This is a genomic window from Bradyrhizobium erythrophlei (genome assembly GCF_900142985.1).
Taxonomy (GTDB): domain Bacteria; phylum Pseudomonadota; class Alphaproteobacteria; order Rhizobiales; family Xanthobacteraceae; genus Bradyrhizobium; species Bradyrhizobium erythrophlei_B.
The window spans coordinates 114367-1037112 of record NZ_LT670849.1; the positions used below are offsets into that span (position 1 = coordinate 114367).

General features: G+C 61.2%; 849 protein-coding genes, 1 tRNA gene, 7 pseudogenes and 2 riboswitches. Of the genes and pseudogenes, 382 read left to right on the top strand and 475 right to left on the bottom strand.

Annotated features, from left to right (window positions below; all coding sequences use genetic code 11):
- Positions 1-154 precede the first annotated feature (154 nt).
- Positions 155-1054: an SMP-30/gluconolactonase/LRE family protein gene (locus BUA38_RS00515; protein ID WP_072815867.1), complete on the top strand. Its 900-nt coding sequence runs from the start codon at positions 155-157 to the stop codon at positions 1052-1054.
- A gap of 233 nt (positions 1055-1287) precedes the next feature.
- Positions 1288-1821 carry a GFA family protein gene (locus tag BUA38_RS00520; protein WP_072815869.1) on the top strand — a complete coding sequence of 178 codons (534 nt, stop codon included), beginning with the start codon at positions 1288-1290 and terminating at the stop codon, positions 1819-1821.
- Between the two features lie 10 nt (positions 1822-1831).
- Here BUA38_RS00520 and BUA38_RS00525 read toward each other — a convergent pair whose 3' ends face one another.
- Positions 1832-2092 carry a hypothetical protein gene (locus BUA38_RS00525; protein WP_072815871.1) on the bottom strand — a complete coding sequence of 87 codons (261 nt, stop codon included), beginning with the start codon at positions 2090-2092 and terminating at the stop codon, positions 1832-1834.
- A 144-nt stretch (positions 2093-2236) separates the two neighbouring features.
- Here BUA38_RS00525 and BUA38_RS00530 point away from each other — a divergent pair, with 144 nt between their 5' ends.
- Positions 2237-2608 carry a CsbD family protein gene (locus BUA38_RS00530; protein WP_072815873.1) on the top strand — a complete coding sequence of 124 codons (372 nt, stop codon included), beginning with the start codon at positions 2237-2239 and terminating at the stop codon, positions 2606-2608.
- A 28-nt stretch (positions 2609-2636) separates the two neighbouring features.
- Positions 2637-2888 carry a hypothetical protein gene (locus tag BUA38_RS00535; RefSeq protein WP_072825683.1) on the top strand — a complete coding sequence of 84 codons (252 nt, stop codon included), beginning with the start codon at positions 2637-2639 and terminating at the stop codon, positions 2886-2888.
- Between the two features lie 126 nt (positions 2889-3014).
- On the opposite strand, the gene gor is transcribed toward BUA38_RS00535, so the two are convergent.
- From gor to rpiA, 3 genes are all read right to left on the bottom strand, one after another.
- The gene (gene gor, locus BUA38_RS00540) at positions 3015-4400 is read right to left on the bottom strand and encodes a glutathione-disulfide reductase (protein WP_072815876.1); all 1386 of its coding nucleotides are present in this window, start codon (positions 4398-4400) and stop codon (positions 3015-3017) included.
- 332 nt (positions 4401-4732) lie between these two features.
- Entirely contained in the window at positions 4733-5272 is a 540-nt protein-coding gene (locus tag BUA38_RS00545; RefSeq protein ID WP_072815878.1) for a DUF2059 domain-containing protein, read from the bottom strand.
- Positions 5273-5296: 24 nt separating this feature from the next.
- Positions 5297-5995, bottom strand: coding sequence for a ribose-5-phosphate isomerase RpiA (rpiA, locus tag BUA38_RS00550; protein ID WP_072815880.1), 699 nt, complete (start codon positions 5993-5995; stop codon positions 5297-5299).
- Positions 5996-6196: 201 nt separating this feature from the next.
- Here rpiA and BUA38_RS00555 point away from each other — a divergent pair, with 201 nt between their 5' ends.
- From BUA38_RS00555 to BUA38_RS00575, 5 genes are all read left to right on the top strand, one after another.
- Positions 6197-6868 (top strand): HAD family hydrolase, encoded by a 672-nt coding sequence (locus BUA38_RS00555; protein WP_072815882.1) that lies wholly within the window; start codon positions 6197-6199, stop codon positions 6866-6868.
- 292 nt (positions 6869-7160) lie between these two features.
- Positions 7161-7628 carry a hypothetical protein gene (locus BUA38_RS00560; protein WP_072815885.1) on the top strand — a complete coding sequence of 156 codons (468 nt, stop codon included), beginning with the start codon at positions 7161-7163 and terminating at the stop codon, positions 7626-7628.
- A 311-nt stretch (positions 7629-7939) separates the two neighbouring features.
- Positions 7940-8971: a GTP 3',8-cyclase MoaA gene (gene moaA, locus BUA38_RS00565; protein ID WP_072825685.1), complete on the top strand. Its 1032-nt coding sequence runs from the start codon at positions 7940-7942 to the stop codon at positions 8969-8971.
- Positions 8972-9245: 274 nt separating this feature from the next.
- Positions 9246-9785, top strand: coding sequence for a TRAP transporter small permease subunit (locus BUA38_RS00570; RefSeq protein WP_072825687.1), 540 nt, complete (start codon positions 9246-9248; stop codon positions 9783-9785).
- Positions 9782-11383 (top strand): TRAP transporter large permease, encoded by a 1602-nt coding sequence (locus BUA38_RS00575; protein WP_072815887.1) that lies wholly within the window; start codon positions 9782-9784, stop codon positions 11381-11383. The genes BUA38_RS00570 and BUA38_RS00575 overlap by 4 nt, the downstream gene beginning before the upstream one ends.
- Positions 11384-11588: 205 nt before the next feature.
- Here BUA38_RS00575 and BUA38_RS00580 read toward each other — a convergent pair whose 3' ends face one another.
- Positions 11589-12548, bottom strand: a complete 960-nt coding sequence (locus BUA38_RS00580) for a helix-turn-helix domain-containing protein (RefSeq protein WP_083587385.1) — start codon at positions 12546-12548, stop codon at positions 11589-11591.
- Positions 12549-12966: 418 nt separating this feature from the next.
- Here BUA38_RS00580 and BUA38_RS00585 point away from each other — a divergent pair, with 418 nt between their 5' ends.
- Positions 12967-13458 carry a winged helix-turn-helix domain-containing protein gene (locus tag BUA38_RS00585; protein ID WP_172805957.1) on the top strand — a complete coding sequence of 164 codons (492 nt, stop codon included), beginning with the start codon at positions 12967-12969 and terminating at the stop codon, positions 13456-13458.
- A 207-nt stretch (positions 13459-13665) separates the two neighbouring features.
- Positions 13666-15105, top strand: coding sequence for an IS1182 family transposase (locus BUA38_RS00590; protein ID WP_072815891.1), 1440 nt, complete (start codon positions 13666-13668; stop codon positions 15103-15105).
- 111 nt (positions 15106-15216) lie between these two features.
- Here BUA38_RS00590 and BUA38_RS00595 read toward each other — a convergent pair whose 3' ends face one another.
- Positions 15217-16575: an adenylate/guanylate cyclase domain-containing protein gene (locus BUA38_RS00595; protein ID WP_072815894.1), complete on the bottom strand. Its 1359-nt coding sequence runs from the start codon at positions 16573-16575 to the stop codon at positions 15217-15219.
- 385 nt (positions 16576-16960) lie between these two features.
- Between BUA38_RS00595 and BUA38_RS00600 the strand changes: the two genes are divergently transcribed.
- Together BUA38_RS00600 and BUA38_RS00605 are read left to right on the top strand one after the other, a co-directional pair.
- A complete protein-coding gene (locus BUA38_RS00600) occupies positions 16961-18307 on the top strand; it encodes a PAS domain S-box protein (RefSeq protein ID WP_244553161.1) in 1347 nt (448 codons plus the stop codon).
- A gap of 380 nt (positions 18308-18687) precedes the next feature.
- A complete protein-coding gene (locus tag BUA38_RS00605) occupies positions 18688-19446 on the top strand; it encodes a GNAT family N-acetyltransferase (protein WP_244553162.1) in 759 nt (252 codons plus the stop codon).
- A gap of 138 nt (positions 19447-19584) precedes the next feature.
- Here BUA38_RS00605 and BUA38_RS00610 read toward each other — a convergent pair whose 3' ends face one another.
- The 4 genes from BUA38_RS00610 to BUA38_RS00625 all read right to left on the bottom strand — a co-directional run bounded on the left by BUA38_RS00610 (position 19585) and on the right by BUA38_RS00625 (position 23705).
- Positions 19585-20673, bottom strand: a complete 1089-nt coding sequence (locus BUA38_RS00610; RefSeq protein ID WP_072815898.1) for a TRAP transporter substrate-binding protein — start codon at positions 20671-20673, stop codon at positions 19585-19587.
- A 172-nt stretch (positions 20674-20845) separates the two neighbouring features.
- Positions 20846-21934 (bottom strand): TRAP transporter substrate-binding protein, encoded by a 1089-nt coding sequence (locus BUA38_RS00615; protein ID WP_072815900.1) that lies wholly within the window; start codon positions 21932-21934, stop codon positions 20846-20848.
- 146 nt (positions 21935-22080) lie between these two features.
- The gene (locus BUA38_RS00620; RefSeq protein ID WP_072815902.1) at positions 22081-23214 is read right to left on the bottom strand and encodes an Mrp/NBP35 family ATP-binding protein; all 1134 of its coding nucleotides are present in this window, start codon (positions 23212-23214) and stop codon (positions 22081-22083) included.
- A gap of 56 nt (positions 23215-23270) precedes the next feature.
- Positions 23271-23705, bottom strand: a complete 435-nt coding sequence (locus BUA38_RS00625) for a VOC family protein (RefSeq protein ID WP_072815905.1) — start codon at positions 23703-23705, stop codon at positions 23271-23273.
- A gap of 220 nt (positions 23706-23925) precedes the next feature.
- Between BUA38_RS00625 and BUA38_RS00630 the strand changes: the two genes are divergently transcribed.
- Positions 23926-24795 carry an NAD(P)-dependent oxidoreductase gene (locus tag BUA38_RS00630; protein ID WP_072815907.1) on the top strand — a complete coding sequence of 290 codons (870 nt, stop codon included), beginning with the start codon at positions 23926-23928 and terminating at the stop codon, positions 24793-24795.
- Between the two features lie 106 nt (positions 24796-24901).
- Here BUA38_RS00630 and BUA38_RS00635 read toward each other — a convergent pair whose 3' ends face one another.
- A complete protein-coding gene (locus BUA38_RS00635) occupies positions 24902-25135 on the bottom strand; it encodes a hypothetical protein (protein ID WP_072815909.1) in 234 nt (77 codons plus the stop codon).
- Positions 25136-25455: 320 nt separating this feature from the next.
- On the opposite strand from BUA38_RS00635, the gene BUA38_RS00640 reads away from it, so the two are divergent.
- Genes BUA38_RS00640 through BUA38_RS00650 form a run of 3 tightly spaced genes read left to right on the top strand, consistent with a single transcriptional unit; the run spans position 25456 to position 27852 of the window.
- Positions 25456-27063 carry a sensor histidine kinase gene (locus BUA38_RS00640; protein ID WP_072815911.1) on the top strand — a complete coding sequence of 536 codons (1608 nt, stop codon included), beginning with the start codon at positions 25456-25458 and terminating at the stop codon, positions 27061-27063.
- Between the two features lie 38 nt (positions 27064-27101).
- Positions 27102-27311 (top strand): DUF1289 domain-containing protein, encoded by a 210-nt coding sequence (locus tag BUA38_RS00645; protein ID WP_072815914.1) that lies wholly within the window; start codon positions 27102-27104, stop codon positions 27309-27311.
- A gap of 19 nt (positions 27312-27330) precedes the next feature.
- Positions 27331-27852 carry a TIGR02281 family clan AA aspartic protease gene (locus tag BUA38_RS00650; protein ID WP_072815916.1) on the top strand — a complete coding sequence of 174 codons (522 nt, stop codon included), beginning with the start codon at positions 27331-27333 and terminating at the stop codon, positions 27850-27852.
- A 244-nt stretch (positions 27853-28096) separates the two neighbouring features.
- On the opposite strand, the gene BUA38_RS00655 is transcribed toward BUA38_RS00650, so the two are convergent.
- A complete protein-coding gene (locus tag BUA38_RS00655; RefSeq protein ID WP_072815918.1) occupies positions 28097-30232 on the bottom strand; it encodes a carbohydrate porin in 2136 nt (711 codons plus the stop codon).
- A gap of 116 nt (positions 30233-30348) precedes the next feature.
- A riboswitch (guanidine-I (ykkC/yxkD leader) is annotated at positions 30349-30456 on the bottom strand.
- A gap of 305 nt (positions 30457-30761) precedes the next feature.
- Positions 30762-30865, top strand: a riboswitch (guanidine-I (ykkC/yxkD leader).
- 75 nt (positions 30866-30940) lie between these two features.
- On the opposite strand from BUA38_RS00655, the gene BUA38_RS00660 reads away from it, so the two are divergent.
- The 6 genes and pseudogenes from BUA38_RS00660 to BUA38_RS36400 all read left to right on the top strand — a co-directional run.
- Positions 30941-32011, top strand: a complete 1071-nt coding sequence (locus BUA38_RS00660) for a putative urea ABC transporter substrate-binding protein (RefSeq protein ID WP_072815920.1) — start codon at positions 30941-30943, stop codon at positions 32009-32011.
- Between the two features lie 91 nt (positions 32012-32102).
- Complete coding sequence (locus BUA38_RS00665; RefSeq protein ID WP_072825691.1) at positions 32103-32924, top strand: ABC transporter permease; 822 nt, start codon at positions 32103-32105, stop codon at positions 32922-32924.
- The gene (locus tag BUA38_RS00670; protein WP_072815923.1) at positions 32924-33697 is read left to right on the top strand and encodes an ABC transporter ATP-binding protein; all 774 of its coding nucleotides are present in this window, start codon (positions 32924-32926) and stop codon (positions 33695-33697) included. The genes BUA38_RS00665 and BUA38_RS00670 overlap by 1 nt, the downstream gene beginning before the upstream one ends.
- Before the next feature lie 23 nt (positions 33698-33720).
- Positions 33721-34929, top strand: a complete 1209-nt coding sequence (locus BUA38_RS00675; protein ID WP_072815925.1) for an agmatinase family protein — start codon at positions 33721-33723, stop codon at positions 34927-34929.
- Between the two features lie 137 nt (positions 34930-35066).
- Positions 35067-35447 (top strand): hypothetical protein, encoded by a 381-nt coding sequence (locus BUA38_RS00680; protein WP_172806151.1) that lies wholly within the window; start codon positions 35067-35069, stop codon positions 35445-35447.
- A gap of 24 nt (positions 35448-35471) precedes the next feature.
- Positions 35472-35554: pseudogene (locus BUA38_RS36400) on the top strand (TIGR02281 family clan AA aspartic protease); the annotation flags it as partial.
- Position 35555: 1 nt separating this feature from the next.
- Here BUA38_RS36400 and dusA read toward each other — a convergent pair.
- Entirely contained in the window at positions 35556-36551 is a 996-nt protein-coding gene (gene dusA, locus BUA38_RS00685; RefSeq protein WP_072815929.1) for a tRNA dihydrouridine(20/20a) synthase DusA, read from the bottom strand.
- Positions 36552-36686: 135 nt separating this feature from the next.
- Between dusA and BUA38_RS00690 the strand changes: the two genes are divergently transcribed.
- Positions 36687-37094: a hypothetical protein gene (locus tag BUA38_RS00690; protein ID WP_244553164.1), complete on the top strand. Its 408-nt coding sequence runs from the start codon at positions 36687-36689 to the stop codon at positions 37092-37094.
- Here the strand turns inward: BUA38_RS00690 and BUA38_RS00695 are convergent.
- Together BUA38_RS00695 and BUA38_RS00700 are read right to left on the bottom strand one after the other, a co-directional pair.
- Positions 37054-38694 (bottom strand): MDR family MFS transporter, encoded by a 1641-nt coding sequence (locus BUA38_RS00695; protein ID WP_072815931.1) that lies wholly within the window; start codon positions 38692-38694, stop codon positions 37054-37056. The two genes, BUA38_RS00690 and BUA38_RS00695, sit on opposite strands and share 41 nt — an antisense overlap.
- Before the next feature lie 50 nt (positions 38695-38744).
- A complete protein-coding gene (locus BUA38_RS00700) occupies positions 38745-39908 on the bottom strand; it encodes an HlyD family secretion protein (protein ID WP_072815933.1) in 1164 nt (387 codons plus the stop codon).
- 124 nt (positions 39909-40032) lie between these two features.
- Here BUA38_RS00700 and BUA38_RS00705 point away from each other — a divergent pair, with 124 nt between their 5' ends.
- On the top strand, positions 40033-40941 hold the full coding sequence (locus BUA38_RS00705; RefSeq protein ID WP_072815936.1) for a LysR family transcriptional regulator: 909 nt from the start codon (positions 40033-40035) through the stop codon (positions 40939-40941).
- Positions 40942-41188: 247 nt separating this feature from the next.
- Positions 41189-41392, top strand: coding sequence for a hypothetical protein (locus BUA38_RS36405; RefSeq protein WP_156898346.1), 204 nt, complete (start codon positions 41189-41191; stop codon positions 41390-41392).
- Between the two features lie 186 nt (positions 41393-41578).
- On the opposite strand, the gene BUA38_RS00710 is transcribed toward BUA38_RS36405, so the two are convergent.
- The gene (locus tag BUA38_RS00710; RefSeq protein WP_244553165.1) at positions 41579-42847 is read right to left on the bottom strand and encodes a serine hydrolase domain-containing protein; all 1269 of its coding nucleotides are present in this window, start codon (positions 42845-42847) and stop codon (positions 41579-41581) included.
- A 356-nt stretch (positions 42848-43203) separates the two neighbouring features.
- On the opposite strand from BUA38_RS00710, the gene BUA38_RS00715 reads away from it, so the two are divergent.
- A complete protein-coding gene (locus tag BUA38_RS00715; RefSeq protein ID WP_072815940.1) occupies positions 43204-43701 on the top strand; it encodes a lipocalin-like domain-containing protein in 498 nt (165 codons plus the stop codon).
- Positions 43702-43917: 216 nt separating this feature from the next.
- On the opposite strand, the gene BUA38_RS00720 is transcribed toward BUA38_RS00715, so the two are convergent.
- Entirely contained in the window at positions 43918-45021 is a 1104-nt protein-coding gene (locus BUA38_RS00720) for a hypothetical protein (RefSeq protein WP_244553166.1), read from the bottom strand.
- Positions 45022-45791: 770 nt separating this feature from the next.
- On the opposite strand from BUA38_RS00720, the gene BUA38_RS00725 reads away from it, so the two are divergent.
- Entirely contained in the window at positions 45792-47738 is a 1947-nt protein-coding gene (locus BUA38_RS00725) for a PQQ-binding-like beta-propeller repeat protein (RefSeq protein ID WP_072815945.1), read from the top strand.
- A 41-nt stretch (positions 47739-47779) separates the two neighbouring features.
- Here the strand turns inward: BUA38_RS00725 and BUA38_RS00730 are convergent, their stop codons facing one another.
- From BUA38_RS00730 to BUA38_RS00775, 10 genes are all read right to left on the bottom strand, one after another.
- Positions 47780-47992 carry a hypothetical protein gene (locus BUA38_RS00730; RefSeq protein ID WP_072815947.1) on the bottom strand — a complete coding sequence of 71 codons (213 nt, stop codon included), beginning with the start codon at positions 47990-47992 and terminating at the stop codon, positions 47780-47782.
- Between the two features lie 138 nt (positions 47993-48130).
- Positions 48131-48334, bottom strand: a complete 204-nt coding sequence (locus BUA38_RS00735) for a cold-shock protein (RefSeq protein ID WP_072815950.1) — start codon at positions 48332-48334, stop codon at positions 48131-48133.
- A gap of 197 nt (positions 48335-48531) precedes the next feature.
- Positions 48532-49449: a glutamate cyclase domain-containing protein gene (locus BUA38_RS00740; RefSeq protein ID WP_072815952.1), complete on the bottom strand. Its 918-nt coding sequence runs from the start codon at positions 49447-49449 to the stop codon at positions 48532-48534.
- 147 nt (positions 49450-49596) lie between these two features.
- Entirely contained in the window at positions 49597-50451 is an 855-nt protein-coding gene (locus BUA38_RS00745; protein ID WP_172805958.1) for a substrate-binding periplasmic protein, read from the bottom strand.
- Between the two features lie 55 nt (positions 50452-50506).
- Positions 50507-51184, bottom strand: coding sequence for an amino acid ABC transporter permease (locus BUA38_RS00750; protein ID WP_072815956.1), 678 nt, complete (start codon positions 51182-51184; stop codon positions 50507-50509).
- A gap of 9 nt (positions 51185-51193) precedes the next feature.
- Positions 51194-51895, bottom strand: coding sequence for an amino acid ABC transporter permease (locus BUA38_RS00755; RefSeq protein ID WP_072815959.1), 702 nt, complete (start codon positions 51893-51895; stop codon positions 51194-51196).
- A 5-nt stretch (positions 51896-51900) separates the two neighbouring features.
- A complete protein-coding gene (locus BUA38_RS00760) occupies positions 51901-52680 on the bottom strand; it encodes an amino acid ABC transporter ATP-binding protein (RefSeq protein ID WP_276328155.1) in 780 nt (259 codons plus the stop codon).
- A 186-nt stretch (positions 52681-52866) separates the two neighbouring features.
- Positions 52867-53958, bottom strand: coding sequence for an alanine racemase (locus BUA38_RS00765; RefSeq protein ID WP_197685900.1), 1092 nt, complete (start codon positions 53956-53958; stop codon positions 52867-52869).
- Positions 53959-54011: 53 nt separating this feature from the next.
- Positions 54012-55130: an amidohydrolase family protein gene (locus BUA38_RS00770; RefSeq protein WP_083587388.1), complete on the bottom strand. Its 1119-nt coding sequence runs from the start codon at positions 55128-55130 to the stop codon at positions 54012-54014.
- Between the two features lie 66 nt (positions 55131-55196).
- The gene (locus BUA38_RS00775) at positions 55197-56159 is read right to left on the bottom strand and encodes a substrate-binding periplasmic protein (protein ID WP_156898347.1); all 963 of its coding nucleotides are present in this window, start codon (positions 56157-56159) and stop codon (positions 55197-55199) included.
- A 394-nt stretch (positions 56160-56553) separates the two neighbouring features.
- Between BUA38_RS00775 and BUA38_RS00785 the strand changes: the two genes are divergently transcribed.
- Complete coding sequence (locus BUA38_RS00785; RefSeq protein ID WP_072815968.1) at positions 56554-57555, top strand: LysR family transcriptional regulator; 1002 nt, start codon at positions 56554-56556, stop codon at positions 57553-57555.
- A gap of 100 nt (positions 57556-57655) precedes the next feature.
- Here the strand turns inward: BUA38_RS00785 and BUA38_RS00790 are convergent, their stop codons facing one another.
- From BUA38_RS00790 to BUA38_RS00830, 9 genes are all read right to left on the bottom strand, one after another.
- Entirely contained in the window at positions 57656-60061 is a 2406-nt protein-coding gene (locus tag BUA38_RS00790; protein WP_172805959.1) for a glycosyltransferase, read from the bottom strand.
- A 477-nt stretch (positions 60062-60538) separates the two neighbouring features.
- A complete protein-coding gene (locus tag BUA38_RS00795) occupies positions 60539-61141 on the bottom strand; it encodes a VOC family protein (RefSeq protein ID WP_072815972.1) in 603 nt (200 codons plus the stop codon).
- Between the two features lie 43 nt (positions 61142-61184).
- Positions 61185-61904 (bottom strand): SDR family oxidoreductase, encoded by a 720-nt coding sequence (locus tag BUA38_RS00800; RefSeq protein ID WP_072815974.1) that lies wholly within the window; start codon positions 61902-61904, stop codon positions 61185-61187.
- Positions 61901-62758 carry an ATP-binding cassette domain-containing protein gene (locus tag BUA38_RS00805; protein WP_072825697.1) on the bottom strand — a complete coding sequence of 286 codons (858 nt, stop codon included), beginning with the start codon at positions 62756-62758 and terminating at the stop codon, positions 61901-61903. The genes BUA38_RS00800 and BUA38_RS00805 overlap by 4 nt, the downstream gene beginning before the upstream one ends.
- Positions 62755-63630, bottom strand: a complete 876-nt coding sequence (locus tag BUA38_RS00810) for an ABC transporter ATP-binding protein (RefSeq protein ID WP_072815976.1) — start codon at positions 63628-63630, stop codon at positions 62755-62757. The genes BUA38_RS00805 and BUA38_RS00810 overlap by 4 nt, the downstream gene beginning before the upstream one ends.
- A complete protein-coding gene (locus BUA38_RS00815; RefSeq protein WP_072815978.1) occupies positions 63627-64514 on the bottom strand; it encodes an ABC transporter permease in 888 nt (295 codons plus the stop codon). The genes BUA38_RS00810 and BUA38_RS00815 overlap by 4 nt, the downstream gene beginning before the upstream one ends.
- Positions 64507-65514: an ABC transporter permease gene (locus BUA38_RS00820; RefSeq protein ID WP_072815980.1), complete on the bottom strand. Its 1008-nt coding sequence runs from the start codon at positions 65512-65514 to the stop codon at positions 64507-64509. Before BUA38_RS00820 ends, BUA38_RS00815 begins: the two co-directional genes overlap by 8 nt.
- A gap of 15 nt (positions 65515-65529) precedes the next feature.
- On the bottom strand, positions 65530-67074 hold the full coding sequence (locus BUA38_RS00825; protein ID WP_072825699.1) for an ABC transporter substrate-binding protein: 1545 nt from the start codon (positions 67072-67074) through the stop codon (positions 65530-65532).
- Between the two features lie 76 nt (positions 67075-67150).
- Positions 67151-68383, bottom strand: a complete 1233-nt coding sequence (locus BUA38_RS00830; RefSeq protein ID WP_072815982.1) for a dienelactone hydrolase family protein — start codon at positions 68381-68383, stop codon at positions 67151-67153.
- 388 nt (positions 68384-68771) lie between these two features.
- Between BUA38_RS00830 and BUA38_RS00835 the strand changes: the two genes are divergently transcribed.
- Positions 68772-69365 carry a helix-turn-helix domain-containing protein gene (locus BUA38_RS00835; protein WP_083587389.1) on the top strand — a complete coding sequence of 198 codons (594 nt, stop codon included), beginning with the start codon at positions 68772-68774 and terminating at the stop codon, positions 69363-69365.
- A gap of 448 nt (positions 69366-69813) precedes the next feature.
- Here BUA38_RS00835 and BUA38_RS00840 read toward each other — a convergent pair whose 3' ends face one another.
- From BUA38_RS00840 to BUA38_RS00875, 8 genes are all read right to left on the bottom strand, one after another.
- On the bottom strand, positions 69814-71160 hold the full coding sequence (locus BUA38_RS00840; RefSeq protein ID WP_072815984.1) for an MFS transporter: 1347 nt from the start codon (positions 71158-71160) through the stop codon (positions 69814-69816).
- Positions 71161-71286: 126 nt separating this feature from the next.
- Positions 71287-73341, bottom strand: coding sequence for a phosphonate metabolism protein/1,5-bisphosphokinase (PRPP-forming) PhnN (gene phnN / locus BUA38_RS00845; protein WP_072815987.1), 2055 nt, complete (start codon positions 73339-73341; stop codon positions 71287-71289).
- A 16-nt stretch (positions 73342-73357) separates the two neighbouring features.
- Positions 73358-74152 carry a carboxylating nicotinate-nucleotide diphosphorylase gene (nadC, locus tag BUA38_RS00850; RefSeq protein WP_197685901.1) on the bottom strand — a complete coding sequence of 265 codons (795 nt, stop codon included), beginning with the start codon at positions 74150-74152 and terminating at the stop codon, positions 73358-73360.
- A gap of 532 nt (positions 74153-74684) precedes the next feature.
- Complete coding sequence (locus BUA38_RS00855; protein ID WP_072815992.1) at positions 74685-75716, bottom strand: leucyl aminopeptidase; 1032 nt, start codon at positions 75714-75716, stop codon at positions 74685-74687.
- A 57-nt stretch (positions 75717-75773) separates the two neighbouring features.
- Positions 75774-76409, bottom strand: coding sequence for an N-carbamoylsarcosine amidohydrolase (locus BUA38_RS00860; protein WP_072815993.1), 636 nt, complete (start codon positions 76407-76409; stop codon positions 75774-75776).
- 9 nt (positions 76410-76418) lie between these two features.
- On the bottom strand, positions 76419-77174 hold the full coding sequence (locus BUA38_RS00865; RefSeq protein WP_072815995.1) for a maleate cis-trans isomerase family protein: 756 nt from the start codon (positions 77172-77174) through the stop codon (positions 76419-76421).
- Positions 77171-77992, bottom strand: a complete 822-nt coding sequence (locus tag BUA38_RS00870) for an alpha/beta fold hydrolase (protein WP_072815998.1) — start codon at positions 77990-77992, stop codon at positions 77171-77173. Before BUA38_RS00870 ends, BUA38_RS00865 begins: the two co-directional genes overlap by 4 nt.
- On the bottom strand, positions 77989-79134 hold the full coding sequence (locus BUA38_RS00875; protein WP_072816000.1) for an FAD-dependent monooxygenase: 1146 nt from the start codon (positions 79132-79134) through the stop codon (positions 77989-77991). Before BUA38_RS00875 ends, BUA38_RS00870 begins: the two co-directional genes overlap by 4 nt.
- 411 nt (positions 79135-79545) lie before the next feature.
- On the opposite strand from BUA38_RS00875, the gene BUA38_RS00880 reads away from it, so the two are divergent.
- Positions 79546-80016 carry a MarR family winged helix-turn-helix transcriptional regulator gene (locus tag BUA38_RS00880; RefSeq protein WP_072816002.1) on the top strand — a complete coding sequence of 157 codons (471 nt, stop codon included), beginning with the start codon at positions 79546-79548 and terminating at the stop codon, positions 80014-80016.
- A gap of 46 nt (positions 80017-80062) precedes the next feature.
- On the opposite strand, the gene BUA38_RS00885 is transcribed toward BUA38_RS00880, so the two are convergent.
- From BUA38_RS00885 to BUA38_RS00930, 10 genes are all read right to left on the bottom strand, one after another.
- Positions 80063-80356 carry an antibiotic biosynthesis monooxygenase gene (locus BUA38_RS00885; RefSeq protein WP_072816004.1) on the bottom strand — a complete coding sequence of 98 codons (294 nt, stop codon included), beginning with the start codon at positions 80354-80356 and terminating at the stop codon, positions 80063-80065.
- A gap of 348 nt (positions 80357-80704) precedes the next feature.
- On the bottom strand, positions 80705-81862 hold the full coding sequence (locus tag BUA38_RS00890) for a helix-turn-helix transcriptional regulator (protein ID WP_072816006.1): 1158 nt from the start codon (positions 81860-81862) through the stop codon (positions 80705-80707).
- A gap of 793 nt (positions 81863-82655) precedes the next feature.
- A complete protein-coding gene (locus BUA38_RS00895) occupies positions 82656-83765 on the bottom strand; it encodes a helix-turn-helix transcriptional regulator (protein WP_072825702.1) in 1110 nt (369 codons plus the stop codon).
- 377 nt (positions 83766-84142) lie between these two features.
- Positions 84143-85111 (bottom strand): helix-turn-helix transcriptional regulator, encoded by a 969-nt coding sequence (locus tag BUA38_RS00900; protein WP_072816008.1) that lies wholly within the window; start codon positions 85109-85111, stop codon positions 84143-84145.
- A 587-nt stretch (positions 85112-85698) separates the two neighbouring features.
- A complete protein-coding gene (locus BUA38_RS00905) occupies positions 85699-86799 on the bottom strand; it encodes an LLM class flavin-dependent oxidoreductase (RefSeq protein WP_072816010.1) in 1101 nt (366 codons plus the stop codon).
- Positions 86800-86831: 32 nt separating this feature from the next.
- Positions 86832-88016 carry an acyl-CoA dehydrogenase family protein gene (locus BUA38_RS00910; RefSeq protein ID WP_072816013.1) on the bottom strand — a complete coding sequence of 395 codons (1185 nt, stop codon included), beginning with the start codon at positions 88014-88016 and terminating at the stop codon, positions 86832-86834.
- The gene (locus BUA38_RS00915) at positions 88010-88807 is read right to left on the bottom strand and encodes an ABC transporter ATP-binding protein (RefSeq protein WP_072816016.1); all 798 of its coding nucleotides are present in this window, start codon (positions 88805-88807) and stop codon (positions 88010-88012) included. The genes BUA38_RS00910 and BUA38_RS00915 overlap by 7 nt, the downstream gene beginning before the upstream one ends.
- A complete protein-coding gene (locus BUA38_RS00920; RefSeq protein WP_072816018.1) occupies positions 88801-89814 on the bottom strand; it encodes an ABC transporter permease in 1014 nt (337 codons plus the stop codon). Before BUA38_RS00920 ends, BUA38_RS00915 begins: the two co-directional genes overlap by 7 nt.
- Complete coding sequence (locus BUA38_RS00925) at positions 89792-90892, bottom strand: ABC transporter substrate-binding protein (protein ID WP_072816021.1); 1101 nt, start codon at positions 90890-90892, stop codon at positions 89792-89794. The genes BUA38_RS00920 and BUA38_RS00925 overlap by 23 nt, the downstream gene beginning before the upstream one ends.
- Before the next feature lie 269 nt (positions 90893-91161).
- A complete protein-coding gene (locus BUA38_RS00930) occupies positions 91162-91818 on the bottom strand; it encodes a TetR/AcrR family transcriptional regulator (protein WP_244553168.1) in 657 nt (218 codons plus the stop codon).
- A gap of 115 nt (positions 91819-91933) precedes the next feature.
- Here BUA38_RS00930 and BUA38_RS00935 point away from each other — a divergent pair, with 115 nt between their 5' ends.
- Both BUA38_RS00935 and BUA38_RS00940 read left to right on the top strand, forming a co-directional pair.
- A complete protein-coding gene (locus tag BUA38_RS00935; RefSeq protein ID WP_083587390.1) occupies positions 91934-93175 on the top strand; it encodes an efflux RND transporter periplasmic adaptor subunit in 1242 nt (413 codons plus the stop codon).
- 40 nt (positions 93176-93215) lie between these two features.
- Positions 93216-96413 carry an efflux RND transporter permease subunit gene (locus BUA38_RS00940; protein WP_072816023.1) on the top strand — a complete coding sequence of 1066 codons (3198 nt, stop codon included), beginning with the start codon at positions 93216-93218 and terminating at the stop codon, positions 96411-96413.
- Between the two features lie 19 nt (positions 96414-96432).
- Here the strand turns inward: BUA38_RS00940 and BUA38_RS00945 are convergent, their stop codons facing one another.
- The 6 genes from BUA38_RS00945 to bioB all read right to left on the bottom strand — a co-directional run bounded on the left by BUA38_RS00945 (position 96433) and on the right by bioB (position 103816).
- Positions 96433-98112, bottom strand: a complete 1680-nt coding sequence (locus BUA38_RS00945; RefSeq protein ID WP_072816025.1) for a methyl-accepting chemotaxis protein — start codon at positions 98110-98112, stop codon at positions 96433-96435.
- Between the two features lie 173 nt (positions 98113-98285).
- Positions 98286-99596: an MFS transporter gene (locus BUA38_RS00950; RefSeq protein WP_244553169.1), complete on the bottom strand. Its 1311-nt coding sequence runs from the start codon at positions 99594-99596 to the stop codon at positions 98286-98288.
- Positions 99597-99612: 16 nt separating this feature from the next.
- The gene (locus BUA38_RS00955) at positions 99613-100869 is read right to left on the bottom strand and encodes an adenosylmethionine--8-amino-7-oxononanoate transaminase (RefSeq protein WP_072816029.1); all 1257 of its coding nucleotides are present in this window, start codon (positions 100867-100869) and stop codon (positions 99613-99615) included.
- Complete coding sequence (gene bioD / locus BUA38_RS00960; RefSeq protein WP_072816031.1) at positions 100869-101501, bottom strand: dethiobiotin synthase; 633 nt, start codon at positions 101499-101501, stop codon at positions 100869-100871. The genes BUA38_RS00955 and bioD overlap by 1 nt, the downstream gene beginning before the upstream one ends.
- On the bottom strand, positions 101498-102634 hold the full coding sequence (locus BUA38_RS00965; RefSeq protein ID WP_425304938.1) for an 8-amino-7-oxononanoate synthase: 1137 nt from the start codon (positions 102632-102634) through the stop codon (positions 101498-101500). Before BUA38_RS00965 ends, bioD begins: the two co-directional genes overlap by 4 nt.
- Before the next feature lie 165 nt (positions 102635-102799).
- The gene (gene bioB / locus BUA38_RS00970; RefSeq protein ID WP_083587391.1) at positions 102800-103816 is read right to left on the bottom strand and encodes a biotin synthase BioB; all 1017 of its coding nucleotides are present in this window, start codon (positions 103814-103816) and stop codon (positions 102800-102802) included.
- Positions 103817-103929: 113 nt separating this feature from the next.
- Between bioB and BUA38_RS00975 the strand changes: the two genes are divergently transcribed.
- A complete protein-coding gene (locus BUA38_RS00975) occupies positions 103930-104568 on the top strand; it encodes a GntR family transcriptional regulator (RefSeq protein WP_072816033.1) in 639 nt (212 codons plus the stop codon).
- A 372-nt stretch (positions 104569-104940) separates the two neighbouring features.
- Here the strand turns inward: BUA38_RS00975 and BUA38_RS00980 are convergent, their stop codons facing one another.
- Positions 104941-105990, bottom strand: coding sequence for a hydroxyacid dehydrogenase (locus BUA38_RS00980; protein WP_072816035.1), 1050 nt, complete (start codon positions 105988-105990; stop codon positions 104941-104943).
- Between the two features lie 33 nt (positions 105991-106023).
- A complete protein-coding gene (locus BUA38_RS00985; protein WP_072825712.1) occupies positions 106024-106998 on the bottom strand; it encodes a tripartite tricarboxylate transporter substrate binding protein in 975 nt (324 codons plus the stop codon).
- Between the two features lie 220 nt (positions 106999-107218).
- On the opposite strand from BUA38_RS00985, the gene BUA38_RS00990 reads away from it, so the two are divergent.
- Both BUA38_RS00990 and BUA38_RS00995 read left to right on the top strand, forming a co-directional pair.
- Positions 107219-107776, top strand: a complete 558-nt coding sequence (locus tag BUA38_RS00990; protein ID WP_072816037.1) for a thiamine pyrophosphate-binding protein — start codon at positions 107219-107221, stop codon at positions 107774-107776.
- An 8-nt stretch (positions 107777-107784) separates the two neighbouring features.
- Positions 107785-108396, top strand: coding sequence for a thiamine pyrophosphate-dependent enzyme (locus BUA38_RS00995; protein WP_072816039.1), 612 nt, complete (start codon positions 107785-107787; stop codon positions 108394-108396).
- A 61-nt stretch (positions 108397-108457) separates the two neighbouring features.
- Here BUA38_RS00995 and BUA38_RS01000 read toward each other — a convergent pair whose 3' ends face one another.
- The 6 genes from BUA38_RS01000 to BUA38_RS01025 all read right to left on the bottom strand — a co-directional run bounded on the left by BUA38_RS01000 (position 108458) and on the right by BUA38_RS01025 (position 117150).
- Positions 108458-108850, bottom strand: coding sequence for a DUF1236 domain-containing protein (locus tag BUA38_RS01000; RefSeq protein ID WP_072816041.1), 393 nt, complete (start codon positions 108848-108850; stop codon positions 108458-108460).
- Between the two features lie 110 nt (positions 108851-108960).
- Positions 108961-110040 carry a rhomboid family intramembrane serine protease gene (locus BUA38_RS01005; RefSeq protein ID WP_072816043.1) on the bottom strand — a complete coding sequence of 360 codons (1080 nt, stop codon included), beginning with the start codon at positions 110038-110040 and terminating at the stop codon, positions 108961-108963.
- Between the two features lie 122 nt (positions 110041-110162).
- Positions 110163-111959 (bottom strand): glyoxylate carboligase, encoded by a 1797-nt coding sequence (gene gcl / locus BUA38_RS01010; protein WP_072816045.1) that lies wholly within the window; start codon positions 111957-111959, stop codon positions 110163-110165.
- Between the two features lie 173 nt (positions 111960-112132).
- Positions 112133-113935: an adenine deaminase gene (locus tag BUA38_RS01015; RefSeq protein WP_072816048.1), complete on the bottom strand. Its 1803-nt coding sequence runs from the start codon at positions 113933-113935 to the stop codon at positions 112133-112135.
- Positions 113936-114061: 126 nt separating this feature from the next.
- Positions 114062-114910: an IclR family transcriptional regulator gene (locus BUA38_RS01020; protein WP_072825714.1), complete on the bottom strand. Its 849-nt coding sequence runs from the start codon at positions 114908-114910 to the stop codon at positions 114062-114064.
- A gap of 110 nt (positions 114911-115020) precedes the next feature.
- A complete protein-coding gene (locus BUA38_RS01025) occupies positions 115021-117150 on the bottom strand; it encodes an acetate--CoA ligase family protein (RefSeq protein ID WP_072816051.1) in 2130 nt (709 codons plus the stop codon).
- Positions 117151-117462: 312 nt separating this feature from the next.
- Between BUA38_RS01025 and BUA38_RS01030 the strand changes: the two genes are divergently transcribed.
- From BUA38_RS01030 to frc, 3 genes are all read left to right on the top strand, one after another.
- A complete protein-coding gene (locus BUA38_RS01030) occupies positions 117463-118155 on the top strand; it encodes a GntR family transcriptional regulator (RefSeq protein ID WP_072816053.1) in 693 nt (230 codons plus the stop codon).
- Positions 118156-118226: 71 nt separating this feature from the next.
- Positions 118227-119969, top strand: coding sequence for an oxalyl-CoA decarboxylase (gene oxc, locus BUA38_RS01035; protein ID WP_072816055.1), 1743 nt, complete (start codon positions 118227-118229; stop codon positions 119967-119969).
- Positions 119970-120026: 57 nt separating this feature from the next.
- Positions 120027-121304, top strand: coding sequence for a formyl-CoA transferase (gene frc / locus BUA38_RS01040; RefSeq protein WP_072816057.1), 1278 nt, complete (start codon positions 120027-120029; stop codon positions 121302-121304).
- Between the two features lie 98 nt (positions 121305-121402).
- Here the strand turns inward: frc and BUA38_RS01045 are convergent, their stop codons facing one another.
- Positions 121403-122815 carry an IS1182 family transposase gene (locus tag BUA38_RS01045; protein ID WP_072816060.1) on the bottom strand — a complete coding sequence of 471 codons (1413 nt, stop codon included), beginning with the start codon at positions 122813-122815 and terminating at the stop codon, positions 121403-121405.
- A 243-nt stretch (positions 122816-123058) separates the two neighbouring features.
- Here BUA38_RS01045 and BUA38_RS37435 point away from each other — a divergent pair, with 243 nt between their 5' ends.
- From BUA38_RS37435 to BUA38_RS01075, 7 genes are all read left to right on the top strand, one after another.
- On the top strand, positions 123059-123196 hold the full coding sequence (locus BUA38_RS37435; protein WP_172805960.1) for a hypothetical protein: 138 nt from the start codon (positions 123059-123061) through the stop codon (positions 123194-123196).
- Between the two features lie 194 nt (positions 123197-123390).
- The gene (gene oxlT, locus BUA38_RS01050; RefSeq protein ID WP_072816062.1) at positions 123391-124701 is read left to right on the top strand and encodes an oxalate/formate MFS antiporter; all 1311 of its coding nucleotides are present in this window, start codon (positions 123391-123393) and stop codon (positions 124699-124701) included.
- A 237-nt stretch (positions 124702-124938) separates the two neighbouring features.
- Positions 124939-125370 carry a CBS domain-containing protein gene (locus BUA38_RS01055; protein ID WP_072816064.1) on the top strand — a complete coding sequence of 144 codons (432 nt, stop codon included), beginning with the start codon at positions 124939-124941 and terminating at the stop codon, positions 125368-125370.
- A gap of 101 nt (positions 125371-125471) precedes the next feature.
- The gene (locus BUA38_RS01060; protein ID WP_072816067.1) at positions 125472-126488 is read left to right on the top strand and encodes a 2-dehydropantoate 2-reductase; all 1017 of its coding nucleotides are present in this window, start codon (positions 125472-125474) and stop codon (positions 126486-126488) included.
- A 260-nt stretch (positions 126489-126748) separates the two neighbouring features.
- The gene (locus BUA38_RS01065; protein ID WP_072816069.1) at positions 126749-127717 is read left to right on the top strand and encodes a quinone oxidoreductase family protein; all 969 of its coding nucleotides are present in this window, start codon (positions 126749-126751) and stop codon (positions 127715-127717) included.
- Positions 127718-127756: 39 nt separating this feature from the next.
- Positions 127757-128200: a hypothetical protein gene (locus BUA38_RS01070; protein ID WP_072816071.1), complete on the top strand. Its 444-nt coding sequence runs from the start codon at positions 127757-127759 to the stop codon at positions 128198-128200.
- Between the two features lie 198 nt (positions 128201-128398).
- Positions 128399-129181 (top strand): transporter substrate-binding domain-containing protein, encoded by a 783-nt coding sequence (locus BUA38_RS01075; protein ID WP_072825717.1) that lies wholly within the window; start codon positions 128399-128401, stop codon positions 129179-129181.
- 84 nt (positions 129182-129265) lie between these two features.
- Here the strand turns inward: BUA38_RS01075 and BUA38_RS01080 are convergent, their stop codons facing one another.
- The 5 genes from BUA38_RS01080 to BUA38_RS01100 all read right to left on the bottom strand — a co-directional run bounded on the left by BUA38_RS01080 (position 129266) and on the right by BUA38_RS01100 (position 130662).
- Positions 129266-129493, bottom strand: a complete 228-nt coding sequence (locus BUA38_RS01080) for a hypothetical protein (protein WP_072816073.1) — start codon at positions 129491-129493, stop codon at positions 129266-129268.
- A gap of 37 nt (positions 129494-129530) precedes the next feature.
- Positions 129531-129815, bottom strand: a complete 285-nt coding sequence (locus BUA38_RS01085; RefSeq protein WP_072816075.1) for a DUF1488 family protein — start codon at positions 129813-129815, stop codon at positions 129531-129533.
- A gap of 16 nt (positions 129816-129831) precedes the next feature.
- Complete coding sequence (locus BUA38_RS38695) at positions 129832-130026, bottom strand: hypothetical protein (protein WP_072816077.1); 195 nt, start codon at positions 130024-130026, stop codon at positions 129832-129834.
- 80 nt (positions 130027-130106) lie between these two features.
- Entirely contained in the window at positions 130107-130403 is a 297-nt protein-coding gene (locus BUA38_RS01095) for a hypothetical protein (protein ID WP_072825719.1), read from the bottom strand.
- Positions 130396-130662: a hypothetical protein gene (locus tag BUA38_RS01100; protein WP_072816079.1), complete on the bottom strand. Its 267-nt coding sequence runs from the start codon at positions 130660-130662 to the stop codon at positions 130396-130398. Before BUA38_RS01100 ends, BUA38_RS01095 begins: the two co-directional genes overlap by 8 nt.
- Before the next feature lie 342 nt (positions 130663-131004).
- Between BUA38_RS01100 and BUA38_RS01105 the strand changes: the two genes are divergently transcribed.
- The 8 genes from BUA38_RS01105 to BUA38_RS01135 all read left to right on the top strand — a co-directional run bounded on the left by BUA38_RS01105 (position 131005) and on the right by BUA38_RS01135 (position 138001).
- On the top strand, positions 131005-131811 hold the full coding sequence (locus tag BUA38_RS01105; RefSeq protein ID WP_072816082.1) for a transglutaminase-like domain-containing protein: 807 nt from the start codon (positions 131005-131007) through the stop codon (positions 131809-131811).
- A 485-nt stretch (positions 131812-132296) separates the two neighbouring features.
- Positions 132297-132497 (top strand): hypothetical protein, encoded by a 201-nt coding sequence (locus BUA38_RS01110; protein ID WP_072816084.1) that lies wholly within the window; start codon positions 132297-132299, stop codon positions 132495-132497.
- Between the two features lie 56 nt (positions 132498-132553).
- Positions 132554-132688, top strand: a complete 135-nt coding sequence (locus tag BUA38_RS38420) for a hypothetical protein (RefSeq protein WP_276328156.1) — start codon at positions 132554-132556, stop codon at positions 132686-132688.
- Between the two features lie 135 nt (positions 132689-132823).
- Complete coding sequence (locus tag BUA38_RS01115) at positions 132824-133072, top strand: hypothetical protein (RefSeq protein ID WP_072816087.1); 249 nt, start codon at positions 132824-132826, stop codon at positions 133070-133072.
- Positions 133073-133409: 337 nt separating this feature from the next.
- Positions 133410-134603 (top strand): ABC transporter substrate-binding protein, encoded by a 1194-nt coding sequence (locus tag BUA38_RS01120; protein ID WP_072816089.1) that lies wholly within the window; start codon positions 133410-133412, stop codon positions 134601-134603.
- Positions 134604-134626: 23 nt separating this feature from the next.
- Complete coding sequence (locus BUA38_RS01125; protein ID WP_072816092.1) at positions 134627-135484, top strand: branched-chain amino acid ABC transporter permease; 858 nt, start codon at positions 134627-134629, stop codon at positions 135482-135484.
- The gene (locus BUA38_RS01130) at positions 135484-137283 is read left to right on the top strand and encodes an ABC transporter permease subunit (RefSeq protein WP_072816095.1); all 1800 of its coding nucleotides are present in this window, start codon (positions 135484-135486) and stop codon (positions 137281-137283) included. Before BUA38_RS01125 ends, BUA38_RS01130 begins: the two co-directional genes overlap by 1 nt.
- Positions 137264-138001 (top strand): ABC transporter ATP-binding protein, encoded by a 738-nt coding sequence (locus tag BUA38_RS01135; protein ID WP_172805961.1) that lies wholly within the window; start codon positions 137264-137266, stop codon positions 137999-138001. Before BUA38_RS01130 ends, BUA38_RS01135 begins: the two co-directional genes overlap by 20 nt.
- An 82-nt stretch (positions 138002-138083) precedes the next feature.
- Here BUA38_RS01135 and BUA38_RS01140 read toward each other — a convergent pair whose 3' ends face one another.
- The 5 genes from BUA38_RS01140 to BUA38_RS01160 all read right to left on the bottom strand — a co-directional run bounded on the left by BUA38_RS01140 (position 138084) and on the right by BUA38_RS01160 (position 141018).
- Positions 138084-138860 (bottom strand): GntR family transcriptional regulator, encoded by a 777-nt coding sequence (locus tag BUA38_RS01140; RefSeq protein WP_072816098.1) that lies wholly within the window; start codon positions 138858-138860, stop codon positions 138084-138086.
- Positions 138861-139028: 168 nt separating this feature from the next.
- Positions 139029-139400, bottom strand: coding sequence for a 2Fe-2S iron-sulfur cluster-binding protein (locus tag BUA38_RS01145; RefSeq protein WP_083587393.1), 372 nt, complete (start codon positions 139398-139400; stop codon positions 139029-139031).
- Between the two features lie 4 nt (positions 139401-139404).
- Positions 139405-139716, bottom strand: coding sequence for a ferredoxin (locus BUA38_RS01150; protein WP_072816101.1), 312 nt, complete (start codon positions 139714-139716; stop codon positions 139405-139407).
- A 34-nt stretch (positions 139717-139750) separates the two neighbouring features.
- Positions 139751-140107, bottom strand: coding sequence for a 2Fe-2S iron-sulfur cluster-binding protein (locus BUA38_RS01155; protein ID WP_072816104.1), 357 nt, complete (start codon positions 140105-140107; stop codon positions 139751-139753).
- Positions 140108-140274: 167 nt separating this feature from the next.
- Positions 140275-141018 carry a TenA family transcriptional regulator gene (locus tag BUA38_RS01160; RefSeq protein ID WP_072816106.1) on the bottom strand — a complete coding sequence of 248 codons (744 nt, stop codon included), beginning with the start codon at positions 141016-141018 and terminating at the stop codon, positions 140275-140277.
- Positions 141019-141225: 207 nt separating this feature from the next.
- Between BUA38_RS01160 and BUA38_RS01165 the strand changes: the two genes are divergently transcribed.
- The 3 genes from BUA38_RS01165 to BUA38_RS01175 are packed head-to-tail and all read left to right on the top strand — an operon-like array spanning position 141226 to position 144767.
- On the top strand, positions 141226-142782 hold the full coding sequence (locus BUA38_RS01165) for a hypothetical protein (RefSeq protein ID WP_072816108.1): 1557 nt from the start codon (positions 141226-141228) through the stop codon (positions 142780-142782).
- 4 nt (positions 142783-142786) lie between these two features.
- Positions 142787-144271: an aldehyde dehydrogenase family protein gene (locus BUA38_RS01170; protein WP_072816110.1), complete on the top strand. Its 1485-nt coding sequence runs from the start codon at positions 142787-142789 to the stop codon at positions 144269-144271.
- Between the two features lie 19 nt (positions 144272-144290).
- On the top strand, positions 144291-144767 hold the full coding sequence (locus BUA38_RS01175) for a GlcG/HbpS family heme-binding protein (protein ID WP_072816113.1): 477 nt from the start codon (positions 144291-144293) through the stop codon (positions 144765-144767).
- A 127-nt stretch (positions 144768-144894) separates the two neighbouring features.
- Here BUA38_RS01175 and BUA38_RS01180 read toward each other — a convergent pair whose 3' ends face one another.
- The 8 genes from BUA38_RS01180 to BUA38_RS01215 form a co-directional block, all read right to left on the bottom strand.
- Positions 144895-145299 (bottom strand): RidA family protein, encoded by a 405-nt coding sequence (locus BUA38_RS01180; RefSeq protein WP_072816116.1) that lies wholly within the window; start codon positions 145297-145299, stop codon positions 144895-144897.
- Between the two features lie 64 nt (positions 145300-145363).
- Positions 145364-146026: a helix-turn-helix domain-containing protein gene (locus BUA38_RS01185; protein ID WP_197685902.1), complete on the bottom strand. Its 663-nt coding sequence runs from the start codon at positions 146024-146026 to the stop codon at positions 145364-145366.
- 82 nt (positions 146027-146108) lie between these two features.
- Positions 146109-147041: a DUF1989 domain-containing protein gene (locus BUA38_RS01190; protein ID WP_072816120.1), complete on the bottom strand. Its 933-nt coding sequence runs from the start codon at positions 147039-147041 to the stop codon at positions 146109-146111.
- Positions 147038-147193, bottom strand: coding sequence for a ribbon-helix-helix protein, CopG family (locus BUA38_RS01195; RefSeq protein ID WP_172805962.1), 156 nt, complete (start codon positions 147191-147193; stop codon positions 147038-147040). The genes BUA38_RS01190 and BUA38_RS01195 overlap by 4 nt, the downstream gene beginning before the upstream one ends.
- A gap of 73 nt (positions 147194-147266) precedes the next feature.
- The gene (locus BUA38_RS01200) at positions 147267-148244 is read right to left on the bottom strand and encodes a substrate-binding domain-containing protein (protein ID WP_072816122.1); all 978 of its coding nucleotides are present in this window, start codon (positions 148242-148244) and stop codon (positions 147267-147269) included.
- 37 nt (positions 148245-148281) lie between these two features.
- Entirely contained in the window at positions 148282-149295 is a 1014-nt protein-coding gene (locus BUA38_RS01205) for an ABC transporter permease (RefSeq protein WP_072816124.1), read from the bottom strand.
- Positions 149292-150866 (bottom strand): sugar ABC transporter ATP-binding protein, encoded by a 1575-nt coding sequence (locus tag BUA38_RS01210; protein ID WP_072816126.1) that lies wholly within the window; start codon positions 150864-150866, stop codon positions 149292-149294. Before BUA38_RS01210 ends, BUA38_RS01205 begins: the two co-directional genes overlap by 4 nt.
- Positions 150867-150868: 2 nt before the next feature.
- On the bottom strand, positions 150869-151345 hold the full coding sequence (locus tag BUA38_RS01215; RefSeq protein ID WP_072816128.1) for a RidA family protein: 477 nt from the start codon (positions 151343-151345) through the stop codon (positions 150869-150871).
- Between the two features lie 820 nt (positions 151346-152165).
- On the opposite strand from BUA38_RS01215, the gene BUA38_RS01220 reads away from it, so the two are divergent.
- Positions 152166-153545 (top strand): cation-efflux pump, encoded by a 1380-nt coding sequence (locus BUA38_RS01220; protein WP_072816130.1) that lies wholly within the window; start codon positions 152166-152168, stop codon positions 153543-153545.
- 227 nt (positions 153546-153772) lie between these two features.
- Positions 153773-156100, top strand: a complete 2328-nt coding sequence (locus BUA38_RS01225) for a PAS domain-containing sensor histidine kinase (RefSeq protein WP_072816132.1) — start codon at positions 153773-153775, stop codon at positions 156098-156100.
- Between the two features lie 7 nt (positions 156101-156107).
- Here the strand turns inward: BUA38_RS01225 and BUA38_RS01230 are convergent, their stop codons facing one another.
- Entirely contained in the window at positions 156108-156998 is an 891-nt protein-coding gene (locus tag BUA38_RS01230) for a LysR family transcriptional regulator (protein WP_072816134.1), read from the bottom strand.
- Positions 156999-157270: 272 nt separating this feature from the next.
- On the opposite strand from BUA38_RS01230, the gene BUA38_RS01235 reads away from it, so the two are divergent.
- Genes BUA38_RS01235 through BUA38_RS01255 form a run of 5 tightly spaced genes read left to right on the top strand, consistent with a single transcriptional unit; the run spans position 157271 to position 163242 of the window.
- Positions 157271-157747 carry a formate dehydrogenase subunit gamma gene (locus BUA38_RS01235; protein WP_172806153.1) on the top strand — a complete coding sequence of 159 codons (477 nt, stop codon included), beginning with the start codon at positions 157271-157273 and terminating at the stop codon, positions 157745-157747.
- Entirely contained in the window at positions 157744-159300 is a 1557-nt protein-coding gene (locus BUA38_RS01240; protein WP_072816140.1) for a formate dehydrogenase beta subunit, read from the top strand. Before BUA38_RS01235 ends, BUA38_RS01240 begins: the two co-directional genes overlap by 4 nt.
- A gap of 11 nt (positions 159301-159311) precedes the next feature.
- Positions 159312-162188: a formate dehydrogenase subunit alpha gene (fdhF, locus tag BUA38_RS01245; protein ID WP_072816143.1), complete on the top strand. Its 2877-nt coding sequence runs from the start codon at positions 159312-159314 to the stop codon at positions 162186-162188.
- A gap of 3 nt (positions 162189-162191) precedes the next feature.
- Positions 162192-163022: a formate dehydrogenase accessory sulfurtransferase FdhD gene (gene fdhD / locus BUA38_RS01250; RefSeq protein WP_072816146.1), complete on the top strand. Its 831-nt coding sequence runs from the start codon at positions 162192-162194 to the stop codon at positions 163020-163022.
- On the top strand, positions 163012-163242 hold the full coding sequence (locus BUA38_RS01255) for a formate dehydrogenase subunit delta (protein ID WP_072816149.1): 231 nt from the start codon (positions 163012-163014) through the stop codon (positions 163240-163242). The genes fdhD and BUA38_RS01255 overlap by 11 nt, the downstream gene beginning before the upstream one ends.
- A gap of 28 nt (positions 163243-163270) precedes the next feature.
- On the opposite strand, the gene BUA38_RS01260 is transcribed toward BUA38_RS01255, so the two are convergent.
- The 12 genes from BUA38_RS01260 to BUA38_RS01315 form a co-directional block, all read right to left on the bottom strand.
- A complete protein-coding gene (locus tag BUA38_RS01260) occupies positions 163271-166243 on the bottom strand; it encodes a bifunctional [glutamine synthetase] adenylyltransferase/[glutamine synthetase]-adenylyl-L-tyrosine phosphorylase (protein WP_072816152.1) in 2973 nt (990 codons plus the stop codon).
- A gap of 74 nt (positions 166244-166317) precedes the next feature.
- Positions 166318-167790: an ATP-binding protein gene (locus BUA38_RS01265; protein ID WP_072816154.1), complete on the bottom strand. Its 1473-nt coding sequence runs from the start codon at positions 167788-167790 to the stop codon at positions 166318-166320.
- Positions 167774-168454: a response regulator transcription factor gene (locus BUA38_RS01270; RefSeq protein WP_072825723.1), complete on the bottom strand. Its 681-nt coding sequence runs from the start codon at positions 168452-168454 to the stop codon at positions 167774-167776. The genes BUA38_RS01265 and BUA38_RS01270 overlap by 17 nt, the downstream gene beginning before the upstream one ends.
- 274 nt (positions 168455-168728) lie before the next feature.
- Positions 168729-170324 carry a Do family serine endopeptidase gene (locus BUA38_RS01275; RefSeq protein WP_072816157.1) on the bottom strand — a complete coding sequence of 532 codons (1596 nt, stop codon included), beginning with the start codon at positions 170322-170324 and terminating at the stop codon, positions 168729-168731.
- 168 nt (positions 170325-170492) lie between these two features.
- Positions 170493-170981: a cytochrome c-type biogenesis protein gene (locus tag BUA38_RS01280; RefSeq protein WP_072816160.1), complete on the bottom strand. Its 489-nt coding sequence runs from the start codon at positions 170979-170981 to the stop codon at positions 170493-170495.
- A gap of 5 nt (positions 170982-170986) precedes the next feature.
- Positions 170987-172969 carry a heme lyase CcmF/NrfE family subunit gene (locus BUA38_RS01285; RefSeq protein ID WP_072816163.1) on the bottom strand — a complete coding sequence of 661 codons (1983 nt, stop codon included), beginning with the start codon at positions 172967-172969 and terminating at the stop codon, positions 170987-170989.
- Entirely contained in the window at positions 172966-173469 is a 504-nt protein-coding gene (gene ccmE / locus BUA38_RS01290) for a cytochrome c maturation protein CcmE (protein ID WP_072816165.1), read from the bottom strand. The genes BUA38_RS01285 and ccmE overlap by 4 nt, the downstream gene beginning before the upstream one ends.
- A 57-nt stretch (positions 173470-173526) precedes the next feature.
- The gene (gene ccmI, locus BUA38_RS01295) at positions 173527-174630 is read right to left on the bottom strand and encodes a c-type cytochrome biogenesis protein CcmI (protein WP_072816167.1); all 1104 of its coding nucleotides are present in this window, start codon (positions 174628-174630) and stop codon (positions 173527-173529) included.
- 194 nt (positions 174631-174824) lie between these two features.
- Entirely contained in the window at positions 174825-176219 is a 1395-nt protein-coding gene (locus BUA38_RS01300; protein WP_072816170.1) for a hypothetical protein, read from the bottom strand.
- Positions 176220-176361: 142 nt separating this feature from the next.
- A complete protein-coding gene (locus BUA38_RS01305; RefSeq protein ID WP_072825725.1) occupies positions 176362-177738 on the bottom strand; it encodes a sensor histidine kinase in 1377 nt (458 codons plus the stop codon).
- Positions 177739-177839: 101 nt separating this feature from the next.
- Positions 177840-178511: a response regulator transcription factor gene (locus BUA38_RS01310; protein ID WP_072816172.1), complete on the bottom strand. Its 672-nt coding sequence runs from the start codon at positions 178509-178511 to the stop codon at positions 177840-177842.
- 150 nt (positions 178512-178661) lie between these two features.
- On the bottom strand, positions 178662-179333 hold the full coding sequence (locus BUA38_RS01315) for a metallophosphoesterase (RefSeq protein WP_072825727.1): 672 nt from the start codon (positions 179331-179333) through the stop codon (positions 178662-178664).
- Positions 179334-179569: 236 nt separating this feature from the next.
- On the opposite strand from BUA38_RS01315, the gene BUA38_RS01320 reads away from it, so the two are divergent.
- Entirely contained in the window at positions 179570-179932 is a 363-nt protein-coding gene (locus BUA38_RS01320) for a hypothetical protein (protein WP_072816175.1), read from the top strand.
- A gap of 457 nt (positions 179933-180389) precedes the next feature.
- Here BUA38_RS01320 and BUA38_RS37440 read toward each other — a convergent pair whose 3' ends face one another.
- Positions 180390-180542, bottom strand: coding sequence for a hypothetical protein (locus BUA38_RS37440; RefSeq protein WP_172805963.1), 153 nt, complete (start codon positions 180540-180542; stop codon positions 180390-180392).
- 274 nt (positions 180543-180816) lie between these two features.
- On the opposite strand from BUA38_RS37440, the gene BUA38_RS01325 reads away from it, so the two are divergent.
- Positions 180817-181782 (top strand): Ku protein, encoded by a 966-nt coding sequence (locus tag BUA38_RS01325; RefSeq protein ID WP_072816178.1) that lies wholly within the window; start codon positions 180817-180819, stop codon positions 181780-181782.
- An 11-nt stretch (positions 181783-181793) separates the two neighbouring features.
- On the opposite strand, the gene BUA38_RS01330 is transcribed toward BUA38_RS01325, so the two are convergent.
- The 3 genes from BUA38_RS01330 to BUA38_RS01340 all read right to left on the bottom strand — a co-directional run bounded on the left by BUA38_RS01330 (position 181794) and on the right by BUA38_RS01340 (position 184418).
- Complete coding sequence (locus BUA38_RS01330) at positions 181794-181958, bottom strand: Flp family type IVb pilin (RefSeq protein WP_072825729.1); 165 nt, start codon at positions 181956-181958, stop codon at positions 181794-181796.
- Positions 181959-182207: 249 nt separating this feature from the next.
- On the bottom strand, positions 182208-183785 hold the full coding sequence (locus BUA38_RS01335; protein WP_072816180.1) for an MDR family MFS transporter: 1578 nt from the start codon (positions 183783-183785) through the stop codon (positions 182208-182210).
- Between the two features lie 111 nt (positions 183786-183896).
- Complete coding sequence (locus BUA38_RS01340) at positions 183897-184418, bottom strand: YcgN family cysteine cluster protein (protein WP_072816182.1); 522 nt, start codon at positions 184416-184418, stop codon at positions 183897-183899.
- Between the two features lie 343 nt (positions 184419-184761).
- Between BUA38_RS01340 and BUA38_RS01345 the strand changes: the two genes are divergently transcribed.
- The 3 genes from BUA38_RS01345 (at position 184762) to BUA38_RS01355 (ending at position 188299) form a co-directional block, all read left to right on the top strand.
- The gene (locus BUA38_RS01345; protein ID WP_425304940.1) at positions 184762-186984 is read left to right on the top strand and encodes a transglycosylase domain-containing protein; all 2223 of its coding nucleotides are present in this window, start codon (positions 184762-184764) and stop codon (positions 186982-186984) included.
- A 173-nt stretch (positions 186985-187157) separates the two neighbouring features.
- The gene (locus tag BUA38_RS01350) at positions 187158-187736 is read left to right on the top strand and encodes a DUF1214 domain-containing protein (RefSeq protein WP_072816188.1); all 579 of its coding nucleotides are present in this window, start codon (positions 187158-187160) and stop codon (positions 187734-187736) included.
- A complete protein-coding gene (locus tag BUA38_RS01355; RefSeq protein WP_072816191.1) occupies positions 187733-188299 on the top strand; it encodes a DUF1254 domain-containing protein in 567 nt (188 codons plus the stop codon). The genes BUA38_RS01350 and BUA38_RS01355 overlap by 4 nt, the downstream gene beginning before the upstream one ends.
- Before the next feature lie 197 nt (positions 188300-188496).
- Here the strand turns inward: BUA38_RS01355 and BUA38_RS01360 are convergent, their stop codons facing one another.
- Positions 188497-189273, bottom strand: a complete 777-nt coding sequence (locus BUA38_RS01360) for a hypothetical protein (protein ID WP_072816194.1) — start codon at positions 189271-189273, stop codon at positions 188497-188499.
- Position 189274: 1 nt separating this feature from the next.
- Positions 189275-189472: a hypothetical protein gene (locus tag BUA38_RS01365; RefSeq protein ID WP_072816195.1), complete on the bottom strand. Its 198-nt coding sequence runs from the start codon at positions 189470-189472 to the stop codon at positions 189275-189277.
- Positions 189473-189757: 285 nt separating this feature from the next.
- Here BUA38_RS01365 and BUA38_RS01370 point away from each other — a divergent pair, with 285 nt between their 5' ends.
- Positions 189758-190708 carry a DUF2336 domain-containing protein gene (locus tag BUA38_RS01370; protein ID WP_244553171.1) on the top strand — a complete coding sequence of 317 codons (951 nt, stop codon included), beginning with the start codon at positions 189758-189760 and terminating at the stop codon, positions 190706-190708.
- Between the two features lie 2 nt (positions 190709-190710).
- Here BUA38_RS01370 and BUA38_RS01375 read toward each other — a convergent pair whose 3' ends face one another.
- The 3 genes from BUA38_RS01375 to BUA38_RS01385 form a co-directional block, all read right to left on the bottom strand.
- Positions 190711-191055 carry a DUF1491 family protein gene (locus tag BUA38_RS01375; protein ID WP_072816199.1) on the bottom strand — a complete coding sequence of 115 codons (345 nt, stop codon included), beginning with the start codon at positions 191053-191055 and terminating at the stop codon, positions 190711-190713.
- Between the two features lie 104 nt (positions 191056-191159).
- Entirely contained in the window at positions 191160-191816 is a 657-nt protein-coding gene (locus BUA38_RS01380) for a peptidoglycan-binding domain-containing protein (RefSeq protein WP_072816202.1), read from the bottom strand.
- A complete protein-coding gene (locus BUA38_RS01385) occupies positions 191809-193626 on the bottom strand; it encodes an ATP-binding protein (protein WP_072816205.1) in 1818 nt (605 codons plus the stop codon). Before BUA38_RS01385 ends, BUA38_RS01380 begins: the two co-directional genes overlap by 8 nt.
- 402 nt (positions 193627-194028) lie before the next feature.
- On the opposite strand from BUA38_RS01385, the gene BUA38_RS01390 reads away from it, so the two are divergent.
- On the top strand, positions 194029-194466 hold the full coding sequence (locus BUA38_RS01390) for a DUF5330 domain-containing protein (protein ID WP_072816208.1): 438 nt from the start codon (positions 194029-194031) through the stop codon (positions 194464-194466).
- Positions 194467-194557: 91 nt separating this feature from the next.
- Positions 194558-194989 (top strand): SufE family protein, encoded by a 432-nt coding sequence (locus BUA38_RS01395; protein WP_072816211.1) that lies wholly within the window; start codon positions 194558-194560, stop codon positions 194987-194989.
- Between the two features lie 3 nt (positions 194990-194992).
- Here the strand turns inward: BUA38_RS01395 and BUA38_RS01400 are convergent, their stop codons facing one another.
- A complete protein-coding gene (locus tag BUA38_RS01400; protein WP_072825731.1) occupies positions 194993-195406 on the bottom strand; it encodes a MucR family transcriptional regulator in 414 nt (137 codons plus the stop codon).
- A gap of 131 nt (positions 195407-195537) precedes the next feature.
- The gene (locus BUA38_RS01405) at positions 195538-196359 is read right to left on the bottom strand and encodes a hypothetical protein (protein WP_072816213.1); all 822 of its coding nucleotides are present in this window, start codon (positions 196357-196359) and stop codon (positions 195538-195540) included.
- A 288-nt stretch (positions 196360-196647) separates the two neighbouring features.
- Between BUA38_RS01405 and BUA38_RS01410 the strand changes: the two genes are divergently transcribed.
- From BUA38_RS01410 to BUA38_RS01420, 3 genes are all read left to right on the top strand, one after another.
- Positions 196648-198300, top strand: a complete 1653-nt coding sequence (locus BUA38_RS01410) for a glycosyltransferase family 39 protein (protein WP_072816215.1) — start codon at positions 196648-196650, stop codon at positions 198298-198300.
- A gap of 114 nt (positions 198301-198414) precedes the next feature.
- Positions 198415-199194, top strand: coding sequence for a class II aldolase/adducin family protein (locus BUA38_RS01415; protein WP_072816217.1), 780 nt, complete (start codon positions 198415-198417; stop codon positions 199192-199194).
- Positions 199195-199369: 175 nt separating this feature from the next.
- On the top strand, positions 199370-199777 hold the full coding sequence (locus tag BUA38_RS01420; protein WP_072816219.1) for a hypothetical protein: 408 nt from the start codon (positions 199370-199372) through the stop codon (positions 199775-199777).
- 10 nt (positions 199778-199787) lie between these two features.
- Here BUA38_RS01420 and BUA38_RS01425 read toward each other — a convergent pair whose 3' ends face one another.
- Genes BUA38_RS01425 through BUA38_RS01435 form a run of 3 tightly spaced genes read right to left on the bottom strand, consistent with a single transcriptional unit; the run spans position 199788 to position 204113 of the window.
- Positions 199788-201188 (bottom strand): M20/M25/M40 family metallo-hydrolase, encoded by a 1401-nt coding sequence (locus tag BUA38_RS01425; RefSeq protein WP_072816221.1) that lies wholly within the window; start codon positions 201186-201188, stop codon positions 199788-199790.
- A 36-nt stretch (positions 201189-201224) separates the two neighbouring features.
- The gene (locus tag BUA38_RS01430; RefSeq protein ID WP_072816223.1) at positions 201225-202523 is read right to left on the bottom strand and encodes a glycosyltransferase family 87 protein; all 1299 of its coding nucleotides are present in this window, start codon (positions 202521-202523) and stop codon (positions 201225-201227) included.
- A gap of 36 nt (positions 202524-202559) precedes the next feature.
- On the bottom strand, positions 202560-204113 hold the full coding sequence (locus BUA38_RS01435) for a helicase HerA-like domain-containing protein (RefSeq protein ID WP_072816226.1): 1554 nt from the start codon (positions 204111-204113) through the stop codon (positions 202560-202562).
- Between the two features lie 326 nt (positions 204114-204439).
- Between BUA38_RS01435 and BUA38_RS01440 the strand changes: the two genes are divergently transcribed.
- The 8 genes from BUA38_RS01440 (at position 204440) to scpA (ending at position 211821) form a co-directional block, all read left to right on the top strand.
- Positions 204440-204805 (top strand): hypothetical protein, encoded by a 366-nt coding sequence (locus BUA38_RS01440; RefSeq protein ID WP_072816228.1) that lies wholly within the window; start codon positions 204440-204442, stop codon positions 204803-204805.
- Between the two features lie 24 nt (positions 204806-204829).
- On the top strand, positions 204830-205237 hold the full coding sequence (locus BUA38_RS01445; RefSeq protein ID WP_072816230.1) for a DUF4332 domain-containing protein: 408 nt from the start codon (positions 204830-204832) through the stop codon (positions 205235-205237).
- Positions 205238-205341: 104 nt separating this feature from the next.
- Positions 205342-206187 carry a dihydropteroate synthase gene (gene folP, locus BUA38_RS01450; RefSeq protein ID WP_072825732.1) on the top strand — a complete coding sequence of 282 codons (846 nt, stop codon included), beginning with the start codon at positions 205342-205344 and terminating at the stop codon, positions 206185-206187.
- Positions 206184-206552 carry a dihydroneopterin aldolase gene (gene folB / locus BUA38_RS01455; protein ID WP_072816233.1) on the top strand — a complete coding sequence of 123 codons (369 nt, stop codon included), beginning with the start codon at positions 206184-206186 and terminating at the stop codon, positions 206550-206552. The genes folP and folB overlap by 4 nt, the downstream gene beginning before the upstream one ends.
- Positions 206552-207043, top strand: a complete 492-nt coding sequence (gene folK, locus BUA38_RS01460) for a 2-amino-4-hydroxy-6-hydroxymethyldihydropteridine diphosphokinase (RefSeq protein WP_072816235.1) — start codon at positions 206552-206554, stop codon at positions 207041-207043. The genes folB and folK overlap by 1 nt, the downstream gene beginning before the upstream one ends.
- 58 nt (positions 207044-207101) lie before the next feature.
- Positions 207102-208970, top strand: coding sequence for a methylmalonyl-CoA mutase subunit beta (locus tag BUA38_RS01465; RefSeq protein ID WP_072825733.1), 1869 nt, complete (start codon positions 207102-207104; stop codon positions 208968-208970).
- On the top strand, positions 208967-209428 hold the full coding sequence (locus tag BUA38_RS01470; protein WP_072816238.1) for a GFA family protein: 462 nt from the start codon (positions 208967-208969) through the stop codon (positions 209426-209428). The genes BUA38_RS01465 and BUA38_RS01470 overlap by 4 nt, the downstream gene beginning before the upstream one ends.
- A gap of 236 nt (positions 209429-209664) precedes the next feature.
- The gene (gene scpA, locus BUA38_RS01480) at positions 209665-211821 is read left to right on the top strand and encodes a methylmalonyl-CoA mutase (RefSeq protein ID WP_072816243.1); all 2157 of its coding nucleotides are present in this window, start codon (positions 209665-209667) and stop codon (positions 211819-211821) included.
- A gap of 51 nt (positions 211822-211872) precedes the next feature.
- On the opposite strand, the gene BUA38_RS01485 is transcribed toward scpA, so the two are convergent.
- Together BUA38_RS01485 and BUA38_RS01490 are read right to left on the bottom strand one after the other, a co-directional pair.
- Positions 211873-212628 carry a hypothetical protein gene (locus tag BUA38_RS01485; protein ID WP_156898349.1) on the bottom strand — a complete coding sequence of 252 codons (756 nt, stop codon included), beginning with the start codon at positions 212626-212628 and terminating at the stop codon, positions 211873-211875.
- A gap of 138 nt (positions 212629-212766) precedes the next feature.
- Positions 212767-213105, bottom strand: a complete 339-nt coding sequence (locus BUA38_RS01490; RefSeq protein WP_072816248.1) for a cupin domain-containing protein — start codon at positions 213103-213105, stop codon at positions 212767-212769.
- Positions 213106-213287: 182 nt separating this feature from the next.
- On the opposite strand from BUA38_RS01490, the gene meaB reads away from it, so the two are divergent.
- The 3 genes from meaB to BUA38_RS01505 all read left to right on the top strand — a co-directional run bounded on the left by meaB (position 213288) and on the right by BUA38_RS01505 (position 216429).
- Positions 213288-214277: a methylmalonyl Co-A mutase-associated GTPase MeaB gene (gene meaB, locus BUA38_RS01495; RefSeq protein WP_072816251.1), complete on the top strand. Its 990-nt coding sequence runs from the start codon at positions 213288-213290 to the stop codon at positions 214275-214277.
- Positions 214277-214945 carry a pyroglutamyl-peptidase I gene (locus BUA38_RS01500; RefSeq protein ID WP_072816253.1) on the top strand — a complete coding sequence of 223 codons (669 nt, stop codon included), beginning with the start codon at positions 214277-214279 and terminating at the stop codon, positions 214943-214945. The genes meaB and BUA38_RS01500 overlap by 1 nt, the downstream gene beginning before the upstream one ends.
- Positions 214946-215058: 113 nt before the next feature.
- Entirely contained in the window at positions 215059-216429 is a 1371-nt protein-coding gene (locus BUA38_RS01505) for a TIGR03808 family TAT-translocated repetitive protein (protein WP_072816256.1), read from the top strand.
- Between the two features lie 19 nt (positions 216430-216448).
- Here BUA38_RS01505 and BUA38_RS01510 read toward each other — a convergent pair whose 3' ends face one another.
- From BUA38_RS01510 to BUA38_RS01525, 4 genes are all read right to left on the bottom strand, one after another.
- Positions 216449-216922: a TIGR03809 family protein gene (locus BUA38_RS01510; RefSeq protein WP_072816259.1), complete on the bottom strand. Its 474-nt coding sequence runs from the start codon at positions 216920-216922 to the stop codon at positions 216449-216451.
- Between the two features lie 712 nt (positions 216923-217634).
- Positions 217635-219209 (bottom strand): S8 family serine peptidase, encoded by a 1575-nt coding sequence (locus tag BUA38_RS01515; protein ID WP_072816261.1) that lies wholly within the window; start codon positions 219207-219209, stop codon positions 217635-217637.
- 35 nt (positions 219210-219244) lie between these two features.
- On the bottom strand, positions 219245-219943 hold the full coding sequence (locus BUA38_RS01520; RefSeq protein ID WP_072816263.1) for a hypothetical protein: 699 nt from the start codon (positions 219941-219943) through the stop codon (positions 219245-219247).
- Entirely contained in the window at positions 219940-220509 is a 570-nt protein-coding gene (locus BUA38_RS01525) for a sigma-70 family RNA polymerase sigma factor (RefSeq protein ID WP_072816265.1), read from the bottom strand. The genes BUA38_RS01520 and BUA38_RS01525 overlap by 4 nt, the downstream gene beginning before the upstream one ends.
- Before the next feature lie 379 nt (positions 220510-220888).
- On the opposite strand from BUA38_RS01525, the gene BUA38_RS01530 reads away from it, so the two are divergent.
- Complete coding sequence (locus tag BUA38_RS01530; RefSeq protein ID WP_072816267.1) at positions 220889-222037, top strand: GGDEF domain-containing protein; 1149 nt, start codon at positions 220889-220891, stop codon at positions 222035-222037.
- Between the two features lie 63 nt (positions 222038-222100).
- Positions 222101-223213, top strand: a complete 1113-nt coding sequence (locus tag BUA38_RS01535) for a DUF2336 domain-containing protein (protein WP_072816270.1) — start codon at positions 222101-222103, stop codon at positions 223211-223213.
- Between the two features lie 5 nt (positions 223214-223218).
- Here the strand turns inward: BUA38_RS01535 and BUA38_RS01540 are convergent, their stop codons facing one another.
- Both BUA38_RS01540 and BUA38_RS01545 read right to left on the bottom strand, forming a co-directional pair.
- Complete coding sequence (locus BUA38_RS01540) at positions 223219-223857, bottom strand: NrsF family protein (protein ID WP_072816272.1); 639 nt, start codon at positions 223855-223857, stop codon at positions 223219-223221.
- 2 nt (positions 223858-223859) lie between these two features.
- A complete protein-coding gene (locus tag BUA38_RS01545; protein ID WP_072825734.1) occupies positions 223860-224405 on the bottom strand; it encodes a sigma-70 family RNA polymerase sigma factor in 546 nt (181 codons plus the stop codon).
- Positions 224406-224884: 479 nt separating this feature from the next.
- On the opposite strand from BUA38_RS01545, the gene BUA38_RS01550 reads away from it, so the two are divergent.
- Both BUA38_RS01550 and BUA38_RS01555 read left to right on the top strand, forming a co-directional pair.
- On the top strand, positions 224885-225550 hold the full coding sequence (locus BUA38_RS01550; protein ID WP_072816274.1) for a hypothetical protein: 666 nt from the start codon (positions 224885-224887) through the stop codon (positions 225548-225550).
- 142 nt (positions 225551-225692) lie between these two features.
- Positions 225693-226472, top strand: coding sequence for an enoyl-CoA hydratase (locus BUA38_RS01555; protein ID WP_072816276.1), 780 nt, complete (start codon positions 225693-225695; stop codon positions 226470-226472).
- Between the two features lie 36 nt (positions 226473-226508).
- Here BUA38_RS01555 and BUA38_RS01560 read toward each other — a convergent pair whose 3' ends face one another.
- On the bottom strand, positions 226509-228362 hold the full coding sequence (locus tag BUA38_RS01560; protein ID WP_072816278.1) for an acetyl-CoA hydrolase/transferase C-terminal domain-containing protein: 1854 nt from the start codon (positions 228360-228362) through the stop codon (positions 226509-226511).
- Between the two features lie 184 nt (positions 228363-228546).
- Here BUA38_RS01560 and BUA38_RS01565 point away from each other — a divergent pair, with 184 nt between their 5' ends.
- The 4 genes from BUA38_RS01565 to BUA38_RS01580 all read left to right on the top strand — a co-directional run bounded on the left by BUA38_RS01565 (position 228547) and on the right by BUA38_RS01580 (position 233617).
- On the top strand, positions 228547-229167 hold the full coding sequence (locus BUA38_RS01565) for a glutathione S-transferase family protein (protein ID WP_072816280.1): 621 nt from the start codon (positions 228547-228549) through the stop codon (positions 229165-229167).
- 106 nt (positions 229168-229273) lie between these two features.
- Positions 229274-231220, top strand: a complete 1947-nt coding sequence (locus tag BUA38_RS01570; protein ID WP_083587395.1) for an alpha/beta hydrolase domain-containing protein — start codon at positions 229274-229276, stop codon at positions 231218-231220.
- 75 nt (positions 231221-231295) lie between these two features.
- Entirely contained in the window at positions 231296-232615 is a 1320-nt protein-coding gene (locus BUA38_RS01575) for an MFS transporter (RefSeq protein ID WP_072816282.1), read from the top strand.
- Positions 232616-232651: 36 nt separating this feature from the next.
- Positions 232652-233617 carry an amidohydrolase family protein gene (locus BUA38_RS01580; RefSeq protein ID WP_072816284.1) on the top strand — a complete coding sequence of 322 codons (966 nt, stop codon included), beginning with the start codon at positions 232652-232654 and terminating at the stop codon, positions 233615-233617.
- A gap of 22 nt (positions 233618-233639) precedes the next feature.
- Here the strand turns inward: BUA38_RS01580 and BUA38_RS01585 are convergent, their stop codons facing one another.
- The gene (locus BUA38_RS01585) at positions 233640-235034 is read right to left on the bottom strand and encodes a CoA transferase (RefSeq protein WP_072816286.1); all 1395 of its coding nucleotides are present in this window, start codon (positions 235032-235034) and stop codon (positions 233640-233642) included.
- Between the two features lie 55 nt (positions 235035-235089).
- On the opposite strand from BUA38_RS01585, the gene BUA38_RS01590 reads away from it, so the two are divergent.
- On the top strand, positions 235090-235380 hold the full coding sequence (locus tag BUA38_RS01590) for a hypothetical protein (RefSeq protein ID WP_072816289.1): 291 nt from the start codon (positions 235090-235092) through the stop codon (positions 235378-235380).
- Positions 235381-236110: 730 nt separating this feature from the next.
- On the opposite strand, the gene BUA38_RS01595 is transcribed toward BUA38_RS01590, so the two are convergent.
- Positions 236111-236839: a sulfite exporter TauE/SafE family protein gene (locus BUA38_RS01595; RefSeq protein ID WP_072816292.1), complete on the bottom strand. Its 729-nt coding sequence runs from the start codon at positions 236837-236839 to the stop codon at positions 236111-236113.
- A 47-nt stretch (positions 236840-236886) separates the two neighbouring features.
- Complete coding sequence (locus BUA38_RS01600) at positions 236887-237075, bottom strand: hypothetical protein (RefSeq protein ID WP_156898350.1); 189 nt, start codon at positions 237073-237075, stop codon at positions 236887-236889.
- A 510-nt stretch (positions 237076-237585) separates the two neighbouring features.
- Between BUA38_RS01600 and BUA38_RS01605 the strand changes: the two genes are divergently transcribed.
- Complete coding sequence (locus tag BUA38_RS01605) at positions 237586-239136, top strand: winged helix-turn-helix domain-containing tetratricopeptide repeat protein (RefSeq protein ID WP_072816297.1); 1551 nt, start codon at positions 237586-237588, stop codon at positions 239134-239136.
- Positions 239137-239420: 284 nt separating this feature from the next.
- Positions 239421-240215: an adenylate/guanylate cyclase domain-containing protein gene (locus tag BUA38_RS01610; RefSeq protein ID WP_072816299.1), complete on the top strand. Its 795-nt coding sequence runs from the start codon at positions 239421-239423 to the stop codon at positions 240213-240215.
- A 56-nt stretch (positions 240216-240271) separates the two neighbouring features.
- On the opposite strand, the gene BUA38_RS01615 is transcribed toward BUA38_RS01610, so the two are convergent.
- From BUA38_RS01615 to BUA38_RS01625, 3 genes are read right to left on the bottom strand one after another with little or no spacing between them, the layout of a single operon-like run.
- Positions 240272-243736: an error-prone DNA polymerase gene (locus BUA38_RS01615; protein WP_072816301.1), complete on the bottom strand. Its 3465-nt coding sequence runs from the start codon at positions 243734-243736 to the stop codon at positions 240272-240274.
- Positions 243736-245340 (bottom strand): Y-family DNA polymerase, encoded by a 1605-nt coding sequence (locus tag BUA38_RS01620; protein WP_425304960.1) that lies wholly within the window; start codon positions 245338-245340, stop codon positions 243736-243738. Before BUA38_RS01620 ends, BUA38_RS01615 begins: the two co-directional genes overlap by 1 nt.
- Positions 245246-246055 (bottom strand): ImuA family protein, encoded by an 810-nt coding sequence (locus BUA38_RS01625; RefSeq protein WP_072825736.1) that lies wholly within the window; start codon positions 246053-246055, stop codon positions 245246-245248. Before BUA38_RS01625 ends, BUA38_RS01620 begins: the two co-directional genes overlap by 95 nt.
- Before the next feature lie 170 nt (positions 246056-246225).
- Here BUA38_RS01625 and BUA38_RS01630 point away from each other — a divergent pair.
- Positions 246226-246891, top strand: a pseudogene (locus tag BUA38_RS01630) (TIGR03915 family putative DNA repair protein); the annotation flags it as partial.
- 268 nt (positions 246892-247159) lie between these two features.
- Positions 247160-248794, top strand: coding sequence for an inorganic phosphate transporter (locus BUA38_RS01635; protein WP_072825737.1), 1635 nt, complete (start codon positions 247160-247162; stop codon positions 248792-248794).
- 112 nt (positions 248795-248906) lie between these two features.
- Here BUA38_RS01635 and BUA38_RS01640 read toward each other — a convergent pair whose 3' ends face one another.
- Positions 248907-250079 (bottom strand): M20 aminoacylase family protein, encoded by a 1173-nt coding sequence (locus BUA38_RS01640; protein ID WP_072816306.1) that lies wholly within the window; start codon positions 250077-250079, stop codon positions 248907-248909.
- A 162-nt stretch (positions 250080-250241) separates the two neighbouring features.
- On the opposite strand from BUA38_RS01640, the gene BUA38_RS01645 reads away from it, so the two are divergent.
- Entirely contained in the window at positions 250242-251861 is a 1620-nt protein-coding gene (locus tag BUA38_RS01645; RefSeq protein ID WP_072816308.1) for a GMC family oxidoreductase, read from the top strand.
- A gap of 121 nt (positions 251862-251982) precedes the next feature.
- Here BUA38_RS01645 and hpnO read toward each other — a convergent pair whose 3' ends face one another.
- Positions 251983-253374 (bottom strand): aminobacteriohopanetriol synthase HpnO, encoded by a 1392-nt coding sequence (gene hpnO / locus BUA38_RS01650; RefSeq protein ID WP_072816311.1) that lies wholly within the window; start codon positions 253372-253374, stop codon positions 251983-251985.
- 155 nt (positions 253375-253529) lie between these two features.
- Between hpnO and BUA38_RS01655 the strand changes: the two genes are divergently transcribed.
- Positions 253530-254084, top strand: coding sequence for a DUF2147 domain-containing protein (locus BUA38_RS01655; protein WP_072825738.1), 555 nt, complete (start codon positions 253530-253532; stop codon positions 254082-254084).
- On the opposite strand, the gene BUA38_RS01660 is transcribed toward BUA38_RS01655, so the two are convergent.
- Entirely contained in the window at positions 254052-256640 is a 2589-nt protein-coding gene (locus tag BUA38_RS01660) for an MMPL family transporter (protein ID WP_072816313.1), read from the bottom strand. The genes BUA38_RS01655 and BUA38_RS01660 overlap by 33 nt on opposite strands.
- Positions 256641-257061: 421 nt before the next feature.
- Between BUA38_RS01660 and ispH the strand changes: the two genes are divergently transcribed.
- The gene (ispH, locus tag BUA38_RS01665) at positions 257062-257988 is read left to right on the top strand and encodes a 4-hydroxy-3-methylbut-2-enyl diphosphate reductase (RefSeq protein ID WP_072816315.1); all 927 of its coding nucleotides are present in this window, start codon (positions 257062-257064) and stop codon (positions 257986-257988) included.
- 31 nt (positions 257989-258019) lie between these two features.
- The gene (gene hpnH / locus BUA38_RS01670; protein ID WP_072816317.1) at positions 258020-259168 is read left to right on the top strand and encodes an adenosyl-hopene transferase HpnH; all 1149 of its coding nucleotides are present in this window, start codon (positions 258020-258022) and stop codon (positions 259166-259168) included.
- Here hpnH and BUA38_RS01675 read toward each other — a convergent pair.
- The 6 genes from BUA38_RS01675 to BUA38_RS01700 all read right to left on the bottom strand — a co-directional run bounded on the left by BUA38_RS01675 (position 259109) and on the right by BUA38_RS01700 (position 265304).
- Positions 259109-259840, bottom strand: coding sequence for a phosphorylase (locus BUA38_RS01675; RefSeq protein WP_072816318.1), 732 nt, complete (start codon positions 259838-259840; stop codon positions 259109-259111). The genes hpnH and BUA38_RS01675 overlap by 60 nt on opposite strands.
- Positions 259837-261807 carry a squalene--hopene cyclase gene (gene shc / locus BUA38_RS01680; RefSeq protein ID WP_156898905.1) on the bottom strand — a complete coding sequence of 657 codons (1971 nt, stop codon included), beginning with the start codon at positions 261805-261807 and terminating at the stop codon, positions 259837-259839. The genes BUA38_RS01675 and shc overlap by 4 nt, the downstream gene beginning before the upstream one ends.
- Positions 261808-261883: 76 nt before the next feature.
- Positions 261884-263137: a hydroxysqualene dehydroxylase HpnE gene (gene hpnE, locus BUA38_RS01685; RefSeq protein ID WP_072816320.1), complete on the bottom strand. Its 1254-nt coding sequence runs from the start codon at positions 263135-263137 to the stop codon at positions 261884-261886.
- Positions 263138-263163: 26 nt separating this feature from the next.
- Positions 263164-264003 (bottom strand): presqualene diphosphate synthase HpnD, encoded by an 840-nt coding sequence (hpnD, locus tag BUA38_RS01690; protein WP_072816322.1) that lies wholly within the window; start codon positions 264001-264003, stop codon positions 263164-263166.
- Positions 264000-264878 (bottom strand): squalene synthase HpnC, encoded by an 879-nt coding sequence (hpnC, locus tag BUA38_RS01695; RefSeq protein ID WP_072825740.1) that lies wholly within the window; start codon positions 264876-264878, stop codon positions 264000-264002. The genes hpnD and hpnC overlap by 4 nt, the downstream gene beginning before the upstream one ends.
- A gap of 186 nt (positions 264879-265064) precedes the next feature.
- A complete protein-coding gene (locus tag BUA38_RS01700; RefSeq protein WP_072816324.1) occupies positions 265065-265304 on the bottom strand; it encodes a hypothetical protein in 240 nt (79 codons plus the stop codon).
- Between the two features lie 455 nt (positions 265305-265759).
- On the opposite strand from BUA38_RS01700, the gene BUA38_RS01705 reads away from it, so the two are divergent.
- Positions 265760-266260, top strand: coding sequence for a hypothetical protein (locus BUA38_RS01705; RefSeq protein ID WP_072816326.1), 501 nt, complete (start codon positions 265760-265762; stop codon positions 266258-266260).
- A gap of 25 nt (positions 266261-266285) precedes the next feature.
- Here BUA38_RS01705 and BUA38_RS01710 read toward each other — a convergent pair whose 3' ends face one another.
- From BUA38_RS01710 to BUA38_RS01725, 4 genes are all read right to left on the bottom strand, one after another.
- On the bottom strand, positions 266286-268661 hold the full coding sequence (locus BUA38_RS01710; RefSeq protein WP_072816327.1) for an efflux RND transporter permease subunit: 2376 nt from the start codon (positions 268659-268661) through the stop codon (positions 266286-266288).
- A 217-nt stretch (positions 268662-268878) separates the two neighbouring features.
- A complete protein-coding gene (gene eutC / locus BUA38_RS01715) occupies positions 268879-269703 on the bottom strand; it encodes an ethanolamine ammonia-lyase subunit EutC (RefSeq protein ID WP_083587398.1) in 825 nt (274 codons plus the stop codon).
- Entirely contained in the window at positions 269651-271231 is a 1581-nt protein-coding gene (locus BUA38_RS01720; RefSeq protein ID WP_072816329.1) for a B12-binding domain-containing radical SAM protein, read from the bottom strand. The genes eutC and BUA38_RS01720 overlap by 53 nt, the downstream gene beginning before the upstream one ends.
- Positions 271232-271543: 312 nt before the next feature.
- Positions 271544-272926 (bottom strand): ethanolamine ammonia-lyase subunit EutB, encoded by a 1383-nt coding sequence (locus BUA38_RS01725; protein WP_072816331.1) that lies wholly within the window; start codon positions 272924-272926, stop codon positions 271544-271546.
- Positions 272927-273242: 316 nt separating this feature from the next.
- Between BUA38_RS01725 and BUA38_RS01730 the strand changes: the two genes are divergently transcribed.
- Positions 273243-274988 (top strand): methyl-accepting chemotaxis protein, encoded by a 1746-nt coding sequence (locus BUA38_RS01730; RefSeq protein ID WP_244553174.1) that lies wholly within the window; start codon positions 273243-273245, stop codon positions 274986-274988.
- 24 nt (positions 274989-275012) lie between these two features.
- Here BUA38_RS01730 and BUA38_RS36410 read toward each other — a convergent pair whose 3' ends face one another.
- From BUA38_RS36410 to BUA38_RS01745, 4 genes are all read right to left on the bottom strand, one after another.
- A complete protein-coding gene (locus tag BUA38_RS36410; RefSeq protein ID WP_156898352.1) occupies positions 275013-275162 on the bottom strand; it encodes a hypothetical protein in 150 nt (49 codons plus the stop codon).
- Positions 275163-275320: 158 nt separating this feature from the next.
- On the bottom strand, positions 275321-276199 hold the full coding sequence (locus BUA38_RS01735) for a transglutaminase family protein (protein ID WP_072816334.1): 879 nt from the start codon (positions 276197-276199) through the stop codon (positions 275321-275323).
- On the bottom strand, positions 276196-278715 hold the full coding sequence (locus BUA38_RS01740; RefSeq protein WP_072816336.1) for a circularly permuted type 2 ATP-grasp protein: 2520 nt from the start codon (positions 278713-278715) through the stop codon (positions 276196-276198). Before BUA38_RS01740 ends, BUA38_RS01735 begins: the two co-directional genes overlap by 4 nt.
- 32 nt (positions 278716-278747) lie before the next feature.
- Positions 278748-282023 (bottom strand): DUF2126 domain-containing protein, encoded by a 3276-nt coding sequence (locus BUA38_RS01745; protein WP_072816338.1) that lies wholly within the window; start codon positions 282021-282023, stop codon positions 278748-278750.
- 1009 nt (positions 282024-283032) lie between these two features.
- On the opposite strand from BUA38_RS01745, the gene BUA38_RS01750 reads away from it, so the two are divergent.
- On the top strand, positions 283033-284487 hold the full coding sequence (locus tag BUA38_RS01750; RefSeq protein WP_083587399.1) for a tetratricopeptide repeat protein: 1455 nt from the start codon (positions 283033-283035) through the stop codon (positions 284485-284487).
- Positions 284488-284597: 110 nt separating this feature from the next.
- Here the strand turns inward: BUA38_RS01750 and BUA38_RS01755 are convergent, their stop codons facing one another.
- From BUA38_RS01755 to hpaR, 11 genes are all read right to left on the bottom strand, one after another.
- A complete protein-coding gene (locus BUA38_RS01755) occupies positions 284598-284888 on the bottom strand; it encodes a DUF718 domain-containing protein (RefSeq protein ID WP_072816342.1) in 291 nt (96 codons plus the stop codon).
- Between the two features lie 120 nt (positions 284889-285008).
- Positions 285009-285200: a DUF1059 domain-containing protein gene (locus BUA38_RS01760; protein WP_072825743.1), complete on the bottom strand. Its 192-nt coding sequence runs from the start codon at positions 285198-285200 to the stop codon at positions 285009-285011.
- A 380-nt stretch (positions 285201-285580) separates the two neighbouring features.
- Entirely contained in the window at positions 285581-285985 is a 405-nt protein-coding gene (locus tag BUA38_RS01765) for a carboxymuconolactone decarboxylase family protein (RefSeq protein WP_072816345.1), read from the bottom strand.
- Positions 285986-286421: 436 nt separating this feature from the next.
- Positions 286422-287945, bottom strand: coding sequence for a UxaA family hydrolase (locus BUA38_RS01770; protein WP_072816347.1), 1524 nt, complete (start codon positions 287943-287945; stop codon positions 286422-286424).
- A gap of 162 nt (positions 287946-288107) precedes the next feature.
- Positions 288108-288884 (bottom strand): HpcH/HpaI aldolase family protein, encoded by a 777-nt coding sequence (locus tag BUA38_RS01775; protein WP_072816349.1) that lies wholly within the window; start codon positions 288882-288884, stop codon positions 288108-288110.
- A gap of 129 nt (positions 288885-289013) precedes the next feature.
- Positions 289014-290099, bottom strand: coding sequence for a malate/lactate/ureidoglycolate dehydrogenase (locus BUA38_RS01780; protein WP_072816351.1), 1086 nt, complete (start codon positions 290097-290099; stop codon positions 289014-289016).
- Between the two features lie 45 nt (positions 290100-290144).
- A complete protein-coding gene (locus tag BUA38_RS01785) occupies positions 290145-290888 on the bottom strand; it encodes an ABC transporter ATP-binding protein (protein WP_072816353.1) in 744 nt (247 codons plus the stop codon).
- Positions 290888-292669, bottom strand: coding sequence for an ABC transporter permease subunit (locus tag BUA38_RS01790; RefSeq protein WP_072816355.1), 1782 nt, complete (start codon positions 292667-292669; stop codon positions 290888-290890). The genes BUA38_RS01785 and BUA38_RS01790 overlap by 1 nt, the downstream gene beginning before the upstream one ends.
- The gene (locus BUA38_RS01795; protein WP_072816357.1) at positions 292666-293541 is read right to left on the bottom strand and encodes a branched-chain amino acid ABC transporter permease; all 876 of its coding nucleotides are present in this window, start codon (positions 293539-293541) and stop codon (positions 292666-292668) included. The genes BUA38_RS01790 and BUA38_RS01795 overlap by 4 nt, the downstream gene beginning before the upstream one ends.
- A 71-nt stretch (positions 293542-293612) precedes the next feature.
- The gene (locus BUA38_RS01800; protein ID WP_072816359.1) at positions 293613-294755 is read right to left on the bottom strand and encodes an ABC transporter substrate-binding protein; all 1143 of its coding nucleotides are present in this window, start codon (positions 294753-294755) and stop codon (positions 293613-293615) included.
- Between the two features lie 228 nt (positions 294756-294983).
- Positions 294984-295445 (bottom strand): homoprotocatechuate degradation operon regulator HpaR, encoded by a 462-nt coding sequence (gene hpaR, locus BUA38_RS01805; protein WP_083587915.1) that lies wholly within the window; start codon positions 295443-295445, stop codon positions 294984-294986.
- A 242-nt stretch (positions 295446-295687) separates the two neighbouring features.
- Between hpaR and BUA38_RS01810 the strand changes: the two genes are divergently transcribed.
- The 11 genes and pseudogenes from BUA38_RS01810 (at position 295688) to BUA38_RS01855 (ending at position 304953) form a co-directional block, all read left to right on the top strand.
- Positions 295688-296086, top strand: coding sequence for a 5-carboxymethyl-2-hydroxymuconate Delta-isomerase (locus tag BUA38_RS01810; RefSeq protein WP_072816363.1), 399 nt, complete (start codon positions 295688-295690; stop codon positions 296084-296086).
- Between the two features lie 30 nt (positions 296087-296116).
- Positions 296117-297100, top strand: a complete 984-nt coding sequence (gene hpaD / locus BUA38_RS01815) for a 3,4-dihydroxyphenylacetate 2,3-dioxygenase (protein WP_072816365.1) — start codon at positions 296117-296119, stop codon at positions 297098-297100.
- Positions 297101-297121: 21 nt separating this feature from the next.
- Positions 297122-297880 carry a molybdate ABC transporter substrate-binding protein gene (locus tag BUA38_RS01820; protein ID WP_072825744.1) on the top strand — a complete coding sequence of 253 codons (759 nt, stop codon included), beginning with the start codon at positions 297122-297124 and terminating at the stop codon, positions 297878-297880.
- A gap of 14 nt (positions 297881-297894) precedes the next feature.
- On the top strand, positions 297895-298767 hold the full coding sequence (locus tag BUA38_RS01825; protein WP_072816367.1) for a fumarylacetoacetate hydrolase family protein: 873 nt from the start codon (positions 297895-297897) through the stop codon (positions 298765-298767).
- A 22-nt stretch (positions 298768-298789) separates the two neighbouring features.
- The gene (locus tag BUA38_RS01830) at positions 298790-300415 is read left to right on the top strand and encodes a thiamine pyrophosphate-dependent enzyme (RefSeq protein WP_072816369.1); all 1626 of its coding nucleotides are present in this window, start codon (positions 298790-298792) and stop codon (positions 300413-300415) included.
- Positions 300416-300590: 175 nt separating this feature from the next.
- Complete coding sequence (phnC, locus tag BUA38_RS01835) at positions 300591-301346, top strand: phosphonate ABC transporter ATP-binding protein (protein ID WP_072816371.1); 756 nt, start codon at positions 300591-300593, stop codon at positions 301344-301346.
- A gap of 34 nt (positions 301347-301380) precedes the next feature.
- Complete coding sequence (gene phnD / locus BUA38_RS01840; protein WP_072816373.1) at positions 301381-302256, top strand: phosphate/phosphite/phosphonate ABC transporter substrate-binding protein; 876 nt, start codon at positions 301381-301383, stop codon at positions 302254-302256.
- A complete protein-coding gene (gene phnE / locus BUA38_RS01845; protein ID WP_072816375.1) occupies positions 302253-303062 on the top strand; it encodes a phosphonate ABC transporter, permease protein PhnE in 810 nt (269 codons plus the stop codon). Before phnD ends, phnE begins: the two co-directional genes overlap by 4 nt.
- Before the next feature lie 33 nt (positions 303063-303095).
- Positions 303096-304109 carry a phosphonate dehydrogenase gene (locus BUA38_RS01850; RefSeq protein ID WP_244553176.1) on the top strand — a complete coding sequence of 338 codons (1014 nt, stop codon included), beginning with the start codon at positions 303096-303098 and terminating at the stop codon, positions 304107-304109.
- Positions 304087-304212 (top strand): annotated as a pseudogene (locus tag BUA38_RS38700) (LysR family transcriptional regulator); the annotation flags it as partial. The gene BUA38_RS01850 and the pseudogene BUA38_RS38700, both read left to right, overlap by 23 nt.
- A gap of 87 nt (positions 304213-304299) precedes the next feature.
- A complete protein-coding gene (locus BUA38_RS01855) occupies positions 304300-304953 on the top strand; it encodes a LysR substrate-binding domain-containing protein (protein ID WP_244553177.1) in 654 nt (217 codons plus the stop codon).
- Between the two features lie 17 nt (positions 304954-304970).
- Here the strand turns inward: BUA38_RS01855 and alkB are convergent, their stop codons facing one another.
- From alkB to BUA38_RS01910, 11 genes are all read right to left on the bottom strand, one after another.
- Positions 304971-305624 (bottom strand): DNA oxidative demethylase AlkB, encoded by a 654-nt coding sequence (gene alkB, locus BUA38_RS01860; protein WP_072825745.1) that lies wholly within the window; start codon positions 305622-305624, stop codon positions 304971-304973.
- A gap of 25 nt (positions 305625-305649) precedes the next feature.
- The gene (locus tag BUA38_RS01865) at positions 305650-306396 is read right to left on the bottom strand and encodes a 2OG-Fe(II) oxygenase (protein WP_072816382.1); all 747 of its coding nucleotides are present in this window, start codon (positions 306394-306396) and stop codon (positions 305650-305652) included.
- A gap of 47 nt (positions 306397-306443) precedes the next feature.
- Positions 306444-307133 carry a DUF2848 domain-containing protein gene (locus BUA38_RS01870; RefSeq protein WP_072816385.1) on the bottom strand — a complete coding sequence of 230 codons (690 nt, stop codon included), beginning with the start codon at positions 307131-307133 and terminating at the stop codon, positions 306444-306446.
- Entirely contained in the window at positions 307126-308475 is a 1350-nt protein-coding gene (locus BUA38_RS01875; RefSeq protein ID WP_072816387.1) for an amidase, read from the bottom strand. The genes BUA38_RS01870 and BUA38_RS01875 overlap by 8 nt, the downstream gene beginning before the upstream one ends.
- Before the next feature lie 23 nt (positions 308476-308498).
- The gene (locus BUA38_RS01880) at positions 308499-308819 is read right to left on the bottom strand and encodes an AtuA-related protein (protein WP_072816389.1); all 321 of its coding nucleotides are present in this window, start codon (positions 308817-308819) and stop codon (positions 308499-308501) included.
- Between the two features lie 4 nt (positions 308820-308823).
- A complete protein-coding gene (locus tag BUA38_RS01885) occupies positions 308824-310161 on the bottom strand; it encodes an acyclic terpene utilization AtuA family protein (RefSeq protein ID WP_072816391.1) in 1338 nt (445 codons plus the stop codon).
- Positions 310161-310874: an ABC transporter ATP-binding protein gene (locus tag BUA38_RS01890; RefSeq protein ID WP_072816393.1), complete on the bottom strand. Its 714-nt coding sequence runs from the start codon at positions 310872-310874 to the stop codon at positions 310161-310163. The genes BUA38_RS01885 and BUA38_RS01890 overlap by 1 nt, the downstream gene beginning before the upstream one ends.
- Entirely contained in the window at positions 310864-311592 is a 729-nt protein-coding gene (locus BUA38_RS01895; RefSeq protein ID WP_072816395.1) for an ABC transporter ATP-binding protein, read from the bottom strand. The genes BUA38_RS01890 and BUA38_RS01895 overlap by 11 nt, the downstream gene beginning before the upstream one ends.
- A complete protein-coding gene (locus tag BUA38_RS01900) occupies positions 311582-312502 on the bottom strand; it encodes a branched-chain amino acid ABC transporter permease (protein ID WP_072816397.1) in 921 nt (306 codons plus the stop codon). The genes BUA38_RS01895 and BUA38_RS01900 overlap by 11 nt, the downstream gene beginning before the upstream one ends.
- Complete coding sequence (locus BUA38_RS01905; protein ID WP_072816399.1) at positions 312495-313418, bottom strand: branched-chain amino acid ABC transporter permease; 924 nt, start codon at positions 313416-313418, stop codon at positions 312495-312497. Before BUA38_RS01905 ends, BUA38_RS01900 begins: the two co-directional genes overlap by 8 nt.
- Positions 313419-313623: 205 nt before the next feature.
- A complete protein-coding gene (locus BUA38_RS01910; RefSeq protein WP_072825746.1) occupies positions 313624-314868 on the bottom strand; it encodes an amino acid ABC transporter substrate-binding protein in 1245 nt (414 codons plus the stop codon).
- A 249-nt stretch (positions 314869-315117) separates the two neighbouring features.
- On the opposite strand from BUA38_RS01910, the gene BUA38_RS01915 reads away from it, so the two are divergent.
- Together BUA38_RS01915 and BUA38_RS01920 are read left to right on the top strand one after the other, a co-directional pair.
- Positions 315118-316224, top strand: a complete 1107-nt coding sequence (locus tag BUA38_RS01915) for an SMP-30/gluconolactonase/LRE family protein (RefSeq protein WP_072816401.1) — start codon at positions 315118-315120, stop codon at positions 316222-316224.
- 94 nt (positions 316225-316318) lie between these two features.
- Positions 316319-317368, top strand: a complete 1050-nt coding sequence (locus BUA38_RS01920; protein WP_072816403.1) for an SMP-30/gluconolactonase/LRE family protein — start codon at positions 316319-316321, stop codon at positions 317366-317368.
- A gap of 17 nt (positions 317369-317385) precedes the next feature.
- Here the strand turns inward: BUA38_RS01920 and ppc are convergent, their stop codons facing one another.
- The gene (ppc, locus tag BUA38_RS01925; RefSeq protein WP_072816405.1) at positions 317386-320178 is read right to left on the bottom strand and encodes a phosphoenolpyruvate carboxylase; all 2793 of its coding nucleotides are present in this window, start codon (positions 320176-320178) and stop codon (positions 317386-317388) included.
- 188 nt (positions 320179-320366) lie between these two features.
- On the opposite strand from ppc, the gene BUA38_RS01930 reads away from it, so the two are divergent.
- The 3 genes from BUA38_RS01930 to BUA38_RS01940 all read left to right on the top strand — a co-directional run bounded on the left by BUA38_RS01930 (position 320367) and on the right by BUA38_RS01940 (position 323921).
- The gene (locus tag BUA38_RS01930) at positions 320367-321239 is read left to right on the top strand and encodes an SDR family oxidoreductase (protein WP_072816408.1); all 873 of its coding nucleotides are present in this window, start codon (positions 320367-320369) and stop codon (positions 321237-321239) included.
- 94 nt (positions 321240-321333) lie between these two features.
- Positions 321334-322911, top strand: a complete 1578-nt coding sequence (locus BUA38_RS01935) for a fatty acid--CoA ligase (protein WP_072825747.1) — start codon at positions 321334-321336, stop codon at positions 322909-322911.
- Positions 322912-322937: 26 nt separating this feature from the next.
- Positions 322938-323921: a Bug family tripartite tricarboxylate transporter substrate binding protein gene (locus tag BUA38_RS01940; RefSeq protein WP_072816411.1), complete on the top strand. Its 984-nt coding sequence runs from the start codon at positions 322938-322940 to the stop codon at positions 323919-323921.
- Between the two features lie 169 nt (positions 323922-324090).
- Here the strand turns inward: BUA38_RS01940 and BUA38_RS01945 are convergent, their stop codons facing one another.
- Complete coding sequence (locus tag BUA38_RS01945) at positions 324091-325749, bottom strand: flavin-containing monooxygenase (RefSeq protein WP_072816413.1); 1659 nt, start codon at positions 325747-325749, stop codon at positions 324091-324093.
- A 160-nt stretch (positions 325750-325909) separates the two neighbouring features.
- Here BUA38_RS01945 and BUA38_RS01950 point away from each other — a divergent pair, with 160 nt between their 5' ends.
- Positions 325910-327424: an acetyl-CoA acetyltransferase gene (locus BUA38_RS01950; protein WP_072825748.1), complete on the top strand. Its 1515-nt coding sequence runs from the start codon at positions 325910-325912 to the stop codon at positions 327422-327424.
- A gap of 153 nt (positions 327425-327577) precedes the next feature.
- Here the strand turns inward: BUA38_RS01950 and BUA38_RS01955 are convergent, their stop codons facing one another.
- The 5 genes from BUA38_RS01955 to ltnD form a co-directional block, all read right to left on the bottom strand.
- Entirely contained in the window at positions 327578-328777 is a 1200-nt protein-coding gene (locus tag BUA38_RS01955) for an efflux RND transporter periplasmic adaptor subunit (RefSeq protein ID WP_072816415.1), read from the bottom strand.
- Positions 328767-331949 (bottom strand): efflux RND transporter permease subunit, encoded by a 3183-nt coding sequence (locus tag BUA38_RS01960; protein WP_072816418.1) that lies wholly within the window; start codon positions 331947-331949, stop codon positions 328767-328769. The genes BUA38_RS01955 and BUA38_RS01960 overlap by 11 nt, the downstream gene beginning before the upstream one ends.
- A gap of 167 nt (positions 331950-332116) precedes the next feature.
- Positions 332117-333391, bottom strand: a complete 1275-nt coding sequence (gene otnK, locus BUA38_RS01965) for a 3-oxo-tetronate kinase (protein ID WP_072816421.1) — start codon at positions 333389-333391, stop codon at positions 332117-332119.
- Positions 333388-334170, bottom strand: a complete 783-nt coding sequence (gene otnI / locus BUA38_RS01970; protein ID WP_072816423.1) for a 2-oxo-tetronate isomerase — start codon at positions 334168-334170, stop codon at positions 333388-333390. The genes otnK and otnI overlap by 4 nt, the downstream gene beginning before the upstream one ends.
- A 14-nt stretch (positions 334171-334184) precedes the next feature.
- Positions 334185-335099, bottom strand: a complete 915-nt coding sequence (gene ltnD / locus BUA38_RS01975; RefSeq protein ID WP_072816425.1) for an L-threonate dehydrogenase — start codon at positions 335097-335099, stop codon at positions 334185-334187.
- A gap of 99 nt (positions 335100-335198) precedes the next feature.
- On the opposite strand from ltnD, the gene BUA38_RS01980 reads away from it, so the two are divergent.
- Positions 335199-335858: an aldolase gene (locus tag BUA38_RS01980; protein WP_072816428.1), complete on the top strand. Its 660-nt coding sequence runs from the start codon at positions 335199-335201 to the stop codon at positions 335856-335858.
- A gap of 133 nt (positions 335859-335991) precedes the next feature.
- Here BUA38_RS01980 and BUA38_RS01985 read toward each other — a convergent pair whose 3' ends face one another.
- The 6 genes from BUA38_RS01985 to BUA38_RS02010 form a co-directional block, all read right to left on the bottom strand.
- Positions 335992-336696 (bottom strand): ABC transporter ATP-binding protein, encoded by a 705-nt coding sequence (locus tag BUA38_RS01985; protein WP_072816430.1) that lies wholly within the window; start codon positions 336694-336696, stop codon positions 335992-335994.
- Positions 336680-337411, bottom strand: a complete 732-nt coding sequence (locus tag BUA38_RS01990; protein WP_072816432.1) for an ABC transporter ATP-binding protein — start codon at positions 337409-337411, stop codon at positions 336680-336682. The genes BUA38_RS01985 and BUA38_RS01990 overlap by 17 nt, the downstream gene beginning before the upstream one ends.
- On the bottom strand, positions 337408-338388 hold the full coding sequence (locus tag BUA38_RS01995) for a branched-chain amino acid ABC transporter permease (protein ID WP_072816435.1): 981 nt from the start codon (positions 338386-338388) through the stop codon (positions 337408-337410). The genes BUA38_RS01990 and BUA38_RS01995 overlap by 4 nt, the downstream gene beginning before the upstream one ends.
- Entirely contained in the window at positions 338388-339266 is an 879-nt protein-coding gene (locus tag BUA38_RS02000) for a branched-chain amino acid ABC transporter permease (RefSeq protein ID WP_072816438.1), read from the bottom strand. Before BUA38_RS02000 ends, BUA38_RS01995 begins: the two co-directional genes overlap by 1 nt.
- A 33-nt stretch (positions 339267-339299) precedes the next feature.
- Positions 339300-340544 carry an ABC transporter substrate-binding protein gene (locus tag BUA38_RS02005; protein ID WP_072816440.1) on the bottom strand — a complete coding sequence of 415 codons (1245 nt, stop codon included), beginning with the start codon at positions 340542-340544 and terminating at the stop codon, positions 339300-339302.
- 267 nt (positions 340545-340811) lie between these two features.
- On the bottom strand, positions 340812-341630 hold the full coding sequence (locus BUA38_RS02010) for a putative hydro-lyase (RefSeq protein WP_072816442.1): 819 nt from the start codon (positions 341628-341630) through the stop codon (positions 340812-340814).
- 114 nt (positions 341631-341744) lie between these two features.
- Between BUA38_RS02010 and BUA38_RS02015 the strand changes: the two genes are divergently transcribed.
- Genes BUA38_RS02015 through BUA38_RS02025 form a run of 3 tightly spaced genes read left to right on the top strand, consistent with a single transcriptional unit; the run spans position 341745 to position 344906 of the window.
- A complete protein-coding gene (locus BUA38_RS02015) occupies positions 341745-342680 on the top strand; it encodes a LysR family transcriptional regulator (protein WP_072816444.1) in 936 nt (311 codons plus the stop codon).
- A gap of 32 nt (positions 342681-342712) precedes the next feature.
- Entirely contained in the window at positions 342713-343960 is a 1248-nt protein-coding gene (locus BUA38_RS02020) for a Zn-dependent hydrolase (RefSeq protein WP_072816446.1), read from the top strand.
- A gap of 34 nt (positions 343961-343994) precedes the next feature.
- Positions 343995-344906 (top strand): NAD(P)-dependent oxidoreductase, encoded by a 912-nt coding sequence (locus BUA38_RS02025; RefSeq protein ID WP_072816448.1) that lies wholly within the window; start codon positions 343995-343997, stop codon positions 344904-344906.
- A gap of 160 nt (positions 344907-345066) precedes the next feature.
- Here the strand turns inward: BUA38_RS02025 and BUA38_RS02030 are convergent, their stop codons facing one another.
- Positions 345067-346146, bottom strand: a complete 1080-nt coding sequence (locus tag BUA38_RS02030; RefSeq protein ID WP_072825749.1) for a tartrate dehydrogenase — start codon at positions 346144-346146, stop codon at positions 345067-345069.
- Positions 346147-346321: 175 nt separating this feature from the next.
- Between BUA38_RS02030 and BUA38_RS02035 the strand changes: the two genes are divergently transcribed.
- Positions 346322-347098 (top strand): SDR family oxidoreductase, encoded by a 777-nt coding sequence (locus BUA38_RS02035; RefSeq protein ID WP_072816450.1) that lies wholly within the window; start codon positions 346322-346324, stop codon positions 347096-347098.
- A gap of 109 nt (positions 347099-347207) precedes the next feature.
- Here BUA38_RS02035 and BUA38_RS02040 read toward each other — a convergent pair whose 3' ends face one another.
- Positions 347208-348050: an alpha/beta hydrolase gene (locus tag BUA38_RS02040; protein ID WP_072816452.1), complete on the bottom strand. Its 843-nt coding sequence runs from the start codon at positions 348048-348050 to the stop codon at positions 347208-347210.
- Between the two features lie 93 nt (positions 348051-348143).
- On the opposite strand from BUA38_RS02040, the gene BUA38_RS02045 reads away from it, so the two are divergent.
- From BUA38_RS02045 to BUA38_RS02055, 3 genes are all read left to right on the top strand, one after another.
- Entirely contained in the window at positions 348144-349571 is a 1428-nt protein-coding gene (locus BUA38_RS02045; protein ID WP_072816454.1) for an amidase, read from the top strand.
- A 154-nt stretch (positions 349572-349725) separates the two neighbouring features.
- Positions 349726-351051, top strand: coding sequence for an MFS transporter (locus BUA38_RS02050; protein ID WP_072816456.1), 1326 nt, complete (start codon positions 349726-349728; stop codon positions 351049-351051).
- Positions 351052-351111: 60 nt separating this feature from the next.
- Positions 351112-352326 carry a bifunctional alpha/beta hydrolase/OsmC family protein gene (locus BUA38_RS02055; RefSeq protein ID WP_072816458.1) on the top strand — a complete coding sequence of 405 codons (1215 nt, stop codon included), beginning with the start codon at positions 351112-351114 and terminating at the stop codon, positions 352324-352326.
- Here the strand turns inward: BUA38_RS02055 and BUA38_RS02060 are convergent.
- The 7 genes from BUA38_RS02060 to BUA38_RS02090 all read right to left on the bottom strand — a co-directional run bounded on the left by BUA38_RS02060 (position 352323) and on the right by BUA38_RS02090 (position 358205).
- Positions 352323-353387: a YeeE/YedE family protein gene (locus BUA38_RS02060; protein WP_072816460.1), complete on the bottom strand. Its 1065-nt coding sequence runs from the start codon at positions 353385-353387 to the stop codon at positions 352323-352325. The genes BUA38_RS02055 and BUA38_RS02060 overlap by 4 nt on opposite strands.
- A gap of 8 nt (positions 353388-353395) precedes the next feature.
- Positions 353396-354403 carry a quinone oxidoreductase family protein gene (locus BUA38_RS02065; protein ID WP_156898353.1) on the bottom strand — a complete coding sequence of 336 codons (1008 nt, stop codon included), beginning with the start codon at positions 354401-354403 and terminating at the stop codon, positions 353396-353398.
- A 108-nt stretch (positions 354404-354511) separates the two neighbouring features.
- Positions 354512-355279: an esterase/lipase family protein gene (locus tag BUA38_RS02070; protein ID WP_072816462.1), complete on the bottom strand. Its 768-nt coding sequence runs from the start codon at positions 355277-355279 to the stop codon at positions 354512-354514.
- Between the two features lie 197 nt (positions 355280-355476).
- Positions 355477-355953 carry a phasin gene (locus BUA38_RS02075; protein WP_072816465.1) on the bottom strand — a complete coding sequence of 159 codons (477 nt, stop codon included), beginning with the start codon at positions 355951-355953 and terminating at the stop codon, positions 355477-355479.
- Positions 355954-356131: 178 nt separating this feature from the next.
- Positions 356132-356731 (bottom strand): GNAT family N-acetyltransferase, encoded by a 600-nt coding sequence (locus tag BUA38_RS02080; RefSeq protein WP_072816467.1) that lies wholly within the window; start codon positions 356729-356731, stop codon positions 356132-356134.
- Positions 356728-357822, bottom strand: a complete 1095-nt coding sequence (locus tag BUA38_RS02085; RefSeq protein ID WP_072816470.1) for an alpha/beta fold hydrolase — start codon at positions 357820-357822, stop codon at positions 356728-356730. The genes BUA38_RS02080 and BUA38_RS02085 overlap by 4 nt, the downstream gene beginning before the upstream one ends.
- Complete coding sequence (locus tag BUA38_RS02090; protein WP_072816471.1) at positions 357819-358205, bottom strand: hypothetical protein; 387 nt, start codon at positions 358203-358205, stop codon at positions 357819-357821. The genes BUA38_RS02085 and BUA38_RS02090 overlap by 4 nt, the downstream gene beginning before the upstream one ends.
- Before the next feature lie 250 nt (positions 358206-358455).
- On the opposite strand from BUA38_RS02090, the gene BUA38_RS02095 reads away from it, so the two are divergent.
- Entirely contained in the window at positions 358456-359349 is an 894-nt protein-coding gene (locus tag BUA38_RS02095; protein ID WP_425304961.1) for an alpha/beta fold hydrolase, read from the top strand.
- 10 nt (positions 359350-359359) lie between these two features.
- Positions 359360-359770, top strand: coding sequence for a GFA family protein (locus tag BUA38_RS02100; protein ID WP_072816473.1), 411 nt, complete (start codon positions 359360-359362; stop codon positions 359768-359770).
- 161 nt (positions 359771-359931) lie between these two features.
- On the opposite strand, the gene BUA38_RS02105 is transcribed toward BUA38_RS02100, so the two are convergent.
- The 6 genes from BUA38_RS02105 to BUA38_RS02130 form a co-directional block, all read right to left on the bottom strand.
- On the bottom strand, positions 359932-363165 hold the full coding sequence (locus tag BUA38_RS02105) for a bifunctional cytochrome P450/NADPH--P450 reductase (protein ID WP_072825751.1): 3234 nt from the start codon (positions 363163-363165) through the stop codon (positions 359932-359934).
- A 19-nt stretch (positions 363166-363184) separates the two neighbouring features.
- Entirely contained in the window at positions 363185-364180 is a 996-nt protein-coding gene (locus tag BUA38_RS02110) for an alpha/beta fold hydrolase (protein ID WP_072816474.1), read from the bottom strand.
- A 9-nt stretch (positions 364181-364189) separates the two neighbouring features.
- Positions 364190-365740 (bottom strand): WS/DGAT/MGAT family O-acyltransferase, encoded by a 1551-nt coding sequence (locus tag BUA38_RS02115; RefSeq protein ID WP_072816476.1) that lies wholly within the window; start codon positions 365738-365740, stop codon positions 364190-364192.
- A gap of 93 nt (positions 365741-365833) precedes the next feature.
- Complete coding sequence (locus BUA38_RS02120) at positions 365834-366631, bottom strand: esterase/lipase family protein (RefSeq protein ID WP_072816478.1); 798 nt, start codon at positions 366629-366631, stop codon at positions 365834-365836.
- Entirely contained in the window at positions 366628-366882 is a 255-nt protein-coding gene (locus BUA38_RS02125) for a DUF6489 family protein (RefSeq protein WP_072816481.1), read from the bottom strand. The genes BUA38_RS02120 and BUA38_RS02125 overlap by 4 nt, the downstream gene beginning before the upstream one ends.
- 92 nt (positions 366883-366974) lie before the next feature.
- Positions 366975-368216 carry an FAD-dependent oxidoreductase gene (locus BUA38_RS02130; protein ID WP_072816483.1) on the bottom strand — a complete coding sequence of 414 codons (1242 nt, stop codon included), beginning with the start codon at positions 368214-368216 and terminating at the stop codon, positions 366975-366977.
- 169 nt (positions 368217-368385) lie between these two features.
- On the opposite strand from BUA38_RS02130, the gene BUA38_RS02135 reads away from it, so the two are divergent.
- The 12 genes from BUA38_RS02135 to BUA38_RS02190 all read left to right on the top strand — a co-directional run bounded on the left by BUA38_RS02135 (position 368386) and on the right by BUA38_RS02190 (position 382177).
- Positions 368386-369981 (top strand): ABC transporter substrate-binding protein, encoded by a 1596-nt coding sequence (locus BUA38_RS02135; RefSeq protein ID WP_072816486.1) that lies wholly within the window; start codon positions 368386-368388, stop codon positions 369979-369981.
- Between the two features lie 101 nt (positions 369982-370082).
- Positions 370083-371063, top strand: a complete 981-nt coding sequence (locus tag BUA38_RS02140; RefSeq protein ID WP_072816488.1) for an ABC transporter permease — start codon at positions 370083-370085, stop codon at positions 371061-371063.
- Between the two features lie 10 nt (positions 371064-371073).
- On the top strand, positions 371074-372036 hold the full coding sequence (locus BUA38_RS02145) for an ABC transporter permease (protein ID WP_072816490.1): 963 nt from the start codon (positions 371074-371076) through the stop codon (positions 372034-372036).
- The gene (locus BUA38_RS02150) at positions 372033-373019 is read left to right on the top strand and encodes an ABC transporter ATP-binding protein (RefSeq protein ID WP_072816492.1); all 987 of its coding nucleotides are present in this window, start codon (positions 372033-372035) and stop codon (positions 373017-373019) included. The genes BUA38_RS02145 and BUA38_RS02150 overlap by 4 nt, the downstream gene beginning before the upstream one ends.
- The gene (locus BUA38_RS02155; protein WP_072816494.1) at positions 373016-374017 is read left to right on the top strand and encodes an ABC transporter ATP-binding protein; all 1002 of its coding nucleotides are present in this window, start codon (positions 373016-373018) and stop codon (positions 374015-374017) included. Before BUA38_RS02150 ends, BUA38_RS02155 begins: the two co-directional genes overlap by 4 nt.
- 99 nt (positions 374018-374116) lie before the next feature.
- Complete coding sequence (locus BUA38_RS02160; protein ID WP_072816496.1) at positions 374117-375919, top strand: gamma-glutamyltransferase family protein; 1803 nt, start codon at positions 374117-374119, stop codon at positions 375917-375919.
- Between the two features lie 5 nt (positions 375920-375924).
- Positions 375925-376635, top strand: a complete 711-nt coding sequence (locus BUA38_RS02165; RefSeq protein ID WP_072816498.1) for a DUF1028 domain-containing protein — start codon at positions 375925-375927, stop codon at positions 376633-376635.
- Positions 376632-377621: an ABC transporter ATP-binding protein gene (locus tag BUA38_RS02170; protein WP_072816500.1), complete on the top strand. Its 990-nt coding sequence runs from the start codon at positions 376632-376634 to the stop codon at positions 377619-377621. The genes BUA38_RS02165 and BUA38_RS02170 overlap by 4 nt, the downstream gene beginning before the upstream one ends.
- 53 nt (positions 377622-377674) lie before the next feature.
- Positions 377675-378757, top strand: coding sequence for an ABC transporter ATP-binding protein (locus tag BUA38_RS02175; protein WP_244553276.1), 1083 nt, complete (start codon positions 377675-377677; stop codon positions 378755-378757).
- Between the two features lie 35 nt (positions 378758-378792).
- Positions 378793-380301 (top strand): ABC transporter substrate-binding protein, encoded by a 1509-nt coding sequence (locus BUA38_RS02180; protein WP_072816504.1) that lies wholly within the window; start codon positions 378793-378795, stop codon positions 380299-380301.
- A 46-nt stretch (positions 380302-380347) separates the two neighbouring features.
- Complete coding sequence (locus tag BUA38_RS02185; protein WP_072816505.1) at positions 380348-381289, top strand: ABC transporter permease; 942 nt, start codon at positions 380348-380350, stop codon at positions 381287-381289.
- The gene (locus tag BUA38_RS02190; RefSeq protein WP_072816506.1) at positions 381290-382177 is read left to right on the top strand and encodes an ABC transporter permease; all 888 of its coding nucleotides are present in this window, start codon (positions 381290-381292) and stop codon (positions 382175-382177) included.
- Here the strand turns inward: BUA38_RS02190 and cnbZ are convergent, their stop codons facing one another.
- From cnbZ to BUA38_RS02220, 6 genes are all read right to left on the bottom strand, one after another.
- Positions 382178-382933, bottom strand: a complete 756-nt coding sequence (gene cnbZ / locus BUA38_RS02195) for a 2-amino-5-chloromuconate deaminase CnbZ (RefSeq protein WP_072816507.1) — start codon at positions 382931-382933, stop codon at positions 382178-382180.
- A gap of 180 nt (positions 382934-383113) precedes the next feature.
- Positions 383114-386209, bottom strand: coding sequence for a multidrug efflux RND transporter permease subunit (locus BUA38_RS02200; protein ID WP_072816508.1), 3096 nt, complete (start codon positions 386207-386209; stop codon positions 383114-383116).
- Between the two features lie 58 nt (positions 386210-386267).
- Complete coding sequence (locus tag BUA38_RS02205; protein ID WP_072816509.1) at positions 386268-387461, bottom strand: efflux RND transporter periplasmic adaptor subunit; 1194 nt, start codon at positions 387459-387461, stop codon at positions 386268-386270.
- Positions 387462-387463: 2 nt separating this feature from the next.
- On the bottom strand, positions 387464-388165 hold the full coding sequence (locus tag BUA38_RS02210) for a TetR/AcrR family transcriptional regulator (protein WP_072816510.1): 702 nt from the start codon (positions 388163-388165) through the stop codon (positions 387464-387466).
- 110 nt (positions 388166-388275) lie between these two features.
- Positions 388276-388866 carry a thiamine pyrophosphate-dependent enzyme gene (locus BUA38_RS02215; RefSeq protein WP_072816511.1) on the bottom strand — a complete coding sequence of 197 codons (591 nt, stop codon included), beginning with the start codon at positions 388864-388866 and terminating at the stop codon, positions 388276-388278.
- A complete protein-coding gene (locus BUA38_RS02220) occupies positions 388863-389408 on the bottom strand; it encodes a thiamine pyrophosphate-binding protein (protein ID WP_072825752.1) in 546 nt (181 codons plus the stop codon). The genes BUA38_RS02215 and BUA38_RS02220 overlap by 4 nt, the downstream gene beginning before the upstream one ends.
- A gap of 231 nt (positions 389409-389639) precedes the next feature.
- On the opposite strand from BUA38_RS02220, the gene BUA38_RS02225 reads away from it, so the two are divergent.
- Positions 389640-391148, top strand: coding sequence for a hypothetical protein (locus BUA38_RS02225; protein ID WP_072816512.1), 1509 nt, complete (start codon positions 389640-389642; stop codon positions 391146-391148).
- Positions 391149-391189: 41 nt separating this feature from the next.
- Here BUA38_RS02225 and BUA38_RS02230 read toward each other — a convergent pair whose 3' ends face one another.
- From BUA38_RS02230 to BUA38_RS02270, 9 genes are all read right to left on the bottom strand, one after another.
- The gene (locus tag BUA38_RS02230; protein WP_072816513.1) at positions 391190-391507 is read right to left on the bottom strand and encodes an antibiotic biosynthesis monooxygenase family protein; all 318 of its coding nucleotides are present in this window, start codon (positions 391505-391507) and stop codon (positions 391190-391192) included.
- A gap of 88 nt (positions 391508-391595) precedes the next feature.
- Positions 391596-392459, bottom strand: coding sequence for a sugar phosphate isomerase/epimerase family protein (locus BUA38_RS02235; RefSeq protein WP_072816514.1), 864 nt, complete (start codon positions 392457-392459; stop codon positions 391596-391598).
- On the bottom strand, positions 392459-393652 hold the full coding sequence (locus tag BUA38_RS02240; protein ID WP_072816515.1) for a dihydrodipicolinate synthase family protein: 1194 nt from the start codon (positions 393650-393652) through the stop codon (positions 392459-392461). The genes BUA38_RS02235 and BUA38_RS02240 overlap by 1 nt, the downstream gene beginning before the upstream one ends.
- A 12-nt stretch (positions 393653-393664) precedes the next feature.
- Complete coding sequence (locus BUA38_RS02245) at positions 393665-394816, bottom strand: Gfo/Idh/MocA family protein (protein ID WP_072816516.1); 1152 nt, start codon at positions 394814-394816, stop codon at positions 393665-393667.
- Complete coding sequence (locus BUA38_RS02250; RefSeq protein WP_072816517.1) at positions 394813-396216, bottom strand: hypothetical protein; 1404 nt, start codon at positions 396214-396216, stop codon at positions 394813-394815. Before BUA38_RS02250 ends, BUA38_RS02245 begins: the two co-directional genes overlap by 4 nt.
- 10 nt (positions 396217-396226) lie before the next feature.
- Positions 396227-397075: an ABC transporter ATP-binding protein gene (locus BUA38_RS02255; RefSeq protein WP_072816518.1), complete on the bottom strand. Its 849-nt coding sequence runs from the start codon at positions 397073-397075 to the stop codon at positions 396227-396229.
- Positions 397076-397078: 3 nt separating this feature from the next.
- Positions 397079-398062, bottom strand: coding sequence for an ABC transporter substrate-binding protein (locus BUA38_RS02260; protein ID WP_156898907.1), 984 nt, complete (start codon positions 398060-398062; stop codon positions 397079-397081).
- Positions 398063-398116: 54 nt separating this feature from the next.
- Positions 398117-398926, bottom strand: a complete 810-nt coding sequence (locus tag BUA38_RS02265; protein WP_072816520.1) for an ABC transporter permease — start codon at positions 398924-398926, stop codon at positions 398117-398119.
- Between the two features lie 147 nt (positions 398927-399073).
- Complete coding sequence (locus BUA38_RS02270) at positions 399074-399733, bottom strand: TetR/AcrR family transcriptional regulator (protein ID WP_072825753.1); 660 nt, start codon at positions 399731-399733, stop codon at positions 399074-399076.
- A gap of 260 nt (positions 399734-399993) precedes the next feature.
- On the opposite strand from BUA38_RS02270, the gene BUA38_RS02275 reads away from it, so the two are divergent.
- Together BUA38_RS02275 and BUA38_RS02280 are read left to right on the top strand one after the other, a co-directional pair.
- Positions 399994-400329 (top strand): hypothetical protein, encoded by a 336-nt coding sequence (locus tag BUA38_RS02275; protein WP_072816521.1) that lies wholly within the window; start codon positions 399994-399996, stop codon positions 400327-400329.
- Positions 400330-400399: 70 nt separating this feature from the next.
- Entirely contained in the window at positions 400400-401293 is an 894-nt protein-coding gene (locus tag BUA38_RS02280) for a sugar kinase (protein ID WP_072816522.1), read from the top strand.
- 6 nt (positions 401294-401299) lie between these two features.
- Here the strand turns inward: BUA38_RS02280 and BUA38_RS02285 are convergent, their stop codons facing one another.
- Both BUA38_RS02285 and BUA38_RS02290 read right to left on the bottom strand, forming a co-directional pair.
- Complete coding sequence (locus BUA38_RS02285; RefSeq protein ID WP_072816523.1) at positions 401300-402520, bottom strand: NAD(P)/FAD-dependent oxidoreductase; 1221 nt, start codon at positions 402518-402520, stop codon at positions 401300-401302.
- A gap of 1 nt (position 402521) precedes the next feature.
- A complete protein-coding gene (locus BUA38_RS02290; protein ID WP_072816524.1) occupies positions 402522-403727 on the bottom strand; it encodes a cytochrome P450 in 1206 nt (401 codons plus the stop codon).
- 114 nt (positions 403728-403841) lie between these two features.
- Between BUA38_RS02290 and BUA38_RS02295 the strand changes: the two genes are divergently transcribed.
- Positions 403842-404648, top strand: coding sequence for an enoyl-CoA hydratase/isomerase family protein (locus BUA38_RS02295; RefSeq protein ID WP_072816525.1), 807 nt, complete (start codon positions 403842-403844; stop codon positions 404646-404648).
- Positions 404649-404764: 116 nt separating this feature from the next.
- On the opposite strand, the gene BUA38_RS02300 is transcribed toward BUA38_RS02295, so the two are convergent.
- The 10 genes from BUA38_RS02300 to BUA38_RS02345 form a co-directional block, all read right to left on the bottom strand.
- Complete coding sequence (locus tag BUA38_RS02300; protein WP_072825754.1) at positions 404765-406105, bottom strand: TRAP transporter large permease; 1341 nt, start codon at positions 406103-406105, stop codon at positions 404765-404767.
- A 2-nt stretch (positions 406106-406107) separates the two neighbouring features.
- Positions 406108-406683 (bottom strand): TRAP transporter small permease, encoded by a 576-nt coding sequence (locus BUA38_RS02305; protein WP_072816526.1) that lies wholly within the window; start codon positions 406681-406683, stop codon positions 406108-406110.
- Positions 406684-406839: 156 nt separating this feature from the next.
- The gene (locus BUA38_RS02310) at positions 406840-407823 is read right to left on the bottom strand and encodes a TRAP transporter substrate-binding protein (protein ID WP_072825755.1); all 984 of its coding nucleotides are present in this window, start codon (positions 407821-407823) and stop codon (positions 406840-406842) included.
- Positions 407824-407870: 47 nt separating this feature from the next.
- A complete protein-coding gene (locus tag BUA38_RS02315; RefSeq protein WP_072816527.1) occupies positions 407871-408869 on the bottom strand; it encodes a TRAP transporter substrate-binding protein in 999 nt (332 codons plus the stop codon).
- 96 nt (positions 408870-408965) lie between these two features.
- A complete protein-coding gene (locus BUA38_RS02320) occupies positions 408966-410690 on the bottom strand; it encodes an IlvD/Edd family dehydratase (RefSeq protein ID WP_072816528.1) in 1725 nt (574 codons plus the stop codon).
- A gap of 79 nt (positions 410691-410769) precedes the next feature.
- The gene (locus BUA38_RS02325) at positions 410770-411867 is read right to left on the bottom strand and encodes an ATP-binding cassette domain-containing protein (RefSeq protein ID WP_072816529.1); all 1098 of its coding nucleotides are present in this window, start codon (positions 411865-411867) and stop codon (positions 410770-410772) included.
- Positions 411867-413054: an ABC transporter permease DevC gene (devC, locus tag BUA38_RS02330; protein WP_072816530.1), complete on the bottom strand. Its 1188-nt coding sequence runs from the start codon at positions 413052-413054 to the stop codon at positions 411867-411869. The genes BUA38_RS02325 and devC (BUA38_RS02330) overlap by 1 nt, the downstream gene beginning before the upstream one ends.
- Positions 413055-413056: 2 nt before the next feature.
- Positions 413057-414181 carry an ABC transporter permease DevC gene (gene devC, locus BUA38_RS02335; protein ID WP_072816531.1) on the bottom strand — a complete coding sequence of 375 codons (1125 nt, stop codon included), beginning with the start codon at positions 414179-414181 and terminating at the stop codon, positions 413057-413059.
- 3 nt (positions 414182-414184) lie between these two features.
- Positions 414185-415348, bottom strand: coding sequence for an efflux RND transporter periplasmic adaptor subunit (locus tag BUA38_RS02340; RefSeq protein ID WP_083587402.1), 1164 nt, complete (start codon positions 415346-415348; stop codon positions 414185-414187).
- A 132-nt stretch (positions 415349-415480) separates the two neighbouring features.
- Positions 415481-416299, bottom strand: coding sequence for an NAD-dependent epimerase/dehydratase family protein (locus BUA38_RS02345; RefSeq protein WP_072816532.1), 819 nt, complete (start codon positions 416297-416299; stop codon positions 415481-415483).
- 137 nt (positions 416300-416436) lie between these two features.
- Here BUA38_RS02345 and BUA38_RS02350 point away from each other — a divergent pair, with 137 nt between their 5' ends.
- A complete protein-coding gene (locus BUA38_RS02350; protein WP_072825757.1) occupies positions 416437-417402 on the top strand; it encodes an SMP-30/gluconolactonase/LRE family protein in 966 nt (321 codons plus the stop codon).
- A 24-nt stretch (positions 417403-417426) separates the two neighbouring features.
- Here BUA38_RS02350 and BUA38_RS02355 read toward each other — a convergent pair whose 3' ends face one another.
- The 3 genes from BUA38_RS02355 to BUA38_RS02375 form a co-directional block, all read right to left on the bottom strand.
- Complete coding sequence (locus tag BUA38_RS02355) at positions 417427-418815, bottom strand: C13 family peptidase (protein ID WP_083587403.1); 1389 nt, start codon at positions 418813-418815, stop codon at positions 417427-417429.
- Positions 418816-419036: 221 nt separating this feature from the next.
- Complete coding sequence (locus tag BUA38_RS02365) at positions 419037-420467, bottom strand: aldehyde dehydrogenase family protein (protein ID WP_072816535.1); 1431 nt, start codon at positions 420465-420467, stop codon at positions 419037-419039.
- 555 nt (positions 420468-421022) lie between these two features.
- On the bottom strand, positions 421023-423386 hold the full coding sequence (locus tag BUA38_RS02375) for a transketolase (protein ID WP_072816537.1): 2364 nt from the start codon (positions 423384-423386) through the stop codon (positions 421023-421025).
- Positions 423387-423534: 148 nt separating this feature from the next.
- On the opposite strand from BUA38_RS02375, the gene BUA38_RS02380 reads away from it, so the two are divergent.
- Positions 423535-423996 carry an Lrp/AsnC family transcriptional regulator gene (locus BUA38_RS02380; RefSeq protein ID WP_072816538.1) on the top strand — a complete coding sequence of 154 codons (462 nt, stop codon included), beginning with the start codon at positions 423535-423537 and terminating at the stop codon, positions 423994-423996.
- 164 nt (positions 423997-424160) lie between these two features.
- Here the strand turns inward: BUA38_RS02380 and BUA38_RS02385 are convergent, their stop codons facing one another.
- Both BUA38_RS02385 and BUA38_RS02390 read right to left on the bottom strand, forming a co-directional pair.
- Complete coding sequence (locus tag BUA38_RS02385) at positions 424161-425159, bottom strand: DMT family transporter (RefSeq protein WP_156898355.1); 999 nt, start codon at positions 425157-425159, stop codon at positions 424161-424163.
- A gap of 289 nt (positions 425160-425448) precedes the next feature.
- Complete coding sequence (locus BUA38_RS02390) at positions 425449-426288, bottom strand: aldo/keto reductase (RefSeq protein ID WP_072825759.1); 840 nt, start codon at positions 426286-426288, stop codon at positions 425449-425451.
- 198 nt (positions 426289-426486) lie between these two features.
- On the opposite strand from BUA38_RS02390, the gene BUA38_RS02395 reads away from it, so the two are divergent.
- From BUA38_RS02395 to BUA38_RS02405, 3 genes are read left to right on the top strand one after another with little or no spacing between them, the layout of a single operon-like run.
- Positions 426487-427809 carry an ABC transporter substrate-binding protein gene (locus BUA38_RS02395; protein WP_072816539.1) on the top strand — a complete coding sequence of 441 codons (1323 nt, stop codon included), beginning with the start codon at positions 426487-426489 and terminating at the stop codon, positions 427807-427809.
- Positions 427806-428747, top strand: coding sequence for a carbohydrate ABC transporter permease (locus BUA38_RS02400; RefSeq protein ID WP_072816540.1), 942 nt, complete (start codon positions 427806-427808; stop codon positions 428745-428747). The genes BUA38_RS02395 and BUA38_RS02400 overlap by 4 nt, the downstream gene beginning before the upstream one ends.
- Positions 428744-429571, top strand: a complete 828-nt coding sequence (locus BUA38_RS02405; RefSeq protein ID WP_072816541.1) for a carbohydrate ABC transporter permease — start codon at positions 428744-428746, stop codon at positions 429569-429571. Before BUA38_RS02400 ends, BUA38_RS02405 begins: the two co-directional genes overlap by 4 nt.
- A 34-nt stretch (positions 429572-429605) precedes the next feature.
- On the opposite strand, the gene BUA38_RS02410 is transcribed toward BUA38_RS02405, so the two are convergent.
- From BUA38_RS02410 to BUA38_RS02430, 5 genes are all read right to left on the bottom strand, one after another.
- Entirely contained in the window at positions 429606-432311 is a 2706-nt protein-coding gene (locus BUA38_RS02410) for a nitrate reductase (protein WP_072816542.1), read from the bottom strand.
- A gap of 13 nt (positions 432312-432324) precedes the next feature.
- On the bottom strand, positions 432325-433542 hold the full coding sequence (locus BUA38_RS02415; protein ID WP_072816543.1) for an NAD(P)/FAD-dependent oxidoreductase: 1218 nt from the start codon (positions 433540-433542) through the stop codon (positions 432325-432327).
- An 8-nt stretch (positions 433543-433550) separates the two neighbouring features.
- Positions 433551-433976: a globin family protein gene (locus BUA38_RS02420; RefSeq protein WP_072816544.1), complete on the bottom strand. Its 426-nt coding sequence runs from the start codon at positions 433974-433976 to the stop codon at positions 433551-433553.
- 75 nt (positions 433977-434051) lie between these two features.
- Positions 434052-435434, bottom strand: coding sequence for an MFS transporter (locus BUA38_RS02425; protein ID WP_072816545.1), 1383 nt, complete (start codon positions 435432-435434; stop codon positions 434052-434054).
- A 340-nt stretch (positions 435435-435774) separates the two neighbouring features.
- Positions 435775-436683: an intradiol ring-cleavage dioxygenase gene (locus BUA38_RS02430; RefSeq protein ID WP_072816546.1), complete on the bottom strand. Its 909-nt coding sequence runs from the start codon at positions 436681-436683 to the stop codon at positions 435775-435777.
- Positions 436684-436822: 139 nt separating this feature from the next.
- Between BUA38_RS02430 and BUA38_RS02435 the strand changes: the two genes are divergently transcribed.
- Positions 436823-438100, top strand: coding sequence for a serine hydrolase domain-containing protein (locus BUA38_RS02435; protein ID WP_072816547.1), 1278 nt, complete (start codon positions 436823-436825; stop codon positions 438098-438100).
- Positions 438101-438113: 13 nt separating this feature from the next.
- Here BUA38_RS02435 and BUA38_RS02440 read toward each other — a convergent pair whose 3' ends face one another.
- Both BUA38_RS02440 and BUA38_RS02445 read right to left on the bottom strand, forming a co-directional pair.
- On the bottom strand, positions 438114-438848 hold the full coding sequence (locus tag BUA38_RS02440; protein ID WP_072816548.1) for a cytochrome c biogenesis CcdA family protein: 735 nt from the start codon (positions 438846-438848) through the stop codon (positions 438114-438116).
- A 235-nt stretch (positions 438849-439083) separates the two neighbouring features.
- Positions 439084-439359, bottom strand: a complete 276-nt coding sequence (locus tag BUA38_RS02445) for a hypothetical protein (protein ID WP_072816549.1) — start codon at positions 439357-439359, stop codon at positions 439084-439086.
- A gap of 641 nt (positions 439360-440000) precedes the next feature.
- On the opposite strand from BUA38_RS02445, the gene BUA38_RS02450 reads away from it, so the two are divergent.
- Positions 440001-440396 (top strand): helix-turn-helix domain-containing protein, encoded by a 396-nt coding sequence (locus BUA38_RS02450; RefSeq protein WP_156898356.1) that lies wholly within the window; start codon positions 440001-440003, stop codon positions 440394-440396.
- A gap of 14 nt (positions 440397-440410) precedes the next feature.
- On the opposite strand, the gene BUA38_RS02455 is transcribed toward BUA38_RS02450, so the two are convergent.
- Complete coding sequence (locus BUA38_RS02455; protein WP_072816551.1) at positions 440411-442069, bottom strand: FAD-dependent oxidoreductase; 1659 nt, start codon at positions 442067-442069, stop codon at positions 440411-440413.
- A gap of 249 nt (positions 442070-442318) precedes the next feature.
- On the opposite strand from BUA38_RS02455, the gene BUA38_RS02460 reads away from it, so the two are divergent.
- The 3 genes from BUA38_RS02460 to BUA38_RS02475 all read left to right on the top strand — a co-directional run bounded on the left by BUA38_RS02460 (position 442319) and on the right by BUA38_RS02475 (position 446847).
- The gene (locus BUA38_RS02460) at positions 442319-443644 is read left to right on the top strand and encodes a L,D-transpeptidase family protein (protein ID WP_072825760.1); all 1326 of its coding nucleotides are present in this window, start codon (positions 442319-442321) and stop codon (positions 443642-443644) included.
- Between the two features lie 216 nt (positions 443645-443860).
- Positions 443861-445900: a YgiQ family radical SAM protein gene (locus tag BUA38_RS02470; RefSeq protein WP_072816553.1), complete on the top strand. Its 2040-nt coding sequence runs from the start codon at positions 443861-443863 to the stop codon at positions 445898-445900.
- Between the two features lie 125 nt (positions 445901-446025).
- Positions 446026-446847, top strand: coding sequence for an enoyl-CoA hydratase (locus BUA38_RS02475; protein WP_072816554.1), 822 nt, complete (start codon positions 446026-446028; stop codon positions 446845-446847).
- Positions 446848-446870: 23 nt separating this feature from the next.
- On the opposite strand, the gene BUA38_RS02480 is transcribed toward BUA38_RS02475, so the two are convergent.
- The 6 genes from BUA38_RS02480 to BUA38_RS02505 all read right to left on the bottom strand — a co-directional run bounded on the left by BUA38_RS02480 (position 446871) and on the right by BUA38_RS02505 (position 453434).
- Entirely contained in the window at positions 446871-448274 is a 1404-nt protein-coding gene (locus BUA38_RS02480) for a DHA2 family efflux MFS transporter permease subunit (RefSeq protein ID WP_072816555.1), read from the bottom strand.
- Between the two features lie 4 nt (positions 448275-448278).
- Positions 448279-448602: a hypothetical protein gene (locus BUA38_RS02485; RefSeq protein WP_072816556.1), complete on the bottom strand. Its 324-nt coding sequence runs from the start codon at positions 448600-448602 to the stop codon at positions 448279-448281.
- Between the two features lie 24 nt (positions 448603-448626).
- Positions 448627-449079: a MarR family winged helix-turn-helix transcriptional regulator gene (locus BUA38_RS02490; RefSeq protein WP_072816557.1), complete on the bottom strand. Its 453-nt coding sequence runs from the start codon at positions 449077-449079 to the stop codon at positions 448627-448629.
- A gap of 797 nt (positions 449080-449876) precedes the next feature.
- Positions 449877-450956, bottom strand: coding sequence for an isocitrate/isopropylmalate dehydrogenase family protein (locus tag BUA38_RS02495; RefSeq protein ID WP_072816558.1), 1080 nt, complete (start codon positions 450954-450956; stop codon positions 449877-449879).
- Between the two features lie 153 nt (positions 450957-451109).
- Positions 451110-452180 (bottom strand): alcohol dehydrogenase, encoded by a 1071-nt coding sequence (locus BUA38_RS02500; protein WP_072816559.1) that lies wholly within the window; start codon positions 452178-452180, stop codon positions 451110-451112.
- 69 nt (positions 452181-452249) lie between these two features.
- The gene (locus BUA38_RS02505; RefSeq protein ID WP_072816560.1) at positions 452250-453434 is read right to left on the bottom strand and encodes a CaiB/BaiF CoA transferase family protein; all 1185 of its coding nucleotides are present in this window, start codon (positions 453432-453434) and stop codon (positions 452250-452252) included.
- A gap of 207 nt (positions 453435-453641) precedes the next feature.
- Here BUA38_RS02505 and glgA point away from each other — a divergent pair, with 207 nt between their 5' ends.
- Entirely contained in the window at positions 453642-455057 is a 1416-nt protein-coding gene (gene glgA / locus BUA38_RS02510) for a glycogen synthase GlgA (protein WP_072816561.1), read from the top strand.
- A 10-nt stretch (positions 455058-455067) separates the two neighbouring features.
- Here the strand turns inward: glgA and BUA38_RS02515 are convergent, their stop codons facing one another.
- From BUA38_RS02515 to BUA38_RS02530, 4 genes are read right to left on the bottom strand one after another with little or no spacing between them, the layout of a single operon-like run.
- Positions 455068-456411, bottom strand: a complete 1344-nt coding sequence (locus BUA38_RS02515) for an MFS transporter (RefSeq protein ID WP_072816562.1) — start codon at positions 456409-456411, stop codon at positions 455068-455070.
- Between the two features lie 15 nt (positions 456412-456426).
- Complete coding sequence (locus tag BUA38_RS02520) at positions 456427-456933, bottom strand: PRC-barrel domain-containing protein (RefSeq protein ID WP_083587404.1); 507 nt, start codon at positions 456931-456933, stop codon at positions 456427-456429.
- A 48-nt stretch (positions 456934-456981) separates the two neighbouring features.
- Complete coding sequence (locus BUA38_RS02525) at positions 456982-459183, bottom strand: amylo-alpha-1,6-glucosidase (protein ID WP_072816563.1); 2202 nt, start codon at positions 459181-459183, stop codon at positions 456982-456984.
- 51 nt (positions 459184-459234) lie between these two features.
- On the bottom strand, positions 459235-460998 hold the full coding sequence (locus BUA38_RS02530; RefSeq protein ID WP_072816564.1) for an ABC transporter ATP-binding protein: 1764 nt from the start codon (positions 460996-460998) through the stop codon (positions 459235-459237).
- 276 nt (positions 460999-461274) lie between these two features.
- Between BUA38_RS02530 and BUA38_RS02535 the strand changes: the two genes are divergently transcribed.
- Entirely contained in the window at positions 461275-462342 is a 1068-nt protein-coding gene (locus BUA38_RS02535) for a glycosyltransferase family 4 protein (protein WP_072816565.1), read from the top strand.
- 3 nt (positions 462343-462345) lie between these two features.
- On the opposite strand, the gene BUA38_RS02540 is transcribed toward BUA38_RS02535, so the two are convergent.
- On the bottom strand, positions 462346-463086 hold the full coding sequence (locus BUA38_RS02540; RefSeq protein ID WP_083587917.1) for a GntR family transcriptional regulator: 741 nt from the start codon (positions 463084-463086) through the stop codon (positions 462346-462348).
- A 176-nt stretch (positions 463087-463262) separates the two neighbouring features.
- On the opposite strand from BUA38_RS02540, the gene BUA38_RS02545 reads away from it, so the two are divergent.
- From BUA38_RS02545 to BUA38_RS02565, 5 genes are read left to right on the top strand one after another with little or no spacing between them, the layout of a single operon-like run.
- The gene (locus BUA38_RS02545; RefSeq protein ID WP_072816566.1) at positions 463263-464504 is read left to right on the top strand and encodes an ABC transporter substrate-binding protein; all 1242 of its coding nucleotides are present in this window, start codon (positions 463263-463265) and stop codon (positions 464502-464504) included.
- Between the two features lie 15 nt (positions 464505-464519).
- The gene (locus BUA38_RS02550; RefSeq protein WP_072816567.1) at positions 464520-465389 is read left to right on the top strand and encodes a branched-chain amino acid ABC transporter permease; all 870 of its coding nucleotides are present in this window, start codon (positions 464520-464522) and stop codon (positions 465387-465389) included.
- Positions 465386-466375 (top strand): branched-chain amino acid ABC transporter permease, encoded by a 990-nt coding sequence (locus BUA38_RS02555; RefSeq protein ID WP_072816568.1) that lies wholly within the window; start codon positions 465386-465388, stop codon positions 466373-466375. Before BUA38_RS02550 ends, BUA38_RS02555 begins: the two co-directional genes overlap by 4 nt.
- 11 nt (positions 466376-466386) lie before the next feature.
- Positions 466387-467133 carry an ABC transporter ATP-binding protein gene (locus BUA38_RS02560; protein ID WP_072816569.1) on the top strand — a complete coding sequence of 249 codons (747 nt, stop codon included), beginning with the start codon at positions 466387-466389 and terminating at the stop codon, positions 467131-467133.
- Positions 467126-467830, top strand: a complete 705-nt coding sequence (locus BUA38_RS02565; protein WP_072816570.1) for an ABC transporter ATP-binding protein — start codon at positions 467126-467128, stop codon at positions 467828-467830. Before BUA38_RS02560 ends, BUA38_RS02565 begins: the two co-directional genes overlap by 8 nt.
- Before the next feature lie 181 nt (positions 467831-468011).
- Here BUA38_RS02565 and BUA38_RS02570 read toward each other — a convergent pair whose 3' ends face one another.
- From BUA38_RS02570 to BUA38_RS02610, 10 genes are all read right to left on the bottom strand, one after another.
- The gene (locus BUA38_RS02570; protein ID WP_072816571.1) at positions 468012-468836 is read right to left on the bottom strand and encodes an aldo/keto reductase; all 825 of its coding nucleotides are present in this window, start codon (positions 468834-468836) and stop codon (positions 468012-468014) included.
- Positions 468837-468890: 54 nt separating this feature from the next.
- Positions 468891-469844 carry a LysR family transcriptional regulator gene (locus BUA38_RS02575; RefSeq protein ID WP_072816572.1) on the bottom strand — a complete coding sequence of 318 codons (954 nt, stop codon included), beginning with the start codon at positions 469842-469844 and terminating at the stop codon, positions 468891-468893.
- A gap of 78 nt (positions 469845-469922) precedes the next feature.
- Entirely contained in the window at positions 469923-470177 is a 255-nt protein-coding gene (locus BUA38_RS37445; protein ID WP_172805965.1) for a hypothetical protein, read from the bottom strand.
- A gap of 33 nt (positions 470178-470210) precedes the next feature.
- A complete protein-coding gene (locus BUA38_RS02580; protein WP_072816573.1) occupies positions 470211-471080 on the bottom strand; it encodes a pirin family protein in 870 nt (289 codons plus the stop codon).
- A 39-nt stretch (positions 471081-471119) separates the two neighbouring features.
- Positions 471120-471518, bottom strand: coding sequence for a DoxX family protein (locus tag BUA38_RS02585; protein WP_072816574.1), 399 nt, complete (start codon positions 471516-471518; stop codon positions 471120-471122).
- A gap of 319 nt (positions 471519-471837) precedes the next feature.
- The gene (locus BUA38_RS36420) at positions 471838-471987 is read right to left on the bottom strand and encodes a hypothetical protein (protein WP_156898358.1); all 150 of its coding nucleotides are present in this window, start codon (positions 471985-471987) and stop codon (positions 471838-471840) included.
- A gap of 676 nt (positions 471988-472663) precedes the next feature.
- Positions 472664-473524: an SDR family oxidoreductase gene (locus BUA38_RS02595; protein ID WP_072825764.1), complete on the bottom strand. Its 861-nt coding sequence runs from the start codon at positions 473522-473524 to the stop codon at positions 472664-472666.
- A 23-nt stretch (positions 473525-473547) separates the two neighbouring features.
- A complete protein-coding gene (locus BUA38_RS02600; RefSeq protein WP_072816575.1) occupies positions 473548-474621 on the bottom strand; it encodes an alkene reductase in 1074 nt (357 codons plus the stop codon).
- 148 nt (positions 474622-474769) lie between these two features.
- Entirely contained in the window at positions 474770-476266 is a 1497-nt protein-coding gene (locus BUA38_RS02605; RefSeq protein WP_072816576.1) for an AMP nucleosidase, read from the bottom strand.
- A 199-nt stretch (positions 476267-476465) separates the two neighbouring features.
- The gene (locus BUA38_RS02610) at positions 476466-478043 is read right to left on the bottom strand and encodes a winged helix-turn-helix domain-containing tetratricopeptide repeat protein (RefSeq protein ID WP_072816577.1); all 1578 of its coding nucleotides are present in this window, start codon (positions 478041-478043) and stop codon (positions 476466-476468) included.
- Positions 478044-478186: 143 nt separating this feature from the next.
- On the opposite strand from BUA38_RS02610, the gene BUA38_RS02615 reads away from it, so the two are divergent.
- Both BUA38_RS02615 and BUA38_RS02620 read left to right on the top strand, forming a co-directional pair.
- Entirely contained in the window at positions 478187-479023 is an 837-nt protein-coding gene (locus BUA38_RS02615; RefSeq protein WP_072816578.1) for a class I SAM-dependent methyltransferase, read from the top strand.
- Between the two features lie 136 nt (positions 479024-479159).
- A complete protein-coding gene (locus BUA38_RS02620) occupies positions 479160-479984 on the top strand; it encodes an alpha/beta fold hydrolase (protein WP_072816579.1) in 825 nt (274 codons plus the stop codon).
- Between the two features lie 62 nt (positions 479985-480046).
- Here the strand turns inward: BUA38_RS02620 and BUA38_RS02625 are convergent, their stop codons facing one another.
- Entirely contained in the window at positions 480047-481111 is a 1065-nt protein-coding gene (locus tag BUA38_RS02625; RefSeq protein WP_072816580.1) for an isocitrate/isopropylmalate dehydrogenase family protein, read from the bottom strand.
- Positions 481112-481371: 260 nt separating this feature from the next.
- On the opposite strand from BUA38_RS02625, the gene BUA38_RS02630 reads away from it, so the two are divergent.
- The 7 genes from BUA38_RS02630 to soxA are packed head-to-tail and all read left to right on the top strand — an operon-like array spanning position 481372 to position 487429.
- Positions 481372-481821 carry a (2Fe-2S)-binding protein gene (locus tag BUA38_RS02630; RefSeq protein WP_072825766.1) on the top strand — a complete coding sequence of 150 codons (450 nt, stop codon included), beginning with the start codon at positions 481372-481374 and terminating at the stop codon, positions 481819-481821.
- Positions 481822-481831: 10 nt separating this feature from the next.
- Positions 481832-484015 (top strand): xanthine dehydrogenase family protein molybdopterin-binding subunit, encoded by a 2184-nt coding sequence (locus tag BUA38_RS02635; protein WP_072825765.1) that lies wholly within the window; start codon positions 481832-481834, stop codon positions 484013-484015.
- Positions 484016-484075: 60 nt separating this feature from the next.
- Complete coding sequence (locus BUA38_RS02640; RefSeq protein WP_072816581.1) at positions 484076-485359, top strand: NAD(P)/FAD-dependent oxidoreductase; 1284 nt, start codon at positions 484076-484078, stop codon at positions 485357-485359.
- A complete protein-coding gene (gene soxX, locus BUA38_RS02645) occupies positions 485352-485810 on the top strand; it encodes a sulfur oxidation c-type cytochrome SoxX (RefSeq protein ID WP_072816582.1) in 459 nt (152 codons plus the stop codon). The genes BUA38_RS02640 and soxX overlap by 8 nt, the downstream gene beginning before the upstream one ends.
- Before the next feature lie 28 nt (positions 485811-485838).
- Positions 485839-486321, top strand: coding sequence for a SoxY-related AACIE arm protein (locus tag BUA38_RS02650; RefSeq protein ID WP_072816583.1), 483 nt, complete (start codon positions 485839-485841; stop codon positions 486319-486321).
- Positions 486321-486641: a thiosulfate oxidation carrier complex protein SoxZ gene (soxZ, locus tag BUA38_RS02655; protein ID WP_072816584.1), complete on the top strand. Its 321-nt coding sequence runs from the start codon at positions 486321-486323 to the stop codon at positions 486639-486641. Before BUA38_RS02650 ends, soxZ begins: the two co-directional genes overlap by 1 nt.
- Positions 486638-487429: a sulfur oxidation c-type cytochrome SoxA gene (gene soxA / locus BUA38_RS02660; protein WP_083587406.1), complete on the top strand. Its 792-nt coding sequence runs from the start codon at positions 486638-486640 to the stop codon at positions 487427-487429. The genes soxZ and soxA overlap by 4 nt, the downstream gene beginning before the upstream one ends.
- 2 nt (positions 487430-487431) lie before the next feature.
- Here soxA and BUA38_RS02665 read toward each other — a convergent pair whose 3' ends face one another.
- Positions 487432-488775: an MmgE/PrpD family protein gene (locus tag BUA38_RS02665; RefSeq protein WP_072816585.1), complete on the bottom strand. Its 1344-nt coding sequence runs from the start codon at positions 488773-488775 to the stop codon at positions 487432-487434.
- Positions 488776-488953: 178 nt separating this feature from the next.
- Between BUA38_RS02665 and BUA38_RS02670 the strand changes: the two genes are divergently transcribed.
- Positions 488954-489898, top strand: coding sequence for a Bug family tripartite tricarboxylate transporter substrate binding protein (locus tag BUA38_RS02670; protein ID WP_072816586.1), 945 nt, complete (start codon positions 488954-488956; stop codon positions 489896-489898).
- A 67-nt stretch (positions 489899-489965) separates the two neighbouring features.
- On the opposite strand, the gene BUA38_RS02675 is transcribed toward BUA38_RS02670, so the two are convergent.
- On the bottom strand, positions 489966-491621 hold the full coding sequence (locus BUA38_RS02675) for a regulator (RefSeq protein ID WP_072816587.1): 1656 nt from the start codon (positions 491619-491621) through the stop codon (positions 489966-489968).
- Positions 491618-492337 carry a cysteine hydrolase family protein gene (locus BUA38_RS02680; protein ID WP_425304942.1) on the bottom strand — a complete coding sequence of 240 codons (720 nt, stop codon included), beginning with the start codon at positions 492335-492337 and terminating at the stop codon, positions 491618-491620. Before BUA38_RS02680 ends, BUA38_RS02675 begins: the two co-directional genes overlap by 4 nt.
- 441 nt (positions 492338-492778) lie before the next feature.
- Between BUA38_RS02680 and BUA38_RS02685 the strand changes: the two genes are divergently transcribed.
- Positions 492779-494098, top strand: coding sequence for a dicarboxylate/amino acid:cation symporter (locus BUA38_RS02685; RefSeq protein WP_072816589.1), 1320 nt, complete (start codon positions 492779-492781; stop codon positions 494096-494098).
- 10 nt (positions 494099-494108) lie between these two features.
- Here BUA38_RS02685 and BUA38_RS02690 read toward each other — a convergent pair whose 3' ends face one another.
- From BUA38_RS02690 to BUA38_RS02700, 3 genes are read right to left on the bottom strand one after another with little or no spacing between them, the layout of a single operon-like run.
- Positions 494109-495374 (bottom strand): allantoate amidohydrolase, encoded by a 1266-nt coding sequence (locus BUA38_RS02690; protein ID WP_072816590.1) that lies wholly within the window; start codon positions 495372-495374, stop codon positions 494109-494111.
- A gap of 5 nt (positions 495375-495379) precedes the next feature.
- The gene (gene puuE / locus BUA38_RS02695) at positions 495380-496315 is read right to left on the bottom strand and encodes an allantoinase PuuE (protein ID WP_072816591.1); all 936 of its coding nucleotides are present in this window, start codon (positions 496313-496315) and stop codon (positions 495380-495382) included.
- Position 496316: 1 nt separating this feature from the next.
- The gene (locus BUA38_RS02700) at positions 496317-496730 is read right to left on the bottom strand and encodes a DUF3830 family protein (protein ID WP_072816592.1); all 414 of its coding nucleotides are present in this window, start codon (positions 496728-496730) and stop codon (positions 496317-496319) included.
- Between the two features lie 354 nt (positions 496731-497084).
- On the opposite strand from BUA38_RS02700, the gene BUA38_RS02705 reads away from it, so the two are divergent.
- Both BUA38_RS02705 and BUA38_RS02710 read left to right on the top strand, forming a co-directional pair.
- Positions 497085-497558: a tripartite tricarboxylate transporter TctB family protein gene (locus BUA38_RS02705; protein ID WP_244553178.1), complete on the top strand. Its 474-nt coding sequence runs from the start codon at positions 497085-497087 to the stop codon at positions 497556-497558.
- Between the two features lie 62 nt (positions 497559-497620).
- Positions 497621-499114 (top strand): tripartite tricarboxylate transporter permease, encoded by a 1494-nt coding sequence (locus BUA38_RS02710; RefSeq protein ID WP_425304962.1) that lies wholly within the window; start codon positions 497621-497623, stop codon positions 499112-499114.
- A 41-nt stretch (positions 499115-499155) separates the two neighbouring features.
- Here BUA38_RS02710 and BUA38_RS02715 read toward each other — a convergent pair whose 3' ends face one another.
- On the bottom strand, positions 499156-499947 hold the full coding sequence (locus BUA38_RS02715) for a crotonase/enoyl-CoA hydratase family protein (RefSeq protein ID WP_072816594.1): 792 nt from the start codon (positions 499945-499947) through the stop codon (positions 499156-499158).
- An 86-nt stretch (positions 499948-500033) separates the two neighbouring features.
- Between BUA38_RS02715 and BUA38_RS02720 the strand changes: the two genes are divergently transcribed.
- On the top strand, positions 500034-500618 hold the full coding sequence (locus tag BUA38_RS02720) for a TetR/AcrR family transcriptional regulator (protein ID WP_072816595.1): 585 nt from the start codon (positions 500034-500036) through the stop codon (positions 500616-500618).
- Between the two features lie 9 nt (positions 500619-500627).
- Here the strand turns inward: BUA38_RS02720 and BUA38_RS02725 are convergent, their stop codons facing one another.
- Entirely contained in the window at positions 500628-501833 is a 1206-nt protein-coding gene (locus tag BUA38_RS02725; RefSeq protein WP_072816596.1) for a DUF3419 family protein, read from the bottom strand.
- A gap of 272 nt (positions 501834-502105) precedes the next feature.
- Here BUA38_RS02725 and BUA38_RS02730 point away from each other — a divergent pair, with 272 nt between their 5' ends.
- Complete coding sequence (locus tag BUA38_RS02730; protein ID WP_072816597.1) at positions 502106-502429, top strand: DMT family transporter; 324 nt, start codon at positions 502106-502108, stop codon at positions 502427-502429.
- Between the two features lie 15 nt (positions 502430-502444).
- Here BUA38_RS02730 and BUA38_RS02735 read toward each other — a convergent pair whose 3' ends face one another.
- Positions 502445-503440: a lysylphosphatidylglycerol synthase transmembrane domain-containing protein gene (locus BUA38_RS02735; RefSeq protein ID WP_083587409.1), complete on the bottom strand. Its 996-nt coding sequence runs from the start codon at positions 503438-503440 to the stop codon at positions 502445-502447.
- A gap of 217 nt (positions 503441-503657) precedes the next feature.
- Here BUA38_RS02735 and BUA38_RS02740 point away from each other — a divergent pair, with 217 nt between their 5' ends.
- The 8 genes from BUA38_RS02740 to upp all read left to right on the top strand — a co-directional run bounded on the left by BUA38_RS02740 (position 503658) and on the right by upp (position 516804).
- Positions 503658-503879 carry a hypothetical protein gene (locus BUA38_RS02740; RefSeq protein ID WP_072816598.1) on the top strand — a complete coding sequence of 74 codons (222 nt, stop codon included), beginning with the start codon at positions 503658-503660 and terminating at the stop codon, positions 503877-503879.
- Between the two features lie 341 nt (positions 503880-504220).
- On the top strand, positions 504221-505510 hold the full coding sequence (locus BUA38_RS02745; RefSeq protein ID WP_072816599.1) for an efflux RND transporter periplasmic adaptor subunit: 1290 nt from the start codon (positions 504221-504223) through the stop codon (positions 505508-505510).
- Entirely contained in the window at positions 505507-508608 is a 3102-nt protein-coding gene (locus tag BUA38_RS02750) for an MdtB/MuxB family multidrug efflux RND transporter permease subunit (protein WP_072816600.1), read from the top strand. The genes BUA38_RS02745 and BUA38_RS02750 overlap by 4 nt, the downstream gene beginning before the upstream one ends.
- A gap of 9 nt (positions 508609-508617) precedes the next feature.
- Positions 508618-511899 (top strand): efflux RND transporter permease subunit, encoded by a 3282-nt coding sequence (locus tag BUA38_RS02755; RefSeq protein WP_072816601.1) that lies wholly within the window; start codon positions 508618-508620, stop codon positions 511897-511899.
- Positions 511900-511914: 15 nt separating this feature from the next.
- Complete coding sequence (locus tag BUA38_RS02760; RefSeq protein ID WP_072816602.1) at positions 511915-513417, top strand: efflux transporter outer membrane subunit; 1503 nt, start codon at positions 511915-511917, stop codon at positions 513415-513417.
- A 230-nt stretch (positions 513418-513647) separates the two neighbouring features.
- Positions 513648-514904 (top strand): GTP cyclohydrolase II, encoded by a 1257-nt coding sequence (locus tag BUA38_RS02765; RefSeq protein ID WP_072816603.1) that lies wholly within the window; start codon positions 513648-513650, stop codon positions 514902-514904.
- Positions 514891-516162 (top strand): URC4/urg3 family protein, encoded by a 1272-nt coding sequence (locus BUA38_RS02770; protein ID WP_276328157.1) that lies wholly within the window; start codon positions 514891-514893, stop codon positions 516160-516162. Before BUA38_RS02765 ends, BUA38_RS02770 begins: the two co-directional genes overlap by 14 nt.
- 12 nt (positions 516163-516174) lie before the next feature.
- Complete coding sequence (gene upp, locus BUA38_RS02775; RefSeq protein ID WP_072816604.1) at positions 516175-516804, top strand: uracil phosphoribosyltransferase; 630 nt, start codon at positions 516175-516177, stop codon at positions 516802-516804.
- Between the two features lie 27 nt (positions 516805-516831).
- On the opposite strand, the gene BUA38_RS02780 is transcribed toward upp, so the two are convergent.
- Entirely contained in the window at positions 516832-517275 is a 444-nt protein-coding gene (locus tag BUA38_RS02780; protein WP_072816605.1) for an acylphosphatase, read from the bottom strand.
- A 30-nt stretch (positions 517276-517305) separates the two neighbouring features.
- Positions 517306-518118: an aspartate dehydrogenase gene (locus BUA38_RS02785; protein ID WP_072816606.1), complete on the bottom strand. Its 813-nt coding sequence runs from the start codon at positions 518116-518118 to the stop codon at positions 517306-517308.
- 368 nt (positions 518119-518486) lie between these two features.
- On the opposite strand from BUA38_RS02785, the gene BUA38_RS02790 reads away from it, so the two are divergent.
- Positions 518487-519503, top strand: a complete 1017-nt coding sequence (locus BUA38_RS02790; protein ID WP_072816607.1) for a formamidase — start codon at positions 518487-518489, stop codon at positions 519501-519503.
- A 15-nt stretch (positions 519504-519518) separates the two neighbouring features.
- Here the strand turns inward: BUA38_RS02790 and BUA38_RS02795 are convergent, their stop codons facing one another.
- The 5 genes from BUA38_RS02795 to BUA38_RS02815 all read right to left on the bottom strand — a co-directional run bounded on the left by BUA38_RS02795 (position 519519) and on the right by BUA38_RS02815 (position 526281).
- A complete protein-coding gene (locus BUA38_RS02795) occupies positions 519519-520445 on the bottom strand; it encodes an amidohydrolase family protein (protein ID WP_072816608.1) in 927 nt (308 codons plus the stop codon).
- Positions 520446-520558: 113 nt separating this feature from the next.
- Entirely contained in the window at positions 520559-521791 is a 1233-nt protein-coding gene (locus BUA38_RS02800; RefSeq protein WP_072816609.1) for an amidohydrolase family protein, read from the bottom strand.
- An 8-nt stretch (positions 521792-521799) separates the two neighbouring features.
- A complete protein-coding gene (locus BUA38_RS02805; protein WP_072816610.1) occupies positions 521800-524223 on the bottom strand; it encodes a branched-chain amino acid ABC transporter ATP-binding protein/permease in 2424 nt (807 codons plus the stop codon).
- Positions 524220-525089 (bottom strand): branched-chain amino acid ABC transporter permease, encoded by an 870-nt coding sequence (locus tag BUA38_RS02810; RefSeq protein WP_072816611.1) that lies wholly within the window; start codon positions 525087-525089, stop codon positions 524220-524222. The genes BUA38_RS02805 and BUA38_RS02810 overlap by 4 nt, the downstream gene beginning before the upstream one ends.
- A gap of 7 nt (positions 525090-525096) precedes the next feature.
- The gene (locus BUA38_RS02815; RefSeq protein WP_072816612.1) at positions 525097-526281 is read right to left on the bottom strand and encodes an ABC transporter substrate-binding protein; all 1185 of its coding nucleotides are present in this window, start codon (positions 526279-526281) and stop codon (positions 525097-525099) included.
- A 346-nt stretch (positions 526282-526627) separates the two neighbouring features.
- On the opposite strand from BUA38_RS02815, the gene BUA38_RS02820 reads away from it, so the two are divergent.
- The 6 genes from BUA38_RS02820 to BUA38_RS02845 all read left to right on the top strand — a co-directional run bounded on the left by BUA38_RS02820 (position 526628) and on the right by BUA38_RS02845 (position 532664).
- Entirely contained in the window at positions 526628-528046 is a 1419-nt protein-coding gene (locus BUA38_RS02820) for a purine-cytosine permease family protein (RefSeq protein ID WP_072816613.1), read from the top strand.
- 154 nt (positions 528047-528200) lie between these two features.
- Positions 528201-529364, top strand: coding sequence for an ABC transporter substrate-binding protein (locus BUA38_RS02825; protein ID WP_072816614.1), 1164 nt, complete (start codon positions 528201-528203; stop codon positions 529362-529364).
- Positions 529365-529371: 7 nt separating this feature from the next.
- Positions 529372-530238 (top strand): branched-chain amino acid ABC transporter permease, encoded by an 867-nt coding sequence (locus BUA38_RS02830; RefSeq protein ID WP_072816615.1) that lies wholly within the window; start codon positions 529372-529374, stop codon positions 530236-530238.
- Positions 530238-531185, top strand: coding sequence for a branched-chain amino acid ABC transporter permease (locus tag BUA38_RS37790; RefSeq protein ID WP_072816616.1), 948 nt, complete (start codon positions 530238-530240; stop codon positions 531183-531185). The genes BUA38_RS02830 and BUA38_RS37790 overlap by 1 nt, the downstream gene beginning before the upstream one ends.
- Positions 531182-531961 (top strand): ABC transporter ATP-binding protein, encoded by a 780-nt coding sequence (locus tag BUA38_RS02840; protein ID WP_197685903.1) that lies wholly within the window; start codon positions 531182-531184, stop codon positions 531959-531961. The genes BUA38_RS37790 and BUA38_RS02840 overlap by 4 nt, the downstream gene beginning before the upstream one ends.
- Entirely contained in the window at positions 531954-532664 is a 711-nt protein-coding gene (locus BUA38_RS02845) for an ABC transporter ATP-binding protein (protein WP_072816617.1), read from the top strand. The genes BUA38_RS02840 and BUA38_RS02845 overlap by 8 nt, the downstream gene beginning before the upstream one ends.
- A 1-nt stretch (position 532665) precedes the next feature.
- Here BUA38_RS02845 and BUA38_RS02850 read toward each other — a convergent pair whose 3' ends face one another.
- The gene (locus BUA38_RS02850; RefSeq protein WP_072816618.1) at positions 532666-533847 is read right to left on the bottom strand and encodes an amidohydrolase/deacetylase family metallohydrolase; all 1182 of its coding nucleotides are present in this window, start codon (positions 533845-533847) and stop codon (positions 532666-532668) included.
- A 200-nt stretch (positions 533848-534047) separates the two neighbouring features.
- On the opposite strand from BUA38_RS02850, the gene BUA38_RS02855 reads away from it, so the two are divergent.
- Entirely contained in the window at positions 534048-535559 is a 1512-nt protein-coding gene (locus BUA38_RS02855) for an amidase (protein WP_083587412.1), read from the top strand.
- Between the two features lie 550 nt (positions 535560-536109).
- Here the strand turns inward: BUA38_RS02855 and BUA38_RS02865 are convergent.
- From BUA38_RS02865 to BUA38_RS02875, 3 genes are all read right to left on the bottom strand, one after another.
- The gene (locus tag BUA38_RS02865; protein WP_156898362.1) at positions 536110-536298 is read right to left on the bottom strand and encodes a hypothetical protein; all 189 of its coding nucleotides are present in this window, start codon (positions 536296-536298) and stop codon (positions 536110-536112) included.
- A 239-nt stretch (positions 536299-536537) separates the two neighbouring features.
- Positions 536538-538106 (bottom strand): GMC family oxidoreductase, encoded by a 1569-nt coding sequence (locus BUA38_RS02870; RefSeq protein WP_072816620.1) that lies wholly within the window; start codon positions 538104-538106, stop codon positions 536538-536540.
- Position 538107: 1 nt separating this feature from the next.
- Positions 538108-538668: a gluconate 2-dehydrogenase subunit 3 family protein gene (locus BUA38_RS02875; protein ID WP_083587415.1), complete on the bottom strand. Its 561-nt coding sequence runs from the start codon at positions 538666-538668 to the stop codon at positions 538108-538110.
- A 328-nt stretch (positions 538669-538996) separates the two neighbouring features.
- Between BUA38_RS02875 and BUA38_RS02880 the strand changes: the two genes are divergently transcribed.
- A complete protein-coding gene (locus BUA38_RS02880) occupies positions 538997-540196 on the top strand; it encodes an Enamidase (protein WP_072816622.1) in 1200 nt (399 codons plus the stop codon).
- A gap of 620 nt (positions 540197-540816) precedes the next feature.
- Here BUA38_RS02880 and BUA38_RS02885 read toward each other — a convergent pair.
- The gene (locus tag BUA38_RS02885; protein WP_072825774.1) at positions 540817-542136 is read right to left on the bottom strand and encodes an ATP-binding protein; all 1320 of its coding nucleotides are present in this window, start codon (positions 542134-542136) and stop codon (positions 540817-540819) included.
- An 83-nt stretch (positions 542137-542219) separates the two neighbouring features.
- On the opposite strand from BUA38_RS02885, the gene BUA38_RS02890 reads away from it, so the two are divergent.
- The 3 genes from BUA38_RS02890 to BUA38_RS02900 all read left to right on the top strand — a co-directional run bounded on the left by BUA38_RS02890 (position 542220) and on the right by BUA38_RS02900 (position 545950).
- Positions 542220-542864 carry a response regulator transcription factor gene (locus BUA38_RS02890; protein ID WP_072825775.1) on the top strand — a complete coding sequence of 215 codons (645 nt, stop codon included), beginning with the start codon at positions 542220-542222 and terminating at the stop codon, positions 542862-542864.
- A gap of 522 nt (positions 542865-543386) precedes the next feature.
- Complete coding sequence (locus tag BUA38_RS02895) at positions 543387-545129, top strand: porin (protein ID WP_072816623.1); 1743 nt, start codon at positions 543387-543389, stop codon at positions 545127-545129.
- Positions 545130-545200: 71 nt separating this feature from the next.
- Entirely contained in the window at positions 545201-545950 is a 750-nt protein-coding gene (locus BUA38_RS02900; protein ID WP_072825776.1) for an outer membrane protein, read from the top strand.
- A 93-nt stretch (positions 545951-546043) separates the two neighbouring features.
- Here BUA38_RS02900 and BUA38_RS02905 read toward each other — a convergent pair whose 3' ends face one another.
- The gene (locus BUA38_RS02905; protein WP_156898364.1) at positions 546044-546343 is read right to left on the bottom strand and encodes a hypothetical protein; all 300 of its coding nucleotides are present in this window, start codon (positions 546341-546343) and stop codon (positions 546044-546046) included.
- Positions 546344-546479: 136 nt separating this feature from the next.
- On the opposite strand from BUA38_RS02905, the gene BUA38_RS02910 reads away from it, so the two are divergent.
- The 7 genes from BUA38_RS02910 (at position 546480) to BUA38_RS02940 (ending at position 554333) form a co-directional block, all read left to right on the top strand.
- Entirely contained in the window at positions 546480-546992 is a 513-nt protein-coding gene (locus BUA38_RS02910) for a hypothetical protein (RefSeq protein WP_072816625.1), read from the top strand.
- A gap of 527 nt (positions 546993-547519) precedes the next feature.
- Positions 547520-548389: an alpha/beta fold hydrolase gene (locus BUA38_RS02915; protein ID WP_072816626.1), complete on the top strand. Its 870-nt coding sequence runs from the start codon at positions 547520-547522 to the stop codon at positions 548387-548389.
- Positions 548390-548487: 98 nt separating this feature from the next.
- Entirely contained in the window at positions 548488-549237 is a 750-nt protein-coding gene (locus BUA38_RS02920) for a molybdate ABC transporter substrate-binding protein (RefSeq protein WP_072816627.1), read from the top strand.
- 157 nt (positions 549238-549394) lie between these two features.
- On the top strand, positions 549395-550423 hold the full coding sequence (locus BUA38_RS02925; RefSeq protein WP_072816628.1) for a TRAP transporter substrate-binding protein: 1029 nt from the start codon (positions 549395-549397) through the stop codon (positions 550421-550423).
- 2 nt (positions 550424-550425) lie between these two features.
- Positions 550426-552297 (top strand): TRAP transporter large permease subunit, encoded by a 1872-nt coding sequence (locus BUA38_RS02930; RefSeq protein WP_156898365.1) that lies wholly within the window; start codon positions 550426-550428, stop codon positions 552295-552297.
- 3 nt (positions 552298-552300) lie between these two features.
- Positions 552301-553278 carry an NAD(P)-dependent oxidoreductase gene (locus BUA38_RS02935; protein ID WP_072816629.1) on the top strand — a complete coding sequence of 326 codons (978 nt, stop codon included), beginning with the start codon at positions 552301-552303 and terminating at the stop codon, positions 553276-553278.
- A gap of 263 nt (positions 553279-553541) precedes the next feature.
- Positions 553542-554333 carry a transporter gene (locus BUA38_RS02940; RefSeq protein WP_072816630.1) on the top strand — a complete coding sequence of 264 codons (792 nt, stop codon included), beginning with the start codon at positions 553542-553544 and terminating at the stop codon, positions 554331-554333.
- A 6-nt stretch (positions 554334-554339) separates the two neighbouring features.
- Here the strand turns inward: BUA38_RS02940 and BUA38_RS02945 are convergent, their stop codons facing one another.
- From BUA38_RS02945 to BUA38_RS02980, 8 genes are all read right to left on the bottom strand, one after another.
- A complete protein-coding gene (locus tag BUA38_RS02945) occupies positions 554340-554795 on the bottom strand; it encodes a MarR family winged helix-turn-helix transcriptional regulator (RefSeq protein WP_072816631.1) in 456 nt (151 codons plus the stop codon).
- 15 nt (positions 554796-554810) lie between these two features.
- Positions 554811-555515: an ABC transporter ATP-binding protein gene (locus tag BUA38_RS02950; protein WP_072816632.1), complete on the bottom strand. Its 705-nt coding sequence runs from the start codon at positions 555513-555515 to the stop codon at positions 554811-554813.
- Complete coding sequence (locus tag BUA38_RS02955; RefSeq protein ID WP_072816633.1) at positions 555512-556303, bottom strand: ABC transporter ATP-binding protein; 792 nt, start codon at positions 556301-556303, stop codon at positions 555512-555514. The genes BUA38_RS02950 and BUA38_RS02955 overlap by 4 nt, the downstream gene beginning before the upstream one ends.
- The gene (locus BUA38_RS02960) at positions 556300-558183 is read right to left on the bottom strand and encodes an ABC transporter permease (protein ID WP_072816634.1); all 1884 of its coding nucleotides are present in this window, start codon (positions 558181-558183) and stop codon (positions 556300-556302) included. Before BUA38_RS02960 ends, BUA38_RS02955 begins: the two co-directional genes overlap by 4 nt.
- 146 nt (positions 558184-558329) lie before the next feature.
- Positions 558330-559538, bottom strand: a complete 1209-nt coding sequence (locus BUA38_RS02965; RefSeq protein ID WP_072816635.1) for an ABC transporter substrate-binding protein — start codon at positions 559536-559538, stop codon at positions 558330-558332.
- Between the two features lie 30 nt (positions 559539-559568).
- Positions 559569-560153, bottom strand: coding sequence for an amino acid synthesis family protein (locus BUA38_RS02970; protein WP_072816636.1), 585 nt, complete (start codon positions 560151-560153; stop codon positions 559569-559571).
- Between the two features lie 45 nt (positions 560154-560198).
- Positions 560199-561101 (bottom strand): UPF0280 family protein, encoded by a 903-nt coding sequence (locus BUA38_RS02975; protein WP_072816637.1) that lies wholly within the window; start codon positions 561099-561101, stop codon positions 560199-560201.
- Positions 561101-562546, bottom strand: a complete 1446-nt coding sequence (locus tag BUA38_RS02980) for a 6-hydroxynicotinate reductase (RefSeq protein WP_072816638.1) — start codon at positions 562544-562546, stop codon at positions 561101-561103. Before BUA38_RS02980 ends, BUA38_RS02975 begins: the two co-directional genes overlap by 1 nt.
- Before the next feature lie 183 nt (positions 562547-562729).
- Between BUA38_RS02980 and BUA38_RS02985 the strand changes: the two genes are divergently transcribed.
- From BUA38_RS02985 to BUA38_RS03010, 6 genes are all read left to right on the top strand, one after another.
- Entirely contained in the window at positions 562730-563212 is a 483-nt protein-coding gene (locus tag BUA38_RS02985) for a (2Fe-2S)-binding protein (protein WP_072816639.1), read from the top strand.
- Positions 563212-566766 carry a molybdopterin cofactor-binding domain-containing protein gene (locus BUA38_RS02990; protein WP_072816640.1) on the top strand — a complete coding sequence of 1185 codons (3555 nt, stop codon included), beginning with the start codon at positions 563212-563214 and terminating at the stop codon, positions 566764-566766. The genes BUA38_RS02985 and BUA38_RS02990 overlap by 1 nt, the downstream gene beginning before the upstream one ends.
- 204 nt (positions 566767-566970) lie before the next feature.
- Positions 566971-568275 carry a nicotinate phosphoribosyltransferase gene (gene pncB, locus BUA38_RS02995; RefSeq protein ID WP_072816641.1) on the top strand — a complete coding sequence of 435 codons (1305 nt, stop codon included), beginning with the start codon at positions 566971-566973 and terminating at the stop codon, positions 568273-568275.
- 92 nt (positions 568276-568367) lie between these two features.
- Positions 568368-569663, top strand: coding sequence for an O-acetylhomoserine aminocarboxypropyltransferase (locus tag BUA38_RS03000; protein ID WP_072816642.1), 1296 nt, complete (start codon positions 568368-568370; stop codon positions 569661-569663).
- Between the two features lie 3 nt (positions 569664-569666).
- Positions 569667-570449 (top strand): alpha/beta fold hydrolase, encoded by a 783-nt coding sequence (locus BUA38_RS03005; RefSeq protein ID WP_072816643.1) that lies wholly within the window; start codon positions 569667-569669, stop codon positions 570447-570449.
- A 353-nt stretch (positions 570450-570802) separates the two neighbouring features.
- Complete coding sequence (locus tag BUA38_RS03010) at positions 570803-572695, top strand: putative bifunctional diguanylate cyclase/phosphodiesterase (protein ID WP_156898367.1); 1893 nt, start codon at positions 570803-570805, stop codon at positions 572693-572695.
- Between the two features lie 14 nt (positions 572696-572709).
- Here the strand turns inward: BUA38_RS03010 and BUA38_RS03015 are convergent, their stop codons facing one another.
- Positions 572710-573732: a S1C family serine protease gene (locus BUA38_RS03015; protein WP_072816645.1), complete on the bottom strand. Its 1023-nt coding sequence runs from the start codon at positions 573730-573732 to the stop codon at positions 572710-572712.
- Positions 573733-573846: 114 nt separating this feature from the next.
- Between BUA38_RS03015 and BUA38_RS03020 the strand changes: the two genes are divergently transcribed.
- Positions 573847-574782, top strand: a complete 936-nt coding sequence (locus BUA38_RS03020) for a GNAT family N-acetyltransferase (protein ID WP_072816646.1) — start codon at positions 573847-573849, stop codon at positions 574780-574782.
- A 67-nt stretch (positions 574783-574849) separates the two neighbouring features.
- Here the strand turns inward: BUA38_RS03020 and BUA38_RS03025 are convergent, their stop codons facing one another.
- From BUA38_RS03025 to BUA38_RS03070, 10 genes are all read right to left on the bottom strand, one after another.
- Complete coding sequence (locus BUA38_RS03025) at positions 574850-575554, bottom strand: ABC transporter ATP-binding protein (RefSeq protein WP_072816647.1); 705 nt, start codon at positions 575552-575554, stop codon at positions 574850-574852.
- Positions 575547-576302, bottom strand: coding sequence for an ABC transporter ATP-binding protein (locus tag BUA38_RS03030; RefSeq protein WP_072816648.1), 756 nt, complete (start codon positions 576300-576302; stop codon positions 575547-575549). The genes BUA38_RS03025 and BUA38_RS03030 overlap by 8 nt, the downstream gene beginning before the upstream one ends.
- Before the next feature lie 30 nt (positions 576303-576332).
- Positions 576333-577589, bottom strand: coding sequence for an ABC transporter substrate-binding protein (locus tag BUA38_RS03035; RefSeq protein WP_072816649.1), 1257 nt, complete (start codon positions 577587-577589; stop codon positions 576333-576335).
- A gap of 151 nt (positions 577590-577740) precedes the next feature.
- Positions 577741-578760, bottom strand: coding sequence for a branched-chain amino acid ABC transporter permease (locus tag BUA38_RS03040; RefSeq protein WP_072816650.1), 1020 nt, complete (start codon positions 578758-578760; stop codon positions 577741-577743).
- Positions 578757-579614, bottom strand: a complete 858-nt coding sequence (locus BUA38_RS03045) for a branched-chain amino acid ABC transporter permease (protein ID WP_072816651.1) — start codon at positions 579612-579614, stop codon at positions 578757-578759. The genes BUA38_RS03040 and BUA38_RS03045 overlap by 4 nt, the downstream gene beginning before the upstream one ends.
- A 16-nt stretch (positions 579615-579630) precedes the next feature.
- Positions 579631-580509, bottom strand: a complete 879-nt coding sequence (locus BUA38_RS03050; RefSeq protein ID WP_072816652.1) for a polysaccharide deacetylase family protein — start codon at positions 580507-580509, stop codon at positions 579631-579633.
- Between the two features lie 4 nt (positions 580510-580513).
- A complete protein-coding gene (locus tag BUA38_RS03055; protein ID WP_072816653.1) occupies positions 580514-581221 on the bottom strand; it encodes a fumarylacetoacetate hydrolase family protein in 708 nt (235 codons plus the stop codon).
- On the bottom strand, positions 581218-582099 hold the full coding sequence (locus BUA38_RS03060; RefSeq protein WP_244553179.1) for a polysaccharide deacetylase family protein: 882 nt from the start codon (positions 582097-582099) through the stop codon (positions 581218-581220). Before BUA38_RS03060 ends, BUA38_RS03055 begins: the two co-directional genes overlap by 4 nt.
- A gap of 39 nt (positions 582100-582138) precedes the next feature.
- The gene (locus BUA38_RS03065) at positions 582139-582801 is read right to left on the bottom strand and encodes a cysteine hydrolase family protein (protein ID WP_072816654.1); all 663 of its coding nucleotides are present in this window, start codon (positions 582799-582801) and stop codon (positions 582139-582141) included.
- An 8-nt stretch (positions 582802-582809) separates the two neighbouring features.
- A complete protein-coding gene (locus BUA38_RS03070; RefSeq protein ID WP_072816655.1) occupies positions 582810-584054 on the bottom strand; it encodes an alpha/beta hydrolase family protein in 1245 nt (414 codons plus the stop codon).
- 212 nt (positions 584055-584266) lie between these two features.
- Between BUA38_RS03070 and BUA38_RS03075 the strand changes: the two genes are divergently transcribed.
- The 5 genes from BUA38_RS03075 to BUA38_RS03095 all read left to right on the top strand — a co-directional run bounded on the left by BUA38_RS03075 (position 584267) and on the right by BUA38_RS03095 (position 589035).
- Positions 584267-585010, top strand: a complete 744-nt coding sequence (locus BUA38_RS03075; protein ID WP_172805966.1) for a GntR family transcriptional regulator — start codon at positions 584267-584269, stop codon at positions 585008-585010.
- Between the two features lie 65 nt (positions 585011-585075).
- Complete coding sequence (gene htpG / locus BUA38_RS03080; protein ID WP_072816656.1) at positions 585076-586947, top strand: molecular chaperone HtpG; 1872 nt, start codon at positions 585076-585078, stop codon at positions 586945-586947.
- Between the two features lie 79 nt (positions 586948-587026).
- Positions 587027-587914: a hypothetical protein gene (locus tag BUA38_RS03085; RefSeq protein WP_072825780.1), complete on the top strand. Its 888-nt coding sequence runs from the start codon at positions 587027-587029 to the stop codon at positions 587912-587914.
- A 134-nt stretch (positions 587915-588048) separates the two neighbouring features.
- Positions 588049-588327 carry a hypothetical protein gene (locus tag BUA38_RS03090; RefSeq protein WP_072825781.1) on the top strand — a complete coding sequence of 93 codons (279 nt, stop codon included), beginning with the start codon at positions 588049-588051 and terminating at the stop codon, positions 588325-588327.
- A gap of 243 nt (positions 588328-588570) precedes the next feature.
- Positions 588571-589035: a prepilin peptidase gene (locus BUA38_RS03095; protein ID WP_072816657.1), complete on the top strand. Its 465-nt coding sequence runs from the start codon at positions 588571-588573 to the stop codon at positions 589033-589035.
- Positions 589036-589047: 12 nt separating this feature from the next.
- On the opposite strand, the gene BUA38_RS03100 is transcribed toward BUA38_RS03095, so the two are convergent.
- Genes BUA38_RS03100 through BUA38_RS03145 form a run of 10 tightly spaced genes read right to left on the bottom strand, consistent with a single transcriptional unit; the run spans position 589048 to position 597353 of the window.
- Entirely contained in the window at positions 589048-589722 is a 675-nt protein-coding gene (locus BUA38_RS03100; RefSeq protein WP_072816658.1) for a hypothetical protein, read from the bottom strand.
- On the bottom strand, positions 589722-590276 hold the full coding sequence (gspM, locus tag BUA38_RS03105) for a type II secretion system protein GspM (protein ID WP_072816659.1): 555 nt from the start codon (positions 590274-590276) through the stop codon (positions 589722-589724). Before gspM ends, BUA38_RS03100 begins: the two co-directional genes overlap by 1 nt.
- Positions 590273-591340, bottom strand: a complete 1068-nt coding sequence (locus BUA38_RS03110; protein ID WP_083587919.1) for a PilN domain-containing protein — start codon at positions 591338-591340, stop codon at positions 590273-590275. The genes gspM and BUA38_RS03110 overlap by 4 nt, the downstream gene beginning before the upstream one ends.
- Positions 591341-591345: 5 nt before the next feature.
- Entirely contained in the window at positions 591346-592341 is a 996-nt protein-coding gene (locus tag BUA38_RS03115; protein ID WP_072816660.1) for a general secretion pathway protein GspK, read from the bottom strand.
- Complete coding sequence (locus BUA38_RS03120; RefSeq protein ID WP_072816661.1) at positions 592338-593090, bottom strand: PulJ/GspJ family protein; 753 nt, start codon at positions 593088-593090, stop codon at positions 592338-592340. Before BUA38_RS03120 ends, BUA38_RS03115 begins: the two co-directional genes overlap by 4 nt.
- Entirely contained in the window at positions 593087-593497 is a 411-nt protein-coding gene (locus BUA38_RS03125; RefSeq protein ID WP_172805967.1) for a PulJ/GspJ family protein, read from the bottom strand. The genes BUA38_RS03120 and BUA38_RS03125 overlap by 4 nt, the downstream gene beginning before the upstream one ends.
- Positions 593472-593948, bottom strand: a complete 477-nt coding sequence (locus BUA38_RS03130; protein ID WP_072816662.1) for a prepilin-type N-terminal cleavage/methylation domain-containing protein — start codon at positions 593946-593948, stop codon at positions 593472-593474. Before BUA38_RS03130 ends, BUA38_RS03125 begins: the two co-directional genes overlap by 26 nt.
- Positions 593932-594423, bottom strand: coding sequence for a type II secretion system major pseudopilin GspG (gspG, locus tag BUA38_RS03135; protein WP_083587420.1), 492 nt, complete (start codon positions 594421-594423; stop codon positions 593932-593934). Before gspG ends, BUA38_RS03130 begins: the two co-directional genes overlap by 17 nt.
- 19 nt (positions 594424-594442) lie before the next feature.
- Positions 594443-595657, bottom strand: coding sequence for a type II secretion system F family protein (locus BUA38_RS03140; protein WP_072816663.1), 1215 nt, complete (start codon positions 595655-595657; stop codon positions 594443-594445).
- A gap of 10 nt (positions 595658-595667) precedes the next feature.
- Positions 595668-597353, bottom strand: coding sequence for a GspE/PulE family protein (locus BUA38_RS03145; RefSeq protein ID WP_072816664.1), 1686 nt, complete (start codon positions 597351-597353; stop codon positions 595668-595670).
- Between the two features lie 459 nt (positions 597354-597812).
- Here BUA38_RS03145 and gspD point away from each other — a divergent pair, with 459 nt between their 5' ends.
- Together gspD and BUA38_RS03155 are read left to right on the top strand one after the other, a co-directional pair.
- Positions 597813-600161 (top strand): type II secretion system secretin GspD, encoded by a 2349-nt coding sequence (gspD, locus tag BUA38_RS03150; RefSeq protein ID WP_172805968.1) that lies wholly within the window; start codon positions 597813-597815, stop codon positions 600159-600161.
- Positions 600142-600606, top strand: coding sequence for a tetratricopeptide repeat protein (locus BUA38_RS03155; protein ID WP_083587421.1), 465 nt, complete (start codon positions 600142-600144; stop codon positions 600604-600606). Before gspD ends, BUA38_RS03155 begins: the two co-directional genes overlap by 20 nt.
- Positions 600607-600640: 34 nt before the next feature.
- Here the strand turns inward: BUA38_RS03155 and dctA are convergent, their stop codons facing one another.
- The 6 genes from dctA to BUA38_RS03185 form a co-directional block, all read right to left on the bottom strand.
- A complete protein-coding gene (dctA, locus tag BUA38_RS03160) occupies positions 600641-602008 on the bottom strand; it encodes a C4-dicarboxylate transporter DctA (RefSeq protein WP_072816666.1) in 1368 nt (455 codons plus the stop codon).
- Positions 602009-602074: 66 nt separating this feature from the next.
- Complete coding sequence (locus BUA38_RS03165; RefSeq protein ID WP_072816667.1) at positions 602075-603241, bottom strand: zinc-dependent alcohol dehydrogenase; 1167 nt, start codon at positions 603239-603241, stop codon at positions 602075-602077.
- A gap of 24 nt (positions 603242-603265) precedes the next feature.
- Positions 603266-604096 carry an IclR family transcriptional regulator gene (locus BUA38_RS03170; RefSeq protein ID WP_244553180.1) on the bottom strand — a complete coding sequence of 277 codons (831 nt, stop codon included), beginning with the start codon at positions 604094-604096 and terminating at the stop codon, positions 603266-603268.
- A gap of 147 nt (positions 604097-604243) precedes the next feature.
- On the bottom strand, positions 604244-605698 hold the full coding sequence (locus tag BUA38_RS03175; RefSeq protein WP_072816669.1) for a TRAP transporter large permease subunit: 1455 nt from the start codon (positions 605696-605698) through the stop codon (positions 604244-604246).
- Positions 605698-606189, bottom strand: coding sequence for a TRAP transporter small permease subunit (locus BUA38_RS03180; RefSeq protein ID WP_172805969.1), 492 nt, complete (start codon positions 606187-606189; stop codon positions 605698-605700). Before BUA38_RS03180 ends, BUA38_RS03175 begins: the two co-directional genes overlap by 1 nt.
- 43 nt (positions 606190-606232) lie before the next feature.
- Positions 606233-606619, bottom strand: coding sequence for a RidA family protein (locus BUA38_RS03185; protein ID WP_072816671.1), 387 nt, complete (start codon positions 606617-606619; stop codon positions 606233-606235).
- 371 nt (positions 606620-606990) lie between these two features.
- Between BUA38_RS03185 and BUA38_RS03190 the strand changes: the two genes are divergently transcribed.
- From BUA38_RS03190 to BUA38_RS03210, 5 genes are all read left to right on the top strand, one after another.
- Entirely contained in the window at positions 606991-608028 is a 1038-nt protein-coding gene (locus BUA38_RS03190) for an ABC transporter substrate-binding protein (protein WP_083587423.1), read from the top strand.
- Positions 608029-608046: 18 nt separating this feature from the next.
- Positions 608047-609486 carry an amidohydrolase family protein gene (locus BUA38_RS03195; RefSeq protein WP_072816672.1) on the top strand — a complete coding sequence of 480 codons (1440 nt, stop codon included), beginning with the start codon at positions 608047-608049 and terminating at the stop codon, positions 609484-609486.
- A gap of 53 nt (positions 609487-609539) precedes the next feature.
- The gene (locus BUA38_RS03200; protein ID WP_072816673.1) at positions 609540-610202 is read left to right on the top strand and encodes an HAD hydrolase-like protein; all 663 of its coding nucleotides are present in this window, start codon (positions 609540-609542) and stop codon (positions 610200-610202) included.
- 162 nt (positions 610203-610364) lie between these two features.
- Positions 610365-611768, top strand: coding sequence for an MFS transporter (locus tag BUA38_RS03205; RefSeq protein ID WP_083587424.1), 1404 nt, complete (start codon positions 610365-610367; stop codon positions 611766-611768).
- 117 nt (positions 611769-611885) lie between these two features.
- Positions 611886-612650, top strand: a complete 765-nt coding sequence (locus BUA38_RS03210; RefSeq protein ID WP_083587425.1) for a GntR family transcriptional regulator — start codon at positions 611886-611888, stop codon at positions 612648-612650.
- On the opposite strand, the gene BUA38_RS03215 is transcribed toward BUA38_RS03210, so the two are convergent.
- Together BUA38_RS03215 and BUA38_RS03220 are read right to left on the bottom strand one after the other, a co-directional pair.
- The gene (locus tag BUA38_RS03215; RefSeq protein WP_072816674.1) at positions 612651-613760 is read right to left on the bottom strand and encodes a Zn-dependent alcohol dehydrogenase; all 1110 of its coding nucleotides are present in this window, start codon (positions 613758-613760) and stop codon (positions 612651-612653) included.
- A gap of 25 nt (positions 613761-613785) precedes the next feature.
- The gene (locus BUA38_RS03220; RefSeq protein WP_072825789.1) at positions 613786-614103 is read right to left on the bottom strand and encodes a DUF6166 domain-containing protein; all 318 of its coding nucleotides are present in this window, start codon (positions 614101-614103) and stop codon (positions 613786-613788) included.
- Positions 614104-614212: 109 nt separating this feature from the next.
- Here BUA38_RS03220 and BUA38_RS03225 point away from each other — a divergent pair, with 109 nt between their 5' ends.
- Genes BUA38_RS03225 through BUA38_RS37450 form a run of 3 tightly spaced genes read left to right on the top strand, consistent with a single transcriptional unit; the run spans position 614213 to position 615584 of the window.
- Complete coding sequence (locus BUA38_RS03225; RefSeq protein ID WP_072816675.1) at positions 614213-615004, top strand: sterol desaturase family protein; 792 nt, start codon at positions 614213-614215, stop codon at positions 615002-615004.
- Positions 615005-615009: 5 nt separating this feature from the next.
- Positions 615010-615402: a hypothetical protein gene (locus tag BUA38_RS03230; RefSeq protein ID WP_072816676.1), complete on the top strand. Its 393-nt coding sequence runs from the start codon at positions 615010-615012 to the stop codon at positions 615400-615402.
- Positions 615403-615413: 11 nt separating this feature from the next.
- Positions 615414-615584, top strand: a complete 171-nt coding sequence (locus tag BUA38_RS37450; RefSeq protein ID WP_172805970.1) for a hypothetical protein — start codon at positions 615414-615416, stop codon at positions 615582-615584.
- A gap of 90 nt (positions 615585-615674) precedes the next feature.
- On the opposite strand, the gene BUA38_RS03235 is transcribed toward BUA38_RS37450, so the two are convergent.
- The gene (locus tag BUA38_RS03235; protein WP_072816677.1) at positions 615675-617171 is read right to left on the bottom strand and encodes an aldehyde dehydrogenase family protein; all 1497 of its coding nucleotides are present in this window, start codon (positions 617169-617171) and stop codon (positions 615675-615677) included.
- A gap of 296 nt (positions 617172-617467) precedes the next feature.
- Here BUA38_RS03235 and BUA38_RS03240 point away from each other — a divergent pair, with 296 nt between their 5' ends.
- The 5 genes from BUA38_RS03240 to BUA38_RS03260 are packed head-to-tail and all read left to right on the top strand — an operon-like array spanning position 617468 to position 622032.
- Positions 617468-618187, top strand: coding sequence for an enoyl-CoA hydratase/isomerase family protein (locus tag BUA38_RS03240; protein WP_072816678.1), 720 nt, complete (start codon positions 617468-617470; stop codon positions 618185-618187).
- Between the two features lie 13 nt (positions 618188-618200).
- Positions 618201-619175, top strand: a complete 975-nt coding sequence (locus tag BUA38_RS03245; protein WP_072816679.1) for an NAD-dependent epimerase/dehydratase family protein — start codon at positions 618201-618203, stop codon at positions 619173-619175.
- An 11-nt stretch (positions 619176-619186) separates the two neighbouring features.
- Complete coding sequence (locus BUA38_RS03250) at positions 619187-619987, top strand: N-acyl homoserine lactonase family protein (protein ID WP_072816680.1); 801 nt, start codon at positions 619187-619189, stop codon at positions 619985-619987.
- Between the two features lie 18 nt (positions 619988-620005).
- On the top strand, positions 620006-620938 hold the full coding sequence (locus BUA38_RS03255) for an NAD(P)-dependent oxidoreductase (protein WP_072816681.1): 933 nt from the start codon (positions 620006-620008) through the stop codon (positions 620936-620938).
- Positions 620939-620982: 44 nt separating this feature from the next.
- Complete coding sequence (locus tag BUA38_RS03260; protein WP_072816682.1) at positions 620983-622032, top strand: ABC transporter substrate-binding protein; 1050 nt, start codon at positions 620983-620985, stop codon at positions 622030-622032.
- 18 nt (positions 622033-622050) lie between these two features.
- Here BUA38_RS03260 and pdxA read toward each other — a convergent pair whose 3' ends face one another.
- The 3 genes from pdxA to BUA38_RS03275 all read right to left on the bottom strand — a co-directional run bounded on the left by pdxA (position 622051) and on the right by BUA38_RS03275 (position 625388).
- Positions 622051-623067: a 4-hydroxythreonine-4-phosphate dehydrogenase PdxA gene (pdxA, locus tag BUA38_RS03265; protein WP_072816683.1), complete on the bottom strand. Its 1017-nt coding sequence runs from the start codon at positions 623065-623067 to the stop codon at positions 622051-622053.
- A 247-nt stretch (positions 623068-623314) separates the two neighbouring features.
- A complete protein-coding gene (locus BUA38_RS03270; protein ID WP_072816684.1) occupies positions 623315-624400 on the bottom strand; it encodes a four-carbon acid sugar kinase family protein in 1086 nt (361 codons plus the stop codon).
- A 505-nt stretch (positions 624401-624905) separates the two neighbouring features.
- Positions 624906-625388, bottom strand: a complete 483-nt coding sequence (locus tag BUA38_RS03275; RefSeq protein WP_072816685.1) for a MarR family winged helix-turn-helix transcriptional regulator — start codon at positions 625386-625388, stop codon at positions 624906-624908.
- Between the two features lie 94 nt (positions 625389-625482).
- Between BUA38_RS03275 and BUA38_RS03280 the strand changes: the two genes are divergently transcribed.
- The 3 genes from BUA38_RS03280 to BUA38_RS03290 are packed head-to-tail and all read left to right on the top strand — an operon-like array spanning position 625483 to position 627937.
- Positions 625483-625863: a tautomerase family protein gene (locus tag BUA38_RS03280; protein WP_072816686.1), complete on the top strand. Its 381-nt coding sequence runs from the start codon at positions 625483-625485 to the stop codon at positions 625861-625863.
- 12 nt (positions 625864-625875) lie between these two features.
- A complete protein-coding gene (locus BUA38_RS03285; protein ID WP_197685904.1) occupies positions 625876-627462 on the top strand; it encodes an MFS transporter in 1587 nt (528 codons plus the stop codon).
- A 28-nt stretch (positions 627463-627490) separates the two neighbouring features.
- Positions 627491-627937: a tautomerase family protein gene (locus tag BUA38_RS03290; protein ID WP_072816688.1), complete on the top strand. Its 447-nt coding sequence runs from the start codon at positions 627491-627493 to the stop codon at positions 627935-627937.
- 9 nt (positions 627938-627946) lie between these two features.
- On the opposite strand, the gene BUA38_RS03295 is transcribed toward BUA38_RS03290, so the two are convergent.
- Positions 627947-628702, bottom strand: a complete 756-nt coding sequence (locus BUA38_RS03295; RefSeq protein ID WP_244553181.1) for a TetR/AcrR family transcriptional regulator — start codon at positions 628700-628702, stop codon at positions 627947-627949.
- 233 nt (positions 628703-628935) lie between these two features.
- Here BUA38_RS03295 and BUA38_RS03300 point away from each other — a divergent pair, with 233 nt between their 5' ends.
- The 4 genes from BUA38_RS03300 to BUA38_RS03325 all read left to right on the top strand — a co-directional run bounded on the left by BUA38_RS03300 (position 628936) and on the right by BUA38_RS03325 (position 635435).
- Positions 628936-630165 (top strand): HlyD family secretion protein, encoded by a 1230-nt coding sequence (locus BUA38_RS03300; protein WP_072816689.1) that lies wholly within the window; start codon positions 628936-628938, stop codon positions 630163-630165.
- A gap of 35 nt (positions 630166-630200) precedes the next feature.
- Positions 630201-631826 carry a DHA2 family efflux MFS transporter permease subunit gene (locus BUA38_RS03305; RefSeq protein WP_072825791.1) on the top strand — a complete coding sequence of 542 codons (1626 nt, stop codon included), beginning with the start codon at positions 630201-630203 and terminating at the stop codon, positions 631824-631826.
- 255 nt (positions 631827-632081) lie between these two features.
- Complete coding sequence (locus BUA38_RS03310) at positions 632082-633401, top strand: adenylate/guanylate cyclase domain-containing protein (RefSeq protein ID WP_072816690.1); 1320 nt, start codon at positions 632082-632084, stop codon at positions 633399-633401.
- Between the two features lie 1002 nt (positions 633402-634403).
- Complete coding sequence (locus BUA38_RS03325) at positions 634404-635435, top strand: IS110 family transposase (RefSeq protein ID WP_072816693.1); 1032 nt, start codon at positions 634404-634406, stop codon at positions 635433-635435.
- Positions 635436-636290: 855 nt separating this feature from the next.
- Here BUA38_RS03325 and BUA38_RS03330 read toward each other — a convergent pair.
- On the bottom strand, positions 636291-637583 hold the full coding sequence (locus BUA38_RS03330) for an MFS transporter (RefSeq protein WP_072816694.1): 1293 nt from the start codon (positions 637581-637583) through the stop codon (positions 636291-636293).
- Between the two features lie 52 nt (positions 637584-637635).
- Between BUA38_RS03330 and BUA38_RS03335 the strand changes: the two genes are divergently transcribed.
- Positions 637636-638808, top strand: coding sequence for an NAD(P)-dependent oxidoreductase (locus BUA38_RS03335; protein WP_172805971.1), 1173 nt, complete (start codon positions 637636-637638; stop codon positions 638806-638808).
- Between the two features lie 24 nt (positions 638809-638832).
- Here BUA38_RS03335 and BUA38_RS03340 read toward each other — a convergent pair whose 3' ends face one another.
- On the bottom strand, positions 638833-639216 hold the full coding sequence (locus BUA38_RS03340) for a carboxymuconolactone decarboxylase family protein (RefSeq protein WP_072825792.1): 384 nt from the start codon (positions 639214-639216) through the stop codon (positions 638833-638835).
- A gap of 353 nt (positions 639217-639569) precedes the next feature.
- Here BUA38_RS03340 and BUA38_RS03345 point away from each other — a divergent pair, with 353 nt between their 5' ends.
- The 6 genes from BUA38_RS03345 to BUA38_RS03370 all read left to right on the top strand — a co-directional run bounded on the left by BUA38_RS03345 (position 639570) and on the right by BUA38_RS03370 (position 646395).
- Positions 639570-640505, top strand: a complete 936-nt coding sequence (locus BUA38_RS03345; protein ID WP_072825793.1) for a branched-chain amino acid ABC transporter permease — start codon at positions 639570-639572, stop codon at positions 640503-640505.
- 6 nt (positions 640506-640511) lie between these two features.
- Complete coding sequence (locus BUA38_RS03350; RefSeq protein WP_072816696.1) at positions 640512-642290, top strand: ABC transporter permease subunit; 1779 nt, start codon at positions 640512-640514, stop codon at positions 642288-642290.
- The gene (locus BUA38_RS03355; RefSeq protein WP_072816697.1) at positions 642277-642984 is read left to right on the top strand and encodes an ABC transporter ATP-binding protein; all 708 of its coding nucleotides are present in this window, start codon (positions 642277-642279) and stop codon (positions 642982-642984) included. The genes BUA38_RS03350 and BUA38_RS03355 overlap by 14 nt, the downstream gene beginning before the upstream one ends.
- A gap of 37 nt (positions 642985-643021) precedes the next feature.
- Positions 643022-644278 carry an ABC transporter substrate-binding protein gene (locus BUA38_RS03360; protein WP_072816698.1) on the top strand — a complete coding sequence of 419 codons (1257 nt, stop codon included), beginning with the start codon at positions 643022-643024 and terminating at the stop codon, positions 644276-644278.
- 26 nt (positions 644279-644304) lie between these two features.
- Positions 644305-645552 (top strand): ABC transporter substrate-binding protein, encoded by a 1248-nt coding sequence (locus BUA38_RS03365; protein WP_072816699.1) that lies wholly within the window; start codon positions 644305-644307, stop codon positions 645550-645552.
- A gap of 129 nt (positions 645553-645681) precedes the next feature.
- Positions 645682-646395 carry a GntR family transcriptional regulator gene (locus BUA38_RS03370; protein WP_072816700.1) on the top strand — a complete coding sequence of 238 codons (714 nt, stop codon included), beginning with the start codon at positions 645682-645684 and terminating at the stop codon, positions 646393-646395.
- Positions 646396-646421: 26 nt separating this feature from the next.
- Here BUA38_RS03370 and BUA38_RS03375 read toward each other — a convergent pair whose 3' ends face one another.
- From BUA38_RS03375 to BUA38_RS03405, 7 genes are all read right to left on the bottom strand, one after another.
- Positions 646422-647228, bottom strand: coding sequence for an ABC transporter permease (locus BUA38_RS03375; protein WP_072816701.1), 807 nt, complete (start codon positions 647226-647228; stop codon positions 646422-646424).
- Positions 647225-648040 carry an ABC transporter ATP-binding protein gene (locus tag BUA38_RS03380; RefSeq protein WP_072816702.1) on the bottom strand — a complete coding sequence of 272 codons (816 nt, stop codon included), beginning with the start codon at positions 648038-648040 and terminating at the stop codon, positions 647225-647227. The genes BUA38_RS03375 and BUA38_RS03380 overlap by 4 nt, the downstream gene beginning before the upstream one ends.
- Positions 648024-649001 carry an ABC transporter substrate-binding protein gene (locus BUA38_RS03385; protein ID WP_072816703.1) on the bottom strand — a complete coding sequence of 326 codons (978 nt, stop codon included), beginning with the start codon at positions 648999-649001 and terminating at the stop codon, positions 648024-648026. Before BUA38_RS03385 ends, BUA38_RS03380 begins: the two co-directional genes overlap by 17 nt.
- A gap of 33 nt (positions 649002-649034) precedes the next feature.
- Positions 649035-649709: a TetR family transcriptional regulator gene (locus BUA38_RS03390; protein WP_072825794.1), complete on the bottom strand. Its 675-nt coding sequence runs from the start codon at positions 649707-649709 to the stop codon at positions 649035-649037.
- Entirely contained in the window at positions 649699-651444 is a 1746-nt protein-coding gene (locus BUA38_RS03395; protein WP_072816704.1) for a hydantoinase B/oxoprolinase family protein, read from the bottom strand. The genes BUA38_RS03390 and BUA38_RS03395 overlap by 11 nt, the downstream gene beginning before the upstream one ends.
- Positions 651441-653516 (bottom strand): hydantoinase/oxoprolinase family protein, encoded by a 2076-nt coding sequence (locus BUA38_RS03400; protein ID WP_083587920.1) that lies wholly within the window; start codon positions 653514-653516, stop codon positions 651441-651443. Before BUA38_RS03400 ends, BUA38_RS03395 begins: the two co-directional genes overlap by 4 nt.
- 162 nt (positions 653517-653678) lie before the next feature.
- Complete coding sequence (locus tag BUA38_RS03405; protein ID WP_244553183.1) at positions 653679-654434, bottom strand: fumarylacetoacetate hydrolase family protein; 756 nt, start codon at positions 654432-654434, stop codon at positions 653679-653681.
- Here BUA38_RS03405 and BUA38_RS37880 point away from each other — a divergent pair, their 5' ends adjacent.
- On the top strand, positions 654435-654626 hold the full coding sequence (locus BUA38_RS37880) for a hypothetical protein (RefSeq protein WP_244553184.1): 192 nt from the start codon (positions 654435-654437) through the stop codon (positions 654624-654626). It abuts the gene before it with no gap.
- On the opposite strand, the gene BUA38_RS03410 is transcribed toward BUA38_RS37880, so the two are convergent.
- From BUA38_RS03410 to BUA38_RS03455, 10 genes are read right to left on the bottom strand one after another with little or no spacing between them, the layout of a single operon-like run.
- A complete protein-coding gene (locus BUA38_RS03410; protein ID WP_072816707.1) occupies positions 654619-654930 on the bottom strand; it encodes a hypothetical protein in 312 nt (103 codons plus the stop codon). The two genes, BUA38_RS37880 and BUA38_RS03410, sit on opposite strands and share 8 nt — an antisense overlap.
- Positions 654927-655907, bottom strand: coding sequence for an amidohydrolase family protein (locus tag BUA38_RS03415; RefSeq protein ID WP_072816708.1), 981 nt, complete (start codon positions 655905-655907; stop codon positions 654927-654929). The genes BUA38_RS03410 and BUA38_RS03415 overlap by 4 nt, the downstream gene beginning before the upstream one ends.
- A gap of 7 nt (positions 655908-655914) precedes the next feature.
- Positions 655915-657483: an FAD-dependent monooxygenase gene (locus BUA38_RS03420; RefSeq protein WP_072816709.1), complete on the bottom strand. Its 1569-nt coding sequence runs from the start codon at positions 657481-657483 to the stop codon at positions 655915-655917.
- Complete coding sequence (locus tag BUA38_RS03425; protein WP_072816710.1) at positions 657476-658225, bottom strand: SDR family NAD(P)-dependent oxidoreductase; 750 nt, start codon at positions 658223-658225, stop codon at positions 657476-657478. Before BUA38_RS03425 ends, BUA38_RS03420 begins: the two co-directional genes overlap by 8 nt.
- A 7-nt stretch (positions 658226-658232) precedes the next feature.
- Positions 658233-658631 carry a RidA family protein gene (locus BUA38_RS03430; RefSeq protein ID WP_072816711.1) on the bottom strand — a complete coding sequence of 133 codons (399 nt, stop codon included), beginning with the start codon at positions 658629-658631 and terminating at the stop codon, positions 658233-658235.
- Positions 658632-658654: 23 nt separating this feature from the next.
- Positions 658655-659731, bottom strand: coding sequence for an Ldh family oxidoreductase (locus tag BUA38_RS03435; RefSeq protein WP_072816712.1), 1077 nt, complete (start codon positions 659729-659731; stop codon positions 658655-658657).
- A complete protein-coding gene (locus BUA38_RS03440; protein ID WP_072816713.1) occupies positions 659731-660147 on the bottom strand; it encodes a cupin domain-containing protein in 417 nt (138 codons plus the stop codon). The genes BUA38_RS03435 and BUA38_RS03440 overlap by 1 nt, the downstream gene beginning before the upstream one ends.
- A 17-nt stretch (positions 660148-660164) precedes the next feature.
- Entirely contained in the window at positions 660165-660899 is a 735-nt protein-coding gene (locus tag BUA38_RS03445) for a GntR family transcriptional regulator (protein WP_083587427.1), read from the bottom strand.
- Between the two features lie 10 nt (positions 660900-660909).
- Positions 660910-661674: an ABC transporter permease gene (locus BUA38_RS03450; protein ID WP_072816714.1), complete on the bottom strand. Its 765-nt coding sequence runs from the start codon at positions 661672-661674 to the stop codon at positions 660910-660912.
- Positions 661671-662459, bottom strand: a complete 789-nt coding sequence (locus tag BUA38_RS03455) for an ABC transporter ATP-binding protein (RefSeq protein ID WP_425304963.1) — start codon at positions 662457-662459, stop codon at positions 661671-661673. Before BUA38_RS03455 ends, BUA38_RS03450 begins: the two co-directional genes overlap by 4 nt.
- Positions 662460-662681: 222 nt before the next feature.
- On the opposite strand from BUA38_RS03455, the gene BUA38_RS03460 reads away from it, so the two are divergent.
- From BUA38_RS03460 to BUA38_RS03480, 5 genes are all read left to right on the top strand, one after another.
- Entirely contained in the window at positions 662682-663677 is a 996-nt protein-coding gene (locus BUA38_RS03460; protein ID WP_072816716.1) for an ABC transporter substrate-binding protein, read from the top strand.
- A gap of 77 nt (positions 663678-663754) precedes the next feature.
- Positions 663755-664717, top strand: a complete 963-nt coding sequence (locus tag BUA38_RS03465; RefSeq protein ID WP_172805972.1) for a Bug family tripartite tricarboxylate transporter substrate binding protein — start codon at positions 663755-663757, stop codon at positions 664715-664717.
- A gap of 173 nt (positions 664718-664890) precedes the next feature.
- Positions 664891-666189: an oligosaccharide flippase family protein gene (locus BUA38_RS03470; protein WP_072816718.1), complete on the top strand. Its 1299-nt coding sequence runs from the start codon at positions 664891-664893 to the stop codon at positions 666187-666189.
- Between the two features lie 147 nt (positions 666190-666336).
- Positions 666337-668415, top strand: a complete 2079-nt coding sequence (locus BUA38_RS03475) for a tetratricopeptide repeat protein (protein ID WP_072816719.1) — start codon at positions 666337-666339, stop codon at positions 668413-668415.
- Complete coding sequence (locus BUA38_RS03480) at positions 668402-670297, top strand: tetratricopeptide repeat protein (RefSeq protein WP_072816720.1); 1896 nt, start codon at positions 668402-668404, stop codon at positions 670295-670297. Before BUA38_RS03475 ends, BUA38_RS03480 begins: the two co-directional genes overlap by 14 nt.
- 158 nt (positions 670298-670455) lie before the next feature.
- Here BUA38_RS03480 and BUA38_RS03485 read toward each other — a convergent pair whose 3' ends face one another.
- A complete protein-coding gene (locus BUA38_RS03485; RefSeq protein ID WP_072816721.1) occupies positions 670456-670920 on the bottom strand; it encodes a nuclear transport factor 2 family protein in 465 nt (154 codons plus the stop codon).
- An 11-nt stretch (positions 670921-670931) separates the two neighbouring features.
- Positions 670932-672353 carry an aldehyde dehydrogenase family protein gene (locus BUA38_RS03490; protein ID WP_072816722.1) on the bottom strand — a complete coding sequence of 474 codons (1422 nt, stop codon included), beginning with the start codon at positions 672351-672353 and terminating at the stop codon, positions 670932-670934.
- Between the two features lie 301 nt (positions 672354-672654).
- Between BUA38_RS03490 and BUA38_RS03495 the strand changes: the two genes are divergently transcribed.
- Complete coding sequence (locus tag BUA38_RS03495) at positions 672655-673563, top strand: AraC family transcriptional regulator (protein WP_072816723.1); 909 nt, start codon at positions 672655-672657, stop codon at positions 673561-673563.
- Between the two features lie 275 nt (positions 673564-673838).
- On the top strand, positions 673839-674276 hold the full coding sequence (locus BUA38_RS03500) for a hypothetical protein (protein WP_156898368.1): 438 nt from the start codon (positions 673839-673841) through the stop codon (positions 674274-674276).
- Between the two features lie 76 nt (positions 674277-674352).
- Here BUA38_RS03500 and BUA38_RS03505 read toward each other — a convergent pair whose 3' ends face one another.
- Positions 674353-675711 carry a TAXI family TRAP transporter solute-binding subunit gene (locus BUA38_RS03505; protein WP_072816725.1) on the bottom strand — a complete coding sequence of 453 codons (1359 nt, stop codon included), beginning with the start codon at positions 675709-675711 and terminating at the stop codon, positions 674353-674355.
- Between the two features lie 458 nt (positions 675712-676169).
- Between BUA38_RS03505 and BUA38_RS36155 the strand changes: the two genes are divergently transcribed.
- Positions 676170-676817 (top strand): DUF1330 domain-containing protein, encoded by a 648-nt coding sequence (locus BUA38_RS36155; protein ID WP_083587429.1) that lies wholly within the window; start codon positions 676170-676172, stop codon positions 676815-676817.
- A gap of 59 nt (positions 676818-676876) precedes the next feature.
- On the opposite strand, the gene BUA38_RS03520 is transcribed toward BUA38_RS36155, so the two are convergent.
- From BUA38_RS03520 to BUA38_RS03550, 7 genes are all read right to left on the bottom strand, one after another.
- On the bottom strand, positions 676877-677464 hold the full coding sequence (locus BUA38_RS03520; protein ID WP_072816726.1) for an adenylate kinase: 588 nt from the start codon (positions 677462-677464) through the stop codon (positions 676877-676879).
- Positions 677465-677539: 75 nt separating this feature from the next.
- Positions 677540-678112, bottom strand: a complete 573-nt coding sequence (locus tag BUA38_RS03525) for a GNAT family N-acetyltransferase (protein ID WP_244553185.1) — start codon at positions 678110-678112, stop codon at positions 677540-677542.
- A gap of 47 nt (positions 678113-678159) precedes the next feature.
- On the bottom strand, positions 678160-679509 hold the full coding sequence (locus BUA38_RS03530; protein ID WP_072816728.1) for an MFS transporter: 1350 nt from the start codon (positions 679507-679509) through the stop codon (positions 678160-678162).
- 71 nt (positions 679510-679580) lie between these two features.
- On the bottom strand, positions 679581-681287 hold the full coding sequence (locus BUA38_RS03535; protein WP_072816729.1) for a long-chain-fatty-acid--CoA ligase: 1707 nt from the start codon (positions 681285-681287) through the stop codon (positions 679581-679583).
- Between the two features lie 222 nt (positions 681288-681509).
- Complete coding sequence (gene phaP / locus BUA38_RS03540) at positions 681510-681950, bottom strand: phasin family protein (RefSeq protein ID WP_072816730.1); 441 nt, start codon at positions 681948-681950, stop codon at positions 681510-681512.
- Between the two features lie 38 nt (positions 681951-681988).
- Positions 681989-682822 carry an esterase/lipase family protein gene (locus tag BUA38_RS03545; RefSeq protein WP_072816731.1) on the bottom strand — a complete coding sequence of 278 codons (834 nt, stop codon included), beginning with the start codon at positions 682820-682822 and terminating at the stop codon, positions 681989-681991.
- A gap of 166 nt (positions 682823-682988) precedes the next feature.
- Positions 682989-684521, bottom strand: coding sequence for a WS/DGAT/MGAT family O-acyltransferase (locus BUA38_RS03550; protein WP_072816732.1), 1533 nt, complete (start codon positions 684519-684521; stop codon positions 682989-682991).
- Between the two features lie 243 nt (positions 684522-684764).
- Between BUA38_RS03550 and BUA38_RS03555 the strand changes: the two genes are divergently transcribed.
- The gene (locus BUA38_RS03555) at positions 684765-685472 is read left to right on the top strand and encodes a Crp/Fnr family transcriptional regulator (protein WP_072816733.1); all 708 of its coding nucleotides are present in this window, start codon (positions 684765-684767) and stop codon (positions 685470-685472) included.
- Between the two features lie 43 nt (positions 685473-685515).
- Here BUA38_RS03555 and BUA38_RS03560 read toward each other — a convergent pair whose 3' ends face one another.
- The 3 genes from BUA38_RS03560 to BUA38_RS03570 are packed head-to-tail and all read right to left on the bottom strand — an operon-like array spanning position 685516 to position 687831.
- A complete protein-coding gene (locus BUA38_RS03560) occupies positions 685516-686361 on the bottom strand; it encodes an alpha/beta fold hydrolase (protein ID WP_072816734.1) in 846 nt (281 codons plus the stop codon).
- 33 nt (positions 686362-686394) lie between these two features.
- Positions 686395-687300, bottom strand: coding sequence for a 3-hydroxyacyl-CoA dehydrogenase (locus tag BUA38_RS03565; protein WP_072816735.1), 906 nt, complete (start codon positions 687298-687300; stop codon positions 686395-686397).
- Positions 687301-687360: 60 nt separating this feature from the next.
- Positions 687361-687831, bottom strand: coding sequence for a 2,4'-dihydroxyacetophenone dioxygenase family protein (locus BUA38_RS03570; protein ID WP_072816736.1), 471 nt, complete (start codon positions 687829-687831; stop codon positions 687361-687363).
- A gap of 117 nt (positions 687832-687948) precedes the next feature.
- On the opposite strand from BUA38_RS03570, the gene BUA38_RS03575 reads away from it, so the two are divergent.
- On the top strand, positions 687949-688968 hold the full coding sequence (locus BUA38_RS03575; RefSeq protein WP_172805973.1) for an AraC family transcriptional regulator: 1020 nt from the start codon (positions 687949-687951) through the stop codon (positions 688966-688968).
- A 165-nt stretch (positions 688969-689133) separates the two neighbouring features.
- On the opposite strand, the pseudogene BUA38_RS03580 reads toward BUA38_RS03575, so the two are convergent.
- Positions 689134-689586, bottom strand: a pseudogene (locus tag BUA38_RS03580) (EAL domain-containing protein); the annotation flags it as partial.
- Between the two features lie 13 nt (positions 689587-689599).
- Here BUA38_RS03580 and BUA38_RS03585 point away from each other — a divergent pair.
- Positions 689600-690352: pseudogene (locus BUA38_RS03585) on the top strand (IS110 family transposase); the annotation flags it as partial.
- Between the two features lie 556 nt (positions 690353-690908).
- On the opposite strand, the gene BUA38_RS03590 reads toward BUA38_RS03585, so the two are convergent.
- Positions 690909-691421 (bottom strand): GlcG/HbpS family heme-binding protein, encoded by a 513-nt coding sequence (locus BUA38_RS03590; protein WP_072816739.1) that lies wholly within the window; start codon positions 691419-691421, stop codon positions 690909-690911.
- A gap of 347 nt (positions 691422-691768) precedes the next feature.
- Between BUA38_RS03590 and BUA38_RS03595 the strand changes: the two genes are divergently transcribed.
- Positions 691769-693286, top strand: coding sequence for an MBL fold metallo-hydrolase (locus BUA38_RS03595; RefSeq protein WP_172805974.1), 1518 nt, complete (start codon positions 691769-691771; stop codon positions 693284-693286).
- 932 nt (positions 693287-694218) lie between these two features.
- Positions 694219-695418 (top strand): 50S ribosomal protein L11 methyltransferase, encoded by a 1200-nt coding sequence (locus tag BUA38_RS03605; RefSeq protein WP_072816742.1) that lies wholly within the window; start codon positions 694219-694221, stop codon positions 695416-695418.
- A gap of 222 nt (positions 695419-695640) precedes the next feature.
- On the opposite strand, the gene BUA38_RS03610 is transcribed toward BUA38_RS03605, so the two are convergent.
- From BUA38_RS03610 to BUA38_RS03715, 22 genes are all read right to left on the bottom strand, one after another.
- Positions 695641-695943 (bottom strand): putative quinol monooxygenase, encoded by a 303-nt coding sequence (locus tag BUA38_RS03610; protein ID WP_072816743.1) that lies wholly within the window; start codon positions 695941-695943, stop codon positions 695641-695643.
- Positions 695944-696183: 240 nt separating this feature from the next.
- Positions 696184-696738, bottom strand: coding sequence for a thioredoxin family protein (locus BUA38_RS03615; RefSeq protein ID WP_072816744.1), 555 nt, complete (start codon positions 696736-696738; stop codon positions 696184-696186).
- 16 nt (positions 696739-696754) lie between these two features.
- Positions 696755-697450 (bottom strand): cytochrome c biogenesis CcdA family protein, encoded by a 696-nt coding sequence (locus BUA38_RS03620; RefSeq protein WP_072816745.1) that lies wholly within the window; start codon positions 697448-697450, stop codon positions 696755-696757.
- A gap of 62 nt (positions 697451-697512) precedes the next feature.
- The gene (locus tag BUA38_RS03625) at positions 697513-697746 is read right to left on the bottom strand and encodes a pentapeptide MXKDX repeat protein (RefSeq protein WP_083587431.1); all 234 of its coding nucleotides are present in this window, start codon (positions 697744-697746) and stop codon (positions 697513-697515) included.
- A gap of 166 nt (positions 697747-697912) precedes the next feature.
- A complete protein-coding gene (locus tag BUA38_RS03630) occupies positions 697913-698458 on the bottom strand; it encodes a sugar O-acetyltransferase (protein ID WP_425304964.1) in 546 nt (181 codons plus the stop codon).
- Positions 698459-698682: 224 nt separating this feature from the next.
- Positions 698683-699672 (bottom strand): dihydroxyacetone kinase subunit DhaK, encoded by a 990-nt coding sequence (gene dhaK / locus BUA38_RS03635; RefSeq protein WP_072816748.1) that lies wholly within the window; start codon positions 699670-699672, stop codon positions 698683-698685.
- Between the two features lie 18 nt (positions 699673-699690).
- Positions 699691-700110 (bottom strand): hypothetical protein, encoded by a 420-nt coding sequence (locus BUA38_RS03640; RefSeq protein WP_072816749.1) that lies wholly within the window; start codon positions 700108-700110, stop codon positions 699691-699693.
- Positions 700111-701718 (bottom strand): phosphoenolpyruvate--protein phosphotransferase, encoded by a 1608-nt coding sequence (gene ptsP, locus BUA38_RS03645; protein WP_072816750.1) that lies wholly within the window; start codon positions 701716-701718, stop codon positions 700111-700113. It lies immediately after the preceding gene.
- Positions 701708-701989, bottom strand: a complete 282-nt coding sequence (locus BUA38_RS03650) for an HPr family phosphocarrier protein (protein ID WP_072816751.1) — start codon at positions 701987-701989, stop codon at positions 701708-701710. The genes ptsP and BUA38_RS03650 overlap by 11 nt, the downstream gene beginning before the upstream one ends.
- A 15-nt stretch (positions 701990-702004) precedes the next feature.
- Positions 702005-702397: a dihydroxyacetone kinase phosphoryl donor subunit DhaM gene (gene dhaM, locus BUA38_RS03655; protein ID WP_072816752.1), complete on the bottom strand. Its 393-nt coding sequence runs from the start codon at positions 702395-702397 to the stop codon at positions 702005-702007.
- Complete coding sequence (gene dhaL, locus BUA38_RS03660) at positions 702394-703002, bottom strand: dihydroxyacetone kinase subunit DhaL (protein ID WP_072825797.1); 609 nt, start codon at positions 703000-703002, stop codon at positions 702394-702396. Before dhaL ends, dhaM begins: the two co-directional genes overlap by 4 nt.
- 2 nt (positions 703003-703004) lie before the next feature.
- A complete protein-coding gene (locus BUA38_RS03665; protein WP_072816753.1) occupies positions 703005-704033 on the bottom strand; it encodes an ABC transporter ATP-binding protein in 1029 nt (342 codons plus the stop codon).
- Positions 704026-705123 carry an ABC transporter ATP-binding protein gene (locus BUA38_RS03670; protein ID WP_072816754.1) on the bottom strand — a complete coding sequence of 366 codons (1098 nt, stop codon included), beginning with the start codon at positions 705121-705123 and terminating at the stop codon, positions 704026-704028. Before BUA38_RS03670 ends, BUA38_RS03665 begins: the two co-directional genes overlap by 8 nt.
- A gap of 4 nt (positions 705124-705127) precedes the next feature.
- A complete protein-coding gene (locus tag BUA38_RS03675) occupies positions 705128-705331 on the bottom strand; it encodes a hypothetical protein (RefSeq protein ID WP_072816755.1) in 204 nt (67 codons plus the stop codon).
- Positions 705328-706278: a carbohydrate ABC transporter permease gene (locus tag BUA38_RS03680; protein WP_072816756.1), complete on the bottom strand. Its 951-nt coding sequence runs from the start codon at positions 706276-706278 to the stop codon at positions 705328-705330. Before BUA38_RS03680 ends, BUA38_RS03675 begins: the two co-directional genes overlap by 4 nt.
- A complete protein-coding gene (locus tag BUA38_RS03685) occupies positions 706275-707219 on the bottom strand; it encodes a carbohydrate ABC transporter permease (RefSeq protein ID WP_072816757.1) in 945 nt (314 codons plus the stop codon). Before BUA38_RS03685 ends, BUA38_RS03680 begins: the two co-directional genes overlap by 4 nt.
- Positions 707220-707312: 93 nt before the next feature.
- A complete protein-coding gene (locus tag BUA38_RS03690; RefSeq protein WP_072816758.1) occupies positions 707313-708638 on the bottom strand; it encodes an ABC transporter substrate-binding protein in 1326 nt (441 codons plus the stop codon).
- Positions 708639-709224: 586 nt separating this feature from the next.
- On the bottom strand, positions 709225-709671 hold the full coding sequence (locus tag BUA38_RS03695; protein WP_083587432.1) for a hypothetical protein: 447 nt from the start codon (positions 709669-709671) through the stop codon (positions 709225-709227).
- Positions 709672-710384: 713 nt separating this feature from the next.
- The gene (locus BUA38_RS03700) at positions 710385-711971 is read right to left on the bottom strand and encodes a porin (RefSeq protein WP_083587433.1); all 1587 of its coding nucleotides are present in this window, start codon (positions 711969-711971) and stop codon (positions 710385-710387) included.
- Positions 711972-712429: 458 nt separating this feature from the next.
- The gene (locus BUA38_RS03705) at positions 712430-713353 is read right to left on the bottom strand and encodes a LysR family transcriptional regulator (RefSeq protein ID WP_338076324.1); all 924 of its coding nucleotides are present in this window, start codon (positions 713351-713353) and stop codon (positions 712430-712432) included.
- Positions 713354-713524: 171 nt separating this feature from the next.
- Positions 713525-714439: an MBL fold metallo-hydrolase gene (locus BUA38_RS03710; RefSeq protein ID WP_072816760.1), complete on the bottom strand. Its 915-nt coding sequence runs from the start codon at positions 714437-714439 to the stop codon at positions 713525-713527.
- Positions 714440-714739: 300 nt separating this feature from the next.
- Positions 714740-715768 (bottom strand): MBL fold metallo-hydrolase, encoded by a 1029-nt coding sequence (locus BUA38_RS03715; RefSeq protein WP_172805975.1) that lies wholly within the window; start codon positions 715766-715768, stop codon positions 714740-714742.
- Between the two features lie 329 nt (positions 715769-716097).
- Here BUA38_RS03715 and BUA38_RS03720 point away from each other — a divergent pair, with 329 nt between their 5' ends.
- Positions 716098-716742 (top strand): TetR/AcrR family transcriptional regulator, encoded by a 645-nt coding sequence (locus BUA38_RS03720; protein ID WP_244553280.1) that lies wholly within the window; start codon positions 716098-716100, stop codon positions 716740-716742.
- Positions 716743-716765: 23 nt separating this feature from the next.
- Here the strand turns inward: BUA38_RS03720 and BUA38_RS03725 are convergent, their stop codons facing one another.
- The 4 genes from BUA38_RS03725 to BUA38_RS03740 are packed head-to-tail and all read right to left on the bottom strand — an operon-like array spanning position 716766 to position 719890.
- Positions 716766-717494, bottom strand: a complete 729-nt coding sequence (locus tag BUA38_RS03725; protein ID WP_072816763.1) for an SDR family NAD(P)-dependent oxidoreductase — start codon at positions 717492-717494, stop codon at positions 716766-716768.
- Positions 717495-717509: 15 nt separating this feature from the next.
- A complete protein-coding gene (locus tag BUA38_RS03730) occupies positions 717510-717989 on the bottom strand; it encodes a MaoC family dehydratase (RefSeq protein WP_083587435.1) in 480 nt (159 codons plus the stop codon).
- Between the two features lie 22 nt (positions 717990-718011).
- Positions 718012-718899 (bottom strand): ketopantoate reductase family protein, encoded by an 888-nt coding sequence (locus tag BUA38_RS03735; protein ID WP_072816764.1) that lies wholly within the window; start codon positions 718897-718899, stop codon positions 718012-718014.
- A gap of 19 nt (positions 718900-718918) precedes the next feature.
- Positions 718919-719890, bottom strand: a complete 972-nt coding sequence (locus BUA38_RS03740) for a quinone oxidoreductase family protein (protein WP_072825800.1) — start codon at positions 719888-719890, stop codon at positions 718919-718921.
- A 101-nt stretch (positions 719891-719991) separates the two neighbouring features.
- Here BUA38_RS03740 and BUA38_RS03745 point away from each other — a divergent pair, with 101 nt between their 5' ends.
- On the top strand, positions 719992-720585 hold the full coding sequence (locus BUA38_RS03745; RefSeq protein ID WP_072816765.1) for a TetR/AcrR family transcriptional regulator: 594 nt from the start codon (positions 719992-719994) through the stop codon (positions 720583-720585).
- Positions 720586-720730: 145 nt separating this feature from the next.
- Here the strand turns inward: BUA38_RS03745 and BUA38_RS03750 are convergent, their stop codons facing one another.
- From BUA38_RS03750 to BUA38_RS03760, 3 genes are all read right to left on the bottom strand, one after another.
- Positions 720731-721948: an efflux RND transporter periplasmic adaptor subunit gene (locus BUA38_RS03750; RefSeq protein WP_338076325.1), complete on the bottom strand. Its 1218-nt coding sequence runs from the start codon at positions 721946-721948 to the stop codon at positions 720731-720733.
- Positions 721949-722015: 67 nt separating this feature from the next.
- Complete coding sequence (locus BUA38_RS03755) at positions 722016-725198, bottom strand: efflux RND transporter permease subunit (RefSeq protein ID WP_072816767.1); 3183 nt, start codon at positions 725196-725198, stop codon at positions 722016-722018.
- A gap of 301 nt (positions 725199-725499) precedes the next feature.
- Complete coding sequence (locus tag BUA38_RS03760; protein WP_072816768.1) at positions 725500-725700, bottom strand: hypothetical protein; 201 nt, start codon at positions 725698-725700, stop codon at positions 725500-725502.
- Positions 725701-725856: 156 nt separating this feature from the next.
- On the opposite strand from BUA38_RS03760, the gene BUA38_RS03765 reads away from it, so the two are divergent.
- The gene (locus BUA38_RS03765; RefSeq protein WP_072816769.1) at positions 725857-726849 is read left to right on the top strand and encodes a LysR family transcriptional regulator; all 993 of its coding nucleotides are present in this window, start codon (positions 725857-725859) and stop codon (positions 726847-726849) included.
- A 115-nt stretch (positions 726850-726964) separates the two neighbouring features.
- Here the strand turns inward: BUA38_RS03765 and BUA38_RS36425 are convergent, their stop codons facing one another.
- The 11 genes from BUA38_RS36425 to BUA38_RS03815 all read right to left on the bottom strand — a co-directional run bounded on the left by BUA38_RS36425 (position 726965) and on the right by BUA38_RS03815 (position 736565).
- Positions 726965-727204, bottom strand: coding sequence for a hypothetical protein (locus BUA38_RS36425; RefSeq protein ID WP_156898372.1), 240 nt, complete (start codon positions 727202-727204; stop codon positions 726965-726967).
- A gap of 269 nt (positions 727205-727473) precedes the next feature.
- On the bottom strand, positions 727474-728664 hold the full coding sequence (locus tag BUA38_RS03770; RefSeq protein WP_172805976.1) for an MFS transporter: 1191 nt from the start codon (positions 728662-728664) through the stop codon (positions 727474-727476).
- A gap of 123 nt (positions 728665-728787) precedes the next feature.
- Complete coding sequence (locus tag BUA38_RS03775) at positions 728788-729135, bottom strand: NIPSNAP family protein (RefSeq protein ID WP_338076359.1); 348 nt, start codon at positions 729133-729135, stop codon at positions 728788-728790.
- Positions 729132-730289 (bottom strand): alkene reductase, encoded by a 1158-nt coding sequence (locus tag BUA38_RS03780; RefSeq protein ID WP_072816771.1) that lies wholly within the window; start codon positions 730287-730289, stop codon positions 729132-729134. The genes BUA38_RS03775 and BUA38_RS03780 overlap by 4 nt, the downstream gene beginning before the upstream one ends.
- Positions 730290-730312: 23 nt before the next feature.
- The gene (locus BUA38_RS03785; protein ID WP_072816772.1) at positions 730313-731059 is read right to left on the bottom strand and encodes an SDR family NAD(P)-dependent oxidoreductase; all 747 of its coding nucleotides are present in this window, start codon (positions 731057-731059) and stop codon (positions 730313-730315) included.
- Positions 731060-731457: 398 nt separating this feature from the next.
- On the bottom strand, positions 731458-732516 hold the full coding sequence (locus BUA38_RS03790; protein WP_072816773.1) for an SDR family oxidoreductase: 1059 nt from the start codon (positions 732514-732516) through the stop codon (positions 731458-731460).
- 14 nt (positions 732517-732530) lie between these two features.
- A complete protein-coding gene (locus tag BUA38_RS03795; protein ID WP_072816774.1) occupies positions 732531-732905 on the bottom strand; it encodes a DUF427 domain-containing protein in 375 nt (124 codons plus the stop codon).
- A 40-nt stretch (positions 732906-732945) separates the two neighbouring features.
- A complete protein-coding gene (locus tag BUA38_RS03800) occupies positions 732946-733638 on the bottom strand; it encodes a flavodoxin family protein (protein ID WP_338076326.1) in 693 nt (230 codons plus the stop codon).
- Between the two features lie 107 nt (positions 733639-733745).
- Complete coding sequence (locus BUA38_RS03805) at positions 733746-734606, bottom strand: alpha/beta fold hydrolase (RefSeq protein ID WP_072816775.1); 861 nt, start codon at positions 734604-734606, stop codon at positions 733746-733748.
- 105 nt (positions 734607-734711) lie between these two features.
- Positions 734712-735542: an SDR family NAD(P)-dependent oxidoreductase gene (locus BUA38_RS03810; protein ID WP_244553187.1), complete on the bottom strand. Its 831-nt coding sequence runs from the start codon at positions 735540-735542 to the stop codon at positions 734712-734714.
- A gap of 102 nt (positions 735543-735644) precedes the next feature.
- Positions 735645-736565, bottom strand: a complete 921-nt coding sequence (locus tag BUA38_RS03815; RefSeq protein WP_072825801.1) for a LysR family transcriptional regulator — start codon at positions 736563-736565, stop codon at positions 735645-735647.
- 199 nt (positions 736566-736764) lie between these two features.
- On the opposite strand from BUA38_RS03815, the gene BUA38_RS03820 reads away from it, so the two are divergent.
- A complete protein-coding gene (locus BUA38_RS03820) occupies positions 736765-737298 on the top strand; it encodes a redoxin domain-containing protein (RefSeq protein WP_172805977.1) in 534 nt (177 codons plus the stop codon).
- Positions 737299-737792: 494 nt separating this feature from the next.
- On the opposite strand, the gene BUA38_RS03825 is transcribed toward BUA38_RS03820, so the two are convergent.
- Both BUA38_RS03825 and BUA38_RS03830 read right to left on the bottom strand, forming a co-directional pair.
- A complete protein-coding gene (locus tag BUA38_RS03825; protein ID WP_072816778.1) occupies positions 737793-739361 on the bottom strand; it encodes a porin in 1569 nt (522 codons plus the stop codon).
- A gap of 496 nt (positions 739362-739857) precedes the next feature.
- On the bottom strand, positions 739858-740145 hold the full coding sequence (locus tag BUA38_RS03830; protein WP_072816779.1) for a hypothetical protein: 288 nt from the start codon (positions 740143-740145) through the stop codon (positions 739858-739860).
- A 1052-nt stretch (positions 740146-741197) separates the two neighbouring features.
- Between BUA38_RS03830 and BUA38_RS38705 the strand changes: the two genes are divergently transcribed.
- Positions 741198-741584 carry a hypothetical protein gene (locus BUA38_RS38705; RefSeq protein WP_425304965.1) on the top strand — a complete coding sequence of 129 codons (387 nt, stop codon included), beginning with the start codon at positions 741198-741200 and terminating at the stop codon, positions 741582-741584.
- On the opposite strand, the gene BUA38_RS03835 is transcribed toward BUA38_RS38705, so the two are convergent.
- From BUA38_RS03835 to BUA38_RS03860, 3 genes and pseudogenes are all read right to left on the bottom strand, one after another.
- Positions 741553-741774 (bottom strand): hypothetical protein, encoded by a 222-nt coding sequence (locus BUA38_RS03835; RefSeq protein WP_072816780.1) that lies wholly within the window; start codon positions 741772-741774, stop codon positions 741553-741555. The genes BUA38_RS38705 and BUA38_RS03835 overlap by 32 nt on opposite strands.
- Before the next feature lie 573 nt (positions 741775-742347).
- Positions 742348-742614 (bottom strand): hypothetical protein, encoded by a 267-nt coding sequence (locus BUA38_RS03845; protein WP_072816782.1) that lies wholly within the window; start codon positions 742612-742614, stop codon positions 742348-742350.
- Positions 742615-744079: 1465 nt separating this feature from the next.
- Positions 744080-744250 (bottom strand): annotated as a pseudogene (locus tag BUA38_RS03860) (inorganic diphosphatase); the annotation flags it as partial.
- Positions 744251-744719: 469 nt separating this feature from the next.
- Here BUA38_RS03860 and BUA38_RS38585 point away from each other — a divergent pair.
- From BUA38_RS38585 to BUA38_RS03895, 7 genes are all read left to right on the top strand, one after another.
- Positions 744720-745685, top strand: a complete 966-nt coding sequence (locus BUA38_RS38585; RefSeq protein ID WP_083587440.1) for an MEDS domain-containing protein — start codon at positions 744720-744722, stop codon at positions 745683-745685.
- Between the two features lie 121 nt (positions 745686-745806).
- The gene (locus BUA38_RS03870; protein ID WP_083587441.1) at positions 745807-748236 is read left to right on the top strand and encodes a bifunctional diguanylate cyclase/phosphodiesterase; all 2430 of its coding nucleotides are present in this window, start codon (positions 745807-745809) and stop codon (positions 748234-748236) included.
- 187 nt (positions 748237-748423) lie between these two features.
- Positions 748424-748813, top strand: a complete 390-nt coding sequence (locus tag BUA38_RS03875; protein WP_072816787.1) for a hypothetical protein — start codon at positions 748424-748426, stop codon at positions 748811-748813.
- A 339-nt stretch (positions 748814-749152) separates the two neighbouring features.
- Positions 749153-751792, top strand: coding sequence for an ATP-dependent chaperone ClpB (clpB, locus tag BUA38_RS03880; protein WP_072816788.1), 2640 nt, complete (start codon positions 749153-749155; stop codon positions 751790-751792).
- 383 nt (positions 751793-752175) lie between these two features.
- Positions 752176-752364: a DUF2188 domain-containing protein gene (locus BUA38_RS03885; RefSeq protein ID WP_072816789.1), complete on the top strand. Its 189-nt coding sequence runs from the start codon at positions 752176-752178 to the stop codon at positions 752362-752364.
- Between the two features lie 67 nt (positions 752365-752431).
- Positions 752432-752995 carry a hypothetical protein gene (locus BUA38_RS03890; RefSeq protein ID WP_156898373.1) on the top strand — a complete coding sequence of 188 codons (564 nt, stop codon included), beginning with the start codon at positions 752432-752434 and terminating at the stop codon, positions 752993-752995.
- A 28-nt stretch (positions 752996-753023) separates the two neighbouring features.
- Entirely contained in the window at positions 753024-753497 is a 474-nt protein-coding gene (locus BUA38_RS03895) for a PRC-barrel domain-containing protein (RefSeq protein WP_072816791.1), read from the top strand.
- Between the two features lie 18 nt (positions 753498-753515).
- On the opposite strand, the gene BUA38_RS03900 is transcribed toward BUA38_RS03895, so the two are convergent.
- The 4 genes from BUA38_RS03900 to BUA38_RS03920 all read right to left on the bottom strand — a co-directional run bounded on the left by BUA38_RS03900 (position 753516) and on the right by BUA38_RS03920 (position 758780).
- Complete coding sequence (locus tag BUA38_RS03900; RefSeq protein WP_072825802.1) at positions 753516-753989, bottom strand: phosphate-starvation-inducible PsiE family protein; 474 nt, start codon at positions 753987-753989, stop codon at positions 753516-753518.
- Between the two features lie 68 nt (positions 753990-754057).
- The gene (locus tag BUA38_RS03905; protein WP_072816792.1) at positions 754058-755590 is read right to left on the bottom strand and encodes a DHA2 family efflux MFS transporter permease subunit; all 1533 of its coding nucleotides are present in this window, start codon (positions 755588-755590) and stop codon (positions 754058-754060) included.
- A 1-nt stretch (position 755591) separates the two neighbouring features.
- Positions 755592-756785 (bottom strand): HlyD family secretion protein, encoded by a 1194-nt coding sequence (locus BUA38_RS03910; protein WP_172805979.1) that lies wholly within the window; start codon positions 756783-756785, stop codon positions 755592-755594.
- Positions 756786-757661: 876 nt separating this feature from the next.
- Positions 757662-758780, bottom strand: a complete 1119-nt coding sequence (locus BUA38_RS03920) for an AI-2E family transporter (RefSeq protein ID WP_083587443.1) — start codon at positions 758778-758780, stop codon at positions 757662-757664.
- 86 nt (positions 758781-758866) lie between these two features.
- Between BUA38_RS03920 and BUA38_RS03925 the strand changes: the two genes are divergently transcribed.
- The 6 genes from BUA38_RS03925 to BUA38_RS03950 all read left to right on the top strand — a co-directional run bounded on the left by BUA38_RS03925 (position 758867) and on the right by BUA38_RS03950 (position 765787).
- Positions 758867-759421 (top strand): hypothetical protein, encoded by a 555-nt coding sequence (locus tag BUA38_RS03925; RefSeq protein WP_338076327.1) that lies wholly within the window; start codon positions 758867-758869, stop codon positions 759419-759421.
- A 99-nt stretch (positions 759422-759520) separates the two neighbouring features.
- Entirely contained in the window at positions 759521-760354 is an 834-nt protein-coding gene (locus BUA38_RS03930; RefSeq protein ID WP_072816795.1) for a universal stress protein, read from the top strand.
- 173 nt (positions 760355-760527) lie between these two features.
- Positions 760528-760929, top strand: coding sequence for an Hsp20/alpha crystallin family protein (locus BUA38_RS03935; protein WP_072816796.1), 402 nt, complete (start codon positions 760528-760530; stop codon positions 760927-760929).
- Positions 760930-760951: 22 nt separating this feature from the next.
- Entirely contained in the window at positions 760952-763384 is a 2433-nt protein-coding gene (gene lon / locus BUA38_RS03940; protein WP_072816797.1) for an endopeptidase La, read from the top strand.
- A 118-nt stretch (positions 763385-763502) separates the two neighbouring features.
- Complete coding sequence (locus BUA38_RS03945; protein ID WP_197685907.1) at positions 763503-764522, top strand: NADP-dependent oxidoreductase; 1020 nt, start codon at positions 763503-763505, stop codon at positions 764520-764522.
- 644 nt (positions 764523-765166) lie between these two features.
- Positions 765167-765787, top strand: a complete 621-nt coding sequence (locus tag BUA38_RS03950) for an HdeD family acid-resistance protein (RefSeq protein WP_072816798.1) — start codon at positions 765167-765169, stop codon at positions 765785-765787.
- Between the two features lie 113 nt (positions 765788-765900).
- Here the strand turns inward: BUA38_RS03950 and BUA38_RS03955 are convergent, their stop codons facing one another.
- The gene (locus BUA38_RS03955) at positions 765901-767313 is read right to left on the bottom strand and encodes an IS1182 family transposase (protein ID WP_072816799.1); all 1413 of its coding nucleotides are present in this window, start codon (positions 767311-767313) and stop codon (positions 765901-765903) included.
- On the opposite strand from BUA38_RS03955, the gene BUA38_RS36430 reads away from it, so the two are divergent.
- From BUA38_RS36430 to BUA38_RS03965, 3 genes are all read left to right on the top strand, one after another.
- Positions 767312-767557 carry a hypothetical protein gene (locus BUA38_RS36430; protein ID WP_156898374.1) on the top strand — a complete coding sequence of 82 codons (246 nt, stop codon included), beginning with the start codon at positions 767312-767314 and terminating at the stop codon, positions 767555-767557. The genes BUA38_RS03955 and BUA38_RS36430 overlap by 2 nt on opposite strands.
- A 168-nt stretch (positions 767558-767725) precedes the next feature.
- Positions 767726-769438 (top strand): PAS domain-containing sensor histidine kinase, encoded by a 1713-nt coding sequence (locus BUA38_RS03960; protein ID WP_072816800.1) that lies wholly within the window; start codon positions 767726-767728, stop codon positions 769436-769438.
- Positions 769428-770066: a response regulator transcription factor gene (locus tag BUA38_RS03965; protein WP_072816801.1), complete on the top strand. Its 639-nt coding sequence runs from the start codon at positions 769428-769430 to the stop codon at positions 770064-770066. Before BUA38_RS03960 ends, BUA38_RS03965 begins: the two co-directional genes overlap by 11 nt.
- Here BUA38_RS03965 and BUA38_RS03970 read toward each other — a convergent pair.
- Complete coding sequence (locus BUA38_RS03970) at positions 770063-770785, bottom strand: helix-turn-helix domain-containing protein (RefSeq protein WP_172805980.1); 723 nt, start codon at positions 770783-770785, stop codon at positions 770063-770065. The two genes, BUA38_RS03965 and BUA38_RS03970, sit on opposite strands and share 4 nt — an antisense overlap.
- A 718-nt stretch (positions 770786-771503) precedes the next feature.
- Between BUA38_RS03970 and BUA38_RS03975 the strand changes: the two genes are divergently transcribed.
- The 8 genes from BUA38_RS03975 (at position 771504) to BUA38_RS04010 (ending at position 777897) form a co-directional block, all read left to right on the top strand.
- On the top strand, positions 771504-771905 hold the full coding sequence (locus BUA38_RS03975; protein WP_244553188.1) for a PRC-barrel domain-containing protein: 402 nt from the start codon (positions 771504-771506) through the stop codon (positions 771903-771905).
- 23 nt (positions 771906-771928) lie between these two features.
- Positions 771929-772594 (top strand): hypothetical protein, encoded by a 666-nt coding sequence (locus tag BUA38_RS36160; protein WP_156898375.1) that lies wholly within the window; start codon positions 771929-771931, stop codon positions 772592-772594.
- A gap of 211 nt (positions 772595-772805) precedes the next feature.
- On the top strand, positions 772806-773462 hold the full coding sequence (locus tag BUA38_RS03985; RefSeq protein ID WP_072816804.1) for a BON domain-containing protein: 657 nt from the start codon (positions 772806-772808) through the stop codon (positions 773460-773462).
- Positions 773463-773526: 64 nt separating this feature from the next.
- A complete protein-coding gene (locus tag BUA38_RS03990) occupies positions 773527-774003 on the top strand; it encodes an Hsp20/alpha crystallin family protein (protein ID WP_072816805.1) in 477 nt (158 codons plus the stop codon).
- A 132-nt stretch (positions 774004-774135) separates the two neighbouring features.
- Positions 774136-776055, top strand: a complete 1920-nt coding sequence (dnaK, locus tag BUA38_RS03995; RefSeq protein WP_072816806.1) for a molecular chaperone DnaK — start codon at positions 774136-774138, stop codon at positions 776053-776055.
- A 58-nt stretch (positions 776056-776113) separates the two neighbouring features.
- Positions 776114-776647 carry a nucleotide exchange factor GrpE gene (locus BUA38_RS04000; RefSeq protein WP_072816807.1) on the top strand — a complete coding sequence of 178 codons (534 nt, stop codon included), beginning with the start codon at positions 776114-776116 and terminating at the stop codon, positions 776645-776647.
- A gap of 18 nt (positions 776648-776665) precedes the next feature.
- Positions 776666-777610 (top strand): DnaJ C-terminal domain-containing protein, encoded by a 945-nt coding sequence (locus BUA38_RS04005; protein ID WP_425304943.1) that lies wholly within the window; start codon positions 776666-776668, stop codon positions 777608-777610.
- A gap of 2 nt (positions 777611-777612) precedes the next feature.
- Positions 777613-777897: a chaperone modulator CbpM gene (locus BUA38_RS04010; protein WP_072816808.1), complete on the top strand. Its 285-nt coding sequence runs from the start codon at positions 777613-777615 to the stop codon at positions 777895-777897.
- On the opposite strand, the pseudogene BUA38_RS04015 reads toward BUA38_RS04010, so the two are convergent.
- The 4 genes and pseudogenes from BUA38_RS04015 to BUA38_RS04030 form a co-directional block, all read right to left on the bottom strand.
- Positions 777858-778893, bottom strand: a pseudogene (locus tag BUA38_RS04015) (LLM class flavin-dependent oxidoreductase). The gene BUA38_RS04010 and the pseudogene BUA38_RS04015 overlap by 40 nt on opposite strands.
- Before the next feature lie 136 nt (positions 778894-779029).
- Complete coding sequence (locus tag BUA38_RS04020; RefSeq protein WP_072816809.1) at positions 779030-780226, bottom strand: hypothetical protein; 1197 nt, start codon at positions 780224-780226, stop codon at positions 779030-779032.
- Between the two features lie 94 nt (positions 780227-780320).
- Positions 780321-780758, bottom strand: a complete 438-nt coding sequence (locus BUA38_RS04025) for a DUF1772 domain-containing protein (RefSeq protein ID WP_072816810.1) — start codon at positions 780756-780758, stop codon at positions 780321-780323.
- Positions 780759-780794: 36 nt separating this feature from the next.
- A complete protein-coding gene (locus BUA38_RS04030; protein WP_072816811.1) occupies positions 780795-781628 on the bottom strand; it encodes a universal stress protein in 834 nt (277 codons plus the stop codon).
- Between the two features lie 314 nt (positions 781629-781942).
- On the opposite strand from BUA38_RS04030, the gene BUA38_RS38710 reads away from it, so the two are divergent.
- Together BUA38_RS38710 and BUA38_RS04045 are read left to right on the top strand one after the other, a co-directional pair.
- Complete coding sequence (locus BUA38_RS38710; RefSeq protein ID WP_072816812.1) at positions 781943-782155, top strand: DUF6894 family protein; 213 nt, start codon at positions 781943-781945, stop codon at positions 782153-782155.
- Positions 782156-782786: 631 nt separating this feature from the next.
- Positions 782787-783257 carry a hypothetical protein gene (locus tag BUA38_RS04045; RefSeq protein WP_072816814.1) on the top strand — a complete coding sequence of 157 codons (471 nt, stop codon included), beginning with the start codon at positions 782787-782789 and terminating at the stop codon, positions 783255-783257.
- Here BUA38_RS04045 and BUA38_RS04050 read toward each other — a convergent pair.
- From BUA38_RS04050 to BUA38_RS04065, 4 genes are all read right to left on the bottom strand, one after another.
- Positions 783222-783422 (bottom strand): DUF2905 domain-containing protein, encoded by a 201-nt coding sequence (locus BUA38_RS04050; RefSeq protein ID WP_072816815.1) that lies wholly within the window; start codon positions 783420-783422, stop codon positions 783222-783224. The two genes, BUA38_RS04045 and BUA38_RS04050, sit on opposite strands and share 36 nt — an antisense overlap.
- Before the next feature lie 27 nt (positions 783423-783449).
- The gene (locus BUA38_RS04055; RefSeq protein ID WP_083587447.1) at positions 783450-784184 is read right to left on the bottom strand and encodes a Bax inhibitor-1/YccA family protein; all 735 of its coding nucleotides are present in this window, start codon (positions 784182-784184) and stop codon (positions 783450-783452) included.
- Positions 784185-784290: 106 nt separating this feature from the next.
- Entirely contained in the window at positions 784291-784539 is a 249-nt protein-coding gene (locus tag BUA38_RS04060) for a hypothetical protein (protein WP_072816817.1), read from the bottom strand.
- An 86-nt stretch (positions 784540-784625) separates the two neighbouring features.
- Positions 784626-785249, bottom strand: a complete 624-nt coding sequence (locus BUA38_RS04065; RefSeq protein WP_072816818.1) for a hypothetical protein — start codon at positions 785247-785249, stop codon at positions 784626-784628.
- Between the two features lie 358 nt (positions 785250-785607).
- On the opposite strand from BUA38_RS04065, the gene BUA38_RS04070 reads away from it, so the two are divergent.
- Positions 785608-786234: a DUF6894 family protein gene (locus BUA38_RS04070; protein ID WP_072816819.1), complete on the top strand. Its 627-nt coding sequence runs from the start codon at positions 785608-785610 to the stop codon at positions 786232-786234.
- A 36-nt stretch (positions 786235-786270) separates the two neighbouring features.
- Here BUA38_RS04070 and BUA38_RS04075 read toward each other — a convergent pair whose 3' ends face one another.
- Genes BUA38_RS04075 through BUA38_RS04085 form a run of 3 tightly spaced genes read right to left on the bottom strand, consistent with a single transcriptional unit; the run spans position 786271 to position 789170 of the window.
- The gene (locus tag BUA38_RS04075; RefSeq protein WP_197685908.1) at positions 786271-787014 is read right to left on the bottom strand and encodes a response regulator transcription factor; all 744 of its coding nucleotides are present in this window, start codon (positions 787012-787014) and stop codon (positions 786271-786273) included.
- Between the two features lie 51 nt (positions 787015-787065).
- Complete coding sequence (locus BUA38_RS04080; protein ID WP_072816820.1) at positions 787066-787470, bottom strand: response regulator transcription factor; 405 nt, start codon at positions 787468-787470, stop codon at positions 787066-787068.
- Entirely contained in the window at positions 787467-789170 is a 1704-nt protein-coding gene (locus BUA38_RS04085) for a sensor histidine kinase (RefSeq protein WP_083587448.1), read from the bottom strand. The genes BUA38_RS04080 and BUA38_RS04085 overlap by 4 nt, the downstream gene beginning before the upstream one ends.
- A 318-nt stretch (positions 789171-789488) precedes the next feature.
- On the opposite strand from BUA38_RS04085, the gene BUA38_RS04090 reads away from it, so the two are divergent.
- A complete protein-coding gene (locus BUA38_RS04090) occupies positions 789489-790244 on the top strand; it encodes a TMEM175 family protein (RefSeq protein WP_072816822.1) in 756 nt (251 codons plus the stop codon).
- Positions 790245-790258: 14 nt separating this feature from the next.
- Here BUA38_RS04090 and BUA38_RS04095 read toward each other — a convergent pair whose 3' ends face one another.
- Positions 790259-790498, bottom strand: a complete 240-nt coding sequence (locus tag BUA38_RS04095; protein ID WP_156898377.1) for a hypothetical protein — start codon at positions 790496-790498, stop codon at positions 790259-790261.
- Positions 790499-790657: 159 nt separating this feature from the next.
- Between BUA38_RS04095 and BUA38_RS04100 the strand changes: the two genes are divergently transcribed.
- Positions 790658-791869 (top strand): alkene reductase, encoded by a 1212-nt coding sequence (locus BUA38_RS04100; protein WP_072816824.1) that lies wholly within the window; start codon positions 790658-790660, stop codon positions 791867-791869.
- A gap of 38 nt (positions 791870-791907) precedes the next feature.
- Here the strand turns inward: BUA38_RS04100 and BUA38_RS04105 are convergent, their stop codons facing one another.
- From BUA38_RS04105 to BUA38_RS37895, 11 genes are all read right to left on the bottom strand, one after another.
- On the bottom strand, positions 791908-792483 hold the full coding sequence (locus BUA38_RS04105) for a hypothetical protein (RefSeq protein ID WP_338076329.1): 576 nt from the start codon (positions 792481-792483) through the stop codon (positions 791908-791910).
- 117 nt (positions 792484-792600) lie between these two features.
- Positions 792601-792837 carry a lactate/malate family dehydrogenase gene (locus BUA38_RS37795; RefSeq protein ID WP_197685910.1) on the bottom strand — a complete coding sequence of 79 codons (237 nt, stop codon included), beginning with the start codon at positions 792835-792837 and terminating at the stop codon, positions 792601-792603.
- A gap of 116 nt (positions 792838-792953) precedes the next feature.
- Complete coding sequence (locus tag BUA38_RS04110; RefSeq protein WP_156898378.1) at positions 792954-793358, bottom strand: hypothetical protein; 405 nt, start codon at positions 793356-793358, stop codon at positions 792954-792956.
- Between the two features lie 9 nt (positions 793359-793367).
- Positions 793368-793676, bottom strand: coding sequence for a UBP-type zinc finger domain-containing protein (locus BUA38_RS04115; RefSeq protein WP_172805981.1), 309 nt, complete (start codon positions 793674-793676; stop codon positions 793368-793370).
- Between the two features lie 108 nt (positions 793677-793784).
- The gene (locus tag BUA38_RS04120; protein ID WP_072816826.1) at positions 793785-794213 is read right to left on the bottom strand and encodes a hypothetical protein; all 429 of its coding nucleotides are present in this window, start codon (positions 794211-794213) and stop codon (positions 793785-793787) included.
- A gap of 132 nt (positions 794214-794345) precedes the next feature.
- Positions 794346-794705, bottom strand: coding sequence for a hypothetical protein (locus BUA38_RS04125; protein WP_072816827.1), 360 nt, complete (start codon positions 794703-794705; stop codon positions 794346-794348).
- Positions 794706-794731: 26 nt separating this feature from the next.
- Entirely contained in the window at positions 794732-794884 is a 153-nt protein-coding gene (locus BUA38_RS36440; protein WP_156898379.1) for a hypothetical protein, read from the bottom strand.
- Positions 794885-794915: 31 nt separating this feature from the next.
- A complete protein-coding gene (locus tag BUA38_RS04130) occupies positions 794916-796718 on the bottom strand; it encodes an FAD-dependent oxidoreductase (RefSeq protein WP_083587449.1) in 1803 nt (600 codons plus the stop codon).
- 24 nt (positions 796719-796742) lie between these two features.
- Complete coding sequence (locus BUA38_RS04135) at positions 796743-797546, bottom strand: universal stress protein (protein WP_197685911.1); 804 nt, start codon at positions 797544-797546, stop codon at positions 796743-796745.
- Positions 797547-797921: 375 nt separating this feature from the next.
- Entirely contained in the window at positions 797922-798374 is a 453-nt protein-coding gene (trxC, locus tag BUA38_RS04145; protein WP_072816830.1) for a thioredoxin TrxC, read from the bottom strand.
- A gap of 144 nt (positions 798375-798518) precedes the next feature.
- On the bottom strand, positions 798519-798716 hold the full coding sequence (locus tag BUA38_RS37895; RefSeq protein WP_244553358.1) for a hypothetical protein: 198 nt from the start codon (positions 798714-798716) through the stop codon (positions 798519-798521).
- A gap of 178 nt (positions 798717-798894) precedes the next feature.
- Here BUA38_RS37895 and BUA38_RS37900 point away from each other — a divergent pair, with 178 nt between their 5' ends.
- From BUA38_RS37900 to BUA38_RS04170, 5 genes are all read left to right on the top strand, one after another.
- The gene (locus BUA38_RS37900) at positions 798895-799320 is read left to right on the top strand and encodes a rhomboid family intramembrane serine protease (protein WP_276328158.1); all 426 of its coding nucleotides are present in this window, start codon (positions 798895-798897) and stop codon (positions 799318-799320) included.
- A gap of 24 nt (positions 799321-799344) precedes the next feature.
- On the top strand, positions 799345-800181 hold the full coding sequence (locus BUA38_RS04155; protein ID WP_072816831.1) for an SDH family Clp fold serine proteinase: 837 nt from the start codon (positions 799345-799347) through the stop codon (positions 800179-800181).
- 511 nt (positions 800182-800692) lie between these two features.
- The gene (locus BUA38_RS04160) at positions 800693-801202 is read left to right on the top strand and encodes a hypothetical protein (protein WP_072816832.1); all 510 of its coding nucleotides are present in this window, start codon (positions 800693-800695) and stop codon (positions 801200-801202) included.
- A 55-nt stretch (positions 801203-801257) separates the two neighbouring features.
- Positions 801258-802598 (top strand): site-specific DNA-methyltransferase, encoded by a 1341-nt coding sequence (locus tag BUA38_RS04165; protein ID WP_072825810.1) that lies wholly within the window; start codon positions 801258-801260, stop codon positions 802596-802598.
- Positions 802599-802726: 128 nt separating this feature from the next.
- Entirely contained in the window at positions 802727-803146 is a 420-nt protein-coding gene (locus tag BUA38_RS04170) for a DUF5681 domain-containing protein (protein ID WP_072816833.1), read from the top strand.
- Between the two features lie 187 nt (positions 803147-803333).
- On the opposite strand, the gene BUA38_RS04175 is transcribed toward BUA38_RS04170, so the two are convergent.
- Entirely contained in the window at positions 803334-804455 is a 1122-nt protein-coding gene (locus BUA38_RS04175) for a hypothetical protein (RefSeq protein WP_156898381.1), read from the bottom strand.
- Positions 804456-804624: 169 nt separating this feature from the next.
- On the opposite strand from BUA38_RS04175, the gene BUA38_RS04180 reads away from it, so the two are divergent.
- From BUA38_RS04180 to BUA38_RS04210, 7 genes are all read left to right on the top strand, one after another.
- Positions 804625-804894: a helix-turn-helix domain-containing protein gene (locus BUA38_RS04180; RefSeq protein ID WP_072816835.1), complete on the top strand. Its 270-nt coding sequence runs from the start codon at positions 804625-804627 to the stop codon at positions 804892-804894.
- A gap of 140 nt (positions 804895-805034) precedes the next feature.
- Entirely contained in the window at positions 805035-805256 is a 222-nt protein-coding gene (locus tag BUA38_RS04185) for a hypothetical protein (protein ID WP_072825811.1), read from the top strand.
- A gap of 243 nt (positions 805257-805499) precedes the next feature.
- The gene (locus BUA38_RS38590) at positions 805500-805727 is read left to right on the top strand and encodes a DUF3489 domain-containing protein (protein WP_338076330.1); all 228 of its coding nucleotides are present in this window, start codon (positions 805500-805502) and stop codon (positions 805725-805727) included.
- Entirely contained in the window at positions 805724-806224 is a 501-nt protein-coding gene (locus tag BUA38_RS04195; protein WP_072816837.1) for a DUF2924 domain-containing protein, read from the top strand. The genes BUA38_RS38590 and BUA38_RS04195 overlap by 4 nt, the downstream gene beginning before the upstream one ends.
- On the top strand, positions 806214-807761 hold the full coding sequence (locus BUA38_RS04200; RefSeq protein ID WP_072816838.1) for a recombinase family protein: 1548 nt from the start codon (positions 806214-806216) through the stop codon (positions 807759-807761). Before BUA38_RS04195 ends, BUA38_RS04200 begins: the two co-directional genes overlap by 11 nt.
- Before the next feature lie 24 nt (positions 807762-807785).
- On the top strand, positions 807786-808517 hold the full coding sequence (locus BUA38_RS04205) for a DUF3750 domain-containing protein (protein ID WP_072825812.1): 732 nt from the start codon (positions 807786-807788) through the stop codon (positions 808515-808517).
- 208 nt (positions 808518-808725) lie between these two features.
- Positions 808726-810009 (top strand): cystathionine gamma-synthase family protein, encoded by a 1284-nt coding sequence (locus BUA38_RS04210; RefSeq protein WP_072816839.1) that lies wholly within the window; start codon positions 808726-808728, stop codon positions 810007-810009.
- Positions 810010-810177: 168 nt separating this feature from the next.
- On the opposite strand, the gene BUA38_RS04215 is transcribed toward BUA38_RS04210, so the two are convergent.
- Genes BUA38_RS04215 through BUA38_RS04230 form a run of 4 tightly spaced genes read right to left on the bottom strand, consistent with a single transcriptional unit; the run spans position 810178 to position 814526 of the window.
- Complete coding sequence (locus tag BUA38_RS04215; RefSeq protein WP_072816840.1) at positions 810178-811278, bottom strand: ABC transporter ATP-binding protein; 1101 nt, start codon at positions 811276-811278, stop codon at positions 810178-810180.
- 5 nt (positions 811279-811283) lie between these two features.
- Positions 811284-812198 carry a carbohydrate ABC transporter permease gene (locus BUA38_RS04220; RefSeq protein WP_072816841.1) on the bottom strand — a complete coding sequence of 305 codons (915 nt, stop codon included), beginning with the start codon at positions 812196-812198 and terminating at the stop codon, positions 811284-811286.
- On the bottom strand, positions 812198-813136 hold the full coding sequence (locus tag BUA38_RS04225) for a carbohydrate ABC transporter permease (RefSeq protein ID WP_072816842.1): 939 nt from the start codon (positions 813134-813136) through the stop codon (positions 812198-812200). The genes BUA38_RS04220 and BUA38_RS04225 overlap by 1 nt, the downstream gene beginning before the upstream one ends.
- Positions 813137-813185: 49 nt before the next feature.
- Entirely contained in the window at positions 813186-814526 is a 1341-nt protein-coding gene (locus BUA38_RS04230; RefSeq protein WP_072816843.1) for an ABC transporter substrate-binding protein, read from the bottom strand.
- 2018 nt (positions 814527-816544) lie between these two features.
- Here BUA38_RS04230 and BUA38_RS04240 point away from each other — a divergent pair.
- The 14 genes from BUA38_RS04240 to BUA38_RS04305 all read left to right on the top strand — a co-directional run bounded on the left by BUA38_RS04240 (position 816545) and on the right by BUA38_RS04305 (position 829824).
- Positions 816545-817057, top strand: a complete 513-nt coding sequence (locus tag BUA38_RS04240) for a class I SAM-dependent methyltransferase (protein WP_072816845.1) — start codon at positions 816545-816547, stop codon at positions 817055-817057.
- 158 nt (positions 817058-817215) lie between these two features.
- Positions 817216-817518, top strand: coding sequence for a His-Xaa-Ser repeat protein HxsA2 (gene hxsA2, locus BUA38_RS38715; protein ID WP_072816846.1), 303 nt, complete (start codon positions 817216-817218; stop codon positions 817516-817518).
- Positions 817445-817846: a hypothetical protein gene (locus tag BUA38_RS36165; protein WP_156898382.1), complete on the top strand. Its 402-nt coding sequence runs from the start codon at positions 817445-817447 to the stop codon at positions 817844-817846. Before hxsA2 ends, BUA38_RS36165 begins: the two co-directional genes overlap by 74 nt.
- A gap of 19 nt (positions 817847-817865) precedes the next feature.
- Entirely contained in the window at positions 817866-819323 is a 1458-nt protein-coding gene (gene hxsB, locus BUA38_RS04250; RefSeq protein ID WP_072816847.1) for a His-Xaa-Ser system radical SAM maturase HxsB, read from the top strand.
- A complete protein-coding gene (hxsC, locus tag BUA38_RS04255; RefSeq protein ID WP_072816848.1) occupies positions 819320-820519 on the top strand; it encodes a His-Xaa-Ser system radical SAM maturase HxsC in 1200 nt (399 codons plus the stop codon). Before hxsB ends, hxsC begins: the two co-directional genes overlap by 4 nt.
- Before the next feature lie 177 nt (positions 820520-820696).
- The gene (locus BUA38_RS37905; RefSeq protein ID WP_072816849.1) at positions 820697-821263 is read left to right on the top strand and encodes a DUF262 domain-containing protein; all 567 of its coding nucleotides are present in this window, start codon (positions 820697-820699) and stop codon (positions 821261-821263) included.
- 659 nt (positions 821264-821922) lie between these two features.
- A complete protein-coding gene (locus tag BUA38_RS37910; RefSeq protein ID WP_425304966.1) occupies positions 821923-822918 on the top strand; it encodes an HNH endonuclease family protein in 996 nt (331 codons plus the stop codon).
- Positions 822919-823331: 413 nt separating this feature from the next.
- The gene (locus tag BUA38_RS04270; RefSeq protein WP_072816851.1) at positions 823332-823577 is read left to right on the top strand and encodes a ribbon-helix-helix domain-containing protein; all 246 of its coding nucleotides are present in this window, start codon (positions 823332-823334) and stop codon (positions 823575-823577) included.
- Between the two features lie 1360 nt (positions 823578-824937).
- Positions 824938-825327, top strand: a complete 390-nt coding sequence (locus BUA38_RS04280; protein WP_072816853.1) for a DUF1330 domain-containing protein — start codon at positions 824938-824940, stop codon at positions 825325-825327.
- Positions 825328-825462: 135 nt separating this feature from the next.
- Positions 825463-825774: an H-NS family nucleoid-associated regulatory protein gene (locus BUA38_RS04285; protein ID WP_072825813.1), complete on the top strand. Its 312-nt coding sequence runs from the start codon at positions 825463-825465 to the stop codon at positions 825772-825774.
- Between the two features lie 443 nt (positions 825775-826217).
- Positions 826218-826451, top strand: a complete 234-nt coding sequence (locus tag BUA38_RS36445; RefSeq protein ID WP_156898383.1) for a hypothetical protein — start codon at positions 826218-826220, stop codon at positions 826449-826451.
- A 174-nt stretch (positions 826452-826625) separates the two neighbouring features.
- Positions 826626-826778, top strand: a complete 153-nt coding sequence (locus tag BUA38_RS36450; RefSeq protein WP_156898384.1) for a hypothetical protein — start codon at positions 826626-826628, stop codon at positions 826776-826778.
- A gap of 1709 nt (positions 826779-828487) precedes the next feature.
- Positions 828488-828775: a hypothetical protein gene (locus BUA38_RS04295; protein ID WP_072825814.1), complete on the top strand. Its 288-nt coding sequence runs from the start codon at positions 828488-828490 to the stop codon at positions 828773-828775.
- Positions 828776-829443: 668 nt separating this feature from the next.
- Positions 829444-829824 carry a hypothetical protein gene (locus BUA38_RS04305; protein ID WP_072825815.1) on the top strand — a complete coding sequence of 127 codons (381 nt, stop codon included), beginning with the start codon at positions 829444-829446 and terminating at the stop codon, positions 829822-829824.
- Positions 829825-829934: 110 nt separating this feature from the next.
- On the opposite strand, the gene BUA38_RS04310 is transcribed toward BUA38_RS04305, so the two are convergent.
- The 4 genes from BUA38_RS04310 to BUA38_RS04330 form a co-directional block, all read right to left on the bottom strand.
- Complete coding sequence (locus tag BUA38_RS04310) at positions 829935-830720, bottom strand: DUF3800 domain-containing protein (protein ID WP_072816856.1); 786 nt, start codon at positions 830718-830720, stop codon at positions 829935-829937.
- 970 nt (positions 830721-831690) lie between these two features.
- A complete protein-coding gene (locus tag BUA38_RS04320) occupies positions 831691-831873 on the bottom strand; it encodes a hypothetical protein (protein ID WP_072816858.1) in 183 nt (60 codons plus the stop codon).
- 41 nt (positions 831874-831914) lie between these two features.
- Positions 831915-832253 (bottom strand): hypothetical protein, encoded by a 339-nt coding sequence (locus BUA38_RS04325; protein ID WP_072816859.1) that lies wholly within the window; start codon positions 832251-832253, stop codon positions 831915-831917.
- Positions 832254-832888: 635 nt separating this feature from the next.
- On the bottom strand, positions 832889-834703 hold the full coding sequence (locus BUA38_RS04330) for an adenylate/guanylate cyclase domain-containing protein (RefSeq protein WP_083587452.1): 1815 nt from the start codon (positions 834701-834703) through the stop codon (positions 832889-832891).
- A 185-nt stretch (positions 834704-834888) separates the two neighbouring features.
- Between BUA38_RS04330 and BUA38_RS04335 the strand changes: the two genes are divergently transcribed.
- Entirely contained in the window at positions 834889-835932 is a 1044-nt protein-coding gene (locus tag BUA38_RS04335) for a PLP-dependent cysteine synthase family protein (RefSeq protein WP_072816860.1), read from the top strand.
- A 373-nt stretch (positions 835933-836305) separates the two neighbouring features.
- Here BUA38_RS04335 and BUA38_RS04340 read toward each other — a convergent pair.
- Positions 836306-836380: transfer RNA gene (locus BUA38_RS04340), tRNA-Gln, on the bottom strand.
- Between the two features lie 281 nt (positions 836381-836661).
- On the opposite strand from BUA38_RS04340, the gene BUA38_RS04345 reads away from it, so the two are divergent.
- On the top strand, positions 836662-838440 hold the full coding sequence (locus BUA38_RS04345; protein ID WP_072816861.1) for an acyl-CoA dehydrogenase: 1779 nt from the start codon (positions 836662-836664) through the stop codon (positions 838438-838440).
- Between the two features lie 36 nt (positions 838441-838476).
- Here BUA38_RS04345 and BUA38_RS04350 read toward each other — a convergent pair whose 3' ends face one another.
- Entirely contained in the window at positions 838477-838773 is a 297-nt protein-coding gene (locus BUA38_RS04350) for a copper-binding protein (RefSeq protein WP_072816862.1), read from the bottom strand.
- Positions 838774-838897: 124 nt separating this feature from the next.
- Positions 838898-839884 carry a hypothetical protein gene (locus BUA38_RS04355; RefSeq protein WP_072816863.1) on the bottom strand — a complete coding sequence of 329 codons (987 nt, stop codon included), beginning with the start codon at positions 839882-839884 and terminating at the stop codon, positions 838898-838900.
- Between the two features lie 203 nt (positions 839885-840087).
- On the opposite strand from BUA38_RS04355, the gene BUA38_RS04360 reads away from it, so the two are divergent.
- From BUA38_RS04360 to BUA38_RS04395, 8 genes are all read left to right on the top strand, one after another.
- Positions 840088-840849, top strand: a complete 762-nt coding sequence (locus BUA38_RS04360) for a crotonase/enoyl-CoA hydratase family protein (protein ID WP_072816864.1) — start codon at positions 840088-840090, stop codon at positions 840847-840849.
- A gap of 238 nt (positions 840850-841087) precedes the next feature.
- Complete coding sequence (locus tag BUA38_RS04365; protein ID WP_072816865.1) at positions 841088-842713, top strand: bifunctional metallophosphatase/5'-nucleotidase; 1626 nt, start codon at positions 841088-841090, stop codon at positions 842711-842713.
- Between the two features lie 81 nt (positions 842714-842794).
- Complete coding sequence (locus BUA38_RS04370; protein ID WP_072816866.1) at positions 842795-843724, top strand: histone deacetylase family protein; 930 nt, start codon at positions 842795-842797, stop codon at positions 843722-843724.
- 64 nt (positions 843725-843788) lie between these two features.
- Positions 843789-844040, top strand: coding sequence for an exodeoxyribonuclease VII small subunit (locus BUA38_RS04375; RefSeq protein WP_072816867.1), 252 nt, complete (start codon positions 843789-843791; stop codon positions 844038-844040).
- 480 nt (positions 844041-844520) lie between these two features.
- Positions 844521-846449 (top strand): 1-deoxy-D-xylulose-5-phosphate synthase, encoded by a 1929-nt coding sequence (gene dxs / locus BUA38_RS04380; RefSeq protein ID WP_072816868.1) that lies wholly within the window; start codon positions 844521-844523, stop codon positions 846447-846449.
- 46 nt (positions 846450-846495) lie between these two features.
- Positions 846496-847050, top strand: a complete 555-nt coding sequence (locus BUA38_RS04385) for a nucleoside 2-deoxyribosyltransferase (protein ID WP_072816869.1) — start codon at positions 846496-846498, stop codon at positions 847048-847050.
- A gap of 24 nt (positions 847051-847074) precedes the next feature.
- Complete coding sequence (locus BUA38_RS04390; RefSeq protein ID WP_072816870.1) at positions 847075-847809, top strand: TlyA family RNA methyltransferase; 735 nt, start codon at positions 847075-847077, stop codon at positions 847807-847809.
- Positions 847802-849043, top strand: a complete 1242-nt coding sequence (locus BUA38_RS04395; protein WP_072816871.1) for a class I SAM-dependent RNA methyltransferase — start codon at positions 847802-847804, stop codon at positions 849041-849043. The genes BUA38_RS04390 and BUA38_RS04395 overlap by 8 nt, the downstream gene beginning before the upstream one ends.
- Before the next feature lie 29 nt (positions 849044-849072).
- Here BUA38_RS04395 and BUA38_RS04400 read toward each other — a convergent pair whose 3' ends face one another.
- A complete protein-coding gene (locus tag BUA38_RS04400; protein ID WP_072816872.1) occupies positions 849073-849921 on the bottom strand; it encodes a DUF1194 domain-containing protein in 849 nt (282 codons plus the stop codon).
- A 216-nt stretch (positions 849922-850137) separates the two neighbouring features.
- On the opposite strand from BUA38_RS04400, the gene clpS reads away from it, so the two are divergent.
- Positions 850138-850443 carry an ATP-dependent Clp protease adapter ClpS gene (gene clpS / locus BUA38_RS04405; protein WP_072816873.1) on the top strand — a complete coding sequence of 102 codons (306 nt, stop codon included), beginning with the start codon at positions 850138-850140 and terminating at the stop codon, positions 850441-850443.
- Here the strand turns inward: clpS and BUA38_RS04410 are convergent.
- Positions 850407-851645, bottom strand: a complete 1239-nt coding sequence (locus tag BUA38_RS04410) for an adenylate/guanylate cyclase domain-containing protein (protein ID WP_072816874.1) — start codon at positions 851643-851645, stop codon at positions 850407-850409. The genes clpS and BUA38_RS04410 overlap by 37 nt on opposite strands.
- 147 nt (positions 851646-851792) lie before the next feature.
- On the opposite strand from BUA38_RS04410, the gene BUA38_RS04415 reads away from it, so the two are divergent.
- Entirely contained in the window at positions 851793-852242 is a 450-nt protein-coding gene (locus BUA38_RS04415; protein ID WP_072816875.1) for a nuclear transport factor 2 family protein, read from the top strand.
- Between the two features lie 48 nt (positions 852243-852290).
- Here the strand turns inward: BUA38_RS04415 and aroC are convergent, their stop codons facing one another.
- Positions 852291-853379: a chorismate synthase gene (gene aroC, locus BUA38_RS04420; RefSeq protein ID WP_072816876.1), complete on the bottom strand. Its 1089-nt coding sequence runs from the start codon at positions 853377-853379 to the stop codon at positions 852291-852293.
- A 59-nt stretch (positions 853380-853438) separates the two neighbouring features.
- The gene (locus tag BUA38_RS04425) at positions 853439-854032 is read right to left on the bottom strand and encodes a histidine phosphatase family protein (RefSeq protein ID WP_072816877.1); all 594 of its coding nucleotides are present in this window, start codon (positions 854030-854032) and stop codon (positions 853439-853441) included.
- A gap of 239 nt (positions 854033-854271) precedes the next feature.
- Here BUA38_RS04425 and BUA38_RS04430 point away from each other — a divergent pair, with 239 nt between their 5' ends.
- Both BUA38_RS04430 and BUA38_RS04435 read left to right on the top strand, forming a co-directional pair.
- Entirely contained in the window at positions 854272-854760 is a 489-nt protein-coding gene (locus BUA38_RS04430; protein ID WP_072816878.1) for a sigma-70 family RNA polymerase sigma factor, read from the top strand.
- 130 nt (positions 854761-854890) lie between these two features.
- Complete coding sequence (locus tag BUA38_RS04435) at positions 854891-855658, top strand: anti-sigma factor family protein (protein ID WP_072816879.1); 768 nt, start codon at positions 854891-854893, stop codon at positions 855656-855658.
- A 223-nt stretch (positions 855659-855881) separates the two neighbouring features.
- On the opposite strand, the gene BUA38_RS04440 is transcribed toward BUA38_RS04435, so the two are convergent.
- The gene (locus BUA38_RS04440; RefSeq protein WP_072816880.1) at positions 855882-856841 is read right to left on the bottom strand and encodes a DnaJ C-terminal domain-containing protein; all 960 of its coding nucleotides are present in this window, start codon (positions 856839-856841) and stop codon (positions 855882-855884) included.
- 211 nt (positions 856842-857052) lie between these two features.
- Positions 857053-857460 (bottom strand): RT0821/Lpp0805 family surface protein, encoded by a 408-nt coding sequence (locus tag BUA38_RS04445; protein WP_072816881.1) that lies wholly within the window; start codon positions 857458-857460, stop codon positions 857053-857055.
- A 121-nt stretch (positions 857461-857581) separates the two neighbouring features.
- Here BUA38_RS04445 and pdxH point away from each other — a divergent pair, with 121 nt between their 5' ends.
- A complete protein-coding gene (gene pdxH, locus BUA38_RS04450; RefSeq protein ID WP_072816882.1) occupies positions 857582-858223 on the top strand; it encodes a pyridoxamine 5'-phosphate oxidase in 642 nt (213 codons plus the stop codon).
- Between the two features lie 20 nt (positions 858224-858243).
- On the top strand, positions 858244-858999 hold the full coding sequence (locus BUA38_RS04455; RefSeq protein ID WP_072816883.1) for an SDR family NAD(P)-dependent oxidoreductase: 756 nt from the start codon (positions 858244-858246) through the stop codon (positions 858997-858999).
- A gap of 67 nt (positions 859000-859066) precedes the next feature.
- Here the strand turns inward: BUA38_RS04455 and BUA38_RS04460 are convergent, their stop codons facing one another.
- Both BUA38_RS04460 and BUA38_RS04465 read right to left on the bottom strand, forming a co-directional pair.
- Complete coding sequence (locus BUA38_RS04460; protein WP_072816884.1) at positions 859067-859288, bottom strand: hypothetical protein; 222 nt, start codon at positions 859286-859288, stop codon at positions 859067-859069.
- Positions 859289-859443: 155 nt separating this feature from the next.
- A complete protein-coding gene (locus tag BUA38_RS04465) occupies positions 859444-860424 on the bottom strand; it encodes a magnesium transporter CorA family protein (RefSeq protein ID WP_072816885.1) in 981 nt (326 codons plus the stop codon).
- A 408-nt stretch (positions 860425-860832) separates the two neighbouring features.
- On the opposite strand from BUA38_RS04465, the gene BUA38_RS04470 reads away from it, so the two are divergent.
- Positions 860833-861522, top strand: coding sequence for a L,D-transpeptidase (locus BUA38_RS04470; RefSeq protein WP_156898916.1), 690 nt, complete (start codon positions 860833-860835; stop codon positions 861520-861522).
- A 40-nt stretch (positions 861523-861562) separates the two neighbouring features.
- Here the strand turns inward: BUA38_RS04470 and BUA38_RS04475 are convergent, their stop codons facing one another.
- Entirely contained in the window at positions 861563-862468 is a 906-nt protein-coding gene (locus BUA38_RS04475; RefSeq protein WP_083587453.1) for an extensin family protein, read from the bottom strand.
- A gap of 117 nt (positions 862469-862585) precedes the next feature.
- Here BUA38_RS04475 and BUA38_RS04480 point away from each other — a divergent pair, with 117 nt between their 5' ends.
- On the top strand, positions 862586-864208 hold the full coding sequence (locus BUA38_RS04480) for a fatty-acid--CoA ligase (RefSeq protein WP_072816886.1): 1623 nt from the start codon (positions 862586-862588) through the stop codon (positions 864206-864208).
- A gap of 332 nt (positions 864209-864540) precedes the next feature.
- Positions 864541-865392: a DUF1499 domain-containing protein gene (locus BUA38_RS04485; protein WP_072816887.1), complete on the top strand. Its 852-nt coding sequence runs from the start codon at positions 864541-864543 to the stop codon at positions 865390-865392.
- Between the two features lie 6 nt (positions 865393-865398).
- Here the strand turns inward: BUA38_RS04485 and BUA38_RS04490 are convergent, their stop codons facing one another.
- The 3 genes from BUA38_RS04490 to ribB all read right to left on the bottom strand — a co-directional run bounded on the left by BUA38_RS04490 (position 865399) and on the right by ribB (position 868894).
- Complete coding sequence (locus tag BUA38_RS04490) at positions 865399-866322, bottom strand: MBL fold metallo-hydrolase (protein WP_072816888.1); 924 nt, start codon at positions 866320-866322, stop codon at positions 865399-865401.
- Between the two features lie 150 nt (positions 866323-866472).
- On the bottom strand, positions 866473-867687 hold the full coding sequence (locus BUA38_RS04495; protein ID WP_072816889.1) for an acyl-CoA dehydrogenase: 1215 nt from the start codon (positions 867685-867687) through the stop codon (positions 866473-866475).
- Positions 867688-867817: 130 nt separating this feature from the next.
- Positions 867818-868894 (bottom strand): 3,4-dihydroxy-2-butanone-4-phosphate synthase, encoded by a 1077-nt coding sequence (gene ribB, locus BUA38_RS04500; protein WP_072816890.1) that lies wholly within the window; start codon positions 868892-868894, stop codon positions 867818-867820.
- Between the two features lie 158 nt (positions 868895-869052).
- Between ribB and BUA38_RS04505 the strand changes: the two genes are divergently transcribed.
- From BUA38_RS04505 to BUA38_RS04515, 3 genes are all read left to right on the top strand, one after another.
- The gene (locus BUA38_RS04505) at positions 869053-870294 is read left to right on the top strand and encodes a PLP-dependent aminotransferase family protein (protein WP_072816891.1); all 1242 of its coding nucleotides are present in this window, start codon (positions 869053-869055) and stop codon (positions 870292-870294) included.
- Positions 870295-870321: 27 nt separating this feature from the next.
- The gene (locus BUA38_RS04510; RefSeq protein ID WP_072816892.1) at positions 870322-871209 is read left to right on the top strand and encodes a LysR family transcriptional regulator; all 888 of its coding nucleotides are present in this window, start codon (positions 870322-870324) and stop codon (positions 871207-871209) included.
- 171 nt (positions 871210-871380) lie between these two features.
- Entirely contained in the window at positions 871381-872559 is a 1179-nt protein-coding gene (locus tag BUA38_RS04515) for a YbfB/YjiJ family MFS transporter (protein ID WP_197685912.1), read from the top strand.
- Here the strand turns inward: BUA38_RS04515 and BUA38_RS04520 are convergent.
- On the bottom strand, positions 872535-873809 hold the full coding sequence (locus BUA38_RS04520) for an amidohydrolase family protein (RefSeq protein WP_072816893.1): 1275 nt from the start codon (positions 873807-873809) through the stop codon (positions 872535-872537). The two genes, BUA38_RS04515 and BUA38_RS04520, sit on opposite strands and share 25 nt — an antisense overlap.
- A gap of 163 nt (positions 873810-873972) precedes the next feature.
- Here BUA38_RS04520 and BUA38_RS04525 point away from each other — a divergent pair, with 163 nt between their 5' ends.
- Together BUA38_RS04525 and BUA38_RS04530 are read left to right on the top strand one after the other, a co-directional pair.
- Entirely contained in the window at positions 873973-875244 is a 1272-nt protein-coding gene (locus BUA38_RS04525) for a serine hydrolase domain-containing protein (protein ID WP_072825820.1), read from the top strand.
- Positions 875245-875403: 159 nt separating this feature from the next.
- Complete coding sequence (locus tag BUA38_RS04530) at positions 875404-875598, top strand: hypothetical protein (protein ID WP_072825821.1); 195 nt, start codon at positions 875404-875406, stop codon at positions 875596-875598.
- A gap of 66 nt (positions 875599-875664) precedes the next feature.
- Here BUA38_RS04530 and BUA38_RS04535 read toward each other — a convergent pair whose 3' ends face one another.
- A complete protein-coding gene (locus BUA38_RS04535; RefSeq protein ID WP_072816894.1) occupies positions 875665-876483 on the bottom strand; it encodes an aldo/keto reductase in 819 nt (272 codons plus the stop codon).
- A 151-nt stretch (positions 876484-876634) separates the two neighbouring features.
- Positions 876635-877123: a hypothetical protein gene (locus tag BUA38_RS04540; RefSeq protein WP_244553190.1), complete on the bottom strand. Its 489-nt coding sequence runs from the start codon at positions 877121-877123 to the stop codon at positions 876635-876637.
- Positions 877124-877350: 227 nt separating this feature from the next.
- Here BUA38_RS04540 and BUA38_RS04545 point away from each other — a divergent pair, with 227 nt between their 5' ends.
- The 4 genes from BUA38_RS04545 to BUA38_RS04560 are packed head-to-tail and all read left to right on the top strand — an operon-like array spanning position 877351 to position 881276.
- Positions 877351-878292: an ABC transporter substrate-binding protein gene (locus BUA38_RS04545; protein WP_072816895.1), complete on the top strand. Its 942-nt coding sequence runs from the start codon at positions 877351-877353 to the stop codon at positions 878290-878292.
- 9 nt (positions 878293-878301) lie between these two features.
- Complete coding sequence (locus tag BUA38_RS04550) at positions 878302-879168, top strand: ABC transporter permease (protein ID WP_072816896.1); 867 nt, start codon at positions 878302-878304, stop codon at positions 879166-879168.
- Positions 879161-879940, top strand: coding sequence for an ABC transporter ATP-binding protein (locus tag BUA38_RS04555; RefSeq protein ID WP_072816897.1), 780 nt, complete (start codon positions 879161-879163; stop codon positions 879938-879940). Before BUA38_RS04550 ends, BUA38_RS04555 begins: the two co-directional genes overlap by 8 nt.
- Before the next feature lie 4 nt (positions 879941-879944).
- On the top strand, positions 879945-881276 hold the full coding sequence (locus tag BUA38_RS04560) for an amidase (protein WP_072816898.1): 1332 nt from the start codon (positions 879945-879947) through the stop codon (positions 881274-881276).
- Between the two features lie 8 nt (positions 881277-881284).
- On the opposite strand, the gene BUA38_RS04565 is transcribed toward BUA38_RS04560, so the two are convergent.
- From BUA38_RS04565 to BUA38_RS04610, 10 genes are all read right to left on the bottom strand, one after another.
- Complete coding sequence (locus BUA38_RS04565; RefSeq protein ID WP_072816899.1) at positions 881285-882283, bottom strand: ABC transporter ATP-binding protein; 999 nt, start codon at positions 882281-882283, stop codon at positions 881285-881287.
- Positions 882280-883269 (bottom strand): ABC transporter ATP-binding protein, encoded by a 990-nt coding sequence (locus BUA38_RS04570; protein WP_072816900.1) that lies wholly within the window; start codon positions 883267-883269, stop codon positions 882280-882282. The genes BUA38_RS04565 and BUA38_RS04570 overlap by 4 nt, the downstream gene beginning before the upstream one ends.
- A gap of 10 nt (positions 883270-883279) precedes the next feature.
- The gene (locus BUA38_RS04575; RefSeq protein WP_156898918.1) at positions 883280-884131 is read right to left on the bottom strand and encodes an ABC transporter permease; all 852 of its coding nucleotides are present in this window, start codon (positions 884129-884131) and stop codon (positions 883280-883282) included.
- A 68-nt stretch (positions 884132-884199) separates the two neighbouring features.
- On the bottom strand, positions 884200-885141 hold the full coding sequence (locus BUA38_RS04580) for an ABC transporter permease (RefSeq protein ID WP_072816902.1): 942 nt from the start codon (positions 885139-885141) through the stop codon (positions 884200-884202).
- 15 nt (positions 885142-885156) lie between these two features.
- Positions 885157-886758 carry an ABC transporter substrate-binding protein gene (locus BUA38_RS04585; protein ID WP_072816903.1) on the bottom strand — a complete coding sequence of 534 codons (1602 nt, stop codon included), beginning with the start codon at positions 886756-886758 and terminating at the stop codon, positions 885157-885159.
- A 178-nt stretch (positions 886759-886936) separates the two neighbouring features.
- The gene (locus BUA38_RS04590) at positions 886937-888106 is read right to left on the bottom strand and encodes an amidohydrolase/deacetylase family metallohydrolase (RefSeq protein ID WP_072825823.1); all 1170 of its coding nucleotides are present in this window, start codon (positions 888104-888106) and stop codon (positions 886937-886939) included.
- Positions 888107-888209: 103 nt separating this feature from the next.
- Positions 888210-889097 (bottom strand): MBL fold metallo-hydrolase, encoded by an 888-nt coding sequence (locus BUA38_RS04595; protein WP_072816904.1) that lies wholly within the window; start codon positions 889095-889097, stop codon positions 888210-888212.
- A 39-nt stretch (positions 889098-889136) separates the two neighbouring features.
- Positions 889137-889928, bottom strand: coding sequence for an alpha/beta fold hydrolase (locus tag BUA38_RS04600; RefSeq protein WP_072816905.1), 792 nt, complete (start codon positions 889926-889928; stop codon positions 889137-889139).
- Between the two features lie 106 nt (positions 889929-890034).
- Positions 890035-890811 carry an SDR family oxidoreductase gene (locus BUA38_RS04605; RefSeq protein WP_072816906.1) on the bottom strand — a complete coding sequence of 259 codons (777 nt, stop codon included), beginning with the start codon at positions 890809-890811 and terminating at the stop codon, positions 890035-890037.
- Positions 890812-890839: 28 nt separating this feature from the next.
- A complete protein-coding gene (locus BUA38_RS04610; protein WP_072816907.1) occupies positions 890840-891538 on the bottom strand; it encodes a GntR family transcriptional regulator in 699 nt (232 codons plus the stop codon).
- Between the two features lie 182 nt (positions 891539-891720).
- On the opposite strand from BUA38_RS04610, the gene BUA38_RS04615 reads away from it, so the two are divergent.
- The 7 genes from BUA38_RS04615 (at position 891721) to BUA38_RS04645 (ending at position 901098) form a co-directional block, all read left to right on the top strand.
- Positions 891721-892977, top strand: coding sequence for an ABC transporter substrate-binding protein (locus tag BUA38_RS04615; protein WP_072816908.1), 1257 nt, complete (start codon positions 891721-891723; stop codon positions 892975-892977).
- 150 nt (positions 892978-893127) lie between these two features.
- A complete protein-coding gene (locus tag BUA38_RS04620) occupies positions 893128-894006 on the top strand; it encodes a branched-chain amino acid ABC transporter permease (RefSeq protein ID WP_072816909.1) in 879 nt (292 codons plus the stop codon).
- A gap of 11 nt (positions 894007-894017) precedes the next feature.
- Positions 894018-896537, top strand: coding sequence for a branched-chain amino acid ABC transporter ATP-binding protein/permease (locus BUA38_RS04625; protein ID WP_072816910.1), 2520 nt, complete (start codon positions 894018-894020; stop codon positions 896535-896537).
- A 27-nt stretch (positions 896538-896564) separates the two neighbouring features.
- Positions 896565-897512: a 3-hydroxyacyl-CoA dehydrogenase gene (locus BUA38_RS04630; protein ID WP_072816911.1), complete on the top strand. Its 948-nt coding sequence runs from the start codon at positions 896565-896567 to the stop codon at positions 897510-897512.
- 31 nt (positions 897513-897543) lie between these two features.
- Positions 897544-898470 carry a 3-keto-5-aminohexanoate cleavage protein gene (locus BUA38_RS04635; protein WP_072816912.1) on the top strand — a complete coding sequence of 309 codons (927 nt, stop codon included), beginning with the start codon at positions 897544-897546 and terminating at the stop codon, positions 898468-898470.
- 158 nt (positions 898471-898628) lie between these two features.
- Positions 898629-899861: an ABC transporter substrate-binding protein gene (locus BUA38_RS04640; RefSeq protein WP_244553191.1), complete on the top strand. Its 1233-nt coding sequence runs from the start codon at positions 898629-898631 to the stop codon at positions 899859-899861.
- Between the two features lie 262 nt (positions 899862-900123).
- Positions 900124-901098 (top strand): Bug family tripartite tricarboxylate transporter substrate binding protein, encoded by a 975-nt coding sequence (locus BUA38_RS04645; RefSeq protein WP_244553192.1) that lies wholly within the window; start codon positions 900124-900126, stop codon positions 901096-901098.
- 77 nt (positions 901099-901175) lie between these two features.
- Here the strand turns inward: BUA38_RS04645 and BUA38_RS04650 are convergent, their stop codons facing one another.
- A complete protein-coding gene (locus BUA38_RS04650) occupies positions 901176-902141 on the bottom strand; it encodes an amidohydrolase family protein (RefSeq protein ID WP_072816915.1) in 966 nt (321 codons plus the stop codon).
- A gap of 35 nt (positions 902142-902176) precedes the next feature.
- Positions 902177-902758: a MarR family winged helix-turn-helix transcriptional regulator gene (locus BUA38_RS04655; RefSeq protein ID WP_156898386.1), complete on the bottom strand. Its 582-nt coding sequence runs from the start codon at positions 902756-902758 to the stop codon at positions 902177-902179.
- Positions 902759-902823: 65 nt separating this feature from the next.
- On the opposite strand from BUA38_RS04655, the gene BUA38_RS04660 reads away from it, so the two are divergent.
- Positions 902824-903342: a GlcG/HbpS family heme-binding protein gene (locus tag BUA38_RS04660; RefSeq protein ID WP_072816916.1), complete on the top strand. Its 519-nt coding sequence runs from the start codon at positions 902824-902826 to the stop codon at positions 903340-903342.
- Between the two features lie 75 nt (positions 903343-903417).
- Positions 903418-904407, top strand: a complete 990-nt coding sequence (locus BUA38_RS04665) for a Bug family tripartite tricarboxylate transporter substrate binding protein (protein WP_072825825.1) — start codon at positions 903418-903420, stop codon at positions 904405-904407.
- 9 nt (positions 904408-904416) lie between these two features.
- Here the strand turns inward: BUA38_RS04665 and BUA38_RS36455 are convergent, their stop codons facing one another.
- Positions 904417-904656 (bottom strand): hypothetical protein, encoded by a 240-nt coding sequence (locus BUA38_RS36455; protein ID WP_156898387.1) that lies wholly within the window; start codon positions 904654-904656, stop codon positions 904417-904419.
- Positions 904657-904752: 96 nt separating this feature from the next.
- Between BUA38_RS36455 and BUA38_RS04675 the strand changes: the two genes are divergently transcribed.
- The 14 genes from BUA38_RS04675 (at position 904753) to BUA38_RS04730 (ending at position 916035) form a co-directional block, all read left to right on the top strand.
- Positions 904753-905127, top strand: a complete 375-nt coding sequence (locus tag BUA38_RS04675; RefSeq protein WP_072816917.1) for a hypothetical protein — start codon at positions 904753-904755, stop codon at positions 905125-905127.
- Between the two features lie 282 nt (positions 905128-905409).
- Positions 905410-905649 (top strand): hypothetical protein, encoded by a 240-nt coding sequence (locus BUA38_RS04680; protein ID WP_156898388.1) that lies wholly within the window; start codon positions 905410-905412, stop codon positions 905647-905649.
- A 271-nt stretch (positions 905650-905920) separates the two neighbouring features.
- Positions 905921-906928 carry a hypothetical protein gene (locus tag BUA38_RS36460; protein WP_156898389.1) on the top strand — a complete coding sequence of 336 codons (1008 nt, stop codon included), beginning with the start codon at positions 905921-905923 and terminating at the stop codon, positions 906926-906928.
- 268 nt (positions 906929-907196) lie between these two features.
- Positions 907197-907394, top strand: a complete 198-nt coding sequence (locus BUA38_RS04690; protein WP_156898390.1) for a hypothetical protein — start codon at positions 907197-907199, stop codon at positions 907392-907394.
- Entirely contained in the window at positions 907381-908481 is a 1101-nt protein-coding gene (locus tag BUA38_RS36465; protein ID WP_156898391.1) for a phage tail protein, read from the top strand. Before BUA38_RS04690 ends, BUA38_RS36465 begins: the two co-directional genes overlap by 14 nt.
- A gap of 14 nt (positions 908482-908495) precedes the next feature.
- Complete coding sequence (locus BUA38_RS04695; protein WP_072816921.1) at positions 908496-908696, top strand: hypothetical protein; 201 nt, start codon at positions 908496-908498, stop codon at positions 908694-908696.
- Positions 908697-908853: 157 nt separating this feature from the next.
- Positions 908854-909060: a hypothetical protein gene (locus BUA38_RS36470; protein WP_156898392.1), complete on the top strand. Its 207-nt coding sequence runs from the start codon at positions 908854-908856 to the stop codon at positions 909058-909060.
- Entirely contained in the window at positions 909057-909404 is a 348-nt protein-coding gene (locus BUA38_RS04705) for a hypothetical protein (protein WP_072816923.1), read from the top strand. The genes BUA38_RS36470 and BUA38_RS04705 overlap by 4 nt, the downstream gene beginning before the upstream one ends.
- Positions 909404-911188, top strand: coding sequence for a hypothetical protein (locus BUA38_RS36475; RefSeq protein WP_156898393.1), 1785 nt, complete (start codon positions 909404-909406; stop codon positions 911186-911188). The genes BUA38_RS04705 and BUA38_RS36475 overlap by 1 nt, the downstream gene beginning before the upstream one ends.
- Entirely contained in the window at positions 911188-914457 is a 3270-nt protein-coding gene (locus BUA38_RS04715) for a hypothetical protein (RefSeq protein WP_072816925.1), read from the top strand. Before BUA38_RS36475 ends, BUA38_RS04715 begins: the two co-directional genes overlap by 1 nt.
- 109 nt (positions 914458-914566) lie before the next feature.
- Positions 914567-915010: a DUF5681 domain-containing protein gene (locus BUA38_RS04720; protein WP_072816926.1), complete on the top strand. Its 444-nt coding sequence runs from the start codon at positions 914567-914569 to the stop codon at positions 915008-915010.
- Complete coding sequence (locus BUA38_RS04725) at positions 915007-915225, top strand: hypothetical protein (protein WP_072816927.1); 219 nt, start codon at positions 915007-915009, stop codon at positions 915223-915225. Before BUA38_RS04720 ends, BUA38_RS04725 begins: the two co-directional genes overlap by 4 nt.
- The gene (locus tag BUA38_RS36480) at positions 915222-915428 is read left to right on the top strand and encodes a hypothetical protein (RefSeq protein ID WP_156898394.1); all 207 of its coding nucleotides are present in this window, start codon (positions 915222-915224) and stop codon (positions 915426-915428) included. The genes BUA38_RS04725 and BUA38_RS36480 overlap by 4 nt, the downstream gene beginning before the upstream one ends.
- A gap of 427 nt (positions 915429-915855) precedes the next feature.
- Positions 915856-916035 carry a hypothetical protein gene (locus tag BUA38_RS04730; protein ID WP_072816928.1) on the top strand — a complete coding sequence of 60 codons (180 nt, stop codon included), beginning with the start codon at positions 915856-915858 and terminating at the stop codon, positions 916033-916035.
- A gap of 599 nt (positions 916036-916634) precedes the next feature.
- On the opposite strand, the gene BUA38_RS04735 is transcribed toward BUA38_RS04730, so the two are convergent.
- Positions 916635-916853 carry a hypothetical protein gene (locus BUA38_RS04735; RefSeq protein ID WP_072816929.1) on the bottom strand — a complete coding sequence of 73 codons (219 nt, stop codon included), beginning with the start codon at positions 916851-916853 and terminating at the stop codon, positions 916635-916637.
- Positions 916854-917217: 364 nt separating this feature from the next.
- On the opposite strand from BUA38_RS04735, the gene BUA38_RS36485 reads away from it, so the two are divergent.
- Positions 917218-917445 carry a hypothetical protein gene (locus BUA38_RS36485; protein ID WP_072825826.1) on the top strand — a complete coding sequence of 76 codons (228 nt, stop codon included), beginning with the start codon at positions 917218-917220 and terminating at the stop codon, positions 917443-917445.
- A gap of 367 nt (positions 917446-917812) precedes the next feature.
- Here BUA38_RS36485 and BUA38_RS04750 read toward each other — a convergent pair whose 3' ends face one another.
- Both BUA38_RS04750 and BUA38_RS37800 read right to left on the bottom strand, forming a co-directional pair.
- A complete protein-coding gene (locus BUA38_RS04750) occupies positions 917813-918004 on the bottom strand; it encodes a hypothetical protein (protein ID WP_072816931.1) in 192 nt (63 codons plus the stop codon).
- A gap of 138 nt (positions 918005-918142) precedes the next feature.
- Positions 918143-918532 carry a hypothetical protein gene (locus tag BUA38_RS37800; RefSeq protein WP_197685913.1) on the bottom strand — a complete coding sequence of 130 codons (390 nt, stop codon included), beginning with the start codon at positions 918530-918532 and terminating at the stop codon, positions 918143-918145.
- An 84-nt stretch (positions 918533-918616) separates the two neighbouring features.
- On the opposite strand from BUA38_RS37800, the gene BUA38_RS04760 reads away from it, so the two are divergent.
- From BUA38_RS04760 to BUA38_RS04780, 6 genes are all read left to right on the top strand, one after another.
- Positions 918617-918949, top strand: a complete 333-nt coding sequence (locus BUA38_RS04760) for a hypothetical protein (RefSeq protein ID WP_156898395.1) — start codon at positions 918617-918619, stop codon at positions 918947-918949.
- 66 nt (positions 918950-919015) lie between these two features.
- Positions 919016-919264: a hypothetical protein gene (locus BUA38_RS36490; protein WP_156898396.1), complete on the top strand. Its 249-nt coding sequence runs from the start codon at positions 919016-919018 to the stop codon at positions 919262-919264.
- A gap of 3 nt (positions 919265-919267) precedes the next feature.
- Entirely contained in the window at positions 919268-919894 is a 627-nt protein-coding gene (locus tag BUA38_RS04765; protein WP_156898397.1) for a hypothetical protein, read from the top strand.
- A complete protein-coding gene (locus tag BUA38_RS36495; protein WP_156898398.1) occupies positions 919894-920232 on the top strand; it encodes a hypothetical protein in 339 nt (112 codons plus the stop codon). The genes BUA38_RS04765 and BUA38_RS36495 overlap by 1 nt, the downstream gene beginning before the upstream one ends.
- A gap of 541 nt (positions 920233-920773) precedes the next feature.
- A complete protein-coding gene (locus BUA38_RS04775) occupies positions 920774-921037 on the top strand; it encodes a hypothetical protein (RefSeq protein ID WP_072816935.1) in 264 nt (87 codons plus the stop codon).
- A gap of 38 nt (positions 921038-921075) precedes the next feature.
- Entirely contained in the window at positions 921076-921660 is a 585-nt protein-coding gene (locus tag BUA38_RS04780) for a hypothetical protein (protein ID WP_072816936.1), read from the top strand.
- 101 nt (positions 921661-921761) lie between these two features.
- On the opposite strand, the gene BUA38_RS04785 is transcribed toward BUA38_RS04780, so the two are convergent.
- Entirely contained in the window at positions 921762-922133 is a 372-nt protein-coding gene (locus tag BUA38_RS04785; protein WP_072816937.1) for a hypothetical protein, read from the bottom strand.
- A 126-nt stretch (positions 922134-922259) separates the two neighbouring features.
- On the opposite strand from BUA38_RS04785, the gene BUA38_RS36500 reads away from it, so the two are divergent.
- Positions 922260-922448: a hypothetical protein gene (locus BUA38_RS36500; protein WP_156898399.1), complete on the top strand. Its 189-nt coding sequence runs from the start codon at positions 922260-922262 to the stop codon at positions 922446-922448.
- 11 nt (positions 922449-922459) lie between these two features.
- Here BUA38_RS36500 and BUA38_RS04795 read toward each other — a convergent pair whose 3' ends face one another.
- Positions 922460-922678: a ribbon-helix-helix domain-containing protein gene (locus tag BUA38_RS04795; RefSeq protein ID WP_072816939.1), complete on the bottom strand. Its 219-nt coding sequence runs from the start codon at positions 922676-922678 to the stop codon at positions 922460-922462.
- Positions 922679-922746: the final 68 nt, after the last annotated feature.

Consider the following 922746-nt stretch of genomic DNA (forward strand, 5'->3'; position numbering starts at 1 on the left):
ATCACAAGCGTTTGACCCCGTTATATTCACATAACTCCAACGCTTGTCTTTCCGCGCGCCCTCCCCTTTAAATATCCGCCACTAACGACTGATAACAACGAGCCCGCAGTCGAAACGCTGCGGCCATTTTTTCTACTCGCGTGGGAGGATCAAGATGCCGGCCAACAGGCACACCAGCAAAACCTTCGCTTCCGTTTTGTCGCTTGCAGCGGCAATCGTGCTCGGCGCCGCGGCGCACGCGGCCGACCCGAAACTCGTCGTCACCACCGATCCCGGTTCAGACCCGGAGAGCGTCACGCTGGCGCCGGACGGTTCGCTGATCCTCGGCAGCGCCGCCAAGCCCGTGATCTACCGCGCCAGGAAGGGCGAGACCGAAGGCAAGGTCTTCATCGATGTAGCCGCCACCGAGGGCAATGTCTCTTTCCTCGGCGTGCTCGCCGACGCTCCGACCAACACGCTGTGGGCCTGCCAGATCATCGGCACCGGCAAGAACCGCCATTCGATCCTGCGCAGCTTCGATCTCGAAAGCGGCGCGCCGAAACTGCGCTGGCCGTTGCCGGGCGAGATCAACCTGTGCAACGATTTCGTGGTCGGGCCGGACAAGGCGCTCTATGTCGCCGACACCTTCGGCAGCAAGATCTTCCGCCTCAAGCCCGGCGCTTCCGAGCCCGAATTGCTGATCGAGGACCGCACGCTCGACGGCGTCGACGGCATCACGTTTCTCGGCAGCGAGCTCTACGTCAACAACATGATCTCGAACAATCTTTATCGCATTCCGCTGGATTCATCCGGCAAGGCCGGCGCGCCGGTGCAGATCTGGCCTGATCATCCGATCAAGGGGCCGGATGGCATGCGCGCCGCCAACGGCAAGCTGTATCTCACCGAGAACCGCAACGGCCGCGCCAGCATGGTCACCGTCAACGGCGATCAGGCCACGGTGGTGCCGATCCTCGAAGGCCTGACGCGCCCGACCGCGATCGAGCCGGCCGGCGATACGCTATGGGTCGGTGACCGCGCCAAGGACAAGGCGATCGCAATCCCGATGCCGAAATGAACCCCGAACGCGCGGGGTTATCGGCGTCGCCTGCGGCGATCGTGCCACCATCCCTCGACGCGCGCCGCAAGAGAGTCCAGGCCAGCTATCGCCCCAGTCACTAAAGCGATAGTTATTTTCCGCAACATGCTGATCCCTCTTGGAGGTCACCCCTCCAAGAGACAGTTTTGGCAGCGATATTATTTCAACATGGCCGGAGACTCTCTCCGGCGCCGCGCGTTAATGTCGGCGTCATGATAAAAAAGATCACATTGACCGCCTGCCGCTGCGGCCAGGTCGAGATGCAGGTGACCGGCGATCCGCTTCTGCACGGCATCTGCTATTGCAAGAGTTGCCAGCAGGCGGGCCGCCTGCATCAGGCAGTTTCGGGCGCGGATGCGATTCTGGCCGCCGATGGCGGCACGGACTACGTGCTCTACCGCAAGGACCGGGTGAGTTGCGTCAAGGGTGGCGATCTTCTCGAAGAACGGCGGCTGAAAGCAGAGTCGCCGACGCGGCGGATGTTCGCACGCTGCTGCAACAGCGCCATGTTCCTGGACTTCACCAAGGGGCATTGGCTGACGCTCTATCGCGGCCGCTTGCCTTCCGATATTCCGCCAGCGACGATGCGGATGATGACGGCGGACCGGCCAGCAGGTGCTGATCTGCCCGACGACGGCCTGACCAACTGTCCCGGCCAGTCCGGAAAATTCTTGCTGAGGCTTTTGGCTGCGTGGATGGCGATGGGATTCCGCCGGCCGGCGGTCGCAGGCGTGCCGTCAGCCTAGACCTCTTCGCCTAAACCTCTTCCATCATGAACACGAGGCCGGTCAGCGCCGCGCCGACGCCGAACATCAAGACGACGCTGCCGACGAAAGTCTCCATCGTCACGGAGGGATCGTCGCTGAGGTTGATGAGCGGAAGAACGCCGAAGAACGGCGTCCAGATCAGGATCAGCGCGAACACCAGCGCGAGCGCGACGCCCATGGCCACGTGGCTTGCAACCGCCAGTATCAGACCGGGCTTCGGGACGGCTGACGGTTTTTTCCTGGCGCGCATGCGGCGGCTCCTCAGGGTCTAAGAGAACGCACCAAATCGTCACGCGGTTCCTAAGGCCAAAAAGTACCCGAGGAACGGTTACGCCCGAGGCCCGTTATCCCGCCAATCAAACTCCGTTGAAGCACCAGCTTTTGAGGTTACCCCATGAACGAAGATCGCATTGCAGGCACCGCCAAGGATTTCGCCGGCAAGACAGAAAACGCCTTTGGCAAGGCGGCCGGCGACGCCGAGTCCCAGGCCAGCGGCCGCGCCCGCGAGATGGCGGGCAAGGCGCAGAACCTCTACGGCCAAGCCAAGGATGCGGTGCAGGACGCCGCGGACACGGCGACTGACTACGCCAAGGACATGTACAACCACCGCGGCGATGCAATTCGCGACGGCCAGGACGCGCTCGCCAGGAAAGTCCACGACAACCCGATCGGATCGCTGGTGACTGCGGGCGCCATCGGCTTTGCGCTGGCGCTACTGCTGGCGCGGCCCGCCCGCCGGCCACCGCGTGGGCGCTATTACTCGTGAAGGGACGTTCGCCTTGGAGATCAGATCCGTGAACGATGAAATCCCGCTTTCGCCGCCGATGTACGAAGATCCCGACGCGGTCCTTTACCGGAAGCCGAGGACCACCGACGCGATCGACGCGTTGAAGTCGGCGATCGCGCGGGTGCAGGCCGCGATCGATGCGGGGCGCCAGCCGGGAATGCCGCTGAGCGTCCTGAGCAACGTCGCCAAGGAAGCGCCGCTCGGTTCGCTGGCCATCGCGTTTCTGCTCGGCGTCGCCATCGGCCGAAGGTCGCGGTAATTCTCACAATCCTCATGGTGAGGGGGCGCATCACCGCCGTCTCGAACCATGAGGCCATCCACACGGGCCTCATCCTTCGAGACGCGCGCAAGCGCGCTCCTCAGGATGAGGGTTTTTGAAGCGCCCCTACTCCGCCGCGGCGCGGACGTGCCGCGCGATCGGGTTACGCATGGTCACGAGTTCTTCGGCCGCGGTCGGGTGCAGCGCCATGGTGGCGTCGAAATCGGCTTTCGTCGCCTTCATCTTCACGGCGATGCCGAGCACCTGAACCATTTCCGCGGCGCCGTCGCCGACGATATGACAGCCGACCACGCGATCGGTTGCGCCGTCGACCACGAGCTTCATCAGCATGCGGGTGTCGCGGCCGGACATCGTCGCCTTCATCGGGCGGAACGTCGCTTTGTAGATGTCGACCGTGGCAAACCGTTCGCAGGCCTGCGCTTCGGTCAGGCCGACGGTGCCGACTTCCGGCTGGCTGAACACCGCGGTCGGAATATCGGCGTGATCGACCCGCACCTCGCGCTTGCCGAACACCGTGTCGGCGAACGCATGACCCTCGCGGATCGCCACCGGCGTCAGATTGATGCGGTGGGTGACGTCGCCGACCGCATAGATGTTGTCCGCGGACGTTTTCGAGAAGCCGTCGACCGCGATGCCGCCGTTCTTCGCATCGAGCGCGACGCCGGCCTTCTCGAGCCCGAGCCCCCTGATGTTCGGGTGACGGCCGATCGCAAACATCACCTTGTCCGACGCAATGCTTGAGCCGTTCGACAGATGCGTGGTGAAGTCGTGCGCGTGCTTGTCGACCCTGGCCACCGTGCAGCCGGTCAGGATGGTGATGCCGGCCTTTTCCATTTCGCTGCGGACATGCGTGCGCACGTCCTCGTCGAAGCCGCGCAGGATATTGTCGCCGCGATAGATCACGGTCACGTCGGAGCCGAAGCCGGCGAAGATGCAGGCGAATTCCAGCGCGATGTAGCCGCCGCCCTGGATCACGATCCGCCGCGGCAGTTGCGGCAGATGAAACGCCTCGTTGGAGGAGATCACGTGTTCGATGCCGGGAATGGCCTCGCCGTGGTTCGGCGCGCCGCCGGTGGCGATCAGCACGTATTTGGAACGCACCGCCTCGCCGCTCGCAAGCCGCAGCGTGTGCGCGTCCTCGAGCACGGCGCGGGTCTTCAGCACCTTCGCGCCGGATTTTTCGACGTTGGTGGTGTAGGCCGCCTCGAGCCGGGCGATTTCCTTGTCCTTGTTGGCGATTAAAGTCGCCCAGTCGAAAGTGGGCTGCGGCACGGTCCAGCCGAAGCCAACGGCGTCCTCGAACTCCTGATGGAAATGCGAGGCATAGACCAGCAGCTTCTTCGGCACGCACCCGCGGATCACGCAGGTGCCGCCCATCCGGTACTCCTCCGCGATCATCACCCGCGCGCCATAGCCGGCCGCGATGCGGGCCGCGCGCACGCCGCCCGACCCTCCGCCGATGACAAACAGATCGGTATCGAATTCGGCCATGTCAGTCCCGCTCACAGTCAGATGGGCATGGCCCAAGATGTAGGCGAACTGTCACGGCGTGGGAAGTGTGCCGGCCGCGCTATCACACCAGACCTGCATCGGCGCCTCTTATCCCTCCCCCTTGCGGGGTCCGAGGCGAGCGATAGCGAGCCGGGGTGGGGGTCAAAAATTACGTTCGAAGCCGGACGTTCTGCCGACGCGAGCGCCCCCACCCGACCGTCGCTGCGCGCATAGCTGATACAAAGCATCGGCGTTCTTGGACCTAAGAACGGCGACCGAGGGTCGCCTACGCACCCTCCCCGCGCGTTCCGCGGGGGAGGGAAAAGCGAAGCCTAGCCCAGCGGCTTGCCGCGCTTCTTCATCTCGGTGCGGAATTCGTTGGCCACCGCCTCGGAGAAGCTCTGCGCCCACTGGTTCATGTACATCATGCTGGCCTGGATCGCGTTCGGCTCCATCGTGAGCAGCTTCTGGCCGAGCGCCGACTTGTAGAACGTGGTGAGGTCCTTCATTTCCTGCTCGGTGAAATCGTTGGCGTAGATCTTGGCCATCTGCTCGCCGATGTCCTTTTCCTTGCCGGCCATGTCCTTCGCGACCGTCACCGCGACCTCGTTGAGGTCCTTCTGATAGCTCAGGTTGTTGGCGAGGAACTGGTCCTTGGTGCGCTGAATGATGCTCGGCACCGCATTGACGTAGACCTGGGCCACATTCTTCACCGTGAGCAGGTCACGCGCCGCCTGCATGGCGGAAGCCGACACCGGCTTGAGCTCGGGCACTTGCGGGGCGCCAGGCTGTTGCGCGGCGGCGGGTAGCACCGAAAGCGCCAGCGACAGCGCCACGCCGGCGGCGAGCAAAATTCCCGATGAACGTTTCATTTCAATCTCTCCTTTTGGCGGCGTTTATTGCCGCTCAACAACACGAATTCCCTGGGAGCCGGCGAGCATCGCCACGCTGGCAAGACCGATGAATAGCCCGTGCTCGACGACGCCCGGAATAAGACCGAGTGACTGCGCAAGACCCGGCGCATCGCCGATGCGCCCGAGATGGGCGTCGACGATCCAGTGGCCGCCATCGGTGACAAAAACGTGACCGTCTTTGGCTTTTCGCACCACTAATTCGCCGGCAACGCCACAGGCAACGAAAGCCTTTTCGATCGCCCGCTGCGTGGCGCCGAGGCCAAACGGGATGACCTCGATCGGCAGCGGGAAGCGGCCCAGCGTTTCGACCCATTTGGTGTCGTCGGCGATCACGATCATGCGGTCGGAGGCGGCAGCCACGATCTTCTCGCGCAGCAGCGCGCCGCCGCCGCCCTTGATCAGGTTGAGCGCGGGGTCGATCTCGTCCGCGCCATCGACGGTGAGGTCGAGGCGGTCGACCTCATCCAGCGTGGTGAGGCGAATGCCGCAGCGGATGGCATCATGGCGCGTGGTCTCCGACGTCGGCACGCCGATCACCTCTAGGCCGTCGCGCACCCGCGCGCCCAATAGCTCGACGAAATGCCTGGCGGTCGATCCGGTGCCGAGCCCGAGCTTCATCCCGCTCTGGACGTATTCGAGCGCGCGCGCCGCCGCCTGGCGTTTCAGTTCTTCGGAGTTCACGTACCAACGATCCCTGTCGCGCCGCGTGGATAGCGCCCGTTTGTTCCGGGCGGACTATTAGCCCCGTTTTGAGAGCAGGAACAGCGTTCAGAACACTCCGGGGACCAAAATCGGACGGGAAGTCCGCTGAAATTGGATTGTTTCCGGCCGGAAAATGTCCGCCCCTTGCGTGTTTGGCGGCGGGAAGCTAGCCGTCTCTCTATGTCCTCTGCCCGCACCGTCGTCTTCGACCTCGATGGCACCCTGGTCGATACCGCACCCGACCTCGTCAATGCGCTCAACTTCGTGCTTCAGCGCGAAGGCATGCCGCCAGTGCCGCTGCAATCCGCGCGCGGCATGATCGGCGCCGGCGCGCGTAAGCTGATCGAGCGCGGCCTTGAAGTCGACGGCCGCGACACCACCCCGGCCGAGCTTGCGCGCCTGACCGAGGACTTCATCGCCTACTATGCCGAGCACATCGCCGACAGTTCCCGGCCCTTCGACGGGCTCGAGGCGGCGCTCGATGACCTTCAAGGCCGCGGCTACCATTTCGCGGTCTGCACCAACAAGCTCGAATGGCTGTCGAAGCGGCTTCTGGACCGGCTGGCCTTAAGCCCGCGCTTTGCCGCGATCTGTGGCGCCGATACGTTCGGGGTCGCCAAGCCCGATCCCGCCATTTTCCGGCAGACGGTCGCCCGCGCCGGCGGCGACGTGTCCTCGGCCATCATGGTGGGAGATGCGGGGCCGGATGTCGGCGTCGCCCGCCGCGCCGGGGTTCCCGTGATCGGCGTCTCGTTTGGCTATACGGAAGTTCCGATTGCGGACCTCAAACCGGACCGCGTGATCGATCACATGAGCGAGTTGACCGCAGCGATCGAAGCGCTCGCGAGGTAGCTTCAGTTCCCCGTTCAACTCTTTGTTTCCAAATATTGTTTGCGTCCGGCCGCAAACGTTAACCATCAATTAACCAAGCTGGTTGCGCTGATATGCCGAGGCTCCTATGGTCGGCCTCGGGGATTGTGGCAGTTGGCCGCACCGGTGGATGACTTTGACGGATTGACCGGTTTCTTCGCGGGCAAAGTGCGCTTCGCGGGGGTTCGCGACCGACGTGCCCGCACAATCGAGATGGGATCACGGCCCGACCTATACCCAGCGGGGCCCGTGACCTTGGAGTGACGGGTCAATCATGCGTCGTGCTTTCGCGATGGCCGTAGCCGCAATCGGCCTGGCCGGCTGCTCATCGTTTTCGTCGGGCGACTATTTCAGTTCGCTCCGATCACCGCCACCTTCCGCTCAGGTTCAGCTTGAATCGACGCCGCCCGGCGCCGAAGCGCGCACCTCGCTCGGGCCCGGCTGCAAGACGCCCTGCTCGGTCAGCGTGACGCCGCCGGACAGCGCCACCAGTTTCCTGGTGAACTATTCGCTGCCCGGCCGGCAGCCGGCCGGCGTTCCGGTCAACATCATCAAGGTCGACGGCGGGATATTCGGCTACAATACCATCAAGGTCGAGCCGAACCCGGTGGTCGCCGAATTGCAGCCGATCGGCCCGCCGCCGAAGGCGGCAAAGCCGCCCATGCGCCCGAAGCGGAAGAAGCCCGCCACGGCGGCGCCCCCGGATGGCTCGATCGACCAGGCCGCCCCTCCCCAGCGCTAATTGTCCGCACTGCACAAGAGCCCGTGATATCTGGCGTTTTGCCGGATTGTGCAGGATGTCCAACGTGCCTACATTGAGATAACGCTTGACTGCGCTAGTGCCCCGCTTCCGAAGTTCGCACTGCTTGCGGCCCCTCGTTTACGAACTTCGGAATCGATAGGACACTAGCCAAACCTATTGATCTAGTGCGGCTTTGGTTCAAAAGTCCGCATGAGGAAGTCGCGGCATCGGTGATGCGGACTTTCGAACCGTCGCACAAGGGCCGGAAGCCCGAGGGCATTCCCTTAAGGCTGTCCGCCCAAAGGCATATGATGACCGTAGCCCTGTCTCCCTCGCCTGCCCTGTTGCGTCCGATGACCGATCCGTTCGGCCGGACGATCAGCTATCTGCGCGTCTCGGTCACGGACCGCTGCGACCTGCGCTGCTTCTATTGCATGGCGGAGGACATGACCTTCCTGCCGAAGGCCGATCTCCTGACGCTCGAGGAACTTGACCGGCTGTGCTCGGCCTTCATCGCCAAGGGTGTGAATAAGCTGCGCCTGACCGGCGGCGAACCGCTGGTCCGCCGCAACGTGATGTCGCTGGTGCGCTCGCTGTCGCGCCACCTCGTCTCCGGCGCGCTCGGCGAGCTGACGCTGACCACCAACGGCTCGCAGCTCGCACGCTTTGCCGACGAACTCGCCGATTGCGGCGTGCGCCGCATCAACGTCTCGCTCGACACGCTGGATGCGGAAAAGTTTCGCGCCATCACCCGCTGGGGTGATCTCGGCAAGGTGCTTGAGGGCATCGAGGCGGCGCGCGCGGCGGGCCTTGCCGTGAAGATCAACGCGGTCGCGCTGAAGGGCATCAACGAGGACGAAATCCCCTCGCTGATGGAATGGGCGCACGGCAAAGGCATGGGACTGACGCTGATCGAGGTGATGCCGATGGGCGACATCGGCGCCGGGCGGATCGATCAATACGTGCCGCTGTCGCTGGTGCGCGCGCGGCTGGCCAAGCGCTTCACCATGACCGACCTCGCCGAGAACACCGGCGGACCGGCACGCTATGTCAGCGTGCATGAGACCGGCGGCAAGCTCGGCTTCATCACGCCGATGACGCATAATTTCTGCGAGGCCTGCAACCGCGTGCGCATCACCTGCACGGGTACGCTGCATACCTGTCTCGGACACGAGGATGCCTCCGACCTGCGCAAGCCGCTGCGCGCATCGCCCGACAACGATCTGCTCGCGGCCGCCATCGATCGCGCCATCGGCCTGAAGCCGAAGGGCCATGATTTCATCATCGACCGCCGGCACAACCGGCCGAGCGTCAGCCGCCATATGAGTGTTACCGGCGGTTGAGGAGGATTGGACCACTAGCCCTCCAACCGCTTGATCCTTCGTCAATTTGCCCATTTTCCAATTGACGGGGCCGTAACGCGCTGAAATGGTGCGGCCGGTTTTTATTGCTTTCGCGCCTGACAAAAGCCGCTGCATCGGATCGGCGAGTAGAAGACGGCACGGGCGCCGGGGGAGGACATCGGTTGCAATCGGTACTGCAATTCCGCATGCGCGGAATCCGTTTTAGCTTCGCAAAAGCTGCGGGCGGCGTTTGATGGCCGCCGGGACAGGCGCGATGCGTCCGTTGCTGGCGCTGAGCGAAGCGATCGACGCTCTCAACGAAAAGATCGGATACATCTGCAACTTCCTGGTGCTGGCTGCCTGCGTCGTCAGCGCGGCGAATGCGATGGTCCGCTACGCCTTCGGCTATTCGTCGAACGGCTGGCTGGAACTGCAATGGTACATGTTTGCGTTCCTGGTCATGTTCGGCGCCTCCTACACGTTCAAGCGCAACGAGCATGTGCGGGTCGAGATCTTCTACCTGTTTCTCTCCGAGCGCGGCCAGCTCTGGCTCGACATGATCGGCACGCTGTTCTTCCTGATCCCGGCCTGCCTGCTGCTCGCCTACCTGTCCTGGCCGTTCTTCATGCAGGCCTATGCCGTCGGCGAAATGTCCGGCAATGCCGGCGGACTGCTCCGCTGGCCGATCAAGTTCGTAATCCCATCCGGCTTCGTCCTGCTCGCACTGCAAGGCGTCTCGGAAGTCATCAAACGCATCGCGGCGCTGCGGGGCGAAGTGACGATCGACGCGAAATACGAGAGGCCGACGCAATGATTACGCTGCAAACGATGCCGCCGCTGATGTTTGGCGGCCTGGTCGTTGCCATGCTGATCGGCTTCCCCGTGGCGTTCACGCTCGCCGCGGTCGGGCTCTCGTTCGGCTTTCTTGCGATTCATCTCGGCTTCTTCGACCTGAACTTCCTTCAGGCCATTCCGGGCCGCGTATTCGGCAGCGTACTCTCCAACGAGCTGCTGCTCGCGATTCCCTTCTTCACCTTCATGGGCGCGATCCTCGAGCGCTGCGGCCTGGCCGAAGACATGCTCGACTCGATGGGACAATTGTTCGGTCCCATCCGCGGCGGGCTCGGCTACTCCGTCATCATCGTCGGCTTCATCCTCGGCGCCATCACCGGCACGGTGGCGGCACAAGTGATCGCGATGGCGCTGATCTCGATGCCGGTGATGATCCGCTACGGCTACAACATGCGTTACATCACGGGCGTCTTGGCGGCCTCAGGCACCATCACCCAGCTTGTGCCGCCGTCGCTGGTGCTGATCGTGCTCGCCGACCAGCTCGGCAAGTCGGTCGGCGACATGTATCTCGGCGCGTGGGGACCGTCGGTGTTCCAGATCCTGCTGTTTGCCGGCTACACCTTCGTGCTTGGCATCTTCAAGCCGAGCCACGTGCCGCCGGTGCCGAAGGATGCGCGCACACTGACCGGCTGGGCACTCTGGAAGAAATGCCTGATGGGCATCATTCCTTCGGCCGTGCTGATCTTCGTCGTGCTCGGCACCATGATGATGGGCCTCGCGACGCCGACGGAAGCCGGCGCCATGGGCGCGGTCGGCGCCATCGTGCTCGCGGCGATTCACAGCAAGGATTTTTCGACCACCGGCCGCAAGGTCCTCATCATCGGCGCGATCGCCGGCGGCATCGGCACGATGGTCGGCATGTTTGCCACCGAAGGATTGATCTTCAAACTGGCCTTTGCCGCCACCTATCTCGCCGTGCTCTGGATCTGCCTCGAAGCGGTTCGCATTCCTGACCTGCGCGACCTGATCAAGCAGGGTTACGAGACCACCATGCGCATCACGTGCATGGTCACCTTCATTCTGATCGGCTCGACATGTTTTTCGGTCGTGTTCCTCGGTGTCTCCGGCGGCGTCTGGCTTGAGCACCTCTTGACCTCGCTGCCGGGCGGCGTCTGGGGCTTTTTGATCTTCATCAACCTCTTCATCTTCTTTGTCGCCTTCTTCCTGGATTTCTTTGAAATCGCATTCATCATCCTGCCGATGATCGCGCCGATCGCCCAGAAGATCCTCGCTCCTGTGGTCGGCCCCGATGCGGCGCTGATCTGGTTCGGCGTCATGCTCTGCGTGAACATGCAGACCTCCTTCATGCACCCGCCATTTGGCTTCGCGCTGTTCTACCTGCGCGGCGTGGCGCCCAAGGAGGTCAAGAGTTCCGACATCTATTGGGGCGCGCTGCCCTGGGTCGGCTTGCAGATGGTGATGGTCGCGCTTGTCATCGCCTTCCCGATCACGGTGACGGGCCTGCTCGACAAGCCGGCCAATGTTGACCTGAACCAGATCAGGATCGAGGTGCCGCAGATCGACCTGCCGCCGCTCGATTTCGGACCGCCGGCGAAGTAGTCCCGGTCCACATAGAGGCAAACGAAAACCCCGGAAAGCAAAGGCTTTCCGGGGTTTTTTGCTTTATGAACTCGCTCGGCCGAACTAGGGCGTGGGCATATAGCGACGATGTCCGCTTATGAGGGGCAGAACAGACATCCCGAGGTCACGTTGCCATGTCGGCTTTTGACGGAACGGACATTCTGAAGCATGGCATCGGCCCGCGTCAGGCTCGGGAACTTACGGAGCGTTTCCATCGGCTCGGGCTATCGCCCACGATCCTTCCGAATGCACGCGTGAATGTGGACTGATCGGAAAAGCCCGATTGCAAGGCGATATTGGCGATGGGAAGATCGCTGGTGAGCAGCAGCGCTTTCGCGTAGTCAATCCTTCGTTCAAGGAGCCAGCGATAGGGAGAAACACCGAAGCTCTTCCGGAAGGCGCGTGTGAAGTGGCTCACCGATAGCCCGCACTCACGGGCCAAGTCGGAAAGACGAACGCCCCCATCTAGATTCTCCCTAACCATCTCGGTGGCGCGCCTCCCTTGCCACGGGGCCAGCCCTCCTCGTTTTGTGACGCCCAAAGGAGGAACACCGGCATACGTCTTCAGTACGTGAGCGCCGAAGATAAGGCTAAATTGATCTAGCGCCAGGGAGTTTGTCCAGTCGCGCGAGCCTATGAGGGGCAAGACATACTGCGTGAGCTGGGCCAGTACGATATCGTGCTCACCTTGTGCAAACCTGTAAGACCCGACCGGTTTTATCCCGTGGTCTTTCGCAATTTCGTCCAACCCAGCTCTAGGCACATGGTAGTGCACGTAGTCGAAACCAGTCCCTGTCCAGCAACACGGATCAGACTGAAGGTCAAAGAATTGCGTGTGGAACGACGGAATATACGGAGCGCCTATAGCCTTTCCAACATCTACGGCCTTTCCGTCGATCCAAAGCTCGTAGGTGCGCAGCGGCACAGGTAGAATCGAAACCGAAATAAGGAGCGCAGCTTCCCTTGGGACAGGCGTCGTGCGGTCCGGAAGGCCAGCGTCGGACTGCAAACGCGTGATAGCGAAAAGATTGTTTACCGGCCACGCTGTAGAAACTTGCTCACTCTCCTTTAGGTGAAAGTGAGCGGCCAGATTACTTCCGAACGCACCCTTCGTGTATTGCGACGTGTCTGCGTTTTGGGTCATGGCCGAAGCCCTTGCGCACGGGCTTGAACGGTATGAAAGCTAGGTTCCCTCGTCTAGCGTGCTGCGGCCCAAAATCTAATAAAATGCTCGGATCGGCAAATAACAGTAAAATCTGCAAAGACCCCGGCGCGCGCCCGCTGCCTATGGTGAGAACTAGAAACCTCTGGACTACTCGCCTTTCGGTCGATGCCTCGCTTCTGCAGCCAGCGGCGTTCCAGGACTAGCGCTGAGGCGGCTGAAGGGAAGCCGCGGTAACCAGTAGTGTTCGGGACTCACGGATCGAGGAAGTATACGGCCTCGTGTCTTCCACCGTCATCGACTGGGCTTGGCAACCATGTCTCGGGATGGAGTCTACGGAAGCCTAAGGTTCGGCCCTTTCGAGCTTTCGAGCAGGGACAGGATACTTCGGCGCGAAGGCATGGAGCTTCCCCTCGGCAGCAGGGCACTCGACATTCTTGTATATTTGGCGGAGCGCCCCGGCGAAGTCATCCCAAAGAAGCAACTTATTGATCACGTCTGGCCGGACGTTGTCGTCGAAGAGGGAAGTCTGCGCGTCCATGTAGCCGCCATCCGCAAGGCGCTCAGGGACGGCCAATTCGGCGATCGATACATCGCGAACATCCGGGGGAGAGGCTATTGCTTCGTGGCGAAGGTCGTCCGAGTTGAAGATGGCAAGGACGGCGGAAGCAATGACCCCAATTTTCGAGGAAGGCTCGCTGCGCGACCTCTAATACTGATCGGCGGCGGAGCGGATGTTTCCCAGGTTCGCAATTGGATTCGACAGGGACGGCTCGTCACCCTGGTTGGTCCAAACGGCATCGGCAGGACGACGTTCGCCGTGGCTGCCGGTCATGACGCGAAGGTGAAGCCGATTGCAGCCTTGGTTCAAGCTTTGAAAGTGCGGCGTTGATCCTTGACCGTATCTAAGCGTTGATCGACTTAAGTAAGTGACTTCGGTTTTTGGCACAAAACCGACATGTCGTTGCGGTCGCCACATGTCGGCTGTTGGGGGACAAACGGACGTCGATCAGACATCGCCTGAGGTCCGAGTTTGACCCTGGCTGTGTGAAAACGCATCGTCGCTGTTATGATTCTCCAGTGATTCTTGGAGAAATCGATGAGGCGCTTCGTTGAGGAGGCGGATCGTGGGCAATGGACGCTGTTGCCCGGATGCCTTGATGATTTTATTGACGAGAGCAACCCGGTTCGTGTGATCGACGTGTTTGGCGACGCGCTCGACTTGGCCGAGATGAGTTTCGAAGGGGTAGAGCCGGCAGCAACTGGTCGGCCGTCGTACCATCCCTCGGTTCTCCTGAAGCTGTACATCTACGGCTATTTGAACCGGCTGCAGTCGAGCCGGCGGCTGGAACGAGAGGCCGGACGCAATGTGGAGGTCATGTGGTTGCTGGGTCGGCTCGCGCCTGATCACAAGACGATCGCGGACTTCCGCAAAGACAATGGTCTGGCGCTTCGCAAGGTATGTGCGCGCTTTGTCGAACTCTGCCGTGAAATGGGCCTTCTCGCGACGACGAGCGTTGCCATTGATGGCAGCAAGTTCAAGGCCGTGAACAACCGGGACAGGAACTTCACAAAAGCGAAGGTGGAGCGGCGACGCGCTCAGCTAGAGGAGAGCGTCGCGCGCTATCTGAGCCAACTCGACACCGCCGACAGGCAGGAGCCGACTGAAGCGCTGGCCGCGAAGGTGACAAGGCTCACCGAGAAACTGACGAAACTGAAGGAGGAAATGGGCAAGCTTGCGGTTTACGAGAAGCGGATGCTGGCTTCGCCTGACCAGCAAATCTCTCTGACCGATCCCGACAGCCGTTCGATGGCAACGAGCGGGCGTGGGTCTGGCGTTGTCGGCTACAATGTGCAGGTCGCGGTCGATACCGATCATCACCTGATTATCGCGCACGAGGTAACGAACACCGGCTCGGACCGGGCACAACTCGCCAACATCGCGTCTCGTGCAAAGGATGTCCTCGGTGTCGAAAAATTAGAAGCCGTTGCTGATCGTGGCTACTACAGCAGCGAGGAAATCCTTGCCTGCGACAAGGCGGGAATTGCGGTGACGCTTCCCAAGCCGATGACATCAGGTCTTGAGGCACGGGGTCGCTTTGGCAAACAGGACTTTGTCTATCTCAGCGACGAGGATGCGTATCGCTGTCCGGCTGGCGAAAAGCTGATCTACCACTACACCAATGAGGAACACGGGCAGCAGCTACGGCGCTATTGGACTAATGCGTGCCGCGACTGTGCACTCAAAGCTAGCTGCACAACCGGCAAGGAGCGGCGGATTACGCGCTGGGAGCATGAGCATGTGCTGGAAGAAATGCAGAGGCGCCTCGACAACAACCCCATGGCCATGCGGCAGCGGCGCGAGACAGTCGAACATCCGTTCGGCACGATGAAAGCCCGCATGGGGGCGACGCACTTCCTCACAAAAACGCTTCCAAAAGTAGCCGCCGAGATGGCCCTCTCGGTTCTCGCCTACAATCTGACCCGGGTAATGAACATCGTCGGGATCAAGCCGCTGATCGCCGCGATCGTGGCCTGAGACACCACTTGGGCCGACTGCCAGGGGCGACATCGCTAAGGCCGTTTTGACACGACCAAGACCCAAAGCGGACACCGCCCGAGTAGCAGAGGCGCGTGTTCAAGGGCCGGCTTATCGGACCGAATACAGCCTCCAGCTGCCGTCGATCCCCTTCAGAACATGCTCGCCGCGATCGCCAAAGGTATCAGCGCCGCCGAGCATCATGTCGCGCACCGTAGAGGAAGTCCAAAGTTCTCCGGCGGCCGCATGTTGCTCGACCCGGGCGGCAAGGTTCACCGCAATTCCCGAGATGTCGCCATCATCATGTACTTCGATTTGTCCAACGTGCAGACCGGCGCGGATTGTCACGCCCATCCCGCCAAGGGCATCGCACATTTCAATACCGCAAGCTACGCCCTGAAAAGGAGCGTCAAAGATTGCAAGCAGGCCATCGCCTGTGCTCTTGATCAACCGGCCGCCGTGTTGACCGATGAGTTCGCGCGTCACCCGATCATGACCTTCAAGCATTGCACGCCACTTTGCGTCGCCCAAAGCAGACGATTGACGGGTCGAGTCAACAATATCGGTGAAAAGGATCGCTCCGAATTTACGACTGGAAGTTCGCTTCAGAGCCGCGCCTGTGTAGAACTCGATAGCTGCATCGGTCGGATCGCGCCAATTCGGCATGATCCAGGCGAAGTGGTCGTCGCCCGCAATTTCACGGTAGACGGCGTTGGGGATGATCTGCGCCAAAAGCCGACTACCAGCGACCGGAAGAACCTGGTCTCCCTTGACATGCATAACCATGGTTCGACTTGAAATTCGTTCTGGGGCATCTCCGGCGTCCAGAGTATGGATACTCTCCACCTGTCTACGCAAATCCCTTGGACTGCATGTCATGCGTTGCAATCGCCCGGTCCAGCGAATGAAGGATCCGTTCCCACTTTGGCTGGGCGTCATCCAGTCTACCATACACGCCGGTTGTTCAGACCAGGTTTCGACCAGATTGAGGAAACGCTCGTAAATCTCCTTGGTCGTTCGCAAGGGGAGATCGCCGTCCTGCACGTAGTCGGGGATACGCTTCCGGTAACGCGGGGGTACCACGGAGTTGAGAAGCACCAGGCTCTCGACTCGCTCTGGAAAATCCGCCGCGAAAAGCTGCCCCATGGCACCTCCCTCGGAGATGCCGAAGAAATGTGCCTTTTCCCAACTCACGGCGCTCATGACAGCCCCGATGTCTTCAATGCGTTGTGAAAGCGTTGGAAGCTCGTCGAAGCGATCCGAAAGTCCGATACCCCGCTTGTCGAAATGCACGCAGGTAAAATGCTTCCCAAGGTACTCAAGGGAGCGGCCAATTAACTCGTGCTCCCAAACGATTTCTACGTTGCTAATGAGAGGTGGCACGATCATCAGGGCTGGACCTTCGCCCCACTTCTGGTAAGCGATCCGAAGTTCGCCAGACCTTGCATAATGCGTCTCAGGTGTTCGCATAACAATCACCTTTGGCTCACGCGAATACTTACGCTAATTGACAAACCTTTGGAACCGCATTCGGCTTTGAAGAAGGCCTTGATCGAGCCGGAATCCTTATCGGCAAGAGCTACCGAAGACCACCGATTCCCTTTGTTGGTCGATCAGCCGGGGTGATGAGTGAGCCTACTTCCGAAATTGGCACGAAGCTGACAAAGCCTTTGCCCTGATCAGGGTCCGCTGCTGGGGGACAAACAGACGTGGACCATTCGCTTTTCGAAGTCTCACTTTGGACCCAAAAGGGACCTCACATTTCCGCCCCCAGACGATCACAAGTGCTATAATTTTGTCCAAGGTCCGCGCGGCGTCGGGGGCCTGAGGGTTCGTTGTGAGGCGGAAAGACAACGTGGGACTTGAGCGCGAGCCTGCTACCAACGAGGCGGCACTCGAACGTGCGGAGCGCTTGGCCAATCTGCTGACACTATCCTACGAACCGATGCTCGCGTGGCGACTGGATGGGCCAATCGAGTTCTGGAACGCAGGTGCCGAGCGGCTTTACGGTTTCGCGCAAGACGAAGCGGTGGGACATACAAGCCACGCTCTGCTTCGGACTGAATTTCCGATTGATTTTGCTGACTTGCGCTCGCAACTCAAAGATAGGCGAGATTGGTCGGGCGAGCTACGTCACACCTGCAAAAATGGCAGAAAAGTCGTCGTCGAGAGTCATATGCAGTTGTTTAGTGGCAACTTGGTGCTCGAAGCCAATCGCGACATTACCAAACGTATGGAGATCGAAACTGCGCTTGGCGAAAGCGAACAACGGTTGCGTTGGCTGGCCTCCTTAGTCGAATCCAGCGACGACGCGATTGTAAGCAAAAATCTCGATGGTATCATTACAAGCTGGAATAGCGGTGCTGAGCGCGTCTTCGGCTACTCTGCGAGCGAGGCAATTGGTCAACCCATTACTCTTGTGATCCCTCAGGATCGGCAAAGCGAAGAACGTGAGATTTTAACGCGCATCCGACGAGGTGAGCGCATCGATCATTTTGAGACTGTTCGGCAACGCAAGCACGGCAACTCGATCGTCGTTTCACTGACCGTTTCTCCTGTCAAAGATGCCAACGGCAAAATCGTCGGCGCATCAAAGATTGCGAGAGATATTACCGAGCAGAAGAGAAATCAGGAGCTGATCGTGACCTTGGCTCGGGAGGCCGAGCATCGCAGCAAGAACTTACTTGCGAACGCATTGGCAACGGTCAATCTGTCTCAGTCAAGCTCGCCAGATGGTCTCAAACAGATAATCGCTGGACGCATCCAGGCACTAGCAAATGTCTGCTCGCTTTTCGCGGCAACACGCTGGATCGGTGCCGAGCTAACGGCGATTGCGACACAGGAACTAGCTCCCTATTCCGCGATGAACGGCGAACGAACTTTCATAGATGGCCCGCAAGCCATGTTGGAGCCAGACGCCGCTCAAGCTATTGCGATAACGTTGCACGAGTTGGCCACCAACGCTGCGAAATACGGTGCTTTGTCCACGCCCCACGGCCAAGTCCGCTTGGAATGGTCACACGCGGCTGACCGTCGATTGCGACTACGCTGGATTGAGACAGGTGGTCCAATCGCGCAGAAACCTACGCAAAAGGGACTCGGGAGCCGTATCATCGAACAAATGATCGTCCAGCAAAAGGGTACAGTTCGCTTTGACTGGCGCAATGACGGGCTTGTTTGCGAAATTTTACTTCTGGTGTGAGGATGTCTGCTGTTGGCACTTAGCCGACGTGTTTGGCGGCTACGGCGATGTCCGCTTCTGAGGGCAGAACCGACATCCCGTGGTCACGTTGCCATGCCGGCTTATGCTCGAAGCGACCCGGGGCTGAGGCAAATTGCCCATGCGCCGTCCGTCTTTAAAGCCGATAAATTATTTGACGTCGCGGCCTAGCTACTTGATCTTTGGCACAGTGAAGGGTTTCCTTGGGGGCTCGTCAAATGCCGATCCGGTGCAGACCCGCCCGCGCGCAGGATCTGGAGCGAGCGGACCGGCTCGTCGTCGCCAGCATTAACGACCTCACCGTACGTCACGGCTTTGGAGCGATGGCCGTTTCGCATCCGCCCCATTTTTAGTTATTTTCGTTGCAGGACGATCCCGGCGGCCTGTGGGTGGCGGAAGAAGGCGATGAAATCCTCGGCTTCGCATGGAGCTGGACCTGCGGCGATCTGTGGTTTCTCGCGCAGTTATTCGTGTCACCCGGACATCAAGGCCGCAGCATCGGCAACGAATTGCTGCAACGAACATTTGAACATGCGCAAAATTCCGGTGCGACCACCAGGGCTCTGATCACCTTCACCTTCAACCGGGTATCGCAAGGCCTTTATATTCGCCACGGACTATTCCCGCGGTTTCCGATTTACTTTTTCGACGTCACACGTGATCGTCTGCTGGGCCGGCCACCGGGCGCGCAATTCCGACATGCCCGGCTCGAAGAGACTGCCTCGGACCTGAAGAGCCTTGCCGAAATTGACGCCCGCGTGCTGGGCATATCGCGCGAGAAGCATCACCGGTATCTGATCAATGAGCCCGCGACGCGAGGCGTGGCCCTTTACGCCGGGGACGACTGCGTTGGCTATGCTTATGTCAGTAGCAGCGGCCACATCGGACCTCTCGCGGTCTCGCGGCCCGACGCACTTGCCACCGCCTTCAGGACCGCCATCGCCTTGGCCGCGGAGAGCAGCGCTTCGAAGGTCTCGGCATTTCTTCCTGGCGCAAGCGAGATGGCTTTGAGCATCGCGGTCGAACATGGGATGCGAATCACGTTTCCCATGCTCCTGATGTCGACCCGAGATTTCGGCGATTGGACTAGATATCTGCCCCGCAATCCGGGTTTCATGTAATTGCGAGACTTGGGCGGCTTTTTCCTTGGCCGCATGCGCCATATCGAAAGGTGCGTTGTCCGTTCATAGCGCTTGGTCCACATGAAAACCCCGGAAAGCCCAGGCTTTCCGGGGTTTTGTTTTGTCGGCCGCTTTGGATCAGATCTGCGCGTGGCGCGCCATGAAGTTGTCGTAGCCGACTTCGGCGACCTGGATCCACTGATATCCCGTGCTGGAATAAGCCGTCAGCGAATCCAGCAGCTTCTTGAAATTGGGGTTGGTGGCGGCGACTTCCGCATGCAGTTCTCTCGCCGCCTTGAAGCTCGCCTCCATGATCGGCTGCGAGAACCCGTGCAGCTTGGCGCCGCCCGCCAGCAGCTTCTTCAGCGCGGTCGGATTGACCGTGTCGTACTTCGCCATCATCCAGTTGTTGGCGAGGTGGCCAGCCTGCTCGAGGATGTTCTGATAGTACTTCGGCAGCGCATTCCATTTGTCGAGATTGATCATCGCAAGCAGCATCGGGCCGCCTTCCCACCAGCCGGGATAATAGTAATGCGGCGCGACCTTGTAGAGGCCGAGCTTCTCGTCGTCATAGGGACCGACCCACTCGGCGGCATCGATCGTGCCTTTTTCCAGCGCCGGATAGATGTCGCCGCCGGCAAGCTGCTGCGGCACGCAGCCGAGCTTCTGCATCACGCGACCGGCAAAGCCGCCGATGCGGAATTTCAACCCTTCCAGGTCGGCAACCGTGTTGATCTCCTTGCGGAACCAGCCACCCATCTGACACGTGGTGTTGCCCGCGAGCAGCGAGGTGACGTTGTAGTTTTTGTAGAACTCGTTCAGCAGCTCCTTGCCGCCGCCGAGCATGTACCAGGCCTGGTTGAGGCGCGCATTGGGACCGAACGGGATCGAGGAGCCGAACGTGAAGGTCGCATCCTTGCCGAAATAATAATAGGACGCGGTGTGGCCCATCTCGACGGTGCCGTTCTGCACGGCATCGAGCACCTGCAAGCCAGGCACGATTTCGCCGGCCGCAAACGTCTGAATCTGAAACTTGTTGTCGGTGGCCTCACCGACCACCTTGGCCATCACCTCGGCCGCACCATGCAACGTGTCGAGCGATTTCGGCCAGCTCGTCGTCATGCGCCACTTCAGCTCCGGCATCGATTGCGCAATCGCCGGAGCTGCGACGCTGGCCGCCGCCGCGGCCCCTATTCCCGTGACCTTGATAAAGTCGCGACGCTTCATTGAATTCCCTTCCCTTGCCGTTTGATGATCTGTGTCAGCCTTCGTTTCGAGGCCTTGGTATTTCCGAGCATGAAGCATCCGATTTCGGATTTCCATGTCGATCTCTCATCTCGCAACGCAAAAAGCCCGGCGTCTTGCGACGCCGGGCCTCCGGACACGCTTAAATGGACAATTAGCCGCGGGTGCGCGAGCGGATCATGAAGCTGTCGAAGGTGTATTCCGCCACCTGCCACCACAGATATTCGTCCGAGCGATAGGCCTGCATCGCATCGATCGACTTCTTGAAATCGGCATTCTTGGCGGAGATTTCAGCCCACAATTCGTTGGTCGCCTTCAGGCAGGCTTCGAGCACCTCGTTGGTGAAGGGCCGAAGCTGGGTGCCGCCGGCGACCAGTCGCTTCAGTGCGGCCGGGTTCTGCATGTCGTAACGCGCGGCCATCCAGCTATTGGCATTGGCCGCCGCGTTGGTGACGATTGCCTGATAGTTCTTCGGCAACGAATTCCACTTCTCGAGGTTGCAGTAGGCATGCACGGTCGGCCCGCCCTCCCAGAAGCCGGGATAGTAGTAGTACTTCGCGACCTTCTGGAAGCCGAGCTTCTCGTCGTCATACGGACCGACCCACTCGGCCGCGTCGATCGTGCCTTTTTCGAGCGCCGGATAGATGTCGCCGCCGGCAAGCTGCTGTGGCACGACGCCGACCTTTTGCAACACCTGCCCCGCGATGCCGCCGATGCGGAATTTCAGACCCGACAGATCGGCAACGGTCTTGATCTCCTTGCGGAACCAACCGCCCATCTGCGTGCCGGTGTTGCCGCAGGGGAATCCGATCACGTTAAACTTCTTGAAGAACTCGTTGCCGAGCTCTTGGCCCCCGCCCTGATACCACCAGGAATTCTGCATGCGCGCGTTCAGGCCGAACGGCACCGAGGCGTAGATCGCAAAGGTCGGGTCCTTGCCGACATAATAATAAGAGACGGTGTGGCACAGCTCGATGGTGCCGTTCGACGTCGCGTCGAGCGCTTGCAGACCCGGGACGATTTCGCCGGCGGCGAAAACCTGGATCTGAAACTTGTTGTCGGTCATCTCGGCGACGTATTTGGCGAACTCGGTGGCGCCGTTGTAGATCGTGTCGAGCGACTTCGGGAAACTTGACGTCATACGCCATTTGATTTCAGGCGAGGACTGCGCAATCGCCGGCGAAGCCACAGCGCTCGCCGCAGCTCCCGCTGCTGAAACCTTCAAAAAATCACGACGCTTCATCTAAGGCATCTCCTTGATCGACATTTCCCGAAATTGAACGGAGCTCTTCTTTCGGCTCTAAACCCGGCTTAACACGGAAGCCGGTCCGGCCAAAACCACATCAACGCGTTGATTCAACGAAAGTCTGATATGAAATTGGAGCTTGATCAGGCCGCCGCGTGGGTAGCTTTAAGCTGGTCGCGGACCTTGGATGCAATCTCCCGGTAGATCGCCGCATACGGCCCCTTCGGCTCGCTCTCGACGACGGGAGTGCCACTATCAGACGTGGTGCGGATTGAGATGTGCAGCGGGATTTCGCCGAGAAACGGTACCCCGAGACGCTCGGCCTCATGGCGCGCGCCGCCATGGCCGAAAATGTCCGACTGCGTGCCGCAATGCGGGCACTGGAAGTAGCTCATGTTCTCGATGATGCCTAGCACGGGGACATTGACCTTCGTGAACATTGCCAGTCCGCGCCGCGCATCGATCAGCGACAGGTCCTGCGGCGTCGAAATGATGATCGCGCCCTTGAGCGGCACGTTCTGCGCCAGCGTCAACTGCGCATCGCCAGTGCCCGGCGGCATGTCGACCACCAAAACATCCAGCGCGCCCCAGGCGACGTCACGCAACATCTGCGTCACCGCCGACATCACCATCGGCCCGCGCCAGATCATCGCGGTCTCTTCTTCGACCAGGAAGCCGATCGACATGATCGACAAGCCGAAGCGCTGAAGCGGGATCATCTTGCGCTCGTCGTTCAACTGCGGCTTGCCGCGAAGGCCGGTCAAACGCGGCACCGACGGCCCGTAGATATCGGCGTCGAGCAGACCGACGCGCAAACCGAGATCGCGCAAGCCCAGCGCGAGATTGAGCGCGGTGGTCGATTTTCCGACGCCGCCCTTGCCGGAGGCAACCGCAATGACAGCCGCAACGCCTGGAATTTCGGCCTGCTTCGCCATCGGCGAGGCCCCACCCGGAGGCCCGCGGTGAGCCGCCACGTTCTGCACGCCATGGCCGTGCCGGTGTGGCTGTGGCGGAGCCGCCGCGGCCCCTGCCTTTCGTTCGGCGGTCAGCGCGACCATGACGACTTCGACGCCGGGAATGGCCCGCACGGCAGCTTCGGCTGCCGCACGAACGCTTTCCCAGGCGCGCGCTTCGGTGGCTTCCACGTTGATCGAGAAAAACACCTTGCCGTCATTGGCCGTGATCGGCGACAGCACGCCTGCATTGGACAGGCTCACGCCGCGCGGCGTGGCCACCTTGCTAAGGGCATCCTGGACTTGTTGCTGCGTCGCGCCCACGGGGCATCTCCTGAATATTTTCGGATGCGACCGTTAGAGCGTTCCGGCGCTAAAATCTAGCGCCTGCCGGGATCGTCGGTCCGCTCGAGCGGACGCTCGCCCTGCTCCTTGGCGGCCTCGTAATTCAGCTCGATCATCACCCCATTTGGGTCGTTGACGAAGATCTGCCAGAGGTCGCCGCCCGGAACCTGCCGCGCGTCGAACGGCATTTTCTTGGACTGAAGCCGGGCCTTCATGGCGTCGAAGCCGCGGCTCACGAAGGCCACGTGATGGACCACGCCGGAATCGGCCTTCTGCGCCTCTGCCGTCGGCGAAATATCGACCAGGTGCACCACCGCCTTGCCCTCGCTGTACATCCAGGCGCCGGGAAAGGCGAAATTCGGCCGTTCGCCCTTTTCGAGGCCCAGGACGTCCTCGTAGAACCGTACGGTTTCGGCGAGATGGCGGGTCCGGATATTGAAATGGTCAAGCACGCCCACGCTCATGGACATAGGTTATCTCTCCCTTTTTGTTTTGAAACTCGACACCTCGACGATGCTAGCATAAAACCACGCCCGCCCGCCAAATGGAGGCTTTGCCAGTCCTTTAGGCATGCTCTCGATGCGCGCGGGTTTAAGGCGGGCCTGTTTCGAGCACGAAAGCCAGTCACCCGTCTCTCTTCCAGATCATGCCCGGCCACCAATGCGCCGGCAGAACCCCAGGATTGCACAAATGGCTAAAGTCGCTTTTCTCGGTCTCGGCGTCATGGGCTACCCCATGGCAGGGCACCTCGTCGCCAAGGGCGGCCATGAGGTGACGGTCTACAACCGGACCCCGGCGAAGGCCAAACAATGGGCCGAGAAGTTCAAGGGCAAGACCGCCGCGACGCCAAAGGCCGCGGCCGAAGGCCAGGATTTCGTGATGTGCTGCGTCGGCAACGACAACGACCTGCGCGCGGTCACGATCGGCGCCGACGGCGCCTTTGCCGGCATGAAGAAGGGCGCAACCTTCGTCGACCACACCACAGCTTCCGCCGAGGTCGCCCGTGAGCTCGATGCGGCGGCCACCAAGGCCGGCTTCCAGTTCGTCGACGCGCCCGTGTCCGGTGGACAGGCCGGCGCTGAAAACGGCGTGCTCACGGTGATGTGCGGCGGCAGCAAAGAGGCTTACGCCGGTGCCGAACCTGTGATCGCCGCCTATGCGCGGATGTGCAAGCTGCTCGGCCCCGCGGGAAGTGGCCAGCTCACCAAGATGGTGAACCAGATCTGCATCGCCGGTCTCGTGCAGGGGCTTTCCGAGGGCATCCATTTTGCGAAGAAGTCGGGTCTCGACATTGCGTCTGTGATCGAAACCATCTCCAAGGGCGCGGCGCAGTCCTGGCAGATGGAGAACCGCTACAAGACCATGAACGAGGGCAAATACGATTTCGGCTTTGCGGTCGAATGGATGCGCAAGGACCTGTCGATCTGCCTCGCCGAAGCCCGCCGCAACGGCGCGCACCTGCCGGCGACCGCGCTGGTCGATCAGTTCTACTCGGAAGTCGAGAAGATGGGCGGCAAGCGCTGGGATACGTCGAGCCTGCTGGCGCGGCTGGAGAAATAAGCTCCACGCCGGCTCATCCGAAAAGGCCCCAGCGCCGCCCAAGTCGAGCATGATCGCTCGGCGGCGTTGGGTGAACGATCAAGCTCCGCCAAGCAAGGCGCCGGCTTCAATAGCCGCCGCCGCCACCGGCATTTTTGCGGTCGAAATCATCTTCATACTTGATTGAGGAATACGGGCTGGCTGAGGGATCGGCGGCGCTGGGACGCTGGTGCACGACCCTCATCTTCTTCTTGATATGCTTGTTGGTCGTCGCCGCCTCGGCTTGCGTGACGACTGGAACAACGAGCCACGATGTCGTCAGCATCGAGAGGATCAAAAAGCCGATCGCACGTTTCGCCATGCATCTCTCCTGTCAGGCAAACAGCCCCCAATGAGAAACGACACCGCTGACAAACCAATATTCCTGAGACTGGATTCCTGGACCTGGTTTTGCTGTCCGCCGACATGGCTCTTCGACGACGGTTCCAAAGGCACTTGCTGACTTGCTGCGATGCCGTGCGATCGCCGGCAACGCGACCTCGCCAAGCCCTGCGCTTAACCTCTTATTAACGAGAATTTTTAGGTTCTTAAGCACCCTCTTAATGATTTAGCGCAAGAGATAGACGATGCAAAAGCTCGCCCGGGGCGTGGGGTAATGGCGGGCAGGATTTGTGTTGTCTGATGAGTAATTCCGCTGAAAAGCCAGAGGTTGTGCAGCTTCCTGCTGAATCGCCTGGCACGGCGCCCGTCGCCAGCCGGCGCGCCTCGGCACAGCGGGTGCGCGAGGCGCGCGACCGGTTAACATCATCAAGCGGAACCCGGCCGGCTTTCGACAGCGAGGTGCTCCGGCAGTATGCGCAAACGCGTCTGTCGGCTTCCTACGTCGTCATGCTCCTGATCGTGGCGACCGGCCTGTTGTTCGGCTTCTGGATGCCACCGGTGTCGGTCGCGGCGTGGACCTGCGGTCTGCTCTGCATCCACACCGCCATCATCCGCAGTTGCAGCCAGTTCATCGCCGCCCAGCCGTCGTCGCTGGCCGCGACCCGCACATGGCGTACCCGTTTCATCGTTCTCGATCTGCTGTACGGGCTGGGCTGGACTGCGCTCTTGATCCACCCTTCCGGCTTCGACGTCGTCTCCAATACGCTCATCATGTTCCTGATGCTGGTGATCGTTGCGGTGTCGAGCATGCTGGCGGCCAGTCTGCCGATCGCAGCCCTTGCGGCGACGGCGCCGGTGACGGCGGCGATTGCGGTCAACTTCACGCTCGGCGGCACCTTCGACAATTACGTGCTGGCGCTGCTCGCGCTCGCGGCGGAAGGATATTTTGCGCTTTTGGCGCATCGGCTGCATTCGGCGACGCTGGCGACGCTGGAAGCGCGCGCCGAAAAGGACGCCCTGATCGGCGAACTCGAGCAGGCCAAGGCCATTTCAGATGAAGCCCGGCATCGCGCGGAAGCCGCCAATGTCGCCAAGTCGCGATTCCTCGCGCAAATGAGCCACGAGCTGCGCACGCCCCTGAACGCGATCCTCGGCTTCTCCGAAGTGATGAAAAGCGAGATCTTCGGCGGGCATACGGTGCCGGTTTATCGGGAGTACTCTTCCGACATCCATAATTCCGGCGTTCACCTGCTCAATCTCATCAACGAGATTCTCGACCTGTCGCGGATCGAGGCCGGCCGTTACGAGCTGAACGAAGAAGCCGTCTCGCTGGTGCATGTCGTTTCCGACTGCAACCACCTGCTCAAGCTGCGCGCCACCAACCGCGGCATCACCATTCACGAAGTGTTCGAGAAAGACATGCCGCGCATCTGGGGCGACGAGCGCGCGGTGCGGCAAATCGTGCTCAACCTGCTGTCGAATTCGATCAAGTTCACGCCGCAAGGCGGCGAGATCTGGCTGAAGGTCGGCTGGACTGCTTCCGGAGGCCAGTATCTCAGCGTCAAGGACACCGGCTCGGGCATTGCGGAGGACGAAATCCCGATCGTGCTGGCGTCATTCGGGCAAGGCTCCAATTCGATCAAGTCGGCCGAACAGGGCGCGGGCCTTGGCCTGCCGATCGCCAAGAGCCTGATCGACATGCATGGCGGCACCTTCACGCTGAAATCCAAACTTCGCATCGGCACCGAGGTAATCGTCACCTTCCCGCCGGAGCGGGTGATGTCGGCGCTCGGCCCGATGTCGGAGGATGCGCCACCGCTGCAACCGGAAACCACGAACGGCAAGACCGCTGACGCTGCTTCCTCCGTCCGTCACAAACCGATCCTGAGCGCCGGAACCGGGTTGTAGGGGTAGGCAAATCATTTAATTCGCTTCACTATCAAACGATGAGCATAGAAACACCGTGTATCGCAGTCTGCATGATGGATCCGAGAACCAACCTTTGTTTCGGTTGCGGGCGCACGCTCGCCGAGATCGCGCGCTGGCATCGCATGGACAATGCGGAGCGCTTGACCGTGATGGCGGAATTGCCGGCGCGAATGGAGCAAGCCGGCTTGCAGCAGATCGCCCCGGCCAATCGTTCGAAGACCGGCTGAGCTACCGGCGAGGTGCGCTGTGAGCCGGATCCTGCTTGTGCTGGCCGTTTTGCTCGCCACCGCCGGCGCCGTCGTCGCCTATGGCGATCCCCACCAGATCGCGCGCGCCAAAAGCACGGTCTCAAGCACCGTCTCGAACCTGCTGCGGCCGCACGGGGCATCGATCCGCGCTGTGCAGATCGGCCGCGCACAAGGCGGCGAATTCGCGCTGCAAGCCAGGATCAACGGCGTCAACACGCCGATGGTGATCGACACCGGCGCGACCTCGGTCGTGCTCACCTATGAGACCGCAAAGGCGATCGGGCTTCCGCTCGAATTGCTTGAATACGACGTCGACGTCGAGACCGCGGGCGGCCACACCAAGGCTGCGCGGCTGACGCTGGACCGGCTTGCGATCGGCAAGCTGGTCGAGCGCTCGGTGCCAGCACTGGTGGTGCCGCACGGACAGATGAAGACGAACCTTTTGGGAATGAGTTTTCTCGACCGGCTGGAAAGCTGGGAAGTGCGTGCCGACAGCCTGATGCTGCGCGGCTATCCGTAAATTAGGCAGCGATGGCTGCGGGACTGGGAGGTCGGGGATAGCTGCTTTTGCCCTCAATGGACAGCGACGAATTCCTCTCTCGATACGGACAGTACCCCGGTGAGCACCTCAAATGAGATGAACCTTGAGATCGTACTTGCGATGGCTGTTGGGCTTGCAGCTTCGCATCGTCTGCTCGTCGCAAATGCGACGAGCGATAGCCTTCACTGAAGGCGAGGGATTTTAGATCCCCAAGGAGAAACACCTAGTACTGCCAATGGATGCGGGTCGCAAAAATGTTGATCGGCCCACGATCGCCATTAAAGCCGGGGTTTGCAAAGTACTGGTAATCGAAGGTGACAGCTGTCGAGGCGTTCAGCTGCCAACTGTAATAGGCCTCCAAGACCTGCTCGGCCCGAGGGTTGGGCAAGAGTCCGTCTCCGACAAACGAACCGAGGCCTCCGAGATTTAGATAGTTCTGCTCGGCCTTGGAAATCCGGTTGTAGATATAACCGGCCCCAATCGTATCGGCGGGCCTCCCCCACATTCTGCCCGTCACGGAGACGCCGCCGGAGGCGAAGAAGTTACTGTCCGTAACCGCAAGATCCTCGATATAACCCGGCGCCCAGCCAATTCGAGAGAAGATCCCGATATCTTGTGTAATAGCCTGCTCGATATTGATGTGTGCGTCGACCTTTTGGGTGTAATGACGCACGCAGGCTAACGCAGGAAACCCGGCTACGCCCCCCGCCAACGCGATCGAGCACGGCGAATTAGCCTGCGCATCGAAGATGGCATTCGAGTAGGTACCCAAGTTAGCGCTGATCAAATTGACGTTGAACTTGAATTTACCTGGCTGTCCCCACAGCTCATGCCGCTCCTCAAATTCAGCCATGATATCAAATTGTTTGAACGTCGGATCAACACCAAAAGTTGTCGACGTGGGGAGGTTGTCGGCGATTGCCGACTTTTCCGTGTCGAACCATCCCAAGCGGAACGTGTAGCGGCCTGTGTACCATTCGCCGACCGCGCCCCAGCCGGATCCCCAGGCGTCCCCGCCCCAATCGAATGGCAGCGCGTAGAGGAATCCCCAGTTCAAAAATTGGGTTCTGGAGTTGCCGGCATATTTGTTCGTGTCAAAAATATCGATCGGGGCCAGCCTGCCGAAGGTAAATACAAGGCGATCCGCGGTCTGGGTTCCGGCGAACTGATTGATATCGGCCGCCACTTTCTCCTTCTCGCCGCCAAGATCAATCGTCTGCCGGATGAAAGCGCGCTGTATCTTGGCATACGGTTCGGACGAGCCGATCTTGAAGGCCTCGCCGTTGACGTAGGCGCCAACACCTATGCTGTTACCAAGCCCGAGGCCTTGATCAATCTCCGGATTAATCCAGAGTTCAGCGCCGTTCCATAGCCGCATGCCCGCATAAAGCGTAGCCTCGCCGATCGAGCGGGCTTCTCCGCCACCGGGGAAGCCCAAAAATGGCGGTGAGGCTATAACGAGAGATCCCGGAGGATTCCGGAACGCGGGATAGCCCTGCCATGTGTATGTGGCCTGGGCGTGCATGTTGAACCTGTCCGGATCAGAGAAAAAACCGTTAGTGGGCGGCGGGTCCTTCTCGCCAAAATGATAATTCAGGCCTACGCGAACCTCCTGCTCGGACAGGTTCGAGGTGAACTGCTGGTTCGAGGTCAGGAAGTTTACGGGTCTGTTATTGCCGTAGCCGGTGAACAAGTACTCGGCCTTCACAGTCCAATGCGGCAGCAGCGGTCCTTCAATACCCGCTCCGGCCGCCCAGCCCGTTCGTTGCTGGAAAGAGGAATCGGTGCTGGGCGCCAGCAGGTAATTCTCCGAAGTCCAGGCAAAGCCGCCGGTCGCATAAAACAGCCAGTTCCCGGGCGCATAGCCGATGCGGCCCCGCACCGTGCCGGAAGCGAACACGTTGTCGCTATAGCTCGCGGTGCCCCCCAACACGGGGACGGTGTTACCGATTCTGTTGCCATAGTAATTTAGAAAGGATGAAACACTGACATCCGCTTCCACGCCAAGCACAACGCGGTTGGCGAGCATGCGGTTATAACCAACTTGTATGCCGTTGAACCAGCTTCCACCCTGGTTGTTCCCATCATAGCCCTGCGCCAGGCTGACGAAGCCCCTGTCGGTGACGGCTCCGCCCGAACTGGCGGTCCAATTTGAATTCCCCCATGCGTAACCTGTGTGAGCGCCGAAATAGAAACCTGTCCAGTCGTATAGTGCGGACGGCTGCGCTACCGGGGCTTTATATGCGAGGTCCGCCGCGGTGGCGCCGCTCGTAAGCAGGATCGCCACCGACGCGCCGCCCAATGCCGGACGCCATTCCGGCAGCCAATTCCTCGCCTTGGCAATGTAGAAGATATTCATACTCAGGAACCCCCCGATCAGGATCTAAACCTGTCCAAGAGGGATGCTGAGCCTTTCGGTGGAAGCGCAACGCGGAGGCTTCGCCGAAAGGAACGAAACGTTCCCCCTCGGTGTGAACCTCCCGGGCTTTTATCCCGCCGTGTGTCCGGCCTGAATGGGCCGGATTGCGACTCTCGGACCAGACACCGCTTCAACGAGCAGCCGGAACCCTAGTCGCATCAACTGAAAAGCGAAAAGCGTGCCAACAGAAAACCCAGCTTTTCCGTCGCTCGCGGCCACGCCCTGTCAAACATTTAGCCATTCGCGGGTCAAAGAAGCAGCCGAGCGCCGAATATGATGCCGATCATACATTCCGGAAAAGTCCAGGCCAATCCCGGACCAGCAGATGAGGCAGACTTCCTCCTTCGTAAATAGCCAGCCGAGCAGAGCACCGATGACCATGAAGGCGGACTGGCCATGCAATCGCACTAGATGATTTGCTGAATCAAAAAGCCTTTGCCTTTGGCACGCCGATTGCTAGATAGCGTGCAGAGTTGGCAGCTAGGGTTCCGATTTCCTCACGGGAGTGTCTGGTCCGAGAGTTGCCGCCGGAGGTCCAACCTCCGTGCACGGCGGGATAAAAGCCCGGGAGACCTCAGTGGCCGCGCTTGGCAGGCAACTCAGGTCCGTTTGCCAGTTCGCGGTCATCAAACCGATGAGGAACTGGAAATGCTGAAATCACGAAGCGTACTGACTGCCGTAGCTGCTGCCTGCCTGCTGGCGACCTCATCGATGTCGCCGGCTCTCGCCGAAAAGAAGACCGAGTTCAATATTGCCTGGACAATTTATGTCGGCTGGATGCCGTGGCCGTATGCGGCTGACTCCGGCATTGTCAAGAAATGGGCAGACAAATACGGCATCAAGATCAACGTCACGCAGATCAACGACTATGTCGAATCGATCAATCAGTACACGGCCGGCAAGTTCGATGGCGTCACCGTGACCAACATGGATGCGCTGACGATACCGGCCGCTGGCGGCGTCGATACCACCGCCGTGATCATGGGCGACTATTCGAACGGGAATGACGGCATCGTCTTGAAGAAAGGCCAGACGCTCGCCGACATCAAGGGTCAGAAAGTCAACCTCGTCGAACTGTCGGTCTCGCACTACCTGCTGGCGCGAGGATTGAGCACGGTGAAATTGAGCGAGAAGGACATCAAAATCGTCAACACCTCGGACGCTGACATTGTGGCCGCATCGAAAACCAAGGATACGACGGCAATCGTCACCTGGAATCCACAGCTTCTCGAAGTGAAGTCGGAACCCGGGGCGACGCTGGTCTACGATTCCAGCAAGATACCCGGCGAGATCGAGGATCTCCTTGTCGTCAACACCCAGACCTTGAAGGACAATCCGGATTTCGCCAGGGCGCTGGTCGGCATCTGGTACGACACCATCGCCTTGATGAAGGACACGGGCGAGAAGGGCAAGGCGGCGCGCGAGGCGATGGCAAAGCTCTCGGGCACCGATCTTGCCGGCTTCGAGAGCCAGCTCAAGACAACTCATATGTATTATGACCCGAAGGACGCGGCCAGCTTCGTGACAGGGCCGGACCTGGTGAAGACCATGGACCTCGTGCGTGGCTTCTCCTTCGAGCACAACCTGCTCGGCGAGAAAGTCACATCGAAGGATGCCGTTGGTATCGAAACGCCGACCAAGACGCTTGGCTCCGCCAAGAACGTCAAGCTTCGCTTCGATCCGAGCTACATGAAGCTCGCCGCGGACGGAAAGCTCTGATCAACTCCGCGCTTGACAGCGTTGTTGCCGGCATTGCATCTGCCGCCGGCAACAGCTGCCAGCGAGTTTGCGGTGTCGAGGAGGGCATCCTATTACACGCGTAATGAACGTCGTTCCCGGACGCGGCGCCCGGATCATTCTGGCTATGCTGCCGTTCATCCTGATTGCGATCATCTATGTGATCGGATCAGCGGAGCGGCGCGCCGCCAATCCTGACGACAAGCTGCTGCCCCCGGTCTCGGAAATGGTCGTGACATCAAAACGGCTGGTTGCCGAACCCGACCGGCGCTCCGGCGATTATGTGCTGTGGACGGACACTGCAGCCAGCCTGCGGCGCCTTGCGCTGGGACTCGGCATCTCGGCGCTGGCCGGTTTGATACTGGGGATTGCGATCGGCCTGTTGCCGGTCGCGGGCGCAGGATTTGGCACGCTGGTTGCGGTGCTCTCGATGATTCCGCCAATGGCGGTGCTTCCGATCCTGTTTATCGTGTTCGGCCTCGGCGAATTGTCGAAGGTGGTGCTGATCATCGTTGGCATCACGCCGATGCTGGTTCGCGACATCTCGCTCGAAGTGGCGGGCATGCCACGCGAACAGCTCATTAAAGCACAGACTCTGGGGGCCTCGACCTGGCAGGTCGCAATCCGCGTGGTGCTGCCGCAAATCATGCCGCGCCTGATCAAGTGTCTGCGGCTGATGATCGGGCCGGCGTTCCTGTTCCTCATTTCGGCGGAAGCGATCGCGGCCGACGCCGGTCTTGGTTATCGCATCTTCCTGGTTCGCCGCTATCTTTCGATGGACGTGATCTTGCCCTACGTCGCCTGGATCACGCTGCTCGCCTACCTTCTCGATCTCGCCTTGTCGTTGATCGGCCGACGCGCCTTTCCCTGGGCGTATGAACAGGAAGCGCGCTAATGAGCACGTTGTCCTTCCGCAACGTCTGGGTCGAATTTGGCGATCAGGTGGTTCTCGAACGCATCAATCTCGAGATCGCCTCCGGAACCTTCCTCTCAGTCGTCGGTCCTTCCGGAGCCGGCAAGAGCACCCTCCTGCACCTGATCCTCGGCCAACAGCGACCGACGCAGGGTCGTGTCCTGCTCGACGGAAAGCCCTTTCCAGCCGAGCCTGGACCAGACCGAGGCATCGTGTTCCAGCGCTACTCGGTGTTTCCGCATCTCACCGTGCTCGGCAATGTCCTGCTCGGCTACGAGCTCGCCGAGCGCGGATTTACCGCACGCTTGCTTGGCGAACCCAGGCGCAAGGCGATCGAGAAGAGCCTCGCGCTGATCGAGGCGGTGGGCCTCGGTCAGCATCGCGATAAATATCCCAGCGCCCTGTCGGGCGGCATGCAGCAACGGCTTGCGATTGCGCAGGCGATCGCCAAGCGCCCGCGCGTACTGCTCCTCGACGAACCCTTCGGTGCACTCGATCCCGGCACGCGCGCCCAGATGCATGCGCTGATCAAACCGTTGTGGCGCGATCTGAAGATGACGATTGTTATGGTCACCCACGACATCAAGGAGGCTTTCGGTCTTGCGACGCGGCTGATTGCGCTCGATCGAACGCGACACGACCCACAGGCGCCCGAACGGTTCGGCGCGAATATCACCTACGATTTGGATCTCACCCGCGACAGCACAGTGCCAGTTTTGGGTTTCACCAAGGCCGAAGCGGAAATCCGGCCATAAGACATCAGAGAGGAAGCTCATCCATGCTGTTCGAAACCCGTACACGCCATGCGCGCCGCGCCGGCCTGTGGCCGCAGCCACGGCGGACACGCCGACATCATCCCGACTTCGACAAGATGGCAACGCAAGGCTGGCAGTCGTTGGAAGCCGAAGGCAAGTTGCCTCACGCCCGCTGGCGCAAGGAGCGACAGTGGGCGCTGGATATGGGATTGCCCGGCGCCGAGAGCTTGACCGACCGCGATATCCCGACCTTTGCGCGAGGCGAGCTGCCGCATTTTGCCGGCATCAACACCTTCATGAAAGCGCCCTATGTCGAGGATGTGCGCGACGTCAGCAAATACGACGCCGCCGTGATTGGCATCCCCTTCGATTCCGGCACCACCTATCGCCCCGGCACCCGCTTCGGGCCGCAAGGCATCAGGCGTATCTCCGCGCTATATACGCCCTACAATTACGAGCTCGGCGTCGATCTGCGCGAGCAGATGACGCTGTGCGACGCCGGCGATGTCTTTACGATTCCGGCCAACCTCGAAAAGAGCTTTGACCAGATCTCGCGCGGCGTGGCCCATGTCTTCTCTTCCGGTGCGCTTCCGATCATGCTCGGTGGCGATCATTCGATCGGTTTTCCCTGCGTCCGCGGCATCGCGCAGTGCACCGACAAGAAGATCGGCATCATCCATTTCGATCGCCACATCGATATCCAGGAAAAGGATCTCGACGAGCGCATGCACACCACGCCATGGTACTGGGCAACCAATCTGCCAAACGTTTCACCGACCAATCTGGTGCAGCTCGGCATTGGCGGCTGGCAGGTACCGCGCGAAGGCGTCGAGGTGGCGCGCAGGCGGAACACCAACGTGCTGACGATCGCCGATATCGAAAGGATCGGACTGGAAAAGACCGCCGAGATTGCCCTGGAACTGGCGTGGAAGGATGCGGACGCCGTCTACATCTCCTTCGACGTCGACTCCCTGGATTGCGGCTTCGTTCCCGGCACCGGCTGGCCGGAGCCCGGTGGCTTCCTGCCGCGTGAAGCTCTGAAGATTCTCGGGCTGGTCGCTGCCGAAGGCCTTTGTGGCCTCGAGGTGGTCGAGGTTTCACCACCTTACGACACGTCCGACATCACGGCGCTGATCGGCGTGCGCGTTGTGGTCGAGGCACTGGGCTCGATGGTCGCCCACGGCAAGCTCGGCAGCCACAAGAAGATCATTAACAAGCCGGTTGCATATTGAGGGCCACCATGCATCGCCATCACCACGACCACGGGCATGATCACGAACATGACCATCCTCATGACCATGAACACCACCACCCTGGTCATCCGCCGCACGGCCCCGGCCACAACCATCTTCATTCCCACCGCGCGCCCGTGCAATGGCAGACGCCACACCAGCCGGACGGCGCCAAGGAACACGCGATTGGACCAGAGCCCGACCTCGACAAGGTTGAGGCGGCGTTTGTCGATGGCTTCTTTCAGGCGGCGGATCCCACAAGCTTCCTGCGCTTGGCGCGAATCCCGTTCGAGATCGCGGCCGACGGCGAAAACCTGAAACTGCTGCGGGTCGAGATCGACGCACTCACCGACGTCGGCAGCCTCACTCCGCATGTCGGCGGTGGCACCTTCCGCTACGATCCGCTGCCGTCGAATTTCGTCTCGCGCCGCCGCCGCCTGCGTTTCGTCTATTTCGACGGAGCGTCTCTGCGCGCGCTGAGCTACGCCGAGCTTCGCGACATCCAGACTCCCGCATAGCTCTCCCACTGGGAGACGCCACCCAATCTGCTCGGAATGAGTTTCTCGACCGGCTGGAAAGCTGGGAAGTGCGTGCCGACAGCCTGATGCTGCGCGGCTATCCGTAAATTAGGCAGCGATGGCTGCGGGACTGCGGTCGCTGACCAGCGCAATCGCAGCCTTCAATACATCCACGCCCGCGCCTTGCTTCACGCCGTGCTCGGCGAGATGACGGCGGAACGCCCGCGCACCGGGCACGCCGTGGAACGCGCCGACAAAATGCCGCGTGATGGAGTGCAGCCGCGTACCCAGGCTGAGCTCGCGCTCGATATAGGGCATCATCGCCTCGAACACGTCCTTCACGGTGGCGAACGGCGCCGCCTCGCCGAACAGTTCGGCATCGACGTCGATGAGCCGCCACGGCTCCTGATAGGCCGCGCGTCCCAGCATCACGCCGTCGACATGAGCGAGGTGCTGCTTTGCCTCTTCAAGATTGCCGATGCCGCCGTTGATGATGACGGGTACGCCAGGCATTGCCGCCTTGAGCCGGTACACGCGATCATAGTCGAGCGGCGGAATATCGCGGTTTTCCTTTGGCGACAGCCCGTTCAACCAGGCCTTGCGGGCATGAACGATCAACGCGTCGGCACCTGCCGCAACCACGGCGCGCGCGAGCGTATCGAGGGCTGCTTCCGGGTCCTGATCGTCGATGCCGATCCGGCATTTGACCGTCACAGGGATCACCACAGCCTGCTTCATCGCAGCCACGCAGGCGGCAACAAGCTCAGGCTCCGCCATCAGGCAGGCGCCGAAGCGGCCTTCCTTCACCCGGTCTGACGGGCAGCCGACATTGAGGTTGATTTCATCGTAGCCAAAATCCTCGCCGATCCTGGCCGAGGTCGCGAGGTCGCGCGGGTCGGACCCGCCGAGCTGGAGCGCCACGGGATGCTCGCTTTGGTCGAACGCCAATAGCCGCCGCCGGTCGCCATGAATGATGGCGCCTGATGTCAGCATCTCCGTGTACAGCCGTCCACGGCGCGTCATCAGGCGATGGAAGACGCGGCAATGCCGGTCAGTCCAATCCATCATGGGTGCGCAAGAAAATCGATAATCTTGATATTTCAACTATTTAACCTGCCATCTCAATGGGATGAAGGAAGAACATGGGCACCCCAAACTAGACGAAATTGCACACGTTTGTACCCGTTTTGACCTCTCTGCGCACACATAGCGCACACGAAATAGGGAGTGCAAACGCCCGTGGCCAGCTTCACGCAGTTGCCGTCCGGGAACTGGCGCGTCCAAGTCCGTCGGAAGAACCGCTACGTGGCAGAGACCTTTCGCCGCCGCAAGGACGGCGAGGAATGGGCGCTCGACATGGAGCGCAATATTGATCGCAGTGGGTCACCGAAGCCGCGTGCTGTCGTAAAGGCTCGAACCTTCGGCGACATCATCGACCTGCACGTCCAAGACATGCACGAGGTCGGCCGCCCTCCCCGCCGATCTAAGGCAGCCGTATTGGAGGCCCTGAAAGAATCTTTGGGATCCGAGGATCTGCTTTTTCATGACCTGCGGCACGAAGGCACTAGCCGACTCTTTGAGGCAGGACTCTCCATTGAAAAGGTTGCTAGTGCGCGCCGCCACTTTCGAGGTGACCAGGTTTCTTGAGCAGAAGAGACGCAATCAACGCAATGACCAAGGCTATTCCCAAGAGATAGAACGTGTCGCTGAAGGCCAGGATGAATGCCTGCTTCTGCACGACATTGCCGATCGCGACATAGGCACGATGCGCCGCGTCAACCCGATCGATGACACCATGGTTCATGAAATACTGCGTGAGCTGATCGATCCGGGTGCGAGTCGCCTGTTCGAACAGGGAAACCGATTGCGTCAGCACGTTGGAGTGATATTGCTCGCGCTTGGTTAGAACCGTCTGCAGCAAGGCGATGCCGATCGCACCGCCGAGATTGCGCAACATGTTGAAGAGCCCAGACGCCGAACCGGCATTCTCTGCCTCGATACCCGAAGTGGCAACGGCGGAGAGCGGGGCGAAGGCGAGCGCCTGTCCGACGGCGCGCACAACATTGGGCCAGAACAATTGATCGGATGCAAAATCCGGCGTCATGTAGATGTTCATGAAGTTGCTGGCGGCGAACAGCGCGAAGCCTATGCCGATAATCAATCGCACGTCGAAGCGCTTCATCAGCCGCGGCACCAGCGGGATCAGCACCAGTTGCGGCAGGCCGGTCCAAGCCAGGACCAAGCCTATCTGCTCGGAATTGTAACCCTGGATCCGCGTCAGATATTGCGGCAGGATGAATACCGATCCGTACAAAGCGATGCCCATCAGGAAGTTGGCGAGGACACCGAAACCGAAATTGCGGCGGGCGAGCAGACGCAGATTCAACAGCGGCTTCTTGCTGGTCAGCTCGATCCAGAAGAATAGCGACAGTGCGACAGCGGCGATCACCGACAACCGCACGATAAAATCCGATCCGAACCAATCGTCCTTGTTGCCTTCCTCGAGCACGGTCTGCAGCGCGCCCAGGCCGATCGCCATGGCGACGATGCCGGGCCAATCGCCCTCGCGCAGCAGCGAGAGCTTCATCGGCTTGGCCTCCAGCGAGAACCACAGCATGCCGAACATCAGCACGCCCGGCGCCAGATTGACGTAGAAGATGTATTCCCAACCCCAGTTCTCGGTAAGATAGCCGCCGATCGTCGGCCCAATCGCGGGCGCGAACGTCGCCGACACCGCGAACATCGCAAGACCGATCGATTGTTTCGTCTTGGGCAGCAAGGTGATGATGAGGGTGAAGGCCATAGGGATCAGCACGCCGCCAAAAAAGCCCTGGAGGGCGCGCAGCACGATCATCTGCGACAGATCCTGCGCCAGCGCGCAGGCGGCGGAAAACACGAGGAACAGCAGGGCATTCGTCAGCAGATAGACGCGGATCGAGAATACCTGCGCGAGCCAGCCACTCAGCGGAATCACGATGATCTCGGCGATCAGATAAGAGGTCGAAATCCAGCCACCATCGTCGATGCCGGCGCCGATCCCGCCTTGAATGTTTTCGAGCGATGCATTCACGATCTGAATGTTGAGCACCGCCATGAAGGCGCCGAGGGTCGCGCCGAACACCGCTATCCAGGTCTTGACGGACACCGCCTGAGAAGTAGCCGCCGATCCCGATGCGAGATCGACCCGCGAGCGATCGCTACCAAGGTCCGATGATGCGGTGTTGATAGTGGTCTGGCGCGTGGTCATGGCCGTCCCCTTGGGTGACAGAAGCGGAATGCGTTGAACGATGAAGCATTTCAGTCGGCCGCCTTTTGGCGCGACTGCGGAGTGGCATTGGACGCAAACCAGCTGCTCGACCGGCGCGCGGCGACTGCGGTGGCCTTGGTGTCGATGGTCGGCTCTGCCGACATTCCGGGGCGCAGCAACCCGGTCAGGCTGCGATCGTCAAGCACGATCTTCACCGGCACGCGCTGCACGATCTTGGTGAAATTGCCGGTCGCATTGTCGGGCGGCAGCAGAGCGAATTCGAGACCGCTTGCCGGCGACAGACTGTCGACATGACCCTTGAGCCTGGTGCCATGGAAGCTGTCGATCTCGATCTCGACGGGTTGACCATTGCGCACATGGGTGAGTTGGGTTTCCTTGAAATTGGCCACCACGTAGACCGCATCGAGCGGAACAACCGCCATCAGCTGCGTGCCGGCCTGCACGAACTGACCGACCCGTAGTGTACGCGCGCCGACAGTACCGTCGACCGGTGCAATGATCCGCGTATAGGAGAGGTTCAGCTCCGTCTGCGCTTCGACCGCGCGGGCGTGATCCAATTGGGCAACGGCTTTGGCACGGTCGGTGGTGAGGACGTCGACCTTCCTCTGGGCTGCGAGCAGGCCGGATTTGCCGTGCTGCAACTGTGCGATCTTTTCGCGCAAGGCCGCGTCGGTCTGTTGAGCACGCTGAACGGTGCCTGAGCCGCTTTTCATCAGGTCGTCGTAGCGAGCCTGTTCTTCTTGCGCGAACTTCAGGTTGGCCTCGGCGGCCGCCACATCGGCTCCACCCTGCTCAATCAACGGCTGCTGCAGGGCGATCTGCGCATCGAGGTTACGTATCGCGGCTTCGGACGCATTGACATCGGCGCGCGCCTGATCGAGTGCGGTCTTGAAATCGCGATCGTCGATCCGGGCCAGCAACTGCCCGGCTTTGACGGACTCATTGTCGGCAACCAGCACTTCGGAGAGATAGCCGGAGACCTTCGGCGACACGATCGTGGAGTCGGCCTTGACGTAGGCATCGTCGGTCGACTGTAGATACCGCCCGGTTGTCAGATAGTAGTGGCCGAAATCAGCCGCACCGGCGACACCCAAGGCCAGAGCCAGCCCTAGGGCGGCGCGCTTGATCGCCTGACGGGAGAGCCTGAACCCTGTTTTAGCAGGTAAATCAGTAACATAAGATAGATTTGACATGGCACCCTCTAGGAGAGAACGGCGTCCTCCCGTTCCACCCGAGATATGCAATGCCGCACGTGGTCTGATAATTATGGAAATATAGAAAGCATTATCTAGCAGGAGTGGATAATCGGAGGTACCCATGGACCGGCTGACCAGCCTGACGACGTTTGTCCAGGTTGCTGATAGCGGCGGATTTTCCGCGGCTGCACGCCACCTCAACATGTCGACGACGATGGTAAGCAACCACGTACGGGCTCTCGAAGACCGGCTCGGCGCGCGGCTGCTCAACCGCACGACACGTAAGGTCAGCCTCACCGAAGTCGGCAAGGCCTATTACGAGCAATGTACGCACATCCTTGCCGAACTCGAACATGCAGATGGCATCGCCAGTGCTTCGCAGTCGACGCCGCGGGGCACGCTTCGTGTCTACACGTCCACTCATATGATCCCGTTCATCTCGCCCGCGGTGTCCGAATTTCTAGCTTCGTACTCCGAGGTCAAGGTCGACGTGGTCATGGGCGAACGGGCCGTCGACTTGATCGACGAGCGGTATGACGTGATGATTCAACTCGCGCCGCCGCCCGATTCAAACCTGATCGTACGCAGCCTCGCCACGTGGCGTCATGTGTTGTGCTGCTCGCCTGCCTATCGCGAAAAGTACGGATCGCCGCAGCAACTGTCCGAACTCGCTGACCACAATTGCGTTAAGCACGTGCATTATCCATTTCAGGACGGATGGCATTTTATCGACCGCGATGGCGCGCCCGCCGTCGCATCGGTCTCAGGCAACCTGCTCACCAACAGCGGCGAGATGCTGCGGCTGGCGGCGCTTGACGGCGCTGGCATCAGTCTGGCGGCGGGCTTTCTTGTTGCCGGCGACCTCGAAACGGGTCGACTTGTTCGTCTGCTTCCTGACTACCGGCCAGTGCAATTGGCGGTCAGCGCGGTCTATCCGCATCGCCATCATCTGTCGGCAAAAGTCCGCAGATTTATCGACGCCCTCGTCGACAGCAGTGCCAGGCAACAGAGGCTGATCAATCCCTGGTGAGCAAACGGGCGTACGCGCCGCTTCGATCGGACGAAGCTCCGCTCATCAAGAGGATTCGAATGGATACATCACGCCGCCGTGCAATCGCCCGTATTGCGTTTGACATCAGCGTGATTATCCGGTCCCGATGGATGGTCCTCCCCTAATCCCACCAATAATCAAATCGCGCGCCTGTCCCTATCTCGAAAATGCGCAGAGAAGCCAAGGCAATCGCCTGATGGCAAAGCGCCTACGATAGGAGACTGAAATGCGAAAGATCATTCTGACCGTTCTCGCCACTTCTTTGATTGCAGCGTCGACTGTCCAGATGGCAGCAGCCGCCGAGCGGCATGCTCGTCACGCGCACCACGACAGCTTTCGTGGAGCCTATAACCAGCTGAGCACTCCCTCAAACGCGAATACGGGATACAATTGGAGAGACGACGCGAAGGTCGAGCCTGCCGGCAACTGAGTGCCATACACACTCGAAGCGGTACAGCTCTCAGACGCGCTAGCGTGCACGCCGCCGGCGTCCCAGCAAAGGATTTGCTGGCGCGGCGGCGGTGCCGTCGTTCACGGCGCTTGGTCCAACGGCCTGCATCGGCCGTCATAACTATTTGGCGATCAGTTTGAATTCCTTAAGCGTTATGGACATTTTTCATGTTGGTCCAAGCACGCGATAAACTCCGTGTTCGAATTGCCGATAGGCCTTAAGAGCTTGCCGATCGGCGAAGGGGAGAATCTGCATCATGATCACACCGGCGATACGCATCGCCGGGTCGATCCAGTAATATGTATTGAACAGACCGGCCCATGTGAGGCTGCCTGCTTTGCGTCCGCCGGGGACCGGAGCGACATTGATCATGTGTCCAAGCCCCCATCGCAGCCGAACACCCGGAAAAAAATCGACGTCATTCGATAGCGCCGGGTTTGTCGTCTTGAGGATCCCTGCTTCAAGGTTGCCGATCTGATTTTCAGACATCAGGGCAACGGTCTCCGGCCGAAGGATACTTCTCTCGCCGAGACTTCCGCCATTCAACAACGCCTGCAGCAAGGTCAAATAATCCGGCGCTGTGGAATAGATGCCACCTCCTCCGGAAAACACTTTCGGAACATCCGGCTTTTCCAAACTTTGGGGGAGAAGTTTTCCATGCGCGTCCCTCACGTGCAACAGGGCCTGACGCGCGCGCTGTTCCCCCGTGAGCGAGAAGCCTGTGTCGATCATGCCTAGCGGTCCGGTGATGTGATCGCTGAAGTAGCGATCTAGGCTCTGTCCGCCTGCGATTTCCACCATCCGACCGACCCGGTCGAGACTGCCGCCATAGGCCCACCTGGAACCAGGTTCGAACATCAGCGGCATGCGCGGCAACGCCGGATTGCTGCGGGCGACCTTGAGATAGCGAACGACATTCGGATCCCAAAGCAGATAACTGAACCCGGACGTGTGCGTCAGCAGGTTGCGCAGCGTAATGGGCTTTTGCGCTGGGCGCAGTTGCGGAATCCCCTCCGCATCGAAACCGGCGAGAACCTGGGCCGATCCGAGTGTCGGATCGATATTGCCGGCCGGTTCGTCAAGCTTCAGCTTGCCGCGCTCCACGAGTTGTAGCGCGGCGACCGACGTCAGCAGTTTTACCATCGAGGCGATGCGGAAGATCGTGTCGTTCGACATACGTGACGCCGTAACCGTGTCGCGGAAGCCGAACGCTCCTTCATAGATCACCGATTGTTGGTTCGCGGCCATCGCGACTACGCCGGGTATTTCTCGGGCGCTGACTCTTGCCTGTAATTCTCTGTCGATTTCCTCACTGCGGGCCGACTTGGTTAGAGGCGCGGCGATGCCCGTCAAAGGTGCGGCCAGACTCATACTGGCCGATGCAAGAGCCGCCGTCCGCAAAAGTGCTTCGCGTCGGGTGATTGACCCTGTCATTTGCGCCTTCCGATGAGGGTTTGGTCCTTGGCGCGGATGGCACGCCACTGTGAAACAGCGTTTTTGCACCGCAATGTGAACCTGCTCACATCTGTTTGTAGCGAAATGAGATCCTGTATTTGATCAAACAACGGGGTTCGATCATGCAGTCACGTTACGAATTCGTTTCCCTGGATTTTCCTTCGCAGTCACCGTTACCGGTCCTAGGATATTCACGACACTCTTCATCGGCTAAGTAGACATACCGACAAGCCCTCGAGATTTTTCTGCTCTACGCCCGCTAAGCATTTCGACAAAAAGGTTTCGACGCGCGTTGCATCCTAAGAAGGCTCACCAATTTTCGGGAGGAGACACGCATGAAAAATAGCATCGTTGCCATCCTTACTGCAGCAGCTATCTGGGCCGGAACTTGGCCCGCTGCTTCCGCCGAAAACTCCATCGTTGGCACATGGCTGCTTACGAGCTTCTCAATGACCTTTTTGGATACGAAGGAGACCAGCCACCCATACGGTGACCACCCGACGGGATATATCCAATATACTCCCGGCGGGCATATGGTCATGTTTCTTACCGCTGGTGAATTAAAACCCCCCGCGGCCGGAAGTTACACTGATGCGGAGCGAGCGGACGTTCACAGGGCGATTGTTGGCGCATATGCCGGGACCTATGTCGCCGAGGGAAACAAGGTGAGTTATCATATCCTCACTTCTTGGCGACCAGAATGGATTGGTCGCGAGCAAATTCGCTACTTCGAGATCAAGGAGAAAACCCTGACGATCACAACACCTCCGATCATATTCTCGCGAACGGGGCAAACCATTGCGGCAACCCTGACATTTGACAGGGTAGAGTGAGCCGCTGTGGGTCATTTTCGGCGGTCGGCGCTCAACTGCCAAGGTCTGCTTACCCCCATAAGCCGCCCTACTCGGCGCGAGACGGCTGGTCCGCCCGCTTGGGTCGTTAGCGGAAGCACGCTTCTCGAACATAAGCTGTCCGCGACGAGCACGTCCCAGACTGCGCTTATCGCACGCGTCGCAATGTAAGCCCAATGCGGCGTAGTCTCTTCACGACTAAGTACAATTTCGGTTTCCAGCGTCAGGAACCGCCAAAAAAGTAATCGTCGCTGGCGCGAACCTTATCGAACCGGCGTTCGCCGGCACGCCCGCAAGCTTGGGCAGCTGATCCGACCCCTCCACCGCTAATGCCGCGCCGTTCAGGCGCACCGCAACGTCCTGCAAGGTTCCGGCATCCAACGTGAACCGCATTGAAGAATTCGGCAGGATAAGCTCGTGCGATGTTTGAGGGTCGTTGTTGATGATGAGTAATGCCACGGCGCCCGATATCCGACGCTGACAGTGCGCATAGACGTGCAAGCCGCGCTGGACCGGCAGGCCCGGATCAAGCACAACCGTCCCCATCAATTGCCGCCACAGCAGCGCTGCCCAATAGTTCGGTCTCGGCACTAGCGTCATCTCGTCGAGAAGGCCATAATCACTCGCTACCAGCGTGTTGTGCATCACGACCTGTACGCCTGACCTGGCTAACCGTCCGAGTTGGTCGAGGTATCTAAAGCTATCGAGAAAAGTCGCGCTCCAGCGATCTCCGCCGCACGCAGCTTCCGCCGTCTCGGTAAGCCAGATTGGCTTGCCCGCTGCGGCGCGGTCGCGTAGCGCAGCATAGAACGCGAATGTCTTTTCGGTGCGCGCGAGCCACTCGTCGGACAATGAGATGTCAGCCGTATGCCCGCCGGCGCATCGCTCCGATAGCGCCCCGTAGAAATGATAGGAAACGGCGTCGATGCCAGATGCCGACGCCAGAAAAAACGCGGAATCATCGGGTGAGCGACCCATGGTGCCTGGCCCGAGAATCATGACGTTCGGCGCCGCTTGTCTCATGAAAGCGCGAAACACCTGGAAATCATGCGCGAAGGCGGCTGCGTCGTAGCCGGCAGGCGCGCCACCAATCGCAGGCAGGTCTGGTTCGTTCATGAACTCGGCTGCAACGATACGGCCGCCGGCTTTGCGGGTTGCGGAAATGACTTCCAGGGCCTGATCAGGCTTCCATATTCCTTTCGAGTCGCGCGTGCCTGGGCCGATGGCAAAGGACGTAATGATCGGCGCATCGACCGCCTTCGAAAAGTCAATCACACTGTCCCACCGGTGGCGCGTCAGCACGTTCTTGTATCCCGCGGGTGGGCGCGTCGACGTGACGCCGGATCCGGGGAAGAACGTCGTGTTGGCCCAGGTGCCGCTGACGCGCAGGTAGGCGGGCGACAGAGCGGCGGCGTACTTCCTCAATCGCGCGCTTCCGAGATCGATAGGCGATCGGACCGCAAGCAAATCTCTATTCTTGTGTGGCGTCGACTCCTCGCTGGGGGCGTAGGGCTTCCAAAACGGTCCGCCGGTGACGCTGACCATTTCGATATTGAAGGACTGAAAACGTTCATCGATCGTACCGACAACTGGCATATCCGCGGGAGCGATCGTCGCCTCGTCCGCTGCCAAGCAAGGTCCACATACGGCCAAAAGCGCAATGGCGACGACGGGAGCGCCGAGAATGCAGGCGGAGCCTATCCGGACTGTATACATTGGACGATTCTGGATTGCTTCAGCGTCGCGCGCAACCCCGACGCAAGGCGCAGTCAGAATGGACGCTCCCCATCTAGCTAGTGGTTAGTAGGTTAAAATCGGGGACCTGCAACCATCCCAAATTGCTATTCGAAGCAGCCGTCCTGAATCAGGACGGAATTGTCCACTCACTGATGAGAACCGGATGGCCCCTTTTTCGCGCAAGCTACGCCTACGCACGCGAGGAGATCGAACCCAATGTATTCAGCTATCGGCGCTTGCTTGAGTTGTGTTTTACAAACTAGCATAATGGAGGACGCCCAGCGGAACGCTGCAATACTGCGCGGCCTTCCAACGACCAGAAATTGGAGAACGCTATGCGTGCCGGCTTCGTCGTTGCCCTTACTCTGCTTTTCGCCGTAAGTTCCGCGCACGCCGCCGGGGATGCGGTAGCCGGTAAGGCCGCGTTTGAAAACCAGTGCGCAGCTTGTCACACCACGGTCATCGGTAAGAACGGCTTCGGTCCCTCACTGGCCGGCGTGATCGGTCGCAAATCTGGCACCCTCGCGGGCTACGCGTACACGCCCGCGATGACCCACGCAAACCTGATCTGGGATGCGACTACGCTCGATCAGTTCCTCACCAACTCAACTGCCAAGGTGCCGGGCACATCGATGCCCGTTGAAATCGCCGACGAAACGACGCGTGCCAATGCGATCGCCTATCTGGCCACCCTTGCCGGCCCGCCCGCGGCCGCCGCCGGTGCTGCGGCTCCACCTAAGGCAGCTACGCCACTACCGGCTGGACCGACAAGCGAGGAACTGCTGCACGCTGCGACCGATACCCACGACTGGCTGTATGCCAGTAGGGACTATGCCGGCCAGCGTTTTGTTCCGCTCAACCAGATCACCGCGGCGAACGCTCATGAGTTGCGCGCAGCCTGCATCTATCGTTCGAACACGACTGGCTCGCTACAAGCGAGTCCGCTGGTTTATAAAGGCATTTTGTATTTCACCGTCGACAATGTCACAGTTGCGATCGACGCTTCCACTTGCCGCGAAAAGTGGACGAACACCTGGGAACTTAAAGCGACGCCGTTGTCGAAAGCCAATCGCGGCGTCGCGCTCGCGGACGGCCGCCTGGTGCGCGGCACGCCCGACGGTTTTCTGATCGCGCTCAACATGACCGACGGATCACTCGTCTGGAGCCAGCAGATTGCTGATCCGGCGCACAGCCAGTATCTGTCGATGCCACCGTTGATTTTTGGCGACGCTATTATCTATGGCCCGGCCGGCGCGGATTGGGGCGCAAAAAACTGGATCGGGGCGTTCAAACTCGCCACGGGCGAGCCGATCTGGAAGTTCAACCTGATTCCCGATGCGAACGAGCCGGGCGCGGATAGCTGGAAAGATCCCGCTTCGCGCGAACACGGCGGCGGCAGCGTGTGGACGCCGGTTGCGCTTGATGCGGAAAAGGGCGTGCTTTACGTGCCGGTCGGAAACCCGTCGCCGGATTTCTATGGTCAGGCGCGACCGGGCGATAATTTATACACCAATTCGCTTGTCGCGCTCGACGTAAAGAGCGGCAAACTGCTGTGGTTCCACCAGTTCGGGCCGGGCGACGTCAACGACCGCGATCTTTCGCAGGTGAGCCCGCTGTTCAGTGCGACGGTAAACGGAAACGCGCGCAATCTGGTTACGGTCAGCGGCAAGGATGGCCTGTTGCGCATGCTCGATCGCGATACACACGAGCAACTCTACGAACTGCCGATCACGACGCGCACCGGTTTTGAGGAAAAGCCGTCGCTCGACGGCGCCCACGGCTGCCCCGGCCTGCTTGGCGGCATGGAGTGGAATGGCCCGGCCTACAGCCCCGATACGAAAACGATCTACGTCGCCACCGTCGACTGGTGCGGCACGTTCACCCGACTGCCAGACCTACCGTCCTACACCCAAAACGCGCACTATTACGGCGGCTCGGTCACGCCCGATCCGCGCGATCAGGCACGCGGCTGGCTGCGTGCGATCGATGCGGCGAGCGGCAAAGAGCGTTGGACACAGCAGTGGCCGACGCCGTTGGTCGCCGCCGTCACTGCTACATCGGGCGGCGTGCTGTTCACGGGTGATCTCGACAACAACTTCCTTGCAATCGATGCGGCGACCGGCAAAACACTATACAAATTCAACACGGGTGGATCGGTGGGCGGCGGCGTAATCAGCTATGCGATCGGCGATAAGCAATTTGTCGCGACCACCTCTGGTGTCGTTTCCGGCTTCTTTGGCGGCACCGGCAACGCGACCATCGTGATCTTCTCGCTCCCCTGATAAGCCATGGCTGACTGATTAGCCAACATGGATCATCCGCGTCAACAATCCCTACAGCGCTCAATGCCGGCTTCAATCACGGACAAATCGTCATCGAAAGATCGAATAGCAGGGCTCACGTCGTAGCGCCGTTCCTCGCCGTGCAAGAACAAATTCACTTTCAACCGATGGCGGTGCATCCGCATTTCTTCCAACGCCGCTCGGTTCTTCAACCGCACGTACGCGTCGACGATCGAGTCCATCGCGCTTGACATTTGCACACCCCCAAGCCGCCCAATACTCGACATCCTCGGACGGACTGTTAGCCCACTCAAGCCTGTCGCTTTCACCTACTTCGGCGTGTCGGAACGAAAACCCGTCGGGGTTCAATTCGGCTGGCTCGAAGTGACTAACTAGCCAACTCTTAGATTTTCCGCTGAAGTTTTCCCGCGGTTCTCCGCCTCGTCGTAGCTGACTTTGGCACCCTCATTGAGAGTACTTAGGCCAGCCCGCTCAACGGCTGAAATGTGCACGAATACATCTTTGCCGCCTTTGTCGGGTTGAATAAATCCGTACCCCTTGGTCGCATTGAACCACTTTACTGTGCCTGTCGCCACGTCCGCACTCCCCGGTTTGAAACCGCAACCTTAAATCGGCTGCGGGGAGCGCGGCAATAGAAAAGCCGTAGTGAGACCCGGTGACCATGCGCGAAGCTGGGGATCATGCATCTCGCGCCCTACCGCGCGTCGCGCGGTTTGAAAATTCGGCCAGTTCTCCAATGGCTTTAGTGACGGCCCGCTCCGCCGTCGCCTCGTCAGGCCACGACTGCCGCAATCTCCTCGAGCAGAATCGCATGTTGTTCCCAGGGAATTCTGTCAACGCTCATTTGCGGCCGTCCTGGGCTATCTACCCGGCTGTCATCTACCGCCTGCCCAATCTCGACGGCCGCCGATAGCAGGCGATGATCCATATCTCGATGAAAATGGCGCAGTAACGCGGAGGCTTTCTCCGGTTGCAGGCAGGCCATGGCCGCGAGAAGCCCATAGCCCCCCCAATTCGATACCCCGGCCACGATAAGGTAGTCGGCTGGCGTCGTGGCTGCGATAACTCGGCCGTTGGGTATTTCCGCCTCGACGACGTCCGCGGGCAAAGACCCCATTCCGATCTCATTGCCACCATCGCCAATCCCGATGGTGATCCAGCGCCGCTGCCAGGTCAGATCGTCGAAAAGGAGATGCAGCGGCGCGGTCTCCCCGGACATATCCCATCCATGTTCACGATGAGGTTTGCCATCGGCCGCGGGCGAGACACGCTCGATCGCAATGAGATGCGTGATGGGTCGATCGGCACTTTCAAGAGATTTTCGTAAGCGATACACCGATCTCTCGTTTGTCGCCGCCACCTCCAGGTCAATCTGTTCCGGGACGGCGTTAACCACGGCCCATACCGCCTTTGCGCAGGGAGCGTCCGTGATAACCGTAACCGGTAGACCTGCGCTCGCGAGCCCGGCGGCAAGATGCCCCATTCCTATCAGACCATCCGTCTCCGGCGAAGGTGGGGTCGCATGGTGAATAAAAAAGCCGGTTACGATACCGACGTGGGCATCAGGCGCGTTCAGGATAGATTCCGCCGCCTTTTGAAGATTCCCCTTCATCAATTGCGTCATTCGAGTGATGTCGCGCTTGACCTTGCGACCAACGATAGCCTCGATCCGACTGACCTTCTCATTCATCTTGATAGCGTTGCCCTCTTAAAATTGTTCCGCAACCGGAGCCAAGGAGTTTTGACTAAGTGGCGGCTAGCTGCAGAAGCATAGGGATGACCCGGCTCTTCTTTCAGATAGTAGGTTGTCCTATTGGCATTCCGGCCGCCGATCGACCTAGAGAACTTCGCTGGCATACTCGTCGAAGAGCCGCTGAACTTCGCCGTTCGCCGCAATGAAACCGCACCACGTATCGAGAAAGTTCTTCCAGGCAACATCGCCGTGACGGATCATCCACGTGTTTGGACGCTTATCGAAGGGATTTTTGGCGTCAACGATCACCGCCCATTCCGAATTCCGCTTGGCAAGAGCAAGTGCTTCGGTGTCTCCGACGATACACGCGTTGACACGGCCCGCACGCACGGGTTCGGCGGCCATGGAGTGTTGGCCGGCGACCGCCATGAACTTTGCCTTGGGGAAAAGCGGCGGCATCCGCTGCTCATCGCTTGATCCCCCGTTGACGGCGATCGTCACATCCGCGCTGTTGAGATCCGCCGCGGTCTGGTATTTGCCCGCGTCCGCCTTGCGAATGACCGCCAAGCTCCCCTTTGACCACAGAGGACCGACGTAGTTGCACACGGTAGCGCGCGGCACCGTGTACGTCGCAGATGAACCGAACAGGTCATAGTCGCCCGAACGCAGGCCGATCGTGGAATTGGCGAAAGTTACCTCATGCCAATTCACTGTCATCTCAAGGTCCTTTGCCAGAAGCTCGACAAGTTCCTTGTAGACGCCTTTCAACTCACCGCTTTTCGCATCCTTGTAGAACCACAGGGGGAGCTGGGCATAGCCCACCTCAAGAGCCCCGCCTTTTTTGATCTTGGCCAACACCGACTTTGAATCGATACCGGACTCGAGAAGCTGCGCATGCGCATCTCGCATCATGCTTCCGAGCGCGGCGGCGCCTGCGCCAACCGCAAGCGCACCGGTCAGCAGCGAGCGCTTTGTGATATCTAATCGATGTTGCATCATCATGCTCCTTGAACTTTTGAGATGGAACCGAACCTGGAGAGTTTTGGATCTTGTTCTATCGGATGCTCGCAATTCCGAATTTGGTTTGGAAGTAAACGTAGGCATAATTCGCTATTCTGGAGATCGCGAAGAGAAGCGCGAAATACGTCAGAGCAATCGTGGTGAGAACCTCGATTGGCTCGTACCACTGATTGACGATCTTTAACCCCTGATACATGAGGTCAGGAATCGCGATGATGGAGACCAGCGTTGATGATTTCACGACAACGGCGAGTTGATTCACCACCAGCGGGGCAACCACCAGCCCGACCTGCGGCGCTTCGATCCGGGACACGATCCGCCAACGACTCATCCCAACGGCCAGCGCAGCCTCACGCTGGCCTTTTGGCAGCCCTTCAAATCCAGATCGAAATGTCTCCGCAAGATAACCGCTTGACTGCAACGCGAGCGCGATGACGCCCGCGCCGGTTACTGTTTGTGGAAATCCGAAAACCTCCGGCCACACATAATTGACCCATAACAGTTGCACCAGGATGGGAGTCGCGCGGCAAAATTCGATATACCCGATCGCAACAACTCTCGCATATGGCAATCGCATTCGAAGCAGGCACGCAATCAGGCCCAGCACGATCGCTAGCAAGAACGCCCAAAAACAGACGTATGCCGTGACCCAGAGCCCATCGAGCAGGGCGCCGGCGTTGGTCAGAACGAAACGGTTGAAGTTTTCAATCACGGCAGCCCCTCATGCCCAGCCCCGCCGGCGCCAGCGCTCCGTCAGCCGCTGGAACAATTGGGTCGCAAGAATAATGACGGTACAGTACAGCAGCGCAGCACCCGTATAGAGAGGGACAGGCCTCATCTCCGCGACGCTGATCATCGAGACCTGGTACATGATATCCTGTACCGCTATCAGCGAAACGATCGTTGTTGATTTGAACAACGAGACCAGTTGATTGACGGCCTCGGGAAGCATCCTGCGCACGGCCTGCGGCAATACGATCCGGCGCAGCGTCGTAAACCCCGACATTCCGAGCGAGAGCGCGGATTCCATCTGGCCGTAGGCGACCGAGCGTAATCCGGCGCGCACCGTCTCGGACAGGAACCCGCTGTAGGCAACACCAAGGCCTATGACTGCCGCGACGTGAGGGCTGAGATTGACCTTCGTTCCCAGCGCTGTACCGATAATCAGGGGAAGGACGAAGTAGACCCACACCAGAAGCACGTATTCCGGCGTGTTCCTGAAAAACTCGGCGTAAGCGACGGCCGTCCAGCGAACGGCACCGTAACGACTGAGGCTTGCGATTCCGACGGCGAACGCCAGGAGAATTGCGAGAACCGCACTTTCAGCGAAGATGATGATGTTCTGCAGAAGTCCCGCCAAAAGAACGGCGCGATACTCCCAGAACAGCGCAGGATCAAATACGTTTTGCAGGGCGACAAACACGGCGACTAGCCGAGCGCTGATGATATAAATCGTTGACAGCGCTCGCTGGAAGGAGCGCTGAAGACTTGCGCGGCGGTGCCATCCTCCTCGACCATGCCATCATGGAGAAAAATGATCCGGTCGGAAGCATCGCGCGCGAATCCCATTTCGTGCGTCACAACCAGCATCGTCATTCCCTCTCGTGCCAGACCGCGCATCACTTCCAACACTTCGCCCGTCAGCTCCGGATCGAGCGATGACGTCGCCTCGTCAAACAGCATCACCTTCGGCTGCATGGCGAGCGCACGCGCGATCGCAACTCTCTGTTGCTGGCCGCCCGACAATTTCGCAGGATATTCGTCTTTCTTGTTCAGCAAATTGACCTTAGCCAGAAAGTGCTGCCCGATATCGACCGCTTCCTTGCGCCGCATATGCTTGACTTGAATCAACGCCTCAATCACGTTTCCCAAAACCGTCATATGCGGCCACAGGTTGAATTGCTGAAATACCATGCCGAGCTTCGATCGCATTCTTGCGATATCTCTCGGAGACGCTCCCGATTTCCGCCGGCCGTCGGGCGCGATCGAGGGACCGATAGCTTCTCCATCGACGAAAATATCTCCGGATGTCGGACGCTCCAGATAATTCAGGCAGCGCAGAAAGGTACTCTTTCCAGATCCGCTTGCCCCGATGATGCTGAGCACGGATCCTGCCGACACATCAATCGTGATGCCCCGCAGCACCTCCACGGACCCGAATGACTTGCGTAAATCCTTCACCCGGATAATTGGCCGATCTCCATCCACTCTCCAACTCCTTCAGGGATCCAACACGCGAGGGTCCGCCGAACATGCATTCACTGAAGATGGCAACATAACCTAGCAGGACGAACCCTATCGAGGTGAGTTTTTCTTCCGGCCTCGTTGCGCTCATCTACATTGCGGCACATCGTTCGGAGAAGCGACCTTTTCCATAAGTCGAGGTGGAATTACCTATCTGGCGCTTCCCATCTGGGGGCGGCGTTCCCAGCGCCCGTCAATCGTTTTCACCAGAGCGCTGTCGTAGAGATAGGCCGTGGTGCAGGCGTGCTGCGGGATCAGGAGAACCCGGTCGCCGACCGACAGATTGTCTCCCTCCACAACGGTGTGCTCCTCGTTCATGAGCTGGATGCGGCCATTCCACCGGAAGCGATCGGCCAGCGGCTTGTCCGGGGTGATCGCTTTGCAGCCGGCATCCAGCGTAAGGGTACCGGAGCGAGCCGAGACGACACTCGCCAGCACGAAGGCAGCGGGCTGCCAGCCGAGACGCGCCAACTCGGCATCATGCTGCGCGCTGGAATAGGTCCAACTGCCGGGGGACACATAGGCAGCCACGTCCGCGGGCCAGATGTCGAAGGTGTAGCTGCCGCCCGCGACGACATCGGTCTCGATCCCATCGGATCGCAGCACATCTGCGAGCCTGCGTACCTTCGCACACAGTTCTCGGACCTGCGCTCTGCGCTCGGCATCGGAGCCCTTCACGTGGCCGTCGTAGACGTGCCAGCCAGCGAGGCGCCTGCACGCGTGGATGGCGCGCGCCAGGGGCAGCGCGTCTTCCGACATCGGCATCCCGGTGCGGCCAAGCCCTGGATCGAGATCAACGCGCAGACTTATGTTGCTATCCGCGCCAGTCAGCAGGGTTTCCCAGATTTCGAGAGCGGCGAAGGAGTCGACGATACCGACAAGGGTGGCGCTTCGGTGTTTGCGGGCGAACGATACGAAACGCGCGATATTGGCTCTGCTGGCGGTCGGATAGGCCCAGGTGACATGCGGCGCACCCGCGTCGACAGCCATTTCGACCTCTGCGACCGTCGCCGCCTTGAAGGCGCGGACACCCTGCGACAGCAGTAACTCGACGATCCACGGTGCACGATGTGTTTTGAGGTGCGGCATCAGCCGATGGATGCCGCCGCAGGCTTCCGCTGTCTTCCGCAGGTTGTGCCGGACACGCTCCTCGAAGATGACAAAGGATGGCGTCTCGATGCTGTCGGGCGGCAGTTCCGGCCCTGTGCCCGTCGTTACGGGCTCGATGAGATCGTGCTCCACGTGTGATTTCCTTTATAGGTCGAGGCGCTCGCGGCGGGCTTCGGATGGCATTGTCAGGCGGCGACCGAGCGCTTGCGGTTATCGATGGCAAGCATCGATTGCAGGTTCCCGCCAAGGACCGCGTCCTTCTCGCTGGGACTCAAGAAGCTGCAGTGACGGCGGACGTAGTCCAGGCTCTGGGTGTAAGTGCAGAAGCGTTCGACATTCGGCATGTCAGAACCCCAGATCAGCTTGGACGCACCGAACAGATCGCGCATGCCGCGCACCAGTTGCTGCGCCTGCGGGTAGGGATATTCCCACACGCCGCCCCAGGTGATGGGGAGCATGATCTCGATCAGCAGATGGTCGTGCCGCATGGCGCCGAGCACTTCGTCCGGGAAATCCCAAGCGCCCGATTTGCCGAAGAAGCCGACGGGAGGACCCATGACCAGCACCCAGCGAATGTTGCTGTAGCGGTTCATCAGGCCGTGCAGGCGCACGAGATTCCTGATGTAGCTCACCGCGTCGTAATTGGGGATCGCGGTGATCTCGAAGAACACTGGCAGGCCGGCGGAGTCGATCTTCGACCAGAATGCGTCATAACGGGCATCGTCGAACGTGACGTCGAACCCGTAGCGGGCGAATGCGTCAAGCGCAAAGTACACGCCTTTCAGTCCGAGATCGCGATGGGCGCGGTCAAACTCCGCAAGTCCCGCATCAGTGAAGGCACGCGGCTCATCGACGTTCAACAGGGCCGTAAATTTGTCAGGATACTGGTTCTGCGCGAACGCGTTGTAGTCGTTCATGGCGCCGTAGCCCCACCCGGTTTGCAGGATGCAGTGGTCGACGCCCGCATAGCTCATCTGGGCCAACATCAGCTCCGGTGGCGCCACGATCTGCTGCATCCCGACCGGCATATATTGGCAATGATAGTCCTCGCCGTCGACCGTGAAATCGAGACGACCATAATTGCCTACCCTGAAGTCGACGTCCTTGAGCCCAGCCCACGAATTGTCGCCTTCCCGGAACAGCACCGCCCCCGAGACCTCCTTGCCGTCGTGCGCCCTGAAAACCCGGGCGGAGGTCCGGGTCTGAACCTTCTGGATATATTTACGGTGGATCTCGCTCGACGGATGCCCGCAGGCTCCAGCCCAGTGCTGGAAGACATGCGCGTGGCAATCGATAATCATCATTTCCTCATGCGGTGCAGGTAAGCGGCGCGCTCCCCGTGGTGAAGGCGCGGTCTTGATCCGAAGGGCTCAGGCGAGCTCCGCCAGATACTTGTCGTAGAGACGCTTTACTTCGCCGTTGGCGATGACGTAGGAGGCCCAGAAATCCAGGAAGTTCTTCCACGCGACATCACCATGGCGGATCAGCCAGGTATTGGGACGCTTGTCGAAGGGATGTTCCGGGTCAACGATATGAGCCCAGGCGCCATTGCGCTTTACGAGCGCTATGGCGTCGCTGTCGCCCACGACGTAAGCCGTGGCACGCCTCGCGCGCACAGGCTCCGCAGCCATGACCTGCTGACCGGCGATGGCGATGAACTTGGCCTTGGGGAACATCAGCGGCAGACGCTGTTCCTCGCTCGAGCCTGCGCTCACGGAAAAGGTCACATCCGGACTGTTGAGATCCTCGATCGTCTTGAACTTCTCAGCATCGTCCCTGTGCACGATGGCGTGGCTGCCCTTCACCCAAAGAGGTCCGACGAAGTTGCAGGCGAGTCCGCGCGGGATTGTGTAGACAGCGGAGGATCCGAACAGATCGAAATCGCCCTTTCGCAGGCCCACAGTGGCGTTGGCAAAGGTAACCTCTTGCCAAGCCACCGTCATTTCGAGGTCACGGGCGAGCATGTCGACAAGTTCCTTGTAGATGCCTCGCAGTTCGCCACTCTTGGCGTCCTTGAAGAACCACAGGGGCGTCTGCGCGAATCCTACATTCAGAGAACCGCCCTTCTTGATCTTCGCGAGCACCGAGTCCGGGGGAATTCCATTTTCGAGCAGCTGCGCCTCTGCTTCCCGCGGGGGCGCGACGACAAGCGCCACACCCGCGCCCACGACAGCCGCTCCGGTGAGCAACGACCTCCTGCTGAGGTCGGAGGCTTCCACTTCTTGTCTGTCCTTGATGTCCTTCGTCATTGCCCATTCTCCTCGTTCAGGCAGCGCAGGAACGTGCTCGTCCCCGACCCGCTCGCGCCGGGAAGCGTCGTCGCCCTGCCCCACTCGCACGAATTGTCTTTCAGGACGTGCGAATGTTCGGGCGACTTGCAGAAACACTTATCGTCGGAACTGAGGCTGCGATGTCTGTCTTGCCACGGCCGACAATCGACCAACACAACATTAGAGATTTCAATCTTATCGGCAATGGCGTCGAGGGCCAGCTCGCGCCATCCCGATTCCAAAAGCACTCGTCAGACGCTACTGGCGCCGATTCCATTCATCCTATAAGGGTCAGCTAATGCTATATCTTTCTTGGAATAATTCGCGTCGTCCCGCGTGAAATAGCGCCTGCAGCCTTATCGACGCGCAAGTTGAGAATAGCCAATTTTTGTACTAAGTATTATTTTTAATTATGATAGTGCGCTAGATAGACGGCATCCTGACATGGCCGAGCCACATGAAACCATTTTCTGGATACGACTTACGAACGCTCGAAGTCTTCACGCAGGTTTGCGAACTCCGCAGCATGACGTTAGCAGCCCAGAGGCTGGGTATGACCCAGCCCGCCGTCTCCCAAGCTATCCGACATCTGGAGGATGTATTGGGCGTCCCCCTGGTCGACAGGCGATCTCGCCCATTGACCCTGACCGCCGCCGGCGAATGGCTGACGCGCACCGCAGGCCAGGTTCTGCAGGATGCCAGGCAGATCGCTCTGACCATCCGCCAGTTCGGAGAGGGCCGCGCTCTGCGGCTCAGGATCGGTCTCGTCGACTCTCTATCAGACCCATTCGTGCCAGCGATGATGAGACGGCTGACACCAACGGTCCATTATCTGTCGATCTCGTCCGGGCTCGCACGCACGCTGCGCGCCGGCCTGATCGACCGTAGCCTTGACCTCATCATCACGAATGATCCGTTGGATGACATCGGCGAGGTCCGCAAAATTCCGATTCTGACGGAGCCTTATCTGCTGGTCGTGCCGGCATCGATCAACGCCCAGGACGTCAGCCTCGCCGATCTCGCGTCTGCGATGCCGCTTATTCGTTGGAACGCCCGGTCCCAAACAGGCGCGGACATCGAACGGCAACTTGGGCGTCTCAGGATCGACCTCAGGCGGCAGTTCGAATTCGATTCCGCTCGCACCATTCTCGGAATGGTCGCAGCGGAGCTTGGCTGGGCGATCATGACGCCCCTGTCGATTTTTGAGATGACCCCCGTTCTGAGCAAAGTAAGGCTACTACCGTTTCCGGGGCCGTCGTTTTCGCGAACGATCGTAATCGCCGTCCCGCCAGGCGAAAACGAGACCATTGCCGAGCAAATTGGGCGGGTGTCCGTGAAACTACTGCGGGATCTTTATGTCCCGGAGATCTTGAACGCCCTTCCGTGGCTGGCGTTCGACACGGCTAAGGACGGGAAATCAATTCGTATCGGGAGCAGAAATGATCTGGCTACGCACTAAGCCGCAAGCAAGCCGTCAACAGCCGCCGTTCTTGCGCGATTCGCCGCGGCCAAAAATGGCACCAACAGGCTCAATCCGGGACTGCAGATACCGACCACTCTCAATCGAGCGGATCAGACTTGTATTTTCTGGCTTCGCTAAGGAGCTCCAATCCCGCCACCCCCACTGCCGATAAGAATGGAAGACTCTGGATGATCAAGATCGCACCGAACAAGTCAGTCCCTAAAAGTCGGTAGGTATTGGTCAAAAACACCGTGAGACCACCGGCAACCAGCAACGCGCCAAACACCGCTTCCGGTATCGCCGCAAAGCGCGCGTGAGCGATGCCGCTCCCGCCCTTGCGGGTGCGATGGAAATAGGTTTCTCGCGCTGGAAACGCAGCTCGAAAGGCTGCGCTCGCGACCGTCCATTGGACCGACATGAACACCACCATGGCGCCAAACATCTGCAGGTAAGGAACTGCGACGCGCGTCCGGTATGCGCTGACGAAATGAAGCAGCGATACAAGGAAGGCCGCAATACTCGGCAGCAGCAGAAGCGGATCCGGAATGGCGACCACCTGGAATACGACAAAAGGCATCCAGATCAGATTGAACAGCGCCGCCGCGACGGCAACAATTTCGGACCCGAACCAACTGAGCCAGCCGAACGCGAATTCGCGCTTCTGATCATGGTCGAGCAGGCTGCCGCCTGGTAGGAAGCGCCGCCAATGCTTCTTCACGATCTGCACGGCGCCGGCGGCCCATCGCGCCCGCTGGGTCTTGAAAGCCAGATAGTCTTGCGGCAGCAATCCCCAGCCATAGCGGCGGTTAGTGTAGTGGGCACGCCACCCGAGCTCCAGAATCGTCAACCCGAGGTCGCTGTCTTCGCAAATCGTGTCGCTCGACCAGCCACCGGCGGCGTCCATTGCGGTGCGGCGGATCAGACACATCGTGCCGTGGACGATGATGGCATTCACCTCGTTGCGCTCGACCATGCCGATGTCAAAAAAGCCGGCATATTCCGCGTTCATGGCGGCATGGATCGAACTGCGGCAGCCGTCACGATGATCCTGTGGCGCCTGGATCAATCCGACCTTCGGGTCGGCAAAGCGAGGGACCAGATCCTTGAGCCATTGCGGATCAACCACATAGTCGGCGTCGATGACGCCGATGATCTCGGCGTCAGAAACGGTCTCCGCCAGCGCGACCCGTAGCGCCGCAGCCTTGAATCCCTCGAGATTGAGGACGCAAACAAATTTGAAGCGCGGGCCAAGCTGGCGGCAACGTCTCTCGATCGGTTCCCAGAATGCCGGATCCGGCGTGTTATTGATGACTACCACACACTCAAAATCCGGATAGTCGAGCCGCGCCACCGAGTCGATGGTACGCAACAGCATTTCCGGAGGCTCGCGATAAGCGGGAACGTGAACCGAAACCTTGGGCAAGCGCGCGTTCAGTACCGGGGATGACAAATTCAACAGCCGCGTGGGCTTGCTGCCGAGAGCGACCGCGGTCAGCTCGCGCACCCGGAACAATACGATCGGCGCCAGTAGACCCAGGAGCGGAAGCGCGATCACAAAGGTAATTACCTCGCCATGCAGGAGGTAGTGGTCGTGCCAGTAAATCTGTACGCCCGCGCACCAGTCGCCGACCAAATGATCGGCTCCGGCAAGCACCGCTGCCTGGCTAACGGTCGGTCCCGGAAGTGCTAGAACCGAGAGCGAAAAAAGGGACCCAATGAGGATGGCAACGAAAGCTGCCTTCCAGTAGTCAGCGTCGACAAGCGGTCCTGTCCAGGCAAATTTAGGCCGCAACGATGCGTCGAAGATGCCCCAATATGGACCGACGTTTCCTTCGAAAAGCTTTTCCGGCTGATCGATCGCCTCGACAATATTGTAGTCGATGCCGAGAACGTTGGCCTCCGCAACGAAGTCGCGCAGTAAGCGGGCTTGGCTGAACGGACCCGGGACGGCGCGTTCAAAATTGTGCCCCGCACTTGGCCAGCCAAACTCTCCGATGACAATTTTCTTGCCTGGATAGGCCGCGCGCAGCCTGTCGTGGAGCGCGAACGATCCCTTGACAGCGCTTTTCCTGGAGTAACCTTCCCAATAGGGAATGATATGAGCGAAAACCTGATCGACCGCGTCAACAAGCTCGGGATGGTCAAGAAATGTCTTCCAGTGATCGGCGGTCGCAACCGGCACCGGACTGTCTCGCTTGACGCGGCGGACGATCGCGGCAATTTGAGCCCCGGTATGTTCACGCCGGAAGACTGTTTCATTGCCCACGACCAGCCGGGTGACATTGGAATTGCGTCGCGCCAGGTCCAGAGCCGTCTCGATCTCCCGCTCGTTTCGGGCCTCGTCTTTATCTATCCAGATGCCGAGCGTGACCGCCAGCCCGAGTTCAGCAGCGATCTCCGGAACACGCTCGAGGCCTTTGGTCGAGCCGTAAGTGCGCACAGCCTTTGCCTGTTTGGCGATCGCGGTGAGATCGGCGCGGATCCTGGTCTCGGGTACCTCCAAATTCGCCGAGGAAGATTTGGCAAACCGGTTGTACGAGACGCTCGGTAGCTTCCCGTCAACCGCTGCGGCGGTGGCACGTGGCTCTAACAAACTCCAGAATGCCAAATGAAGGCCTGCCACCAAACAAAGAATGAGGACCACCCCGACAATCGGCAGGTTCTCGTGGCGGCCGCTCGTCGCGCCGATCCACCCTCCTTGGCTGGAACCCTCATCCGACGTCTTCATGGCTCGCCATATTTAACAACGACATGCCTGAACAGAAGGAAGATCGCACCAAATCTCCGGCCTTGGCGGGGATAAAAGAGGCAGCGCGATGAAGACCCAACTTCCAGTCCGATTGCGCCGAAATTTCATTTGGAAGGCATCAAAGCAAACCGGCGAAAGGTCTCCCGCTCGACCTTTGGAGAGCGGCCGTTACATAACCGCCTATCAAGCGAAAAGCTTGGTCCGCCACAAAGGCCAGCGGCCCTGGACGTTCTATTTCATGGGCTCGGTCGTCGACCAGAGCACCGTGCTGGCGTTCTTTTCGTAGGCCATGCCCTTGGGATAGCTGATCAGCTCCATCTGCATTCCCCATGGCGTCAGGAAATACAGAATCGACTGGCCGGCCGCCGGGCCCTCGTTGACCGGAATCGGTCCCTGCATGGTCTTGACGTTTTTCCAACGCAAATACTCCGCCGCCTTCGCGATGTCGTCGACATAGAGTGCGATGTGATGGCCGCCATAGTCGCTGTTCTTGGGCATTGTCGTTGTCTGGTCGGGCGATTTGTATTGGAACAACTCGATGTTCGAGCCATACCCGCAGCGGACCATGCTGATTTCGTCGATGACGGCGCGCGGATTGACGTTGACCGCATCCTGCATGAACGTGCCCTTGTCGTCCATGAACGGCCCGAACGACATCGCATGCGCGCAGCCGAGTACGTCGGTGAAGAAAGCGGTCGCTGCCTTGACGTCGGGCACGGTGATGCCGGTGTGATCGTGGCCGCGCAGGCCGGGAATGGAATCGGCCAAGGCCGGCGCTACGGAGGCGCCGAATGCGAGCGCCGCGGAGACAAGCAGTGATCTTAACCTGGTCATGATCGTTCCCTTTCGTTCGCGACAATTGAATTCGATGGGGGTTTTAGCCGGGCGAAGCGAGTTGCCGTTCGACCCCCTTGGGATCGTGGGCCAGGCCCTGGGCCAGCCCGCGCGCCATCTCGCCGACGTAAATCTCCTCTTCGCCCGCCTCGAAACCGTCGAAGATTTCCCTGGCCGCCTCGGCGGTAGTCATCTTCGGGATGGTCAGCATCGCCGTCATGTGGGTGTCGATGGCGCCGGGCATCGCGGCGACAATGCGCACGCCCTTTGGGGTCAGCTCGCCACGCAGGCCCTGCGTCAGGCTGAGACCGGCCGCCTTGGACGCGCAATAGGAACCCATAAACGGTAAGCTGACCCGCGACAGAATGGTCAGGAGGTTGAGCACCGCGCCCTTGTTCTTGATCAGCACCGGCGCAAAAGCCTTTGTCACTCGTAACGGCGCGAGATAGTTGATCTCGATCTCCTCGCGCGCGATTGCGATATCCGGCGCCGTCATGAACGACGTGTTGTAATTGATGCCGGCATTGTTGATCAGCAACGTGACGTCGCCCGCCATGTCCGCGGCTTTCGCCACCTCCCCGTCGTTGGTGACGTCCATCTTGATCGGTATCAGGTGATCGGATGCCGCGAGACCGGAGAGATCGCGCGCCGCCGCATAGATCTTGGCGGCTCCCCTGGCTTTGAGTTCGGCGATAAGCGCCTGCGCGATCGCGCCGGTGGCGCCGGTGATGAGAACGACGGAACCCTTGATGGTCTCGGTCATGCGGCTGATCCTTGCTGCTGTTGGCTGATAACCGGAGGTGAATCATCGAGCCAACCCGGCTCGACGTCAGGCAATGGAATCGCGGCGAGCAATTGCCGTGTATAGGCATGCTGCGGGGTGTCGAACACACGCGCGACCGGTCCATATTCGACGACCTCGCCATGGTAGAGGATCGCGACATCGTCGCAGAGCACCCGTACCAGCGAGAGGTCATGACTGATGAAAACCATGGTGAGGCCAAGCCGGGCGCGCAATTCCTTCAAAAGCAACAGAATGTGCGCCTGGGTCGAAACGTCGAGGCCCGACACGATCTCGTCGGCGACGATGAAATCCGGCTCGAGCGCGAGCGCCCTGGCGATACCGGCGCGTTGGCGCTGACCGCCAGAGAGTTCGTGCGGATAACGGTCGGCGAACCCGGTCGGCAGGCCGACGAGATCAAGCAGTGCCGCCGCGCGCTCACGCTGGTCTCGTTTTCCCTTCAGCCGCCCGTGCGCGCTCAACGGTCGCGTCAGCGTGGTGCCAAGCCGCAGCCGCGGATTGAGCGAGGATTGCGGGTCCTGGAAAATCATCTGGATGCGCGCGCGCAACGGGCGCAGCTCCGCATCTTTGAGCGCGCCAATCTCGACCCCATCGAACTGGATGCCGCCGGCGGTCGGCTGAAGCAGCCGAACCAGCAGGCGGCCGAGCGTGGTCTTGCCGGAGCCGGATTCACCGACAAGGCCGAGCACCGATCCACGCGGCACCGCGAGATCGACGCCTTTGATCACCTCACGCAGGCCGGCTTTGCGAAACAGGCCATTGTTCTGCGGATACCCAAAACGGAGACCATCGGTGCGAACCAGAATATCGCTCATGCCGGCCCCGCCGTGCCCGACCGGTCGAGCCTGCGCGCCTCCGACCACAATTGCTCGATCAAGGCGGGCGGCACCGGGCGCAACGTCTCTGCCGGCCGGTCGGCCCGTGGCGTCGCCGCCAGCAGCGCCCGCGTATAGGCATGGCGCGGGCGCATCAATACGTCCGCCGTTTCGCCCTCTTCGAGCACGCGGCCCGCATGCAGCACGCTCACGCTGCGGCAGATCTTGGCGACCACGCCGAGGTCATGGGTGATGAACAGCACGGCGCTGCCGTGGCTGCGGCGCAGCCGCTCGACAAGCTGAAGCACCTGACGCTGCACGGTCACATCGAGGGCGGTGGTCGGCTCGTCCGCAATGACAAGCGATGGATCGCACGCAAACGCCATTGCGATCAGCACGCGCTGCCGCATGCCGCCGGAAATCTCGTGGGGATAGAGCGACAGCACCCGCTCCGGCTCCCGGATCGCGACCTCGGTCAGGAGCTCGGTCGCACGGACGACCGCGGCACGCTTCGACAGGCCCAGATGATGCCGCAACAGGCTGCCGATCTGCGCACCGACGCGCTTTACCGGATTGAGCGACGTCATCGGATCCTGCGGAATCAGCGCGATACGGCGCCCGAGAAGGTCGCGCCGCTCCGCCTCACGCATTTGCAGAAGATCGCTGCCCTCGAAAGCGATATGGCCGGATATGATGGTCGCGTTCGCCGGCAAGAGCCCAAGCACCGCGCGGCCCAGCATGGATTTGCCGGCGCCGGATTCACCAACCAGCCCGCGAACTTCGCCCGGTTCAACATCGAGGCTGATCCCGCGCAACACATTGGTGTCGCCAATCGCAACCTTCAGACCTTCGACAGCGAGCGTGGCGGTCATGAGCGTTGCACCGGATCGAGCGCAAGCCGCAGACCGTCGCCGAGCAGGTTGAGGCCGATCACGCTTGCGATGATGCAGCCGATCGGCAACGCCATGATCCAGGGTGCCTGATAGACGATCTGGCGTCCTTCCGCGATCATGCTTCCCCAGGTCGGGGTGTCAACCGCGACTGAGATTCCGACAAAGGACAGGATCACCTCGACGAGGATCGCAATTCCCATCTCGACCGCCAGCAAAGTGACCAGCAGCGGAACCAGGTTGGGCAGGATTTCCAGCCACAGCACCCTGGCGCGGCTCAAGCCGATCGCGCGCGCGGCGGAGGCATAGTCACGCGTCAACTGCACCATGGTTTCGGCACGCACCACGCGGGCAAAGCGGGTCCAGTCGATCACGACAATTGCGACGATGACCGAGGTCAAACCGGCGCCGATCACCGCCGCCAGCACGATCGACAGCAGCACCGGCGGAAACGACATCCAGACGTCGATCAGCCGCGAGATCAACTGATCGACCCAACCGCCAAAACTGCCGGCGAAGAGGCCGAGCGCGACGCCGATCAGGGCCGCGAGCGACGCCGCGATCAGGGCCACCATGACCGCCGTTCGCGCGGAATAGACCAGCCGCGACAGCACGCAGCGGCCAAGGCTGTCGGTGCCGAGGATGTAGGCCGGGTCGCCGCCCTGCATCCACGTCGGCGGCAGTTGCGCCGACAACAGATCCTGTTCGAGCGGATCGTGCGGCGCCATCATCGGTGCAAGCAGCGCGGTCAACACCAACAGCGCCACCAGGGCCGCACCGATCCACAGACGCGCACCGCCGCGCTTCAACCCGGCGATGGTTCGCGAAGGCGGCGTGGCAAACGGCGTGACCGCGATCTCAGCCATGGCGCAGCCTCGGATCGAGCAGTGCCACAACGAGATCAACAAAGAGGTTGAGCGCGATGAACATGACCGCGAACGTCAAAACCAGCCCCTGGATCAGCGGAAAGTCGCGATTGATCACGGCATCGATCGCCATGTTGCCGATGCCCTCGTAGGAGAAGATACGCTCGACCAGCACGGTGCCGCCGAGCAGCAGCGTCACCTGCACGCCGCCGAGCGCAACCGTCGGGATCAGCGCGTTGGGAAAGACTTCGTGGAGCAGGATGGCCGGCCGCGAATAGCCCCGAGCCCGCGCAATCTGGGCGTAGTCCTGGTCCTCGGCCTCAGCCAGCGACGCTTTCAGAAGGCGCGCGATGATCGCCGCGAACGGTAACGCCAGCGCCAGCGCCGGCAGGATCATGTGGTGCAACAGGGCGAAGGCTATATCGAAGCGGCCGGTCAGCAAGCTTTCGATCAGATAAAAGTTGCTGCGAAGATCGATCTCGACCTGCGGATCGATACGGCCGGAGATCGGCAGCCACGGGATCAGCACACCGAACAGAAGCAAGAGGATCAGTGCCCAGAGAAAATCCGGAATCGCAAGCAGCACGCCGACCGCGCCGTCGACGGCCCACTCGGCGCGGCGGCCGCGCGAGAGGATGCCGGCAAGCGCGGTCAACACGCCGATCGAAACAGCAATCAATGCCGCCAGCAGCGAAAGCTCAATCGTGGCCGGCAGACGCGTCAGCATCAGGTCGAGCACGCCCTGGCGTATGCTGATCGATCGGCCGAAATCACCGCTTGCGACCTGGCCGAGCCAGGTCGCGAATTGGTGCACGATCGGCTGGTCGAGGCCATAGAGGGCGCGCAGCCTGACGATGTCGGCTTCCGACGCGCCGGGCGGGATCATCATCGCGATGGGATCGCCGGGCACGACGCGCAGCAGCACGAATACGATGACCGCCACACCGAACAAAGTGGGTGGGACGAGGACGAGTCGCCTGGTGATCTCGCCCCATCGCATCGCTACGCAGCTCCCTTAAGCGGGCGTGATGAATTGCGGAAGGATCATGCCGCTGGATTGTGCCACAACCTTCAAGCCCTTTTTGTGGATGATCGGCTGCACATACTGGAACAGCGGAATCACCTCGCCTTCCTCGGCGATGTATTTGTCCACCGCCTTGTAGCCCGCGATCCGCTTGGCCTCGTCCTTTTCGCCCCACAACGGCCCGATACGCTCGACGAGGTCCTTGCCTTTCCACGCACAGTGCGGCGACGGGCCGAACATGGCAAAGCCGGTCGAGGTCGAGGGGTCGCCGATCGCGTTGCCCCAATTGTAGAAGGCGGCCGGCGCCAGCGCATGGCGCGCGCGCAGTTCGAAATGCTTGGCGATTTCGTAGACCTCGATGGTGGCATCGATGCCGACCTTGCGCCACATTCCGACGATCGCCTGGATCATCTCGTAATCTTTCGGCTTGAAGCCGCGCGTGGTCTGGATCGTGAACTTGACCGGCTTGTCGGGAGAGTAGCCGCTCTTGGCGAGCAGACTCTTCGCCAGTTCAGGATCGTAGGAAACCTTGATCGAGGGATCGAAGGCGGCATAGCCCGGCGCTTCCAGAGTCGAGATCGGGACGCCATAACCCTTCAGCAGCCGGTCGACGATCGCCTTCTTGTCGATCGCATGGTTCGCCGCCAGGCGGACGTTGCGGTCGAGCATCGGATCGATGTCGGTGAGGAAGATCATCGCGATATCGGACACCGGCTTGGTCTGGCCGACCAGGCCGGGCTTGCTTTTCAGCCGATCGAACTCCTCGTAAGGAATTTCAAACGTCAGGTCAGAGCCGCCCGATTCCATTTCCGCGACCCGGCTGGTGGGATCGGTGATGAACTTGAACACCACGGTCTCGAAGGCCGGCTTCGGCCCCCAGTATCCGGAATGCGCCTTCAGCCGCAGGAACGCGTTGCGCTCGAACGCATCGACCTTGTACGGCCCCGATCCGATCGGCGCCTTCTCGAATCCTTCTGCTCCGACCTTCTCGTAGTAGGCCTTCGGCAGGACGTAGGCGGTGAGGAACGCCATCCACTTGAACAGCGTCGGTTCGAACTCCAGCACGTCGCCGGTGATGGTATTTCCATCGATTTTGTAGTTGCCGACCTTGGACCAGACGAATTGGATCGGATTGCCGCTCTTGGGATCGGCGGCGCGCTGCAACGACCACACCACGTCCTCGGCGGTGACCGGCGAACCATCGTGCCAGGTTGCGCCCTTGCGCAATTCCAGCGTGATCTTGCTACGGTCGTCGTTCCAGCCCCATTTGGTCAGCAGGCCGGGCTTGAACGAAAGATCCGCGGCCTGGCCGACATAGGGATCGAACACCGATTGATAGATCGACTGGATCGTCGGATTGACCGCGGACAACCCGACGGTCGGGTCGAACGACGGCAGATTAACATTGTAAGCGATGGTCAGCGTTCCGGGTGCCGCGGCATGTGCCGCACCATCACCGGGCAGACTGGAAGCGAACGGCAGCGCGGCTGCGCCACCGGCGAGTTGCAGGACCGAACGACGAGACAGAGATGACATCATGTTCATTACCCCAACGCTATGAGCCAAATTTCCCTAAATACTTGCGCAAAGCCGCGCTGCCGACTGGTTTCGATTATTTGCCGGCGCTCTCGGACCAGCGGGACATCAGTGTGTTCGACGCCAAGGACTCGTCGACCAGTTTCTTCGCCGTCTCGATACCGGCGACCGGAAGTTTCTTCGGGTCGAGCAATCCGATCTGGACCAGGACCGAAGCCTGATCCCAGAAGATGTGCTCGTTGTAGAGCTTGTCGCCGCGGAACCGCACGATCGCGATCAGCGGAATCTCGACATATTTTCCGGTTGGCGCCACGCCGGGCAACATCCAGTCGATCTCGATATCGTGGGTGAAACAGAACAGCATCTCGTCGACAATGCGGTCGGCACCGATGGTGCGCGAGATCGGCACAAGCTTGGTGTCTTTCGGCGTCTTCGGAATGAAGTGATTTTTGTAGAAGCGCAGGAGATCGCGATAGCCGACGCCGCCCGTCATGGTCGGGATATGATTGACATAGGGCTCGGCGACCATGGTCGTCATGGTCTGTTCCGCCGAACGCACGCCGAATTCGAGCTCGGTATGCCGATCCCACAGCGCCGAGAGATCGTAATGCGGTCCCAATACCTTGCGGAACAGCGCGATCGAACGCGAATGCGCCATCAGCGTCGCAGGCTTGTTGAAGCTGGCGCGCTCCGGCGCGGCAAAGGCATGGTCGCAGCCGGGATAGAGATAGAACTCGACGTCGGAGCGTCCCTTGAACGCGCCCTTGATCTGCTCGCGCGCCTCGGCCGGCGCAAAACGATCGAGCTCGGCAAAATGAAAGACCATCGGCCCCTTGACGTTGCCCGCTTCCACAAGATCGGCCTCGATGCCGACCCCGTAATAACTGACCGCGCAATCCACATCGGCACGCGCGGCGACGAGATACGCAAGCTTGCCGCCGAGGCAGAAGCCGAGCGCGCCGACCTTGCCTTTGCATTCGGGCCGCGCGCGCAGCACTTTCAGCGCATCATCGGCATCCTTGATCGACTGGTTGGCATCGAAGCGCTGATAGTAGCCGAACGCCTTGTTGAAATCCGCTTCGGAATAGCCGAGCTCGATGCCGGGCTCGAGCCGCCAAAACAGGTCGGGCGCCAGTACGACATAACCCTCTTCAGCGTAGTAGTCGGCGACCTCGCGCATCGACTTGTTGACGCCGAAGATCTCCTGCAGCAGCAGAATGCCGGGACCCGAGCCGGATGCGGGAATGGTGAGATAAGCCTTGAACGTGCCGCCGTCCTTGGCAGCGATGTCGATCCATTGTCCCGCCATTGAAATCCCTCTCTTTACTGAAGTCCCTTGAGCCTTCCCTCATGCCGCATCGTTCGACGCGCATCGCATGATCTGTCTGCACAGGCCCCATCTGCACAAGCTAGTGGAGTGGATTTGACATTCGCTACCCGCCTGGCCGCGAGTCCGTAAAGCGAATGTCAAATCCTAAACTCCACTAGGATCTTATGTTTGCTAGTGGTCCTATGATTCTAACATTCGCAAGACTGCCCGCTGAGAAGGGATGCGAATGTTAGGATCGGACCACTAGAGGCCTCTGCCTTTTCATCATGCTTTATTAATTGAATTTTTAATGTAAGAATCAAACTTGTAAATAGCATAGATTGGGCACGGCCTGCCTAGGCCGTGAGCGAAGACGGAATCGGAGACGATGTTGAGGAAGACGCGAAAGGCTGCAGCGAAGCGAGCCGGCGGGGCGATCAAGCCAAAACAACAGCCGGGCACCAACGAGCGGCCGGGCTCCTGGCATTTGGCGCGCACCGAGACCGAGCGGCGGCTGTCGGAATTCGAATTCAGATTGGAGCGGCTGGCGCAGGCCTATTACCGCTGGAAGGCCGCGTGTTTTGCCGCGGTGTGCGACGTGCCGCTGACCGGCGACGATGTCGCCGTGCTCAACGTGGTGCGGATGGGCGACGAGCCGAAGCGGCTTTCCGAGATCGGCCAGTTGCTCAACCGCGTCGACGTTCCCAACCTGCAATACGCCACGCGAAAGCTGGTGAAGGCCGGCCTGATCGAGACCGAGGGCTCGTCATCGCGCAAGGAAACGCGTTACCGCGCGACCGCGACGGGCCGCTCCGTCACCGAGGCCTATGCCGAGCTGCGCGCCACCACGTTGCCGCCGATGCTGGAAGCGCTGGAGGGCTGGACGGACAAGTCCGAGGCGGCGGGCTCGCATCTTGAGCTGGTGTCGAGCCTTTATACCCAGGCAGCCCAGGTCGCGATCACCCGCCGGCACCAGCCGTAAGTCAGACATCGACGATAAACGACAGACCGCCGCCGAGCGGCTCGCGAAAGATCCGCACGTCGAACATCGCAGGCTATAGCTTCGGATCCAAAAGCGAACCACGTGAATCATTTGCTACTGCGAGAGGCTCTTGTTCTTTACTGCTGTGCCCCAACGAGTGCACTAGATCGCAGGAGATCATTGGCTGGCGCAGAAATCGTACGGTTGATGGCGGGAGGAGCGACTTGAACCCCCGACATTTTCGCAAAACGCCACCAAAACGGCTTACTGACCTCGGTACTCGGCGAAGTCGAAACCAATTCATTGCCGCTAGCGCTGGAGCGTTAGCCGACTTCGATATCGTCACGGTCGATCTTCTGCGCCGCTTTCCTTGCGGAGCAGTGTTGCGCAAGCTCGACCGCATCAACTGACCGGCCTGGCTTCAAGGCAATGAAGGCGCGCCAAGGGACTAACTTGCTCTGGACACAGTCTGGCCGGCCGCCGCCAAACTCTCGTGGGAGATCGCCCCATCCTTGGGCGACGCCGGAGCCGCGACTTCGTCCTCGAGTGGCCTCTCCGGGTGGAGAAAGAGCCACACGATCGCCCCGAACGCCGCAGCCGTCGCAATCAGGAACAGGCCGCTCGTCCAACTCCCCGTCACCTTGACGGTGAACGCGACCACAACCGGTCCGGCCACGTTCGAAAGCGCACCCCAAACGTTGGTCCAACCCGACATCACCCCCGTGAGCGTTTTGCCGAGATCCTGCGCCGCCGACCAGACCACCACCTGCACGAAACCGACCGCCGCAAACGACACGCACAAAAGCGCTATCACGACCGGCATTTCCGCGGCACGCGACGCACCTATCAACGCAGCCGCGCTGATGATGAAGCCGGCCATCGCCACCGGCGTACGCGCCCAGTAGACGGAACCTGTCCGCTTCAGAATGAGATCACAGACCCTGCCGGCAACGAACACGGCAATGAACACGGCAACCCATGGCAGCGACGCGTACATTCCCATCGCTTGTAATGACAACCCACGGGCATTCGTCAAATATGTCGGCAGCCAGGTCGTATAGAAACTCTGGATCAATACCAGGAGGAAATACTGGATGCCGAAGAGCCAGAACCGCGGTTTGCTGAAGCTGCGCAGGAAAGCACCAGCCGGCGGCGCAACCTCTTCAGGCTGGCCTTCGGCGATATAGGCCACCTCCTGTTCCGTAATCAGGGGATGGTCCCGCGGATTGTCGCGATAACCGAACCACCAGACCACACCGAGCAGCAGGCCAAGTGCGCCGAACCCGTAGAATACGATATGCCATCCGAAATTCAGGATGGTCCAGGTCGTCAGCGGCGCCGCAACGATCGGGCCAAGATACAAACCGCCGAGCACGATCGAACTGCCGCTCGCCCGCTCGTTGCGGGGAAACCAGCGCTTGACCGCCACGATGCCGCTCGACCAGTCGGCCGATTGCGCGCCGCCTAATATCGCCCGGCAGCCGAACAGCCAGGCGAAGGTTGAACCAAGCGGCGTGACAATCATCATCAGCGACCAGAGCACGCTGGTACTGAACAACACCTTGCGCGAACCCTTGCTTTCCGCCATCCGCCCGGCAGGCACCTGGCCCAGCGCATAGGTCCAGAAATAGACGGTCAAGATCAGCGACATCTCGACGATCGACAGGCCGAACTCCGCCTGAATCGTCGGCGCGGCGATCGTCATCGCTGCGCGGTCGAGTGTCATCACGAAGGTGATAGGCGCAACCAGCAACGTGACGATCTTCCATCTCAGATTATTTGCACTCCTGAACATCTAGTCCCCTTCCTCAAGCTGCCATGAAACAGTCGTGCACCAAGTCCCAGTTTGATTTTCTTTTTCGCCGCGATCTCCGACAGGACTGCGTTGCACCGACTACCAAGCATCGCGCGGGAAGCGCGCTTACGCCGATGCGACGGCAGTCTTCTGGTTGAGTGTAATTCCCATGTCCAACCCGGACATTGTCACCGCCGCCTCGAAGTCGCCGGCGGCGGAAGCATAAATCGTATAGAGCGGAGCGCCCGGTAGAACCTCGTCACCGACCCGGACCAGCAAGTCGATGCCTGCGCCCTTGTCGAAAGGCGCACCGGCCCGCCGCGCTACACCTGCCAGGTGCCATCCATCAATGTCCAGAACCCGGGCGCGGAACGGAGCGTGCACCGTATGGTGCAAGGGCCCCTGCTCGGCTTTGGGAACGCGGCCCTGAGCGTCGACGATCGCATCAAATCGCGCACGTGCAGCGCCGGATATCAGAAGCTTCTCCGCCACCGCGCGTCCCTTTTCCACCGAACCAATGGCCGGATCGAAGCTGAGAATTTCGGCTGCGAAAACGAGCGCCTTTTCTCTCAGATCGGGCACGGCATCCGGATGGTTGTCCAAGACCATGCAGACGTCACGGAATTCCAGTGCCGGTCCGATCCCCCGGCCTATGGGTCGGCTGCCGTCTGTAGCCTTGGCGCGCACCGTGAGACCGAGGCCGCTTCCGACAAATTCGAACACGCGACCTAACTCATTGGCCTCCTGCAAGGACTTCAGCTTCGCGCGAGGACCGTACGGCATGTCCACAACGACGTGGGTCGATCCCGCAGTCCATTTCTTCGACAGGATGGAGGCGACGGACCAGTAGTTGTTGTTGACGTCCAATGGTCGCGCAATCGAATTTACGACGTCGTCCAACACCGAATGGTTCAGCCGCCCATTCCAGGCGATACAACCGCGAACGTCCTTGACGACCCGGTAAACTTCGGCGGCGTTCAAATCTATCCGGCAAATCGCTTCCATAACATCGGCTGTCCCGGAGGCCGACGTGATGGCACGCGAGGAAGTTTTCGGCATCAGCAGACCATGTGCGGCGACGATGGGCACGACGATCAACGTAATGCGACTGCCGGGGATGCCGCCCAGCGAATGCTTGTCCACGACAATGGAGTCGCCCCAGTCGATGCGCTGCATGAACTGGCATCGCGCCTTTGCCACGCTGACGACCTCCGCCTCGTCCAGCGTCTGCAGCATCTTGACCAGGAAGGCGGCCGTTTCGCTTTCGGGATAGCAGCCGTCGACGATGTCGCGAAACAGGATACCGTACTCCTGTTCGCCCAGACGTTCGCCCGCAATCTTCCGCTGAAGCAGGCGCCGGCTGGACGGCGAAGGCGTTCGCTGAATGGAAACCAGAGCACCTTCCCTCAGCCCCAGCGCTTCAAAGGCCTCGCGAGAAAGGCCGAGTTCGTCCTGGCTCAACAAACCCGGACCAACAATATTGACTGCGGCCCGAACGCTGGCGCCCGTGCCGGCAATGTCAATCCGCCCGACGTCTGCATAGGCTTTTGCTTCAACAATGCGGCTATCCTCGGGAAGATAGGCGATATGACCAGACGCACTCGAAATCGGCAGTTTGCGGATCGCAAAACGTGACGCGTGAAGTTCAAGCGCCGAAACAAGCCGGCCGGCCCCCTCTTCGACCGTCGAGTCGTTGACGACGAGCACCCTCTCGACGTTATCGGATAATGGCGGCACCGCGCGTGTGAGCCGCTCCTCCACTTCTACCGCCGTCTCGCGGCCCCGCGAGGTAATGCGCTCTCGCAACACTTCCCGTGGCGCGGTGATTTCGATGACCACCAAGCGGCCCAGGTCTTCGGAAACCTCGGGAATGGCGGCACGCGAGCCGTTGGCGATCACGTTGCGACCGGCGCGCAGATCATCGGCGATCGACAAGGGCAGACCGTAGCGCAGGCCATGTGCCGCCCATGTGTGAAGAAACGCTCCCTTTGAAATTCGCGCGTCGAACTCGGCGTCGTCGACCGGCTCGTGATCCTCACCATTTCCTGCTGGCCGCGTGATAACGCGGCGAGCCTGGACATAGCGGTGCGTTCCCCGCAACTGACGCATGGCCTCGGTGACCAGCGTGTCCTTCCCGACGCCGCTGGCTCCGACGATATAGAAAAGGATTCCGGCCTGCATCGAGGTTGCCTCGCACTCAGAGCTTGTCGTCGAGGCCGATATCGACAGCGGGAGCCGACTGCAGAGGACGGCTGGTGGAGATAAAATCCACGCCGGTTTCGGCAATGGCCCTGATGGTATCGAGGCGGATGCCGCCGGAAGCTTCAAGCTGCGCCCGGCCTCGAACGAGTTCTACTGCCGTTTTCATGTCTGCCACACTCATGTTGTCGAGCATGAGGACGTCGGCGCCCGCTTCGAGGGCTTCACGGACCTGGTCGAGACGATCGCACTCCACCTCGATCTTGGTAAGTGCCGGCACCTTCGCTTTCGCAATGCGCACGGCATTGGCGATGCTTCCGCACACTGCGATATGGTTGTCCTTTAGCATCACCCCATTGTCGAGGCCCAGGCGATGATTGAGAGCGCCGCCGCAAGCGGCCGCGTGTTTCTCGAGCATACGCAGGCCTGGCGTGGTTTTCCGCGTGTCGAGCAGGCGTGCCTTGGTATGCGCGATGGCCGAAACGTATTTGGCGGTTTCCGTCGCGATTCCGGACAGGCGCTGCACGATGTTCAGCGCGGTCCGCTCGGCTGTGAGCAGAGCTTGCGCCGGACCGCTCACGACAAGGAGGACGGCGCCTTTTTCAACGACCTGCCCGTCGGCGACACGCACCTGCACCTTGCTGCCCGGCTCATAGCGCGTGAACACGGCGGCAGCCACATCGATGCCTGCGACGGTCATCGGCTCGCGAGCGTTCATATAGAATGTCGCTGTGGACGCGGGATCGATCATTATTTGGGCTGTCAGATCGAAAAAGCCGACATCCTCCGCCATCCAATTGTCGATCAACCGTAGAGCGGCGAACTTATCGTACATGATATTTGACTCCGGTTTGCATGAAGGCGGGTGGTGGTGCGTGGAATGAGTCCTCAGAACGGCACTCGGGCGAACGGCGGATCGGCGACGATTCGATGCACGTCATGTCCTTCCTTGTGCTGCGGCCCGTCCTGCAAAGCACGTGCAGGCAATCGCAATGCTGTCTGCGTGTGTCATGGCCGTTGTCTTTCGGACGGCTGCCGCTTTGCAGTCTGCAAGTTTGTCTCAGTTACCGTCCACAGTATTAGTGCATACGCTATGTATCAAGGCAAAGTTTTCGGCAAAGTCCTGCGTACGTCGCATCATTTTTGCGGTCTTTCTGGGCTGACGCCTAATGAAATGCAGTGATATCGCTATTTATGGTGAGATGCGACCGGCGCTTTCGAGGCCAGGAGCGTTCTTGATGCTCAGTAGTCATCCGCACACTGCATGTACGACGAACCTTCATTTCAGATGACCGAGCGGGGGGATCAGGAAGAAACAATTCCCGTCAGCGATCTGCCACCTTCATTTCTTCCACCGCGATATCACCGTCGAGAACGATCGGCTCGTCGTCAAGAAAGAGCGAACAGCCCCGCATGGGAATGTCGAGATGGCAGGCCGTATCGTTCGGGCCGCCGAGTTCGTTGTTCGGACCGGTAGAGAACATCACGTTGCCGTAAAACGAGCGCGGCTCCATGCCCATTCCGCCGGGGAACTCCCCTGGCACCATGCCGTGCCATTTCGCGTCGGGGTTTAGGCCCCAGCCGACATGACTCATGCCCATCCCGCGTGGGTCGTTGAAGCCGGCCATGTAGGATTTGACCAGCTCGGCATCGAGGCCGCCGCGAATGTCGGTGATCCAGCCCTTCTCAATCCGATATGTGATCGGATCGCGCACATAGAGATTCTGCGGCAGCAGAATGTCGCCTGGCGCGACCACGATCGTGCCATCCACGCCGTCATCGTCTCCGCCGGTAAATACGAAACCTGAAGGCCAATGGTCCCAGCGGCCCGGCTGATCGGTGCAAGCGTATTCGGTCACTGCGGGATAGGTATTGAGCTTGTAGGTAACGTCGGTGCCGTGCGGCGAGGTGATGCGCATCACTTTTGCCTTCGACAGGATCTGACCGGCGATCTCTACTCTTTCGCGAAGCTCCTTGTTTGGCAGCATTCGGGCCAGGAGCGCCGGTGGCTCGACGGCCGTCAGGATGCGGGTGCCTGCGGCCTGGATCGCCATCTGTTCGGGCGAGAATAGCAGGAAGATGCAATCGATCAGCATGTCAGCGGCCTTTAGCGCCTCGACCGCGTCGGGCAACGCCGCGAGGCCGGTCTTGCCTACCGCCCAGCCGGCGGCAGGCGGCGCGACCGGCAGCCGCATGTGATACATCTTCGCGCCGAGGCGCTGACCGGCGGCCATGAAAGCGTCAGCGTAGTCGAGACGCTCATTGCCCTGAGTGAGAACCACGAGCTTCTCGCCTTCATGGACACCCGACATCTTCAGCTGATGCAGGCAGATCTCGGTAAAGCTGAACTGGTCCATTCTCTTTCTCCTTGAACTAAAGCATGTCGCGTTGGTCGGATGTTTCGACGAGGCCCCTCACGGAGTGAGGCGCCTCAGATGGGCGAGAGTCTCGTCGAGAGACAAAACGTCTCCATATTTGGCGTCGATATCGAACAGGTTGGCCTCGTGCGGCCCCTCATGGCGATCGCCGACGCAGTCCCGCACGACGATTGTGCGAAACCCGTGCTGAACCGCATCGACGGCGCTCGCGCGGATGCAACCGCTCGTCGAGCATCCGCTGAGAACAACGGTGTCAATTCCTTGCGAATGAAGCGTTGGCGCAAGGCTGGTGCCGAAGAATGCGCTGGCATACTGCTTGGTGATGACAAGTTCGCCAGGCGCCGGCTCGACACCGTCACAGAACTCGGCGAGCGGGCTGTCTGGCACCAAAGCAGCCATCACCGGCGACTTTTTCAGCCAAACGCCGCCATCGAGGTAGTCCGACGCACGATAGAGGATGTGGGTGTGGACGACGGGGATGCCTTTACGATGCGCCGCATCGAGAAGCAGCGGCGTCCGTGCGACCGCTTCGATCACGCCGGGCGCGAAGAGCGCAGCGTTTGGCGTGGTGTAGGCCTTCATGAAATCGATGACGAGGATCGCGGGCCTCAAGCCGAAGCCGATGCGCTTGCCCCAGACGCCTCGGTAGTTCTCCGCCGCAGCCGCGCTCATCGGGCCCTCTCAGTACGCGCCGGAGAGGAGCGCGCCCGCACCGGGCGCGACCGGCTCGAGGTCGAGCGCCTTCAGCATCATGTAGGTGGTGGCGATGGCCGCAGTTAAGGTCGGCTTGCCTGTCAGGGCCTCGACCTTCGCGACGCTCGCCAGCGAAGGCATCTGGACACAGGCCGAAAGCACGATGGCGTCAACGTTCGATGTATCGAGTCCGGCGACGATGCCCGGCAACCTGGCCGGATCGTGCTCGGCGACCTTGAGGTTGTCGGAGATCTCCAGTGCCTTGTGCGTCACGACCTCGACGCCCTCGGCCTCGATATAGTCGATCACGAGCTTGGTCAGCGGTTTCATATAAGGCGCGACAACGGCGATGCGCTTCGCCTTCATCACCTCCAGTGCCTCGACCAGAGCGCCCGCGCTGGTGATTACTGGCGCCGGCGCGCCGTTGGCGGCCGTTACGCTCTCCAGTCGCGACCGGCTTTCGCGATGATAGCCGGGGCCCATCGACATTATCGCGACGAGGCAGGCGTAGCCGAGGACATCGACACGCGCATCCGAGAGCTCCAACGCGCAACGGTCGGACTGACCGTCCATCGCGGCGAGCTCCTCTTTCGTTACGTGCTTCATCCGCATGCGCGCCGAATGGAAAACGAAACGTTCGGGCTTGATGAGCTGACGGGCCGCCAGCATCGCCGGAATCTCGGTCTCCATGGTGACGTTGGAGCTCGGCACGATCTGGCCGATCCGGTAAGTCTTCGTCGTCATGCAGCGCTTCTCCCAAACGAGGTTCCCAGAAGGACGTCGAGAGCCTGAAAGAAGCCGTCGAAATCGTCCCACGGGATCATGTGACCGGCATCGGAAACACGCGTCGTGCGAATTGCCGGGTTAAGCGCGGCGATCTCGGCCTCGTCCGCAGCCTCGATCACGCCGCCACGGCCTGCGATCATCAGCGCGACCGGCAGGGCGAGTTGCCGCAGATCCTTGTGGATGTCGTCGGTGTGAAAGCCCTCGAAGGCGGCAACGATGGCCGGTTCGAAGCAGGTGTGGAGCCACTCTGCGCGGAGCCCAAGTTGCTCCTCGGACCAGGTCGGGCAGAACGCACGCATGGCGTCGGCGTCCATCCCTTCAACCGCAAGCCTGATCGAGTCGAGATACCAAGAGAGCTTGGCCGGGTACGGCCGACGTCCAGGACCGGAGACGGGTGGATCGACAAGAACGAGACGGGCCATACTGCTCGCGTCCCTGACGGCGGCACGGATCGCGATCCGCGCTCCCATCGAGTGTCCGAGAACGGTGACGTTTTCGACCTTCAGTGCCGCAATCAGGGTCGAGAGATCGTCCGCCATGGCATCGAGACCGTAGTCGAGACCGGGCCCGCTGGACGAGAGACCGCGGCCGCGAACGTCCACGACAAAGGTGTCGAAGACCTGCGCCAGGCGCTCCGCGACAAAACCCCAGGTGATCGCGGGGCTGGTGATGCCGGGCACGAGCAGCAGCGGCGCACCTGGGCCGCGGTACCTGAGGACATGTGTGCGGGTGCCATTCGTGCTGACGTTCCCGCCGGTGGGCCGCATCGCCGTCATGCCGCCATACCGCTCTGCAACGGCTCGGCGTAGATGTCGTACGCGAAGACCCAGGCCGGATCCTCCGGCGTGCGCAGCCAGGTATTGGCGTTCGAGACCCCCTGCACCCGCGATGCGCGCTCACGCCGGTTCGCCTCGTAGAGTTTGAACGCGGTGGTGTAGTCTTGCAGACCGGTTTCAACGAGGCAGCGCGTCAGCATCGCGCCGTCCTCGATCGCCATGGCGCCGCCTTGCGCCATATGCGGCTTCATCGGGTGGCAGGCATCGCCGAGAAGCGCCATTCGTCCGCGGCTCCAGAGCGGCAGGGGATTGCGGTTGAGCAGCGGCCACTTGGAAATATCGGTGGTGCAGTCGATCAGGGTTTGCACGATCGGGTGGTAGCCGGCAAAGGCCTCCCGCATTTCCTCCTGACTGGATGGGACCGAAGGGCCCTGGAAATCCCAGGCCGGGTGCGGCACGCCGGTTACGAAATAGTATTCGTCGCGACTGGACGTGGTGAAGTAGACCATCATATGCCGGTCTTTCGTCCACCATTTCACGCACGGCTCGAACTCGGCATTGAAGCGCTTCAGGTCGGAGCCTTGGATCAGGGCGCGGTGCGCCACCCATCCGCTGTAGTTCGGCTTCTCGGGACCCAGCAGCGCTTCGCGGACGCACGAATTGATGCCGTCGGCACCGATGACGATATCCGCCCGGAAGCGCGCGCCGTCCTGGAAGAAGAGGTCGATGCCCGATCCATCGTCGACGACGTTGGTGAGGTGTTTGCCGAAGTGCAGAGTCCCGGGCTGCAATGTCGAAATCTGGAGCGCGTGCAGATCGCCCCGGTGGATCGTGATGTAGGCCGCGCCATATTCGCGCAGCGCGAACTCGCCGAGCGGAATGCGCGAGAGGTAATCTCCAGTGACGCCGTCGCGACTCATCCAGAAATCGGGCTTCGAGCCCATGTCGACGGCAGCGTCCTCGATCCCCATGCGGCGAAAGATTTTCATGACGTTGGGGCCCATGTGGATGCCCGCTCCGAGACGGGAAAAAACCGGCGCCTGCTCGAAGACATCCACATGGAAGCCGGCCTTCTGAAGCAGGGAGGCCGTGCAGGCGCCGCCTAATCCAGCGCCGACAATGGCAATGCGTGGGGTTTTCATCGGTCAATGCGCTCCCGTGTTGTCCGGCCCGAACGGATCGCTCTGTTAGCGTTGATATGTAACGTACACACTATTGTTTGGATCGCAAGAGGAAAGGGAGAAATGGCCTTTGGCCCGCCATTCCTATTAAACTTACTCTTTTTTCAGCAAATTATACGTTTATTCTGGGAGATCATCATTGACCAGAGTACCGGATCGATAAAAATAATAGTGTATACACTTAAATGGCCAACAATGGTCTGCGCAAAGAGGCCGGAAACCCCGCACCCTCCGCGCTCGCCACGCCCGGCTCTTCGCCTAAGGCTGCGCGCAACTGCGACAAGCGACTTGCTTCGAGGTGGGGCAAGTTCGTAGTCATATCCTGTCGATTCAGGGTTGAATCGAGCGGCCACGAGGGAGGGCCCTGCCTGGATGGACGAGGCGGAAGAGAGTGAGCGAGCGGAGGGCTCGGAGCCAGGCTACATATTTTCCGAGCAGGTCGGATTTCTGCTGCGGCGCGCGTATCAGCGTCATCTCGCAATATTCCAGGCAAATTCGTGCGATGACCAACTGACGAGCGTTCAGTTCTCCACGCTTTGCGCTCTACGGGATGCGGGTCCGCAGTCGCAGGGCGAACTTGTGAAGGCGACCGGTGTGGATCAGGCAACGATCCGGGGAATCATCGAGCGTTTGAAGGCGCGCAGCCTTATCACGCTTTCCAAGGACTCCGACGACGGCAGGAAAGTCATCGTATCATTGACCTCCGACGGCTCGGATTTGCTCGAGAAAATGATTCCTCATGCGCGAGAGATCACCGAACAGACGTTCGGCGCGCTGAATCCCGCCGAGCGCACCGCGCTTCTGTTTACGCTGCAGCGGATGCTCGAGGACACGCAGAGCTGAAGGCGCGCCGCCGCAACCCAGTAATGTGCAAGACCTTGGGAGTGACCTAAGCCAGCGTATGCACGATCACCGGCCCGGCGACCGCTGTCGCCGGCCCGATCATCAGAGGCGCGAGTTCCTGTTCTATCCAGGCGAGCCCGCGTCGGTTCGACTCCTCCGCGCCCGCGTGATTGTTGAAAATGCTGATCGCCGTCACGGTGTCGTCTGGCGCATATACCACATAATAGGCCATGAAGCCTTCGACATCGCTGATGATCGGAATGGCGCCTTCTTTGATCCTGCGAGCCAGTTCCTCGGCCATACCGGTTTTTGCCTTGCCCTGACGAATAGCGGCGTACATTGGGTCCTCCCTCGGCGGAGCCACCGCAGTCGCGGTTACCGCGACTTTCCCTCACGCAGGATGATGCAGGTGGCGCGATCAGCAGAATTTCCCGCATGCGGGAGCGTACGCCCTCGCCCGCAACGACGCCATTGAATAATGGTACGCGTCGCTGCGCTCGACGCGCCGCATCTCAGAACGCGACCTTGACGCCGCCTCTGGCGGAACCGACCTTGCTCTCGTCGGACATCATCATGCCTTCGAACGCGCCATACAGCGACACGTTGGGCGTCAGGCGGTCGTCGAAGCCGACGCCGCCGACCGCACTGCCCTTGCCGGGCGTGACGAACGGATCGCTACCGCCGGACGTTAGCCGCTCAATGGCGTAGAGAAACCCGCGACGATCTTCACGAGATCGGCCTGACGCGTGACGCCGGTCTTCTCGAACAGGTGGCCGAGATGCGTCTTGACGGTGCTTTCGGCAACACCGAGTGCGACCGCGACTTCCGGAACCCGGCCGACTTCCACGATCGCGAGCAATACCCGCAGTTCGGTCGGCGTCAGGTGGTAGGCTCGCGCGATGACTTCCGGCGGCGATGGAACCTCGATCGCCGATTTGCGAACGAACAACGCCGCAACTGCCGAATAGGCGGTTCCCGCAAGGCGGCGCGCGCCCGACGTCAACGGCAGCACGTGCGCCACGTAGCGCGTCCCGTCCTGCGCTCTCAGGGGCAGATCGATGCCCTCGATTCCAATGGCGGCATCTCCGCCGCCGGCGGCCGAGAGCAGTTCGCGCAAGGCCTTCTCGATGTCGCGATCGCGCGCCGAGATATGCCCGCCCGATTCCGAAAGAAAGTCATTCATGCCGAGAATGGTGCGGCCGGCAACGTTGGCATGAACGACGCGCCCCTCCGCGTCGAGCAGACACATCCCTGCGCTCAGGCCGTCGAGCGTGTCGGCAAAGGTCGCGGCTTCCGTCGTCTTGAGATCGATCGCTTTCGAGACAAGCACCGCGCGGCGAATATGCGGAATGATCAGGCGGATTCGCTGGCGCGCCTCTTCGTCGACAAGTCCGTCGCGCTCGTGGCGAAAGACGCCGAACATCGCCACGCTGGTCAGGGATTTGTCGAGCACGGCAGCGAGGAAATCGACGACGCCCTGCGGCTGCACCCACTCGCGATAAAAACGCGTCTCGAGAAATTCGTGATAGGGCATCAGATCCGTCACCGAGATCGGCTGTTCGACCTCGGCAAAGAAATGACCGGTCGTCGCAGGATCGAGCTTTGCATACTTGTCGAAGTAGAGCTGCCGATACTGAGGATCGGTACCGAACTCGTGGTAGATATTCCCTGCCCCGCCGGCCGCATCCTTTGAAAACAGCGCCGCTGACGAGCCGCCGATGAACTTCGCGGCTTTGGCGAGCACGGAGCGCCATCGCGAGGCATCGATCGCGGCATCGTAGATTTCGCCGATGAAGAGCGAAAGTTCTTCCTGATCAATCACATTTTTTGGGAAAATTGCGTTCATGGACACCACGGAGGAACGGCGGGCGACTGCGCGTGATTCCGCCCGGGCTGCAAATAACGAGCTCCCTGCCGAGCGGTCCGCCAGCCGCGGCCCTTCATCGCGACCTTTCTGCTTTTGACTTTTTGGGTTTCAAGGCCCGCCGCTTCATCGTCGCCGTGACAAATGTCTTGAACTTTGTCTTGGCCCCGGCGTCAGCTGCGCGCTCTTCATTCGAAACCCTCTGTCCTGCCTGCTCGCGCGAACCAACACAGAGATCGGATTTATTCGCCACCAACAGACCTTCCCATTTCGCCTTGCGCTCGAGCGACAGCCCGCGACGGGCCGAACGCGGCCCGATGTATCGCGATGTATACGGCGGTGCCGCGCTCTCACTTGGACGGAGCCGACAATGAGTGGGGGGCAAACGAACAGCGCTATCAAATTCACGTTGCGGTACCCCTGATCATTTGCCGCAGCGGCAAAGCGCTTACGCGCGATCGTCAACGTTCCATCGCATTGGTTTCGGCTTGAAGCGTCATCTGAACGGATGAGGCGACGCCCATGCGGCTCACATATGTTGTCGTCATATCAGGGATCGGCGCGAGGGATTCGGCAACCGTTACGCGAAGGCTCGCTTCGCGCAACGAAGCAATTCGTCTCGCGTTCGGTCGACACTTGCGGCAAGCGCGCTAGGCTACATTCACCAACGTAAATCGAATTGGAAAATTACCGGATGTCAGCTCGAGAAAGCTCTCGCCCGGAAAAGCAAGCAGCGATGTCAGCGAAAGCAGTTGAGGTCGGTGGAATCGCCTCGTCAGTTCGCGAGCGGATTGGAAAATCCGGCGGCGAGTTTGACGAGATCGGCCTGGCGGCTGGCTCCGGTCTTGGAGAACACCCGGTACAGATGCGTCTTGACGGTGGATTCGGCGACGCCCAGCCTTTCCGAGGTTTCCGGCACCCCGCCGATTTCGACGATGGCAAGCAGCACCCGCAGTTCAGCCGGTGTCAGTCCGAAAGCGCTGGCAACGAGGCCGCCATAGGACTGGCTGTCCAGTTCGATCTTGCGGACGAATACCGCCGCCACAGCCTTCGATGGCACGTCAGCACCGCGCGCAACCGACTTCAGCGGCAACAGGTGAGCAACGTATCGCTCGCCATCGTGCGCGGTCAGGGGAATCGCGGCGCTGCTCGTCGCCACTCCGGCATCTCCGTTGGCAATCATTTCGCGCATGTCGTGATTGGCCTGGCGGTCGCGGGCAGCGAGCTGACCTGCCACGAAACGAAGAAAGTCGTCTTCGCCAAGCATCTCTTGCCCTGCCGCATTGGCGTGCACGATATGGCACTGCGCGTCGACCAGAAATATCCCGGCGCCAAGGCCATCCAGCGTATCGGCGAACGTTGCGGCTTCCGATGTCTTGTATTCGATCGCCTTGTTGATCATCAACGCGCGGTGCAGGTGCGGGACGAACAGCGCGATCCGCCGCCGCATCTCGTCGTCCACCATGCGCTTTCCCGCAAGGACGGTGAGCAGCACGGGGCAATTGGAACCTGATTTCTCGAGCAGCACATTGGCCGCGTCGACGCAGCCCTGCGGGCGCAGCCACTCCTGATAAAATCGTCCGCCGCGGTACTCGTCGAACGGAACGAGATCCGGGATGCTGACGACTTTCCCGAATGGCGGCAGCGAGGCAAGCGGATCGAACCGGGAGTGCGTGTCCGAATAAAGCTGGATGTAGTATGGGTCGGCGCCGCAGTAGTAATGCGTGACACCGAACTTGCTGATCGAGTCCTTCGAGAAGATACCGCAGGCGCGGCCGCCGACAAATTCATTGATGCCGACGACGACATTGCTCCAACGTGCGGGCTCGAGCGCCGCATCGTAGATGTTCTCGATCAGGTCCGAAGTCTTGCTGGCTGCGTTTATCAAAACGAATCTGTCAGGTTAAAAATAAAGGGCCAATTTCCAATTGGCCCGGATCAACTATCATTCAAATGGTGGAGGCTCATCCCTCGATCGGAGGATATCGTCAAAGCTTTCGGCGTCAATGCAGGATCCCATCATATGTCTTTGACATATGATGGGATTTCAGCGTCCCCGCGCTCGCGGCGCTGAAAAAGGCGTCCCTAGGGCAGCGAAAAAGGCTTGCCGGCCGCTACCTTCGGCAGCCGCCGGCAGGTCTCCAACGATCGGCGATTTTCAGATCAGGCTTCGAGCCGGCGCGAGTGACGGTGATGATGATCTGGACCGCCGTTTTCAACGCGGTGTCGCGGTCGATTTTCTTTCCGGCAAATGATTGGCGCTTATCCCTTGTCGCCACGCACGTCGCGCGGCGTGAAACCGTAGAGACGCCGGAATCTCCGGTTGAAATACGACAAATCGCCGAAGCCGACGTCGTAAGCGATCGTGCTGATTGCGGCGCGGCTGTAGTTGGGATCGCGAAGCAGACGATAGGCGCGCGCGAGCCGCTGCCCGATCAGGAATTCGGAAAACGTCGTGCCGGCGGCCTCGAAAAGCCGCTGCACATAGCGCGGCGTGACGTTGAGACTTGCGGCGACGGAAGCGATCGAGACGTCGCGGCGATCGCTGTGGGCGACGATATAGGATTTTGCCAGCTTTAACCGGGCCGCTCGCAATCCGCGCGTTCGTGCGGTTTCGGCAAAGTCGGCGCTGGGGCCGATCGCAAGCATCAGCAGGTCCTGCACGTGTCGAACCGAAAGATTGAGCAGGTGCGAATCAATTGAAGCGCCGGCGCTGAAAATCCAGCCGGTGTAACAGCCGAGAAGTTTCAGCGCGTCGCGATCGCCCGCGATCGGCTGCATCAGCCGGTCGTCCAGGCCCGGAACGGCGGATTCGAGAATCGCGCGAGGCATGCGCAAGGTGAACGACCGGCCCAAGGTGGTTCGCTGAAACGAGGCCGCTTCCGCCCCGCTCAGCAACACCGCTTCGTGCGGTCGAAGGCTTTGTTGCTGACCGCGCGACGAAACGACCGCGGAACCGCTCCGGTTGATTGCAAGGATAACGTCGTCATTGCCGTCAGCGAGATATTCGCCGCCGCGCGTCAGCGACATCGGCGATGCCGACGCCTCCATCAATTGCAGACCCGGCAGCGTCATCGACGCCATCTGCGCCTCGAACGCCATGCCGCGGGCGGGTTCGAGGTCGACGCGAAGCATCACTTTCCCATAGTGCTCGCGCCAATACGATATGCGGTCTCGCTCTGGAACGTGGTCAGTCGAAAAATTAACAATACGAGTGCCAGTGCTAGTCATGGATAGCGCCAATGTTCAGCCCTCCAGCTCCCGCGTGTTGCGTCCTCAGCCGTTACAAGCTGTGAACCATCGGCATGCCGTTTGGCATCGTCCGATCGGAGGATGAGGGAAAGACTCAATCTGGGATTGCAGGGCCTGGCGCCGGCTTCGATTCAGCCGGTGATCCGGACACGGCAGAACTCTGCACAACCTTCACATGTATGCTAGAGATTATCACGCGACGCGGGTGCTTCGTCAGGACAAACGATCCGGAGGAAAGGTCTGCGTCTGGCGTGCCGAATGAGCCGCGCCACGTCGGCGGTTCTGGCCGATGGAGGCTCGGTCAGCTCGCTGATCTCGCCCCTCGGGGAACGCTGACCGCGGCAAGCCGCGCAACGTCTTCGTCGCGATCGACCGCGATATATCGCCCATGCCAATCGGCCAGCGCCGACTCCCGTTCCGCGAGCAGCACGCGGTCGATCACTATGGCGTGAGAGTGATGCTCAATCAAACGCTCGACCTCACGATCGAGCGCCGCGGCGGTTCCCAGAATCAGCGATGCACCGGAACCGCGCGATCCATTCGCTGCCGATTGGCAAGCGCGCCTATTACTCTGCGGCCTTTCCTTTGGCCGCCTGACGTTCGGCGATCAGCTTGCGCGTCAGAGGAATCAGCTCGCGGCCGTATTCGATGGCGTCGATCAGCGGATCGAAGCCGCGGATCAGAAAATGGCTGATGCCGAGATCGTAATAGTCGCCAAAGACCTCGGCGACCTGCTCGGGCGTACCGACCAGCGCAGTCGTGTTGCTGTTGGCCCCGGTCAGCTTGGCGATCTCGGTCCACAGCCGCTTGTCGATGCGCGTGCCCTGCTCTGCCAGCGCCAGCAGCCGTCTGGCGCCGCCGGTGGCGTGACCGTCCGCGGGCTTGCGGTAGCCGGTCTTGTCCTGCAACGCAGTGGCGCGCTCCAGGATAGCATCCGCCTTCTTCCAGGCATTTTCCTCGGTGTCGGCAAGGATCGGACGCACGGACAGGGAAAAGCGCGGCGTCGGCCGGCCATGTCGCGCAGCCGCGGCGCGCACCCGAGCCGTCACGTCGCGCACCTGGGCATAGGATTCGCCCCACAGCGCAAAAGTATCGGCGTGCTTGCCGGCGACTTCGATGGCAGCATCGGAACCGCCGCCGACAAAGGTGTAGACGCCGCCTTTCTGCACCGGCTTCACCTGCGAAAATCCCTTCTCGACCTTGTAGTATTTGCCAGCGTAGTCGAACGGCTTCTCGCTGGTCCATTCGAGCCGCACGACGTCGAGGAACTCGCTGGTGCGGGCATAGCGCTCATCCTTGTCGTCAAGCGTGTTGCCGTCCTGGCGCAGTTCGATGGCATTGCCGCCGGTGATGACATGAAGCGAGACGCGGCCATTGTAGAATTGATCAAGCGTCGCAAGCTGACGCGCGAGCAGCGTCGGTGCGGTAAATCCCGGGCGCTGCGCGATCATCACCTTCAGAGTTTTGGTGATTTGCAGGACATGCTGGGCAACCTGCAATCCGTCGGGCGTCGTGGAGTGAAACGCCAGCAGCGCACGGTCAAAGCCCGCATTCTCGTGAGCCTTGGCCACCGTCTCGATATAGGTCGGGTCAAGCACCGGTCCGGACCGGACGATCGTCTCGGAGGAATTGTTGTTGGTGATATAACCAATGAACTCGATCGACATCTCAACTCTCCCTCATTTTATTCGAATAACCATCATAGGCCGAGCGCCGTCCGGCCAAGGTTGATGCGCGTGGCATCGTCCTGCGGGGTGTGAACGCGCCCGCACAAAACATCGCGGTAGTGCCGCTCCAGCGGATTGGCGCGGGTAAGACCGTGATTGCTCGACAGCGACAGCGCATCCTCGACCACCGCCACGGCATTGTTGGTCACGGTCAGTTTGATCACGCCGGCCTCAGTCGTATTCAGCAAGGCGCCGTCGTCAAAATCGCGGGCAAAACCGTCGATCAGGCGCGCATTGACGGCAAGCCTCGTCTCGATCGCGCCCAAAATTTCCTGGGCGCGGGGCAGGCTTGCCAGCGGCGCGCCGAGATTGGCCGGCACGCGCCGCTTCAGGAAGGTGATCAGCCAGTCGCGCGCGGCCCGCGCGACGCCGTCGTAAATGGCTGCAACGAGGGTCGCGCTCAGGATGCTTTGCGTGAAGTCCGGCGTTGCCCAATCCTCCGGCTTTCTGACATCGATCTCGTAATCCAGCGGAAAGGCGACATCCTCGAAAATCACGTCATGGCTGCCGGAGGCGCGTAAGCCCAGATGATCCCAGGTCTCCTCGATGCGCGTGCCCGGTAGGCCGGCCGGAACCAGGAGCAATCCGACCCGTATCTCGGGCTCGTCGGTCCTGGCCCAGACCGCATACCATTTCAGGATCGGCGCGCCGGTCGAATAGATCTTGCGGCCGCTCAGCCGCCATCCGGTTTCGGTACGCCGCGCAATCGTGGCGGGAAGACCGCCGCGCGCGGGCGAACCAAGCTCGGGCTCGACCCGGAGCGCGTTGATCAGTGCAACGCCCTCGACCGTCTCGTTGGCGAGCTTTCGCGCGAGCCTGGCCGGCCAGCGCTGGCTTTTCGCCATCACGAGGTGCTGGATGTAGTGCATCGACAGTACCAGTGCCGTCGACGGATCGGACTTGGCGACAACGCCGAGCACGCGGGCGGCCTCGCGCGCGCCCGCCCCGCTCCCGCCGAGCGCCACCGGCACGGTGAGCGCCAACAGGCCTGCTTCCGACAACTCCCTGAAGTTCTCGAACGGAAAGCTCGCGTCACGGTCATGCCGCACGGCCCGTTCGGCAAAACCCGGCGCCAGCCGCAAGGCGCGTTCCACGGGGTCGGGTGCGTGCAGCGGGACGCGCTCGCTGACAGCAGTGGTGCCGAGCGCCCTTACCATGTCGCCTCCAGCCCGAGCAGCGACAGAATTTGCCGCCGCAAGTCCGCCAGATATGGATCCCCACGGTGGCGCGGATATGACCGCTGCACCCTGATATCGGCCTTGATGCGCGCGGGCCGCTCCGAGAGCACGATGACGCGGTTGGCAAGAAACAGCGCCTCCTCCGCGTCATGCGTGACCAGAAGCGTCGTAAAGCCCTTGCGTTGCCACAGCGAAACCAGCTCCGCCTGCATCGTGATGCGCGTCAGCGAATCGAGCTTGCCGAGCGGCTCATCGAGAACGAGAACCTTCGGGTCGTTGACCAGCGCCCGCGCCAGCGCCACGCGCTGCGCCATGCCGCCGGATAATTGATGCGGATAGGCTTTGCGGAACGGTGCAAGTCCGACCAGATCGAGCGCGGCGTCCACCCGCTGCCGGTTCTGCTTCAGGATGCCCTGCGCCTCGAGGCCGAGCGCGACGTTGTCCCACACCGTTCGCCACGGAAACAGGGTCGGATCCTGGAACACGACCACGCGCGAGGGCTCCGGTTCGCGAATGCGCCGGCCGCTTTCGCGCAGTATTCCGGAAAGAGGATGCTCCAGTCCGGCGACCAGCCTGAGCAGCGTCGACTTTCCGCAGCCCGATGGTCCGAGCAGGGCCACGAATTCGCCGGGCTCGATGTTGAGGGTTACATCGTGCAGCACCGGCAGCGCGGCGCCTTCGATGTCGAAGGCGTGGCTGACATTCTCGATATCGAGTGAGGCACCGACAGCCGGATAGGAAATCGGCTCGGAAATGGCGTGAGCTACCATTTGACGACACCTTTCTGCCAGACCAGCAGGCGGTCGCGGACGCCGAACAAGAGCGTGATCGCGCCGGAGCAAAGCAGCGACATGACAATCAGCGCCGCATACATGTTGGCGTAGGCGGCCCAGCCCTGGGCCCATTGCAGATACCAGCCGAGTCCGGCTTTCACGCCCATCATTTCAGCGACGACCAGCACCGCGAAGGATGAGCCGAGCCCCATGAACAGGCCGACGAAAACATGCGGCAGCGCGGCGGGGATCGCGACCTTCAACACCAGGAAGGACGGCCTGGCGCCGAGCGTTCGCGCCACGTCGTAATAGGCGCTGCTGACGCTGGCGACCCCCGACCAGGTCAGGACCGTCACCGGAAAGCCGGTTGCGAGCGCGATCAGAAAGGTCGATGCGCTCCAGCTCGAGGGAAACGTGAAGAACGCGATCGGAAGCCAGGCGGTCGCGGGCAACGGCCCGACGAAGCGAAGCAACGGGTGAATCCAGTAGCCGGCGCTCCGCGACCAGCCGATTGATACCCCCGTCACGAAGCCGACCGAAGCGCCGATCAGATAGCCGCCAAGCTGCAACTTGACCGACGCGTAGACGCTGTCGAGCAGCTTCGGCAGGTCGTCGGTGTAGACTTCAAGGATGGCCTGAGGCGGTGGAAAAAACGGCAGCGGCAGCCATGCAAACTTTGCCGTCGCCAGTTCCCACGCCGAGAATCCGATCCCGAGCGCGAACAGCCACGGCGCCCGGCGACGCAATGCCGTTCCGAGACTGCCGGTATAGTCGGCGCTAAGCGTCGCAAGCGCGATCGCTGCCGCCACGACGATGGCCCCAATACCCAGCGACGACGTCCGTGACCAGTCCCCGAGATCGTTCCACAACAGGCACGACAGCCCAAACGCCAGCCAGGCGAGGCTGGCGCCAAGGCCGGTGGCCGCATTCTCCAGGAACGCCCGGACCGTGTGCGGACGCCCGGCGGCAACGCCGAACGTGTCAGACAGCGAATACGTCGACATAAATACGCTCCGCAAATTTGGCGCTGTCGGTCGACGGCTTGAATACCGAGATGGCCTTCAGATCGTCGGCATAGGCCTCGAGTTCGCGCTTGAGCACTTCGCCGGTCGGGTGATGATGATGGGTGTGATAGCGGACCATGCCTTCGATATCCGCCAGCGTCGCCGTCTTTGGCGCGTAAGGCTGGAACGATTTCGCCGCCAGTTCCGGATTCTGCGCGGTGAACATCGCCGCATCCAGCAATGCCTGGGTCAGCGCGCGACCGACCTGCGGTTCATTTCGCACCAGCGTGCCGCGCAGACCAACGATGCAGCAGCTCATATCGCGGTATTCGCCGTCCAGATTGGAGGCGACTTCCTTGTAGGCTTTGTCCTTGAGCCAGAGATAGGCCAGCGGATCTGACGACAGGAAGGCCTGCACCTCGCCCTTCTCGACCGCCACGTTGAGAAGGTTGCCGGGATAGGCCCGCCAATCGACGTCGCGATTCGGATCGATGCCAAGCTTGGCAAGCTGGATCGAGAAGAAGTTCTTGTCGGGCCCGGCAAGATCTCCAACCGCAACGAGCTTGCCCTTGAGGTCCGCAAGCTTGTTGACGCCGGAGTCCGCGCGCGTCAGCACGCGCATGCAGCCGCCATGCGTCCCGGCCGCAATCTTGACGTCGAAGCCCTGCTCCAGCGGCTTGAGCCAGCGCAGCGCCATGCCAAGGCCGGCGTCGGTCTTGCCGGTTGCGATGGCCTCCAGAAGCTGATCGGTCGAGCCTGCAAAGTTGACAAGCTCGACATCGAGATTCTGCTTTTCGAAAAATCCGTGGTCGAGCGCGACGGGAAGCGGCGTCAGGCACACCGCGCCGGCATTCCAGGAAAGATTGATCTTGCGCCGCGCGCCGGTGAGGGGCGGCGCGTCGGAAGCCGTCTTGCACAGCGGGAATTGCGAGAAGTCGATCCCCGGAATGACAGAACCCGGCGAAAAGGCCTGGGCTCCAAGCGCCCCGGCGGGGCCGACAAAGGCGGCAGCAAGGCCCGCCTGCAACAACGTCCGGCGATCGATCGATCGTTTGTTTTCATTGGTCTCAGTGGTCATGCCAGTTCCCGCATTCGACAAGGCTCCGCCGTGAGCGCACAACGCCATCGCGCCGCACGCCCTGAAGGGCACGAGCCATGTTCAGGGTTAAGTGATCCCTCGGGCGAGTTACCGCCGTTCAGTTCGACCGTTAAATGATGTGGCGGTGCAAGAAAAACGTCAATGAAATGGAATTTCGAATGTCGCGCGCCCGCAAATGATTGTCTCCCCGTTTGCAGGCATCAGCGATGAAAGGATTTTTCCCGCTAGAAAGATAAGCGTTCGCCGTCTTACGCGCTTTTCTGCTTCGCTGCGGGCCAGGCGCGCATCGCCAGCCGGCCGATTTCGGAAAGCTTCTGGCGCGATGCGCCGTCGCGCGCCTGCACGGCAAGGCCGCGCGCCATCGCACTGTAATAGGCGGCCAGCATGTCGCAGTCGGTGTCCTCTGCGAGGTCGCCTCTGACGACGCCCTTTCGAATGCGCTCCGCCATCGCACTTTCGGAAAAGGCCCGATGCTCGGCCATCATGTCGCGAATGTTCTTCATTCCCGGCGAACAATGCGTCCCGGCGAGCGAGATCATGCAGCCGAGCGGATGATCGCCGCGGGTGAATTCTTCGGCCGTAGCCTCAAACAATCGCGCGAAGGCGGTTTTCGTGTCGATGGAGGGGTCGTTGAGAATGGCAAAGAACCACTGACCGGCCCATTCCCGGTAGGTCCGCGTTGCCTCGCAGTAGAGTTCTTCCTTGCTGCCGAACGAATTGTAGAAGCTCGAGGCGCTAATCCCCATCGCTGCGGTGAGATCGTCGAACGAGGTGCCCTCGTAGCCGCGTTCCCAGAACAGTTTCATCGCAGCATTGAGCGCGGCGCCGCGATCGAACACCGCAGGCCGTCCTCTGCCACGCTTGCCTTCCTCCAGTTTCGTCCCTTGATTTATTTTTGATGTCATCGCTCCAAAAATCCTTGAACGGCGCCTCCCCAAGTCTATATGCCGATCTCCATATTGGAGCGTCGCCTCCAAATATCAACCCGACGTGAACGAATTTTAATACCGGGGCAGCCTGATGGACCAGATCAGCGATCATTCGAAGATTGAACGAGAACCACTCAACGAGCCGACGCGCCGTCGGACATGGCGAACGCCAGTCATCGGCGCCGTGACGGTCATTGCGGCGCTACTGCTTTATTTTGGCCTCGCGCCCCGCTCAGGGAACAAGGCCGCGGCGGTGCCCACCCCCGCCCCGCAGGTCACGGTCAGCGCGCCCTTGCAGCGCGAAGTCGATACCAGGGTCGGCTTCCTCGGACAGTTCTCGGCGATCGACAGGGTCGAGTTGCGCGCCCAGGTCGGCGGGACGCTGACCGAGATCCATTTCAAGGACGGTCAGGTCGTTCACAAGGGGGAGCTGCTCTTCGTCATCGACCCGCGCCCTTACGAGATCAGGCTCGAGCAGGCCAAAGCGGCATTGCAGACAGCCGCGGCTCGCGTCGAACTCGCCAACGCCCAGTTGACGCGCGCGCAATCGCTTCGTCGCAACGAATTCGCAACCCAAGAGACGGTCGACCAGCGCACTTCGGATCAGGATTCGACGAAAGCCGCGGTTGAAGACGCGAGGGCGCGTATCCGCGACGCCGAGCTCGACCTCGAATATTGCCGGGTCCGTGCGCCGTTCACGGGACGTATCGGCGCGCGCCAGATTTCGATCGGAAGCCTGGTCGCGGGCAGCCGCGCCGCCACCAGCCCGACCACGCTGCTGGCGACGCTGGTTTCGCTCGATCCGCTCTATCTCGACTTCGACATGAGCGAATCCGACTTTCTGACCTTCTCGCGGGAGCGCGCCCGCGTCGGCGGTCCGCTTGCCAACAAGGTCGTGATCGGCCTCAGCGACGAGAACAGTTTCGGCCGCGAGGGAACGCTCGACTTCATCGACAATGCGCTGGACCGCTCGAGCGGCACCATTCACGCGCGGGCCACGGTGCCGAACCCCGACCTGTTCCTGGCGCCGGGCCAGTTCGCCCGGCTTCGTGTTGCGATCGCGCCACCCACACCGGTCTACCTGCTGCCGGACGCCGCCGTGATGCTCGACCAGTCGCAGCGGCTGGTGATGACAGTCGGACCCGATGCGACCGTGAAGCCCAAGATCGTGACGACCGGCGATCTTCGCGGCGGCCTTCGCGTGATCCAGTCCGGTCTTGCGCCAACCGACCGCGTCATCATCGACGGTCTGGTGCGCGCCATCCCCGGAGCCAAAGTCGCCCCGCTGGACGGCGCCATCCACTACGACACCGCTGCCGACGAACAGGGCTGAAAAGCCGACTGACAAGAAACAATCGAGGCAGGAGCCTTCCATGACCCACAGCTTCATCGACAGGCCGATCTTCGCCACCGTGCTCAGCGTCTTCGTGACGCTGATCGGGCTGGGGGCGCTCGCGATCCTGCCCATTGCACAATATCCGCAGATCGTGCCGCCCACGGTCCAGATCACCACAAGCTATCCGGGCGCCTCCGCGGACGTGGTTTCGCGTACCGTCGCCACGCCGCTTGAGCAGGACATCAACGGCGTCGAGAACATGATCTACATGAACAGCCAGTCGACCGGCGACGGCAAGCTCACCATCACCGTGACGTTTCGGATCGGCACCGACCTCAACGTGGCACAGATGCTGACGCAGAACCGGGTGCAGGACGCCCTGCCCCGCCTGCCGGAGGATGTGCAGCGGCTCGGCGTTCAGGTGAGAAAGGCAACGCCCAACATTCTGCTTGCCGTCCACCTTTCTTCGCCGGACTCATCCCGTGACCTGCTCTACATCTCGAACTATGCCACGCTGCACGTGAAAGACGCGCTAACCCGGCTGCCCGGCGTCGGCGACGTGCAGATCTTTGCCGGCCGCGAATACGCCATGCGCATCTGGCTCGATCCGGACAAGGTCGCCGCGCATAATCTGAACGCGAACGAGGTCCTGACCGCGCTGCGCGCCCAGAACATCCAGGTTTCGGCGGGCATCCTGAACCAGCCGCCAGTCGCAACCAAGCAAGCCTATCAGCTCAACGTTCAGGCGCTCGGCCGGCTCTCCACGCCGGAGCAGTTTGCGTCAATCGTGCTGAAAGCCGACGGCGAAGGGCGCGTGACGCGCCTGCGCGACGTCGGCCGCGTCGAAATCGGCGCCTCCGACTACGGCTCGACCGCCTTCATGGACCGGGACCCGGGTCTGCCACTCCTGATCTTCGCCCAGCCGGGCGCCAATTCGCTCGCGGTCGATCACGAAGTGCTCGATGCCATGCAAACGCTGGCCAAGGATTTCCCGCCCGGCCTCGCCTACACGATCATCTATGACCCCACCATCTTTGTCGGCAAATCGGTAGACGAGGTGATCAAGACGATCTTCGTAGCGATCCTGCTCGTGGTCGGCGTCGTGTTCCTGTTCCTCCAGAGCTGGCGCGCTGCGATCATTCCGGTGATCGCGATTCCCGTGTCGCTGGTCGGCACCTTCACTTTCCTGTATGCGCTCGGCATTTCACTGAACAACCTGTCGCTGTTCGGCCTTGTACTCGCGGTCGGCATCGTGGTCGACGACGCCATCGTCGTGGTGGAGAATGTCGAGCGCAATCTCGAGCGAGGCATGCAACCGGCCGAGGCCGCCCATGTCACCATGAGAGAGGTCGGCGGCGCGCTGATCTCGATCGCGCTGACGCTATGCGCGGTGTTCGTGCCCTCGGCATTCCTGTCCGGCATCACCGGGCAATTCTTCCGCCAATTCGCGGTGACGATCGCGGCCTCGACTTTGATCTCCTGCTTCGTCTCGCTGACCTTGAGCCCTGCTCTCTGCGCGGTGCTGTTCAAGGCCCACGAGCCCGGCCACGCCGCGCGCCGTTCGCGTATCGCGCGTTGGGTGCAGGCCGCATTCGATCGCTTCAACTTCGGCTTCAACTGGCTGTCGACCGCGTATGGCCGGCTGACGCGGCGCCTCCTTCAGATCACTGGCGTCGTGCTCGCTGTCTATCTTGTGTTGATCGGCATCGCAGGCCTCCAGTTCGCCCGGGCCCCCACTGGCTTTATTCCCGAGCAGGACCAGGGCTATCTGATTACGGTCCTCCAACTGCCGCCCGGCGCGACGCTCGACCGGACCGAGGCTGTGGTCGAGAAAGCGATCGACATCATCATGTCGACGCCGGGCGTCGAGCACGTCGCACCGTTCGCCGGACTTGATGCGACCACGTTCACGATCGCCTCCAACGCGGCCACCATCTTTTCCGGCCTGCCGTCGCTCTACAATCACGAGGTCAAGGGGGTGACCGCTGCCAGCGTGCTGGCCGACCTGCGCAAGCGCCTTTCGGTGATCCAGGAAGCCCATGTGCTGACGATTCCGCCGCCGCCGGTGCAGGGTATCGGCAACGCCGGCGGCTTCAAGATGATGGTGCAGGATCGCGCCGGTCTCGGATCGGATGCGCTCTCGAAAGCGTCGCAGACGCTGGTCGCCGCCGCCAACAAGGATCCGAGCTTTGCCGGTGTGTTTACGCTGTTCGGCACGCGCTCGCCCTCGGTCTACGCCGACATCGACCGCGAGAAGGCCGAAAAGGTCGGGCTGACGCCGACCGACGTCTTCTCGACATTGCAGCTCTATCTCGGCTCGCAGTATGTCAACGACTTCAACTATCTCGGCCGCACTTATCAAGTGATTGCGCAGGCGGACGGCAGTTTCCGCCAGGGCCCGCAGGACATCGCACGGCTGAAGGCGCGCAATAGCTCGGGCGAGATGGTGCCGGTCGGCACCGTGGCGCGGATGAAATCCGAGAGCATGCCCTACCGCGTGCCTCGCTACGACCTCTTCCCTGCCGCCGAGGTTATGGGCGTCGCCGCGCCCGGCGTTGCGACCGGCAGCGCGCTCCAACGGATGGAAGAGCTCGCCCGCGAAGTGCTGCCGCCGGGCATCGGCTTCGAGTGGACCGAGCTTGCGTTCCAGCAGCAACTGCCGGGGACCTCATCGCTGCTGGTGTTCGGCGCTGCCGCTCTGTTCGTCTTCCTGGTGCTCGCGGCCCAGTACGAGAGCTGGAACCTGCCGCTCGCGGTCGTGATGATCGTGCCGATGTGCCTGCTTGCGTCCGTGACCGGCCTCTTGATGCGGGGCATGCCGATCGACGTGCTCGCGCAGATCGGATTCGTCGTTCTGGTGGGACTGGCAGCCAAGAACGCGATTCTGATCGTGGAATTCGCCCGGCAAACCGAGGAAAGCGGCGTTAGCCCGGCTGAGGCCGCCATCACCGCGGCGCGCACCCGGCTTCGTCCGATCCTGATGACGTCGCTCGCCTTCATCTTCGGCGTCGCGCCGCTGGTGGTGGCGACCGGCGCGGGCTCGGAGATGCGTCAGTCGCTGGGTACAGCGGTGTTCTCAGGGATGCTCGGCGTAACCGCATTCGGCCTGCTGTTCACGCCGGCCTTCTACACCATCGTGCGCAAGATCGGCCGCAAGGACGCGAAGAGCAGCGCCCAAGCCACACATGTCGTCGCGGCCGGCGACGATCATGCGAGCGGCGCAAAGGCAGCTTGAACCTTCGCCGCGCAACGAATTAAGCCGCGCGGATGTTGGCGAGGAACCGATCGACGTCGGTGCGCAAGGTCGCTGCCTGCTGGCTCAACTGCTCTGCCGAAGCGAGCACGCCGTTGGAGGCCGATCCGGTCTTTTCGGCGGCGTGGTTGACGGCCGCGATGTTGCTCGACACCTGGCCGGTCCCGAGCGCCGCTTCCTGCACGTTGCGGGCGATCTCCTGAGTAGCGGAACCCTGCTGCTCGACCGCGATCGAGATCGCCGATGTTATCTCGTTGATGGCGCCGATGGTGCGGCCGATGCCCTCGATCGCCTGCACGGCCTCGGTCGTCACGTTCTGCATGGCGCCGACCTGCGCCGAGATTTCGTCGGTCGCCTTCGCGGTCTGGCTCGCCAGCGATTTGACCTCATTGGCGACGACCGCAAAGCCCCTGCCGGCTTCGCCCGCGCGCGCCGCCTCGATGGTGGCGTTGAGCGCCAGCAGATTGGTCTGGCTCGCGATGTCGCTGATGAGTTTGACGACGTCGCCGATTTTCGCTGCCGCCGCCGACAAGCCCTGCACCGTGACATTGGTGCGGTTGGCTTCGGCGACCGCTTGACCGGCGATTTCCGTCGATTGGGTCACCTGGCGGCCGATTTCAGAAACCGACGACGACAGTTCTTCGGTCGCAGCCGCAACCGTCTGCACATTAGCCGACGCCTGCTCGGCAACGGCAGCGACGGAGGTCGCCTGCTGGCTGGCTTCGCTCGCGGTCGAGGACATGCCTTTCGAGGTCGTGCGCATTTCAGATGCCGCACCCGCAAGGCTGTCGAGCGAGGCGCTAACGCCGCGTTCGAATTCATCGGCCATCTTGTTCAGGAACAGCTTCTTGTCCGTATCGGCCTGCGCCTTCATCGCCTCCTGCTCGGCGCGCATCCGCTCCGTATCGATCATGTTGTCCTTGAAGACCTGCACCGAGTGCGCCATGGCGCCGACTTCGTCGCCGCGCTCCAGCGCCGGTATAGAAGTCGAGGTATCTCCTTGCGCGATCTTGCGCATCGCGAGCGTCATCGCGTTGATCGGGTTCACGATGCTGCGGCCAAGCAGGAAGAAGAGGCCACCGATCACGAACAGCGACAGCAGAACCATGAGCGATCTGTTTCGCGCCTGTTCCCAGAAGATCGCGTTGACGTCGTCAAGATAGATGCCGGCGCCTACGACCCAGCCGAAAGGCTTGTATTCGGTGGAGTAAGTGAGTTTTGGCAGCGGCTCCCCACCCGAAGCGCGCGGAAAGCGGAACGTCGTGAAGCCGCCGCCCTTGGGGGCGAGTTCGATCTGCTGGCGCACGAAATAGACGCCATCGGAATCGGCGGCGTCCATCAGATTCTTGCCCTCGACTTTGGGATTCGGGTTGGCTACCGCGACCCCCTGCATGTTGGTGGCGTAGACATAGTCGTCCTTTCCGAAGCGCAAGCTACGCAGCAGCGCCTTGCTCCGCTCTATGGTTTCGGCCTCCGAAAGTCCGGCTTGCTTGGAAATCTGCAAGTTGTAGTCAAGCGCCTCGCGGGCCACCTGGACGATGTCCTGGAGCTTGGCCTTGCGATCCTCCATCATGTTGTCCCACAGCGCCGACAGACCGAGGCCGGCCATCGCCGCGATACCGAGCACGGAGAGCCCAATCATCATCAGAAGCTTGTAGGAAATTCGCAAGTTACCGAGCATTGGGCACCTGGTTGCTGAAAACACCGCGCGTGGCGGGAGCGGACGGAGAATCCGACGCGGATCACGACCAGTTCAAATTAATGAGAGAGGCCCTAAGTAACGGTAAAAATCCGTGAACGGGCGCGCGTCTTTCAGACCAGCACGAGTGGTCCGATTCCAATAGTTCGCATTCACTAATCTGTTTTCGCGAAGTTCTTGAGGCTTACAACCGCAACTCCGCCGATGAAGAGCACCAAAGCGACGAGGCACGCGCCCATCGTGAGATTTCCAGTGCGGTCGGAGACGTAACCAAACAGCACCGGTGCAACGAGACTTCCAATCTGGCCCGCGCTGCTGATGAAGGCGATGCTGCCTGGCGATTCCTTCTCGGAAAGGAAACCGGTCGGAATGGTCCAGAACAAGGCGATCGCTGACAGATAGCCGATCGCGAGCAAGGACAGGCAGGCGATCGACAGTGCCGAACTCCACAGCGAAAAGGCGGTCGCAATTGTCGCACAGCCCGCGGCAAACACCGCTGTGAAGAAGTGCCAGTGCCGCTCCATGCGCCAATCCGAATGATAACCGAGCGCAAGCATACCGACCGCGCCGATCGCGTAAGGCACGGCAGACAACAGACCGACATGCAAGACGTTCGTCACGCCCGAACGCTGAATGATCGTGGGCGCCCAGAAATTAAGAACCATCCCGGCCCAGGTCACGGAGAAATAGCCTGATGTTGCGACCCAAAGCATCGGCTTGCGGAGCGCCATCAGGAAGGCCTGAAATCCGGAAACGCCTTCGGGCTCGCGGTGGACCGACAAATTGGCGACAAGCAAATCCTGCTCTTGCCGGGAGAGCCATCTTGCATCGAGCGGGCGGTCATCGAGTACGAAAAGGGCGGCAACGCCCATCGCGAGCGGCAACACTCCTTCGATCAGGAACAGCCATTGCCAGCTCCTGAAACCGAGAAACCCGCCGAGGTGCTGCATGATCACTCCGGAAACCGGGCCCCCGATCGTCCCTGAGGCCGCAATCGCGAGCACGAAGTAAGACATGATCCGCCCGCGCATGCGGTCCGGAAACCAGAGCGTGAGATAGAGAATGACGCCGGGAAAGAAGCCGGCCTCCGCCGCTCCCAACAGCATGCGGGCGAGATAGAACTGCAACGGCGTTGTGACGAACGCCATCGCCATTGAGATCAGGCCCCACAGGCACATGATCCGCATGATGGTCTTGCGCGCACCGATTTTCTGCAAGAGCAGATTGCTCGGCACTTCGAACAGGATGTAGCCGACATAGAACAGGCCGACGCCGAGGCCATAACTCGCATCGGTGAGACCGAGATCGTCCTTGAACTGCAGCTTGGCGAAGCTGACATTGACCCGGTCGATATAGTTCAGGACGTAACAAACGAAGATGAACGGGATGATCCGCAAGATCACCTTGCGGTAGAGAAGGCGTCCATCGTTCTCGATGGCCGCCGGACCTTCCGTCCCTTGTTGCAATTTCTTTTCCCCCACTTCAGTGGAGGTTAGCGGCATCGGCAATCGCCGCATAGATCTCATCGAGATCGGCAGACGTGACGCAATACGGCGGCATCACATAGATGGTGTTGCCAAGCGGGCGCAGCAGCAGATTCCGTCCGCCGAAAAATTCGAGAAGCCTTGGACCGATGCCCGCGAGGTAGCCGCTGTCGCGCACGTCGAGGTCCAAACCCGTAATAGTACCGGTCCGGCGAACGTTCTTGAATCGCGCATCTGCCCGGAACGGCGCGAGCGCCCGCTCCTGCATCGCGGCTACCTCAGTGACGCCCGAGAGAGTTGCCGGATCCTGCCACATCTCGAGGTTGGCCCTGGCGGCGGCGCAGGCCACGGGATTGGCGGTGTAGGAGCTCGAATGAAAGAAGGTGCGGCTTCGGTCCTGCGAGAAGTGCGCGTCGAAAATCTCACCCCGGCACAGCGTGACCGCGAGCGGCAACGCCCCGCCGGTCAGCCCTTTCGAGTAGCAGGCGATATCCGGCACGACCTCCGCCTGCTCGCAGGCAAACAGCGTCCCGGTGCGGCCCCAGCCGGTCATGACCTCGTCGGCAATGAACCAGACGCCGGCCGCCTCGCAAATCCGCTTCATCTCCTTCAGCACCCAGGCCGGATACATCAGCATCCCGCCAGCGCCCAATATCAAGGGTTCGACGATGAAGGCGGCAGGCTTGGCGCGGCACGCTTGCTCCAGCGCATCCAGCGTCGCCTGCTCTTGCCCTTCGTGGGGAAACGGCACCGCTGACACATCGAACAGCAGCGGACCATAGGCTGCGTTGAAGACGCCGCGTGCGCCGACCGACATCGCGCCGATGGTGTCGCCGTGATAGGAGTGCTGCATCACGACGATCCGCGCGCGCGGCTCGCCGATATTGTGCCAGTAGCCGAGCGCCATCTTCAGCGCGACTTCGACGCTGGTCGACCCGCTATCCGAGAAGAAGACATAGTCGAGGCCGGGCGGCGTCAGCTTGAGCAGCGCGGAAGCAACCTGTTCGGCCGGCTCATGGGTATGGCCGGCGAAGATGATCTGGGTGAGTTTTTCAGCCTGCGCCTGAATGGCGCGCACGATCGCCGGATGACAATGCCCGTGCGTGACCACCCACCACGAGGAGATCGCGTCGATGATGCGGCGGCCATCGGCGGCATAGAGATAAGCGCCCTCGCCGCGCTCGATCCTGACCATCTCGGGCTGGAGCGCGTGCTGCGTAAAGGGATGCCAGATCGGTGAGGTCTTCCTGCGCATCACAGACCGAAATCGCCCGGCTTGAACGCCGCTACGAATGCTTCGCGCAAGCGGTCACGCGTGAGCGGCGAAAGGTTCGGCAGCCTTCCCAGACGTTTGACGCGGCCGATCTCGCAGATCGCGCGCTCGCTTTCGGGATGGCTGTCGCCGAGGAAGGCAATACCGAGAAGTTCGATATCGCGGCGGCGCAAGGCTTCGATCGACAACAGCGAATGATTGATGGTGCCAAGCGCGGTTCGCGCACACAGCACGATCGGAAGGCGCCACCGCGCGAACACGTCTATATAAAGGGTAGACCGATCGAGCGGCACCATCAGGCCGCCGGCGCCCTCGATCACCAGTGGCCGGCGGCCGGTGTCGGGCACCTCAAGGGCATCGATCTCGATATTGACGCCATCGACCGCGGCAGATTGATGTGGCGAGACCGGCGTCGTCAACCGATAGCGTTCGGGCAGAATGCGATCGGGAGACAAGCCACCAAGCCGCGCGACGACTTGCGAATCCGTCTCGCCTTCAAGACCGGACTGGATCGGTTTCCAGTAACAGGCCCCAAGGATATCTGCGAGGCCTGCGGCAAAGACTGTCTTGCCGATCTCGGTGTCGGTGCCGGTGACGACGATCCGCCGACTCATCGCCGTTCGCCGGTCTCTTCAGCAAGCGCCTCCAGCATCGCACGCACGTCGCTCTCGCCGACGTTATTGGTCAGCGAGATACGTAAGCGCGCCGTGCCGGCCGGTACCGTCGGCGGACGGATGCCCCTGATGTCGAAACCGCGCGCCTGCATGGCTGCTGCCAACGCCATCGCCCGGGCATTGTCGCCGACGATAAAGGGCAGGATTTGCGACCCGAATAGAAGCCAGCCCTGGCGTGCGCCGATTTCGCGCCGCGCGAAACCAATCAGATTGGCTAGGCGTCGCTGATGCTCCGGTTCCTCGCGCAGGATCGACAGCGCGGCCTCGACGGCGACCGCCATCAGCGGCGACGGCGCCGTGGAAAAAATGAAAGGGCGGCAGCGGTTGACGATGAAGTCGCGCAAGATCTTCGTCGTCGTGACCAACGCGCCGGCCACGCCCAACGCCTTGCCGCAGGTGTGAATCGCAATCAGATTTTCACGCCCTTCATAGGCCGCCGTCAGGCCGCGGCCCTCCTCGCCATAGACGCCGGTCGCATGCGCCTCGTCGATCATCAGGAATGCATCGTGCCGGTCTGCAATCGCAACCAGCGCGTCGAGCGGCGCGAAGTCGCCATCCATGCTGTAAAGACTTTCGGCGACGATCCAGACCTGACCCGCGCCGCCTTCCGAACGCCAGGCGCGGATCACTTGTTCGACGGAGTTGGCGTCGTTGTGCGCACTGAAGCGAAACTCGGCGCGGCCGGCCCGCGCGCCCTCATGAATGCTGGCATGGACCAGTTGATCCAGCACCAGAAGGTCGCCCCGTTGCGGCAGCGTCGTGAGCACGGAGAAATTGGCGATGTAGCCCGAGGGAAAGAAGATCGATGCTTCTGCGCCGAAAAACCCGGCGGCCTCAGCCTCGAGTCGTTCATGTTCGGCGCAGTTACCCCGTAGAAGCCGCGAACCGCCGGAGCCGATCGGCGTCCCGGCTTCAACCGCCGCCGAAATCGCCCGGCGCATGCGCGGGTTGCTGGCGAGCCCCAGATAGTCGTTGGAGGAAAAGTCGATACCGGCGCGCGGCTTCAGGCTGCGCAGCCGATCGTCCTTCTCGAGCGCGCTTAAGTCCGCGACGTAGCTTGCAGCAAAGCTCACGCCTAGAGCTCCGATTCCGAAGTTCGCATGATGTCGCGGCAACCTCTGATGCGAACTTCGGAATCAAAGGAGCTCTAGCAAAATAAAGATTTGAGTGCGGCCTTGAATTTGAAGTTCCTATTACGAACTGGCGGCACCACTGATAGGAACTTCAAATTCGCCGCACTAAGCCCGGTTCAGGCGCGACGAAATGCCGAGCCGGTCAAGAAGATTGGCATCGCGTACGGTCTGCGGATTTTTCGTCGTCAGCAACACGTCGCCGATGAAGATCGAATTGGCGCCGGCCAGGAAACACAGCGCCTGCAATTCATCGCTCATGTATTGCCGCCCGGCCGAAAGCCGCACCACGCTCTTGGGCATCAGAATGCGGGCCACCGCAACCAGCCGCGCCAGCGCGATGGCATCGGGACGCTCGGCGGTGTCGTTGACCGGTACACCCTTCACTTCATTCCAAAGGTTGATCGGCACGCTTTCGGGATGGCTCGGCAGGTTCGCAAGCAGCACCAGCATGCCGAGCCGGTCGTCGACCTCTTCGCCCATCCCGATGATGCCACCGCAGCACACCTTGATGCCGGCTTCGCGCACATGGGCCAGCGTGTCGATGCGGTCCTGCAACGTGCGCGTGGTGATGATCTGGTCGTAGAACTCCGGCGAGGTGTCGATGTTGTGGTTGTAGAAGTCGAGCCCGGCGTCGCGCAGACGCTCAGCCTGCGCGGGCGTCAGCATGCCGAGCGTTGCGCAGGTTTCCATGCCGAGTTGTTTCACCGCGCTGACCATGCCGCAGACCTCGTCGAGATCGCGGTCCTTCGGATTTCGCCAGGCCGCCGCCATGCAGAAACGGGTCGCGCCGGCATCGCGCGCGCGCTGCGCGGTGGCGACGACATCCACTTGGGCCATCAGCTTGGTCGCCTTCAGTCCGGTGTCGTAATGCGCACTCTGTGAGCAGTAGCCGCAGTCTTCGGGACAGCCGCCGGTCTTGATACTGAGCAGGCTCGCCGTCTCGACATGGTTGGGGTCGAAGTTGGCGCGATGGATGCTCTGCGCGCGAAACATCAGATCGGCAAAGGGAAGATCGTAGAGCGCTTCCGCCTCCGCCCGGGTCCAATTGTGCCGGATGGCTCCGCCACCTTGGTTACCCTGAGCCTGGCCGTCTTTGCGCGTCTCAACCAATCCGTCAGCCATGCAGGCACCCTTTCTTTTTATAGATAAAAATGACTATTATCTATAATCCCGAAGACAGCTTCAGGTTAGCCGAGGCGCAAGACGCGCGCACCCAATTTTGCGATAGATAATCTATGAAAGACGCCGACGAGAATTCCACTGTTGCCGCCCGGATCACCGAGGCCATTGCCGAGCGGATCATCGCAGGCACGCTCAAACCCGACGCGCCGCTGCGCCAGGACCATGTGGCACGCGAATTTGCATCCAGCCACGTCCCGGTTCGCGAAGCCTTCCGCCAGCTCGAAGCCCAGCATCTCGTGGTCGCCCTGCCCCGGCGCGGCGTGCGCGTTGCGCCGCTCGATGCGACCGCGATCCGCGAAATCTCCGAAATGCGCGCCGCGCTGGAGGTGGTCGCGCTACGCCACGCTGCGCCCAAGCTGACGCAGGCGCATCTCGCCAAAATCGAACTGGCGCTGATCGAAGGCGACAATGCCGAGACGTTGCAGGAGTTCGAGGCTGCCAACCGCGCCTTCCACCAGGCGCTGGTCGCGCCGTGCGGCATGCCGCGGCTGCTCGCCAGCCTCGATGGCTTGCAGCGCGCGAATTCGCGGGCAGTGTTTGCGATGGCGCGCAGCGCTGGATGGCGGCCGAGATCCAACCAGGATCATCGTCTCATTCTCGGGGCGTTGCGCGCGCGCGACATTGAACAGGCGAGCGGCCTGCTTGCGCGTCACATCCAGACCATCGAACGCCTGAGCGTCCCGGCGGCGTAATTGAGATTGCTAAATTGGTGGAAAGCGCCGGCAGCGCAGGGTTCAGGCGCCAACCGTCGGCAGGCTGGCTGCGGCGATGGCGACGATCTGCGAAAGCCGGTGGCCGATCCGGGACCGGGTCGACAGCAGCAGTGCGTTCAGGCGGGCCATACCTTCGTTTCCTTGCACCTCGATCCAAGCCCTTGGCCCGGCAATCAAAAGGCGCATGGGAAGGTATGGGTTCCCGTCCTTGCGGAGTCGAGATGGCGGGGAAAATAGCAATATGGCCACCGCCGCGGGTGGTTCGAGCAGCAGATTTATTGTCATACGATGGCCGAAGAAGAACGAAATCTTCTACGGCCTCGCGGAGGTTAACGCCTCATCCCGTGACGCCTATCCCGGCGCGAAGCCGAACGTGCGCTCAAAACGCTTGACGTAAGCGGGCCAGACCTCGGGGTTGACGAGGCGCGGCGGCCGCTTGCCGTCGAGCGCGTCCAGCATCTGCTCGGCGGCGATCCGCGCCATGTTCTCGCGTGCCTCCTTGGTGACGCCAGCCGTATGCGGGCTCGCGATCACATTGTCGAACTGCAACAGCGGATGATCGGGCGGCGGCGGCTCCTTGGCCCAGACATCGAGACCCGCGCCCGCAATGCGCTTGTCGCGCAGCGCCTGCTCCAGCGCGACTTCGTCGTGGATGAAGCCGCGCGCGGTGGTGATGAAATAGGCGTGTGGCTGCATCAGCGCGAACTCGCGCGCGCCGATCATGCCGCTGTTATCCTTGGTCAGCGGGCACGAGATCGACACGAAATCAGACCGTCGCAGCAGATCATCCAGCGCGACCTTTTCGCCGCCGCGCTCGGCCATTTCGGTCGCCGACAGATAGGGATCGTACGCCAGTACGTTCATGCTGAGCAGGCCCTTGCAGAGCGCGGCGATGCGGCGGCCGACATTGCCAAGCCCGACGATGCCGATAGTCTTGCCGTGGACTTCATTGCCCATCAGCGTATTGCGGTTGATGTTGGCCTCGCGGCGAAGCACGCGATCGGCCTGGATGATGCGCTTCGACAACGTGATGAGCATGGCAAGCGCATGTTCGGCCACCGAATGCGCGTTGCCGCCGGACTGGTTGACGACGATCACGCCGGCCGCGGTGCAGGCGTCGACGTCGACCGGGTCGTAGCCGGCGCCGTTAGAGGAGACGATCAGAAGGTTAGGCGCCCGGCGCAACAAATCCGCATCGGCGTGAAAGTGTTTGGCGAGTTCGTCGCGTGCGGCGCCGATCTGGTAGGCGTGCGCGGCGGACAGGATCGGCGCAGAGATCTCGTCCCGGCTTTCGTTCTCGAGCCGGTCGAGCCGTACATCGGGGCGGCTTTTTAGGATATCGGCATAGATCTGGTTGGCGAGGTATTTGACGTAGAACACGCGCTTGTTGTTGACGGACATCTCACTTCTTTCGGTTCATAAGGTCAGGGAGCATCACTCGGCGGTGATGCCGGACGACTTGATGATCGCTCCCCATTTTTCGTAATCGGCGTGAATCTTGGCATCGAGCACTTCGGGCGAACTGCCGATCGGCGATGCGCCGAATTTCGCAAGCCGTTCCTTGACCGGATCGGTCTTCAACGCAGCGACGAAGTCGCGCGAGATCTTCTCAGCCAGATCGGTCGGCATGCCTGCCGGCCCCAGCAGGCCCCACCACACTTCGGTATCGTAGCCGGGCACGGTCTCCGACATCGCGGGCACATCCGGCAAAAACGGCGAACGCCTGGTGGTGGTCACCGCGAGCGCACGCAAGCTACCCGCTGCCAGTTGTCCCAGCGCCTCCGGCGCGTTGTTGAACGACATCGGAATTTGCCCGCCGAGCAGATCGTTGATCGCGGGCGCGCCACCTTTATAGGGGATCGCGCTCATGTCGAAGCCCGCGAGCTTCTTGAGCAGTTCGCCGGCGAGATGCGTCGAGGTGCCATTGCCGGACTGGCCATATGAAAGGCTGCCCGGCTTGGCTTTGGCTTGCGCGATGACATCGGCCAGCGTCTTGAACGGGGAATCGGCGCGCACCAGAAGAATATTGGGTGACGAGCCCAATATCGAAATCGGCGTGAAATCCTTGAACGTATCGTAGGGAAGCTTTGGATAGAGAAAAGGATTGGTGGCGTGGCCGCTCGCCACCACCATCAGCGTGTAGCCATCCGGCGCGGACGTAACCAGCGCCTGCGAGGCAACGATGCCACCGGCGCCGGGCCGGTTTTCCACCACGACCGACTGCCCCCATTGCCTGGAGACCGCCTCCCCCAAGGTACGCGCAAGAATATCGACGCCGCCGCCGGCTGCGTAGGGCACAAAGACATGGACGGGTCTAGAAGGAAACGGCGTCTCGGCCAGCGCCGCGCCGCACGCGAACAGCGCTGCCGCGCATACAGCCCGCCGCGACCATCGGCTCACGAACACCATGCTCCAGAACGAGCCGTTCAAGAACCTCTCCTCCCTGTTTTCTTGTCGGTCTTGGATTTCTTCGCCTTATGGCATGCCGGCAATGAGGCCGCCTCCTCGCCTCACGCAGGCGGCACGGCGCCTAGGGCATGTTGACAATCTCCTCGTTCGCGTCAAGTTTCGGCGCCTCAAGATGAGCGGCATCAGAGGCGTAAAAAGCCGCGCGAGACGGAGGGATTTGATGACGGCTGCGGATGGACAAATGTCTCCGGCAGGCACTGGCGAAAATGCCTGGTACGACATCGTCCTGCAAACCCTCAAGCGCAACGAGATCCGGCTGGTGCCCTATGTGCCGGACCGTGTGCTGACGCGGCTGATCAAGGAACTTCACGCCGACCCGTTCTTCACGACGTTTCCGACCGCGCGCGAGGAAGAAGCGGTCGGCATCGTTTCCGGCGCCTGGATGGGCGGCCTGCGTGGTGCGGTGCTGATGCAGACCTCCGGGTTTGCGACGCTCGCCAACGTGCTGGCCTCGCTCGCGATACCCTATCAGATCCCGCTGATCATGTTCGTGTCCGAGCGCGGGACGCTCGGCGAATTCAACTACGGGCAATCGTTGGTGTGCCGCACCATGCGGCCCGTACTCGACTCGCTCGCGATGGAGCATCACACCGCAACGCGGATCGACGAGTTCGAATTCATCGTCGATCGATCGATCAAGCAAGCCATCACCACGCAGGCGCCGGTTGCGCTGATCCTGTCGCCGCTTTTGACCGGCGGCAAGGTATTCGACAAGTGAGCGCCCCGATGAACGAGCCCGCCAATCCCGCACGCAACACCAAGGTCATGAACCGCGCCGACCTCACCTCGCGGCTCGTCGCCAGGTTGAAGAACGAAGAGGCCGTCGTCGGCGGCATCGGCAACACCAATTTCGACCTGTGGGCCGCCGGCCATCGGCCGCAGAATTTCTACATGCTCGGCAGCATGGGACTTGCGTTTCCGATCGCGCTCGGCGTCGCGCTGGCGCAACCCAAGCGGCGCGTGTTTGCGCTCGAAGGCGACGGTTCGCTGCTGATGCAATTGGGATGTCTGTCGACGATCGCGACGCTGAAGCCGAAGAACCTCACCATGGTCTTGATGGACAACGGCATCTATCAGATCACCGGCGCGCAGCCGACGCCGGCCGCCGCTACGACGGATCTGATGGCGGTTGCGATCGGTTGCGGTCTGACCAACAGCACCTGGGCGGCCGATGAGGAAGATTTCGAACGGCTGATCGATCAATCGCTGACGTCTTCCGAGCCGATGCTGATCGGCGTGCGGATCGACGACAAACCGGGCACCGGCGCCACGCGCCGCGATCCCGTGCAGATCCGCGAGCGCTTCATGAATGGTCTCGGCGTGCGCGACGCGATGTAGAACGACAAATGTGAACGGCCGGAAACATTCCGGCCGCCCACTAGATCAGCAACAGGTATTACTACTCGATCACCCGGATCACCCGGCGTGTACGCGGATCGACGATCACACGCTGGTTATTCACCACCGCGTAGCGATAGTCGACATAACCCGGCACCGGGCGGACCTCGACGGCGGCCGGCAGCGGCTCGCCCACCACGATCGGCTCCTCGATCGTCACCGCGGACGGCTCCCGCACGCCCTGGACCGAGGTGATCACCGCATTCGGAACTTCGACGGCGGCGCCCACTGCGGCGCCGACTGTGCCGCCCACCATCTCGCCGACCGGCCCCGCGACCGCGCCGCCGGTCCGTGCACCGTTCACCGCACCTTGCGCTGTGGTCGATTGCGCGAACGCGCTGCCCGACGCCAGCACCGAGACAGCGATCAACGAAGCAGCCAATTTACCTTTCATCACATTCTCCTCTTGGCCCACGGCAGCGCTAACCGCCGGCCAGAGGAGTTGTTCCGCAGTTCCCTACGGGTTCCCATGCATAGAAGATGAGCGAAAAATTCCGGACTCGCTCACAACCCCCTGCTTCGTCCGCGCTCGGCGCGAAAACCGGCAGCCGCAAAGCCCCCTCTGTCGTTGAGCCCGCGTTTCAACTCCGGCCACAGGAACAGCAGCGTCAGCCCGAACACGGCGACGATCACGATCAGCGTGCTGATAACGGGCAGCGATGTGGCCACACCAATCAGACTCCTCAGCGAGGAGGCCGCCCACGGGACGAGATTCGCGGGCAATGCAATATTGGGTGTCACCACCGGGAGCGTCAGCATCACGATCGCTCCCACTGCCAGCGCATTGCCGGCTGCGAGAACTGCGACCGTCCAGGCCAGCCCGCGTGGCTGCGACAGCGCAATGTCGATGCCTTTGACCGCAGCGATCAAGACCACCAACGCAACGATCAGGACTGCGGGCGAAAAATCAGCCAGCCACGCGACAATGGCAAGCAGGACGCCGAGATTGAGTTTGATGAATTCGGGAAATTTGCACCGCATCAGTTTTGGCGCTGCGATCTCGAACGCATCGAGCAACGCACACATCAGCATGCCGGCAGCGAAGCCGCCAAGATGCGCGCGCCAGTCCACCCGTGGCGCCAGAAACGCAAAGACAATGTTGAGCCCGATATTGATGACAAAGAAGCTCGCCGGCGGTTCAATCCGCCGCAGCAGCTTCAGGCACAAAAGCGCGCCGAGAATTCCCGATGTGGCGCCGGACGCGCCGACGGTGAAATAGAGGCCTTGTTGGGTGAAGATGCCGGTGAGTGCGCCGGCGATGACCGAGGCGAAGTAGATCAGCAGAAAATATGACGTGCCGACTCGCTTTTCGAGCGGGCCGCCCCACCAGACCAGACACGCCATGTTGGTGAGGATGTGCAGCATGCTGGCATGCAGGAAGGCATAGGCGACCAGCCGCCAGTATTCATGGCGCGCCAAGGCGCCGCTATAGATGGCGCCAAACCGAAACAGCGCATCTGGGGTCGGGGTCGACCCTCCCGAACTCTGCAGCGTGAGTGCGTAGACCAGGATGTTGACGCCAAGCAGGAGCGCCGTTGCGGTGTGCGGAACCTCGAACGTGCCGGCGGACCGGGTGAATTTCATGACAGCTACGCGACCGGCAGATTGCAGGACAGGCTCAACGCGTGTTTTTAGCACGGGCGCAAGCAGCCGCGAAGCTCGCTATCCATTCATTTTGGCCGGCGCGTTCGAGGAAGCTCCCTCCCCTAGACAGGCAGCAACTCTTCCAGCCTGGTTGCGGCTTTCGCAGGCTCCTCATCCAGCGGCAGATCGAGCGTCTCTTCGAACTCGACGATGTTGTCGATCTCGGTCCCCATCGCGATATTGGTCACGCGCTCGAGGATGAACTCGACCACGACCGGCACCTGAAATTCCTTCATCAGCTGCCGCGCCGTTCTGAACGCGTGCTGGGCATCCCTGGGATCGGTGACGCGGATCGCCTTGCAGCCTAGTCCCTCGGCAACCGTGACATGGTCGACGCCGTAAGCGCCGAGCTCGGGCGCGTTGACGTTCTCGAACGACAACTGCACATGATAGTCCATGTCGAAACCGCGCTGCGCCTGCCGGATCAATCCGAGATAGGCGTTGTTCACGACGACGTGGATGTAGGGCAGCTTGAATTGCGCGCCGACGGCAAGCTCCTCGATCAGGAACTGAAAATCGTAATCGCCCGAAAGCGCCACGATCTCGCGGTCGGGATCGGCGACGCGGACGCCGAGCGCGGCGGGTAACGTCCAGCCGAGCGGACCCGCCTGCCCGGCATTGATCCAGTTGCGCGGCCGATAGACGCTGAGAAACTGCGCGCCGGCGATCTGCGAAAGGCCGATGACGCTGACATAGCAGGTGTCGCGGCTGAACGCTTTCGTCATCTCCTCATAAACGCGCTGCGGCTTGATCGGCACGTTGTCGAAATGGCTCTTGCGCAGCATCGAACGCTTGCGGTCGCGGCAGGCGGCCGGCCACGATTGACGTTCCTTCAGTCGACCCGCCTTGCGCCACTCCTTCGCGACCGTGACGAACAGCTCGAGCGCGGCCTTGGCGTCGGAGACAATACCGAGATCGGGATTGAACACGCGTCCGATTTGCGTGGGCTCGATATCGACATGAACGAAGGTGCGCCCCTTGGTGTAGGTCTCGATCGAGCCGGTGTGGCGGTTAGCCCAGCGGTTGCCGATGCCGAGCACGAAATCGGATTCCAGCATGGTGGCGTTGCCGTAACGATGGCTGGTTTGCAGGCCCACCTGGCCTGCCATCAGCACATGGTCATCGGGGATCGCGCCCCATCCCATCAGCGTCGGCACGACCGGCACGTTGGCGATTTCCGCGAACTGCACCAGCAGATCGCTGGCATCGGCATTGATGACGCCGCCGCCTGCGACGATCAGCGGGCGTTCGGCGGCATTGAGCATCTCGAGCGCCTTCTCGACCTGCTTGCGCGTGGCGGCGGGCTTGTAGACCGGGAGCGGCTCGTAGGTGTCGGCGTCGAATTCGATCTCCGCCAGTTGCACGTCGAGCGGCAGGTCGATCAAGACCGGGCCCGGACGCCCCGAACGCATGATGTGAAACGCCTGGCTGAAGACGCGCGGCACCAGCGCCGGCTCGCGCACCGTCACCGCCCACTTCGTCACCGGCCGCGCAATGGATTCGATATCGACGGCCTGAAAATCCTCTTTATAGAGCCGCGCGCGCGGCGCCTGGCCGGTGATGCAGAGGATCGGAATCGAATCCGCGATCGCCGAATAAAGCCCGGTGATCATGTCGGTGCCGGCCGGTCCCGAGGTGCCGATGCACACGCCGATATTGCCGGCCTTGGCGCGGGTGTAGCCTTCCGCCATGTGAGACGCACCCTCGACGTGGCGCGCCAGGATGTGGGCGATCGAGCCGCGTTTTTTCAGCGCCGAATAGAGCGGATTGATTGCAGCGCCGGGAACGCCGAAGGCGCACACCACGCCTTCCTTTTCCAGGATTTGCACGGCCGCATCGATTGCCCGCATCTTTGCCATGTCACTCTCCATCCCATAATGTCCGATCTCGGCATCATCGGATGGGGTGGCGCGCAGTCTCAATTAGATTGAATTTATTTCCCACGATGCGGCAGGCGCGGGAAAAAGCGTGGCGCTCTCAATCGGTTGGATTGGAATTCCGATGGGAACGGCGATTGACGTACCAAATCGCCCTATTCGAACAACGGCGCGAGTTCCATCTGCGGCACCAGCACCAGCCCCTTGTCGGTGATGCGGATTTCCGGGATCACCGACAGCGGGATCAGGTTGAATCCCATATAGGGAATGGTGCAGCCGGCCTCGACCCATTCCACCTTGAGCTGTTTGACCTCCTCGGCGACTTCGGTGATCCGCTTGTCAGACAGCAGGCCCGCGATCGGCAGGGCTACCCGTGCCCTCACCTTGCCGTCTGCGACCACGCAAACCCCGCCTTGCTTCTCCTTGATCGCAGCAAGCGCGACCTGCATGTCCGCTTCATTGGTGCCGGCAATGATGATGTTGTGGCTGTCATGTCCGACGCTGGAGCCGACCGCGCCCCGTTTGAGGCCGAAATCCTTCAGAAGCCCGTAGGCGACGTTGCCACTCGACTTGCCGTGGCGCTCGACCACCGTCACGAAGCAAAGCCCATAACGCGCGAACAGATCAGGCCAATCCTTGCCCGGCTCGATTTTCACTTTCTCGTGGATCAGCATGATACCCGGCAGCGCGGTCTTGATCGCGTTGACGGTGCACGCCTTCGCAGGCAGTTCCGGCGTGAGCTTGACGTGATCAGGCAGTTTCACCGTGGCATAGGCCGCCTTCGGGTACTGGTAGCGCTGTGACAGCGCAGAATCGAGACGCGGCGTGATCTTGCGATGCTCGACGACGAGTTCGCCGCCATACCACGTGCATTGCGGTTGCAGGTCGTCGTTCATCAGCACGAGGTCGGCGCGGCGGCCGCCGCCGAGCCCGCCGATATCGCCATCCATGCCAAAGCGCGTCGCGCCGTGCAGTGAGCCCATCGACCACGCCTGCTCCGGCGACATTCCGGCCTTCACCGCCTCACGCACCACCCAGTCCAGGCCGAACAGGAACAGGTCGTCGGCGTCGCGATCGTCGGTACAGACGGCGGTTCTCTTGTGCGACGCGCCGAGTTCGGTGACAGTGCGGATCGCCTGCGGCAGGCTGTGCCACGGCGTGGTCGGCGGTCCGCCGCGCAGGAAAATCCAGACGCCCGCGTCGAGCAGGTCGTCGGCGATGTCGCGATCGATCGCCTCATGGGTGTCGGTGACGCCGCTTGCGGCATAGGCGGCGACGAATTCGCGGCCGTAGATGTGGCCAGACACGGGGCGGCCGCGCTTCAGCGCGGCGGCAAGGATGGCGTGGCTGCGTTCATCCCCCATGGTGACGGGCACGAAATCCATCTTCTCGCCGAGCGCGACCGCCTCGGGCCAGCGGTCGAACAGTCCGGCGATCTTGTCCGCAGTCAAATCGCCGCCCGCGGTCTCCAGCGCCGCAGACGTCGCGGGGACGGTCGAGGGCACGGTCAGAAAGATCGAGAGCGGCGCTTCGCGCGCGTCCTCCAGCATCGCCTCGACGCCGGCGACGTCCATCACGTTGCCGATTTCGTGGCTGTCGCAGAAAATCGTGGTGGTGCCGTTGAGCAGCGCGGCCTCAGCATAGGCGCAGGCCGTCACCATCGAGGATTCGATGTGAATATGCGGATCGACCAGACCCGGCGCGACGATGCCGCCGGCGGCGTCATACATCGGAATAGAGCTTGAGACTTTTCTGGACGCACCGGCCGGCTTCACCGCGGCAATACGGCCGCCCGTGATCCAGAGCTCGCGATCCCTGTGGATGCGTTCGGAATAGGTCGACAGCACCCGAGCGCCGGTAATGACGAGGTCGGGCGCGGCACGGCCCGCCGCAACGTCGGCAAGGCGACGCGTCATGGTGTGCAGGGGCGCAACCGCAAAGCGGATCAATTTGGTCATGGATTTCTCGCGAGCTGGACGATCGATGTGCAGCGATGGTTGCTCCCCAATTGGGCAGGAGCAAGCTCAAAATAGACGGCAGGCCTGCTTACCCTTTGGGCAGTGAGAGACCTGTCCGGTTCCGGATCAGTCCCTTTGTGTCGGCGGCAGGACGCCGCCCAGAACCAGCGTCAATTCAGCGGCGATCTCGCGCACGATACAGCCGAGCACTGGCAGCTTTTCGTCCGATATCCGGCTGGTCAGGCCGGAGACCGAAATCCCCGCCAAGGGCTCGCTGCAATCATTGTAGACCACCGCAGCGACGCAGCGCAGCCCCATGCGCGCTTCCTCGTCATCGACGGCATAGCCGCGCTGCCGGACCGTCACCAGTTCCTTGAACAATTCACCCGGCCGCACGATCGACTTTTCGGTCAGCCGCGGCATGCCCTGCCGGCAGATGATCGCGTTGACGTCTTCATCGGAATAGGTCGCGAGCACCGCCTTGCCGATGCCGGAGGCCACCATCGCAACGCGCCCCCCGACCTTGGTGAGCGAGCGCATGATCTCGCGGCTTTCGATGCGGGCTAGAACGATAATCGATTCATCGTCGACAACAGCGAGATTGGCGGTCTCACGCGTCTGGTCGCGCAATTTGCGCAAATATGGCATCGCCTGCGCCGCGAAATTGCGCCGGCGGGCAAACGTCGCGCCGACGGAAAAACTCTGCGCGCCGACATGCCATTTCGACTCGGTGCGATCGAACTGGACGAAGCGGCGCTTTTCCAGCGTCGCCAGCAGGCGATGCACGGTCGAGGTCGACAATCCCGTGCGTACGGCGAGGTCACTGAGGCGATAGCCCTCGTCGTCCTCGGCCAGTGTTTCAATGATGGAGAGTGCGCGGTCGACGGACTGCACGCCGCCGTCCCTGGTTTCGGGTTCGGAATCGCCTGCGGATTTCGGCTCAATCGATTTGCGCCGGATCACGTTTCTCTTCATCGCGACCTGCTCCAAGGATGAGCCGTATTCGCCGCTCGACAAAACCGCGCCGTCAAATTTCAAAAGAGAAAATGCCGCCCCGGTTGGTCCGGAGCGGCATGTCACGTCACTTAGAGCAGGCCTGCGCCGCGCGCCCACTTGTACTTGGCGCCCAATACCTCGACCGGCAATTCGGTCGAGTAAGCGTAGGCCGGGATGCCGTTCTGGTAGAGATATTCGGCGGCTTCCTCGACTTCGATGTCACCGGCGAGGGAAGCTACGATCGGCTTCACGAAGCCCTTCGCTTCCATCTCCTTCTTCACCTCGACCATGTTGCGCGCAAACACCATCGGCGGCGTCACGATCGTGTGCCAGTAACCGAGGATCAGCGAGTGGATGCGATCGTCCGACAGGCCGAGCTTGACCGTATTGACGTAGGTGATCGGCGGCTCGCCGCCGGTGATGTCGACCGGGTTGCCGGCCGCACCGAACGGCGGAATGAACTTGCGGAACGCCGCATCGAGGTCGGGCGGCATCGCCATCAGCGATAGCCCGTTATCGACGCAGGAGTCCGACAGCAGCACGCCCGAACCGCCGGCACCGGTGATAATCAGCACGTTCTCGCCCTTCGGCGTCGGCAGCACCGGGATGCCGCGGGCGAATTCGAGCAACTGCCGAAGCGAACGGGCACGGATCACGCCGGACTGCTTGAGCACGTCCTCGTAGATCTTGTCGTTGCCGGCGAGCGCGCCAGTGTGCGACGAGGCAGCCTTCGCACCAGCAGAAGTGCGGCCCGCCTTGAGCACCACCACCGGCTTCTTCTTGGCGACGCGCTTGGCGGCTTCGGCAAACGCACGGCCGTCCTTGAGGTCTTCGCAGTGCTGCGCGATCAGGTTGGTGTTCGGGTCCTGCTCGAAGAAGGCAAGCAGATCGTCTTCGTCGATATCGGACTTGTTGCCGAGACCGACGATCGCCGAGACGCCCATCTTGGCCGAGCGCGAGAAGCCGATGATCGCCATGCCAATGCCGCCCGACTGCGACGACAGCGCGGCGTGGCCCTTGACGTCGTAAGCGGTACAGAAGGTCGCGCAGAGATTGGCGGGCGTATAGTAGAAGCCGTAGATGTTCGGCCCCATCAGGCGGACGTTATACTTCTTGCCGATTTCGACGATCTCGGCCTGCAATTCCGGTGCGCCCGCTTCGGCAAAGCCCGAGGGAATGAGAACAGCGCCGGGAATCTTCTTCTCGCCGCACTCGACGAGAGCGCCCGCGACAAACTTCGCGGGGATCGCAAACACGGCCGTATCGATCACGCCCGGCACGTCCTTGACGCTCTTGTAGGCCTTGCGGCCCATGATCTCATCAGCCTTGGGATGGATCGGATAGATGTCGCCCTTGTAGCCGCCGTTGATGAGGTTCTTCATCACGGAGTTGCCGATCTTGCCGTCCTCGGCCGACGCACCGATCACCGCAACCGCCTTCGGCTGCATGATGCGGTTCATGGCGGCGACGATCTCTTCGGTCGGACGCGGCTTCTCGCGCGGCTTGTAGTCGAAGTCGACGACGATACGCACGTCGGCGGCAATCGCGTCCTTCTTGGTGGCGAACACCGGGTTGAGGTCGAGTTCGACGATTTCGGGGAAATCGCTCACGAGCTGCGAGACCTTGACGATGACGTCGGCGAGCGCCTCACGGTTGACCGGGTCACCGCCGCGCACGCCCCTCAGCATTTCGTGGGCCTGGATGCCATCCAGCATCGAGAGCGCGTCGTCCTTGGTCGCGGGCGCCAGACGGAAGGTCACGTCCTTGAGAACTTCGACCAGCACGCCGCCGAGGCCAAAGGCGACCAGCTTGCCGAACGAGCCGTCGGTGATGGACCCGACGATGACTTCAGTGCCGCCGGCCAGCATCTGCTGAACCTGGATGCCTTCAATCTTGGCGTCGGCTTTATACTTCTTGGCGTTGGCGAGAATGGTGTCGTAGGTCTTCTGGGCGTCTTCGGCCGTCTTGACGCCGACCACGACGCCGCCAGCTTCGGTCTTGTGGAGGATGTCCGGCGAGACGATCTTCATCACCACCGGAAAGCCCATGCTGGACGCCAGCTTGGCCGCCTCGGCCGCCGACTTGGCGACGCCCTCTTTGGGAACCGGGATGCCATAGGCGTCGCAAACAAGCTTGCCTTCGGGCGCCGTCAGGCTCGTGCGCTTATCCGCTTTGACTGCATCGAGTACTTTGCGGACCGCATCTTTGGAATTCGACATTAGCTTCCTCCTTGACTTCAATTCTTTCGGCTCGGGCAGGACATGCAGGGGTCTGCATTGTCTCCGGCCCGGCGTGATTCAGTCCGCCGCCGGGGTGGGCACCACTTAGCGCGCGTCTATTGCAGCTTGATCAAGCCGCAGAAATCGGCTCGTATGGCATTTGGTATGCCAGAAACGAACTTGTCAAGTCACGGAAATGCTGAAAACAGGGGCAACTTGACATTCTGGCATGTGGTATGCCAAAAATTACACTGTTGTGGTTCTTTATTTATAAGATACGCCAACGCCAGACCCATCAAGGCATCAGTGAGCATGGCCGACGCAGATATTGCCGTAGTCCGGATCGTGCCGGAGACGAGCTTCAAGAACAAGGCTTACGAGGCGCTGAAGGAAGCCATCCTCAAGATGGACATCTATGCGACGCCCGAGCCCGTGATGCTCGACGAGCGCGCGCTCTCCGAACGCCTCGGCGTCAGCCGCACGCCCATTCGCGAAGCGATCGCGATGCTGGAGCAGGACGGCTTCGTCAAGACCGTGCCGCGCCGCGGCATCATGGTGGTGCGCCGGACCAAGAGCGAAATCGTCGACATGATCCGCGCCTGGGCTGCGCTCGAGAGCATGGCGGCGCGACTGATCACGACCACCGCACGCAAGAAAGACATTTCGGCGCTGCGCGACTTCTTCAAGGATTTCGGCAAGGACCGCCTGCCCGAGCATCACGTCGAGGAATATTCGAAAGCCAACATCGCTTTCCACCAGGCGCTGATTGCACTCAGCGAGTCGCCGGTGCTGGTCGATATGACCAACGATATCCTTCTGCACGTGCGCGGCTTCCGCCAGCTGACGATCGGACGCATCGAGCGGCTTGCAGCCTCCCTGCCCGAGCATATGGCCATCATTGACGCCCTCGAACAGCGCGATACCGAGCACGCCGAAAGGCTGGCGCGCGATCATACCTTGGGCCTTGCGTCCTTTGTCGAGGCGCACGGCAAGGAACTGTTCTAGGCGTCACGATCATTTCTGACCAACCAGGGACGATCTCGTCCCCATCAAAAAAACGACCAAGGAGAAGCGGGATGTCCGCAGTAGTACAGAGCATCGATGCCAAGGCCGCCGAGACCGAACAGGAATTGACGGACGGCTTCCACCTCATCATCGACGCGCTCAAGCTCAATGACATCAAGACCATTTACGGCGTGCCGGGCATTCCGATCACCGATTTCGGGCGCATGGCGCAGGAAGAAGGCATTCGCGTGCTCTCCTTCCGCCACGAACAGAATGCGGGCTACGCCGCCGCGATCGCGGGCTACCTGACCAAGAAACCCGGCATCTGCCTCACCGTGTCGGCGCCGGGCTTCCTCAACGGCCTCACGGCGCTGGCGCACGCCACCACCAACTGCTTCCCGATGATCCTGATCTCGGGTTCGTCCGAGCGCGAAATCGTCGACCTGCAACAGGGCGACTATGAAGAGATGGATCAGCTCGCGATCGCCAAACCGCTGTGCAAGGCCGCGTTCCGCGTGCTGCACGCCGCCGATATCGGCATTGGCCTTGCGCGCGCCATCCGCGCCGCGGTCTCCGGCCGCCCCGGCGGCGTCTATCTCGACCTGCCGGCAAAACTGTTCGGCCAAGTGATGAACGCCGAAGCCGGCCGCAAGTCGCTGGTCAAGGTGATCGATGCCGCGCCCGCGCAGATCCCAGCACCTTCCGCCATCAAGCGCGCGCTCGATGTGCTCAAGGGTGCAAAACGTCCGCTGATCATTCTCGGCAAGGGTGCCGCCTACGCGCAGGCCGATGACGATATCCGCGCACTTGTCGAGAAGAGCGGCGTCCCGTTCCTGCCGATGAGCATGGCCAAGGGCCTGCTGCCCGATCTTCATCCGCTGTGCGCCGGCGCGGCGCGCTCCACCGTGCTGAAGGAAGCCGACGTGGTGATGCTGATCGGCGCCCGCCTCAACTGGCTGTTGTCGCACGGCAAGGGCAAGAGCTGGGGTGAGCTACCTAAGAAATTCATCCAGATCGACATCGAGCCCAAGGAAATGGACTCCAACGTCGAGATCGTCGCGCCCGTGGTGGGCGATATCGGCTCCTGCGTCTCCGCGCTGCTGGCGGCGATGGGCAACGGCTGGACGGCGGGTCCGTCCGATTGGGTGCAGAAGGTCTCGACCAAACGCGAAGAGAACGTCGCCAAGATGGCGCCGCGCCTGATGAACAACAATTCGCCGATGGACTATCACGGTGCGCTCGGCGTGCTGCGGACCATCATCAAGGAGCGGCCCGACGCCATCCTCGTCAACGAAGGCGCCAACACGCTCGACCTCGCGCGCGGCGTGATCGACCTCTACAAGCCGCGCAAGCGGCTCGACGTCGGCACCTGGGGCGTCATGGGCATCGGCATGGGTCAGGCGATCGCGGCCGCGGTCGAAACCGGCCACCCCGTGCTCGCGGTTGAGGGCGACAGCGCCTTCGGCTTCAGCGGCATGGAGGTCGAGACCATCTGCCGTTACAACCTGCCGGTCTGCGTCGTGATCTTCAACAACAACGGCATCTATCGCGGCACCGACGTCAACAAGAGCGGCGGCGCCGATCCGGCGACCACCGTTTTCGTCGCCGGCTCGCGCTACGACAAGATGATGGAGGCGTTCGGCGGCGTCGGCGTCAATGCGACGACACCGGATGAACTCAAGCGCGCCGTGAATGCGGCGATGGATTCCGGCAAGCCAACGCTGATCAACGCGGTGATCGACCCGGCCGCCGGCTCCGAGAGCGGACGCATCGGCAACCTCAATCCGCAGAGTGCGCTCAAGAAGAAAGCCTGACCAGTTCACGCATCCCCCTTTTAGCGGGGAAAACAGATACGAGACGGGAGTAAGACCATGACCAAGGCGCTCAAGGGCGTTCGCATTCTCGATTTCACCCACGTCCAGTCGGGACCGACCTGTACGCAGCTGCTGGCCTGGTTCGGCGCCGACGTCATCAAGGTAGAGCGTCCCGGCGTCGGTGACATCACCCGCGGACAATTGCAGGACGTTCCGAACGTGGACAGCCTGTATTTCACCATGCTCAATCACAACAAGCGTTCGATCACGCTCGACACCAAGAACCCGAAGGGCAAGGAAGTCCTGACGGCGCTGATCAAGTCGTGCGACGTTCTGGTCGAGAATTTCGGTCCGGGCGTGCTCGATCGCATGGGTTTCCCGTGGGAGAAGATCCACAGCATCAACCCGAAAATGATCGTGGCCTCGATCAAGGGCTTTGGTCCCGGACCTTACGAAGACTGCAAGGTCTACGAAAACGTCGCGCAATGCACCGGCGGGTCGGCATCGACCACGGGCTTCCGCGACGGTCTGCCGCTCGTGACCGGCGCGCAGATCGGCGACAGCGGCACCGGGCTGCATCTTGGGCTCGGCATCGTCGCCGCGCTCTATCAGCGCACCATGACCGGACAGGGTCAGCGCGTCACTGTGGCGATGCAGGACGGTGTGCTGAATCTCGCGCGCGTCAAGCTGCGCGATCAGCAGCGTCTGGCTCACGGCCCGCTCAAGGAATACAGCCAGTTCGGCGAAGGCATTCCGTTCGGCGATGCCGTGCCGCGTGCCGGCAACGATTCCGGCGGCGGGCAGCCCGGCCGCATCCTCAAATGCAAGGGCTGGGAAACCGATCCGAATGCTTACATCTATTTCATCACCCAGGCGCCAGTCTGGGAAAAGATCTGCGACGTGATCGGCGAACCGACCTGGAAGACGGATCCCAACTACGCCAAGCCCCCGGCCCGGTTGTCGCGCCTGAACGAAATCTTCGCGCGTATCGAACAATGGACCATGACCAAGACCAAGTTCGAGGCCATGGACATTCTCAACAAGGACGACATCCCCTGCGGTCCGATCCTGTCGATGAAGGAACTCGCCGAAGACCAGTCGCTGCGCGCTACCGGCACCGTGGTCGAAGTCGACCATCCGACGCGTGGCAAGTACCTCTCGGTCGGTAATCCGATCAAGCTCTCGGACTCACCGAGCGAGGTAAAGCGCTCGCCGCTGCTCGGCGAACACACCGACGAAATCCTGCGCCAGGTGCTCGGCTTCTCCGACCATCAGGTGAAGGAAATCCACGATTCGGGAGCACTCGACCCGCCGCGCAAGCAAGCGGCCGAGTAAAGCGAGACAATCTGAAAGCCTCAAAAGGCCGCCGCTTCCAGGCTGTGTGGAAACGCGAGGCTGCGGTGATCCGGGGCCTCTTTTTTTAATTTTTAGGGTCAGGCGAGCCTAATCTTGAGGCTTTGCGAGCCGATGAGATTGATGACCCGCATGATGTTGTAGACAAGAACGCTGAGGGCGGCTTCAGTCTTGACGTTGGTAAGGCCTCGGGTGAGGAACCTGCCGCCAGCCGTCATCCGCTTGATGGTTCCGAACGGGTGTTCAGCCGCGCATCGCCGCTGCCGCATGAGGTGTGGATCGGCTTCGACGCGGGCATTCATGCGTTGAAGCGCGTCCTCGTAAAGGTGTCTTTGAACGAAGCGGCGCTCGACGCGGGTGCATCTCGGCTTGAGCGCGCAACCCGAACAATCGTCGGCGATATACAAGACGCTCTGCTTTCTGGTGAGGATTTGCTTGCGCACCAGTGTTCGGCCCGCCGGACAACGAAAACTGTCGGTTTGCGGCTCATAGATGAAGGCCGTGCGGTCGAAGAAGTCGCCTTGATTGTTGACGGCCCGGTTCGCTGGCACACAAGGCGTGATGCCATCGTTCTCGCAGGCTGCCGCGTCTGCTCCGTTCGAATAGCCAGCGTCCGCCACCACCGTGAGCGTATCGGCCGCCACCGCATCCTTCGTCGCCTTGGCCATCGGATGGAGCAGCCGGTTGTCGGTGGGTTCGGTTGTAACCTCATGGTGGACGATCAGCCCCGTCGCAGCATCGACCGCCGTCTGGACATTGTAGGAAGGAGGCTTGGAGCCTGCCCCTTTACCCATCGGCCGCGCATCGAGCTCACCTTCTACAAGACTAGTCCGATCTTCCGCCTTAAGTCGCGCCGCCAGAGCATCAAGGTCGGTGCGGCGTGCCCTGAGAGCCTGGAGAGCCGCAGCCGTTTGTTCCGCATCGCTATCGGCCCGCTCGCCCGCATCGATGCTGTCGAGGTTGGCAAGATAAGCCGCGATCTGTTGATCGATCCGGCCGGCCTCTTCGGCGACCTTGCGTTCGCCCATAATCCGCTTGGCGCTCGCCACCGCCCGGAACTTCGAACCGTCGAGGGCCACCAGACGGGCCGCAAATAGTCCCTGCTCGCGGCAGAACAGCACGAAGGCCCGGCATGCCCCTACGATCCCGGCTGCATTGTCCCGCCGAAAGTCCGCAATTGTTTTGAAGTCGGGGGCAAGCCGCCCCAACAGCCACATCAGTTCGACATTGCGCCGGCACTCGCGTTCCAGCTTGCGGCTCGAACGAACCTCGTTGAGGTACCCGTAGATATAGAGCTTCAGAAGATCGCGCGGGTCATAGCCGGGCCGCCCGGTCGCCGCCGGTGTCGCTCGAACCAAGCCGAGCCCGAACATATCGAGACCTTCAACAAAGGCATCGATTACCCGCACCGCCGCATCAGCGGCAACGTAATCATCGATCCGTGCCGGCAAAAAACTCGCCTGGTTACGGTCCCCACCTCGAATGTAGCGCATGAAAAAGGCCGCATCATTAATGATGCGGCCTCTCTATCTGATTTGCCCCAGTTCTCACACAGCCTGCTTCCGGCGGCCTTTTTCTTTTGGCTCAACGGCTTAGCTACCGATTTGAACCGCAAATGGCATCATTTATGTTGCATTGCAAGACGAACATGCTGCTATGCAAACAAAAGAATTGCCACTGGCATCTGGTATACCTATGTTGCCCACAGCGTTACTTACCGCTGCAAGGAAATGACAATGTCCAAGACTGCTTCTATCGCCCTCTCGTCCCCCACCACCTGGTTCGGCCGCTTGCTCGCGTTGATCGACCATGTCCTGATGACGAACGCCCGCATCGCTGACCGCAACGGCGATTTGCCCTATTTCGGGCTCTGAGGCATCGGCGCCGCCGATTTAAGAACTTCCAATAAAAAAGACCCCGGCTTTTTCCGGGGTCTTTTTTATTGGGCAAATGCCGCCTGCGACCAAGCGTACCTAACAAGGCCCTTGCGCTCTGGCATATCACATACCAATATGCGCAGACCGGTCACGCCGATTACATAAAACAAAAGCGTACCAGGGGAGGATATATGGAGCCCACTTCAGAAGCCGTAGCCCCACAGGGGGCATACTTCCGCTGGATGCAGCTTGCGATGGGCATCGTCTGCATGGCGATGGTCGCGAACTTGCAATATGGCTGGACGCTTTTCGTCGATCCAATCGATCAAAAGTATCATTGGGGCCGTGCTGCAATCCAGTTGGCTTTCACGCTCTTTGTCGTGACGGAGACCTGGCTCGTGCCGGTCGAAGCGTGGTTCGTCGACAAATACGGCCCGCGCGTCGTGATCGCGTTTGGCGGCGTCATGGTGGCGATCGCCTGGGTGGTCAACTCCTATGCCAGCTCGCTGCCGATGCTCTATTTCGCCGCCGTGCTCGGTGGCATCGGCGCCGGCGCGGTCTACGGCACCTGCGTCGGCAATGCGCTGAAATGGTTTCCTGACCATCGCGGCCTCGCTGCGGGCGCGACCGCAGCCGGATTCGGCGCAGGCGCCGCGCTCACCGTCGCCCCGATTGCGAAAATGATCGCAACGAGCGGCTATGAAAGCGCTTTCTTCAACTTCGGCATTGGGCAAGGACTCATCGTCTTTGTTATGGCCTTCTTCCTGCGGCCGCCGACGGTATCCATGCCGGTCAAGAAGAAGAAGCTCAACCTGCCGCAAACCAAGGTCGACTTCACGCCGCCACAGGTGCTGCGCGCACCAATCTTCTGGGTCATGTACCTCACCTTCGTGATGGTCGCCTCGGGCGGGTTGATGACGGCTGCCCAGATCGCGCCGATCGCGCATGACTTCAAGATCGCCAACGAACCCGTCAGCATGCTCGGCTTCCAGATGGCGGCGCTGACTTTTGCGATCTCGCTCGACCGCATCTTCGACGGCTTCGGCCGGCCGTTCTTCGGCTTCGTCTCCGACAACATCGGACGCGAGAACACCATGTTCATCGCCTTCGGCACGGCCGCGGCCATGCTGCTGGTGCTGTCGGTCTACGGTCACATTCCGATCGTCTTCGTTTTGGCCACGGCGGTCTATTTCGGCGTGTTCGGAGAGATCTACAGCCTGTTCCCCGCCACCAGCGGCGACACGTTCGGGGTAAAGTTCGCCACCACCAATAACGGCATGCTTTACACGGCGAAGGGAACGGCGGCGCTGCTCGTGCCGCTCGCGAGCATCGTGTCGGCCAAATACGGCTGGCAGGCGGTGTTCGTCATCGCTGTGGCGCTCAACGCCACCGCAGCCCTGCTGGCCGTGTTCGTGATCAAGCCGATGCGGCGCGCCTTCATTCTCGGCAGCGAGGCAACGGCCGAGGCGTCGGCTAGAAGCGGCACCGCTAAGGTGGCCTGAACGTCTGATCGATCGAGAGAGGCGCATCATTTGCGCCTCTCTCTTTTTGTCCGAAGGACTGGCATACAAAATACAAATGATGCCTTGAGCGTTATCGGTTGCAGAAGCTTTCCTGGGCGAAACGTCAGAGATACTGCCATTCTTTCTTGCGAAATCATCCTCACGAACGAATTGACAATTGGCATAACGTATACCAATCTGGTGCCCTACTGATCGGGTGACCTGGAGGAGCTTGCGATGAAAGTCGGAGACATCCTGCGCAAAAAAGCCGCGCGCATTTCAACCATTCGAATGAACGAGACCGTTGGCATCGCCGCGCAAGTGATGCGCGCCAGCAATGTCAGCGCCCTCGTGGTCAAGGACGTCGTGCGCACCGAGGGCAACACCGCCGTCGGCATGTTCACCGAGCGCGACGTCGTGCGCGCCATCGCTGAGCACGGCGCGGCCGGCATCAACATGAAGGTCTCGCAACTGATCTCGGTTCAGCAACTGGTGTGGTGCAGCTCCGACGACACGCTGGAAGATGTCAGGCATCTGATGAACAAGCATCACATCCGCCATTTGCCCGTGATCGACAATCACAGCCTGTGCGGCGTGGTCAGCATTCGCGACATTTCGACGGCTTTCGACGAAGAGGCCATGGCCACGGTGTTCGCCGCTTCGGCGTAAGGCCCCTCCTCTCTTCCCATTTATCTTCAGCTCGGAAACCCCGTTTCCGCGCATTGCGGTGACGTGTCCCGATTTCTCAAGTCCAGCTCGAGGTGGGTCTCATGAAGGTTTGCATTTACGGCGCCGGTGCGATCGGCGGTTATCTCGGGGTCGAGTTCATGCGCGCTGGCGCCGATGTGAGCCTGGTCGCCCGTGGCCCGCACCTGGCCGCGATGCGCGCCAACGGATTGAAACTTTTGATCGGGAATGAAGAGCGCGTGGTTCATCCCCGCTGCACTGACAATCCGACCGAACTCGGTCATCAGGATTTCGTCATCATCTGCCTGAAGGCGCATTCGATCACCGGCGTCATCGATGCAATGAGGCCCCTGATCGGGCCGCGAACCCGCATCGTCACCGCGGTCAACGGCATTCCCTACTGGTATTTCTACAAGCACGGTGGTGCTTACGAGGGATCGACGCTGGAGAGCATCGATCCCGGCGGGCGGCAATGGCGCGAGCTGGGCCCCGAGCGCGCGATCGGCTGCATCGTTTACCCCGCAACCGAGATCGTGGCGCCCGGCGTGATCCAGCACGTCTATGGTGACCGTTTTCCGATCGGCGAGCCATCGGGCGAAACGACGGAGGACGTCACCCGCCTGTCTGCCCTCTTCAGCGCGGCCGGCATGCAGGCGCCGGTGCTCGATCGCATCCGCGACGAGATCTGGCTGAAGCTCTGGGGCAATGTGTGCCTCAACCCGATCAGCGCGCTGACGCATGCAACGCTCGATGTGATCTGCTCCGATCCCGCGACCCGCGCGCTGTCGAAGGCGATCATGATCGAAAGCCAGACCATCGCTGAAAAATTCGGCGTCAGGTTTCGCGTCGACGTCGAGCGGCGGATCGAAGGCGCGCGCAAGGTCGGCGCACACAAGACCTCGATGTTGCAGGATCTCGAACGCGGCCGGCCAATGGAAATCCAGCCGCTGGTTTCGGTCGTGCAGGAAATGGGACGCCTGACAGAGACGGCGACGCCGGCGCTCGACGCCGTGCTCGCGCTCGTCGTCCAGCGGGCCAAGGTGGCGGGGCTCGGCTGCACGCCAGCGCCAGTTGCGGCGAAAACGCCGGCCTTTGCCTGATCACGCGGCGTTGCAGGTTGCGATGATGGACATTTATCGGTCGGAGCGCGATACCTACTAGTGGAGTGGATTTGACATTCGCTACCCACCCAGCCGCAAATTCGGTAAGCGAATGTCAAATCCAAAACTCCACTAGAAATTTATATTTGCTAGTGGTCCTTTGATTCTAACATTCGCAAAGTGCCCGTTGAGAAGGGATGCGAATGTTAGAATCGGACCGCTAGCCCTCAAGCAGGTCACGCTCAACCGGGAATGTCAGTATGAAGGCCTATGTCTACGGCGCCAATGGCGCTGAAATCGCCGATATCGCCAAGCCATCACCGAAAGGTGCGCAGGTCCTGATCCGCGTCCATGCCTGTGGCCTCAACCGCGCCGATCTCGGCATGACCAAGGGCCACGTGCACGGCGGCGCCGGCGGCGTCGGCACCGTCCTCGGCATGGAATGGTCCGGCGAAGTCGCCGAACTCGGCCCGGATGCCAGGGGCGTCAAGGTCGGCGACAAGGTGATGGGTTCGGGCGCGGCCGCTTTCGCCGAATATACGCTGGCCGATCACGGCCGATTGTTCCGCGCGCCCTCGAACATGAATTTCGACGAGGCCTGCACGCTCCCGATCGCAATCACCACCATGCACAACGCGGTCGTCACCGTCGGCGGCCTGCAGTCCGGACAGAGCGTGATGATCCAGGGCGCGAGCTCCGGCGTTGGCCTGATGGCGATGCAGATCGCCAAATTCAAGGGCGCCAAGCTTGTCGTCGGCTCCTCCACCGACGCGAACCGTCGCGCGCGCCTGAAAGAGTTCGGCGCCGATCTTGCGGTAGATTCCGGCGACCCGGCCTGGGTCGAACAAGTCTTGCAGGCAACCTCAGGCGAAGGCGTCGACCTCATCGTCGATCAGGTCTCGGGAAAGGTCGCGAGCCAGAACCTGAAAGCGACCAAAGTAAAAGGCCGTATCGTCAATGTCGGCCGGCTCGGCGGCACGCACGCCGATTTCAATTTCGACCTGCACGCGGCGCGGCGCATCAACTATATCGGCGTCACCTTCCGCAGCCGTTCGATCGAGGAAATCCGGGAGATTTTCAGGCTCGCCAGCAGCGACCTATGGCCTGCGGTGGAATCGCGCAAGCTGCAACTTCCGATCGACAAGGTGTTTGCCTTCGATGACATCGGCAAGGCGTTCGAGCGCATGGATGCCAATCAGCATCTCGGCAAGATTGTCGTAACGCTGTAGAGGCAGCGGGCTGCCTCATCCCGCCGAATATTCATCGCGATGAACGGCGCATGTCATGTCGATGACATGCGCCGTAAATTTTTTGTGAGGCTCATCAAAGGTGCCGCGCGCGTTCATCAACCGTCGCGCGAGCATTCATGTCGCATTAAGTTCGGAACGACTAACGACGTGCAGGGGGAAAATGAATCATCGATCAGCAATCAGGAGAACGTCGTGAAAAAACTTGCATTAGCCCTTTCCACCGGCCTCATGGTTATCTCGCTCAGCGCACCGGCTGCGAATGCTCAAACCGTGAGAAGCGAAGCCGCGGCACATCCGCGGATCGTGCGTGCCATCGAAAATCTCGAAGACGCGATAGGCTATCTGGAAGCGGCGCCGAATAATTTCGGTGGCCACAAGGCGGCGGCGATCCAGGCATCGCGCGCGGCGATTGCCGAACTCCGTGCCTCGCTCGCCTTCCGCGCTCAGCAGGATCGCTACTGAGCTTTAAGCAAACTCCAGATCGGCGCCGTGCTCGCCGGTCTGGAGGTCTTCGATGCCTCATGGCGCCGGCGCGTAGCCGTGGGCGCATAAGGACTTGCAAACAATTCATGTTGCAACAGGGGTATGATTGCGCTTCCCTCGCGCCAAAATCAGGCGCCGGTCGACAAGACGCGTTGGCGTATTTCCGGGGAGCCATTCATGGTTCGTTGCATCACCGCTGTCATGGCAGCCGTCGCCCTCACCGTTTCCGCCCTCAGTGCCTTCGCAGAGGATGCGCGGGCGATACTGGCGCCCACGGGCAAACTCCGTATCGGCGTCTACTACGGCAGTCCGACGTCGCTGGTTCGTGACAGCAAGACCGGCGAATTCCACGGCCTGAGTTTCGATTTGGGCCAGGAACTCGCCAAACGCCTCAACGTCCCGTTCGAGCAGGTCAGCTATCAGCGGATTTCCGAGGTGCTCGACGGCGTGATCAAGGGAGAGGTCGACTTCACCGTCAGCAACTCCACGCCTGCCCGCGCCGCGCAGGTCGCGTTCAGCCAGACATTGCTGACGATCGAGCTCGGCTATCTCGTCACGGCGAGCTCCCCGATCACAACCGTTGCCGACGTCGAGAAGCCCGGCCTTCGCATCGGCGTCACGCAAAACAGCACGTCGCAGGGTGCTATTCCAAAACTGCTGCCGAATGCGGTCGTGGTGCCCGCACAGAATTACAAGCGCGGCATCGAAATGCTGACGCATGGCGAGATCGATACCTACGCCACCAACAAACCGACTTTGTTCGAGATGTCCGACCAGATGCAGGGCGCACGGATCCTGGAGGGACGATGGGGCGAGGAACACCTCGCTGTCGCAATTCCGAAGGGTCACGAGGCCGGACTGGAATATATCAAGCAGTTCGTTGAGGATGTGCAGACCAGCGGCCTCGTGGCGCGCTCAGCCGAGCAAGCGGGATTGCGCGGCGCGGTGAAAGCCCAGTAAGCCCGAGATCTGCCGACCTGCCGATCGAACGTCCAGCCATCAGCGAGACGTGGCGCGGTCGCCCGAGACTCCCGTCCGCATCGCCTAGGTCAATAAAGTACGCGTCTTCGCACTGGCGTCATAGATTTCTATCTGAAGCATCGGGTAAGCCGCCTTCAGTTTTCGACCCGACGACTCTGCCGCGTCGACCGTGTCGAATTCCGACTTGAAATGACCATCGACAATCGTCACGAACCCTTCGACAGGGGGCCGGTCAGCTCGCAGCGTTTTCTTCGGCTGCGGCTCTTCAATCGAGAGAACAGGTTTTTTCATTATCTAGATCCTTTTACATCGTCGCGATCAATCGTCGCTACCTGGCTTTTCTGAAATCCAGGCTACGCAAAATGATACCTGGCGGCGTACCCTCGAATTCCCTCGCGACGAATTTTTCAGCGGCACGTTGCTCGATCCGATCGCGCAATCGCATGAACTGCAATTCACGCTGCTCTGGCGGGACACGCTCCGCCTTTTCCAGGTCGTCCATGGCGGATGTGCTGACGGCGCAGGGTATCATCCTTTCGCCGTCAACCATCGAAAATAGCACCACCATCCGGTCAAATTCATAACCGTTGAAGCTGCCGCGTGTCAGTGCCATTTGACGCCTCCCTTATTCATGCGGCGGGTACGCGCTTTCCGCGCTTTGGCGGCGGCGGATCCATCTCTTCGATCCTGCGCAGGCAATCGGCCTCGGAATCGTGCGGCCCGGAAACGAACGTTCCACTCACTTTGATGCTGTACCAACCTGATACGACACCGAGCCGAAGCGACTCTTCTGTCTTGACGTGACGCGGCGAGAGATTCTGCATGGACTATATGGCTTTCAGGTTGGCGTTCGATCTTCAATCGAGCGCTTGGAAGTCTCCGACCATTCGAAGACGCGATTAATTCAGTTCCTGTCCGTGAGCCGGGCAAAATCCGCAAAGACGGCCGCGACCAGATCGCGATGATGGGTGTCGCCCGGAGGCAGATCCGCGGCATACAGATTCAGGACATATTTCGCCTTGGCGGCGGCCTCCGGCCAGGACGTCGCTTGAACCGCAAGGAGTTGACTTTCGAGCACCTCTTGCCGCTCGCGCAATTGCCTCGCGTTGCTTTCGACCTCAGCCAGAGCACGCCTGATGTCAGTGGCTTTTTGCGCGGCCATGCCCCGATGCTTGTCGAGGTCGAGCGGTTCGTCACTCACGAGACGCGCTCGCATCGACGTGCTGGGCGTCAGCCAAATCCACCGACCCGATGGAGAGCATTTCCATAGCCGAGTTCTGCCCCGCCGCAGGCACCATGATCATGGTGGCGACCCGACGAAATGCCGGGAACGACAATCCCTCGATCATCTCCTCATCCGTGACGACCTCATAGGCGCCCGGAGGCAACAGGCGGTCGATTCCCCTGATCCGGAACGGATGCTGGAATGTAACGGTTTCACGCCGCGATCGCATGGTCATGGCACGACGCGCCTCGTCAGCGGCTTTCGCGCGACTCTGTGCATGGTTTCACCGTGCGCTCTTTTAATTCGAATAGCTATCGCTTTCTCGGAAAAAGATAGCCCCGTCAGCCAGATCGCCTCGCTTGTCTTGTAATCCGCCGCCCTCGTAGCCATGTCACGAGAATGCCGGAACATTTTCCGGTGAATCCGCCAGCGAATTGCTCAAAGTGGCCCGATCCCAGGTCTGCGGCGGCGCTTTCAAACGTTCTTCAATGACCGTTTTCGAAGTTCCACTCACCGCTTGAGGTTGAAAGCCGCGTGCCATTGCTGCTGTGCAACCGCTTTGAACCAGGTGCCTCGCATGAAAATCCGTGTCGGCTTCGAGATGATTTATGACTTTCCTCAGCCGACGCCCCTGATTGCGGTGGTGGGCACGCATTTTTCCAGGGCCTCCGACATCCTCGAGCCCGATTACCTGACCATTAACCCTTCCGTACCGATCACGCCCTATCGAGACGGCTTCGGCAACTGGTGCAGCCGCCTCGTCGCGCCGGCCGGCCGGGTACGTCTTGCCGCCAATGGTCTCGTTCAAGACAGCGGGCTGCCTGATGTGAGCGTGCCTGGCGCCACCCAACACGCCGTGGAGGATCTTCCGGCAGATGCGATCGTTTATCTGTTGGGCAGCCGCTACTGCGAAACCGACCGGCTTTCCAACATTGCCTGGAACCTGTTCGAGAAGACGACACCCGGCTGGGCGCGGGTTCAGGCGATTTGCGATTTCGTTCATGACCACATCACGTTCGGATACGAACATGCACGCGCAACCAAGACAGCGTGGGAAGCCTTCGACGAGGGCAAGGGCGTTTGTCGCGATTACGCACACCTGGCAATCACGTTCTGCCGTTGCATGAACATCCCGGCACGGTATTGCACGGGTTATCTCGGCGACATCGGCATGCCGCCTCCCTACGCTGCCGGCGATTTTGCGGGATGGTTCGAGGCCTATATCGGCGGTCGCTGGTACACGTTCGACCCCCGCAACAACATTCCGCGCATTGGCCGCATTCTGATCGCCCAAGGCCGCGACGCCGCCGACGTTCCGATTACCCAGACGTTCGGAGCGAACACCCTGGTCAGTTTCACCGTCTGGACCGACGAGGTCGTCTAGTGCTCCGATTCCGAAGTTCGTATCATATTGCGGCTCCACGTTTACGAACTTCGGAATCAAAGGAGCACTAGCTAATTATATGATCTAGTGCGGTTTAGAATTTGAAGTTCCTATGACGAGATTGCCGCGAAACTGATAGGAACTTCAAATTCACCGCACTAGTGTGCGGTTCCGGTGCCCTCCAGCCTTGCTGCGTAACGCGATTGGCCTCGCTATTGGACGAACGAACTGTTACGCTTTCGCCATCACCGCGCGCCCCGGGCTGTTATCGGTGACTGAGAGCGTTTGCGCTCCCGCCTTAATCAAGAATGGCGGTCAATATGCCCGACACTCACAGCTTCAATTCTGGCTTCGATATTCGAGATTGGCTTGTGCCTCCGGTGCTCGTGCCGCTGTTTTTCGCACTCCTGATCGCCGCCATGGTCGTTCTTCGCTGGTAGCCTGCCGTCGACTGCGGTCGCACGGTGAGGGCAGATGGAGTCTTGATGACGGAACGGCTGGAAATGCTGAAGAAAGCCCGCGAACGCATGATCGAGGACAGGGACGCGCATGTGAAGGTGCTCGCCGCTCCTTTCGATCGCGACAAGTCGGAGCGAGCCCGTCACAAACTCATCGAGACCCAGATGGTGATTGAAGCCCTCGAGCGCGCCATGAACTCGGAGGAGCGCACCTCGGCGGCATCTTGAGCCGATCGAACGGTCGGTATTGGCGTCCAGTCACTGTCGAATAACAGGAGAGCGAAATGGCCAAAGGCGAGCAAAGAGGCAATCGGGAAGTCAAGAAGCCCAAAAAGACCAAGATCAAGACAATTGCCGCGGCGCCAAGCCAAAAGAGCGTGTCGTGGCAGCCGGACTTCGCTTCCGGGAAGAAGAAATAACGACGCGGGATAACGCTTGTATCTGACGTACGACTGAACGCATTCAGCGCGTTCCGTCCGGCGAAATGCAGCGCCGTCGGCGTGAGCTATCCTGGCGCAAACCCGGCGGGCATTCCCCCGCAAAGGAAAATCGAAATGAAAAAGGTTGTCGCCGTGTTGGCGCTATGCGTGTGCACGTCAAGCGCTCTTGCTGCCGGGCCGGACTGTCGGATGATCCGAGGCGCCGGCGAGCGGTTGGCTTGCTACGATGCAGTATCCGCTGCCAAAAAGGACAAGCCAACGCCGGTTGAAGCGGACGCATCGCGCGCTGCCTACAAGGACCCCCTCATCGAGGCAGACGCTCAAACCGCCGCCAAGCTCAAAGGCATCTGCCGCGGTTGCTGATGGGCGATAGCTGATTTGGGCGATAAAAGGCCAAATCTATCTACGTCCTGCCCGCATGCTTCCGCCTCAAGCATAAGGCGGGACAACCGTACCTTCTCCCGTTCAAACTCCAAAAACGGACATTCACCGAGCGGATGCCGGGCGCCCGCCGGCCGGCCTTGCATGCCAGAGGCGAAGCTCGCTGCGGCAACGCGGTTTCCCCGCGGGCTCTGGACAAGCCGTCCCCATCCGGTTCAAATTCGCTCCACCAGTCAAAAATTTTGGCGATAGACCTCAAATGACTGCGTAGGCCCCGCGGCAACGACGGGAGCCGGAAAAAATATCAGGGGAGTAGCAAATGGCCGTTTCACGTCGCCAGGTATTACTGGCAAGTGCGGGTGCGCTCGGCGCCTCCACGTTTCCGCTTCGCAGTGCGGTCGCCGCGTCAGAACCGATCAAGATCGGATTCCTTGCGGCGATGACCGGGCCGAGTTCAGCGCCGACGATCGGCTTCAACCGCGGTGTGATTTTCGCGGTCGACGCCCTCAATGCCGCCGGCGGCGTCAATGGCCGCAAGCTCGAAGTCATTACCCGCGACACCCAGGGCGATCCGACCAAGGCCGTCAACGCAACCCAGGAATTGATCAGCCAGGCCAAGGTCCATGCGATCTGGGGACCGTTCAATTCCGGCGAGGCGCTCGCGACCACGCCGATCATGGCACGCGCGAAGATGCCGAACATCCACCCTTGCGTGGTGGAAACGTTGATCGACCCCACCAAATTCCCGAACGCGTTCCGCCTCGCGCCCTCCAACAGCCAGTGGGACGATGCGGTCCGCAACTACTGCCTCAATATCCTTAAAGTCAAAAAGATCGCGGTGATCGGCGACACCACCGGCTATGGCGTGACCGCGGTCGGCGCATCGGTCGCAGCATTCAAGAAGGACGGCGCGGAAGTCGTCTATCAGGCCAACATCGACTCGACCCAGCCCGACATGACGCCAGATATCCTCCGCGCCAGAAACGCCGGCACCGAGGTCATCGTGGTCTGGAGCGTCTCGACCGGCATGGAAGCGCGGATGTTCAACACCCGCGCCGTGATGGGCTGGGACGTCCCCTTTGTCGGCCACCCTTCTATGTCGTCGGGCGAACTCGCGGGCCTCGTCGAAAAACCGGAGAACTGGAAGAAGGTCTACGCGATCGGCTACAAGAGCTGCAGCTACGACGCCTCCGGCAAACTGCCCGCCAAGAGTCAGGATCTGGTCGACCGGCTGCTCAAGGCCAATGTCTCGGTCAAGGACACGCTGTTGTGGTGGATCGCCGGCGGCGTCGATGCGATCGAGCTGATCGCCAAGGCCGTCGAACAGAGCGGCTCGACCGAGGGCGAAGGCATCATCAAATACTGGAATTCGCTGTCGAAATATCCGGGTTATTTCGGCAACTATACATTCACGCCGACCCAGCATAACGGCTATCTGACCGAAGAGGTCGTGATGTCCGAGGCTTCCACGGCCAGGAACGGCACCTTTGCGCTAGCGCCCGGATACACATAAAGGCGGCGGGGAGCAGAGCCACGATGCTCGCCTCGATCATCGCATCCGGTCTGGCGGCAGGCGCGATCTACGCGCTGGTCGGCGTTACCTACAACACGATGTTCTCGACCTCGCGCGTGATGAGCTTCACCGCCGGACAGCTCGCCATGCTCGGCGGGGTGTTCGGCTCGATGTTCACGCTGAAAATGGGAATGCCGCTGCTCATAGGCTTTATCCTGACGCTGGTCGCCTGCGCGATCATCGGCGTCATCACCGAATTCGTCGCCGTGCGGCCGGTGCTCAAGAGCCTCGATCAGCATCTTTACGTTCTTTCGACGCTGGCGCTTGCGTTGATGATCCAGCAGGTCGCGGCCATCAAATGGGGCACCGAGCCGCAGCCGTTTCCGCGGCTGATCGGCTGGGGCAGCGGCGTATGGGACGAAAAATTCTGGCTGCCGGTTGCGGCCTGCGCGATCACGATTGCCGGCCTCGAATATCTCTATCGCCGCACGCTGGTCGGCCGCGCTTTTCTTGCGATCGCGGAGGACAATTTTGCGGCGCGCGCGCTTGGGCTGCCCGAACGCAATCTGCGCGTCGCAAGCTATGCGCTGGCGGGCATCATCGGCGGCGTCGCCGGCTTTTCCGGCGGCGAGTTACTGCTGGCGTTCTTCGCCAACGGCGCGCTGTTGAATTTCTACGGCTTCGTCCCGGTTGCGCTCGGCGGCCTCGGCAACAACCGTGGCGCCGTCATCGGCGGGCTCGTGCTCGGCCTGTTTCAGCAGGCGGCGAATTTCCTGGTCGGCGGCATCTTCTCTTCCGTGGCGGTGTTTGCGCTGTTCATCGTGGTTCTGCTGGCGAGGCCGCAAGGTCTGTTCGGCTTCTCGACGGCGCGGAGGGTGTGATGACCGCCGTCACCGCAACGCCCGCCCGCAGCGAGAACCGCGCCTGGCGCGGAATTGGCGTACAGATCGCCCCGTTCCTCGCGATTCTCGCGGCCGCCATGATCCTGCCCTTTGTCAGCAACGACTATTGGGCGCTGATCGGCACCCGCGCCGCGATCTACTGGGTGCTGGTCTCCGGCCTCAACCTGATCGTCGGTTTCGCCGGCCACCTCGCCATTGGCTATGTCGCTTTGCTGACGCTCGGCGCCTACACGACGAGTGTGCTGGTGGCCGGCAATGTGATGCCACCGCTCGACGTGTTCGCGGCACTCGCGATCGCCGGCGTTGTCGGCGCCGTGTTCGGCGTCGTCGTCGGCCTGCCGGCGCTGCGGCTGCGCACCTTCTATTTCGCGATGTCGACGCTCGGTTTCGCCACCATCGTCGCCCAGATCGCGCTCGCCTGGCAGAGCGTGACCGGCGGCGGCATCGGCATCGTGGGACCGGAATTCCCCGCGCCGTTCAACACGGCCTGGGGCTACTATTATCTCTGCATCACTTTTGCCGCCGTATGCACCTGGCTCACCGCGAACGTCGCCCACAGCCGGTTTGGCCGCGCGTTGATCGCCATTCGCGATGCCGAGGTCGCGGCCGAAGCCACCGGCATTTCCAAACCGCGCATGCTGATCGCGATCTTCCTGTTTGCCGGCGCACTCGCCGCCATCGCCGGCGGCCTGTTCGCGAGCCTGCAGACCTACATCACGCCGGATGCGTTCACCTTCGACCTCTCGGTGCTGTTCTTCATCGCGATCCTGATTGGCGGGCGCGGGTCGATCCTGGGTCCGATGCTCGGCACCATCATCCTGACCATCCTGCCCGAGGTCGCGGCTCCGCTGGCGGCATGGTCGACCTTCTTTTACGCGGTCTTGCTGCTGGTGATCGTGCTGGTGATGCCGGGCGGCATCGCCGCCCTTCTCGACCTGCGCAACCGCCGTCCGCTCGCCTCCAACCGCGCGATCGTGCCGCGTCCCGCAGCACTTGCGGAATGTTTCCGCAAGACCGCCGGCGACAAGACCCTGAAACTGCGCGGCGTCACCTTGAGCTTCGGCAATGTCCGCGCGATCGACAACCTCGATCTCGATGTGAAGCCGGGCGAGATCCACGGCCTGATCGGTCCCAATGGCAGCGGCAAGACCACGACGTTGAACGTGATCTCCGGCTATTATGTCGCCAAGGGCGGGACGATCGGCCTCGGGGACCGCATGCTGCAACCCGGCGTGCCGACGCTGCGTGCCCATCACGGCATCGCCCGCACCTTCCAGACGCCGCGGGTCATCGGCGAAGCCTCGGTGCTGCAAAACGTCATGATCGGCGGCAACATCGACGGACGGGCCTCTTTTGTTGAAGCGCTGTTCGCGCTTCCGCGCAACCGGCGCGACGAGCAGATGCTGACCGAAAAAGCGCGCGCGCTGCTCGGCGTCGTTGGCCTCGAAGCGCTTGCCGATGTCCGCGCCGACCGCCTGCAGCACAGCGAATTGCGCTTCATCGAGATCGCGCGTGCACTGATGCTGGAGCCGGATTTCCTGCTGCTCGATGAGCCCGCCGCCGGCCTCTCCGGCGACGAGATCGAGCGCCTGGCTGCCCTGATCAGGGCGATCAGCCGCCGCGGCACGGGCCTGTTGCTGGTCGAACACCATGCCGACCTCATTTTCGATATCTGCGATCAGGTCACGGTGCTCAACCTCGGCCGCATTCTGGCCGCCGGGACGCCCGCGGAGATCCGCGTGCACAAGGAGGTGGTCAGTGCCTACCTCGGTGGTTGATCCGCTGCTTTCGGTTGCTCGGCTTGAATCCGGCCACGGCAAGATCCGCGTGCTGCACGGGATCGACCTTCACGTGTCCGCCGGTGAAGTCGTCGCCCTGCTCGGCCCCAACGGCGCCGGCAAGACCACACTGTTGCGCGCGCTGTCGGGATTGCTGCCGGTCAATTCCGGCGACGTGCGCTTTGGCGGCCGCGACATCGCCAACGCCACGCCGCGTCAAACGGCGCGCGAAGGCCTCGTGCATGTGATCGAGGGGCATCGGGTGTTCACGCAGCTCTCCGTCACCGACAATTTGCTGCTCGCCGCTTACGACCTGCCGCGCGGCGAGCGTGCGGCGCGCGTTGAGCAGGCGCTTTCGCTGTTTCCGGAGATCGCCGAGAAGCGCCACGAGCGCGGCGGCGCGCTCTCGGGCGGCCAGCAGCAAATGTTGACGGTGGCCCAGGGCCTGGTCCGCCGCCCTCGCCTCTTGATGCTGGACGAACCGTCGGCCGGTCTTTCGCCCGTGCTGGTCGACCGGGTGCTCGACGTGATCGCCCGGCTGCGCGGCGACGGAACGGCCGTGCTGCTGGTCGAGCAGCTGCTCGAAAAAGCGTTGGCTGTCGCCGACCGCGTCTATGCGCTGGTGCAGGGCCACATCGTGCTGGAAGCGGCAACCGGCGAGGCCGATCTGCCGCACCGGCTAGAACGCGCCTACCTTGGCGGAGAGCGGTCCAGATAACCGTTCATGCCGATCTCGGAAACGACCTCGCGCCGCACCTGAACCAGGTCTGTTCATCCCTCGACAGGCAGTGACGGCTGTTTCAGTCGCGGGCGGCAAGTGGTACCCGGCGGGGAGCTGCGCCGGATTTGCTTGATGCGCAGGAACGGGTTCTGCGCTGGGAGGAAGATTCGACTTCCTCGCTGACCGCATCGAGCCCGGCCAGAAAATCAGCGCCGGCACGCATGACATGCTCGGCTGCCAGCGTCGCAGCCGCCCGTTCGTCGCCGTCAATGATAGCGCGCAGGATTTGCGCATGCTCGTTCCAGGACCGCGATTGCCGGGTCGGCGACATCGGCGCAAACAGCATCGCGGTGCGATCGCGCAGCTTTTGCAGCAATTCACTGAGCACCCGGTTCTGACCGGCGGCAGCCAGCGCATCGTGGAATTGCTGGTTCAATTCGAACAGCTGATCGAAACGGCCGGCCTCGACCGCCGCCGTTCCCTTTTTCAGCACGCTATCGATACGCTTGATCAATTCCTTGTCGTGCCGCCGCGCCGCAAGCCGCGCGTTTTGTCCCTCCAGAAGCGCGCGCACCTCGATGGTCTCGCGCGCCTCCTGATCGGACATCACAGCAACCGAGGCGCCCCGGCGCGCGGCGACGTCGACCAGCCCCTCCGAAGCCAGCACGCGGATGGCTTCGCGCACAGGATTGCGTGAAACCCCGAGTTCGTCGGCGAGCCGTCCCTCCACGAGCCGTTCGCCGGCCTTGAGCCGGCCGGTGAGGATCGCCTGACGCAACTCGGTGATCACCTGCCCATGCAGAGAGGCATGCTCCTCACCGACCCGACGCTTGAACGATCCAGAACCAACGGCCATGAGGTGTGCCCGCCTTGTAAAATGCACCGCGCAGACGTTTTCATCTGCGGTATAACGAATCGGAGATAACGACTACCTCCCCCATATTACAAGCTTTTCGCAAGCCTTGCTGCGCCGAGGCGCATGTCCGTGAGCGGGCCAGCATGGTTCAAAAGGGACCACCGCAGCTCAAGGATCGGCCCGGCCGTCGGCCGCCGAATCCGGCGCCGCGACCGCGGCTACCGTCGTGCGGGATGGATTTGGGCCGCGCTCCGACAGCGGCACCCAGGACACGCTGACATCACCATTCAAGAAGGTCTGGCACGCCATCCGGTAACCTTGTCGGAAATCCTCCTCGGTCAGGTGCTTGCGCTCCTTCGGCTTGATCGCGTCGGTGTTCTCGAGCCCGCTTTCGATTTTGCACCGACAGGTGCCACAGATGCCGCCGCCGCATTTGAAGGGAATCCCCCCCTGCTCGCGCAGCGAGACACGCAGCAGGTTGCTGTTCTCCGGCGCCTCGGCCGTCTTGCCGTTGTTGGTGATGAAAGTGACCTTGATCATCGCATCAGGCAGCAGCCGCAGTCGCCGTCTTGCGCAGGCTCGTCTCCATGTGACCAAAGGTCGTCAGGTGCTCCAGCTCCGCGAAGGCACGCTCGCGCGAGTCGAACTTTTCCAGGAACTTGCACGGCACATTGTTGACGATCTCGCTGACCTCCTCGACCACGCGAATTCGGGCATCCTCCCTGACGAGTTCGGCAATGACAAAGTGCGCTTTCTTCTGGCCGTAGAAGAGGTAGTCGTAGGCATCGAGCGGCTTCAGGCCATCGGTGACCTCGGTTCTGAATTGACCGGGTTTGCTGGTCAGGATCACAAACATGGCGCCCTCGCTGGTGGATTGAGTGACGTGGTCGTTACGGCTGCTGACTTGTCGACGCTTCGGTTTTCGGCGCTTCACCCTTTAGCGGCTGAAGCGGCTCCTTGTCCTGCTCGAGCTCGATGTCATGTTTGAGCCAGAGCTGGCAGAGCAAGCGATAGCCCTCTTCGAGATGCGGACCCAATCGCTGCTTTTCCTTCCAGTTCGGCTCGGGCAGATGCTCGGCGCCCTTCAGCACGCGACAGGCGCATTTGGCGCATTTGCCCATCCCGCAACCGTAGCGCAGGTGCGGATACGGAAATTGCCGGATGCCTGCCTTCACGACGAGGTTGCTGTTCTCTGCAACCTCGCCCCGATAGGTCTGCCCCTCGCGATGCAGGACGATAAACGGCACTAGAGCTCCGATTCCGAGTTCGCAAGCTATCCGCGGCACCTCTGATGCGAACTTCGGGATCAAAGGAGCTCTAGCAATTTATTGGTCCTAGTGCGGCTTTGAATTTGAAGTTCCAATAACGAATTTGCCGCAGAACTGATCGGAACTTCAAATTCGCCACACTAGCTTTAAGCCACCTTGAGCTCGGACATTTCGAGCTGTTCGATCGGAAGGTCCTTGGCAACGTAATCCCAATACAGCGCCGTGGTGTAGAGCAGCCGCATCTGCGCACCGACCTCGCAGATCTTCAGGCAACGCTGCTGCAATTCGCCCGTGTTGGCATGCTCCAGCACGATTTGATAGCCGCGCTCGCCGTGGATTTCGTCCGAGACGATGTGAAGGTCGAAGAACTCCACCTCCTCGTCGGAGAACTTGTATTTGTCGCGCAGCGTCGGGGTCTGCCGACGGTAAATCGAAGGCACCTGCGATTCCAGGCCGACGACGAGACCGGCCACGGCAACGATCGGGTCCTCGCGCATTGCCACCGCATAGCACCAGCTCTGCAGGCCGCGGGTCGTCGCCGACATGTTGTCCGGATCGATCACGCGCTCGCGCGTAGTGCCACAGGCTTCCGCAAATCTGATCAAAAGGTCGGTGTGCCGATCGCCCCCGATCTCCTCCTCGTACATGTTGGCGAGCAGGAAATCCTTCGCTTCCGTATAGCCGTCGGGCATCCGCGCATAGACATAGGCGAGATAGTCCGCGAACGGGCCGACATAGTGAAAGTGGTTCTCCGCCCAGCGCGCCAGATGCGCGCGGCTGAGCTTGCCGCTGGCCCAGGCGACGCTGAACGGCGCCTTGTTGGCGCTCTTGCCCTTGATGGCGTTCTCAAGCGCGGTGCGGAAGTCCACGTGGTTCATCAATTCAGGCATTGCAGGCACTCCCCTTAAGGCCAGGATTCGGGATCGCGAATGCGACCGGTTGCAATTTAAATTGTATATAGTATACAATTTTGGTCTGTGTCAATGCGACCGCGAGATCTGGAAACGAAGGATACGGCCTGAGACAGACGAACGAACCGGCCACCCAAGCCGGCCGTCAAACGGAACTTTGTATACAAAGAAGGCAAGGCGCGCCGAATGACCCATCCTATCGTGATAACGGCGGCCCATTGGGCCTATGTCGCCGGCATCCTCGCCGTCGTCCTGACGATGGTGCTGCGCGCGAATGTCGTGCTGCCCTCGATCGTCGCAACCTTCGTCGTGGCATTGGCCTGGACGGCAAGTCCTGTCGGCGCGGTGGCGAGCATCTTCAACGCAAGCTTCGTCGCCGCCAAGGAGCTGTTCAACATTTTCCTGGTGATCTCCCTGATCACGGCGCTGTTGAACGCCCTGAAAACGCTGCGCTCCGACGTGCTGATGGTGCAGCCGTTCCGTGCCATCATGGGCAACGGCCATCAGGCCTTCTTCATCCTCGCCGCGGTCACCTACGTGATCTCGCTGTTCTTCTGGCCGACGCCGGCGGTGCCGCTGGTCTCGGCCGTGCTGCTCCCCGCGGCCATCGCGGTCGGACTGTCGCCGCTGGCTGGCGCCATGGCCATTGCGATTGCGGGTCAAGGCATGGCCCTTTCCTCGGACTATGTCATCGGCGTTGCCCCTGCCATCAGCGCCAAGGCGGCGGGAGCGACGGTGAGCGCTGCGGCCGTTGCCGATCGTGCGCTCGCGCTCTCGCTGATCGCAGGCGGGGTTGCCTTGCTGCTTGCCTACCTCACGATCCGTCGCCGCAAGCTGATTCAGCCGGGAAGCGAAGCGCTGCTGGAACAATGGCAGCGGCAGTCGGGCAACGGCGATGCCAAGCAACTGGAAGCCGCCGGCACGTTCGACAAGGCGGAGATCGCCCGGGGGACGAGCTACGAGGAGCCGCTCGCGATCGACGACAAGCTCCGCCACCATCTGCCGCTGATCGACAAGCGCCGCGCCGGCTGGTCAAAGCTGTTTGCCATTCTTACCCCGCTCGGCTTTGCCGCCGTGATCGCGGTGATGATCCTGCCGAAGCTCGGGCTTCGCGGCATTTTCACCGAATTGAAGGGCGGCGATGCAGCCGCGCTCGTCGGCGGCATGGGCGCCGTGCTGATGATCCTGGCGACGATCGCCGCCGAAGGCGCCCGCAAAAGCCTGGACGTCTGCGCCGAACACATCACCGACGGCTTCGTCTTCGCCTTCAAGGCGATGGGATCGGTACTGCCGATCGCAGGCTTCTTCTTCATGGGCGCCGGCGGCGATCTTGCCGCCGGAATCCTGAACGTGCCGGCTGGCGAGGCACCTCCCCTCTTGTTCGATCTCGTTCAGACCGCCCAGGCCTTTATTCCGCAGAACCATTATCTGGTCGCCTTCGGCGTACTCCTGGTCGGCATGATCACCGGCATCGACGGATCAGGTTTCGCCGGGCTGCCGCTGACCGGCTCACTCTCGGGCGCGCTCGGGCCTGCGGTCGGACTCAATGTCGCAACGCTCTGCGCTGTCGGCCAGATGGGCGCGGTCTGGACCGGCGGCGGGACGCTGATCGCCTGGTCGTCGCTGATTGCGGTTGCCGGCTTTGCCCGTGTCCCCGTGCTGGAGACCGTGCGCATGCTGCTTGTGCCCGTCCTCACCGGCCTGTTCGTCGCGACCGTCTGTGCCGTCCTGTTCTGGAGCTGAAACCATGAGCCTTGCTGCCGAATTGCCGCTGCGCCGGCAAGACCTCAAGTCTTTCAACAATTACATCGGCGGCGAATGGGTGGCCGCCTCGAGCGGCGAATGGCTCGACAACATCAACCCGGCCGACACCAGCGACATCGTCGGCCGGTTTGCCGCCTCGACCGCTGGCGATGCGGAAGCCGCCGTCCGCGCGGCCACCAGCGCATTTCCGGTGTGGCGAAAGACCCCGATCTCTGCGCGCGCCAGGATCCTCAACAAGGCGGCCGATTATCTCGAAGCCAATGCCGAGACATTCGCCGCCGAGATGACGCGCGAAATGGGAAAGCCGCTCAATCTCGCCAAGGACGAAATCCTCCGCTCGGCGCAGACACTGCGCTTTTACGCCGTGGAAGGTCAGTCCTTGGCCGGCGAAGTCTTTCCGCAAGACGACGCAGGCATGATTGTCTACACCGAGCGTGAACCGCTCGGCGTGGTGTCGGTAATCACACCGTGGAATTTTCCGACCTCGATCCCGGCGCGCAAGATCGCGCCTGCCCTGATCACCGGCAACACCGTGGTATTCAAGCCTTCCTCCGACGCGCCACTGTCGGGCTATCGGCTGACCGAAGCCTTCGTGGCCGCCGGACTGCCGAAGGGCGTCTTGAACTTCATCAACGGGCGCGCCGGCGACGTCGGTGCAGCGGTCACCACGCCCACAGTCGTCCGCGCGATCTCCTTCACCGGCTCGACGGCGGCCGGGGAGCAGATCCATCGTTCGGTCGGCATCACCACGCGCACGCAGATGGAACTGGGCGGCAAGAACCCGCTGATCGTGATGGACGATGCCGATCTCGACAAGGCGGCCGATCTCGCCGTCAAGGGCGGGCTTTCGCTGAGCGGACAGGCCTGTACCGGCACCAGCCGCGTGCTGGTGATGCGTGCGGTCAGGGCCGCCTTCACCGAAAACCTGATCGCGAAGATCAAGGCGCTGAAGATCGGCAACGGCATGACCGCGGGCAACGATATCGGTCCGCTCGCTACCGCCAGGCAGCTCGAGACCGTACTGCGCTATGTCGACATCGGTAAGAACGAAGCGAAATGGCTCTATGGCGGTGATCGCCTGGCCGGCCCCGGCTACGACAACGGCTATTACGTCCGGCCTGCCGTGTTCACCGACGTCACTCAAGCCATGCGAATTGCGCGCGAGGAGATTTTCGGGCCCGTGCTCGCCCTGATCGAGGTCGAGAGCTATGAGGACGCGATCACGAAGGCCAATGACAGCGAGTATGGCCTGTCCGCGGCAATCGCGACCCGCAACCCTTCGCTGATGCACGCGTTTGCCCGCGACATCGAGGCCGGCACCGTCAAGATCAACCGGACCACGACAGGCAATCTGATCAACGCGCCGTTTGGCGGCGTCAAGCGCTCCTCGACCTCGACATTCCGCGAGTCCGGTCGCGTGGGACTCGAGTTCTACACCCAGATCAAAACGATCTACCGCGGCACCTGACCTCAAGAACGGACAAGACATGCGACAGACATTCAAGCTCGAGCGCGCCGAGGCGAGACTGATGGCGGCGGCGGCAATTGCCAAGGCCGAAGAGATCAGGGTATTCGAGACAGTGTGCATCGCCGACGACGGCGGCCACCCCTTACTGATCGAGCGCATGGACGGCGCGCGCATCACAGGTCCCCAGATCGCCTGGAACAAGGCCTTCACCGCCGCCGGCCACAAGCGCTCGACCCATCTGTTCAACCAGACGCCGAACGGCCCTGCCCTGCCCGGCAACGAGGCTTTCGGAATCCAGTGGAGCTTTGAAGGCCGTTTTGCGGTGTTCGTCGGCGGTTATCCGATCGTGGTCGACGGCGAGGTGGTCGGTGGCGTCGGCTTGAGCGGCGGCAATGGCGAGCAGGATACGGCTTGCGGTGTCGCCGCGTTGAAAGCTCTTCAAGAACATTTCGGTTCAAAGCATCACGTGCTGGTCCAGGCTGACATCAAGCTCTGAGCAAAAGCAGCATTCGCGGAAATTGTCGAGCTGGTTTGGATTTTCCGCCGGCTCATACCGATCAACTACGCTGGTAGCCAGCCGGCGCGAAATTCCCTAGCTCTATTTTGGCCGGTTGCGATTTAGCCTAAGCACCGGTCACCGCGAACAGATCGATCTCGATGAGAAAATCAGCGTGCGACAAGCGTGTCACACCGACAAGGGTGCTCGGCGGCGGGCGGTCCGGGTGCCATGGAAATGTCATCGCTGGATCGGTCTGGATTTTGATAAATGCGTCCATATCGAGCACGTAAAGGCGACGGAACACGACGTCGTCCCAGGTCGCGCCGCCCGCTTTCAGCTGGATCGTCAGCGCCTCCATGACCCGATGGTACTGGCCGCGCAAGTCGCCGACGAACATCGGCTTGTAGTTTTCGTCCGATGCCGTCTGCCCCGCAATGAAGATCATCTTGCTGGGACCCGCGACGGTGACGACGCGGCTGTAGGCCGGATGCTTGAACAACTCCGGCGGATGAATGAACTGTTTGTCCAACGTCGTACTCTCCCTTCGCTTAATCCGTCGCAGATAGGCGAACGCCGCCAAAGTGACCGGCGGCCTAGAATGTCGGAGGCGTGTTCAGCCACAGAATGCGCGCGACCTTCTTGCGATTATTGGTGTAGGAATGCGGCCTTTCCGACCGGAAATAGAAGCTATCCCCAGGGCGCAACTGATATTTTTTCTTGTCGACGATCAGTTCGATCTCGCCATCCAGCACATATCCGAACTCTTCGCCTTCGTGCTTGATGACCCCCTCACTGCCGCTGCCCGGTTCGATATCGTTGATATAGCCCGAGAGCAGATTTCCTCGACGGCTCGGTATCAGCGCCTCAAGCCTGTGCCCCTTACCCTGTCCGGCCTGGACCGTCGGACGTTCGCCTTGGCGGAGCACGACGCTTGAATCCTCGACGCCGCCGTCCTGAAACAATCCCGATACAGGCATATCGAGCGCCATCGCTACACGGTGCATCGTCTTGATCGAGGGGTTGGCGCTTCCATTCTCGATCCGGGACAAAAGAGATTCCGAACACTCGGCCAACTCGGCGAGCCTTTTCAGCGTCAGCCCTTTGAGTAGACGCGTATGCCGCATCTTAAGGCCGACGCGGCTCTCGGGCATCGAGACGATCCTGTCTTTCTTGCGTGCCCCGGCAATCATTATTCGCTTCCCATGGACGTTTGTTGGACAGAGGGCCGGCGCGCCCGATACGTTGCCGCCAGCCATCCCTTCCGCTTCTATAAGTTGTCAGCCGGTACATACACAAGCATGCAAGCGTTTCCCAGCCAAGCCAGTCATCGCGGCCGTTTCACTCCTTCGGTACGTGCTTGGGGCCGCGCATGAACTCGCCGATCCACCATGTAAAGAACACGTATCGCAGGACATCGGCATCGGTGTTGCCATACTTACCGGTTCTGGCGAGTTCAGAGAGCAAACTCATCTCTTCGGCGCTCAGTTCAATCTCGAGATCGGCGATCTGGATCGGCACGTTGGTGAAGTCAGGCTCGTAGGCCGCATCCTTGCAAAGCTCGCGATCCGCCTTGATGTTCTTGACCTTGAAATCGAGCGGGTTGCGCTGACTGCGCATTTTCGGAGGCTCGGTGACACGGGCCCAGTCCGCTTCCGTCCCTTCATAAAGGCTCAGCTTCAGCGGCTTGAGCTCGAAATCGCTGGTCATCATGACGTCCGCACCGCAGACATTGGGTACCGCAAGCACGTCGATCATCGCCAGTAGCTCGACATGGTCGCCCGGCCCCGCGGTGTTTTTCGCGATGAAGGGGTGGCCATCCTGGCCGACACCGGTATGCATGAAGAAATTGAACGAGTCGTGCACATCGTCGGGAGTCAGCCCGTATTCACGCTGCGCTTCGGCCTGAATGTCGTGGCAATTCGTGTGCACCGGCAGACCGTACTGATATTCGAACAGAAATGCGCTGCATCGCGGATAGAGAACGTCGTTGGTGCCGACTGTGTCCTCGATGATCGCCATCATCGGACGCTCGCGCGGCGGCGCCGACCATAGGAAATCGCCCTTGGTCGGATGCAGTCCATGAAGATGACGCGTTCGGCCGGTGTGGAAGAACTCCTTGTAGTCGTGCAAGTTAAAACAGTTGAAGTCAGCGCATTGCCGGCCGCTCGTTTGAGAAATCCGAAGAACTTGCCCGCGCCGCATTTCCAGCGCCTTGCCCGTTCCGGGCTGAATGATGAGCTCGTAAAGCAGCTTGCGGTCGGACGAGGTCATTGGTTTTTTTCCGGCTGCGGAAGGTTGGCTTTGGCAAATTCGCGCAAGGCGCGGCGGATAAGATCCTTACGACTATTGCTCTCCCCCGACCTGACCGTGTTGTCGATCAACTCGAGTTGCTGTTGATTAAGACGTAGCTTGATCTTGGTCATTGTCATGATGCTCACCCTACGGACGGACGGTCCCGCGCCCCGAAGGGCGCGGGAATTTTGACGTTCTTGTCGATTACGGGGTCCAACCTTTGGGCGCCTGCATGCCGGTTTTGTCGATTGAGTTCAGGTTCGCCATTGTCACGGGCACGAGCGGCACTTCGACTTTCTTGGTAGGGAGTGGCTTGCTCTTTACGAGCGCATCCATCATCTGGACCGCCGTGCGGCCGATCATCACGGGTTGCTGCGCCACAACGTAATCCGCGCAGCCGGCCCGCATCATTTCCTCGGCGGCCTCGCCCAGCACCGCGAACAGCACTTTCACCTTGCCGCACTTTTGCGCGCCTTGTGCCGCGCGTGCCGCGCCGACGCCGTATGTATCATCGGCGCCGTACAGCATGTCGACCTGGGGAAACCGCTGTAGGAAGTCGCTGGCCAGCGAAAGCGCAATTGCGGGGTCCTGCTCGCTGGTCTGTTCGGCGACAATCTTGATATTGCCGCCGGCAAGATCTTCCTTGAAGCAGCGAAGGCGGTCGGACGCCCAGAACGCGCCAGCGGGCCCGGCAAGCACGGCGATGGTACCGCCGTTCGGCAGCAAGACTTTGGCCCCCTTGGCAAGTTCGTGTCCAATGTTGCAGTGACTTGAAGATGCCGCTGCGTCGGCTTCGACATCGCTCGCCACGATCGGGCTACCAGCGCCGATCACCGGAATTTTCTCGGCCTTCGCCTCTTTCACCGCTCCGTTGAATGAAGCCGGATTGGCCGGATCGATCAGTATGGCCGCGACTTTCTGCACGACGAGATTGGAGAACTGGCTCACCTGCTTGTCGACGTTGGCGTATCCGCCGGCATCCTGAATGGTGACATCGTAGCCGAGCTTCTTCGCCTCGTCCGAAATTCCGTAGAGCACAGGCGTGAACCAGGGCCCTTTAATATTGGGCATCGACACGCCGATTTTATCGGCGGCGGAGGCCGGATTTGCGGCCAGGAGTGCTAGGACGCCAGCGGCGGCCAATACGGCAAGACGTGTTTTGGTAGGCGAGCGAGACTGCATTTGATTTCTCCTGTTTGCGTTCAATGTGGCAGATGCATCAAGATCGTTTACCGACTCGGGAGCCAATGAAGGTCTGATCGAGAGAGACAGCGAGGATCAGCGCGCCGCCGATCACCATCATCTGCGTGTAAGACGGTACATTCAGCAAGTTCAGACCATTCGAGAGGATGCTGATGAACAGCACACCGAAGGCGACACCAACCACCGAACCGCGCCCGCCGAACAGTGAAACACCGCCGAGAACGACAGCGGCGACCGATTCCAGGGGAAGCGTCGCGCCGAGCGAAGGCTGGCCGGACGCGACACGGGCCGTCAGAATGAGAGAGCCGACCGAAGCACAGAGGCCACTGAGGACGTAAGCTGCGACCTTGACCGCGCCGATGGCAATCCCGGAAAGCCGTGCCGCTTCTTCATTGCCGCCAGTCGCATAGATCCGTCGACCCAATTTGGTGTAGCGCAACACGACGATGCAGATGGCCAGCACTGCGAGGGCAATAATGACCGGAATCGGAATGCCGAAGGCGCGCGCGTAGGCCAAGCTGGAGAAGGCTTCCGGAACGCCGGTGACCGCCACGCCACCACTGAGGCTCAGTGCGAGGCCAGAGACGACAGACATCATCGCCAAAGTCGCGATGAACGGAAAAACCTTGAAGCGTGTAATGACGATTCCGTTGGCGAGGCCGACGGCGGCGCCGGCCCCGAGCGACGCGGCAAGCCCCGCCCCGACGCCATGGTCACGCATGACCAGCGCCCCGATGATACTGACCAGGGCGACGATCGCGCCGACGGAAAGATCCAGACCTGCGGTCAGGATCGCGAAGGTCTGTCCAAAGGACACCGCTGCGAGCGCGGCAGCCGAGACCCCGATATTTCTGAAATTCGACAGCGAAAGGAAAACGTTCGAATTAATCGAGAAGAAGATCGCCATCGCGATGACAATGACAGGCAGCCCAACCTCGCGTCCGTAGCGCTGAAGGAACGCGACCGGCGTCGATCGGCCATCATCCTGGCTGGGAACGTCACCGGTTTTTTCGGATAGGCCGACGGTCATGGCGCTGCCACGGTGTGCGGAATTGCCTGCGGCGCCATATGCCCCGCGAAGGCACCCGCCAGAATTCGCTTCTCGTCGAATTCGGCGAGCCCGAGTTCGTCGCGAATACGGCCGTTCGACATGACGTAGAGTCTGTGACAGGTCCCCATGAGTTCAGGCAACTCGGACGAGACGATGATGACGGCAGCCCCGTCTGCGGCCAGAAGATGGATAAGCCGGTAGATTTCAGCTTTCGCGCCGACGTCGATGCCGCGTGTCGGTTCATCGAAAATCAGTATTTGCGCGCCCGTCAGGATCGATTTGCCAATGACCAGCTTTTGCTGATTGCCGCCCGATGCTGTTCCTGCCGGCGCGTCGAGTTGCCCTTTGAAGTGCAACCGCGCGCCTATCGTCTCCGCTATCTTGCGGATCGCTGAAGCAGAGACAAAGCCGGCGACCGATGACCTTTCAAGCGACGCCATGACGACGTTCTCTGCGCCTGACATCGAGAGCACGAGGCCCTGGTGTTTGCGGTCTTCCGGAAGATAGGCGATGCCATGCGCAATAGCGTCTCGCGGATTGCGGATCGTGAGAACCTGGCCGTTCTTGCGGACCTGTCCCGAATCCAGCGCGTCGGCGCCAAAGAGAGCCCGCATGACCTCCGTCCGGCCGGCCCCGACCAGCCCGGCGAAGCCGACCACCTCCCCGGTGCGCACGTTGAAATTGACGTCGTCGAATGCACCTCGACGGTAGAGGCCCGAAACGCTCAAGACCACTTCGCCGATTTTCTCGTTGCGCGGCGGAAAAAGTTCGGAGATAGGGCGCCCGACCATCAGGCTTATCAGCTCGGACGTCCCGCCGATGGACGACGCATCCATGGTCACGACGCGCTCTCCGCCGCGGAGCACAGTAACACGATCGGCAATTTTCATGACTTCGTCGAGCCGGTGCGACACATAGAGAATGCATGTGCCTTCGGCTCTCATCCTGACGATCAACCGACGCAGGGCCGCCGCTTCGTTTTCCGACAACGCCGCGGTCGGCTCGTCCATAACGATAACCGGTGCGCGCAGCACCAGCGCACGGGCAATTTCTATGATCTGCCTCTGGGCCGTTGAGAGATTGCCGGCTAGTTCGGATGGCCGTATTTGAGACCCCGCCCCAAGCGAGGTCAGAACCTCGGCGGCCCAACGCTCTGCTTTTGACCGCGAGTAAAATAGCGAGCCCGGCTCGTTGCCGAGGAAGATATTTTCCGCGACGCTTAAATCCGGAGCTATCGTCAATTCTTGAAAGATCGTCACGACGCCACGATGTCGCGCGTCACGTGGCCCATCGAAAACGACGAATTCGCCGTCGATCGATATCGATCCGCTATCAGGCCGAACGTCACCCGATAGAATACGGATCAACGTCGATTTTCCGGCGCCGTTTTCGCCGACGAGCGCATGGACCTCGCCACGACGCAGATCGAGAGAGACATCCCGTAGCGCACGCACGCCGGGATACTCCTTTGCAAGGTCCTTGAGCAGGACAAGCGGAGTGCCATCCGTGCTGTGGGCTGATCCTGCCGGCACCGGTTGGCGGGAGACCATGGCTAGCCCCCGGGACCGCGCGCGAGCGGGATGTGCGCGACCGCTTCAACCTCGAGCAACGTTTCGGGCGTTGGCAGCAACTCCGACACTTGGACCACCGTACTTGCTGGCGGCGATTCGAAGAACGTGGCGCGGATGCGGTTGTAAATCGGGAAGTCACGCAAATTTCGGAAGAATTGCGTGAGCTTGACGACGTCATTTAGCGTACCGCCCGCCGCCTCGACCGTCAGACGCAGGCTGTTCAATATCCACCACGACTGAGCCGCGATCGGGCCGTCTTTCAGGTCCGACGACATCTCGCCGATCTCGCCGGCCAGCTTGCGGGCTTCCAAGGGCAGATCCGAATAACCTTTGATTATCCTCATCGTGGAGGGGTCGGCGGCGATAATGCCGGAGAAATAGACGATATCTCCAGCGCGCCGGAACGGCGCGTAACGAGAAAGCGGCGCTGCCACGGTCTTAGAAGCGAGATCCTTCATGCGTCCCTCCTCTATCCACCAACATGATCAGGATACAGAAAGGTGCATGCCATGCAAGTTACTTTAATATGCGGCAACAGACTATAATGTAGCCAGCTGGGACCGCTTTCTATGCAGCCATCTTCTTCGGACTAAAGTGGCAATGGTTTAGCCTGAATGAAGATGATCGCTTTGGTTGCGAGAGCGGACATACTGCGCCAGAACCACCTTCGCTAACGGGCGCAACTGATTTGCCCGTCGGGCAAGATTTCAAAAAGCCTGTCCAGCCCAATTGCAAAAAATATTTCGCTTAAAGCGACGGGCAAATCAGTTTTACAGCTCCGCGTCGTCCCGCCCGAAAGAGGGGCGTTGGCCATCGTCACGAACGTTGGGCGGGATGCGGTGGACGTGAAGATGTCGCGAGACGAGCGACACTGGAGCGGACGGCGAAGTCGTGTGGGCCTGATATCCCGACGCTGATATCTCCGACATTGACGCTTGGGCATCAATGTCGAAAGCGGAGACAACAAAGCCCGGTCTCCGGGGCGAGCGCGAAGGAAACCGTTAAAACCATCGTGCAGGGAATGCCGAAATGTTCGGCCAACCTGTGGTGACTAACTCGTGTGCTTTTTTATTTTGCACGCGAGGCTGCGGGGGCGGCTGGCATCCGGCATTCCCTGCGCCCTCTTGATTCCGGGCGAAGAACTTTCAGTCAACTCGGGCGTCTCGCGCCGCGAGAGCAAAATGCATGTCAATCCCGTTCTCGTTAATGCAACTAAGTAGCAACAGCGAAACTTGTCCGTTCTTTAATCCTTAAAGGCGCCCTGCTAAACCGCCGCGCATGGACCACGGTATTCATCCCACCAAGTCGCGCGTTGCGGCGATTTCGATTTTTGCCAGCGCCGGCATGGCAGCAGCCAAATTCGTCGTCGGCATCGCCATCGGCAGCCTGGCGCTGATCTCCGAGGCGCTGCACTCCTCCATCGACGTGGTCGCCACCGTGATCACCTGGCTGGTGGTGCGCTTTTCCGACCAGCCTGCCGACGAGGAGCATCATTACGGCCACGGCAAGCTCGAGAGCGTGTCGGCGCTCGGCATCATCGCGATGCTCTATGTGCTCGCCGGCGGCATCCTGGTCGAATCCTATAGCCGGCTGCGTGAAGGCACCCCGCCTCCGACGCTGTCGGCCGTTCCCTTCGTCGTGCTCGTTCTCGATATCGCGGTCAATCTTTGGCGCGCACGGGCACTGCACCGCGCCGCGCACCAGACCAAAAGCCAGGCGTTGGCCGCCGACGCGCTGCATTTCGCCTCCGACGTGCTCGGCTCGATCGCGGTCATCGCGGGGCTTGCCCTCTCCGGCTTTGGCTATGCCTGGGGCGACTCGGTCGCCGCTGCAACGGTTGCCGTCGTGATTGCCATGCTCGGCATGCGGCTTGCGCGTTCGACCGTCGAAACCCTGGTCGATCGCGCGCCCGAAGGCGCGGCAGAGAAAGCGGCCGCCGCGATCCGCTCCGTTCCCGGCGTGGTCGGCGTCGAGCGCTTGCGGGTCCGCATGGTCGGATCGACCCATTTCATCGAAGCCACGGTGCAGGTCCCGCGCACGTTCCCGATCGACCGCGTCGACGAAATCAAACAGAAGGCTCAAGGAGCCGTTTCCGCCGCGTTCGAGGACGCCGACCTCACCTTTACCGCGATCCCGGTCGCGCGCGACAATGAGAGCGTCCGCGAGCGCGTCATGGTGATCGCGCGCAATTCCGGCCTCGCCGTGCATCATGTGACGGTGCATGACCTCGGCGACAAGCTCACCGTCTCTATCGACCTCGAAGTCGACGGCGAGATGACGCTGATTGCAGCCCATGATATCGCCCAAGGGCTGGAACGGAACATTCGCGACGAATTCGGCGAGGATGTCGAGGTCGACACCCATATCGAACCGCTGGAACCGGAATTGCCGCACGGCACCGACGCTGCGCCGGAACGGGTGGATGCCATCCGCGCAGCACTGGTGAAGTTCGCCGAGCCAGGGACGATCCATGACATCCACAATGTGCGGGTGCGCGATACCGACGCCGGTGAAATCGTCAACTTCCATTGCCGTGCGGCGCCTTCGATGAGCGTGATCAAGGTTCACGAGAGCGTCGACGAGATCGAGCGCGCACTTCGCCGCGCCTTCCCGACCGTCAAACGCGTCATCAGTCACGCCGAGCCGCCGAAGACTTGACGCAATCTATATTGCGATTGCGCGTTCCTGTTTCGGACTCGACTTCGCCCGGCTTTTTGCGGGCTTTTTGGTGACTACGATTCGTCGTGGACAAGAATTATTTGCATTAACGAATCGTTGACTCTCGACAGCCCGGAAAAAGTGGATTCAAATGAATCTGATTCGGGGAGCGGCGATTCTCCTCGAACGGGGTAGATTCTGAAGGTTTTTCCAAGGGGGCAAGAGGGATGGCGCGCGCACACGCGGCGAACGCGTGCGCCCAATCCGATTCGATTAAAGGATTGGCGCAATCGATCGCGAAGCCAGCCTATCACAGGCTGTTGTTAGCGGAGCCTGCGCTCCGTCGTGCAGTACCGACTCTGATCATTGCGTTCCTGATCACCATCTGCCTCGGCGCCTTCGTACAGGTCATCGACCAGAACCGGCAAAAGCGCGCGGCCACCAAGCGCGATCTCGCGGCCGTGGCCGACCTGCTTGCCGAACGTCTCGATCGCATCGCATCCGTGCGTCAGGATCGCGCCGCATCGTTCGAACGTCTCCAGTTGCTGCTGCCTGGCCTCATTCCGTCCTGGGCGATCGCCACTGGCCGGCATGTCATTGTCACCGGCATCGACCAGCGGATTCTCGCCCGCGTGCCGATCGAAGCCGCGATCGGCGAAACCGGCGCCCTCCTCGACGTCGTCAGTGCGGTCGTACCGTCATCGCCGTCGGCGGACCTCGGCACGGTCGCCGACATCGCGCTGCCGAACGGCGAAGGAGCGCTGGCGGTCCGCCGCGTCGTCAAATCGCTGCCCGGCCAGGTGATCGTGATCCAGGAAAAGATCGATTCGATCTGGCGCTCGGACGCGGCGCTGTCGGTGACGCTGTCGGCGACCACCGGTTTCGTCGTGCTGATCCTGGGCTTTGCCTTCCACTGGCAGTCGACACGCGCCCGTGAGGGCGACCTTATCAACGACGCCGTGCGCGGCCGCATCGACACCGCGCTCAACCGCGGCCGCTGCGGACTGTGGGACTGGGATCTCTCGCGCGGCAAGATCTTCTGGTCGCAGTCGATGTTCACCATGCTGGGGCTGGAGAACCGCAGCGACCTCCTGACCTTCGGCGAGGTCAACGCGCTGGTGAATTCGGACGATATCGATCTGTTCGAGATCGCTGACCAGTTGATCTCCGCAAAGATCAACTATATCGACCACACTTTCCGCATGCGGCACACCGACGGTCACTGGATCTGGCTGCGTGTGCGCTGCGAACTCAGCCAGGGCGCTGCCGACGTCGGACTGCACCTGATCGGCATCGCGGTCGACATCACCGAGCAGAAGAGCCTCGCGGAAAAGACTGTCGAAGCCGACCTTCGGCTGCGCGACGCGATCGAGACCATCCCCGAAGCCTTCGTGCTGTGGGACGCGAGCGACCGGCTCGTACTCTGCAACTCGCACTTCCAGCGGCTGCACAAGCTGCCGGATTCGGCGGTCACTCCGGGCACCTCCTACGAGACCGTGATCGAGGTCGGCCGGATGCCGGAGGTGCGGACCCGCCTGCACGAAGTCGCCAACCAGGCGCCGGGCGCGCGCACCTTCGAGGCGCAACTCGACGACGGCAGCTGGCTGCACATCAGCGAGCGCCGCACCAAGGACGGCGGCTATGTTTCGGTCGGCACCGACATCACCCGCATCAAGGAACATGAGCAGAAGCTGGTCGACAACGATCTGCGCCTGCGCGCCACCGTCATCGACCTGAAGCGCTCACAGAGCGAGCTTGAACGTCAGGCGCTGGAACTCGCGGACCTGGCCGAAAAATACTCCCGGGAAAAGACCCGCGCCGAGGAAGCCAACCAGACCAAGTCCAAATTCCTCGCCAATATGAGCCACGAACTGCGCACGCCGCTCAACGCCATCATCGGCTTCTCCGAAATAATGGGAAGCGGCATGTTCGGCACGCTCGGTTCGGAGAAGTACCAGGAATATTGCCACGACATTCTCACCAGCGGGCACTACCTCCTGGAGGTGATCAACGACATCCTGGATATGTCCAAGATCGAAGCGGGCCGCATGAAGCTCGACATGGAAGAGCTCGACCTGTCGAAGACGCTCGCCGAATCCCTGCGCGTCGTGTCGGGCCGCGCCAACGACAAGAACCTCGACCTCGACGCTGACATCGACGGATCGATCTCGGTTGTGGCGGATCGCCGCGCCACCAAGCAGATCATCGTCAACCTGCTCTCCAACGCCGTCAAATTTACCCCGGACGGCGGCAGGGTCACCGTCCGCAGCCGGCAGGTCGGGGATTCCGTCGTGTTGTTGATCGCCGACACCGGCATCGGCATTGCGCCGCAATCGCTCAAGCGCCTCGGCCGGCCGTTCGAGCAGGTCGAAAGCCAGTTGACCAAGACCTATCACGGCTCGGGGCTTGGGCTTGCGATCGCACGATCGCTGACCAACCTGCACGGCGGCTCGATGCGGCTGCGCTCGAAGCTCGGCACCGGTACGGTCGTTCGGGTTTGCCTGCCGCGCGACGCTCACCGGGCCATGATGGGGAAGATCGCCGCCGCGGCGTGATGTAAAGTCAAGCCAGCGACGGCGCCACCTCGCGCGCGATCTGGACCAGCGCCGCAATCAGCGGCGTCATGGGGTCGCGCTGCGGGACCACCATCCCGATGCTGTAGTCCACCACGGGCTCGACGATCGGGATGCTGCGGACGCGATCGGCAAGCCCGAGCGTTTCCGCAAGCTTCGCCGGCATCACGCTCGCCCAGCGGCCGGTCTTCACATGGGTATAGAGCACGAGCAGCGAGTTCGACGTCAGCGTCGGCGTGACTTCGACCCCGGCCGATTTCAGCGCGCGATCGATGATGCGCCGGTTCTGCATGTCCGGCGTCAACAGGCACAGCGGTACTTTCCCGACGTCCGACCAGGTCACCTGCTCGCGATCACCGAATTCGCCATCGGGCGAGGTCAGCAGGCGATAGCTTTCATTGTAGAGCGGGATGGTGCGGACGTTGCCGATCGGCTCGTTCTCGATATAGGTGAGCCCGGCGTCGACTTCGAGATTTTCGAGCAGGCCGAGCACATCGGACGACGTGCAGGACACGACCCGAAATCGCACGTCCGGATGACGGGCGCGAAACGGCGTCGTCAACGCGGCGACCATGCCGAGCACGGTCGGGATCGCCGCGATCCGGATTTCGCCCGAGAGCTTCTCCTTCAGCGAGTTGATTTCCTGGCGCATCGCGCGGGCGTCGCCAACGATCCGCCGCGCCCAATCCAGCGTCCGCTCGCCTTCCGGCGTAAACCCCTGAAAGCGCGACCCGCGCTGTACCAGCATCACGCCAAGAATTTCCTCCAACTGCTTGAGACTGGTCGACATCGTCGGCTGGGTGACGCCGCAGGCCTCCGCCGCCCGTCCAAAATGGCGTTCCTTGGCCAGTGCCAGCAGAAGTTCAAGCTTGTCGATCAAGACGTCCCCCAACGGTTTCCAGGGCAACCGATATCATGGCTTGGCATTGGCCGGATGAGGCTAAAAGTCCAGTGGCCGAAACAGCCGGAATTGGCCGCGAATTGATCCCGAAAACGGCTCCATGCGGCACCCGCCAATCCGGATTGCGTATGACCCAATATCACCATCCTATCGATTGTCTTTCGCTATCGCAGCATGAGACAGCTTTATTGATTCCAGCAATGGATTCCGCTTCTGATCAGCCAGCCATAAGCTACTGAATAAGAAGGTGGATCATGCCTGTCTACGAGCCGTGGGACGAAAAGCGCGGCGCCGAAATTATCGCCGAGCATAGCGCTTTGGAAGGCGCCACGCTGGTGATTTTGCACGCGCTGCAGGAGGCGTTTGGTTACGTGCCGGAAGCGGCGATTCCCATGGTCGCTGAAGCGCTGAATTTGTCGCGCGCCGAAGTGCACGGAGTTTTCACCTTCTATCATGATTTTCGTCGCAAGCCCGCGGGCAAGCATGTGCTGAAACTGTGCCGCGCCGAAGCCTGCCAGGCGGCAGGCGGTGACGCGGTCGCCGCGCGGGCGGAGGCCAAGCTCGGCATCGCGATGGGCAACACGACGCCGGACGAACTGGTGACGCTCGAGCCGATCTACTGCCTCGGGCTTTGCGCCACGGCGCCATCGGCGATGCTCGATGGCCGCGTCGTCGGAATGCTGGATGAAGCGCGTATCGACGCGCTGATCGCGGAGGCCCAGCGATGAGCTTGCGTATTTTCATTCCGCGCGATGCGGGTGCCGTCGCCGTTGGCGCCGAGGAAACCGTGGTGGCGCTGGAGCAGGCTGCCGCCAAACGCAATATCGCGATCGAAATCGTCCGCACCGGTTCGCGCGGTCTTTATTGGCTGGAGCCGATGGTCGAGGTCGCAACCCCCAAGGGCCGTGTCGCCTTTGGTCCGGTGAAGGACACCGATGCCGCATCCGTGCTGGATGCGATCCTCGCCGACGGCCCGCATGCGCTCCGGCAGGGGCTCACCGAAGAAATTCCGTGGCTGAAGCGCCAGACCCGTCTCACCTTCGCACGCTGCGGCATTATCGACCCGCGCTCGGTCGACGATTATCGCGCCCATGACGGCTACAAGGGCCTCGAACGTGCGCTGACGCTGACATCCGATGCCATTCTCGCCGACGTCACGACTTCAGGGTTGCGCGGCCGCGGCGGCGCGGGCTTCCCGACTGGCATCAAGTGGAAGACGGTCGCGCAGACCAGCGCCGACCGGAAGTATATCGTCTGTAACGCCGACGAAGGCGACAGCGGCACCTTCGCCGACCGCATGATCATGGAAGGCGATCCCTTCGTGGTCATCGAAGGCATGACGATTGCGGGCGTCACGGTGGGCGCCACCAAGGGTTACATCTACATCCGCTCGGAATATCCTCATGCGGTCGAGGCGATGAATGCCGCCATCGCCGCCGGCAGACGCGCCGGCTATCTCGGCTCGAACATCTGCGGCTCGAAGCACGCATTCGATCTCGAGGTGCGCGTCGGCGCTGGCGCGTACGTTTGCGGCGAAGAAACGTCGCTGCTCGAAAGCCTCGAGGGCCGCCGCGGCATCGTCCGCGCCAAGCCGCCGCTGCCGGCGCACAAAGGGCTGTTCGGCAAGCCCACTGTCATCAACAACGTGCTGTCGTTTGCAGCGATCCCCTTCATCCTCGCCGGCGGCGCGAAGGCCTATGCCGATTTTGGCATGGGACGCTCCCGCGGCACGATGCCGATCCAGCTTGCGGGCAACGTCAAGTTTGGCGGCCTGTTCGAAACTGCGTTCGGCATCACGCTCGGCGAACTCGTCGACGATATCGCCGGCGGCACTTTTACCGGCCGCCCGGTTCGCGCGGTACAGGTCGGCGGCCCCTTGGGCGCCTACTTCCCGCGCGCGCTGTTCGATACGCCGTTCGACTATGAGGCCTTTGCGGCGCGCGACGGCTTGATCGGCCACGCGGGCATCGTCGTGTTCGATGATACCGTCGACATGGTGAAACAGACGCGCTTTGCCATGGAGTTCTGTGCCATCGAATCCTGCGGCAAGTGCACGCCTTGCCGGATCGGATCGACCCGCGGCGTCGAGACCATCGACAAGATCCGCGCCGGCGAGCGCGTCGAGCAAAACCTCGCGGTGGTCGAAGACCTCTGCAACACCATGAAATTCGGCTCGCTCTGTGCACTCGGTGGCTTCACGCCATACCCGGTCATGAGCGCGCTAAAGCACTTCAGAGAAGACTTCAGCCCGGCTCCCAAGAGCCTTCAGGCCGCGGAATAAAGGAAATCGCCATGTCGCTGATCCACGAAACCGACTTCGGAACTCCGCGCTCCAAATCCGAGAACATGGTCACGCTCACCATCGATGGTCAGAGCGTCACCGTGCCGGAGGGCACCTCGATCATGCGCGCGGCCATGGAAGCCGGCACGCAGATCCCGAAACTCTGCGCGACCGACATGGTCGACGCGTTCGGCTCCTGCCGGCTCTGTCTCGTCGAAATCGAGGGCCGTGCCGGAACGCCAGCGTCCTGCACCACGCCGGCGATGCCGGGTCTTGTGGTTCACACCCAAACCGATCGGTTGAAGAAACTGCGCAAGGGCGTGATGGAGCTCTATATCTCCGACCATCCGCTGGACTGCCTCACCTGTGCTGCCAACGGCGACTGCGAATTGCAGGATATGGCGGGCGCGGTCGGTCTGCGCGACGTGCGCTACGGCTATGAGGGCGAGAATCACGTTTTCGCCAAGCGCAACGGCGAAGCCAATGCGGCCTGGATGCCGAAGGACGAATCCAACCCCTATTTCACCTACGATCCGTCCAAGTGCATCGTCTGCTCACGCTGCGTGCGCGCCTGCGAGGAAGTCCAGGGCACCTTCGCGCTGACGATCTCCGGCCGTGGCTTCGACAGCCGCGTCTCGCCTGGCATGAGCGAAAGCTTCCTCGGCTCCGAATGCGTGTCCTGCGGCGCCTGTGTCCAGGCCTGCCCGACCGCGACGCTGACGGAAAAGTCCGTGATCGAGATCGGCCAGCCCGAGCACTCGGCTGTGACCACCTGCGCCTATTGCGGAGTCGGTTGCTCCTTCAAGGCGGAAATGCGCGGCGAGGAAATCGTGCGCATGATGCCTTACAAGGACGGCAAAGCCAATCGCGGCCACTCCTGCGTCAAGGGCCGCTTCGCCTATGGCTATGCAACCCACAAGGAGCGCATCCTCAAGCCGATGATCCGCGAGAGCATCAACGACCCGTGGCGGGAAGTGTCCTGGGACGAGGCCTTCGGCTTCGCGGCCGCCAAGTTCAAAGGCATCCAGCAGAAGTACGGCCGCGACTCCGTCGGCGGCATTACCTCCTCCCGCTGCACCAATGAAGAAACCTACCTGGTGCAGAAGCTGATCCGCGCCGGCTTTGGCAACAACAACGTCGATACCTGCGCCCGCGTCTGTCACTCGCCGACCGGTTATGGCCTCGCCACCACCTTCGGCACCTCGGCCGGTACCCAGGACTTTGACTCGGTCGAGGACTCCGATGTGATGGTGGTGATCGGCGCCAACCCGGCGGCCGCCCATCCGGTGTTTGCCTCACGCATGAAGAAGCGGTTGCGCCAGGGCGCGAAGCTGATCGTAATCGATCCGCGCCGCACCGAGATGGTGGAATCGCCGCATATGAACGCGCTGCATCTGCCGCTCTTGCCCGGCACCAACGTCGCCGTGCTGACGGCACTGGCGCATGTCATCGTTACCGAGGGCCTCGTCAACGAGGCCTTCGTGCGCGAGCGTTGCGACTGGGATGAGTTCCAGGACTGGGCTGAGTTCGTTTCGCTGCCGAAGCACAGCCCGGAAGCAACCGCGATCATGACCGGCGTCAACCCGAAGGACCTGCGCGAAGCCGCCCGCATCTACGCCACCGGCGGCAATGGCGCGATCTATTACGGACTCGGCGTCACCGAGCACAGCCAGGGTTCCACGACGGTGATCGCGATTGCGAATCTCGCGATGGCAACCGGCAATATCGGGCGGCCGGGGGTGGGCGTGAACCCGCTGCGCGGCCAGAACAACGTGCAGGGCTCCTGCGACATGGGATCGTTCCCGCACGAATTGCCCGGCTATCGCCACATCTCGGGCGACGCGGTGCGCGAGTTGTTCGAGGGCGCCTGGAAGGTAAAGCTCAACGCGGAACCGGGCTTGCGCATTCCCAACATGTTCGACGCTGCGATCGAAGGCACCTTCATGGGCCTCTACGTGCAGGGTGAAGACATCTTGCAATCTGACCCGAACACCTCACATGTGGTTCAGGCGCTGTCGTCGATGGAATGCGTCATTGTTCATGATCTATTCTTGAACGAGACCGCAAACTACGCCCACGTGTTCCTGCCGGGCTCGACCTTCCTCGAGAAGGACGGAACCTTCACCAATGCCGAGCGCCGCATCCAGCGCGTACGCAAGGTGATGACCCCGCGCAACGGCATGGCCGACTGGGAAGTCACGATCGCTCTCGCCAAGGCCATGGGGTTCGAGATGAAGTACAATCATCCGTCCGAGATCATGGACGAAATCGCGGCCCTTACCCCGACCTTCACCGGTGTCTCCTACGCCAAACTCGACGAGCTCGGCTCCGTGCAGTGGCCCTGCAACGAGAAGGCGCCGGAAGGCACGCCGGTGATGCATATGGACGGCTTTGTCCGCGGCAAGGGCAAATTCGTGCTCACCGAATATATCGCGACCGACGAGCGTACCGGTCCGCGCTTCCCGCTGCTGCTGACCACCGGCCGTATCCTCAGCCAGTACAACGTCGGTGCACAGACCCGCCGCACCGAGAACGTGGTCTGGCACAGCGAGGATCGCCTCGAAATGCATCCGCACGACGCCGAGCAGCGTGGCGTGCGCGACGGCGATTGGGTACGACTGGCGAGCCGCGCCGGCGAAACCACCCTGCGCGCGCTGATCACCGATCGCGTGGCGCCGGGCGTGGTCTACACCACGTTCCACCACCCGGACACGCAGGCCAACGTCATCACCACTGAGTTCTCCGACTGGGCGACGAATTGCCCGGAATACAAGGTCACGGCGGTGCAGATCTCGCCGTCCAACGGACCATCGGATTGGCAGAAATCCTACGACGAGCAGGCCCGTCACTCGCGGCGCATTGCACCTGTCGTGGAAGCCGCGGAGTAGCCGTTGCGCGATCCGGTCCGCACCATCAATCGTCTGGCATGGCGCAATAGCCGCCTCAGCGAAGGCGCGCGTGCGATCCCGGAAGAAACCGCGCTGGCGCTGACGTATAACGGTGGCACCTACGCGGTGATGATGGGGACGCCGCAAAATCTGGAAGATTTTGCGATCGGCTTCAGCCTCAGCGAGGGCGTCGTGCAGTCTCCTGAAGAGATTTCCTCGATCGAGATCGTCGATCTCGACGACGGCATCGAGCTGCGGATGTGGCTGGCGGAGGACAAAGCCGGCCGTCTCAGCGAACGGCGGCGGCACATTGCCGGCCCGACCGGTTGCGGGCTTTGCGGGATCGATTCAATCGCAGAAGCTGTGCGCCCAGCCGCAATCGTCGCCAGAGGACGCTCTTTCGATCCGCGCGAGCTCATGACGGCGATGGCAGCCATGCCGCCATTACAGCCGATCAATGTCGAGACCCGCGCGGTTCACGCCGCGGCGTTCTGGACGCCCGCGGACGGTATCGTCGCGCTTCGCGAGGACGTCGGACGCCACAACGCACTGGACAAGCTGGCCGGGGCACTCGCCCAAGCCAGAACTCCGGCCAGCGAGGGCATCGTGTTGCTCACCAGCCGCGTTTCGGTCGAGATGGTCCAGAAGACGGTGGCGATTGGCGCTGGCGTCATGATCGCCGTATCCGCGCCCACGGCGCTGGCCGTCAAGATGGCCGAAGCCGCCGGCATCACGCTTGTCGCCGTCGCCCGCGCCGACGGCTTCGAAGTCTTCACCCATCCCGATCGCATCGTATCAGCGGCGGTCGCGCAAGGAACGGTTAATGTCGCATGATAATCGACTGGTCTATATGGCCAATCAAATCGGCAAATTCTTCGAGAGCCAGGGACACGACCAGGAGGTCGCCGGCGTTGCCGAACACATCCGCAAATTCTGGGATCCGCGAATGCGCAAGCAGATCTACGCGCACCTCGATGCCGGTGGCGCCGGGCTTGATCCGAACGTCCGCGAAGCCATCGCATCGCTAAGAGCAGCGGGCGTCAAAGCATACTGACGCTTCTGCCGAGATATCTGGCAGCAAACTAGCCGCGCCCTTCGAGTATCAAGCTAAACACGCGGCGGACATCCCCCTGGGTCTCTTTCACGCGGGCCTGAAGCGACGAGAAATCCGGCGCGTCACCGGCGCGGGCCATGATTTGCAGCAGGTCTTCGCCGGCGGCTTCCGGTTCGAACTTGTCGCTGACGCAGAGCCGCAGGATTTGCGTCAGGTCGTGATAGAGCAACGCCGCCGATCGCAGGACTTCCGCTGAGGCCGCCGGCAGCACACCGAGCCGCGCCGCGTTGTCGAGCACCTCCAGCGTATTGACGTTGAGAATATCCGGCTTCTCATTGGCATAAGCCAGTTGCAGATACTGGGCGATGAAATCGATGTCGACCAGGCCGCCGGCGACGAGCTTCAAGTCCCAGACGTCGTTCTCGCCTTTTTCCAGCGCGATGGCGCGCCGCATGTCAGCCACATCGATTGCGACGCTTGATGCGTCCCGTGGCCGCGTCAAAACCTCGCGAATGACGCCTTCGATCTTGTCGCGAAATTGCGGTGACGCCGAAATCACCCGCGCCCTGGTCAACGCCAGGTGCTCCCAGGTCCAGGCTTCCTTCTCCTGGTATTCGGCGAAGGCATCGACATGGGAAGCCACCGGGCCGGCGCGGCCCGACGGCCGCAGCCGCATGTCGATATCGTAGAGCACGCCATAGTTCGTGCGCGTCGTGAATGCGCTGATCAGCCGCTGGGTGAAGCGCGCAAAGTATTGGGCGCCGTGCAGCGATTTGACGCCATCGGAATCCGGATGTTCGGAATCGAAATCATAAAGCAGGATCAGATCGAGATCGGACGCCGCCGTCATCTCGCGGCTGCCGAGCCGCCCCATCGCCAGGATCGCAGTTTCCTGTCCCTTGATCCGGCCGTATTGCGCGGCGAACTGCTCCGTCACGAGGCCATGCACGGTGTGAACGATGCCTTCCGCAACGTCGGCAAATGCAATGCCGGCCTGCTGGGCCGACACGGTGCCGGACAGAATCCGTGTGCCGATCAGGAACAGGCTCTCGCGGCCGAACAGCCGGAGCCGGTCGAGAAAGTCTTCATAGGATCCGGCATCCTCCAGCGTCGCGGCGAGACGCGCCGACAGCTCGGCCTTGTCCGGCATGGCGCCGAAAAATCGCGGATCGATCAGGCCATCCATGATCTGCGGCTGCCGCGCCAGCATGTCGCCAAGCCGCGGCGCAGCACCCAGGATCAAAGCCACCAGCGCCACCAGGTCACGGTTCTGGCTGAGCAGGACAAACAGCCGGCCGCCGCGTTGCAGCGCCTGGAGAAAATGGTCAAAGACAACAATGGCGTTGTCCGGGTCTTCGGCATTGGCGAGACCGCTGATCAGCGATGGCAAAAACTCGAGAAACGAGTTGCGGGTGGCCTCGGAGCGGAACACGCGATAGTCGCCCTGAAGCCATTGCTGTACGGTCGCCGCCACCGGGATCGGCTTCTTGAAACCGAGCGAAGCCAGATATTCGACCAGGCGCGGATCGTCCGGCCCTCCCCCGTAATTCACATCCGGCAATTTGGCGGTGCCGGCAGGATCGCCTTCAAACAACTTGCTGTAGTGCCCCTGCACGATCGTGAGGTGGACGAGCAAGTCTTTGGCGAAGGCGGCCCGGCTCTCATAGCCGAAGAACCGCGCAAATTGCTCGACCGCCTGCGGTTCCTCCGGCAGCGTGTGGGTTTGCTCGTCGGCGACCATTTGCAGGCGGTGCTCGACTCGCCGTAGAAATTCGTACGCTGCAGCGAGCTGGTCGCGCGCTTCGAACGTGATCCAGTTACTCTCGGCCAGCCGGTCGAGCGCCTCGAGCGTCGGCCGCACCCGCAGTCCCGGATGCCGCCCACCGGTAATCAACTGCTGGGTCTGCGCAAAGAATTCGATTTCGCGGATGCCGCCGCGTCCGATCTTGACATTGTGGCCCTCGACCGCGATGTCGCTCTGCCCGCGATAGGTCTGCATCTGGCGCTTCATGTCGTGGACGTCGGAGAGCGCGGCGAAGTCCAGATGCTTGCGCCATACGAACGGCGAAAGTTCGGCCATCAGCGCCTCGCCTGCCTGCAAATCTCCCGCGCAGGGCCTCGCCTTGATCATGGCGGCACGCTCCCAGGTGCGTCCCTCGCGTTCATAATAATGCAGCGCCGACGCGGTCGAGATCGCAAGCGGCGTCGAAGCGGGATCGGGACGCAGCCGCAGGTCGACGCGAAACACGTAGCCCTCGCCGCTGCGCTGCTGCAACATCCGCGACAGCCCCTGCGCGACGCGAATGAAGAACTGCTGCGGCTCGATGTCAGACGCAAGCGAGGTCGCCTCGGCCTCATAAAAGATGATCAGGTCGATATCGCTGGAGAAATTCAGTTCGCCCGCGCCCATCTTGCCCATCGCCAGCACGATGAGACCGCTGCCCTCCTCCGGATGATCCGGATTCGGCGGCACCATCCTTCCGCGCATCGTTTCCTGTTGCAGCAAAAAGTGCAGCGCCGACTGCATCGAGGCGACGGCGAGATCGGTCAAGGCGCGCGTGACCCGCATAACCGGCCACACGCCGCCGATGTCGCATAGCGCAATCAACAAAGCCGCTTCGGCTTTCATGGCGCGCAGGATCTGCATCGCCAGCGCTTCGTGAGAGGCAACCGATATGCCGCGGCGGGACTCCTCGATCAGTTGCGCCAGATGCCGGTCGGGTTCGGTGTGCAGGAGGTTGAGCGCGCGCGATGCATCCGCGCGAACCAGATCGAAGAGGTAGGGCGAGGCTTCCGCAAGGCCTGCGAAAATCCTCCGGGCAGAAGGAAATCGCGCGAACACATCCTTGAATTCGAAGGCCAGATCGGGAGCCAGATCCGACAGCCAGTCGTCGAGGCGCTGCTCGGCCTTTTCGGGATCAGCGAGATGCGGCCCACCGACGAAACGCGCGGCGAGCGAGGTGGATTCGACATCCGCATCACGGATTCTGCGAAGGGTCATAACGAATGTCGATCCAGAAGAAGTACCAAGCCGGCGTCAGATCAGTGCGCGTGGCGTGGCCCGCGCACCCCGATTCATGCGGCTTTCTGTGGCACATCCTGCGTTTGAGCCGCAAGCCTGTCGCTCGGGCCGGACCGCGCCGGGATCGCCAGCGTCGCAATCAGGCCCGGATGGGCGTCGTCGAGCCTGAGATCGCCGCCATGCAGCGTAGCGACGGCCGAGGCCAGACTGAGGCCAAGTCCGGAACCCGGCTGGGTGCGGCTGGCCTCTAACCGGACGAATCTTTCCACCGCATGCCTGCGGTCGGCCACCGGAATCCCCGGACCATGATCGGTAACGCTCAACAGCACCTGATCGCCGACGCGCCTGGCCTCAATCAGAATTTCCTTGCGACTTGCGTCCGTGGATGCCCCCGCGCCGAGCGGCTGTACGACCGGATCCGGCTTGCCGTACTTGATGGCGTTCTCGACCAGATTGGCCAGCGCCTGGCTGACCAACTCGCGGTTGCCATGAAGCAGCGCCGTTTCGGCTTTCACGCGCAGTGTCATGCCGTCATCTTCGGCGAGCGGCTCGTAGAGTTCGTGAATGCCTCTTGCGACTTCGGCGGCGTCAAAGTCGTCCATGTTGCCGCGGGCCTGCCCGGATTCGGCGCGCGCAATCATCAACAGCGCGTTGAAAGTCCGGATCAGACCGTCCGACTCTTCGATGGTCCGCTCCAGCGCGGAGCGATACTCAATCTCGGTTCTGGATTTCGCCAGTGCTTCCTCAGCGCGGTTGCGCAGGCGTGTCAGCGGCGTCTTCAGGTCGTGCGCGATATTGTCGGAGACTTCCTTGAGCCCGTTCATCAACGCTTCGATGCGCTCCAGCATGGCATTGAGATTTTTGGCGAGACGGTCCAGTTCGTCGCCGCTGCGCCCGACCGGCAGACGGCCGCTCAAATCACCCGCCATGATGCGTTCGGTCGTGCCGGTCATGGCGTCGATCCGCGCCAGCACCCGCCGCGCGACGAAAATGCCGCCGCCAAGCCCCAGCACCATCACCACCAGCAGCGACCATTGCGCGGCTTTCGCAACGATACCGAACATGCGCCGCCGCTCATCGAGATCGCGCCCGATCAGAAGGCGGAAACCGCTGGAGAGTTCAGTCACCTTCACCAGCGCGAAGTGATTGCCGGAATCCTGATCGTCGAGCCGGCGATAGGCGGTTTCAGACCATCCGGTTGTTGCCATGACGCCCGGGGAGAGCGAGCCGACATTGCCCGCAACCGCCTGCCCCGCCGGCGTTGTCACCAGATAAAGATTGGCGCCGGGACGCAGCGCGCGATTTTCGATGGTGAGAACAAGGCCGCGCAAACCCCGCCGGCTGAAGATATCGCTGACCTCGCCGGTTTCCGCATTCACCGTCGCGGTGATCTGTTCGGTGACCAGGTGACGGGTGTTCCAGGCGAAAAACGCCAGCAGGGACGCGGCAAACAGCGCGAACAGAAACAGGTAAACCAGCGTCAAGCGGAACGCCGTGGTTCGGATCAGTTTACCGAAGGCCGTCACGGATCATGTATCCCGCGCCGCGAATGGTATGAAGCAACGGACGCTCAAAACCTTTGTCGATCTTCGAGCGCAGCCGCGAAATATGCACGTCGATGACGTTGGTCTGCGGATCGAAATGATAATCCCAGACGTTCTCGAGCAGCATGGTGCGCGTCACCACCTGGCCGGCATGCTTCATCAGATATTCGAGCAGGCGGAACTCGCGCGGTTGCAGCGTCAATTCCTCCTTGCCGCGCATCACGCGGTGCGACAGGCGGTCGAGTTCCAGATCGCCAACGCGATAGGTGGTGTCTTCCGCAGGTCCGCCGCGGCGGCGCGACAGTACCTCGATCCGCGCCAGCAATTCCGCAAACGAATAGGGCTTTGGCAGATAGTCGTCGCCGCCGGCCTTCAAACCCTTGATGCGGTCGTCGACCTGTCCGAGCGCCGAGAGAATCAGGACGGGCGTGCGGTTGCCCTTCTCGCGCAGCGCGCCGATCAGCGACAGGCCGTCGCGTTTGGGGAGCATGCGATCGACCACGAGCACGTCGTAATCGCCGCCTTCGGCCAGCGCCAGCCCTTCCTCGCCGTCGCCTGCGAGATCGGCGACATATCCGACTTCACGAAACGCCTTGACCAGATAGTCGGCGGATTCACGGTCGTCTTCGATAATCAAAAGGCGCATCTGGGTGTCGGTTGCGATCGCGGTCACGTGGGAACTTCCATCACCATGGCGCGGCCGGGGCCCTCATGCAAGGCGATCGGACGCGCCCTATTGAGCCAAAAAAAGCGGGCGGTGAAGCTGGGGGGACCTCACCGCCCTTTGACCTCCCGACGGAGGGGGGCGTTTTCCACCGGAAGGTAGTCACGGGGGCAGGTTTACGACCCACCCCCAAGGAAGGCGGTGTCGGCGGGGGCGATTGTGCCGACACTGCCCTCCCATTCGTCGCGCCTGGCGCTTAGCCCTTGGCCAGCGGGATCGCGACAAACCGCGAAGATCCGCCGCTCTTGACCCGCATCAGGACGCTGTTCTTGTTGTCGTTGCGCGCGGCTGTAATTGCCTCACGCACATCGCCGACATTGGTAACGCTCTTGCCGGCGACTTCCAGAATGACGTCGCCTTCCTTGAAACCACGTTCGGCAGCCGCGCTCTTCGGGTCGACGTCGGTGACCACGACGCCTTCCTTACCGGCACCGGCAACGCTGTTGGCCGGTGCCAGAGTCAAACCGAGCTTCGGCACATCGGTTCCACGGTTTGCGCTGCCCTTGTCGCTATTGTCGATATCGGCCTTGGCCTCCAGCGTATTGGGCAACTGGCCCAGGCTGAGGTTGATCACCTTGTCCTGGCCCTTGTGCAGAACGTTGAGCTTGACCGCGGAACCGGGCGAAAGACCGCCGATGGTACGGGCGAGTTCGCGGGCATCCTTGACGGATTCACCGTTGACCGCCGTGATCACGTCGCCGGATTCGATGCCGGCCTTGGCCGCCGGGCCGTTGGCCTGCGGTTCCGCCACCAGCGCGCCTTCGGCCTTCTTCATGCCAAGGCTGTCGGCGATGTCGGGCGTGACCGGCTGAATCTGGACGCCGATCCAGCCGCGGCTCACCGAGCCCTTGTCCTTGAGCTGGGCAACGACGCTCTTCACGGTGGAGGCGGGAATCGAGAACGCAATGCCGACGCTGCCGCCCGACGGCGAGTAGATAGCGGTATTGACGCCCATCACCTCGCCTTCGGTGTTGAAGGCCGGGCCACCCGAATTGCCCTTGTTCACGGGCGCATCGATCTGGATGAAATCGTCATAAGGGCCGTTGCCGATGTCGCGGCCGCTCGCTGAAACAATGCCGGCCGTCACGGTGCCGCCGAGGCCGAACGGATTGCCGACCGCGAGCACCCAGTCGCCGATCCGCGGCTTGCCGTCGGACAATTTGGCGAACGGGAAATTCGAACCGCCTTCGACCTTGATCAGCGCAAGATCGGTGCGGGCATCGGTCCCGATCACCTTGGCGCTGAAGGTCTTGCCGTCGTCGGTCGTCACTTCGACCTTGTCGGCGCCGTCGACCACGTGGTTGTTGGTGACGGCAAAGCCGTCGGCCGAGATGAAGAAGCCGGAGCCCTGCCCGGTCACCATGCCGCGGCCGCGCGGAATCGCGCGCAGGCCAGGCGGAAGATCCCCACCACCGAAGCGGCGGAAGAAGCGCTCCATCGGTGAGCCCGGCTGGAACGGCGAGTCGCCGTTTTCGCTGTTGTCGCCGTTGTCGTTCTTCGCAACCTTCTCGTTGATGTTGACCTTCACCGAAATCACGGACGGTTTGACGCGCTCGACGATGTCGGCAAAACCGATCGGCTGAGCAACCTTGCGGACCTCGTTGTTCACCTGCGCGTGCGCGCTGGTGGTGAAGATGTCGACCGGGCCGGCCGACGGACCGAAGCCGTAGGCGGCTATGCCAAGGCCGGCGACAACCGACGCCATGAGCGCGAATTTGCGTGCCGACAGCAACGAACGGCGCGGCGCGCGATAGGATGGAAGCGAGGAAAGATCGGTGGGGCGGTCGGTCATAAAAACTTCTCCAGAGCCTGAATTAGAAGCGGTGCGGGGGCATGCCCCGAACATGGGGATCTACGCCTTACAACGCGCTGGCGAGGGAATTAAACTTTGGTAATGAACCCGCAATGGAATGCGGCGGATTATCGCAGCCCCAAACGGCGCTGCCATTTGCTTGCGGTGCTACTTTTCGGAAGCCGGTTCCGCGGCAATCAGCTGATTGATTCGCGTCTCTTCCTCGGGCGTTAAATTCAACAGCGCGGTGTCCCGTTCCGCGCTGGATTGGCCACGACGGCGGCCATGGATCCACAACGCAATACCTCCTGCCAGGAGCGCCAGCGGCGTTAACGACCACAGCAGCCAGGTATGCGAGTTGAGCCGCGGTTTCAGCAGCACAAATTCGCCGTAGCGCGCCACCAGAAAATCGATCACCTGCGCATCGCTGTCGCCGGCCGCGATCCGTTCGCGGACGAGCAGCCGCAGGTCGCGCGCCAGCGGCGCTTCGGAATCGTCGATCGACTGGTTCTGACACACCATGCAGCGCAATTCGCGCGACAAATCCCGTGCCCGCGCTTCCTTGGCCGCATCCGACATGATCTCGTCCGGCTGCACGGCGTAAGCTGCCGTCGCCAATGTCAACATCATCGTCCATGCGAGGAGCACACGCTTCACAGGTATCACTCCGCAGCCTGCAATCCGCGCACGGACTTCGCGGGTTTCGGCGCGCCAACGCGCAAGCGCCGGTCCGACAGCGACAGCAAGCCGCCGAATGCCATCAGCACCGGACCGAACCAGATCAGCAGCACGAGCGGCTTGTGATAGATCCGGACCGCGATCGTGCCGTCGTTGCCGATGTCACCAAGCGAAATATAGAGCTGGCTCGCCCCACGCGACAGCAGGGCGGCTTCCGTCGTGGTAGCGCTGCGCGTCGTGAAATTGCGTTTCGACGGCGTCATGTCCGCGATCACCTGGCCGCCGACCAGGACGCTGAATTTTGCAACCGTCTCGCGGTAATTCGGCCCCTGGTGCGGCGTCAGGCTTTCGAGCTTGAGCTGGTAGCCGGCGATGCTCGTCACATCACCTGTCCTCATCGTCCTGATGTTCTCGCTGTTCCACGAGGTCTCGCAAACGATCCCGATCAGCGCGATCCCGACGCCGGCATGGGCGAACATCGTGCCCCAGGCCGAGCGCGGCAGCCCGCGGGCACGCTGGAACGCAATGCCGGGCGGCAGCCGAAGCAAGCCGATGCGCTCGACGATATCGATCACCGCGCCCGCGATGACAAACACCGCAAGACCGATCGCAAGCGGCGCAAACGTGCTGCCGCCAAGCGTCCAGGCCCATACCACCGCGAGCACAATGAAGGCGGCGATACCTGCCGCCATCAGGCGTTGGGCCGCCCCCAGCAGATCGCCGCGTTTCCAGGCGAGCAATGGTCCAAACGGCAGCGCGACCAGCAGCGGGATAAATAACGGCCCAAAGGTGAGATTGAAGAACGGCGCGCCGACCGAAATCTTCTCTCCCGTCATCACTTCCAGAGCCAGCGGATAGAGCGTTCCGACGAAAACCGTCGCGCAGGCGGTGGTCAGAAGCAGGTTGTTGAGGACCAGCGCCCCTTCCCGCGAGATCGGTGCAAACAGGCCGCCCTGCTTGAGCGAGGATGCGCGCAGGACATAGAGCGAAAGGCTGCCGCCGATGAAGATGCACAGAATCAAAAGAATGAATACGCCGCGCCTGGGATCGTTCGCGAAAGCATGAACCGAGGTGAGCACGCCCGAGCGAACCAGGAAGGTGCCGAGCAGCGAGAGCGAGAAGGCCAGGATCGACAGCAGGATGGTCCAGACCTTGAGCGCATTGCGCTTCTCCATCACGACCAGCGAATGGAGCAGCGCGGTGCCGGCAAGCCACGGCATCAGCGAGGCGTTCTCGACCGGATCCCAGAACCACCAGCCGCCCCAGCCGAGTTCGTAATAGGCCCAGTAGGACCCCATCGCGATGCCGGCGGTGAGGAATATCCAGGCGACCAGCGTCCACGGCCGCACCCAGCGTGCCCAGGCTGCGTCGATGCGGCCTTCGAGCAGGGCAGCGATGGCAAAGGAAAACGAGATCGAGAAGCCGACATAACCGAGATAGAGCATCGGCGGATGCACGGCCAGACCGATATCCTGCAAGACCGGATTGAGGTCCTGCCCCTCGATCGGAGGATTGGCGATTCTCAGGAACGGATTGGAGGTCGTCAGGATGAAGAGATAGAAGGCGCTGGCGATCCAGGCCTGCACCGCCAGCACATAGGCGCGAAGCGAGGTCGGCAGATTGTTGCCGAAGATCGCAACCAGGCCGCCGAACAGCGCCAGGATCGATACCCAGAGCAGCATCGAGCCTTCGTGGTTACCCCACACCCCGGTGATCTTGTAGATCAGCGGCTTCATCGAGTGCGAGTTCTCGAACACGTTGACGACGGAAAAGTCCGAGGAGACGTGAAGTGCGACCAGCGCAGCAAATGATGCCGCGCAGAACATCAGCTGCGCGACCGCCGTCGAGCGCGCGACATTCATCAGCGAATATTCACGCCAGCGCGCGCCCAGAAGCGGCACGGTCGATTGAACGAGCGCGAGTCCAAACGCCAGCACCAGCGCGTAATGTCCGCTCTCGGCGATCACCGCACAGCCCCCTGGTTGCCTTGCGCTGCGCTGGCGGCGGTGCCACCAGGTTTGGACGCAGCGCCATATTCCTCTTTCCAGAGCCCCTGCTTCTTCAGGGCGTCGGCGACGTCTTTTGGCATGTAGTTCTCGTCGTGCTTGGCAAGCACGGTGTCGGCCTTGAACACGCCGGAAGCATCGAGCGCGCCTTCCGCGATCACGCCCTGCCCCTCGCGGAAAAGATCCGGCAGGATTCCCTGATAGGAAACCGGCAGCGCGGCGCTGCCATCGCCGACTTCGAACCTGACCTTCAGATCGTCCGCGTGCACGAGCGATCCCGGCTGCACCAGGCCGCCGAGCCGGAAGCGTTTGCCCGGCTGAATATGCTTTTCCGCCACCATCTTCGGCGTCGAAAAGAACACGATCGAATCGCGCATCGCATTCAGCACCAGCGCCGCGGCGACCGCGAGCACGGCGAGCGAGCCGCCGATGATAGTCAGACGACGCTGCTTGCGTGTCATCGATTGTCTCTTCCGCGCAACCGCGCCATTTCACCGATCATGCTCATCCATCGAGCCTCATCCATCTAGGCCAAGGTTTTTCAGCCCGTCGTTCAGCTCGCGCAGCCGCTCGGGATCCTTTGCAACCGCCTGCCGCGCATCGGACGAGGCCGCCTTGGCCTTGTCGGCGTCGCCCAGGACCATATAGGCCCTGACCAGCCGCAACCATCCCTCGACGTCGTCGCCATTCTGATGCAGCCGGGTGGCGAGGCGATCGACCATGCCGCGGATCATGGCGTTGCGGTCGGTCTCGCTCATGTCCTTTGCCGCGGCCACCGCCTCATTTGACGGCGCCGGCACCGGCGCACCGCCGGCCCTGGCCAGCGCGGCCTCAACGAACGAACGCCACGGCGCGTTCGGCGGCGCCTTTTCCAGCATCGCACGCCAGATCGACGCCGCATCCGCCGCGCGGCCGTCCTGTTCGGCAGCCAGGCCCAGGAAATAACGCGCCTTCACCTCGCTGGCGTCCAACGCCACTGCGCGCTCGAATTCGGACTTGGCATCGCCGGTGACGACGCCGCCGGCCGCGGCAACCAGCGCCTCGCCAAGATCGGCGCGACGATCGGCGCTCTCACCGTTATAGGTGATGGAATTCCGGAACGCGCGGACCGCATCGTCCATGCGCCCCAGCCTTGCCAGTACCGGCGCAAGAATGCTCCAGCCGCGGCCGTCGGTCGGATTCTCCGCCAGATGCTGTTCGACTTGAGCGACGAGATTGTCGACCGACTGCGTGCCCTCGGGCGCGCGGCTGCGCTGCGCGAGCGGGAAATCAGGCAGATCGGGCGAACCCAGGGGAAAATAGAGTCCGATGGCAACCAGCGGCAATCCCAGGAGCGCGACAACGGCCGCGATGCGGCGCAGTCGGACATTCGAGCCAGCGCTCACCCGGCGCTCGCTGTCGGCCGCCGCCAATAGCCTGCGGCCGATCTCGACGCGTGCGGCAGCGGCCTCCGGCGGATTGATGAGGCCCGTGGCGACATCGCGGTCGATTTCGGAGAGTTGGTCGCGGTAGACGGCGGTTTCGCTGCCGTCCTGCTGCGGCTGGCCCGCGCGGCCAAGCGGCCAAAGCACGGCAAAAATAGCCGCGGCCGTCATCAGCGCGAACACAAACCACAACGTCATCGAGCGGGTTCCGGTAGAGCGGCGCGCACGAATGCGGGCGCTTCAGGCTGCTTTACACCACAGGCATCAGGGGTGGGCAATTGACAAATATCAATTTGACGAGATGACATTAAAATATTGATATATCTCACCAAAATAGGCACCCCTAAACCTGGATGTGAGGTCTTGGAAGGGCCAAATCCGGCCCACGCAGATCAGGCCGTGCGCGACGATTTGCGCTCGCCGGTCACAGCGTTTTCAGCCGCCCTGCTCATCAGCGACGCGTAATCGGCGCCGAACAGCACGTCGCAAAACCGGATAGCAGCCGCGGCCTGCGCCTGGCGATAGGTCCGAGCCTTGCCTTCGCTGCCGCGCAGCGACTGCACCAGCGCTTCTGTCGATTGCTCGACATAATGCTGGAGGTCGGAATAGGTCCGCATGGTCACTTCGTTGATCGCGAGCTCCCCGGCATAGGTGCGGCACACCGCAACGAACTCGATCAGGGCTGCGGTCTCATCGACATCGCTGGTGTTGATTGCGGCCGCCGCGGAGATGTCCTTTTCGGTGCGCTGGCGGAGCAGGCGCCTGACACGGCCGGGAACGCTGTCGATTTCGGATTGCAGGGCGCTCGAGATGTCGGCGCGGATCGAGGCAAGCTGCCTGCCCCAGGCTGAATCCTGTCGCAGATCGAGTTCGGTGCGCAAACCCCGCACGCCATCGTGAAGGGTTTTCAGGTGCTCGGAGACTTCGGCGAAACGGCCGCGCTTGATGTCGGCCCGCAGCGTGGCCGCCAGACAAAATAAATCGTGCAAGGCGATGGAGACGGCCATGCCGTACGGCGTCGATGCGACGCGCATCTCGTCGTCGGACGCTGCCATGCGGATCGCCAGACGAATGATCTGCCACGGCGCGGCCAACCGCTGCATCACCATCGACAACGCAAACGGCAATAGCTGCGGTGTTTGCAAGGACGGCACGTTGAGCACGTCGGCCACCGAGGAAAGTTGCGCATCGTTGAAGGCGCGCATGTAGCTCGGAAGCCGGCTGTTGAGGGTATCGACTGTTTCGCGCGCCCGCAACACGGTGGCGATCGACGGCACGTCCTCGATGACGTCCGGCGGGCCGATCCGCGCAAGCACACGGCGGTCGTCGGCCCCGGCCGCAGTCGCGGCCAGCAAAGCTTCGGCCACGGCAAGCTGCAATTTTCGCGTAGCAGACTCGATCTCGGGCGAGGTGCCATTCTCTGGGCCACGGGAGAGCGCCATATCGAGCGCGCCGGCGAGGTCCCGGGCGCCCTCACGGGCCACCCATTGCCAGACTGGCGGCAAGGAAGTGCGGCGAATCTGGCCCACTCGCACCGGCGCATTGTTTTCGACCAGAAAGGGTTCGAGCGGGCGGAACAGGAGCCGGGCCGGGCTATCCGAGCGCGGACGCGCCTCATCGTCGGCGCTGCGCACAATCTTGCGCAACTGTTCCAGCACGAAGTTGGCGATCGTGGTTTCCTCACCGCGATCGATGGCGCGCTCGAACTCCCGCATCAGCAACGCCTGCGACTGCGGCGATAGCTGGGCGAGATAGTCCCTCAGCCGTTCGGTTGATGTCTTGCCCATGCGCGCGGAATGCAAGCTCGTGTGGCGCGGACGGCAAAAATACGTCCGCGCGGCATACTAGAAGCCCCCGCGTTAAGAAGTCGTTTAGGATGTCAAACCTAAAGGGGCCTTCCGAACCAGAATCTATTTCAGGTTGTAAACTCTAGGCGGCTGGGAGAAGAAGCTCCGCCCGCAAGCCCCCGATCGGGGCATGGCCGAGGGTCAGGCTGCCGCCGTAGAGACCCGCAAGATCGGTCACGATCGACAGGCCGAGGCCCGAGCCCGGCTTGGATTCGTCGAGCCGTTGGCCCCTGCGGGAGACCTGGGCCCGCTCCTGCTCCGACAGGCCCCGCCCGTCATCGTCGACCAAAATTCGCAGCATGGGGGCTGCGCCCGGCTCTGTTGCCCCGTTCGGCAAGACTTCGATGAAGACGCGCGAGGCTGCCCACTTGCAGGCGTTGTCGACGAGATTGCCGACCATCTCCTCGAGATCCTGCCGTTCGCCGCGAAACATCACGTTCGATGCGGCGGAAACCTCGATGGCGACATCTCGGTCGCGATGAATTTTCTCCATGGTCCGCCGCAAGGCATCCACGACGGGGCCGACCTCCGTCACGGTGCCGACGATGGTGACGCGCGCGGCGATCCGCGCCCGCTCGAGATGGTGCGCGACCTGGTCGCGCATCACGTCCGCCTGTTCGAGAACTTTTTCGGCAAACGGGTCGGAAGAATGCGACGCGGCTTCGTTGACGATAACCGACAGCGGTGTCTTGATCGCGTGCGCAAGATTGCCGACGTGGGTACGGGCGCGTTCGACGATTTCACGGTTGGCGTCGATCAGCGCGTTGGTCTCGCGCGCCAGCGGCGCGATCTCGACCGGAAATTCACCCTCGAGCCTTTCGGCGCGGCCGGATCTGATATCGGCAATCGCATCGGAAATGCGCTTCAGTGGCGCCAGTCCGAAGCGCACCTGGAAAATCGTGGTCAGGACCAACACAATCGAAAGCGCGCCGAACGTTCCGCCCAGATAGTAGTCGAAGTTGCGGGTCTCGTCGAAAATCTCCGAGGCGTCGCCCGCGACATCGACCAGAAATTTGCCGTCGGCGCCGAGATCGACCGGCCGCTCCACCATCCGCAGCGTCTGGCCCTCCGGCCCCTCAACATAACCCTGGCGGATGCCTGCCGCACTCAACTCGGCGCCGTGATCTTCGAGCTTCGGCAGCTTCTTGTCCCACAACGAGCGCGACGCGCGCACATCGTCCTTTTCAGTGTCGGTACGGGTGATCTGCCAGTACCAGCCTGACAGCGGCAGTTCGAACAGCGGCTCTCCCAGCGACTGGAACTGGCGGTCGGGGGGCTCGTCCGGCGTGGCTACTTCGGCGACCAGCGTCCGCAGATAGAGATTGAGGCGGCGATCAAAGGCGCGTTCAGTGGCATCCCGATAGACGGACGACAGGATGACCCCGGTGATCAGCAGAATGACCACCACCCAGGCGGTCGCAGACAGAAACAAACGGGTCGCAAGCGAGCTGCGGCGCATCAAGGCATCATCCCGAACGATCTTCCGCCGCGCTGCGTTCACCTCCCGGCAAGAACCTCAGACGGCCAATGCCGGAACAGAGCACAGGAAGAGAGTTCCGATCAACGCCCTGCCGCCGGCGGCGTCAACAGATAGCCCAGCCCCCTGACGGTCTGGATGATATCGACATCCAGCTTCTTGCGGATACGGCCCACGAACACCTCGATCGTATTCGAGTCGCGATCGAAATCCTGATCATAGAGATGCTCGACCAGTTCGGTTCGCGATACCACGCGCCCGGTGTGGTGCATGAGATAGGCCAGCAAGCGATATTCGTGTGACGTCATCTTGATCGGGTTACCGGAGACGCTGACACGACCGGTGCGGGTATCGAGTGAAACTGGACCGCAGGTCAGCTCCGACTGCGCATGCCCCGTCGAACGACGAAGCAGCGCGCGAATCCGCGCCAGGATTTCCTCGAGGTGAAAAGGCTTGGCGACGTAGTCGTCGGCGCCGGCATCGAAACCCTGAACCTTGTCGCTCCAGCGGTCGCGCGCGGTCAGAATGAGGACCGGCATCGAACGGCCGTTGCGACGCCAGGCTTCCAGCACCGAGATGCCATCCATCTTCGGCAGGCCGATATCGAGCACGACCGCATCATACGGTTCGCTGTCGCCGAGGAAGTGCCCCTCCTCGCCGTCGAAGGCGCGATCAACCACGTAGCCTGCGTCCGACAGCGCCGTGGTGAGCTGGCGATTAAGGTCCGGATCGTCCTCGACGACAAGTAGGCGCACGTTAATCTCCAACTGTGGTTGTCACCTTGAGCCCAAGATGAGCGCGCCCGTCGTGAATGGGTTATGAACGGCAGTGACCCGCAAGATTACTTTTTCTTCACAACGGCTTTCAACGCCTTTCGCCGGGAAATCCGCGAGCACCCTAATTCGTTAACGCGCGGCGGGCGCGCCGTTGACGACGATGAAGTCGACCGGGCCGCCCGGCCTATCGTCGTCGAAGACGCCGATCGTCAATCGCCCCGTCCGCCAGGCCAGCGTGTCGAGGTTGGTTCGGCCCTGGTAGAGCAGCGGGCCGTTGGGATCGTTGTCATGGCCGTGCACGACATGGAGATCGCCGTAGCCTTCGGAATATCCCTTCGGATAACGCTTCCATAACAGCGTCTCCTCGCGCTGGAGATCGAGCGGCGTCTGGGGATCGACGCCCGCGTGCACATACAGACGATGGCGATCGGCATGGAACAGGGCGAGATGATCGAGCCAGTCGAGGTGCGACTGCGGAACGTCAGCCGGATCGCCGCCATAGGATGCGAGCGCGGCAGCGCCGCCCTTCCCCAGCCAATCCGCCATTTTCGAACCGTGCCGCAACGCGCCGGCCATCATCGCGTCGTGGTTACCCTTCAGCGTTACCAGATCGAATCCGCCAACGCCCGATCGCAGCCGCTCGATCACTGCCTTGCTCGCCGGCCCCTTGTCGACGTAGTCGCCGATCGTCACGATGGTGTCCCCGCTGCCCTGGGATCGGACGGCAATTGCAACGAGGCCGTCCTCCAGCAAATCGAGCCGGCCGTGAATGTCCGGGATAACGAAGGTGTTGTTGCTCATGGCTAACGCTGCGTCCGCGGTCTCAATATCGTTGTGCACATGCGCGGCCACGCGCAGGTTCGCTCAAGCGACAAAATCTGGGGGAATCGGCGGAAAATACAAGATTGCGGCGGAGCCCGATTAACCAAACAACGGGTCGCGCATCAAGCCCCGCAGATTTACGTTAGCGGCTTTCATCGCCAAAGCGAGGCTTCAAGCGGGTTGAGATCAAGTCCGTTGTGGCTTACCAAACGGGCATGATTCACAGACTATCCGTCATCGCAGGCTGGCTGGCGCTCGGCTTTGTCGTCGTCGTAACGCTGTCCCCGGCTGGAGCTCGTCCAACGCTCGCGAGCCCACATCTGGAACATTTCGCGGCTTTTGCGCTGATCGGTTTTGCCTTCGCGCTGGCTTATCCCAGCCGCGTCCTGCTGGTCTTTGCGATCGTGGTGGGCGCAGCCCTTGGTCTCGAAGCGCTTCAACTGTTGACGCTGGACCGTCACGGCCGCGCCGTCGATGCGCTAGTGAAGGCGCTGGGCGGCATCAGTGGTATCTGTGTCGGACAGATGGCCTCGTTCCTGCTGCGTCTCAAGCCGATGCAGTCAGATCGCACAATCTGAACCGGCGGTTAGACCTCCGGCTTTCCCCGATCCGTAGCGGACGTTCGCAGCGCTAAAACGCCCGGCGTGGATGCCCGAACATCGAGATGCGCGGCGCGACACCTACGAATTGGGCCCGGCGCCGGTGCGAGCGCCACACGCAAACAGCATATCCGACGATGATACCGGCCACGAAAATCGACGACTGAAGGAAAAGGGTGAGCATGGACTGCATCCGGTTATCCCCCCGCGCTTATGTATCGCCCCGATAGGGCGACATCATGATTTCAAGTGCGGAAAACTCACCCAGCATCGCCTTGCCAGGAGATCGCAACGATCCGGGCAAATTCTCACGGCGAGATCATGACGCGATTCGCGGTCGTTGAAAAACCGGATTAGTACGGACACCGGAATTGCACGGATATTGGTAAACAGCCGGCCAACGCGGACGGCACAAGTTCCACGATCCAAGCAACACTCAGGTCCGGAAGAACGCGAACCAGACGACACCCAGGATCAAGACGGCAAGGCCGGTGGAGACAGCCAGTAGCGCCAGAACCGACGGTCCGGGCTCGGCCTGCCGCGCCTCGGTCGGGGTCTCAACGATTTGACGTTCTCGTTGCGTTGCCATGGTAGCCTCAATTCGCGTTCAGGCTGCGCGCGCTCTATGCCGCCGCGAGTAAGGGGCAACGCCCGATTTCCGATCATGTTCCGGCCTGCGCCAACAGCGATAGCCATTCGAAAGCTCGATGATTGCTGCGCCGCCGCCTCGCTTTAGCCGGCACTCGTTTGGCAACCCCGGTGCGGTTAACGCCGTTAGGAGATTCCCCGCCCGGCTTGTTCAAAAACGAGCCCCGCAGTGATAGTCTCTGCGTTTTGGTCTGTTGCGTCTCAAGGAGTATCCCATGGCCCCCCGCGCCAACTGGAAGGGTTTCCTGCGCCTTTCACTGGTGACCTGCCCGGTCGCGCTTTATCCTGCGACGTCCGACACCGAAAAGGTCAGCTTCAACCAGATCAACAAGAAGACCGGCCACCGCATCAAATATGCCAAGGTGGACGCCGATACCGGCGAGGAGGTCGCTTCCGAGGACATCGTCAAGGGCTACAAGGTCGATACCGACACCTACATCGAGGTGTCGAAGGAAGAGCTCGAGGACATCGCGCTCGAATCCACCCATACGATCGAGATCGACGAGTTCGTTCCCAAAACCGACATCGATAGCCGCTACCTGATCCGTCCCTATTATCTCGTGCCCGACGGCAAGGTCGGCCACGACGCCTTCGCCGTGATCCGCGAAACCATCCGCAGCATGAACAAGGTCGCGATCGGCCGCGTGGTCCTGACCAACCGCGAGCACATCGTTGCGCTGGAACCGCTCGGCCAGGGCCTGATGGGAACCCTGCTGCGCTACCCCTACGAGGTGCGGAGCGAGAAGGAATATTTTGACGACATCCAGAACGTCAAAGTCACGAAAGACATGCTGGATCTCGCCAGGCACATCGTCGAAAAGAAATCCTCAGACTTCGAACCCGACAAGTTCGAGGACCACTACGAAACCGCGCTGATCGATCTCATCAACCAGAAGCGCGCCGGCATTCGCCCGGCCGCGAAAGCCACGCCCAAAACGGGCGGCAACGTCATCAACCTGATGGACGCGCTCAAGCGCAGCCTCGCCAGCGAACGGCAAGCGCTTGCCGCCCCGAAGGCCGTCAAAGGCAAGAAACCGAAGAAGCGCATCGAAGGCCAGCGCGAGATGTTGCTGCCGATCAGCGGCAAGCGTGCGGCCAAGGAAGAAGCCAAGGCCGAGACGAAAGCTGCGCCCGCAAAAAAGCCCGCGCGTAGCTCCGCGCGGGCGAGGAAAGCCGGATAGCGAAGGCGCCGTTATTTCAGCGACGTATTGATCAACCCGAAGTTGCTGCTCAGCGTGCTGCCGATGCCTCTGACGGCGGTGATGATCACGATGCTGATGCCGGCGGCAATGATGCAATATTCGATGGCCGTCGCGCCGGATTCATCACGCAGAAATCGCGAAATCAGCTGCAACATCCAGAACTCCCGCTCGCTCAACCAGAGCGCATGCATTGCCTCACAACTCGCGTTGGAATCTAGGATTCATTGGTTACGGGTGCATTGAGGAAGAGCCTGAACGGCCGATTAATTGTAACGGCCTTGCGCCCTCGATATTCCGATAACTCATTGCCCGATCTGGAAAATCCGAAAACGCGTATTTTGCGGCCTGCTCGATTGATCGGACGAGGCCCCGTCAGCGCCCCGCGCCCTGAGCGCCGGGCCGCCCTACTCCATCAGTTCGGCAGGTTGCGCGGGACCGGCCAGCGGCCGTTCTTCCATCAAGGCCATGCTGATCGACGCGACGATCATCAGCGCCGCGGCTGCGCCGAACACGTAGCGGAACGCGACGATCATGTCGGCGGCGACCACGGAACTCACGACGCCACGATGCTCGCCTGAAAACGAGATGTCGCCGCCGAGCGCCATCAGCAGGATGGCCGAGAACACGGCAACCGTGAACGAGGCCATCAGTGCGCGAAAGAAGTTGGTAGCGCCGGTGATGGTGCCGATCTGCGACCTCGCAACGGAATTCTGCGCCGATACGGTTGAAACCGGAAACGCCGTTCCCAATCCCAGCGCGAAGGTCGACAACAACACCAGCAGCAGCCATAGCGGCATCGGCGCAAACATCATCGCCGCGGCCGTCGCGGCGGCCACGATGGTTCCAGCGATCGCAACCCACTTGTAGTGCCTGGCGCGGGCCATGGTGCGGCCGGCTATCGCCGCCCCGAACGTCGAAATCGCAGCCAGCGGAATCAGGGCCAGGCCGGCCTCGCTGGCGCTCAAGTGATAGACGCCCTCGTAATAGAGCGGCAGGTAGACGGTCAGTCCCAACATCGCGCCCATGGCGCAGCCGCCGCAAACCATCGCGTAAGGCACCACCGTGCCGCCCATCAGCGACAACGGCAGGAACGGCTCGTCTGCGCGCGAGGCGTGCCACACGAAGGCAAGGGTAAGCGCGATGGAAGCGCCGATCATCGCCATGATGGTCGGCGACAGCCACAGATAGCGCGTGCCGCCCCAGGTCAGCACCAGCATCACCACCACGGCGGCCGCCATCAGCAGCACGCCGCCAAGCCAGTCGACCTTGCGGCGGCGGTGAAAGACCGGAATCCGGCCCATCTTGGGCAACAGCAGCGCCATCGAGATAAGCCCAAGCGGCACGTTGATCCAGAAGATCATCGACCAGTGCAGATGTTCGGCAAAGACACCGCCGAGGACCGGCCCACCGATGCCTGCCGCCATCCAGACGCCGCTGAAATAGGCCTGGTACTGGCCGCGCTCGCGCGGCGTCACAACGTCGGCAATCACGGTTTGAACGATCGGCAGAATGCCGCCGCCGCCGAGGCCTTGAAGTCCGCGCGCGATAATCAGGATCGGCATATTGGGTGCGATCGCACACAGGATCGAGCCGACGACAAACAGGCTCATCGAGGTGATGATCGTGGCGCGGCGGCCATAGATGTCGCTCAGCGTGCCGAACACCGGCGCCACCGCGGTCGACGCCAGGAGATAGGCGGTAATCACCCATGACAGGCTGGAGACGTCACTGAACTGCCGCCCGATGGTCGGCAATGCCGTAGCGACGATGGTCTGGTCGAGCGCGGCCAGAAACATCGTCAGCATCAGGCTCATCAGAATCGTGCGGACTTCGCTCTGCGTGAGCGGCGCAGGCGGCGCGATCGGCGGCGCATCGCTGATGTCAGGGATGTCCGAAGGCGCAACCGTGGGTTCGACCGCGAGACTCTCGGACAAGGTTTGCTCGTCGGCCGACGGACGGCCTTGTCGTTCGAACTTGTTCATGTGGAAATTGGGCTGAAGACAACCGGAATTTGCACCCGTATTTAGGGGACGAATCGGGGTTGCGGCAGCACCTTGGGCGCATGGGTGCGTCCCGATGGACGCCCGAACACGTCAGCGCGAGGATGTCGGGCGCTTTTTCAATCGGGCGCGCTTGGGCAGAAGCGCCGGCCAGCCCACGATATGGTCTTCGAGATCTTCGTCGGCGATCTCGTTCTCGGTTCCCTCCACCCGTCCGCGCACGGAAACGCCGGCTTCATGAACCGTGTTGGGATCGCCTGAAATCAGCGGGTGCCACCAATAGAGGTCGCGGCCTTCGGCGACCAGGCGGTACCCACAGCTCGGCGGCAGCCAGTTCAACGTGCGGACGTTCGCTGGCGTCAGTCTGACGCAGTCCGGAACCCGCGCCGAGCGGTGCTCATAATCCTTGCACGCACAGAGACCTGCATCGAGAAGCTTGCAGGAAACGTGAGTGAAATAGATTTTGCCGGTGTCTTCGTCCTCGAGCTTTTCGAGGCAGCAACGGGCGCAACCGTCGCACAGGCTCTCCCACTCGGTCTCCGACATTTCTTCCAACGTCTTGGTTTTCCAGAAGAATCCCTCTTGTCCGGAAGGCGGCTTGGGCTTTGCGGTCATGGTTTGCGCGCTTCTCAGATGGATTTGGCTTTGCCCTTCTAGGGGTTGGCCCAGCCCCCGCGCAAGTGGCGGAATGGTGGGCTGGCTGACGTTAGCCGTCCCCGTTGAAATGTGAGCCCAGCCATTGGTTTATCGCCCCTGCTCGGCTAGATAGGAGTGTGGGGCAGCCACGGCACTGATATGCCTTGGGTTTGCCGTAACATTCCCTAAGAGTCGAGGTACCTGCACCGCTTGCGGTGAAGCGACTTCAAATCGAAAACGACAGCGGAATTCTCGTTTCAGGTAACGCCTGCCCGTGCGCAAGATCGATCTCGCCGAGTGGAGAAAGAGGATCCGGCACTGGATGCTGGACCTCGACGCGCGCATCGACTCGACGCTGTTCTCGACCGGCAAAGGCGCCCGCGAGCTCTATGAACGCTACTCGGCTTTCATGGACCGCTTTTACGTCGGCCGCTGGAAGCGCTGGGTTTTCATCGAGCCGCTGTCGGAGGCCGCAACGCTCGGCCTCGGCGGCATGGTGCTGATGCTGGCACTCGCCGTGCCGGCCTTCCGCGAAACCGCCGATGAAGACTGGCTGAAGAAATCCGACCTCGCGGTGAGTTTTCTCGATCGTTACGGCAATCCGATCGGCAGCCGCGGCATCAAGCACAACGACTCGATTCCGCTGGAGGATTTCCCGGACGTCCTGATCAAGGCGACGCTCGCGACCGAAGATCGCCGCTTCTACGATCATTTCGGCATCGACGTCGCCGGCACGGCGCGCGCGATCGTGACCAACGCCCAGGCCGGCGGCGTGCGGCAAGGCGGTTCGTCGATCACCCAGCAGCTCGCCAAGAACCTGTTTCTGAGCAATGAGCGCACCATCGAGCGCAAGGTGAACGAGGCGTTCCTGGCGATCTGGCTGGAAACGCGGCTCACCAAGAATGAAATCCTGAAGCTTTACCTCGACCGCGCCTATATGGGCGGCGGCACCTTCGGCGTCGACGGCGCGGCACACTTCTATTTCAACAAGTCGGCGCGGGACGTGAACCTCGCGGAAGCCGCGATGCTCGCCGGCCTGTTCAAGGCGCCGACCAAATATGCGCCCCACATCAACCTGCCGGCCGCGCGTGCCCGCGCCAACGTCGTGCTCGACAATCTGGTCGATGCCGGCTTCATGACCGAAGGCCAGGTGTTCGGCGCACGGCGCAATCCGGCGACAGCCGTCGACCGGCGCGACGAGAATTCGCCGAACTACTATCTCGACTGGGCCTTCGACGAGATGCGCAAACTCGTCGACACCTTTCCGAAATCCTACAACGAGCGCGTCTTCGTGGTGCGTACCGCGATCGACATGAACGTGCAGCGCGCGGCCGAAGAAGCCATCGAAAACCAGCTGCGCCAGTTCGGCCGCGACTATCACGCCACGCAGGCCGCCACCGTCGTCTCCGACCTTGATGGCGGCATTCGCGCGATGGTCGGCGGCCGCGACTACGGCGCGAGCCAGTTCAACCGCGCCACCGACGCGTATCGGCAACCGGGCTCGTCGTTCAAGCCCTACGTCTACACCACCGCGCTGCTCAACGGCTTCAAGCCGACTTCGATCGTGGTCGACGGTCCGGTCTGCATCGGCAACTGGTGCCCGCAGAACTATGGCCATTCCTATTCCGGCGCGGTCACGCTGACGCAGGCGATCACCCGCTCGATCAACGTCGTTCCGGTGAAACTGTCGATCGCGCTCGGCGGCAAGGCGCCGAATCCGGCCAAGGTCGGCCGCGCCAAGATCGTGGAAGTAGCGCGCCGCTTCGGCATCAAGGCGCCCCTGCCCGACACGCCGTCGCTGCCGATCGGTTCCGACGAAGTCACCGTGGTCGAGCATGCGGTCGCCTACGCCACCTTCCCGAACAAAGGCAAATCGGTCACGCCACACTCGGTGCTGGAAGTCCGTACCGGCGCGGGCGACCTGGTCTGGCGCTTCGACCGCGACGGCAAGAAACCGCTACAGGCGATTCCGGCTTCGACTGCGGCCGACATGGCCCAGATGATGAGCCACGTCGTCAGCGAAGGCACCGCGCGTCGCGCTGCACTCGACGGCATTCCGACCGCCGGCAAGACCGGCACCACCAACGCGTATCGCGATGCCTGGTTCGTTGGATATACCGGCAATTTCACCTGCGCGGTCTGGTACGGCAACGACGATTACTCGCCCACCAACCGCATGACCGGTGGTTCGCTGCCGGCGCAGACCTGGCACGACATCATGGTCGCCGCGCATCAGGGCGTCGAGATCAAGGAACTCACAGGGGTCGGCATGGGCACGAAACTGCCGTCCTCGCCCGCTGCCGCCGCGATGGCCGCCAATGCAGGTCCGAAGCCGTCGGAGGCCAAGCCACCGCCGGTCCTCACCAAGCGCGGCGCCGACATCCTCGTGCGCGTCGAGAAGCTGCTGGATGATGCGGCCAAGACCGCCGACGAACCGGCCAAACCGGCGAAATCGACCTCCTCGGCCCCGGCCGGATTTACCGACAGCTTCGCTTCGGCACTGCCTGGCAGCCCCGCGGCCCCGGCCGCTTCGCGCAAGAATTGAACTAGTGCAGCGAATTTGAAGTTCCTATCCGTGGCAGCACAAACTCATCATAGGAACTTCAAATTCAAAGGCTGCACTGGCAAATTTAGGTTTGCTAGAGCTCCTTTGATTCCGAAGTTCGCATCAGAGGTTGCCGCGATTCGCGTGCGAACTTCGGAATCGGAGCGCTAGCCGTGCGACTGATATTCGTCACTTTGCTCGCGCTGATCCTCGCCGCTTCCGTCGGCCTCGGCGCCACATGGATGACGGCGACCCGTGGCACCGACCTCGGCGCGCTCACCATCGGCGCCTGGACCGCGCGGCCCAAAACCGGCACAGCCGATGTCGACCCCTATTCGCGCGCTTCGATTGCCCGCAGCGGCGAACTGCCGGTCGGCACCGGTGACGGCGTGGCTTTTCTGGCAACGCGAGACGATCGCAAGCGGCCGCTCGATGGCCGCTGCGATGTCGTGGTGAGCGGAATTACGCCGGCAGCGCGGTTCTGGACGCTCACGCTCTACGACAACAGGGGGCGGCTGGTCGCCAATTCGCTGCAGCGCTACGGCTTCACCAGCCAGGAAATCATCCGCGGCGCTGACGGTTCGTTCGAGGTGCGGGTTGCGTCGCGATCGCGCGCCGGCAACTGGCTGCCGACCGGCGGCATTGAACGCTACACGCTGGTGCTGCGGCTCTACGATACGCCCGTCGGCGTTGCGACGCGCACCCAGCGTGACGCGCCGATGCCCAATATCGCAACCGAGCGCTGCTCATGATCCGGCTGTTGTTCACCATCATCGCCGGCGTGGTCCTGGGCGGCATCGTGCATCTGGTCAGCGTGCTGGCGCTGCCGCGCATCGCAACCCAGGACGCCTATTCCCGTCTCGCGCCGATCACCAAGTTGAACGCTGTCTCATCCTTGCCGCAGCCGGATCCCTCCACCGCCCCGCTGCCGTTCATGGATCCCGCCTTTGCGGTTGCGGTCTGCCGCTACGATTTGTCGGGCGGACCGATCAAGCTCACGGTTCCCGTGAGCCAGGCCTATACGTCGGTTTCATTCTACACCCGTAACGAACTCGCCTATTACGCCATCAACGACCGTTCGGCCGGGCGCAAGGTGATCGAACTCGATCTGATGACGGAAGCCCAGCACGCGGCGCTACCCGAGGATGAGGATGTGACTGCGGCAGACCGGCTGATCATCGATGCGCCCAGCGCCGCCGGATTGATCGTGATGAAGGCCCTGGCGCCGGAGCCGAGCATGATGCCGCAAGCACAAGCTTCGCTCGCCGCATCGAGCTGCAAGGTGCAGACCGAACCGATGCCAGCCAAGCGCTGACGTCAAGTGGAGTGGATCTGACATTCGCTACCCACCTAGCCGCGAACTCGGAAAGCGAATGTCAGATCCAAAACTCCACTAGAATCTAGTATTTGCTAGTGGTCCTTTGATTCTAACATTCGCAAAAGTGCCTGCTGAGAAGGGATGCGAATGTTAGAATCGGACCACTAGCGCATCAATCGTTCAAGGCTGGATGCTCAACCCTTCGAAGAGATGCTGACGCCGGTGACCGGCGTGGTGACCACAGGCGGATTGGCGGCGAGCGCGGCCAATTCATTGATCAGCCGGTCGGCTTCGGCGGCCATGTTGTCGGGTCCCTGAACCACCAACCGCTCCAGCGCCCAGCGGTAGGATGAAATTCGCCGCTCCTGGCATTGCTGCACCCACTGCACGATCAGCGTGTTTTCGTCCATGCGGGCGACCGCGTCGGCGCGCTCGCGCGGCGACAGTTGCGAGACATGGGGGAGGCTCGCATTGCGCTTCCGGTCGAGTTCGAGCACGCGCGCCGCCGTCGTATAAAACGGCTCGAAGCGGGTGATGTCGTCGCGCACGTCGTCGATCAATTGGGCGTAGCGCGAGGCGTCCGAACGGTGCGGCTCATCGATCAATTGCCGCCCGTAAGCCGTTCGATCAAAGACGACCTTCTGCCGCCACGGGGAAGCAATGGTCTGGTACTCGCCGAATACCACCTTCCAGGCGGGTCGCGAATGCGGCGGCTCGATCACGGGATAGGCTTGATCGCGAAGCCGCCGCTCGCCGTCGGTGAGCTGAAATTGCGAGGCTTTAAGTCCGACGCTGCCAGTTGCCTCCACGCCGAGCCAACGGTGCATGTCGTCGTTGCGAAAACTGTCGCGGGTGCGTCCGAAATCGCCGCCGCTACAACCGACCAGCATGAGGCCAGTCGCTAACAGCATCAGAGCCGAAACGGGAGCAGATATCTGCCGTCGAATTCCGATCGAAAATATATCCGGCATATTAGCGGCGCCGACGGCGGCGGCCAGGCGCTGTGCCCTGCTCCGGCCCGCGGTCTCCGCTTGTTTCCTCAGCCTGACGCTCGATCCGGATCACGGGAAGGATGACCACCGTTCCCTTTGCTTCGCGGGTGACGTCGTCCACGGTTGATCCCAGCCGCCGCGAAGCTGCATCCGCTGGAAATTCAATGACGGTCCCCATGCCTAACTTTCTCCGGCTGCCGCTCTCTCACGCGATTTGCGGCGACGGCCGTCATTAAGAACAAACGTGGTTAACGGCTTCTTAATGTGCACGTCGATCGATTTGCCGCCGGTCATTCTGACAACGAGCGCAGCCAAAATGGCACAATAACTGCGAGACAATTTCACGGATTGTTTTCCTTAACGCGCCGTTAAAGCAACTGACTTAGGCTTTCGCGAAATCGAAATCAGTCGCGTACCGCTCAAGATGAACACGCCTACACTTTTCTCAGGCTTCGACGGTTTGATGAACCTCTCCCGCCGGGAGGGCGTCGACATTCGTCCGACCCTGCTCCGTGTCCTCGCCGACCTCTATGTTCAAACGAACTCCCATAGCGAGCAGGAAGCCCGCCAGTTCGTTGAACTCACGTCGCGCCTGATCGATCAGGTGGATGACGCCACGCGCGCCGCCGTGCGGGCGCGGCTCGCTCTCTATCCGGCAACGCCCGCGCCCGTTCTGAAACATCTCGGGCTCAAACCCTCAAATCCCGATCGAGCGCTGCCGCTCGCCCGCGAAATTCGCCCCCCACAAGCCGCCATCGCCTCCGAACCCACCAGGAATTCCGACGAAGCGCCAGATCGCCCGGGGCCGAAGCTGTCGATGCAGCCGAAAGACGCGGCCGAAATCAGCGGTCTTTTTTTCGGCGCAAGCTCGTCGGAACGCGCCTTGATCCTGCACAATCTGTCCGAGACACCGTTGAAGGCATCGCCCCGCGTTCCGCCGCGGCGCGCGGCCCACGCGATCGAAGCGCTGGAGATGGCCGCCTGGGTTGCGGATGTCGAAAACTTCACGATCGAGCTCGGCGAAACCCTGATATTGCCCTGGAAGATCGCAACCCAGGTGGTCAACGATCCGACCGGCGAACCGCTCGCCTGCGCCGCCAAGGCGCTTGGCATGCCGGGCCCTGTCTTTCAGCGGGTTCTCCTGTTCCTCAAGCCCGAGATCGGCAACTCCGTCAACACCGTCTACCGGCTGTCGCGCCTCTACGACGTGCTGAAGGAGCAGTCGGCGCTGATCATGCTGGCTGCATGGCGCGGTGCGACGGTAGCGACGACACGCGCCAAGTATCGCTCCGGCCTGTACGACGATGAGCGCAGCCGCGCACGAAGCGCCACGGCGCCGAACAAGCCCGCGTCGCAGCCGGCAGCCAGCGTTGCCCCGCTTCGGACAGGGACGTCGCAGAACTCAGGACGTTAGGATCAATCCCGTGACAGATCGAGGAAGTGCCGTCCGGCGCGGTCTTCGGTCTCCACGATCCAGGCATCGGGATCAAACCGGACTTCCTTCTGAAGACGCTCCTCCACCGAAGGCTCCGGCAACGGCTCTTTCGACATCGGCATGAAGAGCCGCTCGACCGGCCTTGAGTCGTCGTAAACCGTCTGCGGCGCCGGCACGTACAGCATGGCATTGCCGTCGAGCAGCGCCACTTTGACGAATACCGCGCCCGCCTCTTCCGCACCGCGCCGGCGCACCGCGCCAAAAACGCCCGCAGTCTGGCAGCGGCGCAAATAGGCCGCGACCCATATGGCTGATTTCAATCGCATGAAGGGACGATAGGACAGCTAACCGGTTGAAGCTAGTGGAGTGAATTTGACATTCGCTACCGGGACGAACTCGGGTGCGAAGTCGGAATCGGACTATCGGTCGCTTACTCGATCGGATGGCCGATCGCGGCGGCGAGTTCACGTACCAGGCGATCGGATATCTGGCCCGTCACCGGGAGCCGCCGAGCCTTCTCGAATTTCTGGATCGCAGCCTGAGTGTCGGCGCCAGCGATGCCGGTCGGTTTCAACTGGCCGTAGCCATAGTCGGCCAAGGCGCGCTGCACCGCCGCCACGCGATGCGGCGCCGAGGCGGGTACGCTCTCGACGCGGGAAGAGACCGGCACCGTCATCGGTGGCCGCGGAATGTTGGTGTTCGCCGGCTGCACCGTGCTGGTCGTCTTGACCAGGTTGGTCAAGGCGTCAGCGGCCTTCGGATCCGCCGGCTTTGTCTCAGGTAGCGGAACATCGGCCTCGACGGGCCGCGGTCTCGGGATTGGATTGGCGGGTACCGCGGCAACCGCTGGCAAGGTCACGACCGTGCCAAACATCGGCGCCGGATGGCGGCCAGCCTGCATGAACAGCGCATTGATGAGAATGGCGCAGATGGCCGCGAGCGCAAGCGCACCCGCAATCATATCCTTGGGGCTGTGCAGAAAAATGCGCAGCGCAAGACCGTGTTCGACATCCTGCTCGAACTCGGCGTCCTTGGCGCGGCGGCGGCGGCGCGGCATTTCATCGTCGATGGCAGATTTCCTAGGCACTTTTCTTCACCTGAAGCGCTTGTTCCGGTATCGCAGGGCGCGCCGCCGACGGGGCGAGCGTTGCGACGTTGCTATGAGGTTGCGCGACCTGCGGCGTCAACGGCAGTGCGACCGTAACGGTGGTGCCTTCGTCGACCTTGCTCTGCACAGTCATTTCGCCGCCATGCAAGGCAACGAGACTCTTGACGATCGATAGTCCAAGGCCGGTGCCCTCATGACGGCGCCGGTAGGTCGTACCCGCCTGGAAAAACGGATCGCCGATCCGTTTGAGGTCGTCGGCCGCAATGCCGACGCCGGTATCGGCGATACGAACAACGAGGCGTGTGCTTTCGATCCCGGCCGAGACCGTTACCGTGCCGCCACGTTCGGTGAACTTGACCGCGTTGGAAACAAGGTTGAGCACGATCTGCTTGAACGCACGGGGATCGCCGATCATGGCCGGCAGATCGTCCGGCGCACGGGTGACGAGATCGATGCCGCTCTCTCGGGCCTTGAGGGCCAGGAGGTTGCAGCAATTGATCAGCGCTGCTTTCGGAGCGAACGGCTCCGGCATGATCTCGAAATTGCCGGACTCCATCTTCGACATGTCGAGAATGCCGTTGACGACCGACAACAGGTGCTGGCCTGAATCGTTGATCAGGTGCGCGTACTCCCTGCGGCGCGCGGCATCCAGCATCAGCGTGTCTTCCTGCATGATCATTTCGGAGAAGCCGATAATGGCGTTGAGCGGCGTGCGCAGCTCATGACTCATGGTGGCGAGGAAGCGGGTCTTCGACGCGTCCGCCTGCTCCGCGGCGGTTCGCGCCAGATCCAGCGCGTGCTCCTGATTTTTACGATCGGTGACGTCACGCATCACCGCGACGACTTCGGCCTCGGAGGGTCTGGAAGCCGGCATGACCTGCTCAAGCGGCCGGCAGCGCATCTCCACCCAGATGAAATTCGTCTGACTGGCCTGTCCATCACGCCTCAGGCGGAACTCGACGCTCTGTGCTTCACCACCACGAGCGGCTTCTGACAGCGCGGTGAGATAGGCCGGGCGATCGGCGACATGCACGCGATCGAACAGGCCATAGCCGACCAGCCTCGATGCCGGTGCCCCGAGCAGCACCTCCACCGCCGGCGAAATGAAGCGTACCGCGCCGTTGCGGTGATGACGGGAGATCACATCGCTCATATTGTGAGCCAGAAGCCCATAGCGCTCTTCCTCGGTGTAGAGCAACCCGGCGCTGGTTCGCGCAAGCAGTTCGGCTCCGAATGCCAGACCCGCGGCATAGAGTGTCGCCGAGGCGACACCGAATGCCGTCAGAACAGCACGCAGGTCAACATCGACATCGGTCGCCGGCAGCAACTGGAAATGACCGAGAACGATCAGCAGCGAAACGCAGACGAGCGCCAGCGCGCAGGCAAACGCCACCACGCGGCGCGATGCAGAGATCGCAGCCTCCATCGGCACGACGACAAGCCAGATCGCGGCGAACGATCCGACCCCGCCAGTGATCGAGGCTAGCGTCATGATCAGGCCGGCAAATGCCAGTGACGACAGCAGACAGGCTCCTTCGTAGCGGCCGGTGCGCGACAGGAACCACGACAGCAGAATAGGTACGATCAGCCACGCAAAGGCCGCAACCCCGAGCGCGGTCGGCGCGCCGTGCATGGCAAGGTAGACCGGAAATGCCGCGAACGCGGTGAGACTGCCCAGCAACCTCGGGGCAATGAAGGCGCGATGGCGCGCGCGCGCCAGCACGTCATAGCGCGCCGACGGGTGCAGCAGCGCATCTAGGCAATCGCGAATGGTACTCAGAACTATCACAGCTTTCGTGCCTGTGCGTCGAACAGACGCCGGAACGTCCCCCTTGTCGTGAGTCGCAACCTGTCAGAGCGACATTAAACGAACGCTAAGGCGGCCGAAGTTGCGGCAAAAGACCGTATCGCCGCGGCGCTTTTGGCGTCTGAAGCGCCGGCCTATCAACGCGGATGGTGAACGGCAGGTTTCCGCGGCACAGCCGGATATGGTTTCGAAATGGTACACGGCCGAGAGGCCATCCATCTAACCGGCATCAATCGAAAATTTACGCCGAATCAAACGAAGCGATTTTTTCGCTAATTCGTCCCGATTTAACCTCAATGCAAACACTTGCGATTTATCGACAGATGCTGGGGCCAACCCTCGAGATTGAGAGCGGCGGAACAGAAGGACTGCCGGAGTAGCAAGATGTTTTTTCTGCTTCGTTTGACGTTCTGGATCGGGCTCGTGCTCGTGCTGTTGCCACGGGACAAGACCCCGGACTCCGACAAGTCGCCGCAAATCCAGATCAACGCGTCCGAAGCGGTCTCGGCTGCGACCGCCGCGATCTCCGACATGGGCCAGTTCTGCAAACGCCAGCCGACGGCCTGTGAAGTCGGCGGCCAGGCTGCGAGCGTGATCGGCCAGCGTGCCCAGGGCGGCGCGCGAAAGCTGTATCAGATCATCACCGACAAACCCGAGAAGTCCGAGAAACCTGACAAGTCCGACAAGCGTGCGCCTGACCACACCGGCTCCATCGGCGGCATCGAAAGCGCCGACGCCTCACAGCCTGACGTCGCGCACGATACGTTGACGCCGGACGATATGCAGATCGAATGGCAGGGGCCTTTGCCGCCGACGCCGTAAATCGCCTGCAAAACCGGGAACATCTTCGATCGGATGATGTCGCTTTTGGCCGACTTCACCCCTATATAGGGGTCGAAGGTTGAGCGCGAACATGACGACGATTGACGAGATCAGGGAAAATTTCGAGCTGCTGGAGGATTGGGACGACCGCTACCGGTACGTCATCGAACTCGGCCGAACGCTCGAGCCGATGCCGGAAGCCGAACATTCCGCCGCCAACAAGGTGCAGGGCTGCGCCAGCCAGGTCTGGCTCTCGAAGAGCGTCGGGCGCAACGGCAACGGCGAAGCCTTGCTGAAATATCTTGGCGACAGCGACGCCCATATCGTGCGGGGTTTGATCGCGATCCTGCTGACGCTTTATTCGGGCCACACGCCGCAGCAAATCCTCGACACCGACGCCGCGGCTGTTTTCAACGAGTTCGGGTTCCGCGAACATCTGACGCAGCAGCGCTCGAACGGCCTGCGCTCGATGGTGGAACGCATCCGCAGCGATGCACGCGAGACGCTGGCTGCTGCTTCCTAGAGCTTATTTCCGCCGCCGGCGTTGCTGGCCAAGCCCCATCTTCTTGGCGAGCTGCGAACGGGCGACCGCGTAGTTGGGCGCGACCATCGGATAGTCCACCGGCAAGCCCCATTTCTCGCGGTATTGTTCCGGCGTCATATTGTATTGCGAGCGCAGGTGCCGTTTCAGCGACTTGAAGCGCTTGCCGTCCTCCAGACAAACCAGATAGTCGGGCGTCATCGATTTCTTGACGGACACGGCTGGCTTTGCAGGTTCCAACGGCGTTTCGGGCCGCCCTGTCGACACGCGCACCAATGCCGCATGAATCTGGTTGATCAGTCCCGGAATTTCCGAGGCCGGCGTCGGATTGTTGCTGAGATAGGCCGAGACGATATTCGCGGTCAGATCGATGAAATTCTTGCCCGTGGTGTCGGTCATGGCCACAACCTTTTCAAGGGTTTCATCGTCCACGTTATCTCCACAGCGATTCGCGAGTGCCGTCAGCGACTCTGGAATATGAGCGGATTAAATGGGCAGAGACAAGAACCAGCAAGACGCGAATGGCGTCGTCAAGGTCGCTGATCGAGGTGGGCGCGCAGTTCGTCGATCGAGGCGAAACGCATCATGCCTTCCGGCATCTGGGCCTCGATTGATCCGTCGGAATACAACGAGTAGGCCATTCCATCGACGACGCCCGATTTGAGTACCGTCACTGGCGGCGGATCCGCGGGCGCGGTGCGAGCAGGTGCGCTCTCGCTGGCCGGCGTTGGCGGACGCACAGGGCGCCGTTGAGGTGACGCCTCGGCAGGCCTGGTGCGTTCCGATCTCGGCCAGGCATCATCGAAGGTCGCGGGCGGAGGCTCGCCGAGCTCTACTGCCGGCGCGACCACTGGGGCGGAATGAGCTTCGGCAACGGCAGGATCGCCCGCCCGCGTCTGCGCTCGTTCGCGCTCCCGGCGCGACGTCGAAGAAAACATCAAATTGCGCCGCTGTTTTACCGGTTGGGACTCGGACGGCGGCGGTGCCTCCTGCCGTGCGCGCTGAGCCGCGTCTTCCAGCCATGGCTCGTTCGGCTGAGATCCGCCTGCAGCCTCGCCGAGGTTCGGCTCGCCGAGCGCACCATCTCCAACCGCCGGGCGCGGCAACGCGGCGGTTGCCGGTTGTTGTCTGATATCGAAAGCCGCACCGGTACCCAGCCGGCCAGCCACGCCCTTCAGTTCCCTGACGACAATCCAAAGACCAAGGATGAGCAATCCGGTGCAGGCTGTGATTGTACCAGCCAGAATCAGCGTATTGCCGAGGCCAAACTCGTTGATCGGGATCCCGAAAGCGATCGCAAGGAGCCCTGCCAAAAGGCAGGCAATCCCGGCGACCAACATGCCAATCGACATCAAACTACCCCTAAAGCCACGCTCCACCACCGCGCAGCCCGTCAGCCCCAACGCCACGATACCGTCATATTGCGGCCCCCGCCAACGGACAATTTGCGAGCTAATTCCGAGACCTGCGCATGATTGGAACCATGGTTAAGGCCCAAACGTTCCAGCCCGCTGCGCTGCGGTAGGAGAATTACGCCACAATTGCCAATTACTTGGCCATGGAACTGCGCTATATGGATGCCGGGGGATGAGGCCCAAAATGCGCTGACTGGGCCAAGGGACACCGGGTATCCAATAGCCATGACATCCATCACGACCTCGGCCGTCGATACGCCCCTGGGGCGCTCGATCGAGCGGACTTGCGACGACGCCGCGACGCTGGTGTTGGTCGCTGTCGGATTGGTCGCAAGCTTCACCTTCCGCGACTATGGCCTTGGCTGGGATGACTACACCCACGCCGAATATGCCGATTTGTTGCTGCGGATGTATGGCTCCGGCTTCAAAGACACGGCAGCCTTGTCATTCGCCAATCTCTATATGTATGGCGGCGGCTTCGATATGGCCGCGGCTCTGCTACACAAGATCATTCCGCTCGAATTGTTTGAAACGCGGCGGCTGGTCGGCGCCATTGTCGGCATCATCGGTCTCGCGGCGACGTGGCGGCTGGCGCGTCGTGTCGGCGGCCCACTGGCGGGACTGGCCGCACTCTTGCTCCTCGCGCTATGCCCGACCTTCTACGGCCACATGTTCATGAATCCGAAGGATGCGCCATTTGCCGTCGCGATGGTGATCGTGATGCTTGGTCTGGTCCGCCTCGCCGAGGAATACCCGTATCCGTCGCCACGGACGGTACTGATCGTCGGCCTTGGCGCGGGTCTGTCGATCGGCTCGCGCATCCTTGGTGGGCTCGCATTGTTCTACGCTCTGGTCGGCTTCATTCCTATGCTGATCGAAGAGATCCGCACGCATGGCGCACGCGAATCTTTCGCACGATTTGTGCGGATGGCGTACGCGCTGCTGCCGGGCCTGATCCTGGGTTATGTCGTCATGGGATTGATCTGGCCGTGGTCGATCATCGAACCCGGTCATCCAATCCAGGCTGCCACCTACTTCTCGAATTTCTTCGAAAAGCCGTGGAAGGAGATGTTTGACGGCGCCATCCTGGCGGTCCCCGACATGCCGTGGTCGTATCTCCCGACGCTGTTCGCCTTGCAGCTGCCGGAAATATTGCTGGCGCTGTCGATTGCGGCCGTCGTCATGACTGTCCTGGCGTTGCCCCGCAATGACGTTCAGGCGCGGCGCAAGACGATCCTTCTGATGTTGACCCTGGCGGCGGTCCTGCCGATTGCGATCGCCATCGTGAAACGTCCGGCGCTTTACAACGGCATCCGCCACTTCATCTTCGTCATTCCGCCGATGACCGTGCTGGCAGGCGTGGCCTTCGCGCGTGGAATGGACTGGCTCAAGGACAACCGCCGAAGCTGGCAACCGGTGGCTGTGGCCGTGTTCGCGTTCGGCCTGATGCTGCCGCTTGCCGAAATGATCCGGCTTCACCCCTATCAATACACCCATTTCAATCACATCGCCGGCACCGTACGCGGCGCCGACGATCGCTACATGCTGGACTACTGGGGGCTGGCATTCAAACAGGCCTCCGACAGCCTGCGCGAGCAGCTGGACGAGCGGCGCGAAATTCCGCCGCCTGGACACAAGTGGAATGTCGCTGTGTGCGGGCCGCACCGGGGCGCGCAGGTCGCGCTCGGCCCCGATTTCACCATCGGCTGGGACAGCCACGTAGCAGATTTCGCGATGACGCTTGGCGAATTCTACTGTAAGGGCCTCATCAGCGCGCCAATCCTGGTTGAAATCAAACGTGACGACGTGGTGTTTGCCCGCGTCTACGATATCCGCGGGCGCAGCATTTCGAGCCTGTTGTCGTATCCGCCGCCGTAAAGCTGGCGCGGCTCACGGCGCAGAGCATAACTGACACATCCGAAAGGCGCCTTGCCGCTTGCTGACGCCAATATTAGGCTTTTCCCAATTCAGCCAACAGCAGGAGAAGGCGTCATGTCGCCAGCGGAAGCACGCTTGAAGGAAGTACCGTCGGGAATGACGGAGGCCGAATGGGGCCAGCGCGTCAATCTCGCCGCCTGCTACCGCTTGATCGCCCATTATGGCTGGGACGATCTGGTCGACACCCATATCTCCGCACGGGTGCCGGGACCGGAGCATCACTTCCTGATCAACCCCTACGGTCTGATGTTCGACGAGATCACGGCTTCCAGCCTGGTCAAGGTCGACCTCGACGGCAACCTGCTCAGCAAAACGCCGTACCACATCAATCCGGCCGGCTTCACCATCCACTCGGCAATTCACGAAGCCCGCGAGGACGCCGGCTGCGTGATCCATCTGCACACGCCCGACGGCACGGCGGTCGCGAGTTGCGCCGAAGGCCTGCTGCCGCTCAATCAGACCGCACAGCTTGTGACCTACGATCTCGCTTATCACGACTATGAAGGCATCGCGCTCGATCACGACGAGCGCCCGCGCCTGCAACGAGATCTCGGCAACAAGAACCACATGCTGTTGCGCAACCATGGCACGCTGACCGTCGGCCGCTCGGTCGCATCAGCCTTCGAGCGCATGTTCCACCTCGAACGCGCCTGCACCATGCAGGTGCGCACGCGGATGCTGGGACCATCGGCCTATCCGGTCGATGCTGATGTCATCGACAAGAACACGAAGCTGCTCGACAATCCCGAACGGCAGGAACTGCGCTCGACCACGCTGGTCTGGCCGCCGCTGTTGCGCAAGCTCGACCGGCTGGACCCGAGCTACAAGAATTGAAAAATTCATAATTCCGCTGTAGAGTGCCCTCACATACCTCTATACATCTCAATCAAACGCCGCTCAATTCCGGGCGGCGTTTTTACGTCAGGTTCCCCTCGCCGCTGATATTGCACTGCGTACTGCAGCCCCGAATGGCTTGCGGTTTGATGTCACAGGGCGGTTGGGGGTCATTATGAAAAAGATCATCTCGGTTCTGGCCGTCACGGTCGCGTTGACGGCGGTGTTGCCCGCGGCCAACGCACAGCAAGCCGATCCTCCCAAGCAATCGCTGACCGCCAGACTCAAGCAGAAATATCTGGAGCGGCGCGAGAAGTTCGTGCGCCGCGTGAAGGACGTCTATTTTGCTGTCGGCTGCAAGATCCTGCCCGGCGAAGCCGGCACCCGCAGCCGGGAGGGCTATCTCGCCAGCGTCCGCGAACAGGCGGTGCTTGATCTGAAAGAGGATGAGGAACTCGTGGAAGCCGCGCGGCAGGCAGGCCTCGACCGCGCGGCGAAACCGGGAGCATGCGACTACTATCGCCGCCATCCGGAGGCCGCCGAAGCGATGCGGCGGTCCGCGGCAGACGCCGCCAAACAATAGCTATCGAAATCTACTGCGCGAGCGCGGCGAGAATTCTCGCCCAGGAGCGAATACCCTTGTGGAAGCTCCTGAGGTCGTACTTCTCGTTCGGCGAATGAATGTTGTCATCGTCGAGCGCAAAGCCGACCAGAAGCGAGTCCAGACCCAGCGTACGCTTGAAGTCTGCGACGATCGGGATCGAGGCGCCCGACCCCATCAGAACCGCATCCTTGCCCCATTCTTCCGCAAGCGCGCGCCGCGCCGCCGCAAGCGGCTTCATGTTCCAGTCGAGCGCCACCGCCGGCGCATTCGAATGGTCGGTGAATTCCGCACGGCAGTCGCCGGGCAGCCGCGCGCTGACATAGTCGCGGAAGGCATTGCGGATCTTGTTAGGGTCCTGCCCCTCGACGAGGCGGAATGAGACCTTGGCGGACGCTTCCGCCGGGATCACCGTCTTGGAACCCTCGCCGATGTAGCCACCGACGATGCCGTTGACGTCACAGGTCGGGCGCGACGAGATCTGCTCGATCAGGAGGCGGCCCTTTTCGCCGGCCGGGATCGACAGGCCGATGGGTTTTAGAAATTTTTCCGGCGTCAGATCGAGCTTTCGCCACTGCTCCAGAATGTCGGCGGGCAAATCCTTCACGCCGTCGTAGAAGCCCGGAATGGTGATGCGGCCGTCATCGTCGAAGAGACCGCCGAGAATGCGGGTCAGGACGCGAATGGGGTTTTGCGCGCCGCCGCCAAAAATGCCGGAGTGCAGATCGCGGTTGGCGGCCTTGATCTTTACCTCCTCGTAAACGAGACCTCGCAATGAGGTCGTGATCGCCGGTGTGTTCTGGTCCCACATCCCGGTGTCGCAAACGAGCACATAATCCGCTGCAAGATCGGCCTTGTTCTTTTCGAGGAACGGAACGAAATTTTTAGAGCCGACCTCCTCTTCGCCCTCGATGACGATGGTGAGGTCGAGCGGCAGCGAACCCGTCACCGACTTCCAGGCGCGGCAGGCCTCGACAAAGGTCATCAACTGCCCCTTGTCGTCCTCCGCGCCGCGCCCGACGATGATCTTGCGTCCATCCGCGTGGTCGGTCACGACGGGCTCGAACGGTGGACGATGCCAGAGATTTAAGGGATCGACGGGCTGCACGTCGTAGTGGCCGTAGAACAAGGCATGCGGCCGGCCGGGACCCGATTTCCCGTTCGATTTGGCGACGACGGCAGGATGCCCGTCGGTCGGCCGCACCTCGCTTGCGAATCCGAGCGAGGCGATGTCCTTCGCCAGATGATCGGCGGCCGCCTTGCATTCGCCGGCGAAAGCCGGATCGGCCGAAATCGACTTGATCCGCAATAACGCGAACAGCCGCGTCAGGCTGTTGTCGAAATCCGCATCGATGCGATCAAGAACCTTTTGAAGTTGTGCGGCGTCGGGCATGACCGATCTTCCTTAAACTGGTTTTCTGACTGTACTTTACGGCACGCCGCCGGAGGCGGACAAGGAGCCAGCCGGCGAACCGGCCTTGTCTTCTACCGGATGCAGCAGGTGCCAGGCGAGGCCTGCGGCGATCACGACAGTCGCAAGAAAGTTGTTTCCGTACGCCTGCCAGTCGTGCGGGAACGGTGGAAGCGACAGGCAGATCAGAACGCCCGAAATGGCGAGCACGATCCATGTTCCCTTGCGCACGGCGGCGCGGGGGTCGAAGGCCGCGCGATGAATCAGCACCGTCAGCGGGAAGAACAGCCACATGAAGTAATACTGACGCGCCAAGGGCGAGGCCACCGTCATCAGGCAGAGCAGAAGGCCGATCTCCTCCGCATCCGAGCGAGGCGTCCGGCGAGAGGCAGGCGGCATCACCGCGATGAAGCCAAGCCCGATGATGGCGGCCACGCCGAGAACAACCCAATTGGCGGCTTTGAAATCGAGATCGAGCAGATTCATGTAGGCGGGCTTGTTGTTCGGATTGTCCTGGTTGTAGTCGACCGGACGCGTCAGGCGATGCGTCAGGGAGATCAGGGACTGGTTCATCCACGACCAGTTCTGATCGTCGCGCTGCCCGAACCCCGTTTCCGAACTCGATCCGACCATTCCTTGATACCAGGTCTTCAGCTCGGCGACATTATGCTGATAGCCGCGTATCGGGGTCGGGATGACGACCAGAAGTGCGACGAGAAAAACCACCGTGCTTGCGACGGACGCCCATTGCCTGCGCCACACCAGATAAGGAAGCACGGCGAGCGGAAAGACCTTGATCGCGGTTGCAAGCGCAAACAGGATCCCCGAACTCCAGGGACGGCCGTGTTGCAGAAGCCAGAAGCCCCACAGCATCATCGCCAGCAGCACCAGATTGGGCTGTCCGAGATCGAACATATCGAAAGTGAATGAGATCATGACAATCGACGGCAGCGCCGCCAGCCACGGGCTCGCGGTCTTCGCCTCGCCCGTCATCGCGTTCGACAACTGCGCGGTCATCCACCATGCAGCGGCGTTGAGCAGTGACAGGCAAAGATAGAGCGGAATTTTTCCGAAGAAGGCCGGAATCGCCAGCATGATCGCCGCCGGCGGCGGATACAGAAACGCAAAGATCGTGCGGGGGTCGTGCGGGTAAAGATCACCGCCTTGCAGGACCTGCTGTCCGGCCCAGAACCAGAGCGGATAATCCTTGGTCTTTCCGTGCCCGAAAATCTCCGGCCCCAGGACATCGGCGGTCAGGACGAGGCAGCAAACCAGGAACAGGATGTCGAGCGGCGCTCGTAACGACGGAAGTCTCAAAAGGCGTCACTTTCTGATAGTTGAAGGGAGATCACGCTATCGGCGCAATAGCCCACCGAGCGCCCCGCGCACAATGGCGCGGCCGACCGAACCGCCGATCGAGCCGCCGACCGACTTGCCGATATCGGCCACCGCGCCGCCAACCACCTTGTTGGTCACCGAACGGGTGATATTGCGCGCGATTAACTGCCCCGTCGACAGGCGGTTGCGTGGCGTGCTGGTCCCGAAAATCCCACCGACGATGGCGCCGATCTGCCCAAGGATTCCGCCGCCTCCACCGATGGCGCCTCCTACGCGCTTCTGCAATACCTCATAGGCGGATTCGGAATCGATCGCGGTGTCGTATTTCCCCTTCACCGGGCTGTTGTCGATGATGGATTTGTGCTCCTCGGGGGTGATCGGTCCGATGCGAGCGGTCGGCGGCCGCACCATGACACGCTCGACGACGGCCGGAATGCCGTTGCCTTCCAGAAACGACACCAGCGCCTCGCCCTTGCCGAGCTGGGTGATCACTTGCGCGGTATCGAGTTTCGGATTGGGACGGAACGTCTCTGCCGCCGCGGCAACCGCCTTCTGGTCGCGCGGCGTGAATGCACGAAGCGCATGCTGCACACGGTTGCCGAGCTGGGCGAGCACCCTGTCGGGCACGTCGACCGGATTTTGCGTGACGAAATAAACGCCCACTCCCTTGGAGCGGATCAGCCGTACCACCTGCTCGATCTTTTCCATCAGCGCTTTCGGCGCGTCGTTGAACAACAGATGCGCCTCGTCGAAGAAAAACACGAGCTTTGGCTTGGGAGGATCGCCGACTTCGGGCAACTGCTCGAACAGCTCGGACAACATCCACAAAAGGAAGGTCGCGTACAATCGCGGGCTCTGCATCAGCTTGTCGGCGACCAGAATGTTGACCATGCCCCGGCCGTCGCGGTCGGTTCGCATGAAGTCTCTCAAATCCAGCGCCGGCTCTCCGAAGAACTTGTCGCCGCCCTGGTTTTCCAGCACCAGAAGCTGACGCTGGATGGTGCCGACGGTCTGCTTCGAGACGTTTCCATACTGGGTGGTCAGTTCGCCGGCATGCTCGGCGATGAAAGACAGGATCGCGCGCAGGTCCTTCATATCGAGCAGCAACAGCCCCTGTTCGTCCGCGACGCGGAAAGCGATGTTCAGCACGCCCTCCTGGACATCGTTCAGGTCCATCATGCGTGACAGCAAAAGCGGTCCCATCTCGGAGACGGTGGCGCGCACCGGATGGCCCTGCTCGCCGAAGACGTCCCAGAACACTGTCGAAAACTGATCCACCTGGAAGGTTAGCCCCATGTCGCCGGCGCGCTTGAGGATAAAATCCTTGGCCTCGCCCACTTCCGATATGCCCGACAAATCTCCCTTGATGTCGGCCGCAAATACCGGAACGCCGGCGCGCGCAAATCCTTCGGCCATCACCTGCAATGAAACGGTCTTGCCGGTTCCGGTCGCGCCTGTCACCAGTCCGTGCCGATTGGCGAGCGCAAACGTCAGCCAGGCTGGCTGTTCACCTTTTCCAATAAAAATTTTTTCATTGGTGTCGGCGGTTTGGGGTTCGGGTGTCGCCATTACATCGCCTTCGCTGTGAACATCGCCGCTCAGTCACCCCATTCTAGGGCATGTCGCAAGCCGATTGAACCTTCAGCGAACGAATGAGAACGACAAACACTCTTTAGTCGGTGTGCATTCGGCCGTTTTGTCGCTGTGCATCATCGAATTTAGAACGAAACTCACCCGTCAAGATACGAAATCGTCACTTGCTCTTGCATTGCTGCAACACTCGCGATCCGAATCACACCGACGGCGCCGGTGGTCGCTTGTAATTCGTCTCGCACAAGATCAAGATAAATCGTGAGCACGGACCCGGCGGATAAGCCGGCCGAGGATGGGGCGCGATGGACGAACTGACGGGGCGGCTGACTGCAAAGGTCGGCATCGAAGGTGCTGTGGCTGAAAAGACCATTGGCATCATTCTGGGCTTCCTTCTCCGCGAAGGGCCTTCCGATACGGTTCAGGCCTTGATCGACAAGATTCCCGGAGCGGAAGCTGCAATCTCCGCATCAGAGAATGGCGCCGGCCTGTCGAAGCTGATGGGCGGCGGCCTCATGGCCGTCGGTACCCGGCTGATGGGACTGGGCCTCGGCATCAGCGACATCCAGAACATCGCGCGTGAACTTTTCCGATTTGGCCGGGACAAAATTGGAGAGGATCAGATGGGCGCAATCATCGCGGGCACCCCCGGCCTCAATCAGTTCGCTTGAAACCCATTTCACACTCGAAAAGTCATGACATATCCAATTTCCGAGATTGATGGCCTTCCCTCTTTCGCCGCCTCAAAACTGAAATCGCTCGGCATTCGGACCACGGACCGCCTGCTTGAGGCGGCAAGAACCGTGAGGGGCCGCAAAGTGCTTGCGGCCAAGACCGGCATCAGCGAGCAGCAACTGCTCGAATGGGCGAATTTCTCCGACTACATGCGGATTCCGGGCATGGGCAGGGCCAAGGTCGGATTGGTGCGCGCCGCAGGCGTGCCGACCGTTCGCGAACTGGCCCTTCGAAACCCGGCGCGGTTGGCGCAGAACATGAAAGAAGTGAACATCAGGCGGAAGCTTGTGCGGGTCCTGCCTTCCGAAAAATCGGTCGAACAGTTGATCGCCAAGGCCCGCAAACTCCAGCCCAAGATCACCTACTAAATCACCCGCAATATTGTCTCTGCGATGCGATCGACACCTCCGGTCGACCGCGGGCTAAGGTGTGCTCTCTTGACACCCCGACGCCGACCGCGCAAAGCGACCGCATGATCGCGACCTCGCCCGGAACCGCCCCGGCGGACCATCGGACCTGGCCCGAAAGGCTGTCCGGACCACATCCGCTGGTCATGGGGGTGCTGAATATCACGCCGGACTCCTTCTCGGACGGCGGGCGCTTCCTTGCGCCGGAGAGCGCAATGGCGCAGGCCCGGCGTATGGCCGCCGAGGGCGCCGACATCATCGACATCGGCGCCGAATCCACCCGGCCCTACGGGTCGAAGCCGATCTCGGCCGACGAAGAAATACAGCGCCTGCGGCCGATCCTGGCCGACGTCGCAGCGCTTGGAATTCCGGTCTCGATCGACAGCATGAAGCCGGTCGTCGTCGCCTGGGCGCTCGACAACGGGGCTGCCATCGCCAACGATGTCTGGGGACTTCAGCGCGATCGCGACATGGCGAAACTGATTGCGGAGCGACGTTGCCCGGTCGTGATCATGCACAACCGCGACCGCGCCGATCCCGCGATCGACATTATGACCGATGTCACCGAATTCTTTTTACACTCGCTCGAGATTGCGGCGACAGCCGGCATTTCGCGTGAGCACATCGCGCTTGATCCCGGCATCGGATTCGGCAAAACGCCAGAACAGAGCATGATGGTGCTGGCGCGGCTGAAGCAATTCTCGAGCTTTGGACTCCCGCTCCTGGTTGGCGCGTCGCGCAAGCGCTTCATCGCGGCGGTGACGCCGTCCGAACCGGATCAGCGCCTCGGCGGTTCGATTGCGGCGCATCTGATCGCGGCGGAGGCCGGCGCGCGGATCATCCGCACCCACGACGTTTCGCAGACCCTGCAAGCCTTGCGGGTCGCCTCAGCCATTTGGGACAAGCAATGAGCGACACGATCTTCATTACCGGGCTCGTCATCCACGCCCGTCACGGCGTCATGGATCACGAAACCGAAGTCGGGCAGCGCTTCGTCATCGACCTCGAACTCTCGGCCGATCTGTCGGAGTCCTCCCGTACCGATCGCCTGGCCGACACCGTTTCATATTCTAACGTGGTGGCGACCGCGACGGCAGCCTTCAAGGATACCAACCACAAATTGCTGGAACGCGCCGCCGGCGCGGTTGCCGAGGCGGTACTCGGGGCGTTTCCGAAGATCAGCGCCGTCAAGGTCACCGTCCACAAGCCGCACGCGCCGATTGCAGCGATCTTCGACGACGTCGGCATTGTCTTGACGCGCACACGGAAGGTTTGATGGCGCACGCCCTGATCGCGCTTGGCGGCAATGTTGGCGACGTCCGCACGACCTTCCGGAAGGCGATCGCCAATATCTGCGGCATGACCCAGGCCGCCCTCGTGGCGCGCTCGTCGGACTATACGACCCCGCCATGGGGCGACGTCGAGCAGGCGCCTTTCATCAACGCCTGCATCGAGATCGACACCGCGCTCGACCCCCATGCCCTGCTGTTCACGCTGCAAAAGATCGAAACCAAATTCGGCCGCGACCGCGCCAAAGAACGCCACTGGGGACCGCGGACGCTCGACCTCGATTTGATCGCCTATGACGATGTTTCGATCCGGAAGCCGGAACTGACCCTGCCCCACCCTCGCTGGTTCGAGCGTGCCTTCGTGCTGGTGCCGCTCGCCGAGATCTCCCCCGATCGCGTGATCGGCGGCCAGAGCGTCGCTTCCGCCCTGGGCAAGGTGTCAACGGATGGAATTGAGCGCCTGCCCGACCTTCCTTGAGGCTAAAACACCGTTTGGCTTGACGGCGCGCCCGTGGCAATTTCGGCAGGCAATGGAAATGACCGCATCAGACGAACTGTCGCTCGCCGCGGATTTTGCGCCCGCCACGTTTGAGGATTGGCGCAAACTGGTCGATGGCGTCCTGAAGGGCGCACCGTTCGAGAAGCTCGTCAGCAAGACCTATGACGGCCTGACGATCGAGCCGATCTACCGGCCCGCCGCCGGCGCTGCCCCGATTGCCGGCCGGCCAGCGGCCGCGCCCTGGCAGGTCATGCAGCGGATCGATCATCCGGATCCGGCCGCAGCCAATGCGCTGGCGATCCATGATCTCGAGAATGGCGCCACAGGACTTGAGATCGAGTTCGCCGGCGGCTCGGGCGCTCGCGGCTTTGGCATCACCGATGCGACGCCGGAAACGATGAAGCGTCTGTTCAACGGCATCTTCGTCGACGCCGGCATTTCGATTTCGCTTCATCCGGTGGTCGGACGCGGCAATGCCGGCGAGACGCTTGCCGCGTTGATCGAGGCGCAGCGTATCGATCCGGCCAAGGTCGATCTTCGCTTCAACTATCAGGCACTGAGCACGATGGCGGTGCGCGGCCGCGCGCCGGCCGCATGGAATGAGATGGCAAAGCCCTTTGCCGGCGTGGTCGGCGGGTTGATGAAACGCGGTTTTCGCGGCCCGTTCGTGCTCGCCGACGGACGCGCCGTCCATGATGCCGGTGGGTCCGACGTCCAGGAGCTGGCATTCGCGTTGGCGCTCGCCGTCGCGTACTTGCGGATGCTGGAAGACGGGGGCGTCACACTGGATGCGGCGCGCTCGGCGATCTCGTTCCGCCTCGCTGCCGACGCCGATCAGTTTTTGACGATGGCGAAATTCCGTGCGTTGCGCCTGTTGTGGGCGCGGGTGGAAGCGGCGTGCGGACTTACGCCGAAGCCGGTCTTTGTGGCAGCCGAAACCGCGTGGCGGATGCTGACCCAGCGCGACCCCTACGTGAACATGCTGCGCGCCACGATGGCGACGTTTGCGGCGGGGCTTGCCGGCGCGGACGCGATCACGGTGCTGCCGCACACGCTGGCGCTCGGATTGCCGGATGCCTTTGCGCGGCGGGTCGCCCGCAATACGCAACTTGTTCTTCTGGAAGAATCCAATCTCGCGAAGGTATCCGACCCCGCCGCCGGCTCTGGCGGTATCGAAAGCCTTACACAGGCGCTATGCGAAGCGGCATGGGCCGCGTTCCAGGAAATCGAAAAGGCTGGCGGCGTATTCACCGCGCTTGAACAAAACCTGATCCAGCGCAAGGTCGCTGCCATGCGCAAAGCGCGCGAAGCAGCCATTGCCCGGCGCAAGGACGTGCTGACCGGCAGCACTGCCTTCCCGAACCTGAACGAGGCGCAGGTCGCAACGCTCGATGTGAAGGCTGCCACGCTCGCACCCGACGACGCAAAAATCACATTCGAGCCGTTGACGGCGATGCGGCTCGCCGCGCCGTTCGAGCACTTGCGCGATCGCTCCGACGAAATGCTGAAAGCCAAGGGCACGCGGCCGAAGGTCTTCCTCGCCAACCTGGGCACGGCGGCCGATTTCACCGCGCGTGCGACGTTTGCGAAAAGTTTCTTCGAGACCGGCGGCATCGAGGCCGTGGCGTCGGACGGCTTGACCGAGTTGGCCGCGATCTCCGTCGCCTTCAAGGCTTCCGGCGCGGCGCTTGCCTGCATCTGTTCGTCCGACAAGGTCTATGGCGAACGCGCCGGGGACGCGGCGAAGGCCCTTCAAGCGGCCGGCGCCAGACATATCTATCTGGCAGGGCGTGCGGGCGAACAGGAGGCTGCGTTGCGTGCGGCCGGCGTTAACGAGTTCATCTTTGCCGGTGGCGACGCCCTCGCCGCCCTCCAACAGGCCCACCTGCTTGCGGAGACAACATGAGCGACGCAAAACCTGTCCTGACCGGCGGCTGCCAATGCGGCGCGATCCGTTTTGCGCTATCGGCCCCACCGACCAAGGTCAGTATTTGTCACTGCCAGATGTGCCAGAAAGCGTCAGGCGCGCCGTTTGCTTCCTTTGCCGAAATCGAAAAAGGCGATTTCGCCTGGACCCGCGGCGAGCCCGCGGCGTTCCGCTCCTCTTCGATCGCCGAGCGCGACTTTTGCCGCGACTGCGGTACGCCTTTGAGTTTCCGCCGCATCGACGGCCCACGCATCGAGATCATGACCGGCGCCTTCGACCGGCCCGACAGGCTGGTTCCGATCCGGCAATATGGGACCGAATCCCGGCTTGGTTGGGTGGTTGCGATCGCCAACCTATCGAGCCAGACCACGTTGCAGAATTACGGCCAGGAGAAGCTGAGCGGTATCGTCAGCCACCAGCATCCCGATCATGATTAAGGTATTTCAAAAGCTTACCAGGCTATCCGGACGTGGTAGATTTGAAACCACGCTTTGGGTTTTGGGGTTTATCCTCGCGCCCGTCGAGATTCTGTCCTGGCTAGCTGTCGCCGGCTTTACGCGGTCGTTCTCGGGTGCCTTGCAAAACGGAGTTAGCAACCGGTTTGAAGATCCCGTCTACAAGAAGAACCTTCAACGGTTGATCGAGAGGAACCGCCAGTTTGAGGAAGAGAGGAATGAGCGGCATTCCTGATTTCAGCACGGTCGCCTTCGAGCCCGTCGCCTCCGCTGGCGCCGCAGGCAAGGCCGGGCCTTGGCTCACGCCGGAAGGCATTCCGGTCAAGCCCGTGTATGGCGAAGCTGATCTTGCCGGCATCGACTTCCTTGAGACCTGGCCCGGGATTGCGCCGTACCTGCGCGGCCCCTACCCGACCATGTATGTCAATCAGCCGTGGACGGTCCGGCAGTATGCCGGCTTCTCGACGGCGGAAGATTCCAACGCCTTCTACCGCCGCAACCTTGCAGCCGGCCAGAAGGGCCTGTCGGTCGCCTTCGATCTCGCGACCCATCGCGGCTATGACAGCGATCATCCGCGCGTCTCCGGCGATGTCGGCATGGCGGGCGTGGCAATCGACTCGATCTACGACATGCGCACGCTGTTCGCAGGCATTCCGCTCGACCAGATGAGCGTGTCGATGACCATGAACGGCGCGGTGCTGCCGATCCTCGCGCTGTTCGTTGCGGCCGCCGAAGAACAGGGCGTGCCGCCGGAAAAGCTGTCGGGCACCATTCAGAATGACATTCTGAAAGAGTTCATGGTGCGCAACACCTATATCTATCCGCCGAAGCCCTCGATGCGGATCATCTCCGACATCTTCGCCTTCACCTCGCAGCGGATGCCGAAATACAACTCCATCAGCATTTCCGGCTATCACATGCAGGAAGCCGGCGCGACGCAGGACCTCGAACTCGCCTATACGCTCGCCGACGGCGTCGAATATCTCCGCGCCGGGCTGAACGCCGGATTGGACGTCGACCGCTTCGCACCGCGACTGTCGTTCTTCTGGGCGATCGGCATGAACTTCTTCATGGAAGTCGCCAAGATGCGCGCCGCGCGGCTGCTCTGGGCGAAGCTGCTCAAGCCGTTCCATCCGAAGGATCCGCGTTCGCTGTCACTGCGCACACATTGCCAGACCTCCGGCTGGTCGCTGACCGCGCAGGATGTTTTCAATAATGTGATGCGGACCACAATCGAGGCGATGGCGGCAACCCAAGGCCACACGCAATCGCTGCACACCAACGCGCTCGACGAGGCACTGGCGCTGCCGACGGACTTTTCGGCGCGGATTGCGCGCAACACGCAGCTTTTCTTGCAGCAGGAAAGCGGGACCACCCGCATCATCGACCCCTGGGGCGGCTCGTATTATGTTGAACGTCTCACCCGCGATCTCGCGGCCAAGGCCTGGGGACATATCCAGGAAGTCGAAGAGCTCGGCGGCATGGCGAAGGCGATCGAGGCCGGCGTTCCCAAGCTGCGGATTGAGGAAGCCTCCGCCAAGACGCAGGCACGGATCGATGCTGGCAAGCAGGCTGTGATCGGCGTCAACAAATACAAACCGTCGGACGAGACTCCGATCGATATCTTGAAGGTCGACAATTCCAACGTCCGGCGGCTTCAGATCGACAAGCTGAAGCGATTGCGAAGCGAACGCGACCAGAAGGCCGTCACGGCGGCGCTGACGGCGCTGACCCGCTCGGCCGGCGAAGGCAACGGCAATCTGCTGGCGCTCGCCATCGACGCCGCGCGCGCGAAAGCAACCGTCGGCGAGATTTCAGACGCCATGGAAAAAGTGTTCGGCCGCCACCGCGCCGAAATCAAATCCATCACCGGCGTCTACAAACGGGAGGCCTCGACCATGTCGAACCGCGTCGAGAAGGTGCAGGCGCTGATCGACGCTTTCGAGGAGGCGGAAGGACGCAGACCCCGCATCCTCGTCGCCAAGATCGGCCAGGACGGCCACGACCGCGGCCAGAAGGTAATCGCATCGGCCTTCGCAGACGTCGGCTTCGACGTCGATATTGGACCGCTGTTTGCGACCGCCGACGAAGCCGCACGCCAGGCGGTCGAGAACGACGTGCATATTCTCGGCGTGTCGTCGCTGGCGGCGGCGCATCTCACCGCCGTGCCCGAGCTAAAGGCCGCGCTGAAGAAGCACGGCCGTGAGGACATCATGGTGATCGTTGGCGGCGTGGTGCCGCCGCAGGACTATGACGCGCTGTACAAGGCCGGCGCGGAAGCGATCTTCCCGCCCGGCACGGTGATCGCCGACGCCGCCGAAGAACTGATCCACAAGCTCAATGCGCGATTGGGACACAGCGAAGCGGCGGAGTAGCGCTGCCCGGTCGTAGAAACCATCGGGCCGAGATGCTTATGAAACCCGCCCTTACTCGTCGTCGTGGCGGCGTGCATAGGACGTCAGGAGTTCGATGCTCCGGGACTGAAGACGATCATTGATGCGCGTTTCGGTGATCCGCTTGACATATCGATTGACGGACGGCGCGTACCACATGGTGACCTTGACCGTCACAACCGACGGCGGCGCGCTAGTACTGGACGCGGCGCTATTGGTCAATGCCTCGTTGATCTCCAGCTTGAAAGCGTCATAGGTCTTGTTGAACTTGAGCATGACCGGCTCATACCCCACAACCCTTATGTTCGCATCGGTCTGGAATTGAGTTTCCGGAGGAGTCTTGCGAATTGAGGTGAAATGCGTCTTCCACTGCGCGCCGACCTTGAGGGGAAGTCGTATTCCCGTGACCGGATCGGCCGGCTTGCGCGTCCAGAGCTGATCCTCGAGCAGGTTCCAGTTCTCGTCAAAAACCTGCAGCGACGTCGTGGCGACGCTTTGCCCAAAAGCGGTAAAGGCCGATTGCACGCTATAACTCTTGTCCCTGATCTCGGTGAGGGTATGGACCGTCGTCGCCTTCGTCTCGCCGGTGACGTCGTCAACGACTTGATAGCTCCAGCGATCGCCCGGTTTGACATCGATCTTGTCGACTACCGGCGCGGAACTCGCCGCCCCCTGGTCCTGAAGCGGTTTTTTCGCATCGGCGCCCTCCTCTGCATAGGCACCGATAGGAACACAATTCAACGCGATCGCGATGACAGCCATTCGATGAAAAGATATTTTATTGCTCACCTCGAACTCCCAATGCACCTTGCAATCGCAATTTTTTGACGATGCTACCTACCCGATCAGCGCCACCGGTTCAAGATGATGATCCGTCCTGGCCACTCACCGTGCGGAATGCACGATTGGAACACAGCGTCATGCGAGCTATTCCCCGAACGGTCCCATGGCGCCGAGCCGCACCGTGAGCAACTCTACATCGGTGACGGCGACATGCGGACCCTGACGGGTTTGGGCCGGCGTGGTCCAGAACGTGCCGGCCTCGCAGCGCCTGCCGCCGGTCTCGACCGTCCCAGACAGCACGAGCACATATTCATCGGCTGGGTGCGTATGGACCGGAATGACCGTGCCGGCGGCAAGACGGGCGCGATGAATGGAGCCCTCAGGCACCGGCTGGGCGAGCGGCAACAGCTCGACGCCCGGAAGAAAATCGATTCTGAGCCAGCCTCCCTCACCCGGATCGGCAAACGTTTGACGCGTGGTCATGATGCAGCCCCCTAATTCGATCCCCACAGGAGCAGCTTAAGTGGTGCGGTCCCGCCGGAAGCCAACCGCCATCCGCAATCACGTTTCGCAGCGCACGCACGCCCGATTTTTTTGCCGGAGAACGCGTGGATGCCGTTCTCCCGCCCCTCGTATGTGCGGCACGGCCGTTGTAAACCAAGCCAATGAATTCGCGTAGAAGCGCTTCCCCAGATATCGAGGCTCTCGCCAGGGACCTCCGCGCCGGCCACCACGCGGCACTGGCGCGCGCGATCACGCTGATCGAGAGCCGGCGCGGCGATCATCAGGCGGCGGCACGCGACCTCGTCCAGAGGCTGTTGTCCGAGACCGGCAAGGCGATCCGGGTCGGCATCACCGGCTCGCCCGGCGTCGGTAAATCCACCACCATCGATGCGCTCGGCATGTCCCTGATCGAGCGCGGCCACAAGGTCGCGGTGCTGGCGGTGGATCCCTCCTCGGCGCGCACCGGTGGTTCCATCCTCGGCGACAAGACGCGGATGGCAAGGCTCTCGGCATCCGACAAGGCCTATATCCGCCCCTCGCCTGCCTCCGGCACCCTCGGCGGTGTCGCAGCGAAGACCCGCGAGGCGATGCTGCTGTGCGAGGCCGCGGGGTTCGATGTCGTGCTGGTGGAAACCGTCGGCATCGGGCAATCCGAAACCGCCGTCTGCGACATGACCGACTTCTTCCTGGCGCTGATGCTGCCGGGTGCGGGAGACGAGCTCCAGGGCATCAAGAAGGGGCTCGTCGAGCTTGCCGACATGATCGCCGTCAACAAGGCCGACGGCGACAACATCAAACGCGCCAACCTGGCGGCGGGCGAATATCGCGGCGCGCTGCATATTCTCTCGCCCCGCTCCGAACATTGGCATCCGCCGGTCGTGACCTATTCGGCCTTGACGGGCAAAGGCATCGACACGCTGTGGCAGAACGTTCTCGATCACCGCACCGCCATGAATGCCTCGGGTGAATTCGCCGCCCGCCGCCAGCAACAACAGGTGAAATGGATGTGGTCGATGCTGGAACAGCTCACGATGACGCGGCTGCGTTCCGATGCCTCGGTGCGCGCCAAGGTGAAGCGGATCGAAGCCGAGGTGGCCAGTGGCCGCGTCTCGCCCGCGCTTGCCGCCGAACAGATCTCCGGAATGCTGTGATGGGCGAAGCTTTGCGGATTCTGATCACCGGCTTTGGACCGTTTCCCGGCGCGCCGTTCAATCCAACCACGCCGCTCGTCAAACGCCTGACGCAATTGCGCCGGCCGGCCCTCGATGGCGTTACGCTGAGCGGTCATATCTTCCACGTCACCTACCAGACGGTCGATCGCGAACTCCCCGATTTGATCAAACGATTGCGCCCCGATGCGCTGTTGATGTTCGGGCTTGCCAGCCGCACGGCCCACCTTCGTCTCGAGACGCGTGCGCGCAACGCTGTCACGACGCACTTGCCGGACGCGGACGGCAACCGCGCGCAAAAGGCGTCGATCGTGCGCGGAGCGGACGCGCTCGTCTTCGGCCCGCACACTGCCAACCTGCTGCAAGCCGCGCGCTCGACCGGTATCGACGCGCGGCTTTCGCGCGATGCCGGCGCCTATCTCTGCAATTACCTGAGCTGGCGCGCGATCGAAGCGACGCAACAGGCAGACGGACCGGCGCTCGCCTCGTTCATTCATGTTCCATTGATTGCGCGCGACGGCACCGCGCGCGACGCGACGTCCGACATCACGCTGGAACAACTGGTCGATGCTGGCGAAGCCATGCTGATGGAGATGGTAAAGCTGACGCGGCGCGCAGTGATGCACGACCAGAATCTCGCACAGTATTAACCCTACCCCCCAACAATCCGCTTCGCGCCCAAGCCCGTTACGCCGGTATCGGCGCTTTTCTTGCTACCTATCCAACAGCACACACGCGCCCATCGGCCAGGGTTCGAGCCATCATGGATGTCAGTCGCCGCCATCTCATCGGAATCACTGCCGCAGGCGCTGGCGCGCTCGCGATTCCGCCGCCCGCCGCAGCCACACAGCCGATCTCCGCTCTGGGCCGCGACGCCACGCAGTTTGGCGTTCGTCCCGGCAGCCCGGACGATCAAACGAAAGTTCTGCAACGCGCGATCGACGAAGCCGCACGCACGCAGGCCCCGCTGGCGCTCCCGCCCGGCGTCTACCGCACCGGCCCGCTTCGCCTGCCGAACGGCGCGCAGCTTGTTGGCGTGCGCGGCGCGACCCGGCTCGTTTTCACCGGCGGCGCCTCGATGTTCACAAGCGAAGGCGCCGGCAGCATCGGTCTCAATGCCCTTGTCCTCGATGGCGGAAATATCCCTCTGCCCACCCGCCGCGGCCTCGTGCACTGCGTGAGCGGCCGCGACATCCGGATCGGCGATTGCGAAATCACAGCCAGCGGCGGCAATGGCATCTGGCTCGAGAATATCGCCGGCGACGTCAGCGGTAACATCCTCACCAAGATCGCGGTCACGGCGATTACATCGTTTGACGCGCAAGGCCTCACCGTTACCCGCAACACGATTCGGGACACCAACGACAACGGCATCGAGATCCTGCGCACCTCGATCGGCGACGACGGCACGCTGGTCGCGGACAACCGCATCGAGGACATCAAGGCGGGTCCAGGCGGCTCCGGGCAATATGGCAGTGCCATCAACGCATTTCGCGCCGGCAACGTGATCGTGCGCGGCAACCGCATCAAGAATTGCGACTATTCGGCGGTGCGTGGCAACTCGGCTTCCAACATCCAGATCACCGGCAACAGCATCACGGACATGCGCGAAGTGGCGCTCTATTCGGAGTTTGCGTTCGAAGGCGCTGTCATCGCCAACAACACCGTGGACGGCGCCGCGCTCGGGGTCTCCGTCTGCAATTTCAACGAAGGCGGACGGCTTGCGGTGGTGCAAGGCAACATCATCCGCAATCTGCTCGCCAAGCGGCCGATCGGCACCGCGCCCGATGACGACGGCGGCATCGGCATCTATGTCGAGGCCGACACCAGCGTCTCTGGCAATGTGATCGAGAATGCGCCGTCGTTCGGGATCGTGGCCGGCTGGGGCAAATATCTGCGCGACGTCGCAATCACCGGCAACGTGATCCGCAACGCTTTCGTCGGCATCGGCATCTCGGTGACGCCGGGCGCCGGCACCGCGCTCATCAACAACAACATGATCTCAGAAACCCCGCGCGGCGCGGTGGTTGGCCTCGATCATGCGCGCCCGGTCACGCCGGACCTGTCCACCGAGGGTGCGCCGCGTTTCGCGCAAGCTGCCGTGGGAATGAACGCGGTCCGCAAGCTGCCCTAAGGGATCAGCTCGCCCAGCATCACAGCGTGTTACGCAGGATCGGATAGCGCGCGGTAACCGCCGCGAGATCCAGCACCGCGGCAAAGGCGTCCTCCGCCAGGGGCTCGGCAAGGCGCTCGTCGCCCGCGACGACACCTTCTTCGGCAAGGACCGGAATCTGCTGCGGCGGCGCGATCGGAACGTCCGCGATCTGCGGCAAAGCGGCCGGACCGCGTCGAAGCTCATTCCGCGGAATCGCGGTTCGCGCGCGTCCAAGCCAGGATAGATCAATCGGCATATTGTCGCGCGTCGCCTCGCGTGACATGAGCTCGCGCCAGGTCTCCACCGCGTTTTTGGCTTCGCGAATATTGTCGAGAAACGCCTGTTCGCTGTGAAAGCGGCGCCAGCGCCCGGAATCAAACAATTCGGTGAGATATTCGAGGCGCTTTTCAGCGAGATTGCACCAGCGCGCGACAATTTCGCGGCCTTTGGCGACGTCCAGTTGAGATGCCATAAATCTGCCCGCAAGAAGGAAAGGACGCGGACGCAACCGGAACGAATCAGCCAAACGTGACGAATATATTTTGTGGAAAAGTCGGACAAAGTCTAGTGCGGCGATTCTGACGTTCCTTTCAGTGTCGCCGCGAGCTCTTCAGAGGAACGTCGGAGTCAAAGCCACACTGGAACCATATGCTTGCTAGTGTCCCTTTGGTTCTGACATTCGTAAAAGTGCCCGCCGCGATACAGTACGAATGTCAGAACCGGGACGCTGGCGGCATGCACCTGATACGGCATCCGACGCGGCTGAACCCGTGATCCTGCGGCCGCCAATAAAAGGAAAAGACCCGCCCGGGGGGACAACCGGGCGGGTCAAGCCATATGGCGCTTGGGGTGGATGGGCGCTCGCGCCAGATATAGCCGTGGGAGGGATGACCGCTCCCAACGCATATAGGTCGGACCAAGCCGGCGGGACGTTCAAAGCTCGTTAAGAAATTTCCCCCCGGGCCACTTCACGTCCGCGCGAGCAATATTTCACGGCGTTCGGGCCTGCTGGAGTGGATTTGACATTCGCTACCCTGCCGCCCGGAATGCGTAGCGCGAATGTCAAATCCAAAACTCCACTAGAAACCTATATTTGCCAGTGGTTCTTTGACTCTAACATTTGCAAAAGTGCCAGCCAGGCCGGGATGCAAATGTTAGAATCGGACCACTGGTTTGGTGCCGCCTTAGGGCTTCTCGGCGGCCATGGTGGGTGCCGAGAGGTCTCTGGTTGGCGCCGGCCGCTCCTTCTCCGTCTCGGATATTTCGCCCGCCGCCGGCTTCTCGGCGGCGGCAATCGGCGCCGATGCGGCAGCAACCGCCGACACCGCAGCAAAGGCATCGGCCTCCCCTGCACCGAACTGGTCATCCGGCCCGGGCGGACCGAGATCGCGCGCCGTTTTCATCAGCACTGCACGCACCTCGTCCGGCTTCAGCGACGGATTACGCGCCAGCACCAGTGCGGCGAGGCCGCTGACATAGGCCGAGGAAAACGAGGTGCCCGAGGTGATCTGATATTTGTCATCGGGCGCAGGCAGGAACAGATCGACGCCTGGTGCCGACAGCGCGATGTAGCTGCCCCGGTTCGAGGCCGCAAATAGCTTGTCCTGGGCATCGGTGGCGCTGACCGCAATCACGCTCGCATCCGCTGCCGGGTAAAGCGGCGGCGATTTGGGGCCGGCGTTGCCTGCGGCTGCGACCACGACGATGTTCCGCGCCGCCAGCGCCGCAAGACCGCGTGAAATAATGGTGTCTTTCGGGCCGGCGAAGCTCATGTTGACGATCTGCGCGCCGTGGCCCGCCGCAAGATCCAGACCCTTGAGAATCACAAAGGAGGTGCTTTCCCCGCCCTTGCCGGAGGCGCCAAAGGCGCGGACCGCCAAGATATGCGCTGCCGGCGCACTTCCCATCAGCCGAACATGCGAAACGATCGCACCGGCAACGCCGGTGCCGTGCGCGTGCGGGCCTTCCTTGCTGCCAAGCGCATCGAATGGCGTGATCGTGACACCGGCAAACTCGGGATGCTTGAGATCGATGCCGGAGTCGATCACTGCGACCGTCACGTTGGCGCCGTCGGCGATAGCGTGCGCCTCCGGCAATCGCAGTTTCAAACGCGCATATTGCGAGGGGTCGCCGTCGTTCGCGGCGGTTTTCTGATCCTGGAGAACGTAGCGGAAGTTCGGCTGGACCGCGCGAACGCTGCTGTCCTGGGCAAATTCGCGGCTCGCGGTTTCTACCGTCTTGTTTCCCGCAATACGGAACAGGCCTATCGTGGCCCCGATCAGTTCAAAGCTTTGGGATTCGATGCGCCGCAAGCCATGTCGCCGTGCCAGCGCATCGACTTGCGCGCTTGTCAGCGAGCCATCGATTTCAGCGACGATCTCCTTGGCGATCGTGCGTGAGGCAAGCGAGGCCTCCAGCGCGGTGCCGTGGCCGCCCGCGCTCTTGCTTTTGCGGTTATTTCCGGTTGCCACCTGCCCCGAACAATCGCCGTTGTCGCGATCAACAGCGCTGCAAGGAGATCCGACGCGGATGTTACCACGATCCAGTCCGGTAACCGCGCGTCCGGCCAGGTTCGGATTGATATAGACATGCGGGCCATGGTCGAAGCTCGGGACCCGCGACGAGATATTGAGATTGGGTGAGCGCATAATGCTCTGCGCCAGAGCCGGCTGACTTCCCCACCCCGTCGAGAGAAAAGCGGCCAGAAGCGCGGCCATCGCAGGCAGGGTCTTCAGCCGCCACATCTTTCCAACTCGCATCACGGGATTTCCGGCTTATGAGCGAGCCGATCCGCTCATGGCGTCGCCACGGCGAGACTGACGATCCGCTCGTTTTGCAATCGGCTCAGGAGGTTTGCAAACTCGTCTTTCGACATCGACCCATTGGCAAATTGCAGGCGGAACATGCCGCCTTTGGCGCCATCGACGATCGAAGCCTGATATTTGTCGAGCAGTGCCGTGATGTCGCCGACGCGCGCATCCGGCGCAAATCGCACCAATGCCCGCGGCGGAGCTGCGGCCGAAAGATCGCGCGTGATCGGCTCGTTCATGCTCAACGAGGCGGTCTGGAAGGTGGCAGGGCGATTGTTCATCAGCACCGTGCCGATAAAACCAGCCTGCACCAGCAAGGCAACGGCGGCGAGGCCGGCGGACCAGGCCAGCGTTCGCGGTGAAAGGCTGGCGAAGAAGCCGGAGATTCGCGTGCCGATGCCGAGCGAAGCCGACGGCTCTCGTGCCGGCTCCGCGTCGATCGCAGCAAACAGCTTCCGCATCGCACCGGACGACGGCGCACCCAGGCTCTCGTTCAGATCGATGGTTCCGGCATATTCTTCGCGAATGACCGCGTATTGCCGGGCAAGCTCTGGATCGCGCGCGAGCGCATCGTCGACCTTGCGGGCATCACGCGCGTTCAGCGTGCCGGCCGCGTGCCACGGCAGCAGCAACTCGATCTCGCTCGGTTCCTGCTCGACGATTTTCTTGCTCGCAGCCATCATGGCCAGCCTCGCTCTATACCGGCTGCCTTCAGCAGCTCGGCCAGTTTCTTGCGTGCGTAGAACAGGCGGGTCTTCACTGTATTCTCCGGAATCCCAATGATACCAGCCACTTCTTCAACAGACTTCTCGTGATAGTAGACGAGATCGACGATCTCCCGATGTTCGGCCGAAAGCTGGCCTAAACATCTACGCAACGCGTCACCAGTATCCTTCTTCTGTACGCTCACCTCGGGATCGTCGGACGTGTCCTCGATCGCGTTGGCGGCCTCGTCGTCCAGTTCCGCGTCCTTCCTGCGGCGAAGCGCCGACAGGGCCTTGAAGCGCGTAATCGCGAGCAGCCAAGTCGAAACAGCGGACCGGCCCTCAAATTTCCCGGCCTGACGCCACACATCAAGGAAAACCTCGCTGATGAGGTCTTCGGCCACCTGCTCGTTCCGAACAAGCCGAAGCCCGAATCGAAACACCCTGACGTGATGGCGCCCATAGAGCACTTGCATGGCGAGCCGATCGCCCTGGGCAATCCGAGCGATCAGATTGTCGTCGGAAGCCGCCTGTGTCGCACTCAATGGCCGTCTCGCAAGGTTGGTCGGATCAGACTGGGGCGTGGTTCGATCAGGAAGGCAAGATTCCGCAAATTATAGCAATAACCCGCAGGAGACTGTGATCTTCCGCACAGAAAAGCCTTTTCCTTCACGTGACGCGTCGACGCTTGACGGTATTTAAATACACCTTGCTCCCGTCGCAAATCGGCCCTCAGTGGCATTGGAACACGTTGGCAGGCGACGATGTCACCGACATGCCGCCCATGCACATAAACGGCCGATTTCCTCATCCAAACAAGGGGAAAACGACACTTCAAGATCCGAGATTTCGCCGCGAAAGATACCAAACCTAAAGGCTTTGCCACGTAAGTTCCCGTCGATTGCTTTCACCAATGGCGAATTTATGGGCATCGCGGCGTCGCCTTTTTTGAGTCCGACGGCAGACAGGCTGAACGGCGTCGGCCCCAAACTGACGACCGAGGTGCTTGCGCGTCGGGCGCGGCAGCGCCGGCAGATCCAGAGCGCGATTGGCATCAGCTACGTCGTCGATGCCATCATCCTGCTGATCTATGCCCACGCCGGCACGACGTCACCGACGATCGGCCCCGCGTTTGCCATCTGCGGTCTCGTCTCGGTGACCGGATATATCCTGCTGTCAGAATCAGGCGTCACCGAGCGCTTTAGCGATCATTATTTCGTCGTTCCGCAATCGATCATCAGCGTGATCATCATGCTGGCGTTCACCTACATCGCACCGCAAGTCGGCGTGATGTTTCTGTGCACGTTGTTCGTCGTGTTCGCCTTCAGCTCGTTGCGTTCGACCCCGTGGCAAACCGCGGTCGTCTGGACGGCCACGGCGTCGGGACTTGCCGGACTGTTCCTGCTCACGGACAAACCGATTTCGCTGCCCCACGAAACCTATCTGGAACGCTTCGCCACGATGACGGTGTTCATCCTGACCGTCGGGCGCTGCATGTTCATTGGCATATTCTCCAGCGCAATGCGTGACTCGCTCTACCGAAGCGGCCTTGCGCTGAAGGAAGCCAACCGGCGCATCGAAGAGCTCGCCGAACTCGACGACCTCACCGGCTCGCTCAATCGCCGCTGCATCATGCGCTTTCTGGACGACGAGATCGCGCGCGCCCACCGGACCAGCGTCCCCTGCGCCATCGCGCTGATCGATCTCGACTGGTTCAAACGCATTAACGACACCTACGGCCACCCGACCGGCGACGAAGTGCTCAAGACGTTTGCGATCACGGTGTTCGCCAATATCCGCAGCGTCGACCGGTTCGGCCGCTATGGCGGCGAAGAATTCCTGCTGGTGCTGCCCGAAACGCCTGTCGACGTTGCGGTGCGGCTGCTCGACCGGCTGTGCTCGATCATCGCCGGTCTCGACTGGAGCGCATTCTCGCCGGGCATGCGCGTCACGGTTTCCGCCGGCGTCGCGACGCTGAAAGCAGGCGAAACGGCAGACACCTTTCTCGCTCGCGCCGACGGTGCGCTCTACAAAGCCAAAGCACAGGGGCGCAACCGCACCTCCAGCGCCTGACCTTCATCTCGCCCGCGGACAAAGCGCCGCGGGTTCATACGACAGCTACTCCAGGATAGAGTCATGAGTTCGAAACTGCTTCCCACTTCCGACGGCCTGCTCGACGAATTGCAGGCGACACTGGCACACGGAACCGTTGCCCGCCGGGTCGAAACGTTGCGAAAGGTGACCGATCTCTTCATCAGCGGCGTGGTCGAGTTTTCCGACGACCAGATCGCGCTGTTTGACGACGTGTTCCAATGCCTGATGCATCACATCGAGACCTCCGCGAGGGCGCTGTTGTCGAATCGACTTGCGCCAGTCGATCGCGCCCCGCCGCTGACCGTCCGCGCGCTGGCGTTCGACGATCTGATCGAGGTTGCGGCCCCCGTTTTATCGCAGTCGGAGCGGCTCGACGACCAGACCTTGATCGAAACCGCACGCAACAAGAGCCAGGCGCACTTGATGGCGATTTCGACTCGCAAGACGCTCAGCGGCGCCGTCACCGACGTGCTGGTTCAGCGCGGCAATGACGAAGTGGTTCAAAGCGTTGTCGGCAATCCCGGCGCCGAATTCTCGGAACGCGGTTTTGCCCGACTGGTCAACCGTGCCGAAGGCAATGACAGCCTCGCTACCTGCATCGGCCTGCGTCCGAACATTCCACGGCACGTCTACCTGAAACTGCTGGCCAAGGCGTCGGCGACAGTGCGGACGAAGCTGGAAGCCGCCAATCAGCCGATCGCGCAGGAAGTGTCTAGCGCCGTGCGGGAAGCAACGCGACTGGCACGTTCTGCACCGACGGCCATGACCCAGGAAACCGCGATCGCGCACGCGCTGGTCAAGTCGCTATACGAAGACGGACGGCTCGACGAATACCAGGTCGCGGCTTTCGCGGAAGCCGGCAAATTCGACGAAGCCAATGCCGCGGTCGCAGCCCTTGCCAACGTGTCGATCACGATCGCCGAGAACATGATGGTGGAAACCCGCGCCGAGGGCGTCATGATTCTCGCCAAGATTTCCGGCATGTCCTGGTCGACCGTCAGATCGATCATCAGGATGCGCGACGCGCTCGCCGGCAAGGAGCCGTCCGATCTCGAAACCTGCAAGGCCACCTACGAGCGGCTTCGTCCCTCGACCGCGCAGCAGGTGCTTCGCTTCCATCGCATGCAGCAGACGGCGACGCCGCCGGCGGCGTGACGGTTCTAGAACCTGAGCACTTTCGCACCGATAAGTGCGCCGACCGCTGTCACGACAGCAGTCGCGATCGGATACCAGGTCGCTACGAACAGCGGCGAGTCGTCGGTGCAGTGCGAGGCGTAGAGGGTCGCCGCCAGTCCCGCCGAGATCAGCCCCGCCATCGCGCCGGCCAGCGCGGGGCGTGCCGGCGCGCCGTGGCGCAGCCCGACGAGCGCACCCGCCAGAAGCGGCAATGACAATAGCGGGATCGAGGTCATGCAAACCCGCGAATTACTGCCGACCAGTCGCGTCATCATCGGCAGCCGCTGCGGCATCATCATTTCGCTGGCTATGCCGGCGGCGATGATTCCGGCCGGAATCAGCAGCAGCCATCCCCAACCCTTAACGGAGGCCTCGGGTCGCGAAAGATGCAGGCCAACCACAATGGCGGAGATCGCCAGCGCCAGCGTGATCACGAATTTCAGATCGAAGAACGGGTTGCGCATCGCCGTCATGACGTCCGGCCGAACACCGAGCGCCATCATGAACATGATGAGCGAAACCGGCGCTGCAGCCAGCAACGCCAGCGCCAGTACGGATCCGACCGGCCGCATGCGATAGGGATTGTCGGCGGCGAGCGTTCGAATGAGCTGTTCGGTTTCCATTTTCAGTGCTCCCGCAGCTTGGCGGTGAGACCAGAGAGCGCGCGATGTAACGCGACCCGCACGGCTCCTTCGCTCATCGAGAACTTCGCCGCAGTATCCTTGATCGAAGCGCTTTCCACTGCAATCGACTGCAAGACGTCGCGCTGGCGCGGCGGCAACGTCTGCAACAGGCCTGCGATTTCACCGGCCGACGCCGTCTCGGCCGACGGCTGGTCTGGAATGGTCTCGGCAAAGTCGTCGATATTGACGAAGACCCTCCGGCCGCGCCGCCTGAGCGCGTCAATCAGCTTGTTGCGGGCGATGGCGAACAGCCACGGCGCGAACGGTGCGTTCACGTCCCAGGTATGCCGCTTCAGATGCACCGCTAGCAAAATATCCTGCACGACGTCCTCGGATTGATCGACCGGCTGACCGGCCCGCGCGAGCCCTCGGCGCGCCCCGGCCCTCAATACCGGCGTGACCGCCTTGAGCAGACGATGATACGCGGCGCTGTCGCCTGAAATGGCCAGCCGCATCAGGCCAGTCCACTCGTCTTTACCTTCGCGCACGCGCGCTCCCACACGTCATTTCGGCCGGGTTTTCAAATTGTTACGCCGCAAGACGCCAATCACGAGTTCGTGATGTAATTGGCGCAAGCGGAAATCGCGCCCGCCGGAATTGGCACCCGGGAGGCTCATAACACCGATCGCCCGCGCTAGTGGAGTGGATTTGACATTCGCTACACGCCTAGCCGCGAGTTCCAAAAGCGAATGTCAAATCCAAAACTCCACTAGAAACATATATTTCATAGTGGTCCTTTGATTCTAACATTCGCGAGAGTGCCCGCTGAGAAGAGAAGCGTATGTTAGAATCGGACCACTGGCACGTATCTGATGAATCACGGCAAATTTGGCCACCGGTGCTGGCATCGCGAGCGCCACGCCCCGGATTGGCCCGGACTCGTCAGAAGATTCCCTTTTTCTGCCCCGCTGTGGACACGCCGAGCGGTCTTTTTCCACCCGGGGCTGGCAACTAGGGGAGATTGCCGATGATCAGCACAGCCAGCGGGCGCTCGGCTTTCATTGTCGCCGCCGGACTCGTGGTCTTGCTTGCAAACCCGGTCACGGCCGCCACCGACGCCGACGATTCGGCGCCGGATTCGAAGGCCACCGCCGTCACCCATCGAACCATCAGGCACGCCTGGCATCATCGCAGACATTATGTGCATCTCAGATCCCATACGATCGCGGCGAAGGCCGACGACCAGGAAGCCGACAAGAAGGCGCCGGATGCTACGACCGCGCCCGCTGACAACAGGGCTTCATCGAATATCCCGCCGTCGATTGCCAATGCCAATGCGCAGATGCTGCTGGCCGGCGTGCAATTCAGCGCCGCAGCGGTCATTCCATCGGGCACCGACGTTCCGCCGACGGCATCCGACAACGCGCGCACTGCGACTGCCGACGGCGGAGCCTTCATGGTTGCCGCGGACCAGCTCAACGATGTCGACAAGACGCTGCAAGAAGGCGGCTCGGCGACGGCCGCGACCGCGAGTCCATCCGCGGCACCCGCCGATACGCCGCCCGCTACCGCCGCCGTCACAATGACGGGCGAGAGCTCGACCTGGGACCAGACCTCCCTGATCGGAAAAATCTTCATCGGCTTCGGGGCGCTGCTCACGGCGGCGTCGGCCGCGCGGATGTTCCTCGGCTGATGCCGGCAATCTGACGGCGGCGTGCCTCGGATCGCTGGCCGGACCACCTCGTTCGACCAGCGATTATTCGAAATGACGCCCACTTGAAGCCCACCGGGTCAACAGGCACATTTGCGAGCAAATGTGAGACCCGGAGTGCCCCATGAAAGCGTTCGAACACATCATCGTCGAAACCAGAGGCAAGGTTGGCGTGATCACGCTCAATCGGCCGAAGATGCTCAACGCGCTGTCGTTCGGCGTCTTCGGCGAGATTGCCACCGCCGTCGACGATCTCGAGGCAAACGACAGCATCGGCTGCATTGTCCTGACCGGCAACGAGAAGGCCTTTGCAGCCGGCGCAGACATCAAGGAGATGCAGCCGAAAGGCTTCATCGAGATGTTTTCGAACGACTTCATCGCGATCCGCGGCGACCGCGTTGCCACCTGCCGCAAGCCGACGGTTGCGGCCGTCAGCGGCTATGCGCTCGGCGGCGGCTGCGAGCTTGCCATGATGTGCGACATCATCATCGCTTCCGACACCGCGAAATTTGGCCAACCTGAAATCACGCTCGGCACGATACCCGGTATCGGCGGCACGCAACGGCTGACGCGCGCGATCGGCAAATCCAAGGCGATGGATCTCTGTCTCACCGGGCGGATGATGGATGCGGCGGAAGCCGAACGCTCCGGGCTCGTCAGCCGCATCGTTCCGTCAGACAAGCTGATGAGCGAAGTGATGACGATCGCGGAAAAGATCGCCGAGATGTCGCTTCCCGCGGCGGAAATGGCCAAACGCGCCATCAACCGCGCGTTCGAAACCCCGCTTTCCGAAGGCCTCCAGGTCGAGCGTGACCTCTTTCGATCGACCTTTGCACTGGAGGATCGCCTCGAGGGCATGGCGGCTTTCATCGAAAAGCGGAAGCCCGCCAACAAGAACAGGTAGCGATCGCTCAGCAAAACTGGCGGCTCATTCGCCTCGTCACGTCCCTTGGGTCTGCGCCAGGGCCGCAATCACCAGCGCCCGATAGAGCCGCTCCTGCCAGGTCGACGGCTTGTCCAGCCCCAGGCGCGTCAGGCATTGAGCTTCGGCTGACTGAAGCCGTTGCCGCCATCCCTGCCATATCAGCGCGGGCAAACGCTGTGGCGTGCGCTGCACCTCCTGCAGGAATTGCAAGGCCGGGATCAGGCACTGCTCGACATCGGTGAAATCGCTGCCGAACGGAAACGACGGAAGCAATCCGGCCTGGCGCGCCGGCCGCAGCGCCTCCGCAATCCGCTCCGGATAGTTTTCGCGGTAAGCGCCGGCGATCTCAAAACCCGCAGGCAGTTTGCCGGCGTCCTTTGCCTGACGGGCAAGTTCGTCCTGAAAGCGCGAATCCGTCACCTGCAACATCGCCGCGATCACCTCGGCATCGGATTTTCCGCGAAGATCGGCAACGCCGTATTCGGTAACGATGATATCACGCAGGTGGCGCGGAATGGTTTCGTGACCATAGCTCCAGCGAATATTGGATTGCGGCCTTGAGCCGGCTTGCCGCGCCGCCTCGACCGTCAGGATCGAGCGCGCACCCGATAACGCAAAGGCCTGCGCCACAAAATTATATTGTCCGCCGACGCCGCTCACCACCTGGCCATTCTCAAGGCCATCGGAAATCACGGCCCCCATCAAGGTCGCCATCATCGCATTGTTGACGAAGCGCGCATCGACGCGGGCGCGGCGTTTGGTATCCTCGTCGCCATAGAGTTCGTTGGTGAAGGACACCGGCACCATCTGAATTCGCGCGATCTGTTCCTCCGTCATGTCACACAAAGCGCGATAGAAGGATTTCGGCCCCAGGAAGAACGCGCCGTGCAGGAGAACGCCGTCGACTTCGCGCTTGATGATGCCGGCATCGATCAAGCCGATGAACGCTTCGAACAGCATTTCGCTGACGCCGTAGAGGCCCTTTTTGAAAGGCGCGGTTTCGAATGGCGCGCCAGCAGGCGTGAGCCGCTTCATGGTCGTTTCGAATTGTGCGCCATCGCGATGACGCAGGATCAGGCCTTGCGCAAGCGCATCGCCGACCTGACCGATACCGATCTGCAAGGTGCCGCCGTCGCGCACAAGACCTGCCGCGTGAAGGCCGATCGCGTATTTGGTGTCGGTAACGGGCTCGGACGGCGGCGCAAACAGCGGGAAATCCGTTTCGGGGCTCTCCAGCACCGCGCTGAACTCTTCTCCCGAGAGATCACCCGCGCCCGGCATGAACGGCAGTTCGGAATTGACCTGCCCGACCAGCTTGAAGGACGCGCGGCCCTCGGCGCGCGCGCGGAGCACATCGAGCGTCGTATCGGTATTGCAGCTCAGGCTGTAGCGGCCGACGCCATCGACCACGCGCTTGGCCACCAGTTGCGTCACGACGTTGAGACCACGCGCCAGCAGATAGGAGGCCGCGTGGGTGTAATTCGCCGAGATATAGTGTTGCTGCGCGAACGGGACGTGCAACCACCTCCCGGCCAGGAAAAAGAACTCGATCACCTCGACGTTGGGCGGCAATTCGTTGGCCCGCAGCGCATCGGCGTAAGCGAGATCGGGATATCCCCCGAACAGCCGGTCGATGACGGGAGAGATAAAGCGCCGCTCGAGCAGGTTGGATGGTCGGGGCTTCTCCAGCGTCAGCGCTGAAAAGAAAGTGAGATGGATCGAACGGTCGGCGACCGCCCGCGCATAGAGCGCGTTGACGATGTGGTTGGCTTTGCCGAGGCCGAGCGGCAGGCCGACCACGAGATGGGTCCCGACATCGCGAACGATGTCCTCGGCGATGGCCTCAGGGCTGGCGAACAGCTTTGGCATTCATCTTCCCTCGAACCGTCCCAAATCCGATCGGTGGCCTTAAGGCTTCCCGCCTGCGGCATAGTCAGATGCGATAGCAGGCTTTCCCTGTCGGTGTCGCTGCGATAACAGTCTTGTCAACGGAAACGCGTTTGTCCGGGAGAAACGGTGACGAGCGCCGACGTTTTTCATAAGGGAGGTCACGATGATGAAGCTCTACTACGCGACGGGCACCTGCGCACTGGCCTCTTACATCGCGCTTGAAGAGGCCGGCGCCGAATATTCAACCGTCAAGATCAGCTTCGCAACCAATGAGCAGCGCTCGCCGGAATATCTCGCCATTAATCCCAAGGGCCGGGTCCCCACGCTGGTCACCGACCGAGGCATCCTGACCGAGACGCCGGCGATGCTGGCGTTCATCGCCCAAAGCTTCCCGAAAGCAAAACTGGCGCCGATCGACGATCCCTTTGCCTTCGCCGAAGTGCAGGCCTTCAACAGCTATTTGTGCTCGACCGTGCACATCAATCATGCTCATCGCCCGCGCGGCAGCCGCTGGGCCGACGATCCCGCGGCACTCGATGCGATGAAGAAAAAGGTGCCGGAAACCATGGCAGCCAGCTTCGACCTGATCGAAAGCAAGATGATGAAGGGTCCGTGGGTGATGGGCGACAGCTATACGGTCTGCGACCCTTATCTGTTCACGCTCGCAGGCTGGCTGGAAGGCGATAGCGTCGATATCGCCCGCTTTCCGAAGATCAAGGCGCACCGCCATCACATGGCCGAGCGGCCGGCGGTCAGCAAGGTGCTCGCAGCCCAAAAGGGCTGATGTCCGGCCACACTAGCTTGGGCCCCTTCCCGGCCGAGATTTATCCCGATAGTGTGGCGCCCAAAGTCGGCGGAGCATAACGCCGGAAAACCGGGAGAGAAGTGCCATGGGACAGTTGCGGCGTGCGATCGTCCTGATCGCAGCGGCCATTATTTTCCTCAGTCCCTCTGCCGCCAAAGTCGTCAAATTCGAGATTCTGAAGGTTGAATCTCCTGCGTTCGAAGGACGGACCTTCGGCGCGGTCGGCACTTACGACCGGATTCTGGCGCGCGCGACCATCGCGGTGACGCCCGACGACATCCACAACAAGGTCATCGTCGACATTGAGCGTGCGCCCCGCAACGCGCAAGGCCAGGTCGAGGCAATGACCGACGTGGAAATCCTGCGACCGACGGTCGCGGCCAATGGTAACCGGACGCTGTTCTACGAGGTGCTCAACCGCGGCAGCAAGCTCGGCTTTGCCCTGTTCAACGACGTCCCTGCGGTGACCAACGATCTCGTCAAGGCAACCGACGCCGGCAACGGCTTCCTGATGAATCGCGGCTTCACGGTGGTGTGGAGCGGCTGGCAGGGCGACATCGTTCCGGGTGGCGGCCGCATGACCTTCTTGCCACCGACGGTCGCCGGCGTGACGGGGCTCGCGCGGGAAGATTTCATCTTCGACCACAGCGATAATCCGGCGAGCGGCACGCTGAGTTATCCGGCGGCCGACCTCGATCCGTCCCACGTAAAAATAAGCGTGCGTGAGCGCGAGGCCGATACGCGTACAATGCCCGCGGGCCTTGCGGTCACCTTCGAGAGCCCGACCAAAATCTCGGTCAAGCGGCCGGATGGTTTTGACGCCGGCGCGATCTACGAATTCATCTACACCGCCAAAGACCCGAAGGTGATGGGCCTCGGCTTTGCGGCCACGCGCGACGTCGTCTCGTTCCTTCGCAACGAAGCCGCCGACGCGTCGGGCACCGCCAATCCCGTCGCTGGCCGCATTGACCGCGCGATCGGCTTTGGCCTCTCTCAGAGTGGCCGTTACCTGCACGACTATCTCTATCTCGGCTTCAATGCCGACGAGGCCGGCCGCACCGTATTCGAAGGGCTGATGCCGCATATTTCGGGCGGCAAGAAGACCTTCACCAATTATCGCTTCAGCCAACCCGGCCGCTCGCCTTACGAGCATGCCGACATGCTCTACCCGGGCGCGGACTTTCCGTTCACCTACCCCGTGCTGACGGACAACGTCACCGGAAAGAGCGACGGCTTTCTCGCCCGCTGTCTTGCCGCAGGCAACTGTCCGAAGATCATCAAGACCGACAGCGAACTTGAATTCTACCAGCAGCGTGCATCGCTCGTGACAACGGATACCAGGGGCGATCCCATCACCATGCCTGACAACATCCGGCTGTTCCTGCTGTCGAACCTGCAACACTATTCGCTCGCACAGGACAAATCGCAGATGGTCAAGGTTTGCGCCAACCCGACCAATCCGCTCAACGCCGGCCCGCCGGTGCGCGCGTTGCTGATTGCCATGGGCGAGTGGATCAACAAGGGCACGTTGCCGCCGGACAGCCGTTATCCGAGCCGGGCCAATGAGACGCTGGTGCCGCCTTCGGCCGACAAGGTCGGCTTTCCGCAAATCCCTGGCTTCAGCTATCCGAGCCGGATCGCGCAACCGACCTTGCTCAAGTCCGAGGACATGCCGCCGTCGAAGGGCGCGGCCTATCCGGTGTTCGTTCCCAAGACCGACGCCGACGGGCGCGACATCGCCGGCGTTCACTTGCCGACACTGGAGGCGCCCGCCGCAACCCACACCGGATGGAATTTGCGCAAAGCTGGCTTCGGCGAAGGCGAGCTGTGCGACAACAATGGCACCATGATTCCGTTCGCGGCAACGAAAGAAGAGCGGCTGAAAAACAACGACCCGCGCCTGTCGATGGCGGAGCGTTATCCGGGCGAAGGCGACCGGGCAGCGGCTATTGCGAAAGCCACGCAGCAACTGGTGCGCGACCGGCTTGTGCTGGAAGAAGATGCCGGACTGTTTATCGCCAGATCCAATTAGCTCCTTCACAAGCGCGACACCGACGGGTTAGGAACGTCCCCGGTCAAAAGACCGAGTAAGAGTGGGAGGAATTTCATGGCGACCGCGGAAGCGACGCAGACGATCGAGCGCCGGACCATCGCAAAAGTTTCCTGGCGGCTGTTGCCTCTGGTCGCCGTCGCCTACTGCATCGCCTATATCGATCGCAGCAACATTTCCGTTGCGGCACTCACCATGAACAAGGATCTCGGTTTCAGCGCCTATCTTTACGGCTGGGGCGCCGGAATCTTTTTCTTCGGCTACTTCCTGTTCGAAGTCCCAAGCAATCTCATCCTCGAAAAAATCGGCGCACGCATCTGGATCGCGCGGATCATGATCACCTGGGGCATCATCTCCGGCCTCACCGCTTTGGTGACGGGACCAACCAGCTTTCTGATCATCCGATTTTTGCTGGGAGCGGCGGAGGCCGGATTCTTTCCGGGCATGATCCTCTATCTCACCTACTGGTTTCCGGCGCAGTACCGTGGCCGGGTCATCTCGACGCTGTTCATCGCGCAGCCGGTCGCCAACGCGATTGCTTCGAGCGGGTCCGCCGCCATCCTCGGAATGGACGGCGTGCTCGGCCTCAGAGGCTGGCAGTGGATTTTTATCATCGAGGCCATCCCGGCCGTCGTGCTCGGCCTTTTCATCCTGCGCATCATGACGGATCGGCCGGCACGCGCCGCCTGGCTTGCCGATGATGAGAGAAATTGGCTGCAAACGCGGCTCGACAACGAAACCCGCGCGATCGAACGCGACGGCCATATGACGTGGACAAAGGCCTTGAGCGATCCGCGTGTCCTGGCGCTGTCGGTGATCTATCTCGGCAGCGTCACCGCAAACTACGGCATCGTTTTCTTCATGCCGCAAATCGTCAAGGGACTGGGTCTCTCCGATATGATGACGGGCTTCGTTTCGTCCGGACCCTACATCGTCGGCACGATCGGCCTGCTCGCCTGGGGCTGGTCGTCCGACCGCAACAAGGAGCGTCGCTGGCACTTGATCACGGCCTCGACGCTCGGCGCGGCGGGCCTCGCTTTTGCGGCGTGGTCTGGCGCGTCCTACTGGGCGCTGCTCGGCATGTCGATGGCCACCGCCGGAATCTACGGCTCGCGCGCGGCCTTCTGGCCGATGCCTTCGCTCTTTCTCACAGGAACCGCGGCAGCGGGCGCGATCGCCATGATCAATGCCATCGGCAATCTCGGCGGTTATATCGGCCCCTTTGTGGTTGGATGGATCAAGGATTCCACGCAAAGCTTCCAGGCCGGACTCTATTTCCTCGCCGCATGTTCGCTGATGGCGGCCGTCGTCACCTTCTTTGCCGCACGCGCAGCAGGCGCACCTGCTGCCGTGCCGAGCCCAAGCGCCGCCGAATAGTTCTACAAGAAGCCTAACAATAAGGGAGACGAACTTATGCTCAATCGACGAGACCTTCTGCTTGCATCCGTTGCCGCCGGCGTCGCGATGCAAAACCGGGGCGCGTTCGCCAAGGCGGCGCAGCCTTCGACAAAGGTGAATTTCGAAATTCCGCCTCACGCCTGCGACTGCCATACCCACATTCACTTGCCTGAAAAGTACCCGTTCTGGGACGGGCGCGTGTACACGCCTGAGCCGGCCTCGCCGGAAGAAATGGCGGCGCTGCACAAGTCGCTCGGCATCGAGCGCGTCGTGATCGTGACGCCGAGCGTCTACGGCACCGACAACCGCGCCACGCTCGAAGGCATCAAATTCCGCGGCGATACCGCACGCGGCGTCGCCGTGATCGACGACAAGACGTCGGAAGCCGATCTCGATGCGATGGGCAAGGCCGGCATCAAAGGCATCCGCGTCAACCTTGCGACCAGCGGCGTCAACGATCCCTCGATCGGGCGCAAGCGCCTTGAGGCTGCGATCGAGCGCGTGAAGGGGCGCGGCTGGCATGTCCAGTGCTACACCAACCTGGCGCTGCTGACGAACATCAAGGATGTGCTGGCGTCGTCGCCCGTTCCGATCGTGTTCGACCATTTCGGCGGTGCGGATGCCGACAAGGGTCTCGAACAGCCAGGCTGGGCCGAACTCGTCGAAGCCGTGAAAAGCGGTAAGGTCTACGTGAAGATCTCTGGCGCTTACCGGCTGTCGAACAAGGGACCGGACTATCCGGACTCGGTGCCGTTTGCGAAGGCGCTGATCGCCGCCAACCCGGATCGCCTGGTCTGGGGCTCGGATTGGCCGCATCCGGATTCGGTGACGCCACCGGGCAAGAAACCGACCGACCTGAATCCGTTGCTTCAGATCGAAGACGGCCGCGTCCTCAACCTCCTCGCGGAATGGACGCCCGATGCCGCGACCCGGAAGAAGATCCTGGTCGACAACCCGGCACGGCTTTACGGCTTTTCGTGATGTGACCACGATGGCCGGCGCCTCACCGCGCCGGCCATCGCGGCGGGTGACTGCCAAGCGGCATCGCCGGCCGCGACCAGAATGCCGGCGTCCGCGACAGTTGCGCGGCGTGGCGGATCGCCTGAAGCGATCCGAAGCCGGACGGCACCTGCTCCACAAAGGGCGGAACCGCTTCGCCTTTCAAATCCTCGGTCTTGAGGCCTTCAGCGATACGCCCCAGATCCCATAACCATCGTCCGGTTTGCGCCAGCGACACGCGAACGTGCCAGCTGCCGCCCTCCTGCGACTGGCGCGCCTTCGCCATCATGGCGCCGAACGCCATCAGATAGCCGGTGGCGTGATCGAGAATTTGCGCCGGCAATTCTTTCGGCCCGTCGACGCCGGCCGCTTGTCCCTCGGCATGATTGAAACCCGTCGAGGTCTGCACCAGCGAGTCAAAACCGCGGCGGCTCGACCATGGTCCGACATGGCCGTAAGCTGACAGCGAGACATAGACGATGCCAGGATTGATCGCTGCCGCCTCTTCCGGCGAGAAGCCGAGATCGGCGAGCGCCTGCGGGCGATAACCTTGCGAAAAGATATCGGCCTCTGCGAGCAGCGCTTTCATCTGGTTACGACCCTCCTCGCGCTTGAGATCGAGAAAGGTCGAGAGTTTGCCGCGGCCGGTGTCGATGGTGAGCCACGGAATCGCCGGGAGTTCGGGGCTAGACACCAGCATCACGTCGGCGCCGTGGGCGGCGAGCGTGCGCCCCGCGACGGGGCCAGCGATCACGCGCGACAAATCGAGCACGCGCAAACCCGCAAGCGGGCGATCGCCGGCGGGCCATGGCTTTAGCGCGGCCTCTCCGATTTTCTCGAATGTAATGACCGGCAAGGCGGCCAGTGCCCTGGCCTGCGGTGTCGCCGACCATTCATCGTACGACCGCATCATGGAGACCACGCCACCGGCCTCATAGGCGGCAGTCTCGAATGCTTCGGCGTCCCAGGCCATCAACGCCGCCTGGACCTCGTCGCGTTCGGCCTTGCACTTCAGGACACTGCACACGGCATCGCGATGATGCGGAAAATTGGTATGCAGACGAACGAAGCGCTGGCCGCGCGTCTTGTAGACGCCGGCGATCGCATCCCAGGCCGGCGGCGGTGGCGTATCGTCGAGGCGCAAGTAACGCTCGCTGCGGCATTCGACGACGGCGTGACGCATATCGACTGCGATGTCCTGTCCCTGCCCGCTCCGCAATTTCCAGAGTTGCGCCGCCGCAAGCGCCGCCGCCGCAATGCTCGTTTGGGCGGCAGCCGCGACACGAAAGGACGATGGCAGTTGCGGCTCCTCGCCTGTCAGCGTGACGGCATCGAGCGCGGCAGGCTCTCCTCCGGCCAGAGCCCAAAGACGGCTAAGGATTTGTTTCGGGCTTTGCATGTCCGTTGCTCTTCCTTAAACCTCACTGCTCTGCCTTAACCTGGAAGGAACCGCAATGGCCGCGATCGATCCGCTGACTGCCGGGGGCGTCTTGCTTGCAACTGCCTTGACCGATGCGGTCTATGTCATGTTCACGTCGGCTGTGGTGGCGCGAAAGCGCGTGCCCGCGGCGACCTGGAGTAGCATCTGGTATCTGCTCTCGTCCTATGCCGTGATCTCCTATACGGAGAACTGGGTCTATGTCGCGTTTGCGGCAATCGGCTCATGGCTCGGCGCATTTGTATCGATCACCTTTCTGCATCGGCCACCCGGCGGCCCGCCGGTCGGCGCAGCACCGGAGATCTAGACACGCCCGCGTCATCTCGCGACGCGGTTCGCGTCCGAGCTGGCAACGATATTTCTCCCTCGCGAAAAATAGAGGGCGCAGGGAAAGCCGGGCGCCGGTCGCACCCGCCGATGTCCTGGTTCTGACATTCGTATCGTATTGCAGCGATAGCTTTTGCGAATGTCAGAACCGAAGGGACATCGGCAGATATTAATTTTCTAGTGCGGTTTCGGATTTGACATTCGCATGAAGAACTCGCGGCCACACTGATGCGAATGTCAAATCCACCGCACTAGCCTTGCGTATAGAAATAGAAAACACGCAAGTTAGTCACCACAGGTCCGCCGGCATACCCGGCCTTCCCTGCGCAATGGTTTTAACGGTTTGCTTCGTGCTCTCTCCGGAGACCGGGCTTTGTTGCCTCCGTCATCGGCGAAATATCTTCCGCCGATTTAGCACCAGCGTCGGGGCGCCAAGACCACACGACTTCGCCGTCCGCTTTCGCGCCGTTCGTCCTTCGGCCGCGAAAACGTCCACCGCATCCCGCCCAACGTTCGTGACGATGGCCAACGCCCCTCTTCTCAAGCGAGACGGGCGAAGCTGTAAAAGTGATTTGCCCGTCGGCTTAAGCGAAATATTTTCGCCAAAAGGACTGGACAGGCGTGGCGTGCCAATCACTGATTTGCCCGTCGGGCAAATCAGTAACGTCGAAAGGCGATATGTGCCGGAGAATGGCTGACATTGACCGGCGTCACAAGGCCAGCAGCAGTCCAGAAAATAGCAACATGGTGAGAATGATCCGCCGGAACGACGCTTCATTGACACAGCGGAAAGCGAAAATCCCTAGCGCAGCGCCGGCGAGCAGCGCCGGAATACTGGTGACAAACTCAACCAAGACCTTCGAAGACAAATCATTTTGCAACAGCATCAGCACGAGCGAGAAAATCTGCATGGCGGCAATGAAAGGCTGAACCAGCCCGCGCTGCTCGGTCTTGGGAACCCCATGAATATCGCACCAGATGGTCGGGACTGCGCCCGGCATGGCCGTTAACCCGCCGACAAAGCCGCCGCCGAAGCCGATTAATGCACTGCGTCCCACATTCATCTGCAGGCGATGAGAAAGCACCGGCCGGAACAACATGTAGGCCGCATAGCAGGCGATGGCGAGACCAAAGCTCTCTCTGAAGATCCGCGCGTCGGCAGCTTGCAGCAACCACACGGCGATCGGAACGCCAAGCAATCCGCCCACGACCAGTACCGAGCTCTGCTTCCAGCGGATGCTTTTTCTCAACGCCCAAAGATTCGTGGCTTGTACGGTGATGCTGCACGCCATCATCAGCGGGACCGCCTCCAATGGCGGGAGAACGTGAAGGAGAATCGCGCCGGCCACCGCCGAAAAGGCAAAGCCTGCGAGGCCCGAGACGAAGGCGCCGCAAAACACGGCGATACTGAGCAGGCAAAACGACGAGATGTCGCCCATGAGCTACCTTTCCCGGCCGGCAAGATCCTGGAATAACGACTTGGGGATCAGTCCCCGGATAACAGTCCGGGCGGCTCGGGCACTGCCCCGGCATCGCTTCGTGTAGCGGAGACCAGGATCGTGATTGCGAGGATGTGCAAAACGACGAAGCAGACGGCGATCGCTGCGAGCCACGCATTCTCGCCCGGTGCCGAAATCTGGAGTTTGCGTTCGGACGACTTTTCACTGAGCGACATTGCCATGTCCTCCAGCATTTGACTGAGCGTGAAGCTGGTGCCACCTGTTGTCGATCAGGTGACGGTACCGTTGAAGGGCGCGCTCTGCCTGTAGCCGTCGCGAATGGTGCAGCGCTCGAAGGAGACGCCAGAGCAGGCCTTTTTGCCGGATCACCTTTCGAGAAGGACTTTCGGGGGCGACAATCGAAAATACTGCCTCACTCACGGTTGGAGCCCTGCGATCAAACGACGGCACGGAGAATGCCGCGATCGACTGAAACATCTTGTGAAGCAATAACCCGTAGAACACACGCGTGAGACGCTGTGTCTTATCTTCCCTGCGCATGACACGAACACCTTGTGTGAGTGGCTGGATGCGGTCGGGAGTATCGAACGGGACGCCGCGCCTCGCTTTAACGCGGGCTTAATTTGTCCTTATCGTTTCCTTGATTATTGAACGGTGCGTCCTTGATTTCGGGCTCGCCTGCCGCTTGAATATCGACCTCGCCCGCCCCCATCGAAGGCCTTGATTTGCTGTACTTCTTTGACGATTTCGCTCTCGACACCAGCCAGCGGGAGCTGCGCCGTGACGGATCGGCAATTCCGCTGCAACCCCAGGTCTTCGACCTCCTCGAATATCTGATCCGGCACCGCGACCGGGTGGCGACCAAGGACGACCTGATCAGCGCAATCTGGGGCGGGCGGATCGTCTCGGAGTCATCGCTCACCACCCGAATCAACGCGGCCCGCACAGCCATTGGCGATTCCGGCGACGAACAACGCCTGATCAAGACCGTACCGCGCAAGGGCATCCGCTTTATCGGCACGGTGCGAGAGGAAGGGCCCGCTGCGGGCGAGACGATCCAGATCTCACCACAACCCGCGCGTCGTCTGTCTATCGTCGTGTTGCCGTTCGCGAATCTCAGCGGCGATCCCGAGCAGGACTATTTCGCCGATGGGGTCACAGAGAGTCTGACCACGGATCTTTCGCGCATCAGCGGCTCGTTCGTGATTGCACGCAACACCGCGTTTACCTTCAAGGGGAAAGGCGTTGGCCCCGAGAGGCTCGGAAGAGAGCTGAACGTTCGCTATGTTCTCGAAGGTTCGGTGCAGCGTGGCGGCAACCGGCTACGGGTCAATGTGCAGTTAATCGACGCCGAAACCGGCAATCATCTTTGGGCTGAGCGCTTCGACAAACCCGTCGCCGATCTCTTCGACATGCAGGACGAAATCGTCGCCAGGCTCGCCAATGCGCTGAATGCCCAGCTCATCGAGGCCGAGGCGCGGCGCGCGGAGCGTTCGCACAACCCGGATGCCATGGACTTGTACTTCCAGGGCATGAACTGGTGGAACAAGGGAATGACGCCCGAGCATATGGCTCAGGCAAAGGCGTATTTCGAGCGCGCCCTGAAGCTCGATCCAGGACAAGTCGAGTCGCTGGTCGCTATCGCGGCCGTGGATTCCTCGATCGGGGCGAATTTCATGGTCGATGACCGCGACGCGCTCCTTGCGGCAGCCGAGGCAACGGTCACCAAGGCTCTCTCCATGTCTCCGCGGCACGCCCGCGGACACCTCGTGCTGGGCTCCGTGCTCAACGTAACGAAGCGAGCGGCGCAAGGCGTTCGGGAATGCGAGCTGTCGCTGGCGCTGGATCAAAACTCCGCCGACGCCCACGGCCTCATCGGTCTCGCGAAGATTTTTCTCGGCCGTGGCGCGGAAACCGAGGCCCATATCCAGGAAGCGTTCCGGTTGTCTCCCCGCGATATCTTCGCCTTCCGCTGGCTGCATTATGTCGGCATGGCCAGGCAAACGCTCGGCGACGATGCCGGGGCGGTTGCATGGCTGCGGCGGTCGCTTGAGGCCAACCGGAATTATCCGCTTGCGCATTTCCAGCTTGCCGCAGCGCTTGCGCAGATCGGTTCGCTGGAGGAAGCGCGGGCCGCGGTACGAGCCGGGCTTGCGCTCAATCCGGCTTTCACCCTTCGTCGCACGCGCGGCAGAATGAGCGACGATCCGACCTATCGGGCGGGAGCCAAGCGCATCTATGAAGGCATGCAAATCGCCGGAGTGCCGGAGAATTGAAAGCTGACGGTCGCCGTTTCCCCCGGGCCGGCGCGTCTAGCCCATCAAGGTCGGCGGCAACCACATCGCAATATCGGGAAAGGCGCAGATCAGAATAACGGCCACGATCATGATGGCCACGAAGGGCAACGTGCCCCACACGAGTTCAGGATAGGAAATGTTCGGGGCGATGTTGATCAGAGCCGTCTACAAGAACCTGCGGATGCAGGGGTGACCGGAGCCATTGGCAAATTTTCGATTGGGAGTACTGTTGCCCAAACGTTGTTTCGATCGGCCGCACGTTCATGCCCAAATTCCTTCGCATCGGAGTCCATCAGTCGAACGTTTCCGGATACACGTCAAAGGCGTGGTGTGTTCGACGGGTTGGCTCGACGGTTTTCCTGAAGTGGGGCGCCGTGGAAGTTCATGGCGTCGGGGATGGACGAAAGGCTTACTGGACGCTTCCACCGAGGGATAAGACAATTCGTTGCGGCACGGTGCAGCGTGCCAAGGACTATGCAAAAGCAGCGATCGCGCGGCGGCGCATCCATCGCTATGAACCGCTGGTCGGAAATATTGCGACCCGGCGCCGAACCGCCGATCGCGGCGCCGAACTCAAGCAAGCGCTCGCCACGATCCTGTTTGTCGACATCGTCCGGTCTACTGAAAAGGCGGCAAAGCTCGGCGATTTGCGCTGGACGCAGGTGATGAATCACTATTACGCCGCTGTCCGTAAGGAGCTGAAGACGTTGCGTGGAAAAGAAGTGGTGACGACCGGGGACGGACTGCTGGCGACGTTCGCCGCGCCGGCTGCCGGGGTCCGTTGCGCGACCGCAATCCATAAGGCAGTGCGCACGCTTGGGCTCGAGGTCAGGGTCGGGCTGCACGCGGGCGAATACAAGGTGAGCGGAGCGGAAGTGATCGGCCTCGCCTTCCATATCGGCGCGCGCGTCGCTGCGAAAGCCCGCGCCGGCGAAGTCCTGGTCTCGCGCGCGGTCAAGGATCTGATGTCGCAGTCGGGAATAGGCTTCAAGGATCGCGGCGTTCACCAGCTCAAAGGCGTGCCGGGGCGATGGCGCCTGTACCGGGTCGAGCATTAGGTGAACGCCGCGATGCGCTTTTCATGAGCGCGGCCCCTTCGGATCTGGATTATGCTTCAATGAAAATCCCGCGACGGCGGCAGGATGCGGACATTGCGGGGATGGCGGATTTTTTGCGCCGGATTGTCCGGATGCTCGCGCCGGTCGTCATTGAGCGGTTCGACCACGGTAGCACCGGCCGGCACCGCGTGTTTCCGGGGCGCGTCATTGGCGAGAGCGAGCAGATCACCGGAGCGGTCGAACAGTCTTTCGGCGACGAGATGCACGACCTTTTCCGGACTGCTTTGAATAGTGCCCTCGACCAGGATCAACCGGGATCCCATCACCTCCTTGCGGAAGCGCTCCATCACCTTGGGCCACACCACGATGTTGGCGATGCCGGTTTCATCCTCCAGCGTCATGAAGACCACGCCCTTGGCGCTGCCCGGACGCTGACGCACCAGCACCACGCCGGCGCAGCGGACATGTTGCCTGTCCCTGGCATCGGACACCGACGAACACGCGATCACGCCCTCGCGCGTAAACCTGGCGCGCAAGAACTCCATCGGATGGCCCTTCAGCGAGAGGCGAATGGTCTGATAGTCCGCGACCACATGCTCCGACAGCGGCATCGCCGGCAACGGCTTTGCCTGTTCATCCGGCTGCTCGCGGGCGGCAGCGGTCTCGAACAGCGGTAGAGGTACATCATCGGGCAGACGGCGCACCGCCCATAATGCCGCACGACGATCTAGCCCGATGGAACGAAACGCATCGGCATCCGCCAGCAGGACCAGCGCGCGCTTGGGCAACGCGGTGTCGCGGGCAAAGTCTTCCAGCGACGTAAAGGGACGGCGGTTGCGGGCGGCAACGATGCGGTCGGCCCAGTCGTCGGGCTCCTCCATACTGTCATTCCGGGGCGCGCCTCTTGGCGCGAGCCCGGAATCCATTAAGCCGCGTGTTCGCTCAACAATGGATTCTCTGATGCGCAACTGCGCATCAAAGTTCACGCTTCGCGTGCCCCGGAATGACGATTGGATATATTTCAGCCGCTCCTCATCCTCATCGACCCACTTGAAACCATCGATCTGACGGAAGCCGAGACGCACCGCGCAATAGTCACCGTCTTTTTCCTCGAGCGTGTTCTGGGCAACGCTGTGGGACACGTCGATCTCGCGCACCTTGACCTTGTTCTTGATGGCATCAGCGACAATCTGCGCCGGCGCATAAAAGCCCATCGGCTGCGAATTGAGCAGTCCGCAACAGAACGCATCGGGGTGAAAATGCTTCAGCCATGACGAGATATAGACAAGCTGCGCGAAGCTGGCGGCATGGCTTTCCGGAAAACCATACGAGCCAAAACCCTTGATCTGTTCAAAACAGTTCTTGGCGAATTGAGGATCGTAACCCCGCCGGATCATATTCCCGATCATCTTGTCTTCGAAATTGCCGATGGTGCCGACATTACGAAACGTCGCCATCGCACGGCGCAGACCATTGGCTTCCTCGGAAGTAAAGCCCGCAGCCTCGATCGCGATCCGCATCGCCTGCTCCTGAAACAGCGGCACGCCGAGCGTCTTGTGCAACACCTTGTACAGTTCATCAGGAGTGCCGTACTCCGGCGAAGGCGCCGGATAGTTTTCCTTCTCAATGCCGTTTCGCCGGCGCAAGTAAGGATGCACCATGTCGCCCTGGATCGGGCCGGGCCGCACGATCGCAACTTCGATGACAAGATCGTAAAAGGTGCGCGGCTTCAGGCGCGGCAGCATATTCATCTGGGCGCGGCTCTCGACCTGGAAGACGCCGAGCGATTCACCGCGGCACAGCATGTCGTAGACCAGCTTCTCGTCCTGAGGGATCGTCACCAGTTCCCAGCGCTTGCCTTTATGGTTTTCGATCAGGTCAAAGCATTTACGGATGCAGGTCAGCATGCCCAGCGCCAGCACATCGACCTTCATCATGTTCAGCGCGTCGACATCGTCCTTGTCCCATTCGATGAAGGTGCGGTCGTCCATGGCGGCGTTGCCGATCGGCACATAGGTATCGAGCCGGTCCTGGGTCAGCACGTAGCCGCCGACATGCTGCGACAGGTGGCGCGGGAATTCGATCAGCTCGGTGGCGAGTTCAACCGCAAGCTCCACCATCGGGTTTTTCGGATCGAAGCCCGCCTGCTTGACCTGCATCTCGTTGAGGCCCGAACCCCAGCTTCCCCACACCGTATCGGCAAGTGCTGCGGTCACATCCTCGGTCAATCCGAGCGCCTTGCCGACATCGCGGATCGCGCTGCGCGGCCGATAGTGAATGACGGTCGCGATGATGGCCGCACGATGCCGGCCATAGCGGCGATAGACATATTGCATCACCTCTTCGCGCCGCGAATGTTCGAAATCGACATCGATGTCGGGTGGCTCAAGGCGCTCCTTGGAAATGAAGCGCTCGAACAAGAGGTCGACCTTGGTCGGATCGACCGAGGTGATGCCGAGCACGTAGCATACGGCGGAGTTCGCCGCCGATCCCCGCCCCTGACAAAGAATGTTCTGACTGCGCGCATAATGCACGATGTCGTGCACGGTGAGAAAATAATGCGCGTATTTCAGCTCGGCGATGAGATCGAGCTCCTTGCGCAAGGTTGCGCGTAACGTGTCGTCGATATCGCCACCGAAATATTTTTGCACACCCGTTTGGGTCAGGTCTTCCAGATGCTGCTGCGCGGTCTTGCCCCGCGGCACCGGCTCGTCGGGATACTGGTATTTGAGCTGATCGAGCGAAAAGGTGATGCGGTCGGCAAACCGCATGGTCTCGGCAATCGCCTGCGGCACGTCGCGAAACAGCCGCACCATTTCTTCAGCAGGCTTGAGATGGCGTTCGGCATTAGCCTCGGCGCGCTTGCCGACCGCCTCGATGGTCGTCTTCTCGCGAATACAGGTGAGCACATCCTGCAAGCGGCGGCGCGATGGTTCGTGGTAGAGCACCTCATTGGTCGCGAGTAACGGCACACCGGCGCCATCGGCGACGCGCCGGAGCCGCGCCAGACGCCGCCGGTCGTCGCCACGGTAGAGCAGGCTTGCCGCCAACCATACGCCGTCGGCCTGGCTTGACCGCAACCGCTTCAGAATGTCGTGCGCCTTCGCCTCTTCGAAATGGTGCGGCAACGCCATCACCAGAAGCTGACCGTCGGCAAATTCCAGCAGATCATCGAATTTCAGGTGGCATTCGCCCTTGAGCGTGTCCTCGCCACGCTTGCCACGGGTGAGCAATTGACAGAGCCGGCCGTAAGCCGCGCGATCGCGCGGATAGACCAGGATGTCCGGCATGCCGTCGCTAAAGACGATCCGCGCTCCGATCAGGAGCCTCGGTCTGTGCTTGAGCTTGGAATTGTCGAGTTCCTTGAAAGCCCGCACGACGCCGGCCAACGTGTTGTGGTCAGCGATGCCGATCACAGGGAGATCAAGCTCTGCCGCCTGATGCACATAGGCCTGCGGATGCGAGCCGCCACGCAGGAACGAGAAGTTCGTCGTGATGCCGATTTCCGCATAACCAATCATCAGGCGAACAGCCCGTGCATGAACCAGTTCGGCAGTACCGCTTTGCCCTCCTGCTGTTCGATCTCTTCAAAAAGCCCGTCGCGATAGACCCAGAAGCGCAAACCCTCCTCGTCCTCGACGCGGAAGTAATCGCGCGTCAGCACCGCACTTCCCGCCCGCCACCACTCCATGGCGACGCGTTCGGGCCCCTCGACGCGAACCACGGCATGGGTGGCGCGGCGCCAGACGAACCGCGCCGGTGGACCATCCGGCACCTCGGCGATCACCTTGATTTGCTCCGGCCGCTCGAACAGCCGCAAGGGCCGCAGTGGCGGCTCGCCGGCGACACGCGCAGGCCAGGTGGATTGCGCAGCTTCCAGCAGATGATGCTGCGCCGGTGCTTTCAGCACGGCGCGCTCGGGAATGTGGGTGTCCTGCGGCAGGTGAACGACCACGCGCTTGCCGCCGATGCGCGCGGCAATGCGGTCGATCAGTGCCGAGACTTCATCCTGATCATGCACATGGGCGTCGAGATCGCGCTGCTCCTGCACCACGATTTCGGTGCGGCTCGCGGTCAGACGAATGAGATCGAATCCGAAGCCGGGATCGAGCGGATCGCTTAAAGCCTCCAGCCGCTCGCGGAACAGCCGGTCGATCACCTCGCCTCGCGTCACGGGCTGCCCGGTATCGACCGTGATGGTGCGGACCGCACCATCGGTGCGGAAGAAGCGCGCTTCCAGTTGACGCGCACCCTTGCCCTGCTTGCCCATCGCCGCGACCAGCGTCCCGGCCAACCCCGACAAGGTGGCGGAGATCACCGCTTCGGTCGCGACCGGCTCGGCAAAGCGCTTTTCCACGATGTAATCGGGCAGCGGCTTGCGCGGACTGATCGGCGCATCGCTATGTCCCAACGCCTGTTCCAACAGCGCCGTGAAACGAGCACCAAATCTCGCGGTGATTTCGTGCCGCCCCCGGTCGGCCACCTCGCCGATGGTTTTCAGGCCGGCGCGGCGCAAACCCGTCACCACGGCCATATCCGCCCCCAATGCCGATATCGGCAGCAACCGGACAGCTTCGGCCTCTTCGCCGTCGCGGACGATCCGGCCATGGACATGACGGGTCAGCGTCCGCGCGCAGACGGCCGTGCCCGCGATAGCGCCGCTGACCCTAAATCCCTGCGCGGTCAGGACACTGCACACGAGGTTCATCATCGCCGCCTCGCCGCCAAACAGATGCGCGCAGCCGCTGATGTCGAGAAAAAGACCGTGAGGCAGATCGAGCGCCACCAGCGGAGTGAAACGGTCACACCATTCGGCGATGGCGTTCAGCGCGTCGGCGTCCGCAACCTCATCGGCATCATGGACCTGCACGTCAGGACAGATGGCGCGGGCGTTCGCAAGCGGCAGGTCGACCGCGAGGCCCACATGCGTCGCCGCGTCGTTGAGCGCGGAAATCCGCAACATGTTGTTTTGCCTGGCAACGACAATGCTGAGCTCATCCAACTGTTCGAGCCGATTTGAAGCGTCGTCTTCACGCGACCCGATAACCGCTTCGCGCAAAAGCGTTTTTGCGCGCAGGCGCCTGATGCGGTCGGTGGGCAGGCGCGGCAGCCACAGGCTGAGAATACGTCGCCGGTTCTCCGAAAAGGCACTCATCGCTTTTCCATTCCATGATCCAGTGGCCGGTGGGGCCATGACGGTTGCGGACAAGCTGCGTCTCAAACAGAGGCGAGCCCCATGCACTCGATGGGGTCGAGCCCGGCGGCGAATGCGCCGCTCGCACGATCCATCGGGTCTCGGCGGTCGAGGCCCTCGGCTCTGCCGCCATCCGCAACATCAGGGCGGTTGCGCCTGAAGTCTGGGCGGCCAGTGTCAGCTTGCGGCTGGCGACGAGGTCGAGTTGCCGCGCCTCGCCCCAGACCTCCAGCACGACGGCGCCCACCGCATCGCAAGCCAACGCGTCTGCTGTCGCACGCAGCGCATGGTCGACGTCGGCCGCGTGGACGCTGACGAAAAGGCGCGGATCGAGGCCGAGTTCGGAAAGCCCGCTCATCGAGACGGCGCCAGTTTCCACTTCCGTGAAATCCTGCCGGATCCAGACCACGGGCCGCCGGCTAGCCACCCGCCCTGCCAATCCTGCGACAAAGCCGGTCGCCGCCGCGCTCTGCCGGCCTGCTTCCGCAAACACCTCGTGCATGGCGCCCACAGCGAGGCCGCCTTGCAGGTGGGCGTCGGCATCAGTGTGCCCGAGCGGGACCTTGCGCGACGAATACGCCGCGCCATGCGCCTCGATGCGCTCGATGCTGCCGCGCAAGGCGGCAACCTTTCCTGCTGCGCTCATCATGATGCGCCGCGCCCTTTTCGAAATCTGATGTCGCCGTTCTGATTTTGAGAGAACCAGAAGCTGGCTCATTTGTTCATGATATGTTCTAATTTAAAGCTAACGGCGACGAAAGAGTCAATCGAATTGGCCGCTCTGAGATTCGTAAATGGAATCAAGGGGATTTAGACATGGACGGGCAACCCAAGCTGGAAATCCGCATCCACGAAACCGATTTCGACGGCTGGCGCCAAGCCGCTCGCGCGCTGGTGCTGGATGGCGTCACACCAGAGGACGTGATGTGGAGCATCAAGGGTGAAGAAGAATTGTTCGCACCCGGCGAGAGGCAGCCGCAACCGCGCTCATCGACCGAAACATTCAGCGTTTCCGCCAGGTTTGTAGAGCTCGCCAAAATCGCGATCCTGCACCGTGATCCCCGGCGGTTCGCGATGCTTTACCGCCTGTTGTGGCGATTGCGCTGCAATCACGACCTTCTCGAGGTCGCGACCGATCCCGACGTTACCAGCGTCACGGCGATGGCAAAGGCAGTGCGGCGCGCCGAGCACAAGATGCACGCCTTTGTCCGCTTCCGCGAAATCGGGCGGGAACGCGACGCGCAATACGTCGCCTGGTTCGAGCCGGAGCACCATGTCGTTGAGCTGGCAGCGCCGTTCTTCGCGCGCCGTTTTGCCGATATGCCCTGGTCGATCCTGACGCCCGAACGCTGCGCACATTGGGACGGCTTTGCGATCTCGTTCACGTCGGGCGTCAGCAAGGCGATGGCGCCAACCTCGGATCGACTGGAAGAGACATGGCGGCGCTACTACGCCACGGTCTTAAATCCCGCCCGGCTCAGGTGAAGGCGATGCGGCATGATCGACTTTTTGAGCCGTTCTGCTAGGTTCCCTCACGCGAGCGTAGACCCGCTCGTTTTTGCCATTTATTCCCGCACAAATTTGCGTGCGATCGGCAGGCTGCTCACAAGGCCGTTCAAAAGATTTTCTGTCAGCAATTCAATAAGATCTGGGAAGTTCTTCGTTACCGGCGGGGATAACTCCGCCTATGTCATCTAACCTTCAAAACCATCCGTCAATGATGAAGGCTCACCGTATCAGGGGCGTCGATATGTCTGATTTTGCACTTGACCAAAAAATTAGCGGGACGGACGGCGGACCGATCCAGCCTGCCTCCCGACCCAATCTCGACAAGGGCTTCAACCCCCTGACGATGATCATCTTTTTCGGCATTCTCGCGGCAGGCCTGCTGTTCGTGGCTTACAGTATTTACGCCGACGTCGATGCCACCGGCGCCAAGATCACGACCTACCTGCCCTACATCCTGCTGATGGTAGCGCTGCTGATTGCGCTGGGCTTCGAATTCGTCAACGGCTTCCATGACACCGCCAATGCGGTGGCGACCGTGATCTACACCCATTCGCTTCCGGCCGAATTCGCCGTGATGTGGTCGGGCTTCTTCAACTTCCTCGGCGTTCTGACCTCCTCCGGCGCGGTGGCCTTCGGCATCGTTTCGCTGCTGCCGGTCGAGCTGATCCTTCAGGTCGGAAGCAGCGCCGGCTTTGCGATGGTGTTCGCCCTGCTGATTGCTGCGATCATCTGGAACCTCGGCACCTGGTGGTTCGGCCTGCCGGCTTCCAGCTCCCACACCCTGATCGGGTCGATCATCGGCGTCGGCATCGTCAATGCGCTGATGCGCGGCCGCGACGGCACCTCGGGCGTTGACTGGAGCAAGGCCACCGAAATCGGCTACGCGCTCTTGTTGTCGCCGCTGGTCGGCTTCATCTGCGCAGCCTTGCTTCTGCTGCTCCTGAAAGTGCTCGTCCGCAATCCGGCGCTCTACGCCGCGCCGGAGGGCAACAAAGCCCCGCCCGTCTGGATCCGCGGCCTTTTGATCCTGACCTGCACCGGCGTCAGCTTCGCGCACGGTTCGAACGACGGCCAGAAGGGCATGGGCCTGATCATGCTGATCCTGATCGGCACCGTGCCCACCGCCTATGCCCTCAACCGCGCCTTGCCGGACTCGCAGATCGCCGTGTTCCAGCAAACCTCCGACGCCGCTTCCAAGGTGGTTGCGGCCAAGGGCGCCGGCCACAGCATCATCGGCGATCCGCGCCCGGCCGTAACGCAATACGTGTCGCAGCATCGCATCAGCGAAGGCACCTATCCGTCGCTCGCTGCCCTGGTGAAGGACGTCGGCGATCAGGTCCAGAAATACGGTTCGCTGAACAAGGTTCCGTCCGAGGTCGTCGGCAACACCCGTAACGACATGTACCTGACCTCGGAGGCGATCCGCTTCCTGATGAAGGACAAGGAAAGCGACCTCAGCAAGGACGAGATCGCGACCTTGAACAAGTACAAGGGCTCGCTGGACGCCGCCACCAAGTTCATCCCGAACTGGGTGAAGATCGCGGTCGCGCTGGCGCTCGGCCTCGGCACCATGATCGGCTGGAAGCGCATCGTCGTCACGGTCGGCGAGAAAATCGGCAAGACCCACCTCACCTACGCGCAAGGCGCGGCCGCCGAACTGGTTGCTGCTGCTACGATCGCCGCAGCCGACAACTTCGGCCTCCCGGTGTCCACCACCCATGTGCTGTCGTCCGGCGTCGCCGGCGCCATGGCCGCGAACGGATCGGGGCTTCAGGTTGCGACTATCCGCAACATGGCGATGGCCTGGGTGCTGACGCTGCCCATAGCGATCATGCTTTCGGGCAGTCTGTACTTTATCTTCGCCCACCTGTTCTAGATTCAGGCGGATCGAACACATCAGAAAGGGGCCCGCGTGACGCGGGCCTCTTTTATTTTGGCTGATTGAGTAGTCCGGCTATTTGACCGTGTTTGTTCAGCAGCGCCAACCCTCACGCCGCGAGCGTGTTCTCGACCAGCTTGATCCAGTAGGACGTGCCATAGACGATCGCGTCGTCGTCGAAATTATAGGCCGGATGATGCAAGCCGGCGCTGTCGCCATTGCCGCAGAAGATGAACGCGCCCGGCCGCTTCTCGAGCATGTAGGCGAAATCCTCGCCTCCCATCAGCGGCGGCATCTCGGTAACATTGCCGTTGCCGGCGACTTCTTCCGCCACCTTGATCGCGAAATCGGTTTCCGCCGCATGGTTGACGACGACCGGGTAGCCGCGAAGGTATTCGAGGTCGATCTTGGCGCCGGTCATGCGTGCCACGCCCTCGACCACCTCGCGTACCCGTTTTTCAACCAGCGTCCGCACTTCCGCGGTCAAGGTCCTGACGGTGCCCCGGATTTCGGCGGTTTGCGGAATCACGTTGCGGGCGTTGCCAGCGTGAAATTCGCACATCGAGACGACCGCGGACTCAAGCGGATCGACGCTCCTCGAAACGATCGACTGCAACGCGGTCACCAGTTGCGCGCCGACCATGACGGAATCGATGGAGAGATGCGGACGCGCGGCGTGCCCGCCGCGGCCCTCGATATGAATGTTGACGGCGTCGGTCGAGGCCATGATCGGGCCCGGCCGGATCGCAAAGGAGCCGACCGGAATCCCCGGACCATTGTGCATGCCGTAGACCTGATCGATTGGGAAGCGATCGAATAGCCCGTCCTTGATCATGGCCGCGGCGCCGAAACCGCCCTCTTCCGCCGGCTGGAAGATCACGACCGCATCGCCGGCGAAATTCCGGGTTTCGGCCAGGTAGCGTGCCGCGCCGAGCAGCATCGCGGTATGCCCGTCGTGACCGCAGGCGTGCATCTTGCCCGAGGTTTTCGAGGCATAGGGCAGTCCGGTCGCCTCCTCGATCGGAAGCGCGTCCATATCGGCACGAAGTCCGATCGTCTTGACGCCGCTGCCTTTGGCCGCCTTGCGTCCCTTGATGACGCCGACGACGCCAGTCCCGCCGAGACCCGTCACCACCTCGTCACAGCCGAACTCTCGAAGCCGCTCCGCCACGAAAGCCGACGTACGCTTCTCCTCGTATCCGAGTTCAGGATGTTCATGGATGTCGCGGCGCCAAGCCTGAATGTCAGGTTGCAGGTCGGCGGCACGGTTGACGATGGGCATGGGTAAACTCGGTTTTGAATGCTTGATCAACGTCTTATCTAGCACACCGGTTGTGGTGGACCCAATAGCTCTGGATCATTGACAAAGCGGCCGGGTCGAGACTTTCTCCGGCCCATTAACGTCTGACTAACGGGATAGCGGACGAAGGGCGGAAACGAGAAAATGACGACACGTATCGAGGGAGATTTCGACTACATCATCGTCGGCGCCGGCACTGCCGGATGCATCGTCGCCAACCGCCTGTCGGCCAACCCGAAAAACCGGGTTCTGATCCTGGAAGCCGGCGGCAGCGACAACTGGATCTGGTTTCACATCCCGGTCGGATACCTCTTTGCGATCGGCAATCCGCGCTCCGACTGGATGTTTCGCACCGAGGCTGAGGCCGGTCTCAACGGACGTTCGCTGGCCTATCCACGGGGCAAGGTGATCGGCGGCTCCTCGGCGATCAACGCCATGATCTCGATGCGCGGACAGGCCGCCGATTATGATCACTGGCGGCAGCTCGGCCTCACCGGCTGGGGCTACGACGACGTCCTGCCGGCCTTCCGCCGGCTGGAGGATCACTTTCTCGGCGAGAGCGAACATCATGGCGTCGGCGGCGGCTGGCGTATCGAGGCGCCGCGGCTGTCATGGGCCGTTCTTGATGCCGTCGGCGACGCCGCCGAGCAGATGGGCATTCGCAAGATTGCGGATTTCAACACCGGCGACAACGAAGGCGTCGGCTATTTCCACGTCAACCAGAAGCGCGGCCGCCGCTGGTCCTCGGCGAGAGGATTCCTCAAACCCGCGCTGACGCGCACCAACCTGCGCCTCGAGAAGAACGTCCTGGTCGACCGCCTCATCGTCGAGAATGGCCGTGCCGTGGGCGTCGCGTTCACGAGGGACGGACAGGTTTTCGAGGCCCGCAGCAAGGGCGAAGTGATCCTGTGCGCTGGCTCGATCGGATCGACGCAGGTGTTGCACCGCTCCGGCATCGGTCCGGCGGAATGGCTCAACCCCCTCGGCATCGCCAGCGTGATCGACCGGCCGGGTGTGGGGCGCAATTTGCAGGACCATCTGCAGCAGCGCGCGATCTACAAGGTCTCCGGCGTGCGCACCCTCAACGAGACCTATTACTCTTACGTGCGGCGCGGCCTGATGGGCCTCGACTACGCCTTTCGCCGACGCGGCCCATTGACGATGGCGCCCTCTCAGCTTGGTATTTTCACCCGCTCCGACCCTCATCGCGAGCGCGCCAACATCCAGTTTCACGTCCAGCCGCTATCGCTCGACAAGTTCGGCGATCCCTTGCACCGCTTTCCGGCGATCACGGTCAGTGCCTGCAATTTGCAGCCGACTTCGCGCGGCACCGTGCGGATCAAGTCGCAGGCTCCCGGAGAGGCGCCTTCGATTGCGCCGAACTATCTGTCGACCGATGAAGACCGTCAGGTCGCCGCCGACGCCATCCGCGCCACGCGGCGGCTGATGAAGCAGCCGGCGCTTGCACGCTTTTCTCCGGAAGAATTCCTGCCCGGTCCGTCGGTCGGCGATGACGGCGCTTCTCTGGCGAAAGCCGCCGGCGATATCGGCACCACCATCTTTCACCCCGTGGGCACGGCCAAGATGGGAACGCAAAGCGATCCGCTCGCCGTCGTCGACGAACGGCTGCGGTTTCGCGGGCTGGCCGGCTTGAGGGTTGCGGATGCGTCGGTCATGCCGACGATCACCTCGGGCAATACCAACACGCCAACGGCGATGATTGCCGAGAAAGGTGCTGCGATGATTCTTGAGGATTCGCGCTGATCTCACGCGCAATCCGCGTGAGATCCGGAGCGCTTTCGAGCGAAGTGGAAACCGGTTCGCGTGAAGAAAACGCGTCAAAACAGAAGAATAGTGCCCAGTTCTGCTTCGACAGGCTCTCGCATCAGGCCGATTTGCGAACGGCGTTGTCGACCAGGGTCTTGCCGAGCGACCAGATCGCGCCAGGGACCTTGTGGCTCGCTGCAATCGTGGAATCGAAAGCGCGTACGATCCAGTTGCAATCTTCCTCGGTGATGGTCAGCGGCGGCAACAGCTTGATGGTGTGGCTGCCGTGGCCCGACACCTGGGTCAGGATCTTGTGGTCCTTGAACAAGGGAACGGTGATGAGCTGACAGAACAGCCCCTTGTTGGCGGTCTCCAGCACGTTCCACGACGCCTTCAGCCGCAGTGACTTCGGCGAGCCGAACTCAAGACCGATCATCAGGCCCTTGCCGCGGACTTCCTTGAGAAGTTCGTAGCCCGGGACCATCCGGTTGAGCGCAAGCCGAAGCTCGGCGCCACGCTTGGCAGCCGCCTCGACCAGCTTCTCCGCTTTCATGACCTCGAGCGTGGCAATGCCGGCCGCCATCGCCAGGTCGTTCTTTGCAAACGTCGAGCCGTGGACGACCGCGCGGTCCATTTGATTGAAGATCTTGTCGAAGACGCTCTTGCGGGTGAGCACCGCGCCGACCGGCACGTGACCGCCCGAGAGAGCCTTTGACAACAGAACCATGTCGGGCTCGACGTTCCAGTGCTCGACGGCGAGGAAGCGTCCGGTGCGGCCCATGCCGGTCTGGATTTCGTCCGCAATCAGCAGGGTGCCGTACTTCTTGCACAGCGCAGCCGCGCCGGGCAGGAATTCGTCGGTGGGCATGTTGACGCCCTTGCCCTGGATCGGCTCGAAGATGAAAGCGGCGACTTCACGCGACGACAGCGCCTGCTCGAGCGTCGCAAGATCGTTGAACGGAATCGTGGTACAGCCGGGAAGCAGCGGCTGGAAGCCGCCACGGAAGTTGGAATCGTCGGTCAGGGAGAGTGCGCCATAGGTCAAGCCGTGATATGCGTGGGCGCAATAAACGATGCCGGGCCTGCCGGTGGCGCCGCGGGCAAACTTGATGGCAGCCTCGACACACTCGGCGCCCGAATTGGCGAAAAACACCTTGTCCAGATATGGGACATATTTCAGCAACCGCTCGGCCAGCACGCCGGCAAGGGTCGAAACGTCGAGCTGCACGAGATTGGGAAGGTCGGCATCGAGCACGCTCTTGAGCGCCTGTCGCAGAGCCGGATGATTCCGGCCAATCGCAAAAACGCCAAAACCGCTGAGTAGGTCGAGGTAACGTACCCCGTCACGATCGAAGAGATACTGACCTTGGCCCTTCTGAAAACCGACATCATAGCCGATCGTTTTAAGGACCCGAACGAGCTGTTCGTTCAGATGGCGCGCATGCATGGAGCTGCGCTGGCCCTGCCGGTCCACAAACATCTCAGAAATATCTAGATTAGGATCTGTCATCAGCTACATACTTCTATAAGCGCTAGTTCCGTCAACTGAAAACGCTGAATGCGGCGTTTTGCCATCCTCGGAGTATCCATTTGAACACAGGTTACCCCATGTTGCACCGCCCGCGAGACGTCGTGCGCACTTTTATAGTTTTTGGTGTATTCGCCATGAGTGTTACCCCTGCGCTGGCGGCGGATCCCAGCGGCGACTGGAAGGTGGCCGATGGCGTCGCCAATATCCGCGTCGCCGAGTGTAGTGGCAACATGTGGGGCGTCGTCGCCTGGGAGCAAGAACCCGGCGGCCTTGACGACCACAATCCGGATGTCTCGAAAAGGAGCAGACCCACCCTCGGCATGCCGATCCTCATTAACATGAAGAAGAAGGCCGGCGTCGATCAGTGGGAAGGCGAGGTCTACAACGCCAAGGACGGCAAGACGTATAGCTCGACGATCAAACCGATCGGCTCCGACAAGCTGGAAATTCAGGGCTGCGTGCTCGGCTTCCTGTGCGGTGGGGAAACTTGGACTCGCGTGGCCGGCCCCATCCCGCCGAGTCCTGCGGCCAGTGTAGCAAAGGGCGCGAAGGCTCCGGTAGCCCCGAAAACTACGGGCGCGATGACTGCGACGACAAAAATGCCAGCGGGTCAGAAGCAGACAGCCACGACCACCGCCGACGTGGGCGATATCTGCCTACTCGCCGATATCGCGCGGCTTGCCCATTAGCGCAGGCTGAAACAGCAGCACCGCGGCAAGCGTGGTGACAAGCGACAGCGCCAGAAGCTTGCCCATGCTCGCCGTGCCGGGATGGCTCGACAGCCACAGACTGCCGAACGCCGTCGCCGTCGTCAGCGCGCTGAAAAATATCGCGCGTGTCAGACTCGATTGCAGCAGATTCGTTCTGCCTGAGCGCCACGCGGTGACATAATAAATCTTGAAGGCAACGCCAACGCCGAGCAGCAAGGGCAGCGCGACGATGTTGGCGAAGTTGAGCGGCAGGTCGATCAGCACGCAGATCTCGAGCGTCACCGCGCCCGCGACCAACAGCGGCACCAGCGTCATCAGCACGTCAGAGATGCGCCGGAGCGTCAGCCAGAGCAGCAGGCTGATCACGACCAGCGCCCAGAAGCCGGCGTGAATAAAAGCCCTTACGATTGTTTCGCCGGATTTGAGAATCGATACCGGACCACCGATCGCGGTCGGCTCGGCGACAAGCACGGCAGCCGCAAACTTGCGCAGCGTCTCGTTGTCGTTGGGATCGCCGCGCGGCTCGGCCTCGACACGCATCAGGCCATCCTTGGTCTTCCAGCCGTTCACGAGATCCGCCGGCAGGTTATTCAGACTGACCGGCTTTGCCTGCAAGGCGCTCTTGAGCTGATCGAGCACGACTTTGAGAGGCGTGACGAAGATGGCTTGCGCCTTTTCGCGCGTCGCCTGATTGGAATCGGCGAGCTTCTGCAGATCGTCGGCCAGCCGCCGCGCGGCGACCGCTCCCGGCCCCTTGGCGTCACCCGCGTTCCTGCGCAGGCTCTCCGCCGATCCTTTCAAGGCATCGACGTTTTCCGCATCCGACGGCGGCTCGTCGATCGATTCAGGGTTGAGCGCCGGATTGAGAGTCTTGGCCCCTTGCGCAATCAGCTTCAGCTTTTCCGGCTGATCTTCCGGCACGAAGCTGTCGAGCGAAACCACGCGCAGCACTTCCGGCAGCTTGGAGAGCTTTTCTTCGATCTTCTTCGCATCGGCTTCCGAATTCGTCATCACGTTGATGGCGTTGGCGCCGGTGTTCGGATCCTTTCGCAGGTCGAGAAACGTCGAGATCGATTCCACGTTGGGATTGCGCAAGTGCATCGGGTTGAAATCGAAGTGCAGGAAGTAAAGCAGCGGCAGCCCGGCAACCGCGACCAGCAAGGTCCCGCCGACGATGATGACGCGATGGTCTTCGAGGAAACGATCGAGCGGGGCCAGGAAGGCGTAACCGACCGGCTCGTCCTCGCCCGGCGGATTGATCAGGCTGAGCAAGGCCGGCAACACGGTGATGCTGGAGAGAAACGCCACCAGCATGCCGAGGCCGGCGATCTCGCCAAGTTCCGAGACGCCCTTGTAATCGGTCGGCAGAAAACACAGAAATCCCGCGGCCGTCGCCATGGCGGCGAGCGAAAGCGGAACAGCGGAGCGCTCCGCGGCACTCGCCAGCGCCGTGTTCAGATCGTTGCTCTTGAAGCGTTCCGATCGATAGCGCACGCTGAACTGGATGCCGAAATCGACGCCAAGGCCAACGAATAGAACAGCGAAGGCTATCGACAGCAGATTGAGCGAGCCAACCATCATCAGGCCGAGCGCCGTGGTGATCGAAAGGCCGATGAACAGATTGGCGAACACGGCCGAGATGATCTTGGCCGAATGCAGCGCCAGCCAGAGGATGACCAGAACGACCAGAACGGTCCCGACCCCGTTGACGACGGCGCCGTCGGCAACGGTTGCAAACTCCTCGTTGGCGATCGGCACCGGGCCGGTCAAGCGTACCCTCGCACCGTATTGGCCCTGAAAATTGAGCTGGGTCGCCGCCTCGCGAATAGCGTCGGTGGCCGCCTTGCCCGGCTCGAGCGCGTTGAAGTCGAGGATCGGCTTGAATTCAATGAAATTCCGTTTGTCGGAATCGGTCAGCGGCTTGTCGCTGACGAGTTCGCGCCACGAGAAGGTCGCGTTGCCGTTCTTCAGCACGTCCTCGATCGTGCGGGAGATCTGGTTGAACGGCCGCTCCGCACTGTCGAGCTTGATCTGGCCGCGCTTGACGCCCGCGAGCACGGTTTCCAGGGCGCCGGTAAGACCCCGGATGCTCGGATCGCCCGCCATGATCTCGATCAGCGGCGCCGCCGATTCGAACTGCCTGGTAAGACCGGCGACTTCTTCCTTCGGCAGGAACAGGAACCCGTTCTTCTCGAAGAATTCACCGGAGCCGAGCGGCAGCACGGCCTGGAAATGCTCCTTGTCGCCGGCCAGCTTCTGGTAGAGAGCGGCGGCCGCCGAGGCCGTCAGTTCGGGGGTAGGCCCCTCCACCACCGCGATGATCGTGCTGTCCTGGTCGAAGGCTTGATCAAACTGAATGTCGCGCTTGCGCCAATCGAGATCGGGGGAAATCAGCTTGTTGATGTCGGTGTTGATCTCGAAATGTTGCGCCGTATAGAATCCGGCTCCAACCGCAAGACCGAGCGCAATCAGAACTGTGGTGGCCGCAAACCGGGTGCAGGTCTGGACAATCGAAACAACTATCTTTGTCAGCACGTCTACTCTTTCTGGTGTCTGCGGCCTGCCGGAAACGCTCGCTGTCTAGCGGAGTTCCCCTGGCCGATCTAATGTTGTTTTTGCGCTTTTCCGGCGGTGAGAGGCCTTAAAAGGCCCAGAAGGCGCGAAATTCGGGCTATCGGGCGCCTCGACGCACTTATTTGACCGTTATGACGCAGCTTTGAGAAAATCGAGAGCAGTCAAGCCAAGAAAGTATTATTTTACCTATATTAACGCTGCGAACCACATATACCTACCCATGTGTCCCCTCCGCTCGTAGCCGCCTTTCCTATCCGGTCTTTTTTTGACACAAAGCCCTGCGCCAGCAGGGCCCGGGGGAATGTTGGTGCGGATGTTGCACACCTGCGTTGATATCTGGGCGCCAAAACGGGGATAGTTGAACTTGCGTAACGGCCATCCAATGGAAGTTTATCTGGCACAGCCCCGCGGATTTTGCGCGGGTGTGGTGCGGGCGATCGAGATCGTCGAGCGTGCGCTCGAGAAGTACGGTCCGCCGGTCTACGTTCGGCACGAGATCGTCCACAACAAGTACGTGGTCGAAAGCCTTAAAAACAAGGGTGCGATCTTCGTCGAGGACCTTTCCGAGGTCCCGCCGCGGGCCGTGACCGTGTTCAGCGCCCACGGCGTGGCCCGCAGCGTGGAAGAAGAGGCCGCCGCCCGCGGCCTGCCGGTGCTTAACGCCACCTGCCCGCTGGTGACCAAGGTCCACAACCAGGGCAAGCGATATATGTCGAAAGGCCGCTCCCTGATCCTGATCGGCCATGCCGGCCATCCGGAGGTCGAGGGCACCATGGGCCAGGTTCCAGGCCCCGTCCTGCTGGTCCAGAACGTGGATGACGTCGCGGCATTGACCCTGCCGGCCGACACCCCGGTGGCCTATATCACCCAGACCACGCTCAGCGTGGACGACACCAAGGACATCATTGCGGCCCTTCACGAGCGTTTTACAGATATTCAAGGCCCCGACACCCGGGATATCTGCTATGCGACACAGAACCGCCAATCTGCGGTAAGGGACCTCAGCAAGCTCGTCGACGTTATCCTGGTAGTAGGCGCGGCCAACAGTTCCAACTCAAACCGCTTGCGGGAGATTGGGACCGAGGTTGGCGTTGCCAGTTATCTGATCGCCGACGGCAGCGAGTTGAACCCAGAGTGGTTGAAGGATGCCAAGGCCGTCGGAATCACCGCCGGCGCGTCGGCACCGGAAGTTCTGGTCGACGACGTGATCGAGGCGTTGAAGCGGATTGGACCTGTCGCCGTATCTGTACTCCCCGGCCGCGAGGAAAATATCGAATTCAGGCTCCCGGCCGAGTTGACGGCGAGCTGATCAACCTCTGACTACGGAAAGAAAGCTTGTAATGGCAATACCGTTCTTCAAGGAAATTCGCATCGGCGGCTATCTGATGAAGCAGAAGCTGTTGGGCCGGAAACGGTACCCGCTGGTGCTGATGCTGGAGCCGTTGTTCCGCTGCAATCTGGCCTGCGTGGGCTGCGGCAAGATCGACTATCCCGATGCGATCCTCAACCGGCGCATGACCGCGCAGGAGTGCTGGGATGCGGCCGATGAATGCGGCGCGCCCATGGTCGCGATCCCCGGCGGCGAACCGCTGATTCACAAGGACATCGGCGAAATCGTGCGCGGCCTCGTGGCGCGCAAGAAGTTCGTCTCCCTCTGCACCAACGCGTTGCTGCTGGAGAAGAAGCTTCATCTGTTCGAGCCGTCGCCCTACCTGTTCTTCTCGGTGCATCTGGATGGCCTGAAAGAGCACCACGACAAGGCCGTGTCCCAGGAAGGCGTGTTCGATCGCGCCGTCTCGGCGATCAAGGCCGCCAAGGCCAAGGGCTTTACGGTCAACGTCAACGCCACGATCTTTGATGGTCATTCGGCGGAAGACATCGCCAAGTTCCTCGACTACACGGTCGAGCTTGGTGTCGGCGTTTCGATGTCACCGGGCTACGCCTATGAGCGTGCGCCCGACCAGGAGCACTTCCTCAACCGCACGAAGACCAAGAACCTGTTCCGCGATGTCTTTGCGCGCGGCAAGGGCAAGAAGTGGAACTTCATGCACTCCAGCCTGTTCCTGGACTTCCTGGCCGGCAACGAGACCTATGAATGCACCCCGTGGGGCATGCCCGCCCGCAACATCTTCGGCTGGCAGAAGCCCTGCTACCTGCTCGGCGAAGGCTATGCCAAGACCTTCAAGGAGCTGATGGACACCACGGATTGGGAAACCTACGGCACCGGCAAGTACGAGAAGTGCGCCGACTGCATGGCCCATTGCGGCTATGAGCCGACCGCAGCGAGCGATGCGTTTAAGAATCCGCTGAAGGCGCTCAAGGTGGCGATCTCCGGCGTGCGTACCTCGGGCCCGATGGCGCCGGAAATCGACCTGACCAAGCAGCGTCCGGCGCAGTACATCTTCTCTGCGGAAGTGCAGAAGCGGCTGTCAGAGATCCGCCGTGACGAGGCCCTCGCTGCCCAGCAAAAAGCTTCGACAGCCGCGTAGGCTGCGAAGCGCACGGTTGAAATCGATGCCGGTCGTCACGAGATCGCGCAGCGTTCGCGGATTACGCGCAACGCTGCGCATGATCTGACGCAGGTCGAGATCGCCGTTCGGCTTGATGGCGGCCATGGCCACTGACGGCAAAGCCCGGTGGGCGGGATCGCTGACGACCCGTAGCGCAGCAAACGGCAGCCCTGCATTGGCGGCATATTCCGCCGCAATGTGGCTTTCCATGTCGACGGCGGCAGCGCCCGTCTCCTGATGCAGCGCTTCCTTGAGGTGACGGGCCGCAACCACCTGTTCGGCGCCCGCCAGACGTCCCCTGACGATGCGCCGGCGCCCTAGCCCGACGCTTGCGATCAGATCGTCATTCAAGGAAAGACCCGCCAGCCAGCGGGCATCGCCAGCCAGCACTTCGGTCGCAACCACGACGTCGCCCGACTTGAGGGACGGGTCGAGGCCCCCGGCCACGCCGAAGCTGATAACGCCCCTGATCGTCGTCGGATCGAATACGGTCAGCAGCGCGCGCAATTGCTTCGGATCGCTACTGCTGCAGATAACCGTCATTCCGGGACCGGATGCGATCCGGGCCTCCTGAATGAGACCAGTGACGATGAGCACCGGCCGCGGGTCCACCTTGCCCGACGGCGCTCCAACCCCTGCCCCCAACTTCACATCCCGACCCCTACCACCCTGCTGTTGGTCTTTCGCAAATTCCGGTACCGCGCCAACGCCCAGAGCGGAAAGAATTTCGAATAGCCATGATAACGCAGATAAAACACCCGAGGAAAGCCCGTAGCGGTATAGCGTTGCTCATCCCACAAGCCCTTTTGGGTCTGTGTGGCCATCAGGTAACGGATTCCGCGGGCAACGGCCGCATTTTCCACTTCACCCGCCGCCATGAGACCAAGCAAGGCCCATGCCGTTTGCGAGGCTGTCGACGGGCCGCCGTCAAATCCCGTGTCGAATTTCTTATAGTCGAGTCGGTAGCTGGTCGCATCCTCCCCCCAGCCGCCGTCCGCGTTCTGGATCGAGACCAGCCAGTCCGCCGCCTTGCGCATCATCGGGTCGCTGTGCGCGACGCCGGCGGCGTTGAGCGCGCATAGCACCGACCAAGTTCCGTAGACGTAATTCAGCCCCCAGCGGCCATACCAGGAGCCTTCCGCGAGCTGGGTCCTGCGCAGGTAGGCGATGCCGGCCGCGACCGACGGGTTCCCGGCGGTCTCCCCGAGCTGGGCCAGCATGGAAATACAGCGGGCGGTGACGTCCTCGGTCGGGGGGTCCAGCAGCGCCCCGTGGTCCGAGAACGGGATGTTGTTCAGGTAATATTCGAGGTTGTTGACGTCGAAGGCTGCCCAGCCCCCGTCCTTGCTCTGCATGCCCTCGATCCACTCGCGACCGCGGGCGATCGCGGCGTCATAGGCCGGGTTCGGCGCGCTGCGACGGGCGCGGTCCATGGCCATGACGACGACCGCAGTGTCGTCGAGGTCCGGATAGTAGGCGTTGTTGTACTGGAACGCCCAGCCACCGGGGCGGATCTGCGGAGCCTTGACCGCCCAGTCCCCTTTCACGTCCAGAACCTGTTTGGGCACCAGCCAATCCAACCCCCGCTTGGCCGGCGCCACCGCCTCGTCGCTGCCGGCTTCGAGCAAGGCATGACAGGTCAGCGCGGTGTCCCAGATCGGCGACACGCAGGGCTGGCAGTAGGCTTCGTCCTCGCCGATCACCAGGAGCAGGTCGAGCCCGCGCCGCTGGCTCGCGCGCGGCGGATAGTCGGGCCCCTTGCCGAGCGCCTCGTACATCATGACGGCGTTGGCCATTGGCGGGAAAATAGCGCCCATCCCGTCCTCGCCGTTGAGCCGCTCCTCGGTAAAGGCCACGGCCGCGTTGACAGCGCGCGCGCGCAGCCACTTGGGGAACAGCGGCTCGATCACGCGCAGGATGCGGTCCAGCGTACTGAACAGCACGTGCCAGCCCCGGCTCTGATGCGGCGCCCTCGACGTCATGCCGACGGAGCGAGGATCCTCCAGGAACAGTTCGTCGATGCCGACACCCTTGGGATTTTTCGCACGCGGCTTCAGCGCGGCCAGCACCAGAAGCGGCACCAGCGTGGTCCGCGCCCAGTAGGAAATCTTGTTCAGATGGAACGGCGACCACATCGGCAGCAACATGATCTCGACCGGCAGCACCGGCGTTGCGCGCCAGGTCGTCACGCCGAACAACGCCAGCATAAAGCGCGTGAAGACGTTGCTTTTGCTCGCGCCGCCGCGCGCATGGATGGCTTCGCGCGCCCGCAACATATGCGGCGCGTCGATGGCATCGCCGATCATCTTCAGGGCGAAGTAGGCCTTGACGCTCGCGCTCATGTCGAACTCGCCGTCATGGACCAGCGGCCAGCCGCCATGCGCACCCTGAACCCGCCTGAGATATCTGGCGATCTTGGCTTCCAGAACCGTATCGACCGGCTCGGCGAGATAGTGTCTGAGGAGCACATATTCTGCCGGAATGGTGCAGTCGGCCTCGAGCTCGAATACCCAGTGGCCGTCGGCCTGCCGGAAGCCGAGCAGCGCTTGCGTCGCCGAGCCAATGCTCGTCTCAAGCACCCCCGTATCGATTCCGGGTGTATTGGTCGCGGAAGGCATAATGCCCGACATCCCTGTATTCATTGCGTCGTACTTGCTGGTCCCGTTGCGCCGGCGCTTTCGCGCCGTCTTCCGATCAGGCCTGGCCTGTCGCCAGGACAAGATCGGCGGCGCGGTCACCCGACCGCACCGAACCTTCGATGGTCGCCGGCAACCCCGTATCAGTCCAGTCGCCGGCAAGAAACAGGTTTTTGAAGGCCGTTTTGGGCCCCGGCCGCTGGGCGTTCTGTTCCGGCGTCGCCTCAAATGTGGCACGGCGCTCGCGCACGATCTGCCACGGCGGCAATTCGCCCGAAACCCCGGTCGCCTGGCAGACGTCGCGCCAGAGGGCCTGGGCGAGTTCCTCGCGCGGCATGTCGACCAGCCGGTCGGCGCCGCTGATGGTGATCGACAGGCGCTGGGGGAACGCGAAAACCCACTCCACGAGCCCTCCGACGACGCCCAGGATCGGCGGCGCGTCCCTCGGCGGGTCGATGCGAAAATGACCGTTCACAATAGCCTTGAATTTCGTCGGCGTTTTCAGCCCCGGCAGCAATGAGGCCGCGGACCGCGGCGGCACGGCCAGCACGACAACGTCCGAAGGCCCGACCGCAATCTTCTCGTCGCCGAAGTTGAGCTCGTTGACGAGATCCGCCGCACTGGCAAATCCGCGCAGCTCTTTGCTGAATCCGATATCGGCGCCCTTAGCCTGCAACAGCTTGACCGCCGGCTCGACCAGGACCGCGCTCAAGCCATCACGGGCAATCAACGGCCGGCAGGCCTGTCCGCCGGCGAGCAGCGTTTCGCGCACAATGGCGCCGGCAAGACCGGCCGACCCCACCGGCGGATCGACGTTGAGCGCAGCCAGCAACAACGGTTGCACCAACCGCTGGTACAAAACTCCCTTGGTGGGGATGGCATCGCCGACGAGCCTCGAAGGCGACGACCAGATCAGCGGCATCAGCGCCAGATAGTCGCTTAACGTCGTATCCGGCACGCGGCGCTCTCGGTCGAAGAGCCACAACGGCAGACGGCCATCACCGAGATCGAGCCGCCAGCGCTTTCCCGTCGCGAGATCGACAAAGGGAAACTGGGCCCGCTTCGGCCCGACCAGCCCCGCTTCGGTGCCGATCGATTTTGCGTAAGCCAAAGCGTGGCTGTTGCCGGACAACAGAAGATGATTGCCGTTGTCGATCATCAGATTGGTTGCAGCATCGAAGTAGGAACGGCAGCGCCCGCCCGCCTGCTGCGTGGCCTCGTAAACGCGCACTTTGAAATTCGCGTTCGCCAGCCTCACCGCGGCCGACAGGCCGGAAATTCCCGCGCCAACGATATGGGCAACTCTTTGCATCGTGCGATTGGATGAGGTGTTGGAAATCAGAAAAAGCCGTAGCGAAGCAGGATGGCAAGCTTGGCCACCTTGTTCAGACGAACCGGCGCCCGCGGGTTAGCGAACCCGCGCGCAACAAGCAATCCCAGAATGGAACCGTAGTATCGCGACATGATCCGTGGCGCACGCACCGCCGGGCGCGGATTGCGGGCCATGATCTCGTCTGACTTCGCAAAGTGCTCCCTGGCCCGCTCCACAAGCGGCGCGCAGACCTTCGGCAGCGCCGGGTCGGCGGCCACGACAAGCGGATCGGTCGATGTGATGCCGGCCTGCGCCAGCCCCTCCTTGGGCAGGTACAGCCTTCCGATCCCGGCGTCCTCGTCGATGTCGCGCAGGATGTTGGTTAACTGCAATGCGCGCCCGAGATGATGTGCGAGCAGAATGCCGTCCTCTCGCGGCATGCCGAACACGCGCACCGACAGACGCCCGACGGCGCTGGCGACGCGGTCACAATAGAGATCGAGGGTCGCGAAGTCCGGCGCACGGATGTCCTGCGGGACGTCCATTTCCATGCCGTCGACGATCGCCAGAAAATCGTCACGTTCGAGCCCGAACTGCCGAACTGAAGCCTCGTAATCGCGTAAGCGCGCCGGCGGATGGCCTTGATAGAGCGCGTCGATATCGTCGCGCCACTGCTGCAACGCGGCCAACCGCTGTTCTCTCGGCCCGGGCGAGTCGGCAATGTCGTCGACTTGGCGGCAGAAACTGTAGATCTGAAACATCGCCTCCCGCTGCTCGCGCGGAAGCATGCGCATCGCGGCGTAGAACGAACTGCCAGATGCCGTCGTCCCGTAATTTGTATCGGCTACCGCCGCCTCTCCCGTCATGCGCCAGCCGCCGTTTTCGAGACAGGACGACGCCCGGAGAGACGGCGGATCGTTTCCCCCGCCATGCCACTGAGGCTGAAGGTGAGAAGTTCGACCGGATTGAGGTGCACCCGTTCGCTCAGGGGATCGCGCACCTTCAGAAGGCGAACGATCCGGTCAGCGAAGGATTGTATGACCGATACTTCAAGCCCAAGCCGGAAATCCCTGACCTGGGCGGGTAGCATCCTGCCTTCGTCGAGCAGCGCCTCGTTGCGTGCGGCCAGCGATTGCAGACATTGCAGCAACGCCGGTGTGGCGCGCGCCTCGCCCAATTGTTCGGCAGTAGCGCCCACGGCCGCCAGTGCGTCGCGCGGCAGGTAGACACGGTTGAGATTCCGGAAATCCTTGCCGCAGTCCTGAAGGTGATTATTGATCTGAAGGCCCGCGCAAATGGCGTCCGACGCGGCCCAGGTCGAGGTGCTCTCGCCGTGAACGTCGAGCACGAACCTGCCGACCGGCATCGCCGAATATCGGCAGTAGTGAATCACCTCGTCCCACGTCTCATAACGAAGCTTGGTGACGTCCATGCGGAAGGCGGTCAGAAGATCGAGCGCATGGCGCGGCGGCATCCCGCGCTCTGCCAGTACCCGGCGCAGATTGACGGCCTCAGGCTGGCTGTCGCCCTTGCCGAGCAACTCAGCCTCCAGAAGATCGAGAAGCGAAAGCTTCTCGTCTCCACTCAGGCTTTCGTGATCGGCGATGTCATCCGCCGTTCGAACGAAATTGTAGAACGCAAGGATCAATGGCCGGTGGCGCGGATGAATGATCCACGACGCGACCGGAAAATTCTCGTCGCGGTGGCCCTTGCCGGATCGCCATTCGCTCGCGTTGGTCATCTCAAAAAACTTAACGGTGTCAGGGTTGCGCATGCGTCGGTGATCCCGGCACGCTTGTGGCATTTCGTATGCCCCATATAGGGGAATACACTACCAAAACCAATGCCATCCACACGCATAGACAAGCGCCCGCCGCGCCCCGGGAACGGGGCGGCGGCAGGCTTTTGGCGGCGGATATTGAGGCCGTTATTGGCCGTGGTCTTTTAGAACCTTATCGCAGGATTTGGTCAGCTTCTCCCGGTTCTGCTGCAGGCAGCTCAGAACGACGAGGTCGCTGTCATTCATCACCGTACGGCAGTATTTCTGCACGTCATGGGCACAGGCCTTCTGCTCCTCGGGCGTTCCGCCGTGTTGCTGTTGCTGGGCCATGGCTCCGGCGGTGACCGACAGCGACAGCAGAGCAGCTACGAAGAAAGTTTTACGCATTGTGTTCCTTTGTTCTTACGGCAGAGATTTCGGGCCCGAATAGCGTTTGGCATCAGCGGGCAGACGATTCAGGTTGCGACGACCACCCGCAGAAGCACTGGCAAATGCGGCCAAATTTGCGGCGACCGTCTCCCTAAATTGCGGCCCTCAAAGACAGATTTCGAGGAGCGCGTAACCCGTTGGCATTACACGATATTTTGTGGATCAAGGCGCAAGGCGATTGCTGCGCGGCGAGAGCTCAAGAATAGACGAAGTCGCGATCCCTTCGCGAGCAAAAAAGCGCGACTGCCTCAATTTGTCTCGGGGTGAAGCGAATTTGCCGCAGACCCAAGCAAATTATTCAGCGAACGTGCATCGCATTCGCTTTTGAACCAAACTCCGCGCCACGGCACCAAATCACGAGCGCGGAAAACATACCGTTCGCCGGAGCGTCACATTCAAAGGGGCAAGTCGAGATGAAATACACGGGTTCAAGCCTGATCGGGCGGACGATAAAGGCGAGCGCAGTCGTTGCAGCGCTGGTGCTGTCGACAGCCGCCGGCCAGGCACAGTCTCCTCCGTTCGCGGGATTTGATGGCACGTGGTCGGGCAACGGAACGGTTTCGCTGTCGGACGGCTCAAGCGAGCGGCTGCGCTGTCGCGCAGTCTACCAGGTCGATGGCAGCGGACTTGTGTTGAAGCAAACGCTTCGCTGCGCGAGCGACAGCTACAAGTTCGATCTCTCCAGCGACGTCACCAGCCACGGCGATCATATTACCGGCAACTGGTCGGAAACCAACCGCAACATCTCCGGGAGCCTGCTGGGAACGGCGGGCAACGGCAAGATCGACGTGAAAGTTGAATCCGCCGGCTTTACGGCAAGCCTGACATTGCGGACCACCGGCAACAAGCAGACGGTTCAGCTCACCTCCCAGGGTGACATCCGCGGCGTCTCGATCACGATGGTGAAGGGCTAAGTAACCCCTCACCTCGCTGGCGCGATTATACGGCGGGTCCCGCGGGACTCGCCTTTCCGCGCAGCTTCAGCGACAGATTGATCAGGAACATCGCGGTCGGCCGCAGGATGAAGAGGTCGGCGACCAGCGCCGCCACCATCGAGAATGCGCTGAGCCAGCCGAACAGGCGCAACGACGGAAGGTCGGAAAACACCGTCACGACCAGACCGCAGGCAAGCACCACCGTGGTCAGGATCAGCGCCGGTCCGACCAGCACCGTCGCCCGCTCGACCGCAAGGTCCGGCGTCACGTCGGGCTTCGATTCAAGCCGCAAACGATTGAGGAAGTGGATGGTGGCGGAAAGCCCCAGCCCGAACGACACCGTCAACGCCACGACGCTGGCGAATTGCAGCCCCTCCCCGAGCAGCCAGAGTACTGTTCCGGACAGCACCACGGGAAAGATTCCGGGCAGGATGCAGGAGAACATCACGACGATCGAACGGAAGGCGAGACCGATAAAGATCGCGACCAGTGCAAACTCGATCGTCAGGCCGCGGTTGAGCTTTTCGATCATGTTGGCGGAATTGCGCGCGGCAATCGCCGAAAGGCCGGTGACCGCGATCTCGTAACCGGGATGCGCCGTCCGCACGGCATCGAGCCCATGATCGAGCTTTTCGACGACAGGCAGAATCTGGCTGGAATCGAGATCCGGGACCCTGCCCGACACCACCACCGCATCCTGATTGGCCGAGATGAAACGGCGCACCAGATATTCGGGAATGACGCCGACATACTCCTTCAACGTCGCGACGTCCGAGCTGCCCGCTTTTTCCGCAAGCCAGCGCCGCAGCGTCTCCAGCGACCAGACGTTGCCGACGCCCGCCTGCTTTTCGACCTGCGAATGAACGTCGGCGATGGTCTGCAGGGTTTGCGGATCGTAGAGCGAGGCGCCCTTCGGGAATTCGATCAGCACGTCGATCGCGTTGGCGCCGGTCAGCTTGGCGTCGAGACGGCTGCTCGCGGCAACCGCCTGCTGCTTGTCCGGCACCTGATCGGCAAGCCGGTAGCGCGGCTCCAGATTGGCGTAGATCACGCCGAGGGAACCGACGAACAACACCGCAATGAGACTGAAGAGGCCGGGACGGCCGACCATCCGCACCGCGATCCAGTAGCAGAAATTCCGCAGCATCTGGACGCCGGCATCTGCGCCCTGGAATTTGACGGCGAAGATCTTTTCGTTGCGCACGAACAGCACGCCGAAGACCGGCACCAGCGACAGCACCGCGACCAGCGCGATGATCGTTGCCGCAAGCCCGGCTTCACCGAATTTACGGATCAGGTCGGAATCCGAAAACTGGAGCGCGATAAACGAAATGCCGGCCGTGCCGTGCGTCAGCACGCACGCTGGCCCGACGACCAGCACCGCGTTGCGGAACGCCGTGTACTTGTCCTGCCCCGCAATCAGGCGGTCCCGCGCCGCAAAGGTGAGCTGCATCGAGTCCGAAAAGCTGATCACCATGATGAGCGGCGTCATCACGTTCAGGAACATGTTGAGATTGAAACCCGCCCAGCCGAGGCCGCCGAGCGCCAGCAAAATCGCGATGATTGGCGGGAATGCCGCCGCCACCATGAACGAGATCTTGCGGAAGAAGATGATCGCGATGATGCAGCCAGCCAGGATGCCGAGAATATTATAGGTCAGACCGTCGCGCTCGACCGCGTTGCGGATTTCGAGCTGCATCACCGGAACGCCGGACAGTTCGGCGTTGAGGCCGGTGTCCCCGAGGTCATCTTTCATCAGCTTGCGAATCTCGCCGATGGTCTTGCCGAGATTGTTGCTGGCGACGACGTCTGGCTCGATCGAGAGCACGATCAGCGCCAGCGTGCCGTCTTCCGACAGCAATTTGCCGCGAATGAGCTCGTTCGACTTCACCGTTTCGATGAACTTGTCGTAGTCGGCGCCTTGCGGCAATTCGGATGGGAATAGCGCTGCGGGGAATTTGCCGGGGGCCGGCGCCTGCCGCGCCGAGAACAGCGAGATCAGTCCGCGAGTTCCCTCCACCAATTGCAGGTCGGTGATGAAGTCGCGCAGCTTTTCCAGATTGTCGCGCGCCAGCAGGTTCTTGCCTTCGACCACGACCAGCACGTCGAATTCGGTCGCCGGGAAGCGTTTGATTTCCGATTCGTATTGCCGGTATTCCCTGGAATTGGAACGGAACAGCTGGCTCAGGGAATCGTCGATCTTGATGCGCTCGATTCCGAAAATCGCACCGATGACGAGCGCCACGAGAATGATGCAGGACCAGATCGGCGCTTGAACCGCGATAAGTCCGATCCTCTCGAGCCCAAAGGCGATGCTTGCCGTCGGACGCTGCTCGATCTTCTCGACGTGGACTTCACTCTCGCTGTGCTTTTCGAGCATGCCCTATCCAATTCTCACATCGGCTCAATTAGCCGCAGAAAGTGACAAAAACAAATTTTGTCTGGAACCCCTCCGCCGATCGACGGAGGATCGCAATGGTCGTTGAAAACATACGACAATTTTGCAGAGGGGTGTAGCAGGTCTGTCCGGCTTCTCGCAAGGATTGGAAGGACGAAAGGCAGGTCGCGGTGGGCGAGAAATCGATCGACTTTTCACGTTAATTGGCGATGGTCGCCTGCCCTGCCCGGACGCCGCTTTCGTCCTTCAGCGCGACGCCCGTCAATTCTCGGATAAGCCCTTCGCGAATCAACCAGCAGATCCTGGCCGCGGCCTCCTCATAGCCGAGTCCGGCGCGGTGGATATTGGAGACGCAGTTGCGCTTTTCATCCGTGGTTCCGATAGCGGGAGCATAGGTCAGATAGACCCCGAGGCTGTCGGCGGCAGACAGACCCGGCCGCTCACCGATCAGCATCGCGGTCATGCGCGCACCAAGTACGTCACCGATTTCGTCACCCAAGGCCACGCGCGCCCCTGTTGCAACCACGGCAGGGCCGACCGCGATCGCATCTTCCGCGAGCAACGGCAGCAGCCTGCGCAATAGTTCGATCGCATGCGCGTTGACGGCCGCCGGGGAAAGTCCGTCGCCGACGACAATCGAAACGGCGCCCGCGCTGCTGCGATGGCGCGCCAGTCCCGCCTTCGACTCCGCGTCAAGCTTGCGCCCGAGGTCGGGGCGCGCGAGGTAGTCGTTACGGCCAGGCGCGAGGCTCGAAACCGGCTCTGCTTCCAAACCGAGATCGGCGAGGCCTTGCAGCAAGCCCTCCGCGTCGAAAGCGGCGTGAACCGCATCGCGGGCGCGCGCATGGTCGAGGGTAAATTCGAGCAAAGCCTTGGTGGGCAGGCTTGCACCCGAGCGGCCCAGCGCCACGCGTGCGGGCGTTAGCTCGCGCAGGCGCTCGAGCGGCGCGGGAGGTTCGGTCCTAGTGAGATCACTCGGCAGGGACGGAAGCCTCGCGCAGCCGCATCGAATAATTCGACGCATTCTGCCGGCCACGAGAAGCGGCGCGTGCGAACATGATGAGGTGGTGGGCAACTATCATCGAGGCGATCAGGTGCTCGATCTCGCCGCGGGCGAGACGCCGAAGCGCGAATTTCCAGAACTCGAGTTTGTAGTCGCCGAGAACCCCAACCTGCCAGAAGATATTGCGCAGCATGATGAGGCCAAGCCTGATGTTTTCCCACGACGCCTTCGGAGGCGGCCGCTTGATCTGGTTCGGCGCGGTGTTCTGGATTTGATACTCGTAGCGCTGCAAGAGCCTTGCCGGTTCATAGGCCACGCCCATGCACTTGCGCCAGGTGTCCACAACCTCATCATAGGGCATGCGGAAGTCGACATTGGACTCCCTGCCCTCATCCTCGATCAGGCGGTTCTCTTTCGCCAGCCGATCCCACAGCGGCGTCTTTGGCAGCGCCTGAAGCAGATTGATGGTCAAAAGCGGAATTTGCGATGCTTCGATGAATTCGAGCAAATGCGCGCCGGTTTCCGGCTTGTCAGTGTCCAGCCCGAGAATGATCCCTGACACCACTTCCATGCCGTAGCTGTTGATGGTCCGGATACCTTCCATGATGGGAACCATCATGTTGTGATCCTTGTGGATCGCTTTCAGCGCCACCGGATCCGGCGTCTCGATACCGCAGAACACCGTGCAGAAGAACGCCTCGCGCATCCCGGCCAGGATTTCCGGCCGCTTGGCGATATTCAGCGTCGCCTCGCAGGAGAAGCGCAGGACAAAGCCCGTCTTCTTTTGCCACTCGACTAGGTGCGGCAACAGGTCGAGCGCGGCCTTGCGGTTGCCGATGAAGTTGTCATCGACAAAATAAACCGAGCCGCGGATGCCGCATTCGAGCAGCTTGTCGAGTTCGGCCGTAATCTGTTGCGGCGTCTTGATACGCGGGTTGCGGCCGTAGAGTCCGGGGATGTCGCAAAATTCGCATTGATACGGACAGCCGCTCGAATACTGGATGCTGCCCAGGAAGTAGCGATTGAGTTCGGCGAGTTCATAGGCGGGAAGCGGAAAGCTCGTCATGTCGAGACGATCGACCGTCTTGAGCACGACCTGCGTTTCCGGGCGCGACGGGTCGCGAGCCAACCGCCCGATCAGTTCATCGGTCGCGTCGCCGAGCTCACCAACATGCAGGTAATCGAACGAGGGATAGTAGTCCGGACATGCGCTGACGGAAGGTCCGCCGATCGCAACCGGCAGATCGAAGGCATGCGCGCGTCGGCAGATATCGTTCATCTGCTGCCGCTGAATGTGCATGCCGCTGACGAATACCGCTTCCGCCCACTCGAAATCCTCGGTCGTGGCAGGTCGGATGTTTTCGTCGACGAAGCGGACCGGCCAGTTCTCGGGCATGTAGGCCGCGATCAACAGCAGCCCTTGTGGCGGCATGAAAGCCTGAACGCCGTCGGTAAGCGGATAGGAATATTCGAACGTGCCAAAGGAGGACGTATAGCGCGGAAAGACGCACAGGATACGACGTACCGTGTCAGCGCTTGCGGCTCTCATAGCTTTCCCTGCGCCTTCAACTCCGACGATTTAATCATGCAAACCGTAAGCTGGGCCACAAATTTTTCAGGATTGTGGCAGCGCCCCGACCCGGCAGTGACCGGATAACTGTTAGGTGGCGCGCAGATCGCGACCCCGCAAGGCCGGCTGGGTGGAGTGGATTTGACATTCGCCACCCGCCTAGCCGCAGGTTCGTCGAGCGAATGTCGAATCCCAGCCTCCACCAGAAACTTATATTCGCTAGCGGTCCTTCGATTCTAACATTCGCAAAAGTGCCCGCCGTGAAGGGATGCGAATGTTAAAATCGGACCGCTAGCCGATCAGGCGGCGGGCGAAGTCCGGCAGCAGTTCGCCGCTACCGGCGAGACGAAAACTGGCATCCACAATACCTGCACGAAACAGCCAGTCGTCGAACTCAGGTGCGCGCTTCAACCCGAAGACGTCGCGGACGTAAAGTGCGTCATGAAACGACGTCGACTGATAATTCAACATCACGTCGTCGGCGCCCGGGACCCCCATGATGAAATTGACGCCGGCCGCCGCGAGCAACGTCAGCAGACTGTCCATGTCATCCTGATCGGCTTCGGCGTGATTGGTGTAGCAAACATCCACGCCCAGCGGCAGACCAAGCAGCTTGCCGCAAAAGTGATCCTCGAGCCCGGCGCGGATGATCTGCTTGCCGTCGTAAAGATATTCGGGACCGATAAAGCCGACGACGCTGTTGACGAGCAACGGATCGAACGCGCGCGCGACCGCGTAGGCACGCGCCTCGCAAGTCTGCTGGTCGACGCCGTGATGGGCATTGGCCGACAGCGCCGACCCCTGCCCGGTTTCGAAATACATCACGTTGTGACCGACGGTACCGCGCTGAAGCGAACGGCCGGCATCGTGCGCTTCACGTAACAGTTTAAGATCGACGCCGAAGCTTCGGTTGGCGGCCTCCGTTCCTGCGATCGACTGAAAGACCAGATCGACGGGCACGCGCTCGGAAATCAATCGAAGCGTCGTCGTCACGTGGGACAGCACGCAGGATTGCGTCGGAATTTGCAGCCGGCCAATGATCTCGTCGAGCAGATGCAGCAGCCTGGCGATCACGGCGGGATCGTCGCTCGCCGGATTGATGCCGATGCACGCATCGCCCGCCCCGAGCAAAATACCATCCAGGATCGATGCGGTGATACCCTTCGCATCATCGAAGGGATGGTTGGGCTGCAACCGAACGCTCATTCGCCCGTGCAGCCCGATCGTGTCGCGGAAAGCGGTAACGACCTCGCATTTTTTCGCAACCAGGATCAGATCCTGGTTGCGCATCAGCTTTGAAACCGCCGCCGCCATTTCCGGCGTGATCCCGCGCGCGATGGTCTTGAGAACGTCCGAGCTTGCGTTTCCCGACAGCAGCCAGTCGCGGAATGCCCCGACCGTCAACGAGGAAATGGCCGCAAAGGCCACGGGATCATGGCCGTCGACGATCAGACGCGTAACCTCGTCAGCTTCATAGGGAATGACCGCTTCGGTGAGGAACTGCTTGAGGGGCACATCAGCGAGCACAATCCGCGCCGCCACCATCTCTTCGGCGCTGTCGGCCGCAACCCCGGCCAGGCGATCGCCAGAGCGCGGCGGACTTGCCTTGGCCAGGAGTTCGCGGAGGTCGCTGAAGACGTAGGCGGTATTACCGATGGCGTGCCGATAGGCCATGCTTGCTCCGGACCGGTCCGCGCCGACGGTCTAAACCTGTCGTTCATAGCATTTTGTATGCCACCTGCGACAAGCTGCCTCGTCTTTTGCAGGTGGTAAGCGCGGCTTGCTTCAGCAAGACGGTTCGCCAACAAGTTGTTGATTTTATTGATATTTACAGATGGCCCGCCGCCGACACCTAACGATCGGTCAACGCCAAGGGTGCCCAAAAGGGAACCCGGCCATGACAATGGTTAAGATTTTCTACAGACAAATTTCACATAATCTTCAACGACGGCCATCAACGCGGTGATTGGCCTCCTGCGCGAGGCCAAGGATGTCAGATATCATGCAATCTATTGCGCCATCAGGCCCCCGGAAGGCCTCAAGCTTTTCGCTTGCCTCCAAGCTTTACGCCATATTTGTCCTGTTTGCGTTGCTGACAGCGGCGATCACCGCGCTATCCGAATACAACACGCGCCACAGCAGCGAACTGACCCATTCCATCGAGACTGCAAACCTGGCGGCGCTCAGTGTCGAGCGGGTCAATTCGCTGGTCTATGCCGTGGTGATGGAGTCTCGCGGAATCTACATGTCGACCGATCTGCCGGTCATCAAGAAGTACGGCGACGGGCTGCACAAATTCAGCGGTCAACTTCTCGACGTCGTCAAGAAGTGGGAATCCATCGTCCAGGCTGACGACGCCCAGCAATTTGCGACCTTCAAAAAGCGGATCGATCAATTCATCGAATTCCGAAAAGAGCTCGTTCGCCGCGCGGTCGAAGTGAGCCCCGAGGCCGGCCGCGAATGGGGCGACAACGATGCCAATCGCAGCGTACGCATTGCGCTAAATGACGATCTTGCAGCGCTGTCCAAGGTCTACGCGGAGCGCGCCAAGAAAATTGCCGAGGATACCGCCCTCAACCGCCAACTCGCTTTTCTTCTGACCTGTCTGGGCGGACTGGCGCTAATTCTGGTCGGCGTCGGTGTCTTCATCATTGCCCGGCTGGTCGCGCGTCCGCTTTCCGTTATTACCACCACCATCAAGCAGGTCGCGGAAGGCGCCGAAGGCATCGAGGTTCCGCACATCGGTCGGCAGGACGAAATCGGCGCACTGGCGCGGGCGATCCGGATCTTTCAGGAAGCGATGGATCGCAACCGCAACCTCAGCTCGCAGGCATTGCTGGACTCCAAAGCCCGCGAAGAACGAACCCGGCAGATCGAAACCTCGGTCGAATCCTTCCGTGACGCGATCGGTAGCGTGCTGAGCGCGGTGAACGACAGCGCCTCGGGCATGCGCAACACCGCACAATCGATTTCGGGCGTCGCGGGCGTTGCCAGCGGGCGCGCAAGCGCCGCCGCGCACGCCACCGAACAGGCCTCCAGCAACGTTTCAGCCGTCGCCAGCGCCGCCGAACAACTGTCCGCCTCGATCGAGGAGATCGGCCGCCAGGTGCGCCAATCGGCCGACGTGGTCGAGCAGGCCGGCCAGCGCACCGGCAAATCGGTCGCTGAAATCGAAAGCCTTGCCGCGGCGACCCAGCGCATCGACGGCGTGCTCACGCTGATTCAGGCGATTGCCGAGCAGACCAACCTTCTGGCGCTCAACGCCACGATCGAGGCCGCCCGCGCCGGCGAAGCCGGCCGCGGCTTTGCCGTCGTGGCCCATGAAGTGAAGGCGCTCGCCGGGCAAACGGCCAAGGCTACTTCCGAAATCGGCCAGAACATCAGCATGATTCAGGTTTCGACGCGAAACGCCGTCGAAGCTGTGCGCGAAATCGGCACCGCCGTACGCGAGATCAACGAGGTCACGGCCAACATCGCCGGCGCCGTCGGACAACAGGATGCGGCAACGCGCGAGATTTCCGCTAACGCGCAGCTTGCCGCCGAGGGCAATTCGACGCTGGTCATGAATATCGGATCGCTCAGCGAAGCCATCGACAACACCAATAAAGGGGCATCGTCGGTGCTTTCGGCGTCAAGCGATCTAGCTTCGACGGCGGAGCGGCTATCGCGTGAGGTCGAGAAATTCTTCCACGATCTGCGCGCCGAGGACGAGGCCCCGGCGCGTCGCGCTGGCTAGAAATCCCTTCGGACGGCGAACGCTTCAGAACCAGGGATACAGGATCCGGACGCCGCCCACGAAGACAAACGCCATCGACATGGCGAGCCCGCTGGCGCTAAACAGCGCGATCTGATTGAAGAGGCCAGCCTCCATCGAAGAGTGGCGGCTGCCCGGGTTTGAAATATTCAGCATGAGTCCCCCCTTGATTGCAGGCCATGATGCCTGATTGTGGGCAACTCTACGGGCTGACTGATAAGCAGAGTCTTACCCGACATCCCCAACCCTAATGAACAGTAAAGACCGGGTTAAGAACGGACGCCGCGCGCGATCAACGCCGCGCGATCTACTTGTTATTCCACAAGAATGACATCGACGGCGACGTTGAGCTTCTGCTTGCGTGAGCCCACGATGATGCCATCGACCGGCGATACGTCGGAGAAATCGCGTCCGATCGCGAGCACAATGTGGTCGTTTTCGACCAGAATATCGTTGGTCGGATCAAACCCGATCCAGCCAAGCCCTTCGCCGCACCACACCGAGACCCAGGCGTGGGTCGCATCGGCGCCTTGCAGACGCTCCTTGCCCGGCGGCGGAACGGTCCGAAGATAGCCGCTGACATAGGCTGCCGGCAGCCCGAGGCCGCGCAGGCCGGCGATCATCACATGGGCGAAATCCTGGCAAACGCCGTGGCGCTTTTCAAACACCTCGTTGAGCGGCGTCGAGATCACGGTCGCCTTCGGATCGTATTTGAAATCGGTCCTGATCCGGTGCATCAAATCGACCGCGCCGGCCAGAATGCCGCCGCCCGGCGGAAAGCTCGCCGAGGCATAGGCGGTCACCGGCCGCTGCAGCGGTACCAGCGAACTTGCGAAGACGTATCCGATCGGGGACGCCGGACCGAGGCTTTTGGCTTCGATCGCAACGTCACGAACGCTTTCCCAGGGCCGGCTTTGGGCTCGGCGATCCGGCGCGCTGCGCGACACCGACACACGGGACCGGGAATCGATCCTTAAGCTGCGATGCGCCGTCTCGATCAGAATGCTCTCGGTCTGGGTGCCGAAAAAATCCCGTCGCGTCGCGCGATCGGCGGGACGGGGCCTGATATCGACCGTATGGGAGATCAATTCCTGGCCGTCGCCGCTTCTCGGCTCCAGCCGCAGCGAACACCGCGCGAAGCTGACCGGACTTTCATAGCTATAGCTGGTGACGTGACGGATATCGTAGATCACGCAAGACCCGTCAGCTTCTCGGGCCTGGAGGCGTGTGGTCCGTGCGGGAAATAGTGCTGGCCGACCGCGTCCGCTAGATTGAGCAGGTCCTGTTCAAGTCCGAAAAGCGTCTGGGTATGCAGGCCTGCGGCTTCGGCTGTCGTCAGCATCGCTTGCGCGGCGACGGCAAGGCGCTGCGGCCGCTCGATCAATCCATTTTCCTTCAACGCCGGCAGATTGGCGATGTGGTCGTTCAGCGCCGAAACCTGGAACGCGACCGACCGCGGATTGTATGGATCGAGCACCACGAGGTCGCGCACCGGCGCCAGCAGCGGTCCGACCAGATAGCGCGAGCGATAGGTGATCTGGCAATCCACCAGCGTCAAGAGAACGTCGAGGTCCTCGCTGGAGGCCTCTTCATAGGCGAACTGGCGGGCAAAGCGCACCGTATTGATCGCTCGTTCGACGCGGCGACCCATTTCGAGGAAGCGCCAGCCGGCGGCGCGATTCATGTTCTCCTGCGCAAGGCCTGCGAAGCTTGCGAGTTCCTGCAAGCTCAATTCGGCGGCCCGGATGACGCCGTCATCGTCCTCGACTTCCTGCGCCAGGCGTTCGGCCATTTCGATGATGACCTGCCAGGCATCCGGCGACAGGCGCTCACGCAACGACGTCGCCGTGCGCTGCGCCGAGCGCACCAGCGACAGCGCCGAGCCGAAGCGCTCCTCGTTCTGCAAGGCTTCGGCGACCACCCTGGCGGGTTGCGTGCGCGCGGTTTGCGACGTCGCGCCCCAGGCGAGCAGGAGCCGTTGAATGCGTTCGACCGTCTGCGGCACGGTCGTTGATCCCTTGACAGGGTCGCGCGGCGAGGCCGCAAGCGCCCGGATCAACCGCAACGTGGCCTCGGCGCGTTCGAGGTAGCGGCCAAGCCAGAACAGGTTGTCGGCCGCGCGGCTCGGCACCCAGCCCGCGATGCGCCTGATCCGCACGTTGTCGACCGCAGGCAACAGCGTCGTGGCCGGCACAACCTTGTCCGAAATCACCCAGACGTCGGCGGCGCGCGCGCCATCGCCCATCGATATTGCGCGCGCATCGGCCTGCTCGGCGATCCGGCAGAAGCCGCCTGGCATGATGGTCCAGCCTTGCGCGGTGGCGGCTGCAAAAACCCTTAAGACAAACGGCCGCGGCGCGATCCGCCCCTGATCCCACACCGGCATGGTCGACAGGCGTACCAGTTCCTGGCCGACGAAATCGATGCCGCGCTCGCCGATCGCCGCTCTCAACCGTTCACGATCGGTTGCCGGCAATTCGCCGGCGAGCACCGGGCTATGGCCGGGAAAGCCCGGCACGTCACGGCGATAGGCGCCTTCGATCGCAAATTCATCCAGCCGCGACAGCACTTCCTCGCGGGCGGACGCCTGTCCGCACCACCAGGTCGCGATATGCGGCATCTTCAGATCCTCGGCCAGCAGCCGCCGGCAGAGGCTCGGCAGGAAACCGAGCAAGGCACGCGCTTCCATCACACCAGAGCCTGGCATGTTGGCGACGACAACGCCGCCTCTGCGGAGCACATCGATCAGGCCGGGCACGCCGAGTTGCGAGGCGGCGTCGAGTTCGAGTGGATCGAGAAAATTGGAATCGACCCGGCGCAGCAGCACGTCGAGACGTTTCAAGCCGGCAACGGTGCGGATGTGAACCCGGTCGCCGCTGACGGCGAGATCGTCGCCTTCGACCAGAAGGAAGCCGAGATAGCGGGCGAGCGTCGCGTGCTCGAAATAGGTCTCGCTGAACTGGCCCGGCGTCAAAAGCCCGATGCGCGGCTCGTCGCGATCGGCGCCGCCGCGCAGCGCATCCCGGAACGCCTCGAAGAACGGCGCGACACGCTCGACGTTCATCGACTTGTAGAGGTTGGCGAAGGCCCGCGACAGCACCAGGCGATTTTCCAGCGCGTAGCCTGCGCCCGAGGGTGCCTGCGTGCGATCGCTCAACACCCACCAGCGCCCATCCGGTCCGCGGCCGACATCGGCCGCATAAAGGCTAAGATATCGGCCGCCCGGAGGCTTGATCCCGCTGACCTGCCGCAGAAATTCGGGACTGCCGGCAATCGCCGCCGCCGGGATCGCGCCGTCGGCGATCAGCCGGCCCTCGCCATAGAGATCGGCGAGCACCATCTCCAGCAATTGAGCCCGCTGCACGATGCCTTCGGTCAGTTGCCGCCATTCGGCCTCATCGATCAGAAGCGGCAAATGGCTCAGCGGCCAGGTTCGGTCGGCAGTCTCTCCCGGCGCGCGATAGCTGACACCGGCTTCCCGCAAGTGCCGGTCGGCGGTGCCGAAACGCCGCTCGATTTCGCCCGGAGTGAGCGTCGCAAAAGCTTCAAAAAACCGGGTCCAGACCGCCCGCGGCGTGCCGCCTTCGGCGATATACTCGTCGGGAATGCCCGGGAGGGGCACATAGTCGCGCATCCACTGCGCCACACGGCGGCTCGCCGGGCGGGCTTTGCTTCCTTGTCCGCTTCCCTGATCGGCTTGTTCAGCCATCCCCGACTCTCTCACGCCTCACCACGCAGTGTTCAATGCGGGAGCGGCGTCCGCAAGTCGAGAGTCAGCGGGAATTCAATTGTACGTTCTTCCGGCGGTGTGTCGATCTTGCCGGGCGTATGGCCATGGTCCTGAAAGCGGGCGAGCCGGCGCGCTTCGGCCTCATAGGAATTGACCGGTTTGGTGTCGTAGGTCCGCCCGCCGGGATGGGCGACATGGTAGACGCAGCCGCCCAGCGACCGGCCGTTCCAGCTATCAATCAAATCAAACGTGAGCGGCGCGTGGACCGGAATGGTCGGATGGAGGCCAGACGCCGGCTGCCAGGCCTTGAATCGCACCGCCGCGACCGCCTCGCCCGAGCGGCCGGTTGGCGTCATCGGCATCCGCCGGCTGTTGCAGGTGACGATGTGGCGGCCGTCGACAAAGCCCTCGGCCTTGATCTGCAACCGTTCGACCGAGGAATCGACATAGCGCACGGTGCCGCCGGCAACGCCTTCCTCGCCGAGCACATGCCACGGCTCGAGCGCCTGACGGAGTTCGAGCGAGACACCGCCGTGATGCACGCGCCCGAACAGAGGAAAGCGAAACTCGAGCTGCGCTGCGTACCACTCGGCTGAGAAGTCGTAGCCGGATTGCTTGAGCTCGGAGAGCACGCCCAAAAAGTCTTCCCAGAGGAAGTGCGGCAGCATGAAACGATCATGCAGCGTCGTGCCCCAGCGCACGAATTTTCCTTGCTGCGGCTCGCGCCACAGCTTGGCGATCAAGGCGCGGATCAGCAGTTGCTGGGCGAGCGACATCCGCGGGTCCGGCGGCATTTCGAGCGCGCGGAATTCGACCAGGCCGAGCCGCCCGGTGGGACTATCGGGAGAATAAAGCTTGTCGATGCAGATTTCGGCGCGGTGGGTGTTGCCGGTGATGTCGACCAGAATGTGCCGGAACAGGCGATCCACCAGCCACAGCGGGATTTCGCCGCCGGGCGGCGGCACGTGGGCGAGCGCGATTTCCAGTTCATAGAGGCCGTCATGCCGGGCTTCGTCGATGCGCGGGGCCTGGCTGGTCGGACCGATGAACATGCCGGAGAACAGATAGGACAGCGACGGATGGCGCTGCCAGTATAGAACGAGGCTCTTCAGGAGATCCGGCCGGCGCAGGAACGGCGAGTCCTTGGGCGTGCCGCCGCCGATCACCACGTGATTGCCGCCGCCCGTTCCCGTGTGGCGTCCATCGATCAGGAATTTATTGGCGCCTAACCTTATTTTTGCCGCGTCCTCGTAGAGGCCGAAGGTGATGTCGACCGCCGAAAGCCAGTCCGTCGATGGCTGGATGTTGACCTCGATGACGCCCGGATCGGGCGTCACCTTGATCACCTCGACGCGCGGGTCGAACGGCGGCGCGTAGCCTTCGACGTGAACCTTGACCTGCATTTCCTCGGCGGTCGCTTCCACCGCGGCAATCAGTTCCAGGTAATCTTCGAGCTTCTCGACCGGCGGCATGAAGGCGCACAACACGCCGTCGCGGATTTCGATCGACATCGCGGTGCGAACGCCGCCGCTGCCCTTGAGCTGCTGTTCGTGCACTTCCTGATGCGGCGCGCTTTCCGCCGGCCCAGCCCCGTAGATCGGCAATTCCTCCCGCGGCTCCAACGGATCCTGCTCGACGATGTAGGGATATTCGTCGGCGGGAATATGGGGCAGCGAGGCGATCGGCAGCCGTAGACCCAACGGCGAGTCACCCGGGGTCAGGAACAGGTTTTCCCGCCGCAATTGCCAGCGCTCGCTGCGCCACTTGCCGGCGTCCGCATTCCAGCGCTGGATCGGCAACACGAAGCCGCGCGGCTCGGTCAGTCCCTTGTCGAATACCCGCGCCATCCGCGCCCGCTCTTCTGGATCGGACAGTTTGGAATCGCTGGGATCGACGTTCGGCGGCAAGCCAGCTTCCTTTTGCAGCCAGAAGCCCGGGTCTTCGAATGCTGGCAGCACGAATTCGGAATCCACCCCCAAACGTTCGGCGGTCTTCTCCGCAAAATCCTGGGCCTCGTCGACCTTTGCCTGATGAGGTCCTTCGATGTCCGCAATCAGATTGGCGTTTTTCCAGATCGGCACGCCGTCCTTGCGCCAGTAAAGGCCGAAGGCCCAGCGCGGCAGGCTTTCGCCGGGATACCATTTGCCCTGCCCGTAATGCAGCAGGCCGCCAGGCGCAAAACGCGTCCGCAGCTTGCGGATGAGTTCATCAGCGAAGTGGCGCTTGCTGGGGCCGACGGCCGCGGTGTTCCATTCAGCCGACTCCATATCGTCGACCGACACAAACGTCGGCTCGCCGCCCATCGTCAGCCGCACGTCGCCGGCCAGAAGATCGGCGTCGACTTGCTCGCCGAGCTTGTCGAGCCGCGCCCAGGATTGGTCCGAGAACGGACGGGTGATCCGCGGCGCCTCGCGGATTCGCTTGACGCTCATGTCGAAGCCGAACTCGACATTGGCAAAACCAACGGCGCCACTGATGGGAGCCGCGGTCCGGTAATGCGGCGTAGCGGCAACCGGGATGTGCCCCTCGCCGGTCAGCATGCCCGAGGTGACGTCGAACCCGATCCAGCCTGCGCCGGGCAAATAGACCTCGGCCCAGGCATGCAGGTCGGTAAAGTCCTTTTCGACCTCGCGCGGCCCTTCGACCGGATCGATATCGGGGCGCAACTGAATCAGGTAGCCCGAGACAAAGCGCGCGGCGAGGCCGAGGTGCCGGAAGATCTGAATCAACAGCCACGCGGAGTCGCGGCAGGAGCCGGCGCAGGCCGACAACGTCTCTTCCGGCGTCTGAACGCCTGCTTCCATCCTGATGACATAACGAATCTTTTTCTGGAGCTCGGCGTTCAGCTCGACGAGAAAGTTCACGGTGCTGGTCGCCTCGCGCTTGATACTGGCGAGGTAAGCGGCAAGGTGCGGCCCGGGCACAATGGTCGCGAGGTACGGCGCCAACTCGGTCTTGAGGTCGGCGGAATATTCGAAAGGAAAACTGTCGGCATAAGGCTCGACGAAGAAGTCGAACGGGTTGATCACGGTCATCTGCGCCGTGAAATCAACTTCGATCTTCAACTCATTGGCTTTCTCGGGAAAAACAAAACGGGCGAGCCAGTTGCCTTGCGGATCCTGCTGCCAGTTCACGAAATGATTTGTTGGCGTCACCTTGAGCGAGTAGCTCAGAATCGGGGTCCGGGTATGGGGCGCGGGGCGCAGCCGGATGGTCTGGGGACCGAGATTGATCGGGCGGTCGTAGGTGTAGTGGGTGACGTGATTGAGTGCGACAAAGATCGACACGAGAGGGGTGCTCCAGCAGCTTTTTTAAGCAGAACACCTGATCAGAGCGACATCAAGCACTAACAACGGGCAAGGGGTGCCCATCGGCACGGCGGAAGGCATCCCATGTACCGGGTCGTCCCCGCGAAGGCGGGGACCCATACGCCGCGGCCTCGCATTTTGGGCAGGATAGCTAACGGCTTCTGCTCCCAACAACACCTGTGGTTATGGGTCCCTGCGTTCGCAGGGACGACATCTGCCTCATTCGCAGACTCAGTTTTCAATCAACAGGGCTCGACATAGCTTCGCAGCCTCGCCGCGCTTGCGCGCGAGTTCTGCCCTTAACGTCCAGCCCTCCACGATCAGAGGGCGCAGGGAATGCCGGGCGCTTGGTGCGCCCGCAGCCGCGCGTGGTGGTAGAAAACACGCGCGTTAGTCACCACGGTCACACCGGAAACACCCGGCATTCCCCGCGCAATGGTTTTACAGCTTATATCGCGCTCTCCCCGGTGACCGGGCTTTCTTGCCACCGTCACCAGCGCAATGCGTGAGCATTGTCGCTCGCTTGATGCCAGCGTCGGGGCATCAGGACCACACGACTTCGCTGTCCGCTCGACCAGCGCTCGTCAGCGCGCCGTCTTGCGTCCATCGCATCCCGCCTCGCGTCCGTGACGATCGCGAGCCGCCCCTCTGTGAGGCGAGACGGGGCGGGCTTGTAGAGATGATTTGCCCGTCGGGCAAAGTGGAAAATCTTTCGCCGGAGGTACTAGACGCGTCGGGAAAATCACTTGGCCGGCGTAGCTCGGAAAACAAAGGCGGAAGGCGTAACCCACCGTGCGGACTATGTCCGCTACCCCCGATAACGACAATCTTCCGCTGGGCAGCGAAATGACGCGATGGACCAGAAGGCGACATCAGCGCCCTGCTCGATCACCTCGTCGGCGCGGGTCGGTTCGTTTAGAGTTCAGTTTGTCATAGAGGTGATTCGGTCTTTCAACCAACGATACGTTGATTTCAAAGGGCGCATGCAATGAGCCGGCATCGACCTCGTGCGAGAAGCGATGAGCAGAGCAGAACAAAGCGCTCCCCGACCGATCTGTACGACGCAGCCTCGCGGCACTTTTTGTCGAAACGATATGGACCGGCCGAAGAGCGCTGTTGTCAGGCATTAGCGATTGATCCGACGCACGCGGATTCACTCCATCTTCTTGGCTTGGTCCACGTGCATACCGACAGGTTGGATTCGGCTGTCGATCTGTTTGCAGCGGCAATCAAATGCAATCCGAACAATCCCGAAGTTTTCGTCAATCTCGGGGAACTGCTTCAACACCAGAACAAGTTGGATGATGCCAGGAAAAGCTTCGACATCGCGATCAAGCTGGCGCCGAATCTGGCCGGCGGGTGGATCAAGTTGGGAAACCTTCTGCGAATACAGCGGAGATACGATGAAGCGTTGCTAAGCTATCAGCATGCTTTTGCGCTCGATCCGAACAATGCGGACGCAGCCGCTCTGAGCGGCGGCGTCTTGCTCGAATTGTGCCGCTATGAGGAGGCGCTCGCCAAGTACGAGCTTGCATTGGCCATTTCCCCGGATCAGGTCGAGGCTCTCTGTGCCAAAGCTGATTGCCTGCGCAATCTCGGCAGGCTCGCAGAGGCAGCGGCAATCTATCGGCGGGCTGCTGAACTAGATCCGGGTCGCGTGTCTGTCTGGCGCTTGCTTGGAAAGGTGTACGAGCAACTCGGGGATCGGGACAGCGCGATCGGCGCCTTACGCCGCGCGCGTCAAATAGATCCTTCCGATCCGTTGGGTGCGAGCGTCGAACTGATGCGGCTGGGCGCCGATGAATTGTCCGAAATGCCACGCGCCTATGTGCGTCAGCTGTTCGACCAGTACGCTGCCACATTCGATACCGCTCTGGTGGAGCGTCTTGGATATCGCGGACCGGCGCTCTTGCTTGAGGCGGTGCTGTCCTCCTGCCGAGCGCATCAGAAGCCGACCAATTTCAAACACGCGATCGATCTCGGTTGCGGCACCGGGTTGGTAGCGGTTGCCTTTGCTCATTTGGTCGATCAATTCGTCGGCGTCGACATTTCGCCGGCAATGATCGAACAAGCGCGCGCCAGGGGTCTCTACACGCGGCTCGAAGAGGCCGATATGCTGGAGGGTCTTCGAACAACGCCTGACTCCAGCGTTGACCTCGTCGTCTCCGCCGATGTGATGATCTATGTCGCCGATCTTTCTCCTGTTCTGAAGGAAGCGAGCCGTGTTCTGGCTTCCGGCGGCCTTTTGGCTCTCACCCTGGAAAGACACGACGGCGACGGTTTTATTCTGGGCGACGGCCGGCGCTACGCTCATAGTGCCTCTTATCTGCGCGCGTCAATCGAGGCGGCCGGTCTTGTCGTGTTACAGCTTGAACAGCACTCATCCCGTCATGAGAGAGGCGTGCCCGTGCCGGGCCTTGTGGTCGTTGCGGAGAAATCGTGAATTATTGAGGCGCGGCAAGAGTTAGCTTCGGCGTCAAGCACCGAAATAGCTAAGAACAGGTCCGTGCGAGAGTGTATTTTTAAATAGCCGGTGTGCGAACACAGCGCGCGCTATTTGAGCGTCAGAACAAGCGGACCCGAAACCGGATCGGTCACACCGAGGCCGCCGCCAAGATCTTCCAGTGTGTCTCGGAACAAATCCAGCGTTGCAATCATATTCGTACGTGCGTTCGCGAGCGTTTCCATGTCGGGCCATTCGGCGATGATGCAATAGGTGTGGTCGCCGGTCTTTATCATGTAAGCGTGCCTGAGGCCGGGCCAGCTAATGTTTTTGTGCGCGTCGATAAATTTTTGATCGTGTCCGGCCCTCACCCGGAAACGCACCGCGTTAAATGCAGTCATGACATAACTCCCTCCGTGGACGCGAGATACGAACGGTCAATCGGCGCATATTTGCCTTGCTGGGCTAGGAGTGCACACCATCCAACCCGCGACCTCGCCGCAAAGGTCCGCGCAGATGCCTTACGGAGGTGTTCCTTCCTTGATCACACTCCTGATCTGATCGCGAAATTCAGGTGTATCCTGATGGCGGTGTACGGTTACTGCATGTTGCACGGCGGCGTCTAACAGCTCGGCCTCTGTGTCGGCGCTGATAGCAATTGTGCAGTTCATTTCACTCGGGAATTGACGGCAGTCGATGAACTTTCGTCCCATTGTTTCCTCCATCACCGAATGATGACGATCGAGCGAGGGACTAACCTTAGCATATTATTGGTCGGGCGCGGTGTTGTGCATCACAGCAAGATCGGTTGGCCCAAGTCGCCTTCGGGTCGTTCGCGACCGGGCCAAGCCAGCAGCGAGTCTGCCCATGCCTGCTCTGCCGCCGAAAGCGGAAATAAGTCCGGAGTATTCGTCGCCATCACAGGTGGCGCCCCATGACCCCTGGTCGTCCCCGCCGCCCGGCTCCGCCAAGGCTACGCCGGGGCCACTAGCTCACTCGGCCGCCGAAGCTTTGGCGAAGGCGGCACGCGGGGACGTATACCGCGGGATCTGTCGATGGCGCGCGGTGGCAGACGTCTTCCGTAAGACCAAGGCTATTTCGGTGCGGTCAGTCTATCAACTTCCTGCTGGAATTTCTGTTGGTCATAACCTGAGCCTTGCAGCATTGTGCTGTTGAAACGGACGAGCGCCGCGGTTGCAACGGCCTCCTTTATTTGAGCATCGGTCGCGCCAGCGGCTTTTGCCAATTTGGTGTGACCGTAAACGCAATAGACACAAGGAATTTGTGCTGCCACACCGAGGGCAATGAGTTGCTTGGTTTTCCCGTCCAAAGCTCCCTTCGGATTCATCAAGGCCAGCTGTTCGTCCCAATGCGGCTTCAGTGCCTGATCAGGAACTGTCTGTTTCAAATATTCAGGAGGCTCCTGGGCGCTGGCGCTTGTTTCCGTTGCCAAGGCCAACAACAGCACTAAACCAGCACTCGCTAGTAAGGTTCTCATGACTGATCTCCCTTGAGTGTACGCCGAAAAATATGAAAATAAGCGCCGTCGCCGTGCCGTAAGCGCCGATCACAGCCACATGTCCTTCATGAGGGCGCGCACCGCATGCAGCGGGCAACCATGGTCTCCTGCAATGAAAGTCGCCGCATCGTCTCCCTGTGGCTCGGAACCACACCAGCGGCTTGCAACGACCCTGATTACAGCAGGGAAATGCGACCGGTGAAATAGGGCTCGATGGTCTGTTGCGCAGCAGCAATTCTGCGTCGCCGATGTCTCTTGCGGGTCATTCGCGGCCAGGTCGAGGCACGACTTCTGTCATGGCCGGGCATAGGCAAGCGGAAGCGACGCCGTTCTTCGAACGGCTATGCCCGGCCATCACGAATACGCGGATAGGGATCGCTTCCGCCTTCGCTCGTTCCGCGGCGGCGAGGCTTTCCTACATCGTCGCGCCGAGCACCCAGGGCGCAAATTCAGCACCGCCGAAATCGAAACTTTCGCTCTTGGTCGGCTGGCCGGACGCCGTCTTGAGCATCAGATCGAAGATACGCTCGCCGCATTGCTGCACCGTCTCCTCGCCATCGAGGATGGTGCCGCAATTGACGTCCATGTCGTCTTCCATGCGCTTGTACATCGGCGTGTTGGTCGCAAGCTTGATCGAGGGTGCCGGCTTGCAGCCGAACACGCTGCCGCGCCCGGTGGTAAAGCAGACAAGATTGGCGCCGCCCGCCACCTGCCCCGTTGCCGCGACCGGGTCGTAGCCGGGGGTGTCCATAAAGACGAAACCCTTCTTGGTGACCGCTTCCGCGTAGTTCAGGACATCGACCAGATTGGTGCTGCCGGCCTTGGCCATCGCGCCCAGCGACTTCTCGAGGATCGTGGTGAGACCACCGGCCTTGTTGCCGGGGCTTGGATTGGCGTTCATCTCGGCGCCCTCGCGCGCGGTGTAATCCTCCCACCAGCGCATCAGGCCCACGAGCTTCTCGCCGACCTCGCGACTGACCGCGCGGCGGGTCAACAGATGCTCCGCGCCGTAGGTCTCCGGCGTCTCCGACAGAATGACCGTGCCGCCGTGGCGCACCAGGAGATCGCTTGCCGCGCCCAGCGCCGGATTGGCGGACACGCCAGAATAACCGTCCGAGCCGCCGCATTGCAGCGCCACCGTCAACTCGCTCGCGGGGACCTTCTCGCGCTTGACCTTGTTGGCATCGCTCAAGGCTTCGCGCACGAAGGCGACACCGGCCTCGACCGTCTTGCGGGTGCCGCCGATTTGTTGAATTTCGAGTTCGCGTAAGCGCCCGGCGAGTTTCTGCTCCTGCATCAGCCCACCGATCTGGTTGACCTCGCAACCCAGGCCCAATACGACAACGGCCGAAAAATTGACGTGCCGTGCATAGCCGCCGAGCGTGCGGCGAAGCAGCGCGAGCGGCTCGTCCTGCGTCATGCCGCAGCCGGTCTTGTGGGTGAGCGCGACCACGCCATCGACATTGGGAAAATCGGCGAGCGGATTGTCGCCCGTGAACGGATTCTTCCGGAAGACATCCGCGACAAGGCTAGCTACATGCGCGCTGCAATTCACTGACGTGAGGATGCCGATATAGTTGCGGGTCGCGACACGGCCGTCGGAGCGGCGGATACCGTCGAACGTCGCAGGCAGGTCGAAATTTGGTACCGGCTTCACGTCGAGACCGAACGCGTAGTCCTTGGCGAAGTCGCCCATGCCGCAGTTCTGGGTGTGCACGTGGCTACCCGGTGCAATCGGCGCGGTCGCGAAGCCGATGATCTGGCCGTAACGGCGGATGGGCTCGCCGACCGCGATTCCACGGATCGCGACCTTGTGGCCGGCCGGAATGCGCTCCACCGTGGTCACGCCGTCGGCAACCACCAGCCCCGGCGGCAGGCTCGAGCGCGCGATCAGCACGCCATCATCGGGATGCAGACGAATGACGGGTGCCGGGGCCATGGTGGTCTCCTTGATGCTCTAACGTATCGTGCCCCGGACGCTGCGCAGCGCGAGCGATGCGCTGCTGATCCGGGGCCTAGAGTGAGCGCGCGACGTCAATGGATCCCGGATCTGCGGTGCAGCGCTGAAGAAGCACTGCACCGCGTCCGGGACACGAGATCCTTACGCCTTGCCGCCGGAATCCTTGCGGGTCTGGGCAATCTGCATCTTCGCATAGGTCGCCATCAGGCCGACCTCGTTGAACAGGGTCACGAGCTTGAAACCCATGTTGATCGCACGCAACGCGCCGTCGGCGCCCGAGCAATGGATGCCGGGATGCAGGCCGCGCTTGCCGCATTCCTTCACGATCTTCTCGTAGATCTTGAGAATCTCCGGCTCCTCGCGATCGAGCTTCGGCACCAGCCCATAGGAGAAGCCGAGGTCGGACGGTCCGATATAGACGCCGTCGATGCCTTCGACATCGAGGATCGCTTCCATGTTCTCGATCGCGGTTTTGGTCTCCATCATCGGGAGCAACACCGTGTCCTGATTGGCGGTCTTCTGATAGCTGCCGGCCGTGCCGTACAGGCCGGCGCGGATCGGGCCATTCGAACGCACACCCATCGGCGGGTACTTGCTGTAGGAGACGAGGTTTTTGGCCTCCTGCGGCGTGTTGATCATCGGGCAGATCACGCCATAAGCACCGCCATCGAGCACCTTGCCGATGATGCCGGGCTCATTCCACGGCACCCGCACCATCGGCGTCACCGGATGGCCGTGCATGGCCTGGAAACACTGGACCATCGACTGATAGTCCTGCACGCCATGCTGCATATCGACGGTGACGCTGTCGAAGCCGCATTGCGCGATCACCTCGGCCGAGAAGCCGGAAGGGATCGCAAGCCAGGCGTTCACGACCACCTTGCCCGCCGCCCATATTTCCTTGACCTTGTTTGCCATCGTTCTTTCCTTACGTTGCAATCTGTTCCGGCCTCGCGAACGGAAGCTACCGCCTCGCCGCTACGCGACCCACCAATCAGATCCCGCTTTTAGCGCCGAACAACCGGCTTGGCTCGCCAAGATGGCGCATTACTGGGTTGCCCGCTGGATGCTTGCCTCGCCGACGCCGACCTCGCGGGCGGTGTTGACGATGGCAGCCCAGGTGTCGTCCGGCAAGGGAATGCCGTTTTCGGTCCGCTCGGCGCGGGTCTTGCGCTCGACGTCGCCCGGAATCAGGACCGGCTCGCCGCCCGCAATCGGCTTGGTCCCGCGGATGAAATCGACATAGCGGGAGACCTCGCCGTCGAAGAAGTGCGCGGGGTCGACGACTTTCGGGTCGATGTAAAATGCGAGCATGCCGTTGGCAAAGCGCCGGTTGGGCGCAGTGGCCCCCGTGCCGGTCAGCGCGCCGCCAAGCAGTTCGCACATGAACGCCAACCCCGAGCCTTTGTGTTCGCCGAAGGCCCGGATCGCGCCGGTCCCTTTGGTGTGATCGCGCGGACCGTCGGGTGTGTATGGCCCATAGAGCACGTGCGGGTCCTCGCTCAACGCACCATCGGCATCGATCAGCGCGCCCTTGGGCAGTTTCTTGCCGCCACGGCTTGCGACCAGGCACTTGCCTTCGGCCACGATCGAGGTGGCGAAATCGAGCACGATCGGCGGCTGTCCTTCGCGCGGCACGCCGACGCAATAGGGCGCGGTCGACAGCCGCTTCTCGACGCCGCCGAAAGGCGCGACCAGCAGCGAGCCGGCCGCATTGACGAAATGCACGGAGATCAGACCTTCGGCGGCGGCCGCCTCGGCCCAGTCGCCGACGCGGCCAATATGTCCGGCGTTACGAAGTGCGACCGCGGCCAACCCCGCCTTTTTGCATTTCTCGATGCCGATCTTGACCGCAACCGGCGCTACCGTCTGGCCGTAGCCGAACTTGCCATCGACGACAGCCAGTGACGGCGTATCGACGACGACCTCCGCGGTCTGGTTCGGAATAATCGAACCCATCTTCTTCCACCGGATGTAGACCGGCACGCGGATCACGCCGTGGCTGTCATGCCCGGTGAGATTGGCGGTCGTAAGGTAAGTCGCGACGCGGCGCGCCTCCTCAGTGGAGGATTCGGCGTGACCGAAAATATCCGAAACAAAATCGATGAGATGAGGAACCTTGATCGTGACCATTTCAGTCGTCGCTCTTTTTGGTTTGGCGCTTATTGCGTCGTAAGATTATGCGCTCACCTTGGCATGACCGCCGAGGTAAGCGGCGCGGATGGCTTCATTGCCCCAGAGTTCGTCGGGCTTGCCGCCGAGCACAATCCGCCCCGTCTCCAGGACGTAGCCGTGATCGGCGACCGACAATCCCATGCGCGCGTTCTGTTCGACAAGCAAGACCGTGGTGTCGCGCCGGATTTGCGAAATGATCCGGAACACGGCCTGCACGATGACCGGCGCCAGCCCAAGCGACGGCTCGTCGAGCAGCAAAAGCCGGGGCTTCGCCATCAACCCACGCGCGACCGCCACCATCTGCAACTGACCGCCCGACAGCGTCCAGCCGAGCGCATTGGCAAACGCGCGGATGTCCGGGAACAGATCGAACATCGCATCCGCCTCGCGCGACAGCTCAGCTTTGCCGACGCGACGGTTCGAGCCGCCGAGCATGATATTTTCCTTCACCGAAAGCCCGGGGAATACCCGCCGCCCTTCCGGCACATGCGAGATGCCGAGCCGCACGATCGCTTCGGGCCCAAGCGTGTGTGTATTTGGGCCCGAGATTGGCTTGCCGTCGAACAGGATTTCGCCGGACGCGGGTTTGATCAGCCCGGAAATCGCGCGCAGCGTCGTCGATTTGCCGGCGCCGTTGGCGCCGAGCAACGTCACCACCTGGCCTTCATCGACCGCGAGCGAGACGCCGCGCAAGGCCTCGATCTCGCCATAGCGCACGACCAGGTCGTTGATTTGAAGCAGCGCCATTATTCGGTTCCAAGATAGGCAGAGACGACGTCGGGATGACGCAGCACTGCGAGCGACTCACCGTCCGCAATGCGCTTTCCGAAATTCAGGACCGTGATGTGCTGTGCAGCCTCGCTGACCAGCGTCATGTCGTGGTCGATGATCAGGATGGTGAGGCCTTGCGCCGCGATGCGCTTGAGCAGCGCGTGCAGCTCAAGCTTCTCGCTGGAATTCAACCCCGCCGCCGGTTCGTCGAGCAGCAACAAGGTCGGATTGGCCCCAAGCGCACGCGCGATCTCGATCAGACGCTGATGCCCGTAGGAAAAGCTCGAGATCAGCTCGTCGGCGCGCGAACCAAGTCCCACAAAGGTCAAGGCCGACATCGCCCGCGCGGTGAGTGCCTCGTCGTCAGCCTTGCCGGTTAGCGTATTGCCCGGACGTTCCGCGCCGATGATGACGTTCTCGAGCGCCGTCATCGAACGAAACAGGCGGATGTTCTGGAAGGTGCGTCCAAGGCCGGCGGCCGCGCGCTGATGCGGCGGCATGTCCGTGATGTCGGTGCCGTCTAGTACGACCGTCCCACTGGTTGCCTTGTAGATTCCAGAGAGCACGTTGAGCGTCGTCGTCTTGCCGGACCCGTTCGGCCCGATCAGCGCATGGACGCCACCACGCCTGACATCGATGTCGACATTGTCGACCGCCTTGAGGCCGCCGAAGTGTTTGGAGAGGCCCTTCACCGAAAGCACGATGTCGCCGCCAACCGTCGCCGGCGCCAGTTGCAATGCCGGTCCCCCCGCAAGCGCCCTCGCCTTCAGCCACCACCGCTCGGTCGCAAGCTTGGCAAACCCCCAAATGCCGTCCGGCATGTAGCGGATGATGAGGATCACCGACAGGCCGTAGATGGCGAGATAAAGTCCGGGCACGCTCTTGAGGAAGCGAAGCCATTCCGGGATCAGGATCAACAATCCGGTCCCGATCGCCGAGCCAATCGGCGACGCGACGCCGCCGAGCAGCGACATGGTCAGGAACACGACGGACTCGGCAAAGGAGAATTGATCCGGGCTGACATAGGCAAAGCCGCCGGCGAACAGCCCGCCGGCCAGTCCCCCCAGCACCGCGCTCAAGGCAAAAGCCGATACCTTGGTACGGAACACATCGATGCCGACGACGCCTGCGGCGAGTTCATTGTCGCGCACCGCGCGCATGGCGCGGCCGAGTCTCGTATCGGCGAGATGCCAGACCACGTAACCCACCAGCGCCAGCATCGCGACGCAGAAGGCCAGATAAGATTGCGACGACTGAAACAGGTCCGGCCGGCCGATGCGCGACACGCCGTCAGGGCCGTGCGTGAGCCAGATCGAGTTGATCATGACGAGGGTGACGATCTGCTGGAACGAGATTGTCACCATCGCAAGGTAGTGCCCACCAAGCCGCAGCGTCGACATGCCGAGGAAGGCGCCGGCCAGCAGCGCGACCACGCAGCCGCCGGCGAGGCAGAGCCAATAGCTCACATGGTAGTCCGCGGTGCCGAGCCCGACCGCATAGGCGCCGAGACCAAAAAACGCGGCCTGCGCCAGATTGATCTGGCCGCACAGGCCGAGCACGACCGACAGGCCGAAGACCGCGATCGCAAACGTCGTCGCCTGCATCAGGATGTTATGGATATAACCGTCGAACTGAACGGTCGCGGCGAGGCTCACGAGAATGGCGCAACCGATGAAATACGGCAGGTGCCTCAGCCACAGCGGCTTGACGCGTGGCGCGGTCGCGGCCATTGCGATGTTTTCGCTCGGCGCGCTCATGCCTTCTCCGCGACGCGTTCGCCGAAGATGCCTTGCGGCCGGAACACCAGGAAGGCAACCAGCACCAGGAACGCAAAACCGTCTTTATACGGCACTGATATATAGGCCGCCCCAAAGGTCTCGATGATGCCAAGCGCGACACCACCGATGATCGCGCCGGCGACATCGCCAAATCCGCCGATGATCGTGGCGGCAAAAGCCTTGAGCGCGATCGTCGAGCCCATCTGGATCGACACGAACAGGACGGGCGCCACCAGAATGCCGGCGAGCCCCCCGAGCACCGCCGAATAGATGAAGGTGATCATGATCATGGTGGAGACGGAAATGCCAAGCAGCGAGGCCATTTCCTTGTCCTGCGATGTCGCCTGCAATTTCTTGCCCAACATCGTGTGCTCGAAGAACCAGTAGTTGAAGATCACGAGCACGACGGTCACCGCGATAATCAGCAAATACTGGCTATCGAGGTAGACCGGGCCGAGCTGAATACCGGGCGTGTCGAACCAGCCTTCGAGCACCTGCGGCTGCGGCCCGTAGATCGCGAGCACGGAATTGGCGAGCAGGATCGAGGCGCCGATGGTCGCGATGATCACCGGCAGAAAGGTGCGATGACGCAGCGGATAATAAACGCCGAGATTGAAGATCACGCCCAACAGCGCCATGCCCGCAAGCGCGAGCAGGAACGACAGCCAGTATGGCCAGCCGAGATCGACCGCGAACACCACCATCAGATAGGCGGCGACCATCGAGAACTCGCCTTGCGCGAAGTTCACCACGTTGGTGGCGCGGAAAATCAGCACGAAGCCGAGCGCGATCAGCGCATAGACGGCACCGATGCCGATGCCGGTAAACAGCAGTTGCAGGATGAGGTCCATGAATGCGCCGGGCCGGTTCTGGAAGCGAAACGCAAAGCGGCCTCCCCCGTCGGGGGAGCCACCTCAGATCATCAATCGTCGAATTCGATATGCTTGTCGAAGACGATCGCACCCTTCTCGTTTCGCACGACGTTATAGCCATGCAGGCCGTCGCCGTTCTGGTCGAAATTATATTCACCTTCAGCGCCCGGGAATTTCTTCAAGCCCAGGATCGCTTCGCGAATCTTGCCGGGGTCGGTCGAGCCCGCCTTGTTGATCGCCGCCGAAAGAACGGTGATTGCATCATAGGTCCAGGCACTCTGGAGATCCGGCGCGGTCTTGTAGGCCTCGCGATAGGCCTTGCCGAAAGCCTTCGACGTCTCGTTCGATTCCTCGGCATAATCGGCGACGCCATAGGTGCCGTAGAGCGTAGGTCCGGCAAGCTTGATCGCGGATACGTTCACCGTCGTTGGCGACCCCACCCAGGGGATGGTGACGCCGAGCTGGCGCAGTTGCCGGGCGAAAATGCCAAGATCGTTCTCAAACGTGAAGTAGGTGCCGAGCACGTCCGCGCCCGACTGCTTCACGGCAAGGACCACGGGCGTGAAATCCTGGCTCTGGTTGGCGTAGCCCTGATCGAGCACCGGCGGCGCACCCAATTTTTCCAGCGCCGCCGACAAGGCCTTGCCGCCCGCAGTGCCGAACGCGTCGGTGGAATGCACGATCGCCCACTTCTTTTTGCCGAGCGTGTTGACGCCGAAATCTGCGATCACGCGGCCCGAGTAGCTGTCATTGGGACGAAAACGAAACAGCCAGGGATTGTTCATATGCGTCAGCGTTGGATCGGTGCCGCCGATCATCACGGGCTTGCCGAGCTTGAGCACGTCGGGCGCCATGGCGTGGATCTGGGTCGAACGCACCGAACCAAGGAATCCCACGATGTCGGATTGTGCAGCGAGCTTGGAGAACGCGAGCACGATGCCGGGATTGGTGGTCTGGTCGTCCTCGATGACGAGTTCGACCTGTTTGCCGAGAACGCCGGCCTTGTTGACGGCTGCGAGCGCGAGCTTGGCGCCGTTTTGCGCCCAAAGCCCCTGCTCCGCCGCCGGCCCCGTGACCGGAACGCACATGCCGATCTTGATGGTCGAAGCCTGTGCGCCCGCGCGCGTGATGACATAGGGCGCCGCAACGGTGACGGTGATGCCAGCCGCGAATTCGCGTCTCGTCAGTTTCATACAAACCCTCCCTGGAACCGTGCTTTTTGCCGGCTCTTATTGGTATATCGCGCCGCACGCGAGAAAGCGCGGCACACCGTCTGGTACTTACGAAGTCTTGAAGCGCGAGTAAATTGATATTGCAGCGATTTAGGCTTTTGGCGCAGGCCGACACAATGGAGCGTCCCGCTCTCGCAATGCGGCAATCATCGACTGCCTATTTGCGTGGCAGATAACGAATGTCGCCTGTCACGTATCTTCCGAGGGCGCGATATCAGTCACTTCGAGGGCCGCAAGACTGCTTTCCAAGGCCGCCAACATAGCCTGAAGCTCGGCCAGCCTTTGAACGCCGTAGCGCCGGGTGATCTCGGCGTAAATGAACTCGGAGGTGGGAGCGATGAGTTCGATCAGCTTCAGGCCTTTTTGGGAAATCGAGACAACACCACGCCGCAGGTCGACTTTTGCTGTCCGGCGCTCGATCAGCTGTCGCGCCTCCAGATCACGCAGGATCCGCGACAGGCTCGGACCGAGAAGAAAGGCGGTGCGCGCCAATTCCGTGACCTCGATGGCCTCGACCGCCGAAAGCGCACGCAAAATCCGCCATTGTTGCTCGGTCAGCCCGTGACGACGGAGCGACGGGCGAAATTGCCGCATCACTGCCTCACGCGCGCGCAACAGCGACATCGGCAGAGATCTGGAAAAATCGCGCATCGGAATCCGGCGCTCGGCCGGATTAAGCGCAGCGTCGCTTGCGGCTTTTTTTGGCGTCACCATCGGTGCGGCAATTCGTTTGCGTTGCACAAATTTCCAATCGATTGCTAGACAGAACTTAACATGTTAATCATATTCGGGCACGCGGGTTTTTGTCGCGCCCTCAGAGACGCGCGACGTGATCCGTGCCGACAATAGCGCCCGGCCGCCGTTCAGCTGAAAGCGCCGAAGAGCAATCCGCCATGCCGCATTTCACGATCGAATATTCCGCCAATCTCGATGCGCGCGTCGACATGGGACAAGTAGTCGAGATCGTCCGGAAGGCTGCGATCGAGACCGGCATCTTTCCGCTCGGCGGCATTCGCGTGCGCGCGGTCCGGTGCGAGCACTATGCGATCGGCGACGGCAATCCCGACCATGCCTTCCTCGACATAGTGCTGCGCCTCGGCGAGGGCCGCGATCTCAAGACCCGCAAGGAAGCCGGCGAACATATTTTCCGTGCCCTGTCGGCCTATCTCGATCCGGTTTTTGCCAGGTGCAAATTCGCCTTGTCATTTGACATGCAGATCAATGACAAGGAAACCAGTTGGAAGCGTAACAATATTCATGAAGCTTTGAAGGCGGACGCCGCCCATGGATAAAGGATTGGGATTCCAGCTCAGAGATTCTTGATGCCCGTTCCAAAACACATCTTCGACCCGCCGTTCAACATCATCAGAAGCAGCCACGTCGTCCTCGACGTAGTTGATCTGAAGGCGAGTGCCGAATTCTACGAAAACGCCGTCGGCCTCCATGTCGAGGAGCGCGGCGATGCCGCGGTCTATCTGCGCGGCAGAGAGGAGCAGCAACATCACTCGCTGGTCTTGCGCAAGGCGTCCCACGCGACCTGCCGCCGTCTCGGCTTCAAGGTCGGCGACGAGGGAGATCTCGACAAGGCCGCGGCGTTCTTCTCGCAGAACAACATCGCCTTCGCCTTTGCCGAGCAGCCCTTCCAGGGCCGCACACTGCAATTCTCCGATCCCTTCGGCTTTCAGATCGAACTCTACGCGGCGATGGACAAGCGCCCGCTTCTGTTGCGCCGCTACGATCTCTACAAGGGCTGCCATCCGCAGCGGCTCGACCATTTCAATGTCTTCGCCGCCGAGGTTCAGGACACGGTTGATTTTTACGCACGGCTCGGCTTCCGCCTGACCGAATACGCCGAGGAGGATGGTGAACACGGCCGGATCGCGGCCGCCTGGCTGCATCGCAAGGGCAACGTTCACGATTTCGCTATCACCAACGGCAAAGGCCCTCGCCTGCACCATTTCGCCTACTGGGTGCCCACTGCCATGAACATTTTGCACCTGTGCGACGTGATGGCCTCAAGCGGTTATCTCAATAATATCGAGCGCGGCCCCGGGCGGCATGGTATCTCGAACGCGTTCTTCCTCTACGTCCGCGATCCCGATGGCCACCGGCTTGAACTTTACACCAGCGATTATTTCACCGGCGACCACGACCACGCTCCAATGCGCTGGTCGCTGAACGATCCGCGCCGGCAGACGCTGTGGGGTGCGCCCGCCCCGCGCTCGTGGTTCGAGGAGGGATCGCCATTTCCGGAGCAAGCTCTGCGCGAGCCGCAGTTTGTCGCCGAAGTCACAGTTGCTGATTGAAGTTACGGAGACCTTATGAAGATGTCCTTGATTGTCGCGGCCGCCTCGATGCTGGGTCTCCTGCCCGGCGCATCACCGACGGGCAGCGCGCATGCCGCCGAGTTGAAGGTGCTGGCGGGAGGATCCCTGCGAAGCGTGCTGACCGCACTTGCGCCGAAATTCGAGCAGGCGTCCGGCCACAAGCTCGTCATCGACTTCGACACCACGCCGAACCTGATCAAGGCTGCGACCTCGGGCGAACCGTTCGACCTCGGCGTCGTTCCGATCGACGTCTTCTATGATGCCGCCGCCAAGGCTCATTTCGCGCCGCCCGTAAAATTTGCGCGCGTCGGCTATGGCGTCGCGGTGAAAGCCGGCGCGCCAAGACCTGACATCAGCACGCCGGAAGCATTCAAGAAGACGCTGCTGGAAGCAAAATCCATCACGTTCCTGCCGGCGAGCGCCGCCGGCTCCTATATCCTGAAAATGTTTGAGCGGCTTGGCATTGCCGAGGCGATGAAGGCCAAGACCATTGCACAGGCGCAGCCGACGGGAATCATCCCCGCTGTGGTCAGCGGACAGGCCGAGATTGCGGTGTTCGTGAACAATGTGCTGACCGCGCCCGGCGTCGACATCGTCGGCCCCTTCCCTTCCGGATTGCAACAGGAACTGGTTTTCCCGGCGGCACTGGCGGTCGACACCAAACAAAAGGACGCAGCTCAAGCCTTTATCGATTTTCTGATGTCGCCCGAAGCCGTCGCCGTTCTCAAATCCAAAGGCATGACGCCCGGCCACGACTAAGCGCGGAACATCCAATGGCTGTAGCCCGTATCGCCACGTTTGCCGTTGATGGCGCCGCCAAATACGGCGTCGCGACCGATCGCGGGATCATCGACCTCTCGGCGCGCTGGGGCAAGGAGTTTCCAACCTTGCGCGAGGTGATCGCTGGCGACAGCTTACGCAAACTCGCGGAAGAGGCAGATCGCCACCCGGCAGATTACGCGCTCGACACCGTCACCTGGCTGCCGCCGATTCCGGCGCCGGAAAAGATCATTTGCATCGGCGTCAACTACCCCGACCGCAACGCCGAATATAAAGACGGGTCGGACGCGCCAAAATATCCAAGCATGTTCTTCCGCACGCCACGCTCGTTCGTCGGTCACGGAACGCCGCTGGTCCGCCCGAAAGCTTCCTCCCAGCTCGACTATGAAGGCGAACTGGTGCTGGTGATCGGCAAGGCCGGCCGGCACATTGCGGAGCGCGACGCGCTCGATCACATCGCAGGCCTCACGCTGTGTAACGAGGGCACCATTCGCGACTGGGTTCGGCACGCCAAGTTCAACGTCACGCAGGGCAAGAATTTCGATTCCACCGGCAGCCTCGGCCCGTGGCTCGTTCCTTACGCAGACGAATCCCAGATTGCCGATGTCAGGCTGGCGACGCGGGTCAATGGCGAGACTCGGCAGGATGACCGCACGTCGCGTCTGATTTTCGGCTTTCGCCACCTGATCCATTACATATCGACCTTCACGACGCTGGTGCCCGGCGATGTCATCGTCACGGGCACCCCGACCGGGGCCGGCGCGCGGTTCGATCCGCCACGCTATCTAAAACCCGGCGACGTCATCGAGGTTGAGGCCGAGAATATCGGCGTGTTGCGCAACGGCGTCATCGACGAAACTCCCTGATGTGCGCGGAGTGGAGCATCCCATGTCTGTAAGCTCCGGCGGCGAAGCCATTGTCAGCGGCCTGATCGCGCACGGCGTCGACACCGTGTTCGGACTTCCTGGCGCCCAGATCTACGGCCTGTTCGACGCTTTCCATCAAGCCCAGCTCAAGGTGATTGGCGCGCGGCACGAACAGGCCTGCGGCTACATGGCCTTTGGCTTTGCGCGCGCAACCGGCAAGCCCGGCGTGTTCAGCGTGGTTCCAGGCCCAGGCGTGCTCAACGCCAGCGCGGCGCTGTTGACGGCCTTTGGCGGCAACGAGCCCGTGCTTTGCCTGACCGGACAGGTGCCGACGGCCTTTCTCGGCAAGGGACGCGGCCATCTGCACGAGATGCCGGACCAGCTCGCTACGTTGCGCACGTTCGTCAAATGGGCCGAGCGCATCGAATATCCGGCCAACGCTCCTACGCTGGTCGCGCGCGCGTTTCAGGAAATGCTGTCCGGGCGTCGCGGCCCGGCCTCGCTCGAAATGCCCTGGGATGTGTTCACGCAACGGGCCGCGGTCGGCGCCGCCGAGGTGTTCGACCGCTTTCCGGCGCCGCAGCCCGATCCGGATCGGATCAAATCGGCAGCGAGCCTGATTGCAGCAAGCAAGACGCCGATGATCTTTGTCGGCTCCGGCGCGATCGATGCCGGCGATGAAATCCTCGAACTGGCCGAACTGATCGATGCGCCGGTGGTCGCGTTCCGCAGCGGGCGCGGCATCGTTTCCAATGCGCACGAACTCGGACTGACCATGGCGGCCGCCTACCGGCTGTGGCCGCAGACCGATCTCATGATCGGCATCGGCACGCGGCTGGAATTGCCGGCGATGACGCGCTGGCCATTCCGCCCCGACGGGCTGAAATCGCTCCGCATCGATATCGATCCAGTCGAAATGCGGCGATATGCGCCGGATGCCGCCGTCGTGGCCGACGCCACGGCTGCCACATCGGAGCTGGCGGCCGCGGTAAAGAAAATCGGCTACACCAGGACCAGCGGCCGCCGCGCGGCGATCCGCGAGGCCTCGGCAGTGGCGCTGAAAGAAATTCAGCAGATCCAGCCGCAGATGGCTTATCTGAACATCCTGCGCGAGGTGCTGCCGCCGAATGCGATCGTTACCGACGAGTTGTCGCAAGTCGGTTTTGCGTCCTGGTACGGCTTTCCCGTCTACGAACCGCGGACGTTCATCAGTTCGGGCTATCAAGGGACGCTCGGCTCCGGATTCCCGACTGCACTCGGCGCCAAGGTCGCGCACCCCAACCGTCCGGTGGTCGCCATCACCGGCGACGGCGGCTTCATGTTCGGCGTGCAGGAATTGTCGACCGCCGTGCAGTTCAAGATCGGCGTCGTGGTTCTTGTATTCAACAACAATTCTTACGGCAATGTGCGGCGCGACCAGCGCGAACGGTTCGACGGCCGTATCGTGGCCTCCGACCTGGTCAATCCGGATTTCGTCAAGCTCGCGGAGTCCTTTGGTGTGGGTGCGGCGCGCGTCACGTCGCCCGATCACTTCCGCGCAGCCCTGGAGAAAGCGCTGGCGGACGGCGGACCCTATCTGATCGAGATCGAGGTGCCCCGGGATTCCGAGGTGAGCCCCTGGGCGTTCATTCACCCGGCGAAGCCTTAGCCGACAGCTCTGCTTTCCTGACCGCCACTTCCCAACTCCGGATCGCCACGGACGCTGTCATGCGCCTGTCGTCCACGGTCGCTATTCGTTTTCTCCGAACAAATTGGCTTTCTGTTCGGAAAGTCCGATCGGGCTGGCCGCCTGAGGCAGGCGATCCGCTCCCGAGGTCCAAACGATGCTGCAGTTGCACTATGTTGCAATGACCTTTCCCAACGGCGTGAGAGCGGTCTTGCCGATCAGCCTTTCCGTCCCGAAGGGCCAGTTCCTCGTGCTGCTTGGCCCTTCGGGTGCGGGCAAATCGACATTGCTTCGTTGCCTGAACGGGCTGCTGAAGCCGACCCAGGGGGACGTCACGGTCGAAGGCCTAGGTTCCATCTTCAGCAATGCTCGCACGTTGCGCAAACATCGCATCCGTACGGGCATGATCTTCCAGCAGCATCATCTGATCGGCCGCCTCACAGCCCTGCAAAACGTCATGGTCGGCCGCCTCGGCGCACATAGCACGCTGAGGTCCTTATTTGCGCTGCCGCTGGCTGATCGGCTGCTCGCCTTGCAATCGCTGGAACGCGTGGGCCTGCTCGAACGTGCTCTTGATCGGGCAGACGAGCTTTCGGGAGGCCAACAGCAACGGATCGGGATCGCGAGAGCCATGGCACAAAAGCCGCAGTTCGTCCTTGCCGACGAACCCGTAGCCAGCCTTGATCCGGCAACCGGCGAACGCGTACTCGCGGATCTCCATCGCATCTGCCGGGAAGACGGCATCACCGCGATCGTCAGCCTCCATCAGATCGATCTCGCCCGCCAGTTCGCCGATCGGGTGATTGGACTGGCGAACGGCCGGATCGTCTACGAAGGCTCGGCCTTGCAACTGAGCCAGACAATTCTCGACCAAATTTATCTCGCAGCCCCGTCCCGGATGGCGGCGGCCTAGACGACAACGCCAGCGCATCGGATCGGATCAAGCCATGAAACGCAGAAGCTTCTTAGTCGCCTTCACGGTCGGCGGCCTGTCTCTTGCCTTCGACCATGCTTCCGGCCAGTCGGCGCCGAACCCCGCCAAGTTGCGGGTGGCGCTCCTCCCCGACGAGAACGCGTCCACGATTATCCAGAATGCGGCACCGTTGAAAGCCTATCTCGAGCACAGCCTCGGCAAGGACATCGAGCTCGTCGTCACCACCGACTATTCCTCGATGATCGAGGCGATGCGGTTCGGGCGGATCGAAGTCGCATATTTCGGTCCACTCTCCTACGTGCTGGCCAAGTCGAAAGCTCCCGAGATCGAACCGTTTGCCGTCGGCGTTTCGAAGGGCTCACCGACCTACAAGAGCGTCATCATCGCGCGGGCCGATGGCCCCGTGAAGACGCTCGCCGACATCAGGGGAAAGATGGTTGGATTTGGCGACTTCGCCTCCACGTCCAGCCACCTGATTCCGCGGGCACTGCTGGCCCGCGACGGCCTGATCGGCGACACCGACTACAAATATGTTCTCCTCGGAGCACATGATGCGGTCGCGCGTGCCGTGCAGTCGGGTCAAGTTCAGGCCGGCGGTCTTAGTCAGGAAATCTTCAAATCGCTGGTCGCCAAGGGTTCGATCGACGGCGACAAGTTGATCATTCTGGCAGAAAGTGATCCGATTCCGAATTATCCGATCACCATGCAGGGGTATCTGGCCCCCGAATTCAAGGTCTCGATCAGGAAGGCGTTCCTCGAGCTCAACGACAAGGACATTTTGAAGACGTTTCGCGCGGAAGGCTTCGTGGCGACGGACGACCACGCCTACGACATTCTGCGCGAAACAGCAAAGCTGCTCGATCTCGATCTTGCAAAGTTCAAGGGATGAACACTTCCGCCCCCTCACTCTACGACGACATCCTGGCTCGCGAAGGAGCGATGCGGCTCAAACGCGGCGCCGGTATATTTGTGATCATTATTCTGATCGTCGTTGCGATGGCGCTCACCGGCCTGCTTGATCCCCAGCGCTTCTTGGACGCTTGGCCGGCGATCAAGCAGCTATCCAGCGAAATGTTTCCGCCGGATTTCAGGCGTTATCAGAACTGGCTGAGGCCGCTTGCTGATACGTTGGCGATGTCGGTCGCAGGAACCGCCCTTGCCGTCTCGCTCTCGCTGTTGCTGGCCTTGTTTGCCGCCCGCAACACGACGCCCAACATCTTTGTTTACCATGCGACACGCACGCTCTTTAATCTGCTGCGATCGATCCCGGAACTCATCATGGGCATTATCTTCGTTGCCATGGTTGGCTTCGGGGCACTGCCCGGCGTGTTGGCGGTCGGTTTCCACTCAGTCGGAATGATCGGCAAGTTCTTCGCCGAAAGCATCGAGCATGTTGATCCAAAGCGGGTCGAGGCTGCCCGCGCGGCCGGCGCCTCGCCACTCCAGGTCGTCTTTCATGCGGTGCTGCCGCAGGTCCTGCCCCAGCTGGCGGACACCACTATTTATCGCTGGGAATACAATTTTCGCGCCTCGACCGTGCTCGGTGCGGTCGGTGCCGGCGGCATTGGCTTCGAATTGATCGCCGCACTCCGGGTGCTCGAATACGCGCAGGTATCGGCGCTTCTCATCTGTATTCTGATCTGCGTAACGATTGTCGACGGCATCGGCAGCGCGCTGCGAAGCTATCTCAAGTGAGCGAGTAATGTCTTGACAGGAAAACCGAAGATCGTGGCAACCAACCCAGTCTTTCCCGAGACACGGGCTCTGCTCGAAGAGCACGCAACGGTCGACGTCAACCCAACGGTTGAGCCGTGGACCTACGAAGAGGTGCGGCGACACTGCCGGGATGCAACCGCACTGCTCGCATTCATGACTGACAGGGTCGATGCGGAATTCCTCGCCGCCTGTCCAAACCTTCGCGTCATCGGAGCGGCGCTCAAGGGCTTCGACAACATCGACGTTCAAGCTGCGACGAACGCCGGGGTATGGCTCACCATTGTGCCGGATCTGTTGACCGTGCCAACCGCAGAGTTGACCATCGGCCTTATGCTTTCACTCGGGCGAAACATCATGGCCGGCGATCGAAATATCAAACAGCACGGCTTTCACGGCTGGCGCGCCGAGCTCTATGGAGCCGGCCTGGCGGGCAATACGGTTGGCATCGTCGGATTCGGCCTTGTCGGACAGGCGATTGCCGAACGTCTCGCTGGATTCGAGTGTCGTCTGTTGGCCTATGACCAATCGATGTCGGCAGCGATGGAGAAATTCTGGCAGCCCCGTGTCACGACGGCGAGCTTTCAGGAAGTAATCGCACGCTCCGATTACATCGTCTTGGCGTTGCCGCTAACCGCCGAGACCAGGCACATTATCAGTTCAAGAACGATTGCCGATATGAAGCCGGGCGCGCGACTGGTGAATCCGGCTCGCGGATCTCTGGTTGACGAGGCCGCAGTCGCCGACGCCATCGATCGCGGGCACCTGTCGGGCTATGCGGCTGACGTCTTCGAATGCGAAGACTGGGCTCTACAAAACCGCCCAAGGCGCATCGATCCGCGGCTTACGAATTCGTCGGCCCCGACCGTTTTCACACCCCACATTGGATCGGGCGTCACGGAGATCAGGCGCCAGATCGAGCTCTCGGCAGCGCGCAGCATCCTGGATGCGCTCGCCGGCCAGGTCCCGTTTGGCGCCGTCAACAATCCGGGCAAGCAGTTCGTTCATGCTCAATCTGGTGCACGCTAGGACATTTCTCGCCGTTCTCAGCGAGCGCGGCTTTCGCGCGGCGGCGCGAGGCCTCAAGCTATCGCCCTCGACCGTCGTCGAGCATATCAAGCAGCTCGAGGCAGATCTGGCCGCGCCGTTGCTTGTACGCCGGCGCGGGATTGTCGAAGCTACCGCTCACGGCGCGGTGTTTGCGCCACTTGCCCGCGCGATGGTCGAGACGGCCGAGCGCAGTCGAGCCATTGTTGCTCAGGCTGCCTTACGGATCGCCGCGTCCAGCAACATTGGCACCTATCTGCTGCAATCAATGCTGGCCGAGTTTCAGGCCGCCAATCCGATACCGGTCGATCTCTGGATCGGCGCCAACCCCGAGGTTGCCGAGCGTCTGAAAAATGGACGTGCCGACGTGGCGCTGATGGAATGGTGGAGCGATCAGCCGGGCTTTTGCGAGTACGGCTGGCGGAAGGAGCCACTGGTTATCATTGTCGCGCCCGACCATCCTTGGGCAGCACGCAATGGCGTCGAGGCTGAGGAGCTCGCAGGCCAGATCCTGTTGGGCGGCGAACCTGGAACAGGAACGAACACGATCCTGAGGAAACAACTCGGTGCCGTCGCGGGTACGGCCGTCGGCGGCTTGGGAAATACGGAGGCGGTCAAACGGGCTGTCCGCGCCGGTCGAGGCATCTCGCTTGTCATCGCAGCGGCGGTGACGGATGAAATCAAAGCGGGCCAGCTCGTCGCAGTGCCGCTCAGCGGAATTGAACTCACGAAAGAATTGAAAATCATTTCGCCGGCCGGATTGCCGGAAGCTGCGCCCGCTTCGCGCTTTGTCGGCCATGTTCTCAGCAATGCTTGTTCTGGTTGAGCCGCCATGTCGGTCAATCACCGAATTTTGCGGAACGTCAGATTGAGACGCTGCGGTCCCATCAGGGGATGATTGCCTTCCGCAAGCGGTGCGACGCCGTGATAGAACAACCGCGACGGCCCGCCCCACACCGCGATATCGCCGTGCTCCAGGCGAAAACGGCGCGGCTTGTCGCTTCGCTTCAGGCCGCCGAACATAAAGATTGCAGGCAGGCCCAATGACACCGAAACGATCGGTGCGCCAAAATCGAGTTCGTCCTTGTCCTGGTGCAACGACATCTTCGCACCGGGAACGTAGCGGTTGATCAGGCAAACGTCCGGCGCAAATCCGGCAAAACCTCCGCTTAGCGCGGCACTATCGGCGAGCTCTCGAAGCATTGGAGGCATCGCCGGCCACGGCTTGCCGGTTTCGGGATCGTCAGGACTATAGCGGTAGCCGCTGCGGTCGGTGACCCAGCCCCCGCTGCCGCAATTGGTCATCGCAACCGACATCCGATGCCCGCCCGGGGTGAACATGCGCCGGAACGGCGCAACCGCCACGATGTCGCGCAGTGCGGCGATCAGCTCCGCTTCACGGTCACCGACGAAGGAGCGCAAGAGCACGGCGCCTTCGGCCATCTCTTCCCGTGAAGCCCGCACAATGGGAAGGCAAGAAAACAGATCCGCCGTCAACGTCACCGACCCTCACAACAATTCGTCACTTGGCATCATGGAAGATCACGCCGACCGTATGACGGCGGCCGGAACGGAGCCGGCTGACGCCGTGACGCATATTGACACGATAGACACCACGCGTCCCCTGCACCGGGCGGACATGCACAGCAAACGCCACGCCGTCACCCTGGCGCAGCGGTACCACTTCCGCACGCGACTGCATCCGCGGCCGCTGCTCGGTCAGCACGAACTCGCCGCCTTCGAAATCACGACGGGGTTCCGACAACAGGATCGCCACCTGCAACGGGAACACATGCTCGCCATAGAGGTCCTGATGCAGGCAGTTGTAGTCACCCTCCTCGTATTGCAGGAGCAGCGGCGTCGGCCGGAGCTGGCCCGCTTTGTGGCAGCGCTCCAGAAATGCCTCGTGGCTTTCGGGATAGCGGATATCGATCCCCATCGCTTGATTCCAGCTGTTAGCGATGGATTGAAGGCGGGCGTAGAGCAGCGGCCGTAATTCCGCAATCGGCTCCGGCAGCGGGTAGGCGAAATACTTGTATTCGCCGCGACCGAATCCGTGGCGGCCCATCACAACCCGGCTGCGAAAGATCTTGTCCTCGGGATAGAGTTCAGCCAACGCGCGGCATTCGTCGGCCGTGAGCAATCCCTTCAGCACGGTGCAACCCTGTGCATCGAGATCGCCCGCAGCCTTGCTCCAGTCGATCGCCGCCACACGGGCGGCAGCGTCGGATTCAAATCCGGGCGTGGTCTTTTGTGCTGATGTCTTCATGCCAGCACCGTCGCAAGTCAGGAGCCCTGGAGCCACCCGATTTCCGGCTAACCCAGCACGGGTAGCTCGACGACATCATAGGCGTGGCGGATGCTGCGCTTCAGGACGGGGTCCTCAAGTTCGCACTCGAACCGGCTGGACGGCCGGATGCCGCCCTTGGCGGCAAACGTGCCGCCGAACATGGCGCAACCGTCCGGCAGCTTGCCGCCGGCAAAGCCGCGCTTGAGCAGTTCCGAGACCGGCAGCATCGCCTCCAGCGTACCCTCCTGATAGAGCTCCCGCTTGCCCGCGATCCAGGCATGGGAACGCAGGATCAGGCGGTCCCAATGACCGATGACGTCTTCGAGTTCCCACAATGTCGAGGCCATCGGCTTGTCGCACATCTGCTTCGACACCGTGACGCTGTAGCCCTCAACCTTGCGGTCGGTATGGTCGGAGCCGAGGCCGACGAAGGTCCGGCCCTGCCAGCCGACCAGAACGAACTCGACCTCGCCGCTGGAATTTCCGCCGCAGACCTCGATGCTGTCTTCCTGTGTCAGCCGCCGCGCCGAGCAACGGTAATAGATCGGTGTCGTTGCCGGCCGCGCGATGCCGATCGCCTCAAGCTCGGCGATGTGCTTGTCGCGCGCGACCGGATCACGCCCGGTCCAGCCGGCGATCACCGCCTGGTCGATCGCAAGCGTCAGCGGCGTGGTGCCGCCATCCCTGGTTTCGATGGTAAAGGTCAGGTCAAACATGGAGTGCAGCCTCCACGCCGGCCGCGAGTTCGAAGATACGGCGGTCCGAACCGCCGGCCGCGGCCAGCATGAAGCCGACCGGCGCTTCGCCATGGCGATGGCACGGCAGTGAAATGGCGCAGCCATCCATCATGTTGATCAGTGTACAATTGCGCAAGGAAAGCAGGTTCGCCTTCGTGAACGCATGGTCATCGGCGAGATCGGAGATGCGCGGCGGCGTGATCGCGCAAGTCGGCATCACCACAGCGTCATAGGGGGATATCCGCGCATTCGCGCGCGCGATCATCGATGTTCGCGCCTGGAGAATATCGATGTAGTCGGCAGCCGTGATCGCTTCGCCGCGCACGATGCGCGAGGAGACGCGGGGATCGTAGATATCGCCGTGGTTCTCGATCAGGTAGCGGTGCCAGGCGTAGCTTTCAGCCGCGGCAAAGCCGCCCTTGCTGTTCATGACGGCGACATCGAGAAATTCGGGCACCTCGATTCGTTCGATCGATGCACCCAGCCTCGACAGTTTCTCGAGCGTTCGCTCGAAAGCCCGCGCCACCTGATCGTCGAGATCGTCGAGCGCCACCGTCGTCGGTACCGCGAACCGCATGCCCTTGACGGCGCGCGGCTGTAGCGGCCGCACCGGCTCGTCAGCGATCACGGCATCGAGCACCGCGCAGCACTCGACAGTGCGCGCAAGCGGTCCGAAGCTGTCGAGCGTAAACGATAACGGCACGCCACCGTCGCGCGGAACGCGCTGCTGCGTCGGTTTGAAGCCGACGATGCCATTATAAGCGGCCGGAATCCGGCACGAGCCCCCGGTATCTGATCCGAGCGCGCCATGGGCCATGCCGTCGGCGACCGATACCGCCGCGCCCGACGATGAACCGCCGGGCACATGTCCGACCTCGCGTTGCCAGACGCTCTTCGGCGTACCGTAATGCGGATTGATACCGATGCCCGAATAGGCGAACTCGGTCATGTTGGTGCGGCCGATCAGGATGAAGCCAGCGCGCCGCAGGCGCGACACCACCGGCGCGTCGGCCTCGGCGGCCGGTGAATCATCGAGCGCCCGCGAACCGGCGCGCGTGACCTGGCCCTTGATGTCGAACAAATCCTTGATCGAGATTGGAATGCCGGCAAACGGCGACGGCGCGGCGCGGACTTCGCGAAGCCGGTCCATGGCCTTGGCTGCTTCGATCGAAGCCTCGACATCGACGTGGACAAAGGCACGGCCTCCTTCACCCGATTTGTCGGCGATCTTGGCCAGACACTCGTCGACAAGCTTGCGCGCGTTGGTGCGCCCGCTTTCGAGATCGGCCGCCAGGGAGGTCAGTGTCGGGGTCTTCTGCATGATTATTGGTTCTCGTCGATCAGCTATGGTCTATCGGGTAGAGCATCGATCTCCAGATCGAGCAAGGCAGAGCTCAGCGATTTGCCATGCGCGTCGAGCGCCAGCGAGCGCGTTACGCCGCCTCCCAGCGCCTTGTCCATCACGAAGTTGAGCGCGAATATTTTGGGCAGCTCATAGCGGACCACCTCGCCTTCGACCACGCCGACGAAATGCGCCTTCACGCGGTCGGGGGTCACCTGCGCGAGCAGCAGCGGATAGTGCTTCGCATCGTAGGCGATGACGGAGATGTTGGAGATATTGCCCTTGTCGCCGGTGCGGGAATGGGCGATCTCGCGGAGCTTCATGCCATCAACTCCCGACGAACTGCACTTGCGGTTTCGCCAGCTCGCGCGGCAACAGCACGGAAGCGACCGCCACGACGTCGCGCGCTGACTTGACAGCCCCGCCCCCGCCGGCCGGGCCGTTGGTATAAAGCGTTTCGACCTCGTTGCCGATCCGGACGGCTTCACGCAGGTTGTCGGTGCGCCCGGTGACGCGAATGCGCACCTCATAGGGTTCATTGGCGCGCGAGGAAGCCTGTGCACCATGCAGGGAATCGACGCCGATCAGGTCGAACCGCAATTCGTTCGTTACGACGCCCGTGAGCTTCAGCCGTTCGCGAACGATATCGAGCGCGAGCCGGCCGCGCGCCAGCGCGCCGGGACCGGCATAGGACATCTGGCCTTCGCCGATGAAGCTGTCGACATAACCGACCGAGATTTTAAGCGTCGGCGGGCGCTCGCGACCCCGTCCGCCGCTGATCCGCACGCGGTCCTTGCCGATCTCCTCGATCTCGACTTGCGAGAAATCCGCAATCACATCCGGCTGCATATATCTGACGGGATCGTGCACCTCGTAGAGCAGTTGCTCCTTGCAGGTCTGCGCGGTGACCGCGCCGCCGGAGCCCTCGACCTTGGTGATGATGAGACTGCCGTCCTCGCCGACTTCGCCGATCGGAAAGCCAAGCCGCGCGAGGCCCTCGACGTCCTTGAACGTGGGATCGGCGAAATAGCCGCCGGTGACCTGGCCCGCGCATTCCAGCATGTGGCCAGCGACGATGCCCTTGCCAAGCAGGTTCCAGTCGTCCATCGGCCAGCCGAAGGCGTGGATCAGTGGCGCAAGGAAAAGCGCGGGATCGGAGGCGCGGCCGGTGATCACGACGTCGGCGCCACCGCTCAGCGCTTCGGCCATCGGAGCCGCGCCGAGATAGGCGTTAGCCGAGATCAGGCGGTTGCCGAACTGACTGATCCTGCCGTCGAACTCCATGATCGGCAGATCGCCCTGCTTGCAGGCGTCGAGAACGTCGTCACCGACGACCGCCGCGACTTTCAAGGAAAGACCCAATGATTTTGCGATCGCCGCCGTCTTGCGGGCGGCCGCGAGCGGATTGGCCGCGCCCATATTGGTGACGATCTTGATGCCCTTGGCGGCGCAGACCGGCAGCACTGCACGCATCCGCTCCTCGAGCAACGGATCGAAGCCGCTTTCCGGATTCTTCATTCGCGCCTGCTGGGCAAGGGCGACCGTGCGCTCGCCCAGGCATTCGAACACCAGGTATTGAATGTCGCCCTTTTCGGCGAGTTCCACCGCGGGCTCGATGCGATCGCCCGAGTAACCCGCGCCTGACCCGATCCGGATGGTTCGCATCACTTCAGTCCGAAATACGCCCGCCGCAGCGCCTCATTGTCGGTCATCTCGGCCACGGTTCCGGAAAACCGGATGCGGCCACCTTCGAGCACAAACACGCGGGTCGCGACCTCAAGGAAGCCGATATTCTGCTCTGCGATCAACAAAGCCAATCCCCTGCCGCGCAGGTCGCTCAGGATCCGGATGACTTCCTTGACGAATAATGGCGACAATCCGGCCGATGGCTCGTCCATTACCAACAAGCGAGGTTCGGCCGCCAAGGCCTTGGCGATCCCGAGCATTTTCCGCTGACCGCCGGAAAGGCTCGACGCCGGGTTCCGCCGCTTGTCGCGCAGCACCGGAAAGGTCTCATAGAGCTCGTCAATGTTGGGGCTGGGGTGCCCGATCGCCTGCGCGCCGATGCGGATGTTTTCCTCGATCGACAAATCAGGAAAAACGGCGAGTTCCGACATGTAGGTCATGCCGAGCCGCATCCGTTCACTGGAACGCATCCGTGTCACGTCCGCCCCGCCCAATCGGATGTGGCCGTGCCGCGCCTCGATCAGCCCGACCAGCGATTTCAGGAAAGTGGTCTTGCCGGCGCCGTTGGTGCCGAGCAGCAGCACGGTCTCGCCGGCTCGAACCTCGAGGTCGACGCCCCATAGCACCTGCATGGTGCCGTAGCCGGCGTCGACGCCCTGCGCCGTCAGCAGGGGCGCAGTCTCAGGCGGCATGCTCGCCTCCCAGGAACACCTCGATCACCTGCGGAACCTTGACCGCGACCGCAAGCTTGCCCTCGAAAATCTCCTTGCCGGCATTCATGACAATGACGCGGTCGGTGATGTGCTCGATGAATCCCATGAGATGCTCGACAACGATGATCGCCATCCCGCTTTTGGCCAAGGCCTTGATGCGCTCGGTGACCCAGTCGAGTTCCGCCGGATTGAGGCCGGCCGCGAGTTCGTCGAGCAGCAACAGCCGCGGCCGCGTGGCAAGCGCGCGTACGAGATCGAGCATCTTCTGCTGCGAGCTGTTGAGATCTGCCGCCGGACGGTCCGCGAGCTCGGCGAGCCGGTATTCCTCCAACAGGTCAGCCATGGCCGGCACATCCGTAGCCCCGCCATAGGCCAAAGCGACTTCGACATTCTGCCGCACCGTCAGCGAGAGAAACGGCTTTGGAATCTGGAACGTGCGATTGATGCCGCGATGAACGAGCTTGTGCGAGGCGACGCCGCCGATCGATCCGCCTTCCAGCACAATCTCGCCACCGTCGGGAGCATAAAGGCCGGAGATCACGTTGATCGCGGTGGTCTTGCCGGAGCCATTGGGACCGACCAGTCCCAGGATCTCACCGGAGGAGACGTGGAAGCTCAAGCCGTCCAATGCGTAGAAGCCGCCGAAGCGTTTCTCGAGTTTTGAGACGTTGAGAAGAGGTGCGTTCTCAGGGGACATGCCAGCCCCTTCGCGTTGCGAGCGACACCAGCCCTGCCGGCAGGAACAGCACGAGCCCCATGATCAGGAGGCCATAGATCAGCTGAAAATATTGCGGCGTGGTGAAGCCGATCAGATTGTAGATGCCGTAAAGGATGATCACGCCGACGATCGGGCCCGAGATCGAGGCAACGCCGCCGAACAGCGCGAACACGATCGCGAAAATGCTGAACTCGCCGCTGAAGACGTTGTCGGGATAGAACACCGAGACGTACCAGGCATAGACGCCGCCGGCGAGACCGGCGACCAGCGCCGATGTCAGCCAGGCGATGATGCGCATGCGCACGACATTGACGCCAGCCATCGCGGCACTGACGGAATCTTCCCGCACCGCCTGCAAGGCGAGGCCGAAGCGCGAGTTTTTCAGGAATACGACCGCGCCCAATGTCAGCGCCAGCACGACCAGCGCCGCCGCATAGGCATAAGTGGGGTTGAACGTGCCGGTGAGCGAAACGCCGTACGGTCCGCGGGTGATCGGCTCGAGCGCCGGGTTGGCGATGAAATGAAGGACCGCGAGCGACGCGGCAAGATTGGCGATCGCGAAATAAGCGCCCGAAAGCCTCAGCAATGGCGTGAGCAGCAGTCCGAGCGCGACGCCGACAAGGCCTCCGACCAGCACCGCCAGCACGGCCGGGGCCTGGAAATGCATCACCAGCACCGCAAAGCCGTAGGCGCCGGCGCCGAAGAAGCCGACATAGCCGAACGGCAGATAGCCGGTGAAGCCGTAGATGATGTTCACGCCCTGGGCGAGGATCAGGAAGATCACGAAGTTGAACAGCAGCAGATGGTTTTGATAGACGCCGGGCAACACCGCGAAGACGACCAACAGCGGCAACGCGACAAACAAAGTATGCTTAAGAGAGCTAGGCAACGCGCACCCGCCTTCCGAGCAGGCCGCTCGGGCGCAACAGCAAGATACAGATCAGCAAGACATAGGGCAGCAGATCAGCCCAGGAGCTCAAGTAAGTCTGCACCACCATGTAGCAGATGCCGTAGACGACGCCGCCAAGCGCGGTACCCAGGGGATTGCCGAGCGAACCCAGCACCACGATGGTAAACGACGTGACGGTGGCGTCACCGCCAAAGGCCGGCGTCACCGAGCCGAACATGAAGGGCGCGAAGATGCCGGCGACCGCGGCGAGCCCCAGCCCGATGCCGAAGGCCGCAGCCGAGACGCGATCGACATCGATCCCGGTTGAAAACGCCTCGTCGCGTCGCGACATCACCGCGCGTGTCAGCGTGCCGAGCCTAGTTTGATAGAGATAGATGTAGACGAAACCGATCGCGACTAGACTGGTGATGGCGGCGATCACCCAGGGCGTCGGAAACCCCTGCCCCAAAATCTGCACCGGCCCGCTACCTTCCGTGCCGCCGAACCATTTGACCTTGATCGAGGAAAACACCGTGCCGAGCGCACGGCTTGGAATCGAACGCTCGCTGGTGCCGAGGAAGATCGTGGTGATCGCTTCGATAACCTGCGACAGGCCGAAGAACAGGATGATCGACAGCATTTCCGGATTGGTCGAACCCTGAAGCCGTGGCACCAATACCCAATAAAGAAGCAGGCCCGCGATCAGGAAGATCACGAAAGCGAGCGGTACCGCAAACAACGGATCAACCCCGAACAGGCCGACGACGCCGACGGCGATGAAGGCGCCCAGCATCAGGCAGTCGCCATGCGCGAGATTGACGATGCGCATGACGCCGAACACGAGGTTGAGACCAATACCGACCAGGCTGAAGTACAATCCGAAGAGAACGCCTGCGACCAGCGCATAGACTAGCATCGAGGCGTTACTCCTCTTAGTACCGCCGATCTGAAGTCCCTGCACCACAAGCGGCGAGTCCAATCAGGGACTTCAGATCGATGAAGCGGTACTAGATTCAATAAGTTTGCTAGTGCCCATGACTTTCCGAAGTTCGTGACGGTGGGTGCTGCAATGGAGCTCGAACTTCGGAAGGTGGGCGCTAGCTGTTCAAAACAGAGCAAGCTCATGGGCGCGGATAGACCGGCTTGCCGTTGGCGACCTCGTGCGGATAGACCGAAACGAATTTGACGTGCCCATGATCGTCGAATTCGAGCTGCCCGAGCGGCGTCAACTCGCCGATCTGGCCGCCCGTCTCGTCGAGCTCGAAAGGTCCGCACAGCGTCTTGAGGTTTCCGGACAGGCTGAACACGGCGCGGCGAATCTCGAGTTGATCGAGGCTGGTCGCGACCGAGAGCGCTTTCTCGATGACGAGCCCGGTCGTGTAACCGGCGATCGCATTGAGGCCGAATTCAAGCTTGCCGTCGGTATACTTCTTGTCCCAGGCAGCCCGGTATTCACCGAGGCTCATGCCGAAGTTGACCGGATATTCCAGATCCGACGGCGGCACGTAGGTGAACACGTGTTCGAGTCCCTTGGCGCCAACGTTCTTCTCGAGAAGCTCCTTCTCGAGGCCCGCGTAGATGGCAAACGTCATTTTGAACTTGACGCCGACGTCGGCGACGTTTCGCAGGAAGGCGATGTCGTTCGGGGCGTAGCCGAAATGAATCACCGCATCCGGCTGCGTGTTGACGATGTTGTTGATGATGACGGTGTAGTTCGTCGTCTCGGTCGGGACGCCCTGGTCGTAGACGATTTCGATCGGAGCGCCGGAATCCTTGACGAACTTGCGGAAGGCATTGGCCTGGGTGCCGGTGAATTCGTTGGTCGAATAGAGAATCGCGATCTTCTTGATGCCAAGCGCCGGCCCGTCATGGGTGACGAAGTCGGCAACCGGCTTCGGCCAGATGGTCGAGACCGGATCCGCCATCAGCGCGATATAAGGATTGTCCTTGGAAAAGAAGCTGGCGCCGGTGCCGGTCTGGTCGAACAGGAACACCTTGCGGTCGCGCGCGATCGCAACCGCCGGCGCGGTCAAGACCGAGCCTGAGTCAGCCGCCAACAGATCGACTTTGTCCTGGGTGATGAGCTGATTATAGAGCGTGGAAGCCGTCGCCGTGTTGCTCTGGTCGTCATAGGCGACGAGCTTGACCGGCAGCTTCTTGTCGAAGGCTTTTACATAGACCCCGCCATCGGCATTCTTCAGATCGACCCACAGTTTGAGTGAGCTGAAAACCGGCATCGAAATCGAGGCAAAACGCCCGGAAGATGCATAGAGGGTACCGATCTTGATTTCCGTCGGCGCATCCGCGGCATAGGCCTGGGCGGCAAAAACCAACCCGGCAAGCGCCGCACCCATCACCCTCAACATAACGTCCTCCCGGCTTTTTTCTTTATGTTCCGGCGGACCATAGCCCGGCGGGTTGCCGGGATACAAGCGCCCTCACCTCCGCAATAGATATTAGGAATAAGCCGCTTAGCGGCCCGCGACATCTTGCATCGGAGGCGAACTCAAAGCGGTCATCGCCTGACCTCCTCGACCTGCGGTTGTTCTGCCCGCATTACGCCGGATTTCCAGGGGAGGCTTGCCGCCCAAACAAAAAAACTCGGGAGGAAAAACATGACAAACAAAATACCGTCTCAAGACGCCCTGCAACCCGACGGCGTCGATCGCCGTCACCTCCTGCGCGGCGCTGCTGCCATCGCGGCGATGTCGGTGGTAACGACCGGCGCTTCTGCTCGCGACTTCGGCCGTGGCGCGGAACCTCAGCGCTATCCCGATCCCGATATCGTTGTCATCGATCCCAAGCGCTTCAAGGCCAAGGTCGGCAATACCTCGATCAAGCGCCTGTATACCGGCTGCCTGTGGGCCGAGGGACCCGCCTGGAACGCGCAAGGCCAATATCTCCTGTGGAGCGACATTCCGAACAACCGCCAGCTTCGCTATCTCGACGATGACGGGCATATCTCCGAGCAATTCCACAAGCCCTCCAACGAAGCCAACGGCAACACCTTCGATTTCGAGGGCCGGCAAATCACCGCCGAGCGGACACGGCTGGTGCGCTACGAACACAATGGTTCGCTCACCGTGCTCGCCGAGCAGGCCAACGGCAAGCCGCTCAACGGGCCGAACGATATGGTCGTGCATCCGAACGACGGTTCGGTCTGGTTCACCGATCCCGGCTACGGGGCCATCAGCATCTACGAAGGCCAGAAGAGCAATACCGGCACGGTGCAGCCTTATCAGAAAGAAGCGGTCTACCGGCTCGATGCGAAGACCGGCCAGTTGACCAAAGTCGCCGACGAGCCGTTCAAGCCGAACGGCATCGCGTTCAGCCACGACTACAAGAAAGTTTATGTCTGCGACACCGGCATCACGCACTATCCGGAGGCCAAGAACATCGTCTGGCAATACGACCTGAATGGCGACAAGCTTTCGAACCCGCGCACCCTGATCGACATGACGCTGGATGGCAAATCCGGTTTTCCGGATGGCTTGCGCGTCGATACCGAAGGCAACATCTGGGTCGGCGCCGGATGGGTTGGCGACGGCTATGACGGCGTCCAGATCTTTGCGCCGGATGGCCAGCGGATCGGCCAGATCCGCCTGCCCGAGACCTGCGCCAATCTCTGCTTCGGCGGCAAGAAGCGAAACCGCCTGTTCATGGCCGCCAGCCAGTCGCTGTATGCGGTCTATGTCGAAACGCAAGGCGCGCATAATTGCTGATATCTGCGCTTGGCGTTAGGTTGCGTGTTCGGGACGCCTCGCCGCGTCCCGAAATGCTTTGTAGGGATCGCATCAAGAAAAGTCCGGAGGAAAAATGGCAAACGACGAGGGTACCGCCGGTATGGGCCGCCGCAGCGATACGCGCGCTGCACGCGACTTCGGGCCCAACGCCCCGCCGCAGCGTTATCCCGATCCGGATATCGTCGTCATCGATCCCATGCGTTTCAAGGCCAAGGTTGGCAACACCGCCATCAAACGGCTCTATACCGGTTGCCTGTGGGCCGAAGGACCGGCCTGGAACGCGCAGGGCCAGTATCTCGTCTGGAGCGACATTCCGAACAACCGGCAGCTGCGGTATCTCGAAGACGGTGGCGGATATATCTCCGACGATTTCCGCAAACCGACCAACGAAGCCAACGGCAACACCTTCGATTTTCAGGGCCGGCAAATAACCTGCGAGCGAACGCGCGTGGTTCGCTTCGAGCATAACGGATCAACCACCGTGCTGGCCGAGCGCGCCAATGGCAAACCGTTGAATGGACCCAATGATGTGGTGGTCCATCCGGGCGACGGTTCGATCTGGTTCACCGATCCCGGCTATGGCGCGATCGTCCTTTACGAGGGACAACGGACCACCGACGGTTCGATCCAGCCTTATCAGAAGGAAGCGGTCTATCGCGTCGATGCGCAGACCGGCGAGATCGGCAAGGTCGCGGACGACGCGTTCAAGCCGAACGGCATCGCCTTCAGTCCCGATTACAGGAAGGTCTATATCTGCGACAGCGGGATCACGCACTACCCGCAGGCCAAGAACGTCGTCTGGCAATACGATCTCGATGGCGGCAAGCTCTCAAATCCGCGGCCCTTGATCGATATGGCGCTCAACGGCAGAACCGGCTTCCCCGATGGCCTGCGCGTCGACACCGAAGGCAATATCTGGGTCGGCGCCGGATGGGTCGGCGAAGGATATGACGGCGTGCAGGTTTTTGCGCCCGATGACGGCCAGCGGATCGGTCAAATCTGCCTGCCAGAATGCTGCGCCAATCTCTGCTTCGGCGGCAAGAAACGAAACCGTCTGTTCATGACCGCGAGCCAGTCGCTCTACGCGGTTTACGTGGAGACGCAGGGCGCGCACAACTGCTGAGGACGTGCCAAGAAGTTTTAGCCGCTGTTCCTCAAGCCGGCGGAAATGCCGTTGATCGTGATCTGGACGCCGCGTAGCACCTGCTCGTCGGGGTTCTGCGCGCGGTGCTCCTTCAGAAGCTCGACCTGCACGTGGTTCAACGGATCCATGTAGGGAAAGCGGTGGCGGATCGAACGTTCGAGCGACGGATTGCTTTCCAGCAACCGGGTCTGCCCGGTGATCTCGAGCAGCCTGTCGATCGAGCCTTGCCATTCCCGGCGAATTCGCTCGAATATTCTATCTCTCAGAGCCACATCCGGCACGAGCTCAGCATAGCGCGAGGCGATCGCGATTGAGCTTTTGGCCAGCACCATGTCCATGTTCGAGAGCAGCGTGCGGAAGAAAGGCCACTCCTGATAAAGTTCTTTCAGGAACGCCATGCCGCTGTCCGGATTTTCCTTCAGCCACGCCTCGACCGCGCTGCCAAATCCATACCATCCCGGCAGCATCAGGCGGCATTGCGCCCAGCTGAATACCCAGGGGATGGCGCGCAAATCCTCGATCGCTCGGGTTTTCTTGCGCGAAGCCGGACGGCTGCCGATGTTCAGCGTGGCGATTTCGGTGATGACCGTTGACGCCCAGAAATAGTCGGTAAATCCGTCGGTCTCATAAACGAGCCCGCGATAGGCCTTGAAGGCGTAATCCGACAACTGGTCCATCGCCTTCAGATATTCCGGGCGCGGCGCGCTTTGCCTTGGGTGCAGCAGGCTCGCTTCCAGCGTCGCGGCGGCGAGAACTTCGAGATTGTCGCGGCCGACATCGGCATTGGCGTATTTGTTGAAGTTGATCTCGCCCTGCTCCGTGATCCGGATCTGGCCGTTCACGGCGCCGCCCGGCTGCGCGATGATCGCGTCATAGCTCGGGCCGCCGCCGCGTCCGACCGATCCGCCACGGCCGTGGAACAGACGGAGCCGCACGTGATGCCGCTCAAACACCTCCACGAGACCAATCTCGGCCTTGTAGAGCTCCCAGCCCGAGGTGACATACCCGCCATCCTTGTTGCTGTCGGAATAGCCGAGCATGACTTCCTGCACCGAGCCGTGGCTGTCGACCAACTTGCGGTAATCGTGCATCGACAGAATGCGGTCCATGATGTGGCTGGAGGCCTGCAAGTCCTCGATGGTCTCAAACAGCGGCACGATATTGATCGCGCTGCGGCCGGAGGGATCGACCAAGCCGACCTCCTTCAGCAACACTGCGACCTCGAGCATGTCGGAGATGCCCTTGCACATCGAGATGATGCATTGGGGGATCGCTTCCTCCCCATACCTGGCATGGGCTTCGGCGGCGGCGCGGAACACGGCGAGTTCGCCGATGGTTTCCTCACTGTATTTGACGAAGGCCGAGGTCAGCGGGCGGGTATTGTGGAGCTCGTTGGCGAGAAGCGCGATACGCGCCTCCTCGTTCATCGCAAGATAGGACTTTCCGGGCATCGCGGCATCGATCAGTTCGGCGACCGTGCGCTCATGCACGGCCGAATTCTGCCGGATATCGAGGCGCGCGAGATGGAAACCAAAACAGTCCACGGCGCGGCGCAAGTGACGCAACCGTCCGCGCGCAATCACCCGCGAATTGTTTCCGAGAAGAGAGCGAGAAAGAATTTCCAGATCGGCCTTGAATTCGCCGACGCTGGCATAGGGCGCGGCCTCACCGACCGCGGGGCGCGTGGTCTCGACCTCCAGCCGCGCGGCGGTTGCGGTCAGCCTCGCAAAGATGCCCGAGACCGCCAGACGATAAGGCTCACCGCTTCGATGCGGCGACTTGTCGGGCGATTTTTCGGCGAGCGCCCGCAGGTCTTTGGAGACGTCGGCCAGGTGTGCCGCGAGCGACAGCTCGGAACCGAGCACGTGCAATTCGTCGAGATAGAAGCGGATCACCCGGCTCGCCTGCATCTTCAGCGTGCCGCGCATGACTTCAGCGGTGACGAAAGGATTGCCGTCGCGGTCGCCGCCGATCCAGCTTCCCATCTTCAGGAAAGAGGCGAGTTCGCCCTGGGCACCACCCTCGTTCAGCCGATCCTCAAGCCGGCAATGCAGCCGTGGAACCTCGTGCAGGAAGGTGTAGTCGTAAAAAGACAGGCCGTTGGCGACCTCGTCGAGCACGGTCAAGCGGGTCCGACGCAGAAGGTTGGTCTGCCACAACGTCAGCACCGCGCGCCGCAACTGCTCGTCGCTGGCAGCGATCTCTTCCGGGGTGAACTGCACCCGCTCGCGTTGATCGAGAACGGCCGCGATCTCCATTTCGCGGTCAATGGTGCTTTTGCGGCGGACCTCGGTCGGATGCGCGGTCAGCACCGGACTGACCAGCGCGGAATCAAAGAACTTGCGCAAATTCGCCGTGCTGATACCGGCCGTGCGCGCATGCAGCAGCGTCCTCGCCAGCGTTCCTGGCCGCGGCGTTTCGGCCGCCTTGGAGCTTTGCCGCATCCGGCGAATATTGTTCTGGTCTTCGGCGATGTTGGCGAGGTGCGAGAAATAGCTGAAGGCGCGAACGATACGCAGCGTCTGGCTGATCGACATACTGTCGAGGATGCGCTCGAGCTCGCCCCTCGCCGCCTTGTCGTCGCCACGATGGAACTGGATCGAGGTCTGGCGGATACGCTCGACCAGGTCGAAGACATCGGCGCCTTCCTGGTCGCGGACGGTGTCGCCCAGAATGCGCCCGAGCAGGCGGATATCGTTTCGCAGCCGGACGTCTTCCTCGAGGGCGGCGCTTTCCTCGTTGCGGCCGGATTCCAGCCCGGTGTCAGAAAGCACGATCTGAGAAGACATCGCTGCAATGCTCCAGAAGCTGCCGGCTCCCTTTGAGTCGCAATTTTTGCGGCGCAGCGCAAGACCAAGAAACGGGCGACCTGCCTGCTCGTGTCACGTTGGGCCCCGCCCGATAAAGCTTTACAGGGAAGCTTGGCCCGGTTCTTATCCGCTAACAGCGACGTAACCATAAGCGGGAGGATCCGGTCATGTTCAGCGACAAACTTCTCGCGGATCGCCGAATCCTGGTCACGGGCGGCGGCACCGGGCTCGGCAAGGCGATGGCCGCCCGCTTCCTTCAGCTCGGCGCCGAGGTCCATATCTGCGGACGCCGCAAGAGCGTCTGCGACGAGACCGCGACCGAATTGATGGACCTCCATGGCGGCCGCGTCACCAGCCACGGCGTCGATATCCGCAACGCGGCTGCCGTCGACGAAATGGTCGACGCGATCTTCAAGGACGCGCCGCTGACCGACCTCATCAATAACGCGGCCGGCAATTTCATCGCCCGCACCGAAGAGCTCTCGCCGCGCGGTTTCGATGCGGTCGCCAATATCGTCATGCACGGCACGTTCTATGTCACCCATGCCGTCGGCCGGCGCTGGATTGCCAGCAAGCTGCCCGGCAATGTGGTGTCGATCACCGTCACCTGGGTCCGCAACGGCAGCCCCTATGTGGTGCCCTCAGCCATGAGCAAGTCGGCAGTGCATGCCATGACGATGTCGCTGGCGGCCGAATGGGGCCGCTATGGCATCCGGCTGAACACGATTGCGCCGGGTGAAATTCCGACCGAAGGCATGAGCAAGCGAATCAAGCCGGGCGACGAAGCAGGCGCCCGCACCAAGGCGATGAATCCGATGGGCCGCGTCGGGACCATGGAGGAACTGCAAAATCTCGCCGTGTTCCTGATTTCGGGCGGCTGCGACTGGATCAACGGCGAGACCATCGCCATGGACGGCGGCCAGGCCCTCGCCATGGGCGGCAACTTCTATCAGTTGCGCGAATGGTCCGACGCCGACTGGAACCAGGCCAAAGAAGCAATCAAGGCGCAGAACGAAAAAGACCGCGCGGCAAGGCAATGAAATTATCGCGGCGAAAGGCCGTGGCGAGGCGCTATTGTCTTTGGCGACAGATGCCGCCAAACTCCTGCACAAAATGATGGGCCGGGAGGAAGACATGGCCGCTTCGGAGCAGCCGACAAACCTTGCCGACATGGTGCATAGGCTTGCGAAGTCGCGAGCTAGCGCAGCAGCCTTCGAATTCGATGGACGCCGGACCAGTTTCGCGGAATTCGATATTCTGACCAACCGCGTCGCCAACGGGTTGATCGCACTTGGCCTTCGCCCGCACGAGCGGATCGCCTATCTCGGCAAGAACAGCGACGCCTATTTCGAACTTTTGCTGGGCGCCATGAAAGCCAATGTGGTGATGACCCCGGTCAATTGGCGGCTGGCTGCGCCCGAGATCGCCTTCATCGTGGCAGATTGCAAAGCGCCCGTTCTCTTCGTCGGCCCTGAATGCGTGGAGCAGGTTCGCGGCATTCGCACGCTGCTGCCGGAGTTGCGCGTGGCGATTGCGACCGAAGGTGGCGCGGGCGAATGGCAGGACTATCCGGCCTGGCGGGATGCACAAAGTCCTGACGATCCGGAGATCGAAATCGGCCGAAACGACGTTGCGATCCAGCTCTATACTTCGGGCACGACCGGAAAGCCGAAGGGCGCCATGCTGTCGCACGCCAACCTCCTCAATCTGCTCGAGAACGGCGACGGCGAAGACGCCGACTGGAATCGATGGACCGCGGACGACGTCTCGCTGGTAGCCATGCCGATCTTCCATATCGGCGGCTCCGGCTGGGGACTGCTTGGCCTTTATCACGGCGCCAAGGGTGTGATCGCCCGGGAGTTCGATCCTACCCGCGTGCTCGATTTCATCGAACACGACCAAATCACCAAGCTGTTCCTGGTCCCGGCCGCGATGCAGTTTATGGTTCGGCAGCCCCGCGCGCGCACCATCGATTTCTCGCGCCTGAAGTACATTCTGTACGGTGCTTCCCCGATTCCCGCGGCTTTGCTCAAGGAATGTATCGAGGTGTTCGGCTGTGGCTTTGTACAGGTCTACGGCATGACTGAGACCACAGGCAGCATTGTCGCGCTTGCGCCCGAAGATCATGTCGAGGGATTGGAGCGGATGCGTTCCGCCGGCAAGGCGCTTCCGGGCGTCGAGCTTGCAATCCTCGACGTCGACGGCAAGCACTTGCCACGCGGTCAGGTCGGCGAGATCGCAACCAGGTCCGGCTCCAACATGGTGGGTTACTGGAATTCACCGGAAGCGACGGCCAAGACCATCGACCGTGACGGCTGGCTGCGCACCGGAGACGCCGGCTACATCGACACGGACGGCTATCTCTACATACAAGACCGCATCAAGGACATGATCATCTCCGGCGGCGAAAATATCTACCCGGCCGAAGTCGAGAGCACCGTCTGCGACCACCCCGATGTCGCCGAAGCCGCCGTCATCGGCATACCGGACGATACCTGGGGCGAGACGGTGAGAGCGGTCGTGGTGTTAAGACCGGGCAGGCAGACGACCGCAGCAGATATTATTGGCTTCACGCGCACGCGTATCGCGGCATTCAAGACGCCGAAGTCAGTGGATTTCATCGACGCCTTGCCTCGTAATGCTTCCGGCAAGATTCTGCGCCGCCTTCTGCGCGATCCTTATTGGGCAGGAAAAGAGCGACAGGTGAATTGAGCAACAGGGAAGCTGAGAAAAGCGGAATGCAAGGTCAGGGACCACGATGGTATGCGCGCACGCTTGGCTTGCTCGCGCTGCTCGCGATCGGCCTTCCCTTGCACGCAAGCGCCGGCGATTATCCCGAGCGAACCATCAAGATCGTCGTGCCCTTCCCTGCCGGCGGGCCCACCGATGTGGCGGCGAGGCTGATCGCGCAATCGCTGGCGACCAGGTTCGGCAAGGGCGTCGTGGTTGAAAACCATCCGGGCGCGGGAGGCCGGATCGGTGCCAAGGTGGTCGCGGCCGCCACGCCCGACGGCTACACCTTGTTGCTCGGCGGCACCAACGTCAATGCGATCGGTGCGATCTTCACCGATCTCGGCTTCGACCCGGTCAAGTCCTTTGCGCCGATCGCAGTGGTCTGCATCGATTCGCTTGCCATCGCGCTCTCGCCGCGCGTGCCCGCCGATAACTTCAAGGAATTCATCGTTTACGCGAAGGATCATCCGGGAAAACTGAAATACGGCGCCTCGCCCGGCATCTACACGCAGTTTGCCGGCGAGTATTTCAAGCTGAAGACCGGCACCGACATCCTGTTCGTGCCCTACAAGGGCGGTGCGCCCGCGGTAACGGATGCGCTGGGCGGTCACATCGAAATGGTCGTCAACAACAAGTCCAATCTGCTGCCACAGTTCAAGGACGGAAAACTGAAGGCGCTTGCCGTGACCAGCAAGGAGCGGTGGCCGGAATTGCCGCAAACCCCGACGATGCGCGAGGTCGGCATCCTCGGTTTTCCGGAAGAGGTTCTGTTCGGCCTGCTTGCGCCTGCCGGAACCCCACGGGCGATCGTCATGCGGCTCAACAGCGCGGTGAATGAGGCGCTTCGGTCGGCGGAAGTCCGCGCCAGCCTTGACGGCATCGGGGTCGATGTCCGGGCCGGAACGCCGGAAACGTTCGCGGCCGCGCTCGACGAACAGGCCCGCGAATGGAAGCGTGTGATCGAGGAGACCGGCATCCAGGTGGAGTGACGGCTCTAGTGCCCACTTTCCGAAGTTCGTGTTACACCTCAGCACGCACCTTTCACGAACTTCGGAAAGTTATGGGCACTAGCAATCTATGATTCTAGTGCCGCTTTGCTATTTGAAGTTCCTGGATCGAATTCGCCGCTTGTGGTGCAGGAACTTCAAATAGGCGGCACTAGACCGCCGCGATCCCCGCTGTCTCCGCCGACGTCATCGCAAAACCGCGATAACCCTTGGCCGCGACCTCGTCGCAGATGCGGCGATAGGCGCCGACGCCCCCGATATAGGGCATGAAGATGCGCGGCTTGCCGGGAATGTTGGCGCCCATGTACCAGGAGTTCGCCTGCGGATAGAGCGTCATCTGCGCGACTTCGTTGACATGGGCGACCCATTTGTCTTCCGCCTCGGCCGCGGCTTCGATGATCGCATGGCCTCGTTCGCGCATGGACGCGAGGCAATCGGCAATCCAGTCGACATGCTGCTCGATCGAGACAATCATGTTGCTAAGCACCGACGGGCTGCCGGGGCCAGTGATGATGAAGAGATTGGGGAAACCTCCGCTCATCAGGCCGAGATAGGTTTTCGGACCTTCGGCCCATTTTCGATTCAGCGTCATGCCGCCGCGGCCGCGAATGTCGATCTTTGCCACCGAGCCGGTCATCGCGTCGAATCCGGTCGCCAGCACCAGCGCATCGACCTCATAGTCCCGCCCACCCGCACGGACCGCGCCGGGCAGGATTTCCTCGATGCCGCCGGCGCTGATATCGACCAACGTCACATTGGGCCGGTTGAAGGTTGCGTAATAGTCGGTGTCGACGCAAAGGCGCTTGGAACCGAACGGATAATTTTCAGGCTGCAACAACTTCGCCGTCTCGCGATCCCTAACGGTCTCCGCGATCTTGCCGCGAACGAATTCGGCGGCGGTGTCGTTGGCGGCCTTGTCGATCACGAGATTGTTGTACGCAACCAGAAACGGCAATCCGCCCCTGGCCCAGCGATCCTCGTATCGAGCCCGCCTTGCATTTTCGCCGTCATCGAACGCACCGCGATCGGGAAGTTCGGTATAGATGCCGTTGCGCGTTTCCTCCCGCGCAAAGCGCCTGATCTCGGGATAATTCTCGCGGAACGCATCGCGCGCTTGTTCGGTCAGCGGCACATTGCGGGCGGGAATCGAGAAATTCGGCGTGCGCTGGAAGACAAAAAGGTGGCTCGCCTGTTGAGAAATCAACGGCACCGACTGGATCGCAGAAGAACCGGTGCCGACAACGCCGACACGCTGGCCCGCGAAATCGATGCTCTCATGCGGCCATTGGCCGGTGTGATAGACCTTGCCGGTGAATTCGGACAAACCCTTGATGTCCGGAATTCTGGCGTTGGACAGACACCCCGTCGCCAGCACGACAAATCTTGCGCGCACCGGACGGTGATTGGAAACCGTGAGGCTCCACGTGCCGCTCACCTCATTGAATTCGGCGCGCTCGACGCGTGTGTTGAACGAGATGTCGGCGCGCAGGTTGAAGCGATCGGCGACATGGTTGGCGTATTCCAGGATTTCCGGCTGCGACGCGTAACGCTCGCTCCAGTTCCATTCCTGCTGCAATTCTTCCGAGAACGAATAGGAGTATTGCATGCTTTCGACGTCGCAGCGCGCGCCGGGATACCGGTTCCAGTACCAGGTGCCGCCGACGCCGGCGCCCTGCTCGTAGACGTGCGCCGAGAACCCCAGTCCGCGCAGCCGGTAGAGCATATAGAGTCCGGCAAAACCGGCGCCGACCACCACGACGTCGAAGGCCTCTTCCCGGCCTTGGTTCGGAACGGATGGCGCGGTGGACATCAAGGCGCTCCCTCAAGTCTTATTCATTGAGCGCAAGCATTCTCCCGGCGAGGCAAAATCGCAAGCAGGAAAATGACTGCGCGATATTCTACGTCGCGGGACACGCATTCTTCTTTGCCGGCCGGCGGCGTGATACATGCTGCTCGGGAGGACACGCAAAATGAGCCCGTCGCACCCGCCCGCGGACCGAACTCCCGTCATCGTCGGCATCGGTGAAATCACCGACCGGCCGAGCGAGATCACGGATGGCCTCGAGCCGCTCGTTCTGCTGGTTGAGGCGCTCAAGCGGGCCGAAGCTGACAGCGGCGTGAAATGGCTCGGCGAGATCGACTCGCTCGACGTCGTCAATTTTCTCAGCTGGCGCTATCGCGAGCCGGAACAGCTGCTTTCATCGCGGCTCGGTATCCGGCCGAAGCACGTCTATTATGGGCCGGTCGGCGGTGAAAGTCCGATCCGCCACCTGCATGAAGCGGCCCAGCGCATCGCGCGCGGCGAATGCAGCGTGGCGGCGGTCTGCGGCGCCGAAGCGCAGAGCACGGCGACAAGGGCCGAGCGGGCCGGCGTCACGCTGCCCTGGACGCCGTTCGCTCACGATGTCGAGGAGCCCAAGCGCGGTGCGGCATTCCAGAAGCCGCTCGCCGTCAAGCTTGGCGTGTTCCGCCCCGTCAGCGTCTATCCATTTTACGAAGCGGCCGCCGCAGCGCATTGGGGCAAGACACCGCGCGAGGCGATGGCCGAATCCGGCGCGTTGTGGTCGGCCTATTCGCAAGCGGCTGGCGAAAATCCGAATGCCTGGCTGAAACGGCGCTTCACGCCGGAAGAGATCACGACGCCTTCGGCCGACAATCGGCTGATCGCGTGGCCCTATACCAAGCTCATGGTCGCCAATCCGACCGTCAATATGGGTGGCGCGCTCTTGCTGACGAATCTCGCCAAAGCGCGTGCGGCCGGCATCGCCGAGCACAGACTGGTCTACCTCGTCGGTGGCGCATCGGCGCAAGAGCCGCGCGACTACCTCGAGCGCGACCAGTTCGTTGAAAGCCATGCCCAGAACGCGGTGCTGACGGCAACTCTCGATCTCGCCGGCGGCCGCGCCGAGGCCTTTGGCGCGATCGAACTTTATAGCTGCTTTCCCTGCGTCCCGAAGATGGCGCGCCGCACGCTCGGGTTGGGCGCGGACGTCATGCCGACCGTCACCGGCGGGCTGACGTTCTTCGGCGCACCGCTCAACACCTATATGACCCACGCGGCTTGCGCCATGGTGCGAAAGCTGCGCGGCGGCGTTAAACTCGGCCTGCTCTACGGCCAGGGTGGCTTTGTCACCAAGCACCACGCACTGATCTTGTCACGGGACGCGCCGTCAGAGCCGCTGGCGCAGGACACCAGCGTTCAGCACGAGGCTGATCGCCATCGCGGGCCGGTGCCGCCATTTGTGACGGAGGCCGGCGGCCAGGCGACCGTCGAAAGCTTCACCGCGATCTACGGCCGCGACAACGAGATCGAGCATGGCGTGGTGATGCTGCGGACGGAGGATAATTCGCGCACATTGGCGCGGGTGCCTGCCCACGACCGCCAGACGCTGGCGCATCTACTGAATATCGACCGCAGTCCGATCGGCTCGTCCGGCGCGATTTCTCGCGCCGACGATGGCGTGCTGGAATGGCGGGTGGGATAACCTCGTGTCCCGGACGCGGTGCGGCGCGAAGCGCTGCTCCGCAGCGCCGGGACCCATGATCGCGTGGTGTCCCTGAAATAGGCCCCGGCTCAGCAGCGCATCGTTGCACGCTGCGCAGCATCCGGGGCACGGCAAGGTCCGTCAGGGCCGCTTCTACCCCTTCTCGCCCTGCTTGGCTGTCGCCGTCGCCGGACGGCCCTTGGTGCTGACGACGCGCACCGGATCACCATCGACGATGCCATCGGGCGGCGTGCTGATGACGCGGTCTTCCACCGTCACACCACCGGCAAGTTCGATATCACGGCCGAGGTCGCGTGCGATCGTCACCGGCTTGAACAGGATCTTGTTGTCGGGCGTGACGGTCGCCACCCGCAGGCCCTTCTGGTCGAAGATGAGGGCGCTGGCGGGAATATGCAGTGGCACGCCCTCGCGCTGAAGCACCAGCTTCACATTGGCAAAGCCGCCCGGCATCAATTCGCCCGCGCTGTTATCGAGGCCAAGCTGCATCTGCGTCGTGCCAGAATTGACGTCGACCGACTGGGCCGAAGCTTCGACGGTCGCTTCAAACGCCCGGGTCAGATATTCCGGCACTGCGATCTTGGCCTTGGCGCCGATCTTGACCGAAGGCACGTAGTTCTGCGGCACGTTGACATAGACGCGCAGTTTCTTGATGTCCGAGATGATGAACATCGGCGGGCCGCTGCCGCCGCCGGCATTGATCAGCGCGCCAACGTCGGTATTGCGCGCGGTCACGATGCCGTCGAACGGCACGGTGATCTTCTTGTAACCGGCGAGCGCCTCGAGCCGTTCCACGTTGGCCTGGCTCGAGTTGACGGCGGCATTCTTGTTGGAGAGGTCGGCGGTACGCTCGTCGATTTCCTGCATGGAAACGAAGTTCGACGCGATCAGCGTCTTGCGACGGGCCAGCGTGACTTCCGACAGCTTCGCGCTCGCTTGCTGATTGGTCAGATCGGCGCGCGCCTGGAGCAGCTGCTGATCGAGGTCCGGGGCATCGATTTCGGCGATCACGTCGCCGGCCTTCACCCGTGCACCGATGTCGGCGTTCCAGCTCTTCACGTAGCCGTTGACGCGCGCGAAGATCGGGGCGCGATAATAGGCCTCCAAACGGCCCGGCAGGTCGAGCGAGGCCGTCAGCGCGCCGGGATCGGGATAGACCACGGCAACCGCCGGTGCGGCCTGGTCGTCCGTCCATTCCTTCAGCTTGACGTTGGTGTCTTCCCGGGCGCGGATCCCGGTAACGACCAGTGTCAACGCGCCGACGACGGCGACGACACCGAAGATGCCCAGTTTCCGGCGCGAAACTGGTTTGCGAGTTTCAGCTTCAGTGGGCATTCTCAGTCTCCGATTGGACGACGGCTTTGGCGTCCTGTTTCTTATGTAACATACTGAAAACCACGGGAACAAACATCAACGTCGCAACGGTGGAGAACATCAGGCCACCGATCACGGCCCGGCCCAGCGGGGCATTGGCTTCGCCGCCTTCACCGAGGCCCAGCGACATCGGCAGCATGCCGATGATCATGGCGAGCGCCGTCATCAGCACCGGACGGATACGGACGAAACCGGCCTCGATGGCGGCGGCGACGGGGTCGCCCAGTTCTTCATAGCGCTCGCGGGCAAAGCTGATCACGAGCACGCTGTTGGCGGTGGCAACACCCATGCACATGATCGCGCCCGTCAGCGCCGGAACCGACATCGTCGTATGGGTCGTAAACAGCATCCAGACGATGCCTGCGAGCGCCGCAGGCAGCGCCGTGATGATCACGAACGGGTCGGACCAGGACTGGAAGTTCACGACGATCAGGAAATAGACCAGCACGATCGCGCCCAGCAGGCCGAACAGCAAACCCGAGAACGAACTGTTCATGGTCTGCACCTGACCGGAAAGCACGACCGTCGAGCCCTTCGGCACATCCTTGGCGGTCGCCGCGATCAGCTTGTTGACGTCGGCGGCGATACCGCCGAGGTCGCGTCCCTGCGGGGTCGCGAAAATCTGCACCAACGGCTGGATGTCGTATTGGGAAACAATCGCGCTCGACGTCGAGCGCGAAATACTGGCCACGCCGCCCAGAATCGGCGCCTGCGTCGGTTGGCTGGACGTGATCGGCAACGTTTGCAGCGAGCTCAAGGAATCGACCTGATACTGCGGCGTCTGCATCACCACCGAGTAGTTCACGCCGTTGTCGGGATTGAGATAGTAGGTCGGCGCCACCTGCCCGCTGCCCGACAGGTTGACGGTAAGGCTGTTGACGACGTCGCGCTCGGTCAGGCCGACATATTGCGCGCGTGTTCTGTCCACATCGATGTTGAAAGTCGGGTTCTTCGTGGACTGCTGAATGCGCGCGTCCGCGACCCCCGGAATCTTGCGAATCCGGTTCAACAGATTGGTGGCGTATTCGAAATTCGCATTCAAATTGTTGCCCCTGACCTGCAAGTCGATCGGCGCCGGTGCACCGAAATTCAGGATCTGGTTGACGATGTCCGCCGGGAGAAATGCAAACGACGTTCCAGGGAAAAGCTGCGGAAGCTGTTCCCGCATCGCCTTCACGTAGTTTTCAGTCGGCGGATGATCTTCCTTCAACTTGATCTGGATGTCGCCGTCCTGCGGACCCATCACGCCGGTATTGTTGTACGTCATGTTGATGCCCGAAATCGGCATGCCGATATTGTCGGTCATCGTCTCGATCTGATCGGGCGGGATGATCTTCTTGATCGCCTTCTGGATGTCGGCGAACTGGTTGGCGCTTTCCTCCAGCCGTGTGCCAACCTGGAGGCGCACATGCATCAGGATCTGGCCGGCATCGACCGACGGGAAAAAGTTCTGCCCGAGATAAGGCACCATCGCGAACGAAGCCACGACAAACGCCAGGAAACCGACCACGAAGGTCGGACGGTGATGCAGAGCGAGCGTCAAGAGATCGCGGTAAGCGCTGCGGAAGCTCTCGAAGCCGCGCTCGAAGCCGCGCTGGAACATGACCAGCGGATTCCGCGTCGGCGGCAACACCGCGCCATGTTCGTGCTGATGCGGCTTCAGCAGATACATCGCCATCGTCGGCACCAGCGTTCGCGACAGGATGAACGACCAGATCATCGCGAAGATCACCGCTTCCGCCATCGGCACGAACAGGAAGCGCGGAATGCCCTGCAGGAAGAACATCGGAATGAACACGATGCAGATACAAAGCAGCGACACAAAGGCCGGCACCACGATCTGCTGCGCGCCGTCGAGGATCGCCGGGCGAACTTCCTTGCCCTGTTCCAGATGCCAATTGATGTTCTCGATCGTCACCGTGGCTTCGTCGACGAGAATACCGACCGCCAGTGCGAGGCCGCCCAGCGTCATGATGTTGAGGGTTTCGCCGATCGCCGCCAGCATGATGATCGAGCCGAACACGGCGAGCGGGATCGAGGTCGCAATGATGATCGTCGAGCGCCAGCTTCCCAGAAACAGCAGGATCATGACGCTGGTCAACACGGCGGCGATGACGCCTTCGCGCACCACGCCTTCGATCGAGGCGGCGACGAAAACGCCCTGGTCGCCGACAAAACCGATCTTCAGGGCATCAGGAAGTGAATCCTTGTAGGCAGCAGCTTTGGCCTTGATGCCGGCGATGATGTCGAGCGTCGAGGTGTAGCCGTTCTTCAGCACCATCATCAGCACGGAGCGATTGCCATCGACGTGCACGACGTTGGTTTGTGGCGGATTGCCATCGCGCACAGTCGCGACGTCGCGGATATAAACGGTAGCACCGTTGACGACCTTGATCGGCAGATCGCCCATTTCGCCGGCTTTCAGCGGCGAGTTGTTGACCTGGATAACGTATTCGAAGCTGCCGATCTTCGAGGTGCCGGCCGGCTGAATCAGGTTCTGGGCGGCAAGCGCATTGGCAACGTCCTGCCCGGACAATCCCAGCGACTGCAGCTTCTGCGGATCGACGTCGATCTGGATCTGACGCTGCTTGCCGCCGTAGGGATACGGGATCGCGGCGCCCGGCACGGTCACCAGCGGCGTGCGCAACTGATTGATGGCGATGTCGCCGAGGATCTGCTCGGTGAGCCCCTCGCCCGACAGCGCGAGCTGAATGATCGGAACCGTCGAAGCACTGTAGTTGAGGATCAACGGCGGCGTCGCGCCCGGCGGCATCTGCTTGAGGATCGTTTGCGAGACCGACGTAACCTGCGCGTTGGCGGTGCGGATGTCGGCGTTCGGCTGGAAGAAGATCTTGACGATGCCGATGCCGTTATAGGAGTTCGCCGTGATATGCTCGATGTCGTTGACGGTCGTCGTCAGAATTCGCTGATATTGGGTGATGATGCGGCCGGACATCTGATCCGGCGGCAAACCCGTGTACTGCCAGATGACGCCGATGACCGGTATCCGGATATCCGGGAAGATATCGACCGGCGTCCGCATGGCCGACAGCGGCCCGATAATCAGGAGCAGCAGCGCGAGCACGACGAATGTGTATGGCCGGTTCAGGGCAATACGGACCAGTTCAGTCATGGCACAGGCATTCCTGGGTCTAACTTATCGGATGATAATGATGCACTGCGGCATTTACCCGAAATGCCGTCAAATAGCTAACAACGGAAACGTCAAATCCCTTCAATTCCACGCGAACTTGTTTCTGACGCGAAACGCCCGCCCGCCTGGAATGTGACCGTTTCCGGTTAATGCATCAGGTCGAGGGCGTCGTTAAAGAATCGTGGACCGCCGAAATTGCCTGATTTCAGGGCAAGAACCATCTCGCCTTCCCTGGCGCCGACAGCGCGCAATACCGGAACGCCTGCCGCGATTTCCGGACCGACCAGAAAACCAGGGATGCCTAAACGATCGACGACAGCGCCTGAAGTTTCGCCACCCGCAACCACGAGCCGCCGCACGCCGCGCTGCAGCAGACCTTCGGCGATATCGGCCATCGCTTGCTCGATAGCATGCCCGGCTGCATCGCGGCCATGACGGGATTGCAGGGCTGCGACCTGATCCGGCGTCGAGCTCGAGGCGATCAAGATCGGACCTTCCGTGATTCTTTGCGCAGCCCAGGCAAGCGCGCGCTTAATTTCGTCCTGCCCCGTGACAATACGATCGGGGTCGAGATGAAGGACGGCCATACTCTCTTCGGCGTTGGCGATCTGCTGCAACGTCGCCTGGGAACAACTGCCCGCCAGACACGCCGCCGGGCCGCCGACCGGCGCTTGCGCGCTTCTGCCGGCATCCGTCTCGCCTTTCCCCGCAGCTACGAGAGCCCGCGCCAGGCCAAGCCCGATGCCGGACGCGCCCACCGACAGCCGGTGATCGAGCGCAACGGCCCCAATCGTCTCCAGGTCGAGATCAAACACGGCGTCGATGATCGCAGCGCCGATCCCCTTGGCGGCAAGATCGGCCAGATGCGACCGCACCGCTTCGGGCCCGCGAACCACGGTCGAGAGATCGACGAGTCCGACTTTGGTCTTGCTCTGGCGCGCCAGCACCCGCACGAGATTTGAATCGTGCATCGGGTTGAGCGGGTGATCCTTTAGCGGGCTCTCATTCAGCGGCACCGGCCCGACGAACAGATTGCCCTGGTAGACGGTACGTTTGGTCTCGGGAAAGGCGGGCGTGACGAGGACGATCTTGTCGCCGGAATCACCGCGCAGCGCATCCATCACGGGGCCAATATTGCCGGCATCGGTGGAATCGAAGGTCGAGCAAATCTTGAACAGCACATGTTCCGCGCCGCGGCCGCGTAACCATTTGTCGGCATCGCGCGAGCGCGTCACCGCAAGGCGAGCCTCGATCGAGCGGCTCTTCAGCGACACCACGACCGCATCGACGTCGGGCAGTTCAAGCTTGTCGGAGGGAACGCCGATCGTCTGCACGGTGCGCAGGCCGGCGCGCGTCAGCGTGTTGGCGAGGTCGGAGGCGCCGGTATAGTCGTCGGCGATACAGCCCAGCGCAAGCTTCACGGCCTCGCTCCCGCATACGGCTTGAACCAGGCAAGGCCATCGGTGGTCTTGCCGCGCGGATTATATTCGCAGCCGACAAAGCCGTCATAGCCAAGACGATCGAGCTCGGCGAACAGGAACGGGTAGTTCAGCTCTTCGTCGTCGGGCTCGTGGCGCGAGGGAATGCTCGCAATCTGGACGTGGCCCGTGATCGGCATCATCTCGCGCAGCCGCATGGTCACGTCGCCATGCAGGATCTGGCAGTGATAGATGTCGAACTGCAATTTCAGGTTCGGAATTTTCAAATCCTGGATCATATCGCGCGCAAAACCGAAATCATTGAGAAAATAGTTCGGCGTGTTGCGGGCGTTGAGCGGCTCGAGCACGACGTCGATGCCGTGGGGCGCAAAAAATTCCGCGGCATGGGTCACGGACTTCCTGAATGCCGCAAGCGCCTTCGGGTCCTTCCGGTCGGCCAGCCCCGCCATCAGGTGCAGGCGCTTGACGCCGGTCGCTCGCGCGTAAGGCAACGCTGTAACGAGGCTCTGCTTCAAATCGTCAAAGCGCTCCGGCAGCGCCGCAAAGCCCTTCTCGCCTGCGTCCCAATTGCCCGGCGGCAGGTTGAACAAGGCTTGCGTCAGGCCGTTGCCGTGCAGGCGCTTGCCGATCTCCTCGACCGGATAAGCATAGGGAAACAGGAACTCCACCGCCGTGAAGCCGGCTTTCGCTGCCGCCTCGAAACGATCGAGGAACGGCACCTCGTTGAACATCAGCGTCAGATTGGCTGCAAAGCGGGGCATCGGAGGTCCTCTTGTTAGTTCGGCTCGCCGGGGAGTTTCGTACCGGTGACGCGCGCATACATCCGCGCCACCGATGCGTCGTCGTCGCGGCCCATGCCTGACGCCGCCGTCATCAGGAACATTTGCAAGGCCGCAGCCGAGACCGGCACCGGGAATTTCGCTGATCGGGCCATGTCCTGGATGATGCCAAGGTCCTTGACGAAAATCTCGACCGCACTGCGTGGCGTATAGTCGCCATCGAGCACGTGCGGCATGCGGTTTTCGAACATCCAGGAATTGCCGGCGGACGCCGTGATGACCTCGTAGACCTTGCGGATATCGAGGCCCTGCTTGGCGGCAAACGCGATCGCCTCCGAGGCCGCCGCGATATGAACGCCGGCAAGGAGTTGGTTGATCATCTTGAAGGCCGCGCCTTGGCCCGCGGCATCGCCGAGTTCATAGAGCTTGGCGGCCATCGCATCGAGCGCCGGCCGCGCGCCGGCAAAGGCCGCCGCGCTGCCCGAGGCCAGAATGGTCAGTTCGCCCTGCGCCGCGCGTTGCGCGCCGCCGGAAATCGGCGCGTCGAGATAATGCCGGCCGGTTGTCTCCAGTTGTTTCGCAAGCCTTCTGGCGATCTCAGGGTCCATGGTTGCCGACGAAACAAACACCGCGCCCTTCGCCAACGTCTCCGCGACGCCGTCCTTGCCGAACAGAATGGTTTCGGTCTGCGCGGCGTTGACGACCACGCTGACGACGATGTCGGCATCTCGGGCGGCGTCGGCCGGCGTCCTGGCGCCCTCGCCGCCTTCGGACACGAACCGCTGAACAGTTTCCGCCGCCACGTCGCAACCTGTGACCTCAAATCCGGCGCGCTTGAGCGCAGAGGCCATGCCGTAACCCATCGAGCCCAACCCGATCACGGCAATGCGCGGCTTGGCGGAAGAGGACATGCGGCGTTTCCCTTAGGTTTTACGAATTTAACCCCTGCCTATCACGGCTTGGCCGCGCTGCCAAAGCGTGAGACATAATGAGACAAAGGGAACGCCACCATGAGCGAAACAAAAATCCGCGAGGAAATCTGCCGGCTGGGCCGTTCGCTATTCGAGCGCGGCCTGACGCCGGGCTCCTCGGGCAATATTTCGGTCAAGCTCGACGATGGCGGCTGGCTGGTGACGCCGACCAACGCCTCGCTCGGCTTCCTTGACCCAGTTCGGCTGTCGCGGCTGGATGCGGCCGGCAAGTTGCTTTCCGGCGACGCCCCGACCAAGGAAGTGCCGTTGCACAGCGCGCTGTACGAGACACGCGCACCTGCGCGGGCTGTCGTGCATCTGCACTCGACCCATTCGGTCGCACTCTCGATGCTGCCGGAAATCGATCCGCGCGCGGCGCTGCCGCCGATGACGGCCTATTACCTGATGAAATGCGGCGCGACCGCGCTTGTGCCCTATTACCGGCCCGGCGACCCGGCCGTGGCCGACGCCATCAAGGGTCTCGCGGGAAAATATTCGTCAGTGCTGCTTGCCAACCACGGCCCGGTCGTTTCCGGCGACACGCTGGAAGCCGCGGTATTCGCGGTCGAGGAACTGGAAGAAACCGCAAAGCTCTATCTGCTGTTGCGCGGCTTGAATCCCCGTTATCTCACGCCGGCGCAGGTGGCGGATCTGACGAAGGTGTTCGAGCTGAAATTGCCGGACGATCACCAGCATTGACCTCGTGCCCCGGATGCTGCGCAGCACGTCGCGCTTGCGGCGTGGTGCGCTGCTGATCCGGGGCCAACATGGAAACGTGGGTCCCGGCTATGCGTCGCGTCATTTCATGCCGCGACGCGTCCGGGACACGAGACTACAATCCGAGATACGCCTTGCGCACGTCCGGATTGCTCATGATCTCGGACGCGGTGCCCTGCATCTGCAAGCGGCCGGTTTGCAGGATGTAGGCGCGGTCGGCGATGTCGAGGCATTCGGCGATGCGCTGTTCGACGATCAGAACCGTCACGCCGGTATCGCGGATGCGCTTGACCGCCTGAAAGATCTCGTCAACGAGTTTTGGCATGATGCCTTGCGACGGCTCGTCCAGCATCAAAAGCCGAGGCCGGGTCATCAGCGCGCGGCCGATCGCCAGCATCTGCTGCTCGCCACCCGACAACGTTTCGGCGCGCTGCTCCAGCCGCTCGGAGAGCCGCGGAAACAGCTTGAAGACCAGATCAAGCGGCCCCTCGCGATCCACCTTGCCGCGGTAGAGATAGCTGCCGAGACGCAGATTGTCGTGCACCGAGAGCCGCGGAAACAGACGGCGGTTCTCCGGTACGTAGGCGATGCCGCGCGCGGTGATCAGGTGCTGCGCCATGCCGTCGATGCGGGCGCCATCGAAGGTGACGCTGCCGGAACGCGGCCGTTCGGCGCCGGCGATCGTCTTCAGAAGCGTGGACTTTCCGGCGCCGTTGGCGCCCGCCACCGCAACGACTTCCCCCTTCTCGACCTCGATCGAGACTGAGGAGATCGCGACCAGCCCCTGATAGGCAGTGGTGACTTCACGCACCGACAGCATGACGATCCCCAAGATAGGCCGTGATCACTTTCGGATCGCGAACGACTTCGCTCGGCTTGCCTTCGACCAGAACCTTGCCGAGATCGAGCACGATGGCGCGGTCGACCAGCGGCATTACGATTTCCATGACATGCTCGACCATCAACACGGTGACGCCGGTGGCGCGCACTTTGCGAACCAGTTCAACGCCGGTCTGCGCCTCGATCGGCGTCAGCCCGGTCAGGACTTCGTCGAGCAGCAGCAATTTCGGCTCGGTCGCAAGCGCGCGCGCCACTTCGAGACGGCGCTTTTCCGACGGGATCAACTGGCTGGCGAGCGTATTCGCCCGCCCCGCCAGGCCACAGAACTCCAGCACCTCATGGGCCTTGCGGCGCGCCTCGCGCATGACGGTGGTGCGGATCAAGGCGCCGACGATGACGTTATCGATCACCGTCATGGTCTCGAAGCTTTTGACGACCTGGAAGGTGCGCCCGACGCCGCGCTCGCAGCGTTCGGCCGCCGACAGCCCCGTGACGTCCTCGCCGTCGAAGATGATCGAGCCCTGGGTCGGCGTGTAAACACCCGCGATCAGGTTGAACAAGGTCGATTTGCCGGCGCCGTTGGGGCCGATCAGGCCTACGATCTCGCCGCGCCCGACCGAGATCGAGACATCGCTGTTGGCGACAAGGCCGCCGAAGCGCTGCCAGATGCCTTTAGTTTCCAACAGCGCGGTCATCGGGCGATTTCCTTGCGCTTCGGCGAAAACAATCCGACCAGCCCTTGGGGGCGCGCGAGCGAAATCAAAACGATCAACGTGCCGTAGACGATCAGATCGACGCCGCGGCCGGAGCCGCCGATGAACGAGCGCGTCAATTCCGTGAGCGGAATGAGAATGACCGCGCCCAGCACCGGACCCCACAGCGTGCCGATGCCGCCGAGCACTGCGGGCAGCGCCATCAGAAGCGAGAACTGAAAGCCCATGACGCTTTCGGGATCGATATAGGAGACGAACTGGGCATAGAAGCTGCCGCCGATCGCCGTGAGGAACGCCGAGACCGCCGCCGCGCCCATCTTGGAATTGAACACCACGACGCCCAGGCTTTCGGCGGCATCCGGATTGTCCTTCACCGCGCGCCACCAATAGCCCCACTTCGAATCTTCCAGCCACCAGGTCACGAGCCAGGCGATGCAGGCGAGCGCGAGTGCGAAATAAAAATACGGCAGTTTGCTGCGGGTGAACTGGAATTTGAGCCAGCTATCGCCGCGCACCGGGATATCGATGCCAAGCGCCGCGCCTGCCCAGTCCCAGTTCTGGAACAATAGAAGCGCGGTCTCGGCGATGACGATGGTTGCGATAACGAAATAGTGCCCGCGCAGGCGGAAGCAGGGGTAGCCCAGCGCCATCGCGATCACAGCCGAGATCAAGCCGCCGCCGAGCATGCCGAACCACGGCAGCACGCCGAACTTGGTGAAGAGCAACGCGGTGGTGTAGGCACCAAGCCCGAAATACAGCGCATGCCCGAGCGAAATCTGCCCGCAATAGCCCGACAGGATGTTCCAGCTCTGCGACAACGCCGCATACATCAAGGTCAGCACCATGATGTTCTGGACGTAGACGTCCTTGACGAAAAAGGGAACCGCCGCCGAGATCGCGGTAAAGACGGCGGCGATAATGAGATCGCGGCGACGGCGCTGGGCGAAAGCCGTATCCATCACATTGACCCGAACAGGCCGCGCGGCCGAACGAAGACCACGAGCAGATAGACCGCGTAGATGCCGATCGATTTCAGCGACGGCGGCAGGATCAGGGCGGTGGAGGCCTCGACAAGGCCGACAATCAGGCCGCCGGCAAAGGCACCGAACACGCTGCCGAAACCGCCGAGCGCCACTGTAACATAGGCGATCAGCGCAAAGGACGCGCCGACGTCAGGATAAATATAGAAGAAAATCGCCATGATCGCACCGGCGAGGCCGACCAGCGCGGCCCCTAAGCCCCAGCCGAGCGCGAACACGCGGTTCTTGTCTATGCCGACGAGCGCCACCGCGCCGGCGTCCTCACGCGTCGCCTCAAGCGCCCGGCCGAAGTCGGTGCGATTGATGAAGAAATAGAGCGCGACGAATGCGGCAATCGCCACGAACGCACCGCACAGCTGCGGAACGGGCAGGAAGATGCCGCCGATCGAGATGGTTTTGCCACCGAGCCAGGAGTGCGTGATGCTGCGATAGTCCGGCGTGAAGAAATATTGCGCCAGCCCGCGCATCACGATCGCAAGTCCAAAGGTCGAGAAGATCTGCACCATGCCGGCATTGGCTTTGGCCCGCACCGCAAACCGCACAATCAAGAGATAGACGACCGCCCCGAACACGAACAGCGCGGCGGCGACCAGCGGCGCCGACAGCAAGGGGTCGACCGCGAAGAACGCGAACAGGAAGAACGTCACATACATCGCGATCATCAGGAATTCGCCGTGGGCGAAATTCACTACGTCCATCAGGCCGAAGATCAGCGCCAGCCCGGCGGCGATCAGGCCGTAGAGCAGGCCCATCAAGAGGCCGCTGGCCAGACTTTGAATAATGGTCTCGGCGGTCACGCCCCCTGCCCCCGCATTAGTGGACCTCGTCGCTTATTTCATCGGCCAGGAGGCTTCGGCAACTGCCGCCTGCGCCGGGAAGATGGTGACGAACTTGCCGCCGACATATTGCAGCAGGACCGGATCGGCATCGTTGTTCTGACCCGTCTCATCGTACTTCACGCGCTTCCAGGGCATGATGGTCTGCTCGCCGGGAACGTCGGTTGCCGCCAGCGCGTCGCGGATCTTCTCGCCGTCGGTCGATTTGGCGCGGTTGATGGCTTCCGCCATCAACACGAGCGCCATGAGCTGCCGCGACGAGTAATCGTTCAAGTCCTTGCCGGACTTTTCCTTGAACATGTCGTTGATCTTGCCGACCATCGGCCGCTTCTGCGCCAGATCCAGCGAGAAAGTGCCGCGCGAGATCACGCCCTCGAGCTTGTCGCCGACTGCGTCATACAGCGCCTTTTCGGAGAAGCCGGCGTCCTGCGCCACGATCGCCGGCGGCTTGTAGCCGAGTTCGCCCATGGTCTTGACCAGCAAAATGCCGTCGGTGGTGTAGCTCGAGGGCATCAGCACGTCGGCATTGGCCGCCTTGAGCTGCTGCACTTCAGCGGAGAGCGACGGCGAATTGGCGCGATACTTGATATCAGAGACGATCTTGTAGCCGCGTTCGGCCGCGAGCTTGGTCTGCGCGTTGCCGGAGTCGGTGCCGAAGATCGTGTCTTCATGGAACAGCGACAAGGTTTCGATCTTGGTGCCCTTCTTCTTCATGACGTCGAAGAAGTCGAACATCGCCTTGGAATACATTTCGTCATGCGGTGAGGCGCGGAAATAGAATTTCAGGCCGCGACGATGCAGGCTCGGCGAGGAATTGTCCGCCGACATGAACGGGATCTGGTAGCGCTCGCAAATCTGGCTCACGGTAACGGCTACCGCGCTCTGATAGGTGCCGATGACGGCGCAGACTTTCTCCTGCGTGATCAGGCGCTCGGCCTCGGCGCGGCCCTTCTGCGGATCGGCCTGATGGTCGGCAAAGACGAGCCGCACCTTGGCGCCGCCGAGACCCGGCAGGCCCTCGCCGCGCGCAAGCGGCAGGTCGTAGTCGAAGTTCTTGTTGATGATTTCGGCCGCGGTCTCGAACGCCTTCTGTGCATCGACGCCGATCTGGGCGCTCGCACCCGACAGCGGATAGATCACGCCGATCACCACTTCGGAGGTTTGGGCGCGCGCCGCCATCGGCAGCAGCGCAGCGCTGGCGGTGGCTCCGAGCAACACGTTTCGGCGGGAGATGGTCATCTAACAATCCTCTGTATCGCGGCTATGAAACGATTGAGGGCAAGCGTAAAGCCTCAAAGAACGGCACTGGTGGAGTGGATTTGAGCATTCGCTAGTCTGTTGCCGCGTGTTCGTAAAGCGAATGCCAAATCCAAAACTCCACGAGCTATTCACACTTTGCTAGTGGTCCTTTAATTCCAACATTCGCAAAATTGCCTGCCGCGGCCGGGGTGCGAATGTTGGAATTGGACCACTGGTAATGCTCATTCCAGTTACAGTACGGCCCGGTTAAAGTACGGCAAGGTCCCTGTTCTTCAAATCCGTCACGAGCATCAGACCCGGCGCATGCGTGATAGCAAACGGCACCTTGGCCGCGGCAATCACCGCCTGTGGTGTGACGCCGCATGCCCAGAACACCGGGATCTCGTCCGCCTCGACCGGGACCGGATCGCCATAATCGGGTTTGGCAATGTCCTTGATCCCGATCGAATGCGGGTGGCCGAGATGAACCGGCGCGCCATGCACTGATGGAAAGCGCGTGGTGATCTGCACCGCGCGGATCGCTTGCGCCGGCTTGAAAGGACGCATCGACACCACCATGGGGCCCGCGAACGGTCCGGCCGATTGGCAGGCGACATTGGTCCGGTACATCGGCACGCGGATATCGTGCTCGATATGACGGATCGGCAGGCCTTCGGCCAACAGCGCTTCTTCGAACGAGAACGAGCAGCCCAGTACGAAAGCAACGAGGTCGTCGCGCCAGTGCGCCTTGACGTCGGTCGGCTCCTCGATCACCTCGCCGTCGCGCCAGACGCGATAGCGCGGCACATCGGTGCGGATATCGAGATCGAGGCCGAGCGAGGGAATGCGGGGATCGCCGACATCGGACATGCCGATGATCGGGCACGGCTTGGGATTGAGCTGACAGAAACGGTGGAACGAGCCTGCGAACTTTTCCGGCAGGATCGCAAGATTGCCCTGAACGAAGCCTTTGGCGACGCCGGCGGTGGATCCGGCCTTGCCGGAACGGTAGGCAAGCCGCGCCTCCCGGCTTGGTAGCAAGTCCCCGCCCCCAGTGGACGACTGCACTGCCGCAGAAATGGTCATGATGTCTTCCTGCCTACGATCTCGACATCAGTGAAACCCGTCAGTACTATAATGTCTAATCGTACTTTCTAATCAGTTTGGATAATTCAAACTTATCACTGTAGGACCCGGCAAATGGTGGACTTCAAGTCTATCGAGACATTCCTTTGGGTGGTGACGCTCGGCAGCTTCCGCGGCGCCGGCCAGCGCCTCAACACCACGCAGCCGGCGATCTCGCAGCGGATTGCCCAGCTCGAGCGCGAAATGGGCGTCAAGCTGTTGAACCGCGATCATCGCGTGGTGTCGCCGACCGCGAGCGGCCGGCAATTGATGGTCTATGCCGAGAAGCTGATCGGCCTGCGCGCTGAAATGATGGCGGAAGTCGGCGATCGTTCGGCGATGCGCGGCGCGTTGCGGCTCGGCGTTGCCGAAACCATCGTGCACACCTGGCTGCCGCGCCTCGTCAAGAGCGTCAACACCGACTATCCCAACCTGTCGCTCGAGATCGAGGTCGACATCACGCCGAATCTCAGCGCGCGCCTGTTCGCGCAGGAGATCGAGCTCGCCTTTGTGTTGGGCCCGCTGTCGGGCCCAAGCGTGCGGAACCGCGTGCTGTGCGATTATCCGGTTAGCTTCGTAACCAGCCCCTCACTTGGCCTCGGCAAAGGCCCGTTCACGCTCAAGGAGCTGGCCAAATTCCCGATTATTACTTTCGCGCGGAAGACGCAGCCCTACGAGACGGTGCGCTCGCTGTTCAACCGTCCCGATCTGCCGCCGATCCGGTTGCACGCAAGCGCTTCGCTCGCGACCGTCATCCATATGGCGATCGAGGGCTTGGGCATCGCCGTCATACCCGCCGCGATCGTGGAAAACGAGCTCGCCGACGGCAAGCTGTCCGAGCTCAAAACCAGCTTCCAGATCAAGCCACTGACCTTCTGCGCGGCCTGGCTCACCTCGCCGGAGGAGACCGCGGTCGAGCGCGTCGTCGACCTTGCCGCCAAAATCGCGCAAGGCAACAGTGCGACTGTGGGGCTACCGATTATTGACGCGCCGCGAAGAGCGCGTCATTGAATCAGCGTCCGTCCTCATCACCGGAAAATCTCATGCCCGCCGCATCCAACCTGCAAATCGACTCCGCCCGCCTCTGGGGCACGATTCACGAGACCGCGAAATTCGGCGCCACACCCAAAGGCGGCGTGCGGCGGCTGACGCTTGGCCCCGAAGACAAGCAGGTGCGCGACTGGTTTCGCAAGGCGTGCGAGGCCGCCGGCCTCGAAGTGCATGTCGACGCGCTGGGCTCGATGTTCGGCCTTCGCAAGGGCCGCGACATGTCGAAGCCGCCGATCGGCCTCGGCTCGCATCTCGATACCCAGCCGACCGGCGGCAAGTTCGATGGCGTGCTCGGCACACTCGCCGCGCTCGAAGTCGTCCGCACGCTCAACGATGCCGGGATCGAGACCGAGCTTCCGATCTGCATCGCCAACTGGACCAATGAAGAGGGCTCGCGCTTTGCGCCCGCGATGATGGCGTCTGCCGCCTATGTCGGCGATTTCACCACCGACGACATCCTCTCACGCAAGGATGCCGAGGGCACGACCGTCTGCGAAGCGCTGGATAGTATTGGATATCGCGGCGACAAGCCCGTCGGTTTTCAGAAATTCTCCGGCTTTGTCGAACTGCACATCGAACAGGGGCCCATTCTCGAAGCCGAGGGCAAGACCATCGGCGTGGTCGATTCCGGCCAGGGTGTGCTGTGGTATGACGGCAAGATCACGGGTTTTGAAAGCCATGCCGGCTCGACGCCGATGCAGCTTCGCCGCGATGCGCTTGCGACGCTGTCGGAGATCGTGCTGGCGATGGAAGCGATCGCCAGGAAGCACGGACCGAACGCGGTCGGCACCATCGGCGAGGCCGTGATCGCCAATCCCTCCCGCAACGTCATTCCCGGCGAAATCGCCTTCACCATGGATTGCCGCAGCGCGGACGCCAAGATCATGGACGCGCTCGACTCCGACTTGCGTGCCGCCATCAAGGAGATCGCGGTCCGCCGCAAGGTCGAGGTCGCGGTTGACCTGATCTGGCGCAAGCCGCCGACCCATTTCGATCCCAAGCTTGTCGACGCCGTCGAAAGTGCCGCCGAGAAACTCGGCTTCTCGCATCGCCGCATCACCTCGGGTGCGGGCCACGACGCCTGCAATCTCAATACGAAGATTCCGGCAGCCATGGTGTTCGTGCCCTGCAAGGACGGCATCAGCCACAACGAACTCGAAGACGCTACGCAGGTCGACTGCACTGCCGGCGCGAACGTCTTGATGCATACAGTGCTGGCGCTCGCCGGCGTCGCGTCGTGAGCGCGGCCAGTCTTTAAAGAACAGGGAGAGTATCGTGCGCGGGGTTTTTGTCGATGCCAACGGGTCGCTTGCGGATATTTTCGAGCGGCAGAACAAATCCGGCGATCCGGCCGTGCACGTCAACCGCAATGCCGACATCAAATCCGAAGACATGCCGGCGCTGCTCGACGGCGCCGAGATCGTTGTGATCGACCATACCGCGCTGCCGACCGATATCGCGAAGCGCTGCAACGGCCTCAAGCACGTGGTGTTTCTGGGCACCGGCGCCCGCAGCTACATGAACCCGGAGGAACTTAGCCAGCTCGGCATCACCGTTCACCTGATCAAGGGCTATGGCGATACGGCAGTGGCCGAATGCGCAATCGCGCTGATGTGGACGGCAGCGCGCGGCATCGCTCAAATGGACCGCGAGATGCGCGCCGGCAACTGGCTGCGCGAAGACGGCATGCAGCTCACGGGCAAGACGCTCGGCCTGGTCGGGTTCGGCGGCATCGCGGCGGAAGTGGCGCGCATCGCGCTCGGCAGCGGCATGAAGACGATCGCCTGGAACCGTTCACCGAAACAATTTTCCGGCGTCGAATTCGTTTCGCTCGAGACACTGCTGGCGCAGAGCGACGTCGTCTCGCTGCACCTTCTGCTCAATGACGACACTCGCGGTTTCATTAGCCGCGAACGCATCAAGGCGATGAAGCCCGGCGTCATCCTCATCAACACGGCACGCGGCGCCGTGGTGGATGAAGCTGCGATGATCGAGGCGCTGAAGTCGGGCCACATTCGTCACGCCGGGCTCGACGTGTTCAACATCGAGCCCCTGCCGTCAGATCACCCGCTGACCAAGATCCCGAACGTCACGCTGTCGGCGCACTCGGCATTCCGCACGCCGGAAGCGAGCGAAAACCTGATCCACGCAGCGTGGGAACACTGTCGAAGGATTGCGAGAGGTTAAATCTCTGTCGTCCCGGCCAAGCGAAGCGCGAGCCGGGACCCATAACCACCAATCGAGCCTGCTAAATGCGCTGCGGCCTCGGCGGTCACACAACTATGTTCTGTGGTTATGGGTCGTCCCTGCTTTCGCAGGGACGACATCAAAGGAAGGCAGCCGTCCCCTACTCCACCATCTCCGCAACGGCCTTGCCGCAAGCTGTCGTGTCGGCATTGCCGCCGAGGTCGCGCGTGCGCAGCGTGCGTTCGCCGAGCGTACGCTCGATGGCCGTGACGATGGCGGCTGCCGCGTCCTTCTCGCCGAGATGCTCCAGCATCATTGCGCCCGACCAGATCATGCCGATCGGATTGGCGATGCCTTGCCCGGCGATATCAGGCGCCGAACCATGCACCGGCTCGAACACGGATGGGTAATCGCCCTCCGGATTGATGTTGCCCGACGGCGCAATGCCGATGGTGCCGGTGCAGGCCGGACCGAGATCGGAAAGAATATCGCCGAACAGGTTCGAGCCGACCACGACGTCGAACCAGTCCGGATGCAGGACGAAGTTCGCGGTCAGAATATCGATGTGATACTTGTCCCATTTCACCTTCGGATAGTTCCTGGCCATCGCCTCCACGCGCTCGTCCCAATAGGGCATGGTGATCGAGATGCCGTTGGATTTCGTCGCCGAGGTCAGGTGCTTTTTCGGCCGGGAGGCTGCGAGTTCAAACGCAAACTTCAGGATGCGATCGACGCCGGTGCGCGTCATCACCGTCTGCTGGGTGACGAATTCGCGGTCGGTGTCCGGGAACATCCGTCCGCCGACCGATGAATATTCGCCTTCGGTGTTTTCACGCACCACCCAGAAATCGATATCGCCCGGCTTGCGGCCCACGAGCGGCGACGGCACGCCCGGCATCAGCCGCACCGGGCGCAGGTTGGCGTATTGATCGAACTCTCGCCGGAATTTGATGAGCGAGCCCCACAAGGAAATGTGATCGGGAATTTTCGCGGGCCAGCCGACCGCACCGAAATAGATCGCATCGTGCTTGCCGATCTTTTCTTTCCAGTCGTCCGGCATCATCTGGCCGTGCTTTTCGTAATAGTCGTAAGAGGCAAAATCGAAATGATCGAAATGCAGAGCCACGCCGTGCTTTTTCGCCGCCGCCTCGATGACGCGCAGCCCCTCCGGCACCACCTCCTTGCCGATCCCGTCGCCGGGAATGACCGCGATCCGGTATTGTTTCTTTGCGCCGCTCATCGGGAAATCCTTGACCTTCGTTGCCGGAACCAGTGCCGGTTTGATAATGAGAATTGCAATGGACCAAAGTTGGATGGGGTGCAACGGTGCAGTGCAATGTTGACCGTCTTACAAGAGGCGGCCTAAGGGAAAAGACCCCTCATTTCCTTTCAGCCCCTCATTTAGCGAGTATCCCATGGATCTTCATCTGCGCGGCAAACGCGTCCTCATCACCGGCGCCTCGAAGGGCATTGGCGCGGCCGCGGCCGAAAGCTTTGCCGAAGAAGGCGCGCACCTGCTGCTGGCCGCCCGGAACGGCGAGCAACTCAAGGCGCTGGCGGATCGTCTGCGCTCGGCGCACCAGATCGATGCCGCGACCATTGTGACGGACCTGCGCAAGCCGGAAGACATTACGCGGCTGGTGAAAGAGGCCGCCGACATCGATATTCTCGTCAACAATGCCGGCGACATTCCTGGCGGCTCGATCGACAAGATCGATGAGCCGACCTGGCGTCACGCCTGGGAACTGAAGGTGTTCGGCTATATCAACATCACGCGCGCGATCTACGCCCAGATGAAGGCGCGTGGGCACGGCGTGATCGTCAACGATATCGGCGTGGCCGGCGAGAAGTTCGACGCCAATTATATCTGCGGTTCGACCGGCAACGCCGCGATCATGTCGTTCACCCGCGCGCTCGGCAGCAAGAGCCTTGCTGACAATATTCGCGTGGTCGGGATCAATCCGGGCCCGGTCGGCACCGACCGCCACGTCACGCTGCTGAAAACCCGCGCCAAGAACCAGCTCGGCGACGAAAATCGCTATAAGGAATTCCAGAAAGGTCTGCCGCTTGGCCGTCCCGCCCATCCGCGCGAGATCGGCGACCTGATGGCGTTTCTCGCCTCCGACCGCTCCGGTTATACCTCGGGCGTGATCTTCACCGTCGACGGCGGCATCGCGGCCGGTTGGGGTTAGCTTTCCCGGACGCGGTGCAGCGTTCCATACGCTGCTCCGCAGAGCCGGGACCCATTGATCCCGGATCAGCAGCGCACCGTTGCACGCTGCGCAGCATCCGGGAAACGCGTTAAATCTGCTCGATGACCTGGCGGATCATGGTCGTGATCCGCCCGGCCGGCTTCGCCATTTCATCCATGATGGTGAAATGGTTGGCGCCGGGAATTTCTTCGTAAGTTACCGGCAGGCCGTGATGGGCGCGATAGCCGGCGAAATCGGCCGTCTGCTGGCGCAGCAGCGGCAGCTCTGCACCGCCAACCGTCAGCGCCATCGGCTTGACATCGTGCGTCAGCAGCATGGGCGAGTTCCGTTTGGACATCGCCTCATCGAGGCCGAGCTTGACGTTGAGATAGGAGTGGCGGATCGGCTCGAGGTCGTAGATGCCGCTAATCGCGACCCCGCCCTTGATGTGCCTGTTGAGCATCGCCATCGCCGTCAGGTGGCCACCCGCGGACCAGCCGGATGCAACCAACCGATTGGCGTCGGCGCCAAGCTCCGGCAAACGCCCGGCGAGATGGTCGATCCCGGCGTGGATTTCCGCGACGATCTGCTCCAGCGTGGCGTCGGGCGCGAGCGTATAGCCGATCAGCGCGACGTTGATGCCATGCGCCATCGGACCTGAGGCAAAGGTCGTAAAGGCATCCTTCGACCGCATCTGCCAGTAGCCGCCATGAATGAATAGCAGTGTCGGCGCGTTCGGCGCCGCCTTCAGGAAATCGATCCGGTTGCGCTCGCGGGGACCATACGAAAGGTTGAGGTGCGCGCTGTGCCGCGCTCGCATTTCCGCCGAAAGCTTTTCCCAGCCCTCGACCATGTTCCCGCTGCCGGCGACCGCGCCACCATTGTTGAGCCCGCGGTCGAGCGCCTCCTGGCTCAGGCTGCGCCAGTCAAGCGCGTCAAATGGCGTGGTCATATCCTGCCTCCGGCAATCTGCTTATGTTTCCGCCTTGTCGTAAGGTGTTTTACAGGGTTAGACAATCGCCTATCGAAAAAGAGGAAAACTCGAATGCCATCGGATCAGGCACTTCTAAGGTCAACGGCATGCGCCATCGTCGACCGGCTCAATTCCGGAGAGGTCACGCCGCTGGACCTGCTCGACGCGCTGGAGCGCCGCATCGCCGAGGTCGACGGCAAGACCAATGCGCTGCCGATCCTTTGCTTCGATCGGGCACGAGCGAGTGCCAAAGCGCTGATGCAAAAACCACCGGGCGAACGTGGCCTGCTCGCTGGACTTCCGGTCCCGATCAAGGACCTCACCGACGTCGCGGGCGTGAAGACTACGCAAGGGTCGCCGATCTTCAAGGATACGATCGCCAAGCAATCGGACATCGTCGTTGAACTGCTCGAGAGCAACGGCGCCGTCGTTTACGCGAAATCCAACACGCCGGAATTCGGCGCCGGCGCCCATACCTTCAACGAAGTATTCGGCGCGACGCGCAACCCCTGGGACCCGTCGCGTTCCGCTTCGGGGTCCTCCGGCGGCTCGGCAGTGGCGCTCGCGACCGGCACGGCATGGCTTGCCCATGGCACGGATATGGGCGGCTCGCTACGCAACCCCGCAAGCTTTTGCGGCGTCGTCGGCCTGCGCCCCAGCATCGGCCGCGTGCCGCACAGCCCCGCCTTCAAGATCGACCGCAACCTGACGGTTCACGGGCCGATGGCACGCAATGTCGAGGACATCGCGCTGATGTTGGACGCGATGAGCGGCGAGCATCCCGCCGACCCGCTATCCCTGCCCCGCCTGCCGGCGTCGTTTTTGTCCGCCGCGCGTTCCGGCAAGAAACCGAAGCGCGTCGCGTATTCGCCCGATTTCGGCATCACGCCGGTCGATCCCGAGGTCGCCGCGATCACCCGCAAGGCAGCCTCTCGTTTCGCCGAGGCCGGTGTGATTGTCGAGGAGGCCCATCCCGATCTGCGCGAGGCCCATGAATGCTTCCATGTACTGCGCGCCTTCGATTTTGCGATCACCAAGGCCGAGCTGTTGCGCACCAAACGCGAATATCTCAAGCCGGAGGTGATCTGGAACATCGAGGAGGGCCTGAAGCTTTCCGTCGAAAAGCTTGAACGCGCGGAAGCCCAGCGTATCGCGCTTGCCATGCGCACGCTCGAATTCTTCAAGACCTACGACCTGCTTCTGTCGCCGGCCACGATCGTCGCACCGTTTCCGATCGAGAATCGCTATGTCGCCGAATGCGCCGGCAAAAAGTTCGACAATTACGTCGAGTGGCTCGGCATCGTGTACGCGATCACGCTCGCCTGCTGTCCGGCGCTGTCGTTGCCGTGTGGATTTACCGCTTCGGGATTGCCGGTCGGATTGCAAATGGTCGCCGCACCGCGCGGCGAAGCGCCATTGCTCGCCGGCGCTAGGATACTGGAGGATATTCTGGGGGTCCGCGATACCACGCCGATCGATCCCAGACCCGCACCGCAATAATCCATGGCGCGCGGAACCATTCCAGGAAGCCTGAATGCGGACTTCTGGACCGCCACACTAGCGAACGTCGCGTCCGCCGCTATAATCCATATCAAGAAATAACGAGTTCGCCGATTGCAAACGCAACGGCGCAGACCTTCCGGGGGGAGCAAACGTGACCGAGCAAGCTGCAACTGCGAACGCAGACGACCATCTCGATATTCATGACGTCGAACGTCGGGTAAAGGCGATCTTCATCGGTTCCGTCGGCAATCTCGTCGAGTGGTATGACTTCTACGCCTATACCGCGTTCGCTTTGTATTTCGCGCCGGCGTTCTTCCCGAACAGCGATCCCGTGGTGCAGCAGCTCAACGCCGCCGTGCTGTTTGCCGCAACCTTCCTGGTTCGCCCGCTCGGCGGCTGGCTGTTTGGTTATCTCGCCGACCATCATGGCCGCAGGTTGTCGCTGACGCTGTCGGTCGTCTGCATGTGCTTCGGATCGCTGATCATCGCGGTGACGCCGACCTACGCTTCGATCGGTTTGGCGGCGCCTGCGATCCTGGCGCTGGCGCGCGTGATCGAAGGATTGAGCCTTGGTGGCGAATACGGCGCCAGCGCCACCTATCTCAGCGAGGTTGCCGACGCCAAGCACCGCGGATTTTACTCGAGCTTCCAGTATGTCACGCTGATCGGCGGACAGTTGACGGCGATCATAGTGCTTCTGCTGTTGCAGAAGGTGTTCCTTACCGCCGACGAGTTGAAGGCCTGGGGCTGGCGGATTCCGTTCGTGATCGGCGCGATGCTCGCGATCGTCGCCGCGGTCATGCGCCGCAACCTGCAAGAGACCGAGGCGTTCGAGGAAGCCAAGAAGGTCGTGAAGCCGACCGGTTCGATCCTTGGCCTGTTGCAATATCCCCGCGAGCTTCTGCTCGTGGTCGGACTGACGGCCGGCGGCACGGCGGCCTTCTACACCTTCACGACCTACATGCAGACGTTCGTAAGGCAGTCGGTCGGCCTCACCGAAGACCAGACCACGACCGTGATCTTCGGCTCGTTGATCTTTGCGACCATCCTGCAACCGATCTACGGCGCGATCTCGGACCGGGTCGGCCGCAAGCCGGTTCTGGTGTTTTTCGGCATCGTCGGCACGCTCGCCACCGTGCCGATCCTGACCGAACTGAAGGGCAGCAAATCGCCGTGGATGGCATTCCTCCTGATCTGCGGCGCCTGGATCTTCACGGCGGGCTATACGTCGATCAACGCTGTCGTGAAGGCCGAGCTGTTTCCAACCAAGATTCGCGCGCTCGGCGTCGGCCTGCCCTATTCGATCACGGTCTCGATCTTCGGCGGCACCGCGCCGGCCGTCGCACTCTACTTCAAGACGGTGGGCCATGAGGAATGGTTCTACTATTATCTCTCCGGCATCATCTTCCTGTCGCTGATCATTTACTCGACCATGCGAGACACCAAGCATGAATCGGCGATGCATCGCCACGAATAGAACCGCTCTCGGAAGCCTCACCTCTTAAAGAGGTGAGGCTGCGCAAATACGGAGACGCTCATGCCAACCGAACGCTTTCAATTCCCGGGTTCGGGGGGCCAACTAGCCGCCGCGCTGGATACCCCGGAGGGGCCAATCCATGCCTATGCGTTGTTTGCGCATTGCTTCACCTGCGGCAAGGACGTGCTGGCGGCCAAGCGGATCGCGGTTGCGCTCGCCGCCAAGAACATCGCCGTGCTGCGCTTCGACTTCACGGGTCTCGGCTCGAGCGAAGGCGATTTCGCCAATTCGACGTTCTCTTCCAATGTCGCCGATCTCGTGCGCGCCGCCGACCACTTGCGCAAAGTCCACAAAGCGCCCGCACTTCTGATCGGCCACAGTCTCGGCGGCGCTGCGATCCTGGCCGCTGCTGGCCAGATTCCGGAGGCCACGGCGGTCGTGACCATCGGTGCGCCGTCCGATCCGACCCATGTCACCGGCCAGTTTGCCGATTCAATCGATAAAATCCGTAAAGAAGGCCAGGCCGAAGTATCACTCGCCGGCCGGCCCTTCACCATCAAGCGCGAATTCCTCGACGACGTCGCCGAGCACAGCCTGATGGAACACATCACAAAGCTGCACAAAGCATTGCTCGTGATGCACGCGCCGACCGATGACACCGTCGGCATTGACAATGCGACCCGCATTTTTGTCACGGCCAGGCACCCCAAGAGCTTCGTCTCGCTTTCGGGTGCGGATCACCTGCTGAGCGACCGGCGCGACGCCGCCTACGTCGCCGATGTCATCTCCGCCTGGGCGTCGCGCTATCTCGATGCCAGGACGGCGGACGACAAGGCGAGCGAAGCGCCACGCGAGGTCGTGGTACGCGAAACCCGCAATGGTAAATTCCAGCAAATGGTTTCCGTCGGCCCGCATCAACTGCTCGCCGACGAGCCGGTCGCCGCCGGAGGCGACGATACCGGGCTTGCCCCCTACGATTTACTGCTGGCGGGTCTGGGCGCCTGCACGTCGATGACGATGCGGCTTTATGCGGATCGCAAGGCGCTGCCGCTGGAACGAACAACGGTCACGCTCAGGCACAACAAGATTCACGCCGAAGACTGCGCCGAGTGCGAAACCAAGGCCGGCATGCTCGACCAGATCGAGCGGGTGATCACCATGGAAGGCGCGCTGGACGCCGAGCAGCGCAAGAGACTGCTGGAGATCGCCGACAAGTGCCCGGTGCACCGTACCTTGACGTCGGAAGTGCGGATCCTCACCAGCGCGACGGATTAGCGCGGGGCACCTGAGGCTTCCAGTGGTTGAACGCGAAGCGCGCCACGCAGGCCGGCGGCTGTGCCCAGCAGGATGCCTGCTACCGCGACGAACGAAGAGAGCGCCAGCGTCGAAATCCCCGTCAGCCCCTGCCCGATCGAACAACCCAGCGCCATCGCGCCGCCCGATCCCATCAACGCGGCGCCGATGATCGAGCGAAGCATGTGCTGCGGCGACGTATAGCCTTCGAGGCGAAAGCGCCGTGTCACAAGCGCCGTCAGCAGGCTGCCGGCGAATACGCCAAACACCATCGCGATGCCGAAGTTGAGCGTCAGCCCGGTCGACAGCATCACATATTGCACGGCGTCGACGACCGGCGCGATGAAGGTGAGCGAAGTGACGGCCGCGGGGTTGAACTCGTCCGCGCCGAGATAACCGGTTGCAAACCAGCCCGCGGTTACCAGGAGGCCGACCGCAATCCCCGCGGCGACCTGCCCGCTTGCGCGCCGGAACGGCGCATGCGCAAAGGCGAAGACGATCAAGGCCGCCGAAATCACCAAAGCAACCGTGATCCGCGCCGAAGGCCCGCCGCCGGCCATCAGCAACTCCGGCAGCGTCAGGTGGGCCGGCTTGGTCGTCGTCGCCTGCAACAGTGCGATCCGCGCGGGCGCCATCAATCCGCGCAATGTCATTTGCGCTGTCATGCCAAGCACGATGACGACGACAAACGAGCGCAGGTTACCGCGGCCGAGCAGCACCAGCGCGCGTGAGCCGCAGCCGTTTGCGAGCACCATGCCGTAACCGAACAACAGGCCGCCGCCGAACATCAGCGGAATAGAGAACGACGGCTGGAGATAGACCGATTTGGAAAGATCGACGGCGCCGTATCCCGCGAGCGACTGCGTCGCGATGACCGCAACCGCAAGCGCAAGCGCAAAGGTCCGGATCAGACGGCTGTCGCCTTCCGCCCACCAGCCGCGCAGGCTGCTCAACAGGCAAAAGCCGCTCAGGAGCCCGACAGCGCCATAAGCAAGCCCGATCAACAGGCCTGCGCCAACGACGATGTTGAAGTCCGGCGGCATCTTATCGGTTATGGCCGCAGAATGATTCGGTCACGCGACGAACCTGCAACCGCGAGAAACGCTGCCTTCGCGTCTTCGAGCGGGTAGATCGCCGCCGGCTTGATCGGAAACGGCTTAAGATGTTCGCTGAGAAAGCCCGGCACCAATTCGCGAAGCACGGCTCCCGTCGGGATGGACGGCAGTCCGAGCGAATCTATGCCGAAATAGGAGTGCTGGCCGCGATAGAACTCGAGAATATTGAACTGCACGATGCGGTCGATGGCGGAGATCAGGATCTGCCGCCCGCGCAGCGCCAGCAATTTGTGCGCGGCCTGGAAATAGGGATCGCCGACCGTGTTGAACACGATGTTGGCGCCCTTGCCGTTCGTCAGTTCGCGTACGCGCGCCACCACGTCGGTCGTCGAGGAGTCGATCATCTCGACGGGCCCGTTGGTATGGCCGCCATACGCTTCGTGCTTGCGTGCTACGCCAATCACGCGCGCGCCGCGCCACGTCGCGATCTGCACCGCGGCCTGGCCGACCTTGCCGGTCACACCGAAGATAACCACAGTCTCCTGGCGCTCCGGCATCCCGGCGCGGCGAAAGCCTTCGATCGCCGTCACGAACGGCACGCCGATCCCGGCGGTTTCGGCCCATGACAGGTTCTTTGGCTTTTCCACCACCGCATCGGCCTCGACGGCAAGATGCGAGGCATGGGTGCCGTCCCGGCGAATGCCGAGATCGCCGGAGGAGCCGAACACTTCACGGCCGATCATGCTGGACGGCCCCTCGATCACGACGCCGGCATAGTCGCGGCCCGAGGTTCGCGGGAACACCGCGTACGGCATCAGTCCGGTCGCCGCCTTGATGTCGGAGGGATTGACGGCGGCGGCCTTGATCTCGATCAGCACCTCTCCGTCACCGCGCGACAGCAGTTGCCGCTCGACGGCCGGGGCCACCTCGGCCGACGTCGCGACCTTGGCATTCAGCCGGACGCACCGCGCTTCGACGGCGCTTTTCTTGTTCTCTGACAGCATCGCATCTTCCGGATTGAAACGGTGACCCACGCTTAGCGCAGTTTTCGTCCATGCGACAATGCCCGCGGCCAGCCAGGGCCAACGCGAAACAAGCGATAAGCGCCAGATTTAGCGGTTCGGATCCGGAAAGATCAGGCTGCGCCAGCCCGAGCGGTCGAACGGCATCCATTGCCCTTCGGCCTGTGCGAGGCGATCGGCGACCGCGTAGACGACGGCCGGATGATGGCCCATGCCGCAATGGCTGCTCTCGACCTCGATGCTTTCGGCCATCGCCGACGACTTTTCCTTGCAGCCTTGCCAGGCGCAGATGCCGTCGGTCCGGCTAAAGATCGCAGTGGTCGGCAAGGGCGGCGGGTCCGACAGCGATCCGCCAAAACGATGGTCTTCTTCGGCGCGCCGGCCGCTGGCCATCTCATAGACGCGCCAGGCGTTGGTGGCTTTGGGGTGACCGGCGAACGGACTGCCGAGCGTGATCACCGAGCGCACCCGGTCGGGCATCATCTTGGCGAGTTGACGCGCATAGAGGCCGCCGAGGCTCCAGCCGACCAGGCTGATCTTGCGACGATGCCGATCGCTGAGTTCGCGCACCAGATCGACCATCCCGTCCTGCACCCCATGGCGCAGGCCGAGGTTGCGGCCCTGCTCCCAGCCGCTGACGATGTAGCCCTTGTTTTGCAGGAAACTGCGGAGCGGCCGGGTGGAAACATCGGACGCCATCAGGCCGGGAAGCACGAGCACCGGATGCCCGTCGCCGCGCGGCGCCAGGCTCAACAGCGGCAAGGCGCCGAGGAACGCGCCAAACTCGTGGATCGCCCGTCCCTCGAGAAACATCAGGGTTTTCGACGGCGGGCGCAGCGTTTGGGCGGTCGCTGACATCGGATCTCCTCTTGGCGTGCCAGAAGTAGTTATGGCGCCGATTCGGTCATTCAAGCTGCAGCCAGCCGGCAGGACAATAGCGCCGGCTCACAAACCGCGCGAAAATCACACTTGAAAGAGCCGCAAGTTGCAGTGCGGCGCAAAAAATAAGGCCCGCGAGATGCGGGCCTTGAAAGGGACGCTACTGAAGGCTGCGATCAGGCAGTCTTGTTGTAGACCTTCGCGAAGTTGTCCTGCGCGGATTTCGCACCTTCGGTCACGAGCTTGCCGAGATACTCGGTCGACGCCTTGGCGCGCGAGACCAGGGTCTCACCATGGGCACGCAGCAAGTCCGACTGGATCTGGACGGCTTCGTTGATCGACTTCGCCGAAGCGAGCTTGTCGACGCCAGCGAAGAACGCCTCGGCATCCTGGTAGATCGCCTGTTGAATGTTGCGGCCGATCTTGGCGACTTCGCTGACCGAACCGGTCACAGCGGACTCGAGAACCTCGGAGGCCTTCTCCGAACCGGCGTAGAAGTCGGCAGCACGCTCCTTGGCGGTCTCGGCCTGCTTCTTCACGAATTCGCGGGCAGCTTCCGGCACTTCCAGGTTCTGGAAGTTCTTGAAGGCTTCGGTCACGGGGGCGAAGGCGTCTTTGAAGGTGTTGAACACGGTATTGGTTTCGGTGGTCATTGGGTCTCTCCATCCTCAGGGTTTGAGCTATGGGCTCGCCCCGTCCGTTTGGCCCGGGGTGACACCTACATGACAGGGTTAATGGTGCGATGCAATATCAATGTTGCATCGCGATATCACAAACTCGTGATAAGAGGATTATTCAGGCAATTTGCTCATGGAACCGGCCGATTTTGGCCTACCCAGAAGGCGTTACGGCCCCCGGAAGCCCGTAGGCCTCCATTTGTGCCCGTACCTGCGCCACATTGTGCCCCAAGACGACAATGTCGTGCTTCCGGCCGTCCACGTCCCGGACGTGGTCCCGCAGCAGGGCTTCGGCCTTGAACCCCAGGCTTTCGAACAGCGCAATCGCCGCCCGCTGGTCGACCGTCATCTGGACCGACAGCTTCTCCAGACCTGAGCCGAGCGCGAGCGCGAATGTCTCCTGCGACAGCGCCCTGCCCACTCCCATCCCGCGCACATCGAGCGACACCACCATCCGGATCTCGCCGACATGCGGCGACCAGGAGCGGGAATCCTTCACCAGCGTGCCGCAGCCGACCACCGCACCGCCCTTCAGCGCCAGCAGGCTCGTGATATCGCCGGCCTCGATCTCGCTGATCCAGGCCGACAGCACCTTCGGCTGGCTGATATTGCGCGGCAGGAACAACAGATCATGGGTCGGCAATGCCTTGGCAAAGGCAAGCACGGCGGCTTCGTCGGTGCGGCTCATCAGGCGGAATTCGATTTCGCCGGCTTCCGTCTTCACCCGCCGCGGATAGGAACGTGTTTCGCTCATGTCGATCTCTCGCATAGCCATGAATCAAGTTTGGGCCACAGCCGCCGGACCGCATTGGCGCCGGCCACCAGGCTGACGTGACCGCCCTTGAGGATCACCTCCTCCTTGTCGACTGAGCCGATTTTCGCAATCAGGTGCTTCGCCGCGTCATAGGGCACGATGTGATCGTGTTCGGCGACCGCATGCAGGATCGGCACCTTGATGTCGGCGATGTCCACCTTGCGACCGCCGACGGTCATGGTGTCGTTATAGAGCTTGTTGTCCCACATCAGGTCCTTGGTGATGGCGCGGAAATATTCGCCGGCGAGCGGCAGCGTATCGGTCGCCCAACGGTCGAACATCCGGTACGACTTCACGAACTCGTCGTTCCAGATGTTTTCCCATAGCTGCACCTGGCTCGCGGCGCGCGAGGCCGGGCGCAACATCTCGAAGGAAGAGAGAATCATCTCGGGCGGCACATTGCCGACGCTGTCGACGAGATGATCGACGTCGAAATAGCGGCGATCGGAAAAATTCTGGAACAGCTTCATCTCGCGGAAGTCGACCGGCGTGGTGAAGCAGATCAGGTTCTTCATCGGACCGTCGGCAAAGATCGAGCCGTAAAGCAGCGACAGCACGCCGCCGAAACAATAACCGATCACGGTGACATCGTTCTCGCCGGAATCGCGCTGCACCTGCTCCACGCAATGCGGAATGAAGTCGAGGACGTAATCCTCCATCCGCAAGCTCTTCTCTTCAGGCTTCGGTGCGGTCCAGTCCAGCATGTAGACGTCATAACCGCGCTTCAAGAGAAACTCGATGAAGCTCTGACCCGGCACCATGTCGAGAATGTAGCCGCGATTGGTCGTCGCCATCACGATCAGGATTGGCACGCGGTAGATTTCGTCCGCGACCGGCCGATAGTGATAGAGATTCATCGTGCCACGGGAGCTTAGAATGTCCTTCGGTGTCGAGCCGAGCGAGGGCCCCGCGCTCGACATATATTCGACGCCCTTGATGCTGCGTTGAATCGCGCGCTCGACCTCGGTCTGAATCCGCGCCGGGATCGAAGCAAGATCGAGACCTGCCAGATCCGGGCCGGCGGCCGTCATTTTTGCTCTCCGTCCGCAGACGGCGGGCGCTTGGTGCGCGGCGGCCTCGGCGTCTGCGAATATCCGCTGGACGTATCGGCCCCGCCGCCCTGCATCTGATGCAGCATCGCCTTGATCTCGTTGAGCTGGCCTTCGATCGATTGCAGCCGCTCGGCCATGCCGACCATCTGGGCCCGGCTCGGCATGTTCATGGCGACGAGGTATTTTTCCATCAGCTCGCCGAGCTGTTTTTGCGCGCCGGCGGTCGCCCCGCCCATTTGATTGACGGCCTTGCTGAATTGCGGCGAAGCCATCGCCTGGTTGGCGAAGGCGTTAAATCCCTTTTCCATCTCGCCGATCATGTTCTGCCATAGCGCGACCGGATCGCTGCTCTTGTCTGCCATCGGCGTCCTCCAGCAAGATCACGACGTCGTTGCGTCGAGATAGCGCGGCTTATTCCGTAACGCGGGAAAGCCGTCCCTGTCATACGACACCCTTGCCTCAGGCCGGTCAACCGCGCAGGCAGCGATTTAATGCTTAGCCGCTTCTGCACCGCGGAAAAGCGTGCCATAAAATGGCACCGCAAACGCGTGTCTCCCAAGAACCGCGAAAGGAAACGCCACCGTGAATGCGCCCTTTCACCAACCGCCGCAGATGGCCCGCGCCAACGGTGTCGAGCTCTGTTACGAGATCTTCGGCGACCCTGCCGCGGAACCTCTGATCCTGATCATGGGGCTCGGAGCCCAGATGATCCAATGGGACGATGATTTCTGCCGCCAGTTGGCCGCGCGCGGCTTTCGCGTGATCCGCTTCGACAACCGCGATATCGGCCAATCCTCAAGATTGTCCGGCGGCAAGCCGCTGACCGCGCTGGAACTGCTCAAGCTGCGCCTGTTCAAGATCCCGGTGAAAGCGCCCTATCGCTTGAGCGACATGGCAGAGGACACGGTCGGCCTGATGGACGCGCTTGGTATCACGTCCGCGCATCTGGTCGGCGCTTCCATGGGCGGGATGATCGCCCAGGAAATCGCAATCTCGTTTCCACGGCGGGTGCGTTCGCTTACCTCGATCATGTCGACCACGGGCAATCCAAAAATTCCCGGCCCGACACGCGAGGCCACGGCCGTCCTGATGGCTCCGCCGCCGAAGTCGAAGGAGGAATACCTCGCGCGCTTCGGCAAGACCTGGAAGGTGCTGCGTGCCGGCTCGTTCCCGGACGACGAAGCGCTCGATCCGGCGCGTGCGGAGCGCACCTTCGCACGCGGCCTCAATCCCGCCGGCGTCGGCCGCCAACTCCGCGCCATCCTCGCTTCCGGCAGTCGCAAGGAACGGCTTCGCAGCGTGAAAGCACCAACGCTGGTGATCCACGGCACCGTCGATCCGCTGGTGCATCCCGCCGGCGGCAAGGATACGGCGGCATCGATCCCCGGCGCCAAGCTGGTCATGATCGAGCGCATGGGCCACGCTTTGCCGATCCAGATGTGGCCGCAGATCATCGATGCGATCGACAAGCACGCGCACGCGGCATCCACGACAACCATGCACTGAGAGCGAACAGATGAAACTGGAAGGCGGATGCTATTGCGGCAACATACGCTACCTCGCCGAGGGCGAGCCGATGTTGAAGGCGCAGTGCCATTGCCGGGAGTGCCAATATATTTCGGGCGGCGCTCCCAACATGTTCATGCTGATGCCGGTCGGCGGCTTCTCCTACTCCAAAGGCACGCCGAAACAATTCACCCGCAGCGACCTCGACAAAGCCGTGACCCGCGACTTCTGCGCCGAATGCGGCACGCATCTGGTTACGCATCGACCCGGACTGCCGGCAGTGGTCCTCAAGATCGGCACGCTCGACGATCCCACCCAATACGGTACCCCCAAGATCGCGATCTTCACCTGCGACAAGCAGGAATTTCACGCGATCCCGCAAGGAATGCCGGCGTTCGAGAAGCTGCCGCCGTCGCGATAAATAACGCTCGTCGTCCTGGCCAAGCGAGCAATAGCGAGCGCGAGCCGGGACCCATAGCCGCCGCTTGAATTGTTTAGGAGATTGGGGCGGCTTGCTGCTGCAACAACAGATATCGGTGGTTATGGGTCCCCGCTTTCGCGGGGACGACATTGGAGATTGTCTTAGCCGCCGGCCCAGACGTCGAGCACGTAGCGATTTTTCGTGCCTAGCTCGTCGATCCAGCGCTGGCCTCCTTGCGCATCGGAACCACTGCGCTCGCGGTAGATCGCAACCAGCGTCGCCTTGACGTCGGGCTCCATCTTGCCGCCATCACCGCAGACATAGATGATCGCGCCCTGCTCGATCAGCGCCCAGACGCGATCCTTTTCGGCCGAGATCAGATTCTGCACGTAAGTCTTCGGGCCGTTGCCACGCGAGAACGCCGTGTGCAGTTCCGTGACGCCATCGGCAGCAAAACCCTTCAGCTCCTCACCATAGAGATAGTCCTGCTCGGGATGCCGGCAGCCGAAGAACAGCATCGCCGGCCCCAGCGTGGCGCCTTTGGCTTTCAACGCGGCGCGCTCCTGAAGAAAACCACGAAACGGTGCGAGCCCCGTACCAGGACCAATCATGATCATGGGCACGGCGGGATCAGCCGGCAAGCGGAAGCCCGCTTTGGTCTCGCGCAACGTCGCATAGACCGTCTCGCCGGCGCGGCGGCCGGCCAGATAGTTCGAGCAGATGCCCTTGTAGACGCCGCGTCCCGATGCTGCCTGCCCCTCAACCACGGCGACCGTGACACTGCACCGCGACCCATCGACCGAGGGAGACGACGAGATCGAATAATAGCGCGGGGCGAGCAGCGACAGCATTTCGAGATAGACGTGCAGCGGCAGTTCACAGGCCGGATATTCCTCCAAAAGATCGAACACCGATCTGCGTTTGCCGAAAATCTCCGCGCGGTAGCGTTCGGTCGAGGCGGCATCTTCGCCGACGAAAGCCAGAAGTTTCGGCTTCGTCACCGGACAGCGCGTATGTTCCGACATCATCTGGATTTGCTTGCGGGTCGCTACCTGCTGCAATTCGACGAACTCCGACAGCAACCGTCCGACCGAGATCGCTTCGCCGGCTGGCAATTGCGCACGGCGGCCCTCGGCCACCTGCAACCTGATCTGATCCGATGGAAGGAAACCGAAACGTCGCGCCACCGAATCCACCAGCGCCGGGTCGTTGCGCGGCACGACGCTCAGGTGATCGCCGACGCGATAGGTCTCGCCCGGCGGCAGTTGCACCTCGATGTGCCGGGTCGAGCGCTGCGACGCGTTCGGACCCGATTTGTTTTGCAACTCACGATTGGCAAGAACGCGCATCGGCGCGGCCCCGCCGAGCGCGGCCACGAAGTTGGAGACCGACGGCGCGACCGGCTCGACGCTATAGAGCGGCTCGTCCTCGGCACTGCGGCTGAAACTGGAGTCGACACCGAACTCCTTCACAGCCTGCGGCGCGGCTTTCGCGAACCATTGCTCGAACTGCCCATCGAGATCGCTACGGGCATCGCCCTCGCCGCGCGCATAGACGCTTCTGCCGCCATGCGCCGCCAACTGGTCGTCGATCAGCCTCGGGATCGACTGATAGGTCGCCGCCCAGTCGCTGTTGCCGCAGCCGAACACGGCGTAGCGCACGCCGGCGAACGCATCCTTCGGCAGATCACCGCCGAGCCATTTGACGAATTGCGTGGCGTTGTCGGGCGCAGCCCCGTTATAGGATGCACAGAAAATCAACGTACCGCCCTCGGCCGGTAATTTACCGACATGATCGTCGAGCGGCGCGAGCGTGGTCGCAAAGCCGTTGACCTCGGCCAGATCGGCGACGCGCGTCGCCAGTTCTTCGGCGGTGCCGAGATTGGAGCCATACAAAACGAGCAGCGGCGTGTTGTGACCGGGACGGGTCCGCGCCCGTGGCGCGGCGGCCGCCACGGCGGGCGCAGCGGTGGCGCCACCCGCAAAATTGCCGCGCTCCTGGTCGGTCCGCGGACGCACCTTGATCCTGAAGCCGTCCGGCTTGATCGTCAGCGTTTCTTTCAGATGCATCTGGTAGCGATGCACGTCGACCAGCCTGAAACGTTGCAGGATCATGCCGATCGCAAGCGCCGCCTCATGCATCGCAAAACCGCGGCCGATGCAGGCGCGCTGACCGTTTCCGAACGGCTTCCAGGCGTTCACGGGCCGCGCCGCCTCCGCCTCACGCGAGAAGTTTTCGGGATTGAAGGCATCTGGATTGGGTCCCCACACCGAGGGGTCGCGATGCAGCGCCAGCACCAGCACCGTGATGAACGTATTCTTCTTAAGCTTGTACTTGCCGCCAATAATCTCATCGTTGAGCGGCGTAATGCCGTAAGCCGGCGCCGGCGGCCACATCCGCAATGCCTCTTTCAGGACCTGCGTGATGTAGGTGAGTTGCGTCACCTGCTGATAGGTGGGCTTGACGTTGATGTCGGGCCCCAGGACGCGGTCGACTTCCTCATAAGCCTTCTTCAGCACCTCGGGATGCTTCAGCAGCGCATAGATCGTGCACGACAATAATCCGCTCGTGGTCTCATGGCCCGCGATCAAAAACGTATTGATCTGGTAGCGGATGTTGACGTCGTCGAGTTGCGTGCCGGTGGCGCGGTCGACGCCGGTCATCATGGCCGCAAGCATGTCTTTCTTGTCGTCGGCAGCCGTCGCATTCCTGCGCCGCTCGGCAACGATCTCGTCCACCATCTTGTTCATGAACTCGACGTCTTCAGCCATTTCGCGCCGCCGATTCTGCATCCAGAGATTTTCCAGCGGCAGGCCGCGGATCATCATGATGGTTTCGAGCGAACGCACCAGCGACGCCACGAACGGATGATAGTCGCGGCGATAAAACGAGTTGAAGCGGTAATCGAACCCGCACAGGCCGATGGTGTCGAGCGTCAGCGCGGTCATGTCGTGGACGACGTCGATCTCGTCGTCTGCGTTCAGCCGATCCCATTTCTTCACGAGTTGCTCAGCGATGTCGACCATGCTCGGGTGATAGGACTGCATGGCGCGATTGCCGAACGGCTGGAGCAGGATGTTGTGCGCCTTGCTCCAGTTCGGCTCGGACGTGTCGGCGGTAAACAGGCCGTCGCCACCGATCGCGCGCACGCGCCGCAACGGCCCGCGCACCGTCTTGTCGAAACGCTTCTCGTCGCTGAGTTCATCGACCAGGTCGTGGCCGGAGACGATGACAAGCGGCGCGCCCATCATGTCGAGCCAGAAGATCGGCCCCAACTCTCGGGTCAGACGCGCCAGGTTCTGCACCGGCGCGGTCGAATCCAGAGACAGCATGTTGCCGACCACCGGCTTGGTCGGCGGATGCGGGATAGGGCTCAACCTGTTCTTCGATGCCATCGTGAAAATGCCCTTCGCCTCACCCAAATCGCCGCCGCCGCCATTCGATCAGCTTGGCGCTGACTTCCTCCGGCTTCTCCTGCTGGGTCCAGTGTCCGCTGCCGCGTACGAGATATTTTTCCAGATCGGGCACGACCTTTTCCATGCCGTCAGCGGCTGACGGCGGCAGCACCGCGTCGTTCTCCGCCATGATCATCAGCGACGGCACCCGAACCGTGTGATCGAGAGCTTCCGCGCGCTCCCAGTTTCGGGTCCAGTTGCGATACCAGTTGATACCGCCGGTGAAGCCAGTCTTCGTGAACGTGTCGACAAAGACCTTCTTTTCTTCGGCCGAGAGGATCGGCTTGCGCGGATCGTATTTAGCGTCGTAGGCCGCGATCATCTGCGGAAACGCCAGATTGAGCTTTGACGAAGCGCCGAGGCCGGCGGTTGGCGGCTCTGCCGGGCCGGTATCTTTGCGCGGCAAGGGCTGGCGCATGAAGAAGTCGAAGGCCTGCTCCACCCGGCTGTCGAAAATCTTGTCGGCTTCCCGCGACGGGTCCTGAAACTGGACGATATACATGCTATTGCCGAAGCGTTCGCGGAAAAGCTCGACAGGGTCGATCGGCGACCGAGGTCTGTGCGGCGTATTGACGCCAACCACGCCGGCGACGCGGTCGCGATGCCGGAGCGGCATCTGCCAGACGACAAAGCCTCCCCAGTCGTGGCCGACGAAAATCGCCTTGTCGATTTTCAGATGATCGAGCAGACCGACGAGATCGCCGGTGAGATGTTCGAGATCGTACGCCTCTACCGGTTCCGGCCGGTCGGTCGCGCCATAGCCGCGCTGGTCCGGCGCGATCACGCGAATGCCGGCGTCCGCCAGCGCCTTGATCTGATGGCGCCAGGAGAATGCGATCTCCGGCCAGCCATGACACAGAACGACCGGCGGGCGATCGTCCGTCGGACCGGCTTCGTAGAAACCCATCCGGATCCCGTTGGTCTGCGCGAATTGCAGCGGCGGCATTTCAATCATGGCATCGCCCTACTCGGCCGCGCCTTTCACGTCGGCTGGCGGCGGCGCAAAGGCGGCTTCAAGCGTTGCGAATTCGTCCGGCACCATGTCGCACAGCACCTGGACATGCGGAATAATGTTGGCGCCGGAGATAAATCCGAAGTCGAGCTGATCGCGGTAGCTTTGCACGGTGATATTGAGCGCGAGCCCATGGGTCGAGATCGACACCGGGAAGATATGCAAGAGTTCTGCTCCGGCCGCATACAGGGTCTGCCGCGGTCCGGGAACGTTCGACACCGTGATGTTGGCGGCCGGCGGCAAGACGTCCGACAGATTGGAGCGGCTATAGAGCAGCGCCAGAATCTGCATCATGATCGGCGCACCCAGCATCGAGATGTTCTGCACCTGCGGCATCAGCGCGCGCAACGGATGCGACATCTCTTTGGACTTGGTGGATTGAGCGATGATGGTCTCGAGCCGCGTGCGTGGATCCTCGACATTGGTCGCGATCGAGCAGATCATGCCGAACACCTGGTTGTTGGCGTCGGTATTGCCTTCCTCGCGTAGCGAGATCGGGACGCCCGCCGTCATCGATTTGGTCGGCAGCGCGCCACGCTCGATGAGATAACGCCGCACGACGCCGCTTGAGATCGCGAGCACGACGTCATTGAGCTTGCCATTAGCCGCTTTCGCCACAGCCTTGGCGCGCGACAGCGGGATCGAGACTCCGGCAAAGCTGCGCTCGGACGATATCTGTTTGTTGAGAGGGGTCGGCGGCGACATCATGCCCGCAAGGCTCTCGCGCGACTTCGGATCGGCAATCTTGCCGACCACATCGGAGACGCTCTTGAGCAATGTCGGCACATTGCCGGCAAACTTGATCGCATTCTCGATCTGGAACATCGCATTGTCGAACAGGATCGAACCTAGGTCGCTTTTGCCGGAGCGCGGCAATTCGATGCTCTTGGCCGCCGCAGACGCATTGAACGGCTCGCGCCAGAGCTGCTGATAGGAATCCAGAAGATTGGCCGCGATGTCGCGCGGCTCCTGGTCGACCTTGGCCCGCTCGGTCGGCGGTTCGACTTCGCGGGGCACCGGGGTCAGATCATAGATCATGTTGGTCAATGCCGCGCCCGCGCCGCCGTCGATGCAGGCGTGATGCATCTTCGAATAGAGCCCGATCTCGTTGTCCTTCATGCCTTCGAAGACATAGAACTCCCAGAGCGGGCGCGCGCGATTGAGCAGCTTGGCATGCATCCAGCCGACGATGCGTTCGAGCGTGGCGCGATCGCGCGGTGCCGGCAGGCTGGCGCGGAAGATATGACGGTCGATATCGAACTGGTCGTCCTCGACCCAGGACGGATGGTCGATGTCGAGTGGCGCCTTCTCCAGGCGCGCTTTCAGGATCGGCGCAATATGCATGCGCGAGGCGATCATCGCCTTGAAGTCTTCGAAGAAGTCGCCTTTGTAACCTTCCGGCAGACGGAAGATCGCCATGCTTCCGACATGCATCGGCATTTCCGGCGTTTCCAGATACAGAAACGACGCGTCCATAGCAGACAGTTTCCTGGCGTCGCTCATAGGCTCCTCCCGCGAACAGTGACGCTACACCTTGGGCGGTGTTTTTGGTTTTGGTTCGAGCGTTCAGACGGTCCCGTTAGCTCGGGACGCTAATCAGGATTGTGCCCGTTCTGGCGGCGCATATGCAATGGCAAAGGGCCCCGATCGGTCAAATTGGCTGAATTGACCTTCCTGCTGCGCCAGCCGATCGGCGACCGCCCATAATGCCGCCGGGTTGACGCCGAGCCCGACATGGCTTGCGAGGTACACCTCGATATTTTCGGCTACGGCCGAAGGACGCAGCAGACACGTCCGCCAGTTCACGACGCCATCGGCGCGCGAAAAGACCGAGGTCGCCGGCATCGGCAGGTCGCCCGCGATCGCCGCAAGAAACGCGGGATCGTTGCCGACGGTTTCACCGGATAGCATCTCATAAAGCTTCGTGGCGTTGGTGGCGCGCACATCGTTCGCAAACGGGCTTCCGAGCGTCACCACATAACGCACCATATCGGGTGCATGCAGCGCGAGGTCGCGTGCGTAGACGCCGCCGAGGCTCCAGCCGACCAGGCTGACCTTGCGGCCGGTGGTTGCATGAATGGCCGCAAGGCGCTCGCGCAGCGCGGCACGCATCCGCAAAAGGCCGCCGAGATTCCGGCCCATCTGCCAGGCATGGGCGTCGTATCCCAGTTCCGTCAAATAGCGGCGCAACGGAGCCATCGAAAGGTCGCCGGCGAGAAAGCCGGGCAAAGCCAGCACCGGGTGCCCGTCGCCTCTCGGCGCCCGCATCAAGAGCGGAGACATCATCAGGCTGGCGTTGAGCTCGAAGATGCCCCGCATCTCCGCCAGAAGCAGGCCGAGGCCCGGCGGCCGAAGCGTGCGTCCCGCCGGCTGTCCGTCGGGTGACGAGGTCATTTCTTGTCGGACGCGCGTGTGCCGCCGAGGCCGGTCATGGCCGCGAACATATCCGTAAAGCGTTCCGCAAATTTAGGGTCGAATGACAGCCAGCTTTGCATGAGCGCTTCGGGCGAGACCTTCTGGATATTGTCCAGCATCTGGTGCTGAAGCTTTTCCATCACCGCCGTCTGCATGGGCTGCACATCCGGAAGCCCGATAAACTGCCGCGCTTCTTGCGGCGTGCAGTCGATCTCCACGTTAACCTTCATGGGCACTCCCTGGTTGCTTTGACCACGTTAAGCAGTATCGACACGACCTCGCCCGGGACGCAAGCCGTCCGAAGGGCCAAAGCCAAATGTGGTCAACCGAATCGTTCCACGGAATACGGACCAGGGTCGGTAAACGGCGTCGTGCCGGTCATCATTTCAGAGAGCAACCGGCCGGTCACCGGTCCCAGCGTCAGCCCGTGATGCTGATGACCGAAATCGAACCACAGCCCGGGATGGCGAGGCGCCTTCCCGATCACCGGCAGCATGTCCGGCAGGCACGGCCGCGCACCCATCCAGGGCTGGGCATCGACGGGTTCGCCGAGCGGGAACAACGCACGCGCCCGCGGCAATGCCCGTTCGACCTGGATCGGCCGTGGCGGAGCGTCGCGGTGGGCAAACTCCACGCCAGTGGTCAGGCGAATCCCGCGGTTCATCGGCGCAATCAGATAGCCGAGATCGGAATCCAGAACGGGATGATTGAGCACGGCGTTGCCGCTCGCCTTCAGGTGCAAGTGATAGCCGCGCTTGACGCCCAGCGGAATGGAATAACCGAGCGGCCGAAATACCAGATCCGACCACGGCCCAAGCGCCGCCACGACTTCGCGCGCGGACGCACCATTGACACGCCAGCCGCCGGATTCCTGCGTGAGCGTCCGTGCATCGCCGACAACAAAACGTCCGCCCTTGCGCACGAACAATGCCGCATAGGCTTTGGCGAGCGCACCGGGATCGGCAATGAAACCCGGCGTCGGCCAATAGACGGCGCCGGCGAAATCGCCAGTCAGGTTCGGTTCGCGCGCAGTGATCGCCTTGTTGTCGAGGATTTCGCTGGGAACGCCGTACTGCTTGACGCGTTCGGCGTCGCGTACCGCCGCAGCAAGACTGTCCTGCGAACGATACAGCTTGAGCCATCCGGAGCGGCGCAATAACTCCGGCACGCCGGCTTCCGAGATCAGCGCCTCGTGCTCGACAAGGCTGCGCTGAATCAGCGGCCACTCAGCCATCGCACTCTGCATGGCGCGCGCAGGCGTGGACGCAAGATAATAGCGCAACAGCCAGGGCAGAAATTCCGGCAGTTCGGAAATGCGATACAACGAGTTCGGCGAGCGATTGAGCGCATACTGGAAGATCAGCTTGGGGTCCCGGGGAAACATGAGGGGAAAGACCGAGGCGCATTCGATGATGCCCGCATTTCCGTAGCTGGTCTCGTCCCCGGCGTCCTCGTTCCTGTCAACGAGAATGACGTCGCGCCCTTGCTTTTGCAGGTGCAAGGCCGCGCTGACGCCGACCATACCCGCACCCAGCACAAGAACGTCAGCTTTCAGTTCCGCCATCCGTCACTCCCGTATGTTGGCGAAATCCCGAAAAGCCGCCAGCGTTGAACTTAAGGCGGGCACGATGCCCGTAAACCATTGCAGCCAGAGGAAATCGCCTTTGCGCGGCGGCCAAACTCTGGCAACATGGTTCTGACATTTTGTACACCATCGCGGAGAGCTTCCACCAATGCCGTTACGTCAGATCTTGCTTGCAACGGCCACCGCTTCGATTGTCGCTTTCGCCGCGATGCCGGCTTCGAGCCAGACCGTACGCTACGCCAACCAGGGCGAGCTCAAATCCCTTGATCCCTATACGCTCAAGGAAACCACGACCATCGCCCATCATGCCCATGTTTACGAGGGCCTGGTCACCCGCGACAAGGATTTGAAGATCGCCCCCGCGCTTGCCGAAAGCTGGGAAACGCCCGAGCCGACACGCTGGCGCTTCCATCTGCGCAAGGGCGTCAAATTCCACAACGGCGATCCCTTCACCGCCGATGACGTGATCTTCTCGGCCGACCGCGTCCGCGCCAAGGGTTCGAACTTCCTCACCAACGTCCCGGCCGACGCCAAGTTCATCAAGATCGACGACTACACCGTGGACGTCAAACTCGACGCGCCCAATCCCATCCTGACCTCGCAATGGGACGGCTGGTTCATCATGGACAAGAAATGGTGCGAGGAAAACAATTCGGTCGCGCCGACGCCGGCTTCCGCGACCACGCCGAGTTACGCTTCGCTGCACGAGAACGGCACTGGCCCCTTCATCATCGAAAGCCATCAACCCGGCGTGAAGACCGTATTCAAGGTCAATACGAGCTGGTGGAGCAAGCCCGAGCACAACATCAAGGAAATCGTTTTCACGCCGATCGGATCGGCTGCGACGCGCGTCGCCGCCCTTCTGTCCGGTGAAGTCGACGTCATCGAACCGGTGCCAACGCAGGATATTCAGCGCGTGAACTCCGGCGGCAACGCGACGGTGCTAACCGGAATGGAAGTCCGCACGATTTTCCTCGGCATGGATCAGGAGCGCAGCGAGCTGCTCTACTCCAACATCAAGGGCAAGAATCCGTTCAAGGACATTCGCGTCCGCGGGGCCTTCTACAAGGCGATCGATGTCGACCTGATCAAGAACCGGGTGATGCGCGGCCTCTCCACGCCCTCCGCGCTGATGGTCGCGCCGCAGTTGTTCGCGCTCTCGAAGGATTTTGTCCGGCCGAAAGCCGATCCCGACGCCGCCAAGAAACTGATGGTCGAAGCCGGCTACGCGGACGGCTTCGAGGTCACGATGGATTGCCCCAACGACCGCTACATCAATGATGCCGACATTTGCCAGGCCGTGGTCGGCATGCTCGCGCGCATCGGCGTCAAGGTGAATTTGCTGGCGCAGCCCAAGGCGCAGTATTTTGGCAAGGTGTTAAAGCCCGGCGGTTACCAGACCTCGTTCTATCTGTTGGGCTGGACGCCGGCCTCGATGGATTCCCACAACGTGCTGTTCGACATCATGGGCTGTCACGATGCCGCACAGTCGACCCGGGGCGAAGCCAATCTCGGCGGCTATTGCAACAAGGAGCTCGATGTCCTGACCGACAAGGTTCTGATCGAGCCCGACACCGCCAAGCGCGACCAGATGATCAAGCAGGCCTTTGAAATCGGGATCAAGGACTACGGCTATATCCCCCTGCATCAGCAGTCGCTGGCCTGGGGCGTTTCGAAAAAAGTGAAAATCACGCAGCGGGCCGACAACCAGGTTCTGTTCTACTGGGCCACCAAGCAGGAATAGCATTTCGCGCATCACAAGGTCCCGGAAGTTTCGCTTCCGGGACCTGTCATTTCAGTCCAACCACATGCGTCGCGTTCTCTAAGAAGAAGTGAAAGGAAGAAATGCTCGCTTTCACGCTTCGTCGGGCCATTCAGGCGATCGGGGTCATGATCGCCGTCGGGATCATCTCGTTCTCGATGTTCCGCTTCGTCGGCGACCCCGTGAGCCAGATCGTCTCGATCGATACCTCGGCGGCCGAGCGCGCCGAAATCAGACAATCTCTCGGGTTGGATGATCCGGTTGCCGTGCAGTTCCTGCGCTATTTCGCCAATGCCGCGCAGTTCAAGTTCGGCGTCTCCTATCAGTTTCGCCTCCCGGTCGCTGATCTCCTGAAGGAACGGATGCCGGCGACGCTGGAGCTTGCCACCTGCGCCACGATCCTGGCGCTGGTGTTCGGAATCCTGATGGGCGTTTATTCGGCGCTTCGGCGCGACACCTTGCTGGCAAAACTGTTCCAGGCGGTCTCGCTGATCGGCATTTCGCTGCCGACCTTTCTGATCGGCATCCTCCTGATCTATCTGTTCTCGGTGACGCTGGGCTGGCTGCCCTCCTTCGGACGCGGCGATGTCGTGCGGCTGGGCTGGTGGACCACGGGTCTTCTGACCGTTTCGGGGCTGAAGGCCTTGATCATGCCCTCGATCACGCTCGGCCTGTTCCAGATGACGCTGATCATGCGGCTGGTGCGCGCGGAAATGCTCGAGGTGCTGCGCACGGACTATATCCGCTTCGCCCGGGCCCGCGGACTGACCACCCGCGCCATCCATTTCGGCCACGCGCTGAAGAACACGCTGGTTCCCGTGATCACGGTTGCGGGCCTGCAATTTGGCTCGGTTATTGCATTTGCGATCATCACTGAAACCGTCTTCCAGTGGCCCGGCATGGGCCTCCTGTTCGTGCAGGCCGTGCAGAATGTCGATATCCCGATCATGGCGGCGTATTTGCTGATGGTGTCGCTGATCTTCGTCACCATCAATCTCGCCGTCGACGTGCTCTATACGGTAGTCGATCCGCGCCTGCGCGCCACCGTTGGCCGCCCGGCATAAGAGAGCTGACATGTCCGACGCCGCCCTCCCCGACAAAACTGCCGCAGGCCACGCGCCGGCGGCCGGGTTGATCCGGCGCGCACTCGACAGCGACATCTTCTATTCATTCCGCCGCTCGCGGCTCACCATGGTCGCGGCACTCATCACGTTGTTGTTCTTTGCGCTCGCGATCGCCGCACCTCTTATCGCGGTTCAGAATCCCTTCGATCCCAGCGAGCTGCAGCTCATGAATTCGCGGATCGCGCCGCTCTGGACCGCGGACGGTCAGAGCCCGTTCCTGCTCGGCACCGATGAACAAGGCCGCGACGTGCTGTCGGCGATCCTCTATGGTCTGCGCATCTCGCTCCTTGTCGGCATTCTCGGCGTCATCTTGTCAGGCGCACTCGGCATCGCGCTGGGCCTGATCGCTGGTTACTTCGGCGGCGCGATCGACGCGCTGATCATGCGCATTGCCGACGTGCAACTGACCTTTCCCGCCATCCTTATCGCGCTATTGGTCAACGGTATCGTCAAATCGCTGTTCGGCAACCGACTCGACGCGATGAGCATGTTAGGGGTGCTGGTTCTTGCGATCGGCTTGAGCTTCTGGGTGCAGTATGCGCGCACGGTGCGCGGCTCGGTGATGGTGGAAAAGAACAAGGATTATGTGGCGGCGGCGCAGCTCATCGGCCTGCCCGCGCCCGTCATCATGCTGCGGCATGTCCTGCCCAATACGATGGGCCCGATCCTGGTGATTGCGACCATCAACCTCGCGCTCGCCATTATCACCGAGGCCACCCTGTCGTTTCTCGGCGCAGGCATGCCGGAAACCATGCCATCGCTCGGCACCTTGATCCGCATCGGCAACAACTATCTGTTCGCCGGCGAATGGTGGATCGTGGCGTTCCCCGGCATCGCGCTGGCCGTGCTGATCCTGTCCATCAACTTGCTCGGCGACTGGCTGCGCGACGCGCTTAATCCGAAATTGCGATGAGTGAACCCGTTCTTTCCGTGCGTAACCTGCGGGTCGAGTTCGCCACCCGTCACAACGTCCTGCATGCGATCGACGGCATTTCCTTCGATATCGCCAAAGGCGAAGTGCTGGGCGTAGTCGGAGAATCCGGCGCCGGCAAATCGGTGACCGGACTTGCGGTCATTGGATTGATCGACCGGCCCGGCCGCATTGCCGGCGGCGAAATCCATCTTTCGGGTTTGCGGATCGACAATCTGCCGCCGGACGAAATGCGCCGCATCCGGGGCAAGCGAATCGGCATGATTTTTCAGGATCCCCTGACGAGCCTCAATCCGCTCTACCGGATCGGCGATCAGCTGATCGAGACCATCCGCACCCACACCTCTCTCTCCGAACGGGCGGCGCGCAAACGCGCCATCGATCTGCTCGCCGAAGTCGGAATCCCCGCACCGGAAAAACGCATCGATTCCTACCCGCACGAGTTTTCCGGCGGCATGCGCCAACGCGTCGTCATTGCGCTTGCAATATGCGCCGAGCCGGAACTGATCATCGCCGACGAGCCGACCACCGCACTCGACGTTTCGGTGCAGGCCCAGATCATCACCCTGATCAAGCGGCTCGGGCGCGATCACGGCACCGCCGTGATGCTGGTGACCCACGATATGGGCGTGATCGCGGAAACCTCCGACCGCGTCGCCGTGATGTATTCGGGCCGCATCGCCGAAATCGGACCGGTGCGCGACGTCGTGCAAAATCCGCTGCACCCTTACGCCAAGGGCCTGATGGGCGCGATCCCGACCTTGGCGAGCGATGCCACCCGTCTCGTCCAGATTCCCGGCAGCATGCCGCGCCTGTCCGCGATCCCGACCGGCTGCCCGTTCAACCCGCGCTGCGCCTTCGCGTTCGATCGTTGCCATACCGAGCGGCCCGAGCCGATCACGCGCGGCACGCAGGCGGTCGCCTGCCATCTCTACGATGCCGCGCCCGCGGAGAACGCGGCATGACAGAGAAGCCCTTTGTCGGCGTGAAAAACCTCCGCCGCGTTTTCGATGTCTCGAAGCCGTGGCTCAATCGCGTACTCGAAGGCGGCCATCTGGAATATCTGAAAGCCGTCGACGACATTTCGTTCGATATCGTCAAGGGCGAAACCTTCGCACTGGTCGGCGAGTCCGGTTCGGGAAAAACGACGGTGGCGCGGATGGTGGTCGGGTTGTTGCCACCGACTTCCGGCGACGTCTCCATCGACGGCGTCTCGATGGCCGATCCCCGCCAGTCGCAAGCGCGACTGCAATTGCGTCGCCGCATCCAGATGATTTTTCAGGACCCTTATGCCAGCCTCAATCCGCGGCTTCGGGTCGATGCCATCATCGCCGAGCCGATCCGCGCCTTCGACCTCCTGAAAAGTGAGCGTGACATTCGCGCCCGCGTCGGCGAATTGCTTGGACTGGTCGGCCTGCATGCCGACGACGGCTGGAAATTTCCGCACGAGTTTTCCGGCGGCCAGCGCCAGCGCGTCGCAATTGCGCGCGCACTTGCCTCCGAGGCCGAATTCATCGTTTGCGACGAGCCGACCTCGGCCCTCGACGTCTCGGTTCAGGCCCAGATCCTCAACCTGATGCGCGACCTGCAGGACAAGTTCGGCCTTACCTATCTCTTCATCAGCCACAACCTCGCCGTGGTCCGGCACATGGCGAGCCGCATCGGCGTGATGTATCTCGGCCGCGTGGTCGAGATCGCGGAAGCCCGCCAATTGTTCGATGCGCCGAAAATGCCCTACACGAAAATGCTGCTCGGCGCGGTTCCGGACCTTGCGATGTCGGGCCGCCAGCGCATCCCCGTAAAGGGGGAGATTCCGAACCCGATCAACCCGCCCTCGGGGTGTTCCTTCAATCCGCGCTGCCCGCTGGCCTTCGATCTTTGCCGCCGCGAGACACCAAGGCTGATCAACGGGGTGGCCTGCCATGCCGTAAACAGCCCCGCGGAAGCCGCAATCGGCGTATGATCACAATATCACAACCCTTCCGACGCTAGTTGGCAGAGCGCTCCGGCTGTGATCAATTGCGGCCCCGCTTATAAGAAAAGCCAAAAAGCACGGATAGCCATGAGCAATATCAATCCAGAACCGTTCACAACCCGCCCCGAAATCGAGGGCATGTTCGGCGTGGTAACCTCCACCCACTGGATTGCGACCGCGGTCGGCATGGGTATCCTGGAAAAAGGCGGCAACGCCTTCGACGCCGGCGTCGCCACGGCCTTCACGCTTCAGGTGGTCGAGCCGCATTTGAACGGTCCCGGCGGCGACGTGCCGATCATCGTTCATGACGTCAAACGTGGCCGCATCGAGGTGATCTGCGGCCAGGGCCCCGCCCCTGCCCGCGCCACTATCGCGCATTACCGAAGCGAGGGGCTCGAGATGGTGCCCGGCACCGGGCTGCTCGCGGCCTGTATTCCCGGAACCTTCGAGTCCTGGATGCTGTTGCTCCGCGACTACGGCACGATGCGGTTGCGCGACGTGCTGGAACCAGCGATCGCCTACGCCCGCGACGGCTATCCGTTCCTGGAACGCGCGGCCGCGACCATCCAGACCGTCGAGCAATTGTTCCGGAAATACTGGCACACGTCGGCTGCGGTCTATCTGCCGAACAACGAAGTGCCGAAGCCCGGGTCGATCTTCACCAACGCAACGCTCGCTGAAACCTATACGCGCATCCTGAAAGAGGCCGAGAGCGCCGGCGGCAATCGCGAGGCTCAGATCGAGGCGGCACGCAAGGCCTGGTCGAAAGGGTTCGTCGCGGAAGCCATCGACAAATTCTGCCGCACGCAGGAAGTGATGGATGTCTCGGGATCGCCGCACCGCGGCGTGCTGTCAGCCGACGACATGGCGAAGTGGGAGCCGACCATCGAAGCGCCGCTGACGTATGATTACGGCCGCTACACGGTGTGCAAGGCCGGTGTCTGGAGCCAGGGTCCGGTGATGCTCCAGCAGCTCGCACTGCTCAAGGGCTTCCAGCTCGACGGCCTCGATCCCACAGGCCCTGAATTCATCCATACCCAGATCGAATGCGCCAAGCTCGCTTATGCCGACCGCGAGAAGTTTTATGGCGATCCGAAGTTCTCCGAAATTCCGATCGCAACGCTGCTGTCGGATGCCTACAATGACGAACGGCGCAAGCTGATCTCCGAGAAGGCCTCACTCGACTTCATCCCCGGCTCGATCGAGGGATTTGGCGGTGTCGTCAAGCTGCGGCGTCAGGAAGGTCAACGCGAAGCGGTTGGCGCCATGGGCGCAGGCGAACCGACGGTCGGCCGCTTCGGCGAAGTCCGCGGCGACACCGTCCATTTCGACATCATCGACAAGGCCGGCAACATGATCTCGGCCACGCCTTCCGGCGGCTGGCTGCAATCTTCGCCCGTGATTCCCGAACTCGGCTTCTGCCTCGGCAGCCGCGCTCAGATGTTCTGGCTGGAGGAAGGCCACCCCGGATCGCTCGCGCCCGGCAAACGTCCACGCACCACGTTGTCGCCGACGATGGCCTTGCGCGACGGCGAGCCGTATCTGTCATGGGGTTCGCCCGGCGGCGACCAGCAGGATCAATGGATCACGCAATTCTTCCTGCGTCACGTTCACGCCAAGCTGAATTTGCAGGAGGCGATCGACGCGCCAGCCTGGCACTCCGAGCATTTCCCGATCTCGTTCTGGCCGCGCACCGCGCGGCCCGGCGTGATGGTGGTCGAAAACCGCGTGCCCAAGGCGACGATCGATAATCTGCGCGAGCGCGGACATATCGTCGAGGTCGGCCCGGATTGGTCCGAGGGACGTCTGACCGCCGCCTCGAAAATCGGTCCCCGCCGCCGCGCCGCCGCCAACGCCCGCGGCATGCAGGGCTACGCCGCCGGACGATAAAGCCCATGACCTGGTCGATCATTGCCAAGGACAATGCCACCGGCCAGATCGGAATAGCAGTCGCCACCAAATTCTTCGCGGTCGGCTCGCGGGTGCCACATATCGCAGCCGGCATCGGCGGCATCGCCACACAGGCGCTGGTCAATCCCTATTACGGGATCGACGGTTTAAAGCTGCTGCGCGAGGGCTGTGCTCCGCGCGACATCATCGAAACGCTTGTAGCGGGCGACGCCGGCCACGCCAGCCGCCAGCTCCATATCCTGGACGCCGCAGCGCATGTTGCCGCCTACACGGGCAAGGATTGCCTCGACTGGTGCGGGCACATCAAAGGCGACGGCTTTTCGATTGCCGGAAATATGCTGGCCGGCCAAGGGGTTCTGGACGATACGGCCAGGACCTATGTTGCCAACATCGGCATGCCTTTTGCACAGCGCCTGATTGCCGCCATGCATGCGGGCGAGCTGGCTGGCGGCGACAAGCGCGGCAAACAATCGGCCGCGCTTTTGATTTACGGCGAAGAGGAATGGTCCAATCTTGACCTGCGTGTTGACGACCACATCGACCCCCTGGCCGAACTCGAACGGTTGGAAGCGGTGAGCCGCGAACGCTGGGTCCACTTCCGAAAATACCTGCCGAGCCGGAAAAATCCGGCCGGGATCACCGATCGCGCGGTGATCGACGCCGGCATTGCCGCTGCCACCGAAAGCAAGCAATGACCGACGCGCCGCTGATCGAGATCAGGGATTTGCGCGTCAGTTTTCATGGCGATGACGGCCGCACGACCCACGCGGTCGACACGGTCGATCTTGCGGTGGCACGCGGTGTGACGCTTGGCCTCGTCGGCGAATCCGGCTGCGGCAAGAGCGTCACGTCGCTTGCCGTCATGGGACTGTTGCCGAAACACGCGGCCGAGGTGACGGGTTCGATCCGCTTCGACGGCTTCGACCTTCTTGAGGTCTCCGACGACACCCGGCGCGATCTGCGCGGCAACCGGCTGGCGATGATCTTCCAGGAACCGATGACCTCGCTCAACCCGAGCTTCACCATCGGCGACCAGATCATCGAATCCATTCTTCGCCATCGCGGCGGGAGCAGAACGGCGGCGCGCAAGCGCACAATCGAATTGTTGCGCCGGGTGCACATTCCCTCCCCCGAGCGGCGCGTCGACGAATATCCGCACAAACTGTCCGGCGGCATGCGCCAGCGCGTTATGATCGCGATGGCGCTCGCCTGCGATCCGCGCCTGCTCATCGCCGATGAACCCACCACCGCGCTTGACGTCACCTTGCAGGCCCAGATTCTCGATCTGATGCGTGAGCTGAAGGCCGAGAGCGGCGCCGCGATCATTCTCATCACGCATGACCTCGGCGTGGTCGCCGAAGTCTGCGACGAGGTCGCGGTGATGTATGCTGGCGAGGTGGTCGAACGCGCCGCCGTCGACACCTTGTTCGCCAGTCCCCAGCATCCCTACACTGTCGGCCTGCTCGGCTCGATCCCGCGCCTCGATCACCGCACTTCGCATCTTGCGACCATTGAGGGCATGGTTCCCAATATGGCCGACCCGCCGAAAGGCTGCCGTTTCGCCGCACGCTGTCCATTCACGGAAGCCGCCTGCCTCACCGAGCCGCCGCCGCTGGCGCAGGTCAGCTCCGGCCACTGGTCGCGCTGCATCCGCGCGCCGTTAGAGAGGTTGGTATCGTGACCGCGCTATTAGAGGCGAAAAATCTGGTCAAGCATTTCGTCGGTACACGCTCCATGTTCGGGCGGCCGACGGCGTTTGTCCGGGCGGTCGACGGCGTTTCGTTCAACGTGAAAGCCGGCGAAACGCTGGCGCTGGTTGGCGAATCCGGCTGCGGCAAGTCGACCGTGAGCCGGCTGGTGCTGCGCCTGATCGAACCGGATCAGGGTGAGATTTCCTTTGAAGGCCGCGACCTGCTTGCCATGGGCGCGAACGAATTGCGCGCGTTCCGCCGCGACGCCCAGATCATCTTTCAGGACCCGTACGCATCGCTCAACCCGCGGATGACGGTGGGCCAGATCCTGGCCGAACCGCTGGTGCTGCATGATCTCGTGCCAGCCGAACAGCGCCAGAAGCGGGTCGAGGAGTTACTGCGGCTGGTCGGGCTCGAGCCGCGTGCGGCGCGCCGTTACGCCCACGAATTCTCCGGCGGCCAGCGTCAGCGTATCGCGATTGCGCGTGCGCTCGCAGTCGAGCCGAAGCTGATCATCTGCGACGAGCCGGTCTCGGCGCTCGACGTCTCGATCCGCTCGCAGATCCTCAATCTGTTGCGCGATCTGCAACAACGGCTGGGCCTGGCCTACATCTTCGTCTCGCACGACCTCGCCGTGGTCAAGCATATCGCCGACCGGGTCGCGGTGATGAATCTCGGCCACATCGTCGAGACCGCGGACGCCGAAGCCCTGTTCGCCTCGCCGCGCCACCCCTATAGCCGCGCGTTATTGTCGGCCATTCCCGTGCCGAAGCCACAGGCCAAACGCAGTCGCCTGGTGCTGGAAGGCGAAATCCCGAGCGCGCTCAATCCGCCGTCCGGCTGCCGTTTCCACACGCGCTGTCCTTACGTGATCGACCGCTGCCGGAGCGAACTCCCGCAGCTACTGTCCGATTCCAGCGGACACCTGACCGCCTGTCACCGCAGCGGTGAATTGCCGCCGGCCGATGCGATCCTTCCCTCCGACGGCGGCCTCTCGCCGACGCTTGCCAGGCTGATTGCGGCTTTCAATCGCATGGAAGAGGCTGGTACTTCCGGTGTTGGTACGGATGATGCAACGGCGCCGCATGCAACTGCGCCGCATGCAAACGCGCCAGCTGGCATCTAGCGCCAGCCGACATTTGAGTTAAGGAGAACGGGACCATGAGGACTTTGCGGTTGGCGGTGACGGCAGTGGCGCTTGCGATGTCGATTGCCGCAAGCGCTCAAGCTCAAACCACGCTGCGCATCGGCATTGCCGAAGATCCCGACATGCTCGATCCCTCGCTCGGCCGCACCTATGTCGGGCGCATCGTGTTCTCGGCCTTTTGCGACAAGCTGTTCGACATCGACGAGAAGCTCAACATCGTGCCGCAGCTGGCGCTGTCTCACGAGACTTCCGCCGATGGCAAGGCGATGACCATCAAGCTGCGGCCCGGCGTCAAGTTCCACGACGGCGAGCCGTTCGACGCCGCGGCCGCGAAGTTCTCGATCGACCGGCACATCAACATGCCCGGCTCGTTCCGCAAATCCGAACTGGCCAGCGTCGACCATGTCGAGGTGATCGATCCCCTCACCATCAAGCTCGTATTGAAGAACCCGTATGCACCGCTGATCGCCCAGCTCACTGACCGCTCCGGCATGATGGTCTCGCCCAAGGCGGTGAAGGAGCAAGGCGACAAGTTCGGCCTGCATCCGGTCTGCGCCGGTCCTTACAAATTCGTCGAGCGTGTGCAGCAGGACCGCATGGTGTTCGAGCGGTTCGCAGACTACTGGAACAAGGGCAACGTCTTCATCGACCGTGTCGTGTTTCTGCCGATCGTCGACGCCACGGTGCGCCTCGCCAACCTCAAATCGGGCGGGCTCGATTTGATCGAACGCGTGCTGGCCACCGATATCAAGGACGTGCAGTCCGACAACCGCCTGGTCCTGTCGACCGCGCCGGAGCTCGGCTATCTCGGCCTCACCATCAACACCAACAACGACAAGAGCAAGGGCGCGCTGACCAACGTCAAGGTGCGTCAGGCGCTGGATCTTGCGATCGATCGCGAAGCGCTCAACCAGGTCGCCTTCAACGGCGAGTTCACGCCCGGCAACCAGTGGGTCAGCCCATCCCACCCCTATTATCAACCATCCTCACCGATCCGCCCGCGCGATGTCGAAAAGGCCAAGGCGTTGCTAAAGGAGGCCGGCGTCCCGCTGCCGGTCTCCATCGACTACATGGTGCCGAAAGGATCGGAATATGAAGCGGTCGCGCAGGTCGTTCAGTCGATGGCGGCCGAAGCCGGCTTCGACCTCAAGATCCGCCTGATCGAATTCGCAACCTCGTTCAAGGAAGTGCAGGCCGGCAATTTCCAGGTCTTCCAGATCAACTGGAGCGGCCGCATCGATCCCGACGGGAACTCTTACATTTTCCTGCACACCGGCGCGCCGCAGAACGATGGCGGCTATTCAAATCCCGAAGCGGACAAGCTGATGGAAGAGGCACGGCTGACCAGCGACCTCGCGGAGCGCAAGGCGATCTACGAAAAGCTCACCAGGATCATCATCAACGATGAGCCAATCATCTATCTCTATCACAAGAATCTCCTGTTCGGGCATACCAAGAAGCTCGAAGGCTACCGGCCGGTGCCGGATGGGCTGGTGCGCGTCGTTGGGTTGAAATTGAAGTGAAGACGGCATCCACCAGGGCAGCTGCGCACGCGCCAGGAAGGTCACCATGCTGAATTTTCTCGGCAGCCGCCTTCTGCAAATGGTGCCGACGCTGTTTTTCGTGTCGATCCTGATCTTCTCGCTCCAGCATCTGCTGCCGGGCGATCCGGCGCTGGTGATGGCCGGTGAAGAACGCGATCCGGCCGTGATCGAGCAGATCAGGAAGCAATATCACCTCGATCGGCCGATCCCGGTGCAATACGTCTATTGGGTCAAGGGCGTGCTGTCGGGCGATTTCGGTGAATCGCTTCGCGTGAAGGTGCCGGTGCGCGAATTGATCGCGCAGAAGCTGCCGGTCACGCTACAGCTTGCATCGATGGCGATCGTGATCGCGTTCCTGATCGGCATTCCCGCCGGCATTGTCTCCGCGGTCAAGCAAGGCACCGCCTGGGACTATGGCGCCAACCTGTTTGCGCTGTGGGGGATCTCGACGCCGAATTTCTGGCTCGGAATCATGCTGATCTTCCTGTTCTCGATCAAGCTCGGATGGCTTCCCGCCTCCGGCTACGTCCCACTCTCCGAAAACTGGCATGCGAGCCTTGCGTCCACCGTCATGCCGGCCTTTGTGCTCGGCAACGCCATTGCCGCGATCCTGATGCGGCATACGCGCAGTGCGATGTTGCAAGTGCTCGGGAGCGATTACGTTCGCACCGCCCGCGCCAAGGGCCTTTCCGAGCGCAGCGTGATCCTCAAGCATGCGATGCGCAACGCGTTGACGCCGATCATTACGCTGGGCGCGCTCGAGCTTGGCACATTATTGTCGGGCGCGGTGCTGACCGAGCAGATCTTTTCGATTCCCGGATTCGGCAAGCTGATCGTGGATGCGGTCTTCAACCGCGACTATGCCGTGGTGCAGGGCGTCGTACTCGTGACCGCGACCGTTTACCTGACGCTGAACCTGATCGCCGATATTGCTTACGTTCTCGTCAATCCGCGGCTGAGAGGGTAAATGACCGACGCCGCCCTTCCCGCGCTGACCGCGGCCGCCCCGGACGCGATGGAAAGCCCGGCACGGCGGGCGTTGCGGCGGCTTTTCAAGCGCAAGGGCGCGGTGGTGGGCCTTGGCGTGATCGCGGTCTTTATCCTGCTCGCGATCTTTGCGCCGGTGATCGTGCCCTACGATCCGATCGCAACCAACTGGGCGCTGGTTCGCAAGCCGGCGACGCTCGCCCACTGGTTCGGCACCGACGATCTCGGCCGCGATGTGCTGGCGCGCGTGGTTTACGGCTCGCGCGCTTCGCTGGCCGCGGGTGCGATCTCGGTCAGCATTGCGCTTGCGATTGGCGTTCCGCTTGGGCTACTCGCCGGCTATCGCGGCGGCTTTGTCGACTCGCTGATCAGCCGGCTCACCGATGCGATGCTCGCCTGCCCGTTCCTGATCCTTGCCATTGCGCTGGCGGCATTTCTCGGTCCAAGCCTCGGCAATGCCATGATCGCGATCGGCGTCTCGGCCACACCGATCTTCATTCGCCTGACGCGGGGACAGACCCTCAGCGTCAAGGTCGAGGATTATGTCGAGGCGGCGCGCGCCATCGGCAATCCGCCGTGGCGCATCGCGCTGTTTCATATTCTGCCGAACATCCTGCCGGCGCTTCTGGTGCAGGCGACGCTTTCGATCGCGGCCGCGATCATCGCGGAAGCCGCACTGTCGTTCCTCGGCCTCGGCCAACAGCCGCCGGCGCCGTCCTGGGGAAGCATGCTGAATTCGGCGCAGCGCTTTTTGACCAACGCGCCCTGGATGGCGATCTGGCCGGGGATGGCGATCTTTCTGGTGGTGCTGTCGTTCAACCTGGTCGGCGACGGCCTGCGCGACGCGCTCGATCCAAGGCAGCGCTAGCTAAACCACTATCTCCCGGCTCACCCTGCGACAATCCATCTCGAATTCGAGATCGACCACCGGCGGTCGGGCGAAGTGCCAGGTCAGACCCGATCGCGCCGCGCCGCGGCGCACCAGTTCTTCGGTCATCACGGGATGGAAGTCGTGAACCGTGTAGGCCTGCACCGCCGTCGTGTCTTTCCAGCCAAATCCAAACGCCGCCAGACGGCTTTCCATTTCGCGCACCGTGAAGCCGACCTTCTCCTTCAGCCCCTCCGGGCTGAGATCGCGGTAGCGCACGATCCGTTCGGGATAGCTACCGGAACCGCCGCGCGCTTCTGCGCCGCCGGCAATGACGAAATCCGGCTGTGCGACGCGGCGCTGTCCCGGAAGCGGGCGAACGAACGAGAACGCGTAGAATGACGGTTCCTTGGGCGGATCGATTTCGGGACAGACGTTGCTGCGCGCTACGGGATTGGTGGCGCCGTCGAAGATACCCCATTCACTGAGCGTCTTGACATAGTGCTGGTTGAACGCAAGGAAGCCGGCTTCGGTAAACGCTGCCGGTGACCGCAGCTCGCAGGCGCAGAACGACGTCAGCCTTTGGCCTGCTGCCTGGATATATTGAGCGACCTGCGCGAAACCCTCGGCCAGCGGCAGCAACATGTCGAAGCACACGCGTTCGATCTCGAAGCCGTCAAAGGCACAGACGCCGCTCGAATATTGAAACACGGCGGGGATAAACCGGTAATTGCCGGCTGCAAAATCGCGCGTCATTCAGGCGTTTCCTTGGGTCATGTCAGGTTCGATGGAACCTTAACATGATCGGCTATCCTGAAAATGCCCCGCGCGATCTAGAGCTCCGATTCCGAAGTTCGCAAGCGCGGGGACAGAATCCCCGCGCTGGCGTTTTCCTCTGGGCCGCTGGCCTACCAGAGGGCCAATGGCCGACCAGGCTTATGTCGGCTTCAGCGCCTTGGATCCGAGATCGAAATCGGCGATCTCCCGGGCGCGTTTGGATTCGGCGCCCGCGCGATGGTCGGTCGCGATCCAGACATAGACCGCCGGCAGCACGAACAGCGTGAACAACGTGCCGATGGTCATGCCGGCGACGACAACGAGGCCGATCGAGAAGCGGCTCGCCGCGCCCGCGCCGCTCGCTGTGAGCAGCGGCAACAAGCCGGTGACCATCGCAGCCGTCGTCATCAGGATCGGGCGAAGCCGGACGCGCGCCGCCATCTCGATCGCGGAGCGGCGATCCAGGCTTTCCTTCAGCTGAAGCTCGTTGGCGAACTCCACCATCAGAATGCCGTGCTTGCTGATGAGACCGACCAGCGTCAGCAGGCCGACCTGGGTATAGATGTTCATCGTCGCCATGCCGAAGAACAGCGGGATCATCGCGCCGACGATCGCCATCGGCACGCTGATCATGATGACCAGCGGATCGCGAAGGCTCTCGAATTGCGCGGCCAGCACCAGGAAGATGATGATCAGCGCGAACGCAAAGGTGATCGCGAGCTGATTGCCTTCCTGCACATATTGGCGGCTGTCGGCCAGATAGTCGTGGGTGAAGCCCGCGGGCAGCTTCTTCGCCTCGCCTTCGAGGAAGTCGACCGCCTGCCCGACCGTCACGCCGGGCATCGGCACCGCCTGGAAGGTCGCGGAGTTGAGCTGGTTGTAGTGCGTCAGCGCGTTCGGATCGGTCGCAGTTTCGATCGACACCACCGTCGATAGCGGAATCTGCTGGCCGGTCGGCGTCGACAGGTAATAGGTTCCGAGCGCTTCCGGCGACAGCCGCGACTCGCGCGGCACCTGCGGGATCACCTGATACGACCGTCCTTCGAGGTTGAAGCGGTTGACGTAGTTTCCGCCGAGCATGGTGGCGAGCGTATTGCCGATGCTTTGCATCGTCAGCCCGAGGTCGCTCGCCTTCGAGCGATCGACCTTGATCCGCACCACCGGCTGATTGAAGTCGAGGTCGCTGTCGGAGACGATGAACAATCCGCTCTTGCGTGCGGCGTCCTTCAGCTTGTTCATCTGATCGAAGATCGGCTGGAAGCCGTTGGTCGAGGAGATCACCATCTGCACCGGCAGACCGCCGGGGCCACCAGGCAGCGGCGGCAGATTGAACGCAAACGCGTTGACGCCCTCGATCTTGCTGATCTCGGCCTGCACCAGCGGCTTGAGCTGGATCGAGGAGCGCTTGCGTTCATCCCACGGCGTCAGCAGCATGCCGGCGATGCCGTTTTGCGGGCCGTTGATGCCATTCAGAACAAAACGCAGATCGGTTTCCGGAAACTTGGCGAAGGACTTGTCGAGCTTTTCGCCATAGAAATCGATGTAGTCGATGTTGGCGTATTTCGGCGCCTTGGTCACCGCGAAGACGATGCCCTGATCTTCCTCAGGCGCGAGCTCTTTCGAGGTGTGCATATAGAGGAAGCCGACGAGACCCAGGATCGTCAGCGCGAACAGGCCCGTAATCGGGCGGTAGTCGAGCGAACGGTCGAGCATGCGGCCGTAGCCGCGCGTCATCGCGCCGAACACGCGGTTGACGATTTTGGCGAACCGCCCCTCTTCCGCGCTCTTGAGGAACACCGAGCACATCATCGGCGACAGCGTCAGCGCGATGATGCCGGACACGATCACCGAACCCGCCAAAGTAAAGGCGAATTCGCGGAACAGCGAACCCGTGAGACCGCCGAGAAATCCGATCGGCGCATACACCGCGGCGAGCGTGATGGTCATCGAAATAACCGGACCAACAATTTCACGCGCGCCGATCATAGCGGCCTGCACCGGCGGCTTGCCCTCTTCCAGATGGCGATGGATGTTTTCGACGACCACGATGGCGTCGTCGACGACAAGGCCGATGGCGAGCACCATCGCGAGCAGCGTCAACAGATTGAAGCTGAAGCCGGCCGCCAGCATCAGGCTGCATACGCCGATCAGCGACAGCGGAATGGTCACGACCGGGATCAGCACCGAGCGGAACGACGCCAGGAACAGGAAGATCACGACGACGACGATGAGGACGGCTTCGCCGAGAGTCTTTTCAACCTCGTCGATCGAGGACTGAATGAACTTGGTGGAGTCGTAGGCCACCTTCATCTTCATCGACGGCGGCAGGTTGCGCTCGAGCTCGGGGAATAGCGCGCGCACGCCCTTCACAAGCGTCAGCGGATTGCCCTGCGGCGTCACCTGCACGCCGATGAAGATCGCGTGCTCGCCGTTGAAGGCGACGCTGGCGTCGGTACTTTGCGCCGCAAGCTCGACGGTTGCAATATCCTCGATCCGGACGAAACCGCCGTCCTTCGATTTGACGATCATCTTCTTGAACTGATCGAGATTTTGCAGGTCGGTGTTGGCCGAGACGTTCGAGACGATGAAGAAGCCCTTGGATTGTCCGGCCGCCGCCTGGAAGTTGTTGGCGGCGATCGCGGCAGCAACATCGTTCGGAGAGACGTTGCGCCCGGCCATGCGCACCGGATCGAGCCACAGCCGCATCGCGAAGGTTTGCCCGCCCAGAATATCTGCCGAGGCGACGCCATCAACCGTCGAAAGCACCGGCTGCACCACGCGCGTCAGGTAGTCGGAGATCGCCGAGCCCGACAGCACTTCAGAGGAGAAGCCGAGATACATCACGGCCGTAGTCTGGCCCGTGGTCTTGGTGACGACGGGGTCGTTGGATTCCTTTGGAATGAGGTATTTGACCGAGTTCACCTTGGCGAGAACTTCGGTCAGCGCCTGGTTCGGATCGAAGTTCAGCTTGATGTAGACCTGGATCGTGCTGGTGCCGAGCACCGACGACGAGGTCATGTAGTCGACGCCTTCGGCCGACGCTACGGCCTGCTCGATGGGCGTGGTGATAAAGCCCTGAATCAAGTCGGCCGACGCACCGGGATACGACGTGGTGACGTTCACGACCGTATTCGAGAGCTTCGGATATTGCCGGATCGGCAACACCGTCGCCGCCCGCAAGCCGATCAAGAGGATCAGCAGGCTGACGACGACGGACAGCACCGGCCGCTTGATGAAGATATCAGTCCAGACCATCGGACAGCTCCGAATCTCGAATTGGTAAAGCGCGCAAAAATCAGTAAAGCGCGCGCGATCAATAACGCGGCGGGTTCGCAGGAATCGGCGGCGTCGGATCGGTCGAGATTGCGACCGCCGCGCCCGATTGCAGCTTGAGCTGACCAACCGCGACCACGCGGTCGCCGGCCTTCAGCCCTTCCAGGATTTCGGCGCGGCCGCCGACCCGATCGCCGGTCCGCACGAAGGTGCGCACCGCAGCCAGGCTGGTCTTGCCGTCATCGCTTTTCTTCTCGGTGATCAGGAACACCGAGTCGCCGTACAGCGTGTAGTCAACCGCCGTCTCGGGCACGGTAACGACCGCCGGCTTGTTCGGCAGCACGACCGTCGTCAGTGTGAACATGCCGGGCTTGAGCAAGTGATCGGGATTGGCGATCGTGGCCTGAACGCGGATGTTGCGCGTGTCGGTCGCGATCTGCGGCTCGATCGTCGTGATCTTCCCTTCGAAAGTCCGGCCCGGATAGGCATCGACCGTCAGGCGCACGGTCTGGTCGGCCTTAAGCACTGCGCTCGCCTTCTCCGGCACCGTGAAGTTGGCATAGAGCATCGACAGATCGGTCAAGGTGACGATCTGCGTTCCCGCGCTCAAGAACTGGCCGATTTCGACGCGACGGACGCCAAGCTCACCATCGAACGGCGCGCGTACGAGCTTCTGCGAAATCAACGCTTCGGTCTTGGCAATACCCGCAATCGCCTGGTCGTAGGTTGCCTGCGCCGCGTCGACCGTCGATTGCGGACCGAACTGGCGGGCAGCGAGTTGCTTGGCGCGATCGAGCGCGAGCTGCGCACCGGTCGCCTGCGCCTTGAAGCTGGCGAGATCGCCCTGTTCGGGGCCATCGAACAGCTGCACGAGCGGGCTTCCCTCCTTCACCGAGGCGCCGGCCGTGAACATGATGTCGGTGATGCGGCCTGCGACGTCGGTCGTGACGTTCACCTGATGCACGGCGGCGAGGTCGCCGACCGCGGTCAGCAGATTCGGAATCACTTCGGACTTCGCTTCCACGGCCGATACCGGGGACGGCGGCGGCTTATTGTTGGCGAAGAACTGCGCGATCATGTGGCTGCGGAAGGCATTGAAGCCGACCAGCGCGCCGACCAGCAGCGCGAGCAGCAATCCGATGATGATGAACCAGCGCACCAGCCGGACCGGGCGCGAAGCGGGCTTCTCGACGATCGGACGGCCCGAGATATGGCTTTCGGTCACGATATTCATGGTCAGGCGCTCTCTGCAATTGCCGATTGCCCGGATATCCGGGCAGGGTCACGGCTGAGGTAATGGTTGATCGCGGCTTCGTTCACGCCGATGCCGCGGAGGATGAATTCGCTAAGCTGCCGCTCGAGGTCGACGCCTTCGCCATAGGAAAGGCAGGGGATAGCCGGCAGGCGCGTCACGCACACCATCAGCACCGTGTGATGCGCAAACCAGAACAGGTTCATCGGTTCGCGGCCGACCGCCTTGGCGTCGCCCGCTTCAATGGCGCGTTTGAGTGACGCTTCAAAAATGTGGCCGATCAGCCCGCCAATCTTGTCGTAGATCAGGCGCGCAAATTCGCCGTCATCGAGGTGGCTCGCCAGCATCAGGCGGAGGCGCTCGGCCTCCTCGTGGTCGGGCAGGCTGTGCACCTCCTGGAAATGGCGGACCATTTCGCGGATCAGAACCACCAGCGTCTCGGTGGAAGGCTCAAGCTCGAGCAGGCTTTGCAGCGCCGGATCGGCGGCACATTCTTCGGCGAGAATTTCCGCATAAAGCGCTGACTTGGTTGGAAAATGCTTGAACAGCAACCCCTCGGAAATGGAGGCCGCGGCGGCCACGCTCTTGGTTGTGGTGCCGGCAAAGCCATGACGCGCAAAACAGCGCTTGGCGGCGCCCAGTATCAACTGACGCCTCAAATCACTCGTCATGCGGAGGGTGCTCATCTTGTGAGTAAGCACTCACCTTTACGGCGAAGTCAAGGAATTTTGCTGCGACGCAAAATTCACGTTGCAGTTGTTGTGGTTACGCGACCGGATAGCGCCGCCTGGCGCGGTTAGATCGGGCCGAAACCTAGGGCGCCACGAATGCGGTTCACGATGAAGGTGCCGTCCCGGCTGGCGAGCACCCGCTCAAGATTCGCCGCATCGATCTTGATGCTGGCAAAGCGCGGTCCCTTTGACGTGTCCTGCATCGTCTTCGCAAACGCCTCGATCTCGCCCATGGTCGCGATCGCCCGCGCGTCAGTGATTCCGCAGGCCTTGGCCACGCCGACGAGATCGGTGCTAGTTCCGGTGTGGCTCGCCTGCCCGCCGGTTTCGCCATAGACCTCGTTATCGAGCACGATAATCGAGAGGTTTTTCGGCTGTTGCAGGCCAACGGTCGCCAGACTCCCCATTCCCATCAGCATCTCGCCGTCACCCGTAATGACAACGACCGGCAGTTTGGGCTGGGCGAGGGCAACGCCTAATCCGATCATCACGGCGCCGCCCATCGCGCCCCAGAGATAGAAATTGCGGTCGTGATCGCCGGCAGCCGCAATGTCGTAGGTCGAGGCACCAAGGCCGCCGACGACGACGGCATCCTTGCGGCCCTCCAGCAGGGCCGACACCACGCTGCGGCGTTCGAGAAGATTTGCCTTGCTCATTTTACGAAAACCTTTGCGCCGATCAGACGTTGCGACAACAACACGGCCGACGGCGTGCAGGCATTGTAGGCCTGTCCCGCCGCCGCCTCGACCACGTCACGCACCTCGCCTGGATGGGAGGCGCGCAACACCTTGATGCCAGACAATTCGAGCACGCTTGGCGTGGTCGATCCCATCGGCACCTGCCACGGATTGAATTCGCCCCATTCGCCGCGCATCGTCACCAGCGTCAGGAACGGAAAGCGGAAGATCTGCGTCAGCGAGAACATGTTGATGCAATTGCCGACGCCGCTCGACTGCATCAGCATCACGCCACGCTGGCCACCGGCCCAGGCGCCCGCGAGCAGCGCGATCCCCTCTTCTTCCGTGGTGAGCGGTACCGCCCGCATCGAAGGCTCAGCGAGCACCCGCTCGATCAATTGCGAGTGGCCGGCATCCGGCACGTACGTCACCTGGCGAACGTCGAAACGCTGCAAGATCTCGAAAATGTCTTCCGGCCAGGAAGGCGAGGTTTCGGCCGGCGCTTGGTGACGGGCGTCCATGTCTGATGTTCCGTTCGTGTCCGCGGTCTGATTTTCGACGCCGGACTTTAGAGCCCCGCTCGCCTTTCGAAAGACCGAAAATGGCATGCCGGTCTGGTGTAGGCGAATAGCGGCAATTTGCCTTCTCTCAGGTGTGCCCTGCACCATCGAGCGGAAAGCAATGCCTCGATTGACAGCTAGCTCAAACCCGGCGAGGATTTTCTCCAAATAAACAAACAAAAGAGTCCGGGGATGAAAAACGCAGCCAAAATCGCCATCGCGCTCGCTGGCCTGTCATTAGGTCTCCTCGTGGGTCTTGTGGTCACGCCGGTCAGGGCCGATGACGCAAGCCCGGTCAAGGCAGGCGCCCTCCTCGATCAATTGCAGAAGCAGACCGGCGTCTACGACCGCTCGACCTCCGGCAAGACACCGGAATTCGTGGTCGATCCGACCTGGCCGCAACCGCTGCCGCACAGCTGGCTATTGGGCCAAATCGGCGGTCTTTATGTCGATCATCACGACCACATCTGGGTCTACAACAGGCCGCGCACGCTGAACGACGACGAAGTGGGACTGGAGGGTCCGATCGCCGGCGCCACCGACGCCAAGGGCCAGCCGGTCAACGGCCTCGGCTTTGTGCGGCTGAACGGCTTCGGTGCGGATTGCTGCCGCGCCGCCCCCTCGGTGATGGAATTCGATGGCGGCGGCAAATTGCTGCACGCCTGGGGCGGCCCGGCCGACCCGAACTTCATCGGCGGCAAATGCAAATCCGATGATGGTTGCATCTGGCCAAACATCGAACACGGCATCTATGTCGACCAGAAGGATAATGTCTGGATCGCCGGCAACTCTCCCGCGCTCAAGGCCGGCGAAAAGGAAATTCCGTGGACCACCAACAAGGGCGGCGGCGACGGCTTCATCCTGAAGTTCGACCGCGACGGCAATTTCAAGATGCGGATCGGCGGCACGCCCTCCGCGCCCGACAGCAACAGCAAGGACGGCGGCATCAACCGCACGCCGCTGCTCTATCGTCCCGCCGACATGGTGTACGATCCCAAGACCAATCGCCTTTACGTCGCCGACGGCTATGCTAACCGCCGCATCCTGATCGTCGATGCCGACACCGGCAAATATATCGGCCACTTCGGCGCCTACGGCAGCAACCCGATCGACGATGCGGCGGCGGCCGCCGCCGGCACCTGGCCGCAGGCCTCCAGCAAGGGCGATGTGAAGCCTGCCTTCTTCCGTAACCCCGTGCACTGCGTGAAGATCGCCGACGACGGCAAGATTTACGTCTGCGATCGCGGCAACGACCGCATCCAGGTGTTCGACAGCAAGGATGCATCGCTCGGCAAGGAATGCAGCAATCCGAATGGCGAAGCCGGCAAATGCGGCTTCGTGACCGAGCGCTTCATCAGCGCCAAGACCTACACCCAGCCGGTGATGCCCGGCACCGCGGTGTCGATGAACTTCTCGCCCGACAAGCCGCAAAGCTGTCTCTATATCGGCGATAACACCAACCAGACGATCTACATCCTGAGCCGCGACAAGCTCGAACAACTCGGCCGGCTTGGCCATGGCGGCCGGATGGCCGGCGATTTCCACTGGCTGCATCAGGTCAGCCTCGACAGCCAGGGCAACATCTATACCGGCGAGGTCGATACCGGAAAGCGCGTGCAGAAGTTCGTACGTTACGGCGCCGACGGCTGTAGCGGCGGGGGCACGGCTGATATCGGTGGCGAAGCGGCCGAGCGCAAATAGGCAACAGAGAGGCCGCGCCACAAGGCACGGCCTCTCCCATTTTAGTTGTGCTTGAACGGGCCGACTTCGCGGATCACCCGACAGATCTGCAAGAAGCCGCTCCCGTAGAATTCAGCATGTCCGCGCTTCATGGTTTCGACATGATCGGGGTGGGTTCGCCAGGCTTCCAGCGCCTCTTCCGAGGCGAAGCGGAACACGGTGATTTCCTCGCCGTCCTCGGCCCTGAACGACTTCACCGACAGAAAGCCCGGCAGCTTGCTGACGATGCTATACATGCGTTCGCCGAGCTGGCCATATGAATCCATGTCGGCATCATCCCGCAGCTTCAGGTCGCCGACCACGATCACATCACTGATCATTTTTTAAGCCTTCCACCAAACGAATGACGCACCGCCCGATCGAGCCGGGCGGCAACTTCTCGCTAATTCGCCTTGACGGATGCGTTTGTTACACCACGGTCCGGTGCCGTTCGATGCAGGTGCGCACCACCTCATCCATCGGCTTCGTCCACCAGGTGTCGGAGAAAATCTCGATCTCGGAGTAACCGGAAAATCCTTCGGCTTCGACCGCCCAGCGGAACGATTTGATGTCGATCACGCCATCGCCCATCATGCCGCGGTCGTTGAGAATGTCCCTGGTCGGCACCAGCCAGTCGCAGACGTGAAACGCCAGCAGGCGATCCTTGCCCGCGCGCGCGATTTGGGCAAGGACCTCCGGGTCCCACCAGATGTGATAAACGTCGAGCGCTACGCCAAGCGCGCCGGTGCGACCGGGATCGAGGCGGTCGCAGATATCGAGCGCATGTTTGGCCGTATTCACGCAGGCGCGGTCGCCGGCATAGACCGGATGTAACGGCTCGATCGCCAGCGGCAATTTGGCACCGCGCGCATATTCCATCATCTCGGCGATGGCGTCTTCGACCTGCGAGCGCGCCGCCGCGATATCCTTTGAGGCCGCGCTTCCCGGCCGCGAATATTGCGGCAGGCCGCCGACCACGAGCACGATGCAGGGCGCGCCGAGCGCCTTGGCTTCGTCGACGCAACGCCTGTTATCGTCGCGCACCTCAGTGCGGCGCGAAGCATCCGAGGTGAACATGCCACCACGGCAATAGCCGGAGAGCTCGAGGCCCGTTTCGCGCACCGCCCGCACCGCGCGCCCAAGACCGACGGCGGCGACCTGGTCGCGCCAGGGATCGATGGCGCGGATGCCGTGCCGCGCGCAGGCCTCGATGATCTGCAAGAGATCGCCCTGCTTGCGGACAGTTGCGGTGTTGAGCGACAGCCAGCGGTGATCGGCCGAGAAGTCGCGCATCAGGCTTCCAGACCACGCAATGCGAGAACGGCCTTCATCCGCCGCGTCGCCAGTTCCGGATTGGCGAGCAGTCCGGCTTGATCGGCCAAGCGAAACAGTTCGGCCAGATGCAGCGTCGAGCGCGTGCTTTCCTGCCCGCCAACCATGGTGAAATGATCCTGATGCCCGTTCAGATAGGCCATGAACACGATGCCGGTCTTGTAGAACCGCGTCGGCGCCTTGAAGATGTGGCGTGACAGCGGCACCGTCGGCCCAAGCACGTCGTGGAACCCTTGCGTGTCGGAAGCCGCCAGCCGCGACAGCGCGTAGGACGCCGCCGGCGCGATTGCGTCGAAAATGCCGAGCAGCGCGTGCGAATAACCCTGCTCGTCACCGGCGATCAGTTCGGCGTAGTTGAAGTCGTCGCCAGTATACATCTTGACGCTCTTGGCCAGGCGGCGGCGCATGTCGATCTCGCGTTGCTTGTCGAGCAGCGAAATCTTGACGCCATCGACCTTCCCTGCGTGCGCATTGATGATGGCAACGGCGGTATCCATCGCCATGTTGAGGTCCGCCGTACCCCAGTAACCGGCAAGCGCGGGGTCGAACATATCGCCCAGCCAGTGGATGATCACGGGCTCGGCCACCTGCGACAGCACGCGGCCGTAGACCTTGGCATAGTCGTCCGGGCTACGGGCGATTTTGGCGAGCGCGCGCGAGGCCATCAGAATGATCCGTCCGCCGGCCTTTTCGATCGCCGCGATCTGTTCCTCATAGGCGCGGATCACATCGTCGATATTTCTGGCGTCTTCAACCGCGAGATGGTCGGTGCCGGCGCCGGAGAATACCAGCGCCCCACCCCGTGCCTTTGCAGCAGCCACCGAGCGCTGGACCAGTTCGAGCGAGGTCGGCCAGTCGAGCCCCATGCCGCGTTGCGCGGTATCCATCGCTTCGGCAACACCCAGGCCGAGGTCCCAGACATGCTCGCGAAACGCAATCGTCTTGTCCCAATCGACCGCCGCCGTCAGCCAGGGATCGACATCGGCCAAAGGATTCGAGACGACGTGGGCCGCCGAGAACGCCACGCGATTGAGCGTGCCGTCGAGCTTGGCCGGAAAATTGCGCGAGGCCGCGAGGCGATATGTTTCGACCTTGCCGCCAGCGGTCGGCAGTTTCAGCGACAATGACGAGACAGGCATGACGGGTTTGTTCATGACCCTTCTCCCTTAAACCTTGATCGGCGCGACATCGATCCAGCGCTTCTCGCGCCAGCTCTGGAGCGCACACTCAGCAAGCTGCACGCCCTTGGCGCCTTCCAGCAGCGTGTACTTGTAGGGCGCATCCTCGCAGACATGGCGGATGAACATTTCCCACTGCTCCTTGAAGCCGTTGTCGTAGGTCACGTTCTCCGGCAGCTTCTGCCAATCACTATAGAAATCATGCTGGCGCTTCTCGTCCGGATTCCACACCGGCCGCGGCGTCATCTGGCGTGCCTGGATCATGCACTCGGTGAGGCCAGCGACCGCCGAGCCGTGGGTGCCGTCGACCTGGAAGGTGACGAGGTCATCGCGGTAAACGCGCGTCGCCCAGCTCATGTTGATATGCGCAATCACGCCGCCCTTGAGGCGGAAGGTCGCGTAAGCCGAATCGTCGGCCGTGGCCTTGTATTTCTTGTTGTCTTCGTCCCAGCGCTCGGGGATGTCGGTATTGCCGATGCAGACCACGCTTTCGACCTCACCAAAGAGGTTGTCGAGCACGTAGCGCCAGTGGCAGACCATGTCGAGGATGATGCCGCCGCCGTCTTCGGTACGATAATTCCACGACGGCCGCTGCGCTTCCTGCCAGTCGCCCTCGAACACCCAATAGCCGAATTCGCCACGCACCGAGAGCATGCGGCCGAAAAATCCGGACTCGCGCAGGAAGGCCAGCTTCTTCAGGCCCGGCAGGAACAGCTTGTCCTGCACCACGCCGTGCTTGAGACCCTTGCTGTTGCCGAGCTTCACGATTGCGACCGCTTCTTCGAGATTGGTCGCAGTCGGCTTCTCGCAATAGACATGCTTGCCGGCGTCGAACGCCCGGGTCAGCAAACCCGGCCGCGCCTGCGTGGTCGCGGCGTCGAAGAACACGGTGTCCTTCTTGTCGGCCAGCGCCGCATCGAGGTCGGTGGTCCAGCGTTCGACGCCGAAGCGCTTGGCGAGCGCCTCGATCTTTGCCGGGTTGCGGCCGACCAGGATCGGGTCCGGCATCACGCGATCGCCGCTGGAAAGCCTGACGCCTCCCTGATCACGGATCGCGATGATCGAACGGATCAAATGCTGGTTGAGCCCCATGCGGCCGGTGACACCGTTCATGATCACGCCGAGGCGTTGCGTCGTCATATCGATTGCTCCTGCAATATTCTTGCTTTTGGTTGTTGAAAGGCCTGCATCGTCGGCCACAGCGGATGCACGCCGGTCGCAAAGCCCGGCGCGGTCAGCGATCCCGTCAGCAGATCGCCGTCATGGATCGCGAGCCGGGCCTTGTTGCCGGCGCGCGTATAGAGGTCGGGATGGGCGGTAAGGAAGGCAATCGCCTCGTCAGCCGGCGTTTCGCCGAAGCCGTCCACATAATGATGTCCGTTGCGCTCGGTGTGGGTGATCCCGATCAACGCACCGAGCGCGAGATCCTGCTGCACCGAGAGCCCGGCCTGACAGGTCAGGTCTTCGCCCGTCACGAAAAATTTCTCGCTCGACGTGCTCCATTTGGCCGCACGGGTCGCGTTGATCACGGACTTGTACATGCCCTTGCACGCCTTCGAGGAAATGCCGCGGTAGCCGAGCGCGCGCGCGGCGACGAAGGCGTTATAGGAATCATCGGCCTCGTCGATGATAAAATCGCAAGCACCAAGGCCGGAGACCGGCGAGGCCTGCGTGGTGTCGCGCGGCATCGGCTGCTCGATATAGAGCAGCCGGCTCGCGATCGGAGCGAGCGCTGCATCGCGGCTCAACCGATCGACCAGGCTTCGTAAATCGCCGGGATCGGCATATTGCTCGTTGGCGTCGAGGGTTACGCTATAGGCATAAGGCAGCGTCGCGAGCTCCCGGCCGATACGAACAAGCCGCGCAGCATCAGATTCCGGATCGCCGGCCAGCTTGAGTTTGAAATAGCGCGCACCGGAATTCTCTTCCCGGTCGGCAACACCGCCGGCTCCTTCAACCGTGTCATCGAGGCCGACGGTGTGGCGGATGGCGACGCGCTCGCGGCGGCGGCTTTGCGCGAGAAACCGCATGATGTCGTCATTGGAAAGATCAGGCGACAGCCGCGCGTCGATGCCGGTAATATTGGCGGCCATGCCGTCAAAGAAGTTCGTTCCGGCACCGCGCAACAGCGCATCGAGAATGGCCTTGTTGATTTCGGCAGGCCCAAAGAGCGCCGCAAGCGGCGGGATGTCTTCCTTCGCGCACTTCTCGATCTGTACTGCAATTCGCGAAGCGTGATGGCCGAAGGCCGTATCGTATCCGGAACTGGTCAGATAGAGCTGGCTCGCGATCGCAAGCGAACGCCGTAATTCATCGACGGTTTGTTCCGGCGAGAGCTGGACGCGCTTGTCGAACCATTTCGGCACCATCATCTCGGCGCTGGCGCCGACCGCCCTACCCTTGCCTTCGATCTCGATTTCGACGCGCACGAAGACCTGCGAGGCCGCCTCGACCACCACAGCGCCAAAGCGGAACGGCCGGGCAAAGCGCACGGGGCGTTCGAAAAGCGTGATATCCCGCACGGCGAGGCGTTGCGGCATGGTTACACCTTCAATCCAGCGCGCTTTGCGTGAAGAAGTGCTTGCGGATGCGCTGGACCAGTTTCGCGAATACCGGATCGCTCATGACGTCGAGCGAGCGCGGGCGCGGCAATGGCACATCATAGATCGCCGCGATCGCGCCGGGCCGCTCGGTCATGACCAGCACACGGTCGGCCAGAAAAACCGCTTCCGGAATCGAGTGGGTGATCAGAAGCACGGTCTTGCCCGTGTCGCGCTGGATGCGCATCAATTCGACATTCATGCGCTCGCGCGTCATGGCATCGAGCGCGCCGAACGGCTCGTCCATCAGCACGATCTTGGGATCGTGCACCAGCGCCCGGCAGATCGAGGCGCGCTGCTGCATGCCGCCCGAGAGCTGCCACGGCAACTTCTTCTCAAAACCTTCGAGACCAACCAGCTTGAGCAGCGCCTTCGCCCGCGGCAAATATTCCTGGCGTGCGAGACGCTTCATGTCGATCGGCAGCATCACGTTATTGAGGATGTTGCGCCAGGGCAGGAGCAGCGCGTTCTGGAACACGATGCCGACATTGCCATGCGGCTTGTCGACCTTCTCGCCCTCGACGAAGATCTCGCCGGTCGAAGGCGGCAATAGTCCAGAGATCATCTTCAGGAGCGTGGACTTGCCGCAGCCGGATGGCCCGACCACGACAAAGAATTCACCGTCATTGATCTGGAAATCGAGCGGCCGCAACGACGGGATGTCCCCGTCGCGCGAGCGATAGGTTTTCGAGACGCCCGACAGGCGAATGCCGGGCGTGTGCGGTGCGCCACGATCGGCCACGACGCGCAAGTGCGCGGCGGACGGATTCGGACTTGAGGGTTTGCTGGCTGCGTTCATTCGTTATTTTGGCAAATAGTCGTTGGTGTAAAACGCCTTCGGGTTTTCCTTGGCCTTGGCGTCAAGCCCGCCATACTCGACCATCAGGTTGACGGAATCCGTCATGTTCTGCTCGGTGACCTGGAACGGCCGTTTCGATTTTGTTTCAGCGGTGCGATAGAGCGGGATCGTCAGCTCGAACCCCTGCGTGAGCGTATCGATCTTGCCGCCCTTCGGGTTGGCATCGAGGATCGATTGCGCCGCGCCCTTCGGGTCTTTTTCGGCGGCTTCCACCGCCTTGGTGGTTGCATCCATGAAGCGCTTCACGACATCCGCATTGGCCTTGACGTAGTCGGTGTTGGCCACAAGGCCCGACGACACCATGTTGATGCCGTAGTCGGCGAACTTGATCGGATAGACGTCCTTGCCGGTGGCATCCTTGATCTTCATCGACTGATCCATGACGTAGCCGAGCAAAAGATCAGCCTGGCCGTTGATGACCGCGTTGAGCTTGGTCTGGCCATCGCCGGCCACGGTGGTGAAATCGCTTTCCTTCAGGCCGGTCTTTTTCAGAAACAGCGGCCAGATCTGCGTCATGGAGTCGGCCGGCGTAATCGCCACCGTCTTGCCCCTGATGTCGTCGGGCTTCCTGATGTTCTTGTCGACAAGTCCCATCACCGACATCGGGCTGGTCTGGAGCAGCACGCCGGTTGCGACGATCGGCGCGCCCTTCACCGCCGCGCGCATCATGGTCGGCACGTCGACATAGCCGAAGTCGGCCGTCTTCGCCGCCACGGCTTGCGTGGTCGCGGCCGAGCCGCGGCCTTCCTGGATTTCGAGATCGATGCCTTCAGCGGCGTAAATGCCCTTGGCCTTGCCGTAATAAAACGGCGCGTGCTCGCCATAGACATACCAGTTGAGCATCAACACGACCTTGTCCGCGGCTTTCGCCGGCAACGCCAGCATCGTTCCGATCAGCACTGTTGCAAGAGCTGCAACCACACGCATCATGTTCTCCTCCCAAGCCCTTTGTTCGAGCCGCCTTTTGGCCTGCGGCTTCGCTTATGCCGTCAAAATGATCTCTTCGCGCTGGCTGACATGCCAAGGCACCACCAGCTTCTCGATACGGTCGACAATCCAGAACAGGATCACCCCGAGCAGCGCCAGGATCACCAGCGCCGCAAACATCGTCGGCAGGTCGAAGGTGCCGATCGAACGCTGCATCACATAACCGATGCCGGAATTCGAACCGACGAATTCGCCGACCACGGCGCCGACGACCGCCAGCGTGACGGAAACTTTCAAGCCGGAAAAGATCGCCGGCATCGCATGCGGCAAATTGACCGCGCGGAAGACATGAAAGCGGCTGCCCTGCATGGCGCGCGCAAGGTCGACCATGTCGGGGTCGACGGACTTGAACCCCTGAACCGCCGAAACCACGACCGGAAAGAATCCGAGCAGGAAGGCTGAAATGATCTTCGGGAAAATGCCGAAGCCGAACCACACAACGAACAGCGGCGCGATCGCAATCTTCGGCACCGATTGCGAGAACACCAGGAGCGGATAGACGTAGCTTTCCACCGTCTTCGATCCCGCAATCAGCATGGCGCAGGGGATGCCGAACAGCGCCGACAGCAGGAAGCCGCAGATCGTCGCATAGGTGGTCGGCCACGACTGTCGCGCCAGTTCCGGCCAGTCCTGCCACAGCACGGCGACGACGTCCGCAGGCGCCGGAATTTGATAGGCCGGAATCTTGAACAGGCGGATCGACAGATCCCAGACGACCACGATGAAAATCAGGAACAGAAACGGCCGCACCCACGCCGCGTTCAGCGCTTTCGACAGGGTGGATGGCGCTTTCAGTTCAGCCAAGTTTCGCTCCCTTGTGGCCTTGATTTTTCGGCCTTGATTTTCGTCGAAATTAACCCGTTGGATAAATACTGTCCAGCCGCTTCCGCCGGTATTTTCCGCCCTACTTTTTCGCCCCTGTCGGGTTCGAATACGAAGCTAAATCCCGGATCAGGCAGGCTGTTTGGCGGGCGCGGGCATCTTGGCCGGCTTCTTCCGGCCGAAAAGCGCAAAGGATTTTCCGGTCAGCGCCGCGAGCACCAGCGCAACCATGTGATCGAGCCGCTCGTCCCTCGCCTCCTCGTTGAGGAGGTCGCGGCCGAAAATCACGCTCAAGGTGGCGCTGTTGGAGAGATAGAAGAAGCACAGCGCGGCGATCGAGATATAAAGCTGCACCGGATCGACCGCGACGACGAAATCGCCGCTGACAACGCCGCGCTGCACCACGGTACGGATCATTTCGACAAACGGCGAGTGCATCGACTTCACCTTGGTCGAGCGCTTCAGGTGGCGTGCCTTCGCAACGTTCTCGGTGTTGAGCAGCGCCAGGAATTCTGGATTGCGCAGGAAATAATTCCAGGTGAAGTGAATGAGGCGCTCGATCGCCTCGGGCGGATCGAGATGTTCGAGATCTAGTCCGCGCTCTTCCACCCTGATCTTCTCATAGGCGCCTTCGAGCACGGTGAGGTAAAGCTCTTCCTTCTTGCCGACGTGGTAGTAGAGCATTCGCTTGTTGGCGCCGGCCTTGGCCGCGATCCGGTCGACCCGCGCGCCGGCGAGCCCATGGGACGCGAACTCCTCCTTCGCCGCCTCGAGAATGCGAAGCCGCATCCCCTCCGGATCGCGCTGCCACTTCTGGTTTCGCCGCGTCTTGGTCAATCAAAATCCCGCCTGTTAGGGGCGTCTCGACGTTCTCACCGCTTTCGCCTGTAGCATGTGAGCGCGCCAAAATGAACCATCGCGCGCTGTTTCCCGCGGGCGCGGTGGTGGCGTCGCCCCCGCTAAGGCGTTTATGATCGCATCATGGGCCTCTATTCGACCTTGGTTCGTCCGCTTGTCTTTCGGTTCGCTGCCTGGATCGCAAGCGCCATGTGTTGATCGGCGCCGGCGGCGTTTCCACGGCCGAAGACGACGCCTACGCCAAGATCCGTTTCGGTGCTTCGCCGGTTCAGCATCTCACCACGTTGATCTCTCAAGGCCCCGGCGTGGTTCGGAAGATCACCCTCGGCCTTGCCCGATTGCCGGCGCGCGACGGTGCGAAGCATCTGACGGAGGCGGTCGGCGTGGACGCGGTTCAGGGCGCCGTGCCACTTGTTTTCGCGCCGGAACCCAACACATCGACGTCCGTTAGACCCGGCGCGCGAAGCGTGCTCGGGCCGGCGGCTGCCCGCTTTCGGGGTGTTTTTGCGAATATTTTCAGCGGATAATCCCGTGGAACCGGTGCTAATCTTGGCACCGATCTGGCCGGGTCACCCTTGAACCTATGATGGGCAATGCATGCAGGCTCTCTTCATCGGACAAACCTATATCGACGTGACCTTCATCACCGACCACATGCCAACCGGCGACGAGAAGCATGTCGCCTCGGCCTATGCGGTCTCGTTCGGAGGCAACGCGGTCACAGCGGCGTTTTGCTGCGCCAAGCTCGGGATCGTACCGGACCTGATCGCCACGGTCGCCAATGACTGGCTCGGGCGGATGTTCCAGGATATGTGCGCGAAGTACGGGATTTCGATCCACCCGCGCAAGGTCAACTCCTCTTCGCTGTCCTTCATCATGCCGAAAGATGGCAAGCGCGCCATCGTGCGATGCCGCGACGACGAGCACATCCATCCCTTCCCGCATCTGAACCTGAACGGCTGCCGCGCGCTCCACATCGACGGCCACCAGCCGGATGCGGCGATCCACTACGCCAAGCAGTGCCGCGAAGCCGGCGTCCTGACCTCGCTCGACGGCGGTGGCCTGCGGTCCAACACCCATGAGCTGCTTGAATTCATCGATATCGCGATCGTCGCCGAACGGCTATGTGAGCAGATGAAGCTCGAGCCGCGAGAGATGCTCGATTATCTCAAAAGCCGCGGCTGCCGCATCGGCGGGGTTACCATGGGTGAGCGCGGGCTGTTCTGGTACGACGAAAGCGGCGCCGTTCGCATCATGCCGGCACTGCCGATTCCGCGCCAGCGCGTGATCGACACCAACGGCGCCGGCGACGTGTTTCACGGCGCCTACGTGTATTCCTACCTCGCTCATCCCGACAAGAAGTGGAACGACCATTTCGAATTCGCGCGCGCGGCTTCGACCCACAAGATCCAGCGTCTCGGCAACGAAGCGGGATTGCCGAGCGCGGCCGACATCGACGCCGTGAACAGGGAGTTCGCGATCATAGCCTAAGGCGGGTTACGCCAGCACGGACTTCAGATCGAAGCTCGCATCGGCCGCCTTTTCCGGCTCGATCGAACGGTTCAGCCCGAGAATCTTGCGGCCGAACACGTGATCCGCCGCGCGGTTGACGGACTCGATGCCGACAAGCTGGCCGGCCCTATAACAGAAGGCCGAGAACGAGCGCGCTTCGCGGTCGCCGCGCACCACGACCTGGTCGTATCCGGTCGTCAGCCCCGCGATCTGAAGCTTGTCGTCGCCCTGATCGCTCCAGAACCACGGCAGGCCGTCATAGACCTTGGCATCGCCCGTCAGCCGCGCCGCGACGCAGCGCGCCTGGTCGGTGGCGTTCTGCACCGACTCCAGCCGGAGCGAACCACCAAAGCGCGGACTTGCGAACAGCGCGCAATCACCAATGGCCGAGATATTGGGATCGGAGGTGAGAAGATATTCATCGACGATGATGCCTGAAGCCACCGGCAATCCCGCCTCCGCCGCAAGTTCGACATTCGGCAACACGCCGACACCGACCACGACCAGATCGACTGGGACGTGATGGCCGTTGCTGAGGCTGACGCCGGAAACCTTTTCGTTCGTGTTCTCGATGCTGGTCGCCTGCACGCCGAGGTGAATACGGATGCCTGCCGCGGTGTGCCGCGCCTGAAAGTAATCCGAAATTTCGGCCGTCACCGCGCGCGCCATCACCCGTGGCCCGAGTTCGATCACGTCGACCTCAAGACCCTTGATGCGCGCGGTTGCGGCAAATTCCAGACCGATGAAGCCGGCGCCGATCACCGCGACATGTTTCGCCGCGCCGATTCGCAGCCTGAGCGCCTCGCTCTCGTCGAGGATGCGCAAATACTTCACGTCCGGAAGATTGGCGTTCGGCAGATCGAGCAGACGGTTGCGCGCGCCGGTCGCAAGCACGAGGTGGCCGTAATCGAGAAAGGCGCCCGAGGTGAGCACCAGCCTTTGCGCGGCGCGGTCGATAAAGGCGGCACGGTCCGCGATCAACTCGATGTTCTGGTCGCGGTAGAATTTGTCGGGGCGGAACATCAGGCTGTCCGGCTTCCCCTCACCTTTCAGATAGGCCTTGGACAGCGGCGGCCGCTGATACGGCAAATGCGCCTCATCGTTGATCAGGCAGATCCGTTCGGCAAAGCCATGCTGGCGCAAAGAGGCCGCCACCTGATAACCGGCATGGCCGGCGCCGACGATCAAAACAGTCTTTTGGGTCATGCTATGATAGAGCCGTGATGCGAAGCGGAAGGGTGTCGAAACCGCGCAGCGTGTTGTTCAACCGCCGCCTGGGTTCCGCAATCAATTCGAACGATTCAACACGTTTTGCAAGCGCAGCCAAGATCGCTTCGGTCTCCAGCCGGGCGACCGACTGCCCGACACAGCCGTGAACGCCGGTGCCAAAGGTCATATGTCCGGCCGCACGGCGGCTGATGTCGAACACATCCGACCTTTCCCACCGGCGCGGATCGCGGTTGGCGGCCGCCAGAAACAGCAGCACCTTCTCGCCTTCGCCAAGCTGCACACCGCCGACTTCGATCGCCCTGGTGGTGGTGCGGAAGAAGGTCTGAACCGGCGCCTCGAAGCGCAAAACCTCCTCAAAGGCGTTGCGGATCAGGTTCGGCTCCCGACGCAGCGTTTGCCATTGGTCGGGATAGCGGGCCAAACAGTAAAGAGCGTTGCCAAGCCCGTAGACGGTCGTGTCGATACCGGCCGACAGAAAAGAGCGCACCAGCATCCCCGCTTCATCTTCCGACAACTCCCCGCCATCGACGGCGTCGAAAATCTGCATGCCCAGCCCGCGCGGGGCCAGCGCAGCCCGGTTGCATTTCGACATGATCCAGTCGCGGACCGGGCCGGCATGGGTCATGGCCTCTCGCAACAGGTCGTTGTGCGGACCAAACGAGTTGAACACCATGCTGCCATAACGCAACAGGTTCTCGCGGCCCTCCTCGGGAATGCCGACGGCATCCGGAAAGACTTTCAGCGGATAGGCTTCGGCCAGATCTGCGATGCCGTCGAATTCGCGCCGCGCGACCAGCTTTTCGATCAGCCGATCCGCCTCGCGTTCGAACGTCTCACGCAACGCCTTGATCGCGTTCGGCCACAGCAGGCGGGTCAGCACGGCGCGGGTGCGCGTATGCAATGGCGGGTCGGCTTCGAGGATGATGCTTGGCGGCCACCACGGCGGCTCTTTACGGAAATCGCTCAGGCCCACGCCCGCCGACGAACAATACGTTTCCCAGTCGGTCAACGCTTCGCGAACCTGGTCATGCCGGGCCATCGCCCAGACGCCGTATTTCTCGAGCCACACCACAGGTCCGGCTTCACGCAGGGCCTCATGATGTGGATAGGGGTCGCCAAGAAAGCCATGCGAAAATGGATCGACGGTCGAGATCGGCCGGCTCAACGTTGCCTGAACACCCACGACGCCTGCTCCCCGATAACCGCTCCCCGATATCTTGCAAGCTTCGCGTGGGATTGTCACCACCTGCCGGTTCGATTTAAATGCCGGGGATCCGATGACACCGAGGCCCCGCCGATGGCTGCGAGCGAAGATACATCAGGTGTCCCGCCGTCCGAGCTGGCATTGCTCGGAATCGATGGCGCGATTGCGACGATCACGCTCAACCGCCCCGCGAGTTTCAATTCGATCGATCTTTCGACTGCCAAGCGACTGCGGAAACTCGCCGCCGAGGTCGAGGCATCCGACGACGTCAAGGTGCTGGTCATCGAAGGCGCCGGCCGCGCGTTTTGCGCCGGCGGCGACCTCCAGACCTTGGGGGCGGCGGCCGCATCCGATACGATCGCGCCGGTCGTCGGAGAGCTTCTGCATCACTACCACGCCTTCATCGCTGCTCTGGTGCACATGCCCAAGCTTGTGCTCGCGAGCGTTCACGGCTCGGCGGCCGGCGCCGGCTTCTCGCTCGCTTCCATCGCCGATCTCTGTATCGCCGCCGACGACGCGCGGTTTACCCCGGCCTATGCGAAGCTCGGCGTGTCGCCCGATGGTGGCGGCACAGCCGGAGTAGCGGCCGCTGTCGGTCCGCGGCGCGCGTTACAGATTTTTCTCGGCGAAGACAGTTTTTCCGCCGCGCAAGCGCTCGAGTGGGGCCTTGTCACCAAGGTCGTTCCAGCCATGGAACTGAAAGCGGCCACGCGCGAACTGGCGCTTCGGCTCGCGCAAAATGCGCCTGCCGCTATCGCCGCCACCAAGCGGTTGGTGCAGCGCGCGCCCAAAAACTCGATCGAACATCAGCTCGACGCCGAACGCGACGCCATCATCGACAGCATGCACACCGACGAGTTTCGCGCGGCAATCAGCAAGTTCCTGCGCAAGGAAAAGTGACCTCCCTCATGGTGAGGAGGCGCTCTTCGCGCCGTCTCGAACCATGAGGCCGCCGTTTTGGCCTCATCCTTCGAGACGCGCGTTGCGCTCCTCAGGATGAGGAACAGGCTACGCTCCTAGTTCGGGCAGATATAGCCGGTTCCTGCCGGCGACTTGAAGCAGCCGACCGACTCCGGAATGACGTGCTTGGGCAGCCACAGCACCACCTTGGGGAAATAGATCGTAAAGGTGATGGTGACGAGGAACACGACATAGATCGGCAACGCCGCGCGCAACGCCTTGGAGAACGGCACGCCGACGAATTTCGAGGCCATCAGCAGCACGAGCCCGTAAGGCGGCGTGATCAGGCCGAACGCCAGCGTCGCGATCAGCACCACGCCCATATGCACACCGTTGATGTCGCCGGCCTGGGTCAAGGTGTTCACCAGCGGCATGAAGATGATGATGGTCGGCACCGGCTCGATGAAGTCACCGATCACCGTGAACAGCAGCACGAGCAACAGCATCATGATTTGCGGGTCGCTGCCGGCGATGGAGGTGATCCAGTCGGCGATGACAATGGCGCCGCGCAGATAAGCCAGCATCCAGCCGAAGGCGTTGGCGGCGCCGATGGTGATCAGCGGCAGCGAGAAGATCAGCCCGGCGAGGCAGAAGTCGTAAGGGATCTTCCTGAAGTGCCCGCGGTTGAGCGCGGGGATCACGACCGCGATGATCCAGATCACCGCGACCACGCCGGCTTCGGTCGGCGTGAACCAGCCTGTAAGAATGCCGCCGAGCAGGATCACCGGAATCATCAGCGGCAACGCGGCGTCGCCGGTGGCAAACATCACCTGACGCATGGAGGCACGCGGCTTGCGCGCGCCGATCGGCCCGAAGAAGTAGCAATAGATCATCAATCCGAAGCCGATCATCAGACCCGGCACAATGCCCGCCATGAACAGGCCCGCGATCGAGACGTTACCGACCGCGCCATAGACCACCGCGGTGATGCTCGGCGGCACCAGGGCTGCGATGGTCGAGGCGGAGGCGATGATCGCTGCGATGAAAGCCGGACTATAGCCTTCGCGCCGCATCGGCGTGCCCAGCGCACGGCTCATCACGGCGACGTCGGCGGTGGTCGAGCCCGACATTTCCGAGAAGAACATGCTGAAGACGACGACGACCTGCGACAGCCCGCCCCTGATATGACCGACCAGCGACAGCGACAGGTTCGCGATCCGCACCACGACATTGGCCGAACTCATGAGTTCGCCAACCAGCAGAAAGAATGGAATCGCCAGCAAGGCTTCCGAATCGACGCCGTCGAAGATCTTCTGGATGATCGCCGCGAGCGACACGTCGGTCAGTAATGCGCCGACAAAAACGCCGGCCATCAGCGAGAATGGCACGGGCACGCCGAGATAACCGAAGAACAGGAAACAGAACGACATCAAGGCAAGGACTAGCGGAGGACTCACGGTCACGCTCCCCGGCCAAGGGTCGTCTCGACCGGCGGAATGATCAGTTCTTCCTGCGGCTCCGGATGGTCAAAGCCGTTGCGGATGCCGTTGACGAGCTGCTCGGCCGTGAACAGCGCGATCAGGATCGCCGAGAGCGGGATCACGGCGTAGAGCGAAGCGATCGGCGTACCGGACGGCAGACGGAAACTGCCGAAACCGCGAAGGTAATTGACGTAGCCGAACCAGATCAGGCAGAACGCGACGCCCAGCACCACGAAGCGAATGACGATCTCGACGAACGTCCGCGGCGCGCCATGCAGGGATTCCGAGATCGCGGTGAGATAGAGGTGATCGTTGCGGCGGGTGGCGACCGCAGCCCCGATGAAGATCGCGTAGATGAACAACGTCGAGGTGACCTCCTGCAACCACAGCCAGGGATGGCCGATCGTGCGGGTGACGATGTCGGCCGTCACCGACAGCGAGAAGCCGAAGCACAGAATGCCGCAGATGATCATCAGCCCAAGTTCGAGCCGGTCGAACACGCGCCACTTCAGGTGATGCTGCCGCTGAAGCACCAGTTTGTCGGCCAAGGCCATTGTTGAACTCGCTGCCAGATAACCTTCTTGTCGTCCCGGCGAACGCCGGGACCCATAACCACAGGTGTTTATTGCTGAAAGGAAGTCGGAGACATCATCACCTAACTGAAAGGCCGCGGCGTGTGGGTCCCGGCGTTCGCCGGGACGACAGAGACTCTAGTTAATCGCCTTGATCAGGTCCTTGATCTTGTCGGCATGGGGTCCGAGGTCCTTGGCGAGCTTGTCGAGATAGGGATCGGCGATCTTCTGGAATCCGGTCTTGTCGACGTCGTACACGATCTTGACGCCGATCTTCTCAAGTTTGGCAGCCGCTGCCTTTTCCAGCTCGAACGCCCGCTTCGGCTCTTGCGTGCTGACATCGCGCGCAGCCGCCTGCACCCACGCCCTCTGTTCGGCATTGAGGTTCTGCCACAGCTTGTCGCTGATCCAGAGGATGGCGTTGTTGGCCTCGTGCTCGGTCATCGAAAGCACCGGCGCGACTTCGTAGTGCCGGTTGATAAGGTAGACGTTGACGGCATTCTCGCCAAAATCCATCACGCCGGTCTGCAAGGAGGTATAGACGCTGCCGAACGGCATATGCACGGTCTGCGCGCCGTAGGCCGCGAACATGGTGTCTTCGGTCGCGGTTGCCTGCACCCGAACCTTGTATCCCTTGAGATCCTCGACCTTGCGCACTTCGCGCTTGCCGTACATGTGCCGGAAACCCTGCGTGCCGAGCCCGATGGCGTGAATCCCCTGCACGGTGCCGTCGATCATGTCGCGGATGGCCTCGAACACCTTCTGGTCGCCGAGCGCCTTGATATTGTGATCTTCATTGCGGAACAGGTAATGCAGCGACATCACGCCCGCCTGCGGCGAGATCGTGGACGTATTGGCCGACGATACGATCGCAAAATCGATATCGCCCGAACGCACCAGTTGCAGGAGCTGCGGCTCCTGCCCGAGCTGCGCGCCCGGATACTGGTCGACCAGCATGGTGCCCTTGCTCAATTCCTTCAGTTTGGCCGAGAAAATGTCATAGGCGATGCTATAGCCGGAATTGAGCTGCTGATCGTGGGCGAAGCGATAGTGTTTGACCTCTTGCGCGCCCGCTGCGCCGGCTAATACGATTGCGGCCAGACAGCCCAGCAGGCTTGTTATTCTTGTTTGATAACGCAACGTCGTCCTCCCATTGATATTTTTTTTGGCTAGTTGATCGCCCGGATCAGATTTTTGATTTTCTCGGCATGCGGGCCGAGGTCTTTGGCGAGTTTGTCGAGATACGGATCGGCGATTTTCGTGAAGCCGGACTTGTCGACATCCGTCACCACCTTCACGCCGATCGACTTCAGCTTTTCCGCCGATTGATGCTCGAGCTCGAACGCCTTGGCCGGTTGGGTGCGGTTGACCTCATCGGCGGCGGCCTGCACCCAGCCCTGCTGCTCCGGCGTGAGGCTGTTCCACAGCTTGTCGCTGATCCAGAGCAGGCTGTTGTTGGCCTCGTGTTCCGTCAACGACAGGACGGGCGCGACTTCATAGTGCTTGTTGGCGAGGAAGACGTTGATGCCGTTTTCGGCGACATCCACCACGCCGGTTTGCAGCGAGGTGTAGACGCTGCCGAACGGCATGTGCACGATCTGGGCGCCGTAGGCCGGGAACATGGTGTCCTCGGTCGGCGTCGCCTGAACCCGCACTTTCAGTCCCTTGACGTCATCGATCTTCCGGATCTCGCGTCTGGCATACATGTGACGCAGGCCGAGCGTGGCGAGCCCGATGACGCGGGCGCCCTGCACGGTTTCAGCGATCATGGTCTTGACGGCTTTGGACACTTCCGGGTCCGCGATCGCCTTGACGAGATGGGCTTCGTTCCGGAACAGGAAGTGCATCGACATCACGCCGGCCTGCGGGGATAACGTCGCGGCATTGGCGGATGAGGAGATGCAGAATTCGACGTCGCCAGATTTCACGAGCTGAAGCACCTGGGGCTCCTGCCCGAGCTGAGCGCCCGGATACTGGTCGATCAGCATCGTGCCCTTGCTCAGCGTCTTGAGCTTGTCGGCGAAGATATCGCCGAGGATGCCATAACCGGTCGTCTTCGGCTGGTCATAGGCGAAGCGGTAATGCTTCACCTCCTGGGCTGTCGCACCTGCCGCCATGAGAAGAAAGGCAGCAACGAACGCAGCGAACGGCTTGCCAAAACTGGCCATCGTCTCCCCCTCCCTGATTGTTTTCTTGGATCATCCCATCGGCCTTGTCGGGATGTCAATCGAACTGAGGGAGAAGACCTGTTTGGCCGTTGCCTGTTATTTAGCTTCGGATCTGCCTTCTGATTTCCCCTGGGCACGCATGAAGTCGAAATCGCAGCCCTCGTCGGCCTGCAAGATCGTCTCATGGAACAGGTGCGCGTAACCGCGTTTGGCCCAGTCCGCCTTCGGCAGCTTGAGCGTGGTGCGGCGCTTTTCGAGCTCGGCCGCATCGACCAACAGGTCGATACTGCGCTTGGCGACGTCGAGGGCGATCATGTCGCCGGTCCTGACCAGCGCCAGGGGCCCGCCGACCGCGGATTCCGGCGTGATATGAAGCACGATGGTCCCGAACGCCGTGCCGCTCATCCGCGCATCCGAAATCCGCACCATGTCCTTGACGCCGGCACGCAGCAATTTTGAAGGGATCGGCAGGTAACCGGCCTCCGGCATGCCCGGCGCGCCTTTCGGCCCGGCATTGCGCAGCACCAGCACGTCATCGGCCGTGACGTCCAATGCGGGATCATCGACCCGCAGCGTCATGTCCTCGACGGATTCGAACACGACCGCCCGGCCGGTGTGCTGTAACAGCTTGGCCGTCGCCGCGGACTGCTTGATGACCGCGCCGCGCGGCGCGAGGTTGCCATGCAGGATCGCCATCGAGCCCACCGACTTGATCGGGTTGTCGCGCGTGCGAATGACATCCTGCCCCGGCACGTCTTCGGCGGCCGCGACAACTTCGCGGAGCGTCGCGCCGGTAATGATCTTCGCCTCGAGATCGATGAGGTCGCCGAGCTGCGCCATCAATTTCGGCACGCCGCCGGCATGATGGAAATGCTCCATGTAATGGGCGCCCGACGGTTTCAGGTCGATCAGAACCGGCACCTCGCGGCCGAGCTTGTCGAAGGCTTCCAGATCAATCCGGTGCGGGCTGCGGTTGGCCATCGCGGTCAGATGGATGAGGCCGTTGGTCGATCCGCCGATCGCCTGCATCACGATCTGCGCGTTGCGGAACGACGATGCCGTCAACAATTCGCTTGGCTTCGGCCCCTTGGCCTTGGCCATGTCGGCGGCGACCTTGCCGCTCGCTTCCGCCAGGCGAAAGCGTTCGGCATGGGGCGCCGGTATAGTCGCGCTCATCGGCAGCGACAGGCCGAGCGCCTCGGTGACGCAGGCCATGGTGCTCGCGGTGCCCATCACCATACAGGTGCCGACCGACGGCGCGAGGCGCGAACTGACCGCCTCGATCTCGACATCGTCGATCTCGCCGGCGCGGTGTTTGCCCCACAGCCTGCGGCAATCGGTACAGGCGCCCAGAACCTCGCCGCGATGATGTCCGACCACCATCGGACCGACGGGGATGACGACCGTCGGCAGATCGGCTGAGATCGCCGCCATGATCTGCGCCGGTAAAGTCTTGTCGCAACCGCCGATCACCACCACCGCATCCATCGGCTGGGCACGGATCATTTCCTCGGTATCCATCGCCATCAGGTTGCGCAGATACATCGAGGTCGGATGCGAAAAGCTTTCCGCGATCGAAATGGTCGGAAACACCATCGGCATGGCGCCGGACAGCATCACGCCGCGCTTGACGGCTTCGACGATCTGCGGCGCGTTGCCGTGGCACGGATTGTAGTCGCTATAGGTGTTGGTGATGCCGACGATCGGGCGATTCAGCGCATCGTCCGAATAGCCCATCGCCTTGATGAAGACCTTGCGCAGAAACAGCGAAAAGCCGGGATCGCCGTAACTCGCCAGTCCCTTGCGCAGTCCATCAGCCATGGCCGAAACACCCTTTTGATTTCTTTGCGCCTGTTATGAACTCGGCGCCAGAATTGTCAAATCAGATCGCACCACCCGGCTACTGCCGCTGGAAATAGATCTTGTAAAGCTGCTCTCTGAAGCTCGGGCTTGCGTCAACGGCTGCGCGAAAGTCGTCTTTGGCGAGGCGGTAGGCTACCAGTCTTTCCTGGGCGATCACGGTCGCGTTGCGCGGCCGATCCGTGATCAAAGCCTGTTCGCCGAAGCACTCGCCTGATCCGAGCATCGCGACCGCCTCCTCACCGTTCCCTGCCTGATAAATCCCGACTCTCCCCTCGCGGATCAGGAAGAAGTCCTCGCCGCTGTCGCCCTCCCGCAGGACCACGTCGCTGGCATTGTACGCGACGCCTTTCATCTTGCTGGCCACGTTGGTCAGATCGACCGGCGACAGCTTTTCGAAGAGCGGCAACCGGCGCAAAAATTCACAGATCACGACGGCCTCATTAAGCACGACGTCGGACTTGATCGCGCCGTCCACCATGTTGACGACGCGGTCGGCGAGTTCGATCAGTCTGGTGTCATGCGTCACCATGATGACGGTGCAGCCATGCTCGGCTGTCAGTTCCTTGAGAAGTCCGGAGACGATCTGGGCGGAGTCGCGATCGAGCGCGGCAGTCGGTTCATCGGCAAGCACCAGCCGCGGCCGGTTGACCAGGGCCCGCGCCACCGCGACGCGCTGCCGCTGGCCGCCCGAAAGCGACCGCGGCTTGTAGTTATGGCGATGCCCCAATCCCAGACGATCCAATATGGCAGCGGCCGCATCTCTCATCTCGTAACGCGGAAGATCGCCGACTTCCATGGCCAGCATGACATTCTCAATCGCGCTCAAGGAATCGAACAGATTGTGCGCCTGAAAGATGAACCCGATCTTGCGCCGGACCGAGACGAGCTCGCTCGCGGGCAGCTTCGCGAGATCGTGGCCGAGCACGTCGATGTGGCCGCTTTGCAACGAACGCAGCGCGCCGATCAGCGTCAGCAGGGTCGTTTTGCCCGAGCCGGACGGCCCCGTCATCACGACGAACTCGCCCCGGCTTACCTGCAGGCAATTGTCGAAAAGCACCTGATTGCGCGCATCGCCCTCGCCAAAATAATGGTTGAGGTGCCGGACGTTCAGAATGGCTGGCAGCGCCTCTTCCATCAGAACACCTCGGCCGGATCGGCATCGAGAACCCGCCGCATCGCGACAAGGCCTGACAACAGGCACATCGTCAGCGTCAGCGCCGCGCTCAGCAACAGCAGCCCCGGCGTCAACTGCATCGGCAGCAGACTGTAATCGCCGATCGCGTGGAACAGAATGCCGGCGGCGAGCCAGGCCGGCACCATCGCCGCAACCGCATAAAGGACGGCCTGCTTGATCACGCTTCCGATCAGATAGCGATCGTCAAATCCAATGGCCCTGAGCGTTGCATATTGCGGTAGCTGATCGCTGAGGTCGGTATAGAGGATCTGATAGGAGATCAGCATCCCGACGACAAAACCGATCACCGCGCCGAGGTCGAAGATCGGGCCGACCGAAGACGTTTTCGTCTGGAAGGTGGTCTCGAGCGCAATCACCTCGGCCTTGGTCAGCGGCAGGACGTTCGGCGAAAGCGCCTGTTGCAGCGCCGCCTTGACCGTTGCGACAGCAGTCCCCGGCGTCACCTTGATCACGCCAAACTCAACATCGGCCAGGTCGCCGGCGGCGAGCGCGCCCCGCGCAAACATCTTGAGAAAATTGCGATCGCCGGTGAGCAAGGTGCCGTCAGCCAGAAAGTCCGGGCCCAAGGGAAAGGTGCCGACAATCCTCACCCGCCTGCGGCCGAGCTCGGTTTCGGTCCCGTCGGCAACGCGACCCAGAAACGATCGCGCGTGAGAGTCGAACATCACGGTATCGGGCTGTTTCAGCGCATCGTGATGGGCTGCGATCTCCGGCCACAGCCAGGGGGACGCATCAGGGTCAAAGCCGTAGACGTTGATCGTGAAATTCTTGCCGGTCTGCGGATTCTTCCACAGCGTCACGTTGCCATAAATCGGACGGATCGAGGCAACTCCCTCGACGCTGTTGGCGAGATAGAGCTGACGGCGAGAGAACGCATCCTTGCGCCCGGTCCGGTATTTGGTCGAACTCACGAGAACGATGTCGCCATCCATGTGGCGGATCAGCTGGAGCGAGGATTCCAGGAACGCGTTCCGAAAGCCGAATTCGACCAGCATCAGCACAACAGCGAAAGCAATGCCGAAGATCGACCGGGCCAGGCGCCGCCTGTCGGCCGTCAAATTCCGCAACGCCAGCGGAACGCCATCGAAAAGCGCGAATCCGAACAGTGATGAGCTGCTATTGCTCATAGCTAGAACAACTCGACCGGATCGGCGCGCCGCAACACCCGGGCAGAAGCCAGCGCCGAGATGCCGGCCATCACCAGGGCAAGCGCGAGAACCGTTAAAATCAGGTCGGCTGTCATATCAAGCGGGAGCAGCGTGACCCGCCGGAGCGCGGCATTGATGACCGTCGCAAGCACCAAAGATGGAACAAAGCCGATCATCGCCATCAGGATGGCCAGCGAGACGACGATCGAAAGCAAGGCGCCTTCGGTATATCCGATCGCCTTCAGGGTCGCATATTGCGGCAACTGACGCAGGATCTGCGTCGACAGGATCTGGTTGACGATGGCCATGCCGACGATAAAGGCAACCACGGCGCCAAAGCCGAAGATCAAACCGGTTGAGGTCTCCAGCATCCAGTGACGCTTCTCGAAGGCCGCGAGTTCGGCCCTGGTCATGACCTGCACGTCTGCCGGCAGCAGGTCGCGCAGCCGGCGCGCCACGGCTTGCGGATCGGCGCCGGTCTTGAGCCGCAGCAGCCCCAGGCTGATCTCTCCGAGGTTGCGGCCCGGAAACAGCCGCAGAAAGTTCTGGTCGCTCGTGACAGCGGCGCCCAGTCCGGCAAAGCCGGTGCCAAGTTGGTAGGTGCCGATGATGGTCTCGGCGCGGCGCTCGATCTCGACCACGCGCCCATCATGCAGATCGCCGAATTCCTTTCGGGTCGCCCGGTCGACCAATATTGTATCCGGCTTGCGCAAGGCATCCTGACGGTTCGTGATCGCGTCGATATCAAAGATCTGCACCGCAGGGTCGAACGCCATGACGAAGATATCGCGAGCGATCCCCGACGACGCGGTCATCCATTCGCCGGTCTGCTGATAGAACGGGATCGCCTGCTCGACTTCGGTTAACGCCAGGGCCTGATAAAGCCGACGCCGCGGCAGCGTACCCGACAACCCCTGAAAGGCGTAGTCGGGCGACACCAGCACGATATCAAATCGCATGGTGTCGTAGATCAGCATGCCGCCGCGCGGCACCGCGAGATAGAAGCCGAGCTGAAGAAACACCAGCAGCAGCGCAATCGAGATACCGCCGATGGCCAAAGCGCTGCGACCGCGATCGTCTGACAGCATGCGCCAGGCGACGATCATTGTCTAAGGCCGCGCGGCCGGCTGCGCTTCGGCCTCCACCGTCCCACTGATCAAAACATCTACGGTCAGATTGGTCAGACGTTCGGTCGTCTTTGCGTCGTCAAGTTCGATCCAGACCTCGACGACGCGCGCATCGGCCCGCGCTGCTGGATCGACGTTCAGCACATCGTTCTTGAAGACCATGTTGCCGATCCGCACGACTTTGCCGTTGACCGGCTGCGCCAAAGCGCGGCTCGTGACGCGCGCCGACTGCCCGATCTCCACGCGGCCAATATCCGTCTCATAAACCTCTGCAACCACGCGCATCACCGAGGTATCGCCCATGGTCAGGACCGCATTGTTGCCGACCTGCTCGCCGGGCCTGACCATGATGTTCAGGATACGGCCATCGACCGGTGCAAATAATGTCAGCTTACGCGCTCTCGCCTCGGTCAAACCAAGCTGTCGCTCGAGCGACACGACCGGAATCTCAGCCTTGTCGCGCTCCAGACCGGCGCGCGCCTGGGCCAGCTGGATTTCGGCATCGGCCCGGTCAAGCTCGAACTGATGTCTAAGCTCGCTCAACTTGGCACGAGCGCCGTTGAGATCGGCCTGATCCCGCCCCACCAGTGTCTGCTGATTGTCGCGCAGCCGTTGCGTCGTCGCTCCTTTTTCTGCGAGCGCCAGCTGCGCCGAGAGGATCTCCTTGTCGTTTCCGAACGCGACATCGAGGCTTTCGACGATCGATTCCTGCGCGCTGATCCGCGAGGGCATGATCTCGCTTACCTGCCGCAACTTGAGCTCGGCGGCCGATATCCGGAGTTGATCGAGCTCGATCTGGGCGGCGAGCTTGCGTTTGGCTTCATCAAGCTGCGCGCTGATGAATTCATGCTCGGCCATCTGTTCGGCATAGCCGGCGAGGTAACCGAGCGGCTGGCCACGCTTGACCATATCGCCGCGCGCGACCAACAGGCTGTCGAGCCGGTCGGCCGGCGTGCCCGCCCCGAGATTGATAATCTCGCTTCTCGGCTCGACGCGGCCCAGCGCCGCAACGTCGCTATTCGACTGGGATCCGAATCCCTGCCGCCCAGCTTGCGCCGACGGCTTCGCCGACCCGAAAAACTCGATTCGACCGACCACGACAGCCACAACCAGGGCCAGTGCAACGGCGATGTACTTCCCGCGCATCCCCTCGAAACTCCGACGAGGGCTTTTCCCAGGGAAAAACCCGGCAATCCATGAAAAATCACGCAATGATAATCAACGCGACGCAGGACTTAAACGCCGCCAAACTACGGTCCCCTCCTATTATATCGAATCTTATTTCAGATCGATGATGCGCTTCTTGTCGCCGTCGAACTCCATGCCGCAGAACGTACCGCCCTGGTAGAAGTCGCCGACCGGATCGGGCTTGAGCTTGGCCTGCTCGGCAAAGGCATGTTCGCGAAAATCTTCCGCGCGGCCCGTCGGGCGGTAGCCGAGATCGATGGCGCGATGGTTGTCCCACCACGAGCGCTCGTTGTTGGAGGCGCCATAGAAAATCTCGAAGTGAATGTCGGGGTGCTCGAGCCCGATCCGGCAGAGCTGCACCAGGTCTTCCGGCTTCAGCCAGATCGAGAGCCTTCGATGGTCGAGCGGCTTGTCGCCGAAATTGCCGATCCGGATGCAAGTCACCTTCATGCCATGCTTGTCGGCATAGAGCGCGCCGACCGCCTCGCCGAATGCCTTGCTGACGCCGTAACGGCTGTCCGGCCGCGGCGTCACGTCGGTGCCGATGCGGTGATAGCGCGGATAAAAGCCGACCGCATGGTTGGACGACGCGAACACGATGCGCTTGACGCCCTTCTTGTGCGCCGCCTCGAACAGGTTGTAGCAGCCGATGATGTTGGATTGCAGGATGGCATCCCACGGACCTTCAACCGAATAACCGCCGAAATGAATGATGCCGTCGACGCCTTCGCATATCGCCTCGACCTCGGCCATGTTAGCGAGGTCGGCCGCCTTGAACTTCTCGCCGCGGCCGAGATCGGCGGGTGCCTTCAGGTCGCTCAATAGCAAATCCGGATAGATCGGCGGCAACAGCTTGCGCAGGCTTGTGCCGATTCCACCCGACGCGCCGGTCATCAATATGCGTGGCATTTCATCCCTCATTTTCGGATTGCTTTCGTGATTATGGCGCGGCGCGCGATGCGCGGCAAGCGCGCTTGCTGCAAGGCCATCGCAATGTTAGCAAATGGGCCGCTAGCGAGGAAACCAAACAACAACGAGAACACGAAATGTCCGAAAAGCCCGCACGTCCCGGCTTTCAGCCGGCCACGCAATATCCCGACCCCTGCATTCACGCGCTCGATCCGCGCTTCGAAAAATACTGGCTGAAATTATCGGCGGTGGAACGGATCGCGACCGGCCTGCGCTGGGCCGAAGGGCCGGTGTGGTTCGGCGACGGGCGCTATTTATTGTGCAGCGATATTCCGAACCAGCGCATCATCAAGTGGGAGGAAGAAACGGGCGCGGTCAGCGTCTATCGCAAGCCGTCGAACTTCGGCAACGGCAACACCCGCGACCGCCAGGGACGCCTCGTGACCTGTGAACATGGCGGCCGTCGCGTGGTCCGCACCGAATATGACGGTTCGGTTACGGTTCTGATGGATTCCTTCAACGGCAAGCGACTGAATTCACCCAACGACGTCATCGTGAAATCGGACGGTTCGATCTGGTTTAGCGATCCGGTGTTCGGCCTGCTCGGCAATTACGAAGGTTATGTCGCAGAGTCCGAGATCAACGCCAACGTCTACCGGATCGACAGCGAAACCGGCAAAGCCGCCATCGTTGCCGAAGACGTGCTCGGACCGAACGGGCTTTGCTTCTCGCCGGACGAGAAAATCCTCTACATCGTCGAATCCCGCGGCGTGCCGAACCGCAAGATTCTCGCCTACGACGTTTCGCCGTCCGGCGACAAGATCACCAACAAGCGGGTGCTGATCGACGCCGGTCCCGGCACGCCCGACGGCATGCGTTGCGACATCGACGGCAATCTCTGGTGCGGCTGGGGCATGGGCGATGCCGAACTCGACGGCGTCATGGTCTTTGCGCCCGACGGCAAGCCGATCGGCCGTATCGCGCTGCCCGAGCGCTGCGCCAATGTCTGCTTCGGCGGATTGAAGCGCAACCGCCTGTTCATGGCGGCGAGCCAGTCGATCTACGCACTCTATGTGAATACGCAGGGCGCGCTGGGGGGCTAGGTCCCGAGGATTGCCGACGACCGGCTAACGGTCGCCGGCGCTCGCTCGCGCGCCGCTGCCGGACTTGAGCCTTGCGGCCAGTTTAGCCGAGATCGACGCGCCAAAATGGCCCTGTGGCGAAGATGGAGGCACCTCGTCGCGCGCTTCCCACTTCGAGATCTTTAGTTTTGCATCCTCAAATGCCTTTTCGAGCGATACGCCCTCAGCGAGGCTCTGATTGAAGAACGCGTCCCCGAAATAAGTCCATTCGCGCTCGTTGGAGCAGCCGAACGAGGTACTGTTCTCGTCGGCGGCTGTCAGGACGATACTGTTCTCGGACGCGAGCGCCTTCGTGAACACACCGGAATAGCAGGCTGACACGATCACGACGCGATTACGGATCCCTTCGCGGTCGAGGACAGAAGCGACGTGCTGCGGCCCGAGCACGAGACTGACTACGCCCGGAAAATAGAGCCCCACCCCTGTCGGCCCGCCATGCGAGGTAATGAAGACCACCAGAACGTCTTCATCCTTGTTCATGACTCCAGCCACCGCATGGACGGCAGCTGCAAAATTGGTAACGTTCGCTACGGGCGAGTTGTCGATCGCATCCCGATGATTGATGAGCCGGATCGTACCGCCATCGATGCCGAGCGACCGGTTCAGGGCCTCCAATCCGCCATTCAATTCCTTGATGAAGACATCCTGGGTCGACCAGCCAGCGACGCCGATGGCATAGATATCCATCGTGCCCTTGCGCTCAGGCAAGAGCTTTTTGATTTCGGCTTCGAGGAGGTTGGGCTGCGAAAGTTCGATGGCCGCTGCGTCGACCGCGCGCTCACTGTCGGCGCGCGGCTGCGTGAAGAATTTCGTATAACCCCATTCCCAGACATTGTAGGAAGACAGGTCGAAGTCGCTGCCGGAGAACGTTGGAAATGCCGGCAACGCCAAAATCGCCAGGGTCGACACCACCGTAAAGCCGATTCCTCTGGCTAACGGCCTCTCACGGTCACTAACAGCAATGCTGCGTAAGACGGCCGCGACCGCACCGACCCACCATATCAGGAAGAAAATAGACATGATGCCCTTCATGAGGTCATGAAGCGCGAATGGAGGATGAAGCACCGCCACGAGGAACCAGAATGCTAATGCATCCAGCAGCAAGAGCTGCGCCAGCACACTCGTGCGGGCGCGCAAGAAGAACAGCATGGCCACTGCGGTAAAGACAGCAGTCTCGGCAATGATTGAATTGACACCATAAAGGCTGAAACGAGCAGGCCCGTCGACTGCGAGATATTGATAGGCTGCGTTTGAAGCGGCAGTAACGATAGCGCACAGAAGGACCGTACTAATCGGCACCGCGCCTTCAGCCGGCGTGCTCCGCCAAAGCGCCGCGCGCGCCACCGCCAACCCAACCCGGAAGAAGCTTTTCATTCGATCCGTCCAACCCAAGGCAACCGACGCAGCATGGTGGCAAAAAGGCGAACGATTGATTGACGCGATCGCAACGATTGGTCGGATGGCCGAATTTAACAAAATCAGCCTGAAGTTGCAGGCAAAGAAGCAGCGTTGCGGTTAACAATTTACGTCGTTCCAAACAGAAAACGCCGGAGCGAAACATCGCCCCGGCGTTCTGATTTCAAAAGGCGCGTTACTTACGCCGCATTAAAACCTGCGACCGCCTTGGCCTCGAGATATTCTTCAAGGCCGAACTTGCCCCATTCGCGGCCGTTGCCAGACTGCTTGTAGCCGCCAAACGGCGCGGTGCGGTCGTTCGGAACGCCCTGAAGATTGACGTTGCCGGCGCGGATGCGACGGCCGACCCGACGCGCGCTTTCCACGGTGTCGGCCGAGACGTAGCCGGCGAGACCATATGGCGTGTCGTTGGCGATCCGCACCGCGTCTTCTTCGTCCCTGGCGCCGATGATGGTGAGCACGGGGCCGAAGATTTCCTCGCGCGCGATCGTCATCTCGCTGGTGACGTCGGCGAAGATGGTCGGGCGCACGTAGAAGCCCTTGTTGACACCTTCCGGCAGACCGGGCCCGCCGGCAACCAGTGTTGCGCCTTCCTCGATGCCCTTGTTGATCAGCGCCTGGATCTTGTCCCACTGGACGCGATTGACGACCGGACCGATGTTGGTGCCTTCGGCGCGCGGATCGCCGGCCTTGGTCTTGTCGGCCACGCCCTTGGCGATCGCCGCGACTTCCTTCATCTTCGACAGCGGCACGATCATCCGGCTCGGCGCGTTGCACGACTGGCCCGAGTTGTTGAACATGTGCATCACGCCACCGGTCACCGCCTTGGTGAGATCGGCGCCTTCGAGGATGACGTTCGGTGATTTGCCGCCCAGTTCCTGGCTGACGCGCTTGACGGTCGGCGCTGCGCGCTTGGCCACGTCGATGCCGGCGCGGGTCGAGCCGGTGAACGAGATCATGTCGATGTCGGGGTGCTCGCTCATGGCGGCGCCGACTTCGGGGCCAAGGCCGTTGATCAGGTTGAACACGCCCTTCGGCACCCCGGCTTCATGCAGGATTTCGGCAAAAATCAACGCCGAGGTCGGCGTGAATTCCGACGGCTTCAGGATCATGGTGCAACCGGCGGCAAGCGCCGGCGCGACCTTGCAGGCGATCTGGTTCAGCGGCCAGTTCCACGGCGTGATCATGCCGACGACGCCGACCGGCTCGCGCACCACGACTGCCGTGCCCATCGGCTCTTCGAAATGGTAGCTCTTCAGAACATCCAGCGTCGACATCAGGTGTCCAAGACCTGCGCCGGCTTGCAGCTTTTCCGCCATCGGCAGCGGCGCGCCCATTTCGTCGGAGACGGCAGCGCCAATTTCCTTCATGCGGCCTTTGTAGACCTCGATGACCTTGGTGAGCAGCGCGACGCGCTCTTCGCGGCTAGTCTGCGAATAGGTTTCGAACGCCCGCTTGGCAGCCGCAACCGCCTTGTCGACGTCGGCCTTGGAACCAAGCGCAATTTCATACATCGCCTCCTCGGTCGCCGGATTGACGACAGGCGTGGACTTCTTGACGGCGGGATCGACCCAGGCGCCGTCGATGTAGAATTGCATGCGGTTGACCATCGGAAACCTCTTGATGTCGGGGGCTATGGAGGCGTTGAGCCAACATCCTCGCACGGGCACGGTGCAAAATGAACCCGCCACATGCGGGACGCCGCGTCGCGGCTATATGCAGGATATAGGATCGCTGGCGCCAACGTGGCAAGGCTCTGGGGCGAAATAGGTCCCGGCTCAGCGTCGCGTCATTGTCATGCCGCGTCGCGTCCGGGACACGGAATATCGCGGATCAGTTGATCGCCCGGTTAGCCGTGCCAGGGCCATTTCCTCAGTTCTTGATCGATCCGATGCCATCCCACGTCGCGACGTTCCAGGGGCGAAAGTCGGGACAACCGGTCGCGTTCGCTGACGCGCCTGAGCGCGCTGCGAATGCCATGCGCTGCGGCTTTCAACGCGGCGCCAAAACGGCGCGCCCTTCTGGCGAGGAGAACATCGAGCACGAGGCCGGACCCCACAGAGAAAGGCCGACCAGAAACATGTTGCGGGTAAGCAAGCCACCCGATTTGCGACAGGCTGCAATCAGGACCGCGCCTGCCTCAAACCAGGACAGGCGTCCGAGCGTCACACCGCCAGTTTGCGGTGACGCACCGGCGCGCCGGAGGTGAGGCTTTCGGCCGCATCGATGATGGCGTTCGCATCGATGCCGTAATGGCGATAGAGGTCGTCGATCGTGCCGGTCTGGCCGAAATGCTCGACCCCGAGCGCTTCCACCCGATGGCCGCGCACGCCACCGAGCCAGGCAAGCGCCGACGGATGGCCGTCGATCACGGTCACGAGCCCGCAATCGCGCGGCAGCGGGGCGAGCAGCTTTTCGATATGGGACAGGTGCGCCACGCCGCGGCGGTCGCGGCGGAGCGCACGCGCCGCCGTCCACCCCGCGTGCAGCCGGTCGGCCGAGGTGATCGCCAGCAGGCCGATGTCGCGGCGGCTTTCGCCGAGCAAACCGACCGCCTCGATCGCTTCCGGCGCGACCGCCCCGGTATAGGCAATGACGACTTCGGCGTTTGGTCCGGGCTTGCGCAGCCAGTACGCGCCTTCGGTGATGCCGGTCTCGAGTTCGCCCGACATGATGCGCTGCGGCTGGTCGATGCTGCGGGTGGTGAGCCGCAAATAGACCGAACCGCCCTCGCCGGTTTCACGCTGCATATGACGAAAGCCCCACCCCATGATGACGGCGAGTTCGTCGACGAACGCTGGCTCGAACGAGGCCAGACCATCCTGCGCCATGCCGATCAAGGGCGTTGCAATCGACTGATGCGCGCCGCCTTCGGGTGCAAGCGTGATGCCGGAAGGTGTCGCCGCCACCATGAAGCGCGCATCCTGGTAACAGGCGTAATTCAGCGCATCGAGCCCGCGCTCGATGAAGGGATCATAAAGCGTCGCCACCGGTAATAGCCGTTCGCCGTTGATCGCATGCGACAACCCCAGCGCGGACATCAGAATGAACAGGTTCATTTCGGCGATGCCGAGCTCAATGTGCTGGCCCTTGGGCGAGGCGTCCCAGTTGAAGGTCGATGGGATTTTTTCGCTGCGGAACAGGTCAGCCTTCTCCGCACGGGCGAACAGTCCGCGGCGATTGACCCAGGCACCGAGATTGGTCGACACCGTGACGTCGGGCGACGCCGTGACGATGCGCTCGGCAAGCCGGCTGTCGCCACGCGCCAGTTCGTTCAACAGCAGCCCGAAGCCTTGTTGTGTCGACATCTGCGCCGACGGCGAGAATGTCAGCCGTTCCGGCACCGCGATTTCCGGCGCACTCAGGCGCCGGCCCTCGCGGTTGAAAGCGACCTTCGACAAGAACGCTTCGATCTCGGCCGGTTGCTGCGGCAGGCCCTCGAACTTGTCCCACTCGTGGCCAGGGCGGATGTTCTGCGCAGCCCGCCACTTCTCCATTTGGGCAACCGTCATCAAGCCGGCATGGTTATCCTTGTGGCCCTGGAATGGCAGGCCGACACCCTTGATCGTATAGGCGATGAAACAGACGGGCCGATCGTGGTCGATCGACTCGAAGGCCTCCAGCATGCTCGCCATGTCGTGGCCGCCGAGATTGGACATCAGCGCCAGCAACTCGTCGTCGCTGCGCCTGTCGATCAGTTTCGTCACCGGCCCCTGATCGCCGATTTCGTCGCGCAAATGCTTGCGGAACGCCGCCCCGCCCTGGAAACACAACGCCGCATAAAGCTGGTTGGGACAGGCATCGATCCATTTGCGCAACGCTTCGCCGCCGGGTTCGGCAAAGGCTTCGCGCATCAGGCTGCCGTATTTCACGATCACCACGTCCCAGCCGAAGTTCCGGAACATGGATTCGAACTTCTCCCAGAGGCCTTCGCGCACGACGGCGTCCAGGCTCTGGCGATTGTAATCGACGACCCACCAGGTGTTGCGCAGGCCGTGCTTCCAGCCTTCCAGCAATGCCTCGAAAATATTGCCCTCGTCCATCTCGGCGTCGCCAACGAGCGCGATCATCCGCCCCTCGGGGCGATCTTTCGCCCAGCCATGCGCCTTGACGTAATCCTGCACCAGCGAGGCGAACAGCGTTTGCGCCACGCCAAGGCCGACGGAGCCGGTGGAGAAATCGACATCGTCGACGTCCTTGGTACGCGACGGATAGGATTGCGCGCCCTTGAAACCGCGAAAATTCTCCAGCTTCTCGCGGGTCTGATGTCCGAACAGATACTGGATGGCGTGGAACACCGGGCTTGCATGCGGCTTGACCGCGACGCGGTCCTGCGGCCGCAGCACCGAGAAATAGAGCGCCGACATGATGGTGGCGAGCGAGGCGGATGACGCCTGGTGTCCGCCGACCTTGAGGCCGTCGGTATTCGGCCTGAGATGGTTGGCGTGGTGGATGGTCCAGGAGGACAACCACAGCACCTTGCGGGTCAGCGCGTTCAGAATGTCCAGGCGTGCGGGCTCGATCGGCATGGCGTGCTCCCGGCCAAAGGCGTTTGGCGGCTATTTTGGCCGAATGTTACCGCGACGGGCCCTGCCGAAAATCTCAAATTTTGGCGACACACCTTGATTTTTTGGGATATTTTACCAACCCGGTCCACAAGAACAACGGTTTATCCCAATGCATGCCCTCGACGCGATCGACAGAAAGATCCTCGGTTATCTGCAATCCGACGGCCGCGTCACCATGGCCGAGCTCGCCGAAAAGGTCGGGCTTTCGGTCTCGCCCTGCCACCGCCGCGTGAAACTTCTGGAGGAGCGAGGCGTCATCAGCCGCTATATCGCGACCGTCGACCAGAAATCGGTCGGGCTTCATGTCTCGGTCTTCATCTCGATCAAGCTTGCCCGGCAAAAGGAAGAAGACCTCAACCGCTTCGCGCGCGCGATCTCGAAATGGGAGGAAGTGCTCGAATGCTACCTGATGACGGGGAACCGCGACTATCTCCTGCGCGTGGTCGCCGCCGACCTGTCGTCGTATGAAGCGTTCCTGAAGAACAAGCTGACGCGGCTCGATGGCATCGCCTCGATCGAGTCGAGCTTTGCGCTCAGCCAGGTGAAGTATTCGATCGCGCTGCCGGTGTGAGCTGAACTCATCCGTCGTCCCTGCGAACGCAGGGACCCATAACCACCGGCCAACTTCGCTTTGCGAAAAGCGTCGACCGCTGCTCAAAATGGAAGGCCGCGGCGTATGGGTCCCGGATCACGTTCGCGCCGCTCACTTGTCCGGGACGACAAGGATCGGGAAAATCACGGGTTGGGTGACCGCTCCGCCGCGAGTGCGGCGAGTTGCGAATGGCGGACGCGTTCGCGATGCGCGGTATAGAGACCGCTCGCTACGATGACGGCAGCGCCGACCACGGTCCAGGCGTCGGGCACTTCGCCGAAGATCAAGAAGCCGAGCAGCGTGACCCAGAGCAACTGGACGTAGGAAAATGGCGCCAGCACCGAGGCATCCGCGTAGCGGAACGCGAGCACGACAATCCACTGCCCCGCTGTCGACGTCAGCCCGATGATGACGCCGAACAGGATGTCGTGCCAGGTCGGCGTAACCCAGACCAGCGGAACCAGCGCGCAAAGAATCGCAAAGCCGACAATGGCCGAATAGGTCATGGTGACCATCGTGCGTTCCTGCCCGCTCATCCGGCGCGTCATGATCAGACAGCAGGCCCAGGCGAAGGCCGAGACTACCGGGAAGAATGCCGCGGGATGAAACGCACCGGTGCCCGGGCGCAACACGATCAGCACGCCGATCAATCCGACCGCGGTTGCGATCCAGCGCCTCAAGCCGACCTTTTCGCTGAGAAAGAAAATCGACAACGCGGTGACGAATAGCGGCGAGACGAAGCTCGTCGCGGAAGCCTCCGCAATAGGCAGAAACCGCAAGCCGGAAATGAACAGCAGCGACGAACCCAGCAGCGCCGCGCCGCGCATGACCTGCAACACCGGGCGCTGTGTCCGCAGCGCAAAAAGCGGCGAACCCGGCACCATCGCCGGAACCATGATCAGCAGGAAAACCAGAAAGCGGATCCAGGCGATCTCGATCGATGGCAGCGTCGTCGAAAGATACTTGGAGGTCGCGTCCGACGTTCCAAGAAAAATCGTCGAAGCGATCAAGAGCGCGATGCCGCGCAGCGGCCGGTCGGCCCGCGCCGACGCAGCATTCGCCAGCTTCTTCTCGGGCAATGGCTTTTCAGGCAGCGGCGATGGCGCGCTGTCCAGCCTGACGGCTGTTGCAGAACGGGTCACGTTGAACTCGGGTCGAAGAAAATCGAATCGGGCGAGGCGTCACAAAAGCGCGATCGCACGCGCGCGACAACACCTGAAAACAGGCAGCGGATATGCGCTAGTGTCCCGTTCTGACATTCGTACGGTATCGCAGCGACCATTTTCACGAATGTCAGAACGTTAAGGACACCAGCAACCATATGATTCTAGTGCAGCTTTGACTCTGACGTTGCTTTGAAGAGGTCGCCGCGAAACCGAAAGCAACGTCAGAGCCGCTGCACTAGCTCACCAAAAGGTTCTGGGGGCCTCTCTAAAGCATTGGCAAGCTTCGCGGTTTCGGCCCGCGCGGGAACGCCTGATCGAGCGAGGCGATGTCCTCCGCGCTAAGCGAGAGATCGCCGGCTGCGGCATTGTCCGCAGCATGCTCCGCGCTTCCCGCCTTCGGGATCGGAAACACGTGGGGGTCGCGCGCGAGAAACGCGAGCGCGACCTGGCGCGTCGAGGCGCCGTGGCGTTTGGCGATGGTCTGCAACGCCGCGCCGCCCTTGCTGCGCGAATCCGGAAAATCGTTGTGGCCGAACGGCGAATAGGCGACCACGGCAACATCATGCTTTGCGCACCACGGGATCACCGCGTACTCGATCGCGCGTTCCTGCAAATGATAGAGCACCTGGTTGCAGGCGATTTTTCCTTCGCCGGCAACACCCAGAAGTTCGTCGAGATCATCCGCATCGAAGTTGGAAACGCCCCACGAGCGAATCTTTCCGGCGCTGACGAGTTGCTCGAGCGCGGCGACAGTCTCCGACAACGGCACGCTGCCGCGCCAATGCAACAGATAACAGTCGAGCCGATCGGTCTTCAGCCGCGTCAGCGACCGCTCGCAGGCAGCAATGGTGCCACGACGCGACGCGTTGCTCGGCAGCACCTTTGAGACGAGATAAGTTTCATCCCGCCGGCCGGCGATGGCTTCGGCGATGACAAGCTCCGCATCGCCATACATCTCGGCCGTGTCGACGTGGGTCATGCCGAGGTCCAGCCCGCGGCGCAACGCCGCAACCGCGGACTTGCGATCGCCGCGATCGATATACCAGGTGCCCTGTCCGATGACAGAGACGTCATGACCGGTGGCGCCGAACTTCCTGTGCTTCATCTCGTTACCTTTGCTGCAAAGCGGCCGCACCATAATCGAGGATTTTAGAGACGTCGACGCCGGACAAAGCGCTGCCCATACGAAGGTAGCGTTCTTGCCCCGGTCGCGCCGCGTGCTATGAATCCGAAGAGGCCAGCCACGTCGAAAATGCCGGCCAATAATTAAGCGCCATTCAAGGCGAATTTCAGGGAGGGACACATGGCCCATTTCGGCCCGAGCCGGCGTTCGCTGTTGCAGGGAACGATTGCCGCAAGCGCACTCAGCCTGAGCGGATTTCCCGCGCGCGCCGACGTGCAATGGAAAAAATACGCGGGCACCACCATCGAAGCCAACCTGATCAAGGGGCCGCGCGGCGAACTGCTACAGAAATATGCAGCGGAGTTTACCGAACTTACCGGCATCAAGGTCGAGTCGGAAGTCATTCCGGAGCAACAGCAGCGGCAGAAGGCGGTCATCGAGCTGACGTCAGGCAAGCCGAGCTTCGATGTCGTTCATGTCAGCTATCATGTGCAAAAGCGCCAATTCGACAAGGCCGGCTGGCTCGCCGACCTCACGCCGTTCATGAAAGACCCGAATCTCACCGCGCCGGACCTCACGGTCGACGATTTTTCCGCCGGTGGACAGCAGTTCGCCCGGAACGAAAAAGGCGAAATGCGTTCGCTGCCGTGGTCGGTCGACTACTTCATCCTCTACTGGAACAAGGAGATGTTCGCCAAGAAGGGCCTCGCTTTGCCGAAAACCTTCGACGAGATGGTTGCCGCCGCCGAGAAACTGAACGATCCCGCCAACGGCATCTACGGCTTTACCGGCCGCGGCCTGCGCAACGCCAACATGACGCTGTGGACCAACTTCTTCCTCAACTATGGCGGCGAGTTTCTCGACGCGAAGGGAAATATCCTGACCGACGGTCCGGAAGCGATCGAAGCGACCAAAACCTATCAGCATCTGCTGACCAAAACCGCGCCTCCGGGGGTCGCCGGCTTCAACTGGATGGAATCGATGGCATCGCTGACGCAGGGCCGCGCCGCGATGTGGATCGATGGCGTCGGCTGGGCTCCGCCGATCGAGGACCCCAATGCGTCGCGCGTGGTCGGCAAGATCGGCTACGCGCTGGTGCCCGCCGGACCCAAGGGCCAATATTCGGCGACCTATGGCGACGGCATCGGCATCGCACAAACCAGCACCAAGAAGGAAGCCGCCTATCTTTACTGCCAGTGGGCGGTTTCAAAGACCATGGGCGCGCGGCTTTTGCAGGCCGGCGGCGGTGTGCCGTTCCGCAACTCCGTTCTCAACGACGAGACGGTGCGCAAGGGCGTGAAGAACCAGGACTGGCTGGACTCCGTGATCGGATCGGCCAAGATCAGCAAGCTCGGCCTTCCCGTCATCATTCCGGTCGCCGAGTTTCGCGACCTCGTCGGCGCCGCGGTGACGGCGACGCTGTCGGGTGCCGATCCGGCAACGGAATTGAAGAAGGCGCACGAGCAATTCCGCCCGATCCTGGAGCGAAGCGAAAAGTCGTGAGTGTTAGCACGGTCGGGAGCGCGGCGGCGCCATCGACGTCCGCCACGCAGGAATCGGACGGGTGGAAACCCCCGTCCTACTGGCCGTTCGTTATTCCCGCGCTGATCGTCGTGCTCGCGGTGATCATCTTTCCGTGGGCCTATACGATCTGGATGAGCCTGCACGAATGGAAGGTCGGAGCTCCGCCTTCCTTCATTGGCCTATCGAACTATATCCGGCTGCCGAGCGATGTCAGGTTCATCGAATCGGTCTGGCATACACTGGTCTACAGTGCTCTGTCGGTCGCTTTGCCGCTGGTGTTCGGCACCTTCGCGGCCGTGGTGTTTCATAACAAGTTTCCGATGCGCGGCTTCCTGCGCGGCCTTTTCATTTTGCCGATGATGGCGACCCCGGTCGCCATCGCGCTGGTGTGGACGATGATGTTCCACCCGCAACTCGGCATCCTCAACTACCTGCTGTCGCTCGTCGGTCTGCCGCCGCAGCTTTGGGTGTTTCATCCCGCGACCGTCATCCCTTCCCTGGTCCTGGTTGAAACCTGGCAATGGACGCCGCTGATCATGCTGATCGTGCTCGGAGGGTTGGCTGCAATTCCGGCCGAGCCCTATGAGAGTGCGCTGATCGACGGCGCCACCCGCTGGCAGACGTTCCGCTACATCTCGCTGCCGCTGATCACGCCGTTCCTTTTCATTGCGTCGATGATCCGCATGATCGACGCGGTGAAAAGCTTCGACATCATCTTCGCGATTACCCAAGGAGGCCCGGGCAGCGCCTCGGAGACGATCAACCTTTATCTCTACAGTGTTGCGTTCGTTTATTACGACGTCGGATACGCGTCCGCGATCGTCGTGGTTTTCTTCGCGCTCATTGTCGCGCTCGCCGGCGCCTTGCTGCGGTTGCGGCAGAGCACGCACTGGAATGACGGCGGGGATTCAAAATGAGCTCGTTACGGCAATTGGCCGGCAGGATCGGGCTGGCCTTTGCGGTTCTCGCCATTGTGTCGCCGGCCGTGCTGTTTTTCCTCTGGATGCTGTCTCTGTCGGTCAAGTTCGAGGTCGACAACGCATCCTATCCGCCGGTCTTCATCCCCGAGCACTTCAACTGGGGCAACTACTCGGCCGTCATCGACTCCAAGCGGTTCTCGACCTATTTCGCCAATAGCCTGATTGTCACCGGAGCGGCAACCGCATTTGCCTTGCTGGTCGGCGTACCGGCCGGCTATGGCCTCGCCCGCATGCGGGCGCACAAAACGGCCGCGGTGATCCTGATCGCGCGCATCACGCCGGGTCTCTCTTACCTCATTCCGCTGTTCCTGCTGTTCCAGTGGTTAGGCCTCCTCGGCACGCTGTGGCCGCAGATCATCATCCATCTGGTGGTGACCGTGCCGATCGTGATCTGGATCATGATCGGCTATTTCGAGACCACGCCGATCGAACTCGAGGAATCCGCCATGATCGACGGCGCCACGCGCTGGCAGATCTTTCGTCACGTGGCGCTGCCGATCGCCCGGCCGGGAATCGCGGTTGCCTTTATTCTGGCGGTGATCTTCTCGTGGAACAATTTCGTGTTCGGTATCGTGCTGGCCGGGCGCGAAACACGAACGCTGCCGGTTGCCGTCTACAACATGATTTCATACGACCAGTTGAGCTGGGGACCGCTCGCCGCGGCCGCCTTGATCGTCACCTTGCCGGTGCTGCTGCTAACGGTGTTTGCGCAACGCCAGATCGTTGCGGGCCTGACCGCGGGCGCGGTCAAGGGCGGCTGACTGGACTACAAGCACGCGCCTCGGCAGCCGCCGGTCAGCTTGCCGCGACCAATTTCCCATGGTCGTGATCGGTTCCCGACTGCGCGATCAAGCGCTTGAGTTCGGGAATGCACGAGCCGCAATTGGTGCCGGCCTTCAGCTTGAGGCCGATTTCGGCCGCCGAGCGGCTACCCGCCGCAATCGCATCGCAGATCGTGGTGCGGCCGACGCCGAAGCAGGCGCAGACGACCGGCCCCGTGCTCGCCAATCCCTGCGCCGGTTTGCCCGATAGCAGCATTCGCCGCTGATCGTCGGCGAGCGGACCGGCCGCGAACAGTTCCTTCACGATACCCCAATCGCCCGCGTCGCGTGCCGGCCCGAGGAAAAGACAGGTCTCGATCGCATCGCCGGCAAACGATGCCGCGCGATAAACCCCGCCGCCGAAATCGCTGTATTCGGCGAGTTCCTCACCTGCGACCGATCGCAGCCACGACGACCAGCCTTTGAGGTCCGCATTATCGGCGATGAGATAGCCGAGCCCGCCATTGACGGTGGCGCGCGCCCACCAGGCGTGGTCGGGCAGTTTCAACGGTTTGCGCGACAGCACGAAACCGCAGAAAACATATTCATAAGGCGCAATCGACGCCGGGGTCGCTTTGGCTTCCGGCTGGCCCGAGAACGGATCGGTAAACGGTGCAACGAGCGAACCGACGCGGGCGCTGGATGAATTCGCCTCGCTCCAGTGGATCGGCGCAAACAGCATGCCGCGCTGTTGCCGCGGGCTGACCACGACCCTGAGCGTGCATTGGCCGTGATCGGTGGTAACGCGGGCGAAAGAGCCGTCGGCGAGACCATATCGCGCGGCGTCGTCCGGATGCACCTCGATGAACGGCTCCGGCAGATGCGCACCCAGCCGCGGGCTCATGCCGGTGCGGGTCATGGTGTGCCATTGATCACGGATGCGGCCGGTATTGAGCCGCAGCGGGCGGCCCTCGTGGGTCTCGGTACGCAGCACCGGCCGTTCCGGCGCAACGAAGCGTCCCTTGCGGTCGTTGGTGAAAAAGTCACCGCCAGAGAAAAATCGCTCTGATGGTTCGATATCGCCGAAGCGAAACGGCCAAAGGATCGGCGACATCCCGTCGAACCCCTCGTCGGACACCGAACTCAGCGCTCCGATATCGAAATCGCGGCTGCCGTTGTTCTCGAAGGAAGAGAGCGCTGCATGCTCGCGGAAGATCGCCGCCGCCGACTTGTAGTCGAACGCTGCCCCGAAGCCGAGACGCTTGGCAACTTCACCGATGATCCACCAGTCCGGCCGCGCCTCGCCCGGCGCGGCTAAGAACGCGCGCTGGCGCGAGATGCGCCGCTCGGAATTGGTGACGGTGCCGGACTTCTCGCCCCAGGCCAGCGCCGGCAGCAAGACGTGCGCGCCAGCGCCGACGGTGTCGTTGGAGAGCACGTTTTCGGAGATCACCAACAATTCGAGTTTCTTCAACGCATCGCGCGCGGCGTCGGCATCCGGCAGCGACACCGCCGGGTTGGTTCCCATCACCCACAGCGCCTTGATCTCGCCGCGGCCGATCGCCTCGAACATCTGGACTGCCTTGAGCCCTTCATGGGTGGCGATCCGCGGCGCTTTCCAGAACCGGCGCACGCGATCGATATCGGGCGGCGTGAAGTTCATATGCGCGGCGAGTTGGTTGGCAAGGCCTCCGACTTCCCGGCCACCCATCGCGTTCGGCTGCCCGGTCAACGAAAACGGCGACGCGCCGATTTTGCCGATCCGTCCCGTCGCAAGATGGCAGTTCAGGATCGCGTTGACCTTGTCGGTGCCTTGCGCCGACTGGTTGACGCCTTGCGAGTAAAGCGTGACCACGCGCGGCGTCGCCGCGAACATTTGGAAGAACGCCGCAACGTCCTGTTCGGAAAGACCCGTCGCCAGCGCGGTCGCCGCGACGCTGCCGGCGATGGCGCGCGCGCGGACAAGCGCTTCGTCGAAGCCTGCCGTGTAACGCGCAATGTAGTCGCGATCGATCAACTCATTGTCGGCGAGATAAACCAGCAGCCCGGAGAACAGCGCGGTGTCGGAACCGGGCTTCACGCCGAGAAACAGGTCGGCGTCTTCCGAGGTGTCGGTCTTGCGCGGATCGATCACGACCATGCGCGCGCCACGCCGTTGCTTGTTGGCGATCATGCGCTGGTACAGCACCGGATGGCACCAGGCGGCGTTGGAACCGACCAGGATCAGAAGATCGGCCTGGTCGAGATCCTCATAAAGGCCGGGCACGGTGTCGGCGCCGAAGGCGCGGCGATGACCCGCCACGGATGAGGCCATGCACAGCCGCGAATTGGTGTCGACATTGGCGCTGCCGATGAATCCCTTCATCAGCTTGTTGGCGACGTAGTAATCCTCGGTCAAAAGTTGCCCGGAGAGATAGAACGCGACCGCGCCGGGGCCGTCGCGCGCAACGATATGCGCAAAACGATGTGCGACGTGGTCAAGCGCATCGCTCCAGGCGATCTGCTCCATCGCGCCGCTGGAGCAACGGATCATCGGATACAGCAGACGATCTTCAAGGCCGAGCGTCTCGCCGAGCGCCGAGCCCTTCGAGCAAAGCCGGCCGAGATTCGCCGGATGCGACGGATCGCCGGAGATCGCCGCGCCGCCGCTGCCGTCCGGCGTCGCCAGCACGCCGCAGCCGACACCGCAGTACGGGCAGGTCGTGGAGGTCGCTTTCAGCGCGGGATCGACCGCCGTCATCGAAGTGAACCCATCATGCGGCCACGGCCAGCGTTGCCGGCGGGCGGCCGAACATCATGTCCTTGCGAAGGCCAACGATATTCTCGCGCTTGCGGATCAACTCGAGATACCAGAGCGCATCCGTGGTATCGCCGACCAGCACCGCCCCGGTCAGCCGCCCGTCCTCGATCACGAGCTTCTTGTAAACGCCGCGCCTGAAGTCGCCGAGCACGATCGCTTCGCTGCGATCGGTGCCCATGAACTCGCCGGCCGAAAACACGCCGACGCCGGACACCTTGAGATTGGTGGCGACCACGCTGCCGGGATACGCCGCCTTGCGGCCGGCGAGATGCTGCGCCAGCACCCTCGCCTGCTCGTAAGCCGGCTCGACCAGGCCATAGCAGATACCGCGATGTTCGGCGCATTCGCCAAGCGCAAAGATGCCGTCCGCACCGGTCTGGAGATGGTCGTCGACGACGACGCCGCGATTGACCGGAATGCCGGCGTCCCTGGCGAGTGCGGTGTTCGGCCGGATGCCGGCCGCAAGAATCACCGCATCGGCTTCGATGCAACGTCCGTCGGCGAGTTCGACGCCTTCGACGCGGCTTTGCCCAAGAATGCGGCTGGTGCTGGCGTTGAGCAGGACGTTGATGCCTTTCTTCTCGACCAGCGATTTCAACAGCGCCCCCGCGGGCGCATCGAGCTGCCGTTCCATCAGCCGGTCCATCAGGTGAACCAACGTCACCGGCGCGCCCGCTTTGGCAAGACCATACGCGGCTTCAAGGCCGAGCAAGCCGCCGCCGACCACGACCACGCGCTTTTTCGCGGCCGCCAGCGTCAGCAACAGGTCAACGTCGCGGCTGTCGCGGAACGTATGCACGCCCGGCAGATCGACGCCGGGCACATTCAGCCGCAACGGCGACGACCCGATCGCAAGCACCAGCTTGGAAAACGTGATGCTCTCCTCGCTGGCGATCTTCAGTTCGCGCCGGCCGACGTCGATTTCGTCGACGGCGCAGCCATACTTCAGCGTGACGCCGCGATCGCGCCACCAGTTGGCGGGCTTCAGTTCGATTTCATGCGAGGCGGTCTCGCCGGCGAGCACCGACGAGAGCAGCACGCGATTATAGGCAAGCCTCGGCTCCGCGCCGATAACCGCGATCGCAAAACGCCCGAGCGCCACTTTGGCAAGCTCGTCGACCAGACGTGCCGCCGCCATGCCATTGCCAACGATCACAAGCGATTCACTCATGAGGCTTCCTATTCGGCGGCCTGGGCACTGCCATAGGCTTCTGAAATCATGAAACCGGACAGCGTGCCGTAGGCGGTGGTCCATGCGGCGGCGACGTCGGGCGTCCACGCCTCGCCCAGTCCCTTTTCCAGCGTCCACAACAAGGCGGCGCCGACGACCGGGTAATGCGCAGCCTTGGCGCCATAGGCGACGTGGCGTTTGGCAAGCGCGCTCGCGGCCGGCAGGATCGAGGGCAAGTCGCCCAGACCGTTCACGACGGCCGCAAGCATGGCGATCAGCTTTTTCCGCTGTTCGGTCATGTCGGCGGGAAACATCGCTTTGACCTGCGGGGCGATTTCGAACAGGCGATCGTAAAACAGGATCGCCGCCTGATCGGCAATGGGCACGACCTTGGAGAAACTCTGCTGAACAAGCTTGACCTGATCCGGTGTCATCTCTCGCTCCCGCTGTTGCCTCTGGTTTTGGCCCTCACCTCGTCCCGCGTGCGGGACGAGGCCGACTTCTTCTGCTCAGATGCGTGCTTCGGCGAGACTGGTCGCGCCTGCCTCCGCCGGGCTGCGGCGCAGGTAGAACCACCACGTAAAGGCGAGGCAGATCGCGTAGAAGCCGAGGTAAATCACGAGCGCGAGCTGCGGACCGCCGGTGACGGCAATCGATTTGCCGAAGCCGCTCGGAATGAAGTAACCGCCGCACGCGCCGATCGCGCCGATGAAGCCGACCGCCGCGCCGCTTTCAATGCTGGCGGTCTTGATCGCCGCCAAGCGTCCGGCTTCGCCCTTGCCGCGGGCCTTGCGAAGATTTTCCTCACGGAAGATCGAGGGGATCATCCGGTAGGTCGAGCCGTTGCCGATGCCGGTGGTGACGAAGATAATGAGGAACATCACCAGGAAGCCGGTGAAGTCCTTGTTGCCGACGAAATAGATGACGCCGATGGTGGCCGCAGCCATCACGATGAAATTCCAGAACGTGATGATCGCCCCGCCGATCTTGTCGGCAAGCAGACCGCCGAACGGACGCGACAGCGAGCCGACCAGGGGCCCGAGGAACGCGATCGCGATGGTGACCGACGGAAACTGCGTCTTGATCAACAGCGGAAACGCCGCCGAGTAGCCGATGAAGGATCCGAACGTCCCGATATAGATAAAGGACATGATCCAGGTATGCTTGCGCTTGACGATCGCGAGTTGATCCTTGAACGAGGACTTCGCCGAGGTCAGGTTGTTCATGAAAAAGACCGCGCCGAACACCGCGATGATGATCGGCAGGATCCACATCAGGCCGGCATTCTGGAGAAAGACGCCCGAGACGGGCGTTGCCTGATACAGGTTGAAAAGTCCGAGGCCCATCAGGATCGGCGTGAGCAACTGAACGCTGGAAACACCGATATTGCCGCCGGCGGCGTTGAGGCCAAGCGCCCAGCCCTTCATGCGGTCGGGATAGAAGAAGGAGATATTGGCCATGCTGGAGGCAAAGTTGCCGCCGCCGAGGCCCGCGGTCGACGCCACCAGCAGCATCAGCCAGAACGGCGTGTCGGGCTGGCTGACGAAATAAGCGAGCCCGATCGTCGGAATGAGCAACACCGCGGCCGAGAAGATCGTCCAGTTGCGGCCGCCGAAAGTCGTCACCGCAAAGGTATAGGGAAAGCGCATCAGCGAGCCGATCAGGCCCGGAATGGCGACGAGTTGAAACAGCTCATCGGTGGTGTAATGGAAGCCGGCCGCGGGCAGTTTGGTGGCGACGATGCTCCAGATCAGCCAGACCGAAAATCCGATATGCTCGGCCACGATCGACCAGATCAGGTTGCGGCGGGCGGTCACCTTGCCCCTGGTTTCCCAGAAGGTCGGATCTTCGGGGTTCCAGTCTGAAATCCAGGTCGGGTCTTTCGAGCTCATTGCATATTTCCTTGTGTGAAGGGACGGTCGCGCGGCACTCCGAAGACATGGCAGCACGCTCCGGGCGAAGCCCGGTTAAGCGGTCGCAAATCGGATGAATGGCTATTCGGCGGACGGCATCGGTGGCGTCAGCAACAATTATTCAAGCTTCGTGCCAAGCCACCGCGTTACGAAAAATTTAGATAAGACAAATGGTTGCCTCAGCGGCCCGGGAAAACGCGCCGCTGCAATCCGCATTCAAAATTTGCAAAAGCCCATTTGTTGTGCGCCGCACAACGATTGGGCAGACTGCCTAAGTTCAAGGTATGAACCCGACTCTCGGGATCATACGGCCCTCTACTCAAGCGTCCTCGGTGACCGCCATCGGCTTCGGCGCCGCGCCCTGCCCCGGCTTGAGGCGGAACTGGTAGGTCATGAGATGCCAAGGCGCCGCCGCCGGCTTGCCGTCCGGCATGGTCGGATCGGTGCGCCTTTCGACCTTGGCGATCAGCTCCTGCTTCACGCCGAACACGACGTCGGTGTCGATATATTTGTCGCCTTCGACGAAGACGTGGGTGACCAGCGGCTCGTGACCGGGCGCATTCACCAGGAAATGCACATGCGCGGGCCGCATCGGATGGCGATGCAGCGCAAGGATCATCTGGCCGACCGGACCGTCGGTCGGGATCGGATAGCTGCACGGCAAAATGGTGCGGAAGTAGAACCGTCCTTCGGCGTCGGTGACAAAGCGCCCGCGCGACGATGGACCGGCCGTCTCATAGTCCGGCTTCTGTGAATCGTACCAGCCGTCATCGTCGGCGTGCCAGATATCGATGGGGACGTTGGCAAGCGGCTTGCCGTCGAGATTGGTGACGCGCCCCTGCACGAACATTTTCTCACCGGCGAGAGCGGGAGACACATCGGTGCCGTGCGGCATCACTTTGTGTTCGCCGACATAGAACGGCCCGAGCACGGTGGTCTCGGTCGCGCCTTCGCGTTCCCGATGGTTGACGGCGTCGACCAGCATCGAGACGCCGAGCACGTCCGAGAGCAGGATGAATTCCTGCCGGCTCGGGGTGCATTTCTGCCCCACACGCGTGAGGAAATCGATCGCATACTCCCATTCGGCGAACGTGAGGTCGGTCTTTTGCACGAAAGCGTGCAAGGACTTCACCAGCTCTTCCATCAGGAACTTGATCCGCGGCTCCTTCACTTCTTCAAAGCTCTTGATGACGGCTTCGGTGAGTTCGGTCTCGTTGAACTGGGGCATTTTTCGCTACGTCCTTGGGGGTTATGGTTGATTACGGAGAACCTACACCAGCCGATCGGCCAAGGTAAGCGGCCGCCATTGGAACGCCATGCCGATATGGGCTAAGACCTGCGTTCCACTTTTCAAGAGGTGAAATCCGATGCCGAGCCCGCTTTCCCTCGCCTCGCCCGAAGCCGCCGGCATGTCAAAATCCGCGCTGGAGCGGATCGATCGTCATTTGCGCGAGCGCTACATCGAGGCCGGCCGCTTTCCGGGCACCCAGCTCATGGTCTATCGCCGCGGCCAGCTCGTTCACAATTCGTCGATGGGTCTGGCCGATATCGAGCGCAAGGTCGCCGTCAAGGACGACACGATCTACCGCATCTATTCCATGACCAAGCCGGTCACGAGCATCGCCTTCATGATGCTGGTCGAGGAAGGCCGCGTCGCGCTCGATGAGCCGGTCCATAAATATATTCCGGAATGGAAAAATCTCGGCGTGTTCCAGGCCGGCATATGGCCGGCCTTTCTCACCCGCCCACCGTCCCGGCCGATGCAGATCATCGACCTGATGCGGCACACGTCTGGCCTGACATACGGCTTCCAGCAGCGCGGCAACGTCGATGCGGCCTATCGGGACTTGAAGATCGGCGAGGTCGAGAAAGCCGGCACGCTGCAATCCTTGGTCGCGGATCTCGCCAAGATTCCACTGGAGTTCTCGCCGGGCGAGGCCTGGAATTACTCGGTCTCGACGGACGTCATCGGCTATCTCATCGGACTTATCAGCGGCAAGCCATTCGAAACGTTCTTGCAGGAGCGGATCTTCGCTCCCCTCGGCATGAAGGACACCGGCTTCTTCGTTCCCGCAGAGAAGGACCGCCGCCTGGCGGCGTGTTACTCGGCAAGCCCGCAAGGCGCGATGACCTTTCACGCCACCGACCGCAAGGGCGGCCTCACGCTCCAGGACGACCCGGCGACTTCTTCCTTCCTGTCGCCGCCCTCGTTCATCTCCGGCGGCGGCGGGCTGTGCTCGACCTCGGCCGACTATCTCGCCTTCTGCCGCGCGCTGCTCAATGGCGGCGAGCTCGACGGCGTCCGGCTGGTCGGACCAAAGACGCTTCAGCTGATGACATCAAATCATCTGCCGGGCGGCAAGACGCTGCCGGAACTGTCGCGATCGCTGTTCTCCGAGGCGACGTATCACGGCATCGGCTTCGGCCTCGGCTTCTCGGTGACGCTCGATCCGGCACGAACGCTTATTCCCGGAAGCGCGGGCGAATACGCCTGGGGCGGCGCGGCCACGACCTCGTTCTGGATCGACCCGGTGGAAGAACTGATCGCCATTTTCATGACCCAGGTGCTGCCATCGACCGCGACGCCGATCCGGCGCGAGCTGCGCACGATGATCTATTCGGCGATCAACGACAGTAATCTCTAGAACACACTCAGTCTCAGCCAATGCTCTGAAGGCTCGGAAAGGTCTCGAGCAGCCAGATGCTGACCGTCGAGACGCCGCCGGTCAGAAAGGCGATGCCGGTGACGACCAGCAGCACCCCCATGGCCTGTTCGACGCGCGCCAGATGCCGCTTCATGCGCGCAAACAGCGAGGAGAATTGCTCGACCATGAAGGCCGCGATCAGGAACGGAATGCCAAGGCCTGCGGAATAGACCGCAAGCAGGCCGGCGCCCTTCGTGACGGTCGCCTCAGAGGCCGCAATCGACAGGATCGCCGCCAGGATCGGTCCGATGCACGGTGTCCAGCCGAACGCAAAGGCAAGCCCCATCAGATAGGCGCCCCACAACCCGACGGGTTTCGGGATCGGCATCCGGCCTTCCCGCATCAACAGATCGATCCGCGTCAGCCCGAGGAAGTGCAAGCCCATAACGATGATCACGACGCCCGCCACCAGCGACAATTCCGCCGACCAGGCATGGATGAAGCCGCCGATCAGGGAGGCGCTGGCGCCGAGCGCCACGAACACCGTGGAAAAGCCGAGCACGAACATCACGGCCGACACCATCACCGCGCGGCGGGACGACGCTGCGGCTTCGCCATTGGCGACATGTTCGATGGTCGCGCCGGTGAGGTAGACGAGATAAGGCGGCACCAGCGGCAGCACGCAGGGCGACAGGAAGCTGACAAGGCCCGCAATCAGCGCGGCGGGGATCGAAACGTCATGGATCATGATAGGCGCTGATGTAGCGGAAATGGAGGAATCCGCAAAATCACGACGCCGCGGTTAGTGTCCCGGTTCTGACATTCGTATCTTGTCGAAGCGGGCACTTTTACGAATGTCAGAACCAAAGGGACACTAGCAAATATATGATTCTAGTGTGGCTTTGACGCTGACGTTCCTTTGAAGGGATCGCCGCGAAACTGAAAGGAACGTCAGCGTCGCCACACTAACGCTTGATCCGGCCTTACTTGACGAGCTTCAGGGACACCGGAGGCCGCCGCCGCACGCCCTCCTGCGGCTTCGGATAGGCCGATTTTGAGGCCGTATCGACCTCCCGCAGCATTGCATCGCACAACGCCTTCAATTCCGAATCCTCGATCCGGTTCAGCTTGATCCGAAGCTCCAGGATCGCCACCGAAACGAGCTGTGCCGTGTCGCGATCACCGTTTCTGACCAGGGCCGCCTGGCACTCCTCGAGGGTCGCCAGCACGTCCTGCAAATTTTCTTCGACAAAAGCCACAGCGTGTTTCCGTTATCGAGCGCGCAACATGGTCGACGCGATGGATCAATCAACACCTCGCCAACACAAAAAGTCCCCCGTATTAGGACTGAGAAGATAGATTTCGTCCTTACACAGATTTGTGACATCGGAGTCTATCCCGTACTGATGCGGGAGCAACCGAACCTCCCTTGGCTTTCCGGCTGACGCCAGCCGCGAGGTCGCTTGCTTCCCCGCGTCTCGCTGGCAACTGAAACCAGGTGAACAACCCCGCCCGCGGCCTCAACTGGTGCACGCGTCAAAACGTCCCGCTCCAACTGGACCCAAGGTTGTAAAATGACCTATCACTTGCAAAAACCGATCAAACGCCCCTTAGATAGAAAGTACTGGGGAAAACGCCGTTGGAGCGTATTTTATAGGCCTATCACTGTGAGCAACAATTACACCGGCTTTCGGAACGAGATACCGTTTTAGGTCGCATTACGAGCATCATTCATTTTGACGGCCATTAAGGTTGCCCGTAGAACGCCTGAATATCCGTAGATTTCCGGATATGGATGCGAGTTTCGTCTATTAGAACAGAGTCTGGAACCAGTGTATAAGAAGTGACCACGGATTCCGCTTATTCGGGCGCTTCATGAGCCAAGGACGGTAGAACTAGTATGAACAAATCTGTAGCGAAAAAGATGAAGCAGCGCAGTGCCGGCAAGCCCGACATCGAGCTGGGCAAGCGAATCCGGTTGCGGCGCGTGGAACAGAAGATTTCGCAGGCTGAGCTTGGCGAACAACTCGGCGTGAGCTTCCAGCAGGTCCAGAAATACGAGAAAGGCGTCAATCGCGTGGGTGCTGCCCGCTTGCAGCAAATCGCAACCGCGCTCGATGTGCCTGTCACTTTCTTCTACGATGGCGACAGCAAGGCGCGGGAAGTGGAAAGCCTGCTGTTTCTCGACAGCGCCTTCAGCCTCCGCTTGCTTCGCGCCTACAGCAAGATCAAGGACCAGACGGTACAGCGCCAGCTCGTCTCCCTGATGGAATCGATTGCGGCCAACGAAGACTGATCCCCGATCAGGTTCTACCCGGCGGTCTGCTTCGATGCGCCGCGGATGTGATCAATCAGCGATAGCGGATCGGCTGGCGCGCGATGGCCGCGCCAGGCGACATGCTGATCGGGCCGCGACAACACCAGCGCGCCTTCGCGCACGATTTCATCCGGCGCCGTGACGTCGAGTAGTTCGAGCGGCACATTTCTGGTCTCGGCAGCGCGCCGAAGCGGCCCGACGTCCAGCGCCGGGTCGAAGCGCAACAGCGTGAATTCCGGCCCCATCCGGTCGTACAGCGAAGCTCCGTCCGCGCACCAGAGATGGTGTGTCCGGCATCCGGGCACGGTCGAGGGCGTGAAGCTGCCCATCGTGTAGGCGGGCGGCATGGCGCCGTCATAGGCGATGATCGGCGAGCGATCGTAATAGCTGCCGAAGTTGAGGCCGGCGCAGGCGTATTGCTGAACGTTGATCTCGTAGGTGAGCTGGCCAGTCTCGCGCCGAACGCGCTCGCCTTCAGCGCTATTCTCTTCGATGGTTTCGGGCACCGCGCCACGGCGGCGGATCTCGGCCTCGGCATGCGACATCGCAAACCGCGATACCTGACTTGTGATCGGGAGCCGTTCGGCCTCATAGGCATCGAGAATGGAAGCCGGCGCCCAGCCATTGAGATGCGCCGCCAGCATCCATGACAGGTTGGTCGCATCGGCGATTCCGGCATTCATGCCGTAACCCGCATAGGGCACCCAGATATGGGCGGCATCGCCGGCGATGAAGGCGTTGGCGTCGCGGAATTGGCTCGCGATCAGCCGCCGCCCGACCCAGTCTTCTTTCGAGATCACTTCATATTTGAAATCCGCACCCACCCCCAGGATGGTGCGGATGCAGGCGTCGCGATCTACCGTTTCGAAATCGCCCTCGCCTGGTCTCATGTAATTGTGGACGAGCCAGCGCTCGCGGCCGTCGATCGCGTAGACCATGCCGGAGCGGCGCGGGTTGATGGCCCCGGTGCCCCAGGCCGGCGCGGTGTGCTGCCGCGACATCAGCTCACGGCTACGAATGTAGGTCGACTGCACGCGCTGGATCACCGCATCGCCCTCGAAGGCAGCGCCAATCGCCTTGCGCACGATCGACCGCGCGCCGTCGCAGCCGATCAGGTAGCGGCATCGCCTGATGGTCACAGCATTCGTCTCGAGGTCGCGCAGTTGCACCTCGGCGAAGTCATCGCCGATCCTGACGTCATCGACCGAGGTGCGGTTGAGGATGCGGATGCGCCTGTCGGCAGCAGCATGCTCGAACAGGATCGGCTCGAGAAAGATCTGGTTGATACGATGCGGCGGCTCCGGCGTCGGCCAGTTGCAATCCGGACCATCCCTGCGGCTAAAGCGGTCGCGGCGGCAGGGAATTGGAATTCGCGTCAATTCCTCTCCCGTGAACGCGGTGCGGTAGCTGATGTCGTGGGGGTAATCCGCGGGCAGGCCCGAATTGCGGATCTGTTCGGCAAGCCCCAGCCGCCGGAAGATTTCCATGGTGCGGGCGGCGACATGGTTGCATTTGGGTTCGGGCGGCTCGGCGGCCGCCCGCGCCTCGACCACCGTCACCTCGATGCCGCGCCAGGCCAGATCGATGGCCAACGTCAGCCCGACGGGCCCCGCGCCGACGACCAGGACATTCGCGTCGAGATCAGCAGCCATCCAGCCTCCTTGATGCGCCTTGTTCTTTGCTCTTAAAAAGCTGCGCTTTCGCGAACCAGACTAGCTGCGCCAGCGACATATCGAAAGCGGCACGCGTTTCGCGAAAGGCGGCCTGCGAGGGGATGAGCACCGAATTCCGGCTTAATTGGACGGCAATGCTTATCGCTCATGGTTCGAGACCTTGCATCCGGCTTGGCCGGCGGCATGATCATCAGGATATGTCGTTCGGCCTTGTTTAAGGACTTTGTTATGCGACCCATTCATCTCCTTGGCCTGTCCGCGGTTTTGCTGGCGGCCGTGCCCGCTTTGGCCCAGAACAATGGTCCGGCGGGAGGGCTCCCGACCCCGGTGAATGCCGCAAAGCCGGCGGCGGTCCACGCCGCCAGGCCCGCGGCGCCTGCCTCAACTCCCGAATCGCGCTCGGCGGCGGCGCTCGCACTGTCGCATGAGCCGACCTACGACGAGGGTACCGCGCAGCGGATCAAGGAAGCGGCGTTGAGCTATTCGGACATCGCGGTTCGCGGCGGCTGGCCGACGATCCCGGCGGACGCCAAGTTCGCGATCGGCGTCGCCGGTCCCAACGACGATCTGCTGCGCCGCCGGCTGATCATCACCGAGGACCTCGCCGCCGACAAAGCATCCGGCCCGTTCGATGAGACGTTGGCCGAGGCGGTCAAACATTTCCAGGTACGCCATGGTCTTGCCGCCACCGGCACCGTGACGCCGCGCACGCTGGCTGCGCTCAATGTTTCGGTCCAGAAACGGATCAAGCAGCTCGAGGCGTCGCTGGAACGGGTGGAAAACATGAACTTCCCGTTCGGCCAGCGCTACGTTGTCGTCAACCTGCCTGCGGCCTTTGCCGAAGCGGTCGAGAACGACACGGTGGTGCGGCGCTATCGCGTCATCGTCGGCAAGACCGAAAAGCCGTCACCGACGCTGACGGCCGAGATCACCAGCGTCAATCTCAACCCGACATGGACTGTCCCGTCCTCGATTGCGAAAACCGAAATCTCCGCGCATATGCGCAAGGACCCAGGCTACCTGTCGCGCATGCACATGGAAGTGCTCGACGGCCACGACCATCCGATCGATCCGTCGTCGGTGGACTGGTCGGGCAGCCACACGCCGAACTTCACGGTGCGTCAGCAGAACGGCAACTGGAATGCGTTGGGAGCGGTGAAGATCGACATGCCGAACCCCTATTCGGTCTACATGCACGACACCAACCAGCGCAATCTCTTCAGCGACGACTATCGCTTCGACTCCCATGGCTGCTCACGCGTCGACAATGTCCGTGATCTCGCCGCCTGGCTGTTGCAGGAGGAGATGCCGAAATGGAATCGGGCGGCGATCGATGCGGCGATCGCCACCGGCCAGCGCGAGGACATCGTGCTTCCGAAGAAGGTGCCGGTGGCCTGGATCTACCTGACGGCGTGGATGACCCGCGACCAGACCATCCAGTTCCGCAACGACATCTACGACCAGGACGAGCAGCTCCTTGAGGCGACCGCCGAAGAAGCCGCCTTCTTCAATCAGGCCGCCAATCACCCGCTGACGGCGCATCTGGCAAGGTGATCGGCCGGATCTCAATCAGAACGGAAGCGATCCGCGCGCCCGCATCGAAAACGACGTGAAATTCGCGGGCGAGACCGCCGATCCCGGCGCCCGCCGTGAGGCGCGTACCGTGGTCGGTTGCAAAGGCAACGCCGCCGATGAGGGCGACCGTTCCGACCGGTGTCCCGGCCGACATATCAGGTTGTATTTGCAGGTCCGCAGTCCTATGCGTAAGCCATGAATATCCAAAATATCCAAGCTCTCGCTGAAAAACCTCTGATGTCGTGGTCGCGCCGCGAGGCGCGTTCCGGCAAGGCGGCGCCGTTCCTGCCGATGAGCCGCGCCGAGATGGAGCGGCTGGGCTGGGATGCCTGCGATATCGTGCTGATAACGGGCGATGCCTATGTCGATCACCCGAGTTTCGGCATGGCGATCATCGGCAGGCTGCTGGAGGCCCAGGGGTTCCGCGTCGGCATCATCGCGCAGCCGGACTGGCAATCGGCCGAACCTTTCAAGGCGCTGGGCAAACCAAGGCTGTTCTACGGCGTCACCGGCGGCAACATGGACTCGATGGTGAACCGCTACACGGCGGACCGAAGGCTGCGCCATGACGACGCCTATACGCCGAACGGCGAAGGCGGCCGGCGGCCGGACCGCTGTTCCATCGTTTACGCCCAACGCTGCCGCGAGGCGTTCAAGGATGTGCCGATCGTGCTCGGCGGCATCGAGGCCTCGTTACGGCGTATCGCGCATTACGACTACTGGTCCGACAAGGTGCGCCGTTCGGTGCTGGCCGACGCCAAGGCGGACTTGCTGCTCTACGGCAACGCCGAACGCGCTGTCGTCGAGGTCGCGCACCGGCTCGCGTCAGGCGAAGCGCCGCGCGATCTCACCGACATCAGGGGTGTCGCGCTGTTCCGCCGCATGCCTGAAAATTACAGCGAGCTGCACGCGGACGATCTCGACGCCGCCGACGAGGGCGCGCGCCGTCAGGCGGGCGACACCGTGATCCGCCTGCCCTCCTGCGAACAGGTCGAGCAGGACCGCGAGGCCTATGCGCGAGCTTCGCGCGTGCTGCATCGGGAAAGCAATCCGGGCAACGCCCGGCCACTGGTTCAGCGTCATGGCGACCGCGACCTGTGGCTGAACCCGCCTCCGATCCCGCTGACATCGGACGAAATGGATTCCGTCTACGACCTGCCCTACGCCCGCGCGCCGCATCCGTCCTACGGCGATGCCAAAATCCCGGCGTGGGACATGATCAAATTCTCGGTGACGATCATGCGCGGCTGTTTCGGCGGCTGCACCTTCTGCTCGATCACCGAGCACGAGGGCCGAATCATCCAGAACCGCTCCGAGGGCTCGGTCCTTCAGGAGATCGAGCGCATCCGCGACAAGACGCCGGGCTTCACCGGCGTCATCTCCGACATCGGCGGGCCGACCGCCAACATGTACCGGATGGCCTGCAACGATCCGAAGGTCGAAGCCTTGTGCAGACGTCCGTCCTGCGTCTTCCCCGACATCTGCCCGAACCTGAATACGTCGCACGACGATCTGATCCGGCTTTATCGCAAGGTTCGCGAGGTCAAGGGCGTCAAGAAGGTCATGGTCGCCTCCGGCGTGCGCTACGATCTGGCGGTGAAGAGCCCGGAATACGTCAAGGAGCTCGTCACCCATCACGTCGGCGGCTATCTGAAGATCGCGCCCGAACACACCGAGCGCGGCCCGCTCGACAAGATGATGAAGCCGGGGATCGGCGCCTACGACCGCTTCAAGGAGATGTTCGATGCCGCCGCGAAAGAGGCCGGCAAGAAATACTTCCTGATCCCCTATTTCATCGCGGCGCATCCCGGCACGACCGACGAGGACATGATGAACCTCGCGCTCTGGCTCAAGAAAAACCGCTACCGCGCCGATCAAGTGCAGACATTCCTGCCCTCACCGATGGCGACCGCGACCGCCATGTATCATACCGGCGTCAATCCGCTGCGCGGGGTGCGGCGCGGCGGCAGCGACAAGGTCGAGGCGATCAAGGGACTGCGGCAACGGCGGCTGCACAAGGCATTCCTGCGCTATCACGACCCCGACAACTGGCCGATCCTGCGCGACGCCCTGAAGCAGATGGGCCGGGCCGACTTGATCGGCTCGCGCCCCGACCAGCTCGTGCCGGCGCATCAGCCGCCCGGAACCGGCAAGGCTGCCGGAACGCGACGGCCGGTGCGCCACGGCGGCAGGATGCAGCGCTTCACCACCAAGGGCGTGCCGCTGCGCAAGTGAGCGGCCCGGCTTTAACGAAAGCGGCAAGCTCGCAGAGCAGCCCCGCCCTTCCACCATTGCGGCGTCGGCCAAGCGGTGCTTCATTGCGCCCCGCGCAACCGATCCTTGCAACCCGAAGGCGCTCCATGCTCGACGTTCCAGCAACCAGCCAGAAATCCTTTGCCGACGGCAAAATCCTGAAAAGCATCACCGACGGCGTCGGCATCATCACCTTCAACAATCCCGAAAAGCGCAACGCCATGTCGATCGAGATGTGGGACGGGTTGGGTGCGGCGCTGATCGAGTTGCGGGAAGATGACAATGTGCGCGTGGTGATTTTGACCGGCGCCGGCGACAAGGCCTTCATGTCGGGCGCCGACATCAGCCAGTTCGAGAAGAACCGACGCGACGCGAAAGCCAACGAAGAATATAACCGCAAGAGCGACGCGCAGCGCGCGCTGCTCGCGGAATATCCGAAGCCGACGATCTCCTGCATCCGCGGCTTCTGCCTCGGCGGCGGCATGCAGATCGCGATGCTGACCGACATGCGCTTTGCCGCCGCGGACAGCCAGTTCGGCATTCCCGCCGCCAAGCTCGGCATTGCCTACGGTTTCGAGGGCTTGCGCCACCTCGTCTCGCTGGTCGGGCCATCGTGGGCGCGGCTGATCCTTTACACCGGCATGCGGATTGATTCCGCGGAGGCCTTGCGGATTGGCCTCGTGGACCGGGTGATGGCGAACGACAAGCTCTGGGATGAGACGCTCGAGATCGCCCGCACCATCTCCGGCAACGCGCCGCTGGCCGTCAAGGCGGCCAAGATCACGATCGCGCAGGTGCTGAAAGACAAGGACGAGCGCGACATGGGTGCGATCAAGGCGATCAGCACCGCCTGCATGGACTCGGAAGATTTCCGCGAGGGACGGCAAGCCTTCATGGAAAAGCGCAAGCCGCATTTCAAGGGACGCTGATTCCCGTCATCCGATCCGGGAGGTCAGGCCTCCGGTCTGCGACCCTTGCGCGGAAGGCGCATGGCCGCGGCACACAGAACGAGATGGAAAGCGCATAGCAGCGCGAATGCGGCGCCATAGGCGTTGGAAGCCGGTGTCGCCGTCTGCGCGGCAAGCCGCCATCCGAGAAACGCCGCGCATAGCGTCGTCAGAGCCGGCCCGCCTACGCGCATGACGATGTTGAGAGCGGTGGTCGCCATCGGCAGGTCCTCGCGGTTGACCGACGCATAGGCCGCCGAAATGGTCGGAATGCCGATACAGCTCAGGCCCATGCCACGAACGAACAAGGCGACAGCGACGACGGCGCTGGCAGGGCCACCATTCACCAGAAAGATGAAAGGAACAGTACCCGCGAGTGCGGCCAGCGCACCGCCGGCCGAGACGTTGCGGTTGCCCAGCCGTTCCACAAGCGATCCCACGAACGGATAGGTGCACATCATTCCAAGTCCTTGCGCGGCGAGCAGCAGGCCGACTTCGCTCGGCGAGAGACCTCCAACACGTGCCAGAAACACCGGCACCAGCATCTGGCCTGCGTAGGAGATCCCCATCATCAGGAACTGCGTGACGACGGCGGCCGAAAAAATCCCGTTCTTGAACAGCCGCAGGTCGATGATCGCATCGTCCTTTTTTCTTTTCACCCACCAGAAGAAGACGACAAACAGCAGCGCAGAGAGCACCAGGGCAGAAAGGCCGAACGGGTCGGCCGCACGCTCCGATCCGTAAAGAAACAGCACGACGCCAGGAGACAGCAGACCGAGGCCGATCAAGTCGAGACTGCGTGGCCGCCGCTCGTGCCGGTCGTGTGGCAGAAACAAAGCAGCAAGCACGATTGCAAGTGCGCCGAATGGAAGGTTGACGAGAAACAGCCAGCGCCACGATGCAAAGTGCAGCAGCTCGCCCGCAATGACCGGGCCGAGCAGCGGCGCAAGCAGGATCGGCATCGCGGCAAAGCCGAAGACGCGGGCCATTCTGTCGCCCGCGGCGCGCACCATAATCAGTTGCGCCATCGGCGCCAGCAAGCCGCCGCTCATTCCTTGCAGAATGCGAAAGCCGATCAGCGAATTCGCGGACCAGGCCAGACCGCAGAGCGCGGACGTGAGCGTGAACGCTGCGAAGCACCAGAGATAAAGCGCCTTGGCGCCCATGCGGTCGACGAGCCAACCGCTCAAGGGCAGAGTGAGCGCCAGCGCGAGCAGATAGCCGCTCGTGACCCACTGGATGCCCGAAAGCGTTGTGTCCAGTTCAAGCGCCAGGCTTGAAAGCGAGACGTTGACGACCGTCGCATCCATTTGGGAAAGAAACGCCCCGAGGATGGCAACCGACGAAATTCGCCACAGGTGCGGACTGGCTGGCGCGGCTTCGCGCTGATCTTCATCGGTTGACGTCATTGGCCTACTCCGGCGAATTGCCGCCGTGGAAGCGCCCGAAGTGGCGGGCGGCGAAAAGGCCCATCAAGAGAAAGCCCAACCCCAGTGTGACCACGTGGACGGTCGAGTGCAGATTGAAATCTCCAACGCGGCAGATGAGGACATAAGCGACGGCGAGATTGAAGACGCCCCACGCCACGTTGACGGTTGAAGAGGAAAGTCCCTCACCGCGCGGCGTGGCGAACGGGCTCTGAAAGGGACGCCCCATCGACCCGCTGGCGAAGTGGGGAATGGCGTTGGAAAGAAACGCGCCGCCGAAAAAATACGAAACGAGATACAGCCAGTCCATGATCGGCTTTTCCTTTGGGCTCAGTCAGAAGTCGGCAAGCTTGCTGAGCAGCTTGACCGCGGCGGCCAATTGCTCGTGCTCGCCGGGCGCGAGTTGCGCCTCGAGCGCGCGGATCAACCAGTCTTCCTTCGCCGCGCGGCCGGTCTTGAGGAGCTTCACAAACGAGGGCGTGAGGTTCAGGAAGGTTTGGCGGCCATCCTGCGGATCGGATTTTCCCCTCACCGCGCCTGCCGCCTCCAGCGCCGCAACCGTTATCCGCATCGATTGCGGGCGCATGCCTTCGGCACGCGCCAGCATCGACACGGTTGCGGGACCATCGCGCTCCAGCCGTAGCAGGACGGACTTCTGCGAATTGGTGAAATCCCCTGCGTGCACCTGCTCCCGCGCCCGGCGGACCAGTTTGGAAATCGCAACCCGCAATTCGCCGGCAAGAGCGGCGAGCTGTGGCGTGTCGGAACTCCGGGAGGCCGTGCTCATGGACCGCGCACTTAGCAGATATACAGTTTACCTGTACAGTTTATCTTCATATCAAATCTGCGTATCGGAACGACGACAGCCCTTGACACCTGTCGAAGCGACGCAAAACTGATTTGCCCGTCGTGCCAATCCGCCGCAGGCGCCGTCGCTTGTGGCGACGGGCAAATCACTTTTATGGATTCGTCCGTCTCGCGCCGCCGAGAGGGGCGTTTCGCGATCGTCACGAACGTGGGCGCGGGATGCGATGGACGCGGGCCGCATCAACCGACGAGTGATGCGGCTGGCGGACGGCGAAGCCATGTGGTCCTGACGTCTCGACGCTGGCGTCAAGCTCTTGAGAAGCTAACGCCTCTCAGGGGTGACGGTGACAAAACGCCCGATCGCCGGGGAGAGCATGGAATAAGCCGTTAAAACCGTAGCCGCGGGGAATGCCGGACTTCCGGCGTGACCGCAGTGACTACACTCATGTGCTCTTCTTTCACTGCACATGAGGCTGCGGGTGCGACTGGCACCCGGCATTTCCCGCGCCCTCTTCGATTGGAGGGGCACTATTTTTCAGCAACTCGGACGCAAATCGCGCCGCGGGAAGGATGAAGTGTGTCTGCAATACCCCCACCCCGGCGCTACGCGCCGACCCTCCCCACAAGGGGGAGGGACAAGAGCGCTCCCCGAGAAGCCGATCCCTCCCCCGCGATAGCGTGGGGAGGGGTGGCCGGCCGAAGGCCGGTCGGGTGGGGGCATACTGAGACAAGAATGAACGATGGCAGCGCTTGCGCGGCAACGGCGCTCCGACTTTCTTACAACGCGGCCAGCACCGCCTTGGCGACGTCGACGGTGCCGTTGTTGCCGCCGAACTCCATCGGCTTGATGCCTTGGGCATACGCCTTGTCGACCGCCTGCTCGATCCGTTCGCCGGCCTCGGCCGCGGACTCAATACCGTGCTTGTCGGCGAGCCAGTCGAGCATCATCGCCGCCGACAGGATCATGCCGGTCGGATTGGCCTTGCCCTGCCCCATGATGTCGGGCGCGGTGCCGTGACAGGGCTGGAACACAGCGTATTTGTCGCCGATATCGGCCGAAGGCGCCATGCCCATACCGCCGATCAGGCCGGCGGTCATGTCGGAGAGAATATCGCCGAACATGTTCTCCATCACCATGACGTCGAAGTCCCACGGGCGCTTCACCAGCATGGCCGAGCAGGCATCGACATAAAGGCGGTCGGTCTTCACGCCGGGATGACGCTTGGCGGCTTCGTCGAACATCTCACGAAAGAATGCGAAGGCCTTGAACACATTGGCCTTGTCCACGCAGGTCAGCGCGCCGGGCCGGCCACGCTTTTTGCGGCGCTCAGCGAGGCGGAAGGAAAACTCGAACAGCCGTTCGGAGGTCTTGCGGGTGATGACGAGGGTTTCGCGTGCATCCTCATGGGTGACGACGCCCTTCCCCATCGAGGCAAACAGGCCCTCGGTCGACTCGCGGATCACGACGAGGTCGATACCGCGCTGGTTCGCGCCGACGATCGGGCTCGGCACGCCCGGGATGAGACGCGCCGGGCGCACGCCGGCATAGAGATCGAAATGAAAGCGCAGTTCGACCTGCGGCATGATTTCGGTGTTGTCGGGATAGCGCACCGACGGCAGGCCGCAGGCGCCAAGCAGGATCGCGTCCGCCTCCTCGCACAGCTTGATGGTCGAGTCTGGCATCGACTTGCCGGTCTCGCGGTAGTGGTTGGCCCCGGCGGCGGCTTCCGTGAAGCGGAACTTCAGGTCCGTGGTTTTCTCGATCTTGCGCAGGACTTCGAGCGCCGGCTCCATGACTTCGGGGCCGATACCGTCACCGGGAAGGACGGCGATGTGGAGCGCAGTGTTAGCAGACATAGAGGTATCCTTGGTTCGAACGATGTTAGATCGTCATTGCGAGCGAAGCGAAGCAATCCAGAACTATTGTCAAAGAGCTGGATTGCTTCGTCGCTCCAGCGCAAAATTGCTCTGCAATTTTGTCGCGGGCTCCTCGCAATGACGGCGAATTGCTCACGGCGTCAAGATGGCCCGCCCGACCAGGCGGCCCGCCTTCAAACTGGAGAGCGCGTCGTTGGCCCTGGCGAGCGGCATCGGCGTTACCGGGATCGGCGCGATCTTCCTGGCGCGCACGAGATCGAGCAACTCCTGCGTCTCGCTCAGGTTGCCGACATAGCTGCCCTGAATTGTGATCGCCTTGATCGGAATCAGCGGCAAGGCAAAGGTCGCGCCGCCGCCGAACAGGCCAACGATCACGAGCTTGCCGCCCTTGCTCAGGCAGTCGAAGCCGAGCTGCGTGGTCTTGGCATTGCCTACGAGATCGATCACGGCGAGGATCGGCTCGCCGGCCTTTTTGGTTAATTGCTCGAGCGCATCCACCGCACCACCATCGACGGTTGCCAGTGCACCGGCTTTTTCCGCAGCCTCACGCTTGCCGGCATCGATATCGACCACGATGGCGCCCTTGCCGCCCATCGCTTTCAGGAGCGACAAGGCCATCAGGCCGAGACCGCCGGCGCCGATAATCACGATCGGCGTATCGAAAACAGATTCGACCTTCTTCAACGCGCTGTAGGTGGTGACGCCCGAGCAGGCGTAAGGCGCGGCGGTCACGGGATCGAGCCCTTTCAGGTCGATCAGGTATTTCGGATGCGGCACTGTCATGTGGTCGGCGTAACCGCCGTCGCAGTAGACGCCGAGCGCGCTTGGCTTGACGATGCACATGTTCTCGTCGCCGCCGACGCAGGTCTTGCACTTGCCGCAGCCGAGCCAGGGATAGGCCAGCACGGTGTCGCCGAGCTTGAGACCGCCTTTGTCGCTTTCTTTAACATCAGGGCCGAAGGCTATGATTTCGCCGACGGTTTCATGTCCCATGGTGAGCGGCAGCGAGACGCCGCGATCCTTCAACGACAGCGGCTTGCGGCCATGACCAAGATCATAGCCGCCTTCCCAGATGTGCAAATCGCTGTGGCAGACGCCGGCCGCCTTCACCTTGATCAGGACGCGCGTGCCGGCCGGTTGCGGCGTCGGCTCCTCCATCTCCTTCAATGGGGCATTGAACTCGGCGACCCTGAAACTCTTCATCGTTTCACTCCCGGATATTTAGCCGCCCTGATAGGCCGGAACCCCCGACGCCCGCAAGACGCTTCAGGACTACTTGCCCATCACGGCTGCGATTTGCTCTTCGGAAAACCCGCTTTCGCCGAGAAAAGCGCGCGTATCTTCGCCGAGCGCAGGCGAACGTTTTCCGGCCGCCACGCGTGCGCCCGACATCCGGAACGGCTGGTTGGTAACCTTGAACGTACCGCCTCCATCTTCCACTTCGGAGAGCGCGCCGCGATGGGCGATCTGAGGATCGCGCATGACCTCGGCCACCGTTCGGTACGCCGAACAGGGAACGCCGTGTGCGTTCAAATCGGCGAGGCATTTTTCGGTCGTCACCGTGCGCGACCAGCTTTCGACGCCGTCCATCAGTTCGGTCCAGTGCGCACGACGGTCGGCATATTTGGCGAAGCGTGGGTCGTCGACCCATTCGGGACGGCCGGCGGCGCGGACGAGACCTTGAAAAGTCTTTTCGCTGGCAATCGCCGCCATGACATAGCCATCCGCGGTCTCGACCGGGCCGAACATCGGGCGGCTCGGCGGCGGGACGTTGAATTGCGCGTTCTGGACCTCGTTCGGCGTCAAGGTGAGCATCGATTCCAGCATCGACACATCGATGTGCTGGCCGTTGCCGGTAAGGTGACGCTGATAGAGCGCCGCCGAAATGGCGCCAAAGGCATAGACTCCGGTCAGGATGTCGGCGTGATAGATGCCGCAGTAGTCCGGTCGGATTCTCCCGGGCTGGTAGGCGAGATGCGCCATGTCGTGGCCGGACGCGGCGTGAATGACCGGCGCATAGGCCGGCAATTCCGCCGACGGCCCGCTCTGGCCGTAGCCGGAAATCGAGCAATAGACGAGCTTCGGATTGAGCGGCTGCAACGAGGCGTAGTCGAGCTTCAGCCGCCGCATCACGCCGGGGCGGAAATTCTCCACCAGGACGTCGGCGTCTTTCACCAGTTGCCGAACGACATCGATCGCTTGCGGCGATTTCAGGTTGAGGACGACGCTTTTCTTGCCGGCGTTGAGCTGGCCGAACAGGCTCGAGCAGCCGTTGCGGACCGGCGGGCGGATCCGCATCGTCTCGCCTTCGGCGGCCTCGATCTTGATGACCTCAGCGCCCGTATCGGCCAGCATCCGCGAGCAATGAGGGCCGGCAATGGTGGTCGAGAAATCGAGCACGCGCAGGCCGTGGAAGCTTCCTGTCGCATTCCGCTCATCGACTTCTGGTATGGTCATCGAAGAACTCCCCGTGTGGCCCGTCTGACCGCGAGCCTGGCGAAAACATTAGAGGGAGCGGGCCCGGGGGGAAAGCATCGAGATGGCCGGGAATGCCGGCCAGCCAGAATGGCGAGCTATGCGGTGGCTGCTTATGTACGCAGCGGCTGGCAAGTGGAACTGATCTTGCATAGACCAAGTTTAGCTACGGCAGCGTGCGAGGGCGATTTGCGAGTCCTGTTCGTTACCACGGAGATGGATGACTTCATTCGGGTCGGCGGGCTAGCCGCCGTCTCGGCCGCGCTGCCTCGGGCGCTCCGGCGCTGGAGCGACGTTCGGGTCATCCTCCCCGGCTACAGTGACGTGGTCGAACAATTCACCCATCTCGAGATTATCGGCCATTCCGCGGCTCTCGCGGAGATGCCGGCCTGCTCGCTGGGCTTAGGCGCGACCAAGGACGGGCTGCCTGTCTACGTGGTCTTGTGTCCAGAATTGTACGATCGTCCAGGCAATCCTTACGGCGACGAAAATGGCCAGGACTGGCCCGACAACGACATCCGCTTTGGACGACTGGCGTCTGTCGCTGCCGAACTGGCAGCAGGCACATTGGACAAGAATTGGGCAGCCGACCTCGTTCATGCCAACGATTGGCAGGCGGCGCTGGCGCCGGCCTACCTTGCCTGGAGCGGCAGCAAGATCCCGAGCATCCTCACCATTCATAACCTGGCCTACCAGGGCCTGTTCTCGAAGGAGTCGCTGCGGCGGATCGGAGCGCCGGAGGACTCCTTCCACATCGACGGCCTCGAATTCTACGACAAGCTATCCTTCCTCAAGGGCGGTCTCGTTTACGCCTCCCACCTCACCACCGTCAGCGAGACCTACGCGAAAGAGATCACGACGCCCGAGCTCGGCTGCGGACTGGAGGGCCTGCTGCGCCGTCGCTCCGATGCCGCACAGCTGACAGGCATTCTGAACGGGATCGACGAGAGCTGGGATCCGCGCGTCGACGCTCGTCTGGCTCAGCAGTTCGCTCCCGGCGACTGGGCGGGCAAGCAGGCCAATGCCGACTATGTTCGCAATCAGTTCGGGCTTGCGCTGTCGCGCGGTCCGCTGTTTGGCCTGGTCGCGCGCCTCGTTCATCAGAAGGGCATCGACCTCGTTCTGTCGGCGACGGACGAGATCATCAAAGCGGGCGGGCAGATCGTCGTCACCGGACGCGGCGAGCAAGAGATCGAGAAGGCGCTGGTCGCGGCGCACCGGCGCAGGCCTGACGCGATCGGTGTCGTGATCGGTTTCAATGACGCCCAGGCTCGGCGCATTTTCGCCGGCAGCGACTTCACGTTGATGCCGTCGCGTTTCGAGCCGTGCGGACTGAGCCAGATGTACGCGCAACGATTTGGATCGCTTCCGATTGGCCACCAGACCGGCGGGCTGGCCGAGACCATTACCGATGGCGAAACCGGTTTCCTGTTCTCGCAACCTTCGCCGGAATCTTTCCTCGGCGGTATCCGCCGCGCCTTCTCCGCATTCACGGCCAAAGACCGTCTCGACTCGATGCGCCGGAATGCCATGGCGCGCTCCTTCAGCTGGGACATCTCGGCAGCGTTGTATGGCGCGCTCTACCGCAAGACGCTGACGCCTTAGATAGAATGGTTCATTTGCGCGGTTGATCTGTCACCAGGTTTTGCGGCACCGGCCGGGTTTCCGGCATCGCAAACCAGATCACGGCGAGACCCAAAGCCGCAACCGAGGCGAGCCCGAAAAAAGCAACGCTGCTGCCAAAGACATCGCTGACATAGCCGGCGACCAGCGTGCTCAGCGAGGCGCCGATCCCGGTCGCCGTGCCGACGACGCCTTGCGCGAGATTGAAATGACCGCTGCCGAACGCCACATCCGCAACGATCAGCGGGATCATGACGCTGAACACGGCGGCGGTAATGCCGTCGAGTACCTGGACCGCTACCAGCAGATAGGGATCGTGGACGGTTGCGAACAATACACCGCGTACCGCCAGCGCGCCGAATCCCAGCAGCAGCAGCGGCCGCCTGCCCCACGCTTGTGCCTTGCGCCCGACCGAAGGCGATGTCAGCGCGACGATGGCCTGCGGCACGATGATGCAAGCCGCGATCAGGACGGTCGCCCACTTGCTCGATCGCGTGGTGACGATGCCGGCCATCAACGGCAACATCGACGCGTTGGCCAATTGCAGCAGCAGGATGCAACCGGCAAAGACCAGAAGCGGACGCTGACGCAACAGGACCAGGACACGGGTCGATTTGGCCTCCGGCGCGCTGGCGTGCACGAAGCCATGGGCGCGGGCGGCGTCGACCTCGCGTTCGCGGATGCGCATCAGCGCCAGCAAGGTGGGAATTGCGAGTATGAAAGCGACGATGAAGACCGAGCGGCTCGACAGCAGATAGCCGCAAATTCCCATCAAGGCGGCGGCGAATCCGTTTCCAAGCGAAGCAAAACGCGCATTGCGCCCCAGCCGTTCGCCGATCATCGTGGGTCCGACCAGGCCAAGACTGATTGCGGCGATCGCCGGCCCCAGAACACAACTCGCCGCCGCATGCAGCATGGCGGCGGTGGCCACGACCGGATAGATCGGCAAGGCCGCGTAGGCCAGCGCAGCGCATCCGATGGTCGCAATCGCAAGACCCGCGACCAGCCGCTCGGATTTGGCCGCATCGATGATCGCACCGCCCGGCATCTGACCAAGCAGGGCAATGACGCTGCCGATCGAGAGCACAGAACCGATCTCGATCTGCGTCCATTTCTGCGTCGTCAGATAGACCGCAACGAACGGACCGAATCCGGTCTGCACATCCGCCAGGAAAAAGATGAACCAGTCCAGACCTCGAAGGCTGCCGCGCGAAGGAACAGGCGTTACCCCCGCAGTTCCGGTTTTTTTGCGTGCTACCCAGTCATCGCGATCAGACGGCCCGCGCTCGTCAGAGTGGGACCTGTGATGTTGAGGCGGCGATGGTTGGGCAAACATCACTCCGCCATCTCGCTAATTTTCGTATTGCCATGGCTGAAGGGTGCCGGCGGCGCCCAACACCACGATCGGCGTGCCCTCTTTATACTCAGGCGCCGCCATCACCTGTTCCTTGGTGAGTTCAAGCGTGATGCTTTCACCCTTGTCGGCAACGCGGGCAAAGTGCAGCGCGTTCCAGTCGACGACGATCTTCCGGCTGCCCACGCCCAAAAAACCGCCGAAGTCGATGACGGCGGCGCGCACCATGCCCTTGCGATCGACAATCACATCGACAATACGTCCCATGTCTTCATTGGCGGCGCCACGGACGTCGCGTCCAAGCACACCACGCGCTTCGGTCTCTCCGATGATCGTCACCGACGGCGGCGGCGCGGGCGGAGCCTCTTTTGCTGTCGTAGGCCCGACGCCTTCCTGCTGCTGGGACGACGACGGCGCATTCGCTTCGCCTTCCCCCCATGAATGCGCGCCATAGAGGCTGACGGTGATAGCGGCCGCGAACGCAAACAAACTTCTGGCGCGCATCTTACTTCCTCGCTTGAAGCCGGATAGTCCGGCAGCGCCTTCTCGCGATCAGCGGGAAAGCACGATGGAGACCTGGATCTGTCCCCGCGTCTTCATCACTTCCAGTGAAACTTCATCGCCGTGCCGCCTGACCCGAAGATCGGCGCTCGAAGCGCCCAGTCGCAGATCGCGAAGCACGACCTCGTTGAGGAACGCCGGCAGGCGCGGATTGTGCAGTCGAATTTCGCTCCGGTCCGCGTCGAACTCGAGACCAAGCGCCGCCTCAAGCAAAGTGAACGGCGTCGCGCTTGCCCAGGCCTGCGGCGCGCAGGCGACCGGATAGAGCGTGGGACCGCGCCCCTTCTCGCGCCGGAAACCGCAGAACAATTCAGGGAGCCTGCGCAGGTCCATGTAGCTCGCGGCGTCAAACAACGCCTTGAACAACTGCTCGACCGAATGCTTGAGCCCGTAGCGCGCGAGCCCGAGTGCGATCAGTGCATTGTCGTGCGGCCAGATCGATCCATCGTGATAGGACATCGGATTATAGCGCGCCTCTCCTTGCGCGACGGTGCGAATGCCCCAGCCGGTGAATAAACTCGGCTGCATCAATCCTGCCGCGACCTTCCGGGCGCGGTCCTCGCGCACGATACCGGTAAAAAGCAGTTGCCCTGCATTCGATGTCCGCACCCGGCACGGCTGCTTGGCACCATCGAGCGCGAGCGCGTATGTGCCGATGTCGTCACACCAGAAGGCGCCTTCGAAACGTTCCGCGAGCCGATCGGCTTCGGTCTCTAGCTGTCGCGCCCTTTCGAACAATCCCATTCGCTTGGCACAACGCGCGGCCAGTCTCTTTCCAGCGAAGACATAGCCCTGAACTTCGGCGAGCGCGATGTAACCTTCCGCTAGCCGCCCGTCGGCGTGAAAGATCGCATCGTAAGAGTCTTTCCAGCCTTGATTGGCGAGACCTTGCTCGGAGGCTCGCCGATATTCGACAAAACCGTCGCGATCCGGATCGCCGGGCCCATCGATCCACATCAACGCGGCTTCGATCGCGGGCCACAGTTCGCCGAGAGTCTCGTCGTCGCCGGTGCGCTCGACATAGAGGCCGGCCAGCAGCACAAATAGCGGAGTCGCATCGACGCTGCCGTAATAATGTGCGAACGGCACTTCACGAAGGGCGGCCATTTCACCGCAGCGCATTTCGTGCAGGATTTTTCCGGGCTCTGCGTCGGCGAGTGGATCTATTTCCTTGGCCTGATGCAGGGCCAGCCGCCGTAGTACGCCGCGCGCGACCCTTGGATCGATCCACAGCATTTGCAGCGCGGTAATGATTCCGTCGCGACCGAACGTCGTCGAATACCAGGGAATGCCAGCGTAAGGATAACGGCCTTCCGGCGTGTCCGTCATTAGAATATTGAGGTCGGCCATCGATCGGCACAGCACCTCGTTGAAAATGTTGTTCGAGGTTTCAATGCTGGCAGCGCCCTTCGTCTGCTCACGCATCTCCCGACGGTGCGCCAGCAAACCGCGAAAGAACGGAACAGGCTTCGACGCTGTCGGCTGGTTGCACGATACGATAACGAACAGCGAATGCGTCTGCTTCGGCGCCAAATCGAGATGATACGTCGCCGAATTCACCGCAAGCCGCGTGGGCCGCGGGTCGAATTGAAGCGCCGTGATGCGAGGGTTGTCGTCCAGGCCGACATATTCAAACAGCACGTCGGCAGGGCCAAGTAGTTTCGCAGCGCCAACACCACGACGCGGGCGGCGTTCGCCACGCACCTCGAACAGATCGGCAAAATCGTTGCCGAACAAAAGCGTAAGATCGAAGCTCGCCGTCTGCTCGCTGTGATTCTGAACTCCGATCCGCTGATAGGCCGTGCCACGCCAGAGAAAGATCGTGCGCACAATATGCAACACGTCTTTCGGCAAGACGTTTCGTCCCTGGCGGTAAACGTCGGGATTGGTCAGGTCCACCGTGAGCGACGAATTGTCGTCGCGAAGATTCGACCCTAACAACAGCGGCTGAACTTCATCCAACACCAGTTCGAGCCGCGCGAGATATCGCGTATCGGCATTGAACAAGCCGTCCGGCCCGCCCGCCGAGGCGCCGATGTCGCCGTGGCTGTCGAGCACGATGAAGGTGTCGTCATGCTTGAGCGATCGCCGTGGGCGCGACGCCGGTCCGGTCATCGGAATGTAGAACGGCGATTCCGCAACCGTTTCCTGAATTCGCAATGTCGTGATTTGGGTTAGAGCTTCGACGGACATGTGACCTCGCTTGGACTCGCAGCGAAAGACAGGCGCAACGCTCGTCGGATATTAGGCCGCGTGTTTGGCCAATCGCCTCATTTCCTGAGTCACCAATTCACGATAAGGCCCCTGCCCCTGCATCAGACGGTCAGGCGAGCCATCCTCGATGATCTTGCCGGCCTTCAGCATGACGACGCGATCGAAGTGCCGCAATGTAGCCAGCCGATGTGCAATCGCAACGACGGTTCGCCCACGCATCAGCCGGGACAGCGCTTCACGAATGGCTTCCTCCGACTCGCTGTCGAGCGAGGCGGTTGCCTCATCGAGCAACAGAATTGGGGCATCTTTCAGGAAGGCGCGCGCAATCGCGATGCGTTGCCGCTGACCGCCGGACAATTTGACACCTCGGTCCCCGACCATGGTGTCCAATCCTTCCGGAAGCGTTTCGACAAAATCGCAGCGCGCCGCAATCGCCGCGCGCAGTACTTCGTCGTCCGTCGCATTCGGACGCCCGTAGCGGATATTCTCCATGATCGAGCGATGAAACAGCGAGATATCCTGCGGCACGACCGAAATCGCCTCGCGCAGGCTCTGTTGCGTGACCCGTGAGATGTCCTGGCCGTCGATCGTGATGTTTCCCTGTTGAACGTCGTAAAATCGCTGCAACAGGACGAACAGCGTGGACTTGCCGCCGCCGGACTGGCCGACCAGTCCCACGCGTTGTCCTGGGTGGATGCGAAGATTGAATTTGTCGAAGACCGTTCCCGCGCCCGGATAGTTAAACGAAATATTGTTGAAGGTGATGGCGGCCCCACTTTTGATCAGCGGCTCCGCTTCCGGATGGTCGCACAGCTCGTGCGGCAGCAACACGGTCGCGAGTGCTTCGGTCAGCCGCGCAACATGCTGGGTGACGTCAACCAGGGCAACCGCGAGATCCCGCGTCGCGCTGAGGATCGAAATACCGAGCGTGCAGACCAGAACGACGTCGCCGGTCGTGGCGCTTCGACTCTGCCAAAGCGTAATCGCCCAGGCCAGGATCGCGACCGTCAGCGCCACGGTGACGGCGGCATGCGTGAGCCGGAGCTTTTCGAGATACCAAAGGCTGCGCCGGCGCGCCGTCAACTCGCGCTTTACCGTCGCATCAAAGCGCTCGTGCTCGAAGCTCAATCCGCAAAACGCCCGCACCAACGGCATGTTGTTGATGACATCGACCATCTCGCCGTCGACGGCGGCAGCTTTGTCGGCGAAATCATCATGCAGCGGCTTGCCGGCCGCCGCGAGCCGAAACATGGTTACCACCATGCCACCCGCGATCACGATCAGGACCGCAGACATCTGCAAACTCACGGTCCCGATCAAGGAAATGGCCGCGACCGTCGCGATACAGGGCGGCAGCACATTCCAGATGAACATGTTTTCGACGGAGAAGACCGCGTTCGATGTCGCCGTGATGCGGCTGGTGAGCATTCCCGGCAAGCGATCCGAGAAGTAGCTGGGCGCATGTCCCGTGAGGTGACGAAACATATCGCGCCTGAGATCACCGGTGACGCCGACGAAGGTAAAGCTCGCAATCCAGCCGGCAATTCGCCACAACAAGTTGTCGGCCGCGATCAACGACACCAACAACGCGAAAGCCAGCCACACATTGCTACCGTTATCGGGGCCGCCTGAAAGACCGTCGACGAGGAATTTGACGCCATATTGCGTGCCTACAGAGCAGGCAACTGCCGCAATGACGGCCGACAAAATACAAATATGTGACGCGGGCCTCTCACGGAGATAGCGCAAGACGAAAGCAAAAGGGCGGTTAGCGTAGCCTGAGAGGTTGTCCATGTGCTGCAAGACCTTTTTGCGAACCTTTTTGTAAGGCCTGGTTTTCCAGACCTATTTGTCTCAGCTGATCGAATGCCGCACATCGCTCGCGGTTCCCGCCCCGCTGTCTCCGCGCGCACAACTCCAGTCCATCGCGACAAGAGCCGCAATGTTCCCGATGAAAGAAGTTGCGCACGCTAATGGAACCTCGCAGATGCGAAAACGTTCCCCTCTCGGCGCTGATGCGTCGGGCTTTGTGGGGCTGTTCACCATGACATCGAGAACAAGGAGAGGTAGATGCGCATCGCGCAAGTAGCTCCGCTGACGGAGGCTGTTCCACCCAAACTTTATGGTGGAACCGAGCGGGTGGTACATTGGCTGACGGAGGAACTTGTCGCACTCGGAAACGATGTAACGCTATTCGCCAGCGGCGACTCCCGAACATCCGCCAAACTCCACGCCACATGGCCACGCGCGCTGCGTCTCGATGGATCGGTACGCGATCCCAACGCACTTCACATGGTGATGTTGGAGCAGGTTCGACGGAAATGTGACGACGAGGAGTTCGACTTTCTCCATTTTCATCTCGACTACTATCCATTCTCGTTGTTTTTTCGGCAGCCGACGCCGTTCGTGACAACGCTGCATGGCAGGCTTGACTTGCCGGAGCATCAACCCGTCTTCACGACCTTTTCATCCGTTCCGGTGATTTCGATCTCGAACGCGCAGCGTCGTCCCGTGCCGCAGGCGAACTGGACCCGCACCATCCATCACGGCCTGCCCGAAAACCTGCTGACGCCGCGGCCGACGAGGCCGTCTTATCTTGCTGTCCTCGGCCGAATTGCTCCCGAAAAAGGCGTCGATCGCGCCATCAGAATTGCCATCAGATGCGGCATTCCGCTGAAGATCGCGGCAAAGGTCGATCGCGCCGACCAAGAGTACTACGACGAAATCATCAAGCCGCTGATGGACCACCCGCTCGTCGAATATATCGGCGAAATCGGCGACCATGAAAAATCGGATTTCCTCTCCGGCGCGCTCGGATTGCTCGTTCCGATCGATTGGCCGGAGCCGTTCGGTCTTGTCATGATCGAAGCGATGGCCTGCGGCACGCCTGTGATCGCCTACAACCGCGGCTCGGTCCCGGAAATCGTCGAGGAAAATCTGACCGGCTTCATTGTCGAAGATGAGATCAGCGCGGCCGCCGCTGTGAGCCGCCTTTCCCACCTCGACCGTGGAACGGTCCGGAAGCAGTTCGAGACGCGGTTTACCGCAAGGCGCATGGCGCTAGACTACATGGCTACCTATCGCAGCCTCATGGAAGCCAGCGCACCGCGGATCAAGCTGGTAAGCAGTGCCGAGTAAGGGCTATGACGCCGTTTCGAGATCGGCCTTGCCGAAACGGCGCTCGTAATCCTTGATGTAGGCTTCCGGCGCCGGCAGCAAATGACGGCGCGCCAGCGCTACGAGTTCCTTGCGCTGCGAATTCCGCAGCGCCTGGATCATATCAAGATGGTCCTGGCGGGCGCGGTCGAGCACGCCGGAGACCGCGTTCGCATAGGAACGAATGCCATAAACTTTCTGCGCCAGGAGATCGATGGTCTCGATCAGGCAGGAATTGCCGCACAGCCCGAACATCACCTGGTGAAAACTGAGATTGCTGTAAAAGGCGGTCAGCAAGTCGCCAGCCGCTATCGCGGCCGAGTGTCTGCGCTGCAATTCTTCCAGCCGCTTGATGTCGGCGGCCGCCACGGGCAAGGGAATGATGCTGATTGCCATGACTTCAAGCTCTTCCCGTACTGCGTAGATTTCGCGCACTTCCCTCGGCGTCAGGCCGCGCACGAGTGCACCGCGATTGGGAATCCGCCCAACCAGGCCTTTCTTTTCGAGTTCGAAAAGCGCCAGCCGCACATCCCCGCGATGGGTCTGGAACAGTTCGCAGAGGTCCTGCTCGATCAGCCGCTCCCGCGGTTGACGCCGTCCGAGGACTATGTCCTCCTCGATGCGCTTGGCGATAAGCGCCGCCGCCGGCTCGCGTGGGCGCGCGACTGGCAGCTCTCGGGATTTCGGCGCCCGGACGGTTGCGCGTTTCGTAGATTTTCCGGCCATCATGTCCCCGATTGGGCCTGAGCCGTCGGCTGCGGCCCGCAGACGCCAACGGTAAAATTGTGTTCAGTATTGTAAACAATATTGAATACGGTTACCATCCAAAAAAACGCGGCCCGCCAAACCGGGCCCGACACAGACAGCCTGCGGATACCGCGGCAGCAATGGGGAGGAACGGCATGACGAAAGCGCGCAAGGATTCCGCCGGCAAAACCGTCAACGGGGCTCTGTCGAAGCGACACAGTCGCCGCGAATTCATGATCAAGACGGCGTTGGCGGCTGGCGCATTCGGCGCGGTGCCGCCGCGCGGCTGGGCCGCGGACCCCATCAATATCGGCGCGCTTTACCCGACCACCGGCAGCATGGCTCAGATCGGCGTTGGCTGCGTCGCTGCCGCCAAGCTCGCGGTCGACATGGTCAATGACGGCGGCGGCATCAAGTCGCTCGGCGGCGCCAAGCTCAACCTGATCATTTCCGACGTGCAGAGCGACACCACGGTCACCCGCACGGAAACCGATCGTCTCATCACCGGCAACAAGCTGTCGGCGATCCACGGCTGCTACGCCAGCGCCCTGACCCTGATCGCGAGCGAAGTCGCCGAGCGCGCCAAGGTGCCGATGATCACGGGGTCAAGCTCGGACCAGCTCAACAAGGGCCGTACCTACACTTTCACCCCGTTTGCGCGGGCGTCGCAATTCGCACGCGCCCAACTTCAGATGTCGAAACTCGTCGGCGACGCACCGAAGGTCGCCGTGATCTTCGAAAACACCGCCTTCGGCACCTCAACGTCGAACGGATTGAAGGAGCTTGCGCCGGCGGAAGGCGTCGAGATCGTGATGTTCGAGCCCTACTCGGCCGGTTTCACCGATGCGAGCCCGCTGATCAACAAGGTGAAGTCCTCCGGCGCCAACATGCTGTTCTCGGTCTCCTACCTCAACGATCTCATTCTGATCGTGCGGACCGTCAAGCAGTTCGGCCTCAACATGCCGATCAACGGCGGCTCCGGCGGATTCGTCATTCCGGACTTCTACAAGAACGTCGGCAAGCTCGCCGAAGGCCTGATGGGCGTGGCGCACTGGAACCACGACGTCAGCGACGACGCCCAGAAAGTGAATGCCGAGTTCAAGAAGCGCACCGGCGATTTCGCGTTCGAATATGCGGGCGGGCTGGTCGCGCAGACCTTCATGCTGGCGGATGCGCTGGAACGCGCCGGCTCCGCCGATCCGCAAAAGGTGCGCGAGGCGCTGTCGACGCTCGATGTGTCGTCCGGCTACGCTGCGATGGCGCCCGGCGGAAAGGTCAAGTTCGGCCCCGACGGCAAGAACATCTACGGCCATCCCGTCGGCGTGCAGTGGCAGAACGGCGATCTCGCCAGCGTCTTCCCGAAGGAAGACGCTCGCGCGCCGCTCCTGAAAACCTGAAGGCCACGAAATCAGATGTGGGAGACAGTGGCTCAGGCCGTGATCAACGGCCTGCTCATCGGCGGGATTTACGCGCTCGTCAGTATTGGCGTCACGCTGATCTTCGGCGTGGTCAAGATCGTCAACTTCGCCCAGGGCGAATTCGTGATGATCGGCATGTACATCACCTTCTTTCTCGCCAACCAGTTCGGCATCGATCCCCTGCTCTCGCTGTTCGTTTCGATGCCGGTGCTGTTCGTCATCGGCGTGCTGATCCAGCATTTCCTGATCCGCAGGGTGCTGGGGCCGAACGACATGCCGCAAATCTTCCTCACCTTCGCGCTGTCGCTGTTACTCCTGAATCTGTCGCTGATGCTGTTCACCGCGAATTATCGCACGGTGCACACCTCCTACTCCGACGAAGCTTTCCATGTCGCCGGGCTCTATATCCCCGTCGCCAAGCTCATCGCTTTCGTCGTCGCCATGGCGCTGAGCGGCGTACTCTGGCTGTTTCTGCACACCACCGACCTCGGCAAGGCGATGCGCGCCGCCTCCCAGAACCGCGACGTGGCCATGCTGATGGGCATCAATCCCAACCGGGTGTTCTGCGTTGCGCTCGGCATCGCATTGGCGCTCGCGGGCGCGGCCGGATCATTGTTGATGCCGTTTTATTCCGCCTACCCGTTCGTGGGACAGGTGTTCGTATTGATGGCCTTTGTCGCCGTCGTCCTGGGTACGCTCGGCAACGTCATGGGCGCCCTGATTGCGAGCCTGATGATGGGCATCGCCGAATCGCTCGGCGTCCAATATGTCGGCGCAGATTCCGGATTGATCGTCGTGTTCGCGATGCTGCTGCTGACGCTCGCCTTTAAACCGACCGGGCTTGGTGGAGGCAGCGCACGATGATACGAGATATCAATCCGCGCGACGCCATTCTTATTGCGATCGGAATCGCGATCCTCATCGCGCTGCCGATGGTGGTGAAGAGCTCGTTCGCGGTCGACATCTTCGTGCGAATCCTGCTGTTCGCCTTTATCGGCACCGCCTGGAATCTGATGGGGGGCTACGCCAAGCAGTTGTCGCTCGGACATGCCGCCTATTTCGGCCTCGGCGCCTACACCTCGACGATTCTTCAGATCAACTACGACATCTCGCCGTGGATCGGCATGGTCGTCGGCGGAGTCGTAGCGGCGATCGCCAGCCTGCCGATCGGCTGGCTCTGCTTCCGCCTGCGCGGTCCCTACTTCACCATCGCCACGATTGCGACGGCGCAAGCCTTGATGCTGATCTTCCTGAAATTCCGCGATTTCGCCTGGGGCGCCGAGGGCACCACCATCCCCAACCTCGGGACCGCACCGCTGATGATGCAGTTCGAGAACAAGAGCTCCTATTATTATGTCGTTCTGGGCCTGTTGTTGCTGAGCCTCCTCGTCACCTGGCTGATCGAACGCTCCTGGATTGGAAACTATCTGGTGGCGATCGGCGAAGACGAGGATGCCGCCGAAGCGATTGGCGTCAACGCGCCGAAGATGAAGCGCGACATCTACATGATCAGCGCGTTCCTCACCGCGCTCGCCGGCACGTTCTACACCCAGTACATCTACTTCATCGATCCCGCGACGGCGTTCTCCTTCAGCATCTCGATTGAGGCCGCGCTGGTCTCGATCGTCGGGGGCATCGGCACGCTGTGGGGACCGCTGATTGGCACCGTATTGCTGGAAACGACCTCGGCGCTGTTGCAGAGCTGGCTCGGCAGCTCGATCGGCGGCGTGCAGTTGACCGTCTACAGCCTGATCCTGATGGCCGTGATCCTTTGGCGTCCGACCGGACTGATGGGCATGATCAATGAAGTGCGGCAGCGCTTCGCCACCCGCAAACCGGCGCAGGCTTGAGAGGCTAGGCCATGGCAGATGCGCTCGTGATCAACGGCCTCAGCAAGCGCTTCGGCGGCTTGCGTGCCGTTCAGGATGTCAGCTTCACCGTGAAGGAAAACGAAACCGTCGCGCTGATTGGACCGAACGGCGCCGGCAAGACCACGAGCTTTCACCTCATCACCGGCTTTCATCGGCCTGACACAGGCTCCGTGATGGCCTTTGGCCGCGAAATCGTTGGTCTGAAGCCGCATGACATCTGCGCGCTCGGCCTCGCCCGCACCTTTCAGGTCGCAAAGCCCTTCGGCGCCATGACGGTGCTCTCGAACGTCATGACCGGCGCGTTCCTGCGCAGCAAGAATAATGCGGTGGCGCGCGAAAAGGCGCGTGAGGCGATCGAGTTCGTCGGCCTTTCGGCCAAGGAACAGACCGCCGCCAAGGATTTGACCACCATCGATCAGCGAAGGCTTGAAATGGCGCGCGCGCTTGCGACCGAGCCGAAGCTGCTACTGCTCGACGAAGTCATGGCCGGGCTCAATCCGGCCGAGATCGATCAGGCGGTGGCGCTGGTCGGCAAGCTCTCCGGCCGAGGACTGACCATCGTCATCGTCGAGCATGTGATGCGCGCGATCATGGCGGTCGCGAAGCACATCGTGGTGCTCGATCACGGCCAGAAGATCGCGGAAGGCTCGCCGAAAGAGATCGTGGAGAATCCGGAAGTGATCCGCGCCTATCTCGGCTCCTACGTGCATCCGCCGGCGGGAGGCGCTGGTGCTTAAATTAGAGAATGTCAGCGCCAGTTATGGCTCGGTACCTGCGATCTCGAACGTCTCGATCGAAATCGGCGAAGGCGAAGCGGTTGGCCTGCTGGGCGCGAACGGCGCGGGCAAGAGCACGACGCTCCGCGCCATCTCGGGCCTCGTCAAACTGACATCCGGCACGGTCACCCTCGATGGCGTCAATCTGGCGTCCTATCCGCCGTATCGGATTCCGGAACTGGGCATTGCCCATGTGCCGGAAGGCCGCCAGGTTTTTCCCGAAATGACGGTGAACGAAAATCTCGAAATCGGCTCCTATGTGCCGAAGGCGAAATCCGATCGCCGGCAGACGCTCGATCTCGTTTACAGCATCTTTCCGCGGCTGGCCGAACGGCGAAAACAGCTCGCGGGCACCATGAGCGGCGGCGAGCAGCAGATGCTGGCGGTCGGCCGCGGCTTGATGCTCAAGCCGCGCCTGTTGATGCTGGACGAACCCTCGCTCGGCCTTGCGCCGGTGATGACCGATGTAACGTTCGAGAAGATCGGCGAGATCCACAAGATGGGCACCGCGATCCTGCTGGTCGAGCAGAATGTCAGCCGCGCGCTGTCACTGGTACAGCGCGCCTATGTGCTGGAAAGCGGCCGCGTCATCATGAGCGGCACCAGCACCGAGCTCGCCAACAACAAGCAGGTGCAGGCGGCGTATCTGGGGATTTAACGCGCATCGATGTCGCCGCAGCGGCGGTGAGTTCCCTCTCCCCTTGTGGGAGGGGTTAGGGAGAGGGATTACGGTCTATCGAAAGAGCCTACCCCCTCACCCGGATCGTATCTAACGATGCGCTCCGACCTCTCCCACAAGCGCCAGTACGTTCCGATGTCCTGCAATCGGCGATGGTCTCCTAAGCGTCCCAGACCGGCGCCAATCCAGGCGGATTGACGATCCGGCTATTCGGCCTTGCGAGCGTCTGCATCGCGGCCATTTCGTCCTCGCCCAGTTCAAAGTCGAAGATGGCGAGGTTTTCGCTGATCCGATCGGGATTGGTGGTTCGCGACAAGACGACGTTGCTTTGCTGTAGAAGCCACCGAAGCACCACTTGCGGAATCGTCCGCCCGTGACTTGCCGCGATCTCCGCTATTGTCGGGTCGCCAAGCACGCGACCGACCGCCATGGCGCAGTATGCCGTGACGGTGAGTCCCGCCTTGCGCGTAGCCTCGACGAGCAGCGACTGGTTCAGGTAGGGATGATACTCGAATTGATTGGTGACGAGCGGAGCTGCGGAGAGCTTGAGCGCCTGGTCAAGCTGCTGCCGGTTGAAGTTGCTGACCCCGATATGACGGGCCTTGCCAGATCTCACGGCTTCATTGAGTAGTCCGATCTGCTCGGCGAGCGGAACGCCATCGTGAGGCCAATGCAACAGCAGCAGATCGACGTAGTCGGTTCGCAACTTCTTGAGGCTTTCGTCGACGGATGAGGCGAACCGGCTCTCCGGATAGTTGGCGACCCAGACTTTGGTGGTGATGAATAACTCAGAGCGCGGGATGCCTGACGACACCGTGCATTCGCCGACCTCGGGCTCGTTGCGATAGATCTGTGCGGTATCGATGTGCCGGAAGCCGCCCTTCAAAGCAGCGGGAATCATGCGAAGCATTTCCGCGTGCGCCATTCCATATGTGCCGAATCCGATGGCGGGAATTCTGGCGCCGTTGGCGAGAACGTCGTGCATCAGCGCACTCCATAATAAAAACTCAAGTTGTGGGCGGGCACACAACATCGAGACCTAGGCTTTAGCCGGCCGTTTTGTTTTCTTTCTAGTGAGGGACGGCACCTTGCCCGGCTCGACCGGGATTTGCTTCAGGCGATCGACAAACCATCGGCCGGCCGGTCCGGGCGGCGATTTGGTTTGCCACACCGCCGACATCGTCAGGATCAAGCCATCCGGCGGTACGTCTTCGATTGGCAGCACGGAAAGGCGGCCTTCTTCGAGATCTTTTCGTACAGCATGCAGGGGCATTCCGCCCCAACCCAGACCTTTGAGCAAAAAATGATGTTTGGCGAAGAGGTCGGCAAGCCGCCACGTCGCGGACGACATGACACCGAATTCGCGCCCCGAGGATAACTCCGATCTGTCGGTGAGAACGATCTGCGTATGCTTCCCGAGAACGTCTTTGGGAATCTTGCCTCGGTAGGAGGCCAGCGCGTGATCGCGGGCGGCGACCATCAGAAACGCGATACCGGGCAACCTCTCATAGGTTAGCGTATCCGGAATCGTCGGGAGCGACCCGACGACGCCGAGGCTGCAGCGGCCGTCAAGCACGGGTTTGATGGCCCCTCCGAGCGCCTCGACGTAAATTCGGAGCGCAACACCCGGAAATTTCTGCCGAAACTCCGTGGCGATTTGCGTAATCGCATCGATCGGATAGAAGACGTCAATCACGACGGACAGTTCCGGCTCCAGGCCAGCCGACATGCCCTTCGCCCGCGCCTTCATCTGGTCGACCCCGGCGACGATGCTGCGGGCATCGGCCAGGATCACGCTTCCCGCCGCGGTGAGTTTGGGATAGTGGCCAGACCGGTCGAACAGCTTCACGCCAATCTGTTCCTCAAGATTGCCGATCGCTTCGCTCACCACGGACTGCGAGCGCAATAACTTGCGGGAGGCGGCGGAAAAGCTTCCGGCATCGACGGCAGCAATGAAGGTGCGCAGCTGATCGAGTGAGACGGAGTCGAGCATTTGGCATTCCTAGACAGATGAAAAAGACATGCTACGGCCGCGCCGGCTACCACTTCAACCCTTCGAGCCGCACGCCAGTCAGAACGCCCACTGATCTTCCTGTTCGCTCCAATAGCCGTTGTTTAGCCGCCGGGCGATCTCCTCGCTGATGAGGGGATCGGCTGCCGTCGCGACAACGACGCCCTGCTCTGTGACGATATCGCGGCCTCTTGCCTGAAGCGGAAAGTCTTCCAATCGAAGCGGCGACGATTCACCGGATCGCTCAAGCGAGCGGGCTTTTACTGCGCGTCGAAGACACTGAACTCCGTTTGATCCAAGCATTTGTTCCTCCATCGTTTGTTGTCACCTAGTCGAAGCCCACCTGGCCTAGCCTCTTGCGGTCAAGACACCCTGGTTGTGCAACCGGCGGCCAATATCGGCGATATTTTTCTCTCCAATGCGCAGAGACTCTGCGTTGGTGTGCACGGAGTAATGTCCGGTCACCAGGTCGTAAGGATGCTTGATTGCCGAGCCGAGGATAAAGCCGGCATCAGTGAGCGCTTCGAACTCGATCGCTTGATGGCTCTCCTCGAACACCACAGCTTCGCCCATCGAGACCTGTTCCGCCGTTCTTACAGTCCCCTGGTGCGACGCGATCCAGGCGACGTCGTGCCCCTTGGGCGGTTCGAATCTCCAGCGCTCTCCGGCCTTCAGGCGTACATCGAGGTAAGTGACGCCAGGGGGCGATTCAACAATGCTTTTCACGCCGCCGTATTCGCCAGCGATAACCCTCGCAGGGCCGGAAAAATGGAATTCGGAAGCGCCAAGGTATTGGCTGCGGGGTTCGGCCAGTTCGAGCTCGGGCGGCATGGCGACCCAAAGCTGAAAGCCCTTGATCCGCTCCTTGCCGAACATCCCGCCGGTATGCCAGACGCCGCTACTGGCGCGCATCCATTCAACACCGCCGGTATCGATGACCCCTTCGCGACCGGTGGTCTCCTTGTAGAAAGCCTGCCCGGACAGAATGAGCGTGAGAGTCGCTATTCCTGAATGAGGATGGAAGCCGAATTTTGGTGCCGTCGCCGGGTCGGTGTCGAAGTAGTCGAGAAACACAAACGGCTTGATCAGGTCACCAATATCGCCGGGACTGACCAGCCGGGTAATGGACCCATGCGAGCGTCCACGCGTGCGCAGATCAATCCGCCGGGAAGTCTTGTGAGCGCGTATTTGACGCGTGAACGCTGCATCGGTCTTCATGGTCGTTCTCCTGAAGGTTGATTAGCTCTTGGCGCCAGATCAGCCTCTGATCCGGTTGATCAAAGCCGCGAATTCATCGCGCCGAAGGTAGACAACCAGCGCGTTGAGCAATCCCAGGACGATCGCCGGGACCGGGCTCGTGTGCAGGATGAGCAGATGGGTTGCGACGGCAAAGACCATGGTGATGCCGAGCCAGGCCGCACCGATCGAAGCCAGGCCCGGAAAGACCAGAACGATCGCGCCGGTCACTTCCACGATGCCCGTCGCCAGACGGAACCATTGTCCAACTCCGATCTGATCGAACAACTCGACCATATATGGAACGCCCGCCAGCTTGGCGGATCCGGCGGCAGCGAAAGCGGCCGCGAGGATGATCTGCAACGTCCAGGCGCCGATGCGGCGGGTGGGACGACCTAGTTGGATAGAAGCGGTGCTCATTGGGGGCTCCTTGGCTGTAAGGTTGAAAGTGACAACAAGCTAAGGCGCCGAAAGTCATCGTAATAGCCGATTTATTCCGATAAAAACCATCGGTATAACCGATAATCATTTGGGCGTGAAAGCATGATCGAGCTCATCGCGGGTGCGTTTGCCCTTGCGTGTTAAAGCTGAAAAGAGGTCAGAACGGGCACCAGACCACGGCCGATGCGCGCGGAAAGCCGGTCTAATTCTGATTGGGAAAAGGGCTAACGCTCCCATCTGTCCGCGCATCGTGCGGCGTGTGGAAGTCTTGTGACAAACGCCTCACGGATGCGCGGGCCTACTCGAACCGAACAATACCGAGCATCTCGGCGTAACACGCCACAGCAAAGACCAGCCCCAACAACACCCCCGCTGCGAAAACCAACCCGCGAAGGACTCTCACGCCCGCTTCAAGACCGAGCTTCTCGCCGTTGTCGGGCTTGGCCATCGATACCACCGGGCTTCCGCGAGCGGATGATGCGCTGGCCGTGAGGCACGACCTCAATTTCGTTGCGCCGCCCATGTCCCCGCACATCGCGACTGACCTGAGCTGCCGCTCCAGACGCCGCGGCCAATCGCTCCGGATAGCTTGCCCGACCCGGACGCGTACTTCTGCCCAACCCTCATCGAAGCACGAACCGCGCCTGACGGCGCTACGCGGCCTCTGAACGTGAGAATGTTAGGATGACTGATGTTTCCATTCACGACGTCGACCGTGAAATTGTAGCTGGAATCGCAATCCCCGCGCTGCGTGGCGAAGACGAGATTCCATTGCCCATCAAACCGCGAGCTCGCCGAAGCCGGCGATGAGGCGCCCGGTTGGACCGCCGCGAGAGCCAGACACGCGACCAACGCCCTCGCGGCGCGGCCGAGTCTTGTTTGGTAGCGTCCGGCACGGACCGGCGTTAATGATTGCTTCGTCATCATCTCCTCAGCGGGGCTCAGGTTGCGCATATGCGTACCTAGGAAGCCCGGTGCCGCCCCAGTAGTCCGCTTATTCCGATGAGATCCATCGGCGCTGCCGATATGTCGAGACCGCCGATGTGACGATGTTTTCCGCGACTCCGACTCAAGGCGCATGTCGGTTCGATCCATTCATGCGCCGTGTGCGCGAACGTCATTCTTCAGGCCGACGGAGACCTCAGCGCGGCTGCAAGCACGTCGCGGAAGAACTTGGGCGGCCGCCCACCGAGGCGCTCGACATCGCCGGTTATAACGTCGAACACGCCCGCTGCGAAGCTCGCCTGGATGCCGACGACGATGTTGATGGCCCCCGTCGGCAGCCCCGCTTGTGTCAGTCCGGCGCGCAGTTGCTCTTCCGTAATGACCTGGAATGCGATCGGTTTGCCGGTGATTTCCGAGATAATAGCCGCACGGTCCGCGCCCGACACGCGCTCGGGACCGGTCGCGTGATAGATCGCGCCCGCATGGCCGTCGCCGGTCAGGATTCCCGCGGCGGTGGCCGCGACGTCATCACGCGCCACGAAAGCGGCCCGGTTCTCGGCCAGGCCGGCGAGCACGCCTTGGCGTAGTGCGGCTTGCGCCTGCTGGACGAAGGCTTCGGCGTAGAAGTTCATGCGCAGAATGGTCCAGGCCGGCGCCGTGGCGATCAGATGCTGCTCGCCCCGCCAGTACGATGCGCCGCGCGCTGGCTCTTCCTCCTGCCGCGTGCCGACAGCCGACATGAAGACGATATGCTTGACGCCGGCTTTCACCGCTGCGTCGATCGCCGCGACGTTCTGCGCCCCGCGCTTTCCGGGTTCCGGATCGACGGTCGTGATGATGAGCAGACGATCGAGACCCGCATAGGCTTCGCTAAGGGTTTCGGGCCGGTTGTAGTCTCCAAATCGTGCCTGGGCTGGTTTGGAGACAGTTTTGGGTGTGCGCGAGATCGCCACGACCTTGTGCCCGCCGGGACGCCGCAACAGTTCTGATACGACGGCTCTGCCCAAATAGCCGCTGGCGCCACTCACACCGATCTTCATGTCAACCTCCATGACGACCGAACTTACGCGGCGGTCGCCGCCTCGAGCACGGGATAGTCGGTGTAGCCATGGGCTGCGCCGCCAAAGAAGCTGGCGCGATCCGCCTCGTTCAATGGCGCACCGCTCTTCAACCGCGTAACGAAATCCGGGTTGGCGAGCACCATCTGGCCGTAGGCTTCCAGATCGGCTAACCCCGAAGCCACGTCACCGCCAATCTGGTCGCGCGGACGGCCGGGCCGGTTCACGATCAGCGATGGCGTCCACAGCGCGCGTAGATCCGCCAGCCGCCGCTCGTCGCCGGCATGCATGACGTGCAGGTACGCAAGACCGAGCTTGTTGAGTTCGGCGACCAGATGGCGATAGAGCGCCAGGCCTTCTGCGCCCTCGTCGATCCCCCACATGGTGATGCCGGGCGATAGACGGATGGCGGTCCTGTCCGCTCCGATTTCTTCGGCAATCGCCGTGGCGACCTCAATGGCGAAACGGGCGCGGTTCGCGATGGAGCCACCGTATTCATCCGTACGCGTGTTGGCGCTCGGAGCGATGAATTGTTGAACGAGATAGCCGTTCGCGCCGTGAATCTCGACACCGTCAGCGCCGGCCTCAATGGCGGAGCGCGCCGCGAGGCGGAAGTCAGCGACGGTCCGGCGCACTTCCTCGGTCGTCAGCGCGCGAGGCGTGGGCATGTCCTGCATCCCGCTCGCGGTGAACATCGGCGCACCCGAAGCGATCGCCGACGGTGCCACGGCTTGCCGGTGATGCGGTGTGTTGTCGGGGTGCGACATACGTCCCGCGTGCATGAGCTGGATGAAGATGCGGCCGCCTCTGTCATGCACCGCTGTCGTTACCTTCTTCCACCCCGCGACATGCGCCGGCAGGTAAATGCCGGGCGTCGCGAGGTAGCCCTGTCCGTCATCTGACGGCTGAGTGCCTTCGGTGACGATCAGGCCGACACCGGCGCGTTGGGCATAGTATTCGGCCGCCAATTCTCCCGGCACGCCGTCCGGCTTCGCGCGGCTACGGGTCATCGGCGCCATGACCAGGCGGTTTGGCACGGTGTAGCGTCCAACACGGGCGGGCGTAAATGATCGGCTCATCATGTTCTCCTCGACAAGGCTTGGGTAGCTCGTAAGGAGAATCTAGGGAGTGCTGCGAAATCGGATAAGCCGGCTTATCCAGATGAGATCCATCGGCGCATCAGATACAGCACCTGCAAAGCAAGCCGTCCATGGGAACTGCGAAGGGCTATTGAAATGCGACTTCGGCGAAACTCCGAAGCTTGCGGGAATGCAAACGTTCCGATTCCTGCAATTTGAGGATCTCGAGCGCCTTCAGGCCGATCTCAAGATGCTGGCCTACGCGCTGCCGATAGAAGTCGCCTGCCATACCGGCGAGCTTGATCTCACCGTGAAGTGGCTTGTCCGAGACGCAAAGCAAAGTTCCGTAGGGAACGCGAAACCGAAATCCGTTGGCGGCGATAGCTGCCGACTCCATGTCGAGCGCTATCGCGCGCGACTGCGACAAACGCCGAAAAATCGACGCATCGCCAATTTCCCAATTGCGATTGTCCACGCTCGCAACCGTTCCGGTGCGCATCAATCGTTTCAGGTCAAAACCCGCGAGCCCGGTTACCTCGCCGACCGCCTGTTCGAGGGCGACCTGCATCTCGGCCAGCGCCGGTATCGGCACCCCAAGCGACAGCTCGTGGTCGAGCACGTGGTCCTCGCGGGCATAGCCATGCGCGAGGACATAGTCTCCGAGCCTCTGCGTATTTCTGAGACCTGCGCAGTGTCCAAGCATGAGCCAGGCGTGCGGCCGCAGCACGGCCACGTGGTCGGATATGTTCCGGGCGTTGGATGGACCGGTGCCGATATTGATCAGGGTAATGCCCCGGTCGCCCGGTTCGACGAGATGAAAGGCCGGCATTTGCGGTATGCGCTCGGGCGCAATCCCGATCGTACCGCCGCCAAGACGAACGTTGCGCGTGATCACGTTCCCCGGCCCAACGAAGGCGTCGGGGCCGATTTGGCCTGAACCCATACGTTCATGGCACAGATGCACAAAGGCATCGACGTAGAACTGATAGTTCGTGAATATCACGAAATTCTGGAAGTGCTCCGGATCGGTGCCGGTGTAGTGATAAAGCCGTCGCAACGAATAGTCGACGCGCGCAGCAGTGAACAAAGCCAGCGGTTCGGGGGCGTCTAGCGGCAGCTGCAGGGTGCCGTTGGCGATCGCATCATCGATGGCGATAAGATCAGGCACGTCGAACACGTCCCGCAGCGGGCGGCCGACGGCGGATTGGCCGGTCGCAGAGACTGTCGCTTCGATGTTGATGTCGCGACGATAGGCGAAATGAATAGGGATCGGCTCGTTCGACTCGCCTATTTCAACCGCCACGCCGTGGTTTTCGATCAACAGTCTGATCTGCTCCGTGAGATAGGGTCGGAACAGGTCTGGTCGCGTCACGCTGGTCCGATGAATGCCGGGCTTCGCGACGAAACCGTAAGAAAGACGCGAGTCGAGGCGCGCATGGCTCAAGGTCGTAATGCGTACGAATGGATAGTTGGCGCGCACGCGCGTCGTGAGCACCTCGCCGCTGGCATACGCCTCGAAACGATCTCGCAAGAACTGGGTGTTGCGCTCGTAGATCTCTTCGAGGCGGCTGACGGCCGCACCGGCATCGCTGAACGCTTCAGCGGCGACGGGAGGCGGGGTCAGAATGGCTGGCGCGGGACACATCTTATCTGGGCACTCTCATCAGAACGGCCATCACTCGTAACAGTGGCTTCCAGACAGAGTACAAATGTCAGAACCGGGACACCAGTCCATCAAGCGCCGCTTTTCTCGGGATTTATAAAAGATTGATCGCGGCGCCAAACCTGTCCGGGCGTCAGCACCACACGACTTCGCCGTGAAGTGCTCTCGTCGAAGCGCGACCTCACTCCAGCCCAGCCAGTCTGAACGCTGCCAGATACTGGTCGCGTTCTCTCTCGCATTTGAAGGGCATCTCGGTGGCGAGCCACTTCAGCGACAAGCCCGGTTGCACGTGGAGCAGGGCCTTGAGGGATGCTGCCGCCAGTTCCCGCCGTTTCGTCATCGCGGCGGCTGCCGTGAGCACGCGATGAGCGCCGACGAAATCGGAACGAAGACGCAGCGATTCGCGCGAAAGCTCGATTGCCTCCTCGTAATTGCCGCCGACGAACTGGCAATAGGAGGCGACGCCGTAGTAGACCGCCGCGAAAGGATCCCGCGGGCTGAGGCGCAGTGCATGGCGCGCAGCACGGTCGCCTTCCTCCCACTGGCCGCAATAAGCAAGCGCGACGCCGAAATAGCCGCGCGCAGGCGAGAAGCTGGGGTTCAGCCGGAGCGCCAGTTCGAATTCGGCAAGGCAATCATCAAAGCGGCGCCTGTGGAGATACACGCCGGCCAATCCAAAATGCGCCCATGCATCCTCGCTATTGGCGTGAATGGCGGCAAGAGATGCCCGCTCTGCAATCGGGATCGCCAGCGCCATGTCTTCCCACCCCATATGGGCGCCGAATGTGTGACTGGCAGCCAAAACGCCGAGCGCTTGTCCATATTGCGGGTCGATCTTGATGGCTTTCTCCAGGAGTGCCTGAGCGACGGTGTTGTCCTGCCGCGTGACGCGCCAATAGTGCGACAGCGCGCGCATCACAAGGTCCCATGCATCCATACTGTCAGGCGCCTTGCGTTGCGCCTTGAAGTTCTCTGCGGCGTATAACTGTGGTTCGATCGCGGCGACAATCGACTCGGTAATCTCGTCCTGCACGGCGAAAACATCGGCCAGATCGCGGTCATACCGCTCGGCCCAGATGTGGCTGCCGGTCGCGACTTCGTTGAGCTGAGCGGTGATCCGCACGCGCTCGCCGTCTTTCCGCACGCTGCCTTGGATGACGTAAGCAACGCCGAGCTCGTCGGCGATCTGCTGGAGATGAACGGACTTGCCCTTGTATACAAAAGAGGAGTTGCGCGCGATGACATAGAACCATCGCAATTTCGAAAGTGCGGTGATGATGTCTTCGCTGATGCCGTCGGAAAAATACTCCTGTTCGGGCTCGCCGCTGAGATTGGAAAACGGCAGGACAGCGATAGCGGCACGGTCGAGCACCGGCAGCGCCAAGCGTGGCGGCTTGCCGTCTCGATGTGCAGAGTGATCCGAGGACAGCGCCGCCGTTGTGGCCGGTTGCTCGATCGTCACTTCGCCGACAAAACGAAAGCCCTTGCGCGCAACCGTGCGCAGCAGCCGCTGATCCTTGCCAGTATCGTTGATGGCGCGGCGAGCGGCGTTGATCCGGCTTGTGAGTGTCGACTCCGAGACGATGCGGCCGTCCCACACGTTGTCGAACAACTCATCCTTTCGTACGACGCGGTCTCGATGCTCGAGCAAATATAACAGGACGTCGAAAACCTGGGGCTCGAGCGCCACGCTCTCGCCGGCGCAGACCAATTCGCGTCGCCCGGCATCAAGTATATGATTTTCAAAGATAAATCTCACCGTGCAATCCCAACCAGCTCAGGAAAAAAACAAGCTCGTCTGAAGACAAACTCAAGCTCGTCTCAGAGTCTTTAGGTACTCGTGGCGCCATGGTCGGTTCACCGCGGCATAACCGCGTTGCGATCTCTCACAGGAGAAAACCCATGACGACCACGACTGCTGCGCGACAAACCGCCACGCCCGATCTTGCTGCCATCAAGAGCCGGCAGCAGGCGGCGTGGTCTTCGGGCAACTACGCCGTCGTAGGCACTACTCTTCAAATCGTCGGAGAGCAACTTTGCGAAGCGCTCGACCTTCGGGCGGGCTCGAAAGTTCTGGACGTAGCCGCCGGCAACGGCATGGTCAGCCTCGCGGCGGCACGCCGATGGTGCGAGGTGACCTCAACCGATTACGTGCCCGCGCTGCTTGAATGCGGGCGCGCGCGGGCGACGGCTGACGGCCTGTCGATCGAATTCAGAGAGGCCGACGCGGAATCGCTGCCGTTCGATGATGCCTCCTTCGATGCGGTCGTCTCCACCTTCGGCGTGATGTTCACGCCGAACCAGGCGCAAGCGGCTTCTGAACTTGCACGCGTCTGCAAGCGGGGCGGCAAGATCGGCTTGGCGAACTGGACGCCCGAGGGCTTTATCGGACAGGTCTTCAAGACGCTCGGCAAATACCTGCCGCCGCCGGCGGGCGCCAAGTCGCCAGCACTCTGGGGCACGCGTGCCGCTGTCGACGAAATGCTGGGCAGCCAGGCGAGCGCAATCAAGGCTGAGCCGCGCATGTTCAACTTCCGCTACAAGTCGCCCGAACATTTCCTGGAAGTCTTCAAGACCTATTACGGGCCCGTGCTGAAAGCCTTTGCTGCGCTCGGGGCTGCCGCTCAACAGGATCTTCATAACGACCTGTACGCCCTGATCGTGCGCATGAACAAATCGGGCGACGCCACCATGGTCGTACCCAGCGAATATCTCGAGGTTGTTATCAGCCGCAAGTAATGCCGTTTGCGACGAGTGCGGCAGGCCGGCTCCGGGCTTCTAAAGGCCCGGAGCGGCGAGAAGTCAATTTGAATTGAAAAACAGGGCATCTGAATCGGCACCTTGCGAAGGCCGAAGCACAATTGGGAATGATCCGATGACCATTTGGAATACTCGGCATCCGAGCGGAACTGTCATTGCTCTGCATTGCTCGCTTGGCTCAGGCCGTCAATGGACAAAGCTGAGCGCTGAACTCGGCTCCTCCTGTCGGGTCGTTGCTCCCGACATCTCCGGTTATGGCAGCGGGCCGGCCCCGGTGAACCCGCCGCTGACACTCGCTGAGGAAGTTGAACATCTCGGCGCTGCCATCGAAAGCACCGAAGGACCGCTCCATCTGGTCGGCCATTCCTACGGCGGCGCGATCGCCTTCAAGATCGCAACAACCTCACGGTTCGCCGGCCGCGTTCGTAGCCTGACATTGATTGAACCGGTGCTTCCGACGCTGCTTAGGGAAAACCCTGCGGACAGACGCCTCTACGATCTGTTCGCGCAATTGGCTCACAAGGTCTTCGCCGATCTCTGGGACGGAATGTGCCTGGAGGCGGTCGACCGCTTCACTTCGTATTGGAATGGATCAGGACCTGCCGAGCAGCTCTCCAATGAGGCTAGGCTCCGCATGATGGGTTGCATCGAGAAGGTAGCCTATGACTTCGCCGCCGTGCTTGCGGAACAGAATGTCTTGTCTGCCGCGGCCGCAATCGGGGTGCCGACACTGCTGCTTTCGGGCGGCTTATCGCCTTACATGACCCAGCGCATTGCCAGCCGGCTTGCCTCGCTGATAGAGGGTGCGGAAGCGCGTCATTTTCCGGCGGCCGGCCACATGCTGCCACTAACCCATGCCAATCTGCTGAACCCGCTGATTTCTGCGCATATTTCGCGCGCAAACGACCTTGCCGTCGTGTCGCTGGCCTCAAGCGCCTAGCGGCACCACCGTATTCCGAGATAAGCCTCAACCAGGCCGGATTGACCTTCACGTGTCGTCTGCTAGCCGCGCGCGGTGAGAATTTCAACGACCGCCTCTCCGGTCGCTGTCGTCCCGAGCTTGCCGCCGACATCCCTGGTCGCGCGACCGGTCTTGATCGCTTCCGCCACCGCGCCTTCGATGGCCGAGGCCGCTTCGCCGAAGCGCGCGGCGCCTGTCCGCTCGCCATGCCAGGCCAACAGCAGCGCCATCGAGAGCACGAGCGAGAACGGATTGGCGACGTCCTGGCTGGCGATATCGGGCGCCGAGCCGTGCGCCGCCTGCGCCATGGCATGGCCCTCCCCGACATTGAGTGAGCCGCCAAGGCCGAGGCTGCCGGAGAGTTCGGCCGTCAGGTCCGAGAGGATATCGCCGAACATGTTGGTCGAGACGATGACGTCGAAGCGGTTCGGGTTACGCACCACATGCGCCATCATGGCATCGACCAGGATCTCGTCGATCTCGAGCCCGGGAAAGCCACGCGCGGTTTCGCGGCAGATATCGAGGAACATGCCGTCGCCGATCTTGAGCACGTTGGCCTTGTGGACGACGGTCAAATGCTTCTTGCGCCGCATCGCCAGCTGGCAGGCGGACCTCGCGATCCGCTCGCAACAAAGTCGTGTAATTCGCCGGAGCGAAATCACGACATCCGGCGTGACGAGAACTTCGCCGTTGCCCTGCTCCATGTTGCGGTCGGCGTAAAAGCCCTCGGTGTTTTCCCGCACCACCACGAGATCGAAATCGCCGAGCGGATTGCGCAATCCGGGATAGGTTCGTGCGGGGCGCACATTGGCAAACAGATCGAGGTTTTTGCGAAAATACTTCGACGGATTGATCTCGCCGCTTTGTTCGTTCTTGAAATCGAAGGTGGCAGTCGGACCGAGGATCAGGCCGTCCGCGGCGCGCACCGTCTCCAAAAGACCGGGCTGAACCGTGGTGCCGAATTTCTTCAGGCTCTCATGGCCGACCGGATGCTCCTCGATCGCAACGCCGAGCTGAAAATGCTCGGAGGCGGCGCGCAGCACCCTGGTTGTTGCACTCGTGATCTCGGGTCCGATCCCGTCACCGGGCAAAACAACCATGCGCATATGTGATTTCCTTGAGCTTCAGTACGTTCAGTGATCGAGAATCCGCTCTATCGAGGTAAGCTGGTGCCGCGAAGACAGGCGGATTGAGCCGCGGCAATAGCGCAAAATACAGGGCCTCCCAAGCCCCGTTATTCCATGGCTCCCACGCAGATATTCCATGGCTCCCCCGCGGAATATTGATTTGAACTGCCTCAGATTCCGGGCCAAGTTCGGCGGCGAAGCTCTCTCGATGGATTGAGCTGATGAACCAGGGGATCGCGATGGCAAACCTCACAATTAACGGAAAATCAATGAACGTCGACGTCGAGCCGGAAACGCCGCTGCTTTGGGCAATCCGGGAAAACGTCGGCCTGACCGGCACGAAATACGGTTGCGGCATTGCACAATGCGGCGCCTGCACGGTTCACGTCGACGGAGTCGCGATGCGCTCCTGCGGCGTCACCGTCGGCGAGGTCGCCGGCAAGCAGATCACCACGATCGAGGGACTGGCGACCAACGGCGTCCTGCACAAGGTGCAGCAGGCCTGGATCAACGCCGACGTTCCCCAATGCGGCTATTGCCAGAGCGGCATGATCATGGCGGTCACCGCGCTCCTGAAGGACACGCCAAAGCCTACCGACCAGGACATCAACGACGCCATCACCAATATCTGCCGCTGCGGCACCTTCCAGCAAGTGCGTGAAGCGATTCACGCCGCTGCGAACGCTTGAGGAGGACATCATGAATCACATGCCCCGCCTCAATCGTCGCGCTTTCGTCATCGGCAGCGCCGCGCTCGGCTCCGGCCTGGCGCTTGGTCTCGACATTCCGTTTGGCGGCCCCGCCGTGGTGCGCGCCGCCGACGGTTCGCCTGAACTCGGTGCCTGGGTCGTGATCCGGCCCGACGACACCGTCGTGGTTCGCATTGCCCGGTCCGAAATGGGCCAGGGCTCGCTCACCGGCCTCGCCCAGCTCGTCGCCGAAGAACTGGAATGCGACTGGTCGAAGGTTACGACCGAATATCCCACCCCCGGCCAGAGCGTCGCTCGCAAGCGTGCCTGGGGCGATTTCTCGACCGGCGGCAGCCGTGGCATCCGCGCCTCGACGGACTATGTCCGCAAGGGCGGCGCCACCGCGCGCGTCATGCTGATCGAAGCGGCCGCGAACGAGTGGAAGGTGCCGGCGTCCGAATGCACCGCCGCCAACAGCGTCATCACCCATACGCCGTCGGGAAAAACAACGACGTTCGGCAAGGTTGCCGAAGCAGCCGCCAAGCTGACGCCGCCGGCCGACGTCAAGCTGAAGGATCCGAAGGACTGGAAGATCATCGGCAAGCCTCTCAAGCGGCTCGATACCGCCGACAAGACCACCGGCAAGATGATGTACGGCATCGACGTCAAATTGCCGGGCATGCTCAATGCCGCGATCAAGCAATGCCCCGTATTTGGCGGCAAGGTGAAGAGCTACGACGAAGCCAAGATCGCCAATATGAAAGGCGTGAAGAAGGTGGTGAAGGTCGGCGAAGACGCAGTCGCCGTCGTCGCCGATACGTGGTGGCACGCCAAGACTGCGCTCGACGCCATGCCAATCGTCTGGGACGAAGGCAAGAACGGCAACGTTTCCAGCGAGTCGATCGCCAAGTGGCTTGAAGAAGGTTTGGACCCGTCGCAACCGGCCTTTGTCGGCAACGAAAACGGCGACGCCAAAGCAGCGCTTGCCGGCGCCGCCAAGAAATTCGAGGCGGTCTACAACTATCCCTACCAGAACCACGCCACCATGGAGCCCTTGAACGCCACCGCGCTCTATACGCCGGACAAGTGCGAGGTCTGGTGCGGCACCCAAAACGGCGAAGCTGCTTTTGCCGCGACGGTGGAAGTCTCCGGCTTGCCATCCGAGAAATGCGATGTCTACAAGCATATGCTCGGCGGCGGTTTCGGACGCCGCGGCAACACCGACTATGTGCGGCACGCGGTTGCCATCGCCAAGCAGATGCCGGGCACGCCGATCAAGCTATTGTGGTCGCGCGAAGAAGACATGCAGCATGGCGCCTACCACCCGGTCACCCAGTGCAAGATGACCGCGGGCTTCGACGCCGACAACAACCTCACCGCGCTGCATATGCGGATCTCCGGCCAGTCGATCCTGGCCAGCCTGCGGCCAGAGGCAATGGTCAACGGCAAGGACCCGGTTACATTCCAGGGCCTGAACCCCAACGGCGAGGCCGCGTTCGGTTATACGATTCCGAACCTGCTGATCGAACATTCGATGCGCAATCCGCACGTCCCGCCGGGCTTCTGGCGCGGCGTCAACGTCAACCACAACGCCATCTATGTCGAATGCTTCATGGATGAGCTTGCGAACTTGGTTGGCCAGGATCCGCTCGAATTCCGCCGCAAGCTGATGGCCAAGAACCCGAAGCACCTGGCCGTGCTCAATGCGGTTGCCGAGAAAATCGGCTGGGGAACGCCGGCGCCGAAAGGCGTCTATCGCGGTCTTTCCCACTTCATGGGATTCGGCAGCTACGTCGCGGGCGCGGCGGAAATCTCGGTCACCGACGGCAACAAGATCAAGGTTCACCGCATCATTGGTGCCACCGACCCCGCCTATGCCGTCAATCCCTCGCAGATCGACCGCCAGGTCGCCGGCTCGTTTGTCTACGGACTTTCGGGCCTGTTCTATGGCGGATGCACAGTGAAGAATGGCCGCATCGAACAGGCAAATTTCGACACCTACAATTCGATGCGGATTTCCGAAATGCCCAAGGTCGAATCCATCATCATGCCGAGCGGTGGAACGACCTGGGGCGGCGTCGGCGAGCCGACCATTTGTGTGGCCGCGCCTGCCGTACTCAACGCCTACTTCGCAGCCACCGGAAAACGAATTCGGTCGGTGCCGCTGCGGGATCAGAACATCACCTTTGCCTAAGATGCTCGGAACGCGGCGGCCTTCATTAAAGGCCGCCGCTTCTTTTCCCGGAAAGTTCTGATGGACGCGTTGCGCGGCACGACGACGCGAAGAAATGTCCTTCGCGGCATCGCGGCGGCAACGACGTCGTTTGCCCTTCCCTGCCCGTCTTACGCACAATCAAGCCCGCGCGTGGTCGTGATCGGCGGCGGCTTTGGCGGCGCCAGCTGCGCGCGCGCCTTGCGCAAGATCAATCCCAAACTGCAAGTGACGCTGGTCGAACCGAACCGGGTCTTCACCGCCTGCCCTTTCAGCAATGAAGTGATCGCAGGACTGCGCGACATCGAGGCGCAGCAATTCGGATATGAAAAGATCGCCGCCAACGGCGTGAGCATCGTCGCGCAGGCCGCCACCAAAGTCGATCCGCAAGCGCGAACTGTTGGCCTCGCCGATGGAACATCGCTGCCCTACGACCGGCTGGTGCTCGCCCCTGGCATCGATATGCGCTTCGATGCCCTGCCGGGATACGACGAAGCCGCCACGGCAAAAATGCCCCACGCCTGGAAGGCCGGCGAACAGACGCTGTTGCTGCGCCGTCAACTGGAGGCGATGGAGGATGGTGGCACGGTGGTGCTCGCGGTGCCCGCCACTCCATACCGGTGCCCGCCCGCGCCGTATGAGCGAGCCAGCCTGATCGCGCATTATCTTAAAGCGCGTAAGCCACGCTCCAAGATTCTGATCCTTGACGCCAAGGACACCTTTTCGCAGCAACGGCTGTTCGAGAAGGCCTGGAAGGAATTCTATCCCGGCATGATCGAACGCATTCCATTGTCGCAAGGCGGCCGCGTCGTTTCGGTCGAAACCGCCACCAACACGCTGGTCACCGATTTCGGCAATCACGACGCGCAGGTCGCCAATGTGATCCCGCCGCAAAAAGCGGGCAATATCGCGAACCTCGCCGGCGCAGCCGACAAGACCGGCTGGTGTCCGATCGATGCGGCGACCTTTGCCTCGAAGCTCGTGCCCAATATCCACGTCATCGGCGACGCGGTGATCGGCGGCAACGCTCCGAAATCCGCATCTGCCGCAGCCTCAGAGGCTAAGGCCTGCGCCGCCGTGGTGGCGAGCCTGATCGCCGGTTCACCGCCGGAAAGGCCGACGATCGAAGGCACCTGCTACAACATCGTGACTACCGGCTATGCTTTTTCGCAGGCTGGCAATTACCAGCCGCGGGACGACATTTTTGTCGAAGTGATGGGCTCCGGCTTCACAAGCCCCGTCCATGCGCAAAGCGAGCTTCGCCAGCGCGAAGCGGATCAGGCACAGGCCTGGTTCAAGACAATTACGGTGGAAACCTTTGGGTAGGCTGGCCAGTTCTCTTGTCGAAGGCGGTCTCGCAGTCGCGCTGCTGGCGCTGCCCTGCCCAGCCGGTGCAGAGGAACTACGGCCTTATACGGTCAACGGCGACGCCATCGCGGAATCGCTGACCGGTGCGCCCGGTGACGCCACGCGTGGCCGCACACTCGTACTGGAGCGCACCAATACCTGCATCCTGTGCCACAGCGGTCCGTTCCCGGAAGAAAAGTTCCAGGGCGATCTCGCGCCGAACCTCGCAGGCTCCGGCGGCCGCTGGTCGGCAGCTCAACTCAGGCTTCGGCTGGTCGACGCCTCCCGTCTTAACCCCGCGACGATCATGCCGTCTTATTATCGCCTTGACGGGCTGGATCGCGTCGCGCCCAACTGGCGCGACAAACCGATCCTGTCGGCCGAGCAGATTGAAGATATTGTGGCGTATCTGGCAACGCTACGCGAATAGGAAGGCGACTTCAGGGATGCCAAGCAGGATGCCAAGACAACCCAGCTCCACGCGCCGCCGCTTTCTGAAGCTGGCCGGCAGCGCCGCCGCGGTCGGCGCGTTCCCGCTTGCCGTCAGCGTGCGGCCGGTCGCAGCGACACCCGAGACGATGGCGAGCGCGATCCGCACCGTGACCGGCGGCGCCAATGTGCAGACCGGAAAGGTCAAACTCGACATTCCGCCGCTGGTCGAGAACGGCAACAGCGTGCCGATGGTGGTGAGCGTGACGAGCCCGATGACTGACAAGGATTACGTCAAGAGCATCCATGTCTTCAACGAGAAGAACCCGCAGCCCAATCTCGGAAACTTCTACCTCACCCCGCGCGCCGGCCGCGCCCAGGTTTCGACCCGCGTGCGGCTGGCCGACAGCCAGAAGATCATCGCCATTGCAAAACTTTCGGACGGCTCGTTCTGGTCGACCACGACGGAAGTCGTGGTGACCCTGGCCGCCTGCACCGAGGAGGTGATGTAATGGCCGCCGCCCTGATCAACGTTCCGAAGAAAGCCAAAAACGGCGACGTCATCGAAATCAAGACGCTGATGTCGCACATCATGGAAACGGGCTATCGCCACACCACTACAGGCGCAGTCGTGCCGCGCGATATCATCACGAGCTTCACCTGCCACTTTGAGGGCGAGGAGATTTTCCGCGCCGATCTTTTTCCGGCAACCGCCGCCAACCCGTTCTTCTCGTTTTTCACGGTGGCAACGAAAAGCGGAAAATTCGACTTCGAATGGATCGGCGACAACGGCTTTTCCGAGACCGCATCCGCCCGCATCACCGTCGAATGAAATTCGCAGCGACGATAGTGCTGGCGTCGCTGCTGATTGCAGCCGGCATTGTCGCCCGTCCCTTGATCGCGACTGAAATCCCGCAAGGAGAGCGCCGGTCCGGCTACAGCTTCATGGCGCCGGAAACCAGGGCGATGCAGGACGACCGGACGTCCAACCCAGGAATGCTCTGGGTGCTCGACGGCGAAACGCTGTGGAAGCAAAAGCAAGGCGCCGCCGGCAAGGCCTGCGCCGATTGTCATGGCGACGCCTCCAGCAGCATGAAAGGCGTCGCGGCGCGCTATCCGGCCTACGACAAGCCGCTCGGGCGTCCCGTCAATCTCGAACAGCGCGTCAATCTGTGCCGCGTGCGTCACCAGGAAGCAGAGCCGCTGCCTTACGAGAAGCACGACCTGCTTGCGCTCGCGGCCTACGTCGCCGAGCAGTCGCGCGGGCTTCCGGTGGCGCCCGATCCCGCGCCCGAACTCGAACCGTTCGTCACCAAAGGGCGCGACTTCTTCATGCACCGGCAGGGGCAGCTCAACCTCGGCTGCACCAACTGCCACGACGATAACTGGGACAAGCATCTTGCGGGCTCTGCGGTCACGCAGGCCATGGCCAACGGCTACCCGATGTACCGGCTCGAATGGCAGACGCTGGGATCGCTGCAACGACGCCTGCGCAACTGCATCAACGGGATGCGAGCACAGAATTACAATTTCGGCGCGCCGGAGCTGGTCGAGCTGGAGCTCTATCTGATGACGCGCGCGCGCGGCATGCCGGTCGAGACGCCCGCGGTGCGGCCTTAGAACTAAACCGGCACGGTCAGCGCTACCAACTTCGAGACATCGGCGCTCGCCTCGACGTTCCAGATCGCATCGATCAAGGGCGTGGCCTCATAGCGTGGATTCGACAGCAACGCCGCCGCGCGCAATTTGCTTTCGAGATCGCGGTCGGAGAGCGGATTGGCGTCACTGCCGCGCGCGGCTTTCTGTTCGAGCTTGAAGATCTTGCCGTCCGCGGTCGTCATCTCGACCGCCGCAGCCACCGTTGAAAAGCTTTCGTCGCGCAACAGCTCGACCATGCCGCGCAGCTTCAATACTTCAGGGTCATTCACGCAGGCGTCGGTGAACTGGTCGAGCCCCGCTTGTCCCTTGATTAGGGCCGCAGCCACCGCATGCTGCACGCTGACCTGCGCCTCGCGGCCGGTCGAAACATTCGGCCGGTCGCCGCGAACGCTCAGCAGCGGATTGCCGCGCACCACGACACGCGTGACATCGACCGCGGGATGGTCGCGACGCCAGTCCAGGACGCAATCGAGCACGGGGTGAATCACAAAGCCGCACGGGTACGGCTTGTAGGAAGTCGCCATGATCTCCCAGCGATCGCCCCAACCGTCGGTGATATGAGACAAGTCCGGCGTCTCCGCGAGCGCGCTATAAAAGCCTTGCACGCCGGCAAGCGGCTCCGCTGGGCCGTCATATCCTTTTTCGGCCAGCAAAGCCGACCACAGGCCGTTGCGCGCGGCGTTGCCGACGCTGAGACTTTTCGCCGGCGTTCCCAGGCATTCGCACAGGCCGGCCGATTGCGTGGCGGCATTGCCCAGCGCCCAGACCATCTGGCGTTCATCGAGCCGCGCAAGCTTGCCGATCGCGGTGGCCGCGCCGAACACCCCGCAGGTCGAGGTGATGTGCCATCCCCTGTTGTAATGGCTCGGCGAGATCGCAAGCCCGATCCGATCCTGCACCTCGTTACCGAGAACGAAAGCCAACAATAAATCGGCACCGCTGAGCGGTCGCAATCCCGCGTAGGCGAACAACGCACCGGCCACCGGAGCGGTCGGATGAATGACGGTCGCGGTATGGGTATCGCAGAAGTCATCGACATTGGCGCCGGCCGCATTGAGAAAGGCCGCGCTCAACGCGTCGATCTTCTCGGCGCGTCCGATCAGGGCGACCTGCTTGCCACCGGAAAATTCGGAAAGCGAGCGCAGTGTTGTTTCGATAGGTCGGGAGCGGCAGCCCGCGAGCATGACCGCGAAGAAATTGACCAGCGACCGCTTGGCCTGATGGCGCACATCTTGCGGTACATCCTCCCATCGCGTTGCAACAATGTGATGGGCAAGGCCCTCGGTGATACCAGGCTTGTGCAGCATTCTGTTTCCTTCCCAGAGGGTGCGGAGAATCGCAGGGTGACAAAAAAGCGCAACCACGGGTCCGGTAGACCGGATAAGAAAATTTGCCGTATGTTAAAGCGGCAAAAGCATCAACAACAAGAAACTGCCGTGCCCCATGCCCATTCGCTCGAGCGCCGTTTTAGTTGCAACATTCGCGTTGACCATCGCGGTCCCTCTCCTCGGGAATGCGGCGCGCGCCGATGACTTCCCGTCACGCCCGATTCATTTGATCGTGCCCTATGCCGCGGGCGGCTCCGCCGACGCCACCGCGCGCGTGATCGCAAAACAGGTCAGCAAACGAACGGGCCAGACCATCGTGGTGGAAAACCGGGGCGGCAGCGCGTCGATCCTTGGCACCGAGTTCGTCAACAAGGCCGATCCCGACGGCTACACCCTGCTGCTCGGGCAATCCGGGCCGATCTCGATCAATCCCGCGATCTACAAGGAACTGCCTTACGACCCGGTGAAAGATTTCGCGCCGGTCTCACTCACCAGCACCTATCCCTATCTCATGGTGGTGAACCGTTCGCTCGGCGTCAAAACCTTGCAGGAGTTCGTGACGCTCGCCAAGAGCAAGCCCGGCGCGTTGAATTACGGCACGACCGGTGTCGGCGCCTCCAACCACCTGCTCACCGAACTATTCAACCTCAAGGCCGGCATCAAGTTGACCCACATTCCCTATCGCGGCACGGCGCTCGCGGTCGCCGATCTGGTCGCGGGTCAGGTGCAGGTGGTGTTTTCCGATCCGATCTCGGCGCTGCAACTCGTCAATTCGGGAATGCTGGTGGCGCTCGCCGTGACCAGCAAGGACCGCTCGCCGGTCGCGCCCAACGTGCCGACGATTTCCGAGAGCGGCTATCCGGGCTTCGATGCGGTCGGCTGGCACGGAATCCTGGCGCCGGCCAAAACACCGCCCGCCATCGTCGCCAAGCTGAACGCCGAGATTGTTCAGGCGTTGAAGGATCCCGAGACGAAATCGCTGCTGGAGAGCCAGGCGATCCAGGTCGTCGGCAGTTCTCCGCAGGAATTTGCCGACTACATCAAGCAGGACATTGCACTCTGGAAGGAAGTGGCGGAGCAGGCCAAGATCGAGGTCAAGTAACCTCTCACCTCACCTGCTCCGCGTGGCCCCCAGGCCAATTCAGTGCTGACGCAGCGTTAGACCACGATTACTCCGCGGGCGCTGCCATTGGGATATCATGCTGCGGCATATACGAAACGCTGCTGCTGCCGTATTTTCCGACCGCGAAGAAGCCGGCGGCAATCACCGCATAGGCCAGTGCCACGCTGGGTGTGACACCGAAACCACCGCCGACGCCGACCGCTTCGCCATGCATGAAGCCGAAGTAGGTCAGCACCGCGCCTGCGAACGAGAAGGCAGAGGCCTTCACGAAATCGCGCTCGATGATGAACACGGCGATCGCACCCAGGATCAGGCCTGCGATGATCGAGCCGCCGCCCATCACCTCCAGCCCATGATAGAGCACGCCCTGTTGCGGCAATGATGCGAGTGCTGCCGCCTTGACGTCGCCGACCTTGTCGCCGGCCAGCCCGCCGACCGTCTGGGCTGCCGTGACGGTCGCCCCCAGCATGGTATCGACCTGAAGCTTGGCCCACGCGGCCAGATGCGGCGTCAGCGCCACCACGACCGCGGGCGCATGCTTGATCGGCGTGGTCTGGAACGCCTGCGCCCCGATCAGCATGCCGATGTAGAGCAGGATCGGCGAAATCGCGACCACGGGAACGAGCGCCAACATCACCGAGATGATGCCGAACCACGACAGAACGACCACCATGAGGCCGGTCGCGGCCGAATAGCCGATCCTGCCTCCCATCGCCTTCCAGCCGGGATGGCCGATATAGACGGCGTTGATGAAGGGGTTGCCCATCAGGCAACCGATCAGGCTGACGACGCCGTCGGCGGTGAGAACGCGCGTGGTCGGATATTCGTCGCCCGCGGCTTCGGCGCTTTCGACGTTGTCCATGGCCTCCACGAGATCGTAGATGCCGAAGGGAATAGCCGTCACCAGGATGATGCCGAGGAATTCGAACCCGGAAAATACCTGGCCGACCGCGGGCAGCGGCACCGAGAAGCCGAAACTGGCAAAGGCATCGCCGAGGCCTTTGACGCTCATCCCGCCAATTCCCAGACCGAAGAGGTTCGATCCCCAGGCAATCAGCATGCCGGCGGCAATCGCGACCAGTCCGGCCGGAATGCCCTTGAGGTATTTCACGCCGCCGAACCAGCTCACGAGAATGATCGCGAAACAAATCAGACCGATCTGCGGCGTCATGTACATCTCAAGCGCCGGCCGCATCGAAATGAAGGTCACGGACACGCCGGCCAGCGTGCCGAGCAGCGCCGCGCGCGGCGTGATCTTGCGGATGTAGGGGGCAATGAAGCCGCCGATCATCAGGATGAAGCTTTGGAAGAACACCCATACCAGACCTGCCGACCAGCCTTTCAGCGGATCGCCGGTCTTCAACGTGATCGGCAGCATGATCACGAAGGTCACAATGAACATGTGCGGTACGCTGACGCCGGAGGGCAGCGCGCAGACGTCGGAGCGTCCGGTCTTCTGCGCCAGGCGGTAGGCGAGGAAAGCGTAATAGAAGGTCGACAGGCACATCATCAGGCCGAGTGCCGGAAGGATACGGCCGAACACCAGCGAATCCGGCATCTTCAGCACAAAGCGCAACAGCCCCGTGAGCACGAGCATGTTGACCAGAATGTTGGTGCCGAAACCGAAGAAGGCGTTCCAGTCGCCGGGAGTCCATAATGCCGGCTTGAAGTCGCTCTTTCCTGAAAGAATGCTCGTACTCATTTTGCTGCCCCTGCTAATGCGTGTGAAGTCTCCGATTTCATCGCTTGAAGAACCGCAGCCGAGTCTGCGACCCAGCCGAAGATGCCACCCTGGGCCTTGATCATCTTGAGGCCCATCTCGTGGAATTCAGGAAAATAGGAAGCGCATCCGTCTGACAGTACGACGCATCGATAGCCGCGGTCGTTTGCTTCGCGAACGGTCGTATTGACGCAGACTTCTGTGGTGACGCCGCAGACCAGCAGATTTTCGACGCCGTATTTCTTCAGGATATCGCCGAGCTCGGTGGCGTAGAACGCGCCCTTGCCAGGCTTGTCGATGACGACCTCGTCCTTGAGCGGATAGAGTTCGGGAATGATGTCGTGCCCCGCCTCGCCGCGGATCAGGATGCGTCCCATCGGGCCGGGATCGCCGATCCGCAAACTCGGCGCGCCACGCTCCACCTTTGCCGGCGGCGCATCCGACAAATCGGGCAAATGGCCTTCGCGGGTGTGAACGACCAGCATCCCCGTGTCGCGCGCGGCCTTCAGCACTGAGGCGATCGGCTTGACGGCGGTAGCCAGCCGCGACACGTCGTTACCGAGCGTCTCGCCGAAACCACCGGGCTCCATGAAATCGCGCTGCATATCGATGATGACGAGCGCGGTCGCCGACCAATCGAGTTGGATCGGCTCCGGTTCGGCGAGCACGATGCCTGTCAGTTGCTTTGAAGCCGCCATCAGTTACGCCCCCCGAGGCAAAAGAACTCTGAAAACGTGGAAGCAAGGTTCCGGCACAACTAAGCAAGGCGCGTGCCATTGTGTACAATGCGCTTCGGCCGAACCTCACGAAAAAATCTTTCCTGTTTTCAGCCAGTTGGGGATTCGGATCGGCAGCTTGACGGATACCGCCGCGCGACTTTCATCGCCTGTTTGCTTATTCGTTGAGCGTTGTCGCGCCTGCCTCACGCGTCATCAGCCTCGGCAGGCGAGTTCGTCTCAGGCGGTCGGAAACACAACTCGTGTGCTTGCCTGTTGCCGTGTTGACCGCCGTCCATTGGACTGAAACATTGGCTTTTTCGCCCATCCCGGCGAGATCGGGACCGGCTTTGAAGCTTCTGGCGCGGATTTTGCTGCTTCACTCACATCCTGTTTCAGACATCGATTAAGGGGGGACGTTCGATGGCCACAATCACAACCGCGGCGCCGGTCGCGCGAAAGCCGATCTACACCTCGTTATTCGCGCAAGTCCTGATGGCCCTTGTCCTGGGCATCGTTCTGGGGATGGCGACGCCCGATTTCGCCATCAGCCTGAAGATCCTGAGCGACGCCTTCCTCAAACTGATCACCATGATCGTTGCGCCGATCGTGTTCTGCGTCGTCGTTCACGGCATCGCGGGCGCAGGCGACCTCAAGAAGGTCGGTCGGGTCGGCGTCAAGGCGCTGATCTATTTCGAGACGATGACGACGGTAGCGCTGGTCGTCGGCCTGCTGCTCGCCTTTATCTTCGGGCCCGGCCACGGCATGAACATTGATACCTCGCACCTCGATGCCAATGCGCTCGGCAGCTATGCCGACAGGGCGAAAAACCTCAAAGGCGAAGGCATCGGCTCCTTCCTCCTGAATATCATCCCGACGACCTCCTTCGATGCGCTGTCGCGCAACGACGTGTTGCAGGTGCTGTTCTTCGCGATCATCTTCGGCGTCAGCCTCGCGCTGGTCGGCGGTGAAAAAGGCGAGAAGGTCGCCTCCATGGTCGACGCGGTCTCGACGGTGCTGTTCCGCGCGATGGGACTGATCGTCCGCGTCGCGCCGCTCGGCGTGCTCGGCGCGGTCGCCTACACCGTCGGCAAATACGGTGTCGGCTCGCTCAAGCAGCTCGTCTCGCTGGTCGCCTTGTTCTACGTCTCCGTCGCCATCTTCGTTCTCGGCGTGCTCGGCGCCGTGATGGCGTTTTGCGGGCTGAACATTTTCAAGTTCTTAAGTTACCTGCGGGAGGAGCTGACGATCGTGCTCGCAACCGCGTCATCGGACGCGGTGCTGCCGCAGATCATGCGCAAGCTTGAACGGCTCGGCGTGAAGGATTCCGTGGTCGGACTTGTGATTCCGACCGGCTATTCCTTCAATCTGGACGCGTTCTCGATCTACCTGACGCTGGCCGTGGTCTTCATCGCGCAGGCGACGAACGTCCCGCTGTCCTTCGGCGACCTGATGCTGGTGCTCGGCATCTCGCTGGTCACCTCCAAGGGCGCGCACGGCGTACCGGGTTCGGCGATCGTCATTCTTGCCGCCACGCTGAACGCGGTGCCGAGCATTCCCGCGATCGGGCTGGTGCTGGTGCTTTCCGTCGACTGGTTCATCGGCATGGCGCGTGCGCTCGGCAACCTGATCGGCAATTGTGTCGCCACCGTCGTCGTCGCCGCCTGGGAAGGCGACCTCGACTATGCCAAGGCGCACCAGGTGCTCGACGGGGCGGAAGTCGTGGACGTAACGGCGGGCTAGCGGTCTACTTCTAGCTGTTGGGGCGAAAATTCTCGATCACGCGCAGCAACACCCGCGCGCCGGCGTCGGCATCGGCCAGCTCAACATGTTCGTCGGGATGGTGGCTGATGCCGCCGCGGCAGCGCACGAACACCATGGCGACGTCGGCAATGTCGACCATCGCCATGCCGTCGTGGCCCGCGCCGCTTGGAAGCTCAAAGACGGGATAGCCTTCGGCGGCGACCGCCTCCGCAATCTGCGTCTTCAGCCATGGCGCGCAGGGCACGGTGCGGTTCTCGTGCGTCACGTCCAGCCGCAGTTCAAGATTTCGGCGCTTGGCGATCGCTTCGAGGTTCCGGGAGATATCGGTCAGCGCGCGACCGCGATGCACGTCCGTCGGCGCGCGCAGATCGATCGTAAAATGGGCCTGTCCGGGAATGACATTGGTCGCTCCGGGCGAAGCATGGATATAGCCGACGGTGCCGACCAGTCCGCGCCCGTCGGTCAGGCATAGCTGTTCAATCTTGGAGATGAGTTCGGCGGCACCGGCCAGCGCGTCGCGCCTCAGCTCCATCGGCACCGTCCCGGCGTGACCGGCCATGCCGGTCACGCGTGCGGCGAGCCGCGTCGCGCCGGCAATCGCGCTGACGACACCGACCGGCAAGTTCTTGGCTTCGAGTACCGGCCCCTGCTCGATGTGCAGCTCGACATAGGCGAGCAGTTCACCACGAACCCTGGCCGCCGCGCCGATATGATCCGGATCGAGGCCGAACTGGACCATCGCCTCGCGCATCGAAATATCGGCGCTGTCCTTTGAAGTCAGCACACGCTCGTTGAAGGTCCCCGCCACCGCGCGGCTGCCAAGCAAGGTCGAAGCGAAGCGAACCCCCTCCTCGTCGGCAAAGGCGACGACTTCGATCGCAAACGGAAAGCGGCGGCCGCGCCTGTTCAAATCCGCGACGCAGGAAATCGCCGTGATCACGCCGAGCGGGCCATCCCATTTGCCGGCGTCACGTACCGTATCGTAGTGCGAACCCAGCATCAGGCATGGCAGGCCCGGCCGTTCGCCTTCGTAGCGGCCGCAAACATTGCCGATCGCGTCGAGTTTGGCGCTCATGCCGGCTTCGCGCATCCAGCTCATGATCAGATCGGCCGCGGTGCGATGCTGCGGCGTGAGGAAAACGCGCGTCAGATTGTCGGGCGTCTCCGAAATCTCCGCCAGCCGATTGATCCGGCCGACGATTTCCTCGCCGAGCGGCGCGGTCTTCGCGGCATTTCTTGCGTCGGTCGCGCCCATGACGGCTAGCCTACTTGCGGCGCATTGGCCGCCAGATGGGAAAGATTCGCGTGCCAGTGCTGGGCGATTTGCAGCCTGGTCGGGACCCAGACCCGCTCGTGGCTTGCGATGTAATCGAGAAACCGGATCAGCGCCGCGGCGCGGCCGGGACGGCCGATCAGCCGGCAATGCAGGCCGATCGACATCATTCTCGGCGAGGTCTCGCCTTCGGCATAGAGCACGTCGAAACTGTCCTTGAGATAGGAGAAGAACTGCTCGCCATTGCCGAAGCCCTGCGCGTTGACGAAGCGCATGTCGTTGAGATCGAGGCTATAGGGAATGACCAGATGCGGTCCGGCCGCGCCCTTGATCCAGTACGGCAGGTCGTCGGCGTAAGAGTCACAGGAATAAAGAAATCCTCCGGCTTCCATCACCAGGCGAACGGTGTTGATCGAGGTGCGGCCGGTGTACCAGCCGAGCGGACGCTCCCCGGTCACTTCGGTATGCATGCGGATGGCGTCGGCGATCTCGACCCGCTCCTCCGCCTCCGACATGTCCTTGTGCTCGACCCATTTCAGGCTGTGGCTGGCAATGTCCCAGTCCGCCTCCTTCATCGCGGCGACCACTTCCGGGTTTCGCTTCAAGGCGGTGGCCACGCCGAACACCGTGACCGGCAGTTTTCGCTCCGTGAAAATCCGCCACAGCCGCCAGAAGCCCGCGCGCGAGCCGTATTCGAACATCGATTCGATGTTGGCGTGGCGTTGCCCCGGCCATGGCTGTGCGCCGAGCACGTCCGACAGAAACGCCTCCGAAGCTCGATCGCCGTGCAGGATGTTGTTCTCGCCGCCTTCTTCGAAATTCAGCACGAACTGCACGGCAATGCGGGCATTTCCGGGCCAATGCGGATGAGGCGGATTGCGGCCGTAGCCACGGAGGTCCCTGGGATACCCGCCCCCGGCCATTTCAGGCTTCCTCGATGCGAACCTTTTGCGCGCCTTTGTAGAGCACCGTCCTGCCGAGCGTGTACAGGTTCTCAAGACCCGACGTCAGGGTGATGAAGTGATTGCCGGCAAGCTGGCCCATTTTGCTGGCAAAATGCACGCCGCCATAGGCGAGCAAAATCTCGGTCTCGCTGATGCCGCCGGGATAAAGGATCATCTGGCCCGGGGCCGGATAGCTCGTGTGGTTCTCATAGCCGACGCCAAAGTCGAGATCGCCGAGCGGCATCCAGACCCCCTCGCCGCTCCAGCGCACATGGACGAATTCGCTGTTGAACGGCATGGCCTTGCGGAAGGCCGCACAGGTTTTGGGCGCCAACTGTTCTTCAAAGCGGGCCTGGAAGGTGAAGTCTCCGGCGTGGACGATCAGTTGGCTCATTCAAGACACCCGTAATGACGCATTCTGAGGGATTCTTTCTCTTCGATAGCCGATTTCTATGGCCTTTTGCTACCCCGGCATAGGCCGATCGACCGCAATCAGACGGCCTTGGCGAAAGCCTGCTCAAAACATGCTCGCCGCTCGAAAGCGCCGCGGCGATACCGCGCCGCGATATCGGCAAGGACCGGCCCGCTGGCCTGCGCTATTTTGTCGTTTTTATCGCTCGATAAACTGGTCTAGTCTGTTAGACGAATGTCGGTTCCTTCCCCTCTGGAAACGTGAAACGTGGCCATATCGACAGGTCTGGCTGCTGCGGGTAGGGTCGCGGCCAAATAAGGTTTGGGAGAGAAGCTGTTGTCGGGAAAGTTTACCTGGAAACGGGATTATTATGCCGGCGGCCTGATGATGTTGCTCGGGATCGGCGCGGCGGTGACGGGATCCGGCTACAAATTCGGCAGCCTCGCCAGAATGGGCCCCGGCTTCATGCCGGTCGTGCTCGGCATCGTGCTTGCCTTCATCGGCATCCTGATTGCCGGCACCGCCCTTTTGTCCTCAGAGCCCGACGACAGCAAATTCCTGCCCGACAACCCGCAATGGTTCGGATGGTTCTGCATTCTCGCAGGCCCCGTTCTGTTCATCGTCCTCGGATATTATGGCGGGATGATCCCGGCGGTGTTCGCCTGCGTGTTCGTGAGCGCGCTCGGCGACAAGACGGCGACGTATAAATCGTCACTTGTCCTTGCCCTGGGCGTCACCGTGTTTGGCGTGCTGCTGTTCCACTATCTCCTGAACATTCCCTTCCCGTTGCTGCGCGGAGTGAACCTGTGATTTCGACCGCGCTTACCGATCTATGGTACGGCTTTGGCGTCGCGCTCGAGCCGCACAACCTGATGTATTGTTTCCTCGGCGTGCTGGTCGGCAATCTGGTCGGCGTGCTGCCGGGCATGGGCCCGGTCGCCACCATCTCGATCCTGCTGCCGCTTACCTTTGGCATCCATCCGGTCCCGGCGATCCTGATGCTGTCGGGTGTGTATTACGGCGCCCAATATGGCGGAGCGATCTGTTCGATCCTGCTCAACCTGCCATGTCATCCGCCACACGCCGTCACCTGTCTGGACGGCTTTCCGCTGACCAAACAAGGCAAAGGCGGCACCGCGCTCGGCATCACCGTCATCGCCTCCTTTGTCGGCGCTTCCTTCGGCATCACCGAGATGATTTTCCTGGCGCCGTTTTTGGTGAAGATGGCGCTGGAATTCGGCCCGGCCGAAGTGTGCTCGCTGATGCTGGTGGGCCTGCTCGCAGGGTCGACGCTCGCCAAGGGCTCCCCGCTCAAGGGTATCGCCATGACGGTGTTCGGCCTCTTGGTCGGCATCGTCGGGTCCGATATCGAGACCGGCCAGCCGCGCTTCACCTTCGGCATCACTGAACTGTTCGACGGCATCGAGATCGTTGCGCTCGCGCTCGGCATGTTCGGCGTCGCCGAGTTCATGAACAGCATCAACAACACCGAAACCGTGGACATGCGCTACGCCAAGGTCGGCCTTTCCGACATGTTCCCGTCGAAGGCCGACCTCAAGAAGGCGTTCTTCCCGATGATCCGCGGCACGCTGATCGGCAGCCTTTGCGCGCTGATCCCGGGCACGGGGCCGACGATTGCCTCGTTCGTCTCCTACGCCACCGAAAAGAAGATCTCGAAGACACCGGAGCGCTTCGGACGCGGCGCGATCGAAGGCGTCGCCTGCCCCGAAGCTTCGACGCATTCCTCGGTGCAGGGTGACTTCATTCCGACCATGAGTCTCGGCATCCCCGGCGACACCGTGATGGCGCTGCTGTTGGGCGCACTGATCATTCACGGCATCGTGCCGGGACCGCAGCTCATCACCCAGCACGCCGACATCTTCTGGGGCCTGATCGCGAGCTTCTGGATCGGCAACATCCTGCTGGTTGTTCTCAACGTGCCGATGATCGGCCTGTGGGTGAAGCTGCTCAGCATTCCCTACCGTTACCTCTATCCGAGCGCGATGTTCTTCGTCTGCATCGGCGTCTATGCCGCCAGCAACGACATGTTCCAGGTCGGCGAGACGCTGGTGATCGGTATTGTCGGATACATCCTGCTGCGGCTGGATTTCCACCCCGCTCCGATCCTGCTCGGCTTCGTGCTGGGGCCGCGGTTCGAGGAAAACTTCCGCCGCAGTCTTTTGATCTCGCGCGGCGATCTGATGACCTTCATCGAGCGCCCGATCAGCGCGTTCTTCCTCTTGATATGCGTCGTGCTGCTCGCCGCCCAGATCTACGTCTGGCTGCGCAAGCCGAAAATCGTGCAGGACGAAAAGGCGATCGAGGCCCAGGTACCGGCGACGCCCTATTCCAGTCTCGCGGAGTGAGAAGCAAGCGCGCCGCAATTCGTGGCCGCGCCTCTTCCAGGCTATCTGGCCTGATAGTTCGGCGAACGCCGAACGAGCCAGGCATCGAGGGCTTCGCGCGTGTCACGGGTCGGTGCCATGCGCGCGAATTGCTCGCTCTCGATTTCCAGCCCCTCACCGATCGTCGCGTTCAACCCGCGTGTGACCGCGGTGAGAATGCGCGCAGCCGCCAGCGGCGAATGCCGCAGGATACGGCCGGCCAGTTCCAGCGCTGACGGCAAAAGGTCCTCGTGCGCCACGATGCGGTTGACGAGGCCGATCTCCAGGGCATGCCGGGCCGAAAAGGTATCCCCCGTCAGCAACAATTCGAGCGCGCGCTTGCGGCCGGCCAGACGGGGCAGCCGCTGCGTGCCGCCGAAGGTCGGCGGAATGCCGATATTGATTTCCGGCTTGGCGAAGCTCGCCTGTTCGCTGGCGACCGCCAGATGCGCGGCTTCGGTGATTTCGCAGCCGCCGCCGAACGCAATTCCATTCACGGCAACGATGACGGGCTTTGGGAAGGATTCGATGCGCGCCGTCATCGATTGTCCCCTGCGGACGAAGGCCCTGACCGCGGCATCCGGCCCCTCCCGCAGCGTCTGTGAGAACTCCGTGATATCGGCGCCGGCGGAAAACGCCCGCTCGCCTGCCCCGGTCAGGATCACGGCCCGAACGCTGGAATCGCCCTCGATTGCATCTAACCGTTCCTTGATCCGGTCAACGAGCGCGTAATTCAGCGCGTTGAGCTTTTCCGGCCGGTTCAGTGTGAGGATCGCCACCGCGTTGCGGGTTTCGCAAAGTACCAATTCCGACATCTTGGTCTCTTGATTTTGTTTGACGGAAGCAACAGGTAATTCCACGTCGGATTTTGATACACTCACTAGACAGTATACATCAGCGAATGCCCATGAATTCGGATCAAACGCGCGACCGTATCGTCGCAGCCGCCGCCCGCCTGTTTTACGATGAGGGCATTCGCGCCGCGAGCGTCGATGCCATTGCCGAAAAGGCCGGCGTCACCAAGAAGACGCTGTACTACCACTTCCGCAGCAAGGACGAATTGATCGCCGCCTATCTGGAGTCGCGCGACCAGCCGACGCTCAGTCTTTATGCGCGCTGGTTCGAGGAAACGCCGGGATCCGCTGCCGACAAGGTCCGCGGACTGTTTGCCGAATTCGCGCGCGCGACCAATACGATGAAATGGAAGGGTTGCGGTTTTCTGCGTACCGCTGCCGAGTTGGCGAGTACGCCGGGACATCCGGCGCTCAAGGTCGGCGCCGCGCACAAGAAACGTTTCGAGGCCTGGCTTGCGGAGGCACTCGCCCGCGACGGCGCCGCTAACGCGCAAGCGGTGGCTCGAAGCATCGTCGTGCTACTCGATGGCGCGGCCTCGGTAATGCTCGTTCACCGTGATCCCGCGTATGTGGAAGCCGCAGGCGCGGTCGCCGCTTCGCTGATCGCACCGGCCAGCGTCAAGGCCGCGTGATCGCTGCGCTCAGCGCCGGCCGTAGCAGTGGAAGCCGCCGTAGATACCTGAGCGATCCAGCGCAAATCCGACCGCGCTTCGTTCATCGTCGCGCTGCCACGTCCGCCGCAGCGATGCGAGCTCCTCACCTTCGATCGGCGATGCCTCCCCGGCGGTGCGGAAGATCACGTGGACGTTGTCGGAGCCCGCGCGATCGATCGCAGTCCAAAGCTTGCGAATTTCGTCGGCGGCCATCCAGTCCTGCGAGTCCAGAAGGATGACGGCATCGACCTCGCGCGCCGGCAGGCTATCGAGAAATTGTTTGAGACTGGCGTGATGCGGAATGATCAGGCCCGCGCCGTTGCGCATGCGCTCGTATTGGCGGCGCTGAAGATAAGGCGGCAAGCACCGATCTCCCGGACCGATATAGGCGCGATGCAATGCCTGCCAGGCGAAATAATTGGTTTCGTTCGGATGACCGTCGATCAGACACAACAGGCGTTTGTGGAGTACGTCGTTCAAGGGGGCGCCACCGCCCAATAACGCGCGCTGCCGCGGCGGGATGCCGAGGCTGAACAGGAGCGCGGGCGTTGCCGTGATCAAACGGGCAAACCACGAATGACAGACGCGATCCAGCCGCTCCAGCGCTTCAATCCGCGCGGGCGCATCCGGCCTGCCATTCAAAAGTATCGCAGGATCGATCCCCGACAATTTCGCGACAAAATGCGCAAAGCCGATGAACCGGCCGAGCATGCCGTGGCGGTAGAATCCATCGGTGAAATAGGCGTGGCGCGAACGGCCGGTGGTGGTTCGCTTGTCCCAATAGTTTCGCGCCTGCGCATCCAGCAGTGGCCGCAGCCGGTCGCGGTAGAGATCTGAATTGGCCGGCGAACTGGCTTCTCCGAAGAATTGCCAGAAATCCGAATAGTTGGAAAAGGCGCGCAAGCCCGCCAGCTTGAGCTTGAGCAGTGCAAGATGCGCGCCGTTGAGGTCGACCGCATAGACCTGCGCCGGCTGCGCCATCAGATAGGACAGCGCGTTGCATCCACCCGAAGAGATCGTGACGATGGTGGAACCTATGGCTAAACGAAGCGCCGCAAGATCGGCGACCGGGTCTTCCCAGATCTGGGTATAGACCAGGCGACGGAGCCAGAACGCATACAGCCGGGCCCAGATCGTCGCCTCGACAACGCTTTTGCTGTCGTGAACGGCATCTGCGATGAGCTGGCTGTTCATCCGAACCTCGAATCAACAATTCGACCAGAATACCGCGCGCTCGCTTCAGTTTTGCGACAACGGCTTCGAATGCAGTGGCGAGAAGGATGTTTGAACCCCTAATTGGTTTTCGCTGTCACATGCATGTCGCGCGAACATCGCAAGGAGGATCACGACCAACCGCGACGAGGACGAATCATGTCGGCTCCAGCCCAGGGTCCCGGCATCACTTCGGGGATCGAAACGCCGCCTCGCGGCGCACCATCTGGCGTTGCCGTTTTGTCGAGGTCGCTGTGACCGGCTGGCTTGCGGTATTCGCGGCGGGTCTGTTCGAGATCGCCTGGGCTTTCGGACTGAAATATTCCGACGGCCTCACCCGGTTCTGGCCGACGGTCGCCACCGCAGTGGCCATTCTGGCAAGCTTCGCGCTGATGTCGTTCGCGCTTCGCTCGCTGCCCTTCGGCACGGCCTATGCGATCTGGACCGGTATCGGCGCGGCCGGCAGCATCATCGTCGGAATGGTGATCTTCAGCGAGCCGACCGATCCGGTGCGGATCATCTGTCTGACGCTGATCGTCGCAGGAATGGTCGGACTGAAGCTCGGTTCGCCGGTGTGAGCCGGCCGCTAGTCCCTAGTGGTCCTCTGTCCGCTTATTTTCTCTGCACCGCAAACTGCGCCATCCCTCGACGGCACCAAACACGCACAACGCAAATATAAAGGGCAGGAAGTGATACATCAGGCGGAACATCAACAGCGCCGCCACCAGCGGCTCCTTGTCGTCCTTGCCGAGCCCGATCAGGAACGTCGCATCGAAAACGCCAATGCCCGCCGGGGTGTGGCTCGCAAAGCCCAGTAGCGTCGCGGCGATGAAAACGGCCATGATCGGGAAGATCCCGATATTCGGGCCCACCGGAATCAACACGTACATCGCCAGCGCCGCAGCGCCGAGATCGAAGATGCCGATCACGATCTGCAGCAGCACCAATGGCCCCGAAGGAAGCCGAACAGGCCAGCGCTTGGTGCCAATGTTGCGCGGAAACCAGCACCAGCTCAGGAAACCGACGACTCCCAGCAGCAGCGCCATGGCGATCCACTGATTGACCTTCGGCGGCAAGAAATCGACGAGGCTGATGGCGTCAGGCGCGAAGAACAAACCGATCCCGAGAGCGGTCAGGTTGCCGAGCCAGAACGTCATCCCGGTCAGAAAGCAGATATTGGCGACTTCGAAGGCGCTGAGGCCATGGTACGAATAGACCCGGTAGCGGATCACCGGCGAGATCAGCGAAACGGCGCCGATGCCGTGCGCGATCGGGTAGCTGGTAAAGCTGGCCAATGCCGCGGTCCGATAGGAAATGCCGGTGCGGCCGATGGTCCGCAACGCCAGCAGATCGTAAAAGGTCAGGCTGGCGTAGGAAGTGATCACCAGCCCCGCGGCGATCGCGATGAGCGAAATATCCGTGTGTCTGATGACCTCGAATACTTCTTTGGTGTCGATGCTCTTCAGCGTGTGGGTCAGCGCAAAAATCGCAACCGCTGCGATAGCAATGCTGACGACAATGCCGAGGCCCTTCAGCCTGCTACCCTTGCCAGGTGATTTCGTCGGCGCAGCTACGTTCAGTGTTTTCATCCGAGCAGGCGGGCAACCCATATCGCCACGCGATTCGCGATGGCTAACATGGTCCATTGACACGCAGATGTGACAATCGCGTTACCAAAATTTTCCGGCGCAGAGCGATTCAAGAAAAGTTGCGTGCGCAAACCAATTGCCGACGCATTGTGGTCGCATCGGATTCACGCACCGGTCGTAGAGAGCAGCACGCGGTAGCTACTCGAATCGAGGCAGCATGAGCGACGAGAACGATTTCGATCTCAGACCCGACCAATGGGAAGCGTTGAAAGCCCTTCGCATGCCCATCGCGGGGTTGCCCACCCCCACCCGGCTGGCGCTCGGCGATCTGGTCACGCTTGGCCTCGTCAGCATCGACGGCCGGGTACCTGCCATCACGGAAAAGGGACGCAAAGCCCTGGTCAGAGGTTCGTTCAGCCTCCTGGATGCCGCCGCCTGAAACTGCACCGCCTTGCCCGCGCCAGGATGGCGTCGATTGCCCACGCCTGCCCGCCCGGCTGGCCGGGGCGCGCGGCCTTGTCGCGGCCCCCGGATCAGATAAAAATATACAGTTTGGGCGATATCGCCCGCCTTGGTCTTTGAACCATGCGAACGGTTCGAACGACATTTTGACTGTTGCCTCGCGGTCGGATCCGAACCAAAAGTGCAATTCTTTCCGATTGTTAATGCGACAACTATAAGCGAGAACGGTCAAATAAGGTTGCCAGCGGACCCTGGAGGCGGTTCCTGCGACTAATTGCGGAAGACCCCGCGCACCACCTCTCATCTGATGGCAGGTCCATGAACCAACCGATCAAGAATCTTCAGGAAGCACCTTCGCTTGGTTCGACGCAGACCGCCAAACCGCGGTCGGCGCGGCGCTTTGTCCTGACATCCATCGTCATCCTGCTGGTGGTCGCCGGCATCGTCTGGTGGACCAAGCAGGCCACGCCGCCGCCAGACGGCGGCCGCGGCCGCAATTCCGCGCCGATGTCGATTGTTCCTGAAGCCGTCGGCAAGGGCGACATCGGAATCAACATCAACGCGCTGGGCACCGTGACTTCGCTTGCGACCGTGACTGTCCGCACGCAGATCAGCGGCTACCTGCAAAAAATTGACTTCACGGAAGGCATCGAAGTCAAGAAAGGCGACCTGATCGCGGAAATCGATCCGCGGCCCTACGAAGCCACACTCGCGCAGGCCAGAGGCCAACTGGCGCGCGACGAAGCCGCGCTCAAGGGCGCGCAGGTGGATCTTGCGCGATATCAGGGGCTCGCCGCGCAGAACGCCGTGCCGCGCCAGACACTCGATACGCAAGTTGCGCTGGTCGCCCAGAACCAGGGCACGGTCGAGGCCGACAAGGCCTCGGTGAAATCCGCCGAGGTTAACCTCGCTTATTGCCGCATCATCTCGCCGCTCGATGGCCGCGTCGGCCTGCGTCAGGTCGACCAGGGCAACTACGTCACGCCCGGCGACACCAATGGCCTCGTCGTCATCACGCAGTTGCAGCCGATCAGCGTCCTGTTCACCGTGCCGGAAGACAATCTGCAGGCGATCGCCAAGCGCCTTCAGGCCGGCGCGGTATTGCCCGCCACCGCGCTCGATCGCACCGGCGCCAGCAAGATCGCCGACGGATCGCTGCAAACCTTCGACAGCCAGATCGACCCGACGACCGGAACGATCAAGCTGCGCGCGCAATTCCCCAATGACGATCGGCTGCTTTACCCGAACCAGTTCGTCAACATCCGCCTGTTGCTCGACACCCATAAGGACGTGACGACGATGTCGACCGCGGGCATCCAGCGCGGCGCGCCGGGCACCTTCGTCTATCTCGTCAATGCCGACAGCACGGTATCGGTTCGGCCGGTCAAGCTTGGCGTCACCGACGGCGACCGCGTCGAGATCCTGTCCGGTCTTGCGCAAGGCGACCGCATCGTGATCGACGGCGCCGACAAGCTTCGCGACGGCGCCAAGATCATCATTCGGTCGGAGAACGTTCCGGTTCAAGCCAATCCGGGGCAGCCGGCGGCCGACCCGAGCAAATCCGGCGGTGGCAAAAAACGGCGCTCCGACGGCGGACAACAGCAATGAGCCCTTCGCAACCGTTCATCCTACGACCGGTCGCAACCACGCTTCTGATGATCGCCATCATGCTTTCGGGCTTGCTGGCGTTCCGCTTCCTGCCGGTCGCAGCCCTTCCTGAAGTCGACTATCCGACCATTCAGGTCCAGACCTTCTATCCGGGCGCGAGCCCGGACGTGATGACCTCTTCCGTCACCGCGCCGCTGGAAGTCCAGTTCGGGCAGATGCCGAACCTCAACCAGATGAGTTCGATCAGTTCGGCCGGCGCCTCCGTCATCACCCTGCAATTCGGCCTGACGATTTCGCTCGACGTCGCCGAACAGGAGGTTCAGGCCGCCATCAACGCTGCCGGCAACCTGCTTCCGGCCGACCTTCCGGCGCCGCCGATCTACGCCAAGGTCAATCCGGCCGATGCGCCGATCCTCACGCTCGGCCTGACCTCGAAGACGATGAAGCTGACCGACGTCGAGGACTTCGTCGACACGCGGCTGGCGCAAAAAATCTCGCAACTTCCCGGCGTCGGCCTCGTCAGTCTCTCGGGTGGACAACGGCCGGCGGTGCGCATCCAGGCCGACATCCGCAAGCTTGCCGCCTATGGCCTCAACATCGACGACCTGCGCACCACGCTCGGCAACGCCAACGTCAATACGCCGAAAGGCAATTTCGACGGCGCCATGCGCGCCTACACCATCAACGCCAACGACCAGATCAGGAACGCGAGCGACTACAAATCGCTGATCGTCGCCTACAAGAACGGCTCGCCGGTACGCCTCAGTGACGTCGGCGACGTCGTCGACGGCGCGCAGAACGACAAGCTCGGCGCCTGGATGAATGAAACGCCTGCCATAATCATGAACATCCAGCGCCAGCCCGGCGCCAACGTCATCGCCGTGGTCGAAGGCATCAAGTCGCTGTTGCCGCAATTGCAGGCTTCGTTGCCGGCGGCCATCGACGTCAACATCCTGACCGACCGCACGGTCACCATCCGCGCTTCCGTGGAGGACGTCGAGTTCGAGTTGACGCTCGCCATCATTCTCGTGGTGCTCGTGATCTTCGTGTTCCTGCGCAACGCGCGGGCGACGCTGATCCCGAGCCTGTCGGTGCCGCTGTCGCTGGTCGGCACGCTCGGCGCCATGTACCTGTTTGGGTTCAGCCTCAACAACCTGTCCCTGATGGCGCTGACGATCGCGACGGGCTTCGTGGTCGACGACGCCATCGTCGTGATCGAAAACATCTCCCGCTATCTCGAAGAGGGCGACAGCCCGTTGCAGGCGGCCCTCAAAGGCTCCGAGCAGATCGGCTTCACCATCATTTCGTTGACCGTCTCGCTGATCGCGGTGCTGATCCCGCTGTTGTTCATGGCGGACGTGGTCGGCCGCCTGTTCCGCGAATTCGCTATCACGCTCTCGGTCACCATCCTGATCTCGGCGGTGGTTTCGCTGACGCTGGTGCCGATGGCTTGCGCCAAGCTGCTGAAGCCGGAAGCGCACAACCAGGAAAACGTCTTCCAGCGCCGCAGCCGCGAGGCGTTCGACTGGATCGTGGAGATGTATGGCCACGCCCTGACATGGGTGCTCGACCATCAGCCTTTTACCCTGATGGTCGCGCTCGCGACCTTCGTGTTGACAGGATTTCTCTACGTCGTGATCCCGAAGGGCTTCTTCCCGCTTCAGGACACCGGTGTCATCCAGGCGATCTCCGAAGCACCGCAGTCTGTGTCGTATGCGGCGATGGCCGAACGGCAGCAGCAGCTCGCCTCGATCATCCTCAAGGATCCCGACGTCGTCAGCCTTTCCTCGTTCATCGGCGTGGATGGGACCAACAACACGCTCAACAACGGGCGCATCCTGATCAACCTCAAGCCGTATAACGAGCGCAAATCCGACGTCTCGACCGTGATGCGGCGGATTCAGAACGCGACCACCTCGCTTGCCGGCATTACTCTATATATGCAGCCGGTGCAGGACCTGACGATCGAAGGCACGGTCAGCAAGACGCAGTATCAATTCATCTTGCAGGATGCCGACCCGGCGCAGCTTTCCGAATGGACGCCAAAACTGATCGACAAGCTGCGCGAACTTCCGCAGCTCGGCGACGTCGCCAGCGACATCTCCGACCAGGGACTTTCGGTCTTTGTCGAAATCGACCGCGACCAGGCCGCGCGCTTCGGCATCACGCCGGCGACCGTCGACAACGCACTCTACGATTCCTACGGTCAGCGGATCGTCTCCACGATCTTCACAAACTCGAACCAGTACCGCGTCATCCTCGAGGCCGATCCGCGTCTGCAAACGTCGCTGCAATCGCTTTCGGACATCTATCTCCCCTCTTCGGTCGGCAGCACGCCGGTGCCGCTGGCGACACTGGCCAAATTCCGCCAGGAAACCGCGCCGTTGCAGGTATCGCATCTCGGGCAATTCCCGTCGGCCACGGTGTCGTTCAACCTTGCGCCGGGCGCGGCTCTCGGCGATGCCGTCACTGCGATCAAGCAGGCGCAGGCCGACATCAACCTGCCGCCCAGCGTCATCACCAGCTTCCAGGGCGCAGCACTCGCATTTCAGTCCTCGCTCTCCAATCAGCTCTTCCTGATTTTGGCGGCGATCATCACCGTCTACATCGTGCTGGGCGTGCTCTATGAGAGCTTCATTCATCCGCTGACGATTCTCTCGACGCTGCCATCGGCCGGCATCGGCGCGCTGCTGGCGCTGATGATGGCTGGCGACGACCTGACGATCGTCGCCATTATCGGCATCATCCTCCTGATCGGCATCGTGAAGAAGAATGCGATCATGATGATCGACTTCGCGCTCGATGCCGAACGTCACGAAGGCAAGTCGCCCCGGGAGGCGATCTATCAGGCGTGCCTGTTGCGCTTCCGCCCGATCCTGATGACGACGATGGCCGCCGTGCTCGGCGCCCTGCCGCTGATGCTCGGCACCGGCGCGGGCTCCGAACTGCGTCATCCGCTCGGCATCTCGATCGTCGGCGGCCTGTTGCTCAGCCAGTTGCTGACGCTGTTCACGACGCCGGTGATCTATCTCTGGTTCGATCGTTTGGCGATCCGCTTCTCGGGCCGCTCGGGCGAGTCCGCCCAGCCGGCGGAATGAGGGGCGCCGATGGGTCCCTCAACACCATTCATTCGACGGCCCATCGGAACGACGCTGCTTACCTTTGGTCTCGCGGCGGCCGGCATCGTCGCGTTCTTCAAGCTGCCGGTCTCGCCGCTGCCGCAGGTCGACTTCCCCACCATTTCCGTCCGCGCGACACTGCCCGGCGGCAGCCCGCAGGACGTGGCGACGACGGTCGCAAGTCCGCTTGAACGTCATCTGGGGCAGATCGCCGACGTCACCGAAATGACCTCGTCGAGCACCGTGGGCGGCGTTCGCATTACCCTGCAATTTGGCCTCAACCGCGATATCAACGGCGCCGCGCGCGACGTGCAGGCCGCGATCAACGCTGCTCGGGCCGACCTGCCGACCAGCCTGCGAAGCAATCCGACCTATCGCAAGGTCAATCCCGCCGACGCGCCGATCCTGATCCTGGCGCTGACGTCGGACACCATGACCCGCGGCGACCTCTATGATGCGGCTTCGACCGTGCTGGCGCAGAAGCTGTCGCAGGTCGACGGCATCGGCGAAGTGGTCGTCGGCGGCAGTTCGCTGCCGGCGGTGCGCGCCGAACTCATCCCGCAGGCGCTCTACAAATACGGCGTCGGCCTCGAGGACGTGCGGGCGGCGCTTTCCAGCGCCAACGCGCACAGCCCGAAAGGCGGTATCGACGTCGGCGACCAGCGCTATCAGGTCTATGCCAATGACCAGGCCAACAAGTCCGGCGACTACAAATCCCTGATCGTCGCCTATCGCAACGGCGCGCCGGTCCGCCTGACCGATGTCGGCGAGGTCACCGATTCGGTCGAAGATCTGCGCAATGCGGGACTGGCCAACGGCAAGCCGGCGGTCCTGATCATTCTCTTCCGGCAGCCCGGCGCCAACATCATTTCTACCGTCGATCTGGTCAAGGGGCTCATGCCCCAGCTCAGGGCATCGGTTTCGCCGGCCATCGACATCAACCTCGCCGTCGACCGCTCGATCACGATCCGCGCCTCGCTGCGCGATGTCGAGCGCACCCTCATCATTGCCGTGCTGCTCGTGATCCTCGTGGTCTTCGCTTTCCTGCGCAACTTGCGTGCAACGCTGGTGCCCGTCGTGGCGGTATCGGTGTCGCTGATCGCGACCTTCGCGGCCATGTATCTGTTCGGCTACAGCCTCGACAATCTCTCGCTCATGGCGCTGACGGTTGCGACGGGTTTCGTGGTCGACGATGCCATCGTGGTCCTCGAAAACATCACCCGCTACGTCGAAGACGGCATGTCTCCGCTGGAAGCCGCGCTGAAGGGCGCCGCCGAAGTCGGATTTACCGTGCTGTCGATGAGCATCTCGCTGATCGCGGTATTCATCCCGATCCTTCTGATGGGCGGCATCATCGGCCGACTGTTCCGCGAATTCGCGATGGTGATCTCGATCTCGATTCTGATCTCGCTGGTAATTTCACTGACGACCACGCCGATGATGTGCGCGGTGCTGCTCCGTCACGAAACCGGCGAACACGGGCGGCTCTATCGCATGAGCGAGCGGTTTTTCGACGCCATGCTCGGCGTCTATCGCCGGACACTGGCGGTGGCCCTTCGCCATCCCGCCTTGATGATATTGACGCTAGTCGTCGTGCTCGGCCTCAACGGCTATCTCTACTACGTCATTCCGAAGGGATTTTTCCCGCAGCAGGACACTGGCCGGTTGACCGGCTCGATCCAGGCCGATCAGAGCATCTCGTTCCAGTTGATGCAGAAGAAGCTCACGCAATTCATCAACATCATCAAAAGCGACGCCGCCGTCGAAACCGTCGTTGGATTTACCGGAGGCAGCCAGACCAATTCCGGCTCCGTTTTCGTCTCGCTGAAGCCGTTCGGCGAACGCAACATTTCCGCGGACGGCGTGATTACGCGGCTGCGGCGCGAAATGGCGGTGATACCGGGCGCAACCCTCTTTCTGCAGGCGGTGCAGGATATTCGCGTCGGCGGCCGCGCGAGCAACGCGCAATATCAGTTCACCTTGCAGGGCCCGACCTTCGAGGAACTCAACGAATGGACGCCGAAGATCGCGGCTGCCCTCCAGAGCGACCCCAACCTGACCGACGTCAACAGCGACCAGCAGAACAAGGGGCTTGAATCCGATCTCGTGATCGACCGCGACAAGGCCGCGCAGTACGGTGTCACCGTGAGCCAGGTCGACAATACGCTCTACGATGCCTTCGGGCAGCGACAGGTGTCGACGATCTACGTGGCGCGTAACCAGTATCACGTGATCATGGAGGTCGCACCGCAATACTGGCAGAACCCGGAGACGCTGAAAGACGTCTGGGTCTCGACGTCGGGCGCCTCGGTGGGCGGTTCACAATCAACCAACGCGGTTGCCGGAACCATCTCGGTCGGCAAAGCAACCTCGGCCACCTCGGCCAATGCTCAGGCCGCGCGAAATCTGGCGAACAATTCAATTGGCGCCACGGGTAAGGGCGTGTCCTCCACCGGCTCGGCGGTCTCCACCGGCCAGGAGACCATGATTCCATTGTCGGCGGTCGCGAGCTTCACGCAAGGCGCGACGCCGCTCGCCGTGAACCACCAGGGCCTCTTGGTCGCCAACACGATTTCCTTCAACCTGCCACCGGGCGGCTCGCTCAGTTCGGCCGTGACCTCGATCGAAGCCTCGATGAACCGGATCGGCGTGCCCGCCACCATTCGCGGCACCTTCCAGGGAACCGCCAAGGCCTTCCAGGATTCGTTGAAGAATCAGCCGTTCCTCGTCCTTGCGGCGCTGGTCACGATCTACATCGTGCTCGGCGTGCTCTACGAGAGCTACGTTCACCCGCTGACGATCCTGTCGACCCTGCCTTCCGCGGGCGTGGGCGCCTTGCTCGCCTTGATGGCGTTCGGGACCGAATTCAGCATCATGGCCCTGATCGGTGTCATTCTGCTGATCGGAATTGTGAAGAAGAATGCGATCATGATGATCGATTTTGCACTCGAGGCCGAGCGTAACCGCGGCCTCAGCTCGGTGGACGCGATTTACGAGGCATGCCTGCTTCGCTTCCGGCCCATCATGATGACGACGATGGCGGCCCTGCTCGGCGCGGTGCCACTCGCGCTTGGTCTTGGCGAGGGCAGCGAGCTGCGGCGGCCGCTTGGCATCGCAATTGTCGGGGGACTGATCCTCAGCCAGGTGCTGACGCTCTATTCAACGCCGGTAATCTACCTTTATATGGATCGATTCCGGCTTTGGAGCCAACGGTTGCGGGGTGGCGCGGCGCCGCTTGCCCCGGATACCAGGCTGCAACCGGGCGAGTAGAAGTTGGCATTTTCGATGAGCGGTAAAGCATCACGACGGACATCACGCCGACTTGGCAAAGTTCCCTTTGCCATTTCCGCTTTGCTGCTCGGACCGGCGCTGTCGGGCTGCATCCTCGGAACCGAGCATCCCGATCTCAATCTGGATGTGCCGGCAACCTACCGCGAAGGCGGCCACACTGCGGCTGACGCCCATGTCCCCGCGATCGATTGGTGGCGCGGCTTCAAATCGAGCGAACTGACTTCGCTGATGGACAACGCGCAGATCTACAATCTCGACATCGCCGTCGCCATTGCCCAGATCGCCCAGGCCGACGCGCAGGTCGGCATCAACGGTGCGCCACTGCTTCCGTCCGTCAGCGGGACCGGCAATGCCGAGCGAAGCCGTAGCGCGTCCAACGGTAGTAACCTGCCCCTCGGCACGACCTCGTCGGGCGCATCGTTCTCGCAATTCAGCCTCGGGCTGACAGCGAGCTACATCGTCGACTTCTGGGGCAAGAACCGCGCAACGCTTCACGCCGCCGAGGAGAGCGCGACCGCCTCGCGCTATAACCGCGAAGTCGTCACGCTGACCGCGATCGTTACCGTTGCCAACACCTATTTCCAGATTCTCGCAGCCCAGGACGAATTGCGCGTCGCACGGCGTAACCTCGCCGCCGCCGAACGCATCCTGACGCTGATCAAGCAGCAATTCGCCGGCGGCACCGCCTCGCAACTCGACGTGTCGCAGCAGGAAACGCAAGTCGCGACCGAACGCGCGGCGATCCCGCCTCTCGAGATCACGCTGCGGCAGAATATGGCCGCGCTCGCCGTGCTGGTCGGCCGCGCGCCGGCGAATTTCGCGGTGAAGGGCGGAACGATGACGCAGGTCGCCGTTCCGCGGGTGACGCCGGGCCTGCCGTCGGAACTGCTCAACCAGAGGCCGGACATTCGCCAGGCCGAGGCGCAACTGGCGTCATCCAACTTCAGCGTCGAGTCGGCGCGCGCCGCGTTCTTCCCGCAGATCCAGTTGACCGCGCAAACCGGCGTGCAGAGCGCGGCGCTTGCCTCGCTGTTCGGACCGGGCGCCTGGTTCTACACGCTCTCGGCCGGACTGACGCAGCCGCTGTTCGACGGCTTCCTGCTGGAGAGCCAGTTGAAGCAGGCCAAGGGCGTGCAGTTGCAAAACCTGCAAGCCTATCGAAAGGCCGTGCTCTCGGCCTTCTCCGACGTCGAGAAGGCGCTGGTGGCGCTTCAGCAATCGACATTGCAGGAGCGGCTCGAGGTTGAAGCCGTGGCCTCTGCGCGAAAGGCGTTCGAGGTCTCGGAAACCCAGCTGCGCGCCGGCACGGTCAATCTGATCACCGTGCTGCAAACCCAGCAAACGCTGCTCACCAACGAGAACGCTTTGGCGCAAGTGCGGCTGAACAAGCTGCTTGCGGCCTCAAGCCTGTTCCAGGCGCTCGGCGGCGGCTGGACGCCGACCGGGCAGCTAGCGTCGGTCCAGCCTCAGGAGGCCGCGGCGCCGGCGGCGCAGTGAGGCTCTCGCACCCCGCCGGCCGAAATCAAAATCTTCAAGGAAATACCGGCACTTAATCGCCTTGTATTCGGCGACGGGTTCGCTATATTTCATGGTTCGGTTACGATCGTACTGTAATTTTCGTGGTTGGTGATGAGGCCCGTCTGTTCAGGCGGGCCGTCGCCATTTGAGGCCACCGCTCAAGACGACAACGCCTTGGAGCGGAAGCCTAGATCTGAAGGATAACCGCGATGACTCGCTCCAACCGGGTTGACCATATCCGGCTCACCTCGCATCCGACACCGGGCGGCAAACTCAACTTCCCGATCCAGTGGGGCGCGGCCAGCGCGCGCGAGCGCGGCCCGGTCATCGGCACGGTGTCCCGCCCGCAGGACCGCAACGTCATCGGCTCCCATGGCGGCTCTTATTCGGTCTACCGCGCGCTCGCGGTCTCCTCAGGCGCGCTCGACCCGATCCGGCGCCCCGATCTCACCAACACGCATCCGGCAGCTACCATCGGTCCCTTCCCGCAATGGAGCGATCCGGAGCGCATCGTCTCGCTCGATCCCTGGGGTCACCTGGTGGCCGAAAACTTCGCCACCGAAATCGCGGAAGGCATCGACATCCGCCCCAGCATCGCCATCACGCGCGCCCGGCTCGACCTGCCGGAACTGAAGGCGGCGATCGACGCCGGACGGCTGAAGCACGACGACGAAGTCGTTCACAAGAACGGCAGTGTTTCCGTGGTCAAGATCGCCCTCGATCCGGTCTGGTACCTGCCGGGTATCGCAAAGCGTTTTGCCACCACCGAAAACAACCTGCGCCGGCAGTTGTTCGAGCAGACCGCCGGCATGTTCCCTGAACTCGTCACGCGGCCGGACTTGCAGGTCTTCCTGCCGCCGATCGGCGGCATGACGGCCTACCTGTTCGGCGACGTCACCAAACTGCCGGACCATCGCACCAAGATCACCTGCCGGGTGCACGACGAATGCAACGGCTCCGACGTGTTCGGCTCCGACATCTGCACCTGCCGCCCCTATCTGATTCACGGAATCGAGGAGTGCGCGCGCGCTGGACAGGAAGGCGGTCTCGGCATCATCGTCTACAACCGCAAGGAAGGCCGCGCCCTCGGCGAGGTCACGAAATTCCTGGTCTATAACGCACGCAAGCGCCAGGAAGGCGGCGACGCCGCCGCGCAATATTTCGAGCGGACCGAATGCGTCGCCGGTGTGCAGGACGCGCGCTTCCAGCAATTGATGCCGGATGTGATTCACTGGCTCGGCCTCAAACGCATCGACCGTTTCGTCTCCATGAGCGACATGAAGCACGATGCGTTGACCAGCCAGGGAATCGAGATTGTCGAGCGCGTTCCGATACCTGAGGAACTCGTCCCGCCCGATGCGCATGTGGAGATGGCGGCGAAAAAGGCTGCCGGCTATTACACCGCCGAGCCGCCACCGCCGGATGATCTTGCCAACTCAGTCGGCCGCCCGCTTGAAAAATACTGAATCGGACGTGGCTGTGCCGGCGGCAAAATCGGAAGCGTCAGCGGCGTTGTCTCTCCTGAGCGCCTCCGCCGTGCGCGAGCGCGCCCATCGCATGCTGGCCCTGGCGCTCGACGACAAGCTGCCGAATTTCCGCATCCACCCCGACAAGATGGACAGCGTCGTCGATCTCGTTCTGCAAACGACGCGTGAGGCCTATCCGTCGCTCGACGTCCCCTTTCACTCGCGCTGGCGACACTTCGTCGTCAACGGCGACAACCGCTGGACGGCGATCGCAAATCGAGTGCGGTGGCCTGATCCCGCATCGAGGGCGCGTGCGGAGTTCGACCTTGCGATGGTCAGCGTCTTTCTGGATGCCGGCGCCGGGCCCACCTGGCGCTATCGCGATCCGAAGAGCGGCGCGGCCATCGGCCGTTCGGAAGGGTTGGCGTTGGCCAGCCTTGCGATGTTCGAAGGCGGCACATTCTCTGCGAACGCCAGCGAGCCGCTTCGCGCCGACGGCGAGGCACTTGCGAGCCTCTCCGTAAACGATGTCGCGCGCGGCTTGCAAGTTTCCGACGGCAATCCACTTGTCGGGCTCGAAGGCCGCGTCGAGCTCTTGCGCAGTCTCGGCAAACTCGTCGTCTCAAGAGCTGACATCTTCGGTCGGCACGACGCGCCGCGTCCCGGCGGACTGTTCGATCAACTGGCATCGCGCACCGAAAACGGCCGCCTGCCTGCCCCCGTCATCCTGTCCGAACTGTTGCAACAGCTCGGACCGATCTGGCCGTCGCGGCTGTCACTTGGTGGGATAGCGCTCGGCGACTGCTGGCGACATCCCTCGCTCACGACCGACGACGCAACGAACGGCGTCGTGCCGTTGCACAAGCTCTCGCAGTGGCTCGCCTACTCGCTGATCGAGCCGTTACAAACGGCCGGGATCGAGGTCGTCGATATCGACGGCCTGACGGGCCTTGCGGAATACCGCAATGGCGGACTGTTCATCGATTCCGGCGTGCTTGCGTTCCGCGACGAAAAGGACGCGCAACGCGAGCATGAGGTCTCCTCGGCCCTGGTAGTGGAATGGCGCGCACTGACGGTGGCGCTGCTCGACCGCCTCGCCGACGGCGTGCGAAAGCGGCTCGGGCTTGACGCCAAGTCATTGCCGCTCGCGAAGGTCCTCGAAGGCGGATCCTGGGCCACGGGCCGGCGGCTGGCGCGCGAACGCCGTGCCGACGCCTCGCCGCCGGTGAAGGTCATCAGCGACGGCACGGTATTTTAGAGGGGCCGCAGCATGGAAGGCGTCACCATCGTTAGCCATCCGCTGGTACAGCACAAGCTGACGCTGCTCCGCGAAAAGGAAGCCTCGACCAAGTTGTTTCGCGAGTTGCTCAAGGAAATCGGGATGCTCCTCTGCTACGAGGTCACCCACGATCTGCCGACAGGCGATGTCGAAATCGAAACGCCGCTTTCGCCGATGAAGTCGCCGCAGCTAGCCGGTAAGAAGCTGGTATTTGCGCCGGTGCTGCGCGCCGGAATGACGTTTGCGGAAGGCATGCTCGATCTGGTGCCGAGCGCGCGGGTCGCTCATATCGGGCTTTATCGCGAGCCGGAGACATTTGTCGCCGTCGAATATTATTTCAAGGCGCCAAACGACCTGCATGAACGCCATGTCATCGTGGTCTCGCCGGTGCTCGCCACCGCGAACACCACGGTTGCGGCGGTCGATCGCTTGAAGGAGCAAGGCGCCACCGACATTCGCCTGGTGTGCCTGGTTGCAGCGCCGGAAGGCGTCGAGCGGATGCGCGGCATCCACCCGGACGTGCCGATCTGGCTTGCGGCGATCGACGAAGGGCTCGACGAGAACGGCTTCATCCTGCCGGGGCTGGGCGACGCCGGTGACCGCGCCTACGGCACCAAGTAGGCTGGATCCCGCTTGTCTTGCCGAAAATCAATGGTCGTCGTCTAACTTCTGCAAATCTTCTCCGTGCAGAGTCGTCCGCAAAATCTGATGCCAAACGTCTTTGGCCTCGGATCTGGATATCTCTTTATCATCGGCTCTCACCGAAAAGATGAGAGTATATGGAGTGGTTATGTTTCGGCTTGTTGATGTCCAGTCAATGACCGTAAACGTGCTCAAATCGCTGTCTACGGCGGCTTGAGTTGCACTGACTTCTATATTCGACGATTTCTTCGTTCCCGCGCGAATAGCCGCAAGCGCCGAATCCAGCCGATCCGAGTCGCCTTGCAGCGTGAAATGAACGGTTCCGTCTGCTCCGTTCTTTGCGGATCCGGCAAGATTGTACTCTATCGCCTGCTTCATAATCATGGCCCGGAAACCGACATGCTGATCGTTGCCGGTGACGGTGGCCAAAATAGCTTTTTTCTGCTGCATCGCGCGCTCCGCTTCGCCCACTTTCCCGCCTCAGGTTCCGACGCGCAGCGCGGCGCGTTGCTTGCGAAGCAACGCAATCACCGACAACGCCGTGATGCGTCCCGTCTTCGGATTTTCCGACGGAATGTTCTCGATCGACATCGAAAACCGCGCCGAGTCCGAATCGACCTCGACCCGGTGCACGTTGCGCGTCAGCGCGGGATCGGCCCAGATTTCAAGCCGCGTGCGGTCGGGGCCGATGCCGGCGAGCGACAGCGCCACCGCGACGTTCAGGTTGGCCGGAAATCCCTTGGCGGCTTCCCGCGCGGTGCCGTCGAAAATCTTCAATGGCTCCTTGATCGATTCAATCTCGATGTTGTTCTCGACGAGGAACGGCGCACCGGCCAGTCCATTGACCGGTTTGCGCGTCACCATCCGCACCGAATGAATTTCACCGACGGCAGCCGCCGTCACGGCATCTAACCCGATCAGCGCGCCGGTCGGCACCACGATCTGCCCGCCGTTTTTCCTGGCGAGTTCGACCAGGTCCTCGTTTTCGAGAAGTGCGCCGGCGCTCAGCACGATTGCGGTCTTTCCCTTTTCGACGAACGGCGCCACGATCGAACGCAGCAATTTTGCCGGCGCGCATTCGATGGCGATATCGGCGGCGTCCGACAGTTTCTCGATCGGAAGCACCGCAGGCTTCTTCTTCAGGCTGCCAAGCCAGTTATGATGCTTTTCGGGATTTTGCGCCGACACCGCCGCCAGCGTCAGGCCGTCGATGCCCTGATCGAGCGCTTCGGCGACTTTCTTCCCGATTGGTCCCAATCCCGCGATGGCAACCCGGAGAGATGTATTTGCCATTGGTTTGGCTTCTCTTTCTTTTCTGAATGGCGCCATCGAGGCGCGTTCCCTTGCCAAGTCTGTTGCCTAGTACCGCCGATCTGAAGTCCCTGCACCACAAGCGGCGAACTCGATCAGGGACTTCAGATCGATAAAGCGGTACTAGAATCAATAAGTCTTCTAGTGCCCATGACTTTCCGAAGTTCGTGAAAGTGGGTGCTACGATGGAGCACGAACTTCGGAAAGTGGGCACTAGCGATGGAATCCATAGCCCGGCAGCCCTTTGCCCTCAAGTCGACCGCCAAACCGCCTGAAATATGATCTTTTGCTATTGGCCAAAATCGGCTTTTCTTCCCCACAAACGATGATGCGGCCTCCAGGAGGAACACATGAACGGGCTCGGCGGACTGAACAAATCGCCCAACGGCGTCGTGATCGGGCTGGTGCAACTTCAACTGCCCGTGGTTGTGACCAAGGCCGACCTCGCCAAGCAGACCGAACGCATCGTCTACATGGTCGGCAAGGCCCGCCGCAATCTCGGCACCATGGACCTCGTGGTATTCCCGGAATACTCGCTGCATGGCCTGTCGATGGACACCAATCCCGCGATCATGTGCCGGCTCGACGGTCCGGAAGTCGCAGCCTTCAAGAAGGCCTGCATCGACAACAAGATCTGGGGCTGCTTCTCGATCATGGAGTACAACCCCGACGGCAATCCCTACAATTCCGGCCTGATCATCGACGACCACGGCGAGATCAAACTCTACTACCGCAAATTCCATCCCTGGATTCCGGTCGAGCCGTGGGAGCCCGGCAATGTCGGCATTCCCGTGATCGAGGGACCGAAGGGCGCCAAGATCGCGTTGATCATCTGCCACGACGGCATGTTCCCGGAGATGGCGCGGGAATGCGCCTATAAAGGCGCGGAGATCATGATCCGCACCGCGGGCTATACCGCCCCGATCCGGGAGAGCTGGCGCTTCACCAACCAGGCGAACTCGTTCCAGAACCTGATGGTCACGGCGAACGTCTGCATGTGCGGCTCGGACGGTTCGTTCGATTCGATGGGCGAAGGCATGATCGTCAATTTCGACGGCTCCGTTCTCGCCCATGGAACCACCGGGCGTGTCGACGAGATCATCACCGCCGAGGTGCGCCCCGATCTGGTGCGCGAAGCCCGCATCAACTGGGGCGTCGAGAACAACATCTATCAACTCTGGCACCGCGGCTATGTCGCGGTGAAACGCGGCGCGATGGATTGTCCCTACACGTTCATGCAGGACATGGTCGCAGGCACTTACCGGCTTCCCTGGGAAGATCAGGTCAAGATCACCGACGGCACGTCCTGCGGCTTCGCCGCGCCGACCCGGATGTTCGGCGCCAAGAATAGCAAGGCGGCGGAGTGACAACCGCCGCCGCGATCAGGCCCATTTCAGACGCGCGAGGATCGCGCGTCCCATAACCCAGTCCTTGTCACTTTCCGACAGGAAGCCAAGTTCTTCGGTAAAATGGGTGACGCGTTGGCGGTAGCTGGCCTTCGCGAACGAGTTTGTGATGTCGGTACCCCAATAGCAGCGCTCAGGACCATAGGCGTCGAACAAGCGCTGCAGGTACACCGTCATGTCGCGGAATGGGTAGGGTTCAAGCGAGTTGCCGGGCGCACCCGACAATTTGACGCTGACGTTTGGAAATTTGGCGAGCGCAACGGCCTGATCGATCGCCGCCGGGATCTCGGTGATCCTGTTGGTACGGCTCGAAGAGTTCATGCCCATGTGGTCGATGATGAGCGTGAGCTGTGGGTAGCGCTCGGCGATACGGGCAAATATCGATAGCTGTCCCGGAACAAGAAACATGACGGGGATTCCCGCCTTCTCGGCTGCGGGCCAGAACCAGTCGGCCGTCCCGTCCGTCAGCCAACCCACGTTGACATCGCTGAGCAAGCTGACACGGATGCCGAGCATTCCAGGCTGTTCCTTCCATTTCGGCAGCAGCGCGGCGGATTGCGGATTCTGCAATGCGATCCGGCCCATCACGGCGAAGCGATTGGGATAACGTCTTGCCGCCTCGAGACCGTAGTCGTTGCGCTCACCGATCCAGGACGGCGGCACGATGACGACCCGATCCACGCCAGCCTCATCCATCAGCGGCACGAGCTTCTCGATCGTGAACGGCTCGGGCATTTGCGGCTTCGAGCCGGGGACCCATTTCCAATCCTCCGATTCCGCCTTCCACAGATGCACCTGGGCATCGACAATGGCGCGCTTGGCGGTCTGCGCAGTCGCCTTATGCGATGCCAGCGCCAAACCAGCGGCGAACGGCGAGGCAATGATTTGCCGGCGAGACAACATAAATCTGCCCTTCAGAAATAATGACCTGCCAAGCCTCGCAAACGGAACCGTCTTCGCGGAGACCAAAAAGAGTGTCAGGTAACCGCCGGCGACTCAATCAAAACCAACACACGCTAATGCGCGTGACGATGAATCTGCACGCGTGGCCGGGTGAATGACTTGCGGCCGCGTTTGAAACCCCATAACGGCTGCGCCAGCGTTGCCACCGCGTTCGTCGGATTGGCGGCATCGAGGCAAACGAGATCGGCCGGTGCGCCGGCCTTGATGCCGTAGTCGCCAAGCCGCATCAACCGCGCCGAGGATTCCGTAATCATGTCGAGGCAGCCCGCGAGATCCGCCGGGCGCGAGACATGGCAGACATTGGCGTAGAGATTAGCCATCCGGATCAACGAGCCATCGCCATACGGCGTGAACGGATTGAGCACGTTGTTGGTCGAGATCGAACAGGTCACACCGGCCTTACGCAGCGGCTCGGCCGGAACGACGCCGCGCGGCACGGCGTGGTCGTGGGAACGGCCCATCAGGTGCAGGTCGGTCGCGGGCAGGATCGTCACCGCCACGCCGGCATTGGCCAATCGCGCCGCGATTTCATTGAAACGCTCCGGCGGCAGCAGCGACATCTGCGTGACATGGCCGACTGCGACCCTGCCGCCGCGATCGAATTCCTCGGTTTTTCGGCAGACATATTCGACCTGCATGTTCTGCGTGGTCTCGGCGAGATCGAGGTGCATGTCGATCTCTGCATCGAACTCCCGCGCGATTTCGAAGATACGATCGATCTGCTTGCGCGGATCGGTGTCGAAATAAGGCACCGCACCGATCGCGCGCGCGCCGCGGCGCAAGCCCTCGATCAGCAGTTCTTCCGTGCCGGGATAATTCGTCATGCCTTCCTGCGGAAACACGCAGATCTCGACGTCGATCGCCCAGGCGTAGTCGCGCGCAAGCTGTTCGACCGCATCGAGGCCGATCAACCCGATGCCGGGGTCCAGTTCGACATGGGTCCGCATCCGCATCGTACCGTGCGAAATGCAACGTTCCAGCGTCTTCTTACCGCGTTCGTAGGTGTCTTCGACGGTAAAGCCGCGCTTGGCGGCTGCGGTTTCACGAACGGCTTCAGCGACCGTGCCCTCCTCGATCCGGCAACGATCGAGGATACAGGTCTTGTCGAGATGGATGTGCGTTTCGATCAGGCCGGGAACGACAAGACAGCCTTCAGCTTTCAGCTCAGGACCATCGGCGGTCAACGCCGGCGCAACGGCCGCGATCGTCTTGCCCTGAACGGCAATATCTGTCTTGACGAGTTCGCCGTCGCGCAGGATGCGCGCGTCCCGGACAATCAGATCCATTCATCACCTCAAGAAGCAGAGCCAAGGTAGGCGTCGTCGAGCATGGCGCCGCGCAGCTCCGACGGGCTTCCCTGTGCGACGACGCGGCCGCCGCCGAGCACGTAGCCGCGGTCGGCGATGGCGAGCGCATAATCGGCCATCTGGTCGACGATCAGCAAGGTCATGCCCTCGTCCCGCAACCGCGTGAACTGTTCGAACAGTTCGGCGACGACGGCAGGCGCAAGGCCGAGCGATGGCTCATCGAGCAGCAACACTTCCGGCTTCGCCAACAGCCCGCGCCCGACCGCGAGCATCTGCTGCTCGCCGCCCGAGAGCAGACCGGCCGCCGTGTGCAGGCGCGGGCGCAGCCGCGGGAAACGCTCCAGCATGGCTTCGATTTCGGCGGGCGAGAAATCATTGCGGCGCGTAGCGCCAAGGCGAAGGTTCTCGGCAACCGTCAATTGCGGGAACACCTGCCGCCCTTCCGGCACCAGGATCAGGCCGGAACGCGCCACCTGCGGCGCCGAGAGCGACGCCAGGTCCTTGCCGTCGAGCTTGATGCTGCCGCTCACAGGACGAATCAGGCCGCTCAACGCTTTCATCAGCGTCGATTTGCCGGCGCCGTTCGGCCCGAACAGCGCGATCACCTCGCCGCGTCCGACCTTGAGGCTGACATTGTCGAGCACAGCCAACGCGCCGTAGCCCGCGTTCAGCCCCTCGACTTCGAGCAGAGGCGCACCAACGGCGCGCGCGGCGGCCGATCCCGTCGACATCGATGTCCCGAGATAGGCTGCCTTGACGGCGGGGTCGTTGCGGACGACTGCGGGCGTTCCGGCCGCGATGCGGCGTCCGGCATCGAGCACCACGATCTCATCGGAGATCGACATCACCAGCGACATGTCGTGTTCCACCAACACGACGGCGAGGCCGGCGCGGGCCAGCCGCTGCAACAGACCGCCAAGCCTGGCGGTATCGGCCTCGTTGAGGCCGGCCGCGGGTTCGTCGAGCAGCAGTACCGCGGGCGAGGTCGCCAGCGCACGCGCAATCTCGACCAGACGCCGGTCGACATGCGGCAGCGTGGCGGCGAGCCTTGTCTCGGATCCGGCATAGCCGACGAGCGCCAGCAGCGCGCGCGCCAGATCCTCTGACGCTTGGCCGCGCCAGGCGCCGCGCAACAGGCCGAGCCGAACGTTGTCGAGCACGCTCAAATTCGCGAACGGCTGTGCGGTCTGGAAGGTCCGGGCGAGGCCGGCGCGCGCAACGTCGGGGGCGGCAAAGCCCGTGATCTCCTGCTTGCCGACCCGCACGGTTCCTGCATCGGGCCGCTGAAAGCCGCTCATCAGATTGAGCAGCGTGGTCTTGCCGGCGCCGTTCGGGCCGATCACGCTGGTGACGCGACCAGGTGAGGCCATCATGTCGACGCCTGCGACCGCGACCACGCCGCCGAACGCCACCCGTACGCCTTCCGCGGTGAGACTGCCACGTGCGCCGGTGATGTGCGCGAGCGCGCGATCGATGTCGGGCTTGGCCGGGCTAAGAGATTTTCTGGGCCGCACGAGATGGGCCAGCGCGCCGGCAATGCCGCCCGGCGCGGCCAACAACACGATCAGGAGGCCTGCACCGAACACCAGCAGGCGATATTCGGCAAGGCTTGCGAGCGCCTCCGGCAGGAACACGACCACTGCCGATCCGATCAACGGCCCGAGGGTTCGCCCGGCGCCGCCAACGACCACCACCAGCAGAAACAGGATCGATTGCGAGAACGGGAATGAACTCGGCGCGATGAACCCGGTCAGCGCGGCCTGCAAACCGCCGGCGACGCCCGCCGCAGCCGCGGCCAGCACGAAAGCCGCGGTGCGAACGGCGACCGGCCTGATCCCGACGCCGCGTGCGGCAGCCGGAGCCGACGCCAAAGCCTGCATCGCCAGCCCGATCGGACTGCGCGCAAGATAATAAAACAGCACAAGCCCGGCGACGCAGAAGGCGCACGCCATTAGCGCGGTGCCTCCGGTCGCAAATGGCGAGGGAATCCCGACCAGCCCGCTGGAGCCGCCGGTCAGGTCGCGCCATTCGATCGAGACGGACTCGACGATGAAGCCGAACGCGATCGTCACCATCGCAAGGTAAGGCCCGGTGACGCGAAGGGCCGGAATAGACAGTGCAGCCGAGATCGCCGCCACCAGAAGCACGGCGAGCGGCAGCGCTTCCCAGAAATTCAGTCCGGCCTTGGTGGTGAGAATACCAACGCCATAGGCGCCAAGCGCCAGAAAGCCGCCCTGCCCGAGCGATACTTCGCCGGTGAGACCCAGCAGCACGTTCAGGCCGATGCCCGCAAGCGCCGTGGTCGCAAGCGTCCCGAGCAGATAGGCGTAGTAGCCGGGCGCCAGCAGACACACTGCAGCGGCTGCGGTGCAGGCGAGCGCCGCGGCAATGACGGCAGCAAGCGTCCTCATACCCGCACCTTGGCCCGACCGCCGAACAGGCCGGACGGCGCCAGCACAAGTGCGGCAATCACTGCCGAAAACGTCACGATCTGGGTGCTGCCGGAGCCGAGCCAGGTCGTGGCGCAGGCTTCGACCAGGCCGTAGCCGAGGCCGGCGATTACGACGCCCCAAGGATTGGTCAGGCCGCCGAGAATGGCCACCGCAAAAGCCTTGATGCCGAACAACGTTCCCATGTCGTAGGCGACATTATAGAGCGGCGCGATCAGGATGCCGCCGATCCCGGCGAGCAGCGCCGCCGCCGCGTAAGTCAACGAGATAAGCATGGTGACATCGATGCTCATCAGCCGCGCCGCGTCCGGGTTCTCGACCGCAGCGCGCAGCTTCAGGCCCAGACTAGTCCGGTGCATGCCGAGATGAACCACGAGCGCGAGCCCGAGCCCGACCAGCGGAACCAGCACCTGAAGCGGGAAGATGCCGACGGTGCCGATGACCCAGGGATCGTCGGCCAGGGATGATGGCAGCGCACGCGGCTCCTTGCCGAACAACACCATCACGACGTTGTCGAGCACGATGCCGAGCGCAACGGTCGCCATCAGCCAGGCATTGCTGCCGCGCGCGACGAAGGGCCGGACCGCGATACGCTCGACGATCAGGCCCCAGATCGCGCACACCACCAGCGCAGCCGGAATTGCGGCCAACATCGGCCAGTGCAATCCCATGGCCAGCGCGTGACAGACCACCGCCCCCAGCATCACGGATGACCCTTGCGCGAAGTTCACCGTCCCGGACACGGCAAAAGTCAGCGTGAAGCCGAGCGCGATCAGGCCGTAAATGCTCCCGAGGCTGAGCCCCGAGACGAGTGCGGTTGCCAGCATCGCCCTGTCAGCCGGTGACGGGCTCGATCTGATCCCCGTTGTAACGGACCATGACGTAGTCGTTTTCGTTCAACGCGTCGTGGTTCTCGTCCGTAAACGGCTTCGCGTAGTTCTTGATCAGGCCCTGATAACTATCAATGTTCAAAAGGCCTTCGCGCAATTTGGGGCCTTCGGTCGAGCCGGCCTTGGCGATGGCGAGCGCCGTCAGTTGCATCGCATCATAGGCGTTGGCAACGCCGACCGGCGGCGTGACATCGCCCGGTCCCTTGACGTCGGGATATTTCGCCATCATGGCGGCCAGCACGCGTTTGCCGACGTCATTCTGCGGTCCGAAGAAGCTGTAGGTCTGGACGAAGTGCACCTTGCCCGCCCAGGAGCCTGCGAGCTCGGGGAAACGCCCGCCCGAGATACCCCAGTGCGAGACGACGGGCACCACCCAGGCGGATTTCTGCAACGACTTGATCACCTGCGCACCGGGAGCGGCGTTGCCCACCAGGATGATGGTGTCGGCGCCGGCCTCCCGCAGCCGCTGCAGCTGCGGCGTCATGTCGGGATCCTTGTCGTCGAACTTTTCCGCGCCCGCGAGCGTAATGCCGGCGGCCTGTGCGGCGGCGGTAAGACCGGCGAGATTGGATTCGCCCCAGCCGTTGTTGACCAGCATCAGGCCCGGCTTCTTGGAGCCGAACTTGGTCATGGCGTATTTGATCAAGGCGCGGTCGACCAGGACGTCCACGGCGGAGACGCGGAAGACGAAGTTCGGATTGGCGCCGTTGCGCGTGATGTTGGTTGCCGCCGCCCACACGCCCATGAAGGGAACCTTGGCTGAATTCACCAGCGGCACGATAGCCAAGGACACCGGACTGTCGATGCCGCCATAGAGGATCGCTGCGCCCTCCTTGTCGATCAGCTCGCGCGCCGCGGTCTGCCCCTTGGCCGGGTTCGACTCGTCGTCGCGGCGCACAAGCTCCAGCATCCGGCCACCGAGCAGGCCGCCCTTGGCATTGATTTCGTCGATCGCGATCTGAAGACCGCGGGTAATTCCCTCGCCGGACTTCGCCGAAGGTCCGGAAAGCGCCGCGACCAGGCCGATCTTGATCGGCTCCGCTGCGAGCGCGGAGCGGCCAACGAGACTTCCCACAGCAATGCCGGCAGGCAGAGCAATCGCTTGGCGGCGCGTCAGTTTTGTAGGCATGTGAGCAACTCCCTTGAAATTTCGTTTCGTCGTTTTGCTCGCCGGCTTTCTGGCGCGTGGCCGCGCCCAGATTGTCAGCCGAGGGTTCCTCGAACCCGGCCCAAAATCAAGCAAACGGTATGCCACAACCACGGAAACCACAACCTGTCAGCAGGGCAGTTACCGCTCACCACGTGCTTCAGGTTACCGGTCGCCTCGGTCAAAATACGAAGAGTACTGCGCATTTTTCTGGCACCCACAGTTTTCAAGCCAAAACGCCGCAGCTTTCTCGATGGCACCGAGACAGTCGACCGCCCCTCTGGTACGATTCTTGCTCGAATTGGGGTGGTTCATCAGGGAGGGCGTCATGACTACTTCTGAACTACGTTCCGACATTCACAGCATCGAACCAATTCCAGACTCCGATCGCGATTCAACCGGACTGCAGCAGATGTGGATCTGGGCGGGCGCCAACATCGCCCCGGTCAACTGGGCGCTGGGCGCGCTCGGCATCATTCTCAAGCTTGGTCTGTGGGAGACGATTGCCGTCATCGTGTTCGGCAACATCATCGGCTGCGCCATCTTCGCTGCCTTCACGGTGATGGGCCACAAGACCGGCGTCAACCAGATGGTGCTCAGCCGCTCCGCCTTCGGCCGCCGCGGCGCCTATCTGCCGAGCCTCCTGATGTTCCTGATGACGCTCGGCTGGATCGGCGTGAACACCTACTTCCCGGTCAAGATCTCGATGGCGATCCTCGGCCAGTTCGGAATCCCGGAATCGATCCTGACCACCTTCATCATCATGACCCTCGTCATGGTGGTCCAGGTCGTCATCGGCATCTACGGCTTCTACGCCATTCGCACCTTCGAGAAGTACACGGTGCCTGTCACCGTCGCCATCATGGTGCTGATGAGCGTGCTGGCCTGGAGCCAGCCCGGCGTCGTCAACTGGAATTTGACCAGCTCGCTGCCGCCGGGAGCGCATCTTGCGATGCTCTCGCTGCTGATGACCGCGATCGGCGTTGGCTGGGGCATTTCCTGGGTGACGTGGGCGTCGGACTATTCGCGCTTCGTGCCGCGCAGCGTGTCTTCGTCCTCCGTGTTCTGGTACAGCTATGTCGGAATGCTGGTGCCGTCGATCTGGCTCGCCGTTCTCGGCGCAACCATCGCCAGCGTCACCACCGATACCGATCCGGCCAAGATGGTCAGCGCCGTGTTCGGAGGCGTCGCGAGCCTGCTCGTGCTGTTGATGGTTTTGCACGGACCGATCGCGACCAACATCCTCAATGTCTATTCGGCGGCTCTGGCCGCGCTTAGCATGGGAGTCCGCCTCTCACGCACATCGCTCGCGCTGGTCGTCGGTATCATCGGCTATCTCGTGACAATCTATTTCGTCTTTGCGCCCTCTTTCGCGAAGGCCTTCGACAACTGGATGATCAGCTTGCTGCTCTGGATGAGCCCGTGGGCCGGCATCATCCTGGCCGACTTCTTCATCAAGCGGAAAAGCAAGATCGACGTGGCCGAACTCTATGCCGCGCCGGAAACGAGCGCCTATGGCGACATCAACTGGGGCGCCATCATCGCGTTTCTGGTGGGCCTTGCCGCCGGCTGGGCGCTGGAGGACGGGCTCGTACCCGCCTTGCAAGGCCCACTCTCCGGTCTTCTGGGTGGCGCGGACCTCAGCTGGCTCGCCGGAATCGTGATCGCCGGCGCGCTGTATCTCGCCATCGGAGGCAAGACCGCCACGGCGGCTGCGCTGGCGCCAACAGGGGCGGCTACAAAGTAAACGGCTGGAGATTGCCCGCAAGCCTCACAGCTTGCGGGAATTTTCCGGTCTACACAGGGGTTCTATAACCAGACAGGCCTGCCGGACAGCGGCAGGCCTGTCGTCGTCGTGCTAGTGTAGCGGTGGCGCAAAAGGCCATTCAACGGGAAAGATAATGACGTCGATATTGATGAAGAACTCTGTCGCCGGTGCTGCTGCGATCTGTCTGGCCATGACCTTGGCCAGCCCATCGAAGGCTGAGCCTGCCAGCTGCCCCTCGCCGATCCCGCTCGGCCTGACCACGGCCCTGACCGGCAATACGGCCTTGCTCGGCACCCAGGCGCGCAGCGGCGTCGAATTCGCCGTCGACGAGATCAACGCCGCCGGCGGCATCAATGGCAAGAAGCTGGCGCTCGCCACGGAAGATACGGGGGCGTCGAGCACCGATGCGTTGAACGCGATGAACCGCATCCTCGAAGGCAAGCCGCTCGTGATTTTCGGCTCGATGATCAGCCCGCATGTGTTCGCCCAGACGGAAGTCGTCAACAAATCGGAGACGCCATTTCTGGTCGGCGCGACCAATGCGAAGGTGACGTCACAGGGCAGCAAGTGGCTGTTCCGGACCCACGTCCATGACGGCCAGCTTGCCGACCTCATCCCGGAATATCTGGTCAAGACGCTTAACAAGACCAAGCCGGGCGTCATTGCCGTTGCCGACGACTACGGCCTTGGTGCGTCGCGCGGCATTCAGGCCTCGCTCGCCAAACTGAACGCAACTCCGGTCGCCGTGACGTCCTATGCCCCGTCCGACAAGGACATGAGCGCACAGTTGCTCGAGATCAGGGACAAGGGCGCCGACAGCGTCATCGTGTTCGGCCGCCCTGCCGACGTGACCCTCGTCGTCAAGCAAATGAACGATCTCGGTATCAAGCTCACCACCATCGGCAACTCGAGCCTCGTGGCGCAGACGGCGCTCAACAACCTCACCGCAGCGGAAGCCGATGGCGCCTATGCGATCGGCGGCATGATCCCGCAGACATCAGCCGATCCCAAGATTCTGGATTGGGCCAAACGCGTGCAGGACAAATACAAGGTGCCGGCCGACAATTTCACCGTCTCCTATTACGATACCGTCTACCTCCTGAAATCGATCATTGAAAAAGTTGGTTGCGACAAGGCGGCAATCCGCGACTCCTTCGCCGCCACCAAGGACTGGAAAGGCATGCTGATTTCCTATCAGGCTGATGCCTTGGGCGATCTCGCGCACACGCTTGGCGTCTATCGCAACAAGGGAAAAACGCCGGAGCTGGCCGGCCCGATCAAGGAAAGCGGATTCTAATTTCCTCATGGGCCAGCTCGTCGTCAACGGCCTCGCGCTCGGCAGCATCTATGCTCTCGTCGCGCTTGGCCTGCTTCTGATCTTCAACACCGTCCAGATCGTCAACTTCGCGCAAGGCCAGCTTCTGATGCTCGGTGCGTTCATCGGCATCAGCTGCGCGGTCACGCACGAACTGCCGATGGCGGCTTCATGGGCCATCACCATGGCGGCGATGGCCCTGGTCGGCGTCGTCTTCATGACGCTGGTGTATTTCCCGCTGCGCGGCCGTCCGGCTTTCCTCGTCATCCTGACAACGATCGCGATGGGCATCGTTCTGGAAAATCTGGCGCTGATCATCTGGGGGCCGCTGCCGGTCTCATTGCCCTCCCCGGTCAGCGGACCGCCTCTACGCTTTGCCGGCATCGTGGTCTCCATGCACCAGCTTTTCATCTTTGCAACGCTTGCGGTGATCCTGCTCCTGCAATTTCTCTTTCTCACCAGAACGCGGTTCGGAATCCTGATGCAGGCAACCGCGCAGGACCTGCACACCGCAAGGCTGGTCGGCATCCCCGTGAACCGGACCATTGCGGTGGCTTTCGCGCTCGGCACCGTGCTCTCCGGCATTGCCGGGCTCTTGGTTGCCCCGATTTTTCTCGCCGAACCGACCATGGGCGGAAGCCTTGGCCTCAAAGGCTTCGTCGTCAGCGTCATCGGCGGCTTCGGCAATCTGCCCGGCGCGGTGATCGGCGGGTTGTTTCTCGGGCTCATTGAGACCTTCGGCGCGCGCTATATCTCGTCCAATTTCCGTGACGCCTATGCCTTCATCGTGATGATTACCGTTCTCATCGCCTGGCCGCGCGGCCTGTTCGGCGAGAAGAGCAGCGAGAAGGTCTGATGACGAGCCTTCAGCGCAAACACTGGCTTGTTGCGGCCGCCGTCGCAGGCGCCTTGGCTGTGCCTCTCGTCACGAAGGACGGCTACATCATCCAGCTTCTCAATATCGCCATTCTCAACACGATCGTCGTGTTGGGCCTGAATTTCGTGACCGGCTGGGCCGGTCAGATCAACTTCGGACAGGCTGCCTTTTACGGGCTGGGCGCCTACACCACCGCGATTGCGACCAAGTCGGGCCTGCCCTGGATCACGACGCCGTTTCTGTCGGCAATCGTTGTGATCGTCGCGAGCTTGGCGCTCGGGCTGCCGACGATGCGGTTGCGTACCTATTACCTTGCGATGACGACGATCGGCTTTGGCGAAATTATCCGGCTGATGATCGTGCACTGGGAGCCGGTCACCGGCGGCACGTCCGGCTTGCGGGCGATCCCCGGCATCAGCATTTTTGGTATCGGTCCGGAGGGACAGGCGCAGCAATACTACATTCTCGCAGCCGCGCTGGCGTTGGCCATGTTGGTTGCTACGCGCGTTCGTCATTCGGCGCTGGGCCGGGCGATGATCGCGACGAGAGACAGCGAAATCGCCGCCGAGCAAAGCGGCGTCGACACCACGCGCACCAAACTGGTCGCATTCATGCTGGGTGCCGTCTATGCCGGACTTGCCGGTTGTCTCTATGCATCGTCGATCCGCTTCATCAGCCCTGACAGCTTCTCTGGCACGCAAGCGATCCTGCTGATGACCATGCTCATTGTCGGGGGCATGGGTTCGATCGTCGGCTGTGTCTTTGGCGCGGTCGCACTGACGATCTTGCCGGAGGCGCTGCGGTTCCTCGGCCAGTGGTATCTCGTGCTCTATGGTCTTGGCGTCATCGCCGTGATCGTCCTGGCGCCGGGAGGGCTGGCATCGCTTGCGTCACAGTTTCAATTCCGCCGGGCGGGTGCACGTTGACGGCCGCCCCGATCATCGCCGCCCGCGGGGTGACGCGCCGCTTCGGTGGCCTCGTCGCGCTCGACAATATCGACCTCGATGTCCCCGCAGGCATCGTGCAGGCGATCATCGGTCCGAACGGTTCGGGCAAGACGACGCTGCTCAATGCGCTGAGCGGCGCATCGCACGCGGATGCTGGCTCCATTCGCGTCGGGGGACGCGAAATCTTCCGGCTCAAGCCGCATCGCATCGCGCGGCTGGGCTTGGCGCGGACGTTTCAGAACATCCGGATCTTCGAAAATCTCAGCGTGATCGAAAACGTCAAGGTCGCAGCCGCCGGCAACAGGCGCACCTCCTTTGCCGATATGCTGATCTCGAATACGCGACACCGGAAGAGCGAAGCGGATATCGACACGGCGGCGCGAGAGGCGCTTGAAACCGTTGGCCTCACCCATCGCGCCGACGATCGCGCCACGCAATTGCCTTACGCGCAGCGGCGTCTGCTGGAGATCGCGCGGGCGCTGGCATCTAGCCCGAATGTTCTTCTGCTCGACGAACCGGCCGCCGGCATGAACATGACCGAGAGCATGACGCTGCTCGATACCATCGCCAGGCTCAAGAGCCGCGGCATCACGGTATTGCTAGTCGAGCACAATGTGCGGCTGGTGATGGGGATCAGTGATCGCGTCACAGTCCTCGATTTCGGCAAAAAGATCGCCGAAGGCGCGCCCGCGGACATTCAGCGCAATCCGCAAGTCATCGAAGCCTATCTCGGCAGGCGGCACCGTCATGCTTAAGGTCGATGATCTCCATGTGTCATACGGCCATATCGAGGTGCTCAAGGGCATCTCGTTCAGCGTCGAGATGGGCGAAATCGTCGCTTTGATCGGCGGCAACGGCGCCGGCAAAACCACGACGCTCAGCACCATTTCCGGGCTGGTTCGGCCGACGGCCGGCACGATTTCCTGGAAAGGCGAGCAGATCCAAAACGCCGCCGTCGAGCATATCGTCGGTTCGGGCCTCGCCCATTGCCCGGAGGGACGGCGGATTTTTCCGGGGCTCACCGTGCTGGAAAACCTGATCACCGGCACGGCTTCGCGCGCCCGAAACAAGGCCGAGGTGGAGGAAGACCTGACGCTGGTCTTCGATCTGTTTCCGCGCCTGAAGGAGCGGCTCAAGCAAGGCGGCTGGTCGCTGTCCGGCGGCGAGCAGCAGATGCTCGCGATCGGCCGCGCCCTGATGGGCCGCCCCAGTCTTCTGATGCTCGACGAGCCCTCGCTGGGATTGGCGCCCATCGTGATCGAGCAGGTGTTCGACAAGATCCTCGAACTCAACAAGCGCACCAAACTCGGTGTGCTGCTGGTCGAGCAGAACTCGGCGATGGCGCTCGAGATCGCGAGCCGCGCGTTCGTACTCGAAACCGGCGCCATCACGCTGTCCGGACCGTCGGCGGAACTGGCCAACGACCCGCGCATTCGCGAAGCCTATCTCGGCGGCTGACTTAAGCCGGCTGAACGCGCTTGCCGTTCAGCACGACCTGGGACGGGAACAGCCGCTGGCGGCCGGTTCGCGTACCCTTGTAGTTGTCGAGGAATTCGAAATTGCCCTCCCGCAACTCCATGATGGCCACATCCGCCGGCGCGCCGATATTGAGCGTGCCGCGATCGTCGAACGCCGGAAAACAACGCGCGGCATTGACGGTCGCAGCCGCGATGACCTCCTTCAACGGCATGCCGTACATGAAAAGCTTCGACATCACGTTCGGCAGATCGGCGACGCCGCTGGTTTTCGACGCCGTATTCCAGTCGGTCGAGAATGTGTCGGGCCACAGGCCCTGCTTCGTGGCTTTTTCGACCGTGTCCCAATCAAAGTGATCGGAGACGCCGTTGCCAAAATCGAAAATGATGCCGCGGCGATGCGCGGCCATCACTTCCGGCTGCAGGATGCCCTTGTCGTCGAGGATGCCGTTCTTTCCCGGCGCATAGACATGGGTAATGATGTCGCCGCGCTTGAGTAGTGCCACGATCGAGCGCAACGGCGAATAGTTCTGCCCGACATGAATCATGACCGGCAGGCCAAACGAGGTCGCGACCTCCTGGGCACGGCGCAACGCTTCGAGATCGTTGGCGTCGGTCACATTCTCCGACAGACGCGCTTTGACGCCGACAACGACGTCGCGATTGCGCGCAATCGCAGCCTTCGCCATCGAGACGTTCGCCGCGTTGATGTCATGCAGTTCACCGCCGGGCGCGATCACGCCGGTGCGCGCGATATTGACGAGGCAGCGGCCGATCTGCGGTGCGCCCCGCGCGATCGCAGCGACCGCATCGATATTGTCGGCGCCGCCCGTGCCGGCGTCGACCCAGCCGGTCACACCGTCCTGAAGGCACATCGGCGGGCCTTCCTTGCTGCGGCCAGCATGGGTGTGGATGTCGATCAGGCCCGCGGTCACGAGCTTGCCGCGGGCATCGATTGTCTCAGTCGCCTCGCCTGCAATCGTGGCGTCGATCGCCGCGATCCTGCCGCCGACGATGGCGACATCGCGCACGGCGTCCAGTCCCATCGACGGATCGATCACGCGACCACCCTTTATGATGAGATCATAAGTCGCGGCGAATGCTCTGGGAATGCTCGCAAAAAACGTGGCCGCACTCGCGCCCACAAACTGGCGTCGGTTCATCATGATCGCGCTTCCTTCCCTGTCACGGCTTCTTGGCGTCCGAAATCGGCCAGCAGTTTAGGCCTTCCGCGTCCGCGTTCAATCATCTCCCCTGCACGGCCGCGGCCCTCGGAAAGGCAGTCATGCTGGCCGAGAACTTGCATGCGGCAACGAAACAGAATTAGTTTTCGCCTTTCGCAACGACGCGCAAAAGGCAGGCCGACATGAGCAACAAATGGGGACGGCGGGAATTTATCGGCACGGCGGCGGCCGCCGGCGTTATGGCCGCCGCAGGACGCACATCGCTGATCGACCGGGCGGAGGCCGCAACCATGAATGACGAAATCACGACGAAATCGGCAAGCGAACTCGCCAATGCCATTCGCGCCAAACAACTGAGTTCGAAGTCGATCGTCGAAGCGCATCTGGATCAGATCGCCAGGGTCAACCCCAAGCTCAACGCCATCGTGCAGTTGACCGCCGAGACGGCGCGAAAGGAAGCCGACGAGGCCGACGCGGCGCTGGCGCGCGGCGACATCAAAGGGCCGCTGCATGGCGTACCGGTGACGATCAAGGATACGCTGGAGACATCAGGCGTGATCTGCACCGGCGGCACCAAAGGTCGCGCCAACTACGTGCCGAAGGCGGACGCCACGGCCGTGGCGCGGCTGCGCGCGGCCGGCGCCGTCATCCTGGGCAAGACCAATGTGCCGGAACTTGCGGGTGCGATCGAGACCGACAATCTCGTCTATGGCCGCACCAACAACCCCTACGATTTCGCGCGCACGCCCGGCGGCTCCAGCGGCGGTGAATCCGCGATCATCGCGGCCTGCGGCTCGCCGCTCGGGCTTGGCACCGATGCCGGCGGCAGTATTCGCATCCCCGCGCATTTCTGCGGGCTCGCCGCGATCAAGCCGACCTCGGGCCGCGTGCCACGCACCGGGCAATTTCCGATGCCGATGGGCGCGCGAAACGCCGTGTTTCATGTCAGCCTGATCGCGCGCAAGGTCGATGACCTCGCGCTTGCGCTGCCGATCATCGCCGGACCCGACTTCCGCGATCACTCGATCGTCGGAATGCCCCTGCTCGATCCGAAAGCTGTCACGCTCGGCGGATTGAAACTGGCTTACTTCGACGACGACGGCGCCGCATCGCCAACCAGGGAGATTGCCGCAGCGGTCCGCGACTGCGCCAAGGCGTTTACGGATGCCGGCGTCAAGGTCGAGGAGAACCTCCCGCCGGATGCGGCGAAAGCAGCGACCGTCTACCACGACATGAGCCGCGGCGATGGCGGCGCCGGCACGCGCGCCTTCCTCAAGAGTATCGGCAGCGATCCGATTTCGCCGCTATTCGAACAGGCACTCGCCAATTCCGTCGCGCCTGCCTTTGCCACCACCACCGAGGCACTCGCCGCCTTCGTGCGCTGGGATGCGTTTCGTAATTCGATGCTGCGATTCATCGAAAACTACGATGCTATTCTTTCGCCGGTGGCGCCGTATCCGGCCGTGCTGCACGGGACAAGCTTCGAGGAACAGAACCGCCGCGGCTTCGGCTATACCCAGATGTACAACCTGACGGGATGGCCCAGCGCCACCGTGCGGGTCGGCACCTCGCCGGAGGGGCTTCCGCTCAACGTCCAGGTCGCCGCGAGACCGTGGCGGGAGGACGTCGCGCTCGCAATGGCTCGTCACCTGGAGCAGACGTTCGGCGGCTGGAAAAAGCCGACAGTGGTGTAGTTGCAATCCACCCTCGCCGACCATCTTGCTTCGCTCTTTATTCCACAACGCACGCTCACGTGAGAGCACGAAACGGTTCTCACGCGAGATCGACAATTCGTGAGCCACGGCTGGCAAAGGAATAACACAACTCAAGCGCGGGTCTGTTCTACCGGAAACGCTCGTGATGAGCGCAATGCCGGAGACGACCGATGATCAGACTTACGCTTCCTGGAATGGCCGCTGTTCTGTCACTGATGCTCGCGGTTCCAGCATCCGCACAGGCAACTGTCCCTGATCGGCAAGAGTGCCAATTGTCGATTGACGCACATGGCGGGACTGCGCCCCCGGCGCCGACCGCCGACGCGCTTCCGCCTGGATGCGAAACTGCCACCCTCCCGTGGTCGGCGCCGGTCGGCCACCGCCAACCGCAGGCCACCGACGTGACCTCATCGAAGACGTCTCCAATTGACCAGGCCATGATGGAAGAAAAAATGAAAGTCGATCGCCTGATCAAAGGCGTTTGTCGCGGGTGCTGAAGGAACGACACACAAGCGAACGCGCATCGAACTCACTTCCGCGGCCGGCCTCGCTTGGCAAATACCGGCCCGCGCGAGTCGGCAGAACATCGTAAAAGGCTCGCAAGCTTGAGCGCCTCGTTGCGCTCGGGACCAGGCGGCAGCCGACGCGCACGCTCCAGCGCATCATTGGCAAGGATTTCCTGATCGATCCGGTCTGGCGCCTTTTGCGTCTCTTTCATCATTCGCTTCGCTAATACGCTGCCGTGCTCACGCAAGGCCGGCAGACACCGGCCTTGATCTGACTCGCGAAAGAGCAGCGTTATTCCCCCGTTTAGCCGATGCTTTTGTGACATCGGCCCATAGAGGGAGATGGTTCACGCAACGACGAGCTTCAAACGCCTCTCACGCGGAGTTTACCGCGTCAGCATGACGCCGATCATTGTCGCACCGCCTTCACATTCGCTCGGGAAGCGAACGGCTAGTTCGTCAGCGTCCCCCATTGCGAGGTCATGCGCTCGGCGCCGCGCTGCGAAAGCGCGAAGATCGTAAAGGTCGGGTTCGACGCCCCTTCGGTCGGGAAGATACCCGGCCCCGCGATCCAGAGGTTCGGAATCTCGTGACTCTGACCGTAGCTGTTGACGACCGAGTTGGACGCATCCGCACCCATGATGGTGCCGCCGAGCAGATGGCTGGTCGGGATTGCCCCGCGCGCCGGCCACGCCTCCTTGGCACCCGCCGCCTTCGCCACCTTCACGCCGTCGTCGAGGTTGGCATTCCACAACGCCACCGCATCCGGCTGGAACGTGTGCGTCAACTTGCCCAAGGGCATGCCGAACTCGTCCTTGTCGCCGACGAGTTCGACGCGATTTTCCATCGCCGGCAACTCCTCGCCGAACGCCTTGATGCCGGTGAGGTTGCGCGCCGCGCGCTTCATGTAGTCGTCGAGCTCGATACCGAAGAGGTCGGAGCGCGAGTTGGCGAGGTCCGTCGTCTTCAACGCAAAGCCGGCGGTCCAGAACGTGCTTCCGAACGCATCTTTCTGGCTGGTCTTCGGATAGTGCTGATAGGACATGTACTGCACGGCGATCGTGCCCATGTGGTTCTGCACGTCCTCGTCGAACAGCGCCCAGGTCGACGCCACGGTGTGCGACATCATGAAGTGGCCGACCAGCCCCGAGGCGTTGGACAGACCTTTCGGATGCCTGCCGGTCGCCGAATTCAGCAGCAGACGCGGATTTTGCGCCGACCAGGAGGCGAGAATGACCACGCTCGCTTCCTGCACCTGCTTTTGATGCTGATAATCGTAATATTCGACGCCGGTCACCCGCGTGCCGGCCTCGTTGGTCAACACCCGCGTCACCGTCGAAAACGCGCGCAGTTCCGCGCCCGCCTTGCGGGCATCGCCCAGATACGTCACCTGCGGATTGGCCAACGCCCCGATCGGACAGCCGACATGGCACCAGCCGTCATAGAGACAGGCTGGACGCCCCTTGAATTCCACCGAATTCATGCCGACCGGCGCCGGCACCATCGGAATGCCGGCAGCCTCCAGCGGCTTCGTCCAGATATCGCCGTTGCGGAAGGTTTTCATCGGCGGCATCGGATAGGCCTCGCCCGCCGGCCGCCAGCGCTCTTCGGCCTTGGCGTCGCCGGACATGCCGATCTCGCGCGCCACCTTATCCCAAAACGGCGCGACATCTTCGTAAGCGATCGGCCAGTCGTGCCCGCGGCCGTGCTCGCTCTTCATCCGGAAATCAGTCGGCAGCAGCCGCGGAAAATTCGCAAAATAATGCAGCGTGGCGCCGCCCGAGCCCCAGCCGGCCTGTGCGACGTAACCCATCGGATTTTTGCCGTCGAGCAGGATCGGCGGCCCGGCCGGCTTGATGCGGCGGCCCCAGATTTCCGAGCTGATGAGATCGGACAGCTCCCAATCCGGCCCTGCCTCCAGCAGCACAACCTTCTTGCCGGCCTTGGCCAGCACGGAGGCGTAAACCGAACCCGACGCGCCGGCGCCGACGATGACGACATCGACTTTATCGTTTGTCATCTCACCACCTCTTTTCCGGAGCGATGTGCGGCATGTAGGGAATGCCGAGCGCCTCATAGCCTTCCATCGTGCCGTAGACGACATCGACCGCGTCGGCCCGCAGCACGGCATAGGCAAGCGCCGCCGGGCGGCCCTTCCAGTCCTCGATCTTGTTCTGGCGCATGCGGTCGACGAACTCGCGCTGATCCTTGGGCGCGAGCTGCGCGAATTCCTTGCCGAATGATTTCTTGCTCGTGTCGTCGATCGTGATGATCGTGCTGCGATAGAAGTCGGCGAATGGCGGACGGAAGTTGAAGATGCGGGCCTGAAGCAGAGATTCCTGCGGCGGCACCGATATCTGCTGATCGATATAATGGGCGATCCCGGCCTCGCGCGCTTTCGGCACCAGGGTCTCGCCGAGGGCTTCCAGCGTTTCGCCCTGATGGCCATCGAGAAGGCGGAACGGCACATTGCGCGCCCTCGCCTCGTTCGGCGTCAACAGGATTTCGACCCCGCCGACCGAAAAGGCCAACGCACCGAGCGTCGCGCCCTTCACAAAACCACGCCGACCAATGTTTGCCATGGTCTTCTCCTCCCGGAGCTATGTTTGTATTGTTTTTGCTAAGCGATGGACGGGCTAGTGTCCGGATTCCGAAGTTCGTACCGTTGTGCGGCCCCTCTTTTACGAACTTCGGAATCGATAGGACACTAGATAATCTCTTGGCTAGTGTGGCTTTGGTTCAAAAGTCCGCATGACGAACTCGCGGCATCATCGATGCGGACTTTTGAACCGCCACGCTAGTATTACTTGCCAGCTCCGATATCAAGTCAAGGGGATCGACGGCCGAAACGAAGCTGGTGTAGCTGCTATGCGCCGGACGACGTAGCATCCCACGAAAAGGAAAACACAAATGGCCCATGACGCACCGCAGGCAACCGGCTCGAGCAAACTTGTCATACGCAACATCGGCCTGTTGCTCTCGGGCGCGCTGGAAAAGCCGATCCTCGACGCCGACACGATCGTGGCCGAGAACGGCAAGATCACCGGCATCGGCCGCCTCAAGGACGTCAACACTGAAGGCGCGACCACCACCGTCGATGCCCACGGCACGACAGTTGCCCCCGGCCTGATCGACAGCCACGTTCACCCCGTCGCAGGCGACTGGACGCCACGGCAAAACCAGATCAACTGGATCGATTCCTATCTGCATGGCGGCGTCACCACCATGATTTCGGCCGGCGAGGTTCACATGCCCGGCCGTCCGCGTGACGTCGTCGGGTTGAAGGCGATGGCGATCTTTGCGCAACGCGCGTTCTGGACGCTGCGGCCGGGCGGTGTGAAGGTTCATGCCGGTGCGCCGGTCATCGAATGCGAAATGGTAGAGGACGATTTCAAGGAATTGGCCGCCGCCGGCGTCAAGCTGCTCGGCGAAGTCGGCCTCGGCGGTGTCAAGGACGGACCGACCGCGCGCAAAATGGTCGGCTGGGCGCGCAAATACGGCATCCAGAGCACGATCCACACCGGCGGCCCGTCGATTCCGGGCTCCGGGCTGATCGACAAGGACGTGGTGCTCGAGGCCGATACCGACGTCATCGGCCACATCAACGGCGGTCATACCGCGCTTCCCGACGACCAGATCCGCTGCATCTGCGAAGGCTGCAAGCGCGGTCTTGAGCTCGTGCATAACGGCAATGAGCGTTCGGCGCTGTTTACGCTGCGCACCGCGCGCGAGATGAACGAACTTCATCGCGTCATCCTCGGCACCGACGCCCCGGCCGGCTCCGGCGTGCAACCGCTCGGCATCTTGCGCATGGTCTCCATGCTGTCCTCGCTCGGAGAACTTCCGGCCGAAATCGCGTTCTGCCTTGCAACGGGCAACACCGCGCGGATGCGGGAGCTCGACTGCGGCCTGATCGAGTTCGGCCGCTCGGCAGATTTTGTGCTGATGGACAAGGCGCAGCATTCGCCGGGCAAGACGCTGCTCGACAGCGTCCGGCTCGGCGATCTCCCCGGCATCGGCATGACCATCATCGACGGCATCGTGCGCACCCAGCGCAGCCGCAACACGCCACCCGCAACCAAAGTGCCGGAGATTGTTGGGGGGCATTGATTGACCCTCGTCGGCCTCATGGTTCGAGACGGCGCGATGCGCCACCATGAGGGTCTACTATTGGCTTCGTTCGGACCTCATCCTGAGGAGCGGCCGTTAGGCCGCGTCTCGAAGGATGGACACACGTTCTCATTCTCGCGGCACGATCTGCCCGAGTTGTTGAAATCATCCGCCCCGAAGGGCGTGGGGAATGCCGGGCGTTCGGCTCGCCCGCAGCCTCGCGTGCAAATAAAAAAGCACACGAGATAGTCACCACAGGTCCGCCGAGTCACCCGGCATTCCCGCACGCGAACGGTTTTAACGGTTTCCTTCGTGCTCTCCCCGGAGACCGGCTTTGTTGTCTCCGTCGCCCGCGGGATCATCTCGCGAGCTTGACGCCAGCATCGGGACGCCAGGACCACACGACTTCGCCGTCCGCGACCGCCGCATTCGTCTCATGCATTGGTCACGTCCATCGCATCCCGCGCCAACGTCCGTGACGATCGCGAAACGCCCCTTGGGAAGCGGGCGGGACAAACGATTCGATAAAGCTGCTTCTAGCAAAGCGCGAAGCGAAATATTTCTGAGGACTGGGGTAGACAGCGGCGAGAGAAAGCCGACTGATTTGCCCGACGGGCAAATCAGTCGGCGCGCGCACCCGCCAGAGGCAGCCAGCAGCGCACGACCGTTCTGCCATCCTCGCGCAACAAATCCAGCTTTCCATCCAGCGCGCGGCTGCGATCGGACATTCCGGTCAATCCCCTGCCAAGCAGAACGTTGTCGGAAAATCCGATGCCATCGTCTGACACCTCGATCGTTACCGCGGAATCGCGCATCGCGGCCACGACGCTCAGCGTCGTCGCCTGGGCGTGCTTGATGACATTGGTGATCGCTTCCTGGATGACGCGGTAGATCGTTTGCGACATCAGGTGATCGAGGGAGTCCAGCCGGGGATCGACCTCGGCTGACGTTGCAACCGATGGCAACGCCGCATGCGCGTTTTGCAGCAACGTCTCGATGCTTTTCTCCAACCCGAGTTCTTCGAGATAGAGGGGGCTTAGCCCTTCAAGGATCCGGCGGCTGGCCTGCTGGACCGCCCCTGCCGCTTCAAGGAGCTGGTTGGACGGCGCTTCCGGATCCGGATCCGTGGAGTATCCCGAAAGCGCGATCGCGTTGGCCCTGATCGCAAACAGCAACGGACCAAGCTCGTCATGTAATTCCTTTGCGATCTCCTCGCGTTCGTCGTCTTGCAGCGAGACGAGCTTGCGCAGCATGCTTCGGTTGTCCTGGGCCAGCCGCTTGAGCTTTCGCGCAAGCTGATTGGCTTCCTCGCAGCTTTTGCGAATTTCGGGAGGACCGAGAAGCGGAATCGTGCTGTCGTAATCGCCCTGCTGCATCCGGGCCAGACCGGCCCCGAGTTGCTCCAGCGGCCGCAAGGCCAGGGTGGTCGTCAGATAAGCGCTGACCGCCGCCAGCACGAGCAAGGCTGATCCCGACAGGACGATCGCCAGGAAGCCAAGCCATTTTTCGTTAAGATCAGGCGTCAGGTCGGGGACAAAGAGGATATCGCCGACATGCTTTTCGCCGACAACGATCGGGTGGGCAGTGGAAAGGTTGGGTATTCGCAGGAGGCTGACAAACCAGCCGGGAACCCCATCGGTGCTCAACCGGATTTTGGGTCTACTCACGGAAACGTCAGCCTTGCGATATCGGATTGCGTCCCCGCTTCCAATTCCTGCGGCAAAAGCCTCGAGCGTCGGCTCGGGGTTCTCCGCTACCGCGAGCGCCTCGTTGAGACCTTTCGTCACAGTTCTCACCAGCCCTGCGGCGTCCTCGCTTTCATTCTCGAACTGGTCGGGCGAAAATATTTCCAGCGCAAAAATGCCAAAAAGCAGCGTGGCTGCGAGTAGCCCGATCGTGGGAAGAAAAAGCCGGAACCGGAGCGGAAGCCTTTTCCACATACCCATCATCCTAATTATCTAGAGCGATTCTATTCTGTCGAATTTCGATCCGGGCTTATATCCGCCGAACGATAGCGATCATGATGCCGGAAAATCAGAAACTGAAAACGAAAGTATTGATCGTCGACGACCATCCGGTCGTCGTGTCCGGCTGCAGGTCGTTGTTTGCCTCCGACTCTTCCGTCAGGATCGAGGGCGCCGGAAACGCCAAAGCTGGCTACACCGCCTTCGTGGACGGCAAGCCCGACATCACCGTCATCGATATCAAACTGCCGGACGTTTCCGGCTTCGAATTGATGCGGCAAATCCGCAAAGAAGATCCCGACGCCAGAATCATCATGTTCAGCATGAACGACGATCCGGCCTTTGTGGTGCGTGCGATCGAAATGGGCGCGCAAGGCTATCTCTCAAAATCCGATGACCCGCGGCTTTTCGTCAAAGCCGTACTTAAGGTGGCGGCTGGAGAAAATTACATTTCCCCGCATCTGGCGGAAGCCGTTACTTTCTCGTCCGCTGTCGTCAAAGCTAGCCCAACAAACAAGATGACAGCGCGTGAACTGGAGATTCTGACGCTGCTGCGCAGGGGCGACAAGATCGCCGAAATTGCGGACGCGCTCGGCATTTCCTACAAGACGGTCGCCAATACCACTTCTCTTCTGAAGCAGAAGCTCCGCGCCAGAAGTCATTCTGACCTCATCCGCATGGCAGTCGAGATGAATCTCGGTTGAGATCGCGCGGACGAGGCGCTCCTTTAGCCCCTCCATTTCCATTCTCGCGAAGCTCATGTGAGCTGCGTCAGCAGATCGGTTCGATTTCGACGCAGGTCCGGTGACGGCGCTGCGAGATCGCGCGCACGAGCTGCAAGGGCTCAATTGGCGTCGGGTGAAAGCGCCTGTCGAATGCTGCCAGACAGCTCCGAATCTCGCCGCCATTACTCACGTCATGATTCCCGACCTCACCCAGTTGATTACCGCTTGTTCCCGTCATTGGTATACATTATTCCTAAGTGTTGCAGGAACAGCACAATATTTCCGCACTGCGACAAGCTGACACAATTGTTCACATCTGCTTGAAGATAATTACGTTTCTTTCGCCGCCCGATGCAGTTTATTTCGCAAGTGCGTAAGCCTTGCCCAGCCCGCGCCGCGTTGACGGTATCAAGCGACCGAGCGACGCTCCTTAACTATTTTTGATGAGGGGGCGAGACGATGGGACGACGCGTTTTAGGCGCAACTTTAGTCGCAGCAGGCTTGGCATTTCATGCCGCGCCTGCATTCGCCGACAAGCTGGACGAAGTGCTGTCCCGGCTTGAGGCTCTTGAAAAGAGAGATTCGAAACTTGCGGCGGAAAACGCGGCGCTGAAGGCTCGGCTCAACAAGGTCGAGACCGGCAAGAGCGCCGCGCCAGCCGTTTCGCCCGCCGTCGGCGCGGTGATCGCAACGCGCACACCTACCCCGCCGCCAGCCCTCGAAGCGCCGGAGATTGACAAGAACGGCCACGGCTTCCTCGAGCACAAGAAGGGTAATCCGCTTACCTTCTATACGCCGGGCGGCGAGATCACCGGTTACGGCAACATCGACATCTCGTTCGACGACACCACCAAGAGCCTCACCAACATGAACCTCAACGGCGCGTCGTCGCCCGTCGGCAATTTCAGCTGGTTGCCGGCAATCTCGACCAACACTTCCTATCTCGGCGTGCGTGGTTTTCAGCGCATCGAAAACTTCCCGCTCAACTTCGTCTATCAGCTTGAACTTGGATTTGACCTCTCCGCCACGCCCGGGCTGAAGCAGACCAACAGCCAGATCAGCGACAACGTCAACGGCGCCTTGTTCAACCGCAACACCTATATCGGCTTCGCGTCGCCCGAATTCGGTGCGCTCAAGATCGGCAAGACCACCGCGCCGTACGAGAACTCCACCGGCGGCTTCAACCCGTTTGCGGGCCAGATCGGCGACATGCGCGTCATCATGGGCAACACCGGCGGCGACAACCGCGTCGAGTTTGCAACCCGGCTCGAGCACTCGATCTGGTACGAATCGCCGACCATCGGCGGCTTCCAGTTCAACGCGCTGTTCTCGCCCGGCCAGAACCGCAGCACGATCAGCGATAACATTGCTGCGGGCTCGACCGATTGTACGGGCGGCAACGATCCGACCAGCGGCGGACTGTTCCCGAACGGGTGTAACGACGGTGCATTCTCCAACGCGGTCAGCACCAATCTGAGCTACACCAACGGTCCGTTCTACGCGACGGTCGCTTACGAGCGTCACTTCAAGGTCAACCGGCAGAGCGACGTTTCGGGCATCTATGGCGTTCCCGGTAGTTCCATTCCGTCCGTTACGACCGCCCAGCTCACCAGTTGTCCCCCAGGCTCGACAACGTGTGTGGGTTTCGCCAACGCCACGCAGCTCGCCGCCTTCAACGCCGACGTCGCGGACGAAGACGCCTTCAAGGTTGCGGCGCTCTACACCTTCACGACCAAGACCACGGTCGGCGGCATCTTTGAAATGATGCACCGTTATGTGAACCCGCTGATCTCATTCCAGAACGAGCGTCAACGTAACGGCACCTGGGCCTTCCTGACCCAGGAGCTGACGCCGGTCGACAGCGTCAGCTTCGGCTGGGCCCATGCGTTCAAGGCGGTCGGCGATCCCGGACAACATAATAGCGTCGCCTCGGCTACCGTCGTTGTGCCCGGTCTGTTTGATTCCAACGGCAACCCCGTCGCCGCAGCCAGTAACGACAATTCGGCGGACATGATCACTGCGAACTACAAGCACAAGTTCGGCAGCAACCTGACCTGGTACACCGCAGTCGCGGCTACCATCAACGGACCGAACGCGCACTACGACCTCGGTGCCGGCGGCCGCGGCGTCACCACCGACTGCCACGATGCCTTCGGTGCGTCGGGTGGCCTGGTCTCTCAGCCGCATTGCTTCGTAGGACCCGTTCTGGCCGGCGTCTCCACCGGCATCCAGTGGAGGTTCTAATGTCTCATCAGCTCCACAAGACAAATCTGAAAAATCGACAGACCTCGGCTGCTAACTCCTGCGAGATCAAAATGAAGAACATCATCCTTGGCGCAGTCAGCGCTTTGCTCCTGGGAACGACGACAGGCTTGGCTGCCGATCTTCCCGTGAAAGCTCCGCCTCCCGTCGTCATCTACGACTGGACCGGCTTCTACATCGGTGTCTCGGGCGGCGGTTCGCTCGGCGGCAGCAATCACGTCGATCCCGCCGGCCAAAATCTGACGGCGGATGGATTTAACCTGAAGGGCGGCCTGGTCGGCGGCACGATCGGTTACAACTGGCAGGTGTCTAGCTTTGTGCTGGGCTTCGAAGGCGATCTGTCGTGGGTTGGCGAATATGGCAATCACGACGATAATAACAATATTACCAATAATGGATCGTCGCTCTTCGCGGATCAGACTTTCAAGAGCTTCACCAAGGAGAACTGGTTGGGCACGGCGCGGGTGCGCGCCGGATATGCCGTCAACAACCTGCTGTTCTACGGCACTGGCGGCTGGGCCGGTGCAGGCGTCGATGCCGGCATAAAAAACCTCGCCAGTAACGCAACCGTCTTTTCGTCATCGTCGACCCGCAACGGCTGGGTGGCGGGTGCCGGCCTCGAATGGGGATTTGCGCCGAACTGGTCGACCAAGTTTGAGCTGCTGTATACGAAGTTCGACGATAAGGGCTTCGTGACGGCGCTCGGGGATGGCACCCGCAGCGCAGTCACTTTGGATGACTACATCTTCCGCGTCGGCATCAACTATCGCTTCGGTGGCGGTCCGGTGGTCGCGAAATATTGATCTTCCATAGCTTGAATCAAAAAGCTCCGGTCTTTCGACCGGAGCTTTTTTGCGAAACCCGTCTAGGCCGCGCGGTCTTTGCCTGCGTGCTTCTTACCGTAGGGTATTGTAGGGATGAGGGTTGGAAATGGTGTTGTCGGGATAACGGCCATCGCCATAGAGGCCGCCCCAGCCCGACGGATAGTTGCTGTAGCCCTGGCTATAGCCCCATCGCAGCGCGTTTTCGACGGGCAGATTTGGATCGCCGTAGGCGATCGCCGAATTGGGTGCGGCGGGCAGGTGTCTCTTTGATTGATGCCCGTTGGTGGTCTGCACGTCGTTTGCATCTGCCGGCGCCGCGATCACCAGTGTAAACGAAAGAACGGCAGCCCCGGTGAGACCGAGCTTAAACATCATGTTCTCCTGGTTAGCGGATCCGCATGTTTGGCCAGCCTTCTTTCGCAAGTCCTGGCCACATCCGGAGCTGTCGAAAAACGAAGGAGCGCAGCTTGCCATTAGCATATACAATTCCCTTGCTTCCTAAAAGAGTATGTTGGAAGCAGCGGGCAAAGGCGCCGCTGCTTCCACGAAACTCATGATCGGCCTCGGTGCAAGAATGATGCGAACCTTACGAGCCGTGTGCGTCACTTTGGTGCTGTGCATCACTTTGGGTGGCTGCTGGACATCCGGCCAAACCGCCACGTCTGCCCGATCGGAGCAATTTGTCGGCCAAAACGTCGACGCCGTCGTTTCCCGATTTGGACAACCCACCGGCCGCAAAAAAATGGACAACGATCAGATGCTCTATATCTGGGAGCTTCCGTCGCTCGATTGGTCCGGCAACAAGAAGACCTACTCCGGTCCAGGGGGTCTCTACGGAGATGGGCAGACACCGGGCTACATGTCCGACGATCCTCGAATGTGTAAACTCTCGGTCACGACGTCGCCCGAGGGGATTGTCACGCAAGTCAACGCCGAGGACACAAACGGCACCGGAGCGCCGGCGGTGACGCTGGGTTTCAACGGCAGCGTATGCGCGCAGCGACTGTCCGCTACGCGCTAACTAGCGGTCCCAATACGGCGGCCCCATATTTTGATCGATCGTTCCCGGGTATTCGCCATCACCGTACGGGCCACCCCAGCCTGAGTGATACCTTGGCCGGGCAATGCCAAGGTCAAAATGATCGATATCCTGGGCCGGCAGTCTGTGCATGACGACTGGACCACGCAACGAGCGATACCCGTATTGCACATTATCTCTCGCTGTCATCGCAGGAGACGCGAGCACGGGAGTCGCAAATGCTAGCAAACAAGCGGTTATTGCAATGCCTTTGACCCATCTCATCGTTCTCTCCATCAGCTAACTCCAGGCGACCAAACACCTTGGGAGTGACATCTCTACTTGCGAAACAACGCTCCAACTTCACAAACGGGCGCAATCGTCTTTCTAAATTCCCCTTAAGTTTTCGGGTGGAAGCGGCAAAACATGCGACTATCGTCGAAGCCTCCGCGCCCAACAGCCAACATGCCTAAGCCCGATCAGGGGCGTGCTAGGCTTGCCGTTCGAAGGTTCGAATTGCGGGAACGAATATGGTCAAGCGGCGCGAATTTCTTGTCGGTGTTTTCACGGTGGCACTCGCAGGCCAGATCGCCACGGCGGCAACCGCCGCGGATAATTCTGCTTCAGGCATATATGCCGAAATCCCCGGCGTAAAATTGTGGTTCACCGATAGCGGCGGCATGGGCACGCCCATCGTGCTGCTGCATGCCAATACCGGCACCAGCGCCGTCTGGACCGATCAAGTCACGAGCTTTTCGCAGGCCGGATATCGCGTCATCGCTTTCGATCGCCGCGGCTGGGGCAAGAGCATTGCAAACCCGGCCACGGGACCGCAGCCCGGAAGCATTGCGGGCGACCTCGATGCGCTGGCGGATTATCTCAAACTCGACAAATTCCATCTGCTCGGCGTCGCCGGTGGCGGCTTTGCCGCGCTCGACTACGCCGCCTGGCATCCGGAAAAACTGCGAAGCCTCGTGATCGGCGCCAGCACCGGGAGCATCCGCGACAGGGAGATCGCCGATTTCTCGTCGCGCATTGAAATTCAGGAATTGCGAAAATTACCCGCGGTCTACCGCGAAGTCGGCGCCTCCTACCGCGGCGCCAATCCGGACGGCACCAAACGCTGGATCGAGATCGACGAACATTCCCGGCAAAAAGATGCGCCAAGCCAGCCGCTGCGCACGCCGAACACATTTGCGAAGATCGAAACCATCCCGACCGCTACCCTCATTGTTGCCGCGGATGCCGATCTGCTTGCGCCTCCCGCGCTGATGCGCATCTGGGCTGGCCATGTCAAAAATCACGAATGGGCAAACGTGCCCGATTCCGGTCACGCGATTGCGTGGGAGCATCCGGACGTGTTCAACGAGAAGGTCCTCGAATTCGTCAAGCGGCATTGACGGCAGAGAAACCTGCCCCTAGTGGCATGGCGGGCCCGCGCCGTTTCGGCTAGGCTGGCGCCAACCTCAAAACAAAAACGGCGTCTTCGGAGGAAATCATGAAAGCCCAAGGTGCGATCGCTGCAATCGTCGGACTGGCGCTGCCGCTGCTGACCACGCAAGTACAGGCCGCCGAGCTCAAGGTTCTGGCCTCGACCGCCGTGAAGACGACGGTCGAAGAACTCGCCCCGCAATTCGAGAAAGCCACGGGCAACAAGATCGATGTGACCTTTTCGCCGGCTTCCGTCCTGAAAGAGAAGATCGACCAGGGCACCGCCTTCGACGTTACCATTCTGACGACGCCGATCATCGATGGCCTTGCGGCTGGCGGCAAGATCGACACCACGCGCATCGCGATTGCGCATTCGGGAATCGGTGTTGCGATCAAGAAAGGCGCCGCAAAGCCCGATATCAGCAGCAGCGAGGCATTCAAACAGGCGCTGCTGAAGGCGAACTCGGTCGGCTATACCGCAGGCGGCGCGACGGGCGTCTATCTCAAAACCCTGTTCGAGAAGCTTGGCATTGCGGAAGCGCTCAAGCCCAAGCTCAAGCTGTTGCAGGGCGGCGTCGGCGAAGCGGTCACGTCGGGCGAAATCGAGATCGGCATGACCCAGATCAGCGAAATCCTGCCCCACCCCGGCGCGGAACTGGCCGGACCGCTGCCGTCGGATATCCAGTCCTACACCTCCTTCTCGGCCGCCGTGTCGACATCCAGCAGGGAAGCCGATGCTGCGAAAGCATTCGTCAAATTTCTTGCCGGACCGTCCGCGCTGGCGGTGATCAAGGCGAAGGGCATGGAGCCCGGTTGATCGCCCGGCCCACAGGCCGAAATACCTTAGCGGATTGCAAGGCATTTTGGCCTGAAGGTATTGCTGGCACTTGTGCTGGCCGAACCGATAAAGCTACCCTTCAGCACATAAGCGCGGGCGAACGCCAACGACCCGCGCATTCTGGGGAGAACGCGCCATGTCGTTTTCGGTCAATCGCCGTCACCTGCTTCGTTCGTCGGCCGCGCTCGCGGCAACCGGTCTCGCCGCACCGGTGCTGATCGGTCGCGCCGAAGCCGCGGTGCTGAAGCTGAAACTATCCTCCTCGCAGGCCAACGATCCGAAGTTTGCCAATGGCCGCGTCTACTACGACAACCTCGTCAAGCAGATCGCGGCCTCGAACCTCGCCGGACAGATCGAGGTGGCGTTCTTTCCCGACAATCAGCTCGGCCAGGAGATCGACGTCATCAACTCGGTCAAGCTGGGCGTGATCGACATGATGGTCTCAGGCTCATCGATTGCCGCCAATCTGGTGCCTGTCGTCGGCACCTATGATCTCGGCTATTTATTCTCGTCATTTCCGCAACAGACCAAGGCGTTCGATGCCGGCGCGGCCGCGCCGATCGAGCAGGCGCTGCTCAAGGGCTCCAATATCCGCATCATCGCCTGGGCCTATAATTTCGGCTCGCGCTCGGTACTGGCGCGCAAGGCGGTCAACAACCCCGATGACCTCGCTGGCCTCAAGATCCGCACCCTGCCCAATCCCGTGATCACCGAATGCCTGCGCCTGATGGGAGCCGCCGCCACGCCGATGGCATTCGGCGAGATCTATGCGGCATTGCAGGCCGGTGTGCTCGACGGGCTGGAGCACGATCCGCCGACCATTGTCGCCTCGAAATTCTTCGAAACCGCGAAATTCTATTCGCTGACCCAGCACAACTTCTCGCCGCTTGCGATCTACTGCTCTGAAAACACGTTGAACCGCATGCCGACAGCGACCCGCGAGGCCTTCACCGACATCACGAGAAAGGCCGCCGCCGATACCCGCGCACATGGTCTGGCGGTCGAAAAAGAAGCGTTGGTGCAGCTGAAGGACAAGGGCGTCACCGTGATCGATTGCGACCGCGAGGCCTTCCGCAAGCGCGTGCTTCCGCAGAGCGACGCCTTCGTCAAGGCGCGCCCCGAGGCCAAGCCCGTGGTCGATCTGATCCGCGCCACCTCGGTCTGACGATGTCAGAAGCCGCAATCGCCTCGTCTGGCGTGGACAGCGGCGCCCGTCGGCGCGCAACGGCCGCGCTGCTCTGGGCCACGGATACGGTTGCGGCAAGCCTTCTGGCCGCCGACCTCGCCGTCGTCATCTATTCGGTGCTGGCGCGTTCGTTGTTTACCGCGCCTGTCGAATGGGCCGACGACGTCGCGCGCGGCCTGATGGTGGCCTCCGCCTTTTTCGGTGCGGCTTCGGCACTCGCGCGTGGCGAAAATCCCGGCGTGGTGTTCTTCCATTCGTTGCTGCCGGAAGCCTGGCAGGACGCCGTCGATGACGTCGGGGCCGCGCTGGTGCTGGTCGTGGCGGCTTACGTGGCCTTTCACGCCATCGAACTCGGCTGGATCACCTCGGGACAAACGACCGGCGCCGGCCTGCCCCTGCAACTGACGTTCTATCCGATGGGTCTCGGTGCGGCATGCATGACGGCGTTTGCCGCCGAGATCCTGTTGGAGCGAAACTGGCAACGTATCCTGCGCGCAGTCATCATCCTCGCCGCGATATCCGGCGTCTTTTTGTTAGGTGACACTTTCGTTCCCGACGCCATGCCTTCCTCCGGCATGCTGATGCTTCTCGGATTCGTAATCACGCTCGCCGGCGGCCTTCCGATCGGCTTTGCGTTAGCGCTGGCGGCGCTGATCTTCGTCTGGGCCGAGGGCAGCCTGCCCGGCGTGATCTTTGCCCAGCAAATGGCGCGCGGGATCGACAACTTCGTGTTGCTGGCGATTCCATTCTTCATTCTGGTTGGCTACCTGATGGAAGCCAACGGCATGTCGGTGCGGCTGATCGAACTGTTACAGCATCTGGTTGGGCGGATGCGCGGTGGGCTGAATGTCGTGATGGTCAGCGCCATGGTGCTGTTCTCCGGTATTTCCGGCTCCAAGATGGCGGACGTCGCAGCGGTCGGCGCGGTTCTGATCCCGGCCTCGCGCAAGTCCGGACAAAACCCGGGCTCGTCGGTGGCGCTGCTCGCCGCCTCCGCCGTCATGGCCGAGACCATTCCGCCCTGCATCAACCTCATCATCCTCGGCTTCGTCGCCAATCTCTCGATCGGCGGGTTGTTTGCCGCAGGGCTACTTCCTGCCGCGCTGATGGCGGCGGCGCTGATCGCGGTGTCGATTTTCTTCGGCAAGCCTTCGAGCGCCGTGCCGCCGGTACTGGTAGAGCGCGCGGCGATGGGGCGGATGTGGTTGGGGGCCGGCGTCTCGCTCGGTCTGATCGCGATGATCTTTATCGGCTTCAAATCGGGGTTTGCCACCGCCACCGAGATTTCGGCCTTCGCCTCGCTCTATGCGATTGTGGTGGGATCGCTGATGTTCCGCGAATTGACGCCCGCCGCCGCATGGCGAAGCTTCGTCCACGCCGCCGCGCGTTCGGGCCTCGTACTGTTCATCGTCGCGGCCGCGCAATCGCTCGCGTTCGTGCTGACCTTGCAACAGGTGCCGCACGCGATGGGAGAGTTCATGGTGGGACTGTCGCAGCAAAGCGGCACCTGGCTCTTCATGCTGCTCTCGATTCTGATCCTGATCGTGATGGGCTCGGTACTGGAGGGCGCTGCCGCCCTGATCATCTTCGGGCCGCTGCTGGTGCCTGTCGCCAGCAAGCTCGGCATTGCGCCATTGCACTATGGCGTGGTGCTGGTGATCGCCATGGGCATCGGCCTGTTCGCGCCGCCGCTGGGCCTTGGACTTTATGGCGCCTGCCTGATCGGCAAGGTGCCGGTCGAACAGACCGTGCGGCCGATGCTCGGCTATCTCGGACTATTGTTCGTCTGCCTCTTGATCATCGCCTTCGTGCCTGCCATCAGCACGTTGCTGCCAAAGCTTATGGGCTATTAAAGAATGAAGATTCTCCTGACCCACACGCCCCACATGCGCGACAATTACTATGGCCCCCGCGCGCTCGTCGGCCTCTCCGCGCTCGGCGACGTGGTGCTGCATCAGGGCGGCGACACCATGGAAGGGCAAGCGCTGATTGCCGCCGCAAAGGGATGCGACCTCATCGTCGCCGATCGCGCCACCGCGCTGCCGGCCGCGATCTTCGACGCCCTTCCCGCGCTGAAGGCCGCGTTACGCTGCGCGGTCGACATCCGCAATATAGACGTCGCTGCCGCGTCCTCGCACGGCATCCTCGTCACCCGCGCCAAACCCGGCTTCGTCGAATCCGTGACCGAACTGGTGTTCGGCTTCCTGGTCGATCTCAATCGCGGCGTCTCGCGCGCTGCCGCTGCCTTTCAGGCCGGTAAAGTGCCGACCGCAGAGATGGGGCGGCAGCTTTCGGGCACCACGATCGGCATCATCGGTTACGGCGCGATCGGCCGCGCGGTGGCGCCGATTGCGGCCGCGATGGGCATGCGGGTTCTGATTTCCGATCCTCACGTGACGATCAAGGAACCAGCCTTCCAGCAGGTCGATCTTGCGACGCTGCTCGCTCAATCCGATCACGTGGTCTGCCTTGCGGTCGCGAATGAAGCCACGGAGAACCTGATCAACGCTGCGGCCTTCGCCCAAATGCGCAAGGATGCGGTGTTCATCAATGTCTCGCGCGGCAATCTGGTCGACGAGGCGGCGCTGACTGCGGCGATCACGCAAGGAAAAATCGCAGGTGCGGCGATCGACGTCGGCCGCGCGCCAGACCAGATGCCGACGCCCGCCATCGCGGCGTTGCCCAATGTGATCGCCACGCCGCATATCGGCGGTCTCACACCACCCGCCATCGAGGCACAGGCGCTGAACACGGTGGAACAGGTACGTGCGCTGGTATCCGGGGCCGTGCCTGAGGGCGCCGCGAATGCCGAAAACTGGACTCGCCGGATCTGAAGCGCGGCCGAACTTGGTGGGCGTTTGTTGAAGCGCCGCCGCGCGCCATTGTCACCGTCCTCTCACCACTGCCTCGCCATCAAAACAGCCAGCCAACGCCATTCTGGAACGGGCTGCGCCTGCTCACGGCATGTTTCTGACATCGGTACGCTCGGCCCGGAATAAACCGATCGACGTTGGGGTCTATCCACGGGTTAGCGCGCGGATTCGGGCGGCCGAAGCTGCGCGCGTCTGTGTACGAGTTCCCCAGCGTGGTGACGTGATTGGCGATCAATTTCGACCTTCGCAGGTGGTTTCTGGCCGCCTCGGTGATGCTGATTTTTACGGATGCGCACGCCGACAGTTGCCCGCAGGCGTCGGAGGAGATCGCGACCGATCGGCCGGATGTGACCAATTCCAGCATCGTCGTTCCCTTCGGCAGCCTGCAAAACGAGAACGGTATCAATGTCAGCGGCCGCGACGGCGGCCAACGCGTCGATGGCGCCAACAGCCGGTGGCGACTGGGCATAGCGCCCTGCCTGGAAGTGCTGGTCGATCTGCCGACTTATTTGGCCAACGTGCACGGCACGGGCGTGTCCGGCTTTACCGACGTATCGCCGGCGATCAAATGGCAGATCAGCCCGGTGCCGGGAAAAATTGATCTATCGATCGTTACCGGCGTGGCGCTACCGACCGGTGCGGTCGCGATCGCCGGACGCGGCGCGCAGCCTTATCTGCAAATGCCGTGGTCGGCGGAGCTCCATGACGGCTGGGGCATCAGCGGCATGCTCACCGAATTCTTTCGTCCCGACGATTTCACCGCGAGGAGCATCACGGAGACGACCTTCGTCGTGGAAAAAAAGCTGACGCCACGCTTCAGCCTGTTCACCGAATATGTCGGCGACTATCCGCAAGGCGGAAGCCCGAGCCAGCTCTGGAATTCCGGTGGCGTCTACCACCTGACCAAGACCCAGCAGGTCGATTTTCATGTCGCGGTCGGGCTGAACCACAACGCGCCGAGCTACATTGTCGGCCTTGGTTATTCATTCCGCGTCGACGGGCTGTTCCGCCAATAACTGCGATCACCGCAGCCTTTCGAGCAGCGCCACGAACAGCTCGCGCTCGCGCGGGTCGAGCGGCGCAAGGGTTTCCTTCGAAATCGCCAGCGCATTGGCCGCGACCTTCTCCGTCAGTTGCAGGCCCGCGCGCGTCAGGCTGACGCGCAGACGACGTCCGTCTTCGGGATCGGCCGAGGTCTCGGTGAGGCCGCGCGCGGTGAGACGATCGATCACGCCCTTGATGGTCGCGACGTCCATCGCGGTCAGCCGCCCCAACTGGTTCTGCGAGCAAGGTCCGGTTTCGGCGAGTTTCGAGAGCGCGGCCCATTGAGTCGACGTCAGATCGGCACCTATGTCGCGGGCGAAGATCGTGGCGTGGCGTTGCGAGACCTGGCGCAGGATGAAGCCGATCTGCTCGTCGAGCACGTAGGAAAATCGCGGCGGCTTCACGCTCCGCTTCGGCGAAACAGCCCTGCTCATCTTCGCCCTTGCTCCCTACAGCGCCAGATGCGCGTCGCGAATATCCGGACGCGCATCGAGTTCGGCCATGGTGCCGGAAAAACAAATGCGTCCGCGTTCGATGATGTAAGCGCGATCCGAAATCAGCCGCGCGAAGTGCAGATTCTGCTCGGAGACCAGAAGGCTGACGCCTGCCTTTTTCATCGCCAGGATGGCCTCGACCATCTGCTCCACGATCTTGGGCGAGAGCCCTTCGGAAGGCTCGTCGAGCAATACCAGCGACGGATTGCCCATCAGGGTGCGCGCGATGGTGAGCATCTGCTGTTCGCCGCCGCTCATCCGTCCACCCGGACGGTTGCGCATCTCGGCCAGATTGGGAAAGAGTTCGAACAGCCGCTCGCGCGTCCATTGCGGCGCGCTGGCCCGTGCCGGCTGGCGGCCAACCTCGAGATTTTCCTCTACCGTCAAATCCGTGAAGATGCGCCGCTCTTCCGGCACGTAGCCAAGTCCGCCGCGCACGATCGCGTGCGTGGGCCAGCTCTCGATAGCGTGGCCCTCGAACTGAATGCGCCCGGTACGTTGAGCAACAAGCCCGACGATCGAGCGAAAGGTGGTGGATTTCCCGGCGCCGTTACGCCCCAGCAGCGCCACCGCTTCCCCCTCGCCTACATCGAGCGCGACATCGAACAGGATATGCGCCGGCCCGTAGTGGCTGTTGAGATCCTGGACGGAGAGCTTCACAGCGCGGCCCCCTCGCGGTGGCGGGCATCATAAACGAGGCCTTCGCCGAGATAGATCGCGCGTACTTGCGCGTTGCTGCGTACTTCTTGCGGCGAACCTTCCGCGATCAGGTTGCCGCGATTTAGCACGAGGATACGGTCGGCGTGCTCGAACACGACGTCCATGTCATGTTCGGTGAAGAGAACGCCGATCGATTTTTCATTGGCGATCTGCGCCGTGAGCCGCATCAACTCGATCCGCTCGCGCGGCGCCATGCCGGCGGTCGGCTCATCCATCAGGAGCAGCCTGGGCTGGTTGGCGAGCGCGATCGCAAGCTCCAGCCGCTTGAGATCGCCATAGGCGAGCTCACCGCAGGGCCGCATCGAAAAGCCGCCCATGCCGACGAGGTCAAGCAGGTGATCGGCCTCCTCTCGCGCATATCGCGGCATCGAAGCGGTGAGATTGAACAGCTTGTGGCCGTGCGACGAGAGCGCCACCTGGACGTTCTCGCGCACGGTCATGGTCGGGAATGTCGCGGTGATCTGGAAGGTGCGGCCGACGCCGAGCCGCCAGACCTCCCGGGGCTTCAACCCGGTCGTGTCCCTGCCCAGCACATGCACCTTGCCCGCATCGGGCGCGGTCTGGCCGTTGAGCATGTTGAAGCAGGTCGACTTGCCTGCGCCGTTGGGGCCGATCAACGCCAGGATTTCGCCCGTCGCCAGCGAAAACGAGACGCCGCGCACGGCGTGCACGCCGCCATAGGATTTACTCAATCCCTCGACCGACAATAATGGCGGGTTGGCGCTCATTCGGCGGTCTCGATGGGTGAGGCGATCGCGGTGGGTTTGGCCGGCGATAGCCGTCGCGGCCAGATCGCCTCAAACGTGCCAACGATCCCCTTGGGGAAGGCTATGACGATCACGACGATGAAGGCGCCGAGCACGAGCTTGGACCAGTCGGTCTGGCTGACGAGCCAGATCGAGAGCGTCTTGTAGACGATGGCGCCGATGATCGCGCCGGAAACGGTTTCGACGCCACCGAGCAGCACCATCACCAGCGCATCGACCGATAGCGGGATGCCGAGCACGTCCGGGAATACGCTGCCCTTGAGATAGGCGAACAGCGCGCCGCCGATGCCGGCGACGGTGCCGGCGATGACAAAGGCGCTCCACTGGATACGCTTGCCGTCGATTCCAATCGCCTCACTGCGCAGCGGCGAATCGCGGTTGGCGCGAAGCGCAAAGCCGAATGGCGAGAAGGTCACGATGCGCAACGCGCCGACTGCGAGCGCCGCAACCGCCAGCGACAGCCAATAGAAATGAGAAGGGCTCGAAGCCCAGCGCTCCGGCCAGACGCCGAGAATGCCGTTGTCGCCGCCGGTGACGCCGACCCACTGGAACGCGATCGACCAGACGATCTGCGCAAAGGCCAGCGTCAGCATCGCGAAATAGACGCCGGACAGTTGGACCGAAAAGAAGCCGAACACCGCCGCGCCGAGCAACCCAAACAAGGGGCCGGCGAGCAGCGCGACCAGCATCGGCAGGCCGGCAAGCTTGACGGCAAAGGCAACGCCATAGGCGCCGAGCCCGAAATAAGCTGCATGCCCGAACGAGGCGAGCCCGCCGGCCGACATCAGAAAATGCAGGCTGGCTGCGAAAATCACGAAGATGGCGATCTCGGCGCCTACGGTCAGTGCATAGTTGCCGGCGAAGAACGGCAGCGAGGCGGCGAACAGCAGCGCGATCGCAGCGGCGATACGCTCGTTCGAGGTGAGTGCACGCCAGGGATTGACCGTGAGCCCCGGCGTGCGGCGCGCCGGCGCCTCCGCCTTGCCTAACAGCCCCCAGGGCCGAACGATCAGGACCACCGCCATCACGAGAAATACCAGGATGATCGAGATTTTCGGAAAGATCAGGATGCCGAACGCGTTCAGTTCCGAGACCAGTACCGCCGCGACAAACGCGCCGACGACGCTGCCGAGGCCGCCGATCACCACGACGACAAAGACGTCGACAATGACGCGCAGGTCCATCGCGTGGTTGACGGCGTCGCGCGGGATTTGCAGGGCGCCGGCAAGCGCGGCGAGAAATACGCCAAGCGCGAACACCGACGTGAAAAGCCATTTCTGATTGACGCCGAGCGCCGCCACCATGTCGCGGTCCTGCGTCGCGGCGCGCACCAGAACGCCCCAGCGGGTGCGCTGGAACACCAGCCACAGCAAGCCGAGCACCACCGGTCCGAGTGCGATCAGAAACAGGTCATAGCTCGGAATCCGCTGGCCGAAGAAATCGATCGCGCCCTTGAGGCCCGGCGCCCGCGGGCCGACCAGATCGTCCGGCCCCCAGCTCAGCACCACGAGGTCTTCGACCATCAGCGTCAGCCCGAAGGTCGCAAGCAGCTGAAACAGCTCAGGCGCGTGGTAGATCCGCCGCAGCAGCAGCATTTCGACGGCGACGCCGATCGCAGCCACGATCAGCGCAGCCAGCAGAATGCTGCTCCAGAACCCAAACGCGCCGGAGAACTGCTCGGTCAGGGTGTACGCCACATAGGCGCCGAGCATGTAGAACGCGCCGTGGGCGAAATTGACGATCCGCGTCACGCCAAAGATGATCGACAGCCCTGAAGCGACCAGGAACAGCGAGGCTGCACTGGCAAGTCCGGTCAGGAACTGAACGATGTAAAAAGCCATGGGTGCTTCAGATTAGCTCTCGGTGCGTGGCCTCATCCTTCGAGACGGCACTTCGTGCCTCCTCAGGATGAGGGGTGAGACCCTCATGGTGAGGAGCGCAGCGGAGCCGCGCGTCTCGAACCATGAGGCCACGAGATCTATCGCGTTCAATCCTTCGGCCGCATCTTTTCGACTTCCGCATCGCTCGGCAGATAATCCGAGCCCTTGCGGTAGATGGAATCGACCATCACGCCCTTGCCGTCCTTCAGCGCGGTCTTTCCGACGAAGGCCCCTAGCGTCGACTGGTGATCGATCTTGCGGAAGGTGATCTCACCGAACGGCGACGACAGCGAGATGCCTTCGGCTGCGGCGATCAGCTTCTCCGGATCGGTCGAGTTGGCCTTGGTAAGGATCGCGGCAGCCGCCTTGATCGTCTCGTAGCCGACGATCGAACCGAGCCGCGGATAGTCGTTATACTTGCTCTGGTAAGCCTTCAGGAACGCGTCATGCTCGGGCGTCTTGATCGAGTACCAGGGATAGCCGGTGACGATCCACCCTTCCGGCGTCTCGTCCTTGAGCGGATCGAGATATTCCGGCTCGCCGGTGAGGAAGCTCACCACGGTGCGATCCTTGAACAGGCCACGCGTATTGCCTTCGCGCACGAGTTTGACGAGGTCGGCGCCGAACTCGACGTTCAGGATGGCTTCGGGATTGGCTGCGGCAACCGCTTGCACCACGGGGCCCGCATCGATCTTGCCCTGCGGCGGCCACTGCTCCTCGACCCATTGAATGTCGGGCCGCTTTTCCGACATCAGCTTCTTGAACACCGACACCGCCGACTGGCCGTATTCATAATTCGGCGCAATCGTGGCCCAGCGCTTGGCCGGCAATTTCGCGGCGGCTTCCACCAGCATTGCGGCCTGCATGTAGTTCGACGGGCGCAGGCGGAACGTATAGCGGTTGCCCTTCGACCAGGTGATGGCGTCGGTCAGAGGTTCGGCGGCTAGGAAAAACACTTTCTTCTGGTTGGCGAAGTCGCTGACGGCAAGCCCGATATTGGACAGGAACGTGCCGGTCAGCATCGCGACGTTCTCGCTCGACACCAGCTCGTTGGCCGCCGTCTGCGCATCCGCCGGCTTGCCGCCGTCGTCCTTGGAAACGACGACAAGTTTCTTGCCGTTGATGCCGCCCGCGGCGTTGATCTCCTCGACCGCGAGCTGCCAGCCCTTGCGGTAGGGTTCGGTGAACGCCGGCAGCAGCGAGTAGCTGTTGATCTCGCCGATCTTGATCTCTCCGCTCTGCGCAAATGCGCCTTGCGTGAGACCTGCATAGGTCAAGGCAAACAGCCCGCCCAATAGAATCTTGCTTCGTTGCATGCCTCTACCCTCCAGCGTTGATCCAATAGGTTATCGCAATCCGTCTTCGCCCTTGATCTCGCCGACCGTGAGGCCGCCGACCCGCGGCAGCGGACGGCCGCCGTCGGTGACCGCGAGCGCCACCATGATCTCGTTGGCGCGCGGGGCGTCGTTGATCTGAACTTCCATGCCGTCGAAATGGCTCCGGACAAAGGCCGCGTCCTTGTGACCGAGCGGAATGTCGAGCGTGGTGCCGGGGCCGCTGCGCTTTTTTGAGGATGGGATCAGTGCAGCACCTTTGCCCAGCGCTTTCCGCACCGGCGTTCCCATCTTGGGATGCAAGATCGCTGCCGCATGCTCCAGTTCGCCGTTTTCGCCGACGGCAGCCGCCTTGCCATAGCTGTGCACCTTGGCGCCGTCGATCCCGAGCGCCGCGACCGCCCTTTTGGCAAGCAATTCGCCGAGTTCTTCGCCGATTGCGATCAGCGGCGACAGATCGTCCACATAGCGTCCAGCGAACGGGTTCTCGATCACCGCTATCGCGGCCGCACGCCGGACCGGCGGACTGACGCCCTTCCCCATTTCCATCAACGTCTCTTCGACAACAGTCACGATTTTGCGGATGATGACGGTCATGGACGGGCACCCTGTTGGGGAACGGCGATGATGGCCGAATGCGGGTTAGGCATGGATCATACTTTCGTTGACTAACGGCCGATGAAGGACATCGGCAGCCGGGCTTGGCAAGCTGATGAGACGGAATTCGCCTTTCAGATGGAGCGCCGCGGCCTCGATCAGGCCCAAATCCAGCAACCGGCGAGCTTTGTCGCAACCGCCTTCCAGCGCCGCGGCGATTTCGGCCTCGTTGAGGAAACCGACCTCCCGGGTCACCAGGCGCGAGCCGAGATCGCTATCCGGCTGCAATTCATCCGCGGGACGCCGAATGATCGCCGGATGATCCGGCAGGTCGACCGCATTGGCGATAATGGTGGCAGCGGCATCGGCCTGCGCCGCGGTGCGCGCCAAGACCGTCACGGCATCGGCGATACCGAGCGAAAAGCTGCGGCCGTGACGGCCGCTGGTCGCGATGCCACGCCCCGGATCGGCCGCGCGCACCACCGCCGTCCGCATCAAGCCGAGCGCATCCGGCCGATCGATCAAGCCGACAGTGAACTGTTCGCCATCGGTGAGATGAAACGCAATGTCGCCGCCGTTATTGACATAGGCGCGGCTCAGCGGCGCGGCGCGCACCATCGCGCCGAGAATTTCCTCCGCGACGCTGCCTGCCACGGCCGCCATCGGCGTGATGAAATGATCGCGGGCGAATGGCGCTACCGCCGCATGCATGCGGCGGGCGACCACGCCCTGTAACGAGCACCGCGCTGGATCGGCTTTGGCTCGCAGCAGCGCCAATTCGCGGCAGAGTTCGTCGAGCAGGCCGGCAAAACGATCGACCGCCGCTTCGTAAGCGGCGCGCAGGTTTTCGCGGCTCCCACTCGCTTCCACGATCAGATCAATCGGACCATCCTGCAAATGCAGCCGCTTGCCGTCCTTGAGCCATCCGACCTGCGGCTGCCGCACCATCATCGCGCTCCCGATTTCGGCGAGGGCGATGCGACCACGCGTGTTTCGCTGCCTTTCAGCGAATCCAGAGGGCGAACGTGATCCATATGGCCGCCGAGCGCGGCATAATCCGACAGCCGCATCGTGAACTCGATCGGCGCGACCAATGCCGGCGTCGGCACGTAGCCGAACGCGCCCGCCGGCAGCCGCGTGACATTGACCATGAACGTGATCCCGCCGCCGGGCCAGACATAGACCGGCGCGCCACCGCTGGTGACGCGCGTCAACGCATCCTTCACCGAACGCGTCAACCGCACCGGGTTGTCGGTGACGCCTGCGCGTAACGAGCCGCCCGCCCCGCCCATGAACAGCACGGTGCACAGCGCCGGTTCGCAATTCTCCTGAATGCGCTCGACCGAGAACTGAAGCTCGGATGGCATCGTCTTCTGAATCGGCTTGAGCGCTTTATCGAGCTCGTAATAGGCGGCATGCTCGCCGGTGGTCGAAACCATCAGCATGGTGGTGCCGGGCTTTGCGACCTTCGGATCGAACGGACCCAAAATCGACAGCGGGTCGGAAATCTGCGTGCCGCCCCAGCCGGTGCCGGGTTCGGCGACCTGGAAATAACGGCCGGGCGTCGAGCGCCGTCCCTTCATCTTGATGCCGGTGTCGGCGATATCGAGCACCTTGCCGGCCTGATGTTCCGAGAGCACGCCCGTGATGTGATCGTCGACCACCACGACCTCGTCGACCTTGCCCTGCCATTGCTTGGCGAACATGCCGATCGTCGCCGAGCCGCACCCCACTCTCATGCGCTCCTCGGTGACGCCATTGATGATCGGCGCTTGGCCCGCCTGCACCACAACCGTCGCGCCGCCATCGATGGTCATCTCGACCGGCTTGCAGTTGCTCAAATCCATCAGCGTGTCGCAGGTGACGCGGCCTTCCTTCTTCGATCCGCCAGTAAGGTGATGGACGCCGCCGAGCGACAGCATCTGCGAGCCATATTCACCGGTAGTGACATGGCCAACCGCCTCGCCTTGCACACGTACGGTCGCGGTCTCGGGCCCGAGGAAGCGGTCGGTGTCGATCTTCACCTTGACGCCGCAATAGCTGAAGATGCCCTCGGTCACGACCGTGACCATGTCGACGCCGTCGATTTCCGAAGACACGATAAACGGCGCGGGCTTGTAATCGGGATAGGTGGTGCCGGCGCCGATCGCGGTGACGAACACATCGTGCTCGTGAACGATCTTGCCGTCCCAATCGCCGCCGGCCTGGAACGGCACCAGCCGTCCGCCATGCGACACCGTCCGCTCAAGAAGAACATGCGGATCGACGCGCACGAGTTCGCCGTCGTGATTGGCATAGCGATCGCAGGCGCCTGCCGCACCCGGCTTGATGTAACACATCACCGGGCAGGCATCGCAGCGGATCTTGTCGGCGGCCACAGAGTCTGTCGACATCAAGCCCTCGAACCGGCAAAAAGCACCTGGAGGGTATTGCCCACCGGGCACTTCATTCGTATACAAACGATCTTGCTCGCCCCGCGAAAAGCTGTCAAGCGCGTTTAGGCGGCACGCTTGCACGTTTGTATGCAAACGTTATTCTCGAAAAGCCTTTAAACCTAGCGCGAAGATGCCGCACGCATGACGCAGAGTTCGATCCGCCTCAACGTCAACGGCCGGATCCATGAGGTCGGCGCGTCGCCCGATACCGCCCTGCTCTATGTGCTGCGCAACGATCTCGAACTGAACGGACCGAAGTACGGTTGCGGCCTCGGCGAATGTGGCACCTGCACGGTACTGATCGATGGTATCGCGGCGCGATCGTGCGCCATTCCGATCGAAGGCTGTGCCGGCCGCGAGATTCTCACGCTTGAAGGGCTCGGCAATCGCCACGCTCCCGATCCCGTGCAGGAAGCTTTCATCGCCGAGCAGGCCGCGCAATGCGGCTACTGTCTCAACGGCATGATCATGACCACAAAGGCGCTGTTGTTGCGCAACCCGCACCCGACCGAGCAGGAGGCGATGGAGGCGCTGCGCTACAACCTCTGCCGCTGCGGCGCGCATGTCGAGATCCTCCACGCGGTGATGCGCGCGGCGGGCGCCGTGGTCGAGGCACGCGATTGATGGGCGCATCAGATTCTTCCGGCAACAGCGAGCATCGCGCGGGGACGCTGGTCGTCGTGCGTCCCGCCGCAGCCAGCGCAGGCAATCCGTTCGAGACCTTCATCAAGATCACGGCTGACGGCTCGGTCACGGCTTTCAACGGCCATGTCGATCTCGGGACCGGGATTCGCACCGCGCTCGGACAGATCGTGGCCGAAGAACTGGATGTGTCCTTTGCGCGCGTCGTCGTGGTGCTCGGTGACACCTCGCGCGTGCCCAACCAGGGCGCGACGATTGCGAGCGAAACCATCCAGATTACCGCCGTGCCGCTGCGAAAGGCCGCAGCCCAGGCGCGGCAATTTCTGATCGCGCGCGGCGCGGAACGGCTCGAACTGCCCGTCGCGGAATTGACGATCGAGGACGGTCTGATCCGCGGGCACAACCGCTCGATCAGCTATGGCGAGTTGATCGGCGACGACAGCATCCGCCTCGAACTCGCCGACGACGTGACGGTCAAGCCCACCGGCGACTATCGCATTGTCGGCCAGTCGGTGCCTCGCGTCGATCTGCCGGCCAAGGCGACCGGCGAGCTCGTCTACGTCCACGACATCCGCGTGCCCGGCATGCTTCATGGCCGCGTGGTGCGGCCGCCTTACGGTGGCGTCGATGGCGGCGATTTCGTCGGCACGAGTTTGCTTGATGTCGACGAGTCCTCGGTGCGCGACATTCCCGGCTTCGTCGCAGTCGTGCGCATCGCCGATTTCGTCGGCGTGGTCGCCGAACGCGAGGAAAACGCGATTCGAGCGGCTTCGCAACTCAAGCTCACCTGGAAGAAGGTGCCGACGCTTTCCGATCTGAAAGACGTGGAGCAAGCGCTGCGCGCCAATCCGTCGACGCCGCGCACCCTGATCGACAAGGGCGATGTCGATGCGGCGCTCGGAAAGGCCACGAAGCCGATCGATCGCACCTATCTCTGGCCCTACCAGATGCACGCCTCGATCGGGCCGTCCTGCGCGGTGGCGGAGTTTCGCGACGATCAGGTGCGGGTCTGGTCGGGTACGCAAAACCCGCACGCGCTGCGCGGCGATCTCGCGCTCTTGCTGAAGCGCCCGGAATCCGAGATTGAGATCATCCGGATGGAAGCGGCCGGCTGCTATGGCCGGAACTGTGCCGACGACGTCTGCGCCGACGCCGTGTTGCTGTCGCGCGCGGTCGGACGGCCGGTTCGGGTGCAATTGACGCGCGAGCAGGAACACGTCTGGGAACCGAAGGGCACCGCACAGCTGATCGACGTCAAGGGGGGGCTAAACGCGGATGGCGGCATTGCCGGATACGATTTCGCCAGCCGTTACCCTTCCAATGGCGCGCCGACGCTGGCGCTGCTCCTGACCGGCGCGGTTTCATCGACGCCGCTGGTCTCGGAGATGGGCGACCGCACCGCGATCCCGCCCTACGACTACGACAATCTTCGCGTGGTGGCGCATGATATGCCGCCCATCATGCGGGCGGCCTGGTTTCGCGGCGTCTCGGCGCTGCCGAACAGCTTTGCGCATGAATCCTACATTGACGAACTCGCGCACGAAGCAGGGGTCGACCCGATCGAATATCGCCTGCGCTACCTCAAGGACCCCCGCGCGGTCGATCTCGTCAAGGCCGTTGCCGAGCGCGGCGAATGGAAGCCGCGTCCGGTGCGGCAGGAAAAATCAAGCGAAGACGACGTCGTGGAGGGTCGGGGCTTTGCCTATGCGCTTTACGTGCACAGCAAGTTTCCGGGCTATGGCTCGGCGTGGTCGGCGTGGATCGCCGACGTGGCCGTCAACAAGGCCACCGGCGATGTCAGCGTCACGCGCGTCATCGCAGGACAGGACTCCGGGTTGATGATCAATCCGGACGGCGTGCGCCACCAGATCGAAGGCAACGTCATCCAGTCGACCAGCCGCGCGCTGATGGAAGAAGTCGCGTTCAGCGGCCGGTCGGTCGCGAGCCGCGAATGGGGCGCCTACCCCATCATCAAATTCCCGCAGTTGCCCAAGATCGACGTCCTGATGCTGCCGCGCGACGATCAACCGCCGCTCGGCGTCGGCGAATCCGCATCCGTCCCGAGCGCGGCCGCGATCGCGAACGCGATCTTTGACGCCACTGGCGTGCGCTTGCGCGAACCGCCATTTACGCCGGAGCGCATTCTGGCTGAGCTTCGCGGCCAACAGGCCGGGCCCGCCCTCTCCGCACCGGCGAAGCCGACGAAAATAGATCTGAGCCGCTGGCCCAATCCGTTCGCAAAACGCCGTGGCGTGTTCGCCACCGCCGCCGCACTCCTCGCCGGCGGCGTCGGCATTGCCGCGGCGATGTTGCCCTTTCGATCGATCGCGCCGATCGAAAGGCCGGAGCGTTCCGTGTTTTCCGCCGCCACCATCGAACGCGGCCGGCAACTGGCGGCGCTCGGCGACTGCGCGACCTGCCACACCTCGGTCGATGGCGTGCTGTATGCCGGCGGACATGCCATCGAGACGCCGTTCGGCATTGTCTATGGCACCAACATCACGCCCGACGTGGAGACCGGGATCGGCAACTGGTCATATCCGGCCTTCGAGCGCGCCATGCGTGAAGGCATTCATCGCGACGGCCGGCAACTCTATCCGGCCTTTCCCTACACGCATTTTGCCAAATCAAGCGATGCGGACCTTCAGGCGCTCTACGCATATCTGATGGCGCAGACGCCGGTTGCCCGTGACAACCGTCCACACGCCCTCGCTTTTCCCTTCAATTGGCGCCCGTTACTCGCTGGCTGGAATGCGCTTTTTCATAACGCCGGCACCTTCACGGCCGACCCGGAAAAGTCGGCCGTCTGGAATCGTGGCGCCTATCTGGTCGAAGGCCTCGGCCATTGCGGGGCCTGCCATTCGCCCCGCAATGCGCTCGGCGCGGAAAAGGACAGCGCCTATCTCGCCGGCGGCTTTGCCGAGGGCTGGGAAGCCCCGCCCTTGACGTCGCTGTCACACGCGCCGATCCCCTGGACCGAGGACGAACTGTTCACCTATTTGCGGACCGGCTTCTCGCGCTTCCATGGCGTCGCCGCCGGTCCGATGACGCCGGTGGTGCAGGAGCTGAAGGCACTGCCGGATGACGACATCCGAGCCATGGCAATCTATCTCGCGTCCTTCAACGAAACCGCGACGGCCAAAACCGACCCCGAGGCGCTGGCTACCCAGCTCGAACGCGTGGCGGGCTCACGCATTGTCGCGGCATCGCCATTCGGGCAGCGCTTTTACGAGGGCGCTTGCGCGGTCTGTCACGCGGTCGGCGGGCCCCCATTGTTCGGCAGCCGGCCGTCGCTTGCGCTCAACAGCAACGTGCATGCCGCAACCCCCGACAACCTGATCCAGGTGGTGCTGCACGGCATCGCCAAACCCGTCTCCAGCGATCTCGGCTACATGCCGGCCTTCGGCGACCACCTGTCGGACGACCAGCTTGCCGAACTGGTTGGCTACCTGCGGCAGCAATTCGCACCGGAAAAGCCGGCCTGGACCGGGGTCAAGGACATCATCATGCGCATCCGGCAAGCCAAAGCCGGCTGAAACCCACTAGTGTTCCGGTTCTGACATTCGTACGCGATCGCGGCAGGTTCGTTTACGAATGTCAGAACCAAAGGAACACTAGCAAACTTATGATTCTATGCGGTTTTGGATTTGACATTCGCTATGAGAATTTGCGGTGCCGCTGAGGCGAATGTCAAATCCACCGCACTAGCTGAGGCCTCTCTAGCCCGCTAGACTTGACCCATGACCGTCAACGATATCGCAACGCGGACCTATAACCACGGCTTTCGGCTCGACCCGATCGTGCGCAGCCTGCTGGACACCGATTTCTACAAGCTTCTGATGGTGCAAATGATCCGGGATATGTACCCGGAGCAGCAGGTCACCTTTTCGGTCATCAATCGTTCGAAGCACGTCCGGCTCGCCGAAGTGATCGACGAAGCCGAATTGCGCGCCCAGCTCGACCACGCCCGTTCGATCCGCTTTTCCAAGAAGGAATTGATCTGGCTCGCCGGTAATACGTTCTACGGCAAGACCCAGATGTTCTCGCCCGACTTCATCAACTATCTCTCGACCTTCCGCCTCCCCGAATACGAGCTGAAGAAAGTCGATGGCCAGTACGAACTGAATTTCTACGGGCCGTGGACGCATACAACGATGTGGGAAATCCCCGCGCTCGCCATCCTCAATGAGCTGCGCTCGCGCCAGGTGATGAAGGGCCAGGGGCGCTTTGCGCTGGACGTGCTCTATGCGCGCGCCAAGGCCAAGCTCTGGACCAAGGTCGAACGCTTAAGGAAGCTCGACGGCTTGCGGCTGTCGGATTTCGGCACGCGCCGCCGCCACGGTTTTCTGTGGCAGCGCTGGTGCGTCGAGGCGGTCAAGGAAGGGCTGGGCCCGGCCTTTACCGGGACCTCCAACGTGCTGCTTGCGATGGATAGCGACCTGGAGGCCATCGGCACCAATGCGCATGAATTGCCGATGGTCGCCGCCGCTCTCGCCAAAGACGACAACGAATTGCGCTGGGCGCCCTATCGCATTCTCGATCAATGGCGTCACACCTATGGCGGCAATCTCCTGATCGCGCTGCCCGACGCCTTCGGCACCAAGGCTTTCCTGCGTGACGCGCCGGAATGGGTCGCCGACTGGACCGGCTTTCGTCCCGACAGCGCCCCGCCGATCCAGTCCGGCGAGGAAATCATCGCGTGGTGGAAGCAAAAGGGAAAAAATCCGAAGGAAAAGCTTCTGGTATTTTCCGACGCCATGGATGTTGAATCGATCGAGGAAGTCCACCGGCACTTTGCCGGCCGCGTGCGCGTCAGCTTCGGCTGGGGCACCAATCTGACGAACGATTTCGTCGGCTGCGCACCTAATGACTCGGTCAACCTCAATCCAATCTCGATCGTCTGCAAGGTGACCTCGGTCGACGGCCACCCGGCCGTGAAGCTGTCGGACAACCCGGAGAAAGCCACCGGCGCGCCGAGCGAAGTCGAGCGGTACCTGCGCGTGTTCGGCGATGCCGGCCGGGTTCGCACCGCCGTGCACGTCTAGAATTCCCCTCACCCGGATTGCGCATGCGCAATTCGACCTCTCCCCGCAGGCGGGAAGAGGTGAACAACAGAGATCATCAGGCGAGGAGCTCCATGCCCACCCCCAAGCCGCCTGCCTTCGAGACACTGAGCCTGCATGCCGGCCAGCGCGTCGACCCCGCGACCGGCGCGCGCGCGGTGCCGATCTATCAGACGACGTCCTACGTCTTCCAGGATTCCGATCACGCGGCGGCGCTGTTCAACCTCGAACGCGCCGGCCATATCTATACGCGGATTTCCAACCCGACGACGGCGGTACTGGAAGAACGTATCGCGGCACTGGAGGCCGGCGTCGGTGCGATCGCGACCGCCAGCGGCATGGCGGCGATGCACCTTGCCATCGCCACGCTGCTCAATGCCGGCGATCATGTCGTCGCATCAAGCTCGCTCTATGGCGGCACCATCAATCTGCTGGCACACACGCTGCCGCGCTTCGGCATCACCACGACCTTTGTAAAGCCACGCGCGCATGATGAATTCCGCGCGGCGATCCGGCCGAACACGCGGCTCGTCATCGGCGAGACCATCGGCAATCCCGGCCTTGAGGTGCTCGACATCCCGACCGTGGCGCAAATCGCGCATGACGCGAAAATTCCGCTTCTGATCGACAACACGTTCGCAACGCCATTTCTCAGCCGCCCGATCGAACTCGGCGCCGATATCGTCATGAACTCGGCGACCAAGTGGCTTGGCGGCCATGGCATTGCCATCGGCGGCGCTATCGTCGATGGCGGCCGGTTCGACTGGCATGCCTCGGGCAAGTTTCCGGTCCTGACCGAACCTTATGCCGGCTATCACGGCATCGTTTTCGACGAGCAGTTCGGCCAGGCCGCCTTCATCATGCGCGCCCGCACCGAAGGCCTGCGCGACTTCGGCGCGTGCCTGTCGCCGACCAATGCCTTCCAGCTCCTGCAAGGCATCGAGACGCTCGGCGTGCGCATGGAGCGGCACATGAGCAATACGCTTGGCGTGCTGGAATTCCTCAACTCGAACAAGGCCGTCGACTGGGTTTTGCATCCGGCGCTTGAAAGTCACCCCGATCATGCGCTCGCCAAAAAGCTGTTGCCGCGCGGCGCGGGTTCGATCGTCTCCTTCGGCATCAAGGGCGGCAGACCCGCCGGCAAGAAATTCATCGAGTCCCTCAAGCTGATCAGCCATCTCGCCAATGTCGGCGACGCCAAGACGCTGGTGATCCATCCCGCCTCTACCACGCATCAGCAGATGGATGCCGCGCAATTGAAGGCGGCCGGTATCGGCGAAGAGCTGGTGCGGCTATCGGTCGGCATCGAGGCGGCCGCCGACATCATCGACGATCTCGGCCAGGCGCTGCGCGCCTCGCAGAAGGTTTAAGTCATGCAGTTGTCGGTCAATGGCGTTGAGACGTTTGTGGCGACCGGTGGCAAGCCGTTCGACAAATCACTACCGACAGTGGTGCTGCTGCACGGTGCGGGCTTCGATCATTCGACCTGGGCGCTGCATAGCCGCTGGTTCGCCCATCACGGATTCTCCGTGCTGGCGCCCGACCTGCCCGGCCATGGCCGCTCTGCCGGCAAAGCGCTGGCGACCATCGCGGACATGGCGGACTGGACCGCCGCCTTGATCGACGCGGCCGGCGCGGCCAAAGCCAGATTGATCGGCCATTCCATGGGCTCGCTGATTGCGCTCGAGACCGCGGCACGCCATCCCGACAAGGTCGCAGGCTTAAGCCTGATCGGAACCGCCGCCGCCATGACGGTCGGGCCGGATCTGCTGAAGGCGGCCGAAGCCAATGACATCGCAGCGATCGACATGGTTTCGATCTGGGGACTGGGCTTCAAGGCCGAACTCGGCGGCAGCCTCGCGCCGGGACTGTGGATGCACCAGGGCGCCCAGCGCGTGCTGGAACGAACCGCGCCCGGCGTGCTCCATAGCGACCTTGCCGCCTGCAACGCCTATCAGAACGCGCTTGCCGCCGCGGCTCAGGTCAAGGTGCCGGCCGCCGTCATCCTCGGCGAGCGTGACATGATGACCCCGGCCAAGGCGGGCAAGACACTTGCCGCCGCAATACCCGGCGCCCGCACGATCGTGCTGCCGGGCGCGGGCCACATGATGATGGTCGAACAGCCGGACGAACTTCTGGCGGCGTTGCGGGTGTAGTCGTTTTCCTCATCCTGAGGAGGCGCACAGCGCCGTCTCGAAGGATGAGGCCCCGTTCGGTCTCATGGTTCTAGACGCGCGTGCCGCGCTCCTCACCATGAGGACCCTCGTTTACGCATCGTTATCGATGACTCGCAGCACGAAGCGCAGGCTCGATCGCAGTTAGCGATTGCTTTCGATCCTGAGAGATCGGAGCCGCGCGCACTGAAATAGGCGGCCTAAACCGTGCATTTGCGAGGAAAATCAGGCAGGTGCCGACAAAAGCGGCACTGCCGCTCTTAAGGTCGTTCTCACCTTTTTGTGGTTGTATCGCGGAAAATTTGCACGGTTCGGAAGCCGGCAAGACAACCACAGTGTCGCGCCAGACAGAAGATCAATCGCCCCGCGCCTTCGCATGGCGTCGCCGGTTCGCGCAGATGGTGGCGGCGATTCGTTACGACCTGTCGTGGCGTTTCACACGTCCGGGCGCGTTGAGGCAGCGCTTCGAGCAAGCGATCGCGAATCTGCCGCAGGGAATCTGCCTGTATGACGCAGATGACCGGCTTCACCTGGTCAACGAACAGTTCTGCCGGATTTACAATCAGCCGATGAGCCGGCTTCGCACCGGCATGAGGCTTTACGACGTGCTGGCCGACAGTTGCTCGCTCGGCAACTATCCCGGCCGCAGCCTCGATGATATCTATGCGGCACGCAAAGCCTTCATCGATCGCCGCGAGAAGGGAATATTTCTTCAGGAACTCGGCGATGGCCGGTTGATTGCCATACACCATCAACCGCTCGAAGACGGCGGCTGGGTCTGCACCTACGAAGACATCACCGAACGGCGAAAGGCCGAAGCCCAGGTCGAGTTTCTGGCGCATCATGACAGCCTGACCGAGCTGCCCAATCGACGCTTTTTCACCGATCGGCTCAATCAAGCGACGACGCGCGCGACGTCCGGCAATCGCTGCGCGTTGCTGTGTCTCGACCTCGATGGCTTCAAGGAGGTCAACGACCGGCTCGGACACGCCGCCGGCGATGTGCTCCTGAAGAACGTCGCCATGCGGTTGAAGGACGCCATTCGCTCAAGCGATACCTGCGCCAGGCTGGGCGGCGACGAATTTGCGATCCTGCTGCCGGATTCGTCGGCCGCTGACGCGCTTCGGGTCGCGAACGATCTGGCCTTTGTGCTTCGGCAGCCGTACTTTCTTGGCGCGTTCGGCTCTGCCGACGTGACTGCGAGCATTGGCATTGCGATGGCGCCGGACCACGCTGTTACGGCCGACGAGTTGATGCTGAAAGCCGACCGCGCACTCTATAAGTCCAAGAATGCAAGACAGAGCTTGCCGGTCGTGTTCGACGAAGCGCTGGATCTTTCACCGCAGATGGAAACATCCCGGCTGCAAAAGGCGTCGGCCAAAAAATCCAGCTCCGACGAGCTTCAGGAAATCGCAGATGACCTCAGGCTGGCGCTGAAGAACGGCGGCGAACTTTGCTTGCACTACCAACCGATCTGCGACGCTAGAAATGGCCGGCCGGTCGTTGTCGAGGCTCTCGCGCGCTGGCATAACCCGGTTCGAGGCCATGTCTCGCCGCTCGAATTCGTCAAGGCAGCGGAGCGGCACGGGCTGATCAACCAGTTGCTGAAATGGGCTCTCGCGTCAGCATGCCACGAAGCGGCGCACTGGGATGGCAACCTCAAAGTCAGCGTCAATTTATCGCCGCTCAACCTGGGTTTACCTGATCTGCTCAACTCGGTCGAGCAGGCCCTCGGGGACAGCGGTTTACCCGCGCGCAGGCTGGTGCTCGAACTGACGGAAGCGTCCGCCGTCGACCGGTCCAGCGATACATTGGAGCGGTTGCGCGAATTGTCCGCCATCGGCGTCGAGATCTGGCTCGACGATTTCGGTTCGGGATACGCGAATTTCGAATACCTTCGATACCTGCCGTGCCACGTCGTGAAGATCGACCGGAGTTTCCTCGCCGAATACGAAAAACGCCGCGAGCTGCTCGGTGGAATGATCGATCTCGCCCACGCCTGCGGCCTGAAGGTGGTCGCGGAAGGCGTGGAAACGGCAGAACATCTGAGCTTGTTGCAAAGCCTGGGCTGCGACCTGTTGCAAGGTTTCCTGCTGGCCAGGCCGTTACCTTCAGGCGAACTCCAGGCGGTTCTCCGCCGCGGTCTGCCTTATCACGAAAGCCGCTCGATCGTCCCCGGCACCAACTTCGCGGGTTCGAATCCGGCTAAAATATCGAGCGGCGCCTAAGGTTGCGGTGCGGTCTATCGCCCCGCCACCTTGCGCTCGACCGGGTGAATGTCGATTTCGCGCAGACGCCCGAGCCGCAGGATGTCCATCTTCAGCGTACGGTCGATCCGGTCGCGGTCGAGCACGCGGATCAGGTCGTCGACGCCATGGATGGTGACGCCGTCGAGCCTGATCACGACGTCGCCCGGCAAGATCCCGGCGCGCGACGCCGGACCGTCCGGCTCGATCTGCGCCAAAAGCGCGCCCATCTTGTTGTCGACGCCGGCGATCACCGCATGCCGCCGCGGCACCGGCACGGTCTGGCCGGATACGCCGATATAGGCGCGGCGGACATAGCCGTGGCGGATGATCTCCGACAGCACGAACTGCGCCGTGTTGCTCGCGACCGCAAAGCAGATGCCTTGCGCACCGCTGATGATGGCGGTGTTGATGCCGATGACCTCGCCGGCCGACGACACCAGCGGGCCGCCGGAATTACCGGGGTTGAGCGCCGCATCCGTCTGGATCACGTCCTCGATCGTCCGGCCGCTCACCGAGCGGATCGAGCGGCCCAACGCCGAAACCACGCCGGCCGTGACCGTCGATTCGAAACCGAGCGGATTGCCGATCGCCACCACAAGCTGGCCGCGGCGCAGATTCCTGGAATTGCCCAGCGAGGCATATTGTAAATCCCGCGCGCCGTCGGCGCGCAGCAGCGCCAGATCGGTATCGGGATCGACGCCGAGCACGCGGGCATCGGTGACGACGCCCTCGATATCCTGCAACCGGATATGTCGCGACGAGCCGACCACGTGACTATTCGTCAAAACCAGGCCGTCGGGCGAGATCACGATGCCCGAGCCAAGCCCGCCGCGCGACCGGGCGCCGGGCGTCCGGTCACCGGTCTCGACCCGGACCACCGCGGGCCCGACCCGCTCGGTCACGCCGATAACCGCGTTGGAATAGGCATCAAGCAAAAGCTGGTCGCCGTCGGGCGACGAGACCGGCGCGGCACTCGAATCGGGAGCCGTCGAGCCGTATTGGGTGAAATCCAGCATGGTCAAAATCCTTTGGGCAGTTGAAATGGGGGCTCGCCCCCGCCCTCGCAAGTACGGGGTTTTCGGCTAAGCTGCCGACGGGGACGCGGAAAACCCGCGTTAGGGACATTTTGGATGCTCGCGGTTTCGGAAGAACGTACCGTCGATTTTGAAAGCACGGCGCGCATCGCTACCGAAGCGTTCGGGTCGAAAGACGTCACCTTCTCGCCGTCACGGATGAAGTGGCTCTACGAGCGCGGCTTCGGCGAGGGAGCCGCGGTCGTGTCTGCCTTCGACGGCGAAAAGAAGGTCGGCCAGATCGTGCTGCTGCACCAGAAGGTCCATCTGGACGGCGCGCCGGTGAGCGCCACGCAGCTGATCGACCTCTTCGTTCTAAAAGCCTATCGTTCGCCGGGCGTGGTTCGACACCTCTACCAGGAAGCCGAACGGGTGTGCGAGGCCGGCCAGTTTCGCATCATCCTCGGTCTGCCGAATCCGATCTCTGCCCCGCTCAACGCCCGTTTCATGAAAGTGCGCCCCTTTTTGTCGTTGCCGGTGCGCATCGGCGTCAGTCTCGGCTGGCCGCGCGGTCGACGCCTGCTGTTTTCAATTCCCGTCAGGACGATGCCCAGGGACGAAGCGATCGAGCGCCTGACGCCCTTTGCGACGCCGGCCTCGGAAAACGGCCTGTACTGGGATGCCGAAACCCTGTTCGAGCGCATCAGCGATCCGACCTGCGCCTATGCGGTCCATGCGACGGCCGATCTGCTGCTGGTCTCGTCGTCGCGAAGAACGCGCGGGATCAGCCACGCGCTGCTATGCGGTTTCTTCGCGCGGCCCGGTGCTGTCATAGGTTCGGGCGATATCGCCACCTTGATCCGCGCCGCCTGCCGGGTCTGGAAGCATCAGGTATTTGTTTATGCGGGGATCAACAAGTGCCTGCCGCGGTTGCCGGGAATTGCAATACCGGGGCGGTATCGCCAGCCGATCCTGGTGCAGTTACGCGACACTCTGACCGAAACGTTCCCGCGCTTCGATCGCTTTCAACTGACCGATTCCGATTTCATCTGACGGCATAGCGTTTTCGAGCGAAGTGGGCACTGGTTCGCGTGAAAAAAACGCGTCAAAAGATAATCGCTTAGCTCACGCCAAGGCGGACGAACAGCACATCGGTTTGTTGCGCCAGCGCCGCCGCATCGGCCTGATGCACGACCTGACCAGTCTCCAGAACATAGACGCGGTCGGCAACGGCCAGCGCGCTGTAGAGATTTTGTTCGACCAGAAGGATCGACAATCCCTCGCGCTTGAGATCGCGGACGATGCCCTCGAGATGCTGCACCATCACCGGCGCCAGCCCTTCCGACGGCTCATCCATCAGGATCAGTTCGGGATCGATCATCAAGGCGCGGCCGACCGCAAGCATGCCGCGCTCACCGCCGGAGAGTTGTCCGCCGCGGTGATGACGCCGTTCGGCCAACCGCGGGAAAAGCCCGAATACGCGCTCCAGCGTCCAACCATCCTTGGCGCGCGCCCCCTTCAGCATCGTCAGATGCTCGGTCACCGTCAGCGACGGGAACAACCGCCGTCCCTGCGGCACGATTGCGATTCGGCGGCCGGCGATGTCATGCGGCCGCAGGCCGAGCAGGCTTTCGTCGCGCCAGGTGATCGAGCCGGAACGAACCTGCGGCGGCGTCAACCCCATGATCGAGCGGATCAGCGTGGTCTTGCCCATGCCGTTGCGGCCAAGCACGGCGACGATTTCGCCCTGAGCCACGTCGAGCGAGACGCCGCGAACCACCAGCGCTTCACCATAACCGCTATGCAGGTCACGAACCTCAAGCATGGCGCGGCCGTCCCAGATAGACTTCCTGCACCTGTTTGTTGCGCCTGATATCGTCGGGCGCCTCCTCGACCAGCACGCGGCCCTCGAACATGCAGGTGACGCGATCGACGAGGCCGAGCGCGAGGTCCATATCGTGCTCGATCAGGACCACCGTAATATCGCGACCGAGCGAGCGGATGATTTCCGCTACCATCGAACGCTCCGAGGGCGATAGTCCGGCCGCTGGCTCGTCCAGCAGCAACAGTCGCGGCGACGTCACCAGCGACAGAGCGATTTCAAGCTGGCGCTGCTCGCCATAGGAAAGATCGTTCACCATCACATCGGCGCGGCCTGCGATCCGTACCGCCTCCAGCGCCGTTGCGATTTGCGATCCCTCGCTCGCGTCGACATCGGGCGTGCCAAACAGCGAAAACTTGCGCGCCGATCGTCCGCGCAACGCCAACACCATATTGTCGCGCACCGTGAGGCGCGGAAACAGGTTGGTGATCTGGAAGGTGCGCGACACGCCGAGCCGCGCGCGCCGATGCGGCGGCAGGTGCGTGATGTCGTGACTATCAAAGGCGATTTTTCCTGCCGTCGGCGGCAGCGCGCCGGCAATCGCATTGAAAAGCGTGGTCTTGCCCGCCCCGTTGGGTCCGATGATGGCGCGGCGCTGGCCCTGCGGCACGGTGAGGCTGACGCCATCGACCGCGCGCAGCGCGTCGAACGCCACGACGACATCGGACAGAGTGAGAATCGGTTCGGACACGGTACCTGATCAGGCTCTCTTGATCGCTCTTTAGGCTTTCTTGATCCCCTGGAAGGTCCGCGAATAAGGCGGCTGCTTCATGTAGGTCTCGGGATCGTATTTCCAGAATTGCGAAACGCCGGGATAGCTCGTGATCGGCACATTCCAGTACTTGCCGTCAGCACGCTTCACCGTTTTGCGGATCTGCACGTCGTAGATCGGGTTGCCGTAGGCATCGAGCTTCACCGTCTTGCCGAGCGGCGATCCCGTGAGTTCGGTCTTGAGCACGGCATCGATGAAAGCGTCGCGGTCCTCGGCCTTGCCGCCGATCTTCTCCAGAGCTTCCGCCACCCACATGATGCCGGAATACATCGAGAAACCGTAGAGCGAGGGAATCTTGCCGTACTTGGCTTCGTAGTCCTTGGTGAACTTCGCCGTCACCGGATTGTCGGAGCCTTCGGCGAAATGCGCGGCCGCGATGATGCCGTCGCATTCCTCGCCGAGCGTGCGGATCACGGATTGATCGGTCGCGTTCATCGCACCGAGCAGCGGGATTTTTCCCTTCAGGCCGAAGCTCGCATATTGCTGAATCAGGCGGGTCGCATCCGCGCCGGTTTCCATGGCGAAGATCGCATCGACCTTCAGGTCCGCAAGCTGGCCCAGATACGGGCTGAAGTCGGCGGTATTGAGCGGGTGCCAGAACTGCTGAACGATTTCGCCCCCGCCTTCGGTGAAGACCTGCGCCAGACCGCCGCATTGTTCGTGGCCGAAGGTATAGTCCTGGCTGATGGTCGCAATTTTCTTGTAGCCCTGCTTCAGGCACCAGTCGCCGAACGGATGGGTAAAGGCGCTGGCGGAATAGCCGGCGACGCGGATCACGTTCTTGATGCGCTGGCGCTGCGTCAGGTCGTCGGCGGCGATGATCGGAATGAAATACGGCGTACCGGTGCCCTTGACGTAGTTGGCGACGGCCAGACCGGTATTGGCGAGCAGGTCGCCGATCAGCAGGTGGCAGTTGCCTTGCTCGACCAGCCGCCGCGCCTTCTGCAACGCAGTGTCGGGGTTCGATGCATCGTCTTCGATCGCGAGTTCGACCTTGCGGCCCGCGATCTGGTAGTTCACGGACTCCAGATAGAACTGCACGCCCTCGACCATTTCCTTGCCGCCCGAAGCGACCACGCCGGTGAGCGGCGCGAGCAAGCCGATCTTGATTGGCGCCGCCTGTGCGCGCGCGCGCCACGGCATCGCGCCCGTGCCGGCGGCGGCAACAGCGGCAGTGGTGTTTTTAAGAAATTGCCTGCGGTCCATTTCAATGTCCCCTTTCGAAACGATCATTTGCTCTTATAGCCGTCCTTGCTGCCCCCGCCCCGCGATAGTGTGGCGGTTCAGAAGTCCGCATCGTTTGTGCAGCGGGCTGGTCATGCGGATTTCTGAACCCAGGCCACACTAAAACAATAAATCAACTAGCGTCCTTTCGATTCCGAAGTTCGAAACGTGGCTCCGTGGAATGTGACGAACTTCGGAATCGGGACACTAGAATGCCGCGCAGCGTGCCGATGATGCCTTCCGGCGCAAAGATCATGATGACGATGAAGGTCAGCCCGAGCACGGTCTGCCAGCGTTCGGTATAGGCGCTGACGACATTCTCGAGCGTGATAATGGCGGCAGCCCCGACGAACCCGCCAAACAGCGTGCCGACGCCACCCGCGATCATCATCAACACGCCCTCAACCGATTGCGCGAGGGCGACCGTCGACGGGCTGACGAAATTGTTGAACATCGCATAGAGCGCGCCGGCGATGCCGGCAAAAAAGCCGGACACCGCAAAACCGACGAACAGATGCAGCGGCACGTTATAGCCGAGGCTCCTCATGCGGCTTTCGCTGTCGCGGATGCCGAGCAGCGTCAGGCCAAACGGCGAGCGGACAAAGCGCCACATCGCGTAACTGACGAACATGGTCACGACCAGCACCGCCCAGTAAAACGCGCGATGCCCGACCAGAATGGCCGGCCGCACGTCGCCACGCATGCCGTTCTCGCCGCCTGTCACCTGCGTCCAGCGCAGGCAGATGCCCCACACGATCATGCCGAGCGCAAGCGTCAGCAGCAGGAAATAGACGCCGGATGTGCGCACTGCGAGCAGCGCAAAGACGATCGCCACGAGAGTGGCCGCGATGATCCCGAGCACAAAGGCGACCGCCGGCGGCAGGCCGGCCTGCGCGGAAGCGTAGACCACCACATAGCCGGAGACGCCGAAAATCGCGCCATGACCAAGTGAGGTGCGTCCGGCAAAGCCCGCGAGAATATCGATCGACATTGCGAGCATGCCGAAGATCAGCATCTCGGTCGCGAGCCCGACCTGATAGTTAGACAAAACAAACGGCAGCGCACCGGCGATCGCCAGCACGATGAGAACGAGGAGAATCGCGCGGCCGGTCATGCCGGCGATTTTCGTCTGATCTGATCCCACGCCCGTCATGTCGTGGCCGCCCGTCCGAACAGGCCAAGGGGACGAAACGCGAGCAGCAACGCCATCGGACCGAAGATCACGAAGTAGGCCAACTCCGGGAACATCACCTGTCCGAGCGTATTGAGAAGCCCGACCAGAAGACTGCCGACGCCGACGCCGACAAGGCTGCCGCGGCCGCCGATAATCACGATGGCCAGACTAAACACGAGAATTTCGGCATCCGCCGACGGGTAAAGCGACAGGAACGCGCCGCCCATCAAGCCGCCGAGGCCGGCCAGCGCCGAACCGAGGAGAAACGTCACCAGGAAGACACGGCGGATGTTGACGCCGGAGGCTTCGACCATTTCGGCGTCATCGACGCCGGCGCGGATCAGCGCGCCCAACCGGGTGTGATTCAACAGAAGCCACAGACCGGCAAAGACGACGATCCCGGTCACCAGCACGAACAGCCGATAGGTCGGGTAGAAGGTACCAAACACCCGCATGCCGCCTTTCAGCATCTGCGGGATCGGCACCGTAAAGCTGTCGCCGCCCCAGATCACCAGCGACATGTCGTTGACCACGAACGCAAAGCCCAGGGTCAGCAGGACCTGGCGCAGCTCGTTGCCGCGGACAAAACGCAGCAAGCCCTGATCGAGCACGAAACCGATCGCGGCGATCGCGGCCATCGCGCCGAGACCGCCAAGCGCGAAGCTGCCGGTCCGGCTCGCCACCGCAAAGCCGATATAGCCGCCAAGAAGATAAAGCGCGCCGTGGGCAAGATTGACGATGCGCAACAATCCAAAAATCAGCGTAAAGCCGCTCGCGACGACGAACAGCAACGCCGCGAAGGTCAATCCGTTGAGAAGCTGGAAGGTGCTCATCCTCTGATTTCAGCCCTTATGGCGCTTTCGGTCCGGTCTTGAGGTACCAGTCCAGAATCTGCTCGCCGGTCATGAAGGCGACGTCCGGCTTCTGCCGGATCACCTCGAAGATGCGGCGGAAATATTTGGCGCGATGCGGCGCGCCCATGATGTAGGGATGGATGACCAGCGCCATGATGCGCGCGGAATCGGCCGCATCCTCGTAGATCTGTTCGAACTGATCGAGCGCACGATCCTGATATTCGGAGGCCTTGTGATGCTGGATCAGCATCATGGCGACGTCGTTGCATTCCTGGGTATAGGGAATGTTGACGATCGGGGTCGTCTTGGTCTTGAGCCATACCGGCTGATCGTCGAGCACCCAGTCGGCGACGTAATCATAGCCTTCCTGCTTCAACAGGTCCGGCGTATCCCAGGTTTCGGTGAGACCGGGGCCAAGCCAGCCGCGCGGGCGTTTGCCGGTCACCTTTTCGATGACTTCAGCGGTCTTGCGGATGTCCTCGCGCTCGTTCTCCACCTTCTGCATGTTGCGCTGGGTGAAGCCGTGGCCCATGAATTCCCAGTTGCGCTGCTTCGCGGCATTGACGATCGCCGGATACCCGTCGATTGCCGAGCCGTTGATCGCGAGCGCCGCCGGCAGCTTGAAATCGTCGAAGGTCTTGAGCAAACGCCAGAAGCCGACGCGGTTGCCGTATTCATGCCAGGCCCAGTTCGGAATGTCCGGCGACGGCGAACCGCCGGCCGGTGGCGTCAGTACCGTGCGCGGCATCGGCGAGTTGATGTCCCACTCCTCGACATTGACGATCACCCAGACCGCCATGCGCTTGCCATCGGGCAATTTCAGCGGCGGGCGTTCTGTAATCGGCGAATAGGAAATGCGTTCGGTCGGCTGCATTTTATTATTTCTCTGGTGGCGTGATGGTGACGGTCAGTGACGGCAATCCGTCGATATGCGCGGTGATCCGGTCGCCCGGCACGACGGGACCGACGCCGGACGGCGTTCCGGTATAGATGAGGTCGCCGGCCTCTAACCGGACCTGCTTCGACAATTGCGCGATGACTTCCGGCACGCTCCAGATCATCTGGCCGATATTGCCGCGCTGACGCTCCTCGCCGTTGACGGCAAGCGTAATCGCACAATCCCTGAAGCGCTCGGGATCGGCTACCCACGCGATCGGCCCGCAGGGTGCGGAGGCGTCAAAACTCTTGCCGACTTCCCAGGGCAGACGCATGTCGCGGGCGTCGAACTGGCGGTCGCGGCGGGTAAAATCGATGCCTACCGCATAGCCCCAGATCAGGTTGTTCGCTGTCTCGACCGCGACGTCACGGCCGCCCTTGCCGAGCGCCACGACCAGCTCGACCTCGAACTGGAAGTTCGACGTGAACGGCGGATAGGCGACGCGCGCGCCATCGAGCACGATCGCATCGCGGGGCTTCTGGAAAAAGAACGGCGGATCGCGCTCGTCGGCTTCCTTCATTTCCCGGATATGGTCGAGGTAGTTGCGGCCGACGCAATAAATGCGGCGAACGGGAAAAGTGCCGCCACCCGCGACCGCCGCCTCGGTCGCAGCTACCGTCGGCAGCGCATGCGGAGCCTGGCCGCTCATTTCTTCTGGCCCTGATACCATTCCAGGATCTGCTCGCCGTTCCAGTGCACCACGCCCTCGTGCTTGTTCACGTAGTCGTAGATTTGTTCGAGATATTTGATCCGGAACGGCTGGCCGGAAATATAGGGATGGATCGCGATCGACATGATCTTCGGCCGGTCTTTGCTCTCGGCATAGAGCCGGTCGAAGCTGTCGATGCTGCGACGAAGCAGATGGTCGCTGTCGTGGTGCTGCACCAGCATCATGGGAATGTCGTTCAGCTCGACCGTGTAAGGCAACGTCACCAGCGGGCCTTTTTCGGTGCGGATCACCGTCGGCTCGTCGTCGTAGACCCAGTCACCGATATATTTGACGCCGACTTCCGCCAGATTTTCCGGCGTTTCCAGCGTCTGCGTCAGGCCGGGGCCAAGCCAGCCGACCGGCCGCTTGCCGGTGAATTTCTCGATCACATTCATCGAGCGCACGATCATCGCCTTCTGATCGGTCTCTTTATGGATGGGCCCTTGCTCATAGGCGTGACCCATGAACTCCCAACCGGCGTCCTTGGCCTGTTGCGCCACGCGCGGATAGTCCTCGCAGACGCGCGCGTTGATCGAGAGCGTCGGCGCGATGTTCAGCTTTTTGTAGAGATCGAAGAACCGCCATACGCCGACCCGCATGCCATATTCGTGCCAGCTCCAGTTCGGCACGTCCGGCAGCAAGGGAACACCGGTCGGCGCCGGCAGCACCTGCCGCGCCATCGGCTTGGAGATATCCCAGACCTCGAGGTTGACGATGGTCCAGACGATCATGCGTGCGCCGCCGGGCAGTTTCAGCGGCGGACGATCGACGATGGCGGAATATTCGGCGCGCTCGCGCGGAAGCATGGGACCGGTCATGGCGGGCTACTCTTGGTTCAGTTCAGGAAAACAGTTGGATCATGCGGCGTTGGGCTTGCGCGGGGCAAGGCCTTCGAGCGCCATCACTTCGTCGGTGTTCATGACCGAGCCAAAAGCGGTGCGAATACACGCAAGTCCCGCCGCATGAAGTTCCGGCCCGTCCATGCTGTCGACGCAGTCTTCGACGACGATGACGGCATAGTCGCGCACATTGGCCGCGGTCGTGGTGGCGAGCACGCAGGAGTTGGTGTTCACGCCGGTGATCAGCAGCGTGTTGATGCCGTGGGAACGCAGCAGGAAGTCGAGGTCGGTTCCAAGGAAGCAGTCGTAGCGCTTCTTGGTGTTGACGATGAAATCACGCGAATCCAGCACTTGCGGCATCACGGTGCAACCGGGGCCGCCGATGATGTTGTGCCGCATCGCGTTCTTGCGCGTGTTACCTGGTTCCTCGGCGCGGCTGCGCCAGAACGGATTGACGCGAATTTCCTCGACATCGCGATACGACGTCACCTGGTGGATGACGGGAATGCCGACGCTGCGGCACCAGTCGAACAGCCGCTTGTTGGCCGCGAGGACGCGCGCTGCGACATCGGGCGTCGTCGGCATCGTCGCCACCGACATGTCGAGATGGCCGCGATGCAGGTCGATGGCGACCACGGCCGCCTTGGGATGGTCGACGCCGAGATTGTTGGCTGATTTCATGACACGCCTCACACAAGAGGATTGATGGAAGTCTTCAATAGGGCACGCTGGTCGATACCGAACCGATCCGCAAGCCAGTCGGCCAGCACTTCCTGGCCGATCGTGGGATTATCGTGCTGGCAGTGTTCGGCGCCGGTCTCCTCGGGATCAAGGATACGCAAGCTCGCATCGACGCCGTTTGCCTTGGCGTAATCGTAGGTAGAGCGTGCGGCGGTGACGGTCAGCACGTCGTGGCCGCCATGCAGCACCAGATACGGGCATTTCATGTGTCCAAGATGACCCTTGAGGGTGAACGGCTTCATCAGCTCATGGGCATCGTGCATCGACTTGGCGCCGAACACCCAGCGGATATGCATCGCGAGGCCGAAGTCATCGCCCTTGGTGCCCCACATGTCATGCACCGACCAGATTGCGCCATGTGAAATCGCGGCCGCCAGCCGATGCTCGTAGCAGGCGGCGCGCGCGGCGTAATAGCCGCCCATGCTCGAGCCGCACACCGCAATCCGCGTGGTGTCGACATCGTCACGCTTTTCCAGCCAATCGATGCATTTGCCGATCGGCACTTCGCTGTCGTGGCGCGTATAGATCTTGTGCCGCCGCAGCGTGCCGCCCTGCCCCGGCCCGTCGATCATCAGGACCGAAATGCCGCGTTGCAGGCAGCCATGCGCCTGCATGAACCACATCTCGTCCTTGATGGAATCCAGCCCGCCCATGCAGATCAGCACGGGTAGCTTCTTGCCCGGGAACGGCGCGCGAATGAAATAGCCGCAGATCGGCTTGCCCGGTTCGTAAGGGATATCGACCACCTCGCCCGGCGGGTTCAGGTACGAGATGAACCTGTGCGAGCAGGCTTCCATCTTCTCGAAGGTCGGCAGCCGCCGCGCATCGTCGGGATCGAGATGGAATTCGGCCTGACGATAGTAATCCGCCGCGCGCAGGAAGCAGTTCATCGCGGTACGGATGTGGCCAGCTGTTTCCTCGGCGAGGCCGCGCGTCCAGTTGCGGTCGGCGATCCGCATCCATTCGACATGCCAGCTTTCGAGATCGCCCGGAATCATCCGCGACCCGGCTTGCATGATTTCGCTGACGCTACCGCCGCCTTCCTGGCTCTCGCCCAGCCCACGGCGGAATTGATAGGAAGCCCAAGGATGTTCGGGCCAATGATGCCAGCCGAAGGGCTCGTAATGCGGGTTTCGGTCCGCGGTGATCAACTCGATGGCGTTTTCGCTGATTTCCGACGTGCTTTGCACCATCGACCTCACCCAAACCCTTACTTTTATTGGACAGCATGGTTCGACAAAGCGGAAAGCGAGTCAATAGAGATTACATACACTTTCGAAAGTGTACGTACTCAAGAGGGAAAATAGCGGGCATAAACTCTGGATTTTCAGCCTCAGGCTCTGATATAATTCTCCAAAGTGTATACACATTGGCAAAGCGAACCCCTTCCGAGATGACGGAATCGATGGACCAAACGGCTGAAGGCACGGCGGGCGGCGCGCGCGCCGGCAACCGCTCGCTGTCGGTGATGGACCGCGTTCGCGAAGCCATTCTCCACGGCGTGGTCGGCGCCGGCGAGCGGCTCAACGAGGTCCAGCTCTCGAAGACGCTTTCGGTGTCGCGCACGCCAGTGCGCGCGGCCTTGCAGGCGCTCGCCGGCGAAGGGCTACTGGATTACGCGCCGAACCGCGGCTTCACGGTGCGCGAATTCCCTCTCCCCGCCATCGTCGACGCCTATGATATCCGCGCGGCGCTCGAAGGCGTCGCCGTTCGCTTTGCCGCCGAGCGCGGATTGCCTGCGAAAGAGCGGGAAATCATCGAGCGCGCTTTGGCGGCCGGTGACAAATTGCTGGAACGCGGCGCGTTCGAGGCCGGCGATCTCACGATCTATCGCGACATCAACGGCGATTTTCATGACGGGCTGTTGGCTGCCGCCGGCAACCGCATGCTGAGCGAGATGATCCGCATCTGCCATCACGTGCCGGTGTCCTCGACCCGCAACATCGTGGTGTTCGAATATCACGACGTCCGCCGCCGCCACGACGACCATCACCGCATTTTCGAAGCGGTAATGGCGCGCGAACCCTGGCGCGCGGAGATGCTGATGCGCGAACACGTCGCCAGCATCAAGACCTCGCTGGTCGGCTATTTGAGCGAGCGCAAGACCTACCCCATGGCTGGATTGCAGCCGGCCGACGAGAGCCCTTAAACGCTTGATCTTGAATCGTGGCCCGCTATATCGGGGTTTTCCTTGAGAATTCCCGAGAGCCTCAGATGACGACTGCTGCCGACCCGACCGTTGAGACCAAGGCTTTCCAGGCCGAGGTCTCCGAACTTCTGAACCTGATGGTGCATTCGGTTTATTCGGAAACCGATATCTTCCTGCGCGAGCTGATTTCGAACGCCTCCGATGCCTGCGACAAGCTGCGATATGAGGCGATCAGCAACCCGGCGCTGATCGGCGATGGCGAGGCGCCGAAGATCCGCATCACCCCGGACAAGAGCGCCAACACGCTGACCATCGCCGACAGCGGCATCGGCATGGACCGGCAAGAACTGATCGACAACCTCGGCACCATCGCCCGTTCCGGCACCAAGTCCTTCGTCTCGCGCCTGAAGGATGCCAAGGACGGCCTCGGCCTGATCGGCCAGTTCGGCGTCGGCTTCTACTCGGCCTTCATGGTGGCCGAGCGCATCGTCGTTACCAGCCGTCGTGCCGGCGGCGAGGAAGCATGGACGTGGTCGTCGGCCGGCGGCGCTGGCTTTGAGATCGCGTCTGCGGAATTGAACGACGCGCGGACACCCGGGCGCGGCACCAGCATCGAGCTTCATCTGAAGAAGGACGCCGCGAAATATCTCGAAGCCTACGAGATCGAGCGCATCGTCCGCGCCTATTCCGACAACATCCAGTTCCCGATCGAACTGGTCGACGACAAGGGCGAGGCCAAACAGATCAATTCGGCGAGCGCGCTGTGGCAGCGGCCGAAATCCGAGCTGACGCAGGACGATTACAAAGAGGCCTACAAATCGATCGCCGGCGCCTTCGACGAGCCGGCGATGACGCTGCATTATCGTGCCGAAGGGCGATATTCCTACGCGGTGCTGCTGTTTGCACCCTCCACCAAGCCGTTCGATCTGTTTGATCCCGAACGAAAGGCACGCGTCAAGCTTTACGTGCGGCGCGTGTTCATCACCGACGATGCCGATCTCTTGCCGGCCTACCTGCGCTTCATGCGCGGCGTGATCGACAGCGAGGACCTGCCGCTCAATCTTTCACGCGAGATGTTGCAGAACAATCCGCAGCTCGCACAAATCCGCAAAGCGGTGACCGGCCGCATCATCGGCGAACTTGAGATGCTCGCCGACAAGCAGCCGGAGAATTTCGAAATAATCTGGGATGCCTTTGGTCCCGTGATCAAGGAAGGCATTTACGAAGACTTCGAGCGGCGCGAGAAGCTGTTGGCGCTGTCGCGCTTCACGACCACGGCAGGCGAAAAACGAACGCTCAGGCAATATGTCGCCGATCTCAAGCCGAACCAGACCGAGATCTACTTCCTGGCCGGCGACAGCATCGAGCGGCTGAAGGGCAATCCCAAGCTGGAATCGGCAACCGCGCGCGGCATCGAGGTCTTGTTGTTGACCGATCCGGTCGACGCATTCTGGACATCGGCGCCGCTCGATTTCGAAGGCAAGCCGCTGAAGTCGCTGAGCCAGGGCGATGTCGACTTCTCGCTGATACCGCTGCTCGACGACAGCAAAAGGAACGAGAGCAAATCCGCCACGGACGAAGCTGACATCATCGCAGCGATCAAGCTGAACCTCGGCGATCGCATCAGCGACGTGCGCGCCTCGCAGCGCCTGACGACGAGCGCGTCGTGCCTGGTCGCCGGCAGTCACGGCCCCGATCGCGAACTGGAACGGCTGCTGGCGCGGCAAAACCGCGGCGCCGGCGCCAAACCCATTCTTGAAATCAACCTTCACCACCCGCTGGTGACGGCGATCCCGAAGGCCGGCGCCGATGCGGCGGATCTCTCCTTCCTGTTGCTGGAACAGGCGCAGATTCTCGACGGCGAGTTGCCGGAGGATCCGGCCGCGTTCGCCGGCCGCCTCAATCGGCTGGTGGTAAGCGGCTTTTCGAAGGGGTGAAAATTGTAGCGGGATTGAATGGTTGGCGCGGGACGCAGCGGCGCTTATGATGTCGGAAAGCCGTCAAGGAAACGCCGCCATGCAGCACAAATTCGACCGCGCCGCCGAAGACCTCGGCAACTCGATTCATCTCGAACACGTCAACGTGCAGGTGCCCGATCAACGCCTCGCGACGCTGTTCTATGTTTCCGGGCTAGGCCTGACACGCGATCCCTACCTGATGACGTCCGACGACAACATGTGGATCAATGTCGGCCGCAGCCAGTTCCACCTGCCGAGCGGTGAGGCGCAGGTGCTGCGCGGCGCCACCGCGATCGTCATTTCCGGACGCAAGGCGCTGCTCGAACGGCTAAAGTCCGTCACCTCCCGGCTCGAAGGAACGAAATTCTCGTATCGGGAACACAACGACTATGTCGAGGCGATTTGTCCGTGGGGCAATCGCGTGCGCTGCTTCGAGCCGGACGCGGAACGCTTTGGACGCATCACGCTCGGCATTCCCTTTGTCGAATTCGATGTTCCCACAGGCCACGCCAAGGGCATTTGTGACTTCTATCCCAGGATCATGGGAATGCCGGCCCGGCTCAAGAACGGCGACGGCACGTCGGCCTCCGTGGAAGTCGGCAAGAACCAGCACCTCGTGTTCCGCGAGACCGACAAGCCGCAGGGCGAATATGACGGCCATCACGTCCAGATCTACATCACGAATTTTTCGGGACCGCATCGCGCGCTCGCCGAACGCAATCTGATCTACAGCGAAGACAATCCTTATCAATACCGCTTCCGCGACATCGTCGATCTCGCCAGCGGCAAAAAGCTCTTCACCATCGAGCACGAGGTGCGCAGCGCCACCCATCCGATGTTCATGCGCCCGCTCGTCAACCGCAATCCGGGACAAAACAACCGCAACTTTGCCGCCGGACACGATCAATGGCTGTGGGCGATGGGGCCGGAGCAGTACGACGGCTAGGGCCGTAAATGCTGCCCAAGTTCGGCCACACCTTGATCGCGCGAAGCTTGTTTCGAGGCTTTGATCGCGGGGTTTAGTTTTCGGTAAGTCTATCGTGCGATTGTAACGCGCAGTTTGTTGCGTTGGAGTACACGGTGACTGAGTTTGAAGAACTGCGTCAGCTCGCAGCCCAGACCCGACATTTCATTGGCTCGTCTGAAGACAAGGTTTTGGCGTTGAAAGCCGTCTTTCATGCCCATGATGTCGTTCTGGGCATATATCCCGCCAACGAAGGTCTTGGATTGCACGTCATCAAAGGCGACGCGATCCTGAAAGAGATCGCCGATAGCGGCGCCCAATTGGCCTATAGCCACACCGCCATCGCGCTTTATACGCGAGAACAGGCGGTTACTTTGCAACGGCTGCTCAACTAGTGGAGTGGATTTGACATTCGCTACCCACCCAGCCGCAAGTTCACAAAGCGAATGTCAAATCCTAAACTCCACTAGAAACATATATTTGCTAGTGGTCCTTTGATTCTAACATTCGCATAAGTGCCTGCTGGGATGGGATGCGAATGTTAGAATCAGACCACTAGATACCAGCCGCGAGGCACGTTTTCATTCGCTGCAACTCTCTGCTAGAGGTAACTGATCGCCGTTCGACCGGACTTACCGATGGCCATCGTGTTGCCGTTTGCATTGCTGTGCGCCCTTTGCGCCGTCATCGCCTGGATCGACATCCGTCACGGCATCATCCCTGACTGGCTCAATCTTGCGATCGCCGTGCTTGGCGTGCTCAGGATCTTCCTGGCTGGAGATACGTCCGACGCCGCCATGGCGCTTGGCGAAGGCGTGATCATCGGTGCGGTCTTCTGGCTGTTGCGGCGGCTCTATTTTGCGTTCAGAGGCATCCAGGGCCTGGGACTTGGCGACGTCAAATTCCTGGGCGCGGCCGGAATTTGGGTCGGGGTCGCCGGCATTCCGATGCTGTTACTGGTCGCAACCATCACCGCATTGACTTGCGTGGGCGCCGTACAGCTCTCGGGGCGCGCGCTGACGGCCCAGACCTCGATGTCGTTCGGGCCGTTTCTCGCGATCGGCCTGCTCGTGACCGCGGCCTTTCAGCAATTTAGCTTCTGATGGCACGGATACTTACCGCTCGCGGTGGCGCGTATTGACCTGCGTCACCGTCCCGGTCTCGGAGTTGGGCGACCACGCTTCGCTGCGCACCGCGATGGACGGTTGCGAAAGGCCCGGCTGCGGCAAGGCGACGACGAACGTCTGCTGGTTTTTCTGAAATGACGCTTCCCGGCTCTGGATCGATCGGAGCTGCCAGCCCTGAAAATCCTCGCCCTCCTTCAGCCGAAGCACGGATTTGGTCGCCTGATCGACAAAGATCCCGAACCTGGCGTCATCGCCCGAGATCGTACCGACCAGGGAAAGTTGCGGCTGTTCAGGCTCCTTCGGCTTGGGCGGCGCAACCACCTTCGCCACCGTGACCGCGGATGCCGGCGGTGCCGGCGGGCGGCGCGACGGCAAAAAGATCGGGCGTTCGCGCGTCACGGTGAACTGCTTGAGCGGCATCCCCCACAGCGGATTGGCGCTGAGCGGGCGTTCGGCGGCAGGGCTGCCCGGCGTGGACGGAGGAATGGTAACCTCAACGACCGTCGTGGCGGGCTCGCTCCAGGTCGACGGAACCGAAGCGCTCGCCTTCGAACCCTCGCTCTGATCGTCGAGCGCGGTATCGGAAACGACGGTTGCTGCCGAAGCGCCCGCGCATAACGGCAACGCAAGAACCAGAAGCCGGATGGCGAGCTTGCGTGTCATCATTTTACTCCCTGCCACTGTCCGGAGACGCCGAGCAGAAACCGCAACTTGCCTTCACCTGCGGTCGCCACCTGGATGTCGAGCTGGTCGACGAACAGGAACGGCATTCCCGCTTCGAGATCGTACAGCAGCGATTGCAGCGCCGATTGCTCGAGCTCGCAGTTTGCCACCATGCTGACGAAACCGGCCTTGGCATTCGGGCCACCCTGCACGTCAAGTTGGGACGACAGCACGTTGCCGCCCGCCTTGGTCACGGCGGCCGCGACGCGCTGCAAAAGGGCCGCGCCGGCAACCGTCACGGTGGCGCCTTCGAGAAAGGCCGAACCGGTTGGCGCGCCGGCTTCACCGGCTCGCTTGTCAGCCGTCAGCGGCTTGCGGCCCTCCAGTTGCTCCAGCATCGCGGCAGACGCGGCCACCGATGCACGCTGGTTGTAGAGATCGATCAGCGAGTTCGCGGCGATAATCAGCAACGCGACCACAAGACCGGCATAAACCGCGCCTGCGATGATCGGCGAACCCACAAGCGATTTTCGTATCGTGGCGGCGAGATTCATGTGCTCGATCCAAAGGATGGCGTGATACGGGCTTCGATGTGAAACTGCTCGCCGGGCGCGTTCTGTGCGCGCGTGGTCGGCGCAAAGAACGTCGCGCGGGCAAACTGCGGCGACTTCTCGATCAGGCGGATCAGCGATGGCGCGTCCTGCGTCATGCCCACCACCTGAACCTTGTCGCCATCGATCCGAAGCTCGGTGACATAGGTGCCGTCGGGCAAGGCCTTCGACAGCGCCTCCAGTACGATGACTGTCGAGGGGCTCGACTGTTTGCGCTTGGCGAGCAAGCCGACCGCCGAGCCGCCGTCGGGGCCAAGGCGGAGCGCGGCGCGCCGCTGCGAAATCCGCTGCACCAGTTGCTGCTGTTCGGAATCGAGGCTGTCGCCGAAATAGAGGCCCGCCAGCAGCAAGATCGCGACCGCGCCTGCGGCCGACAGCAGCACGACGCGCAAGGTGCGCGGCGTGTCGAGCCCGTGAAAGGCCGCGCCCCGCAACGATTGATCCAGCACCTTGATCTTTTCCTGCCCGTTGCCGGCAGGAGGGACGGCGAAGGCCGTGAGCGATTGCGCGCCGAGGCCGCTTGCAAACTGAACCAGCGGCTCGATCTCCTGCTTTGACGTCGCCGCCAGCGTCAGCTCAATTCGCTCCTGCCCGGACGGCGACGGGGCGCTCCAGCCGAAAGCCGCCTCCTCCGCCGACCACGGCGTCAGCCGGTCGATCTGGGTACGGATCATGCCGTCGAGAAAATCGGTGGCTTGTTTTGGAAAATCGAGCGGCCGGAACAGTACGTGAGCCGGCACGAGTTGAGTTTCGACGCGGCTGCCGCGAAACGCCGCCTGCCAATCAGGCGACAGGGGCGGAGTTGGCCGGCCGTTGGAAATCCGGAATGAAACATCCGGTAGCTGCGGGCCTTTTCGAGCCGACTTCAGCCGCGCGGTCAGGACAGCGGTGCTTTCGCCGGCAAGCTCGATCTGCGGCCGTGGCGCGTAGCGGCCGATCAGGGATTCGACAGCGCCTGCCACCGCCGAGATCCATTCTTCGAACACTGCTTTTGCATCTGATATCATGGACATCATCCACCTGCCTGTCTGAAGGGCCGGACCACGCTCTCGGCCAGGTCCTGCCACGACAATACGCTGTAGGGCTGCTTGGGCTTGTCGTCCTTGGCATCCTTAGCCTCGGTACTGCCCAATGAGATGACGGCTTCCGACGCGGCGCGGCGGCCGTTACTGAACCGCAGCGTCGTTGTGACGCGAAAGACCTTGCTATCCGGCAAGGTCGCGCCGTCCTTGGCTGCCGCGCCGAGCGCAGCCGCGATCGCCTTCTGGTCGCGCGGCAAGGACGGCCGCTGCTTCAGAAAATCGTTGAGCACCTCCGGCGTCATGCCGGGCAAGGCAGCAATGACTTCCGGCCGCGCCAGCAACACATCGACATCGGCCGATTTGCTGAAAACCGTCACAAACGGCAGCACGCGCTCGACGATGGCGGGCGTGGCGCCCAGCACCAGGCTCAGTTCGTTGACATGGGCAAAGGGCGCTCCCCTCGGCGCGTAGTTGAGACCGGCGGCAAGGTAGAGCGCCCCTTCATCGTCGCTCTTGATTGGAGCTGTAGCGGAGGGGGTATTGGACCCTGCACTGGATTTGGGTTCGGTCCGCCATCCGACGATCCGCTCGGCGAGGTCGCCGGCCGCTTTCGGTTCGACGCCGAGAACCTCAAACAGGCCGTCGAGCATTTCTTTCGGGGCGTGGTTGAGATCGACCCGCGCCGCCTCGGAAGCGTAGGTGACCGCCGCTTCCGCATTGTCCAATTTGAAACGAAAGGAGCCCTGTGCGGGACGCGACTTTTCGTCCGCCAGCAGCAACTGATAGGCGGTGAGTTCGAGGCTGGCCGACGTCAATGCCTCGGTCTGGACGTCGATATCGGTCACGCCGAGGGCGCGGGCGGAATTGGCGAGATAGACTGAAAAGATCGTGGCAAGCGCCGACAGCGCCACGAGAATCCAGAGCACGGCAATGATGATGAAACCGCGCTGCGCGGATGGCGCCGTTTGTCTGACCGGCCACATCATCGCGAACCACCCTGGCCTGCGCCGCCCCCGCCTTGCGATGCCGCCGGCGAATTGCCCTGTTGTCCGCTTTGGTTGGCGGGCTGACCGTTATCGTTGCACTTTCCATCGGCCTGCTTGCACTCGCCTTGCGCCAGCGTCTGAACGTGAATGGTGGTGACCGTCGAGACGGCGCGGCCGTTGGAGGAATCGCGCACGGTCAACCTGATCTTCGCCGGCAACTTCTCGGCATCCTGCCAACTGCTTTGCCATGCCTGGTCGTCGCCCGCATAGGCAAACGACAGTTGATACGGCGCGCGCAGCAGCAGCACGGGTTCGGCGAAATGAAGCCGATCGGAGGCCTGCTGCGGCGGCATCGGCCGGAACGACATTCGCGAGCGGACCGTGGCCAAGCCGCCCTGGTCCGAGGTCTCGGACAGGCGCACCACGTCGAGCCCCGGGCCGACGTTCGGGCCGAGCGCGGTGCGCACGAAAATGACCGACCGCTCGGTCCCTGCGAAAAGCGGCTTGGTCTCGCCGCCACCGATCGGCACATATTGCGACGCCGCCAGGTCGTCGGCGATGCGTTGCAGCGTGATGCTGATCATTTCGCTGCGCTGAATGCGATCAAGGCCGCGATTCCAGTTCGGCAGCCACTGCGCGGTGATGTTGGCGAGCGCCGACAGCACGAGGCCCGTGAGCGCCAGCGCCACCAGGCTCTCGATCAGCGAAAAGCCGCCCTCGCCGTTGCGTCTGCCCGCCGATACCGTCATTGCTGCTGTCCATGCACCAGGCGGACCGTCTTGAGATCCGTCACGGCACCCGACGGCGAACGAACCTGAATCTTCACCAGCGCCGGAATCCAGGGCACGTCCGAACCGGTCGCCGCCCATTCCTCACCCATCGGAGTGACGTCGATGCGCCATTGATGGTCGTTGGTCCTGCCCGACCACGTCCCGAACCCGATCTTCTCGCGCGACGGCACTTCTGTCGCCGTGATGGTCCGTACCGCCTGCATCATCGTCACGTGCTGCTCCAGCGAGCGTACCCCGCGCACGTTCGTCGACATCACCGATCCGATCGCCACGATCGATACGGCGACGATCGCGAGCGCAATCAGCACCTCGAGAATCGTGAAACCGGCGGCGCTGCCGTCAGTTGGCGGCGTTCTTCGAAACAATTTCGATCCTTCCGGTCAGCCAGTTGACGCGGACCTCATAACCGACGTCCGCGCGCGTCAGCGCTACCGCGCCGCCGCAGGACATGCCGCTGGCAAGGAAGCTGATCGTCGACAGCGCCTCGCGTTGATTGCAGGTGCGGGGCAACAGCGCCTCGAAATGAACATCGTCCGGAATGCGGATCATGTCCGCGCTGGCGCCCGACCGGATCACGCGACTGCCGGGATCGACGAGGGTGGCGACCCCTGTGCCGCGCCGGATCGCCGCGTTGCGGTCTTCCTTCAGCAGGGCCGCCGTTTGCAGCACATAGGCCTGCAAGCGGGAACGCGTGGTGTGGCGCGGCACGAACGGCAGGAGAATAGCCGCCAGCATCGCAATCAGCGCCAGCACACACACCATTTCCAGCAGCGTGAAGCCGCGCTCGCGCTCGGAGGCCTTATTCATTTTTGGCATTGACGAGGTTCTCGCTCGATATATCGGCGGCCAGTCCGCTGCCACCTTCCTGGCCATCCGCGCCATAGGAAATGATTTCGTAGGGCCCGTGCTCGCCGGGCGAGCGGTAGACGTAAGGATGATTCCAGGGGTCGTTCGGCAGGCTGTTGCCCTTCAGGTAGGGTCCGTTCCAGGCGCCGACGCCCGACGTCCGCTGCATCAGCGCGGCAAGGCCTTCCGACGACGATGGATAGCGGCCGGCGTCGAGGAAGAACAGGTCGAGCGCGCTTCCGAAGCTCTGCAGCTGAATCCGCGCCGCCTTGACCTTGGATTCGCTCAGATAGTTGAGAACGCGCGGGCCGATCAGACCCATGATCAGGCCGATGATGGTGATCACGACCAGCATTTCGACCAGGGTGAATCCCGCCTCACCGGACTTGTGCCGGCGCTCGCGCTTTTCGTTTGCGGTGAAGAAAATGCCAACGCGTTTGCGCATGTGATCTGATCCTTGTGCTTTATCCAACCAACTGGGTGACCGACAGCAGCGCGGTCATGACCGATACGATCAGTCCTCCGACCACGGTGCTGATGGTGATGATCGCGAGCGGCCCGACGATGCCGACGATGCGGTCGAGGCTGCGCTGTAGTTTCGCCTCGTAGAATTCGGCAACCCTGCCGGCAAGCACCGGTAGCTGGCCGGTCTCCTCGCCGAGCCGCAGCATGCGGATTGCCATCGGCGGCATGTTGCTCGATGCCAGCAACGCGTCCGAAAGCTTGCCGCCGTGGCGAACGCGATCAGCCGCAACCGTCCACACCGTCACGTTTCCGGTTACGGCCATGATGTCGACCAGAATGCGCAACGTGGAGGTGAGATTGACGCCGCTGCCGAGCAGCACCGCCAGATTCCGGCAAAAAAGACTGGTGCGATAGAATTGAAAGATGACGGCGATGCCTGGCGTCTTCGCGACGAGCGAAACCAGCGCGCTCCAGGTGCCGGGCCGGCGAAACAGCCACCACAGGCCCATGATGGTGCCGGCCGCGATGAGCAGCGCGACCGTCGCATTGGCCCGCAGGAAGTTCGACAGACGGATGAAGAAGCTCAACGCCGTGTCGGACTTGGCGCCGAAGTCCTGAAGCACGGAAGAAAACTGCGGCAACACGAACAGAATAAAGAACAGCATGACGCAAGCCGCGGCGATCAGGACGAAAACCGGGTATTGCAGCGCGTCCGTCACCTTGCGGCGCATCGCCTCGGAGCGCGCGCGTTCGGCGCCCAGCATCTCGAGCACCTGGTCGAGCGTTCCCGACACCTCGCCGACCTTGACGAGTGCGACATACATCGGGGGAAACAGCGAGGGATGTTCGGCAACCGCGCCCGCAAAGCTTTCGCCCGAAAGCACAGATGCCCGCAAGCGCGCGACCACGGGGCGAAGCCGGCCGACATCGGCATCGTTGGCGAGCAGTTCGAGCGCATCGTCAAGGCGAGCGCTGGCTTTCAGCAGCAGCGCGAGGTCCCGCGTGAACGTCGTCACCTCCGCCGGGCTTGGCCGGCCGAAGAAGCCGAAATTATCGCCGCCTCCCCCAGATGCCTTCTTGTCCTCGACGGTTTCGATCGGCAACAGGCGCAGATATTCGATACGGCGGGCGACCTCGGCAGCCGTCGGCGCCGAGAGCGTGCCATTCACGATCTCTCCGTTCTGCGTCAGGGCCCGGTAGCGGAAATTCGGCACGATCCTGACCTCACCGCGCGGTGGTGACGCGAAGCAGTTCCGACGGCGATGTCAGACCGGCGCGGCATTTCGCGATGCCGTCTGCGATCATCGTCGTCATTCCGGCGCGGATCGCCGCTTCGTCGATTTTGTGACCATCGGTCCGTTCGCCGATCAGCGAGCGGATTTCGTCGGTCATCTCGAGCAACTCGAACACGCCGAGCCGACCGCGATAGCCGGTGCCGCCGCAGCGCTCGCAGCCGCAGGGCGATTGAAGGACTTCACCTGCGCGGAAGCCGAGCTCGCCGAGCCTGGGGTCTTCGGCGATATCGGCATCAACGAGCGCCTTCGGCGTCTTGCAGCGTTCGCACAATTGCCGGACCAGCCGCTGCGCCACGACCGCGCGCAGCGTCGAACGCAGCAGATATCCTTCGACACCGAGATCGAGCAGCCGCGGCACGGCCGCAGGCGCCGATTCCGTGTGCAGCGTGGTCAGAACAAGATGCCCGGTCAGCGCCGCATGGATCGCAACATGCGCGGTCTCATTGTCGCGAATTTCGCCAACCATGATCACGTCCGGGTCCTGACGCACGAACGAACGCAGCGCCGCCGCGAAGGTCAGTCCGATCGCGGGCTTCACTTGCGCCTGGTTGACGCCGGGGATGTCATATTCAACGGGATCTTCGACGGTGAGGATCTTGCGGCCGGGCTCGTTCAGGATCGACAGCACCGTTGCAAGCGTCGTGGTCTTGCCGCTGCCGGTCGGCCCCGTGACGACGATCAGGCCATGCGGCAGCTTCAACAGCCGGCGTAGCTTGACTTCGTGGGCCGGAGAAAAGCCGAGCTTGTCGACCACCAGCAGGTTGCGGTCCTTTGGCAGGATACGAACGACCGCGGATTCGCCGTGCTGCATCGGCATGATGGCAACGCGAACATCGATGTCGGTGCGACCGACGCGAAGGCGCGCGGCGCCGTCCTGCGGCAGACGCCGTTCGGCAATGTTGAGATTGGCGACGATCTTGATGCGCGAAATCAACGCCTGCGGCAGCACCCCGGCGGGTGCCGTGACCGGCCGCAGCAAGCCGTCGACGCGCATGCGAACCACGAGTCCGGTCTGGAACGGTTCGATATGAATGTCACTGGCGCGCAGCTCGACCGCCTTTTCCAGGAGATCGTTGACGGCCCGGACCACCGGCGCGCCGCTTGCAAGGTCGCGCAGGCTCTCGATATCGTCTTCGCGCAGAATGATCTCGCCGGCCGCATCCGCGGGCTCGGCATTGTCTTCGCCAAGCCGGCGATCCAGCACGACGGAGAGATCTTCGACCGAAGCCACCATGATGGCGACATCCCGGCGCAGCACGATTTCGGCGGCGCGTTGCGCGGCGCGGTCGGTCGGATCGGCGACCGCTAGCGCAGCAGCGCCATCGGCGGTCTGATAGGGGAAGACCGTCATTTCCCTCAGGAAACGTTGCGAGAACGCCTCGTTGAGTGCAGGCGCCGACAGCAATTCCTGAAGCGTCACACGCGACAGGCCCGCAAACCGCGCCGCCTCGTCGGCGAAGTCGCCTGCTGAAAGCTTGGTCAACTCCCAAAGTTTGGATTGCGGGCGCGAGCCGGCGCCCTGCTCGATCGGCTGGCCGCCGGCGGCCGCCGACTTCACCAGATGATCGTTACGGCGAAGGTGCTCCAGAAATTGCAGGGACTCGTCGCTGGCCATAGCTGTTTCCAGTCGCTGCACTGTTTTCCAGGAGGACGCACGAATACGGCCGAGCGCGGTCATAGCGCCACGGCTCGCCTGCTACTCGGTCACCAAGGAGGTTATTGATCGGAAACATGACAGTCGTACGAAACGGCCACCGAGAGCCGTTCACAAGTCCGGCCTGGTGGGGTGGATTTGACATTCGCATCTTTTCGCGAGCCGAGCATTTTTACGAGTTTCAGAACCAAAGGGACACTGGCAACCATATGATTCCAGTGTGGCTTTTGACGCTGACGTTCCTTTTGAAGAGGTGGCCCGCGAAACTGAAAGGAATGTCAGCGCCGCCACACTGGCCGCAATTCCCTGCCGATAACACGCCGCTCAATTAAATCTGTCATGTTCGGACGGTAAGAACCGCGATTAAGCCTGATCCTGCCAAGGGGTCCGGGGGCGTTAAGTAAAACAGGTTTGGATAACATGGCGAGTGTCGGCAAGGGCGGCCCGTTCCTTTCGGTCGGGCGCGGTATCGGCGCTGCTTTGTTGGTGACGTCTGTTCTCCTGTTGACGTCCTGCAATCCTGCGACGGTCGGCTCCAGCGGCACCAGCACCCAAGACATTGATGTTATGGACAAGGTGCGGTCGATCGACATCCTGCCGCGCACGCCGACCCAGACCGGCAGTACGACGACGTCAAGCGGTCCGCGGGCTCAGCCGGCCGTGTTCCAGGGCACCGAAATAACCGACGTCGCCGCGCCCCGCGCGCAACCCTCCGCCGGCGGAAGCGGCGGTGGAAACGGCTTCGATCTGAATTTCGACAACGCGCCTGTTGCAACCGTCGCCAAGGTGGTGCTCGGCGATATCCTCCAAACGGGGTATACGATCGACCCCCGGGTGCAGGGCACGGTGAGCCTCGTCTCGGTGCGGCCGGTGCCGAAGTCAGACATCATCTTTGTTCTCGAAAATGCGCTTCGGATCAGCGGCGTAGTGCTGGTTCGTGACACATCGGGTTATCGCCTGAGCCCGGTGGGCGATGCAGTCGGCGCCGGCCATGTCGATGCGGCCGCCTCCAACCCCGAGCCGGGATACGGCGTCTCGGTGGTCCCGCTGCAATATGTGTCGGCACAGACGCTGCTCAAATTGATGGACAGTTTTGCCACCAAGCCCGGCGTGGTGCGCGCCGATGCGACGCGGAATTTGTTGCTGATTCAAGGCACTGGACCGGAACGCCGAACCGCCGTCGAAACCGCGCTGAGCTTCGATGTCGACTGGATGCGCGGCCAGTCGATCGGCATCTATCCGATTGCGAACAGCAACCCCGAACCGCTCATCGCCGAACTCGAAAAGATCGTGGATTCCGGCGAAAATGGCCTGAACCAGAGCCTGGTCAAGTTGCAGCCGGTCGCCCGCATGAACGCCGTCATGGTGGTGACCAAGAAGCCCGGACTGCTGCACACCGTCGAGACTTGGATCAGGCGGCTCGACCGTTCCGACAGCACGCGAACCAGCGTCCACGTCTACAAGGTCAAGTACGGCGATGCGAAACAGATCGCCCGCGTGCTGAACGACATGTTCGGCGGCGGATCGTCCTCGAGCCTGCTCGACAGCGCCGACAATCAAGTCGCGCCGGGATCGGGCACCGCCAGCGTCGGCGACCGCCTGTCGCTCAACAACAACAACAGCAGCGGTGCGAACAGCAGCTCAAGCAGCGCCGGCTCCTCGTCGCAGGCGGGCGGCGGCCTCGGCTCACGCAACAATTCAGGCTTCGGTTCGGGCTTTGGCGGCGCCTCCGGCGGTGCGAACAACGGCAATTTGGGTCAGCTCGACAAAGGAAACGGCCCGGGCTCCGGCGGAGCGCCGCTGCTGCAAAACGTCCGGATCACCCCTGACGTCGTCAACAACTCGCTCCTGATCTACGCCGATCAGAGCAACTACAGGATCATTGTATCGGCATTGCAGCAGGTCGATCAGCCGCAGTTGCAGGTCGCAATCGATGCCACGATCGCCGAAGTCGACCTCACCGACGAACTCCGGTACGGCGTTCAATTCTTTATCAACAAAAATGGAGGCTCGATCCTCAATACCCAGGCCACCTCCCCGCCGACGACCACTTCCACGACCGACGCAAATGGCAACGTCATCGGCACGGTCACCAGCGCCCTGATCAACCGCGCGTTTCCCGGCTTTAATTTCCTGATCGGGTCTGAAGCGAATCCAAATTTTATCCTCGATGCCCTGCACACCGTGACCAACGTCAAGGTGCTGTCCAACCCGTCGCTTGTCGTCGTCAACAACCAGTCCGCGACGCTTCAGGTCGGCAACCAGGTTCCGATCTCGACCGGCAGTGCGACCGTGCTGACGACCAACAACACGGTCGTCAACACCGTCGACTATCGTAACACCGGCATCATCCTGCACGTGGCACCACGTGTCAGCGCCAATGGCAGTGTGCGGCTCGACATAGAACAAGAGATCAGCAACGTCGTGCCATCGAACAACACCAGCACGGCGCTGACCCCGACCATCTCGGAGCGGAAGGTCAAGAGCTCCATTTCCGTCGCCAACGGACAAACGGTACTGCTCGCAGGCCTGATCCAGGACCAGAAGAACGAAAACAAGAACGGCATTCCGGTGCTGGACCAGGTCGAAGGACTAGGCAATCTTTTCTCGGGCCAGGACAATACGAAGTCGCGCACCGAGTTGATCATCTTCATTCGTCCTCAGATCATTCGCGACGGCACGGACGCGCACACGGTTGCCGAAGAACTTCGCTCCAAGCTGCGCGGCACCGTTAGTGCGAGCAGTCCCTATGCCCAGCGCCTTCAATAAAGTCCTCCCCGCCTTAGCCTTGGCCTGTCTTGCCTCGACCCACGGCTTTGCCGGCGATCACGTCTATTATCCGACCCAACCGATTGTGGTGACGCACGGCAATGCCCGGGCGTTGGGGCGGCTCGGCTTTCGTTATGAAAACGGCTTCGGCGTGCCGCAAAATTATATCGCTGCCGCCGATCTCTACCGGCGTGGCGCCGAACGAGGCGATGCTTTCGCCCAAGCCAGGCTTGGCCTGAGCTATGACAAGGGCCACGGCGTTCCGCAGGATTTCATCCTTGCCTACAAATGGCTCGACCTCGCGACCGCGAGGGCGTCGCGTCGCGAACGCGACTTCTATCAGCGGCTTCGCGACGCGGTTGCCCAGAAGATGTCACTGGAGCAGGTCACCGAAGGCCAGCGGCTGGCGCTTGTCTGGGCTGCGGGCTGGGCAGATCCATATTGAGGGGCCGGCGGGCTGACGGAAGGTCGCTGCGGCGTTAGACCGTGCGGCCAGCACCCTCGCCTGCTCCGTCAGGGTCTTCAGCAAATCCGGCTTTCAGCTCGGCATCCGCCGCCGCCACGTCGATGCTGCCGACCCAGCGGCCCACGACCAGCGTCGCGATGATGTTGGACGTAAGGTTGGTTGCAGCGCGTATTTGCGCCATGAAACGGTCGGCGCCGAGCAGCAAGGCGATGCCGGCGACCGGCACGGCGTCGACCACGGGCAGCGTCGCCGCAAGCGCAATGAAGCCGCCGCCGGTCACGCCGGCCGCTCCTTTCGAGGTGAACAACATCACGAACAGCACGCTCAGTTGATGCCAGATCGTCAATTGAACGTTGAAGGCGTGCGCCAGAAACAACACCGACATCGTCATGTAGATTGCGGTGCCGTCCATATTCAGCGAAAAACCGCCGGGCATCACCAGGCCGACGACTTCCTTGGACACGCCGAGCTTCTCGAGCTTTTGCATCGAACGCGGCATCATGGTTTCCGCCGACGTCGCCGCGAACACGAACAGGATCTCGTCCTTGAAATAGTTCAGGACGCGGCCGATGCCGAAACCCGAAAGCCGGAGAAAGCCGCCGAGCACGATCAGGACGAACAGGATGCTGACGATATAGACCGAAGCGACGAGCTGGCCGAGGTCGAGCAAGGTGCGCAGGCCGTATTTGCCGACGGTGAAGGCCATGGCGCAGAGGGCCGCGATCGGCGCGAAATACATGATGATCCGCACCATGCCGAACAGCGCCGCCGCCGCCGCTTCCATAAAGACCACGACCGGCTTGCCGCGATCCTGCACCAGGCTCAAGCCCAGCCCCATCAGCAGCGCCACAAAGAGAACCGGCATGATGTCGCCCTTGACGAAGGGCTCGACAAAGGAATTCGGGATGATCGACAGCAGGAATTCGGTCAGGCCGGAATCCTTGGCGACCTTGGTGTAGGCCTCTACCGCCTTGGGATCGAATGCGGCCGGATCGGCGTTAAGGCCCTTCCCGATTGGCCAGACGTTGCCGACGATCATTCCGATGATCAGCGCCAGCGTCGATGCGATCTCGAAATAGATCAGCGCCTTGACGCCGACATTGGCAACCTGGCGAATGTCGCGCATTTTCGCAATGCCAAGCGCGATCGTGGTGAAGATGATCGGTCCCACCACGACCTTGATCGCCTTCACAAAGGCATCGCCGAACGGCTTCAGGTTGACCGAAAAATTCGGAGCGACGTAACCTAGCGCCGCACCGAGTGCGACCGCGATCAACACCTGCAGGTAAAGCTTGCGATAAAACGGCACGCTCGGCGCGGCGGCTTTGGCATCGGCACGAGACATCCCGGAGGACGGACGGTCGATCTCGAACGCGGTCATTGCTTTTCCTCCGCAACCCCGAACACGAGACGGCTTCGCCGTCTTCCGCCTTTGAATCCGCCTGCTTTATTCCGCGGCCACGCGGCTGAGGGCGGCGTGACCGTGGGTCTTGACCACAACCTTGATCGCATCCTCGATACGCTCGCGGGCATATTTCAACGCAGTCGGCAGATCATCAAGCGCGAAGGTGTGCGTGTGCACTTTGGTCGCATCGAAGCGCTTCTGCGCCATGAAGGCTTCGGCGCGATGGGTTGCGCTCTTGCCTTCGCCGCGGATGCCATAGACATAGATGTTGTTACGCACGATATGGGCGATATCGACTTCGGCAGGCTTGCCCGGGAAAGCCGCGAGACAGATGCGGCCACCGCGATTGACCATGCGCGCGGCTTCATTGACCGCTTCCGGCGCGCCGGAGCACTCGACGACATAGTCGACGCCCTTGCCGCCGTTCAGCTTGCGCACGGCCTCGACGGGATCTTCCTTCTTGGCATTGATGACGTAGTCGGCGCCCAATTCCTTGCCGATCTGAAGGCGATTGTCGCGCGTTCCGGTCAGGATCACCGGACTGGCGCCGAGCGCCTTTGCCACCGCGACGCCGAGCAACCCGATCGGACCGGGGCCGGTCACGACCACGCTCTCACCGGCCACGAGGCCGCCGAGTTCGGTCAGGCCGTACATCGCCGTGCCCGCCGTCACCACGAGCGTTGCTTCCTCATCCGACATCTCGTCGGAGATCGGAACCAGCGTGTTGATGTTGTTGATGGCGTATTCGGCAAAGCCGCCGTCGGTCGTAAAGCCGTTGGCGCGATGTCCCTTGTCGACGTCGCCGTAGTTCAGACCGTAGTTGTGGCAGGCGGTGTACATGCCTTCGCGGCAGCGCTTGCACTGGCCGCATCCGGCGTGAATCTCGACCGTGACACGCTGCCCTATCCTGTATTCGTCGACGCCCTGCCCGAGCGCGACCACCGTGCCCATATATTCGTGGCCCGGAGTGAAGTTCTTGTTGAACGGCATGCCGCCCAGGATCGACGCGGGTGGCCCGTGATGAATGATTTCGAGATCGGTCGCGCAAATCGCCACCGCATCGATGCGAACGAGAACTTCGGCGCGCTTCGGCACCGGCACCGGCTTCTTGGTCAGCGTCAACTGGTCAGGATCGCCAAGCACCCAAGCCCGCATCGTCTCCGGAATCGGAAAATCGGGCGAGGTCTTGACGTGATCGGGCTCGTACATGGGTTTCGCTCCTGAATGCTCTCGTTATTCCGCCGCCATGCTCTTGGCTGGTCCCTGCAAAATGGCGCCGGGCGCGCCAAGCTCGGCCGACAATTCGTCGGCCGCAGCGATCAGATGAACCCTGAGTTCATCGATATATTCCTCGGTGGCGCGAAACGCGGGACACGACACGCTGATGGCGCCGACCACCGCCCCGGCATGATCGCGGATCGCAGCCCCAAGGCAGATGACGCCAGGCCGGAATTCTTCGCGATCGATCGAATAGCCGCGCCGGCGCGTGAGCCGCATTTCCTCTTTCAGCGCCTCGATGTCGGTAATGGTGTGCGGTGTGAACGCCGTCAGTCCTTTGTCCGCCACGATCCGGTCGAGTTCGTTCGGCGGCAGCCACGCCAGGATCGCTTTGCCCGTCGCAGTCGCGTGCGCCGCGCCGGCATTTCCACCGAGGCCCGCATCGACGCGCACGGCATGCCGGGACTCGCGGCGCAGGATGTGGACCAGATTGGTGTCCTGCATGATCGCAAGCTGAACGGATTCCTTGGTCTGGTCGTTCAGGCGATCGAGGAAGCTTTGCGCGCGCCGCGGCAAATCCACTTGCCGCAGACAGGCTGCGCTGAGGTGAAGGATGCGCGATCCCAGCACGTAGCTTCGGCTGTTGGCGCCGCGCGACACATAGCCCCAATTGTGCAGGGTCGAGATCAGGTGATGGCAGGTCGAGACATTCAACCCGGCGGTCGCTGCGATTTCGGTCAGCTTGGCTTCACCACCGGCATCCGCCATGACGTCCAGAATGAGAAAGGCGCGATCGAGCGCCTGGATGCCGCCATGGTCCCTTCCGATCGGCGGGCGCGCGGGCATCACGCCTCGTTTCTCACTCGCTCTTTCGGACGGCATCGACGTCGGCCCTCCCCGGCAGATGTTTCGGTCATAGGGCCCGATCCGCCGGATCAACGCAACTTAAATTTTCACATTGCGACGATCAATTTCATTAGATGAAAACCAGCTTTATCGGTGATCGGGACCGGCGTCGGTCTCCGGCTCCGGAAGCTTGATCATCTCATTGAGACGCCTGTTGAATTCCTCGTCCGACAGACTGGCCGGGCCCGGTTGGGAATCGCCCTCCGGCGGTCTGCCCGGATGCGTCAGCTGCGGAAAGAACAGAACCGAAAGCAGCAGCAACCATTGGGCTGCGAGAAACGGCGCCAGCGCTCGCAGAAAGTCGCGGAAGTCGGCCTGCTCCTTCAGCACGCCGCGGACCATCATCAGCGCATAACCGAACGGCGGCAGCAGAAAGCTGGACTGCAACGTCAACAGCATCAGCACCGAGACCCAGCGCGCATCCGCGACGCGGATCAGAAGCGGCGGAATCACAATCGGAACGATGACGAAAATGATCTCGAAGGCATCGAGCACGAATGCGCTCACGGCAATGAGACCGAGCACCACCGCTACTGCCGCGATATCGCCGCCGGGAATGGAGGAGACCATCCTTCCGGCAAGATCGGCCGCACCGAGCAGCCTCAGCACCATGGTGAACGTCGTCGCAGCCAACAGCAGCGAAAACAGTGCGCCCGTGAGCGCGATGGCATCGCCGAGAAGTTCGCCCAGTACTTTCTTCGGCAAGCGTCCCGAAAGAAGGCCAGCCATCAGCAGTGCAAAGGCGCCCATTGCGGCAGCTTCGACGGCGTAGAAATAGCCGAGCGATACGCCGCCAAGCAGAAGCAGCAGAAAGGCAAGCGCGGCCGCCGCAATCAGTCCTTGTGCAACCGACAGAGGCGCGCGCTCCGACAGTCTGGTTGCTCGACGGCCAATCAGCCCACACAGAGCGAGACAAAGCAGAAGGAAGATTCCGCCAGGCACCAGCGCCGCGTGAAAGATGTCCTGCGTATTGACGACGCGATCGGTGCGGCCAGTGGCGGTGACCGCAATCGTGTGGGCGGACAACATCGCATCACTCAGGAGAATAAGAACCAGCGACGGCGGCACCAGAACGCCAAGCGTGCTGGCTACAGCGACGATGGCCTGACGATGCGGCGCGCTGATGCCTTCTGCCGCCAAACGCGGTGCGACCACGCGCGACAAGGCAAGCACGCTGGCGCCGACCGAACCGTTCATCGGCCCGAGCAAGGCGCCAAGCAGCATGCCCGACACCAACGGCGCTGCGGGTTTGCGCGGCAGAACGGCTTGGGCAGCGCGATAAAGCGCATCCGCCACCGGCAAGCGGTCGAGCAACAGGCCCATCGTCACATAAAGCGGCAACGCCTGGAGCACGTCGCTCTCGAGCAGATTGATCAGCCGGCTCGGCAACGCCCACAGCGTCGCCACGTCGATGACGCCTGATACGATGCCGACGCACGCGCCAAAGCTCGCCATCGCCATCAGCACGACCGCGGCCGGCAGACCGGTCGCGATGATGCCGACGCCGACCATTACCAGAAGCGCGATACCAAACCACGCCATCACGCGTCATCCGCGGCTTGCGGCCGAAACATATCGAGCAGCGACTGGCCAAGGATCAGGATCGCCATCACCCAAAGCGCGAGCTTGATCAGGAAATAGCCGGGATTGCCGCTGTCCTGAAAGGCCTCGAGATCATGGAGACTGGAGATGACCGTCTGCTTGCTCGAGACCAGCACAAAGACGGCCCATGGCAACAGTCCGAGCGCACTGCCAAGCCGATGAAGCGCCTGCCGGACGCGCGGACCGTATCGCCGAGCCAGAAGATCCGCGGCGAGATGCGTTTTCGCGCGCGTTGCGGCCGTGACGCTGACGGCGACAAAAAAAGCAAACACGATCTGGCCGAGATCGTTGGCTTCGCGGGAGAGCATCCGGAACACATCGCGTAACGGCCATTGCAGAAACAACAGCACAACCAGCGGCAGCGCAAGCCATCTGGCCGCTGACACGATGGAGCGGATCAGGTGGTCGAGGCCACGCAACAGTCCGGTCACGCCTGCTATCCCCCCGCGTTCTCCTGGGGGATAGAATGCCCGATTAATCCGGCCGCTTGCAAACGAGATCGATCTCGATCAGCGCATCATAGGCGAGGCCCGTGACGCCGACGCAGGTGCGGGCCGGCAGACGGTCTGACGGAAAATAGCTGCGATAGGTCTCGTTCATCGCGGCGTAGTCTTCCTTGAAACGCGTGATGTAGATACGTGTCATCACGACATGTTCGAGGCCGAGCCCGAGACCTGCGAGCACGACTTTCAGATTGGCCATCACGGCATGGGTCTGGGCGACGATACCCTCGGGCAGGACGCCCGGCGTCTCCGGGCGATCCGGCATCTGCCCTGTGACGAAAACAAAGCCGTCGGTCTCGACGGCATGGCTGAACGGCGCCACCGGCTTCGGGCCGCCCGGTATCATGTGAAATTTCACGGTCTATGTCCTCAGGTTGCGGAGTTGAGCAGGCAATCGACTACGCTCTTACGCAAGACCGCACGCACACCCAAGCCGTTATTTGACGGCGAGCTGACCGCGAGGACGAGCTCGTGCTACAAACAGGGCGTCGGCTGCAAATAATTTAGTCACGCCGGCGGGCGGCGATGCGATACTTCATCAGGTGCCTATGTGGCGACGCTGACGTTCCTTTCAGTTTCGCGGCGACCTCTTCAAAGGAACGTCAGCGTCAAAGCCACACTAGTATCGTATATTTGCTAGCGTCCCTTTGGTTCTGACATTCGTAAAGGTGCCCGCTGCGACAAGATACGAATGTCAGAACCGGGACGCTAGGGAGAAAGAGAGAGCGAATGACCAACTGGCTGAGGATGGCCGCCGTGGCCCTGACCTTGAGTTTGGTTACGGCGCCGGCATATGCCGAGGCGCCGGCGACCAAAATCAGGTTCACGCTCGACTGGAAAATCCAGGGCATTCATGCCTGGTTTTATTGGGCCAAGGCCAAGGGCTACTTCAAGGCCGAAAACCTCGACGTCACGATCGATCAGGGTGAAGGCTCGGCCGCGACCGTGACGCGGATCCTGTCCGGCGCTTACGATGCCGGCTTCGGCGACATCAATGCGATCATCCAGAACGCGGCGACCAGACCCGCGGAGACCCCTCGCATGGTCTACATGATCTACAGCAAGGCGCCGTTCGCGCTGCTCACCAAGGCCAACGGACCTCTGAAATCGCTGAAGGACCTGCCGGGAACGAAGGTCGGCGCGCCCGCGGGCGCAGCGACGCTGAAACTGTTGCCGGTTCTTGCCAAAAACAACCAGATCGATCCGGCGAGCCTCAACATCACGCAAGTGGCGCCAAACCTCCAGGAGCAAATGTTGCTGCAAGGTCAGGTCGATTCCATCGCCGTGTTCAGCGCAACCAGCTACATGAACCTGGTGTCGCTCAAGCTCGATCCCGACAAGGACTTCCGCTGGTTCTTCTATTCCGATCACGGCATCGATCTTTACTCGAACGGCGTCATGGTCTCGCCAAAGCTCGCTCACGAAAAACCCGATGCCGTCAAAGGCCTGCTGCGGGCGATCAATCGCGCCATCCGCGAGACCATCGCCGATCCGCAAGCGGCGATCGACTTGCTTGCGACGGAAGAGCCACTGCTGAAGAAGGATATCGAGCTGCGACGCCTGACCTATGTTTATGGCTCGCTGATCGATACGCCCGAGGCGCGGCAGCTCGGACTTGGCGATGTCAACGACGAGCGGCTGAAATCCTCGATCTCGATCGTCTCCTCGGCTTTTGAACTTGCGAAACAACCGGACGCCGTGCAGGTTTTCGACCGCGGCTTTCTGCCACCCAAGGCCGAGCGGATGCCCCCGGCCGCCAATCACTAACAAAGACGGACCGCTCCGATGCGCCAGATCGACTGTGCCCATGTACTGACTGGCAAGGGCGTTGCGAATAACCAGACCATCGAAATCGACGGCGAGCGGATCCTTTCGCTTCGCCCCGGCTCCGGAACATCGAAACCGCGCCTGCTCGCGATGCCGGCGCTGGTCAATGCCCACGACCATGGCCGCGCGGTGCGCACCAGTTCGATCGGCGCCGGCGGCAAACCGCTGGAAACCTGGCTGCAATATATGGCGCTGTTTCCTGCCGTCGATCCGTATCTCGCCGCGACTGTGTCGCTCGGCAACAGCGCGCTCGGCGGCGCCGGCATCGTCATGATGCACTACACGCGCGCGCAAGGTTTTACCGACCTGCCGACGGAGGTGGCGGAAGTGGCGCGCGCGGCGTGTGATGTCGGTGTGCGCGTCGGCTTCGCGGTCTCGATGAAGGACCGCAATCCGATCGGTTACGGGCCGCCCGAACCGCTGCTCGATGCGCTTCCTAAGCCAGCACGTGACGAAATCGTCAGCCGCTTCGTTCGCCCGCCGCTGGCGCCGAAGGACTACATCAAGCTCGTCGATGATGTCGCCGCGGCCGCGGAAAGTCCGACCTTCAACGTGCAATACGGCCCGAACGGCGTGCAGTGGTGCAGCGACGCGCTTCTCAAGGCGATCGCCGAAGCGTCACAGCTGTCCGGGCGGCGCATCCATATGCATCTGCTGGAGACGCGCTATCAGCGCGGTTATCTCGATCAGTTGTACGACGGCGATGTCGTCAAATTCCTCGATTCGATCGGGCTGCTCTCCGAGCGCCTGACCTTGGCGCATTGCGTGTGGGCGCGCCCGGACGAGCTCGAATTGCTGGCCGCGCGTGGCGTGACGATTTCGACCAATTCGAGCTCGAATTTGAGACTGCGTTCCGGCATTGCGCCGGCGGCGAAAATGCTCGGATGCGGCTGCCGCGTCGCGATGGGCATCGATGGCGGCGCGCTCGATGACGACGACGACATGCTGCGCGAGCTCCGCCTCACGCATCTCCTGCATCTCGGCTCCGGCTTCACACCGAAGGTGAGCGAAAGCGACATGCTCACTGTTGCCGCCAAAACCGGCCGCCTGTCGGTGACGAATTTCGCCGAGGGCGGCATCATCGAACCGGGCGCGCCGGCCGATCTTCTGCTGCTCGATTACGATGCGCTCGACGACGATCATCTTCGCGACGATCTCGATCCGGTCGACATCGTCTTTGCGAGGGCGAATGCGCGTCATATTTCCGAACTGATCGTCGCCGGGCGCACGATCGTGCGCGATCGCCGCGTGCTCGGCATCGATCTCGACGCCGCCCGCCGCGAGGTGATCCTGCGAATGCGCGAAGGCCAGCCGGCCATGGCGCCGTTTGCAGCCGCACTGTCGCATCTCGATCGCGCCATCAGCGCACAGATGGAGCGCCACTTCAGCTGCACGTGAGGTGAAATTCCAAAGGCGATCCACAACAAACGCCAGGACCGGACACACTGCCCATGCTTCTTTCGTTCGACGTTTTCGGCACCCTCATCAACGTGCGGGAGAGCTCCTACGATGCCTTTCGCTCCATCCTCGGCGAATCTGGCCGACCGGACGTCGATGTCCGTGCATTCTGGGAATATTGGGAGGAAAGAAACATTTCCCATTATTGGGAGACCTATCGGCCCTACAAGGAAATCTGCGCTTTATCGCTCGGTGAGGCGTTCGCTCACTTCGACATTCCCGGCGACCCCAGCGCCATTTCCCATTACTTCGACGCGTTCAGCCGCTTCCAGCTCTACCCGGATGTCCTTTCAACGCTCGAAACCTTGAGCCGGCGCCATCGGCTGGCGATTGTCTCCAATATCGACAACGATCTTCTGGCGGTCACGCCGTTGTGGCGCGAATTCGATCTCGTTTGCACGGCTGAAAAGGCGCGTGGCTACAAACCCGACGGCACCCTGTTTCGCTATTTGTTGGAGCACGCCGGAGTTCCTCTGAATCAGATCCTGCATTCCGGGCAATCGCAGTTCACGGACATGGTCGGCGGCAAGCCGCTCGGCCTGACGATCGCCTGGATCAACCGGCGCAACATCCAACTGGCACCGACCGTGCCAAAGCCCGATTTCATTTTTCCGGACATTGCATCGCTTATTCCGCTGATCGAGCGCATGGCATAACAGCCGGAACCGGCTTCGAAACACCAGCCATATTTGAGCGCTCGACCAACGCATCCCTGCGCAAAATCATGCGGTGGAAGCGCCAGGGCCCGGCCGCCCGCGCTTGTAGAAATGTTACTAATATGTCAGACATATGCAAAAATCATATTCAGGGAGGGGCTCATGACCACTTTGACCACGGGCGGTTCGATACCGAGATCGGCGACCGATCACGCGGCAAGCGCGACGCAGACGGCGGCGATCGCCGCGCGGCTGGAGCGGTTGCCGCTGACGTCCTACCAGCGCGGCCTGTTTGCCATCATAGCCACCGCCTGGTTCTTCGACAGCATGGATCTGGGCGCGCTGACCTTCGTGCTCGGCCCGATCCGCCAGAGCTTCGGGCTCTCGACGTCAGAGGCCGGGCTACTTTCCAGCATGAGCTTTCTCGGCATGTTCCTCGGCGCGGCGTCCGCAGGCTTGTTGGCCGATCGCTTCGGCCGCACGCGGGTATTTCAGGTCAGCATGATCTTCTGGGGCCTCGGCAGCATCCTCTGCGGCCTGTCGCCGACCGTGCAGATGCTGGCCGCAGCCCGCGTACTGCTCGGCTTCGGCATGGGCATGGAATTTCCGGTCGCGCAATCCATGGTCTCCGAAATCATCCCGGCCGGACAACGTGGTCGGTATATCGCGCTGCTCGAAGGGTTCTGGCCGCTCGGCTTTATCGCCTCGGGCCTGCTTTGCCTGGCGGTGCTGTCGGTTGCCGACTGGCGCTGGGTCTTCATCCTGCAAGGCATCCCCGCGATCTTCGTCCTGATCGTGCGCCGTTACGTGCCGGAATCGCCACGCTGGCTCGCAAGCCACGGCGATGCCGAGCAAGCCGAGCGCGTGATGTCGGAGATCGAGCAGAAGGTCTCGGAGCGGCTTGGCGGCGCGGCGCTGCCGACCCCCGCCCCCTTGAAGGTCGAGGCACGCACGACAACACAAGGACTGGCGACGCTGTTTTCGCCCGGCTACCGCCGCCGCACCGTGATGCTGTGGTGCCTGTGGTTCTTTGCGCTGCTCGGCTTCTACGGCCTCACCACATGGCTCGGCGCGTTGCTTCAGGCCAAGGGCTTCCCGGTGACCAAATCCGTCTTCTACACCATCCTGATTTCGCTCGCGGGCATTCCCGGCTTCCTGGCCGCCGCCTTGACGATCGAAGCGCTGGGACGCAAGGCGACCTTGATCGCGACGCTGCTCGGCGCTGCGATCGCCTGCTACTTCTACGGCGGCGCCACGGACCAGGCCCAATTGATCACCGCCGGGCTTTGCATGCAGTTCTGCACCTTCGGCATGTGGTCGGCGCTCTATGCCTATACGCCCGAGCTTTACCCGACGCATGTGAGGGCGACCGGCACCGGATTTGCGTCGGCGATCGGGCGGATCGGCTCGCTGATCGGCCCATCGCTGATCGGCTTCATCCTGCCGGCCGCGGGTCAATCAGGCGTCTTTGCGCTCGGCGCCGGCGCGTTCATCCTCGCGGCACTGGTCGTCCTCGCGCTCGGCGAAGAAACCAGGGGACGCACGCTCGAGAGTATCTCGCATTAAGATGCGCGATCGTTGGCGGTTGCGGCGGCCACATGGATTGACCTTGTGGCTGCCGGTGAAATATCCCTCGCGGCTAGAATCGCGTTAGTAACAGGCAGCGAAGGAGAATCGGGATCGATGGCCGTGCAGAGACCAGCCAGGCGGGCACGCGCGCCTAAACTCGTTGCGCCGAAAGGGCCGCCCAAGGCCTCGAAGGCAGAGCGGCGGACGGCCGGTTCCAACGGCACCGATCATGCGGCGGACGATGCGGAAACCCTGACCGACCGCGCCTATCGGCTGGTCGAGGAACTGATCGTTACGCTGGCGTTGCCGCCCGAAACCATTCTTTCGGAACAATCGCTGGCAGCAAAGCTCAAGATCGGACGAACGCCGATCCGCGAAGCCTTGCAGCGGCTCGCACGCGACGGCCTGGTCGTGATCCTGCCGCGGCGGGGCATTCTGGTGTCGCAGATCAACCTGAAGACGCAGATGCGGCTGCTCGAAGTGCGTCGCGAACTGGAACGGTTGATGGCAAAAGGCGCGGCCGAACGCGCAACGCCGGAAGAGACCGCCCAGTTCGCCGCGATAGCCCGCGACATGCGTCGCGCTTCTGATGAGAGCGACGATATGACGTTTATGAGGCTCGACCGCCAGTTCAACGAACTGGTCAGCCAAGCCGCGCGCAACGAGTTCGCCTCGCGCGCGATGGGCCTGATGCACGGCCTGTCCCGCCGCTTCTGGTATCAGCACTATCGCGAATCCGGCGACCTGCCGCTCTCGGCGCGGCTGCATGCCGAGGTGGCCGAGGCGATCGCCAAGCGCCATCCGGATGCCGCAGGCAAGGCCTCCGACCGTCTGATCGACTACATCGAGAGTTTTACCCGCAAGACCATCGAGGCTTGATTAGAGAGTCACCACGCTGCGGATGGCCTCGCCGCGCTTGAGCGCAGCAAAGCCTTCGTTGACCTGTTCCAGCGAAATGCGTGCGGTGATGAGGTCTTTCAGATTCAGCCGGCCGTCGAGCGCCGCGCGCGCCAGCATCGGAAAATCCCGCAACGGTCGCGCGCCGCCATAGCTGGAGCGGCGGATGCGCTTTTCCTGCATCAGGGATCCCCAGCGAAACGCCACGTCCTCGTTGACATCGGTCTTGCCGAGCCAGATCACCTCGCCGCCCGGCCGCACCGCTTCGCTCGTCAGCCGGAAGGCACGTGCGCTGCCGGCCGCTTCCAGCACCACGTCGGCGCCGCGGCCGGCCGTGAGCCACCGTACGGCCTCGACGACATCCTCATTGCCAGCGTTGATCGCATGCGTTGCGCCAAGTTTCCGGGCCAGCCGCAGCTTGTCGTCGGCGAGATCGACCGCCATCACGGTCTCTGCGCCCGCCATCCGCGCGCCCTGTACGGCGGCAAGGCCGACCGCGCCGCAGCCGATCACCATCACCGCGTCACCATAGTGGATCGAAGCGATGTTCAGCGCCGCGCCCACGCCCGTCATGACGCCGCACCCGATCAGGCACGCCTGATCGAACGGCAACTCCTTCGGAACGGCAATCGCCTGCTGCGCCGGCACGATGCAGTATTCGGCGAGCGTGCCGAGATACATCAGGTGCTTCAGCTCCCGCCCGTCGCGCAGATGCGCGCGGCTTTGGCCGTCGAATTGAACCGCGAGCGGCGCCTGGCTCAGGTAACTCTCGCACAGGATCGGCAGGTCGCGGTCGCAATAGAAGCAGTGCCCGCAATGCGGATTCCACGACAATACGACGTGGTCGCCTACATTGATGCCGTGGGCCTTCAGCCCGGCCTGTTCGACCACCCCGGCGGCCTCATGGCCGAGGACGATCGGCATCGGATTGCGCAAGGAGCCTTCGATCACCTCGAGGTCGGTGTGGCAGAGCCCGGCCGCCTTGATCCGGACGAGCACGTCATCGGGGGCGAGATCGGCCGCTTGCACCGTCTCGATGGTGAGCGGCGTCTTCGGCGCGTGAAGGACGGCGGCCTTGTAGGTGAGTGCCACGGAAATATTCCGCTTTCGATGTGCGTCAGGAGGCGGCGCGAAGCGCGTTACCGCGCAGCGCATCGAGTGCGGCATCGATATCGGCCGACGTCATCTCCCACTCGTTGCCGAAATTCGCGACGACGCCCGTCATGAAGGGTTCGACCAGGGCGAGCGCCTTGGTGGAATCGCCGAGATGTTCGGCCAGCATCGCCAGCGCCAGCTGCCGCGGCTCCGGCCCCTCATAGCTCCACTCGAATCCGTTGGCGGTGTAGCGATGAAGATCGAGCCTCTGGTCGAGCGGCCGGCCGTCGACCGTGACCTTGATGCCGTCGATAGTGCGGTCGCCGACGAAACTCTTCATGCACAGTCCCTCCCCGAGCCGGAATAGCAGCTTGCCGCTTTGATAGATGAGTGATATATCAGATGGCGAATTCGCTGTCATCGTCGATTTTCTTTAGGGTAGGACCGCCATGGAACTCGCATCGACCCCCATGTCCGACCGTCAACGCCGCTACCGCGAGACCTACCGCGAGCGCGTCGCCGGATGGTACAATGGCTGGCTGCACGTCTTCATCATCTACGTGATCGGCTTCACCGCGCTCTACATCTATCTGGCGAATGTGCGGAACTTGCGCGCCTGGGAGCTCTTGATCGTTCCCGTGACCTTCCTCGGCGCCAACTTCTTCGAATGGTGGATCCATCGCTACGTGATGCACCGCCCCTCGCAGGTCAAGGCGTTCCGCGCCATCTATAACCGCCACACCCTGATGCATCACCAGTTCTTCACCGACACCGAGATGCGCTTTGCCGACCACCACGACTGGCGCGTGACATTCTTCCCGCCCTATGCGCTGGCGACCGTCACATTGATGTCGATCCCGCTCGCAATGATCGCGGGCTTCATCATCTCGCCGAATGTCGGCTGGCTTCTGATTTCGACCACGACATCGATGTACCTGATCTACGAGTTCATGCACTTCTGCTGCCATGTCGAGGAGAACTGGTTCGTTCGCAATGTACCCACGGTGAACACCATCCGCCGTCACCACGCCGCCCATCACGACCAGTCGATCATGATGGAGCGCAACATGAACCTGACCTTCCCGATCATGGACTGGCTGTTCGGCACGTCCGATCTCAACCGCGGCCTGCTCGGCCATGTCTTCAACGGCTATGATACGCGCTTCGTCAAGCGTGACATGCGCAAGACCTCGCGCACGCCGAAGATCGATGTCTCGATCCATTCGGTTGCGGCCGAGTAGCGCGGATGGGCGCGATCGAACCCAATGGCGTGGCGCTCGCATTGTTCGTCGCGACGTTTGCCGCGGGCTGCCTGAGCTTCTTTACGCTCGTCGGCATGTTTCCGGCGAGCGCGCGGCCGGTTCTGGTTGCCGGCCACCTCGGCAATCTGCTCGTGCTTGCGAATTTGGTTTTGCTGCTGGTGCTGCTCGGCGGCGTGGCGCTGTTCGCACATGAGACATTGCGCTGGACCTCCGTCGTTGTGGCGGGCGGCCTGATTTTCCTGTTCGTGCCGTCGGTTTTCGAGATCATTCCGGGCACGTGGCGTGACAGTCGCGGCGGACTTCTCTTGCTCGGCGCGCTCCAACTCGCCGCGCTCGCATTGCTGATTTCACCGCTTCAGAAATTATCCGCCTTGTAAGGAGCACGACCATGCCCTTCCCGATCAAGACCGGCCTCTCGATCATCGTGCTGCTTGTCGCGCTGGCAGGCTATTTCTACCAGGACTCGCTCGGCATGCACGGCCCGAAGATCGCGATCCTGTTCCTGGCGCCGTTCATGGTGGTCGCGATGTGGATCTTTCCGGAAGTCACCCGAAAGTAGCCTCCGACCGGCGGACCGAGCGCAAATAAAAAAGGGGCGGCCTGGTAGTCGACCAAGCCGCCACTTTATTTTTGACCGGGCCGGACGGCTTTACGCCGTCTTGACCCAGACAGCCTTCACGTTGAGGTACTCTTCGACATGCTGCTTGCCGGATTCCCGGCCGTAGCCGCTCATCTTGTAACCGCCGAACGGCACCGCCGGGTCCATCGCCTGGTAGCAATTGACCCACACCGAACCCGCGCGCAGCGACTTCGCGACCTGATGCGCCTTGGTGACATTGGTGGTCCAGACGCCGGAGCCGAGACCGAAGGTCGTGGCGTTGGCGCGCTTGATCAGATCGTCGGTGTCCTTGAACGAGATCGCGGAGATCACCGGGCCGAAGATCTCTTCCTGCGCGATCCGCATATTGTCCTGCACATTGGCGAACACCGTCGGCGGCACGAAGTAGCCCTTCGACAGAGCGCCTTCGGTCAGCGGTGCGCCGCCGGCCAGCGCCTTGGCGCCCTCCTTCTGGCCAATCTCGAGATATCCCGAGACCCGATCGAGCTGCTGCTTCGACACCAGAGGTCCGATCTGGGTATTCGGATCGAGCCCGTTGCCGACATTGAGCTTCTTGCCGAACTCGGCGACGCGGCCGACGAATTCGTCATAGACCTTGCTCTCGACGAACAGACGCGTTCCGGCGCTGCAAATCTGGCCGGAATTGGCAAACACCGCCATCGCCGCGCCCGGCACTGCGGCATCAAGGTCAGCGTCGGCGAACACGATGTCCGGCGATTTGCCGCCGAGTTCGAGCGACACACGCTTCAGATTGCCGGCCGAAGCGCGGACGATCGACTGGCCCGTGACGTGCGAACCGGTGAACGCCACCTTGTCGACGCCCGGATGCGAGGCGAGCGCAGCACCCGCCGTCTCGCCATAACCCGGCACGACGTTGACGACGCCTGCGGGAACGCCCGCCTCCATGCAGAGTTCGGCGAGCCGCAGCGAGGTCAGCGGCGCTTCTTCCGCCGGCTTCAGCACCACCGTGCAACCGGTCGCAATCGCAGGCCCGATTTTCCAGACGCTGGCGCCGAGCGGACCGTTCCAGGGAATGATCGCGCCGACGACGCCGACCGGTTCCTTCAGCGTGTAAGAGAACACTTCGCCGGGCAGCGAGTTTTCGATGGTCTCGCCATGGATCGCGGTCGCCTGCCCGGCATAGTAACGGAGCATGCCGAGCACACGCAGTTTGTTGCCGCGGGTGCGGCTGATCGGCGCGCCCATGTCGAGCGTGTCGAGCTGCGACAGTTCCTCGAAATGCTTCTCGACGAGATCGGCGAGTTTCAGAAGCAGGTTCTGGCGCTCAAACGGCTTGACCTTGCTCCACGGTCCCTCGAAGGCGCGGCGGGCGGCCGCGACCGCACGGTTGATGTCCTCGGCATCGCCTTCGGCGACGGTCGCCAGCACTTCGCCGGTTGCAGGATTGAGCGTCTCGAACTTCTTGCCTGACGCCGCGTCGACCCATTGGCCGTCGATCAGCATTTTCTTGTAAGAACCATCGGCGTAAGGATGGCGCGTGATCGGAATTGCCTGTGAAACAGCCATCGTATTTCCTGTCCTTCCCTGATCGACGCCGCATCGTGCGGCAGCGTTATTCTCGTTATGTTTGAGATTTTATAATGACGGCCCGTGACCGTAAAGCGACCGAACCGGTACGCGTGGCGATGACCTGACATGCAGAAGCACCGGGTCGTCCACCGAGTCTCTCCGCGGAGAAGCACATGTTGAACGCCGCAACCTTAGGGCGGCGTGACAATGCTTTGACAGATTGTTAGACAATCCGTTCCATGGGCCCCGGATAAAGCCGGGACGCAAGACCAATAAATAAGGAGGAGCCCGCGATGGCGATCGAGATCAGTGCCCAGGGAAAGGGCGTTTCCGTTGTTACCCTGGCAGGCCAGGACGCCGGCAATTTCCTCTATACCCGGGATCTGCTCGATCTGGCCGAAACGCTGACGAAATGCGCCTCGGACAAGGATTTGCGGGCGCTGGTCATCACCGGGCGAAACAACATGTTTTGCGGCGGCCGGATTGGGGCCAAGGGCCTCACGAAAGCGTCCGAAGTCGCCGAAGACCTCAATGCCATCCTGAAAGTGAACGCCGCGCTCAACGCCCTGAGCGTTCCCGTCATTGCCGCGGTCGAAGGCAAGGCGTTCGGATTTGGTTTCGGCATGACGGCGCAGGTCGATTACGCGGTCGCGGCGGAGAACGCCGTGTTCTCGCTGCCGGAGATGTCGCATGGCCTGCCGCCCCTCATCGTATTCACTTATTTGTTCCGCTTCGTGCCCTACAAGCGCGCGTTCGAACTCGCCGTCACCAGCCGGGAGATTTCCGCAAAAGAAGCCTCCGACGCCGGCATCCTCACCGAGATCGTCGCGGCAGGGGCTACGCTGAAGCGCGCGCTGGAGGTTGCGAACCAGATGGCCGCTTTCGATCCGAAGGCGATGGGGCTGCTCCGCAAGTTCGGGCGCGAGTCCGCCGAGGTGCATTCCAGGCATATGAGCGAACATGCGGTCGCGCTGATGAGCGTGATGCTGGCCGAGCGGAACGCGGCGCACTGAGCGGGCAAAGCCAATGAATGTATTGGTAACGGGCGGAGCGGGATTTCTCGGCGGCTACATCATGGCCGCCTTGCTACGGCAAGGGCATGAGGCCTTTGCCTATGACATCGCACCGCCGTCCGCGGATGCGCTCGCGGTCTCCCCCGATATCGCAGCGCGCTTTCGCTCCGGGCAGATCAATGACATCGCCCGGCTTTTCGCGGTGTGCCGGGCCGAGAAGATCGAGGCGATCATTCACTCGGCCGGAATGGTGGGGCTCGAACCATCCCTGGAACAGCCGGTCGCGACCTACCAGACCAACGTCATGGGTCTCGTCAATATCTGCGAGGTGGCGCGGCAACTCTCGATGCGGCGCGTCGTGTTCGTGTCGAGCAATGCCGCCTATCACAAGGGTTCGGGCGCCACGTTGGTCGAGACCGACCCGGCTTTTTCGATCCGCGACGCCAATCCGGCCGGACACTACGGCACCTCGAAGATGGCGGGTGAAGCGATCGGGCTTGCTTACGCAAACTTCCAGAACGTCGATTTCCTCGCCATCCGTATCACCGCGATCTACGGCTTCGGCATGCGAAGCCCGATGTATATCAAGCCGATGGTCGAGAACTCCGTACTTAGCAAGCCGACGCGCTTTGCGACCGGCGGGAGGATGAAGCGCGACTATACCCATGTGCTCGATTGCAGCGATGGCATCGTGGCCGCCCTTCACGCGCCGCCGTGGAAAGCAGGAGAGCAGCGCGTGATCAATGTCGCCAGCGGCAACGCGCGCACGGCAAGTGAAGTCGCCAAAATCGTCCGCGATACGATCCCGGGGGCCGACATCGAGATCGGCGACGACTTGACGCCGCTGGAAGAGCAGAACGTCAAGATGCGGACCTCGCTTGATATCGCCGCCGCCAAACGCCTCTTGAACTGGTCGCCGGAATGGCCGCTTGAAAAAGGCATTGCCGAATACGCCGAAACCTTCCGGCGTCATCTTTCCCGCTCCTGAACGAGTATCTCATGTCCGTCCTGCCCAATTATGAAGTCTATGCCATCCGCTACGCCACCCGCGCCTCGATGCGGTCCGACAATTTCATCGGCGGCGATCCGCACGATGGCCCAATGCCACTCGATTATTATGTGTGGGCGGCGATCGGCCCCGACCGAAGCTATGTGATCGATACCGGTTTCACCGCTGAAGTCGCCGCCAGGCGCAAGCGCGACTATCTGCGCTGCCCGATAGAATCGCTGAAACTCATCGGTCTCGATCCGGCGAAAGTTGCCGACGTCATCCTCACCCACCTGCACTACGATCACGTCGGCAGCTTCGAAAAGCTTCCAGCCGCGAATTTTCACTTGCAGGAAACCGAGCTGTATTACGCGGTCGGCCGCTACATGAAATACAAGAAGTTGCGGCACTCCTACGAGGTCGACGACGTCGTCGGCATCGTCCGCGCCAACTATGCCGGCCGCGTCAACTTCTACGAAGGTTCGGCGGAGTTGTCGCCGGGCATCACGATCCACTCCGCGCCGGGCCATTCCGCAGGGTTGCAGTTCGTGCGGGTACATACCAAGCGCGGCTGGGTGGTTCTCGCTTCCGACGTCACACACTTCTACGAGAACATGGAGGCCGAAAAGCCTTATGTCACGGCCTTCCATATCGGCCAGATGCTGGAAGGTTTCGACAAGTTGCGCGCGGCGGCGCCCTCGCCTCAGCACATCATTCCCGGCCACGATCCGCTGGTGATGAAGCGATACAAGACGCCGCGCCCGGAGCTTGAGGGCATTGTGGTGCGGCTTGACGATCCGCCAAGCGAGTGACCGTTTAAGGAGTGAACGATGAAGATCGGCTTTGCTGGACTGGGCGCGATGGGCGGACCGATGGCCGGTCACCTGCTGGACGCCGGCCATACGCTTTATGTCCTGACGAGACGTCGCGAGTCGGCGAATGCGGCGATCGCGAAAGGCGCGATCTGGGCTGAAACGCCGAAGAACCTCGCGGCGAACTCAGAGCTCGTATTCACCGTTCTCCCCGGCCCGCCCGAGGTCGAAGCGATCATGGCTGGCGAAGACGGCCTGCGCGCCGGCTTCAAGACCGGAACGGCCTACATCGATTGCTCCACCAATTCGCCGGCGCTGGTGCGCGAACTCTCGACCGATCTCGCCAGGACTGGTGTCTCAATGCTCGATGCTCCCGTCAGCGGCGGGCCGAAAGGGGCCGCTTCCAGAAAACTCGCGATCTGGGTGAGCGGTGAGCAGGCAACCTACGACGCCTGCAAGGCGACCCTCGATCTGCTCGGCGACCAGGTGCGATACCTCGGCGCCAGCGGCAACGCCTCGGTCGCCAAGCTGGTTCACAACTGCGCCAATTACGGCATCCAGATGGTGCTGGCGGAAGCCTTCACGATGGGGGTCAAGGCCGGCGTCGATCCTGTCGCGCTGTTTGGCGCCATTCGTCAGGGCTCGCTCGGCCGGCAGCGCGCGGTCGACCGCATGACCGATCAGTTCCTGCCGCATGAATTCGACAATCCCGCTTTCGCGCTCGAGCTCGCGCACAAGGACGTCACGCTCGCGACCGCGCTCGGCCGCGAAATCGGCGTGCCGATGCGCTTTGCCAACATGACGCTCGCCGAAATGACGGAAGCCCTTAACAAGGGCTGGGGCAAACGCGACTCGCGCGCCGCGATGCTGATCCAGGAAGAACGCGCCGGCCTCGACATCCGCGTACCCCGCAACGTGTTGCAGGACATTTTGAAGAACGAACCGCTTTGAGTTGAAAATCAAAAAAATCGCGCCGAAAGGCGACGGAGGAAACGATGAAGCATGTTTTGGCGATTTCGGCTGTCGGCCTTGCGGTGCTGGCCGCGAACGGCGCGACGGCTGCGGATAATCCGGCGCTGGAAAAAACCAGTCTCACCATCGCCGTCGGCGGCTCGATCAGCCAGATGAACAAGGTCGCCTATTTCGTCGCGCTCAACCGCAAATATTTCGAGCAGGAAGGCCTCACCATCGAATCCAATGCCTTCGCGTCGGGAACGGCGGCCCTGCAAAGCATCGTCGGCGGCAGCGCCGACGTCGCGGAAGGCGCCTACGAGCACACGCTGCGCATGCAGACCAAGGGCGTCAATATGACTTGCCTGGTGCCCTACGGCCGTTATCCCGGCAATGTGCTGGTGGTACGAAAGTCGGCTGCCGACAAGATCAAGACGGTGGCCGATCTCAAGGGCAAGAAGATCGGCATCTCCGCGCCCGGCTCCTCGACGCAAAACTTCGTGGCGGGATTGATGGAACGCGCCGGCGTATCCTGGAAGGATGCAAGCTACATTTCGATCGGCACGGGTCCAAGCGCGGTCGCCGCGATGAAGACCGGCGGCGAACTCGATGCGCTGGTGAACCTCGATCCGGCGATCAATGCGCTCCTCGAAGGCGGCGATGCGGTGGTCCTCACCGACAGCCGAACCGAGCAAGGCACGCTGGAGGCCTTCGGCGGCGGCTACCTTGCCGACTGCCTAATGGTGAAGAACGATTTCCTGAAAGCCAATCCCAACACGGTGCAGGCGATCACCAATGCGGTCGTCCACGCGATGCAGTGGCTGAAGACCGCGTCCATCGACGATATCATGAAGTCGCTGCCACCCGCTTACTACAAGAGCGACGAGGCGCTTTATCGCCTGTCGCTCGAGAAAAACCTGTCCGCCTTCCAGTGGGACGGGCTAGTGACGCAAGAAGCCGCCAAGAACGTGCTGGATTCCATCGCCGTGCTAGATCCCGCACTCAAACAGGCCAAGATCGATTTCAGCCTGACCTACGACAACAGGCTGATCGAGACCGCGTTGAAAAAGTATCACTCACCGATCGCGCAATAGCAGCCCGCCCGTTCGGGCCTAGCCCGCGAGCCGCTCGGCATATTCGATCGCCTCGATCATGCTGCGTTCGTTGGCAATGCCCTTGCCGGCAATGTCGAAGGCGGTGCCGTGATCGACGGAGGTGCGGATGATCGGCAGGCCGAGCGTGATGTTGACGCCGGAAAGCTCCTGCCACTTGCCTGTCTTCGGATCGACCTCGAAGCCGAGCAGCTTGACCGGGATGTGCCCCTGGTCGTGATACATCGCCACCACCGCGTCGTACTGGCCGGCGCGCAGTTTGACGAACACGGTGTCGCCGGGAACCGGACCGATGACATCTAGTCCGTCCGCAATCGCCTTTTCGATCGTGGGTTGGGAGACGTCGATGTCCTGGCGGCCGAACAACCCGCCCTCGCCGCCGTGCGGATTGAGCGCCGCCACCGCGATTTTCGGCCGCGCGATGCCAAGACCCAGCAGCGCCTTGTGCGTGAGGTCGATGACGAGCCGCAGGCGCTGCGGCGTCAACCGCGACGGAACGTCGGCAAGCGCCACATGAGTCGAGACGTGGCTGACGCGCATGTTGCCATGGGCAAGCAGCATCACCGAGCCGCGAACGCCGGTGAGCTCGGCGAGCATCTCGGTATGGCCGGGATAGTGATAACCGGCCTTGTTGAGCGCTTCCTTGTTGAGCGGCGCGGTGACAATGCCCCCTACCCGTCCTGAGAGCGAAAGCCGAACTCCGTGTTCGACGGCCTTGTACGCAAACCGTCCGCCATCCGCGGACAACACGCCTGGTGCAATCTGGTCGCTCTCGGCATCGGCCTGCAAAAAACTCAAATTCGGCCACGCGGCATCGTCAGCTTTGACGGCCGGCACGTCGAGACCGGCAGCGAGCTGACGGCTCGCTTGGTCGAACGCACGCCGGCTGCCGATGATCAGAAGCTTGAGGTCACCGCTGGACAGGCGGTCGCGCAAGCGCACGCAGGACTTGACGATGATCTCCGGGCCAATGCCGGCCGGATCACCCATCGTGATCGCCAGATGTCGTTTGCTCATTATTTTTCTCGTCCCAAGGTCACGGCCTGTCCAGCTGATGTCTTTGGGCTGGATGGCTAGCGAATGTCAAATCCGCTCCACTAGTGGTCCGATTCTAACATTCGCATTCCTTCTCGGCAGGCACTTTGCGAATGTTAGAATCAAAGGACCACTAGCAAATATCAAGTTGTAGTGGAGCTTTGGATTTGACATTCGCTTACGAGCTTTGGACTGGGTGGGTAGCGAATGTCAAATCCGCTCCACTACCTTATAGCAGGCTGTTCTGTCTCAGGAGTTTTGCCCAGACATCGGCGGCGCCGAAAGCCCCGGATTTCGAGATCACCTCGACACCGGACCAAGCCCCGCCCTGCATGACCGATTTGGGGATGCCGGGCTCGAGCCGACCCAACACGCGAAGCGCGCGCACACCGACCGCGATCGTCTGCGCTCGCAGCGTTTCGCCGCCGGCCACGATCAGGCTTCCGGGAGGATCGACCAACCGGCTCAACGCGGCGATTTCGCGCGAAAAACGTTCGGCCACTTCGGTGCGCGAAGCGTTGGTCGGCGCCTTCAGTTCCACGAGGGCAACGCCTTTGGCCAGCGCCTGCCTGATCCGATCGATATCCCCGGCGACGTCGGTGCTTCGTATCACGACAGATTCGCATGCCGCGAGCTGGAGCGAGGTCGTGCGATGGTCCGAGCCGAAGATGCCGAGCACCGGCCCTTTCAGCCGGTCCGGCACCCAGACGCCCTTGCCGCGCGCCAGCGCATTCGCAAGGCCGCCGCTTCCGCACCACAGCACCTTGCCTGGGTATTTTTCTCCGGCCTCGACAACCCGTTCCAGATCGTCGTCAGTTTCGGCGTCGAACACGTTGATCCCGGGCTGAAGCGCTGCAAAAGGATTGGCTCGTCTGGCTTCGAGCTTTCGTTCGGCGAGCTGCTCGACGATCTTCTTGCCGACGGCGCTCCATCTGCCGTCGGCGCCCCGCACAAAGTGTTGACCCTCGACGGTGCGCCGGCCCTGGTGAACGAAAGCCGGCGCGAGGATGCAGGCCTCCCAGGCGCCGGTGCGCATGCAGGCATCGAGCTCGGCGACCCAGGAGCCGCGAAGCACGCTGTCGATCTTCTTGTAGGCGATGGTGGCGTCAGCCAGCCGTGGCGCCAATCCTCGCACAATGGCGAATGCCTGTTCCGTCGGTAGCTCACGCGTAGCGCTATCGATCGCAAAACTCGAGCGGTCCGGCGCCATCGACGAGGGCCAGCACACTTCGAGCGGGTCGAATTGGCCGACGAATTCGGCTGACGTATCGAGCGCGCCTGTCAAATCGTCCGCCAGAAGTCTTAGTGAGCCCATGTGATGCGTATCCCGATCATCGGAAACTTCGCGAAATGCCCCTCGCGAGTACTTTTTTTGATTGCATCGTTTAGTAGAAAAATTAGCCAACAGTCAAAATCTAAACGTCAACTTCATATCGGAAGAACTATGAAATAACTTAAGAATTTCAGATGATCCCCACTATCCGGGGACCCGCCATTCCAATCGCGCGACCCTCGGCCTGGTTGTTCCGCCAAGTGGAACCGGGACACCGTTTCTGCGTCCTGGCAATGGAGTTCCAAAGAGCATTTTCCCTTACGTCCCCCCATTCTCCACCAGCCGATGTTTCGTTTCTGACCGGCGGCGGGAAGATGACCGCTCTGATGAAAGAATATGACTGGGCGAAAAGCCCGGTCCGGGCGCCGAAAAGCTGGTCACCACCGCGATCAAGAACGGTCATCTCGAAGCGGGCATGGCGGTCCTCGCCAAGCCCTTTGCCATGGCCATGCTCAGCAACAAGATCCGTGGAATGCTGGAAGCCTGATCAGGCCTTTGCCTTTTCGAGCGTCTTCTCGAAAGCCGACACGAACCGGTTGGAAACCAGAAATTGCAACGCTTCCCGCAACGAGTCCGATTTGACGCGCCCGAAGCCGGCTTCAAAACCGGCCTGTGCCTTTGCCCATAGCGCATCCGTCTCGGCAAGCTTGGCGCGGCCGTGACGCGTCAAGCAGATCAGGCGGTTACGCCGGTCGTCGGGATCGACGGCAACGACGACCAGGCCATCCCGCTCCAGTGGCTTGAGCGTATGCGCGAGCGCGCCGGCATCCATCACGAGCGCGGCAGCAAGCTGGCCTACCGTCGCCGGCTCCGAGCGGCCGAGCTGCGCCAAAATCGCGCGCTGCGTCGTCTTGAGACCGCTTGGCGCCAGCGCCGTGTCGTAAAGCTGCGAGACGCGGCGCGTCGCCTTGCGCAAGGCCGTGCAATTGCACCGGCTCTCCTTGCCCGCGTTCACTTTCCTGTCGGCCATGAGTTCTCTCCAGTCCGGCCCCTTGACTCCTGATATCAGCATATGCAGATGCTTGGCTTGATGCAAGCATATGCTGACATCAAAGGAGACTACCATGCCCCTCGCCCGCATCGACCTCCGCAAAGGCAAGGACGCCGCCTATCGGCGCGAAATCGGCCGTGTCGTCTATGAAGCGATGATCGGGGCCGGCGTACCGCTCAAGGATCGCTTTCAGGTCATGCACGAGCACGATGCCGACGACTTCCTGTTCGACGCCGAATACCTCGGGATCCACCGGAGCGATGATCTCGTGATCATCCAGATCACCTGGAACGAGGGGCGGACGGTCGAGCAGAAGAAGGCGCTCTACAAGGCGATCGCCGAGGGCCTCCACGCCGCGGTCGGTCTCAGGCTCGAAGATGTCTTCATCAATCTCGTCGAGGTGAAGAAAGAGAACTGGTCGTTCGGCAACGGCGTGGCGCAATACGCGACCTGACGTGGGGATACCATGCACGGCTCCATGCCTCCGGCCGGATTTACCGCCTCGGAAACCGGAACGACAGCGTCGGAAAAACGTCAGGCACTTCTGGTGCTGATCTGCACGTCGGCGCCGTCGTTCATGCTTCAGCTCGACGCCAATATCGTTTCGGTCTCGTTGCCGGCGATCGGGCATTCGTTGAATGCGAGCTTCGCCGGTATTGAGTGGGTGATCACCGCCTACATGCTGAGCTTTGCCTCGTTTCTGATGCCGGCGGGCGCGCTCGCCGACCGCTTTGGACGCAAACGGTTATTGATCATCGGGCTATCGATATTCACCTTTGCATCGCTCCTGTGCGGCGCGGCGCCAGATCTTCCCGTGCTGATCGCGGCACGCGCGCTGCAAGGCGCGGGCGCCGCGATGCAACTCAGCTCGGCGCTGGCGACACTGTCGCACGCCTTCCAGGGCGAAGCGCGCGCCCGGGCGTTCGCGTTCTGGGGTTCGGTCGTCGGCATCGGCATCACGAGCGGTCCCGTGGTCGGCGGCCTGATCACACAAGCTTTTGGCTGGGAGTGGGCCTTCTACGTCAATCTGCCGATCGGCATCGCCCTGATCGCCCTCATCGTGAAAGTGATTCAAACCTCAAGAGATCCCGGCGCTGTGCGGCTGGATCTGCCGGGCGTGGCCAGTTTTTCCGGCGCGCTGTTCCTGACGACGCTCGCCTTGATCGAAGGCAACCATCGCGGCTGGACCGATCGCTGGATTGTCGCAGAGCTCCTCGGGGCGCTCGTCCTGTTTGGCCTCTTCATCATCGCCGAGCGCCAGCAGGCGCGGCCGATGCTTGACCTGTCGTATTTCCGCAAGCCTACCTATCTCGGCGCCAATCTGGCGCAGCTCTCCTTCTCGGCCGGCATGCTGACCATGCTCACCTTCATTCCGATCTTCTTGCAGAACGGGCTCGGGAACCCCTCAGCCGTCGCGGGGCTGATGATGTTGCCGATGGTGATCCCGCTCTTCATCGTCCCGCGCATTGTGTCGGCCCACCTTGCCTATCGTTTGTCCGGGCGCGCGCTGTTGACGATCGGCCTCTTTCTCGTCTGTTTCGGCCTGTTCTGGTTTGCGGCCGTGGTGCGCGAACTCTCTTACGCCTCCATGATCGGCGGCATGCTGCTTACCGGCACCGGCGCCGGCTTCCTCAATGGCGAGACGACCAAGGTCGGGATGACCGTGATTCCGAAAGAACGCTCCGGCATGGCGTCCGGCGTCTCGGGGACCGTGCGGTTCTCAGGGCTCGTGATCGGCATCGCAGCCTTCGGCGCCGTGCTTTACAGTGGGGTCGCGGATTCGGTTCGACGCGCCCTCCCCGATGCAAACACTTCGGATGCCCTGAAGCTGGTGCAGGACATCACCGCGGGCCAGTTGGCCGGCACAACCCTGCCCGGTCATGACGTGGCTGCGGTTCACACCCTCGCCGCGGCGAGCTTCGCCAGCGGATACCAGTGGCTGTTTGTCGCCGGCGGCGTGTTCATGCTGTTGTCGACGCTCCTGACCTGGCGTCTCGTCCGTGCCGCCGAAACGCCGCCCGTCCCTGCAACGCTCAAGGGGCAACCGACATAACGAACAAGATCAAACGACGGAGGAAACGATGCCCACCTATACCGTGACATCTGCGAATGTCTCACTGACGGCAGCCCAGGAGAGCGAGATCGCAGCTGGTATCACCGAGGCTCATCACCAGAATACGGGCGCTCCCGGCTTTTTCGCGCAGGTGCTGTTCGCCGCGCTGCCGGAACGGCGGCACTACATCGGCGGGAAACTCAACGCGACGCCACACATCTACGTTCATGGCCTGATCCGAGCGGGTCGAAAGCCAGCGGCAAAGAGTGGCCTGATCCGCCAGTTCGCATCAAAAGTGCAGGAAATTGCCGGCGTCGGCGCTGAAGACATCTGGGTCTACGTGCAGGACATTCCGCCGGAACAGATGATCGAATTCGGACGCGTCCTGCCCGAGCCCGGAGCCGAAGAACAGTGGCGGAACGGTTTGAGCGAACTGAAGCGCCAGCAACTGGCCGCTGCGGGCGTCGCGATCTGAACGTTTTTCCTAAACGGCGCAGCCGCGCAGGAACACCGCCGCGACGGCTTGCGCTCGCTGCTCCAGCTGTTCGCGCGTGGGAGGCGGCGCATGACCGAACAGCACCGCCCGCTGCGGCTGGAATACCAGCATGCCGAGCAGGATGCCGGCCGAAGTTTCCGCATCCTCGATCTTGACCAAGCCGCGTTCGCTCTGCGCACGCAGCCAATTGGCGAGCGTTTGCTCGGTCCGCCGGATCGCCTTGTGATAGAAGGTCTCCGCGATTTCAGGAAATTTTTCGCTTTCGCCGATGATCATGCGCTGGAGCGAGATCACATCGCCGTCCAGGACCAGTTCGCCGCAAACGATCAGCGCCTCGCGCAACGCCTTCTCGATATTGCTGCCGTCGCACGCCCGAAAACGCACCACCGAAGCGAAGGTATCGATGCGGTCGGTGATCATCCCTTCGAACAGCGCCGCCTTGTTCGGTATCAAGCGATATAGCGTCTTGGTGGAGACGCCGGCGCGGCGCGCCACGCTGTCCATGCTGGTCGCCGCGTAGCCATTGCCGGCAAATTCGTGCCGCGCCGCTTCAAAGATAAGCGCACGCGTGTCCTCGTCGCATCGCGCCTGCGGCCGCCCGCGGCCACGCCGCACTTCGGCACAGTCTTCCTGTTCTGTTTCGGTCTTCGTCGTGGTCATCGCGAGCGCCCACTTTCCGAAGTTCGTTCTCCATTGCAGCACCCACTTCACGAACTTCGGAAAGTCATGGGCACTCGCAAACATATCAATTTTCGTACCGCTTATCGATCTGAAGTCCCTGATCGAACTCGCCGCTTGTGGTGCAGGGACTTCAGATCGGCGGGACGAGCCATGCTTTTAAATGATGACTGTCATTCTATTGACAGTCCTAATATGCGCTGTATTTTGGAAAACGTCAAGTTTCCTAATTGACCTTACCGAGGCGAAAATAGAACTCCGCTTTGACGGCAAGGGGTTAAGCCAAAAAGAGGACCGCCATGACCCGCCATACCACTGATTTCGAAGCCGAACAGGCCGTTCCGGCCGATACTGCACAAAAGCTGGTTCCCTCGCCCGCTCCGGCGACGGAAATCGCACAACCCGCCCCCAAGTCCGCCCGGAACGGCGGATTCCGCAAGCTTTTGCTGACTGGGGCCGCTGTCGCGGTGCTGGCCGGCGCATCCTGGTACGGCTTCGACTACTGGACGGTCGGCCGTTTCCTGGTTTCGACCGATGACGCTTATGTAAAGGCCGACAACACCACCGTCGCGCCGAAGGTATCCGGCTATCTTCATGAAGTGCTGGTTGGCGACAACGAGCGCGTCAAGGCCGGCCAGGTGCTGGCGCGGATCGACGACCGCGACTTCAAGGTTGCGCTCGACCAGGCCAAGGCCGACGTCGCTGCCGCCGAAGCCGCCATCGCCAGCAAGCGCGCGCAGCTCGACGTGCAACAGGCGATCATCGACGCCGCCAAGGCGACGCTGGACGTCGACACGGCGTCGGCGACCTTCACCATGCAGGAGAACAAGCGCTATACCGACCTCGCCGCCACCGGCTATGGCAGCGTGCAGAATGCGCAGAATGCGCAATCGCGCAATGCCGGCGCGCTCGCCGCGATCGAACGTGACAAGGCCAACCTTGCCTCGGCGCTGAAGCAGGTCGAGTTGCTCAAGGCCGAGATCGCGCAAGCGGTTGCCACGGCATCGCGCGCCAATGCGTTGCAGAACCAGGCCGAACTCAATCTCTCCTACACCACGATCATTGCGCCGATCGACGGCGTGGCCGGAAACCGTACGCTCCGCGCCGGCCAGTACGTGCAGGCTGGAACGCAGTTGATGTCGCTGGTGCCAACCAGCGGCGCCTATGTGATAGCGAACTTCAAGGAGACCCAGCTCACCAACGTGCAGGCCGGCCAGGCGGTCGACATCGACGTCGACATGTTCCCCGGTCGGCCGGTGCACGGTCACGTCGACAGTCTCGCGCCGGCCTCCGGCCAGGAGTTCGCGCTACTGCCGCCGGATAACGCGACCGGCAACTTCACCAAGGTGGTGCAACGCATCCCGGTCAAGATCGCATTGGATGCATCGAGCGTTGAACTTCGCCCGGGCATGTCGGTGATCCCGACCATCCAGACGCAGAAGCAGCAGCCGGCAACCGCGAGCGCGCCGCAGCCGGCCTCACATTCTACCTCACACTCCAGCGTCGCGCTGCTCGCGTCGCAGAAGTGAGCGATGAAGCCAAAAAAGAGACCAAAGGTGATGCCATGTCAGACCTTGCCCTCTCGACCTCATCCGCAACCCCTCGTCGCGTCACGCCAGCTAACGTGACGCCGGCAGCGCCGGAGCGCGCCAGCGCCACGGTCTGGATAGCCGTGATGGCCGCCATGATCGGCGCGTTCATGGCGATCCTGAATATCCAGATCACCAACGCGTCGCTGCTCAACATCGAAGGCGGCATCGGCACCGGCGTCGATAACGGTTCGTGGATCTCGACATCCTACCTGATCGGCGAGATCGTGGTGATCCCGCTGACCGACTACCTCAGCCGCGTGTTCTCCTACCGCAACATCATTCTGCCGTTTGCGGCATTGTTCGCCGCGTTCTCCGTCGCCTGTGCCTTCACCCATGACTTGCCCTCGATGATCGCGATGCGCGGCTTTCAGGGCTTTTTCGGCGGCGTGCTGATTCCGATGGCGTTCACGCTGGTCTTCACCAAGCTGCCGAAGGCGCAGCAGCCGATTGGCTTGGCGATGTTCTCGCTTGCGGTGACTTTTGCGCCCGCGATCGGCCCGACCATCGGCGGCTATCTCACCGAGAATTACGGCTGGCAGACCATCTTCTTCGTCAATGTGATCCCCACCATCGTGATGGTCACGACGCTCTATTTCACGATCGAACGGCAACCGATGCAGCTCGGCCTTCTGTCCGAAGGCGACTGGTTCGGCATTGCCACCATGGCGATCGGTCTGGCCTCGTTGCAGGCCGTGCTGGAAGAAGGCAACAAGGACGACTGGTTCGGCTCGCCCTTCATCGTCAAGCTCGCCGTTATTGCCGTCGTCAGCCTTTCGCTGTTCATCGCCAACGAGCTTCTGGTCGAAAAGCCGCTCTTACGTTTGCGGCTTCTGACCCAGCGCAGCTTTGGCCTCGGCACCGTTTCCGCCGTGTTCCTCGGCTTCGCTTTGTTCGGCTCGGTCTACCTGCTGCCGGCCTATCTCGGCCAGGTGCAGCACTACAACGCCGAGCAGATCGGAACGGTGCTGGCCTGGACCGGCCTGCCGCAGCTCCTGCTCATTCCACTCGTGCCGAAGCTGATGCAGCGCTTCGACGTTCGCCTGATCGCCTTTACCGGCATGGGGTTGTTTGCGCTCTCTGCCTTCATGAACACGACGATGTCGCTCGATTATTCCGGCGATCAACTGTTCATTCCGAATGTCATTCGCGCCGTCGGCCAGGCACTGACGCTGGCGCCGTTAAGCGCGATCTCGCTCGGCAGCGTGGCGCCGCAGGACGCGGCCGCAGCCTCTGGCATCTCCAACATGATGCGTAACCTCGGCGGCGCCGTCGGCACGGCGCTACTGTCCACCATCGTCACCAAGCGCGAACAGTTTCATTCCAACATCATCGGCCAGGCCGTCCATCTCGGCCGCGAGGAAGTCCGCGCCCGGATCGAACAGATGACCAACTTCTTCCTGGCGCATGGCGTCAGCGATCCGGCAACCGCGCATCAGCAGGCGATCATCGCGCTCGGCAACCTCGTCAAGCAGCAGGCGCTGGTGATGGGTTTCAGCGATGCCTTCGCCGTGGTCGGCGCGGTGCTGGTGATTGCCGGAATCGCCATTGTGCTCACGGGCAAGCCGAAGGGCGGCGCTGCCGCCGGAGGTGGACACTAAGCGGTCCGGTGGCGACAGGACGCACCAGAGCGCGCGTTGGGACGAGGTTGACGCGGCCGATCTGGTTGGCCACGTCCGCTCTCAAGGCCAGAGCCGATATACCGTTCGGCTCGAACCAATTCCGCTTTTGAACCCCAGCGGACGTCAGCAACCACCAAAAGATGCACCTTAGGGCCGCCCCAGCGCCTTCTGTATGTCGGGTTTGGGACTACACTGCTTCCGGCGGACGGCAAGCATGACTCCGCTGCCAAAGGGATGACCGTGGAAGGCCCGATCAAATATGCCCGCATTGGCGATGCTTACATCGCCTACCGTGTTTTTGGTGATGGTCCCCGAGACATTGTGCTGGTCCCAGGCACCATCTCGCACGTCGAACTGCTATGGGAGATGCCGAGCTATGAACATCTGCTCAAGAGACTCACTATTTTCGCCCGGGTAATCACCTTTGACAAGCGCGGCCAGGGGCTTTCGGACCAGGTCGCCGAGCAGTCGTTGGAAGAACGGGTCGATGACGTGCGCGCGGTGATGGACGCGGCAGGCTCTGAGAGCGCGACGATCTATGGCTGGTCGGAAGGCGGCCCGATGTGCCTGATGTTTGCTGCCACCTATCCGGCGCGAGTCACCGCCTTGGTGCTGTTTGGCACTTTTGCGTCGATGAAGAGCGAACCTTGGATGCTGACCCGCGAGGCGTTGGATGAGTTCCTGGCCCGACTAATTGCGCACTGGGGAGAAGGCATCTTGGTGCGCCTGAACGCGCCGAGCCGGCGCGATGACCCCGTCTTCCTTCAATGGTTTGCTAGAATTGAACGTGCAGCAGCGAGTCCTGGTTCAGTTCGCGCCTTAATGGAGGCGATTTACGAGATAGACGTCCGTCACCTGCTACCGACGATCCAAGCCCCAACGCTGATACTGCATCGAGCCGGTGATAAGCTCGTGCCGGTGAACATGGGCCGCTACCTGGCCGAGCACATCCCCGGTGCCAAGTACGTCGAGATACCCGGCACTGATCACCTGGTGCTCGATCAGGAGACACAAGATCTCATTGCAGACGAGATCGAGGAGTTCATAACTGGCACACACCGGCTTCTCGAACCTGACCGGGTGCTCGCCACCATCATGTTCACCGATATTGTTCGATCTACCGAACGCGCCGTCGAACTGGGTGACGCGCGATGGAACGAGGTGCTCAGCAACTACTACGCCGTGTTGCGAAAAGAATTGACTGCATTCCGCGGCCACGAGGTGAACACCACAGGCGACGGTTTGCTTGCCACCTTCGACGGCCCGGCGCGCGCCATGCGTTGCGCCCGGTCGGTGCGCGAAAAGATACAGCCGCTGGGTCTACAGGTCCGCACTGGACTGCATACCGGCGAGTGTGAGCTGATTGGCGGCAACGTTGGCGGAATCGCGGTGCATATCGCGGCGCGCGTCGCCGCGATCGCAGGAGCGGACGAGGTGATGGTATCGAGCACGACCAAAGATCTGGTCGCGGGCTCGGGACTTCAGTTCGTCGATCGTGGCGCGTACAACCTCAAGGGCGTACCTGGCGAATGGCGGTTGTTCGTCGTTCAATAGAAAGATGCCGAGCTTCTACCAGCCTTCAGACCACTTCCGTTATTAGCACGAAGCGGACCAACCGGATCGGTCTGAGATGTCCGTTGATCGGGGTAGGCCGGAAGTAGCTGGCGCGCGGTCAAAACGGCGCGAATGACCCAACCTGACATTGGCAAGTTATGCCCTGCGTCCTTACGTCTGTTGGATCGGTGGTGATAGCGGAAGGTCTATCGCAATGAATCGAGACGTAAAGGACGTCGTCGGGATCATAATGTCCGTCTTGGGCGGTGCTGATGTCACACACCAAGAATTAGACGATTTGGCATTCGAAGCTGACGGCGCGCTGGAGACTGCACTCAACGAGGCGTACGTCAAGCTGCGAGAATTCGCAAATGATCGAAGTCTAAGGCTGAATGATCCTAAGCTGGATCAAAGAAAGCGCGCCGAGCTAAAGGATTGTCTGGACAATATTGTCAGGGCTTCCAACTGAGCCGCTTTTCTCCGTGTTTGACCCTCGGTGTCCTAAATTGAATCCGGCAGTGTCCTAATTCGCTTTTTGGCGAACCGAGCCATCAGAAGAGACGCCCCAGTCACGGCCAACATCAAGATCAGGATGGCAATCACGCTTAGATCGCGGTCGGCTAGCTCTCTACTATAGAGGACGTACACCCAAACCAGGGAGCTCGCGACACCCAAGCCGAAACAGGTGAGAGCCAGAACCAACACCGATCGCCAGCGAAGGCTTTCTGTCATTCGGTAGCGAAGGATTGCTTTCATCTCTCCCTCCGGCAAGGCCGCCTCAGTTGGCGGTCTCTTTCATAACATTCCAAGCGTGTAGTGTCTTCCATTGGCACCTTTCGGACATGGAGTGATGACCGACTTAAGTCCGTTGTACGCACCTAAGATGGGGTTATCGGCCGGCCCAGCTTGTGGATAGCTGAAGATTTTGGGTGCTGCGCTTCAGGCTGATGGTGAAACGAGGTCCGTGGTAACGGCCTCAAGCATCAGAAGGAGAAGCGCAGCATGGACCATTTTGCTGGATTGGACGTATCGGTCAAGGAGACAAGTGTCTGCATTGTGGATGACACGGGCAGGATCGCGAAGGAATTAAGGGTAGCAAGCGAGCCAGACGCTCTGCTGCGGGTTCTGGGGAACCCGGCCTACCGTTTCAAGCGGATCGGATTGGAGGCTGGGCCGCTGTCGCAATGGCTTTTCGGTGCGCTTGCCGAAGCAGGCTTGCCTGTCATCTGTGTCGAGACGCGGCACATGCGGGCGGTTCTGAAGGCGCAGATCAACAAGACGGATCGCAACGATGCGCGCGGTATGGCCCAGATGATGCGGGCGGGGCTTTATCGCCCGGTGCATGTGAAGACGCTACGCAGTCAGAAACTGCGAATGCTGTTGACCCATCGCAAACTGCTGCAGTCCAAGGCCATCGCCATCGATAACGACCTGCGAGGTACTTTGCGCAACTTCGGCCTCAAGGTGGGCGTGGTAGGAACGATGAAGTTCGAGGCGCGCATCAAGGAGCTTGTCGAAAGCTTCCCGGATCTTGCTGAGTTAGTCGAACCGCTGCTGATTGTCCGGCGGACGCTTCGTGAGCAGATCGGCATTCTTCATCGTCACTTGCTGGCTATCGTTCGGAATGATGATGTGTGTCGGCGCCTGATGACCATCCCGGGTGTTGGTCCCGTTGTGGCACTGACCTATCGCGCAACTGTCGACGTGCCCGCCCGCTTCCGAAACTCCAAGGCGGTCGGGGCGGTGTTTGGGCTCACGCCTTCCAGGTATCAATCTGGCGAGATTGACCGACCCGGCGCCATATCAAGGTGCGGTGACGAGATGATGCGGGCAATGCTCTACGAAGCGGCTCATATCATGCTGGTGCGTTTGGCAAAGTGGTCCTGGCTCAAGGCCTGGGCCATGAAGATCGCCAGGCACCGCGGGATGAAGAAGGCGATCGTGGCGCTGGCGCGCCGGTTGGCGGTGATCATGCACCGCATCTGGGTTGACGGTACCGAGTTCCGATGGAGCCGGGAAGTTACAGCGGCGTGAGGACTAGCAGGATTAAACGCGATAGGAGGACACTCGAGTTCCACCGAGCGGTGGAATGATGTCCCTCACGGGACGATGGATGAGGTGAGTTCGTATGTCCGCTTGGACCCACTGTCTGTAAGACGGCAAGGCCGCCCCAAAGATTGTTCCGCCTCGTCTTCGAATCCCATACTGGAAGGGCCTTGGTGCCGATTCCGAAGAGAAGCACGAGCCCGTGGGCGACACCAACACCGCAAACATGGATAGTCTGAAAGTGCTTGACCCCTAACGGCCGATTAGAGAAGCGGACATCAGATTTATCGATTCACGCACAAGGTCACCGTCGTCGGGCATACGGGAGCGTATCGCGATCGTCACGAACGTTGGGTGCGGGATGCGATGGACGCGTTGACGGCGCAAGACGCGAGCGGTCGAAGCGACCGGCGAAGTCGTGTGGTCCTGGCGCCCCGACGCTGGCGCTAACTCGGTGACGATTGCTTAGCAATCGCACCGGGGATGGTGACAACAAGCCCGGTTCACCAGGGAGAGCACGAAGGAAACCGTTAAAACCATTGCGCAGGGAAGGCCGGGCGTTTCCGGCGAACCTGTGGTGACTTACTCGTGTGCTTTTTTATTTCGCACGCGAGGCTGCGGGTGCGCTTGGGCATCCGGCCTTCCCTGCGCCCTCTTGTCGAGAGGGTTTTCGTTCAAACCTCGGGCGCCATCGCGTCGCGAGACTGCGCTTTGCTGTGCCTGGCTCTTTGACATGTGAATAGGATAGGTGCGCCGGTTCCCGCGAGCGCGCCCAGAGGACGCTCTAAAACGGAGGACCCTCTAAAATGGAGCGGCAGTTAGCGCTGGAGTCCTCGTGCCGGCTCAGGCCTCGGCGTGCAGCACGCGCCCGCGCGTTTCCGGCAAGGCGTAGGCGGCTATGAAGAACACCGCGTAGGCCGCGACCGCAAAGATCGCGATGGCATTGGCGAGAGAGGTCGAGTTCGACAGCGCACCGACCAAGAACGGAAACAGCGCGCCGATTCCACGGCCGAAATTGTAGCAAAAGCCCTGACCGGAGCCGCGCAACCGCGTCGGGTATAGTTCGGTGAGGAAGGCGCCCATGCCGGAGAAATATCCCGAGGCAAAAAAGCCGAGCGGGAAACCAAGCACCCATAGCGCGTTGTTGGGCAGCGTCAGTTGCGTGTAGAGCAACACGACCGCGATCGCGCCCAGCGAAAAGGTCAGAAAGAGATTGCGCCGTCCGATCCGGTCGGCAAGCCAGGCGCCGACGAGATAGCCGGCGAACGAGCCGATGATCAGCGCCGAGAGATAGCCGGTGGACGAGACGATCGAGAGCTTTCTCTCGGTGGTGAGGAAGCGCGGCACCCAGAACGTGACCGCGTAATAGCCGCCCTGACATCCGGTCGCCGCGAGCGATGCCAGCACCGTCGTCTTCAGAATCGGGCCCGAGAAGATTTCCAGGATCGACGGCTGCTGTCCGGACCGCGACTGGCGCGCCGCCGCGGCGATCTCCGGTTCCTTCACGTAACGGCGCAGATAAAAGACGAGCAGCGCCGGCAGCGCACCGATCACAAACATCCAGCGCCAGGCGGTCTCGGCCGGAAAGGCGGAAAACAGGATGGCCTGCGCGAGCACCGCAAGGCCCCAGCCGACCGCCCAGCCCGACTGCACCGAGCCGACCGCACGTCCCCGGTATTGCGGGCGGATCGCTTCGCCCATCAAAACGGCACCCGCCGCCCACTCGCCGCCGAAGCCCAGGCCGAGCACGGCGCGCGCAATCAGGAGCTGGTCGAAATTCTGGACGACCGCGCAAACCAGCGAGAAGAACGAGAACCAGAGAATGGTGAATTGCAGCGTCCTGACCCGGCCAATGCGGTCCGCAATATAGCCGCCGAGCCAGCCGCCCACCGCCGAGGACAGCAGCGTGACCGTGCCGGCAAGGCCGGCATAGCCGGCATCGACCTTCCAGATCGCGATGATGGTTCCGATCACAAGCGGATAGATCATGAAGTCCATGCCGTCGAGCGCCCAGCCTGCGGCGCAAGCCCAGAAGGTCCGGCGTTCGGCCGTATCCATATCGCGGTAAAACGCGGCGAGGCTGGTGTCTTCGATCGCAGCCGTTTCAAAGACCTGTGGCTGATCTGTCGTGCTCATGTCGTTTCCTCAGTGCCGAATTAGCGGCCGGCGACGCATCGTCCAGCGACAAATGCCTGATCCGCAGCGGCTTTTTTCAAGATTCCCCGGCGCATTTAACAGGGAAAGCGCGGTTGAGAACAGCGTTTTCAACCCGGACATCATCAACGCGTTGACGCCGTCAGATTGTCTGTCAATATTAACGGAGGATAGGGAGTGGCGTTTCTCGTCTGATGACGGCGGCAGGCGCACTTCCAAAAAAGCAACAACGAGATCCAGGAAGGAACGCCGGCAGATGGAACTGGGATTTATCGGACTTGGCCAGATGGGCAGCCGCATGGCCATACGGCTGCTCGACGCAGGCTACAGCCTTACCGTGTTCGACCGCGATGAGGCCGCGATGGCGAAAATCGTGGCGCGCGGCGCACGGCGGGCGTCCAGCGCCGCCGAGGTGGCGGCAGCGTCCGAGACCGTGTTGATGAGCCTGCCGACACCCGACGTCGTCCGCAATGTCGTGTTCGGCCCGGCCGGTATCGCCGATTCCAACCGCACCACCAAGCTGGTCGACCTCTCGACCACCGGCCCGCGCATGGCGACCCAGATTGCCGCCGAACTGGATAAAGCCGGGCGTATCTCGCTAATCGATGCCCCCGTCAGCGGCGGCACCAACGGCGCGGAGAAAGGCACCCTCGCCGTCATGGTTTCCGGCGAGCAAAATGCCGTCGAGACGCTGCGTCCCGTACTGAGCGTCTTCGGCAAGGTGTTCGTGTGCGGCGACAAGCCGGGCATGGGGCAAACACTCAAGCTCGCCAACAACATCATCGCGGTCGCGGCGCTTGCGATCTCCTCGGAAGCGATGGCGATGGGCGCCAAGGCCGGCCTCGATCCGCAGATCATGATCGACACCATCATGGCGTCCAGTGGCGGCAACGTCGCGCTGCGCGACAAATTCCCGAAAGCCGTCCTCACCGGCACCTTCGACTTCGGCTTTGCCACCGGCCTTTCCTACAAGGACGTGCGCCTCTGCGTCGACGAGGCCGAGGGGATGGGCGTGCCGATGGTGGTCGGCGCGGCGGTGCGGCAACTCATGGCGGTGACCAACGCGACGTTCGGGGCCGACAGCGATTTTACGTCGGTGGCGCGGGTCGTGGAGGGATGGGCCGGCACGAAGATCCGTTCGCGAAAAAAAGGGCGCAGTGCCAGTCCCTGGGAATGCAATCCGGCCGCAGTCGCCTGCGGCCGGTAACGTCGTCTAGTTACTGATCGGCAATTACTTGCCCTGCACTTCCTTGATGGCTTCGCGCGCGTTGCGGAAGGAATCCATGCCGGCCGGGACGCCGCAATAGACTGCGACCTGAAGCAGGATTTCCTTGATCTCGTCGACGGTGACGCCATTGGTCAGGGCGCCCCTGACGTGCAGCTTCAACTCATGTGTCTTGCCGAGCGCGCTCAGCATCGCCAGATTGAGCATGCTGCGCGTCTTCTTGTCGAGGCCTGGCCGCGTCCAGCACGCGCCCCAGCAGAATTCGGTCGACCATTCCGCCATGGTGCGGGTGAACTCGTCGGCGCCGGCAATCGACTTGTTGACGTAGTCCTCGCCAAGCACTTCCTTGCGGACTTTGAGACCCTTTTCGAACAGCTCGGTCTTGCTCATGATCAACCTTTCATTTTTTGATAGTTTCAGCGCACCCGGAATCGTCGTTTGAGCCGAGTGCCTCCACGCAGAGCGATTTCCTCGAATTGCCGTGCGCAATCCTATTCCGGGGTGCGACCTACTGTCGACTGCAAATTCTCCTGCTTGACAGATTGACAGACAATCTCAACAGTTGCGCGCCCGGCTCGGCAATCGGACCGGGGCACAAAAGCGCTCGATCCAACGCGGCGCGACAGGGAGCGACACTGGCCGAAACGCCTCGGATTTGGCCCGATGCACCGGATGCATCGTGACGGATGCGACGACGGAGCGGCTACAACCCAAGAGGCAAACCGCCGCCGATGAGTCAATTCATCGAAAGCTTTCTGCAAGCCATGACCGCCGGGCTTTTGATCGGCGCAGTCTATGGCCTGATGTGCGTCGGACTCGGCCTCATCTTCGGGGTCATGCGGGTCATCAATTTCGCCCATGGCGACTTCATGATGCTCGGCATGTACACCGCGTTCTACCTCTTTACCCTGCTCGGCATGCAGGCCGTCTTCGGCAACACGGTCGGACCGTTTGTCTCCATCCTGCTCGCGGGCCCGATCCTCGCGGTTTTCGGCTACGCCGTTCACGCCCTCCTCATCTCCCGTGTTTCCGGCACACGAACCGCATCACTCGAAGGCGAAGGACATTACGCCCAGCTTATCCTGACACTGGGTATCGCTTTGATTCTGCAAAATGGCGGCCTGATCGTTTTCGGTTCGGTGCTGGCCTCGATCCGCACACCGCTATCGAGCTCGGCATGGGAGCTCGGCCCGTTTTTCGATATCAGCGTCTTCGTCAACAAGGCACGCGGGATCGATGCGATCGTATCGCTGATCACGATGGTGCTGCTGACCCTGATGATCACGCGGTCGCGCATCGGCAAGTCGTTGCGCGCCGCCGCCGATAATCCGACTGCGGCCACCTATATGGGAATCGACGTCGACCGCGCCCATCGCGTCGCTTTCGCATTGGGAACAGGTATCACCGCGATCGCGGGCGGCCTGCTCGCCACCAACTATCCGTTCCAGCCCTTCGTCGGCCTCGAATATGTGATCGTGATGTATGCCGGCGTCGTGCTCGGCGGCATGGGCAGCCTCGTCGGCGCGTTCTGGGGCGGCATGACCATCGGTCTCGTGCAGCAGATGTCGACTATCGTATTGCCGACGCAGTTGCAGAATGCCGCAATCTTCGTGGTGTTCCTCCTGATTATCTTTTTCCGTCCGCAAGGCTTCTTCGGACGGGTGGTCGAGAGGACTTAAATCGTCATGTCGGCCCAGCGCTCGGTTATTTCCATCGCCGTCTTTGCTGTCGTCTACGCGGCGATTTCGCTTGTCGTCACCAATTCCTACTACCAGCTGATCATGACGCTGGTCCTGGTCTGGGCCGTGTTCGGCCTCTCCTGGAATTTGCTCAGCGGCTACACCGGGCTGATCTCGTTCGGCCATGCCGCCTTCTTTGGTATCGGTGCCTATACCACCGCGCTCGGCCAGATCTATTTCGACCTGTCGCCGTGGCTTCTGATTCCTGTCGCGGCCGTGTTCGGCGGCGTGGCCGGTCTTTTGATCGGCTATCCGACATTCCGCTTGCAGGGCCACTACTTTGCACTCGCAATGCTCGCTTACCCGCTCGCCATTCTCTACGTCTTCGAATGGCTTGGCTTTCAGGAGGTCACGCTGCCGATCAAGCGCGACAACCCGATCGCCTATATGCAGTTCAGCGATCCCCGCCTCTATACGATGCTGGCGCTGGTCATGCTGATCGGCACGATCGTGCTCACGCGCGCGGTCGAGCGCAGCCGCTTCGGCATGGCGCTTTTGGCCATCAAGCAAAACCAGGCGGCGGCGGAAGCGGCCGGCATCGACACGCTGCGCTGGAAGCTGCGTGCGATTACCTTGAGCGGCGCCATCGCCGGCGCGCTCGGTGCGTTCTACGCGGTGGTCCTGCTGGTCGTCACGCCTCAGTCGGTGTTCGGCATGCTGGTCTCCGCGCAGGCGCTGACGGTCGCGATGTTCGGCGGCGTCGGCACGGTATGGGGACCGGTGATCGGAAGCGTCATTCTCATTCCACTCGCGGAAACGCTCAACGCGGAAGCCGGATCGTATTTGCCCGGCATCCAGGGCGTCATCTTTGGGCTCGCCATCATCTGCGTGATCCTGCTCGCGCCGGAGGGACTGTTCTGGAAAGTCCGTGACATCTGGCGTCGGCGGCAGCTGGAACAGACGCCGTCTCAAGCGACCGATGTAACGGCAACCGCGACCGTCGCACAGCTTCCCCTGCCTGCACGCCGCGATCGGCCCGCCGAACAAGGGGATGTCATCCTCGAGGTTCACAATCTCTCGCGCGCCTTCGGCGGCCTCAAGGCGGTCCAGGACGTCAGCTTCAAGCTAAGGCGTAACGAAATCCTCGGCATCATCGGGCCTAACGGCGCGGGCAAGACCACCGTCTTCAACCTGCTCAACGGTTTCCTGCGGCCCGACGGCGGCGAAGTCCTCCTCGAAGGCCGCGACATGTTTGCCCGCAAGCCGCATGAGCTGTGCGAAGCCGGCGTCGCGCGGACGTTCCAGATCATGCGGCCGTTCCAGCGCATGTCGATATCGGACAATGTCGTGGTCGGCGCCTATGTTCGGGCCAAGTCCGACACGGAAGCGCGAAGGCTCGCGGCAGATGCGATTTCACGCGTCGGTCTGACGCCGATTGCCGGTCGCATCGCCGGCGAACTCTCGACCAAGGAATTGCGGCTGATGGAGCTGGCCCGCGCGCTCGCTGGCCAGCCCAAAATTCTCCTGCTCGACGAAACGCTGGCGGGTCTCGGCCACGATGAGGCCGATGAGGTCGTCACCGTGATCCAGCGCCTGGCGCGCGACAACATGACGATCGCCATCATCGAACACACGATGCAGGCGATGGTCCGCCTGGTCGATAATTTCCTTGTGCTGGACCATGGCGCGGTCCTGCTCGAAGGCAAGCCCGAACATGTGACCCGCGACGTCAGGGTCATCGAGGCCTATCTCGGCAAAAAGTGGGTCGCGCATGCTGCACATTGACGGGCTCTCGACCGGCTATTCCGCGCGCCCCGTGCTGAGCGATGTGTCGATCCATATCGAGGCCGGCCAGTTCGTCGCCATCGTCGGCCCCAATGGCGCCGGCAAGACGACGCTGTTCAAGACGATCTCCGGAATCCTGCGCCCGACCGCGGGTAGCATCAGCTTCGAAGGCCGCGATCTCCTGGCGATTGCACCCGCCCGACGCCCGCATCTCGGCATCGCCCATGTCCCGGAGGGCCGGCAGGTTTTTCCGTCGCTGACGGTGATGGAAAACCTCGAGATGGGCGCAATGACCGACGCCGGGCAGCGCGACTGGAAGAGCAATATCGAGCGAATCTTCGAATGGCTTCCGGTGCTGGCGGAGCGCCGCGCCCAGTTTGCCGGAACGCTGTCGGGCGGACAGCAGCAGATGCTCGCGATCGGCCGCGGGCTTGCCTCCTCTCCAAAGCTTCTGATGCTGGACGAGCCTTCGATGGGCCTTGCGCCGACGACCGCCGACCTGATCTTCGACCGTTTGATCGAAATACGCCGCCAGACCAGGCTGACGATTTTGCTGGTCGAACAGCGCGTCGCCGAAGCGCTGGAAACGGCCGATCATGGCTATGTGCTGGAAGCTGGCCGTATCGCACTCGAAGGCGACAAGCAAACCTTGCGTGCCGACGATCGCGTCAGACGGGCGTATCTCGGCATGTAGCGATCACGTCAACAAAGAAAAGTCGGGAGGACAACAGATGAGCCAGGATAAGAAATCGGCAGCGCGGCTTTCGCGACGAACGGTGCTCTCGGGCGCAGCCGCCGTGGGAGTATCGAGCGGACTGTCAACCGCCGTACGTGCGCAAGCGGTCGCGGAAGTGAAGGTCGGTCTGATCGTTCCGCTCTCCGGCATCTATACCCGGCCCGGCCAGGTGATGCGCATGGGCGCCGAGATGGGCATCGAGCACATCAATGCCAAAGGCGGCATCAAGTCCTTAGGAGGAGCCAAGCTCAAGCTCGTCGTCATCGATTGCGGCGATACGACCGAGAAAGCCAAGAATGCCGCGCAGCGGATGGTGGCGCAGGAAACCGATCTTGTTGCCGCGACCGGCTCCTATCTCTCTTCGTTTACACTCGCGACCACCGAAGTGACCGAGCGCGCGCAACTGCCGATGCTGACGCTGTCCTATTCGGATCTCATTACCGATCGCGGCTTCAAGTTCATTTTCCAGACCGCGGCAACCGCAAGCCGGCAATCGGAACTCGGCCTTCCCGAACTGATGAAGCTCGCCGAAACCGCCGCCGGCAAGCGTCCGAAAACGGTTGCCATGATCATGGACAACACCGCGACGTCGGTTGCGACCGCCAAGGCGCTCAAGGAAAAACTCTTCGCGCAGGAAGGCCTTCAGCTCACCGTCGACGAAGTGTGGACGCCGCCGCTGTCGGACGCCACGCCGCTGATCCAGAAGGTGCGCTCGGCCCGCCCCGATCTCCTCCTGTTCATGCCGAATGCTGTATCCGACGCCAAGCTTGGTCTTGAAAAGATCAACGAGTTCGGCCTCGGCCAGGGCAAGATCCCGACAGTCTCCTTCAGCATCACGATCGCCGAACCGGACATGCTGCAAAGCGTGTCGCCCGAGGCCGTGCAAGGCATCATGACCATTGTTGCCAATTGGGGCACGAAGGGCCACGAAGACCTCATCGCCGAACTCAAGCAGAAATATAAAGAGCCGTGGATGACGCAGAACGTCATCTCCACCTATGGCGACATGTGGCTGATGAAGGACGCGCTCGAGAAGGCCGGCAAGGCCGACCGCCTCGCCGTTGCGGATGCCTTCCGCACCATGGATGGCGGACCGTCCAGATACTATCCGGGCGGCGAATTGAAGTTCGACGAAAAAGGCCGCCGCGTCGGCGCCGGCGTCGTGATCGTGCAGTGGCAGAACGGCATTCCGGTGACGGTCTATCCGTCGAACCTCGCGCTGGCCCAACCATTCTGGCCGAAGAAGGCCTAAATCAGTTTTCCGGGGAGGATTTCATCATGCAAGAAGCCAAGAAAGGCGCCCAGAAGAGCGCATTGACACGCCGGGGCCTGCTCGCTGGCGCATCGGTCGGTCTCATTGCGTCGCGAGCCTGGGCGCAATCGCCATCCGAAATCAAGGTCGGATTGCTGGTGCCGGTTTCCGGCATGTATGCGCGTCCGGGCACCGTGATGCGCGAAGGCGCCGAAATGGCGGTCGACCACATCAACGCGCAAGGCGGAGTAAAAGCGCTCGGCGGCGCCAGGCTCAAACTCGTCGTGCTGGACTCCGGCGACACCACCGAAAAGGCGAAGAGCGCCGCCCAGCGCATGGTTGCGCAGGAGCCGGACCTTGTGGCTGCAAGTGCGGCCTATCTGTCCTCGTTCACGCTGGCGGTGACCGAAGTGACGGAACGGGCGAGCCTTCCCGTGCTCACCCTCTCCTACTCCGATCTGATCACCGAGCGCGGCTTCAAGTACGTCTTCCAGACCTCGGCAACCGCGGCATCGCAGGCCAAGCAGGCGCTGCCGCAAATCATCTCGTTGGCGGAAAGCGCCTCCGGCAAGAAGCCGAAGACGGTCGCAATCCTCACCGACAATACCGGCGCCTCGATCGCTTCCGCCAAGTCGATGCGGGAAGGATTGCTGGCGGCCAACGGCCTGCAACTGATCGTCGACGAGACCTTCACACCGCCGCTGGCGGACGCAACCTCGCTGGTTCAGAAGATCCGCTCCGCCCGGCCCGACCTGTTGTTCTTTCTGCCGACCGTGATTTCCGACGCAAAGCTCGTGCTGGAGAAGATGAACGAATTCGGCATGGGCCAGGGCAAGGTCCCGACCATCTCGTTTGGCATAGCGATTGCTGAACCGGACATGCTGCAAACGGTCAGTCCTGAACTGCTTCAGGGCGTGCTGACCTGCGTCGCGAGCTGGGGCGCCAAAGGCCACGAAGCGCTGATTGCCGAATTGAAGAAGCGCTACAACGAGCCGTGGATGACCCAGAACGCGATTTCGACCTACGGCGACATGTGGCTGATCAAGGATGCGCTGGAGAAAGCAGGAAAGGCCGATCGCACCGCCGTTGCCGAGGCGCTGCGAACGATGGACGGCGGTCCCTCGAAATACTACCCGCTCGGCAAGATCAAGTTCGACGACAAGGGCCGCCGAATCGGGGCCGGCATGACCATCGTACAGTGGCAGTCCGGTATCCCCGTCACCGTGTTTCCGCCCGAGCTGGCCTTGGCCAAACCAATTTGGCCCAAGACCTAGCAGCTCAAGGCTGGAATCATGGGAGGATCGATATCGACGCCGACGAACAAAACGGGCTTTGTGGCCGCAATTGCCAATTTGGCCGGTAAATCGTAATTCAGAACGGAACAGACCGAAGGCACCCCGCCAATGGACCGACGCACCGAACTGAAGTCTACGCTTCGCATCGAAGACGTCCCGACCGTGCGGGCCATCGTCGCGCAGAAGCTGCGCGAAGCCATCATGTCCGGTACGTTCAAACCCGGCCAGCGGCTGGTCGAACGGGAGCTGTGCGAGATGACGGGCGTCAGCCGCCCCTCGATTCGCGAAGCCCTTCGGCTGCTGGAGGCCGACGGAATGGTCAGCACGGTGCCTCACCGCGGCCCCGTGGTCTCCACCATCAGCCTCGAGGAAGCCCGCCAGCTCTATGCCGCCCGCGCCGTGCTTGAAGGATACGCGGGGCGTGAATGTGCACGCCTTCGCGACCCCGCCGTCGTGCGCAGGATGGGCGACGCCCTCACCCGCCTGAAGGCAGCCTTCACCAAACCCGACATGATGGCGATCCTCGAGGCCAAGACCGACTTCTACGCCGCGCTGATCGGAGGGTGCCAGAACGCGTTCATCGAACGCATGTTGAAGCCGCTGCACGATCGCATCACGCTGCTGCGGATTACCTCGATGTCGCAACCCAAACGCGTCAACAAAAGCCTGCGTGAGGTGACGGCGATCTGGCGTGCGATCCAGAGCGGCGACGAGGATCTCGCCGAACGCTGCTGCGTCGATCACATCAGGGCGGCAGCTGTTGCCGCTCTCGACATGATCGAGCGGTCGACGGCGAAGGAGAAAGAGAAGGAAAAGGCTTAAGCCCTCGCGCGGTTCTGCTTGGCCTTTTAGGTCCCCGCTGATCGATCGCTGCGAGCTCGCTGCGAGACATGCCAGGGCAGCAACAATCGCTCGGCATAATCGACAAGGAAAAACAGCACGGTTCCAACGATGCCAAGCAGCAACAGCGAAACGAATACCCGCACGGTATCGAACTGCCCCTGCGCCACCAGGATCTGGAATCCGATACCATAATTGCCGGCGACGAACTCGCCGACGATGGCGCCGACCAGCGCGAGCGAAATTCCGACTTTCATTCCCGCGAACAGGCTCGGCAACGCGCAAGGGAAACGGATTTTGGTCAGCACCGCCCAGGACGATGCTTTGGAAACCCGCGCCAGATTCATCATGTCGGGGTCAACCGACCGTAAGCCCAGCACGGAATCGATGACGATCGGAAAGATTGCCAGCATCAAGGCAATGGCAATCTTCGGCTCGGGCCCGGTTCCCATCCAGATCACGAATAGCGGCGCCAGCGCGACTTTCGGAATCGAGTTCAGCGCAACCAGAAGCGTGTAGACCGTCCGTTCGAGAAACCGCGAATAGATGATCCCGACGGCGAGCGCGACGCCGAGCACGACGGCCAGCACAAAGCCAAACAACGTCATGACCAGCGTAAATGCCAGATGGCGCAGGTATAAAGCCGGCGCCTGAAGAAATTCCACCACGACCATCGATGGCGCCGGCAATATCAGAGGCGACGGATGAAAGATGCGAACGCCCGCCTCCCACAGCAGGAGGGCCGCGGCGAGCACAACAACGATGTCGCGCGCCTCGCTTTCGCCGCCGAACAATCTCTTGAGCAGCGCCGTCATTCCTTGAGAATCCCAAGCTCGGCGAAATGATGGCGGATACGCTGCACGTAGGCTGCGAATTCAGCGCTGTCGCGGACGGCAAGCCGCCGCGGCCGCGGCAGATCGATCGTGATGGTGTCGACGATCTTGCCGGGCGCCTTGCTCATCATCACCACGCGATCGGACAGGAACACGGCTTCGACGATCGAATGGGTAATGAACAACAGCGTTTTTCGCGTGTCTTGCCAGATTTGCGCGAGTTCGACGTTGAGGTCGTCCCTCGTCATCGCATCGAGCGCGCCGAACGGCTCGTCCATCAGCAGCAGTTCGGGATCGGCCAGCAAGGCCCGGCAGATCGAGGCGCGCTGGCGCATGCCGCCGGAAAGCTCGAACGGGAAACGATCCTCGAATCCGGCGAGACCGAAGCGCTTGAGCAACGCCATCGCGCGGTCGCGCTCGGCCGGCGTCGGCTTGCGCGTAAATTCGATCGACAGCAACACGTTATCGAGAATGGTCCGCCAGTCGAGCAGCACGTCGCGCTGGAACACGGCCCCGAGCCTGTCCGGCGGCCCGTCCAGTTGACGCCCGGCGACACGCACCGAACCGGCGCTGACACCTTCCAGACCCGCGACCAGTTTCAGAAGCGTGCTCTTGCCGCAGCCCGACGGCCCGACCACGCTGATGAACTCATGCGGCCGGATGTCGAGATTGATGTCGACCAGCGCCGGAATCGGACCGCGCGACGACGCGTAGGTCTTGCTTACCTGGCTGAGAGAGACATAGGCGCCAGTCGCGTCGGGCACGCCGACCGCGGTCTCATTCGACGAGTACATTGGTATAGTAGTCCGAGACGTTCCAGCCCGCATTGACGACGCCGGCCGCTTCCATGGACTTGAGCGCGGCCTCCCAATCTTCCTTGGCCTGCCACCCGATCGGCTTGCCCTTGCTCGCCGGCGTGTCGAAATAGTCGATCGTCAGCTTGATCTGACCGAGCAGGATCTTCTCATCGAGCCGCGCATCCGGCCGCTCGGCGATCATCGCCTTGACACCCTCCTCCGGATTTTCGCGCAGCACCTGCCAGGCGCGCTGCTCGACCTGGATCAGTTTATGCAAGGCGGCGCCCTTTGCCGCAATCGTATCCTCGCGAGCGACCAGACCGTAACTCGGGAAAGCGATGTTGGCGTCGGAAGCGAGCAGGCATTTCGACGGCCGGGACTGGTCGGCGATCGGAAGCGCAGAGCCGACGGTCGACATCAGCCCGTCCGCGCGCTTCGCAATATACGTGCCCCACAGCGCCGCCGGGTCGACCACGTCGACCTTCAGGTCGCTGCGCGTCAGGCCGCCGGACTTCAGGTACTCATCGACGAATGGCGCCCATGGACTTGCCGCAAATACGACAACCGTCTTGCCGCGGAGGTCGGCGACCTTTCCGACCGGAGAATCCTTGTCGACGAGGACGCACAGATCGGTCTTGCGCTGAAAAGTGGCAATTGACTTGATGGTCGCGCCCTTGGCGCGCGCCGAGCCGACCAATCCAACCTGCACCTGTCCGACATCGGCCTGCCCGGCATTGACCAGCTGAATCGTATTGCCGGAGCCGCGGCCATCCTGGATATCGACGTCGAGGCCAGCTTCCTTGAACCAGCCCTTATATTGGGCGAGGTGCATCGCCGCCTGCACGCCCCAGGGCGAGAAGTCCAGCCGGACAGAGAGTTTGTCCGCCGCCGATGCCGACGCTCCAGACAAGCCAGCACAGCCGGCAACAAGCAACGCCTTCAGCAGCAATCGTCTCATACCTTCGACTCCGGTTTGATCGCGTCCATATCCTTAACCCTTCGCACCCGCCAGCGAAGATCCAAGCAGATAACCTAGCACGACCTCCACGACATGCTGACGGCGCTTGTTGACGCGCCTTCGCGCCGCCAGGTCCCGGTCAAGCAACCAGGAGAGCGTGTGCTGGTTGGAGAGGAAGAAATAGGCCAGGCCTGAAATCGACAGGTAAAGGTCGACGGCGTCGACGTCGGGGCGGAAAATGCCCGTAGACTGACCACGCTTGAGCAAGATCTCGATCGTGTCCAGCAGCCCGCTATAGAGCGGCTTGATCGACCGCGAGCGCTTCAAATACTCGCCGAAATGAATGTTCTCGACGCTCATCAGCCGGATCAGTTCGGGCGTCGCCACGAAGTGGTCGAAGGTGCTCTCTACCAGCCGCCGGATGCCTTCCACCGGCGGCAGCTCGCGCAAATCCTCGTCGCGCTGGCGCTCGCGTAGACCCGCATAGATGCCCTCGAGCACGGCAAGATAGAGTGCGTCCTTTGACCCGAAATAATGATAGATCAGGTTCTTGTTGACGCCGGACAGGTTGGCAATGCGATCGACGCGCGCACCGCTTAGGCCGTAGGACACGAACTCCTGGCGTGCCGCATCCAGAATCCTGGCGCGGCTCGCTTCCGGATTGCGCGTTGCCTTGCGCGCGGCAGTTCCGGCGACCTCAACCGCCATGGCGCTCGCCTTCACTGGCACCGGCACGCGAGCTACGAAGTCGCACTGTTGCCGCCGCGTCCAACTGGCCAGACGGCGCCAGGACGACCGCATGGTGCTCGGCGGCGTAGGCCGCCGTGATCTTTCCGTCGAGCACATCCTCGATGACTTCCTGGGGATCGCGCGCCAGGGGATCGCCAAAACCGCCGGCGCCCGCCTGCTCGTGAACAATCAGCGTACCCTTGCCGATACGGGTTGTGATCTTTCCCGGCAATGCCTTCCGCTCGTTGCCGACTTCCATGAAATTGCGCGACCGCCCGCCGGGCGAACCGCCGGCAAGACCATAAGGCGCGAACCGCACGCGATCGGTGCGCATCTGCAATAGCGCCTCGTCGGCGAGGATGCGGTAACTCCGGCGGATGCCGACGCCGCCGCGATAGCGCCCCGCGCCACAACTGTCCGGCACAAAGGAATAATCCTCGATCCGCACCGGGTGCTCGGCCTCCATCACCTCGACCGGCATGTTGGACAGATTTTGCGACGCATTGGTCACGGCCTCGATACCGTCTTTGTCCGGGCGGCCACCCCAGGCGCCACAGATCATGTCGACGATGATGAAAGGTTGCCGGTTCGGGCGCAGTCCGCTGATGCAGATCACGCTGTTGCCGCCCTCGCCAGCCGCCGGCACGCGATCCGGCACGATCTGGGCCAACGCGCCGAGCATGGTGTCAAACACCCGGTAACCCGTGAGCGCCCGCGCTGCGCACGGTCCAGGCATGACCGGATTCAACACCGACGCCTCCGGCGCCTTGACCTTGATGCAGCGGAACAGCCCGACATTGTTGGGCAGGTCCTTGGCGAGCACGCAGCGCACGCTCAGATAGGTGAGCGAGTGGGTGAAGCTCAATGTCGAGTTGAGCGCGCCGCGAACCTGCGGCGAGGAGCCGGTGTAGTCGACAAGCAGCGTGCCGTCGTCGTTGACCGTGATCGCAACCTTGATCGGAATCGGCTGATCCGAGAAACCGTCATCGTCGATGTGATCGACAAAGCGATAGGTACCCTTCGGCCAACCCTTGATTTCTTGTCGGGTCATGCGTTCGGCATAGTCGAGCAGCTCCTGCATGTAGGCGTCGACGTCGTCGGCGCCATAACGCTGCATGAGCTTTTCCAGGCCGCGCTTGCCGACCTGGGCCGCGGCAAACTGCGCCGACAGATCGCCCCAGACGCGATCCGGCACGCGTACATTGATCTTGATCAGCGCTTCTAGCGTCTTGTCGAGCACGCCACGGTCGTAGAGCTTCAGCGGCGGGATGCGAAGGCCTTCCTGATAGATCTCGGTGGAGTCCGACGCGTTCGAGCCCGGCACGCGGCCACCGACATCGGTGTGATGGCAGATCACCACGGCAAAGGCGCGCCGTTTGCCGCCATGGAAGATCGGCACGAACATGAAGATATCGGGCAGATGCATACCGCCATGATAGGGATCGTTCATGATGACGACGTCCCCTTCATGAAGGTCGCCCTCGAACTTCCCGAGCACGGACGCCATCGCCTCGGGGATCGCGCCGAGGTGTTGGGCAATGGTCTTGGCCTGCGCCACCATCTGACCGTCGCCCGCGCACAGCGCCGCGGAGAAATCCATCACGTCCTTGACGATCTCGGACCGCGCAATGCGCACGACGGTGTAGGCCATGTCGTCGGCGATCGAGTCGAGGCCGCTCTTGATGACGGCAAAGGTGATGGGGTCGACCTTCATGGCGCAAACTCCAGCACGATGCAGCCGATGGCGTCCTTGTGGACGCGCGCATCCGGCGGCACCACGATCGTGGCATCGAACTCTTCGATGATCAGCGGACCCGGTCGCGGCTTATCGTCGATAGCGGCGCGATCGACGATGTCGACGGCCAGCGCCGGCTCACCGCGCGCAAAGGATATCTGCCGTGTGCCCGAACCCGACGCGCCAGCCCGTGGCGCAATCTTCATGGCGCGAAAATCAAGCCGGTTGTCTCGCAAACCCCTGCCCGCGACGCGAACCTTCATCAGTTCGATCGGAGTATGGTCCTGATAGCCATAGGTCTTGAGATATTCGGCGACGAAGCGCTCGCGGATTTGCGCAAAGTCCTCACCCTCGAAGGGAACGGTGAGTTCGGTCGCCTGACCTTCGTGACGCAGGTCGGCCTCCCACAGGAACGCGGTGCGCCCGGTGTGATAGCCGTCACCCGCGAGCTGCGCGGCGACCTGATTTTGCAACTCGCGCTTGATGGCGCGGAGATCGTCGACGGTCATCGTATCGATCCGCCGGCCGATGGTCTTGAGCCCGGTATGCTCAACGTCAGAAGCCAGCATGCCGATCGCGCTGAATACGCCGGACATCGGCGGCACCACCACGAGTGGAATCCCGAGCTGGCGCGCCAGATCAGGTGCGTGCACGCCGCCATTGCCACCAAACGCCATCAGCGTGAGATCGCGCGGATCGCGGCCGCGCTCGATGGTAACCGCACGCACGGCCCGCGCCATGGCGGCGTTCGCGACCGCCCGAATGCCGTGCGCGGCGTCGGCGAGCGGCAGCTTGAGCGGCTTGCCGACATGGTTCTGGATCGCAGCTTCGCTGCGTGAGCGGTCGATTGCGAGTTTGCCGCCAGCGAGCGAGTTCGGATTGATAAAACCGAGCACGACATTGGCGTCGGTTACGGTGGGCCGGTCGTTGCCAAGGCCGTAGCAGGCCGGCCCCGGCACAGCGCCCGCGGATTGAGGGCCGACCACGAGCAACCCGCCGTGATCGATCGAAGCCAGCGAGCCACCGCCTGCGCCGACCTCGGCGATGTCGATCGCGGGCACTTTGAGCATATAACCGCCAGCCTTGATGAAACGGCTCGACGTCGAAATGCCGTCGCGAAACTCATATTCCGACGTCATCGTCGGCCGGCCGTCCTCGATGATAACGGCCTTGGCGGTGGTGCCGCCCATATCAAACACGATAACGTCGCGGTCATCGCGCGCGATGCCGAGACGCGCCGCGCCGATGACGCCACCCGCCGGTCCCGACGCCACCACCATGACCGGCTTTTCACAAGTTACGTCGGCAGCCAGCATGCCCCCGTTGGAGGTCATGACCAGGATCGGCGCCTTGACGCCGATCCCGCGTAACCCCTCCTGCAAGCGTTGCAGGTACGCACGCATCGTCGCGAGCAGATAGGCATTCACGACCGTGGTGCTGGTGCGCTCATATTCCTTCATCTCCGGCAGCACGGCGCATGATGTCGTGACCAGCAGCTTTGGAAAGCGCGCGCGCAAAATCGCCGCCGCTTCAAGCTCATGCGCGGGATTTCGATAGGAATTGATGAAGACGACTGCGGCGGCCTCGATGTCCTGGGCAACCAGCGCTTCACCAGCAGCCACAACGTTCGCCTCGGACAGCGGCTCGACCACCGAACCATCGGCTGCCATTCGTTCGGTCACCTCGAGCCGATGGCGGCGCGGCACCAGAGGCGCCGGCTTGTCCCAGGTCAGATCGAACATGTCGGGCATTCGGATACGCCCGATTTCCAGCACGTCGCGAAATCCCCGCGTCGTGATCAGGCCGGTCCGCGCGCCCTTTCGTTGCAGGATGGTGTTGGAGCCGACGGTCGTGCCATGCAGCACCTCGGCCACCGCAGCGGGATCGATCGAGAGCTCGGCAAGGAGCTGCGCCACGCCCTCGACCACAGCTATGCTGGGGTCATCCGGGGTCGATGAAATCTTGCTCTGATGGATCAGGCCCGCGTCGGCCAGCAATGCGATATCGGTAAACGTGCCGCCGATATCGACCGCTATCCGAACACGCCCCATCTGGTCCATCTTTGCCCGCCCATGCTGACTAACCAGTTAGTCAATACCGGGTCGCAATGCCTGTCAAGGCGCTGGCCCAGACGTCGAGGCCCTCATCGCTTCGGCGCAAACCTCCCCATGGCTGCGATTGCCGATCAGGCCGAGCGCTGGCTGGGTGATTGGCTAGAGGGCGACCGATGAACGCCCGGCGAGGTCAGCTTTGACCAGACGATTTCGGAGTTCGCCGATACCCGACGCCCGAACAACGACCTCATCACTCTCTTTTAGGAAGACCTGGGGCTCGCGCGCGTTACCGATCCCGCTCGGCGTCCCCGTCAACAGCACATCGCCGGGGTGCACGGTCATGCCAAACGTCAATTCCGCGATTAACTCCTCGATCGGAAAAGCCATCTGCCCCACCAGCGCACTTTGCATGGTCTGGCCATTGAGCGTCAGTTCGATGCGCAAGTTCGGCACATCGAGTTCGTCGGGGGTGACGATCACCGGACCGAGCGGCATGGTCCGATCGATACTCTTGCCTTTCAACCACTGCCCGCCATGCCGGCGTTGAAGGTCACGCTGCGAGACATCATTGGCGAGCGTAAGGCCAAAGACATGGTCCCAGGCGCAGTCAGCGGGAATGCTTCTGCCGGCCTTGCCAAAGACGATAGCGATCTCGGCTTCGTAGTCCCATTTTTTTGATACGCGTTCGTCGAACGCGATGTCATCGAACGGGCCGATCACCGTTTCGGGCGATTTGGTGAAAAATGTCGGTCCGTGGGGGCGCGGCACATCCTGCCCTTCCCGCTTGCCTTCGCTTTCATAGAAGTGATCCCAGTAGTTCCAGCCGCAGCAAAGGACGTCGCGCCGAAATCGTATAATCGGGGAGCCGACTACGGCCTCGTCCAGCGGCACGCGCGCGGAACCGGCCGCGCGCATATGCGCGGCAAGTTCGGACCTGGCCGCCTCACCACCCTCGATAAAGGCGACGAGATCCTGGTAGCGCTCGGGAAGAACAACGGCTTGATCGCCGTCGATGACGGCCGGGACCCAGGCCGCCCCGTTCCTGATCGTCAGAAACTTCATCTTCCACCCGGGATCGAGGCGGCCATGCGCGAGAGCATCACTTGATCTCGATCAGGACATTCCGGTATTGCCAATCGCTCACATTCAGCAATTCGTGCGGCGCCCCCGCTTCGCGCCAAAGCACCCCGCCAACCGTCTCGTTCGTTTCCTTTTCACGCCCATCTTCGAAATACATAATATTCTTGCCCTTGGTCATGGGAACAATGACGTAGGGAAGATCATGCTTGTGCCACGCCTGCCGTTCACCCGGATCGAGCTTCACGCCCCAGATACGAACGCGATCGTTCTCGAACAGGATCTCGTCCCCAATCGGACCAAGTTCCGGTCCGCGCGGTGATGGGCCTTTCATGCTTCCGTCTCCTTTGCGAGTCTGTCGGGATTGTCACAGAAAATACGCTTGCGGCGCGGCTCGTCGAGATCAGCCATTTGCGCGTGAGGCTCGATGAGCCCCATCGGGAACGGCCAGTCGGACCCGAAGACCACATTGCCTTCGCCAAATGTCTGTTCCGCCAATGCCAAAGACTCAGCGTCATGCGCGATGCAATCGACGCAGACGTTCCTGAAGATCTTTTTCGGCGACAGCCGCTTGGTATCGACACCTGGCCGTGCTGTGTCGAAACCCCGCTCAAAACGGCCGGCCACCATCGGCAGCACGCCTCCGGAATGAGCGAAGCAGAAGCGAATCCTCGCGAAATGCTCAAACACACCGCCAAATGTCAGATGAGCGATCGCCATCGCCGTCTCATAGGGGTTGCCGAGCAGGTTGGACAAATAGAACGCGGTCAGTCGACCATCGGCGCACTCGCCCGGATGGAAAAACACAAACGCACCCGCCTCGTCGAGCACGCGCCATAATGGCTCGTAGGCTTCGTCGGAGAGCACTTGGCCGCCGTCGCTGCTGGATGGCGCGCCGAACCGGCGATGACCACGCGCGATCCACTCTTTCGCCGTCGCGGCGGCGACGTCCGGCGCCTGCAAAGGCAGATGAGGCAGCGGTGCGAGACGATCGGGGTATTCGGAAGCGATGCCGGCAAGCCCGTTGTTGGCGTAAGTCGTCCAGGCGCGAGCGGCGTCACCCTGCAAGTGCCCGCGGTAGAGCGGCGGCGGAATCGAAACCCACGCCTTCGCCACGGCGTTGCGATCCATCCAGGCGACCAGCGCCGGTGGATCGAATAATGGCTTCATGCCGACAGCATGGCCATCGACCAACAGGATATTTTTGTCGGCGTGCCACGTCACGCCATCGATCGCCGCCAGTTTCTCGGGCACGATCGGCGCAAGATGGGCGTGCACGTCAAGGGCTATGCGTTGCGACTTTCCGCTCATTGGATCCTCAAGCACCCGTGATGCGCGCGTAGACTTCCTCGATCGCGCCATCGCGCATCGGCAGGATCGCGGCGATATGGTCGTCCGGCCGGATCAGCATGACGGTGTCGGCGGCACACCCTGCCCGCTGCCGGAATTTGTCGCCGACATCGAACAGCGATCGTTCGCGCAAACCGGAATCGAGTGGCGCGTCGCGTCGCGACACGACGAAATGCTTCAGGCCCGGCCGGTCGGCCGGAAGCGATGGCCTGCGGCGCGCATCCGTAAAATACAGCGCGATAAACGAATCATCCGCCAAATCATGCAACCGCACAGGCTTGCCGTTGCCAGCATGCAGCACCGCATCCGGAAGGCGTTCGCCAACCCGCAGCGGCCCTGCCTCGGTTCTTACCATCGACCAGTCGCCGGACTGATCGACGTCAAGCCGCACGCCGAGCATCGTCCGCGTCAAGGCATTCGCCCACTGGCCGCCAGACATGGCCCGAATAGCGTCCTGCTGACCCAACATGTATTTGCGGGCGGCCTCGGCCATCTCACCCGAGCCGTGCGCCGCGACCGGCCGCTGCTCGCGCGCGTAGCCATTCAGCAGCGATGAGGTCGCCCACCCGCGCGCAACCCATGCAAGACGCCACGGCAAGTTAACCGCGTCGAGCACGCCGGTATTCAAGCCAAGCGCCCACATCGGGGTAATGAGGTGCGCGGCATCACCCATCAGAAATACGCGGCCGCGCTGCCATTCCGTCGCGATACGGTGATGGATGCGATAGACAATCGTATTGATGATCTCGAGGTCGTTTACCGGTCCGATGAAACGCAGGATCTTTTCGCGGAATTCCTCACGAGACGGCTCCGGCCGGTCAGCCGGCAACGGGAACAGGAACCGCCAGCAGTGAGGCTGGCGGACAAGGATCATCCATTCGGCGGGATCGGCAAAATAGGCCAGATACGGATAGTCACGCGGATTCTGAACATCGAGGTCGACCTTCACGTCGACCAGAATCGTCAGCACGTCGAGGGATTCTCCCTCGACGGCGACGCCAAGTTGGCTGCGGATTGTGCTGCGGCCACCATCGCAAGCCAGAAGGTATGAACCTTCGACTTCGCGTTCACCCTCCGGAGTATCGAACGTCACGGTGACGCCGTCACCACTCTGCCGGAAGCTTTTCAGCTTTTGCCTGAGATGCACACATCCCGGGTATTTCTCGTCGAGTTGACGATGCAGAATGGGCTCCAGGTGATGCTGTGGCAAGTTAATAACGAAGGGATAACGCGTCTCGTCCGCCAGAAGATCTATGCTGACCGACGGCCGGGCCACATTTGTCGCGCGCTCCACGTCCCCGATCTCGTCGATCCGCAAAGCTTTGGAAAGCACTTGATCGGCTACGCCGTAGCGGCGAAATGCTTCGATCGTTCGCGTCAGGATCGTGCCGGCCTTGGTGTCGCTCGACAGCGCTTCGTCTTCTTCAAAGAGCTGGAACGGCAGCCCATAGAAGCCGAGACCCAGCGCTGTCGTGAGGCCTACCGGACCTCCGCCAACGACAATGACCGGCTTTGTAAGGGTAATGTTCTCAGGCATGACCTGGCTTTTCCGCTGCGTAGGCCAAATCGCGCGACAGCAGCGACGCCGTCATGGTTCCGGCGTCCGAGAGCAAAAACAACAACGGGCCGACGACATCGTCCGGCGATCCAACGCCGGTCGAGGCCAACCAGCGTTCGTGATCGGCGCCCACGTTCGCGGCTCGATACTGAAGCGTATCGATAACGCCGGGGGAAATCAGGTTGAACTTGACGCGGTGCTGCGCGACTTCCTTGGCCGCACTCTTGGTGAAGGCGATCAAGGCTGCTTTCGTGGCGGCGTAGGCGGACGCTTCAGGCCAGCCTTGATGCGCCAGCCCGGACGTGAATGCCACGATGCTCCCGCGCCGGCGAGCAATCATACCGTTGATGACGGCCTGGTAACACCACACGACGCCGTCGAGATTGATCGCCATGACACGCCGCCATTCGTCCGGCGCCATCTCATGCACGAGACGACGCGGCTGGATCGCTGCGGCGCAAATGAGCCCGTCGACGCGACCATAGTCACGCTCAATCCGGGCGAACGCAGCTATCACCGCATCTCGATTGCCGACATCCATGTTCTCGATGTCGATGGACTCATGTTCGGCCTTGGCCGAAGCCATGGCCGCGGCATCGACGTCGCAGATGACGACTTTCGCGCCAGCTTTGGCAGCGGCGACCGCAACTGCCCGGCCGATGCCATTGGCACCGCCGGTAATGACGATCACGTCTCCATCAGCCTCGAAACGCGCTTTCATCGCTCGATCAACCGTTCGGTAAAACAGCGATGGCGTTCATCTCGATCAGATATTCGGGCGACGTGAACTTGCAGACTTCGACCATGGTGGATGCTGGCGCGATGCCGGTGAAATACTCGCGGCGCACCTTATGGATGATATCGAAGTGCTCCATATTGCGTACATACACGTCGACGCGGCAGATATCATCGAGCGTGCCGCCTGCCTCTTCCACGGCCGCTTTAACGTTCTCGCAAACCTGGCGCGTCTGAACTTCGATATTGCCCAGGCCCGCGATCGAGCCATCCGGTACGCGAGCCGTCATCCCCGAGATGAAGACAAGCTTGCCCTGCGCGGCAATCGCCGTCGCCTGCGAGAAGTGGCCGTTCGGTTTGCGTAACTTGCTGGAGGTGATTTGCTGTTTCATGTTGGTCCTCTTCGATCGCTGCCTTAGAGAAGTGGTTCGACCTGCACGCCGGCGCTCTTTGCCGCGGTCACGAAGCCGTCAAACGTCTGGCGGCTGAGCGTCACCTTACCTGCATTGCCCTCCCGCGTTGCGTATGCCAGCTCACCCGGCGCGTAGACGCGCTCGATGCCTGGAGCGTGTTTCGAGCGGCTTACGCGCTGTGCCTGCTCGTTGACGCGCTCGGCGAAAGCTTCCGGATCGGTGAAATTCCTGACGTCGAGCGCCAGGAACAGCTGGCTGCAGCGATACGGCTGCGACGCGTCGCCGTAAAGCGGCCGTACCTCGGCGCCGATGGCGCCATCCGACAGCCCGCCGCACAAGAGATCGATGACAAAAGCAAGACCGAAGCCTTTCGGCCCCGCCGCCGGAGCCAACATGCCCTTGATCGCTTCATTCGGGTCGGTGGTCGGGCTCCCGTCCGCCGCCATAGCCCAGTCCGCCGGAATTGGTTTGCCAGCCGCGGCGGCGAGACGGATCTTGCCCATCGCCGTGGCGCTCAGCGCCATATCGACCTCGACCGGATGCGTGCCGTTGCTCGGCACCGCAAAGGCAATTGGATTGTTCCCAGTGATTGCTTCGGCGCCGCCTGGAGCCGGCAGCAAGGGCCGCGTGTTTGACATCACGATGCCGACGCAGCCCTGGCTCGCAATGAGGCGCGCATAGCGGCCGGCCGTGCCGAAGTGAAACGCGTTACGCACCGCAACCGTCGCCATGCCGTACTCACGCGCCCGCGATGTCACAAGGCCGACGGCCTGGTGCGCCGTGAGCTGTCCCAGCGCATGATGCGCATCAATACCAATGCTGGTGCGGTTATCGACAACGATCGCGCCGGCGCTTTCTTTCGATACCGACCCCTTCTGCAAGCGCTCGACATACATGGGCAGCAGCATCACGCCGTGCGAGCCAACGCCTTCCAGATCCGCCAGGACAAGATCTTCGGCGACGATGCGCGCACTCCCCGCCGCGACGCCAAGTGCCGCGAATGTATCGGCAACCACGCCTATAAGCTTATCGGCATCGACGCGAACGGAAGTTGTCGCAGCATTGGCTGACGAGGACATCAGCGCGCATCCTCTTCGTTGGCGTACCAATCCGGCTTAATCGGGTAATGCGGACCGTCATAGACTTCGACGACGACGGTGTCTTCGTGCGCAACGGCCGGTCCGTGCACATTTCCTTTCGGGTTCCAGTAAAAGCTGCCTGCCGTCAGAACGACACCGGTCTTGGTGTATTCGTATTTTCCTTCCAGACAGATCATGAACTGGTTGGAAGCGTGGCTGTGAGGCGCTGGAATTCCTGAACCCTTGGCGAAGCGAATAAGCGCGATCGATGCGCCGGTCTCTTCGTTGCGCCACAACATTTTCTCCGAGATGCCCTTCAGGGACTTCTCCCGCCAGGGCAATTCCTTGCTTTGCAGCAAAATCTCATCGAGGTTTTTCAAACCGCCGAGGGGAATTCCCGAATAAGCGCCGCTCATGTTCGTCTCCTCATGTTTTAGCGCGACCGCAGGAAAGGACGGCCGCTGTTTATATTCTGCGCGCGCATCAGGCGCGTACGGAGGCTCTCGAGATGGGCCCGCACCGCAGCCGCCGCGGCCTCGCCGTCGCCGCGCGCGATTGCGTCCGCGATCGCCGCGTGTTCGTTACCGCTCGCTCGGCCATCGAATGTCTGCCACAGATGAAGATACCAGTACCGGATAGAGCGATCGTGCAGCTTGCCGGCGATATCGCTCATGACGGGATTGCCGGCGAGATCAGCGAAACGGCTGTGGAACGCGCGGTCGGCCTCGACAAAATTGTCGAGCTGCGACCGTGAATCGCCGACTACCTTGACGCGCGCCAGCTTTTTCAGTTCTGCGGCCTCCTCCGCCGTGACGCGGCTCGCGGCATTTCGCGCCAGATCCGCTTCGATCGTCACCCGAGAATCGAGAATCTTGAGGATTTCGGAGATGCTGCCCGGCTGGACGATGACGCCCTTGCGCGGCATCACTTCGACCAGCCCATCGTGCTGCAGGCGCTGGAGCGCCTGATGCACGGGCGTGCGGCCAACCCCCAGAAGTTCGCACAGCGCGCCCTCATTCAGGTATTGCCCCGGCAAGAAGAAGAGCCGAACGATCTTCTCCTTCAACGCAATATACGCCGCATCGGCCAACGAGCCGTCTTTCGCCGGCCGTGCCGTACCCTGTTTCCTGATCGCGACGACTTTCGAGCCTTTTGTTTTCCTTGCCATGGCTTTCGTCCTAGTGCTGCGCCGGCGGCAACCAAGGCGCGGCCAACCGCTCGGCGCCTTCGACAAGCAGATAAACGAACACACCCATCAGCGACAACGCGACCAGCGCGGCGAATGCCAGTGGAGTATCGAGCTGAGACGTCGCTGTAAGAAGAAGAAAGCCAAGACCTTCGCTGGAGCCGACGAACTCCCCAATGACGGCACCGATGACCGATAAGGTTATAGCAACCTTGGCACCCGTGAGGATGAACGGCAAAGCGGCCGGCAGTTGGGCCTTGACGAAAATCTGCAAGGGCGAGGCGCGAAGGCTGCGTGCCAGCTCAAGCAGCTCACGCGGGGTCGAGCGCAATCCAGCGACCGTATCAACGATGATGGGAAAGAAGGCCACGAGCCACACGATAGCAAGCTTCGACTGAATGCCGGTGCCTAGCCAGACCAGGATGATCGGCGCGAGCGCGACTTTCGGAACGGACTGCAATCCGACCAGCAGCGGCGAAAAAATCAGATTGATCGGCCTTGAGTTCGCAACCAATACCGCCATGGGAATGCCGACGACAACGGCTAAAATGAAACCAAGAACGGTTTCCTTCAGCGTAACCCACCCCTCTGCCATGATGAGGTCGATGCGGCTGGTTAGCGCATGCATCACCTTGTCCGGCGTCGGCAGCACGACCGTTGGAATGCGCAGATAGATACAAAGCAACCACCACAGCGCAATCAGAAACACCAAGCCGGCTAACGGATATAATATCTGTGTCGTGGCACGGCCTATCATGCTGCCGTCCCTTCCGCTTCGACAGGAGAAATGATCCCGAGCGCTTCGCTCGCCAGCCGCTCGGCCCTCGTAAAGTCGGACGTAAATCGGATGCGTTGCGTTCGCGGATAAGGCAACGTGATCGGGATCTTGGTCGCAACGCGCGCCGGGCGGCGACTAAACACGATGATCTGATCCGACACGTAGACAGCTTCCGAGATCGAATGCGTGACGAATAGCACCGTCGCGCCGATCTCCTTGCGGATCCGCAGCAGAAGATCGTTCATTTCAAGACGGGTTAGCTCGTCGAGCGCCCCAAACGGCTCGTCCATCAAAAGCAACTTCGGCTGATGAATAAGCGCCCGGCACAAGGCCACCCGCTGCTGCATGCCCCCCGACAATTGATGCGGACGGGCCCGGAGGAAGTCGCCGAGACCGACCATATCCAGCAGCTGCGCCGCGCGCGCCCGAGCCGCCTTGTCGTTCCGTCGCAGCACTTCCATTGTAAACAGGACATTGTCCAGCACCGTCCGCCACGGCATCAGGCTCGGGCTTTGGAACACAAAGCCGTAGTCGCCGAGCGGCTCCGTAATCTCCCGCCCGCCGATCTTCACCGAGCCGGAGGTTTTCTGAATAAGCCCGGCGACGATCCGCAAGAGCGTTGTCTTGCCGCAACCACTCGGTCCAAGCAACGCAACGAGCTCGCCCTCATCGAACTCGAAGTTGGCGTCGTCGAGTGCAACGACCGGCTCCGACGAGCGCGACTTCAGCTCGGCCGCGGAGAAAACCTTCCTGACGTTTTTGATCGTTCCGAAGGCCATCCTTGCCACTCTTTTGATCTTTTCCTGCAAGCCCGGCTGAGGTGAAACTGATCGACGAAGCCCAACAATGGCCGACGCTTCGGTTGCAGCTAGCGGCCCAGAGCGCGCATTCCCATTTTGTGACTGTTCACGTGAAATATCTTATGATATTTCTGTTGTCAATTTCGACGTAAAGAACATCCGGCCGGTATTTGGGGAGTAATGGCTATGATTGAGCGATTTCTGGTGGTTGCGGTCGCCCTAGCGCTTTCACTGCCGTCCGCCTATGCGCAGGAACGCGACGTAAAATTCGTGCTCGACTTCATTTCTCTCGGCCGCCATGCGCCCTGGTACGTCGCGCTCGGCAAAGGGTATTTCAAGGAAGAAGGACTGAACGTTACGATCATGCCGTCAAAGGGTACGGCTGACGCGATCCGCACGGTTGTGACCGGCGGTGCCGAGTTCGGGTTCATCGACATACCGAGTCTTGTCGCAGCCGGCGGATCGGGCTCGACGATCAAGATCGTCGCGGCAAATTATCAAAAGCCGCCATATTGCGTCTTCAGCATCGACAATGGCGCCAATATCGATAGCGCAAAAAAATTGGCCGGGTTCGAGCTTGGCTCGAGCTCTGCGTCGTTCATGCCAAAGATCTGGCAAGCCATTATGGAGATGAATGGCGTCGATTCAAAAACGATGAAGATCGTCAACATCGATGCCCCAGCCCGCGTGCCAATGCTGGCTTCACGCAAAGTGCAGAGCATCGACCTGTTCATGATGAGCGAGCCGTCCATCAAACGCGCAATACCGGACGGCAAGCCGGTTTGCCTGTTCGCTGGCGACCTTGGCCTCGAAATCTACGCCAACTCCATCGGCGTGCACGAAGACTTCCTGAAAAAAGACCCGGAAGCCGTCAAGAAATTTGTACGTGCGGCGTTGCGCGGCTGGAAATACACGTTCGATCATCCGGACGAAGCCGCCCAGATCGAGCTTCAGTACGTGAAGGCGCTTGATCCGCAAATCATCATCGAAGAGATCGATATCCTTCGCCGCGTCGCCATTACGCCGGACGTGCAGAAGAACGGCTATGGCAGCATGACGTTGGAGCGGATGAAGAACACCGTCGATTTCATCAACAAGAACATCGACGTTCCCGGTGACAAATTGACCGTCGAGCAAATCTACGCGCCGGGCTATCTGCCGGAAAAGCCGATCACGCCATAGGCCTGCGATTAGAGCCAAGCTTCCTTGCGCTACTTTCGATGCGGCGGGCGCCAGCCTTTCTTCGAAACGGAGCTTTCATGCGCCGCGCTGTTCTTTTACTGCTTCTGGCATCGCTGCCGGCCGCTGCGGCGCACGCCGGCGACTTTCCATCGCGGACCGTGACGATTGTCTCACCTTATCAAGCGGGCGGGACCAGCGATCTCGTCGCGCGCGTCCTGGCGCAAAAGCTCGGGGAGCGCTGGGGCAAGACCGTGATCGTCGAGAACAAGCCCGGCGCCAATGGCGGCACCGGCGTCAATGCCGTCGTTAGCGCGGCTCCGGACGGCCATACCTTGCTTGCCGCAGCATCAAGCGCGCTGACGCTCAATCCCCTCTTCTACCCGAAGCTGAACTACGACCCCGTGCGCGATCTGACGCCGATCACCCGCACCGGCCTGGTCGCCAACGTACTCGTGATCAATCCCGCGCTACCCGTCAACGACGTCAAGTCACTTATCGGGCTGGCAAGGCAAAAGCCGGGAACGTTGACCTATGCTTCACAGGGCGTCGGTTCGAATGGGCATGTCACAGGCGAATTCTTCAAACAGCGCGCCCAGATCGATATCCTTCACGTGCCGTACAAGGGAAGCGCTCCGGCTGTTCAGGATCTGCTCGCGGGCCACGTTCAGATCATGTTCGACAATCTGCCCTCGGTGCTGCCGCTCATTCGCGCCGGCGAGCTTCGCGCCCTGGCTGTCACCACAGCTGAACGTTCGCCCGAATTGCCCGAAGTGCCAACCATCTCGGAAGCAGCTCTGCCGGGGTTCGATACCAGCGCCTGGTTCGCGCTTCTGGCGCCAAAAGGCACGCCGGTCGCCATCGTTCAGGAGATCGAGCACGCCGCCGTCACCGTCCTCACCGATCCCGAGACGCGAGAACGCTTTCGGACCGCAGGGGTGGCTGTCGTTGCCGACGGCTCTTCAGAATTGACGAAGCACATCGCCTCGGAGACGGTCATGTGGCGCGACGTGATCGCAAAGGCGGGAATCAAGGCCGAATAAAATTAGGCCGAGCCCTTCGACACTCCTTCAGCTGGCGAAGACCTTCGGAAACTGCGCGGCCCGGCTTGGAGATTCACGACTGTTTAAAGTTTCTCGTGCGAGTTTTGATCTTTGAAAAGCTGCACTGCGTCCTTCGAAAGCCCCGTGGCGACCTGCGGAAGCGAGATTGGTCGATGCTGAAGACTGTCATCGGAAATGCCGGTTGGCTCGGGCTCGTTCAATTGCTCAACTACGGCCTTCCTTTCCTGACTCTTCCGGTGATTACCCGGGCCTTTGGTTCTTCGATATTCGGTCTTTTTGCAACGATGTCCGCTTATGCCGCCTACGTCGGCCTCATCACAAAATTCGGCTTTGATCTTACCGGACCGCGCCGTCTAGCAAGAATCCGCGATGATGCCTCGGCGATATCAGACTGCGTCAGCACAGTCGCTGTTTCTCAGCTTGTCCTGGCCGCAGCCGCCTCGTCCCTTTTCGTCTTGGTTCTTGCAACTGTTCCTGTCGATGCGACCTGGAAGCTGGTCACCTCGATCATGCTCATCGAGACCATTGCCAATTCGCTATGTCCACAGTGGGTGTTTCTGGGATTGGAACGGTTGAGAGATTTTGCGATGCTGCAATTCTGTGTGCGGCTTGCCACGGCGTTGCTGATTGCCTGCCTGATCCGCACCCCTCAAGATCTAACGCTGCTTGCATCGATATATGCCGGTGCCGCGATCTTTGCCGCATTTGGTTCGTTCGTCGTGCTGCGGCTTTACGGGATCCGCTGGCGGGCGCCGAAGGCAGCAACCATTGCGTCGACGCTCGGCGGCGCATTTGGTTTGTTCGCCTCATCTCTGGCGATCAGCCTTTATACGACGACAAACGTAATCATCGTGACAAGCGTTCTTGGTACGTCGGCGGGAGGCACTTTTGCGCTGGCCGACCGGCTTCGACAGGCGACCAGCGGCGTTATGGGACCCATCACGAGCGCCGTGTATCCGTTCATCTGCAGAATTTCGGGCCGCGATGAAACGGCGGACGAGCGCCGAGCGAAGCAGTTCTTCTTTCGAACAATCGCGCTGGTGTCCGCAGTCTTGTCCACCACGTTGCTTTTGTTTTCCGGATCGATCGTTCAGGTCGTCGGTGGCGATGGATACCAGGACGCCGTTCTCTTGCTGCGATGGATGGCATTTCTGCCTTTTATCATCGCGCTTTCGAACATCTTTGGAATACAGACCATGATCCCGATGCACCTGGATCGCCAACTGACCTGCGTGGTTACGGCAGCGGCCATCATCGGCGTGGCAGGAATATTCGTTTTCTCGCGCATCTGGGGCCTCAACGGCGCGGGGCTCGCGGTGCTGGGAGTGGAATGTCTCGTGACGGTTGCCCTCGGGTCGATCGTGGCTCAGAAAGTCAGTCTTCGATCGCTTTTCTTTTCGGAGACGCGCTCGTTTTTGCGCCCGAAGGGGATCGATACGCCCGCGGCTTGAAACGTGCAGGCTCGTTGTCAGCAGTCCGCAGATACGGCTTCGCCGTACACCCTCCAGGTCCCCGCTACTCAAGTCTTTTCTGCGCCGCTAGAATCACCTACAGGTCGCTGAATGATTTGCCGGGTCTAGAGACCTCTGGAATCCCCGATGAGCCGTCGCGAACGCCGGGCCGCAAAGAAGACCGGAGTCGATCGGACTGCGGCCGGGGTGGGTACCGCCGGCAGGCTCTATGAGGTCGGCCTTGGCCACATGCAGGCGGGACGGCATCTCGACGCTCAGCTATGCTGCCAGCAAGCCCTTGCGTTGGATCCCAATCACGCGGACTCCCTGCACCTTCTGGGTCTTCTGTCGCTCGACGCCGGACAATACGACCATGCGCTAGAGTGGATATCTCGTGCGATCCGACAGGAGCCGAAAGCAGTTTATCTAACCAGTCTTGGCTCCACGCTCGTGAACCAGGGGCGGACTGACGAGGCGCTCAAGGCGTTCGATAAGGCGGTGCAACTCAAACCGCTTGACGCCGATTTATGGAGAAATCTCGGTGCCGTCCTCATCGAGGTGAAACGCCCGGCGGACGCGATCCTGAGCTTTCAGCACGCGCTCAAACTGAATCCTCGTCATTGGGGTGCGGCAAACATGGTCGCGCTTCTTCTCTATCAATCGGAGACATTCCAAGACGCCCTCCCCTACTACAATCTGTGCGACGAGCTTGAGCCCAACCACTTCCAGACGCTGTATATGCGTGCGCTCACTCTGCAAAAACTCGGAAGGCTCGACGAAGCTCTCGCCGACAACAAGCGGGCGTTGGCGCTCGATCCGGCCAACGCAGACACATACGGCAATATCGGCCACGTCCTGATGTCGTCCGGTCGGAACGAGGAGGCCCTATCGTGGTTCGACCGGAGCCTCGAACTCCAACCGAACTCCGCCGCAACTCTCATGAACAAGGCGATCGCGCTCGGGGCAATGCGCCGTTTCGCTGAAGCCGTGTCATGGTACGATCGAAGCCTCGAACTTCAGCCGAACTCCGCCTTGACGCTCACCAACAAGGCGATCGCCCTCGCTGAGCTTCGCCACTTTGACGAAGCTCTCGCGGTCTATCATCAAGCAAGGGCAATCGATCCCTCGCATGCCGTTGCCGATTGGAATTTGGCCCTGCTTCAACTGCTCACCGGGGATTTCGAGGCTGGTTGGGCCGGGCGCGAGGCCCGCTGGAAGATTCCGGCCCTTTCGACCCACTACCCAAAGCTCCCGCAGCCGATGTGGCTTGGGAAAGAGCCCATCGAAGGCAAGACAATCCTTATCAATGTTGACGAAGGATTGGGCGATACGATTCAGTTTGCACGCTACGTCCCCATGGTCGCCGAGCTGGGTGCGCGCGTCATTCTGGCCGTGCAAGAACCTTTGCGCCCGCTGTTATCAGAACTCCCCGGTGTCTCCCAATGCCTCGCCTTCACAGCCAGTGAGCTGCCGGCGTTCGACATGTATTGCTCGATCTCCAGCCTGCCGCTCGCCTTTGGGACGAAGCTTGAGACGATCCCATCTGCGATCCCCTATTTGCCCGCGCCTGCGGAGGGCCGCTTGCAAGCCTGGGAGCACCGGCTCGGTCCTCACGAAAGGTTACGGGTTGGCCTCGTCTGGTCCGGCAATCCGCGACATGACAACGACCACAACCGCTCGATTCCGCTTCGCTTGCTGACCCATATCCTGGATGTGGATGCGACTTTTGTCAGTCTGCAGAAGGACCCGAGACCTGACGACAAGGCGATCCTCGAACGGACTGAAATCATAGATCTCACCGCTCACCTCACCGATTTCGCAGAGACCGCGGCCCTCGTTTCGTGCCTCGATCTCGTGATCTCGGTAGATACCAGCGTCGTCCATCTCGCCGGCGCGCTGGGGCGCCCGACCTGGATCCTTTTGCCTTACAGGCCCGATTGGCGTTGGCTGCTCGGTCGGGACGACAGCCCGTGGTATCCGACGGCACGGCTGTTCAGGCAGAGCGAAACCCGTGAATATGGTAGCGTTCTGGATCGGGTGCGGACCGAGTTGCATACGACGATCTCCGCCAGAAAGGCTCGTCGATCGCCTTGCGAGTCCCCCGACCGTCTCCAAGGGGGTTTTAAGGAAATGATTGCTCAATTGAATGTTCCAATTGGCATCAGATCTACGAATCAACTAAAAGGTGCATCGATAATCTTGAAGTGTACCGATGGACCGTCGTGAGCCCCGGGCTGCTGCCCGAAAATCCGATAAGCCCTCACGAGATACGTCTACAACGCTGTACGAGGCGGCTTGCGCACACGCCCAGGCCGGCCGATTTGCAGACGCGCAAATCTACTGCGAAAAGGCCCTCGCGATTGAACCAGATCAAGAGGCTGCCCTATACCTCGCCGGGCTGACCGCAATGCAGACCGGCCAGGGGGATCGGGCGATAGAATGGTTCGCGCGCGCCATCCGGCAAACACCCAAGGTGGAATACGTGTCCGCATTGGGCATCGCTTTGCACCGGCAGGGACGCCTACACGAGGCGTTGAAGGCCTTTGACAAGGCGGCAGCCATCCAGCCGGAAAACGGGGTGCATTGGAAAGACCTCGGTGGCGTCCTGATTGATCTGGATCGTCCGGATGAGGCCCTCCTAAGCCTACGAAGGGCGTTAGATTTGCATCCTCGATACGTTGAGGCAGCAAATTTGAGCGGACAAATCCTTTATCGACAGAATCGCTTTCAGGACGCCCTCGAAGCTTTCAATCTGTCGTTGGATGCAAGCTCGAATCAAGCAGATGCGCTCCATATGCGCGCGCTGGTCCTTCAGGATCTGGGACGGCTCGAAGAAGCCGCTGCCGATGGCTTGCGGTCGCAGACGCTCGATCCGGCCAATGCCGATACGCACAACAATCTTGGGTATGTTCTGCACAAACTTAGTCGCTATGACGAATCCCTGGTCTGTTACGAACGAGCCCTGTCGCTTCGTCCCGACCACATCCCAGCACTCAAAAACAAGGCGGATCTGCTGGCCGACTTCTTACGATTTGACGAAGCGATGGCCTGCCACCGAACGGCCGAGGCAATCGCACCGAACGATCCAATCATCAAATGGAATATGGCGCTGATCCATATGGTCACGGGTGACTTCGAGGCTGGTTGGGTAGGCCGCGAAATAAGGTGGAAGACGGGTCTCGGCATGGCCGAGCCCAATTTCTCACAGCCGTTATGGTTAGGTAACGGTTCGCTTAGGGACAAGACAATTCTCATCTTCGCAGACGAAGGGATCGGAGATTGTTTTCAATTTGCGCGTTATGTGCCGATGGTAGCTGATCTTGGAGCGGAAGTTATATTGGCGGTACAGGACTCAGCACGGCCGTTCTTATCCAGACTGTCGGGGGTTGCTGAATGTATCTCGAAATCCGAGGCGGTTTTGCCAAATTTCGATGTGCATTGCTCGATGTCAAGCCTGCCACTGGCGTTCAAAACCGAGCTTGAAACGATCCCGGCTTCAGTACCCTATTTGCCGGCCCCACTCCCCGGACGCAAAGACGAATGGGAGAGTCACCTCGGCACGCACGATAGGCTTCGCGTCGGACTGGTTTGGTCCGGCAATCCGCGCCACAGCAACGATCGGAATCGGTCGCTGCCGCTGCGAGTGTTAGCAAAGCTTCTGAACGTCGATGCGCAGTTTGTTAGTTTGCAAAAGGACCCGAGGGTAATAGACAAACAAGTCCTAATCGGACTCGATATGCTGGATATGACGGAGAAGCTTTCCGATTTCGAGGAGACCGCGGCGCTGATTTCCTGTCTGGACGTCGTCGTAACCGTCGACACTAGCGTGGCACATCTTGCTGGCGGCCTTGGGTGTCCAGTGTGGATCCTCTTGCCGTACCGGCCGGACTTTCGCTGGCTACTCGGCCGCGAGGATTCACCTTGGTACCCGACCGCGCGCCTGTTCAGGCAGGACGAACGGCGCGATTACGCCTCGGTGATCGATCGGATTTGCGACGAGCTAGCCGCGGAGCGGGAGACTTTCGAACTATTACGCGGAAGCGACCTCTCAGAAACGGAACAGATCGGCCATAATACGAAGAGCCCTCATTTTAGAGGATCATCGTAACCAAGATATCATCCATCTCAAGTTGAGAGGATGCCTGGCTGGCGACGCCGTGCTTATCGCACCAGTCTCCCTGCAAACAGGGAATTTTACAGGGAAAAATCACGATCTCGGGCCTAAAGGCGTCAGCCCAACTTCCCTCACTTGGACCTCTTCCGTCGTCATGAAATTCCACGCTGCTCGATCCAGTCGACATAGAGCAGGCGCTCGGCGAAGAGCCACGCGCCGTCGACCTTTGCGAAACTGTCGAGGTAGCGGAGATAGGCGACCATCATGCGCCGCTTTTCACCGTCTATCGTAAGGTGATGTGCGATGCAGTAGGCCTCCCCTTGCGCGCGATCGCCGCCCAGGGCGGAGATCGTGCTCTGCCCGACAAAATGCATCGTGGCTGCGTACTGGTCCAGGTCAGCGAAGACCGGCGCAAGCGCTTCGCGCGAGCGCAGCTCCATGGAGGGAGTCGGGTCCTTGGCGTTCATATACACCACGAAATGCGTGTCCGCGGTGAACAGTGACATCTGGCCTTTCGCATCACGGCGATCCGCGCAGTGCGCGTAGGCCTCAATGAGCTTGCGGATGGCAAGACGATCCCCTGCTTCCTCGGGGGAAATGGCGAGGTGCCTGCTCATTTTCGCTCCGTTCAAGCCTCGAGGATGGCGCGGGTTTCGAGAAAGGCCTCAATCCCGTAGCGGCCATATTCTCGACCGACCCCCGAATATTTGAATCCGCCCCAAGGCGCTTGCGGATCGTCCGTCATGCTATTGATAACGACCCTGCCAGCCCGCAGCTGGGCGGCCACGCGGCGCGCGCGCTGGATGTCGGTACCCAGCACGGCAGCGTGCAACCCGTATCGGGAGTCATTCGCGATCGAGATAGCTTCATCTTCAGTGTCATAAGCGATGACACTGAGCACGGGGCCAAAAATTTCTTCCCGCGCGATCGTCATATCGTTCTTCACGTTGACGAAGACCGTCGGCTTCACAAAATAGCCTGCATCAAAGCTGCGTGGCCGTCCCTCGCCTCCGGCCAGCAGCTCGGCGCCTTCTTCGATGCCTTTGCGGATGTAAGACTGCACGCGCTCATACTGCTTCTGGGACACCATCGGACCGATGGCTGTCGTTGGATCGGCAGGGTCACCGACACTAAATGCGTGCATGGCACTTGCGATGGCGCGTTTGACTGCATCGAGTTGGGTTCTTGGTACAAGAAGCCGCGACCCCGCGGCGCAGGCCTGCCCGCTGTTTAAGAAGGCCATGACGAGAGCCGCCGGGATAGCCTTGTCGAGATCGGCGTCATCCAGCAAGATCGTGGGCGACTTGCCGCCCAGTTCCAGCGTGACACGCTTCATCGTCGCGGCAGCGTCACGCATGATGCTTTGCCCAACGGCAACCGAGCCGGTGAACGAGATTTTGTCGACGTCCGGATTGCGTACAAGCTCCGCGCCGACGGTCGTGCCGAGGCCCGTGACCACATTGAGGAGGCCCTTTGGCAGCCTGGCCTCGTGCAGGGCCTCGACCAACACTTGCGTCTGCACTGAGCTAAGCTCGCTGGGTTTGATGACAACCGTGCAGCCGGCGGCAACGGCGGAAGCCAGCTTCAGGCAGATGAACAACGCATTTGCATTCCACGCGGTAATCAACCCGGCGACGCCGACTGGCTCCAAGGTCACTGTCGTCTTGTTCCAGCTACGGCTCAGTGGAATCTGCTGAAGCGCTTGCTCGGCTGCCAAAAACGCATTGACGCCGGACTCGACGATCAGTCTCGCAAATTGCGCGACGCCGCCATATTCCTCGACCATCGCCCCCGTCAGGTCATCAAGCCTCGCCGAAGCGGCCTCATGCAGCCGGCGCAATATCTCTGTACGATCTTCTTTCGTTGACCGGCCGTAAGTCGCGAATGCCCGCTTGGCAGCGGCGATTGCGCGCCGCGTGTCTTCCTCGTCGCCGAGCATCACGCGGCCGATGAGTTGACTGTCTTTGGGCCTTATGATGTCCAACATCTCGTGGCCGTGGGACTCGACGAACGCCCCATCGATGTAGTGCGTGGTAATGGTCTTGTTCATCAGCCAGCACCTTGGTTCACCCAACTCAGGCCGCCCGCCGAGTAGGTTAGAGGCCCAGAGCCGCGCGATCTTTCAAAAAGCCGCCGTCTATTTGAGAATTCGATCAAAATGGCTATACTTTTCAGATGTTTGTCTGAACCGCTTGTTGCAGGAAAATGGAGCGGCGATGCCCGGTTCGATTAACCCGGCGCATTCGTTCCTAGTATGCGGTGCGGCGTGGTAATATTGTTCGCCCGACAACCAGTTACGTCGCGAACTGCTCTGACGTATTGAGCCGGATAAGCTTTTGCGGAGTTCGATCATGGCAACGAGCGAAGGTTACGGGCAAGGTCTTGCCGAACGGCTGCGCGCCGAGCCAGCACAAGCAATCGTTACACGCGTGTTACGCACGACTGACATGGCCGTCACGGAGACGCGCTGTGACGTTCTGATGGGACAAGAAATGAGCTCGCACGCGCGCGAGGATGCTTTTTTCATCACGTTGACGTTTCGCGACTATCCCGGTCGCGAGTATTGGGAGGATGGCCGGCTCATGGCCGTTTCCGATGTGCGAAGCGGTCAGACTTGTATCCATGATTTGAAACGCGCTCCGTCCGCAGTGATCGACAAGCCCTTCCATGTTCTCTTCTTTTATCTGCCGCGTGGTGCGCTGGACGCGATCGCCGAAGAGGCCGACGCACCGCGAATTGGCGATTTGAGACATGCGCCCTTGCCGCAAGACGATGAGACGGTTGCAGGTTTCGGCAATGTGATGTTGCCGGCGCTTCATCGTCCGGACCAGGTAAACCAACTGTTTGTCGATCACGTCCTCCAAGGGCTCGGGATATACGTTGCCCAAAGCTACGGCGGGATGCGGCCGTTGCAGCCGCTAATCCGCGGCGGGCTGGCGGTCTGGCAAGTGAGGCGCGCCAAGGAAATCCTCAGCTCAAATCTCGATGGTCGTCTGCCGCTCAAGGAGGTGGCTCGCGAATGCGGCTTGTCGGCAAGCCATTTCGCGCGCGCGTTTCGCCGGTCGGTCGGCTCCGCGCCGCATCAATGGCTTCTGATGCATCGCGTTGAGGTCGCGAAGCAAAAACTGCGGGACGGCCGCTTGTCACTGCGCGAGATAGCGCTGAGCTGTGGCTTCGCAGACCAAAGCCACCTCACGCAAGTCTTCACCCGAACAATTGGCACGAGTCCGGGTGCCTGGCGCCGCGCACTCGACGAATAGCGGTTTGACGCCGCGGGGTGCTCCGGACCTTGAGCCCGCCCTATACCGGTATTGATCGCCACGGCGAATCCTCGGCCGACGCCATGCGTGCGGCGGCACTGTCATCCCATGCGCAATATTGCCGACCGCCACCCACTGATCCACTTTCTCAACGCGATGCGCGCGGCATTTTCACCGCTTTCGCATGCGCCGTTGCCCGCATAAAAAAGGTTAGCCCCGGACCGCCAGCATCGGCGGTCGGGTGGTCGCAAATCGTCCAACTGAGGAGATAAGAAATGGATACTGCAATTCTTTCCACGAGCGCCGGCTTGATCGGCTCATTGGTTGGCGGTGTATCGACATTTGCAGCTTCATGGGTCACACAGCACAGAATGTCGGGCACTCAACGACGCTTGATCCACGCGACCCAACGCCAGGAACTCTACTCCGAATTCATCATTGAGGCGACGAAGCGCCTGGCAGAGGCATGGAACCACCAGGCCGAGGGACCCGAGGTCGTTGGCAATCTTTATTCCGCGATCCAGCGCATGCGACTGATCTCGTCGAGCGAAGTCGTCGGTTGCGCGGAGGAAGTGCTGCGCGGAGTCATTGCAGCCTATGCAGAGCCCAACAGAACATTCGAGGAGTTGAAACGCCGCGTACAGCAGCGCATCGACGAGGACGACTATCTGAAGGCGTTCACCGAAGCTTGCAGGCGAGAGCTGGACTATTGAGCGCAACGGTCAAATAGACTCGGTTCTCGATGGTGGCCTCTGGACGTCGGAGTGCCCAGCAACATCGAACCGACACCTAAGTCATTGCGGCCAGACGGGTGCGCACGAGATCAATATGACTTCGCAGAGTATATAAACTGCTCGCATAGACATTCGGTAGTTGCAGATGGTTCGCGCGTTGATCAATCAGGTTCAGTTTCGTATTCAAATCGCTACGGTCAATATCCGTTCCTTGAGCCTCCATCTCGCTCTCGATCGACCTGATCTCGTCATACAGCCGCCTTATCCTGAGTTGCATCATCCAGTCGTACGTTTGCGGCAGGAACTTGAATCCCGGATATAGCAGCGCGATCAATGGGAGCATCACAACGAGTATCTTCTCGACCAGCGTCGCAACCCAAAACGGTAGATAACCTTGCAGGAATGGCCGTCCGGTTTTGTAAAAGCGCTGCGCCTCATCACTCAACGGTATGTCGATTGATTCGGCTGCGGGAAATTGCCCCGCTTTCTGGAAGATCCCAGGCTGCGCATGAATTTGGACGGCCGCGTTAAGCAGCAGATACTGCAGGGCCGGATGCAGCTCAGCACGCACGACGAGGCTGGCTTTCGGCGCCACCAGGACGACATCTGTCGGCGGGCGGTTCGTCAGGAGGTCGACAACCCCGGCAGGAAGCACCAACTTATGCAGAAAAGGATAAATCGCGACGAAAGCTTCCGCGCGCTGAAAACTTGAAAGCTCGATGCCTTTGGCCTGGATAAGCGACTGGATGACGGGAGAGTCCCAGGCAGTGACGATGAACGCCGCGTCGATATCGCCGGCGATCAACTTTTCAGCGGCAGTTTGCGGTGAAAGCCCTGACGGTTCACCGACAATAGCGTCAAGTTTGGTCCTTTCAATTATTTGCAGGGCCAATGCGCGCCCGCCGCTTCCCTCGGGACCTATCGAAAGTCGCCTGCCTCGCAACCCCTGTATGCCCTCCCCGACTTCACTTCGACGGAAAAGCCATAGCGGCTCATAAAACACCGTGCCTAGCGATTCCAGCTCCGGAGCTTCCTGCCTTGTTGTGGTGCCACCTTGCAGGAATCCTACGTTTACGCGTGACCGCGGGTTACGCAGCAGCCGCAGGTTTTCCATGCTGCCGGATGTCGGCAGCAGCTGCAGTTTAACGCCTTCCTTGGCCAGGATTTCACGGTAACGGATGCCCAATTCATGGTTCGCGCCACCCTCGGCGCCGGTTACCATCACCAGCTCCCGCGGCGGCAACGTCGTCACGATGAACAGGCCCGCGCCGAAAACTACCGCCGCGGCTCCGGCAACTGCAAGATAGCTCCAGAATTTGCGGGCATGTTCTCCAATCATCATCGCGCGTCGATCCAAGTCACCAAGGCACTGTCCATCATCGCGGTCCGGTACGCCATCGTCAAATTCCGGCAAAGCCGCTCACGACGCTTGGGCAGGGTTCGGCAAATTCGGCGCCACTTGATTTGAGGCGCAAGCGGAGGAGCGACCAGTCTGCTCTTGGAAACGAGCGCCGGGTGCTATCCTAAGTACGACAATCGCAATGGCACATTAGGATAGATTACAACAATACATGAAGGATTTTGACAAGACCGTCGGCACGCGTAGGAGGTAGCGTACATTCGCTCCCGGCCTACTCGACAAGCCCCAGCGCCCCCTCCTACGTCTGGGGTTTGTCTTTTTGGGAACACTTGGCAATGCGAATGCGATCCGCAGAATGCAGGACTCCAGCGCGACCGAGATTGACCATTTAGGCTTCAACAATGATGCTCGGCGCCCGACCCGGCGACATAAGTCCCTATTCGCCCAAAAGGATCGCGCGGACGCAGGAGAGAAAGCTGGTCCAGGTACCGATGACATGAGGAGATGCGCGCATGTCTAGTTATCTTGTCTATATCTGCCAGGCGGTGAAGGACCGGGCGGGGCAAGAGCGTTACTGGCAGGTCGCGCGCTACCTCGAGAATATCGATGTGCTCGCAGCGTATGCTCCATTCGAGGTGCTCGATGCGGATCGGGATGAGAGCGTCGAGGGAGTTGTCATAGCTGAGTTCCCTCCATTCGAGCAGACGGTCGAGTGGTTCAACAGTGACGCCTATGTCCAAGCCCGCAAACACAGAGCGGCAAACGAATATCTCGGGATGCTTGTAGAGAGTGGAGTCGCGCCCGTTGGTAAACGCAGTGCTAAATCGCATGCCTACGTCGTCTTGGTTTGCCGCGAAATTGTAGATCGGAACGAACTCACTGCCTATTGGCAGCGCGTGAATGAAACGTTGGACGGTCACAAGGGTCGAGTCTTGATGGACCACGGTCGCTTCCTGATCCTGGAGGACCAGGGTCCGGTCGAGGGTGTGACGGTGTATGAATTCCCTTCAGCGGATGCCGCGCAAAGTTGGTATGACAGCGTCGCCTATCGGGAGCTTCGGCAACATCGGAAACTGAGTGCAAAATATCTGGTAATCTTGGCAGAGGGCGGAGTCGCGCCCGTCGAGCGACGGATGCCGCACACTATAACCGCTGGTTGAGCAGCGCCGACGATGGGCGTATCCGGTTGGCACATGTTTTGCGATTGCGGACACTTAGCTTATGAGCCAGCGCCGATCATTCTAAAGAGCTCCGAGGTCACGGCATCGACGGGCTGCAAGCCGTCGATGGTTCTAAGAACCCTTCTTGAGCGATAGTAGTCAATGACCGGAGCGGTCTGTTCGTTGTAGGCATCAAGACGCACCTTCAGCGCTTCGTGATTGTCGTCCGCGCGGACCGCGCTACCGCCCTCCTTTGCCTCGCAAGCTCTGGTCGTGATCCGATCCAGCAATGCCTTCTGGTCAGCCTGAAGCTCGATGACATGGTCGAGTTCAAGACCCTCGGTATCGAGAAAGTCATCAAATGTCACCGCCTGCGACATCGTCCGTGGAAATCCGTCGAGAACAAAGCCACGCGCGGCATCCTCCTGGACGGTCCGCTCAATAACGGCAGCCAGCACAAGCGGATCAGGAACGAGCTTGCCGCTCGCTATCGTCTGCTTGACTTGCTTTCCGATGCGCGTTTCCGCTTGCGCTGCAGCTCGTAACATGTCCCCTGTCGAGAGGTGGGGAATGTTGTACTCGCTGACAATGCGCTTCGCTTGCGTCCCCTTGCCAGCTCCGGGCGGCCCCAGCAAAACTATTCTCATCGACTTGTCCCTAGATATTTGTGCAGGCGCGATCTTCCGGGCCCCTTCGTTTCCGCGGCTTTTCTTCTGCGAAACTCATTCATTGCAAAGCCTGGCCTGCAATGCCGCCCAATAGGATTTCTGGGCATGGTCGAACAGGCCAACATGCTCGGCGACGGCATCGACGGCCAGACTACCTAGATCGGGCCGCGGCAAACGCACGAACGCTTCCGCCTCGGCGCCGGACACGGCGATCTTTAGTCCCTGCTTGTGCGCCAAGTGCATCATGGCGGCATTCTCGACCAGGCAGTTCATGAACATGACGCGCATACCCCAGTTGCGGGCGCGCGCCGCACAACGCGCGAGCAGAGCCCCGCCGATCCCCTGGCCCCGGCTGCGCGGCAAGACCGAGATGCCTAATTCGGCATGTCCATCCTCGCGCGCGAGGTGGGCCGCGCCATCGATCGCGAGATCGGTACTGGTGACGACAAAGACAGCGTCGCGTGTCAGGTCGATAGCTTCGACATAATGACGTATGCCATCGTCTGACAGCATATGCGCGAACCTGAGGTGACGGTCTTCCGGGTCGAGGGCCAGCAGATGGGCAAGCAAGTGTGGGCGTTCGTTCGCGTGTAACTCGCGCGTCAGCGTGCTCAGTCCCATGGACATTGTTCGATCCTGGATTCGCCCGTGTTCGTTGATGCACCATGCGCGCCTTAATGCGCGGGCGCAGCCGCCGGCAGACCTTTGGCTGACGCTGGACGAATCGCCAGCAACAGAAACGTTCCGGACAGCAGGTACAAAGCCATCACGAAGTAAATGCTGTAGACATTGTCGCCGGTGCTTCTCAGGATTAACCCGTTGATCGACGGGCTGACCGCCGGACCGAGGTTTCCGAGGCTGCTGATAAGAGCAAGACCGCCGGCGGCCGCACCGGCCGACAGATACTCGCTCGTCAGCGCGAAAAACAGCGGAGTTGCCGAGGCGATTCCGATGACAGCGACGGAGAGAGCCAGGATCGATCCGATGAGATTACCCTGCAACAGGGTCGTTATGAACAGGCCCACCGACGCGATGACAACGCAGGCCACAAAGTGCCATCGTCGCTCGTGCGATTTGTCCGAATGGCGACCCATCAGGATCATACCGATGATGCCGGCGGCATTCGGGATGCTCGCGTAGATTCCGACGAGAAGCAGATCCTTGACGCCCCAGCTCTGGATCAGGGTCGGCACCCAGAACACCATTGTGTACGTGGCGCCCAGCAGAAAGAAATACACCAGCGCCAGCATATAGGCCCTCGGGTCTTGCAGCATCTGCACGAACGTTCCCTCAGCCTCGCCCGCGACGTCCTTTGTGTCATGACGGAAGGCGTCCTCGACCACCGCCGTTTCCTCTGTCGAGAGCCAGGGGGCTTGGTCAGGTTTGTCCTTCAGGAGAAAGTAAACCAAAACGCCGATGAAAATGGCCGGTAATCCCTGCACCAGGAACAGCCATTGCCAGCCATGAAGACCGGCGAGACCATCGAAGTATTTCAGAATAGACCCGCATAACGGTCCTGCGATAAGCGAAACTATCGTGGTGGCCGACATGAAGATCGCAATGACCTGACCGCGGCGCACTGACGGATACCAGTAGGTGAAATACAGAATGACGCCGGGGAAGAACCCGGCCTCAAAGACGCCAAGCAGAAATCGCACAATGTAAAATTGGAGAGGCGTTGATACGAACATCATGGCGGACGCAGCCAGGCCCCAGAGCACCATGATGCGCAACAATGTCTTGCGTGCGCCGATTTTGGCCAAAAGAAGATTGCTGGGCACTTCAAAGAGGAAATATCCGAGGAAGAACACGCCCGCGCCGAGGCCGTAGACTGCATCATCAAACGGCAAGGTCTGCTTCATCTGCAGCTGCGCATAGCCGATGTTGATACGGTCCAGATAGGCGACCATGTAGGCAATGAGCAGCAGCGGCAGTAGACGCAAGTCGATCTTCTTGAACACGTCCTTGACAAACGGGCTTTCCAGCGCAGGTGACGATGCGTTGTTTGCAGGCTGCGGATGCATATTCGTTCCCCCTATATTTCTGGACTCTCGCCGCCCGAGTGCGCTCCGCTTGCGGAGGTTCGCAATTCCGATCAGGCCGCCGTCGTCTTCCGCTCCTCTTGTTCGTACAGATCCTTCTTTGAGATCTTGCCGACTGGCGTTCTCGGCAGCTCTTTTCGGATTTCGAGCGCCTGCACCATTTCGTGTTTGCCGAGCTTGTCCTTCAGAAACTTTTGCAGCTCGTCCAGCGTAAGCGCCGCCGCACCGCCCTTCAGCTTGACGAAGGCCTTCGGCGACTGGCCGCGATACTGGTCTTTGACTCCGATCACCGCCACCTCCTCGACCGCGGGGTGCTTGTAGATCGCTTCCTCGAGAACGCGCGGATAGACGTTGAAGCCGCTGCAGAGCAGCATGTCCTTGGTGCGGTCGACGATGAAGATGTAACCGTCCGCATCCATGTAGCCCACGTCGCCGGTGCGCAGGAAGCCGTCAAAGGTCGTCACCTCGGCTGTCGCATCCGGCTTGTTCCAATAGCCCTTCATCACATTCGGACCCTTGATGCAGATTTCGCCGCGTTCGCCACGCGCCACGTACTGCTCTGGATTATCAAGGCTGAGGAACTTGATGACGATCCCGGGCATCGGCATTCCGCAAGACCCTGCCTTGCGCACGCCATCCTTCTGGGCTGGCGTGAAGGTGCCTGCCGGCGAGGTCTCAGTCATGCCCCAGCCTTCGGTCAGGTTGCTGCCGGTGATCGCGGCGAATTGCTGCGCGACCTCAAGCGGCAACGGCGCCCCGCCCGAGCCACAGTATTTGAGCGTGCGCAAGTTGTGCCTGGGAGTCTCGGGATGGTTGATCAGCGCGGTAAACATCGTGGGCACGCCGCAGAAGACGCTGACCCCTTTCGCTGAGATATCCTCTAGCGCAGCCTTCGGATCGAAGCGCACGTGCTGAATGATTTCCGCTCCCTGGAGAATAGCAAACAGAACATTCACTGCGAGCGCATAGATGTGGAATGGTGGAAGCACCGCAAGAAAGCGCTCCTGACCTTCGACCAGGATTGGAGGTGAGCCGGCGGTCGTCGCCCTGTACTGCTGGCAGGTGCTGGTGAGATTGGCGTGCGTCAGCATGGCGCCCTTCGGCAGGCCCGTCGTCCCGCCGGTATATTGAAGAACGGCAATCGCTTCGGCCGGATCGGCGACAGGATGGGCCTGGAATTGTCCATCATTGTCGAGCAGTTGTGCGAAGCTGATCTGGCGCTCGCCCCAGGCGACATCACTGAGTTGCCGGCTGGCCTTCAGTTCACTCATCACCGCGTCGGGATCGCCGGCGAACTCGGCCAGAGTGCCCACCACAAGTTTCTTCAACCGCGTCTTGCCGAGCATCGCCGCCATCTGCGGATAGAGCGATGCCAGATCCAGCGTGACGAGGAAGTCGGTGCGGCTGTCCTCGACCTTGTGCTCCAGCACCTTGGCAGCATCGAGCGGCGAGTAGTTGACCACGCTGCCGCCGGCCTTGAGGACGCCGAAAAACGCGATGGCATAGTGCGGGGAGTTCGGCAGATAGAGGCCGACGTGAACGCCCGGTTTCACCCCAAGCTGCTGCAAGCCCTTCGCGGCACGGTTCACAAGGTCACCGAGATCGCGGTAGGTCATCCGCTTGCCCATGAAGTCGATCGCTGGACGATACGGCCATTTGGCCACGGCATCATCCAGAATGCCCTGCACCGGTCCAGGTATGATCTGGGCATCCCAGAGGACGCCGCGAGGATAGGAGTTGATCCAGGGCTTGTCGTTCATGGAAGTTCCTTCCCTCCTTGGTCATCAGGCCTCAGGCTAAGTAAACTCTCCCGTCGCGCGGCAACGTCCAGCCGGCTGTAAAGACGCAGTCGCCGGGGGCGAAAAGGCGCCGCCGCGCGGTTCAAATTTCCCGGCACGCCACCGCCTTTCAACGGCGCGACCAGTGCCGGGGCGCCCTGGTCGAGTTGCCGTCATGTAGACGGACCGATGCGGCGATGACCGTTACTTCGGCTGCAGCAGCTTCTGCAGGGTTGCCATATTCTCCTGCATACGCTCCTGCACGATCTTCCAAGCGTTGTTGCGCGATTGCGCTTCCATTTCCGAAAGCTCACGGAAATTCGCCATCGCCTTCTGCACACCCTGTTTTGCGGCCTCGGTCCGCTTCGCGATCGCCTCGGCGCTAGTGGCGTCTTTGACTGCGGCTTGCCATTCCGCCAGTGTTTCCCGGAGGATCTCGTTGCGTCGCTCCACGAGTGCCTTGAGACCTTCGGTAGCCTGGCGATTAGCCTCTGTCAGAGCTTCCATATCCCTGCGCTGCCAGTCGATGAGCGCGTCGATGTCAACGCTCGGCAACTGGAATTTCTCGATCAGCTTCTTGATATCCTCAAACCCGGGAAACACGCCTGCGTCCGAGGTGGAGGGTTGTCTGCTGTCGGTCTCCATGGATTTCCTCCTTCAGGTTTGGATGTTGCAATGAATGATCAGGCGCTGTGTCGAGAGAACTGCTCGGCGATTGGATCAGCTCCCAGCGCGGTATCGCTGTCTCCCTGGTGTCGTTTCGGATCGGAGTACAAGAGGCTGCGGAGCCCGCTGCGATCGAATGGCCGCCATTCGCCTTCCGGCAGCGCAAGCCGGTCCGCAATCGCGAAGAGCGCCATGGGGTTGTATCCGAGCCCCGAATGGCTGCCCTCAACCTCGATGTTTTCTGTCGTTGCGCTCTCCTGTTCGCGGCAGCCCTGCCAAGCAACGATCCCATCGCTGCGGGTATAGATTGCCGTGCTCGGCACCGGTGGCGGAAGCCTCATCGCTTCACGGCCGGGCCAGTCATCGACTCGGCGTCCGCTCAAGGCTTCGTAGAGCCGCCAGGCGTTGCTCGCCTTCGGCTCATTGGCGAACGGACTGCCGAGAGTGATCACCTGACGTACCCGGTCCGGTGATCGCCGCGCCGCTTCGCGCGCAAAGACACCGCCGAGGCTCCATCCGATCAAGCTGACTTTACGGTCGTAGCGCTGAGCAAGTTCGGCGAGCCTCAAGTCTATTCCGGCTTCGACGCCCGGGCGCGGGCCATGGTTCGAACCCTGCTTCCACCCATGCGCGGCATAGCCCTGCGCTCTCAGATATGTTCGCAGCGGCCGAGTTGAAACGTCGCTCGCGGCAAGACCTGGCAGTACCAGCACCGGATGCCCGTCGCCTTGCGGCGCGCGCCGCAGCAGCGGATAAGCCGCAAGGAAGGCTTGGAATTCCCAGACCCCACGCACTTCAAGCGCCAGCAACAGCCGCGACGGCGGTCTTGATGGGTCAAGAGCCCTGTCCATATCGGTACGTTCCCATCCCGTGTTGCGGATTTTCCGCTTGTCTTAGAGCGTCATGTTAGGGCGCTTTTATCAACTCAGCTAGTTCGCTTCTGAGACCGACATTGTCGCTGAAACGACAATCTTCTCATTTTTTGTCCCGCGGCCCCCCGCCACGAGCCGTCAATCCTCACGATGCAGCGAGCCCCCAAGCCCGCTCCAGTCGATCCAACTCTATCGGCATGGCGTCGGCCAGCGACTGAACATTCGGGAGAATGTTTGCCGCCGCGGTGAATCCGAAGTCCAAATGATCGCGATAGCTCTGCAGCGTGATATTCAATCCCATCCCGTGGGTAACGATCGATACGGGATAGGAGTGCAACAGCTCAGCGCCATTGGCATAGAGCGCCACCCGCGGCCCCGGCACATTCGAGATGGCGACATTGACGGCCGGAGGAAGCACGTTCGGCAGATTCGAGCGACTATATACGAGCGCGAACAATTGGTTTCCCATGGGCGAACCCAACGCGATCGAATCCTCGACCAGAGGTGCAAGCCGTCTGAAGGGGCTGGTCAGTTCCTTCGACTTCGCCGAATCGGCCACGATCGCCTCCAGTCTTTGCTTCTGGTCCTCGATCTCCGTGTGGAGGCTGCAGATCATACCCATGACCTTGTTGCTGGCGGAGCTGTCGCCTGCTTCTCGCGTGGAAATGGGCACGAATGCCGTGAGCGATTTTTCAGGGAGCGCGCCTTGCTCCAGAAGATGCTCGCGAACGACGCCACTCGAAACCGCGAGCACGACGTCATTCAGTTTCGTTCCAGATTTGGCGGCGATCGCCTTCATGCGCGTCATCGGCAGAGTAACCGTCGCATAGCTGCGTTCGGAGGAGATCGACCCGTTGATGATGGTTGGCGGCGCGACGAGCTTCCTCAAATCATCCAGCCGCGACGCGCCGATCAGCTTGTTACCAAGCTCATTTGCCATTTCGATCACTTGAGGAAGTCCTGCGAGAAACTTGTTTCGCTGATGCAGCCCCTGAATCGCGGAGTCGACGAGCACCGAGACGAGATCGCTCTTTCCGGTCCGCGGCACTTCGACGGACGCGCTCAACCTTTCTTGCTCTCCCAACGTCCAAAACTCGAGCGAGGAGGCCACGAGCGCCGACACGAAGTCACGCCCATCGTCCGTTGTTGGAGTCTTGGGAGCCGGAGGAGCGTCGACTTCCCTCGGCGAAGGCGAGGCGTCGTAGATTATTTGAGCCATTGCAGCACCCGCGCCACCATCGATGCAGGCGTGGTGCATTTTGGAGTAGATTGCGACCTGGTTGTCCGGCAGGCAATCGAATACGTAGACCTCCCAGAGCGGCCTGGCGCGATTGAGCAATTTCGCATGTAGCCAGCCGACAATACGTTGAAGTGTCGCGTGATCCGACGGCGCCGGGAGTGCGCCCCGGAATATATGACGGTCGATATCGAACTGGTCGTCTTCGGTCCAGCTCGGATGATCGATGTCTAAAGGGGTGTGGGCAAGCTTCCATCTCAGCATCGGCGCGAGATGCAAGCGGCGCCCGATCATCGTTTTTAAATCTTCGAAGAAATCTCCGCGATAGTTGTCGGGCAACTGGAAGATCGCCATGCTGCCGATGTGCATGGGGACTTCGGGCGTTTCCAGATAAAGGTAGGATGCATCGGCCGCCGTGAGCTTTCGGATCGTGCGCGCCATCTTCGACGACTCCCAACTATTGAAATTTGGACCGGTTTCTCAAACCCTTTCGGGCGCGTGTAGGCCATTCCGAACTGGCCAAGGCCGCCGAGCGGCCGGAATTCGCCATCCGGCAGCGCAAGCCGATCGTCGGCGAAAACCGGACCATTCACCGACCGAAGATCAAACGCTAGTTCGCCTCGAAGACTTTAATTGTCGCCGAAACGACAATCTTTTCCGCCTTTTTCTTGGTAAGAACGACGGATGAACAAGACAGTCCTGAAGACTGTTCTGGGGAGGAACAACTGGTTTGCTGGATTGCCGTCCGAACTGGCGGACGACATCCTCCGGCTCGGTCGCGTGCGTCGGCTGAACGATGCCCTGATCTATTCGGCCAGCGACTGCGCAGACGGCATTGTTGCGCTTGTCTCGGGGCAGATACGGCTGACGAGCTTTTCGGTGTCGGGCCAGCCCTCGTTCCTGGTGCTGACTTCGCCGGGGTCGTGGATCGGCGTCACTTCAGCCCTGGACGGAAGGCCGCATGGTTACGACGCGTTCGCAGTCGGCGAGACCGTTCTGTTTCAACTCAGTCATGAGCGGTTCAATTCGCTGGCGGGTGAGAGCGTCGAACGTTATTCCGCGTTCGTCAGGCTTCTATGCGATCACTTTCGGGTCACGACCCAATCCCTGATCATTCACCGCAACCGGCGACCTCTTTATTTGTTGGCGCGTGAACTTTTGAGGTTGGCCGATCGCCATGGGAAACAGGCCAAAAATGGCGTCGTGATCGAGCTGCGGCTTTCGCAAGAGGATCTTGCAGTCATGATCGGGGTTGGCCGCCAAACAATTAACCGCCTGCTGAAGAGCTTTGAGCAGGATGGAATCGTCAGCACGAGCTACACCTCGCTCACGATCCACGATGTAGCGGCCCTCGAGCGGCTCAGATCGAGCGAAGATCCGGGCGAGGTCTGATATCGGGGTAAACCGTCGTACCCGGCTCGGCCGAGACGCCAGATCAATCATACGCCCGCAGGTGAGCGAGAATTGTGGGCTGCAGATCCGCCTCGCCTTCATTGGGAAGCCAGTGCGCATGTCCGGCCAGGCGCACGAATTGATACGGCGCCTTGACAAGATCTTTCGTCCTCATGGCGGCGTCCTCGCCGAGCGCCATGTCGTTCTCGCCCCAGATGTAGAGGGTCGGAACGCGAACCTCGCCGGCGGGGACGTGGAGGTCATCGTCGACGGCGCGATACCAATTGAGCGTCGCGGAAAGAGCTCCTGGCTCGGCAAGCCTCTGCGCGACCTCGTCAACGAGGTCTTTTGGCACACGCGGATCGAATGCGTCGCGTAGCCGCCTGGCGCCGTCGGCAAGCAAGGCCGCCTCGGGAGAACCGTCACGGAGGCGAAAGAAGCGGACGTAGTCGAGACGGCGGTCTTGTGCGGGATCGGCTTTGCGGGAATCTTGAAGGGCGACCGGGTGAGGCGTCGAGAGCACGGTCAACGACTTGAGTCGCTGTGGGTGCGACGTTGCAAGCGCCCACGCAACCATCCCGCCCCAGTCGTGAGCAACGACATGGAAAGATTGCGCGCCAACGGCGTCGGCGATTCCAAGGACATCGCCCACGAGGCGATCCGGACAATATTCAGCCACGGCGAGCGGCCTGGCGCCGCGGGAATAGCCACGCTGGTCGAAAGCGATCGCGCGGTATCCTGCCGTACCCAAGGCTTTCAAGCTTTCCCGCCACCAGCTGGAGAACTCCGGCCAGCCGTGCAGCAGCACGACGACCGGACCGCCCTCTGGACCGCACAAGCGCGCGTCGAAAGTGAGGTCGCCGACCACAATGGACTGAGAAAGACCCATCAAAGCTTCCCTCGGTTGGATCGGGCACCCGTGTCAGGCCTTCGTTGCGCGCGGCTGGAGGAAATCGGCGCGGCGATAGGCGGGATTGGGGTATTTGTAGAACCCCTCGCCTGTCTCGATTCCCAACTTGTTCTGGTCGATGTATTCGCGCCGCAGCCATTCGGCTTCTTCTGCCGCGGTGGCATCACCCGCTGCGGCCGCTGCGGTCAGGATTTGCAGGGGCGTCCGCAGTCCGACGAGGTCCAGTACGGCGAACGGACCCGTATCGCCGCCACCCGCGATCATCCAGGTTCGATCAACGTCGTGCGGACTGGCGACGCCCTTCACGGCCAGACTGATTCCGGCACGCACCCAGGGGATCAGCAATGTGTTGATGACGTAGCCGGGGTGTTCCTTGTGAAGAACGATTGGAACCATGCCGATCCGTTCGGCAAAGGCAATCACGCGGTCAAACGTCCTGTCGTCGGTTCCTGAATGGCGCATCACCTCCGCAATGTTGTTTCTCCAGAGACGGCTGGCGAAGTGAAGCGCCAGAAACCGTTCGGGCCGATCCGTGAATTGCGCAAGCTGACTTGGAAGGAGCGTCGATGAATTGGTCGCGAATATCGTCGTCTTGGGCGCGACGATAGAAAGCGCCTCATAGAAGCTGCGTTTCACCGTGACGCTTTCGGGCACGGCCTCGATCACCAGATCCGACCCTTGGACTGCTTCGGCAAGATCCGATCCCGCCCGGAGCCGGTTGACGGCCGCGCCGATCGCGGCGTCGTCGGCCTTCAAATCCTTCCGGTAGGCGGCGCTCAGCTCGCGCCACTTATGCGGAAGCCGCGCGACGGCAGCAGGATCGATGTCGTAGATGCGCACGTCGCAGCCTTTGTATGCGCATTGGAACGCAATTTGAGAGCCCAAGACGCCTGATCCGGCGACGGTGACCTGATCCATGTTTGCTCCTCATCGGTTGCCGAGGCGTGATCGCAGGCGTCGAGTCGGATGACGTTCCTTTTAGGCGAACGCCGTGATGTCACGGGGCTCAATGCCGTTTTTCTTGCAATAGCCAAAATATTGCTTGGCGGCGGATCGCCAATTCGCCGTGGCCATCACACTGTCGTCGTCGTTGAGATAGACGAGATCTCCGCTGACGATGTTGAGGACAACGACCTCAGGCCCGCCCTCCGGCACGGCTTCCGGCGCGTGAGTCGACGCGGCGGTCTCGTAGACGATGCTGCCCGGACCCGCGACCCAATCGTGCTCCTTGTATTTCCACTTGCCCTTCAAGGTGTAGACGACGACGGTCCCGCTGTGGTGGTGGCGCGGCAATTTGGCGTCTGCCGGCGCCTTCAGCAAGGCGATGACCTCGCCCCGGATCGGATCGGCCTTGAAGAACTTGACCTCGACGCCAGGCGCAAGGCCCAGCGGCATCCAGGGCATGGATTCGTCGGAAATGCAGCTCGCTTCGACATGCTCAAAGAACATCGCTTTCTCCGTTTTGATTTGGCCCCAGCGTTCGACCTGAGGGGCATTGTGCCGGATCTGACGAATTTGAACTTGTCAGAATTCGCCAATAAATTATCATTTCTCGCCGAGGACGCGATGCATCCCTCTCTGTTTGTCTCAATCCGCTATGTGCGTTGCCTTGCCGACGCGCTGCCCGCGCGGGACAAGCCCGGTCTCGCGAGCCTGCTGCGCGCTGCGCGAATCAATCGTGCGTCCCTATCCTCGGCAGAAGCGTTCATCACACCGCGACAGCTCGATGATCTTCTGCTGATCGCGCGGGAGCGGACTGGGCGCTCCGATGTTGGCCTCGAACTGGGCTTGCGCATACCAGCCACCGCACATGAAGCCTTGGGCCTCGCGGCAATGAGCGCACCGAGCGTCGATGCGGCGCTGCGGGTCGTGGAGCGCCACTATCCCCTGATCAGCGGGCTTTACAAGATGGTCTACACGCGAGGTGGATCGGGCGGCACGATCCGATTCCTCGCCGCCTGCGCATTGAACTCCGAGACAAGGCTCATGCACGCCGATATTCTCGTTGGCTCCTTCCACGCGCAACTGAGCCGCCCTCTCGCTGCCGCACTTTCGCCGGTGACAATGACGTTCGGAGCCGAGCGGCCGCGCCATGCCCGCCGATATTTCGAGATGGCTCCTGGCGGAATCGAATTTCTCCCCGACATGCCAGATCTTGTCCGGATTTTTCTGCCGAACGCGGACCTCGACAAGCGGCCGGCCATGGCCAATGTTCAGACCTTTCGCCGGGCCGAGCGCACATGCCGGCAACAGCTCGTGCGGCTGCAGGCCCGCAATTCCTGGCGCGGTTGGACCGAGGACTGGATCAGAAGTGTCGAATACGCGTCGCCGAATTTGAAGGCGGCTGCGGCGGCGGGTAATTGCTCGACGCGAACGCTAGATCGGCGGCTCCGCGAGGAAGGGACGAGCTTTCGCAAAGTGGTCGCCGAAGTCCGGCATCAGCAGGCGATGGAATGGCTCGGCGAGGGCCATGCGCGAGTTTCCGATGTCGCAGCCCGTCTGGGCTACAATGAGGTGAGTAATTTCAGTCGTGCCTTTCGACGCGCGACAGGCAAGAGCCCGCGCTGCGCGCGCACGCGGTCCTAGTCGCGATCCGCGCGCTCGCCCCGCGTGAAGGCTCTTCGCGAACACCAAGGTTTCGCAACATACGTCTCCCCTAACTGCGCCAGGCACTCGCGAGCAATGCCACGAGGCACTTTTTCTACGTACCGTCGATGAAAAAGTCGGTCACGCGCCGCAGGGGCGGAATGTTCAGGCGATGAGCTGGCTTGCCTCCGCCGCGTCATTGCAGCCGGTAAGTTCGGAATATTCCAAAATCGGATGTGGCCGCCCCATCAGATAGCCCTGCACTTCATTGCAGGTCTCGGCCGCAAGAAAATCGAGCTGGGCCTTTGTCTCAACGCCCTCCGCCAGCACTGGTAGATCGAGTCCATGTGCCAACCCAATGACGGCACGCACAATGGCGGCCGATTGCGGGTTGCTCTTCACATTCGATATGAATGACTGGTCAATCTTGATCTTGTCGAACGGGAACGCTTGCAAATACGACAATGAGGAATATCCGGTGCCAAAGTCGTCCATTGCGATGCGAACGCCAAGCGCCTTTAGACGCCGCAGGATCGAGAGGCCACGGGCGAAATCCTCGACCAGCACGCCCTCGGTGATTTCGAGTTCTAACCGTGTCGGTGCAAGGCCCGTCTCCACTCGCCCCTGAATTGAAGCGGTTTGCGAGGCGGTAACACGGCCTACGATGCGGTTCGTGCCGGTCAAGTCACCCGAGCAACAGGCGGCGCTGTCGATGCACCGGACGCGAGATTTGCTGGTCAAGCAGCGTACGCAGCTGATCAACATGATCCGCGGTCTACTGGCCGAATTTGGCGTCGACATCCCCAGGGGGCTGGAACGGGCGCTACTGATGGCGCGGCAGATCGTCGATGGCAAAGCGCTTGAGGTGCCGATGGAAGCTGCCAGGATCGTCGCTACACTGTCACGGCAGGCGCTCGACACCCACATTCGGCTTCGCGAGATTGATCGTGATCTGGCCGTTTGGCTACGTGGCAGCGATGTTGCACGTCGTCTGATGACCATCCCAGGCATTGGGCCGGTCGGCGCGACGGCACTTGCCGCATCGGTCACCGATCCGCATCAGTTCCGCTCGGGGCGGCAGTTCGCTGCCTGGTTGGGACTGACGCCACTTCAGAAGTCGAGCGGTGGCAGAGAGCGGCTCGGTCGGATCACCAAGATGGGCGACAAATACCTGCGCAAGCTGCTCATTGTCGGCATGACGTCACGCGTGCGCCGTGCAAGGCACAATCCCACAGTCGATCCTCGCCTGGCGGATCTGCTCACCCGAAAGCCTACAAGGGTCGCCACCGTCGCGATGGCGAACAAGACCGCGCGGATCATCTGGGCAATCATGGCACGTGGCGACACCTATCGCGTCGGCCACCGGCCAGCGTTGGCTTCATAAACAACGACACAAGGTTTAGCTGAAAAGGAGATCAGCTTCACGAGGTTGCGAGCGCGATGCGATGTGACGGCAGACCGGTCAGACCGGGAACTGGGACAACCCAAGCGATGTCTGAGGCGTCATAGCCTGTTAAGCAGAATGGGACCTTGTTCGCGGACTCCATCAGGGCCAGCAGTCTCAACTGACTGCATCAGTAGGCCGAACAGAAGACTGCACCCGACCAATGCCACTGCGTCAATTTAGCTCTTGCAACGCGGGGGCCATCCACAGAGGACGTCGTCAGTTCGCCCATGACAGAGCTTCGCGACAATCCCCGCCGTGAAGACGAACCTTCTCGCCGTCAAACGATCTTTCGATTTCACTTAGCTTTTCCAATTTGGAGGGGAGCGAGGAAAGCCAAGCGAGGAGCGCCGATGCTGCGTTCTTGCGCTCTAACGTCGTCCGATCGCTCACGATCTACGGAATTATTTTCGTAATTCTAATCTATGCTTCGCTGTTCATAACAACGCAAATACCTTCCGTAGCTTCCGTTCTGTAGCGAGCTTGCGGTGGATATTTATTGCAAGCGATTGGCGATTTTGGCGACGGCGGCCTGTGAGCAGACCTCGTCTTTGTCGCCCCCCGGGGCGCCACCAACTCCGATCGCACCAATAACTTCATCGCCTGACTTTATGACGACTCCGCCGGCCACCAGAAACACGCCCGGAAGATGTTGCAGCGGCCCGAAGGCCGGTCCGCCGGAGACTCTGGCAACAATCGCACTCGTCGTATTTTCGCTGAAGTTGGGCCCAAGCGAAACTGCCGCATAAGCCTTTCCGCGGCTGCTATCGATGGTATGGGGCGGCGCCAGATCGCCCTTCGCCACAGCTTTGATGGCGCCGGACGCGTCCAAAACCGTGGCCGTGGTGTGATAGCCAGTCCTCTCACACGTTGCCACCGCTTCGGCGGCCGCCTCCAAGGCGATTGCGAGGGAGATTTGTCTTCTTGTCGAAAGAGGCTCAGCACATGCGGAAGAGACCCACGACGAACCGATGACGACCAACGAAACAATCAACAAAGAGCGAGACATGAAACGGATGCTCCCAAGGGCTGTGCTCTCGACGGGGCTTGCACATTTGACAAGGTCGATGCGTTACTACGTCGCTTAGGGTTGCTTTGTTACGCACCCTTTTCAGAAAAGTTTCTTCGCGGTGCACCACATCGGAGGCTGGCGTCGGCGATCACACGACGGGCACCCCGCATTCAAGGCCGCATCCCTGTCGCGATCGCAGACCAAACACCTGTCTCACGCAATCGTTAGGTGGCGAGTTTATCCCTGGTCGTTACGCTATCGCCTGCGAATTTTCCGCGCGACCGCTCAGCCGTGCGCGTTGGGGAGGAAACTTCATGAAACTTCTCTTTTTGTGCGGCAGCTTCATGCTGGCGACACTGGCGGCGCCGATTGCTGCGCGCGCGCAGAGCACGTCGCCGGTCGACGCCGTCAACCAGGCGGTGGGCGCCATTGGTGGCGCCGATGCGCTGCGTGCCATGAAAAGCTTGACGTTCAAGGCTGACGCGCAATTCTGGGAGCCTCAGCAAAGCTACGTCGCCGATGGCGAACCCCGGCTCATCGGCAACTCCAAAATCACTTTCACCTGGAAAAATGACAACGACACATCGCGGACGGATTGGGAGCGCAAATTCGAGTATCCGTTCGTCGAGGAGAAGAAATATAGCGAAATCGTCACGTCGAAATACGGCGCTGTATCCGCAGGAAGCAGCGAGGTTCCGATGTCGAATATCAGGTTCGCTTCCTATCGGCGCGAGCTTGAACGGGCCCTTCCTAACCTCCTGCTGAAAGCGCTCGATGCGCCGGCGACGGTTTCTTCGTTGTCCAACCAAACCCTCGACGGCAAGTCGCTGCCGTCCGTCGCCTTCTCCGACGGCAACTTCAAGTTCGCCATCTTGTTCGATCCCTCGACCAAGCTGCCGGCCGCAGTCCGCTCTTTTGACGACGACTGGGTCTACGGGGACATGATCTACGACCTCGTATTCGCCGATTGGCGGTCGGTTGATGGGATCAAGTTTGCATACTCGCAGACGTACAAAGTCAACGATATCAAGGTCGGTCACCTGGACGTCAAGGACTTCAAGGTGAATCCGACAATCCCGGCTGATACGTTCGCGATTCGCGACGAAAACCAAAGAGAAGCGAAAATGCCGGCGTCGGTGCCCTACCAATGGGTGATACGGCGTCTTTTCCTCGGACGCTTTCTCGACAGCGATGCGGTCAATTTTCCAGCGTCGGCAGCGGGCCTGAAGCTGATCGAGCTCTCGCCCAACGTGCAATTTGCGACCGGGGGCAGCCACAACAGCCTTATTATTTTGCGAAAAGATCATCTCGTTATCATCGATGCTCCGATCAACGAATGGCAATCGCGCTGGACCATTGATGCGGCGAAAGCGAAGTATCCGGGCAAGCCGGTCAAGTATCTGGTGCTCACGCATCACCACAACGACCACACGGGCGGCGCGCGGACCTACGTGGCCGAGGGAGCGTCCATCGTCGTCGCCGCACCAAACAAGAAGCACTTCGAAACCGTGTTTCAGCTCCAGCATAAGCTCGTGCCCGACGAGCTTCAGAAGAGCAGAAAGCCGGCCAATATTATTGAATTTTCCGACCACATGACGCTAAAGGATGAATCTGGCGACATCGAACTTTACAAAATTGCAAATCCGCACGCCGACGGCATGCTAATGGCACACCTTGTCAGCGATAATATTGTTTGGGTGACCGACTTGTACTCGCCGGTCCGCGACAAGGACCGCACGGAAATGTTTGTCTCCTTCTACGAGGCGCTCAAGCAACGCCACATCGCGCCGGCCCGTATCGCGGGCGGGCACGGTGGCGTCGTACCAATCTCAGAGATGGAAGCGGTGATGGCAGCACAATAGCTCCTCCCCACGAGAACAAGCGATGCCTGACCGAAACATGGCGCCTGGGCCGTTTGTTTTCCTTTGGTCATCGCTCCGAGCCCGGGCTGTTTTCTCTCGATCACCTCGTTAGCTCTGTGGCTCCTGATACACGGCGCAGCGGTCGCTTTAACGTGATCGGCAGATGCGCAAATTCTGCGACGGCTCCGTAACAAGCGAATTGGAATCGCGAATTTAATGGGACGTAGTGCGCTTTGACCAAGGCCGGTGCGCTTCTTTGGCGCTCCGGAGTGATGGTCAGATCCAAAATCTGCAAACTGGTTCGATTTCCACTGCGACATTTGTTTTGTCGAAGCGAACCTTAACCTTAAGCCTGCTCCGATCACGTAGGAGAGACACATGAGAAACTCTGCGACCCTATTTTTGACGTTGGCCACTTGCGCCGCGGCGCTAGTGACCGTTCCCATGGTCACACTCGCCAAGGCCGCCACAAACGACAGCGACAAAGAGAAGGCCAAGAAAATCCAAGCGAGCCCCAGCTTTAGCGATCCAAGGTCAACTGATCGGGCAAACGCGACCTGCTTCCGAGCCATCGACTGTGCGACGTGGCCTCCCCGGATAAATGATGATCCTGATCGAAAAGCTGGGGGTGCGGGCGGCATGTGAAGCCCGGCGCGCGAATGTCAGGCCTTCCGCGCAACTAGCTTCTGTTTGTAGCAATCGCACAAAGCGGGGCGCACCGCCGGCTTACGGTGCCGATCATCGCGGCCGAGCGGAAGTGGCCAGCCGCTGGTCAGCACCGCGACAGACCGATCCGGAAGTTAAGTCGGGCAAAACCGTTGAGGTTGGTTGCCCAGAATTCCCTGGCACAAATTTGGTGAATCAGGCGTTACTACTCGCGTAACGCCTACCCAACCCGCGGCGTATGTCATCACGTGCACGAACACGATCCGATGACCGATCCCAAGCCCCTTTTTGACATTGACAGCCTAGAGGCGTCGCTCCCGATCAACCGCGGAGATCGCGACGCACTAATCGCAAGGGGCTTGTCGTTGCATCGTCTGGGAAAGACCCAGGATGCCGTTGCTTGTTTCGAAGCTGCCCGTCAGGTCGCTCCGAACGATGAGCTGGTTCTGACAAATCTTGGTGTTTCGCTCGCGGACTGCGGGCGTTCACATGAAGCAGTCGTCGTATTTCGACAGGTGCTGAAGCGCAATCCGGAAAACTTGTATGTGCGGCACCAACTGCGGCGGCTGATCTCTGTCATCGTCCCCTTCTGGCACGTGCGGATGTTAAACGACACCCACCGAAACGATGCATTTGACAGCGCCATCCGAGCCGCGGTCGCAAGGAAAGGTCGGCTCGCGCGAATTCTGGACATCGGGACAGGCAGCGGCCTATTGTCGATGATGGCCGCGCGCGCAGGGGCCCAGAATATCGTCGCTTGCGAGAAGGTGCCGCTCATCGCTGAAGCAGCAGAACGTATCGTCGGGCTGAACGGATTTGACGACCGGATAAAGGTCGTCAACAAAGCGTCTACCGAACTCATCGTTGACAAGGACCTCGACGACCGAGCCGACATTCTGGTCTCGGAGATCATATCCAGCGATCTTCTGGCAGAGAACGTGCTGGATACATTTGAAGATGCGCATGCGCGACTGTTGCGCGAGGACGCGACCATCATCCCCCGCGCCGCGACGGCCGTCGGATGTGTGGTTGGTAGCACGGCACTCGACAAATATGCCTTTGTGAATGAAGTGTCGGGATTTGACATTTCGCCGTTTGCCGCGCTTTCGCCGCCGCGACTGCCCGTTCATGGCATCATGACCTCGTGGCGGAGGCTAACAGACGATTTCGAGCTGGTCCGGATCGACCTGACTGCAAAGAAACACCTTCCGTTCATGTGCAGGCTTGCCATTCCTGTGAACGAGGACGGTGAAGCCGCCGGCGTTGTACAATGGATCAAGCTGGACCTCGGCGAGGGCGTTACCTTTTCCAACCACCCCGACAGCTATTTCGATGGTGGATGGCTGCAGGTCCTGCACACGTTTCCGCAAGTCGTTCCCGTGATCAAGGGCAAGCCGTTGATGCTAACAGTAGGTCATGATCGCATAAGTCTCGTCATCATGCCGAGCGAAACGGTTTCGCGCTGACGCCGTGAACCAGAACCACTGGGCAGCAGCATGCCAGGTTTATAGCCCTCGTTGTAAGCGTCGAGAGCCAAAATGGCTAAAGTCAGGTCCCTGTCCATTTGCGTCAACGGCGTGAGCGTGGAGACTGGAGCCTTGTGGGCCATGGCCGGTGGTGCGCCTGAGACCTTGAGTGGCTTCGCTGTGATGGGAACCACGAGCGGACCACTGACGTGGAGGCCGCGGTCAAGCAGGAAGCTTGTCGGCCAGCACGGTTGGTTGGCGAATCTCGGGGGACACGGCAAGCAGATCAGCCGCATTCGCCATGAGCGCCGCGGCGACCGCGCCGTTCAGATGGGCGGTCCGTCCGGATTCATCGTTGAATGCGTCAAAGATCGCGAACGTCGTCTTGTCGAAGCGCACGGCAAACCAGGCGATCGTGCCCGTCTCTGCCATGACGAGGCTTCGTGCATTTGCAAGAAAAGACGCGACGTCCTCCTCCCGACCTGGCTTTGCCTTCAGTTCAACGTAGAGTGCGAAACGCGTCATCAGAGAACTCCTTTTTTCTTTGCGGGCTAGCCCCAACATGTACCCCCACGAAGGGATATTATTTCACGCTTAGAGTGCCGAATGGTCGCGGACCGCTTCCGCCAATGCGGGTTTCAGATCAACGAAGCACTGGTCGAGGGCCGAGGGATCCTCGCGGTTCAAGGGGATCATCTTGGCCCGCGCCTCGCCTCCGCGGATGACCTCGAAGGCAACTTGCTCCATTCCCTCGACGACAGCCGCCTAGCTTGTCGCGCTCAGGAGACGCCGGACTGCGTGCTCGATCTCATCATATTGACCTTCGCCCGCATGACTGAACACGACGTTGCCGCGCTGGTCGACGATATATTGGGCCGGCCAGTACTGATTGCGCCATGCGTTCCAGGTCGCCGACTCGTTGTCCTGCGCCACCGGATAGGTGATACCGTGGCGTCTCAGGGCAGCCTGCACATTGCCGGCCGACCGTTCGAATGGAAATTCGGGGGTGTGGATGCCGACGACGACAAGCCCCTTGTCCTTGTATGTCTCGTAGAGCTTGGTCACGTAGGGCAGCGTGTTGACACAGTTGTAGCAGCCATAGGTCCAGAAATCGACCAGCACCACCTTGCCCCGCAAATCACCGATCGAGAGCGGCGCCGAGTTGAACCATTTCGTGATGCCGACGAAATCAGGCGCCGTAGCACGGGCGTCGGCCACCTGAAGGAGCTTGCGATTATCGCCGGCTAATACTGGCGCCGCCAGAGCGGCCGCGGCGAGACCAGCGATTGTGGTGAGAACGGTTCTGCGCGATTGGATCATATCAAGCTCCTTTGCGTTACAGGCCGAAGTGAGTTTCCGGAATGAATTGACCGAGCCAGGCGAGCGCGATTGCGTCGTATTGCAGAAACGCGCTCAACGCGAACGCGATGACGACGGCGCCAAAGGCCTGTTGCAGCCGCCCGGCGTAAGGGGCAAGGCTTCTCAGTCTTGTCGAGATTGCCTGTCCGCCATAAGCGAGGCCGAGCATGGGCAATGCCGCGCCGACGGTATAGGTCAGCAGCAGTAGCGCTCCGTGGGCGTGGTCGGGCGACGTTGCAATTGCGGTCAGGATCGCTCCCAGCACTGGGCCTGAGCAAGGCGTCCAGATAAGCCCGAGCGTTGTGCCGAGAATGAAGCCGCCGAGATTCGTTTGGGCCGCCGTTGTCCCCTGCACCGCAAGGCCAGCATTCGCTAGTTTAGCCGTCACCCGCTCGAATGCAGCCGGCCAGATCATCAACGCGCCGAAAACCAGCAGGAGTGCAAGTCCCGCCTTGCGCAGCGTGTCGGGGTCAAAGCGCAGAGCGGTCGCAACCGCGTTCAACGCAAGCGCCACAAAGGCGAACGACAGCACAAAACCCGCCGCGATAAGAGCCGGTCGGGCGCCGGCGCGCTGGCCGATTGACGCTCCCAGCAGAATCGGGAGCACCGGTAGCGTACAGGGCGCGACGATTGTCAGCATGCCGGCGAACAGCGAGAGTATGAGATCGGTCATTGGCGCACCATGGACGTACAGCGAGCGCGCCCATCTTAGGGCGCGCCCGCTGGGGAATGCCCTTACTTCTTCATTTCGTCCTTTTTCATGCCGTCCTTCGACATCGAGTCCTTGGACATCGCGTCTTTGGACATCGAATCCTTCGACATCGAGTCCTTCTTCATCGAGTCTTTGGACATCGAGTCCTCCTTCGACATCGAGTCCTTCTTCATGTCGTCGGCGAAAGCCTTGGGTGCCAACGCGAGCCCGTATGACAAGGTCACGGCTGACAGGATAATGGCGGCGCGCTTAATCATGCTGCAGAATCTCCTTGAGGACATTTTCCAATTGGCAACGGTCGTGGCCCTTTGAACTTCGAAAGAGACCGTCACTCGTTACAAGCCAGAACAAAGAATGGATCACAAGGGCGTGAGCAGTCCCGATGCTGTCGAGGTTACAAGTGGCTCCTCGAATACGTCGGCCTCATAGGATCCCTGCTGGATTTCCAACAGCGGTTGCACCAGTTGGAACATCCTTCGTGACGACGGCACCAGCCCCAATTATCGCGTTGTCACCAACGCTCACGCCCGGGAGAATAACGGCGTTTCCACCGATCCAGACGTCCCGGCCAATGCGAACCCGGCGGCCAAGCTCAAGTCCTACTTTTCGCACGGCTTCGTCGCGTGGATGATCTGCGGCGTAGATGTGAACGCCCGGCCCAATTTGTGGGCGGTCTCCAATCAAAACTTCGACCACATCCAGGATGACGCAGTTGAAATTGATGAGCGCTCCAGCACCGAGTTTGATGTTGAAGCCGTAGTCACAAAAGAATGGGGGCCTAACTTCGACACCATCACCGACGAAGCCAAGTTTGTCTAACAGAAGTGATTTTCGCTGTGACGGCGGTGAAGTGTTGTAGCGGCTAATCCAATCCGATGCTGCGGCGAGGTACCGCTGTATCTCGGGATCACTGGGACGATAAAACTCATCCGTCACACGATCATAGTGCTTCGTTGCACTACCTGCTATCCGCCGCGCAACGGCCACAACCTCGCCCAACGTTCGGGTTCAACGTCGGCCGTCCAGCGGCTATGGCTTGAACAATGCGCGTGACGACATCCGCTTGGCCTATCTCGCGCTCTTTGCGCCTAGTCGAGGTTCGAGTCAGCGGAACGCTACCGCCTTCCCCAAACCAGCCAAGCCTGCGATATCTCGTCCAAAGAGTTTAGTCGTAAGCCCTTGAAGCGCACATTCTAAATTCCCCAGCGCAGCGCGGCTGTATGAACGGGCGCATCCCAGAGGCGCCTCAATTCTTCATCGAGCAGCGACACCGTCGCCGAGCAGCCGGCCATGTCGAGCGAGGTAACGAAATTGCCGACCAGTGACCGAGCGACGGTGCCGCCGGCGGCTTCGACGCCGTGGCGGACGTCGTTGTACATGAGGTAGAGCTCGGACAGCGGTGTGCCACCGAAGCCGTTGATCAACAGGATCACGTCTCCCCTCGCCCGCGCGCCAAGATCGGCGGTGATAGCGCCGACCATCTCGGCCGCGATCTCTTTCGCCGGCCTGAGCTTGACCCGCCGGCGTCCCGGTTCGCCGTGGATGCCGACGCCGACCTCCATCTCGTCATCGCCTAGCTCGAAGGTCGGCTTGCCGGCCGCGGGAACGGTACAGCTCGTCAGCGCGATGCCAATCGAGCGCGTCGCGGCGTTGACGCGATCGCCGAGCGCCTTCAGCTCGGCAAGACTCCTGCCTTGTTCGGCCGCCGCACCCAGGATCTTCTCCACGATCAGCGTGCCGGCCACCCCGCGCCGCCCAGTGGAATAAGTCGAGGTCTCGACGGCGACATCGTCGTCGGTGATCACGGTCGCGACCGATTTCCCGGACATCTCTCGCGCCATATCGAAGTTCATGACGTCGCCTTCGTAATTCTTCACAATCAACAGCACCCCGCCGCCGGTGTCGGCGGCTTCGATGGCCGCAATGATGAGATCCGGCGTGGGCGAGGTAAAGACCTGTCCGGGAACGGCGGCGTCCAACATGCCTTCCCCGACGAATCCGCCATGGAGCGGCTCGTGTCCCGAGCCGCCGCCCGATACCAGGGCCACCTTGCCTCGCTTGAGATGACGGCGCAGCACAAAGGGAGCGGCTTCGCCTAGGCGAACAATGTCGGAATGCGCACTGCAAAATCCCGCAAGGCTTTCCTTGACCACGTCCTCGACGGCATTGATCAGCTTCTTCATCCCTCCCTCCCTGCTTTTTTAAGTATCCTCGATCAGCCTTGCGATCTTCTCCGCGAATTCGCTCAACAGCGTGTCGAGCTTGTGATTCTTTTGCTCGCTCCCGAGATCGGGCAGCATCAAGGTGAGCCGCCTGCTCCGCTCGCGTTCCTTCAGGAGCAACAGCCGCCGCGGATGCGCGCGATGATAAGCGGCGAGGAACCGCTCCTTTTCCTGCGCCGAGAAATGGCAGACCTGGATGATCGCATTCAGATGCTGCGCGGGAATCGGCGTCTGATAGACCGGGTTGGCGATCTGGGTGATAAAGCTGCGATTCTTGCCGAGCGCTTCCGCCAGGCGTTGTCGCATGCCGGATGGCCGGCGATCGAGAATGTCGCGCAGGATGGTCTTGTAGGCCGCAATCAGATCTTGCGAATTTTCCGGAGTCGCTTGCGTGCTCATTTAGGCTTTGCCCGAATAGCGGGAGATTGCACCTCTCACCGGTCCAAGCGCTCCCGGCGCTACCGAAAAGCTGCGCAAGCCCTGGTCAAGCAATGAGGCGACTTGCTGCGGATCGCCCGCGAGGTCACCGCACAGGCTCGCCTCCCGGCCGCGGCGCCTCGCATGATCCACCACGTGAGCGATGAGTTGGAACACCGCGCGCGAGGGACGCGCGAGATCGGCGAGCTGCGGCTCGTCGCGGCTTGTAGCCATGACATATTGAATGAGGTCGTTGCTGCCGATCGAATAGAAGTCCGCATTGAAATCCTCAACCGCAATCGCGGCAGCCGGGACCTCGACCATCATGCCGATCGGCGGCATCGCCGCCGCGCCCCCCTGGTCGTTCAGCTCGCCGACGACGCTGCGAAAGAGGTCACGGCACCGATCGAGCTCTTCTGGTACCGTCACCATGGGTATCATGACCTTCAGATTTCCTGTCACCGCAGCGCGCGCCAGCGCCCTGAGCTGAACGCGGAAGACGTCGAGCCGCTTCAGCGACAGCCGCACGCCGCGCACGCCGAGAAATGGATTGAGATCGCCGGCCTCTGTCAGGCCCGCGATCGGCTTGTCCCCGCCGGCATCCAGCGTGCGAATGGTCACCGGCTTGCCAGCGGCCCATTCCGCCATCTGCCGGTAGACCTGGTATTGCTCTTCCTCGGTCGGCAACGCCTCCCGCTCCTGGAACAGGAACTCCGTCCGCATCAAGCCAATGCCGTCGACCTGAGACGGATTCATCTGCTTGAGCTCGGCGAGGCCTGTGACATTGATCATCAGCTGGACCTGCTCACCGCTTGCCGTCGACACTGGGCCGCTGAACGCTGACCCCGACTGCCGCGCCGCCGCCTGCTCGACAAGACGCCGGTGATAGTTTGCACGCAACGCGGCGTTTGGATTGATGATCAACGCCCCTTTGTCGCCATCCAGCACGGCATCGACCCCGCTCTCAAGATGATCGATGTCGACGCCGACGATCATCGGCACGCCGCGCGAGCGCGCGAGGATCGCGACATGGCTCGACGGGCTGCCGCGCCGCAATACCAGGCCGCCGTCGCGCCACTCGGTGGCAAGGAATACCGACGGCGGCATATCTTCCGCCGCAACGATAACGCCGGACGGCACGGCCTGATCGACTTCGCCGGCAAGCCGCCGTAGCACCCGGTCGCGGAGGTCACGCAGGTCGGATGCACGGGCGCGAAAATAGGGATCGTCGGCCTGATCGTAGGTTGCGATCTCGGGGTCGATGGCGGCAAGCCACGCCCGATTGGCGGCCTCGCCTCCGGCAATCAGTGCAAAGGCGGGAGCGGCGAGGTTCTCGTCGTCGAGCAGTGCGATCTGGAACGCGAGGATGGCCTCGGCGTCCTCGTCCTTTAGCTTGCCGGCGAGCACGGTCAGATCAAGCCTGGAGGTCTCGATCGCGTCCACGAGGGCTTGCTGCTCACTGGCTTTGGAGCGCGACTTGCGCGCAACAGACTTCGCCGTAACGAGCCGCAGCAGCGGCCCCACGGCGATGCCCGGGGCGGCGGGCCTGCCTTCGATGCGATGTGGCGCGCGAGACGTCCTATGGTCCATCCTGGAAATCTCCATCGACCAGCATCACCAGCGCGTCCAGCGCCGCTTTCGCATCCTTGCCCTCCGCACGAAAATAGATGGTCGAGTCTTTCGGCGCCTTCGTTGCCATGACCTTGACGATGCTCTTGGCGTCGACCCAGGGACCGTCCGGCGAGAGCCCGAGGTCGATCTTCGATTCGAACGCCTTGGCAAGCTTGGTCAGCTTAACCGAAGGCCGGGCGTGGAGCCCGACCTCGTGGCGCATAAGAACCGATGCCTTGTGCTTGTTCATGGGGATTGTCTCGCGTCAAGCCGGCGTCAGCTCTTCGGCGGTGCTGCGCACAGCCTCCAGTGTCGCGCCGGACGCCGCTTCGGTTGCCGCCATCACGGCGCCTTCGACCACCGGCGCATTGCAAACCACGACACGGCCGCGGCGCGCTTCGGGTAACATCTCGATCGCCATCTCGCTGTTGGTCTCGGCACCTCCGAGATCGACAAGGATGGCGACGCCTTTTTCCGACCAGGCCTTGTCGATCGCGGCCATGATCGCTTCGACATTGGTGCCGAGTCCGCCATCCGGATCTCCGCCGCACCAACCGAGCGGTACCTCGCGGCCGACCATCTGCTCGACCATCATCGCGGTGCCGCGGGCAACATCCGCCGAATGGGACACAATCACGATTCCCACGTTCTTGTTCATGCACAACCTTCCATGACGTCTGCGACCGCATCCACGATCAGTTCGGAGGAACGCGCGCCCGGATCCATGTGTCCGACGCTACGTTCGCCGAGAAACGAAGCGCGCCCGCGAATGGCCTTCATCGGGATCGTATCCTCTGCCGCGCGCCGGGCTGTCGCCTTCAACCTTTCCGGCAGCCCGTCCCCGCCACCGCGCAGCGCGCCGAGCACGGGGTGAAACACGTCGAGCATGGTCTTGTGGCCGACATCGGATTTCCCCCGCGCCTTGACTGCCTCGATCGCGGCCGCGAAAGCGTCCGCCACCTGCTCCCGGCTCACGTCATCGGCAAGCGACTTGCCGAGCGACAAGAACAGCGTGCCATAGAGCGGACCGGAGGCGCCACCGACCTTCATCACGAGCGTCATGCCGACTGCCGTCAAGTATTCGCCAAAGCTCTTGTCGGAGAGCACATCGGCCGCGGCGAGCACGGCTTCGAAGCCGCGACGCATATTGGAGCCGTGATCGCCATCGCCGATGGCGCGGTCGAGATCGGTCAACTCCTCCGCGCCGGCGATGATGCGGTTGGCCACGGCCACGATCAGGCGTTTGCGTATGTCGCGATCGATCATCATGCAGGCCGCCTCTGGGTCACGATTCGGTTGCCGCGCTGATCGAAATAGAGCGGCTCCCTGAATTCAAGCGAGACCTCATCGCCGGCCTTCAGCTCCTGGGCTGGATCGGCAAGCGTGACCAGCGAATGGGCGTCCAGCCTGAGATGAACATGATTCTGGTCGCCGAGATGCTCCACGAGGTATACCCGCGCGCGCGGCCCCGGGTGATAGGGCGGAAAAATCCGGATGTGCTCGGTCCGCAAGCCTGCGGTCCTCGCCTCCGGCGGCGATTGGCCTGCCAGCGCCTCGGCCGGAACAAGGTTGATGGTGGGCATCCCAAGCCGGCTCGCCACATAGGCGCTTTCCGGCCGCTCGTAGATGTCCCGGGGCGTGCCGAGCTGGATCAGCTCGCCTTCGTTCATGACGCCGATGCGATCGGCCATGGTCATGGCTTCGATCTGATCGTGCGTGACATAGAGAATGGTGGTGCCAAGCTCGCGCTGGATGCGCTTGAGCTCGAGGCGCAACTCTGCGCGGAGTTTTGCGTCGAGCGAGGACAGCGGCTCATCCATCAGGTAGACGGCAGGTTCGCGCACCAGCGCACGGCCGATTGCCACGCGTTGCATCTCGCCGCCAGACAATGCGGTCGCACGATTGCCCAGCTTTTGTTCGATATGCAACAGCTCCGCCACGTGCTGGACACGGCGGCGGATCAAAGACTCGTCCGTCCGGTGTGCCGGCGAGCGCAGCGGAAACGCCAGATTGTCGTAGACTGTGAGATGCGGATACAGCGAATATTGCTGGAAAACGAAAGCGACGTCACGGTCGGCAGGCACCTCCCTGGTGACATCGCGGCCACGGATCACCACGATGCCGCGATCGGGCCGCTCCAGCCCGGCGATCAGCCGCAGCGTGGTGGTCTTGCCGGCGCCGGTCGGCCCGAGCAGCACGACGAACTCGCCGTCGGCGATCGAAAGCGAGAGATTGCGGACCGCCTCCACCGCGCCGAAACGCTTGCTGATATCGACAAGGGAGACATCAGCCATGATGCCCTCCCGCATGGAGCGATGAAGACAGCGCATCGCCGCTGGCCGCATCGAACAACGACAGCCGGTCAGAGCGCAGCTTCAGTCCGACCGTCTCGCCGACCTGCACCGGATTGCCGGACGGCAGCCGCGCCTTCACCTGGCCACTCGCTGTGGTCACGGTGACGATCTGTGTCGTCCCGAGATACTCGGCGCCAATCACTTGACCTCGCAATTGCGAGCCATCGGCAAAAGATACGTTTTCCGGACGCACCCCCAGCGCGAATTTTCCTTCCGCCCGATCCTCGAACAGCTCGGGCATCTCAACGGGGGCACCGTCGATCATGACAAGGCGATCGCCACGCCGCAGTGAGGTGTGAAGACGGAGGAAGCTCATCGGCGGCGCGCCGATGAAATCCGCCACAAACATCGTCCTCGGGCGATCGTAGATTTCCTGTGGCGTGCCGATTTGCTCGACGCGGCCCTGGTTCATGACGGCGATCCGATCGGCCATGGCCATCGCCTCGAGCTGGTCGTGAGTGATGTAGATCGAGGTAGCTTCGATGCGATCGTGCAGCTCGCGCAACTCGCTGCACATCAGCCGACGAAACTCCGCATCGAGCGCGCCCAGCGGCTCGTCCATCAGGAAGGCTTTCGGCCGGCGCACAATGGCGCGACCGAGCGCGACGCGCTGCCGGTCACCGCCGGAAAGGCCGCCGACCCTGCGGTCAAGCAGATGATCGATCCGCAACAGCTTCGCGGCTTCGTCGACGCTCCTCCTGATCTCGCCCCGCGGCAAGTTCTGGCAGCGCAGCGGAAAGCCGATGTTCTGGCGGACGTTCATGTGGGGATAGAGCGCGAAGAGCTGGAACACGAAGGCGATGTCCCGAGCCGACGCGGGCAGCGCGGTCACGTCCTCGCCATCGAGCAGGATGCGGCCGGAAGTCGGCAACTCCAGCCCCGCGATCATCCGCAGCGTCGTGGTCTTGCCGCAACCCGACGGACCGAGAATGACAAAGAACGAGCCGTCATCCACCGTGAAATCGACGCCCTTGACGGCGGAGAACGCTCCGAAGGATTTGACAACCTGCTCGAGCCTGATCCCTGCCATGGCGCTAATCCGGAAAATGGCTAACGATCACGAATCCCAGCGTGCCCGCCAGGATCATGAGGAAGGAATAGCTGTACAGGTCCAGCGAGAACGGTTGCATCAGCATCACGACTCCGGTTCCAATCAGCGTCATGGTGACAGCTTCGCAGGGCCTGCGGCGCAACAGGCGTGGAAATGCGGATGCGCGGCGCACGGCTTTTCCGTTCATTTGCGGACCGCTCCAAAGGTGATGCCCCGCAGCAGATGGCGGCGCAAAAGGATGGTGAAGAGCAGGATCGGCAGGAAGAACAGCGTAGTTGCGGCAGCAACCGCCGGCCAATCCTGGCCTCCCTCGCCGATGATGAAGGGGATGAACGGCGGCATGGTCTGCGCGTCGCCGCTGGTGAGTAGCACCGCGAACGCATATTCGTTCCAGGCGAAAATCAGACAGAAGATCGCGGTCGCGGCGATGCCCGTCGTGGCCTGCGGCAACACAACCTTGAAGAAGGCCTGCAGACGGCTATGGCCGTCAACCATGGCGGCCTCTTCGTATTCGCGTGGGATCTCGTCGATGAACCCCTTCAGCAGCCAGACCGCCAACGACACATTGACCGCGGTGTAGAGCAGGATCATGCCGAGCTTGGTGTCGGTCAGGCCGAGGTTGCGGAACATCAGATAGATCGGGATCGCGACCGCGATCGGCGGCATCATTCGCGTCGACAGGATGAAGAACAGAAGGTCGTCCGCAAGTGGCACGCGGAAGCGAGAAAACGCATAAGCCGCGATCGTGCCGAGGCACACCGCGAGGAAGGTCGAACCGAACCCGATCACCATCGAGTTGACAAAGCGCGGCACGACCTTCGAGGGTCCCGCGATCACCATGTTGCGCGAGCGCACCAGGCGCTCGTACCAGGTCTGCGGCGGCGGCAGGCTGGCGAGAAACTCGGGCGTCTGCCGCGAGCGCGTCGTGAACAGATTGACGTAGCCCTCAACCGACGGCTCGGAGATGATCTTCGGCGGATAGGAGATCGAATCCGTCGGGGTCTTGAAGCCGGTCAGGAAGATCCACACCAGCGGCAGGATGGCGATGATGGCGTAGGTAGCAACGATGATCCCGCCGATCGTCTTGGACAGCGACGACGGCTCGGCGACGGAATGGGCGGCTGCCGTGTTCATCGCTGCTTTACCCGATCAAGAGCCCTGACATAGATGTTGGCGGCGCCGAACACAGTGACGAACAGAATGATTGCCAATGCCGACGAATAACCGGTCCGCCACTTCTCGAACGCCTCGCGCTTGAGCGTGATCGAGGCGACTTCGGTCGTCGAGCCAGGGCCGCCCGAGGTCAAGAGGTTGACCATGTCGAACATCTTGAAGTTCTCGATCGCGCGGAACAGGATGGCGAGCATCAGGAACGGCATCACCATCGGCAGTGTGATCGACCAGAACTGCCGCCAGGGAGACGCGCGATCGACCTCCGCGGCTTCATAGATGTAGTCGGGGATCGAACGCAGGCCCGCGAGGCAGATCAACATCACATAAGGCGTCCACATCCAGACATCGACCATGATGATGGACCAGGGCGCTAACGCCACGTTGCCGATCATCTGGAAAGAACTCGGATCGGCTCCGGTGACGAGCGCGACCGCGCTGTTGAACAGGCCGATCTGCGGCTGGAGCAGGAAGGTCCAGAAGTTACCGACCACCGCCGGCGACAGCATCATCGGCAAAAGGATCATCGTGGTCCAGAAACTGTGGCCACGGAAGCGGCGATTGATCAGCAGCGCGAGAGAAAAGCCGAGCACCATTTCGAGCACGATCGACCACAGCACGAAATGCGCGGTCGCCTGCATCGCGTGCCAGATGTCTGGATCGGTAAGGATGTCGCGATAGTTGTCGAGACCGACATATCTGAGCGGAGCGTTCGGGCGGTTGGCGCGATAGTTGGTAAAGGAGAGCTGGATGGTCCACAGCAGCGGAAAGATGTTGATCGCAAGCAGCAGCAACACCGACGGCGTGATGAAAAGCCAGGCGATGGCGCGGTCCGACATGTGGCCCAACCGGAACGCCGATCGGCGCGGCGCTCGGGCGACGGCCCGTTCAACAAGGGTGCTCATGGTCAACCTGTCATTCACGGATCACGACCAAGTCCCAAGGAGCGGATCTCCCGGCCAACGCAGCCGGGAGATCCAGAGGGTAGACGGGGCTGGCTAGATCTTACCCTCTTCCTTGAACACTTTCTGCCAATCCTTGACCAGCAGATCGAGTGCTTCCTTCGCTGTGCCCTTGTCGGCGACGACGTAGTCATGCACGCGCTTCTGCATGTCGAGCAGGAGTTCGGCATAGGCCGGCTCAGCCCAGAAGTCCTTCACGATGTCCATCGACTTCAGGAAGTCCGCCGCGAACGGTGCGCTCTTCGGGAAATTCGGATCGTTGAGCACCGCCTTGTGGCAGGAATAGCCGCCGAGCGACCACCACTTCTTCTGAACATCGGGCTGCGCAAACCATTTGATGTAGGCGAGCGCATCGTCCCGGTTCGGCGAGTAGGAGACGACCGAGATGCCTTGTCCCCCGAGCTGGGTGTACTGATACTTCTGCTTCGGATTGACGAAAAAGCCGATCTTGTCGCCGCCGACATTGGGATCTTTGTAGAGGCCTGGGAAGAACGCGAAGAAGTTCATCTGCATCGCGACCTGCCCCGACTTGAAGGCATCCAGGCCTTCCGACATGTAGGCATTGCTCAGGCCCGGCGCCGTGCAGCACTTGTACAGCGCCTTGTAGAACTCGAGCCCCTTCACCGCCTCGGGAGAATTGACAAAGCCTTCCATCTCGTACGGCTTCTTCGGATTGTCGTACTGGAAGCCCCAGTCGTAGAGGACGTTCGTCACGCCCATGGTGATGCCTTCGGAGCCGCGCTCGGTGTAGATGTAGGCTCCGTAGACTTTCTTTCCGTCGATCTCCCGGCCCTGGAAGAATTCGGCGATCTCCTTCAGTTGATCGTAGGTCTCTGGCGGGGCGAGGTCGCGGCCGTACTTCTTCTTGAACTCGGCCTGGATTTCGGGTCTCGCAAACCAGTCCTTGCGATAGGTCCAGCCGATCGCGTCACCCATTGCCGGGAGGGCCCAATAGTTCGGCGTGTTCTTCGGCCACTCGGAATAACCGACCACGGTTGCCGGCATAAAATCGTTCATCGTGATTCCTTCCTTCTGGAAGAAATCATTGAGCTTGACGTAATGGCCGTTCTCGGCGGCGCCGCCGATCCATTGGCTGTCACCGATAATAAGATCGCACAGCTTGCCCTTGGAGTTTAGTTCGTTGAGGAAGCGATCGGCATAGCTCGTCCATGGAACGAACTCGTATTTCATGTCGATGCCGGTTTTTGCGGTGAAGTCCTTGCCCAACTCCACCAGCGCGTTGGCCGGATCCCAGGCCGCCCAACACAAGGTCAACTGCTTGGCCTCGGCGGGAGCCTGGCCAGCGAAACATGAAACGACGATCGCAACCGTCGCTCCAAACGCACGGATCGTTCGGATCATTACACCCTCCCTGTTATCGCAGGCGATCGCCCGCCTGCCTGCCATTCACACTTCGTCGTGCACGCAGATCAGTCCGGCCTTCACAGAAGTCGCGGAGATGTTGTTTAGTATTATTGTTAAGCTAAAGATTTTCACTAAACATCCGTGCTGTCAACGGGCGGCAGCGATTGTTCGCTTCCAACGCTTCCGCTGCTGCACCGCGGCGATTCCTCGAAGCCAAGTCTCAACTAGGGAACGGACTGCGAAAGCCCAATTTGTTTAGTAAATTCAGCTTCAGGCTTCCCCGCCGGCGAGCACGACGCGAGCAAAAGCGTCAGCAGGATTGACCAAACAACACGTTGTCGGCTGACATCGGACACCGCATTTCATAACGGGCCATTCCGCGAATCCCCTCCGATCCACCTCTCAGCATTTCAGTCGCGACTAATGTATTCGACCCAGTGGCGTTCGCCCACGATGGCGATCGGTAAGCCCTGTGAGCGCATCTCGGCGGCTTTCTCGATCTTGCGGCCAAAGGTCGACTGCGCCAACTGTCGGTGGCGTAAATTCCAACAATTAGGTACCGTGTCTCTTGGGTGAGGCTACCTCAAGTGCTTCTCTTTGAATGTGCTGCGGCCACACATTCCTTCCGAGTCCCGAACGCAAACGTGCCCGTGAAGCAAAAGCGGGATCCAGGGAATACAATTTCTGGCGGAGGCTCGTCGAGCGGAAGAGAGCTGGGCTTCATAAGCTCTCCAAGCTCAAAATCGCCGGCGCAAAATCCTTTGAGGACCATCAATAGCTCGGCAGCCTCCTCCGAATTGAGCCTGCCGTCGGCAAGAATCCGATCGACCTGATCGAGCAATGAAACAACGACCGGATTCTCGATAGCGGCAGTGTGGGCAACCAGCCATTTCTGAAGGTATTCGACCTCAGCCGGAGTGACGACCCCATCTGCTAAAATTCCGTGAGAAATCCCGATAAACTCGTTGACCTCACGATCGTCCAGCCGAGCACGCGAATAGAGTCGATGCAGGCGAGTATCACTCGTCATGATTCTCAACTCGTGTTTCACGTAGGCGACTCAAAATCGGCGAACTGGGAGTCTGGAGACAAAGCGAATTCGCGAAAAGCCGGGATTTCCGGCCTCATTTCGCAGTTATTTGGGAGCCTGGCAGAACGTCAGAATGCCTGGCTGGCGACGCAGTACAGATCGCACCGGTCTCCAGCCAAATTCCCTGCAAACAGGGAATTTTACAGGGAAAATCGCGATTTCCAGCCCTTAGGCGGCAGCTTTAGATCATGAAACCGCTATGCCGCAGGGGCTTTTCAGCGGATTCCCTAAGCAAATTATCAGGGAATTTTTTCCGCAGAACAGGGAAATCCACGCGGAAAACAGGGATTTTTCATCCGCGCGCGTCCTGATCGTCCATTGATGGCATTGGGACTTCTTCTTTGAGGAGTCGAAGATAATTTCTGTGCATCGTGACGGGCCAGCGCGACCCTTCCCATATGATACGCAAGCTGTTTGGATACTGCGTTTGTCCGACGATCGTACCCTTTTTTCTGGAGTCTCGAGGGTGACGAGAGCAACCAAGCTCGCTCAGATGGACGCGGTCTCCCTTTGAAAGTTTTCGCTCTTCTTCGTTCAATTTGGAGCAACATGAACTCATGACTGCATCACGCCTCGTTCCTATGAGCAAGATGATCTGGGAAGGAAGGGCCGCTTGCGAAGGCGTCTAGTTTAGTATTCTGGCTTTCGAACCATCAGAACTGGTAGCGCAGACCGACGGTGGGGTCGTAGGCGGATAATTTGTTTACGCCTGGCGTCGCGAGAAGGAAGCCGCTGATAAGACCATTCTGCGCCTGCGACCACATGATACCTGCATAGGCATCGAAGTGCTTGGCGAACCGATAATCGGTAACGAAGGACACCGCATCCAAGGTTCCACTGCAGCCAGCTGATACAGCGGTTTTGCAAGTACCCGTTGAATTGGTGCCATTCCCAATCACAAAGCTGTTCTGGCTTTGGTGATAATAGGCAAGCGTCAGATCGAGATCGGACCTGACCGAATATTTCGCACCAGCCCAGAACACCTGGAAGATCTTGTCGGTGGTGAAGTTGGTGTTGTTTGGGGCAAAGATGGTGTATCCGCCCTCGAGGAATGCGCCGGGCACCAACGGATTATTCGGGTTGGCAAAATTGATATGCTCATATCCACCATATAGCCTGAGCGGCCCGATGGTGTACTTGGCAACAAGCATAAAAGCGGTGTTGTCGGATACTGTCGCCGCCACGGCTCCCAATCCGGTCGGTACGGGCGCAGCGGCAGCCGCCGCGACTTGCGCAGCGCTCAGAGGAGCTGCAGAAACCGCGTCGTTTATTTTGGAGCCGAGCGCATCAAACGAAAAGCCCATATAGTCGAACCCGACACTGCCTTGGAACGCGTTGCCGGTGCCGCTGTTGCCGCCATTCCTAAGTTGGGTTTCCGCAGCGAGACGAACCGGGCCGACGTTCACTCGATATTCGAACGAGTTGTCGAAGGTACGGTTCTCGGTAGCACCGCCGCCACCGGTGAGCCCCTGGAAGCCGATCACCGAAAAGGCATTCGAACCGGGGATTGGATCATAGTTGACGACGGCATCCGAGATCAGCGTGGATTGCCGACCGAAGGTCAATGTACCGTATTTCGCCGAGCTTAGACCGGCATAGGCCGCGTTGTTGAAGGCCTGGCCGGCTTTGGAAGAATCGCCAGCTGCGTTCTGCTGGGCAAGTGACAACCCGTTGTTCTGCGCAACGGATCCGATCCCGCTGAGAATCGTGCCATTCTCCGCATTGAACAGCGTCTGAAGGTTGAACACGGCGTAAAGACCGTCTGCAATCTCCTGCTTTCCCCTGAGACCGATATTCGAATTGGTCATCGCGTTGGGGGCGATGCCGAAATACGGACCGTTGGACGTCTTCCCGATCAGATAATCCACCGCTGAGCCGGAGAGGACGCTGAGCGGAGCGCCGTGGTTCTGATAGGTCAGAGCCATCTCCATGGAGCCATACAGACAAACGCCATTCCAGCACAGATCGTCGCTCGCTGGGGCGGGAGCCTTCTGGGCCGTCTTGTATGGCAGATCGGCGGCCATCGCGTCGCTGAGATTCCCTTTCGCGAAGGCGGGCTGGGCTTTTGCCATCGACTTTTTTTCGAAATTCTGCTGACGCCTCTCAAGATCCGCAAGGCGCTTGGCCAACGCCTGATTCTGATCGCTAAGTTGTTTCACCCGCGCATCGGAAAGCTCGTCGGCGTGGCCCGCTACTGAGCAAGCAAAGACAGCCAACGCAGATATGAAAGTCGTCCTCATCTTAGTTCCCCAAAAAAACTGGCGGCACAATTCTCCGCGAACCCCTGCGAAAAACGCGGAGCCTCGAACGAGGGCTGACGCTAGGTCGAGGCAACTCACTGGCCTCGCTCCGGCGGCGTCTCACCAAAGGGTTAAATTTTTCTGGCGCGCGGGGATAAGACTTTGTCGGTCTACTCTCATATCCACTAGGCATGGACGTGCGCTTCCATGAGGACCGTCGTTTCGTGCTCGATATGATTTATGGGGAAGTGCGCCTTTACGAGCTTAACCGATCGTCCACTGACGTCAGGTTGAAAGAGCTGCAGGCGGAGACACTGCCGAGCTCAGATCGATCGCGGATCCGCATCGGGAAATTTCGAAACGAGGCTATATGCGATCGGCAAACCCAATTGGACGCGCCAATTCCGTACCTCTATTTTTTCTTCTCATCGAGTTTTCCTTCGAGGTCTCGTCCGTCTTTACCGACTACGAGGAACAAGGTCGTCGACCTTTGAAATGAGATCATCGACCCTTGAGAGAAACCGTTGCAACGTCTGAGATGTGTTGGCTTTACTATAACCAACGACTAAATCAATCGTCGGTGCTTCGCCCGCGAGCGGCCGGCTGATGACCGAGACCGGAAGAATTTTTTCTGCGTAAGCTGGCAGCAAGCACACTCCACCTGTTGATACAACCAGAGTCATCGCCATAGTGAGATTGTCTGCCTCGTGAACGGGGTGAATATCGACGCCCGATCGCGATATGAACTCGTCGATTACCGCTTTCACCGTTGGGGCAGTGCTCGACACGGTGATGAAATTCTCATCGGCGAGCTCGCGCGGATTGATTTCCTCAAGCAAGGCAAGACGATGATTCCTCGGCAAAACGACAACTAAGCGTTCCTTCGTAACAAGCTGGTACATAAGACTGGGCATGCCCGGCTCGGCTCGCATGAAGGCGAGGTCAAGCTTACCTCTCGTCAGCGCTTCAGCTAACCAAGGCGACGTTTTGCTCAAAACCGTGATCTCGATCTTTGGAAGTTCATCGCGTAGAACGTTTATCGCTTCGGGAAGCCAGTCCATTTCCTGACCCGTCAGAAATCCAAGAACGAAAGTAGGTTTGGCTGGACGCGCGGCCTTGCGCGCAGCTTCTCGGCCGGCCTCCGCCTGGTCCAGCGCAATCCGGGCGTGATCCAGAAACGCGCGGCCGGCCGCGGTCAACTCGATTCCGCGCCTGCTGCGTATCAGCAACTGAACGCCGACTTCGGCCTCAAGCTCACGGATCTGCCGACTCAGCGAGGGCTGGGCCGTATTTAACCTCTGCTTCGCCGCAACAGTGAAGCTACCCGACTCGGCGATGGCGACAAAGTATCGAAGATGCCGAAGCTCCATGTAACCGCCCATGCCCTCTTTTCAATCTGATCCGGGGCATACTGGCCGTCGGTGCGCTGCGAATCTGACTGTGTTATATGATTGATATAATTCCATTGTTCGATTTATAGGAGGGTCGAAGATGGGACTGGACCCAGCTTGTAGCTTGCGGCGATGGCGGCGGCCCAAGCCGGTCCGCGCGGTTCAGCGACGCGCGGCGTAAAGAAGCTTGGCGGAGAAATCCACTACGCTGGCCAGCTGCCGGTCGGGGAACGCGGCTTTTAGGCTCTCGCTGTAGGTTTTCGCGTCGGCGGAAGCCGCATGGATCTCCCTGGCGCGCTTGACGTAGGTAATCGTGCTGTCGATCGCGGAGCGGTGGACGGGCGTGTCATGCCCGATGGTGATCGTGTCGTAGCCTTGGAGCGCCTTGAGCTGTTCGAGAACGATGATCCAGTGATCGAAATGATCCACAACGGTGAAGACGTGTTCGTTCGGTGAAAACACTAGGTCGAACGCCATCAATACTTTCTGCTCGGGCAACAGGGCGGCAAGCTGCAAATCCGCTTCGGCGTCGATGAAGCGCTTGAAGTCGTAGGTGATGCCGTCGATTCGTTGCAGACCTTCGGTGATCGTCTCCGTCGGGACGGTGATCCTCGTCGCGATCTTGTCACCGTATATCGGGCGGAAGCTATCGAGTCTCGCTTTGCCCCTGGCGCGGATAGGGTCGGCGACCCCGTCCAGGGCGAACACACGGACGTCGGCGAACCGCTCCGTCAGAACCTGAAGGCCAGCCCAGTGATCGGTATGCGCATGCGAGAGAATGATCCGGTCGACGGGTTTGCCGAGCGTCTGCACGTATGACGCGACTTCGTCGGCATACGGCAGCAGGAGCTGACTATCGAAGATGACGACTGCTGTTGGCCCCTCGATCATCTGCGTATTGACGTGAAAGCCATCAAGGGGACTGAGGTAGGAATGAATTTTGACAGGGCCGAACTGGCTTACGAGGATGGTCCCCATGCGGTCCGACGCCGCGGCCTCCTTGGTCCCGGGCGCGCCACCGTTCTGTGCCAACTCAGGGTTTTCGGCGGCAGCAGCCGACGGGGGCGAGCCGACCAACGGGAGTAGCGCGCCCGCAGCGAGCTGGAGAAACTGAGAACGGGATAGAACGGCTTGCGACAAGCGCCGAAAACGTGAGTTACTTGGCAGCATATCTCTTCTCCCTTGTCCCGACTTCCAGAAAAGACTGATGAGCGCTACGACGGCGTTGGAGTCCGCGAGATGGTCGTCAATACGCCGACGATCGCCCGCGTATCCAACAGATCAGTCAGCGAGCGAAAGAGCGACGTGCTACTGGTCGTCGCAACGGCGATTCTCAAGCGCTCCTACCTAGCGCACTGCCGCGATGTCATCGGCTCGCTACCAGATCCACTGGGCAGCTTCCCAGTGGTATGCCGCGTCGCGCCGGACGACATGCCCAATAGCCGGGAACGGAAAATGATAGCCCATCACCATGATCCCATCGGTCGCGACGCGGTCCAGAATGGCCTTGCGCGACTGGATCGCTTGCGCGGGATCGTAGTCGAAGATGGGCGTCCATTCGGGGTGCTGCAAACTCGTCACCGGGTGATGGGCAATGTCACCCATATGGATGAACTGATCGTTGCCCGAGGTGAACAGGATTGCGGCATGGAACGGCGAATGTCCGGGCGCCGCAACATAGTGCACGCCGGTCGCGATTTCGCCGCCCTGCTTCACGAACCGGGATCGGTTGGCGACCGGTGGCAAGTTGTCGCGCGCTGCGCCAATTGTACCCTTCTTGAACTGGTCGGGCATCGGCGAACTGTTGACCTCACTTTCGTATCGGCTCCCGGTCCAGTAATTCCATTCCGTATCGACAAAGACGAACTGAGCCTTCGGAAACGCCAGCGCGCCCGATTTCGTCACGAAGCCGCCGATATGATCCAGATGACCGTGCGACGTCACGACCAGATCTATGCTCTCGGGCGCGATTCCGGCCCGGCGCAGGTTCGCTTCGAGGCCGGGAAAGCTGCCGAAGGATGGGCCGATTTTCTCGCCAAAGCCGGAATCGACGGCGATGCGCTCCTTTCCCGTGTCGACCACCAAGATGTTGTTCGTGACCTGGATCACCGGCTGCATGAAGTTTGCCTTCAAGACCGGAGCGAGCTCAGCTTCAGAGGCGTTCATAACGAAGATCGGCCGGACCGGTATCTGCCCATAGCCATCCGAGATCACGGTCGCCTGGAAGTCGCCGATCTTGAAGCGATAGAAACCGTCGCCGTTTAGTGGTTCCGTGCCGGCTTGACGGGCGCCCTCCGCCCCGGCCGAGATAGGGGTGAGCACCGGCGTTGCCGTTGCAGCAACGGCTAGGCCGACGCCAGTGCGAAATACACTGCGACGCGTCAGGATCGTCGAGGGCTTAATCATGTCCATCCTCCAAGTTGAAGGCGCTGCGTGGCAGCGCGGAAGCGGTAGTGGTGGCAAATGACGCAAAAAACACAATGTCGATCACAATCGTCTTTGTCAATCCATTTTGGGTTGTCTCGCCAGGAAGAGGTCAGGCTTTTACCATCCTAGACCATACTTGGGCCAGGAACGGTATCTACCGTGAACTAATTCATTGAATTGACGCCCTTCGTACCGCCACGCACCGGATTGAAGCAGAAGTTCCGACCGTGACTATCGATTGTAAACGTAATCGTGATGCATTAAGTCAATACCTGTGACACAACAATTCGAGGGAGCAAGCTTTGGGCGTGTCGAGAGAACAGGCTGCGGAAAACCGCCGCGCGATTGTTGCCGCGGCAACGCGGCTATTCAGAGAACGCGGGGTGGAGGCCGTCGGGCTGAGCGAACTGATGAAGCATGCTGGCTTCACGCAAGGTGGCTTTTATAACCACTTTGAGTCCAAGGCGGACCTGGTGGCCGAAGTGCTTGCTTCGGCAATCGGCGAGGGGATTGCCGAGTTCACCAAATTGGCAAGGACCCCGGTCGACGAATCCACCACTGCTCTTCGGCGCTACATAAACTGGTATCTGTCGAAAGCCCACCGCGACAACATCGATCACGGCTGTCCCGTCACCGGATTTGCCGGCGATGCTCGCCGCTTGGGCGCCGGAGCCCAGTCGCACTTTGCCGGCGGATTGGACGATCTGATAACGATCCTCGCCGGACTGATCGCCGAGAGTGGATCGCCAGTTATGGAGGGCGAGCGGAGGACGTTGCGCGAACGGGCAATCAGCTTGCATTGCGAAATGCTGGGTGCGCTGGTCTTGTCACGGTCCGTCGCGCAGGCTGCGCCAGCGCTTTCGAACGAGATTCTGGAGAACGCGCGGCGAGACGTACTCGCGTCTCTCGATGAGCGCTCTAGCCAGGCTTCCAAACCGCGAAAGAAACCCTAGTCCGCAGCCCCCTCTTCCGCCGATCAAACCTGACCGCGGCCACCATCGACGAATAGTTCGATGCCTGTGACAAAGCTGGAATCGTCCGAGGCCAGGAATACCGCCGCCTTGGCGACTTCGTCCGGCTCTCCTATGCGTCCCATAGGAATGGTCGCGACGATCCTTGCAATAGCCTCCGGCTGCTGCAGATCCACCAGCGGCGTCCTGATAGGACCCGGACTTAGGACATTCGAGCGAATGCGACGGTCCTTCAACTCTACGGTCCAGGTGCGCACCAGGCTGCGAACCGCGGCCTTGGTCGCGCCGTAGGTACCGAAGGAAGCTGTGCCTTTGACGCTTGCAACGGAGCCGATGAGAATGATGGATCCTCCATCGTTCATCAGGGGCAAGGCCTTTTGTACCGTGAATAGCGTGCCCTTGACGTTGAGATCGAAAAGCTTGTCGAAGTGCTCTTCCGTGAGGCTTGCCAAGGGAGCGAACTCGCCCGTGCCGGCATTGGCGACCAGGACATCGATCTTTCCCCTCACCTTCACTGTCTCGTAAAGGCGATCCAGATCCGGCAGTTTGGAGACGTCTCCCCGAACCCCTACCACATCGCCGCCGATCGCCTCGACGGCCTCGTCGAGCTCCTTTTGGCGGCGCCCCGTTATGAAGACGGTTGCGCCTTCATCGACGAACCGCTTCGCCGTGGCGAAACCTATTCCCGTTGTACCACCGGTGACCACGGCCACCTTTCCCTGCAACTTGCTCATAGCGCTACGCCTCTCCTACGGTCCGGTTGTTTCAGCGATCGTTACCTGACGCGGCACAACCAGGTTCGCGACCTGCACCAAAACGGGGTCGTCGTTCTGGTTTATGGTTGTTATTCGGAGCTTGACCATGCCCTGCTTCGGACGCGACTTTGACGGCCGCACCTCGATCAACTCGCACTCGACGCGCAACTCGTCGCCGGGCCGCACTGGCCGGATCCAGCGGCACTCGTCAAAGCCGGCGCCGATGATGCCGCCGGCCGGCTTGAATTCGGTCTCAATCAATAGCCGCATCGTCACGGCAGCGGTGTGCCAGCCGCTGGCGGTCATTCCACCGAAAATCGAGCGGCGCGCCGCCGCCTCATCGAGGTGGAAGGGTTGCGGATCGAACTCGGCGGCGAACGCAACGGCCCGTTCCCCGTCGATGCGCAGCCGCCCTGAACCGAACGTCTGCCCTACTACAAAATCTTCCAGGTAGCGCTCGCTCAACTGATCCATGATTTCGCTCCAGCTTTAGCCGTTACTTGTTCTCGATCAACTTGACGATCGCATGCAGCAGCCGGTTGGCAGGCGTCGCGACGTTTAGCGCTTCGCCGCGCCGTACGATCAACCCGTTCAGATGATCGATCTCGGTGCGCTTGCCGCGCGCCAAATCTTGCGCGGTCGATGCGTATTGGCCCGCCGCCGTCTCAGCAATTTTTCGAACGGCCATACCGATATCGCCCGGAATCATCACGCCATCGGCTTTGGCAACGGCTACGCATTCATCGACGAGGTCGCGCATGACAACAGTTACGCCCTCACATTTCACGAGCCGGCCGTAGGGCAATTGTGTAATTGCGGACAGCGCGTTGTACGCGCAATTCGTGATTAGCTTCGCCCACAACGCGCCGCGCACATTGTCGGAAATATCGGTTGGCACACCGGCCGCGATCAGCGCGCGCGCAACATGATCGCTGGCCCTCGACTGCCCGATGACAAGTTCGCCGCGACCGTGATGCCTGACATGCCCCGGCCCGGCCATTTCGGTCCCGACATACACCGCGGCTGCGATCACTTCCTGTGGCAGCAGCGCACGCAGTCGGTCTGCGTTCTCGACGCCGTTTTGCAACGACAGTACCAACGCATCCAGCGCAAGATGTGGCCTGATGGCAGCCGCACCGCTTTCGGTGTCGGTGGACTTCACACAAAAGAGCACGAGCTGCGCGCCCTCTACCGCGCTCGCTTCGGTGCGGGCCGAGACACGAATACGTTCGTCGAAGGTTTGCGCTTCGAGCCTGAGCCCATGACGCTCGATCGCCTCGACATGTTGAGGACGCCCAACCAGCACCACATCGTGCCCGGCGCGTGCCAGCTTGAAGCCGTAGTAGCAGCCAACCGCACCCGCACCCATCACCGCGATTTTCATGAGCAACGTCCCCTGCCGATCAGCCTGCCAAGACGACTTTGCCAAACGGCCGATCCTCGATCAGATGACGCAAGGCATCGCCAGCTTCCGCGAAGGGGTAGACCCGCTCCACGATCGGCCTGACGGATCCATCCAGCACCAGCGGGATGACATCCCGCCACGCCGCGGCGATCGCGGCCGGCGATTGGGCGAACAATGAGAAGCCGGCCATCCGCGCGCGCTTCCAGATCAGGTCGGTCACATCGATGGTGGTTTTGCGTCCAGCGGAATAGCCCAACGTGATCAGAGTGCCGCCGAGGCCAAGGCTGCTCAACGCCTCGCTGGTCACGGCTCCGCCGATGCTCTCGATGACGATATCGACACCCTTGCCCGCCGTTATCCGGCGAACGCCGTCGGCGAGGCCTTCTGCGGATAGGTCAACCACATCATCGAAGCCGAGTTCGCTCGCCATGGCAGCTTTCGCGGCACTGCCGGCGGTCGATATCACCTTGCCGGCCCCCTGCGCGCGCGCGAGTTGATAGGTCGCGTTACCGACCGAGCCGCCGATCCCTGGAGCCAGTACAGTCATGCCCGGCTTGAATCCGGCCAGCGTCAGCGTGACCTGCGCCGTCAGATAGGCCACGGGAATGCTGGCTGCGACGACGTCGTCAACCTCGTTGGGAACAAGCGCCAGATGTTCTGGCCTGACCAGCAGCCGTTCTTGCCACGTACCATTCTCGCCGACGCCATAGGGTCCTGTGAACATCACGCGGCTTCCCGCCGCGAGCCCGGAGTCGCCGGCGTCCTCAATAACGCCCGCACCCTCATTCCCGAGCACCAGCGGCGCCCTGGCTCGAGGGTGTCCACCTGACAGGATTGTGTATTCCAGCGGCGTCACACCGGCTGCCGTGATGCGCACGAGCACCCGATCCTTTGCCGATTCCGGTTTACCCAATTCGACCTGCCGTAGACCGCCGTAGCCCGAGAAAGTGTTCGCCTCGATCGCCAGCATCGCCATCTCCATAAAGTGACAGACCTGTCTGTACCTTTGACATTACTGACAGGTCTGTTACATTGTCAACAAGGACACCAAAACGTGAGGAGTTTGCGGATATGAAGGCGGCAGCCCGAACCCGGCGAGGCGCCCCGGCCAAGGGCGAAGTAAGTGCCCGCGAGCGCATCCTCGCGACGGCAAACGAGTTGTTTTACCGTGAAGGCATCCGCGCCATCGGCGTCGACACGGTTGTCGAGCGGTCCGGCGTGTCGAAGACGAGCCTCTATCGGCTGTTTGAATCCAAGGACGCCTTGATCGCCGCCTTCGCTGCTGAACGCGATCGATCGTTCTGGATATGGTGGGATCACCTTGAGGAGCAGCACGCCGATGACCCGCGTGTTTTGCTGGACGCACTGCTCTCCGGGATCGCAGAGCGAATCGGGCGCCCTGCCTACCGCGGCTGTCCGTTCCTCAATCTGATGGCGGAGTTTCCCGACCGAAACCATCCTGGCCGGGTCGTCGCCCGGGGCAACAAGGAGGAAATGCGGGCGAGATTCGCGACCATCGTTGCCAAGCTTGGCGCCGCACATCCCAAGCGGGTTGCGTCTCAATTGACGCTGATCGTCAACGGCGCCTACGCTATCGGCCACATCGCAAAACCGGCTGACCTGAGGGACGACCTCGTTGATGCCGCCCGGAAGCTGTTGGCGTAGTGGTCCGATCTTGCGCACAAGCGATGGTCCTGATTGTCGACAATCCACGCCCGCCCGCCGCACCGATTTTCGCTGAGCCGACGGGAGCAGTCTGGCGGCCGAGATAGCGCCGCGTCTCGACAACCTAACGACACCTACAGCCGATCTACGTGGCCGGCGCGTCGAGAACTGGCCGCACGCTGCTGCCGTCGCCAAGATTGATCGGTGGATTGAGAATGACCTGATCCCCGGCCCGGATTCCGCTGTCGACTTCGACCCGGGTGCCCAGATCGCGCTTCACGTTGATTTTGCGGAACTCGGCCTTGCCATTGTTGACAACTGCCACCTGGATTCCGTTGCGATTGAAGATGAGCGCATCGGCCGGCACCAAAAGGCTGGGCGTCTTGCGCGGGATATGAAGCTCGACAGCGCAGTAAACACCAGCCGAGAGCACGCCGTCGGAATTGGCAATATCGATTTCGGTCAAGAGCGTACGGGTGCCGCTCTGCAGCGCCTCGGCTATCCGGGTTACCTTGCCGCGAAACTCGCGATCGGCAAGTTCGGGCACGCGCACGACCGCCTCAACGCCCGGTGTCACGCCGAATGCCGCATCTTGGGGCACGTAGACTGATACGCGGATAACGTCCTGCTGCATCATCTCGAACATGAAGGTGCCACTTGCGGCATTGCCTTGCACGAGGCTGCCAACGTCGACATTGCGCTGGGTGACAACACCATCGAACGGTGCGACGACCGAAGCATAGTCCCGGTTCTGCCGCAGCACTTGGAGCAAGTTTTGTTGGGACGAGACGTTAGCCTCGGCAACCGCGACCGCCGCCACACGCGCTTGCAAACCCAGGCGGTCGGTGTCGCCTTGCTGCGGAGTGACCCAGCCTTTCTGGACAAGAGGCGCGTCGCGATCCCAAGTCACCTGCGCCAGATCACGATTCGCCCGTGCCTGCTCCAGTCCCGATTTGAGCTGATCGAGTGTCGCTTCGTTCTGCGAAATCTGATGGTCGAGTTCAGGGACCGCAAGGTTCGCCAGCAGATCTCCTGCCTTGATGTGATCGCCGATGTCGACGTGACGCTTGGCGATGTAGCCGGTTGCGCGGGCATAGATGTTGGCGGCGGCGAATGCGGCCGTCGTACCCGGAAGGGTGACCGAAACCGTGACGGGGTTCGCCGCGACCGTTGCGACACGAAGGCTGGGCACGAAATCGCGGTCGTGCCTGGCTGTCGCCATGACCTCTTGCTTCAGGGCATGGTTTCCCCATCCGCCCAGCATGAGACCGCTGGCAAGCAACAGCGATCCGCCGAGCGCGAATAGACGCCCGCCCCGCCGGCGGCGCACCTGGGTGCGACGTCCTGGCTCTTTCTCGATCACGCGGCGGAACGTGGGGCCGTCTAGTCGATGCCGCTCGATTGCGTCATTGCTGTCGTGTCGAAACAGATCATTCATTGGGGAGTTCCTCAAATATGCCATAGGCGGCGACGCCGTCGTTGCGCTTGCGAAGCATGGCAAACAGATAGGGGACGATCAGCAGGGTGGTGGGAGTGGCAAACAGAATCCCGCCGATCACGGCACGCGCCAGCGCCGCATTCTGCTCTTCTCCGGGACCGCCAATCGCCATCGGGATCATACCGACGACCATCGCCGCTGCCGTCATCAGTACGGGCCTGATGCGGGTACGACCCGCGTCAAGGGCAGCTCGAAAGGCGCTCCTTCCCTTGAGCTGCTGCTCACGCGCGAACGTGACCAGAAGAATGGAATTCGCCGACGCAACACCGACGGCCATGATTGCCCCCATTAGCGATGGGACGTTGAGCGTCGTGCCGGTCATGAACAGCATCGTGACGATGCCGCAGAAGGTTGCCGGCAACGCCAGAATCACCACCAACGGGTCACCAAAGTTCTGGTAGTTGACGACCATCAGCAGGTAGACGAATACGGCCGCGAACAGCAGTCCGATGCCGAGATTCCGGAAGGAATCGCGCATGCTCTGGATCTGTCCGAGAATCTTGATGGTGTTGCCAGGCTTGAGCTCCTTCTGCAGCTCGGCGACGATCTCGCCGATGTCGCTCGCCACACCACCGAGATCGCGGCCCTGCGCGCTGGCATAGATGTCGTAGACGGGCTGAATATTGGTCTGGTTCAGATTCGTCGGAACGCTCTCACGCTTGATTGTCGCAACGTTGCTCAACAACCCCGGTATCGGCGGGCCGTTGGCCGCGAGCGCGGTCGATACCGGCGTGTTGCCGATCTCGTTGAGCGAGCTCACCAGGCGTTCCGGCGTCTGGACCGCGATGTAATAGGGAATGCCGGCAGCCGGATCGGTCCAGAAGTTGGGGGTCACCTGTTGCGACGAACTGAGGCTGGTATTGAGGCCGGTGGCGATGGCCTGTGCGTTGAGCCCCAGCTGCAGCGCCCGCGAACGGTCGATGTCGACCAAGAAGGCCGGTGCGTTGAGCTCCTGCTGAAGGTGGGTATCGGCCATACCCGGAATGGCTGCAAGACGGCGGCGCAGCTCCTCGGCGACGCGCCTGTTGTTTGCGCGATCGCGACCGACGACCCGAACGTCGATCTGGGCCGGCAGTCCGAAATTGAGGACCTGCGTGATCATGTCGGCCGCCTGGAAGTAAAAGGTTGCGGATGGAAATGCGGTCGGCAGCACCTCGCGCAGCTTGCGTACATATCCTGCCGTCGGCGCGTGCCCCTCCTTCAACGACACCAGGATCACGCCATCATTGACGTTGATCGTCGATCCGTCGGTGAACGCGAGGTTGTACACCCGTTGCGGCAGGCCGATATCATCAACGATCAGGTCACGATCCTCCTCAGGAATGACCTCGCGGATCTTGTCTTCGACCTCCTGGAAGATGCGCTCGGTCGCCTCGATACGAGTTGCTGCCGGCGCCCGGACATGAAGCTTGATCTGTCCGCCGTCGATGTCGGGAAAGAAGTCGCGACCCACCATCGTCGCCATGACGCCGCCCAGCGTGAGCATTGCCACCGCGATGACCGGAACGATGAAGCGCCGCTTCAGCAACATGGTCAGCACACGGACATAACCGCGGCGAAACAGCTCGAAACCGTGCTCGAAACGCTGGTGCAACCGTGCGAACAGGTTGCCCGATCCACCCGTTCCACCGTGGTGTTCGCCCTTGAGCAGCAGGCCGATCATCACCGGGGTCAGGGTCCTCGAGAGCCCGTACGACGCGAGCATCGCGAACACCACCGCAAGCCCGAGTGGCGTGAACAGGAATTTTGCGGGCCCTTCGAGGAACACCACCGACGTGAACACGCAGCTGATCGCAAGCGTCGAGACCATGGTCGGTACTGCGATGCCGGCAGATCCATGCAGCGTCGCCGCGGCGAGATTCATGCCTTCGCCGCGCAGCCGGTGGGTATTCTCGATCGTGACAGTCGAATCGTCGACCAGGATGCCGACTGCAAGCGCCATGCCGCCGAGCGTCATCGTGTTCAGCGTGTGGCCCATGAAGTATAGAATGACGATCGAGGTGAGGATCGAGAGCGGGATCGAGATCAATACGATCAGGGTCGACCGCCATGACCCAAGAAACAGCAGGATCATCAGCCCGGTGAGGCCGGCCGAAATTGCTCCCTCACGCAGCACGCCAGCAATCGACGCGGTGACGAGCTTCGATTGATCGAACAGCTCGTTGATGCTGAGGCCGGGCGGCGCCGCCGCGCGAGCAACCTCGAGAACCTTGCGGACCCCTTTGACAACCGCCACCGTCGAGGCGTTGCCGTTCTTCAGCACGGTCAGCAACACAGAGCGCCGGCCGTCGTTGCGCACGACGTTCTGCTGCACGGCCCAGCCGTCATGCACCTGACCGACATCCTTGACGAACACGGTCTGCCCATTGACATATTTGACTGGAATGTCGTTGAGATCGCTGATGCTCTTGGGCATCGCGTTGGTACGGACCGTGTATTGCGTGTCGCCGATCTTGGCGAGGCCGGAAGGCAAGGTCAGGTTCTGCGCATTGACCGCGTTCACCACGTCAGTCGGCGTCAGTCCTCTGGACTGAAGCTTGAGCGGATCGATATCCACCATGATCTGCCGGTACTTTCCGCCGTCGGGAGTTGGAAAGGTCACGCCCGGAACGGGCGCCAGCTGCTGACGCAGTTGGTAATATCCGTAGTCATAGAGCTGCTGCTCGTTGAGACGATCCGATTTTAGACTGAGTTGCAGTACTGGAACGCTCGAGGCGTTGTACTGCACCACGATCGGCGGTTGAATACCCGCCGGCATCAGTGCACGGATTGCATTGGTCCCGGCGACGATTTGCGAGATCGCGAGGTCGAGGTTGACGTCGGGCTGGAAGTAGATCTTCTGCACCGAGATGCCGTTCAGCGTCTGCGCTTCCATGTTCTTGATGCCGGTCACGCTAGAGCTGATAATATATTGACTATAGGTTGTGACGCGCTGCTCCATCTCCGGCACACTCAGGCCCGTGTACTGCCAGATGACCGTGACCACCGGAATGTTGATCTCCGGGAAGATGTCTTCCGGCATGACCATGATCGCGGAGGTGCCGAGAAACACGATAAAGGCAGCTAGAACGTAGAACGTGTACGGAAATCTCAAGGCAAACCGAACGATACCCATTGAATTGCCTCACCTCGCTTGTCGATGATTTGCGTGTCGACGCGTGCAAGTGGGGCTCCTGCCTTGGGGAATAATCCCACTTTTGCTCGCATCACCTTTGCGCTTTTTGGGGAAATCAGTGGTTCTCCACGGCCGCTCGTCGAACCGGCGAAAAATAATCCACAACAAGCAGGCTCCAGAGAAGAAACCTGCCGACGAACGCCGTGATTGCAGCGATCATCCGATGCATGTGTGAGGCAAATCGGCTGCACGGATTTTTTACCTGGCGCCTCTGCAGATTCACCTGCGCGTGGTTTTGAAATCAGTCGCGGGCGTCATGGCTCCGCGACACCACGATGGTGTCGCGCGGTGCAGCCTGACCGACCGGCTTAGTGCCCAGCTGGACGAGGTTGAACAAGACCGAGATCAGGATAGCCGGGAGAACGTCTCCGCGCGCAAAGGCAACGCTGGCCGCGATGAAGACAGCCTTCAGGCTGTTTACTACTGCGAGAAGCTTTGGCATCGAACAGCTCCGCTTTTTCTTCCGCTGGCAATGGTGAAGCAGAACCTGGTTTACCCGCATCGCCGGTCTGCCATGCTGCCACCAACCTAGTCCTCTTGCATCGGAAGGATTAGTTCGAACGTCGTTGAATGATCTTTGCGTTCTAGGAGGAAATCGATGGACATTCTCGGTGCCCTCGGAATCCTGGTGCGGGTAGTGGAGACTGGCTCTTTCTCGGCTGTCGCCCGTGAGCGCGGCCTCAGCCAAGCCGCGGTCGCGCGTCAGGTCTCGCAGTTGGAAGACCACTTCAGAGTCCGACTCTTTCATCGCACGACGCGAAAGCTTAATTTGACTGACGACGGGCAGATGCTGATGGGCTTGGCGCGACCCGTGCTGGACGGGGTCGAAGGAATCGAAGCCGCCCTCGGACAGCAGAGCGCATTGCCGGTTGGCTTGGTGCGCGTGGGTGTCACGGTGGCGACGAGCCGCTTCCTTTCGCTCCGTCTGCCGTCCTTGCTCATTGATCACCCGCGGTTGAAAGTCGAGCTCGTGGTCGGTGATCGGGTCAATGACCTGATTGAAGACCGGCTCGACTTTGCCATGCGCGCCGGTGAAATCACGGATGCCTCACTGGTGGTGCGCCGAAGCGGGACCGCGATGCGCGTTGTCGTGGCAGCGCCAACCTACGTCAAGCTGCACGGTGAGCCATCCAGTCCTGCCGAACTCGCAAACCATATCTGCATTGTGCACGACACTGGACCGGATTCGGACGTATGGACTTTTGTCACTCGGGAGGGTCCCGAGGGATTCCGGGTGTCCGGCGGATTTCTCGCCAACGATGGGCGTGCGGCACACCTAGCCGCACGGACCGGATATGGCATCGCTCATCTCAGCTTGCTCGAAGTCTTCGATGATCTCCGTAGCGGCGCCCTGGTTCGCTTATTGAGCGGCTTTCCCACTCCCGGCGTTCCGGTCAACTTGGTTTATCCATCGCGACGGCATCTTGCGCCAAGAACACGTCTTGTGATGGATTTTATCTGGGAGCAGTTTCGACAAGTCCTGGCGGAGCTTCGAACGGCATCGGATGAGGGTGCATTAGGCCAGCACCGCGCTGACGTGCGTTCGAGAGACCTTGATCTGGAGATCAAGCCAGTGGTCACCAGTTCTTAAGAGCGCCCTCCCCGCATTATTGGTGCATAGGCGTCTGTCTTGCGAACACAAAAAGGGCGGCCCAGGGCCGCCCTTTTTCGTAACGCAAACCTCACGTCTTTCATCCGCTTGTGAGTCAGTTGAACGTGTTTCTCCGTTCGAAGTCACCGGAGGACGTTCCGCGATCGAAGCCGTTGCCCCTGTCAAAGCCGTACGCTTCATAAGGCGATCCGTAGCTGAGACCTCGCGCATGTTGGACCGGCGACATTCGGTGAGAATAGCTGTAGTGATGGTGATCACGTTGTGGCGTTGCCACCGCTGGCGATGCGACCAATAGTGAAAGAGTTGCCGCTCCAATCAATTTGAGATTTGTCATGACTCTTCTCCTTTTTCGTCTGGTCAGCAGTCGATGCAAGCGATTCTCGCAACATCTGCTGAGACGCTGCCGACATAACCCTCTTGCATTGGTGGGATTAGCCCGCGTTTGCTTGAATGATTTTTACGTTTTTCGAGGAAATCGAGAGCGGAATGCGCGTTGCCCGCGTTGGTGTGCGCTAATCATCCTACGTTCGATCGCCATGTATGAGGTTGACGCTGCTGTCCAAGGAGCGTTGCTGATTGATCGCAGCACAAAAGAATCGAGCCCTAAGGACCGCCCTCATGCGTTGTCGCGGCGAGAACGAGGGTCACTATGCTTACGATGGCGATCGCGGCAGCGCCAAGATAGACGGCAAGCCCGAGCCCCCACGCTGTGGCAACGACGCCGAGCACCAAGGCAAGAACCGACATTGAAAGATAGCCAACGAGGTAGAGCGCGGAAAACACCGCTCCGCGATGATGCGACGAACCCGTGTTGAGGAGTCCTAATCCGCCAACGAACAGCAGGCTGTACGCGGCACCGGAGGTCGCCGTCGCTACGAGATATGTAAGCAGGTCGTGCCGGCTGACCGCCAAGGCGAGCAAGCTCATTCCGAAAGCCGAAGCCACCGCGCCGATACACAGTGCGATCCGCGAGGAAAGACGCTTCGCAACGATTCCGACCGGAGCCAGCACGATCGGAAACAGGGCGAGGATAGCACCGTTCAGAAGGGCATTGGACGAACCGATGAGATCGTGTTCGACCTGCCCGCCGAATGACAGTACGAGCACGCCGAACGTGTACGCCACCATCATGGCCGTTGAAGCCGTTGCAAAATCTCGACGCATATCTTTCGGAACGAAAGGCATGCGCGGCCGCCAGTCACCTTTCGCTTCACGGGCCGCATGGCGCGGCAGGAACCACGTTGCGATCGTCAGGAATGCCAACAGCACGGCAAGCACCCAAAAGCAGAGACGCGTTGGCCACGGACCGTATTCGGTCAACGCGCCGCCTACGAGCAAGGCGGCGGCAAAGCCCCCCGCTTGCGCCATCATCGTAAGCGACGCCGCGCGCCTGGCGTCTTGATGGCTGCTGAACTCCAGAATGGCCGCGGTTGAGGTACCTGCCGATAAACCGACGCCGACACCCATGAAATCCCGGCCGGCAAATACCCACCAGATGTCGGGCGCGACGGCGAAAAGCACTGCGCCGACGAGGGAAGCGCCGAGACCCAGCAACATCGCCGCGCGGCGGCCGATTTGGTCAGAGATGCCGCCAAACCCGACCAACATGGCGACTACGGCTATTGGAAACACGGCGAAAATCGCGGTCGTCACCGTGTGAGTAAGATGCCACTCCTGGGCATAGAGGCGATAAGTGAGAGCCGGGGCAGCACTGGCCCAAAGCGTGTGACCAGCCACGCCCGTCGAAACCACTAGGCTCGCACGTCGTCCAAGCACGAAGCTGGCACTAGCCACGCGGTGATCCTTGTTGATCGGCACGAAGTCGTTCCTTCGACCATCACGCGTTCCTCGCGTCCGAAAGCGCTGTTCGACGCCGGTCTCTCATCGAACGCACGCGAACTACGGGCCGCCGATCGCTCAGCGCGGAACGAAGAACGACACCGGCTTCAGGATCTGATTTTCCATGTCGACCAGCGTGTCTTCCTCCAAAGCGACCCGCCGGTAGGCCTGCCACTCCGGATCAGCTTCCATCGCGTCGCGACGTCGTTCCCGATCCGCCAGGCTTTCGTATTGCCACAGATGGACGACCCGGCTCATGGGCCCGATATGTGTGACGAAGAAACCGTAAGGCTCCCCGAGGTACTTGCGTTGCAAAGGCAACGCCCGTCGCTCATAGGTTTCGAGAATTTTCCGAGCCGGTTCGGTTTGATGTTGTATGTGCGATGGTCGAATATCATTTGTTTGCCTCTGTTTTCGCGGGATCAGAGGAGCGAGCCGCCGTGTATGCTCAAGGCTGACGAACCGGAAGCGGTAAGTTCGTCCTGCCGCCCCGTTTCGTAGGCAGGATAGTCGGCATAACCTCTCTCCCCGCCGTAATAGAATGTGGCACGATCGTAAGGATTGAGCGGCAGATTGCGGCGCAGCCTTTCCGGAAGATCCGGGTTCGCCAGAAAATGCCGACCGAAAGCGACGAGGTCGGCCTCACCCTTGGCCAGGATCGCCTCGGCACCTGCCGCGTCGAAGCCGCCGGCTGCGATGACGGGCCCGCCGAACAGAGGACGAAGCAAGCCAGCCGCTACCGGCGGCTTGCCGTCGTCCGACACATTGCCCGTGACGCGCGGCTCGATGATGTGCAAGTACGCCAGTCCGCGCCGTGCGAGAGCTCTGGCCACGTAAGGAAAGGTCACATCGGGTGTGCTGTCACCCATGCCGCCGAACTTGTTGCTTGGACCGATGCGGACGCCGACCCTGCCGCTTCCCCATACCGATATCACCGCGTCGAGAACATTAAGAAGAAAGCGGGCACGATTTTCGATCGAACCGCCATACACGTCCGTGCGTCGATTGGAATTGTCTTGAAGAAACTGATCGATAAGATAGCCATTAGCACCGTGCACCTCGACGCCGTCGAAGCCGGCTTCCTTGGCCCGTTGCGCTGCCCTTCGATATTCATCGACGAGCCCCGGTATTTCCGACAACTCGATCGCTCGTGGCATTGAGCCTATGGCGGGACCGCTCGCGAGCAAGGCGCGAACCTCAGCCCCTATGGCGGACGGAGCAATGGGTGCATGGCCGTTCGGTTGCAGGTCGACGTGCGATTGTCGACCGACATGCCAAAGCTGGAGCAATATCGTGGCGCCTTTCGCGTGTACGGCATCCACGACTTCTCGCCAGCCCGCCACCTGTGCATCAGTGAAGATGCCCGGCGAGGCGTAGCCGCCGTTGCCGGTCGGCGAGATGAAGGTCGCCTCCGTAATCATCAACCCACCCGGGGAGGCGCGCTGACCGTAATACGTCGCCATGAGAGTGTTCGGAACATTCCCCGGGATGTCCGCACGCATGCGTGTCAGCGGGGCAAGGACCACGCGATGCGCAAGATCAATAGTACCGATCCGAACTGGTGAAAATAGTTTCGACATCGATTGACTCCCTCGATCGACGATCAGCTCGCGGTCTTGCCGCCGTTGACGCTGATGATCTGGCCAGTGATGAATGACGCCTTGGAGGAAGCGACGAACACGATGGCATCCGCTATCTCCGCCGGCGTGCCGGCACGCTTGATGGGCACTCCGGCGACCACACCGGCCTTTCTCTCGGCGGTGCCGGTAAAACGGTTCAGCATTCCGGTTTCAACGGGTCCGGGCGCGACCGCATTGACGCGAATGCCCGATGCCGCACCTTCGAGCGCTGCGGATTTCGTCAATCCTTTGACTGCGTGCTTGCTCGCGGTATACAGCGATGCGCCCGGCGCACCTCGCTGTCCCATGGTCGATGAAAGGTTAACGATGCTGCCGCTGCCCTGCCCCTGCATCACGCGCATCTCTTGCTTCATGCTGAGCAGCACTCCGAGCACATTGGTGTCGAATGTGGCCGCATAGCTTTCGGCAGTCTGTTCCGTTACCGGACCTGTCTTGCCTTCGGTGCCGGCGTTGTTGACGGCTACGTCAAGCCGGCTAAAGCGGGCCACGGTTTTGTCGACTAGATTGCGCACGTCGTCTTCGTGGCGCACGTCGGCGAGAACAAATTCAGCCTCGGTGCCCAGATCCCACAACTCGGCCTCCAACGCCCGGCCCTCGGCCTCCTTGCGACCCGAAACAACCAACCGGGCCCCATCCTTCGCAAAAGCAAGCGCGGTCGCTCGGCCGATACCGGTCAGAGCGCCAGTAATCAAGACAACGGGAGTGCTCACGACTCAGTCCTCCGAAGGTATACCCCAATACGCTAGAACTCGTGGCGGTCGTTGCCACGAAAGCCTCATTTAAGCGTTTCGAGGAAGCATCTAGGTTGTGCGAGTACCTAGAACAAAGACTTTGTAAGTTTTGGGAACATGCCTGTTAGGTATGGATCTTTCTTCCGGGCTCGATCGTTAGCCGCCCGCTCGTGGGCGACGCGCCAACCATCGATTTGGTCATCGGCTGTAGCAAGACCAACGCCTCTCAAACGTTGCGGCTATTTCTTTCTAGGGTCGACGACCTGATCGCCCGCTGCAGGAAAAAATTACAGAAATATCAAAGCGCTCGGTGAGAAGAAACGAGTCTGCGCAACTTAGTCATTCAGTTGCATTCTTCAGACGAAACGCTTGGTCGGTCACGGAATGATCCGCTCACGCCTAAAATCTGCAAACATCCGAAGAAACATTTCTTCGGTATCCACCAAGTCGTGAAATCCGAAACGGCGGGCCTTGCTCGTATCCGAGACGATGTCGTAATCGGATGCGAAAACGTTGTCCGGGTAGCCCCAGGCCGCAATCTCTCCAAAGCGGAATTTCTGCAACCCGTTCTTTTCGACGATTTTTTCCCAGATAGGCCCCTTATCCGCCATGGATCGCGCAAGATTGATGTGCCGTGGCTGAGCCAGCTCCATTCCGAAGAAACTGGCGAATTTCGGCCACAAGTTCTGCCACCTGATAAGATCGCTATTGGTGATGTTAAAGGCTTGGTTCGTGCATTTCGGATCGGTTGCCATCCATTCGACGGCCTTTGCAAGAAGAGCGGCGTCCGTACATTGGTAAAGTGCAGTATAGGCTCCCGGCTTGCCCGGAAAGCTGAGAGGCAGTCCCAATTCCTTGCAGACGTTCGCATATACAGCGATCGCCAATGTCAGGTTCATCGGTCCCCCCGTGGAGAATCCGCAGACCGCGTGCGGGCGCCCTACCGACCACGTCCAGCGCTTTCCTTTCTGAAACTCCTCGAGAAAATCCTGCTGGTCGTAATAGAAATTCGGCGGCATGTGCCGCGGATCATCTTCCTTGGTCGGAGTCTTGTAGGGACCAAGATGATTTCCGTACCACCTGGTGCCTTGAGAGAGATGAATGTGCTCAAGCACGGGCGACGCGGCTTCGACAGTCCTGACGAGGTTAAAGAACATGTTGGCGTTCGCCGACTGTGTCTCGGCGGGATCCGGGCGCTCCGTAATTGCAAAATAGAACAGGTGGGAGATTTTCGTGAGCGGCCCGAGTTTTGTCCGGCAGTCGATTGGATCCAGAAGGTCTGCGGCGATGTGCTTGTAGTCACCGGGGATCGACGGCTTGCGGCGCGAGACCGCAACGATATCCCAGCCGCCCTGCTCAAGCAGGTGAGCCAGCATGTAGCCGCCGGCGAGGCCGGAAGCGCCTGTGACAAGTGCGGTACGCTTTGTCGCCGTCATCTGCGCTCTCTCCCTTACGTCGCCTGGATCTCGTCAACACGGTCCGGGTAAAAGGCGACGTAATCCTTGATCTGTGCCATCGCTTCGAAAGGACTTTCATAAGTCCACACTGCGTTGTGCGAACGATCTCCGCCCACCGGAATGCTGTAGTAGGAAGCATCGCCCTTGTAGGGGCAGTACGTGGTGTGTTCGCTGCGTGTGAGCGCGGCCATATCGACATCTTGACGAGGAATATACTGAACGGGCGGATAGGACGCCTCGCGAAGGGTCAACGCATTGCTTGTGTCAGCGATAACTTTTCCACCGACCTTGACTACAACGCGAGACAGGTTCGCTTCGATCGCAATTGGATGATCGGGGCCGGGAATCTTGATCGATTTTTCAGTCATGATGTGTCTCCTTCTGAACGGTGAGCGGATGTGCGAAGCGTCAGACGGTGGCCAGTCCAGCAACGCCCTGATTGCGTTTAGATGCCGTCACGCCCCGGCCTTCCGGATCTTGATTGTCGGCACCACCCGAAACGCCACGGTGAGCTGGCCGGCCGAGTATCGCCCGGCCGGCCGACAGTTCCTGTGCGACCTCGGCAACTCGGCGGCCAAGGAACTCAGCAGTCCGAAGATCGGACGACGGTGGAGCGACATCGCCGCTTTGATCCATGTCGGCCTGGCCGGCCATCCCGAGCGTGTAGCTGTCGCGGTTGAGGATGTCCTCGTTGGTATACGAGCGATTATTCCCGTAATTCATCCCGAGATTGACCCAATGCATTTGGTGCTGGGCCGCAAATGTCATGAGCTGGACCAGCGAGTTCTGCTTGTCGCCGCCGCGGGATGCGCCATTGGTGAAGCCTGCGGCGATCTTTCCTTCCCAACGCTTCTCGACATATTGAAGGTGGGAGGTAGCATCCATGAACGCTTTGAACGGTGCCGACAGGCTACCCATGTATGTAGGTGCTCCCATGATAATGGCGTCTGCGGCATCGAGAAGCTCCCATCGGCCGGGCGCCTGTTCCGCGGTGACAAGCTCGACGCTCGCGCCATTGATAGCGGCTGCACCACGCGCAACGGCCTCGGCGATCCTCACGGTGTGACCATATCCGCTGTGATAGACGACGACGATTTTCACGGGAACTGACATGCGTCCTCTTGATTCGGGTCAGGCCAGACGACGGACTACGCAACCGTGGGTCGGTTTGAAATGGCGTCGTACCAACGCTTCAGCGAACGGGAGTATCATCGCGCTTCCTCTCCGGACAGAAACATGGAAACGTCCTGGACGAACCGCTTGGGATATTGGTACTGCGAACCGTGATTGGCGTCGGGATAGAGGATGAGCTGGGCGTTAGGCAGTTGCTGCTGCAGGATGAACGAGTTCACCGGATAGATGACCACGTCCTTTCCACCGTTCACGACCAATGTCGGCTGACGGATCGATTTCAGATATTCGAACGACTTCTCCCGCGGCGCGCCCCACTCGCCGATCGCCTCGATCTGGGCGGGCGCGACTTTCTCGTTGACCTCGGGATCGCGGTTCTCGGCGCGTCGCCGGAAGCGCTTGAGGAACTCACGGCCCGCAGCCTGGCTCTTCTCGGATTTCGTGAAATGCACGCGAAGCCAGAGGTGATCGGGCTCGTCATAACTGGCGCCGAAGATTTCTTGCGCCTCTGGCGTGAGCGTAGCCATGCGCTCGCCGCCGCGCGGGCCGGTACCGACCAAGACGAGTCGCCTCACAAGATCGGGCGCCTGAAGGGCGATTTCCTGCGCGACAAAGCCGCCAATCGAAAACCCGAACACATCGACTTTCGTCAGTCCGAGCGACTTGACGAAGGCCGCCGCGTTAGCACCCATTTTCTCGATCCTGGTGGGCACCTCTCCAGAGGAACTGGATACACCCGCGTTGTTGAACAGGATCACTTCGCGATCCTTGGCGAAGCCGTCGGTCACTGCCGGGTCCCAATGGTCCATGGTGCCGGTGAAGTGCTGGTTGAAGACGAGTGGCACGCCGGCGGCATTGCCAAAGCGGCGATAGGCAAAGCGGATGCCGTTAGCTTCGACGAATTGCGTCGGCGCAGTCTGGTGATTGTGCTGGGTCATTGAAATTCTCTCTTGCAGTAGCTTGGGCCAGCAATTTCTTCGAAAATTCGCTGGGAAAAGCCGCGCCCGTCCTGGGCACGGAGCAACCTGTGTACCGGCGCCGCGTCAGTTCGCGGTCATACCGCCATCGACGTTGAGGATCTCGCCGGTAATCCACTTGGCTCCGTCCGACGCGATGAATACGATGCCGTCGGCGACTTCCTCCGAGAGGCCGAGCCGATCCAGCGGTACCTGCCTCACCAAGGCTGCCTTGTTCTCTGCCGTGCCGGTGAAGCGGGTCAACATGCCGGTGTCAGTGGGCCCGGGCGCGACGGCGTTCACCCGAATCCCCGACTTGGCGAGCTCGAGTGCCACCGACTTGGTGATGCCTTCGACGGCGTGCTTGGCCCCGACGTAGATGGAGGCGAAAGCCGCGCCGCGGTGACCGTAGGTCGAGGAGATGTTGATGATGCTGCCATTGCCCTGAGCCTGCATGGCGCGCACTTCGTGCTTCATGCTCAGAACCACGCCGAGAACATTGGTCTCGAAGGTCGCAGCAAAGCTTTCCGCGGTCTGGTCCGTGATCGGGCCAACCTGGCCTTCGGTGGCAGCATTGTTCACCGCGACGTCGAGACGACCAAACCGAGCGACGGTCTTGTCGACCATCGCGCGGACGTCATCTTCCCTGCGGACGTCGGCCTTAATGAACTCAGCCTCGGCACCCAGAGAACGTAGCTCCTTGACCAGTTCCTTGCCGGCCTCATCCCGCCGGCCGGCAATGGCCACCTTCGCGCCCTTCTTGGCGAAGGCTACGGCAGCGGCGCGCCCGATGCCGGTGAGTCCACCGGTGATCAACACAACTTGCGTGTTCATTTTCGCAATCCTTTGTTGGAGCCGCCGGAAACCCGACGGCGTTTTCGCCCGTGCGTGACCGCATCGTCGCGTGACGATCATCATCAGCGTCGTTCGATTGAGGCGAAGGTAGCGGCAGGATGCTCGCCGCATTAGACGCGAGGGGGGACTATTAGATATTCTGACCAAGAATGAATTGTGCGCGCTCTACGCGGTCAGCGGTCTTTTCAGTGACTCGCCTTCTGTGGTCGGAATACAAGTCTCAACAAAAGAGGCGAACTCTCTCGCCTTGGCGCTCGCCATCCGTCCGGTCGGATAAACTGCCCACAACTCTAAGCTTGGCAGCTCCCAGTCATTCAGGACCGTCCTGACGATGCCCGACGCGAGTTCGGGAGCGAAGTTCCATTCGGACGTAATAGCAATGCCGAGATGAGCAAACACCGCCTCCCGCAACCCCTCAGCCGCGGTGACTTTCAACTTCCCTCCGACGGCCACTGACGTCTCGGTCGAACCTTGACGGAACGTCCAGGAGATGCCGCCCCCATCCGGGGTGTAGATGACGGTCTGATGCGCGATCAGCTCTGCTGGGCTTTTGGGCTCTCCGTGTTTCGCGAAGTAGTTTGGGGTGGCCATGACCCGCCGGCGCGCCTGACCAAGTTTTCGCGCCACCAAAGTCGAATCCGCCAGCGAGCCACTGCGGAAGGCGACATCGATGCCCTCCTCCACCAGGTTGACGGGCCGATCATCCAGCACCATGTCGATCTCTAGTTCGGGGTTTTTCTCGAGAAAACGATCAAGTCGGCGCATGATGTGGAGGCGTCCGAAGCAAACCGAAGCTGCAATGCGCAGCTTTCCAGTCAGTGCGGCTCCAGCGCCACGCGCTGCCAGAACAGCCTCTTCAGCCTCTTCGATAGAGCGTCTTGCCCTGACATAGAAATTCATCCCAGCTTCTGTCGGGGTCAGGCTGCGCGTTGATCGCAATAGAAGGCGAACGCCAAGCCATTCCTCAAGCTGGGCAATCGCTTTGGATACCGCGGGCTGCCCCACTCTCATTTGGCTCGCTGCCGCCGAGAACGATCCCGTGTCAACAACGCGAATGAAAGTCTCCATCGCAAGGTGTCGATCCATATCCATTCTCCTTTGGAATGAGCGTTATCACTGCAAGAAGGGTGTTGCCAGATCGAGAGATTGCCCATGATGGGTCGGCGGACCTGCCGAAGGCTACGTAGTGACGAGATTGATATGGTCAAACGGTAAATCGGAGCCACCCGACATTCCTGCCGATCGCGATCGCTCCGCGGGTCACGGTGTTGCGCCGGGTCTCAGCTTGCGCGTCTTGCGAGCGGGAGAAAAGGCCCCTCGCTTCCGTCTTCGCGATCAGCACGGCCGTGGCGTGACGCTGAGCGAGTTGCTTGTGCACGGGTCGGTCGTTCTTCGATTCTGCCGCAATGAGAATACGGCAACCTGCGTTCGCGAATTCAGCTCGTTGTCGACGCTGCATAACGACGTGGCACGATTAGGGGCAACGCTGATCGTTATCGCTGTCGAACCGTTTGATCCTCATCCCTTGGGCAAAGACGCGGCGTCGTTTCCTTTCCCGATCTTGTCCAATAAAAAGGGAGACGTGGCCCAGTCCTACGGATTGACCGGCCAGGTACCGGCGCCAAATGGCGCGGAGATTAGCGACACGAATAGAAACCTAACAAGAACTCATGAGATTGTGTCCGTCCCAGCGACCTATGTCATCGATCAAATGGGATTCGTTGCCGTGGCCTTCGTCGACATGGAGTGCCACTGCTTGATGGACCACGGTCAGATTCTGATGGCCCTCGAATGCCTCCGCAAGCGGAAAAAATCGTGAATGGCTTTTCGCCCCAGTGAAGCTCGGCGTCAGTTTTCATAACACCAGATTATATCGCATGATTTGCGTTCCGGCCGCGGGCGCGGACAGTGCACGACGGTCCACTACGGTTCGAATGATCCGGTTGCACCGTTGAAGGCCACGAACCAAAGGCGTCGCGAAGCTGTTGAGTTGGGCGATCAGGAGTACGCGCCTGACGCTGCGCGCGGCAGAAGGCACAACTCCCCTAGATTACGACGAAGAACCTGATGTCGCGAATGCTTGCCGTCACCAGAAGCAAGTTGGGGGAAGCGGAATTTTCCGCTTCCCCCTCCACCTCCAACCCAGGCAGGGGGACGTAGCGAGCCGCTGCGTCTGGAGGTGGTGTTCCGCTATCACGGCTCAGCTGTTGTGCCTCGGGGGCCAAACGTCCACCACAGCCGGAGCGAATGGTGGCTTCGTTGCAGCGGATTCCCGCGGATCGTTGGCCTGGGACCAAGTCTGCATGTCTTAGCTTAGAACTGATAACGCAGACCAACGCCCGGATCGACGCTCGAGGCCTTATTGCTGCCCAAGGGATTGATGGTTCCGTTCGGAAGGCCATTGGCCGCCAGGAAGCCGGCTGCAAGGCCGTTCTGAACCTGCGACCACATCACACCGGCGTACATGTCCATATGCCGGGCGAAGCGCCAGTCAAGCACCAGCGAGACCGCGTCAAGCGTGCCCGAGCAGTTGGAGGCGATCGCCGTCGTACATCCGGCATTCGCGCCGGTCGCGTAGCTGTTTTGCCACTCGTGATAGTACGCACCGGTGACGTCAAGTGCCGGCGTGATCGAGTAGCGCACACCAAACCACGCCGTCTGCAGGATCTTGTCGTTGGTGAAGGCGGTGTTGTTGACTGTACCTGCAATAAAGCCGCCCTGAAGGAAGGCGCCGGGAACCAGCGGGTTGTTCGGGTTGGCATAGTCGACGTGCTCGTAGCCGCCGAAGAACTTCCACGGCCCGATCGTATATCGGGCACCGACGCTGAACACGGTGTTGTCGGAGACCGTGGTCGCCACCTGGCCGTAGCCCATGGCAACCGACGGGATCGAGCCCACGGATAGCGGCGCAGCGGAAACGGCATCACTGATGTGGCCACCAACGAAGTCCATCGACAGGCCCATATAGTCGAAGCCGATATTGCCATGGAAGGCGTTGTTGGTGCCGGTATTGCCGCCGTTGCTGAGCTGGGCTTGTGCCGCCAACCGCACCGGGCCGATATTCACACGATACTCATAAGAGTTGTCGAGAATGCGGTTCTCAGTGTCGCCACCACCGGCGTTCGCGCCCTGATAGGTGATCACGGACCAGGAGTTCGAACCCGACAGCGGATCATAGTTGACGATGAGATCCCCGGTGAGCGAGCTCTGACGGCCCATGGTGACGGTGCCGTAGGTCGGCGAGCTGATACCGAAATAAGCCGCGTTGTTGAACATCTGGCCACCCTTCGACGAGTCGCCGAACGAGTTCTGCGCCGTCAAGTTACTGGTCAGACCGTTGTTCATCGCGACTGATCCGGGGCCGTTGTTATTCATACCGCTCGCCGGATTGAACAGGGTCTGCAGGTTGAAAACGGCATAGAGGTTATCCGCGATCTCCTGCTTGCCGCGCAGACCGATGAACGAGGAACTCATCTGGTTGCCGCCGACGCCGAAATACGATCCACCGGCGTTCTTAGAGATCAGCGTATCGCTCGGAGAACTGGCTGTCGCGGAATACGGAGCACCCTTCGTCGCATACAGCAGGCCCATATCGAAGTTGCCGTAAACGCAGATGCCCTTGACGCAAATGTCGTCGTTCTCGACCGGCTTGGCCTTGACCGCGGCCTTGTAGGGCAAGTCGGCCGCCATCGCGTCCACCGGATTGATGGCCACCGGCTTCTGCGACTCGAGGGCCTTCTGGCGCTTTTCCAGATCGGAAAGACGCTTGGTCATTTGCTCACGCAATTGCTTCGCCTGAGCCTGGATGTCCGACAGCTCATCGGCGTGGCCAGCCGCCGTAAATGCCAAGATGGCCGCTGCTGAGATGAAAGTCTTCTTCACGTAACTCCCCCAAAAAAAGTGCGGTGCAAACACTCACCGCGAGATGTTTGATAGTCTCCAGCTTGGCTTAGGAACTTTCCGGCCTCAGGGGCCCGGGTGCGATTCCCGTTCGCCGCTCCAAGAGTGAGGCTGCCGGCTCCGCGTGATAAGGTGGGTTTTGCGTGAAAGACTTTTGATTTTTATGAGGTAATCGATCGACTTTGTGAGAGCGCTCGACGCTCTGATGCGGGTGGCCCTCGAGCCCCTCGGCAGATATCCGGATATGCAGCCACTTTTTGGGGGCGCCCTACAGCTCAAGAGCTGGACAAGACGGCAACGACTGCTTTCGACCGCCGAAGTGTCACACTCCGAACAGCGACGCTGGCGAGCCTGTCCGCTGTCCGGCCTGTGGCTTGCTAAGGGGCGAGAGGTTGCGATCCGTCGGCGTCGACGCCGAAGGCGATTAGGCCCGGCCTTGGCTCGGGAATATCATCATATTCGAGTGAGCGGTCCGTTGTCAGCCGCCGTGAGGATTGATTTCATCGTACTCGATGTGCTGTCCGTCTCTATAAACATTCGTGTCATTATCGGTGACGCCTCCCATGCTCTCCCAGCCGCGGATGCGACCCACGTAGCCAGTTGTTTGCTCTGGCAACGGATGAGCGAAAGCTTTGACGTTACGGAAGCGCTCGGAGACGCACTGCGGAGCGCAGTGGAATTGATGCCGCTCCTTAGAGAACGCGACTTGGTTCGTAGCGACGGCAATCAGGGTGGCGCCGACAAATGTAAGAGTGAAGTATCGCATCTCAGTCTCTCCTAGTTAACTTGAATGGAAGGTGGGTCACTCATTCGCGGTCTGGCTTTAGACGTTAGGCGTTGGTGCTCCGTAATGCAGAGCTTGTGCGGCTTTAAAAATGGGAGAGCTCAACTGACTGTAAGCCCCGCGATAGCGGTCAAAGGCGCGCCCGTGCTTTTCGGCGAACACGGGTGTGGCTCTGGCGGCGCAATGAACCACGACAGCGCCAAGTTTTTTCCTTAGTCACTTGTCTTCTCCGTTCTTTGATGTACGCGCGGACGGCGCCTGCAAGTGGCATCGCAACGGCACTCACGCGGCGCGGTGAATGCTCCGGCGCAACGCCGATATGTGACGAATCGTACGTACCCCTGTTACCTCAGCGAGTTAATCCCGCTTCTGCTTGAATGATCTTTGCGCTTTTTGATGAAATCGTTGGATGTGGCGGGCGCGCTAACGTCTTAGTACGGGCGGTGGAGACGGGTTCACGTATCGCATCGCCTCATCACGAGAGCCTTTCGCCTAGCCGCAAAGCGCTACGGTGTGACCGCCGTTTACCTTCTTCCAAGCGCGACGTATCAATTTTTCAATCGTGGTGTACTCTGTATTTATGCATGTCGAGCTCGACTTGCATTGAACCAACTTTGGGATAGCTGAGGGCAACATGGCTAAGAAAGCGAAGAAGGCAAAGAAGAAGACCGGCAAGAAGAAAAAGAAGTAGCCTTCGCCGATACACGGTATCTTTGCTGAGACACATCAAGGCGCGTGCGCGACCGATCGCGAGTCGACATTGCCGCGGCTTGCTGTGGTTCAGCGACACCAAATCTAAGCCGGACCAGGATGCGCATATGTGCTGATCGGTCCGGCTTTTTCGTTCAGCGAGTAGCGCGCCGCGGAGCGACCCCATGGGGCGTCTCCAGGTCAGAAGCGAAAATCGAGAAGCGCCCTTCCCTCGTCCGCTTCAATCCCAAAAAGCAGACATTCGCCGAAAGAAAGATGTCGTCTGCTTTGGGCCAATGGCGACGTCAGCGACACGAAAGAAGCGGCCTCTGCTCGCCGCAGAAATGCCCACAGAGATCAGGCAAAAGTTCGATCACGGACGGCGACGAGTCCTAGACCTCAACACCAGGCTCATACAGAATGGGATCGATGCAGGCGAGCTTCGTCGGCTCGATGCTCGTACAGCTGCATTGGCGATCCTCGGCATCGCAAGCTGGACGTCATGGTGGTACTCGCCGACAGGCCGGAAATCACCCGAAGAACTCGCCGCCGTGCTCCTCGATGTAGCATTTAACGGAATTTCTTTACGCTCCAAACATTGGTTTAGAGAGAAATGCCGTAGTTGCGAAACCGGCCGTGCCGGGCATCCGAACCTTCACCACGCATTCCTTCCGCAGGCTGCGGCTGTGATGTTGCCTATTAGGCCATGTCAACTATTTCTTCAACGTTAGCCGCCGAGCGAGCGAATGCTTTCGCCGCATCAACCTGCGAGGCTTTCTCAGCTCGCCGCTCGTAGTCTTCGGCAAGAGCCTTAAGCTGATCAGCAATCGCTCGATCGGTCATGGTTTGGGCAGCACGAAGCAACGTTTCCGCTGTTTTTAAGTATTGCTTGCCTCGTTGCGATATCTGCTGAAACCTCATAGGGCCCTCCCGCGGTTCTCGGTTGCTTGGTCTACGGCGATTTGGAGCCAGGGCAGCCAATTTAGTTCGCTCGCCCGACGAGCTCTGAGGCGATCGACGCACTTCTTGGAACAGAGGGCGGTTCGCCAGGAGTAGTGTCGGACGAGACCAAACTTGCGGTCACAAACCGCGCATCGCGCGCCTCTGCCAGATCTAAGACTTTCGGAGCAGTTGGGCATTTTACTCTCCTCTCGGCTATCGTCGCTGTTCGTCAATCATCCTTTTTTGCCGTCCCACTTTATGTTCGGACGCTTTTTCAGTTCGCGCAACCTAGGCCGATCGCGATCATCGGCTCAATTGCACATGAGTAGTCGTCGGGCCATCCAAAGTGGCTACGAAGCGATACGAAGGTTTACGATGCTCGAAGCCGACCATTTCTCGATGCGAGACTTCGGAATGCAACTTCCACTTGACGATCGCGCGACATGAAAAGCGGGCGGCTGGCAGTATAGACAGCGCGCCCTTAGACGCAGCGCGGATCGCGCGGTCGCGTCTGCTCGCGGGTGAGCTTCGCGATCGCATGTTTTGTCCGGATCAGCTTTCGTAGCACCAGATTACCTGCTTGTCGGCCAGGACCTTCAACACGCTGTGGCTAATCAGGTGCTCGCCGGATATCTTGGTATCGCAGGCGCCCGTCGCCGACATATAGCAGCGATCATGTTTTCCGGTCAGGCTGGTATTGTGAAGGTCCACCACCACCGGCTTCTTGTGATAGCCGTGCGAAGTCCAGCAGCATTCGCCGGCTGGCTGGCCGGTGCCGCAGACACATGGTAGTCGTTTTCGTCGCTTGGCTTCACCCATAGTTCCTGCGGCATACATGCGATTCGCCCGACTTACATCTTCACTCTCTCGGTCGAGTGTTCCTTTTTCAGTGTGCGAAATCGACTGCGTTCATCGCCCCGCAGTACTCAATCAGAAAATGGTTCAAGGGTGCGGTCGAAAGGACTGCAAAGTGGCTCACGCAGTGCAGATCGAGCCAGGTCTCCGGCCGTAGTCTCCGCAAAACGGGAATTTTTGCGGACATGGCTGGAGACTTTCCGCAATCTGCGTCCCAAGAACGGCGAATTGGGAGCCTGGAGACTGAGCAGAGTGCGTAAAAAGCCCCTATTTCCGGCCGCAACTCGCGTTTCTTGGCGAGCCTGGCTCGACGCTGGACTGCCTGGCTGGCGACGCAGTGCACATCGCGCCCGTCTCCACTTAAATTCCCTGCAAACAGGGAATTTAACAGGGAAAATCACGATTTCATGCGGCAAGACGACAATCGTACAGCAGAAACCACTGTGCCGCAGGGACTTTTCAGCGAATTCCCTAAGCAAACTATCAGGGAAATTTTTCCGAAGAACAGGGAATTCTAAGCGGATAACAGGGATTTTTCGCGGCTATGACCTTCCCGCCTGGATTTGATTGTTTGATATCGAATCAATCGAGGCAGTGATGGGCCGCAAGCCAAAGACCACTGGACCGCGGGCTCGCGATTCCTGGTGCATTTATCTGTACTGGTTTGCATAAATGCCGAGGGCTGGCGCGCGCTGAAAATGCTGGCGATGAGAACGATGCGACCCTAAACGCCTTAGCGGTTGAGGCTTTCAATGATCTGCTGAAGAAGCACGGCAAGCGTCAGTTGGTCCAGAACCGCTTTTGGATGAGACTGGCCTGAGCTAGGTGCCTTCGGACTCATCGGCTTCAGCTGCGCCGGCTACTTCCCCATCGCCTGCAGCCCAAAGCGAATGCTCCTGGCTCCCGTCTCGGTAGGGATCGCCCTCGGCAGGAATGTTTTCTCGCGCCGCGCGCTGGCCCTGTTCATACGGAACGGTCGTGTCCGGTGCCTCATACCCATCTTGCTCTTTTCAGTCGTCCCAAACGCGCTCGCCGCATCCGCACTCGAAGACGTGGATCGTTCTTCCGGAGCAGCTATCAAGCATCGAATGGCGAAGGCGTGGAGACGACCTGCAGGCTTGGCACCGCTGTTGAACTTTGAGCGGCTGCAACTCCGGTTGCTTATTCTCATCGCTTTCCGCGATCACTGAACTTGTCATGGCGCAACTATATCGCGTGCGAGAGTCTTTTGCTGCCAGTGAAACTACTAGGCGAAGGGACTAAATTTCGTTTCAATTGGGCGACGGGCGGAGGACGCAAACCAGCGTAATCTCCGTTCGGCCCGTTCTATTGGCGAAAGTGAATGGCGTGGCGCAAAACTTCAAATCCGAAGAAGCCGTCGTTACCCGCCCTACCTGCGGCGAGGAAGCATCGCGCAGCGATGTCGCTGTTACTTGCCTTTCTTTGTCGTTTTGGAGGCATCCTTGATGGCCTGCACGGCCGCTTTGGGGTCTTTCCAGCCGATGATATCCAGGTTCTTGTCCTCAAGCTCCTCGGTCGCCTCGAAGAACTTTTCAAGCTCCTGCCGGACCGGCTTTGACAGATCGCTCACGTCCTTGAGCTCATCCCAATCCCAATGGTCGCTCTAAGCGAGCAACCCCTTGTCGATGATCCTGCGCGCCTCATCCATCGCGTCGGATAGTTCTCGAAAGGTCATGGTCGAGAACGGCTTGGCGCCTCCGGGAGTGCTGATCTCGACGCGGAACCGCCGTCTGGCTGCGGAATAGAGGTCAACCGGTAACCGCGGTAGATCTCGGTTGGGGTCATCGCAGTCTCCATACTACTCTAAATGCATACTACTCTAAATGCGCCAAAGCACACGCTGGACCTGCACCAAGCCTTCGACTGTCAACTTCTGGCGCATGAAAAAGGCCCACCAATGCTACCGGGAGGGCACAGAGTCGCGGAAATAGCCGGCATGGTACTTGAAACGTCATTCATGGTGACGTCCACAGTTATAGGGGCGGTCTAGGCCCTTGAGTGATGACGAAATTCGACGCACAATTCCCGGAAATCTTGTGGAGCTGCCAATGAAAGCCCCCGGGAAAGCGAAGTCATCGCGCAAATCAGCAAAGATTGAGCAGCCCCCTGAGCACCCCCACGAGGGCGGCTCTTCCGACTTGAGCGGGCGGACGCCATTGCGCCCCACCGGTATTCGCGTCATGGGCGATATGCCCTGGGGTTCGCATATCTGCCTTTTTTACGAGACGAAGGCGGATCTGCTCGATGCCAACGCCGTGTACATCAAGGCTGGCCTCGAAAGCGACGAGTACTGCGTTTGGGCAATCTCAGAACCGATCACGGAGGATGAGGCGTGGGCTGTGTTGCGTCGCGACATTCCTGATCTCGATAAACGCGCGGCAAGCGGTCAATTCGAGATTCTCCCAGGTTACGATTGGTACCTCAAGGGCGACGAGTTCAATTCAAAGAAGATCACGAGTGGTTGGCACGAAAAGTTGCACTTTGCGCTCGATAAGGGCTTCGAGGGCTTACGGATAAGCGGCAATGCGTTTTGGATTGAACACAATCGTTGGAGCGAGTTTCGTGAATACGAACAAGAGTTGGATGACTCGCTGGAAGACCGGCCTATGCTTGTCCTGTGCACCTATTCGCTCAATGCGAGCCGCGCGGTCGATGTACTCGACGTTGCACGGGCCCATCAGTTCACTGTCGCCCGACGGCGAGGTCAGTGGGAATTTTCGGAGACGCCAGAACTTAAACATGCCAAGCGGGAGATCAAAAGCCTTGGCGACGCCTTGCTCGTACTGTCGCGGCCGTTCGCAGGTCACGAGTCATTAACTTCGCGCGAGCGAACAGTACTCGCTCAAATCGTGCGCGGCGCTTCTAGCAAGGAGGCAGCCGGCTGGCTCAAGATCAGTCCTCGCACGATTGATTTTCATCGCGCCAACATTCTGCAGAAGCTCAACGCCAAGAACGTAGCCGACCTGGTGCGCATCGTGGTCGGGAACTTCGAGCGCTCCCGAGGGAGCGACTGACCGTTCCTTTGCCATTTGGTTACCGTCTTTGGCGAAGTACACCGCCAACCTAGTAATAACACCGGCGCAAAACCTGCTTAACCGCCCCAAAAGTAGACCAGTTACACTGGAGGGGTGAGCAATGAGTCATAAGACCCGACATAACGTTCGGCATCGCGCGCCGATATTGATGATCGCTGTCCTCGGGACTGCCCTGTCGATCGCGGGTTGGTACATCGTCTCAGGCTTGGAGGACCGAACCTCGGCAGCCGAGTTCAATCTCCGTGCCAGCAATGTGGCGGCGGCCCTTCAGAATGGAGTAAATGAGTATTTTACGAAAATGTACCCGCTCCGCGCGATGATTGAGTCCACTCCGGATGCGGTCAGCGAGCAGGAGTTTGTGACTTTTTCCAATCGGCTGTTGCGGGATGAGTCCGCAATCCTAAGCCTGTCCTGGATCCCACGTATTCGAAACGAAGAACGGGCGGTCCACGAGCAGGCAGCTCGACAGCAGGGCATTGACGGCTATCGGATCCGTTCGGTGAGCAAGGATAACCCACTCGAACCGTCGCCGGCCGCGGCAGAATATTTTCCGGTCTACTACACAACGGAAAAAATCCGCGTGGGTTTGGTGAAAGGGTTGAATCTGGCCGACGGCGGCATCCGCCAGCAGCCGCTCGAAAGCGCGCGAGACGGCGACATGCTGGCGGCCTCACAAGAATTGACGTTGCAATCGGGAACCGGCGACCGGATCGGATTTTTCATTGTTCTGCCGATTTACAAGCGCGGTCTGCCACACAACTCGGTCGAAGAGCGCCGCCGCAATCTCGTCGGTTTCGTCCAAGGCGTATTTCAGATCGACACTATGATCGCCACGACCCTGCGCGGAATTCGAAGCCCGGCCGATTATTACGTCTTCGCATCCGAAGCCGGTTCGAGCGCGCGACCGATTTACACCAGTCTGCTGAAACCGTCGGGTGAGCCGCTCGCGGCGAGCCGGCACGCCGAGTTCGAAACGGTCTTTCATTGGTCCGGTAAAATCGCCATTGCGGATCGTCAGTGGTGGATGGTCGCTGTGCCTAAGCAAGGATCGATCCTGATGCACTCCAGGGCCTGGATCCTTCTAACGGCTGGCCTATGCCTGACCGGCGTAGTTTTTGCCTTTATGTGGCGGTCGAACCAGCACACCCGCAAACTTATTGAAGCCAATAAGATGATCAGCGAGTTGGCGCACACCGACCCTCTCACCGGCCTTGCCAATCGCAGGACCTTTCACGACCGGTTGGCTATGACATTCCAGAATGCTAAGTGCGGCAGCGAACCCTTTGCCGTGCTTTATATAGACCTCGACCACTTCAAGGACTTCAACGATTTGATGGGTCACCCGGCCGGTGACGTTCTGCTGGTGCAGGTTGCCGAACGGCTGCTCGCCGAAGCAGGTGACGCCAACTGCGTTGCCCGCTTGGGCGGCGATGAATTCGCTATCCTGCAATCGAATGCCGGCGCGGAAGGCGCCACCGAGGCGTTGGCACAGAAAATTGTCGCGACGCTCAACGAGCTTGCCGTGCTCGAAGGATACAACGCGCGCATCTCTGCCAGCGTCGGGGTTTCGCGCTATTCCGAGGGGATGGACGGACCGGACGTCTTGCTGATGCAGTCGGATCTCGCGCTTTACCGAGCGAAAGATGCCGGCCGCAATCGCGTCTGCTTTCATGACGAGACGTTCGGCCAGCTTGCGTGCGAGCGCGTAATTCTAGGACGGGAACTTGTGGCCGCGATTAAATGCGGCGGCCTCGCGCTGCAATACCAGCCTCAGGTCGACATCGAAACCGGCCGCATCGTCGGGCTCGAAGCGTTGGTACGCTGGAACCACCCGCAGCGTGGCTCGATATCACCCGCGGTGTTCATCCCGGTCGCAGAGAAGACCGGGTCGATCGTCGACCTGGGGAAATGGGTATTCGATGAAGCTTGCCGTCAAACCCGGGTCTGGCAGGACGAGGGCGTCGATGTGCCTACGGTCGCCGTCAACCTCTCCGCAATCCAGTGCAAGCGACCCGAACTTGAGCAGGACATCGTCTCGAGTCTTAAGCGCTGGAACATCGCGCCCGGTCGGATAGAACTCGAACTAACCGAATCCGTCCTCATGGAGGCCACCGAACACCATCGCGACATCATCACGCGTCTGCGAGCGCTCGGGCTGAGACTTGCAATCGATGATTTCGGCACCGGCTATTCCTCGCTCAACTATCTTACCAACTTTCCGGTCGATCGGATCAAGATTGCACAGGAGTTGATTTTCAAATGCACGACGGAAATCCGATGCGCTGCGGTGGTTCGCGCCGCCATTCGTCTTGCCGAAGAACTGGACACCCAAGTGCTTGCGGAAGGCGTCGAAAATGCGGAGCAAGCGCGGTTCCTGTCGTCGGCTGGCTGCAAATCCGCGCAGGGCTACTTTTTCAGCCGCCCGGTTGATGCCGCTCAAGTCGCAAGTTTGATGCGTGCACGCTTCATTCACCCGGTCGCGCTTCTCGCAGCACCCAAAGGCAGCGGTGGCCGGTTGAAGGTCGTTTGAAAACCAATGACGGTGATACCATCGAATTGGTAAACTTCACGAGATCCAAACTTCCAAGCGAAGCCACTCCGATCTCCGCGACAAAGCTCGCTCGATCGCGGGCGCATCTCTCTTACCAAAGGAAATCGAACGGCAACATCATGTCGCTATCCGCACGGATTCGACCACTAGAAAGCGAGAACCTGCCATGCATCATGACAAGGCGGCTCAAAAAACATCACCCTCAAAAAGCGAGAAAGTGCCGCTTGCTCGGGCCGTGGTTCTCCACGAAGACGACAAGCTGCGTACCGTCGGATTTCCCGCGCTTCATCAAACGGAGACAAAACGGGTAACATTCGCCACACCGCTCTATGCCAAGTGTACGCCGATCGACGGCGTTTGGTCGACCGACTGTCTGGTTTTGAGCGTGTGGGACACGGGGGCACAACTTCAAGTCAGGCGGCCTGGTGACCTGACGGAATTTTATCTGCTGTTTACCTCGTCCTTCAGACCAGTCTTCAGGCAATGCAGAAGGGTCTCGGCATGCGGCAATGTGATCCAAGTCGAATATCAACGGAATCAGGCCGACTCCTTGTGAAAAGCGGAGCTGATCGCATCAGCTACGACCGAAACTTCACCATCGACGAATGTTGTCGGCCTGTCGCGATGGGGCGCGGAATGAGTGGCTCGACACCAGTGCTCTTCGTGAGCCTCATGGTTTCTTGCATCAGCGCATCAAGCCAGCTTGCCAGTTGATCATTCTAATTCTCCCCAAGCGGCCTCTTCCGTTTGCCGAAAGCCCTTCGCTCGTCTACCTCAAGCCGGCCCAAACGTCGGCGGCGCGCCGGTTGACGAATGTCAATGCGATCAGCGGAAACCCAATGAAGATGCCGTGTCCATGCTTTCGAGGTGGCGCGGCAGGCTGAGGGAATGACCCATGAATATTGAACAATATACCGAGCGCGCGAGGGGCTTTGTCCAGTCGGCGCAATCTCTGGCCGTGCGCGAGGGGCATCAGCAGTTTTCTTCGCTGCACATGCTCAAGGTGCTGCTCGACGACAATGAAGGCCTCGCCAGCGGTCTGATCGACCGCGCCGGGGGCAATTCGCGCGCCATCCTCAAGGCGACCGAAGAAGGCCTCAACAAATTACCCAAGATTTCAGGCAGCGGTGCAGGACAGGTTTACCTGGCGCCCGAGCTGGCGCGCGCCTTCGACGCCGCCGAGAAGGCGGCCGAAAAGGCCGGCGACAGCTTTGTCACCGTCGAACGGCTGTTGCTCGGTCTGGCGCTGACCAAGGACGGCGAGGCAGGCAGCCTGCTGCGCAAGGGCGGCCTCACGCCGCAAAACCTCAATGCCGCGATCGAGACCTTGCGCAAGGGCCGTACCGCCGACAGCGCCACGGCCGAAAACGCCTATGACGCGCTGAAGAAATATTCCCGCGACCTGACGCAGGCGGCGCGTGACGGCAAGCTCGATCCCGTCATCGGGCGCGACGAGGAAATCCGCCGCACTATCCAGGTGTTGTCGCGTCGAACCAAGAACAATCCCGTGCTGATTGGCGAACCCGGCGTCGGCAAAACCGCCATCGTCGAGGGCCTGGCGCTGCGCATCCTCAACGGTGACGTGCCGGAGAGCCTGAAGGACAAACGTCTGTTGTCGCTCGACATGGGCGCGCTGATTGCGGGCGCGAAATATCGCGGCGAATTCGAGGAACGGCTGAAGGCCGTCCTGTCCGAGGTCACCTCGGCCGAAGGCTCGATCATCCTGTTCATCGACGAGATGCACACGCTGATCGGCGCCGGCAAGGCCGATGGCGCCATGGATGCCTCCAACCTGTTGAAGCCCGCGCTGGCGCGGGGCGAACTGCATTGTATCGGCGCGACCACGCTCGACGAGTACCGCAAGCATGTCGAGAAGGATGCCGCTTTGGCGCGCCGCTTCCAGCCGATCTTCGTCTCGGAGCCGACGGTCGAGGACACGATCTCAATCCTGCGCGGCCTCAAGGACAAGTACGAGCAGCATCACGGCGTGCGCATCACCGATTCGGCGCTGGTGGCCGCCACCACGCTGTCGAACCGCTACATCACCGACCGTTTCCTGCCCGACAAGGCCATCGACCTGATGGATGAGGCCGCCGCGCGGCTGAAGATGCAGGTCGATTCCAAGCCGGAAGAGCTCGATTCGATGGACCGGGAAATCATCCGGCTCAAGATCGAGCAGGAGGCGCTGAAAAAGGAAAGCGACGCCGGCTCGAAGAGCCGCCTGAAGACGCTTGAGAAGGAGCTTTCCGAGCTCGAGGAGAAATCCGCAGGCCTGACCGCGCGCTGGAGCGCGGAGAAGAGCAAGCTGTCGGACGCGCAGAAGCTCAAGAGCGAGCTCGATGCGCTCCGCATCGAACTCGCCGACGCCCAGCGCCGCGGCGAATTCCAGCGTGCGGGTGAGCTGGCCTATGGCCGGATTCCCGAGCTTGAGAAGAAGCTCGCCGACATCGAAGCCAACGAGAATGCCGGTGAGATGATGGAGGAGGCGGTCACCGCCAATCACATCGCGCAGGTGGTCTCGCGCTGGACCGGCGTGCCGGTCGACAAGATGCTGGAAGGCGAAAAGGACAAGCTCCTGAAAATGGAGACGAGCCTCGGCCAGCGCGTGGTCGGCCAGGCCGAAGCGGTGCATGCGGTCGCGACCGCCGTGCGGCGTTCGCGTGCGGGCTTGCAGGATCCGAACCGGCCGATGGGCTCGTTCATGTTCTTGGGCCCCACCGGCGTCGGCAAGACCGAACTGACCAAGGCGCTCGCGGAATATCTCTTCAACGACGAGACCGCGATGGTGCGTCTGGACATGTCCGAATACATGGAGAAGCACTCCGTGTCGCGGCTGATCGGCGCGCCTCCCGGCTATGTCGGCTATGACGAGGGCGGGGCGCTGACGGAAGCGGTGCGGCGCCGGCCCTATCAGGTGGTGCTGTTCGACGAGATCGAGAAGGCGCACCCGGATGTGTTCAACGTGCTGTTGCAGGTGCTTGATGACGGCCGCCTGACCGACGGTCAGGGCCGCACGGTCGATTTCCGCAACACGCTGATCATCATGACCTCGAACCTTGGTTCGGAGTTCCTGGTCAACCAGCCGGAAGGCGAGGACACCTCAGCCGTTCGCGAACTGGTGATGGGCACGGTGCGGGCGCATTTCCGGCCCGAGTTCCTAAACCGCGTCGACGAGATCATCCTGTTCCATCGCTTACAAAAGAGCGAGATGGGCCGGATCGTGGAGATCCAGTTCTCGCGGCTGTCGAAGCTTCTGGAAGAGCGCAAGATCACGCTCACGCTGGATGCCGCGGCACGCGACTGGCTCGCCGCCAAGGGCTGGGACCCGGCCTATGGCGCGCGTCCCTTGAAGCGGGTGATCCAGCGCAATGTGCAGGATCCGCTCGCCGAGATGATCCTCGCCGGCGAGGTCCAGGACGGCGATCACGTCGCCATCTCGGCCGAAGGCAATGTGCTGACCTTCAACGGCAAGGCGCGGCAGACGGCGGAAATCGCCCAGTTCGAGACGCCGGTGCCGAAGCGAAAGCTGAACTGAATTGATCGATACGTCTTCCCCTCCCGAGCGGGGAAATCGGAGATGCATCATGGAAATAGCCAGTTACGAAATTGTTGGTTCGGGCGGTAGCTGGCGCGTCAAGCATGACGGCGAACCGATAGGCAGGGCCTGTTACGAGCGACAGAAGAAGCACGCCAACAATACCTCTACCATATCCATATTCGCCACTTTCACTTGCTGTCGGCGGAGTGTCCTCCCGCCTCGACCATTTGCATTGACGGAGGATAAGATTGTTCTTGGCGAGTTGGGGCAATTCGACTCGCCGGTACACGCCAGACACGGCACTTCGTGAGTCGCGGGGGTTGGTGATCTGGAGTCTGCTCCTCGCATGCGAGTTACGTCTCCCAAATTGGAGATCCATCATGGCAATAGCGAGCTACGAGGTTGTCGGCTCCGGCGGTGTCTGGCGCGTCAAACACGATGGCGAGCCTGTGGGCAGCTACCAAACCAAGGAATCCGCCTTCGAGGCAGCCGTTGCTGCGGCGTCATTGGCAGTTCGGGAAGGGTACGAGGTCCAGCTTTCAGTACCCGGGACTCGCATCGAATCCTAACCGGCACCGTGAAGCCAAGCGTGCGGCCGGCGTCACCAGCGCGGAGACCGGATCGACGTCGCCCATCATGTCCGCACATTCGCGGAATCCACCCAAGTTAATTGAGCACGATCTTGACAACGGTCAACGCTCCCCAGGCTTCCTGCCACTATCAAATCCACATCATCACGCGTTTGGCACGACGGGTCGTGCCGATAGCGAGATTGGTCTGAATCCTTCGGCTCATCAGGAGAGAGGCATGAGTAAACTCATTTACGCAGGCGCAACCACCCTTGCGATTTTCGGCAGCATCGGCTTCGCCGCTGCCCAGAGAGGGCCCGGCGCCGACCATCCCAATCTAACGCCAACGCAGGAAAGAACGGTTAGCCAAGGACTCGCGGCTTCGCCTTCGCAGGCCGCGCCGGTCGGCGTTCAACCGCAAGTCGGCAACGAGCTTCCTGATTCCTTGGCGGCACAAGCTCTTCCAAGCGACGTCAGCGATCGGGTTCCCGAGGCAAAGCAACTGCTGTTCGTGAAACTGCCAGACCGAATCGTATTGATCGATCCGGAAACCAAGCTGGTGACCGAAATCGTCATGGACGAAGTCACTACTGGTTCAAATCCCAACAGCTCCGACAGGCCGTCCCGGTAGCCTCCGATCGCGACCGGACATTGGCGTCGTGCCAGAGGCGCAGCTGCCTTCCGGCTTAGCGAAGCACCGAAGCGGGCGCGGCGTGTCCTTGGAAAGCGATGGTGATATCATGAACAAATCCCGCTTCTCGTTCTTGCCTACGGTGGTTTTGACCACCGTCGTTCTCTCTTCGTGGACGGGCCATGGGACCGCCCAGGAAATCGCACTTTCGCCTCTTCAGGCCACGGAGGTCGCAAAAGGCTATCGCGCCGACGCGCTTAAATTGATGCCGGTGGTCAACGACAAAAACGATCCGATCGGGAGGGTCAACGATTTCATTTTTGGCAAGGATGGCAGCATTTTCGTTGTTCTTGCCGTCGGCGATTTTACCGGACTTACCGGCCAGCTCGTCGCCATTCCCTTCCGTAGCCTCAAACTGGACGACCCCTCCGGCCACATTATATTGCCGGGAGCAAGTCGCGCGGCGCTGGAAAAACTGCCGGTTTTCCTCACCAGTCGGTGAACCCCTCGCTCTGTAACCTCAAGCCGTATTATCCAGGCGCTGATCGCTGTCGCGGATCAGCCAGTAGACAATGCCGAGGGCAAGGATTGCGGCCGCAAGAGCCAGTGTGTGCATCGCGTCTGTTTCCGCCAGATCGAGAATGATCACCTTCCGGCAGATCGCGAGCAGCGCGATCATGACGACCGAGCGGATCTGGACAACGCTGTCGCGGCGTTCGGTCATCACTAGAAGCGATTTCTTGAATTCGAGCGCAATGATCACCGTAAAGATCATGCCGAACACTGCTTGGAAAGCTGAGTAGTCGGATGGGTCGAGACTTCCGGACAGAACGAGACCAAACAGAATCTTCAGGCTCAGGTTCCAGATAGCCGCGACGACGATGACGGCGATCAATGCCGTGAGGATCAGAACGACGAAGTGTTCGAATCGCTGGTATAACGCAAGCAACCTGAATTTCTCCCCGGCATTCCTTAGCTCTTCCTTAATTGACATCGAAACCTCCCCCCACGCGCAAAAATCCTTGTCGGACAACGGCGGTGACGCCCGGATGCCATGTTCGATCAATCCGAAACGGGGCCTTGGTTGCCGAGCTGCCGGCTCGGACGTTGCACCAGGATCACCAATGGGATCGCCAAGAAAGACACGAGCATCATCAGTTTGAAATTGTCGATGAAGGCGACGGCTTCGGCCTGCGCGGTCACTGTTTGCGCGAGCGCGGCGCGTCCGCTCAGGGTGACGATATTGAGTTGGTGGGCGTAGTCGCGCACCACCTGCCGGTAGGGCGTGATGTGCTCGACGAGCGCTGACTGCGTGATAGCGGTATTGCGTACCAGCAGATAACTCATTGTTGAGATGCCGATGCTTGCCCCGATATTGCGCATCAGGTTGTAGAGCCCGGTTCCCTGTGTGCGCAGCGCCGGCGCCAGCGTGCCGAACGCGATCGTACTCAAGGGCACGAAGACGAAGCCGATGCCGAAGCCTTGCATCAGACCAGTGCGGATCAAGGTGCCCTGCGATACATCGGGTGTGAAGCCTGTCATCAGATAGAGCGCAAATCCGGTGGTTCCAAGACCGGTAGCGATCAGGAGCCGCGCATCGATATAGCGGATGAGTTGCCCGACGATCAACATCGCTATCATGGTCCCGACTCCGCGCGGCGCAAGAACGAGGCCCGCCGTCAGCACGGGATAGTTCATGAGTTGCTCGAGATAGGGTGTCAACATCGCCAGTGTCGCCAGCAGCACGACGCCGACGATAAAAATCAGGATGATGCCGATCACGAAATTCCGGTTGCGGAACACCGCGGGATCGATAAACGGGTCGCGCGCCGACACAGTGTGGACCGTAAAGAGGTAGAAGCCGAGTACGCAGAGTGCGGCTTCGAGTTGGATCTCGCGCGAGGCGAACCAGTCGAGCCGCTCGCCGCGGTCGAGGAAGAGCTGCAGTGACCCAATGCCGAGTCCGAGAGTTGCGAACCCCAGCCAATCGAACCGTCCAGCCAGCGGGCGATCGGCGCGCCGTCCAAGGAACAATAAGATGCCGAGAGCACAAAGCACGCCAAACGGTACATTAACGTAGAACACCCAGCGCCAGCTGTAGGAATCCGTGAGCCAGCCACCGAGTGTCGGGCCGATGATCGGCCCGAGCATGACTCCGAGCCCGAACACCGCCATCGCCTGCCCCTGCTGCTCGGGAGGATAGGCGTCGAGCAGCACGGCTTGCGACAGCGGTACGAGCGGCGCGCCGAAGATGCCCTGCAGCAGGCGCAAGACCACGATCTGCCCGAGCGAGGCAGCGGCGCCACACAGCATCGAAGTCACGACAAAGCCGATCACGGCCGTCAGGAACAGCGGCTTGCGGCCGAATTTCGCTTCGAGCCAGCCGGTTGCCGGCATGATGATTGCGGCTGCCACGATATAGGAAGTGAGCACCCAGTTGATCTGGTCGCTTGTCGCCGACAGGCTTCCCTGGATATAAGGCAGCGCTACATTAGCGATCGTGGTGTCGAGCGCCTGCATCAACGTCGCAAGCATTACGGTCGCGGTAATCATTCCGCGGTTGATGATCCCACTCACGGCTGCCGTCCCCGCCATGTCAGGCCCCGAAGATCGAGGTGATATCGCGCCACAGTTCACGCAGCGAGCGTTGGTGGCCGGTATCGATCGAGATCTTGACACTCATGCCGGCGCGCAGCGCGAGATGGTCGAGTGCCTGATCAACGGAAAGGCGAACCGGTATGCGCTGCACCACCTTGACCCAATTGCCGGTGGCGTTTTGCGGCGGCAACAGCGCGAAGACCGAACCGCTCGCCGGGGCCAGTGTCGTAACCCTGGCGGCGACGGAAGTGTCCGGATAGGCGTCGATGGTGACGCGCGCCGGATTGCCCTCTCTCACATAGGTGAGGTCGGTCTCCCTGATGTTGGCTTCGATGTAGAGATCGTGCGTCGATACCAGCGGAAAGGCGGATTGCCCGGCATTGAGAAAGGCTCCAACCGCGATGCTCTCGACATTGTTGGGAATGCCGTCGAAAGGCGCGACGATTGAGGTGAGCCGCTGATTGCGCGCAGCTGTATCAACAGCCGCCCGCGCCTGTTTCACGGAGGCCTGCTGATCGACCGGCATGTCCGGATTGCCGCCGAGTTGGGCGAGTGCCGCCGCCGCCTCCCGTTGCAGACTGGCCTGATTGGCCTTCGCCGTCTGCAGGTCGCGTATCGCGGCATCGAGCGTGGCCCGGGGCGCGGCACCAGTGTCAAAAAGATGCTGCTGACGCTCGTAATTAGTTTGCGCGAAGTCGGCCGTCGCCTTGGCCTCATCGATTTGTTTGAGGCGCGCGCGATAGGTCTCGATCAGGGTGCGGGCCTGGTCACGCGCGACGCCAAGCTGCGCCTCGGCATTGGCCAGTGCGATTCGATATGGCTCGGGATCGAGGTTGAAGAGCGAATCGTCTTTCCTGACTGCGGTGTTCGATTTGGCCGCGATGGTAACGACCTGACCCGCGACTTGCGGGCTGATCGAGACATTCACTGCCTGAACGTAAGCATCTTCCTCCGTAACATAGCGACCGGTGGCCAGATAAAGGACTAGCGCTCCGACGATCAAGGCGACGGGGCCCAGGATCAGGAGAGGCCGGCGCCAACGATTCGGCGGTGGGGCCGGCGCGCTCCGATTGCCAGATGCATCTGTCGAGCCAGGATTTTCCCGATTGACCTGAGGCGAATAGCTTGGGGTCGTGCGGCCAACCCTGGGTTCGGCGGCGTCTGAAATCTTTTCGAGCGCGTTATCCCTCATTGCGCGATGTCTCCGCGGTCTTGAGCGCCGCCGTCTGGGTTCGCCATCATGTGACATCACGCAGATCGCAAGTGCCTTGACGGGCGTCATTGTTTCCGGACTCGGCATTCGCGGCCGTTTTATTGCGGAAGCGGTCAGGATGGTGGGAACACCCCTTCTGGAACAAGGTGTCAGTTAATCCTAGAGTCGTGAGGATGCCCACCGACGTGATCGGCATCACGGTACGACGCGTCAACCGCGTGAATGTAGCGTGAGCAGAAGAAACGTGAGCAAAGATTGAGCCCTGTCAATGCACGGAGCTTTTTTATCTGCAAAACAAGATCAGCGATGGCTCCCCGCTGTTGCTGCCCTCCCCGGGCGTTTCCTCCCTGACTTGGACCGCCGGCGAAGGCCGCGCGGTCCTTTTTTGCAAATAAATCTCCGGATTTTAATGGACGGAAAAAGACTCAGTGAAAAACCAGAAAAACGCCGGAAGCAGTTTTCGGAAACTGAGCAATATTGAACAGCGATCGGACAGCCGGACGGGCATACTTATTTAGTTGGAGTTCGGCCCGCTGGACAGGACCGATGATCCCGGGTGTTGCACTGACGCTCTTCGAAGGAAGCATTATGGCAGAACCTCAACCCCTGTCGTCCACCGTTCCACTCGCTCCCATTAGGCGTCCCGCCTGTCCGAAGTGCCGGGCCCAGATGATGCTCGCCCAGATCATGCCGGCATTCCTGGGTACCGACCTGCATACGTTTGAGTGCATGGCGTGCGACCACGTTATCAAAACGCTCGGCGCGTGTGACGATCCGATGCAGTCCAGGGACGCGGGCGCTGCCTTTAGGCGATTTGGTCAGCGCATTAAGATGGCTTAACCGCTACGTCTCCGATCAACTCCCGACCTCGATCCATTCGCGCCATATGGTCAGCAGCGCCGCCATGATCACGGGCCCCAGGAACAGGCCAAGCAATCCAAACGATTGCATACCGCCAAGAATTCCGATCAGCACCAATAAGAATGGCAGTCGCGCAGCACCTCCGATCAGCGCCGGCTGAATGACATTTTCACCGATCAGCAACGTCGCCGCGCCGAAGCTAAACAACCCTGCAGCCACCAACCAGCTACCGTCATGAACAGACAGTATCAGCGCCGCCGCGGCAAGCGCCAGCCACGCACCGAGCGGCACCATCGCCAGCGTCATCGTCAACACCGTGAAAAGCAGCGGATGTGGCACTCCTAACAGGACATACCCAATGCCGATAATCGCACCTTTTAGGATCGCGGCTGCGACTGTGCCGTTCACGGTAGCGCGGATTGCATCCGCGATTTTGCTCACCAGGCGTTCGCCGGGATCCCCAAGCAGGCGGCCGACGGTGGCTAGTGCGTGATCTGCCAACCATGCACCGTCGCGGAATACCAGGAACAGCGCGACCAGAGTGATCAGGAATAGAAACAGCCGGTGCAGCAACGCGCCCCCCAGCGTGCCGGTCCAGGCCGTGATATTTTCGGTCTTCACCCCGCGCAGCCATTCTACCAAGACCTCCGGATTGCTGAGGTTCGCCCGCCACCAGAGGTCAAGGTATTTGCCGGCGATCGGCAGTTCTGCGAGCCAGGCGGGAACCGGTAGCCCGCTCTCCTGCAGCTGATTGAGCGACCGCGCGAAAGCATCGCTGCCCTGCGCGATCTGGTGCACAGCCAAAACGGTGGGCACCAGGAGAACGAGACCGGTCATGAGCGTAAACAGCAACGGCGCCAACACCGGAGACCGGCCGCCGAAGACGAGACTCTGGAGCCGGGCGTAGATCGGCCAGGCGGTGATGGCGATCACCACGGCCCAGGTCAGCGCCACCAAAAAATCGCGCGCGACCCAGGCCGCCAGCAACACCACCAGAATTGCGATAGCGGCTCGGGTGAGCGCCCGTGTGCGCGAATCGAAAGGCAGCGCCAGCTTCTCGAAGGGCCGGAGCTGGCTTCCGTCATTGCACGGCAAGATTCCATGGCGCGGCATGAGCGATTAGATCCCGGTCGCGCCGGCACATTCTTTTCCGCTGTCGCCGGCTTTAGAAGAGGTAAACTTGCATGCCTGCGCGGACGTTGATCGCCATCAACTGCCAATCTCTTTTCCCGCCGCATTTGACAATCATCATGGTTTTCTCAGGCCGGTCAGCGATTTGTCGCTCGAACGGAATATTCAGGGATCGCACCATGCCGGCTGAACTGGTTGACCTCAATCGCATCCTTCTGACTCTTGCCCGTTCCCGGGAATTTCCCGACGGCTCGTTACGCCATGGATATGATTTCATTGCGCCGCTCGATCCCGAGGGACACATCGATCCGATCCTCTGGAAGAAGTATCGTGACTATTGCCGGGTTCGGCGGTTTTGGGCGGGCGAGGACGACGAAGTCGGTCGTCTCGTGCACAAGCCTGGCGGCGCTGAACACGCCCGCTGGGTTTTCGAGTACGATCCCGGTCGGGATGACGACGATGAAGTCGGCTACAAGTTCGGTGAACATGCGTTTTTGCCGGGCGACTATGTCTCGATCAGCGGAAAGGACGGCAAGCTCCAAACGTTTCGCGTCATCAGCGTCAATCCTGTCCTGCTGTCGATGGCCCTAGTCAAATCGTTCGAACTGGAAATCAATGTGTGATCCTTAATCGCCGTCAACGACAGATTGCGTTGCCGCAGCCGGGTAGCGGACGGCTCATCGTCGGAACCAACGATTCGGTGTGGGTAAAATGAGTTCGCCATGATCAAGGACGTGATGGTTCGGCTCGATGGGACGTCCGGAGATGATGTGCGCCTGGCTGCCGTCAACCAGATCGCCGAAATCTTCGAGAGCCATATCACCGGGCTGTTCTTCAACGTTCTGTCGTCGTTCGTCCCGGACGGGCGCAATGGCGCTCGCGCCGGTCAAGCCGCCAAATTGCTGGATACGGCGAAACAGGCAGGCGACATTGTCGAAGCCACGGTGTTCGAACGGCTGACGCGGTTGCAACACCCGAGCAACCTGCGCCGGTTCGACGTGGTCGGCGACGGCGATATTTCCGACACAACATTGCCTCTGGCGCGGGCCGTGGATGTCTTTGTGGCGCTTCGGCCGAACGCTCAATCCAACGAACCGCAAGGCCTGATCGAAAGCCTGCTTTTCGGAACTGGGCGCCATCTCTTCTTGGTGCCAGACGATCAGAAGGCGATGGTGCCGCTCGAGAACGTCGTTGTGGCGTGGAACGGAAGCCGGGAGTCGGCGCGCGCGCTCACCGAGTCCCTGCCTTATCTGCTTCACGCAAGCAAGGTTGGCATTCTTGTCATAGAGGGTGAGAGTAGGACGGACGCAGACCCGCTGAAGGGGAATGACGTTGTCCTTCACCTCCGCCATCACGGCATCAACGCGGTAAAATATCGCGCAATCGCCGAAGAAGACGAGATTGCCGACGCGCTGATTGCGGGGTGCCGCGCGCTCAATGCAAACCTGCTGGTGATGGGTAGCTACGGCCACTCGCGTCTGCACGAATTATTGCCGGGCAGCACCACCGATCGGGTGCTGCATCGTTCGCCGTTTCCCTTGCTCATCGCGCACTAAAATACCGACGCGCCTGCTGCTGTTCCGCTCATTCCCCGACGGAGCATTGACCGTCGTCAAGGTGACGGCACCGACAGCATCATAGGTTGGATCGAACAACGTACTCAGGGCTGAGGGGCAGCCGGGCGTTAAGGCCGTGCCGGGTGCTTTGCGTCGGCTTAGGGACAGCTATCATGGCCGCGGTCGATCCAAGAACTCTAATGTGGACCGCGGCTTGCGAGATGATCGATCGCGCCGAGCGTTTGCATCGTCAGTTCTTTCAGCCGACGGTCGCAGCGATTGGCGAGTTGAGCTGGGAACCGCCGATCGATATCATCGAGACCGATTCCGAAATTCTGATCACCGTCGCCCTTCCTGGGGTCGACCGGGACGCCATGAAAGTCACGGTCGATGCCGACGGGGTTTCGGTCGTTGGTTTCCGTCGCCCGAGTGCAATCCCGCGCGGCAGCCGCGTTCATCGTCTCGAAATCCCCTACGGCAAATTCGAACGCCGGATACGCGTTCCGGCGGCGCAGCTCCAGCTCGACCGATCCGAACTTGCCAACGGCTGCCTGACGCTAAAGTTCTCCAAATAGATTCTGACGGAAGGGCGAATCGATGTCCGACGCAAATGTGAGCAACGATTCCGGCACCGCGACAGATCAACGCCACCCGGTCGTTACCGAGGATGCAACGATCATCCTACCGATTCGGAACATGCTGCTGTTCCCGGGCGTCGTGCTGCCGCTGACGATCGGTCGGCCAGCGTCGATCGCCGCGGTACAGGAAGCGGCGCAAAGCGGCCGCAAGGTCGGCTTGCTGCTGCAAGATGACGCCAGCATCGAACAACCCGGTCCCGAACATCTGCGGCGCGTTGGCACCATTGCGGAAATCCTACGCTACGTCACTAACGAGAACACCCATTATGCCATCTGTCGCGGTTGGCGGCGGTTCCGGGTTGTGGAATTCCTTCCCGGCTTTCCATATCTCGTTGCGCGCGTTGAGGAGATCGGCATCTCCGAAGTGCTGACGCCTGAGGTCGAGGCGCGGATGCGCCTGCTCAAGACTCGCGCGCGAGAGGCGATCCAGTTGCTGCCAGACCTGCCGCCGGAAATCCCCGCAGCCATCGATAATCTGGATTCGCCGTCAGCACTGGCCGACTTTCTCGCCGGCATCATCGATATACCCGTCAGCGACAAGCAGGATCTGCTCGAGACCTTCGACGTCACGCGGCTTCTCGACAAACTGCTGGGGTTGCTGGCGCAGCGAATCCAAGTCCTGCAACTTTCGAAAGAAATCAGCGATCAGACCCAGAATACGCTGTCATCGCAGCAGCGCGAGCATATTCTTCGCGAGCAACTTCGCCAGATCCAGAAGGAACTGGGCGACGACGACGTCAAATCCACGGAACTGAAGGAACTCGCCGACAAGATCGAGAAGGTGGGAATGCCGAAGGAGCCCGAGGAACAGGCGAGGCGGGAATTGAAGCGGCTCGAGCGCATGCCGGAGGTCTCGCCCGAATATGGGATGACGCGGACCTATCTCGATTGGCTGATCGAACTGCCCTGGTCAAAGCTCGATCCGGAGCGCATCGATATCGCCGAGGCGCGGCGCATCCTCGACGAGGATCATTATGGCCTTGAGAAAGTGAAACGGCGCATCCTTGAATATCTGGCAGTGCGCAAGCTCAATCCCGTTGGCAAGAGCCCGATCCTTTGCTTCGTCGGCCCTCCCGGCGTCGGCAAGACTTCGCTTGGCCAGAGTATCGCCCGCGCGACCGATCGCAAATTCGTCCGGCTCAGCCTCGGCGGCGTCCACGATGAAAGCGAGATACGCGGGCATCGGCGCACCTATATCGGCGCTCTGCCCGGCAACGTCATCCAGTCGATCCGCAAGGCAGGGACGCGCAATCCAGTGATGATGCTGGACGAACTGGACAAGCTGGGCGCGGGATTTCATGGCGATCCCGCGGCAGCGCTGCTGGAGGTTCTCGACCCCGAGCAAAATGCCACCTTCCGCGACAACTACCTCGCGGTTCCCTTCGATCTCTCGAAGGTGCTGTTCATCAGCACCGCCAATGTGATGGACAATATTCCGCTCGCCGTGCGCGACCGGATGGAAATCATCGAGATGCCCGGCTACATCGAGGATGAGAAGCTGGCGATCGCCACGCGCTACCTCGTCAAGCGTCAATTGGCATCGGCGGGCCTGACCGAGGAACAATGCAGGATTACCGATGACGTCCTGCTCGCCATCATCCGCGACTATACGCGTGAAGCTGGCGTTCGAAACCTCGAGCGCAAGATTGGGGCAATTTGCCGGCACGCCGCGATGCGCATCGCCGAGGGCAACGCGGCGGCTGTCATCATAACGGTGGCGGACCTTCATGCCATCCTGGGACCGAAACGTTTTGAGCCGGAAATAGCCATGCGCACCAGCGTGCCGGGCGTGGCCACCGGTCTCGCCTGGACCCCCGCGGGGGGCGATATCCTGTTCGTCGAGGCGACCAGCGTTCCCGGCCGCGGCAAGCTGATCCTCACAGGTCAGTTGGGCGACGTGATGAAGGAAAGCGCGCAGGCCGCCCTCACTCTGGTCAAGTCCCGCGTTGTCGAATTCGGAATCGACTCCATCGAACTGCAGAAGTCCGACGTCCACATCCATGTTCCGGCCGGAGCGATTCCGAAGGATGGGCCGAGCGCCGGCGTCGCGATGTTCATGGCGTTGACGTCACTGATGACCGGGCGCACGATCCGCAGCGATACGGCGATGACCGGCGAAATCTCGCTGCGCGGTCTTGTGCTGCCGATTGGTGGCGTGAAGGAGAAGGTTCTTGCCGCGATCCAGGCTGGCATTGCCACCGTCATGCTTCCCGCCCGCAACCGTAAGGATCTCGAGGACGTGCCGGAAAAAGCGCGCAACTTGACACGCTTCGTCTGGCTGGACCGCGTTGATGATGCGATCGAGGCGGCGCTCAATCCTCTGGAACAGCAGGATACTGTCCGCGACTCACACACCGCCCCGACGGAGCGGCAAGCGGCGCGTTCCCGATAGTCGCCGGCATCGCTTAAAGCCGCGGTCGAGCATTTTATCCCATGAAATTGACCAACGTCAGCGCCGCGGCCGGCAACCACGTCCATGAAGCCGAACGTTCCACCGTGAGATCCATGTCATGCTCGATCGCACCCGCAATCTTCCTAACCACAGCCATCACGCGATGCATGTGCCCCGCACCATGTTCACTGCCGGCATCGACCGCTACGGTGGACCCGAGGTGATCACGGCTCATGCCCTGCCGGTCCCGGAAGTCGATGCCGGCGAAGTTTTGATCGCCGTCGATACCGCTGGCGTCGGCCGATGGGACGCCGATGTCCGGGAAGGACTTTTTGCGTCCCGCAAGCCGCATTTTCCACTGGTTCTCGGTTATGACGGCGCCGGCATCATCGTAAAAGTCGGCTCGCGGGTGCGGCGGCTGAAGGTCGGCGACGAAGTCTATTCCTACAATTGGGAGAATCCGAAAGGCGGCTTCTACGCCGAATATGTCGCGGTGCCCGCCGACAAGGTCGCGCCGATCCCCAAGCGGCTGGATCTGCGCCATGCCGGCGCGATCCCGATCACGGGCTTGACCGCGCTGCAGGGCATTGACGATGCGCTGGGTTTGAAAAAGGGTGAGACCATCATCATTCACGGCGCCTCGGGAGGGGTGGGGACGCTCGCGGTGCAATTCGCAAGGCTCCGCGGCGCCCGGGTGTTTGCCACTGCATCGGGCAAGGAAGGGGTGGAACTGGTGCGGGAGATGGGTGCGCATGCCGCAGTCGACGGCAAGCGCCCCGATGTTCACGATCACGCGCGTCGTTTTGCGCCCGATGGCGCCGATGCGATCCTGGCTCTCGCCGGCGGAGACGGGCTGGAACGCTGCCTGAGTGTGCTTCGGCCCGGCGGCCGTGTTGCGCACCCCAACGGCGTCGAGCCTGCGCCGAAAAAACGGCGCGGCATGACCCTGATCCGTTATGACGGCATCTCCGGGGTCCGCGAATTCGAGCGCCTCAACGCCGCGGTGCAGGCAGCAAAGCTCAGGGTTCCGATCGCCGAAAGCTATCCCCTCCCCCGGGCCTCCAAGGCGCATGAGCGCCTCGCCGAGGGTCATGTGGTCGGAAAAATCATCCTTGCGGTGCATGATCGCAGTGTCTGATCGCGAATGATCCGCAATTGGCATATCCGATCGCGAGTGACCGAGGCGGGAAGACTCAGGCGGCCTGTTCAGAAGGCGAACGCGATCGAAGCCGGTCAGAAGATATTCGCTGGCGATCAGGCGCACGAACGTTTTGTGAAGACTGGCTGTTGTGGGACCTCCGGCCGGAATTGTCCTGGAACATTTCGGCCAGGGCCAGCATTGCTCTTTTCCCGTCTTTCCCGTCGTGAGATTGAGTTTCGGCAATTTTCAGAATGGATTGATAGCATTCGTCCAGCAAACTCTAGGGCATCTGGGCTATCCCTACTCGCTACGTTGCCGCCACCGAGTATGAACCCTGGCGATGCCATTGGTTCCAACGTTTTTCGTCGGGTGGCGCTGAAAAATCAGGCTGGCCATCTCTCTGGTCCGGCCCGAGAAACAAATTCGGTTCGGACAATCGCAATCAGATCGCGATTTGAGTTTCGGGACGCGGGAGAAATCTTCTGATCGCTTGGCCCATCGGGGGCCTAGACCGAAAAGCCGAGCATTGTTGACGGACGTCAACGCGCCAATTGTAGCGCTGCAATAAGTACAACTCACCGCAAACAAGCGGAACAGAGATTTCATCAAACCGGCAACCAGGTTGCGGTTGGGAGCATGCCATGGCCAGCACCACATTCAATCCCGCCTCTGACGTTCGATCAAATCCGGCGGCACAGACGCTCGTTCAAAACTGGTGGTTATTCACGCTGCGAGGCGTTTTCGGCATCATCTTCGGATGCATCGCGCTGATCTTTCCCGGCCCGACAATACTGTCGTTGGTGATCTTCTTCTCGGCCTATATGCTGGTCGATGGCGTCTTCGCAATTATCTCGGCTGTGCGGGCGATCCGCCGCAAGGAGGACCGCTGGGGATTGCTGATATTCGAAGGTCTGCTCAATTTCGTCGTGGGCATCGCCGCTTTTCTCTGGCCGGGCCTTACCGTTGTTGTGTTCGTCTGGCTGATTGCTGCATGGGCGATTGTCTCGGGTGGACTGATGACGGCCGCTGGCTTCCAGTTGAACATCGATCATGGCCGGTGGTGGCTGGTTCTGGGCGGGCTGCTGTCTCTTGCGTATGGCGTGCTCCTTATCATCACGCCGTTGATCGGCGCGATTGTACTCACGTGGTGGCTGGGAGCCTACGCCCTCGTTTTCGGCGTCGCGCTGGTGGTGTTCTCGTTCAAGCTTCGGTCGCGACAGCATGAACTGAGCAGCCCGACCGCGGTCGGAACGGCCGCTTGAAGTCGATGACGTCCAGGGCATCGCATCATCGAAGTCGAAAAGGCCGGGCCAATCAGGCTGTGTGGAAACGCGAGGCTGCGGTGATCCGGGGCCTCTTTTTTTAATTTTTAGGGTCAGGCGAGCCTAATCTTGAGGCTTTGCGAGCCGATGAGATTGATGACCCGCATGATGTTGTAGACAAGAACGCTGAGGGCGGCTTCAGTCTTGACGTTGGTAAGGCCTCGGGTGAGGAACCTGCCGCCAGCCGTCATCCGCTTGATGGTTCCGAACGGGTGTTCAGCCGCGCATCGCCGCTGCCGCATGAGGTGTGGATCGGCTTCGACGCGGGCATTCATGCGTTGAAGCGCGTCCTCGTAAAGGTGTCTTTGAACGAAGCGGCGCTCGACGCGGGTGCATCTCGGCTTGAGCGCGCAACCCGAACAATCGTCGGCGATATACAAGACGCTCTGCTTTCTGGTGAGGATTTGCTTGCGCACCAGTGTTCGGGCCGCCGGACAACGAAAACTGTCGGTTTGCGGCTCATAGATGAAGGCCGTGCGGTCGAAGAAGTCGCCTTGATTGTTGACGGCCCGGTTCGCTGGCACACAAGGCGTGATGCCATCGTTCTCGCAGGCTGCCGCGTCTGCTCCGTTCGAATAGCCAGCGTCCGCCACCACCGTGAGCGTATCGGCCGCCACCGCATCCTTCGTCGCCTTGGCCATCGGATGGAGCAGCCGGTTGTCGGTGGGTTCGGTTGTAACCTCATGGTGGACGATCAGCCCCGTCGCAGCATCGACCGCCGTCTGGACATTGTAGGAAGGAGGCTTGGAGCCTGCCCCTTTACCCATCGGCCGCGCATCGAGCTCACCTTCTACAAGACTAGTCCGATCTTCCGCCTTAAGTCGCGCCGCCAGAGCATCAAGGTCGGTGCGGCGTGCCCTGAGAGCCTGGAGAGCCGCAGCCGTTTGTTCCGCATCGCTATCGGCCCGCTCGCCCGCATCGATGCTGTCGAGGTTGGCAAGATAAGCCGCGATCTGTTGATCGATCCGGCCGGCCTCTTCGGCGACCTTGCGTTCGCCCATAATCCGCTTGGCGCTCGCCACCGCCCGGAACTTCGAACCGTCGAGGGCCACCAGACGGGCCGCAAATAGTCCTTGCTCGCGGCAGAACAGCACGAAGGCCCGGCATGCCCCTACGATCCCGGCTGCATTGTCCCGCCGAAAGTCCGCAATTGTTTTGAAGTCGGGGGCAAGCCGCCCCAACAGCCACATCAGTTCGACATTGCGCCGGCACTCGCGTTCCAGCTTGCGGCTCGAACGAACCTCGTTGAGGTACCCGTAGATATAGAGCTTCAGAAGATCGCGCGGGTCATAGCCGGGCCGCCCGGTCGCCGCCGGTGTCGCTCGAACCAAGCCGAGCCCGAACATATCGAGACCTTCAACAAAGGCATCGATTACCCGCACCGCCGCATCAGCGGCAACGTAATCATCGATCCGTGCCGGCAAAAAACTCGCCTGGTTACGGTCCCCACCTCGAATGTAGCGCATGAAAAAGGCCGCATCATTAATGATGCGGCCTCTCTATCTGATTTGCCCCAGTTCTCACACAGCCTGCAATGCCCGGCCTTTGCAAGACAGTGAAACGATCGCAAGCACCGACGACGAAATCCTCGAAAGCCTGATCGATACCTTTCCAGCGAGCGACCCGCCAGCCTGGGTTGCGCTGGCCCGTGTGGGCATTCCCAAACGAAACCCGACATCGCGGCGGGCTCGAAAACCACCACATCTCTGATCGAACCAGGATTACATGCTTACCTTCAAATTGTACCTCCGGCAGTAGCCGATTTTTTGGCGCGAACACCCCGTCGCCACGCGACGAAAGCCAGTTTGGCGTTGCCAATACCGCAAGATAGGTATCCAATTCGTCCGGGCAGCGCCAACCTAACTCGGGGCGCAAGCAATGCCGTGGACGGAGCCGCCTGCGAACTCCAACGAGTTGCGACGTCGCATCCGCGATCTGGTCGCGCTCTCAGCGCTCCCGGCTGGATGGCAGAATTATGACATGCGCCAGATCGGCGGCAGCATCGTCGCTGCACTGATCTCGATACTGGACGCCGATTTCGTTTTCATAGCACTTCCCGGCGAGGGCAATCAGCTAATCACCGAACTGGCCCGCAACAAGCTGACGCCCAAAAGCCTCGAACATGTGCGCACGATGCTGCAGCGGAAAAGCGCGCTGCTCGGCAGCGGACAGGAATTTGTCTTTGGCGATGCATTTGGCGGCGGCGGCCTGCACGTGGTGACCGCCCCAATCGGGTTCGGTGGCGATGCCACACTTGCCGCAGGCTGTTTTCGCGACACCTTTCCAACCAGAACGGAAAAGCTGCTGCTGAATACCGGGGCCAATCAGGCGGCGATCGCCTTTCAGCAGTGGCTGGGAGACGCCGAGAAACGAAGGTTCGCGGCGATCGTGCAGCGGACAACCGATTTCATTGGCATCGCGTCTCTCAACGGTCAGATTCAATATATTAATCCGGCGGGACTTGAGTTGGTGGGACTTGACGCCCTCGACCACGCATTGCGGCTTCACGTGCTGGATTTCGTTTCGCCGCAGGACCGTACCAGGGTTCAGCGCGAGATCTGGCCGCTGGTGCTTCGCACCGGGCGGTGGAAGGGAGAGTTCGACCTCAGGCATTTTGGATCTGGAATGCCGATACCCTTCCTGGTCGATTGCTTCAGGATCGATGATCCGCGCACCGGAGGGCCGATGAACGTTGCAACCGTGAGCCGCGACCTCAGCGAACAGAAGAATTCGGAAGCCGCGTTGCGTAACTTGAATGAGAGCCTGGAACGCCGTGTTACAGATCGAACATTTGAATTGGCACACGCCAACGAAGGGCTCGTCGCGGAGAGGTTTGAACGCTCGCAAGCCGATTTGCGCTTTCAGAAATTGCAGAATGAACTGTCGCGGGCAGCCCGCCTCACGGCCGCCAGTCAGATGGCCGCCGCCCTTGCGCACGAAATAAGCCAGCCACTTACGGCGGTCGTCAATTCAGTCAATGCGGCCAAGCGGCTGCTTGCACGTGGGGGGCCGGCCAATTTCCTGACCGCGCAGGAAGTCACCAACGAGGCCGTCGGGCAGGCGTTGCGGGCTATCGAAATCGTTCGCAGTCTCCGCCAATTGGTCAGCATGGGCGAGACGGAAAAGCGAACGGAGGCGCTTGCTTCGTTGATCGAGGAAGCCAGCGCCCTTGTATTGAATAGCGTCACTCCGCTGGCGCTGCGTCTGCGGTTTGAATTCGATGACAAGGCCCCGGAAGTATGGGTGAACCGGGTTCAAATCCAGCAAGTTATTGTCAATCTCGTCCGCAATGCATTTGAGGCGATGGCCAATCAAGAAACGCGGGAGGTCACCTTGACGACGAAGGCCCTCAATGACGCGATGATCGAGATTGCCGTTGCCGATATTGGACCCGGCATTGATGGCGATATTGCCGGCCAATTGTTTCGGCCGTTTGTTTCAAATAAGCACGATGGCATGGGATTGGGACTGTCTATCTCACGTTCGATTATCGAGGCGCATGACGGTCAATTGACAATGGAGCCGAATCCCGGGGGCGGAAGCATTTTTCGCTTTACCCTTCCGTCCTGTGGAGCGGAACATGGCGACTGAACGAACTGTCTACGTTCTGGATGATGACGACGCCGTGCTTCGTTCGCTAGAACGCCTGCTGAGTTCGGCGAATTTCAAGCCGATCACCTTCGACCATCCAAGCGTTTTTCTGACGGCGGCAAAGACTTTCAAGACCGGCTGTGTCCTGTTGGACGTTCGCCTGCCGGGCATGAGCGGACTGGAGGTCCAGACGCAACTTATGAAGATGAGAAATGACCTCGCCGTCATCGTCGTGACCGGCCAGGGCGATATTCAGACCGCCGTTCGCGCGATGAAGGCCGGTGCGGCCGACTTCCTTGAGAAGCCCTACAGCGATCATGCCTTGCTCGGGTCGATCGAGGTGGCGTTTGCGACAGAGAACCAGTACAATCGCGACCACGATATCGCCGACGCCATCCGGCGAATCGCAACTCTCAGTCCGCGCGAGCGGGAGGTTCTTGATGGGCTGCTGGCAGGCCGGCCGAACAAGCTGATCGCTTACGATCTCGGGATCAGCGTGCGCACGGTCGAGGTCCACCGGGCGCGCATGATGGAGCGGCTGGGCGTGCGTCAGCTCGCGGAGGTCATCCGTCTAGGAGTGATGGCGCGGCTGAACGCGCCGTTACCCACCGACAGACAGAAAGGCTAAGCCGCGGTTCGACTGAGCGCCATCGGCTTCGGCCGGCGATCGGGCAGCCTTGCACTGGCACGGTCTTCCAGGGCGCCCCGGTTCAGAATCTTCACCGTTCGCTTGCCTGCCAAAGTAATGACGCCGCGGTGCTGCAGATCCGTCATGGCACGACACACGGTCTCGACCGAGACGGCGAGATATTCGGCTATGTCATAGCGCGTGACGGGCAGTTCCACCTGCCCCCTTGTTTCTAACGCTCGCTCATCAAGCGAAAGCAGGAAGGACCCGACCTTCTCAAGCGCGGTGACGCCACCAACGATCAGGAGTTGTTCCTGGGATCGCGTAAGGGACTGGAACGCTACCTCGCGCAGTTCACGCGCGAACTGCGGATCACGCTCCGCGAAAAGTTCAACCCGTCCGCCGGGATAGCTTGCAAGCACAGTCTCCTCGGCAATCGCTTCGATCGTCTCCTCCCGCCTGTTGTCGGAGACAAAGAAGAAATCCCGCGGCAGCATCAGATCGACGATTTGTCGCCGCCCGTCCGAGCGGATTAAGCAGCGCCGGACCGCGCCAACGATAACGTAATACCAATGGCCCACAGGTCCTGAATCATTCGAAATCTCCTGGCCGCGATGACATTTCACAATCACTGCAGATGGATCGAGGCGTTTCAATGCATGGGGCTGCGCTGAAAGTATCCGCCGATAGTAGTCCGCTGCGTGGGTTCTCGTTTTCATGACCGCGTCCCTGTTCGAGGAGCCGTTCGTATCAAGAGAAACCATCCTTCCGCAGAACCAACTATGGCTCAGCAATAACGATCAAAAAATTCGGTAAATTTGCATACGTAAAAATACCTAATGCGGTCACGGATGAAGGACGACGGGGACGATCATTGGTCAATGACGGACGCGGACGCCGCTCTTCATGCTGCTTGTCACCCCGATCAGAATCTGACGCTTTTCGGATTCGAGGGGAACCGGTAATACTCGCGTTCCATCCCGCCGACTGGAGCCCGGCTTGTGACGACCAGATGACGCTCAACAATGAGATACTCTCCCGGTGTTCCGCAAGCACGCCGCGGGACTATTGGGCGTTTCGGTCGAGGGGGTGTGGTACCATGCCGCCTTCGCTCGTGACCGTCGGCCGCATTTGCCGCTGCTCGGCGATTTAACCCAAGGGCGACGTCTACCGCGCCTGTCGCGCAAGCGAGGGCGTCTGCGAGCGCGCAATATTTGCCCTCGAAATGGCGTGCGGCCTGACGGTGCCTACGCCAACCTTGTCGCGAGAATCCAGATGCGCCTCGCTGCCGACGCCGACGCATAGCCGATCCGAAAGAGATTCCGATCGGACCGGCGTGGACGATTCAAAAACCTTCCGTGAAATTGACGATGGTCAGTGCTGCCCCGGGGTCCCGGAATTATCCTAGCAACTCTGGTCAAACTTCAGGAGAGAGCCATGGTTGCCTCCGCAGTATTCCGAATGCCCCTGATCGGGGCCGTACTCGCGCTCGCCCTCGCCACAGGGCCCGCGTTGCCACAAATGGGGGTACAACTCGTCAAGGTAGACCTCTCGGTCGTGGCGAAGGGCTATCGGATGAGCAAGCTGATTGGGAGCAGCGTCATCAACGACAAGAACGAGAAGATCGGGACTGTCGATGATGTGATCGCGGACAAGGACAAGAAGCAGCTGAGTTTCGCCGTGTTGCAGGTCGGCGGCTTCCTCGGCGTGGGCGGGCATCTTGTGGCGGTGCCGTATGACAGCTTAGTCATTGACGATACCGGCCAGAAGATCACCCTGCCCGGCGCGTCGAAGGACGAACTGAAGAAGTTGTCTCAATTCAACTATCCGGCATCGTGAAGCCGCTAGCTGGGAAAGCCCAGATGCTCGGATCGTCAGAAGATATCTCAGAAGATATCCTTGACCGGATGCGCACGCGCGAGGTGACAGGCGTCTTCCATTCGCGGAAGGCGCTCACCGACGCCGCAGAGGAGCTGCTTGTTGCGGGAATCGACCGCGCGGATATCGACGTCAGCGCCTCGGTCGACGAGCTGGACCGGCGCTTGAATTACCAGTCAATTCCTGCGGCGGATCTCGTCGATATGCCGATCACCCCCCGGCAATCTTTCATGGGCATCGACGACGTGCTAAGCGCCGAGGCCGTCGCTGGCAGCATCGCCGGATGCATCGCCGCTATCGCCGTTGCAACCATCCTTGTCGCGCGGGGCACAGAGCCTCTCTACGTCGGCATCTTTTCGATAATGAGCGGGCTTATCGTAGGCCGCATAGCGGTGACCCGAGTACGTCGGCGGCTATATCGAGAGCGCACACTCGGATTGGAAAAGCAGTCTGAATGGCGGGGCTTGCTTATCTGGGTGCGAGTCCGATCGCCGGAGAAAGAAGCCGAAGCCCAGGAAATTCTGACCCGACACGGTGGGAAAGCCGTCCATGTTCATGAAATCGAACTGGCAACACGGTCGGAGGATCTTCCGCTCCACTCGCTACGGGTCGACCCTTGGTTGGGCGACGAACGATTGGGACGGCCGTAGCGCTACCACCACGATGACCTTAAGCGGCCGCTTCGGTAGGAACCAGCAACCCACTCTGGAACCGCCCTCGCTCGCCACGGCCGACAAAACTGGAGCGGAAGTTGATGGTCGTCATGGCCGCGCGCGTGACGCCTGATAAAATTGGTCGTGATCGGTAGCCTATTCCACCGAGCCACCAAATCTGCCCCTTTATCCAGACGAGGAGCTAATCATGAAGTCCGACAGTGAAATAGAGCGCGATGTTCGCGAAGAGTTGAAATGGGATCCCCATCTTGTTGATGCCGAGGACATCGCTATCTCGGTCAAAAATGGCGTCGTCACGCTTGCGGGTTTCACCCACAGTTACGCCGACAGGATCGAAGCGGAACTCGCCGCGAAGCGCGTCGCCGGAGTTCACGCTGTCGCGAATGACATCGAGGTCCGGCTGCCGGCGATCGATCAGCGTCCCGATCCGGACATTGCCAGAGAAGCTGTCGCAACCCTGAAGTCGGAACTGCCGATCTCTCACGACAGGATCAAGGTCATCGTGAAGGCCGGCTGGATAACCCTGGAAGGCACGGCGGAGTGGCAATATCAGAAAACCTCCGCTGAAACCGCGGTGCGAAAAGTGAAGGGCGTCAAGGGTGTCACCAACGTCATTACGGTGAAGCCGAAGGTGGAACCCTCGGAGCTCAAGCGCAAGATCCAGGACGCATTCAAGCGAAATGCCGAGGTGGATGCCGATCGGATCACCGTCGAAGCGAACGGCAGCGTGGTGACCCTTAAAGGCACCGTTCGTTCCTGGATCGAGCGCGAGGAAGCCGAGCGCGTCGCCTGGTCGGCGCCCGGCATCACCAAGGTCGAAGACCGCATCGTGGTCAGTCCGTGACAGCGCCGTTTCAGCCGATACGACGCACATTCAGCAAATCAACCGAGGCAACAAGGAGGTTCCCATGAGGCTAACGTCACTGGTTCCATTTCGTGATGGCGGCGCGTTGACGCGACCTGATTTCGGACTGTTCGGTCTGCATCGCGAGATTGATCGGCTGTTCAGTGAATTCGCGCAGGGGGTAGGCCCGAGCGCGAAGATTATCCCCAACATCGAAATCTCGGAAACCGACAAGGCAATCGAAATAAGTGCGGAGATGCCGGGCCTCGAGCGCCAGGACGTCGAGATTTCGATTGACGATGACACCCTCACCATTCGCGGCGAGAAGAAGATCGAGGAAAAACAGAAAGACAAGAACATCCAGCTCAGCGAACGCAGCTACGGCGTGTTCCTGCGCGTGCTGCAACTGCCGCCCGGCATCGATCCGTCGAGCGTTCAGGCCACCATGTCGAAAGGTGTTCTGAAGATCGCGATTCCGAAGCCGGCCAAATCCGAGCCGAAGAAAATCGAGGTCAAGGAAGAGAATAAGGCCGCCGCTTGAGTCCCCCAAGCGGCGGCGGGACGCGCTGGCCGTCTTTCCTCCCGACGCACCTGGCGCGTCCCGCAGATTAATCGAACAAAGTCTGAAACGGCGAAACCGTTTGCACGCATCTTTTGAACAAGGAGCCTGATCATGGCGAAGGCAATTGGCATCGATCTCGGAACCACCAACTCTTGCGTTGCCGTGATGGAAGGAAACAAGGCCAGGGTGATCGAAAATGCTGAGGGCGGCCGCACCACGCCGTCGATGGTCGCCTTCACCGACGATGGCCAGGTCCTGGTCGGCCAGCCCGCCAAGCGCCAGAGCATTACCAATCCGGAAAACACGGTCTACGCCATCAAGCGGCTGATCGGCCGACGCTATGACGACCCGATCACCGCGAAAGACAAGGCGATGGTGCCCTACCATATCGTGCCCGGCGATAACGGTGACGCCTGGGTCGAGGTCAGGGGCAAGAAATACTCACCGAGCCAGATCAGCGCCTTCATTCTCACCAAGATGAAGGAAACCGCGGAAGCCAATCTCGGCAGCGCCGTCACGCAGGCGGTGATCACCGTGCCGGCCTATTTCAACGATGCCCAGCGCCAGGCCACCAAGGACGCCGGCCGGATTGCCGGTCTTGACGTGATGCGTATCATCAACGAACCGACCGCGGCGGCACTGGCTTACGGGTTGGACAAGAAGGGAAGCGGCAAGATCGCCGTCTATGACCTCGGTGGCGGCACCTTCGACATTTCGATTCTTGAGGTCGGCGACGGGGTGTTCGAGGTCAAATCGACCAACGGCGATACTTTCCTCGGCGGTGAGGATTTCGACCAGCGGATCATGGACTATCTGGCTGACGAATTTCGCAAGGAGAACGGCATCGACCTGCGCAGGGATCGCCTCGCGCTGCAGCGGCTCAAGGATGCCGCCGAAAAGGCCAAGATCGAACTCTCGAGCGCCACGCAGACCGAGGTCAATCTGCCCTTCATAACGGCGGATCAGAACGGGCCGAAGCATCTTGCCATCAAGCTGTCACGGGCAAAGCTGGAGGCCCTGGTCGACGATCTGATTCAGCGCACCATCGAGCCGTGCAAGGCGGCGTTGAAGGACGCGGGTTTGCAGGCCTCTGACATCAACGAGGTCGTGCTGGTCGGCGGCCAAACCCGGATGCCGAAAGTCCAGGAAACCGTGCAGAAACTGTTCGGGCGGGAGCCGCACAAGGGCGTCAATCCGGACGAAGTGGTCGCAATCGGTGCGGCGATCCAGGCAGGCGTGCTGCAGGGCGATGTCAAGGACGTTCTCTTGCTCGACGTGACGCCGCTGTCGCTCGGAATCGAAACACTTGGCGGCGTCATGACTAAGCTGATCGATCGCAACACCACCATACCGACCAAGCGCAGCCAGGTTTTCTCGACGGCCGAGGACAATCAGACGGCAGTCACCATCCGCGTCTTCCAGGGTGAGCGCGAGATGGCGGCCGACAACAAGCTCCTCGCCCAGTTCGATCTGGTCGGGATTCCGCCGGCACCGCGAGGCGTCCCGCAAATCGAGGTCACCTTCGATATCGACGCCAACGGCATCGTCAACGTCTCAGCCAAGGACAAGACGAGCGGCAAGGAGCAGAGCATCCGGATCCAGGCGTCCGGCGGCCTGAGCGAGGCGGATATCCAGAAGATGGTCAAGGAGGCCGAAGCGCACGCCGAAGAAGACAAGCGCCGCAAGGAACTTGTCGAAGCGCGCAACCAGGCCGATGCTGCGATCTACAGCGCCGAGAAGGCCCTGAAAGAAGCGGAGAACAAGATCTCCGCGGACCTGAAGAGGCAGGTCGAACAGGCGGTCGCCGACGCCAAGCAAAATCTGACGTCGGAAAACGTACAGTCGATCCACCAGGCGACGGAACGTCTGCAACAGGCCGCATCCGGGATTGCCGAAGCCCTGACTCGCGCGGCCTCGCAAGGCGCCGGCGGGCAAGCCGGATCGTCCGGCGATGAAAGCGGTTCTGCCGACGACAACGTTGTCGATGCCGAATTCGAGGAAGTCGATCCGCGCGGCCGCAAAGCATCCTGAAACATTCCGGCTTCAGGCTGACGCGGTGAGACGTCGAGTACAAAATCGGGAGCATGACATGGCGGAAAACATCATGGACAACGATGTCAACTCGTCAGCGTCGGGCGAGAGCAATGATAACGATCCGGCATCCGAAATCGCTGCTTTGCGTGAGCGGTTGATGCGGGCGCTGGCAGAGACCGAGAATACCAGGCGTCAGGGTGAACGGCGCACGCAGGACGCCCAGCAATACGCGATCACGAACTTTGCCCGCGAATTGCTTCAGGTTGTCGACAATCTGCGCCGTGCCCTCGGCGCCGCCGAGGGGGACGCTGCAAAGGCAGACGGATTGATCGCGGGCGTGGCCGCCACCGATCGCGTTCTGACACAGATCCTCAATCGCTTCGGCGTCAAGGAAGTCAGCGCCCTCAACCAGCCTTTCGATCCTGGCAAGCACGAAGCGGTGATGGAGACGGATCAGACCGAACAAACACCCGGCAGCGTCGTCCAGGTTTTGGAAAACGGCTACACGCTTCACGACCGTTTGTTGCGGCCGGCGCGCGTCGTGGTGGCAAAGTCGCCACAAAAATCGCGGCAGCCGGCAGAACAATGACGCCACATTCGCTCGGCTATGCCGGCGTGCAGACAGGAGTGGGCATTGGCCGTGGACCCCTATACAACGCTGGGCGTGAAAAAGCATGCGACCCAGGAAGAGATTCAAAAAGCCTATCGCCGGCTGGCGAAAAAGCTGCACCCGGATCTCAATCCCGGCAACAAGATTGCCGAAGACAAGTTCAAGGAGGTTTCGGCTGCCTACGATCTCTTGGGCGATCCGGACAAGCGCGCGCGGTTTGACCGCGGCGAAATCGACGCCTCAGGCACGGAGCGGCCGCGCCAGCAGTACTACAGGGATTTCGCCGATCAGAACGGTTGGTCCGCCGCCTACACCAACAACTCGGGCTTTTCCGATTTCGGCGATTTCGCCGGCAGCGAAGATATTCTCTCGGAGATCTTCGGCCGTGCCGGCAGCGCAGGCCGCCGCCGGCGGGGCCAGGACGTCCGCTATCATCTCGAGCTTTCTTTCCTTGATGCCGTCAATGGCGGCAAGCAGTCTATTGTTCTTCCTGACGGCACCACGCTGGACGTCAACATCCCGCCGGGAACGCGGGACGGCCAGATCTTGCGACTGAGAGGCAAAGGCCGCCCGGCGCCGGGCGAAGGTCCGGCAGGCGACGCGCTGATCGAGATCAGCGTGCTGCCGCATCCCTACTTCACCCGCAAAGGCGACGACATCTATCTGGACCTGCCGATATCGCTGAAAGAGGCGGTGCTGAGCGCCAGGGTTCGGGTCCCCACCCCCGGCGGAGTGGTCACCGTGGCGGTACCAAAATGGTCAAATACCGGCCGCGTTCTGAGGCTGAAAGGACGTGGCGTGCCGCGTGCCGACGGCAGCAAGGGCGATGAATATGTCAAGCTGATGCTGATGCTGCCAGAAAAGCCGGATCCGAAACTCGAAGCATTTGTCGCTGGGTGGCAGCCAGTGGAATACAGTCCGCGGCAATCGATGGGAGTGTGATTATGGAAATCCAGGAATTCATCGGTCGATCGCACCTCGATACGCTGACATTAAATGCCTGGGTCGAAGCGGAGTGGCTAGTACCGGTAGCCAGCAAAAAGACATTTCAATTTTCAGAAGCCGATCTGGCGCGGGCGCGGCTGATCGGGGATCTCAAGGCGGATTTCGGCGTCAACGACGAGGGCATTGCGATCATTTTACATCTGCTCGATCAATTGTACGGGCTGCGCTGCCTGGTCAGGGATATTCAGGCGGTGGAAGCATCCGATCGCAAGGATGTCGGCTGACGGGCGTCGATGCGACGGCGTATTTCGGCCACGATTTCGAAAGAGCGGAGCCTCGCCGTGTTGTCGTAGATCTGCGCCGTTAACATCAATTCGTTTGCATCGGTCTCGGCGATGAGTGCCTCAAGCCCCCGCTCGACGGCGTCCGGAGCACCGACCGCGGAATAGGCCAGCGCCTCCTCGACTCCCTTCCGCTCCAGGGGCGACCAGAGTTCATCCATGTTGTCGACCGGCGGCGGCAAGGGTTCGGGCGTGCCGCGTCGCAGGTTGACGAATTGCTGTTGCAGCGATGTGATGAGACGCCGCGCCTCGGCATCGGTATCCGCGGCGAAGGCATTGACGCCAACCATCGCGAAAGGCTCGGAAAGCTGTTCCGACGGCTGAAAGCGGGCGCGATACACATCGAGCGCCCGCATCAGCTCCGAAGGGGCAAAATGCGACGCGAACGCAAACGGCAAACCGAGCATCGCAGCGAGCTGCGCACTGAACGTGCTCGATCCGAGCAGCCAGATCGGGACCCGCAATCCCGCACCTGGCACAGCCCGGACCGTCTGGCCGGGTTGCAGCGGTCCCAGCAGGGCCTGCAATTCCGTGACATCATGGGGGGAAACTCTCGGCGGTCGCGGCCAGATCCCGGCGCAACGCGCGCGCGGTTCGCTGATCGGTGCCGGGTGCGCGGCCGAGCCCGAGATCGATGCGGCCCCGGTAAAGCGATTCCAGCGTACCGAATTGCTCTGCGATGACCAGCGGCGCATGGTTTGGCAACATCACGCCGCCCGATCCAACACGAATGGTCCTGGTGCCGCCGGCGATATAGCCGATCACGACTGCGGTCGCAGCGCTGGCGATGCCGGGCATATTGTGATGCTCGGCAAGCCAGAACCGCTTGTAATTCCAACGTTCGGCGTGTTGCGCCAGATCGAGCGAATTGCGGAAGGCCTGGGCCGCATCGCAGCCCTGATTAATCGGCGACAAGTCCAGAACCGAGAATGGAATCACCGGCATCTCCAGTTTTCAAATAATCTCGCGGCCAAGAGATCGCGGGCACACGCCAGATGCGATCAAGCTTCGTCCTTCCCATTATCTAGGCTTCTTCCGCAGCCGGCGTAGTCCCGCGCCGAACGAATTGCTGTTGTCACGACTGGATCAAGCCAAAGTCGTAGCGGAGGATGGCGGTCAGCGGCGCCCGGTCCGGCAATTCCTCCCGCCGCGCCCCCAGCACCCTCGCCCCGGTAGACAGCGCGCGCCGCGCAACTTCGTCGACAACACTGTAGGTCTCGGCATCGTCGGAAGCTGAATATATCACGCTGCCATCGACGTCGCTGACGAGACCGGGAACAACCGCGTCGAGATCGACGAGAAGTTGCTCGACCGCGCCTGCGGTTGCGGCATGCGCGGCATAAGAGACATCCGTCGTCGCACGTCGCGGCTTCAACTGGTCGTAGAGCGCGATCGCCGCCTTTACCTCGCGCGAATAGAGACGGTCGAGAATCGGGATCGCGGCGTCTTCCAGCTCCGCATCCGTTTTCTGATCCGGATTTCCTTCGATCATCTCGTCGGCCAGCCCGGAATAGCTATTGAGCGAACGGTACGTCGAGGCGAGCGGCTCCTCCGCCGCGACAACCAGCGGGGTGTTCAGCCCGGCGAATACGCCGTGTATGGCCTGCTCGACCTTCCTCACATATTGATGCAGCAGCACCTTCTCGCCTTCCAGGTTTTGCAGCCGACCGCGCGGAGCCCGTACGTGGAAGGACGGACGCCGTGTCGCTTGCTCGGCGTTCTTAGGCAGGTCTGGAATCTGCAGCCGCACTGGCGGAAAGTTGACGAAGGCGTGGATCAGCCGGACGCTTTCTGCCGCCAATGCCAGCACGAAGATATCGTGCGGCGACGTCATGGCGCGTATCAGCGGCGTCAGATGCAGCCGGTCCGCTACCTCGGCCAACGGTTTTGGCGAGTTGGGGAGGCGAAACATTCGCATCACGCCGGGGGTTGAGAGCACCGCCAGCCCATGCGCCTGATAGTGCCAGAACGTATCGAACGAGTCCGGCTTGGCGCGCTGGAGCTTTCTGATTTTGTCTTCATCCTGAACGTCGCGCTCAAGGCCGGTAAGATGATCGAAGCGCTCCTCGAAATCGATGATCTTGTGCTTGTCGACGCCAGTCTCCCTCAGCTGCGCCAGTGCGTCCCTGGCGAGATCTCTGAACGCGATGCGATTAGCCCGGATGTTCTGGACCAGGGGAGAGACGGGTAAGTACACCGAAATGCAGACTTCGCCCTTGATCTGTGCAAGCGCCTTAAACTCCTCCAGGGTCGGAATATCGATGTGAAGCATCGGCCCCTCACTCAATGCCGGCGCCGAGACTTTCGTTCGGCCTGATCGAGACATCTTGGCCGGAACACCACACGCCGGCATTGATGGTCATCAATCACACCGGCAGCTCCAGCGCCCAGGCGAAGGCGCAACAGGCAGCAAATCCGATCAAGGCGTGCCCCCATTCCAACAACCCCCAGTCCCGCATCAGTTCGCGCACCGGCGAGACGGCTTTTGCCGGCGGAATGACGTAGAGCCAGACGTTCACCGGCATCATCACGAAGTAGGCGTATGGCCAACTCGCCAGGATCGTGGTGCCGCCAATCAGCCAGCGGACGTCGCCATTGGCCCTGAATTGAATGTAAGCCAGAATTGCCGAGACCACGGCAAAAACCGACAATGTCAGCGTGCCGCGCCGGTTGCTCAGTTTCCATTCCTGAATCATTGCAGGCCCGCTGAGCTTCAGCCGGGCCGGATGCTCGACGAACCCAATATAGATCGTTGCCCCGAGGAAGACGGCGGCGGCGGCAAATGCGTACAGACCGGGCCTCATGGTGCTGACTCCTGACGCGAGACGATGACTGCCCGATCAATGCGACATGAACACCGGAACTGTCATCGATTTCAGCATATCGCGGGTCACGCCGCCCAGAACAACCTCACGCAGCTTGGCGTGGCCGTAGCCGCCCATCACGATCAGCGTTGCGGAATTGTCGGCGACATACGACAGGATGGCGTTGGTGACGTCGATGTCGGCTGCGGGGACCGTTTCGATCTGGACCTTGACGTCATGGCGCGCGAGATGTTTTGCCATTCCGGCGCCGCGAATGACGTTGGTGTTGCTGTTGGTCTTTTCGTTCAGCACGATCAGCAAGTCGACCGCTGTCGCCTTGACCAGCAGCGGCAGCGCATCGTTGATGGCGCGCGCCGCGGCGCTGCTGCCGTCCCAGCAGCACACCAGGTGATCGAGCTTCAGCCCATCCTTCTGGATGTGGGGCACCACGATGAGTGGACGCCCGGACTGGAACAGCGAAGTTTCGATCATGTCATCGTTGTCCATGCCGTTCGGCTCGGATTGCATGAACACGCTGAGATCGAAGCGCCGAGCAAGCGTCGACAGGATCAGGGGTGCGGACGCCCCTATCGTCTTGAGCAGGCGATGCTCCGCGGAAGCCAGGCTGCGCCTGGCGGCGTCCTCGAAACGTTCGATCGCGGTCAAGGCGGCTTTCTCGCCCTCGGCAACGATCGCGGCAACAATATCGGGTGGAATTTCCAGCGTCACATAGCCCGGAAAGTCCGGCGCATAGGCGAAGGTCACTCCGACGACATGAGCGTCAAAAGTCTCGGCAATGGTGATAGCAAAATCGCGGGCCGGATCGCGCCCGATCCGGTGCTCTAGATTGACGACAATATCCTTGATCATCGAAATACTCCCGTGGCGACGTGAGGCCGAAGACAGTATTGTCGGGGTCGGTGCTCTCGTAGGCATTGATGCTGGTCAACCCAGCGACCACCGATTGGTCGATATGGCGGCGGCCGACTCTTCGCGCTGCACGTCCCGGGAACGAAATTGGGCCGCCGGGGTTTTATTACGGGGTTGCGCCCTTACCTGCTTTCCATCCCCTGCGCGGCTGCTGCCGGCAAAGCGTGGCATTTTGCCCACTCGGTTGCTGGCGTTATGTGCTGTGTACTTCCTCGTAACTCGTCGCCGGATATTCGATTCGATCTTGGGAGCCCATGCCACGCTACTATTTTCATTACCGGGACGGATCATCGATATTCGAGGATGACGTCGGCGAGGTGTTTGCGGATGCCTCCTTGGCAATGCAGCATGCCACGAAGATCGCTCGCGAATTGGCGCGAGGCGGCGAACCGACCAATGCCGCGATCGTCGTCGTCGAAGGCGGCCAGCATCTTTTCGATGTTCCGCTAGGCGAACAAGGCGACTAGGACAGCCGTTTGATCCGCAGCCCCGGCCGTCGGACGTCCGCATTTCGTCGCCGGTGCGGCGACCGGACCCGCTACTCAGTAACAATCCTCTACCCGGCGAACGTGCCAACGCCACCCGTCCCAGAAGCGTTCGCGTCGGATGTAACATCGCGGCCCGAAATAGATGGGTTCGTACGCGTAAGCCTCATAATAGGGCCTTGGGACAGCAAGCGTAGCGCCAAGGATGGCCCCTGCCGCCAGTCCGCCGACAATCGGCGCGACAGGAAAGCCATGACGCCATCGAGCGTCCGCCGTCGTTGAGCTCGCAACCACGCCGATTGCGACCGTTGCGCCAAGTGCGAGTGTGACTAAAGCGCTTCTCATCACGCGACCTCCATTGCTTCACTTCGGCAAAATCGAACGTCCGACGTTTGACGAAATTCCGGACGCTCAGCCCGCAGCAGTCTTGAATGTAACGGCTGGCTACGCACCGGCATTGGCGTTCGTCAACGATTGGCTCGTCGCGATCGAATCCAGCAATCGACTGAAACGCCCCGGAAATTGAATCGCATCATGGCACTGGGCCTCTTGCTCTGTCTGTTTCGAGGCTGCCGCCCTCGGCAAACCTGACGACTTGAGTGGGAGAACATCCATGGCTGTAACGCTTAGCCGACGAGCCTACGAGCATGCCAGAGAACTGATCAACGATGGAAGATTTGTATTCGACGAGCGCGATGCATGGAGCGAGCACCGGCCATCCGCACAGCAGGAAAATGAATTCATTCGCCTTCACGGCTTTGTCGAATACGGCAGATGGTACTTGGGAATCAATGACGAAAAACCCGAGCAGACCAAGGGACACTACGAATTTCCCTATGGGGATTTCAGCAAGGTCCACCGCTGTGGCGTGGTCTCGGCAGAAAGCCGCGCCGGCCAATACCAGCACTACGACATCGAAAGCGCGGTCGCGCACCTGCATGGTATGCTGGACGCCCGGAAGGGCGCGCCGGCAGCGAAACACGCGCAGCCTCTCCCGGAAGAGCGGCGCGCGGGGCCCGACATTCGGCGCGGTGACACGATCGCCGTTTCAGCGGTTCACGGCCCAGAACACCAGGCTGAATAGCACGCTCAGCAGAAGACATGTCATCAGCGGAAAATAAAACGTTACATCTTCGCGCTGGATCACGATGTCGCCGGGCAGCCGGCCCAACCCGATCTGGCTCAGATAGGGCCAAAGCAGGCCGGCCATTAGAAGGACAAGGCCGAGCACGACCAGAAAGCGCGCCATCGCGGTCACCCTCTCGGATTGCTTGCGTCAATTATCCCGCCGCTGGCCGAACAATTGCAGCAGCATCATGAATAGATTGATGAAGTCGAGATAAAGCGCCAGCGCACCTATCACCGCCTTCTTGTCTGCGATTTCAGCGCTGTCCGACTCGAGATACATCTCCTTGATACGCTGGGTGTCGTAGGCGGTAAGGCCGACAAATACCAGGACGCCGATGACGGAGATTGCGAACTGAAGCGCGCTCGAGCCGACAAAGATGTTAACCAGAGACGCGATCACGATACCGATCAGTCCCATCATAAGGAACGAGCCAAAACCTGAAAGATCGGACTTCGTGGTGTATCCGTAGAGGCTCATCGCGCCGTAGGTCGCGGCGGTGATGAAGAACACGCGCGCGATCGACGTCCCGGTGTACACCAGAAAAATACCTCCCAGCGACAGCCCCATCACAGCGGCATAGATCCAGAACAGCATCATCGCCGTTCCGGCGCTCATTCGCTGGATACCGAAGCTTAAGGCCAGCACGAAGCCTAGCGGCATCAGCATGACGATCCAGATCAGCGGCGTGGCAGCGATGGCCTGGTAAAAGCCAGAGGCTGCGGCGGCGTAGGCCAAGATGCCGGTCACCGCAAGGCCGCCGGCCATGTAACTATAGACGCGCTGCATGTAGGCGCGCAGGCCGGTATCGATCTGGGCGCCGACCCACGGCGGCGTGGCCATCCCGTCGGGTGTTCGCCGGGGATTATAATCGTAATAGCTCATGGGCTGCTCCTGTGCGGTTGGTTGGGCTTTCCCAGCGCAGAATCATCAGTTGTATCGATCCCATCCCGAGGCGCGTGCAAACGACAAGTCGGCGGTCTCGCGTCTCTCAGGGAGCCCCGTGCCGGGTTTGTCTGTGGACAAGAAGCAAACCGATCACCAGCACAAGAAGCAGTATCGCAAGCCCGTAAGCACCGGGAAACAGCATCCAGAAAATCAGAGCGCCAAGCACGGCCGCGGAAACAACGAACCAGAGCAGCATCGCTGCCCCGACGCCAGCCATGACCAACAGGAACGGCAGCAGCAGTAACGTTAAAGCCGCCACCATAATTCCCAACAATAACTTCTCGAGGATCACTGCAGCCTCCGGATCGCGACCATTGACTGAGAATGAGGCGACCGGCTGATGGCGGCCTTGACGGACATCAAATTCCGACCGATCGGTTAATGAGCATGCAGCGCGCGTTCGCTGCGGACCTGGTCGGCGGTATAGGGCACGGCGTTCGGATCGAATGATTGCCAGCCCGATTTCCGATAGAGTTCGCTGCGTTCCTGCAGATCCACCGCCGACTGGTTCATGATCGGCACGATGCGCGGCAATTCGCTCTGCGGCACCCGAGCGGCGACCACGGTTCCACCGCGGCGCACGCCCTCTACAAGGACTTGCGCGTCTTCTTCGCTGATGCCGGCATTGGTCAGCGCCCCGAGCAGGCCGCCGGCGACGCCACCGATCGCCATGCTGCCCAACAGAGCCGCGAGCCATCCGGCGCCGACGACGGCGCCGACACCAGGAATTGCCAGCATGGTGACGAGGCTGGCCGCGGTCGCCGCGGTGGCGCCGATCGCAGCGCCGAGCGCCGCTCCCTCGACCTTGCCATCGGCTTTGCTGCTCGCGCCATGATTCCGCACAGGGACAACATTGGCGGTCTTGGTGGCACTGTACCAGGTGTCGGAATTGTTTGAAATCACGCTGGTCTCCGGCGGCGGCAGGCCGGCAGCTTCGAGCATGACCACGACCCGATTGGCTTCGGTGTATGAATCGTAAAGACGGCAGATGGTGATCAGCATGACACGACCCCTTTGCGAGAAGGCCTCTGCAAGAAGCAGCAACCGCGGCCGGGCGACGGCTCCAACAGCGCTGGTGGTTTTTTCTCATCGCGGCCACTGACAGCGCCTTGACGAATATCAATGCAATGTCGCGGACTTCGCTCCGATGGGAACATTCAATTTCGGAGAAATCACTGACCGGCGTCAACTCCACGCTTCTTAAAGGGTCCTAAATTGGTTAAATTCGCCAACCGAGCTTTAGGGGCCCGATTTGTCATGTCCTCTCTTGTTGCAAGGCTTCACGATGCCGCGGTAACGCCCGAGGCGTGGCCCGACGCGCTAACAGCTTTGACGGACGCAGCCGGTATCGGGTGCAGCATTGATCATTTTCAACAAGAGCACAGGTAAGGTCGCTGAGGCCACTTTCTGCGGCCTCAGCGCTGCATTCAAGTCCGATTACGTCCGGCACTACGCTGCCCTGGACCCGTACTCGCCATTGCTCGATGGAAGCTGGAAAAAGCTCTCCGAGTGTCTTCCGGACCGGCTGTTACGAAGCAGCGTGTGGTACAACGATTTCATATTGACGTGCGGCGTTCGGGATATTCTGGGGGCACGGCTTGTCGATACGCCCGGTCATTGCGTTATCTTCGGTATTCACCAGCAGATCGGCCGCAGCTTCTCCGACAGCGTCGATTCGGTCGTAAATCTCGCGGGCATCCCGTTGAAGCACGCCGCTTGGCGCCATACCGAGCGTCTCTCTTCGCCGAGATCCGCCCTATCTCAGACGGAGGTTTCGGCTGAAGGAAGCCGGTTTTATTTCCACGTTGACAACGGCAGCCGATATCCGGACGAAACCGGATCGGTTTTTTCGACGGCTGATGACGCCACGGCGCAGGCCATTGTTGTTGCCCAGGAACTCGCGCAAGACGGCAGCTGGCACGGATCTTCCATTCTCGTTACGGACGACCGGGGACACGAGATTGTCCGTGTGCGAATAGGCCGGTAGGATCGCTCGAGCATTCCTTCGCGACAAATAGATCGCCTATTCCGGCAACCCGCGCGAGGCGCCGGAACGCCGCTGGGGATCAGCGGCGTTGGCCTCAAGATCGGCTGGCGACAACCTCGCCAGCACGGCCAGCCGGATCGCTTCGGCAAGAGAGTGGGTCCCGAGTCGCGCCAGCATACGGGCGCGGTGCACCTCGACCGTCCGTGCGCTGATGCCGAGATCGTAGGCCATCTGCTTGGTCGAGCGGCCGGCGACCAGTCCATCGAGCACCTGGCGTTCGCGCGGGCTTAACTTCGCCACCAGCTTGGCGGCGACAACACTTTCCCGATCACGGGTCGGACCCCGGTCCAGCGCCAATGCGGCGTTGACGGCATCGAGAAGCGCTTCGTCGTTGAAAGGCTTCTCGATGAAATCGACCGCTCCGCTTTTGATCGCCTGCACCGCGGTCTCCACATCTCCCCATGCGGTCATCACGATCACCGGCATGTTGAACCCAAGGGAGTTGAGCCGCTCCTGCAGCTCCAGTCCGTCCATTTCCGGCATTATGATATCAAGGAGAAGGCATCCGTCGCTGAGGTCGGGCACCGCATCAAGAAATGCGAACGCAGTCTGATACGATACCGCCGTCAATCCCGCCGCGCGGAAAGTACGTTCGAGTGAGCCGAGCAATGCCGGATCGTCGTCCACAATGTAGACAATGCGAACCGGTGAACCCTTTGATTGCATCGTTCTCCCCTTTTTTGGCGACAGCGGCGCGTGCAAAGCGCCGGATTGCACCACCGGCGTGGACCGCGTTGCTCAACGCGCCTGAATACGTCAAACGAGCTGGACTTACCGCGGCGCAGACTGCGGAATATCAGCTCCGGCATCCTCCAGCACCGAGTGAATACAATTAAGCAGTTCGTCGTCGCTAAATGGCTTGGCGAGGTAACCCGCCGCCCCAGCATTTATCGCCTGGGACCGCGCGCCGTCATCGGTGAAAGCGGAAATGAAGATGATCGGCACCACGGAGCCCGACGCGACCAAACGCTTCTGCAATTCAAGGCCGTTCATGCCCGGCATATGGACATCCAGGATAAGGCACGATGTCTTGGCGAGGCGATCGGAACCGAGAAATTCTTCCGCCGAGGCAAAGGTTTCCACAGCGAAGCCATATGACTTCATCAGGCGCCGGACCGCCTTCCTTATCGAATCGTCGTCGTCGACGATTATGACGATGATTTGATTGCCGGTCATGGGCTAGCTCCTGCGGTCAAAGGCAAGGTGAAGCCGAACACGGCGCCGAAGGGAGAACCGGATTCCGCCCACAACCGGCCGTGATGAGCTTCAATAATCGTGTTACTGATTGCCAGCCCCATTCCCATGCCCTCGGGCTTCGTGGTGAAGAAGCTTTCGAAGATGCGGTCCCGGCTTGCGGGGTCAAGACCAACACCGGAATCCGCCACGTTGACGACGACGTTGCCTTGATCGTTGAGTTGAGAACGGACCGTCAAGATACGTGGGCGGTCAGTGACCGCACGCATCGCGTCGATGCCGTTCATGACCAGGTTGAGAACGACCTGCTGCAACTGGACCCGGTCAGCGATGATGGTCGGAAGCTTTGAACGCAGGTCGGTTTGGACGGCGACGCGATGTCGCTGCAGCTCGTCGCGGGTAAGCGCCAGCACTTCCGCGATCGCGTGGTTGACATCCACCTGCCCTCGTTCCGGCGCGGTGTTCTTTGACATCGCGCGGATACGTTTGAGCACTTCGCTAGCGCGCCTGCCGTCGCGGACGATTTCGCCCACCGCGTCCTTGACCTCGTCCAGATCGGGCGGCGAGAAGCCGAGAAAGCGCTCGCACGCTCGGCCGTTGGTGATGATCGCCGTAAGTGGCTGATTGACCTCATGGGCGATCGACGCCGAGAGTTCGCCCATGATGGTTAGTCGCGTGGCACGCGACAGCGCATCCCGGGCGTCGTGCCAGGCAACCTCTGCGCTCTTGCGCTCCGTGATGTCCTCAATGATGGCGGGTATGCCCTGGAGCGAGCTGCCCGAATCGAGAGCCCGAGCGGCGCTGACGCGCACCCAGATTACTTTGCTATCCTTGCGGCGATACCGCGTCTCCGTGGGCAAGTCCTGGCGCTTGCCGTTTCGCATATCCTCGATCAGCTTTTGGGTGGTCTCGCGGTCGTCTTGATGCGTAATGTCCAGCGGACCGAGCGACTGCAGTTCCTCGTCGCTGTAGCCGACCATCTTCTGAAGCGCCTCGTTCGTTGCCGCGAAATGATGCTGCTCGTCAAGGACCGCGATGCCGACCGCGGAGGCTTCGAACATGCTACGCCACCGCTCCTCACTGGCACGTAGCGTTGTTTCGGTATTTCGCCGCCGAACCACTTCTTCCTCAAGGTCTGCGGTGCGGGCGGCGACCCGCCGCTCAAGTTCCGCATTGGCGTCGCGCAGGGCGACTTCAGCGCGTTGCCGCTGACCAATCTCTGCGCCAAGAAGCTGGTTTGCCCGCTCGAGCTGCGCCGTGCTCGGAAGCGCCAGCGCCAGCGGCATCACCTTCCAGATCGCGACCCCGGTGCCGATCGAGAGCAGCGCCGTGACCGCTTTGATGCCGCCGTCGACCCGATAGTCTGGATACCACAGGGTCCAGACGCTCATCGCGTGCGTCGTGCCGCAGGCAAGGATGAAGAGACCCGTCAGTATGAAAATGGTGGGGAATGCCAAATCGGCGCGCTTCCATACAAAATAAATCAGGGCGATCGGAATCGAATAATAGGCAAGCGCGATCAACGAATCCGAGACCACATGGAGCGCGATCAGTTCCGGTTGCCAGAGAAAGCACATGCCGTGCGGCATGTAATCTTGCGGCGACATCAACCATGAAAGAAACGATGTCATGCTATGGCTTGCCTCAATGTCGGGGGAGCCGTGCACCATGGGCGTCGGCATGACCTTACTCCCGATTCTTGCAAGGGATTAACATTCGATCTATTCCGAGCGAGTGCTAGTCTCGAACGAACTCGCAACTGCGAAGTATTCATGCACCAGAGCGCCGTGGGTCCTCGGCACGCATTTAAGCGCTATCACATCGGTCTCCGACGTCCACGGCCCCTTTGGACGAGTCTGACGGCATCCGCGACAAATTCGATTACGTATAATTACGTAACGGCGCGTGAGCCGGGCGACCAACCGGTCCGGGGCGGCTCGCCTGGTCTGAATTGACGCCCGTCATGGCAGTTGAGCGGATTTGTCCTGCCTGTATATCCAATGAGCATCACCAAGCAGGAAACCCGCCGGGCCGCGAAACCCCAACAGGATCCGCCATGGCCGCACGTCCGGTTGTCGGAAACCGATCGGCTGGAGACATTCAGCGACAGCGTGCTCTCGATTACCATCACGTTGCTGGTGGCGGAAATCGTGCGGCCGGAATATGCGTCGGGCCAGCTGTTGGAGAAGCTGACCGCGCAATGGGCCAGCTACATCGCGTTCCTTGCGTCATTTTGCTACGCCGGAGTGATCTGGCTCAATCATCGCGCGGTGTTCGCAAGGGTGCGCTACTGCGACCGCAGTCTTCATCTGGCTAACCTTTTTCTTTTGTTGACGTCGGCGCTGATTCCGTTTCCGACGGCCATCCTGTCCGCGGCCATCCAGAGCGGCAACGAATTCGATGCCAAGGTGGCGGTGACCCTCTATGCAGGCATTGCCGGGTCGATGTGCCTGGCGTGGCTCGTCGTGTTTCACGTTCTGAGCGTACATCCCTACCTTGTGGAGGACGGTGTAAGTCCAGACTTCTTCCCGAAGGAGCGTTTTCGCGCCTGGGCCGGCGTTATCCTGTATGCCGTAGCGGGCCTGGCCGGCTGGCTATCGACACCGAAACTGGCCATGCTGATCTTTCTGGCATTGCCGGTTTTCTACGGCATCACCAGCGAGGGTTTGACGGAATCACCGCTTCGCCTGCAGTTCGGAAGAGCCCATCGCCATGCTTTTGCGGAAGCCGATCACGAAGGGTTGCGCACCGAATAGCGTCCTGTCGGCGGTTAGGTCTCACCGCCCCCACCGCCGCATGTAATTTGCACGGCCGCCAGCCAGTCCTGCCACATCGCCGGGTCGACCGGAGAACCATCGGCCCATTTCAAGCCCGCCACGATGAGGTCGATCTCCTCGTCCGTCTTGCCAAGCCGCAGCGAAACCGTTTCGAGAAAGATTCGCATCGCGTCATAGCCCTCTATCAGAGTGATGGTGTCGGTCGCGTTCATTATGGTCACATCTTCGGTCACGCGCGCCCTCGCAAACGAGCCTTACCAGCGCCGGCCTATTAGCGAAATTCTAATCGTGCTCCGCATTGACGGCAGTCAATTGAGGCGGATCGCTTCGCTCCTAATATCTTCACTTGGACGTTCCAAGGGCCACCAATGTCCCCCTCTGCAGGAGCGAATATGAACGAGGCAACCACGATTGCGCGGACACCCCGTGCCGCTCAGGCGCCGAACACGGACGTGCTTTTCGTGCCGTACCGGCTTGGCCCCTTCAACCTGCGGCATCGCATCGTCATGGCGCCGCTGACACGCTCGCGGGCACGCCAGCCGGGCAACGTGCCAAGCTCCCTTGCCGCCTGCTACTACGCGCAGCGCGCATCCGCAGCGTTGATCGTGAGCGAGGCGACGCAGGTTTCGATGCAGGGCCAGGGTTACGCCTGGACGCCTGGCCTCCACAGCCGTGACCAGGTAGAGGCGTGGCATCGGGTCACCCAAGCGGTGCATCAGGCTGACGGATTGATCTTCAATCAGCTTTGGCATGTCGGGCGCATTTCGCACCCTGCCCTGCAGCCCGACAATATGCTCCCTGTCGCCCCCTCCGCCATTATACCGGAGGGCAAAGCCTTCATCGAAAACGAGCGCGGCGAAGGTGAACTTGTTCCGTTCGTACGGCCCCGCGCGCTCAACATCGACGAGATGCCCTACATCGTGGCGCAATATGAACGCGCGGCCATAAACGCCCGGGCCGCCGATTTCGACGGCGTCGAGATCCACGCCGCCAACGGCTACCTGCTCGATCAGTTCATCGAGACCTGCACCAACCGACGCACCGACACCTATGGCGGCCCGGTCGAGAACCGGACGCGATTATTGTTCGAGGTTGCCGAGGCCTTGATACGGATCTGGGGGCCGGATCGCATCGGCGTGCGGCTTTCGCCGATGGGCAAGATGAACGACATCCACGACGACCAACCGGAAGCGACCTTTGGCTATATCGCCGAGCGCCTCAGCGACTACCGCTTTGCCTACCTGCATATCGTCAATCCGGCGATGGAGCAGATGCAAAGCGGAAAAGAGCCAGATCCGCGGGCGCTAGCCATGGTCGAGACGATACGGAAGAAATTCAAGGGAACCCTGATGGTAGCGGGCGGCTTCCAGGCCGACACCGCGGCGCAGTGGCTTCGCGAAGGCAAGGCGGACCTGATCGCTTTCGGCCGCAAGTTCATCGCCAATCCCGATCTGCCCGAGCGGTTGCGCATCGGCGCACCCTTCAATGCCGACGATCCGACGACATATTACGGCGGCGGCGAGAAGGGATACACGGACTATCCGTCCCTGGCACAGGATCGCGGCGAACAACCGAAGGCCTGTGTCGACCAGCGCTGGCGGTGAGCCGCGACAGGTAAGCGGAGATCGTGGCGATCAATGACTCAGGTCCGGTTCTCCGATTTCCTCAGGTTGGCGGCGCCCGCCTCCAGCGCCTGCCGCTCCTCGCCTGACATCTCCGGCTCGAAACTCCGGATGACGCCTCCGCGTCCGACGACGCTCGGAAGCGACAGAGTGACGCCAAAGTTTTTGTTGAAACTACCGATCGGCACGACCGCCCGCTCATCGCGAAGCACCATTTCCGTGATGCGTGCCGCGACAATGCCAATGCCGAACTGGCTGGCGTCATTGCCTTCGATGATGGTGATGTTCGCGTAGCGAACGTTGTCTTCGATTTTCTTGCGCACCCCGTCGAGCGATTCGCCGCGCGCCTCGATGAGCTTGCCGATCGGCACGCCGGCAATACGGGCGGCCGACCAGAGAAAGACCTGCGACACGCCATGTTCCCCGATTACCTGCGCCTCCACCTGGTTGGCATCAACATCAAAATGCTCGGCCAGGTGAACGCGGAAGCGCAGGCTGTCAAGGAAGGTGCCGGTGCTTAGCACGCGATCATGCCCGGCACTCGTGCGGGCGGTGTCGGCGAGCGGATCCGGCGGATCGGTGACAACCAGGATCACCGCGCGAGGCGCCGCCCGCACAATGCGCGGAACGACGTCGCGATAGATCTCGGCGTTGGTATCGAATAGCCGCAACCTGCCCTTGGGGTCGCTGCGGTCAATGGCCCCACCGGCCTTTTAGTTGATGCCGGCGGTAATCATCACCAGCTCCGAATTGGCGAGATCCTCGTAATCCCCGTCGACAACGGTGGTCTTGGGACAAAGCGGGGCGCCGTAACGCAGGTCGGTCGCAACCGCCTCGGCGCGTTTGCGCGTTCGGTCCACGATCACAATCGTCCGGGCACTGCCGCGTACGACGGCGGCGAGCGCGCAAGCACACCCAACCCTTCCCGCACCGACGATTCCAATTTTCATGTCAAGCCCCCATTCGCCCAAACCGCGAGGAATTCGCTATTGGATTATCGTGCGGCGAATGCCGATTCCAAGGCTTCGGTAAACTAAAAGGTTTTGGCAGTTGAGTCTCGGAGCGGTCAGGGCAGGTTCATCCGCACGCATAATCCGGCATGACGTACGGCGCAAAACTGAACCTCACCGCTGGTCGGTTCGATGAACCAGAATACCGGAAGAAAAGCGCTGATAGCTGTGGTCCCTGTTACCGCGCGCATATCCGAGGTCTCGGTCAGCGAGGGCCGGCCGATATCGGCCGAAAGCCTGACACAGTCGCCGTTGTTCGCGGTGAGATCCTGAAAATTATATCGCGCCGTGCAAATCCAGAACTGGCTGACCTTCTTGTCGATAATATAGGCTGACGCCACCCGGTTGGTGGATGATTGTCGAACATCCGGTTCGGGAATCAGTTCATAGCGGCCGGCATGCGCGAGGACCGGCGAAGCCGCAAGGATTGCGAGAGCGATGCACATTGTCCCGAACCGCATCTGAGCACCTCAGTAAAATCGGGGAATCGGACCAGGATGCGGGGTCGGCCGGCCCGAAAGATCGAACATCACTTCATCGACGTAACACCAGCCCCAACCTTCCGGCGGATCATAGGCCTCGATGATCGGGTGCCTGGTCGCGTGAAAGTGTTTGGTTGCGTGCCGATTTGGCGACTGATCGCAGCAACCGACATGGCCGCAGGTGCGGCAAATCCGCAGATGCAACCAGGGGTCACCCGATTTCAGGCATTCCTCACACCCCGGCGCGCTCGGAACAACGTCGCGGATTGCTGAGAGATGTTTGCAAAATATCGCCATGTTTTCCTGCCGCCCTCCGCTTCGCTGCTCTGCCGCGCAGAATGCGCTGCACTCTGCTTTGTCTTACTTCCGATCCGATTGCGAAGATTACACTTCGTGCCGAAGTGATCAGGCCGTAAGCTCAGGATCGACTGCAAGGATCACTGTCTTCTCAGCATTACCATCGACGCTCTGTTCGCGCGGAATGACAGGCAGTTGAAGCACCCGCGCGTGCTGGTCTTCCGACAACAGATTCACGAGAACCGCTTTTCCGTCCGGAAACGAGAGGGCATCGTGATGCTGATGCAACGCGCCCGGCTCAATCGCGCAAAATCGAGCGACGCTAAAGCCTGTGCTCCTGGTCGACAGCCAATTGCGATTATATCTGACGTCACGTTCGAATGCGAGTTCGGTTCCGGGAAGCAGACATACCGCGACATTCGGCTCTCCCGTTGCGGCAAAGCCGCGCGTGGATGTGCTGTAGAAGCGGGTCGTAACAAGCCTCTCGCCAACCCTGGCCGGGCGGGATGCGACGGTATGCAGGCTATAATCACACATGGGATTTTCTCCACTTAGCTACGCGTTCAAGAACCTGTATCGTGGGAAGACGCGCGCTGCGTTGACCGATGTCAAAATATCGACGGGACGAGATCGCTCCATATAATATGGAGGAGATCGAGGGGTCGCGGCTCATGTCATACTGCCCGGCATGAAGCAGCGAATGGAGGTTCCGAGAGATCCCTTGATGGGCCAGACCATCGTCCTGCCCGCCCGGTTCGGCTCTGTAATCACTGCATCATCAGGGACGTCGATCCATTCATTGTCTACGCGTACGCGGTAGTGGCCGCTCTTGGATTCCCAATCCGGGTCCGAAAGAGCGAAACCATCCGCATCCGAACAGCACGGTCCCTTGCCAGACCTGAGGCTGTCAAACCACGGCTTGAGCGGCGACAGCGAATAGCGGCCGTCGTCGCGGGCTTGCACCGCACCGATGAATGCCGCCACGAGAATACCGAGGGCGGTGCCGAGGACAGGGATCTTCTTGCTCATGTTCGCCGTCTGATCAAGACACCGATTCAAATCACGCAGGTGGTGCATGTATCGCTGATCGTATCAACTCCATCTTCACCAGCCTTGACGTTCGTCAAAGCTGGATTCGCGAACACCAGCCTTCGGTGACGCGCTACCGGCACCGCTGCTTCCGTACTGATCGCGGCGACGCCGATCATCTACCTCTATCCCGACCGGCTGCCGAGTAAGCTAAGCCACCCCGCCACTGGGCTCAGCAGTCGCCTCTTGATGCGCTCTCTCCGGCGTGCAGTGCGGGTTCAACCGCATACCCATCGCACCCACGCTCCCCGTCCCCGAATCCTTTTCCGCGTCGCCCGACGATTCAGCCGCTCCATCTGCGCGAGCCACGTGCAATTCCGCCCCAACGACAGCCCCCTCGCCGATGGCGGCTCCGACTCGCTTGACTGATCCAGCCCGCACATCGCCGGAGGCGAACACGCCACGCACGCTGGTTTCCAGCGGCAGCGGACGGCCGGATCCGTTGTTCGACGGGCGGGCGTCGGAGGGAACGTCCGAGCCGGTCAAGACAAAATTCTTGCCGTCCAGAGCGATCCCGCTATCCCTGAGCCAGCCCGTTGCCGGTTCCGCGCCGATGAAGCAAAAGACATGGCGGATGGGCTTTTCCGTCTCCTCGCCGGTCACATTGTTGCGCCAGCGCACGCGCTCCAGTTGCATCTCGCAGCTGCCATAGAGGGCAACGATTTCCGTTTGGGTCAACACCTCGATATTGTCGATCGCCTTGATGCGGTCGATGAGGTATTGCGACATGCTCTCCGCCAGCCTTGGACCGCGCACTAGCATCCAGATTTTTTTAGCGAAGCCGCGCAGGAAGACCGCGGCCTGGCCCGCCGAGTTGCCACCCCCGACCAGAACGATTTCCTCATCACGACAAAGCCGCGCCTCGATCGGCGAAGCCCAGTACCAGACTCCGCGCCCCTCGAAATCGCTGAGGTTTGGAACGCCAAGGCGGCGGTAGCGCGCGCCGGTCGCCACGACCACGGTCGCGGCTTTGACGCGCCGGCCGTCCGTGAGATGAAGCCCAAGCGCCGTTTCAGTCGGGTCGAGCCGTACCACTTCGCTGGGTATCATCACCCTGGCACCGAATTTCTGCGCCTGGACGTAAGCACGGCCGGTGAGCGCCTGGCCGGAAATGCCGGCCGGAAAACCGAGATAATTTTCGATACGCGCACTGGCTCCGGCTTGTCCACCGAATGCGCGCGTATCGAAAACGATAACCGAGAGACCCTCCGATGCGGCATAGACCGCGGTCGAGAGCCCGGCGGGTCCCGCGCCGACGACCGCGACGTCATAGGTCTGATCGCGTTCGTCGATCGGCACCATTCCGAGTGCGCGCGCCAATTCGGTCTCGTTCGGGTTTTTCAGGATGGTACCCTTCGGACACACTGCCAGCGGCAGGTCCGAAGGATTCGGGGCATATTGCTCGACCAGCTTCGCTGCGTCCTGATCCTGTCCCGGGTCGAGCAGTTGATGCGGGTAGGCATTGCGCGCCAGGAAGCCTTGTAGACGAATGACGTCCGGACTGTTTTCGGCGCCAATCAGCACCGGACCTCCGGCGCCGGCCTCGATCAGGGCGACGCGACGCAGGATCAGCGCATGCATGATCCGTTCGCCGAGTTCGGGCTCTTCAATCATCAGGGAGCGCAGATTTTCCGGCGGAATCAACAGTGCTTCGACATCATCGATCGCGTGAACGTCGACGAACGCCGGCTGATCCGACAATTGCCCCACTTCGGCGACGAAGTCACCGGGTCCCTGCTCCGCGATCGGAGCACTGTGCCCCAGGGGATCGCGTCGCGTGACCCGCACCGAGCCCTTGATCAGCACGTACATGCCGGGAGCGACGCTTCCTGTGACGAACAGCGCCTCGCCGGGGGCGTAGTGCCGGACTTCCCCAAAACGATGCAGCCGATCGATTTCATTCGGCGTCAGCTTTGGAAACATCTGCTCGTTGCGGTTATCGATCGTCGACATTTCAAGTCCCCGACGCGAAATCGATTAATGAGCCATCAGGAGCGGAACAGGCGCCTCGTGCAGCAGATTGTAGGTCACACCGCCTAGCAACCACTCGCGCAGCCGGAGATGGCCGTATCCGCCCATGACGATAAGGTCAGCCTTTCGCCGTTCAGCTTCTGCCATCAATCGGGCACCGACCTCGCTGCGGCGGCTCTTGACCCGATAAAGGACGGCGTCGATTCCATGATGCTTGAGATGGTTGACCGCATCGACACCGAGGATCGCCTCTTCCTCGGTTGGGCGCTCGCCGGTCACAACCACGACCGCGACCTCCTCCGCCTTGTGCAGATACGGCATGCTTTCGCCCAAGGCTCGCGCCGCCTCCCGGCCGCCGTTCCAGGCGATGAGGATGCGATCGAAGGCGATCTTGGGCCGCTCCGTCTCGGGGACCAAATAGAGATGCCGGCCCGATCCGAACAGAACGCCCTCGATCAGCCGCTCGGGATCCATTGCGCCGTTGGGACGCAAGGTCACAAAGCAGTCGGCGGAGCGCGCCTCGCGGGCGGCAACCCTGGCGATATCGTCAGCCAGCACATCGAAGCGCCGAATCTCTACGGGGCGCTCAAGCTGTTGCAGCCGCCTCGCCAGCAACGCCTCGGTTAGATCGCCGGCCTCGCGCGCATGGTCGATCACCTCGGCCGTGGCGTCCCCCTCGATCCGACCGGGTAGCGGCAATACATTGAGAAACAGGCCGATGACCACCTGAGCGTCGAGCCATCGGGCGATGTCGGCGACAGCCGCCAGCCGCATTTCGTCGGAAATTCCGCCGTCCAACCAAACCATCATATCCTTGATCATCCGGGCCGTCCTACATCAGCTGACCGAAAAGGCGGACGCACCGCTGCCAGTGTCCATGACACGGCTGGTGGGCCCCTTACTCGATTGCACCATAGCGATCATGGCTTGTGGATCCTCAAGCGCCATCGTGCCGCGCACGGAGCGGACACCCATTGACGGCTGTCAGCTTCCTCCGATTTTTCAATGGCGCTGAAATTGACGTTCGTCACGGCGCCGTCTCCGATCCTCAGGCGATCGCGCAAGAGCGCGAGGCCGAACTCGTCGTCCACCTCCCGGACGGAAAAACGAGCCGAACGCGTCTTGCGAAAAGCTGGGCCGCCAGATTGTTCCGGCGATGATCCGGCGGAATCGGGCGACGCCCTGTTACACCTTCATGCCGTCGACATGCTCGCGGGTCCATGCCAGCAGTTGAGGCAGGGGCATGATACCGGACTTGCGCGCAATCTCTCGGCCGTGATGCATGAGCATCAGCGTCGGTATGCTTTGGATGGAGAACCGCCGCAGCAGTTCCTGTACGGCGTCGCTGTCGACCTTGACCAGCCGCAGATCAGGTTCGAGTTGGGTTGCCGCCTGTTCGAAAATCGGCGCCATCGCCCGGCAGGGACCGCACCAGATAGCCCAGAAATCAACCAATAGCGGAATATCACTGTGCGTTGCGTGCCTGTCGAAGCGGGCGACGCTGTCTAGCGCCGCCGGCCGTCCTTCGTAAAGCGGCCGGTGACAGGATCCGCACTTGGCGCCATCGCGCAGCCGTTCGCGCGGTAAACGGTTGATCGCATCGCAGTGCGGACAGACGATATGCAGCGCGGTGGTCATGTGTACTCCGCACGAGGCTCGATGCTGCAGGATTACGCGTCGCCTGGGAGACCGCATTGACCGGCATCAGCTTTTCGAACGCTCGGCGTTAAAGTTGACGGACGTCATGGCCGGTTTGGGCCCTCTCACCGCAATGTCGGAACCTCAGCCCGAAGCTGAAAGCGCCAGATATTCCGGAATCCGTGACATGCAGTCGAAGAGGCGCAGATGATCCCGATCGGGAACGCTGTCCCGTCCCGCTACCCACCAGTGATTACCTGGATACTGAATGCCATCAATTGCCTGGTGTTTCTGTTCCAGGACAGCCTGAGCCCAGATGAGCTTGAGCTGTTCTTGCGCCAATTCGCCCTGATTCCCGCGCGTTATTCCGAGGCCTTTGCATCGGGGGAAACCGACCTGGACGCCGCGGATATCCTACTCTTCTTCTCCATGATGTTTCTGCACGGCGGGTGGCTCCATCTGATCTTGAACATGTGGACGCTGTGGCTGTTCGGTTCGACCATCGAGGTTCGGATGGGTCATGCCCGCTATCTGGCGCTTCTATCTGGCTTGCGGCCTTGCCGCATCAGTCGCGCACGTCATGTTCAACCCGACTTCGATCGTGCCCGCGTTGGGCGCCTCCGGCGCGATCGCCGGCATTCTCGGCTGCTACATGCGGCTGTTTCCGATGGCGCGGGTGGTGGTCGTCGTCCCGATACTGTTCAACCCGCTGTTTTTCGAAGTCAACGCGTTTGTCTTTCGGCCTCTGGTTCTGATTCAGGTTTTGCAGTCGATGATGGCCCTCCTGCTGCCATCTGTCAGTGGAGACGTCGCGAGGTGGGCCCATGTCGGAGGGTTTATCGCAGGGTTCGCACTTGGCCCTTTCCTGGTCCGGTCCGGGCGGCGTTACCGCGCGTATTACCCGGACGAAGGCGTGTTCGGCTTCGATACCAAGGGGCGAATATGAGATGTCATGCCATAGGAGGACTCCATGTCGTTCGGTGATCTTATCTGGCTTTTCTTCATATTCTCGGCGATCCAGCCGATGTTACAGCAGAAGATGCTCGAGGCCATGCGGGTGCGCAAGATCTCGCAACTCGAACGCGCGCGAAAATCGCGGGTGATCCTGCTGGTGCATCGGCAGGAGACCATGCGGTTCCTCGGCTTTCCCGTGGCGCGCTACATCGACATCAACGATTCCGAAGAGGTTCTGCGCGCCATCCAGATGACGGATGCCGATGTACCGCTCGACCTCGTCCTCCACACCCCGGGGGGTCTCGTACTAGCAGCGCTGCAAATCGCCAAGGCGGTTCGTGAGCACAAGGCCAAGGTTACGGTGTTTGTGCCCCACTATGCCATGTCCGGCGGCACGCTGATCGCGCTCGCAGCCGACGAAATCGTCATGTGCGAGCATTCCGTTCTGGGTCCAATCGATCCGCAACTTGGAGAATCGCCGGCGGCGTCGCTCATCAAGGTCGTCGAGCAAAAGCCCATGGCCAAAATCGACGATAAAACGCTGATCATGGCCGACGTCGGACGCAAGGCCATTACGCAGGTCAAACAGGCGGCAAGCGAATTACTGACCCGTCACATGCCCGCCGAACAGGCAACGGCACTCGCAGAAAAACTCTCGACCGGCATATGGACGCACGATTATCCGATATGGGCTTCGACCGGAAAGTCGCTTGGCTTGCCGGTATGCACCAAGATGCCGAACGATGTTCTGCAACTCCTGACGTTCTATCCGCAACCCGTTCGCATGCACGGCGGCGGCGTGGAATATCTGCCGGTAGAGCGCCGAAATCAGCCTGAAAGCGATTTCGGATGACTACTTCAAAGGCGTACCGATCGGCAATTTTAGATCCCGCTTGCAGGACACGACCGGGGCCCTCACCCTTGTCCAACCAAATGCGAAGCCGCAAACTGACAAGCATTTCACTCAGTGCTATCAGTCAGGAGCTTAGATGTTCTGCTCGCGTATGAACGTCCGCTTCGCGCCGATATTGTTGAAAAAGTCGATTTCCGAAAGCAGTCGGTCTTAGAGAAGGACCGGTGCGTTCGCTCGGAAATTATGTGGGGGACCTCGTCATCCGTTCGCTTTTCAACGAGCGGCCTAGGGTCATTGCGAGGCAACCAATTCTCGCAGCGATTTCGATCTACGTTTCGCGAAAATTCCTCGCTGCCTCGGTTTTGAGTTTTTCAATATAATCCGCCATAACGGTCGTTCCATAATCAGGCATTCCGCGAATCCATCGCACCCACGAAAATCTGCTGCCGCATAGCAGCCTCAGTGTTAGTGCCGGCTGATCCGAAATAAAAGTGCTATTGACATTTGAAGCATGAGAGACTATCTCGTCACTCACGCAACAATTCATCGGCGCGACATGGACCTAAAGTATAAGCACGTCGAGGCGGCTCTGGTTGACGTGGTTGGAGTGAAGCCGAAAGCTATCGGCGCGTTTCGCGGAAGACTTCGCCACTTGCGAAAACTAGGGCTACCGCAGCTTCAGGCCTCAGGAAGCGGCAAGCATCTCATCTATACTCAACGCCAAGCGCTTGAAATGTTGGTCGCGATACAACTCGAAAAACTCGGACACAAGCCGGAAGGCGCCGTAAAGCTTTCGTTATCGATTGTGCGCCAATCCCCCTTCGGCCAGTATGAGAGCAAAGACTGTTACATATTACCGGATCCGCCAAGCGAAGATTCAGATAGGTACCGAATGATGTTCGGCGCCAATGACGTTTGCGAATTCCTGGCGTTTAGTCCTGAGGTTTTTACGTTAGTGAACATCTCGGCCTTGATACGAAAGTTAAACGTTGCGCTCGACCGGTCGCTAAAGCTAGCCTGATTTTTTATGTCTATAAATGCTAATATTGACTTTTTTAGTTAAGCAGGAGAACACGATGAATACCAAAGTCCTTCGGGGCGAGATTCAGGTGACGGACGTAGAAATCGAAGAAATTAAAGCGGCGACGAAAAATCCGCGCCGGCACCCCTCAACTCAAATCAAGCGGCTTATCGAGAGCATCAACACTTTCGGCTTCGTCGTTCCCATCCTCGTAGACCGCAATGGCGAGATTATAGCCGGACACGCCCGATACGAGGTCGCGCGCAAGCTCGGGCTGCAAAAGATTCCAGTCGTTCGATTGGAGCATCTCAACAATGCACAGGTCAAGGCGCTCAGAATCGCGGACAATCGTCTCACTGATCTCTCCGAGTGGGACGATCAGATATTGGCAGAGACGTTGAAGGACCTATCGAGCCAAGATCTTGACTTCGATATCGAGGTTACCGGCTTTGCGATGGCCGAGATCGACCTTCGGATCGAGGGTCTTTCGGTGGAGGGTGCGGGACAAGACGCCGCTGACGATTTTCCCGAGCCAACCGACGACGTAACTGTCAGCAAGAATGGCGACATGTGGCGCTGTGGAAGACACCTAATCATGTGCGCTGATTCACGCTCGGCTGACGCCTACGAGCGACTTCTTGAGGGCAACAAGGTGGATATGGTCTTCAGTGATCCGCCATACAATGTTTCAATTCAAGGCCACGTCTGCGGCAAAGGTCAAATCCGCCACCGCGAATTTGCAATGGCCTCCGGTGAATTGGATAAACATGCCTTCACCGCCTTTCTGAAAACATGCTGCACATTGGTAGCACGGCACTGCGCAGATGGCGCGCTCGTCTTCCTGTGCATGGATTGGCGTCATATCGGAGAACTTCTGGAAGCCAGCCGCGATAACTTTACTGAGCTGAAAAATGTCTGCGTTTGGGCGAAGAGCAATGCGGGCATGGGCTCGCTTTACCGGAGCCAGCACGAGTTCGTATTCGTTTATAAAAGCGGCACCGGGCCGCATCGTAACAATGTGGAGTTGGGGAAGAACGGGCGCAATCGGTCTAATGTTTGGAGCTATCCCAACACAACCATGTTCGGTCGACCGTCCGACGAAGGATATCTGGCGGCGTTGCACCCAACCGTGAAGCCTGTCGCGATGGTCGCCGATGCGATTTTGGACTGCTCCGCTCGTGGCGAGATCGTCTTTGATCCCTTCTTGGGCAGCGGAACCACCTTAATTGCTGCGGAGCGGGTTGGGCGAGTGTGCCGGGGAATCGAAATTGACCCCCTCTATGTCGACACCGCTATTCGCCGTTGGCAGGTTTACACGGGCGAGAAGGCTGTCCACGCAACTTCCGGCATTCGCTTCGACGACGCGCTGGAGCAAATCGAAGCCAGCATAGGTTGATCGCGGGCTCTCCGCGGCGAAGCCGCCTTTCGTCAAGTGCCGAGCCAAAGGCGGCCGACCAAGATGGAGCAGGTGTCCACCGGTGTACGAGTTTTTTTGTGCAAGTAACAAATGCTTAGGAGCAAGAAATGGTAGAACGCTACAGACCAAAAGGTTACGTTGGATACAAGCAGCCGCCGGCACACGCCCGCTTTCAAAAAGGGCGATCCGGCAATCCTGGCGGGCGGCGCCGGAGTGAGCCACTGGCGGCGGCAACCATAGTTGCCGAAGAACTCCAGGCGACCGTTTTCGTTATGGAGAACGGACAACGATTGAAGGCCAGTAAGTTCAGGCTCCTCATTAAGCAGACGATTAATCAAGCAATTAAAGGAAATGTCCGCGCCCTCAAGATTTTCTTGGAAATCTTAGACAAGCTGGAACGGTTAAATAAAACACCTACGAAAATGCATCCTCGGGTTCGAACAGACCTCAGTAAGCTTTCGTTGGAAGAAAAGCAAAAGATGATGAAAGAGATTCTAGCCAATACGAGACCTCTTGATCAGTACTAGGTGGCGAGTTCAATTGCCTAGGGCCGATTTAATACCCGTGATCGTTGAAAGAGGCTTGGATTCGATGATCACCAGCGCCCCATCTAGCGCTGTCGCCTTACGATTAGCGCCGATATTTCGCAGTGGACTTGAATTTTCTTCCGGCCGCTGGCCGCCACTGCGAATATGACGGCGGAGCAAACAAGTCTTAATGACCATCCCCGACCACAAGACAAGGCACGGTTTTTGAAGCAACGAGATTTCCTACATTACACATGTCTGCATGACCACTTATCGTTACCGGGCAACCGAGCGGGCGCATCGGATTGTCTCCGCATTCCAAGAAAACCCTGCGAATAGTCCGAGTAGCGTCATCAGTTAAGAGCGGTACGCCATTATCGCTACCATATTCTCTCGCTGCGGCGACCGCGATCGCAGAGGGCTGCAGAGTGTCTAGATTACCAAATTTCTTGTAGAAGCCTTGCAAACGTACCTTCGCGCGTTTCGCTGCCAAATCCTTGCCGTCGAGCTTGAAATCCTGGAGAGTTATGGTTCGGTAATCATCAAATATGTCGGTCGGCGAGGTCAACCGCTCCTGATCACCAGCATGTTCCACCAGCGTCCCCGGATAGCCAAATGACGCCACGTCTTTGTCGGCGATGACTCTGTCGGCGAAGTTCAAATCGTGGCAAACGAAGAAATACACGACAAGCGCATCTTGCGCGAACCCCGGGTTGGCGACCGGATTACCTGGGGCAATGAAAGTAGCGAGCCAGCTGTTGTCATGTTGGTTCAGGACTGCTGGTCGCACCGTCGAGCAAAACACATAGCTCTCGACTAATTTCCATTGAATGGGTTGAGCCGTCTCGTATGAGCCCTGCGGATGAAATGACTCCCCCTGCTTAGCGCGCACCTTCACAAGATTACCGCCCCAGCCAACCCGTAAGGTCGTCTTGGTTTCCAGTTGAAGCCATATGCAGGTATCCCTGTGACAGCCGGTTCGCATGACTATTTGCTGGGTCCCGCGAGATGAATCGCTCGGCGCCGCAGCCGCTTCGGATCGAACGCCTCGCTGCGGCTTAACGCACGCGTCCATGAAGCCTCTATAATCAGCAGGCTTGCCTGCATCTTGCCACTTGAACTCGCAGGCGACCCATCCGGGTGGGTGTTGGGCGCTGGCGGGGGACGATAACGACGCGAGAACCCAAAAGATTACCAGTGCCAAGATAATATCGAGGGCTGTCCAAGTCGGTTGAATTGGTGAGCGCTGGCACGCTCTTACTTCCGAAGTTGCTTGTTTTCCGCATTCTTGGCAGGAAGCTAAAGCCATCCCCCTCTCCTTTGCGCAATTTGATCGACCGATCCGCTTCCGCGGAAGTCACCGTGTTTGCCGTTTAGATGAGGACGACTGATAGCTCTGTTTTCTCCTAATATCCAGTTTTGGGATAATCCGTTTTCGGGATCAGATTCCCCGCCGCCGATTCACTGGCCCGGCGGTCATGCAAAAATCCCTCAAATCCGCGGAATATGGCCGCCTCATCGAGGTTCTTGTCGCAGCGCGACATGAAGCCGGCATTCGCCAGCAGGCATTGGCCACGAAGCTCGGGCGGCCTCAGTCCTTTATTGCCAAATATGAGGGCGGCGAGCGGCGGATCGACGTTATAGAGTTCATCGCAATTGCCCGGGCAGTTGGCGCCGATCCCTTGAAGCTTTTCAAAGAATTTCTGGCCGAAAAGCCCGCCAAATCGCCACGCAAGCGGTCCCGCTGAGGCTCTGAAATTGGCAGACGGCGCGAAACCGCTTCCCTGAAGCATCTCTACTCAAAAGAGCCATAAGATTGCTCGACAATCCACTCGACTGCGGCGCTGTTTGGAGCGGTACTGCTCCCCGTCAACGAGGGACGATGCTCATGGGCGCGGTAGCCATCAATGAAGCCATCAAGATCTGCCTCAAGGAAATCTGCAGCAAACTGGATGAGGCGACCCGGTTGGCCCGCGCCGCCGAGGCCTGCGTCCTGGCGGGCAGCGTGGCGGAAGGCGTCGAGGTTTCTATGGACATTGAGCAACTGATCTATGAGGCCGGTCGCCTTCATGATGCGGTTTCGTTGATGCATCGGCTCACACGAGCCTAGCGTTCCCACCACGTTCGCCTTTGGCCCCGCCCAATAGCGGGGCTCGTGTCGGTGGCAGCACATGATGCTGTCGTAAGACATGAGGAGGGCCTGGTGGCCACCAGCAAAAAGGCAAAACCCGCAAAGCGCTCGGCAACGACCTCGCGCAAAAAAAAGCCGGCGACCATCGCGCGCGGCCGTTCTCCGGCAAAGGCTACTACGTCCGGGCTGCGATCACGTTCGGAGGCAAAGTCGGCGGCGACTTTGACTGCCAAGCACTCGTCTACAAAACAAGAAACGGTCCTTGGCATGCTCCGCCAGCCCAAGGGCTCGACGGTCGCCGCGATCGCGAAGGCAACCGGCTGGCAGCAACATTCCGTGCGGGGCTTCCTCGCCGGCGTCGTCAAGAAGAAGCTCAGGCTGAAACTTGAGTCCAAAGTTGTCGGAGAGCAGCGCGTCTACAGCCTTCCCAAAGCCGACGCCAGCTTATGACATCCCATCCAGGATCAAAAGCGGACAAGGTCGATCCAGTCGTCGAGGCGGAGCTGGATCGACTGCCCACAATGCGGATTGCGGAATTGCGCACTCGCTATCGTGAACTGTTCCGGGCCGAATCACCAAAAGCGTTTGGCCCGGACCTTCTCCGGCGCAGTATCGCGCACAGAATCCAAAAGCGGGCGTATGGCGGCCTCTCGCGCGAGCACCAGCACTTGCTCGACCAACTGGTAAAAGCCGCTAGAGCCAAGCCGAACGGCCGGCTCGAACTACCCAGGCGCATCAAGGCCGGCTCCGAACTCGTTCGGACGTGGAACATGCGGACCTATCGCGTCGTCGTGCTTGTGGGTGGCTTTGCCTACGAAGGGCGGACCTACAAGAGCCTCTCCGAGATCGCATCTGAGATTACTGGGACAAAGTGGAATGGGCCTCGTTTCTTCGGGCTGAGGCGCTCTTCGGACAGAACGGCTGGGGATCCAACTCATGCCATCTAATTCCACGAAGGTAATTCGCTGCGCCATCTATACCCGCAAATCGACCGAGCATGGACTAGACCAGGAGTTCAACTCGCTCGACGCTCAGCGTGAGGCCTGCGAGGCATATATAAAGAGTCAGGCCTCGCAGGGTTGGAAGGCCCTGTCCCAGGAATACGATGATCCAGCCTATTCCGGAGGCAACCTTGAGCGCCCTGCCCTGAAACGACTGCTTCGCGATATCGAGTCCGGCAGGATCGACGTGATCGTGGTCTACAAGATCGACCGCCTCACCCGATCGCTGGCCGACTTTGCAAAGCTGGTCGAAGCATTCGATGCCAAATCGATCTCGTTCGTCGCAGTCACCCAGCAGTTCAACACGACCACATCCATGGGGCGCCTCACCCTGAATGTGCTGCTCTCCTTTGCGCAGTTCGAACGGGAGCTGGCGTCCGAGCGCGTCCGGGACAAGGTCGCCGCCTCCCGCAAGAAGGGCAAGTGGACCGGAGGGACGGTCCCACTCGGCTACGACGCCCAGGACAAGAAGCTCGTGATCAACAAGACCGAAGCCGAAACAGTCCGCACCATCTTCGGGCTCTATCTCGAACGGAAATCGTTCGGTAAGGTTGTCGCCGAGCTCGATCGCCGGAAAATCGTCACCAAGCGGCGCGACACGAAAGTCGCAAAATACAACGGCGGCATTCCTTTCACCTACGGCCCCCTCGCCTACTTCTTGAAGAACCGCATTTACGTCGGCGAGATGCATCACGGCGGGAAATGGTTCAAGGGAGAGCATCAGGCGATTCTGGACCGCCCAACCTTCGAACGGGCGCAAAACCTTCTCAAATCAAACCGGGTGACCCGGCGGATCAAGCATTCCGAAAGCGGCACCCTGCTCCGGGGGAAGTTGTTCGATGACAAGGGCAACGCTATGAGTCCCAGCTTTACAAGCAAGAATGGCGTCCGTTACCGATCCTACGTCAGCACCGCTTTGAATGGGCGAAAACATAAGGCCGGATCGGTCACGCGAATTCCAGCTCCGGAAATCGAAGCAATCATTGAGCACGCCGTTCGTTGCAAGCTTGACGAACAAGGTGACTCGAGGGAAGCAGTCTGGGATCGTATCGAACGTGCTGTTGTCGGCGCGAAAAGTGTTCGCGTTACGCTTACTTCTATGAATGCCGACATGACGCCAGCCGAAACGATTGATATTGCCTGGACTGCCAAAAATCCTAGCCTTCCCAATGCCTCAACCGTAACTCCCGGCCCCGAGCCCGACCGGAAGCTGCTGCTGGCACTTGTCCGCGCACAGATCTGGTTGTCTGATCTTGCCAATAACCGCTCGCCTTCCGTCGAAGAGCTGGCAATCAAAGTGGACATCCACCCCAAAGTGATGCGCGAGGCGCTCAAGCTGGCGTTTCTGGCTCCCGATATCATGACATCCATATTCGCGGGCGAAGCGATGGTCGAACTTGCGGATTTGCGAAATGTCTCCGCCCTGAGCTGGCGAAGCCAACGAGAAGAACTACATCATAGGCGGACACAGCACTCCAATTGAACCTCCTCACCCTTGAAGAAATTCGTGCTCATTTTTCTGCTTCTGTTGGTAGGACCGATCGCCGTCTCCGCGGCCAATTATCTGCTCGGCGATCGTCGCGAAAACTGGCAAACGGCAGATCGCTCGAGCGCCGGGCTGCTCCCTAAGCCGGCGGACAATCCTGACGCCCTCATCCGTGTTTTTGCTGCCCGAACAGTCCGCTGGCGCGGGATCTTTGCGGTTCACACCTGGATCGTTGTCAAGGAGCGTGGCGCATCTCGGTACTCTCGCTACGATTATACGGCCTGGGGCGAACCAATCCGTATCGACGGTTTTGCGGCTGACGGACGATGGTTCGGTGCCGTGCCCGAAGTAGTTGTTAGTGTGGAGGGAGACAAAGCGGAGCAATTGATCCCCAAGATTCGCTCCGTGGTGGAGAATTACAAGTTTCGAGCCTACGGTGACTATCGTCCGTGGCCAGGACCGAACTCAAATACATTTATCCAAGCGATCCTGGACACGGTTCCCGAGCTGAACGCCGTGCTACCTCCCACAGCTATCGGCAAGGACTATCCCTACCGCGGCGATTGGTTTGGTTTGACGCCTTCGGGAACCGGCGCATTCCTTTCATTGGGTGGTTATCTCGGTTTAACGATTGGTTGGATTGAGGGCTTCGAGCTAAATTTCTTCGGTGGAGTTCTGGGGCTCGATGTAAGGCGGCCTGCATTGAAGCTTCCAGGCATCGGCCGTATCGGAATGCCTTTCGCTCGATCCTGACAGCAATATCCCCCTCTGCGCCCGTTAGCGAAAATTGGAATGCTTAGATGCCGAGCCGCGAACTGTTGTTTTATTGAAATAGCTATAGTGCTTCGTTCGTCTGAGCCCGACGCTCTAAAGAGAGCGAGTCGCCCCTGCCCCGATCGCAGGATCATGGTTGAGGACGCTCCGGAGCACAACGTTTCAAATCCAGACAGCGAGGCAGGCCATGGTCAAACCGTTTCCGTCGAAGACTCACATCGGCAACCACATGCTGCATCCCGAAACGCTCATGCTGAATTACGGCTACGACCCGCAATTGTCGGAAGGAGCTGTCAAACCACCAGTCTTTCTGACTTCGACCTTCGTTTTCAGGACCGCGGAAGACGGACAGGACTTCTTTGATTACGTCTCGGGTCGGCGTGAGCCTCCCGAGGGGATGGGTGCTGGCCTAGTTTATTCGCGGTTCAATCATCCTAACAGCGAGATCGTCGAGGACAGACTCTCCGTCTATGAGCGAACCGAGAAATGCGCCTTATTTTCTTCCGGCATGGCGGCGATTGCGACCACGATCCTCGCGTTCGTCCGTCCTGGCGATGTCATTCTGCACTCTCAACCGCTCTATGGCGGGACGGAAACTCTGTTTGCAAGAACACTGGCGGGGCTCTCCATCGGTGCGGTCGGCTTCGCCGACGGTATCGACGAAGCCGCAGTCAGGTTGGCAGCGGAGGATGCCATGCGCAAAGGCCGTGTGGCGATGATCTTCATCGAAACTCCGGCAAATCCCACCAACGGCCTGGTCGACATCGCGATGGTCCGCCGCATCGCCGAGATGATCGGCCAAGCTCAGAGACACAGGCCGATCATCGCATGCGACAATACCCTGCTCGGACCGGTGTTTCAGCGGCCAATCGAACACGGCGCGGATCTCTCCTTGTACTCGCTGACCAAATATGTCGGCGGACATTCCGATCTAATCGCCGGCGCCGCGCTCGGCCCAAAAGCCATGATGAAAGACGTCAAAGCGTTGCGAGGCGCCATTGGCACGCAATTGGACCCGCACACCTGCTGGATGATCAGCCGGTCACTCGAAACACTCAGCATCCGCATGGAAAAGGCGGACAGAAATGCACGGCTGGTCGCAGACTACCTACGCGACCACGCCAAGGTGGCGAAAGTCCATTACCTTGCTCACCTCGAAGACGCCTCCCTCGCCGGCCAGGTTTTCGCAAGGCAATGCACCGGCGCGGGCTCCACGTTCTCGTTCGACATTGTCGGCGGCCAGGCCGCCGCATTCAAATTCTTGAACGCGCTCCAAATTTTCAAGCTCGCGGTGAGCCTCGGCGGCACCGAGTCGCTTGCCAGCTTGCCCGCAAGCATGACCCATTCCGGCGTTCCGGCCGACATCCGCCAAAAAATCGGCGTCCTCGACTCCACGATCCGGCTATCGATTGGCATCGAACACCCGTCCGATCTGATCGCCGACGTGGCCCAGGCTTTGAACGCGGCGTAGCATCGATCGAGCGTCATTGAACGCAATGCCCCCTTATCCCACTTCGCCAATGAGGCGTTACGGAACGTCAACGTCCGCTTTGAGGCGATTCCGAACCACCCCCTCAACGTTGCGTCACAAGTAGCTACGCTTTTTGGATCGGTAGCTCCACCGTGGCGTTAAGAACCGTCAAATGACAGCACCAGTGACCTCATTTAGAAGGTGCATATTGTTAAGATCCGCTGCCAATCGGAGCGTCCCACCGTCGAGCGCGCCGGCGTTCGGATTAACTCGCCCGCAAATTTGCGTACCCTCGAGCGTAAAGTAAATCAGTGTCTCCATACCCATCGGTTCGGTCACATCCAGTACGGCATCGAAGGCTTCAGTTCCTGGTTCCGAATGGCCTTTCGCTTCCGTGATATGTTCCGGCCGCAATCCGAGCAGTAACTTTTCGCCTTGCCTCACATTTTGATACCGCGCCGCGCGGCCCGCCGGGAGAGGAAATGCAATTCGGTCGGTCAGCCGGACATGCAACCTACCGGAGACGTCTTCGAGACTGCAGGGCAAGAAATTCATCGCAGGAGAGCCGATGAAGCCAGCCACGAAACGTGTGGCCGGATTATGATAAAGTTCGTTAGGCGTGCCGATCTGTTCGATACGACCGTGGTTCATGACGACGATCCTGTCTGCGAGCGTCATCGCTTCAACCTGATCGTGGGTCACATACACAGTCGTGGTTCGGACCTTCTGGTGTACCTTCTTGATCTCGATCCGCATCTGCACACGCAACTTGGCATCCAGGTTGGATAGTGGTTCATCGAACAGAAAGACCTTCGGATTGCGGACAATGGCGCGTCCCATCGCCACGCGCTGGCGTTGGCCGCCCGATAATTGCTTCGGCTTTCGATCGACGAGTTCAATAATGTCCAGCATGCGCGCAGCTTCATCGATCCGCGTCTTGATCTCGGCTTTCGGGTATCGTTTCAATCGCAGTCCGAACGACATGTTCTCCGCGACCGTCATGTGGGGATAAAGCGCGTAATTCTGGAACACCATCGCGATGTCGCGGTCCTTCGGTGGCACATCGTTGACGACGTCACCCCCGATCATGATGTCACCGTCCGTGATATCCTCCAGTCCTGCGATCATCCGCAGCGTCGTTGACTTACCACAGCCCGAGGGTCCCACCAGAACGACAAATTCGTGGTCGGCGATATCGAGATCGATACCGCACACCGCCTCGACATCGTCATAGCGCTTGACAACCTTACGCAAGGTGACTTCGGCCATATAGTTCAGCCTTTTGTCGCGCCGGCGGTGAGGCCGGCAATGTAATAGTCCATGAGGAAAGCGTAGATGATGAGCGGAGGGGCCGCACCTAGCAGGGCGCCAGTCATGATCTGTCCCCAATTGAACACGTCGCCCTTGATCAGGGTGGTGATGATGCCAACCGGGAGCACCAGTTGATCGGTAGACGTCGTGAAAACCAGCGGATAGAGAAATTGAGCCCACGAGACCGTGAAGGCAAAGATGGTCGCAGCGATCAAGCCGGGCAGTGCGACCGGAATGAAGATGCGCGTCAAGGTCTGGAACCACGAGGCTCCGTCGATGATGGCAGCCTCGTCAAGCTCCTTGGGGATCGACGCGAAGTAGCCGATCATGATCCAGGTGCAGAACGGAACGGTGAGTGTCGGATAGAGGATCAGCAACACATACCATCGGTTGATGAGCTGAATCCCAGTAGCGTCTCCAAACGCCGCCAACATCTTGAACAGCGGCAGAAATAGCAGGCTGTCCGGGATTAAATAGGTTAGGAACACACCGGTCGCGAGGGTCGCGGAACCCCAGAACCGCATCCGCGCCAAGGCAAACGCCGCGGGCACGCTGATCAGCATGGTGATTGTCACCACGAAGATTGAGACAAGTGCGGAATTCCAAAAAAATCTCAGAAACTGACTCGAGGTCAGCAGCTCAGAGTAGTTTGCCAGAGTCGGATGAAATACCCACCATGGGTTGGTCGCGGCCGAAATCTCGGTGCTGCTCTTGAGTGAAGTGATCACCATGTAAAGTGGTGGCACCAGCGAGAAGATCGCAAAGAGCGTCAGAAAAAAATACGACCATCGCAGCGCCCATGTGCGATCGTGGCTCATGCTGCCATACTTGACCGTGCGGGTCGGTGCGGCCTTATCGATCACAACCGTGCTTGCCATCAAGCTTCGTTCCCGCGTTTGTTGATGTCGCGCAGGATGAAGATCGCCGCGATCGCAAGTATCGGGAACATGAACAGCGAGACGCTGGCGCCCAGCGGGATGTCGCCACCCTCAATACCGACGCGGAACGCCCAGGTTGCAAAGATATGCGTGTGATCCAGAGGGCCACCGGCGGTCAGGATCCTCACAATGTCGAAATTCGCAAAAGTCACGATCAGCGAAAACAGAGTCGTAATCGCGATGATGTTGCGCATCATCGGCAGGGTCACGTACCAGATACGCTGCCACCAATTTGCGCCGTCAATGGCCGCAGCCTCGTAGAGTTGGTCGGGAACCGACTTCAGCGAAGCCAGATACATAATCATGAAGAACGGCGCGCCGAACCAAACATTTACCAAGATGACCGAGAACCGCGCCCAGTAGGCGTCGCCGGTCCAGGGAATCGGCCCAATGCCAAAATTCGAAAGCGTGTAGTTGAACGCGCTATAGGACGGATCGAATAACCAAAGCCAGGCCAGGGTACTCATCGCTGGGGGAATGACCCACGGAACTAAAAGCATGCCGCGCCACTTGCGTTGACCTTTGGTCGGAATATTGTGCACGAAATGCGCAATGATAAATCCGATCAGGGCCTTGAAGACCACAGCGGTGATCGCGAAGATGCAGGACTGCTCGACGACCAGCCAAAATGTCTCGCGCTTAAACAAAAACTGGAAGTTTCCGAACCCAATAAATCGCTGCATTGATTTGTTGAGTGTCGCAAGATGCAGCGAGTAGAACGCAGGATAGATTACCAAAAGCAGGATCAACACGATCAGCGGTAGCGTCATCAGGAAGGCTACCGTAGACCTTCGCTTCAATGCGGCCCGCAAACCGGTGCGCTTCCGCGCGGTGCGTGTGTTGGGAGCACTGTTCGGGTGAATCGCTACATCAACCATGATTTCGCTTCCTCGCCGGCTTTAAGGGGCTCGGGATGCCGCAGCGATCTCAACTCCGCATGAAGCCTTCGAGTTCGCCTTCCGCCCAGGTCAGCGTTTTCTCCATTGCCTCGCCCTGGTAGAAACGCACGCACATCTTGGTCAGGGTTGCCTGCGTATAGATCTGCTGAGCGACTTTCGGCGGTGCCGGCGAAGCGGCAATCGAAAGCTTCTGATGGTTATATGGGTTTGGGTAATGGAAGAGCGTGCCCTTGGGCGGGCCCTCTTCCGCCCAGGTCTTCAGGGTCGTCAGGTTTTCGAACGCCGGCAAATCGTAGCCACCACTGGCCGCAACCATTTTTGCAATCGAATCAGGCTGCGACAGGTGCGTCAGCAGGCTCTTTGCCGCCTGCTTGTTCTTGGAAAAACTCCAGACACTCCAGAAATAAGGAAGGAACGGTGCAAAACGGCCCTTCGGACCGACCGGGAAGCCATGGGTCCAGCATTGCTCGGCGATCTGGGGCGCATCGCGCTTGGCCACGGCCCACGCGCTCGGCGGATTCATGATCAAGGCGCCTTTGCCTGAAACCAGCCACCTGTTGTTGGAAGCATCGTCCCAAGCCGTCACGTCCGGCGGCAGGAATGCCATCAGTCTCTTGTAATACTCAAGAACCTGCCGCACGTTGTCATTCTTCACGACTACGTTGCCGTCGGCATTGACGACCTCGGCCCCAAACGCCTGAAAGAAGGCTCCGGCAGTGTCAACGGAATCACTGGTCTCGCCGAGGCCGATGCCGAAGGGCACACCGCCCTTGTGACAAGCCTCTGCCGCCTTCAGGAACGCATCCGTCGTCCAGTTCTCCGCTTTGGGCGGCGCGCCCTCAGGATACATTTCCTGCACGTCGATATTCGCGAACTTCTTCATCAGGTCGATGCGAGAGCAAGGGCCCTTTATCTGGCTGCCGACACAGCTGGGAACGCCGAGCCACTTGTCGCCGGCCCTGCCGAGATACTTGACCGTGCCATTGACTTCACCGTTTAGTTTGATCAGCGGCTCGACAACGTCGTTCATCGGTTCAAGCAGCTCAGCCTGTGCGTGAGGCCACCACGTCGGCATCGCCATGATGTCGTGCCCTGATTTTGCCTGAGCCTCCGCCGCGATGGTCAGCAGGTTCTTGTTGCCCTGACTCGGGATGTAGTCGATGGAAACCTCGACTTTCTCCCTGGCGGCCCATTCGTTGACGAGGTCCGTGCTGGCCTTATTGGCGCCGGGTACCCAGTGATCCCAGAAGCCCATCGTGAGGTTACCCGCCGCATGCGCCGTTCGAAGATAGGGCGCCGTGACCAGCGCTGCGGATGACAATGCAGTAGCCGCAACGAATTGCCGTCGAGACAGCTTTCTCCGTGACATTGCGTTCCCTCCAAAATGTTGTTTTATTTTTTTAGGACTTCGTCTGACCGGCACCGCAGGGATTGGCACTGCATGGCGGCGCGAAGATTTCAATATGCGATCAGAGCAGAATTGGCGGCCACTGTCGAGAAATCAGGTTAGTAAGGCTCTAGAACTATTGTTGCGTATTGGCGGCGTGAGAGGCTTGGGAGAGATTTTCCGAGCACCCAAGACTGCTGCCCCCGCTCTTCGCCGTGCACCGGCGACCTATTCGGGATCCGTATCTTCGCGAAAAGTGGTGGCTTCGCTTCCTACGGCCTGTGATACCATCGACAGATTTCGGAAAACGTCAATGGCGAGCCGCCTTGAGACGGTCTTTTCTTTTAGATTGCCTCGCCTGGTGTGTTCAGCACGTATGCCATCGGAAACGTAGACGACGTTCGTGTTTCGGCAAAGCTCCCCGGACAGCGGACATTGGTCCATCAATGTTATGGAAAGTCGGCGTGCGCCTTCCCGTCAGCTGATATTCGCAAACGAGACGTTATGAAATATTTAGGCCAGTGGCTGACTCTGGCGCCTCGGCATATATGGTTTTGCAGTTTCAGTCGTTGCTGTGCCCACTGGTTCGGTGAAATAGCGGCTCGTTGAGATTAATCCCATGACTAATCGGCGCGTCAGGATAGAGAAGGATCTGTTCTTCGAGTACGTAGTCAGTCCTCACCGCTCCATATTGGCACGAAGAGCTACCCTCGCAGAAGGAGGGGCGGATGAGAGATTAAACAGAAACGGTCAGAAAGCTCGTCGTGAGATCTCTTCATCTCGAGCCGCAATCGCCGGAATGCACATCCCCTTTAGGCAGATACGGTCAACAGGGCACTTCAATCCCTTGAAGCCGCCACTCGACCTCGAGACCGTCTTAATCGGCCGAGCCCTAGGTCAAGAAGCAGGCTATCTCCATGGCGTGGGCTTTAGAATCCGCGATGATGGTTACGTCGAGGGTGAGTTTTTGCACGGCGTCGAGAAGTTTGACTCGTTCGACGAACTCGTACGATCTGTAAAACGACGCCTGCCCAGATCGCCCGATGACGGCAAAGCTGAGCAGAGATGCCTTAGTGGGAATGACGCCTTTGAGAGTCGTGTGCTAGAATAACGGCGATCAATTTGGTCGGCTGGGAGGATGTCTAAAATGAAAAAAGTGGTTCTGATTTCAACCGGCGCTGTCTTAGCCGGTTTCCTCATATGGTCTCCGCTTGCTTTGGCTCAGGGGAAGACCGCCAAAGCCTGCACCGAAGAATGGCGTGCGGACAAGGCTAATTTCCAGGCCAAGGGCGTCACAGAGAGGGCATATGTAGCGCAGTGTCGCGCAGGGGCTGCGCCAACAACGACCGCTGCACCCGCTCCCGCGCCCAACATCGCACCTCCTCCACCTGTCGCTAGGGCTCCCGACAGCACGACTGGCGCAAAGACCGCCAAGGCCTGCACCGAAGAATGGCGGGCAGACAAGGCGAATTTCCAAGCGAAGGGGGTCACCGAGAGAGCGTACGTAGCGGCATGCCGCGCCGGAACTGTCGCAACACCTACGGTAGGTCCGGCTCCTGCGCCTGCCCCTACCACGACAACCGCCGCACCACCCCCACCGGCCCCTGCGCCAACGGCCACTAGGCCGACGGCTGAGCCACCATATGGCACCACGCAACGGGCACCCTCCACTGGATCACCCTCCGCTGCTGGTCAATACTCCACCGAGGCCCAGGCGAAGGCTTCTTGTTTCGGGGACACCGTAGTTTGGGTGAACTTGCGATCTAAAATCTACCATTTCGCGGGCACTCACAATTACGGGAACACCATGAACGGCGCGTACATGTGTGAGAGAGATACGGCCGCACAAGGAATGCGCGCCGCAAAGAACGAACAACATCCTTAAACCGGATGGGGCAACGCGCCTTGGTCGGTGTGTTGCCCCACTTCCATTTGGATTGGAATTTGGCGTGGCCCTGAGATGCAGGCCATCACCTTCGCTCACGCCGTCTAAGCTTTTGATGCAAGCCCTCGATCGCGTGACCTCGTCCTACGCTGAGCCAATTCTGGATGCGCCCTGTGGATTTGGACGAAACGCCCTAGCTTTGGCCTCCCTTGGCTACGACGTGATCGCAGTCGATAACAACGTCGATCGTCTCAAGTCGGTCAAAGCATCGGGTGCATTACAATCAAGCGGGTCAGGAAGCATCGTCACGCTCTGCGCCGACTTGGCTTCGGACCGTCTGCCATTCCGGAAGTCGTCGTTTTCAGCGATTCTTTGCATCCACTATCCCGTGCAGAAGATCATTATGGATTTGTGCGCTGCATTAGACGAGGGCGGCTGGCTCTACATCGAGACCTTCGGAGGCCAAGGCCAAAACTACCTCGAATTGCCAAAGCTTGGCGAAATTCCAGAAGCACTCCAGGGATTTGAGCTAGTCCTATGCAAGGAAAGGCCCGTCGGCCCTCCCTCCTATCGAGCCGCTGTCGTCCAGGCGCTCGCGCAAAAGCGACCCGGAGACCGACCAGTCTGAAAAGTTTCCAATCAGAAACAAATTAGCGGCTGTAACAAATTAGCGGCTGTAAAAATCGGTTTAATCTAAAGTTGGTGTCATATGACACTTGCAACCACCCGCAAAATAATGCTTTTGTTGTATACGCAATACCAACACTTGAGCCGGGGGATTAACTTATGTCTGTCACTTCAAAAACGATTCTTTCACTCGGAGCTGCGATCGCATCTCTGACTGGCGCTCAGGTGCTGGGCACCCAAGCGAACGCCACCCCGGCGGCAACGGACGCGAATGCTGCAACGGTTGGCACCGAGAACTCAATTCCTCAACTGGAACCGAATGCGCACTATCGACTGGGTGACGATCTACTTGGCTTTGTCATGACTCAGCAGCCGGACGGAACGTTGGTTGCGCAACATTCGTCTCATGCTTCGCACGCTTCTCATGCGTCCCACGCTTCGCATGCCTCAAGCCGTTACTGAAAAGAACCAGTCGCGAATTTCGATTGCTGTCGATTTTGATGCAAGCATTCAGACTCTGGATGTCTTGCAAGCGGCTGCATATCGTCTGATCGGAACAGCAACGTGCCGAATCGAGAAAATCGACGGTCGACTTATCTGCAATCTTGAGGCTCGGAGCCGATCTTCGCGAGGATCGACGGAAGAAGCGGATGAGCTGAGAACGCGTTTTCTCGATCTAGTTACAGACGAAAACCTAAGGACACGTCTGGCGGAGAAAACCGCAGGCATTCGCAATGTAATGCTTGCGCTTGCATTCGGATCCTTAGCCGCCGACCAAGCTAACAAGTAACCTCTAGATTTGGCGTAGAATGGCTCGTTTTGCTGCCGTTGATGCGTTCGGCTCGCCGAGTAGCGAGCTTGCGCTCTTGCCGTTCAATTTTGAGCGCACGGGAAACGCACAGTTCTTAGTTTCCAATATGGTGGGCGATTTCATCCGGCTAACTGAGGATGAAATTAACAAGGTCATTGAACTGAAGCTGAAACCCGGAGATGGGCTGTACGAGAAGGCTTACGCCGCTCATCTGATAACCGGCGCTCAGCAAAGAGCGCAGCAGCAGCTTCTTGCCTTGCGCCTTCGCAGCCGCATGTCCTTCTTGCGGGAGATGACGCCACTCCACATGTTCGTCGTGACGTTGCGCTGCGAGCATTCCTGCCCTTATTGCCAAGTCTCACGTCAAAGCACTGATCGCTCGCGATTTGACATGAGCGAAATGACGGCCCAGCGCGCGCTTGATATCGCTTTCCAGAGCAAGTCATCGCGGATAAAGATCGAATTTCAGGGCGGCGAGCCTCTCCTAAACTTCGACCTGATCCAGAAGATCGTTCAAGCCGCTCAAGCCAAGTCAGCAACGATCGGCAAGAAGGCCGATTTTGTAATCGCGACTAACCTGGCGTTGGTCAACGATGAAATCTTGCGATACTGCAAGGCCAACGAAATCCTTTTGTCCACGTCGCTTGACGGTCCTCCCGATCTACACAACAAAAATCGACCGAGACCGGGCGGAAATAGCTACGAGTTGGCAATCGACGGCATTCGCCGAGCACAACAGGTGCTTGGAAAAGACCGTATCGGCGCACTAATGACAACCACCGAATCCAGTCTGGATCGCGTCGACGCGATCATTGATGAATACTTGAAGCTAGGGTTAGAAGGCATTTTCCTTCGTCCGCTCTCACCATTTGGTTTTGCAATCAAGACTAAGCAGTATCACCGCTACGATACGAAGCGCTGGTTACGTTTCTTCGAGCGGGGTCTCCGGCGCATTCTGGAAATCAACCACCAAGGCCGGCCTTTTCGCGAATTCTATTCGGCGCTGGTCCTCACCAGGATGTTGACCGACAAACCGATCGGCTACGTTGATTTGCGCAGCCCGGCCGGCGTCGGTATCGGAGCATTGGTCTACAATTATGATGGAAACGTCTATGCCTCTGACGAGGGGCGCATGCTCGCCGAGACAGGCGACAACGCCTTCCGGCTCGGCCACGTTGATACTCACGACTACCGCTCGCTCGTACTGTCCGACACATTGATTGACGCTATTTCGGCTTCCCTAACCCAATGTGCTCCCGAATGTTCGGACTGCGTGTTTGAAAGCCACTGCGGGGCAAACCCCGTGCATCATCACGCGACCCAAGGTGACATGCTTGGTATCAAGCCACTTTCGGATTTCTGCGAACGCCAAAAAGGGACAATGCGCCTACTGCTTGAAATATTGGAGAACTCTCCGAAAGACGCGGCGATCCTGCGGCAGTGGGCAGGCATATGACCCTCCCCCTATTTGGTGTTGCTAAAAGTTGCGCGGGATTTGCGGACGATATGCCGCGGACGGTTGTTCGCCTGAGGTCGCCGGAAGCAGCTGAGCCCTTCGGGGACTACGATTTTGCACTTGTCAAATCCACCGACGATATTTCTCAGTCACTTAAAAACGGACGCCGCTCAATTTTTGTGATCGGCGATTCAGCTGATATTTCTACCCCGGTGGCTAGCCGATTTGACCGAACAATCTCGCTACCGACCAACTTCGATTATCTGGGTCCTGGCGATATTCTTGGATTTCATATTCCAACCAAGAAGTTTCGGACTCTGTTTAGGGAAAACTCGCGGCACAACTCGTTCCTGGTAACCGAGCGCTGCAACAATTATTGCCTGATGTGCTCGCAGCCGCCAAAGGATATCGACGATCGTTGGATCCTGGATGAGATTAAAAAGAGCTTGCCGCTCGTTCCAAAGACTACTCGCACGCTGACTTTTACGGGCGGAGAGCCTTTATCGGACTGGGTTGATTTTATCAAGATTCTCAAAGATTGTCGGAATTTGCTTCCAGACACGGCCATTCAAGTTTTGACGAACGGCCGCGCGTTTGCAAATTCGGAAATTGTGGATGCCTGGAAAGCCATAGCTCATCCCAGTCTCATCGCGGCAATCCCCGTCTATGCGGCTGTCGATTATCTGCACGACTACGTCGTTCAGGCGAATGGGGCTTTCGATGAAACTATCCTTGGTATTTTGAAGCTTAAGGATCGAGGACAGCGCGTCGAGGTTCGCGTGGTTTTACACGCGCACACGGCACCGAGCATTGCAGAGACAAGTCGGTGGATCGCTAGAAATTTGCCCTTCGTTGACCACGTCGCCCTGATGGGGATGGAAAACACGGGGTTTGCGCTCGCCAACGAGAAGTCGCTCTGGATCGATCCGATCGATTATCGAGAGAGCCTGGCTGAAGGCGTTCAAACCTTGTCCGCCACGGGCATGAATGTCTCAATCTATAATCTTCCGCTTTGCGTTATCGAACCCATCATTTGGCCGCACGCCGTCCAGTCGATATCCGATTGGAAGAATGGTTATGTGGAGGAATGTGAGAAGTGTGCTCAGAAGAGCAATTGCAGCGGATTGTTCACTTCCGGTCGACCGCGCCAAAGTCGCGGGATTTCAGCGATTTTAAATCGACAGCCGGCAGCTTAATTCGAGCGCTGGCAGCAATTCGTACATCGAGATGTTACGGAATATTTGGGTAATGGCCGAGCTGTGAGCCCTGACGTAACTCGATATGAACGAGCGGGGCGTGTTAGCCTTTGCAGCAGCATTCGGCTATCTATAGGAATTCGCCCAATATCAACCCGCGGGCGGGGAAACGGGGCAATGACGACGAAAATCGAGGCTCACGAGCGTACAATCGGCGATATCTTCAGCGACTTTTATCAATTCGAGATCCCACCCTATCAGCGCCCCTACGCATGGGAAGAAGAGCAAGCACGCGAGCTCCTAGCAGATCTATTGGATGCGATGGACAACCGCAACGTAAGCGGTGGTCTTTATTTCTTGGGTAGCATCGTACTCGTCAAACCTCCGTCCGAAGCCCATGCCAGGGTTATCGACGGCCAGCAACGACTCACGACGCTGACCATTCTTCTGAGTGTGTTGCGCGATCTGACAACGGATGTTGAACGCAGGATCGAGCGCAGATCATACGTCTATCAAAAAGCGAGTCCCGACAAAGGACTGAGGGAGCGTTACCGACTTGTGCTCCGCGAGCGTGACCGGCCGTTCTTTCTGAAGTACGTTCAAGCCCGGACGCGACGAACGATTTGGCTGACGCCACGAAGCTGGAAGGCAGTCAAAAACGTATCGCGGAAAATACAAGGATCCTGCGGAATCAACTTGAGCAGGTATCAGAAGAGCGGAGAAACGCGCTCATCGCTTTTCTGATCCAGCATTGTTATCTCGTCGTGGTCGCCGTTCCGACACCCGAGGCTGCCCGCAGAATCTTTACCGTTCTGAATGCCCGCGGCCTAGATCTCACTCCAACCGACATCCTCAAAGCCGATCTGCTCGAACGCGCAGGCGATGACCTGGAGACGCCACTCGCTACCCGATGGGAGCAGGTGGAGCACGCATTGGGGCGCGACCGAATGGTCGAATTGTTCGGCCATATCCGAATGATCTATGAGCGGGACAAACCGCGGTTGGCACTGGAGACAGGTTTTCAAAAGTTCGTTCCGCCGTTTTCCGGAAAGGCGGACGCATTTATCTCAGATATTCTAGAGCCGGTCACAGATACTTGGCTTTTGCTGACGGATAACGCGCGCGTGCAGAAGCATTATGGAAACGAAGCAGCCAAGGCGGTCCGGTCGCTCGATCGGATCGACAACAAGGACTGGCTGCCTCCCGCGCTGCTTCGAATGTGGAAGGGCAAAGAGCTCGAAGGCCAGGCTGTCGCAGATTTTCTGGTCGCGCTGGAACGCCTAGCTTATTTTCTTTTTGTCACGCGTGCGGGCGTGAACGACAGGATCGCGCGCTTCGCCGCCGTGATGGATGAATTCGACCCGCGCAAAAGCAAAGAAGACAAGGATAAGAAGAAAGCCGATATGGGTCTCGATTTATCGGACGCCGAACAACATAAGCTCGTGCGCGTCTTATCGGGGCCACTCTATGAAGTCAGCCGCGTTTGCAAACCGGTGATGCAGCGGTTGGATGAAGCTTTATCAAGCGGCGGCGCAAGCTACGACGAACTTGTCTCGATCGAGCACGTCCTTCCACAAACGGTCGATGACGGCAGCGAGTGGGAGCAGTTGTTCCCGGACGAGCAGGAACGTTCCGACTGGACCCACCGGCTGGCAAATTTGGTCTTCCTGACGCATCGGATCAATAGCCGTGCTTCGAATTGGGATTTCGAACGAAAGAGGAAGGAATACTTCGCGTCCTCAGACGGCTCCTCGCCTTTCGTGATCACCCAAGGGGTATTGCAAGCGGAAGGCTGGACGCCGGAGCATCTCGGCGAGCGGCAGACTCAGTTGTTGGAGAGGCTCTGTGAGGTCTGGGATTTGAAGGCCGTGGATTTGGAGGCTGAAATTGTCAACCTATTGCCACAGAAGGGCACGTGGCGCTTCACGGATACTGAGATCATAAAAGCCAAGCGTAGTGAAATACTCGAGGCGTTGAGTAACAGGGAGAAGGTTGCGCTAAACAAGAAGGGAGCGTTGTCATGGACTGACGATGAAGGCGTCCGCGTCGTTAGCACCATTTCGAAACGCTACGATCGACGCGCCGCTCCCTATTGGTATGGATACTCACCCGAATGGAGAAAATTCTTATCGGGAGCACAGAGGTCGTTCTTGGTGCTGGGATGCGTCGACAGAAACACGGCTTACGCCATTCCTGCACAGGAGATCGAAAAGATCATCGATGATCTCCATATGTCGCCGGCTAAACGTGATGAGGATTCGACCAAACATACTGTAGAGGCTTCAGCCAGGCATTGGCACATTGTTTTGGACGATAACGACGATGGTGGCCTTGATTTAGTGCCAAGGAAGGGGTCAAGGATACCCGTCAAAAAATTCGAACTCAAACTAACCGAATAGAGCCGAACGCGGCTAGGGCAGGCTCAGGGCCGGGTTCACTAAGTCCGTCAACGGCGCCAGCGAAGGCGCCGGCATCGTTGAGAGGACTTGGATAATCGGAGACCTGACCGATCGCGCGCTTGCTTCGTAGCCCGTTGCTCCGGCCCAGAAGGACGGAAGCTCTTCACCGCAGGCGGAGGGGACTAACCGATCGCCATGATGCTGGGATCGACAAAGTCACCCTTCATAGGCACGACTTTGTCGCCCGCAAACGGTAGAAGCAGTTCGAATTGATCTTTGAATTGCTTTCTCGCCGCAGTCCTTTCGATCCTCTCTGGTTGCGGCAATGGCGGGAGTTTCGGCATCCGTCCTTCGAGAATATCAGCGATAGTGACAACTTGGAGCCGTGGCAACCCTCCGCGCCTAAGGTTTGATTGTTTGATAATCAATCAATCGAGGCGACGATGGGCCGCAAGCCAAAGACCACTGGACCACGAGCTCGCGACCCTGGCGCATTCAAATCTGTACTGGTTCGTATAAATGCCGATGGCTGGCGGGCGCTGAAGATGCTGGCGATCGAAAACGATGCAACGCTAAACGCCTTGGCGGTTGAAGCCTTCAATGATTTGCTGAAAAAGCACGGGAAACGTCAGCTGGTCGAGAATCCGCTGCTGGACTGAGATTGGCTACTTTCCTCATTAGGAAGGCAATTAATAACCCTAACCGATTCAGGGCCCAGACGATGTTAACCTGGGCTTCACGATGGCCCAGGAGGATTGGCCCGGGTTAATCAATTGAACATTAGCGATGCCCATGATCGCATAAAACGGACATGGGATATGGCGGATACAAGCTCTTGCACCTGCAGCGATGTGCATACTCGCGCCATTTGCGACGAGGTTGGCGAACGACTTCGATTTCTCCTAAACCAGTCGCAGACGCCACCACCTCCAAGAATTTTGGCGTTGCTATTGCAACTCCAATTGGCCGAAATGAAAGCGCCGGCGCAAGTACTCCGGCAGCGGACTTCTACTGCTGCCTGAAGAGTCGTAGTCGCTCAAGACTGTCGCATCAGTCGGCTGGTCCAGATCGGCTAAGGGGAAGTGATGGTCGTTCTCCGAGAGATTCTTTATCTCTGCTGCATGGCAATAACTATCTTGTGCGGGATCGCAGCACTCACGATCACGGTGGCAATCGTTACAAACAAGCTTCCGGAGGACCCGCAGGCTTGGATGGCAGCGGTGTTCTTTGCGGCGGTCGGCGCCGCTGCTTGGATAGCTGGTCGCGCGGCAAGGTGGGACTGGTCGAGCTCGGGCTGAAAGCGGAGGGAAAGTGAAGAGGCCTCTAAAGGAATATGAGATCAGGCGCCTCCTGCACAGAGCGTGGAGCCGACGGCGGCTGGCAGCCTCGCCAAGTGTTCGCAACGCTTTGCAACTGAACCTCAATCGAGAACTCGAAGAACCACGCGGCGAGGCCGTGAAGTATTTCTTCGCCGCCCTTATCCTCCAGGGCCTGCTCTACCTAGTCTATAGTCGGCTTGGAATAAGCTAGGGCTCCCGGCGGCCTTCGCTCATCGGGCACCAACCGTGGGGAACAAAAAAAGAGGCCGCCGATTTTTGTGGAATGGAATACCGAGGCACGACATACAATGTCATTCAAGGCATAGAGCGCCGGGTCTGGAAATGGTCAGTATCGGTTGCGGGCGTGGTGCTGAGGGGCCAAGCGGAGACTAAATCCGCAGCCGTGGCCGCGGCTGAGAAAGCAATCGATCGGGCACTGGCTCCTAGAAACGTGCCGCGTGCGCCCCGCGTCGACCCGGATTGACCTTCACCAAATGGGGCGCCGCCGCGACGTGGACGCGCGCCTGTGTTATTTTGGCTCCGGACAGCCGAGAGGCAGAAGCTTCACGTCTCGGCCCGCGCGGCCGAGACGAATTGCTTGAACCTTAGGTTGACCGCCGCGACTCACGTTTAGGGCGAGGTGCGCCCGAATAAGGGGGTGTTCGTCCTGTTTTGAAATCGCACAATCGGAGGGAATGCCATGAGATCCAACTACAAAATCACTATGGTATTGCTGGCTGGCGTCGCAATCGGCGCTATCGCGGTTCAGGGCCTCCACGCTCAAGGGGCCAAGCTGAAGGCCTACGCTATCAGTGAACTTGAGACCCTCGATGCCTCAGCCCAAGCCGCGTACCTGCCTGCCGCCCGCAAGGCGATAGAAGCAGCTAACGGTCACACTTTGCGCACCGCGGCCGGACGAGTGGTTCAAATAGAGGGCGGGCCGGCTCCCAAGAATGTCGGAATTACTGAATGGGCCAGCCTGGATGATGCTGTGGCATTCTACAAGTCTAAAGCCTGGGCGGACCTTGCACCCGATCGCGACAAGGCGACCAAAGTGGTGCGGCGGTACGTCGTTGAAGTTGAAAAGTAGCGGTAGTCAAAGGCAGGGGCCGCCTCGTGGGCGGCCCCGTCTACTTGATCGCCGTTGATTCGCGACAGTTTCGTGTTCAAGGCCAATGGTGAAGCTCACGCTTCGACTGGGTGAAGCCCAAGGGCCGGGGTGAGCGTGAAGAACAAAGATCTTGCAGCGTTGTCCGTCGACCAACTTTGGCGTCTGCGCGCGGAGATTGAAAGGCTTTTGTCTTCGAAAATAGAAACCGAGAAGCGAAAGCTTGAGCAACGTCTTGCTCAGCTTGAGGGGCGCACCGAGCCTAAAAAAAGAACTCGGCGACCTTACCCAACGGTTCGTCCAAAATATCGCAACCCGGAGCGCCCCTCGGAAATCTGGTCTGGACGAGGGAAGCAACCGCGCTGGGTCCGCGCGCAACTTGCGTCAGGAAAGAAATTAGACGATCTGCTTATTTCACAGACGCACTGACGGCCGGTCGTCTCTTGTAAGAGGACTATAAATCCGCTTCCTATTGAGAGGGTTTTTTGGCACGCAACGGAGCTCTGCCCTTCGAACTTCGTCGCGAAGCCTTTGCAACTCCAGATAACGATCCTCTAGGGTGCTGCCGTTCGACAGCGTTCGCGTTCGCGTAATTTTCGCTGACGTCGATCCCTGGCTCTTCATGACTATTCCCCTCATTTAGATGGGTACTAAAAGCCGCCGTAAGATTTGATCGCCTTCAAAAAACATCCTAGTGCGACGCACAAATTACGTCGCGATGAAATTATATACTATGGACATGTTGATTGGGCAAAATTCTGCCTTCACTTTAGGCAGAGCTAGCCTCACACAGAGCGCCCTCTCACTGATCCCGAACCGCACGAGTCCGGCACCTTCATCCGGTTCACGCAGGCAGGCGCGGACCTGTTCGCGTGAAGAAGCTGACGCGATCCGGCTGGGTGCCATTCGAAGTTCCTCCCGGCGTTGCACGGGCATTCATCGAGGACATGAAGGCGTATTTTGCCGAGGAGAACGGGCACAAGCGTGACGCGATCGCAGTCCGCGAGCTTCACGCGCTCAAGGAGCATCAAGGGCCGCGAGAGAAGGCGCTTCGATTGTCATACGTGAAGGCGATGTTTTTAGAGATGAAGGGTATTGTTGGTTGATGAAAAAACCAGTCGCTAATCCATCAGAGCGCGACTGCCCGGAATGTATGGGGAGCGGCTTCACGGTCGTGAAGCATCCAACGAAACCCGGCGTCAAAATTTATAAAGCGTGTGAAGAATGTCTAGGCAAGGGACGTGTTGCCGCCAATTGAGGCGGCGGCCTTAAGGAGTTCTATGCGTTCATCAGTCTGGATAGCGATCTTCGTCGGCTCGACAATAGGTGGCATGGTGCCAGAGCTGTGGGGCGGTGACATGCTTTCCTATTCCGGCGTACTGCTCAGCGGCGTCGGTGCGTTCGCGGGGCTGTGGGTTGCATACAGGCTTTAAGAGACGCTTCAGAATTAGGCCACTAGGGGTCGAAACAGGCGAATAACCCACTGGGGGTGCTGTGCCAATTAGGACAGTGCTGTAGACGGTATTTGTCCGGCTATCTCAGCCTGTGGATAACTCTAAGCTGCCTCTTGCCGGGGCTGAGATTTTCATCACGCACAAATTTTGCCGGCCATTGGGGTCGCCGAGAGGTGACCCCTTTCGATTCCAGCGCTCGGAAGCTGAAAGCGGCATCAAAAAGAAAGCCGCCCACTGAGGCAGCCTTAATTCGAGGGACTTGTTTTCTTCCTGCCCAGTGCCTTCGTCGGCTACCTGTTAGTCGAATGTTTCTTGAGGGATCTGCGGACGTGAGTGCACCATGCTCATCCAGCCTTGGGCGATCCGCAGCCAGGATGCACGGTCTACTTCGCTGATAGCTCGGTCTGCCTGTCGCTGCGCCTCAACGGCGCGACGCCGGTATTCGTCCTGAGTAGCCATGATCCGACGATGCGCCTATTTCGGCAATCGGAACAGTTACAAATCAAAAAGGAACCACGAGGCCTTACGTCGGTGCTCTCAATTCGCCCTGAAGCCAACCTGCAACTTCGCGTGACTTCATGGGGTCGTCCCATTCGGTGACAATCTGGTGGATGTCGCTGCACAGCTGGCACTCAAAGGTGCGGATGTGGAAGCCTAAGTGGCTGGGCGTGATCTGCGCCAGTATCGTTACGCTTTTGCAGATCGGACATAGCGGTCGGAAGGACATGGTTGCGCGCCTTGATGAGGCGGGAGCACAACACTCTCAGTCACCGGGTATATGCCGTTACAGGGCCGGTGATGAATCGATCATGGCGCGTTGCAATACAGGCACGATGTTCCGTTTTGCTCACCTTCGAAATGAAATTAACGATTGGTTCACGAATTGGTCTGCTGTCCGACTCAATTTGAGCAAAAGCCATTTTCAAAGGTGGAAAGCCGCAAAAACAAGCACGCCGATTAGAAAAGCGAGCGCAATAGCAATGAGCGCTAGAAAAAACTTGGCCATATAGAACCAACAAGGCGCATTCTCATTGGTTGCTAGGTCGCCTTACGTCATCATGGCGGACCTCATGGATTGCTCAATACGCCGTCAGGCCGTGTTCTGCTCCGAAATGAACACAACCAAACGACACTTTCAGCAGAGAAACACCGCGCTTCTGAGGAAGTTATTCCGCATGACCACTTGCATGCGCTGCTTCGGATGCCGCTGGGTTTGCGAGGCCCATCCTCATATGGCCTGGGAAGGCGAGTATGCCTGTGGTTGCGGCGCGCCCGGAATGCCATGCCCGGCTTGCAACAAGCCCGCTGAAGGCGAGATGCCCAGGATGCCGGCGGCTTTGAAACAGAGTTCAATAGGAGCTGCTGGTGGAATTGACGGATAAGACGGCTCCGCACAGTCCGGGGCGTGCATTGGCGGAGCCGCCAACGGCGGCACTGGAGGAGACACACTGTCCGCCGTCCATAAGCTTACGGGCGCAATCGCCTTAGGTTGCTAAGCTCGGATCAAGCGCGAATCCTCGCTCCTAAAAGTCCTGTAATGGAGGCGACTGTCGAACCGGCCGGCCGCTGCCAGAGTGATGTACTCATTTGCGTTAAAAATCTATTCCCTTTCGAGAAAGCGCCGCAACTGCGCCGTGACTCAGGATTTGGCTTTGGGGTCAGGTCTGGGGCTTGTACCGGGGGAAACAATGAGGGTCCTTGCCGCGATACTTACCTTGCTAGTTTCAAGTGCTGCCGCCGCTCAAGAGTGCAAGACTTGCTCAATGGCCGATGCCTGCACAAAGGCATACTTTAAAGCTACGTTGGAAGCCCAAAGCGCCACTAAGCAGGCGATCCGGGATTGGAAACAGAATCTAGATAAAAAGGCCTCCGCAGAATTGTCCAACAGGGGCGCGCTCGCGTTACAAGACGCCATGGAAACGCAAGTTCGTTCTGAGCTGGAACGCCTGAAGGAGTGCTTAGCCAAGATTAGGTAGCTGACCGGAGCTGCCTGGTTAACCCTGATTAGTTTCCTTAAGACGCAGATTGCCTTGCGACCATCGGTCCCGAGAATGCAGCGTTCGCGGCGACGCTCCGGCACTAAGTGACGTCAAGGCGTTTGCCTTTTCCGACTCGCTAAATAAGTCCTTCAAGGACGGGGCGCATGCGAGGTGCTGCATGCAATTCAGTCGTGTTATTAATCCCGTCGGTGACATGCAAATATGGAACGCAAGCGGCGACGGTTTCTCGTTTGTGATCAGTTATGAGAGCCGCAGCGGTCCTGGTCTTCATGGTGCTCCGGGCTTTGTAGCATCTTGGCGTCCACTTCATGACAACAGGGGCGCAGTCAAAGTTATCGGGTCACCTTTCAAGACATTCGAAGCGGCCGAGGAAGCCTGCGAAACAATGCTAGGATATTTGACAGAGAGGCATTAGTCGCAGCTTCACGAAGACTTTGGTCGCCCGTTGTGTGAATTGGGGTGCACCCGCCAGCGACTGATCGGCCTACGTTGTCATCGCCGTTTCACGGCGGTTCCTCCCTTAACTTGGCGCCCGTCGCGAATGGCGGGCTTTTTTCGAAGCTCCTGGTGCGGCCTTCGCGCGTGCAGTATTGCCTTCGACCCCAGGTTGCGGTTGGATGGCGGCCGGTCGGGGGATCAGCAAAATGCGTATTCTGGGAATCGTGGCGCTATGCGTCACGCTGTGTGGCTGTGCGGCTTCGCGGCAGGAGACTGCGGTTCGTTTGGGCCAACAGTACATCAGGCAGAATGTCGACGCCCTTGTCGTTCGATTTGGACCGCCGGCCAACACGTTCAAGATGAACAGCGGCGAAACCTCGTACGTCTGGCAACTTGGCAACCAGACCGAAATCAACACCTATCGAGGCACCGGCGCAGCAAGCACACAGTTTTGCAAGGTCAACGTCGTTGCAACACCAGCCGGAATTGTAACTCAGCTCCACACCGAAGATGCCAATATATATACTGGACTTACAGCGGCGGTCGGTGTCGATGTAAGCCTTTGCGCGACCCGCCTCGGCACGTAACGGCACATCCGTAGGATACGGCCGCGTCGCATCCCCAATCCCTAGCGGTTTCCCTCCGCGGATCGGCCGGGGACACGTCACGGAGCGTGGCGTAACATCTGTAACGCTTGCTAGTCGCTAGTAAGAACGCACGTAGACATTAGCCCCTCAACAATTTGATCTTCATTGTACGAAATGGTGAGGCATGGACGCTTTTTCCCACGCCATGTTCCGAAGTCGAAGTTTTCCATTTTCGTCGGCAACTCGGACGCATCTTCTTCGTACCACTCTCTCACCCACCAGGCCCAAAGGTCGGCAGCCTGAAGGGGCAGAAACGTCTGATCATTTCCAAAAATTGGTTTTGCGCCGTAGCGATTTTTTGTTTCATCCGGCCGGCTAGACATGTAGTCATCCCAAGTGGCTGAGATGAAACCTTCTTCCATTCGATTATCGAAATAGAAATCAACCTTTCCATCCGCCAGCTCGGGGTCCAAGAGGGGCCGATCAGTATGGAACTGATCCATCAGGGCTCGAAACTGATAGGCGAAGGGATTCTCGAAGCGGTCGAAGTTCACATATTGCAGACCGAGCTTCTGTGCGTTGTTTCGAATGCGTTCAAGGGCCGCTTCGTATTCGGTAAGGTCGATCCGGCAAGCGAGCGATAAAGTGACGTGTTCCTCGATGATTCTATAAAACCAGGGCACCCGCTCCATGCGTTCGGGGAGAGCGGCCATCTCGCTCATTTTGAAGTGCTGTTTGCCGTTTTCAGCGAGCGTGCCGAAAGGAAGCATCGCCTCCCACTCCGGCTTGAATTTTTCCCAAGCCTCCACGGTCGCGATGTGGCCGGCTAGAACAGATTCGCCTCCAGGAGTAGAGCTATCGTCGATGAATGCTAAAAAGTTACGTGCGTGGAGCAAATCAAATCTCCCAGCATCAACAACCAACCTAACCACCTAAGGTAGGACTTATTGCTGATCTAGCGCAATCCCTAGCGGCTTCACGCACGGTGCCTTTTTCGCGATCATGGGATATGCCCACCCTCACTCGCCGCCGCTCAGACAACCCGCACCAAGAGACCTGGCACGTCTATTATGGCAACGTGCAAGTGGGCAGGATCGGTAAGCGCGCGGGCGTGCCGGTCGACGTAGACCAGTGGCAATGGCGTTGCGGGTTCTATCCCGGATGCGAGCCGCGCGAGCATCGCTACGGCACGGCAGCCGACTTCTTCACCGCGCTGCGGGAGTTTGAGGCCGCGTGGCGGGAGATAGCTATGCAAACAATTCTTATCTTTATTACTGCGAGTTTCGTTCTCCTGACGCCTCAGGCCACTTTGGCGCAACAAGCGTGCAAGTGTAACATCGCGGGTAAAATAGTTTGCTATCCAGCAACGACATGTGGCTCGGCAGGCGGTATTTGCAATGGGGTTTGGCCGTTTCCTGCTGGAAACTACGCGCAATCGTGCCGTAGTTGTGTAGACAGCTGTGCCCAGTTGACTTGTGTTTGCAAGAAAACTGATGGGCACGAGCAAGTCACGGGGATAAACATTTTATCGTGCCCAAGCCAGCGCCTTTCAAACATAAACGGTAACTTGGCGTGCGGACCCTAAATATAGTGAACCTTCTGCTCCTCGATCAAGCTGTCGCTAAAAGGTCTGTTCAATTTATTTCTCCTTAATGTTTCTCAAAATTTGATCGTCGCACTACCGGATCAATGATTACCCGACACACGAATTGATCGCTCTCACGCGCCTCGCCACTCGCAATCAGCCCGTCAATTGCAGCCTGGCATTCCTCTGCCGAGTCCCCAATCACGCGAAAGACCTTCCAGTCGTCCCCCGCTGGCACCTTGGCTTCGAGCTTCGAAAGTCGCTGTTCGATCCTCATTCGCTCAATTCCCCAACCACTGCACCGAAGTGACACGAGCGCTCGCCGGCGCATGCAGTGCCGCTATGCCTTGCTCGATTTCCAGATCGGTCATCGGTCGGCAACCGTTCATGGCCCAAAAGTAGATCGCCGGGCCCTCTGGGCAGGATTTGGCCTCCAGCTTCGTCAGTCTCGTTTCGATGCTCATTTAATTGTTCCCAAATTGTAGGATCAGTTGGTTACCGGCACTCAGTGCAACCGATGCGTCGATAGGATTTCCTGTACGAGAGGGCTTGCCCTCAGCTTTGACCGTCGCCCCATCACGTTCGGAGCATCCCAATTCTGGATCTCACCGAAGCTGCCGCCTGTCACAGAGGGCACATACGGCGTATTGGTCCCCCGTTTTGCCCAATGCTCGCGGAGGTACTTCAGCTCGGATTGATAATCATGTCGCGCCTGGGTATCAGCCGTCGAGATGATGTCCCCCACGATCGCATCGATACGGATCTGATTTTCCGATAGCGCGCAAACCGGAATGTAAAAGCTGAAAGTCTGGCGCCGCCGTTCAATCGCAAGAAGAATGCGCAATAGCTCAACGTTCAGTTCATCATGGCAAATCCGGATTTCATTAACAAATCTCTGAAGACGGCAGTCAAAATGACTGCGAGCGGCGCACGCAGTGGAGTTCGAACCCAGTCTCTGCCCAAAGTCTCCACAAAACGGGAATAATCGCGTAGGTGGCCGGAGACTTTCGGCGATTGGCGCTCGAAAATCGTCGAAACGGGAGTTTGGAGACAAGGCCGACTTCGCGAAATGCCGGCATTTCCGGCCTTATCTCGCGTTTCTAGGGGAGCCCGGCCGAATGCTGGAATGCCTGGCTGACCTCGGAGGATTCGAACTCGCATATTCCCGATTGGAAAAAGGCCTTTGAAATGTCGGGGGAACTTCCCCAGATTTCCTTTAACTTCGAGGCCGGAGACTTCAGACTACCGCCGAGACCGCGCAGTGCAGATCAGACCTTGTCTCCAATCCACGTCTCCTCAAAAAGAGAATATTTTCGAAATCAGGTGGCGACTTTCGCCAATTTACGGACAATGTACGAGGTAGTTTCAGTGGCGCGGCTCGCATGTCGATGAGGGCCGCAAACGGACTCATGCGCCGCAAAATGTTGCTCTATTCGATCGCCTCGCGGAAGCTCATGCTGGAACGGCAAATATGCCCGATCAGTCCGGCAGCCCGAGCTTTCGCAGATTTTCCGCCATACGGTCGAGAGCTGCATTTGAAAAGACCATCGCCTGTTTGAATTTGGAAACCGTCAGATCGGGATAGCTGAGCAGCATTTCCGCAAATGCTAGTTTAGCCTCTTCGGTCCGGCCAGCTCCCGACAAGGCCGATGCGAGATTTCGATATATCCAACGAGCGTTGGGCCGCTCCTCAAGCGCGCGCCGATATAACGCCGCGGCCTTATCGTAGTCTTGCGAGATTTCATGGGCCGAGCCGATGCCCGTATAGTTGTTGAAGTTCATCGGGTCGATCGGACTGAGACGCAGTGCACGCTCAAACTTCTCGATCGCATGTTTGGGCTGATCAGAATAATTATCGATCCATCCAAGTCGACTCCAGGCCCATGCACAGTTGGGATCAAGAGCAAGGGCGCGCTCAAGCAGCACGCGAGCGGTTCCGTAGTTGCGTACGAAGGTATGGACCGCACCGAGCACCGCCAAGATAAGCGGATCGTCGCCGCTCAGGTTCGCGGCCCGCTCCGCGAGCGAGCGCGCCATCGCCTGACTCAGCGCGATGTCGTCCGCCCAATTGTAGACTGAACGTTGGGCGTGGCACCAGCCCGCAAGCGCCAGAGCCAGCGGATATTCCGGATCAACCTTCAGCGCCCCTTCAAGCAGTTCGAGCGCTTTCGCACTTTCGTCCTTCTCGAGCGCCCAGACGTGGGGCATCGCTCTCATGGTGTAGTCGTAGCTGCCCAGATCCTGCGGCCGCTTACGTCGCGACCGCTCAATTTCGGCAATGCGGATGGAAGGTTGCAAAGCGCCCGCCACCTGCTCCGTTATACGATCTTCGAGATCGAAGAAATCCTCGATTGCCCCGTCAAAGCGCGAACTCCAGACGTGTGCGCCTCCCTCAGTCTCGATCAGCTGGACGATAATCCGCAGGCGATTACCCGCCTTCTGCACGCTGCCCTCCAGCAGATAAGCGACCCCCAACTCCCTACCGATATCGCGCGCATTCGTCGGATGGCCCTTGTAGGCGAACGCCGAACTGCGTGCGATCACGAAAAAAGAGCGGATAGACGAAAGCGCGGCGGTAATCGCTTCGACGATTCCGTCTGCAAGGTAGTCTTGCCCGGCCTCCGACGACATGTTGTCGAACGGCAGTACGACGATGGACGGTTTGTCGGGCAACGCAAGGGTTCGGGCTTGTTGTACTGGAGGCGATCGGATTGCCGAAGCAGCCTCGTCGCCAATCCGAGCCCGCCATACGCGCATCGGCTCTGCAATATTCTTCAGCGCTTGCTCACCGATGTCGTCAAAAGCAATTTCCACCTTGCCGCGAATTTGCCTGTGCGCATCGTCGGAGATGCAGATTCCTCCGGGTTGGGCGATTCCTTCAAGGCGCGCTGCGATGTTGACACCATCGCCGAAAATGTCGTCATCGTCGATGATGATATCGCCGACATGAATGCCGATGCGGAACTCGATCCTGAAGTCCTGCGGCACGGCGGCGCTCTGCCTGACCATCGCCCGCTGGACGTCCACCGCGCAGCGGACAGCATCGACAGCACTGGCAAACTCAACCAGCATGCCGTCGCCCGTAGTCTTGACGATGCGTCCACGATAGGCGGCTATCGTCGAATCGACCAGGGTCTTGCGCAGCGTCTTCAACTGCGCGAGCGTCCGTTCCTCGTCGCGGCCCATTAACCGGCTATAGCCGGCGACGTCCGCCGCCAGCACAGCCGCCAGTCGTCGATCCATGCGCTCGTCGGGCAAAAAAGCCCCCCGATCGATGAAATCTTCTAACTGCATCAGAACACAGGCCCGGGCCTTCTGCCAGAGGCAAAAGCTCCCGGAATGAGGCGTCAAAGAATGATTTGAACTTTGCGCGAGGAAGCGAGACCTAACTACAGAGCGACAAGCGATCTGCGCGACGGCGCCGATCGGACTCCTGCTGTTTTCCACCTTCGAGCGACGCAAGTTCGGGAAAGGCACGCATGGGACGGAAATACCAGAGCATCATCGAGACCGTCGGCAATACGCCGGTCGTCAGAATCAATCATTTGGCGCCGCCAGGCGTGAACCTTTTCGTGAAGATCGAGGCCTTCAATCCGCTTGGGTCCGTCAAGGACCGTTTGGCCCTTGGTGTGATCGAGGCAGCCGAACAGTCGGGAGAGCTTAAACCTGGCCAGACGGTCATTGAGGCGACAAGCGGTAACACCGGAATCGGTCTCGCCATGGTTTGCGCAGCCAAGGGCTACCCGTTGGTGATTACCATGGCAGAGCCGTTCAGCGTCGAACGCCGCAAACTGATGCGATTCCTCGGCGCGAAAGTCATTGTAACTCCTGCCGCGGAGCGCGCCGTCGGCATGATCAACAAAACCATCGAGCTGGCCAAGGCGCATGGATGGTATATGACCCGGCAGTTTGAGAATGAAGCCAATCCCGACATCCATTCGCGCACGACCGCGCGCGAGATACTTGATGATTTCGCCGGTGAACGGCTGGATTACTGGGTTACGGGCTATGGAACCGGTGGAACGTTAAAGGGCGTCGGACGGGTGCTTGCCAAGGAGCGCCCCGAAACGAAGATTGTCGTTTGCGAGCCCGCGGATGCGCAGCTGTTGGGGAGCGGCATCAAGCAGGCGCGAAACCCGGACGGTACTCCAGCGGCACCGCATCCGGCATTCAAACCACATCCGATGCAGGGCTGGACGCCAGATTTTATTCCGAAGCTGACCGACGATGCCGTCGCGATGGAGCTCATCGACAAAATTCTACCGATCTCCGGTCCCGACGCGATTCGCTGCAGCAAGGACCTTGCTGCCAGGGAGGGCATCTTTGTCGGCGTTTCCGCGGGCGGGACTTTTGCAGGCGCGCTGAAGGTTGCGCTCGAAGCTGGGAAAGGAGCAAACATCCTCTGCATGCTTCCCGACACCGGCGAGCGTTACTTGAGCACACCTCTATTCGCCGACATATCGGCTGATATGAACGAGGAAGAGCTGAAAATTTCACGCTCGACGCCGGGTGCCCATCTTTAGGCCGGTCCAACTCAGCGATCGGCCGCGATTGAACCGCGATCGGTCCCAAGACACGGCTCGTGATCGTCAACACGCCCCACAAGCGAGTTCGAATAGAAGTTGTCTGCTTTGCTTGCGTTAGCAGACCATGGAAATCGAGGCGGATAGAGGAAATCTCACTGCTGCCTCGGTCACGCAGTGATTGTCGGAAAAGTCTCTGCGCAAAGTCTCCCAAAAACGGGAATATTGTCGTCAGTAGCTGGAGACTTTCGGGGAATTCTCGTAGAAGTAGCACGCTTGCAGAGACATAAAAAGCGAGTCATCCTACAAAAAACCCTTATTTCAAGGGGTTCTCTCAACTAAGTTGCAAACTATCTAAAGTTGAGAGAGTGCTTGGCTGGGGCGGGAGGATTCGAACCTCCGTATGGTGGAATCAAAATCCACTGCCTTACCACTTGGCGACGCCCCAACGGCCGGAACACGGGATGGCAGGCGCCCTCCCCGAAGTTTTCGTTCGGCAACGCCGGTCTATAGAGGCAGTCGGCCCATTTCAACAGGGCAAACGCTCAAAATCTGGTTGAAACTTGCATCCCACAGGCGGCTGGACGGGGGCGGCCAGTTCAGGCGATTTCCGCCACCGTTCGTGCCACCTCGCACCTTTGCCGCACTGCCGCGGACAGAAAAGTTGAGAGGCGCATCATTTCGTGGGAATACGGTTTTCGTCTTTTTTGGATGCGAGGCTTTGATCCCATGACCTACCGTGCGCCGATCAGCGACATGTTGCTGGCCCTCAACCACGGCGCCGGGCTCGAGGCTGCCGTGAAGGCTGGCCACTACGGCGATTTCGACGTCGATATCGCTTCCGCCGTGCTGGAAGAAGCCGGCCGGTTTGCCACGGACGTATTGGCGCCGCTCAACCGTACCGGTGACGAGCACGGAATCAAGCTCGAAGGCTCAAGCGTCATCACCGCGCCCGGCTGGCCTGATGCCTACAAGCGCTGGACCGCGGCGGGATGGAACGCGGTGTCGGGGCCGGAAGATTTCGGCGGCCAGGGTCTGCCGCTCGCCATCAATGCCGCCTGCACCGAAATCTGGAGCGCGTCGAACATCTCGTTCGGCCTCTGCCCGCTCCTGACCCTGAGCGCGATCGAGGCGCTCGATGCCCATGGCAGCGAGGAACTGAAGAAGATCTATCTCGAAAAGCTCGTCTCCGGGGACTGGCCCGGCACCATGCAACTCACCGAGCCGCAGGCGGGTTCCGATGTCGGTGCGCTACGCAGCCGCGCCGAGCGCGCCGGCGACGGCAGCTATCGTATCAAGGGCAGCAAAATCTTCATCACCTATGGCGATCACGACATGAGCGACAACATCGTTCATTTCGTGCTTGCCCGCCTGCCCGATGCGCCTGCCGGCACCAAAGGCATTTCGCTGTTCTTGATTCCGAAGTTCATGGTCAACGCCGACGGCTCGCTCGGCGAACGCAACGACATCTATGTCAGCGGCATCGAGCACAAGCTCGGCATGCACGCCGCGCCCACCTGCACCATGACCATGGGCGACCATGGCGGCGCCATCGGCTATCTGATCGGCGAGGAAAATCGCGGCATGCAATGCATGTTTACGATGATGAACCAGGCGCGTCTTGCCGTCGGACTCCAAGGCGTCGGCATCGCCGACCGCGCCTATCAGCAGGCATTGGCTTTCGCGCAGGAGCGCCGCCAGGGCCGCGCCATCGGCAAGCCCGGCAACGAGTCCGATCCGATCATCGTGCATCCCGACGTCAAGCGCATGCTGATGCAGATGCGCGCGATGACGGCCGCCAGCCGCACCATCTGTTACGCCACGGCGGTGGCGCTTGATGTTTCGATGCGGGCCAAGGACGCGAAAGTGCGCACGGCGGCGGCCGCGCGGGCGGCACTGCTGACCCCGATCGCAAAGGCCTTTTCTACCGACCTCGGCAACGAAGCCACCTCGATCGGCGTGCAAATCCACGGCGGCATGGGCTTCATCGAGGAAACCGGCGCGGCGCAGCACTATCGCGACGCCCGCATCACGCAGATCTACGAAGGCACCAACGGCATCCAGTCGATCGATCTCGTGACGCGGAAGCTTGCGGCCAACGGCGGCGAGTCGGTTTGGGCCCTGCTCGACGAACTCAAAGGTATCGTCAAGCAGGTCGAAACGTCGAACGATCCGGCGTTCGGCACCACCGGCGCCAAACTGCGTGACGCACTGGCCTCGCTCGAGCGTACTAGCCGTTGGCTTCTGGAACACGTGACGTCCGCGCCCAACGAGGCATTGGCCGGCGCCACACCCTACTTGCGGCAGTTCGGAGCCACGCTTGGCGGATGCATGCTGGCGAACGAGGCATTGGCCGCGCGCGGCATCGGCGACGCTGACCCGCAGCGCTACGTCATGCTGGCGCGCTTCTTCGCCGAGAACATCACGGTTCAAGCGCCGTCGCTCGAGAAAACCGTGATGGACAGCGCTGAAGCCGTCAACGGCGCGGACGCCGTGCTGTTGGGATAACGCTCTCAGGCAGAGGCGGTATTTTGCGCGGGACCGTCAGCGCCGATCGAGCTTGGTGATCGTCTTGGCGCCGCCGTTATCGTTGACGGAATAGTTGACGATGTCGCCGGCGTGCAGCGTTTCCAGCGAGACGCCGCTTCCAACCTTGAACTCCTCGGCCGCACCGCCGGTGTTTGCACCGACCGTACCGTTCTGGGTCTGCCGGATCGCGACCGTATTGTTGAGGCGGTTGAGTTGGGTAATGGTTCCCGTATGCGTCTGCTGGGCGAGAGCCGTCGAACTCACGGCGACAAACGCGGCGGCACCAGCCAAAACGACTTTCGCGATTTTCATGACATTCTCCCAGTTGGGGAAGGCATGCGCGTTAAACCACCTGCGGCGGAATGGTTCCGGGCCAGAACGGTTCCCCAAAGGTACCGTCCTGGCCGTTAGTTAATCCGACCACAATAAGGTGACGCTATTGCGGCGCCAGCGGCATCGGCGGCCGCGGCGCCGATCCTACCACGCCGGGGTCGGCCTGTGGCTGAATTTGCGGCGCTGGCGGATAGGGTTGAGCCGCCGGCGGCGGCGGGGGCGACCCTGCGGAAGCCTGAGCTTGAGCGGAATAAGGCGACGAAGCCGGCCGATAGACCGGCGGCGGCGGTGCCGCGGGCGGATAGCCTGTCGATGAATAAACCGGCGCAGGCCTGTGCGCGGCTGGAGCCGGCGGGCGCGGCGCCGTGGCGGCAAGTTTCGCCTTGGCATTTTGTTCGGCAAGCTTGTCGGTCACCTTGGCGAGATCGCGCGCCATCTGCTGCTGGCCTGCCTTTAGCTCGGCGATCGTCCCCTTCAGCGTCTCAACCTGCTGGTTGGCGCTGGCGAGATCGCGCGCCATCGATTGCAACTGCTGAGCCGCATCTGACGGCGGCACCGCGGCGGCAGCAACGGCGTTTTCGGACGTGCTGGCATCGGAGGCGTTTTGCGCGGCCGCCGCCGGCGGCTCCGCCGGCGTCGCCTCGGCCGGATCGTCCGATGGCGTGGAGTTCGCGCCGAGCCCGAGCTTGTCGAGCGGCAACGAGGCGGCAATGGCCCATTTCGGCGCCCACGATACGAGCGCCTTCTTCGCAGCGTAACCGAAGGTCTGCCAGCTCATCGCGGCGGCGCCGATACCGAGCGCCAGCAGAAGCGCGGCGAAGGTCCGCATCGCGCGGCGGACGAACGAACTCTTCGCCGGCACACCGTCGTTGACATCGGTGGCGCGAAACGTCGCATCGACCACCGGCACAGTGGCTGGAACAGATGAATCGGAAGCGGCACGAGCGCCGGCTTCGGAATGGTGCCTTGCTGCGGCGCGCAGGAGGTCGGCGATTTCCGCGTCCGCCGGCGCAACCCGTACCTGATCGGACGGGACGACAACAAAGTCATGCGGATTTTCAGTTGCTTTCGGCTTCACCCCGGTCTGCATCGGCCCTCCAACGTCACCGGCTCTGGAGCGGCCGGCAAATCGCTTGTGGAATCCCCTCAAACTTACCTTGGCCCAGACTTCACCATGGTTTGACCAAACCAAGGCAATCCCGTGGAGAGGTTGCGGCCAGTTGTGGACCGCCCTCGCCCGAATGTAGGATATTCTCGACGTTCCTGTATGTCGACCGACGGAAAGCCCAATCCATGACCGGACACCTCACCGTTACCGACGAAGACGCCATTCGTGTGATCAAGCTCAGCCGGCCGGAGAAGAAAAACGCCATCACGCAGGACATGTACCGCGACATGAGCGCGGCGATCGACAGCGCGCAAGGCAATGCCGCGATCCGCTGTCTGATCATCTCGGGCGAACCGGGCGCGTTTACCGCCGGCAACGACCTCGAGGACTTTCTGAAGGACGGCACGTCGAATACCGGCACGCCGCGCGCTTCCAACGCCATCAAGTTCCTCCATTCACTCACCCACAACACCAAGCCCGTCGTCGCCGCCGTCGACGGCATCGCAATCGGTATCGGCACCACGATGCTGTTTCACTGCGATCAGGTGATCGCGAGCACGAGGGCCAGTTTCGCAACCCCCTTCATTCACCTCGGCCTCGTGCCGGAAGGCGCTTCCAGCATGCTCGCGCCCTGGCTGATGGGACATCAGCGTGCCTTCTCCATGCTGGTGATGGGACACGCACTGAATGCCGAGGAAGCGCGCAGCGCCGGCTTCGTCAACAAGGTGGTTGCGCCGGAGGCCCTCGAAGGCGAGGCCAAAAAAACCGCGCGCGAAATCGCCGCCCTCCCCGCCGAGGCGGTCGCCGCCTCGCGAAAGCTTCTGAAACATGCGCCGGAAGATCTGGTCCGCCGCATCGACCATGAGAGCCATTTGTTCGGCGAACGGATGCGCTCGGCGGAAGCAGTTGCAGCGTTCAAGGCGTTTTTCGCGCGAAAGAAATCTTGAGCTTCGTGAAATCGTCGCGCCTGTTCTCTATAGTCGCGCCATGAGACTTTCGCTCGCGCTAGTGCCCACTTTCCGAAGTTCGTGCGCCTTCGCAGCGCCCACCTTCACGAACTTCGGAAAGTCATGGGCCCTAGCAAACTTATTGATACTAGTACCGCTTAGTCGATCTGAAGTCCCTGATCGAATTCGCCGCTTGCGCTGCAGGGACTTCAGATCGGCGGTACTAGCCTTCATCGCCATGACGCTGGCCGCGTCATCTCCGGCTATGGCGCAGCCGGCGACGGTGGATTTGCGCATCCTCGCGATCAACGACTTTCACGGCTACCTTCGCGCTTCCTCGGGCGGGATCAGGATTGCCGACCCCAGCGACAAGACCAAAAAGATCACGGTGCCGGCGGGCGGCGCCGAGCAGATGGCGACCCTCGTCAAGGAACTCGCCGACGGCCACAGGAACACGATCTTCGTCGCCGCAGGCGACCTGATCGGCGCAAGCCCGCTGCTGTCGGCGATGTTCCACGATGAACCGACGATCGAATCGCTGTCGATGATGGGACTAGCGCTCGCCTCCGTCGGCAATCACGAGTTCGACGAAGGCAAGGACGAATTGAAGCGGATGCAGAATGGGGGCTGTCATCCAGTCGACCTATGCCAGGGGCCTCATCCATTCACGGGCGCAAAATTCCACTACCTCGCGGCGTCCACGGTCGAGACCGCGACCGGCAACACGGTTTTTCCGCCCTACGAGGTCAGGGAGTTTGACGGCGTTCCAGTGGCCTTCATCGGGTTGACGCTGAAAGGCACCGCCGGGATCATTTCGCCCAGCAGCGCGGCAGGCCTCGAATTCCGCGATGAAGCCGAGACCGTGAATGCGCTGGTTCCGGAACTGAGGGCGCGCGGGATAGAAGCCATCGTCGTCCTGATTCACGAAGGCGGCTATCCGACCGGCGACTATAATGAGTGCCCCGCGATCTCGGGCGCCATCGTCGACATCGTCAAGAAGTTCGACCGCGCCGTCGATCTCGTGATCAGCGGCCACACCCATCAGCCCTATGTTTGCAACATCGACGGACGGCTTGTGACCTCGGCTGACAAATACGGCACGCTGGTCACCACGATCGACGTCACGCTCGACCCGAAGTCGCGCGACATCGTCAGCGCCAGGGCCGACAATGTCATTGTCCGCAGCGATACGCTGGCCAAAACCCCAGAGCAGACCGCACTGATCGCGGCCTACGACAAGTTCGCCGCCCCCATCGGCAATCGCCGCGCCGGATCGATCACGGCGACGCTCTCGCGTGTGCCGAATGAAGCGGGCGAAAGCGCGCTCGGCGATGTCGTCGCCGATGCGCAGCTTGCCGCAACTTCAACCGCGTCCAAGGGCGGCGCGGTCGTTGCGTTCACCAATCCCGGCGGCCTCCGCGCCGACCTTGCGGCCAAGGACGACGGCGCCGTGACTTACGCCGACGTGTTCGCAAGCCAGCCGTTCCGCAATCAGCTCGTCACACTCACGCTCAGCGGCGGCCAGATCAAGGCGATGCTGGAGCAGCAATGGCTCGACCCGAAGCGCCCGCGTATTCTCCAGGTCTCGAAGGGATTCAGCTACACGTGGGATGGAAGCAAGCCGTTCGGCGAACGCGTGGTCGCAAGCTCGATATCGTTGAACGGAGCGTCCGTCGATTCCGCCGGGAGCTACCGCGTCACGGTCAACAACTATCTCTCCACCGGTGGCGACGGCTTTACGGCGTTGACGGAAGGAACTGCGCCGCAGTTCGGCGCTTATGATGCCGATGCACTTTACGCTTACTTCCAGGCCAGCAGCCCGATAAGCCCCGCCCCTGCCGACCGCATCAAGCGGGCGAACTAGATCGGTCTTTCCCCGGCCGCGATCAGCCCTTAGATTGAGCATCCGCGAAAGGCGCATCCGCGCACGCGCAAAAGGCCCTGCATGACGACGCTTCTAGTATCCCATCCGTCGACCCTGAATCATCTGACCCCGCCCGGACACCCCGAGCGGCCGGACAGGATTCGCGCGGTCGACGAGACTCTGGCTGAGAGCCGGTTCGATCCGCTGGTGCGCGAACTCGCGCCGGAAGGCTCGCTCGATCTTGTCACGCTGTGCCACGACGAGCATTACGTGAACGAGCTGCGCCGCATCGCGCCAGCGAGCGGCATCGTCTATCTCGATGGCGACACCTCGATGTCGCCGGGCACGTGGGAAGCGGTGATGCGCGGCGTCGGCGGCGCGGTTGCGGCAACCGACGCGATCATGTCGGGCAAGCATAGCAACGCCTTCGTCGCAATGCGCCCTCCCGGCCATCACGCCGAAACCAACCGCCCCATGGGTTTTTGCTTTTTCGATCACGCGGCGATTGCGGCGCGCCACGCCCAGAAGAAATATGGCATCGGCCGCGCGGCGGTGGTCGATTTCGACGTTCACCATGGCAACGGCACCCAGGACATCTTCTGGGCCGACAAGAGCGTGATGTACTGCTCGACGCATCAGATGCCGCTGTTCCCGGGCACCGGCGCAACCGGCGAACGCGGCGAGCACGACAACATCGTCAACGCACCGCTTGCCCCCGAAGACGGCAGCACCAGGTTCCGTGCCGCCTTCGAAAACACGATCCTGCCCAACTTGAGCAAGTTCAGTCCCGAACTCATCATCATCTCGGCCGGCTTCGATGCGCATCATCGCGATCCGCTGGCTTCGATCAATCTCAAGGCCGAGGACTTCGGATGGGTGACGAAGAAGCTGATGGACCTTGCCGACCGCACGGCAGGAGGTCGAATTGTTTCGGTGCTCGAGGGCGGCTATGATCTTCAGGGCCTGAAGGAATCGGTTGCGGCCCATGTCAGCGCCCTGATGGGCTCTTGAAGGCGCGCGGCGACTTCAACCGCTTAACCAGCGCATCCAGGAAACGGGATCCAGGAAAATTATTATGGCTGAGAACGCCCAGGCGGACGTCAAGAAACTGAGCTTTGAGCGCGCGATGGAGGAACTCGAAACCATCGTCAAGCGGCTTGAGGACGGCAAGGTGCCGCTGGAAGAATCGGTTGCCATTTACGAGCGCGGCGAAGCATTGAAGCGCCGCTGCGAGGAACTGCTTCGTCAAGCGGAGGCGCGCGTCGACAAGATCACCACCGATGCCAGTGGCCAGCCGACCGGCACGGAGCCCCTCGACGTGCAATAAGCGGCGGCCTGCCTTATTTCCTGAGCCGTGAATGCATTGGGGCCTTGCCGAAATGGTTAAGCAGGACGGCCCACCTGCCTAAATTGTTCACGAAATCGGCCCATTTGAGCGCACAAAGCCTCCTACAATGTGGAAATGTCGGGTTCCCTCCTCGCCCAGGTTCCCGGGGTAGTTCCCAAGCCGGTTGGCTTTGGCTGCCATTTTAGTGTAAAGCTCTGACGACTATGGGCTGACGAAGGTGCTCGTCAGGCATGATCCTGCAACGTCAAGTACCTCAACTAGCTCAATAAATTGATCGATTCGGTGGAACCGTCCTAAGGTGATGCAAATCACGTTGAACGATCCGGGGCACATCTAAGACTATCGATCGGGCAAGAAGCCCGTAGCATCCGTGGGTTTTGGGCGCTTGCGCTTACTTTTTGCGCAACCCATCTCCCGTCGGACCGTTGATCTCGACTTTGAAAAAATTGGAATGACGCTGTGACCACATATAGTAAGACGCCGCTTCTCGACACAATCCGAACCCCGGATGACTTGCGGAAGCTCAAGGTGGAGCAAGTCCGGCAGGTTGCCGACGAACTGCGTCAGGAAACCATCGACGCGGTTTCGGTGACGGGCGGCCATTTCGGCGCCGGCCTCGGCGTGGTCGAGCTGACCACGGCCATTCATTATATCTTCGACACGCCGCGCGACCGCCTGATCTGGGACGTCGGCCATCAGGCCTACCCGCACAAGATCCTCACCGGCCGCCGCGACCGCATCCGCACGCTGCGCACCGGCGGCGGCTTGTCCGGCTTCACCAAGCGCACCGAGAGCGATTACGATCCGTTCGGCGCCGCGCACTCCTCGACCTCGATTTCGGCAGGCCTCGGCATGGCCGTGGCGCGCGACCTCTCCGGCGGCAAGAACAACGTGATTGCCGTGATCGGCGACGGCGCGATGTCGGCGGGCATGGCCTATGAGGCCATGAACAATGCGGGCGCGATGAACTCCCGCCTGATCGTCATCCTCAACGACAACGACATGTCGATTGCACCGCCGGTCGGCGCGATGTCGGCCTATCTGTCAAGGCTTTATTCCGGCAAGACCTATCGCACGCTGCGCGAGGCCGCCAAGCAGATCAACAAGCGGCTGCCGAAAGTGCTGGCCAACCGCGCCAACCGCGTCGAGGAATATTCCCGCGGCTTCATGATGGACGGCGGCACGCTGTTCGAAGAACTCGGCTTCTATTACGTCGGCCCGATCGACGGCCATAACCTCGACCACCTGCTGCCGGTGCTGCGCAACGTTCGCGACATGGAGACCGGACCGATCCTGGTTCATGTCGTGACGCAAAAAGGCAAGGGCTACGCGCCGGCCGAAGCATCCGCCGACAAATATCACGCCGTCGTCAAGTTCGACGTCGCCACCGGTACCCAGGCCAAGGCCAAGCCGAATGCGCCGGCCTATCAGAACGTGTTCGGCCAGAGCCTCGTCAAGGAAGCCCAGAAGGACGAAAAGATCGTCGGCATCACCGCCGCGATGCCGTCGGGCACCGGGATCGACATCTTCAACAAGGCGTTTCCCGACCGCACCTTCGACGTCGGCATTGCGGAGCAGCACGCGGTGACCTTCGCCGCCGGTCTCGCGACCGAAGGCTACAAGCCGTTCTGCGCGATCTATTCGACCTTCCTGCAACGCGGTTACGACCAGGTCGTCCACGATGTGGCGATCCAGAGCCTGCCGGTTCGTTTTGCCATCGACCGCGCCGGTCTGGTCGGCGCCGACGGCGCAACCCATGCAGGGTCCTTCGACAATGCCTATCTGGGCTGTCTGCCGAATTTCGTGATCATGGCGGCTTCCGACGAAGCCGAACTGGTGCACATGGTGGCGACGCAGGTTGCGATCGACGACCGCCCGAGCGCGGTGCGCTACCCGCGCGGCGAAGGCCGCGGCGTCGAAATGCCCGAAGTCGGCATTCCGCTCGAGATCGGCAAGGGCCGCATCGTCCGTCAGGGCAACAAGATCGCCTTGCTGTCGTTCGGCACGCGTCTGGGTGAAAGCGAGAAGGCGGCCGATGAACTCGCCGCGCACGGACTTTCAACAACCATTGCCGATGCGCGCTTCATGAAGCCGCTCGACGAGGAGATGATCCTCAAGCTCGCGCGCGACCACGAAATCCTCATCACCATCGAGGAAGGCTCGGTCGGCGGCTTCGGCTCCCACGTGATGCAGTTCCTGACTGACAGTGGCGCGCTCGACAATGGCGCGGTGCGCGTGCGCACGATGGTGCTGCCTGACGAATTCCTTGATCACGATTCGCCGGGCGCAATGTACGCCCGCGCAGGCCTTGACGCCAAGGGCATCGTCGCCAAGGTGTTCGAGGCGCTTGGCAAGGACGTCAAGACCGAGACGGTGAAGCTCGCCTGAGCCGGCCGGGTCCAGCCGTATCGGCCGCACATTCGGGCGCGCTGATATGAAGATATACCTGGCTGGCCCCGACGTGTTCTTACCCAACGCCGTCGAACTCGGGCGTCGAAAAGTAGAACTTTGCGCCCGCTACCGCCTTGTCGGGCTTTATCCGCTCGACAACGCCGTCGATCCGGCCGCGCCTGACGCTTCGCTTGCCATTTTCAAGGGCAACGAGGCGATGATGGATGCGGCGGACGCCGTTATCGCCAATCTCACCCCGTTTCGTGGGCCTGGCGCCGATAGCGGAACGGTCTACGAACTCGGCTTCATGGCGGGCCGCGGCAAACCCTGCTTCGGTTACTCCAACGATCCCTTGCTCTACGCCGATCGCGTTCGCGAATTCACCGGCGTGACCAGGCGCGAAGGCCGGCTGACCGACAGCGGCGGATTGACGGTTGAAGATTTTAGCCTCGCCGATAACTTGATGATGATCCACGCGCTGGAGCGCTATGGTGGTGCGCTGGTGACCCCGAAGGCGCGACCTGCCGATATCTGGCAGGATCTGGCCACATTCGAGGCCTGCGTCCGGCTCGCGGCCGAACACCTCGGCGTCGCATAGCGATAAATCCAACGGTTTTCGAAAATGCCCTCGCCCCGTAAACGCATCGATCTCCTGCTGGTCGAGCGCGGCTTGTTCGAAAGCCGCTCGCGCGCGCACGCGGCGATTGACGCAGGCCTTGTCTCGGCTAACGACAAACAGGTCCTGAAAGCTTCCGAGATGGTCGCCACCGATGCGGTCTTGCAGGCGCAGCCGGCCCATCCCTTCGTCTCGCGCGGCGGCGTCAAGCTCGCAGGCGCACTCGAGCAGTACCCAATCGACATCGAGGACCACGTCTGCCTCGACGTCGGCGCCTCGACCGGCGGCTTCACGGAAGTCCTGCTTGCGAATGGCGCCAGCGTGGTATTCGCAATCGACGTCGGACAGGGACAGTTGCACCCTTCCCTGCAAGGTCACCCCAAGGTCGTTTCTATGGAAGAGACCGACATCCGCGCGCTCGAGGGCAAGCGGCTGCCGGCGCGGCCCGACGTCGTGGTGATCGACGTCAGCTTCATCTCGCTCAAGATGGTGCTGCCGGTCGCCTTGTCGCTGGCGGCGGCGCCAATGCATCTCCTGGCGCTGATCAAGCCGCAGTTCGAGGCCACGCGCAAACATTCAAAGCGCGGAATCATCCGCGACGCCGCCGTGCACCGGGAGGTTTGCGACGACATTGCCGCTTTCGCCGCTTCGCTCGGATGCGCGGACATCCGCATATTCCCCTCCCCGATCACGGGCGGCGACGGCAACGTCGAATTCTTCATCGGCGTGCGCCGTGGTTGAACGGCTCCGCATCGATCATGTCGGCCATCTCGGCGACGGCGTTGCGACCGTCGGGGAACAGAGCATCTTTGTGCCCTACGCGCTCGGCGGCGAGACCGTCGATGTTACAACCGTGTCGGGTCATCATCCTGATCGCCGGCAACTGGTCCGGGTCGAGCAATCAAGCCCGGAGCGCATCGAACCGCTCTGCCAGCACTTCGGCGTCTGCGGCGGCTGCGCGATCCAGCACTGGGAAACCGGGCGCTATCATGCCTGGACACGCGATCTCGTCGTGGCCACGCTGGCGCAGGCGAAGATCGCTTGCGAAGTTTTTCCGTTGATCGACGCCCACGGCCGGGGGCGCCGCCGCATGACCTTGCACGCGCGGAAAGGCACGCATGACGTGCTCAAGGTCGGCTTTGCCGCGGCTCATTCCCATGACATCGTCCCGATCGACCGCTGTCCGATCCTCGACCCCGCCTTGAACGGTGCGCTGGACGCAGCCTGGGCGCTGGCCGAACCCTTGACCGCGATCGGCAAGCCGCTCGACATCCAGATCACCGCAACCGATGGTGGTCTTGATGTCGACATCCGAGGCTCCGGTCCGCTGCCGGCGGCTCTCGTCTCGACATTGTCCGCCGTCGCCGCCAAGCATCGCCTGGCGCGGCTGACGCGGCATGGCGAACTGGTGCTGATGCGCCAGCCACCCGGCGTCACCATGGGCAAGGCGCGGGTCATCTTGCCGCCGGGCTCGTTCCTTCAAGCCACCGTTGCCGGCGAAGAAACACTGGCCGCGCTGGTGTCGGAACGCAGCCGGCGCGCCAAACACATCGCCGATCTGTTTTGCGGCGTCGGTCCGTTTGCGCTCAGGCTCGCCGAGAAATCGCGCGTCGCGGCCTTCGACAGCGATGCCGGCGCGATCGCCAGCCTGCAAAAAGCGGCCGCCGCGACCAGCGGACTGAAGCCGCTCAGAGCCGAGGCACGCGATCTGTTTCGTCGTCCACTGGTAGCGGAAGAATTGCGGGACTTCGATGCGGTCGTGTTCGATCCGCCGCGGCAGGGCGCACAGGCGCAAGCCGAACGGCTTGCGGCGAGCAAGGTTCCTGTCGTGATCGCGGTGTCCTGCAATGTCGCAACGTTCGCCCGCGACGCCCGGATCCTGATCGACGGCGGTTACAAAATCGAAGGCGTCACGCCCGTCGACCAGTTCCGGCACACGCCGCATGTCGAACTGGTGGCGCGATTTGCGCGATAGCAGGACAGATCAAGCCAACACGGTTTCGCCTAGCGTCCCCAGCGGTCCTGCCAGATCTTCTCGCCAATCATGCAGGATACACGCGGCTCCTTGTCAGCGACGGGAATCACCGGCCGCTCCGGTGTTCGTCCGGCGACCTCCAGCAGCAGCTTGGTGCGGATCGCTTCCTTGAACTTTTCGCGATCCTTGATCGCGACTACGAACGCGCCGGGTCCGCCGATCACGCAGTCCTCGTAATACCAATCGAGGTTCTCGATATCCATGGTGGAATAGGAAGGCTCCTTCACCATGATCGGCAGGCCGTTGATGACGATGCCCTTGGAAACGGCTTCGTCGCGCACGGGCGTCACCGGCACGCCGTTATTGTTTGGACCGTCGCCGGAGATGTCGATGACGCGCCGTAATCCCGGATACGGATTGTTCTCGAACAGCGGCATCGCGAAATTGATCGCACCGGAAATCGACGTGCGCGAAGCGCGGCGGATCGACGCTTTCAGGATTTCGTCAGCGACAGCGTCTGCCGTTTCCGGACCGTCGATGACGCGCCAGGGAATGATGATCTTCTGATCGTTCGACGCCGCCCATTCAAAATAGGTCACCGAAATCTTGCCGTTCGGCAGAGCTCTCAGTGCCTGCAAGAACTCTTTCGAGACGATGGCCTGCGCGTAGCCTTCGCGCTGAACCGCGAGTTCATCCATGTCCATCGAATAGGAGACATCGACTGCGAGCACGAGTTCGACGTCGACCTTCGGCTCTGTCTTGTCGGCGGATCGCGTCTGATGCCGAAGACGGACATCCGGCGCAGCCACACCGGCGACGTCACTTGCGGTGAGTGCGCCTGCGACCAACACCGCCCCGATCGAGACATACCAGCGCATCAGCGGCCCTCCCGTCGTGTGACCATGATGTTCGCACGCATAATGCCGGACGCAAAGCTGGAACATTTTGCAGCGTTCACATTCAGGTTAGCTGCCGCGATCCCGGTGATTTCGCGTGCCGCAGGAACAGGTCGGCCTGCCCTCACTTGCGGTGCAGGAACTTCAAATAGGCGGCACCAGGTACCAAGGGCGGCGGGAAAGCAGTATTCTTGGCCCATGAGCGACACCGTCACCACACCGAAAACCAAGATCAAGACCAAGGTCGAACGCCCACGGCTGCACAAGGTCATTCTGATCAATGACGACTACACGCCGCGCGAATTCGTCGTCATGGTCCTCAAGGCGGAATTCCGCATGACCGAAGACCAGGCGCACAAGGTCATGATTACCGCTCACCGGCTCGGCGCCTGCGTCGTCGCCGTCTTCACCAAGGATGTGGCCGAGACCAAGGCGACCCGCGCCACCGATGCCGGCCGGGCGAAAGGCTATCCGCTGCTGTTCACGACCGAACCGGAAGAATGACCGGCGAGCGGAAGCGCATTCGCTCCCGCCGTTTCATCTGAAAGGCCGAAGACCCGCTCGGCCTTCGAAAATCCCGCAATCGGAAATTCGCCGAGTTCGTCCCAGCGGTCCGGACAGGACTTGGCAAAGGCGGCGGATGCCACCACCGTGCGATGCAGGCGGCTGGCCATCTTTTCCAGCCGCGCTGCAAGGTTGACCGCCGGCCCGATGCAGGTGAAGTCGAGCCGGTTGCCGCCGCCGATATTGCCATAAAGAATTTGTCCGACATGGAGCGCCACGCCGAAACGAAAGCGCTCGACGGTCTCACCGATCGGGAACTGCATGGCCTCGACATTGGCGCGGGCCTCGCAGGCTGCTTCCAAAACCTTGGCGCACGCATGACCCATATCGCCGACATATTCGTCGAACGGAAACACTGCGAGCAGCCCGTCACCCATGAATTTCAGAACCTCGCCGCCATGGGTGGCGATCGCAGACACCTGGCAGTCGAAATACTGGTTGAGGATTTCGATGACGGTTTCAGCAGGCAACCGGTCCGACAGCGCGGTAAAGCCGCGCAGGTCCGACAGCCAGATCGCCGCCTGCATGATTTCCGTGTGACCACGCCGGATCTGGCCACCGAGAATGCGCTCGCCGGCGCGATTGCCGACATAGGTGTCGAGCAGAATTGACGACATGAAGCGCAGCCGCGTGACCTCGATCAGGCGCGACAGCGGCGGGATCAACTCACGGAGCGCTTTGAGCTGCATGTCGGTGAAGCCGCCCGGCTGTTTCGTGGTCCAGCTGGACGCATGCACCGAGCCATCGACATTGAGGAGCGGCAGCGCGATATAATCTGTGGTGCCCTCCTCGCGCAGCTCGGCGAAAATCGGGAAGCGGTTGCCATCCGGACCATCGAGCTTCGCCCTGATTTCGCACCCTTTCGCAAACACGATCGCGAGCGGGCTGGTGCGATATTCCTCCGAATCCAGCATCTCGTAATTGGCGCTGCCGACCACGACTTCGCTGCCCGCCCGCCAGACGAAATTGCGTCCGACGATATCGGGGTGCAAGGTGCGGACGAAGACACCGACACGCGCCAATGGCAAACCGGCCGCGACCAGCCGCTCGCAGGTCTCGGCCATCATCTGCGGCGGGCTGGGCGCGGATCGCGCGCCATCGACGAGCCAATCAGTCAGTTTCCGGAAGGCAAGCGTATCCATGGCTTACACCTTGCTGGTTGGCCCGAGGGGACGTCAAGGCACAGCCCCTCGGCCACCTTACCGGTACGATAACATAGCCAGGTAAAGGCTCGACAAAGCCAGGAACCGCTGCAAGACTTATTGGATAATAAAACGAGGGAGGAAATGATGAATATCAATCGTCGCGAGCTGGCGTTACCGATACTTGCCGTTGGGATACTGGGTGTCGTTCCCGCCGCCCTTGCCGGAGCAGATGAGGATGCCGTCAAGAAGAACGTGGAGGCATTCCGCACCGCTCAATTCGTCTCCGATGCCAAGGGATTGGAAGCGCTTTGCGCGCCCGAGCTCAGCTACAGCCATTCCGACGGCAGGGTCGAGGACAAGGCCACTTTCGTTACCAATGCCACGGACGGAAAATCGAAATTCCTGTCCCTGGCATATGACGATCTGAGCATCCGCGTCGTCGGTCCCGCCGCCATTGTACGATTTCATTGGCGCGGCGAAAGCGAAGCTGTCGCCGACGGCAAGAAGAGCTCCACCAATCTGCATATCCTGATGAACTGGCAAAAGCAGGGAGCGGACTGGAGGCTGTTGTCCCGCGGGTCGACCAAGCTCTGATGCTCGAACGAGCATGACGACGGCGGGCGGCCCGAACCGCTCGCCGACCTATCCGCCGACTTGCGCGCGGTGGCGCAGGAAGTGGTCTGCGAGCACGCATGCCATCATGGCCTCGCCCACGGGAACGGCGCGAATGCCGACGCAGGGGTCGTGACGGCCCTTGGTCAGGATTTCCGTCTCGCCACCCTTGCGATCCACGGTACGCCGCGGCGATAGGATCGACGAGGTCGGCTTCACGGCGAACCGCACCACCACCGGCTGGCCCGTGGAGATGCCGCCCAGGATGCCGCCGGCATGATTGGACAGGAAGGTGACACCCTGATTGCCCATCCGCATTTCGTCGGCGTTTTCCTCGCCGGACAATTCCGCCGCGGCAAAACCGTCGCCGATCTCGACGCCCTTCACCGCGTTGATGCTCATCATCGCGGCTGCGAGATCGGCATCGAGCTTGCCGTAGATCGGCGCGCCCCACCCGGCCGGCACGCCTTCGGCCACCACCTCGATCACCGCACCAATCGATGAACCGCTCTTGCGGATGCCATCAAGGTAGTTCTCAAAGAAAGCCGCCTTGTCCTTGTCAGGACAGAAGAACGGGTTTTTCGACACTTCATCCCAGTTCCACTTGCCGCGATCGATCCTGTGCGGCCCCATCTGCACCAGCGCGCCGCGCACCGTGATGCCGGGGAGAATCTTTCGGGCGATCGCGCCCGCCGCCACCCTCATCGCCGTCTCGCGCGCCGACGAGCGCCCGCCGCCGCGATAATCGCGCAGGCCGTATTTGGCGTCATAGGTGTAGTCAGCGTGACCGGGACGAAACTTGTCCTTGATGTCCGAATAGTCCTTCGAACGCTGGTCGGTGTTTTCGATCAAAAGCCCGATCGGCGTTCCGGTCGTCACCTGCGCGCCGGTCTCCGGATGCGCCAATACGCCGGACAGGATCTTCACCGCATCCGGCTCCTGCCGTTGCGTCGTGAAGCGCGATTGGCCCGGCCGCCGGCGGTCAAGATCATGCTGAATGTCTTCGGCCGTTAACGGTATCTGCGGCGGACAACCGTCGACCACACAGCCGATCGCAGGCCCATGGCTTTCGCCAAAGGTCGTGACCCGGAACAGATGGCCGAAGGTATTGTGGGACATGGCGTGTCGTAACGTGCAAGACCCCTTCGGGTCAAATAGCAAGGCGCCTCGATTCGTTCTTAACTATACTGCGCCAAGCCATTGTCGCTGAACACGTAAACCGCGCCCTGTTCAATTTTCAGGTCAGCGGCGTTTTCCGGGCTCTTGAAGCCAAGTTCGACCATCAGCGCACGCGCGGTGCCGCCGTGGGCGACCGCCACGATGTCGGCCTTGAGCCCGCGATACCAGTCGGCGACCCTCGCCTGCACCTCGACATAGGTCTCGCCGCCCGGCGGCGCGACCGTCCACTTTTCGGCCTGACGCCGGGCGAACAGATCGGGGGCATTCGCTTCCATCTCCGCCAGCGTCGATCCCTCCCATTGGCCGTAGCCGATCTCGCGCAGGCGACTGTCGATGGTGTAGCCGGAAAGCGGAAGCTTCAGGACACCCCGCATCAGGTCCATGGTCTGACGGGCGCGGCCGAGTGGGCTTGCGACAAAGCCGATCGAAGATGCGCTTTGGCCGTCGCGCGTCAGCAGATCGGCGAGGACGCGGCCGGCGTGAACCGACTGCGTGCGGCCGAGTTCGTTGAGCGGAATGTCCTGCACGCCCTGAAGCCTGCCCAGCGCGTTCCACTCCGTCTCGCCGTGGCGGATGTAATAGACGGTCGGCATTCGGTGTCAGTCTTTCGCCAGCGAGTCCGAACTTTTCACGATGTGACAATTCCGATGCTTTACAGCTGGTTTGCAGGTACACCAGCTCCGACGGGCGGTACAGGCCCTCTCAAATGATAGCGACCTGAGCACCCGTGGGACTACGGGCGGAATAGCCATTTCGGTCTGGGGTTTAGCTGATTGGATCAAGCTCCGATGCGCGATCGAGTGCCGCTGGGAATGATTTGGAATCGGGCCTTATGACTGCGTTTCGCGAGAGTGTCGAAGCCATGATACCGGCGCTGCGCCGGTATGCACGTGCGCTCACGCGTGATGCCGACATTGCCGATGATCTGGTGCAAGATACGTTGGTTCGAGCGTTGCGCTCGGAACGGCTTTTTCTCGGTGGCGACGTGCGGAGCTGGCTCTACACGATCTTGACCAACCTCAACAAGAACAGGCGGCGATCGCTGGCCCGCCGGCCGCAATTCATGCCTCTCCTGGAAAACAATCCGGACGCCAGCGGCACCGAAGCCGAGGGTCGCGACATTGCCCGGGCGCTGGCGACTTTGGTGGACGATCAGCGCGCGGTGCTGCTGCTCGTGATGCTGGAGGGACTGAGTTATCGCGAAGTCGCCGACATTCAGGGCGTGCCGATCGGCACGGTGATGTCACGCTTGGCGCGCGCGCGAGCGCATGTGAAGGCCGTTCTCGACGGCGAGCGCCCGGCGTTGCGAAGGGTGAAGTGATGATGAGCTTTATAAGTGAACGTGTTGTGGCTGCGTTTTTTGGGGAAACCACATTGCAGACGACGCCGCATTTCCGCCGGGGAGAGCGGAACGCGGCCGGAATGATTTCGATCAGGAAGAGACCACGACAATGACCGACCCAAAAATTCCTGTCACCGAAGACGAACTGCACGCCTATGTCGACAACGAACTACCGGCCGAGCGCCGCGGCGATGTCGAAGCTTGGCTTGCGGCTCATCCCGACGCGGCCGAACGAGTACAAGCTTGGCGCGCCATGGCGGACGAGCTTCACGCGCGCTACGATCACATCGCTGACGAGGCGGTGCCTAAGCGGCTGGAGATCGAACGGCTGGTGCAGCGGCCGCGCAAATGGGTGTACGGCGCCGTTGCCGCGACGCTTGCCGCTTTCGTCTGTGGCGGGGGCGTCGGCTGGGTGGCGCGGGGCGCAACCGCGACGCCGTCGGCGATCGAGAGCCTGACTTCGGATGCGCTGGATGCGCATAAGCTTTATGTCGTCGAAGTACGCCATCCCGTGGAAGTGCCGGGCAGCGAACGCGACCACTTGCAGACATGGCTGACCAAGCGTTGCGGCTGGGAAGTCCGCGCCCCGAAACTGGACTCAAGCGGGTTGAAGCTCGTCGGGGGACGGCTGTTGCCCGGTCCGACCGGTCCGGCCTCGTTCTTCATGTATGAGAGCGCCTCGGGCGAGCGCTACACGCTCTATTCCTCGCGTTCGAAGACCGGATCGGCGCAGATGCGTTACACGGCGGCCGAAAATTCCGGCGCGATGTACTGGTCGGAGGACGAGGTCAGCTACGTGTTGAGCGGCCCGATCGACAAGGAAAAGCTCCACCACGTGGCGCGGCTTGTCTACGACCAGACCGATAAAGGCGGTTAGCTTCGAAGATCTGCGCAGCGCTTAAGCGTGGCGAATTTGTCACGTCCAAATTCCGACATTAAGAATCTGGAATTGGAACATGGACGCGTCTCAATATCGCTTCACGGAATCACGAAAAGTTGTGGCGCGTTCGATCCGCCGATCGACGCAAGCGGCCTCGCCTGGGGTTGGTACCGCGCTGGTCCCCCAGGTCGAGGCCGCACCTTTTTTCCCTCCGCGCCGATTATGAGAGATCGCTACGCGGATTGTAGGGATGTGCGTCACGCCACTTTTGCATCAACGTCTCCAGTTCGGAGTCGTTCCCGTCCGGCAGCATGATCCGGGTGGTAACCAGAAGGTCGCCGTTTCCGCCTGCTTTCGGCAATCCCTTGCCTTTCAAGCGAAACGTCCGCCCACTCGAAGTGTTCTTCGGAATTGAAAGCTCGACCGCACTGCCGAGCGTCGGCACGCGTACCTTGCCGCCGAGCACCGCTTCATAGAGCGTAATCGGCAGATCGAGGCGCAGGTCGCTGCCATCCACCTTGAAGAACGGGTGCGGCGCGATGCTGATGGTGATCAGGAGATCGCCGGGCGGATGTCCCTGCGCGGTCTCGCCCTGCCCCTTCAGCCGGATCTGCTGACCGGCCACGACGCCCGGAGGAATCCTGACGTTGAGTTCCTTGCCGGTTGGCAGTCTGACGCGCTTTTCCGCTCCCTTTACCGACTCTTCCAGCGACACGGTCATGGAGACGGAAAGGTCGAGATCAAGCGCCATGGTGCCGGGGTCGAACTCGAAGCGTGCGCCGCCGCCCGCGCCCGGCCGGCCGGCGCGCGCGTTAGCCGCGCCGAACATGCTGTTGAGGATGTCCTCGAACCCGCCGCCGCCCGCGCCCGGCCCGCCGCCGGTGCGGAACGTGTGCGTCTCGAAACCACCGCCTCCGGGCCGCGCACGACCGCCGCCGGGAAAGCCCTGGAAGCGCGGCTTGCCCTCGGCATCGATCTCGCCGCTGTCGAACTGCTTGCGTTTGTCGGCATCGCCAATGATCTCGTTGGCCGAGTTCAACTCGGCGAAACGAGCCGCCGCCTTGGGATCGTCCTTGTTGGCGTCGGGGTGGTACTTCTTGGCAAGCTTGCGAAAGGCGCTCTTGATCGCCGCGGCGTTGGCGCTTCGCGGCACCCCCAAGACCTCATAGGGGTCGCGCATCCGTCAGTTCTCCTTCGAGGGAATCCATCGAGTCTAGTACACGGGCGCGAAGCCCGCTCATGATTTTCATTTGGGGATTGCGTGGCATTTTTGCAACGGCCTTCGGCGACAGTCGGACAAGCGAATGGAACAGGATTGTTCACGGCTTCAACGCCTTACGGGAAGACCCGCATCCTAAAGCAGATTCGTAAAGACCACGATCGATCGAACTTCAGCTCTGCCGCCACGGCTTCAATGTATGGATTTCCCACTGCCCGCGGCCGGTCTGGCAAGCCGCGCCTTGCAGCCAGCTTTCGGAATCGCCCTTGACGTAGCTGGCGAGGAAATCGCGGCAGGTCCGCCCCTCCGAGGAATAGGCCTGGGCGAGCGGCGTCACCGAACCCCGCGCGCCGGTCTCGGGGTTTTCCCAGGGCTGGCTGGCGTCCTTGTCGCCGTTGGTCAGGACGTCGGAAGCGGCATTGCGGGCAAAGGCGAGATCGGTTTCGCTTGGCACCGGAGATCCCGCTTTCGCCGGCGAGACTGAGCCCGTCACCTCGTCACCGCCAAGGGCAGCCCATCCGCCACCGCCTCGGGAAAAGCTGCATCCACCGGCCTCGATCCCGATCAGGGCCATGATCATTATCATTCCAACCGGCCGGACCGGCGATAGGCCAAAGCGTCCCCATGCCCTATATAAGGCTGACCTCATACAGGGCTGTAACGCGGATCTTGCCGCCGGCAGGGGCAACTTCGGACTCCAAATGACGGACACGACCTCCATCAAACACCCGGCACCCTTAACATCCGGTGATTTCACCGCGGCGGAGGAACCGTTGGCGCTGTTTGGCGAGTGGTTTGCGGAAGCCACGAAGTCCGAGCCCAACGATCCCAATGCGATGGCGCTGTCGACCGTCGATACAGACGGCCTGCCGGACGTGCGGATGGTGCTGATGAAGGGCTATGACGCGGGCGGCTTCGTGTTCTACAGCCACATCGCCAGCCAGAAAGGCCGCGAATTGGCCGCAAATCCTAAGGCGGCTTTACTCTTTCACTGGAAGTCGCTGCGCCGGCAGGTGCGTATCCGCGGACCGGTGTCACCGGTCACCGACGCTGAAGCCGATGCCTATTTCGCCACCCGCCCCAAACAGGCCCAGATCGGCGCCTGGGCTTCGAAACAGTCGCGGCCGCTTGAAAGCCGGTTCGCGTTCGAACAAGCGATCGCCAAGGTTGCCGCGCAATACCTGATCGGCGAGGTGCCGCGCCCACCCGGCTGGAGCGGCTGGCGCATCACCCCGCTCCGGTTCGAGTTCTGGCATGACCGCCCGTTCCGTTTGCACGACCGTATCGAATTTCGCCGCGACGCGCCGGGTCAGGCCTGGTCGAAGACGCGGCTTTACCCCTGATCGATAGATCGAAGGACCCCATGGCCACGTCATCCCATAACGGACCAAGGCGGACGCTGCTGCTCACCGGGGCCAGCCGCGGCATCGGGCACGCGACGGTGATCCGCTTCTCCTCGGCCGGCTGGCGCGTCATCACCTGCTCGCGGCATCCGTTTCCTGAAGACTGTCCGTGGGACGCCGGGCCCGAGGATCACATCCAGGTCGATCTCGCCGACCATGACGACACGGCGCGCGCTATTTCCGAAATTCGCGAGCGCCTGGAAGGCGGCGTGCTACACGCGCTGGTCAACAATGCGGCGATTTCGCCGAAGGCCGAAGGCGGCAAGCGGCTCGGCTCTATCGACACCGATATCGAGACCTGGACCCACGTGTTCCGGGTCAATTTCTTTGCGCCGATCATGATGGCGCGCGGCCTGATCGAGGAATTGAAGGCGGCCAAAGGCTCGGTCGTCAACGTGACCTCGATCGCGGGCTCGCGGGTGCACCCGTTCGCCGGCGCGGCCTATGCAACCTCAAAGGCCGCGCTCGCTTCCCTGACGCGCGAAATGGCCGCGGATTTCGGCAGACTAGGCGTGCGAGTGAATTCGATTGCGCCGGGCGAGATCGACACTTCGATCCTGTCGCCGGGTACGGAAAAGATCGTCGAACAGCAAATTCCGATGCACCGGGTCGGCACGCCGGACGAGGTTGCCAAGATCATCTATGTGCTGTGCACGGAAACCAGTTCCTACGTGAACGGCGCCGAAATCCACATCAACGGCGGCCAACACGTTTGAGGGTGTCACGCGAGGCCGAAGGCGGCCGAGCACCCTGAGATATCGGTCCAGATCAGCCCGTCTCAATTCAGATCAGCCCGCGCAGGATTTGTGCGGCCTGCCAGCGCAGGGCTTCTTCGGCATTCGCAACGCTGGAACATTCGTCTTCGCGCTCGCCGTCAGCAAGCAAGGCGCCGCAATGCCGGCAGGTGCGCGGCGACATCGCCTCGGCCCTGACGATGTTGCGGCCTTGCTGGTAACTTGCGAAATCGATGACGTTCTGCATTGACCTTATGACTTTCTCAACCATGGGAGTTCTCGCGGGTCGTTCCGAGAACGTTATGGCAGAAAGCCGTCGCGCAAACGTTCAGTGCTCCGCTCAAATTTTAGCGGAGCGATTGGGCCGAGAAGTCCGGCAGTTCCGCGTACTTTCTTAACCTCAACAGGCAGCCAAAAGCCGCTGGTTTACAGCCACTTCTTCCAGCGGAAGTACATGTAGGGCGCAACAGCGGCCAGCGCCATCATCACGACCGCCATCGGATAGCCGTGCTGCCATTCGAGTTCCGGCATGATCTTGAAATTCATGCCGTAGATCGAGGCGATCAGGGTCGGCGGCATCAACACCACAGCCATCACCGAAAACAGCTTGATGATGTTGTTCTGCTCGAGATTGACGACGCCGAGCATCGCATCGAGAATGAACGTGATCTTGTTGGAAAGATAGGAGGCGTGATCGGTCAGCGAGGCCACGTCGCGCTGCATGGTCTTGAGCTGCTCGCGCATGTCCTTTGACCATTTCACGCCATCGACAGATGCCGTAACGAAGGTAACGACGCGGCCGATCGAGACGAGACTCTCCCGTACCTTGGAAGTCAGGTCGCCTTTGCGGCCGATCGCGATCAGGATGTCGGAGTAGCGCTTGGCGTGCCCGGTGCGTGCCGCTCCATCGGGTTCGAAAATCTGGTGGCTGATCGCGTCCATCTCGCCGCCGGCACGCTCCAGGATGTCGGCGTTGCGGTCGATCACCGCATCCAGAAGCTCCATCAACACCATTTCGCCGGTAATTGCCGGGGCGCACGCGCGCGCCAACTTGTTTTCCACCAGCACGAACGGCCTCGGCTCATCGTAGCGAACGGTGACCAGGCGATGGCTGGCCAAGATAAAGGTGACCGCCGTGGTGCGGGGATTTTCCGTGTCCGCTGCGCACATCAATGTCGCCGTCATGTAGCGCGCGCTGTTTTCGATATAGAGCCGGCTGGAAATCTCGATTTCCTGCATATCCTCGCGGGTCGGGACCGCGATGCCGGCAAGGCGCTCGACTGCCTTATCCTCGGCCATCGTCGGTTTCACCAGATCGATCCAGACGGCGTTATCCGGCAAAGCCTCCATATCGGTGACGGTGGCCTTTTTCAGAGAGGATTCGCTGGGGACAAACACCGAGAACATGGGCGGCTCCGGACGTGAAGGACAGGGTTAACCAAGGCGCTGTTCCAACGTTCGCGAGCAACGCGTCGGAGCGGGATGCGAATACCGGAATCGGCCGAAGAATTCGAGTTTGGCAGGCTTTCAATAACGGGCCCGTGAGCCTCCGGCCATTTGCGGCACGCCTATGGCGAGAGCATGGCGGTGATCTGGCGGGCTGGCTAAGCTATTGCCGGAGAATCCACAACCGCTCAAGCACTTGCGGCAAAAAAGACACAGGAAGGCTCCCGCAGCGCGGGAACAGCATCCCGGCACTGGAAATATCGTCAAATTCGGCGATAATGTGGGAGTTGAAGGTGGAGTCGTGGCGGGGCAATAAAGTCTCGCGCCTCGAACACCGGGGTCGATTGGAAATCCAAAATGCCGATGAAACTGACGTCGCTCAAGTTGGCAATGGCTGTAACAGCCGCCGGTCTGCTGCTTTCGGGCTGCATGGAAACCGCAAGCTACGAGGCGACCAACACCGCCGCGTTCAAACAGCGCGACAAGGAATTGCTGGCGAAGGTTCGCTACGAGAACGTGCAGCCGCCGGAGAATTTCCGCCGCGCGATCGTCGAATTTCGCCGCAAGGAAGCCCCCGGCTCGATCGTGGTGGATTCCGACAACCACTACCTCTACTACGTGATGAACGACGGCAAGGCGATCCGCTACGGCATCACTGTCGGCGAAGAAGCCATGGCGTGGTCAGGCGTTGCCAAGATCGGCAGCATGACCGAATGGCCAGCTTGGCATCCGACCAAGGGCGAGATCGAGCGTCTCGGCGTTCCCACTTTCGTGCCACCGGGCCCGGACAATCCGATGGGTTCGCGCGCGATGTATCTGTATTCGGGCGGCAAGGACACGCTGTTCCGGATTCACGGCACCAACCAGCCGGAATATATCGGCCAGTCGATCTCATCCGGCTGTATCCGCATGACCAACGAGGACGTGATTGACCTCTATAACCGCGCCAAGGTCGGCGCGATCGTCGTCGTGCTCGCGCCCCATCACGGCGAATCGCCGTTCGGTGGCTCGTCGCAGGTGGCGCAGGGTGGCAACACCAACTTCGGCTCGTGGCAATAAGCGATCCGATCCTGATTTGACCGAAACAAAGAGCGCCGGTTTACCGGCGCTTTTTCTTTGACGAGCTATCGGCAGCGGGCTTTTGCTCCGCCGCCGCATCGGGCTCAGCGTTGGATTTCGCGGCCTCCGGTTCATCGGCCGTCTCGCGGGGCGGCGCCTCCACCGGACGCGCGGCCGGCAGCATCGGTGCCACGGCCGGCAACGCATCCCAGACGTACCACTGGCAAATCCGGTAATCGTTGCGCCGTTCCATCAGATCGAGATGGATGTGGTCTTCGTGATAACCGTCGGAGCCTGGCCCCAGCACGGTCGAGAAACGCGCGCATACCGAATGCAGCACGCTTTCGCGCGTCTCGCGCGCGACGGTGCGGTCGGTCAGCGAGATCGTGCGGCCATCGGCAAACGTGAAGGAGCGGACATCGATCGCATTGGCGCGGCCATGCTCGGACAATTGCGCGCCGGGGATGCGGTTGCGGCCACGGCATTCGAAGGAATCGAAATTGTCGAGGGCTGAAATTGCGCTGCCGAGGTTTTTGGCAAGCGGCGCGACATCGGTGCGAACCCAGTCGGCGATGGCGGAGGCCATCTTGCAGCGCAGGATCGCCGCCGGCTTGACCGCGACCTGATGGCTATCCGGCAAAACCACAGCCTCGAGCCGCACCAGATCCTCCCCGCCGCAGCCGCCAGCCCCATGGATGTCGGGAATGCTGGGCGCAATCGCGATCGCCTCCGTCAGGGCAAGCCGGCAGGCCGAAGGCGGTGGTGGGGTCGCCGCGCTCGGCTCGGCGTCGTGGTCGTCAGGAGCCGTGGACGGCTCGATCTTGGCGGAGGGCGCTTGCGTTGGCCGCGGCCTCGGCAAGGGCACCTTGGCGGTGGCGACACCCCTGGCGTCGGCGAAACGCGTCTGGCCGCAACAGACGAGCAGCAGCGCGGCCGCGCTAACCATGGCCACCCTGCGGACGCCTCTCCCACCAGAAGCCCACTTGCGGCGTGCCCGCCCCGCGCTAGACTTCGCATCAAAGAACGCAAAAAAGGCGATCGAACATTCAGGAGGGACATCCCTATGCTGGGATTGATGCAAGACTGGCCTTTGCTGTGTCATCGAATTCTCGAGCACGCGGCACTTATCCATGGCACTCAGGAAGTCGTCACCCGGTCGGTCGAAGGTCCCATCCATCGCACCAATTATGCCGAAATCCACAAGCGGGCGCTGAAGATCTCGCAGCGGCTGGACCGCGACGGTATCAGGCTCGGCGACCGCGTCGCCACCATCGCCTGGAACACCTGGCGTCACCTCGAAGCCTGGTACGGCATCATGGGCATCGGCGCGATCTGCCATACCGTCAACCCGCGGCTGTTTCCCGAGCAGATCGCCTGGATTATCAACCACGCGCAAGACCGCGTGGTGATGACCGATATCACCTTCGTGCCGATTCTGGAAAAGATCGCCGACAAACTCACAAGCGTCGAGCGCTACATCGTGCTCACCGACAAGACGCACATGCCGCAAACGACGCTGAAGAACGCGGTCGCCTATGAAGACTGGATCGCGGAAGCCGACGGCCATTTCAGATGGAAGACCTTCGACGAAAATACCGCAGCCGCGATGTGCTACACGTCAGGCACGACCGGTGATCCCAAGGGCGTGCTGTACTCGCACCGTTCCAACGTCATGCATGCGCTGATGGCCAATACCGGCGACTCGCTCGGCGCCTGCGCCAGCGACACCATGCTGCCGGTGGTTCCGCTGTTTCATGCCAATAGCTGGGGCATTGCGTTCTCGGCGCCCTCGATGGGCACCAAGCTGGTGTTACCCGGCGCCAAACTCGACGGCGCCTCGGTCTTCGAACTTCTGGAAACTGAAAAGGTGACGCATACCGCGGGCGTTCCGACCGTGTGGCTGATGCTGCTGAACCACATGGCCACCAACAAGCTGAAGCTGCCGCATTTGCGCATGGTGGTGTGCGGCGGCTCGGCGATGCCGCGCTCGATGATCAAGGCCTTCGTCGACATGGGCGTGACCGCACGGCACGCCTGGGGCATGACCGAGATGAGCCCGATCGGCACCCTCGCCACGCTCAAACCGCCGTTCAGCGATCTGGCCGGCGAAGAGGCGCTCGACATCCTCCAGACCCAGGGCTATCCGCCGTTCGGCGTCCAGATGAAGATCACCGACGATGCCGGCAAGGAGCTGCCATGGGATGGCAAGACCTTCGGCCGCCTCAAGGTCTCAGGCCCCTCGGTTGCCAAGGCCTATTACCGGGTCGATGCCGATATTCTCGACGAGAACGGCTTCTTCGACACCGGCGATGTCGCCACCATCGATCCGAATGGTTACATGCGGATCACCGACCGCTCCAAGGACGTGATCAAATCCGGCGGCGAATGGATTTCCTCGATCGATCTGGAAAACCTCGCGGTCGGCCACCCGGCGGTAGCGGAAGCGGCCGTGATCGGCGTCCATCACCCCAAATGGGATGAGCGCCCCCTGCTCATCGTCCAACTCAAGCAGGGACAGAATGCCACCAAGGACGACATCCTGAAATTCATGGACGGCAAGATCGCCAAGTGGTGGATGCCGGATGACATCGCATTCGTCGACGGCATTCCGCACACCGCGACCGGCAAAATCCTGAAGACCGCGCTGCGCGAGCAATTCAAGGCCTATACCTTTCCCGGCACCTAGTGGATTAAAATCGGACCACCGGCGCGAGCGCCAGAAGGCCGGGTCAATCCGCCCCGGCCTTTGGCGCCTGATCCCTTGAATTCGGCCCCACTTCGTGGTCTCACACCGGCTAACGGGGTGAATTCGACATTCGCAACCGGCCTTGCCGCGAACCCTGGTGCGAATGTCAAATCCAAACCCTATTATTAGGATGTATCTGCTAGTGGTCCTTTGGGTTCTAACATTCGCAAAAGTACCAGCTGAGACGGGATGCGAATGTTAGAATCGGAGCACTAGCTTTTGAGCCTGGCCGGTTCCGGTCGACCGTCTCCGTTGCAGCAGAAATCGAGGCCATGGCCCGCAGGTTTTCCGCGCCCTATCTATCGGAGCCCGTCTCCAGCCTGGCGTCGTGGTCGCGCAACCTGGCGGTATTTGCCGTGGTGGCGGTCCTGGTTTCGATCATCATCGTCCGCTTTGGTTTTCTCGAAATCAAACCGGCGCTCGCGACCTTTTTCGGAGCGCTCGCCTGCGCCGGCCTGTCGATGGTGATCGGCCTGATCGGCGCGGCGGCGATCTGGCAGAGCGGCGCCAGTGGCGTGGGCCGGATCCTGCTGGCGTTTTTGATCGACGTGACCCTGCTCGCTTATCCGGCCTATCTCGGTCTGCAATACCGCAAGCTGCCCGCGATCCACGACATCACGACCGATCCGATCGACCCGCCTCGCTTCGAGGCCCTGGCTCGCTTGCGCACCGGCGAAGGCACCAATCCAGCCGTCTACGCCGGCCTTTATTCGGCTGAGCAGCAGCGCATCGCCTATCCCGACATCGAGACGGTCGAACTCGAACTTCCGGTGCAGCGCGCCTATGAGATCACGTTGCAGCTGGTGAACCGGCGCAAATGGCTTGTGATCGACGAACGCGCGCCGCAGCCGCCACGCCGGATCGGCCGCATCGAGGCAGTGGCGCGCACGCCGATCATGGGCTTCCGTGAGGATATATCGATCCGCGTCTCGCCGGACGACGAGGATTCGCGCGTCGATATTCGCTCCGCGTCGCGCTATTTCGAAAGCGACCTCGGCAGCAACGCGGCACGCGTTCGCAAGTTGATGGAAGATCTCAACACCGCCGCCGATACCGATGCGCTGAAGCCCGCGAAGAAGCCGGCCGCGCCCGCCAAGGCCCCGCCGAAGGTGGTGAAGAAGTAACGCACTTTACGCGGTGGCCAGCCGATACGTTCCATCGATCACGGGATCGCCATCGGTTGCAACGATGCCACGTCCGACCAGATCTTCCAGATGCGCCAGCACGGAATAACCGGCCGCTCGCATCAGGCGCGGATCAATGCCGATATAGATCGCACGCACGATCGTCGGGATATCGGCCTCGCCTTTCGACAGGCGATGCAGGATCGACGCCTCGCGGGCCTGGCGGTGCCGGATCAGAAAGCGCACGTAACGCGGCGCATCCGGAATTTCCGGGCCGTGCCCGGAGAAATAGAGCTCCTCGCCGCGCGCCGCGAGCTTCTCCAGCGAGGCCATGTAATCGACCATCGATCCGTCCGGCGGCGCCACGATCGAGGTCGACCATCCCATCACGTGATCGCCGACGAACAGAAATTTGCGATCGGGCCAGGCGAAAGCGAGATGATTGGCGGTGTGGCCGGGGGTCGCGACCGTCTCGAGCTTCCAGCCCTCGCCCTCGATCATCTCGCCGTCCTTGACTTCAATGTCCGGGCGAAACTCGCGGTCGGCGCCTGATTCCGGATTATGCTTCTCGCTTTCAAAGCGCGGTCGCGACGCCCGATGCGGGCCTTCGGCAAAGACCGGCGCGCCGGTCGCTGCCTTGATACGCGGCGTGTTCACCGAATGGTCGCGATGGGTGTGGGTGACGAGAATATGCGTTACCGTCTCCCCGCCCACGGCATCGAGCAGCGCCTTGGCGTGGGCTTCATCGTCGGGACCGGGATCGATGATGGCGACCTTGCCGCGGCCGACGATGTAACTCACTGTGCCGGTGAAGGTGAACGGGCTCGGATTGTTGCAGAGGATTCGTCGTACGCCGAGCCGCACTTCCTCGACTACGCCAGGCGCAAGCGGAAAATTGCGGTTGAACGGGACGTCGTCGTTATCGGCCATGGGAGTTACCTGCACTCGCTAGGCCATCCCCCGCGCAGGCGGGGATCCGGTAAACACCGGGAGCCGGGGTTGAACCAGAGGTCTCTGGAATACTGGATCGTCCGCTTTCGCGGACGATGACAGCGGTGTTCGCTACTACGATTAAGGCCCTTACGAGAACGCCTGAATGCCGGTGATGGCGCGCCCCAGGATCAGGGCGTGGACGTCGTGGGTGCCCTCATAGGTGTTCACGGTCTCGAGGTTCGCGGTATGCCGCATCACGTGATATTCGATCTGGATGCCGTTGCCGCCGTGCATGTCGCGCGCGGTGCGGGCGATGTCGAGCGCCTTGCCGCAATTGTTGCGCTTGACGATCGAGATCATCTCCGGCGCCATCTTGCCTTCGTCCATCAGCCGGCCGACCCGCAACGAGGCCTGCAAGCCGAGCGCGATCTCCGTCTGCATGTCGGCGAGCTTCTTCTGCACGAGCTGGGTTGCGGCGAGCGGCCTGTTGAACTGCTTGCGGTCAAGCGTGTATTGCCGCGCGCGGTGCATGCAATCTTCGGCCGCCCCCATCGCGCCCCAGGAAATGCCGTAGCGCGCGCGATTGAGGCAGCCGAACGGGCCCTTGAGGCCGGAAACATTCGGCAACAGCGCGCTCTCCGACACCTCGACGCCGTCCATCACGACCTCACCGGTGACGGAGGCGCGAAGCGACAGCTTGCCGCCGATCTTCGGCGCCGAAAGCCCCTTCATGCCCTTCTCGAGAATGAAGCCGCGGATCTGGTTGTTGTGTTCGGCGGACTTCGCCCAGATCACGAACACATCGGCGATCGGCGCGTTGGAAATCCACATCTTGGAGCCGCTGATCCGGTAGCCATCGGCGGTCTTCTCCGCGCGGGTCTTCATGCCGCCGGGGTCGGAACCGGCATCGGGCTCGGTCAGGCCGAAACAGCCGACCCATTCGCCGGTCGCAAGCTTCGGCAGGTATTTCTTGCGCTGGTTCTCGTCGCCATAGGCATAGATCGGATGCATCACCAGCGAGGACTGCACCGAGTTCATCGAACGATAGCCGGAATCGACGCGCTCGATTTCGCGCGCCACCAGCCCATAGGCGACGTAGCTTGCATTGGCGCAGCCATATTCTTCCGGCAGCGTAATGCCGATCAGGCCGAGCTCGCCCATTTCGTTGAAAATCTCGCGGTCGGTCTTCTCTTCGAGATAGGCCTTGGTCACGCGCGGCAGAAGCTTGTCCTGCGCATAGGCGCGCGCGGTGTCGCGGATCATCCGCTCGTCTTCGGTCAACTGGTCGTCGAGCAGGAACGGGTCGTCCCATTGAAAATTAACGGGCGACGGTTTGTCCTTGGCCTGAGGGCGCACGCTCATGGAAAATCCTTTCACAACATCAGTTGCATTTTAAATCGATCGGCACAGAAGCGCAATTGCGTCATTCCGAGGCAGAAAGAACCGCATCGCCGATCGTCGCACCTGCTCAACTCACAATGACCTGATGCTATCAGCCTTCGAGCGCCTCGCTCGAGACGATCTCGATGCCGAATCCGGAAAGCCCCTTGTAGTCGTGCAGCGACGAACTCAGGTTCCGGATCGACGTGACGCCGAGGTCGCGCAGGATTTGCGCACCGACACCGACTTCGCGCCATTGCTTGTTGCGGTCGGCCTCCGCGGTCTTATCCTCGGGCAGTGGCGCCACCGGAACGCCGGCCGCACCATCGCGCAAGTAGACCAGAACGCCGCTGCCGTTCTTCTTGAAGCGTTCCAGCACCTGCTGCATGTGCTTCGGCCCGGTGAAGATATCCCGCACGATGTTGGGCTTGTGGAAGCGGGTCAGCACGTTCCTGCCGTCACCGACGCCGTTGTAGACGAAGGCAACGTGGGCGATCGAATCGAACGGCGAACGATAGGCAAAGCCCTGCAACGGCCCGATCGGGCTTTCAGCGGAAAAGCTCGAGACGCGCTCGATCAGCTTCTCCCGCGCCTGACGGTAAGCGATCATGTCAGCGATCGTGACATGCTTGAGATTGTTCGCTTTGGCGAACCGCGCCACCTGCTCGCCCTTCATCACCGAGCCGTCGTCATTCATCAGCTCACTGATGACACCGACCGGCGGCAGGCCGCTCAGCCGGCAGAGGTCGACCGCGGCTTCCGTATGGCCCGAACGCAGCAGCACGCCGCCGTCCCGCGCAATCAGCGGAAACACATGGCCCGGCCGCGCAAAGTCGTTGGCGCCGACATTCGGATTGGCCAGCGCCCGGCAGCAGGAAGCGCGCTCTTCCGCGGAAATGCCGGTGCCGCCATCGGGCTTGTAGTCGATCGAGACGGTGAACGCGGTGGTGTGGCTGGAATCATTGTGGGCCACCATCGGATCAAGCCGCAGACGGCGGGCGTCCTCCTGCGTGATCGGCGCGCAGACGATCCCTGAAGTGTGGCGGATGATGAACGCCATCTTTTCAGGCGTGCACAGCGAGGCCGCAACGATCAGGTCGCCCTCGCCCTCGCGGTCGTCGTCATCGGTAACCACGACAAGCTCGCCATGGGCAAAGGCATGCAGAACTTCCTGGATCGGATCGGCCATAGGGTCTCTCGTTTGGTGGCGCGAGCATTAGCCCGGCAGCTCGGGTCGCGCCAGCCTCATTACGCAAGGCAGAATGGCTTCCCCGGCGTAGCGGGTGGTGGCGACAAAGCCTGTCTACTTGAATAAGGTCGAACGCAATCAAGAACAAGGGAGGGCCTATGACGGCCGCGCCATTTGACTTTTCGCCACTCTTGCCGGCTGGCCTGCCTGCCGCAGCAGCCAGATGGACGGGGCTTGCCAAATACAGCTTCGTCGGCGGCAACAACGATCCCGAGCAGATCCCGCTCGATGGTCTGATCGAGGCGGTTAACGCCGTGCTAAGACGCGAGGGACAAACACTCGCCACCTATGGGCTCCAGAGCGGCCCGCAGGGATATCTCGCCTTACGCCAGTTTCTCTCTGCGAAACTGAGACGCGATGGCGGCATCTCCTGTACCGCGGACGACGTCCTGATCGTCTCTGGCTCGTTGCAGGCGCTCGACCTCGTCAATGCCACCCTGCTCGCCCGCGGCGATACCGTGATCGTCGAGCGCGACACCTATCAAGGCACGCTGAACCGGCTGACGCGGCTCGGGGTCAATACGATCGGGATTCCACTCGACGGCGATGGCATGCGGATGGACGTGCTCTCCGACACGCTTGTAGACCTCAAACGCCGCGGCATTACGCCGAAATTTATCTATACCATCCCAACCGTGCAAAATCCGACGGGCACCATCATGCCGGAGGCGCGACGTCTCGAGCTCCTGAAGCTCGCCGAACAGCACGGCGTGCCGATCTTCGAGGACGACTGCTACGCCGATCTGATCTGGGACGGCAAGCGCCCGCCGGCGATCCACGCGTTAAGCAAGTCCGCCAACGTCATTCATATCGGCTCATTTTCCAAATCGATCGCACCGGCCTTGCGCGTCGGCTTCATCGTGGCGCCATGGGCGGCGATGTCGCGGATGCTGGCGTTGAAAACCGACGCCGGCAGCGGCGCGCTGGAGCAGATGGTGCTCGCCGAATACTGCACGCCGCATTTTGAGACACACGTGCCTGCTTTGCGACGCGGCCTGCGTGCCAAACTCGATACGCTGATGGAAGCGCTGAACGAGCATTTCGGCACTACGGCGGAGTTCGAGGTGCCCAAGGGCGGCATTTTCCTCTGGGTCAAACTGCCTGATCACGTCGATACGCTGAAACTCTATCAGGCCGCACTCGCCGCCGGCGTCTCGATCAATCCGGGACCGGAGTGGTCGACCGACAAGGCCTATGCTGGCTCGCGTTTGCGGTTGTGTTTCGCCAGTCCGACTCACCAGCAAATCCGCGAGGGCGTCGCGACCTTTGCCGAGGTTTGCCGGAAGGAATTCGGCGTGCCGACACGTAGTGGTAATGTGGAGATGAAGTCCCGTGCATGAGCGGGATTAGCCCAAGGAGCTCTCACGATGGATGCGGCCGACCTGAGAGTATTTGAGAGCGTCACGCGTTGCGGCAGCATGAACAAAGCCGCGCTCGAGCTCAACACGGTGCAATCGAACGTCACCGCGCGCATCAAGGCGCTGGAGGACGAACTCGGGTTTGAGTTGTTCGAGCGCACCCATCGCGGAGTGACGCTGACCGCGGCGGGAAAGCGACTGCTGCCCTTTGCAAGCCGCGCCGCGCGCGTGCTTGAGGACGCCCGGCGGGCGGTCGCCGATCAGGGATCGCCCTCCGGTCCGCTGGTGATCGGTTCGCTCGACACCACGGCCGCGTTGCGGCTGTCGCCCACTCTCGCCGAATTCGCGAGTTCCAATCCTGCCGTCGACCTCACCCTGCGCACCGGAACGACCGCCGAGCTTGTCGACCAGGTTCTCCATCACAGCCTCGAGGGCGCCTATGTCTGCGGGCCGGTGAACCATCCCGACCTGGTGGCCGAACCGTTCGTTCGGGAAGAGCTGGTCATCATGACGGCTCCGGGCGTTGCCGATTTCGACGCGATCGCGGCCATACCGGATCTGAAAATCATCGTCCTGAAGATCGGCTGCTCCTATCGGCTGCATCTGGAGGCCCTGCTCGCCCGGCGTGGGATCGTTGGCGTGAGGTGCCTGGAATTCGGCACGCTGGAGGCCATCTTCAGCTGCGTCAGCGCCGGACTCGGCATCACGCTGCTGCCGAGGGCGCTGCTAGGCTCGGTATGGGATCACAAGCGCGTGGGCGTCCACAGCCTGCCCAACGCCGAGAAATGGGTCGACACCGTCTTTGTTCGCCATCGCGAAGCCTACGCCTCGAGCGCGCTGCGCGCCTTTCTCGATTCAGCCAAGCCGGCCACCGCGCGGAACGCAGCGGCCGAATAAGCCCGCTATCGCTGCCTGTGATAGCCGCCATCAAATCTAACCGTTACCGGACCCGATCTCGCTCGTCCTAGGATCGCCCCAGGCCCTGGACAAGTGAAACCGGTATCGACCATGCCAGCAGATGCGCAAACCGATCGCTCCGCAGCTCTCGCATTTGGCGGATTGGCCGCCATGGCAGCCGCCCTCGGCATTGGCCGTTTTGTCTACACGCCGATCCTTCCCGTGATGCTGGCCGCGCTCGGCTGGAGCAAGTCCGACGCCGGTATCATCGCGTCCGCCAATTTTCTCGGCTACCTCGCCGGCGCCATGCTCGCGAGCCTGCCGTTTGCCGCCGCGCGTCCAAGATGGTGGTTGCTGGCCGGCCTGGTCGTGAGCTCGGTAACGACGGCGGCGATGGCTCTGTCGTCGAACATCGTGATCTTCGTCGCGCTCCGTTTCATCGGCGGGGCTGCGAGTGCTTTCGTGATCGTATGTGCCTCGACGCTGGTTCTGCAGCAGCTTGCGCTTTCAGGACGTCATTCCCTGTCCGGAATTCATTTTGCCGGCGTCGGACTTGGCATCATGGTTTCGGCGCTCGCCGTCTCGACCATGCTGGTCTGGGGCGCGGGTTGGAAGCACCTGTGGATCGCTTCCGGCGCGCTCGCTGCGCTTGCAACGGCCGTGGCTGCGGCGCTGGTCCCGCACAGCCGTGACATCGCGGCCAAGCCGCAGGCCGTAAACGCGCAAACCTCGCCGCCCGGCATCGGCGCGATGATCCTGGCCTACGGCCTGTTCGGCTTCGGCTATGTCATCACGGCGACCTTCCTGATTGCGATCGTACGCTTGGCCGAAAACGTCCACGTCCTCGAACCCTGGGTCTGGATCATCTTTGGACTCGCCGCGATCCCCTCGGTCACGGTCTGGGGCTGGCTCGGTCAGCGGATCGGGATATTCAACGCTTTTGCGGTTGCCTGCGCGCTCGAAGCGTTGGGGGTCGTCGCCAGCGTCGAGTGGGTCACGATGTCAGGCATCGCGGTAGCCACGCTGCTGTTGGGCGGCACCTTCATGGGCATTACCGCGCTCGGCTTTGTGGCCGGACGAACGCTCGCGCCCGGCAACTCGCAGCAGGCGCTCGGCCGCATGACCGCAAGCTTCAGCCTCGGACAGATCGCAGGCCCGGTGGTGGCGGGGTTTCTGTCCGAGCGGCTCGGTGACTTCCGCATGGCCTCGCTGATCGCAGCCGCGGCCCTGGTCGTTGCGGCCGCGCTGTCGGCGCGGACATCCTGGCTGGTAGCCGCTCACGCCAGCCGGCAGAAAGCGGCCGCCACGGCCAACGCCGCGAACTGTTACCTCACCGCAAATGGCGCCTGATACGGTCGACCGAACGGCACGCCGTTGATCACGGTCTGTACCGGCTTCAACTGCACCTTGCCGTCACGCTTGTTGTTGCGGGTATCGACGAAGGTGACGGGCCCTTCCACCCCGTCCATGATCGAGACGTCACCGGGGGCGCCGATCTGAAGCGTGCCGATCTTCGGCGCGCGGTTGATGATCTTCGCTGGCGCAATGGTGGCCATCGCGACCACCTGCTCGAGCGAGAAGCCAAGCGCCATGAACTTGCCCATGACGTTCGGCAGGTATGGCGTGCCCGGCGTGTTGCCCGAGAAGACGTGAATGTCGGAAGAGATCGTATCGGGCGTACAGCCGCCCGGGATCGCCACTTCCGCCACCGTGAAATCGAAGCTTCCGCCGCCGTGACCGACGTCGAAGATCACGCCGCGCTGCTTGGCCGCGAGCGCCGCCGGCAACAGCTTGCCGTCCTGCACGATGTTGGTCGCCGCGCCGGCATTGTTGAGAAAACCCGAATAGGAATGGGTGAGGACATCGCCCGGCCGCAGCAGATTGAGGATGTCGGTCATCAATTGTGACGTTTCGACGCCGCCGATATGCACCATCATCTTGGCCGGCCAACCGCACATCTCACAGGCCTGGATACCCCGCTTGAGCGGTTCTATGCCGTGCTTGTAGATGACGTTCTCCGACATCCGGACCTTAACGCCGAGCAGGAAATCCGGGTTCTCGGCGAGCGCCATTGCGCATGCTTCCACCTGCGCGTTGTCGATGTTGTAGAGCTCGGCCACCGGAAACGCCGACAGGCCGTTATTGGCGATGTGGAGGAAGGCATACATCCGCGCCCGCGTCTGCGCGACGATGAAGCGGCGCAATGCGGCAAGATTGTTGACGCCGGCGTCGCCGGCCGACACCACCGTTGTCGTGTTCTGGAATTGCACGAGTTCGTCGGCGGGAATGCCGATGGCCGAACCATACGGATAAACATGGCAATGCAGGTCGACGAGGCCCGGCGTCACGAGTTTGCCCGACGCATCAATGGTTTTGGCGGCGCGCGCCGCTGGAATCTCGGCCTCGACTGCCTCGATCACGCCCCAGCGAATGCCGATATCGCGCTTTCCCCGTAACGACTGGCTCGGGTCGAGCACATCGCCGCCCTTGATGACCAGGTCGAATTTGTCGTTCGGCCCCATCGCGGCGATCGCCGGCGACGTTGACAATGCAGCAGCGGCCGTGCCGGCCAGGAAATGACGGCGTGACAGTTCGGACATACTGACGTTCCCCCCAGATTTGACGTTTCTTGTCGTCAATGATGCGACGCCGCACGCATTTGCGCAAGCCGCAGGCACGCCTGCGTCAAACGCAACTGGTTTGACGAAGACCATTGGCATAGTCTTTCCCAAGAGCCACCAGAGCTCGAAACGGGAGACGTCCATGATCCGCATTCGTTTGCTCGCTGCGACATTCTGTCTTTTAGCTTCCAGTGCAGCCTTTGCGGCCGACCTGCCCCGCGCCAGGCCGGAGGAGGTCGGAATGTCGAACGAACGGCTGGCGCGCATCGGCGAGGTGCTGAAGGCCGATATCGATGCAGGCCGCATTCCCGGCGCGGTCGTCGCGATCGCACGTCACGGCAGGCTGGTGATGTTTGAGGCTTACGGTTGGCGCGACAAGGCGGCCGGGGTCGCCATGACCACGGACACCATTTTCAACATCGCCTCCATGACCAAGCCGATGACGACGGTCGGTGCCTTGATGCTCTATGAGCGCGGCCAGCTTCTGATCGGAGATCCGCTTTCGAAATATTTTCCGAAGTTCGCAAACATGCGGGTCGCGGCGCGTGACGCCAGTGGCGAACCGACGGCGGAAACGGTGGCCGCCGACCGGCAGATCACGGTGCAGGACCTGATGCGCCACACCTCCGGCATCATTTATGGCGGCCGCGGCAACACGTTGGTGCACAAGATGGTCCCGGCCGGCAGCGGCGACGCGTCGCGCGAATATGACGGCGTGGCCTTCCTCGACAAGCTCGCGTCGGCTCCTCTGCTTTATCAACCCGCAACTGTATGGGACTACGGCTTTGGGCTTGACCTGCTGGGTCTCACGATCGAAAAAATCAGCGGCCAGACGCTCGAGCAATACCTCAAGGCCAATGTGTTCACGCCGCTCGGCATGAAGGACACGGGTTTCTCGATCTCACCCGACCAGGCGGCACGCTACGCCAAGCCGCTACCTGTCGATCCCGACACCGGCAAGCCGCAAGCCCGCAGCCCCGAACTGACCCAGCCGCTCAAATTCGAGTGCGGCGGCGGTTGTGCGGCTTCGACGGCTTCCGACTATTTGCAGTTTGCGATGATGCTGATGAACGAGGGCCGCAACGGCGAAGCCCGCCTGCTTGGTCCGAGAACGGTCGCCTATATGCTGTCGGACCAGCTTGGCCCGCACATCAGGAATCTGATCGGTAACGCCGATCCGACCCGCGCCGATTATGGTTTCGGCCTCGGACTTGCGGTGCGGACGACGCCGGGCGTGGTGAAGATGATGGGTTCGGTCGGCCAGTTCTCCTGGCCCGGCGCGAGCGGCACCGACTGGTGGGCCGACCCGAAGCAGGAGCTTGCGGTGGTCTATATGTCGGCGGCGCCTGGCCCCGTTCGCTGGCATTACCGGCAGAAGATCAACGCGCTGGTCTATCAGGCCATCGTAGACTGATCTTGCGGCTAGCGGCCAGGCGGATTGCCAATGCCAAATTCGCTCCACCAGCCGCGGAACATTTTCAAAGCTGAATAGGCGTTCAGAATTCTCTTGGGATTCGCGCGGAACGTTCCCTCCTCGTATGAAGTTCAATCTTCACTAATGGAGGAGGACACCATGAAGAAGCTTGCTTACGCTATTGCTGCTGTTACCGCGATTGCGATCGCGGCGCCGTCCGTTGCCAATGCCGAGAAGATCGTCATCAAGCGCGGACACCATCACGAGTGGCATCACGATCGTGGCTGGCACCAGGGCTGGCGCCATCACGACCGTGATCGGGTCGTGGTCAGGCATCGCGACTATAGGGGCTAAGGCCGACACAGGAATGGCCCCGCAAGGGGCCATTCTCTTTTTCGTTTTGGGCCTGCTGAGCGCGGATCAATCCCACGCCGGCGCAAAGCCCGGAGATACGCAGCGCCGGTCCTTCGGCAGATTTGCGATCGCTTGCCGATCCTCGTCGTCGAGCCCGACGTTGAGCGCATCGAGATTGGCCTGCTGGCTTTCCTTGCGGGAGGCCTTCGGAATTGCCGCCACGCCATCCTGATCGAGCAGCCATTTCAGCGCGACCTGCGCCGCGGTTGCGCCGTGCTTCTTGCCGATCGCCATGAGTGTTTCGTTAGAGGCCGCCCGGCCCTGCGCAAGCGGACAATAGGCGACCAGCGGGATCGATTTGGCGGAAAGGTATTTCCGAAGCGCGGTCTGGTCGAGCATCACGTGATATTCGACCTGGTTGCAGGCGATCGGTGCCTTGATCTCTTCGACGACCTTCTTGAGGAGCGCAACGTTGAAATTGGCGACACCGATCGCACGCGTGCGGCCTTCCTGCTTCAGCTTCATCAGCGTTTCGAACATCGCCGGCAGGTTCATGTTCGGCGCCGGCCAATGCACGAGATAGAGATCGACCTGATCGAGCCTCAGCTTCTTCAGGCTGGTATCGAAGGCGCGGCGCATCGCGTCCGGCGCCAGATTTTCGTTCCAGACCTTGGTCGTGACATGCAGATCCTTGCGGGCGACGCCGGAGGCGGCAATCGCAGCCCCAATCGCCTCCTCGTTGCCATACATCTCCGCGGTATCGATGTGGCGATAGCCGAGCCCGAGCGCGCTTTCCACCGCCGCGCGGCAGGCGTCGCCCTGCATGCGATAGGTGCCAAGACCAAGGCGCGGCAGGCTGATGCCCTGCGTTTGCAGTTGTTCCATTTTGATGAACTCCGAAGACGGGCAGCCCTTGTCTGGGCAAGGGTGAGGAGAGAAATGATTTGAGACGAGACTTTGAACGAAATCGTCTTCCGCTGATATTGTGCTGGCGCCGCAACCTTCAAATCAAGATGCCGTCATAACCGCCATCGGCCTAGCGCTTCCAGTTGCAGATGCCGCCGGACTTGCAGGGCCAGACCTGAACGCTGGTATCGCGCGCCTGCGCCTCGATGGGGTTTCGTCCGTGAAGCGCAACGAGTGCGCGCGGCTTGTGCGCCGGTGCTCGTTCGACGCGCGCATGGGCAACACGAGCAGCAATGGTTGCAGACCTGGGCTCGACCTTGGTGGAGGATGGGTTCTCGGCACGGACTGTGGCCACCGGCACCGTCTTGGGATCGACCACCAACTCCGCATTGGCCTGGCCCGTGTCCTTGCCGCGATCGATCGTCACATCCAGCGGACCTGGCGTGAAGCTCGTGGCGGGACCCAGCGGCGTCGGCGACAGCACGGCGCGGGAAAGATCGAGATTGAGAAACTCGCCGGCGCGATACGGCTGCGCGGACGCGAGACCGCTCCAGGCCAATGCCGTCATGCCCAAAAACGCCAGGCCTGTAGCAGCCAGCCCTACGCGATTCAAGACCATCAAGGCCTCCCTCAGCCGATTGCCCGCCCACCTCGTTTACTTAATGAATAAAGCCGTCAATTCCAGTGGATTTGACAGGCAAGGTTACCGCGCCGGCCAGTCCCGCTGCGTCGCAACCCCTCTTCTTACGCTTTGAATAATCGATGGTTCCCTCGACGGAAGGCATCCTGTATAGGGTGCGGTCGCCGGGTAAAATAAACTATGTCGTGTTGGCTGAAAGGACTGCCATGCCCGTTGCGTCGTTTTTGACCCGCCTGCTGCCCGTTTTATTCGCAAGCTTGTCGCTTGCGATCTCCGCGCCGAAGGCGAACGCCGAGGACAAGGTGCTGCGGGTCGGTACGCTGAAGCTGATTCACGGTATCACCCCCTACTTCTACGAGAAGTTTGCGCCGCCGGGCTACAAGATCGAGGTCATCCCCTTCGAGAGCCCGACCGACGGAAAGAATGCGGTGCTGACCGGCACCGTCGACACCTGCATTCACGGTATTGCCGCGTTTTTGCTTGGCGCTGCGGCCGGCGAGCCGGTCGTGATCGTCGCGGCCGCGACCAACCGCGGCATGGGCGTCGTCGCGGACGCCAAATCCGACATCAAGACGATCAAGGATCTCAAAGGTAAGCGCGTCGCGATCTTCCCGGGCTCGACGCAGGAAGTCGTCATTCTCGAGCGTCTGAAGGCCGAGGGCATGTCGGTCAAGGACATCCAGCCGATCCGGCTGTCGTTCAGCGACATGCCGGCGGCGCTCGCCCGCGGCGATATCGACGCCTATGTCGGCGCCGAGCCCGGCCCCGGAATCAGCCTCGCCAATGGCACCGGCCGGCTGGTCGAATACCCCTATTCGACGCCGATCGGCTCGCTCAACATGATCCTCTCGGCCAGCGAGAAGCTGATCAAGGAGAACCCCGAACGTCTCAAGATGATCGTCGACATGCACAAGAAGGCAACCGACTACGCGATGGCGCATCCCGAAGAGATGGTCGAGGTCGCCATGCAAAAGCTCGGACAGCAACGCCCGTCGATCGAGAAAGCGGTGCCGAACGTCGAACTGACCTGGAAGATCGACCAGGGCTTCATCGACCGCGCCAAGGCCTATAGCGAGTTGATGGTCGAGAAGAAGCAGGTCCGCCAGGCACCCGACATGGCGCGCGCCATCACCGAACAGTTCATGTAACGGCACAACGTGAGCGACCACGCCACCACCCTGCCCGACAGCACCGAGGCAAGCGTACCGGCCGCAGCCGCGTCGCGCCGAAAGCGCCAGCGGCTGGAGACGTTGCGCGCGATCGTGCTTGGCGCGGGCTTTCCGCTGCTTCTGGTCCTGATCTGGGACCGCGCGGTAGCGATATCAGGCACCCGGCTGATCCCGACCCCGTATCAGGTCGCGGTGATGATGTACGACTTCACTTTTGGCGGAATCTATGACGACGCCTTCAGCGGCACCATCCTCACCCACGTCTGGAAGTCGATGCAGCGCGTTTATGGCGGCTTCTTCCTCGCCGCCGTGATCGGCATTCCCCTAGGGATGATGCTTGGGCGCATCAAGGTGTTGCGGCAACTGCTCGACCCCACGATTTCGGTTCTGCGCCCGATCCCGGTCACCGCATGGCTGCCGCTATCGATGATCTTTTTCGGACTGGGGCCGAATGCAGCGATCTTCCTCGTCTTCCTCGGCGCGTTCTACCCGATCCTGTTGAATACCATGTTCGGCGTGCGCTCGATCGACCCAAAACTGTTCGAGGCTGCTTCCATGCTCGGCTGTTCCGGCGCCGGGCTGTTCCGGCAGATCGTGCTGCCGGCCTCGCTGCCGTCGATCTTCAACGGACTACGGATCGCGCACGGCTTTGCCTGGATCCTGATCGTGGTCGGCGAGATGACCGGCGTTCCCACCGGTCTCGGCTCGGTCGTGATGGATGGCCGCACATTATCACGTACCGATCTCGTGATCACCGGCATGATCGTCATCGGCGCCTGCGGCTTTGTCACCGACCGCCTCATTGTCGCGATCAGCAATCGCCTGTTGAGCTGGAGCCCGCAGCATCGTGAGTAAAGGGCATCAGGATCTCTTGACCGTCCGCGGCGTCACCAAGCGCTTTGCGGTTGGCGACGACGAGGTCGAGGCGCTGGCGCCAGTCGATCTCACCATCCCCAGGGGCGAATTCGTCTGCATGATCGGCGCCTCCGGCTGCGGCAAGTCCACGCTGCTTCGCATCATCGCCGGCTTCGAAGAGCCAACCACCGGTCAGGTTTCGATCGACGGCAAGCCGGTCACCGGACCCGGCAGCGACCGCGGCATGGTGTTTCAGGATTACGCGCTGTTTCCATGGATGACGGTGCGGCAGAACATCAGCTTCGGGCCGCGGCAACGGCATTTGCCGCGCGAACAGATCGACAAGACCGCGGACGAGTTTGTCAAAATGGTCGGCCTCGAGCGCTTCGCCGATCGTTATCCGAACCAGTTGTCGGGGGGCATGAAGCAGCGCGTCGCGATCGCGCGCGTGCTCGCCAACAACGCCAACTTTCTCCTGATGGATGAACCGTTCGGCGCGCTCGATGCGCTGACCCGCGAACAGCTTCAGAACGAACTCTTACAAATCTGGAAGCGCACCGGCGTGACCACGATCTTCGTCACCCATTCGGTCGAAGAAGCCGTACTGCTCGCCGATCGCGTGCTGGTCATGAGCGCAGGGCCTGGACGGATCGACAGCGATTTCCGCATCGACTTGGCGCGGCCCCGCGACGTGTCCTCGCCGGAATTCAACGCGCTGCGGCGCGACATCGCGCGCCGGCTGACCAGTCATCTCGTGCTTGCGAAGGCGTGATTTCATGAACGATACGACGTCCAGCTCCGATTTCAGCGTGGGTGCGCTTGAGCTTCTGCGTCGCTTCAAACAGGACAACAGTTTTGCCGAGGGTTACGCCGCCGCCTGCCTTGAGCGCGCGAAAGCCGTCGAGCCTGTCCTGAAAGCTTTCGAATATTTGCCGCGCGACGTCAGCCGCCGGCCGGGGCCCCTCTCCGGCCTTCCCGTGGGCATCAAGGACATCATCGCGACATCAGACATGCCGACTACCAACGGATCGCCGATCTACCGCGATCGTGTACCGGCGCAGGATGCCTGGGTGGTCGAACGCCTGCGTCAGCTCGGCGCCACGATTTTCGGCAAGACCGTGTCGACCGAATTCGCCTGGCGTCATCCCGGCCCGACCACCAACCCCTGGAATGCGCGGCATACACCGGGCGGCTCGTCGTCGGGCTCCGCAGCAGCGGTCGCAGCCGGCGTGGTGCCGCTGGCGTTGGGAACGCAGACACTGGGCTCGGTGATCCGGCCCGCCGCTTTCAACGGCGTTGTCGGCCTCAAGCCGAGTTTCGGCGCGATCCCGCGCACCGGCGTGCATCCCTTGAGCCCTTCGCTCGATCACGTTGGTTTCTTCGCGCGCCGCGTCGATGACGTGGCCCTTGCGCTGTCTCTGCTCACGGCAACCAGCGACGCCGATGTTCATGGCCGGCCGCTTCCCGGCTTCGAACTCGATCCCGGCCGAGGCATAACACCACTGGACAAGCCGCGCCTTCGGGTCGTGCGGTTTCGGAACTGGGCTGATGTCGAAGCCGAACAACAGAAGACGTTCGAGACTGTCGCCGCGAAGCTGCGCGAGGCCGGCGCCCTCGTGGAAGCGCGCGAATGGAACGAGCTCGATACCGTCAACTGGAACACGATTAATACCATTCTCGCCAGCGAGGCGTCGCTGATCTTCGGCGATCTCGTCGAACGTTATCCGGATCGCACCAGCGACCATCTGAAAACGCTGGTCACAGCCGGAAAAAATACGTCGGCCTTTGACTATCTCGCCGCCAAAGCGATCCAGGAAAAGCTGCGGGCGGCGTTGACCGAGGAGCTATCGGGCTTTGATGCGATCCTGACCGTGCCGGCGTTCGGCGAAGCGCCACAAGGACTCGACTTCACCGGCAAGGCCGAATATTGCGCGCCGTGGACGCTGACCGGCGCGCCGGCGATTTCTCTGCCCGCGGGATTTGGCAAAAACCATCTGCCGCTTGGTATTCAGCTTGTCGGCGGCTATCGGCAAGACCTGCGGCTGCTCTCGGTCGCCAAATGGGTCGAGGGCGTTCTGCAGTTCGAGCCGGGGTTACCGGAACTCTGATTGTTTCGTCATGTGGCCGACGCTGGCGTGTCCGGCAGCACATCGAGATGACATGCCGCCCACTGGCCTTCGGCGCTTTGCCGAAGCTCCGGCTCTTCTGTGCGGCAGCGGTCGAACACATACGGGCAGCGGGTATGGAAGCGGCATCCACTCGGCGGATTGATCGGGCTCGGCACGTCGCCTTTCAGGATGATCGGCGTACGGCGCACGGTCGGGTCCGGCACCGGCACCGCCGAGAGCAGTGCCTTGGTGTAGGGATGTCTCGGCGATGCGAATATCTGGTACCGCGGCGCCATCTCGACGATCTTGCCCAGATACATCACCGCGACACGATGGGTCATGTGCTCGACAATCGCCAGGTCGTGACTGATGAAAAGCAGCGCGAGGCCGAATTCGCGCTGCAAGTCCTGCAACAGGTTGATGATCTGCGCTTTCACCGAGACATCGAGCGCCGAAACCGCCTCGTCGCAGACGATCAAATCAGGCTCCGCCGCAAGCGCCCGCGCGATGCAGATGCGCTGACGTTGGCCGCCCGAGAATTCGTGCGGCCGGCGGCCCAGCGCGTCACGCGGCAGGCGCACGGTGTCCATCAGGTTCGCGACTTTGGATTCGAGCTCAGTGGCCGATTTGGCGAGCCCGAAATTACGGATCGGCTCGGCCAGGATATCGCGCACGCGCAAGCGCGGATTGAGACTCGAGAACGGGTCCTGGAACACCACCTGCACGCGGCGGCGGATGCGGCGCAGGCGATCCGGCGACAGGTCGTCGATCCGTTGACCGTCGAGCACCACCTGACCCGCGGTGATATCGAACAGACGCAGGATCGCGCGCCCGACCGTCGATTTGCCACAGCCGGATTCGCCGACCAGCGACAGAGTCTCGCTGCGCGCGATCTCGAAGGACACCCCGTCCACGGCATAGACGCGGCTCGTACTGCGGCCAAAAAAATTGCCGCGGATCGGGAAATGTTTTTTGAGGTCGTTGACCTGCAACAGGGGCGCGTTCATGCCGCAACCGCCTCCTTCTTTGCAAAATGGCAGGCGGCGAAATGGCGCGACGATTTTTCTTCCAGTCCCGGCGCGACCTCGCGGCAGAGCTCGGTCACCAGCGGACAGCGGCCGGCAAAGGCGCAGCCCGGGATGCGCTGCTTGAGGCTCGGCACCTGTCCGGGGATTTCGGCGAGCCGCCGCGCCGTACCGGTCAACGACGAACCGAGCTTGGGCACGGCGCCGAGCAAGCCTTGCGTATAAGGATGCCGGGGCGAGCGGAAGAGATCGGCAACCGGCGCCTCCTCGACCTTGCGGCCGGCATACATCACCATGACGCGCTCGGCGACTTCAGCGACCACGCCGAGATCATGCGTGATCAGAATGACCGCGGCCCCGACCCGGCGTTTCAAATCCAGCATCAGTTGCAGGATCTGGGCCTGGATCGTCACGTCCAGCGCCGTCGTCGGCTCGTCGGCAATCAGAAGCTTTGGATTGCAGGCGAGCGAAATCGCGATCATCACGCGCTGACGCATGCCGCCCGACATCTGATGCGGATATTCCTTCACCCGCCGCGCCGGCTCGGGAATGCCGACCAGGGTCAACAGTTCCACGGCGCGCTGTTCGGCGGCGTTCTTGTCGAGCCCCTGATGCAGCCGCAGCGTCTCGCCGATCTGACGGCCGACGGTCAGCACCGGGTTAAGGCTCGTCATCGGCTCCTGAAAGATCATCGAAATGTCGTTGCCGCGGATGCCGCGCATTTCGCGATCGCTAAGTTTCAGCAGATCTTTCCCGCGGAAGCGGACCGAGCCCGCGATCTTGCCGGGCGGCTCGGGTATCAGTCGCATCAGCGACATCGATGTCACTGACTTTCCGCAACCGGACTCGCCCACAATCGCCAGCGTCTCGCCTTCGTCGACATGAAAGGAGATGCCGTCGACAGCCCGGTTGATGCCGTCGGGGGTACGGAAGTGGGTCTGAAGATTCTCGACTTCGAGCAATGCCATCGGGTTCGACCTAAAGATTCTTGGCCATGCGGGGGTCGAGCGCATCGCGCATCCCATCGCCAACGAGATTGACGGCAAGCACCGTGACGGAGAGGAACGCGGCGGGGAAGAACACGATATAGGGTTTCACCTGCCACAGCGCTCTGCCCTCGGCCATGATATTGCCCCAGGACGGGATCGTCGGCGGCGTGCCGGCGCCGATGAAGGAAAGAATGGCTTCCACGATCATCGCGCTGGCGCAGACATATGTCGCTTGCACCAGCATCGGCGCCAGCGTGTTGGGCAGGATGTGGCGAAGGATAATCATCGGCGTCCGCGTACCGCAGGCCACCGCTGCATCGACGTAAGCCTGCTCGCGCAACGATAACACGATGCCGCGCACCAGACGCGACACCCGCGGAATCTCAGCAACGGTGATCGCCATGATGACGTTACCGACGCTGCCGCGTGTCAAGGCCATCAGCGCAATAGCGAGCAGGATCGGCGGGATCGACATCAACCCGTCCATGATGCGCATGACGATGCCGTCGGCCCAGCGCACGAAACCGGAGACGAGACCAATCGCGAGCCCTGCGATGGTGGCGAGCACCGCCACCGACAGGCCAACCGTGAGCGAGACCCGCGTGCCGTAAAGCACACGCGAATAGACGTCGCGGCCGAGCGCGTCGGTTCCGAACCAGTAGAGCTCCGATGGCGGCCGCGTGCGCCGTGCCGGCGCCAGCGCGGTCGGGTCGACGGTCCAGAGATACGGCGCGAAGATACCGATTAATATGAGGCAGAGCAGCAGCGCCCCACCGATCGCAACCGTCGGGTTGTTGCGCAAAAAGCCCAGTAAGCCGCGCCGGACTTTCACCGGCAGCATCAAATCCGGGAGTTGCTGCGCGATGGCCAGGCCAGGCGGCACAGATACGGCGCTGGTGGTTAAGAGGGTCAATAGCGGATCCTCGGATCGAGAAGCGTATAGGTCAGGTCGACCAGCAAATTGACCAGCGTGTAGACGAAGCTGAACATCAGAACGACACCCTGGATTACTGGATAGTCGCGGCGCAGAATCGCATCGACCGTCAATCGGCCGAGACCGGGAATGGCAAATACGCTTTCGGTCACCACAGCACCGCCGATCAGAAGCGCGACGCCAATGCCGATCACCGTAACGATTGGCACGGCCGCATTCTTCAAGGCGTGAACGAACAGGATGCTGGGCTGCCCGAGTCCTTTAGCGCGGCCGGTTCGGATATAGTCCTGCTGCAGCACTTCCAGCATGGAAGCACGCGTGATGCGCGCGATCAGCGCGATATAGACGCAGCCGAGCGCGACGGAAGGCAGGATCAGGTTTTGCAGCCACGGCCAGAAACCGGTAGCAAACGGCGTGTAGCCCTGCACCGGCAGCCATTCGAGCTCGAGCGCGAAAACATAGGCGAGCACATAGCCGACCACAAAGACCGGAAGCGAAAAGGCGGCCACGGCAAAGCCCATGATGGTGCGGTCAACGAGGCTTCCGGCTTTCCAGGCCGCGACCACACCGAGCGGCACGGCCACAACCAGCGTCAGCGCGAGCGTCAGCAACATCAGCGACAGCGTCGGCTCGATCCGCTGTGCGATCATGGAAGTGACCGGCAGATTGGTGAAGATCGAGGTGCCGAGGTCGAAATGCACGATCCGCCAGAGCCAGCTGCCGAACTGGACCAGGAACGGCCGGTCGAGGCCGAGACTCTGGCGAATGCGCTCGACGTCGGCGGGGCTCGCCTGATCGCCGGCGATCACCGCCGCCGGATCGCCCGGCGCGATATAAAGCAAGCTGAAAACGAAAAACGCAACGATCGCCATCACGGGGATGGTGACGAGGATGCGCCGAAGGATGTACGAGGACATGTGGCTACCGCACGTTTAAGCGGTCTTCGACACGCCCCAGAAGAAGGGCAACGGCCCCTTCACGATACCGCTCACGTTCTTGCGCCACGCCGTATAGCTCAGGAAGAAGCCGGTCGGCGCGTAGATCACGTCTTCCATCGCCGCCTTGTTGAGACGGCCGATGGCGGACTTTTCCTCATCGAGGCTCTTGGCGGCAAACCAGGAGGTGATCTCTTTTTCGACCTTGTCGCTGGTCGGCCAACCCCACCATGCCTTGTCGCCAGTGCCACGAAGGGCGGTATAGCCGACCGGGCTGAGGCAATCCGCACCGGCATGCCAGGTGTGGAACATCTCCCAGCCGCCCTGATTGTGTGGCGTCTTCTGCGCGCGGCGCGCGCCGACGGTGCCCCAGTCGGTCGCGACGAAGTCGACGTTCATGCCGATGCGCTTCAGGAGATCCGCGGTCACGTCGCCCTGCGCCTTGGTGATCGGTTGGTCCTGCGCCACGATGCAGGAGACCGGCTCGTTGGCATAGCCGGCTTCGGCCAGAAGTTTCTTGGCGGCATCGATATTGCGTTGCTTGAGGATGTCGCCGCCTTCTTCCGAATAAAGCGGCGTGCCTGGGGTAAAGAAACTCGGCAGCGGCTTCCACAGCGCGTTGTCGTCACCGACGATCGCGCGCATGTAATCTTCCTGATTCAGCGCCGTGAGCACGGCGCGCCGCACCTTCACATTGTCGAACGGCGGATGCAGATGGTTCATACGGAATGAGCCGATATTGCCGAGCGGATCGGCGATATCGACGGCGACGTTGCGGTTCTTTTTCAACACCGGCACGAGATCGGAAATCGGGTTTTCCCACCAGTCAACCTCGCCGTTTTGCAGCGCCGCCGCGGCTGTGGCCGGATCGGGAATCGTTATCCATTCGGCGCGGTCGATCAGCATCTGCTTGCCGCCGGCAAGCCACGATGACGGCTCCTGCCGCGGCACATAGTCCGCGAACTTTTCGAACACCGATCTGGCGCCGGGTACCCATTCGCTCCTGACGAATTTCATCGGGCCCGAACCGATATATTCGTTGATCTGCTTGAACGGATCGGTCTGGGCAATCCGTTCCGGCATCACGAACGAGCAAGGCGCGTTGTTCTTGGCGAGCGCCACCAGCATCTTCGGATACGGCTCCTTCAAAACCCATTTGAACGTCCGGTCGTCGACGGCTGTGAGTTCGTTCTGGATCGCCTTGATCATCTGGCCCATCGGATCGCGGACCGACCAGCGCGCCATGCTGGCCACCACGTCCTTGGCCAACACAGGTTCGCCATCATGGAATTTGAGGCCGGACCGCAAGCGGAAGGTCCAGGTCAAGCCGTCATCAGAAACCTGCTCGGATTCAACCATCTGGCGTTGTGGCTGCAATTTGTCGTCGAAGCCGTAGAGCGTGTCCCACACCAGCGCCGCGGCGTTGCGCACGACATATTGCGTACCCCAGATCGGGTCGAAATTCGCAAGATCTGCCTGTGGGACAAAGCGCATGGTCTTCGCGGCCGCGCCCTGGGAGATCGCCGGCATCGGGAAACCGCCCGTCACTGCCAGGCTGCCTGCCCCCGCCAATCCCTTCAACACCGTCCTGCGATCCATAACGACCTCCCAACTCCGAATTGCCCACCGCGATTAGGCTCCAAAGGAGCCATTCAGGCAATGGCGCGAATAGCCCCATTTGCCTGCAAATGATATGCCAGAGAACAGCCGCTAACATCCCGACAAAGCGAGCGATTTCGGCGCACCCTTGAGCGGATCACAGCACTTTCGCCGGCTCTTAGCCAGCGAGCCGCTTGAATTTCGGCGACTCCACCGGATGCCACCAGCGTCCACCGACGACGACGCCCTCGGACACGATCTTGCGGTCGCCGATCAGGTGCTCGCCGACGACGTCTTCGTAGTCGAACTTGCCCTCCTTGATCGACAGCAACGTGGCGTCGCCGACACTGCCCGGCTTGAGGCTGCCGAGTTCCGGACGGCGGAGCGCCATCGCTGCATTGACCGTCGAGGCTGCGACCACGTCCGGGAACGGCATGCCCATGCACAGGAATTTCGACATCGTCGTCACCTGGTCGTAGGCCGGGCCGTTGATGCAGAGGATGTGGACGTCGGACGAGATCGTGTCGGGATAAAAGCCGTTGGCGAGCATCGCGCGCGCAGTCTTGAAGGCGAACGAGCCCCGGCCATGGCCGATATCGAACAACACGCCGCGCTCGCGCGCTTGCAGCACGATTTGTTTGACGGTGCCTTGTGCGGTGCACGGCGCATTCGGGAATGGCCGGAAGGCATGCGTCAGAACGTCACCGGGGCGCAACAGGCTCACCACCTCTTCATAGGTCGGCGGCGGATGATCGATATGGCACATCAGCGGCATGCCGACCTCGTTGGCCACTTCCAGCGCGATCTGAAGCGGCACGATGCCCGATGCACCGGACGACGTGCGGCCGACCCGCACCTTGATGCCGACGATGAGATCGCGATTGGCGTCCGCGACCTGGACCGCGTCGATCGGATTCATCAACCGGATTTCCTCGCTTTCGCCGACCATCACCCGGTGCGAAAAGCCATAGATGCCGGCATGCGAGACGTGCAGATAAGCGAGAATGCGAACCTCACTCGGTTCGATCACATGCTTGCGGAACCCGGCGAAGTTACCGGGGCCCGCGCTGCCGGTGTCGATGGCGGTGGTGACGCCGGAAGTACGGCAGAATTCCTCGGCGTCTATACCGAGTGAGGTGCCGCCCCAATAGACGTGTGTGTGCAGATCGATCAGGCCGGGCGTGACGATATAGCCCGACACGTCGCGCACATCGGTCCCGGCGTCTACTTTCAGCGCGTTCCCAACCGCCGCGACCTTGCCGCCGGAAAAAGCGACATCGGTGACAGCATCGAGTTTTTGCGAGGGATCAACCACGCGGCCGCCGCGCAGGACCAGGTCGAAGGACATCATCATCTCCGGGGTGAAGTCAAAACAACGCGGCGGGGGATTTTTGCCGCGGCGGCAATTGAGCAAATACTGCGCCTGAAGTCATCCCCCTGGCGTCCGGGTTTCATTCCTGCTCGAAACTGTGAACCCACATCTCGGGGTAAAGCGCGTAAGCTTCGCCACGCCGCGCCAGCCGTGCGAAGCCCGGGAAGTGCAGATGCATCCCGGCAACAAGGGTGCCGTCGGCGCTCACCCGATCGAACATACGCTTTCGTGAAGCCGCGGCCTGAGCCAGATCGGTATCGAAACCCATGCCAGCTTCGGGATGCGCGGTCTGCACTTCCGGCACATGAACCGTGTCGCCCCAGATCATCAGTTGATGATTGCCCGATGCAATCAAATAGGCGGTGTGACCCGGCGTATGTCCGTGGCTCGGCACCGCGGTCACGCCGGGAAAGACTTCGCCCTGCTTGAACAGACGTGTGCGGTTCTTGTACGGCGCGACCTGTTCGCGACCGGCCTGAAAGAACAGTTTCTTCGCCCGCTCGTCGGCCCTCGCCATGGCCCCGTCATCGAACCAGTGTGGCAGTTCGTTCTCGTGCATCACGAGTTCCGCATTCGGAAACAGCAACTTCCCGTTCGACATGTCCGTCAGCCCGGCGGAATGGTCCGGGTGCATGTGGGTCAGGAGCACGGTATCGATCGATTCTGGATCGATGCCGGCCGCCGCCAGATTACGCTGAACCATGCCTGCGGTCGGCAGCAAATAATTGCCCGATCCGGTGTCGATGATCGCAAGCCGTCCCTTGGAATGGATCAGAAACGTGTTGACGCTGGTTCGGCGTGCCGGGCGAAACGCCTCGCGCAAGATCGTATGGGCCTTGTCGAGATCGACGTTGCGCATCACTTCGAGATTGCCGTCGAGGTAGCCGTCGCTGATGGCGGTGACGACGATGTCGCCGATCTTGCGATGATACACGCCGGTGATCTGCTGCGAGGGCTGGGACGTCATGTGGTGAACCTCGATACGGTGGAGAAAAATTCGGTTCGGTTAAGCATTGACGGACGTCAGAAACTTATCGATGCAATCGGCGACCAGATCAGGCGTCTGCACCGCCATATAATGTCCGGTGTTGACCTCGATATAGCGCGCGCCAGGAATTGCCTTCGCCACTTCCTGCGCAATGGCCGGCGGCCGGACGCGATCGAGGGTTCCGCCGATCACGAGCGCCGGACAGCGAATCCTGCCGAGGGTCTCCGCCATCTCGGCGTTCGCCAGCATTCGCCAGATCGTCGCATAGCTCGAGGGATCGTTGCCGAGCCATCGTGCACGGAACCGTTCGAACCGCCGCGCGTCGCCGCGCAACTCCGGCGCATAGCCATTCAGCATCGCGTCCTCGACCACTGACGACATCCCATCGGCCTCGATCCTGGCGAGGCGTTCGAGCGCGGCCGAACGGCGCGCTGCCGCAATACCGGCCGCCGGACTGCCGACGATGACGGCGCTGGTGCGTTCGGAATATTGCGCGGCGAACTGAAGCGCAATCGCGCCGCCGACCGCAACGCCCGCAAGCGCCACCTCGCCGGTGATGCCACATGCTTCGAGCAGCGCGGCGATGTCGGCGGCCATGGCGCTGAAAGAAAGTTCACCTCGAGCCTTCTGCGACATCCCGGCCCCACGGGTGTCGTAGCGCAACACGCGGCGCGATGGCGCAAAGTGCGGGACGACTTCGTCCCAGCTCTCGAGCGAGCCGCCCATTTCGTGCACGAGCACCAGCGTGCGGTCACCCGCGCCGCTCAACTCGTAGCGCAGCGCAACACCATTCAGTTCGGCAAAATGCATTTGGCGCTTCCAGTAGGCCGCAGTTTCAGCCTCGCGTGAATTGAACAGATAGCCGGCTGCCTGTCATCGCCTGACAAACGACGTGACCTTTGCATTTTTGCCGCGCCTATCCCAGCATCTGGGTATCGCCGCAGATCGAGATCGCCTGTCCGGAAATCGTCTTGCCCCGAGGACTGCACATGAAAATGATCTGGTCCGCGAGCTGGTCCGGCGTCACATATTCCTTGATCGAAGTGTAGGAAAACGCTGTGCGTTCCATCTCGGCGTAGGAAATGCCGCGCTGCTGCGCTTTCGCCTCCAGCACGCGACGTTGCCGGTCACCCGCGACAAGTCCGGGCAGGATCGCATTGACGCGGATGTTGTCAGGCCCGAGTTCGATCGACAGCGATTTGGTGAAACCGATCACGCCCCATTTCGCCGCCGCATAAGGCGTTCGCATCGCAAAGCCGAGTCTTCCTGCCGCCGACGAGATATTCACGATCGAGGCGTTCTTGCTCTTGCGCAACAGCGGCACCGCAAGCCGGGCGCAATTGAATTGACCGGTCAGGCAGATTTCGAGGCAACGGTCCCAGTCTTCCGGGTTCATCTCCTCGACCTTCGAGGTGGGACCGGCAACGCCAGCATTGTTCACCAGCACGTCGAGACCGCGCAGGTTTCCAACGGCCTCGTCGAACAAATCCTTCACCGACTTGCGGTCGGAGACGTCGGACTTGGTCTGTGTGATCTGGGGATCGGTTCGGGCGAGCGCCGAAAGCGCTGCATCGTCGACGTCGCAGGTATGAACCTTGGCGCCTTCGCGCACAAACGCGCGCGCGATCGCGAGCCCGATGCCGTTGGCGCCTGCCGTCACCAGCACGCGCAAGCCGTTGATATCGAGGTTCATGGTCACTCCAGAACGTTATTGAGAGAAGTCAGTCGGCGAGACCGCCGCGCGAAAGAATGACCTTCGCCGCGCCGCTGATGTCGGCAGCAACGCCGGTGCGTGCCGCGGTCTGTTCATTGGCCGCAATGGCACGGCGCACGTCGGCATGGAAACGGATCGCGTCCCCCTTGGCGAGCCTTTCGGGGTTGGCGCGCAGATCGAGATTGATCACGGGACCGGCCTTGAGCCAGAGCGCGCGAATGATCTCAACCAGAATCGGAGAATGCGAGGCTTCGTAGACCGCGAAATGAAAGGTCTTGTTGAGCTCGACAGCCCGCGGCAGATCGGGCTTTGATTTTTCGCTCTCGGCCCGCATCGCCTCTTCGGCCCGCGCAATCGCGGCCAGATCGTCGTCATTCCGGTGCTGGGCCGCTTCGGCCGCCGCGTGCCCCTCGATCGCAATCCGCACCCTGGTCAGATCGCGGAATTGCGCCGCCGTCATCACCGGCACGCGCACCGCGCGGTTCGGCGCCACTTCCAGGGCCCGGTCGGCAACCAGCCGCGACACCGCCTCGCGCACCGGCATGATCGAGACGCCGAGTACGTCGGCCGCCGCGCGCAGCGACAGCTTTTCCCCCGGCGCGAGCCGGCCGGAAATCAACAGGTCCGCCAATTGCGCGTAGGCGCGCTCGCCGAGCGTCTGGCGATCAAGTGGCTCGACCAGATTAAGTGCGGCCGGCAAATTCAACGTGTCATCTCCAGGCCAGCTTGGCGGACAGCGTCTTGCGAGGGACTCGACAAGCGCTCCATCTTTTGCAACTCTAACTGTGATCACAGATCACGGCAAGCCGGGGAACAGCGTCGCCCAATGAACGCTCCGGCGGCCGACAAGAAAGCGGCCGCACGGCTGAAGCAGGGAGGAAAACGCTGATGTCAGAGTTTTATCGATTTACGCGCCGTGGCCTGTTGAGGACCGCGGGCGGCCTCGCACTCGCCTCGGGGCTTGGGGCGCCCTCGATCCTGCGCGCCCAGACCTCCGACGTCATCAAGATTGGCCACCTCACCCCGCGCACCGGATTCCTTGGGCCGCTTGGCGAATATGCCGTGATGTCGATCGATCTTGCGGTCGAGGAGATCAACGCCGCCGGCGGCATGATGGGACGCAAGGTGGAGTTGCTGAAGGAAGACTCGGTCAATCCGCAGACCGCCTCCACCAAGGCCGAGCGCATGATCGAGCGCGACAAGGTCGCCTGCATCATCGGCGAGATTTCATCCGCCTCGTGTCTCACAATCGCGCAGGTCGCCGAGCGCAACAAGACGCTGTTCATCAATACCGGCGGCAATTCGGACGCGCTGCGCGGCAAGGACTGCAAGCGCTACATGTTCCACGTCGAGTCACAGAATTCGATGTATGTCAAAACCGTCGGCCGCTCGTTCCTGCGCGACGGTCTCGTCAAGAGCAAGAAATGGTACTCGCTCACAGCCGACTACGCGTTCGGCCACGACCTGTTGAAAGTTTCGAAGCGCTTCATGGAAGTTAATGGCGGCAATTTTGCCGGCGACGATCTGGTGCCGACCGATGCCACGGATTTCTCCGCCTATCTCTTGAAGATCCGCGATGCCAAGCCGGATCTCGTGGTGATCAACCTTGCAGGCAACCAGATCACCAACTTCCTCAAGCAATATGCCGAGTTCGGCCTCACCTTCCCGGTCGGCGGCTTCGGCTTCGACACCGCGCTCGCCTGGGCCGCGGGCAAGGGCAATTTCGTCGGCACCTGGCCGGTGGTGTGGCATCATCTGCTCGACACGCCCGGCACCAAGGCTTTCGTCGCGGCCTTTACGAAGAAATACAACAAGCCGCCGGAAAACCAGGCCTGGGGCGAATATGTCGCCACCAGGATCGTGGCGCAGACTGTCAATGAAATCAAAAGCGTGGATTCGCCAGCCATCATCCAGCATCTGGAAAAGGGCGCGAAGTTCGACGTGCTCAAGACGCGGCAGGGCTACTTCCGCGCCTCCGATCACCAGTTGATGCACGAGATGTATGCGGTGACCGCGCTTGCTCCCGACAAGGTCAAAAACCAGTGGGACATCTTCACCTCGAGCGCGCCGGTACCCGGCCCGGATGAAGACCTGGAAGTGATCGCCGCGACCAAGGAAGAGAATAGCTGCACCTTCCCGAGTTGACCGCAACTCTCGTCGCCCTTGCCTGCGACAAACGCAAGCGTTTGCGCAAGGGCGCAACGCGACGAAGCAATCCACCCGACAAATCTGGATTGCTTCGTCCCGCTCGCAATGACACTCCACAATGTTCTACCGACCTGGAAGTAGAAATCCATGTCCGCCATGTTGCTGACGCAGCAGATCTTGAACGGGCTACTTGACGGCGTCTATTACCTGCTGATCGCGCTCGGCCTTTCGCTGATCTTCTCGCTCGGCGGCATCGTCAATCTCGCGCATGGCGCGTTCTACGCGATCGGCGCCTATCTCACGCTGGTATTGTCGCCCTACGTCGGCTTTGGCGGCGCATTTGTCGCGGCGCCGATTGCGGTCGCACTGCTCGGCATTGTGATCGAAGCGACTTTATTCCGCCGCTTCTATCGCGCCGACCCCATTCTCTCGCTGTTGATGACATTCGGGCTGGCGATGGTTGCCGAACAGGTGCTGCGGATGATCTTCGGCGCGCCGCCACTCTCGTTTTCAATTCCGATCTGGCTGCGCGGACAGGTGGCGATCGGAAGTTTCATCTATTCCTTCTACCGCGTGGTGCTGCTCGGCATTGCCGCCGTCTGTATCGCAGGGCTGTGGCTGCTTCTGCAAAAGACCTCGTTTGGCCGCGTGGTGCGTGCCGGCGTGCAAAACCCCGACATGGTCGGCGCGCTCGGCATTTCCTTGCAGCCTTATATGTCGGCGGTGGCCGCGCTCGGCATTGGGCTTGCCGGCCTCGCCGGCGTGCTGCTCGCGCCGATCTATGCGATCCATCCGGCGATGGGACAGGAAATCATCACACCGGCCTTTGTCGTCGTGGTGATCGGCGGTCTCGGCTCGTTCTGGGGCGTGGTCGCGGCCGCGCTTCTGGTCGGTGTCGTCAAAGGCGTCATGGTGGGCATCGGTTACTCAGCGGCATCAACCGCGGCCATCTATCTCCTGATGCTTCTGGTGCTGCTGTTCCGGCCGCGTGGCCTGTTCGGCGAGCGCATCACGCGATTTGAGTGAGGCGCCAGTCAGTGCCGAAGAGCCTCCCCATTCCGTTGCTAATCGCAAGCCTCGCGCTCCTTGTGCTGCCGCCAGTGCTGCTGTCGCTCGGCCTGACCATGACGTCGGCCTCCGAAGTCGTGATCTTCGCGATCGCCTGCATGGCGCTCAATATTCTCGTCGGGCACACCGGCCTGGTATCGTTCGGCCATGGCGCCTGGTTTGGGCTCGCCGCCTATGCCGCCGCGCTACTCCAGCGCAACCTGATGCACGACCAGTTCTTCGGTCCGGCGATTGCGGGCGTACTGGTGGTCGCGGTGATCTCGGCCGCGTTCGGGTTCCTGATCCTGCGGCGGCGCGGCGTCTACTTCTCGCTGCTAACGCTGGCGCTGGCTGCGATGCTTTACACGGTGTCGTTTCGCTGGACTGAAGTGACCGGCGGCGAGAACGGACTCGGCGGCATCACGCGGCCCTCGCTGTTCGGGTTCAACCTGGAGTCCTCCACCGTCTATTACTGGTTCGTCGCGGCGATTGCTTTCGTCACGATGATCCTGTTGTGGCGGTTTCATCGCTCCGCCATCGGCCACGCGCTGGTCGCGATCCGCGAAAACGAACAACGCGCCCGGTTCCTCGGCTACCCGGCCAATCTTTACAAGCTCATCGCCTTCACGCTGTCCGCGTCGATCACGGGGCTCGCCGGCATCCTGCTGCTGTTCCAGAACCGCATGACGTCGGCCGATCCGATCTCGGTGTCATTCTCCGGCGATCTGCTGGCGATGGTCGTGATCGGCGGCATGCGGAATTTCTTGGGGCCAGCGCTCGGCGCGCTGTTCTTCATCCTGTTCCGCGAATTCCTCTCTATCTACACAGAAAACTGGCTGTTCTGGTTCGGCCTCATCTTCGTCGCGTTCGTCGTGTTTTCGCCGACGGGTCTTGTCGGCGTCGCCGGGCGACTGATGGCTCCCTTCCGGAAAAAGATCGTCGAAGACGCCGCGATGGCCGGGCGTCGCGTCGACGTGCTGCCGCTGCCGGAATTCCTGCGGCCGAAATCGCACACTGACGGCGCGGTGCTGTCAGCGCGCGCGATTGTCAAAAGCTTCGGCGGCATCAAGGCGGTTCAAGGTGTCGACATTTCCATCGCGGACCGGACGCTGCATGCCTTGATCGGACCGAACGGCGCCGGCAAGACGACAGCGTTCAATCTTCTATCCGGCCTCTACCGTCCGGATGCCGGCGAAGTGTCGCTGATGGGCCGGCCGATCGCCGGAGAAACGCCTGAACAGATCGCGCGTGCCGGCATCGGCCGGTCGTTCCAGATCACCAACCTTTTTCCCGCGCTGAGCGTTTCCGAAAACATCCGCCTCGCGGTGCAGGCACGGCATCCGCACCGCTTCGATCCGTGGACGCCGGCGCTCTCGATCGGCCCGGTGAATGCCGAGACCGATGCGGTCATCCGCTATCTCGGTCTCGCCGGCATCGAGGAGGCCGAGGCCGGAACATTGTCCTATGGCGGCCAGCGCCTGCTCGACATGGGCGTTGCGGTCGCGACCGCACCACGGGTGCTGCTTCTGGATGAGCCGCTCGCCGGCCTTGCGGCGGCCGAACGTGAGCGGATTGCCGCCATCATCAAGCGCATCTCGGCCGACATTCCGGTGCTACTCGTCGAGCACGACATCGATCGCGTGTTTCAGTTGGCCGATCGCGTCACCGTGATGAACGAGGGCCGCGTGTTGCTCGACGGCAGCGCGGAAGATGCCCGCCAGAGCAAGCGAGTGCAGGAAGTCTATATCGGATCAGGAGCGGCCGAGGTCGCCGCGCGGCCACGAGAGACGGCAAGCGGCACGACCAAGCTACTTGCAATCGACCACATCAATACTTTCTACGGCAAGAGCCACATCCTCAACGACGTCAGCTTCACCCTGCACGACAACGAGATCGTTGCCCTGCTCGGGCGCAACGGCGCGGGAAAATCGACCTTGCTCAAGACGCTGATCGGGATAACGCCGGCGGCAAGCGGATCGATCGCGCTCGGGGGAACCGAACTGATCGGACGATCCTCGGCGCAGCATGCGCGCCTTGGCATCGGCTACGTGCCGCAGGGCCGCGGTCTCTTTGCGGGCATGAGCGTCGAACAAAATCTCGAGCTCGGCGGGTTGAAACGGCAGACCGGCCACGGCGTGCATTGGACGCGCGAGCGCGTCTACGAATATTTTCCGCGCATCCGTGAACGGCTCGACAGCCCCGCGGATTATCTCTCCGGTGGCGAGCAGCAGATGGTCGCGGTCGCGCGTGCACTGTCGGGCGACGTGCGGGTGCTGCTGCTGGATGAGCCCTTCGAGGGGCTGGCGCCGGCCGTGGTCGAGCAATTGTTCGAAGCCTTCGACCGGCTGCGCAAGGAGATCGCCATCATCATCGTCGATCACCATCTCGACCTGGCGCTGGCTTTGTCCGATACAACGGTGGCGCTGGAGCGCGGCCAGGTCCTCCATCAGGGGCCGTCGCGCGCGCTGCGCGATGATCTCGACCTGCGCCGCAAGGTGCTGTGGCTATGAACCCATGAAGGAAAATCGGTGACAGACATGGCCAACGCTGAACGCAACGTCGCCATCGTGGGCGCAGGATTGATCGGCCGTGCCTGGGCCGCGATCTTCGCGCGCGCGGGATGGCACGTCCGCTTGACCGATCCACATGTCGCGACACTCAAGGCCGCCCCGCGCCTTATTCGCGACGAGCTGCACATGCTGGCGCGCCATGGCCTCGCCGACGATCCCGATGGCGCGGTCGCACGCGTATCGGTGGCTGGTAGTCTTGAGGAAGCCGTGCGCGACGTCGAGTTTGTCCAGGAGAACGGACCGGAAAAGGTCGAGGACAAGCGGGTCATCTTCGCCCAGCTCGACCGAATGACGCAAAAGGATGCGTTGCTGGTCTCATCGACGTCAGCCATCACGGCCTCGCGCTTTACCGAGGATTTGCCCGGCCGGGCGCGCTGCCTGGTCGGCCATCCCGTCAATCCGCCGCATCTGGTGCCGCTGGTCGAGCTTTGCGGCGCGCCGTGGACGTCGTTGGAAGCGATCGAGCGCGCGCGAGCCATCTATCGCGAGATCGGACAGGTGCCGGTCACGATCACCAAAGAGATCAACGGCTTTGTGCTGAACCGCCTGCAAGGCGCCCTGCTCGCCGAAGCGTTCCGCCTGGTCGGTGAAGGCTACATCTCCGCGGAAGATCTCGACCACACCGTCAAGGACGGGCTCGGCCTGCGATGGTCGTTCCTTGGACCCTTCGAGACCATCGAACTCAACGCCCCCGGCGGCATCCCCGACTATTGCGCGCGCTATACCGGCTTCTACAAGGAACTCGCCGAATCGGCCGCGGGTCCCGCCGTCTATGAAAGCCCAAATGTCGAACAGGTGATCGCGGCGTGGCCGCATCAGCCGGAGACCGAGCGCATTGCCGCCCTGACCGCCCGGCGCAACGAACGCCTGGCGGCGCTCGCCGCCCACAAGATCAAGCAAGCCGACAAATCCTGATTCTAATCCCCTCAACAAAAAGGAAAAATCCATGGCCCCCCGCAAAGTCATCATCACCTGCGCCGTGACCGGCGCGATCCACACGCCCTCGATGTCGAAGGCGCTTCCGGTGACGCCACAGGAGATCGCGGACGCCGCCGTCGAGGCCGCGGAAGCAGGCGCCGCGATTGTTCATCTGCATGCGCGCAATCCGAAGACCGGCCAGCCCGATCAAAGCCCGGAGGCCTTCGCACCGTTTCTGAAGGTCATCAAGCAACGCTCGAATTGCGTGATCAATCTCACCACCGGCGGCGCGCCGACCATGACAGTGGACGAACGGGTGCGCCCGGCGGCGACCTACAAGCCCGAAGTCGCGTCGCTGAACATGGGATCGATGAACTTCGCCTTCTTCGGCATGCTCAACCGCTTCAACAAGTTCGAGCACGAGTGGGAGCGCAAGCATGTCGAAAACAAGGACATCGTGTTCCGTAATACCTTTCAGGACATCGAATATGTCCTTACGACGCTTGCGGAATCAGGCTCGCGTTTCGAGTTCGAATGCTATGACACCGCCCATCTCTACAATCTCAAATATTTCCTCGATCAGGGCCTGGTGAAGCCGCCGCTCTTCATCCAGACCGTGTTCGGCCTGCAAGGCGGCATTGGCGCGCATCCCGACGACGTGCTGCACATGAAGCGGACCGCCGACCGGCTGTTCGGCGACAAGATGATCTGGTCGGTGCTGGGCGCGGGCCGCAATCAACTGCCGATCGCGGCGATGGCGGCCGCCATGGGCGGCAACGTCCGCGTCGGTCTGGAGGACTCGTTGTGGGCTGCGCCGGGCCGGATGGCGGCCTCGAACGCCGAGCAGGTGCTGCTCGCCCGCAAGATCATCGAGGGCCTCGGCCTTGAGATCGCAAGCGCCGACGAGGCCCGCGAAATTCTCCACCTCAAAGGCGGCGACAAGCTCGAAGTGTGAGGCCGGTTCCCGCTCGCCATGCCCCGGTTCCGACATTGGTGCCCGGTACGAATGCCGGAACCGACGGCCATGCGCGCGGTAGGTCGTAGTCCTTCCGCCAGCACATGGTACAATTCCGGTGAGCGAAGTTCGACCCACGCGTATGATGGGAGATGGGCATGTTCAGATGGATTGTCGCCGGGTTTTTTGCCGCGTGGCCGTTCGCCGCGTCCGGCGATCCCCTTCTCAGATCGTCCGACGCCACCATTCGCGTCGGCAATCTCATGCCGTATACCGGACAGCTTGCGGCCTTCGGCGCCATTGGGCGGGCCGAGGCCGCCTATTTCCGGATGCTCAACGAGCGCGGCGGCATCAACGGGCGAACCGTTGAATTCATTTCCTACGACGATAGTTCCGATCCATTGCAGGCGGTCGACCTTACGCGCAACCTTGTCGAAGCGGAGAACGCGCTGTTCGTGTTCGGCTCGTTCGGAACGCCGAGTAACCTCGCAGTTCGAAAATATCTCAACGAGAAGCGCATTCCTCAGTTGTTCGTCGCGTCCGGCGACGACCAATGGGCCAATCCAAAGGACTTTCCCTGGACCATGGGATGGCCGCCCGCGTTCCGCACCGAGGGACGCATCTTCGCAAACTACATCCAGGCCTATTATCCCGAAAAGAAGATCGGCGTCCTGTGGCAGAACGACGAGTTCGGCCGCGATCTTTTCCGGGGCATGCAGGAAGGCTTGGGCGATGCGGCGCGAATGATCGTTGCCGATACTGCTTTCGATGCAACTGACCGCTCGCTTGGCGCGCAGCTCGATCTGCTGCACAAGTCAGGCGTGGAGATCCTGGTATTCGACGGCGCGCCGGCAATGGCGGCTCAGGTGATCCGGCGCTTGGGCGAATCCGGCTGGCACCCCGTGCTCATTCTGGATAACGCTGCCGCCTCGATTGCCAACGCGCTACGGCCCGGCGGACTGGAAAACGCGATCGGCGTGATCTCGACGGCGTTCCTGAAGGACGGCAGCGATCCCGCCTGGAAAGACGATGTCGCCATGAAGGAGTATCTCGCCTTCATGGACCGGTATTATCCGGAAGGCGACAAGGAAGACTCTTACGCGGTCTTCGGTTATGCGGTCGCTGAAACGCTAGCTCAGGTCTTGAGGCAATGCGGCGACGATTTCTCGCGCGAGAACGTCATGCAGCAGGCGCAATCGCTGAAAAATTTTCGCAGCTCGGTAACGCTGCCGGGAATTGCGATCACCACGAGCCCGAGCGATTTTCGTCCCGTCAAGGAAATGCGGCTGGTGCAGTTCGACGGCCGAAGCTGGCAACCGATCGGGCAATTGTTCGATAACGCATTTACGGGCCCAGGCGGCGCCAGCGGGACCACGGGGAATGCGCGCTAGTGTCCGGTTCTGACATTCGGATCCTATCGCGGCGGGCACTTTTACGAATGTCAGAACCAAAGGGACACTAGCAACCATATGATTCTAGTGTGGCTTTGACGCAGACGTTCCTTCGAAGAACTCGCGGGACCACTGAAAGGAATGTCAGCGTCGCCACACTAGGCATTGCTCCATGCACACATGTGCGCGGAAATTCGCCAAATTGCTTTGATTTGGCTGGCCAACCGGCACATGCTGACCTCAAAAGATAGAGGGAGGCAGCGTGACGAGGCATTGGCTGGCAGCCGCACTTTTGCTGATGGCAAGCGGATTGAGCGCGCCTGCTCATACCGAGGACTATCCCGCGAGAACGATCACCATGATCGTCCCGTTTGCCGTCGGCGGACCGGCCGATATCACGGGGCGAATTGTCGCCGACGTTTTTTCGCGCCACCTCGGCCGCAGTGTCATCGTGGAGAACATCAACGGCGCCGGCGGCACGATCGGCGCGCTCCGCGCTTCGCGCGCCAACCCCGATGGCTACACGATCCTGTTCGGCCACATGTCGACCAATGCGTTGGCGCCGGCGTTCTACCCCGACCTGAAGTATGACCCGCAGAAGGATTTCGAGCCGGTCGGGCTCGCGGCCGAATATCCCGAACTGCTCGTGGTCCGCAAAGACCTGCCCGCGAAAGACCTGCGTGAATTCGTCGCCTACGCCAAGGCCAACGCCAACAAGCTCAATGTCGGCCACGCCGGCGTCGGCTCGATCTCCTATATCGGGTGCCTGCTGCTCAACGCTGCGATCGGCATCAAACCGACGCTCGTCCCGTTTACCGGGACCGCTCCGGTCCTCAATGCGATGCTCTCGGGCGAAATCGACTATGAGTGCGATCCGGTGCTCGGAACATTAGCGCAGGTCCAGGCCGGCGCGGTGCGGGCGCTCGCGATCGCCGCCAGGCAGCGCAGTCCGATGCTGCCTGACGTTCCCACTTCCGACGAACAGGGCCTCGGCGAGTTCGACGTCGCTGTGAAATACGCGGTGTTTGCCCCGGCCGGCACGCCGAAGCCGGTCGTCGACAAGCTCGCGGCCGCCCTGAACGAGGGGCTCGACGAGCCGCAGGTCAAAAAGCGCCTGGCTGAACTCGGCGCCGATAACATCGCGCCTAGCCGCCGCGGGCCAAAGCCGCTCGCCGATCTCGTGAAAAACGAGGCCGCACGGCTCATTCCGATCCTTCAAGCCGCAACGAGCAAATAGAGGCGTCGAAGAGTTGCGCCAGCGACGTCTGGTCCTGAAGTCCTCACCTGATCTTGTCAGGCAGCAACCTTTCGAGCCTACAAGCCAAATATACGAATGGCGTTAGCACCAAGTACCAGCTTCTTGTCGGCCGCGCTGACCGGCAGCTTCGTGACGTGAGACGTATCGGCGTTGATAAAGGGATCGTCGGTGCCGAAAAGGAGCTGGCGAGGTCCAACCGCCTTCATCGCGAAGATCAATGCATTTTCGTCGAACGCCGTGGTGTCGTAGTAAAGCCGCTTCGCATACTCGCTTGGCAGCTTCGAAATATAGCGCCGACAATCGGGAAAGAGTCGGTAGCCGTTGTCCAGACGCTCCATGGCCATCAACAGCGCGCCACCCGTATGCGCCATGATGTAGGGAAAATCCGGATAGCGTTCGAATATCCCCGAATAGATGAGCCGCGTGGCCACGAGCGTGGTGTCGAAGATGAGCCCGAGCCGCAACGGCAATTCGAATCCTTCAAGCCCTGCGCTATTGCGAGGGAACATCGGGTGTTCGAACACCGGGAGGCGAAGCTCGTTGATCTTCGCCCAAACCGGCTCAAATCTGGGATCGTCAAGCTGAAGGCCGTCGATGTTCGACCCGATGATGACGCCCTTCATCCCGAGATCGTTGACACAGCGGTCGAGTTCGGCGAGCGAAGCGTCAATATCCTTCAGCGGCAGACTTGCCAGGCCGATCAGCCTGTCGGGAGATCGGCGGCAAAGTCTGGCCAGGGCATCGTTGATCTGGCGCGCGGCCTTCGCCTGGTCGATCCCGTCCCACAGGTAGACATTCGGCGCACTGAGCGACAGGATCCGTACAGCGATGTCCTTCTTGTCCATCTCGTCCAGGCGATGATCGACGTCGAACATATCTTCGCGGGACCACGCGACCGTCGATCCACCCCTTCTGAAAAGGTGTTTGCCGTCGCTGGTCGATTCGGTCGCAAGCCCGAGCGTTGACACCAGATCGCTCAGATACTGACGATCGACGATGTGAGAATGAACATCGACGTTCATATGCCGACCTCTCGAACTCAGATCACTATCGATTTCTATTCGGCTGGATCGGTGGCGGTCCACATGCTGTCCACCCGTGACTGGAGTTTTGCAATGATCCGCACAAGCTCCTTCAGCTCCGCCTGCGACAACGGTGCAAGCAGCGAGCTTTCGTGGTCGAGCGCAATCGGCACGATCCGCTCGTAGATTTTTTGTCCCTTTGCGGTGAGCTTCAACACATTGACCCGTCGGTCGTGCGGGGAGATACCCGCAAGAACATACCCCGCCGCGACAAGTCTGATGACGGCGCGGTTGACCTTGGCCTTGTCCATCGCCGTCCGGGCGCAGATTTCGCCGGACGAGCAAGCGCCAACTTCCGCAAGATGGGCGATCAGACGCCACTCGGGAATGGTGATGCCAAGGTCCCGATATTTCCTGCCCAGGGAGCCGCTTATGCCGCGGGCCAGCACTGCAATCCGGTACGGCAGAAAGTCGCGGAGGATCAGTCCCCCGGAGCCGGCGGCAGCGCGGGATTTGGCGAGGCTCGTGGCTTGTGGGTTGTGAGGATCAGCCTGCATTGACTCAGCTACTGGCGTGTGATTGTTTCGAATGAAACGATATAAAATTGACAAAGTCAACCGCCTTACGACGTGGGCCCACCGGCCGTGCCCGGCACGCAAAGCCTGGACGCAGGAGCAAGCCGATGAAAGTGAATACGGCAGTTGCGGCGATTTTGCTGACTACCGCGGTGGTGACCGGGGTTGCCGCGCAAACGCCTCAGCCAACGATGGGCAGTCAGCAACCGGCGCCGCCTCCGGCGGCTCCTTTTGGCACACCCATTGCGGCCGAGCTGGCGCAAAGGATTGCCGACGCTGCCACGGCCAAGGCACGCGAGATCGGCGTTCCGAGCGCCGTGGCCGTGGTCGAGCCGACCGGCGACCTCGTCTACTTCGTCAAAATGAACGGTGCGCCCTATTCGGCAATCCAGCTTGCGCAACAGAAGGCTGCGGCAGCGGCGCGATACCGACGCCCAACGAAGGCCTTCTATGACGGAATAGAAGCCGGCCATCTGTTTTTTCTGACGTTTCCGGGCATCGCAGGTGCGCCGGGCGGCGCCCCGATCGTGGTCGATGGCAAGCTTGTCGGTGCGATCGGCGTGAGCGGCGGCAACGGTGAGCAGGACGTCGAAATCTCCGGGGCCGGCGTCTCGGCTTCCAGATAGCCGCCCGCCGGATTCAGCACCGGATCACTGCTTGCTTCAACCATGTGTCAGGACGTTGCGGCGATGATTGTGAAGATGACGTCATCAACCAGGACGGATCGCCTGCTGGCGATCGGTATGTCTCTCATGCTGACGTTGGTCTCGCCCGCGGCAACGCGGGCCGACGAATATCCATCTCATCCGATCAAGATGGTCGTCCCGTTCGAGCCCGGCGGCGGCACCGATCTCCTGGCCCGCCTTATCGCCGAACGGCTTTCCGCATCCCTGCATCAACCGGTTATCGTCGAAAATCGGCCGGGAGCCGGTACCCAGATTGGGGCCTCGGCGGTGGCGCGCGCCACCCCCGACGGCTATACATTGCTGTCGTCCTCATTGACGACCTACGCCTTCAATCCGAGCCTTTACCGAAACCTCCCTTATGATCCGGCCAGAGATTTCGCGCCGGTATCGCTGACGGGAAGATTCGCCTTTCTGTTGGTTGTCAGTCCGGCGTTCGCCGCCAATTCCCTGGCCGATCTGATCGCGATGGCCAAAGCTTCGCCGGACAAGCTGGTGTATGCGTCGGCCGGCTCGGGAAGCCCGCACCAGCTCGCCATGGAGCTATTGCTCAATCGTGCCGGCGTGCGAATGGTCCACGTCCCCTATAAAGGCGCGGCCGCGGCATTGAAAGACGTCATTTCCGGACAGGTTCCGGTCATGATGCTGGACGTGGCGACTGCGCGCGAGCCCCTCAAGGCAGGTTTGCTGAGGGTGCTGGCCAGCGCCTCCCCGCAACGCTCAGTGGAGTTTCCGGATGTGCCCACCGTCGCCGAACTGGGCTATTCCGGCTACGAAGCCTCGGCGTGGCAGGGGATCGTCGTACCTGCAAAGACGCCGCCCGCGATCGTTGCGAAATTGAACCGCGAAATTCGAACGGCGCTTGGCGACCCCGCCGTTCGGGAAAAATTGCAGGCCGCCGGCATCGAACCAATCGAAAGCACGCCAGAAGATTTCGCGGCCACCATTTTGAACGAAACGCAAAAGTGGCGTGACGTGATCAAAGCCGCGAACATTTCCCCGAATTGAAATCAGAATTCAGGCTTCGGGCGAGATCGGCAGGATCAGCCAAGCCAGGATGAAGGCGCGGCCAACCGGCCCGTCGGGCAGGATATTAATCATGGCTGCCAGTCGTTGCGCCCGAAAACGGTAGTATCTAAAAGGATTTGGGAGAATGGTCGGAGCGGCAGGATTCGAACCTGCGACCCCTGCGTCCCGAACGCAGTGCTCATTTTCTAAGTCGTTGTTTTTTCTCGGTTCGACCGGTGTTTCCGCCACGTTTTGTTCACGGTCGTTTCACCCAATTCATTGCGATTTCGTTGCGGCGTTCTACTCGAACTGAGTTTAGGAGGTCGTGAGAAAAAGGGGCCGTTGATGCCGATCGATCCGATGGTGTTGGATGAGGCACGCGCGTTGATCGTGAAGGCGGGATTGGCCGACTTCAAACCGTCGTCGGCGGCGCCTGCGAGCACGTCGGGACGACCAATCCCGATTGCGTTGATCGACCCTGCAAGACGAAGCGTCGGCACGCCCAACTTCGACAAGCCCGATCCAGATCGGCCTGGCGTGATCCGCAGTGCCAGCATTCTGCTGGCCATACGAGATAGGATCCCTCTTCCGCCGTTGTTACTGATCCATCGCCCGGGCGAACAACGATACAGATTATGGGAGGGGTTCCACCGTTTCCATCTCTGCGCTGCTCTTGGGTACACCCATATGCACGCTGAGTTCACGACAGCGGAGTATTGAGATCAGCCGAGCGGGATCAGTCATATGCGCCTCCCGGTTGCATGAAGTTTTAAGCCATCCAAGCGCAACCGGAGGTCGAAGGCAATACTGCACACGCGAAGGCCGGCCGGGAGCGCCTTGTAAAAGAAGCCCGCCATTCGCGGCGGGCGCCAAGTGCCGTCAAGCCTTCGTGAAATGTGAGGCGAACCACACGCGCCTCCGCACGTGTGGGCCATGTTGGATGGAATTGATGAAGGGGTGCATCAAGACGCAATACCCCACAGTCCAACGATGGAGACGACCATGCAGAAGACAGCACTTACCATCTTCGGCGCGCTGCTGATCTCAGGATTGGCGGTCCAAATGGCAGCGGCGTCTGAGCACCACCGGAGCAAGGCTTATTTCGGCCGTGACCTGTCGGATCTTCGCGGAGCCTACAATCAGGTGAACAGGCCGATCATTGTCACGCCACGAGTGCTTGATCGTTTCGACCCGTCGAGGCCCGGCGGCGAAGACCCAACGCTGAATCCCTCTGGAAGCTAAATTCCTGAGAGGCTTTCAAGGTAACCGCGAAAGTCAGCCACAAAGCTAGCTTCGTGCAGGCCAACGCTACCCCACCCTAAGATGGGAGGGGTAGCTCGAAGAGCTAACGCCCATTGATGGTCTCGAACGAACCAGCAACGAGTCGGTACAAGCAGTAGGCCTGACCTAACTCCATCACCTTATCTTTTCGCACGACCGTTTTTCTGTCGAAGGCCCGCCGCGACTCAGGAGCCCGCTTCGTGCGCGCAATCACGCGCAACGGAGCAGGCTCATGGCACGTCATTCAAGTCGCCGTCATTCTCAGCCGAAAATCTGCGCTAACTGCCCGCACCCAACCGGTTGCGCTAACGTCGGCGCCTGCCTGGACGACTTGAATGACGCCGCGAGCCGTTGCCCACGGCCAATGACGCGGTCACAAGCTAATGACTTTATGGCTGCCTTGCGCGCCGGTCGAACGTTGAAGCGTATTGCTGGCGGAGAGAAGCGCTTTGGACCGCCGATCGCACGAATGTATAAATTTCGTACCCACTGTTCGCTTTATCCGGAATGGGGTGCGGAGGCTGCACGGCTTGCGAAGATCAATGCAAAGGCCGCCGATGCATTGAAGTCTCCTAAACTGTACAGGATACTTTGCATCAACGGACACCCACTCGACGCCGGGCGCATTTACTATAGCAAAGACGGCTACGAATGCCGCCGGTGTCTGAAGTGCGATCGGATTCGGAATGCTCGAGCTGGCACTATAACGCCTGAGGCGATCGCAAACGTTACGAATGCATTGCGAAATGGACGGCCAATCAAGCAAATCATTCACGGCATCGCGAGGGGCGGCATTCGCCGCAACCCGTCGTTGGTACTGGCGAATGCGGCAGCATTCTATCGGTATCGGCGAATGCATCCTGAGTTCAATCGGCTTGTGCGGGTCGAAATCGAGAAACGAATTAGCCCCAGTTCAAACCCCGTACTCGAGGTCCCCGTCGGCACCTTCAAATACGATTGGGATCCGGCGGATCAGCAGATGATCAAGAGAATGCTACCGGATAACTTTCCTGAAAAGGACGCGGTAATCAATGAGGTCATAATTTCTCTACTCGAGGGACGTCTTGATCGTAGCCAAATCGCCACGAGGATTCGCTGGTACATCAGTGATTACTATCGTTCGTTTCCGACAGGAATCGCTAAGTTTGGTAAGGGCCAGTTGGTCTCGTTAGACGAAACTCTGCTGGAAGATGGGACGACAAAAAGGGGCGACACCGTAAGCCGCGGGCTCTGGGATTAGCGTCGCCTTCCTCAGAAGTGCGCAAAGCGCTCTGATGGCTTAACACGCATGGCGGACTCATCAACGACCGCCGGGCCATTCCTCGCTGAGTTGCCACGTTAGCGTTTCGACCTGTTAACGCGATCCACCTTGATCGTACCACCTATGGGCGCTACATTGCTGCCACTAGCTGATTTGGTCTGCGCACACTCGCGCCGCTCCAACGCTGCCAGTCTTACCCCTCTCGCGGATTGGGTCCGCAGGTTAGACGCAGACGATGGAGCCGACCATGGGCAAAGTCTTTCGTAACTATTGGGTGGCCTACAGCAATCAAGTTTGGATTGCTGGGGTAGTCGCGTTTTGTTGGGCGCCGACATTGCTCAGCGGCGCGCACCACAGTTTGGTGCAATGGGCGGTAAGCTCCTTGTCCACCCTCTTCGTGCTCATCGTTGCGACAGCATGGGACGATAAAGATGCTTCGCGGTAATCGCTTCTGGACCGCGCTGGCAATTATATGTTGGTCTCCCTTCGTGATCAGCGTGGCTCAATCCAGTGTTTGGCAGTGGTCAACCACCTCATCTTCAAACGCCAGTAGCGACCCAGCCATAAACTGGCGTGAAAATCAGCCGCCCTCTTCGATCAATGATAGCGCTCGTTCCATGATGGCCGCATTGGCCTCCTACCGCGACGATATCTCGGGATTACTAACCACGACCGGCAGCTCGACCGCTTACCTCGTCACGACAAATCAAGGTCTATGTACTGCCGGCTCAAGTGTTCCGAACGATGGTCAGCAGCTTTCGATTACGATGAGCGCGACCAATGGTGTGTCGCCGACTCTGCTGGCCGATACTTGCAATGCCTATCCAATTCAGAGTGCGGCCGGCGTCGGGGTAGGGGCGGCAAGCCTAATTCAGGGTTCGCCATATACGTTCCGGTTTTCAGTTGCGAACAGCGCATGGATGCTGCGCGACTTCTATGGCAGCGCTTTGACGGTGCCGCTAGGTGGACTTGTTCCATATACGCTGTCGACTGTTCCGAATAGCAATTTCGTGTTTCCGGCCGGTCAGTGTCTGAGCACGACTACTTATGTGACTTACTGGACTGCGCTTGGAACGCCCGCGAGCGGATCGTGCCCCGGTGGGCAATTCCAGATCATCGATCTGAGCGGCCGCGTGCCTGCCGGCCTAGATACCATGCCTGGCTTTTCTGCCGCCAATCGTCTGACATCAGCGTCGACGGGCTGCGGTACGGCGATGACGAGCGTGGGTGCAACGTGTGCGAATGGTGCGCAATCGTATACTTTTGCTAGATCTAACCTACCAAATACTAACGTCGCAGTTACGATAACCGATCCTGGCCATACCCACAGCTTCACGGCGGTGCTTGGCAATCCGTTCTCGGCAGCAACGGGCGGCGGCGGTTTGACGGCCGCTACCCCTTCCGGTGGAACCACCGGCTCTTCGACGACGGGCATCTCAGCCGCCTTCAACCTCAACGGCAATGTAGCGCAGACCGCTATGCCAGTGGTGCAACCGACCGTCGGTGTTACCTACCTCCTACGGGTGCTCTGATGGGAAGCAATCTAATGACTGAAGCCCTCCGCAAATCCGACGATTCCACCCGGTTCACGGACCTTATCCGTGTGCGCTGTCCTCCGGCCCTTCCCGTTGCGATTGATACCGCGGCGGCGCGGCACCTCATGACCGCTTCGGAATATGTCCGCAGGAGCGTGATCGATAGGCTGCGCGCCGACGGCATTCAAATTTCGCAGGATGCTGGGACCTGAAATGGACTGGAGCTCTTTTTTCGCTGGCGGCCCGTTCGCATCGCTTGCGCCTCAGTTGCCGGCACAGCCGCAACCATCGCAGCCTCAGCCTGACGCGTCGACGACTGCAACGCCTGGCGCGCCGCTAAATGTTCAGCCGACAGCGCAGTTCGGCATATTGAACGGTCAGCAGAGGCCAAAAGATCAAGACGGCCAATTGGCGCTCATGGCCCAAGCTCAGAAGCTGTTGGCGCCCGCTGCGATACCTTCGTTGCAGCCGATTCAGATGGCGAAGCCGGTCGGCTCCCAGGGCATTAATCCGCTGCAATTTCTCGCCGCGTTTGGCAAAAATCCGCTGTCTACGATGCAGGGCGGTGCCGCATGACCGGCGATGCACTGACCGAGAATGATGAGGCGCTCCGCAGGGCAGCAATCGCCGGTTACCTGGACCAAGATCCGGCGGCCACGCGAAGTTGGCGTGCTCACCAATGGATGTGTCAGGCCGCGAGCACCGAGCAAATAGCCGCTGCGGTGAATGCCGCCTCTGCGTTCCTCCTCGAGGCCAAGAACGATCCGGAGTGGTTGGCCACTCGGCTCGATGAGCACAATCGAGCGCGGGCTATTGTCGGTATGCCGGCGGCTTCGCTCGAAGAGTTCGAGGACGTGCTCTGGGCGTTCCACATCCACTTTGAACTTCTGAACTCTTTTGCGAATGGGATCGGGCACTAATGGCGGGCATCCTCGACGACATCATGAGCTATCTGCCGCAAGGTATCTTGAGCGGGGGGCCGAACTATGCCGCACTAAATCCCGACGCTGGCGACACGGACGCGCTTGCAAAAGCCATTTCTGGTTCGCCTTACGACCCCTACGACAAAAAGAAGAAAGAAGATGCGGCAAAAGAAGCGGCAAAGGGCGTATTCGAAACTGGTGTGCAGCCTCCTGTCTCGGTAGGTATTTCTGGCAATCAAGCAATGACGGCGCCAGCTCCCTTTGGAGCATTGTCGCCGATGGTGGCAACACCCTCGCCGGGATGGACTCATGGGTTAGACGGTAAAGATGTGCCTATCGCTCCAAGCCCTCCTGTCGCGCCAGCCCTGCCGCCAGCGGTCGCGAACAGCAATGCGACCGCGCCCGCCACAGTCCCAATGCCGCAGCCGCGTCCGGTAGCCGCGCCAACCCCGGCAGCAGCTTCCTCGCCGCCACCGACGCCGAGCGTCGACGACACGACCCAGAAATCAAACGTGCCTGTTCAACCCCAAAACGCGCCTCCCGTGCCGCAATCCTCCCTCCTCGGCCGCATCGGCCAAGGTATAAAGGATTTTAGCGATGCTACTGGTGCTCATACCGCAACGTTATTGGCAGCTGCCGGCGGACTGGCGGGCGCCCCGAGCTGGGGGACGGGGCTGTCCCGCGGCTTTACCCAAGCCGCCGCCGCACTGCCGATCGACCAGAGATCAAATAACCAAAACCAAACAGTACAAGCCTTGATCAAGCGCGGCATGCCGGAAGATATGGCGCGCGCTGCGGCCGGCAATCCCGTGATCATGCAGCAGATCGTTCCGCAGATGTTTGGCGCGAAGCAGCGCAAGTTTACAGTGATCAAAGATGCGCTTGGCAACGAAACGCCAGCGTTCGCTGACGAGGCAGCGGGTAAATTATACGATACTGCCGGGAAGGAAATCACACCAGGTGGTAACGCAATTTCTTCCGTCTCTCATGCCGAGCCGAATTACGATCCCGTTACGCGCCGAGACGAAGGCTTCTTGAAATCGCTTGATCCTGTGACCGCTGCTGCGGTCAAGGACATCGCAGACGGCAATATGTCCGGAACGGGCCGTAACTTGCAAAAGCTGATGCCCTACGTCGCGCGATACGAACAGGGCTTTACCACGGGCACGTACACCTCACGCAACAAATTCAATACCGAGTTGGGATCGCAGTCGCCCAGCACCGTCGGCGGCCAAAAGGTGCTGATGGGGACGGCGCTCGGCCATCTTGGCGAAGCCGCCGAAGCAGCGGCTGATCTTAACAACAGCAACGGGCTGGGTTCTGCGGACTTGGGGCACACCGCCAATGCTATAGGCAACCGCACAACGGCAAACGCGGCCAAGGTCAACGCGCTAAATGATCGCGTCGCGAAGTTCTCCGGCGAAATCGGCAAACTTTATTCGGGCTCATCCGGCGGCGGCGTGCATGAACGCGAGGAATCGCGCGGACGCCTCGGCTCTAACTTGACGAGCGCTGAACTTGCTGCGGGGCTGGAATCTAACCGCGATCTGATCTTGTCTAAGCAGCAAGCGCTACAGCAGCAGGCAACCGATTTGTTCGGGCCGGAAGGCGCGAAGCGGTATGACTTCATCGGACCCGAAGGTCGGAAGTCACTCGAGAAGATCGAAACGGCGATCGCCAAGCTTAAAGGCAATGCGCCTGCGTCTAGCGCTCAGCCGGCGGTCGCGCCAACACCTGGGGCAGGGAAAACATCTACCGGTGTGACCTGGAGCATCCAATAATGCCGACTCTTAGCATCGAAGGTCACAGCGTCAATGTGGACGATAGCTTTTTGAAGCTTTCGCCAGACGAGCAGAACGCGACGGTTGATGAGATCCACAAGTCGCTGACGGCCGGGGCGCCGCAATCCGGCTTTGACCGTAATGATAAGCGATTTTCTGAAGGTGCGATGTCAGCGCAGAAGGCTCTTGAGGGCGTCCCGGTACTTGGCGCCGCCGTCCCCAAGGTTGGCGCCTATCTCTCGGCTCTAGCGCATCCCATAACTGGCGTTGGCGCAGATGGTGCCTCTATTTCGGAGCGGGCGGCCAAGAATTTGGAGCAGGAAAAGGCTGCATCTGAAACTTACGACAAGGAAAATCCGATCGCATCCACTGCGGCTAAAATGGTTGGTGGAACGCTTGCGTTGGCGCCGTTGGGGGCAACCGGGGTTGGCGCGAAAGCACTTGGCCTAACGGGCACCCTCCCCGGCATGATGGTGCGAGGCGCGACCTCGGGTGCGGTACTTGGTGGGGCCGATGCGGCCGTGCGCGGTGAGAACGTAGGCAGCGGAATCGAGTTTGGTGCGGGCGGAGGCATAGCCGGCCCGTTGATCGGCCGCGCGGTCGGCAAGACTGCTTCTGCCATCGCGGATCGTTTCCGCCCCGCAGCCACTACGCCCATGAATACCGTCAAGATCGGTTCAACCGAGGTTCCACTGACGCAATCCCAAGTGACGCAAAACCCCGCAGCTTCCGCCGAAGAGCAAATCCTGCTCCGCGGCGGCCGGGGCGATCAAGCTCAAGAGGTCGCGCAAAGCCATGCCGACTTGCAGGACACCCGCGTCAATCAGGCTAAGGACGAAATTGGCCAAGGCTTGAACCCTGCCGCTCCAACCCCCGTCACCCCTCATGTTGCCGGCGAGCAAGTTGCTTCGGAATTGAGTCAAGCCGAACAGGCGCGCCAGGCTGCGCGTGCGATACAGAATGCCGCGCTTGAGGCGCAGCACGGTAACATCGCCGCGTCGCTTGATCCTTCAGGTCAAAGCGCAACTGTGCTGCCCTCTAGAGCCGGAGAGATCATTTCGGACGCTGCCAGAAGGGAAGCCTCGACCGCTATCGCCAGCGAACAAGCCGCCAATCAGGCATTGCAGACGCAGCAACAGGCGACGCGCGCAGGCTTGGCTCAAGGCGCAAACCTTGCAGAGAATACGCACCACGCAGCCGAGATCACATCACAGGCGGTTCGGGATGCAGCCGAAGCAGCACGGGCAAGGACGCGCGCGGCCTATGAGGCCATGCGGCAAATGCCTGGTGAGTTTGAACCGGCCGGCTTTCGCAATGCTGGTCAGAGCATTCGGCAACGTTTGAGCGCCGGCGAAAGCCCGGTCTACGTCAATTCATCGACCCCGATGGCCGAACAGGCCTTGGGCATTATCGACCATCAGGTCGGAGGCGCCCGTTTCCCGAATGCGGCTGAGCCAAATCGCCCACTGGTCAGAAACGCAAGCGGCAGTGTTGGGCCGGCGCCAAGGCCGATTACGCCGTCCTCAGTTGAGGAAGTGCGAAAGCAATTGATCGGCTTGGCGAGCGATGCCCGCTCGGCAGCGATGAGAACGGGGGTTCAATCCGATGTTCGCGCCATGCGCGGCATCATCAACGCCTTCGACAATCATGTTCGCGACGTTGTCGGAGCTGGCGGGTTTTCTGGTGACGGACAAGCGTTCCTCAACCAATTGCAAACGGCGCGTCAGCTTCATTCAGACTACCGTAATACGTTCACCTCTCAAGGCGGCGGTGACAAGGTCGGTCGTGTGCTCGAGGACATCATCGGTCGCAACGGTGTGGATCCGGCTCCCGCCCCTCGCGTGGCTCAGGTTATGTACGGGCCCGAGGCCCGGCCTGGCGGCGCGCAGGCCGTTCAAGTTGCCCAGCGCCTTCGCCAGATATTCGGTGAAAACTCGCCGGAATGGGCGGCATATAAGCAGGGCTTATTTTCGCATCTCACCGAAGGACCGACGGGTCGTGGGCCGGGCGAGATTGCCGATCGGATTGAAAGCTTTCTAGGCGGCACGCACAGCCAGGCTCTTTCTCAGGTCGCGTTTACGCCGGAAGAAAGGGCTGCCCTTCAGCAATACGCGACCGCGGCAAGGAATAGAGTTCAAGCGCCCCGCGCGGCAACTGATACGGTAGGCCGCACGCTCGAGAAGATTGTCGGTGAAGGCGGTCAACCCGCAACGCCTCAGGGTGTGGCAGAAACTCTCTTCGGCCGATCGGGGCTTGGCGATAGCCAGACGGCAACGAAGTTGGCTCAGCACATCCGGGACACGCACGGCGCTAATTCGCCCGAGTTTACTGCCGTCCGACAAGGGATGTGGCACAGCATCACTGAAGCGCCAGGCGGCATGCTAGCGCGCGACCCTGCGCAAATCGCCGACCGGATCGCCGAGCATATCAACGGGCGTGGCAAGTCGACTGCCGATGTTCTCTATTCGCCGGCAGAAAAAGCCAGGATGTTGGCGCATGCTGACAATCTTCGCGCATCCGCTGCAAAGGCACCGGGCGATGAAGTCGACCGCGTCATTGCCAAGATTTCCGGCCGCGATGGCGGCATGGGCGCTTCGCCGACCGAAGTCGCTGATTATCTCTATGGCCGTACCGGCGCTGGCGATCGCGGCATTTCAGTACGCTTGGCACAAAGACTGAAAGGTCAGATCAGCCCCGAAGGATGGGACTCGGTTCGTCAGGGCATGTGGACCAAGCTTACCGAGCCAACCGAAGGACGCCTTGATTGGGGACCGCAGAAGATTTCTGAGCGGTTGCATGAGTTCCTGAACGGCAACGGCAAGGCGCTCTCGCATGTCCTGTTCACATCTCAAGAACGCGAACTGATGCAGAAACTGGCTGGCGTCTACAAGCAGATGATCCCGGTCAAGGGCACCACAAATCCCTCCGGCACAGCGCCGATGCTGGCCAAGATAGCCGGCGGCGCCCGGCATGCTCTGTTGCCGCTGTTGGGCTTCAGTCATGGCGGCGTGCCCGGGGCGGCTGTTGCTGTTGGTATCGACAAGGCGTTGACCTCTTTGGCCAACGCCAAGGCAGCCCGAAATGCGACGAAACTGTTTTATGGAGCCCAGCCAAGGCGCGCTGTTGATCCGCGATTTACAAGGGCCGGTGGATTGGCCGGGCAAGTCATCGGCGGACCCGCGACGAGCGATCGAGCCACAGCCCCGCCAGCACCATTAGCGCTATCGCCGCCGCCCATTCGGCAAATGACGCCTGGTGCTCGTAGATGAACCAGCGCCACAACGCCAGAAAAGCCACCATCAGGATGGTGAAGGCCGCGATGCAGGCAATGCGTAAGGTCATGGGATCGATTGTCCTTGCTTTGCGGATAATAGCACAATGACCGAGCCGGATAGTACTGGGCGAAAGCAGTCCGGAAGGTTTGCAAAGGGCCAGTCCGGTAACCCGGCCGGCCGACCGCAGGGATCGCGCAACGCGACGACTCTCGCGCTGGAATCACTCTTGGATGGCCAAGCCCGGGCCCTGACACAGAAGGCAATCGATCTCGCCCTGGCTGGGGACCTAACGGCGTTGCGGATTTGCCTGGATCGAATTTTGCCGCCGCGGAAGGACCGGCCGGTTACGTTCAACTTTCCGGTCATTACCAGAATCTCGGAAGCCGCAAATACGATGTCGGCGGTTCTGACGGCGGTCGCTGCCGGAGAGATTACGCCGGCTGAGGCTGCGGAGATCAGCAAGTTGGTCGACACCTATGTGAAGGCGGTCGAAGCCACAGACTTGTCCGAACGCATTGAGAAGCTTGAAAGGATGACCAACCAATGAGCCTGCTGCGCAAGCGTCTTGAGAAACTGGAAGACAGACTTGCTCCCCCCGAGGGCCGGCCGTTCTGTGTTTGGGGCATGACAAGCGGCAATAGCGACGGAACGCGCCGCAAGACAGATCAGGAAATTCAAGCCGAAGTAGATGCCGCGATGATGTCCGGCGCAATGGGTGCGTTCGATCTGCCGACGGTCGTCTGCTGGAGGATCGAGAGTTGAGCTTTAGGCAATCCGCCGCACTTCAGCAACAAGAAGCCCGCGCGGATGGCCGCCTAACGGTTGGCGCCCACCATCTCCGGCTGCGCCTGGAGGCCATTCATGCTGCTTTTGATGCGATCGCCATTGCATCCAGACAGCGCGAGAGCGAGAGCCAAAATTGCCACGAGGCGCATTTGCGGGATCTCCGGTTTATTTCAAAATAGGCCACTAACGCGAACAGCGCCCCCGGGCTTGAAACGGTGCCCAGATGCGCTGTTGTCGCCAGCTGAGCCGATTAATCCCCAGCCTGTAAATAGGTACGGGCCAGACGCGAGAAGGTTCAGGGCCATTGGTCGCAAGTGGCCATTCGCGGGAGCAAATTAGGCCACGGCATAAGGCCGGCTAGTGATCTAATTTGAGTTGAGTCGACAAGGCGACAGACAGGGGAACCCGGTTCCACTACGCTGCCGGACTACCATGCCCCGATTATTGCCATCCGACAAATGTCCGAAGTGCCAACGCCCTTTAAAGCGCCGGACAACATCTGTTGGGTCGATTTTCGCCTGCGACGAGTGCGATAAAGACGATCCGATGAAAGCTGACGACCCTTGGATAAAGGGCGAACTTAAGCCGCCGACGTAAGCCCATCTCATGCAGGATATGCAGGCGCAGTTAGCGAAGCTTCGGGAACAAGCAGCAGAGTTTGACAGGATCGCCTCTAGAGCGACCGACGCAGATAAACACGAGCTTTTCGCACGTCTTGCCGCGCACTTCCTGGTGCTCGCTTCTGAGTTGGAAAAGGCCATCGCGAAAATAGCTTCAAAGGAATAAGGCCGCCTCTGTCCCAAATGGATTAGAGTTGTCCTAATCTTGATTTTGGAACCAACCCTCGCTTTTGAGCTTAGCGCCGGTACAGATAGAAGTGGCGCATGAACGACGACAACCAAGAAACACTGGCGCGAGATCGGTTTCTTCACTGCCCGGCGTGCTCTGCCGCCCTTCGACAGACCCATCAGTTTCTCGATCCAGAGCAGGGGAAGACAATTCGCTTATTCAAATGTGAAAGGTGCGGCGAACGCATTTGGGATGAGTAAAGCCGCCATGGTTGGCCGCCATCTTTTGCTTAAAGCCTGTATGCGACCCACAGCCCCGCGAACGCACCGACGCCGCTGAGCAGTACGCCAGAATAGGAAAGCATGTCACCGCCCCACAGCTCTGGCACCATGCCACCTATTGTCGAGCCGACGAAGATCAACATCCAGACTGAGGAACGCCTCACTTGGCGACCACGCGGCCCTTGCCGGTACATTCCTTACAGACCTGATAGATTTGGACAGCGGGGCGCTTAGGATGCGCGACCACTGTGTACCCGGTGCCTTGGCACTCGGCGCATTTGGCTTCTACTGGCGTCATGACGGGCATTTTCATCGTCAACCCACAATTCCCTTTAGCGCTCGAAACATTTCCTTAATATCACTGAGCCGAAGCGGGTCGTCACGCTGTCCGCGAAACTGATTCATAACACTGAGTTGGTTGGCGGCTATAGCATCCTGTTTGTGTTTGTCTTGCTCTGCGAAAAAGTCCTCCATGGCCTTCACAAAGGCACGAGCGACGTTCGGCGGAAGATCGATCGGCTTGCGGGTTACCATCCCTTAGTGCCCATCCTTGCTGGCGCAAAGTTCGGCCGAATGTCCGCCCCTCGTGTGCCGCACGCCTTGCAGACGAAACGCGGCTCCAGATCCGATAGCCGGACTTCATCAGGCCATGGATCAGCGCTGATCTTCATGTGGTGGCTGCAACGGTAGTCGGAGCAATAGATAAGGAGCCCGTTCACGCCGGCCGCGCGCATTTCCCCAAGTGTGATCTTTTGCTCTCGCATCCCCCATGATTCCGCAATCTCGGATAATCGGAAAGCCGCTAGAGCTTGGGCCTGGGGAATACAGGACTACCGCGTCTTGCGGCCTCCCGTATGAGACAGTGCGGGGACTGGCTGGATCGGCGGAGGTAGCTCAAATGTCCGAGGCCATGGAGCAAATCGTCAGCGCGCTTGTTCGGCTCAAGGACAAGCACTCACTGGAAAAGCTCAGAGATCATCGACGAAAACTCGCGGATGATCTGAATGAATTACAATCAAAGTCGGAGTTCAACCTCAGCCTCCTCATGGGGACCATAGCAATCGAGCTGGGCGTGATCGAAGCGGGCCTAGAGCAGCTCCAAGACGATTCAGCATCGTTGCGCTGATCGCGCGGAGGGAAGCCGCTAGGGCTTGGGGTCGGGGAAACGAAGTATGCTGCGCCTCGTATGTGAGGCACCGCGTGCCATCGCATCGGCCAATTGATCCATGTTGTTGACGATCGTTAGGGCCGAGCATCTAAGCCCCTTGCGTCTGCAAACATTGGCAGCCCGCCATAAGTATTGGCGCAACCGGATCGGATCCCGTCGCGACTGAGCTAATTCACTATCGAAAATCATGACAATAGGCTCGGCAAAAGCCCATCTTAGACCGCGCTCGCCCCGCGTGGAAGCGCCGATGCAGGCTGAGCGTAGCGCGCTGCCCGCCGCTTAAATAACCCACCGGCGCGGCTACGTCGCGGCGGCAAACGCCTAGCTATTCGTTCGGCGGGCGAAAGTCCTGCCGTTGGAAGTCAGGACGTGAGCGCGATTCGTTTCGTTCTTCGGGATACTGATCGACGGTTTCATCGTTCGAACTAACGGCGTCCCTCAGACCGAGGATGCCCACCAGAATCCAGAACGCGCCGGCCGCTATAAGAAGGTACGCCGATGTTTCGGCGGCGCTCATCTCTTCGCCTTCAGCCCGATCTCGATCAAGCGGCGGGCACTCAGTAATATTGCTGTTGCAGAACTATCCAAATGACAAAGATCAGAGCGACGATGATGCAGATTTGAACCCTTGGACTCCCCGCCCATTTCCATCCCTTCACTTTGTTTTCGCCTTGGGAAGGTCGACGCGATCCTCGCGAAACTCAGATGGTCCCTTAGTCAGGCGACGGCGGCGCTGAGCCCTTTCTTCAGAAGGCGCGGCAGGGTCTAGCATTTTATCGATCGTCTTTGCGGCGAGCTCCTGGGCTCGCGCTTTCTGGCCGGGCTTGCTGACCGACCTTTTTGTCACGTTCGCTTTCAGCCCTATCTCGACTAGGCGGCGGATGGCCTCGGGACGGGAAAGGTCAGGCTCTTTCTGCTTCGCAATCCACGCGTCCAGGACCGCAAGAGGACCATCTAGCAGGCGGACGCCCACCAGGGTGCCCTTACCCGTGGTCACCGGGCGGCCGCGTCGCTTTTTTGTGATAACACTAATTGACTTTCCCATGAATTAGGGTTATCACAAAAGCAAGCCGAGGGGAAGGGTGCAATCTTCCGCCCCGGCTCTAACCCAAGCCAAATGGAGCGACCCATGGCCCAGGCTGACAACCCCTCTACCACATCCCCCTCCCGCTTCCACAACGTATCGGACGTGGCACTTGCCGACCTGCTCGGTCAGGCCGATGCCCTGCTCAAGGGTGCCGAGGCAGAATGCAAATTGCTGAAAGATGAGTTCAAGAACCGCGGCCTCGTGGAGGTTTCAGGCGACCGTTTCACGGTAACCGCGACCGAGCAAATTGCTGGCCGGCTCGATAGCAAAGCTGTGAAGGAATATCTCGGCGAATCCTATCGGCGTTTCGAGACGGCCGTAGTCTCCACCGTCATCCGAATCAAGGCGGTTCAGCGGTTCGCCAGCGCGGCGTAGCGCAGCCAGACCTCACAGCTCGCGGTTAAAGCCGCGAGCACTCCTTTCAATTCAACGGAGACAGCAATGTCTAAGTCATCACGCGTGCTTGGCACGCCACGGACCACTGCGTCCGAATTTCTGACCACCGTAAACCGCATCCGTCTCTCTCAAATGATCCGCGATCCCTTCGTCTCGGCTGCTTTCCGCGCAGCCGAAGATGACGGCTTAGCGCCGGATATGGCCGAGTTCGATCACCCCAAGCACCTTGACGGCGGCGCCGCCGAGGTGGTCGGCGAGACCGGCCGGCATATCCGCGCTTTGGTGGAGGGCTGAGCCATGAAGCACGTTCCACCGCCATCAGGAAAACCACTCGGAGGCCTCGACAATCTCGCGATGGCCGTGCCGCCACGATGGGGTGAGGCAGTCCTCCGCCTTGCCAAGGCAACTGAGCGGGTAGCGGCAAAGCTGGATGAACTGCCGAGCACCACAGCGGACGTCCAATATATTCCGAAGGCCCGCGAGCTGGCGAAAAGCCTGATCGATTTCCTCGATGGGCTTGAGGATACCGACCAAGACACTGCCTGCGATGATGCCGCATGCGATGATGACGAGCTCGACGGTCCGGAGAACGGGGAGGATGAGGAGAGCGAGCCCGACGAGCCCTCTCTCGGCAGCCTCACTTCGAGCGAATGGAGCAATCAGGAAACCTGGGGCACGCAGCCTTTGGAAATGCGTACCGTGGCCCGTGTAGACCTGGAGGATGAGCACGACGGGGCCGAACCCGATGAGGACGGCGAGCCGTCATTAGGCTCACTTGATCGCCAGGAGGATCAGCAATACGCGTGGGCACCCGGATCATGCGTCGTGGATGGCGAGATAGAGGACGATACCGGCATTGGCGACGATGACGGTTTGCTCGAGCAGATCGGATCGCAAGACTGGCAAAAAGGGGGGATGATCTGATGTCAGAATTAATGTTGATTGCACCCCGTCGTAACTTCCTCATTCGCGCTCTTGGTTTCACCGCAGCGGGCGCGACATTGCCGGTTGGCATTATCGCTCTTGACGACGCCAAGGCGCGGATACGCCATCACCAAGCCGAACTGGAAAAGGCTTGGATCGACTATTACGGCCCCACCGCCGTCCAAAGGGTCGATGGCGAATTGCACAATCCAGGCGACACTTATTCGTCGCATGGCCGCCGGTATCCATGCCTTTCTACATTCATGATCTGCGCATCTGAGGACAAAAAAGCAGAATGGGCGGTAGAGAGTCACAGGTACCACTGCGGTACCGTATGAACTGACCTGGCCGTTGGCCCGGGCATGGCATTGAAATGAGATGCGCGAGGTCCTAACGCTGGCCATCGGCGGAAGATAGACTAACACCTCTCAATGGGCCGCTCGGATCAAGCTGGGCGTCCTTTATTTCTTTCCGTCGGTCAAACGGCGGTCGCGCTGTATGTGGCGCACTCTCTGTCGCAACCCGAGAATCGCTGCGCGACCCAACAAAGGAATCCACGCGCACGCCGACAGTTCCAGACTGCGATTTGGCCAGGACGGAGACAAGGATAGAGATGCGGGCCATGCGCGCCCGAGGCGAGAGGCTCGACAGCGAAGTCCCCTTCGACAGCCACAAACCCGACTGCTCGACTTTCAATTTTGCATCTTTGATGGTCCGCCAATCGGTGGACCTCCATTCGTCCGGTTCCCTGTCAGGAACGTGAGCAGTGACTATCGGGGATAAATTCCAAGCCCGACTTCTCGTCAAACCGGTTTAGACGCAGCCTCGAAATTTGCTCTCGCATGCTGAACTGCACAGTCTCGGCACAAGGAGATTTTAATGAAAAACAAGCTCTCTGATCTCAACGACCATTTGTTCGCGCAGGTGGAGAGATTGGCGCAGGAGAATTTGACTTCGGATCAGATCGAGATCGAAGTTAGACGCGGTAACGCAATCGTCGCGCTCGCGGATCAGATATTACGTCATGCCAGCTTGCAGGTTCAGGCCGCAAAGATTGTCTCTGATCATGGCATTGATCCGACACGGTACATCCCGGATCTCGCGGCTTCAAAAACTAATCGCCTTCTTGAAGGGGGTAAGTAGTGACTAGGCGGCTCCGCATTCCGTATAGCAAAACCGAAATGCAGTGGTTAGCTGCAAATTGCACATTGGTCATCAGCGACTATCACCGAGAGTTTTGTGTTCGCTTTGATCGATCGGATGTTTCAGCGGTCAGCCTGAAAAACCTGCGAAAACACAAGGGTTGGAAAACGGGACGAAACGGTCGCTTCACCACGGAGCCGCCCACGCATCCCAATAGTGCTGCCGCTCGGTTTAAAAAAGATCACAGGATCGGAGCCGCAGCGCTGAAATACAGACCAATTGGTAGTGAACGATTGACGTATGACGGTTATCCAGAACGAAAGGTCCACGATGGCCTTCCGCGCCGGAAGCAATGGCAGCTAATCCATGTTTTGAATTGGGAACAACGCAACGGCCCGATTCCTGCTGGCTTTGCTCTAAAGTGCAAGGGAGATAAAGCGAACCCTGATCCATCGAACTGGGATTTGATTCCGCGCTCTATGCTGCCACGCTTAAATGGGAGGCATGGTCGAAAATATGATGAAGCGCCGTCAATATTGAAGCCGACCATCATGGCCGTAGTAAAGTTAGAGGATAGCCTTCGCAGAAGTCGTCGGGATACCGGGGTCGACGACCGCGGCTGATGAAGCCATGGTTCCCGTCGCCTCGCCGGCCGGGGAGCACGCGCCCATGAACGATGCCAGGAACAGGAAGGCGGCAAAACGTTTCATGGCATTAGCCGTTGTCAGTAAGTCGTGCAGTTTGTCGTCGCGCCGTAGCTCTGGCAGCGCGTCTGCTGAGGCAGGATATTGGGTAGGGGCTGAACGGCCGGTGCCGGCTGAGGGGCCATCAACGTTCCGGCTGTAGCGAGCATGGCGGTTGAGTTGGCGGCTACTTGCGCCTGCGCTTGTTGTCTCAACTGAGTTTTGAGCATGCGACACTGGGCGTATTGATCGGTGCCGAAGTTGAGCCCAATGGACCGACAATAGGCGTCATCCTGTTGAGCAATTTCCTCTTGTTGCTTCGCCATGGCCTCTTGGATGCTCTGGCATCCGGTCAGGACAGATAGGGCAGCAACGAAAAACAGGCCGCTAATAACAACTGTCTGAAAATGCATGGAGGCGTCCCCCACGGTAAAGAGGATGATAATTCCGCAACCAAGGGGCGATCGCAAGCAATCTTTCGCTCGTTCTGGACGGCAACCGAAGAACAGGGCATAACGAGCGAAAAGCGGGAGGGCCCTATGGGATCGCTTTCAATCTGGCATTGGGTTGTCGTGATCGTATTGATAGCCAGCCCGGTCATGGGAATAGTGAGGGGCGTCAAGAACGGTGCCGCAGTCCACGCGGTGCTGTCGGCATTTGTGCCAGTGTACGGGCTCGTCTATTTCTTTGCGTCGGCAAAGCCTCCAGCGGCTGCTGGTTCGGCGTAATTTGGCCGCGCTTAGTCCAGTAGAGGATTCTCCACGGCCGCCCGCTTCCCATGCTTCTTCAGCAGATCATTGAAGGCCTCGACCGCCAGAGCGTTCAAAGTCGTGTCCTGCTCAGCGGCCAACAATCGCAGGGCGCGCCAGCCGTCGGCGTTGATCCGGGTCAGGATTGCCTTGAAGGATCCGGGAGCACGTTTCCCAGGTTTGCTGGCTGGCTTGGCGGGGCGTCCCATTTCTTCTCCACGTGAGCTGGCCAATGCTCGCACACCAAGAAATCGGACGGAAGCGGCTCAACTCGAGA

Bases quoted from the DNA above. Each gene is read 5' to 3' on its own strand.
- BUA38_RS00515 (WP_072815867.1), top strand. From the start codon at position 155: ATGCCGGCCAACAGGCACACCAGCAAAACCTTCGCTTCCGTTTTGTCG.
- BUA38_RS00520 (WP_072815869.1), top strand. From the start codon at position 1,288: ATGATAAAAAAGATCACATTGACCGCCTGCCGCTGCGGCCAGGTCGAG.
- BUA38_RS00525 (WP_072815871.1), bottom strand. From the start codon at position 2,092: ATGCGCGCCAGGAAAAAACCGTCAGCCGTCCCGAAGCCCGGTCTGATA.
- BUA38_RS00530 (WP_072815873.1), top strand. From the start codon at position 2,237: ATGAACGAAGATCGCATTGCAGGCACCGCCAAGGATTTCGCCGGCAAG.
- gor (WP_072815876.1), bottom strand. From the start codon at position 4,400: ATGGCCGAATTCGATACCGATCTGTTTGTCATCGGCGGAGGGTCGGGC.
- BUA38_RS00545 (WP_072815878.1), bottom strand. From the start codon at position 5,272: ATGAAACGTTCATCGGGAATTTTGCTCGCCGCCGGCGTGGCGCTGTCG.
- BUA38_RS00555 (WP_072815882.1), top strand. From the start codon at position 6,197: ATGTCCTCTGCCCGCACCGTCGTCTTCGACCTCGATGGCACCCTGGTC.
- BUA38_RS00560 (WP_072815885.1), top strand. From the start codon at position 7,161: ATGCGTCGTGCTTTCGCGATGGCCGTAGCCGCAATCGGCCTGGCCGGC.
- moaA (WP_072825685.1), top strand. From the start codon at position 7,940: ATGACCGTAGCCCTGTCTCCCTCGCCTGCCCTGTTGCGTCCGATGACC.
- BUA38_RS00570 (WP_072825687.1), top strand. From the start codon at position 9,246: ATGCGTCCGTTGCTGGCGCTGAGCGAAGCGATCGACGCTCTCAACGAA.
- BUA38_RS00575 (WP_072815887.1), top strand. From the start codon at position 9,782: ATGATTACGCTGCAAACGATGCCGCCGCTGATGTTTGGCGGCCTGGTC.
- BUA38_RS00580 (WP_083587385.1), bottom strand. From the start codon at position 12,548: ATGACCCAAAACGCAGACACGTCGCAATACACGAAGGGTGCGTTCGGA.
- BUA38_RS00585 (WP_172805957.1), top strand. From the start codon at position 12,967: ATGGAGCTTCCCCTCGGCAGCAGGGCACTCGACATTCTTGTATATTTG.
- BUA38_RS00590 (WP_072815891.1), top strand. From the start codon at position 13,666: ATGAGGCGCTTCGTTGAGGAGGCGGATCGTGGGCAATGGACGCTGTTG.
- BUA38_RS00595 (WP_072815894.1), bottom strand. From the start codon at position 16,575: ATGCGAACACCTGAGACGCATTATGCAAGGTCTGGCGAACTTCGGATC.
- BUA38_RS00610 (WP_072815898.1), bottom strand. From the start codon at position 20,673: ATGAAGCGTCGCGACTTTATCAAGGTCACGGGAATAGGGGCCGCGGCG.
- BUA38_RS00615 (WP_072815900.1), bottom strand. From the start codon at position 21,934: ATGAAGCGTCGTGATTTTTTGAAGGTTTCAGCAGCGGGAGCTGCGGCG.
- BUA38_RS00625 (WP_072815905.1), bottom strand. From the start codon at position 23,705: ATGTCCATGAGCGTGGGCGTGCTTGACCATTTCAATATCCGGACCCGC.
- BUA38_RS00630 (WP_072815907.1), top strand. From the start codon at position 23,926: ATGGCTAAAGTCGCTTTTCTCGGTCTCGGCGTCATGGGCTACCCCATG.
- BUA38_RS00635 (WP_072815909.1), bottom strand. From the start codon at position 25,135: ATGGCGAAACGTGCGATCGGCTTTTTGATCCTCTCGATGCTGACGACA.
- BUA38_RS00640 (WP_072815911.1), top strand. From the start codon at position 25,456: ATGAGTAATTCCGCTGAAAAGCCAGAGGTTGTGCAGCTTCCTGCTGAA.
- BUA38_RS00645 (WP_072815914.1), top strand. From the start codon at position 27,102: ATGAGCATAGAAACACCGTGTATCGCAGTCTGCATGATGGATCCGAGA.
- BUA38_RS00655 (WP_072815918.1), bottom strand. From the start codon at position 30,232: ATGAATATCTTCTACATTGCCAAGGCGAGGAATTGGCTGCCGGAATGG.
- BUA38_RS00660 (WP_072815920.1), top strand. From the start codon at position 30,941: ATGCTGAAATCACGAAGCGTACTGACTGCCGTAGCTGCTGCCTGCCTG.
- BUA38_RS00670 (WP_072815923.1), top strand. From the start codon at position 32,924: ATGAGCACGTTGTCCTTCCGCAACGTCTGGGTCGAATTTGGCGATCAG.
- BUA38_RS00675 (WP_072815925.1), top strand. From the start codon at position 33,721: ATGCTGTTCGAAACCCGTACACGCCATGCGCGCCGCGCCGGCCTGTGG.
- BUA38_RS00695 (WP_072815931.1), bottom strand. From the start codon at position 38,694: ATGACCACGCGCCAGACCACTATCAACACCGCATCATCGGACCTTGGT.
- BUA38_RS00700 (WP_072815933.1), bottom strand. From the start codon at position 39,908: ATGTCAAATCTATCTTATGTTACTGATTTACCTGCTAAAACAGGGTTC.
- BUA38_RS00705 (WP_072815936.1), top strand. From the start codon at position 40,033: ATGGACCGGCTGACCAGCCTGACGACGTTTGTCCAGGTTGCTGATAGC.
- BUA38_RS36405 (WP_156898346.1), top strand. From the start codon at position 41,189: ATGCGAAAGATCATTCTGACCGTTCTCGCCACTTCTTTGATTGCAGCG.
- BUA38_RS00710 (WP_244553165.1), bottom strand. From the start codon at position 42,847: ATGACAGGGTCAATCACCCGACGCGAAGCACTTTTGCGGACGGCGGCT.
- BUA38_RS00715 (WP_072815940.1), top strand. From the start codon at position 43,204: ATGAAAAATAGCATCGTTGCCATCCTTACTGCAGCAGCTATCTGGGCC.
- BUA38_RS00725 (WP_072815945.1), top strand. From the start codon at position 45,792: ATGCGTGCCGGCTTCGTCGTTGCCCTTACTCTGCTTTTCGCCGTAAGT.
- BUA38_RS00730 (WP_072815947.1), bottom strand. From the start codon at position 47,992: ATGTCAAGCGCGATGGACTCGATCGTCGACGCGTACGTGCGGTTGAAG.
- BUA38_RS00740 (WP_072815952.1), bottom strand. From the start codon at position 49,449: ATGAATGAGAAGGTCAGTCGGATCGAGGCTATCGTTGGTCGCAAGGTC.
- BUA38_RS00745 (WP_172805958.1), bottom strand. From the start codon at position 50,451: ATGATGCAACATCGATTAGATATCACAAAGCGCTCGCTGCTGACCGGT.
- BUA38_RS00770 (WP_083587388.1), bottom strand. From the start codon at position 55,130: ATGATGATTATCGATTGCCACGCGCATGTCTTCCAGCACTGGGCTGGA.
- BUA38_RS00785 (WP_072815968.1), top strand. From the start codon at position 56,554: ATGAAACCATTTTCTGGATACGACTTACGAACGCTCGAAGTCTTCACG.
- BUA38_RS00795 (WP_072815972.1), bottom strand. From the start codon at position 61,141: ATGACCAGGTTAAGATCACTGCTTGTCTCCGCGGCGCTCGCATTCGGC.
- BUA38_RS00800 (WP_072815974.1), bottom strand. From the start codon at position 61,904: ATGACCGAGACCATCAAGGGTTCCGTCGTTCTCATCACCGGCGCCACC.
- BUA38_RS00805 (WP_072825697.1), bottom strand. From the start codon at position 62,758: ATGAGCGATATTCTGGTTCGCACCGATGGTCTCCGTTTTGGGTATCCG.
- BUA38_RS00810 (WP_072815976.1), bottom strand. From the start codon at position 63,630: ATGACCGCCACGCTCGCTGTCGAAGGTCTGAAGGTTGCGATTGGCGAC.
- BUA38_RS00815 (WP_072815978.1), bottom strand. From the start codon at position 64,514: ATGGCTGAGATCGCGGTCACGCCGTTTGCCACGCCGCCTTCGCGAACC.
- BUA38_RS00820 (WP_072815980.1), bottom strand. From the start codon at position 65,514: ATGCGATGGGGCGAGATCACCAGGCGACTCGTCCTCGTCCCACCCACT.
- BUA38_RS00825 (WP_072825699.1), bottom strand. From the start codon at position 67,074: ATGTCATCTCTGTCTCGTCGTTCGGTCCTGCAACTCGCCGGTGGCGCA.
- BUA38_RS00830 (WP_072815982.1), bottom strand. From the start codon at position 68,383: ATGGCGGGACAATGGATCGACATCGCTGCCAAGGACGGCGGCACGTTC.
- BUA38_RS00835 (WP_083587389.1), top strand. From the start codon at position 68,772: ATGTTGAGGAAGACGCGAAAGGCTGCAGCGAAGCGAGCCGGCGGGGCG.
- BUA38_RS00840 (WP_072815984.1), bottom strand. From the start codon at position 71,160: ATGTTCAGGAGTGCAAATAATCTGAGATGGAAGATCGTCACGTTGCTG.
- phnN (WP_072815987.1), bottom strand. From the start codon at position 73,341: ATGCAGGCCGGAATCCTTTTCTATATCGTCGGAGCCAGCGGCGTCGGG.
- nadC (WP_197685901.1), bottom strand. From the start codon at position 74,152: ATGGCGGAGGATGTCGGCTTTTTCGATCTGACAGCCCAAATAATGATC.
- BUA38_RS00855 (WP_072815992.1), bottom strand. From the start codon at position 75,716: ATGGACCAGTTCAGCTTTACCGAGATCTGCCTGCATCAGCTGAAGATG.
- BUA38_RS00860 (WP_072815993.1), bottom strand. From the start codon at position 76,409: ATGAGCGCGGCTGCGGCGGAGAACTACCGAGGCGTCTGGGGCAAGCGC.
- BUA38_RS00865 (WP_072815995.1), bottom strand. From the start codon at position 77,174: ATGACGACGAAGACTTACCGGATCGGCCAGATCGTGCCGAGCTCCAAC.
- BUA38_RS00870 (WP_072815998.1), bottom strand. From the start codon at position 77,992: ATGACGGCGATGCGGCCCACCGGCGGGAACGTCAGCACGAATGGCACC.
- BUA38_RS00875 (WP_072816000.1), bottom strand. From the start codon at position 79,134: ATGAAAACCCCACGCATTGCCATTGTCGGCGCTGGATTAGGCGGCGCC.
- BUA38_RS00880 (WP_072816002.1), top strand. From the start codon at position 79,546: ATGGACGAGGCGGAAGAGAGTGAGCGAGCGGAGGGCTCGGAGCCAGGC.
- BUA38_RS00885 (WP_072816004.1), bottom strand. From the start codon at position 80,356: ATGTACGCCGCTATTCGTCAGGGCAAGGCAAAAACCGGTATGGCCGAG.
- BUA38_RS00890 (WP_072816006.1), bottom strand. From the start codon at position 81,862: ATGAACGCAATTTTCCCAAAAAATGTGATTGATCAGGAAGAACTTTCG.
- BUA38_RS00900 (WP_072816008.1), bottom strand. From the start codon at position 85,111: ATGACTAGCACTGGCACTCGTATTGTTAATTTTTCGACTGACCACGTT.
- BUA38_RS00905 (WP_072816010.1), bottom strand. From the start codon at position 86,799: ATGTCGATCGAGTTCATTGGTTATATCACCAACAACAATTCCTCCGAG.
- BUA38_RS00910 (WP_072816013.1), bottom strand. From the start codon at position 88,016: ATGGTAAGGGCGCTCGGCACCACTGCTGTCAGCGAGCGCGTCCCGCTG.
- BUA38_RS00915 (WP_072816016.1), bottom strand. From the start codon at position 88,807: ATGGTAGCTCACGCCATTTCCGAGCCGATTTCCTATCCGGCTGTCGGT.
- BUA38_RS00920 (WP_072816018.1), bottom strand. From the start codon at position 89,814: ATGTCGACGTATTCGCTGTCTGACACGTTCGGCGTTGCCGCCGGGCGT.
- BUA38_RS00925 (WP_072816021.1), bottom strand. From the start codon at position 90,892: ATGACCACTGAGACCAATGAAAACAAACGATCGATCGATCGCCGGACG.
- BUA38_RS00930 (WP_244553168.1), bottom strand. From the start codon at position 91,818: ATGACATCAAAAATAAATCAAGGGACGAAACTGGAGGAAGGCAAGCGT.
- BUA38_RS00935 (WP_083587390.1), top strand. From the start codon at position 91,934: ATGGACCAGATCAGCGATCATTCGAAGATTGAACGAGAACCACTCAAC.
- BUA38_RS00940 (WP_072816023.1), top strand. From the start codon at position 93,216: ATGACCCACAGCTTCATCGACAGGCCGATCTTCGCCACCGTGCTCAGC.
- BUA38_RS00945 (WP_072816025.1), bottom strand. From the start codon at position 98,112: ATGCTCGGTAACTTGCGAATTTCCTACAAGCTTCTGATGATGATTGGG.
- BUA38_RS00955 (WP_072816029.1), bottom strand. From the start codon at position 100,869: ATGCGCAGGAAGACCTCACCGATCTGGCATCCCTTTACGCAGCACGCG.
- bioD (WP_072816031.1), bottom strand. From the start codon at position 101,501: ATGAGTCGGCGGATCGTCGTCACCGGCACCGACACCGAGATCGGCAAG.
- bioB (WP_083587391.1), bottom strand. From the start codon at position 103,816: ATGGCTGACGGATTGGTTGAGACGCGCAAAGACGGCCAGGCTCAGGGT.
- BUA38_RS00975 (WP_072816033.1), top strand. From the start codon at position 103,930: ATGAAAGACGCCGACGAGAATTCCACTGTTGCCGCCCGGATCACCGAG.
- BUA38_RS00980 (WP_072816035.1), bottom strand. From the start codon at position 105,990: ATGTCCGTCAACAACAAGCGCGTGTTCTACGTCAAATACCTCGCCAAC.
- BUA38_RS00985 (WP_072825712.1), bottom strand. From the start codon at position 106,998: ATGGTGTTCGTGAGCCGATGGTCGCGGCGGGCTGTATGCGCGGCAGCG.
- BUA38_RS00990 (WP_072816037.1), top strand. From the start codon at position 107,219: ATGACGGCTGCGGATGGACAAATGTCTCCGGCAGGCACTGGCGAAAAT.
- BUA38_RS00995 (WP_072816039.1), top strand. From the start codon at position 107,785: ATGAACGAGCCCGCCAATCCCGCACGCAACACCAAGGTCATGAACCGC.
- BUA38_RS01000 (WP_072816041.1), bottom strand. From the start codon at position 108,850: ATGAAAGGTAAATTGGCTGCTTCGTTGATCGCTGTCTCGGTGCTGGCG.
- BUA38_RS01005 (WP_072816043.1), bottom strand. From the start codon at position 110,040: ATGAAATTCACCCGGTCCGCCGGCACGTTCGAGGTTCCGCACACCGCA.
- gcl (WP_072816045.1), bottom strand. From the start codon at position 111,959: ATGGCAAAGATGCGGGCAATCGATGCGGCCGTGCAAATCCTGGAAAAG.
- BUA38_RS01015 (WP_072816048.1), bottom strand. From the start codon at position 113,935: ATGACCAAATTGATCCGCTTTGCGGTTGCGCCCCTGCACACCATGACG.
- BUA38_RS01020 (WP_072825714.1), bottom strand. From the start codon at position 114,910: ATGAAGAGAAACGTGATCCGGCGCAAATCGATTGAGCCGAAATCCGCA.
- BUA38_RS01025 (WP_072816051.1), bottom strand. From the start codon at position 117,150: ATGTCGAATTCCAAAGATGCGGTCCGCAAAGTACTCGATGCAGTCAAA.
- BUA38_RS01030 (WP_072816053.1), top strand. From the start codon at position 117,463: ATGGCCGACGCAGATATTGCCGTAGTCCGGATCGTGCCGGAGACGAGC.
- oxc (WP_072816055.1), top strand. From the start codon at position 118,227: ATGTCCGCAGTAGTACAGAGCATCGATGCCAAGGCCGCCGAGACCGAA.
- frc (WP_072816057.1), top strand. From the start codon at position 120,027: ATGACCAAGGCGCTCAAGGGCGTTCGCATTCTCGATTTCACCCACGTC.
- BUA38_RS01045 (WP_072816060.1), bottom strand. From the start codon at position 122,815: ATGCGCTACATTCGAGGTGGGGACCGTAACCAGGCGAGTTTTTTGCCG.
- BUA38_RS37435 (WP_172805960.1), top strand. From the start codon at position 123,059: ATGTCCAAGACTGCTTCTATCGCCCTCTCGTCCCCCACCACCTGGTTC.
- oxlT (WP_072816062.1), top strand. From the start codon at position 123,391: ATGGAGCCCACTTCAGAAGCCGTAGCCCCACAGGGGGCATACTTCCGC.
- BUA38_RS01055 (WP_072816064.1), top strand. From the start codon at position 124,939: ATGAAAGTCGGAGACATCCTGCGCAAAAAAGCCGCGCGCATTTCAACC.
- BUA38_RS01060 (WP_072816067.1), top strand. From the start codon at position 125,472: ATGAAGGTTTGCATTTACGGCGCCGGTGCGATCGGCGGTTATCTCGGG.
- BUA38_RS01065 (WP_072816069.1), top strand. From the start codon at position 126,749: ATGAAGGCCTATGTCTACGGCGCCAATGGCGCTGAAATCGCCGATATC.
- BUA38_RS01070 (WP_072816071.1), top strand. From the start codon at position 127,757: ATGAACGGCGCATGTCATGTCGATGACATGCGCCGTAAATTTTTTGTG.
- BUA38_RS01075 (WP_072825717.1), top strand. From the start codon at position 128,399: ATGGTTCGTTGCATCACCGCTGTCATGGCAGCCGTCGCCCTCACCGTT.
- BUA38_RS01080 (WP_072816073.1), bottom strand. From the start codon at position 129,493: ATGAAAAAACCTGTTCTCTCGATTGAAGAGCCGCAGCCGAAGAAAACG.
- BUA38_RS01085 (WP_072816075.1), bottom strand. From the start codon at position 129,815: ATGGCACTGACACGCGGCAGCTTCAACGGTTATGAATTTGACCGGATG.
- BUA38_RS38695 (WP_072816077.1), bottom strand. From the start codon at position 130,026: ATGCAGAATCTCTCGCCGCGTCACGTCAAGACAGAAGAGTCGCTTCGG.
- BUA38_RS01100 (WP_072816079.1), bottom strand. From the start codon at position 130,662: ATGACCATGCGATCGCGGCGTGAAACCGTTACATTCCAGCATCCGTTC.
- BUA38_RS01105 (WP_072816082.1), top strand. From the start codon at position 131,005: ATGAAAATCCGTGTCGGCTTCGAGATGATTTATGACTTTCCTCAGCCG.
- BUA38_RS01110 (WP_072816084.1), top strand. From the start codon at position 132,297: ATGACGGAACGGCTGGAAATGCTGAAGAAAGCCCGCGAACGCATGATC.
- BUA38_RS38420 (WP_276328156.1), top strand. From the start codon at position 132,554: ATGGCCAAAGGCGAGCAAAGAGGCAATCGGGAAGTCAAGAAGCCCAAA.
- BUA38_RS01115 (WP_072816087.1), top strand. From the start codon at position 132,824: ATGAAAAAGGTTGTCGCCGTGTTGGCGCTATGCGTGTGCACGTCAAGC.
- BUA38_RS01120 (WP_072816089.1), top strand. From the start codon at position 133,410: ATGGCCGTTTCACGTCGCCAGGTATTACTGGCAAGTGCGGGTGCGCTC.
- BUA38_RS01125 (WP_072816092.1), top strand. From the start codon at position 134,627: ATGCTCGCCTCGATCATCGCATCCGGTCTGGCGGCAGGCGCGATCTAC.
- BUA38_RS01130 (WP_072816095.1), top strand. From the start codon at position 135,484: ATGACCGCCGTCACCGCAACGCCCGCCCGCAGCGAGAACCGCGCCTGG.
- BUA38_RS01140 (WP_072816098.1), bottom strand. From the start codon at position 138,860: ATGGCCGTTGGTTCTGGATCGTTCAAGCGTCGGGTCGGTGAGGAGCAT.
- BUA38_RS01145 (WP_083587393.1), bottom strand. From the start codon at position 139,400: ATGATCAAGGTCACTTTCATCACCAACAACGGCAAGACGGCCGAGGCG.
- BUA38_RS01150 (WP_072816101.1), bottom strand. From the start codon at position 139,716: ATGTTTGTGATCCTGACCAGCAAACCCGGTCAATTCAGAACCGAGGTC.
- BUA38_RS01160 (WP_072816106.1), bottom strand. From the start codon at position 141,018: ATGCCTGAATTGATGAACCACGTGGACTTCCGCACCGCGCTTGAGAAC.
- BUA38_RS01165 (WP_072816108.1), top strand. From the start codon at position 141,226: ATGACCCATCCTATCGTGATAACGGCGGCCCATTGGGCCTATGTCGCC.
- BUA38_RS01170 (WP_072816110.1), top strand. From the start codon at position 142,787: ATGAGCCTTGCTGCCGAATTGCCGCTGCGCCGGCAAGACCTCAAGTCT.
- BUA38_RS01175 (WP_072816113.1), top strand. From the start codon at position 144,291: ATGCGACAGACATTCAAGCTCGAGCGCGCCGAGGCGAGACTGATGGCG.
- BUA38_RS01185 (WP_197685902.1), bottom strand. From the start codon at position 146,026: ATGGCTGGCGGCAACGTATCGGGCGCGCCGGCCCTCTGTCCAACAAAC.
- BUA38_RS01190 (WP_072816120.1), bottom strand. From the start codon at position 147,041: ATGACCTCGTCCGACCGCAAGCTGCTTTACGAGCTCATCATTCAGCCC.
- BUA38_RS01195 (WP_172805962.1), bottom strand. From the start codon at position 147,193: ATGACCAAGATCAAGCTACGTCTTAATCAACAGCAACTCGAGTTGATC.
- BUA38_RS01200 (WP_072816122.1), bottom strand. From the start codon at position 148,244: ATGCAGTCTCGCTCGCCTACCAAAACACGTCTTGCCGTATTGGCCGCC.
- BUA38_RS01205 (WP_072816124.1), bottom strand. From the start codon at position 149,295: ATGACCGTCGGCCTATCCGAAAAAACCGGTGACGTTCCCAGCCAGGAT.
- BUA38_RS01210 (WP_072816126.1), bottom strand. From the start codon at position 150,866: ATGGTCTCCCGCCAACCGGTGCCGGCAGGATCAGCCCACAGCACGGAT.
- BUA38_RS01215 (WP_072816128.1), bottom strand. From the start codon at position 151,345: ATGAAGGATCTCGCTTCTAAGACCGTGGCAGCGCCGCTTTCTCGTTAC.
- BUA38_RS01220 (WP_072816130.1), top strand. From the start codon at position 152,166: ATGGACCACGGTATTCATCCCACCAAGTCGCGCGTTGCGGCGATTTCG.
- BUA38_RS01225 (WP_072816132.1), top strand. From the start codon at position 153,773: ATGGCGCGCGCACACGCGGCGAACGCGTGCGCCCAATCCGATTCGATT.
- BUA38_RS01240 (WP_072816140.1), top strand. From the start codon at position 157,744: ATGAGCTTGCGTATTTTCATTCCGCGCGATGCGGGTGCCGTCGCCGTT.
- fdhF (WP_072816143.1), top strand. From the start codon at position 159,312: ATGTCGCTGATCCACGAAACCGACTTCGGAACTCCGCGCTCCAAATCC.
- BUA38_RS01255 (WP_072816149.1), top strand. From the start codon at position 163,012: ATGTCGCATGATAATCGACTGGTCTATATGGCCAATCAAATCGGCAAA.
- BUA38_RS01260 (WP_072816152.1), bottom strand. From the start codon at position 166,243: ATGACCCTTCGCAGAATCCGTGATGCGGATGTCGAATCCACCTCGCTC.
- BUA38_RS01270 (WP_072825723.1), bottom strand. From the start codon at position 168,454: ATGCGCCTTTTGATTATCGAAGACGACCGTGAATCCGCCGACTATCTG.
- BUA38_RS01275 (WP_072816157.1), bottom strand. From the start codon at position 170,324: ATGACCGACCGCCCCACCGATCTTTCCTCGCTTCCATCCTATCGCGCG.
- ccmE (WP_072816165.1), bottom strand. From the start codon at position 173,469: ATGACACGCAAGCAGCGTCGTCTGACTATCATCGGCGGCTCGCTCGCC.
- ccmI (WP_072816167.1), bottom strand. From the start codon at position 174,630: ATGACGTTGTGGTTTGTGTTCGCGCTGATGACGGCCGCGGCTATTTTT.
- BUA38_RS01300 (WP_072816170.1), bottom strand. From the start codon at position 176,219: ATGGGCAAGACATCAACCGAACGGCTGAGGGACTATCTCGCCCAGCTA.
- BUA38_RS01305 (WP_072825725.1), bottom strand. From the start codon at position 177,738: ATGCGCCGCAGCTCGCTTGCGACCCGTTTGTTTCTGTCTGCGACCGCC.
- BUA38_RS01315 (WP_072825727.1), bottom strand. From the start codon at position 179,333: ATGAGCAACAACACCTTCGTTATCCCGGACATTCACGGCCGGCTCGAT.
- BUA38_RS01320 (WP_072816175.1), top strand. From the start codon at position 179,570: ATGATTCACAGACTATCCGTCATCGCAGGCTGGCTGGCGCTCGGCTTT.
- BUA38_RS37440 (WP_172805963.1), bottom strand. From the start codon at position 180,542: ATGGCAACGCAACGAGAACGTCAAATCGTTGAGACCCCGACCGAGGCG.
- BUA38_RS01325 (WP_072816178.1), top strand. From the start codon at position 180,817: ATGGCCCCCCGCGCCAACTGGAAGGGTTTCCTGCGCCTTTCACTGGTG.
- BUA38_RS01330 (WP_072825729.1), bottom strand. From the start codon at position 181,958: ATGTTGCAGCTGATTTCGCGATTTCTGCGTGATGAATCCGGCGCGACG.
- BUA38_RS01335 (WP_072816180.1), bottom strand. From the start codon at position 183,785: ATGAACAAGTTCGAACGACAAGGCCGTCCGTCGGCCGACGAGCAAACC.
- BUA38_RS01340 (WP_072816182.1), bottom strand. From the start codon at position 184,418: ATGACCGCAAAGCCCAAGCCGCCTTCCGGACAAGAGGGATTCTTCTGG.
- BUA38_RS01345 (WP_425304940.1), top strand. From the start codon at position 184,762: ATGCTGGACCTCGACGCGCGCATCGACTCGACGCTGTTCTCGACCGGC.
- BUA38_RS01355 (WP_072816191.1), top strand. From the start codon at position 187,733: ATGATCCGGCTGTTGTTCACCATCATCGCCGGCGTGGTCCTGGGCGGC.
- BUA38_RS01360 (WP_072816194.1), bottom strand. From the start codon at position 189,273: ATGCCGGATATATTTTCGATCGGAATTCGACGGCAGATATCTGCTCCC.
- BUA38_RS01365 (WP_072816195.1), bottom strand. From the start codon at position 189,472: ATGGGGACCGTCATTGAATTTCCAGCGGATGCAGCTTCGCGGCGGCTG.
- BUA38_RS01370 (WP_244553171.1), top strand. From the start codon at position 189,758: ATGAACCTCTCCCGCCGGGAGGGCGTCGACATTCGTCCGACCCTGCTC.
- BUA38_RS01375 (WP_072816199.1), bottom strand. From the start codon at position 191,055: ATGCGATTGAAATCAGCCATATGGGTCGCGGCCTATTTGCGCCGCTGC.
- BUA38_RS01390 (WP_072816208.1), top strand. From the start codon at position 194,029: ATGTTTTTTCTGCTTCGTTTGACGTTCTGGATCGGGCTCGTGCTCGTG.
- BUA38_RS01395 (WP_072816211.1), top strand. From the start codon at position 194,558: ATGACGACGATTGACGAGATCAGGGAAAATTTCGAGCTGCTGGAGGAT.
- BUA38_RS01400 (WP_072825731.1), bottom strand. From the start codon at position 195,406: ATGACCGACACCACGGGCAAGAATTTCATCGATCTGACCGCGAATATC.
- BUA38_RS01405 (WP_072816213.1), bottom strand. From the start codon at position 196,359: ATGTCGATTGGCATGTTGGTCGCCGGGATTGCCTGCCTTTTGGCAGGG.
- BUA38_RS01410 (WP_072816215.1), top strand. From the start codon at position 196,648: ATGACATCCATCACGACCTCGGCCGTCGATACGCCCCTGGGGCGCTCG.
- BUA38_RS01415 (WP_072816217.1), top strand. From the start codon at position 198,415: ATGTCGCCAGCGGAAGCACGCTTGAAGGAAGTACCGTCGGGAATGACG.
- BUA38_RS01420 (WP_072816219.1), top strand. From the start codon at position 199,370: ATGAAAAAGATCATCTCGGTTCTGGCCGTCACGGTCGCGTTGACGGCG.
- BUA38_RS01425 (WP_072816221.1), bottom strand. From the start codon at position 201,188: ATGCCCGACGCCGCACAACTTCAAAAGGTTCTTGATCGCATCGATGCG.
- BUA38_RS01435 (WP_072816226.1), bottom strand. From the start codon at position 204,113: ATGGCGACACCCGAACCCCAAACCGCCGACACCAATGAAAAAATTTTT.
- BUA38_RS01440 (WP_072816228.1), top strand. From the start codon at position 204,440: ATGGACGAACTGACGGGGCGGCTGACTGCAAAGGTCGGCATCGAAGGT.
- BUA38_RS01445 (WP_072816230.1), top strand. From the start codon at position 204,830: ATGACATATCCAATTTCCGAGATTGATGGCCTTCCCTCTTTCGCCGCC.
- folP (WP_072825732.1), top strand. From the start codon at position 205,342: ATGATCGCGACCTCGCCCGGAACCGCCCCGGCGGACCATCGGACCTGG.
- folB (WP_072816233.1), top strand. From the start codon at position 206,184: ATGAGCGACACGATCTTCATTACCGGGCTCGTCATCCACGCCCGTCAC.
- folK (WP_072816235.1), top strand. From the start codon at position 206,552: ATGGCGCACGCCCTGATCGCGCTTGGCGGCAATGTTGGCGACGTCCGC.
- BUA38_RS01465 (WP_072825733.1), top strand. From the start codon at position 207,102: ATGACCGCATCAGACGAACTGTCGCTCGCCGCGGATTTTGCGCCCGCC.
- BUA38_RS01470 (WP_072816238.1), top strand. From the start codon at position 208,967: ATGAGCGACGCAAAACCTGTCCTGACCGGCGGCTGCCAATGCGGCGCG.
- scpA (WP_072816243.1), top strand. From the start codon at position 209,665: ATGAGCGGCATTCCTGATTTCAGCACGGTCGCCTTCGAGCCCGTCGCC.
- BUA38_RS01490 (WP_072816248.1), bottom strand. From the start codon at position 213,105: ATGACCACGCGTCAAACGTTTGCCGATCCGGGTGAGGGAGGCTGGCTC.
- meaB (WP_072816251.1), top strand. From the start codon at position 213,288: ATGAATTCGCGTAGAAGCGCTTCCCCAGATATCGAGGCTCTCGCCAGG.
- BUA38_RS01500 (WP_072816253.1), top strand. From the start codon at position 214,277: ATGGGCGAAGCTTTGCGGATTCTGATCACCGGCTTTGGACCGTTTCCC.
- BUA38_RS01505 (WP_072816256.1), top strand. From the start codon at position 215,059: ATGGATGTCAGTCGCCGCCATCTCATCGGAATCACTGCCGCAGGCGCT.
- BUA38_RS01510 (WP_072816259.1), bottom strand. From the start codon at position 216,922: ATGGCATCTCAACTGGACGTCGCCAAAGGCCGCGAAATTGTCGCGCGC.
- BUA38_RS01515 (WP_072816261.1), bottom strand. From the start codon at position 219,209: ATGCGAGTTGGAAAGATGTGGCGGCTGAAGACCCTGCCTGCGATGGCC.
- BUA38_RS01520 (WP_072816263.1), bottom strand. From the start codon at position 219,943: ATGATGGCTGCGAGCAAGAAAATCGTCGAGCAGGAACCGAGCGAGATC.
- BUA38_RS01530 (WP_072816267.1), top strand. From the start codon at position 220,889: ATGGGCATCGCGGCGTCGCCTTTTTTGAGTCCGACGGCAGACAGGCTG.
- BUA38_RS01535 (WP_072816270.1), top strand. From the start codon at position 222,101: ATGAGTTCGAAACTGCTTCCCACTTCCGACGGCCTGCTCGACGAATTG.
- BUA38_RS01540 (WP_072816272.1), bottom strand. From the start codon at position 223,857: ATGGAAACCGAACAGCTCATTCGAACGCTCGCCGCCGACAATCCCTAT.
- BUA38_RS01550 (WP_072816274.1), top strand. From the start codon at position 224,885: ATGATCAGCACAGCCAGCGGGCGCTCGGCTTTCATTGTCGCCGCCGGA.
- BUA38_RS01555 (WP_072816276.1), top strand. From the start codon at position 225,693: ATGAAAGCGTTCGAACACATCATCGTCGAAACCAGAGGCAAGGTTGGC.
- BUA38_RS01560 (WP_072816278.1), bottom strand. From the start codon at position 228,362: ATGCCAAAGCTGTTCGCCAGCCCTGAGGCCATCGCCGAGGACATCGTT.
- BUA38_RS01565 (WP_072816280.1), top strand. From the start codon at position 228,547: ATGATGAAGCTCTACTACGCGACGGGCACCTGCGCACTGGCCTCTTAC.
- BUA38_RS01570 (WP_083587395.1), top strand. From the start codon at position 229,274: ATGGGACAGTTGCGGCGTGCGATCGTCCTGATCGCAGCGGCCATTATT.
- BUA38_RS01575 (WP_072816282.1), top strand. From the start codon at position 231,296: ATGGCGACCGCGGAAGCGACGCAGACGATCGAGCGCCGGACCATCGCA.
- BUA38_RS01580 (WP_072816284.1), top strand. From the start codon at position 232,652: ATGCTCAATCGACGAGACCTTCTGCTTGCATCCGTTGCCGCCGGCGTC.
- BUA38_RS01585 (WP_072816286.1), bottom strand. From the start codon at position 235,034: ATGCAAAGCCCGAAACAAATCCTTAGCCGTCTTTGGGCTCTGGCCGGA.
- BUA38_RS01590 (WP_072816289.1), top strand. From the start codon at position 235,090: ATGGCCGCGATCGATCCGCTGACTGCCGGGGGCGTCTTGCTTGCAACT.
- BUA38_RS01595 (WP_072816292.1), bottom strand. From the start codon at position 236,839: ATGGGCGACATCTCGTCGTTTTGCCTGCTCAGTATCGCCGTGTTTTGC.
- BUA38_RS01600 (WP_156898350.1), bottom strand. From the start codon at position 237,075: ATGTCGCTCAGTGAAAAGTCGTCCGAACGCAAACTCCAGATTTCGGCA.
- BUA38_RS01610 (WP_072816299.1), top strand. From the start codon at position 239,421: ATGCCCAAATTCCTTCGCATCGGAGTCCATCAGTCGAACGTTTCCGGA.
- BUA38_RS01615 (WP_072816301.1), bottom strand. From the start codon at position 243,736: ATGATTGGTTATGCGGAAATCGGCATCACGACGAACTTCTCGTTCCTG.
- BUA38_RS01625 (WP_072825736.1), bottom strand. From the start codon at position 246,055: ATGAGCGCAGCAGGAAAGGTTGCCGCCTTGCGCGGCAGCATCGAGCGC.
- BUA38_RS01635 (WP_072825737.1), top strand. From the start codon at position 247,160: ATGTCTGATTTTGCACTTGACCAAAAAATTAGCGGGACGGACGGCGGA.
- BUA38_RS01640 (WP_072816306.1), bottom strand. From the start codon at position 250,079: ATGCCCATCGTCAACCGTGCCGCCGACCTGCAACCTGACATTCAGGCT.
- BUA38_RS01645 (WP_072816308.1), top strand. From the start codon at position 250,242: ATGACGACACGTATCGAGGGAGATTTCGACTACATCATCGTCGGCGCC.
- hpnO (WP_072816311.1), bottom strand. From the start codon at position 253,374: ATGACAGATCCTAATCTAGATATTTCTGAGATGTTTGTGGACCGGCAG.
- BUA38_RS01655 (WP_072825738.1), top strand. From the start codon at position 253,530: ATGAGTGTTACCCCTGCGCTGGCGGCGGATCCCAGCGGCGACTGGAAG.
- ispH (WP_072816315.1), top strand. From the start codon at position 257,062: ATGGAAGTTTATCTGGCACAGCCCCGCGGATTTTGCGCGGGTGTGGTG.
- hpnH (WP_072816317.1), top strand. From the start codon at position 258,020: ATGGCAATACCGTTCTTCAAGGAAATTCGCATCGGCGGCTATCTGATG.
- shc (WP_156898905.1), bottom strand. From the start codon at position 261,807: ATGCCTTCCGCGACCAATACACCCGGAATCGATACGGGGGTGCTTGAG.
- hpnE (WP_072816320.1), bottom strand. From the start codon at position 263,137: ATGCAAAGAGTTGCCCATATCGTTGGCGCGGGAATTTCCGGCCTGTCG.
- hpnD (WP_072816322.1), bottom strand. From the start codon at position 264,003: ATGACGGGAGAGGCGGCGGTAGCCGATACAAATTACGGGACGACGGCA.
- hpnC (WP_072825740.1), bottom strand. From the start codon at position 264,878: ATGACCAACGCGAGCGAATGGCGATCCGGCAAGGGCCACCGCGACGAG.
- BUA38_RS01700 (WP_072816324.1), bottom strand. From the start codon at position 265,304: ATGCGTAAAACTTTCTTCGTAGCTGCTCTGCTGTCGCTGTCGGTCACC.
- BUA38_RS01705 (WP_072816326.1), top strand. From the start codon at position 265,760: ATGAAATACACGGGTTCAAGCCTGATCGGGCGGACGATAAAGGCGAGC.
- BUA38_RS01710 (WP_072816327.1), bottom strand. From the start codon at position 268,661: ATGCTCGAAAAGCACAGCGAGAGTGAAGTCCACGTCGAGAAGATCGAG.
- eutC (WP_083587398.1), bottom strand. From the start codon at position 269,703: ATGCGTCGAATTATTCGATGCGGCTGCGCGAGGCTTCCGTCCCTGCCG.
- BUA38_RS01720 (WP_072816329.1), bottom strand. From the start codon at position 271,231: ATGAGAGCCGCAAGCGCTGACACGGTACGTCGTATCCTGTGCGTCTTT.
- BUA38_RS01725 (WP_072816331.1), bottom strand. From the start codon at position 272,926: ATGGCCTATCGGCACGCCATCGGTAATACCGCCTACGTCTTCAGCGAC.
- BUA38_RS01730 (WP_244553174.1), top strand. From the start codon at position 273,243: ATGTCAGATATCATGCAATCTATTGCGCCATCAGGCCCCCGGAAGGCC.
- BUA38_RS36410 (WP_156898352.1), bottom strand. From the start codon at position 275,162: ATGCTGAATATTTCAAACCCGGGCAGCCGCCACTCTTCGATGGAGGCT.
- BUA38_RS01740 (WP_072816336.1), bottom strand. From the start codon at position 278,715: ATGGCTGAACAAGCCGATCAGGGAAGCGGACAAGGAAGCAAAGCCCGC.
- BUA38_RS01750 (WP_083587399.1), top strand. From the start codon at position 283,033: ATGAGCCGGCATCGACCTCGTGCGAGAAGCGATGAGCAGAGCAGAACA.
- BUA38_RS01755 (WP_072816342.1), bottom strand. From the start codon at position 284,888: ATGACTGCATTTAACGCGGTGCGTTTCCGGGTGAGGGCCGGACACGAT.
- BUA38_RS01760 (WP_072825743.1), bottom strand. From the start codon at position 285,200: ATGGGACGAAAGTTCATCGACTGCCGTCAATTCCCGAGTGAAATGAAC.
- BUA38_RS01765 (WP_072816345.1), bottom strand. From the start codon at position 285,985: ATGAGAACCTTACTAGCGAGTGCTGGTTTAGTGCTGTTGTTGGCCTTG.
- BUA38_RS01770 (WP_072816347.1), bottom strand. From the start codon at position 287,945: ATGGCCCCGGCACCCGTCATTCGTCTGCATCCCGATGATGGCGTGCTG.
- BUA38_RS01775 (WP_072816349.1), bottom strand. From the start codon at position 288,884: ATGGCAAACAAGGTCAAGGAAATATGGGCGGCGGGCAAGGTGGTCGTG.
- BUA38_RS01780 (WP_072816351.1), bottom strand. From the start codon at position 290,099: ATGGTCACGATCAAGGTTCCTCATCTCATCGATTTTGTTTCGGATATT.
- BUA38_RS01785 (WP_072816353.1), bottom strand. From the start codon at position 290,888: ATGGCGCTGCTTCAAATCAACGACCTGGTCGTGCGCTATGGCGAGATC.
- BUA38_RS01790 (WP_072816355.1), bottom strand. From the start codon at position 292,669: ATGAGCGCGCCGAGCGAAAACATCGCAATGGCCGCGACCGCGCCACGC.
- BUA38_RS01795 (WP_072816357.1), bottom strand. From the start codon at position 293,541: ATGGACCTCATCCTGCAACTGCTGTTTACCGGCATCGGCATCGGTGCC.
- BUA38_RS01800 (WP_072816359.1), bottom strand. From the start codon at position 294,755: ATGAAACTGACGAGACGCGAATTCGCGGCTGGCATCACCGTCACCGTT.
- hpaR (WP_083587915.1), bottom strand. From the start codon at position 295,445: ATGCGCGATTTTTCCAGATCTCTGCCGATGTCGCTGTTGCGCGCGCGT.
- BUA38_RS01810 (WP_072816363.1), top strand. From the start codon at position 295,688: ATGCCGCATTTCACGATCGAATATTCCGCCAATCTCGATGCGCGCGTC.
- hpaD (WP_072816365.1), top strand. From the start codon at position 296,117: ATGCCCGTTCCAAAACACATCTTCGACCCGCCGTTCAACATCATCAGA.
- BUA38_RS01820 (WP_072825744.1), top strand. From the start codon at position 297,122: ATGTCCTTGATTGTCGCGGCCGCCTCGATGCTGGGTCTCCTGCCCGGC.
- BUA38_RS01825 (WP_072816367.1), top strand. From the start codon at position 297,895: ATGGCTGTAGCCCGTATCGCCACGTTTGCCGTTGATGGCGCCGCCAAA.
- BUA38_RS01830 (WP_072816369.1), top strand. From the start codon at position 298,790: ATGTCTGTAAGCTCCGGCGGCGAAGCCATTGTCAGCGGCCTGATCGCG.
- phnC (WP_072816371.1), top strand. From the start codon at position 300,591: ATGCTGCAGTTGCACTATGTTGCAATGACCTTTCCCAACGGCGTGAGA.
- phnD (WP_072816373.1), top strand. From the start codon at position 301,381: ATGAAACGCAGAAGCTTCTTAGTCGCCTTCACGGTCGGCGGCCTGTCT.
- phnE (WP_072816375.1), top strand. From the start codon at position 302,253: ATGAACACTTCCGCCCCCTCACTCTACGACGACATCCTGGCTCGCGAA.
- BUA38_RS01855 (WP_244553177.1), top strand. From the start codon at position 304,300: ATGGTCGAGACGGCCGAGCGCAGTCGAGCCATTGTTGCTCAGGCTGCC.
- BUA38_RS01865 (WP_072816382.1), bottom strand. From the start codon at position 306,396: ATGAAGACATCAGCACAAAAGACCACGCCCGGATTTGAATCCGACGCT.
- BUA38_RS01870 (WP_072816385.1), bottom strand. From the start codon at position 307,133: ATGTTTGACCTGACCTTTACCATCGAAACCAGGGATGGCGGCACCACG.
- BUA38_RS01875 (WP_072816387.1), bottom strand. From the start codon at position 308,475: ATGCAGAAGACCCCGACACTGACCTCCCTGGCGGCCGATCTCGAAAGC.
- BUA38_RS01880 (WP_072816389.1), bottom strand. From the start codon at position 308,819: ATGAAGCTCCGCGAGATCGCCCATTCCCGCACCGGCGACAAGGGCAAT.
- BUA38_RS01885 (WP_072816391.1), bottom strand. From the start codon at position 310,161: ATGCGAACCATCCGGATCGGGTCAGGCGCGGGTTACTCGGGCGATCGC.
- BUA38_RS01890 (WP_072816393.1), bottom strand. From the start codon at position 310,874: ATGCCGCCTGAGACTGCGCCCCTGCTGACGGCGCAGGGCGTCGACGCC.
- BUA38_RS01895 (WP_072816395.1), bottom strand. From the start codon at position 311,592: ATGTCCCCTGAGAACGCACCTCTTCTCAACGTCTCAAAACTCGAGAAA.
- BUA38_RS01905 (WP_072816399.1), bottom strand. From the start codon at position 313,418: ATGCTAGTCTATGCGCTGGTCGCAGGCGTTCTCTTCGGATTGTACTTC.
- BUA38_RS01910 (WP_072825746.1), bottom strand. From the start codon at position 314,868: ATGTTGAGGGTGATGGGTGCGGCGCTTGCCGGGTTGGTTTTTGCCGCC.
- BUA38_RS01915 (WP_072816401.1), top strand. From the start codon at position 315,118: ATGACAAACAAAATACCGTCTCAAGACGCCCTGCAACCCGACGGCGTC.
- BUA38_RS01920 (WP_072816403.1), top strand. From the start codon at position 316,319: ATGGCAAACGACGAGGGTACCGCCGGTATGGGCCGCCGCAGCGATACG.
- ppc (WP_072816405.1), bottom strand. From the start codon at position 320,178: ATGTCTTCTCAGATCGTGCTTTCTGACACCGGGCTGGAATCCGGCCGC.
- BUA38_RS01930 (WP_072816408.1), top strand. From the start codon at position 320,367: ATGTTCAGCGACAAACTTCTCGCGGATCGCCGAATCCTGGTCACGGGC.
- BUA38_RS01935 (WP_072825747.1), top strand. From the start codon at position 321,334: ATGGCCGCTTCGGAGCAGCCGACAAACCTTGCCGACATGGTGCATAGG.
- BUA38_RS01940 (WP_072816411.1), top strand. From the start codon at position 322,938: ATGCAAGGTCAGGGACCACGATGGTATGCGCGCACGCTTGGCTTGCTC.
- BUA38_RS01945 (WP_072816413.1), bottom strand. From the start codon at position 325,749: ATGTCCACCGCGCCATCCGTTCCGAACCAAGGCCGGGAAGAGGCCTTC.
- BUA38_RS01950 (WP_072825748.1), top strand. From the start codon at position 325,910: ATGAGCCCGTCGCACCCGCCCGCGGACCGAACTCCCGTCATCGTCGGC.
- BUA38_RS01955 (WP_072816415.1), bottom strand. From the start codon at position 328,777: ATGCCCACTGAAGCTGAAACTCGCAAACCAGTTTCGCGCCGGAAACTG.
- BUA38_RS01960 (WP_072816418.1), bottom strand. From the start codon at position 331,949: ATGACTGAACTGGTCCGTATTGCCCTGAACCGGCCATACACATTCGTC.
- otnI (WP_072816423.1), bottom strand. From the start codon at position 334,170: ATGCCCCGCTTTGCAGCCAATCTGACGCTGATGTTCAACGAGGTGCCG.
- ltnD (WP_072816425.1), bottom strand. From the start codon at position 335,099: ATGTCCTCTTCCGCCAAGCCGCGCATTGCCGTGATCGGGTTGGGCTCG.
- BUA38_RS01980 (WP_072816428.1), top strand. From the start codon at position 335,199: ATGAGCGAAACAAAAATCCGCGAGGAAATCTGCCGGCTGGGCCGTTCG.
- BUA38_RS01985 (WP_072816430.1), bottom strand. From the start codon at position 336,696: ATGCTGTCGGTGCGTGAAGTCACCACTGCCTATCAGGGGCTGGTCGCG.
- BUA38_RS01990 (WP_072816432.1), bottom strand. From the start codon at position 337,411: ATGACCGCGCTGTTGGAAACTAAAGGCATCTGGCAGCGCTTCGGCGGC.
- BUA38_RS01995 (WP_072816435.1), bottom strand. From the start codon at position 338,388: ATGGATACGGCTTTCGCCCAGCGCCGTCGCCGCGATCTCATTATCGCC.
- BUA38_RS02005 (WP_072816440.1), bottom strand. From the start codon at position 340,544: ATGACCATCTCCCGCCGAAACGTGTTGCTCGGAGCCACCGCCAGCGCT.
- BUA38_RS02010 (WP_072816442.1), bottom strand. From the start codon at position 341,630: ATGACCATTTCTGCGGCAGTGCAGTCGTCCACTGGGGGCGGGGACTTG.
- BUA38_RS02015 (WP_072816444.1), top strand. From the start codon at position 341,745: ATGGTGGACTTCAAGTCTATCGAGACATTCCTTTGGGTGGTGACGCTC.
- BUA38_RS02020 (WP_072816446.1), top strand. From the start codon at position 342,713: ATGCCCGCCGCATCCAACCTGCAAATCGACTCCGCCCGCCTCTGGGGC.
- BUA38_RS02030 (WP_072825749.1), bottom strand. From the start codon at position 346,146: ATGAGCGGCGCAAAGAAACAATACCGGATCGCGGTCATTCCCGGCGAC.
- BUA38_RS02035 (WP_072816450.1), top strand. From the start codon at position 346,322: ATGGATCTTCATCTGCGCGGCAAACGCGTCCTCATCACCGGCGCCTCG.
- BUA38_RS02040 (WP_072816452.1), bottom strand. From the start codon at position 348,050: ATGACCACGCCATTTGACGCGCTTGACTGGCGCAGCCTGAGCCAGGAG.
- BUA38_RS02045 (WP_072816454.1), top strand. From the start codon at position 348,144: ATGCCATCGGATCAGGCACTTCTAAGGTCAACGGCATGCGCCATCGTC.
- BUA38_RS02055 (WP_072816458.1), top strand. From the start codon at position 351,112: ATGCCAACCGAACGCTTTCAATTCCCGGGTTCGGGGGGCCAACTAGCC.
- BUA38_RS02060 (WP_072816460.1), bottom strand. From the start codon at position 353,387: ATGCCGCCGGACTTCAACATCGTCGTTGGCGCAGGCCTGTTGATCGGG.
- BUA38_RS02065 (WP_156898353.1), bottom strand. From the start codon at position 354,403: ATGCTGTCAGAGAACAAGAAAAGCGCCGTCGAAGCGCGGTGCGTCCGG.
- BUA38_RS02070 (WP_072816462.1), bottom strand. From the start codon at position 355,279: ATGTCAGCGACCGCCCAAACGCTGCGCCCGCCGTCGAAAACCCTGATG.
- BUA38_RS02075 (WP_072816465.1), bottom strand. From the start codon at position 355,953: ATGACCACCGAAACCAATACCGTGTTCAACACCTTCAAAGACGCCTTC.
- BUA38_RS02080 (WP_072816467.1), bottom strand. From the start codon at position 356,731: ATGAGCGAAACACGTTCCTATCCGCGGCGGGTGAAGACGGAAGCCGGC.
- BUA38_RS02085 (WP_072816470.1), bottom strand. From the start codon at position 357,822: ATGACGGCCGCCGGCCCGGATCTGGCAGGTCTCGATCTTGCTTCGATC.
- BUA38_RS02090 (WP_072816471.1), bottom strand. From the start codon at position 358,205: ATGGCAGACAAGAGCAGCGATCCGGTCGCGCTATGGCAGAACATGATC.
- BUA38_RS02095 (WP_425304961.1), top strand. From the start codon at position 358,456: ATGGCCCGCGCCAACGGTGTCGAGCTCTGTTACGAGATCTTCGGCGAC.
- BUA38_RS02100 (WP_072816473.1), top strand. From the start codon at position 359,360: ATGAAACTGGAAGGCGGATGCTATTGCGGCAACATACGCTACCTCGCC.
- BUA38_RS02105 (WP_072825751.1), bottom strand. From the start codon at position 363,165: ATGGCATCGAAGAACAGGTTGAGCCCTATCCCGCATCCGCCGACCAAG.
- BUA38_RS02110 (WP_072816474.1), bottom strand. From the start codon at position 364,180: ATGATTGAAATGCCGCCGCTGCAATTCGCGCAGACCAACGGGATCCGG.
- BUA38_RS02115 (WP_072816476.1), bottom strand. From the start codon at position 365,740: ATGAGCGACGCCAGGAAACTGTCTGCTATGGACGCGTCGTTTCTGTAT.
- BUA38_RS02120 (WP_072816478.1), bottom strand. From the start codon at position 366,631: ATGACCTCGTCACCCGACGGACAGCCGGCGGGACGCACGCTTCGGCCG.
- BUA38_RS02125 (WP_072816481.1), bottom strand. From the start codon at position 366,882: ATGAAGGTTAACGTGGAGATCGACTGCACGCCGCAAGAAGCGCGGCAG.
- BUA38_RS02130 (WP_072816483.1), bottom strand. From the start codon at position 368,216: ATGGCGGAACTGAAAGCTGACGTTCTTGTGCTGGGTGCGGGTATGGTC.
- BUA38_RS02135 (WP_072816486.1), top strand. From the start codon at position 368,386: ATGCCGTTACGTCAGATCTTGCTTGCAACGGCCACCGCTTCGATTGTC.
- BUA38_RS02140 (WP_072816488.1), top strand. From the start codon at position 370,083: ATGCTCGCTTTCACGCTTCGTCGGGCCATTCAGGCGATCGGGGTCATG.
- BUA38_RS02145 (WP_072816490.1), top strand. From the start codon at position 371,074: ATGTCCGACGCCGCCCTCCCCGACAAAACTGCCGCAGGCCACGCGCCG.
- BUA38_RS02150 (WP_072816492.1), top strand. From the start codon at position 372,033: ATGAGTGAACCCGTTCTTTCCGTGCGTAACCTGCGGGTCGAGTTCGCC.
- BUA38_RS02155 (WP_072816494.1), top strand. From the start codon at position 373,016: ATGACAGAGAAGCCCTTTGTCGGCGTGAAAAACCTCCGCCGCGTTTTC.
- BUA38_RS02160 (WP_072816496.1), top strand. From the start codon at position 374,117: ATGAGCAATATCAATCCAGAACCGTTCACAACCCGCCCCGAAATCGAG.
- BUA38_RS02165 (WP_072816498.1), top strand. From the start codon at position 375,925: ATGACCTGGTCGATCATTGCCAAGGACAATGCCACCGGCCAGATCGGA.
- BUA38_RS02170 (WP_072816500.1), top strand. From the start codon at position 376,632: ATGACCGACGCGCCGCTGATCGAGATCAGGGATTTGCGCGTCAGTTTT.
- BUA38_RS02175 (WP_244553276.1), top strand. From the start codon at position 377,675: ATGTTCGGGCGGCCGACGGCGTTTGTCCGGGCGGTCGACGGCGTTTCG.
- BUA38_RS02180 (WP_072816504.1), top strand. From the start codon at position 378,793: ATGAGGACTTTGCGGTTGGCGGTGACGGCAGTGGCGCTTGCGATGTCG.
- BUA38_RS02185 (WP_072816505.1), top strand. From the start codon at position 380,348: ATGCTGAATTTTCTCGGCAGCCGCCTTCTGCAAATGGTGCCGACGCTG.
- BUA38_RS02190 (WP_072816506.1), top strand. From the start codon at position 381,290: ATGACCGACGCCGCCCTTCCCGCGCTGACCGCGGCCGCCCCGGACGCG.
- cnbZ (WP_072816507.1), bottom strand. From the start codon at position 382,933: ATGACGCGCGATTTTGCAGCCGGCAATTACCGGTTTATCCCCGCCGTG.
- BUA38_RS02200 (WP_072816508.1), bottom strand. From the start codon at position 386,209: ATGGTCTGGACTGATATCTTCATCAAGCGGCCGGTGCTGTCCGTCGTC.
- BUA38_RS02205 (WP_072816509.1), bottom strand. From the start codon at position 387,461: ATGAATATCGTGACCGAAAGCCATATCTCGGGCCGTCCGATCGTCGAG.
- BUA38_RS02210 (WP_072816510.1), bottom strand. From the start codon at position 388,165: ATGAGCACCCTCCGCATGACGAGTGATTTGAGGCGTCAGTTGATACTG.
- BUA38_RS02215 (WP_072816511.1), bottom strand. From the start codon at position 388,866: ATGAGCAAGGCAAATCTTCTCGAACGCCGCAGCGTGGTGTCGGCCCTG.
- BUA38_RS02220 (WP_072825752.1), bottom strand. From the start codon at position 389,408: ATGGACGCCCGTCACCAAGCGCCGGCCGAAACCTCGCCTTCCTGGCCG.
- BUA38_RS02225 (WP_072816512.1), top strand. From the start codon at position 389,640: ATGAAAAACGCAGCCAAAATCGCCATCGCGCTCGCTGGCCTGTCATTA.
- BUA38_RS02230 (WP_072816513.1), bottom strand. From the start codon at position 391,507: ATGATCAGTGATGTGATCGTGGTCGGCGACCTGAAGCTGCGGGATGAT.
- BUA38_RS02235 (WP_072816514.1), bottom strand. From the start codon at position 392,459: ATGCGCGACTTCTCGGCCGATCACCGCTGGCTGTCGCTCAACACCGCA.
- BUA38_RS02240 (WP_072816515.1), bottom strand. From the start codon at position 393,652: ATGAACAAACCCGTCATGCCTGTCTCGTCATTGTCGCTGAAACTGCCG.
- BUA38_RS02245 (WP_072816516.1), bottom strand. From the start codon at position 394,816: ATGACGACGCAACGCCTCGGCGTGATCATGAACGGTGTCACCGGCCGC.
- BUA38_RS02250 (WP_072816517.1), bottom strand. From the start codon at position 396,216: ATGCCGCAACGCCTCGCCGTGCGGGATATCACGCTTTTCGAACGCCCC.
- BUA38_RS02255 (WP_072816518.1), bottom strand. From the start codon at position 397,075: ATGAACGCAGCCAGCAAACCCTCAAGTCCGAATCCGTCCGCCGCGCAC.
- BUA38_RS02260 (WP_156898907.1), bottom strand. From the start codon at position 398,062: ATGCGTGTGGTTGCAGCTCTTGCAACAGTGCTGATCGGAACGATGCTG.
- BUA38_RS02270 (WP_072825753.1), bottom strand. From the start codon at position 399,733: ATGCGGCTTCGCATTCTCGAGGCGGCGAAGGAGGAGTTCGCGTCCCAT.
- BUA38_RS02280 (WP_072816522.1), top strand. From the start codon at position 400,400: ATGCAGGCTCTCTTCATCGGACAAACCTATATCGACGTGACCTTCATC.
- BUA38_RS02285 (WP_072816523.1), bottom strand. From the start codon at position 402,520: ATGACCCAAAAGACTGTTTTGATCGTCGGCGCCGGCCATGCCGGTTAT.
- BUA38_RS02295 (WP_072816525.1), top strand. From the start codon at position 403,842: ATGGCTGCGAGCGAAGATACATCAGGTGTCCCGCCGTCCGAGCTGGCA.
- BUA38_RS02305 (WP_072816526.1), bottom strand. From the start codon at position 406,683: ATGGCCTTGGCCGACAAACTGGTGCTTCAGCGGCAGCATCACCTGAAG.
- BUA38_RS02315 (WP_072816527.1), bottom strand. From the start codon at position 408,869: ATGGCCAGTTTTGGCAAGCCGTTCGCTGCGTTCGTTGCTGCCTTTCTT.
- BUA38_RS02320 (WP_072816528.1), bottom strand. From the start codon at position 410,690: ATGGCTGATGGACTGCGCAAGGGACTGGCGAGTTACGGCGATCCCGGC.
- BUA38_RS02325 (WP_072816529.1), bottom strand. From the start codon at position 411,867: ATGGAAGAGGCGCTGCCAGCCATTCTGAACGTCCGGCACCTCAACCAT.
- devC (WP_072816530.1), bottom strand. From the start codon at position 413,054: ATGAGCAATAGCAGCTCATCACTGTTCGGATTCGCGCTTTTCGATGGC.
- devC (WP_072816531.1), bottom strand. From the start codon at position 414,181: ATGATCGTCGCCTGGCGCATGCTGTCAGACGATCGCGGTCGCAGCGCT.
- BUA38_RS02340 (WP_083587402.1), bottom strand. From the start codon at position 415,348: ATGCGCGGGAAGTACATCGCCGTTGCACTGGCCCTGGTTGTGGCTGTC.
- BUA38_RS02345 (WP_072816532.1), bottom strand. From the start codon at position 416,299: ATGCCACGCATATTGATGACCGGCGCGTCGGGTGGAATCGGCACAAGC.
- BUA38_RS02350 (WP_072825757.1), top strand. From the start codon at position 416,437: ATGTCCGAAAAGCCCGCACGTCCCGGCTTTCAGCCGGCCACGCAATAT.
- BUA38_RS02355 (WP_083587403.1), bottom strand. From the start codon at position 418,815: ATGAAAAGCTTCTTCCGGGTTGGGTTGGCGGTGGCGCGCGCGGCGCTT.
- BUA38_RS02365 (WP_072816535.1), bottom strand. From the start codon at position 420,467: ATGGTCAACCGCATGCAATTCTACATCGACGGCGCCTGGGTCGATCCC.
- BUA38_RS02375 (WP_072816537.1), bottom strand. From the start codon at position 423,386: ATGCCGATCGAGCCCGCACGCCTGGACATTCTGAACGCGCTGACCCGC.
- BUA38_RS02380 (WP_072816538.1), top strand. From the start codon at position 423,535: ATGCATGCCCTCGACGCGATCGACAGAAAGATCCTCGGTTATCTGCAA.
- BUA38_RS02390 (WP_072825759.1), bottom strand. From the start codon at position 426,288: ATGAAGCACAGGAAGTTCGGCGCCACCGGTCATGACGTCTCTGTCATC.
- BUA38_RS02395 (WP_072816539.1), top strand. From the start codon at position 426,487: ATGGCCCATTTCGGCCCGAGCCGGCGTTCGCTGTTGCAGGGAACGATT.
- BUA38_RS02405 (WP_072816541.1), top strand. From the start codon at position 428,744: ATGAGCTCGTTACGGCAATTGGCCGGCAGGATCGGGCTGGCCTTTGCG.
- BUA38_RS02410 (WP_072816542.1), bottom strand. From the start codon at position 432,311: ATGACGGCGGTCGATCCCGCGCTGAAAGCGACCTCCACGACCTGCCCG.
- BUA38_RS02415 (WP_072816543.1), bottom strand. From the start codon at position 433,542: ATGAGTGAATCGCTTGTGATCGTTGGCAATGGCATGGCGGCGGCACGT.
- BUA38_RS02420 (WP_072816544.1), bottom strand. From the start codon at position 433,976: ATGACACCGGATCAGGTCAAGCTTGTTCAGCAGAGTTTCTCCAAGGTC.
- BUA38_RS02425 (WP_072816545.1), bottom strand. From the start codon at position 435,434: ATGAGCTCGAAAGACCCGACCTGGATTTCAGACTGGAACCCCGAAGAT.
- BUA38_RS02430 (WP_072816546.1), bottom strand. From the start codon at position 436,683: ATGCCCCAGTTCAACGAGACCGAACTCACCGAAGCCGTCATCAAGAGC.
- BUA38_RS02435 (WP_072816547.1), top strand. From the start codon at position 436,823: ATGCCGAGCCCGCTTTCCCTCGCCTCGCCCGAAGCCGCCGGCATGTCA.
- BUA38_RS02440 (WP_072816548.1), bottom strand. From the start codon at position 438,848: ATGATCCATGACGTTTCGATCCCCGCCGCGCTGATTGCGGGCCTTGTC.
- BUA38_RS02450 (WP_156898356.1), top strand. From the start codon at position 440,001: ATGAACAAATCTGTAGCGAAAAAGATGAAGCAGCGCAGTGCCGGCAAG.
- BUA38_RS02455 (WP_072816551.1), bottom strand. From the start codon at position 442,069: ATGGCTGCTGATCTCGACGCGAATGTCCTGGTCGTCGGCGCGGGGCCC.
- BUA38_RS02460 (WP_072825760.1), top strand. From the start codon at position 442,319: ATGCGACCCATTCATCTCCTTGGCCTGTCCGCGGTTTTGCTGGCGGCC.
- BUA38_RS02470 (WP_072816553.1), top strand. From the start codon at position 443,861: ATGAATATCCAAAATATCCAAGCTCTCGCTGAAAAACCTCTGATGTCG.
- BUA38_RS02475 (WP_072816554.1), top strand. From the start codon at position 446,026: ATGCTCGACGTTCCAGCAACCAGCCAGAAATCCTTTGCCGACGGCAAA.
- BUA38_RS02480 (WP_072816555.1), bottom strand. From the start codon at position 448,274: ATGACGTCAACCGATGAAGATCAGCGCGAAGCCGCGCCAGCCAGTCCG.
- BUA38_RS02485 (WP_072816556.1), bottom strand. From the start codon at position 448,602: ATGGACTGGCTGTATCTCGTTTCGTATTTTTTCGGCGGCGCGTTTCTT.
- BUA38_RS02490 (WP_072816557.1), bottom strand. From the start codon at position 449,079: ATGAGCACGGCCTCCCGGAGTTCCGACACGCCACAGCTCGCCGCTCTT.
- BUA38_RS02495 (WP_072816558.1), bottom strand. From the start codon at position 450,956: ATGTCTGCTAACACTGCGCTCCACATCGCCGTCCTTCCCGGTGACGGT.
- BUA38_RS02500 (WP_072816559.1), bottom strand. From the start codon at position 452,180: ATGAAGAGTTTCAGGGTCGCCGAGTTCAATGCCCCATTGAAGGAGATG.
- BUA38_RS02505 (WP_072816560.1), bottom strand. From the start codon at position 453,434: ATGACCATACCAGAAGTCGATGAGCGGAATGCGACAGGAAGCTTCCAC.
- BUA38_RS02515 (WP_072816562.1), bottom strand. From the start codon at position 456,411: ATGTTTGCCCAACCATCGCCGCCTCAACATCACAGGTCCCACTCTGAC.
- BUA38_RS02520 (WP_083587404.1), bottom strand. From the start codon at position 456,933: ATGCGCGCCAGAAGTTTGTTTGCGTTCGCGGCCGCTATCACCGTCAGC.
- BUA38_RS02525 (WP_072816563.1), bottom strand. From the start codon at position 459,183: ATGTCCGTCGAAGCTCTAACCCAAATCACGACATTGCGAATTCAGGAA.
- BUA38_RS02530 (WP_072816564.1), bottom strand. From the start codon at position 460,998: ATGGACAACCTCTCAGGCTACGCTAACCGCCCTTTTGCTTTCGTCTTG.
- BUA38_RS02535 (WP_072816565.1), top strand. From the start codon at position 461,275: ATGCGCATCGCGCAAGTAGCTCCGCTGACGGAGGCTGTTCCACCCAAA.
- BUA38_RS02540 (WP_083587917.1), bottom strand. From the start codon at position 463,086: ATGGCCGGAAAATCTACGAAACGCGCAACCGTCCGGGCGCCGAAATCC.
- BUA38_RS02545 (WP_072816566.1), top strand. From the start codon at position 463,263: ATGACGAAAGCGCGCAAGGATTCCGCCGGCAAAACCGTCAACGGGGCT.
- BUA38_RS02550 (WP_072816567.1), top strand. From the start codon at position 464,520: ATGTGGGAGACAGTGGCTCAGGCCGTGATCAACGGCCTGCTCATCGGC.
- BUA38_RS02555 (WP_072816568.1), top strand. From the start codon at position 465,386: ATGATACGAGATATCAATCCGCGCGACGCCATTCTTATTGCGATCGGA.
- BUA38_RS02560 (WP_072816569.1), top strand. From the start codon at position 466,387: ATGGCAGATGCGCTCGTGATCAACGGCCTCAGCAAGCGCTTCGGCGGC.
- BUA38_RS02570 (WP_072816571.1), bottom strand. From the start codon at position 468,836: ATGCACGACGTTCTCGCCAACGGCGCCAGAATTCCCGCCATCGGATTC.
- BUA38_RS02575 (WP_072816572.1), bottom strand. From the start codon at position 469,844: ATGCTCGACTCCGTCTCACTCGATCAGCTGCGCACCTTCATTGCTGCC.
- BUA38_RS37445 (WP_172805965.1), bottom strand. From the start codon at position 470,177: ATGGAGGAACAAATGCTTGGATCAAACGGAGTTCAGTGTCTTCGACGC.
- BUA38_RS02580 (WP_072816573.1), bottom strand. From the start codon at position 471,080: ATGAAGACCGATGCAGCGTTCACGCGTCAAATACGCGCTCACAAGACT.
- BUA38_RS02585 (WP_072816574.1), bottom strand. From the start codon at position 471,518: ATGAGCACCGCTTCTATCCAACTAGGTCGTCCCACCCGCCGCATCGGC.
- BUA38_RS36420 (WP_156898358.1), bottom strand. From the start codon at position 471,987: ATGGCCAAGCCCGACAACGGCGAGAAGCTCGGTCTTGAAGCGGGCGTG.
- BUA38_RS02595 (WP_072825764.1), bottom strand. From the start codon at position 473,524: ATGAAGATCGGTGTGAGTGGCGCCAGCGGCTATTTGGGCAGAGCCGTC.
- BUA38_RS02600 (WP_072816575.1), bottom strand. From the start codon at position 474,621: ATGAGCCGATCATTTACGCCCGCCCGTGTTGGACGCTACACCGTGCCA.
- BUA38_RS02605 (WP_072816576.1), bottom strand. From the start codon at position 476,266: ATGTGTCCCGCGCCAGCCATTCTGACCCCGCCTCCCGTCGCCGCTGAA.
- BUA38_RS02615 (WP_072816578.1), top strand. From the start codon at position 478,187: ATGACGACCACGACTGCTGCGCGACAAACCGCCACGCCCGATCTTGCT.
- BUA38_RS02620 (WP_072816579.1), top strand. From the start codon at position 479,160: ATGACCATTTGGAATACTCGGCATCCGAGCGGAACTGTCATTGCTCTG.
- BUA38_RS02625 (WP_072816580.1), bottom strand. From the start codon at position 481,111: ATGCGCATGGTTGTTTTGCCCGGTGACGGGATCGGACCCGAGATCACG.
- BUA38_RS02630 (WP_072825766.1), top strand. From the start codon at position 481,372: ATGGCAAACCTCACAATTAACGGAAAATCAATGAACGTCGACGTCGAG.
- BUA38_RS02635 (WP_072825765.1), top strand. From the start codon at position 481,832: ATGAATCACATGCCCCGCCTCAATCGTCGCGCTTTCGTCATCGGCAGC.
- BUA38_RS02640 (WP_072816581.1), top strand. From the start codon at position 484,076: ATGGACGCGTTGCGCGGCACGACGACGCGAAGAAATGTCCTTCGCGGC.
- BUA38_RS02650 (WP_072816583.1), top strand. From the start codon at position 485,839: ATGCCAAGACAACCCAGCTCCACGCGCCGCCGCTTTCTGAAGCTGGCC.
- soxZ (WP_072816584.1), top strand. From the start codon at position 486,321: ATGGCCGCCGCCCTGATCAACGTTCCGAAGAAAGCCAAAAACGGCGAC.
- soxA (WP_083587406.1), top strand. From the start codon at position 486,638: ATGAAATTCGCAGCGACGATAGTGCTGGCGTCGCTGCTGATTGCAGCC.
- BUA38_RS02665 (WP_072816585.1), bottom strand. From the start codon at position 488,775: ATGCTGCACAAGCCTGGTATCACCGAGGGCCTTGCCCATCACATTGTT.
- BUA38_RS02675 (WP_072816587.1), bottom strand. From the start codon at position 491,621: ATGAGTACGAGCATTCTTTCAGGAAAGAGCGACTTCAAGCCGGCATTA.
- BUA38_RS02680 (WP_425304942.1), bottom strand. From the start codon at position 492,337: ATGGCGGCTTCAAAGCAACTGACAGGCATCGTGCTCGCCGAACCGGAG.
- BUA38_RS02685 (WP_072816589.1), top strand. From the start codon at position 492,779: ATGGCCACAATCACAACCGCGGCGCCGGTCGCGCGAAAGCCGATCTAC.
- BUA38_RS02690 (WP_072816590.1), bottom strand. From the start codon at position 495,374: ATGGGCGCGACCGACGCAAGAAATGCCGCGAAGACCGCGCCGCTCGGC.
- puuE (WP_072816591.1), bottom strand. From the start codon at position 496,315: ATGGCCGGGGGCGGGTATCCCAGGGACCTCCGTGGCTACGGCCGCAAT.
- BUA38_RS02700 (WP_072816592.1), bottom strand. From the start codon at position 496,730: ATGAGCCAACTGATCGTCCACGCCGGAGACTTCACCTTCCAGGCCCGC.
- BUA38_RS02710 (WP_425304962.1), top strand. From the start codon at position 497,621: ATGTATTGTTTCCTCGGCGTGCTGGTCGGCAATCTGGTCGGCGTGCTG.
- BUA38_RS02715 (WP_072816594.1), bottom strand. From the start codon at position 499,947: ATGTCGGAATTGGTACTTTGCGAAACCCGCAACGCGGTGGCGATCCTC.
- BUA38_RS02720 (WP_072816595.1), top strand. From the start codon at position 500,034: ATGCCCATGAATTCGGATCAAACGCGCGACCGTATCGTCGCAGCCGCC.
- BUA38_RS02725 (WP_072816596.1), bottom strand. From the start codon at position 501,833: ATGAACAGCCAGCTCATCGCAGATGCCGTTCACGACAGCAAAAGCGTT.
- BUA38_RS02735 (WP_083587409.1), bottom strand. From the start codon at position 503,440: ATGAAAACACTGAACGTAGCTGCGCCGACGAAATCACCTGGCAAGGGT.
- BUA38_RS02740 (WP_072816598.1), top strand. From the start codon at position 503,658: ATGAGCGACGAGAACGATTTCGATCTCAGACCCGACCAATGGGAAGCG.
- BUA38_RS02745 (WP_072816599.1), top strand. From the start codon at position 504,221: ATGAACCAACCGATCAAGAATCTTCAGGAAGCACCTTCGCTTGGTTCG.
- BUA38_RS02750 (WP_072816600.1), top strand. From the start codon at position 505,507: ATGAGCCCTTCGCAACCGTTCATCCTACGACCGGTCGCAACCACGCTT.
- BUA38_RS02755 (WP_072816601.1), top strand. From the start codon at position 508,618: ATGGGTCCCTCAACACCATTCATTCGACGGCCCATCGGAACGACGCTG.
- BUA38_RS02760 (WP_072816602.1), top strand. From the start codon at position 511,915: ATGAGCGGTAAAGCATCACGACGGACATCACGCCGACTTGGCAAAGTT.
- BUA38_RS02765 (WP_072816603.1), top strand. From the start codon at position 513,648: ATGACTCGCTCCAACCGGGTTGACCATATCCGGCTCACCTCGCATCCG.
- upp (WP_072816604.1), top strand. From the start codon at position 516,175: ATGGAAGGCGTCACCATCGTTAGCCATCCGCTGGTACAGCACAAGCTG.
- BUA38_RS02780 (WP_072816605.1), bottom strand. From the start codon at position 517,275: ATGCAGCAGAAAAAAGCTATTTTGGCCACCGTCACCGGCAACGATCAG.
- BUA38_RS02785 (WP_072816606.1), bottom strand. From the start codon at position 518,118: ATGGCAAATACATCTCTCCGGGTTGCCATCGCGGGATTGGGACCAATC.
- BUA38_RS02790 (WP_072816607.1), top strand. From the start codon at position 518,487: ATGAACGGGCTCGGCGGACTGAACAAATCGCCCAACGGCGTCGTGATC.
- BUA38_RS02795 (WP_072816608.1), bottom strand. From the start codon at position 520,445: ATGTTGTCTCGCCGGCAAATCATTGCCTCGCCGTTCGCCGCTGGTTTG.
- BUA38_RS02800 (WP_072816609.1), bottom strand. From the start codon at position 521,791: ATGGATCTGATTGTCCGGGACGCGCGCATCCTGCGCGACGGCGAACTC.
- BUA38_RS02805 (WP_072816610.1), bottom strand. From the start codon at position 524,223: ATGAGGACGCTTGCTGCCGTCATTGCCGCGGCGCTCGCCTGCACCGCA.
- BUA38_RS02810 (WP_072816611.1), bottom strand. From the start codon at position 525,089: ATGCTGGCAACCGCACTCGTCTCGGGGCTCAGCCTCGGGAGCATTTAC.
- BUA38_RS02815 (WP_072816612.1), bottom strand. From the start codon at position 526,281: ATGCCTACAAAACTGACGCGCCGCCAAGCGATTGCTCTGCCTGCCGGC.
- BUA38_RS02820 (WP_072816613.1), top strand. From the start codon at position 526,628: ATGACTACTTCTGAACTACGTTCCGACATTCACAGCATCGAACCAATT.
- BUA38_RS02825 (WP_072816614.1), top strand. From the start codon at position 528,201: ATGACGTCGATATTGATGAAGAACTCTGTCGCCGGTGCTGCTGCGATC.
- BUA38_RS02830 (WP_072816615.1), top strand. From the start codon at position 529,372: ATGGGCCAGCTCGTCGTCAACGGCCTCGCGCTCGGCAGCATCTATGCT.
- BUA38_RS37790 (WP_072816616.1), top strand. From the start codon at position 530,238: ATGACGAGCCTTCAGCGCAAACACTGGCTTGTTGCGGCCGCCGTCGCA.
- BUA38_RS02845 (WP_072816617.1), top strand. From the start codon at position 531,954: ATGCTTAAGGTCGATGATCTCCATGTGTCATACGGCCATATCGAGGTG.
- BUA38_RS02850 (WP_072816618.1), bottom strand. From the start codon at position 533,847: ATGATGAACCGACGCCAGTTTGTGGGCGCGAGTGCGGCCACGTTTTTT.
- BUA38_RS02855 (WP_083587412.1), top strand. From the start codon at position 534,048: ATGAGCAACAAATGGGGACGGCGGGAATTTATCGGCACGGCGGCGGCC.
- BUA38_RS02865 (WP_156898362.1), bottom strand. From the start codon at position 536,298: ATGAAAGAGACGCAAAAGGCGCCAGACCGGATCGATCAGGAAATCCTT.
- BUA38_RS02870 (WP_072816620.1), bottom strand. From the start codon at position 538,106: ATGACAAACGATAAAGTCGATGTCGTCATCGTCGGCGCCGGCGCGTCG.
- BUA38_RS02875 (WP_083587415.1), bottom strand. From the start codon at position 538,668: ATGGCAAACATTGGTCGGCGTGGTTTTGTGAAGGGCGCGACGCTCGGT.
- BUA38_RS02880 (WP_072816622.1), top strand. From the start codon at position 538,997: ATGGCCCATGACGCACCGCAGGCAACCGGCTCGAGCAAACTTGTCATA.
- BUA38_RS02885 (WP_072825774.1), bottom strand. From the start codon at position 542,136: ATGTGGAAAAGGCTTCCGCTCCGGTTCCGGCTTTTTCTTCCCACGATC.
- BUA38_RS02890 (WP_072825775.1), top strand. From the start codon at position 542,220: ATGCCGGAAAATCAGAAACTGAAAACGAAAGTATTGATCGTCGACGAC.
- BUA38_RS02900 (WP_072825776.1), top strand. From the start codon at position 545,201: ATGAAGAACATCATCCTTGGCGCAGTCAGCGCTTTGCTCCTGGGAACG.
- BUA38_RS02905 (WP_156898364.1), bottom strand. From the start codon at position 546,343: ATGTTTAAGCTCGGTCTCACCGGGGCTGCCGTTCTTTCGTTTACACTG.
- BUA38_RS02910 (WP_072816625.1), top strand. From the start codon at position 546,480: ATGTTGGAAGCAGCGGGCAAAGGCGCCGCTGCTTCCACGAAACTCATG.
- BUA38_RS02915 (WP_072816626.1), top strand. From the start codon at position 547,520: ATGGTCAAGCGGCGCGAATTTCTTGTCGGTGTTTTCACGGTGGCACTC.
- BUA38_RS02920 (WP_072816627.1), top strand. From the start codon at position 548,488: ATGAAAGCCCAAGGTGCGATCGCTGCAATCGTCGGACTGGCGCTGCCG.
- BUA38_RS02925 (WP_072816628.1), top strand. From the start codon at position 549,395: ATGTCGTTTTCGGTCAATCGCCGTCACCTGCTTCGTTCGTCGGCCGCG.
- BUA38_RS02930 (WP_156898365.1), top strand. From the start codon at position 550,426: ATGTCAGAAGCCGCAATCGCCTCGTCTGGCGTGGACAGCGGCGCCCGT.
- BUA38_RS02935 (WP_072816629.1), top strand. From the start codon at position 552,301: ATGAAGATTCTCCTGACCCACACGCCCCACATGCGCGACAATTACTAT.
- BUA38_RS02945 (WP_072816631.1), bottom strand. From the start codon at position 554,795: ATGAGCAGGGCTGTTTCGCCGAAGCGGAGCGTGAAGCCGCCGCGATTT.
- BUA38_RS02955 (WP_072816633.1), bottom strand. From the start codon at position 556,303: ATGAGCGCCAACCCGCCATTATTGTCGGTCGAGGGATTGAGTAAATCC.
- BUA38_RS02960 (WP_072816634.1), bottom strand. From the start codon at position 558,183: ATGGCTTTTTACATCGTTCAGTTCCTGACCGGACTTGCCAGTGCAGCC.
- BUA38_RS02965 (WP_072816635.1), bottom strand. From the start codon at position 559,538: ATGCAACGAAGCAAGATTCTATTGGGCGGGCTGTTTGCCTTGACCTAT.
- BUA38_RS02970 (WP_072816636.1), bottom strand. From the start codon at position 560,153: ATGACCGTCATCATCCGCAAAATCGTGACTGTTGTCGAAGAGACGTTG.
- BUA38_RS02975 (WP_072816637.1), bottom strand. From the start codon at position 561,101: ATGGTGCGGCAGCCGCAGGTCGGATGGCTCAAGGACGGCAAGCGGCTG.
- BUA38_RS02980 (WP_072816638.1), bottom strand. From the start codon at position 562,546: ATGTCGACAGACTCTGTGGCCGCCGACAAGATCCGCTGCGATGCCTGC.
- BUA38_RS02985 (WP_072816639.1), top strand. From the start codon at position 562,730: ATGACGCAGAGTTCGATCCGCCTCAACGTCAACGGCCGGATCCATGAG.
- BUA38_RS02990 (WP_072816640.1), top strand. From the start codon at position 563,212: ATGGGCGCATCAGATTCTTCCGGCAACAGCGAGCATCGCGCGGGGACG.
- pncB (WP_072816641.1), top strand. From the start codon at position 566,971: ATGACCGTCAACGATATCGCAACGCGGACCTATAACCACGGCTTTCGG.
- BUA38_RS03000 (WP_072816642.1), top strand. From the start codon at position 568,368: ATGCCCACCCCCAAGCCGCCTGCCTTCGAGACACTGAGCCTGCATGCC.
- BUA38_RS03005 (WP_072816643.1), top strand. From the start codon at position 569,667: ATGCAGTTGTCGGTCAATGGCGTTGAGACGTTTGTGGCGACCGGTGGC.
- BUA38_RS03015 (WP_072816645.1), bottom strand. From the start codon at position 573,732: ATGCTGGATTTCACCCAATACGGCTCGACGGCTCCCGATTCGAGTGCC.
- BUA38_RS03020 (WP_072816646.1), top strand. From the start codon at position 573,847: ATGCTCGCGGTTTCGGAAGAACGTACCGTCGATTTTGAAAGCACGGCG.
- BUA38_RS03025 (WP_072816647.1), bottom strand. From the start codon at position 575,554: ATGCTTGAGGTTCGTGACCTGCATAGCGGTTATGGTGAAGCGCTGGTG.
- BUA38_RS03035 (WP_072816649.1), bottom strand. From the start codon at position 577,589: ATGGACCGCAGGCAATTTCTTAAAAACACCACTGCCGCTGTTGCCGCC.
- BUA38_RS03040 (WP_072816650.1), bottom strand. From the start codon at position 578,760: ATGACGGGCGTGGGATCAGATCAGACGAAAATCGCCGGCATGACCGGC.
- BUA38_RS03045 (WP_072816651.1), bottom strand. From the start codon at position 579,614: ATGAGCACCTTCCAGCTTCTCAACGGATTGACCTTCGCGGCGTTGCTG.
- BUA38_RS03050 (WP_072816652.1), bottom strand. From the start codon at position 580,509: ATGCAGCCGACCGAACGCATTTCCTATTCGCCGATTACAGAACGCCCG.
- BUA38_RS03055 (WP_072816653.1), bottom strand. From the start codon at position 581,221: ATGAGCGGCCAGGCTCCGCATGCGCTGCCGACGGTAGCTGCGACCGAG.
- BUA38_RS03060 (WP_244553179.1), bottom strand. From the start codon at position 582,099: ATGACCGGTCCCATGCTTCCGCGCGAGCGCGCCGAATATTCCGCCATC.
- BUA38_RS03065 (WP_072816654.1), bottom strand. From the start codon at position 582,801: ATGAAATCAGCCAACAATCTCGGCGTCGACCATCCCAAGGCGGCCGTG.
- BUA38_RS03070 (WP_072816655.1), bottom strand. From the start codon at position 584,054: ATGGTGCAAAGCACGTCGGAAATCAGCGAAAACGCCATCGAGTTGATC.
- BUA38_RS03075 (WP_172805966.1), top strand. From the start codon at position 584,267: ATGGACCAAACGGCTGAAGGCACGGCGGGCGGCGCGCGCGCCGGCAAC.
- htpG (WP_072816656.1), top strand. From the start codon at position 585,076: ATGACGACTGCTGCCGACCCGACCGTTGAGACCAAGGCTTTCCAGGCC.
- BUA38_RS03085 (WP_072825780.1), top strand. From the start codon at position 587,027: ATGCAGCACAAATTCGACCGCGCCGCCGAAGACCTCGGCAACTCGATT.
- BUA38_RS03095 (WP_072816657.1), top strand. From the start codon at position 588,571: ATGGCCATCGTGTTGCCGTTTGCATTGCTGTGCGCCCTTTGCGCCGTC.
- BUA38_RS03100 (WP_072816658.1), bottom strand. From the start codon at position 589,722: ATGACACGCAAGCTCGCCATCCGGCTTCTGGTTCTTGCGTTGCCGTTA.
- gspM (WP_072816659.1), bottom strand. From the start codon at position 590,276: ATGAATCTCGCCGCCACGATACGAAAATCGCTTGTGGGTTCGCCGATC.
- BUA38_RS03110 (WP_083587919.1), bottom strand. From the start codon at position 591,340: ATGATATCAGATGCAAAAGCAGTGTTCGAAGAATGGATCTCGGCGGTG.
- BUA38_RS03115 (WP_072816660.1), bottom strand. From the start codon at position 592,341: ATGATGTGGCCGGTCAGACAAACGGCGCCATCCGCGCAGCGCGGTTTC.
- BUA38_RS03120 (WP_072816661.1), bottom strand. From the start codon at position 593,090: ATGACGGTATCGGCGGGCAGACGCAACGGCGAGGGCGGCTTTTCGCTG.
- BUA38_RS03130 (WP_072816662.1), bottom strand. From the start codon at position 593,948: ATGCCAAAAATGAATAAGGCCTCCGAGCGCGAGCGCGGCTTCACGCTG.
- gspG (WP_083587420.1), bottom strand. From the start codon at position 594,423: ATGCGCAAACGCGTTGGCATTTTCTTCACCGCAAACGAAAAGCGCGAG.
- BUA38_RS03145 (WP_072816664.1), bottom strand. From the start codon at position 597,353: ATGGCCAGCGACGAGTCCCTGCAATTTCTGGAGCACCTTCGCCGTAAC.
- gspD (WP_172805968.1), top strand. From the start codon at position 597,813: ATGGCGAGTGTCGGCAAGGGCGGCCCGTTCCTTTCGGTCGGGCGCGGT.
- BUA38_RS03155 (WP_083587421.1), top strand. From the start codon at position 600,142: ATGCCCAGCGCCTTCAATAAAGTCCTCCCCGCCTTAGCCTTGGCCTGT.
- dctA (WP_072816666.1), bottom strand. From the start codon at position 602,008: ATGACCGCGTTCGAGATCGACCGTCCGTCCTCCGGGATGTCTCGTGCC.
- BUA38_RS03165 (WP_072816667.1), bottom strand. From the start codon at position 603,241: ATGTACGAGCCCGATCACGTCAAGACCTCGCCCGATTTTCCGATTCCG.
- BUA38_RS03170 (WP_244553180.1), bottom strand. From the start codon at position 604,096: ATGCCCGCGCGCCCGCCGATCGGAAGGGACCATGGCGGCATCCAGGCG.
- BUA38_RS03175 (WP_072816669.1), bottom strand. From the start codon at position 605,698: ATGGCGTGGTTTGGTATCGCGCTTCTGGTAATGGTCGGCGTCGGCATC.
- BUA38_RS03190 (WP_083587423.1), top strand. From the start codon at position 606,991: ATGACCAACTGGCTGAGGATGGCCGCCGTGGCCCTGACCTTGAGTTTG.
- BUA38_RS03195 (WP_072816672.1), top strand. From the start codon at position 608,047: ATGCGCCAGATCGACTGTGCCCATGTACTGACTGGCAAGGGCGTTGCG.
- BUA38_RS03200 (WP_072816673.1), top strand. From the start codon at position 609,540: ATGCTTCTTTCGTTCGACGTTTTCGGCACCCTCATCAACGTGCGGGAG.
- BUA38_RS03205 (WP_083587424.1), top strand. From the start codon at position 610,365: ATGACCACTTTGACCACGGGCGGTTCGATACCGAGATCGGCGACCGAT.
- BUA38_RS03210 (WP_083587425.1), top strand. From the start codon at position 611,886: ATGGCCGTGCAGAGACCAGCCAGGCGGGCACGCGCGCCTAAACTCGTT.
- BUA38_RS03220 (WP_072825789.1), bottom strand. From the start codon at position 614,103: ATGAAGAGTTTCGTCGGCGACCGCACTATCGACGGCATCAAGGTCACG.
- BUA38_RS03225 (WP_072816675.1), top strand. From the start codon at position 614,213: ATGGAACTCGCATCGACCCCCATGTCCGACCGTCAACGCCGCTACCGC.
- BUA38_RS03230 (WP_072816676.1), top strand. From the start codon at position 615,010: ATGGGCGCGATCGAACCCAATGGCGTGGCGCTCGCATTGTTCGTCGCG.
- BUA38_RS37450 (WP_172805970.1), top strand. From the start codon at position 615,414: ATGCCCTTCCCGATCAAGACCGGCCTCTCGATCATCGTGCTGCTTGTC.
- BUA38_RS03235 (WP_072816677.1), bottom strand. From the start codon at position 617,171: ATGGCTGTTTCACAGGCAATTCCGATCACGCGCCATCCTTACGCCGAT.
- BUA38_RS03240 (WP_072816678.1), top strand. From the start codon at position 617,468: ATGGCGATCGAGATCAGTGCCCAGGGAAAGGGCGTTTCCGTTGTTACC.
- BUA38_RS03245 (WP_072816679.1), top strand. From the start codon at position 618,201: ATGAATGTATTGGTAACGGGCGGAGCGGGATTTCTCGGCGGCTACATC.
- BUA38_RS03250 (WP_072816680.1), top strand. From the start codon at position 619,187: ATGTCCGTCCTGCCCAATTATGAAGTCTATGCCATCCGCTACGCCACC.
- BUA38_RS03255 (WP_072816681.1), top strand. From the start codon at position 620,006: ATGAAGATCGGCTTTGCTGGACTGGGCGCGATGGGCGGACCGATGGCC.
- BUA38_RS03260 (WP_072816682.1), top strand. From the start codon at position 620,983: ATGAAGCATGTTTTGGCGATTTCGGCTGTCGGCCTTGCGGTGCTGGCC.
- pdxA (WP_072816683.1), bottom strand. From the start codon at position 623,067: ATGAGCAAACGACATCTGGCGATCACGATGGGTGATCCGGCCGGCATT.
- BUA38_RS03270 (WP_072816684.1), bottom strand. From the start codon at position 624,400: ATGGGCTCACTAAGACTTCTGGCGGACGATTTGACAGGCGCGCTCGAT.
- BUA38_RS03275 (WP_072816685.1), bottom strand. From the start codon at position 625,388: ATGGCCGACAGGAAAGTGAACGCGGGCAAGGAGAGCCGGTGCAATTGC.
- BUA38_RS03280 (WP_072816686.1), top strand. From the start codon at position 625,483: ATGCCCCTCGCCCGCATCGACCTCCGCAAAGGCAAGGACGCCGCCTAT.
- BUA38_RS03285 (WP_197685904.1), top strand. From the start codon at position 625,876: ATGCACGGCTCCATGCCTCCGGCCGGATTTACCGCCTCGGAAACCGGA.
- BUA38_RS03290 (WP_072816688.1), top strand. From the start codon at position 627,491: ATGCCCACCTATACCGTGACATCTGCGAATGTCTCACTGACGGCAGCC.
- BUA38_RS03295 (WP_244553181.1), bottom strand. From the start codon at position 628,702: ATGTTTGCGAGTGCCCATGACTTTCCGAAGTTCGTGAAGTGGGTGCTG.
- BUA38_RS03300 (WP_072816689.1), top strand. From the start codon at position 628,936: ATGACCCGCCATACCACTGATTTCGAAGCCGAACAGGCCGTTCCGGCC.
- BUA38_RS03305 (WP_072825791.1), top strand. From the start codon at position 630,201: ATGTCAGACCTTGCCCTCTCGACCTCATCCGCAACCCCTCGTCGCGTC.
- BUA38_RS03310 (WP_072816690.1), top strand. From the start codon at position 632,082: ATGACCGTGGAAGGCCCGATCAAATATGCCCGCATTGGCGATGCTTAC.
- BUA38_RS03325 (WP_072816693.1), top strand. From the start codon at position 634,404: ATGGACCATTTTGCTGGATTGGACGTATCGGTCAAGGAGACAAGTGTC.
- BUA38_RS03330 (WP_072816694.1), bottom strand. From the start codon at position 637,583: ATGAGCACGACAGATCAGCCACAGGTCTTTGAAACGGCTGCGATCGAA.
- BUA38_RS03335 (WP_172805971.1), top strand. From the start codon at position 637,636: ATGCCTGATCCGCAGCGGCTTTTTTCAAGATTCCCCGGCGCATTTAAC.
- BUA38_RS03340 (WP_072825792.1), bottom strand. From the start codon at position 639,216: ATGAGCAAGACCGAGCTGTTCGAAAAGGGTCTCAAAGTCCGCAAGGAA.
- BUA38_RS03350 (WP_072816696.1), top strand. From the start codon at position 640,512: ATGTCGGCCCAGCGCTCGGTTATTTCCATCGCCGTCTTTGCTGTCGTC.
- BUA38_RS03355 (WP_072816697.1), top strand. From the start codon at position 642,277: ATGCTGCACATTGACGGGCTCTCGACCGGCTATTCCGCGCGCCCCGTG.
- BUA38_RS03360 (WP_072816698.1), top strand. From the start codon at position 643,022: ATGAGCCAGGATAAGAAATCGGCAGCGCGGCTTTCGCGACGAACGGTG.
- BUA38_RS03365 (WP_072816699.1), top strand. From the start codon at position 644,305: ATGCAAGAAGCCAAGAAAGGCGCCCAGAAGAGCGCATTGACACGCCGG.
- BUA38_RS03370 (WP_072816700.1), top strand. From the start codon at position 645,682: ATGGACCGACGCACCGAACTGAAGTCTACGCTTCGCATCGAAGACGTC.
- BUA38_RS03375 (WP_072816701.1), bottom strand. From the start codon at position 647,228: ATGACGGCGCTGCTCAAGAGATTGTTCGGCGGCGAAAGCGAGGCGCGC.
- BUA38_RS03380 (WP_072816702.1), bottom strand. From the start codon at position 648,040: ATGTACTCGTCGAATGAGACCGCGGTCGGCGTGCCCGACGCGACTGGC.
- BUA38_RS03385 (WP_072816703.1), bottom strand. From the start codon at position 649,001: ATGAGACGATTGCTGCTGAAGGCGTTGCTTGTTGCCGGCTGTGCTGGC.
- BUA38_RS03390 (WP_072825794.1), bottom strand. From the start codon at position 649,709: ATGGCGGTTGAGGTCGCCGGAACTGCCGCGCGCAAGGCAACGCGCAAT.
- BUA38_RS03395 (WP_072816704.1), bottom strand. From the start codon at position 651,444: ATGAAGGTCGACCCCATCACCTTTGCCGTCATCAAGAGCGGCCTCGAC.
- BUA38_RS03400 (WP_083587920.1), bottom strand. From the start codon at position 653,516: ATGGGGCGTGTTCGGATAGCGGTCGATATCGGCGGCACGTTTACCGAT.
- BUA38_RS03405 (WP_244553183.1), bottom strand. From the start codon at position 654,434: ATGCGCGCGGCCGGTTCCGCGCGCGTGCCGCTGGACGAGGCCGTAGTC.
- BUA38_RS37880 (WP_244553184.1), top strand. From the start codon at position 654,435: ATGCGCGGCAAGTTCGGACCTGGCCGCCTCACCACCCTCGATAAAGGC.
- BUA38_RS03410 (WP_072816707.1), bottom strand. From the start codon at position 654,930: ATGAAAGGCCCATCACCGCGCGGACCGGAACTTGGTCCGATTGGGGAC.
- BUA38_RS03415 (WP_072816708.1), bottom strand. From the start codon at position 655,907: ATGAGCGGAAAGTCGCAACGCATAGCCCTTGACGTGCACGCCCATCTT.
- BUA38_RS03420 (WP_072816709.1), bottom strand. From the start codon at position 657,483: ATGCCTGAGAACATTACCCTTACAAAGCCGGTCATTGTCGTTGGCGGA.
- BUA38_RS03425 (WP_072816710.1), bottom strand. From the start codon at position 658,225: ATGAAAGCGCGTTTCGAGGCTGATGGAGACGTGATCGTCATTACCGGC.
- BUA38_RS03430 (WP_072816711.1), bottom strand. From the start codon at position 658,631: ATGAAACAGCAAATCACCTCCAGCAAGTTACGCAAACCGAACGGCCAC.
- BUA38_RS03435 (WP_072816712.1), bottom strand. From the start codon at position 659,731: ATGTCCTCGTCAGCCAATGCTGCGACAACTTCCGTTCGCGTCGATGCC.
- BUA38_RS03440 (WP_072816713.1), bottom strand. From the start codon at position 660,147: ATGAGCGGCGCTTATTCGGGAATTCCCCTCGGCGGTTTGAAAAACCTC.
- BUA38_RS03445 (WP_083587427.1), bottom strand. From the start codon at position 660,899: ATGGCAAGGAAAACAAAAGGCTCGAAAGTCGTCGCGATCAGGAAACAG.
- BUA38_RS03450 (WP_072816714.1), bottom strand. From the start codon at position 661,674: ATGATAGGCCGTGCCACGACACAGATATTATATCCGTTAGCCGGCTTG.
- BUA38_RS03460 (WP_072816716.1), top strand. From the start codon at position 662,682: ATGATTGAGCGATTTCTGGTGGTTGCGGTCGCCCTAGCGCTTTCACTG.
- BUA38_RS03465 (WP_172805972.1), top strand. From the start codon at position 663,755: ATGCGCCGCGCTGTTCTTTTACTGCTTCTGGCATCGCTGCCGGCCGCT.
- BUA38_RS03470 (WP_072816718.1), top strand. From the start codon at position 664,891: ATGCTGAAGACTGTCATCGGAAATGCCGGTTGGCTCGGGCTCGTTCAA.
- BUA38_RS03475 (WP_072816719.1), top strand. From the start codon at position 666,337: ATGAGCCGTCGCGAACGCCGGGCCGCAAAGAAGACCGGAGTCGATCGG.
- BUA38_RS03480 (WP_072816720.1), top strand. From the start codon at position 668,402: ATGGACCGTCGTGAGCCCCGGGCTGCTGCCCGAAAATCCGATAAGCCC.
- BUA38_RS03485 (WP_072816721.1), bottom strand. From the start codon at position 670,920: ATGAGCAGGCACCTCGCCATTTCCCCCGAGGAAGCAGGGGATCGTCTT.
- BUA38_RS03490 (WP_072816722.1), bottom strand. From the start codon at position 672,353: ATGAACAAGACCATTACCACGCACTACATCGATGGGGCGTTCGTCGAG.
- BUA38_RS03495 (WP_072816723.1), top strand. From the start codon at position 672,655: ATGGCAACGAGCGAAGGTTACGGGCAAGGTCTTGCCGAACGGCTGCGC.
- BUA38_RS03500 (WP_156898368.1), top strand. From the start codon at position 673,839: ATGGATACTGCAATTCTTTCCACGAGCGCCGGCTTGATCGGCTCATTG.
- BUA38_RS36155 (WP_083587429.1), top strand. From the start codon at position 676,170: ATGTCTAGTTATCTTGTCTATATCTGCCAGGCGGTGAAGGACCGGGCG.
- BUA38_RS03520 (WP_072816726.1), bottom strand. From the start codon at position 677,464: ATGAGAATAGTTTTGCTGGGGCCGCCCGGAGCTGGCAAGGGGACGCAA.
- BUA38_RS03525 (WP_244553185.1), bottom strand. From the start codon at position 678,112: ATGTCCATGGGACTGAGCACGCTGACGCGCGAGTTACACGCGAACGAA.
- BUA38_RS03530 (WP_072816728.1), bottom strand. From the start codon at position 679,509: ATGCATCCGCAGCCTGCAAACAACGCATCGTCACCTGCGCTGGAAAGC.
- BUA38_RS03535 (WP_072816729.1), bottom strand. From the start codon at position 681,287: ATGAACGACAAGCCCTGGATCAACTCCTATCCTCGCGGCGTCCTCTGG.
- phaP (WP_072816730.1), bottom strand. From the start codon at position 681,950: ATGGAGACCGACAGCAGACAACCCTCCACCTCGGACGCAGGCGTGTTT.
- BUA38_RS03545 (WP_072816731.1), bottom strand. From the start codon at position 682,822: ATGGACAGGGCTCTTGACCCATCAAGACCGCCGTCGCGGCTGTTGCTG.
- BUA38_RS03550 (WP_072816732.1), bottom strand. From the start codon at position 684,521: ATGGCGCGCACGATCCGAAAGCTCACGGCGGCCGATGCATCCTACCTT.
- BUA38_RS03555 (WP_072816733.1), top strand. From the start codon at position 684,765: ATGAACAAGACAGTCCTGAAGACTGTTCTGGGGAGGAACAACTGGTTT.
- BUA38_RS03560 (WP_072816734.1), bottom strand. From the start codon at position 686,361: ATGGGTCTTTCTCAGTCCATTGTGGTCGGCGACCTCACTTTCGACGCG.
- BUA38_RS03565 (WP_072816735.1), bottom strand. From the start codon at position 687,300: ATGGATCAGGTCACCGTCGCCGGATCAGGCGTCTTGGGCTCTCAAATT.
- BUA38_RS03570 (WP_072816736.1), bottom strand. From the start codon at position 687,831: ATGTTCTTTGAGCATGTCGAAGCGAGCTGCATTTCCGACGAATCCATG.
- BUA38_RS03575 (WP_172805973.1), top strand. From the start codon at position 687,949: ATGCATCCCTCTCTGTTTGTCTCAATCCGCTATGTGCGTTGCCTTGCC.
- BUA38_RS03590 (WP_072816739.1), bottom strand. From the start codon at position 691,421: ATGTCTCGCTCTTTGTTGATTGTTTCGTTGGTCGTCATCGGTTCGTCG.
- BUA38_RS03595 (WP_172805974.1), top strand. From the start codon at position 691,769: ATGCTGGCGACACTGGCGGCGCCGATTGCTGCGCGCGCGCAGAGCACG.
- BUA38_RS03605 (WP_072816742.1), top strand. From the start codon at position 694,219: ATGACCGATCCCAAGCCCCTTTTTGACATTGACAGCCTAGAGGCGTCG.
- BUA38_RS03610 (WP_072816743.1), bottom strand. From the start codon at position 695,943: ATGACGCGTTTCGCACTCTACGTTGAACTGAAGGCAAAGCCAGGTCGG.
- BUA38_RS03615 (WP_072816744.1), bottom strand. From the start codon at position 696,738: ATGATCCAATCGCGCAGAACCGTTCTCACCACAATCGCTGGTCTCGCC.
- BUA38_RS03620 (WP_072816745.1), bottom strand. From the start codon at position 697,450: ATGACCGATCTCATACTCTCGCTGTTCGCCGGCATGCTGACAATCGTC.
- BUA38_RS03625 (WP_083587431.1), bottom strand. From the start codon at position 697,746: ATGATTAAGCGCGCCGCCATTATCCTGTCAGCCGTGACCTTGTCATAC.
- dhaK (WP_072816748.1), bottom strand. From the start codon at position 699,672: ATGAAGAAGCTGATCAATGCCGTCGAGGACGTGGTCAAGGAAAGCCTT.
- BUA38_RS03640 (WP_072816749.1), bottom strand. From the start codon at position 700,110: ATGAGCACGCAAGCGACTCCGGAAAATTCGCAAGATCTGATTGCGGCC.
- ptsP (WP_072816750.1), bottom strand. From the start codon at position 701,718: ATGGACCATAGGACGTCTCGCGCGCCACATCGCATCGAAGGCAGGCCC.
- BUA38_RS03650 (WP_072816751.1), bottom strand. From the start codon at position 701,989: ATGAACAAGCACAAGGCATCGGTTCTTATGCGCCACGAGGTCGGGCTC.
- dhaM (WP_072816752.1), bottom strand. From the start codon at position 702,397: ATGAACAAGAACGTGGGAATCGTGATTGTGTCCCATTCGGCGGATGTT.
- BUA38_RS03665 (WP_072816753.1), bottom strand. From the start codon at position 704,033: ATGGCTGATGTCTCCCTTGTCGATATCAGCAAGCGTTTCGGCGCGGTG.
- BUA38_RS03670 (WP_072816754.1), bottom strand. From the start codon at position 705,123: ATGGCAGGGATCAGGCTCGAGCAGGTTGTCAAATCCTTCGGAGCGTTC.
- BUA38_RS03675 (WP_072816755.1), bottom strand. From the start codon at position 705,331: ATGAACGGAAAAGCCGTGCGCCGCGCATCCGCATTTCCACGCCTGTTG.
- BUA38_RS03680 (WP_072816756.1), bottom strand. From the start codon at position 706,278: ATGAACACGGCAGCCGCCCATTCCGTCGCCGAGCCGTCGTCGCTGTCC.
- BUA38_RS03685 (WP_072816757.1), bottom strand. From the start codon at position 707,219: ATGAGCACCCTTGTTGAACGGGCCGTCGCCCGAGCGCCGCGCCGATCG.
- BUA38_RS03690 (WP_072816758.1), bottom strand. From the start codon at position 708,638: ATGATCCGAACGATCCGTGCGTTTGGAGCGACGGTTGCGATCGTCGTT.
- BUA38_RS03695 (WP_083587432.1), bottom strand. From the start codon at position 709,671: ATGACGAGTGATACTCGCCTGCATCGACTCTATTCGCGTGCTCGGCTG.
- BUA38_RS03700 (WP_083587433.1), bottom strand. From the start codon at position 711,971: ATGAGGACGACTTTCATATCTGCGTTGGCTGTCTTTGCTTGCTCAGTA.
- BUA38_RS03705 (WP_338076324.1), bottom strand. From the start codon at position 713,353: ATGGGCGGTTACATGGAGCTTCGGCATCTTCGATACTTTGTCGCCATC.
- BUA38_RS03715 (WP_172805975.1), bottom strand. From the start codon at position 715,768: ATGATTAAGCCCTCGACGATCCTGACGCGTCGCAGTGTATTTCGCACT.
- BUA38_RS03725 (WP_072816763.1), bottom strand. From the start codon at position 717,494: ATGAGCAAGTTGCAGGGAAAGGTGGCCGTGGTCACCGGTGGTACAACG.
- BUA38_RS03730 (WP_083587435.1), bottom strand. From the start codon at position 717,989: ATGGATCAGTTGAGCGAGCGCTACCTGGAAGATTTTGTAGTAGGGCAG.
- BUA38_RS03735 (WP_072816764.1), bottom strand. From the start codon at position 718,899: ATGAAAATCGCGGTGATGGGTGCGGGTGCGGTTGGCTGCTACTACGGC.
- BUA38_RS03740 (WP_072825800.1), bottom strand. From the start codon at position 719,890: ATGCTGGCGATCGAGGCGAACACTTTCTCGGGCTACGGCGGTCTACGG.
- BUA38_RS03745 (WP_072816765.1), top strand. From the start codon at position 719,992: ATGAAGGCGGCAGCCCGAACCCGGCGAGGCGCCCCGGCCAAGGGCGAA.
- BUA38_RS03755 (WP_072816767.1), bottom strand. From the start codon at position 725,198: ATGGGTATCGTTCGGTTTGCCTTGAGATTTCCGTACACGTTCTACGTT.
- BUA38_RS03760 (WP_072816768.1), bottom strand. From the start codon at position 725,700: ATGCCAAAGCTTCTCGCAGTAGTAAACAGCCTGAAGGCTGTCTTCATC.
- BUA38_RS03765 (WP_072816769.1), top strand. From the start codon at position 725,857: ATGGACATTCTCGGTGCCCTCGGAATCCTGGTGCGGGTAGTGGAGACT.
- BUA38_RS36425 (WP_156898372.1), bottom strand. From the start codon at position 727,204: ATGACAAATCTCAAATTGATTGGAGCGGCAACTCTTTCACTATTGGTC.
- BUA38_RS03780 (WP_072816771.1), bottom strand. From the start codon at position 730,289: ATGTCGAAACTATTTTCACCAGTTCGGATCGGTACTATTGATCTTGCG.
- BUA38_RS03790 (WP_072816773.1), bottom strand. From the start codon at position 732,516: ATGACGGCGACAAAGCGTACCGCACTTGTCACAGGCGCTTCCGGCCTC.
- BUA38_RS03795 (WP_072816774.1), bottom strand. From the start codon at position 732,905: ATGACTGAAAAATCGATCAAGATTCCCGGCCCCGATCATCCAATTGCG.
- BUA38_RS03805 (WP_072816775.1), bottom strand. From the start codon at position 734,606: ATGACCCAGCACAATCACCAGACTGCGCCGACGCAATTCGTCGAAGCT.
- BUA38_RS03810 (WP_244553187.1), bottom strand. From the start codon at position 735,542: ATGATGATCGTCACGCGACGATGCGGTCACGCACGGGCGAAAACGCCG.
- BUA38_RS03815 (WP_072825801.1), bottom strand. From the start codon at position 736,565: ATGGATCGACACCTTGCGATGGAGACTTTCATTCGCGTTGTTGACACG.
- BUA38_RS03830 (WP_072816779.1), bottom strand. From the start codon at position 740,145: ATGCGATACTTCACTCTTACATTTGTCGGCGCCACCCTGATTGCCGTC.
- BUA38_RS38705 (WP_425304965.1), top strand. From the start codon at position 741,198: ATGCCCACAGAGATCAGGCAAAAGTTCGATCACGGACGGCGACGAGTC.
- BUA38_RS03835 (WP_072816780.1), bottom strand. From the start codon at position 741,774: ATGAGGTTTCAGCAGATATCGCAACGAGGCAAGCAATACTTAAAAACA.
- BUA38_RS03845 (WP_072816782.1), bottom strand. From the start codon at position 742,614: ATGGGTGAAGCCAAGCGACGAAAACGACTACCATGTGTCTGCGGCACC.
- BUA38_RS38585 (WP_083587440.1), top strand. From the start codon at position 744,720: ATGAAAGCCCCCGGGAAAGCGAAGTCATCGCGCAAATCAGCAAAGATT.
- BUA38_RS03870 (WP_083587441.1), top strand. From the start codon at position 745,807: ATGAGTCATAAGACCCGACATAACGTTCGGCATCGCGCGCCGATATTG.
- BUA38_RS03875 (WP_072816787.1), top strand. From the start codon at position 748,424: ATGCATCATGACAAGGCGGCTCAAAAAACATCACCCTCAAAAAGCGAG.
- clpB (WP_072816788.1), top strand. From the start codon at position 749,153: ATGAATATTGAACAATATACCGAGCGCGCGAGGGGCTTTGTCCAGTCG.
- BUA38_RS03885 (WP_072816789.1), top strand. From the start codon at position 752,176: ATGGCAATAGCGAGCTACGAGGTTGTCGGCTCCGGCGGTGTCTGGCGC.
- BUA38_RS03890 (WP_156898373.1), top strand. From the start codon at position 752,432: ATGTCCGCACATTCGCGGAATCCACCCAAGTTAATTGAGCACGATCTT.
- BUA38_RS03900 (WP_072825802.1), bottom strand. From the start codon at position 753,989: ATGTCAATTAAGGAAGAGCTAAGGAATGCCGGGGAGAAATTCAGGTTG.
- BUA38_RS03905 (WP_072816792.1), bottom strand. From the start codon at position 755,590: ATGGCGGGGACGGCAGCCGTGAGTGGGATCATCAACCGCGGAATGATT.
- BUA38_RS03910 (WP_172805979.1), bottom strand. From the start codon at position 756,785: ATGAGGGATAACGCGCTCGAAAAGATTTCAGACGCCGCCGAACCCAGG.
- BUA38_RS03920 (WP_083587443.1), bottom strand. From the start codon at position 758,780: ATGCCGCGCCATGGAATCTTGCCGTGCAATGACGGAAGCCAGCTCCGG.
- BUA38_RS03930 (WP_072816795.1), top strand. From the start codon at position 759,521: ATGATCAAGGACGTGATGGTTCGGCTCGATGGGACGTCCGGAGATGAT.
- BUA38_RS03935 (WP_072816796.1), top strand. From the start codon at position 760,528: ATGGCCGCGGTCGATCCAAGAACTCTAATGTGGACCGCGGCTTGCGAG.
- lon (WP_072816797.1), top strand. From the start codon at position 760,952: ATGTCCGACGCAAATGTGAGCAACGATTCCGGCACCGCGACAGATCAA.
- BUA38_RS03945 (WP_197685907.1), top strand. From the start codon at position 763,503: ATGCTCGATCGCACCCGCAATCTTCCTAACCACAGCCATCACGCGATG.
- BUA38_RS03950 (WP_072816798.1), top strand. From the start codon at position 765,167: ATGGCCAGCACCACATTCAATCCCGCCTCTGACGTTCGATCAAATCCG.
- BUA38_RS36430 (WP_156898374.1), top strand. From the start codon at position 767,312: ATGAAAAAGGCCGCATCATTAATGATGCGGCCTCTCTATCTGATTTGC.
- BUA38_RS03955 (WP_072816799.1), bottom strand. From the start codon at position 767,313: ATGCGCTACATTCGAGGTGGGGACCGTAACCAGGCGAGTTTTTTGCCG.
- BUA38_RS03960 (WP_072816800.1), top strand. From the start codon at position 767,726: ATGCCGTGGACGGAGCCGCCTGCGAACTCCAACGAGTTGCGACGTCGC.
- BUA38_RS03965 (WP_072816801.1), top strand. From the start codon at position 769,428: ATGGCGACTGAACGAACTGTCTACGTTCTGGATGATGACGACGCCGTG.
- BUA38_RS03970 (WP_172805980.1), bottom strand. From the start codon at position 770,785: ATGAAAACGAGAACCCACGCAGCGGACTACTATCGGCGGATACTTTCA.
- BUA38_RS03975 (WP_244553188.1), top strand. From the start codon at position 771,504: ATGGTTGCCTCCGCAGTATTCCGAATGCCCCTGATCGGGGCCGTACTC.
- BUA38_RS36160 (WP_156898375.1), top strand. From the start codon at position 771,929: ATGCTCGGATCGTCAGAAGATATCTCAGAAGATATCCTTGACCGGATG.
- BUA38_RS03985 (WP_072816804.1), top strand. From the start codon at position 772,806: ATGAAGTCCGACAGTGAAATAGAGCGCGATGTTCGCGAAGAGTTGAAA.
- BUA38_RS03990 (WP_072816805.1), top strand. From the start codon at position 773,527: ATGAGGCTAACGTCACTGGTTCCATTTCGTGATGGCGGCGCGTTGACG.
- dnaK (WP_072816806.1), top strand. From the start codon at position 774,136: ATGGCGAAGGCAATTGGCATCGATCTCGGAACCACCAACTCTTGCGTT.
- BUA38_RS04000 (WP_072816807.1), top strand. From the start codon at position 776,114: ATGGCGGAAAACATCATGGACAACGATGTCAACTCGTCAGCGTCGGGC.
- BUA38_RS04005 (WP_425304943.1), top strand. From the start codon at position 776,666: ATGCCGGCGTGCAGACAGGAGTGGGCATTGGCCGTGGACCCCTATACA.
- BUA38_RS04010 (WP_072816808.1), top strand. From the start codon at position 777,613: ATGGAAATCCAGGAATTCATCGGTCGATCGCACCTCGATACGCTGACA.
- BUA38_RS04020 (WP_072816809.1), bottom strand. From the start codon at position 780,226: ATGCTTCACATCGATATTCCGACCCTGGAGGAGTTTAAGGCGCTTGCA.
- BUA38_RS04025 (WP_072816810.1), bottom strand. From the start codon at position 780,758: ATGAGGCCCGGTCTGTACGCATTTGCCGCCGCCGCCGTCTTCCTCGGG.
- BUA38_RS04030 (WP_072816811.1), bottom strand. From the start codon at position 781,628: ATGATCAAGGATATTGTCGTCAATCTAGAGCACCGGATCGGGCGCGAT.
- BUA38_RS38710 (WP_072816812.1), top strand. From the start codon at position 781,943: ATGCCACGCTACTATTTTCATTACCGGGACGGATCATCGATATTCGAG.
- BUA38_RS04045 (WP_072816814.1), top strand. From the start codon at position 782,787: ATGGCTGTAACGCTTAGCCGACGAGCCTACGAGCATGCCAGAGAACTG.
- BUA38_RS04050 (WP_072816815.1), bottom strand. From the start codon at position 783,422: ATGGCGCGCTTTCTGGTCGTGCTCGGCCTTGTCCTTCTAATGGCCGGC.
- BUA38_RS04055 (WP_083587447.1), bottom strand. From the start codon at position 784,184: ATGAGCTATTACGATTATAATCCCCGGCGAACACCCGACGGGATGGCC.
- BUA38_RS04065 (WP_072816818.1), bottom strand. From the start codon at position 785,249: ATGCTGATCACCATCTGCCGTCTTTACGATTCATACACCGAAGCCAAT.
- BUA38_RS04080 (WP_072816820.1), bottom strand. From the start codon at position 787,470: ATGACCGGCAATCAAATCATCGTCATAATCGTCGACGACGACGATTCG.
- BUA38_RS04085 (WP_083587448.1), bottom strand. From the start codon at position 789,170: ATGCCGACGCCCATGGTGCACGGCTCCCCCGACATTGAGGCAAGCCAT.
- BUA38_RS04090 (WP_072816822.1), top strand. From the start codon at position 789,489: ATGAGCATCACCAAGCAGGAAACCCGCCGGGCCGCGAAACCCCAACAG.
- BUA38_RS04100 (WP_072816824.1), top strand. From the start codon at position 790,658: ATGAACGAGGCAACCACGATTGCGCGGACACCCCGTGCCGCTCAGGCG.
- BUA38_RS37795 (WP_197685910.1), bottom strand. From the start codon at position 792,837: ATGAAAATTGGAATCGTCGGTGCGGGAAGGGTTGGGTGTGCTTGCGCG.
- BUA38_RS04110 (WP_156898378.1), bottom strand. From the start codon at position 793,358: ATGCGGTTCGGGACAATGTGCATCGCTCTCGCAATCCTTGCGGCTTCG.
- BUA38_RS04115 (WP_172805981.1), bottom strand. From the start codon at position 793,676: ATGGCGATATTTTGCAAACATCTCTCAGCAATCCGCGACGTTGTTCCG.
- BUA38_RS04120 (WP_072816826.1), bottom strand. From the start codon at position 794,213: ATGTGTGATTATAGCCTGCATACCGTCGCATCCCGCCCGGCCAGGGTT.
- BUA38_RS04125 (WP_072816827.1), bottom strand. From the start codon at position 794,705: ATGAGCAAGAAGATCCCTGTCCTCGGCACCGCCCTCGGTATTCTCGTG.
- BUA38_RS36440 (WP_156898379.1), bottom strand. From the start codon at position 794,884: ATGATCGGCGTCGCCGCGATCAGTACGGAAGCAGCGGTGCCGGTAGCG.
- BUA38_RS04130 (WP_083587449.1), bottom strand. From the start codon at position 796,718: ATGTCGACGATCGATAACCGCAACGAGCAGATGTTTCCAAAGCTGACG.
- BUA38_RS04135 (WP_197685911.1), bottom strand. From the start codon at position 797,546: ATGATGGTTTGGTTGGACGGCGGAATTTCCGACGAAATGCGGCTGGCG.
- trxC (WP_072816830.1), bottom strand. From the start codon at position 798,374: ATGACCACCGCGCTGCATATCGTCTGTCCGCACTGCGATGCGATCAAC.
- BUA38_RS37900 (WP_276328158.1), top strand. From the start codon at position 798,895: ATGCCCGCTATCTGGCGCTTCTATCTGGCTTGCGGCCTTGCCGCATCA.
- BUA38_RS04155 (WP_072816831.1), top strand. From the start codon at position 799,345: ATGTCGTTCGGTGATCTTATCTGGCTTTTCTTCATATTCTCGGCGATC.
- BUA38_RS04160 (WP_072816832.1), top strand. From the start codon at position 800,693: ATGAGAGACTATCTCGTCACTCACGCAACAATTCATCGGCGCGACATG.
- BUA38_RS04165 (WP_072825810.1), top strand. From the start codon at position 801,258: ATGAATACCAAAGTCCTTCGGGGCGAGATTCAGGTGACGGACGTAGAA.
- BUA38_RS04170 (WP_072816833.1), top strand. From the start codon at position 802,727: ATGGTAGAACGCTACAGACCAAAAGGTTACGTTGGATACAAGCAGCCG.
- BUA38_RS04175 (WP_156898381.1), bottom strand. From the start codon at position 804,455: ATGGCTTTAGCTTCCTGCCAAGAATGCGGAAAACAAGCAACTTCGGAA.
- BUA38_RS04180 (WP_072816835.1), top strand. From the start codon at position 804,625: ATGCAAAAATCCCTCAAATCCGCGGAATATGGCCGCCTCATCGAGGTT.
- BUA38_RS04185 (WP_072825811.1), top strand. From the start codon at position 805,035: ATGGGCGCGGTAGCCATCAATGAAGCCATCAAGATCTGCCTCAAGGAA.
- BUA38_RS04195 (WP_072816837.1), top strand. From the start codon at position 805,724: ATGACATCCCATCCAGGATCAAAAGCGGACAAGGTCGATCCAGTCGTC.
- BUA38_RS04200 (WP_072816838.1), top strand. From the start codon at position 806,214: ATGCCATCTAATTCCACGAAGGTAATTCGCTGCGCCATCTATACCCGC.
- BUA38_RS04210 (WP_072816839.1), top strand. From the start codon at position 808,726: ATGGTCAAACCGTTTCCGTCGAAGACTCACATCGGCAACCACATGCTG.
- BUA38_RS04215 (WP_072816840.1), bottom strand. From the start codon at position 811,278: ATGGCCGAAGTCACCTTGCGTAAGGTTGTCAAGCGCTATGACGATGTC.
- BUA38_RS04220 (WP_072816841.1), bottom strand. From the start codon at position 812,198: ATGGCAAGCACGGTTGTGATCGATAAGGCCGCACCGACCCGCACGGTC.
- BUA38_RS04225 (WP_072816842.1), bottom strand. From the start codon at position 813,136: ATGGTTGATGTAGCGATTCACCCGAACAGTGCTCCCAACACACGCACC.
- BUA38_RS04230 (WP_072816843.1), bottom strand. From the start codon at position 814,526: ATGTCACGGAGAAAGCTGTCTCGACGGCAATTCGTTGCGGCTACTGCA.
- BUA38_RS04240 (WP_072816845.1), top strand. From the start codon at position 816,545: ATGCAAGCCCTCGATCGCGTGACCTCGTCCTACGCTGAGCCAATTCTG.
- hxsA2 (WP_072816846.1), top strand. From the start codon at position 817,216: ATGTCTGTCACTTCAAAAACGATTCTTTCACTCGGAGCTGCGATCGCA.
- hxsB (WP_072816847.1), top strand. From the start codon at position 817,866: ATGGCTCGTTTTGCTGCCGTTGATGCGTTCGGCTCGCCGAGTAGCGAG.
- hxsC (WP_072816848.1), top strand. From the start codon at position 819,320: ATGACCCTCCCCCTATTTGGTGTTGCTAAAAGTTGCGCGGGATTTGCG.
- BUA38_RS37905 (WP_072816849.1), top strand. From the start codon at position 820,697: ATGACGACGAAAATCGAGGCTCACGAGCGTACAATCGGCGATATCTTC.
- BUA38_RS37910 (WP_425304966.1), top strand. From the start codon at position 821,923: ATGGGTCTCGATTTATCGGACGCCGAACAACATAAGCTCGTGCGCGTC.
- BUA38_RS04280 (WP_072816853.1), top strand. From the start codon at position 824,938: ATGAGATCCAACTACAAAATCACTATGGTATTGCTGGCTGGCGTCGCA.
- BUA38_RS36450 (WP_156898384.1), top strand. From the start codon at position 826,626: ATGCGTTCATCAGTCTGGATAGCGATCTTCGTCGGCTCGACAATAGGT.
- BUA38_RS04295 (WP_072825814.1), top strand. From the start codon at position 828,488: ATGAGGGTCCTTGCCGCGATACTTACCTTGCTAGTTTCAAGTGCTGCC.
- BUA38_RS04305 (WP_072825815.1), top strand. From the start codon at position 829,444: ATGCGTATTCTGGGAATCGTGGCGCTATGCGTCACGCTGTGTGGCTGT.
- BUA38_RS04320 (WP_072816858.1), bottom strand. From the start codon at position 831,873: ATGAGCATCGAAACGAGACTGACGAAGCTGGAGGCCAAATCCTGCCCA.
- BUA38_RS04330 (WP_083587452.1), bottom strand. From the start codon at position 834,703: ATGCAGTTAGAAGATTTCATCGATCGGGGGGCTTTTTTGCCCGACGAG.
- BUA38_RS04335 (WP_072816860.1), top strand. From the start codon at position 834,889: ATGGGACGGAAATACCAGAGCATCATCGAGACCGTCGGCAATACGCCG.
- BUA38_RS04345 (WP_072816861.1), top strand. From the start codon at position 836,662: ATGACCTACCGTGCGCCGATCAGCGACATGTTGCTGGCCCTCAACCAC.
- BUA38_RS04350 (WP_072816862.1), bottom strand. From the start codon at position 838,773: ATGAAAATCGCGAAAGTCGTTTTGGCTGGTGCCGCCGCGTTTGTCGCC.
- BUA38_RS04355 (WP_072816863.1), bottom strand. From the start codon at position 839,884: ATGCAGACCGGGGTGAAGCCGAAAGCAACTGAAAATCCGCATGACTTT.
- BUA38_RS04360 (WP_072816864.1), top strand. From the start codon at position 840,088: ATGACCGGACACCTCACCGTTACCGACGAAGACGCCATTCGTGTGATC.
- BUA38_RS04365 (WP_072816865.1), top strand. From the start codon at position 841,088: ATGACGCTGGCCGCGTCATCTCCGGCTATGGCGCAGCCGGCGACGGTG.
- BUA38_RS04370 (WP_072816866.1), top strand. From the start codon at position 842,795: ATGACGACGCTTCTAGTATCCCATCCGTCGACCCTGAATCATCTGACC.
- BUA38_RS04375 (WP_072816867.1), top strand. From the start codon at position 843,789: ATGGCTGAGAACGCCCAGGCGGACGTCAAGAAACTGAGCTTTGAGCGC.
- BUA38_RS04385 (WP_072816869.1), top strand. From the start codon at position 846,496: ATGAAGATATACCTGGCTGGCCCCGACGTGTTCTTACCCAACGCCGTC.
- BUA38_RS04390 (WP_072816870.1), top strand. From the start codon at position 847,075: ATGCCCTCGCCCCGTAAACGCATCGATCTCCTGCTGGTCGAGCGCGGC.
- BUA38_RS04400 (WP_072816872.1), bottom strand. From the start codon at position 849,921: ATGCGCTGGTATGTCTCGATCGGGGCGGTGTTGGTCGCAGGCGCACTC.
- clpS (WP_072816873.1), top strand. From the start codon at position 850,138: ATGAGCGACACCGTCACCACACCGAAAACCAAGATCAAGACCAAGGTC.
- BUA38_RS04410 (WP_072816874.1), bottom strand. From the start codon at position 851,645: ATGGATACGCTTGCCTTCCGGAAACTGACTGATTGGCTCGTCGATGGC.
- BUA38_RS04415 (WP_072816875.1), top strand. From the start codon at position 851,793: ATGAATATCAATCGTCGCGAGCTGGCGTTACCGATACTTGCCGTTGGG.
- aroC (WP_072816876.1), bottom strand. From the start codon at position 853,379: ATGTCCCACAATACCTTCGGCCATCTGTTCCGGGTCACGACCTTTGGC.
- BUA38_RS04425 (WP_072816877.1), bottom strand. From the start codon at position 854,032: ATGCCGACCGTCTATTACATCCGCCACGGCGAGACGGAGTGGAACGCG.
- BUA38_RS04430 (WP_072816878.1), top strand. From the start codon at position 854,272: ATGACTGCGTTTCGCGAGAGTGTCGAAGCCATGATACCGGCGCTGCGC.
- BUA38_RS04435 (WP_072816879.1), top strand. From the start codon at position 854,891: ATGACCGACCCAAAAATTCCTGTCACCGAAGACGAACTGCACGCCTAT.
- BUA38_RS04440 (WP_072816880.1), bottom strand. From the start codon at position 856,841: ATGCGCGACCCCTATGAGGTCTTGGGGGTGCCGCGAAGCGCCAACGCC.
- BUA38_RS04445 (WP_072816881.1), bottom strand. From the start codon at position 857,460: ATGATCATGGCCCTGATCGGGATCGAGGCCGGTGGATGCAGCTTTTCC.
- pdxH (WP_072816882.1), top strand. From the start codon at position 857,582: ATGACGGACACGACCTCCATCAAACACCCGGCACCCTTAACATCCGGT.
- BUA38_RS04455 (WP_072816883.1), top strand. From the start codon at position 858,244: ATGGCCACGTCATCCCATAACGGACCAAGGCGGACGCTGCTGCTCACC.
- BUA38_RS04460 (WP_072816884.1), bottom strand. From the start codon at position 859,288: ATGGTTGAGAAAGTCATAAGGTCAATGCAGAACGTCATCGATTTCGCA.
- BUA38_RS04465 (WP_072816885.1), bottom strand. From the start codon at position 860,424: ATGTTCTCGGTGTTTGTCCCCAGCGAATCCTCTCTGAAAAAGGCCACC.
- BUA38_RS04475 (WP_083587453.1), bottom strand. From the start codon at position 862,468: ATGGTTAGCGCGGCCGCGCTGCTGCTCGTCTGTTGCGGCCAGACGCGT.
- BUA38_RS04480 (WP_072816886.1), top strand. From the start codon at position 862,586: ATGCTGGGATTGATGCAAGACTGGCCTTTGCTGTGTCATCGAATTCTC.
- BUA38_RS04485 (WP_072816887.1), top strand. From the start codon at position 864,541: ATGGCCCGCAGGTTTTCCGCGCCCTATCTATCGGAGCCCGTCTCCAGC.
- BUA38_RS04490 (WP_072816888.1), bottom strand. From the start codon at position 866,322: ATGGCCGATAACGACGACGTCCCGTTCAACCGCAATTTTCCGCTTGCG.
- BUA38_RS04495 (WP_072816889.1), bottom strand. From the start codon at position 867,687: ATGAGCGTGCGCCCTCAGGCCAAGGACAAACCGTCGCCCGTTAATTTT.
- ribB (WP_072816890.1), bottom strand. From the start codon at position 868,894: ATGGCCGATCCGATCCAGGAAGTTCTGCATGCCTTTGCCCATGGCGAG.
- BUA38_RS04505 (WP_072816891.1), top strand. From the start codon at position 869,053: ATGACGGCCGCGCCATTTGACTTTTCGCCACTCTTGCCGGCTGGCCTG.
- BUA38_RS04510 (WP_072816892.1), top strand. From the start codon at position 870,322: ATGGATGCGGCCGACCTGAGAGTATTTGAGAGCGTCACGCGTTGCGGC.
- BUA38_RS04515 (WP_197685912.1), top strand. From the start codon at position 871,381: ATGGCAGCCGCCCTCGGCATTGGCCGTTTTGTCTACACGCCGATCCTT.
- BUA38_RS04520 (WP_072816893.1), bottom strand. From the start codon at position 873,809: ATGTCCGAACTGTCACGCCGTCATTTCCTGGCCGGCACGGCCGCTGCT.
- BUA38_RS04525 (WP_072825820.1), top strand. From the start codon at position 873,973: ATGATCCGCATTCGTTTGCTCGCTGCGACATTCTGTCTTTTAGCTTCC.
- BUA38_RS04530 (WP_072825821.1), top strand. From the start codon at position 875,404: ATGAAGAAGCTTGCTTACGCTATTGCTGCTGTTACCGCGATTGCGATC.
- BUA38_RS04535 (WP_072816894.1), bottom strand. From the start codon at position 876,483: ATGGAACAACTGCAAACGCAGGGCATCAGCCTGCCGCGCCTTGGTCTT.
- BUA38_RS04540 (WP_244553190.1), bottom strand. From the start codon at position 877,123: ATGGTCTTGAATCGCGTAGGGCTGGCTGCTACAGGCCTGGCGTTTTTG.
- BUA38_RS04545 (WP_072816895.1), top strand. From the start codon at position 877,351: ATGCCCGTTGCGTCGTTTTTGACCCGCCTGCTGCCCGTTTTATTCGCA.
- BUA38_RS04560 (WP_072816898.1), top strand. From the start codon at position 879,945: ATGAACGATACGACGTCCAGCTCCGATTTCAGCGTGGGTGCGCTTGAG.
- BUA38_RS04565 (WP_072816899.1), bottom strand. From the start codon at position 882,283: ATGAACGCGCCCCTGTTGCAGGTCAACGACCTCAAAAAACATTTCCCG.
- BUA38_RS04570 (WP_072816900.1), bottom strand. From the start codon at position 883,269: ATGGCATTGCTCGAAGTCGAGAATCTTCAGACCCACTTCCGTACCCCC.
- BUA38_RS04575 (WP_156898918.1), bottom strand. From the start codon at position 884,131: ATGCTGCCGGTGAAAGTCCGGCGCGGCTTACTGGGCTTTTTGCGCAAC.
- BUA38_RS04580 (WP_072816902.1), bottom strand. From the start codon at position 885,141: ATGTCCTCGTACATCCTTCGGCGCATCCTCGTCACCATCCCCGTGATG.
- BUA38_RS04585 (WP_072816903.1), bottom strand. From the start codon at position 886,758: ATGGATCGCAGGACGGTGTTGAAGGGATTGGCGGGGGCAGGCAGCCTG.
- BUA38_RS04590 (WP_072825823.1), bottom strand. From the start codon at position 888,106: ATGTCCTTCGACCTGGTCCTGCGCGGCGGCCGCGTGGTTGATCCCTCG.
- BUA38_RS04595 (WP_072816904.1), bottom strand. From the start codon at position 889,097: ATGACGTCCCAGCCCTCGCAGCAGATCACCGGCGTGTATCATCGCAAG.
- BUA38_RS04600 (WP_072816905.1), bottom strand. From the start codon at position 889,928: ATGCATTTTGCCGAACTGAATGGTGTTGCGCTGCGCTACGAGTTGAGC.
- BUA38_RS04605 (WP_072816906.1), bottom strand. From the start codon at position 890,811: ATGAACCTCGATATCAACGGCTTGCGCGTGCTGGTGACGGCAGGCGCC.
- BUA38_RS04615 (WP_072816908.1), top strand. From the start codon at position 891,721: ATGTCAGAGTTTTATCGATTTACGCGCCGTGGCCTGTTGAGGACCGCG.
- BUA38_RS04620 (WP_072816909.1), top strand. From the start codon at position 893,128: ATGTCCGCCATGTTGCTGACGCAGCAGATCTTGAACGGGCTACTTGAC.
- BUA38_RS04630 (WP_072816911.1), top strand. From the start codon at position 896,565: ATGGCCAACGCTGAACGCAACGTCGCCATCGTGGGCGCAGGATTGATC.
- BUA38_RS04635 (WP_072816912.1), top strand. From the start codon at position 897,544: ATGGCCCCCCGCAAAGTCATCATCACCTGCGCCGTGACCGGCGCGATC.
- BUA38_RS04640 (WP_244553191.1), top strand. From the start codon at position 898,629: ATGTTCAGATGGATTGTCGCCGGGTTTTTTGCCGCGTGGCCGTTCGCC.
- BUA38_RS04650 (WP_072816915.1), bottom strand. From the start codon at position 902,141: ATGAACGTCGATGTTCATTCTCACATCGTCGATCGTCAGTATCTGAGC.
- BUA38_RS04660 (WP_072816916.1), top strand. From the start codon at position 902,824: ATGAAAGTGAATACGGCAGTTGCGGCGATTTTGCTGACTACCGCGGTG.
- BUA38_RS04665 (WP_072825825.1), top strand. From the start codon at position 903,418: ATGACGTCATCAACCAGGACGGATCGCCTGCTGGCGATCGGTATGTCT.
- BUA38_RS04675 (WP_072816917.1), top strand. From the start codon at position 904,753: ATGCCGATCGATCCGATGGTGTTGGATGAGGCACGCGCGTTGATCGTG.
- BUA38_RS04680 (WP_156898388.1), top strand. From the start codon at position 905,410: ATGCAGAAGACAGCACTTACCATCTTCGGCGCGCTGCTGATCTCAGGA.
- BUA38_RS36460 (WP_156898389.1), top strand. From the start codon at position 905,921: ATGGCACGTCATTCAAGTCGCCGTCATTCTCAGCCGAAAATCTGCGCT.
- BUA38_RS04690 (WP_156898390.1), top strand. From the start codon at position 907,197: ATGGGCAAAGTCTTTCGTAACTATTGGGTGGCCTACAGCAATCAAGTT.
- BUA38_RS36465 (WP_156898391.1), top strand. From the start codon at position 907,381: ATGCTTCGCGGTAATCGCTTCTGGACCGCGCTGGCAATTATATGTTGG.
- BUA38_RS04695 (WP_072816921.1), top strand. From the start codon at position 908,496: ATGACTGAAGCCCTCCGCAAATCCGACGATTCCACCCGGTTCACGGAC.
- BUA38_RS04705 (WP_072816923.1), top strand. From the start codon at position 909,057: ATGACCGGCGATGCACTGACCGAGAATGATGAGGCGCTCCGCAGGGCA.
- BUA38_RS36475 (WP_156898393.1), top strand. From the start codon at position 909,404: ATGGCGGGCATCCTCGACGACATCATGAGCTATCTGCCGCAAGGTATC.
- BUA38_RS04715 (WP_072816925.1), top strand. From the start codon at position 911,188: ATGCCGACTCTTAGCATCGAAGGTCACAGCGTCAATGTGGACGATAGC.
- BUA38_RS04720 (WP_072816926.1), top strand. From the start codon at position 914,567: ATGACCGAGCCGGATAGTACTGGGCGAAAGCAGTCCGGAAGGTTTGCA.
- BUA38_RS04725 (WP_072816927.1), top strand. From the start codon at position 915,007: ATGAGCCTGCTGCGCAAGCGTCTTGAGAAACTGGAAGACAGACTTGCT.
- BUA38_RS04730 (WP_072816928.1), top strand. From the start codon at position 915,856: ATGCAGGATATGCAGGCGCAGTTAGCGAAGCTTCGGGAACAAGCAGCA.
- BUA38_RS04735 (WP_072816929.1), bottom strand. From the start codon at position 916,853: ATGGTAACCCGCAAGCCGATCGATCTTCCGCCGAACGTCGCTCGTGCC.
- BUA38_RS36485 (WP_072825826.1), top strand. From the start codon at position 917,218: ATGTCCGAGGCCATGGAGCAAATCGTCAGCGCGCTTGTTCGGCTCAAG.
- BUA38_RS04750 (WP_072816931.1), bottom strand. From the start codon at position 918,004: ATGAGCGCCGCCGAAACATCGGCGTACCTTCTTATAGCGGCCGGCGCG.
- BUA38_RS37800 (WP_197685913.1), bottom strand. From the start codon at position 918,532: ATGGGAAAGTCAATTAGTGTTATCACAAAAAAGCGACGCGGCCGCCCG.
- BUA38_RS04760 (WP_156898395.1), top strand. From the start codon at position 918,617: ATGGCCCAGGCTGACAACCCCTCTACCACATCCCCCTCCCGCTTCCAC.
- BUA38_RS36490 (WP_156898396.1), top strand. From the start codon at position 919,016: ATGTCTAAGTCATCACGCGTGCTTGGCACGCCACGGACCACTGCGTCC.
- BUA38_RS04765 (WP_156898397.1), top strand. From the start codon at position 919,268: ATGAAGCACGTTCCACCGCCATCAGGAAAACCACTCGGAGGCCTCGAC.
- BUA38_RS36495 (WP_156898398.1), top strand. From the start codon at position 919,894: ATGTCAGAATTAATGTTGATTGCACCCCGTCGTAACTTCCTCATTCGC.
- BUA38_RS04775 (WP_072816935.1), top strand. From the start codon at position 920,774: ATGAAAAACAAGCTCTCTGATCTCAACGACCATTTGTTCGCGCAGGTG.
- BUA38_RS04780 (WP_072816936.1), top strand. From the start codon at position 921,076: ATGCAGTGGTTAGCTGCAAATTGCACATTGGTCATCAGCGACTATCAC.
- BUA38_RS04785 (WP_072816937.1), bottom strand. From the start codon at position 922,133: ATGCATTTTCAGACAGTTGTTATTAGCGGCCTGTTTTTCGTTGCTGCC.
- BUA38_RS36500 (WP_156898399.1), top strand. From the start codon at position 922,260: ATGGGATCGCTTTCAATCTGGCATTGGGTTGTCGTGATCGTATTGATA.
- BUA38_RS04795 (WP_072816939.1), bottom strand. From the start codon at position 922,678: ATGGGACGCCCCGCCAAGCCAGCCAGCAAACCTGGGAAACGTGCTCCC.